The 917914-nt window shown below is 49.5% G+C and carries 858 protein-coding genes, 25 tRNA genes, 6 rRNA genes, 2 other RNA genes, 36 pseudogenes and 3 riboswitches (1 of these 930 only partly in view); of the genes and pseudogenes, 440 read left to right on the top strand and 487 right to left on the bottom strand.

Annotation, left to right across the window (positions count from 1 at the left end; all coding sequences use genetic code 11):
* Nucleotides 1-319 precede the first annotated feature (319 nt).
* The 4 genes from rpmH (at nucleotide 320) to yidC (ending at nucleotide 2781) form a co-directional block, all read left to right on the top strand.
* Complete coding sequence (rpmH, locus tag FAH67_RS11430; RefSeq protein ID WP_002214728.1) at nucleotides 320-454, top strand: 50S ribosomal protein L34; 135 nt, start codon at nucleotides 320-322, stop codon at nucleotides 452-454.
* Between the two features lie 2 nt (nucleotides 455-456).
* Nucleotides 457-798 carry a ribonuclease P protein component gene (gene rnpA, locus FAH67_RS11425; protein ID WP_003682177.1) on the top strand — a complete coding sequence of 114 codons (342 nt, stop codon included), beginning with the start codon at nucleotides 457-459 and terminating at the stop codon, nucleotides 796-798.
* A complete protein-coding gene (yidD, locus tag FAH67_RS11420) occupies nucleotides 795-1016 on the top strand; it encodes a membrane protein insertion efficiency factor YidD (protein ID WP_003682178.1) in 222 nt (73 codons plus the stop codon). Before rnpA ends, yidD begins: the two co-directional genes overlap by 4 nt.
* Nucleotides 1017-1134: 118 nt before the next feature.
* Complete coding sequence (yidC, locus tag FAH67_RS11415) at nucleotides 1135-2781, top strand: membrane protein insertase YidC (protein WP_003682179.1); 1647 nt, start codon at nucleotides 1135-1137, stop codon at nucleotides 2779-2781.
* An 80-nt stretch (nucleotides 2782-2861) separates the two neighbouring features.
* Here yidC and FAH67_RS11410 read toward each other — a convergent pair whose 3' ends face one another.
* Both FAH67_RS11410 and FAH67_RS11405 read right to left on the bottom strand, forming a co-directional pair.
* Complete coding sequence (locus FAH67_RS11410; protein WP_003682180.1) at nucleotides 2862-3572, bottom strand: SAM-dependent methyltransferase; 711 nt, start codon at nucleotides 3570-3572, stop codon at nucleotides 2862-2864.
* Between the two features lie 54 nt (nucleotides 3573-3626).
* Nucleotides 3627-4217: a Maf family protein gene (locus tag FAH67_RS11405; protein ID WP_039864353.1), complete on the bottom strand. Its 591-nt coding sequence runs from the start codon at nucleotides 4215-4217 to the stop codon at nucleotides 3627-3629.
* A gap of 55 nt (nucleotides 4218-4272) precedes the next feature.
* Between FAH67_RS11405 and FAH67_RS11400 the strand changes: the two genes are divergently transcribed.
* From FAH67_RS11400 to FAH67_RS11335, 15 genes and pseudogenes are all read left to right on the top strand, one after another.
* Entirely contained in the window at nucleotides 4273-4776 is a 504-nt protein-coding gene (locus tag FAH67_RS11400) for a YceD family protein (protein ID WP_003682182.1), read from the top strand.
* A gap of 33 nt (nucleotides 4777-4809) precedes the next feature.
* Entirely contained in the window at nucleotides 4810-4989 is a 180-nt protein-coding gene (gene rpmF, locus FAH67_RS11395; protein ID WP_002240035.1) for a 50S ribosomal protein L32, read from the top strand.
* A 92-nt stretch (nucleotides 4990-5081) separates the two neighbouring features.
* A complete protein-coding gene (locus FAH67_RS11390; RefSeq protein ID WP_003682183.1) occupies nucleotides 5082-5606 on the top strand; it encodes a phosphoribosyltransferase in 525 nt (174 codons plus the stop codon).
* Between the two features lie 122 nt (nucleotides 5607-5728).
* Nucleotides 5729-6796 carry a phosphate acyltransferase PlsX gene (gene plsX / locus FAH67_RS11385; protein WP_003682184.1) on the top strand — a complete coding sequence of 356 codons (1068 nt, stop codon included), beginning with the start codon at nucleotides 5729-5731 and terminating at the stop codon, nucleotides 6794-6796.
* Between the two features lie 152 nt (nucleotides 6797-6948).
* Nucleotides 6949-7911, top strand: a complete 963-nt coding sequence (locus FAH67_RS11380) for a beta-ketoacyl-ACP synthase III (protein ID WP_003682185.1) — start codon at nucleotides 6949-6951, stop codon at nucleotides 7909-7911.
* A 51-nt stretch (nucleotides 7912-7962) separates the two neighbouring features.
* Nucleotides 7963-8310: a DUF1294 domain-containing protein gene (locus tag FAH67_RS11375; protein ID WP_003682186.1), complete on the top strand. Its 348-nt coding sequence runs from the start codon at nucleotides 7963-7965 to the stop codon at nucleotides 8308-8310.
* Between the two features lie 9 nt (nucleotides 8311-8319).
* Nucleotides 8320-9246: an ACP S-malonyltransferase gene (gene fabD / locus FAH67_RS11370; RefSeq protein WP_003682187.1), complete on the top strand. Its 927-nt coding sequence runs from the start codon at nucleotides 8320-8322 to the stop codon at nucleotides 9244-9246.
* A 73-nt stretch (nucleotides 9247-9319) separates the two neighbouring features.
* Nucleotides 9320-9466 carry a hypothetical protein gene (locus FAH67_RS11635; protein ID WP_003682188.1) on the top strand — a complete coding sequence of 49 codons (147 nt, stop codon included), beginning with the start codon at nucleotides 9320-9322 and terminating at the stop codon, nucleotides 9464-9466.
* A 72-nt stretch (nucleotides 9467-9538) separates the two neighbouring features.
* Nucleotides 9539-10500: pseudogene (locus FAH67_RS11365) on the top strand (glycosyltransferase family 8 protein).
* Between the two features lie 183 nt (nucleotides 10501-10683).
* A complete protein-coding gene (fabG, locus tag FAH67_RS11360) occupies nucleotides 10684-11430 on the top strand; it encodes a 3-oxoacyl-ACP reductase FabG (RefSeq protein WP_003682193.1) in 747 nt (248 codons plus the stop codon).
* Between the two features lie 268 nt (nucleotides 11431-11698).
* Entirely contained in the window at nucleotides 11699-13681 is a 1983-nt protein-coding gene (locus tag FAH67_RS11355; protein ID WP_115287672.1) for a monovalent cation:proton antiporter family protein, read from the top strand.
* 69 nt (nucleotides 13682-13750) lie between these two features.
* A tRNA-Val gene (locus tag FAH67_RS11350) sits at nucleotides 13751-13826 on the top strand.
* 33 nt (nucleotides 13827-13859) lie between these two features.
* Nucleotides 13860-13936: transfer RNA gene (locus FAH67_RS11345), tRNA-Asp, on the top strand.
* Nucleotides 13937-13975: 39 nt separating this feature from the next.
* Nucleotides 13976-14051, top strand: a tRNA-Val gene (locus FAH67_RS11340).
* A 32-nt stretch (nucleotides 14052-14083) separates the two neighbouring features.
* Nucleotides 14084-14160, top strand: a tRNA-Asp gene (locus FAH67_RS11335).
* Between the two features lie 452 nt (nucleotides 14161-14612).
* On the opposite strand, the pseudogene FAH67_RS11325 reads toward FAH67_RS11335, so the two are convergent.
* A pseudogene (locus tag FAH67_RS11325) lies at nucleotides 14613-14966 on the bottom strand (MFS transporter); the annotation flags it as partial.
* Between the two features lie 136 nt (nucleotides 14967-15102).
* Between FAH67_RS11325 and FAH67_RS11320 the strand changes: the two are divergent.
* The 3 genes from FAH67_RS11320 to FAH67_RS11310 all read left to right on the top strand — a co-directional run bounded on the left by FAH67_RS11320 (nucleotide 15103) and on the right by FAH67_RS11310 (nucleotide 17833).
* A complete protein-coding gene (locus tag FAH67_RS11320) occupies nucleotides 15103-15669 on the top strand; it encodes an NADPH-dependent FMN reductase (RefSeq protein WP_039864340.1) in 567 nt (188 codons plus the stop codon).
* A 146-nt stretch (nucleotides 15670-15815) separates the two neighbouring features.
* Entirely contained in the window at nucleotides 15816-16493 is a 678-nt protein-coding gene (locus tag FAH67_RS11315) for a response regulator (protein WP_003682209.1), read from the top strand.
* Between the two features lie 29 nt (nucleotides 16494-16522).
* Nucleotides 16523-17833, top strand: coding sequence for an ATP-binding protein (locus FAH67_RS11310; protein ID WP_003682210.1), 1311 nt, complete (start codon nucleotides 16523-16525; stop codon nucleotides 17831-17833).
* A gap of 130 nt (nucleotides 17834-17963) precedes the next feature.
* Here the strand turns inward: FAH67_RS11310 and aroB are convergent, their stop codons facing one another.
* The 7 genes from aroB to pilM all read right to left on the bottom strand — a co-directional run bounded on the left by aroB (nucleotide 17964) and on the right by pilM (nucleotide 24812).
* Nucleotides 17964-19043, bottom strand: coding sequence for a 3-dehydroquinate synthase (aroB, locus tag FAH67_RS11305; protein ID WP_003682211.1), 1080 nt, complete (start codon nucleotides 19041-19043; stop codon nucleotides 17964-17966).
* A 22-nt stretch (nucleotides 19044-19065) separates the two neighbouring features.
* Nucleotides 19066-19587 carry a shikimate kinase gene (locus FAH67_RS11300; RefSeq protein ID WP_003682215.1) on the bottom strand — a complete coding sequence of 174 codons (522 nt, stop codon included), beginning with the start codon at nucleotides 19585-19587 and terminating at the stop codon, nucleotides 19066-19068.
* A gap of 123 nt (nucleotides 19588-19710) precedes the next feature.
* Nucleotides 19711-21843 carry a type IV pilus secretin PilQ gene (locus tag FAH67_RS11295; protein ID WP_003682217.1) on the bottom strand — a complete coding sequence of 711 codons (2133 nt, stop codon included), beginning with the start codon at nucleotides 21841-21843 and terminating at the stop codon, nucleotides 19711-19713.
* A gap of 20 nt (nucleotides 21844-21863) precedes the next feature.
* Nucleotides 21864-22406, bottom strand: a complete 543-nt coding sequence (locus FAH67_RS11290; protein WP_003682218.1) for a pilus assembly protein PilP — start codon at nucleotides 22404-22406, stop codon at nucleotides 21864-21866.
* Nucleotides 22407-22421: 15 nt separating this feature from the next.
* Nucleotides 22422-23093, bottom strand: coding sequence for a type IV pilus inner membrane component PilO (locus tag FAH67_RS11285; RefSeq protein ID WP_003682219.1), 672 nt, complete (start codon nucleotides 23091-23093; stop codon nucleotides 22422-22424).
* Complete coding sequence (locus tag FAH67_RS11280) at nucleotides 23093-23716, bottom strand: PilN domain-containing protein (protein ID WP_003682224.1); 624 nt, start codon at nucleotides 23714-23716, stop codon at nucleotides 23093-23095. The genes FAH67_RS11285 and FAH67_RS11280 overlap by 1 nt, the downstream gene beginning before the upstream one ends.
* A 4-nt stretch (nucleotides 23717-23720) precedes the next feature.
* The gene (pilM, locus tag FAH67_RS11275; RefSeq protein ID WP_039864346.1) at nucleotides 23721-24812 is read right to left on the bottom strand and encodes a type IV pilus assembly protein PilM; all 1092 of its coding nucleotides are present in this window, start codon (nucleotides 24810-24812) and stop codon (nucleotides 23721-23723) included.
* Nucleotides 24813-24964: 152 nt separating this feature from the next.
* Between pilM and FAH67_RS11270 the strand changes: the two genes are divergently transcribed.
* Entirely contained in the window at nucleotides 24965-27361 is a 2397-nt protein-coding gene (locus FAH67_RS11270) for a penicillin-binding protein 1A (RefSeq protein ID WP_039864356.1), read from the top strand.
* A gap of 65 nt (nucleotides 27362-27426) precedes the next feature.
* Entirely contained in the window at nucleotides 27427-28263 is an 837-nt protein-coding gene (locus FAH67_RS11265; protein ID WP_003682230.1) for a PHP domain-containing protein, read from the top strand.
* Between the two features lie 144 nt (nucleotides 28264-28407).
* On the opposite strand, the gene FAH67_RS11260 is transcribed toward FAH67_RS11265, so the two are convergent.
* Nucleotides 28408-29622 carry an MFS transporter gene (locus FAH67_RS11260; protein WP_003682232.1) on the bottom strand — a complete coding sequence of 405 codons (1215 nt, stop codon included), beginning with the start codon at nucleotides 29620-29622 and terminating at the stop codon, nucleotides 28408-28410.
* Between the two features lie 207 nt (nucleotides 29623-29829).
* On the opposite strand from FAH67_RS11260, the pseudogene FAH67_RS11250 reads away from it, so the two are divergent.
* Nucleotides 29830-30023 (top strand): annotated as a pseudogene (locus FAH67_RS11250) (class I SAM-dependent methyltransferase); the annotation flags it as partial.
* Between the two features lie 66 nt (nucleotides 30024-30089).
* On the opposite strand, the gene FAH67_RS12300 reads toward FAH67_RS11250, so the two are convergent.
* Entirely contained in the window at nucleotides 30090-30524 is a 435-nt protein-coding gene (locus FAH67_RS12300; RefSeq protein ID WP_256593527.1) for a surface lipoprotein assembly modifier, read from the bottom strand.
* Entirely contained in the window at nucleotides 30440-31537 is a 1098-nt protein-coding gene (locus FAH67_RS12295; protein ID WP_256593526.1) for a porin family protein, read from the bottom strand. The genes FAH67_RS12300 and FAH67_RS12295 overlap by 85 nt, the downstream gene beginning before the upstream one ends.
* 395 nt (nucleotides 31538-31932) lie before the next feature.
* On the opposite strand from FAH67_RS12295, the gene FAH67_RS11240 reads away from it, so the two are divergent.
* From FAH67_RS11240 to murU, 24 genes and pseudogenes are all read left to right on the top strand, one after another.
* Entirely contained in the window at nucleotides 31933-32775 is an 843-nt protein-coding gene (locus tag FAH67_RS11240; protein ID WP_115287671.1) for a class II glutamine amidotransferase, read from the top strand.
* Between the two features lie 199 nt (nucleotides 32776-32974).
* The gene (gene nrdR / locus FAH67_RS11235) at nucleotides 32975-33427 is read left to right on the top strand and encodes a transcriptional regulator NrdR (RefSeq protein WP_003682241.1); all 453 of its coding nucleotides are present in this window, start codon (nucleotides 32975-32977) and stop codon (nucleotides 33425-33427) included.
* A 14-nt stretch (nucleotides 33428-33441) separates the two neighbouring features.
* A complete protein-coding gene (gene ribD, locus FAH67_RS11230; RefSeq protein WP_003682243.1) occupies nucleotides 33442-34554 on the top strand; it encodes a bifunctional diaminohydroxyphosphoribosylaminopyrimidine deaminase/5-amino-6-(5-phosphoribosylamino)uracil reductase RibD in 1113 nt (370 codons plus the stop codon).
* A gap of 565 nt (nucleotides 34555-35119) precedes the next feature.
* The gene (locus FAH67_RS11225; protein ID WP_112890761.1) at nucleotides 35120-36427 is read left to right on the top strand and encodes a nucleotide sugar dehydrogenase; all 1308 of its coding nucleotides are present in this window, start codon (nucleotides 35120-35122) and stop codon (nucleotides 36425-36427) included.
* A 168-nt stretch (nucleotides 36428-36595) separates the two neighbouring features.
* Entirely contained in the window at nucleotides 36596-38023 is a 1428-nt protein-coding gene (locus FAH67_RS11220; RefSeq protein ID WP_003682250.1) for an oligosaccharide flippase family protein, read from the top strand.
* Nucleotides 38024-38065: 42 nt separating this feature from the next.
* Nucleotides 38066-39374: pseudogene (locus tag FAH67_RS11215) on the top strand (O-antigen ligase family protein).
* Nucleotides 39371-40441 carry a glycosyltransferase family 4 protein gene (locus FAH67_RS11210; protein ID WP_003681489.1) on the top strand — a complete coding sequence of 357 codons (1071 nt, stop codon included), beginning with the start codon at nucleotides 39371-39373 and terminating at the stop codon, nucleotides 40439-40441. The pseudogene FAH67_RS11215 and the gene FAH67_RS11210 overlap by 4 nt, the downstream one beginning before the upstream one ends.
* Before the next feature lie 19 nt (nucleotides 40442-40460).
* Nucleotides 40461-41631, top strand: a pseudogene (locus FAH67_RS11205) (glycosyltransferase).
* Entirely contained in the window at nucleotides 41624-42865 is a 1242-nt protein-coding gene (locus FAH67_RS12290; RefSeq protein ID WP_003681493.1) for a NeuD/PglB/VioB family sugar acetyltransferase, read from the top strand. The pseudogene FAH67_RS11205 and the gene FAH67_RS12290 overlap by 8 nt, the downstream one beginning before the upstream one ends.
* A gap of 130 nt (nucleotides 42866-42995) precedes the next feature.
* Complete coding sequence (locus FAH67_RS11195; protein ID WP_172459166.1) at nucleotides 42996-44171, top strand: DegT/DnrJ/EryC1/StrS family aminotransferase; 1176 nt, start codon at nucleotides 42996-42998, stop codon at nucleotides 44169-44171.
* 108 nt (nucleotides 44172-44279) lie between these two features.
* The gene (locus FAH67_RS11190; RefSeq protein ID WP_003681495.1) at nucleotides 44280-46181 is read left to right on the top strand and encodes a polysaccharide biosynthesis protein; all 1902 of its coding nucleotides are present in this window, start codon (nucleotides 44280-44282) and stop codon (nucleotides 46179-46181) included.
* A 43-nt stretch (nucleotides 46182-46224) separates the two neighbouring features.
* Nucleotides 46225-47291: pseudogene (locus FAH67_RS11185) on the top strand (polysaccharide biosynthesis/export family protein).
* A gap of 99 nt (nucleotides 47292-47390) precedes the next feature.
* The gene (locus FAH67_RS11180; protein WP_424036463.1) at nucleotides 47391-49031 is read left to right on the top strand and encodes a GNVR domain-containing protein; all 1641 of its coding nucleotides are present in this window, start codon (nucleotides 47391-47393) and stop codon (nucleotides 49029-49031) included.
* Nucleotides 49024-49446, top strand: coding sequence for a CpsD/CapB family tyrosine-protein kinase (locus tag FAH67_RS12430; protein ID WP_003681505.1), 423 nt, complete (start codon nucleotides 49024-49026; stop codon nucleotides 49444-49446). Before FAH67_RS11180 ends, FAH67_RS12430 begins: the two co-directional genes overlap by 8 nt.
* A gap of 135 nt (nucleotides 49447-49581) precedes the next feature.
* A complete protein-coding gene (locus tag FAH67_RS11175; protein ID WP_003681507.1) occupies nucleotides 49582-50571 on the top strand; it encodes an NAD(P)H-dependent glycerol-3-phosphate dehydrogenase in 990 nt (329 codons plus the stop codon).
* A gap of 74 nt (nucleotides 50572-50645) precedes the next feature.
* On the top strand, nucleotides 50646-50969 hold the full coding sequence (locus FAH67_RS11170; RefSeq protein WP_039864236.1) for a hypothetical protein: 324 nt from the start codon (nucleotides 50646-50648) through the stop codon (nucleotides 50967-50969).
* Between the two features lie 11 nt (nucleotides 50970-50980).
* On the top strand, nucleotides 50981-51283 hold the full coding sequence (locus FAH67_RS11165; protein ID WP_003681511.1) for a cell division protein ZapA: 303 nt from the start codon (nucleotides 50981-50983) through the stop codon (nucleotides 51281-51283).
* 8 nt (nucleotides 51284-51291) lie between these two features.
* Nucleotides 51292-51472, top strand: a non-coding RNA gene (gene ssrS, locus FAH67_RS11160) — 6S RNA.
* A 178-nt stretch (nucleotides 51473-51650) separates the two neighbouring features.
* Nucleotides 51651-52082, top strand: a complete 432-nt coding sequence (rplM, locus tag FAH67_RS11155) for a 50S ribosomal protein L13 (RefSeq protein ID WP_003681513.1) — start codon at nucleotides 51651-51653, stop codon at nucleotides 52080-52082.
* Between the two features lie 12 nt (nucleotides 52083-52094).
* Nucleotides 52095-52487, top strand: coding sequence for a 30S ribosomal protein S9 (gene rpsI, locus FAH67_RS11150; protein WP_003681515.1), 393 nt, complete (start codon nucleotides 52095-52097; stop codon nucleotides 52485-52487).
* 87 nt (nucleotides 52488-52574) lie between these two features.
* The gene (locus tag FAH67_RS11145; protein ID WP_039864240.1) at nucleotides 52575-53081 is read left to right on the top strand and encodes a protein disulfide oxidoreductase; all 507 of its coding nucleotides are present in this window, start codon (nucleotides 52575-52577) and stop codon (nucleotides 53079-53081) included.
* A gap of 340 nt (nucleotides 53082-53421) precedes the next feature.
* Nucleotides 53422-53859, top strand: a complete 438-nt coding sequence (gene hpaR, locus FAH67_RS11140) for a homoprotocatechuate degradation operon regulator HpaR (protein ID WP_003681518.1) — start codon at nucleotides 53422-53424, stop codon at nucleotides 53857-53859.
* A 10-nt stretch (nucleotides 53860-53869) separates the two neighbouring features.
* Complete coding sequence (hpaC, locus tag FAH67_RS11135) at nucleotides 53870-54370, top strand: 4-hydroxyphenylacetate 3-monooxygenase, reductase component (RefSeq protein WP_050772637.1); 501 nt, start codon at nucleotides 53870-53872, stop codon at nucleotides 54368-54370.
* Nucleotides 54371-54456: 86 nt separating this feature from the next.
* Nucleotides 54457-55152: an N-acetylmuramate alpha-1-phosphate uridylyltransferase MurU gene (gene murU / locus FAH67_RS11130; protein WP_003681523.1), complete on the top strand. Its 696-nt coding sequence runs from the start codon at nucleotides 54457-54459 to the stop codon at nucleotides 55150-55152.
* 93 nt (nucleotides 55153-55245) lie between these two features.
* Here the strand turns inward: murU and rarD are convergent, their stop codons facing one another.
* Nucleotides 55246-56148 (bottom strand): EamA family transporter RarD, encoded by a 903-nt coding sequence (rarD, locus tag FAH67_RS11125; RefSeq protein WP_003681525.1) that lies wholly within the window; start codon nucleotides 56146-56148, stop codon nucleotides 55246-55248.
* Nucleotides 56149-56292: 144 nt separating this feature from the next.
* Between rarD and FAH67_RS11120 the strand changes: the two genes are divergently transcribed.
* Nucleotides 56293-56757: an Lrp/AsnC family transcriptional regulator gene (locus FAH67_RS11120; RefSeq protein WP_003681526.1), complete on the top strand. Its 465-nt coding sequence runs from the start codon at nucleotides 56293-56295 to the stop codon at nucleotides 56755-56757.
* 120 nt (nucleotides 56758-56877) lie between these two features.
* Here FAH67_RS11120 and tsaD read toward each other — a convergent pair whose 3' ends face one another.
* The 4 genes from tsaD to FAH67_RS11100 form a co-directional block, all read right to left on the bottom strand.
* Nucleotides 56878-57948, bottom strand: coding sequence for a tRNA (adenosine(37)-N6)-threonylcarbamoyltransferase complex transferase subunit TsaD (gene tsaD / locus FAH67_RS11115; RefSeq protein ID WP_003681528.1), 1071 nt, complete (start codon nucleotides 57946-57948; stop codon nucleotides 56878-56880).
* Nucleotides 57949-58047: 99 nt separating this feature from the next.
* On the bottom strand, nucleotides 58048-59235 hold the full coding sequence (ccsB, locus tag FAH67_RS11110) for a c-type cytochrome biogenesis protein CcsB (RefSeq protein ID WP_003681529.1): 1188 nt from the start codon (nucleotides 59233-59235) through the stop codon (nucleotides 58048-58050).
* Nucleotides 59228-61180 (bottom strand): cytochrome c biogenesis protein ResB, encoded by a 1953-nt coding sequence (locus tag FAH67_RS11105; protein WP_003681532.1) that lies wholly within the window; start codon nucleotides 61178-61180, stop codon nucleotides 59228-59230. The genes ccsB and FAH67_RS11105 overlap by 8 nt, the downstream gene beginning before the upstream one ends.
* Before the next feature lie 267 nt (nucleotides 61181-61447).
* Nucleotides 61448-62071 carry a c-type cytochrome gene (locus FAH67_RS11100; RefSeq protein ID WP_003681536.1) on the bottom strand — a complete coding sequence of 208 codons (624 nt, stop codon included), beginning with the start codon at nucleotides 62069-62071 and terminating at the stop codon, nucleotides 61448-61450.
* A 215-nt stretch (nucleotides 62072-62286) separates the two neighbouring features.
* Between FAH67_RS11100 and yihA the strand changes: the two genes are divergently transcribed.
* The gene (gene yihA / locus FAH67_RS11095; RefSeq protein ID WP_039864244.1) at nucleotides 62287-62928 is read left to right on the top strand and encodes a ribosome biogenesis GTP-binding protein YihA/YsxC; all 642 of its coding nucleotides are present in this window, start codon (nucleotides 62287-62289) and stop codon (nucleotides 62926-62928) included.
* A 215-nt stretch (nucleotides 62929-63143) separates the two neighbouring features.
* On the opposite strand, the gene FAH67_RS11090 is transcribed toward yihA, so the two are convergent.
* Both FAH67_RS11090 and FAH67_RS11085 read right to left on the bottom strand, forming a co-directional pair.
* The gene (locus FAH67_RS11090; RefSeq protein WP_003681542.1) at nucleotides 63144-63362 is read right to left on the bottom strand and encodes a hypothetical protein; all 219 of its coding nucleotides are present in this window, start codon (nucleotides 63360-63362) and stop codon (nucleotides 63144-63146) included.
* On the bottom strand, nucleotides 63340-63573 hold the full coding sequence (locus tag FAH67_RS11085; protein ID WP_002221492.1) for an RNA-binding S4 domain-containing protein: 234 nt from the start codon (nucleotides 63571-63573) through the stop codon (nucleotides 63340-63342). Before FAH67_RS11085 ends, FAH67_RS11090 begins: the two co-directional genes overlap by 23 nt.
* 67 nt (nucleotides 63574-63640) lie before the next feature.
* Here FAH67_RS11085 and FAH67_RS11945 point away from each other — a divergent pair.
* Nucleotides 63641-63799: pseudogene (locus tag FAH67_RS11945) on the top strand (IS5/IS1182 family transposase); the annotation flags it as partial.
* Nucleotides 63800-63843: 44 nt separating this feature from the next.
* Nucleotides 63844-67278, top strand: coding sequence for a DNA polymerase III subunit alpha (gene dnaE, locus FAH67_RS11075; RefSeq protein WP_003681548.1), 3435 nt, complete (start codon nucleotides 63844-63846; stop codon nucleotides 67276-67278).
* Between the two features lie 179 nt (nucleotides 67279-67457).
* On the opposite strand, the gene FAH67_RS11070 is transcribed toward dnaE, so the two are convergent.
* Nucleotides 67458-67793: a hypothetical protein gene (locus FAH67_RS11070; protein ID WP_039864246.1), complete on the bottom strand. Its 336-nt coding sequence runs from the start codon at nucleotides 67791-67793 to the stop codon at nucleotides 67458-67460.
* Nucleotides 67794-68083: 290 nt separating this feature from the next.
* Here FAH67_RS11070 and FAH67_RS11065 point away from each other — a divergent pair, with 290 nt between their 5' ends.
* From FAH67_RS11065 to FAH67_RS11055, 3 genes are read left to right on the top strand one after another with little or no spacing between them, the layout of a single operon-like run.
* A complete protein-coding gene (locus tag FAH67_RS11065; protein WP_003681551.1) occupies nucleotides 68084-68578 on the top strand; it encodes a restriction endonuclease in 495 nt (164 codons plus the stop codon).
* 21 nt (nucleotides 68579-68599) lie between these two features.
* Entirely contained in the window at nucleotides 68600-68848 is a 249-nt protein-coding gene (locus tag FAH67_RS11060; RefSeq protein WP_003681553.1) for a hypothetical protein, read from the top strand.
* A gap of 49 nt (nucleotides 68849-68897) precedes the next feature.
* On the top strand, nucleotides 68898-69479 hold the full coding sequence (locus FAH67_RS11055) for an Imm26 family immunity protein (RefSeq protein WP_167480504.1): 582 nt from the start codon (nucleotides 68898-68900) through the stop codon (nucleotides 69477-69479).
* Here FAH67_RS11055 and FAH67_RS12425 read toward each other — a convergent pair.
* Nucleotides 69468-69968 (bottom strand): hypothetical protein, encoded by a 501-nt coding sequence (locus FAH67_RS12425; protein ID WP_415881247.1) that lies wholly within the window; start codon nucleotides 69966-69968, stop codon nucleotides 69468-69470. The two genes, FAH67_RS11055 and FAH67_RS12425, sit on opposite strands and share 12 nt — an antisense overlap.
* Before the next feature lie 144 nt (nucleotides 69969-70112).
* Here FAH67_RS12425 and FAH67_RS11045 point away from each other — a divergent pair, with 144 nt between their 5' ends.
* The 7 genes and pseudogenes from FAH67_RS11045 to FAH67_RS11010 all read left to right on the top strand — a co-directional run bounded on the left by FAH67_RS11045 (nucleotide 70113) and on the right by FAH67_RS11010 (nucleotide 78909).
* Nucleotides 70113-71486, top strand: coding sequence for an RHS repeat-associated core domain-containing protein (locus tag FAH67_RS11045; RefSeq protein WP_134982790.1), 1374 nt, complete (start codon nucleotides 70113-70115; stop codon nucleotides 71484-71486).
* A 16-nt stretch (nucleotides 71487-71502) separates the two neighbouring features.
* A complete protein-coding gene (locus FAH67_RS11040) occupies nucleotides 71503-71994 on the top strand; it encodes an SUKH-3 domain-containing protein (RefSeq protein ID WP_107863812.1) in 492 nt (163 codons plus the stop codon).
* A 192-nt stretch (nucleotides 71995-72186) separates the two neighbouring features.
* Nucleotides 72187-73128 (top strand): annotated as a pseudogene (locus FAH67_RS12420) (RHS repeat domain-containing protein); the annotation flags it as partial.
* Nucleotides 73129-73466: 338 nt separating this feature from the next.
* A complete protein-coding gene (locus tag FAH67_RS11025; RefSeq protein WP_029609333.1) occupies nucleotides 73467-73895 on the top strand; it encodes a hypothetical protein in 429 nt (142 codons plus the stop codon).
* Between the two features lie 193 nt (nucleotides 73896-74088).
* Nucleotides 74089-74940 (top strand): hypothetical protein, encoded by an 852-nt coding sequence (locus FAH67_RS11020; RefSeq protein ID WP_003681577.1) that lies wholly within the window; start codon nucleotides 74089-74091, stop codon nucleotides 74938-74940.
* 514 nt (nucleotides 74941-75454) lie between these two features.
* Entirely contained in the window at nucleotides 75455-76876 is a 1422-nt protein-coding gene (locus FAH67_RS11015; protein WP_003681582.1) for an RHS repeat domain-containing protein, read from the top strand.
* Nucleotides 76873-78909, top strand: coding sequence for a M3 family metallopeptidase (locus tag FAH67_RS11010; protein ID WP_003681583.1), 2037 nt, complete (start codon nucleotides 76873-76875; stop codon nucleotides 78907-78909). Before FAH67_RS11015 ends, FAH67_RS11010 begins: the two co-directional genes overlap by 4 nt.
* Nucleotides 78910-79267: 358 nt before the next feature.
* Here FAH67_RS11010 and FAH67_RS11005 read toward each other — a convergent pair whose 3' ends face one another.
* Nucleotides 79268-79531 (bottom strand): hypothetical protein, encoded by a 264-nt coding sequence (locus tag FAH67_RS11005; protein ID WP_039864247.1) that lies wholly within the window; start codon nucleotides 79529-79531, stop codon nucleotides 79268-79270.
* Between the two features lie 234 nt (nucleotides 79532-79765).
* On the opposite strand from FAH67_RS11005, the gene FAH67_RS11000 reads away from it, so the two are divergent.
* Together FAH67_RS11000 and FAH67_RS10995 are read left to right on the top strand one after the other, a co-directional pair.
* Nucleotides 79766-80185 carry a CopD family protein gene (locus FAH67_RS11000; protein ID WP_003681587.1) on the top strand — a complete coding sequence of 140 codons (420 nt, stop codon included), beginning with the start codon at nucleotides 79766-79768 and terminating at the stop codon, nucleotides 80183-80185.
* A gap of 38 nt (nucleotides 80186-80223) precedes the next feature.
* Nucleotides 80224-80694, top strand: coding sequence for a CYTH domain-containing protein (locus FAH67_RS10995; protein WP_003681591.1), 471 nt, complete (start codon nucleotides 80224-80226; stop codon nucleotides 80692-80694).
* Here the strand turns inward: FAH67_RS10995 and FAH67_RS12410 are convergent.
* The 3 genes and pseudogenes from FAH67_RS12410 to FAH67_RS10980 form a co-directional block, all read right to left on the bottom strand.
* Nucleotides 80658-80872: pseudogene (locus tag FAH67_RS12410) on the bottom strand (hypothetical protein); the annotation flags it as partial. The gene FAH67_RS10995 and the pseudogene FAH67_RS12410 overlap by 37 nt on opposite strands.
* Before the next feature lie 134 nt (nucleotides 80873-81006).
* Entirely contained in the window at nucleotides 81007-81735 is a 729-nt protein-coding gene (gene ubiG, locus FAH67_RS10985; protein WP_003681593.1) for a bifunctional 2-polyprenyl-6-hydroxyphenol methylase/3-demethylubiquinol 3-O-methyltransferase UbiG, read from the bottom strand.
* A gap of 147 nt (nucleotides 81736-81882) precedes the next feature.
* Nucleotides 81883-82416 (bottom strand): c-type cytochrome, encoded by a 534-nt coding sequence (locus FAH67_RS10980; RefSeq protein WP_003681597.1) that lies wholly within the window; start codon nucleotides 82414-82416, stop codon nucleotides 81883-81885.
* Nucleotides 82417-82904: 488 nt separating this feature from the next.
* Here FAH67_RS10980 and FAH67_RS11940 point away from each other — a divergent pair, with 488 nt between their 5' ends.
* Nucleotides 82905-83168 (top strand): transposase, encoded by a 264-nt coding sequence (locus FAH67_RS11940; RefSeq protein ID WP_112890679.1) that lies wholly within the window; start codon nucleotides 82905-82907, stop codon nucleotides 83166-83168.
* A 17-nt stretch (nucleotides 83169-83185) separates the two neighbouring features.
* A complete protein-coding gene (locus tag FAH67_RS11935) occupies nucleotides 83186-83668 on the top strand; it encodes an IS5 family transposase (protein ID WP_112890680.1) in 483 nt (160 codons plus the stop codon).
* Nucleotides 83669-83705: 37 nt separating this feature from the next.
* On the opposite strand, the gene FAH67_RS10965 is transcribed toward FAH67_RS11935, so the two are convergent.
* Both FAH67_RS10965 and FAH67_RS10960 read right to left on the bottom strand, forming a co-directional pair.
* On the bottom strand, nucleotides 83706-83978 hold the full coding sequence (locus FAH67_RS10965; RefSeq protein WP_003682838.1) for a GIY-YIG nuclease family protein: 273 nt from the start codon (nucleotides 83976-83978) through the stop codon (nucleotides 83706-83708).
* On the bottom strand, nucleotides 83975-84865 hold the full coding sequence (locus tag FAH67_RS10960; protein ID WP_003682836.1) for a LysR family transcriptional regulator: 891 nt from the start codon (nucleotides 84863-84865) through the stop codon (nucleotides 83975-83977). The genes FAH67_RS10965 and FAH67_RS10960 overlap by 4 nt, the downstream gene beginning before the upstream one ends.
* A 120-nt stretch (nucleotides 84866-84985) precedes the next feature.
* On the opposite strand from FAH67_RS10960, the gene FAH67_RS10955 reads away from it, so the two are divergent.
* The 3 genes from FAH67_RS10955 (at nucleotide 84986) to FAH67_RS10945 (ending at nucleotide 89925) form a co-directional block, all read left to right on the top strand.
* Nucleotides 84986-85642: an NAD(P)-dependent oxidoreductase gene (locus FAH67_RS10955; protein WP_003682835.1), complete on the top strand. Its 657-nt coding sequence runs from the start codon at nucleotides 84986-84988 to the stop codon at nucleotides 85640-85642.
* Nucleotides 85643-85733: 91 nt separating this feature from the next.
* Complete coding sequence (gene mnmE, locus FAH67_RS10950) at nucleotides 85734-87098, top strand: tRNA uridine-5-carboxymethylaminomethyl(34) synthesis GTPase MnmE (protein ID WP_070504001.1); 1365 nt, start codon at nucleotides 85734-85736, stop codon at nucleotides 87096-87098.
* 1090 nt (nucleotides 87099-88188) lie between these two features.
* Entirely contained in the window at nucleotides 88189-89925 is a 1737-nt protein-coding gene (locus tag FAH67_RS10945) for a DNA recombination protein RmuC (protein ID WP_440589587.1), read from the top strand.
* Between the two features lie 31 nt (nucleotides 89926-89956).
* Here the strand turns inward: FAH67_RS10945 and FAH67_RS12185 are convergent, their stop codons facing one another.
* Complete coding sequence (locus tag FAH67_RS12185) at nucleotides 89957-90193, bottom strand: hypothetical protein (protein ID WP_232500842.1); 237 nt, start codon at nucleotides 90191-90193, stop codon at nucleotides 89957-89959.
* Between FAH67_RS12185 and FAH67_RS10940 the strand changes: the two genes are divergently transcribed.
* On the top strand, nucleotides 90185-90757 hold the full coding sequence (locus tag FAH67_RS10940; RefSeq protein WP_232500841.1) for a glycosyltransferase family 8 protein: 573 nt from the start codon (nucleotides 90185-90187) through the stop codon (nucleotides 90755-90757). The two genes, FAH67_RS12185 and FAH67_RS10940, sit on opposite strands and share 9 nt — an antisense overlap.
* A gap of 192 nt (nucleotides 90758-90949) precedes the next feature.
* Here FAH67_RS10940 and dapD read toward each other — a convergent pair whose 3' ends face one another.
* The 3 genes from dapD to fur all read right to left on the bottom strand — a co-directional run bounded on the left by dapD (nucleotide 90950) and on the right by fur (nucleotide 93355).
* Nucleotides 90950-91771, bottom strand: coding sequence for a 2,3,4,5-tetrahydropyridine-2,6-dicarboxylate N-succinyltransferase (gene dapD, locus FAH67_RS10935; RefSeq protein WP_003682816.1), 822 nt, complete (start codon nucleotides 91769-91771; stop codon nucleotides 90950-90952).
* A gap of 262 nt (nucleotides 91772-92033) precedes the next feature.
* On the bottom strand, nucleotides 92034-92780 hold the full coding sequence (aat, locus tag FAH67_RS10930; RefSeq protein ID WP_039864495.1) for a leucyl/phenylalanyl-tRNA--protein transferase: 747 nt from the start codon (nucleotides 92778-92780) through the stop codon (nucleotides 92034-92036).
* Nucleotides 92781-92857: 77 nt separating this feature from the next.
* Nucleotides 92858-93355, bottom strand: a complete 498-nt coding sequence (gene fur / locus FAH67_RS10925) for a ferric iron uptake transcriptional regulator (RefSeq protein ID WP_003682812.1) — start codon at nucleotides 93353-93355, stop codon at nucleotides 92858-92860.
* 151 nt (nucleotides 93356-93506) lie between these two features.
* Between fur and FAH67_RS10920 the strand changes: the two genes are divergently transcribed.
* The 4 genes from FAH67_RS10920 to gyrB all read left to right on the top strand — a co-directional run bounded on the left by FAH67_RS10920 (nucleotide 93507) and on the right by gyrB (nucleotide 98283).
* On the top strand, nucleotides 93507-93902 hold the full coding sequence (locus FAH67_RS10920) for an outer membrane protein assembly factor BamE (protein ID WP_003682810.1): 396 nt from the start codon (nucleotides 93507-93509) through the stop codon (nucleotides 93900-93902).
* 9 nt (nucleotides 93903-93911) lie between these two features.
* A complete protein-coding gene (gene dapB / locus FAH67_RS10915) occupies nucleotides 93912-94721 on the top strand; it encodes a 4-hydroxy-tetrahydrodipicolinate reductase (RefSeq protein WP_003682808.1) in 810 nt (269 codons plus the stop codon).
* A gap of 89 nt (nucleotides 94722-94810) precedes the next feature.
* Nucleotides 94811-95698 (top strand): 50S ribosomal protein L11 methyltransferase, encoded by an 888-nt coding sequence (gene prmA / locus FAH67_RS10910; RefSeq protein ID WP_003682761.1) that lies wholly within the window; start codon nucleotides 94811-94813, stop codon nucleotides 95696-95698.
* A 194-nt stretch (nucleotides 95699-95892) separates the two neighbouring features.
* The gene (gene gyrB / locus FAH67_RS10905) at nucleotides 95893-98283 is read left to right on the top strand and encodes a DNA topoisomerase (ATP-hydrolyzing) subunit B (RefSeq protein ID WP_039864475.1); all 2391 of its coding nucleotides are present in this window, start codon (nucleotides 95893-95895) and stop codon (nucleotides 98281-98283) included.
* Between the two features lie 127 nt (nucleotides 98284-98410).
* On the opposite strand, the pseudogene FAH67_RS10900 reads toward gyrB, so the two are convergent.
* Nucleotides 98411-99277, bottom strand: a pseudogene (locus FAH67_RS10900) (IS256 family transposase, variant Zn-binding type); the annotation flags it as partial.
* A 192-nt stretch (nucleotides 99278-99469) separates the two neighbouring features.
* On the opposite strand from FAH67_RS10900, the pseudogene FAH67_RS10895 reads away from it, so the two are divergent.
* Nucleotides 99470-99580: pseudogene (locus FAH67_RS10895) on the top strand (pantetheine-phosphate adenylyltransferase); the annotation flags it as partial.
* A 134-nt stretch (nucleotides 99581-99714) separates the two neighbouring features.
* On the opposite strand, the gene FAH67_RS10890 reads toward FAH67_RS10895, so the two are convergent.
* Nucleotides 99715-101274, bottom strand: coding sequence for a YadA-like family protein (locus tag FAH67_RS10890; protein WP_003680295.1), 1560 nt, complete (start codon nucleotides 101272-101274; stop codon nucleotides 99715-99717).
* Between the two features lie 79 nt (nucleotides 101275-101353).
* Here FAH67_RS10890 and FAH67_RS10885 point away from each other — a divergent pair.
* Nucleotides 101354-101473 (top strand): annotated as a pseudogene (locus FAH67_RS10885) (TIGR01621 family pseudouridine synthase); the annotation flags it as partial.
* A gap of 67 nt (nucleotides 101474-101540) precedes the next feature.
* On the opposite strand, the gene FAH67_RS10880 reads toward FAH67_RS10885, so the two are convergent.
* Complete coding sequence (locus FAH67_RS10880) at nucleotides 101541-101900, bottom strand: immunity 8 family protein (protein WP_002221979.1); 360 nt, start codon at nucleotides 101898-101900, stop codon at nucleotides 101541-101543.
* A 186-nt stretch (nucleotides 101901-102086) separates the two neighbouring features.
* A complete protein-coding gene (gene queA / locus FAH67_RS10875; RefSeq protein WP_003680296.1) occupies nucleotides 102087-103115 on the bottom strand; it encodes a tRNA preQ1(34) S-adenosylmethionine ribosyltransferase-isomerase QueA in 1029 nt (342 codons plus the stop codon).
* Between the two features lie 355 nt (nucleotides 103116-103470).
* Between queA and accB the strand changes: the two genes are divergently transcribed.
* The 4 genes from accB (at nucleotide 103471) to katA (ending at nucleotide 107406) form a co-directional block, all read left to right on the top strand.
* A complete protein-coding gene (accB, locus tag FAH67_RS10870; RefSeq protein ID WP_003680298.1) occupies nucleotides 103471-103920 on the top strand; it encodes an acetyl-CoA carboxylase biotin carboxyl carrier protein in 450 nt (149 codons plus the stop codon).
* Nucleotides 103921-103991: 71 nt separating this feature from the next.
* A complete protein-coding gene (locus FAH67_RS10865; RefSeq protein WP_003680299.1) occupies nucleotides 103992-104183 on the top strand; it encodes a YqaE/Pmp3 family membrane protein in 192 nt (63 codons plus the stop codon).
* Between the two features lie 29 nt (nucleotides 104184-104212).
* Nucleotides 104213-105574: an acetyl-CoA carboxylase biotin carboxylase subunit gene (gene accC / locus FAH67_RS10860; RefSeq protein ID WP_003680300.1), complete on the top strand. Its 1362-nt coding sequence runs from the start codon at nucleotides 104213-104215 to the stop codon at nucleotides 105572-105574.
* Between the two features lie 317 nt (nucleotides 105575-105891).
* On the top strand, nucleotides 105892-107406 hold the full coding sequence (gene katA / locus FAH67_RS10855; RefSeq protein WP_039863821.1) for a catalase KatA: 1515 nt from the start codon (nucleotides 105892-105894) through the stop codon (nucleotides 107404-107406).
* Between the two features lie 304 nt (nucleotides 107407-107710).
* On the opposite strand, the gene groL is transcribed toward katA, so the two are convergent.
* Nucleotides 107711-109345, bottom strand: coding sequence for a chaperonin GroEL (groL, locus tag FAH67_RS10850; RefSeq protein WP_003680304.1), 1635 nt, complete (start codon nucleotides 109343-109345; stop codon nucleotides 107711-107713).
* A gap of 92 nt (nucleotides 109346-109437) precedes the next feature.
* Nucleotides 109438-109728 carry a co-chaperone GroES gene (locus tag FAH67_RS10845; RefSeq protein ID WP_002214868.1) on the bottom strand — a complete coding sequence of 97 codons (291 nt, stop codon included), beginning with the start codon at nucleotides 109726-109728 and terminating at the stop codon, nucleotides 109438-109440.
* A gap of 981 nt (nucleotides 109729-110709) precedes the next feature.
* On the opposite strand from FAH67_RS10845, the gene fetA reads away from it, so the two are divergent.
* From fetA to FAH67_RS10805, 7 genes are all read left to right on the top strand, one after another.
* The gene (gene fetA / locus FAH67_RS10830; RefSeq protein ID WP_003680310.1) at nucleotides 110710-112845 is read left to right on the top strand and encodes a TonB-dependent siderophore receptor FetA/FrpB; all 2136 of its coding nucleotides are present in this window, start codon (nucleotides 110710-110712) and stop codon (nucleotides 112843-112845) included.
* Between the two features lie 153 nt (nucleotides 112846-112998).
* On the top strand, nucleotides 112999-113964 hold the full coding sequence (locus tag FAH67_RS10825) for a siderophore ABC transporter substrate-binding protein (protein ID WP_003680311.1): 966 nt from the start codon (nucleotides 112999-113001) through the stop codon (nucleotides 113962-113964).
* Nucleotides 113964-114092, top strand: a complete 129-nt coding sequence (locus FAH67_RS12285) for a hypothetical protein (RefSeq protein ID WP_003680312.1) — start codon at nucleotides 113964-113966, stop codon at nucleotides 114090-114092. The genes FAH67_RS10825 and FAH67_RS12285 overlap by 1 nt, the downstream gene beginning before the upstream one ends.
* 34 nt (nucleotides 114093-114126) lie before the next feature.
* On the top strand, nucleotides 114127-115095 hold the full coding sequence (locus FAH67_RS10820) for an ABC transporter permease (RefSeq protein ID WP_003680313.1): 969 nt from the start codon (nucleotides 114127-114129) through the stop codon (nucleotides 115093-115095).
* Nucleotides 115085-116056, top strand: a complete 972-nt coding sequence (locus FAH67_RS10815) for an iron chelate uptake ABC transporter family permease subunit (RefSeq protein ID WP_003680314.1) — start codon at nucleotides 115085-115087, stop codon at nucleotides 116054-116056. The genes FAH67_RS10820 and FAH67_RS10815 overlap by 11 nt, the downstream gene beginning before the upstream one ends.
* Before the next feature lie 82 nt (nucleotides 116057-116138).
* Nucleotides 116139-116765 carry an FmdE family protein gene (locus FAH67_RS10810; protein ID WP_003680315.1) on the top strand — a complete coding sequence of 209 codons (627 nt, stop codon included), beginning with the start codon at nucleotides 116139-116141 and terminating at the stop codon, nucleotides 116763-116765.
* A 78-nt stretch (nucleotides 116766-116843) separates the two neighbouring features.
* On the top strand, nucleotides 116844-117602 hold the full coding sequence (locus FAH67_RS10805) for an iron ABC transporter ATP-binding protein (protein WP_039863827.1): 759 nt from the start codon (nucleotides 116844-116846) through the stop codon (nucleotides 117600-117602).
* Nucleotides 117603-117656: 54 nt separating this feature from the next.
* On the opposite strand, the gene FAH67_RS10800 is transcribed toward FAH67_RS10805, so the two are convergent.
* Together FAH67_RS10800 and FAH67_RS10795 are read right to left on the bottom strand one after the other, a co-directional pair.
* Nucleotides 117657-118949: a valine--pyruvate transaminase gene (locus FAH67_RS10800; protein WP_003680318.1), complete on the bottom strand. Its 1293-nt coding sequence runs from the start codon at nucleotides 118947-118949 to the stop codon at nucleotides 117657-117659.
* A 118-nt stretch (nucleotides 118950-119067) separates the two neighbouring features.
* Nucleotides 119068-119367, bottom strand: a complete 300-nt coding sequence (locus tag FAH67_RS10795) for a porin (protein ID WP_003680321.1) — start codon at nucleotides 119365-119367, stop codon at nucleotides 119068-119070.
* A gap of 94 nt (nucleotides 119368-119461) precedes the next feature.
* On the opposite strand from FAH67_RS10795, the gene FAH67_RS10790 reads away from it, so the two are divergent.
* The 4 genes from FAH67_RS10790 to FAH67_RS10775 all read left to right on the top strand — a co-directional run bounded on the left by FAH67_RS10790 (nucleotide 119462) and on the right by FAH67_RS10775 (nucleotide 123373).
* A complete protein-coding gene (locus FAH67_RS10790; RefSeq protein WP_137038660.1) occupies nucleotides 119462-120292 on the top strand; it encodes a carbon-nitrogen hydrolase family protein in 831 nt (276 codons plus the stop codon).
* Between the two features lie 9 nt (nucleotides 120293-120301).
* Nucleotides 120302-120847 carry a crossover junction endodeoxyribonuclease RuvC gene (gene ruvC, locus FAH67_RS10785; RefSeq protein WP_036492619.1) on the top strand — a complete coding sequence of 182 codons (546 nt, stop codon included), beginning with the start codon at nucleotides 120302-120304 and terminating at the stop codon, nucleotides 120845-120847.
* 93 nt (nucleotides 120848-120940) lie between these two features.
* Nucleotides 120941-121810, top strand: coding sequence for a lipid A biosynthesis lauroyl acyltransferase (locus FAH67_RS10780; RefSeq protein WP_003680327.1), 870 nt, complete (start codon nucleotides 120941-120943; stop codon nucleotides 121808-121810).
* A gap of 768 nt (nucleotides 121811-122578) precedes the next feature.
* Entirely contained in the window at nucleotides 122579-123373 is a 795-nt protein-coding gene (locus FAH67_RS10775; protein ID WP_039863832.1) for a 3'-5' exonuclease, read from the top strand.
* An 83-nt stretch (nucleotides 123374-123456) separates the two neighbouring features.
* On the opposite strand, the gene prmC is transcribed toward FAH67_RS10775, so the two are convergent.
* The 12 genes from prmC to FAH67_RS10715 all read right to left on the bottom strand — a co-directional run bounded on the left by prmC (nucleotide 123457) and on the right by FAH67_RS10715 (nucleotide 133684).
* A complete protein-coding gene (gene prmC, locus FAH67_RS10770; protein WP_003680331.1) occupies nucleotides 123457-124269 on the bottom strand; it encodes a peptide chain release factor N(5)-glutamine methyltransferase in 813 nt (270 codons plus the stop codon).
* A gap of 627 nt (nucleotides 124270-124896) precedes the next feature.
* Nucleotides 124897-125760: an amino acid ABC transporter substrate-binding protein gene (locus tag FAH67_RS10765; RefSeq protein ID WP_003680337.1), complete on the bottom strand. Its 864-nt coding sequence runs from the start codon at nucleotides 125758-125760 to the stop codon at nucleotides 124897-124899.
* 73 nt (nucleotides 125761-125833) lie between these two features.
* Complete coding sequence (locus tag FAH67_RS10760) at nucleotides 125834-126565, bottom strand: amino acid ABC transporter ATP-binding protein (protein ID WP_003680338.1); 732 nt, start codon at nucleotides 126563-126565, stop codon at nucleotides 125834-125836.
* 1 nt (nucleotide 126566) lies between these two features.
* Complete coding sequence (locus FAH67_RS10755) at nucleotides 126567-127235, bottom strand: amino acid ABC transporter permease (protein ID WP_003680340.1); 669 nt, start codon at nucleotides 127233-127235, stop codon at nucleotides 126567-126569.
* Nucleotides 127225-127884 carry an amino acid ABC transporter permease gene (locus tag FAH67_RS10750; RefSeq protein WP_003680341.1) on the bottom strand — a complete coding sequence of 220 codons (660 nt, stop codon included), beginning with the start codon at nucleotides 127882-127884 and terminating at the stop codon, nucleotides 127225-127227. The genes FAH67_RS10755 and FAH67_RS10750 overlap by 11 nt, the downstream gene beginning before the upstream one ends.
* 151 nt (nucleotides 127885-128035) lie before the next feature.
* Complete coding sequence (gene tldD, locus FAH67_RS10745) at nucleotides 128036-129478, bottom strand: metalloprotease TldD (protein WP_003680343.1); 1443 nt, start codon at nucleotides 129476-129478, stop codon at nucleotides 128036-128038.
* A gap of 558 nt (nucleotides 129479-130036) precedes the next feature.
* Nucleotides 130037-130879, bottom strand: a complete 843-nt coding sequence (locus FAH67_RS10740) for a hypothetical protein (protein WP_003680345.1) — start codon at nucleotides 130877-130879, stop codon at nucleotides 130037-130039.
* Between the two features lie 15 nt (nucleotides 130880-130894).
* Nucleotides 130895-132655, bottom strand: a complete 1761-nt coding sequence (locus tag FAH67_RS10735) for a bifunctional biotin--[acetyl-CoA-carboxylase] ligase/type III pantothenate kinase (protein ID WP_003680347.1) — start codon at nucleotides 132653-132655, stop codon at nucleotides 130895-130897.
* Nucleotides 132652-133155 (bottom strand): adenylyltransferase/cytidyltransferase family protein, encoded by a 504-nt coding sequence (locus tag FAH67_RS10730; RefSeq protein ID WP_003680348.1) that lies wholly within the window; start codon nucleotides 133153-133155, stop codon nucleotides 132652-132654. Before FAH67_RS10730 ends, FAH67_RS10735 begins: the two co-directional genes overlap by 4 nt.
* A 262-nt stretch (nucleotides 133156-133417) precedes the next feature.
* A tRNA-His gene (locus tag FAH67_RS10725) sits at nucleotides 133418-133493 on the bottom strand.
* A gap of 9 nt (nucleotides 133494-133502) precedes the next feature.
* Nucleotides 133503-133579: transfer RNA gene (locus tag FAH67_RS10720), tRNA-Arg, on the bottom strand.
* Nucleotides 133580-133606: 27 nt separating this feature from the next.
* A tRNA-Pro gene (locus tag FAH67_RS10715) sits at nucleotides 133607-133684 on the bottom strand.
* 201 nt (nucleotides 133685-133885) lie between these two features.
* Here FAH67_RS10715 and folD point away from each other — a divergent pair.
* From folD to aroG, 11 genes and pseudogenes are all read left to right on the top strand, one after another.
* On the top strand, nucleotides 133886-134737 hold the full coding sequence (gene folD / locus FAH67_RS10710) for a bifunctional methylenetetrahydrofolate dehydrogenase/methenyltetrahydrofolate cyclohydrolase FolD (protein ID WP_003680350.1): 852 nt from the start codon (nucleotides 133886-133888) through the stop codon (nucleotides 134735-134737).
* 85 nt (nucleotides 134738-134822) lie between these two features.
* Nucleotides 134823-135896, top strand: a complete 1074-nt coding sequence (locus FAH67_RS10705; protein WP_039863835.1) for an AI-2E family transporter — start codon at nucleotides 134823-134825, stop codon at nucleotides 135894-135896.
* Nucleotides 135897-136025: 129 nt separating this feature from the next.
* Entirely contained in the window at nucleotides 136026-137267 is a 1242-nt protein-coding gene (locus FAH67_RS10700; protein WP_003680352.1) for an aromatic amino acid transporter, read from the top strand.
* A gap of 93 nt (nucleotides 137268-137360) precedes the next feature.
* Nucleotides 137361-137813: a DUF7832 domain-containing protein gene (locus FAH67_RS10695; protein ID WP_003680353.1), complete on the top strand. Its 453-nt coding sequence runs from the start codon at nucleotides 137361-137363 to the stop codon at nucleotides 137811-137813.
* 11 nt (nucleotides 137814-137824) lie between these two features.
* Nucleotides 137825-138403 carry a D-glycero-beta-D-manno-heptose 1,7-bisphosphate 7-phosphatase gene (gene gmhB / locus FAH67_RS10690; protein ID WP_039863836.1) on the top strand — a complete coding sequence of 193 codons (579 nt, stop codon included), beginning with the start codon at nucleotides 137825-137827 and terminating at the stop codon, nucleotides 138401-138403.
* Nucleotides 138404-138474: 71 nt separating this feature from the next.
* A complete protein-coding gene (locus FAH67_RS10685) occupies nucleotides 138475-139206 on the top strand; it encodes a lysophospholipid acyltransferase family protein (protein ID WP_003680357.1) in 732 nt (243 codons plus the stop codon).
* A 65-nt stretch (nucleotides 139207-139271) separates the two neighbouring features.
* Nucleotides 139272-139967, top strand: coding sequence for a M48 family metallopeptidase (locus FAH67_RS10680; RefSeq protein ID WP_039863843.1), 696 nt, complete (start codon nucleotides 139272-139274; stop codon nucleotides 139965-139967).
* 172 nt (nucleotides 139968-140139) lie between these two features.
* Complete coding sequence (locus FAH67_RS10675) at nucleotides 140140-140511, top strand: hypothetical protein (RefSeq protein WP_039863839.1); 372 nt, start codon at nucleotides 140140-140142, stop codon at nucleotides 140509-140511.
* A 119-nt stretch (nucleotides 140512-140630) separates the two neighbouring features.
* Nucleotides 140631-142130 (top strand): surface lipoprotein assembly modifier, encoded by a 1500-nt coding sequence (locus FAH67_RS10670; protein WP_208648191.1) that lies wholly within the window; start codon nucleotides 140631-140633, stop codon nucleotides 142128-142130.
* Nucleotides 142131-142378: 248 nt separating this feature from the next.
* A pseudogene (locus FAH67_RS10665) lies at nucleotides 142379-142675 on the top strand (subtype B tannase); the annotation flags it as partial.
* Nucleotides 142676-142967: 292 nt separating this feature from the next.
* On the top strand, nucleotides 142968-144011 hold the full coding sequence (aroG, locus tag FAH67_RS10655; RefSeq protein WP_003680363.1) for a 3-deoxy-7-phosphoheptulonate synthase AroG: 1044 nt from the start codon (nucleotides 142968-142970) through the stop codon (nucleotides 144009-144011).
* Between the two features lie 155 nt (nucleotides 144012-144166).
* On the opposite strand, the gene FAH67_RS10650 is transcribed toward aroG, so the two are convergent.
* From FAH67_RS10650 to wrbA, 8 genes are all read right to left on the bottom strand, one after another.
* Nucleotides 144167-144784, bottom strand: a complete 618-nt coding sequence (locus FAH67_RS10650) for an NAD(P)H-binding protein (protein ID WP_003680367.1) — start codon at nucleotides 144782-144784, stop codon at nucleotides 144167-144169.
* Nucleotides 144785-144876: 92 nt separating this feature from the next.
* On the bottom strand, nucleotides 144877-146697 hold the full coding sequence (gene hutW, locus FAH67_RS10645; protein WP_003680368.1) for a heme anaerobic degradation radical SAM methyltransferase ChuW/HutW: 1821 nt from the start codon (nucleotides 146695-146697) through the stop codon (nucleotides 144877-144879).
* A gap of 275 nt (nucleotides 146698-146972) precedes the next feature.
* Nucleotides 146973-147698: an ABC transporter ATP-binding protein gene (locus FAH67_RS10640; RefSeq protein WP_003680370.1), complete on the bottom strand. Its 726-nt coding sequence runs from the start codon at nucleotides 147696-147698 to the stop codon at nucleotides 146973-146975.
* A 46-nt stretch (nucleotides 147699-147744) separates the two neighbouring features.
* Complete coding sequence (locus FAH67_RS10635) at nucleotides 147745-148686, bottom strand: FecCD family ABC transporter permease (protein ID WP_003680371.1); 942 nt, start codon at nucleotides 148684-148686, stop codon at nucleotides 147745-147747.
* Nucleotides 148687-148828: 142 nt separating this feature from the next.
* Nucleotides 148829-149620 (bottom strand): heme/hemin ABC transporter substrate-binding protein, encoded by a 792-nt coding sequence (locus FAH67_RS10630; protein WP_003682038.1) that lies wholly within the window; start codon nucleotides 149618-149620, stop codon nucleotides 148829-148831.
* A 72-nt stretch (nucleotides 149621-149692) separates the two neighbouring features.
* Nucleotides 149693-151891 (bottom strand): TonB-dependent hemoglobin/transferrin/lactoferrin family receptor, encoded by a 2199-nt coding sequence (locus FAH67_RS10625; RefSeq protein ID WP_003682037.1) that lies wholly within the window; start codon nucleotides 151889-151891, stop codon nucleotides 149693-149695.
* A 145-nt stretch (nucleotides 151892-152036) separates the two neighbouring features.
* Nucleotides 152037-154238: a TonB-dependent siderophore receptor gene (locus tag FAH67_RS10620; protein WP_039864308.1), complete on the bottom strand. Its 2202-nt coding sequence runs from the start codon at nucleotides 154236-154238 to the stop codon at nucleotides 152037-152039.
* Between the two features lie 209 nt (nucleotides 154239-154447).
* A complete protein-coding gene (gene wrbA / locus FAH67_RS10615; protein ID WP_003682033.1) occupies nucleotides 154448-155053 on the bottom strand; it encodes an NAD(P)H:quinone oxidoreductase in 606 nt (201 codons plus the stop codon).
* A gap of 99 nt (nucleotides 155054-155152) precedes the next feature.
* Between wrbA and FAH67_RS10610 the strand changes: the two genes are divergently transcribed.
* The 4 genes and pseudogenes from FAH67_RS10610 (at nucleotide 155153) to xth (ending at nucleotide 159867) form a co-directional block, all read left to right on the top strand.
* A complete protein-coding gene (locus tag FAH67_RS10610; protein WP_003682031.1) occupies nucleotides 155153-156355 on the top strand; it encodes a YihY family inner membrane protein in 1203 nt (400 codons plus the stop codon).
* Nucleotides 156356-156454: 99 nt separating this feature from the next.
* Nucleotides 156455-158234: pseudogene (locus tag FAH67_RS10605) on the top strand (extracellular solute-binding protein).
* A gap of 416 nt (nucleotides 158235-158650) precedes the next feature.
* On the top strand, nucleotides 158651-158929 hold the full coding sequence (locus FAH67_RS10600; RefSeq protein ID WP_003682027.1) for an ArsR/SmtB family transcription factor: 279 nt from the start codon (nucleotides 158651-158653) through the stop codon (nucleotides 158927-158929).
* 167 nt (nucleotides 158930-159096) lie between these two features.
* Entirely contained in the window at nucleotides 159097-159867 is a 771-nt protein-coding gene (gene xth, locus FAH67_RS10590) for an exodeoxyribonuclease III (RefSeq protein WP_003682025.1), read from the top strand.
* A 249-nt stretch (nucleotides 159868-160116) separates the two neighbouring features.
* On the opposite strand, the gene FAH67_RS10585 is transcribed toward xth, so the two are convergent.
* From FAH67_RS10585 to FAH67_RS10530, 11 genes and pseudogenes are all read right to left on the bottom strand, one after another.
* Nucleotides 160117-160914 (bottom strand): hypothetical protein, encoded by a 798-nt coding sequence (locus FAH67_RS10585; protein WP_003682022.1) that lies wholly within the window; start codon nucleotides 160912-160914, stop codon nucleotides 160117-160119.
* Nucleotides 160901-162085: a DUF262 domain-containing protein gene (locus FAH67_RS10580; RefSeq protein WP_003682021.1), complete on the bottom strand. Its 1185-nt coding sequence runs from the start codon at nucleotides 162083-162085 to the stop codon at nucleotides 160901-160903. The genes FAH67_RS10585 and FAH67_RS10580 overlap by 14 nt, the downstream gene beginning before the upstream one ends.
* 27 nt (nucleotides 162086-162112) lie before the next feature.
* Nucleotides 162113-164140 (bottom strand): excinuclease ABC subunit UvrB, encoded by a 2028-nt coding sequence (gene uvrB / locus FAH67_RS10575; protein ID WP_003682019.1) that lies wholly within the window; start codon nucleotides 164138-164140, stop codon nucleotides 162113-162115.
* Between the two features lie 259 nt (nucleotides 164141-164399).
* Nucleotides 164400-164813: a type IV pilin protein gene (locus tag FAH67_RS10570; RefSeq protein ID WP_341869382.1), complete on the bottom strand. Its 414-nt coding sequence runs from the start codon at nucleotides 164811-164813 to the stop codon at nucleotides 164400-164402.
* A gap of 264 nt (nucleotides 164814-165077) precedes the next feature.
* Nucleotides 165078-165365: a ComEA family DNA-binding protein gene (locus tag FAH67_RS10565; protein ID WP_039863774.1), complete on the bottom strand. Its 288-nt coding sequence runs from the start codon at nucleotides 165363-165365 to the stop codon at nucleotides 165078-165080.
* 300 nt (nucleotides 165366-165665) lie between these two features.
* Nucleotides 165666-165779: ribosomal RNA gene (gene rrf, locus FAH67_RS10560) — 5S ribosomal RNA — on the bottom strand.
* 96 nt (nucleotides 165780-165875) lie between these two features.
* Nucleotides 165876-168764, bottom strand: a 23S ribosomal RNA gene (locus FAH67_RS10555).
* Between the two features lie 348 nt (nucleotides 168765-169112).
* Nucleotides 169113-169188 (bottom strand) — tRNA-Ala (locus FAH67_RS10550).
* 5 nt (nucleotides 169189-169193) lie between these two features.
* A tRNA-Ile gene (locus FAH67_RS10545) sits at nucleotides 169194-169270 on the bottom strand.
* Nucleotides 169271-169375: 105 nt separating this feature from the next.
* Nucleotides 169376-170916, bottom strand: a 16S ribosomal RNA gene (locus FAH67_RS10540).
* The 16S, 23S and 5S rRNA genes sit together here with 2 tRNA genes alongside, the layout of an rRNA operon.
* A 449-nt stretch (nucleotides 170917-171365) precedes the next feature.
* A pseudogene (locus FAH67_RS10530) lies at nucleotides 171366-172179 on the bottom strand (cytochrome C assembly family protein).
* Between the two features lie 185 nt (nucleotides 172180-172364).
* Between FAH67_RS10530 and ffh the strand changes: the two are divergent.
* A complete protein-coding gene (ffh, locus tag FAH67_RS10525) occupies nucleotides 172365-173735 on the top strand; it encodes a signal recognition particle protein (RefSeq protein ID WP_003679277.1) in 1371 nt (456 codons plus the stop codon).
* A 168-nt stretch (nucleotides 173736-173903) separates the two neighbouring features.
* Here ffh and FAH67_RS10520 read toward each other — a convergent pair whose 3' ends face one another.
* The 12 genes from FAH67_RS10520 to FAH67_RS10465 all read right to left on the bottom strand — a co-directional run bounded on the left by FAH67_RS10520 (nucleotide 173904) and on the right by FAH67_RS10465 (nucleotide 182766).
* Entirely contained in the window at nucleotides 173904-174599 is a 696-nt protein-coding gene (locus FAH67_RS10520; protein WP_003679275.1) for a thiol:disulfide interchange protein DsbA/DsbL, read from the bottom strand.
* Between the two features lie 157 nt (nucleotides 174600-174756).
* Nucleotides 174757-175287, bottom strand: a complete 531-nt coding sequence (locus tag FAH67_RS10515) for an alpha/beta hydrolase (protein ID WP_115287665.1) — start codon at nucleotides 175285-175287, stop codon at nucleotides 174757-174759.
* Nucleotides 175288-175297: 10 nt separating this feature from the next.
* Nucleotides 175298-175642, bottom strand: coding sequence for a hypothetical protein (locus tag FAH67_RS10510; RefSeq protein ID WP_003682692.1), 345 nt, complete (start codon nucleotides 175640-175642; stop codon nucleotides 175298-175300).
* Nucleotides 175629-176408, bottom strand: a complete 780-nt coding sequence (locus FAH67_RS10505; protein ID WP_003682689.1) for an exodeoxyribonuclease III — start codon at nucleotides 176406-176408, stop codon at nucleotides 175629-175631. The genes FAH67_RS10510 and FAH67_RS10505 overlap by 14 nt, the downstream gene beginning before the upstream one ends.
* 45 nt (nucleotides 176409-176453) lie before the next feature.
* Complete coding sequence (gene argA / locus FAH67_RS10500) at nucleotides 176454-177767, bottom strand: amino-acid N-acetyltransferase (RefSeq protein ID WP_003682686.1); 1314 nt, start codon at nucleotides 177765-177767, stop codon at nucleotides 176454-176456.
* Entirely contained in the window at nucleotides 177764-178159 is a 396-nt protein-coding gene (locus tag FAH67_RS10495; RefSeq protein ID WP_039864455.1) for an MJ0042-type zinc finger domain-containing protein, read from the bottom strand. Before FAH67_RS10495 ends, argA begins: the two co-directional genes overlap by 4 nt.
* Nucleotides 178160-178258: 99 nt before the next feature.
* The gene (gene pyrE, locus FAH67_RS10490; RefSeq protein WP_003682682.1) at nucleotides 178259-178900 is read right to left on the bottom strand and encodes an orotate phosphoribosyltransferase; all 642 of its coding nucleotides are present in this window, start codon (nucleotides 178898-178900) and stop codon (nucleotides 178259-178261) included.
* A 145-nt stretch (nucleotides 178901-179045) separates the two neighbouring features.
* Nucleotides 179046-179516, bottom strand: coding sequence for a 23S rRNA (pseudouridine(1915)-N(3))-methyltransferase RlmH (gene rlmH / locus FAH67_RS10485; RefSeq protein ID WP_003682681.1), 471 nt, complete (start codon nucleotides 179514-179516; stop codon nucleotides 179046-179048).
* 162 nt (nucleotides 179517-179678) lie between these two features.
* Nucleotides 179679-180398, bottom strand: coding sequence for a UMP kinase (gene pyrH, locus FAH67_RS10480; RefSeq protein ID WP_039864458.1), 720 nt, complete (start codon nucleotides 180396-180398; stop codon nucleotides 179679-179681).
* Between the two features lie 243 nt (nucleotides 180399-180641).
* Nucleotides 180642-181496 (bottom strand): translation elongation factor Ts, encoded by an 855-nt coding sequence (tsf, locus tag FAH67_RS10475; protein ID WP_002233256.1) that lies wholly within the window; start codon nucleotides 181494-181496, stop codon nucleotides 180642-180644.
* A 124-nt stretch (nucleotides 181497-181620) separates the two neighbouring features.
* Nucleotides 181621-182349 (bottom strand): 30S ribosomal protein S2, encoded by a 729-nt coding sequence (gene rpsB, locus FAH67_RS10470; RefSeq protein ID WP_002230071.1) that lies wholly within the window; start codon nucleotides 182347-182349, stop codon nucleotides 181621-181623.
* 174 nt (nucleotides 182350-182523) lie between these two features.
* Entirely contained in the window at nucleotides 182524-182766 is a 243-nt protein-coding gene (locus FAH67_RS10465; RefSeq protein ID WP_002242080.1) for a hypothetical protein, read from the bottom strand.
* A gap of 78 nt (nucleotides 182767-182844) precedes the next feature.
* Here FAH67_RS10465 and FAH67_RS10460 point away from each other — a divergent pair, with 78 nt between their 5' ends.
* The 3 genes from FAH67_RS10460 (at nucleotide 182845) to FAH67_RS10450 (ending at nucleotide 184662) form a co-directional block, all read left to right on the top strand.
* Nucleotides 182845-183435, top strand: a complete 591-nt coding sequence (locus tag FAH67_RS10460; RefSeq protein WP_003682669.1) for a 5-formyltetrahydrofolate cyclo-ligase — start codon at nucleotides 182845-182847, stop codon at nucleotides 183433-183435.
* 76 nt (nucleotides 183436-183511) lie between these two features.
* Entirely contained in the window at nucleotides 183512-183862 is a 351-nt protein-coding gene (locus FAH67_RS10455) for a helix-turn-helix domain-containing protein (protein ID WP_112890781.1), read from the top strand.
* Entirely contained in the window at nucleotides 183766-184662 is an 897-nt protein-coding gene (locus FAH67_RS10450) for an IS3 family transposase (protein WP_112890689.1), read from the top strand. The genes FAH67_RS10455 and FAH67_RS10450 overlap by 97 nt, the downstream gene beginning before the upstream one ends.
* 260 nt (nucleotides 184663-184922) lie before the next feature.
* Here FAH67_RS10450 and FAH67_RS10445 read toward each other — a convergent pair whose 3' ends face one another.
* The 3 genes from FAH67_RS10445 to amgK all read right to left on the bottom strand — a co-directional run bounded on the left by FAH67_RS10445 (nucleotide 184923) and on the right by amgK (nucleotide 188777).
* Nucleotides 184923-185534 carry a hypothetical protein gene (locus FAH67_RS10445; protein ID WP_003680656.1) on the bottom strand — a complete coding sequence of 204 codons (612 nt, stop codon included), beginning with the start codon at nucleotides 185532-185534 and terminating at the stop codon, nucleotides 184923-184925.
* A gap of 258 nt (nucleotides 185535-185792) precedes the next feature.
* Nucleotides 185793-187688: a tRNA uridine-5-carboxymethylaminomethyl(34) synthesis enzyme MnmG gene (gene mnmG, locus FAH67_RS10440; protein ID WP_003680655.1), complete on the bottom strand. Its 1896-nt coding sequence runs from the start codon at nucleotides 187686-187688 to the stop codon at nucleotides 185793-185795.
* Between the two features lie 84 nt (nucleotides 187689-187772).
* On the bottom strand, nucleotides 187773-188777 hold the full coding sequence (gene amgK / locus FAH67_RS10435; protein WP_003680654.1) for an N-acetylmuramate/N-acetylglucosamine kinase AmgK: 1005 nt from the start codon (nucleotides 188775-188777) through the stop codon (nucleotides 187773-187775).
* A gap of 69 nt (nucleotides 188778-188846) precedes the next feature.
* Here amgK and FAH67_RS10430 point away from each other — a divergent pair, with 69 nt between their 5' ends.
* The 3 genes from FAH67_RS10430 (at nucleotide 188847) to FAH67_RS10420 (ending at nucleotide 193156) form a co-directional block, all read left to right on the top strand.
* A complete protein-coding gene (locus tag FAH67_RS10430) occupies nucleotides 188847-191246 on the top strand; it encodes an LPS-assembly protein LptD (RefSeq protein ID WP_370446681.1) in 2400 nt (799 codons plus the stop codon).
* A complete protein-coding gene (locus FAH67_RS10425) occupies nucleotides 191243-192232 on the top strand; it encodes a peptidylprolyl isomerase (protein WP_003680652.1) in 990 nt (329 codons plus the stop codon). The genes FAH67_RS10430 and FAH67_RS10425 overlap by 4 nt, the downstream gene beginning before the upstream one ends.
* A gap of 114 nt (nucleotides 192233-192346) precedes the next feature.
* The gene (locus FAH67_RS10420; RefSeq protein WP_003680650.1) at nucleotides 192347-193156 is read left to right on the top strand and encodes an alpha/beta hydrolase; all 810 of its coding nucleotides are present in this window, start codon (nucleotides 192347-192349) and stop codon (nucleotides 193154-193156) included.
* Nucleotides 193157-193313: 157 nt separating this feature from the next.
* Here the strand turns inward: FAH67_RS10420 and rsmI are convergent, their stop codons facing one another.
* Nucleotides 193314-194192: a 16S rRNA (cytidine(1402)-2'-O)-methyltransferase gene (gene rsmI, locus FAH67_RS10415; protein WP_003680648.1), complete on the bottom strand. Its 879-nt coding sequence runs from the start codon at nucleotides 194190-194192 to the stop codon at nucleotides 193314-193316.
* 65 nt (nucleotides 194193-194257) lie between these two features.
* Here rsmI and FAH67_RS10410 point away from each other — a divergent pair, with 65 nt between their 5' ends.
* From FAH67_RS10410 to FAH67_RS10380, 7 genes and pseudogenes are all read left to right on the top strand, one after another.
* The gene (locus FAH67_RS10410; protein WP_003680646.1) at nucleotides 194258-194605 is read left to right on the top strand and encodes a YraN family protein; all 348 of its coding nucleotides are present in this window, start codon (nucleotides 194258-194260) and stop codon (nucleotides 194603-194605) included.
* Nucleotides 194606-194609: 4 nt separating this feature from the next.
* Nucleotides 194610-195203: a phosphoheptose isomerase gene (locus tag FAH67_RS10405; RefSeq protein ID WP_003680645.1), complete on the top strand. Its 594-nt coding sequence runs from the start codon at nucleotides 194610-194612 to the stop codon at nucleotides 195201-195203.
* Between the two features lie 73 nt (nucleotides 195204-195276).
* Nucleotides 195277-195888, top strand: coding sequence for a BON domain-containing protein (locus FAH67_RS10400; protein ID WP_003680644.1), 612 nt, complete (start codon nucleotides 195277-195279; stop codon nucleotides 195886-195888).
* 67 nt (nucleotides 195889-195955) lie between these two features.
* On the top strand, nucleotides 195956-196561 hold the full coding sequence (locus FAH67_RS10395; RefSeq protein ID WP_003680643.1) for a prolipoprotein diacylglyceryl transferase: 606 nt from the start codon (nucleotides 195956-195958) through the stop codon (nucleotides 196559-196561).
* Between the two features lie 63 nt (nucleotides 196562-196624).
* Nucleotides 196625-197404 carry a type I methionyl aminopeptidase gene (map, locus tag FAH67_RS10390; RefSeq protein ID WP_003680642.1) on the top strand — a complete coding sequence of 260 codons (780 nt, stop codon included), beginning with the start codon at nucleotides 196625-196627 and terminating at the stop codon, nucleotides 197402-197404.
* Between the two features lie 403 nt (nucleotides 197405-197807).
* Nucleotides 197808-198104, top strand: a complete 297-nt coding sequence (locus FAH67_RS10385; protein ID WP_115287664.1) for a helix-turn-helix domain-containing protein — start codon at nucleotides 197808-197810, stop codon at nucleotides 198102-198104.
* A 219-nt stretch (nucleotides 198105-198323) separates the two neighbouring features.
* A pseudogene (locus FAH67_RS10380) lies at nucleotides 198324-199190 on the top strand (IS256 family transposase, variant Zn-binding type); the annotation flags it as partial.
* A 79-nt stretch (nucleotides 199191-199269) separates the two neighbouring features.
* Here the strand turns inward: FAH67_RS10380 and FAH67_RS10375 are convergent.
* From FAH67_RS10375 to FAH67_RS10365, 3 genes are read right to left on the bottom strand one after another with little or no spacing between them, the layout of a single operon-like run.
* Complete coding sequence (locus FAH67_RS10375) at nucleotides 199270-200220, bottom strand: YheT family hydrolase (RefSeq protein WP_003681321.1); 951 nt, start codon at nucleotides 200218-200220, stop codon at nucleotides 199270-199272.
* A 12-nt stretch (nucleotides 200221-200232) separates the two neighbouring features.
* On the bottom strand, nucleotides 200233-200859 hold the full coding sequence (locus FAH67_RS10370) for a phosphatase PAP2 family protein (RefSeq protein ID WP_003681323.1): 627 nt from the start codon (nucleotides 200857-200859) through the stop codon (nucleotides 200233-200235).
* Nucleotides 200859-201671, bottom strand: coding sequence for a competence/damage-inducible protein A (locus tag FAH67_RS10365; RefSeq protein ID WP_003681324.1), 813 nt, complete (start codon nucleotides 201669-201671; stop codon nucleotides 200859-200861). Before FAH67_RS10365 ends, FAH67_RS10370 begins: the two co-directional genes overlap by 1 nt.
* A gap of 89 nt (nucleotides 201672-201760) precedes the next feature.
* On the opposite strand from FAH67_RS10365, the gene FAH67_RS10360 reads away from it, so the two are divergent.
* The 6 genes from FAH67_RS10360 to FAH67_RS10330 all read left to right on the top strand — a co-directional run bounded on the left by FAH67_RS10360 (nucleotide 201761) and on the right by FAH67_RS10330 (nucleotide 205405).
* Entirely contained in the window at nucleotides 201761-202147 is a 387-nt protein-coding gene (locus FAH67_RS10360; RefSeq protein WP_003681326.1) for a hypothetical protein, read from the top strand.
* Between the two features lie 159 nt (nucleotides 202148-202306).
* Nucleotides 202307-203650, top strand: a complete 1344-nt coding sequence (gene argG, locus FAH67_RS10355) for an argininosuccinate synthase (RefSeq protein ID WP_003681327.1) — start codon at nucleotides 202307-202309, stop codon at nucleotides 203648-203650.
* A gap of 206 nt (nucleotides 203651-203856) precedes the next feature.
* Nucleotides 203857-204072 (top strand): DUF4177 domain-containing protein, encoded by a 216-nt coding sequence (locus FAH67_RS10345; RefSeq protein WP_002246537.1) that lies wholly within the window; start codon nucleotides 203857-203859, stop codon nucleotides 204070-204072.
* Complete coding sequence (locus FAH67_RS10340) at nucleotides 204065-204280, top strand: hypothetical protein (protein WP_003681330.1); 216 nt, start codon at nucleotides 204065-204067, stop codon at nucleotides 204278-204280. Before FAH67_RS10345 ends, FAH67_RS10340 begins: the two co-directional genes overlap by 8 nt.
* Before the next feature lie 155 nt (nucleotides 204281-204435).
* Nucleotides 204436-204621, top strand: a complete 186-nt coding sequence (locus FAH67_RS10335; RefSeq protein ID WP_003681334.1) for a hypothetical protein — start codon at nucleotides 204436-204438, stop codon at nucleotides 204619-204621.
* Entirely contained in the window at nucleotides 204584-205405 is an 822-nt protein-coding gene (locus FAH67_RS10330) for a DUF6414 family protein (protein WP_039864203.1), read from the top strand. Before FAH67_RS10335 ends, FAH67_RS10330 begins: the two co-directional genes overlap by 38 nt.
* 206 nt (nucleotides 205406-205611) lie before the next feature.
* On the opposite strand, the gene FAH67_RS10325 is transcribed toward FAH67_RS10330, so the two are convergent.
* From FAH67_RS10325 to FAH67_RS10315, 3 genes are all read right to left on the bottom strand, one after another.
* Nucleotides 205612-205983 carry a DUF488 domain-containing protein gene (locus FAH67_RS10325; protein WP_003681338.1) on the bottom strand — a complete coding sequence of 124 codons (372 nt, stop codon included), beginning with the start codon at nucleotides 205981-205983 and terminating at the stop codon, nucleotides 205612-205614.
* A gap of 64 nt (nucleotides 205984-206047) precedes the next feature.
* Nucleotides 206048-206830 carry an indole-3-glycerol phosphate synthase TrpC gene (trpC, locus tag FAH67_RS10320; RefSeq protein ID WP_003681340.1) on the bottom strand — a complete coding sequence of 261 codons (783 nt, stop codon included), beginning with the start codon at nucleotides 206828-206830 and terminating at the stop codon, nucleotides 206048-206050.
* A gap of 143 nt (nucleotides 206831-206973) precedes the next feature.
* Nucleotides 206974-208446 carry a malate:quinone oxidoreductase gene (locus FAH67_RS10315; protein WP_039864204.1) on the bottom strand — a complete coding sequence of 491 codons (1473 nt, stop codon included), beginning with the start codon at nucleotides 208444-208446 and terminating at the stop codon, nucleotides 206974-206976.
* A 432-nt stretch (nucleotides 208447-208878) separates the two neighbouring features.
* On the opposite strand from FAH67_RS10315, the gene FAH67_RS10310 reads away from it, so the two are divergent.
* The 3 genes from FAH67_RS10310 to FAH67_RS10300 all read left to right on the top strand — a co-directional run bounded on the left by FAH67_RS10310 (nucleotide 208879) and on the right by FAH67_RS10300 (nucleotide 210923).
* Complete coding sequence (locus tag FAH67_RS10310; RefSeq protein ID WP_003681345.1) at nucleotides 208879-209373, top strand: hypothetical protein; 495 nt, start codon at nucleotides 208879-208881, stop codon at nucleotides 209371-209373.
* Nucleotides 209374-209455: 82 nt separating this feature from the next.
* The gene (gene rsmG / locus FAH67_RS10305; protein ID WP_003681346.1) at nucleotides 209456-210085 is read left to right on the top strand and encodes a 16S rRNA (guanine(527)-N(7))-methyltransferase RsmG; all 630 of its coding nucleotides are present in this window, start codon (nucleotides 209456-209458) and stop codon (nucleotides 210083-210085) included.
* Between the two features lie 67 nt (nucleotides 210086-210152).
* Nucleotides 210153-210923: a ParA family protein gene (locus FAH67_RS10300; RefSeq protein ID WP_003681348.1), complete on the top strand. Its 771-nt coding sequence runs from the start codon at nucleotides 210153-210155 to the stop codon at nucleotides 210921-210923.
* Nucleotides 210924-211244: 321 nt separating this feature from the next.
* Here the strand turns inward: FAH67_RS10300 and FAH67_RS10295 are convergent, their stop codons facing one another.
* On the bottom strand, nucleotides 211245-212570 hold the full coding sequence (locus tag FAH67_RS10295) for a hypothetical protein (protein WP_003681349.1): 1326 nt from the start codon (nucleotides 212568-212570) through the stop codon (nucleotides 211245-211247).
* A 375-nt stretch (nucleotides 212571-212945) separates the two neighbouring features.
* Nucleotides 212946-214274, bottom strand: a complete 1329-nt coding sequence (gene drt2 / locus FAH67_RS10290) for an antiviral reverse transcriptase Drt2 (protein WP_039864206.1) — start codon at nucleotides 214272-214274, stop codon at nucleotides 212946-212948.
* A gap of 212 nt (nucleotides 214275-214486) precedes the next feature.
* Between drt2 and FAH67_RS12280 the strand changes: the two genes are divergently transcribed.
* Nucleotides 214487-214612 carry a hypothetical protein gene (locus FAH67_RS12280; protein WP_256593518.1) on the top strand — a complete coding sequence of 42 codons (126 nt, stop codon included), beginning with the start codon at nucleotides 214487-214489 and terminating at the stop codon, nucleotides 214610-214612.
* A 38-nt stretch (nucleotides 214613-214650) separates the two neighbouring features.
* Here FAH67_RS12280 and FAH67_RS10280 read toward each other — a convergent pair whose 3' ends face one another.
* The 7 genes from FAH67_RS10280 to FAH67_RS10250 all read right to left on the bottom strand — a co-directional run bounded on the left by FAH67_RS10280 (nucleotide 214651) and on the right by FAH67_RS10250 (nucleotide 222580).
* Nucleotides 214651-217539, bottom strand: coding sequence for a DUF3418 domain-containing protein (locus FAH67_RS10280; protein WP_112890777.1), 2889 nt, complete (start codon nucleotides 217537-217539; stop codon nucleotides 214651-214653).
* 68 nt (nucleotides 217540-217607) lie between these two features.
* Nucleotides 217608-218525, bottom strand: a complete 918-nt coding sequence (locus FAH67_RS10275; RefSeq protein ID WP_003682789.1) for a DNA adenine methylase — start codon at nucleotides 218523-218525, stop codon at nucleotides 217608-217610.
* On the bottom strand, nucleotides 218522-219352 hold the full coding sequence (locus FAH67_RS10270; RefSeq protein ID WP_003682785.1) for a type II restriction endonuclease: 831 nt from the start codon (nucleotides 219350-219352) through the stop codon (nucleotides 218522-218524). The genes FAH67_RS10275 and FAH67_RS10270 overlap by 4 nt, the downstream gene beginning before the upstream one ends.
* A 71-nt stretch (nucleotides 219353-219423) precedes the next feature.
* Complete coding sequence (gene hrpA, locus FAH67_RS10265; protein WP_003682783.1) at nucleotides 219424-220818, bottom strand: ATP-dependent RNA helicase HrpA; 1395 nt, start codon at nucleotides 220816-220818, stop codon at nucleotides 219424-219426.
* A gap of 108 nt (nucleotides 220819-220926) precedes the next feature.
* Nucleotides 220927-221313 carry a ribosome silencing factor gene (gene rsfS / locus FAH67_RS10260; protein WP_002246503.1) on the bottom strand — a complete coding sequence of 129 codons (387 nt, stop codon included), beginning with the start codon at nucleotides 221311-221313 and terminating at the stop codon, nucleotides 220927-220929.
* 58 nt (nucleotides 221314-221371) lie between these two features.
* The gene (nadD, locus tag FAH67_RS10255; protein WP_003682779.1) at nucleotides 221372-221977 is read right to left on the bottom strand and encodes a nicotinate-nucleotide adenylyltransferase; all 606 of its coding nucleotides are present in this window, start codon (nucleotides 221975-221977) and stop codon (nucleotides 221372-221374) included.
* A gap of 18 nt (nucleotides 221978-221995) precedes the next feature.
* Nucleotides 221996-222580, bottom strand: coding sequence for a beta-class carbonic anhydrase (locus FAH67_RS10250; protein WP_003682777.1), 585 nt, complete (start codon nucleotides 222578-222580; stop codon nucleotides 221996-221998).
* 126 nt (nucleotides 222581-222706) lie between these two features.
* Between FAH67_RS10250 and FAH67_RS10245 the strand changes: the two genes are divergently transcribed.
* Nucleotides 222707-223597, top strand: a complete 891-nt coding sequence (locus tag FAH67_RS10245; RefSeq protein ID WP_003682776.1) for an NUDIX hydrolase — start codon at nucleotides 222707-222709, stop codon at nucleotides 223595-223597.
* Nucleotides 223598-223612: 15 nt separating this feature from the next.
* Complete coding sequence (locus FAH67_RS10240) at nucleotides 223613-224554, top strand: ABC transporter ATP-binding protein (RefSeq protein WP_039864479.1); 942 nt, start codon at nucleotides 223613-223615, stop codon at nucleotides 224552-224554.
* A gap of 149 nt (nucleotides 224555-224703) precedes the next feature.
* On the opposite strand, the gene FAH67_RS11925 is transcribed toward FAH67_RS10240, so the two are convergent.
* Both FAH67_RS11925 and FAH67_RS10230 read right to left on the bottom strand, forming a co-directional pair.
* Nucleotides 224704-237681 carry a YadA-like family protein gene (locus FAH67_RS11925; protein ID WP_115287662.1) on the bottom strand — a complete coding sequence of 4326 codons (12978 nt, stop codon included), beginning with the start codon at nucleotides 237679-237681 and terminating at the stop codon, nucleotides 224704-224706.
* Nucleotides 237682-238308: 627 nt separating this feature from the next.
* Nucleotides 238309-243996 carry a YadA-like family protein gene (locus FAH67_RS10230; protein ID WP_115287661.1) on the bottom strand — a complete coding sequence of 1896 codons (5688 nt, stop codon included), beginning with the start codon at nucleotides 243994-243996 and terminating at the stop codon, nucleotides 238309-238311.
* Nucleotides 243997-244291: 295 nt separating this feature from the next.
* Here FAH67_RS10230 and FAH67_RS11590 point away from each other — a divergent pair, with 295 nt between their 5' ends.
* Nucleotides 244292-244456, top strand: coding sequence for a hypothetical protein (locus FAH67_RS11590; RefSeq protein WP_003680610.1), 165 nt, complete (start codon nucleotides 244292-244294; stop codon nucleotides 244454-244456).
* Nucleotides 244457-244527: 71 nt separating this feature from the next.
* On the opposite strand, the gene FAH67_RS10225 is transcribed toward FAH67_RS11590, so the two are convergent.
* From FAH67_RS10225 to FAH67_RS10215, 3 genes are all read right to left on the bottom strand, one after another.
* A complete protein-coding gene (locus FAH67_RS10225; protein ID WP_003680611.1) occupies nucleotides 244528-247365 on the bottom strand; it encodes a valine--tRNA ligase in 2838 nt (945 codons plus the stop codon).
* 121 nt (nucleotides 247366-247486) lie between these two features.
* Entirely contained in the window at nucleotides 247487-248743 is a 1257-nt protein-coding gene (locus FAH67_RS10220; protein ID WP_112890749.1) for a D-amino acid dehydrogenase, read from the bottom strand.
* A 74-nt stretch (nucleotides 248744-248817) separates the two neighbouring features.
* Entirely contained in the window at nucleotides 248818-250209 is a 1392-nt protein-coding gene (locus FAH67_RS10215) for an alanine/glycine:cation symporter family protein (protein WP_039863944.1), read from the bottom strand.
* Nucleotides 250210-250411: 202 nt separating this feature from the next.
* On the opposite strand from FAH67_RS10215, the gene FAH67_RS10210 reads away from it, so the two are divergent.
* Complete coding sequence (locus FAH67_RS10210; RefSeq protein WP_003680615.1) at nucleotides 250412-250624, top strand: hypothetical protein; 213 nt, start codon at nucleotides 250412-250414, stop codon at nucleotides 250622-250624.
* Here FAH67_RS10210 and FAH67_RS10205 read toward each other — a convergent pair whose 3' ends face one another.
* Entirely contained in the window at nucleotides 250625-252253 is a 1629-nt protein-coding gene (locus tag FAH67_RS10205) for a class I SAM-dependent methyltransferase (RefSeq protein WP_112890751.1), read from the bottom strand.
* A 137-nt stretch (nucleotides 252254-252390) separates the two neighbouring features.
* A complete protein-coding gene (locus FAH67_RS10200; protein ID WP_003680621.1) occupies nucleotides 252391-253248 on the bottom strand; it encodes an ATP-grasp domain-containing protein in 858 nt (285 codons plus the stop codon).
* Between the two features lie 657 nt (nucleotides 253249-253905).
* Here FAH67_RS10200 and FAH67_RS10195 point away from each other — a divergent pair.
* From FAH67_RS10195 to FAH67_RS10175, 5 genes are all read left to right on the top strand, one after another.
* A complete protein-coding gene (locus tag FAH67_RS10195; RefSeq protein WP_232500819.1) occupies nucleotides 253906-255141 on the top strand; it encodes an FAD-binding domain-containing protein in 1236 nt (411 codons plus the stop codon).
* Nucleotides 255142-255288: 147 nt separating this feature from the next.
* Nucleotides 255289-256008 carry a septum site-determining protein MinC gene (gene minC / locus FAH67_RS10190; RefSeq protein WP_003680623.1) on the top strand — a complete coding sequence of 240 codons (720 nt, stop codon included), beginning with the start codon at nucleotides 255289-255291 and terminating at the stop codon, nucleotides 256006-256008.
* A 26-nt stretch (nucleotides 256009-256034) separates the two neighbouring features.
* Nucleotides 256035-256850, top strand: coding sequence for a septum site-determining protein MinD (minD, locus tag FAH67_RS10185; protein ID WP_003680624.1), 816 nt, complete (start codon nucleotides 256035-256037; stop codon nucleotides 256848-256850).
* A gap of 3 nt (nucleotides 256851-256853) precedes the next feature.
* Nucleotides 256854-257117 carry a cell division topological specificity factor MinE gene (gene minE, locus FAH67_RS10180; protein WP_003680625.1) on the top strand — a complete coding sequence of 88 codons (264 nt, stop codon included), beginning with the start codon at nucleotides 256854-256856 and terminating at the stop codon, nucleotides 257115-257117.
* Between the two features lie 3 nt (nucleotides 257118-257120).
* Nucleotides 257121-258041 (top strand): hydrogen peroxide-inducible genes activator, encoded by a 921-nt coding sequence (locus FAH67_RS10175; protein ID WP_115287660.1) that lies wholly within the window; start codon nucleotides 257121-257123, stop codon nucleotides 258039-258041.
* Between the two features lie 63 nt (nucleotides 258042-258104).
* On the opposite strand, the gene FAH67_RS10170 is transcribed toward FAH67_RS10175, so the two are convergent.
* Nucleotides 258105-258317, bottom strand: coding sequence for a glycine zipper 2TM domain-containing protein (locus FAH67_RS10170; protein WP_003684747.1), 213 nt, complete (start codon nucleotides 258315-258317; stop codon nucleotides 258105-258107).
* Between the two features lie 254 nt (nucleotides 258318-258571).
* Between FAH67_RS10170 and FAH67_RS10165 the strand changes: the two genes are divergently transcribed.
* A complete protein-coding gene (locus FAH67_RS10165) occupies nucleotides 258572-259021 on the top strand; it encodes a CopD family copper resistance protein (protein ID WP_003680628.1) in 450 nt (149 codons plus the stop codon).
* 33 nt (nucleotides 259022-259054) lie between these two features.
* Nucleotides 259055-260029 (top strand): TerC family protein, encoded by a 975-nt coding sequence (locus tag FAH67_RS10160; RefSeq protein WP_039863951.1) that lies wholly within the window; start codon nucleotides 259055-259057, stop codon nucleotides 260027-260029.
* A gap of 63 nt (nucleotides 260030-260092) precedes the next feature.
* Here the strand turns inward: FAH67_RS10160 and FAH67_RS10155 are convergent, their stop codons facing one another.
* Nucleotides 260093-260491: an Ag473 family lipoprotein gene (locus FAH67_RS10155; RefSeq protein WP_039863953.1), complete on the bottom strand. Its 399-nt coding sequence runs from the start codon at nucleotides 260489-260491 to the stop codon at nucleotides 260093-260095.
* A 182-nt stretch (nucleotides 260492-260673) separates the two neighbouring features.
* On the opposite strand from FAH67_RS10155, the gene FAH67_RS10150 reads away from it, so the two are divergent.
* The 4 genes from FAH67_RS10150 (at nucleotide 260674) to FAH67_RS10135 (ending at nucleotide 265830) form a co-directional block, all read left to right on the top strand.
* Nucleotides 260674-260749, top strand: a tRNA-Lys gene (locus FAH67_RS10150).
* A 258-nt stretch (nucleotides 260750-261007) separates the two neighbouring features.
* Nucleotides 261008-262450: an aldehyde dehydrogenase gene (gene aldA, locus FAH67_RS10145; RefSeq protein ID WP_004464609.1), complete on the top strand. Its 1443-nt coding sequence runs from the start codon at nucleotides 261008-261010 to the stop codon at nucleotides 262448-262450.
* Nucleotides 262451-262629: 179 nt separating this feature from the next.
* On the top strand, nucleotides 262630-264141 hold the full coding sequence (lysS, locus tag FAH67_RS10140) for a lysine--tRNA ligase (protein ID WP_039863986.1): 1512 nt from the start codon (nucleotides 262630-262632) through the stop codon (nucleotides 264139-264141).
* 264 nt (nucleotides 264142-264405) lie between these two features.
* Nucleotides 264406-265830 (top strand): alanine/glycine:cation symporter family protein, encoded by a 1425-nt coding sequence (locus FAH67_RS10135; RefSeq protein ID WP_004464606.1) that lies wholly within the window; start codon nucleotides 264406-264408, stop codon nucleotides 265828-265830.
* A 349-nt stretch (nucleotides 265831-266179) separates the two neighbouring features.
* On the opposite strand, the gene rplQ is transcribed toward FAH67_RS10135, so the two are convergent.
* From rplQ to FAH67_RS09875, 51 genes are all read right to left on the bottom strand, one after another.
* Nucleotides 266180-266554, bottom strand: a complete 375-nt coding sequence (rplQ, locus tag FAH67_RS10130) for a 50S ribosomal protein L17 (RefSeq protein WP_039863984.1) — start codon at nucleotides 266552-266554, stop codon at nucleotides 266180-266182.
* A 24-nt stretch (nucleotides 266555-266578) separates the two neighbouring features.
* Entirely contained in the window at nucleotides 266579-267565 is a 987-nt protein-coding gene (locus FAH67_RS10125) for a DNA-directed RNA polymerase subunit alpha (RefSeq protein WP_004464603.1), read from the bottom strand.
* Nucleotides 267566-267590: 25 nt separating this feature from the next.
* Complete coding sequence (gene rpsD / locus FAH67_RS10120) at nucleotides 267591-268211, bottom strand: 30S ribosomal protein S4 (RefSeq protein ID WP_039863983.1); 621 nt, start codon at nucleotides 268209-268211, stop codon at nucleotides 267591-267593.
* Between the two features lie 19 nt (nucleotides 268212-268230).
* Complete coding sequence (gene rpsK, locus FAH67_RS10115) at nucleotides 268231-268626, bottom strand: 30S ribosomal protein S11 (RefSeq protein ID WP_002216249.1); 396 nt, start codon at nucleotides 268624-268626, stop codon at nucleotides 268231-268233.
* Nucleotides 268627-268645: 19 nt separating this feature from the next.
* A complete protein-coding gene (gene rpsM, locus FAH67_RS10110) occupies nucleotides 268646-269008 on the bottom strand; it encodes a 30S ribosomal protein S13 (RefSeq protein ID WP_004464599.1) in 363 nt (120 codons plus the stop codon).
* Nucleotides 269009-269075: 67 nt separating this feature from the next.
* Nucleotides 269076-269189: a 50S ribosomal protein L36 gene (rpmJ, locus tag FAH67_RS10105; protein ID WP_003697674.1), complete on the bottom strand. Its 114-nt coding sequence runs from the start codon at nucleotides 269187-269189 to the stop codon at nucleotides 269076-269078.
* A gap of 18 nt (nucleotides 269190-269207) precedes the next feature.
* Nucleotides 269208-269426, bottom strand: coding sequence for a translation initiation factor IF-1 (infA, locus tag FAH67_RS10100; RefSeq protein WP_003684714.1), 219 nt, complete (start codon nucleotides 269424-269426; stop codon nucleotides 269208-269210).
* 4 nt (nucleotides 269427-269430) lie between these two features.
* Complete coding sequence (gene secY, locus FAH67_RS10095; protein WP_004464597.1) at nucleotides 269431-270744, bottom strand: preprotein translocase subunit SecY; 1314 nt, start codon at nucleotides 270742-270744, stop codon at nucleotides 269431-269433.
* 13 nt (nucleotides 270745-270757) lie between these two features.
* Nucleotides 270758-271192, bottom strand: a complete 435-nt coding sequence (gene rplO / locus FAH67_RS10090; RefSeq protein WP_004464592.1) for a 50S ribosomal protein L15 — start codon at nucleotides 271190-271192, stop codon at nucleotides 270758-270760.
* Between the two features lies 1 nt (nucleotide 271193).
* The gene (rpmD, locus tag FAH67_RS10085) at nucleotides 271194-271379 is read right to left on the bottom strand and encodes a 50S ribosomal protein L30 (RefSeq protein WP_003684808.1); all 186 of its coding nucleotides are present in this window, start codon (nucleotides 271377-271379) and stop codon (nucleotides 271194-271196) included.
* A complete protein-coding gene (rpsE, locus tag FAH67_RS10080) occupies nucleotides 271372-271890 on the bottom strand; it encodes a 30S ribosomal protein S5 (protein WP_003684704.1) in 519 nt (172 codons plus the stop codon). Before rpsE ends, rpmD begins: the two co-directional genes overlap by 8 nt.
* Before the next feature lie 17 nt (nucleotides 271891-271907).
* Nucleotides 271908-272261 (bottom strand): 50S ribosomal protein L18, encoded by a 354-nt coding sequence (gene rplR / locus FAH67_RS10075; RefSeq protein ID WP_003749287.1) that lies wholly within the window; start codon nucleotides 272259-272261, stop codon nucleotides 271908-271910.
* 13 nt (nucleotides 272262-272274) lie between these two features.
* Nucleotides 272275-272808 (bottom strand): 50S ribosomal protein L6, encoded by a 534-nt coding sequence (gene rplF, locus FAH67_RS10070; RefSeq protein WP_004464590.1) that lies wholly within the window; start codon nucleotides 272806-272808, stop codon nucleotides 272275-272277.
* Nucleotides 272809-272821: 13 nt separating this feature from the next.
* Nucleotides 272822-273214, bottom strand: a complete 393-nt coding sequence (gene rpsH, locus FAH67_RS10065) for a 30S ribosomal protein S8 (RefSeq protein WP_003684738.1) — start codon at nucleotides 273212-273214, stop codon at nucleotides 272822-272824.
* Between the two features lie 14 nt (nucleotides 273215-273228).
* A complete protein-coding gene (rpsN, locus tag FAH67_RS10060; protein ID WP_003684736.1) occupies nucleotides 273229-273534 on the bottom strand; it encodes a 30S ribosomal protein S14 in 306 nt (101 codons plus the stop codon).
* Between the two features lie 2 nt (nucleotides 273535-273536).
* Nucleotides 273537-274076: a 50S ribosomal protein L5 gene (rplE, locus tag FAH67_RS10055; protein ID WP_003684750.1), complete on the bottom strand. Its 540-nt coding sequence runs from the start codon at nucleotides 274074-274076 to the stop codon at nucleotides 273537-273539.
* A gap of 9 nt (nucleotides 274077-274085) precedes the next feature.
* Entirely contained in the window at nucleotides 274086-274409 is a 324-nt protein-coding gene (gene rplX, locus FAH67_RS10050; RefSeq protein ID WP_003684754.1) for a 50S ribosomal protein L24, read from the bottom strand.
* Between the two features lie 11 nt (nucleotides 274410-274420).
* Nucleotides 274421-274789, bottom strand: a complete 369-nt coding sequence (gene rplN, locus FAH67_RS10045; protein WP_002215434.1) for a 50S ribosomal protein L14 — start codon at nucleotides 274787-274789, stop codon at nucleotides 274421-274423.
* A 227-nt stretch (nucleotides 274790-275016) separates the two neighbouring features.
* Nucleotides 275017-275280, bottom strand: coding sequence for a 30S ribosomal protein S17 (gene rpsQ, locus FAH67_RS10040; protein WP_003684766.1), 264 nt, complete (start codon nucleotides 275278-275280; stop codon nucleotides 275017-275019).
* On the bottom strand, nucleotides 275280-275471 hold the full coding sequence (gene rpmC / locus FAH67_RS10035; protein WP_003684705.1) for a 50S ribosomal protein L29: 192 nt from the start codon (nucleotides 275469-275471) through the stop codon (nucleotides 275280-275282). The genes rpsQ and rpmC overlap by 1 nt, the downstream gene beginning before the upstream one ends.
* Nucleotides 275471-275887, bottom strand: a complete 417-nt coding sequence (gene rplP / locus FAH67_RS10030) for a 50S ribosomal protein L16 (RefSeq protein ID WP_003684741.1) — start codon at nucleotides 275885-275887, stop codon at nucleotides 275471-275473. The genes rpmC and rplP overlap by 1 nt, the downstream gene beginning before the upstream one ends.
* A complete protein-coding gene (rpsC, locus tag FAH67_RS10025) occupies nucleotides 275871-276563 on the bottom strand; it encodes a 30S ribosomal protein S3 (RefSeq protein WP_003684753.1) in 693 nt (230 codons plus the stop codon). Before rpsC ends, rplP begins: the two co-directional genes overlap by 17 nt.
* A 9-nt stretch (nucleotides 276564-276572) precedes the next feature.
* The gene (rplV, locus tag FAH67_RS10020; protein ID WP_004464589.1) at nucleotides 276573-276902 is read right to left on the bottom strand and encodes a 50S ribosomal protein L22; all 330 of its coding nucleotides are present in this window, start codon (nucleotides 276900-276902) and stop codon (nucleotides 276573-276575) included.
* 8 nt (nucleotides 276903-276910) lie between these two features.
* Nucleotides 276911-277189: a 30S ribosomal protein S19 gene (gene rpsS, locus FAH67_RS10015; protein ID WP_002215422.1), complete on the bottom strand. Its 279-nt coding sequence runs from the start codon at nucleotides 277187-277189 to the stop codon at nucleotides 276911-276913.
* 5 nt (nucleotides 277190-277194) lie between these two features.
* Nucleotides 277195-278028: a 50S ribosomal protein L2 gene (gene rplB, locus FAH67_RS10010; protein WP_004464587.1), complete on the bottom strand. Its 834-nt coding sequence runs from the start codon at nucleotides 278026-278028 to the stop codon at nucleotides 277195-277197.
* A gap of 5 nt (nucleotides 278029-278033) precedes the next feature.
* Nucleotides 278034-278348, bottom strand: a complete 315-nt coding sequence (gene rplW, locus FAH67_RS10005; protein WP_002243944.1) for a 50S ribosomal protein L23 — start codon at nucleotides 278346-278348, stop codon at nucleotides 278034-278036.
* Entirely contained in the window at nucleotides 278345-278965 is a 621-nt protein-coding gene (gene rplD / locus FAH67_RS10000; RefSeq protein ID WP_003684798.1) for a 50S ribosomal protein L4, read from the bottom strand. Before rplD ends, rplW begins: the two co-directional genes overlap by 4 nt.
* A complete protein-coding gene (rplC, locus tag FAH67_RS09995; protein ID WP_004464584.1) occupies nucleotides 278965-279609 on the bottom strand; it encodes a 50S ribosomal protein L3 in 645 nt (214 codons plus the stop codon). Before rplC ends, rplD begins: the two co-directional genes overlap by 1 nt.
* A gap of 251 nt (nucleotides 279610-279860) precedes the next feature.
* Nucleotides 279861-280172, bottom strand: a complete 312-nt coding sequence (gene rpsJ, locus FAH67_RS09990; RefSeq protein WP_002642322.1) for a 30S ribosomal protein S10 — start codon at nucleotides 280170-280172, stop codon at nucleotides 279861-279863.
* Between the two features lie 17 nt (nucleotides 280173-280189).
* Nucleotides 280190-281374 carry an elongation factor Tu gene (gene tuf, locus FAH67_RS09985; RefSeq protein WP_002215366.1) on the bottom strand — a complete coding sequence of 395 codons (1185 nt, stop codon included), beginning with the start codon at nucleotides 281372-281374 and terminating at the stop codon, nucleotides 280190-280192.
* 85 nt (nucleotides 281375-281459) lie between these two features.
* Entirely contained in the window at nucleotides 281460-283565 is a 2106-nt protein-coding gene (fusA, locus tag FAH67_RS09980; RefSeq protein ID WP_003680706.1) for an elongation factor G, read from the bottom strand.
* 18 nt (nucleotides 283566-283583) lie between these two features.
* Nucleotides 283584-284054: a 30S ribosomal protein S7 gene (gene rpsG / locus FAH67_RS09975; protein ID WP_002240962.1), complete on the bottom strand. Its 471-nt coding sequence runs from the start codon at nucleotides 284052-284054 to the stop codon at nucleotides 283584-283586.
* A gap of 117 nt (nucleotides 284055-284171) precedes the next feature.
* Complete coding sequence (gene rpsL / locus FAH67_RS09970; protein ID WP_002218431.1) at nucleotides 284172-284543, bottom strand: 30S ribosomal protein S12; 372 nt, start codon at nucleotides 284541-284543, stop codon at nucleotides 284172-284174.
* A gap of 178 nt (nucleotides 284544-284721) precedes the next feature.
* Nucleotides 284722-286191, bottom strand: coding sequence for a surface lipoprotein assembly modifier (locus tag FAH67_RS09965; protein ID WP_003680705.1), 1470 nt, complete (start codon nucleotides 286189-286191; stop codon nucleotides 284722-284724).
* Nucleotides 286192-286261: 70 nt separating this feature from the next.
* Nucleotides 286262-288001, bottom strand: coding sequence for a factor H binding protein domain-containing protein (locus FAH67_RS12170; protein WP_003680704.1), 1740 nt, complete (start codon nucleotides 287999-288001; stop codon nucleotides 286262-286264).
* Between the two features lie 349 nt (nucleotides 288002-288350).
* Nucleotides 288351-292526 (bottom strand): DNA-directed RNA polymerase subunit beta', encoded by a 4176-nt coding sequence (rpoC, locus tag FAH67_RS09955; RefSeq protein ID WP_003680702.1) that lies wholly within the window; start codon nucleotides 292524-292526, stop codon nucleotides 288351-288353.
* Between the two features lie 156 nt (nucleotides 292527-292682).
* The gene (rpoB, locus tag FAH67_RS09950; protein WP_039863992.1) at nucleotides 292683-296861 is read right to left on the bottom strand and encodes a DNA-directed RNA polymerase subunit beta; all 4179 of its coding nucleotides are present in this window, start codon (nucleotides 296859-296861) and stop codon (nucleotides 292683-292685) included.
* Between the two features lie 190 nt (nucleotides 296862-297051).
* Nucleotides 297052-297423, bottom strand: coding sequence for a 50S ribosomal protein L7/L12 (rplL, locus tag FAH67_RS09945; protein ID WP_003677916.1), 372 nt, complete (start codon nucleotides 297421-297423; stop codon nucleotides 297052-297054).
* A gap of 58 nt (nucleotides 297424-297481) precedes the next feature.
* Nucleotides 297482-297982, bottom strand: a complete 501-nt coding sequence (rplJ, locus tag FAH67_RS09940; protein WP_003680699.1) for a 50S ribosomal protein L10 — start codon at nucleotides 297980-297982, stop codon at nucleotides 297482-297484.
* Nucleotides 297983-298205: 223 nt separating this feature from the next.
* Nucleotides 298206-298901: a 50S ribosomal protein L1 gene (gene rplA, locus FAH67_RS09930; RefSeq protein WP_003680698.1), complete on the bottom strand. Its 696-nt coding sequence runs from the start codon at nucleotides 298899-298901 to the stop codon at nucleotides 298206-298208.
* Complete coding sequence (gene rplK, locus FAH67_RS09925; protein ID WP_002220151.1) at nucleotides 298901-299335, bottom strand: 50S ribosomal protein L11; 435 nt, start codon at nucleotides 299333-299335, stop codon at nucleotides 298901-298903. Before rplK ends, rplA begins: the two co-directional genes overlap by 1 nt.
* Nucleotides 299336-299439: 104 nt before the next feature.
* Nucleotides 299440-299973, bottom strand: a complete 534-nt coding sequence (nusG, locus tag FAH67_RS09920) for a transcription termination/antitermination protein NusG (protein WP_003680697.1) — start codon at nucleotides 299971-299973, stop codon at nucleotides 299440-299442.
* A gap of 2 nt (nucleotides 299974-299975) precedes the next feature.
* Nucleotides 299976-300251 carry a preprotein translocase subunit SecE gene (gene secE, locus FAH67_RS09915; protein WP_003680696.1) on the bottom strand — a complete coding sequence of 92 codons (276 nt, stop codon included), beginning with the start codon at nucleotides 300249-300251 and terminating at the stop codon, nucleotides 299976-299978.
* Between the two features lie 131 nt (nucleotides 300252-300382).
* Nucleotides 300383-300458, bottom strand: a tRNA-Trp gene (locus FAH67_RS09910).
* Between the two features lie 6 nt (nucleotides 300459-300464).
* Nucleotides 300465-301649 (bottom strand): elongation factor Tu, encoded by a 1185-nt coding sequence (tuf, locus tag FAH67_RS09905; protein WP_002215366.1) that lies wholly within the window; start codon nucleotides 301647-301649, stop codon nucleotides 300465-300467.
* Between the two features lie 50 nt (nucleotides 301650-301699).
* A tRNA-Thr gene (locus FAH67_RS09900) sits at nucleotides 301700-301774 on the bottom strand.
* Between the two features lie 9 nt (nucleotides 301775-301783).
* Nucleotides 301784-301857, bottom strand: a tRNA-Gly gene (locus FAH67_RS09895).
* A 31-nt stretch (nucleotides 301858-301888) separates the two neighbouring features.
* Nucleotides 301889-301972, bottom strand: a tRNA-Tyr gene (locus FAH67_RS09890).
* A gap of 98 nt (nucleotides 301973-302070) precedes the next feature.
* Entirely contained in the window at nucleotides 302071-302322 is a 252-nt protein-coding gene (locus tag FAH67_RS09885; RefSeq protein ID WP_003679513.1) for a YfhL family 4Fe-4S dicluster ferredoxin, read from the bottom strand.
* 122 nt (nucleotides 302323-302444) lie between these two features.
* Nucleotides 302445-303017 carry a 16S rRNA (guanine(966)-N(2))-methyltransferase RsmD gene (gene rsmD, locus FAH67_RS09880; RefSeq protein WP_003679511.1) on the bottom strand — a complete coding sequence of 191 codons (573 nt, stop codon included), beginning with the start codon at nucleotides 303015-303017 and terminating at the stop codon, nucleotides 302445-302447.
* Between the two features lie 97 nt (nucleotides 303018-303114).
* Nucleotides 303115-303492, bottom strand: coding sequence for a helix-turn-helix domain-containing protein (locus FAH67_RS09875; protein ID WP_003679508.1), 378 nt, complete (start codon nucleotides 303490-303492; stop codon nucleotides 303115-303117).
* A 208-nt stretch (nucleotides 303493-303700) separates the two neighbouring features.
* Here FAH67_RS09875 and FAH67_RS09870 point away from each other — a divergent pair, with 208 nt between their 5' ends.
* Together FAH67_RS09870 and FAH67_RS09865 are read left to right on the top strand one after the other, a co-directional pair.
* On the top strand, nucleotides 303701-304327 hold the full coding sequence (locus FAH67_RS09870; RefSeq protein WP_039863552.1) for an outer membrane beta-barrel protein: 627 nt from the start codon (nucleotides 303701-303703) through the stop codon (nucleotides 304325-304327).
* Nucleotides 304328-304413: 86 nt separating this feature from the next.
* Nucleotides 304414-305109: a hypothetical protein gene (locus tag FAH67_RS09865; protein WP_003679502.1), complete on the top strand. Its 696-nt coding sequence runs from the start codon at nucleotides 304414-304416 to the stop codon at nucleotides 305107-305109.
* Between the two features lie 71 nt (nucleotides 305110-305180).
* Here FAH67_RS09865 and topA read toward each other — a convergent pair whose 3' ends face one another.
* Nucleotides 305181-307487: a type I DNA topoisomerase gene (gene topA / locus FAH67_RS09860; protein ID WP_003679500.1), complete on the bottom strand. Its 2307-nt coding sequence runs from the start codon at nucleotides 307485-307487 to the stop codon at nucleotides 305181-305183.
* A gap of 79 nt (nucleotides 307488-307566) precedes the next feature.
* Nucleotides 307567-307863 (bottom strand): annotated as a pseudogene (locus tag FAH67_RS09855) (DUF494 family protein); the annotation flags it as partial.
* Between the two features lie 31 nt (nucleotides 307864-307894).
* Here FAH67_RS09855 and FAH67_RS11920 point away from each other — a divergent pair.
* Together FAH67_RS11920 and FAH67_RS11915 are read left to right on the top strand one after the other, a co-directional pair.
* A complete protein-coding gene (locus FAH67_RS11920) occupies nucleotides 307895-308158 on the top strand; it encodes a transposase (RefSeq protein ID WP_112890679.1) in 264 nt (87 codons plus the stop codon).
* Nucleotides 308159-308175: 17 nt separating this feature from the next.
* Nucleotides 308176-308658 (top strand): transposase, encoded by a 483-nt coding sequence (locus tag FAH67_RS11915; RefSeq protein WP_112890822.1) that lies wholly within the window; start codon nucleotides 308176-308178, stop codon nucleotides 308656-308658.
* 23 nt (nucleotides 308659-308681) lie between these two features.
* Here the strand turns inward: FAH67_RS11915 and FAH67_RS09840 are convergent.
* The 8 genes and pseudogenes from FAH67_RS09840 to FAH67_RS09810 form a co-directional block, all read right to left on the bottom strand.
* A pseudogene (locus FAH67_RS09840) lies at nucleotides 308682-308843 on the bottom strand (DUF494 family protein); the annotation flags it as partial.
* A 24-nt stretch (nucleotides 308844-308867) separates the two neighbouring features.
* Nucleotides 308868-309023 (bottom strand): annotated as a pseudogene (locus FAH67_RS12405) (DprA-like winged helix domain-containing protein); the annotation flags it as partial.
* 104 nt (nucleotides 309024-309127) lie between these two features.
* Nucleotides 309128-310058: pseudogene (gene dprA / locus FAH67_RS09835) on the bottom strand (DNA-processing protein DprA); the annotation flags it as partial.
* A 235-nt stretch (nucleotides 310059-310293) separates the two neighbouring features.
* Nucleotides 310294-311568 carry a sigma-54-dependent transcriptional regulator gene (locus tag FAH67_RS09830; protein ID WP_003679494.1) on the bottom strand — a complete coding sequence of 425 codons (1275 nt, stop codon included), beginning with the start codon at nucleotides 311566-311568 and terminating at the stop codon, nucleotides 310294-310296.
* Nucleotides 311555-313681, bottom strand: coding sequence for a sensor histidine kinase (locus FAH67_RS09825; protein WP_115287659.1), 2127 nt, complete (start codon nucleotides 313679-313681; stop codon nucleotides 311555-311557). The genes FAH67_RS09830 and FAH67_RS09825 overlap by 14 nt, the downstream gene beginning before the upstream one ends.
* 3 nt (nucleotides 313682-313684) lie before the next feature.
* Nucleotides 313685-314278, bottom strand: a complete 594-nt coding sequence (locus tag FAH67_RS09820) for a DUF4390 domain-containing protein (RefSeq protein ID WP_003679492.1) — start codon at nucleotides 314276-314278, stop codon at nucleotides 313685-313687.
* A complete protein-coding gene (gene rsmB, locus FAH67_RS09815) occupies nucleotides 314244-315503 on the bottom strand; it encodes a 16S rRNA (cytosine(967)-C(5))-methyltransferase RsmB (RefSeq protein ID WP_003679491.1) in 1260 nt (419 codons plus the stop codon). Before rsmB ends, FAH67_RS09820 begins: the two co-directional genes overlap by 35 nt.
* Before the next feature lie 46 nt (nucleotides 315504-315549).
* Nucleotides 315550-316068 (bottom strand): O-acetyl-ADP-ribose deacetylase, encoded by a 519-nt coding sequence (locus FAH67_RS09810; RefSeq protein WP_039863554.1) that lies wholly within the window; start codon nucleotides 316066-316068, stop codon nucleotides 315550-315552.
* 138 nt (nucleotides 316069-316206) lie between these two features.
* On the opposite strand from FAH67_RS09810, the pseudogene FAH67_RS09805 reads away from it, so the two are divergent.
* Nucleotides 316207-317073: pseudogene (locus tag FAH67_RS09805) on the top strand (IS256 family transposase, variant Zn-binding type); the annotation flags it as partial.
* Nucleotides 317074-317172: 99 nt separating this feature from the next.
* Here the strand turns inward: FAH67_RS09805 and fmt are convergent.
* Complete coding sequence (gene fmt / locus FAH67_RS09800) at nucleotides 317173-318099, bottom strand: methionyl-tRNA formyltransferase (protein WP_003678678.1); 927 nt, start codon at nucleotides 318097-318099, stop codon at nucleotides 317173-317175.
* 135 nt (nucleotides 318100-318234) lie between these two features.
* The gene (def, locus tag FAH67_RS09795; RefSeq protein WP_003678675.1) at nucleotides 318235-318738 is read right to left on the bottom strand and encodes a peptide deformylase; all 504 of its coding nucleotides are present in this window, start codon (nucleotides 318736-318738) and stop codon (nucleotides 318235-318237) included.
* Between the two features lie 234 nt (nucleotides 318739-318972).
* Here def and FAH67_RS09790 point away from each other — a divergent pair, with 234 nt between their 5' ends.
* Nucleotides 318973-320232: a LysM peptidoglycan-binding domain-containing protein gene (locus FAH67_RS09790; RefSeq protein WP_003678671.1), complete on the top strand. Its 1260-nt coding sequence runs from the start codon at nucleotides 318973-318975 to the stop codon at nucleotides 320230-320232.
* 313 nt (nucleotides 320233-320545) lie between these two features.
* Here the strand turns inward: FAH67_RS09790 and FAH67_RS09785 are convergent, their stop codons facing one another.
* Nucleotides 320546-321934, bottom strand: a complete 1389-nt coding sequence (locus FAH67_RS09785; RefSeq protein WP_003679288.1) for an OmpP1/FadL family transporter — start codon at nucleotides 321932-321934, stop codon at nucleotides 320546-320548.
* Nucleotides 321935-322133: 199 nt separating this feature from the next.
* Nucleotides 322134-323606, bottom strand: a complete 1473-nt coding sequence (gene pyk / locus FAH67_RS09780) for a pyruvate kinase (RefSeq protein ID WP_003679289.1) — start codon at nucleotides 323604-323606, stop codon at nucleotides 322134-322136.
* A 213-nt stretch (nucleotides 323607-323819) separates the two neighbouring features.
* Between pyk and FAH67_RS09775 the strand changes: the two genes are divergently transcribed.
* Nucleotides 323820-324323, top strand: coding sequence for a hypothetical protein (locus FAH67_RS09775; protein ID WP_003679292.1), 504 nt, complete (start codon nucleotides 323820-323822; stop codon nucleotides 324321-324323).
* Nucleotides 324324-324388: 65 nt separating this feature from the next.
* On the opposite strand, the gene FAH67_RS12275 is transcribed toward FAH67_RS09775, so the two are convergent.
* The 16 genes from FAH67_RS12275 to FAH67_RS09700 form a co-directional block, all read right to left on the bottom strand.
* On the bottom strand, nucleotides 324389-324517 hold the full coding sequence (locus tag FAH67_RS12275; protein ID WP_003679294.1) for a hypothetical protein: 129 nt from the start codon (nucleotides 324515-324517) through the stop codon (nucleotides 324389-324391).
* Between the two features lie 23 nt (nucleotides 324518-324540).
* The gene (locus FAH67_RS09770; RefSeq protein ID WP_003679295.1) at nucleotides 324541-325404 is read right to left on the bottom strand and encodes a GNAT family N-acetyltransferase; all 864 of its coding nucleotides are present in this window, start codon (nucleotides 325402-325404) and stop codon (nucleotides 324541-324543) included.
* A gap of 275 nt (nucleotides 325405-325679) precedes the next feature.
* The gene (locus FAH67_RS09765; RefSeq protein ID WP_003679296.1) at nucleotides 325680-326345 is read right to left on the bottom strand and encodes a COG1361 family protein; all 666 of its coding nucleotides are present in this window, start codon (nucleotides 326343-326345) and stop codon (nucleotides 325680-325682) included.
* Between the two features lie 190 nt (nucleotides 326346-326535).
* Nucleotides 326536-326994, bottom strand: coding sequence for an aspartate carbamoyltransferase regulatory subunit (pyrI, locus tag FAH67_RS09760; protein WP_003679297.1), 459 nt, complete (start codon nucleotides 326992-326994; stop codon nucleotides 326536-326538).
* Nucleotides 326995-327004: 10 nt separating this feature from the next.
* The gene (gene pyrB / locus FAH67_RS09755) at nucleotides 327005-327925 is read right to left on the bottom strand and encodes an aspartate carbamoyltransferase (RefSeq protein ID WP_039863518.1); all 921 of its coding nucleotides are present in this window, start codon (nucleotides 327923-327925) and stop codon (nucleotides 327005-327007) included.
* Between the two features lie 383 nt (nucleotides 327926-328308).
* Nucleotides 328309-328596 (bottom strand): ComEA family DNA-binding protein, encoded by a 288-nt coding sequence (locus FAH67_RS09750; RefSeq protein WP_039863774.1) that lies wholly within the window; start codon nucleotides 328594-328596, stop codon nucleotides 328309-328311.
* Between the two features lie 300 nt (nucleotides 328597-328896).
* Nucleotides 328897-329010: ribosomal RNA gene (gene rrf / locus FAH67_RS09745) — 5S ribosomal RNA — on the bottom strand.
* Between the two features lie 96 nt (nucleotides 329011-329106).
* A 23S ribosomal RNA gene (locus FAH67_RS09740) occupies nucleotides 329107-331995 on the bottom strand.
* 348 nt (nucleotides 331996-332343) lie between these two features.
* Nucleotides 332344-332419 (bottom strand) — tRNA-Ala (locus FAH67_RS09735).
* A 5-nt stretch (nucleotides 332420-332424) separates the two neighbouring features.
* Nucleotides 332425-332501: transfer RNA gene (locus tag FAH67_RS09730), tRNA-Ile, on the bottom strand.
* A 105-nt stretch (nucleotides 332502-332606) separates the two neighbouring features.
* Nucleotides 332607-334147, bottom strand: a 16S ribosomal RNA gene (locus FAH67_RS09725).
* Nucleotides 334148-334601: 454 nt separating this feature from the next.
* Entirely contained in the window at nucleotides 334602-335018 is a 417-nt protein-coding gene (dksA, locus tag FAH67_RS09720; RefSeq protein WP_004519243.1) for an RNA polymerase-binding protein DksA, read from the bottom strand.
* Nucleotides 335019-335251: 233 nt separating this feature from the next.
* Entirely contained in the window at nucleotides 335252-335809 is a 558-nt protein-coding gene (locus tag FAH67_RS09715; protein WP_003681243.1) for a YggT family protein, read from the bottom strand.
* Between the two features lie 2 nt (nucleotides 335810-335811).
* Complete coding sequence (proC, locus tag FAH67_RS09710; RefSeq protein WP_003681241.1) at nucleotides 335812-336609, bottom strand: pyrroline-5-carboxylate reductase; 798 nt, start codon at nucleotides 336607-336609, stop codon at nucleotides 335812-335814.
* A gap of 90 nt (nucleotides 336610-336699) precedes the next feature.
* Nucleotides 336700-337095 carry an RNA-binding protein gene (locus FAH67_RS09705; RefSeq protein WP_112890892.1) on the bottom strand — a complete coding sequence of 132 codons (396 nt, stop codon included), beginning with the start codon at nucleotides 337093-337095 and terminating at the stop codon, nucleotides 336700-336702.
* On the bottom strand, nucleotides 337092-337805 hold the full coding sequence (locus FAH67_RS09700) for a YggS family pyridoxal phosphate-dependent enzyme (protein ID WP_039864184.1): 714 nt from the start codon (nucleotides 337803-337805) through the stop codon (nucleotides 337092-337094). Before FAH67_RS09700 ends, FAH67_RS09705 begins: the two co-directional genes overlap by 4 nt.
* 117 nt (nucleotides 337806-337922) lie before the next feature.
* On the opposite strand from FAH67_RS09700, the gene FAH67_RS09695 reads away from it, so the two are divergent.
* The 3 genes and pseudogenes from FAH67_RS09695 to yccS all read left to right on the top strand — a co-directional run bounded on the left by FAH67_RS09695 (nucleotide 337923) and on the right by yccS (nucleotide 342676).
* The gene (locus FAH67_RS09695) at nucleotides 337923-338969 is read left to right on the top strand and encodes a type IV pilus twitching motility protein PilT (RefSeq protein ID WP_003681237.1); all 1047 of its coding nucleotides are present in this window, start codon (nucleotides 337923-337925) and stop codon (nucleotides 338967-338969) included.
* A gap of 172 nt (nucleotides 338970-339141) precedes the next feature.
* Nucleotides 339142-340375, top strand: a pseudogene (locus FAH67_RS09690) (PilT/PilU family type 4a pilus ATPase).
* A 165-nt stretch (nucleotides 340376-340540) separates the two neighbouring features.
* On the top strand, nucleotides 340541-342676 hold the full coding sequence (gene yccS / locus FAH67_RS09685) for a YccS family putative transporter (RefSeq protein WP_039864182.1): 2136 nt from the start codon (nucleotides 340541-340543) through the stop codon (nucleotides 342674-342676).
* Between the two features lie 165 nt (nucleotides 342677-342841).
* Here the strand turns inward: yccS and FAH67_RS09680 are convergent, their stop codons facing one another.
* On the bottom strand, nucleotides 342842-344020 hold the full coding sequence (locus FAH67_RS09680; RefSeq protein ID WP_003681224.1) for a phosphoglycerate kinase: 1179 nt from the start codon (nucleotides 344018-344020) through the stop codon (nucleotides 342842-342844).
* Nucleotides 344021-344213: 193 nt separating this feature from the next.
* On the opposite strand from FAH67_RS09680, the gene FAH67_RS09675 reads away from it, so the two are divergent.
* Together FAH67_RS09675 and FAH67_RS09670 are read left to right on the top strand one after the other, a co-directional pair.
* Nucleotides 344214-345563: a M16 family metallopeptidase gene (locus tag FAH67_RS09675; RefSeq protein WP_039864179.1), complete on the top strand. Its 1350-nt coding sequence runs from the start codon at nucleotides 344214-344216 to the stop codon at nucleotides 345561-345563.
* A gap of 58 nt (nucleotides 345564-345621) precedes the next feature.
* Nucleotides 345622-346920 (top strand): M16 family metallopeptidase, encoded by a 1299-nt coding sequence (locus FAH67_RS09670; protein WP_003681220.1) that lies wholly within the window; start codon nucleotides 345622-345624, stop codon nucleotides 346918-346920.
* 251 nt (nucleotides 346921-347171) lie between these two features.
* Here the strand turns inward: FAH67_RS09670 and glmS are convergent, their stop codons facing one another.
* The 4 genes from glmS to FAH67_RS09650 form a co-directional block, all read right to left on the bottom strand.
* The gene (glmS, locus tag FAH67_RS09665; protein WP_003681218.1) at nucleotides 347172-349010 is read right to left on the bottom strand and encodes a glutamine--fructose-6-phosphate transaminase (isomerizing); all 1839 of its coding nucleotides are present in this window, start codon (nucleotides 349008-349010) and stop codon (nucleotides 347172-347174) included.
* A gap of 161 nt (nucleotides 349011-349171) precedes the next feature.
* Nucleotides 349172-350545 (bottom strand): bifunctional UDP-N-acetylglucosamine diphosphorylase/glucosamine-1-phosphate N-acetyltransferase GlmU, encoded by a 1374-nt coding sequence (glmU, locus tag FAH67_RS09660; protein ID WP_039864178.1) that lies wholly within the window; start codon nucleotides 350543-350545, stop codon nucleotides 349172-349174.
* 98 nt (nucleotides 350546-350643) lie between these two features.
* Nucleotides 350644-350928 (bottom strand): membrane lipoprotein lipid attachment site-containing protein, encoded by a 285-nt coding sequence (locus tag FAH67_RS09655; protein WP_003686634.1) that lies wholly within the window; start codon nucleotides 350926-350928, stop codon nucleotides 350644-350646.
* A gap of 60 nt (nucleotides 350929-350988) precedes the next feature.
* Nucleotides 350989-351636: a pyrimidine 5'-nucleotidase gene (locus tag FAH67_RS09650; protein WP_003681209.1), complete on the bottom strand. Its 648-nt coding sequence runs from the start codon at nucleotides 351634-351636 to the stop codon at nucleotides 350989-350991.
* A 64-nt stretch (nucleotides 351637-351700) separates the two neighbouring features.
* On the opposite strand from FAH67_RS09650, the gene FAH67_RS09645 reads away from it, so the two are divergent.
* The 3 genes from FAH67_RS09645 (at nucleotide 351701) to FAH67_RS09635 (ending at nucleotide 354204) form a co-directional block, all read left to right on the top strand.
* Nucleotides 351701-352702: a thiamine ABC transporter substrate-binding protein gene (locus FAH67_RS09645; RefSeq protein WP_003681207.1), complete on the top strand. Its 1002-nt coding sequence runs from the start codon at nucleotides 351701-351703 to the stop codon at nucleotides 352700-352702.
* Between the two features lie 113 nt (nucleotides 352703-352815).
* Nucleotides 352816-353661 (top strand): mechanosensitive ion channel family protein, encoded by an 846-nt coding sequence (locus FAH67_RS09640; RefSeq protein WP_003681205.1) that lies wholly within the window; start codon nucleotides 352816-352818, stop codon nucleotides 353659-353661.
* A 75-nt stretch (nucleotides 353662-353736) separates the two neighbouring features.
* On the top strand, nucleotides 353737-354204 hold the full coding sequence (locus FAH67_RS09635) for a CinA family protein (protein ID WP_003686660.1): 468 nt from the start codon (nucleotides 353737-353739) through the stop codon (nucleotides 354202-354204).
* A gap of 78 nt (nucleotides 354205-354282) precedes the next feature.
* Here the strand turns inward: FAH67_RS09635 and efeB are convergent, their stop codons facing one another.
* From efeB to efeU, 3 genes and pseudogenes are all read right to left on the bottom strand, one after another.
* Nucleotides 354283-355548 carry an iron uptake transporter deferrochelatase/peroxidase subunit gene (gene efeB, locus FAH67_RS09630; RefSeq protein WP_003681200.1) on the bottom strand — a complete coding sequence of 422 codons (1266 nt, stop codon included), beginning with the start codon at nucleotides 355546-355548 and terminating at the stop codon, nucleotides 354283-354285.
* Between the two features lie 143 nt (nucleotides 355549-355691).
* A complete protein-coding gene (gene efeO, locus FAH67_RS09625; RefSeq protein WP_003681196.1) occupies nucleotides 355692-356858 on the bottom strand; it encodes an iron uptake system protein EfeO in 1167 nt (388 codons plus the stop codon).
* 12 nt (nucleotides 356859-356870) lie between these two features.
* Nucleotides 356871-357694: pseudogene (gene efeU / locus FAH67_RS09620) on the bottom strand (iron uptake transporter permease EfeU).
* Between the two features lie 369 nt (nucleotides 357695-358063).
* Between efeU and FAH67_RS09615 the strand changes: the two are divergent.
* From FAH67_RS09615 to FAH67_RS09605, 3 genes and pseudogenes are all read left to right on the top strand, one after another.
* Nucleotides 358064-359244: pseudogene (locus FAH67_RS09615) on the top strand (cytochrome-c peroxidase).
* A gap of 139 nt (nucleotides 359245-359383) precedes the next feature.
* Nucleotides 359384-359713, top strand: coding sequence for an FKBP-type peptidyl-prolyl cis-trans isomerase (locus tag FAH67_RS09610; protein ID WP_094192864.1), 330 nt, complete (start codon nucleotides 359384-359386; stop codon nucleotides 359711-359713).
* Between the two features lie 125 nt (nucleotides 359714-359838).
* Nucleotides 359839-360087, top strand: a complete 249-nt coding sequence (locus FAH67_RS09605) for a BolA family protein (RefSeq protein WP_003686612.1) — start codon at nucleotides 359839-359841, stop codon at nucleotides 360085-360087.
* A 99-nt stretch (nucleotides 360088-360186) separates the two neighbouring features.
* Here FAH67_RS09605 and FAH67_RS09600 read toward each other — a convergent pair whose 3' ends face one another.
* From FAH67_RS09600 to bioH, 3 genes are all read right to left on the bottom strand, one after another.
* Nucleotides 360187-360378: a DUF4926 domain-containing protein gene (locus tag FAH67_RS09600; protein ID WP_002242605.1), complete on the bottom strand. Its 192-nt coding sequence runs from the start codon at nucleotides 360376-360378 to the stop codon at nucleotides 360187-360189.
* A gap of 193 nt (nucleotides 360379-360571) precedes the next feature.
* Nucleotides 360572-361366: a class I SAM-dependent methyltransferase gene (locus FAH67_RS09595; protein WP_112890713.1), complete on the bottom strand. Its 795-nt coding sequence runs from the start codon at nucleotides 361364-361366 to the stop codon at nucleotides 360572-360574.
* A gap of 55 nt (nucleotides 361367-361421) precedes the next feature.
* Complete coding sequence (gene bioH, locus FAH67_RS09590; protein ID WP_003682404.1) at nucleotides 361422-362168, bottom strand: pimeloyl-ACP methyl ester esterase BioH; 747 nt, start codon at nucleotides 362166-362168, stop codon at nucleotides 361422-361424.
* On the opposite strand from bioH, the gene FAH67_RS09585 reads away from it, so the two are divergent.
* From FAH67_RS09585 to FAH67_RS09560, 6 genes and pseudogenes are all read left to right on the top strand, one after another.
* Nucleotides 362167-362883 carry a ComF family protein gene (locus FAH67_RS09585; protein WP_039864384.1) on the top strand — a complete coding sequence of 239 codons (717 nt, stop codon included), beginning with the start codon at nucleotides 362167-362169 and terminating at the stop codon, nucleotides 362881-362883. The genes bioH and FAH67_RS09585 overlap by 2 nt on opposite strands.
* A 63-nt stretch (nucleotides 362884-362946) precedes the next feature.
* A complete protein-coding gene (trmL, locus tag FAH67_RS09580; RefSeq protein ID WP_003682402.1) occupies nucleotides 362947-363411 on the top strand; it encodes a tRNA (uridine(34)/cytosine(34)/5-carboxymethylaminomethyluridine(34)-2'-O)-methyltransferase TrmL in 465 nt (154 codons plus the stop codon).
* A gap of 48 nt (nucleotides 363412-363459) precedes the next feature.
* Nucleotides 363460-364179, top strand: coding sequence for a septal ring lytic transglycosylase RlpA family protein (locus tag FAH67_RS09575; RefSeq protein WP_003682399.1), 720 nt, complete (start codon nucleotides 363460-363462; stop codon nucleotides 364177-364179).
* Between the two features lie 98 nt (nucleotides 364180-364277).
* Nucleotides 364278-364862, top strand: coding sequence for a Holliday junction branch migration protein RuvA (gene ruvA, locus FAH67_RS09570; RefSeq protein ID WP_003682396.1), 585 nt, complete (start codon nucleotides 364278-364280; stop codon nucleotides 364860-364862).
* A 13-nt stretch (nucleotides 364863-364875) separates the two neighbouring features.
* The gene (locus FAH67_RS09565) at nucleotides 364876-365109 is read left to right on the top strand and encodes a hypothetical protein (protein ID WP_039864381.1); all 234 of its coding nucleotides are present in this window, start codon (nucleotides 364876-364878) and stop codon (nucleotides 365107-365109) included.
* A 1-nt stretch (nucleotide 365110) separates the two neighbouring features.
* A pseudogene (locus FAH67_RS09560) lies at nucleotides 365111-365218 on the top strand (multidrug efflux system transcriptional repressor MtrR); the annotation flags it as partial.
* 92 nt (nucleotides 365219-365310) lie between these two features.
* Here FAH67_RS09560 and FAH67_RS09555 read toward each other — a convergent pair.
* Complete coding sequence (locus FAH67_RS09555) at nucleotides 365311-365523, bottom strand: hypothetical protein (RefSeq protein ID WP_039864380.1); 213 nt, start codon at nucleotides 365521-365523, stop codon at nucleotides 365311-365313.
* 331 nt (nucleotides 365524-365854) lie between these two features.
* Here FAH67_RS09555 and mtrF point away from each other — a divergent pair, with 331 nt between their 5' ends.
* Both mtrF and rnpB read left to right on the top strand, forming a co-directional pair.
* On the top strand, nucleotides 365855-367423 hold the full coding sequence (gene mtrF, locus FAH67_RS09550) for an AbgT family antimetabolite efflux transporter MtrF (protein WP_115287658.1): 1569 nt from the start codon (nucleotides 365855-365857) through the stop codon (nucleotides 367421-367423).
* 268 nt (nucleotides 367424-367691) lie between these two features.
* An RNA gene (gene rnpB / locus FAH67_RS09545) (RNase P RNA component class A) lies at nucleotides 367692-368053 on the top strand.
* 26 nt (nucleotides 368054-368079) lie between these two features.
* Here rnpB and FAH67_RS11910 read toward each other — a convergent pair.
* The 3 genes and pseudogenes from FAH67_RS11910 to FAH67_RS09535 form a co-directional block, all read right to left on the bottom strand.
* Nucleotides 368080-368208 (bottom strand): annotated as a pseudogene (locus FAH67_RS11910) (IS5/IS1182 family transposase); the annotation flags it as partial.
* 57 nt (nucleotides 368209-368265) lie between these two features.
* Entirely contained in the window at nucleotides 368266-369588 is a 1323-nt protein-coding gene (gene mltA / locus FAH67_RS09540) for a murein transglycosylase A (protein ID WP_003682383.1), read from the bottom strand.
* 89 nt (nucleotides 369589-369677) lie between these two features.
* Nucleotides 369678-370250: an RDD family protein gene (locus FAH67_RS09535; protein WP_003682381.1), complete on the bottom strand. Its 573-nt coding sequence runs from the start codon at nucleotides 370248-370250 to the stop codon at nucleotides 369678-369680.
* Nucleotides 370251-370492: 242 nt separating this feature from the next.
* On the opposite strand from FAH67_RS09535, the gene asd reads away from it, so the two are divergent.
* Nucleotides 370493-371608, top strand: coding sequence for an aspartate-semialdehyde dehydrogenase (gene asd, locus FAH67_RS09530; RefSeq protein WP_003682379.1), 1116 nt, complete (start codon nucleotides 370493-370495; stop codon nucleotides 371606-371608).
* An 88-nt stretch (nucleotides 371609-371696) separates the two neighbouring features.
* Here the strand turns inward: asd and FAH67_RS09525 are convergent, their stop codons facing one another.
* The gene (locus FAH67_RS09525) at nucleotides 371697-372497 is read right to left on the bottom strand and encodes a factor H-binding protein (RefSeq protein WP_003682377.1); all 801 of its coding nucleotides are present in this window, start codon (nucleotides 372495-372497) and stop codon (nucleotides 371697-371699) included.
* A gap of 190 nt (nucleotides 372498-372687) precedes the next feature.
* Between FAH67_RS09525 and FAH67_RS09520 the strand changes: the two genes are divergently transcribed.
* On the top strand, nucleotides 372688-373170 hold the full coding sequence (locus FAH67_RS09520) for a dihydrofolate reductase (RefSeq protein WP_003682374.1): 483 nt from the start codon (nucleotides 372688-372690) through the stop codon (nucleotides 373168-373170).
* An 83-nt stretch (nucleotides 373171-373253) separates the two neighbouring features.
* Here FAH67_RS09520 and FAH67_RS09515 read toward each other — a convergent pair whose 3' ends face one another.
* A complete protein-coding gene (locus FAH67_RS09515) occupies nucleotides 373254-373520 on the bottom strand; it encodes a DUF3079 domain-containing protein (RefSeq protein WP_003686685.1) in 267 nt (88 codons plus the stop codon).
* 167 nt (nucleotides 373521-373687) lie between these two features.
* Between FAH67_RS09515 and FAH67_RS09510 the strand changes: the two genes are divergently transcribed.
* A complete protein-coding gene (locus FAH67_RS09510; RefSeq protein ID WP_003682370.1) occupies nucleotides 373688-374143 on the top strand; it encodes a GNAT family N-acetyltransferase in 456 nt (151 codons plus the stop codon).
* A gap of 67 nt (nucleotides 374144-374210) precedes the next feature.
* Here FAH67_RS09510 and dinG read toward each other — a convergent pair whose 3' ends face one another.
* Both dinG and FAH67_RS09500 read right to left on the bottom strand, forming a co-directional pair.
* Nucleotides 374211-376361, bottom strand: coding sequence for an ATP-dependent DNA helicase DinG (gene dinG / locus FAH67_RS09505; protein WP_003682368.1), 2151 nt, complete (start codon nucleotides 376359-376361; stop codon nucleotides 374211-374213).
* A 164-nt stretch (nucleotides 376362-376525) separates the two neighbouring features.
* Nucleotides 376526-376744 (bottom strand): DUF2061 domain-containing protein, encoded by a 219-nt coding sequence (locus FAH67_RS09500; RefSeq protein ID WP_100066443.1) that lies wholly within the window; start codon nucleotides 376742-376744, stop codon nucleotides 376526-376528.
* 128 nt (nucleotides 376745-376872) lie between these two features.
* On the opposite strand from FAH67_RS09500, the gene FAH67_RS09495 reads away from it, so the two are divergent.
* On the top strand, nucleotides 376873-377823 hold the full coding sequence (locus FAH67_RS09495) for a D-2-hydroxyacid dehydrogenase (protein ID WP_039864375.1): 951 nt from the start codon (nucleotides 376873-376875) through the stop codon (nucleotides 377821-377823).
* Between the two features lie 195 nt (nucleotides 377824-378018).
* On the opposite strand, the gene gnd is transcribed toward FAH67_RS09495, so the two are convergent.
* A complete protein-coding gene (gene gnd, locus FAH67_RS09490; RefSeq protein WP_039864373.1) occupies nucleotides 378019-379467 on the bottom strand; it encodes a decarboxylating NADP(+)-dependent phosphogluconate dehydrogenase in 1449 nt (482 codons plus the stop codon).
* Between the two features lie 482 nt (nucleotides 379468-379949).
* Between gnd and ggt the strand changes: the two genes are divergently transcribed.
* A complete protein-coding gene (gene ggt, locus FAH67_RS09485) occupies nucleotides 379950-381719 on the top strand; it encodes a gamma-glutamyltransferase (protein WP_003682360.1) in 1770 nt (589 codons plus the stop codon).
* 236 nt (nucleotides 381720-381955) lie between these two features.
* Here ggt and lpxC read toward each other — a convergent pair whose 3' ends face one another.
* A complete protein-coding gene (gene lpxC / locus FAH67_RS09480; RefSeq protein ID WP_003682358.1) occupies nucleotides 381956-382870 on the bottom strand; it encodes a UDP-3-O-acyl-N-acetylglucosamine deacetylase in 915 nt (304 codons plus the stop codon).
* A 649-nt stretch (nucleotides 382871-383519) separates the two neighbouring features.
* On the opposite strand from lpxC, the gene gap (FAH67_RS09475) reads away from it, so the two are divergent.
* The gene (gap, locus tag FAH67_RS09475) at nucleotides 383520-384524 is read left to right on the top strand and encodes a type I glyceraldehyde-3-phosphate dehydrogenase (RefSeq protein ID WP_003682356.1); all 1005 of its coding nucleotides are present in this window, start codon (nucleotides 383520-383522) and stop codon (nucleotides 384522-384524) included.
* Between the two features lie 95 nt (nucleotides 384525-384619).
* Here gap (FAH67_RS09475) and tsaA read toward each other — a convergent pair whose 3' ends face one another.
* On the bottom strand, nucleotides 384620-385294 hold the full coding sequence (gene tsaA / locus FAH67_RS09470; protein ID WP_003682355.1) for a tRNA (N6-threonylcarbamoyladenosine(37)-N6)-methyltransferase TrmO: 675 nt from the start codon (nucleotides 385292-385294) through the stop codon (nucleotides 384620-384622).
* A 170-nt stretch (nucleotides 385295-385464) separates the two neighbouring features.
* On the opposite strand from tsaA, the gene FAH67_RS09465 reads away from it, so the two are divergent.
* The 5 genes from FAH67_RS09465 (at nucleotide 385465) to FAH67_RS09445 (ending at nucleotide 389665) form a co-directional block, all read left to right on the top strand.
* Nucleotides 385465-386100, top strand: a complete 636-nt coding sequence (locus tag FAH67_RS09465; protein WP_003682353.1) for a nicotinamidase — start codon at nucleotides 385465-385467, stop codon at nucleotides 386098-386100.
* Between the two features lie 46 nt (nucleotides 386101-386146).
* Nucleotides 386147-387115 (top strand): lipopolysaccharide heptosyltransferase I, encoded by a 969-nt coding sequence (gene waaC, locus FAH67_RS09460; RefSeq protein ID WP_003682351.1) that lies wholly within the window; start codon nucleotides 386147-386149, stop codon nucleotides 387113-387115.
* Nucleotides 387116-387299: 184 nt separating this feature from the next.
* Nucleotides 387300-388049 carry an electron transfer flavoprotein subunit beta/FixA family protein gene (locus FAH67_RS09455; RefSeq protein WP_003682350.1) on the top strand — a complete coding sequence of 250 codons (750 nt, stop codon included), beginning with the start codon at nucleotides 387300-387302 and terminating at the stop codon, nucleotides 388047-388049.
* A 10-nt stretch (nucleotides 388050-388059) separates the two neighbouring features.
* Complete coding sequence (locus tag FAH67_RS09450; protein WP_003682348.1) at nucleotides 388060-388992, top strand: electron transfer flavoprotein subunit alpha/FixB family protein; 933 nt, start codon at nucleotides 388060-388062, stop codon at nucleotides 388990-388992.
* 61 nt (nucleotides 388993-389053) lie between these two features.
* Nucleotides 389054-389665 carry an IMPACT family protein gene (locus FAH67_RS09445; protein WP_003682346.1) on the top strand — a complete coding sequence of 204 codons (612 nt, stop codon included), beginning with the start codon at nucleotides 389054-389056 and terminating at the stop codon, nucleotides 389663-389665.
* 54 nt (nucleotides 389666-389719) lie between these two features.
* Here FAH67_RS09445 and FAH67_RS09440 read toward each other — a convergent pair whose 3' ends face one another.
* Nucleotides 389720-390031 (bottom strand): DUF4298 domain-containing protein, encoded by a 312-nt coding sequence (locus FAH67_RS09440; protein WP_003682344.1) that lies wholly within the window; start codon nucleotides 390029-390031, stop codon nucleotides 389720-389722.
* A gap of 140 nt (nucleotides 390032-390171) precedes the next feature.
* Here FAH67_RS09440 and purD point away from each other — a divergent pair, with 140 nt between their 5' ends.
* Together purD and FAH67_RS09430 are read left to right on the top strand one after the other, a co-directional pair.
* The gene (purD, locus tag FAH67_RS09435; protein WP_003682341.1) at nucleotides 390172-391443 is read left to right on the top strand and encodes a phosphoribosylamine--glycine ligase; all 1272 of its coding nucleotides are present in this window, start codon (nucleotides 390172-390174) and stop codon (nucleotides 391441-391443) included.
* A gap of 72 nt (nucleotides 391444-391515) precedes the next feature.
* On the top strand, nucleotides 391516-392085 hold the full coding sequence (locus FAH67_RS09430; protein WP_039864388.1) for an L-threonylcarbamoyladenylate synthase: 570 nt from the start codon (nucleotides 391516-391518) through the stop codon (nucleotides 392083-392085).
* Nucleotides 392086-392470: 385 nt separating this feature from the next.
* Here the strand turns inward: FAH67_RS09430 and FAH67_RS09425 are convergent, their stop codons facing one another.
* On the bottom strand, nucleotides 392471-392911 hold the full coding sequence (locus FAH67_RS09425; RefSeq protein WP_003682336.1) for a surface-adhesin E family protein: 441 nt from the start codon (nucleotides 392909-392911) through the stop codon (nucleotides 392471-392473).
* Between the two features lie 210 nt (nucleotides 392912-393121).
* Here FAH67_RS09425 and purB point away from each other — a divergent pair, with 210 nt between their 5' ends.
* Nucleotides 393122-394492, top strand: a complete 1371-nt coding sequence (gene purB, locus FAH67_RS09420; protein ID WP_003682334.1) for an adenylosuccinate lyase — start codon at nucleotides 393122-393124, stop codon at nucleotides 394490-394492.
* 441 nt (nucleotides 394493-394933) lie between these two features.
* Here the strand turns inward: purB and FAH67_RS11905 are convergent, their stop codons facing one another.
* The 3 genes from FAH67_RS11905 to msrAB form a co-directional block, all read right to left on the bottom strand.
* Nucleotides 394934-395416: an IS5 family transposase gene (locus FAH67_RS11905; RefSeq protein ID WP_112890727.1), complete on the bottom strand. Its 483-nt coding sequence runs from the start codon at nucleotides 395414-395416 to the stop codon at nucleotides 394934-394936.
* Between the two features lie 17 nt (nucleotides 395417-395433).
* Complete coding sequence (locus FAH67_RS11900) at nucleotides 395434-395697, bottom strand: transposase (protein WP_208648186.1); 264 nt, start codon at nucleotides 395695-395697, stop codon at nucleotides 395434-395436.
* Between the two features lie 237 nt (nucleotides 395698-395934).
* Nucleotides 395935-397503 (bottom strand): bifunctional peptide-methionine (S)-S-oxide reductase MsrA/peptide-methionine (R)-S-oxide reductase MsrB, encoded by a 1569-nt coding sequence (gene msrAB, locus FAH67_RS09410; protein ID WP_003681128.1) that lies wholly within the window; start codon nucleotides 397501-397503, stop codon nucleotides 395935-395937.
* Nucleotides 397504-398246: 743 nt separating this feature from the next.
* Between msrAB and ftsY the strand changes: the two genes are divergently transcribed.
* Nucleotides 398247-399533 carry a signal recognition particle-docking protein FtsY gene (ftsY, locus tag FAH67_RS09400; RefSeq protein WP_112890870.1) on the top strand — a complete coding sequence of 429 codons (1287 nt, stop codon included), beginning with the start codon at nucleotides 398247-398249 and terminating at the stop codon, nucleotides 399531-399533.
* A 156-nt stretch (nucleotides 399534-399689) separates the two neighbouring features.
* Here ftsY and FAH67_RS09395 read toward each other — a convergent pair whose 3' ends face one another.
* From FAH67_RS09395 to FAH67_RS09375, 5 genes are all read right to left on the bottom strand, one after another.
* Nucleotides 399690-400586 (bottom strand): polyprenyl synthetase family protein, encoded by an 897-nt coding sequence (locus tag FAH67_RS09395; protein ID WP_003681130.1) that lies wholly within the window; start codon nucleotides 400584-400586, stop codon nucleotides 399690-399692.
* Complete coding sequence (locus tag FAH67_RS09390; RefSeq protein ID WP_003681131.1) at nucleotides 400570-400797, bottom strand: exodeoxyribonuclease VII small subunit; 228 nt, start codon at nucleotides 400795-400797, stop codon at nucleotides 400570-400572. The genes FAH67_RS09395 and FAH67_RS09390 overlap by 17 nt, the downstream gene beginning before the upstream one ends.
* A 134-nt stretch (nucleotides 400798-400931) precedes the next feature.
* Nucleotides 400932-402788 (bottom strand): ribonuclease catalytic domain-containing protein, encoded by a 1857-nt coding sequence (locus FAH67_RS09385; protein WP_003681132.1) that lies wholly within the window; start codon nucleotides 402786-402788, stop codon nucleotides 400932-400934.
* A 109-nt stretch (nucleotides 402789-402897) separates the two neighbouring features.
* The gene (locus FAH67_RS09380; protein WP_003681134.1) at nucleotides 402898-403818 is read right to left on the bottom strand and encodes a patatin-like phospholipase family protein; all 921 of its coding nucleotides are present in this window, start codon (nucleotides 403816-403818) and stop codon (nucleotides 402898-402900) included.
* A 99-nt stretch (nucleotides 403819-403917) separates the two neighbouring features.
* A complete protein-coding gene (locus tag FAH67_RS09375) occupies nucleotides 403918-404535 on the bottom strand; it encodes a tellurite resistance TerB family protein (protein ID WP_039864163.1) in 618 nt (205 codons plus the stop codon).
* A 150-nt stretch (nucleotides 404536-404685) separates the two neighbouring features.
* On the opposite strand from FAH67_RS09375, the gene rsgA reads away from it, so the two are divergent.
* Complete coding sequence (rsgA, locus tag FAH67_RS09370; protein ID WP_003681138.1) at nucleotides 404686-405552, top strand: ribosome small subunit-dependent GTPase A; 867 nt, start codon at nucleotides 404686-404688, stop codon at nucleotides 405550-405552.
* An 11-nt stretch (nucleotides 405553-405563) separates the two neighbouring features.
* Here rsgA and FAH67_RS11895 read toward each other — a convergent pair.
* The 6 genes and pseudogenes from FAH67_RS11895 to ftsE all read right to left on the bottom strand — a co-directional run.
* A pseudogene (locus FAH67_RS11895) lies at nucleotides 405564-405689 on the bottom strand (IS5/IS1182 family transposase); the annotation flags it as partial.
* A 76-nt stretch (nucleotides 405690-405765) separates the two neighbouring features.
* On the bottom strand, nucleotides 405766-405960 hold the full coding sequence (locus FAH67_RS09365; protein WP_003681140.1) for a hypothetical protein: 195 nt from the start codon (nucleotides 405958-405960) through the stop codon (nucleotides 405766-405768).
* Between the two features lie 23 nt (nucleotides 405961-405983).
* A complete protein-coding gene (gene metG / locus FAH67_RS09360; RefSeq protein WP_039864165.1) occupies nucleotides 405984-408041 on the bottom strand; it encodes a methionine--tRNA ligase in 2058 nt (685 codons plus the stop codon).
* Between the two features lie 127 nt (nucleotides 408042-408168).
* Nucleotides 408169-409422 carry a UDP-N-acetylglucosamine 1-carboxyvinyltransferase gene (murA, locus tag FAH67_RS09355; RefSeq protein WP_003681146.1) on the bottom strand — a complete coding sequence of 418 codons (1254 nt, stop codon included), beginning with the start codon at nucleotides 409420-409422 and terminating at the stop codon, nucleotides 408169-408171.
* Between the two features lie 196 nt (nucleotides 409423-409618).
* On the bottom strand, nucleotides 409619-410536 hold the full coding sequence (ftsX, locus tag FAH67_RS09350; RefSeq protein ID WP_003681149.1) for a permease-like cell division protein FtsX: 918 nt from the start codon (nucleotides 410534-410536) through the stop codon (nucleotides 409619-409621).
* Nucleotides 410533-411183 (bottom strand): cell division ATP-binding protein FtsE, encoded by a 651-nt coding sequence (gene ftsE, locus FAH67_RS09345; RefSeq protein ID WP_003681151.1) that lies wholly within the window; start codon nucleotides 411181-411183, stop codon nucleotides 410533-410535. Before ftsE ends, ftsX begins: the two co-directional genes overlap by 4 nt.
* Before the next feature lie 341 nt (nucleotides 411184-411524).
* Here ftsE and FAH67_RS09340 point away from each other — a divergent pair, with 341 nt between their 5' ends.
* From FAH67_RS09340 to FAH67_RS09325, 4 genes are all read left to right on the top strand, one after another.
* Nucleotides 411525-413906 carry a type I restriction-modification system subunit M gene (locus tag FAH67_RS09340; RefSeq protein ID WP_003681155.1) on the top strand — a complete coding sequence of 794 codons (2382 nt, stop codon included), beginning with the start codon at nucleotides 411525-411527 and terminating at the stop codon, nucleotides 413904-413906.
* Nucleotides 413899-414903 carry a virulence RhuM family protein gene (locus tag FAH67_RS09335; RefSeq protein ID WP_003681158.1) on the top strand — a complete coding sequence of 335 codons (1005 nt, stop codon included), beginning with the start codon at nucleotides 413899-413901 and terminating at the stop codon, nucleotides 414901-414903. Before FAH67_RS09340 ends, FAH67_RS09335 begins: the two co-directional genes overlap by 8 nt.
* Before the next feature lie 84 nt (nucleotides 414904-414987).
* Nucleotides 414988-416247: a restriction endonuclease subunit S gene (locus FAH67_RS09330; RefSeq protein WP_208648185.1), complete on the top strand. Its 1260-nt coding sequence runs from the start codon at nucleotides 414988-414990 to the stop codon at nucleotides 416245-416247.
* A 100-nt stretch (nucleotides 416248-416347) separates the two neighbouring features.
* Nucleotides 416348-419368 (top strand): type I restriction endonuclease subunit R, encoded by a 3021-nt coding sequence (locus FAH67_RS09325; RefSeq protein ID WP_003681162.1) that lies wholly within the window; start codon nucleotides 416348-416350, stop codon nucleotides 419366-419368.
* 78 nt (nucleotides 419369-419446) lie between these two features.
* Here the strand turns inward: FAH67_RS09325 and FAH67_RS09320 are convergent, their stop codons facing one another.
* Nucleotides 419447-419929 carry a TlpA disulfide reductase family protein gene (locus FAH67_RS09320; RefSeq protein WP_003681164.1) on the bottom strand — a complete coding sequence of 161 codons (483 nt, stop codon included), beginning with the start codon at nucleotides 419927-419929 and terminating at the stop codon, nucleotides 419447-419449.
* 169 nt (nucleotides 419930-420098) lie between these two features.
* Between FAH67_RS09320 and arsC the strand changes: the two genes are divergently transcribed.
* Together arsC and FAH67_RS09310 are read left to right on the top strand one after the other, a co-directional pair.
* Nucleotides 420099-420458, top strand: a complete 360-nt coding sequence (gene arsC, locus FAH67_RS09315; RefSeq protein ID WP_003681166.1) for an arsenate reductase (glutaredoxin) — start codon at nucleotides 420099-420101, stop codon at nucleotides 420456-420458.
* A gap of 25 nt (nucleotides 420459-420483) precedes the next feature.
* Complete coding sequence (locus tag FAH67_RS09310) at nucleotides 420484-421140, top strand: YdcF family protein (RefSeq protein WP_003681167.1); 657 nt, start codon at nucleotides 420484-420486, stop codon at nucleotides 421138-421140.
* Nucleotides 421141-421219: 79 nt separating this feature from the next.
* Here the strand turns inward: FAH67_RS09310 and FAH67_RS09305 are convergent, their stop codons facing one another.
* Complete coding sequence (locus tag FAH67_RS09305; protein WP_003681169.1) at nucleotides 421220-421462, bottom strand: hypothetical protein; 243 nt, start codon at nucleotides 421460-421462, stop codon at nucleotides 421220-421222.
* 149 nt (nucleotides 421463-421611) lie between these two features.
* On the opposite strand from FAH67_RS09305, the gene gltX reads away from it, so the two are divergent.
* Nucleotides 421612-423006, top strand: a complete 1395-nt coding sequence (gene gltX / locus FAH67_RS09300; protein ID WP_003681171.1) for a glutamate--tRNA ligase — start codon at nucleotides 421612-421614, stop codon at nucleotides 423004-423006.
* A 55-nt stretch (nucleotides 423007-423061) separates the two neighbouring features.
* Here gltX and FAH67_RS09295 read toward each other — a convergent pair whose 3' ends face one another.
* Nucleotides 423062-424012 carry a DUF2167 domain-containing protein gene (locus FAH67_RS09295; protein WP_039864167.1) on the bottom strand — a complete coding sequence of 317 codons (951 nt, stop codon included), beginning with the start codon at nucleotides 424010-424012 and terminating at the stop codon, nucleotides 423062-423064.
* Between the two features lie 281 nt (nucleotides 424013-424293).
* Here FAH67_RS09295 and FAH67_RS09290 point away from each other — a divergent pair, with 281 nt between their 5' ends.
* The 12 genes from FAH67_RS09290 to FAH67_RS09235 all read left to right on the top strand — a co-directional run bounded on the left by FAH67_RS09290 (nucleotide 424294) and on the right by FAH67_RS09235 (nucleotide 431843).
* Nucleotides 424294-424512 (top strand): M14 family metallopeptidase, encoded by a 219-nt coding sequence (locus FAH67_RS09290; RefSeq protein WP_039863810.1) that lies wholly within the window; start codon nucleotides 424294-424296, stop codon nucleotides 424510-424512.
* On the top strand, nucleotides 424509-425834 hold the full coding sequence (locus FAH67_RS09285; protein WP_244284775.1) for a replication initiation factor domain-containing protein: 1326 nt from the start codon (nucleotides 424509-424511) through the stop codon (nucleotides 425832-425834). The genes FAH67_RS09290 and FAH67_RS09285 overlap by 4 nt, the downstream gene beginning before the upstream one ends.
* 53 nt (nucleotides 425835-425887) lie before the next feature.
* On the top strand, nucleotides 425888-426184 hold the full coding sequence (locus tag FAH67_RS09280; RefSeq protein WP_004464499.1) for a hypothetical protein: 297 nt from the start codon (nucleotides 425888-425890) through the stop codon (nucleotides 426182-426184).
* A gap of 3 nt (nucleotides 426185-426187) precedes the next feature.
* Entirely contained in the window at nucleotides 426188-426385 is a 198-nt protein-coding gene (locus FAH67_RS09275) for a hypothetical protein (protein ID WP_004464498.1), read from the top strand.
* Between the two features lie 79 nt (nucleotides 426386-426464).
* Nucleotides 426465-426683, top strand: a complete 219-nt coding sequence (locus tag FAH67_RS09270; RefSeq protein WP_004464497.1) for a major capsid protein — start codon at nucleotides 426465-426467, stop codon at nucleotides 426681-426683.
* Between the two features lie 12 nt (nucleotides 426684-426695).
* On the top strand, nucleotides 426696-426971 hold the full coding sequence (locus FAH67_RS09265; RefSeq protein WP_004464496.1) for a hypothetical protein: 276 nt from the start codon (nucleotides 426696-426698) through the stop codon (nucleotides 426969-426971).
* A gap of 73 nt (nucleotides 426972-427044) precedes the next feature.
* Nucleotides 427045-427281 carry a hypothetical protein gene (locus FAH67_RS09260; protein WP_004464486.1) on the top strand — a complete coding sequence of 79 codons (237 nt, stop codon included), beginning with the start codon at nucleotides 427045-427047 and terminating at the stop codon, nucleotides 427279-427281.
* A 51-nt stretch (nucleotides 427282-427332) separates the two neighbouring features.
* Nucleotides 427333-427647 carry a DUF1132 family protein gene (locus tag FAH67_RS09255; protein ID WP_004464485.1) on the top strand — a complete coding sequence of 105 codons (315 nt, stop codon included), beginning with the start codon at nucleotides 427333-427335 and terminating at the stop codon, nucleotides 427645-427647.
* The gene (locus FAH67_RS09250) at nucleotides 427574-429109 is read left to right on the top strand and encodes an IgG-binding virulence factor TspB family protein (RefSeq protein ID WP_244284774.1); all 1536 of its coding nucleotides are present in this window, start codon (nucleotides 427574-427576) and stop codon (nucleotides 429107-429109) included. The genes FAH67_RS09255 and FAH67_RS09250 overlap by 74 nt, the downstream gene beginning before the upstream one ends.
* A gap of 1 nt (nucleotide 429110) precedes the next feature.
* Nucleotides 429111-429401, top strand: a complete 291-nt coding sequence (locus FAH67_RS09245) for a DUF2523 domain-containing protein (RefSeq protein ID WP_003681097.1) — start codon at nucleotides 429111-429113, stop codon at nucleotides 429399-429401.
* Nucleotides 429402-429405: 4 nt separating this feature from the next.
* Complete coding sequence (locus tag FAH67_RS09240; RefSeq protein ID WP_112890672.1) at nucleotides 429406-430587, top strand: zonular occludens toxin domain-containing protein; 1182 nt, start codon at nucleotides 429406-429408, stop codon at nucleotides 430585-430587.
* A 299-nt stretch (nucleotides 430588-430886) separates the two neighbouring features.
* Nucleotides 430887-431843, top strand: a complete 957-nt coding sequence (locus FAH67_RS09235) for an IS110 family RNA-guided transposase (RefSeq protein ID WP_112890673.1) — start codon at nucleotides 430887-430889, stop codon at nucleotides 431841-431843.
* Between the two features lie 165 nt (nucleotides 431844-432008).
* On the opposite strand, the gene fabF is transcribed toward FAH67_RS09235, so the two are convergent.
* The 4 genes from fabF to FAH67_RS09215 form a co-directional block, all read right to left on the bottom strand.
* Nucleotides 432009-433256, bottom strand: coding sequence for a beta-ketoacyl-ACP synthase II (fabF, locus tag FAH67_RS09230; protein WP_039863591.1), 1248 nt, complete (start codon nucleotides 433254-433256; stop codon nucleotides 432009-432011).
* Between the two features lie 162 nt (nucleotides 433257-433418).
* Entirely contained in the window at nucleotides 433419-433655 is a 237-nt protein-coding gene (gene acpP, locus FAH67_RS09225; protein WP_003679644.1) for an acyl carrier protein, read from the bottom strand.
* A gap of 289 nt (nucleotides 433656-433944) precedes the next feature.
* Nucleotides 433945-436578: a restriction endonuclease gene (locus tag FAH67_RS09220; protein WP_003679646.1), complete on the bottom strand. Its 2634-nt coding sequence runs from the start codon at nucleotides 436576-436578 to the stop codon at nucleotides 433945-433947.
* Between the two features lie 10 nt (nucleotides 436579-436588).
* Nucleotides 436589-438217, bottom strand: coding sequence for a site-specific DNA-methyltransferase (locus FAH67_RS09215; RefSeq protein ID WP_232500795.1), 1629 nt, complete (start codon nucleotides 438215-438217; stop codon nucleotides 436589-436591).
* 3 nt (nucleotides 438218-438220) lie between these two features.
* On the opposite strand from FAH67_RS09215, the gene FAH67_RS09210 reads away from it, so the two are divergent.
* Nucleotides 438221-438439, top strand: coding sequence for a hypothetical protein (locus tag FAH67_RS09210; RefSeq protein WP_134982619.1), 219 nt, complete (start codon nucleotides 438221-438223; stop codon nucleotides 438437-438439).
* Between the two features lie 276 nt (nucleotides 438440-438715).
* On the opposite strand, the gene FAH67_RS09205 is transcribed toward FAH67_RS09210, so the two are convergent.
* Both FAH67_RS09205 and ppk1 read right to left on the bottom strand, forming a co-directional pair.
* Nucleotides 438716-440731, bottom strand: a complete 2016-nt coding sequence (locus FAH67_RS09205; protein ID WP_003679649.1) for a prolyl oligopeptidase family serine peptidase — start codon at nucleotides 440729-440731, stop codon at nucleotides 438716-438718.
* A 102-nt stretch (nucleotides 440732-440833) separates the two neighbouring features.
* Entirely contained in the window at nucleotides 440834-442891 is a 2058-nt protein-coding gene (gene ppk1, locus FAH67_RS09200) for a polyphosphate kinase 1 (RefSeq protein ID WP_003679650.1), read from the bottom strand.
* A 208-nt stretch (nucleotides 442892-443099) separates the two neighbouring features.
* On the opposite strand from ppk1, the gene fabI reads away from it, so the two are divergent.
* Nucleotides 443100-443888 carry an enoyl-ACP reductase FabI gene (gene fabI, locus FAH67_RS09190; protein WP_003679651.1) on the top strand — a complete coding sequence of 263 codons (789 nt, stop codon included), beginning with the start codon at nucleotides 443100-443102 and terminating at the stop codon, nucleotides 443886-443888.
* A gap of 447 nt (nucleotides 443889-444335) precedes the next feature.
* The gene (gene mscL, locus FAH67_RS09185) at nucleotides 444336-444779 is read left to right on the top strand and encodes a large conductance mechanosensitive channel protein MscL (protein ID WP_003679653.1); all 444 of its coding nucleotides are present in this window, start codon (nucleotides 444336-444338) and stop codon (nucleotides 444777-444779) included.
* 255 nt (nucleotides 444780-445034) lie between these two features.
* On the opposite strand, the gene FAH67_RS09180 is transcribed toward mscL, so the two are convergent.
* Nucleotides 445035-447917, bottom strand: a complete 2883-nt coding sequence (locus FAH67_RS09180; RefSeq protein WP_039863586.1) for an Rne/Rng family ribonuclease — start codon at nucleotides 447915-447917, stop codon at nucleotides 445035-445037.
* A 515-nt stretch (nucleotides 447918-448432) separates the two neighbouring features.
* On the opposite strand from FAH67_RS09180, the gene FAH67_RS09175 reads away from it, so the two are divergent.
* Nucleotides 448433-449419 (top strand): RluA family pseudouridine synthase, encoded by a 987-nt coding sequence (locus tag FAH67_RS09175; RefSeq protein WP_003679658.1) that lies wholly within the window; start codon nucleotides 448433-448435, stop codon nucleotides 449417-449419.
* 10 nt (nucleotides 449420-449429) lie between these two features.
* A complete protein-coding gene (locus tag FAH67_RS09170; RefSeq protein WP_003679659.1) occupies nucleotides 449430-450080 on the top strand; it encodes an HAD-IA family hydrolase in 651 nt (216 codons plus the stop codon).
* A gap of 65 nt (nucleotides 450081-450145) precedes the next feature.
* Here the strand turns inward: FAH67_RS09170 and FAH67_RS09165 are convergent, their stop codons facing one another.
* Nucleotides 450146-450952: a DNA ligase gene (locus tag FAH67_RS09165; protein ID WP_039863588.1), complete on the bottom strand. Its 807-nt coding sequence runs from the start codon at nucleotides 450950-450952 to the stop codon at nucleotides 450146-450148.
* A gap of 110 nt (nucleotides 450953-451062) precedes the next feature.
* Here FAH67_RS09165 and FAH67_RS09160 point away from each other — a divergent pair, with 110 nt between their 5' ends.
* The 4 genes from FAH67_RS09160 (at nucleotide 451063) to FAH67_RS09145 (ending at nucleotide 453875) form a co-directional block, all read left to right on the top strand.
* A complete protein-coding gene (locus FAH67_RS09160; protein WP_003679662.1) occupies nucleotides 451063-451701 on the top strand; it encodes an MBL fold metallo-hydrolase in 639 nt (212 codons plus the stop codon).
* A 459-nt stretch (nucleotides 451702-452160) separates the two neighbouring features.
* On the top strand, nucleotides 452161-452670 hold the full coding sequence (locus FAH67_RS09155; protein WP_039863590.1) for an outer membrane protein assembly factor BamE: 510 nt from the start codon (nucleotides 452161-452163) through the stop codon (nucleotides 452668-452670).
* 8 nt (nucleotides 452671-452678) lie between these two features.
* Entirely contained in the window at nucleotides 452679-453107 is a 429-nt protein-coding gene (locus tag FAH67_RS09150; RefSeq protein WP_003679668.1) for a hypothetical protein, read from the top strand.
* Nucleotides 453108-453410: 303 nt separating this feature from the next.
* Nucleotides 453411-453875, top strand: a complete 465-nt coding sequence (locus tag FAH67_RS09145) for a four-helix bundle copper-binding protein (protein WP_003679671.1) — start codon at nucleotides 453411-453413, stop codon at nucleotides 453873-453875.
* Nucleotides 453876-453905: 30 nt separating this feature from the next.
* Here the strand turns inward: FAH67_RS09145 and FAH67_RS11890 are convergent, their stop codons facing one another.
* The 3 genes from FAH67_RS11890 to FAH67_RS09130 all read right to left on the bottom strand — a co-directional run bounded on the left by FAH67_RS11890 (nucleotide 453906) and on the right by FAH67_RS09130 (nucleotide 455291).
* Entirely contained in the window at nucleotides 453906-454388 is a 483-nt protein-coding gene (locus tag FAH67_RS11890) for an IS5 family transposase (RefSeq protein WP_112890727.1), read from the bottom strand.
* 17 nt (nucleotides 454389-454405) lie between these two features.
* Nucleotides 454406-454669 carry a transposase gene (locus FAH67_RS11885; RefSeq protein ID WP_112890770.1) on the bottom strand — a complete coding sequence of 88 codons (264 nt, stop codon included), beginning with the start codon at nucleotides 454667-454669 and terminating at the stop codon, nucleotides 454406-454408.
* Nucleotides 454670-454757: 88 nt separating this feature from the next.
* Entirely contained in the window at nucleotides 454758-455291 is a 534-nt protein-coding gene (locus tag FAH67_RS09130; protein ID WP_003681849.1) for an acyltransferase, read from the bottom strand.
* A 281-nt stretch (nucleotides 455292-455572) separates the two neighbouring features.
* Between FAH67_RS09130 and rpmE the strand changes: the two genes are divergently transcribed.
* Nucleotides 455573-455788: a 50S ribosomal protein L31 gene (gene rpmE / locus FAH67_RS09125; RefSeq protein ID WP_003681847.1), complete on the top strand. Its 216-nt coding sequence runs from the start codon at nucleotides 455573-455575 to the stop codon at nucleotides 455786-455788.
* A 235-nt stretch (nucleotides 455789-456023) separates the two neighbouring features.
* On the top strand, nucleotides 456024-457682 hold the full coding sequence (locus FAH67_RS09120; RefSeq protein WP_003681843.1) for an ArnT family glycosyltransferase: 1659 nt from the start codon (nucleotides 456024-456026) through the stop codon (nucleotides 457680-457682).
* Nucleotides 457683-457829: 147 nt separating this feature from the next.
* On the opposite strand, the pseudogene FAH67_RS12155 reads toward FAH67_RS09120, so the two are convergent.
* From FAH67_RS12155 to FAH67_RS09105, 3 genes and pseudogenes are all read right to left on the bottom strand, one after another.
* A pseudogene (locus FAH67_RS12155) lies at nucleotides 457830-457922 on the bottom strand (RHS repeat-associated core domain-containing protein); the annotation flags it as partial.
* Between the two features lie 298 nt (nucleotides 457923-458220).
* On the bottom strand, nucleotides 458221-458709 hold the full coding sequence (locus FAH67_RS09110) for a hypothetical protein (RefSeq protein WP_003681840.1): 489 nt from the start codon (nucleotides 458707-458709) through the stop codon (nucleotides 458221-458223).
* Nucleotides 458710-458752: 43 nt separating this feature from the next.
* Complete coding sequence (locus FAH67_RS09105) at nucleotides 458753-459055, bottom strand: polymorphic toxin type 15 domain-containing protein (protein ID WP_003681838.1); 303 nt, start codon at nucleotides 459053-459055, stop codon at nucleotides 458753-458755.
* A 21-nt stretch (nucleotides 459056-459076) separates the two neighbouring features.
* Here FAH67_RS09105 and FAH67_RS09100 point away from each other — a divergent pair, with 21 nt between their 5' ends.
* The 17 genes and pseudogenes from FAH67_RS09100 to cysS all read left to right on the top strand — a co-directional run bounded on the left by FAH67_RS09100 (nucleotide 459077) and on the right by cysS (nucleotide 470625).
* Complete coding sequence (locus FAH67_RS09100; protein ID WP_003681836.1) at nucleotides 459077-459964, top strand: hypothetical protein; 888 nt, start codon at nucleotides 459077-459079, stop codon at nucleotides 459962-459964.
* Nucleotides 459965-460077: 113 nt separating this feature from the next.
* Nucleotides 460078-460554, top strand: coding sequence for an SMI1/KNR4 family protein (locus tag FAH67_RS09095; protein WP_003681834.1), 477 nt, complete (start codon nucleotides 460078-460080; stop codon nucleotides 460552-460554).
* A gap of 308 nt (nucleotides 460555-460862) precedes the next feature.
* On the top strand, nucleotides 460863-461099 hold the full coding sequence (locus FAH67_RS09090; RefSeq protein ID WP_003681829.1) for a YrhB domain-containing protein: 237 nt from the start codon (nucleotides 460863-460865) through the stop codon (nucleotides 461097-461099).
* Between the two features lie 118 nt (nucleotides 461100-461217).
* A pseudogene (locus FAH67_RS12335) lies at nucleotides 461218-461479 on the top strand (hypothetical protein); the annotation flags it as partial.
* 189 nt (nucleotides 461480-461668) lie between these two features.
* A complete protein-coding gene (locus tag FAH67_RS09080; RefSeq protein WP_003681826.1) occupies nucleotides 461669-462469 on the top strand; it encodes an ABC transporter ATP-binding protein in 801 nt (266 codons plus the stop codon).
* A 65-nt stretch (nucleotides 462470-462534) separates the two neighbouring features.
* Nucleotides 462535-463311, top strand: coding sequence for a lipid asymmetry maintenance ABC transporter permease subunit MlaE (gene mlaE / locus FAH67_RS09075; RefSeq protein ID WP_003681824.1), 777 nt, complete (start codon nucleotides 462535-462537; stop codon nucleotides 463309-463311).
* A 49-nt stretch (nucleotides 463312-463360) separates the two neighbouring features.
* Complete coding sequence (mlaD, locus tag FAH67_RS09070) at nucleotides 463361-463855, top strand: outer membrane lipid asymmetry maintenance protein MlaD (protein ID WP_003681819.1); 495 nt, start codon at nucleotides 463361-463363, stop codon at nucleotides 463853-463855.
* Between the two features lie 32 nt (nucleotides 463856-463887).
* Nucleotides 463888-464478, top strand: coding sequence for an MlaC/ttg2D family ABC transporter substrate-binding protein (locus FAH67_RS09065; protein ID WP_003681817.1), 591 nt, complete (start codon nucleotides 463888-463890; stop codon nucleotides 464476-464478).
* 63 nt (nucleotides 464479-464541) lie between these two features.
* Nucleotides 464542-464820 carry an STAS domain-containing protein gene (locus FAH67_RS09060; RefSeq protein ID WP_036493932.1) on the top strand — a complete coding sequence of 93 codons (279 nt, stop codon included), beginning with the start codon at nucleotides 464542-464544 and terminating at the stop codon, nucleotides 464818-464820.
* Nucleotides 464817-465644, top strand: a complete 828-nt coding sequence (locus FAH67_RS09055) for an MlaA family lipoprotein (protein WP_003681814.1) — start codon at nucleotides 464817-464819, stop codon at nucleotides 465642-465644. Before FAH67_RS09060 ends, FAH67_RS09055 begins: the two co-directional genes overlap by 4 nt.
* A 115-nt stretch (nucleotides 465645-465759) precedes the next feature.
* Nucleotides 465760-466122 (top strand): hypothetical protein, encoded by a 363-nt coding sequence (locus tag FAH67_RS09050; RefSeq protein WP_003681812.1) that lies wholly within the window; start codon nucleotides 465760-465762, stop codon nucleotides 466120-466122.
* Nucleotides 466122-466505: an acyl-CoA thioesterase gene (locus tag FAH67_RS09045; protein WP_003681810.1), complete on the top strand. Its 384-nt coding sequence runs from the start codon at nucleotides 466122-466124 to the stop codon at nucleotides 466503-466505. The genes FAH67_RS09050 and FAH67_RS09045 overlap by 1 nt, the downstream gene beginning before the upstream one ends.
* Complete coding sequence (locus FAH67_RS09040) at nucleotides 466502-466990, top strand: peroxiredoxin family protein (protein WP_003681808.1); 489 nt, start codon at nucleotides 466502-466504, stop codon at nucleotides 466988-466990. The genes FAH67_RS09045 and FAH67_RS09040 overlap by 4 nt, the downstream gene beginning before the upstream one ends.
* Before the next feature lie 143 nt (nucleotides 466991-467133).
* Nucleotides 467134-468288, top strand: coding sequence for a GTPase ObgE (gene obgE, locus FAH67_RS09035; protein WP_039864269.1), 1155 nt, complete (start codon nucleotides 467134-467136; stop codon nucleotides 468286-468288).
* 68 nt (nucleotides 468289-468356) lie between these two features.
* Nucleotides 468357-468545 (top strand): hypothetical protein, encoded by a 189-nt coding sequence (locus FAH67_RS09030; RefSeq protein WP_003681797.1) that lies wholly within the window; start codon nucleotides 468357-468359, stop codon nucleotides 468543-468545.
* Nucleotides 468526-469140: an ATPase gene (locus FAH67_RS09025; RefSeq protein ID WP_115287650.1), complete on the top strand. Its 615-nt coding sequence runs from the start codon at nucleotides 468526-468528 to the stop codon at nucleotides 469138-469140. The genes FAH67_RS09030 and FAH67_RS09025 overlap by 20 nt, the downstream gene beginning before the upstream one ends.
* Before the next feature lie 63 nt (nucleotides 469141-469203).
* Complete coding sequence (gene cysS / locus FAH67_RS09020) at nucleotides 469204-470625, top strand: cysteine--tRNA ligase (protein ID WP_003681794.1); 1422 nt, start codon at nucleotides 469204-469206, stop codon at nucleotides 470623-470625.
* Nucleotides 470626-470735: 110 nt separating this feature from the next.
* On the opposite strand, the gene FAH67_RS09015 is transcribed toward cysS, so the two are convergent.
* Complete coding sequence (locus FAH67_RS09015; RefSeq protein ID WP_003681792.1) at nucleotides 470736-471341, bottom strand: nitroreductase family protein; 606 nt, start codon at nucleotides 471339-471341, stop codon at nucleotides 470736-470738.
* Between the two features lie 15 nt (nucleotides 471342-471356).
* The gene (locus FAH67_RS09010; protein ID WP_003681787.1) at nucleotides 471357-471752 is read right to left on the bottom strand and encodes a DoxX family protein; all 396 of its coding nucleotides are present in this window, start codon (nucleotides 471750-471752) and stop codon (nucleotides 471357-471359) included.
* Nucleotides 471753-471880: 128 nt separating this feature from the next.
* Between FAH67_RS09010 and FAH67_RS09005 the strand changes: the two genes are divergently transcribed.
* On the top strand, nucleotides 471881-472771 hold the full coding sequence (locus FAH67_RS09005) for a LysR family transcriptional regulator (RefSeq protein WP_003681785.1): 891 nt from the start codon (nucleotides 471881-471883) through the stop codon (nucleotides 472769-472771).
* A gap of 57 nt (nucleotides 472772-472828) precedes the next feature.
* On the opposite strand, the gene FAH67_RS09000 is transcribed toward FAH67_RS09005, so the two are convergent.
* The gene (locus FAH67_RS09000) at nucleotides 472829-473170 is read right to left on the bottom strand and encodes a hypothetical protein (RefSeq protein ID WP_003681783.1); all 342 of its coding nucleotides are present in this window, start codon (nucleotides 473168-473170) and stop codon (nucleotides 472829-472831) included.
* 200 nt (nucleotides 473171-473370) lie between these two features.
* Nucleotides 473371-475644 (bottom strand): Tex family protein, encoded by a 2274-nt coding sequence (locus FAH67_RS08995; RefSeq protein WP_039864267.1) that lies wholly within the window; start codon nucleotides 475642-475644, stop codon nucleotides 473371-473373.
* Nucleotides 475645-475767: 123 nt separating this feature from the next.
* Between FAH67_RS08995 and rfbB the strand changes: the two genes are divergently transcribed.
* From rfbB to FAH67_RS08950, 9 genes are all read left to right on the top strand, one after another.
* Complete coding sequence (rfbB, locus tag FAH67_RS08990; RefSeq protein WP_003681780.1) at nucleotides 475768-476832, top strand: dTDP-glucose 4,6-dehydratase; 1065 nt, start codon at nucleotides 475768-475770, stop codon at nucleotides 476830-476832.
* Between the two features lie 62 nt (nucleotides 476833-476894).
* On the top strand, nucleotides 476895-477761 hold the full coding sequence (gene rfbA / locus FAH67_RS08985; protein ID WP_039864265.1) for a glucose-1-phosphate thymidylyltransferase RfbA: 867 nt from the start codon (nucleotides 476895-476897) through the stop codon (nucleotides 477759-477761).
* 53 nt (nucleotides 477762-477814) lie between these two features.
* Nucleotides 477815-478354 (top strand): dTDP-4-dehydrorhamnose 3,5-epimerase, encoded by a 540-nt coding sequence (gene rfbC / locus FAH67_RS08980; RefSeq protein ID WP_036472525.1) that lies wholly within the window; start codon nucleotides 477815-477817, stop codon nucleotides 478352-478354.
* A gap of 23 nt (nucleotides 478355-478377) precedes the next feature.
* On the top strand, nucleotides 478378-480492 hold the full coding sequence (locus tag FAH67_RS08975; protein WP_003681774.1) for a capsular polysaccharide biosynthesis protein: 2115 nt from the start codon (nucleotides 478378-478380) through the stop codon (nucleotides 480490-480492).
* 136 nt (nucleotides 480493-480628) lie between these two features.
* A complete protein-coding gene (locus tag FAH67_RS08970) occupies nucleotides 480629-481888 on the top strand; it encodes a capsule biosynthesis protein (RefSeq protein ID WP_003681772.1) in 1260 nt (419 codons plus the stop codon).
* 369 nt (nucleotides 481889-482257) lie between these two features.
* A complete protein-coding gene (locus tag FAH67_RS08965) occupies nucleotides 482258-483664 on the top strand; it encodes an SEL1-like repeat protein (protein ID WP_003681770.1) in 1407 nt (468 codons plus the stop codon).
* Between the two features lie 217 nt (nucleotides 483665-483881).
* The gene (gene gltS, locus FAH67_RS08960) at nucleotides 483882-485096 is read left to right on the top strand and encodes a sodium/glutamate symporter (protein WP_003681767.1); all 1215 of its coding nucleotides are present in this window, start codon (nucleotides 483882-483884) and stop codon (nucleotides 485094-485096) included.
* A 105-nt stretch (nucleotides 485097-485201) separates the two neighbouring features.
* On the top strand, nucleotides 485202-486224 hold the full coding sequence (locus FAH67_RS08955) for a lysozyme inhibitor LprI family protein (protein ID WP_003681766.1): 1023 nt from the start codon (nucleotides 485202-485204) through the stop codon (nucleotides 486222-486224).
* A 54-nt stretch (nucleotides 486225-486278) separates the two neighbouring features.
* Nucleotides 486279-487274 (top strand): S49 family peptidase, encoded by a 996-nt coding sequence (locus tag FAH67_RS08950; RefSeq protein ID WP_003681763.1) that lies wholly within the window; start codon nucleotides 486279-486281, stop codon nucleotides 487272-487274.
* Nucleotides 487275-487460: 186 nt separating this feature from the next.
* Here the strand turns inward: FAH67_RS08950 and pdxA are convergent, their stop codons facing one another.
* Both pdxA and FAH67_RS08940 read right to left on the bottom strand, forming a co-directional pair.
* Nucleotides 487461-488465: a 4-hydroxythreonine-4-phosphate dehydrogenase PdxA gene (gene pdxA / locus FAH67_RS08945; protein ID WP_003681761.1), complete on the bottom strand. Its 1005-nt coding sequence runs from the start codon at nucleotides 488463-488465 to the stop codon at nucleotides 487461-487463.
* 157 nt (nucleotides 488466-488622) lie between these two features.
* On the bottom strand, nucleotides 488623-489153 hold the full coding sequence (locus FAH67_RS08940) for a cytochrome b (protein WP_112890873.1): 531 nt from the start codon (nucleotides 489151-489153) through the stop codon (nucleotides 488623-488625).
* Nucleotides 489154-489387: 234 nt separating this feature from the next.
* On the opposite strand from FAH67_RS08940, the gene FAH67_RS08935 reads away from it, so the two are divergent.
* The 11 genes from FAH67_RS08935 to waaA all read left to right on the top strand — a co-directional run bounded on the left by FAH67_RS08935 (nucleotide 489388) and on the right by waaA (nucleotide 501507).
* Nucleotides 489388-490917, top strand: coding sequence for an ABC transporter permease (locus FAH67_RS08935; protein ID WP_003681757.1), 1530 nt, complete (start codon nucleotides 489388-489390; stop codon nucleotides 490915-490917).
* A gap of 155 nt (nucleotides 490918-491072) precedes the next feature.
* Nucleotides 491073-491597: a hypoxanthine-guanine phosphoribosyltransferase gene (locus tag FAH67_RS08930; protein WP_115287651.1), complete on the top strand. Its 525-nt coding sequence runs from the start codon at nucleotides 491073-491075 to the stop codon at nucleotides 491595-491597.
* 58 nt (nucleotides 491598-491655) lie between these two features.
* On the top strand, nucleotides 491656-492084 hold the full coding sequence (locus FAH67_RS08925; protein WP_003681750.1) for a PTS sugar transporter subunit IIA: 429 nt from the start codon (nucleotides 491656-491658) through the stop codon (nucleotides 492082-492084).
* 44 nt (nucleotides 492085-492128) lie between these two features.
* On the top strand, nucleotides 492129-492398 hold the full coding sequence (locus FAH67_RS08920; RefSeq protein WP_003681748.1) for an HPr family phosphocarrier protein: 270 nt from the start codon (nucleotides 492129-492131) through the stop codon (nucleotides 492396-492398).
* Nucleotides 492398-494161 (top strand): phosphoenolpyruvate--protein phosphotransferase, encoded by a 1764-nt coding sequence (ptsP, locus tag FAH67_RS08915; protein WP_039864261.1) that lies wholly within the window; start codon nucleotides 492398-492400, stop codon nucleotides 494159-494161. Before FAH67_RS08920 ends, ptsP begins: the two co-directional genes overlap by 1 nt.
* Before the next feature lie 517 nt (nucleotides 494162-494678).
* Nucleotides 494679-495794: an ABC transporter substrate-binding protein gene (locus tag FAH67_RS08910; protein ID WP_003681743.1), complete on the top strand. Its 1116-nt coding sequence runs from the start codon at nucleotides 494679-494681 to the stop codon at nucleotides 495792-495794.
* Nucleotides 495795-496387: 593 nt separating this feature from the next.
* Complete coding sequence (locus FAH67_RS08905; RefSeq protein WP_003681739.1) at nucleotides 496388-497434, top strand: FecCD family ABC transporter permease; 1047 nt, start codon at nucleotides 496388-496390, stop codon at nucleotides 497432-497434.
* A 70-nt stretch (nucleotides 497435-497504) separates the two neighbouring features.
* Nucleotides 497505-498728, top strand: coding sequence for an ABC transporter substrate-binding protein (locus FAH67_RS08900; protein ID WP_003681738.1), 1224 nt, complete (start codon nucleotides 497505-497507; stop codon nucleotides 498726-498728).
* Nucleotides 498729-498740: 12 nt separating this feature from the next.
* Nucleotides 498741-499508 carry an ABC transporter ATP-binding protein gene (locus FAH67_RS08895; protein WP_003681737.1) on the top strand — a complete coding sequence of 256 codons (768 nt, stop codon included), beginning with the start codon at nucleotides 498741-498743 and terminating at the stop codon, nucleotides 499506-499508.
* Nucleotides 499509-499674: 166 nt separating this feature from the next.
* Nucleotides 499675-500106: a plastocyanin/azurin family copper-binding protein gene (locus tag FAH67_RS08890; RefSeq protein WP_003681735.1), complete on the top strand. Its 432-nt coding sequence runs from the start codon at nucleotides 499675-499677 to the stop codon at nucleotides 500104-500106.
* Between the two features lie 138 nt (nucleotides 500107-500244).
* A complete protein-coding gene (gene waaA, locus FAH67_RS08885; protein WP_003681733.1) occupies nucleotides 500245-501507 on the top strand; it encodes a lipid IV(A) 3-deoxy-D-manno-octulosonic acid transferase in 1263 nt (420 codons plus the stop codon).
* Between the two features lie 348 nt (nucleotides 501508-501855).
* Here waaA and FAH67_RS08880 read toward each other — a convergent pair whose 3' ends face one another.
* A complete protein-coding gene (locus FAH67_RS08880; RefSeq protein ID WP_003681729.1) occupies nucleotides 501856-503865 on the bottom strand; it encodes an OPT family oligopeptide transporter in 2010 nt (669 codons plus the stop codon).
* A 248-nt stretch (nucleotides 503866-504113) separates the two neighbouring features.
* Between FAH67_RS08880 and FAH67_RS08875 the strand changes: the two genes are divergently transcribed.
* The gene (locus FAH67_RS08875; protein ID WP_003681725.1) at nucleotides 504114-505118 is read left to right on the top strand and encodes a quinone-dependent dihydroorotate dehydrogenase; all 1005 of its coding nucleotides are present in this window, start codon (nucleotides 504114-504116) and stop codon (nucleotides 505116-505118) included.
* Between the two features lie 56 nt (nucleotides 505119-505174).
* Here FAH67_RS08875 and rnhB read toward each other — a convergent pair whose 3' ends face one another.
* Complete coding sequence (gene rnhB / locus FAH67_RS08870; RefSeq protein ID WP_039864274.1) at nucleotides 505175-505768, bottom strand: ribonuclease HII; 594 nt, start codon at nucleotides 505766-505768, stop codon at nucleotides 505175-505177.
* 154 nt (nucleotides 505769-505922) lie between these two features.
* On the opposite strand from rnhB, the gene FAH67_RS08865 reads away from it, so the two are divergent.
* Nucleotides 505923-507059 carry an FUSC family protein gene (locus FAH67_RS08865; protein ID WP_003681721.1) on the top strand — a complete coding sequence of 379 codons (1137 nt, stop codon included), beginning with the start codon at nucleotides 505923-505925 and terminating at the stop codon, nucleotides 507057-507059.
* Nucleotides 507060-507237: 178 nt separating this feature from the next.
* Here FAH67_RS08865 and FAH67_RS08860 read toward each other — a convergent pair.
* A tRNA-Met gene (locus FAH67_RS08860) sits at nucleotides 507238-507314 on the bottom strand.
* Nucleotides 507315-507424: 110 nt separating this feature from the next.
* A riboswitch (TPP riboswitch) is annotated at nucleotides 507425-507524 on the top strand.
* An 89-nt stretch (nucleotides 507525-507613) separates the two neighbouring features.
* Here FAH67_RS08860 and thiC point away from each other — a divergent pair.
* Nucleotides 507614-509515 carry a phosphomethylpyrimidine synthase ThiC gene (gene thiC, locus FAH67_RS08855; RefSeq protein WP_039864259.1) on the top strand — a complete coding sequence of 634 codons (1902 nt, stop codon included), beginning with the start codon at nucleotides 507614-507616 and terminating at the stop codon, nucleotides 509513-509515.
* Between the two features lie 92 nt (nucleotides 509516-509607).
* Here thiC and murJ read toward each other — a convergent pair whose 3' ends face one another.
* Together murJ and lpxB are read right to left on the bottom strand one after the other, a co-directional pair.
* A complete protein-coding gene (gene murJ, locus FAH67_RS08850; protein WP_003681713.1) occupies nucleotides 509608-511146 on the bottom strand; it encodes a murein biosynthesis integral membrane protein MurJ in 1539 nt (512 codons plus the stop codon).
* Between the two features lie 9 nt (nucleotides 511147-511155).
* The gene (gene lpxB / locus FAH67_RS08845) at nucleotides 511156-512331 is read right to left on the bottom strand and encodes a lipid-A-disaccharide synthase (RefSeq protein WP_003681712.1); all 1176 of its coding nucleotides are present in this window, start codon (nucleotides 512329-512331) and stop codon (nucleotides 511156-511158) included.
* A 41-nt stretch (nucleotides 512332-512372) separates the two neighbouring features.
* On the opposite strand from lpxB, the gene FAH67_RS12270 reads away from it, so the two are divergent.
* Nucleotides 512373-512501 carry a hypothetical protein gene (locus FAH67_RS12270; RefSeq protein ID WP_003681710.1) on the top strand — a complete coding sequence of 43 codons (129 nt, stop codon included), beginning with the start codon at nucleotides 512373-512375 and terminating at the stop codon, nucleotides 512499-512501.
* On the opposite strand, the gene lpxA is transcribed toward FAH67_RS12270, so the two are convergent.
* From lpxA to FAH67_RS08685, 32 genes are all read right to left on the bottom strand, one after another.
* Complete coding sequence (gene lpxA / locus FAH67_RS08840; protein ID WP_003681706.1) at nucleotides 512491-513267, bottom strand: acyl-ACP--UDP-N-acetylglucosamine O-acyltransferase; 777 nt, start codon at nucleotides 513265-513267, stop codon at nucleotides 512491-512493. The two genes, FAH67_RS12270 and lpxA, sit on opposite strands and share 11 nt — an antisense overlap.
* Nucleotides 513268-513341: 74 nt before the next feature.
* The gene (gene fabZ / locus FAH67_RS08835) at nucleotides 513342-513791 is read right to left on the bottom strand and encodes a 3-hydroxyacyl-ACP dehydratase FabZ (protein ID WP_115287652.1); all 450 of its coding nucleotides are present in this window, start codon (nucleotides 513789-513791) and stop codon (nucleotides 513342-513344) included.
* Nucleotides 513792-513866: 75 nt separating this feature from the next.
* A complete protein-coding gene (gene lpxD, locus FAH67_RS08830; RefSeq protein WP_003681700.1) occupies nucleotides 513867-514907 on the bottom strand; it encodes a UDP-3-O-(3-hydroxymyristoyl)glucosamine N-acyltransferase in 1041 nt (346 codons plus the stop codon).
* Between the two features lie 101 nt (nucleotides 514908-515008).
* On the bottom strand, nucleotides 515009-515518 hold the full coding sequence (locus tag FAH67_RS08825) for an OmpH/Skp family outer membrane protein (RefSeq protein ID WP_039864258.1): 510 nt from the start codon (nucleotides 515516-515518) through the stop codon (nucleotides 515009-515011).
* A 111-nt stretch (nucleotides 515519-515629) separates the two neighbouring features.
* Nucleotides 515630-518029, bottom strand: a complete 2400-nt coding sequence (gene bamA / locus FAH67_RS08820) for an outer membrane protein assembly factor BamA (protein WP_003681698.1) — start codon at nucleotides 518027-518029, stop codon at nucleotides 515630-515632.
* 3 nt (nucleotides 518030-518032) lie between these two features.
* The gene (gene rseP / locus FAH67_RS08815) at nucleotides 518033-519373 is read right to left on the bottom strand and encodes an RIP metalloprotease RseP (RefSeq protein ID WP_003681697.1); all 1341 of its coding nucleotides are present in this window, start codon (nucleotides 519371-519373) and stop codon (nucleotides 518033-518035) included.
* Nucleotides 519374-519504: 131 nt separating this feature from the next.
* Nucleotides 519505-520686, bottom strand: a complete 1182-nt coding sequence (ispC, locus tag FAH67_RS08810) for a 1-deoxy-D-xylulose-5-phosphate reductoisomerase (protein ID WP_003681695.1) — start codon at nucleotides 520684-520686, stop codon at nucleotides 519505-519507.
* 117 nt (nucleotides 520687-520803) lie between these two features.
* Nucleotides 520804-521553: an SIMPL domain-containing protein gene (locus FAH67_RS08805; protein WP_003681694.1), complete on the bottom strand. Its 750-nt coding sequence runs from the start codon at nucleotides 521551-521553 to the stop codon at nucleotides 520804-520806.
* A 33-nt stretch (nucleotides 521554-521586) separates the two neighbouring features.
* Nucleotides 521587-522381 (bottom strand): phosphatidate cytidylyltransferase, encoded by a 795-nt coding sequence (locus FAH67_RS08800; RefSeq protein WP_003681693.1) that lies wholly within the window; start codon nucleotides 522379-522381, stop codon nucleotides 521587-521589.
* 5 nt (nucleotides 522382-522386) lie between these two features.
* On the bottom strand, nucleotides 522387-523133 hold the full coding sequence (locus FAH67_RS08795; protein ID WP_003681692.1) for an isoprenyl transferase: 747 nt from the start codon (nucleotides 523131-523133) through the stop codon (nucleotides 522387-522389).
* Between the two features lie 56 nt (nucleotides 523134-523189).
* Complete coding sequence (gene frr / locus FAH67_RS08790) at nucleotides 523190-523747, bottom strand: ribosome recycling factor (RefSeq protein WP_003681691.1); 558 nt, start codon at nucleotides 523745-523747, stop codon at nucleotides 523190-523192.
* A gap of 181 nt (nucleotides 523748-523928) precedes the next feature.
* Nucleotides 523929-524228 (bottom strand): DUF2818 family protein, encoded by a 300-nt coding sequence (locus tag FAH67_RS08785; RefSeq protein WP_003681690.1) that lies wholly within the window; start codon nucleotides 524226-524228, stop codon nucleotides 523929-523931.
* Between the two features lie 222 nt (nucleotides 524229-524450).
* The gene (gene nuoN, locus FAH67_RS08780) at nucleotides 524451-525893 is read right to left on the bottom strand and encodes an NADH-quinone oxidoreductase subunit NuoN (protein ID WP_003681689.1); all 1443 of its coding nucleotides are present in this window, start codon (nucleotides 525891-525893) and stop codon (nucleotides 524451-524453) included.
* Between the two features lie 9 nt (nucleotides 525894-525902).
* A complete protein-coding gene (locus tag FAH67_RS08775; protein WP_112890862.1) occupies nucleotides 525903-527399 on the bottom strand; it encodes an NADH-quinone oxidoreductase subunit M in 1497 nt (498 codons plus the stop codon).
* Between the two features lie 36 nt (nucleotides 527400-527435).
* The gene (locus tag FAH67_RS08770; protein ID WP_002243879.1) at nucleotides 527436-529151 is read right to left on the bottom strand and encodes a DUF262 domain-containing protein; all 1716 of its coding nucleotides are present in this window, start codon (nucleotides 529149-529151) and stop codon (nucleotides 527436-527438) included.
* A gap of 74 nt (nucleotides 529152-529225) precedes the next feature.
* On the bottom strand, nucleotides 529226-529546 hold the full coding sequence (locus tag FAH67_RS08765; RefSeq protein WP_002233457.1) for a cupin domain-containing protein: 321 nt from the start codon (nucleotides 529544-529546) through the stop codon (nucleotides 529226-529228).
* A 214-nt stretch (nucleotides 529547-529760) separates the two neighbouring features.
* Nucleotides 529761-531785 carry an NADH-quinone oxidoreductase subunit L gene (gene nuoL / locus FAH67_RS08760; RefSeq protein ID WP_003681686.1) on the bottom strand — a complete coding sequence of 675 codons (2025 nt, stop codon included), beginning with the start codon at nucleotides 531783-531785 and terminating at the stop codon, nucleotides 529761-529763.
* Nucleotides 531786-532487, bottom strand: a complete 702-nt coding sequence (locus FAH67_RS08755; RefSeq protein WP_003681685.1) for an AEC family transporter — start codon at nucleotides 532485-532487, stop codon at nucleotides 531786-531788.
* A gap of 168 nt (nucleotides 532488-532655) precedes the next feature.
* Nucleotides 532656-533078: an FAD/NAD(P)-binding protein gene (locus FAH67_RS08750; RefSeq protein ID WP_003681684.1), complete on the bottom strand. Its 423-nt coding sequence runs from the start codon at nucleotides 533076-533078 to the stop codon at nucleotides 532656-532658.
* 32 nt (nucleotides 533079-533110) lie between these two features.
* Nucleotides 533111-533416, bottom strand: coding sequence for an NADH-quinone oxidoreductase subunit NuoK (nuoK, locus tag FAH67_RS08745; protein ID WP_002216345.1), 306 nt, complete (start codon nucleotides 533414-533416; stop codon nucleotides 533111-533113).
* Nucleotides 533413-534084 (bottom strand): NADH-quinone oxidoreductase subunit J, encoded by a 672-nt coding sequence (locus tag FAH67_RS08740; RefSeq protein WP_002216343.1) that lies wholly within the window; start codon nucleotides 534082-534084, stop codon nucleotides 533413-533415. Before FAH67_RS08740 ends, nuoK begins: the two co-directional genes overlap by 4 nt.
* Before the next feature lie 11 nt (nucleotides 534085-534095).
* Nucleotides 534096-534575, bottom strand: a complete 480-nt coding sequence (gene nuoI / locus FAH67_RS08735; RefSeq protein WP_002216341.1) for an NADH-quinone oxidoreductase subunit NuoI — start codon at nucleotides 534573-534575, stop codon at nucleotides 534096-534098.
* A gap of 79 nt (nucleotides 534576-534654) precedes the next feature.
* Nucleotides 534655-535731: an NADH-quinone oxidoreductase subunit NuoH gene (gene nuoH / locus FAH67_RS08730; RefSeq protein WP_003681683.1), complete on the bottom strand. Its 1077-nt coding sequence runs from the start codon at nucleotides 535729-535731 to the stop codon at nucleotides 534655-534657.
* 2 nt (nucleotides 535732-535733) lie between these two features.
* Complete coding sequence (gene nuoG / locus FAH67_RS08725) at nucleotides 535734-537995, bottom strand: NADH-quinone oxidoreductase subunit NuoG (protein WP_003681682.1); 2262 nt, start codon at nucleotides 537993-537995, stop codon at nucleotides 535734-535736.
* A gap of 367 nt (nucleotides 537996-538362) precedes the next feature.
* Nucleotides 538363-538719, bottom strand: a complete 357-nt coding sequence (locus tag FAH67_RS08720) for an endonuclease domain-containing protein (protein ID WP_003681681.1) — start codon at nucleotides 538717-538719, stop codon at nucleotides 538363-538365.
* 187 nt (nucleotides 538720-538906) lie between these two features.
* Nucleotides 538907-540202: an NADH-quinone oxidoreductase subunit NuoF gene (nuoF, locus tag FAH67_RS08715; RefSeq protein WP_003681680.1), complete on the bottom strand. Its 1296-nt coding sequence runs from the start codon at nucleotides 540200-540202 to the stop codon at nucleotides 538907-538909.
* Between the two features lie 159 nt (nucleotides 540203-540361).
* Nucleotides 540362-540937: a cold shock domain-containing protein gene (locus FAH67_RS08710; protein WP_003681678.1), complete on the bottom strand. Its 576-nt coding sequence runs from the start codon at nucleotides 540935-540937 to the stop codon at nucleotides 540362-540364.
* A gap of 101 nt (nucleotides 540938-541038) precedes the next feature.
* Nucleotides 541039-541512 (bottom strand): NADH-quinone oxidoreductase subunit NuoE, encoded by a 474-nt coding sequence (nuoE, locus tag FAH67_RS08705; RefSeq protein WP_003681677.1) that lies wholly within the window; start codon nucleotides 541510-541512, stop codon nucleotides 541039-541041.
* Nucleotides 541512-542768 (bottom strand): NADH dehydrogenase (quinone) subunit D, encoded by a 1257-nt coding sequence (nuoD, locus tag FAH67_RS08700; RefSeq protein WP_003681676.1) that lies wholly within the window; start codon nucleotides 542766-542768, stop codon nucleotides 541512-541514. Before nuoD ends, nuoE begins: the two co-directional genes overlap by 1 nt.
* Nucleotides 542758-543351 carry an NADH-quinone oxidoreductase subunit C gene (locus FAH67_RS08695; RefSeq protein WP_003681675.1) on the bottom strand — a complete coding sequence of 198 codons (594 nt, stop codon included), beginning with the start codon at nucleotides 543349-543351 and terminating at the stop codon, nucleotides 542758-542760. Before FAH67_RS08695 ends, nuoD begins: the two co-directional genes overlap by 11 nt.
* Before the next feature lie 12 nt (nucleotides 543352-543363).
* The gene (locus FAH67_RS08690) at nucleotides 543364-543846 is read right to left on the bottom strand and encodes a NuoB/complex I 20 kDa subunit family protein (protein ID WP_002215610.1); all 483 of its coding nucleotides are present in this window, start codon (nucleotides 543844-543846) and stop codon (nucleotides 543364-543366) included.
* Entirely contained in the window at nucleotides 543837-544193 is a 357-nt protein-coding gene (locus FAH67_RS08685) for an NADH-quinone oxidoreductase subunit A (RefSeq protein WP_003681674.1), read from the bottom strand. The genes FAH67_RS08690 and FAH67_RS08685 overlap by 10 nt, the downstream gene beginning before the upstream one ends.
* Nucleotides 544194-544534: 341 nt before the next feature.
* Between FAH67_RS08685 and FAH67_RS08680 the strand changes: the two genes are divergently transcribed.
* The gene (locus FAH67_RS08680) at nucleotides 544535-544885 is read left to right on the top strand and encodes a helix-turn-helix domain-containing protein (RefSeq protein WP_112890781.1); all 351 of its coding nucleotides are present in this window, start codon (nucleotides 544535-544537) and stop codon (nucleotides 544883-544885) included.
* Nucleotides 544789-545685: an IS3 family transposase gene (locus tag FAH67_RS08675; RefSeq protein ID WP_112890689.1), complete on the top strand. Its 897-nt coding sequence runs from the start codon at nucleotides 544789-544791 to the stop codon at nucleotides 545683-545685. The genes FAH67_RS08680 and FAH67_RS08675 overlap by 97 nt, the downstream gene beginning before the upstream one ends.
* A 93-nt stretch (nucleotides 545686-545778) precedes the next feature.
* Here FAH67_RS08675 and FAH67_RS08670 read toward each other — a convergent pair whose 3' ends face one another.
* From FAH67_RS08670 to truC, 3 genes are all read right to left on the bottom strand, one after another.
* Nucleotides 545779-547236: an oligopeptide:H+ symporter gene (locus FAH67_RS08670; RefSeq protein ID WP_115287653.1), complete on the bottom strand. Its 1458-nt coding sequence runs from the start codon at nucleotides 547234-547236 to the stop codon at nucleotides 545779-545781.
* Nucleotides 547237-547683: 447 nt separating this feature from the next.
* Complete coding sequence (gene prfB / locus FAH67_RS08665; RefSeq protein WP_003681666.1) at nucleotides 547684-548787, bottom strand: peptide chain release factor 2; 1104 nt, start codon at nucleotides 548785-548787, stop codon at nucleotides 547684-547686.
* 97 nt (nucleotides 548788-548884) lie between these two features.
* On the bottom strand, nucleotides 548885-549601 hold the full coding sequence (gene truC, locus FAH67_RS08660) for a tRNA pseudouridine(65) synthase TruC (RefSeq protein ID WP_003681664.1): 717 nt from the start codon (nucleotides 549599-549601) through the stop codon (nucleotides 548885-548887).
* A gap of 141 nt (nucleotides 549602-549742) precedes the next feature.
* On the opposite strand from truC, the gene FAH67_RS08655 reads away from it, so the two are divergent.
* Complete coding sequence (locus FAH67_RS08655; protein ID WP_039864256.1) at nucleotides 549743-550471, top strand: LOG family protein; 729 nt, start codon at nucleotides 549743-549745, stop codon at nucleotides 550469-550471.
* A 97-nt stretch (nucleotides 550472-550568) separates the two neighbouring features.
* Here the strand turns inward: FAH67_RS08655 and FAH67_RS08650 are convergent, their stop codons facing one another.
* From FAH67_RS08650 to FAH67_RS08615, 6 genes are all read right to left on the bottom strand, one after another.
* Complete coding sequence (locus tag FAH67_RS08650) at nucleotides 550569-551060, bottom strand: surface-adhesin E family protein (protein ID WP_003681659.1); 492 nt, start codon at nucleotides 551058-551060, stop codon at nucleotides 550569-550571.
* Nucleotide 551061: 1 nt separating this feature from the next.
* Nucleotides 551062-551709: a hypothetical protein gene (locus FAH67_RS08645; protein ID WP_003681657.1), complete on the bottom strand. Its 648-nt coding sequence runs from the start codon at nucleotides 551707-551709 to the stop codon at nucleotides 551062-551064.
* Between the two features lie 126 nt (nucleotides 551710-551835).
* Nucleotides 551836-553692 (bottom strand): ABC transporter ATP-binding protein, encoded by a 1857-nt coding sequence (locus FAH67_RS08640; RefSeq protein WP_112890858.1) that lies wholly within the window; start codon nucleotides 553690-553692, stop codon nucleotides 551836-551838.
* 418 nt (nucleotides 553693-554110) lie between these two features.
* Nucleotides 554111-555529 (bottom strand): transferrin-binding protein-like solute binding protein, encoded by a 1419-nt coding sequence (locus FAH67_RS08630; protein WP_115287676.1) that lies wholly within the window; start codon nucleotides 555527-555529, stop codon nucleotides 554111-554113.
* A 254-nt stretch (nucleotides 555530-555783) separates the two neighbouring features.
* Entirely contained in the window at nucleotides 555784-557013 is a 1230-nt protein-coding gene (sstT, locus tag FAH67_RS08620; protein ID WP_003681646.1) for a serine/threonine transporter SstT, read from the bottom strand.
* A 327-nt stretch (nucleotides 557014-557340) separates the two neighbouring features.
* On the bottom strand, nucleotides 557341-557919 hold the full coding sequence (locus tag FAH67_RS08615; protein WP_003681645.1) for an NAD(P)H-dependent oxidoreductase: 579 nt from the start codon (nucleotides 557917-557919) through the stop codon (nucleotides 557341-557343).
* A gap of 721 nt (nucleotides 557920-558640) precedes the next feature.
* On the opposite strand from FAH67_RS08615, the gene FAH67_RS08610 reads away from it, so the two are divergent.
* The 5 genes from FAH67_RS08610 (at nucleotide 558641) to FAH67_RS08585 (ending at nucleotide 568515) form a co-directional block, all read left to right on the top strand.
* On the top strand, nucleotides 558641-560731 hold the full coding sequence (locus tag FAH67_RS08610; RefSeq protein WP_341869360.1) for an autotransporter outer membrane beta-barrel domain-containing protein: 2091 nt from the start codon (nucleotides 558641-558643) through the stop codon (nucleotides 560729-560731).
* A gap of 208 nt (nucleotides 560732-560939) precedes the next feature.
* The gene (locus FAH67_RS08605; RefSeq protein ID WP_415881249.1) at nucleotides 560940-562871 is read left to right on the top strand and encodes an autotransporter assembly complex protein TamA; all 1932 of its coding nucleotides are present in this window, start codon (nucleotides 560940-560942) and stop codon (nucleotides 562869-562871) included.
* A gap of 81 nt (nucleotides 562872-562952) precedes the next feature.
* Complete coding sequence (locus tag FAH67_RS08600; RefSeq protein ID WP_003681630.1) at nucleotides 562953-567101, top strand: translocation/assembly module TamB domain-containing protein; 4149 nt, start codon at nucleotides 562953-562955, stop codon at nucleotides 567099-567101.
* Nucleotides 567102-567365: 264 nt separating this feature from the next.
* The gene (locus FAH67_RS12150) at nucleotides 567366-567650 is read left to right on the top strand and encodes a helix-turn-helix domain-containing protein (protein ID WP_244284773.1); all 285 of its coding nucleotides are present in this window, start codon (nucleotides 567366-567368) and stop codon (nucleotides 567648-567650) included.
* The gene (locus tag FAH67_RS08585) at nucleotides 567619-568515 is read left to right on the top strand and encodes an IS3 family transposase (RefSeq protein WP_115287655.1); all 897 of its coding nucleotides are present in this window, start codon (nucleotides 567619-567621) and stop codon (nucleotides 568513-568515) included. Before FAH67_RS12150 ends, FAH67_RS08585 begins: the two co-directional genes overlap by 32 nt.
* A 77-nt stretch (nucleotides 568516-568592) precedes the next feature.
* On the opposite strand, the gene FAH67_RS08580 is transcribed toward FAH67_RS08585, so the two are convergent.
* From FAH67_RS08580 to FAH67_RS08485, 20 genes are all read right to left on the bottom strand, one after another.
* Complete coding sequence (locus tag FAH67_RS08580) at nucleotides 568593-568766, bottom strand: anti-sigma factor family protein (protein ID WP_003682705.1); 174 nt, start codon at nucleotides 568764-568766, stop codon at nucleotides 568593-568595.
* A gap of 12 nt (nucleotides 568767-568778) precedes the next feature.
* A complete protein-coding gene (locus tag FAH67_RS08575) occupies nucleotides 568779-569357 on the bottom strand; it encodes a sigma-70 family RNA polymerase sigma factor (protein ID WP_003682707.1) in 579 nt (192 codons plus the stop codon).
* A 142-nt stretch (nucleotides 569358-569499) separates the two neighbouring features.
* Nucleotides 569500-570186 (bottom strand): HvfC family RiPP maturation protein, encoded by a 687-nt coding sequence (locus FAH67_RS08570; protein ID WP_003682709.1) that lies wholly within the window; start codon nucleotides 570184-570186, stop codon nucleotides 569500-569502.
* The gene (locus tag FAH67_RS08565; RefSeq protein ID WP_003682712.1) at nucleotides 570176-571018 is read right to left on the bottom strand and encodes an HvfB family MNIO-type RiPP peptide maturase; all 843 of its coding nucleotides are present in this window, start codon (nucleotides 571016-571018) and stop codon (nucleotides 570176-570178) included. Before FAH67_RS08565 ends, FAH67_RS08570 begins: the two co-directional genes overlap by 11 nt.
* Nucleotides 571019-571104: 86 nt before the next feature.
* Nucleotides 571105-571422, bottom strand: coding sequence for an HvfA family oxazolone/thioamide-modified RiPP metallophore (locus FAH67_RS08560; RefSeq protein WP_112890855.1), 318 nt, complete (start codon nucleotides 571420-571422; stop codon nucleotides 571105-571107).
* An 83-nt stretch (nucleotides 571423-571505) separates the two neighbouring features.
* Nucleotides 571506-571955 (bottom strand): HvfX family Cu-binding RiPP maturation protein, encoded by a 450-nt coding sequence (locus FAH67_RS08555; protein ID WP_003682720.1) that lies wholly within the window; start codon nucleotides 571953-571955, stop codon nucleotides 571506-571508.
* Nucleotides 571956-572177: 222 nt separating this feature from the next.
* A complete protein-coding gene (recQ, locus tag FAH67_RS08550; RefSeq protein WP_003682723.1) occupies nucleotides 572178-574487 on the bottom strand; it encodes a DNA helicase RecQ in 2310 nt (769 codons plus the stop codon).
* Between the two features lie 216 nt (nucleotides 574488-574703).
* A complete protein-coding gene (locus tag FAH67_RS08545) occupies nucleotides 574704-575039 on the bottom strand; it encodes a zinc ribbon domain-containing protein YjdM (RefSeq protein ID WP_003682724.1) in 336 nt (111 codons plus the stop codon).
* 59 nt (nucleotides 575040-575098) lie between these two features.
* The gene (locus tag FAH67_RS08540) at nucleotides 575099-575437 is read right to left on the bottom strand and encodes a hypothetical protein (protein WP_063076510.1); all 339 of its coding nucleotides are present in this window, start codon (nucleotides 575435-575437) and stop codon (nucleotides 575099-575101) included.
* A gap of 388 nt (nucleotides 575438-575825) precedes the next feature.
* A complete protein-coding gene (locus FAH67_RS08535; RefSeq protein ID WP_003682728.1) occupies nucleotides 575826-576788 on the bottom strand; it encodes an IS110 family RNA-guided transposase in 963 nt (320 codons plus the stop codon).
* A gap of 300 nt (nucleotides 576789-577088) precedes the next feature.
* Nucleotides 577089-578264 carry a zonular occludens toxin domain-containing protein gene (locus FAH67_RS08530; RefSeq protein ID WP_115287656.1) on the bottom strand — a complete coding sequence of 392 codons (1176 nt, stop codon included), beginning with the start codon at nucleotides 578262-578264 and terminating at the stop codon, nucleotides 577089-577091.
* Nucleotides 578265-578268: 4 nt separating this feature from the next.
* Nucleotides 578269-578559, bottom strand: a complete 291-nt coding sequence (locus FAH67_RS08525; protein ID WP_003681097.1) for a DUF2523 domain-containing protein — start codon at nucleotides 578557-578559, stop codon at nucleotides 578269-578271.
* 1 nt (nucleotide 578560) lies between these two features.
* Complete coding sequence (locus FAH67_RS08520; protein ID WP_244284772.1) at nucleotides 578561-580063, bottom strand: IgG-binding virulence factor TspB family protein; 1503 nt, start codon at nucleotides 580061-580063, stop codon at nucleotides 578561-578563.
* On the bottom strand, nucleotides 580005-580313 hold the full coding sequence (locus tag FAH67_RS08515) for a DUF1132 family protein (RefSeq protein ID WP_115287649.1): 309 nt from the start codon (nucleotides 580311-580313) through the stop codon (nucleotides 580005-580007). The genes FAH67_RS08520 and FAH67_RS08515 overlap by 59 nt, the downstream gene beginning before the upstream one ends.
* A gap of 127 nt (nucleotides 580314-580440) precedes the next feature.
* Complete coding sequence (locus tag FAH67_RS08510) at nucleotides 580441-580716, bottom strand: hypothetical protein (protein ID WP_003682796.1); 276 nt, start codon at nucleotides 580714-580716, stop codon at nucleotides 580441-580443.
* Between the two features lie 12 nt (nucleotides 580717-580728).
* Nucleotides 580729-580947 (bottom strand): major capsid protein, encoded by a 219-nt coding sequence (locus tag FAH67_RS08505; RefSeq protein ID WP_115287648.1) that lies wholly within the window; start codon nucleotides 580945-580947, stop codon nucleotides 580729-580731.
* A gap of 84 nt (nucleotides 580948-581031) precedes the next feature.
* Nucleotides 581032-581235 (bottom strand): hypothetical protein, encoded by a 204-nt coding sequence (locus tag FAH67_RS08500; RefSeq protein ID WP_112890702.1) that lies wholly within the window; start codon nucleotides 581233-581235, stop codon nucleotides 581032-581034.
* Between the two features lie 13 nt (nucleotides 581236-581248).
* Nucleotides 581249-581560 (bottom strand): hypothetical protein, encoded by a 312-nt coding sequence (locus FAH67_RS08495; RefSeq protein WP_115287647.1) that lies wholly within the window; start codon nucleotides 581558-581560, stop codon nucleotides 581249-581251.
* Nucleotides 581553-582914: a replication initiation factor domain-containing protein gene (locus tag FAH67_RS08490; protein ID WP_115287607.1), complete on the bottom strand. Its 1362-nt coding sequence runs from the start codon at nucleotides 582912-582914 to the stop codon at nucleotides 581553-581555. The genes FAH67_RS08495 and FAH67_RS08490 overlap by 8 nt, the downstream gene beginning before the upstream one ends.
* Complete coding sequence (locus FAH67_RS08485; RefSeq protein WP_115287646.1) at nucleotides 582895-583125, bottom strand: hypothetical protein; 231 nt, start codon at nucleotides 583123-583125, stop codon at nucleotides 582895-582897. The genes FAH67_RS08490 and FAH67_RS08485 overlap by 20 nt, the downstream gene beginning before the upstream one ends.
* Before the next feature lie 238 nt (nucleotides 583126-583363).
* Between FAH67_RS08485 and FAH67_RS08480 the strand changes: the two genes are divergently transcribed.
* From FAH67_RS08480 to FAH67_RS08470, 3 genes are all read left to right on the top strand, one after another.
* Entirely contained in the window at nucleotides 583364-584056 is a 693-nt protein-coding gene (locus FAH67_RS08480; RefSeq protein WP_003679991.1) for a hypothetical protein, read from the top strand.
* A gap of 142 nt (nucleotides 584057-584198) precedes the next feature.
* Nucleotides 584199-585086, top strand: coding sequence for a homocysteine S-methyltransferase family protein (locus tag FAH67_RS08475; protein ID WP_003679992.1), 888 nt, complete (start codon nucleotides 584199-584201; stop codon nucleotides 585084-585086).
* 98 nt (nucleotides 585087-585184) lie between these two features.
* Nucleotides 585185-586615 carry a basic amino acid/polyamine antiporter gene (locus FAH67_RS08470; RefSeq protein WP_003679995.1) on the top strand — a complete coding sequence of 477 codons (1431 nt, stop codon included), beginning with the start codon at nucleotides 585185-585187 and terminating at the stop codon, nucleotides 586613-586615.
* A gap of 66 nt (nucleotides 586616-586681) precedes the next feature.
* On the opposite strand, the gene FAH67_RS08465 is transcribed toward FAH67_RS08470, so the two are convergent.
* Together FAH67_RS08465 and FAH67_RS08460 are read right to left on the bottom strand one after the other, a co-directional pair.
* Nucleotides 586682-587011, bottom strand: coding sequence for a rhodanese-like domain-containing protein (locus FAH67_RS08465; protein ID WP_003679997.1), 330 nt, complete (start codon nucleotides 587009-587011; stop codon nucleotides 586682-586684).
* 52 nt (nucleotides 587012-587063) lie between these two features.
* Nucleotides 587064-587720, bottom strand: coding sequence for a protein-L-isoaspartate O-methyltransferase family protein (locus tag FAH67_RS08460; protein WP_039863740.1), 657 nt, complete (start codon nucleotides 587718-587720; stop codon nucleotides 587064-587066).
* 183 nt (nucleotides 587721-587903) lie between these two features.
* Here FAH67_RS08460 and tpiA point away from each other — a divergent pair, with 183 nt between their 5' ends.
* The 6 genes and pseudogenes from tpiA to FAH67_RS08430 all read left to right on the top strand — a co-directional run bounded on the left by tpiA (nucleotide 587904) and on the right by FAH67_RS08430 (nucleotide 590388).
* Nucleotides 587904-588677 carry a triose-phosphate isomerase gene (gene tpiA / locus FAH67_RS08455; RefSeq protein ID WP_004464448.1) on the top strand — a complete coding sequence of 258 codons (774 nt, stop codon included), beginning with the start codon at nucleotides 587904-587906 and terminating at the stop codon, nucleotides 588675-588677.
* A 7-nt stretch (nucleotides 588678-588684) separates the two neighbouring features.
* Nucleotides 588685-589044, top strand: coding sequence for a preprotein translocase subunit SecG (gene secG / locus FAH67_RS08450; protein ID WP_003683944.1), 360 nt, complete (start codon nucleotides 588685-588687; stop codon nucleotides 589042-589044).
* A gap of 15 nt (nucleotides 589045-589059) precedes the next feature.
* Nucleotides 589060-589145, top strand: a tRNA-Leu gene (locus FAH67_RS08445).
* 62 nt (nucleotides 589146-589207) lie between these two features.
* Nucleotides 589208-589320: pseudogene (locus FAH67_RS11880) on the top strand (IS5/IS1182 family transposase); the annotation flags it as partial.
* A gap of 22 nt (nucleotides 589321-589342) precedes the next feature.
* Complete coding sequence (locus tag FAH67_RS08435) at nucleotides 589343-589900, top strand: UbiX family flavin prenyltransferase (protein ID WP_004464450.1); 558 nt, start codon at nucleotides 589343-589345, stop codon at nucleotides 589898-589900.
* 53 nt (nucleotides 589901-589953) lie between these two features.
* Entirely contained in the window at nucleotides 589954-590388 is a 435-nt protein-coding gene (locus FAH67_RS08430) for a PNPOx family protein (RefSeq protein ID WP_004464451.1), read from the top strand.
* A 53-nt stretch (nucleotides 590389-590441) separates the two neighbouring features.
* On the opposite strand, the gene ppk2 is transcribed toward FAH67_RS08430, so the two are convergent.
* Nucleotides 590442-591371: a polyphosphate kinase 2 gene (gene ppk2, locus FAH67_RS08425; protein ID WP_004464452.1), complete on the bottom strand. Its 930-nt coding sequence runs from the start codon at nucleotides 591369-591371 to the stop codon at nucleotides 590442-590444.
* 167 nt (nucleotides 591372-591538) lie between these two features.
* Here ppk2 and FAH67_RS08420 point away from each other — a divergent pair, with 167 nt between their 5' ends.
* The 13 genes from FAH67_RS08420 to FAH67_RS08360 all read left to right on the top strand — a co-directional run bounded on the left by FAH67_RS08420 (nucleotide 591539) and on the right by FAH67_RS08360 (nucleotide 606675).
* The gene (locus FAH67_RS08420) at nucleotides 591539-593323 is read left to right on the top strand and encodes a bifunctional chorismate-binding protein/class IV aminotransferase (RefSeq protein ID WP_004464453.1); all 1785 of its coding nucleotides are present in this window, start codon (nucleotides 591539-591541) and stop codon (nucleotides 593321-593323) included.
* Between the two features lie 101 nt (nucleotides 593324-593424).
* Nucleotides 593425-594285: a ParB/RepB/Spo0J family partition protein gene (locus tag FAH67_RS08415; protein ID WP_039863743.1), complete on the top strand. Its 861-nt coding sequence runs from the start codon at nucleotides 593425-593427 to the stop codon at nucleotides 594283-594285.
* Nucleotides 594286-594561: 276 nt separating this feature from the next.
* Nucleotides 594562-594915: an ATP synthase subunit I gene (locus tag FAH67_RS08410; protein ID WP_081451150.1), complete on the top strand. Its 354-nt coding sequence runs from the start codon at nucleotides 594562-594564 to the stop codon at nucleotides 594913-594915.
* Nucleotides 594905-595771: a F0F1 ATP synthase subunit A gene (atpB, locus tag FAH67_RS08405; protein WP_004464456.1), complete on the top strand. Its 867-nt coding sequence runs from the start codon at nucleotides 594905-594907 to the stop codon at nucleotides 595769-595771. Before FAH67_RS08410 ends, atpB begins: the two co-directional genes overlap by 11 nt.
* Before the next feature lie 64 nt (nucleotides 595772-595835).
* Nucleotides 595836-596072 (top strand): F0F1 ATP synthase subunit C, encoded by a 237-nt coding sequence (gene atpE / locus FAH67_RS08400; protein WP_003676106.1) that lies wholly within the window; start codon nucleotides 595836-595838, stop codon nucleotides 596070-596072.
* A 73-nt stretch (nucleotides 596073-596145) separates the two neighbouring features.
* A complete protein-coding gene (locus tag FAH67_RS08395) occupies nucleotides 596146-596616 on the top strand; it encodes a F0F1 ATP synthase subunit B (RefSeq protein ID WP_004464459.1) in 471 nt (156 codons plus the stop codon).
* A 4-nt stretch (nucleotides 596617-596620) separates the two neighbouring features.
* Nucleotides 596621-597154 (top strand): F0F1 ATP synthase subunit delta, encoded by a 534-nt coding sequence (locus FAH67_RS08390; protein ID WP_004464462.1) that lies wholly within the window; start codon nucleotides 596621-596623, stop codon nucleotides 597152-597154.
* 10 nt (nucleotides 597155-597164) lie between these two features.
* Entirely contained in the window at nucleotides 597165-598712 is a 1548-nt protein-coding gene (gene atpA / locus FAH67_RS08385) for a F0F1 ATP synthase subunit alpha (RefSeq protein ID WP_004464463.1), read from the top strand.
* Nucleotides 598713-598736: 24 nt separating this feature from the next.
* Nucleotides 598737-599612, top strand: a complete 876-nt coding sequence (atpG, locus tag FAH67_RS08380; protein WP_004464472.1) for a F0F1 ATP synthase subunit gamma — start codon at nucleotides 598737-598739, stop codon at nucleotides 599610-599612.
* Between the two features lie 38 nt (nucleotides 599613-599650).
* Complete coding sequence (gene atpD, locus FAH67_RS08375; protein WP_004464473.1) at nucleotides 599651-601048, top strand: F0F1 ATP synthase subunit beta; 1398 nt, start codon at nucleotides 599651-599653, stop codon at nucleotides 601046-601048.
* A gap of 10 nt (nucleotides 601049-601058) precedes the next feature.
* On the top strand, nucleotides 601059-601484 hold the full coding sequence (locus FAH67_RS08370) for a F0F1 ATP synthase subunit epsilon (protein ID WP_004464474.1): 426 nt from the start codon (nucleotides 601059-601061) through the stop codon (nucleotides 601482-601484).
* A 394-nt stretch (nucleotides 601485-601878) separates the two neighbouring features.
* Nucleotides 601879-604692, top strand: a complete 2814-nt coding sequence (gene polA / locus FAH67_RS08365; protein ID WP_004464475.1) for a DNA polymerase I — start codon at nucleotides 601879-601881, stop codon at nucleotides 604690-604692.
* A 45-nt stretch (nucleotides 604693-604737) separates the two neighbouring features.
* Nucleotides 604738-606675, top strand: a complete 1938-nt coding sequence (locus FAH67_RS08360) for a tetratricopeptide repeat protein (RefSeq protein WP_004464476.1) — start codon at nucleotides 604738-604740, stop codon at nucleotides 606673-606675.
* 63 nt (nucleotides 606676-606738) lie between these two features.
* On the opposite strand, the gene FAH67_RS08355 is transcribed toward FAH67_RS08360, so the two are convergent.
* The 4 genes from FAH67_RS08355 to gap (FAH67_RS08335) form a co-directional block, all read right to left on the bottom strand.
* Complete coding sequence (locus FAH67_RS08355; RefSeq protein ID WP_112890689.1) at nucleotides 606739-607635, bottom strand: IS3 family transposase; 897 nt, start codon at nucleotides 607633-607635, stop codon at nucleotides 606739-606741.
* Nucleotides 607539-607889: a helix-turn-helix domain-containing protein gene (locus tag FAH67_RS08350; protein ID WP_112890781.1), complete on the bottom strand. Its 351-nt coding sequence runs from the start codon at nucleotides 607887-607889 to the stop codon at nucleotides 607539-607541. Before FAH67_RS08350 ends, FAH67_RS08355 begins: the two co-directional genes overlap by 97 nt.
* Before the next feature lie 109 nt (nucleotides 607890-607998).
* Entirely contained in the window at nucleotides 607999-610227 is a 2229-nt protein-coding gene (uvrD, locus tag FAH67_RS08340; protein ID WP_039864435.1) for a DNA helicase II, read from the bottom strand.
* A 100-nt stretch (nucleotides 610228-610327) separates the two neighbouring features.
* Nucleotides 610328-611356, bottom strand: a complete 1029-nt coding sequence (gene gap, locus FAH67_RS08335) for a type I glyceraldehyde-3-phosphate dehydrogenase (protein WP_003682614.1) — start codon at nucleotides 611354-611356, stop codon at nucleotides 610328-610330.
* Nucleotides 611357-612186: 830 nt separating this feature from the next.
* On the opposite strand from gap (FAH67_RS08335), the gene FAH67_RS08330 reads away from it, so the two are divergent.
* The 6 genes from FAH67_RS08330 (at nucleotide 612187) to FAH67_RS08305 (ending at nucleotide 617573) form a co-directional block, all read left to right on the top strand.
* Nucleotides 612187-613668 (top strand): sodium-dependent transporter, encoded by a 1482-nt coding sequence (locus FAH67_RS08330; protein ID WP_003682617.1) that lies wholly within the window; start codon nucleotides 612187-612189, stop codon nucleotides 613666-613668.
* Complete coding sequence (locus FAH67_RS08325; protein ID WP_036472778.1) at nucleotides 613668-613760, top strand: methionine/alanine import family NSS transporter small subunit; 93 nt, start codon at nucleotides 613668-613670, stop codon at nucleotides 613758-613760. The genes FAH67_RS08330 and FAH67_RS08325 overlap by 1 nt, the downstream gene beginning before the upstream one ends.
* Nucleotides 613761-613992: 232 nt before the next feature.
* On the top strand, nucleotides 613993-615465 hold the full coding sequence (gene mgtE / locus FAH67_RS08320) for a magnesium transporter (RefSeq protein ID WP_003682619.1): 1473 nt from the start codon (nucleotides 613993-613995) through the stop codon (nucleotides 615463-615465).
* 124 nt (nucleotides 615466-615589) lie between these two features.
* Nucleotides 615590-616207, top strand: a complete 618-nt coding sequence (gene thiE, locus FAH67_RS08315; protein ID WP_003682622.1) for a thiamine phosphate synthase — start codon at nucleotides 615590-615592, stop codon at nucleotides 616205-616207.
* A gap of 264 nt (nucleotides 616208-616471) precedes the next feature.
* On the top strand, nucleotides 616472-616666 hold the full coding sequence (thiS, locus tag FAH67_RS08310; RefSeq protein ID WP_003682624.1) for a sulfur carrier protein ThiS: 195 nt from the start codon (nucleotides 616472-616474) through the stop codon (nucleotides 616664-616666).
* Between the two features lie 118 nt (nucleotides 616667-616784).
* Nucleotides 616785-617573 carry a thiazole synthase gene (locus FAH67_RS08305; RefSeq protein ID WP_003682626.1) on the top strand — a complete coding sequence of 263 codons (789 nt, stop codon included), beginning with the start codon at nucleotides 616785-616787 and terminating at the stop codon, nucleotides 617571-617573.
* Nucleotides 617574-617644: 71 nt separating this feature from the next.
* Here FAH67_RS08305 and FAH67_RS08300 read toward each other — a convergent pair whose 3' ends face one another.
* The 10 genes from FAH67_RS08300 to FAH67_RS08260 form a co-directional block, all read right to left on the bottom strand.
* Nucleotides 617645-618406 carry a uracil-DNA glycosylase family protein gene (locus FAH67_RS08300; protein ID WP_003682629.1) on the bottom strand — a complete coding sequence of 254 codons (762 nt, stop codon included), beginning with the start codon at nucleotides 618404-618406 and terminating at the stop codon, nucleotides 617645-617647.
* On the bottom strand, nucleotides 618400-618843 hold the full coding sequence (gene rimI / locus FAH67_RS08295) for a ribosomal protein S18-alanine N-acetyltransferase (RefSeq protein ID WP_003682631.1): 444 nt from the start codon (nucleotides 618841-618843) through the stop codon (nucleotides 618400-618402). Before rimI ends, FAH67_RS08300 begins: the two co-directional genes overlap by 7 nt.
* On the bottom strand, nucleotides 618840-619514 hold the full coding sequence (tsaB, locus tag FAH67_RS08290; RefSeq protein WP_039864439.1) for a tRNA (adenosine(37)-N6)-threonylcarbamoyltransferase complex dimerization subunit type 1 TsaB: 675 nt from the start codon (nucleotides 619512-619514) through the stop codon (nucleotides 618840-618842). The genes rimI and tsaB overlap by 4 nt, the downstream gene beginning before the upstream one ends.
* A 159-nt stretch (nucleotides 619515-619673) precedes the next feature.
* Entirely contained in the window at nucleotides 619674-620348 is a 675-nt protein-coding gene (locus FAH67_RS08285; protein WP_003682634.1) for a glutathione S-transferase family protein, read from the bottom strand.
* 8 nt (nucleotides 620349-620356) lie between these two features.
* On the bottom strand, nucleotides 620357-620752 hold the full coding sequence (locus FAH67_RS08280; RefSeq protein WP_003682635.1) for a DarG family dialkylresorcinol biosynthesis protein: 396 nt from the start codon (nucleotides 620750-620752) through the stop codon (nucleotides 620357-620359).
* Complete coding sequence (locus FAH67_RS08275; RefSeq protein WP_003682637.1) at nucleotides 620753-621919, bottom strand: beta-ketoacyl-ACP synthase III; 1167 nt, start codon at nucleotides 621917-621919, stop codon at nucleotides 620753-620755. It lies immediately after the preceding gene.
* 19 nt (nucleotides 621920-621938) lie between these two features.
* Nucleotides 621939-622184 (bottom strand): GNAT family N-acetyltransferase, encoded by a 246-nt coding sequence (locus FAH67_RS08270; protein WP_003682639.1) that lies wholly within the window; start codon nucleotides 622182-622184, stop codon nucleotides 621939-621941.
* A 34-nt stretch (nucleotides 622185-622218) separates the two neighbouring features.
* On the bottom strand, nucleotides 622219-623127 hold the full coding sequence (locus tag FAH67_RS08265) for a hypothetical protein (protein WP_003682641.1): 909 nt from the start codon (nucleotides 623125-623127) through the stop codon (nucleotides 622219-622221).
* 102 nt (nucleotides 623128-623229) lie between these two features.
* The gene (locus FAH67_RS11875; RefSeq protein ID WP_134982594.1) at nucleotides 623230-623430 is read right to left on the bottom strand and encodes a hypothetical protein; all 201 of its coding nucleotides are present in this window, start codon (nucleotides 623428-623430) and stop codon (nucleotides 623230-623232) included.
* Between the two features lie 9 nt (nucleotides 623431-623439).
* A tRNA-Phe gene (locus FAH67_RS08260) sits at nucleotides 623440-623515 on the bottom strand.
* 204 nt (nucleotides 623516-623719) lie between these two features.
* Here FAH67_RS08260 and FAH67_RS08255 point away from each other — a divergent pair.
* The gene (locus FAH67_RS08255; RefSeq protein WP_039864447.1) at nucleotides 623720-624280 is read left to right on the top strand and encodes a hypothetical protein; all 561 of its coding nucleotides are present in this window, start codon (nucleotides 623720-623722) and stop codon (nucleotides 624278-624280) included.
* Between the two features lie 47 nt (nucleotides 624281-624327).
* On the opposite strand, the gene coaD is transcribed toward FAH67_RS08255, so the two are convergent.
* The 3 genes from coaD to FAH67_RS08240 all read right to left on the bottom strand — a co-directional run bounded on the left by coaD (nucleotide 624328) and on the right by FAH67_RS08240 (nucleotide 626073).
* On the bottom strand, nucleotides 624328-624840 hold the full coding sequence (gene coaD, locus FAH67_RS08250; protein ID WP_003682645.1) for a pantetheine-phosphate adenylyltransferase: 513 nt from the start codon (nucleotides 624838-624840) through the stop codon (nucleotides 624328-624330).
* A gap of 107 nt (nucleotides 624841-624947) precedes the next feature.
* Nucleotides 624948-625634 (bottom strand): Bax inhibitor-1 family protein, encoded by a 687-nt coding sequence (locus FAH67_RS08245; RefSeq protein ID WP_003682646.1) that lies wholly within the window; start codon nucleotides 625632-625634, stop codon nucleotides 624948-624950.
* 163 nt (nucleotides 625635-625797) lie between these two features.
* A complete protein-coding gene (locus FAH67_RS08240) occupies nucleotides 625798-626073 on the bottom strand; it encodes an oxidative damage protection protein (RefSeq protein ID WP_003682648.1) in 276 nt (91 codons plus the stop codon).
* 129 nt (nucleotides 626074-626202) lie between these two features.
* Here FAH67_RS08240 and glnE point away from each other — a divergent pair, with 129 nt between their 5' ends.
* From glnE to FAH67_RS08210, 6 genes are all read left to right on the top strand, one after another.
* Complete coding sequence (glnE, locus tag FAH67_RS08235) at nucleotides 626203-628887, top strand: bifunctional [glutamate--ammonia ligase]-adenylyl-L-tyrosine phosphorylase/[glutamate--ammonia-ligase] adenylyltransferase (protein ID WP_003682650.1); 2685 nt, start codon at nucleotides 626203-626205, stop codon at nucleotides 628885-628887.
* A 263-nt stretch (nucleotides 628888-629150) separates the two neighbouring features.
* Nucleotides 629151-630245: an FAD-dependent oxidoreductase gene (locus FAH67_RS08230; RefSeq protein ID WP_039864442.1), complete on the top strand. Its 1095-nt coding sequence runs from the start codon at nucleotides 629151-629153 to the stop codon at nucleotides 630243-630245.
* A gap of 168 nt (nucleotides 630246-630413) precedes the next feature.
* Nucleotides 630414-632477 (top strand): glycine--tRNA ligase subunit beta, encoded by a 2064-nt coding sequence (gene glyS, locus FAH67_RS08225; RefSeq protein ID WP_003682655.1) that lies wholly within the window; start codon nucleotides 630414-630416, stop codon nucleotides 632475-632477.
* A gap of 162 nt (nucleotides 632478-632639) precedes the next feature.
* Complete coding sequence (gene apbC, locus FAH67_RS08220) at nucleotides 632640-633719, top strand: iron-sulfur cluster carrier protein ApbC (protein ID WP_039864444.1); 1080 nt, start codon at nucleotides 632640-632642, stop codon at nucleotides 633717-633719.
* A 59-nt stretch (nucleotides 633720-633778) separates the two neighbouring features.
* Nucleotides 633779-633854, top strand: a tRNA-Lys gene (locus FAH67_RS08215).
* Between the two features lie 80 nt (nucleotides 633855-633934).
* Nucleotides 633935-634450 (top strand): hypothetical protein, encoded by a 516-nt coding sequence (locus tag FAH67_RS08210; protein ID WP_003681370.1) that lies wholly within the window; start codon nucleotides 633935-633937, stop codon nucleotides 634448-634450.
* 465 nt (nucleotides 634451-634915) lie between these two features.
* Here FAH67_RS08210 and FAH67_RS08205 read toward each other — a convergent pair whose 3' ends face one another.
* From FAH67_RS08205 to FAH67_RS08190, 4 genes are all read right to left on the bottom strand, one after another.
* The gene (locus FAH67_RS08205) at nucleotides 634916-636169 is read right to left on the bottom strand and encodes an ABC transporter permease (RefSeq protein ID WP_003681372.1); all 1254 of its coding nucleotides are present in this window, start codon (nucleotides 636167-636169) and stop codon (nucleotides 634916-634918) included.
* A complete protein-coding gene (locus tag FAH67_RS08200; RefSeq protein ID WP_003681374.1) occupies nucleotides 636166-637080 on the bottom strand; it encodes an ABC transporter ATP-binding protein in 915 nt (304 codons plus the stop codon). The genes FAH67_RS08205 and FAH67_RS08200 overlap by 4 nt, the downstream gene beginning before the upstream one ends.
* A 108-nt stretch (nucleotides 637081-637188) precedes the next feature.
* Nucleotides 637189-638187, bottom strand: coding sequence for a BtrH-related acyltransferase DarH (gene darH / locus FAH67_RS08195; protein ID WP_003681376.1), 999 nt, complete (start codon nucleotides 638185-638187; stop codon nucleotides 637189-637191).
* Nucleotides 638188-638258: 71 nt separating this feature from the next.
* The gene (locus tag FAH67_RS08190) at nucleotides 638259-639107 is read right to left on the bottom strand and encodes an RnfABCDGE type electron transport complex subunit B (protein ID WP_039864220.1); all 849 of its coding nucleotides are present in this window, start codon (nucleotides 639105-639107) and stop codon (nucleotides 638259-638261) included.
* Between the two features lie 187 nt (nucleotides 639108-639294).
* Between FAH67_RS08190 and FAH67_RS08180 the strand changes: the two genes are divergently transcribed.
* A complete protein-coding gene (locus FAH67_RS08180; RefSeq protein ID WP_039864212.1) occupies nucleotides 639295-639762 on the top strand; it encodes a YchJ family protein in 468 nt (155 codons plus the stop codon).
* 264 nt (nucleotides 639763-640026) lie between these two features.
* On the opposite strand, the gene FAH67_RS08175 is transcribed toward FAH67_RS08180, so the two are convergent.
* On the bottom strand, nucleotides 640027-640815 hold the full coding sequence (locus tag FAH67_RS08175; RefSeq protein WP_003681383.1) for an inositol monophosphatase family protein: 789 nt from the start codon (nucleotides 640813-640815) through the stop codon (nucleotides 640027-640029).
* Nucleotides 640816-640979: 164 nt separating this feature from the next.
* Between FAH67_RS08175 and FAH67_RS08170 the strand changes: the two genes are divergently transcribed.
* The 4 genes from FAH67_RS08170 to FAH67_RS08155 all read left to right on the top strand — a co-directional run bounded on the left by FAH67_RS08170 (nucleotide 640980) and on the right by FAH67_RS08155 (nucleotide 643804).
* Nucleotides 640980-641705 (top strand): 16S rRNA (uracil(1498)-N(3))-methyltransferase, encoded by a 726-nt coding sequence (locus FAH67_RS08170; RefSeq protein ID WP_003681385.1) that lies wholly within the window; start codon nucleotides 640980-640982, stop codon nucleotides 641703-641705.
* 82 nt (nucleotides 641706-641787) lie between these two features.
* Nucleotides 641788-642078, top strand: a complete 291-nt coding sequence (locus FAH67_RS08165) for an acyl carrier protein (protein WP_003681387.1) — start codon at nucleotides 641788-641790, stop codon at nucleotides 642076-642078.
* Nucleotides 642075-643133, top strand: a complete 1059-nt coding sequence (locus FAH67_RS08160; protein WP_003681389.1) for a beta-ketoacyl synthase N-terminal-like domain-containing protein — start codon at nucleotides 642075-642077, stop codon at nucleotides 643131-643133. Before FAH67_RS08165 ends, FAH67_RS08160 begins: the two co-directional genes overlap by 4 nt.
* On the top strand, nucleotides 643115-643804 hold the full coding sequence (locus tag FAH67_RS08155) for a hypothetical protein (protein ID WP_003681391.1): 690 nt from the start codon (nucleotides 643115-643117) through the stop codon (nucleotides 643802-643804). The genes FAH67_RS08160 and FAH67_RS08155 overlap by 19 nt, the downstream gene beginning before the upstream one ends.
* A 67-nt stretch (nucleotides 643805-643871) precedes the next feature.
* Here the strand turns inward: FAH67_RS08155 and FAH67_RS08150 are convergent, their stop codons facing one another.
* The 5 genes from FAH67_RS08150 to cyaY form a co-directional block, all read right to left on the bottom strand.
* On the bottom strand, nucleotides 643872-644720 hold the full coding sequence (locus tag FAH67_RS08150) for a hypothetical protein (RefSeq protein WP_050772635.1): 849 nt from the start codon (nucleotides 644718-644720) through the stop codon (nucleotides 643872-643874).
* A 154-nt stretch (nucleotides 644721-644874) separates the two neighbouring features.
* A complete protein-coding gene (gene luxS / locus FAH67_RS08145; protein WP_003681396.1) occupies nucleotides 644875-645381 on the bottom strand; it encodes an S-ribosylhomocysteine lyase in 507 nt (168 codons plus the stop codon).
* A 21-nt stretch (nucleotides 645382-645402) separates the two neighbouring features.
* On the bottom strand, nucleotides 645403-645822 hold the full coding sequence (locus tag FAH67_RS08140) for a DUF2251 domain-containing protein (protein ID WP_003681398.1): 420 nt from the start codon (nucleotides 645820-645822) through the stop codon (nucleotides 645403-645405).
* A 25-nt stretch (nucleotides 645823-645847) separates the two neighbouring features.
* Nucleotides 645848-646864: a YeiH family protein gene (locus FAH67_RS08135; RefSeq protein ID WP_039864215.1), complete on the bottom strand. Its 1017-nt coding sequence runs from the start codon at nucleotides 646862-646864 to the stop codon at nucleotides 645848-645850.
* Nucleotides 646865-646890: 26 nt separating this feature from the next.
* Entirely contained in the window at nucleotides 646891-647214 is a 324-nt protein-coding gene (gene cyaY, locus FAH67_RS08130) for an iron donor protein CyaY (protein WP_003681401.1), read from the bottom strand.
* Nucleotides 647215-647285: 71 nt separating this feature from the next.
* Here cyaY and lptM point away from each other — a divergent pair, with 71 nt between their 5' ends.
* Both lptM and lysA read left to right on the top strand, forming a co-directional pair.
* Nucleotides 647286-647456: an LPS translocon maturation chaperone LptM gene (lptM, locus tag FAH67_RS08125; protein WP_039864217.1), complete on the top strand. Its 171-nt coding sequence runs from the start codon at nucleotides 647286-647288 to the stop codon at nucleotides 647454-647456.
* Between the two features lie 10 nt (nucleotides 647457-647466).
* Nucleotides 647467-648687, top strand: a complete 1221-nt coding sequence (gene lysA / locus FAH67_RS08120; protein WP_003681405.1) for a diaminopimelate decarboxylase — start codon at nucleotides 647467-647469, stop codon at nucleotides 648685-648687.
* Between the two features lie 102 nt (nucleotides 648688-648789).
* Here the strand turns inward: lysA and FAH67_RS08115 are convergent, their stop codons facing one another.
* Complete coding sequence (locus FAH67_RS08115) at nucleotides 648790-649017, bottom strand: SlyX family protein (RefSeq protein WP_003681407.1); 228 nt, start codon at nucleotides 649015-649017, stop codon at nucleotides 648790-648792.
* 1 nt (nucleotide 649018) lies between these two features.
* Nucleotides 649019-650392, bottom strand: a complete 1374-nt coding sequence (locus FAH67_RS08110) for a Na+/H+ antiporter family protein (protein ID WP_003681408.1) — start codon at nucleotides 650390-650392, stop codon at nucleotides 649019-649021.
* Between the two features lie 364 nt (nucleotides 650393-650756).
* Here FAH67_RS08110 and FAH67_RS08105 point away from each other — a divergent pair, with 364 nt between their 5' ends.
* From FAH67_RS08105 to FAH67_RS08090, 4 genes are all read left to right on the top strand, one after another.
* Nucleotides 650757-652076, top strand: coding sequence for an MFS transporter (locus FAH67_RS08105; protein WP_003681413.1), 1320 nt, complete (start codon nucleotides 650757-650759; stop codon nucleotides 652074-652076).
* A gap of 319 nt (nucleotides 652077-652395) precedes the next feature.
* Entirely contained in the window at nucleotides 652396-655011 is a 2616-nt protein-coding gene (gene adhE / locus FAH67_RS08100; RefSeq protein WP_003681415.1) for a bifunctional acetaldehyde-CoA/alcohol dehydrogenase, read from the top strand.
* A gap of 125 nt (nucleotides 655012-655136) precedes the next feature.
* Complete coding sequence (locus tag FAH67_RS08095; protein ID WP_003681417.1) at nucleotides 655137-655391, top strand: helix-turn-helix domain-containing protein; 255 nt, start codon at nucleotides 655137-655139, stop codon at nucleotides 655389-655391.
* Nucleotides 655378-656076, top strand: a complete 699-nt coding sequence (locus FAH67_RS08090; protein ID WP_167480503.1) for a MutH/Sau3AI family endonuclease — start codon at nucleotides 655378-655380, stop codon at nucleotides 656074-656076. Before FAH67_RS08095 ends, FAH67_RS08090 begins: the two co-directional genes overlap by 14 nt.
* Before the next feature lie 12 nt (nucleotides 656077-656088).
* On the opposite strand, the gene FAH67_RS08085 is transcribed toward FAH67_RS08090, so the two are convergent.
* The 4 genes from FAH67_RS08085 to FAH67_RS08070 form a co-directional block, all read right to left on the bottom strand.
* A complete protein-coding gene (locus FAH67_RS08085; protein WP_003681423.1) occupies nucleotides 656089-656904 on the bottom strand; it encodes a DNA-methyltransferase in 816 nt (271 codons plus the stop codon).
* Nucleotides 656897-657709 carry a DNA adenine methylase gene (locus FAH67_RS08080; protein WP_003681426.1) on the bottom strand — a complete coding sequence of 271 codons (813 nt, stop codon included), beginning with the start codon at nucleotides 657707-657709 and terminating at the stop codon, nucleotides 656897-656899. The genes FAH67_RS08085 and FAH67_RS08080 overlap by 8 nt, the downstream gene beginning before the upstream one ends.
* 228 nt (nucleotides 657710-657937) lie before the next feature.
* On the bottom strand, nucleotides 657938-660568 hold the full coding sequence (leuS, locus tag FAH67_RS08075) for a leucine--tRNA ligase (RefSeq protein WP_003681428.1): 2631 nt from the start codon (nucleotides 660566-660568) through the stop codon (nucleotides 657938-657940).
* Nucleotides 660569-660768: 200 nt separating this feature from the next.
* The gene (locus FAH67_RS08070; RefSeq protein WP_003681431.1) at nucleotides 660769-661104 is read right to left on the bottom strand and encodes a hypothetical protein; all 336 of its coding nucleotides are present in this window, start codon (nucleotides 661102-661104) and stop codon (nucleotides 660769-660771) included.
* Nucleotides 661105-661304: 200 nt separating this feature from the next.
* Here FAH67_RS08070 and dnaJ point away from each other — a divergent pair, with 200 nt between their 5' ends.
* The 5 genes from dnaJ (at nucleotide 661305) to FAH67_RS08045 (ending at nucleotide 665247) form a co-directional block, all read left to right on the top strand.
* Nucleotides 661305-662462: a molecular chaperone DnaJ gene (gene dnaJ / locus FAH67_RS08065; protein WP_115287645.1), complete on the top strand. Its 1158-nt coding sequence runs from the start codon at nucleotides 661305-661307 to the stop codon at nucleotides 662460-662462.
* Nucleotides 662463-662760: 298 nt separating this feature from the next.
* Entirely contained in the window at nucleotides 662761-663339 is a 579-nt protein-coding gene (locus tag FAH67_RS08060) for a TMEM165/GDT1 family protein (RefSeq protein WP_003681436.1), read from the top strand.
* Nucleotide 663340: 1 nt separating this feature from the next.
* Nucleotides 663341-663991: a TIGR01621 family pseudouridine synthase gene (locus FAH67_RS08055; RefSeq protein ID WP_003681438.1), complete on the top strand. Its 651-nt coding sequence runs from the start codon at nucleotides 663341-663343 to the stop codon at nucleotides 663989-663991.
* A 105-nt stretch (nucleotides 663992-664096) separates the two neighbouring features.
* Nucleotides 664097-664447, top strand: a complete 351-nt coding sequence (locus FAH67_RS08050; protein WP_112890781.1) for a helix-turn-helix domain-containing protein — start codon at nucleotides 664097-664099, stop codon at nucleotides 664445-664447.
* Nucleotides 664351-665247, top strand: a complete 897-nt coding sequence (locus FAH67_RS08045) for an IS3 family transposase (RefSeq protein WP_112890689.1) — start codon at nucleotides 664351-664353, stop codon at nucleotides 665245-665247. Before FAH67_RS08050 ends, FAH67_RS08045 begins: the two co-directional genes overlap by 97 nt.
* A gap of 71 nt (nucleotides 665248-665318) precedes the next feature.
* Here FAH67_RS08045 and FAH67_RS08040 read toward each other — a convergent pair whose 3' ends face one another.
* On the bottom strand, nucleotides 665319-666245 hold the full coding sequence (locus FAH67_RS08040) for a LysR family transcriptional regulator (RefSeq protein WP_003681859.1): 927 nt from the start codon (nucleotides 666243-666245) through the stop codon (nucleotides 665319-665321).
* A 175-nt stretch (nucleotides 666246-666420) separates the two neighbouring features.
* On the opposite strand from FAH67_RS08040, the gene FAH67_RS08035 reads away from it, so the two are divergent.
* The 6 genes from FAH67_RS08035 (at nucleotide 666421) to FAH67_RS08010 (ending at nucleotide 671278) form a co-directional block, all read left to right on the top strand.
* The gene (locus FAH67_RS08035; RefSeq protein ID WP_039864283.1) at nucleotides 666421-667170 is read left to right on the top strand and encodes a Nif3-like dinuclear metal center hexameric protein; all 750 of its coding nucleotides are present in this window, start codon (nucleotides 666421-666423) and stop codon (nucleotides 667168-667170) included.
* A 122-nt stretch (nucleotides 667171-667292) separates the two neighbouring features.
* On the top strand, nucleotides 667293-667874 hold the full coding sequence (gene petA, locus FAH67_RS08030; protein ID WP_003681863.1) for a ubiquinol-cytochrome c reductase iron-sulfur subunit: 582 nt from the start codon (nucleotides 667293-667295) through the stop codon (nucleotides 667872-667874).
* Nucleotides 667875-667892: 18 nt separating this feature from the next.
* Nucleotides 667893-669242, top strand: a complete 1350-nt coding sequence (locus FAH67_RS08025) for a cytochrome b (RefSeq protein WP_003681866.1) — start codon at nucleotides 667893-667895, stop codon at nucleotides 669240-669242.
* A gap of 14 nt (nucleotides 669243-669256) precedes the next feature.
* Complete coding sequence (locus FAH67_RS08020) at nucleotides 669257-670042, top strand: cytochrome c1 (protein WP_039864285.1); 786 nt, start codon at nucleotides 669257-669259, stop codon at nucleotides 670040-670042.
* A gap of 214 nt (nucleotides 670043-670256) precedes the next feature.
* A complete protein-coding gene (locus FAH67_RS08015) occupies nucleotides 670257-670862 on the top strand; it encodes a glutathione S-transferase N-terminal domain-containing protein (protein ID WP_039861850.1) in 606 nt (201 codons plus the stop codon).
* An 11-nt stretch (nucleotides 670863-670873) separates the two neighbouring features.
* Nucleotides 670874-671278: a ClpXP protease specificity-enhancing factor gene (locus tag FAH67_RS08010; RefSeq protein ID WP_003681871.1), complete on the top strand. Its 405-nt coding sequence runs from the start codon at nucleotides 670874-670876 to the stop codon at nucleotides 671276-671278.
* A gap of 139 nt (nucleotides 671279-671417) precedes the next feature.
* Here FAH67_RS08010 and FAH67_RS08005 read toward each other — a convergent pair.
* From FAH67_RS08005 to FAH67_RS07995, 3 genes are all read right to left on the bottom strand, one after another.
* A tRNA-Ala gene (locus FAH67_RS08005) sits at nucleotides 671418-671493 on the bottom strand.
* 6 nt (nucleotides 671494-671499) lie between these two features.
* Nucleotides 671500-671576: transfer RNA gene (locus tag FAH67_RS08000), tRNA-Met, on the bottom strand.
* Between the two features lie 105 nt (nucleotides 671577-671681).
* Nucleotides 671682-672833: a class I SAM-dependent methyltransferase gene (locus FAH67_RS07995; protein ID WP_003681873.1), complete on the bottom strand. Its 1152-nt coding sequence runs from the start codon at nucleotides 672831-672833 to the stop codon at nucleotides 671682-671684.
* Between the two features lie 402 nt (nucleotides 672834-673235).
* Here FAH67_RS07995 and mraZ point away from each other — a divergent pair, with 402 nt between their 5' ends.
* The 18 genes from mraZ to ftsZ all read left to right on the top strand — a co-directional run bounded on the left by mraZ (nucleotide 673236) and on the right by ftsZ (nucleotide 694204).
* Nucleotides 673236-673691, top strand: coding sequence for a division/cell wall cluster transcriptional repressor MraZ (mraZ, locus tag FAH67_RS07990; protein ID WP_039864286.1), 456 nt, complete (start codon nucleotides 673236-673238; stop codon nucleotides 673689-673691).
* Complete coding sequence (gene rsmH, locus FAH67_RS07985) at nucleotides 673688-674650, top strand: 16S rRNA (cytosine(1402)-N(4))-methyltransferase RsmH (protein ID WP_003681877.1); 963 nt, start codon at nucleotides 673688-673690, stop codon at nucleotides 674648-674650. The genes mraZ and rsmH overlap by 4 nt, the downstream gene beginning before the upstream one ends.
* A 63-nt stretch (nucleotides 674651-674713) precedes the next feature.
* Complete coding sequence (gene ftsL, locus FAH67_RS07980; RefSeq protein ID WP_003681879.1) at nucleotides 674714-674977, top strand: cell division protein FtsL; 264 nt, start codon at nucleotides 674714-674716, stop codon at nucleotides 674975-674977.
* A gap of 78 nt (nucleotides 674978-675055) precedes the next feature.
* Nucleotides 675056-676804: a peptidoglycan D,D-transpeptidase PBP2 gene (gene penA, locus FAH67_RS07975; protein WP_112890688.1), complete on the top strand. Its 1749-nt coding sequence runs from the start codon at nucleotides 675056-675058 to the stop codon at nucleotides 676802-676804.
* A 26-nt stretch (nucleotides 676805-676830) separates the two neighbouring features.
* Nucleotides 676831-678309 carry a UDP-N-acetylmuramoyl-L-alanyl-D-glutamate--2,6-diaminopimelate ligase gene (locus FAH67_RS07970; protein ID WP_003681883.1) on the top strand — a complete coding sequence of 493 codons (1479 nt, stop codon included), beginning with the start codon at nucleotides 676831-676833 and terminating at the stop codon, nucleotides 678307-678309.
* 64 nt (nucleotides 678310-678373) lie between these two features.
* Complete coding sequence (locus tag FAH67_RS07965) at nucleotides 678374-679741, top strand: UDP-N-acetylmuramoyl-tripeptide--D-alanyl-D-alanine ligase (RefSeq protein WP_003681884.1); 1368 nt, start codon at nucleotides 678374-678376, stop codon at nucleotides 679739-679741.
* A 2-nt stretch (nucleotides 679742-679743) separates the two neighbouring features.
* Nucleotides 679744-679920 carry a hypothetical protein gene (locus FAH67_RS07960; protein WP_003681886.1) on the top strand — a complete coding sequence of 59 codons (177 nt, stop codon included), beginning with the start codon at nucleotides 679744-679746 and terminating at the stop codon, nucleotides 679918-679920.
* A 93-nt stretch (nucleotides 679921-680013) separates the two neighbouring features.
* Nucleotides 680014-681096 carry a phospho-N-acetylmuramoyl-pentapeptide-transferase gene (mraY, locus tag FAH67_RS07955; protein ID WP_003681888.1) on the top strand — a complete coding sequence of 361 codons (1083 nt, stop codon included), beginning with the start codon at nucleotides 680014-680016 and terminating at the stop codon, nucleotides 681094-681096.
* Nucleotides 681097-681222: 126 nt separating this feature from the next.
* Complete coding sequence (locus tag FAH67_RS07950) at nucleotides 681223-682251, top strand: SEL1-like repeat protein (protein WP_115287644.1); 1029 nt, start codon at nucleotides 681223-681225, stop codon at nucleotides 682249-682251.
* Nucleotides 682252-682336: 85 nt separating this feature from the next.
* On the top strand, nucleotides 682337-683674 hold the full coding sequence (gene murD / locus FAH67_RS07945; RefSeq protein ID WP_003682504.1) for a UDP-N-acetylmuramoyl-L-alanine--D-glutamate ligase: 1338 nt from the start codon (nucleotides 682337-682339) through the stop codon (nucleotides 683672-683674).
* 360 nt (nucleotides 683675-684034) lie between these two features.
* Entirely contained in the window at nucleotides 684035-685531 is a 1497-nt protein-coding gene (locus tag FAH67_RS07935) for an amidase (RefSeq protein ID WP_003682499.1), read from the top strand.
* 271 nt (nucleotides 685532-685802) lie between these two features.
* Nucleotides 685803-687065: an FtsW/RodA/SpoVE family cell cycle protein gene (locus FAH67_RS07930; protein ID WP_115287643.1), complete on the top strand. Its 1263-nt coding sequence runs from the start codon at nucleotides 685803-685805 to the stop codon at nucleotides 687063-687065.
* A 4-nt stretch (nucleotides 687066-687069) separates the two neighbouring features.
* On the top strand, nucleotides 687070-688137 hold the full coding sequence (murG, locus tag FAH67_RS07925) for an undecaprenyldiphospho-muramoylpentapeptide beta-N-acetylglucosaminyltransferase (protein ID WP_003682493.1): 1068 nt from the start codon (nucleotides 687070-687072) through the stop codon (nucleotides 688135-688137).
* Between the two features lie 166 nt (nucleotides 688138-688303).
* Entirely contained in the window at nucleotides 688304-689713 is a 1410-nt protein-coding gene (gene murC / locus FAH67_RS07920) for a UDP-N-acetylmuramate--L-alanine ligase (protein WP_167480502.1), read from the top strand.
* 87 nt (nucleotides 689714-689800) lie between these two features.
* Nucleotides 689801-690715 carry a D-alanine--D-alanine ligase gene (locus FAH67_RS07915; RefSeq protein ID WP_003682486.1) on the top strand — a complete coding sequence of 305 codons (915 nt, stop codon included), beginning with the start codon at nucleotides 689801-689803 and terminating at the stop codon, nucleotides 690713-690715.
* Complete coding sequence (locus tag FAH67_RS07910) at nucleotides 690705-691424, top strand: cell division protein FtsQ/DivIB (RefSeq protein ID WP_003682484.1); 720 nt, start codon at nucleotides 690705-690707, stop codon at nucleotides 691422-691424. The genes FAH67_RS07915 and FAH67_RS07910 overlap by 11 nt, the downstream gene beginning before the upstream one ends.
* A gap of 74 nt (nucleotides 691425-691498) precedes the next feature.
* Entirely contained in the window at nucleotides 691499-692752 is a 1254-nt protein-coding gene (ftsA, locus tag FAH67_RS07905; RefSeq protein ID WP_003682483.1) for a cell division protein FtsA, read from the top strand.
* A gap of 252 nt (nucleotides 692753-693004) precedes the next feature.
* Complete coding sequence (gene ftsZ, locus FAH67_RS07900; RefSeq protein WP_003682480.1) at nucleotides 693005-694204, top strand: cell division protein FtsZ; 1200 nt, start codon at nucleotides 693005-693007, stop codon at nucleotides 694202-694204.
* 119 nt (nucleotides 694205-694323) lie between these two features.
* Here the strand turns inward: ftsZ and ispH are convergent, their stop codons facing one another.
* The 18 genes from ispH to tal form a co-directional block, all read right to left on the bottom strand.
* Nucleotides 694324-695292 (bottom strand): 4-hydroxy-3-methylbut-2-enyl diphosphate reductase, encoded by a 969-nt coding sequence (ispH, locus tag FAH67_RS07895; RefSeq protein WP_039864405.1) that lies wholly within the window; start codon nucleotides 695290-695292, stop codon nucleotides 694324-694326.
* Nucleotides 695293-695305: 13 nt separating this feature from the next.
* On the bottom strand, nucleotides 695306-695812 hold the full coding sequence (gene lspA, locus FAH67_RS07890; protein ID WP_112890684.1) for a signal peptidase II: 507 nt from the start codon (nucleotides 695810-695812) through the stop codon (nucleotides 695306-695308).
* Between the two features lie 150 nt (nucleotides 695813-695962).
* Nucleotides 695963-696862 carry a glycine--tRNA ligase subunit alpha gene (glyQ, locus tag FAH67_RS07885; protein WP_003682476.1) on the bottom strand — a complete coding sequence of 300 codons (900 nt, stop codon included), beginning with the start codon at nucleotides 696860-696862 and terminating at the stop codon, nucleotides 695963-695965.
* 81 nt (nucleotides 696863-696943) lie between these two features.
* Nucleotides 696944-697126, bottom strand: coding sequence for a DNA gyrase inhibitor YacG (yacG, locus tag FAH67_RS07880; RefSeq protein WP_003682475.1), 183 nt, complete (start codon nucleotides 697124-697126; stop codon nucleotides 696944-696946).
* Nucleotides 697123-697743 carry a dephospho-CoA kinase gene (coaE, locus tag FAH67_RS07875; protein ID WP_003682473.1) on the bottom strand — a complete coding sequence of 207 codons (621 nt, stop codon included), beginning with the start codon at nucleotides 697741-697743 and terminating at the stop codon, nucleotides 697123-697125. The genes yacG and coaE overlap by 4 nt, the downstream gene beginning before the upstream one ends.
* Nucleotides 697743-698630 (bottom strand): prepilin peptidase, encoded by an 888-nt coding sequence (locus tag FAH67_RS07870; RefSeq protein ID WP_003682471.1) that lies wholly within the window; start codon nucleotides 698628-698630, stop codon nucleotides 697743-697745. The genes coaE and FAH67_RS07870 overlap by 1 nt, the downstream gene beginning before the upstream one ends.
* 1 nt (nucleotide 698631) lies before the next feature.
* Nucleotides 698632-699873, bottom strand: coding sequence for a type II secretion system F family protein (locus FAH67_RS07865; protein ID WP_115287641.1), 1242 nt, complete (start codon nucleotides 699871-699873; stop codon nucleotides 698632-698634).
* Nucleotides 699874-699952: 79 nt separating this feature from the next.
* Nucleotides 699953-701632, bottom strand: coding sequence for a type IV-A pilus assembly ATPase PilB (pilB, locus tag FAH67_RS07860; protein ID WP_115287640.1), 1680 nt, complete (start codon nucleotides 701630-701632; stop codon nucleotides 699953-699955).
* Nucleotides 701633-702024: 392 nt separating this feature from the next.
* A complete protein-coding gene (locus tag FAH67_RS07855; RefSeq protein WP_003680278.1) occupies nucleotides 702025-703086 on the bottom strand; it encodes a DNA polymerase beta superfamily protein in 1062 nt (353 codons plus the stop codon).
* A gap of 14 nt (nucleotides 703087-703100) precedes the next feature.
* Nucleotides 703101-703859 (bottom strand): nucleotidyltransferase domain-containing protein, encoded by a 759-nt coding sequence (locus tag FAH67_RS07850; RefSeq protein WP_003680277.1) that lies wholly within the window; start codon nucleotides 703857-703859, stop codon nucleotides 703101-703103.
* Nucleotides 703860-703949: 90 nt separating this feature from the next.
* Nucleotides 703950-707165 carry a carbamoyl-phosphate synthase large subunit gene (gene carB, locus FAH67_RS07845; RefSeq protein ID WP_003680276.1) on the bottom strand — a complete coding sequence of 1072 codons (3216 nt, stop codon included), beginning with the start codon at nucleotides 707163-707165 and terminating at the stop codon, nucleotides 703950-703952.
* Nucleotides 707166-707177: 12 nt separating this feature from the next.
* Nucleotides 707178-708221 (bottom strand): YiiX/YebB-like N1pC/P60 family cysteine hydrolase, encoded by a 1044-nt coding sequence (locus tag FAH67_RS07840; RefSeq protein WP_112890683.1) that lies wholly within the window; start codon nucleotides 708219-708221, stop codon nucleotides 707178-707180.
* Between the two features lie 868 nt (nucleotides 708222-709089).
* Complete coding sequence (locus FAH67_RS07825; protein ID WP_003679876.1) at nucleotides 709090-709485, bottom strand: endonuclease domain-containing protein; 396 nt, start codon at nucleotides 709483-709485, stop codon at nucleotides 709090-709092.
* A gap of 172 nt (nucleotides 709486-709657) precedes the next feature.
* Nucleotides 709658-709915, bottom strand: coding sequence for a SemiSWEET family transporter (locus tag FAH67_RS07820; RefSeq protein ID WP_003679873.1), 258 nt, complete (start codon nucleotides 709913-709915; stop codon nucleotides 709658-709660).
* A gap of 138 nt (nucleotides 709916-710053) precedes the next feature.
* Nucleotides 710054-711184 carry a glutamine-hydrolyzing carbamoyl-phosphate synthase small subunit gene (carA, locus tag FAH67_RS07815; protein ID WP_039863662.1) on the bottom strand — a complete coding sequence of 377 codons (1131 nt, stop codon included), beginning with the start codon at nucleotides 711182-711184 and terminating at the stop codon, nucleotides 710054-710056.
* A gap of 607 nt (nucleotides 711185-711791) precedes the next feature.
* Nucleotides 711792-714824: a PilC family type IV pilus tip adhesin gene (gene pilC, locus FAH67_RS07800; RefSeq protein ID WP_039863660.1), complete on the bottom strand. Its 3033-nt coding sequence runs from the start codon at nucleotides 714822-714824 to the stop codon at nucleotides 711792-711794.
* A gap of 276 nt (nucleotides 714825-715100) precedes the next feature.
* Complete coding sequence (gene gluQRS / locus FAH67_RS07795; protein ID WP_003679867.1) at nucleotides 715101-715988, bottom strand: tRNA glutamyl-Q(34) synthetase GluQRS; 888 nt, start codon at nucleotides 715986-715988, stop codon at nucleotides 715101-715103.
* A 152-nt stretch (nucleotides 715989-716140) separates the two neighbouring features.
* Complete coding sequence (gene tal / locus FAH67_RS07790) at nucleotides 716141-717196, bottom strand: transaldolase (RefSeq protein WP_003679864.1); 1056 nt, start codon at nucleotides 717194-717196, stop codon at nucleotides 716141-716143.
* A 134-nt stretch (nucleotides 717197-717330) separates the two neighbouring features.
* On the opposite strand from tal, the gene FAH67_RS07785 reads away from it, so the two are divergent.
* The 7 genes from FAH67_RS07785 (at nucleotide 717331) to hpf (ending at nucleotide 722707) form a co-directional block, all read left to right on the top strand.
* On the top strand, nucleotides 717331-718305 hold the full coding sequence (locus FAH67_RS07785; protein ID WP_003679862.1) for a KpsF/GutQ family sugar-phosphate isomerase: 975 nt from the start codon (nucleotides 717331-717333) through the stop codon (nucleotides 718303-718305).
* Between the two features lie 66 nt (nucleotides 718306-718371).
* Nucleotides 718372-718908, top strand: coding sequence for a KdsC family phosphatase (locus FAH67_RS07780; RefSeq protein WP_003679859.1), 537 nt, complete (start codon nucleotides 718372-718374; stop codon nucleotides 718906-718908).
* The gene (gene lptC, locus FAH67_RS07775; RefSeq protein WP_003679857.1) at nucleotides 718905-719486 is read left to right on the top strand and encodes an LPS export ABC transporter periplasmic protein LptC; all 582 of its coding nucleotides are present in this window, start codon (nucleotides 718905-718907) and stop codon (nucleotides 719484-719486) included. Before FAH67_RS07780 ends, lptC begins: the two co-directional genes overlap by 4 nt.
* On the top strand, nucleotides 719467-719997 hold the full coding sequence (lptA, locus tag FAH67_RS07770) for a lipopolysaccharide transport periplasmic protein LptA (RefSeq protein ID WP_003679855.1): 531 nt from the start codon (nucleotides 719467-719469) through the stop codon (nucleotides 719995-719997). Before lptC ends, lptA begins: the two co-directional genes overlap by 20 nt.
* Nucleotides 719998-720068: 71 nt before the next feature.
* Nucleotides 720069-720803: an LPS export ABC transporter ATP-binding protein gene (gene lptB / locus FAH67_RS07765; protein WP_003679854.1), complete on the top strand. Its 735-nt coding sequence runs from the start codon at nucleotides 720069-720071 to the stop codon at nucleotides 720801-720803.
* 184 nt (nucleotides 720804-720987) lie between these two features.
* A complete protein-coding gene (gene rpoN, locus FAH67_RS07760) occupies nucleotides 720988-722343 on the top strand; it encodes an RNA polymerase factor sigma-54 (protein ID WP_003679852.1) in 1356 nt (451 codons plus the stop codon).
* Nucleotides 722344-722392: 49 nt separating this feature from the next.
* Nucleotides 722393-722707 (top strand): ribosome hibernation-promoting factor, HPF/YfiA family, encoded by a 315-nt coding sequence (gene hpf / locus FAH67_RS07755; RefSeq protein ID WP_003679851.1) that lies wholly within the window; start codon nucleotides 722393-722395, stop codon nucleotides 722705-722707.
* Between the two features lie 73 nt (nucleotides 722708-722780).
* On the opposite strand, the gene FAH67_RS07750 is transcribed toward hpf, so the two are convergent.
* From FAH67_RS07750 to pgi, 8 genes are all read right to left on the bottom strand, one after another.
* A complete protein-coding gene (locus tag FAH67_RS07750; protein ID WP_172459161.1) occupies nucleotides 722781-724031 on the bottom strand; it encodes an AmpG family muropeptide MFS transporter in 1251 nt (416 codons plus the stop codon).
* A gap of 284 nt (nucleotides 724032-724315) precedes the next feature.
* Nucleotides 724316-724462 (bottom strand): hypothetical protein, encoded by a 147-nt coding sequence (locus tag FAH67_RS12145; RefSeq protein WP_003679848.1) that lies wholly within the window; start codon nucleotides 724460-724462, stop codon nucleotides 724316-724318.
* A gap of 224 nt (nucleotides 724463-724686) precedes the next feature.
* Nucleotides 724687-725469 carry a malonyl-ACP O-methyltransferase BioC gene (bioC, locus tag FAH67_RS07740; protein WP_003679845.1) on the bottom strand — a complete coding sequence of 261 codons (783 nt, stop codon included), beginning with the start codon at nucleotides 725467-725469 and terminating at the stop codon, nucleotides 724687-724689.
* Nucleotides 725457-726104 carry a pimeloyl-ACP methyl esterase BioG family protein gene (locus FAH67_RS07735; RefSeq protein WP_003679842.1) on the bottom strand — a complete coding sequence of 216 codons (648 nt, stop codon included), beginning with the start codon at nucleotides 726102-726104 and terminating at the stop codon, nucleotides 725457-725459. Before FAH67_RS07735 ends, bioC begins: the two co-directional genes overlap by 13 nt.
* Nucleotides 726105-726113: 9 nt before the next feature.
* Nucleotides 726114-727256, bottom strand: coding sequence for an 8-amino-7-oxononanoate synthase (gene bioF, locus FAH67_RS07730; protein ID WP_003679841.1), 1143 nt, complete (start codon nucleotides 727254-727256; stop codon nucleotides 726114-726116).
* An 8-nt stretch (nucleotides 727257-727264) separates the two neighbouring features.
* Nucleotides 727265-727534 (bottom strand): aminotransferase class III-fold pyridoxal phosphate-dependent enzyme, encoded by a 270-nt coding sequence (locus FAH67_RS07725; RefSeq protein ID WP_232500802.1) that lies wholly within the window; start codon nucleotides 727532-727534, stop codon nucleotides 727265-727267.
* Nucleotides 727494-727649 carry an aminotransferase class III-fold pyridoxal phosphate-dependent enzyme gene (locus FAH67_RS12140; protein WP_232500801.1) on the bottom strand — a complete coding sequence of 52 codons (156 nt, stop codon included), beginning with the start codon at nucleotides 727647-727649 and terminating at the stop codon, nucleotides 727494-727496. The genes FAH67_RS07725 and FAH67_RS12140 overlap by 41 nt, the downstream gene beginning before the upstream one ends.
* A gap of 414 nt (nucleotides 727650-728063) precedes the next feature.
* Entirely contained in the window at nucleotides 728064-729704 is a 1641-nt protein-coding gene (pgi, locus tag FAH67_RS07710; RefSeq protein WP_003679831.1) for a glucose-6-phosphate isomerase, read from the bottom strand.
* 252 nt (nucleotides 729705-729956) lie between these two features.
* On the opposite strand from pgi, the gene FAH67_RS07705 reads away from it, so the two are divergent.
* The 7 genes and pseudogenes from FAH67_RS07705 to FAH67_RS07675 all read left to right on the top strand — a co-directional run bounded on the left by FAH67_RS07705 (nucleotide 729957) and on the right by FAH67_RS07675 (nucleotide 739365).
* Entirely contained in the window at nucleotides 729957-731000 is a 1044-nt protein-coding gene (locus FAH67_RS07705; RefSeq protein WP_003679830.1) for a LacI family DNA-binding transcriptional regulator, read from the top strand.
* 197 nt (nucleotides 731001-731197) lie between these two features.
* Entirely contained in the window at nucleotides 731198-732520 is a 1323-nt protein-coding gene (locus FAH67_RS07700) for an MFS transporter (RefSeq protein WP_003679828.1), read from the top strand.
* Between the two features lie 208 nt (nucleotides 732521-732728).
* Nucleotides 732729-735032, top strand: a complete 2304-nt coding sequence (parC, locus tag FAH67_RS07695; protein ID WP_003679827.1) for a DNA topoisomerase IV subunit A — start codon at nucleotides 732729-732731, stop codon at nucleotides 735030-735032.
* Nucleotides 735033-735101: 69 nt separating this feature from the next.
* The gene (locus FAH67_RS07690; protein ID WP_003679826.1) at nucleotides 735102-736688 is read left to right on the top strand and encodes a two-component system sensor histidine kinase NtrB; all 1587 of its coding nucleotides are present in this window, start codon (nucleotides 735102-735104) and stop codon (nucleotides 736686-736688) included.
* A pseudogene (locus tag FAH67_RS07685) lies at nucleotides 736681-737796 on the top strand (sigma-54-dependent transcriptional regulator); the annotation flags it as partial. The gene FAH67_RS07690 and the pseudogene FAH67_RS07685, both read left to right, overlap by 8 nt.
* 30 nt (nucleotides 737797-737826) lie before the next feature.
* Complete coding sequence (locus FAH67_RS07680) at nucleotides 737827-738579, top strand: class I SAM-dependent methyltransferase (protein ID WP_003679824.1); 753 nt, start codon at nucleotides 737827-737829, stop codon at nucleotides 738577-738579.
* 102 nt (nucleotides 738580-738681) lie between these two features.
* Nucleotides 738682-739365, top strand: coding sequence for a 2,3-diphosphoglycerate-dependent phosphoglycerate mutase (locus tag FAH67_RS07675; RefSeq protein ID WP_003679823.1), 684 nt, complete (start codon nucleotides 738682-738684; stop codon nucleotides 739363-739365).
* Nucleotides 739366-739501: 136 nt separating this feature from the next.
* Here FAH67_RS07675 and FAH67_RS07670 read toward each other — a convergent pair whose 3' ends face one another.
* The gene (locus FAH67_RS07670) at nucleotides 739502-740293 is read right to left on the bottom strand and encodes a DsbC family protein (protein WP_003679822.1); all 792 of its coding nucleotides are present in this window, start codon (nucleotides 740291-740293) and stop codon (nucleotides 739502-739504) included.
* Between the two features lie 134 nt (nucleotides 740294-740427).
* Here FAH67_RS07670 and FAH67_RS07665 point away from each other — a divergent pair, with 134 nt between their 5' ends.
* Nucleotides 740428-742617 carry a primosomal protein N' gene (locus tag FAH67_RS07665; RefSeq protein WP_003679821.1) on the top strand — a complete coding sequence of 730 codons (2190 nt, stop codon included), beginning with the start codon at nucleotides 740428-740430 and terminating at the stop codon, nucleotides 742615-742617.
* Nucleotides 742618-742807: 190 nt separating this feature from the next.
* On the opposite strand, the gene FAH67_RS07660 is transcribed toward FAH67_RS07665, so the two are convergent.
* On the bottom strand, nucleotides 742808-743368 hold the full coding sequence (locus FAH67_RS07660) for a hypothetical protein (RefSeq protein WP_003679820.1): 561 nt from the start codon (nucleotides 743366-743368) through the stop codon (nucleotides 742808-742810).
* A 343-nt stretch (nucleotides 743369-743711) separates the two neighbouring features.
* Between FAH67_RS07660 and FAH67_RS11865 the strand changes: the two genes are divergently transcribed.
* Complete coding sequence (locus FAH67_RS11865; RefSeq protein ID WP_112890679.1) at nucleotides 743712-743975, top strand: transposase; 264 nt, start codon at nucleotides 743712-743714, stop codon at nucleotides 743973-743975.
* Between the two features lie 17 nt (nucleotides 743976-743992).
* A complete protein-coding gene (locus FAH67_RS11860; RefSeq protein WP_112890680.1) occupies nucleotides 743993-744475 on the top strand; it encodes an IS5 family transposase in 483 nt (160 codons plus the stop codon).
* Between the two features lie 118 nt (nucleotides 744476-744593).
* Here FAH67_RS11860 and FAH67_RS07645 read toward each other — a convergent pair.
* From FAH67_RS07645 to FAH67_RS11855, 12 genes and pseudogenes are all read right to left on the bottom strand, one after another.
* Nucleotides 744594-745496, bottom strand: a pseudogene (locus FAH67_RS07645) (DMT family transporter).
* 82 nt (nucleotides 745497-745578) lie between these two features.
* A complete protein-coding gene (locus FAH67_RS07640; RefSeq protein ID WP_039863671.1) occupies nucleotides 745579-747267 on the bottom strand; it encodes a glutamine--tRNA ligase/YqeY domain fusion protein in 1689 nt (562 codons plus the stop codon).
* A gap of 105 nt (nucleotides 747268-747372) precedes the next feature.
* Nucleotides 747373-748152, bottom strand: coding sequence for a DeoR/GlpR family DNA-binding transcription regulator (locus FAH67_RS07635; RefSeq protein ID WP_063068458.1), 780 nt, complete (start codon nucleotides 748150-748152; stop codon nucleotides 747373-747375).
* A gap of 72 nt (nucleotides 748153-748224) precedes the next feature.
* Nucleotides 748225-748938 (bottom strand): GntR family transcriptional regulator, encoded by a 714-nt coding sequence (locus tag FAH67_RS07630; RefSeq protein WP_003679890.1) that lies wholly within the window; start codon nucleotides 748936-748938, stop codon nucleotides 748225-748227.
* 262 nt (nucleotides 748939-749200) lie between these two features.
* Nucleotides 749201-749620 carry an OsmC family protein gene (locus tag FAH67_RS07625; RefSeq protein WP_003679886.1) on the bottom strand — a complete coding sequence of 140 codons (420 nt, stop codon included), beginning with the start codon at nucleotides 749618-749620 and terminating at the stop codon, nucleotides 749201-749203.
* A 111-nt stretch (nucleotides 749621-749731) separates the two neighbouring features.
* Complete coding sequence (thiD, locus tag FAH67_RS07620; protein ID WP_039863669.1) at nucleotides 749732-750541, bottom strand: bifunctional hydroxymethylpyrimidine kinase/phosphomethylpyrimidine kinase; 810 nt, start codon at nucleotides 750539-750541, stop codon at nucleotides 749732-749734.
* A 224-nt stretch (nucleotides 750542-750765) separates the two neighbouring features.
* The gene (gcvP, locus tag FAH67_RS07615; protein ID WP_003679883.1) at nucleotides 750766-753630 is read right to left on the bottom strand and encodes an aminomethyl-transferring glycine dehydrogenase; all 2865 of its coding nucleotides are present in this window, start codon (nucleotides 753628-753630) and stop codon (nucleotides 750766-750768) included.
* Nucleotides 753631-753685: 55 nt separating this feature from the next.
* Nucleotides 753686-754237: a DNA-3-methyladenine glycosylase I gene (locus FAH67_RS07610; RefSeq protein ID WP_003679881.1), complete on the bottom strand. Its 552-nt coding sequence runs from the start codon at nucleotides 754235-754237 to the stop codon at nucleotides 753686-753688.
* 107 nt (nucleotides 754238-754344) lie between these two features.
* Nucleotides 754345-754731: a glycine cleavage system protein GcvH gene (gcvH, locus tag FAH67_RS07605; RefSeq protein WP_100066423.1), complete on the bottom strand. Its 387-nt coding sequence runs from the start codon at nucleotides 754729-754731 to the stop codon at nucleotides 754345-754347.
* 107 nt (nucleotides 754732-754838) lie between these two features.
* On the bottom strand, nucleotides 754839-755828 hold the full coding sequence (locus FAH67_RS07600) for a glycosyl transferase family 90 (protein WP_244284771.1): 990 nt from the start codon (nucleotides 755826-755828) through the stop codon (nucleotides 754839-754841).
* Nucleotides 755829-755913: 85 nt separating this feature from the next.
* Nucleotides 755914-757014, bottom strand: a complete 1101-nt coding sequence (gene gcvT, locus FAH67_RS07595; RefSeq protein ID WP_003682517.1) for a glycine cleavage system aminomethyltransferase GcvT — start codon at nucleotides 757012-757014, stop codon at nucleotides 755914-755916.
* Nucleotides 757015-757221: 207 nt separating this feature from the next.
* Nucleotides 757222-757318: riboswitch (glycine riboswitch) on the bottom strand.
* Between the two features lie 96 nt (nucleotides 757319-757414).
* Nucleotides 757415-757522 (bottom strand): annotated as a pseudogene (locus FAH67_RS11855) (IS5/IS1182 family transposase); the annotation flags it as partial.
* A 106-nt stretch (nucleotides 757523-757628) separates the two neighbouring features.
* On the opposite strand from FAH67_RS11855, the gene ubiB reads away from it, so the two are divergent.
* Nucleotides 757629-759140, top strand: coding sequence for a ubiquinone biosynthesis regulatory protein kinase UbiB (ubiB, locus tag FAH67_RS07585; protein WP_003682514.1), 1512 nt, complete (start codon nucleotides 757629-757631; stop codon nucleotides 759138-759140).
* 191 nt (nucleotides 759141-759331) lie between these two features.
* Here ubiB and FAH67_RS11850 read toward each other — a convergent pair whose 3' ends face one another.
* Together FAH67_RS11850 and FAH67_RS11845 are read right to left on the bottom strand one after the other, a co-directional pair.
* Entirely contained in the window at nucleotides 759332-759814 is a 483-nt protein-coding gene (locus FAH67_RS11850) for an IS5 family transposase (RefSeq protein WP_112890680.1), read from the bottom strand.
* 17 nt (nucleotides 759815-759831) lie between these two features.
* Nucleotides 759832-760095 (bottom strand): transposase, encoded by a 264-nt coding sequence (locus FAH67_RS11845; RefSeq protein WP_112890679.1) that lies wholly within the window; start codon nucleotides 760093-760095, stop codon nucleotides 759832-759834.
* Between the two features lie 183 nt (nucleotides 760096-760278).
* Between FAH67_RS11845 and rho the strand changes: the two genes are divergently transcribed.
* The 5 genes from rho (at nucleotide 760279) to FAH67_RS07550 (ending at nucleotide 764200) form a co-directional block, all read left to right on the top strand.
* The gene (rho, locus tag FAH67_RS07570; protein ID WP_003680905.1) at nucleotides 760279-761538 is read left to right on the top strand and encodes a transcription termination factor Rho; all 1260 of its coding nucleotides are present in this window, start codon (nucleotides 760279-760281) and stop codon (nucleotides 761536-761538) included.
* Between the two features lie 56 nt (nucleotides 761539-761594).
* Nucleotides 761595-762953, top strand: coding sequence for a deoxyguanosinetriphosphate triphosphohydrolase (locus tag FAH67_RS07565; RefSeq protein WP_003680904.1), 1359 nt, complete (start codon nucleotides 761595-761597; stop codon nucleotides 762951-762953).
* 133 nt (nucleotides 762954-763086) lie between these two features.
* Nucleotides 763087-763163: transfer RNA gene (locus FAH67_RS07560), tRNA-Arg, on the top strand.
* Between the two features lie 12 nt (nucleotides 763164-763175).
* Nucleotides 763176-763250: transfer RNA gene (locus FAH67_RS07555), tRNA-Glu, on the top strand.
* Between the two features lie 392 nt (nucleotides 763251-763642).
* Nucleotides 763643-764200 (top strand): hypothetical protein, encoded by a 558-nt coding sequence (locus tag FAH67_RS07550; RefSeq protein ID WP_003680903.1) that lies wholly within the window; start codon nucleotides 763643-763645, stop codon nucleotides 764198-764200.
* 83 nt (nucleotides 764201-764283) lie between these two features.
* On the opposite strand, the gene FAH67_RS07545 is transcribed toward FAH67_RS07550, so the two are convergent.
* The 3 genes from FAH67_RS07545 to FAH67_RS07535 form a co-directional block, all read right to left on the bottom strand.
* Nucleotides 764284-765594, bottom strand: coding sequence for an NCS2 family permease (locus tag FAH67_RS07545; RefSeq protein ID WP_003680902.1), 1311 nt, complete (start codon nucleotides 765592-765594; stop codon nucleotides 764284-764286).
* 228 nt (nucleotides 765595-765822) lie between these two features.
* Nucleotides 765823-767145 (bottom strand): tRNA (N6-isopentenyl adenosine(37)-C2)-methylthiotransferase MiaB, encoded by a 1323-nt coding sequence (miaB, locus tag FAH67_RS07540; protein ID WP_003680901.1) that lies wholly within the window; start codon nucleotides 767143-767145, stop codon nucleotides 765823-765825.
* A 73-nt stretch (nucleotides 767146-767218) separates the two neighbouring features.
* On the bottom strand, nucleotides 767219-767614 hold the full coding sequence (locus FAH67_RS07535; protein WP_003680900.1) for a hypothetical protein: 396 nt from the start codon (nucleotides 767612-767614) through the stop codon (nucleotides 767219-767221).
* Between the two features lie 198 nt (nucleotides 767615-767812).
* On the opposite strand from FAH67_RS07535, the gene hemL reads away from it, so the two are divergent.
* Nucleotides 767813-769096 (top strand): glutamate-1-semialdehyde 2,1-aminomutase, encoded by a 1284-nt coding sequence (hemL, locus tag FAH67_RS07530; protein WP_039864074.1) that lies wholly within the window; start codon nucleotides 767813-767815, stop codon nucleotides 769094-769096.
* Nucleotides 769097-769174: 78 nt separating this feature from the next.
* On the opposite strand, the gene FAH67_RS07525 is transcribed toward hemL, so the two are convergent.
* Entirely contained in the window at nucleotides 769175-769639 is a 465-nt protein-coding gene (locus FAH67_RS07525; protein WP_003680896.1) for a universal stress protein, read from the bottom strand.
* A gap of 186 nt (nucleotides 769640-769825) precedes the next feature.
* Between FAH67_RS07525 and FAH67_RS07520 the strand changes: the two genes are divergently transcribed.
* From FAH67_RS07520 to rpmG, 6 genes are all read left to right on the top strand, one after another.
* Nucleotides 769826-770602, top strand: coding sequence for a tRNA threonylcarbamoyladenosine dehydratase (locus FAH67_RS07520; protein WP_003680895.1), 777 nt, complete (start codon nucleotides 769826-769828; stop codon nucleotides 770600-770602).
* A gap of 13 nt (nucleotides 770603-770615) precedes the next feature.
* The gene (locus tag FAH67_RS07515; protein ID WP_003680894.1) at nucleotides 770616-771083 is read left to right on the top strand and encodes a hypothetical protein; all 468 of its coding nucleotides are present in this window, start codon (nucleotides 770616-770618) and stop codon (nucleotides 771081-771083) included.
* A gap of 92 nt (nucleotides 771084-771175) precedes the next feature.
* Nucleotides 771176-772072, top strand: a complete 897-nt coding sequence (locus tag FAH67_RS07510) for a segregation and condensation protein A (protein WP_003680893.1) — start codon at nucleotides 771176-771178, stop codon at nucleotides 772070-772072.
* A gap of 1 nt (nucleotide 772073) precedes the next feature.
* The gene (gene brnQ, locus FAH67_RS07505; protein ID WP_081451165.1) at nucleotides 772074-773402 is read left to right on the top strand and encodes a branched-chain amino acid transport system II carrier protein; all 1329 of its coding nucleotides are present in this window, start codon (nucleotides 772074-772076) and stop codon (nucleotides 773400-773402) included.
* A 250-nt stretch (nucleotides 773403-773652) separates the two neighbouring features.
* Nucleotides 773653-773886 carry a 50S ribosomal protein L28 gene (gene rpmB, locus FAH67_RS07495; RefSeq protein ID WP_002216391.1) on the top strand — a complete coding sequence of 78 codons (234 nt, stop codon included), beginning with the start codon at nucleotides 773653-773655 and terminating at the stop codon, nucleotides 773884-773886.
* Between the two features lie 30 nt (nucleotides 773887-773916).
* On the top strand, nucleotides 773917-774072 hold the full coding sequence (gene rpmG / locus FAH67_RS07490) for a 50S ribosomal protein L33 (protein ID WP_003684373.1): 156 nt from the start codon (nucleotides 773917-773919) through the stop codon (nucleotides 774070-774072).
* Nucleotides 774073-774301: 229 nt separating this feature from the next.
* On the opposite strand, the gene nqrM is transcribed toward rpmG, so the two are convergent.
* The 18 genes and pseudogenes from nqrM to FAH67_RS07400 form a co-directional block, all read right to left on the bottom strand.
* On the bottom strand, nucleotides 774302-774523 hold the full coding sequence (gene nqrM, locus FAH67_RS07485) for a (Na+)-NQR maturation NqrM (protein ID WP_003680888.1): 222 nt from the start codon (nucleotides 774521-774523) through the stop codon (nucleotides 774302-774304).
* Between the two features lie 17 nt (nucleotides 774524-774540).
* Nucleotides 774541-775608 (bottom strand): FAD:protein FMN transferase, encoded by a 1068-nt coding sequence (locus FAH67_RS07480; protein WP_003680887.1) that lies wholly within the window; start codon nucleotides 775606-775608, stop codon nucleotides 774541-774543.
* Nucleotides 775609-775740: 132 nt separating this feature from the next.
* The gene (nqrF, locus tag FAH67_RS07475; RefSeq protein WP_002225565.1) at nucleotides 775741-776958 is read right to left on the bottom strand and encodes an NADH:ubiquinone reductase (Na(+)-transporting) subunit F; all 1218 of its coding nucleotides are present in this window, start codon (nucleotides 776956-776958) and stop codon (nucleotides 775741-775743) included.
* A 13-nt stretch (nucleotides 776959-776971) separates the two neighbouring features.
* A complete protein-coding gene (nqrE, locus tag FAH67_RS07470; protein ID WP_002223986.1) occupies nucleotides 776972-777565 on the bottom strand; it encodes an NADH:ubiquinone reductase (Na(+)-transporting) subunit E in 594 nt (197 codons plus the stop codon).
* Nucleotides 777566-777568: 3 nt separating this feature from the next.
* Entirely contained in the window at nucleotides 777569-778195 is a 627-nt protein-coding gene (locus FAH67_RS07465; RefSeq protein WP_002214361.1) for an NADH:ubiquinone reductase (Na(+)-transporting) subunit D, read from the bottom strand.
* Nucleotides 778195-778971, bottom strand: a complete 777-nt coding sequence (locus FAH67_RS07460; protein ID WP_137038655.1) for a Na(+)-translocating NADH-quinone reductase subunit C — start codon at nucleotides 778969-778971, stop codon at nucleotides 778195-778197. Before FAH67_RS07460 ends, FAH67_RS07465 begins: the two co-directional genes overlap by 1 nt.
* Nucleotides 778964-780196 (bottom strand): NADH:ubiquinone reductase (Na(+)-transporting) subunit B, encoded by a 1233-nt coding sequence (locus tag FAH67_RS07455; RefSeq protein ID WP_003680885.1) that lies wholly within the window; start codon nucleotides 780194-780196, stop codon nucleotides 778964-778966. The genes FAH67_RS07460 and FAH67_RS07455 overlap by 8 nt, the downstream gene beginning before the upstream one ends.
* 2 nt (nucleotides 780197-780198) lie before the next feature.
* Entirely contained in the window at nucleotides 780199-781542 is a 1344-nt protein-coding gene (locus FAH67_RS07450) for a Na(+)-translocating NADH-quinone reductase subunit A (RefSeq protein WP_003680884.1), read from the bottom strand.
* Between the two features lie 348 nt (nucleotides 781543-781890).
* Nucleotides 781891-783309, bottom strand: a complete 1419-nt coding sequence (locus FAH67_RS07445) for a sodium:proton antiporter (protein WP_003680881.1) — start codon at nucleotides 783307-783309, stop codon at nucleotides 781891-781893.
* A gap of 441 nt (nucleotides 783310-783750) precedes the next feature.
* Nucleotides 783751-784102, bottom strand: a pseudogene (locus tag FAH67_RS07440) (YbaN family protein).
* Between the two features lie 14 nt (nucleotides 784103-784116).
* The gene (locus FAH67_RS07435; RefSeq protein WP_003680877.1) at nucleotides 784117-784713 is read right to left on the bottom strand and encodes a DUF1415 domain-containing protein; all 597 of its coding nucleotides are present in this window, start codon (nucleotides 784711-784713) and stop codon (nucleotides 784117-784119) included.
* Nucleotides 784714-784830: 117 nt separating this feature from the next.
* Complete coding sequence (locus FAH67_RS07430) at nucleotides 784831-785313, bottom strand: Lrp/AsnC family transcriptional regulator (RefSeq protein WP_003680876.1); 483 nt, start codon at nucleotides 785311-785313, stop codon at nucleotides 784831-784833.
* Nucleotides 785314-785488: 175 nt separating this feature from the next.
* Entirely contained in the window at nucleotides 785489-785821 is a 333-nt protein-coding gene (locus FAH67_RS12265) for a pilin (protein WP_003680875.1), read from the bottom strand.
* 95 nt (nucleotides 785822-785916) lie between these two features.
* Nucleotides 785917-786387, bottom strand: a complete 471-nt coding sequence (locus FAH67_RS07420) for a pilin (protein WP_003680873.1) — start codon at nucleotides 786385-786387, stop codon at nucleotides 785917-785919.
* Between the two features lie 457 nt (nucleotides 786388-786844).
* Nucleotides 786845-789403, bottom strand: coding sequence for a [protein-PII] uridylyltransferase (glnD, locus tag FAH67_RS07415; RefSeq protein WP_003680871.1), 2559 nt, complete (start codon nucleotides 789401-789403; stop codon nucleotides 786845-786847).
* Between the two features lie 19 nt (nucleotides 789404-789422).
* On the bottom strand, nucleotides 789423-789719 hold the full coding sequence (locus tag FAH67_RS07410) for a helix-turn-helix domain-containing protein (protein ID WP_003680870.1): 297 nt from the start codon (nucleotides 789717-789719) through the stop codon (nucleotides 789423-789425).
* A 435-nt stretch (nucleotides 789720-790154) separates the two neighbouring features.
* Nucleotides 790155-790595, bottom strand: coding sequence for a TIGR01244 family sulfur transferase (locus FAH67_RS07405; RefSeq protein ID WP_003680869.1), 441 nt, complete (start codon nucleotides 790593-790595; stop codon nucleotides 790155-790157).
* Between the two features lie 78 nt (nucleotides 790596-790673).
* Nucleotides 790674-792425, bottom strand: coding sequence for a M61 family metallopeptidase (locus tag FAH67_RS07400; protein WP_112890676.1), 1752 nt, complete (start codon nucleotides 792423-792425; stop codon nucleotides 790674-790676).
* Between the two features lie 332 nt (nucleotides 792426-792757).
* On the opposite strand from FAH67_RS07400, the gene ccoN reads away from it, so the two are divergent.
* The 4 genes from ccoN to ccoP are packed head-to-tail and all read left to right on the top strand — an operon-like array spanning nucleotide 792758 to nucleotide 796360.
* Nucleotides 792758-794191, top strand: coding sequence for a cytochrome-c oxidase, cbb3-type subunit I (ccoN, locus tag FAH67_RS07395; protein WP_172459148.1), 1434 nt, complete (start codon nucleotides 792758-792760; stop codon nucleotides 794189-794191).
* 23 nt (nucleotides 794192-794214) lie between these two features.
* Nucleotides 794215-794826, top strand: a complete 612-nt coding sequence (gene ccoO / locus FAH67_RS07390; RefSeq protein ID WP_003680866.1) for a cytochrome-c oxidase, cbb3-type subunit II — start codon at nucleotides 794215-794217, stop codon at nucleotides 794824-794826.
* Nucleotides 794827-794830: 4 nt separating this feature from the next.
* A complete protein-coding gene (locus FAH67_RS07385) occupies nucleotides 794831-794998 on the top strand; it encodes a cbb3-type cytochrome oxidase subunit 3 (protein WP_003680865.1) in 168 nt (55 codons plus the stop codon).
* A 30-nt stretch (nucleotides 794999-795028) separates the two neighbouring features.
* The gene (gene ccoP / locus FAH67_RS07380; RefSeq protein ID WP_003680863.1) at nucleotides 795029-796360 is read left to right on the top strand and encodes a cytochrome-c oxidase, cbb3-type subunit III; all 1332 of its coding nucleotides are present in this window, start codon (nucleotides 795029-795031) and stop codon (nucleotides 796358-796360) included.
* 477 nt (nucleotides 796361-796837) lie between these two features.
* On the opposite strand, the gene FAH67_RS07375 is transcribed toward ccoP, so the two are convergent.
* From FAH67_RS07375 to FAH67_RS07335, 9 genes are all read right to left on the bottom strand, one after another.
* A complete protein-coding gene (locus tag FAH67_RS07375; protein ID WP_244284770.1) occupies nucleotides 796838-797530 on the bottom strand; it encodes a DUF2238 domain-containing protein in 693 nt (230 codons plus the stop codon).
* Nucleotides 797531-797638: 108 nt separating this feature from the next.
* On the bottom strand, nucleotides 797639-798628 hold the full coding sequence (locus tag FAH67_RS07370; protein WP_003680860.1) for a phosphatidate cytidylyltransferase: 990 nt from the start codon (nucleotides 798626-798628) through the stop codon (nucleotides 797639-797641).
* Complete coding sequence (locus FAH67_RS07365) at nucleotides 798625-799332, bottom strand: lysophospholipid acyltransferase family protein (protein ID WP_003680859.1); 708 nt, start codon at nucleotides 799330-799332, stop codon at nucleotides 798625-798627. The genes FAH67_RS07370 and FAH67_RS07365 overlap by 4 nt, the downstream gene beginning before the upstream one ends.
* A 63-nt stretch (nucleotides 799333-799395) precedes the next feature.
* Nucleotides 799396-799770, bottom strand: a complete 375-nt coding sequence (locus tag FAH67_RS07360; RefSeq protein WP_039864059.1) for a hypothetical protein — start codon at nucleotides 799768-799770, stop codon at nucleotides 799396-799398.
* A 2-nt stretch (nucleotides 799771-799772) separates the two neighbouring features.
* Nucleotides 799773-801059 (bottom strand): phosphatase PAP2/dual specificity phosphatase family protein, encoded by a 1287-nt coding sequence (locus FAH67_RS07355; protein ID WP_003680857.1) that lies wholly within the window; start codon nucleotides 801057-801059, stop codon nucleotides 799773-799775.
* A 65-nt stretch (nucleotides 801060-801124) separates the two neighbouring features.
* The gene (locus tag FAH67_RS07350) at nucleotides 801125-802867 is read right to left on the bottom strand and encodes a bifunctional alpha/beta hydrolase/class I SAM-dependent methyltransferase (protein WP_003680856.1); all 1743 of its coding nucleotides are present in this window, start codon (nucleotides 802865-802867) and stop codon (nucleotides 801125-801127) included.
* 114 nt (nucleotides 802868-802981) lie between these two features.
* Nucleotides 802982-804940: a DUF262 domain-containing protein gene (locus tag FAH67_RS07345; protein ID WP_003680855.1), complete on the bottom strand. Its 1959-nt coding sequence runs from the start codon at nucleotides 804938-804940 to the stop codon at nucleotides 802982-802984.
* The gene (locus FAH67_RS07340; protein ID WP_003680853.1) at nucleotides 804927-806231 is read right to left on the bottom strand and encodes a DUF262 domain-containing protein; all 1305 of its coding nucleotides are present in this window, start codon (nucleotides 806229-806231) and stop codon (nucleotides 804927-804929) included. The genes FAH67_RS07345 and FAH67_RS07340 overlap by 14 nt, the downstream gene beginning before the upstream one ends.
* Nucleotides 806232-806272: 41 nt before the next feature.
* Nucleotides 806273-807025, bottom strand: a complete 753-nt coding sequence (locus FAH67_RS07335) for a PP2C family protein-serine/threonine phosphatase (RefSeq protein ID WP_039864055.1) — start codon at nucleotides 807023-807025, stop codon at nucleotides 806273-806275.
* Between the two features lie 231 nt (nucleotides 807026-807256).
* On the opposite strand from FAH67_RS07335, the gene FAH67_RS07330 reads away from it, so the two are divergent.
* Both FAH67_RS07330 and FAH67_RS12330 read left to right on the top strand, forming a co-directional pair.
* Nucleotides 807257-807541, top strand: coding sequence for a PepSY domain-containing protein (locus FAH67_RS07330; protein WP_039864054.1), 285 nt, complete (start codon nucleotides 807257-807259; stop codon nucleotides 807539-807541).
* 165 nt (nucleotides 807542-807706) lie between these two features.
* A pseudogene (locus FAH67_RS12330) lies at nucleotides 807707-809228 on the top strand (hypothetical protein).
* A 139-nt stretch (nucleotides 809229-809367) separates the two neighbouring features.
* Here FAH67_RS12330 and FAH67_RS07320 read toward each other — a convergent pair.
* Nucleotides 809368-809967, bottom strand: a complete 600-nt coding sequence (locus FAH67_RS07320; RefSeq protein ID WP_003680846.1) for a CDP-alcohol phosphatidyltransferase family protein — start codon at nucleotides 809965-809967, stop codon at nucleotides 809368-809370.
* A 71-nt stretch (nucleotides 809968-810038) separates the two neighbouring features.
* A riboswitch (PreQ1 riboswitch) is annotated at nucleotides 810039-810084 on the top strand.
* A gap of 3 nt (nucleotides 810085-810087) precedes the next feature.
* Here FAH67_RS07320 and queC point away from each other — a divergent pair.
* On the top strand, nucleotides 810088-810747 hold the full coding sequence (gene queC / locus FAH67_RS07315; RefSeq protein WP_003680845.1) for a 7-cyano-7-deazaguanine synthase QueC: 660 nt from the start codon (nucleotides 810088-810090) through the stop codon (nucleotides 810745-810747).
* A gap of 181 nt (nucleotides 810748-810928) precedes the next feature.
* On the opposite strand, the gene FAH67_RS07310 is transcribed toward queC, so the two are convergent.
* The 12 genes from FAH67_RS07310 to FAH67_RS07255 all read right to left on the bottom strand — a co-directional run bounded on the left by FAH67_RS07310 (nucleotide 810929) and on the right by FAH67_RS07255 (nucleotide 819441).
* Nucleotides 810929-811885: an IS110 family RNA-guided transposase gene (locus tag FAH67_RS07310; RefSeq protein ID WP_112890673.1), complete on the bottom strand. Its 957-nt coding sequence runs from the start codon at nucleotides 811883-811885 to the stop codon at nucleotides 810929-810931.
* Nucleotides 811886-812184: 299 nt separating this feature from the next.
* A complete protein-coding gene (locus FAH67_RS07305; RefSeq protein WP_112890672.1) occupies nucleotides 812185-813366 on the bottom strand; it encodes a zonular occludens toxin domain-containing protein in 1182 nt (393 codons plus the stop codon).
* 4 nt (nucleotides 813367-813370) lie between these two features.
* A complete protein-coding gene (locus FAH67_RS07300) occupies nucleotides 813371-813661 on the bottom strand; it encodes a DUF2523 domain-containing protein (protein WP_003681097.1) in 291 nt (96 codons plus the stop codon).
* 1 nt (nucleotide 813662) lies between these two features.
* Nucleotides 813663-815183 (bottom strand): IgG-binding virulence factor TspB family protein, encoded by a 1521-nt coding sequence (locus FAH67_RS07295; protein ID WP_112890671.1) that lies wholly within the window; start codon nucleotides 815181-815183, stop codon nucleotides 813663-813665.
* Nucleotides 815107-815430 carry a DUF1132 family protein gene (locus FAH67_RS07290; protein ID WP_112890670.1) on the bottom strand — a complete coding sequence of 108 codons (324 nt, stop codon included), beginning with the start codon at nucleotides 815428-815430 and terminating at the stop codon, nucleotides 815107-815109. Before FAH67_RS07290 ends, FAH67_RS07295 begins: the two co-directional genes overlap by 77 nt.
* Before the next feature lie 127 nt (nucleotides 815431-815557).
* A complete protein-coding gene (locus tag FAH67_RS07285) occupies nucleotides 815558-815833 on the bottom strand; it encodes a hypothetical protein (RefSeq protein ID WP_003682796.1) in 276 nt (91 codons plus the stop codon).
* Between the two features lie 12 nt (nucleotides 815834-815845).
* The gene (locus FAH67_RS07280; RefSeq protein ID WP_112890669.1) at nucleotides 815846-816064 is read right to left on the bottom strand and encodes a major capsid protein; all 219 of its coding nucleotides are present in this window, start codon (nucleotides 816062-816064) and stop codon (nucleotides 815846-815848) included.
* An 87-nt stretch (nucleotides 816065-816151) separates the two neighbouring features.
* A complete protein-coding gene (locus FAH67_RS07275; protein WP_049336678.1) occupies nucleotides 816152-816355 on the bottom strand; it encodes a hypothetical protein in 204 nt (67 codons plus the stop codon).
* A 13-nt stretch (nucleotides 816356-816368) separates the two neighbouring features.
* Nucleotides 816369-816680, bottom strand: a complete 312-nt coding sequence (locus FAH67_RS07270; protein WP_112890701.1) for a hypothetical protein — start codon at nucleotides 816678-816680, stop codon at nucleotides 816369-816371.
* Nucleotides 816673-817992: a replication initiation factor domain-containing protein gene (locus FAH67_RS07265; RefSeq protein ID WP_244284790.1), complete on the bottom strand. Its 1320-nt coding sequence runs from the start codon at nucleotides 817990-817992 to the stop codon at nucleotides 816673-816675. The genes FAH67_RS07270 and FAH67_RS07265 overlap by 8 nt, the downstream gene beginning before the upstream one ends.
* 22 nt (nucleotides 817993-818014) lie before the next feature.
* Nucleotides 818015-818245, bottom strand: coding sequence for a hypothetical protein (locus tag FAH67_RS07260; protein ID WP_112890890.1), 231 nt, complete (start codon nucleotides 818243-818245; stop codon nucleotides 818015-818017).
* Between the two features lie 134 nt (nucleotides 818246-818379).
* Nucleotides 818380-819441, bottom strand: coding sequence for a L,D-transpeptidase (locus FAH67_RS07255; protein ID WP_003680834.1), 1062 nt, complete (start codon nucleotides 819439-819441; stop codon nucleotides 818380-818382).
* A gap of 139 nt (nucleotides 819442-819580) precedes the next feature.
* Between FAH67_RS07255 and rlmD the strand changes: the two genes are divergently transcribed.
* From rlmD to FAH67_RS07145, 22 genes are all read left to right on the top strand, one after another.
* Nucleotides 819581-820906, top strand: a complete 1326-nt coding sequence (rlmD, locus tag FAH67_RS07250; protein ID WP_003680833.1) for a 23S rRNA (uracil(1939)-C(5))-methyltransferase RlmD — start codon at nucleotides 819581-819583, stop codon at nucleotides 820904-820906.
* A 34-nt stretch (nucleotides 820907-820940) separates the two neighbouring features.
* The gene (locus FAH67_RS11840) at nucleotides 820941-821204 is read left to right on the top strand and encodes a transposase (RefSeq protein WP_080566946.1); all 264 of its coding nucleotides are present in this window, start codon (nucleotides 820941-820943) and stop codon (nucleotides 821202-821204) included.
* Between the two features lie 17 nt (nucleotides 821205-821221).
* Nucleotides 821222-821704 carry an IS5 family transposase gene (locus tag FAH67_RS11835; protein WP_112890727.1) on the top strand — a complete coding sequence of 161 codons (483 nt, stop codon included), beginning with the start codon at nucleotides 821222-821224 and terminating at the stop codon, nucleotides 821702-821704.
* Nucleotides 821705-821851: 147 nt separating this feature from the next.
* Nucleotides 821852-823327 (top strand): 23S rRNA methyltransferase, encoded by a 1476-nt coding sequence (locus FAH67_RS07235; RefSeq protein WP_112890888.1) that lies wholly within the window; start codon nucleotides 821852-821854, stop codon nucleotides 823325-823327.
* Between the two features lie 23 nt (nucleotides 823328-823350).
* Nucleotides 823351-824454, top strand: a complete 1104-nt coding sequence (locus FAH67_RS07230) for a response regulator (RefSeq protein ID WP_003679677.1) — start codon at nucleotides 823351-823353, stop codon at nucleotides 824452-824454.
* Nucleotides 824455-824464: 10 nt separating this feature from the next.
* Nucleotides 824465-825001, top strand: a complete 537-nt coding sequence (locus tag FAH67_RS07225; protein WP_003679678.1) for a GTP-binding protein — start codon at nucleotides 824465-824467, stop codon at nucleotides 824999-825001.
* A 1-nt stretch (nucleotide 825002) separates the two neighbouring features.
* On the top strand, nucleotides 825003-825644 hold the full coding sequence (locus tag FAH67_RS07220; RefSeq protein ID WP_003679679.1) for a hypothetical protein: 642 nt from the start codon (nucleotides 825003-825005) through the stop codon (nucleotides 825642-825644).
* 39 nt (nucleotides 825645-825683) lie between these two features.
* Nucleotides 825684-826043 carry a roadblock/LC7 domain-containing protein gene (locus FAH67_RS07215; RefSeq protein WP_003679682.1) on the top strand — a complete coding sequence of 120 codons (360 nt, stop codon included), beginning with the start codon at nucleotides 825684-825686 and terminating at the stop codon, nucleotides 826041-826043.
* 98 nt (nucleotides 826044-826141) lie between these two features.
* Nucleotides 826142-826217 (top strand) — tRNA-Asn (locus FAH67_RS07210).
* 198 nt (nucleotides 826218-826415) lie between these two features.
* Nucleotides 826416-827207, top strand: a complete 792-nt coding sequence (locus FAH67_RS07205; protein WP_039863597.1) for a hypothetical protein — start codon at nucleotides 826416-826418, stop codon at nucleotides 827205-827207.
* A gap of 259 nt (nucleotides 827208-827466) precedes the next feature.
* Nucleotides 827467-829026 (top strand): TerC family protein, encoded by a 1560-nt coding sequence (locus tag FAH67_RS07200; protein ID WP_003679689.1) that lies wholly within the window; start codon nucleotides 827467-827469, stop codon nucleotides 829024-829026.
* Nucleotides 829027-829154: 128 nt separating this feature from the next.
* Nucleotides 829155-829385 carry a hypothetical protein gene (locus tag FAH67_RS07195; protein WP_115287606.1) on the top strand — a complete coding sequence of 77 codons (231 nt, stop codon included), beginning with the start codon at nucleotides 829155-829157 and terminating at the stop codon, nucleotides 829383-829385.
* A complete protein-coding gene (locus FAH67_RS07190) occupies nucleotides 829366-830727 on the top strand; it encodes a replication initiation factor domain-containing protein (RefSeq protein ID WP_115287607.1) in 1362 nt (453 codons plus the stop codon). Before FAH67_RS07195 ends, FAH67_RS07190 begins: the two co-directional genes overlap by 20 nt.
* Nucleotides 830720-831031 carry a hypothetical protein gene (locus FAH67_RS07185; protein ID WP_112890701.1) on the top strand — a complete coding sequence of 104 codons (312 nt, stop codon included), beginning with the start codon at nucleotides 830720-830722 and terminating at the stop codon, nucleotides 831029-831031. The genes FAH67_RS07190 and FAH67_RS07185 overlap by 8 nt, the downstream gene beginning before the upstream one ends.
* 13 nt (nucleotides 831032-831044) lie before the next feature.
* Entirely contained in the window at nucleotides 831045-831248 is a 204-nt protein-coding gene (locus FAH67_RS07180) for a hypothetical protein (protein WP_049336678.1), read from the top strand.
* A gap of 86 nt (nucleotides 831249-831334) precedes the next feature.
* Entirely contained in the window at nucleotides 831335-831565 is a 231-nt protein-coding gene (locus FAH67_RS07175) for a hypothetical protein (RefSeq protein WP_172459141.1), read from the top strand.
* A 5-nt stretch (nucleotides 831566-831570) separates the two neighbouring features.
* Nucleotides 831571-831876: a hypothetical protein gene (locus FAH67_RS07170; protein ID WP_003681111.1), complete on the top strand. Its 306-nt coding sequence runs from the start codon at nucleotides 831571-831573 to the stop codon at nucleotides 831874-831876.
* Nucleotides 831866-833668, top strand: a complete 1803-nt coding sequence (locus tag FAH67_RS07165) for a virulence factor TspB C-terminal domain-related protein (protein ID WP_115287608.1) — start codon at nucleotides 831866-831868, stop codon at nucleotides 833666-833668. Before FAH67_RS07170 ends, FAH67_RS07165 begins: the two co-directional genes overlap by 11 nt.
* A complete protein-coding gene (locus FAH67_RS07160) occupies nucleotides 833665-833946 on the top strand; it encodes a DUF2523 domain-containing protein (RefSeq protein WP_112890797.1) in 282 nt (93 codons plus the stop codon). Before FAH67_RS07165 ends, FAH67_RS07160 begins: the two co-directional genes overlap by 4 nt.
* A 9-nt stretch (nucleotides 833947-833955) precedes the next feature.
* Nucleotides 833956-835110 (top strand): zonular occludens toxin family protein, encoded by a 1155-nt coding sequence (locus FAH67_RS07155; protein ID WP_115287609.1) that lies wholly within the window; start codon nucleotides 833956-833958, stop codon nucleotides 835108-835110.
* Nucleotides 835110-835292 (top strand): hypothetical protein, encoded by a 183-nt coding sequence (locus FAH67_RS07150; protein WP_003681085.1) that lies wholly within the window; start codon nucleotides 835110-835112, stop codon nucleotides 835290-835292. Before FAH67_RS07155 ends, FAH67_RS07150 begins: the two co-directional genes overlap by 1 nt.
* Nucleotides 835293-835713: 421 nt before the next feature.
* Nucleotides 835714-836670, top strand: coding sequence for an IS110 family RNA-guided transposase (locus FAH67_RS07145; RefSeq protein ID WP_112890884.1), 957 nt, complete (start codon nucleotides 835714-835716; stop codon nucleotides 836668-836670).
* 156 nt (nucleotides 836671-836826) lie between these two features.
* On the opposite strand, the gene FAH67_RS07140 is transcribed toward FAH67_RS07145, so the two are convergent.
* Nucleotides 836827-837930 (bottom strand): anhydro-N-acetylmuramic acid kinase, encoded by a 1104-nt coding sequence (locus tag FAH67_RS07140; protein ID WP_003679329.1) that lies wholly within the window; start codon nucleotides 837928-837930, stop codon nucleotides 836827-836829.
* 153 nt (nucleotides 837931-838083) lie between these two features.
* On the opposite strand from FAH67_RS07140, the gene FAH67_RS07135 reads away from it, so the two are divergent.
* A complete protein-coding gene (locus FAH67_RS07135) occupies nucleotides 838084-839658 on the top strand; it encodes an inorganic phosphate transporter (RefSeq protein ID WP_115287610.1) in 1575 nt (524 codons plus the stop codon).
* A gap of 345 nt (nucleotides 839659-840003) precedes the next feature.
* On the opposite strand, the gene FAH67_RS07130 is transcribed toward FAH67_RS07135, so the two are convergent.
* From FAH67_RS07130 to secA, 3 genes are all read right to left on the bottom strand, one after another.
* Complete coding sequence (locus FAH67_RS07130) at nucleotides 840004-840441, bottom strand: ProQ/FINO family protein (RefSeq protein WP_003679322.1); 438 nt, start codon at nucleotides 840439-840441, stop codon at nucleotides 840004-840006.
* 117 nt (nucleotides 840442-840558) lie between these two features.
* On the bottom strand, nucleotides 840559-841659 hold the full coding sequence (gene aroC, locus FAH67_RS07125) for a chorismate synthase (RefSeq protein ID WP_003679320.1): 1101 nt from the start codon (nucleotides 841657-841659) through the stop codon (nucleotides 840559-840561).
* 132 nt (nucleotides 841660-841791) lie between these two features.
* The gene (gene secA, locus FAH67_RS07120) at nucleotides 841792-844545 is read right to left on the bottom strand and encodes a preprotein translocase subunit SecA (RefSeq protein ID WP_003679319.1); all 2754 of its coding nucleotides are present in this window, start codon (nucleotides 844543-844545) and stop codon (nucleotides 841792-841794) included.
* A 154-nt stretch (nucleotides 844546-844699) separates the two neighbouring features.
* Between secA and FAH67_RS07115 the strand changes: the two genes are divergently transcribed.
* From FAH67_RS07115 to FAH67_RS07085, 7 genes are all read left to right on the top strand, one after another.
* Nucleotides 844700-845122 (top strand): DciA family protein, encoded by a 423-nt coding sequence (locus tag FAH67_RS07115; RefSeq protein WP_039863521.1) that lies wholly within the window; start codon nucleotides 844700-844702, stop codon nucleotides 845120-845122.
* Between the two features lie 291 nt (nucleotides 845123-845413).
* Complete coding sequence (gene azu / locus FAH67_RS07110; RefSeq protein WP_003679317.1) at nucleotides 845414-845992, top strand: azurin; 579 nt, start codon at nucleotides 845414-845416, stop codon at nucleotides 845990-845992.
* Between the two features lie 92 nt (nucleotides 845993-846084).
* Nucleotides 846085-846594 (top strand): hemerythrin domain-containing protein, encoded by a 510-nt coding sequence (locus tag FAH67_RS07105; RefSeq protein WP_003679316.1) that lies wholly within the window; start codon nucleotides 846085-846087, stop codon nucleotides 846592-846594.
* Between the two features lie 34 nt (nucleotides 846595-846628).
* On the top strand, nucleotides 846629-847249 hold the full coding sequence (locus tag FAH67_RS07100; RefSeq protein WP_003679315.1) for a glucose-6-phosphate 1-dehydrogenase family protein: 621 nt from the start codon (nucleotides 846629-846631) through the stop codon (nucleotides 847247-847249).
* 112 nt (nucleotides 847250-847361) lie between these two features.
* On the top strand, nucleotides 847362-848495 hold the full coding sequence (dapE, locus tag FAH67_RS07095; RefSeq protein WP_003679310.1) for a succinyl-diaminopimelate desuccinylase: 1134 nt from the start codon (nucleotides 847362-847364) through the stop codon (nucleotides 848493-848495).
* Nucleotides 848496-848589: 94 nt separating this feature from the next.
* A complete protein-coding gene (locus FAH67_RS07090; protein WP_003679307.1) occupies nucleotides 848590-849345 on the top strand; it encodes a methylated-DNA--[protein]-cysteine S-methyltransferase in 756 nt (251 codons plus the stop codon).
* Between the two features lie 142 nt (nucleotides 849346-849487).
* Nucleotides 849488-850483 carry an ornithine carbamoyltransferase gene (locus FAH67_RS07085; RefSeq protein ID WP_003679305.1) on the top strand — a complete coding sequence of 332 codons (996 nt, stop codon included), beginning with the start codon at nucleotides 849488-849490 and terminating at the stop codon, nucleotides 850481-850483.
* Nucleotides 850484-850582: 99 nt separating this feature from the next.
* Here the strand turns inward: FAH67_RS07085 and FAH67_RS07080 are convergent, their stop codons facing one another.
* The 3 genes from FAH67_RS07080 to hemN form a co-directional block, all read right to left on the bottom strand.
* Nucleotides 850583-851569, bottom strand: a complete 987-nt coding sequence (locus FAH67_RS07080; RefSeq protein ID WP_003679304.1) for a TraB/GumN family protein — start codon at nucleotides 851567-851569, stop codon at nucleotides 850583-850585.
* A gap of 38 nt (nucleotides 851570-851607) precedes the next feature.
* Nucleotides 851608-851853: a DUF1289 domain-containing protein gene (locus FAH67_RS07075; protein ID WP_039863519.1), complete on the bottom strand. Its 246-nt coding sequence runs from the start codon at nucleotides 851851-851853 to the stop codon at nucleotides 851608-851610.
* 69 nt (nucleotides 851854-851922) lie between these two features.
* Complete coding sequence (hemN, locus tag FAH67_RS07070) at nucleotides 851923-853344, bottom strand: oxygen-independent coproporphyrinogen III oxidase (RefSeq protein WP_003679302.1); 1422 nt, start codon at nucleotides 853342-853344, stop codon at nucleotides 851923-851925.
* A gap of 162 nt (nucleotides 853345-853506) precedes the next feature.
* Here hemN and fnr point away from each other — a divergent pair, with 162 nt between their 5' ends.
* Nucleotides 853507-854241 (top strand): fumarate/nitrate reduction transcriptional regulator Fnr, encoded by a 735-nt coding sequence (fnr, locus tag FAH67_RS07065; RefSeq protein WP_039862092.1) that lies wholly within the window; start codon nucleotides 853507-853509, stop codon nucleotides 854239-854241.
* A 61-nt stretch (nucleotides 854242-854302) separates the two neighbouring features.
* Here fnr and FAH67_RS07060 read toward each other — a convergent pair whose 3' ends face one another.
* The 3 genes from FAH67_RS07060 to FAH67_RS07050 form a co-directional block, all read right to left on the bottom strand.
* Nucleotides 854303-855199, bottom strand: a complete 897-nt coding sequence (locus FAH67_RS07060; protein ID WP_112890689.1) for an IS3 family transposase — start codon at nucleotides 855197-855199, stop codon at nucleotides 854303-854305.
* Complete coding sequence (locus FAH67_RS07055; RefSeq protein WP_112890781.1) at nucleotides 855103-855453, bottom strand: helix-turn-helix domain-containing protein; 351 nt, start codon at nucleotides 855451-855453, stop codon at nucleotides 855103-855105. The genes FAH67_RS07060 and FAH67_RS07055 overlap by 97 nt, the downstream gene beginning before the upstream one ends.
* A gap of 128 nt (nucleotides 855454-855581) precedes the next feature.
* A complete protein-coding gene (locus FAH67_RS07050) occupies nucleotides 855582-856532 on the bottom strand; it encodes a CysB family HTH-type transcriptional regulator (RefSeq protein WP_003679476.1) in 951 nt (316 codons plus the stop codon).
* A gap of 442 nt (nucleotides 856533-856974) precedes the next feature.
* Here FAH67_RS07050 and FAH67_RS07040 point away from each other — a divergent pair, with 442 nt between their 5' ends.
* The gene (locus FAH67_RS07040) at nucleotides 856975-857736 is read left to right on the top strand and encodes an OmpA family protein (protein WP_003679475.1); all 762 of its coding nucleotides are present in this window, start codon (nucleotides 856975-856977) and stop codon (nucleotides 857734-857736) included.
* A gap of 137 nt (nucleotides 857737-857873) precedes the next feature.
* On the opposite strand, the gene FAH67_RS07035 is transcribed toward FAH67_RS07040, so the two are convergent.
* Together FAH67_RS07035 and greA are read right to left on the bottom strand one after the other, a co-directional pair.
* Nucleotides 857874-858302, bottom strand: coding sequence for a DUF4149 domain-containing protein (locus FAH67_RS07035; RefSeq protein ID WP_003679473.1), 429 nt, complete (start codon nucleotides 858300-858302; stop codon nucleotides 857874-857876).
* Between the two features lie 98 nt (nucleotides 858303-858400).
* A complete protein-coding gene (gene greA, locus FAH67_RS07030) occupies nucleotides 858401-858877 on the bottom strand; it encodes a transcription elongation factor GreA (RefSeq protein ID WP_003684304.1) in 477 nt (158 codons plus the stop codon).
* Between the two features lie 344 nt (nucleotides 858878-859221).
* On the opposite strand from greA, the gene FAH67_RS07025 reads away from it, so the two are divergent.
* On the top strand, nucleotides 859222-860631 hold the full coding sequence (locus FAH67_RS07025; protein ID WP_003679471.1) for a PepSY-associated TM helix domain-containing protein: 1410 nt from the start codon (nucleotides 859222-859224) through the stop codon (nucleotides 860629-860631).
* Nucleotides 860632-860842: 211 nt separating this feature from the next.
* Here FAH67_RS07025 and rplS read toward each other — a convergent pair whose 3' ends face one another.
* From rplS to FAH67_RS06980, 9 genes are all read right to left on the bottom strand, one after another.
* Nucleotides 860843-861208: a 50S ribosomal protein L19 gene (gene rplS / locus FAH67_RS07020; protein ID WP_003679470.1), complete on the bottom strand. Its 366-nt coding sequence runs from the start codon at nucleotides 861206-861208 to the stop codon at nucleotides 860843-860845.
* Between the two features lie 14 nt (nucleotides 861209-861222).
* A complete protein-coding gene (trmD, locus tag FAH67_RS07015) occupies nucleotides 861223-861972 on the bottom strand; it encodes a tRNA (guanosine(37)-N1)-methyltransferase TrmD (protein WP_003679468.1) in 750 nt (249 codons plus the stop codon).
* Nucleotides 861972-862481 (bottom strand): ribosome maturation factor RimM, encoded by a 510-nt coding sequence (gene rimM / locus FAH67_RS07010; RefSeq protein WP_003679467.1) that lies wholly within the window; start codon nucleotides 862479-862481, stop codon nucleotides 861972-861974. The genes trmD and rimM overlap by 1 nt, the downstream gene beginning before the upstream one ends.
* 15 nt (nucleotides 862482-862496) lie before the next feature.
* Nucleotides 862497-862745, bottom strand: a complete 249-nt coding sequence (rpsP, locus tag FAH67_RS07005; RefSeq protein WP_003679465.1) for a 30S ribosomal protein S16 — start codon at nucleotides 862743-862745, stop codon at nucleotides 862497-862499.
* A 75-nt stretch (nucleotides 862746-862820) separates the two neighbouring features.
* Nucleotides 862821-865211, bottom strand: a complete 2391-nt coding sequence (locus FAH67_RS07000) for a bifunctional acetate--CoA ligase family protein/GNAT family N-acetyltransferase (protein WP_112890882.1) — start codon at nucleotides 865209-865211, stop codon at nucleotides 862821-862823.
* A 55-nt stretch (nucleotides 865212-865266) separates the two neighbouring features.
* Complete coding sequence (locus tag FAH67_RS06995) at nucleotides 865267-866664, bottom strand: HAMP domain-containing sensor histidine kinase (RefSeq protein ID WP_115287611.1); 1398 nt, start codon at nucleotides 866662-866664, stop codon at nucleotides 865267-865269.
* Nucleotides 866665-866679: 15 nt separating this feature from the next.
* Nucleotides 866680-867357, bottom strand: coding sequence for a two-component system response regulator MisR (gene misR, locus FAH67_RS06990; protein WP_003679459.1), 678 nt, complete (start codon nucleotides 867355-867357; stop codon nucleotides 866680-866682).
* A gap of 207 nt (nucleotides 867358-867564) precedes the next feature.
* Entirely contained in the window at nucleotides 867565-869397 is a 1833-nt protein-coding gene (locus FAH67_RS06985; RefSeq protein WP_003679457.1) for a PglL family O-oligosaccharyltransferase, read from the bottom strand.
* Nucleotides 869394-869750, bottom strand: coding sequence for a DUF2069 domain-containing protein (locus tag FAH67_RS06980; protein ID WP_039863538.1), 357 nt, complete (start codon nucleotides 869748-869750; stop codon nucleotides 869394-869396). Before FAH67_RS06980 ends, FAH67_RS06985 begins: the two co-directional genes overlap by 4 nt.
* A gap of 217 nt (nucleotides 869751-869967) precedes the next feature.
* On the opposite strand from FAH67_RS06980, the gene hisC reads away from it, so the two are divergent.
* The 15 genes from hisC to FAH67_RS06905 all read left to right on the top strand — a co-directional run bounded on the left by hisC (nucleotide 869968) and on the right by FAH67_RS06905 (nucleotide 881289).
* A complete protein-coding gene (hisC, locus tag FAH67_RS06975; RefSeq protein WP_003679453.1) occupies nucleotides 869968-871053 on the top strand; it encodes a histidinol-phosphate transaminase in 1086 nt (361 codons plus the stop codon).
* A gap of 19 nt (nucleotides 871054-871072) precedes the next feature.
* On the top strand, nucleotides 871073-872020 hold the full coding sequence (gene hisB / locus FAH67_RS06970; RefSeq protein ID WP_003679452.1) for an imidazoleglycerol-phosphate dehydratase HisB: 948 nt from the start codon (nucleotides 871073-871075) through the stop codon (nucleotides 872018-872020).
* 173 nt (nucleotides 872021-872193) lie between these two features.
* Complete coding sequence (hisH, locus tag FAH67_RS06965) at nucleotides 872194-872838, top strand: imidazole glycerol phosphate synthase subunit HisH (protein ID WP_112890881.1); 645 nt, start codon at nucleotides 872194-872196, stop codon at nucleotides 872836-872838.
* Between the two features lie 72 nt (nucleotides 872839-872910).
* Nucleotides 872911-873648, top strand: coding sequence for a 1-(5-phosphoribosyl)-5-[(5-phosphoribosylamino)methylideneamino]imidazole-4-carboxamide isomerase (hisA, locus tag FAH67_RS06960; protein WP_003679446.1), 738 nt, complete (start codon nucleotides 872911-872913; stop codon nucleotides 873646-873648).
* Between the two features lie 303 nt (nucleotides 873649-873951).
* A complete protein-coding gene (locus FAH67_RS12100; RefSeq protein ID WP_232500792.1) occupies nucleotides 873952-874143 on the top strand; it encodes a hypothetical protein in 192 nt (63 codons plus the stop codon).
* A gap of 40 nt (nucleotides 874144-874183) precedes the next feature.
* Nucleotides 874184-874951: an imidazole glycerol phosphate synthase subunit HisF gene (hisF, locus tag FAH67_RS06950; RefSeq protein ID WP_003679442.1), complete on the top strand. Its 768-nt coding sequence runs from the start codon at nucleotides 874184-874186 to the stop codon at nucleotides 874949-874951.
* A gap of 43 nt (nucleotides 874952-874994) precedes the next feature.
* Entirely contained in the window at nucleotides 874995-875402 is a 408-nt protein-coding gene (hisI, locus tag FAH67_RS06945; protein ID WP_003679441.1) for a phosphoribosyl-AMP cyclohydrolase, read from the top strand.
* Nucleotides 875403-875434: 32 nt separating this feature from the next.
* The gene (locus tag FAH67_RS06940) at nucleotides 875435-875758 is read left to right on the top strand and encodes a phosphoribosyl-ATP diphosphatase (protein WP_003679440.1); all 324 of its coding nucleotides are present in this window, start codon (nucleotides 875435-875437) and stop codon (nucleotides 875756-875758) included.
* Between the two features lie 118 nt (nucleotides 875759-875876).
* On the top strand, nucleotides 875877-876200 hold the full coding sequence (locus tag FAH67_RS06935; protein ID WP_003679439.1) for a histidine triad nucleotide-binding protein: 324 nt from the start codon (nucleotides 875877-875879) through the stop codon (nucleotides 876198-876200).
* Between the two features lie 35 nt (nucleotides 876201-876235).
* Nucleotides 876236-876439 (top strand): Sec-independent protein translocase subunit TatA, encoded by a 204-nt coding sequence (gene tatA / locus FAH67_RS06930; protein WP_003679438.1) that lies wholly within the window; start codon nucleotides 876236-876238, stop codon nucleotides 876437-876439.
* Nucleotides 876440-876442: 3 nt separating this feature from the next.
* On the top strand, nucleotides 876443-877105 hold the full coding sequence (tatB, locus tag FAH67_RS06925; protein WP_003679437.1) for a Sec-independent protein translocase protein TatB: 663 nt from the start codon (nucleotides 876443-876445) through the stop codon (nucleotides 877103-877105).
* Nucleotides 877106-877120: 15 nt separating this feature from the next.
* Nucleotides 877121-877897, top strand: coding sequence for a twin-arginine translocase subunit TatC (tatC, locus tag FAH67_RS06920; RefSeq protein ID WP_003679436.1), 777 nt, complete (start codon nucleotides 877121-877123; stop codon nucleotides 877895-877897).
* 325 nt (nucleotides 877898-878222) lie between these two features.
* The gene (locus FAH67_RS06915; RefSeq protein ID WP_244284767.1) at nucleotides 878223-878933 is read left to right on the top strand and encodes a hypothetical protein; all 711 of its coding nucleotides are present in this window, start codon (nucleotides 878223-878225) and stop codon (nucleotides 878931-878933) included.
* A 361-nt stretch (nucleotides 878934-879294) separates the two neighbouring features.
* Complete coding sequence (locus FAH67_RS06910; RefSeq protein ID WP_003679433.1) at nucleotides 879295-880680, top strand: GntP family permease; 1386 nt, start codon at nucleotides 879295-879297, stop codon at nucleotides 880678-880680.
* 90 nt (nucleotides 880681-880770) lie between these two features.
* Complete coding sequence (locus tag FAH67_RS06905; RefSeq protein ID WP_003679430.1) at nucleotides 880771-881289, top strand: gluconokinase, GntK/IdnK-type; 519 nt, start codon at nucleotides 880771-880773, stop codon at nucleotides 881287-881289.
* A 59-nt stretch (nucleotides 881290-881348) separates the two neighbouring features.
* Here FAH67_RS06905 and dtd read toward each other — a convergent pair whose 3' ends face one another.
* The 6 genes from dtd to FAH67_RS06875 form a co-directional block, all read right to left on the bottom strand.
* The gene (gene dtd / locus FAH67_RS06900) at nucleotides 881349-881810 is read right to left on the bottom strand and encodes a D-aminoacyl-tRNA deacylase (protein WP_039863544.1); all 462 of its coding nucleotides are present in this window, start codon (nucleotides 881808-881810) and stop codon (nucleotides 881349-881351) included.
* Between the two features lie 96 nt (nucleotides 881811-881906).
* Complete coding sequence (locus FAH67_RS06895) at nucleotides 881907-882671, bottom strand: peptidyl-prolyl cis-trans isomerase (protein WP_003679427.1); 765 nt, start codon at nucleotides 882669-882671, stop codon at nucleotides 881907-881909.
* A 44-nt stretch (nucleotides 882672-882715) separates the two neighbouring features.
* Nucleotides 882716-883588, bottom strand: a complete 873-nt coding sequence (locus tag FAH67_RS06890) for a peptidyl-prolyl cis-trans isomerase (RefSeq protein WP_003679425.1) — start codon at nucleotides 883586-883588, stop codon at nucleotides 882716-882718.
* Nucleotides 883589-883639: 51 nt separating this feature from the next.
* Nucleotides 883640-883912 carry a BolA family protein gene (locus FAH67_RS06885; RefSeq protein WP_003679424.1) on the bottom strand — a complete coding sequence of 91 codons (273 nt, stop codon included), beginning with the start codon at nucleotides 883910-883912 and terminating at the stop codon, nucleotides 883640-883642.
* On the bottom strand, nucleotides 883909-884199 hold the full coding sequence (locus FAH67_RS06880) for a YciI family protein (protein WP_003679421.1): 291 nt from the start codon (nucleotides 884197-884199) through the stop codon (nucleotides 883909-883911). Before FAH67_RS06880 ends, FAH67_RS06885 begins: the two co-directional genes overlap by 4 nt.
* A complete protein-coding gene (locus FAH67_RS06875; RefSeq protein ID WP_003679419.1) occupies nucleotides 884199-884732 on the bottom strand; it encodes a septation protein A in 534 nt (177 codons plus the stop codon). The genes FAH67_RS06880 and FAH67_RS06875 overlap by 1 nt, the downstream gene beginning before the upstream one ends.
* A gap of 305 nt (nucleotides 884733-885037) precedes the next feature.
* On the opposite strand from FAH67_RS06875, the gene FAH67_RS06870 reads away from it, so the two are divergent.
* The 3 genes from FAH67_RS06870 (at nucleotide 885038) to porB (ending at nucleotide 889558) form a co-directional block, all read left to right on the top strand.
* A complete protein-coding gene (locus tag FAH67_RS06870) occupies nucleotides 885038-887062 on the top strand; it encodes a FimV/HubP family polar landmark protein (RefSeq protein ID WP_039863534.1) in 2025 nt (674 codons plus the stop codon).
* A 225-nt stretch (nucleotides 887063-887287) separates the two neighbouring features.
* Nucleotides 887288-888133 (top strand): tRNA pseudouridine(38-40) synthase TruA, encoded by an 846-nt coding sequence (gene truA, locus FAH67_RS06865; RefSeq protein WP_003679414.1) that lies wholly within the window; start codon nucleotides 887288-887290, stop codon nucleotides 888131-888133.
* Between the two features lie 312 nt (nucleotides 888134-888445).
* Nucleotides 888446-889558, top strand: a complete 1113-nt coding sequence (porB, locus tag FAH67_RS06855; RefSeq protein ID WP_112890879.1) for a trimeric porin PorB — start codon at nucleotides 888446-888448, stop codon at nucleotides 889556-889558.
* Nucleotides 889559-889704: 146 nt separating this feature from the next.
* Here the strand turns inward: porB and FAH67_RS11830 are convergent.
* A pseudogene (locus FAH67_RS11830) lies at nucleotides 889705-889815 on the bottom strand (IS5/IS1182 family transposase); the annotation flags it as partial.
* Between the two features lie 328 nt (nucleotides 889816-890143).
* Between FAH67_RS11830 and FAH67_RS06850 the strand changes: the two are divergent.
* The 7 genes from FAH67_RS06850 (at nucleotide 890144) to FAH67_RS06820 (ending at nucleotide 899468) form a co-directional block, all read left to right on the top strand.
* Nucleotides 890144-892420, top strand: coding sequence for a NosR/NirI family protein (locus tag FAH67_RS06850; RefSeq protein WP_112890878.1), 2277 nt, complete (start codon nucleotides 890144-890146; stop codon nucleotides 892418-892420).
* 105 nt (nucleotides 892421-892525) lie between these two features.
* Complete coding sequence (gene nosZ / locus FAH67_RS06845; RefSeq protein WP_112890877.1) at nucleotides 892526-894493, top strand: TAT-dependent nitrous-oxide reductase; 1968 nt, start codon at nucleotides 892526-892528, stop codon at nucleotides 894491-894493.
* 199 nt (nucleotides 894494-894692) lie between these two features.
* Nucleotides 894693-896054, top strand: coding sequence for a nitrous oxide reductase family maturation protein NosD (locus FAH67_RS06840; RefSeq protein WP_039863542.1), 1362 nt, complete (start codon nucleotides 894693-894695; stop codon nucleotides 896052-896054).
* 59 nt (nucleotides 896055-896113) lie between these two features.
* Nucleotides 896114-897007 (top strand): ABC transporter ATP-binding protein, encoded by an 894-nt coding sequence (locus FAH67_RS06835; RefSeq protein WP_003679405.1) that lies wholly within the window; start codon nucleotides 896114-896116, stop codon nucleotides 897005-897007.
* A complete protein-coding gene (locus tag FAH67_RS06830) occupies nucleotides 897004-897834 on the top strand; it encodes an ABC transporter permease (RefSeq protein WP_003679402.1) in 831 nt (276 codons plus the stop codon). The genes FAH67_RS06835 and FAH67_RS06830 overlap by 4 nt, the downstream gene beginning before the upstream one ends.
* Nucleotides 897831-898325, top strand: a complete 495-nt coding sequence (locus tag FAH67_RS06825; RefSeq protein WP_003679401.1) for a nitrous oxide reductase accessory protein NosL — start codon at nucleotides 897831-897833, stop codon at nucleotides 898323-898325. Before FAH67_RS06830 ends, FAH67_RS06825 begins: the two co-directional genes overlap by 4 nt.
* A gap of 117 nt (nucleotides 898326-898442) precedes the next feature.
* The gene (locus FAH67_RS06820) at nucleotides 898443-899468 is read left to right on the top strand and encodes an FAD:protein FMN transferase (RefSeq protein WP_003679400.1); all 1026 of its coding nucleotides are present in this window, start codon (nucleotides 898443-898445) and stop codon (nucleotides 899466-899468) included.
* Nucleotides 899469-900053: 585 nt separating this feature from the next.
* Here the strand turns inward: FAH67_RS06820 and FAH67_RS06815 are convergent.
* The 5 genes from FAH67_RS06815 to ybeY all read right to left on the bottom strand — a co-directional run bounded on the left by FAH67_RS06815 (nucleotide 900054) and on the right by ybeY (nucleotide 903948).
* On the bottom strand, nucleotides 900054-900965 hold the full coding sequence (locus tag FAH67_RS06815) for a MetQ/NlpA family ABC transporter substrate-binding protein (protein ID WP_003679397.1): 912 nt from the start codon (nucleotides 900963-900965) through the stop codon (nucleotides 900054-900056).
* 201 nt (nucleotides 900966-901166) lie between these two features.
* Nucleotides 901167-901853 carry a methionine ABC transporter permease gene (locus tag FAH67_RS06810; protein ID WP_003679395.1) on the bottom strand — a complete coding sequence of 229 codons (687 nt, stop codon included), beginning with the start codon at nucleotides 901851-901853 and terminating at the stop codon, nucleotides 901167-901169.
* Between the two features lies 1 nt (nucleotide 901854).
* Nucleotides 901855-902592, bottom strand: coding sequence for a methionine ABC transporter ATP-binding protein (locus tag FAH67_RS06805; protein ID WP_003679393.1), 738 nt, complete (start codon nucleotides 902590-902592; stop codon nucleotides 901855-901857).
* Nucleotides 902589-903431, bottom strand: a complete 843-nt coding sequence (locus tag FAH67_RS06800) for an HlyC/CorC family transporter (RefSeq protein WP_003679391.1) — start codon at nucleotides 903429-903431, stop codon at nucleotides 902589-902591. Before FAH67_RS06800 ends, FAH67_RS06805 begins: the two co-directional genes overlap by 4 nt.
* A gap of 1 nt (nucleotide 903432) precedes the next feature.
* Complete coding sequence (gene ybeY, locus FAH67_RS06795; protein WP_003679389.1) at nucleotides 903433-903948, bottom strand: rRNA maturation RNase YbeY; 516 nt, start codon at nucleotides 903946-903948, stop codon at nucleotides 903433-903435.
* Between the two features lie 118 nt (nucleotides 903949-904066).
* Here ybeY and hemC point away from each other — a divergent pair, with 118 nt between their 5' ends.
* Nucleotides 904067-905002 (top strand): hydroxymethylbilane synthase, encoded by a 936-nt coding sequence (gene hemC / locus FAH67_RS06790; protein WP_100066415.1) that lies wholly within the window; start codon nucleotides 904067-904069, stop codon nucleotides 905000-905002.
* A 63-nt stretch (nucleotides 905003-905065) separates the two neighbouring features.
* Here the strand turns inward: hemC and trhP are convergent, their stop codons facing one another.
* Nucleotides 905066-906421, bottom strand: a complete 1356-nt coding sequence (gene trhP / locus FAH67_RS06785; RefSeq protein WP_003679384.1) for a prephenate-dependent tRNA uridine(34) hydroxylase TrhP — start codon at nucleotides 906419-906421, stop codon at nucleotides 905066-905068.
* A 327-nt stretch (nucleotides 906422-906748) separates the two neighbouring features.
* On the opposite strand from trhP, the gene FAH67_RS06780 reads away from it, so the two are divergent.
* Nucleotides 906749-907495: an amino acid ABC transporter permease gene (locus tag FAH67_RS06780; protein ID WP_003679382.1), complete on the top strand. Its 747-nt coding sequence runs from the start codon at nucleotides 906749-906751 to the stop codon at nucleotides 907493-907495.
* A 75-nt stretch (nucleotides 907496-907570) separates the two neighbouring features.
* On the opposite strand, the gene nagZ is transcribed toward FAH67_RS06780, so the two are convergent.
* The 8 genes from nagZ to FAH67_RS06740 form a co-directional block, all read right to left on the bottom strand.
* Entirely contained in the window at nucleotides 907571-908656 is a 1086-nt protein-coding gene (nagZ, locus tag FAH67_RS06775; protein ID WP_039863532.1) for a beta-N-acetylhexosaminidase, read from the bottom strand.
* 97 nt (nucleotides 908657-908753) lie between these two features.
* Entirely contained in the window at nucleotides 908754-910274 is a 1521-nt protein-coding gene (locus tag FAH67_RS06770; protein ID WP_003679379.1) for a Na+/H+ antiporter NhaC family protein, read from the bottom strand.
* A 133-nt stretch (nucleotides 910275-910407) separates the two neighbouring features.
* Nucleotides 910408-911907, bottom strand: coding sequence for a DegQ family serine endoprotease (locus FAH67_RS06765; RefSeq protein ID WP_112890875.1), 1500 nt, complete (start codon nucleotides 911905-911907; stop codon nucleotides 910408-910410).
* A gap of 245 nt (nucleotides 911908-912152) precedes the next feature.
* A complete protein-coding gene (gene hemA / locus FAH67_RS06760; RefSeq protein WP_003679373.1) occupies nucleotides 912153-913406 on the bottom strand; it encodes a glutamyl-tRNA reductase in 1254 nt (417 codons plus the stop codon).
* 147 nt (nucleotides 913407-913553) lie between these two features.
* The gene (gene rpoH / locus FAH67_RS06755) at nucleotides 913554-914417 is read right to left on the bottom strand and encodes an RNA polymerase sigma factor RpoH (protein ID WP_004519690.1); all 864 of its coding nucleotides are present in this window, start codon (nucleotides 914415-914417) and stop codon (nucleotides 913554-913556) included.
* A 277-nt stretch (nucleotides 914418-914694) separates the two neighbouring features.
* Nucleotides 914695-916242 (bottom strand): apolipoprotein N-acyltransferase, encoded by a 1548-nt coding sequence (gene lnt / locus FAH67_RS06750; protein WP_003679364.1) that lies wholly within the window; start codon nucleotides 916240-916242, stop codon nucleotides 914695-914697.
* Between the two features lie 55 nt (nucleotides 916243-916297).
* Complete coding sequence (locus tag FAH67_RS06745; RefSeq protein ID WP_112890874.1) at nucleotides 916298-917164, bottom strand: DUF808 domain-containing protein; 867 nt, start codon at nucleotides 917162-917164, stop codon at nucleotides 916298-916300.
* A 112-nt stretch (nucleotides 917165-917276) separates the two neighbouring features.
* On the bottom strand, nucleotides 917277-917914 hold the end of the coding sequence (locus tag FAH67_RS06740; protein WP_003679357.1) for a TolC family protein. It continues 745 nt past the right edge of the window; 638 of the gene's 1383 nt are visible here — the last part of the coding sequence; its start codon lies off the right edge, out of view; it ends in the stop codon at nucleotides 917277-917279.

The following is a 917914-nucleotide window of genomic DNA, read 5'->3' as shown; positions in this document are numbered from 1 at the left end:
GAGATTAAGCTCGGAAAATGGAAGATTTGGGAAATACAAGAAGGCTGAGCAGACAGACAATCCGATAAAAATCAAATTTTTACGATACTCCCGCTGCTTTCAGACGGCCTTGCCCACAGAGAAAAGCAAGGTTGGGCGATTATACCCATTCCGCTCTTTTTTATCCACAACCGCCGCAAAATTTTATCCACAAATTCTATCAATGCATAAAACCCGTTGTCACACTTTGGCCAACGAAAAGTTTTTATATTGATTGACAAAAGCGGCAAATTGGAGTGTAATTCACGGTTTAATTATCTACCAATTTTTAGGAAACATCATGAAACGCACTTATCAACCTTCCGTTACCAAACGCAAACGCACCCACGGCTTCTTGGTTCGCTCCAAAACCCGCGGTGGTCGCGCAGTATTGGCTGCCCGTCGCGCCAAAGGTCGCAAACGCCTGGCTGTATAATTTTGAATTACGGCTTCTCGAAGCAGTATCGCTTATTAAAAACGGATGATTTTTCATCCGTTTTTGCGTTGAAAAACCGACGCAGCCGCGATTTGCTGCAAGTCTCCCAGTCCGCAGACAACGCACTCGGCCATCCGCGCCTTGGCTTGGTCGTCAGCAAAAAGACCGCCAAACGCGCCCATGAGCGCAATTATATGAAGCGCGTCATCCGCGACTGGTTCAGGCTGAATCAACACCAGCTGCCACCGCATGATTTTGTTGTGCGCGTGCGTCAGGCGTTTAATCGGGAAACTGCCCCAGAAGCCCGAAACCAACTTGCCCAGCTGATGAAAAAACGCCGATGAATACCCTGCTTTCCAAGCTCCTCCTTGCACTCATCCGCTTTTACCAATACTGCATCAGCCCCCTCATTCCGCCGCGCTGCCGCTATACCCCGACCTGTTCACAATACGCAGTCGAAGCCGTCAAAAAATACGGCGCATTCAAAGGCGGATGGCTGGCAATCAAACGCATCGCACGATGCCATCCTTTCGGCGGACACGGACATGACCCTGTTCCATAATGCTGCTGTCAACCATTTAAAGAACACGATTTCCTTTAATTTCCCGTCGGTTTCTATATAATGCCGTCTGAAGCAGTTTTCATCCCGATTACCTATCCGTCAATTCCAGGAATCTCTTATGGATTTTAAAAGACTAATGGCGTTTTTTGCCATTTCAGTGGCAATCTTTGCCGGCTGGGAACATTTTTTCCCCAGCCCCAAACCTAATCCGGCGCAACAAGCCGCGCAACAGCAAACGGCCGCTGCTCCTGCAAAAGCCGCTGCCGAAGCCGCTCTTGCCCCGGCCTCTCCTATTACCGTTACTACAGACACAGTTAAAGCCGTCATCGATGAGAAAAGCGGCGACCTGCGTCAGCTGACCCTCCTGCAATACAAAGCAACCGGCGACGAACACAAACCTTTTGTCCTGTTTAACGATAGCAAGGAATACACCTACGTTGCCCAATCCGAGCTTTTGGACGCTCAAGGCAACAACATTCTGAAAGGCATCGGCTTTAGCGCACCGCAAAAACAATACAGCCTCAACGGCGACAAAGTCGAAGTCCGCCTGAGCGCGCCTGAAACCAACGGCCTGAAAATCGACAAAGTTTATACTTTTACTAAAGGCAGCTACTTGGTTAACGTCCGCTTTGACATTACCAACAGCAACGGCCAACCCGTCAACCTGAGCGCAGACTACCGCATCGTCCGCGACCACAGCGAACCCGAAGGTCAAGGCTACTTCACCCGCTCTTACGTCGGCCCGGTGGTTTACACCCCTGAAGGCGACTTCCAAAAAGTCAGCTTCTCTGATTTGGACGACGATGCCAAATCCGGCAAATCCGAAGCCGAATACATCCGCAAAACCCCGACCGGCTGGCTCGGTATGATCGAACACCACTTTATGTCCGCTTGGATTTTGCAGCCTAAAGGCGGACAAAGCGTTTGCGCCGCAGGCGAATGCAGCATCGACATCAAACGCCGCAACGACAACCTGTACAGCGCAAGCGTCAGCGTGCCTTTAGCCGCCATCCCGGCCGGTGCAAAAGCCGAAACCGCCATCAACCTGTATGCCGGTCCGCAAACCACTTCCGTTATCGCCAACATCGCCGACAAACTGCAACTGGCCAAAGACTATGGCAAAGTACACTGGTTCGCCTCTCCCCTCTTCTGGCTCCTGAACCAACTGCACAACATCATCGGCAACTGGGGCTGGGCAATCATCGTTTTGACCATCATCGTCAAAGCCGTACTGTACCCATTGACCAACGCCTCTTACCGCTCTATGGCAAAAATGCGTGCCGCCGCACCTAAATTGCAAGCCATCAAAGAGAAATACGGCGATGACCGCATGGCGCAACAACAAGCCATGATGCAGCTTTACAAAGACGAGAAAATCAATCCGCTGGGCGGCTGTCTGCCTATGCTGTTGCAAATCCCCGTCTTCATCGGCTTGTACTGGGCATTGTTCGCCTCCGTAGAATTGCGCCAAGCGCCTTGGTTGGGTTGGATTACCGACTTGAGCCGTCCGGATCCTTTCTACATCCTGCCTTTGATTATGGCGGCAACCATGTTTGCCCAAACATTCCTCAATCCGCCGCCGACCGACCCGATGCAGGCAAAAATGATGAAAATCATGCCGCTGGTTTTCTCCGTTATGTTCTTCTTCTTCCCTGCCGGTCTGGTATTGTACTGGGTAGTCAACAACCTCTTAACCATTACCCAGCAGTGGCACATCAACCGCAGCATCGAAAAACAACGCACCCAAGGCGAAGTTGTTTCCTAAATGCCGCAGCATGAAAAATGCCGTCTGAAACCTGTTCAGACGGCATTTTTATTGTTCACCCCCTATCTGGGCGGAAATCTTCAACCCGCATACATCACAAAAATCGTCGGGCGTTTTTTCAAGTTCGGCATTTCTTTTCTTTTTCGCCACTGCGCAACCGTCTGGCTGATGATTTCCTGTGTCGGCAAGGTCAAGTCCGTAGCCACACACAAACGCGTTTCAGGATGCAGGTTTTCCACCGCATCGGCAAGCAGCGCATCATTGCGGTAAGGCGTTTCAATAAAAATCTGCGTCTCGCCGCACTGCCGCGAACGTTGCTCCAAAGCCTTCAAACTCTGAATGCGCTCATTTTTTTCAGACGGCAGATAACCCTTAAACGCAAAGTTCTGCCCATTCGCACCCGAAGCCATCAGTGCCAGCAACAAGCTGGACGGGCCGACCAAAGGCCGTACTTCAAAACCGTGTTTATGCGCCAATGCCACCAAATTCGCACCCGGATCAGCAACGGCCGGGCAACCCGCCTCGCTGACAATGCCCATACTGCGCCCTTCTTGCAAAGGCTTCAGCAATTCCGGCAAAGTCTTCAAATCCGTATGTTCATTCAGCGTTTGCAGATTCAGCTCGCGGATAGGCGTATTCACGCCCAAATGTTTCAAATGCGCACGCGCTGTTTTTTCCGCTTCCACGACAAAATCCGTCAGCCCGACAACCGCCTGTTGTTCATGCGGCAACAGGCATGGCGTATCAGGCGCACCCAAAGGGGTGGGTATCAAATACAAAATCGGTTTCATTCTTGCAACTCCAAAAAATCTCAGGCCGTCTGAACACATTCAGACGGCCTCAAACTATAAAACTTCCACACCTTCGTTTTTCAAAAAATCAATCAGACGGAAAATCGGAAGGCCGATCAAAGCATTCGGATCCGTACTTTCAATCCGCTCCAATAAAGCGGCGCCCAAACCCTCGCTCTTCGCCGCACCGGCACAATAAACCGCATCCGGCTCGCGTTCCAAATATCGGCTGATTTGTTCCTGCGTCAACTGGCGCATAGCAACCACCGTATGATCGACATGATGCTGAACCTTGCCCATAGCAGTATTCAAAAGCACGATTGCGCTGTAAAATTCAATCCGTTTTCCGCTTAAGTCCGCCAGCATCTGTTGTGCATTTGCGACGTTCATTGGCTTGCCCAACTGCCGTCCTTCGCACCATGCGACTTGGTCTGCGCCGATAATCAGCGCAGCAGGAAAAGTTGCCGCCAATGAACGGGCTTTGCCTTCAGCCAAACGCAGCGCCGTCTCGCCAGCATGCTCGCCCGCAATAGGCGTTTCGTCAAAATCAGGCGACGCTGTCTGAAAATCGATACCCAAACGGCGAAGCTGTCCGCAGCGGAAAACCGAACTCGACCCTAAAACCAAAGGCAGTTTTACTTCCATATTTTTACCTAAAAACATTGACGTTAGACTGCCGAAATTATATCATACTCCGTTTATGTCATACCCTAATTTGATTGACCCAGAAGTTTTCGCCGCCGAAGGGCAGAATCTGCAAGGCAGCTTCCTGCTCGAAGAATTGGATGAACGAGTCAGTTCGCACGATTATCCGGCCGACAAACAGACACGCGTGTCGTTTACGCTGCAAGGCGGTCGCGACCGGCTGCAACGTCTGTTTCTCGATTTAAACGTCAAAGCCAACATGCCCCTGATTTGCCAGCGTTGCATTACGCCTATGCCGTTTCTACTCGATGAAACCAGCCGTATCGTCCTGTTTGCCGATGAAGAGAGTTTGGACGAAGCCATGCTTGCCGATGAAGAATTGGAAGGCATGCTGCTCGAAAAAGAGCTTGACGTGCGGACTCTGGTTGAAGACCAAATCCTGATGTCGCTCCCTTTTTCCCCTCGACACGAAGACTGCGGCAACAATGGAACACTGGACGAAGTCAATCGGGACAAACCAAACCCCTTCGCTGTTTTAGCAGGTTTGAAAAGCAGTTAATTAGGACACAGTTTATTTATCTAGGAGCTTGAAATGGCCGTTCAACAAAACAAAAAATCCCCTTCTAAACGCGGTATGCACCGTTCACACGACGCTCTGACTGCGCCTTCTCTGTCTGTTGACAGCGCAACCGGCGAAGTGCATCGTCCACACCACATTTCTCCAAACGGTATGTACCGTGGCCGTAAAGTGGTAAAAGCTAAAGGCGAATAATCCGTTCGTCTGACTGAAAAAGCCAGAATATTGCCATGCAATGACTGGCTTTTTTGCATTGCACCCTGTATTTTCCTCTTCGGAAGCACACCATGAAACGTAAAATCTGGTACACCTACGACGACATCCACCGCGTAATCAAAGGATTGGCGGAAAAAATCCAAAACTCCGGCACTAAATACGATGCCATGATTGCCATTGGCGGCGGTGGTTTTATCCCTGCCCGCATGTTGCGCTGCTTCTTGGAAATTCCGATTTACGCCGTCACCACGGCCTACTACGACAACGATAACGAAGGTCAAGTTACCGAGGAAGTGAAAAAAGTCCAATGGCTTGATCCCGTTCCAGATGTCCTGAAAGGCAAAAATGTACTGGTCGTTGACGAAGTGGACGACAGCCGCGTTACCATGGAATTTTGCCTGAACGAATTGTTGAAGGAAGATTTCGGCACCGTCGGCGTAGCAGTATTGCATGAAAAAATCAAAGCCAAAGTCGGCAAAATTCCTGAAGGTATCCCTTATTTCAGCGGCATCACCGTTGAAGACTGGTGGATCAACTATCCTTGGGACGCGCTGGACATCGACGAACACAACAAATTGGCCGCGCAAAACCAATAAATCTGGCACAACCGTCGCAACAAGCCTTTTCATCTGATTTTCAATTCAATCTTCTGAAAATCAGATGAGTGTGCTTGTCTGATTGTTTGAGGCCGTCTGAAACACACAAACCGGAGAACAACATGATTACACTGGCCGTAGATGCCATGGGCGGAGATGCAGGCCTTGCGGTTACCGTCCCCGGTGCAGTGGATTTCCTGAAACAGCAATCCGACGTACATCTGATTATGGTTGGAGATGAAGCAGCAGTCCGCCAAGCATTAAGCTCGGCAGGCGCGCCTATGGACCGCATTACCGTCTGCCATGCGGCGCAAGTCGTCGAAATGGATGAAGCGCCGCAATCCGCGCTGAAAAACAAAAAAGAATCATCCATGCGCATCGCCATCAACCAAGTTAAAGAAGGCAATGCGCAAGCCGCCGTATCGGCAGGCAATACCGGCGCACTGATGGCGACCGCCCGATTCGTCCTCAAAACCATTCCCGGCATTGAGCGTCCTGCCATCGCCAAATTCCTGCCTTCCGACAGCAAACACGTTACTTTAGCTTTGGATTTAGGTGCCAACGTTGACTGTACACCCGAACAACTGGCTCAATTTGCCATCATCGGCAGCGAGCTGGTACACGCGCTACACCCCGGAAAAGGCAGCCCTCGCGTCGCCCTTTTGAACGTCGGCACAGAAGACATCAAGGGTACGGATGCCGTCAAACAAACCTTTAAACTGTTGAGCAGCAGTAAACTCAACTTCATCGGCAATATCGAAAGCAACAGCGTTTTGTATGGCGAAGCCGATGTCGTTGTCGCTGACGGGTTTGTCGGCAACGTTATGCTCAAAACCATCGAAGGCGCGGTTAAATTCATGAGTGGTGCCATCCGCCGTGAATTCCAAAGCACCCTGTTCAACAAACTTGCCACCATTGCCGCCCTGCCTGCGCTCAAAGGTTTGAAAGGCAAATTGGATCCGCGTAAATTTAACGGTGCCATCCTGCTTGGCTTACGCGGCATTGTGATTAAGAGCCACGGCGGAACTGACGAAGTCGGCTTCCGTTATGCTTTAGAAGAAGCCTACCACGAAGCCAAATCCGCCGGCCTCGCTCAAATCGAACAAGGCGTAGCCACCCAGTTGGCTGCTTTGGAAGCCGCCAAAGCAGCAGAACTGGAAGACACCGCTGCTCCAGCAACTGAAGCTTAAGGCTGATATACACAGGCCGTCTGAAACTTCAAAATGTTCAGACGGCCTGTTTTTATCTTTAATCACCGACTTCATTCTTAATATTGGGAATTTTCCCATTTTCGCTTACAATACCCGACTATCCGAATCAACTCTCTAAAAAGGCCGTTCTCATGCAATATGCCAAAATTTTCGGTACAGGCAGCTACCTTCCTGCCAACCGCGTCAGCAATGACGACCTTGCAAAAAAAGTGGATACTTCCGACGAGTGGATTACCACGCGTACAGGTATCAAATTTCGCCATATTGCAGACGACAACGAAAAAACCAGCGACTTGGCCGCCGAGTCAGCGCGCCGCGCCTTAGCAGATGCCAATTTGCAGGCTGACGATATCGATCTGATTATCGTCGCCACAGCCACTCCCGATATGCAGTTCCCTTCTACGGCAACCATCGTGCAGCAAAAATTGGGCATTGCCAACGGCTGCCCTGCCTTTGACGTACAAGCTGTATGCGCCGGTTTTATGTATGCCCTGACCACTGCCAATGCCTACATCAAAAGTGGCATGGCGAAAAACGCTTTGGTTATCGGTGCGGAAACCTTCAGCCGCATCGTCGATTGGAACGACCGCACCACCTGCGTCCTCTTTGGTGACGGTGCGGGCGCGGTTGTCTTAAGCGCATCTGACGAACCGGGCATCATCCACGGCAAACTCAAAGCCGATGGCAACTACCTCAACCTTTTGAACGTCCCAGGACAAATCGCCAACGGCCAGGTTTGCGGTTCGCCCTATATCAGCATGGACGGCCCCGGCGTATTCAAGTTTGCCGTCAAAATGCTGTCCAAAATCGCAGATGACGTTATCGAAGAAGCCGGTTACACCGCTGATCAAATCGATTGGATTGTGCCGCACCAAGCCAATAAGCGCATTATCGACTCTACCGCCAAACACTTGGGCTTGAGCATGGACAAAGTGATCTTGACCGTCCAAGACCACGGCAACACGTCCGCCGCCTCGATTCCACTGGCACTGGATGTCGGCATTAAAAACGGCCAAATCAAACGCGGACAAAACCTCTTGCTCGAAGGCATCGGTGGTGGTTTTGCCTGGGGTGCGGTTTTAGTGAAATATTAATGTTTAGGCCGTCTGAACATCCCTTTCAGACGGCCTATTCTGCTCAAGCCCATGAAGTCGCTAACGTTTGCACTCTGCATCAGCAGCCTGTTTTTAAGCATAACGGCTGCGATATTGCCCAAACTGGTAATCGCCTATCTTGCACTGAGTGCATACGTTTTCCTGCTTTACTACCTAGACAAACAGCGCGCACGCAACCACGGCAGACGCATACCCGAAGCAAAATTACACCTGATCAACCTACTTGGCGGCTGGCCGGGCGGTTATTGCGGCAGCCTCGCATTCAGGCACAAAAACAGTAAACCCGAATTTGTCCGCACCTTCCGGCTGACCGCCGCAACCAATACTGTCGCCACCCTCCTTCTGCTGGCAGACACCCTCAAACATTCAAACCAATAAGGAATTACCATGTCTTTCGCATTCTTCTTCCCCGGACAAGGCTCACAAAGCCTAGGCATGATGAACGGCTTTGCCGAGCAAGCTATCGTTAAAGCCACATTTGACGAAGCTTCCGCCATATTGGATCAAGACCTGTGGGCAATGATTAACGGCGAAGATGCCGAATTAATCGGACAAACCGTCAACACCCAGCCCATCATGCTGGCTGCCGGCATTGCCACCTACCGCGCCTACTTGGAAGCCGGCGGTAAAATCCCTTCCGTCGTTGCAGGCCACAGCCTCGGCGAATACACCGCCCTCGTCGCTGCCGACGCATTGGATTTCGCAGACGCGGTCAAACTGGTCCGCCTGCGCGCCGAACTCATGCAATCTGCCGTACCGCAAGGCGTAGGCGCAATGGCCGCTATTTTGGGTTTGGAAGATGAACAAGTAAAAGCCATCTGTGCCGAAGCTGCACAAGGCGAAGTCGTTGAAGCCGTCAACTTCAACTCCCCAGGCCAAGTCGTGATTGCCGGCAATACCGCCGCAGTCGAACGCGCCATGGCCGCCGCCAAAGAAGCCGGAGCCAAACGCGCCCTGCTACTGCCTGTTTCCGTTCCCTCACATTGCAGCCTCATGCAGTCTGCAGCGGAAAAACTTGCCGAAGCATTGAAAGACATCACCATCAAACAACCGCAAATCCGCGTCATCCATAACGCCGATGTCGCTTCTTACGATGATGCCGACAAAATCAAAGATGCCTTGGTACGCCAACTGTACAGCCCGGTGCGCTGGACAGAAACCGTCAACGCGCTTGTTTCCGAAGGCATCACCAAATCCGCCGAATGCGGCCCCGGCAAAGTCCTCGCTGGCCTCGCCAAACGCATCAACAAAGAAGCCGCGTGCAGCGCATTGACCAATGCCGACCAAGTGGCTGCATTTATCGAAGCCCACTAAAACGTTTTCAGACGGCCTTATCCTGTCAGGCAAGGCCGTCTGAAAAATCAGCCCACTCCAATCCGAATACATTATGAAAAAAACCATTATTCTTGCCGTTCCCTACATGTACGGACTGGATCAATGTATCGAAAAAAATCTGCGTTTTCTTGGTTTTGATGTCATTAATTTGTGCTATGACGACCGAGATTCCTATTATCCGAACTTGAACCTGAAATAAAAATTAAGGAAAAAAAAGAGGCTTTAGGGCTTCCCACCCTAGAAATCGCTAGAAAAGTTGTGGAGAATTTAAATGTTTGACAATGAAAAACTGCTGACTTCTGTGATTCCTATCAGGACACATCAGCCAGCAGCAACCGTGCAACATATTGTCTATGCGGCCGATCAAAACTATATCCGCCACATCGGCACATCCATGCTCTCTGTTTTGGCAAACAACCGCTTTCCCATTCATTTTCATCTCTTGGTCAGCGGTTCGGAAAACTATGACTTCGATATTTTCAACCAACTAGAAAATATCAATTCAAATTACGCCATAACGGTTTATCACCTGAATACAGATTATTTTTCTACCCTGCAGACAACCAGCTATTTCACCATCGCATGTACTGCCGGATGTGCATACCTGCCATACTTGGCGATATAAGCGATACTGTACTCTATTTGGACACAGACGTTCTCTGCTTAGGCGATATATCAGAACTGTTTACCGTCATTCTCGCAGCCGTTCCAGAAACAACACTTTACCGTGCCTACATCAACAAATTGAATGTATTCGGTTTTAGAAGTACAGACCCCTACTTCAATTCAGGCGTACTGCTGTTTAACAACAAATTTTGGAACGAATCATCCGCTTACACTGTCCTAAACGAAAAAATACGGCAGGTCGAACTCAGCAAATTTATCTTGGCATGTCCGGATCAAGATCTGCTCAATCTAAGCTGCAAAGGCAAAGTAGGGTGGTTGCCGGAATCTTACAACCGGATACATTGGCACCATCAAGGAAGCGAGCTGAACACCAACCCCAAAAATATCCGGCTTGTTCATTTTATCGGCGGCACCAAGCCGTGGCATCATCTTGGCTTCCATCCTGTTTATGATTCTTTTTATAGAAAGTCTCCTTGGTATAATGGTTATCTCCATCAAAAGCCCAATATCGACTTACCCTTCCCGAATCCGCATAAGAGATACAAACAAGCTGCAAAACGCCTATTTAAACAAGGCAATAAAAAACAAGCCTGGCTATATTATTGAACATATTTGTTAACAAAATTTCTAGGCCGTCAAAAGCAACCTTAAACCAATTTATTAAAACAGGGCAGCCTTAGCACGCAAAACATTTACAGACGGCCTGCAGACAAAAGTTAGATTAAAAAACCTATTCGTGGTATAAGGCCGTCTGAAACCATTTTTCCAATCGCAATTAAGGAATAAAACATGAGTACACAAGATTTGAGCGGTAAAATCGCTTTGGTAACCGGCGCTTCTCGCGGTATTGGTGCGGCGATTGCCGATACTTTGGCTGCGGCCGGTGCAAAAGTTATCGGCACAGCCACCAGTGAGAGCGGTGCGGCTGCAATCGGAGAACGCTTGGCACAATGGGGCGGCGAAGGCCGTGCATTGAATTCTGCCGAACCTGAAACCATCGAAAACCTGATTGCCGACATCGAGAAAGAATTCGGCAAACTGGATATTCTGGTCAATAACGCCGGCATCACCCGCGACAACCTCCTGATGCGCATGAAAGAAGAAGAGTGGGACGACATCATGCAGGTCAACCTCAAATCCGTCTTCCGCGCCTCCAAAGCGGTATTGCGCGGCATGATGAAGCAGCGCGCCGGTCGCATCATTAACATCACTTCTGTTGTCGGCGTGATGGGCAATGCCGGCCAAACCAACTATGCGGCGGCAAAAGCAGGCTTAATCGGTTTCTCTAAATCTATGGCACGTGAAGTCGGCAGCCGCGGCATTACCGTCAACTGCGTTGCCCCCGGCTTTATCGACACCGACATGACCCGCGCCCTGCCGGAAGAAACCCGCAAAACCTTTGAAGCACAAACTTCTTTGGGCAAATTCGGTGAAGCGCAAGATATTGCCGATGCAGTCTTGTTCTTGGCTTCTGATCAGGCAAAATACATTACCGGTCAGACACTTCATGTCAACGGCGGTATGTTGATGCCTTAAACCGTTTGTTTATTTAAAGGCCGTCTGAATATTTCAGACGGCCCTTTTTGTCAATCAAAACACTACTTCACATTTTATCTTGATATAATCTTAATAATCCGTTAGATAACGCTCGAAACAGTAAATCCAAATAAGCATAATACGGGAAATCAAATCGCAGAAATGAAGTTCATTCTGTGCGTTTTTATTTGATTTTGCTGTCGGTTTTCGACGTGTTTCAGACGGCCTATATAACAATAGCTACTTTTAACGAAAGGCCGCCCACTCTATGCACGAATTCTCCCTCGGTCCCATTGTCATTGTCCTGTTGGTTTCCGTCATTACGGTTATCTGCTGTCGCAAATTCAACATTCCTTCCATGCTCGGTTATCTTTTGGTCGGTTTTATTGCCGGTCCGGGTATGTTCAAACTGATTCCGCAAAGCCATGCCACCGACTATTTGGGCGAAATCGGCATTGTATTCTTGATGTTCAGCATCGGTCTCGAATTCTCCCTACCCAAACTCAAAGCCATGCGCCGCCTCGTATTCGGTTTGGGCGGTTTGCAAGTCATCATTACCATGCTCTCGATTATGGGCATTTTGATGGCAATGGGCACGCCGTTTAACTGGGCGTTTGCCACTGCGGGCGCACTGACCATGTCGTCCACCGCCATCGTCAGCCGCATTCTGTCGGAGAAAACCGAGCTGGGTCAGCCGCATGGTCAAATGGCCATGGGTGTTTTGCTGATGCAAGATATTGCCGTTGTACCGCTGATGATTCTGATTCCGGCACTTGCCGGCGGCAGCGAAGGCAACTTGTGGGTAGAGCTGGGCTTGGCAGGTTTGAAAATGTTGCTGACCTTGGGCATTTTGTTCGTTATCGGCAGCCGTGTGATGTCGCGCTGGTTCAGACTGGTTGCCAAACGCAAATCGTCCGAACTCTTCATGATCAACGTTTTGCTGGTTACTTTGGGCGTGGCCTATCTGACAGAGCTTGAAGGGCTGTCTATGGCATTGGGCGCATTCGTCGCCGGTATGCTGCTTTCCGAAACCGAATACCGTATCCAGGTGGAAGACGACATCCGTCCATTCCGCGACATCCTGCTGGGCTTCTTCTTCATTACCGTCGGTATGAAGCTCGATATTCAGGCGCTGATCGGCAACTGGCAGCAAATCCTGATTTTGTTGGCAATCCTGTTGGTCTTGAAAGCACTGGTTGTCTTCATCATCGCTTTGCGCATGAAAAACCCTGTGGGCGACAGCCTCAAAAGTGCGCTTTATTTGGCACAAGGCGGCGAGTTCGGCTTCGTGATGCTGGCCATTTCCAGCAAAATCAATATGGTTTCGCCCGAATTGGAACAAGCGGCCACTGCAACCGTCTTGCTCTCCATGATTGCTGCGCCATTCATTTTGGGCAGCAGCAATGCCATAGTCAGCCGCTTCGTTAAATCCGACTGGGACATGAAAGCCTTAGACTTGCACTCCATGTTGGTGGAAACCATGAGCAAATCCGAACACGTCCTGATTATCGGTTTCGGACGCGGTGGTCAATCGGTTGCCCGTGTATTGGCGCAAGAAGGCATCCCCTACTTTGCCCTTGACTTGGACATTGCCCGCGTACAAGTGGCACGCAACGCAGGCGAACCGGTTTCCTTTGGCGATGCCAAACGCCGCGAAGTCTTGGAAGCCGCCGGCTTGGGACGCGCCAAAATGGTGGTCATCACGCTGAACAATATGCACGAGACCCAACATGTTCTCGGCAACATCATGTCCATGCATCCGAGCATGCCGGTTTATGTTCGCGCCACCAATGACGATTACGTTAAAACCTTTACCGAAATGGGTGCGGAAGAAACCGTCTCCGATACCAAAGAAACCAGCCTGGTGCTGGCAAGCTATGCCATGTTGGGCCACGGCCTCTCCTACAACCATGTTTATCAAACCATAACCCACATCCGTCACAGCCGCTATGCATCTTTGCAAGACTTGTTTGTCGGCAGTGATGATGACAGCTTCTCCGACGAAGACAGCAAGGCCATCTGCCGCCATGCCTTCCCATTACAAGGCGAGGCACACGCCATCGGTAAAACCATCCGCGAATTGCCATTGGCAGCGCATTATCTGAAACTATTGTTTATCCGCCGCAACACCGGAAAAATCCAAGACCTTGACCCTGATTTCGTTCTGGAAACCGACGACATTTTGGTTGTCGCAGGCAAGCAGGAAGAAATTATTTCCTTTGAAAACTGGTGCTTGCAGGGAGATATCTAATTATCGGCAAATAAATCTTGCGCGCATCAGGATTTTTTGGTTTAATAGCGTCTTCGCAATTTTGCGCATGGGTGATTAGCTCAGTTGGTAGAGCGTCTGCCTTACAAGCAGAATGTCGGCGGTTCGACTCCGTCATCACCCACCAAGTTTCTTTTTCATTGTCTTTGACAGTGGATGCGCGGTGGTAGCTCAGTTGGTTAGAGTACCGGCCTGTCACGCCGGGGGTCGCGGGTTCGAGCCCCGTCCGCCGCGCCATTATTTAGAAATGCTGATTCCTCAGTATCTCCCTTTTTCGGGTGATTAGCTCAGTTGGTAGAGCGTCTGCCTTACAAGCAGAATGTCGGCGGTTCGACTCCGTCATCACCCACCACTTTCCTTTTCATTGTCTCTGACAATGGATGCGCGGTGGTAGCTCAGTTGGTTAGAGTACCGGCCTGTCACGCCGGGGGTCGCGGGTTCGAGCCCCGTCCGCCGCGCCATCAAGTTAAAAATAAAAAATACCGGTTTTTATCGGTATTTTTTTCGTCTGTACCCTATGCCTTTTCATAAAAAATTGAGCTTTTTAGATAATATAAAATAGGGCAACACAATAAGTCTGAAAGAAATATGGTTTGAATCCTGAAAACCATCTATCTCAAGCGGATTCACACCAAACGCTTATTCATCAAATCTCTAAATCATCTTTCAAAATAGGCATAAATACTTACCTCCCCCTTCTTACATAAAGGCCGTCTGAAAACGTCAATACATTTTCAGACGGCCTTTTTTAGCTTATCAAGCCTGATACCTAATCATGCAGGAAGCCTTAGCATCAATCCAATGTTCGCCACCGGGCTGAACAATTTTAGACACCAGTTTATCCAAGTCGCGTAAATAATCGGTTGATTTTTGGCTGTTGATAATGACGACAACCAACAACGGCTTTTCGCCCAACCAATACACCAAACGTCGGTGCAAACGCGCAAATCAGCGATCCTGCTAAAAATGTTGCCTGCGTAAACAGCACCATTTTGCGCGTTTCAAACCATTGAATCACGCCTGCCGTAATCGGCGTAAATGCCCCCATGACCAGCAGAAAACCCGTTGTCAGCCATTGAACCGTGGTCTTATCGACACCGAAATCTTTCATAATCGGCGTAAGCGCGACATTCAGCAGCGTGTCGTTGAGATAGCCGAAAAATGCGCCGATGAATAAGGTGGCGACAATGGTTTTAGCTGGAAAGTCGGGATTGTCGGCATAGTATTCGTGTGCCGTTGCGTCCTCTTACGAATCAGAAGCGTGCATAATAATTTGAAATATCAGCGAAACCGTTATTTTAGCATAAACCATTTTGACAGGCCGTCTGAAACCTTGACCGCTTCCCCAGATAACACTAAAATTTAGAATTGTTTTCATTTTTATTATTAAACAGGAGAAAAACATGTCAAAGAAAGTCAGCATCTTGGTCGGCAGCCTGCGTAAAGGCTCGTTCGCACGAAAAGTCGCACAAAACGTCGTTTCCATGTTCCCTGAAGGCTACGAAGCGCAAATTGTCGAAATCGGCCATTTGCCTTTATACAACTTCGACTACGACGATCCTGCCGTTACCGACTTCCCCACTCCATCCAGCTATACCGAGTTCCGTGAAACCATCAAAGCCTCTGCCGGCGTATTGTTCGTGACTTCCGAAAACAACCGTACCGTCCCGGCCTGCCTGAAAAACGCCATCGACATCGGTTCCAAACCCAATGCCGATGTTGCCTGGAAAAAAACACCTGCCGGCATCATCAGCCATTCCGTCGGCAAAATGGGTGGTTATAGCGCGCAAAAAAATCTGCGCCTTGCCCTTTCGTATTTCGATATGCCGCTGACCGGCCAGCCGGAAGTGTTCCTCGGCAACTCGCCTACCCTGTTTGACGACAACGGCCAGCTCATCGAATCCGCGCGCGGCTTTGTTCAAGGCTATATCGACCAATTGGTTGCCTTGATAGAGAAAAACCCTAAATAATCGGGATTGAAGCATACCGGCCGTCTGAAAAACGAAATTTCAGACGGCCTCATCTTTTGCAAAAAATCAGTTTTTCGACAGTTCCTAAATTTTTACTAATTGAGTGCGGCTATAATCACTGTCCACCCATCCTCCGGAGAACTTCCATGCGCGTATTATTGGTTGAAGACGATGCCATGATTGCCCAAGCCGTCAGTGCCAACCTGAAAGACACCGGCTACGCTGTCGATTGGGTCAGTCGCGGTTCGGAAGTTGCCGCAGCAGTGGCGGCGCAAGCATACGATTTGCTGCTCTTGGATTTGGGTTTGCCCGGCAAAGACGGTTTGGACGTATTGGCGCAAATCCGCAGCGGCGGCTGTACCATTCCCGTCTTAATCGTGACCGCGCGCGACGATTTGCACAGCCGCCTCAACGGCCTAGACGGCGGCGCAGACGACTACATCGTCAAACCCTTCGACATGGCGGAACTGCAAGCCCGTATGCGCGCCGTATTGCGCCGACACGGCGGACAGGCGCAAACGCTGCTGAGCAACGGCATCATCACGCTCAACCCTTCCACCCATCAGGCAGAAGTGGTCGGGCAAGAACAGGCCATCATGCTCAGCAACAAAGAATTTGCCGTCCTCCAAGCCCTGCTGCTGCGTCCGGGCATGATTCTGTCGCGCAGCGATTTAGAAGACAAAATCTACGGCTGGGGCGAAGAAGTCGAAAGCAACGCCGTTGACTTCCTGATTCACGCCTTACGCAAAAAACTCGGCAAAGAGGCGATTCAAAACGTTCGCGGGGTCGGCTGGCTGGTTGCACAAAACAACCAGGCCGTCTGAAAAACCACAACAACACCAACACACAAACCATGCAACGCCTTATCCACACCATCAAACAATCCCTGCAAGTTAAGATCAGCCTCGCCCTGATCTGTATGCTCCTGCCCCTCTCCATTTTTGCAGGCATATTTTCATATTACGATACTTATCACGAGACCCAAGAGGTTCAAGACGACCTGTTGCGCCAAGTCGCGAACTATCTCGACCCGAGCGATGCCGATGACGAAAATCACTCGCTCGACAACGACAACAAGATTTCCGTTCAATTTCCCAATACGCCCAACCCCATTGTCAGCCTGCCTGAGCAGATTTCAGACGGCCTGCACACCATTCAGGCCGATGACGACGATTACTACCGCGTTTATACCCGCAACACCAAGCAAGGCCGCATCGCCGTCATGCAGGAAAGCGACTACCGCGAAGAGCTGGCCGAAATGGCTGCCGTGCAGAGCATCCTCCCCATGCTCCTCGCCCTGCCCCTGATTATCTTGCTCACCGTCTGGATTACCCACCGCGCCATGCGTTCCGTCAAAACCCTGTCCAACGATTTGGAACAGCGCCAAATCAACGACCTCTCGCCGATGGACACACAAGACATTCCCAGCGAAATCCAAGGCTTTGTCGTCGCCATCAACAACCTGTTGCAACGTACCGATGAAAACGTCCGCCAACAGCAACGCTTTATCGCCGATGCCGCACACGAATTGCGCAGCCCCATGACCGCCCTCTCCCTTCAGGCAGAGCGGCTCAACAATATGCAGCTGTCTGCCGAAGCGCGCGAGCAGTCCGCCCTGTTGCAACAAAGCATACTGCGCAACCGCCACCTGCTCGAGCAACTCCTTTCCCTCGCACGCGCCCAAGCACCCGAAACCCAACGCCCCAAAACCCTGATCAGCCTGCAAAACCAGTTCCGCCGCGTCTTGCAGGAACTCATGCCGCTGGCGCTGGCCAAAGGTCAAGACATCGGCGTCGCTGTTGAAAACGACTGCCAAATCCACGCCGACGACACCGAAATCTACACCCTCATTAAAACCTTTACCGATAACGCCATCCGCTACACCCCCAAAGGCGGCCGCATCGATTTGGGCTTTGACGAAACCGCCGAATACCTCAACATCTGGGTGGAAGACGACGGCCCCGGCATTCCCCCAAGCGAGCGCCAACGCGTTATCGACCCCTTCTACCGCATTCTCGGCACCGAACAACAAGGCACCGGACTTGGTCTGTCCATTGCAAACACCATTGTCAAACGCCATCAAGGCCGTCTGAAACTGGCCGACAGCCGACGCTTTGACAGCGGCTTGTTGATTATTGCCGAGTTGGATAAAAAGACGCTTTAAATAATTGACCCGCTCAAATTGGTTTTATCTAGCTTTAAGCCGAGAAATGAAAACGTTTTAAAACCGAAGGCCGTCTGAAAATACCTTTCAGACGGCCTTTTTATATTTTAAAGCAAACCTCATTCATTCCTTACAAATACGGCTGCAAGGTTTGGCGGAGGATTTCCATATCGGTAATTTCAGTGATATTGGCTTTGCCCAAGTATTCCAAACCGACAAAACGCATGATACCGCTGCTGACTTTTTTGTCGTGGCTCATGTGTTCAATCCATTTTTCAAAGGAGAAAACAGGCGGCGCAGACGGGAGGGAAGCGGCTTCCATTAAAGTAGCAATACGATCGGTATCGGCTTGTTGGGTTTTGCCCAAAATTTGCGACAAACGGGAAGCGAGGACGCAACCGGCGGCAACGGCTTCGCCGTGCAACCATACGCCGTAGCCCATTTCCGCTTCAATGGCATGACCGAAAGTGTGGCCGAGATTAAGCCATGCGCGGATGCCCTGCTCGGTTTCGTCTTGGGCAACAATATCGGCCTTCATTTTGCAACAATGATAAACGGCTTCTGCCATTTTTTCTTGGTGTTGCACCATCAGGTCGGCCATATTTTCTTCCAACCAAGCAAAAAATTCGGCATCGCCCAATGCGCCGTATTTGATGACTTCGGCCATGCCTGCGGAAAGTTCGCGTTGCGGCAGCGTTTGCAGGGCGGTCAAATCGGCCAGCACGGCTTGCGGCTGGTAGAACGCGCCAATCATGTTTTTACCGAGCGGATGGTTGATGGCAGTTTTACCGCCGACCGAGGAATCGACCTGGCTGAGCAATGTGGTCGGTACTTGGATAAAAGGTGCGCCACGCTGATAAGTCGCCGCGGCAAAGCCGACCATATCGCCTATCACGCCGCCGCCCAAAGCGATTAAAGTGGTTTTGCGTTCGGCACGGTTTTGCATCAAGCCATCGTAAATCAGATTAAGCGTCTGCCAGTTTTTATACTCTTCGCCGTCGGGAAGGATGATGCTGAAATGCGGCACGCCCAGTCTGTCTAAGGCCGTCTGAAGCTGTTTGAGATAAAGCGGCGCAACGGTTTCGTTGGTAATGATGGCTGCTTTTTTGCCTAAATAGGGCTGAAGCAGCGTATCTGCCTGCTCAATCAGTTTATGCCCGATAAAGATGGGGTATTGATGGGACGGGGTTTGGACAGTCAGTGTGCGCATGGTGTTCCTTTGCAAAGCGTGTTTATTCGCCTAAAGCCTGTATCAGACGTTTGAGCGTTTTGTGACAGCTGTCAGATTCAATGACGAGATGGGCGGTTTGACGGTACAGCGTATCGCGTTGGTCATACAGCTCTTGCAGTTTGGCCAAAGGATTGGCAACTTGCAACAGCGGCCGGTTGCTGTCGTAACGGGTACGCTCCAGCAAGGTTTCGGGGCTGGCATGCAGATAAACAACCGTGCCGTTTTGGCGCAAAATCTGTCTGTTTTCACTGCGTAATACGGAGCCGCCACCGGTCGATAAAACGATGTTGCGCCGGGAAGCAAGCTTCTTCAGCATATTGGTTTCGCGGTTGCGGAAGCCTTCCTCCCCTTCCATCTCAAAAATGGTCGGAATGGATACGCCCGAAGAAGTGCAGATTTCGTAGTCGCTGTCGTAAAACGGGCATTCAAACATTTGGGCAAGCTGCTTGCCCAAAGTGGTTTTGCCCGCGCCCATCAGCCCGATTAAGATTAAATTGCCGTTGATTTTTTCCATGTGGGTCATTTTATACGATATGGTGGTTTCGTGGAAAAGTTCGTCGTTTTTCAGACAGCCTTTTCATCTCAGGCCGTCTGAAAACCAAAACAGGCATACCTTTGCAGATATGCCTGTTTGTCATTTTAAAAATCAGTAACGCAGATTGTTACCCACATTATCCATGATGTGCGGCGTGATGAAGATCAACAGCTCACGGCGGTTTTCACGTTTGCCGCGTGATTTGAACAGATTGCCGACAACAGGAATATCGCCCAAAACAGGTACTTTGTTCACTGCATTGGTGCTTTCTTCTTCGTAAATACCGCCGACAATCAGCGTGCCGCCATCTTCAACCATGGCTTGGGTATTCAAGTGTTTGGTGTTGATACACTTGGTTGTCAGAGAATCCACGGTACAGTCGATCGGAGTATCGCGATTAATCTTCACAGTCATGATGATTTGACCGTCAGGCGTAATGTTCGGCGTTACGGTCAAGCCCAAAACGGCTTTCTTAAAGGTAATCGAAGTCGCACCGCTGGAAGCAGCCTCTTGGTAAGGAATTTCCGTACCGGATTCAATTTTGGCTTCTTTGCGGTCTTGTGTCAGCACGCGCGGATTGGAAATGGTTTTGCTCTTACCCTGTTCTTCAGACGCGCTGATTTCCAAGCCCAATGCGCCGGACGAGAACGCACGCACCAGCGCAATGCTGTTGACTGCGGCTGCAGTCGGCAGACTGACATTCGGTTCCAAACTCCATGTGGGGTAGTCTACGTCGCCACGGTCAGATGAGAACTTGGTACTGTAGTTGGTTTGCGCATTGCTCCAGTTGCTGCCCCATGCCCTAGAGCCTTTCGCACCAACGAAACCGAATTTAACGCCCAAATTACGGAAGAAGGTATCTTCTGCTTCGACAATACGCGCTTCCACCATCACTTGACGGGTTGGAACGTCCAATTCATCAATCAGTTTGCGGAATTTCTCAATCACGCCGCGGTTGTCGGTCACAATCAATGTATTGGTGCCCGGATCGATTAAGGCGCTGCCTCGGTTGCTCAACAGAGTGTTGCGGGTATTGGAATTATTGCTGTCGTATTCGTCCAACCGCAGAATTTTGCGGAATTCTTCCACGTTTTTGTATTTCAACTGGAAGGTTTGAGAATACAGCGAACCCAATTCGGCAATCTCTTTTTCAGCCTGCAAGAAGGCTTTGTCTTTTGCCAATAATTCATCGCGAGGCGCAATATTAATGATGTTGCCTTGACGGCGCATATCCAAATTACGCGCCTGCATAACCAAGTCTAAAGCCTGATCCCAAGGTACATCTTTCAGGGACAGGGTCATGGTGCCTTTGACGGTATCGCTGGCAACAATATTCACACCGGATTCTTTTGCCAAAATCTGCAAGATGGTACGAACTTCTATATCTTGGAAATCCAAAGAAATTTTACGGCCTTTGAACGATTTGTTCGCATTGTAGTTCAAGCCGCCGGATTCGGTATTGGCGGCTTTAGGCGATACTTCAAATACAAAACGTCCGGAAGAAGCCTTGGTATTGATGTCCCAATTCGCATTATTGTTGCGGATAATAAGCTGGGTAGAATTGCCGATACGTTTGAGCGTAACGTTTTGTACAGGTGTATTAAAGTCAGCCACATCCAAACTGCGTTGCGCTTGTGTCGGCAAAGTATGGTTTTTCAATGTCACAACCACGCGGTCGCGCTGCTGTTTAATATCCGGCTGTCCGCTGAAACCAGGGGCGGACAATTCAATAATGCCGGAATTGCGTACGCCTTTACGGAAATCGATATTGGCTGCTGAAACGGCTTGATAAGTCTGAGCAGCACGCGCGGTAGACGGCGTAGCCGCACGTTCATTTGCAACAGCCGCACTGGTTTGATCAGTAGATTCGTTTACAAATACCCAAACTTCGTTGCCGCGAATCTCAGTATTGTATTGGCTGATTTTATTCAAACCCAAAACCACGCGTGCGCGGTCATTGTTTTGCGCCGCAGTAATTTGATTCAGCAATGGGTCGGCATATTCCAAAACAGGCTGAGGCAAACGGATATTGGTGTTGGCAAAATCCAATGCAATACGCGCCGGAGTAGATGTTACAAAACCATGAGGTGTGGTGACGTCTTTGTCGAAACGGATTTTGATGATTTTTTGGTTGTCAGGCAAAGTGGAAACGTTGATATCGGTAATATTGCCTGCAAAGGCCGTCTGAACAGCGAGGGCAACGCTGAAGCCGGCAAATAATTTTGTCATGTGCTTGGTTTTCATAATCGAGTGAGACCCCTAAATTAATTTGAATTCGAACTATCTGAGCTATTGGAAGAGTCCGCCTCTTTACTGCTCAATGGCAATTCGGCCTTCCGGTACACCCAGTTGCCGTAGCTGTCTTCAACTTGCTCGGTCAAGATAATTTTATCTTCGGTAATACTTTGGATTATGCCATAATTCTGACCGATGTAGTTTCCGGGATAAACGGTATAAACATGGTCGTTGACCTTGATAAATCCTGAAACTTTGCCGCCGCTTTGAAGCGTTCCGACAAAGGCCATGTTTTCCAAACTGAAGGCTTCCAATGTTTCTTTCGGACGATTCACATCCGGCGCATTGCCGCCTTTAGGGGCAGTATCCAAACGACGTGAATCAAACGCATTTAAGCCTTTAAAATTCGGCGGGCTATACGGCTTAGGTAATGTAACCGTCGGCTCTTCAAACGGAATAATCTTGGATTTTGCTTCCTGACGGGTTTGCGTCATCCATTGAATCAAATCTTCATAGCTTTGCGTACAGGCTGCCAAGGGAAGAAGACTTAAAAGTAAGATGATTTTTTTCATAATTTCCCTATTCTTTTATTTTTGCTCATTCTCGGCAGGTTTGCCTTCTTCTTGTGCCTGTTGCGCAGCCAATTCGGCAGCAATCTCTTCGGCAGGACGGGCTTTGTAAGTCGTCGCAATCGCGCTCAGTGTCAACCCGCCTTTATTGCCTTTGCCTTCTTTGTCCTCGCCTGCCTTCACGAGTTTCAAAGAATCTAACGTAATAATGCGCGACAAATCGCCTACATCACGGGTAAATTGGCTGATCTGTGAGTATTTGCCTGTGATGGAAATCTGATACGGCAGTTTTTGAATCGGACCATCGTTTTCGGGTTGGAGCGGTGCAACGCTGTCCAAACGCAGTCCGTTGGTTGAACCTGCCTGATGCAGCTCTTGAATCAGGTTCGGAATTTCCGCATCGGTCGGCAGTTGTTTCAACAAAACGTCAAATGCAGAACGAATCGAAGCCAATTCAGCCTTTAGATTGTTCAAGCTTGCCGCCTGAATGCTTTTACGCTTAAAGGTTTCCTTCAGCTCTGCTTCTTTGGCTTCCTGCGTATTTAAGGTTTCAATCTGATCTTTAAATACGCCGACATAGCCCAAAGCCAACATACCGACAATCAACAAACCTCCCAGCAAAAGTTTTAAAGGCATATTGAGCAGGTACAGGTTTTGTACGTCCAATTGTTTCAGGTTTTTAGATGCCATTATTGAGCCTCCGGAGCAGGTTCTGCCACAGGTTCGGCCATTTCACCGCTGCTTTGGGCTGTCGGTGCGGGAGCCGGCGTATTCACTTGGTTGATTGAAGATTTCAAAGTAAATTCTTGGTAGTTATCTACTTTTTTAATGCTCAACAATTCAGGCTGCAAGAAAATACCTGTACTTGGCAGGGAGCGCATCATAACGGCGATTTTATTGTCGCTGACGGCATGGCCGCTGATTTTATAGCTGATCGGGCTTTCTGCTTCCAACGCAGTCAAATAAGTATTATCGGGCGTAAGCGCATTCAAAGAATCAAGGATATAGGCCGCTTGATAGCGTTTTTCCTGCAACTCTTCCACTTTCAGCTTCTTGGCCAAGAGGGCTTCTTTTTCTTGCCGAAGTTTATCGATTTCGCCCAATTCTCTATCAAGTCTGTCGATTTCGGTTTGCAGGAAGTTGTTGCGGCCTTCTTGATTGCTGATGACGCTGTCAATACCGAGATAGGTAGCGGCCGCCAAGCCCAAACCCACTGCAAAAGCACCAAGCATCAATACTTTGAATTGCTGCTGCTTGCGCTGTTTAATCTCTTCACGATACGGAAGAAGGTTGATTCTGGTTAATTCGATCATGTTCTCAAAGTCCCCTTAATGCCAATCCAAACGCCAAAGTCAGTGACGGCGCATCAATTTGAAACTGCGGCAATTCTACTTTTGCACTGCGTTCCACATATGAAATCGGATGCAGATATTCTGTTGCCGTATTGGTTTGCGAGAAAATGCTTTCCGCCAAACCTGCCTGCTGAGCGGTAAAGCCGGTCAGCAGGATGTGTTTGATATTGGTGAAAGAATCAATGTCCTGCGTGGTATCGTAAAATTGCAAAACACGCTGAACTTCCTGCGCAACCTGCACATTAAAACGGTCGACAATCTGAGACTGGTAGTCGGAAGGCTTGTTTTGGGAAGCCATCATTTGAGCGGCTTTTTCTTCCGTTACCTGATAAGTAAGCTGAATCAGCTGATTGAGCTGCTCAGTGCTGACCGGTGTTTCTTGTGTGTAGAGGATACGGCCGTTTTGCAGAATCAGGGCATACATTTGCGTCGCATGAATGCCGAACACGGCAACTTTTTCCTCTGCCATTTCGGGAGCATGCGTATTCATCCAATAGACAAAGGCATTGCGTTGCGCCAGCAAGTCCAAGTCCAAAGCAGACAAAGGCAAGCCCGCATTTTCAAACATTTCAATGCGCGGCTCGACATCGTCTTTTTTGGCGGCAACAGCTAAAACATGCTGGCCCGAACCGACTTCTTCGGCTTGAAAGTCGTAGTTCATTTCTTCAATAGGCGCAAATTGGCCGACTTCCGCCTCGACAAACTCTTCCAAGTCCAAATCGGTATCACGCGGATTGTAAATAATTTGCTCGACTGTTGCCAAATTTTGTGGCACAGCCGCAACAATATTTTTGCAAGAACTGCGTAATTGTGTGTAAGTATGTTGGATGTAAGTGGCAAGCTGATCGTAGTCTTGAATTTTGTCGCCTTTGACAATATTTTTAGGCAATTTGGTAATAACGTATTTTTCCAGCTGAATTTGGTTTAAACTACGGCCTGTCAGTTGTACCATCTTAATGGCATGTTGGCTGATATCGACGCCGATGGCAGAGCGATTGTTCAATCCGCTAGAAACCTTGCCTGTTTTGGTATCTTTCGTACTTTTAAATAAGCGCATGATTTGACTTCCCTGTATCATTTAGGAGTGAGTAACTGTTTCGTTATCCGTAAAGGACTTCTTATTTTTTACACAGTATTGACTGTGGCTGATAGAAATCGTTTCCCATTTTACTTTATTTATTGCCATTAATGGCAAAATTATTACTTGTCATGATTAAAAAGATTATAACGACCTGCATGGGTCTCTTATTAGGACTGGCTCTTTTCGGTGTAGGTCTGATTGCAATTGCAATTCTGGTAACCTATCCAAAACTGCCGTCTTTGGACTCTTTACAACACTACAAACCAAAATTGCCGCTGACGATTTATTCTTCAGACGGCCAAGTCATTGGCGTTTACGGCGAACAACGGCGTGAATTTACCAAAATCGACGACTTCCCCAAAATTTTGAAAGACGCAGTGATTGCCGCCGAAGACAAACGCTTCTACGACCACTGGGGTGTGGACGTTTGGGGCGTGGCTCGCGCCGTAATCGGCAACGTCATGGCCGGCGGTGTTCAATCCGGTGCCAGTACGATTACGCAACAGGTTGCCAAAAACTTCTACCTGAGCAGCGAGCGTTCATTCACCCGTAAATTCAACGAAGCCCTGCTGGCCTACAAAATCGAGCAGTCTTTGAGCAAAGACAAGATTTTGGAGCTGTACTTCAACCAAATCTATTTGGGTCAACGCGCTTATGGTTTTGCCTCCGCCGCCCAAACTTATTTCAATAAAAATGTTAATGATTTAACATTAGCCGAAGCCGCCATGTTGGCCGGCTTGCCTAAAGCACCTTCCGCCTACAATCCGATTGTAAACCCTGAGCGTGCCAAACTGCGCCAAGCTTATATTCTGAACAATATGCTGGAAGAAGGCATGATCACCCTGCAGCAACGCGATCAGGCTTTGAAAGAAGAGTTGCATTACGAGCGTTTTGTACAAAACATTGATCAAAGCGCCCTGTATGTTGCCGAGATGGCGCGTCAGGAGCTGTTTGAAAAATACGGCGAAGATGCCTACACACAAGGCTTCAAGGTATATACCACCGTCGATACCGCACACCAGCGCGTCGCCACCGAAGCCCTGCGTAAAGTTTTGCGCAATTTCGACCGCGGCAGCAGCTACCGCGGTGCAGAAAACTACATCGACCTGAGCAAAAGCGATAACGTAGAAGAAACTGTCAGCCAATATCTTTCTACACTTTACACCGTCGATAAAATGATTCCGGCGGTTGTCTTGGAAGCCTCACGCAAAGGTGTACAGATTCAGTTGCCAAGTGGCCGTAAAGTCACGCTGAACAACCACGCTTTAGGCTTTGCCGCCCGTGCCGTCAACAACGAAAAAATGGGGGATGACCGTATCCGTCGCGGCTCCGTCATTCGCGTTAAAGGCAGCGGCGATACCTTTACCGTCGTTCAAGAGCCTTTGTTGCAAGGTGCATTGGTGTCTTTAGATGCGAAAACCGGTGCAGTCCGTGCATTGGTCGGCGGCTACGACTACCACAGCAAAACCTTCAACCGCGCAACTCAAGCCATGCGCCAACCCGGCTCGACGTTCAAACCGTTCATTTATTCCGCCGCTTTGGCAAAAGGCATGACTGCCTCCACCATGATTAACGATGCGCCGATCTCCCTGCCGGGCAAAGGTGCAAACGGTAAAGCGTGGAACCCGAAAAACTCTGACGGCCGCTATGCCGGTTACATCACGCTGCGTCAGGCTTTGACCGCGTCGAAAAACATGGTGTCCATCCGCATCCTGATGTCTATCGGCATCGGCTACGCGCAACAATACATCCAACGCTTCGGCTTCAAGCCGTCTGAAATCCCTGCCAGCCTGTCTATGGCTTTGGGTGCAGGCGAAACCACTCCGTTGCGTATTGCAGAAGGTTACAGCGTCTTTGCCAACGGCGGTTACAAAGTATCTGCCCACGTCATCGACAAAATCTACGACAGCCAAGGCCGTCTGAGAGCGCAAATGCAACCTTTGGTAGCCGGTGAAAATGCACCCCAAGCCATTGACCCGCGCAACGCCTACATCATGTACAAAATCATGCAGGACGTTGTCCGTGTCGGTACCGCACGCGGTGCAGCCACCCTGGGCCGCTCCGACATCGCCGGTAAAACCGGTACCACCAACGACAACAAAGACGCATGGTTTGTCGGCTTCAACCCTAACGTTGTGACTGCCGTCTATATCGGTTTCGACAAACCGCGCAGCATGGGCCGTGCAGGCTACGGTGGTACAATCGCCGTACCGGTTTGGGTAGAATACATGCGCTTCGCCCTGAAAGGCACCAGCGTCAAACCGATGAAAGCCCCTGAAGGCGTGGTTACAAACGGCGGCGAAGTGTATATGCGCGAACGCATGACCACCAGCTCCGACCTGGCCTTGGACAACAGCGGCATTGCTCCGCGTCCTGCCCAACCTGCCCGTCGTGCCGTTCCGAATGAAAACCGCCGCCGTGCCGAGAGCAACACTGCGCCAGCCCGTGAAGAATCAGACGAAACCCCAGTTCTGCCAAGCAATACCGGCAACAATAACAGACAACAACTGGACTCTCTGTTCTAATGTTCTAAAGCAAGGCCGTCTGAAACGTTCAGACGGCCTTTTTTGAGAAAATTCAAAGCAAAACCATGATTGATTTACACTGCCATTCGACCGTTTCAGACGGCATGTTGTCCCCAACCGAAGTTGTCCGACTCGCCCGTCAAAACGGTTGCACCCTGCTCGCCCTGACCGACCACGACCATACCGGCGGACTTGCCGAAGCACGCGCCGAAGCCGATACCCTCGGCCTCCCCTTCGTCAACGGCGTGGAAATATCCGTCACTTGGCGCGACCGCACCATCCACGTTGTCGGTTTGGACTTTGACGAACACAACAAAACCCTGCAAAACCTGCTTGCCGAAGTCCGCAAAGGCCGTCTGAAACGATTGGAAGCTATTGCGGCCAAACTGGAGAAAAAAGGCATAACAGGCGCGTATGAAGGCGCGCTGGCATTGGCCGCCAACAAAGAAATGGCCAGCCGCACCCACATTGCCGAATTCCTCATCCGCGAAGGCCATGTCAAAAACAAACAGCAGGCATTTACCAAATATCTGGGAGACGGCAAATCCTGTTCCGTCAGACATGAATGGGCCTCACTGGAAGACTGTGTAGCCGCGATTACAGGCGCGGGCGGCATGGCCATTATCGCCCACCCGATGCGCTATGAATTGTCCGCCACCGCCAAACGAAACCTGTTTCAAGAATTTAAAAATCTCGGCGGCGCAGGGATTGAAGTGCACAGCGGCAACTGCTGTAAAAACGACCGCCTCAACTATGCCCTGCTTGCCGACCGTTTCAACTTTCTCGCCAGCACAGGCAGCGACTTCCACCGCCCCAACGACTTCAGCGGCGGCATACTCGGCGCCTGTCCCGACTTACCCGAACAATGCCGTCCTGTCTGGAAACACTTTAAGGCCGTCTGAATTTTTCTAAATTTTCAAAACGAAAATACAGCCCCTAGTTTTTAAGCAACCTGTTTCCATTCAGCTAAAGTTCAATATTCTTAAAATCAGCGTTTCCATCATAAATCAGGCCGAGACCTTTGTTCTTTGCTTGGTTTAAGTGGGTTACGCCGTTTTCTTTTCGCGTATTGGCAGGTTCAGCAAAGCCGCCGTTCCCGCCAACACCGCATCGGCATACCACATCCAGCTGTAATCGTTGAATTGATAAATCACGATGCCGCCGATATACGAGCCTAAAAAGCCGCCGATTTGGTGGCTCAACATGGTCAGTCCGAACAGCGTCGCCAGATAGCGCGTGCCGAACAGTTTGCCCGTAATTGCAGCGGTCGGAGCGACGGTGGCGAGCCAAGTGAAGCCGAGCGCGGCGGCGAAAATGTAGAAATTAACGTCGGTTTTCGGGGCGGCAAGGTAGATCAGCACCATCGCCACGCGTGAGGCGTAGAGTCCGAACAAAACATATTTGCCCAAAAACCGCCCCGTACACCAGCCCGAAAAAATGCAGCCCGCAATGTTCGCCAAGCCGATAATCGCAATCGAAGTCGAAGCGACCGAAGCGGGCAGACCGCAGAGTGCGATTTCGTTGGGCAGGTGGGTTACCAAAAACGCGATGTGGAAACCGCAGGTAAAAAAGCCCAAGTGCAGCAGGATGTAGCTTCGGTCTTTAAACGCCGCTTTGATCGCCTGTCCCAGCGTTTGCCCGTTTTCAGACGACGTGTGGTGCGTGGCGACAGCGTTTTTGCCGCCCGCCAGCCACCACGAAATCGGCAGGATTAAAAGTGCGATGCCGCCCCAAACGTAAAACGCCCCCGTCCAGCCGACGGCGGGCAATATCAACAAACCCTGCAACAGCGGCGCAAACAGAAACTGCCCCGCCGAACCGCCCGCGTTGACCAACCCCGAAGCCAAACCGCGTTTGTGCGGCGATACTTTCGCCGCAACCTGCCCCATGATGATGGAGAAACCGCCCGAGCCAGTGCCGAATGCAAAAAGCAGCCCGATTGCCAGCATCAGCCCCCAATAAGTCGGCATCTGCGGCACCATCAGACAGGCAGATACCAGCAACAGTGCGCCGCCACCCAACACCTTAAACGCGCCGAAGCGGTCGGCAAGTGCGCCGGAAAGCGGCTGGGATACGCCCCACATCAACTGGAAAACGGCAATAATCAGGCTGAACTCTTGGATGCTCAGCTCGGTAGAGTCGACGACCGGACGGACAAACAGCCCTATAGTCATGCGCATACCGATGGTAATCAGCAGGATGGAGGCGGCAGCGGCGATAACCAGCCAAAGGTTGGGGGATTTTTGCTGTGTGTGTGTCATGGTTATGATTTGTTCCTATTAGAAAAAAAGCTGCCAAATCAAGCGGCAGGATAAAAGGATTTTAGCAAACGGACTGATGCGGGCTAAATAAATCCTAATGCTTTGATTATAGCCAAAACTTCTATCCGCACCGTTTTTCAAGTTCTTTCTATCTAAAAGGCAGGGCATGGGATATGGGCAGAAAATACGGCGCATAAAAAACAGCAAAGGTCGTATTTCCACAGCGTTGTCGGTGCCATCCAAGTTGCCGCCGCTCGCGCCGTCGCTAAAAAACGCGTCGTCGTCAAACGCCCGCGCCTCGGCGAGTTTCTCAACGGCGAAAACCCGCCTACCAATACACGGGCAAAAGCACCCGCTTCGATGTGTACTTGCCCGACCATCCTGTGAAAGATGGAGAATAATTCAAAACGCGAAAAGGTCGTCTGAAAACTGAATTTCAGACGACCTTTGTGTTTCTGCGTCCTGCGTTAGAACGATTTGACCAGCGACAGACCGACTTCGTTTTGTTTGTAGCTGTACAGCCAGTCGGTGTTGCCGTGGACGCGGCGGTGTTTGTAGCTGAGGACGGGCTTGAGGCCGGCGAATTTCCAACGGTCAGCGCCTATGCTGAGGCGGTAGGTTTGTTCTTTATCGCGGCGGCGTTGTTCGAGGACAGCATTCTCTTCCCTATGGCTGCGGATACCGAAAGTCGCAGAAATTGAAGCGTCGAAACCGGCTTCAAATATTTTTGCCGCACCCAACCATGCGGAAATTTGGCGATAGCTGTCCACAGGGTCTTTCGTTTTGCGCTGTTGCCAGTCTATACCGCCGTAGAGCATCAGGTCGTTGCGCGGAAAGTAAGACAGGGTGTTAGGCTGCCATCGAGCAAACGGGTTTTGTCTGCATAAGAAAGGCGTTTCCACTCGGCTTCCGTGTTCCACGTCCAACCGCCCTTGTCGAGATTCCATTTGCTGCGCACACCATAGGCACGGTTGAGGGTTTTGCCGCCGCTGCCGTTCCATTCGACGAGTGGGGCAAGGGCGAAAGTGTGGCGCTGGTTTTCAAACTGGTAGCCTGCGCTGAGGTTGAGCGTGTGTTCGTTGAAGTCTTTATGATCGCGGTAGAAGCGGCCGTAGCCTAGCGCGCGGGCGGCGATGCCGTGGTGTCCTTTAACCTGCCAGCGGCGGACGGCGGCGGCTTCGTATTTGATGCCGTTGGCGGAAATGGGTTTATCGCCTGAAAATTCTTCCCAGCATTCGCCGTCGATTTCGGTTTTACACCACACTTTGCCGCTGCCTTCGTTGATGTTGCTGTTGTGAACGGCACCGACGGAAAGGCTGCCCTTCCAGCTTTGACGCTGGTTTAAAGCATCTTGGAAATGGGCGATGTTTTCTTTGACAGCTTCAGGCAAGTCTTCATTTTGAAAGCGTGCAAATTCAGAAGAGGCTTCGCGGTTCAGACGGCCTTCAAAAAGCAGGCGTGCGTAATCAAGCCGTCCGCGTGTGAAGTCGGGATGGCGTTGCAGCAGGGTTTCGTATTCTTGTTTGGCGGCTTTCCACCTGCCTTCGCCTCGAGCCAACGAGGTGCGGGCAAACGAAGCGATATCGGGATTGTATTCGCTTTGCCGGGTATAACGATCCAGTAGCGGTCGAACGGTTTGCCAATCGCTGCGGTTGACGGCATTAAACAGTGCCTCGCCTTGGTCGGTTTCGGAATCGTTCTCGGCTGTCTGCCCGGTATATGGAGCAGAAATATCAAGATGATATTCGCGCACTTTTTGTTCCTGCTCCTGCATGGTTTGGCGGGTATCCTGCCACAGGCGTTGTGCAGTGCGGTCGTCTGAAAAATCAGAACGCGGCGCGGCAAGGATGGGGCGGAGAGAAGCAGAATCAGGCAGGCAGACGGTTTGTACATAGAATTGGCTTTCCGGTCGCAAGTTTCAGACAACCTTGAGAAATTTGGAGGCAAGTGTTTAAAAAAGCCTGCGGATGGCAGGCTTTATTTTACTTAAAGACGGATTTTAGCGTTTTACACCGCCGTATGCCGTATCCAAGTTGCGGTCAGTCTTAAATTTGGCAACACCGGCCAGCGCGCTTGCACCGTTGCCGAAGAAGTGGCCTTCATGACCGTTGGCGCGGGCATAGCCTTCAATAGGGGAAGTGTTAGCACAGAATTAGTAAATGTCCTAAAAATCTCCAACAAGGCGAAAATATTTATTTTTAATTTGATACGACCTGTATCACCTGCCCCAAAACGGCAAAGAATATATTGAAACTGCCTGCCCAATACACCATAATGACCCTATAAATACTCGGAAAAAAGGTTAACGCCATGTGCCAACTGCTCGGCATGAATTGCAACACTCCCACAGACATCATGTTTTCTTTCGAAGGCTTCCGCCGCCGTGGCGGCATTACTGATCACCATGCCGACGGCTTCGGTATCGGCTTTTTTGAAGGCAAAGGCGTGCGCTTGTTTCACGATGACAAACCCAGCGCCAACTCGCCCGTTGCCGACTTGGTGCGCACCTATCAGATCAAGTCTGAAAACGTTATCGCCCATATCCGCAAAGCCTCGCAAGGCCAGACTTCATTGGTTAACACCCACCCTTTTATGCGCGAAATATGGGGCGAATATTGGCTGTTTGCACACAACGGCCATTTGATTGATTTTTTCCCCGAGCAGGGCGAGTTTTACCACGCGGTCGGCACGACCGATTCCGAACGCGCATTCTGCTTTATTCTCAACCGCCTGCGCAGCCGCTTTGCCACCAAACCCGAACCTGAAGTTTTGTTTGACGCCATTGCCGGCCTGACTCATGAAATCCGCCACCACGGTTTGTTCAACTTTGTGATGTCCAACGGCGACTGCCTGTTTGCCCATGCCAGTACCTTACTTCACTACATCGTGCGCAAAGCCCCGTTTGGCAATGCACGCCTGCTGGACGATGATATGATGGTCGATTTTTCCAAAGTGACCACGCCAAACGATAAGGTCTCCGTCATCGCCACCCTGCCCCTGACCCGCGATGAAACTTGGTCGCAGTTGGCAGTCAATGAATTGGTGATGTTTCAAGACGGCGATATCGTCCGCAGCGACCGCCCCGAGAATCCGGTTTATATGAGTGCGGAAGAAGGTTTGGAAATCGCCCGCGCCGTCGGCGTATCGGTTTAACGGTTGATTGACTGAAAAACTCAAGGCCGTCTGAAAGGCTCAACTTCACTCAAGTTACCCTTTCAGACGGCCTTTTTATACTTAATCCATAGCCAAAGCATTTACTATACGAAAATAGCGCAATCCGCTACAATAATAGATCACAAACAATAAATTCAATTGCTTAGCGACCTTGCCGAGCGTATGACAAGGAAACCCGATGAAGTGCCCATTTTGCCAACACCCCAACACACAAGTAACCGACTCGCGATGGCTGGAAGACACCAACAGCATCCGTCGCCGTCGCAAATGCTTGGAATGCGGACAACGCTTCAGCACTTTTGAAACCGTTGAAATGCGGATGCCGCAAGTCATCAAATCCGACGGTACACGGGTTTCCTTCAATCCGCATAAACTGCAGACCAGCCTTGAGCGCGCACTGCACAAACGCCCTGTCACACAAGAACAAATCGATGAAACCGTTGCCCTTATCGAGCAGCGCCTCTACCGTTTGGGCAAAAAAGAAGTCGCTTCGCGCATCGTCGGCGAAATGGCGATGGAAGAGCTGGCAAAAATCGACCAAGTCGCTTATGTCCGCTTCGCGTCTGTCTATAAAAGCTTTAAAGACGTTTCCGAATTCACCCAAGTCATTGCCGAATGTAAAGCCAAATAAGGCCGTCTGAAACCATGTTTTCCGCACTTGATACCCAAATGATGCAAACCGCCCTCGAGCTGGCCAAGCTTGGGCGGTTTTCTACTTCCCCCAATCCCCGCGTCGGTTGCGTAATTGCACACGGCGCCCAAATCGTCGGACAAGGTTTCCACGTCAAAGCAGGCGAACCGCACGCTGAAGTTCATGCATTGAGGCAGGCCGGAGCGGCGGCAAAAGGCGCGACAGCCTATGTCACGCTGGAACCTTGCAGCCATTACGGCCGCACGCCGCCATGTGCCGAAGCACTGGTTCATTCCGGCGTAACGCGCGTAGTCGCCGCCATGACCGACCCTAACCCGTTGGTCGCAGGCAAAGGCTTGTCTATGTTGGAAGCCGCCGGAATCCGTACCGAAAGCGGTTTGTTGGAAGCGCAGGCGCGCGAACTCAACCGCGGTTTCCTGTCACGTATCGAACGTGGCAGACCGTTTGTCCGTCTCAAGTGCGCAGCCAGTTTAGACGGCAAAACCGCCCTTTCAGACGGCCGCAGCTTTTGGATTACCGGCGAAGCGGCGCGCAAAGACGTACAAATTCTCCGTGCCGAAAGTTGCGCCGTTTTGACCGGTATCGGTACCGTACTTGCCGACAACCCGAAACTCAACGTCCGCAGCTTCCCCACCCTGCGCCAACCTGCGCGTATCGTCTTGGACAGCCGACTGCAAATTCCTTTGGACTGCCACCTCGTTACCGATACTGAAAGCCCGACCGTTATCGTTACCCTTTCCTCAGACGAACAACGTTTGCAGGCTCTAAGCGCATTTGAACATATCCGCATCATCAGGCCGTCTGAACACATCAACGGCCGCATCAATCTTCTTTCCCTCATGCCACAACTGGCAGAACTTGGCTTTGGCGAAGTTCTGGTAGAAGCCGGCTCCACACTTGCTTCAGCCTTCCTGAAGGATGACTTGGTGGATGAAATCGTCCTCTACCAAGCGCCGAAACTGTTAGGCGCAGGCAAACCTCTTTTCTCCCTTTCTGAAAACCCGGCCGCCCTACTTTCAGGCGGCCCTTGGCAAAGTCAATCGGTAGAAATCATCGTACAGGACATTAAATGGGTTCTCCGGAAAAAATCCGCCCAATTGCCTTAACTTAATAATTAAATCACTTTCGATAGAATATATCTATTATTTACATAGCAATAAATGTGCTTTTTTCGTCAATATATTATAATGGCTTTAGCGTATTCCAATTTAAAACTTTGACTTGTGTGAACTATCCTCAAGCTGATTGTCGACAAATTTTCCTTTTTTTCATCACGAAATAATGGATTATTAAGATAAGTTAAGCCATGAAAATTTATCAAAAGTTTTTATTCTAGAAGAGTTTTAAACGGCATAAACGGTAGTTTAATCTCATGAACCATGCATTTGACAAAGCAATATTTAAAATTAAAACATTTAGTTGAGTGTAATTTCTAAAAATTCAATATTCAAAAATACCTTTTTCATACCTTACAGGCCGTCTGAACGACCGTTAAACTTTTTTGATTGAGACGAATCAGATAAGTGCTTATGATTTTGTCTAATGTAATTATAAGTATGATTTTAAGGCTTCACACAATACGGCAGCCGGCTATGGCTATGCGGTTGCAGCAAACAACTCAGACATCGGGCAAACACTCCCGATTTACTCATTCCTTAAACGAAAGACATCATGAAAAACATTACGATACAAAAATTTGCCGATAAGACCGCAAAAATTGGCATCGTTGGCTTAGGCTACGTCGGTTTACCACTGATGTTGCGCTATGTGGATATCGGTTACCAAGTTTTGGGTTTCGACATTGACACCAACAAAGTCGACAAGCTCAACAAAGGCGAAAGCTACATTGAGCATATCCCTTCCGACAAAATTGCCGCTGCTTCCAACAGCCTGTTTGAAGCAACGACCGACTTCTCCCGCATCGGCGAAGTAGAAGCCGTCATTTTGTGCGTACCGACTCCACTGAACAAATACCGCGAGCCGGACATGAGCTTTGTGATCGACACTACCGATGCGGTAAAACCTTACCTGCGCGCCGGTCAAGTGCTGTCTTTGGAATCCACCACCTACCCTGGCACTACCGAAGAAGAATTGTTGCCACGCATGGAAGAAGGCGGCTTGAAAGTCGGTCAAGACGTGTTCTTGGTTTACTCTCCTGAGCGTGAAGACCCGGGTAACCCTAACTTTGAAACCCGTACCATTCCAAAAGTCATCGGCGGCCATACCCCTGCTTGTTTGGAAGTCGGCCTTGCGCTGTACCAACCTGCCATCGATAAAGTTGTTCCAGTAAGCTCCACCAAAGCTGCCGAACTGACCAAACTTCTGGAAAACATCCACCGCGCCGTAAACATCGGCTTAGTGAACGAGATGAAAATTGTTGCCGACAAAATGGGCATCGACATTCACGAAGTCATCAATGCCGCTGCAACCAAACCATTCGGCTTCGTTGCTTATTACCCGGGTCCTGGCTTGGGCGGCCACTGTATCCCTATCGACCCGTTCTACCTGACTTGGAAAGCACGCGAATACGGCGTAAACACCCGCTTCATCGAACTGGCCGGCGAAGTGAACTCCCATATGCCTGACTACGTTATCGAAAAAGTCGGCCTGGCTTTGAATGACCACAACCGTTCTATCAAAGACAGCAAAATCTTGATATTGGGTATCGCCTACAAGAAAAACGTGGACGATATGCGCGAAAGCCCGTCTGTGGAAGTCATGGACCGCCTGCACAAACTGGGCGCAGTGGTTTCCTACTCTGACCCGCACGTTCCAGAGTTCCCGCACATCCCCGGCCACCACTACTTCGACCTGAAGAGCGAAGCGCTGACCCCTGAAACTGTCGCCCAATACGATTGCGTGGTTCTGACCACCGATCACGACAAATTCGACTATGACATGATCACCGAACATGCCAAGCTGATTGTCGATACACGCGGCAAATTCCCAGTAAAAAATCCTAAAGTCATCAAAGCATAATCTTGCTTCAGACGCATCCGGCTGCCTCCGGCTTCCCCAACCGGGACGGCGGCCGGTTTCCCAAGGCCATTTGTTTTTCAGACGGCCTTGGCAAACCGGCAACGGTAACAACACATACCTTACGAAAAACGCTCAGCTCGAACTTCCGGCCGTCTGAAAACAAATAATATGAACGCGAAAAAAATCCTCGGCTTCGCATTGGGCCCGCTAGGAAGCGCCGCTTTCGGCCTGCTTTCCCTGCCACTCATCTCATGGTACTTCCCTGCGGAAGACATCGGCCGTATCGTACTCTTGCAGACCATTGCCGGACTGAGCATTCTGCTCTTGGGCTTGGGGCTGGACCAATCCTATATTCGCGACTATTACGCCGTTAAAGACAAGGCCGCGCTGTTCAAATCCGTTTTTTTATCGCCATTGATTCTGACGGTGGCGGTTGTGGTTTTAGTGTTATTGATAAACGCATCATGGCCGTCTGAAATCATTTTTGACATCCCCAGTGCAAATTTGGGGATTCTCTTTCTGATTTTCTTGGCCACCACGCTGATTACCCGTTTTTTAGCCCTGATTTTGCGGATGAAAGAGCAGGCATTGGCTTTTTCCGTCAGCCAGCTTGCGCCGAAATTCTTGATTCTGGTGTTGGTTTTTGCCGTGATTGCCTCCGGCTTGCCTGCCAATACCACTTCGCTGGTTTTTGCCTATACCGCAGCCCAAGTGCTGACCGTTGTACTGTTGATATATCAGCTGCGCCAAGACCTGCAAGCCGTTTCCCATGCGAAATGGTCGTCCGAGCTGCATCGGGACGGCCTGCGCTACGGCCTGCCGCTGGCATTCGGCAACTTGGCCTATTGGGGCCTGACTTCGATTGACCGCTTCGTCCTCAAAAACATCTCGGGCTTGGACGAATTGGGCATTTATTCGATGGCGGTCAGCTTTGGCGCCGTCGCCCTGATTTTCCAAAGCGTGTTTTCCACCATTTGGGCGCCTTTGGTGTTCAAATGGGTAGAAGAAAAAACCAATCTGGACAAAATCGGCGACATCACGCTTTCCATGACCGTCCTCATCAGCGCAATGATTTGCCTTATCGGGATTTTCTCGCCGATGGCGACTTGGATACTGCCGGAAAAATACACGCAGGTTCAATTTATCCTGCTCTCGTGTATGCTTTTCCCCCTGTTTTACACGCTGACCGAAGTCAGCGGCATCGGTTTGAACGTCGTCCGATCGACTTGGCTGATTACCGTCATCAACATCGTTGCCTTTATCGCCAATACCGCCCTGCTCTATCTGCTGGTACCAAAATTCGGTGCAAAAGGTGCGGCTATGGCCAGCGCAACGGCTTTTTGGCTGTTTTTCATCTTTAAAACCGAATTCTCTTCACGCCTGTGGCAACCTTTGCCGCGCCTGCAGATTTATACCAACTCAACACTCTGCCTGATGATCTGCCTTGCCTACACTTGGCTGGGTACGCGCGACAACTACATTTGGTTTGCGCTGGCATGGGCAGTCGGACTGGGTTTCCTGTTCCTAAAATACAAACACGCACTATTTACCACAACCGAAAAAATCAAAGCCAAATTAAACCGTTCGGCAAAATAGCCAACCTGAGATTCACGTCTCTACGATAACAACAGAACGACCATGAAAATAAAACGTCTGAACTTATACACTTGCATCCTATACATCATGCTCGCAGCCTATATGCTGGGGCCTGCGCTGTCCTTTAAGGTCGGCGTGCCACGTATCGACAACCCGTTGACCCTGATATTTGTACTGCTTGGTTTTGTCGTATTTTTTCTGGAAAGCAAGCATATTCCGCGCAAGATTTTTGCCATGCTCTGCGCCCTGACCGCCATGTGCATCTGGCCTGCCATCCACATGGGTATTACGTCGCTGACGCCGACGCAGTACATGGATATTTTGTTTTTTATGGCGATTCCGGCTTTCTTCTACTTGTTTTACCAAGTATTGAAGCGCGCCGACAACCCTTTGGGAACGATTCAGAAGTTCCTCATCGTATTTACGCTGTTTATCGCCGTGCCGCCGTTTGCAGAGTTGGCCACCGGTATTCAGTTTGTGAGTGCCGGCGATGAGTTGGCTATTGACGAAGGTTCGCTCAAAGGCTTGTTCTTTAACCCGAACAACCTTGCCGCCACCGCAGTCTGCCTTGCGCCTGCCATTTTGTTTTTCTTCCAACTACAAGGACGAAAGCACAAAAAAAATTACTGTGCTGGGGTTTGTTCCTGCTGTTGGGCATGGCCATTTCGCCAGCGTATCGCGTACAGCCATCGGCTGTTACCTGTTGATTTTGCTGGTTTATACGGCCTATCGCAAAAACGGTTTTATTACAGTCGGCGTAGCTGGTTTGCTGGCATTGGTGTTGTCGATGATTCCGTCACGCGCGATTGCGGAATTTTTGCTGTCGCTCAACGGCAACCGGTTTTTGGAACGCTTTTCCAGCCGCGTGTACCTCTTTCTGTACGACTTGTGTAGCGACAACTCCGTATCCTACCGTCAGGAGATTTACAACTACTTCTGGAACAATCCGCCCCTGCTGCTGACCGGCTACTGTCCTAAAAACTTTCGCGACTATTTTGGCGGCCACTTGAGTAACAGCCTGGGTTTTGAAAATCCGCACAGCTTCATCATCGAGCTGTATTTGGGTTTCGGCATAATTTCCCTGCTCGGCTTTATTGCATTTGTAGCGTTTTATTTCCTCTACACTGCCTCAAGCCGTGCACTAACCAATAAATCACGCGTACTGGCTTGGGTTGCCTTGGGCATTTTCCTGCTGGCCGGTTTTATTCTGTCCACCATTTTGCGTATGCCGTTTATCTGGCTGCCCTGCCTGCTGATTTTTATTTACAGCGTATTTGTTGCGCCCAAACTGAAAGATATGGCCGCTTACGCATACAACGAAACACTATACAATACGAAGAAACCATCATGAAAATCATCCTGACTACCTCCATGTCCGGCCTCGGTGGCACTGAAAACGCCACTTTCCGCCTCGGCCGCCTGCTCAAACAACGCGGACACGATATCGTATTGGCCTCTTCAGACGGCCCTTTGATTCAGGAAGCGCAAGCATTGGGCATCCGTTGGCAGCCGATTGATTTTTACCAAGGCGGTCTTTTGGGTTACGTCAAAGGCATGTTTGCCTATATGAAACTGCTGAAAAAAGAAAAACCTGATGTGATTCACTGCCAAATGGCGCGTATCGTTCCGGCCTGCGCCATTGCGGCCAAGTTTGCCTCGCCGAAAACCAAAGTGTTCTACCACGCGCGCGGCCTTGATCCGGAAACTTATCCGAAAATTGCCAAGCTTTTCGACAAGCTGGGCGTGTACATCATCGGCAACTGCAAACACGAACGCGAAAAACTCATCCGTTACGGTTTCCCTGCCAACCGCATCACCTACACTTACAACGCCCTGCACAAAGCAGATTTCGTTCCTGAAAAAACGGTCAAAGACTATGTCCAACTGGGCACGCTTTCCCGTTTGGACACCGTCCGCGCCGTGCATCTGATGTTGGATATTTTGAAGAAAATGGTTGACCGCGGCATGCCTGTACGCCTCAACGTTGCAGGTATCGGCGAAGAAATGGACAACCTCAAAGCCCAAGCCAAACGTTTGGGCATTGAAGACAAAATTACCTTCCTCGGCGGCGTGCGCGATTTGACCGCCTACTTCAAAGACGTGGATATTTTAGTGAACACGCCCCACTGCATCGGCGACCACGGCGCAGGTGTGGGCAACAACATCTTGGAAGCCGGACTTTACGACACGCCCGTCGTTACCTACGATATGGCGGGCATTTCCGAAATGGTCGTCAACGGGGAAACGGGTTACTGCATCCCCTTCGGCGACGAAGAAGCCTTTATCGCCGCCGTAGACACGCTCGTCAGACAACCGGAGTTGCGCGAAGCAATGGGCAAAAGGCTGCACGCACACGTCGCCGCACTCTGTTCCGACGACGAAATCTACCGTACCACCATGGCGGCGTATGCCATGTAATGCCGTCTGAAAGCCGCCGATGAACATCACCATAGTCGCCCCCTACTGCTCGCTGCCGTCCGAACCGTATTTCAACCGCTTTTGGTATCTGGCAGAACGATTGTCGCAATCGCACGACGTGTTGCTGATTACCAGCCGTTTCCGCCACTACGACAAATCCTTCAGACGGCCCGAAGATGCCGAGGCCGCCTCGCAAGGCCGTCTGAAAGTCATGCTGTTGGAAGAAAGCGGCTACGGCAAAAACGTGTCTTTAGAACGTGTTGCCAGCCATTACCGCTTCGTCAAAAATTTTGAGCAATGGCTGAAAAACTGCCGGCCGGGCGAACAAGACATCGTCTATTCCGCCTATCCGCTGATTGCCACCAACCTGCTGTTGGGCAAACACAAAGCGCGTTTGGGCTACAAACTGATTGTCGATGTACAGGACGTATGGCCGGAGTCTTTCTCCTCGGTCGTACCGTTTTTGAAAAAAGTACCGCACAAGCTGCTGCCCTTTGCTTCACGCGCCAACCGTGCCTACCGCTGCGCCGACGCGCTGGTTGCCGTATCGCAGACTTATCTCGACCGCGCCAAAGAAGCCAATCCGAACGTACCCGGCGAAGCCGTCTATATCGGTACGGATTTTGCCGCCATCGCCCCCCCCCCCCCCGCGATTCCGCTCCAAAACCGTCCGCCTTTTCTACTTGGGCACGCTCAGTTACAGCTACGACGTGGAAACCGTGTGCAAAGGTGTTCGGAAACTTTTAGACGACGGCGAAAACGTCGAATTGCACATTATGGGCGGAGGACCCGATTTGGAGAAACTCAAACAATATGAAAATCGCGCCATCAAGTTTTACGGTTATTTACCCTATTCTGAAATGATGTCGATTGCCAAAGCGTGCGACATTGCCGTCAACGCCATCCATAGCCACGCCATGCAGTCGGTTACCAACAAACTCTCCGACTATATGGCTTTGCAAAAACCGATTCTGAACAGTCAGAACAATGCCGAAGTCCTCGACCTCATGAATCTGCTGCCGCACGAAAACTACCGTTCCGGCGACGTGGACAGCTTCGTTCAAGCCTCCAAAAATATTTTGAAACGCAAAAACGACCCCGTTCAGTCCGACGAAATCGTCCGCCGCTTCAAACGCGACGTTGCCTATCAAAAAATCGTCAACCTGATTGAAAGATTAGCTGATGAATAAATTTTTCAAACGCCTGTTCGACATTGCCGCCTCCGCATCGGGGCTGATTGTCCTCTCACCCGTTTTCCTGATTTTGGCGTACCTCATCCGCAAGAATCTGGGTTCGCCCGTGTTCTTCATCCAAGAGCGGCCGGGCAAGGACGGCAAGCCGTTTAAAATGATTAAATTCCGCTCTATGCGCGACGCGCTTGATTCAGACGGCATTCCGCTGCCCGACGGAGAACGCCTGACACCGTTCGGCAAAAAACTGCGTGCCGCCAGCTTGGACGAACTGCCCGAACTGTGGAATGTCTTAAAAGGCGAGATGAGCCTGGTCGGCCCGCGCCCGCTGCTGATGCAATATCTGCCGCTGTACGACAACTTCCAAAACCGCCGCCACGAAATGAAACCCGGCATTACCGGCTGGGCGCAGGTCAACGGGCGCAACGCGCTTTCGTGGGACGAAAAATTCGCCTGCGATGTTTGGTATATCGACCATTACAGTTTTTGGCTGGATATGAAAATCCTGTTTTTGACAGTCAGAAAAGTCTTGATTAAAGAAGGGATTTCCGCACAGGGCGAAGCCACCATGCCCCCTTTCACAGGAAAACGCAAACTTGCCGTCGTCGGCGCGGGCGGACACGGAAAAGTCGTTGCCGACCTTGCCGCCGCACTCGGCACATACGGCGAAATCGTTTTTCTGGACGACCGCGCACAAGGCAGTATCGACGGCTTTCCCGTCATCGGCACGACGCTGCTGCTTGAAAACGGTTTATCGCCCGAACAATTCGACATCGCCGTCGCCGTCGGCAACAACCGCATCCGCCGCCAAATCGCCGGACGCGCCGCCGCATTGGGTTTTAAACTGCCCGTCCTGATTCATCCGCTTGCATACGTTTCTCCGTCGGCAACCGTCGGTCAGGGCAGCGTCGTGATGGCTCAGGCAGTCGTACAGGCCGGCAGCGTATTGAAAGACGGCGTGATTGTGAACACTGCCGCCACCATCGATCACGACTGCCTGCTTGACGCTTTCGTCCACATCAGCCCGGGCGCGCACCTGTCGGGCAACACGCGTATCGGCGAAGAAAGCTGGATAGGCACGGGCGCGTGCAGCCGCCAGCAAATCCGTATCGGCAGCCGCGCAACCATTGGAGCGGGCGCAGTCGTCGTGCGCGACGTTTCAGACGGCATAACCGTCGCGGGCAACCCGGCAAAGCCGCTGCCGCGCAAAAACCCCGAGACCTCGACAGCATAAGCGATTAAAATACACCCCCGTACAGACCGATTTTGACAACACCTGCGGCGCGCGCCCGATTCTTCGGAACACGCCCCCTTCAGACGGCATAGGGTCGGAAATGCCGTCTGAACCCGACGGACAAACCATCATGTTGAACACTTCCCTTTCCCCGTGGCCCTGCTTCACCCAAGAAGAAGCCGATGCCGTTTCCAAAGTCCTGCTGTCCAACAAAGTCAACTACTGGACGGGCAGCGAATGCCGCGAATTTGAAAAAGAATTTGCCGCCTTCGCCGGCACGCGATACGCTGTCGCCCTTTCCAACGGCACATTGGCACTCGATGTCGCGCTCAAAGCAATGGGCATAGGCGCGGGCGACGATGTGATTGTTACTTCGCGCACTTTCCTGGCTTCCGCATCCTGCATTGTGAACGCGGGCGCAAATCCGGTGTTTGCCGATGTGGATTTGAACAGCCAAAACATCAGCGCGGAAACCGTCAAAGCCGTGCTGACCCCGAATACCAAGGCGATTATCGTGGTTCACCTTGCCGGTATGCCCGCCGAAATGGACGGCATTATGGCTTTGGCAAAAGAACATAATCTTTGGGTTGTCGAAGACTGCGCCCAAGCGCACGGCGCGAAATACAAAGGCAAATCCGTCGGCTCTATCGGACACGTCGGCGCGTGGTCGTTCTGCCAAGACAAAATTATGACCACCGGCGGCGAAGGCGGCATGGTAACCACCAACGACAAGGATTTGTGGGAAAAAATGTGGTCGTACAAAGACCACGGCAAAAGCTATGATGCCGTGTACCACCGCGAACACGCACCGGGTTTCCGCTGGCTGCACGAAAGTTTCGGCACAAACTGGCGTATGATGGAAATGCAGGCGGCAATCGGACGCATCCAGCTCAAACGTATGCCCGAATGGACGGCGCGCCGCCAAGAAAACGCCGCCAAACTGGCGGAAAGTTTGGGCAAGTTCAAAAGCATCCGCCTGATTGAAGTCGCCGACTACATCGAACACGCGCAATATAAGTTCTACGCCTTCGTCAAACCCGAACACCTGAAAGACGGCTGGACGCGCGACCGCATCGTGAACGAACTGAACGCACGCAAAGTCCCCTGTTATCAAGGCAGCTGCTCCGAAGTCTATTTGGAAAAAGCCTTCGACAACACGCCGTGGCGACCCAAAGAGCGGCTGAAAAACGCTGTCGAGTTGGGCGACACCGGCCTGATGTTTTTGGTGCATCCGACGCTGACCGGCGAAGAAATCGCGTTCTGCAAAGAACACATCGAAGCCGTATTGACTGAAGCCACGGCATAATCATTTTCAGACGGCCTGCAACTTCAGGCCGTCTGAAAAAATAAAACAGCCTGCTTCAAACAATCCATACCAAACCACATTACAACACTCAGACACAAGAAATATAAAATGAACTTGGAAACCCTGCTGGTTCTGCCGCGCAACCTTAAAAAAGCCTTCTTCGTCATCCACGATATCTTGATGATATTCGTGGCGTTTTGGTTTGCCCAAAGCCTCAAAGTGCAATATTCCGACGAATGGTTGAGTATCGCCAACTGGCTGGCTTTCGGCAGCACCGCTGTGCTGACCATCATCCTTTTCATCCGTATCGGCCTCTATCGCGCCGTCACGCGCTTCGTCAGCATCCGCGTCCTGACATCAGCCGCATTCGGCAGCATCATTTCAGCGGTCTTGTTCTGCCTGACCACCCTGATTTTTGAACAAAAACTGCATCTTGCCCTGCCCATCGTCTATTTCTTGGTCTTGGTGGTCGGCGTAACCAGCTCACGCATGATCCTGCGCGCGATTCTGACCGACCATCACCGCAAACAGATGATCCCCGTCATCATCTACGGCGCAGGCCAATCCGGCCGCCAGTTGTTGGAAGCCATCAAACAGGTTAACGAATATTCGGCCATCGCCTTTGTCGATGACAACCCGAAAATCCAACGTACCGTCATCTATGACCTTGCCGTCCACAACCCCAATGAAATCCCGATGCTGATCAGCCGCTACGGCGTCCGCAAAATTCTGCTGGCGATTCCAAGTTCTACACCGGAAGAACGCAAAGACATCATCCGCCGTCTCGAAGCATACAAATGCGAAGTCCTGACCATTCCGGGCATGAAAGATTTGGTAGACGGCAAAATCAACGTCAGCTCATTGAAAAAAATCTCTGTGGTCGATTTGCTCGGCCGCGCCCCTGTGGCACCGCGCCCTGAATTGATGAGCGCCGACATCAGCGACAAAGTCGTAATGGTGACTGGCGCAGGCGGCTCTATCGGCTCCGAACTTTGCCGTCAGATTCTCAACTGCCGTCCGACCAAACTGCTGTTGTTTGAATTGTCCGAATTTGCCCTGTACAGCATAGACAAAGAATTGCGCGAAACCCAAGCAGCACAAGGCAGCCAAGTCGAAGTCGTACCGCTTTTGGGTTCGGTTCAAAACAAAGAACGCCTTAGCAGCATCATGAAGGCCTATCACGTTGACACTGTTTATCATGCCGCAGCCTATAAACACGTCCCTATGGTCGAGTTCAACACCATCGAAGGCATTCAAAATAACGTGTTCGGCACACTCTGCTGTGCACAGGCTGCCGTAGATGCGGGCGTTTCCACCTTTGTTTTGATTTCCACCGACAAAGCCGTCCGTCCGACCAACACCATGGGCGCCAGCAAACGCATGGCTGAACTCTGCCTGCAAGCCCTTGCCGCCGTGCCGGAACAAAAAACACGCTTCTGCATGGTTCGTTTCGGCAATGTATTGGGTTCGTCCGGCTCCGTTGTCCCCGCATTTGAAAAACAAATTGCCGAAGGCGGCCCGATTACCCTGACCCACCAAGACATTACCCGCTACTTCATGACCATTCCCGAAGCGGCGCAACTGGTTATCCAAGCCGGTGCAATGGGTAAAGGCGGCGACGTATTCGTCCTCGACATGGGCGAATCCGTCAAGATCATTGACCTTGCCTGTCAAATGATTGTCCTCAGCGGCCTCAAAGTCAAAGACGAGCAACACCCACACGGCGACATCGAAATCAAGATTACCGGCCTGCGCCCGGGCGAGAAACTTTATGAAGAACTGCTCATCGGCGACGAGGTACAAAAAACCACTCATCCCCGTATTATGACCGCCAGTGAAGTAATGCTTCCATGGACGCAATTATCTGACATACTGTCGGAACTCCAAACCGCTTGTCTCCAAAGCGACCAAAACAGCCTGCGCCAGCTTTTGTTGCGCGCACCGACAGGCTTCGTACCCAAAGACGGTATCTGCGACTTGGTTTGGCAACAAAACAATAAGGCCGTCTGAACACTTTCAGACGGCCCGGACACCATCCCGCAAGGACTATTACATGAAAAAAACGCTCTCCCTGCTTACTTTATTCGCACTGACTGCCTGTAACAGCACGACAGTCATTCCTGGTTCAACCATCAAAACCAGAACCAAAACCATTGTTTACACCGATACCGACACCGCAGCCGACACCAACCTCGACAGCCGCGTTGCCGTTTACCCCATCACGCCCAACCTGATCGAAAAAATGCGCAAGCCGCCTGTACTTTCCCAAAACAACCAAGGTTTGGAGTAAAGCAAAAGCGCTTACCGCTACCGCATCAGCAGCGACGACGTCCTCAATATCATGGTTTGGGCGCACTCCGACCTCAACTCCCCTATCCAGCAAAGCAACCCACAAACCAAGTCAGCCGCGGTGCCTGGGTAGATGAGGGCGGTTATATTACTTACCCATTGGCAGGCAAAATTCAAGCCAAAGGCAAAACTTTGGACGAATTGCAAAACACCCTGACCAACCTTCTGAAACGCTACATCAAAAACCCTCAAGTAGCCATCAACGTTACCGAATTCCGTTCGCAACGCATTTCAGTATCCGGTGCCATCAACCAAGCAGGCGGCGTCACCCAAAGTGCCGACACCCAACACATCAAATGGACGCACAACGGCGTAGACCGCACCATCTCCCTGCAAGACATGCTGCAGTACGGCGATATGTCGCAAAACCATCTCCTCAGCCATGGCGATATCGTTTACGTTCCTAACAGCAGCAACAACAAAATCTACATCATGGGCGAAGTCGGCAAACAAGCCACACTGCCGATCGGCAATCACGGCCTCAACCTGACCCAAGCGCTCGGAGAAGTCGGCGGTATGAACCAAAACTATGCCGACGCAACCGGCGTATTCGTAATCCGCCGCGCACCAGAAGATGCGGCCAAACCTATCCACATCTATCAGCTCAACCTGAAAGATGCGACTTCTTACGCACTGGGCAGCGAATTCAAACTGCGTTCGGAAGACACCGTTTACGTTACCGCCGCCCCGGTTACCCGTTGGAACTGCGTAATGTCACAAATTACCAACTCCATCAGCAACGTCAATACCCTCGACAATACGCTTAAATAAACAGTGGTTCCTGCTGTCAGACCCTTGTTTGACAGCAGGATACAAAATCACGCACAATCCAAGCCAATTACATAAACGGCATACAAAAGCCGTGCCGCCCTGCTTGCAGGCGGTATTCTTGGCGCAGCCTTCAGCTTAGCATCCACTCCGCAATACCGTGCCGACGCCATGCTGGAAATTGAAACGCAACAAAACCAAATCCTGACCGAAATCAACAGCATCTTCAACAACCAAACCACGCCGTCTGAAGCAGAAGTCAAGCTGGTTCAATCACGCTTGGTGCTGGGTAAAACCGTTGACGACCTTCAGCTTGACCAAGAAGTCAAAGCCAAATACACACCCGTTATCGGCAGCCTGATGCACAACATCAGTGGCGACCCCGATCCCAAACTGACCGTTGGCAGCTTTACCGTACAAGACGAATGGTTCAACAAAACCTTCACGCTGACCGCCAAGAGCAACAAGGCCTATACCCTTACCCTGCCTGACAAACACGTCGTCGAAGGCAAGGTTGGCGTACCTCTGAAAATCAACAATCAAACCACCCTCAAAATTGATCAAATCCTGGCCAATCCGGGCCAAGAATTTGCGTTGACCAAGTTCTCGCGCATCAGCGCCATCGAAAACATCCAAAACAAACTGGCGGTCATCAGCAAAGGTAAAACCAGCCCCATCATCAACCTAACCTTTACCGACACCGACCCTAAACGTACCAGCGTCATCCTCAACAGCATTGCCGACAACTACGTTGCGCAAAACCGCGAACGCGACGTCCAAGTTGCATCCAGCGGTTTGGCCTTCATCAGCGAAGAATTGCCACGCTTGAAAGAAACCTTGCAAGATGCTGAAAACAAACTCAATGCCTACCGCCAACAATCAGGCTCCCTCGACATTCCGCTCGAGTCCAAAGGCGCATTGGAAAGCCTGACCGGCATCGAAACCCAAATTACCCTGCTCAAAACCGAAGAAGCAGGTTTGGCCGAGCTGTACACGCCGGAACACCCTTCCTATAAAGCCGTATTGGACAAACTTGCCGTCCTCGAGCGTGCTAAAAACAAAATCAACCAACAAATCGCCGAGTTGCCGAATACCCAACAAGAAGTTATCCGCCTGACTCGCGACGTAGAAACCAACCAAGCAACCTACGTCCAACTGTTGAGCAAACAACAAGAACTCAACATCATGAAAGCCAGTGCGCAAGGTAATGTCCGCATCGTCGATTATGCCTATGTCCCTGAAAACCCCGTTGCCCCGCGCAAAGCCGTCATCACACTCCTGAGCGCACTTGCCGCAGGCTCATTGACCGCTTTGTGGCTGATGATTCGCAACCGCATGAAAAACGGCATTACTTCATCCGAAGAAATCGAAAACCTCAATTTGGAAGTCGTCGCTCTTGTTCCGCACTCCAAAACCCAGCAAAAACGCGACTTCTTCAAAAGCAAATTCAAGAAAACCGGCGGCCGTTCCAACTATCTGCCGGCCAGCGAAGACCGCGCCGACACGGCCGTCGAAGCCATCCGCGCCCTGCGTACCAATATCTACTTCTCCATGCTGGACGCACCTAACAACATCCTCATGATTACCGGTGCCGCGCCTGAAGCAGGTAAATCCTTTATCTCCGCCAACCTTGCCACCGTAATGGCGCAGTCAGGAAAACGCATTCTGCTTATCGATACCGATATGCGCAAAGGCTACCTCGACCGACTCTTCGGCCTTACCCCCCGAGTTCGGCTTGTCTGACATCCTCAACGGCAAAGCGGCTCCGGCCAAAGCCGTACAAGAGACCGGCATTGAAAACCTCCACCTCATCAGCAGCGGCAGCTATCCCAGCAATCCGTCCGAGCTTTTGATGGACAACCGTTTCAACGAGTTGCTCGCCCATGCACGCCAACGCTACGATTACGTCATCTTGGACACGCCGCCTGTATTGGCCGTTACCGACGCCGTCATCATCGGCCAACATGCAGGCACCGTCCTGATGATCAGCCGCTATGCACACACACGTGCACGAGAGCTTGAGGCCAGCGTCGAACGCCTCAAACAAAACCACATCAACATCAAAGGTGTCGTCCTCAACGGCATGAAGCGCGAAGCCAACAACAGCTACGACTACTACGCCTACGATGCCTACCATTCCGGTAACAATAAATCATAAACCGAAGCAGGCCGTCTGAACTTTCAGACGGCCTAAGGCTTTTGAAACGGCACAAAATATTTTTCACAAACGCCACCCTTGCACCCCAAAGCCGTTTGTTTTAAAGTAAGCCCCGTTCCCATATGGAAGAGAAACATGAAAATTACCGTCATCGGCGCAGGTTCGTGGGGTACAGCTCTCGCGTTGCACTTTGCGCACCACAACAATGAAGTTGCACTTTGGACACGCAATCCCGACCAAATCCGCACCCTGCAAGCAGATCGCGAAAACAAACGCGGCCTGCCCGGCTTCCCTTTTCCTGAGTCCCTGACCGTTCACGCTGATTTGGGTGAAGCACTGAAAGACAGCCAACTTGCCCTGATCGTGACCTCCGTAGCCGGCCTCAGAAGCAGCGCCGAACTGCTCAAACAGCATGACGCCGCCGATATTCCCGTTCTCGCCGCCTGCAAAGGTTTTGAACAAGATACCGGCCTCTTGACTTTCCAAGTACTGAAAGAAGTCCTGCCTAACAATAAAAAAATCGGCGTTCTCTCAGGCCCGAGCTTTGCCCAAGAACTTGCAGCCCAACTGCCTTGCGCCATCGTGCTTGCTTCCGAAAACAAAGATTGGGTGGAAGAAACCACTGCCCAACTGAACACCAACGTAATGCGCCTGTACGGCAGCACCGACGTCATCGGCGTCGCTGTGGGCGGTGCCGTTAAAAACATCATGGCGATTGCCACCGGCCTTTCAGACGGCCTCGAATACGGCCTCAATGCACGCGCAGCCTTAGTAACACGCGGCCTTGCCGAAATCACCCGCCTTGCCATCGCCATGGGCGCACAACCCAAAACCATGATGGGCTTGGCAGGCATCGGCGACCTTATCCTGACCTGTACCGGCGCACTCTCGCGCAACCGCCGTGTCGGCCTCGGCCTCGCAGAAGGCAAAGAGTTGCATCAAGTGCTTGTCGAAATCGGCCACGTTTCCGAAGGCGTCAGCACCATTGAAGAAGTCTTCAATACCGCTGCCAAATACCAAATCGATATGCCCATCACTCAAACCCTGCTGCAGCTCATCCGCAAAGAAATGACCCCGCAGCAAGTCGTTGAACGACTGATGGAACGAAGCGCGCGCTTCGAATAAACGGTCGCGCCGTCTGCCATTCAGACGGCCTGACGCACAATATGACGGCCATAAGGCCGTCTGAAGGGAGACACATGAACCAATCACTGAACAATCTGGAAATCAACGTTTACCAACTTGTCCAAAAATTTGAAACGCTGGTTTCAGAAAACCGCCGCCTCAACGAAGAAATCGACAGACTCAAACTCGAGCAAGAGCAACAAAAACACCAACACGACGCAGCCATTGACGAACTCAGCGAAGCCTTGCTGGTTCAAGTCGGCAAACTCAAAGAAGACCTGCAAAGCAAAATTGACAACCTGACTGCCGAAAAAGAAAACTACCGCAACGCGCTGGCCCAAAGTGCAGACCAAATCCGCAGCCTCATTGCCCGATTGCCCCAAGAAACACAACAATAAAAGGATGCCCCGTGAGTATCGAACAAGTCAATCTCGACATCATGAATGTCAACTTCACCATCAACACGCCGAGTGAAGAAAAAGCCACCCTCCTGCAAGCCGTTGAAATGCTCAACAAAAAAAGCGACGCGATTAAAGAAAGCGGCCGCATCGTCGGCACGGACAAAATCGTCGTCATGGCAGCCCTCAACGTCGTACATGACCTCTTGAAAACCACCCTCAACGACGATTTGGCAATCGGTGAATTTGAGCGTAAAATAACCGACATGAACAACGCGTGCCAAAAAGCACTGGCACGCCTGGAACAAAACTGATTTCCCCCTTTTCCCTGCGGTGTTCGCGAAGGCATACATTCCTTTGAACCAATACGTTCGCTTTAGGTTGCCGGGAGCCGTAGTGGGCGCGAGCGTCCGTTTATCGGACGCACCCGAAACTACCCGAGGCGACCGCCTTGTCAGCAAGGTTCAAGCGGATTCAGCCTAAACGGCACTCGTGGGGATTCCCTAAAAAAGCCATACCGACAGGTGTGGCTTTCCCCTTTCTAAGTAAAGACTTTCGTAAAGATTTCCGGCCGTCTGAAAAAACCGCATATTCATGCATCAAACCCACTCAATTAAGATTGACAAAAGCCAATCTCCTCTTTAAAATCCATAACTTTCTATATATATCTGGATTCCAACCATGAAAACCTTCTCTGCAAAACCCCACGAGGTGAAGCGCGAATGGTTCGTCATTGACGCAGAAGACAAAGTTCTGGGTCGTGTCGCAGCCGAAGTCGCACACCGTCTGCGCGGCAAACACAAACCCGAATACACCCCTCACGTTGATACCGGCGACTACATCATCGTCATCAACGCAGACAAACTGCGCGTGACCGGTGCTAAATTCGAAGACAAAAAATACTTCCGTCACTCTGGTTTCCCAGGCGGCATCTACGAGCGTACTTTCCGCGAAATGCAAGAGCAATTCCCAGGCCGCGCTTTGGAACAAGCCGTAAAAGGCATGTTGCCTAAAGGTCCTCTGGGCTACGCCATGATCAAAAAACTGAAAGTGTACGCCGGCGTCGAACACGGCCACGCTGCACAACAACCTAAAGTTTTGGAACTGAAATAATAAGGACACGACATGAACGGTAAATACTACTACGGCACAGGCCGCCGCAAAAGTTCAGTGGCTCGTGTATTCTTGACTAAAGGTACCGGCCAAATCATCGTAAACGGCCGCCCCGTTGATGAATTCTTCGCACGTGAAACCAGCCGCATGGTTGTACGTCAACCTCTGGTTCTGACTGAAAATGCCGAATCTTTCGACATTAAAGTTAACGTAACCGGTGGTGGCGAAACCGGTCAATCCGGAGCTATCCGTCACGGCATTACCCGCGCCCTGATCGACTTCGACGCAGCCCTGAAACCAGCTCTGTCTCAAGCAGGCTTCGTTACTCGCGATGCTCGTGAAGTTGAACGTAAAAAACCTGGTTTGCGCAAAGCACGTCGCGCAAAACAATTCTCCAAACGTTAATACGTTTTCAGAATCGAATCAAAAAGCCTTGCTCTGCGAGGCTTTTTTCATTTATAAAACAATAATCCAATATCCACGCAATATATGATGAAAACCCTACTCCACTACGCCAAATCATTGCTTCAGGCTGTGATTATCTTCATCTTCTTATCCCTGATTGTCGACCGGGTGCGCAAGCCTGACCAACCCTTACAATCAGCAGCACAAACCATCACTTTAACTGATGGACAAACCACTTCCCTCCAATCCTTCAGCCAAAATCGGGTTGCCGTCGTTTATTTTTGGGGCAGCTGGTGTCGTATTTGTTCATACACATCGTCCACCATAGAAAAGCTGCACCAAGACAATATCCCAACACTGGGTGTAGCCTTGCGCTCCGGAAGCGACGCGGACATTGCCCACCATATGCAACAAAACAATCTATCCTTTCCAAACTTCAACGATTCAGACGGCCTGATGGCTCAAAAATGGAATATAGCCGTCACACCAACCATTATCATATTAAAAGATGGCAAAATGATTCATCACACATCCGGACTTTCCAGTTATATCGGCTTAAAAATCAGAATTTACTTGGCAAATATCTTCAGCTAAATTCATTGAAAATCCAATAAAAATAGAAAATCCAAAGAATAATTTCACCTGAATATATTCAACCAATTCGATTTCATAAATAAATAAACTATCTCTTTCCCAATAACATATGATTTTGTTGAGATTATAAAGAAAATAGACTAAGATATAACCATAAGAACAATTGGAAACATTATTATCAAAACAAACTGTTAGAGATCTTCATCTAATATTGTGGCAGTGATGCTTTTGTTCCCATAGACCCGGCTGCCGACGGCAGCCTTAAAACAGCAATATTCGCCTTTATCAATCTACCTCACGCTTCAACGGTTTGATTTTTGATAACACCGGAGACTTAGTAATGCCCAACCAATCTAAACATGCATCTATCAATATCGGTCTGATTCAGGCGCGGGAAGCATTGATGACCCAATTCCGCCCTATTCTGAACCAAGCCAATATTACTGACCAGCAATGGCGTATCATCCGGCTCTTAGCGGAAAACGGCACACTCGACTTTCAAGATTTGGCCAATCAGGCCTGCATCCTTCGCCCCAGCCTGACCGGCATTCTGACCCGCTTGGAAAAAGCAGGTTTGGCCGTCCGCCTGAAGCCTTCCAACGACCAACGCCGTGTTTACCTGAAACTGACGCCCGAAGGTGAGAAACTCTATGAATCCACCGGCGCATTGGTTGATGAACGCTACGATGCGATTGAAAAAGTTCTATCCAAAGAAAAAATGGCACAACTCAAAGAACTCTTGGCAGAGCTGGCAAAAATCGAACAGGCATTAAAATAAAGAAAGCCGGATGACAGACTCAACACACACACTCAAGAGACCATTTCGAGATGCCATGGCCTCCTGTGCCGCCGGCGTACACGTTATCACGACAGACGGCGAAACGGGACGCTATGGCATTACTATGACTGCCGTAACTGCCGTTACCGACGAGCCGCCGACGGTCATGCTGTGCATCAACCGCCAATCCGCCATCATTCCCATCCTGCAAGGCAACCGTGATTTGTGCATCAACACACTCAACGACAGCCAGCAGGATGTCGCCGAACACTTTGCCGGACTGACCGACCTCTCGCCCGAAGAACGCTTCGAATACCATATTTGGCACAGGGGGCAAACCGGGCAGCTCGAAGTCGAAGGCGCGCTGGCGCACCTGCACGGCAGCATTGTCGATCAACGAGAAATCGGCACGCATTGCGTCTTTTTCGTTCAGCTCAACGAAATCTGCAATACCGACACGCAAGCACCGGCATTGCTGTATTTCCGTAGGCAATTCAAATCTTTGGCATAAATAAAGGTCTCAGGCCGTCTGAAACATCAGTTTCATTTTTCAGACGGCCTGAGACCTTTTCTGTTTCACACATTATAGGCACACCCATGAAAGCAATGATACTGGCCGCCGGTCGCGGCGAACGCATGCGCCCCCTGACCTACCACACGCCCAAACCCTTACTCGAAGTAGCAGGCACGCCGCTTATCGGCTGGCACTTGCGCCGCCTGCAGCAGGCCGGATTCACTGAAATCGTCATCAACCATGCCTGGCTTGGACAACAAATCGAAGATACCTTGAAAGACGGTTCAGACTACAGCGTGCGTATTGCCTATTCTCCCGAGCGCGCCGGAGGCCTGGAAACCGCCGGTGGCATTGCCACCGCCCTGCCTCTTTTGGGCGACGAACCGTTTTTGGTCGTCAATGGCGACGTATTGACCGACATTGATTTCCAAGCTGCACGACTGGCTGCCCAGCGTATGCAGGAACACAACCTTCTCGCCCATTTGTGGCTGGTGGACAATCCGCCACACCATCCCGAAGGCGACTTCGGCCTGCTTTCAGACGGCCTGGTATCCGCCTCATCCGCAGACGGTCAAGCCCTGACTTTCAGCGGCGTGGGCGTTTATCATCCCACGCTTTTCAAAGATACCCCGGCGCATCAGGCTGCCAAACTTGCCCCTCTGTTGCGTCAGGCCATGAGCCAAAACCAAATCAGCGGCGAACACCACAACGGCCTTTGGTTGGACGTCGGCACAGTCGAACGCCTGCAAGAAGCCGACCGTATCGCCCAAAGCTGGTAAAACAAAAGGGACGTATCCAATACGTCCCTTTCAATATCAAAGGCCGTCTGAAAATATTGTTCAACCCATTTTTCAGACGGCCTTAATCTATCATCAAGCTTTGGCCAATTTCTTTTCTTTCTTCATTCCCAACAAGCCATTGGCTATCATCACGCACAATCCCGACCAAATCAGGCCATAGCCGATCAATGCGCCTTTTTGTACCGGCTCGCCCAGCCACACAATCGACACGATAAAGAGCAACACAGGTTCCAAATAGCTCAACATACCGAACACTGCAACCGGAAGTAACTGATTTGCCTTTAAATTTAAATGCATGGATATTGCGCTATTGAAGCCCAGCAACACGATAAAGAAGATTAAAACCGGTTTGGCCGCAATCATCGCCGGCGTATCCGTTGCCAGCAAAATATACGCCAACGCAAACGGCGTAATCATCATTAAATCAAAGGTTAGACCGATTAACGAAGGCACGCCCAGTTTTCGGCGCAGCAGATAATAAAACGGATAAGTACCGAACACCCATACAGTCGTCCACGAAAACGCACCCGACCGTACCAATTCACATGCCACGCCTGCACATGCCAATGCAACGGCAACCGTCTGCAATCGGTTTAAACGCTCTTTAAACCAAATCCGTCCACCCAGCATCATCGCCAAAGGAAACAGGAAATAACCCATCGCCACGTTTACGCCCTCGCCGTTGACCGGCCCCCAGACAAACAGCCACAACTGGCTGGCAAATATCGGCGTCGGCAATACAATCAACAACCACCGCTTCCAATCGCGACCGATATTGCTCGCAAACCGCGCTGCCGCCTGCCAACCGTTGACCATCGTCATCAGTACGCATAAAGCCGACAACATCGCCACCATACGCCACGCGAAAATTTCCGTGCCGCCCATCGGCTGCATCCATACGCCGTACAGAAACAGCATGGCAAACAACACATTGGACGTTATGGACGCCAGCAAACCTTTGGATAAATTCGTCATTTCAGACGGCCTTCCCCAATAAATCAATATTGATATTGTAAAGAAAATGTGTGAAAAAATTTCTCATATTTTTTTATATCATAAAGATAATTTTTCTATTATGATTAAAAAATCAAAAAATATTACATTCAAAGGCCGTCTGAAATGGAACTGGACAAACTCGACCGCAATATCCTCAACATTCTCCAAACACGCGCAGACATTCCGCTGAAAGAACTGGCCGCACAAGTGCATTCGTCGATTGCCACTTGCCAGCGGCGCATCAAAAACCTGACCGAACAAGGCGTCATCATCCGCCAAGCCGCCATCGTCTCGCCGCAGGCAGTCGGCTTGAACATCAGCGTCTTTGTCCAAGTTGACCTTGACCGCCAGTACCACGATGTGCAAGAGGCATTTGAACGCAGTATGCAGCGCGAACCGCAAGTTGTCGGATGTTATGAAATTTCCGGTAATTATGATTTCTTGCTGTTGGTGCATTGCACCGATATGCCTGCCTATCACGCCTTCACGCGCCGCGTGCTTACGTCCGTCAACAGGGTGCGCAATTTCAAAAGCCAATTTGTAATGAATTTCGCCAAGACGGAAACCAAAATCGAAATTCCAGGATAACTGCTCGTCTTTGCTTGCAAAAAGACTTCACAACATAAATCCATTTAGTCAAAGGCCGTCTGAAAACCATATTTTCAGGTTTTCAGACGGCCTTTCATTGCATCGAAGTAGTCTAATACATCAGCCCTGCTTCACAATATCAGACAGCGGCCAGCGCGGTTTGACATTGAATGCGCCGACAGCCTGACGCTCGGCAAGACGCATCGCACCGGCAAAGGCAATCATTGCGCCGTTGTCGGTACAGTATGCCATCGGCGGGAAATAGACATTGATTTTTTCTTCCTGCGGCTTGGGTTTGCCTTTTTCAGACGGCATTTTGACGGTTAAGCGCGAAAATTCATCACGCAGTTTCCAGTTTGCTCCCACACCGCCGGCAACCACCAACGTTCTGAAGCCGGTATCCAACAACGCTTTTTTGGCTTTGGCCGCCAATACATCAACCACCGCATCTTGGAAAGCGCGGCAAATGTCGTTGCGCGTTTGTTCCGGAATTTCATCGCTGCCGGTTTCGGCACGGACTTTTTCGACAGCGGTCAAAACAGCGGTTTTCAAACCGGAAAAGCTCATCTGCAAATCGTGCGAATGGAGCATGGGACGTGGGAATGTGAAGGCATCAGGCGTGCCGAGTTTGGCCAGCTCGGACAATTTGGCACCGCCGGGATAAGGCAAACCTAAAAGCTTGGCCGTTTTATCAAACGCCTCGCCTGCCGCATCGTCCACACTTTCACCCAGCAAGGTGTAATCGCCGATACCGCGTACAGCCATAAATTGCGTATGTCCGCCCGACACCAGCAAAGCAACAAATGGAAATTCGGGCTTGTCGTCTGCCAACAAAGGCGAGAGCAAATGGCCTTCAAGATGGTGAATGGGGATAACGGGCTTGCCGATGGCAAATGCCAAGGCGTTGGCAAAGCCTGAACCGGCCAGCAATGCGCCGCCCAAACCCGGGCCTTGCGTAAAGGCAACCGCGTCAATATCGGCATAGCCTACGCCTGCTTCCTTCAAGCAACCTTGCGTCAACGGCACGACACGGCGGATATGGTCGCGACTGGCCAATTCGGGGACAACGCCGCCGTATTCGGCGTGCATCGCCATTTGTGTGTGCAAATGATGCGCCAACAGGCCGCGCTCGGTATCGTAGAGCGCAACGCCGGTTTCGTCGCAAGATGATTCAATTCCTAATACCAACATGGTTTGAGGCCGTCTGAAAAAATGATTAAAAACGATTCAGACGGCGTTTTCTCCGAAAACGGAAAAAGGCCGTCTGAAATAAAGTGTGAGATAGGCTGCTTACAAAGTGCCGTAAGAATGCAGGCCGCTCAAGAACATATTCACGCCGATAAAGGCAAAGGCAGTAATGATCAGGCCGATGACCGCCCACCAAGCCAACACCCTGCCGCGCCAGCCTACCACCAGCCGCAAATGCAACCAGACAGCGTAATTCAGCCAAACGATGAATGCCCAAGTCTCTTTCGGGTCCCAGCTCCAATAGCGTCCCCACGCATCGGCCGCCCACAATGCGCCGAGAATGGTGGCAATCGTAAAGAACAGGAAACCGACAGCAATCGCTTTGTACATGACTTCTTCAATAACTTGCGAGTGCGGCAGCCATGATTTTTTGCCTGCATCTTCTTTTCTGAGTGCCAGCAGTTCGGCAATACCCAGCATGGCGGCGATACAGAATGCGCCGTAGCCGATAAAGTTGGCCGGAACGTGGATTTTCATCCACCAAGACTGCAAAGCAGGAATCAGCGGCTGAATGGTATGCGCCTCGCGAGAAACGCTGTACCACAAGACAAATCCGACCACAATCGCCATAAAGCTGAAGACGAAGCCGCCCAGTTTTTGTACGGCAAAACGGCCTTCGTAATAGAGATACATCAGCGCCGTAATGACCAAGAACAAGATGAATACTTCGTAAAGGTTGGAAACCGGAATATGGCCGGCATCGGGACGCAGCAGATAACTTTCATGCCAACGCACCAGCAAACCGACAAAGCCCGCCATCGCGGAAACCCACGCAAACACGGTACCCATGCCCAAAAGCGTATTGGACGGCACATTTTTGCGCACCGCCGCTATCGCGCCGACGATATAGGCAAACAAGGCGAAGAACACAAACGCGCATTGCCACATAATCGCCGACTGGCTGCTTAACAGGTATTTGAGCAGGAAGCCGTCTGCGCGTTTGATGTCGCCGCCATACAAATCAACGGCCAAATACGCCAAGCACACGCCCAAAGGGATAAACCAGCGCATCGGTTTGAAAAACCAACCCAGAAAAACGGCAATACCGGCACTCACCCACAAAATTACCATTTCGTAGATGTCCATATGCAGACCGGCCTGGGTTTGGGCAATAAACGCACCGACTGCAATCAGCAGCGCAAATGCCCAGTCGAAAAGGTTGAGGTTTCGGATAAATGATTTGTGTGTCAGAAGCTCATGCTCGGGCAAGGCCTGATGTTTGTTATTCATGGTTCAAATCCTTGGCAAGCTGCTGCAATTGCCGTGTGTGTTGCGGAAATTCTTTCTGCAAGTCGCGTTCGTTGCGGCTGGAAGACATGGCAAAACGGATACGGCCGTCTGAAAACAGCAGCCAAGCACGTTTTTCACGAATATAGAACATAAACACCGTACCCAACACCAGCAATACCGAACCCAAATACACCAAGAATGCGCCCGGCGAGCGGGTCATCTGCAGGCCGGAAGAGCGCACTTCGGTAAAACTTTCCAGTTGCAGCAGCATCGGCGCGGGATATTCGGTCAGACCGGTGTAAGCATCCATTGCGTGCAGCAGGAAGCGGTTGCGTTTTTCATCTTGCGGCCAAGCCGGCAGATTGTATGTGCTGATCGTATCTTCCAAAGCGGCATTCATCACGCCATAGAGCATTTCATAGAAATAGCCCTGCATTTTTTCCTGCTGCTCTTTCGGAATGTTGGTGGTAACAAATTCGTCCAAAGCCAAATAGCCGCCTTTGGCAAAAATCGACAAAGTGTTTTCCGCCGCCGCCATGAATTGTTCACGGATTTCGGCAGGCGCACCTTTAACAGCATTGGCAACGGTTTTACGGCGTGCCGCATCGTCTTTCAGATATTGGCGCAAAGCCATAAAGGTGTCGATTTGGCCGTTTTTATCCATCGGAATGCGCAACCAGCGGTATTGCTGTGCCAAGCCGCTGCGTGTGCCGGTAATGAAGAAATAGTCTTCATCTTGTTTTACCGGCAACATATAGTTTTTATATTCGACCGCCTGCCCTGCTTTGTCGCGGATGCGGTAAACGATAGACGGGCCGATGTTGGTGTATTTTTTGCCTTCTTGACGGACGGAGCGAACATCGTTGAGGGCGGATTTCAGGTTTTGCTCTTTTTCAGACGGCTCGCTCATGTCTTCGACGTTCATCGAAGTAAACTGGTCAAATTCCAGTTTATAAGAGGTCTTGCCCAAATCCAGCGGAAACTCGCGCATGGAAGTCGCTTTGAGCTTGACCGGAGTACGGTCGGCATCAGCCAGATTCCACGCTTTAAACGTCAAGTCCGAGCCGCCGTCGGCAAAACTTGCCTGATAAACCGTAATACCGTGCAACGTCAAAGGGTGGTTGACGCGGATGGTGTGTTCGCTGACTTTGCCGGTTGCCTTGTCCGTTACTTCCAAGTCGCTGGCAAAATCGCGCGGCATACCGGTATCGTAAAAGTCGATATGGAATTTCTTCAATTTGACCGAAAACGGCAGGTCTTGCACCAGCATGCCGTTATCCGCATTCAGAAACACCACGTCCGCGCTCTGCCCTTCCGCAATATTGACGTTGCCCCTAAACGACAGGTTGGATTCACCCAACACGCTTTCTGGCTTAAAGTCTTTGGCGTAAACCGCAGTATTGTCCGGCACGACTTGACCGGTGAGCATACCGATTTTCAGCAGGATATTGCTGTCTATCAAACCGCCCAAACAAATCACAATCAGCGCGGCATGGGCAAAGATATAGCCCCATTTGTTCATCGCGCCTTTTTTCGCCGCTACCAAAACCGAACCGTCTTCACGCGTAACGGTTTTGCAGCCGTAGCCCTGCACTTCCAAATACCGTTGCGCGACTTCGGGCGTCACCTGTCCGTCTAAAACAATGGAATGGCGCATTGCCGCCAGCGATTTTTCCTTCGCGTTTTCACGGAACGAACGAATCTCGCGCAAAAACGGCGGAACATTACGAATCAGGCACAATCCGGTGGAAATCACCAAAAACATCATGATGACAACGAACCACGCCGAGGCGTACACGTCGTACAGACCCAAAAAGCCAAAAATCTGCGACCAAAACGGGCCGAATTTCACCAAATAATCGACTTGTGGCTGGTTTTGCTGCAAGACCGTACCGATAATCGAAGCCACGCCCAACAGGCTGAGCAGGGCGACGGCAAAACGCATGGAGCTGAAAAAGGCAAACCATGGTCTACGGATAAGTGGGACGGATGATGAAGATTTACTCATGTCTCAAATGTCGGCTTAGGGCAACCCGATCGATGGAACGGACTGCAATGACGTGTGATGCGAAAGGAAGAATACTGCATATTGTAGTCAAAATCTTGCTGTCGCTATTTGAAAAAACCAATCAGGCCTATCGGCCTATATTGGTTAAGGCCGTCTGAAGAGTTTTCAGACGGCCTATATCAATAAGCTCGTTTCAAAACGAAATTAGTGCAAACCTTGGATGAAGTTGGCTACTGCGTTCAACTCTTCTTCGCTCAGGCGGTTGGCAATATCGGCCATGATGGCGTTTTTGCGTTGGCCGGATTGGTAAGCTTTCATTTGCTCGACAACGTAAGCTTTGTGTTGGCCGCCCAGACGAGGATAGGCTTGGATTTCAGTACCGCCGCCAGGGATACCTGCGCCGCTAGGACCGTGGCAAGACATACATGCCGGCAGTTTTTTAGCGCTCAGGCCGCCACGATAGATTTTCGCGCCCAGCTCTGGGTTTTCTTTAGGATTGGCTTCGCCCGGTTTGCCTTGTTGTTTGGCATAGTAGGCGGCAGCGTCGCGGATGTCTTGTTCGGACAAGTTCATCACCATCGGTTTCATCACGCCGGCAGCACCGTGGGCACGGGTACCGTCTTTGATGGCCATGGTTTGACCGTAGATGTAGGCCGCAGCCTGACCTGCCAGCTTAGGATAAGTTGCGATACCGCTGTTACCATCGGCTGCGTGACACGCCGCACAGATAGTAGTCGCTACCTGTTTGCCTTTTTCAGCATCTGCTTTAGGGGCAGCGGAAACCGCACCGGCAGCCAATACCAAGGCCAATAAAGTCAATCGTTTCATGGAGTGCTCCTGATTACAGCATTGCGTACCGCGTCAATGCCTTTTTTATACTCAAATACCGGGGAATTTTCCCGATTAAAACCGATAATTCTATAAACGTGCTATTCTATACCAAGTTTACATTAAATTACTACTCAAATTACCAAACTGCTGCAACATAAATGCCCGATACAAATTATGATGTTGCAGTTTTGTTTCCATGCAAGGAAATACTGATGAACCTTTTTCAAAACGCCAAATTTTTTACAACGGTCAACCATCTGAAAGACCTGCCCGACACGCCGGCCGAGATTGCCTTTGTCGGCCGAAGCAATGCCGGCAAATCCAGTGCCATCAATACCTTAACCAATCATGTGCGCCTTGCCTATGTTTCCAAAACACCGGGCCGCACCCAACACATCAATTTCTTTGAACTGGAAAACGGCAATTTCATGGTCGACTTGCCCGGCTACGGCTACGCGCAAGTACCGGAAGCCATCCGTGCGCACTGGGTCAAACTCTTGGGCGACTACCTGCAACAACGTCGCCAATTGATCGGCCTGATTTTGATTATGGACTCGCGCCATCCGCTCAAGGCTTTAGACATTCAAATGCTGGACTTCTTCCACATTACCGGCCGCCCTGTGCATATCCTGCTGTCAAAAGCAGACAAGCTGTCTAAAAACGACCAGATTAAAACTTTGGCGGCGGTAAAAAAATCACTGAAACCCTACACCGAGCGCCAAAAAATCAGCGTTCAACTGTTTTCCAGCCTGAAAAAGCAAGGTATGGACGAAGTCAATCAAGTGGTCGGTTCATGGTTTGACGCGCATCGCGAAGAAATCGAGAATCTTGCGGGCGAAACACCACCTGAGTGATTGTAAAACAAGGCGAAATGAGATGAGTTGACCAACCGCAAATCTTATTCCGTCATTTGTTTTTCAATAATGCCGTTTTCTATCTTACTTTCAAAGGGTATGTATACGCATACCCTTTTTTTATTGCGTTTTTTTATTTTCTTGTCGCAAACTAAAAACAACGACGTATCAGTGAAAATTCTTAAAAAGCATGGTTTTATTCAACTAAACCTTTTTCAGACGGCCTTTGTCTCATCTTCACCATCAGTCCAACCAGCTTCTTTCAATTTCCGCTGTTGCGCATCATAGCGTGCTTTTTCCGCCCAATACATTGTCTGAATACAGGCATCGCCGCACTCGCTGCCACAACATTCCCACGACTCGGGGCGGATAGGTTCGTCTAAAAGCGGCTCGCCCAAGATGGCTTCGGCTTTATTCTTCAGGATCGTATCCATCGGCTATTTCCAAGCGTGCGCCGTCAAATTCAATCACTTCGCCGCCGCGTATTTTGGCGGTTTTACGGGTTTCGGTTTCGCCGTTGCGTAACACCAGCCCTTCGGCGATAAATGCTTTTGCCTGTCCACCGCTTTCGGCAAGTCCGGCGAGTTTTAACAGGTCGCATAAAGCGATGTATTCGTTGTCTTCAAGATAGACGGTTGCTTCCATCATTCAATCCTTTTCAATAAGGGCGATATTTTAACATGGCCGTCTGAAAGAAAGCCCCCTTCTGTTTTATAGTGGATTAAATTTAAATCAGGACAAGGCGACGAAGCCGCAGACAGTACAGATAGTACGACAAGGCGAGGCAACGCCGTACTGGTTTAAAGTTAATCCACTATATTTGCTTTATCCAACCTCATTACATTTAGTTTTCAGACGGCCTTTAGCTGCCAACCCTGCTACAATACGCCTTTTATTGTCCACGCCGATTTTGCCATGACCGAGCCGACCTACATCCCCCTGCGCCTGCATACCGAGTTTTCGATTACCGACGGTATGGTGCGGATTAAAAAACTGATTGCCAAAGCGCAGGAATACGGTTTGCCTGCTTTGGGCATCAGCGATTTGATGAACGAATTCGGTTTGGTGAAATTCTATAAAACCTGCCGCGGCGCAGGGATTAAACCCATCGGCGCGGCGGACGTATGGATAGGCAATCCGAATGCGCCCGACAAGCCGTTTCGCGCCATGCTGATTATCCGCAACGATGCGGGCTATCTGCGCTTGAGCGAGCTTCTGACGGCGGCTTATGTCGGCAAAGACCGCAATGTCCATCATGCGGAACTCAATCCCGAATGGCTGGAAAACGGCGACAACAGTGGCTTGATTTGTTTGAGCGGCGCGCATTACGGCGAAGTGGGCATGAATCTGTTGAACGGCAACGAAGACGCGGCGCGGGCGGCGGCGTTGAAATATGCGGCGTGGTTTCCCGATGCGTTTTATCTGGAGTTGCAACGCCTGCCCGAGCGTCCCGAATGGGAGGCTTGCGTTTCGGGCAGCGTGAAACTGGCGGAAGAATTGGGCTTACCGGTAGTGGCGACGCATCCGACGCAGTTTATGAGCCGCGACGATTTCAACGCGCACGAGGCGAGGGTGTGCATCGCGGGCGGCTGGGTATTGACGGACAAAAAACGTCCGTGCGATTTCACGCCGGGCCAGTTTTTCATTCCGCCGGAAACGATGGCCGAACGTTTCGCCGATTTACCCGAGGCCTTGGAAAACACGGTAGAAATTGCCAAACGCTGCAACCTGCACATCACATTGGGCAAAAACTTCCTGCCGCTCTTCCCCACGCCGGACGGTTTATCACTCGATGACTATCTCATCAAACTCTCCAATGAGGGCTTGCAGGAACGCATGGTTCAGCTTTATCCCGACGAGGCGGAGCGTGCGGTAAAAATGCCGGAATATCAAAAACGGCTGGATTTTGAGTTAAACATCATCATCCAGATGAAATTCCCCGGCTATTTCCTTATCGTACAAGACTTTATCAACTGGGCGAAAACGCACGGCTGTCCGGTGGGGCCGGGGCGCGGTTCGGGCGCGGGCTCGCTGGTGGCGTATTCGCTGAAGATTACCGACCTTGATCCGCTCAAATACGCGCTGCTGTTCGAGCGTTTCCTAAACCCCGAACGCGTTTCTATGCCCGACTTCGACGTGGACTTTTGCCAATCCAACCGGGGGCGCGTGATTGAGTATGTGCGCGAGAAATACGGCGCGGAGGCGGTCAGCCAGATTGTTACCTTCGGCACGATGTCGTCCAAAGCGGTCATCCGCGACGTGGGGCGTGTGCTGGAACTGCCGTTTATGCTGTGCGACAAACTGTCCAAGCTGATTCCGTTGGAAGCCAACAAACCTTTGGGTTTGGACGACGCGATGAAGGCGGAGCCGCAGATTCAGGAATTAATCGAAGCGGAAGAAGCGGACGAACTGATTACGCTGGCGAAAAAGCTGGAAGACCTGACGCGCGGTTTGGGTATGCACGCAGGCGGCGTGTTGATTGCGCCGGGCAAGATTTCCGATTACAGCCCCGTGTATCAGGCGGACGAATCCGCCTCGCCCGTATCCATGTACGACAAGGGCGACGTGGAAGACGTGGGTTTGGTGAAATTCGACTTTTTGGGCCTACGCAACCTGACCATTATCGAAATGGCGCAGGACAACATCAAAAACACCACCGGCGACATCATCGATGTCGGCAAAATTCCTCTCGACGACCAGGCCGCCTATCAAATCTTCCGCGATGCGAACACCACCGCCGTCTTCCAGTTCGAGTCGACCGGCATGAAAAAAATGCTGAAAACGGCGCACACCACCAAGTTTGAAGAACTGATTGCCTTCGTATCGCTCTACCGCCCAGGCCCGATGGACAACATCCCCGACTTCGTCGCGCGTATGAAGGGTCAGGAATTCCAATACATCCACCCGCTGCTGGAAGGCATCCTCGCGCCGACCTACGGGATTATGGTGTATCAGGAACAAGTGATGCAGGCGGCGCAGATTATCGGCGGTTACTCGCTCGGCGGCGCAGACTTGTTGCGCCGCGCCATGGGTAAGAAAAAACCCGAAGAAATGGTGAAACACCGAGAAATCTTCGCCGAAGGTGCGGCAAAACAAGGTATTTCTCGCGAAAAATCCGACGAAATCTTCAACTACATGGAAAAATTCGCCGGCTACGGTTTCAACAAATCCCACGCCGCCGCCTACGCCCTGATTTCCTATCAGACCGCATGGCTCAAAGCCCATTATCCCGCCGAATTTATGGCGGCAACCATGTCGTCTGAATTGGACAACACCGACCAGCTCAAACATTTCTATGACGACTGCCGCGCCAACGGCATCGAGTTCCTGCCGCCCGACATCAACGAATCCGACTACTGCTTCACGCCGTATCCGAACATGAAAATCCGCTACGCACTCGGTGCGATTAAAGGCACGGGCGAAGCCGCCGTCGAATCCATCACCGCCGCGCGGCAAAGCGGCGGCAAGTTTACGGGCCTCTTGGACTTCTGCGAGCGCGTCGGCAAAGAACACATGAACCGCCGCACCCTCGAAGCCCTGATACGCGGCGGCGCGTTCGACAGCATCGAACCCAACCGCGCCATGCTCTTGGCGAACATCGACCTAGCCATGAACAACGCCGACCAAAAAGCAGCCAACGCCAATCAGGGCGGACTTTTCGACATGATGGAAGACGCTATCGAACCGGTGCGGCTCGTCGACACGCCCATGTGGAGCGAGTCGGAAAAACTCGCCGAAGAAAAAACTGTCATCGGCTTCTACCTCTCCGGCCATCCGTTCGGCCCGTATGCCCAAGAAGTCCGCCAAATCGCCCCGACCAAATTAGGCCGTCTGAAACCGCAAGACAGCGTGCGCCTCGCCGGATTCGTGACCGCCGTGCGCACCATGATGGGCAAACGCGGCAAAATCGCTTTCGTCAGCCTCGAAGATTTGAGCGGACAGATTGAAATCATGGTCAGCGGCCACACACTGGAAAACTGTGCCGACTACCTCAAATCCGACCAAGTGCTGATTATCGAATCCAAAGTCAGCCGCGACGACTACGGCGGTGGCGACGGACTGCGCATCATAGCAAACCAAGTCATGACTCTGCAAATGGCGCGCGAACGCTACGCCCGCAGCCTCAGCCTCGCCCTCGCACCTGGCCACGACATCGAACGCCTCGCTACCATCCTCACTACCCACCGCCTGCCCGACACGTCGCACATCCCACTGCAACTGTCGTACAGCAACGGCAAAGCATCAGGCAAATTGAAAATTGCGCCAAAATGGATGGTAACGCCAAGCACTGCCTTGTTTGACGAACTGGAAACATTGCTCGGCAGCAGGGCTGTTCGTGTGAATTGGTAAAATTAAAGGCCGTCTGAAACTACACGTTCAGACGGCCTTATTGTATAGAGCGGTTATCTGAAAAGTTTATTGCACAAAGCCTTTGGCCAATAGGGAAAGGTAGCCCACAACAAAGGGGGTGAAAATACACCCCCTTTTTCTATAGAAGCCCCATATTAAAGGCCGTCTGAAAAACAGTTTTATTTAACGATTTCAACCGGGCCGTGGTCGTCGCAGTGATCGCCGTGTTGGTGGTGCAGACGGCCGTTGACGATGTAGTCAACGTGATCGCCGTGCGGTACGGTTTCGTGGCCGCAACCTTCGCTGTGAACGTGGCCGTGGCAGGTGTCAACCGGATGACAGCCGTCAGGGTTGGTTTCATTGACGCTCAATGCATGCTCGTCGTAGTGGCCGTTGTGCTCATGGTGCAGGTGGCCGTCGTGCAGATAATCGACGTGGCCTTCGTGTTTGATGGCAGTGTGGCCGCAGTTTGCGCCGTGGACATGGTCATGATGTTCGTGGGTTTTGCAGGTCATTTTTTCTCTCCTAATGTTCAGTGAATAGCAATCTTTCTCGATTGATTCTTTTATCTTATCTTTTTTTGATATAAACATAAAAAATTTTACAGTTATTAATATATTGTTACGATATATCATCTGTTAATATTTCAGCCTATTTTATTTTTTCAGACGGCCTTTCATTTATAATTCATTTATTTTCAGCGAGAACTTCAAACCCTTCCGACAATGCAAAATATCGAATTTTTCAGCCGTAACGGGTAACATGGAAACAAAGGGATGGATTCTTCAAACAAACAGGTACTGCAATGGGAAAACAAGCCAGACTTTATATGGTTCGCAGCACACAAGGTGCGCTTTATGACGTATTTTTCGAGCGCGGTGTGGCGGCGCTGGCTTGGCCCATGCTGGCAGAAGCGGCGGCAAAGGGTTTTGGCCGTGAGGAACTGACGGATATTTACCGTTCGGCCGTGCCGGATGTAAAGTTGAGAACGGCGCAATCGGGCGCGGCTCAAATGTGGCGGTTTGTCAACGAATTGGCTGATGGAGATGCCGTACTGACCTACTCGCCTGCCTTGCGCCGTTATCGGGTCGGCAGGATTACGGGCGGCGCTGTGCATTGTCCGCAATGGGACGATGAAAAAATGTCGCTGGTGCGGCCGGTTGAGTGGCTGGGCGAAGTGTGCCGCGATGATTTGAGCGTGGCAGCACAACGGGCTTTGGGCAGCGTGGCAACTTTGTTTGCGGTGTCGGAAGCGTGTGCGGCAGAAATTTTTGAACGCGTGGGTTTTCAGACGGCCTAAAAAGGGAAAGGAAACAGCATTATGTGGAACACCATACAGGAATGGCTAAACGCTTTGCCTGTCCGTGAAGAAATCATCAAATCGGCTTTGATGTCGGTGGTGATGATTGTGGCCGTCATTGCCGGGCGCAGCATCTTGCTCTCGGCGCATTTTCGCAGCCATCCGAATTTGAGTATTGAAAACAAACGCCGTTCTCTGGTGTTCAGCCGCAACATTAAGACAGAAAGCAATGGTTGCTGGAAGAGACCATATTCTCAAAAATGGTTGTAAAAATCTTCCGATAATTTAACACTCTATGCTATGGAGAAGGAAAAGTATTATGAAAATATTTAATTGGGAAAAAAACAAAACTTTATATAGGTATCTTAAGAATGGTGATTTATTTTGTTTTAAAATAGCTGATAAATTATTCGGTTACGGTAGAATAATCGCTAAAAATAAGCTTGGTGCCACTGTAGGGATTTTTGATTTGTTTACTTCAAGCCCAGTTGAGCTATTTGATTATAAAAATGCTGGGAATTACCCAATTCTATTCAAAACCGTTTTAGACTGTCATACCTTATTTGAATCAAAGCTAGAGTCAGACTGGCGGGTAATTGCTCAAGATCCCAATTACCAAGATCCAACCCCAAGTGAAATTACTTCCATTAATCCTGCTTTAGGAGTAGCTCACAATGCGGATTTTTCTATTGCACAAAAAATAGATGAAAAGGAAGGTAAACAAAGAATACTCGAAAGAATTGAATTACGTGAAACACCAAGAAGTCATTATCATATCCTAAGTCTGCTTATTCGTTATAAACCAGAAATCTTTAATTTACCTATTGAATCATTTGCAGAATTTGGAGATTTTATTTCGGATGAATTTCAAAAAATTCACCACCGGAATTTAAAAGCGTAAAAAGCAAGCCGTAGCCCCACACAAACCTTCAATTCTGATGTTAGGTGTGCGCGGAACGTACGCACGCGGTTTCCGCTTTTCAGACGGCCTCCATCCGTTCTTTGAGGTCGTCTGAAACATTTGCTCTTTAACAATCTTATTGACGGTTAACATAGGGGCCGTCTGAAAGACCGACCCGAGACTTGGCACATCCACCGGTTCAAACGCAACAACCTCGGCCAACTGATCGAAAAACAAAGCCGCAAAGTCTCCGGCCGCAACGGACAAAGCAAAGACGAAGGCATCAGCCGCACCCGTTTCGAATACGACCCCATTACCGGCAACCTGACCAAAGCCCGCAACCGACACAGCAGCGTCGAACTCGCCTACGACGAACTCGACCGCCTCATCGGCGAAACCACCGTCCACAACGGCCAAAGCGCCACCGTAGGCTATCAATACGACCCGCTGGGCAACCGCATCCGCACCATCCTGCCCGACGGCCGCCATATCGATTACCTGTACTACGGCAGCGGACACCTGCACCAAATCAGCCTAGACGGCGAAGTCATCACCGACATCGAACGCGACAAACTGCACCGCGAAATCCAAAGGACGCAGGGCGGCATCAGCAGCCTGTACGACTACGACCCCATGGGTCGTCTGAAAAGCCAGCGTACCGTCCGCAGCGGCACACAAACGCATCACGGCAAACAAAACCCGTTGGCCGGCGGCGCCGTCAACCGCCGCTACGCCTACGACAAAGCCGGCAACCTGATCCAAAGCGCCGACCAAAGAAGCGGCGTCCTCCATTACGTTTACGACAAAATCGGACGCATTCTAGAAGCCCGCAACAGCCAAAGCGGCCGCAGCGAAACCTTCGCCTTCGACCCCGCCCACAACATCCTTTCCGACAAAACAGCCGAAGGGAAGGGCAAAGGCAGTAACATTAGCAGCGGCAACCGCCTCAAAGAATACAACGGCATCGAATACACCTACGACGCATTGGGCAACCTGATCTACCGCCAGCTGCCCAACGGCGAAAACCAATATTACCGATACGATTTAGAAAACCAACTCGTCCGCGCCGAAATCAAAAAGCCCGCCGGTAATACCGAGATTTGGGAATATGCCTACGACCCGTTCGGAAGACGCCTTTCCAAAGAACGCCAAGACAAACTCGCCTGGACGAGCACCGACCCCAAACGCACCCACTTCGTCTGGGACGGAACACGATTACTTCAGGAGTACACCTACAAAGGCAGCTACACCTATCTCTACACCGACCAAGACAGCTACGAACCCTTAGCCCAAGTCTTCCATAACAACCGAGACGAAGCACAATACCTTGCCTATTTCCACAACGACCAAATCGGCATACCGCGCGAGATGACCGACATCCGCGGCAATCTCTTATGGTACGGCGAATACACCGCCTGGGGCCGTCTGAAAAAGGACGGGCGTGTCTATCAGCACGCGCATCAGCCGTTCAGACTGCAAAACCAGTATTACGATAGGGAAACCGGGCTGCACTATAACTATTTCCGCTATTACGAACCTGAAACCGGTAGGTTTATCAGTCAGGACCCGATTGGGCTTTTAGGGGAAGATAATCTCTACTGGTTTGGACCAAATACCGCTATATGGGTTGATTTATTTGGGCTATTAAAGTCTGCTAAAGTCCATGCCAAACAATATGCAAGACAAATAAGCAAAACAGAGCCTGTAAGTAAACATCCGACAACAGTGGCAGTTGTTATAGATAAAAAAACAGGAAGAATTTTTTATGGAGAGAGTGGAAAACTTAATGATGTTGTACATCCAGAGTTAAAAAAAGCATTACCTAAAACTAGTATGGAAAAATGGTCTACTACTAATTGTGCTGAAGTTAATGCTTTAAATAAAGCACTAAAAGCAAGACCAAGCGCCAAGATGGGAGATTTTGAGGTTGCCGCTGCTAATGTTAGGACAGGAAAGCGTAGAAAACCATGTAAAAATTGCTCTGTTACAGTAAGAAAATGTCATTAGATAATAAGGAATTATTATGACCAAAATTAATCTATCTAGAAGAGTTATGGATGTATTGCATCAGTCAGGTTATAAGAATGAATATTTTATTTCTGATTTTGAGTATTTTGAAATATTAGAAAAGTATGAAAAGTTTGGATTTAACCTTCCGGATTCCGTTAAAGAAGTTTTAAGAGTTTTTGGAGGTAGAAAAATAATATATGACAATGATTCTATACCAAGTAGGGATGCCAGCTATGAAATGGATTTTTCCTTAAATTCTGTTTTAGGAAAACTGAAAAAAAAAGATTATTTAATGGAAAGAATAAAATATTATAAACAGATATTAAATGTTAAACATTTAATTCCTATCTCAGTAATGCCATCTGGTCCTATGGAATTTTTAGTTAATGAAAAAAGCCATATTTACGGGATATTGGACAATCTCATCCTTTTTTACGAAGGCAATACCATATGGGAAAGTTTAGAAAAGGTATTAGATGGAGATGATGTAATTTTAAGTAGTTAGTAATATAAATTTTAACAAGCCGTAGCCTGCATAAATTTCTAAATTCACAGGTAAGGTGCGTGCCTCAAAGTACGCACGCGGTTTTTTCAATTTTCAGACGACCTCGATACCCCTTTGAGGTCGTCTGAAACATTTGTTCTTTAACAATCCAACCCCATTACCGATTGATGCGTTGGTTGATATAGAGGCCGTCTGAAAGTTGGTTTTTCAGACGGCCTCTACGCCTACGACAAAGCCGGCAACCTGATCCAAAGTGCCGACCAAAGAAGCGGCGTCCTTCATTACGTTTACGACAAAATCGGACGGATTCAGGAAGCCCGCAACAGCCAAAGCGGCCGCAGCGAAACCTTCGCCTTCGACCCCGCCCACAACATCCTTTCCGACAAAACAGCCGAAGGGAAGGGCAAAGGCAGTAACATTAGCAGCGGCAACCGCCTCAAAGAATACAACGGCATCGAATACACCTACGACGCACTGGGCAACCTGATCTACCGCCAGCTGCCCAATGGCGAAAACCAATATTACCAATACGATTTAGAAAACCGACTCGTCCGCGCCGAAATCAAAAAGCCCGCCGGTAATACCGAGATTTGGGAATATGCCTATGACCCGTTCGGGCGAAGACTGAGTAAGGAAAGAAAAGACAAACTCGCCCGGACGAGCACCGACCCCAAACGCACCCACTTCGTCTGGGACGGAACACGATTACTTCAGGAGTACACCTGCAAAGGCAGCTACACCTATATCTACACCGACCAAGACAGCTACGAACCCCTAGCCCAAGTCTTCCACAACAACCAAGACGAAGCGCAATACCTCGCCTATTTCCATACCGACCAAATCGGCATTCCGCGCGAGATGACCGATATCCACGGCAATCTCCTATGGTACGGCGAATATACCGCTTGGGGCCGTCTGAAAAAGGACGAGCGGGTTTACAAGGATGCGCATCAGCCGTTTAGATTGCAAAACCAGTATTATGATTCTGAAACAGGACTCCACTATAACTATTTCCGCTATTACGATTCAGAAACAGGACGGTTTGTAAGTCAAGATGTGATAGGTTTGGTAGGAGGAGAAAATTTCTATCAATTTTCTCCCAATACGCAGAGTTGGATTGATCCTTTAGGACTTAAAGAACTTTATTATCTTGTTGCAAGGAAAGATGGCTTTTATCCTGTAATGGAATGGGGTAAACGTGAGCCTGTGGGTAAGGTTTGGTTGAAAAAAGGAGATATTTGGAAAATTGGGGAGACAAAAAATATTGTTAATGGTGTTCAGCGCCGATATTCTCAACAATGGTTAGATAGAAATAATTTAAAATATATAAGAGTCATGAAGGGACCTAAAAAAGTAATGCAACGTTGGGAAAGGTTGAAAATTATTAAGTATATTAAGAGAAGAGGCAAACTACCAGCAGGGAATAAATGTAAGCATTAGTTTTATTCTGTTTATAAAATAAAGAGGTGAATATGGAAATACGGACTACAAGTGATTCTCCAAAATGGAGTAAAGTTAGTATGTTAGATAGTGAAATAGAGAATGGTTTACAGCCTATTTTAAAAAAATATACTGAATTTCCTTTTGATTTGGTAGTATGTTTTAGGTGTTTAGAAAAAGATAGTGGTTGGAAATCTAAATCTCGATATTCAAAAGAGGATAATTATAATGCACTGGGGTTTGACATTGTTGTTTATGAGGAGGATTTTATACCTATCAAAAAAGATATAAATGCACAGAGAAAAATGTTGGGCAAGGAGTTTTATCGATATTTTTTTGAAACCATAAAGAAAAAAGAAAAGCAATTTCCTATACTTAAAAAAATTAACCCTAATTTTTTATATGACGTTGAGAAATGGCTATTGGAAAATAAATGGATAGATACTATTAGCAAATCATAGTATTGATATCTTTGACAAAGTGTTTCAGATGGCTAAGATATTAAGGTCGTCTGAAACATTTTTTTATAGATTGTTGCACCGTATTCAACCGCCGCTACGCCTAAGACAAAGCAGGTAACCTGATTAAAAGTGCCGACCAAGACAGCTACGAACCTAGGGCAGAAGGTCGTAGATTAAAAAGGAAATATACAAAATGTTGAAAATATTAAATAATTCTTTGGATGGAATTGTATTGGGTCAAAAAAAGGCTGACTTTGATGATGTTATTTTAAATAATCCTAATTATTCATTAGAGTTTGATAGAAAACACAAGATAAAATCTGATTCAGAATTGATTACTGTATCTTCCTTGAGGAATTGTGATGAATTTTGCTTAAATGGAAAAGTTATTAACTTTTTAAATCTTGAAAAATTCTTAGAAGAGGAGGATCCTCTAATAGAAGTTTCGGATGAAGAAAATTATTTTTATATTTTTCCAAAATATAATTTAGTTTTATATGTTGACTATAAGGATAATTTGTTTCTGCAGATATTAATTTACGATGAGAGTATAAGAGATTTATATGATAATAAAGGTAAAAAGTACTCAGACTTTCAAAAAAGTGAACTTAAAAACCCAACTTTAAATCATGATAAATTAATATTTATTCCTTATAAGAGCATAGGCGATTTTGAATTAAATTGTTCTCTATCAGATATTATAAGAAAATATGATATATCAAACAATGTAATCCCAAAGGTAAAAAATATTATAGAGATAAACAATTTTGTACTAAGGTTTGATAATGAAAAGTTAACTGAGGTTACAATTTTCAATGATAAGAAAGTAGAGCTTGCAATATACTATAATGAAATAGATATATCATCAAAAAAAGGGCTTACTAAGTTATTAAGTCAATATGATGTTATTGAGAGAACGAAATCTAAATATCTTTTCAAAGAATTAGGTCTAGTTGTAGAAAAAGATCTGTCCGAATTTCGTTTTTTTGAAAAATCATTATTAAAATTTTGGGTAAATTTGCATAGACCTATTACTAGCTGGTAATCACAAGTAAGCCGTAGCAAGCCGTAGCCCGCACAAAACCTTCAGCTCTGACGTAGAGTATGTGCGGTACGTACGCACGCGGTTTCTGTTTTTCAGACGACCTCAATACTTTTTGAGGTCGTCTGAACCATTTGTTCTTTAACAATCTTATTAGCAGTTAACATAGAGGTCGTCTGAAAACCGACTTTCAGACGACCTCTACCAAATCGCCTCCCCCGACGGCGGTGCACGGCTGCTGTTCGCCGAAGTCGATTCCGGCTGCGGCATTTACCAACTGGTCGCACAACTCGACCGCAACGGCCGCCATATCCGCCTCTGCTACGACGACAACGGACTGCCGCACAGCATTTATGACGGCAGCGGCCGACACTTCCAGCCCGTATTCTCCTCTATCCGTCTGCACGACAACGATCTCGACTTCGATCCGGCCGGAGAACGGGACGTCTTCGTTTCCGAAGACGAACGTTTCTACGTCAACCGCCTTACTTCCGTCACCTTCAACGGCAAGGAACTGGTGCGCTACGGCTACGACGGCTACGGCGATTTGACCGCCGTTTACGGACGCGACGGCAAAAAACTGCGCGGTTTCGCCTATCGCAACCACATCATGGTCGAACACAGCCGGCCCGACGGACTGGTATCCCGCTACGAATACGACCGTTACGACACCGACGGCAAAGTGCTCAAAAGCAGCAACAACCTCGGCGAAGAATGGACGTTCGACTACCGCAAAGACCATACCGTCGTTACCGACGCATTGGGACGGACGGAAGTGTACGGTTTCGACGAAAACCGCGAACTTATCTACCGCATCGACGCCGACGGACAACGCAGCGACAGCGAACGCGACAGCTACGGCCGCATTACCGTAGAACGCGACCCGCTCGGACGCGAAACCCGCTATCTCTACGATACCGAAAGCAACGTCATCGCCATCACCGCCCCGGACGGCAGCAGCACCCAAATCGACTACCACGAAACCCTCAACCTGCCGGTTGCCGTCAACGATCCCGCAGGCAGGATTACCGCCTACACCTACGACGGACGCGGCAACCTCGTCAGCATCACCGACCCCGCCGGTTACACCACCAGCTACGGCTACAACGCCCGATGGCTGCCCGAAACCATTACCGACGCCTTAGGCAAAACCCGACGCCTACACTACGACACCCTCGACCAACTCGTCTGCTTTACCGACTGTACCGGCGAAACCACCCGTTTCGGTTATACCGAATACGGCGATCTCGAAACCGTTACCGATGCGCTGGGCCATACCACCCGCCACCACTACGACGCAGCGGGCAACCCCGTCCGTACCGACTATCCCGACGGCAGTCACGAAACCTTCGAATACGACCGCCTCAACCGGCTGACCGCCCACATCGACGGACTCGGTGTCAAAACCGCCTACGAACTCGCGGCGGACGGACTGCCGCTCAAACGCACCAACGCACTGGGCCATACCTTCGCCTACACCTACGACAAAGCCCGCCGTCTGACCGTCCTCACCAACGAAAACGGCGAAACCTACCGTCTCGATTACGACCGAACCGACAACCTGATCCAAGAAACCGGCTGGGACGGCAAAATCACCGCCTACGGCTACGATGCCGCCGGACAACTGGTTCAACAGACCGAATACGGCCAAAGCACCGATAAAGGCCGTCTGAAAGAGCGTCCCGAGACTTGGCACATCCACCGGTTCAAACGCAACATCCAATGTTGCCAATGCAGTATTTGCCCCGAAAGGCACACCGATGCGTCTCGAACTGGCTGCGCCATTGCACGCCAATCCGCGCGGCGCAGAATAAAATTGGCCGACAGGCAGACAAGACACTTTAATTCTGCCTGTCTGCCACCATATAACGCCTATCGTTTTCTTTTCAGACGGCCACAAGGCCGTCTGAATCCATCTTATTCAGGAGAAACCATATGAGCGACAACGTCCTGCTCCACTTGGGAGAAACGCCCCGTTTCGACCAAATCAAAACCGAAAACATCAAGCCCGCCCTGCAAACCGCCATCGCCGAAGCGCGCGAACAAATCGCCGCCATCAAAGCGCAAACGCATACCGACTGGGCCAACACCGTCGAAAAACTGACTGACATTACCGAACGTGTCGGCCGCATTTGGAGCGTGGTTTCCCATCTCAACTCCGTGGTCGATACGCCCGAGCTGCGTGCCGTATACAACGAATTGATGCCTGAAATCACCATCTTCTTCACCGAAATCGGTCAAGACATCGAGTTGTACAACCGCTTCAAAATCATCAAAAATTCTGCCGAATTCGACACCCTCTCCCCTGCGCAGCAAACCAAGCTCAACCACGACTTGCGCGATTTTGTCCTCAGCGGTGCCGAATTACCGCCCGAACAGCAGGCAGAACTGGCGCAACTGCAAACCGAAGGCGCGCAACTGGGTGCCAAATTCGCACAAAACATCCAAGATGCGACCGACGCTTTCGGCATTTACTTTGACGATGCCGCGCCGCTTGCCGGCATTCCCGAAGACTCCATCGCCATGTTTGCCGCCGCCGCGCAAAGCGAGGGCAAAACAGGCTACAAAATCGGCCTGCAGATTCCGCACTACCTCGCCGTTATCCAATACGCCGACAACCGCGAACTGCGCGAACAAATCTACCGCGCCTACGTTACCCGTGCCAGCGAATTGTCTGACGAAGGCAAATTCGACAACACGGCCAACGTCGAACAAACGCTTGCAAACGCACTGAAAACCGCCAAACTGCTCGGCTTCAAAAACTACGCCGAGCTGTCGCTGGCCACCAAAATGGCGGATACGCCCGAACAGGTTCTGAATTTCCTGCATGACCTTGCCCGCCGCGCCAAACCGTTTGCCGAAAAAGACTTTGCCGAAATCAAAGCCTTTGCACGCGAGAGCCTGAATATCGAAGATCCGCAATCTTGGGATTTGAGCTACGCTGCCGAAAAACTGCGCCAAGCCAAATACGCCTTCAGCGAAACCGAAGTGAAAAAATACTTCCCTATCAGCAAAGTATTGGCAGGCCTGTTTGCCCAAATCAAAAAACTCTACGGCATCGAGCTGGCTGAAAAAACCGTCCCTGTTTGGCACAAAGACGTGCGCTATTTCGAGCTGAAACAAGACGGCCAGACCATCGGCGGCGTTTACATGGACTTGTACGCACGCGAAGGCAAACGCGGCGGCGCATGGATGGACGGCTACAAAAGCCGCCGCCGTTTCGCCGACGGTACGCTGCAACTGCCGACCGCCTACCTCGTCTGCAACTTTACCCCGCCGGTAGGCGACAAAGAAGCGCGTTTGAGCCACGACGAAATCATCACCCTCTTCCACGAAACCGGCCACGGCCTGCACCACTTGTTGACCCAGGTTGACGAAGTGGGCGTATCCGGCATCAACGGCGTCGAATGGGACGCGGTCGAACTGCCCAGCCAATTCATGGAAAACTTCGTTTGGGAATACGACGTATTGGCGCAAATGTCCTCGCACGAAGAAACCGGCGCGGTATTGCCGAAAGAGCTGTTCGACAAAATGCATGCGGCCAAAAACTTCCAACGCGGTATGTTCCTCGTCCGTCAAATGGAATTTGCCCTCTTCGACATGGAAATCTACCATCAGGAAGACGAAGGCCGTCTGAAAGAATGGCCGCAAATCTTGGATAAAGTGCGTCAAGAAGTCGCCGTAACCCAACCGCCGGCATACAACCGCTTTGCCTTGAGCTTCAGCCATATCTTCGCCGGCGGCTACTCAGCAGGCTATTACAGCTACGCATGGGCAGAAGTTTTGAGTGCAGACGCTTATGCCGCTTTTGAAGAAAGCGACGATGTTGCCGAAACCGGCCGCCGCTTCTGGAAAGAAATACTGGCCGTCGGCGGTTCGCGCAGCGCAGCCGAATCCTTCAAAGCCTTTCGCGGCCGTGAACCAAGCCTGGATGCCCTACTCCGCCACAGCGGTTTCGACAACGCAGCTTGATTGGAAAATCCGCCGTTTTAATTGCTGATTCAACGCCAAAGGCCGTCTGAAATGTTTCAGACGGCCTTTTTATAATCCATTCAATATGTTCAGCAAAACAAATATAAAACTATTCAGCCGATAAAACCACCCAGCGCGGAACGACGCAACAGTTGCCAAGCTCAATATTTTCCCAATGCAAACAAACCGCCCATAAAAACAGGGCATGTTCCCCATGCCCTATCATTTGAATTTCAGACGGCCTTTCGGTTGTCAAAACTTATTAGGAACAATGAGTAAATCCTATCCCTAACAAGACTTCGAGAAAGACAGAAGCCCGCATATCAAACCCCTATCTCCCCCCAGCCCAACACTAAAATTAGTTTTTGCCTTTTTTATCGCCGGCTGCCAAGCGCATATTGATAAATTCCATCATCAAATCTTTTTTCGTCCAGAAAAAGGTTTTCATTTTTTCCAAAGAATAGATTTTCCGAATCATCGCCGGTAATCCTGCGTGAACGATGGCGGCAACCTCGCCATTGGTTATTTCGTTGTCCATGGCGGCTTTGAGGCTTAGATTGTGCGTATTCAGGTAGTTGCTAAGCTCTTTCCTGACGCTGTTGCTGATTTCGAATTGTTTCATGTTTTCCGTCCATAACGTTTTTATAATTAAATAGCATAGAATTCTAACAAGTTTTTTGCATTGTGCATAGCTTAATTTGCATATTGTTGCGGAATTTACAATTTGTTTTTTGGGTAAAATCGCGCCTGCAACACATTGTTGCGGCGCACTAAATCGGATTGTTTTGACTATTTTGTTTTGGCTTAAGCAGTATTGCGGATAAAATAATGGTTTTAGGTTTTGAGGCCGTCTGAAATGTATTTGTGGTTTAAGCTGCTGCATGTGTTTTTTGTAATTTCTTGGTTTGCCGGACTGTTTTATCTGCCGAGGATTTATGTGAATCTGGCGCAATTAGAGCCCGGCAGCGTGGAATATGTACGGCTGACAGATATGTCGCGCAGGCTGTACCGCTTTATGTCGCCTTTGGGCTGGGGAACGCTGATATTTGGTGCGGCTATCGGGTTTGTAAACAATTGGTGGGGAAACGGCTGGCTGGCGGTTAAATTATTGTGCGGCCTGCTGCTCTTGGCTTATCAGCTTTATTGCGGTCTGCTGCTACGCCGTTTTCAAAACGGCAGCAATGTGTATTCGCACCGCTGGTATCGGGTATTCAACGAACTCCCCGTATTGATGATGGTGGCCGCGCTTTATATGGTGGTTTTCAAGCCGTTTTGATCTTCAGACGGCCTGTTTGGTAAATAAGGAAAGAATTCATGACGGTCGAAATCGAACGCCGCTTTTTGCTGGCGGATGACAGTTGGCGCGAAGCGGCAAGCGAGCCGCTGGTGTTGCAACAGGGCTATTTGAGCGTGGAAAAAGAGCGCACCATCCGCGTGCGGATTATCGGTTCGCAAGCATGGCTGACCCTGAAAGGCTATATTTCCGACATGACGCGCAGCGAGTTTGAATACGAAATTCCGCTGGCTCACGCGCAAGCGATGATGGCGGATATGTGTCCGTTTAAAATGGAAAAATACCGCTATCGGGTCGAATTTGAAGGCTTTGTGTATGAAATCGACGAATATTTTGGCGACAATGCGCCATTGATTGTGGCGGAAATCGAATTGCCGTCTGAAGATACCGAGTTCCCCAAACCATCTTGGTTGGGCAAGGAAATCACGGCAGACGGTAAATTCACCAATGCGTATCTGAGCAAACATCCGTATTCGTCTTGGACAGAATAAGGGTGACAACCTCTCTGCACATATAGTGGATTAACTTTAAACCAGTACGGCGTTGCCTCGCCTTAGATCAAAGAGAACGATTCTCTAAGGTGCTGAAGCACCAAGTGAATCGGTTCCGTACTATCTGTACTGTCTGCGGCTTCGTCGCCTTGTCCTGATTTAAATTTAATCCACTATACAAAAAAGGCATGTATCGAACATGCCTTTTTTCTTTTCAGACGGCCTGATTTGCCTTACCGATATTTGAATCAAGTTGCTATCGACATACCGTTTCAAATATCGGGCAAGCCCATGTGTTTTATCAGTCTAACCTTACGCCGGACGGCAGGCCACCATATAGTTAACCTCGGTCGAGTCGCACAGGGAATAACGGCCGCTCAACAAATTGTAGGTCATGCCCTTGCTGCCAATGGTATCCAATCCGGCTTGGCGGCACATGCGCGCGAGTTCTGCCGGCGTGATGAATTTTTTCCAGTCGTGCGTACCTTTGGGGACGAATTTCAACAGATATTCCGCGCCGACAATCAGATGCAGATAAGATTTGGGATTGCGGTTGATGGTGGAGAAAAACACCATGCCGTCGGGTTTGACCAGTTTCGCGCAGGCTTGAACGATGGCGGACGGATCGGGAACGTGTTCCATCATTTCCATACACGTTACCACGTCAAAGCTGTGCGGCTGTTCGGCGGCGAGGTCTTCGACGCGGATGCAGCGGTAATCGATATTGGCAACGTGTTGAGCGGCCGCATGGGCAGCGGCGGTTTGCAGGGATTTTTCCGCCATATCGATGCCGGTCACGTGTTCTGCGCCGCGTTTGGCCATGCTTTCCGACAAAATACCGCCACCGCAGCCTACATCTAATACACGTTTGCCTGCCAATCCGGCATAGCCGTCGATATAGTCGAGGCGCAAGGGATTGATGTCATGCAGGGGCTTGAATTCGCCGTTTTTATCCCACCATTTGTCGGCGATTTGGCTGAACTTGGCGATTTCGCCGGCATCTACGTTGTCGTGTTGATTGCGCATGGTTTGCTCCTGCATAAAATAATTCGCCTGATTTTAGCCGATTGCGCTTCAAAATAAAATGTTTCAGACGGCCTTTGCCTGTTTATCGGCCCTATTTCAACTTTCATCCGCCTACCCATAAAAAACGCACCTTGTTGCAAGGTGCGTTTCAATCGGTACGATTTAGAATTTAGCGCCGGATTCGTTGGCCATGTAGTCAACTGCAGCTTTCACTTCATCATCGCTCAAGCTGCCGTTGCCGCCTTTGGCCGGCATGGCTTTGAAGCCTTCGATTGCGTGTTTGTGCAGAGTGTCTTGGCCTTGTTTGATACGAGGAGCCCAGTCTTCATTTTTGCCTACGGCAGGAGCGCCGGGAATCAAGCCGCTGTGACATGCTTTACAGTTCGCTTCGAAAACAGCTTTACCGTCCACTTTGGCGGCTTCTGCAGGTTTGGCGTCAGCAGCAGGCGCTTCGGTTTTCTCTTCAGGCTTGGCAGCTTCTTCAGGTTTAGCGGCTTCCTCTGCTTTGCTGGCAGCGGCTTCGACTTTATCGGCAGCTTCTTGAGCGGCAGATGCAGTAGCATCGGCAGCAGAAGCAACTTCGTTTTTAACTTCAGATGCAACGGCTTGAGCAGCCTCTTGAGTCTCCTGTTTAGCCTCTTGGGAACAAGCTGTCAAACCAGCCATCATCATTACGGCAATCAGTAATTTGTTCATGTTCTGTCTTTCCTTAGTTTTAGTTTAAATCACTGTTTTATATAAACAGCTTAAAAATTTTAGCATAGAAACTAATACCTTCGACCTACACTATAATAAATATTGGTATAAATCAGATTTTGTCACAAAAACAGGAAAAACATATTGACACCACACCTCTACTCAGATAGAAATTTACGCCATTTGTCATTTAGCGTAATAATTTTCATTTTATTGTTCAACCAGTTATCCTCTTAATTTTTAAAGTTTCTTTTTAAATTCAACTTTTTACAAGTTTTCCAGATAATACAATAAGCATTAAACCGCCTCTTATCCTAAAAAGGCCGTCTGAACCCAAATCAGGTTTCAGACGGCCTTTTTGAATCATGTTAATAAACATTTGCCGCTTGGCTATGCAAAAGACACCAGCAGGCTTATCTATTTATGTGGTTATTCATATCCCGACTACAATTTAGAACCTGTATTCACAAAAATGATAAAATATCTTTATGACTGGAAAATCCTACCCAACAGACTTAACAGATGCCCAATGGCAAGCGATTGAGCCGCATTTTAACCGGCTACGCCACTACAAATGGGATAAACGTGAATTAGTGAATGCCGTTTTGTACATTACCAAAACAGGTTGCCAATGGCGTATGCTGCCCAATGATTTTCCACCTTATCCAACCGTATGGAGTTTCTATCGCAGAGCCAACCAATCAGGCTTATGGGATAGGATTCTTTCGGCATTGGTTCAAAAAAACGTTTAATCCATCAAAAACAAGCGATGCCGACTTATGCCATTATTGATTCGCAAAGTGTCAAAACAGCTTCCGGCGCACATGATAAAGGTTTTGACGGAGGTAAAAAAATCAAAGGCCGTAAGCGACATATAGCTGTTGATACGTTGGGTAACCTATTGTCTGTTGTGGTTCATGCAGCCAATATTCATGACACAAAAGCAGGTATTTTTGCAGCAAAAAAAGCGTTTGAGACCTATCCGGGTTTAAAAGGTTTCTGTGCAGACGCAGGTTATCGGAATACATTTGAGCGCGAAGTATCGGAGCAATTGGGTTTAACTGTTGAGATTTCAAAGAAAATTCAAGATATTTCTTGGCATATTCTGCCCAAACGTTGGATTGTAGAACGAACGTTTGCATGGTTAGGTTGGTCTCGACGTTTGGCAAAAGATTTTGAGCAGACGAATTTATCTGCTGAAAATTTTGTCAAACTAGGGTATATTTCACAAATATTAAAATTTATCAAATAGTTGTTTGTGAATACAGGTTCTTAATCCAGTACCGCCATTAACCTTTTGCCAATGTTTCAGCTTCCGCCCACAATCCCCGCTTCTGCTCTGCCGTCAATTTCTTAATGCCGATTTCCCATTTCAGTGCTTCACTTTTGTTCAGGCCGTCTGAAACGATGCGCATCTCGACAGGCTTGTTCAACCGCGTGTATTTCGCGCCTTTTCCTGACAAATGCGCCGCAAATCGCTCTTGCGGACGGTTGCTGATGCCGCAATAAAACGCGCCGTTTTCGCACAAAATCAGGTAAACGCTCCAATTTTCCGCGCTCATAAATCCCCTTCCTTGGCAAAACTCTCGGTAAAAATGCGCACGGCAGCCTCGGTTTTGGCAGACTGCACACGATAAGGCGTCACCAAATAAAGGCTGACCAGCGGCAATGTCCATTCAGGCAAAACCGCTTTCAGACGGCCTTGTGCAATTTTTTTCCTCACTTCGCCGCCTACTTGCAAAGACAAACCGAAACCGCTTTCGGTCAGATGGCACACGGCGGCAAGATGCGTACAGGCAATGCTGTCGGCGACGTCGAGGAAATAGCTTTCTTCACCGTTTTGCAAGGTGGTGCGGACAGGTAAAAAATGCAGCCAGCGGTGGGCGTGAAGCTGCGAGGGATGGGTAATGGGCGGATAGCGGTCGAGATAATCGGGCGCGGCGCAAATCATATACGGCCACGTCACGAGATGACGCGCAACCAAATTGGGATCGTCCAAAGCCCGGTCGCCGCCGCGTATGGCAATGTCGGTCTGATTATGTTGCAGGTCGTCCAAAGTATCGCTGAAATTAAGGACAGGGCGGATTTTTGGGAACTCGGTTTGCAATCGCGAAAAGGCCGTCTGAAAAGCGCGGGACTCGATGACGGTGGAAGTCAGGGAAATACGCAATTCGCCGACGGGTTTGGTTTTGAGGTTATCAATAACAGTACGCGTATCGGCAAGCGTGGCGGCAAGGCGGCGGCAGTATTCGCCCAAGGCTCTGCCGGCATCGGTCGGCGCAAGGCTGCGCGTACTGCGGTTTAACAGCTTGATGCCGTGTAGAGCTTCAAGGCGGTTGATGTGCTGGCTGACGGCAGACGGAGTCATGCCCAGCGCGGCAGCGGCGGCGTTCATGCTGCCGTGTTCGAGAACGGTAGCGAAAACAAGCAGGGGTTTGATGTCTTGCATTCTGTTTTGATTGTTTAGTTAAACTTCACAATCATAACAGTAAATCAGGGATTATCAAGCGTTTCATATGGCCTTACAATGCATTCATCTAATCAATCACATCCCCACAAGGAGTCAAATATGAAAATCGCAGTTATCGGTGCAACTGGTTATGTCGGCAACGCAGTCGTTCAAGAATTGGCAGGTCGCGGTCATGAAGTAACTGCTTTCGCCCGCAACACAGACAAAGTTTTCCAAGCGCAAAATGTTGCCGCCGTCTCTGCAGATGTCAACGCAGCAGATTTTGCCGACAAACTGGCAGGCTTTGACGCCGTGGTCAGCGCGTTCAATCCGGGCTGGATCAATCCCAATATCGGCGTGGATTTCACACGCGGCGCAAACAATATCGTCGAAGCGGCAAAAGCAGCACAAGTGCCTTATTTATTGGTCGTCGGCGGTGCAGGCAGCCTGTATGTGACACCCGGTTTGCAAGTTATCGATACGCCTGACTTCCCGAAAGAAATTTTCGACGGCGCCAATGCCGCACGCCATCTTTTAGCAGAACTCCTGCCGCGCCGCGATGTGAACTGGTCTTTCGTTTCCCCTCCGGCACGATTGGGCGCGGACGGCGGCTTCAGCGAAGACAAAACCGGCAAATACCGTTTGGGCAAAGATGATTTGCTGATGGACGGTGAAATTCCGGCAGGCATCAGCGTGGCCGATTTGGCAGTCGCCATCGCCGACGATGTAGAAAACAAAGCGCATTTGTTTGAGCGCTTTACCGTCGCCGCCGTTTAATCGTCTTGATTTAAAGGCCGTCTGAAACCCAAAGTTTCAGACGGCCTTTTGCTATAATACGCACATTAAATTTATCTATACGCGAGTTCTCATGTCCGCAACCCAACCCACCATCGCCGCCATCGCCACCGCACCCGGACGCGGCGGTGTCGGCGTGATCCGTCTTTCCGGCAAAAACCTGCTGCCTTTGGCGCAAACCCTCAGCGGCGGCAAAACGCCCAAACCGCGCACCGCGCTTTACACCGACTTTCTCGGCGGCGACGGGCAGCCGATAGACAACGGCATCCTGCTCTACTTCGCCGCCCCCGCCAGCTTCACCGGCGAAGACGTGATTGAATTGCAGGGGCACGGCGGCCCCGTCGTGATGGACATGCTGCTCTCCCGCTGCCTCGAACTGGGCGCACGCATGGCGGAGCCGGGCGAATTTACCAAACGCGCCTTCCTCAACAACAAACTCGACCTTGCCCAAGCCGAAAGCGTCGCCGACCTCATCGACGCCTCCAGCAAGTCCGCCGCACGCATGGCGTTGCGTTCGCTCAAAGGCGCGTTCTCCCAACACATACACGAGCTGGTGGACGACCTTATCACCCTACGGATGCTAGTTGAAGCCACGTTAGACTTCCCCGAAGAAGACATTGATTTTCTCGAAGCCGCCGACGCACGCGGCAAGCTCCAAGCCCTGCAAGGCCGTCTAAAAACCGTCCTCGCCAGTGCGGAACAAGGCGCGATTTTGCGTGAAGGCATGAACGTCGTCCTCGTCGGCGCGCCCAACGTCGGCAAATCCAGCCTGCTCAACGCCTTGGCTGGCGACGACATCGCCATCGTAACCGACATCGCCGGCACCACCCGCGACACCGTGCGCGAACAAATCACCCTCGACGGCGTGCCCGTCCACATCATCGACACCGCCGGCCTGCGCGAAACCGACGACGTGGTCGAACAAATCGGCATCGAGCGCAGTCGCAAAGCCGTCTCCGAAGCCGATGTCGCCCTGATTCTGATTGACCCGCGCGAAGGCGTGAATGCTAAAACCCAAGCCATTTTGAACAGCCTGCCCGAAGGTTTGAAAAAAATCGAAATCCACAACAAAGCCGACCTGACCGGCGAACCTGTCGCCGTCCGTTCAGACGGCCTCGCGCAAACTGGCGCAGAAAGCGTCATCAGCCTGTCTGCCAAAACCGGCGCGGGTCTCGATTTGCTCAAACACGCGCTGTTGCAGGAAGTAGGCTGGCAGGGCGAAAGCGAAAGCCTGTTCCTCGCGCGCAGCCGCCACCTCAACGCCCTGCACGAAGCCGAAGCCGAGCTGGAAAACGCCGCCCTCTGCAACAATAACCAAATCGAGCTTTTCGCCGAACACCTGCGCCTCGCCCAAAACGCGTGCAGCGAAATTACCGGCGAATTTACCGCCGACGATTTGCTGGGCGTGATTTTCTCGCGCTTCTGTATCGGCAAATAAAACGGTTTGCCATCAAAGACAAAGGCCGTCTGAATGTTCAGACAGCCTTTTTTATCACCAAAACAAGCTTAATTTCACTTGCGTTTATTTATTGGCAGCTTCTGCCATATTTTTTGCAATATTGGTTGCGCCAACTGTCAAACCGGACATGCCGATCAAAGAAGCCGCAGCCAATTTGATTAATGTTTTCATTTTAACTCTTTTCTGTGTATTTAAGGGTGTGTTGTGTATTTTTTTATTTGTCGGCATCAGCCATATTGTGGGCGATATTGGTTGCGCCTACGGTCAGGCCGGACATACCGATTAAAGAGGCTGCTGCCAGTTTGATTAAAGTTTTCATTGTTTGTCTCACTTTCTTGTCTGTCGGCCGAAAAACGGCCTAAGTTGCGTTTCCTGAGGTATTGTCATTAATTCGTTTATGATTGAATTATTTGTGTACTACCGTTTCAATATTGTAGGCGATGCCGAGGGCGGAGGCCGGTATCCCCGGCATGCGATTAAAGAAGCGGCGGCAAGCGTTATTAAATGTCCCATTTTAAGTAGTCCTTTTTCATAGATACAAAATGTTATTTAACAACATACACATTTTTTCGCCGGCATCTGCGCTGCCGACAGGACGAATCATACCGTGTTAATCGTTAATTAATACAACTTTTCCGTAAAGAAAAAATGATAAAAATATACATAATGAAGATTTTAGTTAATTTATATTTTGTTTTGAAAATGACACCGATGTCTTTTTCAATGACACCGATGTCTTAATTACATACACTACAAACGTATCTTTCTGCGCCCATAAAATCCCTCCTTTTTTGTTGCAAAATCGCACTCTAAATTAAATATATTTTTAAATTCAAAATGTTATAAATATATCTTTTTGATAAACCAAATCTTCACTTAGTCAAAACCAATACCTTTGATAGCTTCTTCTAAAGAAATACACGCTTCTAGCGCATATCCGAACATAAAATGCGCTGCAAATATATGATATAGTGAAACATTCTGCGTATTGACTATTTCCAGCATGAACAACACCCTAATTCTGACCGGCGCGGCCGCATTTTTTATCGGCGCGCTGTTTGCTTGGCTGATGACACGCCACCAAGCCCAAAGCCGACACTTTATTGTTTTGCAAGAATTGGCCGAAAGCCGCCGCCTGCATGAGTTTGCCGAACAAGTTCAGGCTCAAACTGCGGCGGACTTGGCGCAAAGCCGCCATACCGTGCAGGAATTGCAAGACGAATTGCAGGAGACGGGCAACCGCTTTGCCGCAGCCGAAAAACAGATTGCCTATCTGCAAGATTGCGAGGCCGAAGCCGAAGCTTTAAAACACGAATGTGCAAAATGGCAGCAAAGCGCGCAAAACCTGCAAATCAACAATGAGCGATTAAACACGCAACTGGTTCAAGAACAGGCATTGGGTGCGGATAAAAATACGCTTTTGCAACAGCAGGAAACGGAAAAAGGCCGTCTGAAACAAGACTACGACACGCTGTTGGAGCAAAACTATGCGCTGCAAGTCCAAAACGAACGCCTCTCCACACAACTGACGCAAGAAAAAGCCAATATCGACGACAAAAACAGCCTTTTACAGCAACAGGAAGCCGAAAAAGGCCGTCTGAAACAAGACTACGACACGCTGTTAGAGCAAAACCATGCGCTGCAAGTCCAAAACGAGCGCCTTAACACCCAATCGGAAAAAGACCGTCAGGCTGCCGAAGAAAAACTGGCCCTATTGGCAGATGCGCGTAAAAACCTGAGCGACCAGTTCCAAAACCTCGCCAACACTATTCTGGAAGAGAAAAGCCGCCGCTTTACCGAACAAAACCACGACCATCTCCAGCAACTGCTCAATCCGCTCAACGAACGCATACACGGCTTCAGCGAGCTGGTTCAGCAGACTTATGAAAAAGAAGCCAAAGAACGCCTGACCATCGAAAACGAGCTCAAACGCCTGCAAACGCTCAACACCCAGCTCCACCACGATGCCAAAGCGCTGACCACTGCGCTGACCGGCACGCAAAACAAAACCCAAGGCAACTGGGGCGAGATGATTTTGGAAAGCGTATTGGAAAATTCCGGCCTGCAAAAAGGCCGCGAATACATCGTTCAAGCCTCCAGCGTCCGCCACGAAGCAGACGGCACCCAACGCCGCTTCCAGCCCGACGTCCTCATCAATCTGCCCGACAACAAACAAATCGTCATCGACTCCAAAGTATCACTGACCGCCTACGTCCGCTATACGCAAAGCACCGGCGCAGAAGCAGAGCGCGAGCTTGCCAACCATGTCGCCAGCATCCGCGCCCACATTAAAAGCTTGGCAGCGAAGGATTACACCGACCTTGAGGGCGTCAAAACACTGGACTTCGTCTTTATGTTCGTCCCTGTCGAACCGGCCTACCTCCTCGCCCTGCAACACGATCCAAACCTCTTCCAAGAGTGTTTCGACAAACGTATCATGCTGACCGGCCCCAGCACCCTGCTCGCCACCCTGCGCACCGTTGCCAACATCTGGCGCAACGAGCAACAAAACCAAAACGCGCTGGCGATTGCCGAGGCAGGCAGCAAACTCTATGACAAATTTGTCGGCTTTGTCGAAAGCATGGACGGCATCAATAAAGCGCTTGGTCAGGCTCAATCCCAGTTTCAGACGGCCTATGGCCGCTTGGTTTCCGGCAGGGGCAACCTCATCAGCAGCACCGAAAAACTGCGCAAATTAGGCATCAAAGCCGGTAAACAGCTGCAACGCGATTTATTAGAAAAAGCCATGTCGGAAAACGAAGACCACGCCGTCTTACCGACCGCACAAGACCAAGAAGATAACTGATAAAATTTAAGATATTGTAAATAAAGGGAATTTAACAATAAGCAACATCACCATCGTCCTTGCCGCCGATACCGGCTATGCCGAGCAGGTTCATACACTGATGAAATCCATCTGTACCCACAACACAAATGTCGATTTCTACCTCATGCACAATACCTTCAGGCGGGAATGAATCGACTATACCAACCAAAAGCTCGCAGCCAGCGGCAGCCGTCTGAATGATGTCAAAATCGAGATGGACTTCAGCCAATATCGCCGCTTGTCCCATATTTCGGATGCTGCATTTTTCCGCCTGGTGATGCAGCACCTGCCTGTCGACCGCGCCCTGTATCTCGACAGCGATATGGTGGTGACCCAATCCCTGCATGATTTGTTCAACCTCGATATGCGCGGTTATCCCGTTGAGGCGGTACAAGATTCCGTTTTGGCGCGCACCGAATGGAAACATCCTATCGACCTACACACCACGCCCTATTTCAATTCAGGCATGCTGTTGGCCGACTTGGCGCAATGGCGGGAACACAATATCGCGGAGCAACTGCTGAAAATCGCCGCCTGCCTCAACGAAGCCGTACCCTATGGCGACCAATGTTTCTTAAATACCGTCTTCCGAAAAAGCTGGCTGGAATTGAACGAGTCTTGGAACTTCCAAACCGGCGCAGTCGAATATTTCCAAAAACGAAACCTCGGCGAAGTATTCCCCAAACCCGACACCGTCCCGCCCGTTATCCACTACACCACACGCGCCAAACCGTGGTTGTGCGATTACAGCGAGATTCCTTTTATCGACGTCTATTGGCAATACTATTGCGCCGACTGGCCGAAAGCGTAATTTCAGGCAGGGATTTTCGTTCCCTTCAATTATCTTGAAACACCCCGTCATCAAAAACAAAAGGCCGTCTGAAATCGTTTCAGACGGCCTTTAAGCCATAAAAAACAGGCAGAACATTCTGCCTGTTTTGTGTTCAAACCCGACTGTAAAGCAGGCTTTGCTACCCACCCTCAGTCGGCGTTCGTTATCCGATTAGATACCACGCAACAATTCGTTCACGCTAGTTTTCGCACGGGTTTGTGCGTCCACACGTTTAACGATAACCGCGCAGTAGAGGCTGTGGCTGCCGTCTTTGGAAGGCATGCTGCCGGATACGACAACCGAACCGGCTGGTACGCGGCCTTGATAGATTTCGCCGGTAGTACGGTCAAAGATTTTAGTGGATTGACCGATGAACACACCCATAGAAATCACGCTGCCTTCTTCGACAATCACGCCCTCAACGATTTCAGAACGCGCACCGATGAAGCAGTTGTCTTCAATAATGGTCGGACTGGCTTGCAGAGGCTCAAGTACGCCACCGATGCCGACGCCGCCGCTCAAGTGCACATTTTTACCGATTTGCGCGCAAGAGCCGACAGTCGCCCAAGTATCGACCATCGCGCCTTCGTCAACGTATGCGCCGATATTGACATAAGAAGGCATCAACACGACATTTTTCGCCACAAAGCTGCCACGGCGGGCAACCGCACCCGGAACTGCGCGGAAACCTGCTCTGCGGAATTCGTCTTCAGACCAATCGGCAAATTTAGTCGGTACTTTGTCGAAGTATTTGTTCACACCGTCGTTGAGGATTTCATTGTCCTGAATGCGGAAAGACAGCAATACGGCTTTTTTCGCCCATTCGTTGACTTTCCATTCGCCCACACCCAAACGCTCGGCAACGCGCAGTTTGCCGGAGTCGAGTTGGCGGATGGTTTCCAAAACCGCTTCACGCACTTCGGGGGTAACGGTATTCGGATTGATTTCGGCACGGTTTTCAAAAGCCGTTTCAATGATGTTTTGCAAAGACATGTTGATTCCTTCAAGAGATCAGGGTCGTCTGAAACCTATTCAGGCCGCCCTATTACAAATATTTAACTCGTTATTTTGCCATGTAAAAGCGATTTCGTCAGCTATTAACATGATTATCGCCGAGCGTTACACGGCCGGATTTCGGCTAAGTCAAGATTTTCAGACGGCCTGTTCAAGTGAATTGAATAGCATTTATTTTCTAACTAATTTTCCAGCTAAGCTATGCAAGCTGCTCATTCTGCCGACACGCCGTGCCGATAAATCAATCTTCGCAGCCAATCTTTTGCAGAAGATTTTCAGCCACCACGCCGCATTCGATATTCCGCTTTAACGGTTTCGCATTCAAATCCTTCAAGGCCGTCTGAAAGTCGGCAAAATCCATCAACTGCGAACCGAAACGGCGCATATGTTCCGTATCCTGCTGACAGTCTGTCAGCGCAACGCCCAAATCCGACAAAAACGGGACGGCGCAGGCAAACGCAATCTTGGACGCATCGGGACGCAAGGCAAACATCGATTCGCCATAAAACACGCAGCCGATTTGCACGCCGTAAAACCCGCCTGCCAACTGCATTTCGCCTTGTTCATCAGGTAGCCAGCATTCAAACGAATGCGCATGCCCCTGATGGTGCAGCTTCAAATAGGCCGTCTGAAACGCTGGTTCTATCCACGTTCCGTCCTGTTCCGGACGCGGCACATTGGCGCAATGGGCAATTACTTTTTCAAAACAGCGGTTGACCGTTACCCGATACGGCTTGTGGCGCAAGGTTTTTGCCAAAGAGCGGCCGATATGCAGGTTTTCCGGCACAATCACGGCACGCGGTGCAACCGCATACCAAAAAAACCAACCCTCGCGGCTAAACCACGGAAAAATCCCCTGCCGATACGCCGACAACAGCCGCCCCATATCCAAATCGCCACTGACGCCGACCAAGCCGTCGCATTCTGCCAAAGCGTAAGACGGATCGGGGAAACGATAATCCCGTGGCGCAAGAAAAGGAATCTTCATCGCAAAACCCATAAAGTTTCAGACGGCCTCAGGCTGAAAATGCCCAAGGCCGTCTGAAAAATCAACATACAAACTGATTAACGTTTGGTTTTGGTTTGGCATTCGCCGCATACGCCGTACATATACAGCGCGTGATCGACGATGCGGTAGCCGTTTTCTTCGGCGATTTTGTCTTGCAGCGCTTCGATTTCCGGATTGTGGAATTCGGTTACTTCGCCGCATTTCACGCAGACGATGTGGTCGTGGTGGTCACCTTTGTCCAATTCGTAAACCGCTTTGCCGGTTTCAAAATGGTGGCGTTGCAAAATACCGGCCTGTTCAAACTGGGTCAGCACACGGTAAATCGTCGCCACGCCGATTTCCACACCCTCTTCCAACAGGATACGGTACACATCTTCCGCACTCAAATGCTCCTCGGCATGAGTCTCGAACAAGTCCAAAATTTTCAAACGTGGACCCGTAACTTTCAAACCACTGTCTTTCAATTGCGCAATGTTGCTGAATTTTTCCATAATATTCAATATCCCTGTAAGGTAATAACCGTTATAATACGCACTTTCCGCCCGTTTGCCCACTATTGGGCCGTTAAAGGGCGGCAATCTGCCGCCGGTCTTACAATTGAAAATCGGCGAAAAGAAAAATTAAGAAGATGATTATCGTTTGCTTTTTAAAAATATTCAAGCGATGATAAACATCTTTCCCGAAATGACACAGAAAGGTAAGCCCGTGAATAAAGCCTTATGCCTTGCCATCGCCGCTATTTTAGGTCTGGCCTCATGCAGTGCCGAGCGCGTATCCAACTTTCCATCCTACAAACTCAAAATCATTCAAGGTAACGAGCTCAATCCCCGCGCCGTGGTTTCCCTGCGCCAAGGTATGACCCGCGACCAAGTCCAACTGCTGCTCGGTACGCCGCTCCTGCGCGACGCCTTCCATGCCGACCGCTGGGATTACACTTTCAACACCAGCCGCAACGGCATCATCAAAGAACAAAGCAACCTGACCCTGTACTTTGAAAACGACGTCCTCGCACGCGCCGAAGGCGATGCCATTCAAAAATCCATCGAAGCGGTTCAAGCCGGACAAAACGTCGTTCCGACCACCGAAACCAAGCCGCAATAAGGAAGCCCCATGAGCGCATTGAAAATCGCCATTGCCGGCGTCAACGGCCGCATGGGCCGCGTTTTGGTTGAAGCCGTCAACAACCATCCCGACACCGTCCTCTCCGGCGCACTCGAGCATTCCGGTTCGGAAGTATTGGGGTTGGATGCAGGCTTCGCCTCCGGCCTCAAAACTGGTGTTACCATTTCAGACGACGTGGATGCCGTACTGGATCAAAGCGATGTCCTCATCGACTTTACCCGCCCCGAACCAACCCTGAAACACCTGCAAAAATGCGTGGAAAAAGGCGTCAACATCATCATCGGCACCACCGGTTTTGACGACGCAGGCAAAGCCGCCATCCAAGCCGCAGGCGAAAAAACAGGCGTTGTCTTCGCCGCCAACTTCAGCGTCGGCGTCAACCTGACCTTCCACATCCTCGACACCGTCGCCCGCGTGTTGAACGAAGGCTACGACATCGAAATCATCGAAGGCCACCACCGCCACAAAGTCGATGCCCCAAGCGGCACCGCGTTGCGTATGGGTGAAGTCATCGCCGACGCCCTCGGCCGCGACCTCAAAGAATGCGCCGTTTACGGCCGCGAAGGCCACACCGGCCCGCGCGATCCGTCCACCATCGGTTTTGCCACCGTCCGCGCAGGCGACATCGTCGGCGACCACACCGCCCTCTTCGCCACCGACGGCGAGCGCGTGGAAATCACCCACAAGGCCAGCAGCCGCATGACCTTTGCCGCCGGTGCCGTACGCGCCGCAGTTTGGGCAAACGGCAAAAAAGGCCTGTACGATATGCAAGACGTATTGGGTTTGAAAAACCGATAAACCCGCATCATCAGGTTTCATACCTTACAAGGCCGTCTGAAAGCACAACGTCGATTTTCAGACGGCCTTATTAAAAAGAAAGCCCCACCATGTCCTATCAACAAATCACCATCAACGTCAACGATGCCGTCGCCGAACGCCTTGCCGACGCGCTGATGGAACACGGCGCATTGTCCGCCGCCATTGAAGATGCCTACGCCGGTACAGAAAACGAGCAGGCCATTTTCGGCGAGCCGGGCATGCCGACCGAGCAAATCTGGCAACAAAGCAAAGTCATCGCCCTTTTCGGCGAAAGCGACGATGCCGCTTCCATTATCGAAGCCGCCGCGCAGGAATGCGGTTTGAACGATTTGAAATACACCGGCGAAATCCTTGAAGATCAAGACTGGGTGCGTCTGACCCAAGCGCAATTCGACCCGATTCAAATTTCCGACCGTCTGTGGATTACCCCGTCTTGGCACGAAGCGCCCAACGGCAACGCCGTCAACCTGCAACTTGACCCTGGCCTTGCCTTCGGCACAGGCAGCCATCCGACCACCCGCCTCTGCCTCAAATGGCTGGACACGCAGCTCAAAGGCGGCGAAAGCGTATTGGACTACGGCTGCGGCTCAGGTATTTTGGCCATTGCCGCCCTCAAACTCGGCGCAGGCTCCGCCATCGGCGTGGATATTGACGAACAAGCCATCCGCGCCAGCAAAGACAATGCCGCGCAAAACAACGTCGACGCGCAGTTCTACCTGCCGGACGGCCTGCCGCAAGGTCAATTTGATGTCGTTGTCGCCAACATTCTTGCCAACCCGTTGCGTATGCTCGGCGAAATGCTTGCCGCGCGTACCAAACAAGGCGGCCGCATTGTCTTGTCCGGCCTTTTGGACGAACAAGTCGAAGAACTCAGTGGCATTTACAACCAATGGTTCGACATCGAGCCTGCCGAAATCGAAGAAGGCTGGGCGCGATTGAGCGGCGTCAAACGCTAAACCTGTTTTCCAATACAAAGGCCGTCTGAAATTTAATCTTTCAGACGGCCTTTGTGCACTTAAAACGCTGAATATTCCAGCAAAATCAGGTATAATTGCCTATTATTTTGACCTTTCGGAACACATCCGCCGCGCCCGTTTGACATTTCATTGCGCGCACGGAAAAATTCCTTGAAATTCAGCAAGAAAAGACCATGACTGACCAAAAACACGAAGAATACGGCGCCGACAGCATCCAGGTGCTCGAAGGCTTGGAAGCGGTACGCAAACGCCCGGGTATGTATATCGGCGACACGCAGGACGGTAGCGGCCTGCATCACATGGTGTTCGAGGTACTCGACAACGCCATTGACGAAGCGCTCGCCGGACATTGCGACAAAATCACCGTAACCATCCATGCCGACAATTCCGTCAGCGTCGCCGACAACGGCCGCGGCATGCCGACCGGCATCCATCCGAAAGAAGGCCGCTCCGCCGCCGAAGTCATCATGACCGTCTTGCACGCAGGCGGCAAATTCGACAACAACAGCTACAAAATCTCCGGCGGCCTGCACGGCGTGGGCGTATCCGTCGTCAACGCACTGTCCGACTGGGTAACGCTGACCATCTACCGCGACGGCAAAGAACACTTCGTCCGCTTCGTACGCGGCGAAACCGAAGAGCCGTTGAAGGTTGTCGGCGATTCCGACAAAAAAGGCACGACCGTGCGCTTCCTCGCCAGCACGGAAACCTTCGGCAACGTCGAATACAGCTTCGACATCCTTGCCAAACGCATCCGCGAACTTTCCTTCCTGAACAACGGCGTGGACATCGAATTGACCGACGAACGCGACGGCAAACACGAAAGCTTCGCCCTTTCCGGCGGCGTGGCAGGTTTCGTGCAATACATGAACCGCAAAAAAACGCCGCTGCACGAAAAAATCTTCTACGCGTTCGGCGAGAAAGACGGCATGAGCGTCGAATGCGCGATGCAATGGAACGACAGCTACCAAGAAAGCGTGCAATGTTTCACCAACAACATTCCGCAACGCGACGGCGGCACCCATCTGACCGCGCTGCGCCAAGTGATGACCCGCACCATCAACAACTATATCGAAGCCAACGAAGTGGCCAAAAAAGCCAAAGTGGAAACCGCCGGCGACGATATGCGTGAAGGTCTGACCTGCGTTTTGTCCGTCAAACTGCCCGATCCGAAATTCTCATCGCAAACCAAAGACAAACTGGTTTCCAGCGAAATCGGCCCCGTTGTCAACGAAGTCATCAACCAAGCGCTGACCGACTTCCTTGAAGAAAACCCGACCGAAGCCAAAATCATCACCGGCAAAATCGTCGATGCCGCCCGCGCGCGCGAAGCCGCCCGCAAAGCACGCGAAATTACCCGCCGCAAAGGCGTGATGGACGGTTTGGGCCTGCCGGGCAAACTTGCCGACTGCCAAGAAAAAGACCCTGCCCTGTCCGAACTCTACCTCGTCGAGGGCGACTCCGCAGGCGGTTCCGCCATGCAGGGTCGCGACCGCAAATTCCAAGCGATTTTGCCGCTTAAGGGTAAGATTTTGAACGTTGAAAAAGCGCGCTTTGAAAAAATGCTGGCCAGCCAAGAAGTTGCCACACTGATTACCGCTCTAGGCGCAGGCATCGGTAAAGAAGAATTCAATGCCGAAAAACTGCGCTACCACCGCATCATCATCATGACCGATGCCGACGTGGACGGCGCGCACATCCGCACCCTGCTCCTGACCTTCTTCTACCGCCAAATGCCCGAGCTGGTCGAACGCGGCTACATCTACATCGCCCAGCCGCCTTTGTACAAAGCCAAATACGGCAAACAAGAGCGCTATCTCAAAGACGAATTGGAAAAAGACCAATGGCTGCTCGGTTTGGCCTTGGAAAAAGCCAAAATCGTTTCAGACGGCCGCACCATCGAAGGCGAAGAGCTTGCCAATACCGCCAAACAATTCCTGTTGGCCAAAACCGTCATCGAGCAAGAAAGCCGCATCATTGACGAACTCGTCCTGCATGCCATGTTGCATACTTCGCCGGTCGATCTCAGCACGGCAGAAAGCGCAGGCCGCGCCGTTGCCGAATTGAGCGGCCTCTTGGACGAAAAAGAAGTCGCGCTCGAACGTATCGAAGGCCACGAAGGACACCAGTTCATCAAAATCACACGCAAGCTGCACGGCAATGTGGTGGTGAGCTACCTCGAGCCTAAATTCCTCAACAGCAAAGCCTATCAAACCCTTACCCAAACCGCCGCCGCACTCAAAGGCATGGTCGGCAGAGGGGCGAAGCTCTACAAAGGTGACAACGAATACGACATCGACAGCTTTGAAGGCGCTTTGGACATCTTGATGAGCGTTGCCCAAAAAGGCATGTCCATCCAACGATACAAAGGCTTGGGTGAGATGAACCCGGAACAACTTTGGGAAACCACGATGGATCCTACCGTCCGCCGCCTCCTGAAAGTCCGCATCGAAGACGCCATCGCTGCCGACGAAGTGTTCGTCACCCTGATGGGCGACGAAGTCGAACCGCGCCGCGCTTTTATTGAAAACAACGCCCTGCTGGCACAAAACATCGACGCCTAAGCATGGAAAGATAAAAGGCCGTCTGAAAACCATTTTCAGACGGCCTTTTTGTTTTTTGTGGCGTAAGTAACAAAATGGAGGCTATTTCGGAGAACATTCTCCCTAAGTAACAAAATGGAGGCTGAGCCTAAGATTTAATTGAGAAATAATCCTTAATAAACCTAATCTTATTCTCCCTACTCATGCCGTGATGACACGCTAAAAGTCGTTTCATGTCCGAGAATGTGCCGTCAAGCAGATTGGTCGTATTCGGGATGTTTAAATCAGGATATTGCTCAAACACAAACAGATAATCCAAATTGCGTTTTAGGCTGAAATACGCACTCCTGATATTCTTATGTGTGTAATGCGATTTGCCTGTTTCGGTGTTAAAGGTGCGTTCGTTCAGATAGCTTTGATACTGCTCAAACCACGTTTGCAGATCGTGTTCAAAGTCGGATTGCTTACTGTTTTTCAACGTCAATGCCAATCGCCAAAGTGCTTTGCCTGCTTCTGTTTTGGGATTGAGCGTTAAATAGCGACTGACGGTTTTAACCTGATGAAATTGACAGAGCTGTACGGGAATATCAGGAAACATCTGTACCAAACCGTGTCGCCCATCACAAACAATGCTTTGTATTTCAATGCCTTTGGCTTTCAGGCTGCCTATTGCTGTGAAATATTGTTCGTTGGTTTCGTATTTGACTTTGCTGACGGATAGTGCTTTGCCGCTGATGCTGTCTATCAAAACCATGACGCCGAAACTGCGTCCGAAGTAAGTGGTGTCCATGATGACGTTGGCTGCTGCGGGAGAAATGAAATGCACCTTAATTTGAACTTTTTTGAGATGCCTCAGAATAGTCTGCCGACTGCATCCGTAAGTTTTGGCAAGCTGTGCGGCGGTCTGTTTGCCTTCGCTGTATGCCTGCCATATTTCCTGCGGATTAAGCCGTCTGCCGCCATCAAACTGTCTGCCGCAAGCATGGCATTTGTAGCGTTGTTTGCCGTTTCGGCAGCCGTTCCTTTTGACTTGTTTTGAGTCGCAAAAAGGGCATTTTTTGTATTCAAAGCCTTTGACCTCTTTTAAAGCCTTATAGGATAAGGCTTGCGGGGATTTTTAGCCTCCATTTTGTTACTTACGTCTTTTTTATTTCTTATAACTCAAATTCCAACCACTTCGCGCGTTTGCTTTAATCATTTATTTTAAATGGTCAAAGGCTTGGTCGGGCCCGAAGGCTGGATGGAAACCGTTAAAAGATACGTACCGCCGGCCGTGTACCAAAAAATGATTGCAGAACATCGCAACAATAATGCCTGACAGAAAGTTTCTGTCAGGCATATTCGGGTTCAAACTTACTGGGGTGTTGGCAATTCATTGAGTATTATCAACGGATTGCCGATTATGCACTTTATCATCGGCTATATACCCGATAAACCGCTATCGCTACAAGGCTACATAGCATTTAGACGAGCTTCTAATTTCTCCAATCGTGCTTTCAATTGACGATTATCTTGCATCAACTGTTCCATAAGCACCTTATCACTTGTAGCCGGAACACCTTGGCTCGTTCCAAATTTCCAAGTCAGACCTACATTCATCATATGTCCCGTCTTATTGCCGCCGCCTAAGGTTCCGCCCACTTTTACCATAAAGCGGTCATTAACGAAATGGGACAATCCCAATGCCATAGCCTGATGTCCTTTGTATGTGCCGAAGCCGACCATAAACTGCGTCGGATTGTTTGCATCATAGGATAACGGGGTCAGTGCCGATAGGGCTGCGCTACTCGCAGCCACACCATGCACTTCGCTACGTACCGAAAACAGCTCCGCCATATTTTGCCCTTGCATCGCTTTCAACTGGCGGACATTGGCGGCATCAAAATCATTGACACCATCATCAACACCCACAATTCTTCTATGGGAAAGTTCTGTAGATTGCGGTGTTTCTTTATAGGCAACAGAGACGACATTATTCTCACCGGCTACTGAACCATAACCCAGTGCCACAGAATTGCTCACACCATCTTTTATTTCACTGCGGGATCCTAAACTTACAGAATTATTTCCGTTTGCTCTTGCGTATCGACCAATGGCAAGCGCGTTTTCCTTAGTCGCCTCAGCCTTATTCCCCACGGCCACCGCAAAATCTGCCTGTGCCTTAGATTGGTTACCGAGACCTACACTGCCTTGCCCCTTTGCCTTGCTTTCATTACCCACAGCGGTACCAAAAGCACCGGCAGCTTCTGATTCTACGCCAAGTGCCATCCCATTTTTTTCCGTTGCTTTTGCTTTCTCCCCGAAAGCTATTGCTTTAGCACGGTCAGCCTCTGCTTGATCTCCAATAGCAATAGCGCCCGCATAATATGCCGGCCCATGTAACAATGGGTCATCTGTCTCTCCACCGGCTTTGGCTTTGTTACCGATCGCAATACCACGTTCTGCATTTACCCTTGCCTCAGAACCTACCGCAACCCCTTGTTTAGCCTTTTCTTCTACCGTCGCTTTAGAGCCTACAGCGATACCCTGTTCAGCCTTTTTCTTTATCTTCGCTTCAGAACCTATAGCAACACCTTGATTTGCTTCTCCTTCTACTTTCCCTAATTTACCAATAACAACGCCGTCTTCAGCACTGGCAGTACTACTTGGCCCTATAGCCATAGAATTTGTTGCAGAAGCCACAGAACCATAGCCTGCTGCATAGGATTTATCTCCACTGGCAGCAGAATTATTTCCTAATGCTACCGCATACTTATTCTCTGCCTTACTTTCAGAACCAATCGCTACTGCATTCAATGCAGTTGCCTTTGAAGAAACCCCTACTGCAATTCCTTTATCGCCACTGGCAGCACTTTTTCTTCCTAAAGCAATAGCAAACTTCCCCGATGCTGACGCACCACTACCCCACGATAATTTATCATCACTTTCCTTCAAAGTAGAATCCGCCCCATAAGAAGAAAAGGCGCTCATTAACAAAACACTCGCCGCTATTGCGGCACGACCTATATACATAACATTACCTTATATAATTTCACTCAGTATCAGTAGTATAGGATAACTCCCCCCCGTCAATCGAAATAATTCTCGTATTTTTCAGTTGAGAGTAGCAATGAAAAGCCCGGGCAGCCCTATTTTGGGAGACAGCTTATATGGAGGGACAGAATCCGAGACTATGTTCCTGTATGCATGGAAAATACAATTTACCTATCAACAATTCGCATATTTTAATGGAAAAATAAAACAGCGAAAAAGTTTTGGTTTCGCTGTTTTTGATTTAATTAGCACTGATAATCTTCAAATTCCCACGAAAAAAAACGAAGTAAATAAGTCAATGACTTTTCCCAAGTTTCTTTTGAACATTCTTTAAGAATTTTCTCAATTTCCGATTTAATAACAGAATGATTAAATTCATTCATAATCATCATACCCGCTCCCCATTTAACCCTTTGATTTTGGAAACAATTATGCAAAATCCATTTAGGAGAGCATATGCGAACAGAAAATATATCTGCAGCATCACTATCATCAGTTCCTATGTCTAAATCAATTCCCACACAAAAATTGTCTTTGATTTCGGGAACGAAATCTTCAAAGGCACAATCGTAAAGATTGATGGCTTTCAATTCTAGGTTAATCATTTTATATTCAAATGTCCATTAGTTAGTGTTGTTCTTGTATTTGGGTCTCGAATAACAAAATTCGCTTGCGTTCCTGTTGGATTAAGATGTGTTGGAGTGTTTTTTTTGGTAGATAGAGCGTTTCAACTGATTCAGTTTCGGGACAACCCAAATAACCAGTTTGAAACACTCCAATCCGCTTCAAATTTATTCCGCTTTCCCCAAAATCATTGCATCGCCATAGCTGAAAAAGCGGTATTCCTGTTCCACCGCATGACGGTAAACGCTGCGGATATGCTCCATGCCCGACAACGCGCTGACAAGCATCAGCAAGGTTGATTTGGGCAGGTGAAAATTGGTAATCAATCGGTCGGCAACATTGAAGCGGTAACCCGGCGTAATGAAAATATCGGTATCGCCGCGACCGGCTTTCAGACGGCCTGTCTCGCGTGCGGCGGATTCCAAGGCGCGCATGGAGGTTGTGCCCACTGCCCACACTTTATTGCCGCGTGCTTTGGCGGCTTCAACGGCGGCAACGGTCTCGGCCGGTACGTCAAACCACTCGCTGTGCATTTTGTGTTCTTCAATTTTATCGACGCGCACGGGTTGGAATGTGCCTGCTCCGACGTGCAGGGTGACTTCCGCGGTTTCTACGCCTTTGGCTTTCAGACGGCCCAATAACTCATCGGTAAAGTGCAAACCCGCCGTCGGCGCGGCCACTGCGCCTTGATACTTGGCGTACACGGTCTGATAGCGGCTATCGTCTTCATCATCGGCCGCGCGTTCAATATAAGGCGGCAAGGGCAGATGGCCGTTTTGCTCCAAAAGTTCGTAAACGGTTTGTTCGCCTTCAAATTTCAGGCAAAACAATTCTTCCGCACGCTCCATCATGACGGCACGGATATCGCCTTCAAAAATCAATTCCGTACCCGGCTTCGGCGATTTGGACGAACGGATATGCGCCAATGCGGTATGCGCGTCTAAAACCCGTTCAATCAGGGCTTCGATTTTGCCGCCGCTGGCTTTTTGGCCGAACAGGCGCGCCTTCATCACTTTAGTATTGTTAAACACCAGCACATCGCCCGGTGCGACATAATCGGGTAAATCGCCGAAATGTTTGTCTTCAATCGGCAATGTCGGCAAGGCAACCAAAAGCCTGCTGCTACCGCGCACTTCCGGAGGATGCTGGGCAATCAGTTTTTCGGGCAATTCAAAATCAAAATCGGAAATATCCATTGTCGTGCATACTTTAAAAAAACAGGCGTCATTATACGCGCAAAGTTGGTTTTCAGACGGCATGTTTTGTCGCAAAACCAATAAATTAGAATAAACGCTCTTGAAAAAATCACCTTTTAACGAAAATCAACGTTCCTTTCTTTTTTCGCCGAAAAACGCCTTTTTTCTATCTTTTACTGGACATTTACCGACAAGTTCGGGAAAATAACCAGATTCATTTCTCAGGCTCCGCCCTGTTCCGACATTATTTAAACGCCGGATGGCCAACCCGCCTCCCGACGTCTCAGGAAATCATCTAAAACCACAGCGGCGCATACCCAATATGCACTTTATGCCGCGCTAAAAAGGAAAAGCAATGGATTTGCGTAAATTAAAAAAACTGATTGATTTGGTCGAAGAATCAGGCATTGCAGAAATTGAAGTTACCGAAGGCGAAGAAAAAGTCCGCATTACGCGCACTACTGCCGCCGCAGCTCCTATTTATGCTGCTCCGGCACCTGCCGCAGCCGCTCCGGTTGCCGCCCCTGCCGCTGCTCCGGCCGCAGCCGCCGCCCCTGCCGCTCGCGATTTGTCCAACGCGCAAAAATCGCCTATGGTCGGCACGTTCTACCGCGCTCCCGGCCCGAACGCCGCTGCTTTCGTCGAAGTCGGTCAGCAAGTAAAAGCCGGCGATACTTTGTGCATCATCGAAGCCATGAAGCTGATGAACGAAATCGAAGCTGAGAAATCCGGTGTCGTTAAAGAAATTCTGGTTGAAAACGGTACTCCGGTCGAATACGGCGAGCCGCTCTTTATCATTGAATAATCCGCTTTTTCAGACGGCCTTTATCTTTAAGGCCGTCTGAAATTCCTTTTTCTGTTCATTAAGGACAAACCATGCGTCTGATTTTGGCTATTTTCTTGCCATGGTTGCAGTTTTTCACCATCGGCCGTCCGTTTGCAGGCATCATCTGTCTGATTCTGCAATGTACGCTGGTTGGCTGGATACCGGCAGCCATGTGGTCGGTTTACGCCTTGAGCCAATACAAAACTGACCAAAAAATCCGCAACGCATTAGGCGGCCGCTGAGGCCGTCTGAACCATCCGGAAAGATTATCATGCTGAAAAAAGTATTGATCGCCAACCGGGGCGAAATCGCCCTGCGCGTCCTGCGTGCCTGCCGTGAAATGGGCATCGCCACCGTCGCCGTCCATTCCGAAGCCGACAAAGACAGCCTGCACGTCAAACTCGCCGACGAATCCGTGTGCATCGGCCCTGCCGCATCTGCACAAAGCTACCTCAACATTCCCGCCCTCATTGCTGCTGCCGAAGTCACCGAAGCCGACGGCATCCACCCCGGCTACGGCTTCCTCGCCGAAAACGCCAACTTTGCCGAACAAGTCGAACAATCCGGCTTTGTCTTCATCGGCCCGAAAGCCGACACCATCCGTCTGATGGGTGACAAAGTATCCGCCAAACACGCCATGATCGAAGCCGGCGTGCCTTGCGTTCCCGGCTCTGAAGGCGCATTGCCGGACGACGGCGACGAAATCCTCAAAATCGCCGATAAAGTCGGTTATCCCGTCATTATCAAAGCCTCCGGCGGTGGCGGCGGCCGAGGTATGCGCGTCGTCGAGAAAAAAGAAGACCTCCTCCAGTCTGTCGAAATGACCAAAGCCGAAGCAGGCGCGGCATTCGGCAACCCGATGGTTTACATGGAGCGTTACCTGCAGCGTCCGCGCCACGTCGAAATCCAAGTGATTGCCGACGAACACGGCAACGCCATCTACCTCGCCGAGCGCGACTGCTCCATGCAGCGCCGCCACCAAAAAGTTATCGAAGAAGCACCTGCTCCGTTCATCACTGAAGAAGAACGCGCCAAAATCGGCAAAGCCTGTGCCGACGCTTGCAAACGCATCGGCTATCGCGGCGCAGGTACGTTTGAATTCCTGTACGAAGACGGCGAATTCTTCTTTATCGAGATGAATACACGCGTTCAAGTTGAGCATCCGGTTACCGAGCTCATTACCGGCGTGGACATCGTCCAAGAGCAATTACGCATCGCGTCCGGCCTGCCGTTGCAATACAAACAGGAAGACATTCAAGTCGAAGGCCACGCGTTTGAGTGCCGTATCAACGCCGAAGATCCGTACAGCTTCATTCCAAGCCCAGGCTTGATTGAAAGCTGCCACCTACCCGGCGGCTTCGGCATCCGCGTCGACAGCCACATCTACCAAGGCTACCGCATCCCTCCTTACTACGACAGCCTGATCGGCAAAATCTGCGTCGTCGGTAAAGACCGCGACCAAGCCATGGCAAAAATGCGCGTCGCCCTCGCCGAGCTGGCGGTAACCGGCATCAAAACCAATACGCCGCTGCACCGCGACTTGTTCAACGACCCAGGCTTCCAAAAAGGCGGCGTCAGCATCCACTACTTAGAACATTGGTTGGAAGAACGCAAAGCCAAACTGGATAAATAATCCTCTGTTTTGACTAAAAAAGGCCGTCTGAAACACAAAATAAAGTTTCAGACGGCCTTTTTTCACAGTTTTATCATTAATAAAAACAAACGGAAATCAAAAACCGATTGCTTATAACAATATTAAATCGATTTCATAGTTTTAATAGCGAAAATCTTGGTGTATAGTTGCTTTCATAGTTTAAATAAAAGGAAAACAAAATGTCGATTCAAGAAATTTATTGCAATCAAGAAACCAGTTACGAATACGCTTTCCGCCAAATCGTACTGTAAGCCGTTTACCCCCATTTGACCAACCTGAAAAAAGGAACAAGAGCGATGACTACCTCCAAATGCCCTGTAACCCATCTGACCATGAACAACGGCGCGCCTGTTGCCGACAATCAAAACAGCCTAACCGCCGGCCCGCGCGGCCCCCTGCTGGCGCAGGATTTGTGGCTGAATGAAAAACTCGCCGACTTCGTGCGCGAAGTCATCCCCGAACGCCGTATGCACGCCAAAGGTTCGGGCGCGTTCGGTACGTTTACCGTAACACACGACATCACCAAATACACCCGCGCCAAAATCTTCAGCGAAGTCGGCAAAAAAACCGAGATGTTCGCCCGTTTCACCACCGTGGCAGGCGAACGCGGCGCAGCCGATGCAGAACGCGACATCCGCGGCTTTGCCTTGAAATTTTATACCGAAGAAGGCAACTGGGATGTGGTCGGCAACAACACGCCCGTGTTCTTCCTGCGCGACCCGCGTAAGTTCCCCGACTTGAACAAAGCCGTCAAACGCGATCCGCGCACCAATATGCGTTCCGCAACAAACAACTGGGACTTCTGGACGCTGCTGCCCGAAGCACTGCACCAAGTGACCATCGTGATGAGCGACCGCGGTATTCCCGCCGGCTACCGCCATATGCACGGCTTCGGTTCGCATACTTACAGCTTCTGGAACGAAGCAGGCGAGCGTTTTTGGGTGAAATTCCACTTCCGCACCCAACAAGGCATTAAAAACCTGACCAACGAAGAAGCCGCCAAAATCATCGCCGAAGACCGCGAAAGCCACCAGCGCGACCTGTACGAAGCCATCGAGCGCGGCGAGTTTCCGAAATGGACGATGTACATCCAAGTGATGCCCGAAGCCGATGCCGAAAAAGTGCCTTATCATCCGTTTGACCTGACCAAAGTTTGGCCGAAAAAAGACTATCCGCTGATTGAAGTGGGCGAATTCGAGTTGAACCGCAATCCCGAAAACTTCTTCGCCGATGTGGAACAATCCGCCTTCGCACCGAGCAACCTCGTTCCCGGTATCGGCGCAAGCCCCGACAAAATGCTGCAGGCCCGTTTGTTCAATTACGCCGACGCGCAACGCTACCGCTTGGGCGTGAACTTCCGCCAAATCCCTGTCAACCGTCCGCGTTGCCCTGTTCACAGCAACCAGCGCGACGGACAAGGACGCGCCGACGGCAACTACGGCAGCCTGCCGCACTACGAACCCAACAGCTTCGGCCAATGGCAGCAACAACCCGACTTCGCCGAACCGCCTTTGAAAATCAACGGCGACGCGGCACACTGGGACTACCGCCAAGACGATGACGACTATTTCAGCCAACCGCGTGCCTTGTTTAACTTGATGAACGACGAGCAGAAACAGGCTTTGTTCGGTAACACCGCCGCCGCAATGGGCGACGCGCCCGACTTCATCAAATACCGCCATATCCGCAACTGCTGCCGTTGCGACCCCGCCTACGGCGAAGGCGTAGCCAAAGCCCTTGGACTGACTGTCGAAGATGCCCAAGCGGCACGAGCCAACGACCCGGCTTTAGGTCAACCCGGTTTGCTGTAAGGAAGCATTATGTGGATAGAAATTGAAGAAATCTTGTCTCAAGCTGTCCGATACAGCCGTTCAAACAAAAAGTAACGGTTTAGATCATTAATCAGGCCGTCTGAAACATAAAATAAAGTTTCAGACGGCCTTTTTTTGATGTTGAAGTTTATTTGATTACTTCTAATTCAATGGCACTGGCTACCCTTATTTCTCTGTAAATCATGGCGTACCCCTCACCATCTCATGCTTCTACTGGCAAATAAAAAACCGCACGGCTGATTGCCGTGCGGTTTTGCTTTTTATCTGAAGATTTCAGACGGCCTTACATCATGCCGCCCATACCGCCCATGCCGCCCATATCAGGCATAGCAGGTTTTTCTTCAGGGATTTCGGCAATCATGCAGTCTGTGGTCAGCATCAAACCGGCGATAGACGCGGCGTGTTGCAGCGCAGAACGGGTTACTTTGGCAGGGTCGAGTACGCCCATTTCGATCATGTCGCCGTATTCGCCGCTGCCTGCGTTGTAACCGTAGTTGCCTTTGCCTTCCAACACTTTGTTCACGACTACGCTAGGTTCGCCGCCTGCGTTGGCAACGATTTGGCGCAGCGGAGACTCAACGGCGCGCAATACGATTTGTACGCCTGCGTCTTGGTCGGCATTGCCGGTGTGCAGGTTTTCCAGAGCGGCACGGGCGCGCAACAGGGCGACACCGCCGCCTGCAACCACGCCTTCTTCAACGGCTGCGCGAGTAGCGTGCAGCGCGTCTTCCACGCGGTCTTTTTTCTCTTTCATTTCGACTTCGGTAGCGGCACCGACTTTGATCACTGCCACGCCGCCTGCCAATTTGGCCACGCGCTCTTGCAGTTTTTCTTTGTCGTATTCGCTGGTTGCGGTTTCGATTTGTTGGCGGATTTCGGCAACACGCGCTTCGATTTGGGCTGCGTCGCCGAAGCCGTCGATGATGGTGGTGTTTTCTTTACCGATTTCGATGCGTTTGGCTTGACCCAAGTCGTCCAAAGTCGCTTTTTCCAGAGACAGGCCGACTTCTTCGGAAATCACCACGCCGCCGGTCAGGATGGCGATGTCTTGCAACATGGCTTTGCGGCGGTCGCCGAAGCCGGGGGCTTTAACGGCAACGGTTTTCAGGATGCCGCGGATGTTGTTCACGACCAAAGTTGCCAAGGCTTCGCCTTCTACGTCTTCAGCGATAATCAACAGCGGACGGCTGGCTTTGGCCACTTGTTCCAAAACAGGCAACAAGTCGCGGATGTTGCTGATTTTTTTGTCGAACAACAATACAAACGGATTGTCCAAAGCAGCGATTTGTTTTTCAGCGTCGTTGATGAAGTAAGGAGACAGGTAGCCGCGGTCGAACTGCATACCTTCAACCACATCCAGCTCGTTTTCCAAAGATTTGCCGTCTTCAACGGTAATCACGCCTTCTTTACCGACTTTTTCCATCGCTTCGGCGATAATCGCGCCGACTTGTTCGTCAGAGTTGGCGGAAATAGAGCCGACTTGGGCGATTTCTTTAGAAGTATCGCAAGGTTTGGCGATGTTTTTCAGCTCGTCAACCAAAGCGGCAACGGCTTTGTCGATACCGCGTTTCAGGTCGGTCGGGTTCATGCCGGCGGTCACGTATTTCATGCCTTCGGCAACGATGGATTGCGCCAATACGGTTGCAGTAGTGGTACCGTCGCCGGCTACGTCGTTGGTTTTGGACGCAACTTCTTTCACCATTTGCGCGCCCATGTTTTCGAATTTGTCTTTCAATTCGATTTCTTTTGCAACAGACACACCGTCTTTAGTGATGTGCGGGCCGCCGAAAGCGCGGTCGAGTACCACGTTGCGGCCTTTAGGGCCCAAAGTTACACGTACGGCGTTTGCCAGAATGTTCACGCCGTTTACCATTTTTTGGCGGACTTCATTGCCGAACTGTACGTCTTTTGCTGCCATTTCAATTCTCCAAAAATCATTAAAACTGTCTGATAAAACCGTTTATGCCGTCTGAAGGCGGTTTGCCGTTTCAGACGGCATCGTGTCCGTATTTATTTTTCAACGATGCCGAAAATATCTTCTTCGCGCATTACCAACAGCTCTTCGCCGTCGGCTTTGACGGTTTGGCCGCTGTATTTGCCGAAGATGATTTTGTCGCCGACTTTGACATCCAGCGGACGGCGCGCGCCGTCTTTACCGATTTTGCCCGCGCCCACGGCGATCACTTCGCCCATATCGGGTTTTTCGGCGGCCGCACCCGGCAAAACGATGCCCGATGCAGTTTTTTCTTCAGCTTCCAAGCGTTTGACGACGACGCGGTCGTGTAAAGGACGGATGGTCATATTTATGCTCCGATAAAATGGTTTGAAAACAATCATCTGCCCGAACGGTTCGGACAGATTGAAGTGGAAACCGGGCTGCCGTCAGGCGGCTGCCCGTATAAGTCGGCAAAATTAGGGTGTGTGCGGGCAAATTCAAGTGAGGCGGAAAAAAATTTATTTCCGCCGTTTTTTATAGTGGACTAACAAAAACCAGTACAGCATTGCCTCGCCTTAGCTCAAAGAGAACGATTCTCTAAGGTGCTCAAGCACCAAGTGAATCGGTTCCGTACTATTTGTACTGTCTGCGGCTTCGTCGCCTTGTCCTGATTTCCGTTCGTTTTCGGTTATTCCCGATAATTACCGCCGTTTCTCGTCATTTCTTTAACCCTTCGTCATTCCCGCGCAGGCTTCGTCATTCCCGCGCAGGCGGGAATCCAGTCTGTTCGGTTTCGGTTTTTTCCGATAGATTCCTGCCGCGTTAGGAGTTCTAGATTTCCACTTTTGCAGGAAGGACGCGGAAAGGTTGCTTTTCGTCATTCCCGCACAGGCTTCGTCATTCCCGCGCAGGCGGGAATCCAGTCTGTTCGGTTTCGGTTTTTTCCGATAGATTCCTGCCGCGTTAGGGGTTCTAGATTCCCGCTTTCGCGGGAATGACGCGGAAAGGTTACTTTTCGTCATTCCCGCATTTGTTAATCCACTATATTTCCGCCGTTTTTTATAGTGGACTAACAAAAACCAGTACAGCGTTGCCTCGCCTTGCCGTACTATCTGTACTGTCTGCGGCTTCGTCGCCTTATCCTGATTTTTGTTAGTCCACTATACATTTCCGACAAAACCTGTCAACAAAAAACAACACTTCGCAAATAAAAACGATAATCAGCTTTGCAAAAATCCCCCCCCCCTGTTAATATAAATAAAAATAATTATTAATTATTTTTCTTATCCTGCCAAATCTTAACGGTTTGGATTTACTTCCCTTCATACACTCAAGAGGACGATTGAATGAATACCCCATTGTTCCGTCTCAGCCTGCTCTCGCTCACACTTGCGGCAGGTTTCGCCCACGCGGCAGGCAACGCCAATGTCGCATTGGATACCATTACCGTAAAAGGCGACCGCCAAGGCAGCAAAATCCGTACCAACATCGTTACGCTTCAACAAAAAGACGAAAGCACCGCAACCGATATGCGCGAACTCTTAAAAGAAGAGCCCTCCATCGATTTCGGCGGCGGCAACGGCACGTCCCAACACATGACCTTGCGCGGCATGGGTCAGAACTCTGTCGACATCAAGGTGGACAACGCCTATTCCGACAGCCAAATCCTTTACCACCAAGGCAGATTTATTGTCGATCCCGCTTTGGTTAAAGTCGTTTCCGTACAAAAAGGCGCGGGTTCCGCCTCTGCCGGTATCGGCGCGACCAACGGCGCGATCATCGCCAAAACCGTCGATGCCCAAGACCTGCTCAAAGGCTTGGATAAAAACTGGGGCGTGCGCCTCAACAGCGGCTTTGCCAGCAACGAAGGCGTAAGCTACGGCGCAAGCGTATTCGGAAAAGAGGGCAACTTCGACGGCTTGTTCTCTTACAGCCGCAACGATGAAAAAGAATATGAAGCCGGAAAAGGCTTCCGCAATGTCAACGGAGGCAAAACCGTACCTTACAGCGCACTGGACAAACGCAGCTACCTTGCCAAAATCGGAACAACCTTCGGCGACGGCGACCACCGCATCGTGTTGAGCCATATGAAAGACCAACACCGAGGCATCCGTACCGTCCGTGAAGAATTTACCGTCGGCGACGAAGATTCACGGATAAATATTGGCCGCCAAGCCCCTGCTTACCGCGAAACCACCCAATCCAACACCAACTTGGCGTACACCGGCAAAGATTTGGGCTTTGTCGAAAAACTGGATGCCAATGTTTATGTGTTGGAAAAGAAACGCTATTCCGCCGATGACAGCGGCAGCGGTTACGCAGGCAATGTAAAAGGTCCTAACCATACCCGAATCACCACTCGTGGTGCGAACTTCAACTTCGACAGCCGCCTTGCCGAACAAACCCTGTTGAAATACGGTATCAACTACCGCCATCAGGAAATCAAACCGCAAGCGTTTTTGAACTCGAAATTCTCCATCCCGACGACAGAAAAGAAAAACGGTCAAGATGTTGATAAGCCAGTAGCCCAACAAGAGAAAGACCGCAAAGACGAAGCCACTGTTCATACCTACCGCCTGACCAACCCGACCAAAACCGATGCCGGCGTATATGTTGAAGCCATTCACGACATCGGCGATTTCACGCTGACCGGCGGTTTACGTTACGACCGCTTCAAGGTGAAAACCCACGACGGCAAAACCGTTTCAAGCAGCAGCCTTAACCCGAGTTTCGGTGTGATTTGGCAGCCGCACGAATACTGGAGCTTCAGCGCGAGCCACAACTACGCCAGCCGCAGCCCGCGCCTGTATGACGCGCTGCAAACCCACGGCAAACGCGGCATCATCTCGATTGCCGATGGCACGAAAGCCGAACGCGCGCGCAATACCGAAATCGGCTTCAACTACAACGACGGCACGTTTGCCGCAAACGGCAGCTACTTCTGGCAGACCATCAAAGACGCGCTTGCCAACCCGCAAAACCGCCACGACTCTGTCGCCGTCCGCGAAGCCGTTAATGCCGGTTACATCAAAAACCACGGTTACGAATTGGGCGCGTCCTACCGCACCGGCGGCCTGACTGCCAAAGTCGGCGTAAGCCACAGCAAACCGCGCATTTACGACACTCATCCTAAAAACCTGTTAAGCGCGAACCCTGAATTTGCCGTACAGACCGGCCGCACTTGGACAGCTTCCCTTGCCTACCGCTTCCAAAATCCGAATCTGGAACTCGGCTGGCGCGGTCGCTACCTGCAAAAAGCCTCCGGTTCGGTACTGGTGCGCGATACCAGCACAGTCGAACGCAAAGGTTTCGGTGTGAACGATGTCTTCGCCAACTGGAAACCGCTGGGCAAAGATACGCTTAACGTCAACTTTGCCGTCAACAACGTGTTCAACAAGTTCTACTATCCGCACAGCCAACGCGGTGAAACCCTGCCGGGCGTGGGACGTGATGTACGCCTGGGCGTGAACTACAAGTTCTAAGCAATCAGCTTGAAAAAGCCGTCTGAAAACAAAAGTCTTCAGACGGCATCTGTTCTGATAATTTGATATAGATTATCATTTATCCTTTCTAAAGCCGTTCCGGTTTGTCCGACCGGCGGCTTTGCCCCAATATCCCCATTTTGGAGACACCCTATGTTGCGTTTGACCGCATTGACCCTCTGCACCGTCCTCGCCTTGGGCGCGTGTTCGCCGCAAAATTCCGACTCTGCCCCACAAGCCAAAGAACAGGCAGTTTCCGCCGCACAATCCGAAAGCGCGTCCCTGACCGTCAAAACGGCGCGCGGCGATGCGAACGTGCCGCAAAACCCCGAACGCATCGCCGTTTACGATTTGGGTATGCTCGACACCTTGAGCAAACTGGGCGTGAAAACCGGTTTGTCCGTCGACACAAACCGCCTGCCGTATTTAGAGGAATATTACAAAACAACGAAACCTGCCGGAACTTTGTTCGAGCCGGATTACGAAACGCTCAACGCTTACAAACCGCAGCTCATCATCATCGGCAGCCGCGCCGCCAAGGCGTTTGACAAATTGAACGAAATCGCGCCGACCATCGAAATGACCGCCGATACCGCCAACCTCAAAGAAAGTGCCAAAGAGCGTATCGACGCGCTGGCGCAAATCTTCGGCAAACAGGCGGAAGCCGACAAGCTGAAGGCGGAAATCGATGCTTCGTTTGAAGCGGCGAAAACTGCCGCGCAAGGCAAAGGCAAAGGTTTGGTGATTTTGGTCAACGGTGGGAAAATGTCCGCCTTCGGTCCGTCTTCACGACTGGGCGGCTGGCTGCACAAAGACATCGGCGTTCCCGCTGTCGATGAATCAATTAAAGAAGGCAGCCACGGCCAGCCCGTCAGCTTTGAATACCTGAAAGAGAAAAATCCCGACTGGCTGTTCGTCCTTGACCGCAGCGCGGCCATCGGCGAAGAGGGTCAGGCGGCGAAAGACGTGTTGAACAATCCGCTGGTTGCCGAAACAACCGCATGGAAAAAAGGACAGGTCGTTTACCTCGTTCCCGAAACTTATTTGGCGGCCGGCGGCGCGCAAGAGCTGCTGAATGCAAGCAAACAGGTTGCCGACGCTTTTAACGCGGCAAAATAATGAAACAGCGGCATTCGATGCCGTCTGAAACACGGATGCAAACCGCCTACCGTGTTTCAGACGGCATTGCCCGATACGGAGGCTTCAAACAAGGCTTTCCGCTCCGACGGTCGGGCTGCCTTGTTTGAATCTTCTACGCCTTAACGCTTTTCCCTTCTGTTTATGACTGCCAAACCTTTTTCCCTCAACCTGACCAACCTCCTGCTGCTGGCGGTGTTGTTTGCCGTCAGCCTGTCGGTCGGCGTTGCCGATTTCCGCTGGTCGGATGTGTTTTCGCTGTCCGACAGCCAGCAGGTTATGTTCATCAGCCGCCTGCCGCGCACGTTTGCGATTGTGCTGACGGGCGCGTCTATGGCGGTGGCGGGGATGATTATGCAGATTCTGATGCGCAACCGTTTTGTCGAGCCTTCTATGGCGGGCGCGGGTCAGAGTGCGGCTTTGGGTTTGCTTCTGATGTCCCTGCTGCTGCCTGCCGCGCCGCTGCCGGTCAAAATGTCGGTTGCCGCCGTTGCCGCGTTAATCGGGATGTTGGTGTTTATGATGCTTATCCGCCGCCTGCCGCCGACGGCGCAACTGATGGTGCCGCTGGTGGGGATTATTTTCGGCGGCGTGGTTGAGGCGGTGGCGACGTTTGTCGCGTATGAGTTTGAGATGCTGCAAATGTTGGGCGTATGGCAGCAGGGCGATTTTTCGAGCGTGCTGCTGGGGCGGTACGAGCTGCTTTGGATTACGGGCGGTTTGGCGGTGTTTGCCTATCTGATTGCCGACCAGCTGACGATTTTGGGGCTGGGCGAGACGGTCAGCGTGAATTTGGGTTTGAACCGGACGGCGGTGTTGTGGTCGGGTTTGATTATTGTGGCTTTGATTACGTCGCTGGTTATCGTTACGGTCGGCAATATTCCGTTTATCGGGCTGGTCGTGCCGAACATCATCAGCCGCCTGATAGGCGACAGGCTGCGCCAAAGCCTGCCTGCGGTGGCCTTGCTGGGCGCATCTTTGGTGTTGCTGTGCGATATTGTCGGACGCGTGATTGTGTTTCCGTTTGAAATTCCGGTATCGACCGTCTTCGGCGTATTGGGTACGGTGTTGTTTTTATGGCTTTTGTTAAGGAAACCTGCCCATGCCGTCTGAAAAAAATATCGGTTTTATGGTAGGAAGCAGCCGTCCGTTGTGGATCGCTTTCGCACTGTTGCTGGTTTCCTGCGTTCTGTTTATGACGCTCAACGTCAAAGGCGATTGGGACTTTGTCTTGCACCTGCGCCTGACCAAACTTGCCGCGCTGCTGATGGTTGCCTATGCGGTCGGCGTGTCCACGCAACTCTTCCAAACGCTGACCAATAATCCGATTCTGACCCCTTCGATTTTAGGTTTCGATTCGCTGTATGTGTTTTTGCAGACTTTGCTGGTGTTTACGCTCGGCGGCGTAGGCTATGCTTCCCTGCCGTTGACGGGTAAATTCGGCTTTGAACTGGTCGTCATGATGGGCGGCTCGCTGCTGCTGTTCTACACGCTCATCAAACAGGGCGGACGCGATTTGTCGCGCATGATTTTAATCGGCGTGATTTTCGGGATTTTGTTCCGCAGCCTTTCGTCGCTGCTTTCGCGCATGATTGATCCTGAAGAATTTACCGCCGCGCAGGCGAATATGTTTGCCACCTTCAATACTGTCCACTCGGAATTGTTAGGTATCGGCACAATCGTGTTGCTCATCAGCGCCGCCGTGATCTGGCGCGAACGCCACCGCCTCGATGTTTACCTGCTCGGCCGCAATCAGGCTGTCAATTTGGGCATCAACTACACGCGCAATACCTTATGGCTGCTGTTGTGGATCGCCGCGTTGGTTGCAACCGCCACCGCCGTTGTCGGCCCGGTAAGCTTTTTCGGCCTGCTGGTTGCCGCGCTGGCCAACCACTTTTCCCCGTCGGTCAAACATTCCGTCCGCCTGCCCATGACTTTTTGTGTCGGCGGCATCCTGTTGGTCGGCGGGCAAACCATCTTCGAACACTTCCTCGGCATGCAGGCCGTATTGAGCGTGGTCGTTGAATTTGCAGGCGGATTGGTATTTTTATATTTGGTGTTGAAAAAGAAATAAATATAGATAAGCGCTCATTAAGAAACTTCAGGCCGTCTGAAACCTTCAGACGGCCTAAGCAAACCCATAAAGGACAACCCTCATGACACAAGAACGCCTTCCTTCATTCTTCGATGACACCCCGACCATTACCGTCCAAGACGCATTGGCCGACTTCCTCGGCGCGGCCGAAAACGGTATCCTCACTTACCGCTACGCCGATGCCGTTCGCCTGTGCGGCCACTCCTGTCCGACCGTCGCCGGAGCCTACCTGATGGTCGTCAAAGGACTCAAAGCCCTTTACGGCACAGAGCTGCCGCAACGCGGCGACATCGAAGCCTTTATGCAGGGCGGGCGAGACGAAGGCACGACCGGCGTTACCGCTTCCGTCGTCCAACTCCTTACCGGCGCGGCACCCGAAACCGGCTTTGGCGGCGTAGGCCCGGCCGGACGCTTTGCCCGCCGCAACCTCTTGTCCTTTGGTGCAGGCGAAATCAACGGCACACTCGCGCTCCGCCGCCGCGATACCGGCAAAACCGTTGCCGTCAGCCTCAACGCCGCACTCCAACCCTTTGCGCCGCAAATGCGCGACATCATGCCCAAAGCCGTCAGCGGCAGCGCAAGTGCCGAAGAACTCAAACAATTCGGTGAGCTTTGGCAAGAACGCGTCCGCTCCTTCCTGATTGACCAAGCCGACAACCCCGAATTTGTTACCGTCAGCGAAATCTAACCACACAGAAATAAAATTCAGACGGCCTCATCATTTAAAGACCGTCTGAAACCCCAATTTCCATTTTCGGACCCGCCTATGATTACCATCCGCAACGTCAGCCACACCATCGGCAGCAACCCCATCCTCAACGACGTCAGCCTCGACATTCCCGAAGGCGGCATTACCGCGCTGATCGGCCCGAACGGCGCAGGCAAGTCCACCCTCCTCTCCTTTATGGCGCGGCTTCAGCCTCTGGTACACGGCAACATCAGCTACGCAGGCAAAGACATCAAAACCACCCCTACCGCCGAACTCGCCCGCACGCTCTCCATCCTCACCCAAGAAAACAGCATCATGAGCCGCATTACCGTGCGCGACCTGCTCATGTTCGGCCGCTATCCCTACCACCAAGGCAGGCCGTCTGAAACGGATAAAACCATTGTCGAAGAAGCACTCGCCGAGTTCCACCTGCAAGACTTCGCCGACCGCTACCTGACCGAGCTTTCCGGCGGCCAACGCCAACGCGCCATGATTGCCATGGTATTCTGCCAGCGCACCGACTACGTTTTGCTGGACGAACCGCTGAACAACCTCGACATGTATCATGCCCGCTCCCTCATGCAAATCCTGCGCCGGCTGACCGACGAACACAAGCGCACCACCGTCGTCGTATTGCACGACATCAACCAGGCAGCAGCCTACGCCGATTACGTCGTCGCCATGAAAAACGGCCAAGTCGCCATGCAGGGCAAACCCAACGATATTTTCACCGCCGCAAACATCAAAACCCTATTCGATATGGACGTCGACGTCCTCGATTACGAAGGCAAAAAATTGGTTATCCACCATATCTAAATCCGACAAAAAGGCCGTCTGAACATTCAGACGGCCTTTGTCTATTCAAAGCGTTTATTTTTTATCGTACAAACCGCGCACCACGCGACCGATCGTGGCAATGCCTTTTTCCAACGTTTCCGCGTCCTGCGCAATGCTCATGCGGATGCACTCGTGCGCGTGCGGATAATCTTGCCTATCAATACCGACAAAGAAATGCTCGCCCGGAATAATCAGCGTGCCTTCGGCCTTGAGCATTTCGTACAAGGTTTGCGACGAAACAGGCAGGTTTTCAAACCAAAGCCACAAGAAAATCGCACCTTCAGGCTTGTGGATTTTCAACGGATACGCGCCCAATTCGCGCTTGAGCAGGGCAACCGCTGTTTGCGCCTGCTGATGGTAAAACGGCTGAATCACTTCGTCGGCCAGTTGTTTCAGACGGCCATCGCTCAACAGCGGAGCCGCAATCGCCGCACCGAAACGCGTAGGCGACAGGTTCACAATCGCATTCAAACTGCTGACGGCTTTGACCACTTCCGGCGCAGCGACAATAATGCCGGTACGCACGCCGGGCAGGCCGATTTTAGAAAGGCTGAAGCAGAGGATAATGTTTTCGTGCCAGTTGAGCGTTACATCGCTGTAAATAATATTCGGGAACGGCATTCCGTAAGCGTTGTCGATAATCAGCGGAATCCCGTGTTCCTGCGCCAAAGCGTCCAAACGCGCCATCTCGCCGTCGGTCAGCACATTACCGGTCGGGTTGGTCGGGCGCGAACAGCAAATCGCACCGATTTTGCCCTCTTTCAATTCAGGCAGGCTTTCCAGCGCATCAAAGTCCACGCGGTATTTGAAAAATCCCGTTTCGCCTTCGTGTTCGACGTTTTCGATTTTCGGTTTTACCGAAAGAAAATGCTGCCCTTCGACATGCACGTCGGCATAACCGATATATTCAGGCGCAAGCGGCAATAAAATGGCTTTTTCAGCCGTTTGGCCGTCTGAAAGATTGAATTTGCCGCCAAACAGGTTGAACAAATAGAAAAACGCATTTTGCGAACCATTGGTCAGCGCGATATTGTCCGCCGTCAGATTCCAGCCGTATTCGCGGTTAAGAAACTCAGTCAAAGCCGCAATCAGCGCCGCATCGCCCTGCGGATTGGAATAATTGCCGATATTCTCAACAGCGTGTTCCGCCGCCAGCTTGGAAAACACATCGGCGAACACCGCATTGACCTCGGCAATCTTCGCCGGATTGCCGCCGCCAAGCATATTGACGGGCTTGTCACTTTTGAGCGCGTCGCCCAAATCGTCCATCAACTGCAAAATACCGCTGTGTTGTGTGAATTTTTCGCCGAATGCTGAAAACTGCATGGAAACTCCGTTGCTGGGTGTGTGGAAACAATAAACCGCTATTATAAGAACAAAGGCCGTCTGAAAACCAGTTATCCCGATTTTTCAGACGGCCTTTACTATCTATCCAATATTCTCCTTAACGGCCAAAATTATCTCGACGTTCGCGCCAGTCTTGGCGGATGGAGCCGCTTTTGCCGACCGGTGTGTCTTGTTCGACTTCCCAAATAAAATTCGTTCCGCCGCCAATCGGGTGCGAACCGCGCAAGCCGATATAGCTGCCTTGGTCGGAAACGGCGGTTCGGCTATATGTTTGGCCGCCGAAACGGGTTTGCGAGGTTTCGATGCCGCTTTTGATGCTGCCGTAAAGCTGTACGTCGGCGTGTGCGGCGAGTGCGGCGGTGGAAAGTGCGGCAGTGAGGAGAAGTTTTAAGTTCATGGTTTATCCTTTTTTGGAGAGGAATTGTGTGACGATTGTATCGGCCTTGTGCGTAAACAAGTTACAATTCTTGCAAAATCTGACAGGAGTTTTGATGATGCGCTCTTTACGCGCCGCCGCTGTGCAAATGGTGTCGTCCACCGACCCAGAAACCAATATTATCACCATGAAGCGCCTTGTCCGCAAGGCGGCCGAACAAGGGGCGGATTGGGTATTGCTGCCCGAATATTGGCCGCTGATGGGCAAAAACGATACGGACAAGCTGGCATTTGCCGAGCCTTTGGACGATGGACGAGTTGATAAAACCTGCCACACCCGTTTTCAGACGGCCTTAAGCGAAACGGCAAGGGAATGCGGCGTGGTGTTGTTTGGCGGCACGGTTCCGCTGCAAAGCCCAAACGCTGGCAAGGTGATGAACACGATGCTGGTGTATGACCGCGACGGCAACCGAGTCGGGCTTTACCACAAAATGCACCTTTTCGGCTTTTCCGGTTTGGGCGAACGCTACGCCGAAGCCGATACGATACTGGCGGGCAACGATGTGCCGAAGTTAAGCGTGGACGATGTTCCGCTGGCGGCCGGCGTCTGCTACGCTTTGCGCTTTCCTGAGTTTTTCCGCGCCCAGCAGCCGTTTGATGTTTTGCTGTTGCCGGCCGCGTTTACCTACACGACCGGCAAGGCGCATTGGGAATTGCTGCTGCGCACCCGTGCGGTGGAAAACCAATGCTACGTCATCGCGTCGGCACAAGGCGGACTGCATGAAAGCGGCCGCCGCACATTCGGCCACAGTATGATTATCGACCCTTGGGGCGATGTGTTGGCGACGTTGCCGGAAGGCGAAGGCGTGATTTGTGCCGATTTGGATACTGCGCGCCTGCAAAGCGTGCGCACGCGCCTGCCTGCCCTGAAACACCGATTACTTTAAACACGCACTATGTCCCACTCACAACCCACACGCATTCTCGGCATCGACCCCGGCAGCCGCGTGACCGGCTTCGGCGTGATCGATGTCCACGGCCGCGAGCATCATTATGTTGCTTCCGGCTGTATCAAAACGCCGACCGGCGCGTCGCTTTCCGAACGCATCGCCGTGATCGTCCGCCATATCGACGAAATCATCCGCCACTATCAGCCGCATCAGGCCGCCATCGAACAAGTGTTCGTCAACGTCAACCCGGCCGCGACCTTGATGCTCGGTCAGGCGCGCGGTGCAGCGATTGCCGCTTTGGTCATGCACGATTTGCCCGTGTTTGAATACACCGCGCTTCAGGTCAAGCAGGCTGTGGTCGGCAAGGGCAAGGCCGCCAAAGAGCAGGTGCAGCATATGGTTGTCCAAATGCTCGCACTTTCAGGCACGCCGCAAGCCGATGCCGCCGACGGGCTCGCCGTCGCCCTTACCCACGCCCTGCGCAATCACGGATTGGCTTCGCAACTCAACCCTGACGGCCTGCAAGTCAAACGCGGCCGTTTCCAATGGTAAGCCGACATTCAGGCCGTCTGAAATAGTGTTCCAGCCCGTTTTCAGACGGCCTTTCGGTTATAATAGCCCTTTGCCCACATACAGCGAGCCTTCATGAAAGCCGCCTTCCTTTTTCTCTACCTCATCCGCCTGCTGCCTTTTTGCGTGTTGCACAAGATTGCCGACGCGATTGGCATTCTCGCTTATTACGCGGTCAAACCGCGCCGCAAAGTCGGCGAGGTCAACCTCAAAAAATGCTTTCCCGAGCTAAACGACAGCCAGCGCACCGCCCTGCTCAAACGCCATTTCCAACACATGGCAAAGCTGATGCTCGAATACGGCCTCTACTGGTACGCACCTGCGGACAAGCTGCGCTCGTTGGTACGCTATCAAGACAAACACCATCTTGACGAAGCCCTCGCCGCCGGCGAAAAAGTCATCATCCTCTATCCGCACTTTACCGCATTTGAAATGGCGGTTTACACGCTCAATCAGGATGTGCCGCTGACCAGCATGTATTCGCACCAAAAAAACAAAGCCCTGGACGAGCAAATCCTGAAAGGCCGCCACCGCTACAACAATGTTTTCCTGATCGGCCGCACAGAAGGCCTGCGTGCCATCATCAAACACCTGCGCAAAAGCGATGCGCCCTTTCTTTATCTGCCCGACCAAGACTTCGGCCGCAACGATTCCATTTTCGTCAATTTCTTCGGCATTCAAACGGCCACGATTACCGGCCTCAGCCGTATCGCCGGCATGACCAAAGCCAAAATCATTCCCGCCATCCCCACGCGCGAAGCCGACAATACCGTAACCCTGCGCTTCTATCCGGCTTGGGACAATTTCCCGACCGAAAATGTCGAAGCCGACACCCAGCGCATGAACGACTTCATCGAAGAGCGGGTACGCGAGCATCCCGAACAATATTTCTGGTTGCACAAACGCTTCAAAACCCGTCCCGAAGGCGAAAACAGCTTTTATTGACTACACCGAATTACAATTTAAATATGCAAAAAGCGGCGAAATCCTTCTTTCGCCGCTTTTTCATTTTAATTGAATCAAACCGAAACTTATGTTTGAGTTCAAACAATCAAACAATATTCCACTTTAAACGCTTCAAAAACAACTTTTTTCAGTATGATTGAAACTTTCAAACAACCCTATATTTTTTTCTCAAATTAAAACATCCTATTCAACACACTTTTCATTTATATATTAAATTTAATTTCTTTTAAAAACAATATATTGCAAAATAGTTCATCTGAAAAAATACATTTTAATCATTCAAAATATGAAATAAAATTAAATTAAAATTTAAAAAAATAAAATAAATACCCAATTTTTAAACAATTATGAAATATAATTGCAAAAATATGACAATACCTGAAATTTATACTGAAACAAGCCTTCAGAAAAAAATACTTGGCAAACTGTAAAAATTCGCGTAAATTTCACTACATCAAATTACAAAATGTTCAGACGGTCTCGCCGGTTTTAGATCTTTTGTAAGCAATTTTCTGATATCGCAAGAAATTGCGGTATTTTAGAGGATTTCGGTGCAATGCCCGAAATGAAAGTTTACAGATGCAGAGTTGAGCTGCATCTGTAAAGCCGCAGGTGAAAGCCTGTATTGTTTGTGAAGCGTAAATCTCTGATTTGAGGTATTGGGGCAATCCTGTGGGGGATTGCCTCTTTTTTTATCTGCGCCGTCATGCCACAATGACATCATTCCTTATCCAACCCGATCACGCCATGACTCCGATACTCGCCTTCGACATCGAAACCATCCCCGACGTAAACGGCATCCGCCAGCTTTACGATTTGCCTGCCGATTTGCCCGACAACGAAGTCGTCCTGTTTGCCCAACAGCAACGCCGAGCCAAAACCGGCAGCGACTTTATGCAACACCATCTGCACCAAGTCGTCGCCATCTCCTGCTGTATGCGCTGGGGGCAAGACAAAATCCGCGTCAGCACCATCGGCGATCCCGAAGACAGCGAAGAAGTCATGATTGCCAAGTTCTTCGAGGTCATCGAAAACTATACGCCGCAACTCGTCAGCTGGAACGGCGGCGGTTTCGACCTGCCCGTCCTCCACTACCGCGCCCTGATACACGGCATCAGCGCCGCCCGCTATTGGGACATGGGCGACGGCGATTTTGGCGACAGCCGCGACTTTAAGTGGAACAACTACATCAGCCGTTACCACACCCGCCATTGCGACCTAATGGATTTGCTCGCCCTCTACCAACCGCGTGCCAGCGTGCCTTTGGACGATATGGCCAAACTCTGCGGCTTCCCCGGCAAACTGGGCATGGACGGCAGCAAGGTTTGGGACGCTTATCATGCAGGCCGTCTGAAAGACATCCGCGACTATTGCGAAACTGATGCCGCCAATACCTACCTGATGTATATGCGTTTTCGCATGATGAGCGGCGCGCTCGATGCCGACGAATACGAAGTCGAAATCAAACGCATCAAACATTATCTGGCCGCACAAGCCGAAGAAAAACAACACTGGGCGGAGTTCGTCGCTGCTTGGCGTTAAATCAGGTCGTCTGAACAGATAAACCAGAAAACCAAAAGGGCGTGATCGACACGCCCTTTTTTAATTCCGACAAACCATGCCTACTAAGCAGGCAAACGCCCCAGCGTTATCCTGTCCAATCCGGCCAAATCCTGTTCGGTTGCCACTTCGGCAAAACCGTTCTCCAGCATAATATTCCGTACCGCTTCGCCTTGGTCATAGCCGTGTTCAAACAGCAGCCAGCCGTTGGCTTTCAGGTATTTGGGGGCTTCTTGGGTAATGTGGCGGATATGGCTGAGGCCGTCTGAAAAGTCGGTCAACGCGTTTTGCGGTTCAAACCTCAAATCGCCTTGCGACAAATGTTCATCGCCATCCTCGATATACGGCGGATTGGAAACAATCACATCGTATCTGCCTTCAGACGGCCTGTCGGTATCAAACCACGAACCCTGCGCAAACTCGACTTTTGCGCCCAATTCGGCCGCATTTTGACGGGCGGTATCCAAAGCACCGACGCTGATATCGGATGCGCGAACATCGGCATCAACGCGTTCAAGCGCGACGGTCACGGCAATGGCGCCGCTGCCCGTTCCCAAATCCCATACGCGCCCGTTTTCCGGCAGGCGCGCCAATACGGCTTCGACCAAGTGTTCGGTTTCAGGACGCGGAATCAGCACGCTCGGGTTGACGGCGAAACATCGTCCGTAAAACTCGCGCACACCCAAAATATAGGCGACCGGCTCGCCGTTCAGACGGCGTTGCGCCAGCCTGTCTACCCGCTGCCGGACTTCGTCCGGAATTTCTTCCCCGCCCCGTGTCAACAACTGCACGCGCGTATATCCCGAAGCATATTGCAGCAGCATTCTTGCTTCGTTTTTAGGCAGTTTTGACCAGCCCGACCATTCGTCAAACGTCATTTTTTATCCTGTCTGCCGCCGATGCGGCTCGAACATTTTTTCCAGCTTTGCGGCACGCTTGTTCAAAAAATATAGTGGATTAACAAAAATCAGGACAAGGCGACGAAGCCGCAGACAGTACAGATAGTACGGCAAGGCGAGGCAACGCCGTACTGGTTTAAAGTTAATCCACTATATCATTTTCGCTTTGAAATTATATAATAAAGAAAAACACCTTATCGCCGTTTCGATACCGTAGGAATTTATCCGGACAACAGAAACGCTCCGCCATTATTCCGCGAAAGCGGTCATCCGGAAACATAAGGCTGAAGCGATTTTCGGGAATGACGATTTGAAAGTTGCCCGAAATTCAAAAACAAGCGAAACCGAACGGGGCGGATTCCCTTCCAAGCGGCAACAACGGAATAAATAAAAAAACAATGATATAGTTGATTTTATAGTGGATTAAATTTAAACCAGTACGGCGTTGCCTCGCCTTGCCGTACTATTTGTACTGTCTGCGGCTTCGTCGCCTTGTCCTGATTTAAATTTAATCTACTATACTTTGAATTTGCGATATTTTCGGCGGCTGAAAAAAAATCCGCACCCGCCTTCAAATGCGGATACGGATTTTCTTGTCAAACAAACTTATTCGGCCAGCAATTCTTCCGGTTTGACTTTTTCGCCATATACGGGCAAGAGGGTTTTTTCATAGGCGGCTTTCAGACGGCCGTCTTTTTTCATGGCGGCGATTTCGCCGTTGACCCAGTTCAGGAGGTCGGTGTTGCCTTTTTGAACAGCCGGGGCGATGAATTCGGCAGGGCCGAGGTTGCCGATGGCGACTTCAAAATTCGGGTTTTCTTTTGCCCATGCCCACAGCAGGGCGTTGTCGTGGGCGAGTGCTACGCCGCGGCCGTCTTTCAGTGCGTCGAAGGTTTCGGTATTTTGGTCGAATTTCAGCAGTTTGACTTCAGGATGGCTTTTGGTGAAGAAGGCGTCGGCGGTAGTGCCTTTGTTGACCAGAAGGGTTTGGTCTTTCAATTGCGCAACGTCGGTAATCGGTTTGTCTTTGGGGGAAACTACGCCCAAGGCCACTTTCATGTAAGGATCGGCGAAATCGACGGCTTCGGCGCGTTCGGGTGTTTTGGTGAAGTTAGCGAGGATGAGGTCGACTTTGCCGGAACGGACGTATTCGACGCGGTTTGCGGCCTCGGTCAGGACGAATTCGACTTTGTCGGGGCTGCCGAGCAGGTCTTTGGCCAGGTCTTTGGCGATTTCAACGTCAAAGCCTTGGTTTTTACCGTTGGCGTCAACATAGCCGAACGGAGGCTTGTCGCCGAATACGCCGATGCGGATCACGCCTTTTTCCTTGATGGCGGCAACGGTTGCCGCACCGCTGCTTTGTGAAGATTGGGCATCGCCGGAGCCGCTGCTGCCGCCTCCGCAGGCGGTCAGACCGACGGCGATGGCGGCAAAAGCCAACAGGGCTTTAAATTTGGCGTTCAGTTTCATTGGGAATCTCCTTTTTGAATGTTTGCTTGGGATAGAATGCCGTCTGAAAGGGTTTCGGACGGTTTGCGGTCAATCAGTAGTCCATACCTGCCAGAAATTGGCGGGCGCGTTCGCTTTTTGGTGCGGAGAAGAAGGTTTCGGGGTCGGACGATTCGACGATGCCGCCTTTGTCCATAAAGACGATGCGGTCGGCAACTTTGCGGGCGAACCCCATTTCGTGGGTAACAATCAGCATACTCATCCCTTCGCGGGCGAGTTCCAAAACCACTTCCAAGACTTCGCGCACCATTTCGGGGTCGAGTGCGGCGGTGATTTCGTCCAACAAAATCACTTCCGGATTCAGGCACAGGGCGCGGACAATGGCGATGCGCTGTTTTTGTCCGCCGGAAAGTTCGCGCGGATAGGCGTTTTTGCGGTCGGACAAACCGACGCGTTCCAACAGTTTGCCGGCTTGTGCTTCCGCTTCGGCGCGGTTGCGGTTTTGTACTTTTACCGGGCCTAAGAGGATGTTTTCGATGACGGTCATATGTGCAAACAATTCATAGCTTTGAAAGACCATACCGACTTTTTGCCGGGCGGTTTGCCAGGAAACGTCTTTGCCGAATTCGCCGATGCCGTCCATCACGATGCTGCCGCCTTGGTGCGACTCCAAACCGTTGACGCAGCGCAGGAGGGTGGATTTGCCGCAGCCGGACGGACCCAATAACACAATCACTTCGCCTTTTTCCAAGTCCAAATCTAAGGATTGGATGGCGGTTACGTCGCCGTATTGTTTGTGCAGCTTGCGGATGCTCAATAAAGCCATATCAGTGTTCCCATTTTTGTTCCAGCTTTGCCGCCAACAGCGACAGCGGCCAGCAACAGAAGAAATACAGCATAAAAATCAGACCGTAAACCCAAAATGAAGCATTAGGCTGCGTCAGCAGAGAGTTTTCAATAATTTGCTGCCCCACTTTGACCACTTCAATCACGCCGATAAGCGAGGCGAGCGAACTGGTTTTAATCATTCGCGTAAACAAATTAACCGCCCCCGGCAAAGCGCGGCGGACACTTTGCGGCAATTCGATGTAGCAGAACACTTGACGGCGGCTCAAACCCAGTGCCAAACCCGATTCGACTTGATGTTTTTCAATCGATTCCAATGCGCCGCGCACCAAATCGCCCATTTCGGCGACACCCCAAAGCGTAAAAACCCAAACGCAAACCCAAAATCCGCCGATGTGTATGCCCGTCCACACGGACAAACCGAAATACAGGCCGAACAGCCACACCAAAATCGGCACGATGCGGATGGTTTCGAGATAAAACCGTCCGATAAGGCGGACAAGCCGGTTGCGCGAACGCAAAACCAGGCCGAACAACGTGCCCAATACGCAGGAGGCCGCAACAGAGATTAAAGAAATTTGTGCCGTTAAAAGCAGACCTTCACCCAAACGTGCCGCATTTTTTCCTTCAAAAAGCCAGTCAAACACCATATTTCGCCCTCCGTATGCGGTTTTCCAACCGCCGCACCAACAAAGAAACAGGCAGCAGGATAATCAGATAAGCGGCAAACAGCAGGAACAATGCCTCATTGGTTTTGTAGTCCATACCAATCACATCTTTGGTAACAAACAACAATTCCGCAATGCCGACCGCGCTAATAACGGATGTTTCTTTCATTAAAAACAATATATTGGCGGCAACAGCCGGAAAAGCGACCGCCCAAGCCTGCGGCAATTCGACATAGCGGAACACTTGAAACCGGCTCAAACCGACGGCCTTGCCCGCCTCGACCTGCCCTTTTGGCACTGCCAAAATGCCGGCGCGGACGGCTTCCGCCATATAGCTTGCGCCCAAGAAAACCAGCGCGATCACGCCGCAGGTAAAACCGTCCCATTTGATGCCCATTTTCGGCAGGCCGTAATACAGGAAAAACAACTGGATCAACAGGGGCGTATTGCGCGACAGTTCGATATAGGCGCGTGCCAATGCGTAGAAAGGGCGGATGCGGTATGCCGTTACCACGGCGACGGGCAGGCCGAACAGCAACGACAAAACAACGCCGTAAACGGACAATTCCAGCGTCAGCTTTGCCGCATCGGCGAATTTGGGTATGGCATCGATCAGATAAGGCCAGTTCATCAGAATCAGACAATCAGCTTAACGAAAGGCGGTATTCTAATGAACTTGTAAGATAATGTTAAAGAATTCTTGGGAATATCAAACATCATAAAAAAGAATAAGGCGATGCCGTCTGAAAAAACTTTCAGACGGCATCGTGTCGGATTCAGCGTCAGATTGCGCTGCCGCCGACGGTCAGCCCGGCATCGATACGCAAAGTCGGCTGCCCCACGCCGACGGGGACGCTCTGCCCTTCTTTGCCGCACACGCCGACACCGCTGTCCAACGCGGTATCGTTGCCTATCATGGAAACATGTTTCAGCACTTCGGGGCCGTTGCCGATGATGGTCGCGCCTTTGACGGGATATTGCAGTTTGCCGCCTTCGACCCACCACGCTTCGGATGCACTGAACACGAACTTGCCGCTGGTGATGTCCACTTGTCCGCCGCCGAAGTTGACGGCGTAAATGCCCTTGTCGATGGACGCAATGATTTCTTCCGGCTCATAGCCGCCGTTTTCCATAAAGGTATTGGTCATGCGTGGCATAGGGGCGGAAGCGTAACTTTCGCGACGGCCGTTGCCGGTCGATTGCGTACCCATCAGGCGGGCGTTGGTTTCGTCCTGCATATAGCCGACCAAAATACCGTCTTCGATCAATACAGTGCGGCGGGTTTCGTTGCCTTCGTCATCGATATTGAGCGAACCGCGTCTGTCGGCAATATCGCCTTGATCCACAACGGTAACGCCTTTGGCGGCTACGCGCTCGCCGATTCGGCCGGAGAAAACGCTGGTTTCTTTGCGGTTGAAATCGCCTTCCAAACCATGTCCGACCGCTTCGTGCAACAACACGCCCGGCCAGCCGTTGCCCAAAACAACAGTCATCTCGCCGGCAGGCGCAGGGCGGGATTCAAGATTAATCAATGCTTGTTTGACGGCGGAATCGACAAACTGCCGCACCAAAGTTTCATCAAAATAAGCCAAGTCGCAGCGTCCGCCGCCGCCCGCGCTGCCCTGTTCGCGCCTGTCGCCCTGTTTGGCGATGACGGTAACGTTCAGGCGCACCATCGGGCGGATGTCGGCGGCGTGTTTGCCGTCCAGACGGGCGAGGTAAACCATATCGTATTCGCAGGTCAAACCCGCCATCACTTGCACGATGCGCGGATCGGCGGCTTTGGCGAGCGTTTCCACTTTGTTCAACAGCGCGACTTTGGCGGCGGAATCGAGGCCGGCAATCGGGTCGACCGCTATGTGGACAGGCTTGCCGTAAGCAGGTGTCGGCACTTTGACGCTGGCCTCACCGCCGGCCGCACCAATCGCGCGGACGGCGCGGGCGGAGCGGTTGATCGAATCGATACACAGGCTGTCGGCGTAGGCAAAGGCGGTTTTGTCGCCCGAAACGGCACGCACGCCCACGCCCTGATCGATTTGGAAGCTGCCCGATTTGACGATGCCTTCTTCCAGATGCCAACTTTCATAGGCGGTGCGCTGGCAGTAGATGTCGGCATAATCGACGTGGTGCGCGCCGATGATGCTCAGGCTTTGGGCGAGCAGTTCGGGGGAAAGGCGGTTGGCTTCGAGCAAATCTCGCTGTACGGCGGCGTAGGTTTGTTGCATAATTTTTTCAGACGGCCCGACAAGCAGGCAAAGTTAATTTGGCCTTGATTATACGGTATTTTATATAGCTTTGGATATGTTGATTGCTTGGGTTTATGAGTGATTGAAACAAATCAAAAGGCCGTCTGAAATATAGGGTTGAAATGTTTGCCTTGCCCTATTTCAACCGGCCTGTTTGTTTGACGTTCAGACGGCCTTTTTAATCATGGTAAAGCCGATGACAAAATTTAATTTCAATATAAAACAATTTATTACGAAAAAAACCATTATTTTTTCAATTTTGCTATTGATAATAGTTATTATTAGCGTATAATCAAAACCACTCGGAAGACGTCCTAATCCGAGCCATTAAACGACAGATTTTATCCCCCTCTTCCCCATTATCTCTTGATACTCGGAGTGCGCATATACGAAACATACCTGTTCCCCTTTATATCAGATACTCAAAACCGAAAAACATGAAACCCACTGCCAATACAGTGGGTTTCGTGTTTTGTGTCGCTTGATTTATCAGGCTTGACTACTGCTGATCAGGCCGTCTGAACCGAATAGACCTGATTATCGGCAGGTTTTCATGTTCAACTTGCCATAACGGCCGACAATGTTTCTGATGTCTTGGGCATCGCGCTCGTCGACCGCCATAAAGACCACGGTCATGCGCGCCACGCTCAAACCGGTATCGGGTGCGCTTCTGTCTTCCTGTTCGACAATGCGCGCGCCGCCGAAACCTGCGCTGGACAAGCGTGAAATCAAAACTTGGGCGGAAGAATGGCTGCGTGTTACATCAACGCTGATTTCGCCGTTGTGAATACTGCCGCTAAAGCCGCGGCTGCCCAAGGCATCAAGCTGGGCAGAGGTGTCGCCGTCGGCAGGCAAGACCACGCGGAAGGTTTTGGAAGAAGTCTCGCCACCGGATGTGCCGTTGCGTTTTTCGATACTGCGGCTGGCCGCATGAGGCCATTTGCCCAACAGGCCTTTGATGCGGTGGTAATCGTCTTCATCCATCACCACAGTGGCGCTGCTGGTGCACAAGCGTTCCACACCGGCCGCGCCCATCTCTTCTTCAGCGGCGCGACGCTCTTGCGCCTCTTTCTCGCGGCGCATTTTTTCTTTTTTCTCTTTCAACTGCTGCGCTTCTTGCTTTTTACGCAAGGCTTCCGCTTCTTCGGATTCAGGTTCGGCCATAATCAGGCCGTCTGATTCGACCACCACCCAATCGGGTTGCGATGCCTGCTGAGGCTCGGCTTTAGGCGCGTCCAAAGAAGACGGGCGCAATAATTCGTGCGTACCGCCTTCCAAAGCAGATTCGGGTTTGGCGGTTTTATGTTGCGTCCGATAGGCAACCATGCTGCCAAAAACAATGATGTTGAGTGCGACCAAGACCGCAAACAGCCATTTCATGATGCGTTTTCCTTTTTATTGTCCGTTGCGATGGGCAATCCAATGCAAGAGCCCGTGAATCACGAGATTATCGACGATTTTCACTTGATTGTCATGAACAAATGACTCCGGCAGAGCCTGCACGACTCTGGCGGCGCCGCCGCCCGTGATAATAATATCGACCGGTTTGCCCTCGCCCGTTTTGTCTTTCAGACGGCCATGCATCATCATCAACGCGCCGCAAACGGCATCCATCATGCCGCTGGCAATGGCGTTCGGCGTTGTGGTTGGGAACGGATATACCTTGCCGATGGGGCGGTTGAGGTTGGCGGTCTTGAGCGCCATCGCCTCTTTCATCAAGTGGAAACCGGGCATGATGGTGCCGCCGAGATAATGATTGTCTTCCGTCAACGCGTCGGTGGTTACGGCGGTACCGCAGCTGACGACGACACAGGCATTTTGCGTAAAGCGGCGGCTGCCCAGCGCATTAAACCAACGGTCGGAACCATGTTCTTCAGGACGGCGGTAATGGTTGCGGATACCCAAGGCCTGCGGCATGGAAGACAGCCATTCGACCGGACGGGTTAATTGTTCTTCGACCATCGCTTTTTTTACCGAACCACACACGGCGCAACCGACAATCTTCACATCTTCATCGGCAAATTGCAGCCATTCTTCACCCAGCCGGGTCAAATCACGATACGGCGCGCGGCCGACTTCGGAAAATGTGCCGTTCTCCACCCACGCCCATTTCAACTGACTGTTGCCGCCGTCCAGCAGCAAAAAGCGTTCCGGTTTCGCCGCGACAGGTTGTGCCGGACGGTTATCCGGGCGCAAGCTGATCTCGCCGCTGACGATGGTTTTCTCGCCCTTGTCCGTCAGCAAACGCAACGCGCCTTGCGCATCCACGCCTTTGACTACGCCTTCGTGGACAACACGTCCTTCTTGAAGCAGCAATACCGGTCTGTTTGTGTCACGGTTGGCGGCATCGTATTCGCCGACACATGACGCGAATCCGTTTTGCGCGTATTCGCTCAACAGCGCATCGAGTTGCGCCAATACCGCATTCAACAAGGTTTTGACGCTTACGCCCTGCTTAGAGGCCGTCTGAAACAAGGCCTGCACGGAGGTGGCGTTTTCAACTTCTTTCGGCAATACAAAATTGATGCCGATGCCGATGATGGCGACGGTTTTATTCTCTACCCGCGCCGTTTCAATCAAAATACCGGCCAATTTATCGTTGGCCACGACCAAATCGTTCGGCCACTTGATATTTACGTCCAAACCGATATCGGCAAGCGCACGGCGGCAGGCCAATGCCACCACCAACGCCAGCGAACCCAGCTCATATTGCGGCTTGTCAAACGTCCAGCCCAAGCTGAACATCAGACATTCGCCCTGTCGGTTGACCCAACTCCGCCCTTGCCGTCCGCGTCCTTTAGTCTGGAAATGCGCCACACACAAGGCCTTATGCGCCAAATCTGCCGACTGGCGCGCCAAAGCCATGATTTCATCGTTGCTGGACGAACATTCGTGTTTCAACTGCGCACGAAAACCCTGTTTTCCGGCCATTTGTTGCAAAGATTCTTCAGCAAACACAGCCAAAGGGCGCACCAAACGCCATTGCCCGTCGTGCTGGCGCAGCAAACCGCGGATATGTCCCGGCATCTGCTGCCAAAATCCGTTTAATTGTTGCGGCTTCATCCCGACCACTCGCGCCAACTGAGAAACGTGTTGCGGCAGGCCGTCTGAAAGCGCGGCGAGCAAGACCCAATGGCGGCTGTTCAAATCCGTCATTCGCCTCCTCCAGCTTCGCGGATTTTCGCCAACGTTTTGGTGGTCGAAGTCTGGTGTAAAAACGGAATCGAAAATACTTTGCCGCCACGCGCAAACGTCTCGGCCGCACCGACAATCTTATCCACAGGCCAGTCGCCGCCTTTAATCAATACATCGGGTTCGACCATTTCAATCAGCTCGGCCGGCGTATCGTCATCAAACCATGTGACCAAATCCACACTCTCCAATGCCGCTGCCACTGCCGCGCGGTTTTCCAAAGGATTAATCGGGCGATCGTCACCTTTGCCCTGACGGCGCACCGAAGCATCGGTATTCAACGCCAACACCAAAGCCGCACCGGCCGATCGCGCCTGCGCCAGATACGTTACATGGCCTCTATGGAGAATATCGAAACAGCCGTTGGTAAACACCAGCGGACGGGGCAATGCCGCCAAACGCTCCGCCAGCTTTTCGGGCGGACAGATTTTGGATTCAAATTCTGGAGCTGGCCATTCGGACATGATGAGATTCCTTTGGGAATGAAACAGAAAATAATCGGGGTATTATAAAGGATAACGGCGAAACGCCATAAAAAGATACCGAACGGTACAATATTCGGGCTTGATTGCGTATTCATTGATATTTGATAACACGGCAAACGCCATTTTTGCCGATGCCATGATGAAACGGTTTGATAAATACTTTTTTGAAACCCAATTAAATCTGAAGTAAAATTCGGGTATAAACGGAAAAAAGCCTGCATACAATATGCAGGCTTTCATCTGGGGTGGCTGATGGGGCTCGAACCCACGACAACTGGAATCACAATCCAGGGCTCTACCAACTGAGCTACAGCCACCGTAAAAATTGGCACGCCCGACAGGAATCGAACCTGTAACCCCCGACTTAGAAGGTCGGTGCTCTATCCGGTTGAGCTACGGGCGCTCATGCCGATTCGTGCTAAGAATTTTGTGGTCGGGGCGGTGGGATTCGAACTCACGACCCTCTGCTCCCAAAGCAGATGCGCTAACCGGGCTGCGCTACGCCCCGACTGAAGACCTGAACTATACAGACCCTTTTCAACCCGGTCAACACTTACTTTGCTTTATTTTTTCATTTTTTGGTTATCCTATTATTTTTAATCGTTATTTATTTTTATGTTTCGTAATCAGGGCTACTCTTTTGTGTCAGGCCGTCTGAAAAATGCGATAATTTAAACGCAATATTTGTCCCTATTTAGGAGGAAAAATCATGGCTGCACAACTTATAGACGGAAAAAAAATCTCCCAGCAACGCATCGAGGCGGTCGCGCAGGCGGTAAAAGCGCGTCAGGAAAAAGGTTTGCACACACCTTGCTTGGCGGTGGTATTGGTTGGCGACGACCCTGCCAGCGCGGTTTATGTACGCAATAAAAAACTGGCCTGCCAAAAAAGCGGCATCGAATCGCGCTCTTATGAGCTGCCGTCTGAAACCATGCAAGACGATTTGCTGAAACTGGTGGACGAATTAAACGGTGACCCTGCCGTCGACGGTATTTTGGTGCAACTGCCGCTACCGGCTCACATCGACAGCCAAGCGGTTTTGGAGCGTATCGAGCCGCATAAGGATGTGGACGGCTTCCACCCTTACAACATCGGCCGCCTGGTCGTCAAAATGCCGCTGATGCGCCCTTGCACGCCCAAAGGCGTGATGACTTTGTTGGAAGCCTACGGCATCGACCCGAAAGGCAAAAAAGCCGTCGTCGTCGGCGCATCCAATATTGTCGGCCGTCCGCAGGCGTTGGAATTGCTGCTGTCCCGCGCGACGGTAACCATCTGCCACAGTGCCACGCAAAACCTTGCCGAAGAAGTTGCTGCCGCAGATATTTTGGTGGTCGGCGTGGGCATTCCGAATTTCGTTAAAGGCGAATGGGTCAAACCCGGTGCCGTCGTTATCGATGTGGGCATCAACCGCTTGGACGACGGCAGCCTGTGCGGCGACGTTGAGTTTGATGTCGCCAAAGAACGCGCGTCCATGATTACGCCTGTTCCCGGCGGCGTCGGCCCGATGACGATTGCCACTTTGTTGGAAAACACGGTACACGCGGCCTCATTGCACGATTAATCGCTGTCATTAAGTTAGGCCGTCTGAACATGGTTTTTCAGACGGCCTGACCTGTTTTTTTTGCTTTTTACCTTATTGGCTTCACATGTCCTTACTCTCGTCCCATACCGACAACCCGACTTTCCGCAACGCTTCCTATATCCTGATGGGCTTGGCTTTGCTGATTGTCTTGCACTACCATTTTCTGCCGCTGCTGCTGTCGGTTATCCTCACTTATATCTTTATTACGCGCACCAACGGCGTGATCCTCAAACTCCGCCGCCGTGTTTTACCGCGCAACACGCGGCTGCATAAATCGCTCAACGCGCACAATATCAACCTGATTTCCACCACGCTGACGCTGGCCATTGTGTTCAGCATCATCACGATGATGTCTTTGGGCATTTACCACCTGATACACGGCGGCCATGTCGGTTTTATGCTGGCGAAGCTGGCGGCGATTTTGGAAGACACCAAAAACAGCCAAGACCTGCCTGCAGCCATTCTCAATATGCTGCCCAACAATATGGCCGAAATCAAAGCTTCGGCGATCAAGCTGATTGAAGAATACCGCGCCGCGCTGACCCGTATCAGTAAAAACAGTATCACGTCCTTCGTGTACATCCTCATCGGCATCATCATCGGCGCCATGCTCAGTTTTCACCGCCTGAAAATGCGCAAACACCGCGGCAAAATGCCGCCCTTCAAGGCAGAACTGGTGCGGCGGATTGTCAATTTTGAAACCAGCTTTGAACGCGTGTTCCTCGCCCAAGTCAAAATCTCACTGATCGACACCTTCCTGACCGGCCTGTACCTCTACTTGGTTTTGCCACTGTTCGGCGTTGACCTGCCGTTTAAAATGACCGTCCTGATCATTGCCTTTATCGTCGGTCTGATTCCGGTGGCGGGCAACCTGATTTCCAACACCATCATCATTATTTTGAGCCTCGGCGCATCGCTTTACGTCGCACTCGCATCGCTGGTTTTCCTCGTCGTCATCCATAAGCTCGAATATTTCCTCAACGCCAAAATCATCGGCTCGGAAATCGAATCCAGCGCATGGGAATTGCTGGTGGCGATGGTCGTTTTTGAACGCATTTTCGGCATCGGCGGCATCATCGTTGCGCCGGTTTATTACGCATACCTGAAAAACGAATTGAAACTGCGAAAATTGATTTAATCAGTTGCATTTACACACATCAAAGGCCGTCTGAAAACGACAATCGGGTTTTCAGACGGCCTTTGCTTTACCTTTTCTTACACTTTACGGCATAATGACAGCCACGCATTTCTAGAAGAAAGATAAACAATGTCAACCAAAACCCCTTCCCTATTCGGCGGCGCGATGATTATCGCCGGTACGGTTATCGGCGCAGGCATGCTTGCCAACCCGACCGCCACATCCGGCGTATGGTTTGCCGGCTCGCTGGTCGTGTTGCTGTACACCTGGTTTTCCATGCTCTCCAGTGGCCTGATGATTTTGGAAGTCAACACCCATTATCCGCACGGCGCCAGCTTCGACACCATGGTTAAAGACCTGCTCGGCCCGGCTTGGAACGTCATCAACGGCGTTGCCGTCGCTTTCGTTTTATACCTGCTCACCTACGCCTACATCTTCGTCGGCGGCGACCTGACCGCCAAAGGCATCGGCAGCGCGGTAGGCGGCGAAATTTCGCTCACCGTCGGCCAACTCGTCTTCTTCGGCATCCTCGCCTTTTGCGTATGGGCATCCGCACGCTTGGTCGACCGCTTCACCGGCGTCCTTATCGGCGGCATGGTATTAACCTTTATTTGGGCAACCGGCGGCCTAATTGCCGATGCCAAAATGCCCGTCCTGTTCGACACCCAAGCCCCCGTCGGCACCAACTACTGGATTTACGCCGCCACCGCCCTGCCCGTCTGCCTCGCTTCCTTCGGCTTCCACGGCAACGTCTCCAGCCTGCTCAAATACTTTAAAGGCGACGCGCCCAAAGTGGCGAAATCCATCTGGACGGGCACACTGATTGCGCTGGTGATTTACGTCCTCTGGCAAATCGCCATCCAAGGCAACCTGCCGCGCAACGCGTTCGCCCCCGTGATTGCCGCCGAAGGGCAAGTGTCCGTCCTGATTGAAACCCTGTCCAAATTCGCCCAAACCGGCAATATGGACAAAATATTGACCCTGTTTTCCTATATGGCGATCGCCACCTCGTTTTTAGGCGTAACCTTAGGTCTGTTCGACTACATCGCCGACATCTTCAAATGGAACGACAGCATCTCCGGCCGCACCAAAACCGCCGCGCTGACCTTCCTTCCGCCCCTAATTTCCTGCCTGCTCTTCCCCACCGGCTTCGTTACCGCCATCGGCTACGTCGGCCTGGCCGCAACCATCTGGACAGGCATCATCCCAGCCATGCTTCTCTACCGCTCGCGCCATAAATTCGGCGTCGGCAAAAACTACAAAGTTTACGGCGGATTCTGGCTGATGGTTTGGGTCTTCCTCTTCGGCATCATCAACATTGCCGCCCAAATACTGAGCCAAATGGAACTTGTTCCCGTATTTAAAGGTTAAATTCCCTTAAGGCCGTCTGAAACACCCTCTTTCAGACGGCCTAATTCATTATTTTCCGCTACAATACCCCCTTTCCCCCAACGAACACCGTCCATGTACGACAATATCCGTTTCCATCTCGACGAAGACTACCCCGACCAGCTCCCGCCCGAAAACGCCGCCACTCATATCGGCATGTACTGGCAGTGGGCGGTGCAGGCAGGCCTCGTCAACCCCGTCTGGCAAACCGCCCCCGAAACCGCAGCCGACTTCGCCGCCATAACCTCGGGCAAAATCAGTGGACGGCACTTCCTGCTCAAACACATGGACGGCGCACTGACGGCGGACGACTTTACCGAACTCGGCCAACGGTTTACCGAGTTCTACTACACCGACGAAGAAGACGGCTACGGCGCATTTATGGAAGACTACGTCCTCGCCCTCGACACACCCTCGCTCGGCGGCTTCTACCACGTCAAAAATACCCCAGAAACCTTCGCCAAACTGACATCCGTTTTTCAGACGGCCTTTAAAAAATGGAAAAGCAGTTTGAAAGCAGAAAAATAAGAGTCCACACCATGAAACTCATCATCCTTGACCGCGACGGCGTCATCAACCAAGACCGCGACGATTTCGTCAAATCAGTTGACGAATGGATTCCCATCGAAGGCAGCATGGATGCCATCGCCTTTTTAACGCAGGCAGGCTACACCATCGCCGTAGCCACCAACCAATCCGGTATCGGCCGCAAATACTTTACCGTGCAAGACCTGACCGAAATGCACGCGAAAATGCACCGCCTTGCCGTTCAAGCAGGCGGCACCATCGACGGCATTTGGTTTTGCCCACACACCGCCGTCGACAACTGCGAATGCCGCAAACCCAAGCCCGGCATGATTATCGACATTATTGAACGCTTCAAGGCCAATGCCGCCGAAACCTGGCTGGTCGGCGACAGCCTGCGCGACCTGCAAGCCATTGATGCCGCAGGCGGCAAATCCGCGCTCGTCCTGACCGGCAAAGGCAAAAAAACGCTGGCCAAACACGAGCAAGACCTGCCCGAACACACCCAAGTCTTCGACAACCTGCTGGCTTTCTCGCAATACATCATGCGTGAAAACACACAAATCGAAGAAGCCGCGCAAGCCATCCTATAAACAACAAGGCCGTCTGAAAACTGCCGACAACGGCGTTCAGACGGCCTTCAAACGACAGACTTTTCCCCGATATGCTGATTATCCGCAACCTGATTTACTGGTTCATCCTTTCCTCCAGCATTATTTTGCTGTTCCCCTTTATGCTGCTTGCCCTGCCCTTCCAAGGCGGAGCACACAAAATGGCGCAAATTTGGGTGCGCATCCTCAACTGGTCGCTCAAGCACATCATCGGTTTGAACTACACCTTAAGCGGTGCGGAAAACATTCCCGACCACCCTGCCATCATTTGCGCCAAACACCAAAGCGGCTGGGAAACCCTCGCCCTGCAAGAAATTTTTCCGCCGCAAGTCTATGTTGCCAAACGCGAATTGTTCAAAATCCCTTTCTTCGGCTGGGGCTTGAAGCTGGTCAAAACCATCGGCATCGACCGCAACAACCGCGGCGAAGCCAACAAACAACTCTTAGAACAAGGCCTTGCGCGTAAAAACGAAGGCTATTGGATTACCATTTTCCCCGAAGGCACACGCCTGCCACCCGGTGAAAAAGGCCGCTACAAGCTCGGCGGCGCGCGCATGGCAAAAATGTTCGAGATGGACATCGTCCCCGTCGCGCTCAACAGCGGCGAGTTTTGGCCGCGAAATTCCTTCCTCAAATACCCCGGCACGGTCAGCGTCATCATCGGCAAACCCATTACCCACAACAACGGCAATGAAGCCGAACTCATGGCCCAATGCGAGCAATGGATTGAAAGCCAACAGCCCCTGATTACCGGACAAGGCCCGTTCGCGCCCAACACCAAATAAATCATTCCATCGGGTGGGCCGCGATGCCCGCCCTTTCCATGCCGTCCAATATTTCCATCAATATCATGCTCCGCCTCCATACCCACACCCTTTCAGACGGCCTCACCATTCATATCCAGCTCAAACGCAGCGCCAAGAAAAACCTCATCTTGCGCCCCGTTTCCGCCGATACCGTCAGCATCAACATCCCTCCGTTTGTTACCCAGCGCACCTTTACTCAATGGCTGAACGACAACGAAGCCATCCTGCGCCGTACCTTAAACAAAACACCGGCCCGACAAACATCTACCGACGCGCTTCCCGAATGGATTTGGTATCAAGGCGTTCAGACGGCCTTGTCCGTCCACACGGCAAACCACATCCAAATCAGGCCGTCTGAAATCCTGTTGCCCGAAAAAGAAACCTCCGCCCAACTCACCCATTTACGCCGCTTCCTGCACGAGCGTGCGCACGAATATCTGCTGCCGCGCCTCGAAGGCCATATCCGAACCACCCGCCTGACCCCGAGCGCCATTTCCCTTTCCAACGCCAAAACCTTCTGGGGCGTTTGCCGCCACACCACCGGCATCCGCCTCAACTGGCGGCTCATCGGCGCACCCGAATATGTCGCCGACTACGTCTGCCTGCACGAACTCGCCCACCTACGCCATCCCAACCACAGCCCTGCATTTTGGACTCTGACCCACTCGCTCACGCCGCATGTCGACCAAGCCGAACAATGGCTGAAGGAGCACGGCAGCGAATTGTTCCGACTCGGCTAAGTCTTATCCGGCAGCATTTTTCTGCAAGCAAACACCAGCCCAAAGCACAGAATCAACATCCTCCAAACAAATCATGTAGCCGCACGTAAAATCAAGTTTATCCGCTTGCCGCCCTTCAGGCATGCCGATAAGATGATGTTTTTCTCAAAACACTTTTCAGAAAGGAAAACCGATGACCAAAGCAAAATCGTTACTGGCCACCGGCATTTTGGCTCTTTTCTCCGCCACGGCATTCGCCTCCCCACTGCCTTCCGAAATCTACCGTCCGGATGGTGCGCACACCATCAAAGCCGATCATCAAGACGACGGCGAATTTGAATACGAAGCCGAACTTTCCGCCCGACGCAATTCCATTCCTTCCTTGGCCAAAAAAGTGATCGCCCATGCGCGCAGCAAAGGTTTCCATGTGGTCGAGTCTGAAATCAAACGCGACGATGCCGATCTGAAATTCAAACGCGGTAAACAAGAGCTGGACGTTTCCATCGAAGACAAAGGCCAAGGCCGTATCGAATACAAAGCCGATTTGGACTTGGACAAAAACTAAATCCGACTCGCAAACAAAGGCCGTCTTTATCTGATAAAATGGCACTCGGTTTGCAAAATTTCCGACTCAAAACATTGTACAATCTGACCACTTATACCGATAACATCCCAAACATTGCCATGAAAAAACGTCTGCTCCTCCTCGCCATCCTTCCCCTTTCCCTTCACGCCGCCGATGTACCGCCTGATGTAAAACCCGAGCTTCAAGTCAACACTGCCGAACCCCAACAACCCGAAACGCACAACATCCCTGCCGAGCAGACAAACAGGCCGTCTGAAAAAATCATCAACGTCGATGCCGACACCCTGCTTGCCAATACCGAATTACTGGCACGCGCCATGTATTCCGCCGTCGTCGCCCATAATATCCCCGGCATCAAAGCCGTTTTGCCCATTTACGAACAATGGCCTGAACACGACCGCGCCATGGCACGCTATGCCAAAGGTTTGCTTGCCCAATCCGAAGGGAGAGCTGCCGAAGCCATCGGCCATTACCGCCGCTTTATCGCCGAGCAGCCCGATGCCTCCGCCGTCCGCTGGCAGCTTGCGACCGCCTTGTTTGAAGACAAACAAAACGAAGCCGCAGCCGACCAGTTCGACAAACTGCAAACCGAATCCCTCCCGCCTGCCTTGCAAGAACGCATCGAAACATACCGCAAAACCCTGCGCGAACGCGACTCATGGCAATTCAATGCCGGCTTGAACATCACACGCGAACAAAACATCAACCAAGCCCCCGGCCAACGCCGTCTGGGCAACCACCTGAGCGATGAACAATGCCGCGCCGAGCGCCTTATCCATCCTAACGACGACTGCTTCCGAGGCTGGACATTCCCCGAACCCATCGATGCCACCGCCATCCACTATCAAATCGGCGCAGAAAAAAAATGGTCGCTGCCACACGGCTTCTATGCCACGGCAGGCGCAGACCATTACGGCAAAATCTACCCCAAACACACCAACTACAACGACCTCACCACACGCTTCTCGGCAGGCATCGGCTATGCCGACCAGCGCAGCGATATCGGCATAACCCCGTTCCACGAACGCCGCTTCTACGGCAACGACCCCTACACCTACACCAACGGCGCACGCCTCCACTACAACCATTGGTGGCAACCAAAGCTGCAAACCCTCAGCGCATTTGAAGCAGGCCGTCTGAAAAACAGCCGCCGCGAGCATTCCAACAATACCAGCCAACTACTCAGCAACTCCATCGTGTACTACCGCAACGCGCGCCAATACTGGGTAGCCGGTATCGACCTCTACCGCGAACGCAACCGCGACGACAAAAGCGACAGCTTCAACCGCTATGCCCTGCGCACCACATGGGGACAAGAATGGCCCAAAGGCCTCTCTACCGTCCTACGCCTCAGCGCCGCCCAACGCCGTTACCAAGGCCCCAGCCTCTTCAGCAACGAACAAAACCGCCGCGACAAAGAAGCCTCCGCCTCCCTGAGCGTATGGCACCGCGCCCTCCATTTCAAAGGCATCACCCCGCGCCTGACCATTGCCCACAACAAAACATGGAGCAACGACAAGTTCTACGAATATGGCAAAACCAAAATGTTTGTCGAATTGAGCAAAACGTTCTGCCAAGTAGAACCAATCTGTGGATAAAGTAAAAATGCCTGTCCTGCATACTGATTTACAAGGCAGATTCAAACTTTTACAGATACCGAATCAATAGATTTTTTAAGGCATAATGTCTTATTAAATTTATATTTATCAAATAGATGAAATTTAAGCCAATATTACTTTACAACGTAACGCACAACACTACATAACGTTACAAAAAAATCAGGCCGTCTGAAACCCGACTTAGCGTTTCAGACGGCCTTGGTATTGGTTATCATATCTGTTCACCTCTTCAGCACAACACCGCCGCCAACGCCGAAATCGCAGATGAAAAAACCATCAAAATCATGAACCCGCTCAACTACATCGGCAAACCGGGCGTGAACCTGCCGCAAAACTGGCGCATCCGTGTCGGTACCAACGACCGCGACACCTCACTGGCAGTTTCCGCCGTCTTAGCCGCCAAACTGCAAAACAACGGCCAGACCGTCGACTACGCCCTGCCTTGGGATGTCGGACACGGCGGCGATTATGACTTGGACGAACTGTTTGCCTGGATGAAACAAGTCAGTAGCTCTGCAAAATAAGCGTTCACAACATAGATTGAGATGAGATTTGGTATCCCGTTTTAATTAAAGAAAGGCCGTCTAAACCTTTTCAGACGGCCTGTATTTTGATAAAAGCTCAAAGCCCTTTATTATATAAATGAAACTTTTAATAGAATTAAATTCTAATTTATATAAATAAACTAATTTTAAATTCCATAAAATAATTAAAATAAAGAAATTTTAGAATAAAATTGCTAAAATAAAAAATTAAGCCTTGTTTAATTCCGCTAAAACCTGTAACCTGTATCAAAAATAAACAAGAGAGTTCATCATGTCCCAACACCACCCTACCGACGATATTAAGATCAAAGAAGTCAAAGAGTTACTCCCTCCAATCGCCCATTTGTATGAGCTGCCTGTTACGCCTCAGGTCGCCAATTTGGTTTATAAAACACGTCATGAGATTTCGGATTTGGTTCACGGCCGCGACAACCGTTTGCTGGTCATCATCGGCCCATGCTCGATTCACGATACTAAGGCGGCGGTTGAATATGCGCAAAAATTGCTGCCCTTGCGCAAAAAATATGAGAAAGAGCTGCTGATTGTAATGCGCGTGTATTTTGAAAAACCGCGTACAACCGTTGGCTGGAAAGGTCTGATTAACGATCCGCACTTGGACGGTACGTTTGACATCAACTACGGTCTGCGCCAAGCGCGTCAGTTGTTGCTGACTTTGAACGAGATGGGCATGCCTGCTTCAACTGAATTCTTGGACATGATTACGCCGCAATACTACGCAGACCTGATTTCTTGGGGCGCGATTGGTGCGCGTACGACTGAAAGCCAGGTACACCGCGAATTGGCCAGCGGCCTCTCCTGCCCTGTCGGTTTTAAAAACGGTACGGACGGCAATCTGAAAATCTCCATCGACGCCATCGGCGCCGCCAATCATCCGCACCACTTCCTGTCTGTAACCAAAGCCGGTCATTCTGCGATTGTCCACACCAGCGGCAACCCTGACTGCCATGCGATTTTGCGTGGCGGTAAAGAGCCTAATTACAGCGCGGAACACGTTAAAGACGCGGTTGCGCAGCTTCAAAAAGCCGGCGTGAGCAGCAAACTGATGGTGGACTGCAGCCATGCCAACAGCCGTAAAGACTTCCGCAAACAAATGGATGTAGCGCGCGATGTTGCGGCGCAGCTGAAAGCCGGTGAAGAAAACATCATGGGCGTGATGGTGGAAAGTCACTTGGTTGAAGGCCGTCAAGACAAGCCTGAAGTTTACGGTCAAAGTATTACGGATGCCTGCATCGGTTGGGATACAACTGAAGAATTGCTGGCCCTGCTTGCCGAAGCGAAAGGTTACCAAGCGTAAGTGCGAAACCATTAAAAAGACCGGATATATTCCGGTCTTTTTTGTGCCGGTTATTTTAATTTCTTTTCTAATATTTATAATAAAAACAGTATGTTAAAAAAATCAGACCGTCTGAAACAATTAAAAAACAGTTTCAGACGGCCTACTCAATCCGTTTATGCCGCACCAACGCTATACGTTTCGCCCTTGCTGTCCGCTTGGCCGACAATGGCAGCAACGGCGGCGGCCAAGCCGTTGCGCGTTATGTATTTTTGCGGAATTTCTTGGGCATTTTGTGTCAAGGTATAGGCATTATCTTCGCCATCGGCAAGGCCGCATGGACGCAAGATGGTCCAATTCAAACCACTTTGTTTGAGATAGATTTCGGCTTCTGTTTTGGCACGGACGGCTTCGCCGAGTGCCTGTTTGAACGGCTCGCTCATCATGTCCCATTGTTCACCGCAACCCATGCTGGTAATCAGTACAAAGCGGGCTTGCGGATTGGCGGCTTTCGTAGCGGCAATGATGTTGATATTGCCCAGCGCATCGCTGCGGATACCCTCTTTGTTTTTACCGCCGACAAAACTGATCACGGTATCGGGACGATATTGTGCCAACGCTTTATCGAGCGCGTCGGCATCAAGCGCATCGGCGACGACGGTTTGAATATTGTGTTCGGCAAAAAAGCTGTCTTCAGGCGGCCTTCTCAATACGGCAACGATATCTGCTGAGTCAGTCAATGTGCGGATATAGGCGCGGCCGGATGGGCCGTTGGCTCCGAAGATGAGTTGCATATTTGGGGTTCCTTTGTATGGTAGATGTTTGTTGTTAGAGAATCCGCTCCTCTATGCAACAAGGAACGGATTATCAGGCCGTCTGAAACCGTTTAAGCGGCATCAAACAATTTGCGCATGGCTTCGATTTGGTGTTGTTTCAACTCGCCTGCTTCATCACGGCCGACAAAAATTTTAAACATAGCGCCGCCGTTGCGGTTGATAAAGTTGAGCGAGCAAGTGGCTTTACCCATGAACGGGCGTTCCAAAAGGTAGATGGTGGCGCAGTTTTCATAGTAGATGTGGCCGTGTACGCCACCGTCGGTTTCAGGATGGTCAAAGTTATAGAAACCGCGGCCGACTTTACCATTAGGCAGTTTGCCGCTGACTTCGACGATGGCATCGGGGGTGTGGGCGATGAAGGTAACGGATTCATCCCATGCGGAAACGGCTTGGAGGATTTCGACTATGCGGCTGCCTTCGGTTTGGCGCACATTCTCTTCCGGCAGACAGCGGATAACGTCTTCAAAACTGCATTGGTTTTGCGCGGCCAGCATTTCCAGCACTTGGCCGGGATTTTTTTCCAATGATTGACGCAACATGGTTTGTTGTTCGGCTGAAAGTTTTTGCATGGTTTGATCCTTTTCTTGAGTCGGAAGAGTGAGCATGAGTTTGCGGATAAGGGTGGGCGACCAATAACGGCCGCTGGTATTCAAACGGATCAGGCCGTCTGAATCGGGTTCTTTAAAAAGCTGCATTTCCTGCCATTGGGCAATCAGCTTTTGCGCTGCTTTGTTGCCGTCAAACAATAATGGATTCAGACGGCCTGTTTCAATATCGTGCTGAACTTTGCTGAGCAGTGCTTTATTTGGACTATGGCCGCTCATAAACGCGATGTTTTTCTCGTCTTTCGGCGTAGCGAGATAGCTCTCCAAATCGCCCTGCACCTGATAGCTGAAACCGCCGAAGTTACCGCCTGCGCCGGAGCCGAACGCCAAACAGGGAATATCGGATTTGATCAGGGTATTGTAGCGGTTGCGCTCGCCGCGGCCGGGATAGGCGAAGTGACTGTTGCTGACCTGTTCCCAGCCTTTTTCCAGCAGTGTTTCAACCGTGTAGGCATATTGGTCTGCCTGAATGTCGAAACCCGGCGGTGTCGGAAATGCGCCTTTTTCAATCATGCGGTTGATGGGCAGCATGGGATAAAGGTTGAACGCGTACGTATCCAAACCGGACAGCGGCAGCTCGGCGGCGCGGGCAATATCGTTTTGCCAAACGTCATCGGTTTGATTGGGCAGACCGAACATTAAATCGGCCACAATCACGGCATCGAGTTCGCATAGTTTTGCCAAATATTCAAACGCCTCGTCGCCGCTGTGTTTGCGGCCGAGACGGCGGCGGATGGCGGTATTGAAGGTTTGCACGCCGATGGAAATACGGTTGGCCCCTGCTTCGATGCAGGCCTTTGCTTTTTCCAAATCGAAATGGCTCATGCGCCCTTCGATGGTGAACTCGCAATCTTCGGCAAGCGGCAAATATTGGTAGCAGGCACGAATCAGGCGGACGAGGTCTTCCGTAAGCAACGCGGTCGGCGTACCGCCCCCGAAATAAACAGCTCGGATTTTGCCCTTACCTGTACGGACTTCGGATTCAGCGGCCATTTCTTCGATAATTTTGTCGGTGTACACGCTGCTTTGGCTGTCCTTCCACGCATTACGGTAGAAGCCGCAAAAAACGCAATGGTTGGCGCAAAATGGAATATGCAGATAAGCAAGCGCGTCCACATCCGTGGCATGGGGAAGCTTTTTCTTCCAAATGTTCTGCCACTGGGGACGCGGCATTGGAACACCGCCCCAAACGGGCATTAATGCCTGACGTTCGGGAAATGCCTTGGGCGCGGATTGTTTCGGAGTCCAAACAAGCTGCTGTACCATGATAATGATTAATAAAAGTTATTAACAGGATTTATATATTAAATAACCATCATCATTTTCTTGTCAATATTTTTACGTAATTAAAAATCAGTATTATATTTAAAATATTGTATTCTATAAATAATTAAATGTATTTCTATTTGATGGAAATCGGCATTTTATTTGTGAAATGTGCAAAATCTGCTTCTTCAAGTCGGGAACATCCTCCCATCTCGTTTCATTTTTGAACGATAAAATAAATTTTCTTTATCGTTTTTCAGACGGCCTGTTGGCGCTCAGCTTCTGAAATAAAACCCTGCCTCATCTTCGCAACGGCGTATCTGCCAACCATAAACCGATTCAAGCAAGTCTGGGTGCATCACTTCGCCCACCTTGCCTGATGCAACGACTTTTCCCTTATTCATCAAAATAATATGTTCTGAATAACGCGCGGCGAGGTTTAAATCGTGCAATACCATCATTGATGAAGCACGGTTTGAATGCCCGACCAAATACTGCATCAGGCGGTGTTGGTGGCGGATATCGAGATGGTTGCACGGTTCGTCTAAAAGCAAGACCGGCGCGTTTTGCAACAGGGCGCGGATGATGTTGGCGCGTTGTTGCTCGCCACCTGAAAGCTTGCCGATACGCTTATCCGCCAACACCGTCAAATCAAAATAATCGAGTAACTCGTCCGCCCACTCATGGTTCAGACGGCCTTTTTGTACGAATGACGCCAACGCAATGTATTCACGTACGGTCATCGGCATGTTGTAACGGCCATGCTGCCCGACCCATGCCACCCTGCCCGCACGGATTTGCGACGCAACGGCCTCACCGAAAAGCGTGACTCCCCCCTGCCCCGTTTGCCCGATTAAGGCCCGCAGCAAAGTAGATTTGCCTGCGCCATTCGGGCCGATAATGACAGTCATGCCCGAAGGTATATCCAGTTGATCGATTTCAAGCAGGGTTTTGTCTTGGACGCGGACGGAAAGATTACAGATTTGAAATAAGGTGTGCATGGCAAAAGATATGGGGCAATGAAGTTTCAGACGGCCTGTTTAGGCATCAACGGCTTTTCAAAGGCTTGATAAACAAATACATAAAAAACGGTCCGCCCAATAAGGCAATCACGATACCGACCGGCAGATCGACAGGGTATGTCAGCCAGCGCGCTGCGCCGTCCACCACCATCAAAAACACTGCGCCCAACCAAGCCGACAGAGCAATCAGTTTGCGGCGGCTGCCACCGACGGTTTGCGCCAGCACATTGGGGATCATCATGCCGAGAAAACCGATGATGCCCGAAAGCGATACCGCCGCCCCCGTCATCAATGCCGCGCCGATTACGGCTTGCACACGCAATGCCCCAACTGATACCCCCATACTGGCAGCCGTGTCTTCCCCCGTCATCAAAACGTCCAGCCGCCTGCCTGCGGACAACAAAATCAGAAAACCGGGCAACATGACCGCGATTGCCGCGACAGGCGATGAGAAACCGGCTTCGGCAAGGCTGCCCGACAGCCATGTGGTTGCGCTGCGCAATACCAAATCGTCAGACAAAAACAAAATCATGCTGACCACCGCGCCCGAAAACGCGCTCAATACAAACCCCAACACCAGCAATCCCAAAGTACCGCCGCCGAGCAGTTTGTGCACCGCCAAAATCAGCAGGCACACACCCAATGCACCGAGAAAAGCCGCCGCCGGCACACCCATCGCGCCGCCGCCCAAAGCCAATAACACAATCACGCCTAAGGCCGCCCCGCCCGACGTCCCGATCAAACTCGGATCGGCCAGCGGGTTTTCAAATAAAGCCTGCAATGCCGCACCCGAAGCGGACAAACCGGCTCCGACCAAAAGCGCGGTATAGATGCGCGGTAAACGGATTTGGCGGACGGTTTCATCCATCGCCAACGGCGACTCCCACGCACCAAAACCGATGCCGCAGCACAAATAAACGGCGGCGGCAGTAAGCAGCAGGCAGAGAGTAAGGGTATGCGGTTTCATGACATCATGCGGTTGAAGCGGATTGAGGGACGGTTTCAGACGGCATTTTTAAGACAGCCGTTTTACTTCCTCCTCAACAAGAAGGAACAAATCAAGGCCGTCTGAAAACAAAAATCAGACAGGTTTTTCAAAACAGGCGCGTTTATTTCGCCAAACCGTGCAAACGCTGAATCACTTGCGGCGTATCCAGCCCGTAACGGAACATATCGTTAGCCTTCCACAAATAAATCTTGCCGTTTTTCGCGGCAGGCGAGCCGGCGATTTCGGGGCGTGCGGCAAAGGTTTTGACGTTGCCTATCATGGCGGTGTTGTGGTCGGCAATAATGATGATGTCGGGTTTGGCCGCAATCCATGCCTCACGCGTCATCGGTTTGAGGCCGTCAATGGCGGCTGCGGCATTGATACCGCCGGCGCGGCGGATGATTTCGTCGGCAGCGGTATTCTTGCCCGATACGATGCGTCCGTCGTAGCTGAAGAGGTAGCGTTTGCCGCTGGAAGGCTGCTGTTTCATATCTGCCTGCCACTTACCGGCGAACTTGTCCGCCTGCGCGCTTTTGCCGATAAGCTGACCGATGTTGCGGATACTTTGCGGATAGGCGGCGATGCTGTCGTCGGGCGCAACATTGACGGCTTTAATGCCTGCTTTTTGCAGGTGGGCAAAAATATCGGCAGGCTGCGCCATCCATGAACCGATGGCGATGTCGGGTTTGGCGGCCACAATCGGCTCAACCGTCAGACGGCGATGAATGCCGATACTGGGCTTGTTTTTCAATGCAGGATTTTGAACGGTCTGATCGCGGCCAACGATTTCGTCCAATGCGCCGAGCGCGGCAACGATGTCTGCCGTATCGGGGGTCAACACGACGATGCGTTGCGCGTGTGCAGTGCCGGCCAACGAAATAAGCGCGGAAAGCAGGAGGAGTTTGAGTTTCATTGTTTTTCCTTGTTGTATGCTTTCGGACGGCCTGCTCGCTTTCTCAGGCCGTCTGAAAACGGTTGAATCACATTAGAACTTCAGTTGTACGGTTGCGGCGAAATTGCGGCCACTTTCAGTGTACAAGTCCATCACACCGGTACGGCTCATACCGGCAACGTCGGCGTGCTGCCAGTATTTTTTGTTGCCGACGTTGTAAATGTTTGCGCCGATTTCGAAGTTTTTAAACGGCTTGTACCACGCGCCGACATCCCATACGCCGTAGCCCGGCGCTTGGAAAACGCTGTCGCTGCTGACGCGGCTGTGTTTTTTCGACCAGCGCAGCTTTGTACCCATACCCCATTTTTCCTGAGTGTAATCCAAACCCAAAACGCCGTTGAGCGGATAAGCGGAATCCAACGGTTTGCCGGCCTGCTGCTCACCGCGCATCCAAGCGATGCTGCCGGAGACTTGCCAGCCCGGCAGGAATTTGTAGGCGGCGGAAGCTTCGGCACCGTAGGTTTTAACACGATCAAGGTTTTGATATTGGTACTGGGTAATCGGGCGTCCGCCAATGGTGGAGGTACCGATTTCAGTGCGGTCGATGAAGTTGCGGTAACGGTTGTAGAACGCGGTAACTTGCGCACGGGTGCGTTCGTTTTTGAACTTCATCCCCAATTCAAAGCTGTTGGAGCGTTCAGATTTGAGGTTGGCATTGGGAATGACCGCATAGCCGTAGGTTGTATTGGCAAACGCCATGGTCGCGCTGTCAAACGGCGGCGTACGGAAGCCTTGTGAATAAGTAGCAAAACCGGTGAACTGCTCACCCATCGGCACACTCAGGCGCAGGCTGGGTGTAAGCGCGGAATCGTTGAAGCGGGTTGCCGTTCCGCCGGGATTGGCATTTAGATAGGCTTGGTCGGTCGACGTGTTCAGCTTGTCTTTTTCGTAACGTAAGGCCGGAGTTAGAACGATGCCATTGCCGAAGGTCAGGCTGTCTTGTGCGTAAACGCTGAACGTTTTGCGCTTGCTGTCGGGGAAGGTTTTATTCGGATAGGTGCTGCCTGCATAAACTTTGCTGACGGCGCCGGTCAGATTGTCCACTGTCAGGCTGTCGCGCAGACGGGCGGTCTCGGTGTGTTTGTATTCGGCTCCGGCAACAACGGTTTGTTTGACCGAGCTATCAAACTCCCACACGCTACGTCCGTTCAGCCCGCGTATGGTCTGATTGAAACCGTAGTCGGAATAACGGGTCGAGTTACCCAATTGGCGCGCGCCCATGCGCGTAATGCTCGCATCGACGGCATCGTCTTCCGTACGCAGTTTTTGCTGATAGGCAGTCAGGTTGGCTTCTTTCAGACGGCCTTCGCCAGTGTAGCGGTAGCCTGCTTCGATACGTTGACGGCGGATACGGTCGCGGGCATTGCTCTCGGATGTTGCGATGGTTACCGGCCCGCGCGATTGCGAACCCAAGCCGTTTGCCAATACGGTATCGTTGGCGTGGTAATACTGTTCGTACAAAGTTTCCAAGCGGTGGCGTTCGTTGCCAATATTGCCTTTCGCCAAGATATTGTAGGCATTGTTTTTCTGCGGGTTGGTGGCAGTACGCGCAGTCGAGTAGCTTTTGTCGCCGCCCATGTTTTCCGTTTCGTGTCCTTGACGACGCGTCAGCATCAGCAGGCCTTCGGCGTTTTCATGGAAACCTGCCACAGTCGCCGTCATGCCATGGCTGCGGTCGCGGCTGCGGTAGCCGTGTTTCAAACCGAAATGCCCGCGTTTGCCCGCATCGACAAAATCGCTCGGTGAGAGCGTCACCATGTTCACCACGCCGCCAAGCGCATCGCTGCCGTACAGCGCGGAATAAGGGCCTTTGACAATATCAACCTGCTTGAGCGTGTCGCTTTCGACCATATCGCGTCCCGAAATCGCGCCATTGGAGCCGCCGCCTGCATAAGATTCGGGAATGCGCACGCCGTCCACCATCATCAGAATGCGGTTGCCGTCTATGCCTCGGATATTGATACCGGCATGACCGCGGCGATTGTTGTCTGACGGCACGCTGACGCCGGATTCATACATCACGATATCGTCCAAATTCTGCGCCGATGCTTGATTCAAGGTTTTGCGTCCGATAACCGACACATTCGGCGCGGCTTTATCCAAGGTTTGCGCATTGCGGTCGGCCGTGACCACCACAGGCTCTATTTCTGCCTGAGCCACCGGCATCTGAGCCGCATATAACTGTCCGGAAAAAACCGCCCCTACTACACAGGCAATCGCTTTCTTTTTCATTATACAACCTTATCATTTGAATAATAATGGTTTGCATTTATAAAACAAACAGACGGTTTTTGCAAGTTTAAGATATGAACAAAAGGCCGTCTGAAAACCCGATAATTCAGGTTTTCAGACGGCCTGTCCTACTTCTGCTATTCAATTAAAACGTATGTTTAACCGTTGCAGTCACACTACGCGGCGTGCCGTAAACGTGAATATCCGGCATGGTGCGATAGCGTTTGTTAAACACGTTTTCAAAGTCCAAACTGATGCGGGTGGATTTGCCGATTTTGTAATGCGCGGTCAAATCCAGCGTAGCGTATGGGCGTTGGGTCAATGCAGCAGCGGCAGCCGGGTTGATGTCTGCGGGATATTCGTCCAGCGTGTGGCTGCGGCTTTGCCAGTTGACGTTTGCGCCCAGGTTCAAACGGTCGGTTACGTCATATGCGGTAAAGAGCTTGAACAAATGAACCGGATAAGACGGATGCAGTTGAACCCCTTCGCTGTTTTTGATTTTGGAACGTGCATAAGACGCATTCAGCAGCCATTTGTCGCTCAGGCGGCCGCCGACAGAGAGTTCCACGCCTTTTGTCGTGGTGTTGTTGGCTGCACGGTAGTATTTTTTCTTACTATTCGCGAATTTGCCTGCAACCACGCCCAAATGGTCGCGTTTGTTCATAAAGGCGGATGCAGAAGCGTTCAAACGGCCTTCAAACCAAGAGGCTTTTAAGCCGAGTTCATATGTTTTGCCACGTTGCGGTTCGAGCGGTTTGCCGTTTTGATCCAAATAGCGTCCTTGCGGGCGGAATATGGTGGTATAGGAGGTGTAGGCTGTCAGATTGTCGTTTAAATCATAACTTGCGCCCAAATAGGGGATAAATACCTTGTTTTTATACTTGTTGTAGACAAAGTCGTTGAGATCATCGTAATCGTAGCGGTATTGCCGGTATCGCCAATCGACAAATCGTCCGCCGCCTATCAATGCCAGCCTGTCGGTCAGTTTAAAACGGGTCGAACCGTAAACAGAGAGGTTTTTCATATGGGCAAAGCCGTCACCAAGATAGGGCATGGCCGGTTTTGTGAAATTTCCGTCAAAAAGGCGCAAATCAGGGACAATCTCATCTTCATTTTCTTTGTAATATGAAGGAGTTTCCTTATTGTACTGATAGCTGATGCCGGCATTGAATTCATGTTTGCGTCCCAAAAGCGGGTAATCGCCGTCCAAACTCAGAGAAAAATCTTGGTCGGTGTACTTGGCTTGATTGCGCTCGGCAAAGAATTCAGCGGAATAGTCTGAATCAATGAAAAAAGGACCGGCTATACCGGAAACTGCATCACTTTTTCCATAAGTATGGCTGTAGTTGCCGTTCAGAGCCCAACCGTTTTCAAACTCATGATTGATAGAGGTAAAGATTTCCGCACTGGTGTCTTTACCGTAAGCCCATTTTGCCGAGGCATTGCTGCGCGGAGAGGCTGCAAATGGTTTGAAAGGTTGATTTTTTCTAGGGTTTCCTGCCACGGTCAGATAGCTGAAAGGCGAGCTGCCGGTATTGCGGAAACGGTGTATTTCCGTACCGATATTCCACTGAGTCTGAGGGGCAATGTCGTAGGAGAGAATGCCGTAGAACGTATGATTGTGGCGCGAAGTGTTCGGCAGGTAATCGCCGCCGTGGTCGCTGACCAAAATAGTGCGGCCGCGCAAGGTATTGTCTGCATTTAAAGGCTGATTGGCATCAAGGACGAAGCGGTAGTGCTTCCACGAACCGACTCCGGCTTCGACGCTGACGGCAGGTTTGGCAGTCGGTTTTTTGCGCTCCAAAGCAACCGTGCCGCCCGGCTCGCCCATACCGCCGTTGGACAAACCGCTTGCGCCGCGCACGACGACGACTTGGTCATACAACGTGCTGTCCAGATTGTTGGTACTGCGGCGGATGGCTTTACCCTCGTAAAGGAATTTGGGTGCGCCATCTACGGAAATGCTGTCAATCGCCTGACTGCGCGAAATAAACTGGCTGTGGCCGGATACGTTGTTGCCCATTTTGCTGTGGAACACGCCCGGTGTTTGTTTCAATACGTCCTGCAGACTGTCCAAGCCTTGGTCTTCGATTTGTTTTGCCGTTACGACAGACAGGGATTGCGGTGTTTCACGCTGGGTCAGCTTGATGCCTGTGGCGGCGGATGAGGCGGGGATGGTGTAGTTGGAAGTAGTCTGTTTACCGACACCTTGGACGGTAACTGTCGGTAAATCGACACGCTCTTGCGGCTGGGTATTTTCTACTTCGGTTGCGAAAGAATACGCCGAACACAGCGCCAGACTGACGGCAAAGCTTAATTTGCCATAGGGAAATACAGGTAGTGACATAGCCTCTCCAATTAGCTTATCTTTCAATTTGGTGGCAGATTCTATCAAAAAGATGTAGCCCGATGAAACTATGTTCCAATCGCTATTTTCTAAGTCATTTGTTTCATTAAAAATATTTCTTTAAGACTAATTATAATTAACTAAAAAGGCCGTCTGAAAACCTGTATCATCAGGTTTTCAGACGGCCTTAATCTTTTTTTACAAGGCAATCAGTCTGCCAATTTTCGTGCCAATTCTGCCAAACGTTTACCTTGCGCAAAGGCAATATCGTTTTCTTCGGCAGTCAATGCCGGCTTGCTGTCGTGGCCGGAAACATGGCTTGCGCCGTAAGGCGTGCCGCCGCTTTGGGTATTGCTGAGCGCGGACTCGGTATATGGAATGCCGCTGATGACCATGCCGTGGTGCAACAGGGGCAGCATCATGGTCAGCAGGGTGCTTTCTTGGCCGCCGTGCAGCGAAGATGTGCTGGTGAATACGGTGGCAGGTTTGCCGACAAGTTCTGCGCCGAGCCAAAGGGGAATGGTGCCGTCGATAAAGTATTTCATCGCGGCGGCCATATTGCCGAAACGTGTCGGGCTGCCGAGCGCGAGGCCGGCGCAATTTTTGAGATCGTCGGCAGTCGCGTATGGCGCGCCTTCATCGGGAATGGCTTTTTCAACGACTTCGCAAACAGTGGAAACTTTGGGAACGGTACGCAACACGGCTTCGCATCCGTCCACGCTTTCGATACCGCGTGCGATTTGGCGGGCAAGGTTGCGCGTGCTGCCGTTTTGGGAATAAAAGAGGACGAGAATTTTCAGGGGATTTGGGTTCATTTGGGATTTCCGTTACAATGCTGTCAGGTTTCAGACGGCCTTTTAAATACTCGGGCCGTCTAAAAAGAAAAAATTTCAATTTAAAAGTGGGAGCAGGTTATGCCGTTTTCGCAATGGTGGCAAGGTTTTTTAAAGAGTAAAGGTGTGACGTTCGCTTGGTTTGTCGTGCGCCGTTTTAATGAGGAGCGTGTGCCGCAGGTGGCGGCAAGCATGACGTTTACGACACTTTTGGCTTTGGTGCCCGTGTTGACGGTGATGGTTGCCATCGCGTCGGCCTTCCCTGTTTTCGATCAATGGTCGGGGGAATTTATCTCTTTTATCAACCGCACCATCGTTCCGCAGGGCGCGGACATGGTGTTTGACTACATCAATGCGTTCCGCGATAAGGCTACCAATCTGACGGCGATCGGCAGTGTGATGTTGGTCGTCACCTCGCTGATGCTGATTCGGACGATAGACAATGCGTTCAACCGGATTTGGCGCGTCAATTCGCAACGGCCCTGGATGATGCAGTTTTTGGTGTATTGGGCGTTGCTGACGTTTGGACCTTTGTCTTTGGGCGTGGGCTTGTCGGTCGTGATCGGTCAGGTGCAAGTAGTGGGCGGCTCGGAATGGCTGAGGGGCATAACCACGGTTTCATTTATTACGGTACTGCTGTGGGGTTTATACCGCTTTGTACCCAACCGTTTCGTACCTGCCAACCATGCTTTGGTCGGCGCGGCCGTAACGGCGTTTTGCTTGGAAACGGCACGCTTTTTGTTCGCTTGGTACATGGGCAACTTTGACGGCTACAAATCGATTTACGGCGCATTTGCCGCTGTACCGTTTTTCCTGTTGTGGCTCAACCTGTTGTGGACGCTGGTATTGGGCGGCGCGGTTTTGACCTCGTCCCTGTCCTACTGGCGCGGCGAAGCGTTCCGCCGTAGTCTGGATGCGCGCGGCCGCTTTGATGATGTATTGAAAATCCTGCTGCTGCTCGATTCTGCCCAACAAAACGGTAAGGCATTGCCGGTGCAGGAGTTCAGACGGCATATCAATATGGGCTACGATGAATTGGGCGAACTTTTGGAAAAACTGGCACGACACGGCTATGTCTATTTTGGCCGTCAGGGCTGGGTCTTGAAAATGGGAGCGGAGTCCATCGACTTGGCGGAACTGTTCAAACTCTTTGTCTACCGTCCGCAAACGCTTAATAAAGACAAGGTCAATCAAACGGTTGACCACATCATGCAGCCCTGCTTGGAAACCTTAAACATGACGCTGGCCGAGTTCGGTGCCCATACGAAAAAACAATCCTCTTAAACCTGACGCCGTCTGAAAGCAAAAATATCAAGTTTCAGACGGCCTTTGCTATAATCGGCACACTACTGAATACTACATTCAACCTACAAGGATAAATAGATGAAAACACCAGCCCTACTCTTGCTGCTCGGTCTGATTCCATCTGCCGCCTTTGCCGCCCACGGCGTAGGCCTTGGCCAACCACCCAAATATCCGGCCAACTTCACTGCCTTCGAATACGTCAATCCCAACGCTCCCAAAGGCGGCACATTTACCACACCTTTCCTTGGTGCTTTTGACACGCTCAACCCCTTTACCCTCAAAGGCAACCACGAATACGGCATCAGCATGCTGACGCTCGATACCCTGACCGAGCAAAGCATGGACGAACCTTACGCAGTTTACGGCCTGATTGCCGAAGACATCGCCCTGGCTCCGGACGGCCTTTCCGTTACCTTCAAAATCAACCCCAAAGCCAAGTTCCACAATGGCGACCCCGTTTTAGCCAAAGACGTTGCCGCTTCATTTAACATCCTAACCAAAGACAAAGCCGCCGCCCCCATGTACCACTTCTACTGGAGCGACGTGGCCAAAGTGGAAACGCCCAACGACCGCACCGTCGTATTCCGCTTCAAGCAGCGCAACTCAGAATTGCACATGATTCTCGGCAGCCTGCCCGTCTTCTCGCATAAAAGCTATCCCAAAGGTCTAGCCGCCGCACCCAACAGCCTGCCGATCGGCTCCGGCCCCTACCGTTTTGCCAAAGCCGAAAACGGCCGCATCAGCGAGTTTGTCCGCGACAAAAACTACTGGGCGCAAAATCTGCCCGTGCGCAAAGGTCGCTACAACTACGACCACATCCGCATCAAATACGTCAAAGACGAAGTTGTCCGCATCGAAGGACTGAAAGGCGGCCAATATGACTTCGTACAAGAAAACGTCGCCCGCAACTGGGCGCGCCTACTCCGACGAAGTCCTCAAAAAACGCAATCTGTCCAAACACGAATGGGTACAAAACAGCACAGCCGGCATGCAAGGCTTCGTCATCAATATGCGCCACAAGCCCTTGGACAATATTTACGTCCGCCGCGCCTTGATTGAAAGCTTCGACTACGAAAGCGTCAACAGCCGCATCTTCTACGGTGCATACCGCCGCACCGACAGCTTCTTTACCAACAGCACCATGGCCGCAACCGGCAAGCCTGACAGCGCGGAAACCGCATTGCTCAAATCATTGGGCGCCAAGCTGCCCGACGGCGTATTGGATCAAGACGTCCCTATGCCGCCGGTTACCGACCCCAAACTGGGCGTGCGCCCAAACCTGCTCAAAGCACGCGCCCTGCTTGAAAAAGGCGGCTATCAATACAAAAACGGCAAAGCAGTCGACAAACAAGGCAAACCGCTGACCTTTGAATTCCTCGCCCCAAGCAAAAACTACGAACGCATTACCGCCAAATGGCAGCGCGACCTCGCCAAAATCGGCATCACCATGAACGTGCGCACCGCCGACTCCGCCGTGTACCAAAAACGCATGAACGACTTCGATTTTGACGTGACCACAGGCTACTACGGCAACAGCGAAAGCCCCGGCAACGAGCAATACGACTACTTCAGCTGCGCCGCCGCCAAAACCGAAGGCAGCCGCAACCTATCCGGCGTCTGTCATCCCGCGGTTGAAAAACTGCTGACCCATTTCAACAGCTTTACCAACCGCCAAGAGCTGCAAACCACCTCGCGCGCGCTCGACCGACTGATCCGCCACCAATACACCATCGTTCCAAACTGGTTCGCCGACCGCTACCGCGTCGTGTACCGTAACGATGTCGGCATTCCGTCCAAGCTGCCGAAATACTACGACCCCATCACCTTCGCCATGACCGCAGGCTGGAAGAAAAAGTAGTCGCATTTCGACAACACGTCCAAACGACTGACAAGCCCTTGGCGTGTAGTCCTAAGCATAGGATCATAAAACCTAGTTGTTTGTTTAAAAACAATCAATCGGCCGATTCCAAACAAACATAAAAGAAAAAATAACTTAAAGCCAAATCAAAGGCCGTCTGAAACATCCGTCAGCAAAATCATCTGCAACGGAACATTTCAGACGGCCTTTTCGTCTCTTTTCAATCCATTTTCGCAACCGAAGCAAAATATCGAAAATGAACAAAAAAATTGCAAAACAATGCCCTCAAATTTTACAAAACCGTGTAAACTGCAAGGTAAGGGTTTGAATTATAAGGTTAATCTTAATAAAAACTACAATCATCCAAATTTAACCCAAATCAAGCATTCATATAACAGACAATAAGGAACAATAATATGGAAATCAAGCGTCTCTCTACCATTCTCAAACTGATTGCCAACCCCGAACGCATGGCCATCCTTTTTCTACTACTTGACGGCGACCGCAGCATTACCGAACTGGCACAGGCGCTCGACTCCTCCCCGACCGGCATCGCCAACCACCTCTCACGCCTGCGCACCGAAGGCATCATTGATTTCACGCGCTACCACCGCATCATCGAATACCGCCTCATCTCCGAAGAAGCCACCACCATCCTCAATACCCTGCGCACACTCAAAGACCAAGCAGAATAAACAAATTATTCCACATCACAACATCAAGGCCGTCTGAAACATCAGCTTTCAGACGGCCTGCCCCTTTCAGCCCATATCGAAAAATAAACCAATCCGCTATACAATACCGCCCATTCCCACAGGTGCAATCCACCGCCTTCCCACCCAACAACACACACGGAAACATCATGAAAATCGCCACTTGGAACGTCAATTCCCTCAACGTCCGCCTACCCCAAGTACAAAACTGGCTGGCCGACCACCAAGCCGACATACTCGCCTTACAAGAACTCAAACTCGACCAAGACAAATTTCCGGCCGCCGCCCTGCAAATGATGGGCTGGCACTGCGTCTGGAGCGGCCAAAAAACCTACAACGGCGTCGCCATCATCAGCCGCCACGAACCGCAAGACGTACATTGCGGCCTTCCCGCCCTCCCCGACGACCCGCAACGCCGCGTCATCGCCGCCACCATCAACGGCGTGCGCGTCATCAACGTCTATTGCGTCAACGGCGAAGCACTGGACAGCCCAAAATTCCAATACAAAGAACAATGGTTTGCCGCCCTGACCGAGTTCGTCCGCACCGAAATGGCCGTCCACCCCAAACTCGTCCTGCTCGGCGACTTCAACATCGCCCCGGCCGATGCCGACTGCTACGACCCCGAAAAATGGCACGAAAAAATCCATTGCTCCTCCATCGAAAGACAATGGTTTAAAACCCTGCTCGACCTCGGCCTGACCGACAGCCTGCGCAAAGTCCACCCCGAAGGCGCGTTCTACACATGGTTCGACTACCGCGGCGCCATGTTCCAACGCAAACTCGGCCTACGCATCGACCACATCCTCACCAGCCCCGAACTCGCCGCCACCCTTACCGACGTCACCGTCGACTTAGAAACCCGCGCCCAAGAGCGCCCCAGCGACCATGCGCCGGTAATCGCTGAGTTTGACTGCTAACACTTTGAATTAAGAAAAAATAAGGCCGTCTGAAAACTGGATTTCAGACGGCCTTTATTCTAAAAGTTTTCAGACCACGTTTGAAATTGTCTGAAAGTTTGAAACAATGGTTTGAACACCAAAAAAGCGTGCGTGCGTACCGCACACACCCTACACCTCGGTTTTAAAATTTGTGGCGCCCGTAGGTAGTATATGGAGCAGCCACGCACGCGGTTGGTGGGAATACAGGCTACGGCTTGCTACGCTCGCTTACCAGCTAATTCCAGTTTGTCTTAATTCCAAATATTTTTCATAAGTCTTAATAAAGATTGTATCAATAAAAATTAATATCAAAAAACGAATATAATAATTATCAAAATTATAAGCTTCGCTATTTAAATTATTTAATGTAGGTAAATTTTTTTGATATGATAATGTATTATGAGCGCACCTATTACGATGTTTATATAATCTAAGATAAATTTCAGAGATCGCATACTTTTTTAATGAGTCACTACTAATGTTTTTTAATTTGTCATCACCAATGTTATCTTTATTTGTAAATAATTGACTATTGGAAGGTAAAAACAGTGATTCACTTGTAATCTCATTTCCTTGAAACATCTTAATATATTTTTCAAATATTGAGTTGATGTTTGAATGACCAAGAAATTTATCTAATGCTATTTTATTATTTTCTATGTGATTAGTTTTATCGTCAGGAAATATAATTTTTTTAAATTCTATATTTTCTGAAGGTTTGAGCAATGTTATTTGCTTAGTTAAATCGCCATATACTTTTGATTTATCTTTCAAATCAGAACATTCTCCATACTTACCCTTGTTCAAAAAGTCATATCTAAACTCATAATTATAGGTAGCTAAAGTCCAAAGAATGCATTTCATTTTTTGCTCTTGAGAACCTGTCATTTCAATAAAAATTGAACGAAGAATATGTTCTTGCACTGGATATATTTCTATAGTATCACCCAAATTAGACAGAGAGGATATACCTTTTTTTAAAATATTGATAATGGGCTCAAGAATAAAATCATTATGGTTTACCATGATTTAGCCCCATTCCATTATAGAGTTCAATAGATTCTTTTATTCTTTCACAGATATATATGCTATCATTTGGTGTGTTTTTGGACCTTTTGTGGAGTTTCTCTGCTAATTTTGAGCATTTTTCAATCAATTCTCTGATTGTGTTTTTATCATTTAAGTAGGAAATATTGCCTTCAAATAGGCATTGATATAAAAAGCCAAAGAATAAAACATCAAAATGCACAATTTTATCAAATTTGTAAGGCGCATTAGGATTCTGATTTTTATTTTTATTTAATTCAATTTTTATCTTCTCAAGAATTTCTATATAACAAGGTGTGCCATCTGTTTCTTCAAAAATACTATAGTTTGAACCGGTATCATAGAAAGGTTGGCTGTAATCAAAATCTCTAACAATTTCCCCTCTTTTGCCGAATAAATCGACTGGTATTCGATTACTTAATGACTCAACAATATTAGCAAAATCTTCTGTTCTTTCAGCTGTTTGAATAGAGTCTTTATTCATTCTGTATTGAAGAATGTAGCCTAATATTCTAATAAGTTTATTACTGCCTCTGCTAACTTTGAAATATTCTTCAAATTTTGGTGAAATAATATTTTTTAATTCAGGTGTAATTAATTTGTAAGCTTCTAACTTTTCATCAGCAGTCAATAATTCTGCTTGCGTGTTTATTGAGTAAAATGTTTGTGCGAAATATTGCTCTTGTTCAATTTTGGTGCCAGACTGAGGAGAAATAAAAGTAAATCCTAAAAATTTATCTTTAAAAAAATTATTTTTATCTATATTTGATATTCCGATTCCTTCAAAGAAATCATAGTCAGTAAACCCGTCTGGATCATCAAAATTTGTTGTAGTTGTATTACCATCACTTTGTGAGCAATATTTCCATTTGTTATTTAAATTTTTACGTGTGGGGTATTTATTGCGATATGCCAACAAAAGACTGGTTAACCTCTGTTGCCCATCTATAATCAGGTTTTCTTGGTTTGATCTGATAACTATAACCGGTGGGATAAATTGTTTATTATGTAGAGATTTAATTAATCGTTTTATTTTATAATCTTTCCATGTGAATGAACGCTGAATTTTTGGTAATTTAATGTTGCCTGTTTCAAGTAAATGAATCCAGTGGTCTAAAGAGTATTCTCCATAAAAAACGTTTGTTTCCATATGATTGTCCTTTATATATAGAAAAATTCACTCCGCCCCAAAAAGCAGATTTTCCTTAATCCCCCGAATTCTATCACGAATTACCGCCGCTTCTTCAAACTGCAAATCCCTAGCCGCCTGCTGCATGGCTTTTTCCAGTTTGGCGATTTCTTTAATTGCGTCTTCTTCGTTGTGGATTTCGCCGACTTTAACCTTGTTTTTGCCTTTCAGACGACCTTTGCCGCCGTCTTCTTCGTGGTACACGCCGTCGATGATGTCTTTAACCTGTTTTTTAATCTGCTGCGGCACGATGCCGTGTTCTTCGTTGAATTTCATCTGTTTTTCGCGGCGGCGTTCGGTTTCGTCGATGGCGGCTTTCATGGAGTCGGTGATTTTGTCGGCGTACAGGATGGCGACGCCGTTCACGTTGCGTGCGGCGCGGCCTATGGTTTGAATCAGGCTGCGGTGGGAGCGCAGGAAGCCTTCTTTGTCGGCGTCGAGGATTGCGACGAGGGAGACTTCGGGGATGTCGAGGCCTTCGCGCAAGAGGTTGATGCCGACGAGTACGTCAAACAGTCCGAGCCGCAAATCTCTAATAATTTCAACGCGCTCTACAGTATCAATGTCACTGTGCAGGTAGCGCACTTTGATGCCGAGTTCGCTGTAATAGTCGGTGAGTTGCTCTGCCATGCGTTTGGTAAGGGTGGTAACGAGGACGCGTTCGCCTTTTTGGATACGGTCGTTGATTTCGCTCATTAAGTCGTCGACTTGTGTGGCGACGGGGCGGATGATGATTTGGGGATCAACCAGCCCTGTGGGACGGACGACTTGTTCGACCACTTGTCCGGCGTGTTCTTCTTCGTATTTGGCTGGAGTGGCGGAAACGAAGACAGTTTGCGGCATGACTTTTTCAAATTCGTGGAATTTGAGCGGGCGGTTGTCGCGGGCGGAAGGGAGGCGGAAGCCGTAGTCCACGAGGTTTTGCTTGCGCGATGCGTCGCCTTTGTACATGCCGCCGATTTGGGTAACGGTAACGTGGCTTTCGTCGATGAACATGATGGCGTTGTCGGGCAGGTAGTCCATCAGCGTGGGCGGCGGTTCGCCTTCTTTTTTGCCGGAGAAGTGGCGGGAGTAGTTTTCGATGCCTTTGCAGAAGCCCATTTCGTAGAGCATTTCGAGGTCGAAGCGGGTGCGCTGTTCGATGCGCTGTTGTTCGACGGGGCGTTGTTCGCGGGCGAAAAATTCGATGCGTTCGCGCAGTTCTTCTTTGATGGACTCGCAGGCGCACAAGACGGTATCGCGCGGGGTAACGTAGTGGCTGGACGGGAAGACGGTGTAGCGGCCGACGCGCTGGTACAGGCTGCCTGAAAGCGGGTCGAACATATCGAGGCGGTCGATTTCGTCGTCAAATAGGCTGATGCGCAAGGCGTTTTCGGAGCTTTCGGCGGGGTACACGTCAATCACGTCGCCGCGCACGCGGAAGCTGCCGCGTTTGAAGTCCAAATCGCCGCGTTCGTATTGCATGGAAACGAGCGTGGCGATGATGTCGCGCTGCTCAATAGTGTCGCCTTCTTTTACGGACAACACCATTTGTTGATACTCGGTCGGGTCGCCGATACCGTAAATGGCGGACACGGTGGCAACGATAATTACGTCGTCGCGCGTCATCAGGTTTTTGGTGGCGGAAAGGCGCATCTGCTCGATGTGTTCGTTGATCGCGCTGTCTTTTTCGATGAACAGGTCGCGGCTGGGCACATAGGCTTCGGGCTGGTAATAGTCGTAGTAGGAGACGAAATATTCCACCGCGTTTTCGGGGAAAAACTCGCGCATTTCGGCATAAAGCTGGGCGGCAAGGGTTTTGTTGTGCGCCATGATGATGGCGGGTCGGCCGCTTTGGGCGATGACGTTCGCCATGGTGTAGGTTTTGCCCGAACCGGTTACGCCGAGCAGGGTTTGGTAGGCAAGGCCGTCTGAAAGCCCTTCGAGCAGGCCGGCAATGGCGGTAGGCTGGTCGCCGGCGGGGGGGAAGGGTTGGTGGAGTTTGAAGGGGGAATCGGGGTATTGGATGACTTCCATAAGACGGCCTGTTTTATGTTCAGGTAAAGAGAAGATTATAACAAAGGGCCGTCTGAAAATTGATAGTGTACCAATCTGATAAGACTAAATATTTCATCTCCTTCCTTAGCTAACTGAGGTTGGTTGTGTTAGCCGGAACAATACTTGGATGTTGGACTGGGTTAGCTGGAGCGAATAATCCATCTTCATTCACCAAAGGACGTACACCGTACGTCCTTTTCTTGTGCCCTTTTTTCTTTTATCCCTTCAGACGACCACCCTATGCGCCAAATGGTTTACACTCCGCATCATTGCCCCTAAATATCTCCTCGCCGTCCGTACAGCTTCCCTTCCCCTTCATCTTCCCGCACACCACCGCCGTCAGCGACTCGTTCAAGCGTAATACCCTCGGCTCCGCCTCCCTGTCCAACGCCACCGCCTTCAGGGTAAACTTCCCTTCCAGTATCCCCTTAGCCTGACCGTTCATCCGAATGCAGAAACCACCCGCCTCCTTCACCGGCAGCTCCGGCCACTTCGTCGACGTCAGCTTAAAGCTGCCCTTTTTCGTATAGAACTGCTCCATAAAGCGCGCATTTTCCAGCAGGGCGGCATGCGCCGCACGCAGGTTGGCCGAGCGGACCGATTCCCGATAGGCCGTAAATGCCGCCGTCGCCAATATCGAAACCAACAGCATCACCACCAACAGCTGTATCAAGGAATACCCCCTCTGCACAGTTACCCCATTCCGTATTCCGTCAAATGCCTTTGAGTACATATCTTTATTCCCTTTATCTTTTATATCCCCATCCGACAGGAGACTATCCGTTTATCCCTTTTACCCAATGTAAAGCCCCGCTTTGCCCAAGCTCTCATTGCCGGCCCCATACAAAGCCGCCCGTCAACCCGAACCGGCAAGCGGTTCGGCCTCGGGGCGGCATACGGCAGTTAACCGTCAGACTTATTTTTTCACGGCAGGCTGTGCGGCCTTAGGCGCAGCAGAAGAAACCGTCGCCTCCGCCTTCAACTTGTTCAGCACCGCATCACCGATGCCCTTCACGTTTTTCAGCTCCTCCACCGATTTGAACGCACCGTTCTTCTGACGGTATTCCACAATCGATTTCGCCTTAGCCGGACCGATACCCGGCAAGGCCTCCAGTTCGACAGAAGACGCAGTATTGATGTTCACGGCAGCCAAAGAGAACGCCGCACAAACGGCGGCAAACGCACCAAATAAAAATTTCTTCATCAGATTTTTTCCCATAACATATTTGATTGAATCAGTCATGCTGTTTACAGAATGGTTTTATTCCACTCTGTAAACACTGTCACATACGCAGATAGGGCAACAGCTCATACCCACATAAATGCTTACAACATATTAACGCAAATATCGTTTGATTTCAAATATTCTAAACGGTTAACCGTAACTTCGGTACTTTTGTTTAAGAATAACAACAAGGTAATCATAATCTCCCTATCACCAAACCGACAGAAACGACAGGCATGTAAAAAGCCCCCGACATCAGTCGGGGGCTTCGGAATGGGTGTTTGGCGGTGACCTACTTTCACATGGAAGAACCACACTATCATCGGCGCTGAGTCGTTTCACGGTCCTGTTCGGGATGGGAAGGCGTGGGACCAACTCGCTATGGCCGCCAAACTTAAACTGTTACAAATCGGTAAAGCCTTAATCAATATATTCGGTGATGACTGAATCAGTCAGTAAGCTTTTATCTCTTGAAGTTCTTCAAATGATAGAGTCAAGCCTCACGAGCAATTAGTATGGGTTAGCTTCACGCGTTACCGCGCTTCCACACCCCACCTATCAACGTCCTGGTCTCGAACGACTCTTTAGCGTGGTTAAACCACAAGGGAAGTCTCATCTTCAGGCGAGTTTCGCGCTTAGATGCTTTCAGCGCTTATCTCTTCCGAACTTAGCTACCCGGCTATGCAACTGGCGTTACAACCGGTACACCAGAGGTTCGTCCACTCCGGTCCTCTCGTACTAGGAGCAGCCCCCGTCAAACTTCCAACGCCCACTGCAGATAGGGACCAAACTGTCTCACGACGTTTTAAACCCAGCTCACGTACCACTTTAAATGGCGAACAGCCATACCCTTGGGACCGACTACAGCCCCAGGATGTGATGAGCCGACATCGAGGTGCCAAACTCCGCCGTCGATATGAACTCTTGGGCGGAATCAGCCTGTTATCCCCGGAGTACCTTTTATCCGTTGAGCGATGGCCCTTCCATACAGAACCACCGGATCACTATGTCCTGCTTTCGCACCTGCTCGACTTGTCGGTCTCGCAGTTAAGCTACCTTTTGCCATTGCACTATCAGTCCGATTTCCGACCGGACCTAGGTAACCTTCGAACTCCTCCGTTACTCTTTGGGAGGAGACCGCCCCAGTCAAACTGCCTACCATGCACGGTCCCCGACCCGGATTACGGGTCTGGGTTAGAACCTCAAAGACACCAGGGTGGTATTTCAAGGACGGCTCCACAGAGACTGGCGTCTCTGCTTCTAAGCCTCCCACCTATCCTACACAAGTGACTTCAAAGTCCAATGCAAAGCTACAGTAAAGGTTCACGGGGTCTTTCCGTCTAGCAGCGGGTAGATTGCATCTTCACAACCACTTCAACTTCGCTGAGTCTCAGGAGGAGACAGTGTGGCCATCGTTACGCCATTCGTGCGGGTCGGAACTTACCCGACAAGGAATTTCGCTACCTTAGGACCGTTATAGTTACGGCCGCCGTTTACTGGGGCTTCGATCCGATGCTTGCACATCTTCAATTAACCTTCCAGCACCGGGCAGGCGTCACACCCTATACGTCCACTTTCGTGTTAGCAGAGTGCTGTGTTTTTAATAAACAGTCGCAGCCACCTATTCTCTGCGACCCTCCAGGGCTTACGGAGCAAGTCCTTAACCTTAGAGGGCATACCTTCTCCCGAAGTTACGGTATCAATTTGCCGAGTTCCTTCTCCTGAGTTCTCTCAAGCGCCTTAGAATTCTCATCCTGCCCACCTGTGTCGGTTTGCGGTACGGTTCAATTCAAACTGAAGCTTAGTGGCTTTTCCTGGAAGCGTGGTATCGGTTACTTCATGTCCGTAGACACTCGTCATCACTTCTCGGTGTTAAGAAGACCCGGATTTGCCTAAGTCTTCCACCTACCGGCTTAAACAAGCTATTCCAACAGCTTGCTAACCTAACCTTCTCCGTCCCCACATCGCATTTGAATCAAGTACAGGAATATTAACCTGTTTCCCATCGACTACGCATTTCTGCCTCGCCTTAGGGGCCGACTCACCCTACGCCGATGAACGTTGCGTAGGAAACCTTGGGCTTTCGGCGAGCGGGCTTTTCACCCGCTTTATCGCTACTCATGTCAACATTCGCACTTCTGATACCTCCAGCACACTTTACAATGCACCTTCATCGGCCTACAGAACGCTCCCCTACCATGCCAGTAAACTGGCATCCGCAGCTTCGGTTATAGATTTGAGCCCCGTTACATCTTCCGCGCAGGACGACTCGACCAGTGAGCTATTACGCTTTCTTTAAATGATGGCTGCTTCTAAGCCAACATCCTGGCTGTCTGGGCCTTCCCACTTCGTTTACCACTTAATCTATCATTTGGGACCTTAGCTGGCGGTCTGGGTTGTTTCCCTCTTGACAACGGACGTTAGCACCCGCTGTCTGTCTCCCGAGGAACCACTTGATGGTATTCTTAGTTTGCCATGGGTTGGTAAGTTGCAATAACCCCCTAGCCATAACAGTGCTTTACCCCCATCAGTGTCTTGCTCGAGGCACTACCTAAATAGTTTTCGGGGAGAACCAGCTATCTCCGAGTTTGTTTAGCCTTTCACCCCTATCCACAGCTCATCCCCGCATTTTGCAACATGCGTGGGTTCGGTCCTCCAGTACCTGTTACGGCACCTTCAACCTGGCCATGGATAGATCACTCGGTTTCGGGTCTACACCCAGCAACTGTTCGCCCTATTAAGACTCGGTTTCCCTACGCCTCCCCTATTCGGTTAAGCTCGCTACTGAATGTAAGTCGTTGACCCATTATACAAAAGGTACGCAGTCACACCACAAGGGTGCTCCCACTGTTTGTATGCATCAGGTTTCAGGTTCTATTTCACTCCCCTCCCGGGGTTCTTTTCGCCTTTCCCTCACGGTACTGGTTCACTATCGGTCGATGATGAGTATTTAGCCTTGGAGGATGGTCCCCCCATATTCAGACAGGATTTCACGTGTCCCGCCCTACTTTTCGTACGCTTAGTACCACTATTGAGATTTCGAATACGGGACTATCACCCACTATGGTCAAGCTTCCCAGCTTGTTCTTCTATCTCGACAGTTATCACGTACAGGCTCCTCCGCGTTCGCTCGCCACTACTTGCGGAATCTCGGTTGATTTCTTTTCCTCCGGGTACTTAGATGGTTCAGTTCTCCGGGTTCGCTTCGCTTATCCTATGTATTCAGATAAGGATACCTCCTAAGAGGTGGGTTTCCCCATTCGGACATCGTGGGATCATAGCTTTATTGCCGGCTCCTCCACGCTTTTCGCAGGCTTACACGTCCTTCGTCGCCTATCATCGCCAAGGCATCCACCTGATGCACTTATTCACTTGACTCTATCATTTCAAGAACCTCTTTGACTTCGTTTACCTACCCGTTGACTAGGGAAGCAAACTTGAAATTCCTACTTTGATAAAGCTTACTGCTTTGTTATGTCTTAATCCTGCCTTTTGTGTTTCAGGATTAAGTCGATACAATCATCACCCAAATACTGTGTTTGTTTTCTTTTCTCTTACGAGAGATTTTTTATCCTTTGCAAGGAACAAAAAATCAAAACAAACTCATTGTCTTTGTTTGTTGATTTCGGCTTTCCAATTTGTTAAAGATCGATGCGTCGATATTTCACTTCGCAAATCAAAATAAGCTGCTAAGTATAGCAGGCTTCCTTTGATTTGTAAAGTTCTTGGTGGAGGCAAACGGGATCGAACCGATGACCCCCTGCTTGCAAAGCAGGTGCTCTACCAACTGAGCTATGCCCCCGTTCTTGGTGGGTCTGGGAGGACTTGAACCTCCGACCCCACGCTTATCAAGCGTGTGCTCTAACCAGCTGAGCTACAAACCCGGATTCTCTTCTTAAGCGAATCTTGTCTTCACTCAAGCTTTTCTCTTCCGCATCTTTTACAGTTTACCGATAAGTGTGAATGCATCAGACCTCTTCTTTCTCTAGAAAGGAGGTGATCCAGCCGCAGGTTCCCCTACGGCTACCTTGTTACGACTTCACCCCAGTCATGAAGCATACCGTGGTAAGCGGACTCCTTGCGGTTACCCTACCTACTTCTGGTATCCCCCACTCCCATGGTGTGACGGGCGGTGTGTACAAGACCCGGGAACGTATTCACCGCAGTATGCTGACCTGCGATTACTAGCGATTCCGACTTCATGCACTCGAGTTGCAGAGTGCAATCCGGACTACGATCGGTTTTGTGAGATTGGCTCCACCTCGCGGCTTGGCTACCCTCTGTACCGACCATTGTATGACGTGTGAAGCCCTGGTCATAAGGGCCATGAGGACTTGACGTCATCCCCACCTTCCTCCGGCTTGTCACCGGCAGTCTCATTAGAGTGCCCAACTAAATGATGGCAACTAATGACAAGGGTTGCGCTCGTTGCGGGACTTAACCCAACATCTCACGACACGAGCTGACGACAGCCATGCAGCACCTGTGTTACGGCTCCCGAAGGCACTCCTCCGTCTCTGGAGGATTCCGTACATGTCAAGACCAGGTAAGGTTCTTCGCGTTGCATCGAATTAATCCACATCATCCACCGCTTGTGCGGGTCCCCGTCAATTCCTTTGAGTTTTAATCTTGCGACCGTACTCCCCAGGCGGTCAATTTCACGCGTTAGCTACGCTACTAAGCAATCAAGTTGCCCAACAGCTAATTGACATCGTTTAGGGCGTGGACTACCAGGGTATCTAATCCTGTTTGCTACCCACGCTTTCGAGCATGAACGTCAGTGTTATCCCAGGAGGCTGCCTTCGCCATCGGTATTCCTCCACATCTCTACGCATTTCACTGCTACACGTGGAATTCTACCTCCCTCTGACACACTCTAGTTACCCAGTTCAGAACGCAGTTCCCGGGTTGAGCCCGGGGATTTCACATCCTGCTTAAGTAACCGTCTGCGCTCGCTTTACGCCCAGTAATTCCGATTAACGCTCGCACCCTACGTATTACCGCGGCTGCTGGCACGTAGTTAGCCGGTGCTTATTCTTCAGGTACCGTCATCAGCTGTCGATATTAGCAACAGCCTTTTCTTCCCTGACAAAAGTCCTTTACAACCCGAAGGCCTTCTTCAGACACGCGGCATGGCTGGATCAGGCTTGCGCCCATTGTCCAAAATTCCCCACTGCTGCCTCCCGTAGGAGTCTGGGCCGTGTCTCAGTCCCAGTGTGGCGGATCATCCTCTCAGACCCGCTACTGATCGTCGCCTTGGTAGGCCTTTACCCCACCAACTAACTAATCAGATATCGGCCGCTCGAATAACGCAAGGCCCGAAGGTCCCCTGCTTTCCTCCTCAGAGAATATGCGGTATTAGCTAATCTTTCGATTAGTTATCCCCCATTACTCGGTACGTTCCGATATATTACTCACCCGTTCGCCACTCGCCACCCAAGAAGCAAGCTTCTCTGTGCTGCCGTCCGACTTGCATGTGTAAAGCATGCCGCCAGCGTTCAATCTGAGCCAGGATCAAACTCTTATGTTCAATCTCTAACTTATAACTTCTGGTCTGCTTCAAAGAAACCGACAGGACAATGTCTAAAACATTATCTTGTCTGTCTTTCAAACAGTGTGAGGCCTAATGCACTCACACTTATCGGTAATCTGTTTTTTAAAGAGCGAATCGAATTATACAGTATATTTAGCAAATGTCAACTAAAATTATCGATAATTCTAACTAACTGTGTTATACTGTCTGCTTCATTTTCTTCACCGCGTCAGCAGCGAAGAACCGAACTATACGCCTCCAAACAAAACCAGTCAACACCTTTCTCGAAATTATTTTCAAAAATTTAACCACCGCCATGTTTTTACAGGGTTTTTATTTTATAAAAAACTCCAACAAACTTTCTACACTCTCCATACATACAAAAAAACACAAAACAAAGGCCGTCTGAAAGAGTATTTCAGACGGCCTGTTTACATGATTTCTATTTATCCAATACGTTGAAGGACAATTTCTAGGACGAATTTACTGCCCACATAGGCAAAAATCAGACTGACAAATCCGACAATAGTCCAAACGGCGGCTTTTTTGCCGCGCCATGCGGTCATACTGTGTTTCAGCAATAGTGCGCCATATAATGAGCCACGACATAATGCTGAAGATGGTTTTATGCGTGAAGGTCATCGGCTTGCCGAAAATGGTTTCTGCAAAAAACGTACCGCTGATAACGGAATAGGTCAATAAAACGAAGCCTGCCCACATACCTTGGAACATGAGTTTTTCCAAACTCAATAATGGCGGTAAGAAGCTGACCAATGCGGAAAAACGGCGTTTGTGCAGATTGCGGTCGAGCAAAAGGATCAGGATGGCAAATAAGGTAACGATGCCAAACAATCCGTATGCGAGCAATGATGATGCAATGTGCGATAGCGGCAATAAGTCTACAATTTGACGACCTGTGAAATCTCCCGGGAAAAGGAAACCCAGCAATAAGGTCAATGCGGCACAGGGATACAATAAGAGTTGCACACCGCGCAGACAATAAAAGAAGCTGCCTAAACAGTACATCATCAGCATCAGCCAGACTATCAGGCTGAGCGAATAGCCAAAACCGGTAATCAATACCCTATCCTGCAATACCGGGAACATCAATGCTGCGCCATGTACCAATAATGCGCCACTCAAAATCAGCAGCTCGGTTTTCAGCGGGTAAGATTTATTATTGTGCTTTTTATGTTGCAACCAGGAAAATGCGCCCAATCCGGCATACACCAGCATAAGGCAGATTAAGACAATCGGCATAAATATCTTTCTCAATAGACATGTGAACACTTGACGGACAGCCGACAGAGTTTCAGACGGCCTTGGTGTCGTGTTTGTGTTCTTGAAGCATAACTTCGGACTATCGTGTAAAATAATCCGAATTTTATTTTAACAAAGAATGCCCCTGATGGGGCAAGCTATTCTTATTCAGACCAAGGACCAGTATGTTAGACAATTTAACCAGCCGCTTCAGCAATGTCCTCAAAAACATCCGCGGGCAAGCCAAACTGACCGAAGACAACATTAAAGAAGCCTTGCGCGAAGTCCGACTCGCCCTGCTTGAGGCGGATGTCGCCCTGCCTGTCGTCAAAGAGTTCGTCAACAACGTCAAAGAAAAGGCCCTCGGTCAGGAAGTGGCGGGCAGCCTGACGCCGGATCAGGCATTTATCGGCGTGGTCAACCAAGCCTTAGTCGAACTGATGGGCAAGGAAAACAAAACGCTGGATTTATCGGTTGCGCCGCCCGCCGTCGTTTTGATGGCCGGTTTGCAGGGCGCAGGCAAGACGACGACTGTCGGCAAACTCGCCCGCCTGCTGAAAAACGATCAGAAGAAAAAAGTTTTGGTGGTATCCGCCGACGTTTACCGCCCTGCCGCGATTGAACAGCTGCGTCTGTTGGCCGAACAGGTCGGCGTGGACTTTTTCCCGTCCGATACCAACCAAAAACCAGTTGAGATTGCAACTGCCGCCGTCGATTACGCCAAAAAACATTTTTACGATGTCTTAATAGTCGATACCGCCGGCCGTTTGGCAATCGATGAGGAGATGATGAACGAAATCAAAGTCCTTCACGCGGCGGTCAACCCGATTGAAACTTTGTTCGTTATCGATGCCATGCTGGGTCAAGATGCGGTAAATACCGCTCAGGCATTTAATGAAGCCCTGCCGCTAACCGGTATCGTGTTGACCAAGATGGACGGCGATTCGCGCGGCGGTGCGGCATTGTCCGTGCGCCACGTAACCAGCAAGCCGATTAAATTTATCGGTGTCGGCGAGAAAATCAACGGCCTCGAGCCTTTCCACCCCGACCGTCTTGCCAGCCGTATCCTCGGCATGGGCGACGTATTGACCCTGATTGAAGACGTTCAAAAAGGTATTGATGAAGAAGCCGCCGCCAAAATGGCGAAAAAGCTGCAAAAAGGCAAAGGCTTCGACCTCAATGACTTTAAAGAACAAATCCAGCAGATGCGCAATATGGGCGGCTTGGAAAACCTGATGTCGAAAATGCCGGGCGAACTGGGTCAAATATCGAAACAAATCCCCGAAGGCACGGCGGAAAAGGCGATGGGTAAAGTGGAAGCCATCATCAACTCGATGACCCCTAAAGAACGCGCCAACCCTGCCCTGCTCAAAGCCGGCCGCAAACGCCGTATTGCGATGGGTGCGGGCACAACCGTGCAGGAAGTGAACAAATTGCTCAAACAATTTGAACAAATGCAACAAATGATGAAGATGTTCAGCGGCAACGGCTTGGGCAAACTGATGCGCTTAGCCAAAGGCATGAAGGGAATGAAAGGTATGTTCCCGGGTTTGTAGGCCGATTTGACAGAAAACGCCGTCTGAAAAGTTTCAGACGGCGTTTTTGTTTCGTATTCTGATTTAAAACCATAAGACTTTAAGCAACCATCTATTCTATAGATCTTAAATATAAAAGGCCGTCTGAAATCCTATTTTCAAACGGCCTTTGCTCATTCAGCCTTCAACTTATTGTGGCTTTTTCTGCTCTTCGCGTACTTTGTCCACCAACTGGTCAATCGTGGTCATGCCGGACTGCCAATCTTTAAATTCGACTTGGTATTTGCCGCCGACGATAACGGTCGGTGTGCCGCTGATTTGGAATTTATTGGTCAATTCTTCCATTTGAGCCGCACGCGCTTGGCTTTCGGGCGCTTCAAATGCAGCCAATACTTTTTTGCCGTCAAACGCTGTTTGCTCGGACAACCATTTTTTCAGGGTATCGGTATCGGCCAAATTGATTTTTTGATTAACCATCGCATCGAAAATATGGCTGTTGGCTTTATCTGATTCACCGGCTATTTCCACTGCGGCGGCCAAACGTGCCAAAGGTTTCATTTCGTCGCCCCAAATCACATGCTCGCGACGCAGGTAGGTATCGTCTTTGAACGTTTTGGTGTGTTCGCTCAAAACCGGCTCCAAATGGGCGCAATGCGGGCAGAAGTAGCCGAAAAATTCCAATACTTCGACTTTACCGGTCTGTTGTTGCGGAATAGGCGTAGACAATACAGTGTAGTTCACGCCTTCGGTCAATGGGGCTGGCGCTGCCGAAGCAGATGCGCTGCTTTGGGCGCTGTCTGCCGGAACGCTGGTTTCAGCCTGTTTGCCGCAAGCGGCCAATGCCAACAGGGTCAATGAAGTCAAAGCTAAAGTTTTCAGTTTCATAGGTATCTCTTGTGTTTCAGATTAATGTGCGGATTTTATGGCATTTTACTGAGAATATGTATGATTCGGAATGAAAAAGTGTGTTTAATTTTGCTTCTTCAGTTATTAAAGGCCGTCTGAATTTTCAGACGGCCTCGATTTTTCAACGTATTCATGATTAACGCAACAACATTTCCTGCATCAGCTTCATGCCCCATTGCCAGCCGCCGAGTGCGCCGTTTAACCGGCCGGAATGCGGCGATTGAAGCAGGCGTGCATGCCAGCGGTCAGCCTGTTCTTGCGCCCAATCGCGTGGCGTGCCGTTTGTTTCGGCGATAACCAGCGCTGTACGGCAAAGACAGCGAACGCGTTGGAACGTATGGATTTCGTCCTCGGGAAAAGCTTCTGGGCGAGGCGAGACCAAAATAATATTGGTCAGGCGTTTTTGCGTCATGATGTCGGCTTGGTACAGCCATGCCAAAAATGCGGACACGCCGGCACCATGAGCCACGATAGCAATATTTCTGCTGACGATATGGTCGAAGGCCGTCTGAATGGCATGTTGCCATTCGAAAATGGTTTGCCGACTATCGGCTTCGACAGTTTGGACAATCGGATAGCTGACCGCCCAGCGGTCTATCCACATTTCCGCTTCATCCGCATCGCGTATCAGAAACAGTGCCATTTCTTCGAGTTCGAAGCTCTGCATTTCAGACGGCCTATTTGAGCAAGTCGTTGAGTGTAAATGCAATCAGCAATGCGGCAGGCACGCTGAGGATGGCACAAGTCGCCAGGCAAAGTACGATGTTGGCAACCAGCCGCCAACCCTTCCAAGCAAAGCATTTGGCCGCAATCAGCAGGCAAGGCAGGGAAAACAGCAGCCATACCAATGCCCAAGTCGGATTGGCCTTGGTCGGTGCAACCCAGCCGGACATCCGCGCCAGCATAAACACCGCCCACACCAGCATAGGCAACACAAATGCCGCCACGACCCACGCCGCGCCTACGCCGGTTTTGCCGTTTATATTCCAATCATATTTACCCAAAACCTTATTCGGTAACATAGTCATACTCCACAACTAAAGGGGCGTGATCCGAGAATTTTTCGTCTTTATAAACATGTGCGGAAACCGCTTTGGCGGCCAACTCCGGCGTAACCATCTGATAATCGATACGCCACCCGACATCTTTCGCATACGCTTGTCCGCGGTTGCTCCACCAGGTATAGCCCGGCACATCAGGATAAAGAGTGCGCCACATATCCGTCCAACCGAGCTTGTGGATAACTTTGCCTATCCATTCGCGCTCTTCAGGCAAGAAGCCCGAATTTTTCTGATTGCCCTTCCAGTTTTTCAAGTCGATGTTTTGGTGGGCAATGTTCCAGTCGCCGCAGACAACGATGTCGCGTCCTTCATTTTTCATGGCTTCGAGCATGGGATAAAACGCGTCCAAAAAGCGGTATTTCACTTGTTGGCGCTCTTCCGCGCTACTGCCGCTGGGCAGATACAGCGAAATCACCGACAACTTGCCGAAATCGCAACGGACAAAACGGCCTTCTCTGTCAAATTCTTCAATGCCCATGCCGATTTGCACATTGTCGGGTTTGCGTTTGCTGTACACCGCCACGCCGCTGTACCCGCGCTTTTCGGCGCAATGCCAGTAGCCGTGCATACCGTGCGGATTTTTCATATCGTCTGACAGGTCGGCTTCTTGAGCTTTCAGTTCCTGCACGCAGACGATGTCGACACCGGAAGCGGCGATGTATTCATAAAAACCTTTTTTATAGGCGGAGCGGATGCCGTTGACGTTGGCAGAGATGATTTTCAACATAAGATTTGAGTGATTTTTAAAAATGGATAATAGGATTGAAGTTTTTCAGACGGCCTGCAAATCATAAACAAATACTTTGGAATTGCGGCCGTTGGCATTGTATTCCTGCCGGCGTTCGGCAGGCAGGTCATCGGCAGAGGCCGTCTGAAAGCCCCGTTCGACAAACCATTCGCCCGTATGCGTGGATAAGGCGAAAAGCGTTTTGATATTTAAGGCGCGTGCTTTTTGAAACAGATGTTCCAACAGCAATTCGCCGTAGCCGCCATCGCGCGCTTCGGGCGACACCACCAGACAGGCCAATTCGCCAGAGTCCGGTTCGGAAAAGGTTTTCAGCGCCACGCAGCCGTAAATGTTTTGATCGTGTTCCAATACGGAAAAACTGGAAATATGGTTTTCCAAATACTCGCGGCTGCGGTGTAACAAGATGCCTTGTTCCGCCAGAGGACGGATTAAGGCGATGATGTGCGGAATGTCGTCGCTGCGTGCCTGACGGATGGAAACAAACGGCTCGCGCGCAATAGATGTACCGCTGCCCTCGCGGGTAAACAGCTCGCGCAACAGGCTGCCGTCTTCACGGCCGTTGAGAATCTGCACCCGCGATACGCCGTTTTCCAACGCGCCTACCGCCGCATGCAGCAAATCGGCAGGCGCATCGGGATTGTCGTGTATCAATTCCTGCACTTCGCCGACAGACAAAGTATTGGCCAACGAGCCATCAGCGCGACGAATACCGGCTTCTTCGGTCAAGAAAACCAGCTTCTCCGCCTGCAAAGCCATGGCCACTTCCTGAGCGGTTTCGCACATACTCAGATTGAAGGTTTTGCCGCTGTACGAATGTCCCAAAGGACTGATCAGCACCACCGCGCCGCCATCTAAACGCAAACGGATTTCCTCCGCATCGATTTTGCGGACGGTACCGGTATAGCCCATGTCCACACCGTCGATAACACCCAACGGACGGGCGGTAATAAAGTTGCCGCACGCGATAACCGGCGGCTTGCTCCGTTGCTGTGCGGATACGCTGCTGAACAAGGCTGCTTCCACATCGCTGCGGATAATCCCCGCTACCTGCTTCACTTCCATCAAAGTCGCTTCATCGGTAATCCGTCGGCTGCCGCTGTATTTCGGAACAAAATCCCGACCCGAAGCCAATTTGTCGAGCAAATGCCGCGAACCGTGTACCAAGACCAAACGCAAGCCCAAGCTGGCCAACAGATTCAAATCTGCAGCCAAACGAATCAGAGTTTCGCCTTCCAACAGGCTGTCGGTCACGCCGACCACCATGGTTTTGCCGCGCAAATATTGGATATAGGGCGCGGCCTCACGAAAGCTGGCGACAAAATGGGCGATGTTACTCATAGCAGGGCAAGATAAAAGAGTTGCATAATCAAAACCGTCAGCGCAATCAGCGATGCCAACGTCCAGTTGAAACCTTCCTTGCGCGTTTTGACCGCCGCTTGCTCTTCCGCCTTGGGCTCTTCCTTGAGCGCGCTATTGAGCAAATCGGAAATTTCTTTGCGCGAGAGTTTGGAATGTTTGAGGATTTGCACGCCGATGTTATGCACAAGACGCACATCCGTTACCGCCACAGGCAGATGGGCCGGATCGGCCGGCAGGTTGCCCGACAAATAATCCTTGGCCTTAAACATCCCCGAACAACGCGTGCAGACCACGAAACCCTGCGCCACGTTCAACTGGGCATCTTTCACCCAATGCGGTGTTTTACAATGAGGACAAGAACAAGCAGGCATGAGTATTTTCCGTAAGTGTATTGAATCAAAAATATATTTTAGCCAATGTTTCAGGCCGTCTGAAAAATGTTTCAGACGACCTGAGCATGATGTTATGGTTTAAACCGCGCCGTAACGTTCGCGATAGGCTTTGACCGGCTCGAAGAAGCCGCCAAATTCGGCATTGTTTTGCAAGAGCGTGAACAAGTCGTTCAAGTTGGCAATCGAAACCACCGGCAGGCCGTATTGTTTTTCGACTTCCTGCACCGCCGACAATTCACCCGTGCCTTTTTCCATGCGGTCGAGCGCAATGGCCACTGCGGCAGGCGTTGCGCCTTCGGCCTCAATCAGTTTGACCGACTCGCGCACGGATGTACCGGCGGAAATTACATCATCGATAATCAGCACGCGACCCTTCAAAGGCGCACCCACCAACACACCGCCCTCGCCGTGGTCTTTGGCTTCTTTGCGGTTGTAGGCAAACGGTACGTTTACGCCTTTTTCCGCCAACATCATCGCTGTTGCCGCCGCCAAAATAATGCCTTTATAGGCTGGGCCGAACAGCATATCGAACTTCACGCCGCTGGCAATAATGGCTTCGGCGTAAAATTTCGCCAGTTGCAAAGTCGATGCGCCGTCATTAAACAAACCGGCATTGAAAAAATAAGGCGACTGACGGCCGGCCTTAGTCGTAAATTCGCCGAATTTCAACACGTTTTGTGCCAAAGCGAATTTGAGGAAGTCTTGACGGAAATCGGACATTTGGGTTCTCTCGAAAGATGTTGATTTATCAAAGAAACGATTATAAAGGATTCATGCGGAAAAATCAGGCCGTCTGAAAGCAGGTTCAACCCTGCTTTTAACCGACAAGGCGGCATTACCGTCTTATCCCGGCAATCAAAACGGATTATTCCCGATGATAAGGATGGTTGTGCAAAATCGAAACGGCGCGATAAAGCTGCTCGGTCAATAAAACGCGCACCATGCCGTGCGGCAAGGTCAGGCTGGAAAGGCGCATCATCATGTTTGCCTGCTGTTTCAAACGGTCGGTCATGCCGTCTGCGCCGCCGATAATAAAACAGACGTGTTCGCCGTTTTGCTGCCAGCCTTTCAAATGTTGCGCCAACTCGACCGAAGTCGGCGCTTTGCCGCGCTCATCCAATACCACCAAAAACGCGCCCTGCGGTATGGCTTCCAACAGGCGTTTTTCTTCAGCCGCCATGCCCTGAGCCGCATTCACACCCGCGCCGCGTTTCTCTGGCTTGATTTCTTTCAGCGCATAATTGACATCGCGCCCGAAGCGTTTGGCGTACTCGCCGACAGCTTCATCCACCCAACGCGGCATTTTCGTGCCGACAGCCAAGACGGTGATATTCATGGAGTATCCTTTTGTTATCGAATTGTCGGTTTGGGATTATGGTCAAGCAAGTTCTTAACCTTTTCAAACCATGAGCCAATGCCCACGCAACCGACTGAAAATAAAAGGCCGTCTGAAAGCCGAATGTATCTCGTTCGGCTGTTTCAGACGGCCTTTCAATGATTAGCAGTGAACCAGTGTACCTTCGTTTTCACCGGTTATTACGCGTTTGAGTGAGCCTTCTTTAGCAATGCCGAAGACGACGATATTGAGCTTGCGTTCGCGGCAGAGGGCGAAGGCGGTGGCATCCATCACTTTAAGGTTTTTGTTCAAGGCTTCGTCAAAGGTAATGGTTTCGTAGCGCGTGGCGGACGGGTCTTTTTTCGGGTCTGCGGTGTACACGCCGTCAACATTGGTGGCTTTGAGCATCACGTCGCAGTTCATTTCCGCACCGCGCAATGCGGCGGCAGTGTCGGTTGTGAAGAACGGGTTACCGGTACCGGCAGCGAAAATCACGACTTTGCCTTCTTCCAAATATTGAATGGCTTTAGGACGGGCGTAAGTTTCAGCGATTTGCTGCATGGACAGTGCGGATTGTACGCGCGCTTTGATGCCCAAAGTTTCAAATGCGTCTTTGAGTGCCAACGCGTTCATTACGGTTGCCATCATGCCCATGTAGTCGGCAGTGGCGCGATCCATGCTGCCTGCTTGTGCGGATACGCCGCGGAAAATATTGCCGCCGCCGACAACGATACCGACTTGCACGCCCATTTTAACGACTTCGGCAATTTCGCCGACAGTTTGAACGATGGTATCGTGATTGATGCCGAACGGATCGGAACCCATCAGGGATTCGCCGGAGAGTTTCAGTAATACGCGTTTGTATTTGATTTGCTGTGTCATGGGATATTCTGCTTTCTCGTTGGGGATGTTGCCGGCTTCCGGGCGGGATGCCGTCTGAAAGGTGTATGCCTTGGTGGGGCGTATGCGGCGTGCCGGCGGTGTGAAAACGGGCGGCTGAATTTGCCGCCGCTGTTTTCGGGCGGGGCGGGCATTTGAACCCTGCCGCCGGAAAATATGGGCCTTTCCCAAAAAAAAGCACCCTGATTCGTTTGGAATCCAGGTGCTTTCTTTTTCATAAGTGCCTTACACTTTGGCGGCAGCGGCTACTTCTGCCGCGTAATCGACGGCTTTTTTCTCGATACCGTCGCCTACTTTGTAGCGTACGAAGCTGACCACTTCAGTGCCGTTTTCTTTAGCGAATTGGGCAACAGTTTGGTCGGGGTTCATCACGAACGCTTGGCCGTTCAGAGTGATTTCGGCCAAGAATTTGCGGATACGGCCTTCAACCATTTTGGCGGCGATGTCGGCAGGTTTGCCGGAAGCGATGGCTTGTTCGGTGTAGATGTGGCGTTCTTTTTCAACGGTTTCGGCATCTACTTCGGCTTCGCTTACGCATTGCGGTTTGGCGGCAACGATGTGCATACCGATTTTGCGTGCTACGTCTTCAGAGCCTTTGAACTCGACCAATACGCCTTCGGTCGCCAATGCGCCGTGGATGTAGGCAACCAGTTGGTTGGCAGTGTCGATCACTTGGAAGCGGCGGACAGACATATTTTCGCCCAATTTGGCGATGATGGCTTTGCGTTCTGCTTCAACCAGTTCGCTCAGTTCTTCAACAGAAGCCGGTTTTTTCTCGGCAGCGGTTTTAGCAACGAAGTTGGCAAATTCTACGAAGCCGGCATCTTTGGCAACGAAGTCGGTTTCGCAGTTTACTTCGACCAATGCGCCGACATTGCCGTTGATCGCGTAAGCCAATACGCCTTCGGCAGCGGTACGGCCGGCCAGTTTGCCGGCTTTCGCACCGGATTTGATACGCAGGATTTCTTCGGCTTTGTCGAAGTTGCCTTCAGCTTCAACCAAGGCTTTTTTGCATTCCATCATGCCCAGGCCGGTAGCGGCGCGCAGATCGGCAACCATTTTTGCAGTAATTTCTGCCATTTTGAATCTCCTAGATTTTTGGGAACACGGCCATTGCCGTGTTTGGAAATAGTGACCGTCTGAAACGGATTTCAGAACGGGATTTGAGAAAAGGGGCATAACGCCCCTCTTCATGTATACCGAATTACTCGGCAGCAGCTTCTTGGGCAGCGGCTACAGTTTCTTGCAGCGCTTGGTTTTTACCTTCCAAAACTGCGTCGGCGATGCCACGGCAGTACAGGCGGATAGCTTTGGCGGAGTCATCGTTACCGGGGATAACGTATTTCACGCCGTCAGGGCTGTTGTTGGTATCGACTACGGCGATAACAGGGATGCCCAGTTTTTCAGCTTCAACCAGAGTACCTTTTTGGTAGCCGGTATCGATAACGAAAATCGCGTCAGGCAGGCCTTTCATGTTTTTGATACCGCCCAAAGAACGTTCCAGTTTTTCAACGTCGCGTTGCATTTCCAGAATTTCTTTTTTGTTGAAACCGCCTTCAGCAGCGTTTTCCAGGGCAGCAGTTTTTTCTTCCAGGCGTTTGATGGATTGCTTAACGGTTTTGTAGTTAGTCAGCATACCACCCAACCAGCGGTAATCAACGAAAGGCATACCGGCACGGGTAGCTTCTTCGCGGATGATGTCGCGGGCTTGGCGTTTGGTACCTACGAACAATACTGTACCTTTGTTGGCAACCAGACGACGTACGGCTTCTTGCGCCTCTTGGAACATCGGCAGGGTTTTTTCCAGGTTTACGATATGGATTTTGTTGCGCGCACCGAAAATGTATTGAGCCATTTTCGGGTTCCAGAAACGGGTTTGGTGACCGAAGTGAACACCGGCTTCAATCATCTGACGCATAGTAATTTGAGACATTTTGATTTCCTTGAAAGGGTTAAGGGCACACATTCAATCGCATAGAACTTGATAGGCTGCGCCTATTGTCAAGCACCCTTCGGCGAAAGTGGGCATAAGTTTAAAAGAATAGTGTGTTTCCGAAATGGAAAACTGACGGATTATAGCGGATAAGATGCCGTCTGAAAAGGGATTTTATACCTTTCCATCCTGTTTTTCATCCGCCTCTACCGCCTTTTGGCAGGCCGCTTCAAACTCCGCCTGCTCCTGCCGTTTCATCAGGCGGTTGCGGCGACGGATGGTCACGACAAAGACTATGAACACAGTGGGCAACACTGCCCAAAAAACCAAATAAATCAACGCGCGCGCAATACTCGGCTGCGCGGCGGAAAACATCACGGCAACAAAAAGATAGCCGATGGCGACAATGTGCCACATCGTGTGCGTCCTGTTTGAATGTTAATAAAATCGTTATAATCGCAACATTCTACCGCAATCCCGAAAGGCCGTCTGAAAATGAGAAATCCCGCCAAATCGGCATTACGCAAACAGTTCCGCCGCGCACGCGCCCAAATGGGCGCAGACGAGCGAAACGCCGCCACCGAAAACATCAGCCGCCTACTCAAACCCTACATCAAAAAAGGACGGAAAATCGGCGTATATTGGCCGATAGGCAAGGAATTGCGATTGGACGGCTTTGTCCGTGCCGCACAAAAACGCGGCGCAAAACTCTACCTGCCCTATATCGAACCGAACACCCGGCGGATGTGGTTCACCCCCTACCCTGCCGACGGCGCCAAACAAGAACGCAAACGCGGCCGCGCCAAATTGAGCGTCCCCCAATTTACCGGCAAAAAAATCCGCGTCCACCAACTCAGTTTGCTGCTGGTCCCCATCGTCGGCATCGACAAACGCGGCTACCGCCTCGGACAGGCCGGCGGCTATTACGATGCCACCCTCTCCGCCATGAAATACCGCCTGCAAACCCAAACCCTGGGTGTAGGCTTCGGCTGCCAACTGACCGACACCCTGCCGACCGAACCCCACGACATCCCCCTAAACGGCTTTGTCTCCGAGCTTGGCGTATTGAAATTCAGACGGCCCTGAAGGCTGATTACGGCAATTTGAACTGCACCCCAAAAGTTGGACACCCCCCCTCCAACTCACAAGGTGCAGTTTTTTTATGAGCAAATATACATTACACTTCAAATACCAAGCCGTACTCCACTACCTGCACATACGCAGTCAACAGCGTACCGCAGACCACTACGGCATTTCCCGAACCAACCTGCGACGATGGATACGCGCCTATCAAGAAGGCGGCATCGGCGCACTCGAACATCCCCAATCCAAAACCATGCCCCAACACCGCAAAAACCCCTTCATCGCCGACAAACCCGACCACGAAAAAACACAGGCAGAGCTTATCGAAGAGTTGTGCTATATGCGCGCAAAGGTTGCCTACCTAAAGGAGTTAAAAGCCCTCAGCAAAAAACAGACCGAAAAGGACAAAGCCAAACCGTCCAAACACTGAGGGCGCAACACCCGCTCAAATACCTGCTGCACATCGCAAACCTGCCCAAAAGCAGCTTTTACTACCATCATCAGGACCGACCCGACCCCAATGAAGCCGACAAAGCCCTTATCGCCGAAATCTACGAACGGCATAAAGGACGCTACGGGCAAAGGCGCATTGCAGCAGCATTAGGTTGGAACCGCAAAAAAGTGGCGCGGCTGATGAGGCAGCTAGGACTGAAAGCCCTCATACGGGCAAAAAAAGCCTACCGCCATCCCGCCATGGGCGAAATATCGGAACACCTCCTCAAACGCCGGTTCAAAGCCCGAAAGCCCAACGAAAAATGGCTGACCGACGTGACCGAACTCAAAGGAAAGGACGGCAAACTGTACCTCTCGCCGATCTTGGACCTGTTCAACCGCGAAATCATCGCCTACGCCATGAGCCGCAGAGCCGACAGTGAAATGGTGAAGGAAATGCTCGAAAAAGCGGCACCCCGGCTGACTGATAAAGGAACGATGCTTCATTCCGACCAAGGTGTGCTGTACCGTACGGCGGGGTATAGGGAATTGCTTGCGGAGTATTTCATGGTTCAAAGCATGTCGCGAAAGGCGAATTGTTGGGACAATGCACCGATGGAAAGCTTCTTTGCGGTGCTGAAGACGGAGTGTTTCTACCGTGCAGGGGAATTGACGGTGGATGAATTGATGAAACAGATAGATGACTATATGGATTACTACAACCGCGAGCGTTGCAGTTTGAAATTGAAAAAGCTGAGTCCTGTCGCATACAGAACCCGGCTTACACAGAGTGCCTGAATAGGCTTTTATGAGTGTCCAAGATTTGGGGGCCAGTTCAATTTGAATATTCGCCTTATCAAGGCCGTAAATCAACCAACTGTTAAAGGATTTCTAAAACTGTTCAGACAGTTTTGTTTTGAAAAACCAGTTTATGCATATGATAACGGTTGCTTTGCCAAATATAATAATTAAATAATAAAAAAATACCTGAAAATATAAAAACCGCCCTCCCAGGCGGTCTTTATAAGAATTTAAAAATTATCAATTTCTTCAGATAGTTAGAAATATTCCCATTTTAAACCTGAAACGTCGAACTTGAACTGGCGCGCCCCCGCTTGGAAAAATTCAACCTCAATTATAGCCTTTTTCGACTTTTTCAAGTTTTTTGTAAAATTAGTTACGGATTTGCTACCATTGATAAAGATAATGTCATGATTTCCTGCATCAGATCCAACCATATTAAAAGTCTGAATATCCCCATCATCAAACTTTACTTTCATTTTACAACCAAGTCCGCATGTAAACTGCCCTTTTGAAATTCCAATAATTACATCATTTCCATATTCCGGATTTTTCCGAATTCTGATTTCTAACTTTGAACCACCGTTATATGGGAAATCAAATTCTGTAGTGTTTTCTGATTGAATGCTAGCCCAATGAGAAGTTTGATTTCTCATTTCATCTTTATTTTCTCCATAATTCCAATTTGATTGTTCTTTCTCAACTTTAGCATCTGTAGTATTTTCCCCATTGGAAACTGATTCCTTCTGCACGGCAGTATTATCTTGCTGACTCCCATTTCCTTGCTGATTGTTATTGACTTGATGACTATTACCAGCAAAAAGACCAATTACAAATAAACCGCCTAAAGCAATAGCGACCCATTTCAATATTTTTTCATTTGTTAAATTCCTAAAATGTTAACCAATATTTAAGCATTATAAAAAATTTTTTAAAATTCGTCATATTTTTTACATGACAACTTGACCTAAGAAGTAATTATTTTCTTTATAACTCAGTCAGTAAAGCAGCGCATTCGTAACGCGAAGGCCGGAGTGGGGCGATTCCCTTCTCTAGCTCCAGGTTTGATAAAAAGGCCGTCTGAAACCTGTTTTTCGGTTTCAGACGGCCTTTATTCGGATTAAACCTTACTTGGCATCTTTAAACCCGCGTTTCAAATGCACCATCAGCAATGCGACGGCGGCAGGGGTTACGCCGGAAATGCGGCTTGCCTGCCCGACGGTTTCGGGTTTGTGCTGGTTGAGCTTTTGCTGTACTTCCGCCGACAAGCCTTTGACTTTGCCGTAATCGATGCCGTCGGGCAGCTTTAAGGTTTCGATGTCGCGGCGGCTGTCGATTTCTTCGTTTTGGCGGTCGATATAGCCTTGGTATTTGACTTGGATTTCGACTTGTTCGACCACTTCGGCGGAGAGGCGTTCAGACGGCATCGCGCCTTCGAGCGTCATCAGCGCGGCGTAGTCGAGGTTCGGGCGGCGTAACAAATCGTGCAGGTTGGCTTCTCGGCTGAGTTTTTGGCCGAATACGCGCAGCTGCTCTTCTTCGGCGAGTTTTTGCGGTGTGTACCACGTTGTTTTCAAACGTTGGATTTCGCGTTCGACGGCTTCGCGTTTTTCGTTGAACATACGCCATTGTTCTTCGCCCACCAAGCCGATTTTGTAGCCGTCCTCGGTCAGGCGCATATCGGCGTTGTCTTCCCTGAGTTGCAGGCGGTATTCGGCGCGGCTGGTGAACATGCGGTAAGGTTCGTTCACGCCTTTGGTGATGAGGTCGTCCACCAATACGCCGAGGTAGGCTTGTTCGCGGCGCAGCAGAAGCGGGTCTTGTCCGCGCACATATTGCACGGCGTTCGCGCCTGCCAATAAACCTTGTGCGGCGGCTTCTTCGTAGCCGGTCGTGCCGTTGATTTGTCCGGCGAAGAAGAGGCCTTGGATGGTTTTGGTTTCGAGGCTGGCTTTGAGGTTGCGCGGATCGAAATAGTCGTATTCGATGGCGTAGCCGGGGCGCAGGATATGGGCGTTTTCAAGGCCTTTCATACTGCGCACGAGCGCGATTTGGATGTCGAACGGCAGACTGGTGGAGATGCCGTTGGGGTAGTATTCGTTGGTGGTCAGGCCTTCGGGTTCGAGGAAAATCTGGTGGCTGTCTTTGTCGGCGAAGCGGTTGATTTTGTCTTCGATAGACGGACAATAACGCGGGCCCACGCCTTCGATTTTGCCGGTAAACATCGGGCTGCGGTCAAAGCCGCTGCGGATAATGTCGTGTGTTTTCAAATTGGTATGCGTAATCCAGCAGGACACTTGGCGCGGGTGCATTTCGGCGCTGCCGCGTACGGACATGACGGGAACGGGCGTGTCGCCGGGCTGTTCGGTGAGCTGGGAGAAATCAATCGTGCGTCCGTCAATACGCGGCGGCGTGCCGGTTTTCAGACGGCCTTGAGGCAGGTTCAATTCGCGCAAACGGCCGCCCAAGGATTTGGCGGCGGGATCGCCGGCGCGGCCGCCTTCGTAGTTTTCCAAACCGATATGGATTTTGCCGGACAAAAACGTGCCTGCGGTCAACACGACGGCGCGTGCTTTAAACTCCACGCCCATCGCGGTAACCACGCCGCTGATGCGTTCGCCGTCGAGCGTTACGTCTTCGACGGCTTGTTGGAAAAGGTCGAGGTTTTCTTGGTTTTCCAACATCTCACGGATAGCGGCTTTATATAGGATACGGTCTGCCTGCGCGCGCGTAGCTCGCACTGCCGCGCCTTTGCTGGCGTTCAAGCGGCGGAACTGGATTCCGGATTTGTCGGTGGCCAACGCCATTGCGCCGCCCAATGCGTCGAGTTCGCGCACGAGGTGGCCTTTGCCGATGCCGCCGATGGAAGGGTTGCACGACATTTGGCCGAGGGTTTCGATGTTGTGCGAGAGCAGCAGGGTTTGCGCACCCATGCGTGCGGCGGCAAGCGCGGCTTCGGTACCGGCATGGCCGCCACCAACGACAATCACGTCGTAGGTTTTGGGGTAAATCATGTAAGTCATGTTTATGTGTTCTGTAAAGGTTTCAGACGGCCTTTTGTTGATCAGGCCGTCTGAAAAGTGGAATCAAATCTTAAAAAACCAAGCTTAGAAGGTATAGCCTGTTTCCAATTCGTCATCGCCGACCAATTCGACCAGCAACGCATAAAGCGGCGCCAAATCGTTGTAACGGCGCGATACGCGGCGCAAGTAGTTCAAGAAGCGCGGAATTTCAGGGCGGTATTTGTCTTTGCCGTCGCGGTAGTACAGACGGGCAAAAATACCGGCCACTTTCAAATGGCGTTGTACGCCCATCCATTCAAACCAGCGGTAGAACTCGTCAAACTCGGCAGGCACAGGCAGCTGGGCAGCGCGTGCTTTTTCCCAGTAACGGATGACCAAGTCCAATACAAATTCTTCTTCCCATTCGATAAATGCATCGCGCAGCAGCGACACCAAATCATAGGAAATCGGGCCGTAAAGCGCGTCTTGGAAGTCCAACACGCCCGGGCGGCCTTTTGCCAGCATCAGATTGCGGACGATAAAGTCGCGGTGGACATAAACTTTAGGTTGCTCCAATAAGGGCGGCAACAGTGTATCGACGGTTTGCTGCCACAACCGGCGTTGCTTGAAGGTCAGCTCGCGGCCCAATTCTTTGGCCACAAACCATTCGGGGAATAAATTAATCTCGCGCAGCATGACTTCGCGGTCGTATTCCGGCAGTTTGCCGGGTTGGCTGGCTTTTTGCAGTTCGATCAGTTCGTCGATGGCTTCGAGCAACAGGGCTTTGTGGGCGGTTTCACTGTTTTCCTGATTCATGGCGGTCAGGAATGTGGTATTGCCCAAATCGTTCAGCACCATAAAGCCCAACGCTTCATCCACATGAAGCACTTGCGGCACATTGACCATGTTAAACAGTTTTTGCACTTTCAAATACGGCGCAATACTCATCTTCTCAGGAGGCGCGTCCATACAGATAACGGTCTGGCCGTCTGAAAACGTCGCACGGAAATAACGGCGGAAGTCGGCATCGGCTGCCGCAAAGCTCAATTCGAACGGCTGGTTCGGGTAAACAGACTCCAGCCAGTTTTGTAATTCGGTTTGTCGTTGCATAGCGGTATCGCAGAATTTCAGGTTACAATAACCGCTATTCTAACTGGCAAACCGATTTAAGGGGCGATTTTGGCTCGTTTATTTTCACTCAAACCCTTGGTACCCGCCTTAATTATGGGCTTTGGCGCAACAGCCGTGCGCGCGGAAGATGCTTCTGTTCCGCAGGCGGAAGACTATACCCCTGCCCACGCCGCCACATCCAAACCGGCAAAAACCAGCCAAAGCGAAGCCGATCCGCTTTCCTTGGGCAGCACTTGCCTGTTTTGCGACCACGAAGATGCCAAGCCGGCCGAAACCGCCGAAATCAAACGCAGCGGCGAGCCTGCCCTGCCTGCCGATTACACCCGCGTCAACGCCGATAAAATAGAAGGTCAGACCCAAGTCGGCGTCCGTGCCGAAGGCGACGTCATTGTCGAGCGCAATGCCGATGTTCTCAATGCCGATTGGGCGCAATACGACCAAGCCACCGATACCGTTACCGCCGGCGACCGCTTTACCCTATATCAAAACGGTTCGACCGTATCCGGCGACCAATTGGTGTACAACCTCAAAGACCAAACCGGTTCCGGCACTGCCGTGCGCCTCAATACCGAACAAGGCGGCCGCCGCCTTCAAAGTGTCAGCGAAAAAGCCGAACTCAAAGGCAAAGGCCTATACAAACTCATCAACACCAAATTCAACACCTGTTCGCCCGGCGATGCCAGCTGGTATATCCAAGCGCAAAGCATTGAAGCCGATGAGTCGACAGGTATCGGCGTGGCCAAACACGCTTCGCTCGTATTCGGCGGCGTCCCTGTCCTCTACACGCCTTGGGCGGACTTCCCCATCAACGGCAACCGCAAAAGCGGCCTGCTCGTTCCGACCATTGCCACAGGTTCAGACGGCCTTGAGCTGAGCCTGCCCTACTATTTCAACCTTGCGCCGAATTTGGATGCCACCATCCGCCCGGGCATTATCAGCAAACGCGGCGTGCAACTGGGCGGCCAAGTCCGTTATCTGCAACCGAATTACAGCGGCGAAGTCGATGGCGACTGGATGCCGAACGACCAAAAAAGCATCCGCAACAACCGCTACCAGTTCAAATGGAAACACCAGCAGCAGCTGAACAGCAAAATCAGCGGCGGCATCAACTACAACCAAGTTTCCGACGACGATTACTACCGCGACTTCTACGGCCGCGAAGACATCGCACGCAACGTCAACCTCGACCGTCAGGCATGGCTCAATTACAGCGACAAACTGTTGGGCGGCAGCTTTGACGGCTCGTTGCGCGTACAAAAATACCAAATGCTTGCCAACCAAGACGGCTATAAAGACGAACCTTACGCCATCATGCCCCGTCTGACCGGCCGTTGGCAAAGCCATATCGGCAAGGCTCAGCTTAACGTATTAGGCCAATTCACCCGCTTTGACCACGACACCAAGCAAGACGGCAGCCGCGTGGTACTCTATCCGAGCGTCAAATGGGATTTCCACAACCAATGGGGCTACATCCGACCTAAAGTCGGCGTACATGCCACTTATTACAGCCTCAACAGTTTCAATGGTCAAAGCGGCCGCAATGTCAGCCGCGTTCTGCCGATTATCAACGTCGACAGCGGCCTGACTTTCGAGCGCAGGGCCCGACTCTTCGGCGGGGAATACCTGCAAACGCTTGAACCGCGCCTGTTTTACAACTACATTCCGACCAAGTCCCAAAACGACCTGCCCAATTTCGACAGCTCCGAAAACAGCTTTAGCTATTCGCAGCTGTTCCGCGAAAACCTGTATTCGGGCAACGACCGCATCAATTCGGCCAACAGCCTGACGCTGGCCACACAAAGCCGTATCCTCAACCCCAATACCGGTGCGGAACTCTTCCGTGCAGGTATCGGCCAGAAGTTTTATTTCAAAAAAGACAACGTCCTGCCTGACGGCAACGTCAGCAATTATCCGCGCAGCCAATCCGACTGGGTAGCCTTTGCACACGGCAACCTTACTCCGAGCACCCGCATTGATTTGGACATCCACTACAACCAAAACCTAAGCCGTGCCGAGAGCTACGCCGCAGGGATTACCTACAACCCCGAACCCGGCAAAGTCTTAAGCGCGCGCTACAAATACGGACGCAACGAGCGCATTTATCTGCAAGCCAACGGCGACTATTTCTACGACAGGCTCAGCCAAATCGACCTTGCCGCCCAATGGCCGTTGAGTAAAAACCTGTACGCCGTTGCCCGTTACAACTACGAAATCGAAGCCAAAAAACCGCTGGAAATGCTCATCGGTGCAGAATACAAAAGCAACTGCGGCTGCTGGAGCGCAAGTTTGGTCGGCCAACGCTATGTTACCGGCGAAAACAGCCACAAAAACGCCGTATTCTTCAATCTCCAACTCAAAGACTTGAGCAATATCGGCAACAACCCATTCGAAAAACTCCGCTTAGCCATCCCCGGTTACAGCAAAACCAACGAGGTAGTCAAACAATGAACTTCAAACCCCTGATTCTCGTCGCCGCACTCACTCTCGCAGCAGGCGCGCACGCCGCCCCTAAAGCCAAAGCGACCAAAGCGCGTGCCAACAAAACTCCAGTCGTCAGCGCCACTACCATGCCTGCCGTACAAAGCGGTGTACATCTTTCAGACGGCATTGCCGCAGTTGTCGACAACGAAGTCATTACCCACCGCCAAGTAGCACAAGCCGTAGCGCAAGCGCGTCAAACCATGCCTAAAGGCACACAAATGGACGCCAACGAGCTGCGCCAACAAGTTTTGGCACAAATGATCAACCAATCCCTGATCCTCCAAGCAGGCAAACGCCGCAACATCCAAGCGACCGATAGCGAAATCGAAGCCGTTATCGCGCACAACCCCAACATCAAAAACCCGTCTGCCGCCGTCCGTCAAGACATCGCCGACAGCATTATTGTTGAAAAAGTGCGCCAACAGGCCATCATGCAAAACAGCCGCGTGAGCGACTCCGAAGTGGCACGCTACATCGAGCAGGCCAAACAACAAGGCGTAACCCTGCCTGAAGCAGACCCTGTGCGCCAATACCATGCCCAACACATCCTCATTAAAGCCGACAACGACAATGCCGCCGTCGGCGCTGAAAGCACCATCCGCAAAATCTACACCCAAGCCCGCAGCGGCGCGGATTTCGGCGGTTTGGCACGCCAATACTCGCAAGACAGCAGCGCCGGCAATGGCGGCGATTTGGGCTGGTTTGCCGACGGCATGATGGTTGCCCCATTTGAAGAAGCCGTCCACAAACTCAAACCCGGCCAAATCAGCGCCCCTGTCCGCACCCAATTCGGCTGGCACATTATCAAACTGAACGACGTCCGTGAAGCAGGTACGCCTGAAGAGCGCCAACAAAACGCCGTCCGCCAATACCTGTCCCAACAAAAAGCGCAACAGGCGACCACCAACCTCCTGCGCGAACTGCACAGCAGCTCATACGTTGACGTACGCTAATCGCGCGTATTGTTAAAAAGGCAGGAATCCGTACAATAAGGCCGTCTGAAATCGATTGTTCAGACGGCCTTCTCTCCTTTTACTTAAGCAACCCATTGATTAAAGCACCCCATCATGCCCATCCGTCCCAACTGGCAAGCTGCCACCCTGCTGCAAGCCGAAGAAACCACCCTTACTTCCGCCCGCACCGGCCGCACCTACCGCATTCAAGCTGCGGCACTCGGCGAGCGTCCGGCAGGCGGCTATCCCGTGCTGTATATCCTTGACGGAGACGCCTTTTTCCCCGCCATCCTCAATATGGCGCAATCCCTGCTCATCAACCCCATCACCAAAAGCCATGCCGCCTGTCTGATTGTCGGTATCGGCTACACCGGCGGCACCATCCGCGACTTAAGCCAACGCGCCCTCGACTACACGCCGCCGCTGCCCGACAACGCGCCCGAATCCGAACACAAACAATACGGCCAGGCCGACCGCTTCAGCTGCTTTATCGATAACGAACTCTCCGCCCTGCTCGACAGCAAATACCGCATCAATACCCAAAACCAAGCCGTCTTCGGCCATTCGTTCGGCGCCTTATACGGCCTCTATTCCCTGTTCACCCGCCCCGAACGCTTCCGCCATTATTTGCTGGTTTCGCCGTCTATCTGGTGGCAAAACCGCCGCGTACTCGATTGGCTGCCCGACACTTTGCCGCAAGGAATCGGCATCCGCCTTGGCGCAGGCGAACATGAGGGCAAAAACAACCGTCCCGACCAAACCAGCCGCGGCATGGTCGCACAAGCCAAAATCCTTGCCGGCACTTTGCACCACCTCGGCGCGGATGTCCGCTTCACCCTCTACCCCAACGCCAATCACGGCAACGCCCCGTTTTACGCCCTGACCGACTGCATCGAATATTTGCGCAGCGCATGGCAGCGTTGAAGCAGGTTTGCCAAACATTGAGGCCGTCTGGAACGCAAACTTAGAAGCGTATTGAACCTATTGGATCAATTTAAAACCCTCCAAAATCCAATTATAAAAAGGCCGTCTGAAATCTATTGTTCAGACGGCCTTTGATATACGGTTTGCCAATCAGCCATTATCCCTGCTTTTTCCATTCCAAAGCCAAATCATACAGCGCCTTTTTATTCTCGCCGGTAATCTTGGCGGCAAGCTCGGCGGCTTGTTTGGTCGGCAACTCGGCCGCAAGGATTTTCATGGTATTTTGCGCTGCCTCGGGCAAATCGCTGTGTTTCTCTTTCACCGCAGGGTGCAACACCAGCACCATCTCGCCACGCGTTTGGTTGCTGTCGTTTTTAAGGGCGGCTTGGATCTCGGCAACCGTGCCGCTGAGGAAGGTTTCAAACGTTTTGGTGATTTCGCGCGCCAATGTCAAACGGCGTTCGGGGAACTGCGCGACCATATCCGCAAGGCTTGCTTCGATACGGTGCGGCGTTTCAAACATCACAATCGGAAAATCGGCTTCCGCCCATTTGGCCAACAGCTTTTGGCGTTCGCCGGCCTTAGGCGGCAGGAAACCATTGAAGTAAAAATCGGATTCTGTCACCCCGGCCACGCTCAACGCCCCCATGACCGCGCTTGCGCCGACCACAGGCACCACTTTAAATCCGGCTTCACGCACGCGGGCAGCAAGTTTCGCACCGGGATCGCAAACCGCAGGCGTGCCCGCATCCGAAACTTGGGCGACGCTCAGGCCGTCTGAAAGATGGGCGATGATTTTATCGGCCATTTGCTGCTCGTTGTGTTCGCGCACGCTCACGAGTTTGCCCTGAATGCCGTACGCACTCAAAAGCTGGGCGGTGACGCGGGTGTCCTCGGCGCAGATAATGTCGGCCTTTTGCAGAACGGCCAGCGCGCGCAGCGTTATGTCGGCTAAATTGCCGATGGGTGTAGCGACAACGTATAATGTCTGTTTTTCGATGCTGTCGACGGCTTTTTGCAGGTGTTTTGTGTACATAGATTCAAGGCCGTCTGAAACGGCGTCTCTTTAAAAACAATGATTATATAACGGGTAAACTTTTCATGCGCTTAAACCACAAACAGGGGGCGGCGGCCGAAGATGCGGCGCTGGCATTCCTGCTGGGCAAAGGCTGCTCGCTGCTGGCACGGAACTGGCATTGCGCCTACGGCGAAATCGATTTAATCGTCAAAAACGGCGGTACGATTGTGTTTGTTGAAGTAAAATACCGCAAAAACCGAGGTTTCGGTGGTGCAGCATACAGCATCTCGCCGTCCAAATTATTGAAATTGCAACGAAGTGTAGAGTATTATCTGCAAAAGCACGGGTTGAACCATGCTCCCTGCCGCCTGGATGCGGTACTGATTGAGGGCGACGGCCAACCCGAATGGATTCAAAATATTACAGGTTAACCTCATGACAACATTACAAGAACGCGTTTCCGCACATTTTGCCGAGAGCATCCGCGCCAAGCAGGAAGCCGAAAAAGTACTGGTCGAGCCGACCGTACAGGCTGCCGAGCTGATGCTGCAATGCCTGATGAACGACGGCAAAATCCTGGCCTGCGGCAACGGCGGTTCAGCTGCCGATGCGCAACACTTCGCCGCAGAAATGACCGGCCGTTTTGAAAAAGAACGCATGGAATTGGCCGCTGTCGCGCTGACGACAGACACTTCCGCCCTGACCGCCATCGGCAACGACTACGGTTTCGACCATGTATTCAGCAAACAAGTGCGCGCGCTCGGACGTGCAGGCGACGTATTGGTCGGCATCTCCACCTCCGGCAATTCCGCCAACGTCATTGAAGCCATCAAAGCGGCACACGAGCGCGACATGCACGTCATCGCCATGACCGGCCGCGACGGCGGAAAAATCGCCGCCATGCTCAAAGATACCGACGTTTTGCTCAACGTCCCTTATCCGCGCACTGCACGCATTCAGGAAAACCATATTTTGCTGATTCACGCCATGTGCGACTGTATCGACTCCGTCCTGCTTGAAGGCATGTAACCCTTTCTTTTCAGACGGCCCATCCCTTAAAGGCCGTCTGAACACCCAACCGTCCATACCCAAGGAAAAGGATATGAAGAATATCAAACGCTACGCCCTCCCCGTTCTGACTGCGACCCTCTTAAGCCTGAGTCTGAGCGGCTGCGTCGGCGCACTGATCGGCGGTGCAGCCGTCGGCACCAAATCCGCCGTCGACCGCCGCACCACAGGCGCGCAAACCGACGACAACATTATGGCACTGCGCGTCGAAACCACTGCACGCTCCTACCTGCGCCAAAACAACCAAGTCCAAGGTTACACGCCCAAACTGAACGTTGTCAGCTACAACCGCCACCTGCTCCTGCTCGGCCAAGTGGCTACCGAAGGCGAAAAACAATTTGTTGAACGCATCGCCCGTTCCGAACAAGCCGCAGAAGGCGTGTACAACTACATCACTGTTGCCTCACAAGCGCGTTCGCTCGGCGATGTGACCAACGATACTTGGGGCACATCCAAAGTCCGCGCCACCCTGTTGGGTCTCAGCCCGGCCACCCAAGCACGCGTCAAAATCGTGACTTACGGCAATGTGACCTATGTGATGGGCATCCTCACGCCTGACGAGCAAGCCCGCGTGACCCAAAAAGTCAGCACGACCGTCGGCGTACAAAAAGTCGTGACCCTCTATCAAAACTACGTTGCCAACTGATTCACAGGCAACCCGGGGCCGTCTGAACATTCAGACGGCCATTCCTCCAACGATTACCCGACCCATCATGTCAAAGAATAATAAAACCCCTTTCCAACTTAAGCCCAAACACCTACTCCGCGCCTTATTCCTTGTCAGCTTTATTGCCGTTGCCGCCCTTGTTGCCGGCGTATTCAGCACCCTAAACTCCGGTAAAACCGACGTACCCGAAAAAAGCCCTGCCGAACAAAACGACACACGTATTGAAGTTTGGCGCCCCAACGGCGCAGTCGAACCTGAAACCGTTCAGCCTGCCAAAGACGGCGATGCAAAAACCGCCTCCGGCAATCCTGTCGTCCCACAAAACGAAAAAGGCGAAAAAGCGGAAGAAGGTGTAAAAAACGACCGCTCCTCTGTACACCGCAGCAAACGCACAGAAAACAAACGCGCTGAAACCGACAAATCAGAAAACACACAATCCGACAACAACAGCCCTGCCGCTCAAAACAAACCTAAAGCAGACAGCCAGCCGGTAGAAAACAAAGCCGCAAGCAACAAACCTGCCGCACAAGCGGTAGAAAACAAACCGGAAAAAGCCAAAGCCCCCGAGTCCAAACCGACTCCGAAAGCCGAGCCTGAGGCAAAACCACAAGCCAAACCGCGCAATACAGACAATCTCGACAACCTGTTTTAAACAGACGGCACACCCGTCCCGTTCAGACGGCCTCCATGCCGTCTGAAACAAGAAGGAAACCTCATGAACGAAGTCATCATCAAAACCCCCGAAGAAATCGAAAAAATGCGCGAACTCGGCCGCTTGGTCGCCGAAGCCCTCGATTACATCGGCCAATTCGTCAAACCCGGCGTAACCACCAACGAAATCGACAAACTCGTTTACGACTACCACGTCAACGTTCAAGGCGGTTATCCGGCCCCTCTCAACTACGGCAACCCGCCCTACCCGAAATCCTGCTGCACCTCTGTCAACCACGTTATCTGCCACGGCATTCCCGACGACAAACCGCTAAAAGAAGGCGACATCGTCAACATCGACCTGACCATTAAAAAAGACGGTTTCCACGGTGACTCCAGCCGTATGTTTACCGTCGGCAAAGTCTCCCCGATTGCCCAACGCCTGATCGACGTGACTCACGCCTCCATGATGGCGGGTATCGAAGCGGTCAAACCCGGCGCCACCCTCGGCGACGTCGGCTATGCCTGCCAACAGGTTGCCGAAAATGCCGGCTACTCCGTCGTACAGGAATTCTGCGGACACGGCATCGGCCGCGGCTTCCACGAAGCGCCGCAAGTAGTCCACTACGGCCGCAGAGGCGAGGGCCTCGTCCTCAAACCGGGCATGATTTTTACCATCGAGCCGATGATCAACCAAGGCAAACGCCATCTGCGCATCCTGAACGACGGTTGGACAGTGGTCACCAAAGACCGCTCCCTCTCCGCCCAATGGGAACACGAAGTTTTGGTTACCGAAACCGGCTACGAAATCCTTACCATCAGCCCTGCCAGCGGTAAGCCTTAACCTTGAAAAAACCTTCAGGCCGTCTGAAAACATAGATTCAGACGGCCTAAAATTTATTCGCATTCTCAATCTAGAAAACCGAATAAAAACTCGAAATTAAGTTTTTACCCAGATTAAATTGTTTAATTATGTAAAAATTTGCTTACGCCATATTTAAGATAAGTGCATAATTTGATGATTTATATAATGAAAATTTACTGAAATAATGAATTAAGAAATATTTACACAAATTATGGCAGACAGCGGAAAACTTCTTTCGAATATACTGTCCAATTATCTAGATCAGTCATTTGCAATACGCCCACATATCACCCCAAAGCCTACAGGAAAGGGATGCCGGCATTCTTGCAGACCCATTTTTATGCCTAGAGGCATGCAACAAATACCACAATAAGGAAGATTCATGAAATCGTTCGAAAAAATTGAAAATATCCGCGATATCCGTAAAAAACTCGGCCTGAACCAAATGGACTTCTGGAGCCGCATTGGTGTGACTCAATCCAGTGGTTCCCGTTACGAATCCGGCCGCAACATGCCTAAACCTGTACGCGAATTGCTGCGTTTGGTACACATTGAGCGCGTAGATTTGGCTAAAGTAAACCGTGACGACTTGGCCGTTGCGTCCTTGCTGAAAAACCGCGACCCTGAGTTGTACGCTTCTCTGAAAAAAGAAGCTAAAGCCGACAACAAAGGCAAATAATCAAGCCATTCAAAAGGCCGTCTGAAATTCGTTTTCAGACGGCCTTTTTACTTTCTACACACTAAGGGCATGTCGCATACATGCCCTTTTTGACGTAAGTAACAAAATGGAGGCTAAAAATCCCCGCAAGCCTTATCCTATAAGGCTTTAAAAGAGGTCAAAGGCTTTGAATACAAAAAATGCCCTTTTTGCGACTCAAAACAAGTCAAAAGGAACGGCTGCCGAAACGGCAAACAACGCTACAAATGCCATGCTTGCGGCAGACAGTTTGATGGCGGCAGACGGCTTAATCCGCAGGAAATATGGCAGGCATACAGCGAAGGCAAACAGACCGCCGCACAGCTTGCCAAAACTTACGGATGCAGTCGGCAGACTATTCTGAGGCATCTCAAAAAAGTTCAAATTAAGGTGCATTTCATTTCTCCCGCAGCAGCCAACGTCATCATGGACACCACTTACTTCGGACGCAGTTTCGGCGTCATGGTTTTGATAGACAGCATCAGCGGCAAAGCACTATCCGTCAGCAAAGTCAAATACGAAACCAACGAACAATATTTCACAGCAATAGGCAGCCTGAAAGCCAAAGGCATTGAAATACAAAGCATTGTTTGTGATGGGCGACACGGTTTGGTACAGATGTTTCCTGATATTCCCGTACAGCTCTGTCAATTTCATCAGGTTAAAACCGTCAGTCGCTATTTAACGCTCAATCCCAAAACAGAAGCAGGCAAAGCACTTTGGCGATTGGCATTGACGTTGAAAAACAGTAAGCAATCCGACTTTGAACACGATCTGCAAACGTGGTTTGAGCAGTATCAAAGCTATCTGAACGAACGCACCTTTAACACCGAAACAGGCAAATCGCATTACACACATAAGAATATCAGGAGTGCGTATTTCAGCCTAAAACGCAATTTGGATTATCTGTTTGTGTTTGAGCAATATCCTGATTTAAACATCCCGAATACGACCAATCTGCTTGACGGCACATTCTCGGACATGAAACGACTTTTAGCGTGTCATCACGGCATGAGTAGGGAGAATAAGATTAGGTTTATTAAGGATTATTTCTCAATTAAATCTTAGGCTCAGCCTCCATTTTGTTACTTAGGGAGAATGTTCTCCGAAATAGCCTCCATTTTGTTACTTACGCCCCCTTTTTCATTTACGGCTGATACTGTTTGAAATAGTCCAACACCGTTTGCGGCAGCCATTGCAGATTCAGACGGCCTTGATCGCGGCTGACGAAGCCGACATGCCCGCCGTATGCCGGTTGCAGCAGCGTAACGGCCGAGGACACGTCCCGCCCGGTCGGTAGGGCTTCCGGCGGCAGGAAGGGGTCGTTGACGGCATTGAGCAACAGCAACGGCGTATCCACGCCTTTCAGAAACGGTTTGCAGGAATTGCGGCGGTAGTAATCGTGGCGGTCGGCAAAACCGTGTAGCGGCGCGGTAAAGCGGTCGTCAAAATCGCCAAGCGTTTTGCAGTTTTGCTGGCTTAAGGCCGTCTGAAACCGGGGAATCGCTCGGGCTTTCGGCAACAGTGAATTTAAAAAATAGCGCGTGTAAATCAAGCGCGTCATGCCTTGGTCAAAACGCATACCGGCCGCCACGGCATCAACCGGCGCGGAAACGACGGCAGAAGCGCGCGGAACGGCATTGCTGCCCTGCTCGCCCAAATATTTGGCCAAGGCATTGCCCCCCAAAGAAACGCCGACGGCGTAGATGGTTGAATAGCGTTGTGCCAGCGTGTTGAGCATAAAGGCGATTTCGGGCGTATCGCCGAGGTGGTAGAACACGGGCGCGGTGTTTTCTATGCCGCCGCAACTGCGAAAATGGGCAACCACGCCGTTCCAACCGCGCTGCTGCACGGCTTTCATCAACTCGACTGCGTAATGGCTCTCGCTGCTGCCTTCCAGTCCGTGGAACAAAACCACCAACGGCGCATCGGGGTCGGCGCTGTCGACAAAATCGTAGGCAACTTGGGTTTTGCCGGTACTGTCGGGCAGAAGCTCGCGACGGTAGTCGGGCGCCTTGCCTTGCAGCAGCTTGGCAAACAGGGTGTCGGCATGGCCGTTTCTGAGCCAATAAGGCGTGTTGGGTGAACGCGTATTCATGATTTATTTCTTCTATTTTTCAGACGGCCTGAAGATGAGCATATACACCAGCAAGGCAGTCAGCGTGCCGTTTGTCCAGCCTGCCCAAACGTCGGTGGGATAATGCACGCCCAAATAGATGCGTGAAAACCCGGTCAACAGGGCAAAGGAAATACCGCCTATCCAAGCGGCGCGGCGGTAGCGCGTGCGGCGGCAAAGCAATATCAGCATGACGGCAATGGCGGCGGAAAACGTACTGTGGCCGCTGGGAAAGGAAAAATTGCTCTCCTCAATCAGGCGCGGCCAAAGCAAGGGGCGTTCGCGTGCAAACCATACTTTCACAATCAGCATGTTCAAAGTCGGCACCAATGCCGCCAACACGCAAAACAGTGCTTCGCGCTTCTTATCGGCAAAATACAGGGTGGCGGCGACTACGCCGATCAGCGGCACGGCAATCGCGGTTTTGCCCAGATAGTGCAACACGGTGGCAATCGGGTCAAACCATGTTCCCGCGTGGGCATGGACGGCGTGCATCAGCGGCGGTTCAAAAGCGAAGCCGCCATATTGCGCCAGCCAAATGCCGATGATGAGGGTTGGCGGTAAAAACAACAAAGAGGCAAAAGTCAGTGCGCGTCTGGATTGGGCTGGGGATAAGTGCATTATTCCACCGTTTCTTTCAAAGTCGCGCCAATCGCCTGCAAACCCTGCAACGCATCTTCCCACGCCGCATCCAGCAAGCGGCAGGCCTCGCCTTCCGCTTTGATGCCGAACTCGATATGCGGCGGAGTATAACGGCCGTCTGAATCGGTACGGCCCACGGTGGGCAGGCTGTACGAACGGATACCGGCGTAGGTACGCTCAAGATGTTCCATAATCGGCGTAATGCGCGACTCGGGTTGGTCGAACACATACACGCTGCGACTGCCGCGTTCGGTTTGATTGAAGCGGTCGGCGTAATAAGTTTCCAATACCCATTCGGCCATCGGGTGCGCCATCACGGGAAAGCCGGGGAAGAAATAATGCTCGCGGATGGAAAATCCGGCGATGTTGTTAAACGGATTGGGCACCAATTCCGCGCCTGCGGGAAAATCCGCCATTTTCAGGCGTTGGGCGTGTTCGGGCGAATCGAGCGGCTCGCCGCGTTTCAAGGTAACGCCTTCGATGAACCCGGCCGCTTCAGGATGGCGGACAACAGGCAAATCCAAAGCGGCCGCTGCGGCTTGGCGCGTGTGGTCGTCAGGCGTAGAACCGATACCGCCGGTAACAAAAGTCGGCAGGCCGTCTGAAAAGCTGCGGCGCAGTTGTTTGACCAGCAAATCGGGTTCGTCGGGCAGGTATTGCACCTGATTGAGCTTCAGCCCTTTGGATTCGAGCAGGGATTTGAAAAAGGCGAAATGCTTGTCTTGGCGGCTGCCGTGTAAGATTTCGTCGCCGATGATGATGAGGTTGAACAAATGCTGTCGGTCTTTCATAATCTTTCCTTCTGCCTAAAGGCTATTCATGATTTCCCATGATTACTGTTCCAATATTGCTTATTAGGTGCAACGGATAGGAGAGACTCATGTTTGCAATCGGCATTGTTGCGTTTTTCATGTTCATTATCAGCCTTTTTGTGTGTGCGTTTGTGCTGATTGTTCAGTATTTGATTATTCGCCGTAAAATTCATCAAGACAAACGTGCAGTCAATTTTCGCGCCAAATATGCTACGCTTTCCACATTTTTTATACAATGGATTGTTCTGAACGCATTCAGCTTCTTACCTGCAAACCGTATGATTTTTTCACTGGCAGTCTTTACGGATATTTTACTTGGTTTTTTGTGGTTGTTTTTTGTTGCAACCAATGCAGATGAAATGTGGCGTTTGACTGGGCAAAAAGGCTACTTGTTGTGGCCTTTGACAGCTGCTTCGGTTTGGGCAGCATGCTTCATTGTATTCAGCTTCGGATAGCGTCTCAATAATTGCGGACAAATGCCGTCTGAAAACCTGAATGCTTTTTCAGACGGCATCAAACTAGATTATCTCATCTATTTATAAGATAATAAGTTCAAATCATGTGCAGAGCGGTTTGCCTCGTTCTGCTTTTATTTTTAGTCCGAAGGATTCCACATGAGTCAAAACAATACTATCCTGCAACACCTCCCCGTCGGTCAAAAAGTCGGCATCGCCTTCTCCGGCGGACTTGATACCTCCGCCGCGCTGTTGTGGATGAAACGCAAAGGCGCGCTGCCTTATGCCTACACTGCCAATCTCGGCCAGCCCGACGAAGACGATTACAACGCCATTCCTAAAAAAGCGATGGAATACGGCGCGGAAAACGCCCGCTTAATCGACTGCCGCGCGCAGTTGGCACACGAAGGCATCGCCGCCATCCAATGCGGCGCGTTCCACGTTTCCACCGGCGGCATCGCCTATTTCAACACCACGCCTCTGGGCCGCGCCGTAACCGGCACGATGCTTGTTTCCGCAATGAAAGAAGACGATGTGAATATTTGGGGCGACGGCAGCACCTACAAAGGCAACGACATCGAGCGTTTCTACCGCTACGGTTTGCTCACCAATCCCGCGTTGAAAATCTACAAACCCTGGCTCGACCAGCAATTTATCGACGAACTCGGCGGCCGCCACGAAATGAGCGAATTTCTGATTGCCAACGGCTTCAACTACAAAATGTCGGTTGAAAAAGCCTACTCCACCGATTCCAATATGTTGGGTGCCACCCACGAAGCCAAAGACTTGGAATTTTTGAACTCGGGCATCAAAATCGTCAAACCCATTATGGGCGTTGCCTTTTGGGACGAAAACGTCGAAATCAAACCCGAAGAAGTCAGCGTGCGCTTTGAAGAAGGCGTGCCGGTTGCATTGAACGGCAAAGAATACGCCGACCCCGTCGAACTCTTCCTCGAAGCCAACCGCATCGGCGGCCGCCACGGCTTAGGTATGAGCGACCAAATCGAAAACCGCATCATCGAAGCCAAATCGCGCGGCATCTACGAAGCCCCGGGAATGGCGTTGTTCCACATCGCCTACGAGCGTTTGGTGACCGGTATCCACAACGAAGACACCATCGAACAATACCGCATCAACGGCCTGCGCCTCGGACGTTTGCTCTACCAAGGCCGCTGGTTCGACAGCCAAGCCCTGATGTTGCGCGAAACCGCCCAACGCTGGGTTGCCAAAGCCATTACCGGCGAAGTAACCCTCGAATTGCGTCGCGGCAACGACTACTCGATTCTGAACACCGAATCGCCCAACCTGACCTACCAACCCGAACGCCTGAGTATGGAAAAAGTCGAAGACGCTGCGTTCACTCCGCTCGACCGCATCGGACAGCTCACGATGCGCAACCTCGACATTACCGACACCCGCGCCAAACTGGGCATTTACTCGCAAAGCGGTTTGTTGGCATTGGGCGAAGGTTCGGTATTGCCGCAGTTGGGTAATAAGCAATAAGTTTCACCGCATTGCATCGCTGCAATTTAAGGGATTGTCTGAAAAGGCAATCCCTCAATTAAAGGAATCCTATGTTTCAACACACAGGGCGGCACATAAAGCACCGCCCTATGTGTCGTCCTGATTTGGAAGGGGTTGCGCCCCTCCCAAATAAAGTCTGATTCTACCGCCTTAAAGGGCGGGGTTTAAACCGAAAAGGAAATACGATGAAAGAATACAAAGTCATCATTTATCAGGAAAGCCTGTTGTCCAGCCTGTTTTTCGGCGCGGCAAAGGTCAACCCCATCAAATTCAGCGAGTTCCTCAATAAACAAACCCCCGAAGGCTGGCGGGTTGTAACGATGGAAAAAGATTTGCGCCGTATGCTGCTGTTTTTCAAACGCGAGGCCTACGTCGTCATTTTGGAGCGGGATCGTGTTTAAGCTCGGCGTTTATGCCTGTCTCGGACTATTTGCCGGCTGGGTGCTGCTGCTGATTGTGCAACTTTGGTTTTCTTTTCTCGAAGCGGAATTGTTCTTCAAAATCACACTGACTATGGCGGGGCTGTTTGTCATCATCCTCGCCTCCCTGCTGGTATTCGGTCAGTATTTTTCCGAAAAGAAAATGAAAGACGACGGGTTTATCAACTGATGCGGACTTGAACCGGATCCGCGACCCAAACATCACAATGCCGTCTGAAACCCTGATTTCAGACGGCATTGACCGTATCTCTACTCCACTTACTATTTACAGCTATAGGAAATTAAGTTATTGTTAGAATACCTTTTAACTGGTGGGAGATTGCCATGTTTTTGAAAAATTTGAAAAAGGCTGTTTCCAAACAAGTAAAAACTCCTAAAACAGCTCAGCGTATAGAGCAAGCTTTTAATGAGGCAGAAAAAAGTAATGCTGCTTTTGAAGCTAAAAAACAACAGATTATACAGGAAATGAGAAATGGCACACGACGAAGTAGTGGGAAACTCCCTATATGACTTTATTTATATTAATCATGAAGCCCTATCTTTATACAATGCTCAACTGGATAAAGATGGGCTTTTAACTCATCAAGTCATTACTAAATCTGTTAGTGATCAACAAAAAAACCAATTGGGAGCCAGTGCAAAAATTATTTCCGGAGGACTTGAAAATCAAAGCTCGGTATCAGAATCAATGCAAAGTAACTTTGATGCCAGTCGTGCAATGCCTCTAAATGTTATTCGGGAATTAAATCGTCTAGGATTGATTCAAAAAGATATAGAAAAAGCTAAACTTGGTCAGATCGTTTTGTTTTCAGGAAGACTTCAAATTGTGGATTATGCTCTAATGGCTTCGCTTATTCGGCCTGCAATGCATATGCACATCCATGAAATGCCCTCAAAAACTCCTAACGATAAAATTAATAAAAAAAGCAAACAAGCTGAACTTGATACTTTTGCTAACTTAATTGAACAAATGCCCAAATTAGTACAATTTCGATTATTTGATGATAACAATTCAGCTTGGGGAACAATTTCGGCAGGTAACCTAATGGTACATTCATTAGACTTTGTGATGAAACATTCGATCACAATTCCCGGCCAATGGCATATTTTAGCAGTTTTAGATGCAGTACCTGACAAAGACGATGAGGCAGAAATTGATAGTGCAGCTTTAAAATATATGACACAGATGGAAAGTGGCTATGTTGAAGCCTTTATGCATCTACGTGGCATGATGGGGCGACGCCTAAAAGAATATGGTGTGTCTCCACTAGCGATTTTTCGTAAAGTTGAATAAGTACGCAAATACAGGTCATCTTAAATTTCTTAGATGGCCTTTTTTCTACCCCAAAACTCTGTTTTCCTCATATAACAAACCTAAAAATAGGTACTATCTTAGATTCTTTTAATAAAAACAAGTACGAAAAATAGCAAAAAATTAGTAATGCTAACTTCCGTTTACTACAAAAACCACCTAAATCAAGATTTCCATCTATACCTTACCTAATCACGATATTCAAACGATACACCCAAAAATTGAGCCAGCGCAGAAACGTGGGAATGTCGCGGATCTTTGACGGCGGTCAGCAGCAGGATATTGCCGTGTTGCCGCTCCAAATCCAGCAGCTGCTTGATGGCGGCTTGTGCAGTTTCATTGTGCAGCTCTTCATGATAACGGCTGACAAAACCGTCGAAATTTTGAGCTGGATTTTCGTGATACCAGCGGCGCAGGTTTGCACTGGGCGTAATGTCTTTCAACCAAAGTGCAGTGGCAAAGACCTCTTTGCGGACGCCGCGCGGATAGAGGCGGTCGATAAAGACGGCGGTCTGTTCGAGATTCGGCTGATAAGCGTAAATGCGTTGTACGGTAAACATTATGTCTGCCTTCAAATCGATTCAGGCCGTCTGAAAATTCAGACAGCCTGATGTTTTTTAGGATTTAAAACAGTTTTTTGACTTCGGCTTCGATATCGTCGGCTCGCATAAAGGTTTCGCCGATCAGGAAAGTATACACGCCGTGGCTGCGCATGAAATCGACGTCTTCTTTGTTGCGGATGCCGCTTTCGGTTACAACGGTTTTGCCGTTCAATTCAGGCAAGAGGGCGAGGGTTTGTTGCAGGGTCACTTCAAACGTACGCAGGTTGCGGTTGTTGACGCCCCACAACGGCGTGGTCATGTTGCGGCATTTTTCCAGCTCGGACGCATCGTGCAATTCTAACAATACAGTCATGCCCAATTCGTGGGCAACAGCTTCAAAACGCTCAAGCTGCCCGGCTTCCAAGGCGGCGGCAATCAGAAGAACCGCATCCGCACCCCACGCGCGCGCCTGATAGATTTGGTATTCGTCAATGATGAAATCTTTACGCAAGACCGGCAGCGCCACAGCCGCACGCGCCTGTTTCAAATACTCGGGTGAGCCTTGGAAATAAGGTTCGTCCGTCAACACGGACAAACAGGCCGCGCCGGCTTTTTCATAGGCAACGGCGATTTCGGCAGGATGAAAATCAGGACGGATCAGGCCTTTGCTCGGGCTGGCTTTTTTGACTTCGGCAATAATGGCAGGCAGATTCTGCGCGTGTTTTTCACGGATCGAGCCGATAAAGCTGCGAACCGGCGCAGCAGCCAGCGCTTGGGCTTTGATGTCTTCCAAGGAAACGGCGGCTTTTTGGGCGGCCACTTCTTCTGCTTTGGTGGCAAGGATTTTGTTGAGAATATCGGTCATGGCGTTTTTCTATTGGGGCTGATTTTCGGGTTTGAATCGTGCGACATGCTGCCGCAGATTAGATTTTAGACGGCCTGAATGCCGCTATTTTAATGGTTTGAAAAAAGGCGGGCAAGAATGCCCGCCTTTGTGTCTGCTTCAATTTAGTGATGAATGCCCAAAACAGTCGCGTTGTGGCTGATGATTTCGTCCGCCAAAGTCGGATTGTCGTTCAGCTTGATACCGTAGCCGGGCACCAATTCTTTCAGACGGCCTGACCATGCCTCGATACGGCCCGGGAAGCATTGGTTGATCAGCTTAATCATCAAAGGCACGGCGGTTGATGCGCCTGGAGACGCGCCCAGCAATGCGGCCAGCGAGCCGTCGGCATGGGCGACGATTTCGGTACCGAATTGGAGTATGCCGCCTTTTTTCGGGTCTTTTTTGATGATTTGTACGCGTTGACCGGCGGTAATCAGTTCCCAATCGTCAGGATTGGCTTCCGGATAATACTCTAAGAGCGAAGTGAAGCGTTCTTCTTTGGTTTTACGCAATTCGCCCAAGAGATATTTGGTCAGCGGCATATTAGCCCAACCGGCGCGGAGCATAGGATAGAGGTTGTCCATGTGGATGGACATCGGCAGATCCATGAGCGAGCCTTGTTTGAGGAAGTTGGGGCGGAAGCCTGCGTATGGGCCGAACATCAGATGGCGTTCTCCGTTCACGTTGCGGGTATCCAAGTGTGGAACGGACATAGGAGGCGCGCCAACGGAAGCTTGGCCGTACACTTTGGCATTGTGTTGGACAACAGTTTCAGGGTTGCTGTTGCGGAAGAACAGGCCGGAAACAGGGAAGCCGCCGTAGCCTTTGCCTTCCGGAATACCGGATTTTTGCAGTAGGGTCAGTGCGCCGCCGCCTGCACCGAGGAAGAGGAAGCGGGTGCGGAGGGTCAAATGGTCTTCATGGTTTTCGGTGTTACAGGTTTTGAGTACCCACGCGCCGTCAGATTCGCGTTTGATGTCTTCAACATGGCGGTTGAATTCCATTTTCACGCCTTTTTCGCGCAGATATTGCACCATTTGGCGGGTCAGATTACCGAAATCAACGTCCGTACCTTCGGCGGAGTAGTTGGCGGCAATGGGTTGGCTTTCATCACGACCGTTGACAACCAGCGGCGCCCATTCGGCAATTTTGGCGCGGTCGGTAGAAAACTCCATTTTTTCAAAAAGTTTTTGGGTTTTGAACACGTCGAAACGTTTTTGCAGATAACTGCAATGGTCGGTGTTCATCACCAGCGACATATGGGGGACGGAATTGATGAAAGTGCGGTCGGTCAGTTTGCCTTCTTCGACCAAAGTCGCCCAAAATTGGCGGCTGATATGGAATTGTTCGGCAATATTGAGGGCACGGGTCGGATCGATCGTGCCGTCGGCAGTCAGGGGGGCATAGTTCAATTCACACAGCGCAGAGTGTCCCGTACCGGCATTGTTCCATGCATTTGATGATTCCAACGCTACATCTTCCAAGCGTTCGATCAGGGTGATTTCCCAAGATGGTTCGAGTTCTTTGAGCAATACACCTAAAGTGGCGCTCATAATGCCGCCGCCTACTAATACGACATCGGTTGCTTCAGCCATGGTTTTACTCCTACTAAAGTCAGGCATGGTTTGCCTTGTGGTTATCTATCATTATAAACAACTGATTTCATAGGAATTATTTTGTATTTTGTTGTGTGTGAAACTTTTGTTGCCTGCTGAGTTTCCGAGCGTAAATGGCGGAAGGCAGTTTCGGTTTGGGTTCCAGATTTCAGGTCTTTATAATATGTTATTGAGAATTTAGTAGATTTTACGGAGAAATGCAAAGATTTTCTGTTCGGTTCATATAAAAATAATAGATTATGCCGTCTGAAAACGTTTTCTTACCCTTTATCTGCCAATGTTTGCCAAGAAAAAAGAATTTTTCATTTCTTTTTTAATTGACTGTTTTTGTCAGCAATTTCGGTGGCAAACTAACGTGAATCAACCGCCGATCTGCTATCATTTCAACTTATTTCCCCAAGGCAAGCTGACATGTACCTGACTCAAGAAAAGCCCTACCGCTCCCTATTGGTCGCACTGATGTTCCTCACCCTGCCGCTGGCGATGATATTGCACAATATCGTGCAAATCGCCTTTTCAGACGGCCAAGGGCTGCTGGTCACAGTCAAAGACGGCGCGTGGGCATGGCAAAGCGGTTGGCAGGATTCCGTCGCATGGTTCGTCTGCGGCATGTTTGCCTTCCTCAACCTGCCGATTTCCGGCGGACTGACCAAGCTGGCGTATAAAAAAATGATGCGCCGGCATTCGCGTTACGCCATCTTCCTTGCCAGTGTCGCAGCGTGTGCCTCGGCGGCGGCAGGCTTGATTTTTGAAGCCATCTTAGGCAATGCCGCATTGGCCGGTATGCGCGGACAAGGCGTGTTCTACTACACCCTCTCCGTGTGGATTATCGCCATGCTGACCCTGCCCAAACAGCTCACGCGCGCGCCGGAGCAGCCCATCGTCTTTCACAAAATGAAACGTTGATTCAACAGGCGCAAACATTTTCAGACGGCATGCTTTCCGTTACCATTACATCCAACGCGTTTTAACCAATAAGGAATAACAAATGAATCAGGCGCAACAGCTCCGCGACGGCGTACAGGCACTGGGTTTGGACATCGACGACGCCAAACAGGCCAAACTGCTAGACTATGCCGCCCTGCTGCAAAAGTGGAACAAAACCTACAACCTGACCGCCCTGCGCGATCCCGCCCAAACCGTCAGCCACCACCTGCTCGACAGCCTGACCCTCCTGCCCTATATCGAACACGCGCAAACCATGCTCGACGTCGGCTCCGGCGGCGGACAGCCCGGCATACCCACCGCCATCTGCCGCCCAGACCTCGACATCACCCTCCTCGATGCCAACACCAAAAAAACCGCCTTTCTGCAACAAGCCGTCATCGAACTCGACCTTAAAAACGTCCGCGTCATCAGCGGCCGCGTAGAAGCCGCCGCCGACTGCCGCGCCGACGTCATCACCAGCCGCGCCTTTGCCGAACTCGCCGACTTCGTCAACTGGACCGAGCACCTCCTCAAAGACGGCGGCTACTGGGCGGCCATGAAAGGCGTATACCCGCAAGAAGAAATCGACAAACTACCCGAAAGCGTCACCGTCGAAAAAGTCGAAGCATTGCACGTCCCTCAACTCAATGCCGAACGCCATATCGTCATCATCCGCAAAAAGGCCGTCTGAAAACAACCCAAGCATACCGAATAACGGTACAATCCAGCCATCCACACTTAACACGACAGCAAAGCACATGAGCGCACAAATCCTCGCCGTCGCCAACCAAAAAGGCGGAGTCGGCAAAACCACCACCACCGTCAACCTAGCCGCCTCCCTAGCCTCCAAAGGCCGCCGCGTCCTCGTCGTCGACCTCGACCCCCAAGGCAACGCCACCACAGGCAGCGGCATCAACAAAGCCACCATCGAAAACGGCGTTTACCAAGTTGTCCTCGGCGAAACCGACATCCCCAACGCCGTCGTCCGCAGCAAAGAAGGCGGCTACGACGTATTGGGCGCCAACCGCACACTGGCCGGCGCAGAAGTCGAACTCGTCCAAGAAATCGCACGCGAAATCCGCCTCAAAAACGCCCTGCAGCTCGTTGCCGACAACTACGACTACGTCCTCATCGACTGCCCCCCTTCTCTAACCCTGCTCACCCTCAACGGCCTGGTCGCCGCCAACGGCGTCATCGTTCCCATGCTTTGTGAATACTACGCCCTCGAAGGCATTTCCGACCTCGTGGCTACCGTCCGCAAAATCCGCCAAGCCATCAACCCCGACCTCGACGTAACCGGCATCGTCCGCACCATGTACGACAGCCGCAGCCGCCTCGTCGTCGAAGTCAGCGAACAGCTCAAACAACACTTCGGCAACCTACTCTTCGACACCGTCATCCCCCGCAACATCCGCCTCGCCGAAGCCCCCAGCCACGGCCTCCCCGCCCTCGCCTACGATGCCCACGCCAAAGGCACGCAGGCTTATCTCGACTTGGCCGATGAACTGATTGCGCGTTTGGAAAAATAAACAGAAATATGAATATAAAAAGGCCGTCTGAAAGTTGGGAAATACTTTCAGACGGCCTTTGGTTTAGTTGGAAAGAACATTTTTAAAAAAGACCGCGTGCGTGCGTACCGCACACACCCTACGCATAAATTTCAAATTCTTTATGATTCATAGGTAGCGTGCGTGCCCAAAGGCACGCACGCGGTTTGATGTAGGCTATACCTGCTTATGGATATCTTCATACGACTTAGACTTAATATTTCCACTTATATTTTCTGACTGTATTAAATATTCATAAACTTCGAGTAATCGATACGTTGAATATGTGTAAGGATTTTAAGCCTATTTGGAAAGATCCATTACAAAAGTGAAGATGAACAGCTTTCTCCTAAAACCCGCCCGATCCAATTCCTCCAGCAACGCAGGTCGGCGCGGTTTTTCGCTATATTGCTCCCTGATTTCGTCGGCAAAGTCTTCCATCGCCTGCCGTTGAGCGGAATATTGGCGGCGGAGGGTCTTTAATTGGTTCAAGAGCTGGCGGTATTGCTTACGGTTGCTTGCTTCGTGGATTTCAACCGCAAAGATTTTCAGGTAGCAAGCTACGATTTGATCGTGATACGGCTCGGGGAAAGACGGGGCAAAACGTTCCATCATGTACAACGAAAGATGTTGCTGCAATAGGGCAAGCAGTCGGTCAAATTCCTGTTCATGCTCCAATATTTCAGCTTGCAGCGAATATTGACCCGACAAACGCGCAAGCAGGCGGTTGAATTCATGCGGCCATTCAGCGGCGAAAAACGTGGCTTTCCACGCTTCATAATGCGGCAATGAAAGGCTGGTGGAAAACGCCAAATCCGCTGCGATTTCGCGGACATCTTTGCTGGCTTCCTTTAATACATCGAAAAGTTGCAGCTTCCATTTGTGCGCCGTGCCGAGTGTTCCTTCAGTTTCAGCAATGCTGATGCCTTTGTGTAAGAGGCGTTCCGCTTCTGCCCAATCTTGCTGACCGACAGCTTGTTCTACCGCGATTTGTCTGAATTGCGGCAGGTGCAGATGTCGTCTGAAATAATCCTGCGTGGCAGCAGTATCACCTTTCGCCTGCAAAACCTGCCAACCCTCGAATGCCCAAAATTCATGTTCCCAACCCGGCTCGGTAGCAGCCAAACGTTTCTCCACATAATCTTGCCACGCCTGCCATTCGCCGCGCAGCCGCCAGATTCGGGCGCGGATTTGGTAGATTTTATTGCCTGCCTCCGAGAAATCAAAATAGCGGCTGTCGTCCAAGCATTTGTCCAAAAAATTAATCAAACGCTTCGGGACGTTTGCCATGACCGCCTCTTCCAGCAGATCGAGTGCCATATACATAGCATCGCCCAACATACCGTCCGAATCGTCCGCCTTTTCAAAAGCATCCTGTAAACGCGGTATCAACAGAGGCAAAGCCTGCTGCAACGCCGCCGGTCCCTCCTGCGCCACATCTTCCAACCAGTTTTGCAGCCTGAAGCCCAAATCGGCGGCTTCGTAGTAATCATAATATCGGGTTCGGGAAAAGATTTGCGAGAGCTGCTGCCGATACGGATTGCCGCCCTGTTTAGGCTGCTGCGTGTCGGGTTCTGCCGACTGGTTATCCTGAGTTTGCTCGCGCACCGCATACCACAACGCCGCCATATGCTTGCACGCCCAGCCAGCAGCCCCCGTCCTTAATGTACAAATCACTATCCAGCTTCAGCCATACCGAATAGTTTTCCGAACCGCACACCTCCGCCCGATAACGCCCGGCGGAAGTTTTTTGGACATCGCGAACCTTGCCCTGCTGAAAATACAGTAGACCGCGTTCGGCGATGTGGGGCGGAAATAGGCGGGGTAGGTGGATACCGGACATGGTTTACTTCCAAGAAGTTGTTGAAACATGGGAAGTTTACTGGTTCAGACGACGTTTGGGGAGAGGAGGGTGGGAATTCTTGTTTTGCGAAGTGGCAAAAGGTCGTCTGAAAATGGGTTTCAGACGACCTTTTGGAGTGGTTATTTTCATAACAACTTAAATTATTCTAATGTGTCAGAATCTTTAATTCTTGCTTTTAATCTATTGAATAATGGTTTTAACTGTTTTCTAATTTGCTTTGATTGCATAATCCTAGCTGCTCTCTTACCATACGAAACAAAATTTCGTTTACCAAGATGAGAATATGTTACAAATAATTTATGTTTAAATATTTTTTTCTTTTCTTTACCGTTTAGTTCTCGTATTTTATTATATTTTCTTTGTGTTTGTTTTGCTAAACTAACTCCACGCTTCATTTTTTTTGAATATTTTGTAAATGCTGCAGGACGAATAGTAATTGATTCATCCTTTATTATAAAACCAAGATATTGTAATTTTTTATCATTTGTAATTTTATTTTTTTCTTGATCAAATTTGAAGTTAACTATCTCTGTCTTTTTTTCATTGATGTCTAATTTTAATTTTTTAATTTCATTTTTGATAAATGTACGAATAATTTCTAATTCATCAGAAGGTATAATACACAAAATATCATCACAATACCTCATGTACAGTCCATTTTTTTCTTGAATTATATCTTGAACAATTATATCAAAATCAATCATATAAATATTTGATAATAATGCACTTATTGGAGATCCTTGTGGAATACCTTTCCCCATTCCTTTGTTAGAATAAATAACTTGATTACCTTTAAATAGTGTATCGTTAAATTTATCCCTAAATTTTCTAAACTCTTCAGGTGAGCAAATTTGTTTTCTACTATTACTTCTAGGTGTGTGAATAGATATACCAAATTCTTTAAATGCAATTTCTTTTTTAATAATTGAATATTGAGTTATTGCCTTAAAGACTGCAAAATGGTCAGGAGGTAATGTACCATTTGAAATTATTTTCTTCCATTTTGCTTTTAATATATTATGGTCTATGTTTCCAAAAAAATTTGATATATCAAGTGCTATCACTGAACAGTTTTTATGTTTTAAAATATAATCAAATGCATATTTCGCAAATTCAATATTACTTTTCCCTAACTTTCTAAAAGCTAATACAGAATTATTGATGCTAGAATATTTATTTTCTATTAGATTTTCATATTTTTCATTCAGAATATGAGTGTAATAGCTAAATATATGGCTATCTTTGTGAGATGCATATGCTATTTCTCTTTCTTTTGCACCTCTTTTAAGTTCACCATTTTCTTTCTTAACTTTTGGCATGGATAAAGTACAAGATAAAAATGGATAAAAACTATGAGTAACAACCTTCTTAGGAGATGTTACAAGAGAAATAGCTTGTCGTGAATTTATAGGAGAATCAAAATGCAAATACCCTCTGCATTTATACCAAGATGGATTAGATGTACTCATAAAATTGAACGTGTTTTAAAGATTAGCAAAACTAGGAGCTTAGGATTGCGGTAGTCCCTAATTATCAGTTCAGATAATTAACAGCCCCTAGTATAGCAAAGCACTTCTAAAAAGCACCGTTTACATAATGATGCATGACTTACAACTTTATGAGACCGCGTGATATGCTAAAGATGAGTTATACTCAAACAATAACTATCAAGGATGAAAATATGACAATAATCATCATACATTTCCTGTGGATAGCCCTGTCTTGGTTGGCGGCAAGTTTCCAAGCCTACCTTGACCTTGACAGTCTGCTGAAGTCCCTGTTCGCTCAAACTAAACAGGCATTGTAATTATAACTCATTTAGCGTAAATATGTAAATGGAACTGCTTAACGAGTTTGATATTTATCTAGTTTCTCCCACTCCTTCATCAACCTCTTCACCGACACCGGATACGGTGTCTTCAATTCCTGCGCGAATAGCGACACTCTCAATTCTTCAATCATCCATCTAAACGCGGCGAGATCGTCTGAAACGGGTTGTCCTTGTTTCACCAAGCCGTCGGTTTTTTCCTGCCACATTTGTTCCAACTCCTGTATATCGGCTTCGCGGGCTGCGTCGCGGGTGGGGTTGCCGCTGTATTTTTCGAGGCGCAGGGTCATGGCTTTGAGGTAGATGGGGAGACGTGGCCATTGTGCCCATGGGGTATGGGTGGCGAAGCCGGCGGCGAGCAGGGTTTGCAGGCGTTGGCGTATGAGGAGGGTGAGCGGGTGTTTGCCGAGTTTGCCGTTCAGTTCGGCGTAGGCGGCGGCGGTTTCCTGCAGGTAGTGGCTGAGGGCTTCTTTGACGGCGGGCAGGCGGCTGCGGGCGCGTTTGATTTGTTCTTTGAAGGCTTTTTCGTTGCGCGGCAGCTTGTCTTCGCCGATAAAGGCGCGGTCGCAGACGGCTTGGGTGAGGTCGTCGCGCAGGGTGTCGGCGTTGATGTGTTTGAGCAGCATGGCGGCTTGGGTAAAGCCCTGGATGCCTTTGTTCAAATCTTTCACCTGCTCTTTTAATTGCAGCTTCATTAATTCGATGACACCTTGACGGTGTGCCTGTTCGGCGGCTTCGGTGGTGTCAAATAGGCGCAGGGCGATGCGGCCGTCTTTTTCTTTTTGCAGGCCGAGATAGCCGGTAAGCTGTTGTTTGCCGCGGGCGAATTTGATGGATTCGGGCAGGATGCCGATGTCCCATGCGGTAACGTTGTCGCGCTCAAATTCTTGGGTGTTGTCGCGGAAGGTGACGGTGGCGGCTTGGCCGAGTTGTTGTTGCAATTCGTGCAGTTTGCGGCCGCCGGCAAGCTCTTGTCCGCCGTCGTCGACAATGCGCAGATTCAGATAGCAGTGTTCGGGCAATTCTTGCGCCGCCCATGCGTCTTGGTCGATTTGCTCGAGAATCCGCATATCGCCGGCACTTTTGGCGATAAAGTGCGCCAACTGGGGAATGATGGCCGCTTGGCGGTCGGGATTGCTTTCGAGAAATTTGGTGATGAAATCGGGTACGGGCACACAAATGCGGCGGATTTGCTTCGGCAGTGCTTTAATCAGCAGCTGGATTTTTTCGCGCAACATACCGGGCACCAGCCATTCGAGCGACGGCGCGTGCAGGCGGTTGAGGACGGTCAGCGGCACGGTCATGGTCACCCCGTCGAGCGGATGGTGTGGCTCGAAGCGGTAGGAAAGTTTGAACTTGCCGTCTGCGGTTTGCCAAAATTTGGGGAACTGCTCTTCGGTAATGTGCGCGGCAGCGTGTTGCATCAAATCGTCGCGGCTAAGGAACAGCAGGCGCGGATTGTCGCGTTCGGCGGTTTTGAGCCAGGCTTGGAAGGTGCGGATATCGGCAAGGGGCAAAGGTTTCAGACGGCCTTTTTGAGGTGCAGGCTGCTTTTTGGTTTTGGGGTCGTCTGAAACTGTTGAAGCTGCGGCACTCTGTTCCCTCTCCTGCGGGAGAGGGTTAGGGAGAGGGCTTACTGCGGCTGCGGAAAAGTTGGTTTGAGCGGCAACTGTTTTGCCCTCTCCCCAGCCCTCCCCCACGGGGGAGGGGGCGGGTTGCTGAGGGTTTGCAGGATGCAGGCCGTCTGAAACCGCGTCCGCCGTATAAAAATCGGGCAGGCGTTCGTTATAAAACGCAAACAGGGCTTCGTCATCGACCAATACGTCTTGCTTACGAGATTTGTGTTCGAGTTCGGTAATTTCTTTAATCAGCTTTTTGTTATGGGCAAAAAAAGCCGTCTGAAGATTACTTTCCTGCGCCACCAATGCGCCGCGGATAAAGATTTCGCGTGCTTCTTCGGGCGCAATTTTGCCGTAAGACACGGGGCGGCGCGGCAATACGGTCAGGCCGTAAAGTGTTACGCGTTCGCTGGCGATGACTTCACCGCGTTTTTGTTCCCAGTGAGGCTCGAAATAATGATAGCGGACGAGGTGCGGCGCTTCCTGCTCGATCCATTCGGGCTGGATGACGGCGACGTCGCGCGCGTAAAGGCGCGTGGTTTCAACCAATTCTGCCGCCATCACCCATTTAGGTTTGGCTTTGAACAAGGCTGATGCTGGGAAAAGGTGGAAGCGGCTGCCGCGCGCGCCGGTGTAGTCGTTGCCGTCGGGCGATTTCATGCCGACGTTGGCGATAAGGCCGGTGAGCAGGGCGCGGTGGATTTGTTCGTAGCCCGCTTCTTTGGCGGCGCGGATTTGGGCACGGTGTTGCTTCTTATCCAGTTGTTTTTGTTTGAGCTTTGCCGCCAAATCTTGGTCGCCTTTGCTTTCAGACGGCCTTAATTGTTCTTGGGTAGGAGGTCGTCTAAACGCGGCTTCTTTGGTGGTCAAACCCATTTCAATCGCAGTTTGGGCAAGCTGGTGGTGCAGCTCGCGCCACTCGCGCATCCGCAGGTGCGACAGGAAATATTGGCGACACCACTGCACCAACTGCTTGTTGGACAAGCTTTTGTCGCGCTCGCGCTGGAAGCTGTCCCAAATATTCAGATAGGCAAGAAAATCGGACTGCTTGTCGGTAAAACGCTCGTGCGCCTTGGTCGCGGCATCGCGCGCTTCCAACGGCCGCTCGCGCGGGTCTTGAATCGACAGCGCAGACGCAATCACCAATATTTCCGCCATACAGTCGTGTTTCTTCGCCGCCAGCAAGATGCGTGCGATTTTCGGGTCAATGGGCAGGCGCGCCATTTGTTCGCCGAGCTTGGTCAGACGGTAGCGAGGAGGAGGGGGGGGGCTGGGTGTGTTTTGCATGGTTTTAACAGATGGTGTAGGTTGGACATTGATGCCCAACATGGTTTTGTGATTCGAGGATAAGTGCCTTAACTACGCATGTTTTCTAAATCTAAACAAGCAAACAAATTTGTCTGCTGTTTCAAATGTACATCGATCGGAGTATTTGTTGTGCAGGATAAATTACTGATTAACGCTTCTATCATTAAATTTCGATTCCCCTCTTTTGCACCAACATGGTAAAAATGCTCTCTAATTGAAACGGAAAAATCAGACCATAAATCATTGATATATTGGTTTTTACGATAACGATTGTGATGCCATGTAGATAAAATAAATGATACTCCTTGGTTATCTAATAATTGATGTAAATGTTGTTCGTCTTTTTCTGTCCAAGTATTAAAGTAATCTGAATGGCGATCAATATAAGGAGGGTCGCAATAAATTAAATCCCCTGCTTTAGCTTGTAAAATAGTCTCTTCAAAACTTTGGCAGATAAACTCAAAAGATTTTGTAGCGATGATTTTACTTACTGTATCAACTTGATTTACAATTTTGGTTACATATGCTTGCGCAAAGCGTTGCGGCTTGCGGCAAAACGGAATGTTGAACTCCCCCTTTTTATTAAACCGAATCATACCGTTAAAACCTGAGCGATTTAGAAATAAAAAATCCAGCGGGTTGCCATGTAAATTAAATCGATCTCGAACGCTGTAGTAATGCTGCTCACCATTTTCCAAAAGTAAAGCACCTTCCTTATTTAAATAAGATTTTGTTATATTGGCATTGATTTCACCTGTTTGAATAGCTTGATAAAAACGGATAAGGTGTGGATTAGTATCACATACCAAAGCCTTGTGTGGCGCAAGATTGAATGCAACAACACCGGTGCCCATGAAAGGTTCTATCCAAGTGCCTGAGAAATCTTTAGGTACATAATCAGCAATCCAAGGAACAAGTTTGGTTTTTATTCCTTGAGACTTAATGGGTGGTACAATTACTTTCATTTTTTACTACCTTTATTATTTTTATTGACAATTAAACTAGTATCACCATTTTTGTACATTACAAAATCCAATAAATTAGTAATTAGTTTTCCGTTGCTGTCTTTAATTTTTCTGTAATTTATCCAATAATCATCAAACCATTCTTCTCCTAATTTAGAAAACATTCCGTTTCCATTCAAAATATCTTGAATATTTTGAATGCTACCGATATTGGCAGTATTTCCACTGCCGCTTTTATCGCTGGCAATTTTCCATTTCTCTGCAACAAAAAATTGGAAATCTCCAATTACAGAACTAATTGTATTGAGCTGTTCTAAATTAAAAACTTTTGTTTCATCTATTTTTTCTGGAGATGTCCTATTATAAATTACACCTAAACAATAATGTCCTAAATAGCTGTTGTAGGGAAATTGGATATTCTTGGTACCATTTCTATCTGTAAAATATGCTCCATGCGAACCTAATGTAAACCCGTTACATAAAGTTTCGGTTTTGCGATACGTGGTTTTTAAATCCAATGCAAAACGTATATTTTCATTTTTAATATCCACGAACGAAATATCTGGGTAATAATTTTGATGTTCAGCCAATACAATTTTGTAACCATATTTAGTTGCAAATTGTACTAATAATGGAAATAAATGGATTTCTAGAATTTTAGAAATAATCTTTGTATCGGAAGAAATCGTGTAGATATTTTTATAAATGTCTATAAATCCCTTAATTGACCATTTTCCGTGCGAATCACTAATTTCATTAGATAAATCTTGCACAAAATGGCGTAGGTTGTTTTCAAAATATTGTTTAATTGTTTGATTGTTATTCATAATATTTTCCAAATTTAAAATTTCGTTTGAATTTAAAATTTTTCGGGCATAAATGTCCGATCTGCCTGTTTTCAGACGGCCTCCACCGCCCCCAACTCCAACAACACCTGAAAACCGTCATTGATATACCGTGAATCGGGCATTTCTAAAAACGGGAATGCTGCCACATCGCCGAGTTTCAATGCTGCCATGCGCAGGATGACGGCGGCGAGGTTGCTGCGGACGATTTCGGGGTCGGTAAATTCGGGACGGCTGTTAAAATCTTCTTCTGAAAACAGTCGGATACACACGCCTGCGGAGACGCGTCCGCAGCGGCCGGATCGTTGGCGGGCGGCGGCTTGGGAGATTTTTTCGATATGAAGCTGCTCCACTTTCGCCCGTGTGGAATAGCGTTTGACGCGTGCGAGGCCGGTGTCGATGACGTATTTGATGCCCGGCACGGTGAGCGAGGTTTCAGCGACGTTGGTTGCCAGCACGATGCGTCGTTTTGCGCCGGAGGGGTGGAAGATTTTGTGCTGTTCGGCGTGCGACAGGCGTGCGAACAGGGGCAGGATTTCGTCGTTGCGGCGCAGTGTGGATTTGCGCAGGGCTTCGGCGGCTTCGCGGATTTCGCGTTCGCCCGGCAGGAACACCAAAATATCGCCTTCGCCATATCGCGCCAATTCGTCGGCGGCATCGACAATCGCGTCGGTCAGCTCGACTTCTGCGTCGTCTTCGTCTTTGCCGGTCAGCGGTCGGTAGAGGATTTCGACGGGATAGGTGCGCCCGCTCACTTCCAGCACGGGCGCGCCGTTGAAGTGTCGGGAGAAGCGTTCTGCGTCTATCGTTGCCGAGGTGATGATGACTTTCAAGTCAGGGCGGCGCGGCAGGAGTTGTTTTAGGTAGCCCAAGAGGAAGTCGATGTTCAGGCTGCGCTCGTGCGCTTCGTCGATGATGATGGTGTCGTAGGCGGCGAGATAACGGTCGGTCTGCGTTTCCGCCAGCAGGATGCCGTCGGTCATCAGCTTGACGCAGGCATCGCGCGAGGTGTGGTCGGTGAAGCGTACTTTATAGCCGACCGCGCTGCCGATTTCCGATTTCAGCTCTTCGGCAATCCGCTCTGCTACGGAACGCGCGGCCAAACGGCGTGGCTGGGTATGCCCGATCAATCCTGCCGCCCCGCGCCCGAGTTCCAAACAAATCTTGGGCAGCTGCGTGGTTTTGCCAGAACCGGTTTCGCCGCAAATAATCGTTACCTGATTCTCGGCAATGGCTTTTTTGATTTCGTCGAGTTTTTCGTGAACGGGCAGCGTGTTGTCGAATTCGGGCTTGGGCAGTTTGGACAGGCGTTGCAGATAGAGGTCGTGCGATTTTTTGTATTTTTCCTCAACCTTGGCCAAGCCACCGTATTTATTCGGGTTTTTAAAGGCAGATCGCAGAAAATGGCGGTCTTTGGAGAGGGTTTGGGCGAAATCGGGTTGCGGCATGATGGTGCAATAAATTAAATAATGTGAAAAGAATGGAATTATAGCAAAAGGCCGTCTGAAACTTGCTTGCTTTCAAGTTTCAGACGGCCTTTGTATGGATAAACCGTTTTAGTCGGCGGCGTGCCAAGGTTTTTGCATACCGGCATGGAAACTCGGTTTTTCTCCGCCCCACAAGGTGTCGATGTCGTAGAAGTCGCGCACGGCAGGGAGCATGACGTGGACAACGAGGTCGCCTGCGTCGACGAGCGTCCATTCGCCGCTGTCGCCTTCGGTGCTGAGGATTTCAAAACCGGCTTCTTTCAAATCGACGGCAACGTTGTTCGCCAATGCTTTGACTTGGCGTGTGCTGTCGCCGCTGGCAATAATCATGCGGGCAAACAGGGAGGTTTTGTCTTGGGTTTCCAAAACAGAGATGTCTTTGGCTTTGATGTCTTCGAGAGCGTTTACGGCCACTTCGACCATTTTTTGCAGGTCTTGCAATTCTTGTTCGTTCATTATTTTCCTAGTTGAAATGTTTTCAGACGGCATTATAGCTTATCTGCCTGAATAAACGCTATTTTTCATAGAGTTTGTGTTGGCGGATGTATTGGGCAACGGGTTGCGGCAGGCCGTCTGAATGGTGCGTTTTGGCGAGATCGGCACGGATTTGGGTGGAGCTGGTGTTGTGCAGCGGCGCGTTGAGGATGCGGACGCTGCCGTTTTGCAGGGCTTCGCCGAGCCATGCGTGCAATTCGCGCGGGGTTTTGTTGAGGTTGTCACCCTGTCGCATGGCGATGGCGATATTAGTATGCCGCACGAGGGTTTGCCATTTTTTCCATGTGTGTAGCTGCATCAGGCTGTCGCTGCCCATCAGCCACCACAGTTGCGCGCCGGGAAACTGCTGGCGGAAGATTTGGACGGTGTCAAACGTATAAGTTGCGCCGTCGCGGACGATGTCGCAGTCGCTGGCGGCGAATTTCGGCTCGTCGGCAATGGCGAGTTCGACCATATTGAGGCGCTCTTGTGTCGGCGTGCGCGTGCTGTCTTTGTGGTACGGGTCGCCTGCCGGCAGGAAGACGACAAGGTCCAAACCGATTTCGTCGGCGAAGGCGCGGGCAATATGGAGGTGGCCGTTGTGGATGGGGTCAAACGTGCCGCCGAATAATCCGATGTTTTTCATTTCGTGGTGGTGTCTGCGTTAGATGTTTTGGCCGTCTGAAGCAGGCAGGCTGCCGTCAACAATCAGGTTGAGCTTACCTGTGGTCGGGTGGATGACCAGGCCGTGGATGGCAATGTTGTCGGGCATCAGCGGATGTTTGCGAATCAGCTTGACGGTATGGCGCACGCTGTCTTCGACGTTGTCAAAACCGGTCAGCCAGCCGTCCAAATCGATACCGGCATTGCGCAGAGTTTCGATGCGGTCGTCGGGGATATTGCTGTCGTGTACGCGTTGGAGGAACTCTTCGGCGTGCAGTCCGCGCATACCGCAGTCGTGGTGGGCAATGACCATGATTTCTTTGACTTTGAGTTCAAATACGGCCACCAACAAACTGCGCATCACCGAACCCCAAGGGTGGGTCACCAGCGCACCGGCGTTTTTGATGAGCTTGGCATCGCCGTTTTTCAAGCCCAAGGCATTGGGCAACAATTCGATAATGCGTGCGTCCATACAGGAAAGAATGGCCAGCTCGCGGCCGGGGTATTTGTTGGTGAAATATTTTTCGTACTCTCCTGATTCAACGAAATGTTGGTTGTAGGAAAGGATATCAGTCAATTCACTCATGATGATGATGTGCTCGTTTCGGATGGTTTACTCTATTATAGCGGTTTTCAAGGGGTATGGTTGTTTTGCAAATTCGCCGTAAACGGCTAAAATCGACGTATCTTTAGTTCTTTTGGAGGATGCGCCATGTCTCAGTCTTTCCGTTTTGAACAGGTATTCACACCCGATGTCCACGACGCATTATGGGATTGGGCGCAGACAAGCTATGGCGCATCCGACGATTGGTGCATTCTGTATCTCAACGGCCTGCCTTTAGGCCGTCTGAACCCGTTATGGCGCGAACGCCTCGGACAAGATTGGACAGGCAGGCAGTCAACCCTTTCAGACGGCCTGAATTTGGAAACCGACAGCTGGACTCAGATGGGCGACAGTTTGCAAACGCTGGCGCAACAATGGCGCGAGTGCGGTTGGCTCAAAGGTTGGCGCGGTGAAAAGTTTGATATCTGCAACCAGTCGGGCAAGCCTTTATGCGCACTCGAACGCGCCGCCTTCCGTCCGTTCGGCCTGATGAGTCAGGCGGTACATCTGAACGGATTGGTCGAAACAGAAGACGGTTTGCGCTTTTGGATAGGCCGCCGCAGTCCGCACAAAGCCGTCGATCCGAACAAACTCGACAACCTGACCGGAGGCGGCATCAGCAGCGGCGAGAGGCCGTCTGAAGCCGTCTGCCGCGAAGGCGAAGAAGAAGCTGGCATTCCCGCTTCGCTAACACCCCATATCCAACCGACCGCCCAAATATATAGTTTGCGCCCCGTTAATCGCGGTGTCCACAACGAAATCCTGTATATCTTCGACATCGTCCTGCCCGAAGGCTTCCAACCCGCCAACCAAGACGGCGAAGTCGCCGGTTTTGAGCTGATGGACATCCCCACCCTGCTTGATGCCATGTTGGGCGGACACATGATGCACGATGCCCAGTTGGTCACGATCGAAGCCTGCCGTCGATACGGCCTAATCAACCCCAAACATCCGCTGTCCGCATGGCTCGACAGCATCCGTTGCCGACCCCATTTTTAAAGGCCGTCTGAAACCATGTTGCAACTCAAAAACATCAACAAACGCTTCGGCAGCAAAACCGTTGCCCAAGACATCAACCTAAACGTCGAAGCAGGCGAAATCCTCGCCGTACTCGGCCGCTCCGGCTGCGGAAAATCCACCCTGCTCAAAACCATCGTCGGCCTGGTGCGTCCCGACAGCGGCGAAGTCTGGCTCAACGGCGACAACATCACCGACATGCCGTCTGAAAAGCGCAATATCTCGCTGATGTTTCAAGACTACGCCCTTTTGCCGCATTTAACCGCCCTCGACAACGTCGGCTTCGGCCTCAAAATGCGCCGCCTGCCCAAAGCCGAAATCGAAGAACAATCCATGCAGGCCTTGCGCGACATCGGTTTGGAACACGAAGCGCAACGCAAACCCGAAAGCCTCTCCGGCGGCGAACAGCAACGCCTCGCCCTCGCGCGCGCCTTAATCACACGCCCATCGCTGTTGCTCTTGGATGAAGCCTTCTCCAGCCTCGACACCCACCTGCGCCACCACCTGCGCACCCTGACCGCCGAACGCATTCGCAGTCAAAACATTCCCGCCATCCTCGTGACCCACTCCGCCGAGGAAGCCTGCACCATGGCCGACACCATCGCCATCATGCACGAAGGCCGCATTCTCCAACACGGCACGCCGGAAACCCTTATCCGCCGCCCCGTCAACGCCCAAGCCGCCCTGCTGCTCGGTTTGGCCAACACCGGCGACACACGCTACATTCCCCAACACGCCATCCGATTCGACCCGAACGGCACAGCCGTCCGCATCAGCGAAGCCGTCCCCCTCGCCGAAGGCACACGCCTTACCCTCGCCCATCCGCAATACGGCGATTTGATTTGGTATCCCCACGCCGACCACGATACGGACAAACCGCAAACCGGACAGGAAATCCGCATCAGCGTGGATGAAAGTCAGATTGTTTGGTTTGATTGAATGTGATGGCTTGAGACCTTTGCAAAATTCCCCAAAATCCCCTAAATTCCCACCAAGACATTCAGGGGATTTTGGGGAATTTTGCAAAGGTCTCAAGCCATATAAAAAACCTCCGTATTGAATACAATACGGAGGTTTTTCAACTTGGTTTACCAGAGGTAGCCGACGCCGACACCGCCACCGGTTTTGGCTTTAGTATTGACGTTGATTTGACCTTTAATCAACCATTTTCCATTATCGCTGATACTGGAGTAACCAACAGCCAAAGCACCTTGAGAACCGTAGGTGCCGACTGATGCGGCAACCATAGATTTACCCGGCAGGTAGACCTGAGGCAGGGATGCTGCAGCATTCGAGCCGGCTGCTACACCGTCGATCTTATCTTCAAGATCTTTTGTAACGCCTTTGAGCTGACTTACATTCACAGCATCACCATCTTTTATACCCGGAGCAACATTAGATATACGGACGGGTGCCTGATTGTTCTTGCTGCCAAGCCTCAGCGATCCATCTTCATCAGCACTTAAAGTCGGAGCATGTTTCGAGTCTCCAAGAGACAGGCTGTTGAAATTCACATCGTCTTTGGTTTCATAGGTAATCGAACCATTTTTCTCATGTTTCACAGACATATTTTTGCCTGCTTTCATAGTAATGGTATCACCTGGGTGAATCATCTCACCATTTGCCAAATCAGCCGCAGTTGAGTTGTCTCCCTTAGTTTTATCCGCTTTCAGAGTAAAGCCAGAGTTGTTAATCATATCCGCAACGTTTTGGGCGGTTGCCACTTTATTGCTATTTGGTGAATCATCAATAGCTTTTTGAGCGGCATCAACCTTATCTTGGGCTGCCTTCACTGTTGCTGCATCAGCATCTTTTGGTAATTTCGCTAATGCATCTTTTGCATCTTTTAACGCTTTAGTTAACGTTTCGTCAGCTGGACCTTTTACCGCACCAGGTTTGGTTGTGTCTGCAGTAATTTTACCCGCATCCACATCAAACTTCACGGTGCTAGTTAAGTTGTCGGCTGTTTCAACAACTGCTTTAGTGCCTTTACCATCTACAAAGTTTACGGTGTCATAAGGTTTTACAAAATCCTTCGCTTTACCATTATTTTGTAAATTCCAACCCGCATTCAATACATCGCCTACAGTTGCCGCATTATGTGTGTTTACATAATTTGGTTTTGTCGCATCTGCTGTATTTGGTGCTGCATGGCTATCTGTTGGAGCAGTCGTGCCAGTTTTAGCACCATCCAAGTTGCCTTCTACATTACCTAATGTCGTCGGTGCGCCAATAACATTCGGTGCAGCCGCAGGATTAACCATATTCGTTGTCAAATCCTCAGGCTTCACTTCTGTTGCAGTCGGGTTACCTTTGTCGTCAACGGTAAAGTATTGGTTGCCCACTTTAGTTACCCGCGTACCGTTCTTATCCGTATATTGGACAGGCAAACCGGTCACATCGACTTTTACCGTCGTTGTGGTTACTTTATTGCCGTCTTTATCAACAGACACTTTCGTCGCCAACTTAACTTTCGTGTTGTTGCCGTCTGCAAAACGAAGTTCATCATCAGGATTCACTTTTTCATCTTTATCGTTGAAGTCTGCAGCAGATAATTTTTCTGTTTGCTTACCTACAATAAAACCAGATTTTTGAATTGCAGCTGCAACCTTATTACCCGTTACATAACCGTCACCCGCATTGGTCGGGGTTGTACCTTTATCAGGAGTTACCGGGGTTACATTGTCTTTTGGATTGCCGGTTTTCGGATCAATATCTGCCGTATTGTAATATTGGTCTCCTACTTTGGTTACCGGAGTATCCGTTCCATTGACTTTGGCAGTAAATTGGTTCGGTTTGACTACCTCACCATCTTTAACACTAATCGTGATTTCACGGACGCCGTCTTTGGTCGTCTCACCTTTGACGGAAATACCGGCACCGCCTTTGAAGTCCACTTTGTTGGCGTTCTTCACAACATCGGTATAGCCGTTGCCGTCTTTGGTTGATACCACCCAGCCCATATTTTGTAGGTCACCTACCGTAGCTGCTGCGTTTTTATTCACAGGAACTGCATCAGTCCCTTTCAAGTCAACTAAGTGAGCATCCTCAGTTTTTGGTGCTGCACCTGGTGTTGTCGGTGTGCCTTCTGGGCTTGTTTTGACCACATTTGTATTCAATGTGGAACCTACACCTGTAATTTGTGTCGGTTTGCCATCTTTCGATGTGATGTTCAATGCAGAAGATGGTTGTGCATCAGTAGCATTGTTCTTAGCCGGTTTCGCTGCTTCTGTTTTCATTGTTACAGGGCTTACTGGTTTCACTACTACATCAGCAGGAATCGTCACTGGTGTTGCATCTGGTTTTGGAGCGCCGTTCTCCACATCAGCTGGGTTGTAATAGTTGTCGCCCACTTTCGTGTACGTATTACCTTTACCATCTGTGTATGTATTCGGGCTACCTACGTTCAAGGTGCCAGTATTCACATTTGTGAAAGTCACATCATCCTTCGTAGCATATGTAATCTTACCTTTGTCATCCTGTTTCACGGTTAAGTTCTTACCTGCAACCATTTCCACAGTATTGCTTGGTTTAATTAACTCGCCATCATTTTTCGCACCTTTGAGTTTTTCCCCTCCAGTTGCTGCTGATGTTGTCAAGTTAAAGCCAGCATTGTTGATGGCTTCCGCTACATTTTGTACAGTAGCTACTTTATTCAAGCCTGCCTCATCATGAGCTTTTTGTGCTGCGTCTACTGGTGTTTGTTTCGCTGCTACTTCTGCTTTTTTATCTGCTACAGCTTGTTGTAATGCTGGGTCTTTCGGATTTGCTTCTAACGCTTTTTCCGCTGTTTTTAAAGCATCTTTCGCTGTCGCTAATTCTTTCACCGCTGCATCTAAGGCATCTTTTAACTGTTTAGCCGTCGCAGGATTTGCAGATGTCGCAATAGCACCTGTTTCCTTATTATTAGCATCTACAGCCGGCTTCATTTCACCTGTGGTTACTTTCACACCATCTTCGTCAACAGTAACTGAACCATTGGCTGCTTTCACATTGAAAGTCACATCGCTTGTGGTGTTACCCTCACGAGTTGTCACTACTGCTGTTGTACCAAGGCCGTTGATGAAGTTCACTGTGTCATATGGTTTCACAAAGTCTTTCGCAGTGCCATTGTTTTGTAAGTTCCAACCTGCGTTTAATACGTCAGATACCGTTGCTGCATTGTTGCCTACGAAGTTAGGGTTTGGTTTTCCATCTTTTCTTGGATTCAATAGGTCAGCTGCTTCCGTTGCCGTCAATGGAGCTTTGTTGATATTGTTTACATCTCCTGCAGTTCCTTTTTCTGTACCATCAGGATTTGTTACTTTTTTATCAACATCATTCACCGCTGGAATGTTATTTTTCACATTACCCAAGGATGCTGGACGAGTATTGCCTTGCTCATCTTTAGGACCATTCACAGATGTATTCACATCACCATTTGGAACGACTGTATCGCCTTTTCCTTTTCCATCTGGAGTTGTATGGTATGCCACATTACCTTTGTCATCCTTAATTGGATATACAGTGTTGCCGTTTTTATCTGTGTAAACTACTGGAGTTACCGAATTGTTTGTAGATACTTGGTTATCTACTTTCACAGTAATCGTACGAACACCTTTGTCATCTGTTTTACCAGTCACAATAGCTGTACCTTCGCCCACGAATTGTACTTCGTTTGCGTTACGTACTTGATCAGAGTAGCTATTACCTGGTGCAGATACGACCCAACCCATGTTTTGTAAGTCGCCAATTGTCGCAGCGTTATTAGGGTTAGAGTTTGCAAAGTCTACAAGACCTGCTTTGTTGTTAATTGCATTATCTTGTGGTTGTGCTGTAGGTGTTGGCAAGCCATTCGGTTGTACATCAGCTGGTGTATACCATTTACCATCTTTTGCTCGTACTAATGGTTGTCCTGCTGCATTTTTAGGTGCCAATGGATTTTCCACTGCGGTAGCCCCTGCTTCTGGAGTACCTTTATCGCTTACTTTATCCGCTGGATACCATTTACCATCATTAGCTAATACCAATGGATTTTTTGCATCTGCTGTCGCATCTGTACCATCTTTCAAGGATCCATCTGCATTCACTTTGCTTGGTTCATAGTATTTACCATTGTTCGCTTTCACATAGTCTTTACCATCTGCATCCACAGCATTGAAAGTTTTCGCACCGTTTGCAACATTACCTAATTGGTTAGGCGTGTTTACATTGTTACCTGGGTTATCTGTTGTGTTGTCCACATTTGGATTTACCAAGTTAGTGTTCACTGTCGTTGGTTTTGCATCAGCTTTCGGTGTGATTGTTGGTGGCTGTGTTGGATCCGCTGCATTTGGAGTTACCTCTACTGCATCACGTGGATACAATTTGCCATCGTTGGCACGTACATAACCATTAGTTGGTTCACCTTCATCGTTTCGTTCGATATTTGGTGTGCCATCTGGATTCGTACGGTAGAACGCATCGCCTACTTTTACCACTGGTACTTGTTTACCTGTTGCTGGGTCTGTGATTGTGTTAGATACAGGAAGTCCTGTTACATTCACTTGTACATGAGATGTTAAGTTATCATCTGTTGTAACAGTTACTGTAGTATTACCACCATCTCGGAAGTTCACAGTGTCATATGGTTTCACGAAGTCTTTCGCTGCGCCATTGTTTTGTAAATTCCAGCCCGCATTCAATACGTCAGAGACAGTTGCTGCATTGTTGCCTACAAAGTTAGGATTTGCTTTTCCATCTTTCATAGGTTTCAACAAGTCTGCTGCTTCTTTTGCTGTCAATGGAGCTTTGTTGATGTTTGCTACATCACCTGCATTTGGTTTATCTGTTCCATCAGCGTTTGTTACTTTTTTATCAGCATCATTCACTGCTGGAATGTTGTTTTTCACATTATTCAATGTAGTTGGCGCTGTTACCGCATTATTTGGAGCATCTGTTGTGTTCACCACGTTAGGGTTTGTCAAGCTATTACCAAATGTAACAGGTTTTTTGCCCTCTTTTGGTGTTACAGTAGTCACATTTGTATCTGGATTTTTTGTGAATGTTACATCACTAGCAGGATAGTATTTACCATCGTCAGCTTTCACATATCCATTTGTTGGGTTGCCGTCGCCATCTTTTTCGATGTTTGGTGTGCCATCAGCTTTCACAGGGTAATAATTGTCGCCTACTTTCGTCAATTGAACTGGACCATTTGGTGTTGCAATTGTCGTAGCAATTGGCAAGCCTGTTACGTTGAAAGTCACATCGCTTGCTGTGCCATCTGCTTTTGTTGTTACTATAGCCACAGTGTTACCACCGTTCACGAAGTTTACAGTGTCAAATGGTTTCACGAAGTCTTTCGCTGCACCATTGTTTTGTAAGTTCCAACCTGCATTCAATACATCACCCACGGTTGCAGCATTATTTTTGATAGTGTCTGCATTATCCGGTTTAGCTGCTTCGTTTGTCGGCGCAGTTGTATCTTTTTTCGCACCATTTAGGTTGCCAGCTACATTAGACAAGGTAGTTGGTTTAGTTGTACCTTTTGGTCCATTAACGGATGTAATAACGTCACTGTCATCTACCTTTTGGTCTCCCTCACCTTTACCATCTGGCGTTGTATGGTACTCAATATTACCCTGTGCATTCTTAACCGGATATACTTTCGTGCCATCCGCTTTGGTATAAACCACTGGGGTTACCGCATTATTCGTTGACACTTGGTCATTCACTTTCACTGTGATTGTACGTACATTGCCATCTGTCTTACCCGATACAACCGCAGTCCCTTCGCCAACAAATCTCACTTCATTCGCATTTTTCACCACATCTTTGTATTCGCCTGTTGTACCCGTTGCTTTATCAGATGAAACCACCCAGCCCATATTTTGTAAGTCACCTACCGTCGCCGCAGCGTTTTTATTCACTGCTTTAGCGTCTGTGCCTACCAAATCAATCAGGTTAGGACGTGCATTACCCGTTGTCGCCGTACCATTCGGATTGGTATCCACTGGTTTAACGTTCAGAGTAGAACCCACACCCGTAATTTGAGTCGGTTTGCCATCCGTTGAAGACACATCTAGTGCTGTGCTAGGCACTTTACCTGTATCATTATTCTCAGCTAGTTTCGCATCTTTTCTTGTGAAAGACACTTGAGGATTCTCAGCTTTCACCTTATCAGCCGGAACTTCTTGGGCACCTTTATTCGGCACACCATTAACCACCTTACTCGCTGGATAGAATTTACCATCATTCGCTTTCACGACTGATTGACCATTCTCATCCTTATAAGTTTCTGGCGCACCTACTTTCACTGTGTTGAACTCAACATTATCTTTTGTTGAGAAAGTGAATTTACCATCAGCTTGGGCAATCTTGATGTTTTTATCCGCTTCAAACGTCACAGTCTCGCCCGCTTTCACTGGCTGAACTTTCGTACCCGTATTTTCACCGCTTGTTGTGGCAGCCGAAGTTGCATTCCAAGCAGCCGCTTTAATGGCATCTGCCACGTTGCCTACGGTAGCGATTTTGTTTTCATCGCCCGCAGTTACTGTCGGCACGGCTGCTGTAGTGATACTACCGGTATTAACTTTTAAGCCGTTGGTATCGGTTGTAAGGGTGTTATCGGCAGCTTTTACTTTAACGCCTTCATTTGTTACTTCTAAAGACTTATCTGCTGCTTTCACCTTGATTTTATTGTCGCCGGTTTTTTCTAAACCATCGCCAAGGTTTGCGCTGTATTTCACAGTAGATGTTTTTCCATCTTCACTTTCCACAGCAACAGATGTGCCATCGCCATTGACGAAGTTCACAGTATCGTATGGTTTTACAAAATCTACAGCATTACCATTACCTTGTAAATTCCAACCAGCGTTCAATACGTCAGATACTGTCGCTGCATTCGTTGGATTTACCTGATTTGCAGTATTTCCTAAAGTTGGGGCTGCTTGAGATTTAGTCGCATTACTTGGGTCTGTTGCAGCAGCATCATTATTTTTAGTGCTCGGTAAATTACCTGCTACATTGGTAATCGCATTGCCGCCGTTGTTTAAGCCGTTTTCGGTCAAGCTGACGGTAGGCGAAGTTTTGCTGTTCGGCGTGATGACTATGCCGTCTGAACTGATGTTCACCGTCGGTTTGCCGTTGGCTTTGAACTCAGCGGAGGTCAGGTTAATTAATTCCGGATTCAAGCTGTAAGTTACTTTGCCGCCCGCATCCTGTTTCACAGTCAGATTTTTACCTGCAACCATTTCAACGGTTTTACCCGGGTTGATGACTTCGCTGCCTACCGATGCGGTATCTTTGTTGCCGCCTTCAGCTTTGGATGTTTTCAGCGTGAAGCCGGAATTGTTAATCATATCCGCAACGTTTTTAGCCGTAGCAACACCTTTGTCATCCAAAGCATTATTTAATGCCGTTTCGGCATCTTTGACTTTTTTCTCAGCCTCTTTCTTCTGTTTATCTGTCGCATCTTTAGACAATGCGGCCAACTCGTCTTTTGCAGTTTTTAATGCGTCTTGAAATTTGGAATCAGTTGAGGGCGCAATCACAGAACCGTCGGTGCTTGAAACCAGCTTGGCAGTTTTAACATCGGGCACTTCCACATCAACGGTAATGGTGCGCACGCCGTTCACGGTTTTACCCGATACTTTGGCGGCATTTGTGCCGACGAATTTCACTTCGTCCGCATTTCTCACCACATCACTGTATGACTTATCGTCTGCGCCGGTTACTTTATCTGCCGAAACTTTCCAGCCCATATTTGCCAAATCGCGCACAGTGGCGGCAGAGTTTAGTATGTTATTGTCTAATGCTGTTTGACCGTGAGCCGTACCTAAATTAACCAATTTCGGTTGGTTTGCCGGCGCGGTGCCGTCCGGTGCGCTTGTAACCGTTGTTGCATTCAACACCGAACCCACGCCTGTAATCTGCGTCGGTTTCGCATCCTTACCCGCGCCGCTGCTGATATTCAACGCGGTCGTCGGGGCTTTTCCTGTCTGATTATTATCGGCAGGTTTTGCCACTTCAGTTGTCAGGCTGACCGGTTTTTTGCCGTCTTTTTCTTCGCCGACTTTGACAGATTTAAATTCAACATTATCTTTTGTCGAGAATGTGAATTTACTTCCATTTTGAGCAATCTTGATGTTTTTATCTGCTTCAAATATAACGGTTTCGCCCGGTTTCACAAGTTGCGTTGCTTCGCCTGACACCTCTCCATTTTCAGTTTTAGCAGCAATGGCATTCCAACCCGCCTTGTTGATGGCTTCAGTGACATTTTCTACCGTCGCAATCTGTTTGCCTGCATCAGCTTTTGCTTTATTTGCAGCATTAAGTTTCTCTTGTGCTTTTTGCTGTGCAGCAGTATCCCCAGCCTTGGTCGCTTCAGCCAATTCCTTGGTCGCTTCTGCAATCGCTTTATCTAATGCAGTTGTTGCCTTACCCGTTGATTCCGTTGCAATATCGCCCGTGTTTACTTTTACGCCATCTGTACCAACGGTAATTGTGCTATCCGCTGGTTTTACAGAAATAGTATTGTTTGCCGTATCTTTCTGTAAACCATTGCCAACGTTCACGTCGTATTTGACGTTTACGTTGCCAGTTTCTTTGCCTGCCTTGTCAGTATCTTTAGTCACAGATACCGTTGTGCCACTACCATTCAAGAAATTCACTTGGTCGTCTTTATTGATTGTATCGACTTTGGTTTTGCCGTTGCCCGCGATATTCCAACCGCTTGCTTTTAATTGGCTTACGTTTACAGCATCATTGTCGTCTTTACCGTCAGCAACATTGGTGATTTTGACCGAATCAGTGCCATTCGCGCCGGAAACTTTGATTGTGTTGCCGTCGTTGGTGATTTTCGGACCATTATTACCAAATTGAACAGAGCTAAACTCCGGTGTATCAGTGGTTGCAAACTCAAACGATTTATTCGTATTGTTGTGTGTAACCGTTAAGTTTTTGCCTGCTTTAAAGGTCACCGTATCACCAGCTTTCACATTGTCTGCTACATCCGTTGTTGCACCATTACCTGAAGCCGCTGCTTTCCAATAGGCATCATTAATCGCACTTGCTACAGTTTCTGCTGTTGCAAATGTATTGCCTGTTCCTTCTGCTTTAACCTTACCTGCATTAGCTGTATCGGGCTTGATTGTCGTGGTGTTTACACTGTATTTCACTGTCGAGGTTTGACCATCCTTGCTTTCAACAGACGCAGTTGTGCCATCACCGTCCACAAAATCCACAGTATCGTAGGCTTTTACAAAGTCAACCGCTGTGCCCTTGCCTTTCAAGTTCCAACCTGCATTTAATACGTCACCCACGGTAGCGGCATTGTTTGGATTGACATAATCTGTGCCTTTCGTATTCGTTGTATTTGGCACTGCTTGAGTTTTCGTGGCATTACTTGGCGCAGCTGCTGTATTTGCAGTGTCGCTATTTTTAGTAGCAGGAAGATTAGATTTCACATTAGAAATCGCATTGCCGCCGTTGTTCAAGCCGTCTTGATTCAGCGTTACCGTTTTCTCCGGCGTATTTGCAACCGCATCTGCCGGTGTTGTTACCGTAATGCCTGCATTGGTCAGTTTGGTAATCGGCGCATTTTCACCTGTGCCTTTAAACTCTGCCGATGTCAGCCCGTTCAAAATCGGATTGAGCGAGTAGGTAAAGTCCGTACCTTTCTGTTTGATTATCAGGTTGTCGCCTGCTTTAAAGGTTACGCTGCCGCCCGCGCTGATTTTTTCGGTGGTTTTGGTATGACCGGACGTTGCGAAGCTGCCGCCGTCGGTATCGGACGTAATGCTCCACGCGGCATTGTTGACGGCATTTGCCACCGCATCAACTGTTGCCAGTTTGCCTTTATCTGCTTTAACAGGACGCACTTGACCCGCTTTTTCATCAGTACCTTTGTTAGTATCTGTAACCGTTTCGGTCGAACCTGTCACCGCCTTCACTTTGCCGTCTGTGCCGACAGTGATTGTTTCATCATCAGTATCAACCGCAACTTTGTTGCCGTCTACCGCATCAATTTTGAGGCCTTTACCTGTATTAACCTTAATGCCGTCTGCATCAACAGTCACACCATTGCCTGCTTTGGCTTTGATTTTGTTGGTCGTAGCATCTTTTTCCAAACCATCGCCGAGGTTTACGCTGTATTTGATTTTACTGGTTTTATTATCTGTATTTTCAACAGATACACTTGTACCTTCGCCGTCAATAAAATTAACGATGTCATAAGCGGTAACAAAATCTTTTGCCGTGCCATTTCCTTGCAAGTTCCAGCCTGCATTCAATACATCGCCTACGGTTGCCGCATTGTTTGGATTAATGTATTTATCACCATTTTTATCCGTTGTATTTGGTGCTGCCGCATTGGTCTTTGGTGCATCTGTATCTTTTTTCGCACCATTTAGGTTGCCGGCTACATTGGTAATCGTATTGCCGCCGTTGTTTAAGCCGTTTTCGGTCAGACTAACATTCGGTTTTTGCTCACCGCCGGTCGTCGGCGCAGCGGGCGTAATGGTAATGCCGTCTGAACTGATGTTCACCGTCGGTTTGCCGTCGGCTTTAAACTCTGCGCTGGTCAGGTTGGTTAATACAGGGTTCAGGCTGTAGGCAAAATCAGCTTTTTTGACTTTCTTTTTAACTGTTTTGGTTTTGTCAAAATCATCCTGAACTTCAATTTCAACTTCGGTTTCATCACGGTCTAACTTCAAGTTGTTGCCGACTTGGAGTTGGACTTTATCTTGCGAACGGATTGCGGTTTCATAAGCCTTATCCGCGGAATCTGTATTTGCTTTTTTAGATGTGAATTCGCCTGAAGATCCCGTTACCACATTACCGCTTGTGTTAAAACCTGCTGCAATTTTTTTGGTGATGGAGTTTAACTGGGAGCCGTTGATTGCATCGGTAGAATCTTCCGCCACGCGACCGGCTGCCACGTTTTTTAATTGGCGTTCTGCGCCGGAGCTACCGAAAGACACGACGTCGCCTTCAGAGGTGTTAGTGCCGCCCGCCCATTTAAATGTGTAGGCTATATCTTTTGAGTCATCAGAAACAATATTGCCGTCGCTGTCATAGTTCACACTTAATTGGCGTGTTCCCAACAGTTCGGTTGTAGAACCCGTACCGATTGCCACCGCATTTTGAAGGGTTGCATGCGCCCCTGTACCCAATGCCAAAGAACCGATAACATCGGCACGCGCACTTGTACCGATGGCTGTTGCCAAATTACCTTTGGCTAAAGAATGCACCCCTAGAGAAGTAGAAGCATGACCGTTTTTATTTTCAGCCTTGCTAAAGTCAAGACTGGATACGTCCATAGCGTGCCCAGTCAGCTCTTGAAAGGCTGCTGCAACGGTACCTGTTGTCGTCTTAGTCGCCGCGAAAGTATAATGGCGAGTAACCTCTTTACCATTAATTTTCTCAACTACATCTTTTGCAATTACACCACCTTTTTCATTTACGCCAATGGCTTTTTCAAAAGTTGTGGATTGTTTAGAGGCTGATTCAACATCCGCACCGCCAATCATAATAGAGGAATCGCCTCGCGCGTTAGTGCCCAAGCCGATTGCCACATCGCCTTCTTTTGCCAAAGAAGCCGTACCTGCCGCCACTGCATACTTACCATCGGCAAAAGATCCCATACCGATGGCTACCGCCGCTTCGGCATTAGCTTGAACTTGTGAACCCGCACCGATTGCCGTTGCACCGAAAGCACCTTTACGCACCAAAGCATTCGTACCAAGTGCCGTTCCCAATGGTGTTCCTGAATGAGCTTGTGCTCCTAATACTACTGAACCATCTTGTGCATAAGTCGCTTTATATTGTGTATCTAACGCAGTACCAACAAGTCTATTATATGCACCACTAATCGTGTCATCTGATATTTTTGCATCTTGATTATGGTCTATTGTTTCTGTAACAGCAAAATTTTCTTTGGTTGATTTGTAATATTTTTTATTTGCAAATTGAGTAATATCATTTCCACCTAATGCAATAGCACCCATACCAGCAATAGTTTGAGCCCCTATTGCCACAGATTGGTCTCCTATAGCACGTGCATTACGACCTAAGGCTGTGCCTTCATTAATATTTACATTTGTGTATCCGTTAGTACCACCTGCTATTTTTTGATAATCTGCAACATTTTTAACACCAAACGCTTTTTTCAGCACTTCATCATTATTATCAACATCTGTAGCATTCTGCACAGGCATACCATTATTATCTAACTTTCTAAATCCTGCTCCGGCACCGGCCCCTACTGCAACAGAAGAGTTTACAGAGCGTCCATCAGTTTGATTTACCCCTGTATAAGCACCAGTACCAATAGCTACACCGCCTGCATCATTACCATTAAGATTTTTCCCAGCATTGTTAGTTCCCGACATAGCACCATAACCAATGGCAATACTATGACCTTGACCTTGATCTCGAGTTTCAGCTTCTTTACCGAAAGCAATATCATTAGCTTTATTTGCTTTACTGGAGTTACCAAAAGCCATTGCAAAATTAGCACCGGTATTTGTTTTACTGCCATATCCTATGGCATAACTATCGTCACCTAGCGCGTTCGATCCAGCTCCCAATGCTACAGATGAAGGACCACTTGCTATTGTGTTATAACCTAAAGCAAGACTATTATTATGCCTTGCAGCAGAGTTATACCCTATAGAAATAGATCTAGGATGACTTGCATTGCTTCCCCATCCAATGGCATAACTATTCTCGCCTGTAGCTTTCGCTTTATTTCCCAATGCCACAGATTGCTTACCACTTGCTTCAGCATCCTTACCGATAGCTACAGCAGTATCGGATGTTGCTTTTGAGTCTTTACCAACAGCAATAGATTCGCTACCACTTGCAGTAGCCGTCCCAGTTGAATTAATCTGAATCAACCCACTTGCAGCATCAGCCGCATAAGCCGCACTACCGCTTAATAACGTCAAGGCGATGGCTGAAGATTTAATAAAATTGCCTGAAAATTTGACCGCACTTTTTTGTGCATTTGATGAGCTTTGTTTTTTATGTGCTTTGGTTAATTCGGATACTGCCACCCAAGATTGGGTTGCTTGACTCCAAATCACTCGGAATACTTTATTCATAATATAACCCCTTTAAAATATGTTTGAGATAGCCAATCCGCTATTCCGAATCGATAGAGGCGGCAGGCGTATATCTTGGGTACTGAGCGGCTGTATGCGGTTTTATCTAGTTTTATCTAGTTTTATCTAGTTTTATCTAGTTTTATCTAGTTTTATCTAGTTTTTGCATATTCGCCCTTGCCCATATGGTCTGTAAGCTTGGGACAAACCAAGTGCTGCGTTTTCGGAAACGATATCGGGAAGAATTCGACCTTATATTGTAACAGAAAGCCGGCAATATTTTAGAAATCGATGAAATATTTCCCTATTTTACAATGGAGTATTGGATCTAGTGTTGTCCGGCAGGAAGGGGGATGTTGTCTGCCGGTGGAGGTTTCAGACGGCATCGGTTTGGGCAGGCGGGTAGGCTTGGCTTGCCTGATATTTAATATCTTGTTTTGTAATGTTTTGTTTTGTACCACTTGGCTGCGGTTGGGGCGGCGAGGGCATTCGGAGGAGTGGGGTCGAGGCCGGGTTCGGCATATGGGCTGTATGTTGTAGGGTTTCTTGATGTTGCAATTTTGCAAATGTTTTGTTTGAAAAAAAGCCCTTCGGAAATCCGAAGGGCTTTGTGTAAGGCTAAACAGGTTACCAGAGGTAGCCTATGCCTACGCTTGCGCCGACATCTGCACGGCTGTTGAGGTTGGCTTGCGCTTTCCAAATCAGTTTGCCGTTGTCGCTGATGCTCGAGTAGCCGACAGCCAGGGCGTTTTGACCCTTAAACGTGCCTGCTGCTGCGGCAACCATGGATTTGCCCGGCAGGTAAGCCTGTGGCAGGCCGGCTGCGGCGTTGCTGCCCGCAATACCTGCGCGGTAGTCGCGATCCATGTTGTCCACTTTGTCGATCAGCCGGGTAATGTTGCCGCCGATGTTATTGACGGTGTCGCCCAGTCGGTTGATGCTTTGGTTGGTCGCGTGAAGCTGGCTGCCGTTAACCGCATCAGTCGATTTTTCGGAAACCACGCCTGCTGCGACGTTTTGGATTTGCGCTTCGTTACCTTCGCTGCCTACGGAAACGACACGGGTGGCATCGCTTGGTTTACCGGCAACAGTTGCCGAAGAATCCAGACTGTAAGCACCGGTATTTGCTTTACCTGCCTGCGCACCGGCTCCGATGGCGACAGAACCTTTGGCTGCTTCCGCTCCAACTGTAGCACCGTTGCCGATGGCAACTGCATTTTCAACGGCGGCGTTGCTGTTTCCGCCGATTGCCACGCTGTTTGGTCCGGTTGCTTTCGCAGCTTCGCCGGTAGCGTTTGCTTTGAGGTAGTCGTTGCCTACAGTTACAGTCATCTTGCCGTTTTCAGACTTGCCTTTTACGGTAAGTCCAGTGCCTGCCTCTGCTTTAAAGTCAACTACATCCGCATTTTTCACGGGTGCGGCGGCTTTATTGTCGGAGGTTGAAACGACCCAACCCAGGTTTTGCGCATCTTTGACGGTCAGCAAGTTGTCGCCGTCTGAATGGGCAAGGTCTGCCAAGCCGTCTTTTGCAGCTTCGAGCGGTTTGTCCGCTGCTGCGGGTGCAGCAGGGGTTTGCTCTGTGGCTGTAGCGGTCGGTTTGCCGTTTTGCAGATCGCTCGGTTTGTAGTATTTGCCGTCTACTTTTACGATCTGTTCGCCGGCATCGTTATAGGCGATGGTATTTGCACCTTTAGACAAAACTAACTTGCTGGTGTCGACATCTACGGAAACCGTTGTGGTATCCACGCCGTTTTTATCGCGTGTGGTAACGGCTTTAATCACGGTACCGTTGCCGTTTACAAAGTTGACCACGTCGTTCGGCGTTACTTTTTCAGATTTCGCCGGATCAGTTTCTTCTTTGTTTTCAGCGTTTGCTACGGTTGTTTTACCGTTTTGTTGAACAAAGAAGCCCGATTTATTCACAGTTTGATCAAGTTGGTCTTTATTCACCGCTTGATCAGGATTTTCTGCCCAACCGACGTTGTTCAGTTGAACACCGTCTTTACCCGGGTTAATCACGTCTTTGTCTTGGCCGGCTTTTTCAGCTTTTTCCAATTCGGCAGCCTGTTTCGCAGCTTCTTCCAATACTTTTGGTAAAAGTTGTTCTACGGTTGCAGTTGGATTCTCGCCTCGTACTTTTTTAATAGCCGCCGCCATTGCTTTATCTTCAATTGCTGTGCGGTATGGGTTTTTGCCCACATTTGAGTTGGCATCAGATAAAGTAGCGCCCGTTTTCACAGGTGTTTGCGCTTCAGGGGCTTTACCGTCGGTCGGTTTCAGCGTGCCGTCTGCATTGACATCGGCTTCTTTATACCACTTGCCGTCATTCGCCTGTTTCAGGTTGTCACCGGCTTCATTTTTCACGTTCGCGTAATCAATAGGCAAATCGGTGTCAAATTTCACTACAGTTGTAGTTTGTTTTTCACCCTTGTCATTGATTGCGTCAACGGTCGCAGTTTTCACGGTGATGCCTTTGCCATCTGCAAAACGAACTTCATCATTCGGATTGACTTTTTCATCCTCATTTTTGAATTTATCGTTTGAAAGGGCATCTTTCGCTTTACCTACAGTCCAACCGGATTCTTGGATTGCTTTGTAAACGGTATTTCCGTCAACGAAGTTGCTGCCGTTATCCACGCCGGCTACTTCTTTTGGATTTGCCGCATCGGTGTTGTCCATGACTTTGCCGTCTTGTACAGCGTAGTTGGATGGTGCCGCATCTGCTTTCGGCTTATTGGTTTTCGGATCGATACTGTCTTTGTCGTAAAGCTTGCCGTCGACATTGACGTAAGTCTTATCGCCGATTTTGTATTCGCCGGCTTTGACTACATCGCTCTTTTCCAACTCGATGTTGATGTTGCGGATGCCGTTTTCATCGGTTTCACCCGTTACTTTAATACCGTTTTTGCCATTAAAGCGCACTTCGTCTGCATTGGTTACTTTAGCTGCGTAACCTTTTCCATCTTCACTATCAGCAGAAACCACCCAGCCTAAGTTTTTCGCATCGGCAACGGTCAGGGCATTGCTGTCTTTGGAACCGTCCAAATTGGCCAAGCCTGTCGCTGCTTTTTCATACGGATCTTTTTCGGCTTCGGTTGCCGGAGTAGCTTCTTGAGCATCTTTTTTCGGCGCACCGTTTACTACATCGTCTTGGGCGTAGTATTTATCCCCGATTTTGACTAACGGGTTGCCGTCTTTGTCGAATTCGTAAGTATTCGCGCCCGGTGCCACGTTGGTCAGGGTTACGTTGCCGCCTGCATTAACCGCATCGGATGATGGGTTGTTCATTGAGGCAATCACATTTTCTTTAGCAACTGGTTGTATTTGACTTACTTCCGTTGCATCACCAACATTATTTTCCGTTGTACCGGCAGGATAATATTTATCACCAATTTTTACTGTACCGGCAGGATAGTATTTCCCATCAATAATGACAGCGTTTTCAGGGATAGAGTTTTCTAGGTAATAGTTTCCATCAGGGTATTTCACGACTTTATTGCCGTCTGAATCGGTATAAACCACCGGGAACGCATCACGCAAGCCGGAAGCGACTGCATAAAGTTGCGAACCGTTAATCGCATCGGTTGAGGTTGAAGAAATCTCGCCTGCTACAACGTGTTTGATTTGGCGTTCGCCGTAAACGGTTTCGGTTGAAGTGCCCTCAACATCACTGTCTTTGGTATTGGCACTTGCCGTAGTTGTCGATTCTTCGCCTGTAATCAGATTTGTCGTTACGGTTGTTGTATTGGTTTTGCCGTCTGCAATGGTAATAGTTTTATCTATTTTTTTAGTCGGCGCACCAATAGAAACAAAACGGCCTTGCAATTCCAAATCGGCTTTTTCTGCTTCCGAACCGTCTGTTTTGGTTGCGCCCAAGTTGCCTTTGAAGCCGCTGTAAACCATTCCATTAACATTGGCAGAGTTGACTTTTTTCACTGTCGGCTCGCCATCACTGTTGTTACCTAATACAACGGCGTTTTCACGGTTTTCCGGGCGTTTGCCTATGCCATAGACTCTGACATTATTACCCAACACCATGACATTTTTCGCCCATACCCAGTTGTTTGAACCAACAACGAAAGAATTCTCTCCGCTTTGGCCTTCTTTAGGTGCAATAGAGGCAGTATTTTTACCCGTAACAGTCCAATCTAGATCGCCGACAATATTGTTGACACCGAACGCCCCTGCACTTTTCCCCCTTACCCTATTGTTATAACCGAAGGCCGATCCGTTTTCCAAAACAACATGGCTATTTGCGCCAACAGAAGTTGCATTATTTGCCCCAATAATGCCATATCGTCTAGCACCTTCACGAGTAACATAATTTGATTCGCCCACTTTTGCATTTGAACCAATCGCTACCGCATTAACCGATGTGCCGTATACTTTGGCACTTGCCCCTGCGGCAAAGGCGTTGGTTGAATCTTTGCTTAACACTTCCGCATCATCGCCCAATGCAACGGATGTTTGTGCTGCTGCAACGGAAGAACGACCGATGGCGATGGCACCGGTTTTGGATTTGCCGCTGCCGTATGTTTCTTCAAATGTTTTTTTCGCTGAATTGTATGCCGCCTCACCACTTGTTTTAGCTGTTTTGGCAGTGCTTAAAGCGTCTTGTGCTGTTTTTGCTTTGGTGATGCCGTTTTGCAACCGTTTTGCCAGGTTGACCAAATAAGCCAGATGCTCGTTTGCTTTACCGGTTTCGGTATTTTCGATGGCGGCGATTTTGTTAATCAGCGCTTCGTTATCAAGCATCGGTTGTGCATTTCCAACGTCTGCTTCACCGCTTGCCGTTAATTTTCCCGCCAGAGTGGTCAAATCACTGAATGTAATGCCAGCCGCTGTCAACTCGTTTTTAATTTTGTCATTTTCAGCCTGATAAATCGTGCCGGTTTTATTGTATCTGTCAATCAGAAGCTTAAGGTTTTGCGCTTCGGTAGATAAATTGGTTTTTGCCGCATAATCGTCGGCATCCGCACTATTAACCGCTTTATTCAAATTGCTGTATGTGTTGTAGGCGGAGCGGTATGTTTTGTAAGCCTCCCTGATTGTATTGGCATCAGTCTCTGTTACCCCTGCAATCGCTTCATTACCAAGTGCAATAGTGCTACTACCGATTGACCGTGAATCTGTGCCGAATACCATTGCATTCTCAGAAATTGCCATTGGACCAACCCCGTTTTGGGTAGATGATCCCACAGCTAATGTCTGATTTCCATAGGTATTAGCCTTTGTGCCAATCGCCGTACTTCGAACCCCGCCTGAAAAGGTTTCTGAGCCGAAGGCAGAAGCATCAGTTGTTGCAGCGTGTGCTTGTCGGCCGATGGCAATGGCACGCAGCGCACCGTTCCAACCGGTTTCCGCATAGACACCCATTGCGATAGAGGATCTGTCCGAACTGTATGTCTTATCGCCAATCGCAATACTTTGCAAACCGTTGGCAAAGGCTTTGTTACCGACTGCAACAGATTTCACCCCTGCTGATTTGGTTTCAATACCTGCGGCAATGGATGCGCCGCCGATAGAGGTGGCTTTTTCTCCTAATGCCATGGAGGTAAAGATTCGTCCTTCTCCATCGTTCGCCAGACCATCTATTTTATACATGGCAGTCGCATCCATGCCGATGGCGATACCGTTTCCTACAATGGTTCTTGAGTTCGCACCGATAGCAATACTGCTGCCCCAGTCTGCGCTGGCGTTGGAGCCGATGGCAACGGTGTTTTCTCCTGATTGGAAAGTGGCAACCAATCCCCGCTTGCTTCTGGCATCTTGGCCGATAACCACCGAACTGCCCGCCGTTGCCGTCGCACGGGTGCCGATGGCAATCGCATCATGTACGTCATTTGATACGCCGCCGTCCGGTCTTGGTTCGACACGTGCCTGCGCACCGATGGCAATGCTGCGTTTGTTGAGAGCCTTATTAGCACTCATGATGACGTTTGCACCCGAGCCAATCGCAAGCGAGTCGTTGGTTTCTGCATTAGCACCATGACCTATTGCCGTTGCACCTTCAACATTGCTATTTTCTCCTGCTGCCGCTTTTTTGCCTACGGCAATGGAATCTTTGCCGGTTGCTTTGGCTTGTTCGTCGGTCGGAATGGTTGTTGTACCTGCCGCCGAATCATCCGATATGGAAATCAGGTTATCCGCAGCCGTATGTGTGGCGGCTTGAGCCGTACCGCATGCCATGAGCAGGGCGGCAGAGATGGCCGTCAATTTGATGGATTTGCTTTTTTTCCTCGTACCGGCAAGCTCGCTGACCGCCGTCCATGTTTGGGTTGAATGATTCCAGATGACCTTGAAAGTCTTATTCATCGTTAAAATCCTTGTAGAGATTAATGAGTTGTCATGAAAAACGTAATATTATATATTTGAAAAATATAGGTTTATGTAGATGGAATTATGCGGGGGGGGGGGTTATTTTATGTAAATTTTGGAGGCTGTGTCAGTGGGGGAAGTTGATTTTTAATGATATATGCGTTGATATGTCGGGTAATTCGGCTATAAAGATTTTTTAATCATCAAGATTAACGGATTACAGGTGCGAACCTTTTTGCCGGCGTGGTTTCGGCGTTGTAAAACGCACCGTATCCGGCGGTTGCCTGCATTAGTGAAGCTGTCATCCTCCGCCGAAGGTACGCGTTTCATCTCCGCCTATCCGCAATACGGCAATTTGATTGGGTGTTTCTACGCCGACTACGATACGGACAAACTGCAAATCGAACAGGAAATCCGCATCAGCGTGGATAAAAGTCAGATGGTTTGGTTTGATTGAATTTGACGGATTGAAAAAGAAAAATGCCGTCTGAAATTTAAGTTTCAGACGGCCTTGTTTATTCAGTTAAATCAGTCTTTCAACTTCGCCAACTGCGTTTGCACTTTTGCCATTTTGTCTTCCAATTCCGCCAAATCGGCTTTGTCTTTTTCCACCAGATGCGCGGGAGCTTTTTCGGTGTAGCCGGGTTTGGAGAGTTTGGCGTTGAGTTTGTCTAAGGCTTTTTGCAGCTTCTCGGCTTCTTTGCTCAAGCGGGCGGTTTCGGCGGCTTTGTCGATTTCGACTTTCAGCATCAGGCGTGCGCCGTTGCAAACGGCGACAGGCGCGTCTTCGCTTTCGGGCAGGGCAGCGACTTGCTGCGCTTCGGTCAGGCGGGCCATCATCGGCAGGTATTTGAGGTAGTCTGCCAAGTCGTCCGCGCTTTCGACAAACAGCGGAGCTTTTACGTTGGGCTGGATGCCCATTTCGCCGCGCAGGTTGCGGACTGCGCCAATCAAATCCTGCAACACGGTCATTTGCCCGAATGCCGTCTGAACAATCTCGCCGCCGTCGGCTTCGGGGAAGCGGGCGAGCATGATGCTGTCGGCGGTTTTCGCGTCGCACAAAGGAGCGACGGTTTGCCACAGTTCTTCGGTGATGAACGGGATAATCGGATGCAGCAGGCGCAGGGCGGCTTCGAGTACGCGCAATAAGGTATGGCGTGTGGCGCGTTGGCGGCTGGCGCAGCCGGTTTGAAGCTGCACTTTGGCAAGTTCCAGATACCAGTCGCAATAGTCGTTCCACACGAAGCTGTACAGGGTTTCCGCCGCCAAATCAAAGCGGTAGGTTTCGTAGGCTTGCGTAACCTGCTCGATGGTCTGATTCAGACGGCCTACAATCCACATATCGGGGAAGGAATAGCCGCGCGTTTCGGTGGCGGTTGCTCCGTAGCCGCAGTCTTGGTTTTCGGTGTTCATCAGCACAAAATTGGTGGCGTTCCAAATTTTGTTGCAGAAGTTGCGGTAGCCTTCGGCGCGTTTGAAGTCGAAGTTGACCGAACGCCCCAAGCTGGCGTAGCTCGCCATAGTGAAGCGCAAAGCGTCCGCACCCATGCTGGGGATGCCTTCGGGGAAGAGTTTTTTCGTGGCTTCTTCCACTTTCGGCGCAGTTTCGGGTTTGCGCAGGCCGGTGGTACGTTTCACCAGCAGTTTGTCCAAGTCGATACCGTCAATCAAATCGACGGGGTCGATGACGTTGCCTTCGGATTTGGACATTTTTTTGCCTTCGTGGTCGCGCACGATGCCGTGGATGTACACGTCTTTAAACGGTACTTTGCCGGTGAAGTGGGTGGTCATCATAATCATGCGCGCCACCCAGAAGAAGATGATTTCGTAGCCGGTGACCAAGACGTTGGACGGCAGGAAGGCTTTGAGTTCTTCGGTTTCAGACGGCCAGCCGAGCGTAGAGAACGGCACAAGCGCGGAGGAGAACCATGTATCCAATACGTCTTCTTCGCGGGTCAAACCGGTTTTGCCGGCTTGTTTTTCAGCTTCTTCCTGATTGCGGGCAACGTACACATTGCCTGCTTCGTCGTACCATGCAGGGATTTGATGGCCCCACCACAGTTGGCGCGAGATACACCAGTCTTGGATGTTGTTCATCCATTGGTTGTAAGTGTTGACCCAGTTTTCGGGGATAAAGCGTACCGTGCCGCTGTCGACGGCTTTTTTGGCTTTGTCGGCGAGGCTCAAGCCTTTGAATTCGCTGTCAGGCTCGCCGCCGTTCGGTGTGGCGGACATGGCGACAAACCATTGGCTGGTCAGCATCGGTTCAATCACCGAGCCTGTACGGTCGCCTTTCGGCGTCATCAGCGTGTGCGCTTTGATTTCGACCAACAAGCCTTGTTCCTGCAAATCGGCAACCATTTGTTTGCGCGCGGCAAAGCGGTCCAAGCCTGCGTATTTTTCAGGCAGGGCAAAGCCTTGTTGCGCTTCGCCTTTGAAGTTGAACACTTCGGCGTTTGCCAGCACTTTGGCTTCCAAATCGAATATATTAATCAGGCGCGTGTCGTGGCGTTTGCCGACTTCATAGTCGTTGAAGTCGTGCGCAGGCGTGATTTTCACGCAGCCTGTGCCGAAGTCTTTTTCGACGTATTCATCGGCAATCACGGGAATGGTGCGGCCGGTCAGCGGCAGGATTAATTCTTTGCCGATTAAGTGGGTATAACGTTCGTCTTCAGGATTGACGGCAACGGCAACGTCGCCCAGCAGCGTTTCAGGACGGGTGGTCGCCACGATAACGGCTTCGGCGGGATTGTCCGCCAGCGGATAGCGGATGTGCCACATAGAGCCTTGTTCTTCCACGCTTTCCACTTCCAAATCAGACACTGCCGTACCCAAAACCGGATCCCAGTTCACCAAACGTTTGCCTCGGTAAATCAAGCCTTGTTCAAACAGGCGCACGAACACTTCGGTTACGGTTTCCGCGCGCACGTCGTCCATCGTGAAATACTCGCGCGTCCAGTCGGCAGAGCAGCCCACGCGGCGCATTTGTTGGGTAATCGTGCCGCCGGACACTTCTTTCCATTCCCACACTTTTTCCAAGAATTTTTCGCGGCCCAAGTCATGACGGGACACGTTTTGCGCGGCAAGCTGACGCTCGACCACGATTTGCGTGGCGATGCCCGCGTGGTCGGTGCCCGGAATCCAGGCGGTGTTGTAGCCTTTCATGCGGTAGTAGCGGGTCAGACCGTCCATAATGGTTTGGTTGAAGGCATGGCCCATGTGCAGCGTGCCGGTTACGTTGGGCGGCGGCAGTTGGATGGAGAAAGACGGTTTGGTCAAATCCATATCGGGCTGGAAATAGCCTTGGCTTTCCCAGTTTTGATAGTGTTTGGATTCGATTTCGGCGGGGGAGTATTTGTCTAACATGATGGAACTTTGTGAAATTAAGGTTATTTTTGATGTGCGGATTATAACGCAAAAAGGCCGTCTGAATCATTTCAGACGGCCTTTACATTTGAAATGCCGCTAAACCTTATCGCTTTCCAGCTTAAGCCTGATAGCGCGACAGGCTCAAGTCATCGCTGCGGATTTCGGTGTCTTTGCCGCTCACGATATCGGCGGTTAATTTTGCCGAACCCAGCGACATGGTCCAGCCCAAAGTACCGTGGCCGGTATTCAGGAAGAGATTATCAAAGCGTGTGCGCCCGATTAACGGCGTGCTGTCGGGCGTCATCGGTCTGAGTCCGCTCCAGAACAATGCTTGGCTCACATCGCCGCCTTCTGGGAACAAGTCGTTGACGACCAAAGCCAAGGTTTCGCGGCGTTTTTCGGGCAGTTTGATTTCGTAGCCGGACAATTCTGCCATGCCGCCGACGCGGATTCTGTTGTCGAATCGTGTGATGGCGACTTTGTAGCTCTCATCCAAAACGGTGGAAACCGGAGCGCCGTCTGAATTGGTGACCGGCAGGGTCAAGGAATAGCCTTTGACGGGATAAATCGGCAGCTTGAGATCCAACTGCGCCAAAACCGTCCTGCTGAAGCAGCCGAGCGCGCAGACAACGGCATCTGCTTCAAACCGCCCTGTTTCGGTTTCAACGGCTTTGATGCGCAGTCCGTTGTGGTCGATGCGGCTGATGGTTTGGTTGAAATGGAACTGTACGCCCTTTTCCTGACACAATTTGTATAGGTTTTCAGTGAATAGGTGGCAGTCGCCGGTCGCATCCGCAGGCAGGTGCAGGCCGCCGGCAATTTTGGCGGTAACGCGTGCCAGCGCAGGCTCAAATTCTGCGCATTCTTCGGGTTTCAGACGGCGGTACGGCACGCCGTAACGTTCCAAAACAGCAATGTCTTGTTCTGCCGCTTCGACTTCTTTGGTTTGGCGGAAAATCTGCAAAGTCCCTTTTTTGCGTCCTTCAAAATTCATACCGGTTTGTGCTTCAAAACGGCGGAACATTTCACGGCTGTATTCGGAAATCCTGACCATGCGTTCTTTGTTGATTTGATAACGCGCTGCCGTGCAGTGCTGCAGCATCTGCCACAGCCATGCGATTTGATACAGGCTGCCGTCGGGGCGGAACAGTAAAGGCGGATGGTTTTTAAACAACCATTTCAACACTTTAATCGGAATGCCGGGTGCGGCCCAAGGCGTGGTATAGCCGTAGGAAAGCTGGCCTGCGTTGGCAAAACTGGTTTCCATCGCCACGGCCTCGGCGCGGTCGATGACCGTTACTTCATGTCCTGCCCCTGCCAGATACCACGCGGAAGATACGCCGGCAACGCCGGCACCTAAAACAAGCACTTTCATTGTTTTTCTCCCTCTGATTTCCTTCAAAACCAAATTGAATATAGGCCGTCTGAATGTCCGGACGGCCTTGGATATTAATGCGGCAATTCGCCGTTTTTGATTTTTTGTTTGAAGTCGCGCGTTTCATTGACGATGACTTTCGCCATCAACAAAAGCGCAATCAGGTTGGGCAATGCCATCAAGCCGTTGAATGTGTCCGAAGCCAGCCACACCAAATCAAGGCTCAACACAGTTCCCAGCATAACCGAAGAAACATAACCGACGCGGTACAAACCGGCAAACTTCTCGCCGAAGACGTAAACCGCGCATTTCTCGCCGTAATAACACCAGCCGAGAATGGTTGAGTAGGCAAAGAAAATCAGGCCGATGGTAACAATCCAGCCGCCAATGCCGGGCAGCATTTTTTGAAAAGTGACGGTTGTCAGCGCCGCGCCGCTCAATTCAGGTTTGACAAACTCGCCGCCTGCGCCGAGCAGACCCATCACCAAAATAATGCCGGTAATCGAGCAAACGACGATGGTGTCCAAAAACGTACCGGTCATGGAAACCAAAGCCTGACGGACGGGGTGGTCGGTTTTGGCGGCTGCGGCGGCAATCGGTGCAGAACCCATGCCCGCCTCATTGGAGAACACGCCGCGCGCCACGCCGTAGCGGATAACGGTACCGATAGCACCGCCGGCGACTGCTTTCGCGCTGAACGCGTCGGAGAAAATCAGGTTGACGGCGGGCATCAGTGCATCAGAATTAATCACGATAATGGAGATACCGCCCACCACATAAAACACTGCCATGGCAGGTACGATGAAAGAAGCGGCTTTGGCGATGCCTTTGATACCGCCCAACACAACGATGGCAGTCAGAACGGTCAAAGTGATGCCGGTATAGACAGGATTGATGCCGAAGCTCGTCTGAACCGCTTGAGCGACTGAGTTGGACTGCACCGAGCTGCCGATGCCGAATGAAGCGAATGTGCCGAACAGCGCAAATGCGACGGCCATCCATTTCCAGTTTTTGCCCAAGCCTTTTTCGATGTAATACATCGGGCCGCCGGACATTTCGCCTTTGGAATTGGTGACGCGGTATTTCACCGCCAACACGCCCTCGCCGTATTTGGTGGCCATGCCGAAAATGGCGGTCATCCACATCCAAAATACCGCGCCCGGGCCGCCGGTTACCACCGCAGTCGCCACACCGGCGATGTTACCCGTGCCGATGGTGGCGGACAGCGCGGTCATCAACGCCGCAAAATGGGAAATATCGCCTTCGTGGTCTTCGCCGTCTTCATGCTTCTTTGACGGCACAAACGCCTGTTTCAGCGCATAACCCAACATAGTGAACTGCAAGCCTTTCAGCAAAACGGTCAGCAAAATGCCCGTACCGACCAGCAATACCAACATGACAGGTCCCCAGACCCAGCCGCTGATGGTTTCAAAAAAGGCTTTGAGATTGTCTAAAAACAATTGCATGGCTTTCTCCTTTGTCTGTTTTATTTTTTTATGCACTACTTTTTGTAGTGTCATGTAATTTCAACACAGAATATTCAATAAGACAATATCTTTCTTTTTAAAAAGATTTTTGATATTTTATCCTAAAAAGATATCTATTTAGACCGGCCAGATTGTTTACAATCCGCTAAAAATAAAGGCTGTAGTCGAGAAAAAATGCCAAATGAAAGTTAATCAACCATCAATTAAGACTGCAACAATTAAAATAACACAATCGACAAATGGCACATTATTGAAAAATACAAACACGCAAATCTTGTTTAAAAAAAGCCTCAGGCCGTCTGAAAGATGGTTTTCAGACGGCCTGAGGCTTGCTATCCTGCAGCAAGAAATGCGTAATGGGCGGTTTGTCATGACGGCCGACGGTTTCGGATAATCAGTCTGCCCGAGCAAAAAAATGCCTTTCCGCCAACTCTGACAGGATTTGTTCTACATAAACTCTTGCAGGCGGATGGAATGTCAAACCGTCGGGCGTGGTGCTGACGATGTTCAAGTTTTCGGCAACCGTTTCAATCAATGCCTGTTTGCTCGTCGGCCGCGATAATTGCCGCATAATGTACAAATGCCCGTACCCGAATGAGGGGGTGCTTTCGTTGTAACGGTTGGCAGGCTGGACAAACGCTTCCGCGCCGTGTTCCACAAAGGCGGCGACATAATCTGTAAAACGCGCCGGCACATAGGTTTTATGGTCTTCAAAAAATTGTTTGCCCGCATTGTCTGATGAAACAGAAAAACGCCCGAGAATGGTTTGCAATAAAAGCTGAGAATTGATTTTCATGCGGTCAAATTCTAGACCGGGAAATCGGCGGGCAAGATTTTCCGCAACATCTTCCGTTTTAAACGCCTCTCCGGTTTTCATCACATCGCGTATGCCCGAAAGCAGGGTATCGTTTTCATCAAAGTTGATTGTTTCCCCTCTTGCCGGGCGGAAATTCAAACTTTCTATCACTTCGACGGCAACCGACTCATCACGCCTGACAGTATCCCCGACTTCCTCACGGCATAAAAGCGAACGGCGGAATTGGCGGTCGGATAAAATATCGCTGTAAAATTCTTTGGCAATATAATCGCCCCCTGCCAATGCCAGAATCCGATCCCGCGTATGCTCCGCCATCCAAGAAACAAAAGACACGTGCAAATCGGTATCCCCGATATATGCGAGCCTGTGGCGGTTAGCCCATTCGATGAAGCCGTTGACGTAAATCGGGTCGTTGAATATTTCCATATATTCGTGTGCGACATAATAAGTATTGTGATTCAATATTTTTTGAATCGCCGGAAGTTTGCCGCCGCCGCCCAAGCCCTTGTCGTTTTCCAAAATTTCCGCCAACGCCTTGAGCGCGTCCAAGCCTTTCTGCGTTCGCGCTTCCAAGGGTTCTTCAAGCACATCCCTGCCGGCAAAGTACATAATTTCGCGCAACTGCTCCTGCCGTTTCCAGCCGGGGTAAACATTGTATGAAATATAGGCAATGCCGTGTTCTGTCAGGTTGTTCCGGCAAATCGAAAAAATTTTGTCTTTAACCGTATCGGGAACCCACGACCAAATACCGTGGACGATAATATAGTCGAACTTCCCGAATGATTCATCGATGGTCAAAATATCTTTTTCTTCCAGGTGCACATTTTTCAAGCCCATTTTTTCAATGATGGCGTTGCCCTGCGCAACCTGCCTGCCGGACAAGTCGATACCGACAAATTCCGCATCCGGGTAATAAAGAGCCTGCGTGATGATGTTGCCGCCCATCGAACAGCCCAGCTCCAAGACCTTGGCTTTTGCCGCTGCTGCAGGCTTCAGACCCATCATGCGGGCGCGAGCCTCCAAGGCGTTGATGGCGGTTTGGGAAAATGCTTTGGATTCATACATCAAATCATCATATGAATTTTTGATGTCCGATATTTCCGAAGGTTCCGCAATATGGGAGGCAGGACTGCCGACAACCGTCTGCCGCGCTTTCTTCGCCATAACAGGGCGCGCGGAAGCGGCTTTTTTCTTTTTGTTCGACATATTTCTGTTCACTCTAAAGACAATATGCCCGCAAGTTTAACCAATTCGCCTGCCTACTTCAACCGCACGGAAATTATCGGTACTTCCGAACAGGTATGCCGTCTGAAGGTATGCGCATACGTCTTATATTGATAAAGTCAGGTTGATGAATATTGCCCAAGCAACTGCGCCAACACTCGGGCAAAGCGTTCCGTTGCGCCTTCGCTGATGTGCAAATACAGGGCGGGCTCGATGAGTTCCAACTCATTGAGCAGGAAGGTGTCGCCGACCAATGTACCATCCACTCGGGCGTAAACCGGCATTTGCGGCAAAGCGGCCAGTACGTCTTGCGCGGCACGGACGGCAAACTCGGGCGGCTCGATACCGAACACCGACACGCCATAGGCCGAGTTGGCGCGCCATTCGCCTTGGGGCGGCTGACGGCGTACGGCATGGCTGAATGCGCCGTTGAAAAACACCAGCGAGGTTTCGCCCGCCGTTTCGATTTCGCGGATATAAGGTTGAACAATCATGCCTTGGGGATAATCCGCCATATCCACGTCCAATACGTCCGCACAAACTTTGACCACGCCTTTGCCGCTCTGCCCGAATGCCGGCTTGATGACTGCTTCCGTCCAGCCTTGTCGGTTCAGGATGTCCGCCAACTCGGCTTTTTGCGGCGGAACGAACACGCTGGGAATCACTTGCGCGCCGTGCGCCGCCAAATCGCACAAATAAGTCTTTTCCATATTCCAAGCCATCAGCTCGGGCGGATTGATAAAACGCTGCCCCGCCCGCTCGGCTTGCTCCAGCCATTGGCGGAAGGCTTCGGGTTCGGCGGCATAATCCCATGCGCACAAAGGCAGCAAAAACGGCGCGGACGGATGGTTTTGCCACGCATCAAATACGGTTTTCACGCCCATATTTTCCAAGCATGCCGCCAATATTTTCAGGTTGTCCGATGGTTCGGGATAGGTTTGGCAGGTAATGAGTGCCAAAACGGTTTGCTCGGTCATGGTTGCCGCCTCATTGCTAAAACCAAAATTATATAGCAAAATCAAACCAAAAGATTTTTCAGACGGCCTGATACAAGAGGTAATAAATCCTAATAAAGATGGAAAATATAAATTTATAAATCCGGACAATCCTAATGACTACATTATATATCCTTAGAAATATTTTATTAATAATTGTTTTTATTTTGCTTTTTGGATGTTCATTAAAAGATCATCAGCATGAGGTATATAATGATTCACAATTTGAAATATTTGGTTTCATTGATCCAGATTGCATAAAGCAGGAAAAACTTTCCAATGAATGCTATAGATATAGGGAAAAGCGTATGTAGAACATGTAGAAACAGTAGGAGTGTTTCTTTCTGATTTTTGAAAGTAAATGTACAGCTGCAAGTTTTTCGATTTTCTTACTGATAGGATAGAGAGTAATTCCGTTCCTAGGGTATTGAAAGCACCTAAGGGTTGCCTGTCCACCTCCCCTGGAAGCATCCTATCTGGCAGCTAAAGAGATTGTTGTAGGCACATGGAAGGGCATACGCCACCCGTGGGACAATACCATTGTTCCATTGGCCGAAGCCGTTTCCAGCCCCGTGCAAACAGTCAACCATGAGGCTGATTCTGATAAAATGGTTTTCCCTTTTTCGTCGGAACATGCTCATGAAATCTGCTCACGTCCTTGTCTGGTTCCGCCGCAACCTCCGCCTGCACGACAATGCCGCGCTTAATGCCGCCGTTGCAAGCGGTTTACCCATCGCCTGCGTCTGGGTCAGCCAAAGGCCGTCTGAAAACCACAATTCGCGTCAAAGCCTGTTCCACTATCAAGCCGCGCAAGAGCTGCATACCCGTCTGGCGGCGCATCATATCCCTTTATATGTCGTCGCTTCCGATGAAGACCTCCTCCCCTTGGCTGCTGCACTCAATGCCCATACCGTCATCACAGACGAAGCCTACACCGAAGCCGAAATCCGCCAAGACAACCACCTCTGGCACAATTTCGACCGGGCAGGCATTACCCTGCAACACGCCAACGACCGCGGCATTTTGGCCAAATCCCCCCTCATGGATGCCAACGGCCTGCCCTACACCGATTTTGCCGCCTATAAACAAGCATGGTTGCAGGCTTATTCAGGACAAAGGCCGTCTGAAACCGAATTGCCTGTTCAAACCGGACAAAACGTTCCACTGTTTCCAGCCCATACCGGCGCAGTATTGCCTGCCTATCAACAGGGTGGCGAAACCGCAGCCTTAACGCAATGGCACGCGTTCAAACAGAATTTGGTTCACTACCCGATTACCCAAACCTTTCCGGCACGAAAAAACACCAGCCTCCTCAATGCCTACCTGTCCGCAGGCTGCATTTCACCGCGCCTGCTGGCCGCCGAAGGCTTGGCAAACCGACATTTCGAGTGGCTGGAAAAACTTATTTTCCGCGACTACTGCTACCAGCTCGCCTACCACCGCCGCCTGCCCGAAACAACCGATGCCGCTCCGGTACGCGAATACTGGCGACACGGCCAAACCGGCGTGCCCATCATCGATGCCTCCATCCGCGGCCTCGAAGCCACCGGCCACTTACACCCCATTCTCCAGCAGCTGTGCGCCCACTATTTCTGCCATGCGCTCAACTTCGATCCCAACCAAGGCATCGCGTGGACAGCCTCCGTCCAAACCGGCACCGACCCCGCGCTCAACCAAGCCAACTGGCACTTCGCCGCACAAGACACAGCCACCGTACGCTATGCCCACCGTTCGCATCAAATCGATCCCGACGGCAGCTACATCCGCAGTTACGTCCCCGAATTGGCGCACCTGCCGTCCACCCTTATCCACACGCCGTGGGCCGCCGCCGATGACATCGACACACACGGCTACCCCTTTCCCAAGGCCGTCTGAAACCTGCGTTCATACCAAAAAACCACACTAAATACAGCTGAAAAACGTTCAAACAAAATATTTTGGTTTCAGACGGCCAAACAGATTGAATAGCCAAGATTTACACGGTAAACTTACGTCATTAAAAAATTTTATTATTTCATTACAATGAAACCCGCATTCGACATAAAAACGTCACGTTTGGACGTCTTATCCATCCATCTGCACACCGCAGATTTAACCGAATTGGAAGAATTCCTGCGCCAACTGGCAGGCCAATCCCAAGACGAATTCGTTCCCTTCATTTTAGACGTACAAGATTTCGACCACCCCGAATCCATCGATTTGGGCGGCATGATTTCCCTGTTTGCCCGTTACGGCATGCAAATCTTAGGGCTGCACCACACCAGTGACACATGGGCGGCAGCAGCGGCGCGTTACCACTTGGTATTCAAACAAGGCAACTCCACCCAGGCAGCCGACACACAGGCAGCGCCTGCCCCCCGCCAAGCACCGCAGCCGCAAGACGTACAAGCCACCGTTATTAACAATCCGACCGTATTGGTCAGCACGCCCGTGCGTACCGGCCAGCAGGTTTACGCTGAAAACGGCGACCTCATCGTCACCGGCATCGTCAGCCAAGGTGCGGAACTTATCGCCGACGGCAACATCCATGTTTACGCCCCCATGCGCGGCAGAGCGTTGGCCGGTGCCAAAGGCAATACCAACGCGCGCATCTTTATTCATTCCATGCAGGCCGAATTAGTCTCCGTTGCCGGTATCTACCGCAACTTCGAGCAAGACCTGCCCGAGCATCTGCACAAAAAACCCGTACAAGTATCATTGCAAGACAACCGACTGGTTATCAGCGCAATCGACGCCGAATAAACATCAGTACTTAAAAAGGAAATATCGTGTCCAAAATCATCGTAGTAACTTCAGGTAAAGGCGGCGTAGGCAAGACCACTACCAGCGCCAGCATCGCAACCGGCCTGGCCCTGCGTGGCCACAAAACTGCCGTGATCGACTTCGACGTCGGTTTGCGCAACCTTGACCTGATTATGGGTTGCGAACGCCGCGTCGTATACGACCTCATCAACGTCATCCACGGCGAAGCGACTCTCAACCAAGCCCTGATTAAAGACAAAAACTGCGAAAACCTCTACATCCTGCCTGCATCGCAAACCCGCGATAAAGACGCACTGACCCGCGAAGGCGTGGAGAACGTGATGAAAGAGCTGGCCAGCAAAAAAATGGGCTTCGAATTCATCATCTGCGATTCCCCTGCCGGTATCGAACAAGGTGCGCTGATGGCACTCTACTTTGCCGACGAAGCCATCATTACCACCAATCCGGAAGTATCCAGCGTCCGCGACTCCGACCGTATCTTGGGCATTTTGCAAAGCAAATCCCGCAAAGCAGAACAAGGCGGCACTGTTAAAGAGCACCTGCTGATTACCCGCTACTCCCCTGAGCGCGTAGCCAAAGGCGAAATGCTGTCTGTACAAGACATCTGCGACATCTTGCGTATTCCGTTGATCGGTGTGATTCCTGAATCACAAAACGTTCTGCAAGCTTCCAACGCCGGCGAGCCTGTCATCCACCAAGACAATGCCGCCGCCGCAGAAGCTTATAAAGACGTTATCGCCCGCCTCTTGGGTGAAAACCGCGAAATGCGTTTCCTCGAAGCTGAGAAGAAAAGCTTCTTAAAACGACTGTTCGGAGGTTAATACATGTCACTGCTCGATATGCTGTTCGGCAGAAAGCCGAAAACCGCCACAGTCGCGCGCGACCGCCTGCAAATCATCATCGCTCAAGAACGCGCACAAGAAGGCCAAGCTCCGGACTATCTGCCGACCCTGCGTAAAGAGTTGTTGGAAGTCCTGTCCAAATACGTCAACGTATCATTGGACGACATCCGCATCTCCCAAGAGAAACAAGACGGCTTGGACGTTCTTGAGCTGAACATCACCCTGCCGGAACAAAAAAAGGCTTAACACATGACCTTGACCGAATTGCGTTACATCGTAGCCGTCGCACAAGAACGTCACTTCGGACGTGCCGCACGACGCTGCTTTGTCAGCCAGCCCACCCTCTCCATCGCCATCAAAAAGCTGGAGGAAGAGCTGTCGGTATCCCTGTTCGACCGTAGCAGCAACGACATCATCACGACCGAAGCAGGCGAGCGCATTGTCGCCCAAGCCCGCCGGGTTCTGGAAGAAGCGGAACTCATCAAACACCTTGCCAATGAAGAGCAAAACGAATTGGAAGGTGCGTTCAAACTCGGCCTGATTTTTACCGTTGCCCCCTACCTTCTGCCCAAGCTCATTACCGCGCTGCGTGAAACCGCGCCGAAAATGCCGCTGATGCTGGAAGAGAACTATACCCACATCCTGACCGAGTCGCTCAAACGTGGCGATGTCGATGCAATCGTCGTTGCCGAACCGTTCCAAGAGCCGGGCATCGTAACCGAGCCTCTGTATGACGAACCTTTCTTCGTCATTGTTCCCAAAGGCCATCACTTTGAAGAACTTGATGCCGTTACGCCCCAGCTTTTGAGCGAAGAACAAGTGTTGCTGCTATCCGAAGGCAACTGTATGTGCGACCAAGTGTTGGCAAGCTGTTCCGAATTGGCTTCCAAACAGAAAATCCAAGGTTTGACCAATACCCTGCAAGGCAGCTCCATCAACACCATCCGCCACATGGTTGCCAGCGGTTTGGCCATCAGCGTCATGCCGGCTACCGCCTTGACCGAAAACGACCATATGCTTTTCAGCATTATCCCGTTTGAAGGCAATGCGCCGCACCGCCGTGTCGTTTTGGCCTATCGCCGCAACTTTGTCCGCCCGAAAGCACTGACTGCTTTGCGCACTGCCATTTTGCAATCGCAACTGACCGGTGTAACCTTCGTCAACGAATAAACCGCAAAACGAAAGGCCGTCTGAATGTTCAGACGGCCTTTTTATTTTTAACCGGATAAAGAATTAGTAGCGGGTATGAACCTGACTGCCGATAACGCCGCCCAAAGCCGCACCACCCAAGGTAGAGCCGGTATCGCCACCAATCAAGTTACCTGCCACGCCACCCAATACCGCACCAGCAGCAGTGTTGCGTTGGGTTTGAGTCATATTGGCACATGCACCCAAAGAGGCAGCCAGCATGATCAAGGTCACAGTTTTTGCAAAAGTTTTCTTCATGGTTTGATTCTCCATCAGGGGTTAAGCTATATATAGAGCAGTATGGCACAACCTTTCATTAATATATTTTCTGATAAGTAAAGACAGATTAAACTAAGATAACGCTTTTGATGAACGGTTAACTTCAAAAACAAACGGCAATTCCAATAGAATATTTATAAAATTTAATATCTTTGGCATAAAATTGCGCACACATCAACCGCATTCGGTAGTGATACAATGATGACTTGTCTGAACTACCGGAAACACCCGTCATGAGTACCTACGCACTGGCACACATCATCCACGTTTATTGCGCGATTGCCTTTGTCGGCGGCGTATTTTTCGAAATGCTGGTTCTCTCCGTTTTGCACACCGGCCGCGTTTCGCGCGAATCGCGCCGCGAAGTCGAACGTGCCATGTCCCATCGTGCCGTCCGCGTGATGCCGATTGTCGTCATCACCCTTTTCATCAGCGGCATCGTCATGGTGTACAACCGTTATCTGCCAACGCTGCACCATCCTCTCGACAGTGCCTTCAGCATTATGTTGAGCGTCAAAATCCTGTTGGCAGTAAGCGTTTTGGTACATTTTGCCATCGCCGTTGTCAAAATGGCCCGACACACCCTCACTGTCGGCTGGTCGAAATACATACACGCCGTTGTCTTCAGCCATATGCTGTTTATCGTCTTTTTTGCCAAGGCGATGTTCTACCTGTCTTGGTAAACCTTACCCATACCCCACACACAAGGATTGTTTATGACCCAATACCCGTCCGTCGGCTCACCGATGTTTTACGGCATCTTCTTTATTGCCGTCTTAATCATGATCGCCATCGATATGGTATCGCTGAAAAAAAACGGCGCCCACAAAGTCAGTATCAAAGAAGCCCTTGCTTGGAGCGGCATTTGGGTAGCCGTATCCTGCGCATTTGCAGGCTGGCTCTATTTTGAATTGGCGGGTAACCCGACTTACGGGGCCGTTGTCGCCAAAGAAAAAGTCCTCGAATTCTTCACCGGCTATGTACTCGAAAAATCCCTTGCCGTCGATAACATCTTCGTTTTCCTGATGATTTTCGGCTACTTCAAAGTCGAACCCAAATTCCAACACCGCGTCTTGCTCTATGGTGTATTCGGTGCCATCGTCCTGCGCGCCATTATGATCTTCATCGGCGCAGCCTTGGTACAACAATTTGAATGGATTTTGTACCTCTTCGGCGCCTTCCTCTTATACACCGGCATTCACATGATGAAACCGGAAGCCGAAGCTGAAGAAGACCTTTCCCAAAACAAGATCCTGACCCTACTCAAAAAAGTCATTCCGACCAGCCAACAGTTTGACGGTGAAAAATTCTTTACCATCGAAAACGGTAAACGCATCGCTACGCCGCTTTTTCTGGTATTGATTATGATCGAATTGAGCGACGTCATCTTCGCTGTGGACAGCATCCCCGCTATTTTTGCCGTAACCACCGACCCTTTCATCGTCCTCACTTCCAATATTTTTGCCATCTTGGGCCTGCGCGCCATGTACTTCTTACTGGCAGACTTTGCCGAACGCTTTATTTTCCTTAAATACGGCTTGGCTTTCGTGTTGAGCTTTATCGGTATCAAGATGCTGATTATGCACTGGGTGCATATCCCGATTTCCATTTCCCTGTCCGTCGTCTTCGGCGCACTGGGCGCATCCATCCTGACTTCTTTGGTGTACACGCGTCAGCAAGAGAAAAAATAATCTGCCGATATAAAAAGGCCGTCTGAACATTTCAGACGGCCTTTTCAAATATCAAACACCAGCTTATTTAGCAGCGTCTTTCAATTTGTCGGCTGCTTCTTGAGTCGCATCGGCTGCTTTACCCATAGCGTCTTTAGCTGCGTCTTTGGCAGCATCTTTAGCATCAGAAACCGCTTCTTTAGCTTCTCCAACCGCTTTACCGGCAGCATCTTTAGCGTCAGAAACTGCTTTATCTGCAGTTGCTTTAGCATCTGCAGCAGCGTCTTTAACATCAGAAACAGCTTGCTCAGCCGCACCTTTGGCTTCAGAAGCAGCAGCATCAACAGCAGAAGCTGCATTTTCAGCAGCAGCGTTTACATCGGAAGCAACAGCAGAAGCCGCCTCTTGGGTTTCTTTTTTCGCTTCTTGTGTACACGCCGCCAAGCCGGCTACCATCATTGCAGCAATCAATAATTTTTTCATGTTGTATATCCTTTGGTCCAAAAAATATCTGTCAAAACTGACAGACCAAAAAATCATAACATAATAAACGCTCAAAAAAGGGAGAATTAACGCCAAATAACAGCCGGTTTACGTTTTTTGAAAAAAATTTCAAAAAAACAGTTGACGAAAAGAAACAAGCTCCATATAATGCACAGCTTATCGGGTCGTTAGCTCAGTCGGTAGAGCAGCGGACTTTTAATCCGTTGGTCGAGCGTTCGAATCGCTCACGACCCACCAAATATGAAAACCTGCTTTAAAAAAAGCAGGTTTTTTTATATTTTCCATCAAGCCTTTCTTCTTGTCACAATGCTGTTATAGATGTAACTCAAAACATCACAAACCTCTTAAATCAATCAAACCCAACTCCCTCACCCATCATCTTTTTCTAAAAACTTCCAAATACCTAACATCAACCCACGCTAAATCCTCTTGTATGCCAGACAATTTAGGCATAGACTAAAACTACATCCAACTACAACAACAGGAGAAGGTTTGATGAAACAACTGTCTATGTATATTAACGGCCGCTTTGAAACCGACTTTAACGGCGCATGGCGTGATGTATTGAATCCGGCAACCGAAGAAGTCATCGCACGTGAGCCTAAAGGCGGAAAAGCCGATGTTGATCGTGCCGTTGCTTCGGCCAGAGATGCACAAACTGCATGGGAGCGTTTGCCTGCCGTTGAACGCGGCGCATACCTGCGCAAAATTGCCCAAGGCATCCGCGAACGCGCCGACGAGCTGACCGACACCATTGTCGCCGAAGGCGGCAAAACCAAAGATTTGGCACGCATAGAAGTCATGTTCACTGCCGATTATCTCGACTACCAAGCCGAATGGGCGCGCCGTTATGAAGGTGAAATCATCCAAAGCGACCGCCCGCGCGAAAATATTTTATTGTTCAAACGTCCTTTGGGCGTAATCGCCGGCATTTTGCCGTGGAACTTCCCCTTCTTCCTGATTGCCCGCAAAATGGGTCCCGCTTTGGTAACGGGCAACACCATCGTCGTCAAACCCAGCAGCGTAACCCCGATCAACTGCCACATCTTCGCCGAAATCGTCGATGCGGTCGGACTGCCAGCAGGCGTGTTCAACGTTGTGAACGGTCCGGGTGCGGAAATCGGCAATGCCTTGGCATCACATCCGCAAGTCGATATGGTCAGCCTGACCGGTTCTGTAGAAGCAGGCCGCCAAGTAATGGAAGCCGCCGCCACCAACATTACCAAAGTCTCATTGGAACTCGGCGGCAAAGCCCCTGCCATCGTTCTGAAAGATGCCGACTTGGATCTGGCCATCAAATCCATCTTGGCTTCACGCGTGGGCAATACCGGCCAAATCTGTAACTGCGCCGAACGCGTATATGTCCACAGCAGCCTGAAAGACGCATTTATTGAAAAAATGACCGCCGCCATGAAAGGCGTACGCTACGGCAACCCGGCCGAAGCCGAAGCAGGCGCGCTGGAAATGGGCCCGTTGATTGAAGAGCGTGCTGTCAAAGCCGTTGCCGAGAAAGTCGAACGCGCAGTTAGACAAGGCGCGACCTTGGTTTGCGGCGGCAAACGAGCCGAAGGACGCGGCTATTTCTTCGAGCCTACCCTGCTGACCGATACCGACAACAGTATGGACATCATGAAGGAAGAAACCTTCGGCCCCGTCCTGCCGGTTGCCACTTTCGACACACTCGACCAAGTCATCGCTTTGGCAAACGACAGCGAATTCGGCCTGACCAGCTCCGTCTATACCACCAATTTGAATGAAGCGTTTTATGTAACCCGCCGCCTGCGTTTCGGCGAAACCTACATCAACCGCGAGAACTTCGAAGCCATGCAGGGCTTCCATGCCGGTTGGAAAAAATCAGGTATCGGCGGCGCCGATGGCAAACATGGTTTGGAAGAATATCTGCAAACCCAAGTCGTTTATTTGGAAACCGATATCTAACCGCCGATACAGCCCCTCATGGAACAAAAGGCCGTCTGAAACCGATTTTTCAGGTTTCAGACGGCCTTTCTGCCTTTATAGAAAAAAACACCGACATCGCGTAAAATAGAGCCAATTTTTCACTTTATTCAGGCCGTCTGAAAACTCCGACAGCCTGACTCATTTTTCCGGAAAACACCATGAGCGAACAAAACAATCCGCAAATCGAGCCGCAGTTGGACGAAAACCAAATCATCGCCCTGCGCCGCGAAAAACTGCACGACATCCGCCAACAGCGCAACGCCTATCCCAACGACTTCAAACGCGACAGCTTTGCCGCCGACCTGCATACCCAATACGGTGAAATCAGCAAAGAAGAACTCGACCCGCAAGGCATTCCTGTCAAAGTTGCCGGTCGCATGATGCTCAAACGTCAAATGGGTAAAGCCAGCTTCGCCACCATTCAAGACGTTACCGGTCAAATCCAGCTTTATCTGAACAACAAAGGCGTAAGTCAGGAAGTTTTGGACGACTTCAACCACTGGGACTTGGGCGACATCGTTGGCGCGGAAGGTACTTTGTTCAAAACCAACCACGGCGAATTGACCGTGCGCGTGTCCGACATCCGCCTGCTGTCCAAATCCCTGCGCCCTCTGCCGGACAAACACAAAGGCTTGAGCGATCAGGAAACCAAATACCGCCAACGCTATGTTGATTTGATTGCCAACGAAGAATCGCGCAATACCTTTATCAAACGCAGCCAAATCATCCAATCCGTGCGTAATTTTATGGTGGGCGAGCATTATCTCGAAGTCGAAACCCCGATGATGCACCCGATTCCCGGCGGCGCGACGGCGAAACCCTTCGTAACCCACCACAACGCTTTGGACATCCCGCTCTACCTGCGCATCGCCCCCGAGCTGTATCTGAAACGCCTGGTTGTCGGCGGCTTGGAACGCGTGTTTGAAATCAACCGCAGCTTCCGCAACGAAGGCATGTCCGTGCGCCACAACCCCGAATTTACGATGATTGAATTTTACGAAGCCTTCTCCGACTACGAACGTATGATGCAGATGGCGGAAGACATCATCAGAAACGCATCGCGCACAGTAAACGGTACGGCAAACATCACTTACAACGGCAAAGAAGTCGATTTGGAAAGCCCGTTTGAGCGTCTGACCATCCTCGAAGCCATCAAAAAATACAATCCGCACTACACCGACGAGCAGTTGAACGATGCGGAATGGCTGAAAAAAGAAATCGTCAAACACGGCGAAAGCCTGCCGCCGTCTCCGGGCATCGGCAGCCTGCAACTTGCCCTGTTTGAAGGTTGCGCCGAGGGCAAGCTGTGGAATCCGACCTTCATCGTCGATTACCCGGTCGAAGTTTCTCCGTTGGCACGCGCATCCGACAGCAAACCGGGCTTGACCGAACGCTTCGAGCTTTTCGTTGTCGGGCGCGAGCTGGCAAACGGCTATTCCGAGTTGAACGATCCGGAAGACCAGGCCGAACGCTTCAAAGCGCAAGTGGCGCAAAAAGACGCGGGCGACGACGAAGCGATGCACTATGATGCTGACTACATCCGCGCGATGGAATTCGGCCTGCCACCGACCGGCGGCTGTGGCATTGGTATCGACCGCCTGGTGATGCTGCTGACCGATTCGCAAACCATCCGCGACGTGATCCTGTTCCCGCAAATGCGTCCCGAATAAGGTAGGCAGATAATAAAAAAAGGCCGTCTGAAAACAAGACTCTGTTTTCAGACGGCCTTTTTGTTCAAATATGTAAAACGGAAAAATTAAAATCGATAAATCCTTTACACCATAATAATAAAATCACATGATAATCAAAAAGATAATATAAAAAAGAATATGTAAACGTTTTTCAGTTTGTTGACAGTCTGCTAGAATACATCCAGTTACAGACAGCCTCCACACACAGGCCGTCTGAAAATGCAGAAACTCTGAAAGGTTTGTATGGATCAATTTTTCGAACAGCTTCACGGCTGGATAAATGCCATCAACGACCCAATGTGGTCGGGGTTGGTATATATGCTTTTAGGCGCAGGCCTATTTTTCACCGTTACTACCGGTTTTGTACAATTCCGCCTCTTCGGTCGCAGTATCAAAGAAATGCTGAGCGGCCGCAAACAAGGTGATGATCCGCACGGGATCACACCGTTCCAAGCATTCGTTACCGGCTTGGCCAGCCGCGTAGGCGTGGGCAACATCGCCGGCGTGGCGATTGCCATCAAACTCGGCGGGCCGGGCGCAGTGTTCTGGATGTGGATAACCGCCTTAATCGGCATGAGTTCTGCGTTTGTCGAATCCTCGCTGGCTCAACTCTTTAAAGTCCGGGACTACGACAACCACCACTTCCGAGGCGGCCCTGCCTACTACATCACTCAAGGCCTGGGACAAAAATGGCTGGGCGTTTTGTTCGCCCTGAGCCTGATTTTCTGTTTCGGCTTTGTATTTGAAGCCGTACAGACCAATACCATCGCCGATACCGTCAAAGCGGCGTGGGGTTGGGAGCCTCATTATGTCGGCGTTGCCCTGGTGATTTTAACCGCGCCGATTATCTTCGGCGGCATCAGGCGCGTATCTAAAGCGGCGGAAATCGTCGTGCCTTTAATGGCGGTTTTGTACCTCTTTATCGCGCTTTTCATCATTTTGACCAATCTTCCGATGATTCCGGACGTGTTCGGTCAGATTTTCGGCAACGCGTTTAATGTCGAAGCGGCGGGCGGCGGTTTCCTCGGCGGTCTGATTTCGCAAACGATGATGATGGGCATCAAACGCGGCCTGTATTCCAACGAGGCGGGTATGGGTTCCGCACCGAACGCCGCAGCAGCAGCCGAAGTGAAACACCCTGTTTCCCAAGGTATGATTCAAATGCTGGGCGTGTTTGTCGATACCATCATCGTTTGTTCTTGCACCGCCTTTATCATCTTGATTTACCAACAGCCTTATGGCGATTTGAGCGGCGCGGCATTGACGCAGGCGGTGATTGTCAGCCAAGTGGGCCAATGGGGCGCAGGCTTCCTTGCCGTCATCCTGTTTATGTTTGCCTTTTCCACCGTTATCGGCAACTATGCCTATGCCGAGTCCAACGTCCAATTCATCAAGAGCCATTGGCTGGTTACCGCCGTCTTCCGTATGCTGGTTTTGGCGTGGGTCTATTTCGGCGCGGTTGCCAATGTGCCTTTGGTATGGGATATGGCGGACATGGCCATGGGCATCATGGCATGGATTAACCTCGTCGCCATCCTGTTCCTGTCCCCACTTGCCTTCCTGCTGTTGAAAGACTACACAGCCAAGCTGAAAATGGGTAAAGACCCAGAGTTCAAACTCTCTGAACACCCAGGCTTGAAACGCAAAATCAAATCCGATATCTGGTAAAACCAAAGGCCGTCTGAAATTTCAGACGGCCTTTTTAATCCCTGCCATTTAGACAAAACGATGCCCCTTAAAGCAGAAGCCTTAAGGGGCAGACTAATGGAGCCCTTTGCAAAATTCCTTTTTCCCCGACAGCCGAAACCCAAACACAGGTTTTCGGCTGTCGGGGAAAAAGGAATTTTGCAAAGGTCTCCATTACTATTCCCAGCCATTTTCCCGAGTAATAGAAAATAAGAAATACTTACAAAATAGTGGTTTACAATTGATGCATTGTAAATTATGAAATAAGAAAGGAATCATCCAAATAAAAAAGCACTACCTGAGAAAAGGCAGTGCTTTCATATTAATTTGCTTATTCAGCAGAATCAGCTGCTTTATCAACCAATTCAACCAATGCCAAAGGAGCATTGTCGCCTTTACGGAAACCGTATTTCAGTACACGAACATAGCCGCCGTTACGAGCAGCAAAGCGTGAGCCCAATTCGTCAAACAATTTAACTACAACATCACGATCGCGAGTGCGGTCAAAAGCCAAACGACGGTTTGCCAAAGAAGGTTTTTTACCCAAGGTAATCAAGGGCTCAACTACGCGGCGCAATTCTTTTGCTTTAGGCAAAGTTGTCACGATGGTTTCGTGAGTCAACAAGGAATTCGCCATATTGCGCAGCATCGCAGCACGGTGGCTGCTAGTACGGTTTAATTTGCGGTTGCCATTACGATGACGCATGTCATTATCCTTTAATCTTCAAACTTACGGCTTTTCTAAGCCTACAGGCGGCCAAGCTTCTAATTTGGAACCTAATGTCAGACCTTTAGAGGCCAACACTTCTTTGATCTCATTCAAAGATTTACGACCCAAATTAGGGGTCTTGAGAAGCTCGGTTTCAGTACGTTGAATCAAATCGCCAATATAGTAAATATCTTCAGCTTTCAGACAATTAGCTGAACGTACGGTTAATTCCAAATCATCTACAGGACGCAGCAAGATAGGATCGATAGGAGGCGCTTTTTCTTCAACCTCTTCAACCGGAGTACCTTGCAGATCTGCAAAAATAGACATTTGGTCAATTAAGATACGTGCGGCACTACGTACAGCTTCTTCTGGATCAATAGAACCATTGGTTTCAATATCCAAAACCAATTTATCCAAATCCGTGCGTTGCTCTACGCGTGCAGGTTCAACTTCAAAGCTAACACGACTGATGGGCGAAAAGCTCGCATCCAACTGAATCGCACCAATCTGTTTGTTATCATCACGCAATACGCGACGGCCTGAAACAGATTGATAACCACGACCTTGCTCTACTTTAATTTCCATGTCGATTTGACCATTGTCGGACAAGTGGCAAATAACATGTTCAGGATTGATGATTTCCACATCGTGTGGCAAATCAATATCACCGGCTACAACAGCACCGGCACCTGTTTTTTTCAAAGTCAACTGAACCTGGTTACGACCGTGAAGCTTGAATACGATACCTTTAATGTTCAAGAGAACGTCAACAACATCCTCTTGAACACCATCAATAGTAGAGTATTCGTGCAATACGCCGGAAATAACTACTTCAGTTGGGGCAAAGCCATTCATGGATGACAGTAAGATACGACGCAAAGCATTACCTAAAGTATGACCAAAACCACGTTCAAATGGCTGCATAGACACCTTGGCCCGAGTGGAAGACAAAGTATCTACATCGATTTGACGAGGTTTCAAAAATTCGGTTGTGCTATTTTGCATTTAACTGTCCCTCATTGAGCTAGCATTATTTAGAGTAGAACTCTACCACCAGCTGTTCATTAATATCGCCAGACAATTCTGAGCGATCCGGCATATTTTTGAATACGCCTTCCAATTTGTCGGCATCAACAGATACCCAGCTTGGCAAGCCAATTTGAGTAGCCAGGCTCAATGCTTCTTGGATACGTACTTGTTTCTTAGCTTTTTCACGAACAGCTACAACATCACCTGCTTTAACTTGGAAAGAAGGGATATTAACAACTTGACCGTTTACGACGATAGCTTTGTGAGAAACCAATTGACGTGCTTCGGCGCGAGTAGATCCGAAACCCATACGATAAACGACATTGTCCAAACGAGACTCCAGCAATTGCAACAGCAATTCACCGGTAGAGCCTTTACGACGAGCTGCTTCCGCGAAGTAACGACGGAATTGACGCTCTAATACGCCATAAATACGACGGATTTTTTGTTTTTCACGCAATTGCAAACCGTAGTCTGACAAACGTGGTTTTTTCGCACCGTGTTGACCAGGTGCAGAATCCATTTTACATTTGGAATCCAAAGAGCGACGTGCACTCTTCAAAAACAGATCCGTACCTTCGCGACGTGCTAATTTACATTTAGGGCCAATATAACGTGCCATGTTTTAAATCACTCCAATATTAAATACGACGTTTTTTAGGCGGACGGCAACCGTTATGAGGCAACGGGGTAACGTCAGTAATGCTGGTAATCTTGAAACCAAGAGCGTTTAAAGCACGTACAGAAGATTCGCGACCAGGGCCAGGGCCTTTAATGCGGACTTCTAAATTTTTAACGCCATACTCTTGGGCAACTTTACCAGCTGCTTCTGCTGCAACTTGTGCTGCAAATGGTGTACTTTTACGAGAACCTTTAAAACCAGCGCCGCCAGAGGTAGCCCAAGACAATGCATTGCCTTGACGGTCAGTGATTGTAATGATGGTATTGTTGAAAGATGCATGAACGTGCACAATACCTTCGCTTACGGTTTTACGTACTTTTTTACGTACACGCGAAGCTGTGTTTGCTTTAGCCATTAATCAAATTCCTTAAAATTTATTTCTTACCGGCAATCGCTTTGCGCGGACCTTTACGGGTACGGGCATTTGTGCGAGTGCGTTGACCACGACAAGGCAAGCCACGACGATGACGGAAGCCACGATAGCAACCCATATCCATCAGTCGTTTAATGCTCATCGTTACTTCACGACGCAAATCGCCTTCAACTTCATATTTAGCAACTTGCTCACGCAAAGCGTCTAATTGATCCTCGTCCAAATCTTTTGCTTTAGTAGTAGGAGCAATATTTGCTGCCTCACAAATCAATTTAGCACGAGTCGCACCAATACCATAAATAGCCTGAAGGCCAATTACGATATGGGCATTATTAGGGATATTTACCCCTGCAATACGAGCCATATTTTTTCCTTTTTAGGGCAAAGTATGTCACTATACCACAAAATCAATAGTTAAGAAAACTAGCTTCTTAACCTTGACGTTGTTTGTGACGTGGGTCAGTACAAATTACGCGAACTACACGATTACGACGAATAATCTTGCAATTGCGACAAATTTTCTTTACAGAAGGTTGTACACGCATTTTATTTCCTTTTATCGTTTATCTTGCTCGGAAAACAATCCGAGCACGGGTTAAATCATAAGGAGTTAATTCAACTGTTACCTTATCACCTGGAGAAATACGAATATAGTGCATCCGCATTTTTCCAGATATATGACCAAGTACTACATGATCATTTTCCAGTTTTACTTTAAATGTTGCATTGGGCAAAGTCTCAAGGATTTCGCCCTGCATCTGTATGGTATCTTCTTTAGCCATAAGCCTACTTACGTGACAAAGATTTCATATCTGGACGACTCATCAAGTCTTCATACTGACTACTCATTCTATATGAATTGATTTGTGTCCTAAAATCCATTGTAACGACAACCAAAATAAGCAGAGATGTTCCACCTAAATAGAAAGGAACTTTCAATGCCGTCGTTAAAAATTCAGGTATCAGACAGATTGTAGTGATATACAAAGCACCAAATAATGTCAGTCTCAGTACAACTTTTTCCAAATATCTAGAGGTTTGCTCACCTGGGCGAATACCTGGCACAAATGCACCACTCTTCTTCAAATTTTCAGCCATCTCTTTAGGGCTAAATACTAAAGCAGTATAGAAATAGCAGAAGAAGATGATAGTTGTGGCAAATAATATGATATACAAAGACTGTCCGTGTTGCAGCATTGCAGCAACCTTATGAAGAAAAGAATTCGTACTATTTGAACCAAACCAACCTAAAAGTGTAGATGGAAATAAAATGATACTGGAAGCAAAAATAGGAGGAATCACACCTGCCATATTTAGCTTGAACGGCATATGAATGCTTTGTCCCGGCATCATTCCAGAGCCAAACTGTCTTTTAGCATAATGCACAGGAACTTTACGCTGAGCACTCTCAAAATAAACTACAGCATAGATCAACAGCAAAATACCAATCACAATTGATACTGCCATCAACATACTCATAGAGCCTTGTTCAGTCAAAGTTAGCATCCGAACAATACCGGATGGAATACCCGATACAATGCCTGCTGTAATAATTAAAGAAATACCATTACCAATACCACGCTCGGTAATTTGCTCCCCCAACCACATCAGAAACATAGTACCTGTAACCAAACAGACTACTGTAGAAATATGAAACTCAAGCGAACTCGTTACAACAACACCTTGTTGATAAACAAATGTTGCAACACCAAAGCTTTGCAATACAGCCAATAATACCGTCCCATACCTAGTATATTTCGTAATTATTTTCCTACCAGCCTCACCTTCCTTCTTTAAAGCTTTTAAAGAAGGAACAATTTCAGAAGCAAGCTGAACAATAATCGATGCCGAAATATAAGGCATGATACCAATTGCAAATATACTAAAGCGCTCCAACGAACCACCCGAGAACATATTTAACATTCCGAATATGCCGTTTGCAGCGCCTTCGTATAACTTAGCTAATGCAACAGCATCTACGCCCGGTACCGGTATATGAGCACCAATACGGAAAACGACTAAAGCACCTAAAAGGAACACCAGACGTTTTTTCAGATCACCAAATTTGGATAATCCTGATAAAGATTGTTGATTAGCCACTGTAGTGCAAGCCTTATTCTTCTACTTTACCGCCGGCAGCTTCAATAGCAACTTTAGCACCTTTAGTAGCTTTTACACCTTTCAAGGTAACTGCTTTTGAGATTTCACCAGAAGCAATAACTTTTACATTAGAAGCAGTTGCAGGAATCAGACCAGCTTGTTTAAGAACCAAGACGTCAATCTCGTTCACAGCAATCAGATTTAATTCACTCAAACGAACTTCAGCATTAGCGGCAGCAGTCAAAGATTTAAAACCACGTTTCGGCAGACGGCGTTGCAAAGGCATTTGGCCGCCTTCAAAACCAACCTTGTGGAAGCCACCAGAACGGCTTTTTTGACCTTTATGACCACGACCACCTGTCTTACCCAAGCCGCTACCAATACCTCGGCCTACACGACGGCTAGCGTGAGTAGCACCCTCAGCAGGTTGAATAGTATTCAAAAACATATTAAGACTCCACTTTCAACAAGTAGCTGATTTTATTGATCATGCCACGGTTTTCAGGGGTATCCAAAACCTCTACAGTATGTTCACGGCGACGCAAACCTAAACCGCGAGCACATGCACGATGAGATTCAATTGTACCGATCAGGCTCTTAACCAATGTAACTTTAATCTTTTTTTGCTCAGTCATGGTTAGCTCCCAAAATATCTTCTACTGTCAAGCCACGTTTAGCAGCAATATCAGCAGGGGTATACAATTTAGACAAACCGTCTAATGTAGCGCGTACAATATTGTAAGGATTAGTAGAACCATGTACTTTAGCTGAAATGTTATGGATACCCATAGCATCAAATACTAAACGCATTGGACCACCAGCTTTCACACCGCTACCTTCTTTAGCAGGTTGCATAAATACCTTAGTAGCACCATGACGGCCAATAACCTCATGATGAATAGTACCGTTTTTCAAAGGTACTTTAATCATAGAGCGTCGAGCTTGATCCATTGCTTTTTGAACAGCAACTGGCACTTCTTTTGATTTACCTTTGCCCATACCGATGCGACCATCACCATCACCAACAACAGTCAGTGCAGAGAAAGCCATGATACGGCCACCTTTAACTACTTTAGTCACGCGATTAACTGCGACCATCTTTTCAATCAGGCCGTCACCGCGTTCTTCAATTTCATGTTTTGCCATCTGAAAGTCTCCAAATATTAGAAGCTTAAACCATTTTCACGTGCAGCTTCAGCCAAAGCTTTCACACGACCGTGATATTGGAAACCTGAACGGTCAAAAGCAACTTTTTCAACACCTACTGCTTTAGCTTTTTCAGCAATACGCTTACCAACTACAGCAGCTGCTTCAACGTTGCTACCTGATTTCAGGCTACTACGTACTTCAGCTTCCAATGTAGAGGCTTGAGCCAATACTTTATCACCTTCAGCACTAATTACTTGAGCATAAATATGATTATTGCTGCGGAACACACATAATCTTACCATTTTCAAGTCCGCAATACGCGCACGGGTTTTGCGTGCACGACGGAGTCGGGTTGTATGTTTATCCATTAGTGAACCTCAATTATTTTTTCTTGGCCTCTTTCATCACTACTACTTCACCTACATAACGAACACCTTTACCTTTATAAGGCTCAGGAGAACGGAATGCACGAATTTCAGCAGCGACTTGGCCAACCACTTGTTTATCTGCACCAGTCAAAACGATTTCTGTTTGGCTAGGAGTTTGAACAGAAACACCTTCAGGCATTTCGTATACGATTGGATGAGAGAAACCCAAAGACAAGTTCAAAACTTTACCTTGAGCTTGGGCACGATAACCCACACCAATCAATTGAAGTTTTTTCTCAAAACCTTCAGAGACACCCTTAACCATATTATTAACCAATGCACGAGCAGTACCAGACATAGCATTAGCCTGTTTACTGTCATTTTTTGCAGCAAAAGTCAATTTACCATCGTTCAGTTCAATAGCAACATCGGAATGCAAAGGAAAAGACAATTCGCCGTTTTTACCTTTGATAACCAATGCATCTGTTCCGAATTTTACTTCTACACCAGCAGGAACAGTCACTGGGTTTTTTGCGACGCGTGACATTTACTTTTCTCCACTAGGCTACGATGCACAACAACTCACCACCAACACCCTCAGAACGGGCTTTGCGATCAGTCATTACACCTTTAGAAGTACTAACAATAGCGACACCCAGGCCGTTCATTACGCTAGGGATCTCACTTGATGCTTTGTAAATACGCAAACCTGGACGTGAAACACGTTTAATTTGCTCAATCACAGGACGACCTGCATAGTATTTCAATTGAATTTCCAATACCGGTTTTGCATCAGCAGAAACCGCAAAATCCTCGATATAACCTTCTTCTTTCAAAACTTTTGCAATTGCACATTTCAGTTTAGAGGAAGGCATGGCAACTGCTGCTTTATTAGCACGTTGCGCATTGCGAATACGAGTCAACATATCGGAAATAGGATCATGCATACTCATTATTTATACTCCTATTACCAGCTAGCTTTAACAACACCAGGGATCTCGCCACGCATAGCGATTTCACGGATTTTAATACGGCCCAAACCAAATTTACGGAAAGTGCCACGAGGACGACCTGTTAAAGCACAACGACGACGTTGACGTACAGGTGCTGCATTACGAGGAATGGATTGAAACTTCAAACGTGCTTCAAAACGTTCTTCTTCAGTCGCATTAGCATCATTAATAACAGCGAAAATTGCCTCACGTTTAGCTGCAAACTTTTTCGCCAATGCTTGACGTTTCAGCTCACGATTAATAAGTGCTTTCTTAGCCATGATTATCCTTTAAACGGAAACTTGAACAGTGACAACAAAGCTTTCGCTTCTTCATCAGTTTTTGCAGTAGTTGTAATAGTAATATTCAAACCACGCAAAGCATCGATTTTATCGTATTCAATTTCCGGGAAAATAATTTGCTCACGAACGCCCATATTGTAATTGCCACGACCATCAAATGATTTACCGCTTACACCACGGAAGTCACGTACACGAGGCAACGCAATAGTAATCAAACGATCCAAGAATTCAAACATTTGATCACGACGCAATGTTACTTTGCAACCAACTGGATAGTTATCACGGATTTTAAAACCTGCGATAGATTTACGAGCAACAGTAACAACTGGTTTTTGACCAGCAATTTTCTCTAAATCAGAAACAGCGTGTTCCATAACTTTTTTATCAGCAACAGCTTCACCCACACCCATATTCAAGGTGATTTTTTCAATACGTGGAACTTCCATTACTGATTTGTAACCAAATTGTTTAACCAATTCAGGAACAACTGTATCTTTATAAAACTCTCTCAAACGAGCCATGTTATCTCCTTATGCTCCAATGATAGAGCCATTTGATTTGAAGAAACGAACGCGTTTAACTTTGCCTTCATTTTCAATCAGCTTAATACCAACACGGTCTGCTTTATTAGTTTCCGGATTCAGGATTGCAATATTAGAAATATCCAAAGGCATTTCTTTAGTAATAATGCCACCCTCAATACCACGCATTGGATTAGGTTTTTGATGGCGTTTCACAACATTAACACCCTCAACAACAACTTTATCACCCAACACTCGAACTACTTGACCTTGCTTACCTTTATCTTTACCGGTAATCACTACAACCTGATCGCCTTTAATGATCTTATTCATCGCGCTATTCCTTATAATACTTCAGGCGCCAATGAAACGATTTTCATAAATCGCTCAGTACGCAATTCACGGGTTACCGGACCAAAAATACGGGTACCCAGAGGTTCAAGTTTATTATTCAACAACACAGCAGCATTGTTATCGAATTTAATTAACGCACCATCAGGACGACGCACACCCTTAGCAGTACGAACAACTACCGCATTGTATACATCACCTTTTTTGACACGACCACGTGGGGCTGCATCTTTAACTGCAACTTTAATAATGTCGCCAACAGAAGCGTAGCGACGCTTAGATCCGCCCAATACTTTGATGCACATTACGCGACGCGCACCAGAGTTATCAGCCACATCTAAGATGGTCTGCATTTGAATCATATTAGTACCTTTAAATTAACCAACTTAATTTACCACTTTCATATAACTCGCACCTTACTTTAAGCTGCTTATTAAATGAAACCATCACGGTTCTAGTAAACCAGTCTTGGATCCCGAAGGGAGAGAAACTTCCATAAGAAGCTGGAAGATAAGAAACGAAGTTTACACGCAAATTAACTTTGCTGCAAGACTTCGTTTCTTATTAAGCTACATTACTGTGTTTTAAATCAAACAGTACGCGCTTTCTCAACCAATTCTTTTACAACCCAAGACTTGGTTTTTGACAAAGGACGAGATTCCTCGATTACCACTACGTCACCAATGCCATATTGATTGTTTTCATCATGAGCATGGATTTTAGTTGATAAACGAATAATTTTACCGTACAGAGGGTGTTTAACTTTACGCTCAACCAATACTGTAACAGTTTTGTCCATTTTGTCGCTTACCACTTTGCCTTGCAAAGTACGAACATTTTTAGCTTCGCTCATTACTTAGCACCTTTTTCAGTTAAAATGGTTTTAATACGAGCAATATCGCGACGTACACGTTTCAACTCGCTAGATTTACCCAACTGACCGGTTGCATTTTGCATGCGTAAGCCAAACTGAGCTTTCAACAAGTCCAACAAATCAGAGTTTAATTGCTCAATAGATTTGTCTTTCAATTCATTTGCTTTCATTATTGACCCACCTGTCTTACTACAAAGGTTGTAGGAATAGGCAATTTGGCAGCGGCCAATTCAAATGCTTCACGAGCCAAAGACTCAGGAACACCGTCCATTTCGTACAATACTTTGCCTGGTTTAACTTCAGCAATGTAATATTCCACATTACCTTTACCGCCACCCATACGAACTTGGATAGGTTTCTCAGTAATTGGTTTATCAGGGAATACACGAATCCAAATACGACCGCCACGTTTAATATGACGAGTCATAGTACGACGAGCAGCTTCGATTTGGCGGGCAGTCAAACGACCACGGCCTACGGCTTTCAAACCGAACTCACCGAAACTTACTTTGTTACCGCGAGTAGCAATACCGGTGTTACGACCTTTTTGTTGCTTGCGATATTTCAGTCTAGTTGGCTGCAGCATTACGTCCACCTGCCTTTCTTTGTTTCTTCTCATGCTCAGGTTTAGAAGATTTAATATTACCTTCTGTATAAACCCAAACTTTCAGACCCAGTACACCATAAGTAGTGTGTGCTTCGCTAGTTGCATAATCTACGTTCGCACGCAAAGTATGCAAAGGTACACGACCTTCACGGTACCATTCGCTACGAGCGATATCAGCACCATTCAGACGGCCTGAAGTCATGATCTTGATGCCTTTAGCACCAGAACGCATTGCATTTTGCATTGCACGTTTCATAGCACGACGGAATTGAACACGTTTTTCAAGCTGCTGGGCAATACCATCAGCAATGATTTGCGCATCTAATTCAGGACGACGAATCTCTTCAATATTTACATGAACAGGCACACCCATCAGAGCTTGCAAGTCACGTTTCAAGATTTCGATATCCTCGCCTTTTTTACCAATAACCACACCTGGACGAGCAGAGTGAATGGTAATACGTGCAGATTTAGCAGGACGCTCGATTACTACGCGACCAACTGAAGCATTGGCCAGTTTTTTACGCAAGTAATTACGAACATCAATATCTTGTTTCAAAACAGTAGAAAAGTCGGTGCTTTTAGCAAACCATTTTGAAGCCCAGTCTTTAGTTACCGCCAGGCGAAAGCCTGTAGGGTTAATCTTTTGTCCCATAGCTTTTCCTTAGTTGCCCACTGTCACGTTAATATGACAAGTTTGTTTCTCGATGCGGTTACCGCGACCTTTGGCACGAGCTTGGAAACGTTTCAAGCTTGGGCCTTTGTCAACAAAGATAGTTACCACTTTCAGTTCGTCAATGTCGACACCATTGTTGTGCTCGGCATTGGCGATTGCTGATTCCAATACTTTTTTAATCAGCTCAGCACCTTTTTTAGGGCTGAATGCCAAGATATTCAAAGCTTGGGCAACGTCTTTACCACGAATCAAATCAGCTACCAAACGAGCTTTTTGAGCTGAAATACGGGCGTTTTTATGTTGTGCACTTACTCTCATGATTCACCTTATTTCTTTTTAGCCTTTTTATCAGCCAAGTGGCCTTTAAAGGTACGGGTCAATGAGAACTCACCTAATTTATGACCAACCATGTTGTCGCTGATGAATACAGGCACGTGAGTGCGACCGTTGTGAACAGCGATAGTCAGACCGATAAAATCAGGCAAAATGGTAGAACGACGTGACCAAGTTTTAATTGGGCGTTTGTCGTTGCTTGCACGAGCAGCATCTACTTTTTTCAGCAAATGCAGGTCTACATATGGGCCTTTTTTTAATGAACGAGCCATACTAATTAACCTTTATTTGAGTAACGACGACGAACAATCATGTTATCCGTGCGTTTGTTATTACGAGTGCGGTAGCCCTTAGCAGGAGTACCCCATGGGCTAACCGGTTCGCGAGCCTCACCAGTACGGCCTTCACCACCACCATGCGGGTGATCAACAGGGTTCATTACAACACCACGAACGGTCGGACGAATACCACGCCAGCGGTTAGCACCAGCTTTACCGATTTTTTTCAGGCTTTGTTCTTCGTTACCAACTTCACCGATAGTTGCACGGCAATTTACGCTAATTTTGCGTACTTCACCAGAACGCAAACGAACTTGTGCGTAAGCACCTTCTTTTGCAAGCAATACCGCAGAAGCACCAGCAGAACGTGCAATTTGCGCACCTTTACCTGGTTTCATTTCGATACAGTGAATAGTTGTACCAACAGGAATATTGCGGATCGGCAGAGTGTTACCTACTTTGATCGCAGCTTCAGCACCGGAAACCAATACTGCACCGGCTTGAATACCACGAGGAGCAATGATGTAGCGACGCTCACCATCTGCATAGCACAACAGCGCGATAAATGCAGTACGGTTAGGGTCATATTCGATACGCTCTACTTTTGCAGGGATACCGTCTTTGTTACGTTTAAAATCTACAACGCGGTAATGATGTTTATGGCCACCACCTTTATGACGGGTAGTGATATGACCATTGTTGTTACGACCGGCAGTAGAATTTTTCTTTTCCAGCAGAGGTGCATAAGGTGCACCTTTGTACAAACCTTCTGTTACCACGCGAACCATGCCGCGACGGCCTGCAGAGGTCGGCTTCATTTTAACGATTGCCATTTTGTTTATTCCTTATCTGCAGCTGCAGCAGCGGCTTCCAAATCCAACTCTTGACCGGCAGCCAAGCTTACATAAGCCTTTTTAACATCGCTGCGACGACCTAAAGTGCGACCAAAACGTTTAACTTTACCTTTAATGGTAACAGTAGTAACGTCTGCAACTTGAACGCCGAACAGCAGCTCAACAGCCGCTTTAATTTCAGGTTTGGTTGCATTTGCCAAAACTTTAAACGTCATTTGGTTACGTTTTTCAGCCAATACGTTGCTTTTTTCAGAAACGATAGGTGCCAAGATTACTTGAGTCAAACGTTGTTGATTCATACCCATTGCTCCTCTAATTGTGCAACTGCATCTTTAGTGATAACGACTTTTTTGTAACGCAGCAAGCTGTAAGGATCAACTTGTTGAGCTTCCAAAACCAATACGTTAGGCAAGTTGCGTGAAGCCAAGTAAACATTCTCGTCGAGCTGTTTAGTTACAAACAGAACTTGCTCCAAACCCAAATTTTTCACTTGTTCAGCAAAAACTTTGGTTTTAGGAGTTTCAGCAGTCAATGCTTCGATTGCAAACAAACGTTCATCACGAGCCAATTGGGACAAAATAGTCGCCATACCGGCACGGTACATTTTACGGTTCACTTTTTGAGTGAAGTTTTCATCAGGTTTGTTTGGGAATGCACGACCACCTTTACGCCACAGCGGAGAAGAAGTCATACCGGAACGAGCACGACCGGTACCTTTTTGGCGCCATGGTTTTTTAGTAGAGTGGTTTACTTCGGCACGAGTTTTTTGAGCACGATTACCAGAACGGGCATTTGCCAAGTAAGCAGTAACCAGTTGGTGAACCAGAGCTTCATTGTATTCACGAGCAAACAAAGCATCAGAAACAGCCAAGCTGCCAGATACTTGTCCTTTAGCGTCAATTACTTTCAATTCCATTACGCACCTACTTTCACGCTAGGACGAACCACGACGTCGCTGTTAACCGAACCCGGAACAGCACCTTTAACCAACAAGAGTTGGCGTTCAGCATCAACACGTACAACTTCCAATTTTTGAACAGTTGCTTTAGTGTTACCGTATTGACCTGCCATACGTTTACCAGGAAACACGCGACCAGGGTCTTGTGCCATACCGATAGAACCAGGAACACGGTGAGAACGGGAGTTACCGTGGGAAGTACGTTGAGCACCGAAGTTATGACGTTTGATCGTACCAGAGAAACCTTTACCTTTAGAGGTACCGGTCACATCTACCAATTGACCAACTTCAAACATAGAAACGGTAATTTCATCACCGGCTTTCAATTCAGCCAGTTTTTCTTCAGTCAAAGCAAATTCAACCAAACCGCGACCAGCTTCAACACCTGCTTTAGCAAAGTGACCGGCTTCAGTTTTGTTGACACGATTAGCTTTTTTCTGACCAAAGGTAACTTGTACAGCAGTGTAGCCGTCAGTATCTTTGGATTTCACTTGTGTAACGCGGTTGGCAGACATATCCAAAACAGTTACCGGAACAGAAACACCCTGTTCGTCGAACACGCGAGTCATACCAACTTTGCGTCCAACCAGACCTAAAGTCATGATTATTTTCCTTTTAAGTAAAGGGGCGGGCTACGATTGGCCTGCCTTTCAGACAAAGTTAAACTTGATACGGATGTACCAAGTCCGCCATTATAATTGACAAATCAAAGAAATATCAACAAAAATTTCAATTTAACTTCTTAAACCTATCATTTTTTTCGGATGAAGTGTTGCCAAATATCTGAAAATTTTCAGACGGCCTAAGAATTCTATAAAAAACCGAACAGCCAAGCTGTTCGGTTTTTCAGTTCTTATTGAACTTTAATTTCTACATCTACACCTGCTGGAAGATCCAGTTTCATCAGTGCATCAGTAGTTTTGTCAGTCCAATCCACGATGTCCATCAGACGCAAGTGGGTACGGATTTCCAATTGCTCACGAGAAGTTTTGTTCACGTGAGGAGAACGCAAGATGTTGAAACGTTCGATTTTAGTTGGCAAAGGAATCGGACCTTTAACAACAGCACCAGTGCGTTTGGCAGTTTCAACGATTTCTTGTGCAGAACGATCAATCAGACTGTAATCATAAGCTTTCAGGCGGATACGGATTTTTTGGTTTGCCATTTATCAATATCCCTCAATTAAGCGATTACAGAAGAAACCACGCCCGCACCTACGGTACGGCCACCTTCGCGAATCGCAAAGCGCAGACCTTCTTCCATAGCGATTGGCGCAATCAGTTCTACAGTAATGGTTACGTTCTCACCTGGCATTACCATTTCTACGCCTTCTTCCAAAGTAACTGCACCAGTTACGTCGGTAGTACGGAAGTAGAATTGTGGACGGTAGTTAGCGAAAAATGGAGTGTGACGACCACCCTCTTCTTTGCTCAGTACGTATACTTCTGCTTTGAATTTGGTGTGAGGAGTGATGGTACCTGGTTTAGCCAATACTTGACCACGCTCTACGTCTTCACGTTTAGTACCACGCAGCAATACGCCTACGTTGTCACCTGCTTGACCTTCGTCCAGCAGTTTGCGGAACATTTCAACGCCGGTACAAGTGGTTTTTTGAGTTTCTTTCAGACCTACGATTTCGATCTCGTCACCAACGTGGATGATACCGCGCTCTACGCGACCGGTTACTACTGTACCACGACCAGAGATAGAGAATACGTCTTCGATAGGCAACAAGAAAGGTTTGTCCACAGCACGCTCAGGTGTTGGGATGTAGCTGTCCAAGGCAGCAGCCAATTCGAAGATTTTTTCTTCGTAAGCAGCATCACCTTCCAAAGCTTTCAGTGCAGAACCTTGTACGATTGGGCAGTCGTCGCCTGGGAAGTCGTAGCTTGACAACAAGTCACGAATTTCCATTTCAACCAGTTCCAACAGCTCGGCATCGTCTACCATGTCGCATTTGTTCATGAATACGATGATGTAAGGTACACCTACTTGGCGAGCCAACAGGATGTGTTCGCGGGTTTGCGGCATAGGACCGTCAGCTGCGGAACATACCAAGATCGCGCCGTCCATTTGGGCAGCACCGGTAATCATGTTTTTAACGTAGTCGGCGTGGCCCGGGCAGTCTACGTGTGCGTAGTGACGGGTTTCAGTTTCGTATTCTACGTGTGAGGTATTAATGGTAATACCACGAGCTTTTTCTTCGGGAGCGTTGTCGATTTGGTCGTAAGCTTTTGCAGCGCCACCGAATTTTTTAGCCAAAATAGTAGTCAAAGCAGCAGTCAGAGTGGTTTTACCATGGTCAACGTGACCGATGGTGCCAACGTTTACGTGCGGTTTGCTACGTTCAAATTTTTCCTTAGCCATGAGCTAATTCCTTTACATATAAAGATCGATTAAAGAACAATGGCCGTCTGAAAATTTATTTTCAGTTTCAGACGACCTTTTCTGATTAGCCTTTGCGGGCTTCAGTTACAGCAGCAGCTACGTGAGCAGGAGCTTCAGCGTATTTTTTGAACTCCATGGAGTAAGTAGCGCGACCTTGGGTTGCAGAACGCAAGTCGGTTGAGTAACCGAACATTTCTGCCAGAGGTACTTCGGCACGGACTTTCTTACCACCGATACCGTCATCATCCATACCCAATACAACGCCACGACGACGGTTCAAGTCGCCCATTACGTCACCCATGTATTCTTCAGGTGTTTCCACCTCAACTGCCATGATTGGTTCCAACAGAGCTGGATTGGCTTTACGCATACCTTCTTTAAAGGCTTGAGAAGCTGCCAATTCGAAGGCCAGTTGTGAAGAGTCGACATCATGCGAAGAACCGAAGATCAAACGTACACGAACGTCAACAACTGGATAACCGGCAACAATACCGTTAGGCAGAGTATCACGGATACCTTTATCAACAGAAGGAATGAATTCGCGAGGGATCACACCACCTTTAATTTCGTCGATAAATTCGTAACCTTCGCCACCTGGTTCCATAGGTTCCATTTTGATCACAACGTGACCGTATTGACCTTTACCACCAGATTGTTTAGCGTGTTTGTATTCTGCTTCAACTTCTTTGCGGATAGTTTCACGGTATGCAACTTGAGGTGCACCAATGTTAGCTTCCACACCGAATTCGCGCTTCATACGGTCAACAATAATTTCCAAGTGCAACTCACCCATACCGGAAATAATGGTTTGACCAGATTCTTCATCTGTACGAACACGGAAAGAAGGGTCTTCCTTAGCCAAACGGTTCAGGGCAATACCCATTTTCTCTTGGTCGGCTTTGGTTTTTGGCTCCACAGCAATGTGGATTACCGGCTCAGGGAATTCCATGCGTTCCAAGATAATCGGTGCATTTTCTGCACACAGGGTTTCACCGGTAGTAACGTCTTTCAGACCGATTGCAGCTGCAATATCACCAGCGCGTACTTCTTCGATTTCAGTACGATCTGCAGCAGTCATTTGCACCAGACGACCGATACGTTCGCGAGTACCTTTTACTGAATTCAATACGGTATCACCGGATTTCACGACACCGGAGTAGACGCGGATGAAGGTCAATTGACCAACATATTTGTCGTTCAACATTTTGAATGCCAATGCAGAGAATTTCTCTTCATCGCTGGCTTCACGGCTGTCAGCTTCTTCAGTGTTAGGGTTAACACCTTGAACTGGAGGAATGTCAGTAGGAGCAGGCAACAATTCTACAACTGCGTCCAACATACGTTGAACACCTTTGTTTTTAAATGCAGAACCACACAACATTGGTTGGATTTCACCTGCCAAAGTACGTTGACGCAATGCGCCTACGATTTCTTCTTCGGTCAGCTCTTCACCACCCAAGTATTTATCCATCAATTCTTCACTGGCTTCTGCTGCGGCTTCAATCATGTATTGACGCCATTCTTCAGCAGTTTCAACCAACTCAGCAGGAATATCGCCATAGGTAAAGGTTGTACCTTTGTCAGCTTCGTTCCAGATGATAGATTTCATTTTCAACAAATCGACCACACCAGTAAAGCTGTCTTCTGCACCAACCGGGATCACGATAGGTACTGGGTTTGCGCGCAAACGGGTTTTCATTTGCTCGACAACGCGGAAGAAGTTGGCACCCTGACGGTCCATTTTGTTTACAAACGCCAAGCGCGGTACTTGGTATTTGTTAGCTTGACGCCATACGGTTTCGGATTGAGGTTGAACACCACCTACCGCACAGTAAACCATTACTGCACCGTCCAATACACGCATAGAACGCTCTACCTCTACGGTAAAGTCAACGTGTCCTGGGGTATCGATGATGTTGAAACGGTGTTCAGGGAACTGTTTCGCCATACCGGACCAATAAGAAGTCACAGCAGCAGAGGTAATGGTAATACCACGCTCTTGCTCTTGTTCCATGTAGTCGGTAGTTGCTGCGCCGTCATGCACCTCACCCAACTTGTGAGTCAAACCTGTATAGAACAGAATACGTTCTGTTGTGGTTGTTTTACCCGCGTCAATATGGGCAGAAATACCAATATTGCGATACAGGCTGATAGGGGTCTTACGAGCCATTTTGTTAGCCTTTCGATATTAGAAACGGAAGTGAGAGAATGCTTTGTTAGCTTCAGCCATACGGTGTACTTCTTCACGTTTTTTCAACGCGCCGCCACGACCTTCAGCCGCATCAATCAATTCGCCTGCCAAGCGCAGGTCCATAGATTTCTCACCACGTTTACGAGCCGCATCACGAACCCAGCGCATTGCCAAAGCCAGACGACGTGAAGGACGAACTTCAACAGGAACTTGGTAGTTTGCACCACCTACACGGCGGCTTTTCACTTCCACGATAGGTTTGGCGTTTGCAATGGCTTCGTTAAATACTTCGATTGCTACTTTGCCGGTTTTTTTCTCAATTTGTTCCAGTGCACCGTAAACGATACGTTCTGCAACAGATTTTTTACCGTCAATCATCAATACGTTCATGAATTTAGTCAGCTCAACGCTGCCGAATTTAGGATCTGGCAGTACGTCGCGCTTAGGGACTTCTCTACGTCTTGGCATTTTAATTTCCTTTAATCTATTCAGTTGGGTCAATTCCCATGAATACCCAATTGAGTATTCACTTACTCGGCCGTTGTTCAGCTTAGGCGGCCGACGTGCCTATTTGAGTCCCGGTAATTATTTAGGACGCTTAGCACCGTATTTAGAACGGGCTTGTTTACGGTCTTTAACACCTGCAGTATCCAAAGAACCGCGTACAGTGTGGTAACGCACACCCGGCAAGTCTTTTACACGACCGCCGCGAATCAATACGACGCTGTGCTCTTGCAGGTTGTGGCCTTCACCGCCGATGTATGAAATGACTTCAAAACCGTTGGTCAGGCGAACTTTACATACTTTACGCAATGCAGAGTTAGGTTTTTTAGGGGTAGTTGTGTATACACGGGTGCACACGCCGCGTTTTTGCGGGCAAGCTTCCAGCGCAGGCACTTTGTTCACGTACACGGGCTTTTGACGGCCTTTGCGTACCAATTGGTTGATAGTTGGCATATTTTCTCGTCCTGTTGAGTTAAATACTTGCCGACACCATGTCGGCAAGAGTGGAATTATATTTTTATTGCAAGCGTACAGTCAAGCACAATGACAAGAAGAAAGATGATTTTCTTGTTTTCCGATAAATATTTACCGACATCCCTCACAATCAGCCGAACGACTGAAGAAAATACTGTCAATACGTTTTTTCTATACTGACAAACCATTCCTTGCCGCTGCGCGAATAAAAGGCGGGCATATTACTGTTGATCTTGTTGTAACGGAAATTTATTTGGGGTGTAAATCCTTTCCACGACAGTTTTTTATGCCATAAAGCCGCGTTTATCCGATACTCATCATCGCGCCGGGTAAAATTGTAAATTAATGTTGCAGGGGCTTTAAATATCCGTTTCGTGTAACCTGCACCCAACTTCAGTCCGAGACCGCCGTCTAATATTTTCACCGTACCCAAACTTACACCATAACGCCGTGAAGCCTGCTCTTTCTCCACAGTATTATCAAACATACCGCTAATACCTCCGTACAACTGCCAAGCCGGCATAGCGTAATAGCTGAACGTACTGCTGACTGAAATCGTTTTGCTGTTGTAACGTTTTGCCAAATATTCGTCATGGTATTGTTTGCGGCCATACTGGAGAGATTGGGTGCTGTGCCATTTTTCATTCAGACGGCGGCTGTAATCCAACGCAATACCCGTATTTGCCGTATAACGGTTATTGCCCAGCCGGTTTTGTTCGACAAAGGGCCGGAATCCCCACTCTAGACGGCTATTCCGATAACGGTAGCCTACTTCGGCATGAAACGCCTGTTCGCTAAAATCCCGGGCATTCCAATAATGCACACCGGAACCGCTGATGCCTAAGCGGGCAAAGTGATTACCTGCAATGTTAAACATCCGGTCAATACCCAGTTCGTACCTTATCCCGTTGGCGCGTTTGGGCAGGCTGTCTTCCGATTTTGTCCATTTCCGGCCGTTGAGGATGATGTCCCGTGAAGGGGAAGCATTGTTTACATTATCTGTTTGTTCATAGTTCATACTGAACGAAGGATGCCACGCCTGCACCGCTTCTGCCTGACGGATATATTTTCGTGCAAGCTGCCGCATATCGGGCGGCAACGCCTCCCCGACCCGGCGCAACTGAACCAATGCCTCACGGTATTGTTTGTCTTCAAACAGCATCACACCCAAATCAAAACGTGGATAAACAAGGTCAGGCCTTTCCGACAACAACTCACGGTATAGATCGGCCGCCTCGCCCTGCCGCATCTCGCTGCGGTATAACGCGCCGAGGGCATAACGGTACAGCACCGTATCATATTGCGGCTGTTCGGCATATTGGACCAACAGGCGTTTCAGTGCCGCCCAGTCCCGCGCCAACAACGCCCGATTAATCTGCATTCCTATCCGATCGTCTCGAACATCGCCGCCTGCCGCACTTTTAGAAGCTTCAGACGGCATGACATTAATCGGCTCGACAGGCACGGCAATATCCTCAACAAGCGGTAAAGGAGCAAGGTTTCCCCCTTCAGACGGCATCGCAATCCGATTACCGACGTTAATCGGTTCGACAGGCACGGCAACATCCTCGGCAAACACCGCCGAAGTCAGCAGGCAGCCTGCAAAAAAGAGATTTCTTGGTTTCATATTTATTTCTTAAAGGAAATGCCGTCTGAAATTTCAGACGGCATTTGTTTAAATGGAGAAAATTAAGACGCTACTTTTTTTGACCGCCGAAGCCGACATCCCTGGCAAGTTTATCTTGGTCTCCGGACGTACCGACTACACCCGTCACCTCATTGGCCTCCGGCCCGAAAATACCTAAGGAATAATATTTAAGCCCGCCACGTTCCGAAGCTGCTTCGCCATTGTCTATCCCGTAATAAGGTTTGTTGACATACTTCAAATTATTACCTTTTACAATATCAGCTTCTTTTAAATCAATACGGCCATATTCAGACAAACCTTCAATTGAGCCCGAACCTTTACGTTTGTCAAAGTCGATACGGTACTTGAATTCACCTTGATGTTCTTCCAACTTGCTATCAGGCTTAGCCGAAGAACCGCCGAATGCCTTGCCTTCATAATCGAAAGCGCCTACCTTCGGTAATTGTGCTTCTTCTGTTGCCAAGCCTTGTATATCACTCAATCCAATGTCAAGTTTGTCTGCTCCATCCTCATCCTTCTTACCGTTTTGTATCGTTTGGGTAAAATATCCTGCCACAACAGAATACGGCTGCTCATAAACCCAAGATTTTTCTGAATGATAATTTTGATCTTTATCTTGCCCATAAATTTCTACAGTCTGCGACTGCAAGCCAAGCGGTTTAACAGCATATTCATCACCGTCTTTACCTTCGTATTTTTCTCCATTGATATACACATCCATATCCCGGACTTTTTCCTCAGTGAATGCGGTATCTTGTTTATCTTGATTTTCACTAATCAAGTATGCTTTAAACAATGCGGCAGTTTCAAATTTTTTTTCATATGATCCGAGATTTTTAAATTCCCTTAGTTTACTTTCCCATACCCGTTGGCTCAATTCGGGTTTAACCTCTTTTAATGATGAATTTCCTAAATATTCCGTAAATTTTTCAAGTCGTTGGACATCCGTTTTAACTTCTTCTAATTTTTGCTCCGATGATGCAAGCTTTACTTTCTGCTCGCTTATTTGTTTCTCTAATTCAGCTTTTTTACTTTCCAAATCGGCTTGATCTGCAGAAGATTGGACTTCAGCCTTCCTCAGCTCTAGCAATTTAACTGCATCTTCAAGCTGTTTGATTTGCTGCTTCTCTTTTGCTACCTTTGCCTCATGTGTGTTTTGCAGATCTCTCTTACTATTGGTATATTCTCGAGCCCCTTTGATAAGATCAGCCGGAGGAGACCCTGAGTTGTCCAAAGATGAAATGATTGCCTCTTTTTCTTCTGCTTGTTTTTCTTTATCGGCAATCTCTTTATCAGTATTTTCAATTGCTTTAATTGCCTGGTCTAATTTCTCAGAAGTTGTAGGAACAATCGGGGTCGAATTATTTGGCTTCAACACTGACACGCCTGCATCAGAACTACCTTGCTCACCTGTATCCTGCTTATCTACAGGTTGTGCAGGCGTGGCGGCACCCTGATCCTTGCCATCCGTAACACTTCTAGCAGTTTCACCCTGTCCGGCTTGCGGATTGTTATTCTTGGGTGTATCTCCCTGTGTACCTGAATCAGAACCAGCATGTGTACCTGTATCCTGTTTGTCTACAGGTTGTGCAGGCGTGGCAGCATCCTGATCCTTGCCATCGACAATTTCAGAATGGCTGCCTTTATCAGTGGGTGAAGGAGTAACTTTATTTAATGTCTCTGTGGGATGAACATCGGGCGACTTACCACCGCCTGAAGCACAGGCAGAAAGGGCAAAAATGCAGGCAATTGCCGCCAAACCCGGTCTGAATTTAAAGGGAAGATGCATAATTATCTCCTAGGATATTGTTTCGACGGTAAGTTTACCCGTTACCGAATTAAATGTTTTATTTACATTTCTTAAACTCTTATTAAGAATAAGCTAAGTTTAAGCTCGGCAATTCTACCCCCCCCCCCCCGAAATTTTTAAAGTATTTTTGCAATATTTAACACAATAAGCTTCGGATTTAACTCGTTTTATTCGATGCATGATTTGGCGGCACGAAGATATGGAACGCTTATCGGGCTTATATCCACACGCCTCAAAATGACGAAAACGCTTGTTTTTGCCTTAATCGGACAAAGAAAAACCGCAAGCCCAAGGCTTGCGGTTTTTTATTGAATGGACGCGCCGAAGATTATTCATCCGTTACTTGGGTTTCAGCAGTCTCCTGCTCTACCCCTTGCCATTGCTGATGACGGCTGCGGTGATAAGTCAAACCGGTACCGGCAGGAATCAGGCGGCCGACGATGACGTTCTCTTTTAAACCGCGCAGTTCGTCTTGTTTGCCCATAATCGCGGCTTCGGTCAGAACACGGGTCGTTTCTTGGAACGATGCGGCAGAAATGAAACTGTCGGTGGACAGGGAGGCTTTGGTAATACCCAGCAATACGTTTTCGTAACGTGCCGGCTCTTTGCCTTCTTCCAAAGCTTTTTCATTGGCAGCCATCACATCGCCGCGTTCGACCTGCTCTCCGGTAATGAACCCGGTTTCGCCGGCATCCGCAATGTTCACACGGCGCAACATTTGACGGATGATGACTTCGATGTGCTTATCGGAAATCTTCACACCTTGCAGGCGGTAAACCTCTTGCACCTCTTGGACAATGTAGCGTGCCAGTGCTTCGATACCTTGCAGACGCAGAATATCATGCGGATCAACAGCTCCGTCCACGATGGTTTCACCGCGGTTTACCACTTGACCGTCGTGTACCAGAATCTGTTTCTCTTTAGAAATCAGGGTTTCGTATGCTACACCGTCCACGTCAGTGATAATCAGACGTTGCTTCCCTTTGGTCTCTTTGCCGAAGGAAACGGTACCGGTAATTTCCGCCAGCATACCTGCATCTTTCGGCACGCGTGCTTCAAACAGCTCGGCAACGCGCGGCAGACCACCGGTAATGTCGCGGGTTTTGGAAGAGGCTTGCGGAATACGCGCCAATACGTCGCCTTTACCGATTTCCTGACCTTCGCGTACGGTAATCACCGCACCAACGGGGAATGCCATCGAAACCGGAGTGGACGTACCGGGAATACAGATTTCCACGCCGTTTTCATCCAACAATTTTACAGTCGGACGCAGCAGTTTGGATGCGCTGCCGGAGCGGCGTTTGCCGTCAATCACCACCAAAGTGGACAAACCGGTTACATCGTCAGTTTGTTTGGCAACGGTAACACCCTCTTCCACGTTCTCAAATTTCACCATACCTGCATGTTCGGTGATCATCGGACGGGTATGCGGATCCCAAGTCGCCAACGTTTGACCGGCTTTAATGGCTGCGCCGTCTTGTACCAGCAGGATTGCACCGTAAGGTACTTTGTGGCGTTCGCGCTCACGACCGATGTCATCATGAATAACGACTTCGCAAGAACGACCGATGACAACCAATTCGCCTTTGTTGTTGGCAACGTAACGCATTTGGCTGCTGAAACGTGCTGTACCGTTGGATTTGGCTTCTACTTGGCTGGCTGCTGCCGCACGGGATGCCGCGCCACCGATGTGGAACGTACGCATGGTCAGCTGAGTACCCGGTTCACCGATAGACTGAGCGGCAATCACGCCGACTGCTTCACCGGCATTAACCAGTTTGCCGCGTGCCAAGTCGCGACCATAACAGTGTGCACACAGGCCATGGCGGGTTTTACAAGTAATCGGTGTACGGACTTTGACTTCATCGACACCGGATTGGTCGATCATATCTACCAGTTTCTCGGTCAACAATGTACCGGCTTCAACCAAAGTCTCGCCAGTCGAAGGATCGACAACATCAGAAGCAGTAACGCGGCCCAAAATACGCTCACGCAAGGCTTCAATTACGTCACCGCCTTGTACCACTGCTTTCATCACAAAGCCGTCTGAAGTACCGCAATCGTCTTCAACAACCACCAAGTCTTGGGTTACGTCTACCAAACGACGGGTCAAGTAACCGGAGTTTGCAGTTTTCAACGCGGTATCCGCCAAACCCTTACGCGCACCGTGGGTCGCAATAAAGTATTGCAATACGGTCAGACCTTCACGGAAGTTTGAGGTAATCGGCGTTTCAATAATCGAGCCGTCAGGTTTAGCCATCAAACCACGCATACCGGACAACTGTTTAATCTGAGCCGCAGAACCACGGGCACCGGAGTCGGCCATCATGTAAATAGAGTTGAAGGACTCTTGATCAACTTCGTTGCCGTCACGGTCGATGACTTTTTGTTTGGACAGGTTGTCCATCATCGCTTTAGCGATCTTATCTCCGGCACGACCCCAAATATCGACCACTTTGTTGTAACGTTCGCCGTTGGTGACCAAACCTTGACGGTATTGGTCTTCGATTTCTTTAACTTCGGCATTAGCCTCGGCCAGCAAGGCTGCTTTTTCTTTCGGAATTTCCATATCGTCAACCGCAATGGAAATACCGCCTTTAGCCGCAAAACCGAAACCGGTATACATCAGGTGGTCGGCGAAAATAACTGTGTCACGCAAGCCGCACAGACGGAATGATGCGTTAATCAGTTTAGAAATTTCTTTTTTCTTCAGCGCTTTGTTGATGTACTCGAACGGCAGGCCTTTAGGCAAGATTTCGCTCAACAATGCACGGCCTACGGTTGTTTCGTAACGGTTAACGACAGGCTCGAATTCACCGGCTTCGTTTTTCACCCATTCGCGCAGACGTACGGTAATTTTAGTACCCAGTTCAACCTGTTTGGTATGGTATGCACGATGCACTTCTTTCACATCGGCAAACAGGCTGCCTTCGCCTTTGGCATTGATACGGTCGCGGGTCATGTAGTACAGACCCAATACGATATCTTGAGAAGGTACGATGATTGGTTCGCCGTTGGCTGGAGACAATACGTTGTTTGAAGCCAGCATCAGGGTGCGCGCTTCCATTTGCGCTTCCAAGCTCAATGGAACGTGTACCGCCATTTGGTCACCGTCAAAGTCGGCGTTAAATGCGGCACACACCAATGGGTGCAACTGAATCGCTTTACCTTCAATCAGGATAGGTTCAAACGCTTGAATACCCAAACGGTGCAGGGTCGGCGCACGGTTCAGCATAATCGGATGTTCGCGGATTACTTCTTCCAAGATGTCCCATACTTCCGGTACTTCTTGTTCTACCAATTTTTTCGCTGCTTTAACGGTAGAAGCCAAACCTTGTTTTTCCAATTTGTGGAAAATAAATGGTTTGAACAGTTCCAACGCCATTTTTTTCGGCAGACCACATTGGTGCAGACGCAGGTATGGGCCTACAGTAATCACGGAACGACCAGAGTAGTCCACACGTTTACCCAGCAGGTTTTGACGGAAGCGGCCGCCTTTACCTTTAATCATGTCAGCCAATGATTTCAGCGGACGTTTGTTGGCACCGGTCATGGCTTTACCGCGACGGCCGTTATCCAACAGCGAGTCAACTGCTTCTTGCAACATACGTTTTTCGTTACGAACGATGATGTCAGGCGCATGCAGTTCCAACAGACGTTTCAGACGGTTGTTACGGTTAATAACGCGGCGGTACAAATCGTTCAAATCGGAAGTGGCAAAACGACCACCATCCAATGGAACCAACGGACGCAAATCAGGCGGCAATACCGGCAGCACGTCCATAATCATCCATTCCAGTTTCATACCGGAACGGTGGAAGGCTTCCAATACTTTCAAACGTTTCGCGATTTTTTTGATTTTGGTGTCAGAACCGGTAGATTCCAGCTCTTGACGCAAGATTTCGATCTCGCCAGTAATATCCAAGGTGCGCAACAATTCACGAATACCTTCTGCACCCATTTTGGCATCGAAGTCGTCGCCGTATTCGTCCAGTTTGTTGTAGTAATCGTCTTCAGTCAGCAATTGACGACGTTGCAACGGAGTCATACCGGGATCGGTTACCACAAATGCTTCAAAGTACAATACGCGTTCGATATCGCGCAAAGTCATGTCCAGTACCATACCCAAGCGGGAAGGCAGAGATTTCAAGAACCAAATGTGGGCAACAGGTGCAGCCAATTCAATGTGGCCCATGCGTTCGCGGCGCACTTTGGACAGGGTCACTTCTACGCCACATTTTTCACAGGTTACGCCTTTAAATTTCAAGCGTTTGTATTTGCCGCACAAACATTCATAGTCTTTGACCGGGCCAAAGATTTTGGCGCAGAACAAACCGTCGCGCTCAGGTTTGAACGTACGGTAGTTGATGGTTTCAGGTTTTTTAACTTCGCCATAAGACCATGAGCGGATGGTTTCGGGAGAGGCAATACCGATTTTGATGGCATCAAACTCTTCTTCCATGCCGGCAGTTTGCAACGGATTAAATAAGTTCAACAAATTCATTTTTGCTCCTTGAAGGAAGTATTTTTACCGCATGGCGGATTTTCGATATTGGAAAACAGTACTTTTGATTTCAGACGGCCTAAATGCCGATTGCTTCATTCTTATTCTGAAACCGCTTTTTCAGACGACCTTGAAAGGCCGTCTGAAAACTTCTGTTTAGTAGCGTTCCAAATCGATATCCAAGCCCAGTGAGCGAATCTCTTTAACCAATACGTTGAAGGATTCAGGCATACCGGCATCGATTTTGTGTTCGCCTTTGACGATATTTTCGTACATTTTGGTACGGCCGTTCACGTCGTCAGACTTCACAGTCAGCATCTCTTGCAGCGTGTATGCCGCGCCGTATGCTTCCAATGCCCAAACCTCCATCTCACCGAAACGTTGGCCACCGAACTGAGCTTTACCGCCCAAAGGCTGCTGGGTAACCAGACTGTATGGACCGGTAGAACGGGCGTGCATTTTTTCGTCAACCAAGTGGTGCAGTTTCAGATAGTGCATCACACCGACTGTAACCTTGCGGTCAAATGCTTCGCCTGAGCGGCCGTCATACAGCGTGATTTGAGTTTTACTGTCGTTGAAGCCCAGTTTTTCAACCTCAGGATCTTCACTTGGGTAAGCCAAGTTCAACATTTCGCGGATTTCAGACTCTTTCGCACCGTCGAATACTGGAGAGGCGAAAGATGCACCTTTGCGCAGGTTAGAAGCCAATTCGATGACTTCTTCATCTGTCAGGCTGTCTAAATCTTCTTTCTTACCGCTACCGTTGTAGAGTTTGTTCAAGAATTCACGCAGCTCGCTGGCTTTGCGTTGCTCTTTCAGCATACGGTCGATGCGTTCGCCGATACCTTTTGCCGCCCAACCCAAGTGAACTTCCAAAATCTGACCGATGTTCATACGGGAAGGTACGCCCAATGGGTTCAGTACGATATCTACCGGACGGCCGTCAGCCATGTAAGGCATGTCTTCCACCGGCAGAATGCGTGATACCACACCTTTGTTACCGTGGCGACCCGCCATTTTGTCACCGGCTTGCAGACGGCGTTTGATGGCGATAAATACTTTCACCATTTTTTGTACGCCCGGTTGCAGCTCGTCGCCTTGAGTCAGTTTTTTCTTCTTGATCTCATACAACTCATCCGCTTCTTCGCGTTTTTGTTGCAGGCTCAATTTAATCAGTTCCAACTGTTTGGCCAAGTCTTCGTCAGCCAGACGGATGTCAAACCAATCATGTTTACTGGACAGGCTTGCCAAATATTCGGTAGTGATTTCGCTGCCTTTAGCCAGCTTCATCGGACCACCATTGGCTTTTTGACCCACAATCATACGTTCGATACGGTCGAATGCGTCATTATCGAAAATACGCAATTGATCGCCCAAATCTTGACGGTAACGTTTCAATTCAGAATCAATAATGGATTGAGCACGTTTGTCGCGTTGAATGCCTTCACGAGTGAAGACTTGAACGTCGATAACGGTACCGCTCATGCCGGTAGGCATACGCAATGAAGTATCTTTTACGTCAGATGCTTTTTCACCGAAGATGGCACGCAACAGTTTTTCTTCAGGAGTCAGTTGGGTTTCGCCTTTAGGTGTTACTTTACCTACCAAGACGTCACCGGCTTCTACTTCTGCACCGATATATACGATACCGGATTCATCCAAACGGTTTTGCATACGTTCGGACAAGTTCGGAATATCGCGGGTAATGTCTTCTGCACCCAATTTAGTGTCACGTGCAACAACGTTCAACTCTTCAATATGAATCGAAGTATAACGATCGTCCGCAGCCACTTTTTCTGAAATCAGAATCGAGTCTTCGTAGTTGTAACCGTTCCATGGCATGAAGGCGATGGTCATGTTTTGACCCAAAGCCAACTCGCCCAAGTCGGTAGAGGCACCATCGGCTACCAAGTCACCACGTTGCAACACATCGCCTGCTTTTACGGCCGGACGTTGGTTAATGTTGGTAGATTGGTTGGAACGGGTGAATTTAACCAAGTTGTAAATATCGACACCCACTTCACCTGCAGTCGCTTCATCGTCATGAACACGAACCACAACGCGGTTGGCATCTACATACTCAACCACGCCGCCACGGCGGGCAACGATTGCCGTTGCGGAGTCAACGGCAACAGAGCGCTCGATACCGGTACCAACCATCGGTTTTTCAGGGCGCAGGCACGGTACGGCCTGACGTTGCATGTTGGCACCCATCAATGCACGGTTCGCGTCATCATGTTCCAAGAATGGAATCAGAGATGCTGCAACGGATACTACTTGACCGGTTGCCACGTCCATATATTGAACGCGGTCAGGCGTTGCCATAATGGTTTCGCCTTTTTCGCGACAAGTAACCAAGTCGCCAATCAGATTACCGTCTTTGTCCAAATCGGCATTCGCCTGTGCAATCACATAACGGCCTTCTTCGATAGCAGACAAGTAATCGATTTCTTCAGTTACTTTGCCATCGACAACACGGCGGTAAGGGGTTTCCAAGAAGCCATAATCATTGGTACGCGCATAAACGGACAATGAGTTAATCAAACCGATGTTCGGACCCTCAGGCGTTTCAATCGGACATACGCGGCCATAGTGGGTCGGATGTACGTCTCGCACCTCAAAGCCTGCACGTTCGCGAGTCAAACCGCCCGGGCCCAATGCAGATACACGGCGTTTATGTGTTACTTCAGACAATGGGTTGGTCTGATCCATAAATTGGCTCAATTGGCTGGAGCCGAAGAATTCTTTAATCGCGGCAGAAACAGGTTTCGCATTAATCAAGTCATGCGGCATCAAATTCTCAGATTCTGCTTGGTTCAAACGCTCTTTAACTGCACGTTCTACACGAGCCAAACCGCTGCGGAATTGGTTTTCAGTCAACTCACCCACAGAACGGACACGACGATTACCCAAGTGGTCAATATCGTCTACTTCGCCATGACCATTACGCAGTTCAACCAATGTAGCAATAGAAGCAACAATGTCTTCAACGCTCAGAACGTAACCGCCTTTTTCAGCTGCGCCAGCCAAAGTTTCGTTCAGCAAACGGCCATACCAAGAGTTTTGTTGTGCTTCAGACAATTTTTGCTCGTATGTGCGCGTATTAAATTTCATACGACCTACGCGAGACAAATCATAGCTGTCTTCACTAAAGAACAAGCGGTTGAAGAGCTGCTCAACAGCTTCTTCGGTAGGCGGTTCGCCAGGACGCATCATGCGGTAAATCGCTACGCGTGCAGCCTGCTGATCAGCAGTTTCGTCTGTACGAAGAGTGCTGGAGATGTAACCACCTTGATCCAATTCATTGATATAAAGGGTCGTAATTTCTTTTACGCCATGGATATCAAGCTTGGCCAACAGCTCTTCTGTAATTTCATCGTTAGCAGACGCCAATACCTCGCCGGTTTCCGGATCAATCAGGTCGGCAGCCAATGCTTTGCCAATCAGGCTTTCTGGCTCTACATCCAAACGAGTCAAGCCTGCATTGGTAATATCACGAATATTTTTCGCAGTAATGCGTTTACCTTTGGCGACCAGTACATTGCCTTCTTTATCCAATATATCAACTTTGGCAGTTTCACCTTTCAGACGGCCTGCAATCAGATCAGTTTGAACACCGTTTGAAGACAAATAGAAAGTTTCTTTGTCGTAGAAAATATCCAAGATTTGTTCATTGTTGTAGCCCAAAGCTTTCAACAAAATCGTAACCGGCATTTTACGGCGACGGTCGATACGGAAATACAGCAAATCTTTTGGATCAAATTCGAAATCCAACCATGAACCACGGTAAGGAATAATACGAGCAGAGAATAACAGCTTACCGGAAGAATGTGTTTTACCACGGTCATGCTCAAAGAACACGCCAGGAGAACGATGCAGCTGGGAAACAATCACACGCTCAGTACCATTGATGACAAAAGAGCCGCTTGGCGTCATCAATGGGATTTCACCCATATACACTTCGTTTTCACGGACTTCTTTTACAGTCGGCTTAGATGCTTCTTTATCCAAAATCACCAAACGGATACGGGCACGCAATGGAGCCGCGTAAGTAATGCCGCGCAATTGACATTCAGGAATGTCGAATAAAGGTTCGCCCAATGTATAATGCACAAACTCCAATCGCGCATAACCGTTATGACTCACAATCGGGAAAATAGAATTAAATGCCGCTTGCAGACCATCATCAGTGCGTTGGTCAAAAGCATTTTCCAGCTGCAAAAATTTCGCATAAGAATCAATTTGGGTTGCCAGCAGGAAAGGAACATCCAAGACATTCTCCCGCTTCGCAAAACTCTTACGGATACGTTTTTTCTCGGTAAACGAATAGCTCATATACACTCCGAAAAGCAATTTTAAATAATAGGCCGTCTGAAACAACAGCATGCATTAATCTGATATTTACATTTATTTGCAATGATTTTATTAAAGACTATGCAAATAAATGTAAACAATGCCTGATGCTTATTTTAAGAAGCAAAATAAGGCTGGCAGAAAACTGCCAGCCTTTATAAGAAGCATCAAATTATTTGATTTCGACTTTAGCGCCGGCTTCTTCCAATTGTTTTTGAATGTCTTCAGCTTCAGCTTTAGAAACACCTTCTTTCAGAGTTTTAGGTGCACCGTCAACGATATCTTTAGCTTCTTTCAGACCCAGGCCAGTGATAGCGCGGACAACTTTAATCACGCCAACTTTTTGATCACCGGCAGAAGCCAATACTACGTCGAATTCAGTTTTTTCTTCAGCAGCAGCTGCACCAGCACCTGCAGGGCCTGCAACTGCAACTGCAGCAGCAGAAACGCCAAATTTTTCTTCAAAAGCTTTAACCAGGTCGTTCAATTCCATTACGGTCAAAGAACCAACGGCTTCCAAAATGTCTTCTTTAGTAATAGCCATGCTATTTATACTCCAAATATTGTATTAAAAAATAATTGATTAAATGAAACAAAATCGATTAAGCGGCTTCTTCGCCAGCTTTTTTCTCTGCCAAAGCAGCCAAACCACGTGCAAAGCCTGATACAGGAGCTTGCATAACGAACAACAGTTTGGACAACAGCTCTTCGCGGCTTGGAATAGAAGCCAACTCAGCAACCTGAGCAGGATTCATCACTTCGCCATTGTAAGAACCGGCTTTAACGATAATTTTGTCATCTTTTTTCGCGAATTGGTGCAGCACTTTAGCAGCAGCAACAGCATCTTCAGAAGCAGCGTAAACCAATGGACCAACCATTTGATCGGCCAAACCTGCGAATGAAGTACCCTCTACTGCGCGACGAGCCAGAGTATTTTTCAGAACGCGCAAGTAAACGCCTTCTTTACGTGCATTCGCACGAAGCTCAGTCATGCTGGAAACACTGATACCGCGATATTCAGCGACTACGAGAGTTTGAGCGTTAGCAATTGCTGCGCTAATTTCCTCTACGGCCACTTTCTTGGTTTCAATATTGAGACTCAAGGTCTACCTCCCACTGTTTATAAACAGGATACCGAAATGATATCCCACCAGCGCGGTAACCTAAAAAGACATCTTACAAGCAATCTTGCAATGTGTTTCAGGACTACCGTCTGCGTAGGGCAGTTACGATTAAATCTTACGATCCCTACGGTCTTGGACATCTACTTAATTTTAAGTAGCCCAAATTCAGGTAATCCAGAAAACTGGATCACCTGAAAATTTCTTAGTTGTTCACGCTTGTAGTATCAACGCGAACACCCAAACCCATAGTGCTAGATACAGCAACTTTTTTCAGGTACTGACCTTTAGCAGCAGCAGGTTTGGCTTTAACGATAGCATCCAGCAACGCATTGAAGTTTTCTTTCAAGTCAGCTTCAGCGAAAGAAGCACGACCGATAGTTGCATGAACGATACCGGCTTTATCTGTACGGTATTGTACTTGACCTGCTTTTGCATTTTTAACTGCTTCAGCAACGTTAGGAGTAACAGTACCTACTTTAGGGTTTGGCATCAAACCACGAGGACCCAAGATGGTACCCAATTGACCAACGATACGCATTGCATCAGGAGAAGCAATAACAACGTCAAAGTTCAGGTTACCAGCTTTGATTTCAGCGGCCAAATCTTCAAAACCGACAATATCTGCACCAGCTTCTTTAGCAGCATCTGCATTTGCACCTTGAGTAAATACAGCTACGCGAGTTGTTTTACCGGTACCTTTAGGCAGAACGACTGAACCACGAATAACTTGGTCAGATTTACGAGGATCAACACCTAGATTGAAAGATACGTCAACAGACTCGTCAAATTTAGCAGTAGCAGCTTTTTTAACCAAAGCAATTGCTTCATCGATTGCGTACAGTTTGTTAGCTTCAACAGAAGAGCGCAGAGCTTTCAAGCGTTTAGATACTTTAGCCATTATACAACACCCTCCACGTCCAAGCCCATTGAGCGAGCAGAGCCGGCGATAGTACGGACAGCTGCATCCAAGTCAGCAGCAGTCAAATCAGGCTCTTTAGTTTTAGCAATTTCTTCCAACTGAGCGCGAGTCAATTTACCCACTTTGTTAGTCAGAGGATTAGAACTACCTTTTTGCAGACCAGCAGCTTTTTTCAACAAAATAGAAGCTGGTGGAGTTTTCATCACAAAAGTGAATGATTTATCTGCAAATGCAGTGATCACGACTGGAATTGGCAAACCAGGTTCCATACCTTGGGTTGCAGCATTAAATGCTTTACAGAATTCCATGATGTTCAAACCACGTTGACCCAAAGCAGGACCAACTGGGGGAGATGGATTGGCTTTACCTGCAGGAATTTGCAGTTTGATGTAGCCGATAATTTTCTTTGCCACTTAAGGACTCCTAAAAACGGGTATAACGCGGAACCATTCCGCTTCCCAAACAGAATTTGCGATTATATTCGCTTAAAAAAAAAATTTCAAGCGAATTAAACCACTTAAATCTTTTCAACCTGACCGAACTCTAATTCAACCGGTGTTTCACGACCAAAAATCTGAACTGAAACACGCAGTCTATTACGCTCGTAGTTAACTTCATCAACAATTCCATTGAAATCAGCAAATGGACCTTCATTCACACGAACCTGCTGACCAACCTCAAATTCAACTTTTGGTTTTGGCTTCTCAACACCTGTTTTGGCTTGTTGCAAAATAGCATCTGCATCTTTTTGAGAAATTGGGATTGGACGATTTCCGCTACCACCTACAAAACCATTCACTCGAGGGGTACTCTTAACTAAGTGCCATGAATCATCAGTCATTTCCATTTCAACCAACACATAGCCTGGATAGAATTTACGCTCACTGATGGTTTTTCGGCCATTCTTGATATCTACCACTTCCTCTACAGGAACGAGAATCTGACCAAAATATTCTTCCATGTTTTCACGAGCAATGCGCTCTTTCAATGTTTTTTGAACATTTTTCTCGAAACCGGAATAGGCCTGTACCACATACCAACGCTTTGACATCTTTACCCTTTCCTATTTAATAAAACATCAAAAAACAACCATGAAATAATTGTATCTGCCGCATAAATGAAGGCTGCTAAAACTGCAACGAAGATAATCACAAATACAGTCATTTTGACCGCTTCATCACGACTCGGCCAAACTACCTTCTTGAACTCAGTCCAAGAGCTCTTAAAATATGCAAACAGACCTTCTTTCTTTTCAGGAGCTGGCTTATTACTTACCACAACTTCCTTTTTCTGATGGTCTTCTTTGCGTCCAGACGGATGTTCTGTCATCTTTACTCACTTATCAACACCCCACCCGCCTTCATTTTAGATAGTGGCATTGATCCATTAATTAATTCCAAATAATCTTAAAACTTAAGTACAAAAAAATTAACCGGCACAAGGCCGGTTAATTTTTTATTTGGCAGGCCAAGAGGGTCTCGAACCCCCAACCCTCGGTTTTGGAGACCGATACTCTACCAATTGAGCTATTGGCCTCTAAACTTAAGCGATTACAGAAGAAACCACGCCCGCACCTACGGTACGGCCACCTTCGCGAATCGCAAAGCGCAGACCTTCTTCCATAGCGATTGGCGCAATCAGTTCTACAGTAATGGTTACGTTCTCACCTGGCATTACCATTTCTACGCCTTCTTCCAAAGTAACTGCACCAGTTACGTCGGTAGTACGGAAGTAGAATTGTGGACGGTAGTTAGCGAAAAATGGAGTGTGACGACCACCCTCTTCTTTGCTCAGTACGTATACTTCTGCTTTGAATTTGGTGTGAGGAGTGATGGTACCTGGTTTAGCCAATACTTGACCACGCTCTACGTCTTCACGTTTAGTACCACGCAGCAATACGCCTACGTTGTCACCTGCTTGACCTTCGTCCAGCAGTTTGCGGAACATTTCAACGCCGGTACAAGTGGTTTTTTGAGTTTCTTTCAGACCTACGATTTCGATCTCGTCACCAACGTGGATGATACCGCGCTCTACGCGACCGGTTACTACTGTACCACGACCAGAGATAGAGAATACGTCTTCGATAGGCAACAAGAAAGGTTTGTCCACAGCACGCTCAGGTGTTGGGATGTAGCTGTCCAAGGCAGCAGCCAATTCGAAGATTTTTTCTTCGTAAGCAGCATCACCTTCCAAAGCTTTCAGTGCAGAACCTTGTACGATTGGGCAGTCGTCGCCTGGGAAGTCGTAGCTTGACAACAAGTCACGAATTTCCATTTCAACCAGTTCCAACAGCTCGGCATCGTCTACCATGTCGCATTTGTTCATGAATACGATGATGTAAGGTACACCTACTTGGCGAGCCAACAGGATGTGTTCGCGGGTTTGCGGCATAGGACCGTCAGCTGCGGAACATACCAAGATCGCGCCGTCCATTTGGGCAGCACCGGTAATCATGTTTTTAACGTAGTCGGCGTGGCCCGGGCAGTCTACGTGTGCGTAGTGACGGGTTTCAGTTTCGTATTCTACGTGTGAGGTATTAATGGTAATACCACGAGCTTTTTCTTCAGGAGCGTTGTCGATTTGGTCGTAAGCTTTTGCAGCGCCACCGAATTTTTTAGCCAAAATAGTAGTCAAAGCAGCAGTCAGAGTGGTTTTACCATGGTCAACGTGACCGATGGTGCCAACGTTTACGTGCGGTTTGCTACGTTCAAATTTTTCCTTAGCCATGGCAATATCCTATAATCTAAGCTTTTTGAAAATAAAGGGTAATAATGAGATGGTGCCCATGGGCAGATTTGAACTGCCGACCTCTCCCTTACCAAGGGAGTGCTCTACCCCTGAGCTACATGGGCAAAATAGTTTGGAGCGGGTGAAGGGAATCGAACCCTCACCGTAAGCTTGGAAGGCTTCTGCTCTACCATTGAGCTACACCCGCATACTCACTTTTTGCTCCAAGTAAGAATTTTTGGTGGAGGGAGAAGGATTCGAACCTTCGAAGCTTGCGCAACAGATTTACAGTCTGCCCCCTTTGACCGCTCGGGAATCCCTCCAAAAGAGAACGCTAGTTTATTGGTAACTCAGATTTCCGTCAAGATTTTTTTTCATTTATTTCTTTAAAAATATCCAAGTTTTTGCTTTTAAACACTATTTATTTAAACTGAATGATTTTTTCGTACTTAGCCATCAGTTCTTCGTGCGTTTCAGGATGTTCTTCATCGATCAAGATACAGTCGACAGGGCATACCTGTTGGCACTGAGGCTCATCGTAATGGCCTACACATTGTGTACACAAATTTGGATTGATTTCGTAAATTTCTTCACCTTGCGAAATGGCATCATTAGGGCATTCCGGCTCGCACACATCGCAGTTAATGCACTCATCTGTAATAAAGAGCGACATTTCTATTTCCTTTTTTCTTAAATTATCAAAACCGATTGGGCGCGGATTATAGCACAAATGATGTCGGAACAATCCGTTTGAAAGAATGTTTTACACCTTGGGAATGATTCTCAAATTCTATACTATTCAGCGACTTGCGAATAGAGCAACAATTCAAACCTACTCATTCCCGCCTTTCCTTCCCGATAAATTTCCAGCCAATCCGGTTTTTCAGGCAGCTTCCCTGCTTCAATATAGACCATTGCCCCATTTTTCAAGTGGCTTTGCAATCGGATAAACAGATTTTGCCAATCTTCCCATGCAAACGGCGGATCAAGAAACACAACATCAAATTTTTCAGACGGCCTTGTCAGATAAGCCATGCCGTCTGAACACACGATTTCCGCCTGTTTCAAACTTAATTCACGGATATTTTTCTGAAGCGTTTGAACAGTTTGGCGGTAGTTATCGACCATTACCACTTTTGCCGCATTACGAGAAACAGCCTCCATTCCCAAAGCACCACTGCCGCTGAATAAATCCAATACTGTTTTGCCGGTTAAATCCTGGCCCAGCCAATTAAACAGTTTTTCACGCACGCTGTCGGGGGTTGGGCGCAGTCCGTCGGCGGATGCGAAACTCAATTTCCTGCCCCGACATTGCCCGCCGATAATGCGTACCTGGTTGCTGTGTTTGGTATGTTTGCCTGCCGCCATAATCAAAAACCTGAAAGTTCAAACGGTATTATACAAGACCTGTCAAAGAATATGCCGTCTGAAAACTTTTTTCAGACGGCATATCTGTTTAATCTGTTTAAACGGTTTCGGTCAGCTTGCGGAGCAGCTCGATTTCTTTGTCTTTTTGTTCCAACATTTCTTTGCAGTGTTTCAATTCCATTTTTAAAAATTCTATTTTCATCGAAACATCACCCGACGCATACAACGCAATATCGCCACCACTATCTCCTTCATTAATCTGCAACACCATCCCGCCGCCGCCAGATTTGAGCAAATCCCACATATCGATTTTGAAAATCTGCGCCAACTGCTCCAAACGCGGGATATTCAACTGCGTTTCGCCCCGTTCGATTTTGGCATACCCGCCTGCCGACATCGCCAGCTTTTCCGCCATATCCTCCTGCGACCATTTGTTCAATTCGCGCATCAGGCGGATTTTTTCGTGGGTTTCCATGGACTGAACTTTCTGTATAGGTGGTTGAATTATTGAGATAGATTTTAAACTTTAGCTGACTGGCAGGCAACTCTCTTTTTGAATAACATTAACTTGCAAAACATTACATATGTATACACGCATGTACATCGTCTTGCAATGTTGTTGCAGATTACACGCTCATCCCTAGAAAGGGATGAGCATTCCAATAAATTATTATGAGGTAAACATGAAAAAATTTATCTTGCTTGCAATTTTAAGCTTGACCGCATTAACTTCTTATTCAGCCAATTTAAGCATAGACTACACCGGTTGGAACGCAAAAGCCCCAGAAGTCAATTCCAAGGCGGATTTACGTGGCATCAGCTTGGAATACTTGGGCAACTCTGATTCATCTCCTGCTAAAGGATGGTATGTCCGCACCCAATACAGCACAGGTAAAGTTACTGAAAGCATGGTCAACGGCAAAATCAAAATGACCGAACTGGAGGGCGGTTACAAATATCCAATTATTGAAGGAAAATCTGCTTATTTAAGCGGAAAAGCAGGAATAGGCTTCGCATACACAACAGTTAAAGCAAATGCCGTATCTGACAGCGTATCCCATATTACCTTTCCTTTTGGCCTTGAAGCAGGTATCAAAGCCAATTCCAAACTTACAGTTGCAGCAAACGCAGGCTATAAATTTGGGTGGGAACTCAGCGGTGGCTCGACCTGTCGAGATGGCTGGAACAGTCCAAGTCAAGGAAAAGGTTCGTGTTCGCATCATGGTGGTGTTGCAGAAACCCATGAAGAGAAAATTGGGAAGGTACGCGGTGCAACTTTCGGCTTGGGCTTGAAATATTCGTTTGACTGATTTTTTACCGCACAACCTTATTTAACCGATACTTCAAAGGGGCATTTTGCCCCTTCTCTGCTATATTCTGTATTAAAAGGTTTTATATGAAGAATGCAATACTGCCTATTTCTGTGTCTGCTGTTTTGTTAGCCGGTTGCGTACATTATACTACGCAAAGCCAAGACGTTATCTCCGCCTGTGGACAACTTGAAAAATACTATACACTAAAAAGCGGACTTAACATATCGCAGCAATGTTTAAATACAAAACAACGATATGTATCCGAAAGAAATTTACGATGTCCGTTTAATTCGAGCATAAAATGGGACTTAGAGTATCCTTCGACCCTAGAAAAATTTATACCCAAAAAATGGGTAGGAGATACGGCAATTTCCTGCTCTCTTGAAGCTAATTTGATTGAAATTAAGAAAAATAAAGAAGAAAAAATTCAACAGGAAAAGGAAAAAGCAATAGAAAAAGAGAATGCACGTTTGCGGAGTATCAAAAACAAACCCGTCAAAAAAGTCCCTATTGCCGTGAAAACTTGGGAAACAACGAACGGAGGAAAATATATTGAAATTCAATCAAAATATGATGGCATCCTCCTGCAAAATATGACTATCAACAGAGGAAACTGCATCATAATAAAAGAACATAGATTCGGCGTGCTATCTAGAATTTTAAGCACCATAGACCCTGTCTTTTTGAGGTTTGGGCACTCAAGCATATGGAAAACTACCTGCTCGCCAATAGAAGCTGTTGTTGAAACAGATATTGGAACTTTCCAATTTAAATTCTAATTTTCCCGAAAGAAAATGCCGTCTAAAACCCCTTTCAGACGGCATTTTCTTTCATCTCAATCCCAACCGCTTCACTCTTTCGGTGCAGGCGGTTCGATTTGTTCTTTCCAGCCACATTCTTTTTGCGGACAGACTTTTTCCACACCCCAGCGTTTGGTGGTTTTGATAGTTAAAACCGGCCAATGGCAGTTCGGGCATTCTTCGGCGACGGGCGGGTTCCAGGTGGCGTAGTTGCAGTCGGGATAGGTACTGCAACTGTAAAACAGTTTGCCGTAGCGGGATTTGCGCTCGACGAGGTTGCCTTTTTTGCATTGCGGGCATTGGACGCCGGTGTCTTTCGGTTTTTCCAACGGTTCAACGTGTTTGCATTTGGGGTAATTGGCACAGCCGATGAATTTACTGCCGGTGCGGCTGTATTTGTACACCAGCTGTCCGCCGCATTTGGGACATTCGCGCCCGTCAAGTTCCGCCTGTTCGGCTTCGGCTTTGGCGATGCGCTCGGCGGCTTCTTCAGCAGTTTCATTGACGTTACGCGTGTAACTGCACTCAGGATAGCCGGCGCAGGCGACGAAACGACCCATTTTGCCGAACTTGATTTGCAGTTTGTGTTCGCCGCATTTGGGGCAGGTTTCGTCGAGTTCCTGCGTGGTAAATTTGGCACGTTCGATGCCCTCTTTTTCTTCCACTTGCTTGATGAACGGTTTCCAGAATTTGTCCATCACAGGAATCCATTGGCGTTTGCCGTTGGCAATTTCGTCAAGCTGGTCTTCAAGTTTGGCTGTGAAGTGGTAGTCGACGTATTGGGCGAAATGTTCGGTCAAGAATTTATTGACGATGTCACCTGTGTCGGTAGGCATAAAGCGTTTTTGCTCAAGGGTAACGTATTCACGGTCTTTGAGTGTGGAAATAATACTGGCGTAGGTGGAAGGGCGGCCAATACCGTATTCTTCGAGGGCTTTAACCAGTGTGGCTTCGTTGTAGCGCGGCGGCGGAGTGGTGAAGTGTTGTTCGCCGTAAAGTTTGTCCACGGGTAATTTGTCGCCTTCGCTCATTTCAGGCAGTTTTTTGCTGTCTTCGCTCTCTTCGTCATCGCTGCTTTCTTCATAAACGCTCAAGAAGCCTGCGAAAGTCTGCACTTGTCCGGTTACGCGGAAGACGCCTTTGCCGACGGTAATATCGACGGTGGTTTGGTCGAATTTGGCAGGCGTCATCTGACAGGCGACGGTACGCTGCCAAATCATTTGATAGAGTTTGAACTGGTCGGCGCTCAGGAAGGGTTTGACGCTTTCGGGCGTGCGGTACACGGAAGTCGGGCGGATCGCTTCGTGGGCTTCTTGGGCGTTTTTGGATTTGGTTTTGTACTGTTTAGCCGAACTTGGCAGATATTCTTTGCCGATTTTGTTTTCGATGTAATGGCGGATTTCGGTTAACGCTTCATCGGCCAAATTCACGCTGTCGGTACGCATATAGGTAATCAGACCAATGGCGCCCTGCCCTACGTCTATACCTTCATAAAGCTGCTGGGCGGTACGCATGGTGCGGTCGGTGGTAAAGCCGAGTTTGCGCACGGCATCCTGCTGCATGGTAGAAGTGGTGAACGGCGCGGCGGGGTTGCGGCTGCGCTTTTTCTTTTCGATGGCGGTAACGACTGCCTCTTTGCCTTCGAGTTCTTTCAATACATCGGCTTGCGCGGCTTCGTCCGGCAGGTCGAATTGTTCGAGTTTCGCGCCGTTGTATTGGGCGAGTTTGGCGGTGAACTTGCTGCGGCCTTTATGGCTGTCGAGATGTACCGTCCAATATTCCTGCGCTTCAAACGCGCGGATTTCGTTTTCGCGCTCACAAATCAGGCGCAAAGCAGGGCTTTGTACACGGCCTGCGCTCAAACCGCGGCGGATTTTTTTCCACAACAATGGCGAGAGGTTGAAACCGACCAAATAGTCCAAAGCGCGACGGGCTTGTTGCGCATCGACCAAATCCATTTCGATTTCGCGCGGATGGGCAACCGCATCGAGCACGGCGTTTTTGGTGATTTCGTGGAACACGACACGCTGCGGCTTGATGTTTTTCAAGCCGCGTTTGGATTTGAGGATTTCCAAAAGATGCCAGGAAATGGCTTCGCCTTCCCTATCCGGGTCGGTTGCGAGGTAGATGTTTTCGGCTTCTTTGGCGCCGGCGACGATGGCATCGACGTGTTTGGCGTTGCGGCTGATGAGTTGGTATTTCATCGCAAAGCCGTTGCCGGGATCGACCGCGCCGCTTTTGGGGACGAGGTCGCGGACGTGTCCGTAGGACGCGAGGATTTCAAAATCGCCGCCCAAATATTTTTTCAGGGTTTTGGCTTTGGACGGGGATTCGACGATTAATAGGTTTTTCGCCATTGTTGTTCTCTTTTGGATGTATTGGATTTATGTTTCAGACGGCCTTTTGTCATTTTGTTCAGGCCGTCTGAAAAAAGGTTTAGTGCATCACGTTTTGTCCGGTCAACGCACTCATCAAGTCGTCGCCTATCAGGACAGGCAACTCGCTTTTGTGCATCCACAACACCAGCAATACCAACACTTTGGCGGTATCGAGGGTGATTTCGTCCGATGGGATGTGCATCAGGGCATGAATGACGATTTCGCGTTGCTCATAAGTAATTGCGTGTTCGGTAACCAAATATTGCATCAAGCCCATGACTTCCTGCGGCAGGTTTTCAGCTTCTTCACGGCAGAATACGCGCAGGGAGTCGCTGTTAAACGGCTCGGCATAGAACCTGTATTCACAAAAATAATAAAATATCTTTATGACTGGAAAATCCTACCCAACAGACTTAACAGATGCCCAATGGCAAGCGATTGAGCCGCATTTTAACCGGCTACGCCACTACAAATGGGATAAACGTGAATTAGTGAATGCCGTTTTGTACATTACCAAAACAGGTTGCCAATGGCGTATGCTGCCCAATGATTTTCCACCTTATCCAACCGTATGGAGTTTCTATCGCAGAGCCAACCAATCAGGCTTATGGGATAGGATTCTTTCGGCATTGGTTCAAAAAAACGTTTAATCCATCAAAAACAAGCGATGCCGACTTATGCCATTATTGATTCGCAAAGTGTCAAAACAGCTTCCGGCGCACATGATAAAGGTTTTGACGGAGGTAAAAAAATCAAAGGCCGTAAGCGACATATAGCTGTTGATACGTTGGGTAACCTATTGTCTGTTGTGGTTCATGCAGCCAATATCCATGACACAAAAGCAGGTATTTTTGTAGCAAAAAAAGCGTTTGAGACCTATCCGGGTTTAAAAGGTTTCTGTGCAGACGCAGGTTATCGGAATACATTTGAGCGCGAAGTATCGGAGCAATTGGGTTTAACTGTTGAGATTTCAAAGAAAATTCAAGATATTTCTTGGCATATTCTGCCCAAACGTTGGATTGTAGAACGAACGTTTGCATGGTTGGGTTGGTCTCAACGTTTGGCAAAAGATTTTGAGCAGACGAATTTATCTGCTGAAAATTTTGTCAAACTAGGGTATATTTCACAAATATTAAAATTTATCAAATAGTTGTTTGTGAATACAGGTTCATAGAATTCGGACGTATTGAACAAGACTTCCATCATCATCAATGTATTGCCGATTTCCGTAGCATCAAAACCCGCATCTTCCAAGAGGCGACCCAAATCCTCCGGAGGCGGACAATTGTCGAAATCTTGGAAGTGTTCGATTAAATAGGCAATGACTTCGGTCATGCTGGTTCCTTAAATATAGATAATTTATGCTTTGACACGCTGATAACGGCCGCCCGGCAAGGCGGCGACGATACCGTCAAGTTCGTATTCCAAAAGCTGTGCGTACACGTCTGCCGCTGCCGTATTGGTTTGTTGCGCCAAAATATCGGGGTGTATCGGGTCGTAACCCATTGCTTCCAATAAAGCGCTTGTTGATGGGGCGGCAGGTAGGTTTTCAGACGGCCTTTGCGGTTCATCCGCTCTTGTTTTTGGTTGCAGACGTTCGGTTTGATTGTTTTTCGGTTTGACCGTCTTATTTATAGAATATGATGGAACAGGCGTATTTTGCAATAGCTGCGGACACTCATGGAGAATATCGTCCAAACATTCCACCAGTTTTGCCCCGTCTTTAATCAGCTTGTGGCAGCCTTTGCTGTGCGGATTGTCTATCGAACCGGGTACCGCCATCACTTCGCGTCCCATCTCCGCCGCCAGCTTGGCGGTAATCAATGAGCCGGATTCCAATGCCGCCTCGACCACCAATGTCAGCTGCGATAATGCGGCAATCAAACGGTTGCGGCGCGGAAAGTTGCCCGCAAAAGGCCGCGTATCCAAAGGAAACTCGCTGACAATCAATCCTCTTTCGGCAATTTCATAAGCAAGGTTTTTATTGGATGGCGGATAAATGCGGTCTATACCGGTTCCCCAGACGGCAATGGTACCGCCATCTGCCTGCAATGCACCTTGATGTGCAGCGGTATCGATACCCGAAGCCATACCCGATACGACGGGAATGCCCTTTTCACCCAACGCCCTGCCGAAATCTTTGGCAATCCGCATTGCCTGCGGCGTGGCATGGCGGCTGCCGACAATCGCGGCAGAAGGTGTGTGCAGCAGCTCTGCATTGCCGCGTAAAAACAAGACCGGCGGCGCGGTAATGCCTTGTGTCAGCATTTCGGGGAAATCATCATCTTGCAGCAGCAACAAACGGCAACCGTCCTGCATTTCCCATTGTAAAGCGGCTTCGGCAGACTGCTGCGCCAAAGCCCGTTTATCTGCATTGCGCCACGACTCGGCTGCCTGTTTATGGCGCACCAACGCGGCAATTCTATCTGCCGGCGCATTCAAGGCAGCTTGTGCATTACCGAATTGCTGCAACAGCACCAAAAAACTTTCTGCGCCGATATAAGGCGTAAATGCCAGTTGCAACCAAGCAAAACGCTCGTTTTCCGTCATCAATCTGTTCCCTTTTCGTAATGGTTGTTCAGACGGCCTGAAGTAAATAAAGGCCGTCTGAATATTTTATTGTTAAAAAACTTTTGTCGGGCTTAAAAGGCAAAATAACAATGCTGAGCCATATCATTATTTTTATAAAGTATTGCTTGTCTAAGCAAACCGTCAAATGATGATGCCGTCTGAAAAACCTGATGGCTTTCAGACGGCCTCTTTGGTGTTTAAACCGATATTGCGCTTATTCTTCGGATTTGTCAGCGCTGCGACGCGATACGCTGATACCGAGTTGTTTGAGTTTGCGGTAAAGGTGTGTACGCTCCAAACCAACCTTTTGCGCCACGCGGCTCATATTTTGGCCTTCTTGGGCGATATGGTACTCAAAGTAGCGGCGCTCGACTTCTTCCCTCAATTCGCGCAAAGGCATATTGAAATTGAAGCCGCCGATGATTTCTGTCGCCGTCGCATTTTCCTTCTGACCCAAAGCCACGGCAACGGCCTGCTCATTCACTTCTTTGCCGTCAGATTCCAACATGATGTTTTTCACCGTTTCGGCAAGCTGGTCGTAATTGCCCGGCCAATCGTATTGGCGCAAAACCACCAACGCGCTGTCGCTGAATTTTACCGGCTGGATTTTTTGACTTTCGACCAAATCGGTCATGATGCGGTTGATTAAAAAGACGATGTCGTCCGGCTGGCTGCGCAAAGAAGGAACATTGATGCGCTCTTTCAACAGCTCTGCCAGTCGGCCGGCAACGACGTCATCGGCGCCCTCACCGCGTTTAAAACCGCATGAAGCAATCACACGGACATTGTAGCGGTCGGCTTTTTCCAGCAAGAAAGCAATGCCGTTTTGGATGTTTTTGCTGTAACGGGCAATATCGCCGACATACAAAATGCCGCCTGATGCCTTTTGCAACAGCTCCATCGGCGTATCGACAATGTGTTCGACACGGTCGGTTGCCACCCAAGGCGTACCGCTTTTGTGCAGATAGCGTGCGACAATCTCAAACGGCGAGCCTGCCTCACCGGCCAACAACAGCGGGCGGTTGTGTTTGGCGGCCGCTTCAATGCTGCCGTTCATTTCTTGAATAACGGAACTGTTGCCCAGTTTGTCCAAAGTCATGCCGGAGGCCGTCTGAACTTCGCCATGTTTTAAGGCGCGTTCTACTGCGGACAAAAGTTTTTGCAGGGCAATCGGTTTTTCCAGAAAATCAAGCGCGCCGATTTTGGTGGCTTCAACCGCAGTGTCAATGCTGGCATGGCCGCTCATCATCACCACAGGCATATTGAGTTGGCCGTTTTTCGCCCACTCTTTCAACAAAGTGATGCCGTCGCAATCGGGCATCCAAATATCCAGCAATACCATGGCCGGACGCGTTTGATAACGCAATTGGCGCGCTTCTTCGGCATTTTCGGCCAAAGTGACGGTATAGCCTTCATCTTGAAGGATTTCGGAGAGCAGGTCGCGGATGCCTACTTCATCATCTACAATCAAAATATCACTGCTTCGCATAAGTTTCTGCCATTTCCGGTAAAGCTATTTTGACGCACGCGCCGCCGCTGTTCTGATTGCTCAGGCTGATACGGCCGCCATGCTCCTCGATAATTTTTTTCACAACGGGCAAACCAAGTCCCGTTCCTGTCGGTTTGTCGGTAACGTACGGCTCAAAAGCATTGTGCAGCATTTCTTTGCTGAAACTTTTACCGTTGTTGCAGACGGTCAGGAAAACCTGTCCGCCTTCGCGCCCTGTTTCGACGTTTACTTGCGGCGCTTCGTCCGACTCTGCCGCTTCTGCAGCATTCTTAAATAGGTTATGCAACACTTGGCGCATCGCCGTCGTATCGGCAACAATCGGCAAGGCGTCGGCGCTGAGCCGTGCATTAAATTTACACGCGCCAGCCTCATATAATACCAATACTTCCGACACCAAACCGTTTAAATCTTGTTTTTCTAAATTCAGCGACGGCGCACGCGCATAGTTGCGGAATGCTTCGACCATTTCTTTCAGCGCGGCAACCTGCTTGACGATGGTATCGGTTGAACGGCTGAGGATTTGGGCGTCTTGTTCATCAAGTTTATCATGCAATTTCCATGCCAATCTCTCGGCGGAAAGCTGGATAGGCGTGAGCGGATTACGGATTTCGTGCGCCAAACGTTTCGCCACTTCGCCCCATGCGGCCTCTTTTTGCGCCCGCATCAAGACGGTAATGTCATCAATCACCATCACCACGCCGTTATCGTTGTCTTCCGGCAGGATGGTAGCCTTGCCTAACAAGATTCGGGCATCATCGGGCGCGGCATATTCGACTTGGACGGGTTTGTTGCTGTCGGCGGTTTCATTAATGGCGGCAAACACATCGGCCAACAGGGTTTGCTGCGGCGATTTGCCGTGCCATTGATGCCAGTTGCTACCCCACAAAGACACCAGCGAAACGCCCAAAATCTGTTCGGTGGCCTTGTTAAAGGTTTTCAGACGGCCATTGGCATCCAAAGTAATCACGCCTGTGGTCAAACTTTCCAACACGCATTCCAAATAATGGCGGGCGGCTTCTTCGCGCAAACGGTTGCGCTCGTCTGCCTCTTTGGCAATCGCCAATTGCTCGGTCATGTGGTTGAACAACTGGGTCAAACGGCCGAACTCGTCATTGCGGAATACCGGCCGGGTCTGGCTGAAGTCGCCTTGAGCCACCGCCCGTGCGCCCTCTGCCAACGACAATATCGGCGCCACAAAACGGCGGGCAAAATACAAAGCCATCACCAACGCCAAAAAGATGGCCAACAATGTCGCAACCAACAGCGTGGACAGGAAAAAGGTTTGCAGGCCTTTTTTGGTATAACTCAGCTCGGCGTATTTGGCGCGGGCCGCTTCAATCAGCGTCGCGTCTTGGGCAACATCTTTCGGAATCGGCTGCCGGAAAAACAACGCATAATCCTGATTTTTATGCGTACCGATCAGCATCCAACCTTGAGCATACAACACGCCGCCGATGTTTTCCAAGCTGCGCACCGAGCCGGTCTGCTCCAGCTGCTCCCATCCTTCTTTGTTAAGCTCGGGTTGATTTAGTTTCAGGGGATTGATGCTTTTCTCGGCTTTATGGGTGGTTGCGTTATAAAGCGCCAGCTGGGCAAAGTCGGCAGTAAGCGCGGATTGGGTCAGCGTTTGCCCCAAATTGCCGTCCAGCGAAGCGGCGCTGATTAAGTCGATTTGCACCGGCGTGGCATTGCTGACAGCGTTGTCCACCGCCAAGTTCAGCGCGGATTTGCTCAAGTTTAAGCTGCGCTCTAGAGCCTCATGGGTATCGTTACCAAACCAAGAATTAATCGTACCGTTAATAAACTGGGCGGAAATACCAAACAAAAACACGCCAGGCAATACGGCAACCAAGGTAAACATCCCCGACAGCCGACGCGCAATCTGCGAACCGAACACGCTTTTGCTGTTGTCGCGCACCAAAAGCACGACATAGCGCACCAACACCGCTGCCAACACCAGCAACAGTAAGCCGCACAAAGCAACAATCCACCAAAAATAATCGGACAATACGTTGCTGCTGCCTGTTGCAACAGTCAGACCGTACAACAAAACAACGGCGAATACGGCGGCAATCAGAAGAAAGCGGCGCATGGTTTACTCCTGCACGACCGACAAGGACTTCCAACCGGAATCCAAATGCCAGTTTTTAGACGTCAGAGCATTGATTTGGAACGGTTTTGGCAGCTTGACAGTTGTCAGCAGCAGGCGGATTTCAGCCTTCGTGTCTTTGGCGGCCACATCACTCAGCGCACCCTTGGACAAAACCTTCCAATTCGCGACCGCGCCCACTGCACGCAAGGCAGTCTCAAGCGTGTCGTACTCGGTAGAAAACGTACCGACGGTAACGCGATAGCGGTTGGTCAGCGGATGGAAGGACAATTTGTATTGAATCGTGCTGTCGTTGTTGAGCAGCTGGTCGAACTTGAATTTATAAGACGACATGGACGGCGCTGACAGCTGCCAACTCAAATTGAAATGTAGGGGGACGCCCTGTTTGAGTGCTTCTTTAAGCTGGTCGGGCAGATCGGTGCGGAAACGGCTGCTGACGGAAAGCTGTCCGGCATGGGTCAGCTTTGCCTCGGCACGGGTCGCACTGATGCCCTCGCCCGCCGCATTCAACGACACGGCAAGCAAGAGCGGTACAATCAGCGTTTTACTGCTTTTTAATAAGCGCGTAATAAAAGCCATCTTGATGTTTGTTCGGTAAAAGCACATGCGATTCGATCAACTCGGCATCGGCATGGCGGTTAAGGAATTTTTGCAACTGACCGTCGTTTTCTTCGACGAACACCGAGCAGGTAGCCAGCAACATCCTGCCGTTTTTCGTCAGGGTCTGCCACAGCGCGTCTAATAATGCTTCCTGTTGGCGTGCGGTTTTGACGGCATCGGTCGGTCGGCGCAGCCATTTGACGTCGGGATTGCGGCGCGCCACGCCCGAAGCGGTACACGGCACATCGGCCAAGACAGCGTCAAAGGCCTTGCCATCATACCACGCTGTCAAATCCTGCGCATCGGCACAAGCCAAAGAGGCCTTTTGAAAGCCTAAACGGTCAAGATTGCTCTTCACCCTGTTCAGACGGCCTTCGTCTATATCCAAAGCGGTAACATGACAATCTGCCAGTTCCAAGATATGGCCCGTCTTACCGCCCGGCGCCGCGCAGGCATCGAGAATACGTTCGCCGTCTTTCGGGTTCAACAAATAGGCAGCACGTTGTGCACCAAAATCCTGCACCGACACCAGGCCGTCTGAAAAACCGGGCAGACGGCTTACCGGCATGGCTTCTTCCAACATCACGGCGTATTCGTCCAACGCCCTGGCCGGGATACCTTCCGCAGCCAGTTTTTCCAAATAGCTTTCGGCATTGCCGTGTCGGCGGTTGACGCGCAAAGTCATCGGCGGATGCGATTGCAGCGCGGTGGTGATGTTGTGCCAATGTTTTGGATAATGGTTTCTCAAGTAAGCCACCCACCACACCGGCAAATTGTGTTTCGCCACATCGTCTTTTTTGCAGGAAGCCGCGAGTTTGTCGCGTTCACGCAAAAAGCGGCGCAAAATCGCGTTGGCAAACGAGCGGAACTGCCCGCGGCCGATTTTGGCAATGCTTTCCACCGCTTCATTGACCACGGCATGAGGCGCATTGCGCGTGTAATGCAGTTGGTACATCGCCGCCAAAAGCAGGCTTTCGAGCTGCGGATTGTCAATCGGCTTCTTCAGCATTTGACCAAGCATGTGCTTCAAACTGCCCAAATAACGTTGGCAACCGTAAGCAATATCCTGCAACGCGCCGTTTTCCTGCGCCGTCAGCTGCGGATGCGCCGCGCGGATTTCCGCCAAAACATCCTGAAGATTGCGCCCTTCGGCAACCGCGGCAACGCTGTCGGCGGCCAGTTTTTGAGCGAGGGACATACTCATATTTTTGCTTTCTGATTCATATTTGATTTCAAGTGTTCGGAGGATTTCAGACGGCCTGTTCGGCTGCCAGCAATGCCCGATAATATTCGGCATCTGTTTTGGAAAAACAGCAAAAGATGATTTTTTCCACTGCCGGACATTGCGGCAGGGTTTGTTTCAAACTCTCCAAAGCAATACGTGCGGCGGCTTCGGCCGGAAAGCGGTACACACCGGTGCTGATGCACGGAAAGGCGATGCTGTGGAGATTGTGTTTCTGGGCAAGCAGCAAGGAATTGGCGTAGGATTGTGCCAATTTGGCCTCTTCATTTTGTTTTCCGCCAAACCATACCGGCCCGACCGTGTGGATGACAAAACGTGCAGGCAAACGATAGCCTTTGGTTATTTTGGCTTCGCCTGTGCGGCAACCGCCCAGAGTACGGCACTCCTCCAGCAGCTCTTTGCCTGCGGCGCGGTGTATTGCACCGTCTACGCCGCCACCGCCCAACAGCGATGAATTGGCGGCATTGACAATCGCATCGATTGCCAATCGGGTAATATCGCCCTCGACCACGTCAAAAACAGCCATTGTTTTCTTTGACGTAAGTAACAAAATGGAGGCTAAAAATCCCCGCAAGCCTTATCCTATAAGGCTTTAAAAGAGGTCAAAGGCTTTGAATACAAAAAATGCCCTTTTTGCGACTCAAAACAAGTCAAAAGGAACGGCTGCCGAAACGGCAAACAACGCTACAAATGCCATGCTTGCGGCAGACAGTTTGATGGCGGCAGACGGCTTAATCCGCAGGAAATATGGCAGGCATACAGCGAAGGCAAACAGACCGCCGCACAGCTTGCCAAAACTTACGGATGCAGTCGGCAGACTATTCTGAGGCATCTCAAAAAAGTTCAAATTAAGGTGCATTTCATTTCTCCCGCAGCAGCCAACGTCATCATGGACACCACTTACTTCGGACGCAGTTTCGGCGTCATGGTTTTGATAGACAGCATCAGCGGCAAAGCACTATCCGTCAGCAAAGTCAAATACGAAACCAACGAACAATATTTCACAGCAATAGGCAGCCTGAAAGCCAAAGGCATTGAAATACAAAGCATTGTTTGTGATGGGCGACACGGTTTGGTACAGATGTTTCCTGATATTCCCGTACAGCTCTGTCAATTTCATCAGGTTAAAACCGTCAGTCGCTATTTAACGCTCAATCCCAAAACAGAAGCAGGCAAAGCACTTTGGCGATTGGCATTGACGTTGAAAAACAGTAAGCAATCCGACTTTGAACACGATCTGCAAACGTGGTTTGAGCAGTATCAAAGCTATCTGAACGAACGCACCTTTAACACCGAAACAGGCAAATCGCATTACACACATAAGAATATCAGGAGTGCGTATTTCAGCCTAAAACGCAATTTGGATTATCTGTTTGTGTTTGAGCAATATCCTGATTTAAACATCCCGAATACGACCAATCTGCTTGACGGCACATTCTCGGACATGAAACGACTTTTAGCGTGTCATCACGGCATGAGTAGGGAGAATAAGATTAGGTTTATTAAGGATTATTTCTCAATTAAATCTTAGGCTCAGCCTCCATTTTGTTACTTAGGGAGAATGTTCTCCGAAATAGCCTCCATTTTGTTACTTACGCCTTTTCTTTCCTCTACGTTGACTTCCAGCCTGTTACAAAACCGTTCCGACTTCAATCGTCCGACCTGCCGCAAATGCCTGTATGCTCATGCGTTTGCTGCCGGAAGGCTGCAATTCGGTGATGTTCAGCGCGTGTTCACCGCACGCCACCAGCAGGCCGTCTGAAGTGCAGGACAACACCTCGCCTGCCTTACCCTGTTTGGCCACCACTTCGGCGCGCCAGATTTTCATCGGTTTACCTTGATACTCGACCCACGCAGCAGGTACGGGATTGAAGGCGCGGATTTTGCGTTCGATAATGTCCGCGCTTTCGTTCCAATCGATACGCGCTTCTTCTTTGCTTAATTTTTGCGCATAAGTCACGCCCTCTTCTGGCTGCTTGACCGCATTCAGACGGCCTTCAGCCTGCAGACGCTGCAAGTCGGCAACAATCGCTTCCGCACCCAAACCCATCAGCGCGTCATGCACTTCGTTGGCGGTATCCGTAGGTTGGATGGCGTAGCGGTGTTCGCTGACCACATCGCCGGTGTCCAAACCGATGTCCATCTGCATGATGCACACGCCGGTTTCGGCATCGTCGGCTTCAATCGCACGTTGAATCGGTGCCGCGCCGCGCCAACGGGGCAACAACGAGGCGTGGATATTGAGGCAGCCGTGTTTGGGCGTATCCAACACATCCTGCGGCAAAATCAAACCATACGCGGCTACCACCATCACATCCGCGCCCGTATCTCTGAGCATTTGCAGGGCTTCGGCGTTATTGCGCAACTTTTCCGGCTGCGCCACGGTCAAACCCAATTCCAAGGCAGCCTGTTTGACCGGCGATGCGGTCAACTGCATGCCGCGGCCTTTGGGGCGGTCGGGCTGGGTCAACACCAGCGGAATTTCAAAACCTGCGGCGGCGATGGCTTTCAAGGCGGCGGCGGCAAAATCGGGCGTACCGGCAAAGATAACTTTCATGTTGTGTCCTTGTGGAAATGGTTTGAATGGGCGCGTTGGGCAAACTGTTTCAGCTGAAAAGGCCGTCTGAAAGATTGAAAACCGAAGTCTGCTTTCTGTTTTGTCTTTCCAGACGGCCTTTAAGCGATGCGTAGGTCAGATGGTGTGTTTCTGACGTTTTTTCAGTTTGGTTTTAATGCGGCCTTGTTTCAGCTGCGACAGGTGTTCGACAAACACGATGCCCATCAGGTGGTCCAATTCGTGCTGCACGCAGATTGCCAGCAAGCCATCTGCTTCCAGCGTGAATTTCTCGCCTTTTTCGTTCAAGGCTTCAACTTTGACGCGCTCGGCACGGGTCACGGTATCGTAAATGCCCGGCACGGACAGACAGCCTTCTTCATAAGTCGTCTCGCCGTCTTTTTCGACAATGACGGGATTGATGAACACGCGCGGCTCGCTGCGGTCTTCGGTCAAATCCATCACGACAATGCGCTCGTGTACATCGACCTGAGTGGCCGCCAAGCCGATACCGCGTGCTTCGTACATGGTTTCAAACATATCGGCAACCAATGTCTGGATGCGCTCGTCGATTTTTTCAACAGGTTTGGCGACCGTGTGCAAACGCTCGTCAGGGTATTGAAGGATGTTCAGTAAAGCCATAATATTCTCGTTTTATAAAACTGATGTGTGATTTTCATACAGATTTGGTTTCCGCCGCCACAATTTCCTGTCATGACAGCAACATTCAATGCTAAAATAACGCCGAAAAATGTTAAGATAGCGCGACGGAGGCCGTTCGTTATCGTATTGATGAATGGGCGGCAGTTTCGCAAACTCCAGCCTTCTCTGTTTATCATCTGAAGACAAACCGAATCGATTTCAAGGGGAACGGTTATGCAACAACGTATTATAACCCTGCTTTGCATGGCAGGCATGGCTATTTCTGCCCACACTCAGGCAGCTTCTTTAAAAATCCGCCCCAATGCGCCGCAACGCTACGTCGTTAAAAACGGCGATACCTTGTGGGGTATTTCCGGCAAATATCTGTACAGCCCATGGCAATGGAACCGCCTTTGGGGCGCCAACCGCAACACCATCCGCAATCCGCACCTGATCTATCCGGGTCAGGTGTTGGTTTTACGCTACGTCAACGGCCAGCCGCGACTGGGTTTTGAACATGCCCAAACCCGTTCAGACGGCATTCCCGTGATTAAACTGCATCCGCGCGTACGCGAAACTTCCGGCTACGGCATTCCGACCGTCAACGTCAACCTCTACCGCATGTTCATGAAACATCCGCAGATTATCGCTCGGAAAGAAACCGCCAACGCGCCGCGCCTGATTGCCGGTCCCGACAACCGCGTCCTCTACACCCAAGGCAACCGCGTGTACGCATACGGCCTGACCGAACCCGGCCGCTACCTGACCTACCGCGTCAATAAAAATATTACCGACCCGAAAACCGGCAAATTCCTCGGCCAAGAAGTCGTGTTCAGCGGCATCGCCAACACGCTGCCTTATACCGACTCCGCCTTGGAAAACCGCACCCGCGCTTCTGACGAAAAACTCAAAAGCAACGAGTATTACACCCAAGTCAACAAAGTCATGAAGCTGCGTACCCGGTCCGCGCAACCTTTGGTTATCGAAGAAGCCGTTTCCGAAATCCACAAAGACGACTATCTGCTAAAACTGCCCGAAGGCCTCGGCAGCTTCAATGTTATGCCTCACGCCCCTGCCCGTCCGATTCAGGCCAAAGTCGTTTCCATTTTCGACGGCGTGGATAAAGCCGGCCAGTTCCAAACCATTACTTTGGATAAAGGCGAACTCGACGGCTTGGACAAAGGCACTGTGGTCAGCCTCTACAAACGCGGCCGCCAAGTCCGTCTGTCCAACAACCTGATTCGCAAGCCGAAAGACAAAGATACGGTTGAATTGGTTTCCATTCCGGCGGAAGAAATCGGTTTGGCAATGGTGTACCGCACATCCGACCATCTGGCCTCCGCCATTATTTTGGAAAGCCTGAACAGCGTTTCCATCGGCGATACCGCTTCCGAACCCGGCCGCGATTTGGACAATATGGCCGATGAAAAAACCATGGACAAACCGGCTGAAGACGAACAGGGAAGAGAAATCGAACTGGAAGTCCGCAACTGATTGGGCTTTCTTAGCCGCCATCAGGCAAATAAAGGCCGTCTGAAAACCTGTTTTTCAGACGGCCTTTTGATTGCTGCCCATCAGAATAAATAAAATCTGTAACACGTTGTTTAAAGCGCAAACAACATCTTATTTCTCAAGCCGATAATCAGCTATCCCCTTTTCTATCGTTTTTCCGTTCTGCCATTCCAATCAGAAATATGTAAAGCCCGACACGCTATTTATTGACTGTTGATTGTTCCATCTGTTCCTGCCAATCAAAAAGGCCGTCTGAAGATTTCAGACGGCCTTTTTATCCACAACTCAAATCCGATTATTTGAATTTGTAAGTGTATTGCAAGCCTAAGATGTCCGCTTTGTTTTTGAAGCGGGCAGAAGATGCACCGCGACTGTCTACGTCGTTGCCGCTGGCTTTGCCGGTGCGGTAAACCGTGTCATTGATGTGGATATGGCTGTACGCCGCATCGATAACATGGTTTTTACCCAATTGATATTTGGCGCCGACGGAGAACCAGATGCGGTTGCCGTCGGGCAGGCTGTTCATGCGGTAGTCGGCGTTGCGGACGGGCGATTTGTCAAAAGCGATACCGGCGCGCAGTTGCAGCGGTTCGCTGATTTGATAAGAACCGCCCAAGCCGACTTTGTAGGTGTTGCGCCAGTTGGGCGTGATGGTGGTGCGGTCGGATTTTTTGCCATTAGCAATACTTTTTTCTTTTTCAAAAACCAGCTCCGCCTTATTGAAGCGGCTGTGGCGCGTCCAAGTTACGTCGCCGAACAGGTCGGTTTTATCAGACACTTTGTACATACCGTGTACGGACAAAGACTCCGGCGTAACGATTTTGACGCGGGCTTTTTCGCTTGGCGTGTAGCCGAGCGGTGCGAGCATATTGCTATTCCACAGTTGTTTCGCCATTGCGTCGTCTGCCGCCCATTCGGCATCGCCTTTGAGCGTGTGTGAAACTTTGGAACGGTAGTTCACGCCCACGCGCGCGCGGTCGTTGATGCCCCACATCCACGCCAGTTGGTAGCCGAAGCCCCAATCGCTGCCTTTGACATCGGCGTGTCCGTCGGCCTGAATGGCGGCGGCACCGGCGGGATTGGATTTCAGCATTGCTGCTTTTTGCGGGATACCCCAGTCGGCATATTTGCGCAGTTCGGCGGAAGTATGTTGGGCGATGATGCCTGCGCCGAAGGAATGGTGGTCGTTGAGTTTCCACGCGGCGACAGGTTCGACGGCGATGCTGGTCAGACCGAGTTTGTTGATGTTGTGGCGCAACACGGAATCTTTTTCGTATTCGGTGGCGGAGCCGAAGGGGACGTACACGCCCAAGCCCACGGTCAGGTCGTCGTTGACTTTGTATGCGCCGTAGATGTGGGGCGCAACCGTGGTTTTGGTGATTTTGCCGTTTTGAGAACCTTGGACGGGAAGCCCGGTAAAGTCGGTGGCGGAATCCGCCTCATAATGAATGCTGGGCAACACGATGTTGGCGTTGACGGAAATCTGGCTGCTGTCGAGTTTGGTCAGACCGGCAGGGTTGTAGAAGATGGTCGATGCGTCGGCGGCTTCGGCGGCGGCGGCATTTGCCGTGCTTTGCGCGTTGACCGATTGTGTGCCGAAGTGGTAGCCGGATGCGTGGACGGCGGTAGATAAAAGTGCTGTGCTTAAGATAAATGCTGTTTTTTTCAGATTGAAATGAATCATTTTGGTTTACCGTAAAAGTGGCGGACAAAGAAAAAGGCCGTCTGAAACGTCCCTTATTGATTTAGTATAGGCACTCAATTCTATACTACATCGTTATTCTTGCCTATTATTTTCGGTTTTTTACATAACAAATACCCAAAATACAAAAAAGCAGGCTGAGGGCAGCCTGCTTTTTCCACTTAGTAAAACATTGATTCGATTATTTGACTTGCAACACTTCCAATGTGTTGGTCGAACCGGATTCACGCATTTTCGAGCCGCTGGTAATGATGTATTGGTCGCCGGAACACAGAATTTGGTGTTCGACCAACACAGCTTCCACTTCATTCAGCGCAGTATCGTGGTCGGTACTGGTTGCGAAAATCAGCGGACGCACGCCGCGATACATTGCCATGCGGCGTTGTGCGGAGATGCTAGGTGTCAGGGCGAAAATCGGCAAAGTGATGTTGTGGCGGCTAATTTCGAAGGCGGTTGAGCCGCTTTCGGTCAGTGCGACAATCGCTTTGGCGTGAACCGCACGCGCTACGCCGACCGCGCCGACGGCAATCGCCAAGTTGGTGCTGACGGCTTCGGGATACTCGACCTGTTCGGCAACGCCATTGAGCGAGTCCTGCTCTTTTTCGGCTGCTGCACAAATAATTGCCATTTGGCTGACAGTTTCAAAAGGATACGCGCCGACGGCAGTTTCGGCGGAACACATTACCGCATCGGTACCGTCCAATACCGCATTGGCCACGTCGCTCACTTCGGCGCGGGTCGGTACGGGATTGGTAATCATGGATTCCATCATTTGGGTTGCGGTAATGCTGAAACGGCGCAACTCGCGTGCGCGGCGGATCATGCGTTTTTGCAGGGCGGGGACGGCTGCGTGTCCGACTTCCACTGCCAAGTCGCCGCGGGCAACCATAATACCGTCGCTGGCGAGGATGATTTCGTCTAGATTTTCAATGGCTTCTACGCGCTCGATTTTGGAAACCAAACCGGGGCGTACGGCTGTACTGCCTTTCATTTCTTCTTCGACTTTGGCGCGTGCGATGTGCAGATCTTCAGCAGATTTCACAAAACTGATGGCCAAGTAGTCGCAACCGATGGCAATCGCCGTTTTCAGGTCGCGGAAGTCTTTTTCGGTTAACGCACCGGCAGACAAGCCGCCTCCGCGTTTGTTGATACCTTTATTACTTTTCAGTACATGGCTGTTTTCAACTCTTGTAATAATCCTACCTCCTTCAACCGCCTCAACGGTCAAGGTCAACAAGCCGTCATCCAGCCACAAAACATCGCCGGCAACGACGTCATTCGGCAAATCGCGGTAGTCCAAACCCACCGCTTCGCGTGTACCTTCGCCTTCAAGTGCGGCATCCAAAATCAAAGTTTCATCTTTATTCAGCTCGATGCTGCCGCCGGCAATTTTACCGACACGGATTTTAGGCCCTTGCAAGTCGGCAAGAATGGCGATTTCCTGACCCGCACGTTTCGCGGCTTCGCGTACGATACGGGCATTTTCTTCATGAAACTCCGGCGTACCGTGGCTGAAATTGAAACGGACGACATTAAGGCCGCCGACACGGATCATGTCTTCCAACAATTGTACATTGTTGCTGCCCGGACCCAATGTGGCAACAATTTTGGTATTGTGGCTGATACGGGTTAAATCACGTTGCAATTGGCTCATGTAAACGTCCTTTCCTGTTGATTTCACGTTTGATAATGAAGAAGATTGTACTCTTAATGCAATAATGTTGGCGTAAAATTACATCATTTTCTGACTTAAACTAAATTTATTTTTGCATTAACCTACTTTCCTATCGGATACAATACACTCTCACGTCGTCACTTTTGATTTTCAGACGGCCTCCCTCATACTAATAGAATACTCAACTGATCCATGAAACGTTTTTTGACTCCACTACCCATCGGCATCGTTTGGGCCGACCTGATCTACGGTTTCGTACTCAATGTCATGCAAGGCTTAAATTTGCAACAAACCGCCGCCAACCAGTCCGGTACAATTTCCGTTACGCCCGACATTGCCTTCAACAGCCTGCAAATCGTCGCCAACGGCGGCATGGTCTGCATTATCGGCTTCGGTTTGATTGTTTTGTTCCAACTCAACCGCGCCGTATTGCACCAACAAATCCTGCCCATCGGCATTTTCCGAACCCTCGGCCTGTTGGCTGTTTTGGCATTCAGCATTTCGTCTTTGTGGGAATGGTTGCATGCCGCTTTGTCGCTGCTTTCCGGGCACAATGTTTTAAACTTCAACAACCCGCGTTATCTGGTTACCGCAGCCTGCATGCCCATTATTGCTTTCTTGTGCATCTTGCGCCTGTACAATTGGTATCGCCTGCATCGGACTGTTGCCTCTGACGACACCTCCACGACCCTCTAATCAAGCTGCAAAAAGGCCGTCTGAAACAGGAAAACCTATCTCAGACGGCCTTGTTATTTTATATCTCAACGTTGATGGCTGGTTTCTACACCGGCCTTAATCTCACCATACATTTGCGAGCTGCCTTGTCCGCTGCCTGATGCACAAGCCACCAAGCTCAGTGTCAAAACAGCCGCAGTCAAAATCTTCAACATTGATTTCTCTCTTTCCACAAAAATTATTTCGGATCACAACGGAAATGGTAAGCGCAAATTTCAAATCCGTTTTTGAAGTAAAGACGATGGGCATCGGCACGGTCATGGTTCACATGGACATTCAAATGGATTTTGGTTGCTCCTGTTTCTGCACCGATTTTGCGTACTTCTTCCAACAAGCGTGAAGCATAGCCTTTTTGGCGACATTGAGGCATGGTTACGAGATCATCAATATGGATATGGTAACCACTGGCTAAGTTATGTGCAGTATGGAAACCGCATACGGCCACGGCATTTTGTTTGCCTTCTTCAAAAATACCCAGCAGACGGTAGCCGGTTTTGCGCTGATGCTCGTTGATTTGTTCGACAAAACGGTGAATATCGGTCAAAGAAGAACGCAAAATGCTCAATGCCGCAAAAGCGGTTGCAGTTTCTTCCGGCTGAATTTCACGCAATACGCCGACCACAGGCGCGGCAGCTTGAGGCTCAGGCTGCACATTGGCCGCTTCCGCACGCTCGGCAGCATGTTTTTCTTCAATCGCCTGCGCCAACAAAACGCGCTCGACCGGCACTTCGCCCTGCTGTTTGCTTTCTTGCTCTTTGAGCAAGGCTTTACAGTCAATCACGCGCAAATCATTATCCGCCGCGAAGTCCATCAAGAAACGGAACATTTGCGGATTGTCTTCTTCCAACTTTTTATCGACCGCTACACAACGGACATTGTCCACCAAAATCGGGCGCACCCAATTAGAATAGGAAAGGCGGTTGTCTTTAGTGAAGGAAGACAAAATACCGCACAGGCGCTCCGCCCAGTCGCTTGGTCGGAAAATCTTGCCTTTGCTGGTCGTACCATGGATCACAACTTCATAAGGATTACACACTAACATAAGCAGCTTCCTGAGAGTAAATGGCTGAAGGAATATTTCGCCAGTGCCAACATCAGAAAAAGTTCCGATACATAGCAACAGATCATTGAAAAAATATCAGTAAGGTTTTGAAATACGACAATGATGAGACGGCTTGCCGATCCTGACAATCCGTTTCGAATTCTTTGATTATTATACCCGATACGCCTCTTTTTCTTCAAAAATCATTTGAAAAATAACAACAGGCCGTCTGAAAACAAGTATTTCGGTTTCAGACGGCCTGCATATTTTGAATATCAATACAACAATTTCTTGCGGGGCTTTTGCTCGCCACTGGATTTAATTTCTGACAAATTGAAATTCAGTATGCCCAAATCCAAGACGCTTTCAGAAGTGCATTGATCACCAAAGGCATTTTCATAAGTGGCCTTCAGTTTCAACACGCCGCCAAATGTCTGGTCCGGCAACTCGGCAGCCAGTGCAAACATGCTTGCAAACACGCCGCCATACAGTTCACCTGATGCCAGCATATCCACACCGCCGGAAAACATCTCCAAGCGCATCACTGCATCGGCGACCAGCTTGCTTGGCAAGTGATCCGGCAAAGGCTCTGCCTCAAAACGCACATTCTTCGCCAAGCCCTTACCGCTATTGCGGACAACCAAAACCAATAAATCCGTTTGACCGTCAGAACGCTGCAACGTCGCATGCAAAACAGGATGAATGCTCTCTTTTTGAATCAGCTGCTCACGATGCAACATCTTGCTTTTTGCTTTAGATCGCGCAGAGACGACAGCCCAAATCAACCAAATCAATGCAACGGCAGAAATGGCAGTGACCAAAATGGGAAGGTTGGTCAAATAGGCTTGCTGATTAAACCAAACTTGTGCTGCCAAAAATCCGGCAAAGAAAATCAAGACGTATAAAATTGGGGCAAACCGGCTTTGTATGGATGAGTGCATAAGTTTTCCTACATTTCGTATCGTGTTATAAAAATAATGCCTTTTGAGCAAATGATGTCATTAACTCAGAAGGCATTATTTTAACGTAATTTTAACGCAATCTGCTTAATATCTTGCTTTGTATGAAACTGATGTATCAAGCAGACAACTCAAACTGCACAGCCGTGTTTTCAGACGGCCTGAGATTTTATCAGGCTTCGGCAACCGAATCACGCGAGAAGGTTTTTTCGCAATAATGGCATTTCAAACGCGTCTGACCATTATGTGAACGGACATAAAAACGGCTGATGATCGGCTCGCCATGACTGGCACAATTGGTATTCGGGCAGCGGAACACTTCCGAGATTTCGTCCGGCAATGACAAATGCTGTTTGTCGATCACTTTAAACTGATCGATTTTGTTTACCACTGCTTCAGGGGCAAATAAAGCCAAACGGTTGGCCGCATTGGCATCCAACCATACGCCGCTGACTTTGATAATGTCTTTGCTTCCCTGCGTTTTGCTGGGCAAATTAAAGCCGACCGTAACCGCGCTGCCATAATGCAGCAGCTTAAACTGTCTTAAAATGGCCAAGCCTTTACCGGCAGGAATATGGTCAATTACCGTACCTTGTTCAATCGCTTCAACGCTGAGTTTTGAGTTTTCCATCTCTCGCTCCTTAAACTTCTTCGTTCAATACCAAAGACAAAATCGCCATCCGTGCATACACGCCATTGGTTGCCTGTTCAAAATAATAGGCATGAGGTGTTTTATCTACATCCGGATGAATTTCATCTACCCTCGGTAAAGGATGCAAGACGCGCAAATTGGGTTTAGCATTCGCCAACATTTGCGCATCAAGATTGAATTTACCCTGAATTTTGGCAAATTCCTGCTCATCAAAACGTTCGCGCTGAACGCGGGTCATGTACAAAATATCCGCCCATTCGACCGCTTCTTCCAAGCTGGACAAGACTTGATAAGGACAACCGGCCTCCTCCAGCTCTTCAGTAATATAGTCCGGCATCGCCAAGCTGGGAGGAGATACAAATGCAAACTCACACCCCCAACGCTTCAGTGCCTGACACAATGAGTGTACCGTACGGCCATATTTCAAATCACCGGCCATCGCAATCTTCAAATTGCTCAAGCTACCTTGTGTTTCATAAATCGTTACCAAATCCAAAAGTGTCTGGCTCGGATGTTGATTGGTACCATCGCCGGCATTAATCACAGGTACACTCGAAAACTCGGCCGCCACACGGGCCGCACCGTCTTTCGGGTGTCGCTGAATAATCGCATCCGTATAACTGGAAATAATCCTCGCAGTATCTGCAAGCGTTTCACCCTTTTTCGCACTAGTATTCGCACCATCGGAAAAACCGATAACTTTCCCACCCAAACGCTGTACCGCGGTTTCAAAAGACAAACGCGTACGGGTGGACGGTTCAAAAAAGCATGAACCAATCAATTTGCCTTCAAGCAAATCTTCACGAGGCTCCTTTTTCAGCTTCAAGGCCGTCTGAAGCAGCAACTCAAGTTGCTCTGTCGTCAAATCTGAAATTGAAATAATATGTTGCCGATAAAGCGGATTAGGCATGACCATTCCTTCCCATAAAAAAGCCCGCAACAGGCGGGCGCTTCAAGCAAACCGATTCCATCGTTGCCCGACATCATCCCAGTCGGACAATCACAACCATGTTTCTACCACACCCATGAAATCTTCCGCATTATCGCATATTTAACAAACGGCTGCTTCTTTCAAGTTTTCAGACGGCCTGAGATCTTTGCAAAATAACCATCTGTACTCAACAGCTGAGACCCAAGCACAGGGATTCGGCTGTTTTCAGTTATTACGTATTACCCAATGTAAAGCCCCGCTTTGCCCAAGCTCTCATTGCCGGCCCCATACAAAGCCGCCCGTCAACCCGAACCGGCAAGCGGTTCGGCCTCGGGGCGGCATACGGCAGTTAACCGTCAGACTTATTTTTTCACGGCAGGCTGTGCGGCCTTAGGCGCAGCAGAAGAAACCGTCGCCTCCGCCTTCAACTTGTTCAGCACCGCATCACCGATGCCCTTCACGTTTTTCAGCTCCTCCACCGATTTGAACGCACCGTTCTTCTGACGGTATTCCACAATCGATTTCGCCTTAGCCGGACCGATACCCGGCAAGGCCTCCAGTTCGACAGAAGACGCAGTATTGATGTTCACGGCAGCCAAAGAGAACGCCGCACAAACGGCGGCAAACGCACCAAATAAAAATTTCTTCATCAGATTTTTTCCCATAACATATTTGATTGAATCAGTCATGCTGTTTACAGAATGGTTTTATTCCACTCTGTAAACACTGTCACATACGCAGATAGGGCAACAGCTCATACCCACATAAATGCTTACAACATATTAACGCAAATATCGTTTGATTTCAAATATTCTAAACGGTTAACCGTAACTTCGGTACTTTTGTTTAAGAATAACAACAAGGTAATCATAATCTCCCTATCACCAAACCGACAGAAACGACAGGCATGTAAAAAGCCCCCGACATCAGTCGGGGGCTTCGGAATGGGTGTTTGGCGGTGACCTACTTTCACATGGAAGAACCACACTATCATCGGCGCTGAGTCGTTTCACGGTCCTGTTCGGGATGGGAAGGCGTGGGACCAACTCGCTATGGCCGCCAAACTTAAACTGTTACAAATCGGTAAAGCCTTAATCAATATATTCGGTGATGACTGAATCAGTCAGTAAGCTTTTATCTCTTGAAGTTCTTCAAATGATAGAGTCAAGCCTCACGAGCAATTAGTATGGGTTAGCTTCACGCGTTACCGCGCTTCCACACCCCACCTATCAACGTCCTGGTCTCGAACGACTCTTTAGCGTGGTTAAACCACAAGGGAAGTCTCATCTTCAGGCGAGTTTCGCGCTTAGATGCTTTCAGCGCTTATCTCTTCCGAACTTAGCTACCCGGCTATGCAACTGGCGTTACAACCGGTACACCAGAGGTTCGTCCACTCCGGTCCTCTCGTACTAGGAGCAGCCCCCGTCAAACTTCCAACGCCCACTGCAGATAGGGACCAAACTGTCTCACGACGTTTTAAACCCAGCTCACGTACCACTTTAAATGGCGAACAGCCATACCCTTGGGACCGACTACAGCCCCAGGATGTGATGAGCCGACATCGAGGTGCCAAACTCCGCCGTCGATATGAACTCTTGGGCGGAATCAGCCTGTTATCCCCGGAGTACCTTTTATCCGTTGAGCGATGGCCCTTCCATACAGAACCACCGGATCACTATGTCCTGCTTTCGCACCTGCTCGACTTGTCGGTCTCGCAGTTAAGCTACCTTTTGCCATTGCACTATCAGTCCGATTTCCGACCGGACCTAGGTAACCTTCGAACTCCTCCGTTACTCTTTGGGAGGAGACCGCCCCAGTCAAACTGCCTACCATGCACGGTCCCCGACCCGGATTACGGGTCTGGGTTAGAACCTCAAAGACACCAGGGTGGTATTTCAAGGACGGCTCCACAGAGACTGGCGTCTCTGCTTCTAAGCCTCCCACCTATCCTACACAAGTGACTTCAAAGTCCAATGCAAAGCTACAGTAAAGGTTCACGGGGTCTTTCCGTCTAGCAGCGGGTAGATTGCATCTTCACAACCACTTCAACTTCGCTGAGTCTCAGGAGGAGACAGTGTGGCCATCGTTACGCCATTCGTGCGGGTCGGAACTTACCCGACAAGGAATTTCGCTACCTTAGGACCGTTATAGTTACGGCCGCCGTTTACTGGGGCTTCGATCCGATGCTTGCACATCTTCAATTAACCTTCCAGCACCGGGCAGGCGTCACACCCTATACGTCCACTTTCGTGTTAGCAGAGTGCTGTGTTTTTAATAAACAGTCGCAGCCACCTATTCTCTGCGACCCTCCAGGGCTTACGGAGCAAGTCCTTAACCTTAGAGGGCATACCTTCTCCCGAAGTTACGGTATCAATTTGCCGAGTTCCTTCTCCTGAGTTCTCTCAAGCGCCTTAGAATTCTCATCCTGCCCACCTGTGTCGGTTTGCGGTACGGTTCAATTCAAACTGAAGCTTAGTGGCTTTTCCTGGAAGCGTGGTATCGGTTACTTCATGTCCGTAGACACTCGTCATCACTTCTCGGTGTTAAGAAGACCCGGATTTGCCTAAGTCTTCCACCTACCGGCTTAAACAAGCTATTCCAACAGCTTGCTAACCTAACCTTCTCCGTCCCCACATCGCATTTGAATCAAGTACAGGAATATTAACCTGTTTCCCATCGACTACGCATTTCTGCCTCGCCTTAGGGGCCGACTCACCCTACGCCGATGAACGTTGCGTAGGAAACCTTGGGCTTTCGGCGAGCGGGCTTTTCACCCGCTTTATCGCTACTCATGTCAACATTCGCACTTCTGATACCTCCAGCACACTTTACAATGCACCTTCATCGGCCTACAGAACGCTCCCCTACCATGCCAGTAAACTGGCATCCGCAGCTTCGGTTATAGATTTGAGCCCCGTTACATCTTCCGCGCAGGACGACTCGACCAGTGAGCTATTACGCTTTCTTTAAATGATGGCTGCTTCTAAGCCAACATCCTGGCTGTCTGGGCCTTCCCACTTCGTTTACCACTTAATCTATCATTTGGGACCTTAGCTGGCGGTCTGGGTTGTTTCCCTCTTGACAACGGACGTTAGCACCCGCTGTCTGTCTCCCGAGGAACCACTTGATGGTATTCTTAGTTTGCCATGGGTTGGTAAGTTGCAATAACCCCCTAGCCATAACAGTGCTTTACCCCCATCAGTGTCTTGCTCGAGGCACTACCTAAATAGTTTTCGGGGAGAACCAGCTATCTCCGAGTTTGTTTAGCCTTTCACCCCTATCCACAGCTCATCCCCGCATTTTGCAACATGCGTGGGTTCGGTCCTCCAGTACCTGTTACGGCACCTTCAACCTGGCCATGGATAGATCACTCGGTTTCGGGTCTACACCCAGCAACTGTTCGCCCTATTAAGACTCGGTTTCCCTACGCCTCCCCTATTCGGTTAAGCTCGCTACTGAATGTAAGTCGTTGACCCATTATACAAAAGGTACGCAGTCACACCACAAGGGTGCTCCCACTGTTTGTATGCATCAGGTTTCAGGTTCTATTTCACTCCCCTCCCGGGGTTCTTTTCGCCTTTCCCTCACGGTACTGGTTCACTATCGGTCGATGATGAGTATTTAGCCTTGGAGGATGGTCCCCCCATATTCAGACAGGATTTCACGTGTCCCGCCCTACTTTTCGTACGCTTAGTACCACTATTGAGATTTCGAATACGGGACTATCACCCACTATGGTCAAGCTTCCCAGCTTGTTCTTCTATCTCGACAGTTATCACGTACAGGCTCCTCCGCGTTCGCTCGCCACTACTTGCGGAATCTCGGTTGATTTCTTTTCCTCCGGGTACTTAGATGGTTCAGTTCTCCGGGTTCGCTTCGCTTATCCTATGTATTCAGATAAGGATACCTCCTAAGAGGTGGGTTTCCCCATTCGGACATCGTGGGATCATAGCTTTATTGCCGGCTCCTCCACGCTTTTCGCAGGCTTACACGTCCTTCGTCGCCTATCATCGCCAAGGCATCCACCTGATGCACTTATTCACTTGACTCTATCATTTCAAGAACCTCTTTGACTTCGTTTACCTACCCGTTGACTAGGGAAGCAAACTTGAAATTCCTACTTTGATAAAGCTTACTGCTTTGTTATGTCTTAATCCTGCCTTTTGTGTTTCAGGATTAAGTCGATACAATCATCACCCAAATACTGTGTTTGTTTTCTTTTCTCTTACGAGAGATTTTTTATCCTTTGCAAGGAACAAAAAATCAAAACAAACTCATTGTCTTTGTTTGTTGATTTCGGCTTTCCAATTTGTTAAAGATCGATGCGTCGATATTTCACTTCGCAAATCAAAATAAGCTGCTAAGTATAGCAGGCTTCCTTTGATTTGTAAAGTTCTTGGTGGAGGCAAACGGGATCGAACCGATGACCCCCTGCTTGCAAAGCAGGTGCTCTACCAACTGAGCTATGCCCCCGTTCTTGGTGGGTCTGGGAGGACTTGAACCTCCGACCCCACGCTTATCAAGCGTGTGCTCTAACCAGCTGAGCTACAAACCCGGATTCTCTTCTTAAGCGAATCTTGTCTTCACTCAAGCTTTTCTCTTCCGCATCTTTTACAGTTTACCGATAAGTGTGAATGCATCAGACCTCTTCTTTCTCTAGAAAGGAGGTGATCCAGCCGCAGGTTCCCCTACGGCTACCTTGTTACGACTTCACCCCAGTCATGAAGCATACCGTGGTAAGCGGACTCCTTGCGGTTACCCTACCTACTTCTGGTATCCCCCACTCCCATGGTGTGACGGGCGGTGTGTACAAGACCCGGGAACGTATTCACCGCAGTATGCTGACCTGCGATTACTAGCGATTCCGACTTCATGCACTCGAGTTGCAGAGTGCAATCCGGACTACGATCGGTTTTGTGAGATTGGCTCCACCTCGCGGCTTGGCTACCCTCTGTACCGACCATTGTATGACGTGTGAAGCCCTGGTCATAAGGGCCATGAGGACTTGACGTCATCCCCACCTTCCTCCGGCTTGTCACCGGCAGTCTCATTAGAGTGCCCAACTAAATGATGGCAACTAATGACAAGGGTTGCGCTCGTTGCGGGACTTAACCCAACATCTCACGACACGAGCTGACGACAGCCATGCAGCACCTGTGTTACGGCTCCCGAAGGCACTCCTCCGTCTCTGGAGGATTCCGTACATGTCAAGACCAGGTAAGGTTCTTCGCGTTGCATCGAATTAATCCACATCATCCACCGCTTGTGCGGGTCCCCGTCAATTCCTTTGAGTTTTAATCTTGCGACCGTACTCCCCAGGCGGTCAATTTCACGCGTTAGCTACGCTACTAAGCAATCAAGTTGCCCAACAGCTAATTGACATCGTTTAGGGCGTGGACTACCAGGGTATCTAATCCTGTTTGCTACCCACGCTTTCGAGCATGAACGTCAGTGTTATCCCAGGAGGCTGCCTTCGCCATCGGTATTCCTCCACATCTCTACGCATTTCACTGCTACACGTGGAATTCTACCTCCCTCTGACACACTCTAGTTACCCAGTTCAGAACGCAGTTCCCGGGTTGAGCCCGGGGATTTCACATCCTGCTTAAGTAACCGTCTGCGCTCGCTTTACGCCCAGTAATTCCGATTAACGCTCGCACCCTACGTATTACCGCGGCTGCTGGCACGTAGTTAGCCGGTGCTTATTCTTCAGGTACCGTCATCAGCTGTCGATATTAGCAACAGCCTTTTCTTCCCTGACAAAAGTCCTTTACAACCCGAAGGCCTTCTTCAGACACGCGGCATGGCTGGATCAGGCTTGCGCCCATTGTCCAAAATTCCCCACTGCTGCCTCCCGTAGGAGTCTGGGCCGTGTCTCAGTCCCAGTGTGGCGGATCATCCTCTCAGACCCGCTACTGATCGTCGCCTTGGTAGGCCTTTACCCCACCAACTAACTAATCAGATATCGGCCGCTCGAATAACGCAAGGCCCGAAGGTCCCCTGCTTTCCTCCTCAGAGAATATGCGGTATTAGCTAATCTTTCGATTAGTTATCCCCCATTACTCGGTACGTTCCGATATATTACTCACCCGTTCGCCACTCGCCACCCAAGAAGCAAGCTTCTCTGTGCTGCCGTCCGACTTGCATGTGTAAAGCATGCCGCCAGCGTTCAATCTGAGCCAGGATCAAACTCTTATGTTCAATCTCTAACTTATAACTTCTGGTCTGCTTCAAAGAAACCGACAGGACAATGTCTAAAACATTATCTTGTCTGTCTTTCAAACAGTGTGAGGCCTAATGCACTCACACTTATCGGTAATCTGTTTTTTAAAGAGCGAATCGAATTATACAGTATATTTAGCAAATGTCAACTAAAATTATCGAAAATTCTAACCAACTGTGTTATACTGTCTGCTTCGTTTTCTTCACCGCGTCAGCAGCGAAGAACCGAACTATACGCCTCACAACAAAACCAGTCAACACCTTTCGCAAAATTATTTCTAGAAAATTAATCACCGCCCTGTTTTTACAGGGTTTTTATTTTATAAAAAACTCCAACAACCTTCCTACACTTTCCATACATACAAAAAAACAAAACAAAGGCCGTCTGAAAGAGTATTTCAGACGGCCTTTTGAGGTTTCTATCTTTTATATTTTAGTCGGCGAACTGTTTTTTCATTCGTTCGCGTCGCTCTTGCGCTTCTACGGATAATGTCGCGGTCGGACGTGCCAGCAGGCGTTTGAGACCGATGGGTTCGCCGGTATCGGCACAGAAACCGTAATCGCCTTCGTCAATGCTGCGGAGAGTCGCTTGCACTTTATTGAGAAGTTTACGCTCGCGGTCACGGGTGCGCAGTTCTAAAGCGTACTCTTCTTCTTGAGTAGCTCGGTCGGCAGGATCGGGGGCGGATTCGTGCTCTTGAAGATGGCCGGTAGTGGTGTTTGCATTTTCAATCAGTTCTTCTTGCATTTTAACCAGTAGTTCGCGGAAGAAGGCCAATTGGTCGCTGTTCATGTAGTCCTCTTCGGGACCATCCCAGTTTAAAATATCTTGTTCTGTCAGCTTTGCCATGGTATCTGCTTTCGGTTTGTTGTTAATGATTTGGATGCTACGGGTTTGCTTTTATTGGGTTTTCTTAAATTTCCGTTTTGGAAATTGGGCGAATCATATCATGTTTTACCTATTCATTTGTTCTTTATATTTCGATTTGCACTTTTTTGCACTACCTTACACCTAAATATATTAAAGCGCTTTTTAGGACGTTGTATTTTTGGTCGTTAATACCTGCTGCGCTTTCAGACGGCCTATTGAAGCAACCATAGATTGGTTTGCTGGATAAATTGGGGAAACCATCTGGCTAACCACAACCATAATAAGAGCACCAACAAACTGCTTGAAAAATCGTATCGTCCTACGCGTAAGAAGGAAAACGGTTTGAGCAATGGCTGCAGGATTCGTTCGATGGTATAAGTCAACGGCGAATAGTGGCCTTGTATGCTGGCCACCATTCTAATAATCAGACCGATAAGTAATGTATAGGCCGCGGCTTTCAGCATATGGAGCGCGGCAAACCAGAAGTTTGCCAAAATCAGCTTATTGCTGATGGACAGCGCCGGCGAGATGAAAATAATGGCGGTACAGGCAAGGTAGTACACCAGAAAAACTGAAGGCAGGCAGTACCAATCGGTTTTCGCGCCGGATGGGAATGCTTTTTGCCAAGGTTTGGTCAGCCAGCCTGTTGCCTGTATGCTGAATTTGAGCAGGGGGTGTTCTGCTGCCAATCCTGCGTATCGGAGCAAAAAGCGTGTGATACACAGGATGGCAATAGCGTCTGCCAATAATAAGAGCAAGTCGCCGCGCATGTTCAGACGGCCTTATATTGTTGCGCCATTTCTTGCGAACGTTTGACGCAGGCTTCTACACCCTGTTCGATGGCTTCGGCAACGTGACGTGCTTTGAAGGTTTCGATGGCTTCGTGTGTCGTGCCGCCTTTGGAAGTCACGTTTTGCTGTAATTGTGCGAATGCTTCGCCGGTTTGTTCGGCCAAAGCCACTGCGCCTTTAAATGTGGCGAGGCTCAGTTCGCGTGCGTCTTGTTCGTTGAAACCTTGTGCCAAGGCCGCATTTTGGAGCGCGCCCAAAAGATAGAAAACATAGGCAGGGCCACTGCCGCTGATGCCGGTAATATTGTGGAGTTGCTCTTCCTCGTTCAGCCAAACAGTTGTGCCGACAGAGCGCATGATGCCGTCGGCAGCTGTACGGTCGGCTTCTGAAACGCCTGCATCGGCAAACATACCGGATACGCCCAAACCGATTTTGGCCGGTGTATTGGGCATGATGCGCACGATACGGCGTGTGCCGCCCAGATAATGGCTGAGGGTATCGATGGATAAACCAGCCGCTACGGACAACACCAACGCGCCATTTAAACGGATGTTTTGACAGGCTGCCTGCATGTCTTGCGGTTTGACGGCGAGAATGAGGACATCGTCCGCACTCAATTCGGGCAGGTTTTCAGAAGTGGCTACGCCCAATTCTTGCACCAGTTGCGCACGTCTTTCGACACCGCGTTCGACAATGTGGACACGATAGCCGTCTTGTTTGACCAAACCGCCTGCAATGGCAGTCGCCATATTGCCGCCGCCGAGAAAATAGATGTTCATAAATTTCCTTAATTTTTTAAATGAGATACATTTGCTGAGGTCGTCTGAAATACCGTTTCCATCATACCGACAAAATTTCAGACGACCTTTTTACCAACGGACGCTTTCGGGCAGTGATGTTCGGTATAAACCCTGTTTTTCCAAGCAATCCAATCCTTCTTTTTTAAAAGTTTCCGCTAAAGGGCGTTTATCGCGGGTTTGCCAAGCTAGCCCGCAAGCTTCAAACTTTTTGATTTTCCTACTGAAATAATCATCAGCTGCGGTACGATAAGCATTATCGTCAATAGAATAATTCCCGTCTGCCAAACGTGTTGCGCGGAAATCCTCGATAGAAGGCGGCGGCTCGCCTTTAATTTCCCAAAAATCTATTGCTGCCGGCTTTTGAGGCTTACACCAGCCTGATAAGGACGCACATTGATACCAGCCCATCAACCGACAACCCGTTAAGGTCAAACCAAGCAAAACGACCGAGATAATCTGTTTCATTGGCTGCCTTCTCCTTTTTGTTTTTGTTCCCGTCTGCCGAAAATCGCGCTGCCGATGCGGACATGGGTTGCGCCGCATTCTACCGCGATTGGCATATCTCCGGACATACCCATAGACAAAACATCTGCTTCGACGCCTGCCGCATTCAACTCAGCCAACAGCCGTTGCATGGTATGAAACTGGCTGCGCAACTCATCGTCGCTGCTGTCGGCCTTGGCCACACACATCAATCCGCGCACTTTAATATTCGGCAACTTCGCCACTTCAAGGGCCAGCGCAACCGCCTCATCGGGTGCTACGCCGTGTTTTGCTTCTTCCGCGGCAATGTTCACTTCAATGCACACCTGCAACGGCGGCATTTCAGACGGCCTTTGTTCGCTCAAGCGCCGCGCCGTTTTCAGACGGCCTATCGTATGCACCCAATGTGCGCGTTCGGCCACAAATTTGGTTTTATTGGACTGCACATCGCCGATAACGTGCCAAACAATATCCGGCAAATCGGCCAACGTTTCCGTTTTTTCAAACCATTCCTGAATATAGTTCTCGCCAAAATCGCGCTGACCGGCCGCATACACTTCGCGGATATCGTCTGCCGGAAACGTCTTGCTGACCGCTACCAGCTTCACCGCATTCGCAGGCCGTCCTGCAGCCTCAGCCGCCTGTTTAACCGCCCGGTTTACATCCTGATAGTTTTGTTGCAATACCGACATGGTTTTCTCCTTTAACCCGTTCATCACTCGGTATTTTGAAAATTTTACTTGGTTGAACGAGTTTATCTATTTAAAATAAAGCGATTTTGTTATTCTAACCCAAAACAAGGCCACATTATGCAGATTACCGACTTACTCGCTTTCGGCGTCAAAAACAAAGCTTCCGACCTTCACTTAAGCGCCGGAATGTCCCCCATGATCCGCGTTCATGGCGACATCCGCCGCATCAACCTGCCCGAGATGAGCTCGGAAGAAGTCGGTACCATGATTACCTCGGTCATGAACGACCACCAGCGCAAGATCTATCAACAGGATTTTGAAGTCGATTTCTCATTTGAGCTGCCTAATGTTGCCCGTTTCCGTGTCAACGCCTTTATGACTGAACGTGGCCCGGCCGCTGTATTCCGTACCATTCCAAGCACTGTCCTGACGCTGGAAGAATTGCATGCGCCGCGCATTTTCCAAAAAATTGCCGAAAATCCGCGCGGTTTGGTCTTGGTAACCGGCCCAACCGGTTCGGGTAAATCCACCACGCTGGCGGCGATGGTCAACTACATCAACGAAACCCAACCGGCCCACATTCTGACCATCGAAGACCCGATTGAGTTCGTCCACCAAAGTAAAAAAGCCCTCGTCAACCAGCGCGAGCTGCACCAACACACCCACAGCTTTGCCAACGCCTTGCGTTCCGCATTGCGTGAAGACCCGGACGTAATCCTCGTGGGCGAGATGCGCGACCCCGAAACCATCGGTCTCGCGCTGACTGCCGCCGAAACCGGCCACTTGGTATTCGGCACGCTGCACACCACCGGCGCCGCCAAAACCGTAGACCGTATCGTTGACGTATTCCCTGCCGGCGAAAAAGAAATGGTGCGTTCGATGCTGTCCGAGTCCCTGCGCGCGGTCATTTCGCAAACTCTGCTGAAAACCCACGACGGCAACGGCCGTGTTGCCGCACACGAAATCCTCATCTCCACCCCCGCAGTGCGCAACCTGATCCGCGAAAACAAAATCGCCCAAATCAACTCCGCACTGCAAACCGGTCAATCACACGGCATGCAAACCCTTGACCAAGCGCTTCAGGCTCTGGTCCGCCAAGGCACCATCAGCCCCGACGTAGCCCGCAGCAAAGCGCAAAACAGCGACAGCATGAACATCGTCTGATCAGTACATTCCATTATCGGGAACAGACAAGGTCGTCTGAAAACGCAGTTTATACAACGAGGAAACCCGTTTCCCGTTTTTCAGACGACCTCCGTAAGGCAGGCACAACACCCAATAACAAACAAACCGCCCGCCGGTCTCAATATTCACTTACTGATAAAGAGTACACAAAATGAGCGAAACAACTCCTTTACACGACTTACTCAGCGAAATGGTGCAAGCCTACTCACAAAAAAAACAAGCACCGCACATCCCCACCCCTGCCGAAATCGGCACGCATCTTCACCCCCTGCTCGACCGCATGTGTGAAGAGGCCGAAAAACGCGGCGCATCCGACATCTTCATCAGCGCAGGTTTCCCGCCTGCCGTCAAAGTCAGCGGCACCCTGACCCCCATCCCGCACAAAGCCCTGACCGGCGAAGATACCGCTGCCATCGTCGAATCCACCATGAACCCCGGGCAGCTTGAGACCTTCAACCGCGAATGGGAACTCAACTACTCCGTCCAATCCCGCAGCAACACCCGTTACCGCGTCAATGCCTACCACGAACAAGGCCGCGTCGGCATGGTCTTGCGCCGCATCAACCAAGAACTCCCCGAAATGGAGAGCCTCGGCCTGCCCGCCAAACTCAAAGAGCTCTCCCTTTCCCCGCGCGGCCTGCTGAATCCTCGCCGGCCCAACCGGTTCAGGTAAGTCCACCACCATGGCCTCCATGCTCAACTACCGCAACCAAAAGCTGCCCGGCCATATCGTTACCATCGAAGACCCCATCGAGTTTATCTACAAACCTTGCCGCAGCATCTTCACCCAGCGCGAAATCGGCATCGATACCGACAACTGGAAAACCGCCGTTCAAAGCGCCATGCGTCAAGCACCCGATGTCGTCTGTATCGGCGAAGTCCGCAGCGAAGAAAGCATGGAATACGCCCTCCAACTGGCTCAAACCGGCCATCTGTGCGTGTTTACCATCCATGCCGCCAGCACGGCTTCCCAAACCATCGAGCGCATCATCAACTTCTATCCGGAAGACCGCCGCCAACAGGTTTTGATGGATTTGGCGTTGAACCTCGTCGGCATTATCGGCCAACGCCTCACCATCAAGAAAAACCGCCAACTCACGGCCGTTACCGACCTCCTGCTCAACACTCCGGCCATGCAGGACTTGATTTTAAAAGGCGAATTGCTGGAAATCCGCGACCTGATGGCACGCTCCGGCAGCAACGGCATGCAGACGTTCGACCAAAACCTCTTCAACCTCTACGCACAAGGCCAAATCGAACTCAGCGAAGCCTTGCGCCAAGCGGTATCCGCCAACGATTTGCGCCTGCGCATTCAAATGCACGACGAGGGCAACAATACCGAACGCCTCTACGACCGCATCAGCGACCTCAACCTGATGACCTGATGGTGCAGGCCAAAAAAGGCCGTCTGAACGGATGTGGAAACGAAATCAAGTATTTCCCCGTATCCGTTCAGACGGCCTTATCTCATTTAAAGCATTCTGAAACCGACTGAAAATCCTGTTAAAATCCAATCATTCACCTCATAACGAATAATAAACAACACTATCATGAAAACTCCGCCGCTCAAACCTCTAATCATTGCCTCCCTGCCCGTCTTCGCCAGCGTGTTCATCGCCGCCACCCTCGTTTGGTACTTCGACACGCCCAAACTGGTTATGCCCTTCGTACTCGGCATTATTGCCGGCGGTTTGGTCGACTTGGACAACCGCCTCACAGGCCGTCTGAAAAACATCGTCATCACCGTTGCCCTGTTTACCCTCTCCTCATTGCTTGCCCAAAGCACCATCGGCACAGGCGTTCCCTTCATCTTGGCCATGACCCTGATGACTTTCGGCTTCACCATCCTCGGCACCGTCGGCCTCAAATACCGCACCTTCGCTTTCGGTACGCTCGCCGTCGCCACCTACACCACGCTGACCTACACCCCCGATACCTACTGGCTGACCAACCCCATCATGATTCTGCTGGGTACTGTCCTATACAGCGTCAACATCCTGATCTTCCAAATCATCCTGCCCCACCGCCCCGTCCAAGAAACCGTCGCCAATGCCTACGACGCACTCAGCAACTACTTCGATGCCAAAGCCGACTTTTTCGACCCCGACGAAGCCGCATGGTTGGGCAACCGCCAAATCGACTTGGCCATGAGCAACACCGGTGTGATTACCGCCTTCAACCAATGCCGCGGCGCACTTTTCTACCGATTGCGCGGCCAACACCGCCATCCGCGTACCGCCAAAATGCTGCGCTACTACCTCTGTGCGCAAGACATGCACGAACGCATCAGCTCCGCCCACGTCGATTACAGCGAAATGGCCGAACAACTCAAAAACACCGACCTCATCTTCCGCATCCGCCGCCTGCTCGAAATGCAAGGCCAGGCGTGCCGCAACGTTGCCGCCTCCCTGCGCAACAACAAACCCTACGCATACAGCAAACGCCTCGGCCGCGCCATGGAAGGCTGCCGCCAATCCCTCAGCCATTTTACCGAGACCCATGCCGACAATGCCAACCTCCACAATATCCGCCGCCTGCTCGACAACCTCAGCAGCGTCGATTACCAACTGCGGCAACTGCAAAACGATGCGTCCCTTGCCGAAAACGACAACGCTAACACCCGCATCGCCGCCCTTGAAAACACCAAGTTCCGCAATATCGGCGAAACTGTCCTCAGCCAGATCAATTTCGACTCCGGCGTCTTCCGCCATGCCACCCGCCTCTCCATCGTCGTAGCCACGGCCTGCATCATTGTCGAAATCCTTCATCTCAATCTCGGCTACTGGATTCTGCTGACCGCCCTTTTCGTCTGCCAACCCAACTACACCGCCACCAAAAGCCGCGTGTACCAACGCATTGCCGGTACGATTCTCGGCGTGATTGTCGGTTCGCTCGTTCCCTACTTCACCCCGTCCGTTGAAACCAAGCTCTGGATTGTCATCGCCAGCACCACCCTGTTCTTCATGACCCGAAGCTACAAATACAGCTTCTCCACCTTCTTCATCACCATCCAAGCCCTGACCAGCCTCTCGCTTGCCGGTTTGGACGTGTACCACGCCATGCCCATCCGCATCATCGACACCATCGTCGGTTCCGTTATCGCATGGGCCGCCGCCACCTACCTCTGGCCCGATTGGCGTTACCTCACCCTCAGCCACACCGCCGCCCAAACCATCACTGCCAACGGCCGTTATCTCGATGCTATCCTCGACCAGCTGCAAAGCGGCAGCCGCGACGATTTCGACTACCGCCTCACCCGCCGCCAAGCCCACGAAAGCACCGCCGCCCTCAGCAGCACCCTGTCCGACATGAGCAGCAACCCGAAAAAATACCAAGACCGCCTGCAAGACGGTTTTACCCTGCTCAAAACCAGCTATGCGCTAACCGGCCACATTTCTGCACTCGGCGCATACCGCGACCAAGTCCAAATCGACGGCAACGACGGCTTTGCGCCCTATGCCAAGCTGACCCACCACATCGCCGAGTTGCTGACCCAAATGCCCCAAACCGACCCCGAGGCTTTTGAAACGGCCATGACCCAAATCCGTCAGGAATTTGCCGAGCTTGAACAAAACACACAAGCGCAGCAAGACCATATCCTCAAACACCAGCTCGACCTGATCATCCGCCAGCTTACCCCGTGCTATCAGGCATTGCACCGACAAGCCGACGTAGAGGCCGTCTGAAAAGAGCCGGACGCTTTCCAGCCTGTTTAGCAACAAGTCTGCCAATCATCGGCGTTGAATCCAGCTAAACACTTCCTCGAATAAAAACCAAAACAAAAGGCCGTCTGAAACCTGATTTCCAGATTTCAGACGGCCTTTATTTTTAACAATAGATTTTAAAACCGATTATGCGCCGCGTTTTTCCAAAGCAGCAACAGCAGGCAACTCTTTGCCTTCCAAGAACTCAAGGAACGCGCCGCCGCCGGTAGAGATGTAGCTGATTTGATTGGTTACGCCGAATTTGGCAATCGCCGCCAAAGTGTCGCCGCCGCCGGCAATCGAGAACGCATCGCTTTGGGCAATCGCTTCGGCCAATACTTTGGTACCGCCGGCAAATTGGTCAAACTCAAACACGCCGACCGGGCCGTTCCATACGACCGTACCGGCAGCTTTGAGCAAATCGGCCAAAGCAGCGGCGGATTTCGGGCCAATGTCCAAAATCATGTCGTCTTCGGCAACGTCGGCAATGTCTTTCACCACAGCTTCCGCATCGGCGGCGAAGGCTTTAGCGACAACCACGTCGGTCGGCAGCGGAACAGAGCCGCCTTTTGCCGCCATTTTCGCCATGATTTTTTTGGATTCTTCCACCAAATCGTGTTCGGCCAAAGATTTGCCGATGGCTTTGCCTTCTGCCAACAGGAAGGTATTGGCAATGCCGCCGCCGACGATGAGTTGGTCTACTTTGTCAGCCAAAGATTCGAGGATGGTCAGTTTGGTGGACACTTTGCTGCCGGCAACGATGGCAACCATCGGATGAGCCGGTTGTTTCAGGGCTTTGCCCAAAGCGTCAAGTTCACCCGCCATCAACACGCCGGCGCAGGCAACCGGTGCGGCTTGGGCAACGGCTTCAGTCGAAGCTTGAGCGCGGTGGGCGGTACCGAATGCGTCGTTGACGAACACGTCGCACAAAGAAGCGTAGGCTTTGCCCAGATCCAAGTCGTTTTTCTTCTCGCCTTTGTTGATGCGCACGTTTTGCAGCATCACCACATCACCAGCGTTCAAGGTCGGTTTGTTTTCACGCCAGTCGTTCAATACTTTCACGTCTTTGCCCAACAGTTTGCCCAAATGCGTAGCAACAGGCGCTACATCGTCTTCAGGATGGAATTCGCCTTCGGTCGGACGGCCAAGGTGGGTCATCACAATTACAGACGCGCCGTTGTCCAAGCAGTATTTGATGGATGCGAGCGAAGCGCGGATACGGGTGTCGTCGCTGATGTTGCCGTCTTTGAACGGTACGTTCATATCGGCGCGGATCAGAACGGTTTTGCCTTGAACATTTTGTTCGGTCAGTTTCAAAAATGCCATGATGATTCCTTTGTGATGGTTGGAAATGGGAATGTTTGGGATTATCCGCGAATGAGGGGCGACGGTAAAGATTGGCAACGGCCGCGCTTGATGTGAATCAGCAGATAAAGCCCGGGTCGTCTGAAACATTCGGCCAATCTTTCAGATTTTCCGCTATACTTTGGCGATTGATTTTCATTTTACGGATTAAACCATGTTACGCCGAATTGCTTTAATGCTTGCCTTCGCGCTGCCTGCCGCCTCATGGGCGCAGACGCTTTCTGAAACCCTGCCCAACGGTCTGAAAATCATCGTCAAAGAAGACCACCGCGCGCCTGTGGCCGTTTCGCAGATTTGGTACAAAATCGGCAGCGTGGATGAAAAACCAGGCAAAAGCGGCCTGAGCCACGCTTTGGAACACATGATGTTTAAAGGCACGAAAGACGTTCCCTCCGGCGAGTTCAACCGCCGCGTGTCCGAGCTGGGCGGACAAAACAATGCCTACACCAGCCGCAATGAAACGGTGTATTACGAAAACGTCGCCGCCGCCAACCTGCCCGAGATTCTGAAGCTCGAAGCCGACCGCATGCACAACCTCAACTTCAGCGACAAAGAATTCCTCAACGAGATGAACGTCATCCGTGAAGAACGCCGCCAGCGCACGGAAGACACGGTCGACGGCAAAATGTGGGAACAAGCCTATCTTGCAGCCTTTACCCAACCGTCCATGCGCGCCTCCGTCATCGGCTACATGAAAGATTTGCACACCCTAAAAGCCGACGACCTGCGCGCATGGTACAAACAGTATTACGCGCCTAACAATGCCGTATTGGTCATTGTCGGCGATGTCGATGCCAAACAAACGCTTCAGACGGCCGCCAAACTCTTTGGCGATATTCCGGCCAAAGCCCGTCCGCCGCGCAACAAACTCCATACCGAACCCTATTTGCGCAAGCCTGTTACAGTCAAAGCCACTTCTCCGGTCACACACCAGCCGCTGATTGCCATCAACTTCCGTGTGCCGAAACTCCAAAAATTCGACGACGCAATGCCTTTTGCCCTCGACGTCCTCTCCGATATTTTGGCAGGCAACGCGTCCAGCCGTTTTGATAAAAACCTCGTGCGCGGCAAGCAAACCGCATTGAGCGCAGGAACGCATTACGACATCATCAGCCGTGAAATGCCGCTGTTCAGCGTAATCGCCATGCCTGCCGAAGGCGTGAAAACCGATACCCTGATTGCCCAGCTGCGCCAAGAAATCAAAGACATTGCCGACAACGGCGTTTCCGAAGAAGAATTGCAGCGCGTCAAAACCCAAGCAGCGGTCAGCGAAATCTACGCCAAAGACTCCATGTCTTCCCAAGCCTCCATGATGGGCCGCCTCGAAGCACGCGGTTTCCAATATACCGACGAACAAGAAATCCACCGCCGCTTACAGGCAGTCAGCGCACAAGAAGTACAGGCCGCCGCCCGAATGTTGACCGACGATCGCATGAGTACCGTCATCATCGAGCCGCAAAAACCTGCCGCCGCGCCAAGCAAAAAAACTGCCAAACACCGATAAACATCCGGCCGTCTGAAAGCCCACACCCTTTCAGACGGCCTTAACAGAAAGCCACAACATGAAACCCACCCTGTTCGCCCTTGCCCTACTCCTGCCCTTAAGCGTCCAAGCTGCCACCGACATCCAACGCTGGCGTAACCGCGACGGCACCCAAATCCTCCTTGTCGAACGCCACGAAAACCCCATCATCGACCTTGAAGTCAGCTTCAAGGGCGCAGGCAGCGTCGCCAATCCGGACGGCAAAAGCCAAGTTGCCGAATTTACCGCCGCCCTCCTGACCGACGGCACCCAAGAGCTGGACGAAGAAGCCTTCAATGCCGAAGCCGACAACATCGGCGCGCACATCAGCAGCGACAGCAATGCCGAAAGCGCATCCGCAGGCTTCCGCAGCCTCAGCAAAGCCGACATCCGCGACAAAGCCGCCAACTTGCTCAACCACTCGCTGACCCGTCCGCGCTTTGACGAAGCCGTTTTCCGCCGCCGTCAAATCCAATCCATTACCGGCTTGCAACAACAGGAAACCACCCCCGACTACACCGCCACGCGCGAACTGACCAAGCTCATCTACCCGAACCACCCCTACGGCAGCGGCGCAAACGTAACCGTTGACAGCCTCAAACGCGTTAGTCTGGACGACATCCGCGCCTTCCACCGCACCCACTACGGCAAAGACAACGCCATCGTCGCCATCGTCGGCGACCTCAACCGCAAACAGGCAGAGCAACTGGTCGAACGCGTCCTCAAAGACCTGCCGGCCAAAGCCACCGCAACCCACGCCATCCCGCCCGTTCCCAAACAAACCGCCCAACGCCGCGACATTCCCTTTGCCGGCACACAGGCACAAATCCTGCTCGGCACCTCCCTCTTCAAACGCCATGACCCCGACTATTACGCCCTCGTTGCCGGCAACTACATCCTCGGCGGCGGCGGTTTCGACAGCCGCCTCATGAAAGTTTTGCGCGATCAACACGGCTACACCTACGGCGTATACAGCAGCCTCGCCCCGGCAACAGAAGAAGGCACGTTTGCCGTTTCCTACTCCACCCAAAAGAAAAACACCAAAGCCTCACTGGCCGACACCCAAGCCGTCATCGAGCAGTTTATCGCCGAAGGCCCGACCGAAGCCGAGCTGAAACAGGCCAAAGCCAACATCGTCGGCGGCTTCCCCCTGCGCTACGACTCCAACGACAAACTGCTCAACTACCTGAGCCTGATCGGCCTCTACGACCTGCCCAACGACTACTTGGAAGTCTACCCCAAAGCCATCAACAGCCTGACCGTCGAACAAGTCCGCGACGCATGGCAACGCCGCGTCAAATTCAAAGACCTCAACACCGTCGTTGTCGGTGCAGAATAAAACGCTTTAAAACAACAAGGCCGTCTGAAAGATTTTTCAGACGGCCTGTTATCATTCTGTCGGTTTGTTGATCTTGTCATCAGAGGCAACTTTAATCAATAAAATATCGGTCACAATCAGCTGTTGTTGTACATTTATAATGAAAGCAAAGACATCATAAATAGCATCTCTATTACTGAAACCGACAAATAAAAAGGCCGTCTGAAACCTTGAAACAGGTTTCAGACGGCCTTTTTTAACCGGTTTATTGCTTATTCAACCGTTACCGATTTAGCCAAATTGCGCGGTTTGTCCACGTCTGTACCGCGTGCGAGGGCGGCGTGGTAAGACAGGAGCTGCACAGGGATGGTGTGCACAATCGGCGAGAGTACGCCGACGTGGCGCGGGGCGCGGATGACGTGCACGCCGTCGGTGGCGTTGAAATTGCTGTCCAAATCGGCGAAGACGAAGAGTTCGCCGCCGCGTGCGCCGACTTCCTGCATATTGGCTTTTACTTTGTCCAACAGGCTGTCGTTCGGGGCAATCACGACAACAGGCATGTTCTCGTCCACCAAAGCCAACGGGCCGTGTTTCAACTCACCCGCAGGATAAGCTTCGGCGTGGATATAGGTAATCTCTTTCAGCTTCAATGCGCCTTCAAGGGCGATTGGGAAGTGGATGCCGCGACCCAAGAAGAGTGCGCTGGTTTTCTTGGCAAATTTTTGCGCCCAAGCGGCGATTTGCGGCTCAAGATTGAGAACGTGCTGAATGCTGCCGGGCAGTTGGCGCAGCTCTTCGACGTATTCGCGCGCTTTTTCGGCGGAAACCAAACCGCGCTGTTTGCCCAGCGTTACCGCCAAGCCAAACAAAACAACCAGTTGCGTGGTGAACGCTTTGGTTGAGGCGACGCCGATTTCTGCACCGGCGCGTGTGTACAGTACCAATTCGCTTTCGCGCGGCAGGGCGGATTCCATGACGTTACAAATAGACAGGCTGTGTTTGTGTCCCAAGGATTGCGCGTATTTCAGGGCTTCCATCGTGTCCAATGTTTCGCCGGATTGGGAGATGGTGATGACCAATTGCTTTGGATCGGCAATCACGTCGCGGTAGCGGTATTCGCTGGCGATTTCGACGTCGGTCGGCATTTTGGCGATGGATTCGAGCCAGTATTTGGCGGTCAGCGCAGCGTAGTAGGACGTGCCGCAGGCGAGGATTTTGATGCTGCGGATGCCGTCGAACACTTCGCGTGCATTCGCGCCGAAGTTTTCAGGTTCGAAACCGCCGTCAAGGAAGACTTCGGCGGTATCGGCGATGGCGCGCGGTTGTTCGTGGATTTCTTTCTGCATGAAGTGGCTGTATGGACCCAATTCCAGCGACGCGAGCGACAGTTCGGATACTTTGACGGTACGTTGGGTTTCAGCACCGGTTTTGTCAATGAGTTTGTCGATGCCGTTTGCGCTTAGAAGGGCAATGTCGCCGTCTTCCAAATAGGCGATGCGGCGGGTGAAGGCGATGACGGCGGATACATCGGAGGCGATGAAGGTTTCTTGATCGCCCAATGCCACCAGCAGCGGGCAGCCCATACGCGCAACCACCATTTCTTCGGGTTTGTCCTGCGCCATTACGGCGATGGCGTATGCGCCGTGGAAACGGGCAGTCGCAGCTTGGACGGCTTCAAACAGTTTACCGCCGTTTTGTGTGTATTCGTGGTTGACGCTGTGGGCGATGACTTCGGTATCGGTTTGCGATTCGAAGGTGTAACCCAACGCTTTCAGACATTCGCGTTCTGCTTCAAAGTTTTCGATAATGCCGTTGTGGACAACCGCGATCATGCCGCCGGAAATGTGGGGGTGGGCGTTAGGCTCGGTTACACCGCCGTGGGTTGCCCAACGGGTATGGCCGATGCCGATATGGCCGAACACGCCTTTTTCGCGTGCCGCATCTTCCATCAGCTGCACACGGCCGACACGGCGGACGCGTTTGATTTTGCCGTCTGTATTCACGGCGATACCCGACGAATCGTAGCCTCGGTATTCAAGGCGTTTGAGACCGTCGGTCAGAAAATCGACTACATTGTGATTGGCGCGAATAGCACCTACGATACCGCACATATAAGTTCCTTAGTATCAAAAGTTTGAGAAAATGACTGCTGCTCCGGCTCCCGAAAGCGGCAGTCGGAAAACGCCGTTTTATATTCATTGAAACGGTAAATCTAGGTTTCAGACGGCCTGTTGTTTCTCAAGGCCGTCTGAAAACAAATAAAAGATCAACCTTACTTCTTATCGCCTTTTTCCGGACGCACCCAGCCTTCGATGACGGTTTGGCGGGAGCGGGCGAGAACAAGTTTGCCGTCTTCGCAATTGCGGGTAATCGCGCTGCCCGCGCCTGTCGTCACTTTGTTGCCGAGGGTGACAGGGGCAACCAGTACGCAGTTTGAACCGATGCGCACTTCGTCTCCGATAATGGTTTTGTGTTTGTTCACGCCGTCGTAGTTGGCAATAATCGTACCGGCGCCGAAGTTGGTTTTGCTGCCAATCTCGGCATCACCGATGTAGGTGAGGTGGTTGGCTTTGGTGCCGTTGCCGATGGTGGCGTTTTTGACTTCGACGAAGTTGCCGATGTGTACTTCATCGGCCAGTTTGGCTTGCGGACGCAAACGGGCGTATGGGCCGATTTGGTTGTTTTCACCGACTTCGCAACCTTCAAAATGGGAGAATGGGGCGATTTTGGTGTTGGCACCGATTTTGGCGTTTTTGATCACGCAATTGGCACCGATTTCGACGTTGTCGCCGAGTTCGACTTCGCCTTCAATCACGACGTTGACGTCAATCACGACATCTTGTCCGTGTTTCAGACGGCCTCGTAAATCGAAACGTGCCGGATCGCGCAGGGTTACGCCTGCTTTGAGCAATTCTTGCGCCTGTTCGGTTTGGAAAATACGCTCGAGTTCGGCCAGTTGGAGTTTGTTGTTCACGCCTGCGGCTAGATGGGAGGCACGGACTTGGACGGGATGAACTTTGATGCCGTCGGCAACGGCTTTGGCGATGAGGTCGGTCAGATAGTATTCGCCTTGGGCATTGTTGCTGGAAAGGCTGTTCAACCAAGCTTCGAGTTTGGCGTTGGGCAGAACCAAAATGCCGGTATTGATTTCTTTCACGGCTTTTTGGGCGGCATCGGCGTCTTTTTCTTCGACAATGGCGGTTACGCTGCCGTTGCTGTCGCGGATGATGCGGCCCAAACCTGTCGGGTCGTTGGGCACGTCGGTCAACAAGCCAACTTCGTCGCCTGCGGCTTCGAGCAGGGTTTCGAGGGTGGCTGCGTCAATCAGGGGGACGTCGCCGTACAACACCAGCGTGCGGCCTTCGGCAGACAGGTGCGGCAGGGCGGTTTTAACGGCGTGGCCGGTACCGAGCTGTTCGGTTTGTTCAACCCAAACGACATCGCGTTTGACGGTGTCCAAGACCTGCTCTTTGCCGTGGCCGATGACGACGCAGATGTTTTGGGGATTCAGGGAGGCGGCGGTGTCGATAACGCGCTCAACCATGGGAAGGCCGCCGATGCGGTGCAGCACTTTGGGCATTTTGGAGTACATGCGCGTGCCTTTGCCGGCGGCGAGGATGACGATATTTAAAGCTGTCTGAGCCATGATACGGTTTCCGTTGTCGTTGTTTGAGGCCGTCTGAAAAGTGGGGCAACAAGTGTTGATTGTTTTTCACTCCGTTTCAGACGGCCTTGGGGATATTGTTATTCGGTTGCTGGCTGTTGGTTGGCAAATTGCGGTTTTTGCCAGTGCTGGCCGCGTTCGCCGTGTTCAGCATGATCCGCTTGATTGGATTGGACGGCGCGGCGCTCTGGGCGGAACTGGTTGTAATTCATGTTTTTAGAATAAGTACCGTCCTGATAAACGATAGGCGTGCCGGTAGCATATTTTTGTCGTACGGCGGTACGGCCGGATTCGTTGGTGTAGGTTTCCCAAGAGCAACCGGCCAAAACGGCAGCGGCGGTCAGAATTAAAGCGAGTTTACGCATGATGTTGTCCTTGTTTTAAGTGTTGGAAATACTGTGTATTGTACTGGTTTTTTAAAAATTTCATGGCAGGTTTTGTGCAAAATCAAGCAAGCCCTGCATATCTTTTGCTATGCCGTCGGCAAATGGCAACGGATGGGCTTTTTCGCCGTACCAAACGGTCTTCATGCCCAAGGCTTTGGCTTGGTGCAGATTGTCGGCGCTGTCGTCCACCATAATGCACTGTTCGGGTTTGACACCCAACAGGCGGCAGACGTTGAGATAGGCTTGTGGATTAGGCTTGTAGAGCAGGCCGAAGTCGTCCGTGCCGAACAAGCCGTCAAAATGCGCTTCCAAGCCCAACGCCTCAACCAATGCGCGGACATAAAACGAAGGCCCGTTGGAAAATACGGCTTTTCGCCCTTTCAGACGGCCTAAAACATCATCAGTTCCATCCATACCCTCCACCTTTGCCAAAATTTGCTTAAGCGGGTGACTTTCACGCAAAAACTCATCGATATCGACTTCGGGATGGTGGATTTGCAAACCGGCAAGCGTCGCGCCGTATCGGTGCCAATAATCTTGGCGCAGGTGGGAGGCGGCTTCTTCGGAAAGTTTCAGACGGCCTGCCATGTATTCGGTCATGGCGCGGTTGATGATGTAGAAAATGCCGGCTTCGGCATTGTGCAAAGTATTGTCGAGGTCAAACAGCCAAACGGGAGAATGATTCATATCGTGCCTTGATATGCAGATTTTGTTATGATATTTCGTATTTTACCCGTACAAAGGAAAGAGAATGAAACTGAAATTGTCCGCCGTGGCCCTGTTGCTGGCTTCGGCAAACCTGTACGCCCAAACCGAAGTGCGTTTGGCCGTTCACAAATCCTTCAGCCTGCCCCAATCCGTCATCGCGCAATTTGAAAAAGCCAACGATGCCAAAGTGTCCGTCATTAAGGCAGGCAGCGGCAACGAAATGCTCAACAAGCTGATTTTGAGCAAAGCCAACCCGATTGCCGATGCGGTTTACGGTTTGGACAACGCCAACATCGGCAAAGCCAAAGCTGCCGGCATCCTTGCCGCCAACCAACCCAAATCCGCACCCGTAACCGCCTCCCTGCCCGATGCACTGGCTGTCGATTACGCCTATGTCGCCATCAACTACGACAAAAAATGGTTTGAACAGAAAAAACTGCCCCTGCCGCAAACCCTGCAAGATTTGACCAAACCGGAATATAAAAACCTTCTAGTGACCCCGTCTCCCGCAACATCCTCGCCCGGCCTCTCCTTCCTCTTGGCCAACATCGGCGGCATGGGTGAAGAAGGCGCGTTCAAATGGTGGGCGCAAATGCGCCAAAACGGAGTGAAAGTCGCCAAAGGCTGGAGCGAAGCCTACTACACCGACTTCACCCAAAACGGCGGCGCTTATCCCCTCGTGGTCAGCTATGCCACCAGTCCGGCGGCCGAAGTCCACTACTCCAAAGGCAAATACAGCATGCCGCCCACCGGCAACCTCTTCCTCAAAGGCGGCACATTCCGCCAAGTTGAAGGCGCGGCAGTTTTGAAAGGCGCAAAACAGCCCGAGCTGGCGGCCAAACTGGTGAGCTGGCTGCAAAGCGGCGAAGTGCAAAAAGCCCTGCCTGCTGAAATGTGGGTCTATCCGGCTGCCAAAAACACGCCGCTGCCCAAAGTATTCGAGTTTGCCCAAACCCCGAAACACAGCGATTCCCCCAACCGCGCCGACATCAACACCAAACAAAAACAATGGGTGAGCCGTTGGAGCAAAACCGTTTTACGTTAAGCTGAAAAAGATTTAAGAAAGATTAAAGGCCGTCTGAAAAACCAAATCATTAGTTTTTCAGACGGCCTTGTTTTATAATGACCTTTTAAACAACTTCACACGCACACACAATTATGAATTTCGATCTTCAAGCCCTCTCCTCCTTCTCCGGTTGGGAACAGCTCGCCCAAATTGGTATGTCTTTCGGCACGAACCTGCTGGCCGCCTTGGCCATCTTCTTTATCGGCCGCTGGGTCGCCACGCGCGTGGTGACACTGATGAAAGCCGCGCTGACTCGCGCCAAAGTCGATAAAACACTGGTCAGCTTCCTCGGCAACGTCGCCAATATCGGTTTGCTGATCCTCATCATCATCGCCGCATTGAGCAGATTGGGCGTTTCCACGACCTCTGTAACCGCCTTAATCGGCGGCGCGGGTTTGGCGGTGGCGTTGTCCCTGAAAGACCAGCTGTCCAATTTTGCCGCCGGCGCGCTGATTATCCTGTTCCGCCCGTTTAGGGTGGGCGATTTTATCCGCGTCAGCGGTTTTGAAGGATATGTCCGGGAGATTAAAATGGTGCAGACTTCTTTGCGGACGACCGACAACGAAGAAGTCGTCCTGCCCAACAGCGTGGTGATGGGCAACAGCATCGTCAACCGTTCCACCCTGCCGCTTTGCCGCGCCCAAGTGATAGTCGGCGTTGATTACAACTGCGATTTGAAAGTGGCGAAAGAGGCGGTGTTGAAAGCCGCCACCGAACACCCCTTGTGCGTTCAAAACGAAGAGTTACAGGCAGCCGCCTACATCACCGCCTTGGGCGACAATGCCATCGAAATCACATTATGGGCTTGGGCAAACGAAGCAGACCGCTGGACGCTGCAATGCGATTTGAACGAACAGGTGGTCGAAAACCTGCGCGAAGCCAACATCAACATCCCATTCCCACAATGTGATGTCCACCTCATTCAGCCGAAAGACTGATTTCAGCTTTCAGGCCGTCTGAAACCCGGCGGGTCAAACGCCCGCCCCATTCCTCCATTTCCATAAGGAGCCTCCATGTCCCATCTGCAAACCATCGCCGAACACCTGACCAGCCGCCGTCAAACCGTTACCTGCGCCGAGTCCTGCACCGGCGGCCTGCTTGCAGGTGCGCTGACCTCCCTCTCCGGCAGCTCGCAATGGTTTCATCAAAGCTTCGTCACATACAGCAACCAAGCCAAACAGGAGCGTCTCGGCGTCATGCCCGACACCTTGCTGAAACACGGCGCGGTCAGCCGCGAGACCGTCTATGAAATGGCACGCGGCGCAAAGGCCGTCGCGCAGGCAGATTACGCCTTGAGTATTTCCGGCATCGCCGGCCCAAGCGGCGGCAGCGCGGCCAAACCGGTCGGCACAGTCTGGTTCGGCCTGGCCACGCCCGAAGGTTCGTTTGAGCAAACCGCGCTATTCACAGGCGACCGCGAAGCAGTAAGGGCGCAAGCCGTCGAATACGCATTGGCTTTCTTGGCGGAACATTTGGTTTGATAGAAAAAACACAGGCCGTCTGAAATCTGGAAATCAGGTTTCAGACGGCCTTTTTATCTATTCAAACCATCGGCGGATTTATACGCCCAAAAGCTCTTTGCCGAGGAAGCTGCCTTTTTCGACACCCGGCAGCACGAAGAAATAGCCGCCGCCGAATGGGCTGATGTATTCTTCCAGCGGTTCGCCGTTGAGGAGGTTTTGCACGAAGATGAAACCGTCGGCAAGGTTTGCCTGATAGCAGACGAACACCAGCCCGACATCAAGTTGTCCGCTTGAGGCGAGTCCGCGCGAATAGTTGTAGGCGCGGCGGAAGAGGCGGTGTTTTTTGAGGAATTCGGGATCGCGCGGGTTTGCCAGGCGCATATGGCTGTCTTTGGGCGTGATATTGCCCTCGGGGTCTTTGGCAAAATCCGGTTGGTCGGCTTCTTTTTTGCCGTCCATCGGCGCGCCGCTGTATTTGCGCCGCCCGAAAATGTCGGTTTGTTCTTGAAGCGGCGTCCTGTCCCAAAACTCGACAAAGTGGCGGATAAGGCGGACTGCCTGATAGCTGCCGTTTTTCGCCCACTCCGGTTCGTCGAGGCTGTTGGCGGCCACACCCGACCACAAAACCTCGTCGGCGGTTTTGGGGTCGGAAACTTTGGGGTTGCCCGTACCGTCACGGAAGCCCAACAGGTTGCGCGCCGCCATCGCGCCGGGTTCGGATTTGGGCTGCCACCCGTCGATACTCCAACGGATAACGGCGGTTTGGGCGGTATGTTTGATGATGTCGCGCAGGGCGGCTTGGCAGGTTTCAGGGGTGAAGGCGCAGATTTGCAGGCTCAAATCGCCGTCGCACCAGCTTTTTTGCAGCTTGTCGTTGGGGAAGTCGCGCATTTCCTGCAAATGAACCGGTTTTTTGTCTTTGAGTCCGAACCGTCCGTCAAACAGGCTGTTGCCCACTCCCACGGTAACGGTCAATCCGTCGGGGTTGAAGGCTTTGCCCAAAATGCCGCTGCCGGCCGGCGGGAGTTTGTCGTCGCCGTCTTGGTATTCGCCGCCTTGGGTGAGAAACTCGATACGGGCGGTCAGCGTGCGGAACAGATTCTCCAGCTGCTTGGCGTTTTGCGCGGTAACATCAAAGGCGCACATAATGGAAAATGCCTGCTGCGGCGTAACGATACCTGCCTGATGTTTGCCGTAGCAGGGATAGGCTTGGGGCGAGTGTTGGTTTTCGGCGGTGCGTTCGGCGGTTTCGCCCTGTTTTTTACCGCCGAGATAACCTCCGATTGCGCCGACTGCTCCGGCGGCAAGGGCGGTTTTAAAGAGGGTGCGCCTGGCCGGTTGTGTCGGGTTGTTCGTACTCATGTTTTTATCCTTTGTTTAAACTCGGTATCCGATACGGCGGAACACGGGAAACGGAAACCTCCGCCTTTTCCAATACCTTTCCGGTTTTGCAGATAAAACTTCAGACGGCATCTGCCGCCAAATGCCGTCTGAACGCTCAAGGCTTATTTCAAGCCGAGTATGCCGCGAAGTTGGGCAAGGTCTTCGGCAAGCGCGTTAACGGGGGCTTGTAACGCTTTGCGGTCGGCCTCGCTCAGCTTGTCGTAGGTTTCAAAACCGTCTTTGGTGCGGTATTTCGCCAGAATTTCGTTGACCTGTTTGAAGTTGGTATCGGTTTTTTCCAACAGGGCTTTGTTTTTGGCCTCAATCAGCGGACGGAACAAATCGACGATTTTTTTAGATCCGTCCACATTGGCTTGGAAGTCGCTCAAATCGGTGTGGCTGTAACGGTCTTCTTCGCCGCTGATTTTACTGCCCGCCACTTCTTCAATCAGTTCGGACGCGCCGCCGACCACCTTACCCGGAGGGAATGCCAATGCGTCGATTTCTTTTTGCAGGGCTTCGACATCGGTCATCAGTTTCGCTGCAATTTCCTTCACGCCGGATACGTCTTTTTCTACCCAAAGGGCGTGTTCGATACGGTGGAAGCCGGTAAACCCGGCATCTTTCGCGCCGTCTTTGAAGTCGTCTTCACGCGCATCGATGACAGGGTCGAGTTCGCTGAAAAGCTCGGCAATCGGTTCGATGCGTTCGTAGTGGACGCGGGTGGCGGCAAACAGGGATTTCGCCTTTTCAATGTCGCCGGCTTTGACGGCTTCGGTAAAGGTTTTGGTTTTCGCCACCAGCTCTTTAACCTCGCCTTGAACGTAAGCTTTATAGTCGGCGAGCGGTTGGGACAGTTTTTCCAAATCCGCTTCGTTGGCAGTGTCTTTAAAGCCGCTGTCGGTAACCACCAGCTTGCCGCGCGGATTGGTCAAAAGACCGCAAGTCATTTCGTATTCGCCCGGCAACAGGGTTACGGTCATTTTGTCGGAAAGTCCGGGGGCGATGTTTTCACGCTCGTCCACCACCATCACGCCTTTCAAGATTTCCCATTCCAGCTTGCGGCCGCTGTCATTTTTGATGTTGAACACGACTTGGCCGCTGGGGACGGTCAATTCCATCGGTTCGCAGGCATTGTCGTTCACACCGATATTGACCGAACCGTCGGCATTGGCGGCAGCGGATGCGCCTGAAGCGGCAGGCGCGGCTTTTTCGGCTTCAGGCGGCTGACACGCGGTCAAACCCAAAGCCAGCATTACAGACAAAGCAGTCAGATTGAATTTTCTCATTTTACTTCCTTCTTATTTAGTTAACGTTTTTGCCGGCGCACTGCCGCGCAAAAACCAAATCATGACGGGAACCAGATACAGCAGCCAAATCAGGACTTCGCCTTCGGTCGGATGGTCGGTATAGCCGAAGAAACCGCCGAGCAGCACGCCTAAAGGGCTGTCTTCATGCAAATATTTCGATGTGTCGAAAGCAATGTCCTGCATCGCATTCCATACGCCTGCCTCATGCAGCGCACGAAACGAACCGGCCAGCAGACCGGCCGCCACCACAATCAAAAACGCGCCCGTCCAACGGAAAAACTTCGCCAAGTTCAGGCGCATACCGCCCTGATAAATCAGCGTACCGATGACAACCGCCGCCAACAGCCCCAATACCGCGCCTATCGGCATAGACCATGTCGGGCTTTGCTGGAACACGGCAAGCAGGAAAAACACGCTCTCCAAACCTTCGCGCGCCACGGCCAAAAACGCCATGCCGACCAAGGCCACCCCTGACCGCTGCCGTGGTTCAAGGCCGTCTGCACGGAGTCCTGAAGCTGCCGCTTCATCGACCGCGCCGCCTTTTTCATCCATAAAATCATATAAGTCAGCATCGCGACGGCAACTAGGCCGATGATGCCGACGACGAACTCCTGCTGCTTTTGGGGAATCTCGCCCGTTGCCGAATGGATGCCGTATCCGATACCCAAACACATCAAAGAAGCAAGGACGACCCCGAACCAGACCTTAGGCATCAGCTTGGAATGTCCGGACTGCTTCAAAAAACCGGCAACAATGCCGACGATCAGGGCGGCTTCGATGCCCTCGCGCAGCATAATCAATAAAGCAATCAGCATAAAAAACTCTAAAGTGAAACGTTTATTTGTTAACGCATTTATAACGCTTTATATTTGATAACGCAAATTATTTTCATTTTTTAATAACCCCATATTTATTAAGATTTTTTAAAATAAAATAACGAACGTAATCAATAAAAACTAAAAGGCCGTCTGAATTTTGTTTTTTCAGACGGCCTTAAAAACCTTAACTAATTGTAAAAAAACAATAAAAAAGTTTCACATTGTGAAATTCTCTATCGGTTATATTTTCAAAATTTATCAAAAATAAAAGCTTGATTTATAACAAGAATATAAAGCAACTTATCTCATATAGTTCAGACACTGCTGTCGCAACCAGCAACCCATTACATAACAAAGAAACCTCCTATGCCACGTTTGAAACTCCACCAAATCGTTCTGGCCTTGGCCGTTTCTGCCGCGTTGACCGCCTGCGGTGAGAAAACGGCACAAACTACTGAAACTCCTCAAGCTGCTTCTGCCGCGAGCGCTGCTGATGCTGCCGCAAGCACCGCCGCCGTTTCAGCCCCTCAAAATTCTGCCGATGTTTCTGACGAAGACAAAGCCCTGTTGGAACGCGCGCAAGCTACGTTCAAACCTTTGCCTGACGCAGCCGAAATGCAAAAAATCCGTCCGTTTACCGAAGAACAAGTCAAACTCGGCCAACAACTTTGGTACGAAAACCGCCTGTCCAAAGGCAACACCGTCAGCTGTAACTCTTGCCACAACTTGGCAACTGCCGGCGTAGACAACATGCCGACCAGCGCGGGTCATAAAAGCCAATTCGGCAGCCGTAACTCCCCAACTGCTCTGAATGCCTCCTTGTTGGGCAGCCAATTCTGGGACGGCCGTGCAGCCGATGTGGAAGAACAAGCCGGTGGCCCATTGCTCAACCCTGTTGAAATGGCCAACGCGACCGAAGCCGATGCCGCCGCAAAAATCGCCGGTATTCCTGAATACCAAGAGAAATTCAAAGCCGCATTCCCTGAAGACGGCGCGGTTTCCTTCAAAAACATCACCACCACATTGGGCACGTTTGAACGTACCCTGCTGACCCCAACCCGTTGGGACGACTACCTGAAAGGCAACGTATCTGCCCTGAGCGAACAAGAACGCAAAGGCGTACGCGCATTTATGGACAACGGCTGTATCGCTTGTCACAGCGGCGTCAACTTGGGCGGGGCGGTACCATGTTCCAAAAATTCGGTTTGGTGGATGGCCCTTACTGGAAACACATCGACGATCCTAAACACGACAAAGGCCGTGCGGACGTAACCAAGAAAGCCGAAGACGAATTCTTCTTCCGTGTTCCCGGCTTGAGAAACGTTGAACGTACCTATCCATACTTCCACAACGGCAGCGTTTGGGAATTGGATAAAGCCGTCAACATCATGGCAAAAGCTCAATTGGGTAAAACTCTGGCTCCGGAAGAAACTGAAAACATCGTTGCCTTCTTGAAAGCCCTCTCCGGCAATGTTCCTGAATCTGCCCGAACCATGCCTGAGCTGCCTGTATCCACCGATGTCAAATCCCAACCTGACAACAAATAAGGTTTAGCACAAAACAAAGGCCGTCTGAAAATCCGTTTCAGACGGCCTTTTTGTTGCCGGGCATATGGGCATCTTTGTTTCACGATTCCACACAATATGGTAATCTTGATCCGATTTTCACCATACATCCGAAAGGAACATCATGAGCCTGATTATTGAAGACTTGCAAGAAGGTCACGGCAAAGAAGCCGTCAAAGGCAAAGAAATCACCGTACATTACACCGGCTGGTTGGAAGACGGTACCAAATTCGACTCCAGCCTCGACCGCCGTCAACCGCTGACCATCACTCTGGGCGTCGGCCAAGTGATTAAAGGTTGGGACGAAGGCTTCGGCGGCATGAAAGAAGGCGGCAAACGCAAGCTGACCATTCCTTCCGAAATGGGCTACGGCGCACACGGTGCCGGCGGCGTGATTCCTCCGCACGCGACCTTGATTTTTGAAGTCGAGCTGCTGAAAGTGTACGAATAAGCATTTGACGCTTCAAAAGACCGAGGCCGTCTGAAACCCGAAGTTTGGTTTTTCAGACGGCCTGTTTTATCAAGATTCGGTATAATGCCCTCTTTTACAAGCAAACCATTTCCCAAGGATCCCCCATGCTTTTACCCGAACAAGTCAAAACCCTGATTGAAGGCGTTACCCCTTGCGAACACGTCGAAGTCGAAGGCGACGGCCATCACTTCTTCGCCGTAATCGTTTCCTCCTCATTTGAAGGCAAAGCCCGCCTCGCCCGCCACCGCCTGATTAAAGACGGCCTCAAACCGCAACTCGAAAGCAACGAATTGCACGCGCTGTCGATTTCCGTTGCCGCCACCCCGGCCGAATGGGCTGCCAAACAGGCTTAATTTGGAATCAAACAAAAGGCCGTCTGAAAACTTTTCAGACGGCCTTTTTCATACATATTGCCCACCCTACCATTTAACAGTTCGCATTAATTGCACAGGTTACGCTGGCTCTATGTCACATTCTGCTAGCGTTAATGTATCGATTAGTTCGCCATTTTTATTTATAAATTCCACTTCAAAAACAGCAGATGGCAATTCCTGAAGAACTTCGATTATTGTACCTATACTACCTTCAGGTACATTACTATTGGGCTGTTTTACTTTAAGCTTTACAACATCATTTAAATTCATTATTGGCACCTAATTTTACTAAAACGGTTGTCATTTTGGGAATTTCAGATCCAGGCACTAAAATCCAGCCTGTAGTTACAATGGCTGTTTTCCCATTAGGTCCAGTTAAACAGCGCAGGCAATCGATACAAACGACAAACTGCATTCGACAACACACAATCGCTGTGTCAACCCTACCGGCACAACCGCCAAACTAGCCCTGCCGTTTCGGGAAAAACTGCACCACGTTCTCCCCTTGCGGCAACACCAATTTCTTCACGGCATGGCCGTACACGGTTTCAAGCGTGATGTTCAGACGGCCTTCGTTTTCAAAAATCTTATCCACACATTCCTTGGCCGCTTGCGGATTGCTGAACTTCAACGCATTCCACAATCCCAAGGTTTCCATGTCCTGCCAAAACGTTCCGGCTTTTTTATAGCTCAACTCAAGCTTGGCCGTGTCGGTTACCGGATCGTAAAAGCCGTTGTCGGCGAGCATATCGCCCAAGTCGTGCATATCAATCAGCGTGGGCGCTTCGCATTCGATGCCTTCATGGTTCAGACGGCCTGTCAGCCCGCTCAGGCTGTCGCGGCCAAAGTGCGTGAAAAACAATAATCCGTCGGTTTTCAAAGCAACGGCCCAGTTTTTCAATACCGGCAAAATATCGTCGGCGCGGCTGAGGCTGAGGTTGGCCCACAACATATCGGCGGATGCTTCGGGCAACGGCGCGGTCAGGGCTTGGCAATGCTGCGGGATGGTTTTGCCGGTCAGCTTCTGCCAGAAACCGCCTTTGCGCGCGGCGGCGGCGGTTTTCAAAAAGTCGGCATTCGGATCGTATTCTTCAAACACGGCGGCGGGATAACGCGCGGCCAGCAGGCTGCGGCTGATGTCGGCATCGGCACCAATCAGCATGATGCGTTTGGGTACATTGCGGACCAGCTGCAGGCGCTCGTCGGTGTCTTGGGCAAGATGGCGGTGAATCTGCCAGCGTTTGTCTTGTTCGGTCATGGTGGGTCGTGTCAGCGGGCTTTGCCCGACAATGTTTTTATGGTTTAAGGCTGTTTCAGACGGCCTTTTCGACAAAATTGCGGTAGGTTTCGGCGAATTCGTCGGCATGGCTTAAAAAGGGCGCGTGTGCGGCTTTGTCGATAAGGACCAGCTCGCTGTTGCTCAAATGGCGGTGTAAATATTCGCCCATGCGCGGCGGCGTGATGGCGTCTTTCTGTCCAAACACCAGCAATGACGGCGTTTGAATAAGCGGCAATAACGGACGCGCGTCGGCATGATTGACCGCTTCAAGCGCGGCCTGTAAGGCGGAAGGCGTGCCGCAGCGTGCCAAATCGGGCAGCACCCGGTTTAAGATTTCGCCCGAATGCGGCGTGTGCAGCAGTTGCAGTTGTAGAAACTGTTTAATATGTTTGGCATAATCCTGCTGGAATGCGCTGACCATCTTGCCCAAGGCAGGTTGCGCCAAACCTTCGGGATAATCCGTGTCGGCAGTCAATCGGGCAAAACTTGCCGTCAGGCAGAGCGATTGGATTTTGTCGGGATAAAGCGCGGTCAGATATAGGGCAACCAATCCGCCCAGCGACCAGCCGAGAATGTGTGCCGGCGTGTCGATTTGTCCGGCAAAGGCTTCGGCAACGGCGGCAATATCAAACGGTTCGGCAAAAGGCGCATCGCCGTGTCCGGGCAAATCCAGCGCGCGGACGTCCCAATCGGCAGGCAAACGCGGTATCAAATCGTCGAATACATGGCGGTTCGCCGCCCAACCGTGTATCAGATAAACTTTTTTGGTGGAGTGTGGCATGAATGTTCTTTCTTGGTGGCGCAGTTTGAAACAGCTCAATGCGCGACGTTGCGTATTATGCCACGATTCCGTTTCAGACGGCCTTTGCCGAGGCTGCGCAAACGATTTGACGGAATATTTTATCGACGCGGCACAAAGCTGCCCTTTGTGTTTCCGCCATATCACAGGCGGGGCAGTGTGCGGCAGTTGTCAGAAAAAGCCGCCCGCATTTGATAGAATGTGGGCCTCGCTGTATTACGAACCGCCCGTCAGCAGCATGATACGCGAGCTGAAACACTTGGCCGATTTGGGCATGAGCCGTCCGTTGGCGGATTTGATGTTCCAAAACGCACCGGACTGGCTGGCGACGGAACACTTCGATTTCGTCCTGCCCATGCCTTTGAGCAAAGAGCGGCGGCTCAAGCGCGGATTCAACCAAAGCGAGGCGTTGACGGATATTTTGGCAAAACGCTACGGCTGGACACTGCTGCCGCGCCACACGGTTTTCAGACGGCATGGCGAGCCGCAAAGTACGCTGAAAAGCGACGAACGTCTGCGAAATATCAAGAATGCATTTAAAATCAAAGCCGAATTGCCGAAGGCGTGTAATATTCTGTTAATTGATGATGTCTTCACTACCGGATCGACTTTAAACGAATTGGCGAAAACGCTGAAAAAATCAGGCGCAGGTAAGATTTTTTGCTGGAGTTTGGCACGGCCGCCAATGAAAAAATAGCTAAAATTTTTGACACCCATGGAACATTTCGGCATTATGCCACTCTATAAGTGATTGATTTATATGTTTACCATAGTTTTGTACCAACCCGAAATCCCGCCCAATACGGGCAATATCATCCGCCTGTGCGCCAATACCGGTGCCGATTTGCACTTGGTCAAACCGCTTGGGTTTCCGCTGGATTCGTCCAAAATGAAACGCGCGGGTTTGGATTATCACGAGTTTGCCAAACTGACGGTACATGAGAATTTCGATGATTGCCTCAAGGCACTCGAAGGCCGCCGCATTTTCGCGCTGACCACCAAAGGCTCTACCCGCCCCGACGAAGTTTCCTTCCGCGAAGGCGATGTATTGCTGTTTGGTCCCGAAACACGCGGCCTGCCTGCCGAAGTTCTCGACAACCTGCCTGCCGGACAAAAAATCCGCCTGCCGATGATGCCCGACAGCAGGAGCATGAATCTTTCCAATACCGTCGCCGTCATTTTGTTTGAAGCATGGCGACAAAACGGTTTTGCCGGCGGCGTATAACAGACCGTCTGAAACCGCTGCATTATCAACTCAAGAACGGAACCCGTTTTGACTTTTACTAAAAAAACCCTCCTTTCCCTAGCCGCCGCCACTATCGGCGTCCTTTCCATCAATGCCGCCGTCGCCGACAGCGTGGTCCGAGTCGAAAAACTGCATCCTTCTGCCAACCGCAGTTACAAAGTTGCCGGCAAACGCTACACGCCGCTGACCAAAGTTTCCTCTTTCAGCCAAACCGGCAAAGCCTCATGGTACGGCAGCCAATTCCACGGCCGTAAAACTTCCAGCGGCGAGCGTTACAATATGAACGCCCTCTCCGCCGCCCACAAAACCCTCCCTATTCCCAGCTACGCACGCGTGACCAATATGCAAAACGGCAAAAGCGTCATCGTCCGTGTCAACGACCGCGGCCCTTTCCACGGCAAACGCGTCATCGATGTTTCCAAAGCCGCCGCCCAACAATTGGGTTTCATCAACCAAGGCACGGCCAACGTCAAAGTTGAGCAGATCATCCCCGGCCAAACCGCCGCTCAAACCATTATTTCCCCAAACAACAAAGAATTTTTTGTTGATTTGAAATCCTTCGGTACCCAACGCGAAGCGCAAGCCTATTTGAACCAAACCGCACAAAGCCTGCCGTCCGACAGCAAAATCATGCTTGAAAAACGCAACTACGAATACGTTGTCAAAATGGGTCCGTTCAGCAGCCAAGAACGTGCCGCCGAAGCAGGCGAACGCGCCCGTCATCTGAACCTGGCATCCGCCATCTGATTTCGTCCGCGTTACCGCTGAAGTTTGATACAATACAAGGCCGTCTGAAACCCGATTGCAAGGTTTCAGACGGCCTTTTTTAATCACAGGGGAACACCATGATCAGCAGGCTCACAGGCAAATTGATTGAGAAAAATCCGCCGCAGGTCGTTATCGACATCAACGGCGTCGGTTATGAAGCCGACGTTTCCATGCAGACTTTCTACAACCTGCCCCCCATTGGCGAAACCGTCCATCTTTACACCCAACTTGTCGTCCGCGAAGACGCGCATTTATTGTTCGGCTTTGCATCAGCCGAAGAGCGCGCCACCTTCCGCCAACTGGTCAAAGTCAGCGGCATCGGTGCCAAAACCGCATTGGGCATTTTGTCGGCCATGAATGCCGACGAGCTGGCGCAAGCCATCGCCGAAGAAGACGTCAAACGCCTCTCCTCCGCCCCCGGCATCGGCAAGAAAACCGCCGAGCGCATGGTATTGGAACTGCGCGGCAAACTCGTGTCCCATACCGTTTCAGACGGCCTGTTTGCCCCTGCTGCCGTTGCCGACGAAAGCCAAGACATCATCAACACCCTGCTTGCCCTCGGCTACAACGAACGCGAAGCCAAAGCCGCCACCAAAGGTATTCCCAAAGGTACGGAAGTCGGCGAAGGCGTACGCCTGGCCTTGAAAAACCTGCTCAAATAAGGCCGTCTGAAACATGAAGGCATTGGCACTGAGCATCACCCTCTTGCTGAGCGCGTGCGTCTATACCGAGACTCCGTATGGGCGCACCGCCGTCTTGGACCTGCCCGTCCACTCGCAAACCACCGTCAACAAAACCGTGACCATCAACGCCCCGCCGGGAACGACCGTCATTTACCAAGACAGCCAACCCGTTCACAACAATCCGGCTTATCCCGTCTATCCGCACCGGGTTTACCGTTACGAATAGGCGTTGGCTTTCTTCCGGAGAAAATTTCGATTTGGACAAAACCGCCCCGCGCATCATCAGGATAATGATGGACAACTTGGAAAACCATCCCGACCTGCGCTGGAAATAATCAAGCCTTGGTAACAATGCCGTCTGAAACGAACAAACCCTTTCAGACGGCATCAAAATGACACAAAGCCTTCTTCTAAAAATACATATTCACTAAATTGCATTTTTAATTTCCCCTATCATCGCATGGATATTCTCTTGGTCAAAATGTCCGTTTTCTTCTGAATAAACTTCCAACAAATAATGTTCAATGAACGTTTTATCTGTCATCAACGATACATCTTTGGCAATGTCTTCATACGCCTCAAAATCATCTTCATGCCATGGATCATATTTGTCCATAATTTTTTGAATTTCATTTTTCATATCATTTACCTTCCAATATTTATTTACAATTAATAACAATACCATTCAAAATGTAAACTGCATTCTTCTCCGGCATTTTTGCAAATAAAAACCGAAAATCCCGCCATTTCCGCGAAAGCGGGAAACCGTTTTTTGAGTTCCAGTCATTCCTGATAAGGCTTTAACGTCGAGCTTTCGGATTCCCGCCTTTACGATAATAACGATGAGGGCATTTTCTGTTTTAATCTATTGCGGTTATATACATATGCGATTATTTTAGTTTGCTTACAAAACACTTCATGTTACATTCAAAAATTTAATGCACACGATATATTTTTTTAAGGAGAAACAGATGAATCAAACCGATACGCGGCGGGGCGGGCGATTTTTACGCACAGTCGAATGGCTGGGCAATATGTTGCCGCATCCGGTTACGCTTTTTATTATTTTCATTGTGTTATTGCTGATTGCCTCTGCCGTCGGTGCGTATTTCGGACTATCCGTCCCCGATCCGCGCCCTGTTGGTGCGAAAGGACGTGCCGATGACGGTTTGATTTACGTTGTCAGCCTGCTCGATGCCGACGGTTTGATCAAAATCCTGACGCATACCGTTAAAAATTTCACCGGTTTCGCGCCGTTGGGAACGGTGTTGGTTTCTTTATTGGGCGTGGGGATTGCGGAAAAATCGGGCTTGATTTCCGCATTAATGCGCTTATTGCTCACAAAATCCCCACGCAAACTCACTACTTTTATGGTTGTTTTTACAGGGATTTTATCTAATACCGCTTCTGAATTGGGCTATGTCGTCCTAATCCCTTTGTCCGCCATCATCTTTCATTCCCTCGGCCGCCATCCGCTTGCCGGTCTGGCTGCGGCTTTCGCCGGCGTTTCGGGCGGTTATTCGGCCAATCTGTTCTTAAGCACAATCGATCCGCTCTTGGCAGGCATCACCCAACAGGCGGCGCAAATCATCCATCCCGACTACGTCGTAGGCCCTGAAGCCAACTGGTTTTTTATGGTAGCCAGTACGTTTGTGATTGCTTTGATTGGTTATTTTGTTACTGAAAAAATCGTCGAACCGCAATTGGGTCCTTATCAATCAGATTTGTCACAAGAAGAAAAAGACATTCGGCATTCCAATGAAATCACGCCTTTGGAATATAAAGGATTAATTTGGGCTGGCGTGGTGTTTGTTGCCTTATCCGCCCTATTGGCTTGGAGCATCGTCCCTGCCGACGGTATTTTGCGTCATCCTGAAACAGGATTGGTTTCCGGTTCGCCGTTTTTAAAATCGATTGTTGTTTTTATTTTCTTGTTGTTTGCACTGCCGGGCATTGTTTATGGCCGGGTAACCCGAAGTTTGAGCGGCGAACAGGAAGTCGTTAATGCGATGGCCGAATCGATGAGTACTCTGGGGCTTTATTTGGTCATCATCTTTTTTGCCGCACAATTTGTCGCATTTTTTAATTGGACGAATATTGGGCAATATATTGCCGTTAAAGGGGCGACGTTCTTAAAAGAAGTCGGCTTGGGCGGCAGCGTGTTGTTTATCGGTTTTATTTTAATTTGTGCTTTTATCAATCTGATGATAGGTTCCGCCTCCGCGCAATGGGCGGTAACTGCGCCGATTTTCGTCCCTATGCTGATGTTGGCCGGCTACGCGCCCGAAGTCATTCAAGCCGCTTACCGCATCGGTGATTCCGTTACCAATATTATTACGCCGATGATGAGTTATTTCGGGCTGATTATGGCGACGGTGATCAAATACAAAAAAGATGCGGGCGTGGGTACGCTGATTTCTATGATGTTGCCGTATTCCGCCTTCTTTTTGATTGCTTGGATTGCCTTATTCTGCATTTGGGTATTTGTTTTGGGACTGCCCGTCGGTCCCGGTGCGCCCACATTCTATCCGGCACCTTAAATGCGATAAACAAAATGCCGTCTGAAAACCTATTTGCTGCTTTCAGACGGCATTTGTCTTTCTATCCTGTTATGCTGCTCCGGCCTCTTCCTTTTTTTCCGCTGCGGCAAGCGTGTCGGCAAGCAGGCGAATGCCGCTAAATATTCAGACGGCCCGGCTTGCGAAAAGATACAGAAAACCGGTTTGCCCAGAATGGCGTTTGAAAAGGAAAAATAAATATCAGGCCGTCTGAACCTTATGGCGACTGTGCTATAATCCGCACCTCATACAGGTCGGACAGACAGTCGCCGCGTATCGCGTAAGGCATACGGGGAGGAAAGTCCGGGCTCCATAGAGCAGAATGCCGGCTAACGGCCGGGCGCGGCAACGCGACGGAAAGTGGAACAGAAAGCAATACCGCCGATGATTGCCTTCGGGCAAAACAGGTAAGGGTGAAAAGGTGCGGTAAGAGCGCACCGTGCATTTGGTAACAAAGCGCAGCAGGCTAAACCCCATTCGGAGCAAGACCAAACAGAACGCGATGACGCTGCTCGCCGAGCGTTCGGGTAGGTTGCTTGAGCACACCAGCAATGATGTGCCTAGAGGAATGACTGTCCGCGACAGAACCCGGCTTACCGTCCGAGCTGTATGTCCCCATACCGCGGCAGGTTTTAAAAACCTGCCGCATTTTTATAGAAATATAGTGGATTAACTTTAAACCAGTACGGCGTTGCCTCGCCTTGCCATACTATCTGTACTGTCTGCGGCTTCGTCGCCTTGTCCTGATTTAAATTTAATCCACTATAAAAAGGCCGTCTGAAACCTGAATCTTGGTTTCAGACGGCCTTTTTTTAAACCGCTGTTTATGGACGGTATTCCGGTTTCATGCCGTTGGGCAGGAGCTGCCATACATAGCCGGTGGTTTTCATTTTGCCGGCCACTTCGCCTGCTTCGTCGCCATAGCCCCAGAAATAATCCACACGGACCGCGCCTTTAATCGCACTGCCGGTATCTTGCGCCATAATCAGGCGGTTGAGGGCTTTTTTGGTGGTCGGGTGGGCAGTGGCGACAAATAATGGTGCGCCAAGCGTGATGTAGTGACGGTCGATGGCACCGGCGTATTCGCCCATCAACGGCGTACCCAATGCGCCTACCGGGCCGGAATCACTGCTGCCGGTCAGCTCGCGGAAGAAGACGTAGCTTGGGTTTTGTCCCAAAACTTCGGCAAGGCGGCCGGGGTTTTGCTTCATATAGGCCTTGATGCCCTGCATGCTGGTCTGACCCAGCGGCAGATAGCCTTTGTCCGCCATATAGCGGCCGATGGAAACATACAGATGTTCGTTTTTATCGGCAAATCCGACGCGGATGTATTTGCCGGACGGCGTTTTCAGACGGCCTGAACCTTGAATGTGCATAAAGAAAAGTTCGACCGGATCATCTGCATAACCCAAAATCGGCGCTTTGCCGTTAAGCGCGCCGCCGTTGATTTGGCTGCGGGTGTGGTAAGGAACAAAACGGCTGCCTTCAAAACGGCCTTTCAGCGCAGTGCTGCGTGCTGTAATCGGGAATCTGGACAAATCGGCCATGTATGTGCCGCTATTGTCGATGACGCCGCTGTTTTGGCCGGTTTGGCGGATGCGGACGGTGGCTTTGCTGCCTCTCAAGTTTGCAGCCAGCGGAACGGAAACAAAATCGTTCGGAATGCCGTAAATAGGGAAACGGGATTGGCTTGTGGGCTTGTCGTCGCCGTGCAGAACCGGTTCGTAATAGCCGGTAATGGTGCCGGCAGGATTGCCGCCGTTATCGACGCGCCATGCGGTGAAATAGCGCTCGAAAAAGTGCTTGGCTTGGAAATGGTGCGCCGGCGTTTGCATGGCTTGGATACAAACGTCCTGCCAGCCTTGGCGGTTTTTGAGTTTTTCACAGCCTAAGCGGAAAGATTGCAAGCTTTTGGCGAAGTGTTGGGTGCTCCAGTGCGGCAGTTCGTTGTAGGAAACAACGGTGTAGTTTGCTCCTCCCCCGCTCACTGTCGTACCGATGGGATCAGGCGTACCGGTGGGGCGGTCAGGGCCTTTGATAACGCTGGTGTCGATTTCGGGAAGATTTTTAATGCTTTTGCTCGGGCAGGCGGCAAGAATGGCTGCGGCAATGCTGACGAGCGTGATGCGGTACAGATGTTTTTTCATGGAATCAATAGCGTGTCGAAAGGCCGTCTGAAAAATAGTTTTCAGACGGCCTATGTTGGAAAGTGCTGATTTTAACACAAAAAAGCCATTTATCGGCGTGGCGGTAATTTGACGACAACCGTATCGGCCAGCATATCGTAGAGCGTGCGGCGGTCGCGTTTGACGGAGAAGAGCATGATGAAGTTGATGAAAGCCATAAGCAGAGAAACCAAATCTCCACCCGTTTCATTTACTGCCAACATTACTGCAATGACTATAATACCGACAATAAATGACCAAGCCACTTCGCGTATCAAAACCGTACCACCAAAACCCGGATTGCTACCGTCACTTTTTAACACCCGGATACCCATAATTTTTTTACCTAAAGACTGACCGTACCGGCTCATGTAATACAGTTGGAAGATACCAAAAACCAAATAGACAGCCAAAGAAATAAAAAATGTTATGGCAAAATATTCAGGGGGATTAGAAAGAGAAGACTCCGAAACCAATTCTTTGCTTTCATCAAAAGTGAAAACTACCATCACAATGAATGGTACCCATATCAAAACATTAAACAAATTATTCAACAAATATGCCGCAACCCTCGCCCCCGGCGAAGCAATATGGACATCCACTACTTCCGTTTTAGGAAAATCCGACAAATTGATTTCGCTCATTTAACCTTCCTCTGTGCTATTTAATGAGATGCAATTTCATTGCCATCTTAACCTATTTTTCCATCATTCTAAAAAATTTCGATAAAAACCTTTACATTTTCCGCAGACGGCGTTAAAACACTTGTTTTCCCCTTTGTTATAGTGGGTTAACAAAAATCTGAACAAAGCGGCAGGCAATGCCGTTCCGATTTTTGTTAATGCACTATAAAACTTATCAGGATTTTCTTCTCAAGGAGTAGCATATGAAAGTAGGTTTCGTCGGCTGGCGCGGCATGGTCGGTTCGGTTTTGATGCAGCGTATGCAAGAAGAAAACGACTTCGCCCACATTCCCGAAGCGTTTTTCTTTACCACTTCCAACGTCGGCGGCGCTGCCCCTGATTTCGGTCAGGCAGCCAAAACATTGTTGGATGCCAACGATGTTGCCGAATTGGCAAAAATGGACATCATCGTTACCTGCCAAGGCGGCGATTACACCAAATCCGTATTCCAAGCCCTGCGCGACAGCGGCTGGAACGGCTACTGGGTTGACGCGGCTTCTTCCCTGCGCATGAAAGACGATGCGATTATCGTCCTCGACCCTGTCAACCGCAACGTTATCGACAACGGCCTCAAAAACGGCGTGAAAAACTACATCGGCGGCAACTGTACCGTTTCTCTGATGCTGATGGCTTTGGGTGGCCTGTTCCAAAACGATTTGGTTGAATGGGCAACCAGCATGACCTACCAAGCCGCTTCCGGCGCGGGTGCGAAAAACATGCGCGAACTCATCAGCGGCATGGGCGCGATTCACGCCAAAGTGGCAGACGAGCTTGCCGATCCTGCCGGCTCGATTCTCGACATCGACCGCAAAGTGTCCGATTTCTTGCGCAGCGAAGACTATCCGAAAGCCAACTTCGGCGTACCGCTCGCCGGCAGCCTGATTCCGTGGATTGACGTGGACTTGGGCAACGGCCAATCCAAAGAAGAATGGAAGGGTGGTGTGGAAACCAACAAAATCCTCGGCCGTAGCGATAATCCGACCGTAATCGACGGCTTGTGCGTACGCATCGGCTCTATGCGCTGCCACAGCCAAGCCCTCACCCTGAAGCTGAAAAAAGACCTGCCCGTTTCCGAAATCGAAGCCATCTTGGCAGGTGCAAACGACTGGGTGAAAGTCATCCCTAACGAAAAAGAAGCCAGCATCCACGAGCTGACACCCGCCAAAGTTACCGGCACGCTGTCTGTTCCTGTCGGCCGTATCCGCAAACTGGAGATGGGCGGCGAATACATCAGCGCATTCACTGTCGGCGACCAACTCTTGTGGGGTGCTGCCGAGCCGTTGCGCCGCGTATTGCGCATTATCTTGGGCAGCCTGTAATTTAGGTTGGCATGAAAAAAGCAACGGTTTGAGCCGTTGCTTTTTTTGTCACAACAAGGCCGTCTGAACCTTTCAGACGGCCTTTTTCCTATTCTTTCTTACCGGCCAAACCGATTTCTTTGGTGGAATCGCCAACTTTGATTTGCGCCTTACCGGCAATTTCTTCAGCCTGCGGACCGAAGAGTTTCAAATCATAATGGCCGTTTTCCACTCTATTCAAACTGGTTTTACCGCTGATGGTGGCTTTATTGTCAACATTGACAATACCTGCGGCAAGCAGGTCGACATTATTGTCGGGAGCCATGCTGCTGATTTTGCCGTGACCTTGTTTTTTATCGAAATCGACGGTGTATTTCAGACGGCCGCTGTTGTCATCGCCGTTAAACGCAATACCCGAATACTGATAGCTGCCTTGTTTGGGTAAATTGTGATATGCAGTTTCATCGCCTTGGACTTCGCCGACGGTGAATGTGTATGTATCGAGGTTTTGCAGCTTGCCCGCTTTATCGGCTTTTTGTTTGGCGTAACGCGCGGCAACAGTGGAATAATTTTGTTTATACACTTGGAAGTCGCCCATTTCCAAAGTGATGACTTGGCCGTTTACCTCAATTTTTTTTTGGGCGTAGTCGTAAGAAGATACTTTATCGGTTTTCAAAAAGCCGGTATCGAGTTTGCCGCCTTTTTGCAGGGTTTGCGTTTTACCGTTGGCCGTCAGCTCCAACGTACCGTTTTCAGGGACGGATTCGTTCAATTCAACGGACAACACGCCTTTCGGATGCGTATTGAGCGGTTCGGTCACGGCATTCGACAAGCCGCTTGTTGCGCCGCCGCAGGCAGCCAACATCAAAGACAGGGAAGCAGTCAAAGCAGAAATGCGGAGGGTTTTCATTATTTTTTTCCTTTTTATTTGGTATGATATTTATTATACCTAAAAAAATGAACAATAAATGATTTTTGTCAAAATTAAGCATTTTAAATATCTATTTCATAAATGTTGAAACATTTTTAAAACAACGGATATTCCGTTAATCCAGCATCCCTTCCGCTATAATCATTTTATTTTACAAACGGATTTCATTATGCCGAAAATCACCCTTATCGCCGCCTATGCCGCCCGCCGCTGTATCGGCATCAACAACACCATGCCTTGGCATTTGCCCGAGGATTTTGCCTTTTTCAAATCCTACACCACCGGCAAACCCGTCATTATGGGCCGCAAAACATGGGAATCTCTGCCGCGCAAGCCATTGCCCGGCCGTCAAAATATCGTCATCACCCGCCAAGATTATCAGGCCGAAGGTGCGCAAACGGCGGCTTCTTTGGAAGATGCGCTGGCTTTGTGTCAGGGGGTTGAAGAAGTCATCATCATGGGCGGCGCGCAAATTTATGCACAAGCCCTGCCGATTGCCACGGATTTGCGTTTGACCGAAGTCGGTTTGGATGTGGACGGCGATGCGTTTTTTCCTGAATTCTCCGCAGAAACATGGCAAGAAGCCTCTCGGGAAAACCATGTTTCCACCAAAGGTATCGAATACGCGTTTGTGCATTATGTGAAGGCATAATCCGACAATGCAAAGGCCGTCTGAAACCCTGTTTTTCAGGTTTCAGACGGCCTTTTTTATCTCGTTTGTTTACGGCATACCGTTTAAGCCGTTTTGTTCTTCAAAGGCAGCTTGATATGCGGTTTGGCCGGTTTGGGCGCTTCTTTCAGTCCAAGTTCGATTTGCTGCTCTTCGCTCAACAAATTGCTCCAGTCGCCTTTTTTATACCAGTCGCGGCCGTCCAACTCAATGGGATGTTGGATACGTTCGCAACCGTTGCCGCATTGCAAATCGTCTTCTTTGCAGTATTTGTCGCAACCCCAGCAGATACGCTCGGGATTTTTCGGGAAAATGGGAAATTTCTTGGCCATGGTGTTCTTCTTTTGTTTGTGTGCGGTACGGACAGAATTATAAGTGATTTGAATGGGGCCGGCGGCGGGTTTATCGTGTTTTACGCTGATTTTTTAAGATGTGTTAACCTTTCAGACGGCCTATACTGTAAAAACTATCCCTATGCGGTACAACAAGAGGAGCCTATATGAACATATGCCGTCTGAAGCCTGAATTTGTCGAACCTTTAGCCCTCGCGCTGTTTGAGGAATGGCACGATTTTGCGCCGTGGTCGTCTCTGGACAAAATCCGTGCGTATTACGCGCAGTGCCTTAATGGGGATGACTTGCCGCTGGCGTTTGCGGCTGTGGATAACGAAGGGCGGCTGATGGGTTCGGCGGCATTAAAGCGGTTTGATATGGCGTGTTTTCCCGAATACGAATATTGGCTGGGAGATGTGTTCGTTTTACCGCAGTTTCGCGGTTTGGGCGTAGGCAGGCAGCTGGTTTCGTTTTGCCTGGATAAAGTACGCGAACTGGGGTTGCCGCATCTGTTTCTCTATACGCCGGATGTGCAGGCCGTGTATGAAAAGTTCGGCTGGAAAGAAATCACCCAGACTTGGCACAACGGGGAAACCGTATCCGTCATGAAATTGGATTTATAGCTTAAAAAGAATAAAAGGCCGTCTGAATATTTGGTTTCAGACGGCCTTTTTTTTAAATTATCCACAACTACCCTATCCGTTTAAACGGCGGTAGACAGGCCAATAATTGTTGGCCGTAGCGTTGCGTTTTGACGCGGTTGTCGAGGATGGTTACGCGGCCGTAGTCTTGCTCGGTGCGGATGAGGCGGCCGACGGCTTGGATGAGTTTGATGCCGGCTTCGGGGACGGTGATTTCGATGAAGGGGTTGCCGCCGCGCTGTTCTATCCAGCGGTTTTGGGTTTTCTCGATGGGGTTGTCGGGCATCGCAAACGGCAGCTTGGCGATGATGACTTGCACGCAGGCGGTGCCGGGCAGGTCGAGTCCTTCGGCAAAGCTGTCGAGTCCGAAGATGATGCTGGCTTTGCCTTCTTCTATGGCACGGTGGTGTTTTTGCAGGAGGACGGCTTTGGGCAATTCGCCTTGTACGAGCAGAAGCGGCAAGTATTCGTCAGGCAGTCGTAAGGCGACATCCTGCATTTGCTTGCGCGAGGAAAACAACACCAGCGTGCCGATGGCTTCAACCGGCGAAACCAGCTTCGGCAACCATTCGACAATGGCGGCCGTATGCGCATCAGGGTCTTTGGGGCTGGCGTATATGGGAGGGATGTAGAGTTCTCCCTGTTTTTCAAAGTTAAAGGGGCTTTTGAGGGCGAGGGTGGTGGTTTCGGGCAGCCATTGCAGCCCGGTTTGGCGCAGCATCAGGTTAAAGTTGCCCAAGGATTGCAGGGTGGCGGAGGTCAACACTGCGCCTGCCGCGCGCCGCCACAGGCTGTTGGCAAGGTGGGACGCGCTGCTGATGGGGCTGGCGTTGAAAATATAGTCGTTTTTGTCGTCGGCGCGGCGGGTTATCCATTTTGCCAGCGGTTCTTCGTCCTCGAGGGGGACGGTGGAGAGCAAATCCCAAACCGCACTGATTTGTTCGATACGGGCGATAAAAAGGCCGAACTCGCCGGTCAGGCGGTCGAGGAGCGCGCCGTCCTGTTCTTTTTCGCGGCGCGCGGCGGAAAGCGCATCGTTCAGCCCGATAACGTGTTTGAGCAGGCTGCGCGCGGCAACGGCCGTATTGGAAACGGTGGTTTCGAGGCCTTCGGGGATTTTGCCGTCTTCCCACAGCCAAGTCGGTTCGCTGTTGGTTCGCCTGTCGTTTTCAGACGACCCTAAGCTTAAAGACGGCTCTTCCGCCAAATGGAACTGCCATTCGTGCAGGCTGTCGAGCAAGGATGCGGCGGCTTCGTCGGCAAGGTTGGCAAGTTCGGCTTTATCGGTCAGCGCGGCAATTTTGCCGGTAAGCTGCGGCAGTTTTTCCAGCGTCCAAACGGCAATATTCCATGAATGCTCGGCGGCAAAGCGGTTGAGGGCTTTTTTGGGCAGGTGGTGCGCTTCGTCGATGCAATAGAAACTGTTTTCGGGTGCGGGCAGAATCACGCCGCCGCCCATGCTGATGTCGGCAAGCAGAAGATCGTGGTTGGCAACGACGACATCGACGGTTTCCAACATATCGCGTGCCAGGTAGAACGGGCATTCGGCGCGGTTGGGACAGGCGGCTTTCAGGCAGCCGTGGCGGTCGTTGGTAACTTTGAGCCAAATCGCGTCATCGATTTTTTCCGGCCAAGTGTCGCGGTCGCCGTTGAACCGTCGGGCGGAAAATTCGTCGGCGATGTCGCGCAGCAGCTTCAATTCTTCCGGCTTGGGCTTGCTGTCCCACAACACTTCCGGAGCTTCAAAGCCCGTCAGGTTTTGCTGGGCGTTGCTTTGCGTGAGTTGATAGAGTTTGTAGGGGCAGAGATAGCGGCCGCGTCCTTTGGCAAGCGCGAAGCTCAGATCCAAACCGCTTTTTTCGACCAGAAACGGCAGGTCGCGGTCAACCAACTGCTCCTGCAAAGCCACCGTCGCGCTGCTGACGATCAGCCGTTTGCCGCGCGTTTGCGCCATGATGCCGCCGGCTAAAAGATAGGCCAACGATTTACCCACACCGGTCGGCCCTTCGATCACGGCAATGCTCTCGCCCTCGCGTTTGGGCGCTTCTTCGCCTTCTTCACGCGTCAACGTCCGCGAAAAAGCGTTGGCAACCGCCGCAATCATTTCCCGCTGCGAAGCGCGCGGACGGAAACCGGGCAGGTTTTTGCCGATATTTTGGTAATGGTCGCGGATGGCGTTTTTTTCTAAGTCGGTGAGCATTGAGGCCGTCTGAATGGGTTTGCAAGAATAGCGTATTTTAGCATTTTTACCTTCATGAAGCCTTCGTAAAGTCTTACTCTATTTTAGGGTTTGGCATTTTGATGGCAATGGACGAACCGCAAAGGCATAATCGGTTTTAATCAAGCAAAAGGCCGTCTGAAACTTTAGCCGCACTGATGCAGGGGCACCCACAATTTTTGCTTGTCGGATTTGTTTTTCTCGTAGCGGTTCCACGCTTTTTCGTGAAAATAAAAGACGACGGTATTGACGATGGGCTCGACCAAAGCAACCGCGCTGGAAACACCGATACTGCCGGTCAGAATATAGGCGACACCAAATGCGACGCTGAAATGCAAAATAGCAAATGTAATGGTTTTAATCATGCTGTTTTCCTGATACATTGATGTTTTAATCGCTACATAATAATTATTATCAACTAACGCGTATATTTTAAATCCTTTATCCTGATTTAGATTTTATAAATCGATATTTTATTTTTGATAGGAATTTTATGAACCCACTCCATATTATCGTCCTCGACCGCAATACCCTCGTCAACCGCCCGTTTGATTTTGATTTTCCACATACATTGAGCAGCTACGGCACAACCGAAGCGCACGAAACCTTAGAGCGTATCCGCGGCGCAGACATTGTGATTACCAACAAAGTCGTGATTTCCGCCCAAGCATTTGCCGAAAATCCACAACTCAAGCTGGTTGCCGTTACCGCGACAGGCGTCAACAATGTGGACGTTGAGGCGGCCAAACAAAACGGCACGGCAGTGTGCAATATCCGCGCTTACGGCAATGAATCCGTGGCGGAACACGCGTTTATGATGATGATTACCCTGATGCGCAACCTGCCTGCCTATCAGCGCGACGTTGCGGCAGGCTTGTGGGAAAACTCGCCGTTTTTCTGCCACCTCGGCGCACCGATGCGCGATTTAAACGGTAAAACGCTGGCGATTTTCGGTCGCGGCAATATCGGTAAAACGCTGGCAACTTATGCTCAGGCTTTCAAAATGAATGTCGTGTTCGCCGAACATAAAAATGCCCAAAGCGTCCGCGACGGCTATGTTTCCTTTGACGAAGCCATCCGCTCTGCCGATGTTGTATCGCTTAATTGCCCGCTCACGCCGCAAACGGCCAACATGATAGGCGAAGCCGAATTGCAGCAAATGAAACCCGGCGCCATCCTCATCAACTGCGGACGCGGCGGTTTGGTTGATGAAGCCGCTTTGGTTGCGGCGTTGAAATACGGCCAAATCGGCGGGGCAGGTTTTGACGTATTGACACAAGAGCCGCCGCGCGACGGCAACCCTCTGCTGAAAGCCAGACTGCCCAACCTCATCGTCACGCCACACATTGCATGGGCAAGCCAAGAGGCCGCCAACCGCCTGTTTGACATCCTTTTGGACAACATCAACCGCTTTGTGGCCGGTAATCCGCAAAATCTGGTTTAATCTATGGAAAACCTGTTGATAAGGTTGTGAACAATTTTAAAGGCCGTCTGAAATATTCAGACAGCCTTTATTAATCCTTATTTATTTCATAAAGTTATCTATTAAATACTTTAAATTGTTTCATTCTTCATTGTGGATAACCCTATAAAAAGGCCGTCTGAAATACTCAGACGGCCTTTTATTTGCTCAGGCAAATTAAATATCGTATGTGGTTGAAGCAGTATCGCCGCCTTTGCCTGTCCAGTTGGTATGGAAGAACTCGCCGCGCGGTTTGTCGGTACGCTCGTAAGTGTGCGCGCCGAAGTAGTCGCGTTGCGCTTGCAACAGGTTGGCCGGCAGACGCTCGGAAGTATAGCCGTCAAGAAAGGTAATGGCAGAAGCCATGCAAGGCATCGGAATACCGCACTCGATCGCTTTGGCCACCACTTTACGCCATGCAGGCAGACAGGTTTCCAACACGCCTTTGAAATAAGGATCGGAACCCAAGAACACCAAATCAGGATTGGCTTCGTATGCGTCACGGATGTTGCCCAAGAACGCACTGCGGATGATACAGCCTTCTCGCCACAAGAGGGCAGTATTGCCATAATTCAATGCCCAATCATTGTTTTCGCTGGCTTCGCGGATCAGCATAAAGCCTTGTGCATAAGAAATGATTTTGGATGCCAACAGGGCTTGGCGCAAAGCATCCACCCATGCGGATTTGTCGCCTTCAATCGGGGTAATGGTTTTGCCAAACAGGCTGTTTGCTTGGGCGCGTTGGTCTTTAAACGCGGACACGCAACGTGCAAATACGGCTTCGGAAATCAGGGTCAACGGGATACCCAAATCGAGGGCATTGATGCCGGTCCATTTGCCTGTACCTTTTTGACCTGCGGTATCGAGGATTTTTTCGACCAAAGGTTCGCCGTTTTCATCTCTATAACCCAAAATCGCGGCGGTAATTTCAACCAGATAAGAATCCAGTTCGGTTTTGTTCCATTCGTTGAAGATTTGGTGCATTTCGTCATAAGACAGGCCCAAACCGTCTTTCATGAATTGGTACGCTTCGCAAATCAACTGCATGTCGCCGTATTCGATGCCATTGTGCACCATTTTGACGAAGTGGCCCGCACCGTCGCGGCCAACCCAGTCGCAGCAAGGCTCGCCTTGAGGCGTTTTGGCGGAGATGGCTTGGAAAATCGGTTTAACAGCAGGCCATGCGGCTTCATCGCCGCCGGGCATGATAGAAGGGCCGTGACGCGCGCCTTCTTCGCCACCGGAAACGCCCGCGCCGATAAAACGGATGCCTTTTGCCGCCAGCTCGTGGGTGCGGCGAGTAGAATCGGGATAGTTGGCGTTGCCGCCGTCAATAATGATGTCGCCTTGTTCCAAAAGCGGAACGAGTTGCTCGATAAAATCGTCAACAACAGAACCAGCGCGCACCATCATCATGATTTTGCGTGGTTTTTCTAATTTATCAACCAAATCTTGCAGTGAATATGCGCCGATAATATTGGTATTTTTGGCTGCGCCGTTTAAAAAATCATCTACTTTGCTGGTCGTACGGTTGAATGCGACAACTCTAAAACCGTTGTCGTTCATGTTGAGAATCAGGTTTTGCCCCATCACGGCAAGGCCGATAACGCCAATGTCGCCTTTCATTTGGTGAAACTCCATTATTGATTAAATTTATCAAGCGTAACTCTAGCTGATTTACAACTTTTTAACAATTCTTAACTTTTTAATTTTTTGAAAAGATGCCTTTACGTTCCAGACGGCCTTTTTCTTTGGGAAAACAAACTATAAATTAGATTTTAAATAATAAATAGAAGATGATATTGAGTGCTGCCCCAGCTTGTTGATAACTTTGATTACAAAAGATTTTCAAATACTTAGTTGATATTTTTTGATGAGGATAAAGTAAGGTCGGCCTTGTTTGCAGATGTGGATAAAATTTTCCTGCTGCTCCATTCTGTGGGTAACTTTTTGCCTGTGCACAATCTTAGCTTGTTTTATACTTCTCCAATTGGAACTGATTGACTAGAGAAATAGTCAAATGGTTTTTTATTTCAAGCTATTTTCATATTTCCTTTTGTTTAAGTTGGAAAAAGGCTGTCTGAAAATATTTCAATAAGGGTGTGTATATGAAGTTTTCCTTTAGTATTAACCTGTTATCCGTTTTGATTTTGGCCGCTTGTGCGCAACAGCCGGTTCAAAAGCCTCAAGTTGCCCTGTCCTCCGTATCTGTGGATAACCATGCGCCGGAGCAAGGAACAGGGCTGACGGAACAGAAATTAATCCGCGCCAAACATTATATGGCGGCGTCTGCCAATCCGCTGGCAACTGAAGCCGGTTATGAAATTTTGAAGCGCGGCGGCAGCGCGATAGATGCGATGATTGCCATGCAGACAACTTTGGGACTGGTTGAGCCGCAGTCTTCTGGATTGGGCGGCGGTGCGTTTTTGGTGTATTGGGATAATAAAGCGAAAAAGCTGACGACGTTTGATGCCCGTGAAACAGCGCCGAAAGCGGCAACACCGGAACTTTTCTTGGACGAAAACGGCAAACCGATGGGCTTTATGAAAGCAGTGGTCGGCGGCCGTTCGGTCGGTGTGCCGGGGATTCCGAAGCTGCTGGAAGATGTCCATAAGCGTTACGGCAAATTGCCGTGGGCAAGTTTGTTTAAGAAACCGATTACTTTGGCGGAACAAGGTTTTGCCGTTTCTCCGCGTATGGCGAAATCCATCGAGCAGAATCTAGAACCCTTGCAACGTTATCCGCAAACCGCCGCCTATTTCCTGCCTGACGGTAAGCCTTTGGCAGCGGGAACGGTGTTGAAAAACCCTGAATTTGCGCGTTCCGTACGCCTGTTGGCGGAAAAAGGCAGTGCGCCGTTTTATCAGGGAATGCAGGCGCAGAATATTGTCCGTGCCGTTACCGGTGCTGTGGATAATCCCGGCAAAATCAGTATGGCGGATTTGAAAAACTATCAAGTTATCGAGCGTCAACCGGTTTGTGCGCCCTATCGTGAATACGAAGTTTGCGGCATGGGCGCGCCAAGTTCCGGCGCCATCGCTTTGGGGCAGATTTTGGGCGTATTGCAGAATCAGGATATGAAGGCATTGGGGTCGGAAAATATCCACAGTTGGCGCTGGATAGGCGATGCGTCGCGGATTGCGTTTGCCGACCGCGATTATTATGTCGGCGATCCTGCGTTTGTGAATGTTCCGACCCGAGCCATGATTTCTCAGGCTTATTTGAAACCGCGTGCCGAAGAAATCCGCAAAGCTGATAAGGCATTGGAAACTATTCAGGCAGGCAAGTTCGGCAAGGAATACGCACAAGGCATGGCGGTCGAGCTGCCGTCCACCAGCCATTTGGTGGTTGTGGATAAAGACGGCAACGTTGTATCGATGACGACTTCGATTGAAAACGCATTTGGTTCGGGGCTGATGGCAAACGGCTATCTGCTCAACAACGAATTAACTGATTTTGCCTTCAACCCTGTTGGTGAGGACGGTAAAACCGTTGCCAACAGCGTGGCGGGCGGCAAACGGCCGCGTTCTTCGATGGCGCCGACCATTGTGATGAAAGATGGCAAGCCTTATCTGGCGGTCGGTTCGCCCGGTGGCAGCCGCATCATCGGCTTCGTCGCCAAAACGCTGGTGGCGCATATCGACTGGGGTATGGACATTCAGACGGCAATTTCACTGCCGAATATGCTCAATCGCGGCAGCCAGTATGAGATTGAGGATAAAACAGCGGCTGCGGATAAAGCGGCTGCGTTGGAAAAATTAGGCTACAAAGTCCAAATCCGCGATTTGAATTCCGGCGTACAAGGCATTGTGATCGGCAAAGACGGTTTGCTCGGCGGCGCCGACCCGCGCCGTGAAGGTAGGGTCATGGGCGATTGATTTTATCGGTTTGACATGCAAAGGCCGTCTGAAACCTAGTTGTTCAGACGGCCTTTTAGTTTGGGAAAATATATGGATAAGATGTGTATAAGAATAATGTTAAATTTTAATATTTTTATTTTTCAATAAGATAAAAGGGATAGATATGTGGATAATTACTTGTGGAAAATGACATGATTTAGGCCGTCTGAAAGGTTCAGACGGCCTTTTCATTGGACTGCTTTATCTATTTTCTATCAGGCTGCCGGCAACTCATGAAAAGCGGTGGGCAAGTCTTCGTCATCGGCAAACTCAACCCATTCGTAAGTACTTTCATCTGCCAAAACGGCGCGCAACAGCGCATTATTGATGGCATGGCCTGATTTGTAACCTTCAAATGCGCCGATAATCTGATGGCCGACAATGTATAAATCGCCAATCGCATCAAGGATTTTGTGGCGGACAAATTCATCGGGATAGCGCAAACCTTCCGGATTCAAAACATCCATGTCGTCAATCACGATGGCGTTGTTCAAATTGCCGCCCAGCCCGAGATTGTGGGCGCGCATCATTTCTACTTCATGCATAAAGCCGAAGGTGCGCGCGCGCGCGATTTCGTCGATGTAGGACTTGCCCGCGAAATCGATTTCAAAAGTAGGCGAGCTACGGTTGAAAACCGGATGGTCGAATTCGATGGTCAGCGTCACTTTAAAGCCGTCATACGGCGTAAAGCGCACCCATTTGCCCGCTTCTTTGACTTCGACAGGCTTGAGGATTTTCAAAAACCGCTTTTGCGCCTTTTGATCGACAACGCCCGCATCTTGCAAAAGATAAATAAACGGCAGGCTGGAGCCGTCCATAATCGGGATTTCGGGCGCGTTCAACTCAATCAGCGCATTGTCGATGCCGTAGGCGGACAGTGCCGACATAATGTGTTCAATCGTGCCGATGCGCACGCCTTTATCGGTAACGATGGTTGAAGAGAGGCGGGTATCGTTAATCAAATAAGGATTCAATTTGATTACTTCGCCCATTTCTCCACTTAAATCAGTACGTCGGAACGAAATACCGCTGTTTTCTTCGGCAGGATGCAAAGTCAGAGCGACCCTTTCGCCCGAATGCAGGCCAACGCCGGTAACGCTTACTGATTTGGCTAAAGTCCGTTGCAGCATAATTGCTTCCTTTTAAAAAGTCTGATGGATATGATACGTTAAAAAGGAAAAAACAAGCCATCATTTTTAATAGTATTTGCCAATATGGATGTTTTGCGGGTGTGAATTTCAAAATTTTAATTATCCACAATAGTATGTGAAATTGAAGTGGGTAATTTGGGTTTTATCCACAGATAAATAGGAAAACTAAGTTTCTATCCTTTTTTATTCCGGCATTCAGTTGAGATTGGCCTCAAAGATAAAAAGTAATTATCGAATTGGTTTTAAAGAAAGTTATTCCGTTATCCACAGATAGTTTGGTTCTTCATCAAAATCATCATTTTAAAAATTAAAATATTATGATTTGAAGAAAACACTGAATTATCAACACAAAAATGGCAAAATATGGAAAAATAGAACTAAGTTTATGATTTTCATAAACTTATGAAACTTTTAAGATTGGAAAACGGTTTTTATGAAATAAAATATCAAAATCTAGGACTAATCCGATTTGCCTGATATTTTCCTACAAACAAGAATTTCATGTTTTCTTTATTTAAATCAAACAACTTAAAAGTAATTATCTGTAATCCTAGAAAGTAATTTTATTTCAGGATACAATGGCCTTACTGAAAAATTTTTCCCATTCCATCTAATTAGGAGTAGCAAAATGAGTATTAAAGTAGCGATTAATGGTTTTGGCCGCATCGGTCGTCTGGCATTGCGTCAAATTGAAAAAGCCCAAGGTATCGAAGTCGTTGCTGTTAACGACTTGACTCCTGCCGATATGCTGCTGCACCTCTTTAAATACGACAGTACTCAAGGCCGCTTTGAAGGCTCTGCCGAATTGAAAGATGATGCGATTGTTGTTAACGGCAAAGAAATCAAAGTATTTGCCAATCCTAATCCTGAAGAATTGCCTTGGGGCGAGCTGGGTGTGGACGTTGTCCTCGAATGTACCGGTTTCTTTACCAGTAAAACCAAAGCTGAAGCCCATATCCGTGCCGGTGCGCGCAAAGTTGTGATTTCTGCTCCTGGCGGCAATGATGTAAAAACCGTTGTGTACGGCGTAAACCAAGATATTTTGGACGGCAGCGAAACCGTTATTTCAGCCGCTTCTTGTACGACTAACTGTTTGGCCCCTATGGCTGCGGTATTGCAAAAAGAGTTCGGTATTGTTGAAGGCCTGATGACCACTATCCATGCTTATACCGGCGACCAAAACACCCTTGACGCGCCGCACCGCAAAGGCGACTTCCGCCGCGCCCGTGCCGCTGCCTTGAATATCGTACCGAACAGCACTGGTGCCGCGAAAGCCATCGGCTTGGTCATTCCTGAATTGAACGGCAAACTTGATGGTTCTGCCCAACGCGTTCCTGTTGCTACCGGCTCTTTGACCGAACTGGTTTCTATTCTCGAACGCCCTGTTACCAAAGAAGAAATCAATGCAGCCATGAAAGCCGCCGCCAGCGAGTCTTACGGCTACACTGAAGATCAAATCGTTTCTTCCGACGTTATTGGTATTGAATACGGCTCACTTTTCGATGCAACTCAAACCCGCGTGATGACAGTTGGCGACAAACAATTGGTGAAAACTGTTGCTTGGTACGACAATGAAATGTCTTACACTTGCCAATTGGTTCGTACCTTGGAATTCTTTGCCAGCAAAATCTAAAGGATAACAGGTTGAATCAATCAGTCTGTGGATAATTCAAAGGCCGTCTGAATATTTCAGACGGCCTTTTGTGTGTAGATAGATTCAATTTGCAATCAGGTTGTGGATAGTTTAATCACTGTGGCACATTTGTTTTCTATCCTAAACTGTACTTCATAATCTGCAATATTCATCACATAAATCCGTTCGGGAATATCTTGATAGGCAGGACGAGGATCTTGGGCGATGCTTTGCTCAATGAGATGTTTTTTTTCTGTGGATAAATGTTCCGCAAGCGTACTTTCTGCCCAGACTACGCTCAATTCTTCAGGTTTGCCGCTGACAAAGCCTGATGATGCGTCAGGTTTGGATTCGACAAAGGGGATGTAGGGTTTGATATCCACTACCGGAGTACCGTCCAACAGGTCTGCACCGCTGCAATAGATGCGGACAGGTTTGCCTGTTTCGATGCGTTCGAGTTTCAGCAGGGATAAACCGAGATGATTGGGGCGGTGCGGGCTGCGCGTAGCAAATACGCCCATTTTTTGTTTGCCTCCAAGCCGTGGCGGACGCACCATTTGCGCCCAACCTTCATCCAATACGCCGTGGAAAATAAAACTTATCCACACATAGTCGAAATCTTCCAAGCCCCGAACGCTGTCTGCGGTAAATTCAGGAGTGAGTTCAATGCAAATTTCTGCCGCAGGAACCAAACCGGGTTGGCGGGCTATGCCGAATTTTTGTTTGTAGGGGGAATGAACGGTTGCAATAGGCGTAATCGAATAGGACATAATTTGTGGATAAATATTCTGTGCAAACTGTCATCATATCACAGATGTTTTCCCACATTTTGCGGTAGTAATTTGTTATAATACAAAGCATTTATTCCAAATGTCCGGATATTGGCAATAAATGCTCAATTTAAATAATATAAAATAAAATCAATAGGTTAAGTTAATCCATGATTGTTTCTATCGATGTAGATGCACAAAAAACGTTTACGCCTTTGTGCCCGAAAGAATTGCCTGTTGCCGAAGGTCATCTGATTGCGGATGAACTTAATGCCCAAGCTGCATTGGCGGATTTGCGTGTGATGACGAAAGATGCGCATCATGCCGCGGCAAAATGGCTTGTGGATAATCCTGTTGATATGTTGAAACCGACGGGTTTGCCCGATGCGGATTTGACTTGGGTGTCGCATGCGATGGTTGGAACATATGGCTATGAATTGTTGGATGGCCTGCCTTCAGCCAAAGAATATGATTATTGCGTTTGGAAAGGCGTCGATCCTGAGTTACATCCCTACGGCGCATGTTTTCACGATATTGAAGAAAAGCTCAGTACAGGTTTGATCGAATGGTTGCGCTGTCAAAATGCAGATATGGTCATTGTCGGCGGTTTGGCAACGGATTATTGTGTGAAGACAACGGTTTTACAGTTGCTTAAAGGCGGGGCTTGGAAAGTCATCGTCAATCAGGCGGCTTGTCGCGGCATTGCTCCAGAAACGGTTGAATCTGCATGGCAGGAAATGCATTCTGCCGGAGCAGTTATTTTAGAAAACGCTGAAGAAATAAAAAAATACATTAATAATCAATAAATTATATTTAAAATTCTGTTGTTTCACGTGAAACATTTTCCAAAATATGAAGATTTTACTTGTCCGCTTGTCCAGTATGGGCGATTTAATTCATACGTTGCCCGCAGTTGAAGATTTGGCGCGACAATGTCCTGAGGTAGAACTCCATTGGCTGTGTGAGGTAGGGTTTGCAGATATTGCCTGCTTGCATCCTTTTGTCAAAAAAGTTCATGTAATGAAATGGCGGCAATGGCGCAAACACCTTTTTCAGGCTGAAACATGGAGTGAAATAGGCCGTCTGAAAACGGATTTACAGGCTGAATCTTTTGATTTTGTTTTAGATAGCCAAGGACTGATTAAAAGCGCATGCTTTGCCAAAATGGCGAAATCCCCTATTTACGGCTTGGATAAACACAGCGCGCGTGAAAGTTTGGCTGCCCTTGCATACAGTAAAACGTTTGCCGTACCGAAAGGTAAAAATGCGGTTTGGCGAAACCGTGAATTATTCGCCCAAGTATTTGGTTATACAATGCCTGAAACGCAGGTATTTGGTTTGTCGGTTCCTGAATCAGGCCGTCTGAAAAATTTGCAATCCCCTTATTACGCTGCTTTGCATGCAACCAGTCGCGACAGTAAATTATGGCCGGTAGAACACTGGCGTGCATTATTGAAAAAGTTGAATGAAGAACAACAATGCAATGTATATCTGCCATGGGGAAATGAAACTGAAAAAATGCGTGCCGAACAGATTGCAAGCGATTTACCGTTTGCTTCGGTTTGCGACAAAATGAATTTATTACAGGCTGCATTTTTATTGAAAAAAGCAGAGGGTATTATTGGCGTAGATACCGGACTGCTGCATCTTGCCAATGCATTGGAAAAGCCTGTTGTAGGAATTTATACAGATACAGATCCGGTCAAGACCGGCGTTCAAGTTTCAGCTTATGCAAAAAATTTAGGCGGTATTGCTCAAATTCCCAATGTAGACGAGGTTTATCAAACCTTGATGGATTGTGTTGCTGCATACGGTAAATAATTGCTGGGGAGTTGGATTTATTTTCTGAGTAAATGCTTTAGAAATGATATAATTCCGCTCTATTTGCCAAGATTTATATAAATTTGGTTTTATCATGTTGGTGAAAACCGAATTGGATTTTATATAAAGAATGTATCAAAAGCAGTATGCTTGATTTGATGGACATTCTTTTTAGGAGAATTGAATGAAAGCACTGGTCGCAGTAAAGCGCGTAGTGGACTACAACGTCAAAGTTCGTGTGAAAGCCGATGGTTCGGATGTAGATATTGGTAATGTCAAAATGTCGATGAATCCGTTTGACGAAATTGCTGTGGAAGAAGCCGTCCGACTAAAAGAAGCCGGAAAAGTAAGCGAAATCGTAGCGGTTTCTTTGGGTGGAAAAAAATGCGAAGAAACCTTGCGTACCGCTTTGGCGATGGGTGCCGACCGTGCGGTTCATGTTGAGACTGATGCGAAGTTGGAGCCTTTGGCCGTTGCAAAATTGCTGAAAGCTGTTGCGGATAAAGAAAATCCGCAAATTTTACTGCTGGGTAAACAGGCAATTGACGATGACGCCAACCAAGTTGCCCAAATGCTGGCTGCATTGTTGAATGCGGCTCAAGGCACTTTTGCATCAAAAGTGCAAATTGAAGGCGAAGAAGCATTGGTAACCCGTGAAATTGACGGCGGCGAAGAGACTGTTGCGTTGAAGTTGCCTGCGGTCATCAGTGCAGATTTGCGTTTGAACGAACCACGCTTTGTCAAACTTCCTAATATCATGGCGGCAAAGAAAAAGCCTTTGGAAAAATTAAGTCCTGCAGATTTGGCTGTGGATATTTCTCCGCGTTTGAATACCGTGAAATTTGCCGAGCCTAAATCACGTCAAGCCGGTGTGAAAGTGGCTGATGTTGCCGAGTTGGTTGAAAAGCTGAAAAACGAAGCCAAAGTGATCTAAGGAGTATGAAATGAGCGTATTGATTATTGCGGAACATAATAACCAACATTTGAATCCTGCCACTTTGCATGCGGTAACGGCTGCCGCCAAATTGGGTAATGTAGATTTATTGGTTGCCGGCAGTAATGCTGCTGCGGTGGTTGAAGAGGCGAAACAGGTTGCAGGCGTGGCAAAAGTTTTAGTAGCCGATGCACCCTATTACGCTGAAGGTTTGGCAGAAGAATTAGCGCCTTTGGTTGTTAAACTGGCTGCGGATTACCGCTATGTGGCTGCGACTGCAACTGCGTTTGGTAAAAATCTGTTGCCTCGAGTAGCCGCCCTGTTGGATGTACCACAAGTTTCGGATTTAACCGAAGTTGTGGATAACTCGACATTTGTCCGTCCGATTTATGCCGGTAATGCATTTGAAACCGTTCAATCCAATTCTGAAAAACTGGTGCTGACTTTCCGTGCAACAGCGTTTGATGCTGCCGTACAAGGCGGTAATGCAGAAGTGGTCAATATTGAGGCAACGCCTGCTCAAAACCTGAGCCGTTTCGTAAGCTGTCAACTTTCCCAGTCTGACCGCCCTGAATTGACTCAGGCAAAAGTGATTGTTTCCGGTGGCCGTGCATTGGGTAGTGCTGAAAAATTCAATGAAGTGTTGACTCCATTGGCGGATGCTTTGGGTGCGGCGATTGGTGCTTCACGTGCGGCAGTGGATGCCGAGTATGCGCCAAACGATGCCCAAGTCGGACAAACCGGTAAAGTGGTTGCGCCGCAACTATACTTCGCTATCGGTATTTCCGGAGCCATCCAGCACGTTGCCGGTATGCAGGACAGTAAAGTAATTGTTGCCATCAACAAAGATACTGACGCTCCGATTTTCAATGTAGCAGATTACGGCTTGGTTGGTGATTTGTTTGAAGTTGTGCCTCAACTGACTGAAGCACTGAAAAACTAATGTTTCACGTGAAACGTTCAGACGGCCTTTTACAACAAAGGCCGTCTGAAAATATTTTGGCATGATTACGACCTATAAAACCATTACTACACCGACACAGGCTGAATTTAAAGATAAAGGCAGCCGCTTCATTGCATACGCCTATCCGATACGAACGTTGGCCGATGCGAAGAAGTATCTCGACCCATTAAAGGAAGAGCATCACAAGGCAAGACATTGGTGCTACGCCTATCGACTGGGTGTGGACGGAATGCAGTTTCGCGCAAATGATGATGGGGAACCGTCCGGGAGCGCAGGCCGCCCTATTCTGGGGCAGATTGATTCTGTCGGCGTAACGGATGTGTTGGTTGTGGTTGTGCGCTATTTTGGCGGTACGCTATTGGGTGTTCCCGGTTTGATTCATGCCTATAAGGAATCAACGGCTCAGGCATTGGCGATAGCTGAAGTTGTTGAAAAGAATGTTGAAAAGACAGTTTGGTTGAAGTGTGAATATCCTGTTTTGAATGAGGCTATACGAATTGCCAAACAATATCAGGCCGATATTGTGGAACAGGATTTGCAGCTGGATTGTAAGTTGACAGTGAAAATAGCATTGGCTGATTATGAAGCTTGTATTGCTGCTTGGAAAAATACGCGCCAAATTGAAGTAGATACTGATAAGCCGTTTGAATAAAAGGTCGTCTGAATATATTTGAGAAATCAAAAGTTTCAGATGGCCTTTGATGTTTTAGCCTTGGTATCTGTCTAAAGCATTTACGCTTGAGCGCAGGTGTTCCCAAGCCAGTTGATGAAATTCCCCCAGTGCGTTCCATAGAGCATCTTCGCTCATAATGCTGTATTCGCCCTGTGTGCGTAAATCAACGTCTGCCCCTTCTTCAATGGCCTGATGGCATGCTTGGTATTCGTTGGTATAGAAGTCATCCATGTCTTGCATGAGGCTTGCGGCATGTTTCCAGCGGGCGATATCTGCTTCCAGTTTAGGCAGTAATTCGCACCATTCGCGGTATTTGCTTTGAATTTCGTCAATACGTTTTTGCATGATTTGTCCTTTCGTTGTTTGAAATTAGAGTATGGTTGTCTTGGTGCAACATTATTCTTAATTTGAAACAGCTATGCAAGATGGAACAATATTCCATCGATTGAATTTTATTTACAACATCTATTCTTCAAGGAGATGGTATGAAATTGCTCGTTATTGGTAATGGTGGACGTGAACACGCACTGGCTTGGAAATTGGCGCAGTCGTCTAAAGTAGAAACAGTCTTTGTTGCACCTGGTAATGCCGGAACGGCAATTGAGCCTAAACTGCAGAATATAGCGTTGACGGCACATCAAGATTTGATTGATTTTTGCCGTAATGAAAATATTGCCTTTACCGTGGTCGGCCCTGAAGCTCCTTTGGCTGCGGGTGTCGTGAATGACTTCCGTGCTGCCGGATTGAAGATTTTTGGCCCGACTCAATACGCGGCCCAGCTGGAGAGTTCAAAAGATTTTGCTAAAGCATTTATGGCAAAATATAAGATTCCGACTGCGCAATACCAAACCTTTGAAAATGCCGATGTGGCACATGATTACGTCAATCAAAAAGGTGCGCCGATTGTTATTAAAGCGGATGGTTTGGCTGCCGGTAAAGGCGTGATTGTTGCCATGACTTTGGATGAAGCCCACGCCACTATCGACGATATGTTGTTGGACAACAAAATGGGCAATGCAGGCGCGCGTGTTGTGATTGAAGATTTCCTGCAAGGCGAGGAAGCGAGCTTTATCGTTATGGTGGACGGCAATCATGTTTTGCCTATGGCAACCAGTCAAGACCATAAACGCCTGCTGGATGACGACAAAGGCCCTAATACCGGCGGTATGGGCGCATACAGCCCTGCTCCGGTGGTAACGCCTGATGTGTACGAGCGCGCGATGAATGAAATTATTTTGCCGACTGTGGCCGGTATGAAAGCAGAAGGCCATGAATTTACCGGCTTTTTATACGCGGGCTTGATGATTGATAAAACCGGTGCGCCTTATACCATCGAATTTAACTGCCGTTTCGGCGACCCTGAAACCCAGCCGATTATGAGCCGTTTGGATAGCGATTTGGTGGATTTGGTTGAGGCGGCAATCGACGGCAAACTGGATAGTGTTACTGCCGAATGGAATCTGCAGACTGCAGTAGGTGTGGTGTTGGCCGCACAAAATTATCCTGACTCTCCGAAAAAAGGCGATGTGATCTTTGGCTTGGATAAGGCCAATCAAATCGGTAAAGTTTTCCATGCCGGTACTGCAACGAATGAAAAAGGCGAAGTGGTAACCAACGGCGGCCGTGTGTTGTGTGTAGTCGGTTTGGGCGATGATGTTGCACAAGCTAAAAGCAAGGCTTATGAGGCATTGGAAATAATCCGTTTTGACGGCATGCAATACCGTAAAGACATTGCCGATAAAGCCATCAACCGTTAATAATGAATAGAAACAGGCCGTCTGAACACAGATTGTCCGACAATCGCAGTTTCAGACGGCCTTGGTATTATGATGATGTTTCCCAGAATTTTATCGGCTGCAGCCCAACGCAGGTTGCAGGCGCATCTTAAAAAAGGCGGTTTGGTCGCCTATCCTACCGAGTCTTGCTATGGCTTGGGCTGTGTCCCTACTTTGTCCAAAGCACTCAATCAACTGATTCATCTGAAAAAACGACCGCAACACAAAGGCATGATTGTCATTGGCCATAGCTTAGAACAGTTGCAACCTTTGCTGCAAAGGCCGTCTGAAAATATCCAAACCATGCTGCATGAAGCATGGCCGGCTCCAAAAACTTTTTTATTGTCGGCCGGCAAAAAAGTATTGCCCTCATTGCGTGGAAAAGGACGCAGTAAATTGGCTGTCAGGGTTCCTGCGCACGCAGGTGCAAGACGTTTATGTCAGGTTTTGGAAATGCCTTTAGTCTCTACTTCATGCAATCGTGCAGGAAAGCGGGCGTGCAAAACGGAAAGGGAAGTCAGAAGACAGTTTGGCAGAAAAGTCTGGGTTGTAGGCGGATTGATAGGTAAGCAGAAAACGCCTAGCCAGATTATTGACGGAGAAACAGGGGTAAGGCTGCGTTAAAGATGGGCTGTATCATCAAAGGAAAGGTATTTATTTGGAGAAGCAAATTTTTTCCAAAAGATTGGAATACCTGTGTGAAAAGCATTGAGTGCAGATTCAGTTTGATGCATAGCAGTCTGTAAATACAGATCGATTAAGCAGATAGTAAGTCAGTAAATAGAGTAGAAAGCAGTATTTTGTGAAATGCTCTTGCAAAGAATGAAGCAAATTTTGAGTGTAAATGAATCGCTGTAATAAATTATTTTTGAATAAACAAATTTTGTGGATAAATTTGAAGATAAATTTCCATAAAAATATAAAAAGGCCGTCTGAAACTTGATATTCAAAGCATTCAGACGGCCTTTTAAATATTTAAACTGTGGATAACTTTGTGAATAAGTGTGGATTAAAGCTTATGTCCGCACACAGTTTCGTATTGTTTTTCAGTAATCGTGCCGCTCATGACGCTCATTGGACGGATGCTGGTCGGCGTATAGCTTTGGTTGGAAATTACCCGGCCGTGTTCGTCCATCAGTTGCAGCGCTGCCAGACGATAGGTTTTGTTTGAGCAATGAATTTCCCAGTTGCCGATGGCTGTTTTATAGGCCGGCGTATTGACGAAACGTTCCTCTTTCAGTTTGGAAACGGTTTTTTTATCACGGAAAGTAACCAGTGCGCCATTTCTTTTAATGCTGCTTTTATCAATGGCTACTTTGATATTGCCTTCAGAGATGGTGCCGATATTAGTCCAGCTACCGCCGCCGCTCGATGTGGTGGTTGTTTCACAGGCACTCAACATCAAAGCTGCAAATACGGTTGCAGCTAGGGAAAAACGTTTGATATTCATAAAACCTCATTATTTACAGAAAGTAAGTCGATATTATCCGTGAAGATGGCATATATCGTAAATCGATTTTGCAAAGTTGAACCTCTGAAAAGAATTTTATGAAAAATACGCCTAAAAGGCCGTCTGAAACCTGTCTTTCAGACGGCCTGGAAGTGTAAAATCATGTATAATTGCAAACAATTTGGTTTTCATCCCATAGGAAGATCCGACATGATTAACCCTATCGCTGCACTTTCCCCATTAGATGGCCGCTACGCCAAATCCGTTGAAGCATTGCGTCCGATTTTCTCCGAATACGGCCTGATGCGTGCGCGTGTCAAAGTTGAATTAAACTGGCTCAAAGCCCTTGCCGCCGAACCTAAGATTGTAGAAGTTCCTGCTTTCAGCGATTTTACGCTTGCCGAAATCGACAAAGTGATTGAAAACTTCTCGCTTGAAGATGCCGCCGCCGTCAAAGCCATTGAGGCGACCACCAATCACGACGTCAAAGCCATCGAATATTGGCTTAAAGAACGCTTCTCCGGCGTGCCTGAAGTGGCTGCCGCCAGCGAGTTCATTCACTTTGCCTGCACCAGCGAAGACATCAACAACCTGTCCCACGCTTTAATGCTGCAAGAAGCGCGTGAGGCTGTTTTGCTGCCGAAACTGGCCGAAATCATCGAAAAACTGACCGGAATGGCACATGAGTTGGCTGCCGTCCCTATGATGAGCCGCACGCATGGCCAGCCTGCTACACCAAGCACACTGGGTAAAGAAATCGCCAATGTCGTGTACCGCCTGCAACGTCAGTTTAAAAACCTGCAAGCGCAAGAGTTCCTCGGCAAAATCAATGGCGCAGTCGGCAACTACAATGCCCATATGGTCGCTTATCCCGATGTGGATTGGGAAACCCACTGCCGCAACTTCGTCGAAATCGGCCTCGGTCTGACCTTCAACCCCTACACCATCCAAATCGAACCGCACGACTATATGGCGGAATTCTTCCAAGCCATCAGCCGTGTCAACACGATTCTGATCGACTTTAACCGCGATGTTTGGGGCTACATTTCTTTGGGTTACTTCAAACAAAAAGTCAAAGCAGGCGAAGTCGGCTCTTCTACAATGCCGCACAAAGTCAATCCGATCGACTTTGAAAACTCCGAAGGCAACCTTGGTATGGCTAATGCCGTATTGGGCTTTTTGTCCGAAAAACTGCCGATTTCCCGTTGGCAGCGTGACCTGACCGACAGCACCGTATTGCGCAATATGGGCGTAGGCGTGGGCTATGCCGTGTTGGGCTTTGCCGCCCACCTGCGCGGTCTGAACAAGCTTGAGCCGAATCCTGCCGCCCTTGCTGCCGATTTGGACGCTACTTGGGAGCTGCTGGCCGAGCCGATTCAAACCGTAATGCGTCGTTACGGCGTAGCCAATCCTTACGAGAAGCTGAAAGACCTGACGCGCGGTAAAGACGGCATTACGCCTGAAGTGTTGAAACTCTTTATCGAGTCGTTGGAAATTCCGACAGAAGCCAAAGCCAAATTGCTTGAGTTGACCCCTGCGTTGTATGTGGGTAAAGCCGAAGAGTTGGCAAAACGAATTTGATTTATAAAAAAGCCATTTGGAGATTCAAATGGCTTTTTTTGAATTAAATATATAGTATGAAAATGATGAAGAAAGTTTTAAATGTTTAAATATTTACCAAGTAAGGAAAATTTGATTGTATAGTTACCAATCGGCTTGTTAGTCAGCATATTACATTTTCATGGAAAAATTCCTTTTAAAAATATATTTGATACTTTCATGGGTTTGACTCCAATATATGTATTATTGGCATATCTTCATTTTCTTAGGTTTCTACAATTATGTAATTTTCCGTATCTTGTTTCTATTCAAATAGAGGCAAGAATTATTGATGTTTTAAATAGCATTGTCTCTTTTCTAATTGGATTCTCGATATATACAAGTTTTTTTATACCCTTTTGGAAAGATAGTTCTAAAGGATATCTCGTTCTTTTATGTTTTAGAACCTGTATTCACAAACAACTATTTGATAAATTTTAATATTTGTGAAATATACCCTAGTTTGACAAAATTTTCAGCAGATAAATTCGTCTGCTCAAAATCTTTTGCCAAACGTCGAGACCAACCTAACCATGCAAACGTTCGTTCTACAATCCAACGTTTGGGCAGAATATGCCAAGAAATATCTTGAATTTTCTTTGAAATCTCAACAGTTAAACCCAATTGCTCCGATACTTCGCGCTCAAATGTATTCCGATAACCTGCGTCTGCACAGAAACCTTTTAAACCCGGATAGGTCTCAAACGCTTTTTTTGCTACAAAAATACCTGCTTTTGTGTCATGGATATTGGCTGCATGAACCACAACAGACAATAGGTTACCCAACGTATCAACAGCTATATGTCGCTTACGGCCTTTGATTTTTTTACCTCCGTCAAAACCTTTATCATGTGCGCCGGAAGCTGTTTTGACACTTTGCGAATCAATAATGGCATAAGTCGGCATCGCTTGTTTTTGATGGATTAAACGTTTTTTTGAACCAATGCCAAAAGAATCCTATCCCATAAGCCTGATTGGTTGGCTCTGCGATAGAAACTCCATACGGTTGGATAAGGTGGAAAATCATTGGGCAGCATACGCCATTGGCAACCTGTTTTGGTAATGTACAAAACGGCATTCACTAATGTACGTTTATCCCATTTGTAGCGGCGCAGCCGGTTAAAATGCGGCTCAATCGCTTGCCATTGGGCATCTGTTAAGTCTGTTGGGTAGGATTTTCCAGTCATAAAGATATTTTATCATTTTTGTGAATACAGGTTCTTAATTTTGCGGTTCTAGTGTTTACGATGCTTCCTATATGCTTGCATTTATGGAAAGAAATTAGAGATAAAAAAATAAATATATTTTGATATCAGTAATGTATTTAATACTTTCTATTGCATCATTTTATGACATGACTAAATAAATTATAAATTTAAGGCCGTCTGAAATCTTTTTCAGACGGCCTTTTTCGATTCAATCCGTTATTTCACTTTGCCTTTTAACGCGCCGTAGCCTGCCGCGTCCATTTGTTCCAGCGGGATGAATTTCAAACTCGCGCCGTTGATGCAGTAGCGCAGTCCGCCTTTGTCGCGCGGGCCGTCGGGGAAGACGTGTCCCAAGTGCGAATCGGCGGCGTGGCTTCTGACTTCGGTGCGGCGCATGTTGTAGCTGAAATCGTTGTGTTCGGTAACGGATTTTGCATCAATCGGGCGCGTGAAGCTCGGCCAACCGCAGCCGGAATCGTATTTGTCGGCGGAGCTGAACAAGGGTTCGCCGCTGACAACGTCCACATAAATGCCGGGTTTGAACAAGTGGTCGTATTCGTGGCTGAAGGCGTATTCAGTCGCGCTGTGTTGGGTAACTTGGTACTGCTCTTCGGTCAGGGTGCGTTTGAGTTCGGCATCGCTGGGTTTTTTATACGTTGCCGCGTCGAAACCTTTGCCTTGCGGAGCGGTTTGGGTTTTGCCCGCCAGCGGTTCGTCGGCTTTGCGGATGTCGATGTGGCAGTAGCCGTTGGGGTTTTTAATCAGGTAGTCCTGATGGTATTCCTCGGCATCGTAAAAGTTTTTCAGCGGCTCGTTTTCAACGACGAGGGGAAGTTTGTATTTTTGCTGCTCGCGTTTGAGGGCGGCGGCGATGACGGCTTTTTCGGCGGGATCGGTGTAGTACACGCCGCTGCGGTATTGTGTGCCGGTGTCGTTGCCCTGTTTGTTGAGGCTGGTCGGATCGACGACGCGGAAATAGTATTGCAGGATGTCGTCGAGGCTGAGGCGGTCGGCATCGTAGGTAACTTTGACGGTCTCGGCGTGCCCCGTATGGCGGTAGGACACGTCTTCGTAGCTCGGATTTTTCGTGTTGCCGTTGGCGTAGCCGGATACTGCGTCAACCACGCCGTCTATGCGTTGGAAATAGGCTTCCAAGCCCCAGAAGCAGCCGCCTGCGAGGTAGATGGTGCGCGTGTTCATGATTTTTGAATCCTTTTTCTGTGTGTCGGGTTTGTAGAACGAATGTTTCAAACTGCCCAAATCGGCATTCGGGTCGCGGATTAACGCCAATGCCTGCGCTTCGTTGATGCTGCCTTTGACGATGCGCTGCACGTCGCCGTCTTTACCGATTAACGCCCACGAGGGGTAAACGCTGATATTCAGGCTTTGGGCGATGGTGCCGCCGTTGTCGGTAACGACGGGCAGCTTGGGATAGTTCAAACCGGCATACCATTTTTGGAAGTCGCCGTCTTTTTTCTCGTGCAAAAAGCCCGGAGACGCGACGGTAATCAGGTTGGCAGAACCGAATTTTGCATCCTGCGCCCATTTTTCGGTTTGTCCCAGTTCGGACAAACACAAAGGACACCAGCTCGCCCAAAATTTAATCAGGGTCGGTTTGTCTTTTTTCAAGTAAACACCGGCGGGGCGGTTGTCCGCGGTTTTTAGAGTGGACAAAGTGTGCGGCACGGTCGCGGCTCCGGCATCTGCGGTTTTGGGCGAACACGCGCCCAGCGCAAACAGGCAGCCGAACTTGGCGCAAAGGGAAAAGAAAGTACGGTGTTTCATTTTGATGTTTCCTGTGTGGACGGTTTGTATAGTGGATTAAATTTAAACCAGTACGGCGTTGCCTCGCCTTGGCTCAAAGAGAACAATTCTCTAAGGTGCTGAAGCACCAAGTGAATCGGTTCCGTACTATCTGTACTGTCTGCGGCTTCGTCGCCTTGTCCTGATTTTTGTTAATCCACTATATGATTAGACGTTTGAGATGCCGAAACCTTACAGTCCGGATTTTCAGACAACCTTGCCGCGCAAAATACGTTACAATACTGCTTATTTCAAGTTTCTAAAATTAAAAGGAAAATTCAATGTTCAGCTTCTTCCGACGCAAGAAAAAACAGGAAACGCCCGCCCAAGGAGAAACCCGCATTCAGGAAACCGCCGCCGAAGCCGCAGGACGCGCCGAAACCGCTGTTTCGCAAGCGATTGAAACGGTTTGGGAAAACACCGCCGAAAAAGCGGAAGAGCTGACGGCGGCAGATGCGATGCCGTCTGAAGCGGCAAAAGAAGCTGTTGCCGAAACGCCGTCTGAAGCGGCTGAAAAAGCAGCGGAACACCTTGAATCCGCAAAAGAAGCCGTTGTTGAAACCGTCAGCGAAACCGTTGAGCAGGTTCGAGAAACCGTTGCCGAAATGCCGTCTGAAGTAGCCGATGCTGTCGAGGAAGCAGCGGAACAGACTGAAGCAGCCAAAGAAGAAGCTGTTAAGGCAGTTAGCGAAGCTGCCGAGCAGGTTCGAGAAACCGTTGCCGAAATGCCGTCTGAAGTAGCTGAGGCTGTCGAGGAAGCAGCGGAACAGGCTGAAGCAGTCAAAGAAGAAGCTGTTGAGGCAGTTAGCGAAGCTGCCGAGCAAGTTCAAGAAACCGCCGCCGAAATGCCGTCTGAAGCTGCTGAAGAAGTGGCAGAACAGGCTGAAGCAGTCAAAGAAGAAGCTGTTGAGGCAGTTAGCGGAGCTGCCGAGCAGATTCAAGAAGCCGTTGCCGAAATGCCGTCTGAAGTGGTTGAAGCTGCTGAAGAAGCAGCGGAACACCTTGAATCCGCAAAAGAAGCCGTTGTTGAAACCGTCAGCGAAGCTGCCGAGCAAGTTCAAGAAACCATTGCGGAAACCGTTGCGACAACTGAAGAACACAAGCTCGGTTGGGCTGCGCGTTTGAAACAAGGTCTGACCAAATCGCGCGACAAAATGGCGAAATCGCTGGCGGGCGTGTTCGGCGGCGGGCAAATCGACGAAGATTTATACGAAGAGCTGGAAACCGTGCTGATTACCGGCGACATGGGCATGGAAGCCACCGAATACCTGATGAAAGACGTGCGCAACCGCGTCAGCCTCAAGGGGCTGAAAGACGGCAACGAATTGCGCGGAGCGTTGAAAGAAGCCTTGTACGACCTGATTAAGCCCTTGGAAAAACCATTGGTCTTGCCCGAAACCAAAGAGCCTTTCGTCATCATGCTGGCGGGTATCAACGGCGCGGGCAAAACCACGTCTATCGGCAAACTCGCCAAATATTTCCAAGCGCAGGGCAAATCCGTGTTGCTGGCGGCAGGCGATACTTTCCGCGCCGCCGCGCGTGAGCAGCTTCAGGCTTGGGGCGAGCGCAACAACGTAACCGTGATTTCGCAAACCACGGGCGATTCCGCCGCCGTCTGCTTCGATGCCGTCCAAGCCGCCAAAGCGCGCGGCATCGACATTGTGCTTGCCGACACCGCCGGCCGCCTGCCCACGCAGCTTCATTTGATGGAAGAAATCAAAAAAGTGAAGCGCGTACTGCAAAAAGCCATGCCCGACGCGCCGCACGAAATCATCGTCGTGCTTGATGCCAATATCGGGCAAAACGCCGTCAACCAAGTCAAAGCCTTTGACGACGCATTGGGGCTGACCGGTTTAATCGTTACCAAGCTAGACGGCACGGCAAAAGGCGGTATCCTTGCCGCGCTTGCCTCCGACCGCTCAGTTCCTGTCCGCTACATCGGCGTGGGCGAAGGCATAGACGATTTGCGCCCGTTTAATGCCAAAGCGTTTGTGGATGCTCTATTGGATTAAACAGATAGGCTGAGGTTTGTAAACGCAGTTTGTGGGGTGTTTCATGCACTTTGAAGGCTCTGTATTCGGTATGGGATACCTAAGCCAAACAGGCTGTTAAAAAGGCCGTCTGAAACCTAAAATCAGGTTTCAGACGGCCTTCATTTATTTGCAGGTTTAGTTTTTCCGTGCAGTAACAAACTCTGCCAGTTGGCGCAGGCGCAGGGCTTTGTCGCCGAATGGCTCGATCAGGGCAACGGCTTCTGTAATCAGCGTCTCTGCGTAAGTACGCGCGGCGTGCAGGCCCATTAGTTTGACGTAGGTCGGTTTGTCGTTGTCCGAGTCTTTACCGGCTGTTTTGCCCAAGGTAGCGGTATCGGCTTCGCAGTCCAATACATCGTCGATCACTTGGAAAGCCAAACCTAATTTGGCGGCGTAGTGGTCTAAGGTTTGGATTTGCGCCGGTGTTAAGTCTGGGCAGGAAAGTGCGCCTAAGGCCACGGCCGCGCGGATGAGTGCGCCGGTTTTGAGGCTGTGCATCTGTTCCAATTCGGCCTGATTCATGGCTTTGCCGACATTGGCAAGGTCGATGGCTTGTCCGCCCGCCATACCGAGGCTGCCGGATGCTTGGGCCAGCGTGGACAACATGGCAAGCTGGCGTTCGGCAGGTAGGCCTGTCGGACGGCTCAGTACATCAAAGGCTTGGGTTTGCAGCGCATCGCCGACCAAAAGGGCGGTTGCTTCATCGTATTGCACATGGCAGGTCGGTTTGCCGCGGCGCAGGCTGTCATTGTCCATCGCCGGCATATCGTCGTGAACCAACGAATAGACGTGCACCATTTCGATGGCAGCCATGGCCTGCTCGACGGCGTTTTGGTTTGCTTCGCCCAATTCGGACGCGGCAAGCACCAAGAGCGGGCGCAGCCGTTTGCCGCCGCCGAGGGTAACGTAACGCATGGCTTCGTGAAGCGTGTGCGGAACTTGGCTTTCAGACGGCAAAAAATGCACCAGCAGCAATTCGGTTTGCGCTTGGGCTTTTTGCTGCCATGTTTTGAGTTCATTCGCCGGGTTCAAGATTCAACTCCTTCAGTTCGCCGGCATCCAAGACTTGCAGTTTCTGCTCGACTTCCGCCAATTTGGTTTGGCAGTATCTGACCAATTCGTTGCCTTCCTGATAGGCGGCCAGAGCGTCTTCCAGCGGCATTTCGCTGCTTTGCATGGCCTGGGTCAGGGTTTCGAGGCGGGATAAGGCTTCTTCAAAGGATTGGGGGGCGTTTTTTTTCATGGTTTGAAATGATGGGCAGAAAAGGGGAATTGTAGCATTTTTAGATGATTAAGGCCGTCTGAACAGGGGTGAAAACGAAATCAAAGATTTCTGTTTCTTTGTTCAGACGGCCTTTTTCAAACGGAATAACGTTATCAGCCCGGTAAAACGGCTTTTTGATAGTTGAGCGCGATAAACTGCTTCTCGGCATCCAATTCAGTGATTTTGAACAATGCCTGCGATTTGGGCAGCGCGTCAAACGGAATACCGGTCGCGCGCGTTGCCAGCGGCAGGCCTTCGATGCGGACGAGGTCTTCTTTGAGGATGGTGGCCGTCAGCTCGCTCGTGCCTTGCTGTTGCAGATAGACGAGGCTCCAGTAGGCTTCCATTTGGCGTTGGAAATCGGCGTAGGCGGTATAGGCGGCATCGAAGTCGCGTAGCGCGGCGAAGAGTTCGGCATCGCTGTTTTGATACAGCGGCTCGGCGGAGTCGTCTATCAGGCTGATCAGCTGCTTTTGGTTGATGTAGTCGGCGGCGCGGCGCAGCGGCGAGGTAAACCAGCCGTAATGCTGCACGCCCATACCGATGTGCGGCTCGGATTTGGTGCTCATACGCACTTTGCCTGCCGGTTGGACGCGGAAAAGGCTGGGCAGGTCGTTGTCGTGGAGCATTTGCGCCCAAGTGCTGTTGGCAAGAATCATCATCTCGCTGACCAGCGTATCGATGGGCGAACCGCGTTCGCGGCGGACGACGGATACCTTGCCTTCTTCATTCAATTCGATGCTGTAATCGTATTGCGGCGCGCGGTCGGGTTCGTATTTGCCGCGCGCTTTTTGCAGGGCGACGGCGAATTGATAGAACCAAATCAGGTCTTGATGGTGGGCAAACATCATTTCGCCGGCTTCGTCCAAGCCTGCTTCGGCGTTGAAATGCGGCTCGATGGCTTGGATGCGCAGGTTTTCGGAGATGTTGACGGCTTCGATTTTGCAGGTCGGCTCGCCGGCGTTGAAGTCGCTGTCCACATCGAAATAAATGCTGACGGCGGGACGGTACGCGCCCGCATCGAGACTGAACGCGACTATCCAGTTTTCGGGCAGCATAGTGATTTTGCCGTTGGGAAAATAAACCGTGCTTAACCGCTGCATAATGATTTGTTCCATTCCGCCGCCTGGCGCGATGGCAAGCGACGGCGCGGCAATGTGGATACCGACGCGTTTCGTGCCGTTGCCCAAGTCGGTCAGGCTTAAAGCGTCATCGACTTCGGTAGTCGATTCGTCGTCAATGGAAAAGGCGGTAACGTCGGCCTTGGGCAAGTCGGGCATTTCGGGAAAGGGAAGGTCGGGGAAGCCTGTTCCTTTGGGGAAGTATTTGATTTCAAAACCGTCTTGCAGGTATTGGGGAATGGACGTAATGCCGCCTGTTTTTTTCGCCAGTTCGTAGGCGGAGGTTTTCAGCGCGTCGGCGGCTTTGGTAAAGGCTTTGTAGGTCAGCGACTGCTTGTCGGGCGCGTGCAGGATGGTTTTCAAATCCGCCGCGATTTCAGACGGCATCTCGCCGCGTTTCAAGGCTTCCGCCCAAGCGTCGATTTGCGCGTCTTGTTGTTTTTTGCGTTCGATGGCGGCAAGCGCTTGTTTTAAGGTTTCTTCGGGCGCGGCTTTGAACACGCCTTTGGCTTTTTTGTAGAAATACATCGGCGCGGCGTACAGCGCAATCAAAGTCGCCGCCAGCTCGGTTTTGGTCGGCGCATGGCCGTAATATTCTTCGGCGATGGCTTCGGCGGTAAATTCCTCTTTGCCGCATACTTCCCACAATAAATCGGTGTCGATGTCCGCCGCCTGTGCCTGCGCGTTTTCCAAAAACGCCGCCATATCGCCGTCAAACTCGGCAAAGACGTTGTTTGCCTTCACTTTGGTGCGCTTGCCGTGTTGGGTATCGACTTGGTAGGTGGCGTCGTTTTTTTGGACGATGGAGGCAACTTTGAATTGGCCGGACTCTTCGTAAAAGATATTCATTTTTTTAGGATTTTATGATTTGTAGGAAACGCGTGATTTTAGCAGATTTGCACAAGAAAGGCCGTCTGAAAAAACATACTTTCAGACGGCCTGTTTAAACGGCGGATGATTAATACTGATATGCTGCCAGTTTGCGTTTGATTTCAGGCAGGGCGGCGCGTGCGGCCTGTTCGCCCAATTGGATGGCGCGTTGTTTTTGGTCAAAACCGCCAACCGAACCCAGCTCCAAAACCTGCGGTTTGATGACCACATTGGCTTGTCCCAATTCTTGGCGCAACGCAGTTTGACTCATTACGTTGAAGGTTTGGTCAAGATAGGAGAACATGCCTTGGCTGACATTTTTGGCCGGACGTGCGGAAATGTCGACGGCAATGATGAAGTTTGCGCCCATTTTTTTCGCCGCGCTGACTGGTACGGGTTGCGACAGGCCGCCGTCTACATATTTGCGGTTGCCGATGACGACTGGTTGGAACACGTTCGGAATCGAAGCGGAAGCGCGGACGGCCTGTCCGGCATTGCCGACGTTGAACACCACCGGTTTGCCGCTTTCAAAATCAGTCGCAACGGCGGCAAATTTGATGGGGAACTGCTGCATCAGGCGGTTGCCGACTTTGCGGTTGATGTAGTTTTGCAGTTTTTCGCCTTTGATGAAGCCGCTGGTGGACAAGGTCAAATCCACCAAATCGGTTTTACCCAAAATTTCCGCTTCCAATTCGAGGCGGTCGGGCGACATTCCCGAAGCGTACATACTGCCGACAATCGAGCCTGCGGATGTGCCGGTAACAATTTTGATCGGAATATTGTTTTCTTTCAAAACCTTAATAATCCCGATATGGGCAAAGCCTTTGGACGCGCCGCCGCCCAAAGCCAGCGCAACTGTGGCTTTCGGTTTGGGTGCAGGACGCGAAACCGTATTTTGACCCTGCGTAGAAGGTTTGGATTGCGGCGCGTTGCCACTCGGACAGGCAGCCAATACCAAGACGGACGAAGCGGCTAAAAACGTTTTAAATGTGGAAAAAAGTTTATTCATGTTCAGACAGCCTTTAATATGTCGAAAGGGTTATTTTACTCCGAAATGAAGTCGAAAGGCCGTCTGAAATTAGGTTTCAGACGGCCTTTTAAATCAAGCTTAAGCCAATTCGAGCTGTTTTTCCAAGCTTTCGACCAGTTGGTCGTCCAAATTCAAAGCTTGGGACAAACGGCTCAGGAACACGATTTCCTTGCGCGACAAATCCGCACAGACTAATCTGGCCGCCAGATAAGTTTCAGCTGCCAAAGCCTCGTCGCTGCCGACAGAAGCGGCAATTTGCTTGATAGAGGCCGGTTGCGCATATTCAGCCTGCAGCCATGTCGCCGTTTCCGCATCGCTGCCGCTTTCACGCTCAATCGCCGCGCGTTCCGCATCGTCAATCAGGCCATCTGAAGCCGCCGCCGCAATCATCGTTTGCAAAATCACACGGCTGTGGTTTTCACCAATCAGGCCGGCAGGTTGGAACGCACTTTGCGGCAATTCGTCCTGCTGGCGGTTTTGTTTCCAGTTTTGGTAGCCTTTATAAGCCAGAAAACCCAAAGCGGCGACTGATCCGGCCTTGACCAGCTTCTTCGTGTTTTTCTTTTTCAACAGCATCGATGCCAAAGCACCCGTCAACGCGCCGCCGCCGAAAGAATTGAGCGGACTGTCCGCAACCGCTTTGCCACCTTTTTGAGCCGCACCCAAAACCTGATTGAGCAACTGACTGAAATCCATAAAAAATCTCCTGAAAACAAATACATTGCAAATATAGGGCAGAAATACTAAAAAACCAAGCCAAAGAAAGTTAAAAGGTGCAAACAAGTTTTCAGACGGCCATAGCCGACTTTCGGTACAATCACACCATTCCAAACAATAAACCCCATCATGACCGATACCGCCCAAATCATTACCAGCTATGGCCGCCGCTATATCGTCCGCACCCTCGACGGCCAAACATATGACGCCACCACCCGAAAAAAACGCGTCGATTTCGCCTGCGGCGACCACGTCCGTATCAGTCCCATCAACGGCGAACAAGTCGTGATTGAAGACTATCTTCCGCGCGAAAGCCTGCTCTACCGCCAAGACGCGTGGAAAACCAAACTGATTGCTGCCAACGTTACCCAACTGCTCATCGTCACCGCCGCCAGCCCCTCACCCAGCGAAGCCCTGTTGCAACGCGCCCTCCTCGCAGCCGAAGCGGCCGGCATCGATGCTGTCATTGTCCTCAACAAAGCCGACCTCCCCGAAACCGCCCAATGGCGCGAGAAACTCAAATTCTACGAAACCCTCGGCTACCCCGTGGTCGAAACCAACGCATTGGAAAACGCCGACACCCTGCGTCCCATTTTAGAAGGGCAAACCAACATCCTGCTCGGACAAAGCGGCATGGGCAAGTCCACCCTGACCAACGCCCTACTCGGCAACCAAGCCGCCCGAACCGGCGACATTTCCACCGCGCTCGACTCCGGCAAACACACCACCACCCACGCCCAACTATACGATTTGAATGCAGAAACCCGACTCATCGACTCCCCCGGCCTGCAAGAATTCGGCCTGCACCATCTCCAAGCCGCCGATTTACTGCAATACTTCCCCGACCTGCGCCACCTTATCGGCCAGTGCCGTTTCCACAACTGTACCCACCGCGCCGAACCCGGCTGCGCCGTCAAAGCCGCTGCCGAATCAGGCGAGGCCAAACCCGAGCGCATCGAATTTCTGCAACGCGTTACCGATGAACTGTTGAGATAAAGTTTTAACGGAAATAAGTGTTTGGATAAATATAGTGGATTAAATTTAAACCAGTACAGCGTTGCCTCGCCTTGCCGTACTATCTGTACTGTCTGCGGCTTCGTCGCCTTGTCCTGATTTAAATTTAATCCACTATAAAAAGGCCGTCTGAAATTTTCAGACGGCCTTTTGTTGAAGCATAACCAAATTTACCTTTCAACCGGTATCGCTACCTTAGCGGGAAAGAGAAGGTGCTTTTCGCGGCGGATTGCTCATGAGAAGAACGGCTTCTTCAATTTTCTTGTCCTCCCGATCATGGAGCTCTACCGGAAACTTCAGACGCAACACTGCAACAATAGCGCCAACCGATAAGCCTGCATCATGAAGCAACTCAATTTCTTTAAGTACCGGTGCGGAAAGGTTTAACATGGTTTCTCCTTAAGATTTGATACTTAGCCCACTTTATCCCCGGGCTGTGCGCCTGCGTCAACATCGAGCAGCTTCAGTTTGCCCTCGGCGGTGGCGGCGGAGAGGATCATGCCTTCGGATACGCCGAATTTTGCCATTTTGCGTGGGGCGAAGTTGGCGACGGCGATGACCATGCGGCCGTTCAATTCGGCAGGATTTGGGTAAGACGCGGCGATGCCGGAGAAGATGATGCGTTTTTCAAAACCGAAATCGAGATCGAATTTCAAAAGTTTGGTGCTGCCTTCGACGGCTTCGCAGTTCAATACTTTGGCGACGCGCATGTCGATTTTCATAAAGTCGTCAAAGCTGGCCTGTTCGGCGACTTTTTCGTATTTGCTCTCTTCGGCGGCAGGCGCGGGGGGCGTCTGAATGCTTTGTTTGTTGGCTTCGATTAAATCGTCCACTTGTTTTTGCTCCACTCGTTGCATTAAATGTTCGTATTTGTTGATGGCGTGTTCGCCCAAGGTTACCCTTGTGTTCGCCCAGGTAATCGCGTCCAGATTGAGGAAACGCGCGGCGTTGGCGGCGGTTTGCGGCAACACGGGGGCGAGGTAGGCGGTCAGCATGGTGAAGGCGTTGATGAGTTCGCTGCATACTTCGTGCAGGCGTTCGTCTTGACCTTCTTGTTTGGCGAGCTCCCACGGCTTGTTGGCATCGACGTATTCGTTCACTGCGTCCGCCAATGCCATGATGTCGCGCAGGGCGCGGGCGTATTCGCGGTTTTCGTATTGCTCAGCGATGGTCTCGCTTTCGGCAGCAAGTTTTGCCAGCAATTCGCTGTCGGTAACGTCTTTCAGACGACCTTCAAAGCGTTTGGCGATAAAACCTGATGCGCGGGCGGCGATATTGACATATTTGCCGACGAGGTCACTGTTTACGCGGCTGATAAAGTCTTGCAGGTTCAAATCGATGTCTTCGATTTTGCTGTTGAGTTTGGCGGCGATGTAGTAGCGCATCCACTCAGGGTTCAGACCTTGTTCCAAATAGGATTTGGCGGTGATAAACGTGCCGCGCGATTTGGACATTTTTTGTCCGTCCACGGTCAAAAAGCCGTGTGCGTACACGCCGGTCGGGGCGCGGTGGCCGGAGAAATGCAGCATGGCAGGCCAGAACAGGGCGTGGAAATAGAGGATGTCTTTGCCGATGAAGTGGTACATCTCGGTTTGGCTGCCGGCTTTGAAGTATTCGTCGAAATCGACGCCGATGCGGTCGCACAGGTTTTTAAACGATGCCATGTAGCCGACGGGCGCGTCCAGCCAGACGTAGAAGTATTTGCCCGGCGCGTCGGGGATTTCAAAGCCGAAATACGGCGCGTCGCGGGAAATGTCCCAGTCGGACAGGGTGGTTTCTCCGTCTTCGCCCAGCCATTCTTTCATTTTGTTGAGGGCTTCCGGTTGCAGATGGGGCTTGCCGTCGTGCGGGTTGTTGCCGGAAGTCCATGCTTTGAGGAAGTCGGCGCATTCGCCCAGTTTGAAGAAGAAGTGTTCGGATTCGCGCAATTCGGGTTTGGCACCGGAAACGGCAGAATACGGGTTGATCAGTTCGGTCGGGGAATAGGTCGTGCCGCAGACTTCGCAGTTGTCGCCGTATTGGTCTTTGGCGTGGCATTTCGGGCATTCGCCTTTGACGAAGCGGTCGGGCAGAAACATTTGTTTTTCAGGGTCGAAAAGCTGCTCGATGACGCGGCTCTCGATTTTGCCGTCGGCTTTCAGTGCACGGTAAATGTCTTGGGAAAACTGTTTGTTTTCAGGAGAATGGGTGCTGTAATAATTGTCGTAGCCGATGAAAAAGCCGGTAAAGTCGGCGAGGTGTTCTTCGCGCACTTTGGCAATCATGTCTTCGGGCGCGATGCCTTGTTTTTGCGCGGCAAGCATCACGGGTGTGCCGTGGGTGTCGTCGGCGCAGCAGTAGTGGCATTCGTGGCCGCGCAGTTTTTGGAAGCGTACCCAAATGTCGGTTTGGATGTGTTCGACCATGTGGCCGAGGTGGATGCTGCCGTTGGCATACGGCAGCGCGGAAGTGACAAGGATTTTGCGTGTCATGGTTTGTGCTTTTAAAAACAATGGATAAAGATGTCGGGAATTATACCGCAAAACAATACGTAAAGGCCGTCTGAAACCCGATTGCCGGTATTTCAGACGGCCTTTTATTTATCGGCTGCGTATGGGATTAACCGCGTACGCGTTCGATTTTTGCGCCTACGCCGCCGAGTTTTTTCTCGATGTATTCATAGCCGCGGTTAAGGTGGTAGATGCGTTCGACGATGGTTTCGCCTTCTGCGACCAAACCTGCCATAACGAGGCTGGCGGAGGCGCGCAGGTCGGTTGCCATCACGACGGCACCGGAGAGTTTTTCCACGCCTTTGATGTAGGCGGTGTTGCCTTCGGTGGTGATGTCTGCGCCCATGCGGTTGAGTTCGGGAACGTGCATGAAGCGGTTTTCAAAAATGGTTTCCACCACGCGGCTGCTGCCTTCAGCAATGGCGTTCATGGCCATAAACTGCGCCTGCATGTCGGTTGGGAAGCCCGGGTGGACGACGGTACGGATGTCCACGGCTTTGGGGCGTTGTTGCATGTCGATGGAAATCCAGTTGTCGCCAGCTTCGATGATGGCGCCGGCTTCGGTCAGTTTGTCCAATACGACTTCCATGGTTTTTGGGGCGGCATTGCGCAGGACGACTTTGCCGCCGGTCATGGCGACGGCGCAGAGGAAGGTGCCGGCTTCGATACGGTCGGGAACGACGCTGTGTTCGCAGCCGTGCAGCTCTTTTACGCCTTCGATGGTCATGGTTGCTGTACCGATGCCGCTGATTTTTGCGCCCATTTTAACGAGGCATTCGGCCAAATCGACGACTTCGGGCTCGATGGCGCAGTTTTCGAGGATGGTGGTGCCTTCGGCGAGCGTGGCCGCCATCAGCAGGTTTTCGGTACCGCCGACGGTTACGACGTCCATGGTGACGCGCGTGCCTTTCAGACGGCCTTTGGCTTTGACGTAACCGTGTTCGATGGTGATTTCCGCACCCATGGTTTCGAGGCCTTTGAGGTGTTGGTCAACCGGACGCGAACCGATGGCGCAACCGCCGGGCAGGCTGACTTGGGCTTCGCCGAAGCGGGCGAGGGTCGGGCCCAAAACCAAGATGGACGCGCGCATGGTTTTTACCAGCTCGTAAGGTGCGCAGGTGTTGTTGACGGTGCCGCCGTTGATTTCAAATTCGGAGATGTTGTCGGTCAAAACGCGTGCGCCCATGCCTTGCAGCAGTTTTTGGGTGGTTTTGACGTCGGCGAGCATGGGTACGTTTTTCAAGCGTAAAGTGCCGGAAGTCAGCAGACCGGCACACATCAGCGGCAGGGCGGCGTTTTTTGCGCCGGATACGATGATTTCGCCGTTGAGGGGGCCGTTGGCAGAGATTTTGAGTTTGTCCACAGGATGTCTTTCGTTATTTGTCTGCACGGTTTATGCCGTACAAATGAAATGAGATGGATAATAAACCATCAATTATAAGGGATTATGCCCTTGCTGTTAGATTTGGCAGTATTAAATTTTCACAAGGTTTGTTTAAGTTGCGAAAGGATAAGATTTCAGGCCGTCTGAATGGTTCAGACGGCCTGTTTGCCAAGGCTTATTTTTTGGCTTTGAAGCCTAAGAGGTGTTGCGTGGTGGCCAGCCATGCGCCGAATATGCCCAGCGCGATGACGAAGCCGAATACCAGCGACACTTCGCTAAATGTGAAGAAACGCCAGCCGATGTTCAGGCCGTAGGGTTTGAAAATCGCGTCCACCAGCGGCCGTACTTCGGCCAGCAGCCAAGCCGACAACCCCAGGCTGACGGCGGCGGAGAAAATACTCTGCCACATTGCCTGATAAAGGAAAGGCCGGCGGATGAAGGAAGCGGGCGCACCCAACAGCTTGGTGATTTCCAACTCTTCCTTGCGGCTGAGGATTTGCAGGCGGATGGTGTTGTGTGCCACCAAGACAAAGGCCATGCCCAAAGTCAGTGAGAGGAACCACAAAATCTTGCGGATAAATTCGTTAATACGATAAAGGGTTTGTACCCATTCGGTATCCATAGTTGCCGATTCGACGCGCGGCAGTTTGGTAATGTCTTTATAGATGGCCTGCATCTGATCCGGAGAAGTGGCAGGGTCGGGTGTAACGATAAAGACGTCGGGCAACGGGTTGCCATCGAGCATGGAAACGAGGTTTTGGTCGAGATTGGTCTGCAATTCTTCCAAACCTTCCTGCTTGCTGATAAAGCGGACTTTATCGATACGGCTGTCGCGTTGGAGCAGGTTTTTCACCGTATCGGCATCAGAACCTGCCGCATCGGTGTCCATATAAACCGTAATCTGCGGCGACTCGTTGAGTTTGCCCAATACGCTTTGTCCGCTTTGGATACCCAAATACATAAACAGCGGCAAGGTCATGGCAACGGCAAGCATGAGCAGGGTCAGCAGCGTGCCGATGGGTTGGCGCAAAAGCTCTTTGAGCGCGGCGCGTGCCGATTCGACGTGTAACGAGATGTAATGAATCATACTCATGCGAGACGTCCTTTCTGCAGGCGCAAGACGCGGTGGCCGTAATCCGCCATCAGCGTTTCATCGTGCGCCGCAACGATCACAGTCGTGCCTGCTTCATGGAAGGTTTTGAACAATTCCATAATATCCAGCGCATAGGCGCGGTCGAGGCTGGCGGACGGCTCGTCGGCAATCAGCAGGCTGGGTTGGTGAACCACTGCGCGCGCGATGCACAAACGTTGTTGTTCGCCGCCGGACAAAGTGATGGGCATATCGTTTTCTCGGCCTTTCAAGCCGACTTTCTCAATCGCAATACGCGCGCGCTCTTCAGCTTTGCGCGGCTGGTAGCCACTAATCCGCAAAGGCAGGATAACGTTTTGCAAGACATTGCGGTCGTAGAGGATTTTGTGGTCTTGGAAGACAATGCCGATATGTTGGCGCATAAAGCCGATCTGATTGTCGCTCAAGGTGCCGAGGTCTTGATTGTTGAACCAAACCTTGCCTTTGGTGGGCTTGGTAATGCCTGAAATCAGCTTCAAAATGGTGGATTTGCCCGAACCCGAATGGCCGGCAATAAAAATCATCTCACCTTTGTTAATCTGGAAACTGACATTTTTCAGGGCTTCGAAACCGCCGGGATAGGTTTTGGAAACTTGTTCGAAACGGATCATGGGTTTTCCTGAAAATAGGGATTCAGACGGCCGGCGTCATCGATAGGGCAACATGCCGTCTGAAAAATAGGGATATTCACAGATTATAAATATTTCGGCTGCTTTTTGATAGTGAAACCCCGGTTCTGCCTGTGGATACACTGCCGGTTTGCAACACAAAGCAATATGGTTTGAAAAAAGGCCGTCTGAACGGTTGGGTTTCAGACGGCCTTTTGAGTTTATCGGCGTATTCCCCAAAAAGTAGAAATACAAACAAAGATAAGCAATGTTTCTAATTGAATCCTTATTCAAAATAGGCAACAATACCCAGAATAATTTCGTAATATTAAGTGGGAATAAATATGGATCATTCAGTTCATAACAAGCTGGTTTCTTTTATCTGGAGCATTGCAGACGATTGTCTGCGCGATGTCTATGTGCGCGGTAAATATCGTGATGTGATCTTGCCGATGTTTGTGCTTCGCCGTTTGGATACCTTACTTGAGCCAAGCAAAGAAGCGGTATTGGAAGAAGTACGCTTTCAAAAAGAAGAATTGGCCTTTACCGAATTGGATGACCTTCCCCTTAAAAAAATTACCGGCCATGTTTTTTATAACACCTCAAAATGGACATTAAAATCCCTCTATCAAACCGCCAGCAATACGCCGCAGTATATGCTGGCTAATTTTGAAGAATATCTTGATGGTTTTAGTGCCAACGTGCAGGAAATTATCAACTGCTTCAAGCTGCGTGAACAAATCCGCCATATGTCCCATAAAAATGTTTTGCTGAGTGTGTTGGAAAAATTTGTCTCCCCTTACATCAATCTTACCCCTAAAGAGCAACAAGACCCGGATGGCAACAAATTGCCCGCCTTGAGCAATCTGGGCATGGGCTATGTATTTGAAGAACTGATCCGTAAATTTAACGAAGAAAACAACGAAGAAGCCGGCGAACACTTTACGCCACGCGAAGTGATTGAGTTGATGACGCATTTGGTCTTTGATCCGCTCAAAAACCAAATCCCGGCGGCTATTACGATTTACGACCCGGCTTGCGGCAGCGGCGGTATGCTGACCGAATCACAAAACTTTATTGAACAAAAATATCCGCTGCCAGAATCGCAAGTTGAGCGCTCAATTTTCTTATTCGGTAAAGAAATCAACGACGAAACTTACGCCATCTGCAAATCCGACATGATGATTAAAGGCGATAATCCCGAAAACATCAAAGTCGGCTCCACCCTTGCCACCGACAGCTTCCAAGGCGAACACTTTGACTTCATGCTTTCCAATCCGCCATACGGCAAAAACTGGAGCAATGACCAAGCATATATTAAAGATGGCAAAGAGGTTATCGACAGCCGCTTCAAAGTCTCCCTGCCTGACTACTGGGGCAATGAAGAAACTCTTAATGCCACCCCGAGTGCTAGTGATGGACAGCTATTATTCCTAATGGAAATGGTCAGCAAAATGAAATCGCCGAATGACAACAAAATCGGCAGCCGAGTGGCCTCCGTGCACAACGGCTCAAGCCTTTTTACCGGCGATGCAGGTTCGGGGGAGAGCAATATCCGTCGCCATATCATTGAGAACGATTTGCTGGAGGCCATCGTACAGCTGCCCAACAAGCTATTCTACAATACAGACATTACCACCTACATTTGGCTGCTGTCCAACAACAAACCCGAAGCGCGCAAAGGCAAAGTACAGCTGATTGATGCCAGCCTCTTATTCCGTAAGCTGCGTAAAAAACTAGGCGAAAAAAACTGCGAATTTGCGCCGGAACATATTGCCGAAATTACCCAAAACTATCTTGATTTCAGCGCTAAAGCACGCGAAACCGACGGACAAAATGAAGCGGTCGGCTTAGCTTCGCAGATTTTTGACAATCAAGATTTCGGCTATTACAAAGTCACCATCGAACGCCCGGATCGTCGTTCTGCACAATTTACCGCCCAAAATATTGCGTCTTTACGTTTTGACAAAGCCCTGTTTGAGCCGATGCAATATCTTTATCAGCAACATGGCGAACAAATTTACAACGCCGAATATTTAGCCAAAACAGAGCCAGAAATCAGCGCTTGGTGTGAAGCGCAGGGCATTGCCTTAAACAATAAAAATAAGGCTAAGCTGTTGGATGTCAAAACGTGGGAAAAAGCCGCTGCACTTTTTCAGACGGCCTCAACCTTACTCGAACATTTCGGCTCAACCCAATTTGACGATTTCAACCAATTCAAACAAGCCGTGGAAGGCCGTCTGAAAGCCGAAAAAATCTCCCTCTCTGCCACAGAGAAAAAGGCCATTTTCAATGCCGTAAGCTGGTACAACGAAAGTGCCGCCAAAGTCATTGCCAAAACGCTTAAGCTCAAACCAAACGAATTAGACGCCCTTTGCCAACGCTACCAATGCCAAGCCGACGAGCTGGCAGACTTTGGCTATTACGCCACCGGCAAAGCAGGCGAATATCTCCAATACGAAACAAGCAGCGACTTGCGCGACAGCGAATCCATACCGCTTAAACAAAATATCCACGATTATTTCAAAGCCGAAGTGCAGCCGCACATCAGCGAAGCATGGCTGAATATGGAAAGTGTGAAAATCGGCTATGAAATCAGCTTTAATAAATATTTTTACCGCCACAAACCATTGCGCAGCCTTGCAGAAGTGGCCCAAGATATTTTGGCGTTAGAAAAACAGGCTGACGGCTTGATTAGTGAGATTTTAGGGGAAATCGATGAGTGATTTAATTATTTATAACACTGATGACGGCAAAGCCAATGTTGCGTTATTAGTGATGGAAAACGAAGCGTGGCTTACACAAAATCAGTTGGCAGAACTTTTTGACACCTCTGTACCAAATATAACCACTCATATAAAAAACATATTAAAAGACAAAGAGTTAGATGAAAATTCAGTTATTAAGGATTATTTAATAACTGCCCAAGACGGCAAAGAATATCAAGTGAAACATTACTCGCTTGACATGATTTTAGCCGTAGGATTTAGAGTTCGCAGTCCGCGCGGCGTACAATTTCGACGTTGGGCGAATACACAACTTCGCAATTATTTAGAAAAAGGTTTTTTAGTTGATAAAGAACGATTAAAAAATCCTCAAGGTCGTTTAGATTATTTTGATGAATTACTGGAACAAATCCGTGAGATTCGTGCCAGTGAAATGCGTTTTTATCAAAAAGTGCGAGAATTATTTAGTCTATCAAGCGATTACGATAAAACAGATAAAAATACCCAAATGTTTTTCGCTGAGACGCAAAATAAATTGATTTACGCCATCACCAAACAAACCGCAGCCGAATTAATTTGCAAACGTGCCGACGCTACCTTACCCAATATGGGCTTAACCACATGGAAAGGCACAATTGTACGCAAAGGCGATATTGTGATTGCTAAAAATTATTTATCAAATGATGAGTTAGATTCCCTGAACCGATTAGTCATGATTTTCTTAGAAAGCGCAGAGTTGCGGGTTAAAAATAATCAAGATTTAACTTTGTCATTCTGGCGAAACAACGTAGATAATTTGATCGAATTTAACGGATTTCCCGTTTTACAAGGCAATGGCAAGCGAACCCAAAAACAAATGGAAGCCTTTACCTATGAACAATACGCATTATTTGACCAAGCACGAAAACAAGAAAAACAACGCCAAGCAGATAACGAAGATTTAAAAATATTAGAAAATTGTCAAAAAGAAATCAAACAGTTAAAAGATAAACGGTAGTTAAAGCTATGCACCCTATACAAGCGGTCAGATTTTAAGGATTTTTTGCAAATGAGACGATACGAGAGTTACAAAGATTCGGGCGTGGAATGGCTGGGGAAAATACCGAGTCAGTGGGAATTAACTATAGGAATGAATGTATTCAGAGAAAATAAACGTGATAATAAAGGGATGAAAGAAAAAACTGTTCTTTCATTGAGTTATGGTCAAATAATCATAAAACCTGAGGAAAAATTAGTTGGCCTTGTTCCTGAATCATTTGAAACCTATCAGATTGTAGAACCAAACGATATTATTATTCGTTGTACTGATTTGCAAAACGATCAAACCAGTTTACGAACAGGGTTAGCAAAAGATAAAGGTATTATTACGAGTGCTTATCTGAATTTAAAGGTTATAAATAATCATTCCGCTAAATTTTTACATTATTATCTTCATACTTTAGACATTACTAAAGTGCTTTATAAATTTGGTTCTGGACTTAGACAGAATTTAAGTTTTTTAGACTTTAAACGGTTACCTATTATTGATATTCCTCTCTCCGAACAACAAAAAATCGCGCAATTCCTAGACGATAAAACCGCTAAAATCGATCAGGCGGTGGATTTGGCGGAAAAGCAGATTGCCCTGTTGAAAGAGCACAAGCAGATTCTGATTCAAAATGCCGTAACCCGAGGCTTAAACCCTGATGTGCCGTTAAAAGATTCCGGTGTGGAATGGATAGGGCAAGTGCCGGAGCATTGGAGCGTAAAGAAAATCAAACATGTTACTTCTAAAATAGGTAGTGGAATTACCCCTTTAGGAGGTGGTTCAAATTATATTGATGGTGGCATACCATTATTACGCAGTCAAAATATACACTTTGATCGTATTGATTTAAATGATGTAGCAAGAATTTCTGAATTTACACATAATTCAATGAAAAATAGTAAGGTGCGTAAAGGAGATGTTCTTTTAAATATTACGGGGGGATCTTTAGGACGTTGTTTTTATGTGGATTCAAATGAAGAAATGAATGTGAACCAACATGTTTGTATTATTCGTCCAAATAAAAAAATTAATACAATCTTTTTGAATATGCTATTAGCTTCAGAGGTTGGACAAAAACAAATCTGGTTCTTTCAACAAGGCGGTGGGCGAGAGGGACTAAATTTTCAAGCAATCAAAAATTTTTATCTTCCGTTACCAGATTTAAAGGAACAACAAAAAATTGCTATTTACCTCGATAAACAAGTAGCCAAAATTGATCAAGCAATCGCATTAAAAACAGCCCATATCGAAAAACTGAAAGAATATAAAAGTGTGTTGATTAACGATGTGGTGACCGGCAAGGTGCGAGTATAGGGTGTGAAAAGTGCGGTCAAAAAATCCGATGGATTTTGAATATTGGCAGTGCAACTTGGGCGTAATGAATAAATTTTAAAAATTCACAAAAGGGTGAAAAATGGTTTCAGGAACTAAGGAAAAAGATTTGGAAATTGCCATCGAAAAAGCCTTAACCGGCACTTGGCGTGAAAACATGGGAAATAAGCTAGGCGAGCCGAAGGCGGAATACCTACCGCGCCATCATGGTTTTGAGCTGGCATTTTCACAGGATTTTGATGCGCAATTTGCCATTGACACGCGTCTGTTTTGGCAATTCCTGCAAACCAGCCAAGAGGCCGAACTCTCCCGTTTTCAACAGCTCAACCCAAACGATTGGCAACGTAAAATTCTAGAGCGGTTAGACCGCCAAATAAAGAAAAACGGCGTGTTGCACCTGCTGAAAAAAGGCTTGGATATTGATAGCGCCCATTTTGATTTGCTCTACCCCGTTCCGCTTGCCAGCAGCGGCGAAAAGGTCAAGCAGCGTTTTGAACAGAATCTGTTTAGCTGTATGCGCCAAGTGCCTTATTCTGCCTCAAGCAATGAAACGGTGGATATGGTGCTGTTTGTCAATGGCTTGCCGATTATTACTCTTGAGCTGAAAAACCATTGGACGGGTCAGACGGCCATTGATGCCCAAAAACAATATCGCAACCGTGATTTAAGCCAAACGCTGTTTCATTTCGGGCGTTGTTTGGCGCATTTTGCCTTAGATACGGAAGAAGCTTACATGACCACCAAATTGGCGGGGCCTGCTACGTTTTTCTTACCGTTTAATTTGGGCAATAACTGCGGTAAAGGCAATCCGCCGAATCCAAACGGACACCGCACGTCGTATTTATGGCAAGAGGTGTTCAGCAAAGCCAGTCTTGCCAACATTATTCAGCATTTTATGCGTTTAGATGGTTCAACCAAAGATCCGCTGGAGAAACGCTCGCTCTTTTTCCCCCGCTATCATCAATTAGAGGTAGTGCGCCGTTTGATTGCTGATGTCAGTGAACAAGGCGTGGGTAAACGCTATCTGATTCAGCATTCTGCCGGCTCGGGCAAATCTAATTCCATTACTTGGTTGGCGTATCAGTTGATTGAGGCTTATCCGCGCAATGAAAAGGCGGCAAACGGTAGAGAAGCAGACCGCCCGATTTTTGATTCGGTGATTGTCGTAACCGACCGCCGTTTGCTGGATAAGCAGCTGCGCGACAATATCAAAGATTTTTCAGAAGTGAAAAACATTGTTGCGCCGGCGTTGAGTTCGGCAGAATTGCGCCAATCCCTTGAGCAGGGCAAAAAAATCATTATTACCACAATTCAGAAATTCCCGTTTATTGTGGATGGCATTGCTGATTTAGGCGACAAACAATTTGCGGTGATTATTGATGAGGCGCACAGCTCACAATCCGGTTCGGCACACGACAACATGAACCGAGCCATCGGCAAAACGGAAGACCTTGATGCCGAAGATGTGCAAGATTTGATTTTACAAGCCATGCAATCCCGCAAAATGCGCGGCAATGCGTCGTATTTTGCTTTCACCGCCACACCAAAAAACAGCACTTTGGAAAAATTCGGTGAGAAACAGGCGGATGGTAAATTTAAGCCGTTCCACCTTTATTCCATGAAACAGGCGATTGAAGAAGGCTTTATTTTGGATGTGATCGCGAATTACACCACTTATAAAAGTTTTTATGAGATCACTAAATCGATTGAAGATAATCCGGAGTTTGACAGTAAGAAGGCTCAAAGCCGTCTGAAAGCCTATGTGGAGCGCTCTCAACAAACGATTGATACCAAGGCGGAAATCATGCTGGATCATTTTATCCGGCAAATCTTTAACCGTAAAAAACTCAAAGGCAAAGCCAAGGGAATGGTGGTAACACAAAATATTGAAACCGCCATCCGCTATTTTCAGGCGTTAAAACGCTTGCTGGCTGAGCGGGGCAATCCATTTAAAATCGCCATTGCGTTTTCAGGCAGTAAAGTGGTTGATGGCGTTGAATACACTGAAGCGGAAATGAATGGGTTTGCAGAAAGTGAAACCAAAGAGTATTTCGATCAAGATGAATATCGTTTGCTGGTGGTCGCCAATAAATATCTGACCGGTTTTGACCAGCCGAAATTGTGTGCGATGTATGTGGATAAGAAACTCTCCGGCGTACTTTGTGTGCAAGCTTTATCTCGTTTAAATCGCAGTGCGAATAAGTTGGGTAAACGCACGGAAGATTTGTTTGTATTAGACTTTTTTAACAGCGTTGAAGATATTCAGCAAGCATTTGAGCCGTTTTATACTTCTACGTCGTTGTCGCAAGCAACCGATGTCAATGTCTTGCATGATTTGAAAGACCGGTTGGATGAAACAGGCGTGTATGAACAAGCGGAGGTCAACGATTTTACTGACGGCTATTTTGCCAATAAAGACGCACAACAATTAAGCAGTATGATTGATGTGGCGGTTCAACGTTTCGACCATGAGTTGGCGCTTGAGCCAACCCAAAAAGTCGATTTTAAAATCAAGGCAAAACAGTTTTTAAAAATTTATGGGCAAATGGCCTCCATCATCAATTTTGAAAATATCGCTTGGGAGAAGCTCTATTGGTTCCTCAAATTCTTAGTGCCGAAATTAAAAGTACAAGACCCGATGGATGAATTTGATGAAATTTTAGATGCTGTGGATTTAAGCTCTTACGGCTTGGCGCGTACTAAACTGAATTACAGCATTAAATTAGATGATGAAGAAACAGAGCTTGACCCACAAAATCCAAATCCACGTGGTACGCATGGTGAAGATAAAGAAAAAGATCCGATTGATGAAATTATTCGTGTATTTAACGAAAGATGGTTTCAAGATTGGAGCGCAACGCCGGATGAGCAACGGGTAAAATTTATCAATATTACCGAGCGCATCCGTAACCATAAAGACTTTGAGCAGAAATATCAAAATAACCCGGATGTTCATACCCGTGAATTGGCTTTCCAAGCCATTTTGCGCGATGTGATGAGCGAACGCCATCGGGATGAACTAGAGCTATACAAACTTTTTGCCAAAGATGCCGCATTTAGAACCGCTTGGACGCAGAGTTTGCAACGGGCTTTGGCTAGGTAGAAATAAAGGCCGTCTGAACGGTTGGGTTTCAGACGGCCTCTGTATAAGCAGCGTAGGTTAAGCACCCTATCCGCTGTTTTATTTACATTTGGTTTTGGCCAAATTCACGGCGGCAGTCAGGCTTTTTTCGTTGACTTCGCCGGTGATGGTTTGTTTGTAGCCGCATTTCGGCGCTTCAACGACTGTGAAGGGCAATACGCCGACGTTGTTGCCGTGGGCTTTCATGAAGTTGCGGCTGTTGGCGCCGGTGTAACGCCAAATCGGGTAGCTGACCGGCGTTTGTTTCAGGAACTTGCCGATGTTGTCGGTCGTATCCAGCGCGATGCCGACCATATCGACGCTGCCTTTTTTCTGAGCTTTGTACCATGCGGACATGGCGGGCATTTCTTTACGGCAGGGGCCGCACCAGGTTGCCCAAAGGTTGACCACGCGCACGGGGGCTTTGAGCGATTCCAAGCTTTGCGGTTTGTTGTCCTGCCAACCTGCCGTTTCGTCGGCGGCAAAGGCCGGCACAGCGGTAAAAACGGCAGCGGACAAGAGAAGGGCGGTTAAGGCTTTCATGGTTGTATCCTTGAGGTTGCCAATCGAAATTGTGTTTATTGTAAAACGGTTTGGTGGGTATGCCTACCGATTCATATCAAGATATCAGGTAAAAAGTTTGAGTAAAAATCAGTTGCAGACGATAATAACCGCCATCATTGAATGATTTTGCAATAATACGGAGACTTTCATGCCGTCTGAATTCACACTTTATCACAACCCGCGTTGCAGCAAATCGCGTGCCGCGCTGGCTTTGCTCGAAGAAAAAGGTATTGCCGCCGACGTGGTCAAATATCTGGATACCGCGCCTGATTTGGCGACTTTGCAGGATATGTTTGCCAAACTCGGTATCGAATCGGTGCGCGGCATGATGCGCACGAAAGACGATTTGTACAAAGAATTGGGTTTGGACAATCCCGATTTGGACAATGCCGCCCTGCTTCAGGCAATCGCCGAACACCCTGCCCTGCTCGAGCGTCCCGTTTTGGTAACGCCTACGCGCGCAGCCATCGGCCGTCCGTTGGAAAACATTGCCGCCCTACTCGGCTGACGGGGTTGGATAAGGCCGTCTGAAGATGATTTCCCTGCTTAAAAGCCGCAATGGCCTGCGATATTACCTGTTTCGCGGCCTTGCTTTGAGCGTTTTGCTGGTGTGCGGTATTTTTTTGACCGGCACATGGCAGATTTACCGGACAGGTTTGCAAACCTTGCCGAAGGACGCTCATGCCGATGCGGCGGTGGTGTTGGGTGCGGCGGCGTGGGACAAACGCCCGTCGCCGGTATTCCGTGAGCGTATCAACCACGCCATCACGCTCTACCAAAGCCATCGGGTCGGCAAAATCATTTTCACCGGCGGTACGCCCAAAAAAGGATTTATGACCGAAGCCGAAGTGGGGCGCCGATACGCGCTCAAGCAGGGCATACCGGCGCACAATATCCTGTTTGAAAACACGTCGCGCAACACTTACGAAAACATGCTCAATATCGTCCCCATCATGCACGCCAACGGAGTCGGCAGCATTATCGTTGTCAGCGACCCGTATCATTTGGCGCGTGCCGAAGAAATGGCCGCCGATTTGGGCTTGTCAGACGCGCAGTTCTCCGCCACTCCGACCACGCGCTTTGACGAGCGCAGCAAGAAAGCCAAGTTTCTGATGCAGGAGAGCTATTCATTGTTTCTCTACCGTATCGGCAAATGGAGCGATGCCGTTTGGAATTGGATAGGGGGTTGAGCCTTCGGTAATCCATGTAAAAAGCCGTCTGAATCCTTTTAGGTTTCAGACAGCCTAAATGTATGCTTACTTATTGATATTAATTTGCAGCTACAATGCCAAAAATGACTACAGCTGCAGCCAGTACCAGATAGATGACAAACAGAATCAAGGTAGCCTTGAAATAATTGGCTTTATTCGGATTGGTGTTTGAGCTGAATGCCCATACAAGCATCATAACTATATTGACTAGCGGAATCATCAAAATCAAGTTTGTTAGCAACCATTCTTTGACGCTTACAACAGGAGCCTGCTGATGGCCGATTTGGTTTTGTTCAGTCATATTATGCCCAATATATTAAATAAAAAGAATAATAATTATATATAATAAAGTCTTATTGGTATAGCATACATATTCAGACGGCCTTTTGTTCATTGTTTAAACCACGCCGAAAAAGTAAAATAACCGTTTTAAAAGATTTTGGAGCCATCATGACCGTCAAAACCCGTTTCGCCCCCAGCCCAACCGGCTACCTGCACATCGGCGGCGTACGCACCGCCCTGTTCTCATGGGCGTTTGCCCGCCATCATAAAGGCGAATTCTTATTGCGCATCGAAGACACCGACTTGGCGCGCTCTACTGCCGAATCCGTCAACATCATTCTCGACGGCATGAAATGGGTCGGCCTGAACTACGACAACGCCGACAACGTCGTTTACCAAACCCGCCGTTTCGACCGCTACAAAGAAGTCATTGCCGAACTCTTGGAAAAAGGTCATGCCTACTACTGCTATTGCAGTAAAGAAGAGTTGGAAGCCATGCGCGAGAAAGCCGAAAAAGAAGGCACGGCGACTTACGACCGCCGCTGGCGTCCGGAAGAAGGAAAAACCCTGCCCGAAATTCCTGCCGACGTGCAACCTGTTGTCCGCTTCAAAACGCCTTTGGACGGCGTGACCAAATGGACGGACTTGGTCAAAGGCGAAATTTCCATTCCCAACGAAGCACTCGACGACCTGATTATCGCCCGCGCCGACGGTACGCCGACTTACAACTTCTGCGTTGTCGTGGATGACTACGACATGGGCGTTACCCACGTTATCCGCGGCGACGACCATGTGAACAACACCCCGAAACAAATCAACATCTTAAAAGCCATCGGTGCAAACCTACCCGAATACGGCCACCTGCCGATGATTCTCAACGAACAAGGCAAAAAAATCTCCAAACGCAGCGGCGATACCGTTGCCATCACCGATTTCGGCGCAATGGGCATCCTGCCTGAAGCCATGCTCAACTATCTGGCGCGTTTGGGCTGGGCGCACGGCGACGACGAGTTCTTCACGATGGAACAATTCATCGAATGGTTTGATTTGAAAGACGTTTCCCCGTCTCCAAGCCGTATGGACTTGAAAAAACTCTACTGGATTAACGGCGAACACATCAAAATCACCGCCAACGAAAAACTGGCCGAAATGGTGAAACCGCGCCTTGCCCTGCGCGATATCCATGAAACAAGCAAGCCTGCTTTGGAAGACGTGTTGGCACTGGTCAAAGACCGCGCCCAAGACCTGAACACGCTTGCCGACGAGTGCCTCTACTTCTACGTCAAACAAACGCCGGCCGAAGCAGATGTGCAGAAACACTGGGACGATGAAGCCGCCGCCCGTATGCTGCGCTTTGCCGAACGCCTCGAAGGGTTGGAAGACTGGAATGCCGAAGCCATCCACGACCTTTTCAAACCTTTCTGCGACGAAGAAGGCATTAAAATGGGCAAACTCGGTATGCCTTTGCGCCTCGCTGTTTGCGGTACGGCAAAAACCCCAAGCGTCGATGCCGTATTGGCATTAATCGGCAAAGAAGAAGTGTTGAAACGGATACGTTCTTAAAACGTTGAAAAGGTCGTCTGAAAATTTCAGACGACCTTTTTGGTTTCTCAGGGACTTATTCTTCGCTTTGGTTTTTATCTTTTTTGCGCCATAAGCCTTTAAACAACGCGCCCGCCCCAATCACACCGACAGCAATCAATTTGCCGAATTTGGCGAGCAATGCGCCGGCAAGCGCCAGCAAGCCCAGTTTTTTCGCAGCCAATCCGCCGACTAAGGCAGCCAGTCCGTATTCCGCCACTTTGTCGGTCGCGGCATTGAAATCGCTGTAACGCTTGCCTTCGTTGAATTCGATATTGCCCAATAATTCCCGCGCGATAGGCTTGTATTGGTCTATGCTTTTCAAATCGGTAATCATGGTCAATTGGATAAAACCTTCGCGGCCAAGCTGGTAAGTGTTGTAGTTGATGGCAGGATTTTGGTCGGGTTTGTTTTTCTCCAAAACGTCAATCGACCAAATCAGGCGATGGGTAGCCGCATCATATTGCGGTTTTTCTACCCAGCCGCGTGTTTCTATTTCCGGTATGTTGCGGGAGGCTCGCTCTTTGTTTTGTTCCTCGGTGGCTTCTTTCAGCTGCTCGAGCATGGCTTCAACATCCCATTCTTTGGCATCATCGTCTTTGATGTAGCCGGAATCGGTAAAGGTCAGGTCTACTATCCAATTGGTGTCACCGTCCTCGTTCTCCGACTCGGGGAGAATCAGGCCGTAGCGGTTGGGATCTGTGGCGTTGCCTGCTTCCCTCATCATGGCGTTGGCGCGATTTTTTTTCACAAAGACCATTTTTGCAGGCAGTTTCAGTTTGGCCTGATTGCCCAAATCAACGGTTGCCGGGCCTTGGACGATCTGGTCGTCAACGTAGTTTGCGATAGAGTCTGAGGCTTGTTGCACTTCTTGCCCGGATGCCTCGACGGCAGAAGCGGTATCAGCTTTGGCTGCAGAAGCCGGCAGGGTTTGGATAGATAGTAGGGCTGCCAAAACGGCATAGGCGAGACGGTTGCTTTTCATTATAGGGTTCTCATGGAAGAAGAATTAAAAAAGATGCAGACAGCCGCAACACCATATGCTCCAGCATGACTAAAGGGTAAATTTTACAATAAATAAATCATATTTACATATTTAAATATGACTGTAATTTAAAAAATACAGGAAAGCTTTTTGACGAGAGATAGAGCAATCGTTGTGAAATTCAAAAAGGCCGTCTGAAAATTTTTCAGACGGCCTTATATATTGCGCCCTATCACAGGGGCATTTTTAACATAAAAAAGCCCCTTTAACAAAGGGGCTTTTTTATGTGCATCGTCTTCTACACAGTCAATCCAGAACCTCCAACATTCCCAAAATCTTTTATTGTGCGCATCTTCAAAGATGATGAAGACCGCACACAATGTCTTAAAACAATCAACATCCCTATTTCTTCTCCAGATCATCTTTTTCATGCAAAAAACGCCGCCGATGAATATGGCCGTTTATATGTAAGTGGAATCATGAATAAGGAGCATCTCCAATGAAAAAGGAACTGAACACAAAAGCGCGTATAGCCGCCTTTGGCGGTGGCAGCGCAAGCGACACGCCAAAGGCGGATTCACGCGCGCCGATGGCGCCCCCCTTATCTAACAGGGGGGGAGCAGAAACCGAAGCGGCTTTGAGTACCGAACACGAAACTTTCGAAAAATACACTACCTTTTTAACTGATTCAAAAGGCCGTCTGATTGAAGTGCCTTTGCGTCGTGGTAAAGCCAATTCCGCTTTTATTGACCAAATTAGTTTTTCAATCCACGAAGATACTTTTTCCCTCTTAGCCGGTTATCCATTGGTTGCCGATGATGAATACATCGTCCGCGCATCTATGGTTTTGGCCGATATTTTTGGTTTCGGTATTACCGAAAAAGCCAAGCATTCAGGCGGTCGTTTTTATGATTCCTGCTGGTTGATGGGAACAGACAATGCCCAATATGGCCGCGTCCATTTCGGTGGGCAAAACAATACCATGCTGATTGAAGTCACAGCCACGGGTTGCAATGCAGCATCTGACGGTTGGGAATCAAGACTTTATAACTTCATCATACAGGCTGTCCGTTCCAAAATTACCCGTATCGACATTGCCAAAGATTTTTTTCAAGGCGAATACACGCCTGAACAGGCCAAAGCTGACCGGCTCGCCGGTAAGTTCACCAATCATCATATGATGCCCGATGGCGAATCAGTCGGCACGGATTGGGAATCAAACAACGGCAAGGGCAAAACCTACTATGTAGGCTCCCGTGAATCGTCCAAATATGTTCGCGTTTACGAAAAAGGTAAACAGCTCGGCGATAAAGAAAGCCAGTGGGTGCGTTTTGAAATCGAATTCAAAGCCAAGGATATTGTGATTCCGTTCGAAGTATTGACAGTTCCGGGCGAATACTTCGGCGGTGCATACCCTGTATGCGCCCAATTCCAAGAGAAAGCCAAACGCATCGAAGCAGTGAAAAAGAATCTCGAATTGACCTTTGAACGCTGCATCGAAGTAGCAAAAAACCAAGTCGGCCGTGCCATCAATGCCGCGAAATCCATGTTTCCGCAAAAAGACCGTTCGGAAATCTTAGCCATGTTCGAAGCCGATCATGACTTATTGCCTAAACGCTTAAGCCTTGAAGTTTATTCATGTACCGAAAACCACGCACCGGCCATACACGATAAGCCCGAAGGCAGTTTATGGCTTAACGAATCTGCCCAAATTCTACTTGAAATGGCCATTGAACAAAAAAACAAAATGACGAAGCTCATTGAGGCCAAGCACGAACAAGATTATCTGAATCTGATGTATGACCGATACGCATATAGATTTTAAAAGGCAAAACGCTGACGCCTTCAAGTGCAGTGTATTGGATAAGGAAACACATCATGCAAATGCAAATTCAAGGCCAAATCATGGGCGTTAAACGCTTTAACGGCCAAATCGACGGTAAAACCTTTGACTATTGCCGCGTCATCGTGTCTACACCGCTGGACAGCAGCCAAGGCAACGCATTAGGAAGCTCGGCTACCGAATACGACTACGGCGGCTCCGTGAATTTCGAACAGTTCAAAAGTCTGTCATTCCCTTTTGAAGCCTCTTTGACGGTTGAATTAGTGACCAACGGCAAAAGCCAGAAACTGAAAATTCTCGGCTTCCAGCCCAAATCACCAAACAAAGGCTAAAACATGACAATTACCCGCGTTTACATTGTTCAGTCACGGGAAACGGGCGACTTCCTTTATCCGTTTGATACGGGTGATGTGGGGCATACACCGTTTGTCAATGAAGCCGGTTATTTCTACGACCGAAACGAAGCGGTAGAAACCGCGTTATCCGAAATCGGTGAAAACTTTATTGTCTTCAGCTTTTTATCAGAATTTTAAAAATTCAGGCTACAGGTGCGGTCTGAATAATAGCAAAAGCACCTATTCAATTTTGTTTAACTCATTAAAGGAAAACATCATGAAATTGATGAATACTTGCCGTAAATACGGCGCAAAACTGGCCGTTGTTGCCGCTGCTCCTCTGGCTTTATCCACATCTGCCTATGCCGCTTTGCCCGAAGCCGCAAAAACAGGTATTGAATCAGCGAAAGCCGACGGCCTTGAAGCCGGTTGGTTGGTAGTCGGTGTATTTGCTGCCCTGTTCGTGATTGCCATCGTGAAACGCTTGTTGCGATAAAAGGTAATTAAGATGTACTACCAAGTTGGGAATAAATGTCTTGAGCAAAGCCAAGCTGAAAACGTCTATTTCAGCTTGGTAGTACCTCAAATAACACAAGACGGCAAAATCATCAAACCTGAGTACAACGGCACATTATGGAAACTGAACGGACAGACGATTAAAGCCGATTTGCCCAAATGCGATCCAAGTGACAATCTGAAAAGCGGTTTGGAAACAGGCTGGCTCTTGTTCGGCGTGATGGCCGCTGTGTATTTCGTATCCATTTTGAAAAGGGTTCTCAAATGATGGATTTTTATTTTTATCTTGGTGTGTTTGTTCCGGTCATGCTGGGCTCGATGATTTTTAAATAGGTAGTGATATGGAAGATGATTTTGAGTATGAACAAGGGGCTAGTTATGGTGGAGCAGATTATGGCTTCGGTGACTTTATGGAGCCTGACTCTGATCATGAAACGCATGAAGAGTATATGGATAGGGTTTGGTCAGATGGTTATGACCAACATCAGGATTATTTGAATTTCCTGATTGATGCCGGTCTTATGCCTGAAGATAGTACGGTTGAAGACATGATAGACAGTGGTTATGGTTCGTTTTAATGAAGAAGCGATATAATCTAACTTTCAGCAACCATTACGAAAGTTAGCATTATGAAACCGTTTATTACAGAAGCCCAATTGGCACTTTTTAAATATCAAGCAGGCGGAAAATATTTTAATTGCCCAATGTCGTACATAGCACAGCAGGAATTTGTAGAGTTCTCAAGAAATAATCATACTGAAGATTTAATTTTTTATTTTTCTCATTTTTGGAATCGTGAAATAAAAAAAGATATTTGGGAAATTTCTTTTTCTGATAATTCCTCGCTTTTAATTAGAAAAGTTTTTAAAAATGGGAAAATTATATTTCAATCAAAATCAACTGATTCGACTGATAATTCTGATTTTGATTTCATTTTTAGTTAAAAATTCTTATGCAGAATGGAAGGCTGGTCCTCCATTTCCCGGATCTAATGGATCTGTCCGTCCATTATATGATTCGTCTAAAGTTAATTTAAATTCTAATACTATGTATAAGACAGATACAGGTCATTATGGGTTTAAAACAACTATAAGCCAAACTATAGAACATGTTCCAACTGGTGCAACGCGTGCTGGCGTACCTACAATTTTTGAAGCTTCAGTCTCCCGAAAAGCCGTACTATCAGGCGCATTTCGCCTTGTAAAAGCAGGTGCAAAACTTGCTTTAAAAGCTGCTCCATACGTTGGAGCTGCATCATATGCATATGATGCCTATCAACTCGTAAATCCTACATTAGAATCAGCAGGTTATCATTATTCTGCAAATGCCGATACATATCTTAAAGTTTATGATAATGCGCTTTGTTTAGGTAAATTTATGAGTCAACCCGGTTATTACTCCTGTGTTGGCGTAGATTCTTCCGTAATGCTTGCTCTTTCAAAGGGGGGAAAATCAGCAAAAGATGCTCAAACCCTCCTAACAATGCAAGTTCAATCCGACTATGAAAAAATTCATAAAGGTTTAATGGATCAATATTTCGGGGATGAATATGCTAGAACGTCTCCAAAATGTAGATGGAATGGCTGGGGGGTTAGTTGCCATATTCAAACCTTATCAATTGCATATGGTTTTATAAAAAATTACAGCGAAGAACTTACTCCCGATAAGTTTTTAGAAATTGCTACAAATACAATAGATTCAAATCCTACCCCTTTTGTTGAAGGAACTGGCAAACCTGAATATAAAGAAAATATCAAAGTTCCTGCCGGTACAGTCGTAACCATTGGCCCTGTAACCCCTGAAAACGGTAAGCCGGTGCAAATTACCATAACTTTCGGTCAAGATTCAAACGGCAATACAACGGCAAATGTTTCAACAACTCAACGACCTGATCTTGATCCAGGTAGCCCAGAAGCACCTAAATCTAAACCTGACGGTAATCCCGACAGTAATCCCGATGGAAAGCCCGATAAAAAACCTGACGGTAATCCCGATGATAAGCCTGATAAACGTCCAGATGATAAACCTGATCCGGATGATGATCCATCTGATAAAGATAAAAGAAAAGAAGATAAAAAAGATGATAAGAAAGAAGAATCAAAAGGCTTACTTTGTGATTTTTTTCCAGACATTTTAGCCTGTGACAAAATGGGCAAACCTGAAAAAGGTATGTTTGATGATATTAAAATTCCACAGGTAACTGATGAAAAAACGTGGGATAGTGACAATTTCTTGCCGCCAAATGGCGTTTGTCCTCAACCCAAAAGTTTCAACATTTGGGGAAGACCGGTACAAATAAGTTATGAACCGCTCTGCGTTTTCATGGAAAAAGTTCGTTTTGCCGTTCTACTTGGATTCATTATTATGTCTGCCTTTATCGTTTTCGGCTCTTTGAGAAAGGGATAATATGCCGCTGCTCGCCGGATTGATTCCTCTTTTAGGAATCCTGTTAAAAATGCTCATTGTCAGAATAATTATTGCTACTGGCATGACGTTTGTGACATATGCAGGCTATATGATTGCGCTAAACAAATTTAAGGATTACACCCTAAATGCCATAAATTCCATGTCGTCTGATATTCTTAATTTACTTTTAATCGGTGGTTTTGGCCAAGGTCTCGGTTATTTATTCGGTGCATTCAGTTTTTATATTGGAATGAATACATTAAGTAAATTAACTTTTGTTATGCCAAGGTAGCCTTATGATTTATTTGTTTACAGGAAACATGGGTACGGGCAAGACTTCGCGCGTCGTGTCCATGATTCTGAACAATGAAGACGGTTTGTTCAAAATGAAACTAGAAGATGGTACTGAAGTAGATCGCCCGCTCTATTTCTGCCATATTGACGGTTTGGATAAACGCAAATTCAATGCCCATGAACTCACTGAAGAAGAAATCATGTCTGCACCGTTGCGCGATATTATTCCGCAAGGCGCCGTCTTGATTGTAGATGAAGCACACTATACCTATCCTGTTCGCGCTGCCGGTCGTCCTGTTCCGCCCTATATCCAAGAATTAACTGAACTCCGCCATCACGGCCATACAGTTATTTTGATGACACAGCATCCAAGTCAGCTTGATGTATTTGTGCGTAATCTTGTGTCAAAACATACACATCTTGAACGAAAAGCCGTGGGGATGAAGCAGTATTCTTGGTATAAATGTGTAACAAGTTTGGATAATCCCGCCGGTGTCAGCGGTGTTGAATCAGCTAGTTGGAAACCGCCTAAAGATGCCTTTAAGTATTACAAATCATCCAGCCAGCATCAGAAGTTTAAAAAGAACATTCCGCTTGCTGTTTGGGCTTTGATAGGTATATTTGCTTTCATGGCTTGGAAAGGTTTCAACGTCTATCAGATTTATAAACAAGGTAGCGGCCAATCTGAAGTAGTTCAATCTGTTTCTGATTCGTCTGCAAGTGAACCGCAGGCAATTACAGAAACTGACCAATTCAAAAGTACACAAGATATAAATTCAAATCTTAAGCCTGAAGATTTTGTACCTACTCTAGCCGAAAAACCTGAAAGCAAGCCCATTTATGACAATGTAAGACAAGTTAAAACCTTTGAATACATCGCCGGTTGCGTTGAAGGTGGTAATAGTGGCTGTACTTGTTATAGCGTTCAAGGAACACCGCTTAAAGAAATCACTAAGGCAATGTGCAAAGATTATGTCAAAAATGGCTTGCCTTTCAATCCGTATAAGGACGAACAACAACAGGCAGCACAACAGTCACAAACGGCACCGCAGACAGCCTACACGCCTGAAAATGGACAAGTTCTTACAATGGGCGGTAAAAGCCCTAAAAACCTGATGTATGATGGTTATGTCGAAGCAGGAGAAACAACCGGATTCCAAAACGGTGCAAAGGTCGGCAGTTAAGAGATATTTATTTAATTGTTGATGTAGCCTAAGCGGAATCAACGGTTAAATAAATATCAACGGGGTGCGGGAACTCCCGCCTTTTTGAAATTGGGTAAATTAAATTGAAACCTGTAAATCGTTTTATTTGAGGCGGTTTACAGGTTTTTGTTTAAGCGCAAAACAAAAGCCTGGGCGGTTTAGACAGTATAACGGCCAAAGTTAAAAACTGACGAAAAGAAATGTCGAACCGTCCAATTACCTTAAAGATTGAATATCATCATAGCCATTTTAGGCTGAATAGATAAGGAAAATGAAAAATGAATGTAATAGGGTTGGACGTGTCGAAAGACACGATAGATGCAACGTTGATTACAACTAAAGGAAGCAAAGACTATATAAAAATATCCAATAATATACAAGGATTTGAGAATCTGATTAATTGGATAAAAACAAAACGAATTAGAAAAATTGCCATAAGCATGGAAGCAACAGGCATTTACTACGAACAGGTGGCAGAATATTTGAGCGCACTATATACCGTTTATGTTATTAATCCCTTAAAAATCAAAGAATACGCAAAAAGTCAGTTCAGCAATACCAAAACAGACAAAGCAGATTCAAAACTTATTGCCGAATTTGCAAACCGACACTTAGACAAACTGACACCGTTTAGGCCGTCTGAAAATCCCATACTCTATAAGCTGGTTAATCTGCTGCAACAACTAAAAGAACAGCAAAAAGAAACACAAAACAGGTTGCATACCGCAAAAGACATATACATAAAATCAACCCATGAAGCAATCATAGAACTGCTTGAAGAAAAAATAGATCAGACATCAAAGCGGATAGAAGGCATGATAAAGCAGAAAGAAAGTCTAAATATCGAATATCAAAACCTGCAAACCATACCGGCAATAGGAAAAGAAACCGCAGTGATACTACTAAGACACCTGACAGATAAAAATTTTGAAACAGCGAATAAATTTGTAGCCTTTGCCGGTCTAAGTCCAAAAATTGAACAATCAGGGACAAGTGTCAATAAAAAAGGCCGATTGAGCCGATACGGACACCGCCAATTAAAACGCGCCTTGTTTATGCCTGCCCTTGTTGCCTACCGCATGAATGCATTTCCTCAACTTGTAAGCAATTTGGAAGCGGCAAAAAAGCCTAAGATGATAATCATCGTTGCACTAATGCGGAAATTGGCGAAAATCGCCTTTTATATACACAAGACTAAAAAGCCGTTTGATAAAGCGCGACATCAGACGGTTTAACGAATTTATACAAAACAAAACGGCTGTAAAACAGCCGTTCTTTGTCGTTTCTGTTGGAAATGCAATAACTAAATACCAATTAAAGACAGAAACATATGAAATTAACTTATTTTAATAATTGACAGGTCAATATATCATCTTTTCAATTTGGCTTAAAACCTTCTATCAGTCTTTGAAGCGTTTGAATACCAATGTGCCGTTAGTACCGCCAAAGCCGAAGGAATTGGAGATGGCAACGTCGATTTTCGCGTCACGCGCTTCGTTGGCGCAGTAGTCCAAATCGCAACCGGCTTCAATGTCTTGTTCAAAGATGTTGATGGTTGGTGGAGATTTTTGCTCGTGTACTGCCAACACGCTGTACAACGCTTCCACGCCACCGGCCGCGCCAAGCAAGTGGCCGGTCATGGATTTGGTGGAGTTGACGATGACTTTGCGCGCATGATCGCCCAAAGCGCGTTTAATGGCTTTGGTTTCGTTGGCATCGCCCAAAGGAGTCGATGTACCGTGTGCGTTGACGTAATCAACGTCTTCAGGATTCAGGCCGGCATCTTTCAGGGCGCGGGTAACGGCCAATGCAGGACCTTCTTCGTTAGGCGCGGTAATGTGGTAGGCATCGGAGCTCATGCCGAAGCCGACGATTTCGGCGTAAATTTTCGCACCGCGTTTTTTCGCGTGTTCCAATTCTTCCAACACCAGCACGCCAGCGCCTTCGCCGATAACGAAACCGTCGCGGCCTTTGTCCCACGGACGGGAAGCGGTAGCAGGGTCGTCGTTGCGGGTGGAAAGTGCCTTCATGGCAGCAAAACCGCCAACGCCCAAAGTGCTGATCGCGCCTTCTGCACCACCGGCAATCATAACGTCTGCGTCGCCGTATTTAATCAGTCGTGCAGAGTCGCCGATGGAGTGTGCGCCGGTTGTACAGGCAGAAACCATGCCATAACTCGGGCCGCGGTAGCCTTTGAGGATGGTGACATGGCCGGAAATCAGGTTAATCAGCGAGCCTGGGATAAAGAAAGGATTGATTTTGCGCGCGCCGCCTTCGATAACGGCTTTGCCGGTCGCTTCGATGCTCGGCAGACCGCCGATACCGGAGCCGATGTTGACACCGACGCGGTCTTTGTCGAGGGTTTCCAAATCATCCAAGCCTGAATCATTGATGGCTTGCAGGGCGGCGGCGATACCGTAGTGGATGAACACGTCCATACGGCGTGCTTCTTTCGCGCTGATGTATTGGCCGATGTCGAAATCGCGAACTTCACCGGCGATTTGGCTGTTGATGTCGGATGCGTCAAAGCGGGTAATCCGTCCGATGCCGCTTTTGCCTGCGAGCAGATTGCTCCATGCGGTGGCGACGTCGTTGCCGACCGGTGATACTTGGCCAAGACCTGTGATGACTACTCTTCTCTGACTCATGATAATCTCGCTGTTGGTTGTCGGGATTTTCGCGGCAGCCTTGCTCATTTTCTTCGTAAAAACGGGCAAAACCCATGCCGTCTGAAATTTCAGGGGTTTAATAATAAGGTAAAAGCCTCTATTGCGATGGCGCAGCAGAGGCTGGATGTTTGGTGCGACCGATTAGCCTTGGTGGGCGTTGATGTAGTCGATAGCCAATTGTACGGTAGTGATTTTTTCAGCGTCTTCGTCAGGGATTTCGCAGCCGAAAGCTTCTTCCAAAGCCATTACCAGTTCTACGGTGTCCAGAGAGTCAGCACCCAAATCGTCTTGGAAAGAAGATTCGTTTTTCACTTCGGCTTCGTTTACGCCCAGTTGTTCAGCAACAATTTTTTTAACTTGTTGTTCGATGTTTGACATATCAGTCGTTCCTTTTCGCCTTGCGGCAGGTTGTTTAAGAGAAATAATTCGTCGGTATTGTACCGAATTCGGATAGAGTTTTCCATCTAATCCTGCATTTTAGCACAGATTATTCAGTAAAAACCTGTTGTTGCGCATATTAGCATAGGCTGATTTTAACCTACAAGCAGGAAATTGTTTTTATTTGATATCATATAGTTAAGTTTGATTATCGTGAATCGCGGCCGTCTGAAAACCCTAATATCGGCTTCTCAAACGGCTTTAATGCAATTTCAAATATTTCCTCCAATTATTTTTCCAAACTGCCCACATCATCCGTCTCACGATATTCCAGCCCGTCCAATGCCGCAAAATGCCGCTTGCCGCATTCGATTTTCAGCCGTTCGTTTTCGCGCAGCTTGCCCGCATCTACCCCCGCCTGAATGCCTTTGCCGGTGTTTTTGGTTTCCGCAACGAAATACACTTTGTCCTGAACCTGTTTTACCACCGCCCAATCGGGATTGTAGTTGCCCAGCGGGGTCGGGATTTTGAACCAGCCGGGCAGTTTGAAGTAAAACGCCACGCCTCCTTCATTTTTCGCATCATAATCCTCGCAATTTTGGGCAAAGGCTTTTTCCGTGCCGGAATCCAAAGGGATGTAGTTTTCGCAAATGGTTTTTTGCGGATTGCTTACTGTGAATGTAAAACCGTTTTCGTAAAACTCGATACCTTCGCGCTCCATGTCTTCCAACAGCTTTTGATCGTACGCCTCGTCCGTCCGTTCATACTCGATTCCTGCCGCCATCAACGCGTACAGGCTGCGGTTTACCGCTTCGGCGGTAAGGTCGATGAAGCGTTGCGGATTGCCTGCCACATCTTTCAGACGACCCGACTGTGTGATGATTTCGTACACCGTGCGCCGCGTCAGCCCCGTTTTTCTTTGGATTTCGCCGAGTATGTCCGGAATTTCCCATTGAACGTCCATGTCGCGGCTGTAGCTTTTAGTTTCAACCGTTTTGATACCCTCGGTTGTTATTTGTTTCAAATGTGCTTTTTGGATGCGGATTTTCGGCTTCTGGATTTCGGGCAGGCCTGCTACTGCCGTCGAAGCCTGTTTAATCAATTCTTCCGTATCGAAGTGCACGCGGTAGCGCGTTTTGTATTTCAACTTGTCCCAAATTGCCTGAAATTCGGGGTCGAGCGGGAAATCTTTGCGGAATAACTGTTTTTTCTTTTTATTGCCGTCCTTGATGTTTTCGGCGGCGAAGGTAATGCCGCATTCGTCTTCGTATTCCTTTTGCAGGTTGGCAGCAAACGATTCGTAGCTTTCGTTCGGAACCACGGTTAGCACATTCACTTTTTCATCGCGCACGCGCCGCCCTTCCTGATTGACGGCTATACGCAGCCCGCGCCCGATTTCCTGCCGCTTTTTCAGCGGCGAGCGGGTTTCGTTGAGCGTGCAGATTTGGAATACATTGGGGTTGTCCCAGCCTTCTTTCAGCGCGGAATGGGAAAAGATAAAGCGCAGCGGGCTGCCGAAGGAAAGCAGGGTTTCCTTGTCGCGCATAATGAGGCGGTAGGTATCGTTGTCCGCCTGCGTTGTACCGTCGGTGTTTTTCAGACGACCTTTCTTGTCTTGTGAGAAATAGCCGTCGTGTACGCCCGCCGTATCGGTATTGCCTGCAAGCTCTCGATAGATTTCTTCAAACCAAAGGGCAAACTTGCCTGCTGTTCCGTCTGCCGCACGGTAATTCTCTACGCAGTCGATGAAGAACAGCGACAACACCTTAATCCCCAGCGGATTCAGCCGTTTTTCCTTCGCCAAATGCTCCCTTACCGTCTCGCGAATTTGGTTTTTCATGATTTCATCACGCACCGCATCACCGTCTCCGCCGCGCGTAATGGTTTTACCGCTTGAGAACGCCAATTCCTGATTCTCGAAATCCATGCCGTCAATGATGAAACCGTGGCGGTAGGCTTCGTTGCCGCCCGATTTTTCAAACAAATCGTCTCCCGATTTGACGGATACCTTTTTCTTCTTGGTTTCCTTTTTATCCTGATAATGAATGTTCAAATCTGCTTTCAGACGGCCTTTGGCCGCCTGTTTCACTTCCAGCAGCTCCGCAAATGCGCCGTTCACATCGTTTTCCGCCAATACCGGCAAGACTTCGATTTGCTTTACCAGCTTCAAATTGTATGCCTGCACAGGATTCAGGCTGTAAACCTTGTGGTAAGGGTTTTTATGCGTTGCCGAATAGCGCAGGGTAAAAAGCGGATGGAGCGATTCCAAAGCGTTCAGACGGCCTTCCGTTTCCATATTTTGCGGCTCGTCGATGATGACGATGGGAGACGTTTTCTGAATAAACTTAATCGGCGCTTCCCCGCTTTCGTTTACCTTGTTGATAACGTTTCCGTCTTTTTCAAACGACTGGATATTGATCACCAAAATCTCGATGTGGTCGTTTACCGCAAAAGCGCGCAAGTCCGACAGCCGGCTGCTTGAATATTCCGCATAACGCATCACGGGCCTGCCGAACACCCCGTCAAAATGCGCTTTCGTAATTTCCAAACTTTTCAACACGCCTTCGCGTATCGGCACGCTCGGCACGACAATCACAAACTTCTTCCAGCCGTAACTGCGGTTCAATTCGTAAATCGTGCGCAGATAGACATAGGTTTTGCCCGTACCCGTTTCCATTTCCAAAGAAAAATTCAGCCCGTGTGCGCCGATTTCCGTTTCAAGCTGTCCGTTTTGCTTTTGTACCGCATTCAGATTCCGGCCTAGCGTTTCCCAATCCAAATCCAAGCCGTTGCCGACAAACCGCCCTGTCCCCTGACTGGTCAAATCAAATGTCCGAGTATGGTTCGGCTGCCCTGCAAAAAGATTCGCAACGGCATTTACCGCATCAAGCTGATAGGGCAGTTCTTCAAATTTCAGTTCCATCGTTTTCTCCCTACACACACTCAAACATCACACCCGCATCCTTCATCTGCAACACAGTATTGCTTTTGAGCGCGTCGTCGTCGTCGAACAGCCTGTCCAATGCCGCCACCTTGACGGGATTCTTCTCCAGCACGGCATCAATCAAACCTTGATCCACGCGTTTCAGTAAGAAAGCGTACAGCCCGCCCGTATCTTCGTCTTCCACGAAATACACGTCGTCTGAAAACGAAACCTTGCAAGTCAACTTCAAACCCATACGCAGCATCAATTCGTAGAGCAGATTTTCAGACGACGTTTCAGACAGCACGGAATCGATATTCAACGACAATTCGCGTTGCAGGGCTTCCGTATCGGACTGCTCGGGCTGCCGCCATTGTTTGAAACCGCTTTCGGCAAGTTTGAAAACTTTAAAGCCCGTATCCACGTTTTGACCGCTTTGAAGGCCGTCTGAAATCTGCCTGCCCGCGCGGCGGATGCGTTCTTTGGCAATTTCGGCAATCGTGTTGAAACCCGCCTTGCGCGCTTCGGACTTTTCGTCGGTTTCTTCGGGGAGCTGGGCACAGATGAAACGGCGGCTGCCGCCGTCTTCGGCATTCAGTTGCATCACGGCGTGGGCGGTAGTGCCGGAGCCGGAGAAGAAGTCTAGGATGAGGCCGTCTGAAACATGGAGGATTTGTAGCAGATATTTAATCAGGGACGATGGTTTGGGAAAATCAAACAGCTTGCCTTCAAACAGTTCGGTAATTTCTTTTGTACCGTTAAGTGACATGCCGACACTTTCAGGCAGCCTTGTGCTGACTGCCTTGCGCCCGAAACGTTCCCCGGCTTTCCCCATATCGTCATCTTTGAAATAACGCATAACAGGATTTTTGATTTTAAGAAAGTCATAATCATCGGGAAAAACGATTTTCCCCGCATCGTAATACTCTTGAAATGTTTCTTCCGTAATCGCCCATGTCCTTAATGGATTTGCCGGATATTCTTTCCCGTTTCTTGGATTGATCATAGTGAAAAAACTGTTTGGGCGTTCTGCGGCACTCGTCTGTTTTGTCAAATCATGCGTCCGCCACGGGCGATTCGGGAAATCATCGGTTTCAAAATATCTGCGTTCTTCCGCATCGATACTGGCAATAAAGGCATTACTGCGGGCATAGGCAAGCAGATATTCATAATCGGCGGAAACGCCGAACGGCACGTCCGATTTTGCCGTGCGTTTGCGCCAAGGAAACTGACCAACAAAATTCTCCACCCCAAACACTTCATCACACAACAATTTCAACTGCGCCTGTTCGTTGTCGTCAATGCTGATAAAAATCACGCCGTCTTCGCGCAGCAGAGTTTTCGCCAGATGCAGGCGCGGCAGCATCATGGAGAGCCAGTTGCTGTGGTAATGGCCGCTGTCTTTGCCGTTTTTGCGCCACGCGCCTTGGAATACGCCGTCGCGCTTCAGGTAGCCCGCGTCGTCGGTATCGCCCACGCGTCGGGCGTATTCATCGCGGCTTTCGGAGAATTTGTCGGGATAGATAAAGGAATCGCTGCCAGTATTGTAGGGCGGGTCAATGTAAATCATCTTCACGCTACCGGCGTAGGATTTTTGCAGAATTTTCAGTGCTTCGAGGTTTTCGGCTTCGATAAACACGTTTTGCGTGCCGTCGAAATCTACGGATTCTTCTTTGCAGGGGGTAAGCGTGCGGGAAGTAGGGCTTTGCAGGTTGAGATAGGCGGCGGTTTTACCCGCCCAATCGAGTTGATAACGTTCGCCCGCACCGGCAAGGTTTTCTGCGCCGAGAACGAGTTTGAGCTTCTCAAAGTCGATTTGGTCTTCGCAAAAGACTTCAGGAAAGAGTTGTTTGAGTTTTAATATGTTGTTTTGTTTGAAATTATTTTCTAGATCGTGTATAATTTCGGTTCGGTTCGGTTCGGTTCGGTTCGGTTCGGTTCGGTTGCCATAATTGCGTCTTCCATCAATGATTACTTACAAAGTGTCCATTTTATCGGGATATATTGAAAGTTAAAAGAAAAGAAGGCCGTCTGGAAAACTTTAATATTCGTTTTTCAGACGGCCTTCTTTTCACTTGCCGAAACAAGAGTATTTTGTTTCTCAAATTTACAAAACGGTCAGTCCTGCTGCTTGCTTCTACCCCAAAAACTCTTTCAAAAACAGCAAGACGCAGGCAAGTTCGTCGGCGGATTCGCGTTGGGTGCCGTTGCCGGTATGGCCGCCGCTGTCAGGAGAGTAGAGCCAAGATTGCGGCGAGGTTTCGCGCAGTTTGGCGTAGAACTTGAGCGCGTGGGCAGGATGGACGCGGTCGTCGCTGAGACTGGTGGTAATGAGCGCTGGCGGATAATCGATGCCGTCTGAAAGATTGTGATACGGCGACAATTCGCCCAGCCGGCGTTTGCAGACTTCGTATTTCTGCGGATTGCCGTATTCGTCCGTCCAGCTTGAACCGGCGGAGAGCAGCGGATAACGGATCATGTCGGTCAGCGGCACTTCGCACACCAGCGCGCCTATGCTTTGCGGCTCGCGCACGAAGGCAGCGGCGGTAACCAGGCCGCCGTTGCTGCCGCCTTGCAAACCGATGTGTTTGGGCGAACTCATGCCGCGTTCGGACAAATCGCGCACGACGGCAAGCAAATCATCAACGCTTTTATGTTTGCTGATTCCCTGCGCCGCTTGATGCCAGCGCGGGCCAAATTCGCCGCCGCCGCGTATGTTCGCCAACACAAAGGCATTGCCCTCTTCCAGCCAATATTTGCCGACGCTGCCCAGATAATGCGGCAATTCGGGAATGCCGAAACCGCCGTAGGCATAAACCAAGGTCGGCGTGTCGGGCGTGGCGTTTTTGCCGACGTGGAAATAAGGAATGCGCTCGCCGTCGGCCGAAGTCGTCCAAAACTGCTGCACGTTGATGCCGTCTGAATCAAACTGCTGCGGCTGACGGCGCATGACGGTCAGTTCCATCACGTTCAAATCCAGCGCAAACAGCGTCAGTGGCGTAGTGAAATCGCTGGCGGCAAGGTAAACCACGTCGCCGCCCCACGGTTGGTCGGTCATTTCCAACGCGCCCGAAGGCAGGCGCGGCAGTTCGACTTCCTGCCATTTGCCGTCGGTAAAGCGCCATGCTTTCAGACGGCCTTGTACGTTCTCCAGCAGGCTCGCCACCACAAAACGCTTGGTCGTTTCCACGCTTTCCAATGCCTGCGTTTCATCGGGCGCAAACAAAAGCTGCGCCGCGCCCAATTCGCCGCGGTTCAATTTTACTGCCACCAATGCGCCGCTCGGATAGCTTTGGTTCGCGCGGTGCCAGTCCTTACGCAGCGTCAGCAAAAGATGCCCCGCCAGATAGCCGACCACGTCGCAATCGGCGGGCAGGTTTAACGGTTTCGCCTCGCCTTCGGCCGACACCTGCAAATAGGTTTTGGTGTAAAAACCGTCAGACGCTTCAATCAAATCAATCGGCGAACCTTGCGGATCGAGGTAACGCCACGCGTTCACCATCATCCCGTCTTCGGCAATTTGATACACCGGCAGGCTTTCCTCGAAACTCTTGCCGCGCTCCACCAGCCATACTTCGCGCGGATAGCCCGATTCGGTCAACTGGCGTTCGTCCCAAGCCGGACAGACCCAAACGCTGTTTTCATCGCGCCACGACACATGGTTTTTGCCTGCCGGAAAATGAAAACCGCCTTCTACCAACTCCCCTGCTTCCAAATCCACTTCCAGCGTGTACGCCGTATCGCCGCCCGATTTGCTCAGTGTTAACAACGCGCGGTTGGGCTTTTCCACCAAGTGCGACACGCCGCCCAAATACACATCATCGCCGAGCAATTCATCGAAATCCGCCACTGAAAACAGGATTTTCCACTCAGGATAGCCCGAACGGTAGGTCGCCGCCGTACACACGCGGTACACGCCCTTCGGATATTCTGCGTCCTGATGGAAATGGTACATCCGCGCGCGGTGTTCCTGACAAAACGGAATCTGCCGCGTGTCCTGCAACTGCGCCAAAATACCGTCAGACAATGCGCGCGCCTTGTCGTTTTCTAAAAAACGCGCACGCGTTTCGACATGCGCCGCAGCGGCAAACTCTTGCGTTTCGGGAGATTCGAGGTTTTCAAAATGAAGATAGGAATCGGGGTAAGATTTCATAGGAAAAGGCCGTCTGAAAGATTGGGAAACGGAATTATAACGGTAAAATCAAAAAAGGCCGTCTGAAACCTGCGTTTCAGACGGCCTGAGACATTATTCAACTTAACGTCCGTATATTTTCCACAAACCTTCCTGCAAACCAAACGCAGGCTCGCCGTTTTGCGGCTGGGTGCGGACGTAGCTGCCGTCAGGCTGCATCAGCCAAGCCTGAGTATTGTCTTCCAAGGCCATTTCCAAACCTTCGCGGATCACGCGTTCTTTGAGTTCGGGCGTGGTAATCGGCGTGGCGACTTCAATGCGGCGGAAGAAGTTGCGACCCATCCAGTCGGCGCTGGAGATAAAGGTATCGTCTGCGCCGTTGTTATGGAAGCAATATACGCGCGAGTGTTCGAGTTGGCGGCCGATAATGGAACGGACGCGGATGTTTTCGGACAAGCCTTTTACACCCGGGCGCAAAGTACACATACCGCGCACAATCAGGTCGATTTGCACGCCTGCCGCGCCGGCTTGATACAGCGCATCAATCACACTCGGCTCGATGAGGGAGTTCATCTTGGCGGTAATCCGCGCCGGTTTGCCGGCTTTGGCGTGTTCAGTTTCCTGCTTGATGCGGTCGATGACCATTTTGTGCAGGGTAAACGGGCTTTGATAGAGCTTGTTCAGACGACCCGGCTTGCCCAAGCCTGTGATTTCCATAAACAGAATGTTCACATCGGCAGTGATTTGTTCGTCGGCGGTAATGATGCCGAAGTCGGTGTAGATGCGCGATGTACCTTGGTGGTAGTTGCCGGTACCGAGGTGTGCATAACGCTTGAGCACGCCGTCTTCGCGGCGGATAACCAAAGCCATTTTGGCATGAACTTTGTAGCCAAATACGCCGTACACAACGTGTGCGCCCGCCTCTTCAAGCTGTTTCGCCCAGTTGACGTTGTTGGCTTCGTCAAAACGCGCCATGAGTTCGACGACGACGGTTACTTGCTTGCCCGCCAGTGCGGCCTTCATCAATGCGCGTACAAGCTCAGAATTGCTGCCGGTGCGGTAGATGGTCATTTTAACGGCCAACACATCCGGATCGGCGGCGGCCTCGCGTATCATTTGGACAACAGGATCGAAAGACTGATATGGGTGGTGCAGCAAAATCGGCGACTGTTTGACCAGTTTGAACACGGAGCCGTTTTTGCGCAAGGCTTTCAGACGGCCTGCATTGCGCGGAGGGAACTTCAAATCCGGCCTGTCCACCAAATCGGGGACGGCATTGAGGCGCACCAAATTGACTGGCCCTTTGACCTGATACAGCTCGGCAGAAGTCAGCTTGAACTGGGCAAGCAGGAAGTCGTGAATATGCGCCGGACAAGTATCCGCCACTTCCAAGCGCACGCCGTCGCCGTATTCGCGGTCGTGCAACTCGTTTTGAATCGCGGCACGCAGGTTTTTCAAATCTTCTTCATCGACCGTCAAATCACTGTCGCGCGTGAGGCGGAACTGATGGCAGTCTTTAACCTTCATACCGGGAAAGAGTTTGCCGACATGGGCGTGCAAAATCGAAGACAAGAACACAAAGCCTGCATCGCCGCCGCAAATTTCAGACGGCATGGGGACGACGCGCGGCAAAATGCGCGGAGCCTGCACAATCGCCATACCGGACGGACGGCCGAACGCATCCGTGCCTTCGAGTTCGACGGCAAAGTTGAGCGATTTGTTTAACGGGCGAGGAAACGGGTGTGACGGATCAAGGCCGATGGGCGTGAGAATGGGCAACAGCTCGTTATCGAAATAGTTTTCGATCCATTTTTTCTGCGCGGCCGTCCATTTGTGGCGGCGATAGAAATGAATACCGGCACGGCTGAGTGCAGGCTGCAATACTTTGTTAAACAAATCGTACTGCTCGCGGATCAAGGCCTGTGCCTCTTTCGCCACCGCTTCGATGGTTTCGGCAGCGGTTTTGCCGTTGTCGAGCGGCTGATGCGGGCGCAATTTATTTTCGCGTTTCAACCACGCCATGCGCACTTCAAAAAATTCGTCCAAATTGGAAGACACGATGCACAGGAAACGCAAACGTTCCAACAAAGGAACTTTCGTATCCTGCGCCTGAGCCAGTACGCGGCGGTTAAACGCCAACAGGCTGAGTTCTCGGCAAAGAATGCGGTTTTGCTCGGGCATAGTTCACTCCTGAAACATCGGTCATTAACACCATCAAGTATAACGTTTTGCCGCCGTTCCGTCAGGTTTCAGACGCCCTCGGCAGACAACCTCATCTCTATTTGAGGCAAGACAAAGTGTTATCCGTTGTTTTCTATACTGAAACAGCGGTTTTTGCTATAATGCGCCGTTTAATGCAACCGCAATACCACTGCTAAAGGATAAGAAAATGGGCTTTTTGCAAGGCAAAAAAATTCTGATTACCGGCATGATCTCCGAGCGTTCCATCGCTTACGGCATTGCCAAAGCCTGCCGCGAACAAGGCGCGGAATTGGCATTTACTTATGTTGTCGACAAACTGGAAGAGCGCGTCCGTAAAATGGCGGCCGAACTCGGCTCCGAACTCGTGTTCCGCTGCGACGTTGCCAGCGACGACGAAATCAACCAAGTTTTCGTTGACTTGGGCAAACACTGGGACGGCTTGGACGGCCTCGTTCACTCTATCGGCTTCGCCCCTAAAGAAGCTTTGAGCGGCGACTTCCTCGACAGCATCAGCCGCGAAGCGTTCAACACCGCTCACGAAATCTCCGCATACAGCCTGCCTGCACTGGCAAAAGCCGCCCGTCCGATGATGCAGGGACGCAACGCCGCAATCGTTGCCCTGAGCTACTTGGGCGCCGTTCGTGCTATTCCTAACTACAATGTTATGGGCATGGCCAAAGCCAGCCTCGAAGCCGGCATCCGCTTCACTGCCGCCTGCCTGGGCAAAGAAGGCATCCGCTGCAACGGCATCTCCGCTGGCCCGATCAAAACCCTGGCCGCTTCCGGCATCGCCGATTTCAGCAAACTCTTGGGCCACGTCGCTTCCCACAACCCATTGGGCCGCAACGTGACCACCGAAGAAGTCGGCAACACAGCCGCCTTCCTGCTGTCCGATCTTGCTTCCGGCATCACCGGCGAGATTACTTACGTTGACGGCGGTTACAGCATCAACGCACTGAACGACGAAGAGAACTAAACAGTTTTCGCGCAAAACGCACTTTCATGGTGAAAGTGCGTTTTTTATGGCCATTACATTATGGTTTGAATGACGGCATAACCGATCAGGCCGTCTGAAATTCAAATACACGAATGACACATGATTGTCGTACGCTTCGGCGCATTATGTTACCAACATGACAACATTATCATTTCATCTCATTTAAATATAAGATAGAGTATTGATTCTAAAGATAACATTCATATTATCTGATACTTAGCCACTGATAAAAAGTGGAGTAAAAAAGTAACAGAAAATTTTTAGACGGCCTGTTTTTCATACAGAACGCATAGAAGCAGGGCATTTTTGGCATAAAATACAAAATTTAACATTAGTGAATTTTTCTTAACTGATGAAACTTTAAGATGCCTGCCGATTAATTGAATCACATCTGATTTTGACTCAAACACATACAGGAGATTAATTATGTCAATCGCTTCAGAATTTAAAGAGTTTGTTATGCGCGGCAACGTTATCGACCTCGCAGTCGGTATGGTTGTCGGTACAGCATTCAGCGGCATCGTCAAATCATTGGTTGACGATGTAATCATGCCTCCTATCGGTCTATTGATCGGCGGCGTTGATTTCTCCAACCTGTTCATTACACTGAAAGACGGCGCACAAGCCGCTCCTGCAGAAGGTTATGCCAACCTGGCAGCCGCTCAAGCAGCCGGTGCCGTTACTTTGAACATCGGTCTGTTTATCAACACTGTTATCAGCTTCCTGATTATTGCCGCTGCCATCTTCTGCGTTGTTAAAGCCATCAACACTGTGAAAAAAGCCGACGCTCCTGCCGAAGAAGCTCCTGCAGAGCCTAGCGAAGAAGTTCTGTTGCTGCGCGAAATCCGTGACTCTCTGAACAAAAACTAATCACAATACCTAAACATACACGCACAAACCAAGGCCGTCTGAAACCATTTCAGACGGCCTTCTCTCATGCCAATCTATTTCGTTAAGTCCTTCCCATTGAAAGAATCACGCCCTTCCCTTTCTCAGCAATCTATCCTGCTTTTTCAACCATGAATTAACGCTCATGGTAAACACAAAGAAAATGAGCAGCGCATCTCCTTGCCAATAAAAAAGCCCGATGCGTTCAACATCGGGCTTTTAACTGGAAAACCAATCTTAGTCTTGGCGTGTTTCCACCAAAATCATTTCGACTGCTACGTCTTCCACTTCTACTTTAGGCACATCCGAACGGCGTGTTTTAGCAACCGGTTCAGGTTGTGGCTGCGCGGCAAAAACGGCAACGGCTTGCGGATCGGTTTCAACGAAGATCAAATCGCCCAAGCTCTCAGGCACAACGATTGCAACAGGCGCTACTTCGGCTACAGCTTTAGTTTGTGTGGCAACAGTTTCGGTTGGTATTTCAACCGGTGCAACAGTAGCCGTTTCATTCGGAGACAATACTGCAGAAATGGCTTCTTTAACGTTGCTGACGGCAGAAGCAAGCAGGGCTTGTTCGGCATCAGCGCCTTCAGTTTGCGCTACGGCAGGCTCATCTTCGCTTTCAATCGCAAATACGAATGGCTCTGCGCCGGTAACTTCAGGCTCGGATACCACAATCACCAGCGGCTCGGCTTGGTCGCTTTCAAAAGTCAATGTCGCATTTGCAGCTTCACCCGTTTCGTTCAAACCTAAAACATGCGCTACGGCAAAGAGGACTTTGTCGGCAGTATCGGTAATGTTCAGGTATTGCTCGATTTTTGCCGAAGACGGAATATTGCGTTTTTTGCTGTTGGAACGACGGTCGTTGCGGTTGTTGCGCTGACGGTTGTTGCGGTCGCGTCCTTGACGGCCGTTGTTTTTCACACCCTCTTCGCTGCGGGCATTGTCGTCCGCTTCAACTTGCACCTGCTCGCCATCGGCTTGAACGTTCGCGTCCTCAACACGGTTTTCCGCAGGTTGATGACGGTTGCGCTCGTTACGGCTGTTGTTGCGGCGGCGTTTATTGCCGTTTTGTTCCGCTTGGTTTTCAGACGGCATCTCAGCCAGTGCAGCCACTTCTTGAACGTTTACGTCTTCAACCACTTCCTCAACACGGTTGTGCTCGTTGTTGCGATCATCGCGGCGGTTGTTACGGTTGCGGTTGCGACGATTGTCTTTACGCTCGTCGTTGCGGCTTTCGTTTGATTTGTTTTCTTCAAACTTGCTGTCGACAGCTTCGGCATTCACTTCGCGCACTTCGACTTTGCTGCCGTCGTGTTTGTTGTTGCGGCGTGGATTTTGACGGCGGCTGTTTGAACGGCGGTTGCTGTTTTGGCTGCGGTTGTTTGCCGTGCGTTTTTCGGTAGGCTCTGGAGCAACTGCGGCAGGTGCAGGCTCGCCGCCGAAAATGCGTTTCAACCAAGCTTTGAAGCTGTCCCACCAAGAGGTTTTTTTCCCGGGGGCGGCAGTCGGGGCGGGGCTGGTGTGGCGCACGCCTTTGACGGCGGGTTCGGGACGGGCGGCTTTGGCTCTTTCGCCGCCGAACGGTTTGGCGGATTCGTCTTCTTCCGGCTCGGCAACGCGTTTGTAGCTCGGTTCGCCGTCTCCTTCTACGTCGTCGGTGCGGATGCGGTTGATTTCGTAGTGCGGGTTTTCGAGGTGGATGTTCGGAATCAGGACGACGTTGACATCCAAACGCTCTTCCATTGCAAACAGCTCGGCGCGTTTTTCGTTCAGCAGGAAAGTGGCGACATCGACGGGCACTTGGGCGCGCACTTCGCCGGTGTTGTCCTTCATCGCTTCTTCCTGAACCATGCGCAAAACGTGCAGGGCGGTGGATTCGATGCCGCGGATCACGCCGGTGCCGGCGCAGCGCGGACAGGCGACGTGGCTGCTTTCGCCCAAAGCCGGTTTCAGGCGTTGGCGGCTCAATTCCAAAAGTCCGAAACGGGAGAGTTTGCCCATCTGTACGCGGGCGCGGTCTTTTTTGAGCGCGTCGCGCAGGACGTTTTCCACATCGCGCTGGTGCTTGGGATTTTCCATGTCGATGAAGTCGATGACGACCAAGCCGCCCAAGTCGCGCAGGCGCATTTGGCGTGCGACTTCTTCGGCGGCTTCCATATTGGTTTTGAAGGCGGTGTCTTCGATGTCCGCGCCGCGTGTGGCGCGTGCGGAGTTGACATCGATGGAGACGAGGGCTTCGGTATGGTCGATCACGATCGCGCCGCCGGAAGGCAGGCTGACGCTGCGCGAAAACGCGCTTTCGATTTGGTGTTCGATTTGGAAGCGGGAAAACAGCGGCGTGTGGTCTTCGTAGAGTTTCAGACGGCCTATATTACCCGGCATGACGTAGCTCATGAACTCGGAAACTTGGTCGTAAACTTCTTGATTGTCCACCAGAATTTCGCCGATGTCGGGGCGGAAATAGTCTCGAATCGCACGAATCAGCAGTGAGCTTTCCATAAAGAGCAGGTAAGGGTAATGGTGTGCTTTGCCTGCTTCTTCAATGGCTTGCCAGAGTTGTTTGAGGTAGTTCAAGTCCCATTCCAACTCTTCCGCACTGCGGCCGATGCCGGCAGTACGGGCAATGATGCTCATGCCGTTTGGAATGTCGAGTTCGGCCATGGCGGCTTTCAACTCTTGACGCTCTTCGCCTTCGATACGGCGGGATACGCCGCCGCCGCGCGGGTTGTTCGGCATCAATACCAAATAGCGGCCGGCCAGGCTGATGAAAGTGGTCAGCGCCGCGCCTTTGTTGCCGCGTTCGTCTTTTTCGACTTGGACAATGACTTCCATGCCCTCTTTGAGCACGTCCTGAATACGCGCCCTGCCGCCTTCGTAGTCGCGGAAATATGAACGCGATACTTCCTTAAACGGCAAAAAGCCGTGGCGGTCGGTTCCGTAATCGACGAAACACGCTTCCAGCGACGGCTCGATGCGGGTAATGATACCTTTGTAGATATTGCCTTTACGCTGTTCTTTGCCCAGCGTTTCGATGTCCAAGTCCAAAAGGTTTTGGCCATCGACAATGGCAACGCGCAGCTCTTCGGCCTGCGTTGCGTTGAATAACATTCTTTTCATAGTCACCTCGTGAACAGCGGCCGTTTGATTTGTGAATATCTTTTTCAGACGGCCTGTCTGTCCGGTTGGCACTCTTCAAAGGCAAGATGGGAAAATCCCCATGTAACCAGTATTTGATTTGAAATCCGCAAGGTTGCATGCTTGAGCTCAAGCCATGTGCGGACGAATTCGGATAAAGAAGGAAATAAAGAACAATGCGGCGGAAAGGTTGATGGTTCCGCTGCCGTCCGAATGTTGATGCTTCGAACAAAATAAGGCAGCCTACATCTTCTTATTATCGTAGCGCCGGTAATTTCGGACGGTGCTGCGCGGACTGCGTCTTATGCCCGGCCGGACGGCAGGTTCAATTCAAACTTAATTACGGGATTGCGTTTGCCGGCTTTGAACAAACACAAGGAAATGCTTTGCGGAGTGCGTTTTTAATATAAAATCTCGTTTTAACAATAAATCCGTTTCAGACGGCCTGCGACGGCAGGTTTCGGATCCCGAAACGGACGTTTGGGATTATAGAGAAAATGCACGCAATACGCAAAGATTCAGTCAGCCTGATTGCCGTCGCCGAACACGAAGAAGGCCAACGCCTTGATAACTATCTGATAAAAATCCTCAAAGGCGTCCCGAAAAGCCATATCCACCGCATTATCCGCGCCGGCGAAGTGCGGCTGAACAAAAAACGCTGCAAACCCGACAACCGCATTCAGGCAGGCGATACCGTCCGCATTCCGCCGATACGCATCGCCGAAAAACAAAGGCCGTCTGAAAGCCAGGCCGCGCCTGCGCGCGAGTTTGAGATCGTTTACGAAGACGATGCGCTTTTGGTCATCAACAAACCTTCCGGCGTTGCCGTCCACGGCGGTAGCGGCGTGAGCTTCGGCGTCATCGAACAAATCCGCCGCGCCCGTCCCGAAGCGCGTTATCTCGAACTCGTCCACCGCCTCGACAAAGACACCAGCGGCCTTTTGATGATTGCCAAAAAACGCAGCGCCTTGGTGAAACTGCACGAAGCCATCCGCAACGACCATCCGAAAAAAATCTATCTTGCGCTGGGTGTCGGCAGGCTGCCGAACGACCGCTTCCACGTCAAGCTCCCCCTGTTCAAATACACCGGCGCACAAGGCGAAAAAATGGTGCGCGTCAGCGAAGACGGCCAATCCGCCCACACCATCTTCCGCGTGTTAAACCGTTTTTCAGACGGCCTGTTACACCAAGTCGGCCTATCCGACCTAACCTTTGTCGAAGCCACCCTGAAAACCGGCCGCACCCACCAAATCCGCGTCCACCTGCAATCGCAAGACTGCCCTATTGCAGGCGACGAACGTTACGGCGACTATCAGGCCAACAAACGCCTGCAAAAACTTGGTTTGAAAAGAATGTTCCTGCACGCTTCCGAGCTGCACCTCGCCCATCCGCTGACCGGCGAAAAACTGATCCTGAAAGCCCCCCTGCCGCAAGAATTGGCGCAATTTGTTGTAATGTTGGAAAATCAGGAAAAGGCCGTCTGAAAGGAAACCCATGAAACCCAAACTCATTATTTTCGACTGGGACGGCACGCTTGCCGACACCACCAACCCCATCATCCACACCTTTCAGCAAAGCTTTGCCGATTGCGGCCTGCCTGTTCCCGAAGCCGACCAAATCCGTCCGCTCATCGGATACAGCCTCTCCGGCATCATCCGCCGCCTTGCCCACAACGTCAGCGAACACGTTCAGGAAACCCTGATTGAGACCTATGCCGCGCACTACCTCAATCCCAACAATCACAACATGACCCTGTTCCCCGAAGCCCTGCCCTGCCTGCAACGCTTGAAACAACAAGGCTATTGGCTTGCCGTCGCCACCGGCAAAGGCCGAGGCGGCTTGGACAAAGCCATTGCACAAACTGACACCCAAGCCTTTTGGCTGGAAACCGCCTGCGCCGGCGAATATCCGTCCAAACCCGCGCCCGACATGGCACTTGCCCTCTGCGACCGACTGGGTATTGAACCGGAAGAGGCCGTCGTCGTCGGCGACACCACCCACGACCTAGAAATGGCCGCCAATGCCAAAATCCGCGCCATCGCTGTCACCACCGGCGCACATACCGCCCAACAGCTTTCCTCCATGCCCCATGTCGCCATGCTCAACAGCTTGGCCGAATTGCCCGATGTATTGGAAACCTTATAAAAAACTATGCAACATCTATATTAAAGGCCGTCTGAAACCTATTTTCAGACGGCCTTTAATTTGTTTTATCGATCCGAACGCACCCTGACAAATGTTGCAAATTTCGGCGTTCCTTTTTGCGTAAAACCACGATAACGGTAAGTAATCAGTGCACCGATTTTCGGCGGATGGTCGCGGTCCTTATCCTTAAAACCGCTACCGATACGAAACTCGCCATATCGGTTTTTACACCCGACCGCACCCAAACGCCCGACATTGCGCCCTTTACCCTCATAATGACGCGTTACCGTACATTCATCATCATATTCACTTTTCAGCTTCAACAGCTGCCCATTTCTACCGCTTGCATAACGGGCTTCAGGTTGACGCAGCATCACACCTTCCCCACCCAGCGCTTCGACTTGTTTCAAAAAATCCAAAGCATGCTGTTTGTCGCGCACCTTGATTTGCGGAATAACCGTAAACCGTGCCGACGGGTGTGATTTCAGCCATTTCGAAGCCGTTTCCAGCCGCTGATATAGATTGCCCTGCGCCTGCGGCACATCAAAAACATGCAAGCGGATGCCGTCCCAATTTCCCGAGGCAGAACGCACCGTCGCGGAAATTTGCTCAAACCGCCCTCGTCCGCTGTACAACTCGCCATCCATCGGAAACGGCGGAAAACCTGCTGTAAAACCTTTGGGCGGTGTAAACACATAACCCTGACGACTGACCAGCTGCCTGCCGTCCCAATACGCGCGCACGCCATCCAACTTTTCACTCATGGCCCAACCGGCAATATCTTGATTTTTATATTCCTGCGCCAACAACAAATCTGCACCAAACGCCGCAGAGATGAAAGAAGCCGCAAAAATCGGTATCATGGTTCGCATTACATTATTCATAAGACACTTTTCCAGACTTGCTTTTTATTATATATACATAATAGCAAAAGGCCGTCTGAAACGTAAACAACGTTAATAAGCATTTCCTAGGAACACCCATGGCACTCCAATTTGAAATCAACGCCGTTACCCCCTTCCGTCAAAACTGCACGCTGATTTGGGATGACGAAACCAAAGAAGCCGTTTTGACCGATGTCGGTGGCGACGTACCCTATTTATTGCAGCAAGTCCAAAACAAAGGCCTCAAGCTGACCGCCATTTGGCTGACCCACGGCCATCTTGACCACGCAGGCGGCGTGGTTGAACTTTTGAAAACCTGCGACATACCCGTTCTCGGCCCGCACAAAGACGACGAATTCCTGCTCCAAGCCCTTCCGCAAACGACGGCGCAATACAGTTTCCCCGTTTCTCCGTCATTCACGCCGACACGCTGGTTGGAAGAAGGAGAATCGCTCAAGGTCGGCAACCACAGCTTCCAAGTCCTCCACATTCCCGGCCACACCCCCGGCCAAGTCGTTTTCTATAACGCCGAAAACGGTCTTTTAGTCGCAGGCGATGTTTTATTTTATGAGACCGTCGGTCGCACAGATTTTCCGCGCGGCAATCATGATGACCTCATAAACAATATCTGCACTAAACTATTAACCCTGCCCGAAACCACGCAAGTTATCGCCGGACACGGCCGCATGACCAGTATCGGGCATGAGAAAAGGTACAATCCGTTTCTGGTTCGTTAATATGAATGTTGTATAAAGCCAACATTCCGGCATACACAGATTATGCGTATAAAGGGAAACTGGCATACAATTTGCAGGGATAACACCCGAAAGATTAAGTACCTAATCTCCGGCAAATGCCAAAAAGAACTAAAGCACCAAGATAACAAGGCATTACGCAATACAACCTGATTTATCGAAAACCGGAAATCTCTAAACTCCAAGCCTTACTCGCAGTGAAATTATTACAAAGTGATAATAAATGTCAGTCAGGCCGTCTAAACGGTTCTGCCGATTCAGGCGGATACAACGGAGATGAGGCGCAATGCCCTGCCGGAATGTGCCGATGTTCTGTTTGTCAAACCGTCGGGTACATCTTTAAGAAGCACAACATTATTTGGGTAAACCGGCAAACTCGCTGCCGGCACTAACAGGCCGTCTGAAAAGTTCGGCCGGTAAAATCAATAAAAGGATTATCAAATGAAAAAAATCGCAAAAGTGGGCTTCGTCCTGCTGGCTACCGGCCTGCTGGCTGCCTGTGCTACTAAGAGCAAAATCACTCCTGAAGGCACTACAGACGAGCCACGCTTCCCTAAACCTTACTCCCTGACCTTCAACAACGATCGCGGTACATTCCCGACCTATGACGAATTGGACTTGATGCGTCCCGGCCTGACCAAAGACGACATCTACAAAATCTTGGGTCGCCCGCATTACAACGAAGGCATGTACGGCGTACGCGAATGGGATTACCTGTTCCACTTCTACACCCCGGGCGTAGGTGTTGACCCTGAAAACACTTCCGGCGTAGAAGGCGTTACCACCTGCCAATACAAAATTATTTTCGATAAAGACAAATTTGCCCGCAGCTTCTACTGGAATCCAGTATTCCCTAAAGATGCCGTATGTCCTCCTCCAGCACCTAAACAAGAGCCTCAAGTGATCATCCGCGAGATCATTAAAGAAGCTCCTAAACGCATCCGTCAATAAGGACAAATTTGAAACGGATCCTATTGGGTATAGCCTTGGCAGCAGGCCTGAATTCTTTGGCTGCTGCCGATGCTGTCAGCGACTATATCCAGCGTAAAAAAGTTGTGGTCAATACTGCTAAGGCGGAGCTTTGCTTTGCCGATGACGGTCAGTGCCATCCGGTACTGATTGGCAAGACCACACCGAAAGGCAAATTCAATATGACGCTGATGATGACCAGCAAACCGGGTTACGGTGGCGAAGTTATCGGCTTCAAAGAGGAAAATGACTTTCTGTTTGCGTTACATAGGGTATGGACGCTCAAGCCACAAGAAAGGCGCATGGAACGCATCGTCTCCCCTCATGTGGCCGACCGCATCATAACCAATGGTTGTATCAACGTACAAAGCCATGTGTACGAAAAACTGCGTCAGTACTTCATTTTAGAAATCATCTGATGTAGGCTTTAGTTTGAATAAAGGCCGTCTGAATATTTTTCAGACGGCCTTTTCTTTTTTATTGGCAAAAACCTTTATTGTTGGATATGCTGATACAGTCTTGGACAGCGCGGCAACTTTGTTGAAGCTGCTGATTCAGGAAAAGAAAACTCTATCAACCTAACGCGTAAATCTAAAAGAAAGGCTGCCTAAAAATTCAGGCAGCCTTTATTGTTTACAAACAAATAATATGTTAACCTATTGTTATCGAATAGATTTAATCATTCGTAATATCATTTCACAAAGCAAAAAGGACTCTATCTTATGAACCGTCGTCAATTTATCGGCAGCGCCGCTGCTGTCTCCCTCACCGCCGCCGCTTCTTTTGCCCGTGCTCACGACCATGCAGGCCATGCACACCACGCCGATCATGCTGGTCACGCGCATTCTGCACCGCGCGCCTATGAAGCTGCGCGCAAAGCAGCCGCACATTGCGTTGAAGCCGGCCAAATCTGTCTGGCACACTGCATCGCTCTGTTGAGCTCCGGCGATACTTCCATGAAAGACTGCGCAACCGGAGTTAACCAAATGTTGGCACTGTGCGGCACATTGCAAAACCTCGCCGCCCAAAATTCACGCCTGACTCCGTCTTTGGCAAAAGTGTGCATCGAAGCCTGCAAACAATGTTCTGCCGCCTGCAAAGAACATGCCGGCCACCACGCTGAATGCAAAGCCTGCTACGAATCTTGCTTGGCTTGTATTAAAGAATGCGAAAAAATTGCCGCTTAATCAATATTAAGAACCTGTATTCACAAACAACTATTTGATAAATTTTAATATTTGTGAAATATACCCTAGTTTGACAAAATTTTCAGCAGATAAATTCGTCTGCTCAAAATCTTTTGCCAAACGTCGAGACCAACCTAACCATGCAAACGTTCGTTCTACAATCCAACGCTTGGGCAGAATATGCCAAGAAATATCTTGAATTTTCTTTGAAATCTCAACAGTTAAACCCAATTGCTCCGATACTTCGCGCTCAAATGTATTCCGATAACCTGCGTCTGCACAGAAACCTTTTAAACCCGGATAGGTCTCAAACGCTTTTTTTGCTACAAAAATACCTGCTTTTGTGTCATGGATATTGGCTGCATGAACCACAACAGACAATAGGTTACCCAACGTATCAACAGCTATATGTCGCTTACGGCCTTTGATTTTTTTACCTCCGTCAAAACCTTTATCATGTGCGCCGGAAGCTGTTTTGACACTTTGCGAATCAATAATGGCATAAGTCGGCATCGCTTGTTTTTGATGGATTAAACGTTTTTTTGAACCAATGCCAAAAGAATCCTATCCCATAAGCCTGATTGGTTGGCTCTGCGATAGAAACTCCATACGGTCGGATAAGGTGGAAAATCATTGGGCAGCATACGCCATTGGCAACCTGTTTTGGTAATGTACAAAACGGCATTCACTAATTCACGTTTATCCCATTTGTAGTGGCGTAGCCGGTTAAAATGCGGCTCAATCGCTTGCCATTGGGCATCTGTTAAGTCTGTTGGGTAGGATTTTTTAGTCATAAAGATATTTTATCATTTTTGTGAATACAGGTTCTAAAAAAGACCGTCTGAATTTCAGACGGCCTTTTATTTTGCTGTTTTGTTTACGCTATTCGGCTGCAAGCTCTTGCTCATCCAGCAGTTTTTTCCGAACAATCGCAGGATTTCCCGCAACCACGCAATAAGGCGGCACATCTTTGGTAACCACCGAACCTGCGCCGATTACCGCGCCCTTACCGATGGTAACGCCGCCCATGATAATCACACGCCGACCAATCCAAACATTATCTTCAATCACAATCGGGCTGATATCTGTATAGCCTTCAAAGCGGCGGGTTTCAGGGTTGAATTTGTGGTTGGTCGAATAAAACAGGCATTCCGGCCCCATCATCACGTTCTTGCCGAGGGTCAAACCGCGGCAGATTTCGCAGTTTACGCCGATGCCCGAATTATCGCCGACTACCGTATCTGGAAAGACGTATCCGCCTTTTTCAATATTGACGTTTTTACCGATGTTTGGAGAAATGCACGCAGCCAAAGCAGCACGGAATTTTTGCGCACTTCTGCCGAATGGTTTGCAATAAGACGGAGGCAACATTCCTCCCCAAACACGCAAAATGCACGTCAATATCCTTTTCCACATTGATTCCGTCTCCTGTTCGTACAAGCGTAAATATTATTCAGACTATTATTCTTCTTAAAGTTTCACATCTAGAGGAGGTTTTACATCCTCTTTTCAGTTAGATCACAATCTGATCGCATAATATTTGGTTCGAAACTCTATTCTAAACTGTTCTCGTCTGTTGCGAAACTGCCCTACATACAAAATATCCTCTTGACGAAACAGCCAAAAATAGCGAAAATCCCACGCTTAACTGAAGTACAGGCAAAACCCCTGTGCCCGCTTAATCGAAAGGAAATCAAATGAAACAAGGTATTCACCCGAACTACCACGAAATCAACGTTACCTGCTCTTGCGGCAACAAATTCGTGACCAAATCCGCAATGGAAAAAGACAGCTTCAACGTTGAGGTTTGCTCTCTGTGCCACCCTTTCTACACCGGTACTCAAAAAATCGTCGACACTACCGGTCGTGTGGACAAATTCAACAACAAATTCGGCAACCTGTTCAAACGCTAATTGCCGCTTTGTCAAAAAGACTGCTTCGTGCAGTCTTTTTTGCATTCAGGCCGTCTGAAACATTTCTTTCAGACGGCCTGAGCTTTTTGTCGTCAACCGAATGCCATATCATTCCAAACACCCGATAAAAACGAGCCGTCAGCATTATTTTACAAAGCTCCCCGGTCCGACATATCGCGCAAACCCGTCAAACCCTGTACCATTGCTATTCAAACCAACCGTTTTTTGACCTTCCATGCTGACTTACACACCGCCCGATCCGCGCCGCCCCCAAAAAACCCATGAAAAACCATGGCTTCTGCTGCTGATGGCCTTTGCTTGGCTGTGGCCGGGCGTGTTCTCGCATGACTTGTGGAACCCTGCCGAACCCTCCCTCTTTACTGCCTCCGAATCCATGAAAAACGGCGGCAGCCTGTTGATTGCACAAATCTTCGGCCAACCCGACTTTACCATCTCCCCTGCTTTTTTGTGGGCGTCAACCGCATTCCAAACCCTGTTTTCGCCTTGGGCGGCCGATGCCTATGATGCCGCGCGTTTTGCCGGCGTGGTATTTACCGCCATCGGACTGACCGCCTGCGGTTTTGCCGGCTTCAACTTTCTCGGCAGACACCACGGCCGCAGCGTTGTCTTAATCCTTATCGGCAGCATCGGTTTGCTGCCCATCGCCCACTTCCTCAATCCCATGTCGGCCGATTTTGCCGCATTTGGATTGATTCTGTGCGGCTTTTCACTGGCACGCCGCCGCGTCATTATCGCCATTTTGCTGTTGTGCGGCGGCTGGGTTTTACTCTCCCTTTCTTCAGGCTACCTGCTGACCGCGGCCATGATGTTTTTGGCACTTGCCCTGTCGTTCCATTCTACTTGGCAAAGCAAACGCTATTTGCTGACCCTGATTGGCGCCATCGTCGTTTCCCTGCCCCTGCTGATTCTGTATCCGCTGGTTTTATCCAAAACCAATCCCGAATGGTTTGATATTTGGTTCAACCATTATTCCTTAGGCGTATTCGGTGGCTTCCATCAGATTCAGACGGCCTTCAACCTGCCCTATTATCTGAAAAACCTGCTGTGGTTTACCCTGCCTGCTTGGCCGCTGGCAGCATGGACGCTCAGCCGCACGCGTATCCACGATAAAAACTGGGGCATTCTGGGCCTGTCGTGGCTGGTTATCATGACAGCCCTGCTCGCCATCAACCCGCAACGCCTGCAAGACAACCTCGTTTGGCTGTTGCCGCCGCTTGCCCTGCTCGGCGCGGTACAACTGGACGGCCTGCGCCGCGGTGCGGCGGCATTTATCAACTGGTTCGATATCATGGCATTCGGTTTGATTGCCGTCTTCCTGTGGCTAGGCTTCTTCGCCATGAACTACGGCTGGCCTGCCAAGCTGGCCGAACGCGCCGCCTATTTCAGCCCATATTACATCCCCGACATCGACCCGATTCCGATGACCGTCGCCCTGCTGTTTACCCCGTTGTGGCTCTGGGCGATTACGCGTAAAAACATCCGCGGCCGCCAAGCCGTAACCAACTGGGCAGCTGGCGTTACCTTGGCCTGGGCCTTGCTGATGACCCTGTTTTTACCATGGCTCAACGCCGCCAAAAGCCATGCGCCGGTAGTACACCAAATGGAAGCCGCGCTTTCTTCCGAATTAAAACAGAAACTTTCAGACGGCCTCGAATGTATCAGCATCGACGGCCAAGACCAGCGCACACGCATCGCGTGGACACAATACAGCCATATTAAAACCACGACCGACAACCCGTCCTGCCGCTACCGCCTCATCCGCCAAGCCGCCAACATTGGCGCACCTTCGGGCTGGCAAACCTTGTGGCAAGGCGCAAGACCGCGCAACAAAACCGAGACTTTCCTATTGCTGGAAAAAACTGCAGCGCAATAAATCCGTGACACTAGCCATAAAGCTGAATATTCCTGCTGCATTCAAATAAAAGGCCGTCTGAAAGGACTTTTATCCTTTCAGACGGCCTTTGACTCACTTTAACACCGCTTCCCGTACAATGGCTCTTTTCCCTTATCTGCCTAAAAAATTGCCTGCGGGCTTTTTGATTTCGGCGCGGACGAGTTGGTTTTCTAAATCGTATTGGTAATATTGGTTTTCGCCGTCGGGCAGCTGGCGAAAGAACCAATGTTTCAGACGGCCTCAAAGAACGGATTGAGGCCGTCTGAAAAGCAGAAACCGCGTGTGCGCGTACCACACACACCCTAACATCAGAATTTGAAGGTTTCGTGCGGGGCTACGGCCTACTTTGAATGTGCAGGCTGCATTTGAACCGTTTTGGGGCTTTGAAAGCAGCCTGCACTTTTTCAGGTAGCCCGAAGGGGCTGCGGGGGCTGCAATTGCCCACCCTGTGTCGAGGCTGAAGGTTTTGTACAGGCTACGGTTTATTTGCAACAAACTAATGAATTGTGAATTTTTGTTAATTTATCCACATTTTTATATCTTCTCTATAAGAATCTATTTTTTCTAGTTCCTGAAAATACTCATCAGAACCATTGCTTCTATTTTCTTTTGTACATAATAACCTAATTAATGAAGATGTTAAGTCAATCATGTCCATATTTTGATATTCTTTATCTAACAATAAATCAGATATTTGTCTGAAATCATCTTTTCCTAAATCAAAAAACATTAACACCTGTGCCGCAATAGACAAGGTCATCTCTTCATTATCTAGGTAGCTTTCTACTATTAGTTTTACTATTTTATCTTTTGTTTCTCTATTATCATGCCTAAATCTAGATAAAAATTTTAATATTTCAACTTTTACAAATTCATCTACATTTGTAGAAAATAGCTCTCCTTCCAAATAATTCAAAAATTCCACAGATGGATTATCATTAAAATTATCAAGAAAATCTATTTTGCCATCATCATCTAAGTTTTTATAATGTTCTATGCTTACCATGTTTAAATTCCTTTAAATATAATGTTAAAAATATTAAATAAAGCTATTTTTTCAATTTCAATTGATACGTGATTTTAGTTGTTTCATCAGGCATTTTTAATATATCCCTGGCTATTCTATCTGCTTGCCCTTCCAAAATAGAGTTTATCCGTTTATCCCCTACCTTCGTTACATCCGTTGGTTTGCCTCCTGTCCTCATATCTGGTTCATGTAACCATGCCTTATAATCACCAGCAGGCCCTAATGTTTTGACAAAATTACGTCCTTCTTTTTCTACATCTTCGGTGTAGGCCCTAATTCTCGCTTTTAACCCAATCATACCCTCTTCTTGAATAATTTTATTCATAGCCTTTATTTGTCCTCTAATATGAAACCCAACCGCCTTTTGCCCCTTATCCTCTTATTGACCGCCCTCTCCGCCCATGCCAAAGATTTCATCATCTACGACCGCATAGACTATGTCGGCAAACCCGACCTGACCGCCGACAAACTCTCCAAGGTGTTCTTGATTTACGAAAGCGAGCTAGTCAAACCCGATCCGACGGGCAAACGCAAACACGGCGTACTCAACGAAACGCGTATCCGCGAATTGGCCAAACAATCGCGCCGCGCAGGCTACCGCACCATTTCTACCGACATCGAAAGCTGGTTTGCCGAAAAAGACGGACAGCTGCTGACACCTGACGAATTGAGAACCGACTTCGCACGGATGTACCAAATCTTCAGAGAAGAAAACCCGCGCGCCATCATCAGCAACTACGGCATGCCTTCCGAACACCTGCACGGCATCCGCCACTACCGCCCCAACGTTGACAACGAAACCATTTTGGCTAAATGGCAGCAAGTCAGCAAACGCCGTGCGCCCACCGCAGCTATCAGCTACTATGCCAATCCTGTGTTCTACATCACCTCCCCCGATTTGGTGCAATGGGAAAAAGACGTGAAAACCGCCGTTGACGACATCCATCAACGCTTTCCCAACAAAAAAATCATCGGCTACATCTGGCCGCAATATTATTCGGCCACCAACAGCCCCTATTTCAAACAGTTCATCGACCCCGTCCGCTGGCGCAAAATGCTCGAAATCAGCAAAAAATACACCGACGGCGTGATTATTTGGTCGGATAAGCGCGATGAAAACAACCAAATCGTGCGCTGGAACGATCCGCGCATCCAAGCCACGATGAAAGCGACTCAAGCCTTCATCAATGCCAATGCCAAAGAAATCAAGGTAGAAGGTTTGCAGAAATATTAAAAACAAGGCGGGCATGTTTGCCCACCTCTTTATAATATGCAGTTAATTCCTAATAGTACTCATAAAGCTGTTAGGCATACTGGTCAAAAATCGTTAAAGAAAGGTCAGTAAAAATGAGAAAACTATCAATATTATCAGATGAGGGATTGGTTCCAATAAGAACAATTCAACAATTTGCTGAAGATGTAGGGGTCGTTTTTCCTGTTTCATATGTATCACTTCTTAGTAAACATGATCATTTATACCCCAAAGAAAATATTTTCAATTTTATCAATCAATACGGTGAAAATGATGAAAGGGACATTTCATTTTTAGGGTATAAGCAAAATTTAGGCTATGAAGATATTTATAGCTATTCATGTATTGATGATGAATATGGGTATGCAAAAAAAGTGATTGCTTTTGGGATTTCAGCTAATGGCGATTATATCTGTTTTGATTACAGAAAATGCAATAAAAATCCATGTATCATTCTGATGTATCATGATGATTTTTATGAAGATGAGAATGGAGATACAAAAATGGTAACTAGCCATATTGCAGATAGTTTTGATGCCTTTTTAGATATGCTATATGAACTTTTAGATTAAGTGTGTAGGTTGAGTTGAAAACCCAACTAAATTAAAAAGATCGTCTGAAATCAGCAAGCCGTAGCCCATATGAAACCTAAACTCAACAGGTAGGATGTGTGCGGAACGCACGTATTCGCTTCTCAAGGTTTGAGCTGAGAGGCTGTCTAAAAACAGAAAAACCGTTTCAGACGGCCTTTGTTTAACACAACCGATCCAGCTCGGGCCATAAAGTGCAGTTGTTCCAAAAGGCATATTGATAGGCAAATACAAAAAGGAGAAAAAGTCAATTTTACTACCTTTAAACATTTTCAATTTGGAGTATTGCCATGATAATTACTTATCAAGAAGCAAAGAAAATTGCAGTATCTTTTTTAAGTCAAATAGAGCAAGAAATAGGAATGTCATTATTAATAGTTGAATCTCATGTACGAGAAAATGATGATGGGTGGTTTTTCCCATATCAGTCAAAAGAATATTTAGAAACAATGGATATAAACAAATCTATTATTGGAAATTGGCCTATATTTGTTTCGAAAAATGGAGAAATTCCTTCTATTCGTTGATTTTAGCTCATTAGCTAAGTCCGTATCCCACTAAATTTGAAACTATATGGATGAAAATAGACTCATAACGGGGGAAATATATGGGCCAATTAGGACGCTTTAGGCACAGGGAAAAATAATAAAATTAACGAAATATCCTTATAACTTTATAAGAGAGTTAGAAGACTATTTAATAAAAACCTATAAAAAATATATTATTCCACAAGAGAGAGTAAAGGAGATTTATCGATATTTTATTCTTTCTTTTTACAAAGAATTCAATATAGATATTGGATTAGCTGTTTCCTGTCTAAGCGCCCCCAAAAAAGTATTGATATTTGATGATAAAAATATTTTTATTAGATTTGATTCAGTTGTTTTTTTGTATTTCTATACAAAATATACCTACACAGCCGTCTGTATGTTTGACACAACACGCGATAAAACGACTGTAGCACCAACGCTTCTGCATTCTTTCACACGTTTTTACCCGTTATTCCTAAGCGCAGGCCGTCTGAAAATTGCCCGAATATCCAATACCCTTTACAATACCCGTAATTAAAATACATTTTTCGACACCCCTCTCCTGCATGAGTTCCACACCCTTCATCGAAATGAAAGACGTTGCCTTCGCATATGGCGACCGTCCTATTCTGAACAACATCAACTTCAGCATTCCACAAGGCAATTTCGCCGCCGTAATGGGTGGTTCGGGCAGCGGTAAAACCACGCTGATGCGCCTGATTACGGGTCAAATTCACCCGCAATCGGGCAAAGTGCTGATTGAAGGGCGCGATTTGGCCGCATTTTCAGCGCAGGAGCTGTACGAACACCGCCGCCGCATGGGCGTTTTATTCCAACACGGCGCATTGTTCACCGACTTATCCGTCTTCGACAACATCGCCTTCCCCATGCGCGAGCTGACGGATTTGCCCGAAGCGGTCATCCGCGATTTGGTGGTGCTGAAACTGAATGCAGTCGGTTTGCGCGGTGTTGAAAACCTGATGCCTTCGGAGCTTTCCGGCGGTATGTCGCGCCGCGTCGCCCTCGCGCGTACAATTGCGCTCGACCCTGAAATCATGTTGTATGACGAACCTTTCACCGGCCTCGACCCGATTTCGCTGGGCGTCATCGCCCACCTCATCAGCCGTGCCAACAAAGCCCTGCGCTCAACCAGCGTCATGGTAACGCATGATATTGAAAGATCATTGGAAATTGTCGATCAAGTCATTTTCTTGGCACACGGCGAAATCATGTTCTCCGGCTCGCCCAAAGAAATGCGCGAACTCGACTCGCCTTGGGTACGCCAGTTTGTCGGCGGCTTGGCAGACGGCCCTGTTGCATACCGCTATCCGGCGCAAACGACTTTAAAACAAGACTTGCTGGGCTGATGTTCAGACGGCCTGAATTTTAAACAAGGCCGTCTGAAAACCATTTAACCAATCAACTGAAACCTATGAATTTTATCCGTTCCGTCGGGGCAAAAACCCTCGGCTTCATCCAATCGCTGGGCAGCATTACGCTGTTTTTCCTGCACATCCTGGCCAAATCAGGTACGGCGTTTACCCGTCCGCGCCTGAGCATCCGCCAGGTTTACTTTGCAGGCGTGTTGTCTGTCCTGATTGTTGCCGTGTCCGGCCTGTTTGTCGGCATGGTATTGGGCTTGCAAGGCTATACGCAGCTGGCAAAATTCAAATCCGCCGATGTTTTGGGTTATATGGTTGCCGCTTCCCTGTTGCGCGAATTGGGTCCCGTATTGGCGGCTATTCTGTTTGCCAGCAGCGCGGGCGGTGCCATGACCAGCGAAATCGGCTTGATGAAAACCACCGAGCAGCTTGAAGCAATGAACGTGATGGCGGTCGACCCTGTGGCACGCGTGGTTGCACCGCGCTTTTGGGCGGGCGTGTTTTCCATGCCTTTGCTGGCTTCGATTTTCAACGTTGCCGGCATTTACGGCGCGTATTTGGTCGGCGTCGAATGGCTGGGTTTGGACGGCGGTATTTTCTGGTCGCAAATGCAAAACAACATTACCTTCCATTACGACGTACTCAACGGCTTAATCAAATCCGCCGCTTTCGGCGTAGCCGTTACGCTGATCGCCGTACATCAGGGCTTCCACTGCGTATCGACTTCCGAAGGTATTTTGCGCGCCAGTACACGCACCGTAGTGTCTTCCTCCCTGACTATCCTCGCTGTCGACTTCATGTTGACCGCGTGGATGTTTACCGACTAAAGGCCGTCTGAAACGACACTTAAAAAGAATGAAACAAGGACAATAGCACATGAAAAAAAATGCTTTGGAATTTTGGGTAGGACTGTTTGTCTTACTGGGCGCGGCCGCTATCGGCTTTCTCGCCTTCCGCGCCGCCGGCGGACAATCGTTCGGCAAATCCTCTCAAACCTACACCGTCTATGCCGATTTCAGCGACATCGGTGGCTTGAAAACCAACGCTCCGGTCAAATCCGCAGGCGTGCTGGTGGGCCGCGTTGCCTCCATTCAGCTTGACCCTAAATCCTATCAGGCAAAAGTCGCCCTCAATCTGGACAGCCAATATCAGTTCAGTAGCGACGTTTCCGCACAAATCCTGACTTCAGGCTTGTTGGGCGAACAATACATCGGCCTGCAACAAGGCGGCGATACCGATTCTTTAGCGGCAGGCGACACCATTACCGTCACCAGCTCCGCCATGGTTTTGGAAAACCTTATCGGCAAATTCATGACCAGCTTTGCCGAAAAAAACGCAGACAGTGAATCTGCCGGTCAAAACGAACAATAAACATATATCAACCCAATATTCAGGACACTCCCATGAAAAAAACTTCCTTCATCAGCGCATTGAGCATCGGCGTATTGAGCATCAGCATGGCATTTGCCTCTCCTGCCGACGCAGTCAACCAAGTCCGTGAAAACTCCGTTCAAGTGCTGAAAATCCTCAACAGCGGCGATGCCAACACCGCACGCCAAAAAGCCGAAGCTTACGCCATCCCTTACTTCGACTTCCAACGCATGACCGCTTTGGCCGTCGGCAATCCATGGCGTACTGCAACTGACGCACAAAAACAAGCGTTGACCAAAGAGTTCCAAACCCTGCTGATCCGCACCTACTCCGGCACCATGCTGAAATTCAAAAACGCCAAGGTCAACATCAAAGACAACCCGGTCGTAAACAAAGGCGGTAAAGAAATCGTTGTCCGCGCCGAAATCAACGTTTCCGGCCAAAAACCGGTCAACATGGACTTCACCACCTACCAAAGCGGCAGCAAATACCGCGCATACAATGTCGCAGTCGAAGGCGCAAGCTTGGTTACCGTATACCGCAACCAATTCGGCGAAACCATCAAAGCCAAAGGCATCGACGGCCTGATTGCCGACTTGAAAGCCAAAAACGGCGGTAAATAATCCACCCCCGCACCATGCCGCCTGATGTTCAGACGGCATGATGCCTTACATCATAAAGACACCATGCAAACAGAAATCCGCAACGGCACGCTCTACATCAGCGGCGACGTTACCGTCAAAACCCTGACTGCCTCCGCCTTTGCGCGCTACGAACAACAATGCCGTCTGAAAGAAACAGACAGCATAGACTTCAGCCAAGTAGGCAAAGCAGATTCCGCCTGCGTTTCCCTTCTGCTCAACGCTCTGCGCCGGACAGACAAAAAACCGACCATTCAAAACATTCCCGATTCCGTCCGCGCACTGGCCGAACTTTACGAAATCAAAGACTGGTTGCAATCATGAAAAAAACCACCGCTTCCCTCTGCCTCCTCATCAGCCTTGCCTCCGCGCCCGCACTGGCCGAACGCAATCCGGCCGACCCTTACGAAGGCTACAACCGCACCGTTTCCAAGTTCAACGACAAAGCAGACAAATACGTCCTTTCCCCTGTCGCACGCGGCTATCGCAAAGTAACGCCCAAACCTGTGCGCACCGGCGTGAGCAACTTCTTCAACAACCTGCGCGATGTCGTCAGCTTCGGCAGCAATGTTCTGCGCCTTGACGTCAAACGCGCCGGCGAAGACCTCGTCCGCGTCGGCATCAACACCACCTTCGGCCTTGGCGGTTTAATCGACGTAGCCGGTGCAGGCGGCGTACCCAGCAATAAAAACACACTCGGCGACACCTTCGCCTCATGGGGCTGGAAAAACAGCAACTACTTCGTCGTCCCCCTGCTTGGCCCATCTACCGTACGCGATACCGTCGGCAACGCCGTTACCACCGTCTATCCGGTTAAAAACGCCGTCTTCCACACCAGTGCAGGACGTTGGGGCACAACCGGCCTGCAAGCCATCAATACCCGTGAAGAACTGCTTGACCTGACCGACAGCCTCGAAGGCGCAGCCATCGACAAATACAGCTACACACGCGACCTTTACATGAAAGTCCGCACCCAACAAACCGGCGGCACGCTCCCTCAAAGCGAAGACGACAACATCGACATCGATGACTTGGTGGACAGCAACGCCACCTCCGAGCCGGCAGCAGCACCCCAAACTGCTCCGGCAGAAATCCCCGATACAGCCAATCCCCAAACCCTGTATCAAACACCATCAGAAAATCCCTGATAGTTTCCATAAATTAAAGGCCGTCTGAAATTCAGACGGCCTTTATCCCCCAAAAGATAGCCAGTCCACCACCTTTGCTATATCATTCAACTATACAGAAACCAAGGAAAAAACCATGTACGAAGTCAACCGCAGCGTCTTCCTGCTTATTCCCCTCGATCCATTTTGGAACTGGCTGAAATCCCTGCCCGGCAATCACTTGGATGGCCTGACGCTTGAAGATATTCAAGCCGATGCCAATTCCTACCTCGTTCGCCCGTGCGAAACTGCCGACGAAGTATGGGATGAGATCGAAGCGCGTTTTGAAGACATTTTTGCTGCCGAATTGGCCGACTGGTGCGAAGACGAGAGCGAATGGCCGGATTTGGACGCCGACATTTTCAACGAATGGTTCGACATCCAACTCTCCACCGTGATTACCGACCTCGAACACGAACCCATCGCACGCGAAGAGTTCCAACCCATCAATCTCAACTGATGAAACTGACCGTCCGCAACTACCACCTCGACGGCTACGGCCACGTCAACAATGCGCGCTATCTCGAATTTCTCGAAGAAGCGCGCTGGACGTTTTTTCAAGAGCATGACCTTCTGTCCGAACTCAAAGGCATCATGCTCGTTGTTGCACGCGTTGATATCCGCTATCGCCGCCCGTCGCTTGAAGGCGATGTTTTAACCTTTACAGGCCGTCTGAAAGACATCGGCACACGCCACATCATCCTCAGCCAAACCGCGACCCTGCCCAACGGCAAAGCTGCCATCGAAGCCGAAGTTACCCTTATGCCCGTCAGCAGCGAAAGCGGCCGCAGCATCAGCGTTCCCCAAACCTTAGCACACGCAATTCAAAATCTCGAATCATGAAAAAAATACTCACACTCCTCATCGTTGCCACGATTGGCGCGCTTCTCACCTTTGTCCTTATCCCCAGCAACAAAGCCGCCCCTGATTTCGCCCTACCCGACCTGCAAGGTAAAACCATTACCAACGCCGATTTAAAAGACAAGGTTACCCTCATCAACTTCTGGTTCCCCTCCTGCCCCGGTTGCGTGAGCGAAATGCCTAAAATCATCAAAACCGCCCAAGATTATCAAGGCAAAAATTTCCAAGTCCTCGGCATTGCCCAACCCATCGACCCTATCGAAAGCGTCCATCAGTACGTCAAAGAATACGGCCTTCCCTTCACCGTCATGTACGATGCCGACAAAACGGCCGCAAAAGCCTTTGGCACACAGGTTTACCCGACTTCCATCCTGATCGACAAAAACGGCAACATCCTTAAAACCTACGTTGGCGAACCCAATTTCTCCCAACTCTATCAAGAAATAGACCAAGCACTCGCCCAATAAATCCAAGGCCGTCTGAAACCATATTTCAGACGGCCTAAAACCGAAATATCCTTTATAATAAGCAACATTATATCCGTTCAGACACCAAGCTCCTCTATCAACAAAGGCCGTCTGAAACAACCGAATACCCATAAGAGAACATCATGAAATTTATCGACGAAGCAAAAATCGAAGTCGCCGCAGGCAAAGGCGGTAATGGCGCAACCAGTTTCCGCCGCGAAAAATTCGTACCGCGCGGCGGCCCTGACGGTGGCGACGGCGGCAAAGGCGGCAGCGTTTGGGCAGAAGCCGACGAAAACACCAACACCCTCGTCGAATACCGCTTCGTCAAACGCTACCAGGCCAAAAACGGCGAAAAAGGCCACGGCTCCGACCGCTACGGCGCAGGTGCGGACGACATCGTCCTCAAAATGCCCATCGGCACCCTTATCCGCGACCTCGACACCGATGAAATCGTTGCCGACCTCACCTACCACGGCCAGCGCGTCTGCCTCGCCAAAGGCGGCAAAGGCGGCTTGGGCAACATCCACTTCAAATCCTCCGTCAACCGTGCGCCCAAACAATCCACGCCCGGCGAAGAAGGCGAAACCCATTCCCTGCAACTCGAACTCAAAGTCCTTGCCGATGTCGGCTTATTGGGTATGCCCAACGCCGGCAAATCCACCCTGATTACCGCCGTCTCCGCCGCCCGCCCCAAAATCGCCAACTATCCCTTTACCACCCTGCATCCAAACTTGGGCGTCGTGCGCATCGACGAAAATCACAGCTTTGTCATGGCCGACATCCCCGGTCTGATTGAAGGCGCGGCAGAAGGCGCGGGTTTGGGGCATCGTTTCCTCAAACACTTATCGCGCACCGGATTATTGCTGCACGTCGTCGATTTGGCACCCTTCGACGAAACCGCCAACCCCGCCGAAGAAGCCCTCGCCATCATCAACGAGTTACGCAAATACGACGAAGAACTCTACGGCAAACCGCGCTGGCTGGTGCTGAACAAACTCGATATGCTCGACGAAGAAGAAGCCCAAGAACGTACTGCGGCTTTCCTAGAAGCCGTCGGCTGGGACTATCCGAAACCAGACGACCGCTTCCAATTCGACACGGAAACCCCGCGCCTCTTCCAAATCAGCGCGCTGACCCACCAAGGCACGCAGGAATTGGTACACCAAATCAACCAATACCTGACCGAGAAAAAACGCTTGGAAGCCGAAAAAGCAGAAGCGGAACAGGCAGCGGTAAAAGCCGAAATTGCCGAGCAGCAGCCTAAAACAGATACCGGCGTGTTTAAGCCGGAGTAAAAATTTCAGACGGCCTTTTTAATATAATTAGAGCCGTCCGAATACAGGAACAAAAAGCAAGGAAGACCATGATTTCTGATAAACAACGTGTCGAATTGGCGAAAAAGCAAGCCATGCTTAAAATTTTGTATCAGGCATGGCTGGCAGAAAAACGGAAATACGCCATAATCACGGTAGTCGATAATGAAGGCAATCTGATCGAATATCATCCTTCCGGCACTCAAAGAACAGTAGGCCATGTCAAACAACCGGCCTAAAGCGATTTTTTACTGTGGTGCTAACGGTTCGGGCAAATCTACCCTGCGCCAATTCAATCAAGATCGTGTCTCGTTAGTGATTGATTCTGACCATATCGCAGCAGAAATTAACCCTGAAATGCCTCGCTTGGCCGATATGGAAGCGGGAAAAACTGCATTGCGCTTATTCCGTCAAGCGTTGGATAATCGAATTTCTTTTTCCATGGAATCGACCTTATCCGGCAAATCCGCCCTTACCCGCATTCAAACGGCCAGCAATGCCGGATTCTACGTCATACTCAACTATATTGGTCTTGCGATGCCCGAATTAAATATCCGCCGTATGCAGGAGCGCGTCGCAAGCGGCGGACACTGGATAGATCCTGAGTTAATCCTCAAACGCTACCATGTGAGCCTGCAAAACCTTCATACCGCATTACCATTTGCTGACGAAAGTTTTATTTTTGACAACTCATCCGTCTATCCACAGCTGCAAATATGGATAAATCAACATCAAGATCTGAAAAACAAACATTTAGTCGATTGGGTAAAGCCAATCGAACAAACCATACTTTCAAATGGATTAATTTTTGATTCTTTTTTAGCTTATGAATAAAGAATTTGCCTGCACAAAAAATCCAAAATAATTTCCTCTGTTTAAACAAATTTTGAAAATCCCATGACCACCATCTACAACACCCTTACCCGCCAAAAAGAATCTTTCTCCCCCATCGACCCTAAAAACGTGCGTATGTACGTTTGCGGTATGACTGTTTACGACTACTGTCACTTAGGCCATGCCCGTGTGATGGTGGTGTTCGACATGATTGCCCGTTGGTTGCGCGAGTGCGGTTATCCGCTCACTTATGTGCGCAATATTACCGACATCGACGACAAAATCATTGCCCGCGCGGCTGAAAACGGCGAAACCATTGGTGAACTGACCGCGCGTTTCATTCAGGCTATGCACGAAGATGCCGATGCTCTGGGTGTGTTGCGTCCGGATATTGAGCCGAAGGCAACGGAAAACATTCCGCAAATGATTGCCATGATTGAGACCCTGATTCAAAACGGCAAGGCATATCCCGCCGCCAACGGCGACGTTTACTACGCCGTGCGCGAGTTTGCCGCTTACGGCCAATTGTCGGGCAAATCATTGGACGACCTGCGCGCGGGCGAGCGTGTGGAAGTGGACGGTTTCAAACGCGATCCGCTTGATTTTGTGTTGTGGAAAGCGGCGAAAGCAGGCGAACCGGCATGGGAAAGCCCTTGGGGCAACGGCCGTCCGGGTTGGCACATCGAATGCTCCGCCATGAGCGAAAACCTGTTCGGCGACACTTTCGACATTCACGGCGGCGGTGCAGATTTGCAATTCCCGCACCATGAAAACGAAATCGCCCAAAGCGTCGGTGCCAGCGGTCATACCTGCGGCCACGACCACGCGCAAACCCACCACGGTCAAAGCATTGCCAGCCACGTCAAATACTGGCTGCACAACGGCTTTATCCGTGTGGACGGCGAAAAAATGTCCAAATCGTTGGGCAACTTCTTCACCATCCGCGAAGTATTGAAACAATACGACCCTGAAGTCGTGCGTTTCTTCATCCTGCGCGCCCACTACCGCAGCCCATTAAATTACTCCGACGCGCATTTGGACGACGCAAAAGGCGCACTGACCCGCCTGTACACTACCTTGAAAAACACGCCTGCCACCGCGTTCGAATTATCCGAAAACGCCAACGACTACACCCGCCGCTTCTACGCCGCCATGAACGACGATTTCGGTACGGTCGAAGCGGTTGCCGTGTTGTTTGAACTGGCAGGCGAAGTGAACAAAACCAATGATGCACACCTCGCTGGCTGCCTGAAAGCTTTGGGCGGCATCATCGGTTTGCTGCAACGCGATCCGACCGAGTTCCTGCAAGGCGGCGCGGTTTCAGACGGCCTCTCCAACGAGGAAATCGACGACTTGATCGCCCGCCGCAAACAGGCGCGCGCGGATAAAAACTGGGCGGAATCCGACCGCATCCGCGACCTTCTGAACGAACACAAAATCATTCTGGAAGACAACGCCGGCGGCACGACTTGGCGGCGCGGTTGATTTCATGGCATAGATAAAAGGCCGTCTGAAACTGTTTTCAGACGGCCTTTTATTTTACTATTTCCAAAAGGGCGCAAACATCGCACCCTTGGTTTAAAACATCATTTCATTTATGCGCCGAATACTTTCAGACGGCCTTCGATTGGTTGGAAGGTTTTTTCACCGGCTGGAGCCGCAATACCGCCGATCACCATTTGCGCACGCAACAACCAGCTTTTCGGCAGGTTCCATTCTTTGGCAATGGCCGCGTCAGGCAGCGGATTGTAGTGTTGCAGATTGGCGCCGATACCGGCAGCCGCCAATGTTGTCCACACAGCATATTGAACCATGGCATTTGCCTGATCCGCCCAAATCGGGAAGTTGGCTGCATAAGATGGGAACTGCTCTTGCAAGCCTTTGACAACATCCTGATCTTCAAAGAACAAAACTGTCGCCGCGCCTGCTTTAAACAAGTTCAGTTTTTGTGCAGTTGCTTCAAACTGCTCGGCAGGAACAACCGCACGCAAAGCTTCTTCAACAAAATGCCACACTTTGGCATGTTCTTCGCCAAACAATACGACCACTCGGGCAGATTGCGAATTGAAAGAAGACGGCGTATGCAAAACGGCATGTTCGATGATTTTGGTTACTTCCTCATTGGGCAGAGGCAGGGTGTTGTTCAATGCATAGATAGAACGACGGGTTTCAGCAGCTTGTTGCAAAACAGAATAAGTCATGATTTTTTCCTTAAATTAATCTTTATCTTTACCAAAAACATTATCCAAAGCCCACGCTCCGCCACCGGCTACTGCCAAATACAGGAACACGAAGCAGAACAAAACGGCAGATTCGCCCTGATTGGCCAATGGGAACAAAACATTACCAGAAGACGCGTGCGCCATAAAGTAGGCGGCAGCCATCTGACCGGACAAAACAAACGCGGCCGGACGGGTGAACAGGCCCAATATCAATAAGATACCGCCGACAATTTCCAAAATACCGGCCACCAGCATCAAGCCCTCAGGCGCACCGCCCATAGACATCGGAAAACTGAAAAACTTGGCCGTACCATGCAGCAAAAACAAATACGCCGTAACAATACGTAAGACAGACAATACAACAGGTTGGAATGATTTGAGGGCTGACATCTTAATAATCCTTATTTTAATAGCTACCTGAAAGAGGTAGGGAGCAACTTCAATAAGTGCAGTATAGATAATTCCCAGTAAGAGATATATACTCGAATTATTGATACAACGTTTCCTAATAAGAAATCATGGATACCCTATTTAGCCTAAAAGTTTTCCGCCAAGTTGTTCAAAGCGGCAGTTTTACCCGTGCCGCCGATCAGCTCGACATCTCCACCGCTATGGCCAGCAAACACGTCAACCATCTGGAAAACACCATTCAAGCCAAGCTCTTACACCGCAACAGCCGCAACCTCCACCTGACCGAAGCAGGCGAAGAATACTACCGCCAATGCAGCTACGCGCTGGATACCTTGGACACCGCCGCCCAAAAAGCGGCAGGCGGCGCCGACACGCCGCAAGGTATGTTGCGCGTTACCATGCCCCTGTGGTTTGCAGGCGGCAATATGAGCGCATGGTTGGCCGAATACCGCCAGCGTTATCCCAAAGTCACGCTCGACCTCGTCCTCGACAACCGCCATATCGACCTCATCGCCGAAGGCTTCGACCTCGCCTTGCGCGTTTCCAAAACCCCCTCCCCTTCGCTGATCGTCAAACCGCTGGCCAAAATCGAGTTCGTCCTGCTTGCCGCCCCCGACTATCTTGCCCGACACGGCACACCCGATACACCCGAAGCCGTCATGCAGCACCAAGCCATCCTGCCTTCCTATACCAATCAACAAGACCGGGAAATTACCCACCGCGCTACCGCAGAAAAGGCTATTCTCCATCTTTCCCCGGTTATCCGCAGCGACAACACGCTGATGATCCGCGAGCTGATTAAAGCAGGTGCAGGCATAGGCTATCAGCCCCTTTGGGCAGTTCAGCAGGAATTGAAGGACGGCACATTGATCCAACTCCTGCCCGATTACACCATCTGGGCAGACCAACTGAACGCCACTTATGTCGACAGGGCCTTTCTCAGCGCGAAAGTACGCAGCTTTATCGACTTTCTCAATGAAAAAATATCGGAAGGATAAACATCAAGGCCGTCTGAAACACTTTTCAGACGGCCTTTAATCAAAGTAACAATCCAGTCAATAATTGGTCGAGCAAAACTGTTCGCGTTTGTCCGCATCGGCGGCATAGCATGTCAAACCCATGCCTGACGCATTGCTGTTGTTCGCTTTCGCACCCGGTTTTTTGTTCACCAAAACCTTACCGTTTTTTCCGATTTCAACGGTGACGCCTTTGCCGTTTTTCAGCTTCCATTTCAACACTTGCGCATCGGTACTCTGGCACTTGCTGACCGTACAGCCGCCTTCTGTCGCGACGTTGCCGTTTTTATAAATCACGCACTGCTGCTGGCTGTCGGTACAGGCCGCATACGCAGCAACGGAGAAACAGGAAATCAGCGCGGCAAACAAAACAGGTTTCATGGTTTGAACTCCTAAGGTTGTGATGATGGATTTGTGATATTTGGAACTATACGCTTATTTGCATATACCTACTACAAAATGTATCGGTAACATTCAACGGACGCATTACTATATCTATTCCACCAATTATCTCATTCGCCCCATACTATAAAGGCCGTCTGAATATCATTTTTCAGACGGCCTTCAATTGATTTTCTACCTTACCGCTTCAACTTCGCAAACGCATCCGCCATCGCCGAATTGGTTGGGGCACGCTCGTTGCGTTGGGGTTTGCGGCCGGCTGTCCGTTCGCGGCTGCGGTTTTCAGACGGCATTTTATGTTTTGCGCCGCCCGGTTCGTCATCCAAGCGCATAGTCAGCGCAATGCGTTTGCGTGCGGCATCGACTTCCAGCACTTTCACTTTCACCACATCGCCGGCTTTCACCACTTCGCGCGGGTCTTGGACGAACTTGTCGGACAGGGCGGAGATGTGTACCAAACCGTCCTGATGGACGCCGATGTCCACGAACGCGCCGAAGTTGGCGACGTTGGAAACCACGCCCTCTAAAATCATACCGACTTGCAAGTCGCTGATTTCGCGGATGCCTTCGGCAAACGATGCCGTCTGAAACTCGCCGCGCGGGTCGCGGCCGGGTTTTTCCAGCTCGGACAGAATGTCCAGAATGGTCGGCAGGCCGAAGCGTTCGTCGGTGAAGTCGGACGCTTTGATTTGCTTCACGCGCTCGCGGTTGCCGATGAGTTCGGCGGCGGTAATGCCCTGTTGCGCCAGCATTTTGGCAACGACGGGATAGGCTTCGGGGTGCACCGCGCTCGCGTCCAGCGGCTCTTTGCCGCCGTTAATCCGCAAAAAGCCTGCCGCCTGCTCGAAGGTTTTTTCGCCCAAACGCGGCACTTTCAGCAATTTTTTGCGGCTGTCGAACGCGCCGTTTTCATCGCGGTAGGCGACGATGTTTTGGGCAAGGGTTTGATTCAAGCCAGAAATCCGCGCCAAGAGCGGGGCGGAGGCGGTGTTCACGTCCACGCCGACGGCGTTCACGCAGTCTTCGACCACCGCGTCCAGTGATTTGGCGAGCCGGCTTTGGTTCACGTCGTGCTGATACTGACCCACACCGATGGATTTGGGGTCGATTTTGACCAACTCGGCGAGCGGGTCTTGCAGCCTGCGGGCGATGGACACCGCGCCGCGCAGGGAAACGTCCAAGTCGGGAAACTCGCGCGCCGCCAGTTCGGACGCGGAATAAATCGACGCGCCGGCTTCGGAAACGACGATTTTGTGCAGCCCCATTTCCGGCATTCCGCGCACCAGTTCGCCCGCGATTTTGTCGGTTTCGCGGCTGGCGGTGCCGTTACCGATGGCGATGAGCTTCACACCGTGTTGTTTAATCAGGCGCGAAAGCGTTGCCAACATATTGTTTTCTTGATGCAAATAGACGATGACGGTATCCAGCAGCTTGCCTGTGTCGTCCACCACGGCGCATTTCACGCCGTTGCGGTAGCCGGGATCGAGACCCAAAGTAGTCAGCCGTCCGGCAGGCGCGGCGAGCAGCAAGTCTTTGAGATTGCGGGCAAACACGGTAATCGCGTCGGTGTCGGCGGCTTCTTTCAAGCTGTTTAAGGCTTCAAGTTCCAACGACAAAAAGATTTTTGCGCGCCAAGTCAGGCGTACGGTGTCGCGCAACCATTTGCAGCCGTCTGAAACCTTGAAACGGCGGGCGATGAGTTGCTCGTATTCGCTTTGCTGGGTAATCGGCGTGTCGTCGGGCTGGTATTTGAGCGCAATATTCAACACGCCTTCGTTGCGGCCGCGCAAAACCGCCAGCGCACGATGGCCGGGCATAGTGCGAATAGGTTCGCGGTGGTCGAAATAATCGCTGAATTTTTCGCCTTCGGTTTCTTTGCCTTCAACGACTTGCGCGTGGATTTCGGCTTCGTTCCACAGCTTGTCGCGCAGCGTGCCGATGAGTTCCGCGTCTTCGGCAAACTGCTCCATCAGAATCGCGCGCGCGCCGTCCAGTGCGGCTTTGGCGTCGGGGACATTTTCGTTCAGGTAGCCTTGCGCGGCGGCTTCAACATCCTGCGGCTGCTCGGCAAGCAACACGTCCGCCAGTGGCTGCAAACCGTGTTCGCACGCGATTTGCGCCTTGGTGCGGCGTTTGGGCTTGTAGGGCAGATACAGGTCTTCCAGCGCGGTTTTGTTGTCGGCGGCTTCGATTTGCGCCTTGAGGTCGTCTGAAAGCTTGCCTTGCTCTTCAATGCTTTTTAAAACAACGGCTTTGCGTTCTTCCAACTCGCGCAGATATTGCAGCCGCTCGGCAAGCCGGCGCAGCTGCGTATCATCCAGCCCACCCGTGGCTTCCTTGCGGTAACGCGCGATAAAGGGGACGGTCGCGCCGTCGTCCAAAAGCTCGACGGCGGCGGTGATTTGCGCGGCAGTGGCGGAGAGTTCTTGGGAGAGGATTTGGGTGATGTTCATACATTCCTCCATATGCCGTCCGAACAATCGACAAGACGGCACAACATAAGATAATCATTTGGAAAAGCAAAAGATAATACTGATATACTTGATTCAAGACAACATGCCCTGATAAGGAATACTATGACTGTACTGATTACCGGCGGCGCGGGCTTTATCGGCTCTGCCGTTGTCCGTCATATTATCCAAAACACCCAAGACTCTGTCGTCAACGTCGATAAGCTGACTTATGCCGGCAATTTGGAATCTTTGACTGAGGTAGCAGGCAATCCTCGCTATGCTTTTGAGCAAGTGGATATTTGCGACCGTGCCGAACTCGACCGCATATTCGCACAACACCGGCCTGATGCCGTGATGCACTTGGCAGCGGAAAGTCATGTCGACCGCTCTATCGATTCGGCAGGCGAGTTTATCCAAACCAATATCGTCGGCACATTCAATCTGCTGGAAGCTGCGCGTGCCTACTGGCAGCAAATGCCGTCTGAACAGCGCGAAGCCTTCCGTTTCCACCATATTTCTACCGATGAAGTTTATGGCGATTTGCACGGCACGGACGATTTGTCTGCCGAAACCGCGCCCTACGCGCCGTCCAATCCTTATGCCGCATCTAAAGCATCTTCCGATCATCTTGTCCGCGCGTGGCAACGGACTTACGGGCTGCCCGCCATTGTCAGCAACTGTTCCAATAATTACGGGCCCCGACAATTCCCCGAAAAACTCATCCCGCTGACGATTTTGAACGCGCTTGGCGGCAAACCGCTGCCTGTGTACGGCGACGGGGCGCAAATCCGCGACTGGCTGTTTGTCGAAGACCACGCGCGCGCGCTGTATCAGGTTGTTACCGAAGGTGTTGTCGGCGAAACCTACAATATTGGCGGCCACAATGAAAAAGTCAATATTGAAGTCGTCAAAACCATCTGCGCCCTGCTGGAAGAGCTTGTTCCTGAAAAACCGGCGGGTGTGGCACGTTATGAAGATTTGATTACCTTTGTCCCGGACCGCCCCGGCCATGACGTGCGCTACGCCATTGATGCGGCGAAAATCAGACGGGATTTGGGCTGGCAGCCTTTGGAAACCTTCGAGTCCGGCATCCGCAAAACAGTGCAATGGTATCTGGACAACAAAACCTGGTGGCAAAACGTATTGAACGGCAGCTACCGTTTGGAACGCTTAGGTACAGGCAAATAGTTTTCAGACGGCATCCCGACGCAATGCCGTCTGAAAACCCATCGCAAAGGAAGAAAGAAAAGATGAAAGGCATCATACTGGCAGGCGGCAACGGCACGCGCCTCTACCCCATCACACGTGGCGTATCCAAACAGCTCCTGCCCGTGTACGACAAGCCCATGATTTACTATCCCCTGTCCGTATTGATGCTGGCGGGAATCCGCGACATTTTGGTGATTACCGCGCCTGAAGACAACGCCTCTTTCAAACGCCTGCTTGGCGACGGCGGCGATTTCGGCATTTCCATCAGCTATGCCGTGCAACCCGCTCCCGACGGCTTGGCACAGGCATTCATCATCGGCGAAGACTTTATCGGCGAAGACAATGTCTGCTTGGTTTTGGGCGACAATATTTTTTACGGTCAGTCGTTTACGCAAACATTGAAACAGGCGGCAGCGCAAACGCACGGCGCAACCGTGTTTGCTTATCAGGTCAAAAACCCCGAACGTTTCGGCGTGGTCGGATTTAACGAAAACTTCCGCGCCGTTTCCATCGAAGAGAAACCGCAACAGCCCAAATCCGATTGGGTGGTAACCGGCTTGTATTTCTACGACAACCGCGCCGTCGAGTTCGCCAAACAGCTCAAACCGTCCGCACGCGGCGAATTGGAAATTACCGACCTCAACCAAATGTATTTGGAAGACGGTTCATTGTCCGTCCAAATCTTAGGACGCGGTTTCGCGTGGCTGGACACCGGCACCCACGAGAGCCTGCACGAAGCCGCTTCATTCGTCCAAACCGTGCAAAACATCCAAGACCTGCAAATCGCCTGTCTGGAAGAAATCGCTTGGCGTAACGGTTGGCTTTCCGATGAAAAACTGGAAGAGTTGGCGCGCCCGATGGCAAAAAACCAATACGGCCAATATTTGCTGCGCCTGTTGAAAAAATAATGTTTGAGGCCGTCTGAAACTTTTCAGACGGCCTTTAGATGAAAGATAAAACGATGAACATCATTGATACCGCCATTCCTGACGTAAAACTGCTTGAGCCGCAAGTCTTCGGTGACGCGCGCGGCTTTTTTATGGAAACCTTCCGCGACGAATGGTTCAAAACCCAAGTCTGCGACCGCACCTTCGTACAGGAAAACCACTCCAAATCCGGCAAAGGCGTATTGCGCGGCCTGCACTACCAAACTGAAAACACACAAGGAAAACTCGTGCGCGTGGTTGTCGGCGAAGTATTCGACGTGGCTGTTGATATGCGTAAAGACTCCCCCACTTTCGGCAAATGGGTAGGCGAAATTCTGTCTGCAGAAAATAAACGCCAACTGTGGGTACCCGAAGGTTTCGCTCACGGCTTCTATGTACTGAGCGATGAAGCCGAGTTCGTCTATAAATGCACGGACTATTACAACCCCAAAGCCGAACACTCGCTGATTTGGAATGATCCGACCGTCGGCATCGACTGGCCGTTGCAAGGCGAGCCGAACCTGTCGCCTAAAGACTTGGCAGGCAAAGTATTGGCCGAAGCAGTCACGTTTTAAGACTATTCAGGCCGTCTGAAAGAATGTTCCTCTTTTCGGACGGCCTACAATCCATTAATAACAATAATCGACGAAAACGCATTGTGAAAAACGCCTACATCCCCTCTCGCGGCATCCGCAAAATCCCCTATCTCTCCACCCTATTACCTGAGTTTCATATCTGCAAAGACGGAAAAGGAGCAGAGGCTGTTGTCGGCTGGGGTTTGCGCCCGACGACACACAAAGCGCGTGCTTTTGCCACCGAACACCAGCTTCCCTTTATTGCTTTGGAAGACGGCTTTTTACGATCGCTCGGACTGGGTGTCGCCGGTTATCCGCCCTACTCCATCGTCTATGACGACATCGGCATCTACTACGACACCACCCGTCCTTCGCGTTTGGAACAACTGATTCTTGCCGCCGATACCATGCCGTCTGAAACCTTGGCTCAGGCGCAGCAGGCGATGGATTTCATCCTGCAACACCATCTGTCCAAATACAACCACGAGCCCGAACTTTCAGACGATCATCCTTTACGCTCCCCATCCAAGCCTGAAACTCTCCTCATCATCGACCAAACCTTTGGCGATATGGCCATCCAATATGGCGGCGCAGACGCCTCTACGTTTGAACTGATGTTTCAGACGGCCTTAAATGAAAACCCGCAAGCCGATATTTGGGTCAAAACCCATCCCGATGTTTTGTGCGGCAAAAAACAAGGCTATCTGACCCAACTGGCGCAGCAACACCGCGTCCATCTTTTGGCAGAAGACATCAATCCGATTTCTTTGTTGCAAAACGTCGATAAAGTTTATTGCGTTACCTCGCAAATGGGTTTTGAGGCGCTTTTGTGCGGCAAACCGCTGACCACTTTCGGTCTGCCGTGGTATGCCGGATGGGGTGTGAGCGATGACCGCTACCCAAAAATCGACAGCCTTGTTCAAACCCAACGCCGCACCCCCCGCAACTTGCTGCAGCTCTTCGCCGCAGCCTATCTGCAATACAGCCGCTACCTCAACCCCAATACCGGCGAAGCAGGCAACCTCTTTGATGTCATCGACTATCTGGCAACGGTCAAACGTAAAAACGACAAATTGCGTGGCGAGTTGTATTGCGTTGGTATGTCTTTGTGGAAACGCGCGGTTGCCAAACCGTTCTTTAACGTACCCTCTTGCCGTCTAAAATTTATCTCCTCCACCCAAAAACTGGCCGGGGTCAAACTGTCCGACGATGCACGCATCCTTGCTTGGGGCAACGGCAAAGAGGCTATCGTCCGTTTTGCCGAACAACACCACATCCCCCTGCTGCGCATGGAAGACGGCTTTATCCGCTCGGTAGGACTCGGCTCCAACTTAGTACCGCCGCTGTCGCTTGTTACCGACGATATGGGCATTTATTTCAATGCCGAAGCCCCATCCCGTCTTGAACACATCCTGCAAAACCAAAACTTCGACGATCAAGACTTTCAGACGGCCTTGAAGTTGCAAAAAATGCTGACCGAAAACCATATCAGCAAATACAACGTCGGCAACTCAGACTTTACCGCCCCATCAACCGACAAAACCGTGATCCTCGTTCCCGGCCAGGTTGAAGATGACGCGTCTATCCGCTACGGTTCGCCCCAAATCTATCGCAATCTGGATTTGCTCCGTACCGTACGCGAACGCCATCCCAATGCCTATATCATCTACAAACCACATCCCGATGTAGTCAGCGGTAACCGCATCGGCCATATTTCCCCTGATGATGTTGCACGATATGCCGACCAAACCGCCGAGCAAGCCGACATCCTGACCTGTCTCCAATACGCAGACGAAGTACATACCATGACTTCGCTGACTGGTTTTGAAGCCTTGTTGCGCGGCAAAAAAGTCAGCTGCTACGGCCTGCCTTTCTATGCAGGTTGGGGGCTTACCCAAGATCTGCTCCCTATTCCGCGCCGCAGCCGCAGGCTTGAGCTTTGGCAGCTGGTTGCCGGCACGCTCATCTACTATCCCGACTACATCCACCCCGAAACCCATCAGGCCATCAATGCGGAAACTGCAGCCCAAATCCTGATACGACAAAAAAATATGCAAAAAAACAACAACGGATTACATCGCGGGTACTTTGCTAAAAAATTAGGTAAAATCAAACAACTATATCGATCTTTCAAATAAATACCATCTAAATTAACGATGCGTCATAAACTTGCCTCTATTGCGGCATCATTGCCTTTGCATCGTTAATTCTCTTGGCGTATGCTTGAAAGTTCAACCTAAAACTATTACATAAAAAACAAAACCACATTGCGACATGAAACAGACCGTCCTCAAAAATAACCTGCAAAACCTGCTTGAAAGCGCAGAAAATATCCTGCTGCTTCAAGGTCCTGTCGGCAATTTTTTTCTGCGCCTTGCCGACTGGCTGACTACAAACGGCAAAACCGTACATAAATTCAACTTTAATGCAGGCGACGACTATTTTTATCTGCCCACTCAAGCGCATACCGTTGTTTTTAACGATAACTACGATGTCTTTCCTGAATTTTTGCAAGAATACATCACTCAACATCACATCCAGGCCGTTGTCTGCTTTGGCGACACACGCCCTTATCACGTCATTGCAAAACGCATTGCAAACGAAAACCAAGCCAGTTTCTGGGCGTTTGAAGAAGGCTATTTCCGCCCCTACTACATCACCTTAGAAAAAGACGGCGTCAACGCATTTTCCCCGTTGCCGCGCCGTGCCGACTTTTTTCTTGAACAATTCCCTAAGCTTGCCCAGCAAGAATATAAAGCGCCAACGCCGGTACGCGGCGGTTTTACGCCCATGGCAAAAAACGCCATCCGTTACTATATCGAGTTGTTCCGCAATCCACGCAAATACCCCGACTACATCCACCACCGCGCACCCAATGCCGGCCATTACCTCAAACCGTGGTCGCTCTCCATCCTCAAGCGTTTGAACTACTATATTGAAGACATCCAAATCGCCAAACGTGTGGAAGCAGGCAAATACGGTAAGTTTTTTATTGTTCCCTTACAGGTATTCAACGACAGCCAAGTCCGTATCCATTGCGACTTTCCCAGCGTCCGCAACTTCCTACTCCATGTTTTGAGTTCATTTGCCGAGCACACGCCTGCCGATACCAACATCATCATTAAGCATCATCCGATGGACCGCGGCTTTATCGACTACTGGCGCGACATTAAGCGCTTTATCAAAGAACACCCCGAACTCAAAGGCCGTGTGATTTATGTCCATGATGTCCCCCTACCCATTTTCCTGCGCCACGGTCTCGGCATGGTTACCATCAACAGCACCAGCGGCCTGTCCGGACTGATTCACAATATGCCAGTTAAGGTTCTCGGCCGTGCCTATTATGATATTCCCGGCATTACTGACCAAAATACCTTGGCAGAATTTTGGAATCATCCGACACCGCCTGACAAAGAGCTGTTCCATGCCTACCGTATGTACCACCTCAACGTGACCCAAATTAACGGCAACTTCTACAGTCAGGTCTTTTTTCCTAACAAAGACACATCCGACTCTTCCACACCGACAACCTGACTTAGCGAAAGAAAAGCTCAGGCCGTCTGAAATGTTTTTCAGACGGCCTGAAACAATCAATACCTTAGCTACTGCCATGTAAACAAAACACAAAAAACTGCATTTATCATTAACAATAAATTACAAAAACAGTATAATGACCGAGCTGCCATGAGCCCATACCGACTCAACCTGAGCCCTTTGTAACACAAAAAATATGGATGTATCCCTAGGCAAAACAATATAACAAGCCAAACATCCTAAAGATAAGCCGGCAAGGCAATACACTCTATAAAACTGTGCCGAGCAATATTTTTACAAAGCCCTCAACCGGTATCGCCGCCCATATGCCGCAGCATCCGTCTTCCACTTTATATCCGCCCGCAAACCATGACCGCCGCTCCTGATATCCTCTACCGGCAAGCCGCCGCCCTTTTGGAACAATCCAATACCGCCCAAGCCCTGCCCCTGCTGCAACAGGCCGCAGAGCAGGGATATACGGAAGCTGCTTTTGTATTGGGCGACCATCTGCTGCAAAACGGTCATCCGGAGCAGGCACTTCCATGGTTGGAAGCCGCCGCGGCCCAACGCCATCCCAAGGCACTCTTCACCCTGTTGCAACAACGCGAACACAACGGCACCCCGACCGGACAGCTTCTTAACGAATACGCCTGGCTGAGTGAGCAAGGTCACCTCGAAGCCCAATTAATTCTCATGCGTTACCACACGCAGCGCAACGATCCACAATCGCTCTACTGGGCGGAGCTTGCCGCTGCCCGATATGCCGCACCTGCGTATTACCATTTGGCACGCCATCATCAACGCCAAGGCGACGTTGCAACAGCTATCGAACAATACGAAAAAGCGGCAGCGCTCGGCGTGACTGCAGCCTGCTGGCAACTCGGTCAAATCTACTTCTACGGCACAGGTGTCAGCCCCAACCACGCACAAGCCGAACACTATCTCGAACAAGCCGCGCAAGCCGGCCACATCGCCGCACAAACCCTGCTGGCCGACCTTCTTGCTGCCCAACGCAAACCCGAAGCCTTAGAATGGTATCGTCGTGCCGCCGACAAAGAGCAAGCGGAAGCACAGGCCAAGCTGGCCCAATACGCCCTGACCGGCGAACTTTCCGAACGCGATCCGTTTCAAGCGGCACGATATGCCAAAGCCGCCGCTGAGAAAGACCATCCCGAAGCCCTGAAAATCATGGGCGACCTCTACCGCTACGGCCTCGGCATCAAAGCCGACAACCATATTGCGCATGATTACTACCACCGTGCCGCCGCGCTGGGTTCTGCCGCCGCGGCACAAAAACTCATCAGCGACGCCGCGCTGTACCATCCGCAACAATACGAACAAATCAAAACTGCCGCCCTGCAACAGCAACAAACCGAAGCCATCTACCGTTTGGCGGAAGCACAAGCCCATGCCATCGGCCATCCCGCCGACTATAATGCTGCACGCAAAAATTACATGGAAGCTGCCGAGTTCCACCATAAAAACGCGGCGGCTGCCTTAGGCCGCATCTACCATTACGGCCTCGGTACGGCGCAAGATCCTTGGGCAGCTGCACACTGGTACGCCATTGCTGCCGAACAAAACCACCCTTCCGCCCAATACCACCTCGCCTGTTTTTACTATCACGGACAAGGTATCGGCTGTCATGTTCCGACCGCCTGCTACTGGCTGCAGGCTGCCATCAGCAACGGCCACACTTCGGCCGAATCATTAATATCCCTATTAGAACAATGGCGACGCGAAGCACACCATGCCATCGGACAAAAGGCCGTCTGAAAAGATTTACACTCGCATTTTTTGACAATCTTTAACTATTCCCCTAATATTTGCCAGTTATTTTTCACGGACACACCATTGTTTTCATTTCTTTCTGAAAACACCTTGTCCGCGCATCAATACCATAACACTCGGTGGATAACGCCAAGCGTTGAAACACACTACATCCGGAACAAAAACGGATGCTCGGAAAAATATTTCTAGGAGGTGAAACAACATGGAATGGGAATTCAACAGTTATTACACACTGATTGCCGCCACGCTCGTGTTGCTGGTTGGTAAATTTCTGGTTCAAAAAATCAAATTCTTACGAGACTTCAATATTCCCGAGCCGGTCGCCGGCGGTTTGATTGCCGCTATCGTCCTGTTCGCCCTGCACGAAGCCTACGGCGTCAGCTTTAAATTTGAAAAACCGCTGCAAGATGCGTTCATGCTCATCTTCTTTACATCCATTGGCTTGAGTGCCGACTTCTCCCGTTTGAAAGCGGGCGGTTTGCCGCTGGTGGTTTTTACCGCGATTGTGGGCGGATTTATCTTGGTGCAAAACTTTGTCGGGGTCGGACTGGCTACGGCTTTGGGTTTGGACCCGCTCATCGGTCTGATTACCGGTTCGGTGTCGCTGACGGGCGGACACGGTACGTCAGGTGCATGGGGACCTAATTTTGAAACGCAATACGGCTTGGTCGGCGCAACCGGTTTGGGTATTGCATCGGCTACTTTCGGGCTGGTGTTCGGCGGCCTGATCGGCGGGCCGGTTGCGCGCCGCCTGATCAACAAAATGGGCCGCAAACCGGTTGAAAACACAAAACAGGATCAGGACGACAACGCGGACGACGTGTTCGAGCAGGCAAAACGCACCCGCCTGATTACGGCGGAATCTGCCGTTGAAACGCTTGCCATGTTTGCCGCGTGTCTGGCATTTGCCGAGATTATGGACGGCTTCGACAAAGAATACCTGTTCGACCTGCCCAAATTCGTGTGGTGTCTGTTTGGCGGCGTGGTCATCCGCAACATCCTCACTGCCGCATTCAAAGTCAATATGTTTGACCGCGCCATCGACGTATTCGGTAACGCCTCCCTGTCCCTCTTCCTTGCCATGGCTCTTCTGAACCTGAAACTGTGGGAGTTGACCGGTCTGGCAGGCCCTGTGACCATCATCTTGGCCGTACAAACCGTCGTGATGATTCTGTACGCCACTTTCGTTACCTACGTCTTTATGGGTCGCGATTACGACTCTGCCGTATTGGCAGCAGGTCACTGCGGTTTCGGTTTGGGTGCCACCCCGACTGCCGTTGCCAACATGCAGTCCATTACCCAAACTTTCGGCCCGTCTCACAAAGCCTTCTTGATTGTGCCTATGGTGGGTGCGTTCTTCGTTGACTTGCTCAACGCCGCCATCCTCTCCGGCTTCATCAGCGTCATCAAGGGCTGATACGTCTGACATAGAAAAGCACTTGCCGCATTTACTTGCTGCAAGTGCTTTTGTTATGATAGGCACGTCAGGCCGTCTGAAAGGCCGTCATCTTCAGGAGTACCCATGTACAAAAAAACCGCTTCCGTATTGATTTTAAGCACAATTCTTCTTGCCGCATGCAGCAAAGAAGAGCCGAAAGCCGCGCTTGATTGCGCCCAACCGGCCACACTGCAAAACATCCGTACCACCATCGAAGACACCCTCAAACAACAAGCGCGCTCCTTTGCCCGCGATGACAGCCGCCAATTTGTCGATGCCGACAAAATCATCGCCGCCGGCCTCGAATTAGAAACCCTGCTTGAAGACCCCAAAGAAACCGAAGACAACGGCAAAGCCATCTGCCGCGCCAACCTCAAAATCCGCATTCCCGACACTATCCTCAAAACAGCCATAGACAACAGCCCGCTGATTTACGGCAACACCCCGTTGTCCGATATGCTCGAACAAAAACTGATGGGCAGCAACCTGACTTTTGAAAACAACACGTTCAGCACCACCCTGCTCTACACCCCCGATAAAGACGGCAAACCGGTTCTCGAAGACAACACCCTGAGCACCACAGCCCAAACCCTTTCCGCCACCCTGCTGCCCTACGGCGTGAAAAGCATCGTCATGATAGACGGCAAACCAGTATCCAAAGAGCAAGCCATCAAGCTGCTGCAAAACCAAAACACCGAAGAGCCGCCGACTGTCAATCCGCAAGACATCCTCGAAAACAACGCCGCCAGCCAAGCCGTCGGCTTGACCGATGATGACGACGATTCAGACTACGAAGTCCTGCGCCCTGACCGTGAAACTCCGCGCAACGAACCGCCTGGCCTCAGCCAAAGCGAACTTGACAACGCGCGCGCGCAAAACCGTCAGGCAGACGGCGAGATCAACGACCTCTGGGGCGGGATGGACAGCGATGTCAAACAACAAATCCTCGGCGAACAACGCGCCTGGATTCAAAGCAAAAAACTCAACTGCCAACAAGCAGCCGCATCCGCAGACAGCGCTGCGCAAGCAGAATACCTGCGCTTACAGTGTGAAACCCGCATGACCCGCGAACGTACGCAATACCTGCGCGGCTTTTCCATCAACTAAAACCGATAAGGCCGTCTGAACATTCAGACGGCCTACAAGAAAGCACATCACATCATGCAATACCGAATCCACCGTGAAGGCGATGCCCAAAACACGCCATCTTCAGCCTCCACACCCGTCGACAACTGGGAACGCAACACCCTGCGCGAAGTCCTCCTCGCCGCCTACCAAGAACAGCGCCGCGCCCGCATTTGGCGCAATATCTGGCGCGGTGTCGCCGTCCTCATCTTCCTCAGCCTGATCTTCGGCCTTGCAGAAGAAGAAGGAAAAACCACGAGCATCCACGCCCGCAGCGAACACACCGCCGTTATCGACCTGACCGGCGAAATCGGCAACGACATCGACGACCAAGTCCAAATCCTGCGCGACAGCATGGAAGCCGCCTACGAAAACGGCAACGCCAAGGCCATCATCATCCGCGCCAACAGCCCCGGCGGTTCGCCTGTCGTGTCCAACACGGCCTTTAACGAAGTCCGCCGCCTCAAAGCCGAACACAAAAACATCCCTGTTTACCTTGTTGCCGAAGACATGTGCGCTTCCGGCTGCTACTACATTGCCGCCGCAGCCGACAAAATTTACGCCGACCCTTCCAGCATTGTCGGCAGCATCGGCGTGATCGGCGGCGGTTTCGACTTTACCGGCCTGATGGACAAAGCCGGTGTCAAACGCCGTCTGAAAACCGCCGGCAGCAACAAAGGCATGGGCGACCCTTTCACGCCTGAAACACCGGCACAAACCCAAATTTGGGAAACCATGTTGGGCGATATCCACCAAGAATTCATCAAAGCCGTCAAACTCGGCCGTGGTGCAAGGTTGAAAGACAAACAGTATCCCGACGTTTTCAGCGGCCGCATCTACACCGGCAAAGAAGCCAAACAAGTCGGCCTGATTGACGACTTCGGCAGCATTTACAGCGTTGCCCGCGATGTTGTCAAAGCCCCCGAGCTGGTCAACTACACGCCGCAAGACGATTTCAGCAAAATGCTCAGCCGCCGCTTCGGTGCGGAAGTGAAGGCCAAAGTCAAAGAAACTTTGTCTGAAATTTGGTAAACCCAAAAACCAAAAGGCCGTCTGAAACCCAAATCATTGGGTTTCAGACGGCCTTTTATATGGTTTTTAAAATAAAACGCTGATTATTGTCCAAACATTTATCGGCTTCATAAACCGGCAGGCAAATATCCCAAATGATGCTTTACGGGAACACATTACGCCTGCAAACGATTAAACCTCTACGTTTCAGACGGCCTGTTTCTGCATATTGTGTGCCATATCCAGCGCGGCGCGGACGGCGGTAATCAGGCTGCCGGAATCGGCTTTGCCCGTGCCTGCCAAGTTCAAGGCCGTGCCATGATCGACAGAGGTGCGGATAAAGGGCAGGCCGAGGGTGATGTTCACGCCTTCGTCGAAACCGGCGTATTTGAGCACCGGCAGCCCTTGGTCGTGATACATGGCGAGGACGGCATCGGCATCTTTGAGCAGGAAAGGTTGGAACACGGTATCGGCCGGATAAGGGCCGCGCGCGTCTATGCCTTCGGCCTGCAGGGCATGAAGCGCCGGAATAATGGTGTCGATTTCTTCGTGTCCCAAATGGCCGCCTTCGCCGGCGTGGGGATTGAGGCCGGTAACGAGGATGACCGGTTTGGCTATGCCGAACTTATGGCGCAGGTCGTGTTCAAGAATGCGGACAACCGACTCGATTAAAGGCTTCGTGATGGCGGCGGAAATGTCTTTCAGCGGCAGATGGGTGGTGACTAATGCCACGCGCAGGCCGCCGCCGGTCAACATCATGACAACTTGTTCGGTATGGCTTTTTTCGGCGAGGTATTCGGTATGGCCGCTGAAAAAGCCGTTGCCTGCGTGGGCATCGTTGATGATGCCTTTATGCAGCGGCGCGGTCACCATGCCGGCAAACAGGCCGTCTGAAATGCCTTGATACGCCGTATCCAGCAGTCGGAGGACATATGCGGCATTGGCAGGATTGAGTTCACCCGCCCGACACTCGGCATCTAAAGGAATATGCAGGACTTCGAGTTCGCCCTTGGGCAACAGATCGGCCGCTTGGGTTTGAAAGTCGCGCAAGATGACGGATTTGCCGAGCTGTTCGGCTCTTTTTACCAACAGGTTTTTGTCGCACAAAACAACGGGGCGGCAAGGAAGGTCGGCGAAAGCCAAATCGATGCAGATGTCGGGGCCGATGCCGGCCGGTTCGCCGGATGTAATGGCGAGAATGGGAGCAGTCATGGTATTTCTCGGTACAGGTTACAGTATTTAGACAACAGTCAGGCAAAACGCCTGCCCTACTTTTGCAGATTAACACAAATACAAAAAGGCCGTCTGAAAACAGTTTTTGCTTGGTCAAGCTGTTTTCAGACGGCCTTGGCTGTTTACCGTTTTACACTTAAGAACGGCGGCCGATCATGCGGTACAAAACATCGTGGCCTTGAATGCGGTGGACAACGACCATGGCAATGTGGCCGGCGACAAGCGCGAAGAGCAGCCAGCCGAGTTTGCCGTGCGCCATATTGCCGAGGTTGGACATCCATTCGATTTTTTCAGGCGAACCCTGCATCACTTCAACACCGAATACTTTCAACGGGCCGCGACCGCTGCCGTATTGGCGGATCATGCCGATAACGGGAACGACGAGCATAAGGACGTAAAGGGCAAGGTGGCCTGCTTTGGCGGCAAAGCTGTCGGCGGCAGGACGTTTGGACGCATTGAGCAAAGCCCAAACAATGCGTACGGCAATCACCAGTAACGTGATGAAACCGATGGATTTATGCACGCCAAAGAGCGATTTGACCCATTCTTCGCCATCGTAGATGGTCCAAACGGTAATGGTGGAGAGGATGCCGATGAAACCGAGTACGGTCAGCCAGTGCAACGCGCGCGCGACGGCATCGTAGGTTTGTGGACGTGTAGTGGTCATAATGTTTCCTTGTTTTTGATTTGTTTGGTTTTTTTGAATCGGCGGCATTGTAACAAAAATGCCCAAACAATTATGTTGCCTTTTTGAAGAGATTTCGTAAATGTTTGGAAAATTTGAAGAAACGGCAGTTTTATCCGTAAGGCTGCCCGGGCCGTCTGAAAACAAGGGCAGGAATACCACCTCCTATGCCGAACTCGGGCTAAAATAGACGTTTTTATTCTCGGGTACGCATCGATGCAGGTTTGGATTCGGCGGTATGCGCTGTTGCTTCTGCCTTTGGGTTTCTTGGCGGTCATGGTGGCCGCGCCTTTGCTGTCGTTGGCGTTTTACGACGGCGAAGGCGCTTGGGCGGAAGTGGTGGCTGATGACTATATGCGCCTGCGCTTGGGCTGGACGGTGGCCCAGGCGGTTTTGACCTGCGTCTTGGTCACGGCTTTGGGCGTACCTGCGGCGTGGGTGCTGGCGCGGATGGACTTTACCGGACGGCGCACGGTTTTACGCCTGCTGATGCTGCCTTTTGTGATGCCGACTTTGGTGGCGGGCATGGGCGTGCTGGCCTTGTTTGGCGCACACGGTATGCTGGCGGCAGGTTGGCAGAACACGCCGTGGCTGCTGATTTACGGCAACGTGTTTTTCAACCTGCCGGTTTTGGTGCGCTCGGCGTATCAGGGATTTGTGCGAGTGCCGCAGGCGCGGTTGCTGTCGGCGCAATCTTTGGGCGCGGACGCGTGGAAGCGGTTTGTCTGGGTCGAATGGCCGGTGGTGCGTGCGTGGGTTGCCGGTGGCGCGTGCCTGGTATTTTTATATTGTTTTTCAGGCTTCGGACTGGCCTTGCTGCTCGGCGGCGAACGTTTTGCAACGGTGGAAGTGGAAATCTACCGGCTGGTGGCGTATGAGTTGGACATGGCGCGTGCGTCGGTGTTGGTGTGGCTGGTGCTGGCGGTTACGGCGGCGGCAGGCGGTTTGTATGCGTATTGGAGCAGGCGCGTGGCTGTGGATAAGTCAGTCTCGCCTTTGCCTCCGCGTGCGCCGATATGGGCTTGGGAAAAATGGCTGACGGCAACGGTATTGGTCATGTTGGCAGTGTGCTGCCTGCTGCCTTTGGCGGCGGTATGGCTCAAGGCGGTATCGGCAGGCTCTTCTTGGGCAGTCTTGCTAGAGGCGCAAACGTGGGCGGCTGTGTGGAACACCGTCCGTTTCTCTGCGACAGCCGTGGCGGCTGCGACGGTTTTGGGCGTGCTGTATGCGGCGGCGGCACGGCAAGTGGCGTGGTTGCGCGCGCTGATGTTTTTGCCGTTTATGGTGTCGCCCGTGTGCATCGCGTTTGGCGTTTTGCTGCTCTATCCGCAGTGGACGGCTTCGCTGTGGCTGCTGACGGCGACTTACGCGCTGTTGGCGTATCCGTTTGTGGCCAAAGATGTACTGGCCGCGTGGGACGGTTTGCCCAAAGATTACGCGGCAGCGGCGCGTACTATGGGCGCAAACGGTTTTCAGACGGCCTGTTATGTCACCGCACCTTTATTGAAACCGGCCTTGCGGCGCGGCCTGACTCTGGCTTCGGCAACGTGTATCGGCGAATTTGCGGCCACATTGTTCCTGTCGCGCCCCGAATGGCAGACGCTGACCACTTTGATTTACGATTATCTCGGACGTGCCGGTGCAGACAATTACGGACGGGCAATGGTGTTGACGGCGGTATTGACCGCTTTGGCTTTGACGGCATTTTTGCTGGTGGACGAAGCGGAAGGGCAAAAGGCCGTCTGAACGTGGTCGGCTCAAATTCCCTTCCCTTTCACTACACTATTGCCGCGCCTTGTATCGAAAATTGATTGAATCCGCTATATAATTTGTTTTTAACCGCACTCAACCCGACCTAATCATGACCGACTTAAGAAACCAAACGCCTTGAAACCCAAGCCATGCTGGACAATGCCGACTTGCTGTTTGACCAAGAACAATGCCGCGCGGCCTTGCAAAAAGTTGCCGACGACATCACCCGCGACTTGGGCGACAAATACCCCCTACTCCTGCCTGTGATGGGTGGCGCAGTGGTGTTTACAGGACAGTTGTTGCCGCTGTTGCGCTTCCCTTTGGACTTTGACTACGTCCACGTTTCCCGCTACGGCGACAAACTCGCAGGCGGCGCATTCAACTGGAAACGCATGCCCGACCCCGAGCAAATCAAAGGCCGTCATGTAGTCGTTTTGGACGACATCCTGGACGAAGGCCACACCATGGCCGCCATTCAGGAAAAACTGTTGGAAATGGGAGCGGCAAGCTGCCGTGCGGCCGTGTTTGCCAACAAACTGATCGATAAAGAAAAACCGACCAAAGCCGATTATGTCGGTTTGGACGTGCCCAACCGCTACGTCTTCGGCTACGGCATGGATGCCGCCGGCTGTTGGCGCAACCTCGGCGAAATCTACGCCTTAAACAATAAATAAAACAAAGGCCGTCTGAAAAATCTTCAGACGGCCTCAACCCCCATGCTAGGAACACATCATGATAGGTTTGTTAATCATTACACATGAAACCATAGGTGAAGCCTATCGCGGTTTGGCCGACCATTTCTTTCCCAACAGCTTCCCCGAAAATCTCCACATACTCGGCGTACAGCCCGACGAGGATCAAAACGACATCATCAACAACGCCATCGCCGCGTTGCAGGAATTTCCCGACAACCGCGGCGTGCTGATCATGACCGACATCTTCGGCGCAACCCCGAGCAACGCCGCACGCCGACTGGTGCGCGAAAACAAATCCGCCATCCTGACCGGCCTCAATGCCCCGATGATGATTAAAGCCATCCAATACTCATCACAAGCCGAAAACCTCTCCGACTTCACCGAAACCGTCAAAGAAGCCGCCATCCGGGGCATTTTCGCCATTACATCCGCACCTGAAGACCTGGTGTGCAAAGAACACGGCTAAGGCCGTCTGAAAACATTCACTTTACGAACATTTAGGGGACATCCATGCTCAAACAAGAAATCGAAATCATCAACAAACTCGGCCTACACGCGCGCGCCTCCAGCAAATTTACCCAAACCGCCTCCCAATTCCAAAGCGAAGTCTGGGTCACCAAAAACGGCAACCGCGTCAACGGCAAAAGCATCATGGGTCTGATGATGCTGGCCGCCGCCAAAGGCACCGTGATTGAGCTGGAAACAGAAGGCGCAGACGAAGCCGCCGCCATGCAGGCGTTGACCGACCTCATCAACGACTACTTCGACGAGGGCGAATAATGAGCATCGTGCTGCACGGTGTCGCGGCGGGCAAAGGCATCGCCGTCGGACACGCCCACCTGATTACGCGCGGCACGACGGAAGTGCCCCAATATGACGTTTCAGACGACCTCATTGACGCCGAAGCCGCCCGTTTCGACGCCGCCATCAAAGCCACGCGCAAAGAATTGGAACAACTTCGCGGCGCGATTCCCGAAAACGCCCCGACCGAATTGGGCGCGTTCATCTCCCTGCACCTGATGCTGCTGACCGACGTTACCCTCTCGCGCGAACCCATCGACATTTTGCGCGAACAGAAAATCAACGCCGAATGGGCATTGAAACAGCAAAGCGACAAGCTTGCCGCCCAGTTCGACAGCATCGACGACGACTACCTGCGCGAACGCAAACAAGACATGCTCCAAGTCGTCTGCCGCATCCACAACAACCTTGTCGGCCAAAGCAACGAGATCAACCTCGCCGACAACCTGTTTGACGACACCGTCCTCATCGCGCACGACCTCTCGCCTGCCGATACCGTATTGTTCAAAGAGCAGCACATTACCGCCTTCGTAACCGATGCCGGCGGCCCGACCAGCCACACCGCCATCTTGGGCCGCAGCCTCGACATCCCGTCCGTCATCGGCCTGCACAACGCCCGCAAACTCATCACCGAAAACGAAATCGTCATCGTCGACGGCATCAACGGCATCCTCATCATCGATCCCGACGAAGTCGTCCTCAACGAATACCGCCACCTCGCCCGCGAATACCGCAACCATAAGCGCGAACTCAACAAAATCAAAAAAACCGCCGCCACCACGGCCGACGGCATCAACATCGAACTTTTAGCCAACATCGAATCCGCCGAAGACATCAAAGCCCTGCACAACTTCGGCGCAGACGGCGTCGGCCTGTTCCGCAGCGAATTTCTTTATCTCAACCGCGACACCATGCCGTCTGAAGACGAGCAATACGAAGTGTACAGCACGATTGTGAAAAAGATGAAAGGCAAAAGCATTACCATCCGCACCGTCGATTTGGGTGTCGATAAAAATCCGCGCTGGTTCGGCCAAAACAGCACACCCAACGGCAGCCTCAACCCCGCACTCGGCTTGACCGGCATCCGCCTGTGCCTCGCCGAGCCGGTCATGTTCCGCACCCAAATGCGCGCCATCCTCCGCGCCGCCGCCCACGGTCCCGTGCACATGATGTGGCCGATGATTACATCTATTTCCGAAGTGCGCCAATGCCTTATCCATCTGGACACTGCCCAACGCCAACTCGCCGAACGCGACGAAGCCTTCGGCCCGGTCAGCATCGGCTGCATGATTGAAATCCCGTCCGCCGCCATGACCGTCGGCAGCATCCTCAAGCTCGTCGATTTCATCTCCGTCGGCACCAACGACCTGATTCAATATCTCCTGTCGGTTGACCGCGGCGACGACAGCGTCAGCCACCTCTACCAACCCGGCCACCCTGCCGTCCTCAAAACGCTGCAACACATCATCCGCACGGCAAACCGCATGGAAAAAGGCGTGTCCATCTGCGGCGAAATGGCCGGCGATACCGTCTTCACCCGACTGCTGCTCGGCATGGGCCTGCGCCGCTTCTCCATGAACCCCAACAACCTGCTTTCGGTTAAAAACATCATCCTGCACAGCCACACCGGCCATCTCGAAAACGATGCCGCCAAAATCCTGCGCTGCGAAGATCCGGAAAAAACCGAGAAGCTGATTAAAATCCTCAACCAAAGCGAACAGGCGGAATCACAGGCCGTCTGAACCTCCGGCAAGGGCGTGTTTCGATACACGCCCTTTTTATTCGTCCGCATTTTGGGTTTACACCCGATTCTCCCTCAAGCCCCCTTCTTCCCTATTTCGCTATTTCAAAAACCAACCTTTTTCACTTTTCCCAAATACTGCTTACAGGCCGTCTGAAAAATAGATGGCGCAAGTGCAATAAAACTTTTATGCCCACACCAAAGGCCGTCTGAACCCTGATTACACGGTTTCAGACGGCCTGCTGTATTCAACCAGATACCTTTTATTTTTTGCAATAAAAAACCCTTTGCCTATCCATTTCAGCTACTGCCCACTATGGATTTAGGCACACCATACTCGTCCTTTTAACTAGGTCTTCAGTACACTCAATCCTTATATCAACACTATTCCTTCGTTTAATGATGCAACTTTTTATTCCAAAACATGTCTATCCTTTCGTTTAACTTGAAAAAATACCCAATACCTTGTAAATTTACTAAAAGATAGTAATTATCATCATATTCTAAAGGAATGATTCATGAGATTTACGCAACTTTCTGCCTTGATTGCCGCCGCCGCTTTGTCAGTCGGCTCCGTATCCGCTTTTGCCAAACCCATTCAGCTGACCGATACCGTCGGCCGCAAAGTAACCGTCGACCTGCCTGCCAAGCGCGTGGTTTTGGGCTTCTACTACCAAGACTACATGGCCATCGGCGGTAAAACCGCGCTGGACAACGTCGTCGGTTTTTCCAAAGCGGTTTGGGCCGACTGGGCGCCGCCAAGCTGGGCGGCATTCAGCAAAGCCGTGCCTAAACTGAATCAGCTGACCGACGTGGGCGAAGTGGAAGTCGGCACTTTCTCGATTGAGAAAGTATTGGCACTGAAACCCGATTTGCTGGTTTTGGCCGAATGGCAATACAAGGCTTTGGGTTCCGACCTCGCCCGCATCAACAAAGCGGGCATTCCGATTGTGGTGTTGGATTACAACGCGCAAACGGTCGCCAAACACGTCCAATCGACCAAGCTCATCGGCACGCTGACCGGCCAGCAGCAAAAAGCCGACAAACTGGCGGCAGACTACAAACGCGTTGCCGACACCATCCAAGCGCGCGTGAAAAAAGCCAACCTGCCTAAGCCTAAAGTCTATGTCGAGTTCGGCAACAAAGGCCCTGCAGAGCACAGCGTTACCTTCGGCAAAAGCATGTGGGGTTCGATGGCGACGCTGGTCGGCGGCAACAATATCGCCGCTTCTTCGGTCGAGTTCTACGGCCCGATCAATCCTGAAAAAGTCCTCGCCGCCAAACCCGACGTGATCGTGATTACCGGCCGCGAAACCGAATTGAAGAAAAACCCGGCCGCCATGGTGATGGGCTGGGGCATTCCGAAAGCGGAAGCGGAAAAACGCTTGGCAGGCTTTGCCAAACGCGCCGGCTGGGCCAACCTGCCTGCGATTAAAAACAACCGCCTCTACGCCGCCTACCACGCCAACTCGCGCACGCTGTCCGACAGCGCATCGATTCAGTTTATGGCCAAAGCGATTTATCCGCAGTTGTTCAAAGACTTCAATCCTGAGAAAACTTATACCGACTTCTACCGCCAAAACCTGCCCGTCGTACCGAACGGCACGTTCTACCTCTATCCGAAAGGACAATAAGGTAGTTTAGATTTTCAGACGGCCTTTTAAATCGGAAGGCCGTCTGAAAGCAGCGTGTTTTTTTGTATAGAACCGTAGCGTGAGCTTTGCCGATGGATAACATTTGCAGAAATGATGGCAAACGGTATGGGGTTTCCTGTTTTCGTGAGTGAAGCCCACACTACGACTTTCCGTCGTACCGAATAGGGAGCTTCAGGTGGGTTTGACTGTTTTTGCCCTCTCCCTAGCCCTCTCCCATGGGGAGAGGGAACAAATTGCAGGGAATCGCAACAATAGTTGAATTTCAGTTATCCGATGCCCTCTCTCCGTGGGAAAGAGAACAAATTGCAGGGAATCACAACAATGGTCGGAATTCAGTTATCTGATTCCCTCTCTCCGTGGGAGAGGGAGCAAATTGTAAAGAATCACAACAATGGTCGGACTTCAGTTATCCGATTCCCTCTCCTCGTGGGAGAGGGCTAGGGAGAGGGCAAAGCCGTTTGGAACGCCGTTATCCCGGTTTTCAAAAACCACCCTTCAAAACGGATACAGACAAAAGAGATAGTCGGGCATGGATGTCCGGCCTTATTACTTAATTTCAAAGGTTTAAAAAAATGAATGATTCGGTTGTCGCCGAGATTGTGAAAAACCAGCGCAAGTTGGAAGGCAAGCGTTGGTTGATTGTGTTGATGTTTTTAGCCATCGCCGCGGTCAGTTTCCTATTCGACATCGCCACCGGCCCGGCGATGACGGACACGCTGCCTGTCGGCGAAGTAGTCAATGTTTTGCTGGGCAAACCCGAAGTCGATGAAATGAACCGCCTGATTGTGATGGATCTGCGCCTGCCGATTGCGGTAATGGCGCTAGTGGTCGGTGCGGCTTTGGGTGTCGGTGGCGCGGAAATTCAGACGCTCTTGAACAACCCGATGGCCAGCCCTTATACGCTGGGTTTGGCGGCGGCGGCAGGTTTGGGCGCGTCGGTGGTGATTGCGTTCGGCGGTTTCGGGCTGCCTGAAACGGTCGCCGTTCCCATCGGCGCGTTTGTGATGACCATGCTGGCTTCGGGCATCTTGTTTCTGTTTGCCTCGGCACGCCGCTTCAATTCGGCGATGCTGGTGTTGGTCGGGATTGCGCTGTTGTTTCTGTTTCAGTCGATTTTGTCGCTGATTCAATTTATCGCCGCGCCTGAGATTTCACAGCAGATTTTGTTTTGGCTGTTTGGCAGTTTGAACAAAGCAACTTGGGAAACGGTCATCGTTACGGCGGCGGTTACGGCGGTATGCGTGTTTCTGCTTTCACGCGATGTGTGGAAGTTGACTGCGCTGCGCTTGGGCGAAGAACGCGCCGTCGGGCTGGGCATCAATCTGCAACTTTTGCGCCTGAAAACGCTGGTGTTGGTGGCCGTTATGACGGCAACGGCAATCAGTTTTGTCGGCGTCATCGGCTTTATCGGCTTGGTTGCCCCGCATGTGGCACGGATTCTTTTGGGCGAAGACCAACGTTTCTTCCTGCCCGGCGCAATGCTGGCGGGGGCGGCGTTTTTGTCGGTGGCGAGCGTGTTGTCCAAGGTAATTATCCCGGGCGCGCTGTTTCCGGTGGGCATCGTTACGTCGTTTGTCGGCGTGCCGTTTTTCTTTTGGATTGTATTGTCCAAGCGGTAAGTTTTTTCGGACGGTCTTTTGTTGCGACGGGGTCGTCTGAAACTGTTTTTTTATTTTACAGAGAGAACCAATGAAACCTGTTTGCCGTATTTTAACCGCCGCCTTGTTCAGTCTTGCCGTGCAGGGTGTTTGTGCCGAAGTGAAAACGCTTACCGACGTACGCGGGCGCGAAGTGCGGGTCGATGTGCCTGCCAAACGTGTGGTGCTGGGCTTTTATTATCCTGATTATATTGCCGTATCCGGTGTCGATAAATTTGACAATGTGGTCGGTATTTCGCGCGAATTTTGGGAGAAATTCAACCCCGGCAGTTGGTCGCTCTACCGCGCCAAAATCCCTTCGCTGCAAAACATCGGCGACATCGGCAATGTGAACGCTGGTACATTTTCGTTTGAGAAAACCTTGGCAATGAAACCCGATGTGGTGGTGTTGGCGGATTGGCAGTATGACGCGTTGAAAGAAGAAATGCCGCGTTTCGAAAAAGCCGGCATTCCGGTGGTTGTGGTCGATTTCAATGCGCAAACGGTCGAACGCCATACCGCCAGTGCCAAACTTTTCGGCGAAATCGCCGGTACGCCGGAGCGTGCAGGGCAGGTTGCCGCCGAATACGCCCAAGGCATGGCCGACATTCAAAAACGCGTGGCCGAAGCGGGCAAGCCCAAGCCGAAAATCTATATCGAGTTCGGAGACAAGGGTCCTGCCGAACATAGCTTTACTTTCGGCAAAAATATGTGGGGTGCGATTGCCGATACAGTGGGCGGCGACAATATTGCCGCAGCCTTCATCAAAGACTGGGGGGCGATTAATCCCGAGCAGTTTCTTGCCGCCAAGCCCGACGTTGTGATTATTTCCGGCACCGAATCCGGACTGAAGCAGCCGGCGGCAATGGCGATGGGCATCGGCATCGAAGCCGCCGAAGCGCAAAAACGCTTACAGGGTTTCATCCGGCGTGCCGGTTGGGCGGAAATTCCCGCTGTCCGAAACGGCCGTGTATTCGGCATTTACCATACTGCTTCGCGTTCGCTTTCCGATTTGGCATCCGCCCAATTTATCGCCAAAGCGTTGTATCCCGAAGCCTTTGCCGATGTGAATCCGGAAGAGACCTACCGTGAATTCCACCGTAAATACCTGCCGGTCGAGCCGCAGGGTACTTTCTTTATCCGTTTGGGTTGCGACGGTTTGGAAGACTGCAACAAACAAGCGGCTGCCGACACTGTTGCGGCATCAGCCGAAACCGTCGCCGAACCGTCACTATGGCAACGTATTAAAAACTGGTTTGCCGCCCTCTTTGCTTAAAGGCCGTCTGAAATGTTGAAACTTGAAAACGTCCATATCCGGCGCGGCGATTATGTGGTCGCCGACAGTATCGATTTGACGCTGGAACAAGGCAAAGTCTATTCCGTGCTCGGCCCGAACGGCACGGGCAAATCCTCGCTGATGAAAACGATTTTCGGCGAAGTGGCGCATCAAGGCAAAATCAGTTACGGCGGCGAAGTGTTGAGCAGGCTCAATCTGCAAAGCTGGCGCAAACGCATAGGCTATATGCCGCAGGACACCGCCGCCGAAGCCTCGCTGACCGCGCTGGAAGTCGTGTTGCTCGGCCGCATGGACGCGCTGCACATGCACGTCGGCGACGAACTGCTGCACGAAGCCGCAAGTATCATGGCGGAGCTGGGCATCGGCCATCTGGCGCACCGCGACGTCATGCGGCTTTCCGGCGGACAGCGGCAGCTCGTCATGTTTGCCCAAGTCATGCTGCGCTGCCCCGAAATCCTAATGCTGGACGAGCCGGTCAGCGCGCTGGATATGCACCATCAACTCAATCTTTTAGAACGCGTGGTGCAATACACGCACGAACACAATCTGGTTACGCTGATGGTTTTGCATGATTTGAGCCTCGCCGCGCAATTTTCAGACGGCGTGATTCTGCTCGGCGAAGGCAAAGTACAGGCACAGGGCGCGCCGCAGGACGTATTGCAGGCGGACATGATCGGCAGGCTGTACAAGGTGGATATCGAACTTTTATACGACAGCAAAGGCCTGCCCGTTATCCGCCCGATGCGGCAGAGTGCGTAACTTGACCGCTCCTGAAATGTCGGATTTGAGCATCCGGCCTGCGAACTCCCTGCAACTTATCCCCTCTCCCGCGGGAGAGGGTTAGGGAGAGGGTGGTAAGCCCAAGGCTTAGTTCTTCGACGCATCAGCCCGACCTCTATTTTTTATCCTTAGAAAGGACTTTCCCATGAAAAAATCACTCTTTCTCCTGATGCTGACTGCTTCCCTCAGCGCATACGCCGCCAACCACGAAATCAAAATGCTCGACAACGGCAAAGACGGCAGCATGGTGTTCGAACCAGGCTACGTCAACGCCAAAGTCGGCGACACTGTTACCTTCAAAGCTACTAACAGCGGACACTGGGTGCAAAGCAAAGCCCTGCCCGACGGCGTTGCTGACTTCCTCTCCGAAGACGGCAAAGACTTCACGCTCAAGCTCGACAAAGAAGGCGTGTATGTCTATACCTGCCCGCCGCACCGCATGATGAACATGAGTGGCCTGATTCAGGTCGGCAAACCGGTGAACAAAGCCAAAGCGCAAGCCGTTGTCGATGAAATGGAAAACCGCGCCATGCAAAGCAAAGGCCGTCTGAAAAAATACATGGCGCAAGTGAAGTAAAAGCGTTTATGCCTGCATTAAAGGCCGTCTGAAACCTTTCAGACGGCCTGTTTCCTTTGCGTAAAACACGCATCAAAGCTATATCTTCCGTTTCAGTTTCCGATAAAATAGGCCTATTCCGACACAAGACCCGTAAGCATGATACGCCGCCTTTACGCCACGCTGTGGCACCTCGCCCCCTTCCTGATTCGCCGCCACCTGCGCCGCCGCGCCCTCAAATCTCCAGCCTATCTCGAACATTGGGACGAGCGTTTCGGGCAGGCGTATCCCAATCCCGTACAACGACCGATTTGGATACACGCCGTATCCGTCGGCGAAACGCGTGCGGCCGAACCTTTAGTCCAGGCATTGCGCCGCCATTTTCCCGACTCGCCGTTTTTGATTACCCAAATGACGCCGACCGGACGCGCCACCGCGCAATCCCTGTTCCCCGATGCGCAATGCCGTTACCTGCCCTACGACAAATCCGAATGGGTCGCCCGATTTTTAGCCGAACACCGCCCCATCTGCGGCATTTTGATGGAAACCGAAATCTGGCCCAACCTGATGCACGGCTGCCAAGAAGCAGGCATTCCCCTCTTTTTGGCCAACGCGCGCCTCTCCGAAAAATCCCAACGCGGCTACCTCAAAATCCGCAAGCTGGTCGAGCCTACCATGCAGAGCCTCTCCGGCTGCTTTGCCCAAACCGCCGCCGATGCCGAACGCCTTCACCTTATCGGCGCGTCCAACGTCCACGTCTGCGGCAACACCAAATACGATATCGCTCCCCCCGACGACTCGCGCCCGCTTGCCGTCGCCTTTAAAGAACGCATCGGCGCACGCCCCATCGTCGTCTGCGCCAGCACGCGCGTGTACAAAGGCACAGACGAAGCCGAGTTGCTCCTCAAAGCATGGCAGGGCTACCGCGGCAATGCCTTGTTGGTCATCGTACCGCGCCACCCTGAAAACTTTCAGACGGCCTACGATACCGCCAAATCGCTTGGTTATACCGTCCAAAAACGCAGCGACGGACAACCCGTTTCCCCCGATACACAGGTTTGGATAGGCGACAGCATGGGCGAACTTGCCGCCTACTACCTCAGCGCAGACATTGCCTTCGTCGGCGGCAGCCTGGTTGATGCCGGCTGCCAAAACATCATCGAACCCATCTCCTGCCGCGTCCCCACCCTCTTCGGCTACTCCAACTACAACTTCGCCCAAGCCTGCAAAGGCGCGGTCGAAGCCAAAGCCGCCGTCCGCGTCGAAACCGCCGAAGCCTGGTACAGAACCACGCGCCAATACCTCGACGACGAAACGCTGCGCCAACAGCTGATCAGCCACACCGAGCAATTCATTTCGCAACATCAAGGTGCCAGTGCCAAAATTGCCAAAGCGATTGCAGATTGTTTGAGTCAGCGTTAAACAATAAAAAACCGCCCGTTCATGACAAACAGGTGGAAACTGAGAAACAGTTTTTTGTTTTCAGCCGTTTAATTGACTAAGAGCAGGAACAGGGTTAAGATAATCCTAACGACTGTCCGCAGTCTCAGCCATGAACGACCTTTCGGCTTGGTTCGTTTCATGTTGAAACTCTCCTTTCTAGGGAGGTTCAAATAAAACAGCCCCACTGCCATGGGGCTGTTTCACTACCTAGCCCCGCGATAATTATACCCAAACTTCCTAAAATCATTCCAAACAAATTTCCACTGAAAAGGCCGTCTGAAACCCCAATGTTTTGGGTTTCAGACGGCCTTTTCTCAACCGACAAACTTAACGTCCTGCTTTCAACACGCGGCGTGCAAACACGAACATACCGAAAACAAAAAACGCCAAGCCCAGCCATTTGGCGGCCGTATCCCAGTTTTCCAGGTTCAGGGCCAAAGGCGCATCCGAACCGCCGTTGGTTACGGAGAAGGCGATGATAAACGCCATAATCACACCGATCAGGCTCTCGCCGACAATCAAACCGGCAGAGAACAGCGTACCGATACGTTCCGCATTTTTCAGACGGCCTTCACGGTTTTCCTGACGGCGGGCGATGACGGATTTCAACACCGCAGCCAATACCGCGCCAATTACAATCGGCATATTCACAGACGGCGGCAGGTAAATGCCCATGCCCACGGCCAATACCGGCAAAGCGCGCTTGCCGCCGGAAGATTTGCGCAATGTGAAATCGACCGCGATCAACGCCACGCCGATGGCCACGCCGGTGAAAATATAATCCCATTGCAGATTGTGCGAGAAAATACCTTGGACGATGGTGGTCATCAAAGTTGCCTGAGGTGCGGCAAGGGCTTGGGCCGCATCCATGCCTTCACGCGGCATCGCGCCGGTAAAGCCGTAGGCTTCATACAAAAGCTCCAACACAGGCGAAATCACCAATGCACCGACAACGCAGCCGATAATCAGCGCAACCTGCTGTTTCCAAGGCGTTGCTTTTACCAGATAACCCGTTTTCAAATCCTGCAGGTTGTCATTGGAAATCGAAGCCACACAAATCACAGACGCACCGCAAAACAGCGTCAACGCCAGCAGGAATTTGCGGTTTGCCTCATCAGCCATCAAGCCGCCGGATTCGCCGACCAGCAGCAACACCAGCGAAATAATGACGATAGAGACGATGCCCACACCCGAAATCGGGCTGGAAGACGAACCGACCAAACCGGCCATATAACCGCAAGCCGCGGCCACCAAAAAGCCGATAATCGAAGCCAGCAGCGTACATACAACCACCAACAGCCAAGCCAAACCGCCGGAAATATGCGAGTCGCCGATAAAGTGGAAGAAGGACACGCCCAACACCAGCATCATCGCCAACACCCAGGCAATCATCGCCTTAGGCGACAAATCCTGTTCCGTGCGTTCGGTCATCTGCGCACCGCCGAAATTGCGGAAAGACAGGCGCATACCCTCAACCATCGGTTTCATCAAGGTCAACAGCGTCCAAATAGCCGCGATACCGATCGTACCCGCGCCGATAAAACGGACTTTTTCCTTCCACAAAGACATCGCAAAAGGAATCATCTCCATATCGGCAGGTTGCGGAATATGCGCCGACAGATAAGGCACAGCCACACCCCAGGCAATCGAAATACCCAGCAAAATCGCGATACCGCCGGTCAGGCCGACCAAATAGCCCGCGCCCAGCAAGGCCAAAGAAAAGCCCATCGGCACTTGGAACACCGACGCACCGCCTTTAAACCAATAGCTCGCGCTGTCCGCCACCACGCGCAAACCGCTTGCACAGAAGCTCATCAAACCCGCCAGAGCGCCGCCCGACACCAATTCCTTGATACCGCTGCCGCCTTCCTGTTGGTCCGCATCATGGTCGCCGACCTTCAAAATCTCGGCCGCCGCCACGCCTTCCGGATAAGGCAAATCGCTCTTCACCACCATCGCATAACGCAAAGGCACAGTGAAAATCACGCCCAAAATACCGCCGGACATACACAGCAGCGTAGTCTGCCAAAACGGAAAGCCCGCCCAATAACCGGCCATCAGCAAACCCGGCAGAATAAAAATAATACTGGAGAGCGTACCCGCAGCCGAAGCCTGAGTCTGCACCATATTATTTTCCAGAATATTGCTGCCTTTAAAAAACTTCAAAACCGCCATCGAAATTACCGCAGCCGGAATCGAAGACGCAAAAGTCAAACCCACCTTCAAGCCCAAATACACATTGGATGCCGTAAAAATCACCGTAATCAACGCGCCGAGTATCATCCCCCGCAGCGTCAGTTCACGGAAACTCGCATAAGGATCAACCGCCTGTTTCATAAAAATCTTCCTGTATCAGGTAAACAATCAAATCAAAACTTTTCAGACGGACTTTTGATACATCCATCAGGCCGTCTGAAAAGCCTCTCTCTTGCCATTTTAATAAACTATCCGACTACACGCAAAAACCCTATTTATTTTCATTTGACACCAAACAATAAAATCATATCGATACAGACGTTTGGGGCAGTTTGACGGTTTCAGGTAAAATAACGCCAAATTCATCAACCGTTCAGAAAGCCGCCGCCATGTATTCACTCGTCCGTCCTATCCTGTTCCGTTTCGATGCAGAAAAGGCCCATCATTTCACGCTCAACAGTTTGCGTTCTATCGAAAAACTCGGCCTGCTGTCCAAGGTGGACAGCCACACCCGACCAACCGAGCTGATGGGTTTGCAACTGCCCAATCCGGTCGGCTTGGCGGCAGGTTTGGACAAAAACGGCGAGTGTATCGATGCGTTTGCCGCTTTGGGTTTCGGCTTTGTCGAAATCGGCACGGTAACGCCCAAGCCGCAGCCGGGCAATCCGCAGCCGCGCCTTTTCCGCGTTCCCGAACACCAAGGCATCATCAACCGCATGGGTTTCAACAACCACGGCATCGACGCGATGATCCGCAACATTGAAAACAGCCGCTTTAAAGGCATTTTGGGCATCAACATCGGCAAAAATGCCGTTACGCCGATTGAAAACGCGGCCGACGATTATCTGATTTGCTTGGAAAAAGCCTACGTCCACGCAAGCTACATCACGGTCAATATTTCCTCCCCCAATACGAAAAACCTGCGCGCCTTGCAGGGCAGCGACGAGTTGAGCGCATTGTTGGAAGCCTTGAAAAACAAACAGGCGCAACTGGCGGCCGCACATGGCAAATATGTGCCGCTGGCGGTCAAAATCGCGCCGGATTTGGACGAAGCGCAAATCGACGACATCGCCCATGTGGTCAAATCTGTGGAAATGGACGGCATCATCGCCACCAACACAACCATCGACAAATCAAGCTTGGGCAGCCATCCGCTCGCAGGCGAACAAGGCGGCTTGAGCGGTTTGCCCGTACGCGAGAAAAGCAATCAGGTGTTGAAACTTTTAGTGGAACGCATTGACGGCAAGCTACCGATTATCGGCGTCGGCGGCATCATGAACGGCGCGGACGCGGCAGAAAAAATCCGCTTGGGTGCCAGCGCAGTGCAGGTGTACAGCGGTTTGATTTATCGCGGCCCTGAGTTGATTAAAGAGTGTTTGGCTGCGTTGAAATAATACTTTTCCAAAAACAAGGCCGTCTGAAATCTTTCAGACGGCCTTTTGATATGCTTTCATTCTTCAAACAGATTGCCTTGTGCCAATAAGGTTTTGACCGGTGCAAAATCGCGGCGGTGTTCCAGCAATACGCCGTATTGTTTCAACGCGGCCAAATGTTGCGCCGTGCCATAGCCTTTGTGGCGGTCAAACCCATATTGCGGATAGCGTTTCGCCAATTCATACATTTCCGCATCACGCGCGGTTTTGGCCAAAACCGAAGCGGCGGAGATTTCAATAATTTTGCTGTCGCCTTTGACCACGGCTTCGGCAGGGACATTCAAATCTTTCGGCACGCGGTTGCCGTCTATCCACACTTTGTCGGGAGCGACCGACAGTCCCTCGACTGCGCGCTTCATTGCTGCCATGGTTGCGTGCAGGATGTTCAGTTTCAGGATTTCGTCGGGGTCGGCAAAGGCAATGCTCCACGCAACCGCCTGTTCTTTAATCATCTGCGCCAACATATCGCGCTTTTTTTCGCTCAGTTTTTTTGAATCGGTCAAACCCGGCAAATCAAAATGTTCCGGCAAAATCACTGCCGCCGCAAATACGCTGCCGACCAAAGGGCCGCGTCCCGCTTCATCCACGCCTGCGCTTAAAACCGTCGCCATTTCTTTACCGCCTGTCTGATTCAAAGCCGCCATTATATCCGCTTGCGGCAGATAAAATCCGCAATAGGGCAAGCCGTTTGGGAGCGGTTCAAATTTCATCTGCTTTACCAATCAGTTATAATTTACATCCCCACATACCCATACGTCTTACAACATGCCTGCCCAATCCGAACGCATCCATTTTTCCGAACGCTGGCTCAACGCCTACGAACGCTACCGCTATCGCCGCCATATCCACGCCTTCCGCCTCGGCTTGGCGATCGTGTTTTCCACCCTGTTGGCCAAAGTCTTCCACCTGCAACACGGCGAGTGGATCGGCATGACCGTCTTTGTCGTCCTCGGCATGCTGCAATTCCAAGGCGCAATTTACTCCAAAGCAGTCGAACGCATGCTCGGCACAGCCATCGGTTTGGGCGTCGGGTTGACCGTTTTATGGTTGAACCAACATTATTTGCAAGACGGCGTTTTCTTCTATCTGATTATCGGTGCCGCCAGCGCAGTGGCCGGTTGGTCTGCGGTCGGCAAAAACGGCTATGTCGCCATGCTTGCCGGTTTGACCATGTGCATGCTCATCGGCGACAGCAGCCACCACTGGCTCGACAGCGGCCTGATGCGCGCCATGAACGTTTTGATCGGTGCCGCCATCGCCATTGCCGCCGCCAAACTCCTGCCCCTGCGCTCCACCCTGATGTGGCGTTTCATGCTTGCCGACAACCTCACCGACTGCGCCAAAATGATTGCCGAAATCAGCAACGGCAAGCGCATGACGCGCGAGCGTTTGGAACAAAACATGATTAAAATGCGCAAAATCAACGCCCGCATGGTCAAAAGTCGCAGCCATCTGGCCGCCACATCCGGCGAAAGCCACATCAGCAACAATATGATGGAAGCCATGCAGCATGCCCACCGCAAAATCGTCACCACCACCGAGCTGCTCCTGACCACCGCCGCCAAACTGCGCGCGCCTACGCTCAACGAAAGCGAAATCCGCCTGCTCGACCGCCATTTCAACCAACTCCAACGCGAGCTTCGGCTGACCGTCCGCCTCATCAAAGGCCACTACGCCCGCCGTATCCGCATCGATACTTCGCTCAATACCGAACTAAGCAAACCGGCCGCCCGCCTGCATTACGACTGGCAAGGCTTCCTCTGGCTCAGTACCAATATGCGTAACGAAATCGCCGCATTGGTGATCCTGTTGCAACGTTCGCGCAATAAATGGTTGGACAAAAAAGAATTGCAACGCCTCAAAGAACACCTGCGCAACGATACCGATCTGGAGCAACAATAGGCCGTCTGAAAAACACAAACTCAAAATAAAAGATAAAAGCAAATTAGCCGCCGATGACATCGGCCAATAAAAAAGGCCGTCTGAAACCCAATGGTTCCGACGGCCTTTCAATCAATCCAAGCAACAATAAATGCCGCATAAAGCAAAATCCCCTGCGATTACAGGGGATTTTTATATTTGGTTGCGGGAGCAGGATTCGAACCTACGACCTTCGGGTTATGAGCCCGACGAGCTACCATGCTGCTCCATCCCGCGTCAGAAGTTGTAACTATACGGAAAGACGAAATCGCTGTCAAGCGTTTTTGACAGAAAATGCGAAAACCGCCGCTTTACAAAAAACCGTCCGCATGGTTTAATTTTCGTTAATAAAGAAACAGGGGTGCTGCTTTCAAACCAAGTGGCTGAGAAATACCCTTTACACCCGAACAGGATAATACCTGCGTGGGGAGTTTTCACGGATTCTGCCTTTCAGACGGCATTGGTTTTCAAATGCCGTCTGAAAACGCAAAACGCTCCTGTTTCTTATCCTAAACGAGAAAACAGGAGCATTTTTTATGACTACGCCAAAAAAAACCGCCAAAACTTCCGGTAACGAAGCACGCGAGCTTGCCGACTTGAGCGAAGACATCGGCATCCGCTTCAAATATCCGAACTCGGAACGCGTGTATCTGCAAGGCAGCCGCGACGACATCCGCGTGCCTTTGCGCGAAATCCGCCAGGACGACACTTACACGGCGCAAGGCACGGAAGCCAATCCGCCGATTCCCGTCTATGACACCAGCGGCGTGTACGGCGATCCGGCGGCACACATCGACCTGAAACAAGGTCTGCCCCACATCCGCACGGCGTGGCTGGACGAACGCGGTGATACCGAAATCCTGCCCAAACTCTCCAGCGAATACGGCATCGAACGTGCGCACGACCCGAAAACCGCCCATTTGCGTTTCAACCAAATCACCCGCCCGCGCCGCGCCAAAGCCGGCCGCAACGTAACCCAGCTCCATTACGCCCGGCAAGGCATTATCACGCCGGAAATGGAATTTGTCGCCATACGCGAACGTTTAAAATTAGACGAATTGTCCCAAAAACCGGAATACGCCAAACTTTTGAAACAACACGCAGGGCAAAGTTTCGGCGCGAACATCCCGACCCGTCCCGACCAAATCACGCCCGAATTCGTGCGCCGAGAAATCGCCGCCGGACGCGCGATCATCCCCGCCAACATCAACCATCCCGAACTCGAACCGATGATTATCGGACGTAACTTCCGCGTCAAAATCAACGGCAACTTGGGCAACTCCGCCGTTACCTCCAGCCTGACCGAAGAAGTCGAAAAAATGGTGTGGTCGCTGCGTTGGGGCGCGGACACGATTATGGATTTGTCTACCGGCGCGCACATCCACGAAACGCGCGAATGGATTATCCGCAACGCGCCCGTCCCCATCGGCACCGTGCCCATCTATCAGGCTTTGGAAAAAACCGGCGGCATCGCCGAAGATTTGACTTGGGATTTGTTCCGCGACACCTTAATCGAACAGGCGGAACAAGGCGTGGACTATTTCACCATACACGCGGGCGTGTTGCTGCGGTATGTGCCGATGACCGCCAACCGCCTCACCGGCATCGTATCGCGCGGCGGTTCGATTATGGCGAAATGGTGTCTCGCCCACCACAAAGAAAACTTCCTCTACACGCATTTCGACGAAATCTGTGAAATCATGAAGGCGTATGACGTATCGTTCAGCCTCGGCGACGGCCTGCGTCCCGGCTGCATTGCCGATGCCAACGACGAGTCCCAATTCGCCGAACTGCATACCTTGGGCGAATTGACCGCCAAAGCGTGGGAACACGACGTACAAGTGATGATCGAAGGCCCCGGCCATGTGCCGCTGCAACGCGTCAAAGAAAATATGACCGAAGAGCTGCAACACTGCTTTGAAGCGCCTTTCTACACCCTCGGCCCGCTCGTTACCGACATCGCCCCCGGCTACGACCACATCACCTCGGGCATAGGCGCGGCCAACATCGGCTGGTACGGCACGGCGATGCTTTGTTACGTTACCCCCAAAGAACATTTGGGGCTGCCCGACAAAGAAGACGTGCGCACCGGCATCATCACCTACAAACTCGCCGCCCACGCCGCCGACCTCGCCAAAGGCTGGCCGGGCGCACAGTTGCGCGACAACGCTCTGAGCAAGGCGCGTTTCGAGTTTCGATGGCGCGACCAATTCCGCTTAAGCCTCGACCCCGAACGCGCCGAAAGCTTCCACGACGAAACCCTGCCCGCCGAAGGCGCGAAAATCGCCCACTTCTGCTCGATGTGCGGCCCCAAATTCTGCTCGATGAAAATCACGCAGGAAGTGCGCGACTATGCCGACAAGCAAAAAGCCCAACGGCAAGGCATGGAAGAAAAAGCGATTGAGTTCGTCAAAAAAGGCGCGAAGATTTACAGCTAAAACGTAAAGCAAGAAAAGGCCGTCTGAAAATGTTTCAGACGGCCTTTTTAGTGGATTATCTTCAAAGCAGGCAATGACTTAAATCAGTTTCCTTATTTTTCCACTCTGCGGAAATGGTGCGGACGGAAGCCGAGCGCGGCTAAGGAAACGAAGTAAAGGCCGCCGCCCAAGGCAATCAGAACGCAGAGTTGGCCTGCTTTTTTAAAGCCGCCGACGTGCACCCATTCAAACGGCAGATAATATTGCGCCGCCCACAAACCGCCGCCCATGACGACCAAAGAGATAGCCATTTTGACCAAAAACGCAGCCCATCCTTTGCCGGGACGGTAGATGCCGTGTTTGCGCAAAAGGAAAAACAGTAAACCTGCATTCAGACACGCGCCCAAACCGATAGCGAGGGACAGGCCGACGTGTTTGAGCGGCGAAATGAAGGCAAGGTTCATCAACTGCGTGCAAATCAGCGTGAAAATAGCGACCTTAACGGGGGTTTTGATGTTTTGGCGGGCGTAGAAGCCGGGTGCCAATACTTTAATCATAATCAGCCCGATCAAGCCGAAGGAATAGGCAATCAGCGCGTGTTGTGTCATTTGCGCGTCGTGCAGCGTAAACTCACGGTACATGAACAAGGTCGTAACCAATGGAAAAGACAACACGGCAAGGCCGACGGCGGCAGGCAGGGTCAGCAGCATACACAAGCGCAAACCCCAGTCGAGCAGGCCGGAAAACTGCTCGGTATCCTGACTGGCGGCGTGTTTGGACAAGGTAGGCAACAAGATTGTACCGAGTGCCACACCCAAAACGCCGGTCGGCAATTCCATCAGTCGGTCGGCGTAATACATCCACGACACACTGCCGGACTGTAAAAACGAGGCGAAAATGGTGTTGATAACCAAGGAAATCTGCGCCACGCTTACGCCCAAAATAGCCGGTGCCATCTGTTTCATCACGCGGTTGACCGCTGCGTCTTTAAAGCTGAGCTTGGGCATTTTCAAGAAGCCCAGTTTCGCCAACCAAGGCAGTTGGAACACCAGCTGCAACACGCCGCCGACAAATACCGCCCACGCCAAAGCCATAACGGGCGGATCGAAATACGGTACAAAAAACAGGGAAAAGACGATAAAGGAAATGTTCAAAAATGTCGGCGTAAAGGCGGGGATGCCGAATTTATGATAGGAGTTGAGTATCGAGCCGACAAAAGACGACAAGGAAATCAAAAAGATATAAGGAAACGTCACCCGCAGCAGGTCGATGGAAAGCTGAAACTTATCGGCATCTTTGGCAAAACCGGGCGCGGAAACATAAATCACCCACGGCGCGGCGAGTATGCCCAGCGCGGTAACGATGACCAACACAAACGACAACATGCCGGCCACATGGCGCACAAACGCCTGCGTGGCTTCGGGAGAGCGGGTTTCTTTGTATTCCGCCAAAATCGGTACGAAGGCTTGGGCAAATGCGCCCTCTGCAAACACGCGCCGCAACAGGTTGGGCAGTTTGAACGCGACAAAAAACGCATCCGTCGCCATGCCTGCACCAAACGCACGGGCGATAATCGTATCGCGCACAAAGCCTAAAATACGCGACACCATCGTCAGGCTGCCAACCTTGGCCAAGGCTCCCAATAAATTCATGTATTTTCCTTACTTGTCTTTCAGGCCGTCTGAAAATCCGGCTTCTTCCAATACTGCCGCCGCCGCCAATGCCGCCGTATCTTTTTTCAACAGCAGATGCAAGGAGTGGAAATCCTGTTCCAACGCGGCTACGGCCTCAGGGCGGTCATACCAGTCTGCCACGGCCTGCGCCAGTTTTTCAGGGACGGCATCGTGTTGCAGCAGCTCGGGAACGGCGGCTTTACCCAACAGAATATTGGGCAAACCGACATGCGGCACTTTAATTTTGTTTTTCACATACGCATAAGTCAGCGGCGAAATTTTGTAGCTGATGACCATAGGCCGCTTGCACAAGGCCACTTCCAAAGTTGCCGTACCGCTGGTAACCAATACCACGTCGGCAGCGGTGCAAACCGTATCCGACTGCTTGTCGGTCAGCGTGATGGGAAGAGAGGCAAACTCGGGCTGCGCCAAAATTTCGCTAATGCGTTTGCGCGTTGCGGCCGTTGCCACAGGCAGCAAAAACTGTGCCTGCGGATAACGTTTCAGCAGCAATAAGGCCGTCTGAAAAAACACCGCCGCCATGTAATCGATTTCGCTCACACGGCTGCCGGGTAATATGGCAAACACGGGCACGTCCGCAGGCACGCCCAGCTTCTGCCGCGCCGCCGCCCTATCCGCTTCCACCGGCATGGTTTGCGCCATCGGATGGCCGACAAACTCAGCCTTGCCGCCGGCATCGATATAAAGCTGTGGCTCCATCGGAAACAGGCACAACACGCGGTTGACCTGATGTACGATTTTATTGACCCGTTCGCGCCGCCACGCCCAAACCGACGGGCTGACGTAATGAATGGTATGAATGCCTGCCTGCTTGAGTTTTTCCGCCACGCCGAGATTGAAGTCCGGCGCATCGATGCCGATAAACACATCCGGCTTGAGGCGGATTAAATCGTTCACCAGCCCTTTGCGGATTTTCAAAATCTGCGGCAGGCGTTTGATGACCTCAACAAAACCGCGCACCGCCAGCTTTTCCTGATCGTACAAACTCTCAAAACCCTCCGCCTTCATGCGCTCGCCGCCGATACCGGTAAACCGCGCATTCGGGCAACGCGCCTTAATGGCACGGATTAAGTGTGCGCCAAGCAAGTCGCCGGAAGCTTCGCCGACGCTGATGGCGATAAGGGGGGAAGAATTGGGGTTCATGTTGTTGAGGTTCGGAAGCTAAAAGATTTTGTGGCGGACATTTGCCCGCCCGTTTTCAGACGGCATCAGCGGCAGGCGGACAGGAAACCTGCCTACTGCGCGGATTTTTGCAATCCAAAGGCCGTCTGAAAAAGTTTCAGACGGCCTTCAATCCATCAATCAACGGATAATGCCGCGTGTGGATTGTGCAAAAAAGTCTTTAAATACCGCCAATTCGCTTTGGGTTTCGGCACGTTTCAGAATGTCTGCCTTGGCCTCTTCAAACGGAATGCCGCGATGGTAAATGGTTTTATACACATCTTTGACGGAGGCAATCTGTTCGGCCGTGAAACCGTTGCGGCGCATACCTTCGCTGTTGAGGCCGGCCGGTTCGGCGCGGTAGCCGGCAGCCATAAAGTACGGCGGTACGTCTTTGTGTACGCCGGCGGCAAACGCGGTCATGGCGTAGTCGCCGATTTGGCAGAACTGGAACACCAGCGTGTAGCCGCCTAAGACAACGTAGTCGCCGATGGTCACATGGCCTGCGAGTGAGGCGTTGTTGGCGAAGATGGTATGGTTGCCGACCACGCAGTCATGGGCAAGGTGGCAGTAGGCCATAATCCAGTTGTCGTCGCCGATACGGGTTTCGCCGATGCCGGTAACCGTACCGAGGTTGAACGTCGTAAATTCGCGGATGGTGTTGCCGTTGCCGATAATCAGCTTGGTCGGCTCGTCGCGGTATTTCTTGTCCTGCGGAATTTCGCCGAGGCTGGCAAATTGGAAAATGCGGTTGTTTTCACCGATGGTCGTGTGGCCGTTGATGACGACGTGCGGGCCGATTTCAGTATTCGCACCGATTTGCACATTGGGGCCGATGATGCTGTATGGGCCGACTTTGACGCTGGAGTCGAGTTCGGCTTTAGGGTCGATGACGGCGGTCGGATGGATAAGGGTCATGCTGTCTCCTTGCTGTCTGATACAGGTATTGGCTGCAAGATGCCGTCTGAACTTTCAGACGGCCTGGCCCATTCTTACACCACGCGTTTGGCGCACATAATCACGGCTTCAACGGCAACTTGGCCGTCGACTTTGGCAACGGCGTTGAATTTGCCGATACCGCGTTTGTTGGTCAACAGCTCGACTTCAAAAACCAGTTGGTCGCTGGGAATGACTTGGCGTTTGAAACGGGCGTCGTCGATACCGGCGAAGAAGAAGAATTCGTTTTCTTTGCGGCCGCCTTCGCTGAGGATGGCGAGTGTGCCGCACGCTTGCGCCATGGCTTCGATAATCAGCACGCCGGGCATCACGGGCAGGTCGGGAAAGTGGCCTTGGAACTGCGGCTCGTTCATGGTGACGTTTTTAATCGCAGTCAGGGTTTTCATCGGTTCGAACGCAGTAATGCGGTCGAGTTGCAAAAACGGATAACGGTGTGGGATAAGTTTTTGAATATCTTTGGCTTCGATCGGGAGTTGTACGTCCATGATGTTCGTCTTTCCTTGTTTGTATTGGGTTTAAACGTATTCGGATGCGGGGTGCAGGCTGTTTGCGCCGCCAATTTAGGCTTCGTCACTGTCGGCAAGCTGTTTTTCCAGCGTTTTGAGGCGTTTGTTCATTTCGCTCAAACGGTGGATATAAACGGCATTGCGCGCCCAGTCTTTGTAGCCCGACATCGGGAAAATACCGGCCAGATGCTGGCCGCTTTCGGTAATGCTGTGGGTAACGGATGTACCGCCGCCGATGGTGGTTTTATCGGCGATTTCGATGTGTCCGACCGTGCCGACACCGCCGCCGATAATACAGTAATTGCCGATGGTGACGCTGCCGGAAATGCCGGTTTTGGCGGCGATAACGGTGTGCGAACCGATTTTGCAGTTGTGGCCGATTTGGACTTGGTTGTCGATTTTGGTGCCGTTGCCGACGGTTGTGTCGCTCATTGCGCCGCGGTCGATATTGGTGTTCGAACCGATTTCCACATCATCGCCCAGCGTGACTGCGCCGGTTTGCGGGATTTTAAACCATGAATCGCCGGCAAAGGCCAAGCCGAAACCGTCCGCACCGATGACGGCGCCGCTGTGGATTTCGACACGGTTGCCCAAAGTACAGCCGTAATAGATGACAGCGTTTGGATGCAACACGACTTCATCGCCCAACGTGCAATCGTGTTGGACAACGGCATTGGCCAAAATACGACAGCCTTCGCCCAATACGGCATTCGCGCCGATATAGGCATTCGCGCCGATTTCGCAGCTTGCCGGCACTTTGGCGCTTGCCTCGATAACGGCAGTCGGATGTACGCCGCCCTGTGCTTTGACAATCGGCGAGAACAATCGTGCCACTTTGGCAAAATAAAGATAAGGGTCGGCAGCCACAATCAGGTTGCGGCCTGCAAATTCGTCTGCGGCTTTCGGCGACACAATCACTGCGCCTGCTTGGCTGTCGTGTACTTCGGCTTTGTATTTCGGATTGGCCAAAAAGCTGATGTGTTCCGCCTGCGCCTGATCCAACGGACGGACGGCGGTAATGGCGATGTCTTCGCCTTTCCATTCGCCGCCGAGCTGGGAAACGATTTGGGACAGGGTGTATGCTTGTGAAGTCATGATAATCTGCCGTCAAGATGTCAGGCCGTCTGAAAGTTGCCGATTTGGGTTTCAGACGGCCTTAGGTTTGTCTGTATGGTTACATTCGCTGCCGAGCAGGGTCAGTGTGCGTTTAGGGCTTTGATAACGCTGTCGGTAATATCATAGCGGCCGTTAACGTAAATCACGTCCTGCAAGATGAAGTCGTAACCTTCGCGTTTGGCCAAATCGACGATGACGCGGTTGGCATTTTGCTGGAGCGCGGCGAATTCTTCATTGCGGCGCAGGTTGTAGTCTTCTGCCAACTCGGCCTGCTGCTTGCGGAATTTCTGTACCAGATTGCGCCATTTTTGGGTTTCCGCTTCCCTTTGGCTGTCGCTGAGCTTGTCGCCGCTCAGTTTTCGCTCTAAAGCCTCGCCTTCCTGCTGCAGCTTTTGCAAGGCGGTTTGACGGCTTTTGAACTCTTTTTCCAAAGTCATCTGAATGTTTTGCGCCTGCTTGGATTCCTGATAAACGCGCTCGGTATTGATAAAACCGATTTTCTGCACGCCATCCGCCGCCGCTTGCGGCAACAGCACGAAACCCGGCAGGGCTACGGCGAGGACACGGAGGGTGTCGGCTATTTTACTCATGATAAAAATCCTTGCTTGAAAACAAACGGGCGGTTTGCAATAAGCTTGCCGCCAATCTGCCATGAGGCCGTCTGAAACGGACAAACCCGGTTTCAGACGGCCTAAACATCATCAGAATGTCGTACCGAGTTGGAATTGGAAGCGTTGGATTTCGTCGCCTTCTTTTTTCTTAATCGGATAAGCATAACTGAACTTCATCGGACCCAGCGGAGAGAGCCAGGTCACGGCAGCACCGGCAGAATAGCGCAATTCGTTTTTGAATGTCGATTTGTGGGTCTTGCCTAAGCCGTATGGGTTTTGAGCGGCATTGTTGGTGTAATAAGAATTGCTGCTTCTGTCGTTGTAGGTTTTGTCGTCCCACACACTGCCCGCATCGGCAAACAGGCTCAGACGGACAGTACGCGAGTCTTTAATGCCCGGCATCGGGAAGAGCAACTCTGCGGAAACGTTGGCTTTTTTGTTACCGCCGTAGCTGATTTTCTCGCCGTATTCGTCATAAACTTTCGGGCCCAGCGTACCGCTTTCAAAGCCGCGGACAGAGCCTAAGCCGCCGCCGTAGAAGTTTTCAAAGAACGGCATGGTTTTGGTTTTGCCGTAGCCGTTGCCATAACCGACTTCGCCACCCAGCATCAGCGTGAAATCTTTGCTCAACGGGAAGAACCAAGTTTGGTTGTGGGTCAGGGTGTAGTATTGCAGGTCGCTGCCCGGCAAAGCGATTTCGCCGTTTACGCCGGTCAGATAACCGCGGGTCGGCCACAAGGCATTGTCGGTTTTGTTGCGGCCCCAGCCGATGGTACCTTTGTACAGCCAGCCTTTGAAGCTGCCCACGCCGTCCGTGCCTTTACCGTATTGTTTGATAAAGTCGGCATAGCGTTTAGGCGCGACTTTGTAGGTGTTCACGGTCAAGCGTTCCGCGGCCAAACCGAAGTTCACACGGTCATATTCGGTAACCGGAATACCGATACGCAAACCGCCGCCGAAAGTCGTGGTTTTATACTGTTTCGCGCTGGAAGAAGCTTTACGCGGGTCGTAAGTCTTGCCGTAAAGGTCGTAGCCCAAGCTTACGCCGTCAGGTGTGAAGTATGGGTCGGTAAACGACAATGAGCCGTTTACTGTGGTTTTACTGCGTGAAGCGCGCAAGGCAACGGATTTACCCGTACCGAACAGGTTGTCCTGAGCCACGCCGGCAGACATCACCAAACCGGTATCCTGAACCCAACCTGCGCTCAAATCGAGCGAGCCGGTAGAACGTTCGGTCAGGCTCATGTTCAGGTCAACTTGGTCAGGCGTATTGGCCACAGGAACCGCATCAAATTGAACGTTGTCGAAGTAGCCCAACAACTCAACGCGCTCTTTAGAACGTTGCAGTTTGGCAGAGTCGTAAGGCGCCGATTCCATTTGGCGCAACTCACGGCGGATGACTTCGTCACGGGTTTTATTGTTGCCGGTAATGTTGATTTCGTTTACATAGATTTTGCGGCCCGGTTGAACGGTCAACACAAAATCAACAGTATGCGTTTCGGCATTTGGAATCGGTTGGACATTGATTTCGCTGAATGCGTAACCTGCCTGACCCATGCGGTTTTGGATGGCTTCGAGCGAATTGGACATTTGCGCGCGCTCGTACCATTTGCCCGGCTTCATGGTCAGCAGTTTTTCCAAATCTTCTTTCGGCACTTCCAGCGTATCGCCTTCGATGCGTACATTGCCCCAGCGGAAGCGGTCGCCTTCGCTGACGGTTACTTTAATGGTTTGCTTGGTTTTGTCTTCGTTGGTTTGGATATCGGTATCCAAAATACGGAAGTTGAAGTAGCCGTTGTTTTGGTAGTAATTGGTGACTTTTTCCATGTCCTGAGCAAATTTTTGCTCATTGAACTGGTTGCTCCTGGTGATCCAAGTCCACATGCCGCTTTTGCTCAGGGACATTTGTTTCATCAGACGGCGGTCGGAATAAACTTCGTTGCCTTCAAATGAAATATCGGTAATCTTGGTAGATTTGCCCTCTTCGATGGCAATATCGATAGATACGCGGTTGCGGGCGAGTTTGGTTACGGTCGGAGTGATTTGGACAGACTGTTTGCCACGGCTCAAATACTCTTCTTTCAAACCGGCAACGACTTGGTTCAGCGTTGCTTGGTTGAAATATTGGGATTGCGCCAAACCAAATGCTTCAAGGTTTTTCTTGATGGCATCATTTTGCAGTATTTTCGCGCCGGTAATATTGAGCGAGCTGATGGTCGGACGCTCAATCACGGTCAGCAGGACTTGATTGTCCATGGTCTCGACGCGTACGTCGTCAAAGAAACCGGTTGCGTAGAGTTTTTTGATGATTTCTTCACTGCGCGCATCATTGAAATTATCACCGACTTTAACGGGCAGGTAGTTGAAGACGGTACTCGGCTCGGTGCGTTGCAGGCCTTCGACGCGGATGTCCTGAATGGTAAAGTCAGCCAATGCCAGCGGGGACAGGCTCAATACCATTAAAGCGGAAGCAATCTGGTTCAGTTTCATAAATTATCCAAACAAACGGTTGATGTCATTAAAGAAAGCCACAGCCATCATCAAAAGCATGGCTGCCAGTCCGAAGCGCAGGCCGACTGCCTGTATGCGCTCGCTCAAAGGCTTTCCGCGTATCCATTCGGCGGCATAGAAAACCAAATGTCCGCCGTCTAAAACGGGCACGGGCAAAAGGTTCAACACGCCTAAGCTGATGCTGACCAAGGCCAGAAATTCGAGGTAGCTCTGCAATCCGAGTTTGGCAGATTGTCCGGCGACATCGGCAATGGTCAGGGGGCCGGAAATATGGTTCAAAGAGGCATTGCCCGTAACCAGTTTTCCGAAAAATTTGAGGGTCGTCCACGAATAGTTGACGGTTTTGTTCCAACCCAATTCAAAGGCTTGGGCAACGGAAGGCGTATAACGGTAGCGGATGGTTTTATCCCACTCTTTATCCGCCTGGGCGGCAAGCCCGGCTCTACCCACCAGCACGCCTGCCGACTGCTCGACGCTGTCCAGCCGGATAGCGGTCGCCAGTATTTTACCGTCGCGCTCGTAAGTCAGTTCGATTCGTTTGCCGGGGCTGGCGCGGAAGAGTTCCGTCCATGCCTGCCAGCTTTCGATGGGCTTCCCATCGGCAGTCAGTAGTTTGTCGTTTTCCTTCAAACCTGCTTTTTCGGCCGGACTTTTGGCCAAGACTTTGCCGATGCGGTTAGTAATTCTAAAAGGCAAAAGGCCGATGTTGCCTTGGTTTTTCGCAACTTTACCTGCTTCAGGCGTGCCGGCGGCATCAATTATGCGGATGGCTTGGGTATTTGAGGCCGTCTGAACAGCAACTTTTACAGGGCCGGCTTCAAGGTTTAACACCATCTCGGTTTGCGCATCGCTCCAATCTTTAACGGTGATTCCGTTGACCGATACAATTTTATCGCCTGCCTGAAAACCTGCTTTGGCGGCAATACTGGCAGGCTCAACCATGCCGACATAGGGGCGCAACTCAGTCACGCCGAAGGAAAAGCTCAAACCGTAAAGCAAAACAGCCAAAATTAAATTGGTCAAAGGGCCGGCGGCAACAATGGCGATGCGCTTGGCCGGATGCTGCTTGTCAAAGGCGTACGGCAAATCTGCTTCCGCCACCTCGCCTTCGCGCGTATCGACCATTTTAACGTAACCGCCCAGCGGAATCGGGGCAAGACACCACTCGGTATCGCCGCGTTTTCGGGTGAAAAAGGGCTTACCGAAACCGACCGAAAAGCGCACGACTTTAACGCCACACCAGCGGGCAACAATATAGTGTCCGAACTCATGCAGGCTGACCAAAATCAGAATGGCGACGATAAAGGCTAAAAAGGTTTGCAAAAAAATCCCCTGAATGGAATGTGATAATCAACGGATAAGGCCGTCTGAAAACCGATTATAAAGGCAGTTGTTCCATTTTGTCTGCCTAAATGCCAAGCGGTTGACGTTTCAGACGGCCTGTCATTGAAGCTTTATTGTTTGCCGATAAAGGCTTCTGCCTGTCTGCGTGTTTGCGCGTCTTGCGCCAGCAGGCCTTCGATATTGTGACGGCCGTCTAAAAAATCTTGGGCAAGGCAGTGGGCAACGACTTTGGCAATATCGGTAAACTTGATGCGTTTATCTAAAAAAGCGGCCACGGCAACTTCGTTGGCAGCGTTCAACACGCAAGGTGCGGCACCGCCTGCATTCATGGCCTGATAGGCAAGTTTCAGACATGGGAAACGGTCAAAGTCAGGTTTTTGGAAGGTCAATGCGGACAATGCGCCGAAATCCAGTTCGCCCACGCCGGAATCGATGCGTTCGGGCAGACCCAAGCAATAAGCAATCGGCGTACGCATATCGGGATTACCCAACTGCGCCAATACCGAACCATCTCGATAACGCACCATGCTGTGTATCACGGATTGCGGATGGATGACGACTTCCAGTTTTTCCGGCGGACAGTTAAACAGCCAATGCGCCTCAATCAACTCCAAGCCCTTATTCATCATTGACGCGGAATCAACGGAAATCTTGCGCCCCATGCTCCAATTCGGATGCTTGACCGCCTGCTCGGGCGTAATGCTGTCGAATGTACTTAAATCTGTGTTAAGGAAGGGGCCGCCCGATGCGGTCAGGATAATCGAATTGATACCGTGCTCATTCAGACGGCCTGTGTAATCCCTTGGCAACACTTGGAAGATGGCGTTGTGTTCGCTGTCAATCGGCAAGACGGTAGCGCCGTTTTGACGGGCGGTTTCCATAAACAATGCGCCGGAAACCACCAGTGTTTCTTTGTTTGCCAGATAAATGGTTTTGCCCTTTTGAGCGGCGGCCAAAGCCGACGGCAAGCCGGCCGCGCCGACAATGGCACACATTACGCCGCTGACTTCATCGGCAGAGGCGACATCAATCAAGGCTTGAGAACCATATAAGACCTGCGTACTGATGCCTTCTTGTTTGAGTTTCTTTTCCAGCTCGGCGGCATGGCCGGCATCGCCGACAACGGCATATTCCGGGCGGAACTGTTTGCATTGCGCCGCCAGCTTGTCCACCTGCCTATGCCCTGCCAACGCGAACACGCGGAATTTCTCGGGATGGCGGGAGACAACGTCTAAGGTGCTTTCGCCTATGCTGCCGGTACTGCCTAATATGGTCAGAACTTGTTGTGTCATGGTGTGTTCTTTATGTGCTGTGCAAACGGTATTTAGTGTATTTGAAATAGATTTCTTTGCCGTTTCCAATTTTCAGACGGCCTTTTGCCTCCCAGCTGAAAAGGCCGTCTGAAAGAATTACTCAATGCCGTATTCGATGGTAACAACCAATCGGACTTGTTTGCCGACGGTGCTTTTATCGTAAGAACCGCCGTACTCGTCGTCCTCGCTACTGCCGGTGTCGGCATAGATATTGAACGAACCTTGCGAAGCAGAACGCATGGCGCCCACTTTGCCGCCGCCGGTTTTAGCAAATTCAGCCGCGCGTTTCTGCGCGTCCTCAGTCGCCTGCGTAATCAAATCACGTTTGATGGTTTCCAAATTGCCCAGCAAATATTGCGGATTGTCGAAGCGGATGAATTCGTTTTGCGCACGGAAGTTCAAAATGGCGCGCTGGGCGGCTTGGATTTTGTCCAGTTTTTTGGTGTTGACCACAATATTGAGGTCGCCATCGTAGCCGTTGGGCGTGCGGGTTACGTTGCCCAGTTCGTCTCGGGTTTCATTGAAAACGCGCGACACTTCAGGCAGACCCACTTTCATTTCAGCTGCCGTAAAGCCTTGCTCGCCCAAAAACTTAGACAGCTTCTTGCGCCTTGCCGTCAGCAAATCCAAAACTTCCTGGTAGCTCTCGCCGTGCGCGTTTACGCCCATATTCCACGTCGCGCTGTCGGATTGGAAGTTTTTCTCCGCCAAACCTTTTACGGTAATTGTCCCCGGTTGGCGCAGATTCTTAAACTGCACGCCCAAAATAAACGCCGCAGCCATCAATCCCAATGCCAACAATACGCCCAAGATCGATAAAGATGAAATCTGTTTTTGTTCGGACATAATCAGCTCCCCCAGCCATGTGAGACAGGCGGTTTAAAACAAATATACAAAGGCGGCATAAATGCTGATAACGGCAATCAGACTGTCCACACGGTCGAACACGCCGCCGTGTCCCGGCAACAAATTGCTGCTGTCTTTGATACCGGCAGCACGTTTGAGCCAGCTTTCCAGCAAATCGCCGCACACGCTGACAACGGTCAGAATCAAGCCGATCAAAATAGTTTTTAGCCAACCGGCTTCAAAAGCCAGCCAACCGGCTTTCCATACGATGGTCATGTACACGGCAACGCACAATGCGCCACCGATCGCACCTTCCCAGCTTTTACCCGGGCTGATGGTCGGCGCAATTTTGCGCTTACCAAACGATTTGCCGCAGAAATACGCGCCAATATCAGCCACCCACACCAAGCCCATAATCGCCAATAAAGACAGCGCGTCTTCAGGCTGAGGGCGCAGGTAAACCAGTGCGAACCAAAACGGCATTACCAACAACCAACCGACTGTGTAAGCCTGCCAGCCGCTGTTTAACTTCCATTTCGCTTTCAGCCACCAAGGCATGACAATCAGCCAAAACGCCAATACGACATACCAAACCAAATCAGGCAACCGCCAACCGCCGGCATAGGCAATCACACCAAACACCAGCGTTGAAGCCAAATAATGGTTGATTTTCAGCTTGTCCAAGCCGCTCATGCGGGCATATTCCCACAAAGTCAGCATGGCAATCAGGCCGCAAAATGCCGCCCACAGCCACATAGGTGCATAAAACAGCATACCCAGCATCAGCGGCAAAAGCCACAGCGCCGTCAAAATCCGTTGTTTCAACATAGTTCTCAACCCCGTTGCTGCTCAACCGGCAGCTGTTCGGAAGTCCGCCCGAAGCGGCGCTCCCGTTTTTGAAACGAAGCAATCGCCTCGTTCAGCGATTTCTCATTAAAATCAGGCCACAGCGTATCCGTAAAATACAGTTCCGCGTACGCCATCTGCCACAGCAGGAAATTACTGATGCGCGTCTCACCGCCGGTGCGGATAAACAAATCCGGCTCGGGTGCATCGCCCAACATCAAATAGCGCGACAACGCCTCTTCTGTAATCTCAGTGACACCCTCGGCAATCAACTGATTTGCCGCCTGCAAAATATCCCAGCGGCCGCCATAATCGGCGGCAATGCTCAAAGTCAAACCGGTATTGTTTGCCGTCAACGCCTCTGCCGCCTCAATCCCTTTCAGGATTTCAGCATTAAACCGCTCACGGCTGCCGATGACCCTCAAGCGCATATTGTTATCGTGCAAACGGCGCACCTGCTTTTGCAAAGCCTGCAAAAACAGCCCCATCAGAAAAGAAACCTCTTCCTCGGGGCGTCGCCAGTTTTCAGTCGAAAAAGCAAACACGGTCAAATACCGCACACCCAGTTCAGCACAATGCTTCACCATGTTCTCCAGCGCATCCAGGCCGCGCTTATGCCCCATCACACGGGGAAGAAAACGCTTCTTTGCCCAACGTCCGTTGCCGTCCATAATCACAGCAATATGTCGGGGGATGGCAGAGTGTTCCAAAATCGTCTGCGTACTGCTTTTCATGTCTGCCTTTCAGGGAGCAAACCGTCCAAGGCCGTCTGAACGGTTTGCACACAGGATTAAATCGCCATCAAATCTTCTTCTTTGGCAGCCAAGAGCTTGTCTGCCTCAGCAATGTATTTGTCGGTCAACTTCTGAACCGCTTCCTCGCCACGGCGGGCTTCATCTTCAGAAATCTCTTTGTCTTTCAACAATTTTTTGATATGGTCGTTTGCATCACGGCGCACATTGCGGACAGACACACGACCCTCTTCAGCCTCGCCACGTACCACTTTGATCAAATCCTTACGGCGTTCCTCAGTCAGCATAGGCATAGGGACACGGATCAAATCGCCGACAGAAGCAGGGTTCAGGCCCAAGTTGGAATCACGGATCGCTTTCTCAACTTTTGCAGCCATATTGCTCTCGAACGGTTTCACACCAATCGTACGCGCATCCAAAAGCGTCACGTTCGCCACTTGACTCACAGGCACCATGCTGCCCCAGTATTCCACTTCCACTTGATCAAGCAGGCCGGTATGCGCACGGCCGGTACGCACTTTAGCCAAATTGTCTTTCAATACTTCCAGAGAACGCTGCATTTTGCCTTCAGCTGTCTTTTGAATATCATTAATCATCTTATACTTTCAATTTCATAGGAATAAAACAGGATTAACCGAGAATAGTACCTTTAAACCGCCCTCACGACAAGGCTTTACGCCCCAACAGCCTTGTTTTCTAACCGATATTTAACATCAAACAAAATAAAGGCCGTCTGAAAATCTTTCAGACGGCCTTTTCCTTATTCAAATCCAAATCCTATTCTCTATTCCGCTCATTCCAAAAGTAACGCCATACGAAGCATGGGAAAGCAAAAATCAGGTAGAGGCAGACAACGGTCGCATAAAACTCCCAATCTTGGGCATGCACGGCTCCTGCGCGCGCTTCGAGGATATAGGCGAGGATCGCGGTAAGAAGGAAGCCTGCCAGCAATTCGATCAAGTGATGGCCGATGTGTTTGCGTTTCAGGGCGATGATGCCGAAGAATTTGGTGGTAATAAATGGTGCGTTGGCAAAGATAAGTGCCAACAGCAAAAGAATGTACATGGATGCGGTCATGGTGGTCTTTCTGTTTTCAGACGGCCTGTGTGTGTGATTTTAACATGTTAAATGGGCATTCTTGCCCATCATTATCCGTGGAATATTCAATATCTTGATGATGCCCGCTTGACGATTATTCAAAGGCTTGAAGCCGTCTGAACTTTAGGTATATTTCATCCGAATGTGAATCCTAACAAAAACGGCGACTTTGGAACAGCCGCCGTTGGTTTTGTTTGAAGCTTACAGGGTATTTTCCAATGCTTTGGCACACCAGTCGATAACGGTTTGCGGCATGATACCCCACAGGAGCAGCAGGAAGGCATTGACCGTCAGGACAAATTTGGCGGCATAGTTGCTGCCGACCGGCTGGTCATGGTCAGGCGCATCGAAGTAGATGACTTTGACCACGCGCAGGTAGTAGAACGCGCCAATCAGCGACATGATGACGGCAAACACTGACAACCAAACATAGCCTTGTTTCAAGAGTGCCATAATCACGCCGAACTTAGCGTAAAAGCCCATCAGCGGCGGAATACCTGCCATGGAGAACATGGACAGCAACATCAGGAAGGCAAACCATGCATGGCGTTGGTTGAGGCCTGCGAGGTCTTTGATGTCTTCACACTCAATATCTTTGGTGGACAATACCATCAAAACACCGAAGCTGACTGCCGCCATCACAGCATAAGTAATGGCGTAATACAAACCTGCGGTAAAGCCGACCGCGCCTGCCATAAACGCCAACAGGATAAAGCCCATGTGTGATACGGTGGAATAGGCAAGCATACGTTTGATATTGGTTTGCATGATGGCGGCAAGGTTACCGACCACCAAAGAAGCAACGGCAAGGATGGCCAACATTGGCGCCCAGTCTGAATGTATGGTACCCATACCGGTAACAAGGATACGGAACGCAAAGACAACGGCGGCAATTTTCGGAGCCGTACCCACAAAGGCGGTAACAGAGGTCGGCGCGCCATCGTACACATCAGGTACCCACATATGGAATGGAACCGCACCCAATTTAAATGCAATGGCGACTACAATAAACACCATACCCAATTTCAACAACCATTCATTGGCCTGTTCATTGAAAGCAGAAGCCAAGACGGAAGCAAAATCAAGAGAGCCGGTGGCGCCGTAAACCATGGAAATACCATAGAGCAGCAAACCGGAGGCCAACGCGCCCAATACGAAGTATTTCAGCGCGGCCTCGGCAGAGCGGCCGGAATCGCGGCGTAGGGCAATCATGGCGTACAGCGATAAAGACAACAATTCCAAACCGATATACGCGGTCAAGAAATGTGCCGAGCTGACCATGACGCTCATACCCAACAGGGCAAACAGCGACAAGGTATAAAACTCGCCTTTAAAAATTTGGCGGTCTTGGTTATACGGTTTACTGTAAATAAACAGACCAAACGTCAGCGCATACAGCACCAGTTTTGCCAAACGGGACATGCCGTCTGCAATATACATACCATGAAAGGCATCGACACTGCCCTGCTCCCATACTGCCAATTGGGTGACGGCCACAATAATGACCGTTCCCAAACTCATCAGATGGGTCAAATAGCGGTTTTTATCGCAAATCCACAAGTCTGCCAGCAATACGACACCCAATAGCGCAAGCAGCACGATTTCGGGCATGGCGGGCATTAAATTCAAATCAGACCAGTTCATTTACACACCTCAAATCTTGCTTTGTGCCACATGGGCAATCAAATCGTTTGCCGCCTGATGCACCACTTCGATAAACGCGTTCGGATACAGACCCATGCCCAAAACAGCAATCGCCAAAACCGCCAAAATCGCAAATTCGCGGCAATTGATGTCTTTCATTTCGGCAACGTGCGGATTGCGGATTGCGCCGAAAATCACGCGTTTGTACATCCACAGGGTGTAAGACGCACCGTAAATCAGCGTCATAGCCGCCAACGCGCCTACCCAGAAATTCACTTTGACCGCGCCCATAATCACCATAAACTCGCCCACGAAGCCGGAAGTTGCAGGCAGACCGGCATTGGCCATACCGAACAACATCATAAACGCCGCAAACTTAGGCATCACATTGACCACGCCGCCGTAATCGGCGATATTGCGCGTGTGCAGGCGGTCATACATCACGCCGATACACATAAACATCGCGGCAGACACGAAGCCGTGGGAAATCATTTGAATGATTGCGCCTTTCAATGCCCAGTCGTCCAACTGCCCGTTAACAAACAAAAACATCCCAAGCGTTACAAAACCCATATGGCTGATGGACGAATACGCCACCAGTTTTTTCATATCGGTTTGCACCAAAGCCACCATACCGATATAAATCACGGCAATCAGGCTCAATACAATGATCACAGGGGCAAAATAGCGTGCCGCATCCGGCATAATCGGCAGGATAAAGCGCAAGAAACCATACGCACCCAGTTTCAGCGTAATTGCCGCCAACACCATCGAACCGCCGGTCGGCGCTTCAACGTGGGCATCCGGCAACCAAGTGTGCACGGGGAACATCGGCACTTTTACAGCGAATGACAGGAAGAATGCCGCAAACAAAAGCTGTTGTACGCCCAACGGAATCTGTTTGATGTTTTGGAAATCGACAATAGAGAAGCTGCCTGTTTGATAGTACAGGTAAACCATGGCAACCAACATCAAGAGCGAACCCATCAGCGTATAGAGGAACAGCTTGACCGACGCATAGACGCGGCGCGGGCCACCCCATACCCCGATAATCAGGTACAGCGGAATCAGCATACCCTCGAAGAACACATAAAACAGAATCGCATCCTGCGCGGCAAACGCACCGTTAATCAAACCCGACATCATCAGGAATGCCGCCATATACTGCGCCGGACGTTTCTGAATGACTTCCCAACCGGCCAATACCACCAACAGCGTAATAAACGCATTCAAGATGATAAAGAGTACTGAAATACCGTCCACGCCCAATGCGTAGTTGATTTTCAGAAGCGGAATCCACTCGTGGAACTCGGTAAACTGATAGCCGCCGCTCAAACGGTCGAAACCGGTAAACAAGGGCAGCGTTACCAAGAAACCGGCAAGCGCACCCATGAAGGCAAGCACACGCGCCAGCGGCGCACGGCTGTCTTTACCGGTCGCCAAAACCAGCACACCTGCGGCAATGGGTATCCATATTGCCAAGCTGAGAAGATGGTTAGAAAACATTGCGTTACCTGTTTGGTTTGGAGGTTATTGGAAAAGTTAATTTTTTTTGGGGATGCTGGCTGCTTCAAAACAATTATCGAAAAACTGTTTCAATCTATCCACAATCTGCTGCTGGCGTTTCTGAATATCACTCGGTAACCAATCATTGGCATTTTCACCTGCTAATTCACGCACTTCAACAATATCGGATTTTTGATATTGCTCCTTTTTCTTACCAAAATAGCCGTTACCTGCCTGAATATTTAACCGTTTTTCAAAAACAATTTTATTACCTAGTTGTTCTAAATATTGTTCCGCATCTATGATTGACCAACCATTATAGTTAGTTTCCTGCCATTTTTTCGGAAAGATATGTTCGATTTCAGTTTTAGTTGGCAATAATTTCTGCTTTTCATCAAATAGATAAGCATTAATCATTAACAACCCTTTAGTTATACGTCCTGTATTTTGTTCATAGTGTATGGGTGCAGGCATAACATATGATAAAGCGTTTTTTTCACCGTGATAAATCGCAACACATAATTTATAAATATCATCTTTAATTGCGGTTACGGTTGGCGCAACTAAAAATTTAGCATACAAAAATGCAGTAAGCTGTTTTAATAATGCTGCAAAATCATCTTTAAAGGATTGCGCACCCTTGTTTGCAATGAAGAACACACTCGCGGCGTATTTCCAAAACTCATTAGGATAGACATTCAGACATTGCAGCCACTTGGCCGCCTCGTCATTTACAAAGTTCGAAGTTTCCACGTCTTGGTTAGTTTTGCTGTTGTTAATATCCTGCCAAAATCCAGCCAGCTCAATTAAGTGATTGAACAAATTTTCGTTTTCCAACTGTTTGTTTCGGTTGTCAGTATAAAAACGGCGAAGCCCAATTTCTTTATCCGTAATCTTTTCTTTCGCCCTTAATACATGGGTGTAATAGCGGAACAAATCATCTACGGAAATAGATGCACCCTCTGCCAACGCAACAAGTTCCTTCCATTGTTCAACAAATTTATCTTTCTGCTGCGCCATCTTATAAAGCCTGGCTTTAAAAATATCTGCATCCGACAAAGGCAAGCCCCTATCGTTTAATGTGGAAAATATGGTTAATGCACTATTTAAACTGTCACTTTCAATCGGAAGTAAAATACAGTCATTCAAAATAGTTAAACAAAGATGATACCAATCCATTGGGTTGGTTCTGGCGTATTCTTGGCACTGTTTCAGGAAATACAAATAATTAACGGCGTAATTAGAACGACACTCTTCTGAGATTTCACCGTTTGCCAAAATCTCGTGCAAAATTTCGTTATCTGTTTCTGTGGCAACTTGCGTATGCAGCCGGATTGCGGTTCTATCGGTAATTTCAGCCGTTAGAACATCAACATCCCAAATACAGGGGGCAATTTTGCTTTTAAGTGTGGTAATTTTGGCTGCGGTATCGGGGGTACTTTCCGTTTGCTCTAAAACTCGATAAAACGCACGCAATAACAGCAGTAATGATGTTAAACGCTGTTGCCCATCAATTACTTCCAAATTACCTTTTTCATTGGGGCAAACAACGATTGTACCAAGAAAATATTCTTCATTTTTTCCTGTGGACGACTGGCGAAAATCCACAATATCAGACCATAATACGGCGCATTTTTCGGTATCCCAGCGATAGGGGCGTTGATATTCAGGAATGATAAAATATTTTTCCTGCATATCTTGATTACCTAGCAGATTAATAATTTTTTTACTACTCACATTTAGATTTGCCATGATTAAAGTCTCGTTGATAGATTTATGATTTTCAGGATACCTGAAAAAGCACATAATACTTATGCGTATCCGCCCTAAACACTGCCTTCTTTCTCAATCACTAAAATCCGCGTTTCGCCGCGCGGGTGGGCGACGTGTTCCGCGCCGATGCCGGCATAAAAGATGTCGCCGCTTCGCAGCCGTGCTATGTGCTCTTCGCCGTTTTCACGGTAGTGCATGTCCACTTCGCCGTCCATCACGGCAAACACTTCCTCGCCGTCGTTGACGTGCCATTTGTAGGGCTGGTCCGTCCAGTGCAGGCGCACAGTGGTGCCGTTCATATTGGCGATGTCGAGTGCGCCCCATGCGCGGGAAGCGGTGAAGTCGGCAGAGCAGATGGTTTGTGTGTTTGACATTGTTTCTCAAGTTTCTTTTTTCAGACGACCTAAACGTCGTCTGAAAATCTCATTTTTATCTGAACAATCCCGATATGCCTTAGTCGGATTCTCGAATCCGACACGCTGTACTGTTTTCTTGTTCATGTCGGATACAAGTATCCGACCTACAAATTGAATGGTTCTTTTCAGACGACCTCTACAAAACTATCAACAGGTCGTCTGAAACCCGCCTTTATCTGAACAAGCCCCAGAAGGTCATGCCGAGCAAGACCAATACGCCGAATACCATAGCGGCGGCGTAGGTGTAGATAAAGCCGGTTTGGGCTTTACGCACTTGCGCGGCAATCGCGCCGACCAGTTTGGCAGAGCCGTTGACAATACCGTTGTCAATAATGGCGGTATCGCCGACTTTCCAGAAGAAGGTACCCAATGCGCGTGTGCCTTTGGCGAAAACGTTGAAATACAGGACATCGAGGTAGTATTTGTTTTCAAACAAAACGTAAATCGGACGGAACACCTGTGCAATTTTCGCTGGCAGGTGCGGCAGTTTGACGTACAACAACCATGCGCTCAATACACCTGCGATAGCGAGGTAGAGTACAGGCGAATGTAGGCTGTGCGATACCATTGCCAATGCGCCGTGGAACTCTTCTTTCATGATGTGCATGGTCGGATGCGCGTCGGCGTTGACGAAAATCACGTCTTTGAAGAAATCGCCGTAAAGCATAGGTTCGATGGCGATGTAGCCGATGATGACGGACGGTATGGCAAGCAAAATCAAAGGCAGGGTAACAACCAATGGGCTTTCATGCGGACTGTCGTTTTTGCCCAAGCCGTGATGTTCTTCGCCATGATGATCGTCATGATGCTCAGGCAGGCTGCGCCATTTCTCTTCGCCGTGGAACACCATAAAGTATTGGCGGAACGCGTAAAACGCGGTAACGAACACACTGGCAAGGACGGCAAAATAAGCAAAGCCGCTGCCCGGCAGGGTGCTGTATTTCGCTGCTTCGATAATCGAATCTTTAGAATAGAAGCCGGAGAAGAACGGCGTACCGATCAGCGACAAGTTACCGATCAGCATAGTCAGCCAAGTAACCGGCATATATTTTTTCAGGTTGCCCATATGGCGCATGTCTTGGTCGTGGTGCATACCGATAATCGCGCTGCCTGCCGCCAAGAACAGCAAGGCTTTAAAGAAGGCGTGGGTCATGACGTGGAACATCGCCACGGAATAGGCGGACGCGCCCAAAGCCACGGTCATATAGCCCAGTTGCGACAGGGTGGAATACGCAACCACACGCTTGATGTCGTTTTGAATCACGCCCAAGAAGCCCATAAACAGGGCGGTAATCGCGCCGATCACCATAATGACCGACAGCGCGGTGCTGCTCATCTCATAAATCGGCGACATACGCGACACCATAAACAAACCCGCCGTAACCATGGTTGCGGCGTGAATCAATGCGGAAATCGGGGTCGGGCCTTCCATCGAATCAGGCAGCCAGACGTGCAGCGGGAATTGTGCCGATTTACCCATCGCACCCACAAACAAGAGCAAACAGGTTACGGTAATCAAAGACCATTCCTCACCGGGGAAGAGCTGGATGGTGGCATTTTGGACGTTGGGCAGATAAGCGAATACGTCCTGATAGCGCAGGCTGCCGCCGAAATAGGCAAGCACCAAACCGATACCGAGCAAAAAGCCGAAGTCGCCGACACGGTTGATCAAAAAGGCTTTCAGGTTGGCAAATGTTGCGCTCGGACGTTTGAAATAGAAACCGATCAAGAGATACGACACCAAGCCCACAGCTTCCCAGCCGAAGAAGAGCTGGATGAAGTTGTTGCTCATAATCAGCATCAACATACTGAAAGTAAACAAAGAAATATAGCTGAAGAAGCGTTGGTAGCCGACTTTCTCATCGTGCATATAACCGATGGTATAGATATGCACCATCAGCGATACGCCGGTGACCACGACCATCATCATCGCCGTCATCGTATCGACCAAGAAGCCGACGGAGAAATCCAAGCCGCCCATTGTCAGCCAGGTATAGACGTTTTCGTCAAACTTGGCGCGGCTGCCGTCAATAAAGCCCCACAACACATAAGCCGACAGCGCGGCAGATACAGCGACACCGAGTATCGTAACCGTATGCGCGCCGGCACGTCCGATTTTATTGCCGAACAAACCCGCAATCAGCGAGCCTGCCAACGGAACAAGGGCAATTATCAAATATAAAGTCATATCGTTCATTTAAATTTGCACCAGTAAAATATAAATGCTGATTGCGATTAAACTAAAAATCGTACCATACGCAATCATAGAAGCTGAACGCCCTGTTTTCAAATATGCCGTTTCCAACACAATAATATTGGCAGCAGGCGGCAGCAACGGTATTAAATACAATGTTTTTTGGTTTTCAAGAATCAACTTCAAGTCAAAATATGCAGCTATTTGGATAAAAAGAAAAACAATCCCTATAAATAAAATGTTTTTTATTAGAAACGGTTTAATACTTTTCTTCAAATCATTCAAATTTAGTTTTATCTCAGCCAGCCAAATACCGAGTATCACCATCCCCAATATTCCCATTGCTATTTTCGAGAAAAAATAAACTTCCCCAAAATAATCTGCTACAAAATGCCCCAGCGGAATACCGGACACTCCTATTACCAATGCAACAACGGGAGGGGATTTTAAAGTCTTTTTCAATCCGGATATGAAATTACTATTATTCAATAACAACCCGACCCCGACCGAATTTCCGAATAAAGAACTTCCCACGTATGCCGAAATAAGCACTTGCGCCGCCTCATCTCCAAACAAGGTTGCAACTATGGGAAGTCCCAACCATCCGATGTTCAAATAGCACAAACACAAATTCCAAACAGGATCTTTATCAACTCTTTTCCCGATTAGGATAATCAACCCCATCGAAATAATCATCCATAACATACTGCATACCATCACGATATGTCGTTATGTTATAGACAATAACAAAAGGGATAATCCACCTGCTCAATATTACAGAAAAAGTGCCTTTAATTTTTCTAAAAGGGGATTTCCCAATCAAAATGCCAATAAACAGATATACCAATGGAAGAGCAATTGAGAATGACATAATCACTCTTCACTTTCTGAAATTCTAAAATTTTCAAAAACCCATTGTTTTACCCAATTACCGACACATAACACATTAAACTCGCAAATATCCAGTACATCAGACTCTGCAACTGATTTATATGAATAAGATAAGAAATCTGCATATAAAAACCGATTCGGATAACGCTCATAATTGTCTTGTTTTTCTAGCCAACTTGAAAATGCATCAGGTTCACTATCCGAAATAGCCAACATATCAGGCGGTGTATTTACTTTATGTATCATATCAGCCGAACCGAATGCTTCTCCTCTTGCAAATGTTTGCATCGGATTAAACACGGCAATTTTTGGCTTTGGCAAATTAAAATTATATACTGCATCCTGTAACTGTTTGATTAAACTAACTCCTGTTGCACCTAATCCAGCAACAGCAATATCAAACATTATCTATCTCTTTTTTCTTTAAAAATTCCAAATCAGCCTTTAAGTTTGTTCAAATCGGCAACGTTGATTGTTTGTCGATTGCGGTACACCAGCACCATAATCGCCAAACCAATGGCGGATTCAGCGGCGGCGACGGTCAATACGAAGAATACGAAAATCTGTCCGGCGGTATCGCCCAGATGTTGCGAGAAGGCGATAAAGTTGAAGTTCACTGCCAAAAGCATCAGCTCGATGGACATCAGCAATACCAGCACGTTTTTGCGGTTCATAAAGATACCCATCGCGCTGATACCGAACAGGAGCGCGCCCAATACCAGATAATGCGTCAAGGTAATCATGCTTTGCCCTCCCCTTCCGGCTTGAGGCCGTCTGAAACTTCGCTTTCTTCGGCAGATTCGGTTTGCGGTTTGACCGCTTCCATTTTCACCAGACGCATACGGCCTTGGTCGGCGCGTACTTTGACTTGGTCGGCTGGATCCATTCGTTTCGGATTGGTGGTTTTGCGGTGAACCAGCGCAATCGCCGCCACCATGCCCAACAGCAACAATACCGCCGCCAATTCAAACGGCAACAGGTAGTCGGTATAAATACGGCTGCCCAAATCACGAATATTGTTGTAATCGGCGGGAATGTCTTTCATCAGACCAAATGCAGCGAGGTCGGTTTTCGGGTTGACCAGAATCAGGATCAGGGCAACCGCCAACAATGTGCCAACCACGCCGGCAACAGGCGCGTGTCGCCAGAAACCGGCGCGCATTTCTTCAATGTCGATGTTCAACATCATCACGACGAACAAGAACAACACCATCACAGCGCCGACGTAAACCACCACCAGAGTCACGCCCAAAAACTCGGCCTGCATCAGCATCCAAAGCATCGCGCTCACGCAGAAGGTCAGCACCAGATGCAAAGCGGCGTGGACAGGGTTTTTGGCGGTAACGGTACGAACCGCACCGTACAAAACGATGGCGGCAAGAATATAGAACAGAATCGCGGAAAAAGTCATTCGTCTGCTCCTTAACGATACGGCGCGTCAGCGGCTTTGCGTTTGGCGATTTCAGCTTCGTATTTGTCGCCAATGGCCAAAAGAATCGGCTTGGTCATGTGCAAGTCGCCTTTTTTCTCGCCGTGGTATTCAAAAATATGGGTTTCCACAATCGCATCAGTCGGGCATGCCTCTTCGCAGAAACCGCAGAAGATGCACTTGGTCAGGTCGATGTCGTAACGCTTGGTGCGGCGCGTACCGTCTTCACGTTCTTCCGATTCGATGTTAATCGCCATTGCCGGACACACTGCCTCACACAACTTACACGCGATACACCGCTCTTCGCCGTTCGGATAACGGCGTTGCGCGTGCAGGCCGCGGAAACGCACGGATTGCGGCGTTTTCTCTTCGGGGAAATAAATCGTGTCTTTGCGGGCAAAAAAGTTTTTGAGCGTTACGCCCATACCTTTGACGAGTTCGCCGAGCAAGAAAGTTTTTACTAAATTAGCCATATTCTGTTCCCTCAAAACAGGGATTCCGTTAAATATTCAAAACTGCGTTTTCAGACGGCCTTGATACGTCGTCTGAAACTTATTTCCACAAATTCAGCGGCGAAATCATCCACAGACCCAAAATCACGATATAGGCGAAGCCGATGGGAATCAGCACTTTCCAGCCCAAGCGCATGATTTGGTCGTAACGGTAGCGCGGGAAGGTTGCACGGATCCACAGATACCAGTACAGCACTGCCGCCATTTTCACGAACATCCAGAATGCGGAAGGCGTACCGATAAAGCCCCAGCTTTGCGGGAACGGAGACAACCAGCCGCCGAGGAACATCAACGATGTCAGCGCGGCAATCAGAATCATGAAAATGTATTCGGCAAGGAAGAACAGCGCGAATGCGAAGCCGGAATATTCGACGTGGTGGCCGGCAACGATTTCAGATTCACCCTCTGCTACGTCAAACGGTGCGCGGTTGGTTTCGGCAACGGCGGAAATCAAATAGACGATGAAGATGGGGAACAGCGGCAGCCAGTTCCAAGAGAATACCGAACCGCCTGCGATGCCTTTTGCCTGCGCGGCAACGATGTCGGAGAAGTTCATGCTGCCCGATACCATCACGACGCACACCAGCGCGGCACTCATGGCAATCTCGTAGGAAATGCTTTGTGCGGAAGCACGCATTGCGCCCAAAAACGAATATTTGGAGTTGGAAGCCCAGCCCGCGATGATCACGCCGTAAACCGACAGCGAGGTAATCATCAGGATGTACAAAAGGCCGATATTGATGTTGGTCAGCACCCATTCTTCGTTGAACGGAATCACTGCCCACGCCGCAAAAGACGGAGCAAGCGACATAATCGGGCCGATGTAGAACAGGGCTTTATTTGACAGCTTCGGACGGGTTACTTCTTTAAACAAGAGTTTGAACACGTCGGCAAACGGCTGAATCAGACCCCACGGGCCGGTTACGTTCGGGCCGACACGAAGCTGCATAAAGCCGATGACTTTACGTTCGAAATACGTCAGGTAGGCAACGGTCAGAATCAGCGGAATCAGGATAATCACGATTTTGACGATGACGGATACCACCAAACCTACGGTGATACCCAAATCGCCCAGACCGAGCGTTGCGGCAAAGAGGTTTTGGAACCATTCTTGCATGATCAAGCTCCCGCCAGTTCAATAGTGTCCATCAACGCACCCAGCGCGGCATTTTCGGTATGCAGCGGCAGATGCACCACGTTTTCAGGCAGTCCGGCATCGGCTTTGACCATCACGGACACGCCTGCGCCGTTTTGTTTGGCGACGGCGGTTTGTCCGTCTTGCAGGCCTAAACGCGCCAAAGTGTTCGGATTCACACGCGCGGCGGGCACGGCGGCATGGCTGGTCGCCTGCAACGGCGCGGAACGGCGCACGATGGCATCGGTGTGATAAATACCGACTCCGCCCACGCGCACGAGGCGGTCTGAGGCCGTCTGAACGCCCTCCCCTGCCCATGTGCTGCGGTTGTCCAGTTTGAACGGCAGACTTTCCACATCCAGCGCATCTTTCAAAATCGCAGCGGTATCGTGGTATTCAAAACCTTGCAGGTCAAACAGGTTGCCCAATACGCGCAACACTTTCCACATCGGACGCGAATCGCCGAAGCCTTGTACCACGCCGTGGAAAGATTGCAGACGGCCTTCCATATTGATAAAGCTGCCCGATGTTTCGGTAAACGGCGCAATCGGCAGCAATACGTCGCACACGTCCAGCAGCGTTTCGCTGACAAACGGCGTAAACGCCATCACGCTTTTCGCCTGTTTCAACGCGGCTACGGCTTTTGCACCGTCCGCCGTATCGATTTCAGGCTCAACGTTGAGCAGCAAGACTGCCTGTTTCGGCGTATTTGCCATTTCGGCAACGCTCTCGCCCGAGTTCACGCCCAAGACATCCGCACCGACGCTGTTGGCAGCCTGCGGCAGAATGCCCAGCACCGCGCCGGTCGCGTCTGTCAGCTCTTGCGCGGCGGCATAAATGGCGGCGTAATCAGGATGGTTTTGCACTTCCGCGCCCAAAATCACCGCTGCTTTTTCAGCGTTTTTCAGGCTGGCGGTAACGGCGTGTTCCGCATTGGCAGACAGGTTTTTCAGACGGCCTGCCCACTCGTCGGAATGTGCGGCTTCTTGAGACAGAAGCGGCATAAACAATTCTTCTTTACTGCTGGCCAATACGCTCAAGGCCATACGGTCTTTGGCGGCGCGGCGCAGGCGGGCGGTCAGGAGCGGCTGTTCTTTGCGCAGGTTTGCACCGACCACCAATACGGCATCGTTGTCAGCCAGCGATTCAATGCTTTGTCCCAACCATTGCGCACCCTTAATGCCGTCTGAAAGACGTTTGTCTTGTTGGCGCAAACGGGTGGCAAAGTTTTTAACACCCAAACCGTCGGCAAGTTTTTTGGCCAGATACAGCTCTTCAACTGTATTCATCGGATTGGCCCAAACGCCGACTTGGTTTTGGTTGCCGTCTTTGGCGATACATTCAATCGCGCTACGGACATATTCCAACGCGGTTTTCCAATCCACGTCCATCCATTCGCCGCCCTGTTTGATTTTCGGGTTTTTCAGACGGCTTTCATGATACAGGCCTTCATAGGCGAAACGGTCGCGGTCGGACAACCAGCATTCGTTAATCGCTTCGTTTTCCAGCGGCAGCACGCGGCGGACGGTATGGTCTTTGGTTTGTACAATCAGGTTGCTGCCCAAAGCGTCATGGGCGGAAACGGATTTGCGGCGGTTCAATTCCCAAGTACGCGCATTGAAGCGGAACGGTTTGCTGGTCAATGCGCCGACAGGACACAAATCGATGACGTTGCCTGACAATTCGGTTTCCACCGCTTTGCCGATAAAGGGCATGATTTCGGAGTGTTCACCACGATTCACCATCGCAATTTCTTGCAAACCAGCGATTTCTTCAGTGAAACGAACGCAGCGGGTGCAGTGGATACAGCGGCTCATTTCCTCGGCGGAAACCAAAGGTCCCATGTCTTTGCCGACGACGGAACGTTTTTCTTCGGTATAACGGCTGGTGGTTTTGCCGTAGCCCATCGCCAAATCCTGCAACTGACATTCGCCGCCCTGGTCGCAGGTCGGACAATCAAGTGGATGGTTGATGAGCAGGAACTCCATCACGCCTTCTTGCGCCTCTCGGGCTTTTGCCGAATGCGTACGCACAATCATGCCGTCTGTAACCGGCGTGGCACAGGCGGGCAGAGGTTTGGGGGCCTTTTCCACGTCCACCAGACACATACGGCAGTTGGCGGCGATGGAAAGTTTTTTGTGGTAACAGAAATGCGGAATATAAGTACCGAGCTTGTGCGCGGCTTCAATTACCGTCGCGCCCTGCTCCACAGATACCTGTTTGCCGTCGATTTCGATTTGTAACATGGTTCGTTCCTAGTTACGGGTATTTAATAAATAATTTTTTATGGAGATCGTCTGAAAAATGGGTTTCAGACGGCCTTTAAAGTATAAGTTTATTGCTTGTTTATTTTTAGGAGGGGTTTCTTAATTTTGAAAATCTAAATTCTATACAACCCATCGCACCTCCCTCTTCCTCCGTACGGGAGAGGAAACAGGTTTCTGTCAGAACATAAAGTAACAGATTCCGCCGCAATGTCTTTCAATATCATGTTTTATATTTGCTTTATTTCAGGATTCAACCCGAAACATTCAAATCTGCTACCGTCTGTCCCTTCCCCCGTCCGGCGGGGGAAGGCTAGGATGGGGGTGGCTTTGCAACCTTGCAGCCGTCTTATTTTCCGCCGCACATTTCGATAATCTTTTCCAGTACTGCTTCGGTTTGCTGCAAAACTTCATTATTCCAAAACCGCAACACCCGATAACCTTGGGCATTCAAAAACGCCGTCCGCCGCTCGTCATACTCAATCTGTTCCGAATGTTGCCCACCGTCCAATTCAATAATCAAACGATGCTCCATACTGACAAAATCGACGATGTATCCGCCTATTGTCTGTTGGCGTCGGAATTTTATTCCGTTCAACCGTTTGCCGCGCAAGTGATACCACAATTTCTGCTCGGCCAAAGTCATATTCTGCTTCAGATTACGGACATTCTGTTTTAATGCCGTATTTCTTGTGCTGTACCGCATAGCCGAGTTGGCCTCAATCTTTTTCAGACGACCTATACGGAGGCCGTCTGAATCTTGCCCGTATAAAAATTCGTTTCAAAATATTCTAAGCACCACCCCCACCCTAACCCTCCCCCGCGAGCGGGAGAGGGAATTTAAGTCGCTGGTGAGAAACCCAAACACGCCGATACTCAGGTCGTCTGAAACCTCAACACCACTTATTCGGCTTCATCGGCCCGCCGTGTTCGATGTAATGCACAAACTCATCACGGAAATGCTTGGTAAAGCTGCGGACGGGGAAGACGGCGGCATCGGCGAGGGCGCAGATGGTGCGTCCTGCCATTTGGTTGCCGACAGAATCCAGCAAATCCAAATCTTCCATACGGCCTTTACCTTCTACGATGCGGTGGACGATGCGGTAGAGCCAACCTGTACCTTCTCGACAAGGCGTACATTGACCGCAAGACTCGTCGTAGTAGAAGTAGCTTAAGCGTTCGAGGGCTTTCACCATGCACACGTCTTCGTCCATCACGATAATCGCACCGGAACCGAGCATGGAGCCGGCTTTGGAAATCGAGTCGTAGTCCATATTGGTCTGCATCATGATATCGGCAGGCAATACGGGTGCGGACGAACCGCCGGGAATAACGGCTTTAAGTTTTTTACCGCCGCGCATACCGCCCGCCATTTTCAAGACTTCGGCAAACGGCGTACCCAATGGCACTTCATAGTTGCCCGGACGCTCGACGTGGCCGGAAATACAGAACAATTTGGTACCGCCTGCATTCGGAATACCTTTATCGGCAAACACCTGTCCGCCGTCACGGATAATGAAGGGAACGGAGGAGAACGTTTCGGTATTGTTGATGGTGGTCGGTTTGCCGTACAGGCCGAACGAAGCAGGGAATGGCGGTTTAAAGCGCGGCTGGCCTTTTTTGCCTTCCAACGATTCGAGCAATGCGGTTTCTTCGCCGCAGATGTATGCGCCGTAACCATGATGGGCGAAGAGTTCGAATTCAAAATCCGAACCCAAAATATTTTTACCCAAAAAGCCTGCGGCACGCGCCTGCTCCAAAGCGGCTTCAAAACGTTGGTAGCCTTCGAAAATTTCGCCGTGGATGTAGTTGTAGCCGGCTTTCGCGCCCATCGCGTAACCGGCGATAATCATGCCTTCAATCAGGGCATGGGGATTGAACATGATGATGTCGCGGTCTTTAAATGTACCGGGCTCGCCTTCATCGGTATTGCAGACGACGTATTTTTCGCCGGGGAAGGAACGGGGCATAAAGCTCCATTTCAAACCTGTTGGGAAGCCCGCACCGCCACGCCCGCGCAAGCCGGAGGTTTTGACTTCGTCAATCACATCGGTTTGCGAGATGTTTTCGGACAGGATTTTACGCAGGGCGGTATAACCGCCACGTTTGACGTATTCGTCCAATGTCCAGCAATCGGGATTGGCGGTATCCACTTGGTCAAAAATCACGCCTGATTGGTAAATAGCCATTTTTGGTGTGCCTGTTTGTTTTCGTATCGTTTGCGGCTGCCTGCCGTCTCAATGTTCCTGATGCCGTCTGAAACGGTTCGTCTGTTTTCAGACGGCATTTTCCTGTCTTCGTTTAATCTGAACCAAACCTGTGTTTGTTCTTCCCGTCATCAATCAAAATTACCATCCGCTGCACATATTTTCACACGGAATGCCGTCGCCATCGCCGTCCATCTTGGTATCGGAACAGTTCCTCACAAACCATTTGGCTTCTTCGCACGAAGTCATTTGTGAGCAATATTGCCTGCCGTCGCAACGGTATGGGCTGCTGTCGGGCTGCTGCCGTTTTATTTCGGGCAATACTTGCGTTTTAACCGGCGTATTTTCCTGTTTCGGAGTCAGCTTCTCTGACGCATATTGATACGCCTTATAGCCGATTACCGAAACAAGCAGCAAACCGACCGACAAAGACAGCACAACCTGAACAATCGAAGTGGGAGATTCCTCGTCTTTTCGATGTTTCTTGTGATATACGGGAGAAACTGCACGCTCCCGATTCAGATAGCGTATCTGTTTTGCAGAAAATCTTCCCTTGCCATCTGAAACCACTTCAAAACCGACCGCCTCGTTAATCTCAGGACGCGGGTTCCTTGGGGAAAAGTTGGAAATATGGCAGAAGATTTCTTTGTTACCGCCATCTATCCGTATAAAACCATAACCTTTTTCGTCATCCCACTTGGCGATTACCCCTCTCATGAAGCACTCCCCTTTTTTTATTGTTACTTTTTAAAATCACAATTTAAAATTTTGGAATAACCGGTTAAATTTGATTACAAACCCGGCTGCATCCGGATAATCTATTCTAATTCTGCTAATTTCTTCTCAATCGCCTCTTCAGTCATAAAGCCGCACATGCTGTGGTTGTTGACCAGCATCACCGGCGCATCGCCGCATGCGCCCATACATTCGCCTTCGACAAGGGTAAATTTACCGTCGGGCGTGGTTTCGCCGTAGCCGATACCGAGTTTTTTCTTCAGGTATTCGCCGGTATCCATACCGCCGCGCAGGGCGCAGGGCAGGTTGGTACAAACGGTCAATTTATATTTACCGACAGGCTCAAGGTCGTACATATTGTAGAAAGTAGCGACTTCATAGGCTTGTGCAGGCGAGATGCCGATATATTCTGCGACAAAGGCGATGGTCTCGGGAGCAAGCCAGCCTTTTTCGGTCTGGGCAATACGCAATGCGCCCATAATGGCGGAGCGGCGTTGGTCGGCAGGGTATTTCGCCAACTCTATGTCGATTTGTTTTAAGGATTCTGCGGATAACATTATCGGTCAACCTCCCCGAATACGATGTCCTGCGTACCGATGATGGCAACGACGTCGGCGAGCATGTGGCCTTTTGCCATTTCGTCCATGCCTTGCAGGTGGGCGAAGCCGGGTGCGCGGATTTTCAGGCGGTAGGGTTTGTTTGCGCCGTCTGAAATGATGTAAACGCCGAACTCGCCTTTCGGATGTTCGACAGCGGTGTAGGTCTCGCCCTCGGGAACGTGCATACCCTCGGTAAAGAGTTTGAAATGGTGAATCAGGTCTTCCATACCTGTTTTCATTTCGGTACGTTTGGGCGGAGCGAATTTGTGGTTTGTGGTAATGACCGGACCCGGATTGACGCGCAGCCAGTCGGAACATTGTTTGATGATGCGTACGGATTGACGCATTTCTTCCATACGGCAGAGGTAACGGTCGTAACAGTCGCCGTTGACGCCGACGGGGATGTCGAAATCCATTTTGTCGTACACTTCGTAAGGCTGTGTCTTACGCACGTCCCATTCCACGCCCGAACCGCGCAACATCACGCCGGTAAAGCCTTTTTGCATGGCGCGTTCGGGGGAGACGACGCCGATGCCGACGGTACGCTGTTTCCAAATACGGTTGTCGGTCAGGAGGGTTTCGAGTGTGTCGATGTTTTTCGGGAAACGTTCGCAGAAAGCATCGATGAAGTCGAGCATCGTGCCTTCACGAGATTCGTTGAGCTGCTTCAATACTTTGGCGTTGCGGAATTTGCTGCTCTCGTATTTGGGCATGAAGTCGGGCAGGTCGCGGTAAACGCCGCCGGGACGGAAGTAGGCGGCGTGCATACGTGCGCCGGACACGGCTTCGTACAAGTCCATCAACTCTTCGCGGTCGCGGAAGGCATAAAGGATGGCGGTCATCGCACCAATGTCGAATGCGTGCGAACCGATGCCCATCAAATGATTGAGGATGCGCGTTACTTCGGCGAACATCACGCGGATATATTGGGCGCGGATAGGTACATCGATACCGGCAAGTTTTTCTACTGCCAAGCAATACGCCTGCTCGTTGACCATCATGGAAACGTAGTCCAAGCGGTCCATATAGGGCAGGGCTTGCAGGTAGGTTTTGGTTTCCGCCAGTTTTTCGGTGCCGCGATGCAGGAGGCCGATATGCGGGTCGGCACGGACGATTTGTTCGCCGTCCAGCTCCAAGATCATACGCAATACGCCGTGCGCCGCAGGGTGTTGCGGGCCGAAGTTGATGGTGTAGTTTCTTAATTTATTGGCCACCGTAGTTCTCCTCACGGACGATACGCGGCGTGATCTCGCGCGGCTCAATGGTAACAGGTTGGTAAATCACGCGTTTTTGCGCTTCGTCGTAACGCATTTCCACATAGCCGGAAATCGGGAAGTCTTTGCGGAACGGATGTCCGACAAAGCCGTAATCGGTCAGGATGCGGCGCAAGTCCGGGTGGTTGTTGAACATGATGCCGTACATATCGAAGGCTTCGCGTTCGTACCAATCCGCGCTGTTGTAAATATCGACTACGGATTCGACTACGGGGAAGTCGTCGTCTGAAACCCAGACGCGTACGCGGATGCGTTGATTGTTTTTAACGGAAAGCAACTGACTGACGACGGCAAAGCGTTTGCCCTGCCATACTTCGTTTTTGTAAGTGCTGTAATCGACACCGCACAAGTCGACCAGAAGCTCGAAATGCAACTCTTCATGGTCGCGCAATGCGGTCATGACTGAAATATAGTGTTCGGGCAGACACTCGACGGTAATCTCGCCCAAAGCGGAAATGACTTTGCCTGCCTGATTGCCCAAAACGCGGCTGACGGTTTCGTATAAGTTTTGAATGCTTGCCATATCGTCCTCTCCTTACTCGTCACGCGCGATGGTGGAAGTGCGCTTGATTTTTTGTTGGAGCTGAATCAGACCGTAAATCAGGGCTTCCGCAGTCGGCGGACAACCCGGCACATAAACGTCTACCGGCACGACGCGGTCGGCACCGCGCACAACGGAATAAGAATAGTGATAATAGCCGCCGCCGTTGGCACACGAGCCCATAGACAATACCCAGCGCGGCTCGGCGAGCTGGTCGTATACGCGGCGCAGGGCGGGCGCCATTTTGTTGGTCAGCGTACCTGCCACAATCATCAGGTCGGCCTGACGTGGGGACGGACGGAAAATGATGCCGAAGCGGTCAAGGTCATAACGCGCCATACCCGCATGCATCATTTCCACGGCGCAGCAGGCCAAGCCGAAAGTAACCGGCCACAATGAACCGGTACGCATATAGTTCAACACCGTATCCGCGCTGGTGGTGATGAAACCTTTTTTCAAAACGCCTTCTATTCCCATTCCAGCGCACCTTTTTTCCATTCGTAAACAAAGCCTACCGTCAGAACGACGATAAACACCAGCATAGACCAGAAGCCGTACGCACCCAAATCTTTGAACACGACAGCCCACGGCAGCATAAACGCGACCTCCAAATCAAACAGGATAAAGAGGATGGCGACGAGGTAATAGCGCACGTCGAACTTCATCCTCGCGTTTTCAAAGGCTTCAAAACCGCATTCGTAAGGCGCGTCTTTTTCGGCGTAGTGGCGTTTCGGGCCTAAAATCGTGCCGAGCAGGATAAACAGCACGCCGGCCGCGAGGCCGACGAGGATGAATACGAGGACGGGAAAGTAACTGGCCAACATGGTCGTACCTAACTGGTTGACAGACAAATCTTAAAAATAGATTACTATTTTATCGAATTTCAAAAGCCATTTAAAGGTAAATATCAGCAAATCAGTAAAAAAACACTAATAAATTCAATAAAGTTATGAGAACAATTCTTATTCTTATTTAATATTTCACAATTTTAATTTCAGTTTAATCATGTATCATTTAATTCGGGTTTTCCACCTGTCCGATTTACTTCAAAAATCTGGAAACCGCCCTTTTCCAAACCTCAATAAAAACATCAGGCCGTCTGAAAACTGAACTGCACCCCAAAAGTTGGACACCCCCCCTCCAACTCACAAGGTGCAGTTTTTTTATGAGCAAATATACATTACACTTCAAATACCAAGCCGTACTCCACTACCTGCACATACGCAGTCAACAGCGTACCGCAGACCACTACGGCATTTCCCGAACCAACCTGCGACGATGGATACGCGCCTATCAAGAAGGCGGCATCGGCGCACTCGAACATCCCCAATCCAAAACCATGCCCCAACACCGCAAAAACCCCTTCATCGCCGACAAACCCGACCACGAAAAAACACAGGCAGAGCTTATCGAAGAGTTGTGCTATATGCGCGCAAAGGTTGCCTACCTAAAGGAGTTAAAAGCCCTCAGCAAAAAACAGACCGAAAAGGACAAAGCCAAACCGTCCAAACACTGAGGGCGCAACACCCGCTCAAATACCTGCTGCACATCGCAAACCTGCCCAAAAGCAGCTTTTACTACCATCATCAGGACCGACCCGACCCCAATGAAGCCGACAAAGCCCTTATCGCCGAAATCTACGAACGGCATAAAGGACGCTACGGGCAAAGGCGCATTGCAGCAGCATTAGGTTGGAACCGCAAAAAAGTGGCGCGGCTGATGAGGCAGCTAGGACTGAAAGCCCTCATACGGGCAAAAAAAGCCTACCGCCATCCCGCCATGGGCGAAATATCGGAACACCTCCTCAAACGCCGGTTCAAAGCCCGAAAGCCCAACGAAAAATGGCTGACCGACGTGACCGAACTCAAAGGAAAGGACGGCAAACTGTACCTCTCGCCGATCTTGGACCTGTTCAACCGCGAAATCATCGCCTACGCCATGAGCCGCAGAGCCGACAGTGAAATGGTGAAGGAAATGCTCGAAAAAGCGGCACCCCGGCTGACTGATAAAGGAACGATGCTTCATTCCGACCAAGGTGTGCTGTACCGTACGGCGGGGTATAGGGAATTGCTTGCGGAGTATTTCATGGTTCAAAGCATGTCGCGAAAGGCGAATTGTTGGGACAATGCACCGATGGAAAGCTTCTTTGCGGTGCTGAAGACGGAGTGTTTCTACCGTGCAGGGGAATTGACGGTGGATGAATTGATGAAACAGATAGATGACTATATGGATTACTACAACCGCGAGCGTTGCAGTTTGAAATTGAAAAAGCTGAGTCCTGTCGCATACAGAACCCGGCTTACACAGAGTGCCTGAATAGGCTTTTATGAGTGTCCAAGATTTGGGGGCCAGTTCAAACTGATTCTTTTCAGACGGCCTGTGTACATCACATTATTTTAAATAGAAAAATCAATCGATACCTTTGAGCATGCGGTTCAATACCGGGGCAAGTACCAGCAGGATACCGCAGGTTACTGCGCCGATGATGGCCAGCATCCAGTAGAAATCCAATGGCGACTGGGCATTGTAGTAGTCTTTAAACAACACTCCGCCCAAGGTAAAGCCGATGGACAATGCCAAGAAATTCAAAGCAACCATTTGTGTTTTAAACATGCTCGGTGCGATTTTGGTGGAAAACGACAGCGAAATCGGCGACAGCATCAACTCGCCTATTGTAATCGCCAGCAACACCAGCATAAACACGATAATCGGCATCGGGGTCTCGGATGAAATATACGGGATGAAACACAAATAAGAGACGCCGGTTACCAACATGGCCAGCGCAAACTTCAACGGCGTTTTAGGTTGGCGCTTGCCCATTTTCGTCCACACCGCCGCCATCACGCCTGAGAAGAGAACCACCCACATGGCCTGTATCGAATCTTTCCATGAAACAGGGACGGTAAAGCCGAAGAAAGTACGGTCGACCGTTTCGTCGAAATAAACCGTTGCAACGGTGTACACCTGAAACCAAACCGCCCAGAACATACAAATGGTCAAAAACAGCGGAATATAGGCCATGATGTAACGTTTATTGGCTGCCTCAACCTGGCTGCTGCCCAGCAGGCGTGCAAAATAAGCGATAACGGTAATAATGACCACGCCCAAGAGCCAGCGTGAAAAGTTTTCAAGATTGAGCGCGCCGGAAGCAATCACGCTGCCCAACACCAAAACCAGCAACACGCCGACAGCTATTGCAGTCTGTACCTTTTCAGGGCGCAACGGATTGGGAGCCGGCGTATGCGGCAGGTTTTTACGGCCGCGCGAATACCACAGCAGACCAAATGCCATACCGACGGCCGCCGCGCCGAAACCGTAATGGAATCCCATTCTGTCTTGCAAAATACCGGTCAACAAAGGACCTAAGAAACCGCCGATATTGATGGAAATATAGAAAATGGAGAAACCGGCATCACGCAATTCGCGCAGGTCGTCCCGTTCATACAAAGAGCCGACCATCGAACCGGCAGACGATTTCACGCCGCCGCTGCCCAGCGCAATAAACACCAAGCCCAACAGCAATCCCATCAAGCCCGGCACAATCGCCAATAAAATATGGCCGATCATCACGACGATACCGGCGATAAACAGGGTACGTTCCGCGCCCCAAATGCGGTCGGCCAACCATGCGCCGAGAATGGTGGACAGGTAAACGCTGCCGCCGTATGCGCCAACAATACCGCCGGCCAAAGCCTTATCCATACCCAAACCGCCTTGATTCGCGGCGTAATACAGATAAATCAACAGGATGCCCTGCATACCGTAGAAGGAAAAACGTTCCCACAGCTCAATATGGAATAGGGTGGATAATTGCAAAGGATGGCCGAAGAAGGTTTTTTCGGCAGAAGACGGCTTTTGACTGGACATTATGAATTCTCCTATATATTAGACAGGCTCAGGCTTCAGACGGCCTGTGATACCTATCAATCACTTTTATGGAAGCCATATATTACCGTCAATCTTCGCATTTACAAAACATTAAAAAGCATATTTTTACAAAAAGATTAATATTCTCATTTAAAAAGCACTCAATACCCACATAACAAGCATATCGTGGCCATCTCCGTCATGCCCTACATATTCAAAAACCCGTTTATTTTTAGATTTTCTATATTGTATTTTTCATGTAGCTGAAAACGGATATATTTACTGCGTTCAGTATTCCATTTAGGCTGATAAGACTTTATCTTATTCAAATAGATAAAACCTTTTCCGCTGGAAATATAAACCATCGAAGTAGGTGTAGTTACTGCCATATTCAACAACAAACAGGCCGTCTGAAATCTTTCAGACGGCCTGTTTGTCTCTTACGGTTTACACGCCTTGTTTCAGGCTGGCTTCGATGAAGCCGTCCAAGTCGCCGTCCAATACGGCTTTGGTATTGCCGACTTCGTAGCCTGTACGCAGGTCTTTAATGCGTGAGGAATCCAAAACGTATGAGCGGATTTGGCTGCCCCAACCCACATCGGACTTGCCTTCTTCCAACGCCTGTTTCTCTTCGTTGCGTTTGCGCATTTCCAATTCGTACAGTTTGGATTTCAACATTTCCATCGCGGCGGCTTTGTTGGCGTGTTGCGAACGGTCATTTTGACACTGCACCACAATCCCTGTCGGCTCGTGGGTAATACGCACGGCGGAGTCGGTTTTGTTGATGTGCTGACCGCCGGCACCGGATGCGCGGTAAGTGTCGATGCGCAAATCGGCGGGGTTGATTTCGATTTCGATGGAATCGTCGATTTCGGGGTACACGAACACGGATGAGAACGACGTATGGCGTTTGTTGTTCGAGTCAAACGGTGAGTAGCGCACCAAGCGGTGAACGCCGGTTTCGGTACGCAGCAGGCCGTAGGCGTATTCGCCTTCCACGCGGATGGTGGCGCGGTTGATGCCCGCGATTTCGCCGTCGTCTTCTTCGAGGATTTCGATTTTGAAGCCTTTGCGCTCGGCGTAGCGGCTGTACATGCGGAACAGCATGCCCGCCCAGTCTTCTGCTTCGGTACCGCCCGCCCCTGCGGTGATGTCGATAAAGCAGTTGTTCGGGTCGGCAGGCTGGTTGAACATTCGTTTGAATTCGAGGTCGGCCATTTGTTTTTCCAAACCGGCCACGTCTTCCTGCACGGCGGCAAAACCTTCTTCGTCGTTTTCTTCGACGGCCATTTCAATCAGCATGCGGTTGTCTTCGATACCTGTGGCGATGTTGTCGAGGGTCACCACGATGCCTTCGAGGATTTTGCGCTCTTTGCCGATTTCTTGGGCGCGTTTGGGGTCGTTCCAGAGTTCCGGGTCTTCGGAGAGGCCGACGACTTCTTCAAGGCGGTCTTTTTTGCCTTGGTAGTCCATATAGACGCGGATGTCTTCGCTGCGCTTCTCCAAGTCGTTTAAGGTGTTATTAAGCTGGTTGATTACTTCGGCTTCCATGATTCTTGTATTCTTTCAAAATTTTAGGGGCGTATTGTAAGGGATTTGCCTGTTTTTTTCCATGACCGGGCCGTCTGAAAATGTGCGGTTCGGGTTTTCAGACGGCCTCGGTTTTGAATTTTTCCATCCAGAGCCGCCAGTCGTTGTCTGTCGGCGCTTGTACGGTCATCCGGCTGCCGTCTTCTATGCTTTGAAAACTGAGGCTTCGCGCATGCAACATCAGGCGTTGCGTGCCGATATGTTCGGCAACGGCATGGTTTTGGCGCAAATCGCCGTAGTTGGTGTCGCCGACGATGGGGTGGAAAATGTGTTTCATATGGCGGCGGAGTTGGTGTTTGCGGCCGGTGTGCGGCGTAAGTTCGGCCCACGAATAACGCGAGGTCGGATAACGCAGGGCGGACTGGAACGGTAACTCGGTTTGTGCCAGACAGCGGTAGGCGGTTTGCGCTTCCTGCAAAGTCGCCTCGGTCTGCGCTTCGGCGATTTTGTCGGGCATATATTTGAGGGCGTAATCAATCAGGCCGTCTGAAGGCAGATGACCGCGAACAATCGCCCAATAAGTTTTTTCGATGGTTTTGTTTTCAAACTGCTGCGTCAATAACCGTGCGGCTTCCGTATCGAGGGCAAACAGCAAGACGCCGGAAGTCGGGCGGTCGAGGCGGTGGACGGGATAGACGTGCTGCCCGATTTGGTCGCGCAGGGTCTGCACGGCAAAACGGGTTTCATGTTTGTCTAACCAGCTTCGGTGCACCAGCATTCCGGCAGGTTTGTTGACGGCGATGGTGCGGCTGTCGCGGTGGATAATATCGAGCATGGCAAAGCAGTAAAAATAAAAGCAGATATTGTAACGGGCTTTTGAAAATGTGGCAGACACACTTGCCGCCAAAACCCAACTTTCAGACGGCCAGCCCCTTTCGGGTTACAATACCGCACACAAAAACACGAAGGAAAAGCCGTGAGCCTGCTCAAAAAACTGCCCAAACCCATGCTGCCCGACGAAACCCGCCGCGATATTCAGGCGCGCGAGTCGTATCATGTATTGAAGATTATTTCCGAATTTGTCGAAGCCGGCGAAGAATTGCGCGCCATTCAGCCAGCCGTCAGCATTTACGGCAGCGCGCGTACGCCCGAAAACCATTCCGACTACGAGTTCACATTACGCTTGGCACGCAAACTGTCGGATGCCGGATTTTCCGTCATTTCCGGCGGAGGGCCGGGCATTATGGAAGCGGCCAACAAAGGGGCGTTTGCAGGCGCAAGTCCGGCAGTGGGGCTGAATATCGTATTGCCGCACGAGCAAAAAGCCAATCCGTATCAGGATTTGTCGATTAAATTCCAACACTTTTTCCCGCGCAAAGTCATGTTCGTCAAACACGCCGTGGCGTATGTCGTCATGCCCGGCGGTTTCGGCACATTGGACGAATTGTTTGAAAGCCTGACCTTGGTGCAAACCGGTAAAACGCCCGACCGCCCGATTATCTTAGTGGGCAAAGCATTTTGGGCGGGTCTGTTGGACTGGATACGCGAGCAGTTGTTGGGCAGAAACCTGATTTTGGAAGAGGATTTGAACCTGATCCGCGTCATCGACGACGAAGACGAAATCATCGAAGAAATCTTCGCCCATTACGAAAACCGCTTGGAAGATTTGTCCGAACACCAAAATGCTTGGTCGCTGGGGCTGTAAAAAACTAAGGCTTCAACTAACAAAGGGCGGTTATCCCGCCTGTCCTTTGATTCATTAATAAAGGCCGTCTGAAAATGTTTTCAGACGGCCTTGAGATTTATCTTTTTCGATCTTTCTTCTTATCCATTTTATCCAACGCTTTTCCCATATCTTCTAAAGCATTCGGATTACCACCAAAATTATGGCCGCCGACACTACACACAGTAGCAGATAGTATACTCATCATCGAAATCTCTTTCATTTCAAACCGTTCAGATTCCCTTGGGATCTCATGCAATAATTTCCCTTTCCCGAAATGACGACTGTATAGTTTTACCGGCTCCGGATTCATAATATCAATCCTGTTCAGACAATCCAGATAGTGCTTCTCTATCATGGAAGTACCTGCCAAATTTTTATTCGTATCATCAAAATTAGTTATCACATCATATACTAACAAATTTGGATTGTGAGGATGATTCTTGATACTTTCCATATCTGCATAAACACGACTCTGAGCACCATCCAGCATTGGCAAAAATCTTGGCTTATCGGCAAATACTGAGATTGGCAAACAAATCGTCATCAAAAAAACAGCTAACTTTTTCATTTTACTTTCCTCCGATTAGATCAAGTCGTTCACGACGAATCAATTTGTCGTTCGGATAACCCTGAATAGTGCAGTAGAGAGAAGTTTTACCATTACTCTCTTCCAAGATCAGCAATTTTTCTACTGTATTTTTCGCCGGTATCGAACCAGTCGTTGCTTGCATATTAGGTTGCCAGCGTACAGACTGGTGACTGTTAATAATAATTTGTGAAGGCGTTGCGAAGTTTTTACCCATCGGTTTCAACCCCCATTGCGGGAACTTGACCACCAAATCAGCAGCCCGTGCTTCTTCGACCTCAAACCCCCAGAAATAAAAAACAGGATTTTTACCGGTCTCATTAAATGGAAATTCCGAATATATTGTATCGAAACTAACAAAACGTATGCCGTTTAATATTATCGGTTTATTGAAGATGACCTGTCTTTTCCCATCTTCATCGGCACTACCTAACTGAAAACGTGCAGTCTTTCCTACTTTCTCAATCGGAGCATATTTACTCAATTGCTCCTGCTTGTTTTTCAAGATATCAAACATAGATGCATCACATTTTACAAATGCATTCAGCAACTCTTCTTCCACACTTCCTGCCCATGCATTCGCTGCAAGTGCAAATACAGCCATACTCAAATATTTGATAGATCGTTTCATATTGTCTTTCTAAAGTTAGCGTAAATTATCGTTGAATTACATAACCATTTTAATTCATGACATCAAATTAAGCACGATCTAAATTATTGTTTTTTTCAGACGGCCTTTTATCTTCTTTCCAAGCGTTTAATTGTTTTCCCACTCGACATGTTCACTCAAGAAGCCGCCACTTTGGTGCGCCCAAAGTTTGGCATACAGGCCTTGTTTCTCGAGCAACTCGGTGTGGCTGCCTTCTTCGATGATGCGGCCTTTGTCTAAGACAATGAGGCGGTCCATCGCGGCAATGGTGGAGAGGCGGTGGGCGATGGCAATCACGGTTTTGCCTTCCATCATTTTGTCGAGGCTTTCTTGGATGGCGGCTTCGACTTCGGAGTCGAGTGCGCTGGTGGCTTCGTCAAGCAACAGAATCGGCGCATCTTTGAGCATGACACGAGCGATGGCGATGCGTTGGCGTTGGCCGCCGGAAAGTTTCACGCCGCGTTCGCCGACGTGTGCATCATAGCCGCGTCGGCCTTTGGCATCGCTTAAGTTAGGAATAAAACCGGCGGCCTCGGCGCGTTCGGCGGCGGAAATCATCTCGGCTTCGGTCGCATCGGGACGGCCATAGATAATGTTGTCACGGACGGAGCGGTGCAGCAGGGAGGTATCTTGTGTCACCAAACCGATTTGGGCACGCAGGCTTTCTTGGGTAACGCTGTCCACGGTTTGTCCGTCGATCGAAATCGTGCCGCTTTGCGGTTCGTAAAAGCGCAGGAGCAGGTTGACGATGGTGGATTTGCCCGCGCCGCTACGGCCGATCAAGCCGACTTTTTCGCCGGGTTTGATGTTCAGATTAAAGCCGTTAAGGAGCGGTTTGCCTGCTTCGTAGGAAAAATCAACGTGTTCAAACTTGATTTCGCCTCGGGTTACTTTCAGCGGCAAGGCTTGCGGTTTGTCGAGGATGGTGTGGGGTTTGGACAGGGTCGCCATGCCGTCGTTGACAGTACCGATGTTTTCAAACAATCGGGCAGACTCCCACATGATGTATTGCGACAAACCGTTCACACGCAATGCCATGGCCGTGGCGGTGGCTACCGCGCCCACGCCGACTTGGCCGTGATACCAAAGCCAAATGCCCAAGGCGGTTGTGCCGACGGTCAACGAGCTGTTGACGATAAAGCTGCAGGTGTGCAGCAGCGTAGCCAACCGCATTTGGGCATGGACGGTCACCATAAACTCTTCCATCGACTGCTTGGCATAGGCGGCTTCGCGCGCGCCGTGGGAGAAGAGTTTGACGGTGGCGATATTGGAGTAGGCGTCGGTAATGCGGCCGGTCATCAACGAGCGCGCATCGGCCTGGCGTGAAGCGGTTTTGCCGAGTTTGGGAATCAGGAAGCGCATAATCGTGGCGAATCCAATCATCCAGCAGATAAACGGCAAAATAAGCCAAGCATCAAATGAGGACAGAATCACGCCGGAAGTAATGAAGTACACCAGCACATACACAACCATATCGGCGACGGTCATCACGACATCACGCAGCGCCAGCGCGGTCTGCATCACTTTGGCGGACACGCGTCCTGCAAATTCGTCCTGATAAAAGCCCAGACTTTGACCCAGCATCAGGCGGTGGAAATTCCAGCGCAGGCGCATGGGGAACACGCCTTGCAGGGTTTGCAGGCGCACACTGGACGCGAAAAAGGTCCAAACGGCAAAAAATGCCACCATGGCCATCATGCCGATTAAGGCATGGCCTTTTTCAACAAAAAGCGTTTGCGGCGTATAAGCGCCGAGCCAGTCGACCACCTTGCCCATAAATTGAAACATCAAGGCTTCCATGATGCCGACGCCGACCGTAAACACGGCCAACACGGCAATCCATTTGCGCACGCCTTCAATGTTGCTCCAAATAAACCGCCACAACCCTTTTTCTGGCGTTTTCGGCGCTGCTTCCGGATAAGGGTCGATGCGGGACTCGAACCATGAGAATATTTTTTTAATCATTGTTTTTGCAAATGTGATAAGACGGTCAGGCCGTCTGAAAAGAGGTGTTCAAATACATTCAAGACTGTATTTTACGGGAAAAATCCAACTGATGACAGCGGATACCGTCAGTCCGACCAAACCAATCTCTCGGCTTAGCCATCTAAAAATTCCTTTTCTTTGCCCAAAACAAAGGCCGTCTGAAACTTCTCAGACGGCCTGTGCTTTATTTCCATATTTCAACAGCCCGGAAAAGGCGGGCGGGGAGTCTGCGGAAGGCTGCTGCCGACAGTTTCCCCGGACGGCGGCGGGATGCCGCCGATACGCGCGGCAATTTCAGTGCCGGATTTGGGGATTCAGCTCTCTTCGGGGGCTTGTTTGATGGTTTGAACGCGCCGTCCCGCCGTAATGAATACCTGCGCTTCGGGCGGCATCGGCATCAATCCTGCTCTTTTTTGCCGGCAAACACGCCGAATCCGCCCTTTTCCGCATCTGTTGGGCGATAGCTGTATTTTCCCGCCACTTCCTCGCCGGCCGGGCCGTAAAACCTTCCGGAAACATCCCCGCCGCCATTTTCCGTCCAAGTCCCCTTAAAGCTGTTTCCATTGATGGCGGCTTTGAATTTTTGCGTACCCATATGCAAATCATCGCCGCTGTCGATAATGCCGTCCACAGATTTGCTGCCGAAATCGACTTTTGCGGCAAACCTGCCCCTGGTCGGGTACGAGCGGCCGTTTTCCGTATGGAAATGCAGCACTTCGCCGTTGTACACGGCCGCGCCCGCAAGCATTTCGCCTTTTGAAGGTTCGCCTTGCACACGGAGGGCATACGATCCGCCGGGCAATTTTTCCGCCCCGTAAGTCAGATACCGGTAATTTCCTTCGGGCGCGAAGATATTGCCGGAATGCCCCGTCAGGCTGACCGCCTCCCCATCGACAATCAGCGTATCCGCCTGATTGACGGGGATTAGCGGCATCTCGGCGGGAAGCGACCTCCTCGACCGTGCAGAACGCCTAACTCGCGCAGATGAAGTGGACTTGTCTTTATAAATGATGACATATTTGTTAGTTCCATTAGCTTTAACTTCTGTCGCAACCAAATTAGTAAATTTATCCTGTCCATCTTTTTTATATTTATTAATTCGCCCAGAATCATCTAACGATTCAAATTCTGATTTTGACGGTGCTTCTTCAGCTAAGAAATTGCTACCGCATACTGTGTCTTTACAATGGGTCAAGGTTATATTTTGCGACGGCCCGTCAAGTTTGATGCCATTAGCCACGTTCGTCCTTCCAAAATCGCCGCCGCTATTCGTAGTGGCAGGGTTTGACGCGGGGATGGGATCTGAAGAACCGGCGGCTTGATTGTTTCCGACTTGATTTGCACCTTGGGCAGCCGTATTGCCGGCATTTTCCCCTGCCGACGGATCGTCCCCCTGCATTCTGTCCGCCGTATTTGCCATATCCGGTTGGTTTTCCATATTTCCGGCCGGCATATTCGGAGCCGGGGTGTGATTCGGTGTCGAACTGTCTGTACCGGCGGCTTTTTGCGGCATATCATCTTGCGCCCCCTCGTCTTCATTTTTGGGATTATCCGCTGTTGCCGCACCGCCATTGCCTGTATTTTCTTCCGAAACCGCCGCCATATCTTGACTGCCTTGTGCGGATGGCGCGCCCTGTCCTTGAGAACCTGCCTGTGGCGCATCTTCCTTTGCCTCTGTCTCTTTTTCAGAAACAACAGGGGCGACAGGTTTTGACAGCGTGTCCGCCGACTTGACATCGGGCGATCCGCCACCGCCGCCCCCGCAGGCTGAAAGGGCAAAAATACAAGCCATTGCGATTACGTTGCGTTTAAACATCATCATCTCCTTCATCGTATTTCCTTTTTGGTTTAAACCCCGCCACTTGGACATCCGTCCTTCGGGCGGTGGAATCAGACTTTATTTGGGAAGGGCGCAACCCTTCCAAATCAGGGCAACACATAGGGCGGTGCTTTATGTGCCGCCCTGTGTGTTGAAACATATTCAATAAATATTGTTTCCGCCGTATGCCTATAAAATTGTAAAAATATGCCATCTGAACGCCAAACGGGCTTCAGACGGCATAGCTTGGTTTATTCCGCCCGGTTCCTCTGTCGGCCCAAATCGGCGGCAGCGGTAAACAAAACGTCGGTCGAAGAGTTCAGCGCAGTTTCCGCCGAATCCTGAATCACGCCGATAATGAAGCCGACGGCAACCACCTGCATGGCCACATCGTTATCGATACCGAACAGGCTGCACGCCAAAGGAATCAGCAGCAGCGAACCGCCCGCCACGCCGGACGCGCCGCACGCGCTGACCGTCGCCACCAGGCTCAACAACAAGGCGGTGGCAAAATCAACCTGTATGCCTTGCGTGTGCGCCGCAGCCATCGCCAAAACGGTAATGGTGATTGCCGCACCGGCCATATTGATGGTTGCACCCAATGGAATGGAGATGGAGTAAGTGTCTTCGTGCAGGCCCAGTTTTTTCGCCAATGCCATGTTCACAGGGATATTGGCGGCGGAAGAACGGGTAAAGAAGGCATAAACGCCACTTTCGCGCAGGCAGGTAAACACCAGCGGGAAAGGGTTGCGGCGGATTTGCGACCACACAATAATTGGGTTGACCACCAAAGCAATAAACAGCATACAGCCGAGTAATACGGCCAACAGCTGCATATAACCGGCAAGCGCTTCAAAACCGGTTTCCGCAATGGTAGAAGACACCAAGCCGAAAATACCCAGCGGCGCAAAACGGATAATCCATTTCACAACGGTCGAAACGGTATCGGCCAAATCGGCCGCCACTTGGCGGGTCGTATCCGAACCGTGATGGCGCAAAGCCGCGCCCAATACCAAAGCCCAAGCCAAAATGCCGATATAGTTGGCATTGGCCAGCGCGTTAATCGGGTTGGCCACCAAATTCATCAGCAGCGTTTTCAATACTTCGACAATGCCGGAAGGCGGCGCAACGGATACATCGCCGGCCGTACGCAGAATCAGCGTGGTCGGGAATGCCATACTGGCAATAACTGCCACCACGGCCGCGGCAAACGTACCGAAAATATACAAAATCAAAATCGGTTTGATGTAGGCCTGATTGCCTTTTTGGTGTTGCGCAATGGCGGCAGTCACCAAAACAAATACCAAAATCGGTGCGATAGCCTTAAGCGCACCAACAAACAGGCTGCCCAGCAGTCCTGCGCTGATACCGACTTGCGGCGAAACTGCACCCACAAGAATACCTAAAACCAAGCCGATGGCGATTTGCGCCACCAGGCTGACGCGATTGAGCGCGTTCAAAATCGGATTGCCACTTGCCATATCCGTTCCTTCACAATTTAAAGATATGTTAAAAAAGTCTTACATTCTAAAATAAAAATCATTTGTCGGCGAGGTTTTCATGCACACTTCACAAAAACAGCATCAAAGTTTGCATTTAAGCAGTTTCAAATTGAGGATGTTTAGATCTTTTTATTTTAAAGTGCGGTCAAATTTTTAGGTGTTTTTGCAAATCTCCGTCAAAACTTGACCGCTTGTTTTATCTAAACTCAGTCTATTCATCTTCCTCTCCCTATCTGGGGATTTAATAAGCGTTTGAAATAAAAAAGGTGAGCAAAAATGCTCACCTTCTAAACTAATATTGTGAAATTATCCGAATACTTTTTCCAAGTGTGCTTGGTAATCGGTTAAGTATTTTTCTACTTGTGGATTTTTAATCACATCGTTACATAAGAATGTCGGCAGACGGCTCAAGCCGATGAACTCGTTAAGTTTGTGGAAGTGCATATACAAAGCATCCACACCTTTGCCTTCAAAGAAGTCGCCTTCGCGGGTGAAGGCTTCAATCGGAGCATTCCAAGTAAGTGAAAGCATGTGTTTTTTGCCTTGCAACAAGCCACCTGTGCCGTAGCCTTCAGTTGGGCTAACACGATGACGGCCATCGCTGTGGTAAAGCTTGCCGTGTCCGCTGGTTAATACTTCGTCTATGTATTTTTTCACTGTCCAAGGCTCGTGCATCCACCAACCTGGCATCTGCCAAATCACGGCATCCATCCACAAGAATTTTTCAATTTCTGCTTCAACATCATAGCCGGCATCAATCACGGTTTCTTGTACATTGTGTCCAAGTGCGGTCAAAACTTCTTTCGCTTTTTTGTGAAGTGTGTGGTTCAACTCGCCATGTGAATGACCAAACTCTTTTCCGCCGTTTAATAATAAAATATTCATTTTTTCTCCTTTAGCTAATATTTACCGATTACGAAGCACTTTAGTAATGCAACAATTTAACCAATCAATAAGCTCCAACTCTTAACGTACTACTCAAATTCGAGAGTTTGATAGACATTAAAAGCGCAATAAAAAAGCATTGAAGTCATTATTCTCAAGGCCTTAAAGTCTTTCATAGAACTTGATAGGTTCATTATGGCACAGTTGGCACTTTATGCCAAAAATACGGTCAAACCCTACTTTAAAGTATGCCCATACCGTTGCTTTACTTCTCTGTATCTTGCTTTCAGACGGCCTGAAATCTGCGCCATAAGGCTAAATACAAAGGCAACTTCATCAGTCAAAACACAAAACATAACTATTACAATCAGATAGAAACAAACCAAAATCCGCCCTTAAGTCGCATTTTGCAACGTTATCGCGCTAAATTTCCGTTTATAACCATAGCCTGAAACCTTGCAGAAATAATGTTAAAATCCCCAAACTGAAGAATTGTTGCTGTCGAACACACATCATGACCAAACTGACCTACCCTGTTTTATTTGCATCATTGGCGCTCGCCTACGGACACGCGTTGGCAGTTGCTTTTCATTCCTAGATTCCCACTTTCGTGGGAATGACGGCGGAGGGGTTTTTAGTTTTTCCCGATTTTCATTGAGATGTAGTGTGATGTAGTATATAATCATTATAATTTTAACACTTGACAAAGGAAAATTTCTCAGTGACACTGAAAGCAAGCGGTCGGGTTAATCTATTAACATTATCTGTTTTATCGCTGTTTTGCACGCCATATGCTTGGGGTGCGGATGCGTACGATCCTGTCAAAGAAGCCGAGATTAAAAACAAATTCATTTTAGAAGCGGCGGAAAACAGAGATTCCCACGTTTGGCGCGGCCCGTGCAGTGTGTCTTTTGATTGCTTCGGTATGTTCAGTTATCAACTTGGTTCGGATACTCGTTCTACAAATGTCGGCGGCGATGCTGATTTTTCATTTTCAGACAAGCCTGCAAGCGGCGTTTCCCATTATTTCTCAAGCGGTAAAACCGATCAAAATTCATCCGAATACGGGTATGACGAAATCAATATCACGGGTAAAAACTACAATAGCGGCATCCTCGCCGTCGATAATATGCCCGTTGTTAAGAAATATGTTACAAAGAATTACGGGGATAATTTAAAGGAGGCAGTTAAGAAGCAATTAGAAGATACTGTGCAAAAACAACCAGATGTATTTGCTAAAGCTGCAGAGAAAATCAAGCAAGATTTGAAAAAAGGAGCAGTAAACAAGTTTGGTGAGAAGGTGCTGGAAAAAATACCAGAAAAGACTTGGGATGCTTTAGCAAAACAAACGTTACAAGGTTATATAACGAATACAACAGCTCAAATAACTAACGTATCAGACCAAACACTCGACAACATCTTCAATAAAACACTGCACGTCAAAATCGAAAACAAATCCCACGTCGCCGGACAGGTGTTGGAACTGACCAAGATGACGCTGAAAGATTCCCTTTGGGAACCGCGCCGCCATTCCGACATCCATACGCTGGAAACTTCCGATAATGCCCGCATCCGCCTGAACACGAAAGATGAAAAACTGACCGTCCATAAAGAATATAAGGGCGGCGCGGATTTCCTGTTCGGCTACGACGTGCGGGAGTCGGACAAACCCGCCCTGACCTTTGAAGACAAAGTCAGCGGAAAATCCAATGTGGTTTTGGAACGCCGGCCGGAAAATCTGAAAACGCTCGACGGGCGCAAACTGATTGCGGCGGAAAAGGCAGACCCTAATTCGTTTGCGTTTAAACAAAATTACCGGCAGGGACTGTACGAATTATTGCTCAAGCAATGCGAAGGCGGATTTTGCTTGGGCGTGCAGCGTTTGGCTATCCCCGAGGCGGAAGCGGTTTTATATGCCCAACAGGCTTATGCGGCAAATACTTTGTTTGGGCTGCGTGCCGCCGACAGGGGCGGCGACGTGTATGCCGCCGATCCGTCCCGTCAAAAATTGTGGCTGCGCTTCATCGGCGGCCGGTCGCATCAAAATATACGGGGCGGCGCGGCTGCGGACGGGCGGCGCAAAGGCGTGCAAATCGGCGGCGAGGTGTTTGTACGGCAAAATGAAGGCAGCCGACTGGCAATCGGCGTGATGGGCGGCAGGGCCGGCCAACACGCATCAGCCAACGGCAAAGGCGGTGCGGCAGGCAGTTATTTGCATGGTTATGGCGGGGGTGTTTATGCTGCGTGGCATCAGTTGCGCGATAAACAAACGGGTGCGTATTTGGACGGCTGGTTGCAATACCAACGTTTCAAACACCGCATCAATGATGAAAACCGTGCGGAACGCTACAAAACCAAAGGTTGGACGGCTTCTGTCGAAGGCGGCTACAACGCGCTTGTGGCGGAAGGCGTTGTCGGAAAAGGCAATAATGTGCGGTTTTACCTGCAACCGCAGGCGCAGTTTACCTACTTGGGCGTAAACGGCGGCTTTACCGACAGCGAGGGGACGGGGGTCGGACTGCTCGGCAGCGGTCAGTGGCAAAGCCGCGCCGGCATTCGGGCAAAAACCCGTTTTGCTTTGCGTAACGGTGTCAATCTCCAGCCTTTCGCCGCTTTTAATGTTTTGCACAGGTCAAAATCTTTCGGCGTGGTAATGGACGGCGAAAAACAGACGTTGGCAGGCAAAACGGCACTCGAAGGGCGGTTCGGCATTGAAGCCGGTTGGAAGGATTATTTGTCTGCGCGTCTCGGATACGGCAAAAGATCGGACGGCGATAAAGAAGCCGCATTGTCGGTCAAATGGCTGTTTTGATGCGTCAGGAAATGTTTTGACGCACAGGCGGCACACCAATCCGAACCCTGCCGACCCGAAGGGCAGCGCATAATGATGAAACCGGCGGGAAACTGCCGGTTTTTTGCCACCTGAGACCCGGTTCGGGCTTCAGACGGCATTGTTGCGGCATCGGGCGGCAGGGTTTGGAACAGCGGCATAAAAAACTGATACAATCCGCCGGTTAATAATGGTTATTTTTTATTTTTATTTTTGTGGGAAGACATTTATGCCTGCACGAAACAGATGGATATGGCTGCCGGTTTTATTGGCAAGCGCGGCATATGCCGAAGAAATGCCGCGCGAACCGGATTTGAGAAGCCGTCCCGAGTTCAGACTTCATGAAGTAGATACTTCCACTCCCAAAGCGGAAGACTACGAAGCTGTTCCCGAATCCGAAATGCCCAAGCAGCCCAAAGACGACCAAACAGGCAAACTCAAGCCCAAATTCCCCGTCAAAATCGATACCCAAGACAGCGAAGTCAAAGAAATGCTTGAAGAATACCTGCCGCTGATTACCCAGCAGCAGGAAGAAGAACTGGACAAAGAGCAGGTCGGCTTCCTCGCCGAAGAGGCATCCGACAACGTCAAAACCATGCTCCGGACCAAAGGCTACTTCAACAGCAACGTCAATATTCAAGACCACGGCGAGAGTTATACCGTCAACGTCACCCCCGGTCCGCGCACCAAAGTCGACAACGTCAGCGTGGCCATCCTCGGCGACGTATTGAATGACGACAACTTGGCCGAGTACTACCAAAATGCGATGGAAAACTGGCAACAGCCCATTGGCGAAAACTTCGACCAAGACGGCTGGAATGCGAGTAAAACCTCCGTCCTCAGCGCGGTAACACGCAAAAAATACCCTTTGGCGAAACTCACCACCACCCAAGCCACCATCAATCCCAATACGCAAAAAGCCGACTTGAACGTCATCGTGGAGAGCAACCGCCCCATTTACTTTGGCGATTTCCAAATCACCGGCACACGCCGCTACCCTGAGAGCGTGGTTTCCGGCATGGCGCGTTTCCACCCCGGTTCGCCTTACGACTTGGACAAAATCCTCGACCTGCAACAGGCGCTCGAGCAAAACGGCCACTATTCCGGCGCGTCCGTACAAGCCGATTTCGATCAACTGCAAGGCGACCGCGTTCCCGTCAAAATCAACGTGACCGAGGTCAAGCGCCACAAACTGGAAACCGGTATCCGCTACGACTCCGAATACGGAATCGGCGGCCGCATCGCCTACGACTATTACAACCTCTTTAACAAAGGTTACATCGGTTCCATCGTTTGGGACATGGACAAATACGAAACCACGCTGGCCGCCGGTATCAGCCAACCGCGCAACAACCGCGGCAACTACTGGACCAGCAACGTTTCCTACAACCGCTCGACCACGCAAAACCTTGAAAAACACGCCCTGACCAGCGGTATTTGGTATGTCCGCGACCGCAACAATATCGATGCCCGCTTCGGCCTCGAATTCATTACCGAAGACCGCAAAGTCCCCGACACCAGCTACGATTTGGGTCGAAGCCATGCCACCATGCTGACCGCCTCATGGAAACGGCAAAGCATCGAAACCGAGCTTCATCCTCAAAACGGCTACTACCTCGACGGCAAAATCGGGGCAACTTTGGGCAAATTCCTCTCCTCCACCCAAATGGCACGCGCTACAGCACGGGCAGGCTATTTCTTCACGCCTGAAAACAAAAAACTCGGTACATTCATCGTACGCGGACAGGCAGGCTACGTTTATGCCCGCGAAGGCGAAGAAGTACCGTCCGGCCTGATGTTCCGTACCGGCGGCGCAACTTCCGTACGCGGTTACGAACTCGACAGCATTGGCTTGGCAGGCCCCAACGGCTCCATCCTGCCGCAACGCGCCTTGGTGGTCGGCAGCCTCGAATATCAATTCCCGGTTACCAAAAGCTTCTCCGGCGCCATCTTCCACGATGTTGGCGATGCGGCAAGCAACTTCAAACACATGACCTTAAAACACGGTACCGGCTTGGGCGTACGCTGGTTCAGCCCGGTTGCACCGTTCTCCTTCGATATTGCCTACGGCCATCACGACAAGAAAATCCGCTGGCACATCAGCTTGGGCACAAGGTTTTAAAAAAACATACTCACCATTCATTCTTTCAGACGGCCTCAGCCATTTCAGGCCGTCTGAACAACAGACAAACAGAAAAATATCATGACCGATACTGCAAACACTTCCACGCCGTCTAAACAACAGCCCGCCCCGCCAAAGCGCAAAAAACGCCTGTTGCGCGGCTTTGTCCTGTCCGCCTTGGGCGTATTGACCGTTTCCGCCGGCGCGATCGGCTGGCTGGTCGGTACGGAGTCGGGTTTGCGTTTCGGTTTGTACAAAATCCCGTCATGGTTCGGCGTCAAAATCTCTTCGGATACGCTGAAAGGCACGCTGATTGAAGGTTTTGAAGGCGACAAATGGTTGATCGAAACAGAAGGTGCGGATGTCAAAATCAGCAGCTTCCGCTTTGATTGGAAACCATCCGAGCTGACCCGTCCATCCTTGCACATCACCGAAGTCGTGGCCGGCGACATCGCCATCGTGACCAAACGCACGCCGCCCAAAGAAGAAGAGCCATCAAAAGGCCTGCCCGACAGCATAGACCTGCCCGTTACCGCCTATCTCGACCGTTTGGAAACCGGCAAAATCAGCGTGGGCAAGCGTTTTGACAAGCAGACCGTCTATCTCGACCATCTGCACGCGGCCTATCATTACGACAAAAAAGAGCACCGCCTCCACATCAAAACCGCCGATACGCCATGGAGCAGCTCGACAGGCGCGGTGGTGCTCGGTTTGAACAAACCCTACGTCCTCAATACCGCCATCTACACCAAAGGCCAGCTTGAGGGCGAAACCCTACATGGCACAGTACGCCTGTGGGGCAGCCTGCAAGACGTATCCACCGACCTGCTGCTCGATAGCGAAAACGTTCATTTGTCGGCCAAATCCACCATTCACCCATTCGCCGACAGCCTCAATGAAACCGTCGGCGAAATCCTGATTAAAGGTTCCAACATCAATCCGCAGGCCTTCCTGCCCAACCTGCCCAAAGCGCGCCTGAATTTCGACGCTACCACCATTCCGTCCTTTACCAACGGCGTTGCGCTGGAAGGCTCGATTGACTTGGAAAACGACCAAGCCGGTTTTGCCGACGAAAATCATATCCCTGTCAAACGCATCCTCGGCGAATTCATCGTCGACGATAAAGGCACGGTCATGATTGAAGACATCGGCGTCGACCTGCTCAAAGACGGCAACATCGATGTATCCGGCTCTATCGATACCGCCCAAGACCAGCTCAAACTCGCACTGGGCATCAACAATACCGGCGTAGACGACTTTGTCCGTCAAAACATCGCAGGCCGTCTGAACGGCAGTATCGACGTCAAAGGCGAAACCTCCTCCCCTGTCGTCAACTGGAATCTCGACAGCGGATTCGCACGCACAGACGGCATGCTGTTTTTCCAAACCGACAAACAGCTCGGCCAACGCACGCTCAAGCTCGACAAAGTCCGCCTGATTCCGCAAAACGGCGGCGAACTCAACGCCAAAGGCTCGCTCGAACTCTTCAAAGACCGCAAACTGCAACTGGACATCGTCAGCAAAGCCTTCAACCCTGCACGCATCGATCCGCAGCTTCCGCAAGGCAGCGTCAACGGCGACATCAACTTGACCGGCATATTGGCGCAAGAAAAATTCGCCGGCAAAATGCAGTTTGCACCGAGTACGCTCAACGGCGTTCCACTCAGCGGCAAAGCCGACGTCGCTTATGAAAACAAACACCTCTCGCGCGCGCTGACCGACCTGACCCTTGGCAACAACATCGTCAAAACCAACGGCAGCTTCGGCAAAAAAGGCGACCGCCTCAACCTCAACATTACCGCCCCCGATTTGTCGCGTTTCGGCTTCGGCTTGGGCGGCCTGCTCAACGCGCGCGGCTACATCTCCGGCAGTTTTTCAGACGGCCTCAAAACCCTTGAAGCCGATTTGAACGGCGAAGCACGCAACTTCAAAGTCGCCGATACCGTCAACATCCGCACCCTCGACTTCAAGCTTAAAGGTTCGCCCGATACCAACCGTCCGTTGAGTGCCGATATTAAAGGCGAACACATCGCCGTCTCCGGCGGCGCGGCCATGATCGACAACGTCAACCTGCTCATCAGCGGCACAGGTTCGCACCACCACATCCGCGGCAACAGCAGCATGGCGGTGGACAACAAACGCTACAAGCTCGACCTCGACGCCACCGGCGGTCTCAACAAAGACCAAACCCAATGGAAAGGCACGGTCGACACGCTCGATATCAACGGCGCGTTCAACCTCAAACTGCAAAACCGTCTCAACCTCGAAGCCGGCAGCGAACGCGTTTCCCTCAGCAGCGCGCGCTGGGCGGCCATGGGCGGCAGCCTCAACCTGCAAAATTTCGTTTGGGACAAGAAAGCCGGCATTACCAGTAAAGGCAGCGCACAAAATCTGCACATTACCGAATTGCACAACTTCTACACTCCGCCTATCGAACACAACCTCGTCTTGGGCGGCGACTGGGATTTGGCGTACAGTCAAAACGCGCGCGGCTTCCTCAACATCAACCGTCAAAGCGGCGACATCATCCTGCCAAGCAAAGACCCGAAAAACAAACAGCCTTTGGGGCTTTCCGCACTCGCCCTGCGCACCCGTTTCCAAAACGGCCGCATCGACAGCACGCTGGAAGGCAACACCCGCTTCGGCAAAGTTAACGGCACGCTCGGTATCGCCCAACAGTTTGGCAACAACATCAACAACGCCCCCGTCAGCGGCAAAGTCAATATCAGCGTTCCCGATTTGGGCTCGCTCAAATCCTTTATGCCGGCGACAGCCCAAGGCATTGCAGGCCGTCTGAACGCGACCGCCACCATCGGCGGCCAACTCGGTTCGCCCACCATCAACAGCAACCTCGACCTCCAAACCAATTACGGCCGTGCCGACGGTACCGTCAACATCGGTCAGGGCACCAGCTTTGATACCGCCCCTCTGAGCGGCAAACTCAATCTGAACGTTGCCAACCTCGAAGTCTTCCGCAACTTCCTGCCCGTCGGCCAAACCCTCAAAGGCCGTCTGAACGCCGCCGTCAACTTGGCAGGCCGTCTGAACGATCCGCAACTGAGCGGCCTGATTAACGGCGACAACCTATATTACCGCCATCAAACCCAAGGCCTGATTCTCGACAACGGCGTATTGCGTTCGCGCCTGCAGGGTCAAAAATGGGTCATCGACAGCCTCAAATTCCACCGTGGCGGCACGATTGAGCTCAAAGGCGCGGTCAACCTTGCCAACGTCAACCCCGATGTCGACGTGGACATCATCTTCGACAAATACCGCACCCTCTCGCGTCCAAACCGCCAACTACAGCTCTCCGGCGCGGCCAAAGTCCTCTACAATCTGGAAAAAGGCGTATCGCTCAACGGCACGCTCAACACCGACTTCGGCAGGTTCGGTTCGCAAAAATCCTCCATGCCGACCCTCGATGACGACGTGGTCGTACTGGGCGAAACCCCCAAAGAAGCAACGGCCACCACGCCGATTAATATGAACCTTGTCTTGAACATCAACGACAATATCCGTTTTGTCGGCTACGGTGCAGACGTTACCATCGGCGGCAAACTGACCATCACGTCCCGCCCGGGCGAAACCGTCCAAGGCGTCGGTACCGTGCGCGTTGTCAAAGGCCGCTACAAAGCCTACGGCCAAGACCTCAACATCACCAAAGGCGCGGTTTCCTTCGTCGGCCCACTGACCGATCCGAACCTCAACATCCGTGCCGAACGTCGCCTCTCCCCGGTCGGCGCTGGCGTCGAAGTTCTCGGCAGCCTCAACAATCCGCGCGTGACCTTGGTTGCCAAAGAAGCCATGAGTGAAAAAGACAAACTCTCCTGGCTCATCCTCAACCGTGCCAGCAGCGGCAGCGACGGCGACAACGCCACGCTCTCTGCGGCCGCCAGCGCATTGCTTGCCGGCCAAATCAACGATCGCATCGGCCTTGTCGATGATTTGGGCTTCACCAGCAAACGCAGCCGCAACGCCCAAACCGGCGAGTTCAACCCTGCCGAACAAGTCCTGACCGTCGGCAAACAGCTCACCAACAACCTCTACGTAGGTTACGAATACGGCGTCTCCAGCGCCGAACAATCCGTCAAACTCGTGTACCAACTGACCCGCGCCATCCAAGCCGTTGCCCGCATCGGTACGCGCTCCTCCGGCGGCGAGTTGAAATACACCATCCGCTTTGACAACCTGTTCGGCAAAGACAAACCGGAGCCGGAAGAGCAACAATAAGAGCCGTGAAAAAGGCCGTCTGAAATTTATCTTTCAGACGGCCTTTATCTTGTTCTAGCGTATCAAAATCCGCAGCTATGCCTCCAAAGGCAAAGGCCAACGGCGCAAGTTTGAAAACAAATGCTGCTAAAAAAGTGAACCGCAAACCATGGCTTATTCAAGATTAGCGATACATAAAGCAGATACAAAAAGGCCGTCTGAAAATCTTGAACTGCACCCCAAAAGTTGGACACCCCCCTCCAACTCACAAGGTGCAGTTTTTTTATGAGCAAATATACATTACACTTCAAATACCAAGCCGTACTCCACTACCTGCACATACGCAGCCAACAGCGTACCGCAGACCACTACGGCATTTCCCGAACCCACCTGCGACGATGGATACGCGCCTATCAAGAAGGCGGTATCGGCGCACTCGGACATCCCCAATCCAAAACCATGCTCCAACACCGCAAAACCCCTTCATCGCCGACAAACCCGACCACGAAAAAACACAGGCAGAGCTTATCGAAGAGTTGTGCTATATGCGCGCAAAGGTTGCCTACCTAAAGGAGTTAAAAGCCCTCAGCAAAAAACAGACCGAAAAGGACAAAGCCAAACCGTCCAAACACTGAGGGCGCAATACCCGCTCAAATACCTGCTGCACATCGCAAACCTGCCCAAAAGCAGCTTTTACCACCATCACCAGGATCGACCCGACCCCAATGAAGCCGACAAAGCCCTTATCGCCGAAATCTACGAACGGCATAAAGGACGCTACGGGCAAAGGCGCATTGCCGCAGCATTGGATTGGAACCGCAAAAAAGTGGCGCGGTTGATGAGGCAGCTAGGACTGAAAGCCCTTATACGGGCAAAAAAAGCCTACCGCCATCCCGCCATGGGCGAAATATCGGAACATCTCCTCAAACGCCGGTTCAAAGCCAAAAAGCCCAACGAAAAATGGCTGACCGACGTAACCGAACTCAAAGGAAAGGACAGCAAACTGTACCTCTCGCCGATATTGGACCTGTTCAACCGCGAGATCGTCGCCTACGCCATGAGCCGCAGAGCCGACAGTGAAATGGTGAAGGAAATGCTCGAAAAAGCGGCGCCCCGGCTGACTGATAAAGGAACGATGCTTCATTCGGACCAAGGTGTGCTGTACCGTACGGCGGGGTATAGGGAATTGCTTGCGGAGTATTCCATGGTTCAAAGCATGTCACGAAAGGCGAATTGTTGGGACAATGCACCGATGGAAAGCTTCTTTGCGGTGCTGAAGACGGAGTGTTTCTACCGTGCAGGGGAATTGACGGTGGACGAATTGATGAAACAGATAGATGACTATATGGATTACTACAACCGCGAGCGTTGCAGTTTGAAATTGAAAAAGCTGAGTCCTGTCGCATACAGAACCCGGCTTACACAGAGTGCCTGAATAGGCTTTTATGAGTGTCCAAGATTTGGGGGCCAGTTCAACTGACAGGGTTAGGTTTCAGACGGCCTTTTTTTGAATCATCGAAATATCTTGTGCATGGCGTTGCTGATTAATTCGATCTGTTTCTTATATTCGCGGCAACGGGGGCAGAGCGACAGGTGCACAGCAAGGGCAATGCGGTTAAAAAGGCTGAGACGTACTTGGTCTTGCTGTTTGGAAATCAGATCGGTTATTTTGCGGCATTTTTTCATGGCATTTTCCTGTCAGGCATGGGAGAACCATTTGATTTGCAGACACTGGCGCAAGGTTTCGCGCGCGCGGTGCATGATGGTGTGGTAGTTGGCATGGCTGATGCCACATTGCTCGCAGATCTCATCGCTTGAAAAGCCGATAATCTCTTTCATGGTAAACACACGAGCGGTATTTTCCGGCAGCTGGTAGAGGCAGGTCTGCAAAACTTGATAGAACTCTTTATTGTTCAAACTGGCTTCGGGCGAGTCCCAACCCTGAGGCTGTCCTGCGTCCGTCCAATGCCCGTCGGCGGCAAAATGTCCTTCAAAGGCTTCATCCAAAGCTTCTTCGTCGCGCGTGACGAAAACTTGGCGTTGCCGCCCGATTTGGCGCAGGCAGTCGGTAATTTTGTTTTTTAAGATTGCAAACAGCCAGCTGCTCACTTGGGCACCGCCTTTGAAACCCTCGGCCGCACGGTAGGCGGAAAGCATGGTTTCCTGTACGAGGTCTTCCGCCAAATCGGGGCGGTCGGGCAGCTGGATATGGGCAAAGCGCAGCAGCAGTTTGCGGGATTCGGCAAGCTCAGCATCGGTCAGTTCGGGTAGGGCCATAATGTATCAGTATGAAATGAATGATCAATATGCTTCTGATTTTACACTGATACGGAAAGAGCATGCGATTGAATCTATAAACGATTTCAGTAGTATTTTTGTTTCGCAGAAACCGACTGCGCCCGTTTCAGACGGTCTTGGTTTATGCCGCAACCAAAATACCCTGCTCCAACCATTCCGTCCATTTTTGCCTTAATGCGTCCTGCCAAACATTTTCAGACGGCATGAACTCTGCCAGCATGGTTTGCAGGCCGTTTAGGGAAGTGGGCGTTTCTACCAGTGTTTCCAACAATAATGCACCAAATCCATCAAGCGTTTGATACATCACGTCGTCTTCCTTATCGCGCCACACCAAAACGGCAGTTTCCGCCTCCTGTAATTCGTCGGTCACGTCATACTGATAACGGCGCACAAAAGCGGTGGGAGAAAGGGTGTAGGCCAAATCATCTGAATCGGCATGGGTTGTTTGGCTGTCGGTTTGCGCGGTTTCGGCGAGCAGCTGGGCGTGTTCAAAGTCCATCAATGCCAAGAGTTCGTCTGAAAGCGGCAGGCTTTGGCAATATTGTAGGAACTCGCTGGGGATTTCTTGAAAATAGGGCGTTTGGGCGCGCGCGTCGCGGACGAAACCTTCTTTCAGACGACCCCATTCTTCGCGGTCAAAGTATTGCAGCGTTTCGGTATAACAGCGGTCGATAAAGCTGTGGATATTGTTGCGTATCAGTCGGATATAGACATTTAACCGTTCTTGCGGCAATCCGTCGGCGGTTTTACCTTCGCGTATGGCTTGGGCAAAGCGGTGTTGGTATTGGGCGGAGGTTTCAGGCTGCACGGCGGTATTCCTTTCCGGCACGCGTTTGATAATCGGCGATTTTGGCGACTTCGGCTTCAAGTTCGGCAAAAGGCGGAAAATTGAAATCGCGTTCCAACAGGGTGGGCGGAATCGTCGGCAGCTTGGCATAGGCCAGTTCGAGCAAATCCCAAACGGTCGGCAAAACCGCCGCGCCATGCGTATCAATCAACAATTCTGGCGTTTCAACGTCATGCCCGGCAATATGGATATAGCACACGCGCTCTGCGTCCACATTTTCTAAAAATGCTTCAGGCGACAACAGGCCGTGGTTGACGGCATTGACGTAAATATTGTTCACGTCCAAATGAATGCCGCAGTCGGCTTCGCGGGCAACGCCGTTGAGAAACTCGACTTCGTTCATTTCGGCAAGCGGAGAATGCAGGTAGTAGGAGGTGTTTTCCACAGCAATGCGGCAGCCCAACCTATCCTGCACTTCACGGATACGGCGCGCGGTATGCCGCACCATTTCTTCGGTGAAAGGCAGCGGCAACAAATCGTAAAGATGACCGCCGTCGTGGCAATAGCTCAAATGGTCGGAGAAAAACGTGCAGTCATAACGGCGCATCATTTCTTTGATTCCGTCTATCAAGGCGGTATCCAGCGGGGCTTGTCCGCCCAATGACATGGATAATCCGTGCAACGCCAGCGGCAGCCGCTCTGCCACGCGGTCAAACTGTTTGCGCGCCATGCCGCCCATTTTCAGCCAGTTTTCGGGGGCGGCTTCGATAAAACGTATCGGGCTGTCGTCTGAAAGCGAGAGGAAGTCTTCCGCCAAGTCGCGGCGGTAACCCAAGCCTGCATGTTGAATCATGGTGATGTCCTGTTATGGTGCCGTATGAACGACAAAGTCGCATTTTCGTTTATAAAATGCGACTTTGTTAAAGGTATGTTGCAGGATTATTTAGAACCGCATTTACCTTCGCCGCATTTGCCTTCTACTACTTTGGCAGCTTTGGCTTTAGATGCTTTGCCTTTTTTAGCGTGAGTTTTTTTCACGGTTGAACCGCATTTGCCTTCGCCACATTTGCCTTCGCCTGCTTTAGAAACAGCGCTTGCACCGCATGAACCTTCAGCAGCTTTAGCCGCACCGCAAGAGCCTTGAGCAGATTTTTGAACACCTGCTTTGCTGCTTAACGGTTTATCAGCGGCAACAACGCCGGCAGCCAGAGACAGGGACAGCGCACCGGCCAAAGCAGCAGCTACATTTTTTTTCATTTTAACTTCCTTTTTAAAATATGGGTTTAAATAAATCAAGGGATAATATCGGGCATTTAAAGTCGGCCCGCGACCGTTAATCCTTAAAGAAAATGCTTGATACGGCAACAGCGTTTCTTCAGCAGGGCATCCAAAGACAGACGGCCTGCGCCCTGCAATAGGACAGGAAATAAAACCACCAAATAAATCAGTGCCATTTTATAACCGTTGTCGCACACATTGTACCCCAAGCCGGCATGTACCGCAGACCATGCGACAGCCGTTACGACCATCAATCCCAGCGCGGACAGCCGCGTTGCCAAGCCGACGATGAGCAGCGCAGGCAAAACCAGTTCCGCCCACATGGCCAAATTCCAGTTGACCGTATCCGGCAACAAATTGAATGGAAAGGGAAATTGACTGTTGATATCTGCAAACCAGTTTTCCCCGTTCCATTTTTCCAAGCCGGACTCAAGAAATTCATACGCGGCAAAAAGCCTGAGTGCCAACAAACCGAAAGCAGCCTGCCAAGAGGGATTGGATGAGGTGTTCATTTATTTTCCTTATCGATGTGTGTCAAATGGACTGGGACGAAAATCAATCGGCACCATCCCATATTTCATGCCTGTTTAGACGCGGCAGCTTTAAAAAACTGACAAAACAAATAAAGTTATTTTCTTATTCATTGTTTTATAAAGATTAAAAATTCAAAAAGGCCGTCTGAAACACCATGCTTGATTGGGTTTCAGACGGCCTTTGACAATAAACGCGGTCAATTAATCCGCTTGTTTGCACAATTCGACAATTTCCACACCGTATTTGTCGGTTTTCTCCTCATTCATGCCGTGGATTTCCGCCAGCTCCGCCAAATCTTGCGGCTGTCGGGCGGCAATGGCACGCAAGGTGACTTTACTGCATATCTGATAGGCTTCGAGGCCCTCATGGCGGGCAGTATCGATGTTCCACTGAAGCAAACGGCGCATCAAGCGGCGTTTGCGTTTGTCCTCTTCGCTCAGGCCGTCTGAAAACGGGCGGCAGATGTTTAAAATGCCCTCGCCGTATTGCTCGATACGTTTTTCGCCGAGTTTATACACGCCCAAAAGGTCGATGGGTTCGGCAGGCGTATTGGTCAGCAAGTCGTCCATGCTTTCGTTGGAGAATACCGTACCCGGCGTCACTTGATTGGCACTTGCCTGCTGCTCGCGCCAAGTTTCCAACGCCTGTTTTAAGGCCTGTTCACGCTCGCCCAAGCTGTGGATAACTTGTGCGCTGTCTGTGGAAACTGTACCGGCTTCGGCCGTTTCGCAAACGTCGAGTATTTCCAAACCGAATTTATTGATTTTCGCCTCGCCCAAGCCGTAGATTTGATGTAAATCTTCCAAACTTCTGGGCATTTTTTCGACAATATCGCGCAGGGTTTTGTCGCCGCAAACCACATAGGCAGGCACTTCCTCTGCCCGGGCGCGTTGCTGCCGCCATTGGCGCAATGCCTGCCACAAACGCTCTTCGCGCTCGGTACGCAACCAATCGTCTTTCGGCTTTTGGGTAGCCGTTTTTTCGCGGCGCAGGGGGCGTAGCATGACTTCGGTTTCGCCCTTGAGGACTTGTTTGGCCGCTTCGGTCAGCTGCAGGGCTTGATGTTGCTCGACATTGACGGTGAGATAGCCCAGGCTGATGCACTGGCGGATGACGCTGCGCCATTCTTTGTCGGACAACTCCGCACCGATACCGAAGGTGGACAGTTGTTCGTGCCGGTTGCCGCGTATCCAATCGTCGCTTTTGCCGCGCAATAGGTTGGTGATGTAACCGGCGGCAAAACGTTGTCCGGCGCGGTACACGCAGCTGAGTAATTTTTGCACCAACACCGTGCCGTCAAACCGTACGGGCGGATGCAGGCAGTTGTCGCAACGGCCGCAGGGTTCGGATGCTTCGCCGAAATGTTTGAGCAGCAGTACGCGGCGGCAGGCGGCGGTTTCGCAGACGGCAAGCATAGCATCGAGTTTTTGCATTTCGATTTGCTTTTGCACCTCGTCGCTGTTGCCTTCGGCAATCCGTTCGCGCAGCAACACCCAATCATTCAAGCCGTAACACAGCCAACTCACGGCTGGCAGCCCGTCCCGGCCGGCGCGCCCCGATTCCTGATAGAAATGTTCGACACTCTGGGGCATATCGAGATGGGCGACAAAGCGCACGTCGGGTTTGTCTATGCCCATGCCGAACGCCACGGTCGCCACCACAATAATATTGTCTTCATGCGTAAAGCGGCGTTGGTTTTCCTCGCGCACGTCCATGCTCAAACCGGCATGATACGGAATCGCCTCCAAGCCGTTTTCACACAAAAACTGCGCCACATCCTCGACTTTTTTGCGGCTTAGGCAATACACAATGCCGCTTTGCCCATGCATCTGCTTGCGGATGAAATCCAGCAATTGTTTTTTGCCATTATTTTTTTCGATAACCTGATAATAAATATTCGGGCGGTCAAAGCTGGAGACAAATTCGGGCGCATTGTCCAAGTGCAGATAATGCTTGATGTCAGCGCGCGTGGCGGCATCGGCGGTAGCGGTCAGGGCGATGCGCGGGACGTTCGGATAGCGTTCGGCAAGGATGCCGAGCTGTTGGTATTCGGGGCGGAAATCGTGTCCCCACTGGCTGACACAATGCGCCTCGTCAATGGCGAACAGGCTGACGGTTTGTTGGTCGAGAAAACGCAAAAAGCGGTCGGTAACCAAGCGTTCCGGCGCAACATAAAGCAGTTTCAGACGGCCTTGGGCAAGCTTGTCGGCAATCTCGCGCGCCTCATCTGCCGATGTGCCGCTGTTGACTGCCGCCGCTTCAATCCCGGCTACATGCAGGCTGGCCACTTGGTCGTTCATCAGCGCAATCAGCGGCGATACGACAACCGCCACGCCTTCGCACATCAGCGCCGGAATCTGGTAACACAAAGACTTGCCCCCGCCTGTCGGCATCAGCACCATCAAACTCTCGCCGCCGGCCAAAGCATTGACGATAGCCTCCTGCTTGCCACGAAATTCGGGATAACCGAATACTTCGTGCAAAATCTGTTTGGCGGTCGGCTGAGGCATAATGGTTCCGTAGAATAGGGGAAAGCGTTATTTTAACGGTTTTACACCCGCGTATGTGCGGAACATTTTTCCGCCGCTTTTTCAGACGGCCTCAAATGTAATTCTATCAAAGTTATTTAATTTTAAATAAAGATTTGTTTTATTTTGAATGAAGTATATAAAGGCCGTCTGAAACCTGATATTAGGGTTTCAGACGGCCTTTCAAAAATAAAATCTTTAGGCTTTTTTGACGAACTCAGATTTCAAGTTCATCGCGCTGCCATCGATTTTGCAACCGATATTGTGGTCGCCCTCTTGCAGGCGGATGCCTTTGACTTTAGTGCCTTGCTTGATGACCATAGAGCTGCCTTTGACTTTCAGATCTTTAATCAAGACAACCGTATCGCCATCTTGCAAGACCGCGCCGTTGGCATCCTTGACTTCCAAGGCATCATCGCTTGCAGCCGCAGCATCGGCCTCATTCCACTCATGGGCGCACTCAGGGCAAACGTATTGAGCGCCGTCTTCGTAAGTGTATTCGGAGTGGCATTTCGGGCAGGGAGGTAGGGACATGAGGTTTCCTTATAAATATGATAAAAGAAGCGTAAAACGCAAATAATACAATGTCTAAATTATTGATTCGCCTTGCTGCCGCCTGCGCCGTAAACGGCATTCCAAGCCGCGTCCAACATCTGACCGGCTTGTTGCAGCTTGGCATTTTGCTGCTCTTTCTGCGCCAAGGCCGTCTGAATTTCGCCTTTCAAACGGTCAATATCGGATTGCGCGGCCTGCAAACGGCGCTGCGCGCTTTCCAAATCGCTTTGCAGGGAAATGATTTTGCTGTCGTTGCTGTTTTGCTCATGCAAAGCGGCACGGTAAACCGATTGGACGGACAGCAAACGGTCTTCCGCCTCACCGGCATACGCGGCGGCGGCAGATAGCATCATCAGGGCAAGTAAGGTTTTTTTCATGGGTTTTCCTTTAAAGTTGTTGATTTGTAAAGTAAAGCGCAGAGCCGATTTTTCAGCCGCCAATTTTACATAATATGCTTGTTGGTCTTTATTCTTGATGGCTTATTTTATCCAATCCGGACATTCAGGCTGCCGATAAAAGTTAATTCAATCAACTGTTGTGACCGGCAGGCAGCTATTATTTTCTCATATTCTCCGCCTTATTCCATTATTTTCTGGTTTTATTAGAAAAGATGCTACTTTAAACGTCCAGCCCCATTTTGAGTAATCTTTATAATATATTGATTTTTATTGATATTTATTTTATGTAATTACGCAGGGCGCAAGCGTTTTGAGCTGTTTTTGCTTGACATTCAGGCAAAAACAGCTTTGTTATTTTGTGCAAACTCTATGCAGGTTTGTAGCGTTCAGGATTGTAAGGTTTTTGGGTTTTATAAACGTAGTAGGCCACGACAAGCAACTTACGCATGAGCGCACCTAATATCAGCATCTTTGGTTTGTTTTTGGCGTTCAGACGTTTGACAAAATCGGGAAAGTAATTCCTGTTGAGCGCAACCATAGCAGGCATGAACAGAGCGGATTTTAGCCGTCTGTTTCCGTAGCGTGTCATGCTTGAACGACCTTTTACGCTAGTTCCTGATTCTTTTTGTTGCGGATTCAAGCCGGCAAAGGCGGTAAATTGATTGGCGGTTTTAAAGTCGCCGCTAAGTAAATAATTTGTGAGAATAGCAGCTGTTAGTTTGCCAATGGCCGGAATGGTTTGCAGACGATCTGAAACAGCTTTCAAGTCTTGATTGCTATTTGTGATTGCCTGTATTTCTGCTTCGACTTGCTGAATGTGTTGATCCAATTCTTGTATTTGAGCTTGATGGATTTTTCGAACAAATTCGTCTTTAGCGACTTTCAGCCTGTTCTTTTGTGCGGTCTTTTGGGTTTTAAGCTGTTCGTACAGAGCCAATAAGCGTTTCAAGCGGTAGTGACCTATGCTTATTTTTTGCCGAGCAGGTAAGTCTTTGAGCATGGCCGTATGGCAGTATTCGGCAATAAGCCTTGCATCTTGTTTGTCTGTTTTAGTGCGGTGAAAGCGGCTTTTGCCGTATTCGCTGATTTTGTATGGGTTGATAACGGATACGGTGTAAAACTGGCCGATATAATCGGCAACGTCTTCAAAGTAATTGCCGGTTGCTTCCATGCAGATATGCAATTCACAGCCAAAACCGTCAAGCCAGGCTTTGAAGCTTTCAAAGCCATTGATGCTGTTGTCAAACAGGGCTTGCTTACATTGACCGTTGACAATAGCGGCAGCGTCAAAGGTGTTTTGCGATATATCTAAACCAACAGCGTTTCTCATAATTTCCCTTACTATGCAGATTCACACTTTTGTGTGTTCTTTAATGCTACTCAATTTTCAGACAATAAAAAAACGCCCTCTTCATCTTTTCTACAGTCTGATGACTTAGGCCGTTTCAAGATGGGCGTTTTTCGGTTTGGGTAGCTAATCCAAACCTGTAAGCCGTCTGAATCAAAGGGCTTACAGCTTCGGATAGTTATCCTATTATTCAAAGTAGCGGGCGTTCCCGCACCCCGTGCTACTTTTTACTATATTGATTCCGCCTTTAGGGCTACATCAACACAGTAAAAAGCAGCTTAATTAATTAGATCCTACAGTCCCTCCACGTTGTTGGAATTGTTCCCCTGCCTCTACATAACCGTCATACATGAGATTTTGCGGAGATTTTCCGCCAAGTGATAAAACTTGACTATTGTCATTGGATTTAGCTTGGTTTTGGGGCTGTGTTGACTGTGTAGTTTGGGCTTTATCTTTGTAAGGGTTAAATGGCAAACCGTTACGCACGTAGTCTTTGCACATGGTTTTAGTAACTTCTTTCAGCGGCGTGCCTTGGTCACTGTAACAAGTACAGCCACTATTACCACCTTCAACGCAACCGGCGATGTATTCAAAGGTTTTAACTTGTCTTACATTGTCATAAATAGGTTTTGATTCAGGCTTTTCGGCAAGTGTCGGAACAAAGTCTGTAGACTTAAGGTTTGAATTTATATCTTGCGGACTTTTAGATTGGTCAGTTTCAGGGATTGACTGTGGTTCACTTGCAGAGGAATCAGAAACAGATTGAACTACTTCAGATTGGCCGCTACCTTGTTTATAAATCTGATAGACGTTGAAACCTTTCCAAGCCATGAAAGCAAATATACCTATCAAAGCCCAAACAGCAAGCGGAATGTTCTTTTTAAACTTCTGATGCTGGCTGGATGATTTGTAATACTTAAAGGCATCTTTAGGCGGTTTCCAACTAGCTGATTCAACACCGCTGACACCGGCGGGATTATCCAAACTTGTTACACATTTATACCAAGAATACTGCTTCATCCCCACGGCTTTTCGTTCAAGATGTGTATGTTTTGACACAAGATTACGCACAAATACATCAAGCTGACTTGGATGCTGTGTCATCAAAATAACTGTATGGCCGTGATGGCGGAGTTCAGTTAATTCTTGGATATAGGGCGGAACAGGACGACCGGCAGCGCGAACAGGATAGGTATAGTGTGCTTCATCTACAATCAAGACGGCGCCTTGCGGAATAATATCGCGCAACGGTGCAGACATGATTTCTTCTTCAGTGAGTTCATGGGCATTGAATTTGCGTTTATCCAAACCGTCAATATGGCAGAAATAGAGCGGGCGATCTACTTCAGTACCATCTTCTAGTTTCATTTTGAACAAACCGTCTTCATTGTTCAGAATCATGGACACGACGCGCGAAGTCTTGCCCGTACCCATGTTTCCTGTAAACAAATAAATCATAAGGCTACCTTGGCATAACAAAAGTTAATTTACTTAATGTATTCATTCCAATATAAAAACTGAATGCACCGAATAAATAACCGAGACCTTGGCCAAAACCACCGATTAAAAGTAAATTAAGAATATCAGACGACATGGAATTTATGGCATTTAGGGTGTAATCCTTAAATTTGTTTAGCGCAATCATATAGCCTGCATATGTCACAAACGTCATGCCAGTAGCAATAATTATTCTGACAATGAGCATTTTTAACAGGATTCCTAAAAGAGGAATCAATCCGGCGAGCAGCGGCATATTATCCCTTTCTCAAAGAGCCGAAAACGATAAAGGCAGACATAATAATGAATCCAAGTAGAACGGCAAAACGAACTTTTTCCATGAAAACGCAGAGCGGTTCATAACTTATTTGTACCGGTCTTCCCCAAATGTTGAAACTTTTGGGTTGAGGACAAACGCCATTTGGCGGCAAGAAATTGTCACTATCCCACGTTTTTTCATCAGTTACCTGTGGAATTTTAATATCATCAAACATACCTTTTTCAGGTTTGCCCATTTTGTCACAGGCTAAAATGTCTGGAAAAAAATCACAAAGTAAGCCTTTTGATTCTTCTTTCTTATCATCTTTTTTATCTTCTTTTCTTTTATCTTTATCAGATGGATCATCATCCGGATCAGGTTTATCATCTGGACGTTTATCAGGCTTATCATCGGGATTACCGTCAGGTTTTTTATCGGGCTTTCCATCGGGATTACTGTCGGGATTACCGTCAGGTTTAGATTTAGGTGCTTCTGGGCTACCTGGATCAAGATCAGGTCGTTGAGTTGTTGAAACATTTGCCGTTGTATTGCCGTTTGAATCTTGACCGAAAGTTATGGTAATTTGCACCGGCTTACCGTTTTCAGGGGTTACAGGGCCAATGGTTACGACTGTACCGGCAGGAACTTTGATATTTTCTTTATATTCAGGTTTGCCAGTTCCTTCAACAAAAGGGGTAGGATTTGAATCTATTGTATTTGTAGCAATTTCTAAAAACTTATCGGGAGTAAGTTCTTCGCTGTAATTTTTTATAAAACCATATGCAATTGATAAGGTTTGAATATGGCAACTAACCCCCCAGCCATTCCATCTACATTTTGGAGACGTTCTAGCATATTCATCCCCGAAATATTGATCCATTAAACCTTTATGAATTTTTTCATAGTCGGATTGAACTTGCATTGTTAGGAGGGTTTGAGCATCTTTTGCTGATTTTCCCCCCTTTGAAAGAGCAAGCATTACGGAAGAATCTACGCCAACACAGGAGTAATAACCGGGTTGACTCATAAATTTACCTAAACAAAGCGCATTATCATAAACTTTAAGATATGTATCGGCATTTGCAGAATAATGATAACCTGCTGATTCTAATGTAGGATTTACGAGTTGATAGGCATCATATGCATATGATGCAGCTCCAACGTATGGAGCAGCTTTTAAAGCAAGTTTTGCACCTGCTTTTACAAGGCGAAATGCGCCTGATAGTACGGCTTTTCGGGAGACTGAAGCTTCAAGCGTTAAAGGTACTTTAGCTGAAGCTCTAGCTCCTGATGGCATATAATCAACTATTGCAGGCTCAATAATTCGACCTGAAAATCTTTGTCCATCTAATCTAAAATCAGTTACAACAGATTTAGAATGGTCAATACTTAATCTTACTTGAGTATTTCCAATAGGATATTGACGCATTTCAGCTAAAGCACTATTTGAAAATATCGCTAGAATTGGGATTAAAATCAAAAGTTTGGATTTCAATATCACGATAATCTGCCTTTAAATTATGAATCTTTATATACAAAACAGAATCATCATTAAAATATATTTTCCAAACGTCATTAGATATTTTTCTATTTAAAAACCATTGAATCTGTTCAATGATCATAAATTTATTTTTTTTAGAAAATTCTAAAATTTCTTCTGAAAAAATAATTGCAAATGTTCTGCCAAAATATTTAGATTCTGCTTGATATTTAAAAAGTGCTAATTGGGCTTCTGTAATAAACGGTTTCATAATACTAACTTTCGTAATGGTTGCTGAAAGTTAGATTCTGCCATTACCCGAATAGGGTATCAATCCTTAAATAAAATTGCCCCTATCAAAACAGGTACTACAAGACCCAAGTAAAAATAGTAATCCATCATTTAAGTACCCTTTTCAAAATGGATACGAAATAAACCGATGCCATCACGCCGAATAAAAGCCATCCTGTATCTAAACCGCTTTTCAGATTATCGGCAGGGTCGCATTTGGGTAAATCAGCTTTAATCGTCTGTCCGTTCAGTTTCCATAATGTGCCGTTGTACTCAGGTTTGATGATTTTGCCGTCTTGTGTTATTTGAGGTACTACCAAGCTGAAATAGACGTTTTCAGCTTGGCTTTGCTCAAGACATTTATTCCCAACTTGGTAGTACATCTTAATTACCTTTTATCGCAACAAGCGTTTCACGATGGCAATCACGAACAGGGCAGCAAATACACCGACTACCAACCAACCGGCTTCAAGGCCGTCGGCTTTCGCTGATTCAATACCTGTTTTTGCGGCTTCGGGCAAAGCGGCATAGGCAGATGTGGATAAAGCCAGAGGAGCAGCGGCAACAACGGCCAGTTTTGCGCCGTATTTACGGCAAGAGTTCATCAACTTCATGATGTTTTCCTTTAAAAAATGTTTAAAAAATATGTTTGCGGGCTATGTGAAGGTTTTAGAGACCGCCCGCCGAGCCTCTTAAACTTAATCTTCTTTTGTATAAAAACTGAAAATTAAAAATTCTCCGCCGATTTCCTCAATCGCTGAACTGAAAGCGTCTTCATAGCTTTCATACGTACCGGCAGATTTAATGTTGGGCGTAAAGCCAATATCACCGAATGGATCAGGATAGATGAATTCATGATTTTCGAGTTCTTGAACAATAAATTTTTGCTGATACTTACTCATGATTCAGCCTTTCTTATGCTTTGGGCGTTGCGCCTTTAACTTGAAAAGAAAGCAATTTTGGAACAAGACCTTTACCGGTTGATTCCATGGCAACAGTTACATCAACCGCGCATGGGAATTTAAGATTTTTCAGCTTTTCAAAATTATGGCTATCGCCAAATTTAATGCTTGCCGCGGTAAAGCCCACGGCATTGCCGTTTGAAGGCATGGGGCTGGCTACTAAAACGGTGCATGAATCGATTTTGTTACCGTCGATTTCGCCTTTAAATTGTTTTGCGCCCAAAAAGGTTGCTGAATATGTGGTTACTTGGCTTTGCTCAAACATTTGAATTTCCTTTACTGTTTAAAAAATTTGAAATAATTTTTTCTTCGAGTTCGATGTCTTTAATGTGCTGTTTTTCCCTGTCTTGTGGGAATGCGGTTTCTTTCTCATCAAGCAAATCATCAAGTAATGTTTGCATGTTCAAATCATCAATTGCTTTTTGCTCTTCGTGTATATACTGGATCTTTTGTGTCTGATCTCTACAGTCGTATTGTTCAGGTTGTAAACCTTTGGGATAACCTTCAATGCCTTTTACAAGTTCATCGACAATTTTTGTATCATCCCAACCTATATCACGAAGGAAATTAACCATCTTTCCAACCTGATTACGCGCATGGAACAGTTTGTGATCGAAAGATAGATTCACTGTTTCTGTCTTGGCATCCATCCGCTTGGCTTCTGTTTTGAATATCCCTGTACATATCGGATAAGCACCGCCAAGATACGAACCGGGATAAAGCAAAACATCTAAGGGGATTTCTATATCGCCTGCCCTAAATTCAGTTTCAAACCTGACCCAAGGACTATTGACATCGCCAAATTGTTTTCCTTTCTCATAAACGCGGGTAAATTTAGAATTTCCGCGTTTACCTACATAAAAGGTTTTGCCGCTACCATCATCATTGCGCCATGCAGTACCGCGACATTCGCTTTTTGGCCTCATATTGTGAACGTCAAAATGACCGTTATCATGATCAAGTAATGCCTGATCGGGTGTGTATTCGCCTTTGAAAAAATCATGGGCGACATCAACACGGGTAATTTTTGGACGTATACACTTACTTAAAAACTCATACAGTCTGTTTTCCCAACCGGGTATGGCAGCCTGACAACCTGTACCATTCAATTCAACCAGCATTGTTTCTCGCTGACCGCCATAATGAACCTTTCCGTATTCGACGTTATCGGGTCCTAGTTGGTAACAGCTTTTGTAGAAAAACTTTCCTTTGAACGGTAGTTTTTGGGTAATGCCAAAACCTAAAATTTCTTCTAACAGCTCGCTATACTTCACAACAAATTCTGTATCTGATACCAATCCTTTACCTGTTACTTTCGGTAAACTGTCTTCGTGAATCGTGAAAGTGATTTGGTCAATAAATGCGCCGTCATCCCTTCCTCTTCTTAACGGTATTTCGATGAATTTGCCTTTTCCATCCGATACGAAATGGCTGAAATATTCGAATTCGAAGTCTTGGTTCTCCGATTTTTCAGCACCCTTCGGATTAGGGGTTTTATTTTGCTCCCCCCCTATTAGCCTAGGGGGGCAGCCTTCGGCGGTTGGCGCAGGATTGCCGTCCGCTAAAGCGGCCGCCATATCTGCGCCTACCGCCACGGCTTTATCTGCCAAGGCTTTCATGGTTGCATTCCTTATCCATCAGTTCTTTTACAAACAATCTGCCGCATTCATACGCTTCGTTTTCGGTTTTTTGTTTCAAAGTCGGATTGCGGATAGGAAAACAAACTGTTTTGATGCATTGGGATTCGTTGTCTTTATCCCTGAACACTTTCAAGATGTATGCTTTCGGGAAAGATAAGGGTTCGGGATTGACGGTATAGAAAATAAACATGATTAAGCCCCTTCACTGGCTAGAGTTAAGGGGCTTTACAAGAATTAAGAATATGCGCCCCTGATGGAACGCAATATATAAGGCCGTCTGAAACTGGGTTTCAGACGGCCTTTTTTATTTTTAAAGAACAAATATTCTTAATAATCTATATCATTTATATAAAAATATCGACTCCTATCAATATCGCCCGGATTTTATCGGGTAATCAACCCAATTATACTTTTATCAGGAGTCTGCAATGAAAACTATCCGTATTCTGGCATTGGCCGCCGCACTGACCGCTATACCTGCATTTGCGTCTGATTTCGGCCATGAACAGGCATTGACCATAGACGGCAAGCCCGCCCATCTGGCAGAAACTTCAGCCCGTATTTTGGCAAACGAAACTCTGACTGCGCCGCAACTGGTCGAAGACATTACCGATGGATTGAGTGCGAAAAAAATTCCGGGTTATAAATTGATGATTATGGGCCGCACTTATTCGGTGGCGGCAGAAACTAAACCGCCGAAAGAAGGCCAAACTCAGTGGCGGGACAATACGTTCATTCATCGCGGCGTAAAACTGTTTGTCGGTATTCCGGTTAAAAACGGCAAGATGGATTTGGCGTCTGCACGATTGATTAATATCGGCGTGGTTGATGACAACAGTGGTGCCGCGCCTCATGATGAGGGTGAGAAAATCCGCCCCGTCGGCAAACAGCTGATGTCTCCCGATGCCAAAGTGGAAAATGTGAAACTCAATATTGCCAAACTGATGCTCCCAAATATGAAATTGGGCGAAACCAGTGGCGGTGGCGTGAAATTGGAAGCATCGGCAACATTGGACGGTAAACCGATACAGACCAAAATCGACAGCACTTTCTCCCGCTTTTATTCCGCCAAACCGGCGGCTACACGGCCGTTTATGGCAGATGCACGGTTTGTGAAATAATCGCAAAGGCCGTCTGAAACCCAGTTTCAGACGGCCTTTTATATAACAAAACTGCATAAGTTTAATTCTTTATAGATTAAAGGTAAGGAGTTAAAAAAGCGTAGAATGGCGATTTTAAAAAAATCATCACTGGAGGTCGATCATGACGGTAACGATTTTAGACGGCGGAATGGGGCGTGAACTGCATCGGCGCGGCGCACCGTTTCGTCAGCCGGAATGGTCTGCTTTGGCTTTGATGGAAACGCCGGAGATTGTACGCGAAACGCATTTGGACTTTCTTCGCGCAGGCGCACAAGTAGTTACGACCAACAGCTATGCGCTTGTTCCGTTTCATATCGGGCAGGAGCGCTTTGATGCTCGAGCTGCCGAATGGGCAAGGCAGGCCGGCCGTTTGGCGCGTGAAGCGGTGGAACAAAGCGGGACTGCTGCAAAAGTAGCCGCAAGCCTGCCGCCGTTGTTCGGTTCTTACCGCCCTGACTTGTTTGACAAACAAGTCGCACCTGCTTTGGCGCGCCCTTTAATATCGGGTTTGATGCCGTTTGCTGATATTTGGTTGGCAGAAACCGTATCCAGCTTGGAAGAAGCGCGTTTCTGGCGCAGTAGTCTGCCTGATGATGGTAAGCCGTTTTGGGTGTCGTTTACTTTGGAAGATACGATGCCGCATGATGTACCGGTGTTGCGTTCGGGAGAAAACGTGCACGAAGCGGCGGATTTCGCGGTAGAGATAGGTGCGGCGGCAATGTTGTTCAATTGCAGTCAGCCTGAAGTGATGGCGGAAGCTTTGAAAGTGGCACATGAAGCCCAAGGCCGTCTGAAACTGGGTGTTTACGCCAATGCATTTGAACCGGTACAAGGACAGATGAACGAGGCCAACGACGGTTTGGATCCGATTCGTGCCGATGCTACGCCGGAAAATTATTTGGCGTGGGCGAGGAAATGGGCGGATTTGGGTGCTGAAATCATCGGCGGGTGCTGCGGTATCGCACCTGAACATATCCGTGCGTTGGCGCAAGGATTTAAGGCCGTCTGAAAGTGGCTGCATAATATTTTGATACGGTTAGAACAGGCTAAAAAAGCCGGTAATGCCGTCGCTTCACAAACACATAATTATAAAAATCAGGAATAAATATGTCGCAAAAATCTCAAATCGGCTTGGTCGCGCTGACGGCCTTGGTTATCAGTTCCATGATTGGTTCGGGTATTTTCAGCCTGCCGCAGAATATGGCTGCCGTTGCAGGTTCGCAGGCTTTGCTGCTGGGCTGGCTGATTACCGGTGTGGGCATTATCTTTCTCGGCCTGTCATTTTCGGCCTTGTCCAAACTTAAGCCCGAATTGGATGGCGGTATTTATACGTACGCCCGCGACGGCTTCGGCGATTTGATGGGTTTTTTCTCAGCGTGGGGCTATTGGCTTTGCACCACGGTCGGTATTGTCGGCTATTTGGTGGTTGCGTTTGAAGCAGTAGGTGGATTTGTCGATACGCCGGACAGCGTGATTTTCGGTAAAGGCAACACATTTGCTGCTTTTGTCGGTGAATCGGTAATTGTATGGCTGATTTACTGGTTGGTGGTGCGCGGTATTAAAGAAGCGGCAGGAGTGAACCTGATTGCGACAGCAGTCAAAGTATTTCCGCTGATTTTATTTATCGGTATGGCAGCCTATTTCTTTCAAACCGAAGTGTTTATGTCCGATTGGACAGGGGCAAGCCTTGCTACGCCTGAAAATCCTGATGTCAGCCTGATGACGCAGGTGAAAAACACAATGCTGATTACGCTGTGGGTGTTTACCGGTATTGAGGGTGCGGCGGTTTTGTCCAAGCATGCGCGAAGTCGTGCTGATGTCGGTCGGGCAACCATTATCGGAGTCAGCTTGACGCTGGCGATGTATGTGGCAATTACTGTCTTGGCTCAAGGCATTTTGCCTCGTGTGGATATTGCAGCAATGGCTAATCCGTCTATGGCGGGCGTGTTGGCGCACATGGTCGGCCCTTGGGGTAAAGTGCTGATTTCTTTCTGCCTGATTGTGTCTGTGCTGTCGTCTTATTTAAGCTGGACGCTGTATGCGACCGAGATTCCGCACATGGGTGCGAGAAACGGTGCATTTCCAAAATCGTTTATCCCGTTGAATAAAAACGAAGTGCCGCAGGGTTCGTTGATGTTTACCACCTTGACCGTGCAGTTGTGCCTATTGCTGGTGTGGTTAAAAGGTGAGGATTATTCTGCCTTGCTGATGGTATCGACTTCCATGATTTTGATACCGTATCTGTTAATTGGTGCATATCTGCTCAAATTATCGCTGACACAAAAGGCTGCGGCAAAATACCGTCTTATCGGCGCGGCAGCAACGCTTTATGCGGCTTGGATTGTCTATGCGGCAGGCACGGAATATTTGCTGCTTTCAGTCTTGCTCTATTTGCCCGGCGTATTGCTGTTTCTCTATTCGCAAAAGAAACACTACGGAAGTTGTCAGTTCAACCGTATGGAAAAAGCCGTACTGGTATTGCTGTTGATTTTGGCTGTGCCGGCCGTACAGCAGTTTGTCGCTAGCTTACAAGTGTAAGCAGAAAGGTTTGAAAAAGGCCGTCTGAAATCCTGTTTCAGACGGCCTTTTATTGATAAAGCCGATTCAATACCGCATCATTTTGCTGTCCACCTGCATTGCCCAAGCATCAATACCGCCTTGCAGGTTGTAGAGGTTTTCAAATCCGGCATCTTCTAGATACATTGCCGTGTGCAGGCTGCGGATGCCGTGGTGGCAGTAAACGACGATGGGCAAATCGTCGTCGGGAAGCTCGTTTTGGCGCAGGGGGATGAGGTTCATCGGGATGTGAATGGCAGCGGGAAGGGTGCAGATGGCGCGTTCTTCATCGGTGCGGACGTCGAGCAGATGAAATGCGCGGCCTTCGTCCTGCCATTGTTTCAATTCGGTGGGCGAGAGTTGGATGATGTCGGTCATGGGGTAGGGTGTAAAAGTATGAGGCCGTCTAAACTTTCAGACGGCCTGTTGTTTAAAAATCGAAATCGCCGAACGGATTGGCCGATTTGTCTTCCAAGTGTGCTACAACGGTGTCGAATAATACTTTTTCGGAAAACTCATTGCCGTTACGCGTCAGCAAAAGTGCGCGTTGTACCGGTTTGCGGCCGACAATGACCACCATACGGCCACCGTCTTTCAGTTGCTCTTTCGGAATTTCAGGTACGTTGTCTACTGCGCCGCCCACATAAATCGCATCAAAAGGAGCGCCTTGCGATGCTTCGGTCAGGCCGTTGTTTTGCACATAATCGACGTTGGCAAAGCCCAATTCGTCCAAAACTTTTTTGGCGCGTTGCTGCTGCTCGGCATCGATGTCGTCAGTGACGACTTTGCCGGCCAATTTGGACAGCAGGGCGGTTGCATAGCCTGAGCCTGTACCGATTTCTAAGACGGTTTCGTCTTTTTTCAGTTTCAAACCTTGAGCCAGGCGGGCAACGACTTTGGGTTCCAACATCTTATGGCCGTTGTCCAGCGGCAGCTCCATATCCGCATAGGCCAAACCTTGAAAAGCTTCGCCGACAAAATGTTCGCGCTCGATCTCCTCCAAAGCATCCAAAATGTCGAAGTCCAAGACATCCCACGGACGAATCTGCTGTTCAACCATATTGAAACGCGCTTTTTCAAAGTCCATATTTGTGCTCCGTTCAATTCTTAATTTTATCGAAGCGTACATTATAAATCCTTGTCGGAGAGTGTGCCATCTTTCAGACGACCCCGGAGGCTCGTTAATAATTGCCAAGCGCACATATATCCACTAAACTTTCACATTACACGACGCTACAGCAAGCAACAACCAACACACGGAGCAATAAAGATGTATCACCAAATCGGAATGTGGGACCAAAAATGGGTTATCGGCAACTGGAAAATGAACGGCCGACTCCAAAACAACAATGCGCTTATGCACCGCTTCCGCATCATGCCCACCGCCGAACGCGTCCTCATCGGCCTGGCCGCTCCGACCGTTTATCTGTTGCAACTGCACAACGCCATGCAGATAGTCCTCAACAACCGCATCTTGACCTGTGCGCAAGACGTGAGCCGTTTCCCGAATAACGGCGCATACACCGGCGAAGTGTCCGCCGAAATGCTTGCCGACATCGGTACAGACATCGTTCTCATCGGCCACTCCGAGCGCAGCCTTTATTTCGGCGAGAAAAACGAAATCCAACGCCGCAAAATGGAAAACGTCCTCAACGTCGGCCTGATTCCATTGTTGTGCGTCGGCGAAAGCTTGGAAGAGCGCGAAGCCGGTAAAGAACACGAAGTCATTGCCCACCAACTTTCCATTCTGCAAGGTTTGAACACCAAAAACATCGCCGTTGCCTACGAGCCGGTTTGGGCGATCGGTACAGGCAAAGTCGCCACCGTCGAACAAATCGCCGATATGCACGCATTTATCTACAAAGAAATCTTGTCTTTGTGCGGAAGCGATGTTAAAATCCGCGTTCTTTACGGCGGAAGTGTGAAAGCGGATAACGCGGCCGACATCTTCGCAGTACCTCATGTAGACGGCGCATTGGTTGGTGGCGCGTCATTATCATATGACTCCTTTACCGCCATCATCAACGCAGCACAAGCCTCGTAGAAAACATATGGAAGCCTTTAAAACCCTTATCTGGATCATTAATATTATTTCCGCTTTAGCCGTAATCGTGTTAGTATTGTTGCAACACGGTAAAGGCGCGGATGCCGGCGCAACGTTCGGTTCCGGCAGCGGTAGCGCGCAAGGCGTATTCGGTTCTGCCGGTAATGCCAACTTCCTCAGCCGCTCGACTGCCATTGCTGCAACATTTTTCTTTGCGACCTGCATGGCGATGGTGTATATTCACACCCACTCCAGTAAGCACGGTTTAGACTTCAGCGATGTGAAGCAGACCCAGCAAGCTCCTAAGCCTGCAACGCCTGCACAAAACAATACAACTCCTGTTGCACCGAATCCTCAGCAGCAGTAAGACAATTTGATTTATGCCGACATGGTGGAATTGGTAGACACGCTATCTTGAGGGGGTAGTGGCCGTAGGCTGTGCGAGTTCAAATCTCGCTGTCGGCACCACATTAGAAAATCTAACCGCTTTTTAGCGGTTATTTTTTCGTCTTGAGAATCTGACTTTCATTTATAGTGGATTAAATTTAAATCAGGACAAGGCGACGAAGCCGCAGACAGTACAAATAGTACGGCAAGGCGCGAGGCAACGCCGTACTGGTTTAAATTTAATCCACTATATCTTTAGGACGAGACAGGGAAATACAATGAAGCGTTTGGTTGTCGGCATCAGCGGTGCCAGCGGTTTTCAGTATGGCGTGAAAGCTTTGCAGCTTTTGCGTGAGCATCAGGTAGAAACGCATTTGGTGGTTTCGCAAGGGGCGGAGATGACCCGCGCTTTGGAAACGGATTACACCAAAGAAGACGTTTATGCTTTGGCGGATGTCGTGCATTCCGTCCGTAATGTCGGGGCAAGTATTGCCAGCGGTTCGTTTTTGACGGATGGAATGTTGATTGCGCCGTGTTCAATGAAAACTTTGGCTTCGGTTGCCCATGGATTTGCCGATAATTTGCTCAGCCGTGCGGCGGATGTAACGTTGAAAGAGCGGCGCAAGTTGGTGTTGATGGTACGTGAAGCTCCGTTAAACTTGGCGCACATTGAAAATATGCGCCGCGTGACAGAGATGGGCGGCATTGTGTTTCCTCCCGTTCCGGCTTTATATCAGAAGCCCGAATCCATTGAAGATATGATTACACACAGCGTCTCTCATGCTTTGGACTTGTTTGGCATCATTCAAAACGATGTGCCGCGCTGGCAGGGATGATGTTTCAGACGGCCTGGGCATAATTACGTTTACTGAGAAGGAAGATAAAAACCATGCAAACGATTCCTGCCAATATAGTGAAGTTTTTGAGCAATCATCATGTAGTCAGTATTGCTGCTGCGGAAGAGGGCGAAGTTTGGGCGGCTTGCTGTTTTTATGTATTTGACGAGGCGAATGCCCGATTGATTGTGCTGACATCTTTGAAAACGAAGCATGGCGGAATAATGAGCCGCTCTGCCAAAGTAGCCGGTACCATTGCCGGACAGCCTGACAGCATCACGAAAATCAGCGGCATTCAGTTTGCGGCGACCGCCGCTTTGATTGAAGATGAAGCGGATTTGAAAGTGGCGCAGTCTTTGTATTACAAAGCGCATCCTGCTGCCAGAGTGATGAGAAGCGATGTTTGGGCATTGAATTTGGACAGTGTGAAATTCACTGACAATAAATTGGTATTCGCACAAAAAACGTACTGGAATCGCGAGGATTAAGAAAAGGCCGTCTGAAAGATGAAATTTCAGACGGCCTTTGGTAATGTTACAAATTAATCGTGTCCGAGTTCGACAGTTTTGTCTTTGTAACGTGTATCGGGAACCAAAACGATTTTCTCGTCCACTTTGCCGATGGCTTTCACGTCTTTGCCCGGATAGTCCAGCTGATGCAGGAAGTAGCGGATACAGTTCAAACGTGCACGTTTTTTGTCGTCGGAACGGATGATGACCCAAGGCGCGTCGCCGGTGTGGGTGTGGAAGAACATGGCGTTTTTGGCTTCGGTGTAGTCGTCCCAGCGGTCGAGCGACTGGATATCCACAGGGGACAGTTTCCAGTGTTTCAGCGGGTCGTCACGACGGGAGATGAAGCGACGGAGTTGTTCTTCACGGGATACGGAGAACCAGAATTTGAACAGATGGATGCCGCTGGCAACGAGCATACGCTCCAATTCAGGGGTTTGACGCATGAAAAGCATGTATTCGTTAGGTTCGCAGAAGCCCATTACGCGTTCTACGCCGGCACGGTTGTACCATGAGCGGTCGAAGAATACCATTTCGCCTGCGGTCGGCAGGTTTTGGATGTAGCGTTGGAAATACCATTGGCCGCGTTCGGTAGTGGTTGGTTTCTCCAAAGCAACCACGCGCGCGCCACGCGGATTCAGGTGTTCCATGAAGCGTTTGATGGTACCGCCTTTACCGGCTGCGTCGCGGCCTTCAAACAGGCTGACGATACGCTGACCGGAATCTTTAACCCAGCTTTGTACTTTCAACAATTCGATTTGCAGCTTCTGTTTTTCTTTTTCGTAAACAGAGCGGCGCATACGTTGTTTGTACGGGTAGTTGGCAGGAAGCGGTGCACTGCCGGAATCTTCGTCAGTGCCGCGTCCTTCGTGTTCCAAAACAGCCTTTTCGAATACTTGCAGCTGGTCTTGTTTCTCGCCCAGTTCAACATTCTCGAACGGTTCTAATTGGTGGTCTGCCATAAAGTCTCCTTATCGATTAAGTTTTAAATGATATGGTGTGGTATGACTTGATTTTACTCCTTTATGCTGTGTTAGCCTACATAAAATTACATATAAGCAATTTTTTCCGGTTTGTCTGATAATTTTTGTAAAAACAGCGTATAATCAACCTATTTGTATAATACATCATGCCTTATTTCGCCCTGTTCGACGATGCATTAAGCGGTCGTGCAAAACTCTATCAAAATCATGTGGAAAGCTGCCTTTTTCATTATAACGAACTGGAGTCGTTGGATGATGTTTTGCAGGCAGGTTGGAAAAAAGGCCTGCATGCAGTGTTGTTTGCAGACTACGAATTCGGATTGCCACTGATGGATATTTCATCCGCGCGCAGTAGCAATTTGCGTTTGCACTGGTTTGCTACTTGTTCCGAAATCGATGCCGAAAGCTGGCTGGCCAATCATTCAGACGGCCTTGAGGCAGGTATCTCCACTCCCCGATTCTCCGTATCCGAAGCCGGTTATCTCGAGCATATCAACCAAATCCACGAAGCCATCCGCCGCGGCGATACCTATCAAATCAATTACACCGTACGCCTGCACCTGCAAACTTACAGCAATCCGATTCAGCTTTACCGCCGCTTGCGACAGCCTGTGCCGTATGCCGTTTTGTCTTGTCTGCCCGACGGGGCAGGGCAGGAAGCGTGGACTTTGTGTTTTTCTCCCGAACTTTTCCTCAAAATCGATTCAGACGGCCTGATCACAACCGAGCCGATGAAAGGCACTGCGCCGATTCTTCATGACGGACAAGATGAACACCGCGCCGTTGAATTGCAAAACGACCCTAAAAACCGCGCCGAAAATGTGATGATTGTCGATTTGTTGCGCAATGACCTCGGCAAAATCGCACAAACGGGCAAAGTACGCGTGCCTGAACCGTTTAAAGTTTCCCGTTTCGGCAGTGTTTGGCAGATGACCAGTGCCATCGAGGCGCAGGCGTTGCCTGATGTTTCGGTTGCCGATATTTTCCGTGCAGCCTTCCCCTGCGGCAGTATTACCGGCGCGCCCAAACGCATGAGCATGCAGATTATTGAGTCTCTTGAATCCGAACCGCGCGGTTTGTACACAGGCAGCATCGGCTTTTTGCATCCGTGCGATATGGGTTTGGGATTTGAAGGCGTGTTTAATGTCGTGATTCGTACCTTATCCCTGAAACCGGTTTTAGACGGCCTTTATCAAGGTGTTTATGGTGTGGGTTCGGGGATTGTGATTGATAGCGATCCTGAAGCCGAATATCGCGAGTGTGGTTGGAAGGCGCGTTTCCTCAATGAATTGCGGCCTGATTTCGGTATTTTTGAGACCATGCGTGTGGAAGATAGACAATGCCGTTTGCTTGATTTGCATTTAGGCCGTCTGAAAATTTCGGCACAAGCGCTCAATCTGACTTGGCCTGAAAATGCGGCAGAGCAAATTCAACACTATATAGATGCGTTGCCAAGTGGGTTATTTAGAGTCAAAGCCGCTTTGTTTTCAGGCGGTCTTGCATTGAGCCATGCGGCTGTTTCCGAATTGGATGGGCAGCAATACGTTATCTTGAGTGAACACACATTAAGTCAACGCGATTATCTGCGCCGTTTTAAAACCACACGCCGTGACATTCTTGACCAAGCATGGAAAACGGCAGAAGGGCAGGGCGCATTTGACAGCCTGTTTTTCAATTCAGACGGCCTTTTGTTAGAGGGCGGAAGAAGCAATGTGTTCGTCAAATATCAAGGACAATGGCTCACGCCGTCTTTGGATTTGGATATTTTGAATGGGGTAATGCGCCAAGCGGTATTGAAGCAGCCACAGCTATATTTAGGTGTGGATGCAATCAAGGAAACACACATCACGCGTGCTATGTTGGAAAATGCGGAAGAAATCCGCTTGAGCAACGCTTTAAGGGGCGTGTTTGCGGTTTCGCTCCGTAAATAAATGGCAATAGTCAAATCATCGTGATTCAAATTGTCGTAAAGCGGCAATATCCGATAGAATACGTCATTTCAACAATGAGGCCGTCTGAAAGGGAAAACAATATGGCAAAAGCAAAAGGTGGATTGGGACGCGGTTTGGATTCGCTGATTTCCAATGCAGTGGACAGCAGCAGTAGCGACCGCCTGACAACGGTTGCCATCGCCGATATTCAGCCCGGCCGTTATCAGGCGCGTGTGCAAATTGATGATGAAGCTTTACAGGAATTGGCCGATTCCATTAAAGCGCAAGGCATTATCCAGCCGGTTATCGTACGTGAGCGTGGTCTGTCTCAATATGAATTGATTGCCGGCGAACGCCGTTGGCGCGCTTCCCAGTTGGCCGGTTTGACCGAAATTCCCGTCGTTATCAAAACCATCAGCGACGAAACTGCGTTGGCCATGGGTTTGATTGAAAACCTGCAACGTGAAAACCTCAATCCGATTGAAGAAGCGCAAGGTTTGAAACGCCTTGCCGACGAATTCGGCCTGACTCATGAAACCATTGCAAAAGCCGTCGGTAAAAGCCGTAGTGCCATCTCCAACAGCCTGCGCCTGTTGAGCCTGCCTGAGCCGGTTCAGGAAATGCTTTATCAACGCCGTCTGGAAATGGGCCATGCCCGTGCGTTGCTGACCTTGCATGTGGTTGACCAGTTGGAGTTGGCGCAAAAAGCCGTCAAAAACGGTTGGTCGGTACGCGAAGTAGAACGTCGCAGCCAGTTGGCGCATCAAAAAGCCAAGCCTGAAGCAGCCAAAACCATCAGCCCGGATATCCGCCGCATTAATGATGCCCTGACCGAGCGTTTGGGTGTCAATGCAGAAGTCAAAACCAGCAATCAGAAGAAAGGCAAAATCGTACTGCATTTTGATACACCGGAAACATTTGAATATTTGCTGAAGCAGTTGGGCATCAATCAAGAGTTTTAACGGTTTTATAAACAGGCCGTCTGAAAAAAAATTTCAGACGGCCTAAATTTTTGATAAAAGGACTGGTCGTACAGATGCTTACAATACAAATCAAAATCTTCTGTAAAATCTGTGTAGCAACATGTAATTTGTGTTAAACTCCGTTCCTGCAAAGATTTGTTTTATATGTGTTAATCATTTATCTGTGAAAGGTTCACAAAGATTAACATATTGCTTGACGTTAACAAACTTCTTGATTATATTAATTTGCCTTGCGTTTTTGGGGTGTGGAGTACAATGAATCGGATAGTCCCATTGCAAGTGATTGTATTGTTAATAATTTCAGTTGTTTGTGCGTTATTTTCCGGGTTGCCCGGCCTCCTCTCTGCTTTAGCGGGAGGATTTTCGTACATTTTGCCTACCCTAGTTGCAGTTTTACTTTTAAAGTTTTCCCGACGAAATCCCGATCTGCAAAGTTCAATGTTTGTCGGTGGAGAGGTTTTAAAAGTAGTGCTGTCGCTGGTATCTATGTCGGTCGTTTTTGCGATATGGCATCAATCGCTGGTATTTTTCCCATTCTTATTGGGGTTACTCAGTGTCAGTCATTTGGTTTTTTTAGTATTGTTGAGAGTGAAACACTATGGCAGGTGAAACTATGACCGCTGCCGACTACATCAAGCACCACTTGCAAAGCTTGACCAGTATGTCGGATGTTACTCAGGGTCAAGGACTGAAAAACATCGCTGATTTTTCGTTCATTAACCTTGATGCAATCTTTTTTGCCGTTCTGTTGGGTGTAATCGGCAGCTTCCTTTTGTGGCGTGGAGCCAAAAAAGCAACTGCTGGCGTGCCCGGCCGTTTTCAGGCGGCTGTTGAGATTTTGTTCGAATTTGTGGATAACATGTGTAAGGGCATTATTCACAACGAACAATCGCGTAAAGCTGTTGCGCCTTTGGGTTTGACCCTGTTTGTCTGGATTTTCCTGATGAACGCCATGGATATGTTGCCGGTTGATCTGCTGCCGATGGCATGGCAAGGCATTACCGGTAATCATCATGCACTGTTGCGCGTTGTACCGACTGCTGACTTGAATACGACTTTGGCTCTGGCAATTGGCGTATTGTTGGTATGTATTTATTACAATATCAAAATCAAAGGCTTTGGCGGTTGGATTCACGAATTGTTCAGCGCACCTTTTGGCCCAATGCTTGCTCCGGCCAACTTCCTGCTGAACTTGGTAGAGTTCTTGTCCAAAACCGTATCCCACGGTATGCGGTTGTTTGGTAATATGTATGCCGGTGAGCTGGTGTTCTTGCTGATTGCTTTGTTGGGTGGTGCATGGGCATCAACCGGCAGTATCGAAACTTTGGATCCAATTTTATTTGTGTTCCACCTGATTGCCGGTTTGGCTTGGGCGATTTTCCACATTTTGGTTATCACCTTGCAGGCATTTATTTTCATGGCGTTGGCGTTCGTATATATCGGACAAGCGCATGATGCACACTAATCAAGTAGTTTTTTCGTAGTTTGTTTTTCGTAGTTTAACCTTTACTATTTTAAGGAGTTTAAAAATGGGTTTGATTGCTATCGCATGTGGTTTGATCGTTGCCTTGGGCGCATTGGGTGCCTCTATCGGTATCGCAATGGTTGGTTCTAAATACTTGGAATCTTCTGCCCGCCAACCTGAGCTGATCGGTCCTCTGCAAACCAAACTGTTCTTGATCGCTGGTCTGATCGACGCGGCCTTCTTGATCGGTGTGGCTATTGCCCTGTTGTTCGCCTTCGTTAACCCGTTTGGTGCTGCGTAATCAAGACGGAGCGATCCGTTCAGATACAGGCTTACGGCCTGTTTGATTAACCCGGATACGAAGGTTAAGTAACGTGAATATTAATGCAACCTTATTTGCGCAAATCCTAGTTTTCTTTGGCTTGGTTTGGTTTACGATGAAATTCGTATGGCCTCCGATTGCCAAAGCGTTGGATGAGCGTGCCGCAAAAATCGCCGAGGGCTTGGCTGCTGCCGAGCGCGGTAAGAGCGATTTTGAGCAGGCAGAGAAAAAAGTTGCAGAACTTATGGCCGAAGGGCGTAATCAGGTAACCGAAATGGTTGCCAACGCCGAAAAACGTGCTGCAAAAATTGTAGAAGAAGCCAAAGAGCAAGCTTCTCATGAAGCGGCACGCATTGCAGCCCAAGCAAAAGCTGACGTGGAGCAAGAAGTTAACCGTGCGCGCGAAGTGTTGCGCGAACAGGTTGCTACACTGGCTGTTAAAGGTGCGGAATCTATCTTGCGTAAAGAAGTTGATGCTTCCAAACATGCAGATTTGCTCAGTACCTTAAAACAGGAGCTGTAATCTTATGGCAGAGTTCGCAACGATTGCCAGACCTTATGCGAAAGCATTGTTTAGTCTGGCCCAGGAAAAAAACCAAATCGAGTCTTGGTTGGGCGAACTGAAAGAACTCGCAGCGGTTGTTCAAGATGAGAAAGTCATTGCTTTCATCGAGCAACCGGAAACGGGAGCTTCCGAAAAAGCAGAAACGCTCAAAGGTCTTGTCGGTATCAAAAATGTCGAATTGGCAAATTTCATTACCGTTTTGGCCGAGCAAAAGCGTTTGCTGGTATTGCCGGAAATTTATGCCCAATATCAAGATTTGACCTTGATACACAACAATACGAAATCGGCAGTAGTTTACAGCGCGTATGAACTCAGTTCTCAGCAGCTGGCCGATGTTACCGATATCCTGACAAAACGCTTCAACAGCAAATTGGATGTGGTAGCTAAAGTTGCCCCTGAATTAATCGGCGGCATCAAAGTAGAAGTGGGTGATCAGGTCTTGGATTTGTCCGTACAAAGCAAACTGAATGCTTTGTATGCGACTATGACAAATTAGGAGAGTTTTCATGCAGCTTAATCCTGCTGAAATTAGCGATTTGATTAAAGCCAAAATCGAAAATCTGTCCGTCAATGCAGAAGTGCGTACCCGTGGTACCGTTGTTTCTGTTACAGACGGCATTGTGCGCATTCATGGCTTGTCAGACGCGATGCAAGGTGAGATGCTCGAATTCCCCGGTAACACTTTCGGTCTGGCCATGAACTTGGAGCGTGACTCCGTCGGTGCCGTAGTGTTGGGTGAGTACGAACACATTAAAGAAGGCGATACAGTTACCTGTACCGGCCGTATTTTGGAAGTGCCGATCGGTCGCGAACTGGTTGGTCGTGTAGTTGATGCATTGGGTCGTCCTATTGACGGTAAAGGTCCAATCAACACAACATTGACTGCTCCAATCGAAAAAATTGCACCAGGCGTGATTGCGCGTAAATCGGTTGACCAACCAATGCAAACCGGTCTGAAAGCCATTGACTCTATGGTTCCGGTTGGCCGTGGCCAACGTGAGTTGATCATTGGTGACCGTCAAACCGGTAAAACTGCCGTGGCATTGGATGCCATCGTTAACCAAAAAGGTACAGGCGTTATCTGTATTTATGTGGCTATCGGTCAAAAAGCATCTTCTATTGCCAACGTAGTGCGCAAATTGGAAGAGCATGGTGCGATGGAACATACTATCGTGGTTGCCGCAACTGCTTCTGAAGCTGCTGCACTGCAATACATCGCTCCTTACTCCGGTTGTACCATGGGCGAATTCTTCCGTGACCGTGGTGAAGATGCGTTGATCGTATACGATGACTTGTCTAAACAAGCCGTTGCATACCGTCAAATTTCCCTGCTGTTGCGCCGTCCTCCCGGTCGTGAAGCATATCCTGGCGACGTATTCTACCTGCACTCCCGTCTGTTGGAACGTGCGGCCCGCGTCAACGAAAACGAAGTTGAAAAACTGACCAATGGCGAAGTAAAAGGCAAAACCGGTTCTCTGACTGCATTGCCGATTATTGAAACCCAAGCCGGTGACGTATCAGCATTCGTACCAACCAACGTAATTTCGATTACAGACGGCCAAATCTTCTTGGAAACCGACTTGTTCAACGCCGGTATCCGTCCTGCAATCAATGCCGGTATTTCCGTATCGCGCGTGGGTGGTGCAGCACAAACCAAAGTCATCAAAAAACTGGGTGGCGGTATCCGTTTGGCGTTGGCACAGTACCGTGAATTGGCGGCGTTCTCGCAATTTGCTTCCGATTTGGACGAAGCAACACGCAAACAGCTGCAACACGGTGAAGTGGTTACTGAATTGATGAAACAAAAACAATTCAGCACATTGAACACTGCCGAAATGGCATTGACTTTGTGGGCGATCAACAACGGTTCTTACGCAGATGTTCCGGTATCCAAAGCCTTGGCTTTCGAAGCAGAATTTTTGAGTTTCGTTCGTACGCAACATCCTGAGGTTCTGGAAGCGATTAATGCATCAGGCGCAATGTCTGACGAAAGCGAAAAAGCATTGACCGAAGCCATGAAATCTTTCAAATCTTCTTACGCTTACCAAGCATAAGTATTGAGATGAAAGGAGTCTGAAATGGCAGTCGGAAAAGAGATTCTCACCAAAATCCGTAGTGTTCAAAATACCCAAAAGATCACTAAAGCGATGCAAATGGTGTCGACCTCTAAAATGCGGAAGACTCAAGACCGGATGCGCTTAGCGCGTCCGTACGCCGAAAAAGTGCGTACTGTGATGAGCCATCTTGCACAGACTAATGCCGATCATGGTATCAAATTGTTGGAGCCGCGCCACGAAGTGCGTCGTGCCGGTTTCATTTTGATTACCTCGGATAAAGGTTTGTGCGGTGGCTTGAACGCAAACGTACTGAAAAAGTTTTTGGCGCAAGTTCAAGAGTATCAGGAACAAGGCATCGAAGTCGAAGTCGTGTGCCTGGGTAGTAAAGGTTTGGCTGCATGCCAAAGTATCGGTTTGAATGTTATTGCCAGCGCAACCAATTTGGGCGATACCCCAAAAATGGAATTGCTGCTCGGCCCTCTGACCGAAATCTTCCAACGTTATGAGAAGCATGAATTAGACCGTATCCATATGGTTTACTCACGTTTTGTCAATACAATGCGCCAAGAGCCGCGTATGGAAGTTTTGCTGCCTATCGGTGAAAACGTTATTGACGACGAAGCAGGTCATTCTTCATTTGCTTGGGAATACCGCTACGAGCCGAGTCCTATCGCTGTATTGGAATATTTGGTTCGCCGCTATTTAGAGTCTGTGGTTTATCAGGCATTGAGCGACAACATGGCATCTGAACAAGCCGCGCGTATGGTAGCGATGAAAGCCGCAACCGACAATGCAGGCAATGCCATTAAAGAATTACGCTTGGTGTACAACAAATCGCGTCAAGCCGCGATTACCACAGAATTGTCAGAAATTGTAGCAGGTGCAGCGGCAGTTTAATGCCGTCTGAAGCCTGAACAGGAAATTAGGATACGATAATGAGCCAAGGCAAAATCGTACAAGTTATTGGTGCGGTGGTTGACGTGGAATTTCCACGCGACGCTATTCCGCATGTTTACGATGCCCTGAAATTGGACGAGAACGGTCTGACTCTGGAAGTTCAACAGCTTCTGGGTGACGGCGTTGTCCGTACTATTGCAATGGGTAGTTCAGACGGCCTGAAACGCGGCATGTCTGTAAGCAATACCGGTGCGCCAATCACTGTGCCGGTAGGTAAAGGTACATTGGGCCGTATTGTCGACGTATTGGGTACGCCTGTTGATGAAGCAGGTCCGATCGATACCGACAAGAGCCGTGCCATTCACCAAACTGCTCCGAAATTCGATGAGTTGTCTTCAACTACCGAATTGTTGGAAACCGGTATTAAAGTGATCGACTTGCTGTGTCCGTTTGCTAAGGGCGGTAAAGTAGGTCTGTTCGGTGGTGCCGGTGTGGGCAAAACCGTGAACATGATGGAATTGATCAACAACATCGCCAAAGCGCACAGCGGCCTGTCCGTGTTCGCAGGTGTGGGTGAACGTACCCGTGAAGGTAACGACTTCTACCACGAGATGAAAGATTCCAACGTATTGGATAAAGTAGCCATGGTGTATGGTCAAATGAACGAACCTCCAGGCAACCGTCTGCGCGTTGCTTTGACCGGTTTGACTATGGCCGAATACTTCCGTGACGAAAAAGATGAAAACGGTAAAGGTCGCGACGTATTGTTCTTCGTTGACAACATCTACCGTTACACTCTGGCCGGTACCGAAGTATCCGCACTGTTGGGTCGTATGCCTTCTGCAGTGGGTTACCAACCGACATTGGCTGAAGAAATGGGTCGTTTGCAGGAGCGTATTACTTCTACGCAAACCGGTTCCATTACTTCCATCCAAGCCGTTTATGTACCTGCGGATGACTTGACTGACCCGTCTCCAGCGACAACTTTCGCCCACTTGGACGCAACCGTCGTATTGAGCCGTGATATTGCATCTTTGGGTATTTACCCGGCAGTTGACCCGCTTGATTCTACTTCACGCCAATTGGATCCGATGGTATTGGGTCAAGAGCACTACGACGTAGCGCGCGGTGTACAGTCTACTCTGCAAAAATACAAAGAATTGCGCGATATTATCGCCATTCTGGGTATGGACGAATTGTCTGACGAAGACAAACTGACTGTGATGCGTGCCCGTAAAATCCAACGCTTCCTGTCTCAACCGTTCCACGTTGCCGAAGTATTTACCGGTTCTCCAGGCAAATACGTTGCATTGCGTGACACCATCGCCGGCTTTAAAGCCATCTTGAACGGCGAATACGACCATCTGCCTGAACAAGCGTTCTACATGGTAGGCGGCATCGAAGAAGCGGCTGAGAAAGCGAAAACCTTAAACTAAGGAGGCCGGCATGAGCACCATGCAAGTTGAAGTGGTCAGTAGCGAGCAAAACATCTATTCGGGCGAAGCCGGCTTTGTGGTGGTTCCGACCGTTCAAGGTGAGCTTGGTATTTATCCACGACACGAGCCGATTATGAGTTTGGTACGCCCCGGAGCATTACGTTTGACTGTTCCGGGTGAAGCTGAAGAAGTGCTGGTTGCCGTTTCCGGTGGCGTTTTAGAAGTACAACCTGATAAGATTACCGTATTGGCAGACGTTGCCGTCCGCAGTACAGAAATGGATCAGGCACGTGCTGAAGCAGCTAAAAAAGCAGCCGAAACAGGTGTTTCTGAAGCCAGAGACGAAAAATCTTTGGCTGAAGCGCACAAAGCATTGGCAGCCGCCATTGCCCAGCTGAAAACTTTGGATTACCTTCGTTCGCAAAAAAACAAGTAATGTGGGTTCATCAAGAAAAAGCACAACGAAATGTTGTGCTTTTTTATTTGCCTGAAGATAAGCAATTTGGTATTGAAATGTCGATAGATAAGCAGGAGTCGAGACGATATAATCACGGTTATGATTGAATTTTTGATAGATTCTGGTCAAGCAGTTAGCCTTGTTATGCTGGTAAAATAGTCTTTTTAAATCTTTTCCAGCATCAATAAAACAGATTAGATAATTTCTAATTTATTGAGATTTCAATAGAGTTAAATTCTTAAACATTTGAAATAATAGGGTTTATCGAAATGCTCATATAAACATCAGGCCGTCTGAAACTTGATTTTCGGTTTTCAGACGGCCTTTTCCTTTATAATCCGTACATTATTTTCATACACACAGCAGGTTCTCCATGTCCAACAAGCCCACACTCCTTCTCGTTGACGGCTCTTCTTATCTTTACCGCGCCTATCATGCCATGGGGCAGAATTTGTCTGCGCCTGACGGTGCGCCGACGGGGGCGATGTATGGCGTGTTGAACATGCTGCGTCGGTTGCGGGCGGATTATGTGCATGATTATTGCGCGGTGGTTTTTGATGCGAAAGGCAAAAATTTCCGCCATCAAATGTTTGAAGAATACAAGGCGACGCGCCCGCCGATGCCGGACGATTTGCGTCCTCAAGCGGAAGCCTTGCCGGATTTGGTGCGGTTGATGGGCTGGCCGGTGCTGGTGATTCCGCAAGTCGAAGCGGATGACGTGATTGGCACGCTGGCGGCAATGGCAGGCGAAGCGGGTTGGAATGTGGTGGTGTCCACCGGCGATAAGGACATGGCGCAGTTGGTGAACGAACGCGTAACGCTGGTGAACACGATGAGCGGCGAAACGCTGGACATTGAAGGTGTGAAGGAGAAATTCGGCGTGCGCCCCGACCAAATTCGCGATTATCTCGCGCTGATGGGCGACAAGGTGGACAACGTGCCGGGCGTGGAGAAATGCGGCCCGAAAACGGCAGTGAAGTGGCTGGAAGCCTACGGCTCGTTGCAAGGCGTGATGGAACACGCTTCGGAAATCAAGGGCAAAGTGGGCGAGAATCTGCGTGCCGCCCTGCCGCGCCTGCCGCTGTCGTATGATTTGGTGACGATTAAAACCGATGTGGACTTGCACACCGAACTTTCAGACGGCATCGAAAGCCTGCGCCGTACCGCGCCGAAATGGGCGCAACTGGTTGTCGATTTCAAACGCTGGGGCTTCCGCACCTGGCTGAAAGAAGCGGAATCAAACATGAATACCGGATCGACCGATGATTTGTTCGGCAGCGACAGCATCGGCGAGCAGGCGGCTTTGAATGCGGAGATGCCGTCTGAAAGGCTACCTGAAAAAGCCGTTGCCCCCGAAAAGCTGGATTATCAAGCCGTTACCACCGAAGCGCAGTTTGCCGCCGTGTTAGACAAACTGTCGCAGGCGGACACAATCGGCATCGATACGGAAACCACGTCATTAGACGCGATGAACGCCTCGTTAGTCGGCATCAGCATCGCGTTCCAAGCAGGCGAAGCGGTTTACATCCCCGTAGGACACAGCCAGACCGCCGCGCCCGAACAGCTTGATTTGCAGGACGTATTAGGTCGTCTGAAACCGCATTTGGAAAACCCCGCCCTGAAGAAAATCGGGCAAAACCTCAAATACGACCAACACGTTTTCGCTAACTACGGCATCGCCCTGAACGGCATTGCCGGCGACGCTATGCTCGCTTCCTACATCATCGAAAGCCATCTTGGACACGGCTTGGACGAATTGTCCGAACGTTGGCTGGGCTTGGAAACCATTACCTACGAATCATTGTGCGGTAAAGGCGCGAAGCAAATCAGTTTTGCCGATGTCGCCATCGGGCAGGCGACCGAATACGCCGCCCAAGACGCCGATTTCGCCTTGCGCCTCGAAGCGCACCTGCGCGCGCAAATGGACGCCAAACAGCTTGAAATGTATGAAAAAATGGAGCTGCCCGTCGCGCAAGTATTGTTTGAAATGGAACGCAACGGTGTGCAAATCGACCGCGCCGAACTCGCCCGCCAAAGCGCGGAACTCGGCGCCGAGCTGATGAAGCTCGAACAAGAAGCCTACGCCGCCGCAGGGCAGCCGTTCAACCTCAACTCGCCCAAACAGCTGCAAGAAATCCTGTTCGACAAAATGGGCATCCCGACAAAAGGGCTGAAAAAAACCGCCAAGGGCGGCATTTCCACCAACGAGGCCGTGCTCGAACAGCTCGCGCCCGACTACCCCTTGCCCAAAATCATCCTGCAAAACCGCAGCCTGGCGAAACTCAAATCCACCTACACCGACAAACTGCCCGAAATGATTTCTCCCCGGGATAACCGCGTGCATACCACCTACGCCCAAGCCGTCGCCATTACAGGACGCTTGGCAAGCAACAACCCCAACCTGCAAAACATCCCCATCCGCACCGCCGAAGGCCGCCGCGTGCGCCGCGCCTTTACCGCGCCACCGGGCAGCGTCATCGTTTCCGCCGACTATTCCCAAATCGAACTGCGCATCATGGCGCACCTCTCTGGAGACAAAACCCTCATTGCCGCATTCCAAAACGGCGAAGACGTACACCGCCGCACCGCCGCCGAAGTGTTCGGCACTGCGCCCGAAAACGTCTCGCCTGAGCAACGCCGCTACGCCAAAACCATCAACTTCGGCTTAATCTACGGTATGGGGCAATACGGCCTTGCCAAATCATTGGGCATCGACAACCTTTCCGCCAAAAACTTTATCGACCGCTACTTCGCCCGCTACCCCGGCGTCGCCGAATACATGCAGCGCACCAAAGAACAAGCCGCCGCCCAAGGCTTCGTCGAAACCCTGTTCGGCCGCCGCCTCTATCTGCCAGACATCCACAACAAAAACGCCAACGCCCGCGCCGGAGCCGAACGCGCCGCCATCAACGCCCCCATGCAGGGCACTGCGTCCGACCTCATCAAACGCGCCATGATAGACGTGTCCCGATGGCTTTCAGAGTGCGAAGCCTCCCTGTGGGACTGCCTGAAGAGCAAACTGATTATGCAGGTGCATGACGAACTGGTGCTGGAAGTACCCGAAGCCGAACTGGATTTAGTGAAAGAAAAACTGCCGCAGATTATGGCGAAAGTGGACGAAGGGATGTTGAACGTGCCGCTGGTGGCGGAGGTGGGCGCGGGAATGAATTGGGAAGAGGCGCATTGAAATAGTATGGTATTTAACAGATTGTTTTAAGAAAGGGATAAAGTAATGAATGTTCAAGATTTAATTAATGAAGGCATAGAGTTATTTGAAAACAAAGAATTTGACGAAGCGATTGCCAAACTGAATCAGGCTTTAGATGGAATTGAAGATAAAAATAGCAAGATTCAAGAGCAAAACAATGCCCAATTTTGGTTAGGCCGTTGCTATTTAGAGCAGGCGATGAAAGCCAAAGACAAGGAGTCGGAACAGTTATTTGAACAGGCAGTTGAACATTTCCAACGATCGTTAGAATTTGCCGAACAGCTGGAAAACAAGCAAAACAGTATTCAACAACAAATCTATGCCCAATCTTGGCTTGGTCGTTGCTATTTTGAGCAGGCGATGCAAGCAGAAGGAGAGAATTCTGAACGGTTGTTTGAGCAGGCTGTTAAACACCGGAAGGAGCGATTGCGTCTTGCCGAACAGCTGAAGGGTGAAAACGGTACTCAGGAACAGATCTTTGCTCGATATTGGCTAGGACGCTGTTATTTAGAGCAAGCGATGAAAGCCGAAGGTAGCGATTCTGAACGATTGTTTGAGCATGCCATGGAACAGTTTCAAGAAAGATTACGTCTTGCCGAGCAGCTGAAGGGTAAAAACGGTACTCAGAAACAGATCAATGCAAAATATTGGCTAGGCCATTGCTACTTTGAACAAGCGATGAGAGTGAGAGAGGAGAAGTTTAAAGAGGCTATTGAATCTTTTGAAGAAGCATTGGAGCTTTCTGAGAACTTGCCACCGTCAGGTAATAAGCAGAATAATAAAAAGAGAATCTATCTTTATTTAAGGAAAATCTATTTACATCAAGAAAAATGGGAAGAATATTTCAAATGGAAAAAACAGGAAATACAGGAAAAATTATTTGAAAATAACGGAGAAGGTTTAACAAGTGCTGTTTCCACCATTCTAGCTGTTTTAAATATTTCACCTATTGAATTAGGTTCAACTCCGCTTGCTCATTATACTTCGCCTTCTGTATGCGAGAAATTGTTTGGCATTATTCATGATAAAAATGATGTTAATAATAAAGGTAAGGATCCCGTTGATAAACAAAAGGCCAATCCAATGAGAATTGGCAGCTCCACTTATATGAACGATCCAACAGAAGGAGAAGGACTGTTGGAGTTGCTGAATCTGCAGGATTTAGAATTGGAAAATAAAGCTGATTGTCCTGACTATAATGCTTTCTTTACCTGCTTTTCCAGTCGTGTCAATGATTTAAACCAGTTCCGTCTGTATGGTAAAGAAAATAGTGTGGAAGCGTCGGGCTGTTGTCTTGTATTTAATAAAAAAGTGAGGTGGTTGAAAGGTTCCAATGTTTTAGAGTCATTTCGAAGACTTACGGATAAATCGGATGAAGCCCCTGAAACATCAGCGGAAGTGTCAGACATATTAGCTGTTAACTTGCCGCTTTATCAAGTGGCTTATATTGCTTATAAGGATGAATATATTGCTGAAGAAAAATGCCGTATATGGTTGCCGAATAAAGACAATCCAAATTTTGGCATCCGTTTGAAATCCTTTGGAAATAAGGGGTGGCATGAGTATCGTATCGGTAAACTTGAAGAAGCATTGAAGCAGTTAATTAGAATTTTCAAGGGCAAAGCTAATATCAGTGATGAAGACAGAAAAGCTTTGGAATATATCCGCTATCTGTTTAAAGATTTTGCTTTCCGCGATGAGGAAGAGTTCCGCCTGCTGAAAATCGAACAAATTGGTTCTAAAGACATTAAATATTGTCAGGATACAAAATCTGTCTATCTGCCTTATGCTGATATACGCGATATTGTTGATGAAGTAATTTTGGGGACGAATTACGAAAAGAGCGGAAAAGAGCGCAAGGCGGAAGTGTTTCAGCACTTAATGCGTAAGCATTATCCAAACGTTAAAGTGTCCCGCTCGTCGTTGCCGATTAATGCCAATCCGCCGATTAAGAAGGATTAATTAATCTCAGGCCGTCTGAAAATTGAACTGGCCCCCAAATCTTGGACACTCATAAAAGCCTATTCAGGCACTCTGTGTAAGCCGGGTTCTGTATGCGACAGGACTCAGCTTTTTCAATTTCAAACTGCAACGCTCGCGGTTGTAGTAATCCATATAGTCATCTATCTGTTTCATCAATTCATCCACCGTCAATTCCCCTGCACGGTAGAAACACTCCGTCTTCAGCACCGCAAAGAAGCTTTCCATCGGTGCATTGTCCCAACAATTCGCCTTTCGCGACATGCTTTGAACCATGAAATACTCCGCAAGCAATTCCCTATACCCCGCCGTACGGTACAGCACACCTTGGTCGGAATGAAGCATCGTTCCTTTATCAGTCAGCCGGGGTGCCGCTTTTTCGAGCATTTCCTTCACCATTTCACTGTCGGCTCTGCGGCTCATGGCGTAGGCGATGATTTCGCGGTTGAACAGGTCCAAGATCGGCGAGAGGTACAGTTTGCCGTCCTTTCCTTTGAGTTCGGTCACGTCGGTCAGCCATTTTTCGTTGGGCTTTCGGGCTTTGAACCGGCGTTTGAGGAGGTGTTCCGATATTTCGCCCATGGCGGGATGGCGGTAGGCTTTTTTTGCCCGTATGAGGGCTTTCAGTCCTAGCTGCCTCATCAGCCGCGCCACTTTTTTGCGGTTCCAACCTAATGCTGCTGCAATGCGCCTTTGCCCGTAGCGTCCTTTATGCCGTTCGTAGATTTCGGCGATAAGGGCTTTGTCGGCTTCATTGGGGTCGGGTCGGTCCTGATGATGGTAGTAAAAGCTGCTTTTGGGCAGGTTTGCGATGTGCAGCAGGTATTTGAGCGGGTGTTGCGCCCTCAGTGTTTGGACGGTTTGGCTTTGTCCTTTTCGGTCTGTTTTTTGCTGAGGGCTTTTAACTCCTTTAGGTAGGCAACCTTTGCGCGCATATAGCACAACTCTTCGATAAGCTCTGCCTGTGTTTTTTCGTGGTCGGGTTTGTCGGCGATGAAGGGGTTTTTGCGGTGTTGGGGCATGGTTTTGGATTGGGGATGTTCGAGTGCGCCGATGCCGCCTTCTTGATAGGCGCGTATCCATCGTCGCAGGTTGGTTCGGGAAATGCCGTAGTGGTCTGCGGTACGCTGTTGACTGCGTATGTGCAGGTAGTGGAGTACGGCTTGGTATTTGAAGTGTAATGTATATTTGCTCATAAAAAAACTGCACCTTGTGAGTTGGAGGGGGGGGTGTCCAACTTTTGGGGTGCAGTTCAAATCCCTAAATATTTTCAGACGGCCTTTATTATTTCAAGCCTTCTCGTGTTTACACCTCTTCCAATTTCGCAAACTTGGTATCCAGCTCTTTCACGCCCTGTTTGCCGAAGTTAATGGTCAGGCGGGCGGATTCGCCTTTGTCTGCGGCATCGATAATCACGCCGGTGCCGAATTTGGCGTGTCGGACGTTTTGGCCGATGCGGAAGCCTGCGTAGGTTTGCGGCTGTTTGAAGTCATCGAGGATTTTGTCTTTGAACGTGGCGGTTTGGCGCATGTTGCCGTAGCTGTCGTAGGCGGGTTTTTTGACGGACAGGTAGTGCAATACTTCGGGCGGGATTTCTTCGACGAAGCGGGAGACGATGCCGAATTGGGTTTGTCCGTGCAGCATGCGTTGTTGCGCCATGGTGATGTAGAGGCGTTTGCGGGCGCGGGTGATGGCGACGTACATGAGGCGGCGTTCTTCTTCGAGGCCGCCGCGTTCGGCAAGGCTCATTTCGCTGGGGAAGCGGCCTTCTTCCATGCCGGTGAGGAAGACGGCGTTAAATTCCAAGCCTTTGGCGGCGTGGACGGTCATCAGTTGGATGGCTTTTTCGCCTGCGCCTGCTTGGTTTTCGCCGGATTCGAGGGCGGCGTTGCTCAAGAAAGCGAGGATGGGGAAGGCGGGGTCGTCTGAAATGTTGTCGGACAGGATTTCGAAGTTGCTGTCTTCGGGTTTGAACTCGATGGCGGCGTTGACAAGTTCGTCTAGGTTGTCGAGGCGGTCTTGGTTGTCGCCTTTTTGGGTTTGGTAGTATTCGGTCAGACCGCTGTCTTTGAGGATGCCGGCGATGATTTCGGGCAGGGGCATTTGTCCGACTTGGTTGCGCAGGGCTTCAATGAGGCGGACGAAGGCGGCGACTTTGGCGGCTTTTGCGCCGGCATTGCAGGCTGCCTGCCAAAGTGAAACGCCTTGCTCTTGCGATGCCGTCTGAAGGTTTTCGACGGTACGCGCGCCGATGCCGCGCGGCGGAAAGTTAATCACGCGCAAGAGGGCGTTGTCGTCGTCGGGATTGACGGCGAGGCGCAAATAGGCGAGCACGTGTTTGATTTCTTGGCGTTCGTAAAAGCGCAGGCCGCCGTAGATTTTGTAGGGGATGCCGCTGCGGAACAGGCTTTGTTCGATGACGCGGGATTGGGCATTGCTGCGGTAGAGGACGGCGATTTCGTCCAAATCCCGGCCTTCGCGTTCGAGGGCTTTGGTTTCGTCAACGATGAACCGGGCTTCTTCGAGGTCGGTAAAGGCGGAGTAGTAGCGGATTTTGTCGCCTGCTTCGGCGTCGGTGCGCAGGTTTTTGCCGAGGCGTTCGTCGTTGTTTTCGATAACGGCGTTGGCGGCAGCAAGGATATTGCCGACGGAGCGGTAGTTTTGTTCAAGTTTGACGGGCGCGTCGATGTGGAACTCTTCCATCAGTGCGGTCATATTGCCGACGTTCGCGCCTCGGAACCGGTAAATGCTTTGGTCGTCGTCGCCGACGGCAAATACCGCCGCGTTGCCGCCCGCCATCAGTTTCAGCCACGCGTATTGCAGTTTGTTGGTATCTTGGAACTCGTCAACGAGAATGTGGTTGAAGCGGTTTTGGTAGTGCCGGCGCAGTATTTCATTGTTTTGCAGCATTTCGTAGCTGCGGAGCATAAGCTCGGCGAAATCAACCACGCCTTCGCGTTGGCAGATTTTGTCGTATTCGGCGTAACACTCAATTATGCGGCGCGTATGCGGATCGGGCGCACTCAACACGGAAGCGCGCAAACCGGATTCTTTTTGCGCGTTGATAAAGCCTTGCAGCGAACGCGGCGCGATGATTTCTTCGGCGATGTTGAGGCTTTTGAGCAGGCGTTTGATGAGGGAAAGCTGGTCGCCGCTGTCGAGGATTTGAAAGGAAGACGGCAAACCGGCATCGCGGTGGTGTCTTCGTAGAAGGTGATGACAAATCCCATGAAATGTACCGATCAGCATGGGTTCTGCTCTTGTTGTTTCCCCTGTATCTTTGAGATGCAAGAGTTCGCTAACACGACGATTCATCTCTTTTGCAGCTTTGTTGGTAAATGTAACTGCCATAATGCTATGTCGCGTTGCCTGACCGGTTTGCAAAAGCCATGCGATGCGCGTGGTCAGTACGCGTGTTTTGCCGCTGCCCGCACCCGCCAGCACAAGGGCGGATTGCGGCGGCCAGGTTACGGCAGAGAGTTGTTCGGGGTTTAAGCCTTGCAGGAGGTTGGGGGCGGATTCGTTGGGAAACATGAAGAGGCCGTCTGAAAATAAATGGGAATGCGATATTTTAAAGGAAATACAAAAGGCCGTCTGAAAAGATGTTTCAGACGGCCTTTGTGTTGGAAGCCGATTAGAACGGACGTACTTCCAAACCGAACATACGGCGCGCGGTGTTCAGCATTTGGCAGCTGAAGCCCCACTCGTTGTCGTACCATGCGAATACTTTAACCATTTTGCCTGCGGTAACTTTGGTCAGCGTAGAGTCAAATGTGCTGGCTTGGGTAGTGTGGTTGAAGTCCATAGAAACCAGTGGCAGGGTATTGTAGGCCAATACGCCTTTCAGACGGCCTTCTTCGGAAGCGGCTTTCATCAGCGCGTTGATTTCTTCGGCAGAAGTGTCGCGGCCTGCTTGGAAGCTCAGGTCAACCAGGGAAACGTTGACGGTCGGTACGCGGATGGCGAGGCCGTCGAGTTTGCCTTTCAGGTCCGGCAATACCAAACCGACGGCTTTTGCTGCGCCGGTTTTGGTCGGAATCATGTTTTCCACGCCGCTACGCGCACGGCGCAGGTCTTTGTGGCGTACATCGGTTACGGTTTGGTCGTTGGTCAGCGCGTGGATGGTGGTCATCACGCCGTTTACAATGCCGATGTTTTCGTTCAATACTTTGGCAACAGGCGCCAGGCAGTTGGTGGTACAAGACGCGTTGGAGATAACGGTCATGTCGTCGGTAATCACGTCGTCGTTTACGCCGTAAACGATGGTTGCGTCAACGTCATCGCCGCCGGGAGCGGAAATCAGTACTTTTTTCGCGCCGCTTTCCAAGTGGATTTTGGCTTTCTCTTTGCTGGTGAACGCGCCGGTACATTCCATGACCAGGTCAACGCCCAATTCGCCCCATGGCAATTCGGCTGGGTTGCGGGTAGAGAAGTAAGGGATTTTTTTACCGTCGATGATGAGGTGTTTCTCATCGTGGGAAACTTCAGAGTTGAAGCGGCCGTGAACAGTGTCGAATTTGGTCAGGTGAGCATTGGTCTCGATGCTGCCGCTGGCATTGATGGCAACGATGTCGAGTTGGTCTTGCAGTTTGTAGTCAAAAATAGCGCGCACTACTTGGCGGCCGATACGGCCGTAGCCGTTGATGGCAACTTTGATACCCATGGCTTTTCCTCTTCTTTTGGGTTTGGGTTATGGAGCGAATGGTGGCAATTATAGCAAAATTGTAGTGCTGTGTAATTAATGTTTTATTGAAATTTTTAGGTTCGATTATTTTTGATTGTAGATGATTAGAGTAGAAATACAGGTTTAAATTTAATGTTATTTTATATTTTTTTGAAATTTTATTTTTTATTAATTCTATTTTTAGTGTTTTATGCTCGTTTTAAATCATGGTAATGAAGGAAACGGGAAAAGGCGGATTGTTTTTGTTTATATTAAACAGAATTTGAGTGTGGCTTTTGATTACAACATACAACAGTGTAATTTTCAGACAGCCCGGGTTTGATGGAGCAAAAGTAAAAGGCCGTCTGAACATTTTTGATGACATAGAATTTAAACGTCTTGGATTCCTGCTTTTCCTTGCCGGATAAGGGGAGGGCGGTTTTTAGCAAAGGGGAAATGGTCGGAGCAAGGGAGGGGGAAACGGAGGGATTGTTCGGTGTTTGGGGTTATATAAATAAGTGTATGAAGTTTTTAGTCGTAGTGCATGAGGATTTTGCTTGTGATTTAAATTTAATTATGACTTGTCAACACTGTTAAATTTTTTTACGATAAGGTCAGATTATGTTTGCATGGTCATAAGCGATGCATTCTCTATGCCGGATATTATCCTTGTCCGAATATCTACTTTAACCGACCGGCTTGCCCGGCCCGATTCCTAAATATATACGCGCAAGGCTGAACGGCCTTGGCGACACTTGATTTTTAAGAGGTTCATCGTGTCAAATTCTCAATCCAGCGAACGCGCGACGTTTAGCAGTCGCCGCGCCTTTATGTTTGCTGCCATCGGCTCGGCCGTGGGCTTAGGCAACATTTGGCGATTCCCTTACATCGCTTTCGACAACGGCGGCGGTGCTTTCATCCTCCCTTATTTGGTTGCGCTGTTGACGGCAGGTATTCCGCTGTTGCTGCTCGACTACGCCATCGGCCACCGTTACCGCGGCTCGCCACCTTTGGCCTTCCGCCGCCTCGGCCGTTTGTTTGAGCCGATGGGTTGGTGGAACTTCCTGACCAACGTCATCATCTGTATCTACTACGCCGTGATTGTCGGCTGGGCGGCAAGCTATGCCTATTATTCGTTGACTTCGGCATGGGGTGCGGATCCGCAGACCTTCTTCTTCAAAGACTTCCTGCAAATGGCCGATGCCAAAGACTTGGGTTTGGATTTTGTCGGCAAAGTAGCCGGCCCGCTGATTGCCGTGTGGGTGTTTACGCTGGCGATTATGGCTTTGGGCGTACAAAAAGGCGTGGCCGGTGCGTCCACATTCTTCATGCCTTTGTTGGTGGTGATGTTTGTCATCATGGTGGGCATCGCCCTGACTCTGCCGGGTGCGGTAAAAGGTTTGGACGCTTTGTTTACGCCTGACTGGAGCCGTTTGGCAGATCCGAAAGTCTGGGTAGCCGCATATGGCCAAATCTTCTTCTCGCTCTCTATCTGCTTCGGCATCATGATTACTTATTCTTCTTACCTGAAGAAAAAAACCGACTTGGGCGGCACAGGCTTGGTTGTCGGCTTTGCCAACAGCAGCTTTGAGTTGCTCGCCGGTATCGGCGTATTCGCAGCATTGGGCTTTATGGCGCACGCGGCAGGCAAGGAAGTCAGCGAGGTGGCATCCAACGGTATCGGCTTGGCGTTTATCGCGTTCCCGACCATCATCAACCAAGCTCCTATGGGCGCGTTGATCGGCGTGTTGTTCTTTGGCTCGCTGGTGTTTGCCGGTGTCACTTCCATGATTTCCATCGTTGAAGTGATTGTGGCCGCGATTCAAGACAAAATGAACATCGGCCGTGTCAGCGCAACGTTGATTGCAGGCGTGCCAATGGCGATTATTTCTACCTTACTGTTCGGTACGACCACCGGCCTGCCTGTGTTGGACGTATTGGATAAATTCATCAATACCTACGGCATTGTGGCTTCTGGTTTTGTTTATGTTTTGGCGATTGTCCTGTTGCACAAGCTGCCGGAACTGCGCAACCATTTGAACGCGCTGTCTTCCATCCGTGTCGGTAAAGTATGGACTGCCAGCGTGGTGGTTACCGTCGCTATGCTCGGCTATATGCTTTATCAAGATACCGCCGGCCTCTTGAAAGAGAATTACAGCGGCTATCCTGACAGTTTCCTCAATATCTTCGGTTGGGGCATGGTGGGCGCCCTCTTGGTATTGTCTGTCCTGCTGTCGTTCTTGCCGTGGAAACATGGTCAGAACTTCAACGTCAAAGACGAACATGAACACGAACGTGAAGGAGACGAATAATGAGTACTTCAGCCATTATTATGATGCTTGTCGCATTGATCGTCATTTGGGGCGGATTCATCGTCTCCGTCCTGCGCTTGCCTAAAGAATAAGGTTTGAGCAAATGAAAAGGCCGTCTGAAACTTAAATTTCAGACGGCCTTTCCCGTTAAAAATGGTAAAACGGCCTAAAAAAGAGTAGAATATGCACCGTTTACAACTCTGTGCCTCTCAGTAGGCTTGAATTATGGACCTTCCCAGTTCGCCTTTGAACTTCCCATCTGATACACAACAACAATAATCATCCCGCCGAAATGCCTTCCCGCGTCCGGCGGGCGGAGCATTTATGAGCATCGAACAAACCCCTCCGAATCGCGACAATACCCCCGACAATGATGTGGTAGAAGACCGCATTTCTGACGATCGTATCTCTGATGATATCGACCGCATCCATGCTTTATGCGAAATCCTCGAGCCGTCCTTTGAACAAATCGAAGCAGGCGTGCCGATTGAAGACGAAAGCCTGCGCGACAAGTTCACCGAGCTGACCGTCCTCTTGGCCGAGTTGCACCCTGCCGACGTGGCCGCCGTCTTGGAATCCCTGCCGCCGCGCGAGCGTAACATCGTTTGGCTGTTGGTCGCCCCTGAAGACGATGGCGAAGTCTTGCTGGAAGTATCCGACTCCGTGCGCGAAATGCTGATCGAGTCCATGGACAAAGACGAGCTGTTGGCCGCCGTCGATGATTTGGACGCTGACGAATTGGCAGAGTTGGCAGACGACTTGCCGCACCAAGTGGTGTATGAAGCGCTGCAAACGCGTGATGAAGAAGAGCGCGAGCAGGTCAAAGCGGCGATGTCTTACGAAGACAACCAAGTCGGCGCGATTATGGACTTTGAATTGGTCAGCATCCGCGCCGATGTGACGTGTGAGGTCGTGTTGCGCTACTTGCGCCGTTTCGACAGCTTGCCCGACCATACCGATAAGATTTTTGTGGTCGATGAAAACGACGTGTTGCAAGGCGTGCTGCCCATCCGCAAACTCTTGGTCGCCGATCCTGAAGATATGGTGGCGGACGTGATGGCCACCGAAGTCGTGCGCTTCCGTCCGGAAGACGACGTGGAAGAAGCGGCGCAGGCGTTTGAACGTTATGACTTGGTAACCGCGCCGGTTGTCGATGAAAACAAAAAGCTGATCGGCAGGATCACCATTGACGAAATGGTGGACGTGATCCGTGAAGAATCGGAAGCAGACATGTTGAACATGGCGGGTTTGCAGGAAGAGGAAGACTTGTTCGCGCCCGTCTGGGATTCGGTGAAAAACCGCTGGATGTGGCTCGCCATCAACCTGTGTACCGCCTTTATTGCCAGCCGCGTAATTGGCGCATTTGAAGGCAGTATCGAAAAAATCGTCGCACTGGCCGCGCTGATGCCCATCGTCGCCGGTATCGGTGGCAACTCCGGCAACCAAACCATCACCATGATCGTCCGCGCCATGGCAATGGGGCAAATGACAGGCACACAGGCAGGCCGCCTGCTGAAAAAAGAAGTCGGCGTCGCCCTCGTCAACGGCATTATTTGGGGCACGGTCATGGGCGTGATTTCATGGCTGCTCTATGGCAACATCGGCATTGGTTTGGTCATGGTGGCCGCGATGACCTTGAACCTTTTGCTTGCCGCGACCGTCGGCGTCCTTATCCCCGTCATGATGGACAAAGCCGGACGCGATCCGGCATTGGGCAGCTCGGTGCTGATTACCGCGGTCACCGACTCCGGCGGCTTCCTGATTTTCTTGGGATTGGCAACCATATTCCTGTTGTAATAGGAAAAAAGGACGTATTCGATATGTCCTTTTTCAAACCGTTTAAAAGGCCGTCTGAAAACAAATATTATTCAGACGGCCTTTTCTGATAATATAACAACGAATTATTCCTTTCGGAGCCGTTATGACCTTCCCGCCACTCAAATCCCCTCTGAAATTTTACGCCGTTGTTCCCACTGCCGACTGGGTCGAGCGCATGGTCAAAGCAGGTGCCGACACGGTGCAACTGCGCTGCAAAACCCTGCACGGCGACGAGTTGAAACGCGAAATCGAACGTTGCGTCACCGCCTGTCAAAACAGTGCAACCCAGCTTTTCATCAACGACCACTGGCGCGAAGCAATTGCCGCTGGCGCATACGGCGTGCATCTCGGGCAGGAAGACATGGACACTGCCGACCTAGCCGCGATTGAAGCTGCCGGTTTGCGTTTGGGTTTGAGTACGCACTCCGTCGCCGAACTCGACCGCGCTTTGTCCGTACATCCCAGCTATGTGGCCAGCGGCGCGATTTTCCCGACCACAACCAAGCAAATGCCCACTGCCCCGCAAGGTTTGGACAAACTGCGCGAATACGTCAGACAGGCACACGGCACACCTGTCGTCGCCATCGGCGGCATCGATTTGAACAATGCCCAAGCCGTCCTTGCCACCGGCGTTTCCTCACTCGCCGTCGTCCGCGCCGTGACTGAAGCGGAAAATCCCGAAGCGGTGGTGAAAGCGTTTCAGGCTTTGTGGAATGAATAAGGCCGTCTGAAAACCAAATTTCAGACGACCTGCTCGATTAGGATATTCGATTGCCGTTATTTCGGATGCTATACAGGCAGCAGCGGGTATAGTGGATTAACTTTAAACCGGTACGGCGTTGCCTCGCCTTAGCTCAAAGAGAACGATTCTCTAAGGTGCTGAAGCACCAAGTGAATCGGTTCCGTACTATCTGTACTGTCTGCGGCTTCGTCGCTTTGTCCTGATTTTTGTTAATCCACTATATATACGAAATATTGAAAAACCATGAACATCATCTTAAACGGCGAATCCGCCGAACTTAACGGCACAACCGTTGCCGACCTTATCGCCCAAACCGCGCCGCAAAAACCGTTTGCCGTTGCCGTCAATACCCATTTTGTCGCCAAAGGCGCGTATGCGGAAACGGTTTTGAACGAAAGCGATAAAGTGGACATCGTGCGCCCCGTAGTCGGCGGCTAAGCGTTTTGCAATCAGCAGGTCGGGTATTTGCGCCCGACTTTTGCCTGTTTGAATATCGGGCAGGGTTGCCCGATTGCCCCATGTTTAAAATCTAAAAAATAATACAAAGGAATCCATCATGTTTACCCTATATGGAGAAACTTTCCCTTCACGGCTGCTGCTCGGTACGGCTGCTTATCCGACACCGGAAATACTCAAGCAGTCTGTCCAAATCGCGCAACCGGCGATGATTACCGTTTCGTTGCGTCGTGCCGGCAGCGGCGGCGAAGCGCACGGGCAGGGTTTTTGGTCGTTGTTGGAAGAAATGGGCATACCTGTGTTGCCCAATACCGCAGGCTGTCAAAGCGTTCAGGAAGCCGTGACCACTGCGCAAATGGCGCGTGAAGTGTTTGATACCGATTGGATCAAGCTCGAACTTATCGGCGATGATGACACGTTGCAGCCGGATGTGTTCCAACTGGTCGAAGCGGCGGAAATCCTGATTAAAGATGGCTTCAAAGTGCTGCCTTATTGCACTGAAGACCTGATTGCCTGCCGCCGACTGCTTGACGCAGGCTGTCAGGCGTTGATGCCGTGGGCGGCGCCGATTGGCACGGGTCTGGGCGCGGTTCATGCTTATGCGCTGAAAGTCCTGCGAGAACGCCTGCCCGACACGCCGCTGATTATCGACGCAGGCTTGGGTTTGCCCTCGCAGGCGGCGCAAGTGATGGAATGGGGCTTTGACGGCGTGTTGCTGAATACCGCCGTTTCCCGTAGCGGCGATCCGGTCAATATGGCACGCGCTTTTGCGCTTGCAGTCGAGTCGGGCCGTCTGGCTTATGAGGCGGAACCTGTCGAAGCACGCGAAAAAGCGCGCGCCAGTACGCCGACGGTGGGTCAGCCTTTCTGGCATTCGGCGGAATATTGAAAAACATTAGGGCGTGTCGAACACGCCCTTTTTTGTTGGTGAAAAATCTGATTTCAGATTGAACGGAATGTTCAGACGGCCTTGGCCAAAAGCTGTTTCAATGGCTTTAAGATTTGCCATGCCTGCGCTTTGAGTTGAGGCTGCATCAGCAGGCGGGCGGGGTGGGGAATGACGAAATGCGGCCGCTCTGCGCACAATTCGTTCATCAGTCCGATCATGTCGGGGCTGTCGAAGATTTTGCCGAGGAACAATACTGCGCGCGCTTGCGAAGCGGTCAGCTCGTTTTGCATTTCGGCAAGCTCGGAGCGGATGTGTTCGGCATCGGGCAGGGCGGTGAACACGGGCGCGGTTTTGACCCATGCGGTTTTATGCGCCTGCTCGGGTTTGAGGCCGATAGAGGCGAGGATGTTGTCGAGAAGCGTGCCGACGTCGCCGCTAAACAGCGTACCGTGCAGGCTGTCTTCGGTAGATGGGCAAATGCTGACCACCATGATTTCAGACGGCCTGATGGTTACGTCAAGACGGGGCAGATTGTCTGAATGCGCAGCTTTTTCTGTTTTTGCCGGCGTTTCGGCAATGGCTTTGGGTGCCGCTTCGGGAACGCGGACAGCAGGTTTGGCCGTTTGCGCAGCGGCAATGGCGGCAGTGCGTGCCTGATGGACGCCTGCGGATAAAGTGCGCACGGCTTGCGCGGTATCGGCAGCAATGGTTTTGGGGCAGACGGGTGCGGCTGCGGCTTGAGGCGCGGCATGGATGATTTTGGCGTTTTGGTTCAGCCACATCGGGCCCAAGCCCAAGGCTTCGTGCAGGTGCAGGTAGCGACTGCTTAACATGATTTCTCCATCAATACGGCATCTTCGCTGCCACCGTCGGGCAGGGCGTAGTAGTTTTTGCGGCGGCCGCAGGTTTGGAAGCCGTGTTTGCGGTAGAGTTGTTGCGCGGTTTCATTGCTTGCGCGGACTTCGAGCAGCAATCGGGTTACGCCTTGCTGTTGCACTGCGTTTTGCCAGTGTTGCAACAGAGCGGACGCAATGCCTTGGCGGCGGTATTCGGGCACGACGGCAATCAGGTGTAGCTCGGATTCGTCAAATACGGTTTGCCACACGATAAAACCGGTAATTTGGTGGTCGGTCTGGCTGAGCCAAACGCTGTCAGGATGGTGTTGAACGGCCGATTCAAACTGCTGCGCCGTCCACGACGAAGGATTGCCTTGTGCGTCGATGGCGGCAAGGGTGGGGCAGTCGGCAAGTACGGCTGGGCGCAGGTTCACGGTTTGGCCTTTTGTTGGGCTTGCTCTTGTGCGGTCAGGGCAATTTTGTTGCGGACGTAGAGCAGCTCGGCGTGCGCCGCGTCAGTAGCAACATAGCGGCCACTGCGGGCAAGTTTAAGATAGTCGGCGGCGGTCGGCATATCGGCTTGGCCGTCAAAAGGCGGTTTGTCGGCGATGGCAAAGGCATTGCCGATACCGCCGCTAGGCGTTTTGCCTTCAGGCGCGGTAATGGCGGCGGCTTTGCCAACCATGTAATCGCTCAAGCGGACGTGGTTTTGCGTATCAAACCATGCGTAGAACACTTCGCCCATACGCGCATCGGTGGCCGCCAGTACGCAGCTGGACGGTGGCAGCAGCGAAGCGGCGGCATCGAGGCAGGGAATACCGATCATGGGCGTGTCAAACGGCGTGGCCAAACCTTGTGCAACCGCCGCGCCGATACGCAGGCCGGTAAATGCGCCGGGACCTTGTGCATAAACGATGCAGCCCAAATCGGCAGCCGTGATGCCCGCTTCTTTAAAGAGGCGTTCGATTTGCGGCAGGATTTGTTCGGATTGCTTGGTGCCGACGTTTTCGTGAAACAGGCGGATTTCGCCTTGATGTTCCAATGCGATGGACAGAAAGGATGTGCTGGTGTCGATGGCAAGAGTCGGGCAGTTGTCGGTTGGCATGGTGTTATTTTTTAGAAGGATATGGGTTGCCATTATAGTGGAACGGCGAGGGGGAACAAAGCACTCGGGCGGAAACCTTGTTAAAAACTTTGGCTTCTCGATATATCCGATATGTATAGAAGGTTTAGGCCGTCTGAAACATTTTCAGACGGCCTTGTTTTATTTGTCGAGTTTCAATAAAGGCGAACCTGCTTTTTCAACGGCACGGCGGTAGGCTTCATGCGCCTCGATGCGCTGCAAATAAGCGCGGATATTGGGGTAGTCGGTAAAGTCGAAGCGGTCGGCCGCGGCTTGCAGCGGATAGCTCATCATGATGTCAGCACCACTGAGGCTGTTGCCGACCAACCATTTGCGGTTTTCCAACTCGCTGTCGATGTGGGAAAGATGCAGCGCGGCTTGCGGATGGATAAAGCTGCTTTTGACGCTGCCGCTGATTTTGCGGGCAATCGGTTTGACGAAAAACGGCATGGGTGCGCTTTCAATCCGGCGGAACACCAGTCCGAGCAGCAATAACGGCATCAGAGAACCTTCGGCGTAATGCAGCCAGCGTTGATATTGCCAGTATTCACGGCTGCCGCGTTCGGGCATCAGACGGCCGTTGCCGTAGGTTTGAATCAGATAGTCGGTAATCGCGCCGCTTTCTGCCAAGATAAAGCCGTCATCATCCAATAAAGGCGATTTGCCTAAGGGGTGGATGGCTTTGAGTTCGTCAGGGGCGAGCAAAGTGTCGGGATGGCGGCGGTAGGTTTGCAGGCGGTAAGGCGTACCGAGGATTTCAAGCAGCCAAACAATGCGCAGGGCGCGGGATTGGTCAAGCGAATGCAGGGTAATCATGAGGGGCTTTAAATATCGGTTTGTTTGAGGCCGTCTATGCTGATTTGGCAGGCATCGGCGTATTTTTGCAGGGTTTTGGCCGGTAGTTTGGAGAACACTTCGGGGCGGAAATGCCGGCGCAGCTGCCATTTCCATACGCCTGCCGCCATGGCCAAGCCGGTTTCATCATAACGGCAGCGGAACATATGGTAGTACAGCGGCGAATATTCGCCTTTTTCGACGGCTTCGTGCGCGGACTGCGTTTGGGCATCGAGTTCGCACACCGCCATTTCGGTGGCGTAGGCTTCATCCTGCCAACCGTTGCTGGTGGCCGCTTCGTAGTGGCCGTCGCGGGTGCCGTAGATGACTTTGCGGTGGCCGTGGTAGCTGGCGCTGTTGTCTTGAGGGATGTCGTCAATCTTCATTCAGACGGCCTTTACTGCTTCCAAAAGCATGAAACATGTTGAAAAGCGTCCGCTTTCCGGAACGTAACACAGGATTTTTTGGCCGTGTTCGATGGGGAAAGTGCGCATAAATTCTTCAAGGATGATGTAAATCGAGGCCGAACCCGTGTTGCCCATGCTGTGCAGATTGGTAAACCATTTTTCCTGCGGAATGTCGAAGCCGATATTTTTCAGGCCGTCTGAAAGGCGGTCGCGGAAAAAGCCGGAAGAGTAGTGGGGCAGGAACCAATCAATTTCTTCGGCGCGGATGCCGTGTTTGGCGGCGATTTGGGAGAGGGGTTTTTCCACTGTATAGCGGACGATGTTTTCGTTCAACAGTTTGACGTCTTGTTTGACCGCCATCAGGCTGTGGCGGCGGCCGTAATCGGCATCGGCGTGTTTCCAGCCTTCAAATACGCCGTCGCGGAATTCTGCGCCGGCATACATGCAGGGCGGCATTTCGTTGGCGTAGGAAAGCAGGTCTATCCAATGGATTTTCAGGCTGAGGCCGTCTGAATTGGGGCGGTCGGACAGATACACCGCGCCTGCACCGTCAGACAGCATCCAGCGCAAAAAGTCTTTTTCAAACCCAATTTCGGGGGACGCGTTTTCCAGTTTTTTATGGTCGGTTTCACTTTGGAACACTTCACCGCGCATGACCGCCGAGGCGTTTTCGGAAGCAACGGAAACCGCATGTGCGTGTTCGCCGGTGCGCACGGCGTTGTAAGCGTGTTTCATCGCCGCCATACCTGCCGCGCATACGCCTGCCATGCTGAACACTTCGCAAGGCGGCATATCCAGTAAACCATGCACCATCACACCGTGTCCCGGCATGGTTTGGTCGGGATAGGAAGTGGCGCAGGCCAGGCTGCCGATGGCTTCTGCTGGAACGCCTTGGGCAAACAGGCAGTTGACCGCTTCGGCAGCCAATTCGGCATTGGTGTGTGTCTTGCGGCGGCTTTCGGGATCGATGGCGTAATGGCGCGACAAAATGCCGTTGGAACGCAAAATCATACGGCGCACGCGTGACGGTACATCACCTGCCATGCCGAGGACGGCCTCCATTTCGTCATTGCCGACGGGGGCATTGGGCAAAAAGGCAGAAACGCGGTTGAGATAAACGTCTTTGAGTGTGTTATTCGATGTCATAATGTGTTTGTCAAAATAATCAACCGATAAACCGCGCCGCGTAGTCGCAGCTTGCAGTCAACGGGATATGGTGTGTTTCGGCGTATTCCATCAGCGCGCTCACCAGCAGTTTGGCCATGCCGCGATGACGGAAGTTGGGCGAGACCTCGGTATGGTTTACGTCCCAGCCGCCGTTGTGTTCGGTATAGCTGATATAGCCTGCTTCCAAACCGTCAATATCGATTTGAAAGCGACGGCGTTCGGGGTAGTGGATAACTTCGGGCATGATGGATTCCTAGTTCGAGGCCGTCTGAAACCTATTATCTGCCTGACGGTTGTCCATAATAATCCGCCAGCTTTTTCAGACGGCCTTTGAGCAGCGGATGCAGCAGTTTTTTTAAAATCACGCTGACGGGTAAAACCACCAAAATCATCGCCAATAAAAAGACGATGTAGAAGCACAACAACGCGCGGCGCAAGAGCGGAGAAATACGGCCTGCCGCCATCAAAAGCTTGCCCCAGACGAAGAAGCTGCGGCTGGCGGCATGTTCGCTGAAAATCAGTTTTTCATTGACTGTCACTGCGCCCATGTTTTGAAACAGGGTTTCGTCCAAAGGTTGTTGGTTCAATAGTGCATCGCGCAATTTCGTACCAAACCGCGCCGCATCCGCCAATTCTTCTTCAGCAATGCCGGCAGAGGGCAGGGAGTGGAAATAGCGTTTGTCGCCGGTCAGCATCCATGCGGGCGTGGTAATGAAACTTGCCGCGCTGTTGCAGGCATCGATTTTTACGATGTTGCCGATGAGTTTGGCGCCGTTTTGTTTCAGCAAAGATTTCATTTTTTCCTGCGCGCCCAGCCACATATTGCGGCAGCCGATAAGCGTGATGACCGGTTTGCCGTCCAGCAGTCGGCGCGTTTCTTCGCGTTGCAAAAAGGCGGTAATCGGTTGCGAAGGAGAGAGGAACCAAACGGTGTAGGCAATGACCACCACATCGTAATTTTCGGATGGGATTTGCGGCGGCAGAATCGGGGCGGGTTTTAAATGGACGGTTTCAGGAAAGGTATCGAAAAAACGCCAAAACGGCCATGGAAACGGAAATGTCTGCTCCGGTACGATATTGACGAAATCGACCTGTATGCCGACTGTTTGCAATGGCGCGGCAAAATTTCGCGCCAGGATGGAGAGCTGTCCCGTTTGCGAGTAATGCACAATCAGCACTTTTTTCATTATCTTCCCTGCAATGAGTAAGTTATGGTTGGTTTGGACAGTATTATATAGTAAACCGACCGGCCTTGAACTTTATTCATATTCAGTATGTTCGCGAAGGTTTCAGCCGATTTGGATGGAGGAGGCGCCGTATTTTGTCGGAATGGGGCGGTAAAGCGGATTTTTATGCCATGCCAACATGAACAATGGCCGTCTGAAATTTTTCAGACGGCCTTGTGTGGAAATCGGGACGCATGGTCTGGAACGGAATTTGCGCTTAAAGCATGCGTGCAAATCGTATAGATAAAAAAATAACCGCTTCAAGGCGGTTGGTGGTGGCCAGAGGCGGAATCGAACCGCCGACACACGGATTTTCAATCCGTTGCTCTACCAACTGAGCTATCTGGCCTTCGCGTGTTTCGTTGCGAGATGTGAATTAAACCAAATTTCGTTGCCTTGTGCAAGCGTTTGTGGGCTTTATTTCTGAGGCGGTAAATTAAGATTTTGTTTTGTATTGAATTATTTTTCGTTTTGATTGGCGGTTTTTAGGTTTACCGGTTTGATTTTCAGACGGCCTAAGATACAATCGGCTTTTTTGCTTTGGATTTATGCCATGCTGTATGTGTTTGTTCGTGATATGTGGGATGTTTTGCGTTTGCGCTATCGTTCGCCGGAGACGTATTTGTATTCGCCTTTGGTGATGGCGGCGGTATTGCTGCTGTTGGGTGTGGTAAACGCGGCCAGCATGTCGCCTTTGTTTGGCAGTGGCGCGGCGGCGGTGTGCCTGTCGGTGATTTTGGTAATTGTGAAATGGTTGGTGTTGAGCCGCTCGATGCGCAAGGTGCTGCATTATTACGGTGCGCCCCAGCTGCCTTTGTGGGGCTTTATTTTGGTGTCTGAGGCTTTGCTGCTGCCGTTGTTGCTGGTGTTGTATGTGCCGGCGTTGGCTGCGTTTGCGCTGCTGTGGCAGGCTTGGGTTTTTGTGGTGCAGGTACGCGGTTTTATGTGGATGGGAAATGCGACGCTAGGCCGTGTTTTGGTGGGCTATCTGTTGTATGGTATCGGCGTGCTGTGTGTGGGTACGGTGATTTTGATGCTGTTTATTGCCGCCGGTTGGTTGGACATGGAAACGTTGAATCAAAACCTGCAGGCGCTGATGTCTGCCCGTAAATAATCAATGAAAATTGGAAGGCCGTCTGAAATGTTCAGACGGCCTTTGTTTTATGTGTTTGTTTCGTGGTCTTGCAGGATTTTTTGATAGACGGGGTCGGGGAGGTAGCGGCCTATCATGTCGCGCCAGCCTTGGGGACCGACCAAGCCTTTGACCATGGTGGAGGACACTTCGGCTATTTCGCGCGGCGGCATCAGGAATATGGTGGAAATTTCGGGGGCGATGTCGCTGTTGATGTAGCGCATCGAGCGTTCGTATTCGTAGTCGGCGGAGGAACGGATGCCGCGGACGATGAAATTGGCGTTGGCTTCGCGGGCGTAATCGACCAAAAAGCGGTTTTCAAACACGCTGATGCGGACGTTGGGGAAGGGGTGGGTAATGGCATCGAGCATGGCGCGGCGTTCTTCTATGGTGTAGGTGCTGCGCTTTTCGGGATTGGTGCCGATGGCGACGATGAGTTCGTCAAAGAGGGACTGGGCTTCCTGTATCATCCACAGGTGGCCGAGGGTGGGAGGGTCGAAGCTGCCTGCGTACACGGCACGGCGCGGAGTGGTCGTGGTCATTTTGAGTTGGGAATGGGATTTGTGTGGCGTTCAGGATAGGGGAGTTTGCCGGTGATGTCAAAAATCAAAAAGGCCGTCTGAAATTTCAGACGGCCTTTGCGGCTTGATCAGTCGTCACCACTAATAGCGATGAGGATTCTCAAGAGGCTGCTGAAAATGTTGTAGATGGAGATGAAGATGGTCAGCGCCGCGCTGATGTGGCTGTCTTCACCGCCGTCGATAACGGTACGCACCTGCCACATAATCATCAGGGAACTGAAGACAACGAAGCCGGCCGCGATGGTCAGGCTCAGGGCAGGGATGTTGAGGGAGATGTTGGCCACAACGGCAATCATGAGCACGATCGCACCGGCACCGAGGAAGCTGCCGAGTTTGTTCATGTTCATTGTGGTGCGGCGTGCCATGGCGGACATGGTGAAGAATACACCGGCGGTCATGGCGGCGGCCGTACCGACGATTTGCGCGCCGTTATTAATAGACAGGGCGTATTGCAACATAGGGCTGATGGCAAGGCCCATGCCGAAAGTGAAGATCATCAACAGGGCTACGCCGACGTTGCTGTAACGGTTTTTCTCGATCAGGAAGGTCATGCCGTAGAAGAAGCCGAAGAAGGCGGCCAGGGCAACATAGTATGAACCGAACATGGCGAAAATGTTAAAGCCTGTTTTGGCGGAAAAGAATGCGCCGGCAACGGCAGGAATGAAAGACAGGCCGAGCAGGCGGTAGGTTTTTTGCAGGACGGTATTTTTGGCAACCGAGCCTTGCGAGGTATAGTCGTAAACGTCGTTTTGCATGGCGTTTGCTCCAGTATGGATGAAAATGAATGAAATTTGGATTTTAACAGAAAATCATGGGTTTGTATGATTTATCTGTTCTATTTGCCTAATATGCGGGGCAGTCGGGAATTTTAAAGGCCGTCTGAAAATCGGGTTTCAGACGGCCTTGGCTTTTCAATGCTTATTTAGGCTCTTGCGGAACGTAGCCTTGTACGGCATCTGCGCCGTCACCGAAGAAGTATTGTTCCATCTGCTGGGCGAGGTATTCGCGTGCGCGCGGATCGGCAAGGCTCAAGCGGTTTTCGTTGATCAGCATGGTTTGGTGACGGGTCCAAGCCATCCATGCTTCTTGGGAAACATTTTCAAAAATGCGTTTGCCCAATTCGTTGGGCAGCGGCGGAAATTTCATGCCTTCGGCTTCTTTGCCGAGTTTGACGCAGTGAACCATACGGGTCATGGCGGTTTCCTTATGTGGGGGTTGCAAAGGTTGGTATTTTAGCCGATTGCACGGATAGGGGAAAGCGTGGGTTTTAGACGGCCTGAAACCTTGCTATGATGGTCTTTTCTGTTTATTCAGGCAAAGATTATGAACCGCCTCGACACCGCCCGCCGCCATTCCCTCTTCCTCGCCCGCCAGCTCGACAACGGCAAACTCAAGCCTGAAATATTCCTGCCCATGTTGGACAAGGTTTTGACTGAAGCGGATTTCCAAGCCTTTGCCGACTGGGACACAATCCGCGCGGAAGAAAACGAGGAAGAATTGGCGCGGCAGTTGCGCGAGTTGCGCCGTTATGTGGTGTCGCAGATTATCGTGCGCGATATAAACCGCATCAGCGATTTGAACGAAGTAACCCGTACGATTACGCTGTTTGCCGATTTTGCCATCAATACCGCGTTGGACTTTGCCTACGCCTATTATCAGGATATGTACGGCACGCCGATCGGGCGTTATACCAAATCGCCGCAACATTTGAGCGTGGTGGCGATGGGCAAGGCGGGCGGCTATGAGTTGAACGTGTCTTCCGACATCGATTTGATTTTCGTCTATCCCGAATCAGGCGACACCGACGGCAGGCGCGAACGGGGCAATCAGGAGTTTTTCACCAAAGTCGGGCAGAAACTGATTGCGCTGCTGAACGACATCACCGCCGACGGGCAGGTGTTCCGCGTCGATATGCGGCTGCGGCCGGACGGCGATTCCGGCGCGCTGGTGTTGAGCGAAACCGCGCTGGAGCAATACCTGATTACGCAGGGGCGCGAATGGGAACGCTATGCGTGGTGCAAAGGCCGCGTAGTTACGCCGTATCCGAACGACATCAAATCGCTGGTGCGCCCTTTCGTATTCCGCAAATATCTGGATTACGGCGCGTATGAGGCGATGCGTAACCTACACCGCCAAATCCGCAGCGAAGTCAGCAAAAAAGGCATGGCGGACAACATCAAACTCGGCGCGGGCGGCATCCGCGAAGTCGAGTTTATCGCCCAGATTTTCCAGATGATACGCGGCGGCCAAATGCGCGCGCTGCAATTGAAAGGTACGCAGGAAACGCTGGAGAAACTTGCCGAAACCGGGATTATGCCGTCTGAAAACGTCGAAACCCTGCTTGCCGCCTACCGCTTTTTGCGCGATGTCGAACATCGCTTGCAATACTGGGACGACCGGCAAACCCAAGCCCTGCCGGCTTCGCCCGAACAGCGGCAACTGCTTGCCGAAAGTATGGGATTTGATGATTACGCCGATTTTTTGAACGCTTTAAATCAACATCGAAACCAAGTCAACCGGTTGTTCAACGAAATTTTGAGCGAACCCGGAGAACAAACGCAAAGCAGCGGCGAATGGCAGTGGGTTTGGCAGGAAAAACCCGACGAAGAAGGGCGGCAATGCCGTCTGAAAGAACTCGGGTTCGATGCCGAAACCATCGCCGCAAGGCTCGACCAAATCCGGCACGGTCATAAATACCGCCGCCTTTCCGCCCACGCCCAGCCGCGTTTCGATGCGCTTGTGCCGTTGCTGGTACGGGCGGCGGCAGCGCAAACCAACCCGACCGATACATTGATGCGGCTGTTGGATTTCCTCGAAAACATCAGCCGCCGTTCCGCCTATCTCGCCTTTCTTAACGAACATCCGCAAACCCTGGCGCAACTGGCAGAGATTATGGGCCAAAGTTCTTGGGTGGCGGCGTATCTGAACAAATATCCGATTTTGTTGGACGAACTCATCAGCGCGCAATTATTAGATACGGTGTTTGATTGGGACAAACTCGCCGCCGAACTTTCAGACGGCATCAAAACCTGCGGTGGCGACACCGAAGCGCAAATGGACACCCTGCGCCATTTCCAACACGCCCAAGTCTTCCGCCTCGCCGTCCAAGACCTCGCCGGACTGTGGACGGTAGAATTCCTCTCCGACCAACTCTCCGCCCTTGCCGACACCGTCATTGCCGCCGCCCTTTCGTGCGCGTGGGCGGATATGCCCAAAAAACACCGCGACACCCCGCACTTCGCCGTCATCGGTTATGGCAAGCTCGGCGGCAAAGAACTCGGATACGCCTCCGATTTGGATTTGGTTTACCTCTACGACGACCTGCACCCCGACGCAGGCGACGTGTACAGCCGCCTCGCCCGCCGCCTGACCAGCCGGCTTTCTGCCGCCACCGGCGCAGGCAGCCTCTACGAAACCGACCTGCGCCTGCGCCCCAACGGCGACGCAGGTTTCCTCGCGCACAGCATCACTGCCTTTGAAAAATACCAGCACGAAAACGCCTGGACGTGGGAACACCAGTCCCTCACCCGCGCCCGTTTTATCTGCGGCTCGCCCGAAATTCAGACGGCATTCGACCGCATCCGCACCGAAATCCTCACCGCCGAACGCGACCAAACCGCCTTGGCAGGCGAAATCATCGAAATGCGCGAAAAAATGTTCCCCACCCATCCGCCTTCCGACAGCAACGTCAAATACGCGCGCGGCGGCGTAGTAGACGTCGAATTTATCGTCCAATATCTGATACTTGCCCACGCCCGAAAATATCCGCAACTCCTCGACAACTACGGCAACATCGCCCTCTTGAACATCGCCGCCGACTGCGGTTTGATTGATAAAACGCTTGCCGGACAAAGCCGCACCGCCTACCGCTTCTACCGCCGGCAACAGCACAACACCAAACTGCGCGATGCCAAAAAAACCGAAGTAAGCGGCGAATTGCCGGTACATTACGGCAATGTCAGGAAATTGTGGAAGGAAGTGTTCGGGGCAGAAGTGAAGTTCGGATAAGCAGGCGGGCGTATTTAACGCGTCAACATAATTTGATTTGCCGCCGCAACAAACTCACTTCAAATAGTAAGTTTTGTGTAAGGAAGATATTTTTATAAAAGCTGATTGGCAGCTTGAGGGAAGATTTTGTTTACTCATTACTGATTCAGTCCGAGCATAATCTATCTGCAAAAACTGTTCTCATTTTCTGTCGATATTGTGGTACAGCAAAACAAGTTCTAAAATATGTTGCTTATTTATATATTAAAAACAAGGAGAAACTGATGTCTAAGGTTGCGGTACTCGGTGGCGGTCTGTCAGGTCGTCTGATGGCATTCCAACTGGCAGAGCAGGGCATTTCGGTCGAGTTGTTTGAGAAAGGCGAACGCAACGGCGCGCAAGCCGCCGCTTATGTTGCCGCGGCCATGTTGGCGCCGTCTGCCGAAGCGGTGGAGGCAACGCCCGAAGTCATTCGTTTGGGCAAACAAAGCATTGCGCTTTGGCGCGCGATTGTCGGCCGTCTGAATACGCCGGTGATGATGCAGGAAAACGGCAGCCTGATTGTTTGGCACACGCAGGACAAACCGCTTTCTGCCGAGTTTGCCCGTCATTTGAAGCGCGGCGGCGTGGCGGAACATGAAACCATACGTTGGAACGCGGATGAAATCGCAGCAAACGAGCCGCAACTGGCAGGGCGGTTTTCAGACGGCCTGTATCTGCCGACAGAAGGGCAGTTGGACGGACGGCAAGTATTGAATGCGTTGGCAGATGCATTGGAAGCGATGAATGTCGCGTGCCATTGGTCGTGCGAACGTGAAGTCGAAGATTTAGCGGCGCAATACGATTGGGTCATCGACTGCCGCGGTTATGGTGCAAAGAGCGCGTGGAACAGGCCGTCTGAAAGTGTGTTGCGCGGCGTTCGCGGCGAAGTGGCGCGCGTTTACGCACCCGAAATCGAGCTGTCCCGCCCCGTGCGCCTGCTGCATCCGCGCTACCCTTTATACATCGCGCCGAAGGAAAACCATATTTTTGTGATTGGTGCGACCCAAATTGAAAGCGAAAGCCAAGCGCCGGCCAGCGTGCGTTCCGGTTTGGAACTTTTGTCCGCGCTGTATGCCGTGCATCCGGCATTTGGCGAGGCAAACCTTTTGGAACTGGCCACCGGCCTGCGCCCGACTTTAAACCACCACAACCCCGAAATCCGCTTCAACCGCGAACGTCGCCTGATTGAAGTCAACGGCCTGTTCCGCCACGGCTTTATGATTTCTCCTGCCGTGACTGGTGCGGCCGTGCGTTTGGCCGGTGCGCTGTTTGCCGGAAACGACATTCCCGAATCAGACGAAACCAGCGGTTTGCCGTATATCCGCGCCGCAAATTGAAGCCGTTGCGGACGAAGTTGCTTAAAAATCGGGCAAATTGTTTGTGAAAGACAGCCACAGGCCGTCTGAAAATGATAAAATCGCCGTCAATTCAATTAACCTTGCGTCTGAAAACCGCATGATGCCGTATTCAGACGCCAAACCAATTTCCTATTTAACGATAAGCACATGACAACCCAAACCCTTTTAATCGAACTTCTCACTGAAGAACTCCCGCCAAAAGCACTCAATAATCTGGGCAACCATTTTGCCGCCGCCGTTGCCGAAGGCTTGGAAAAAGCGCAACTGGTTGACGGCGCAGCCGAATTTACGGCTTATGCCTCGCCGCGCCGTTTGGCGGTCCAAGTCAAAAACGTCAAAGCCGTTCAAGCCGATCAGAAAATCGTGAAAAAAGGCCCTGCTGTGGCGAATGCCATGAAAGACGGTGCGCCGACCAAGGCTTTGGAAGGTTTCGCACGCGGTGCTGGGGCGAAAATCGAAGATTTGACCATCGTCCACGACGGCAAGCAGGACGTGTATGCCTACGAATACGTCCAAACCGGCAAACCGCTGGGCGAGCTTTTGGAAGACATTATCAATGCCGCAGTGAAAAAACTGCCGATTCCGAAAGTGATGCGTTGGGGCAGCAGCACGTTTACCTTCGTGCGCCCTGTTCACGGGCTGATTGTGCTGCACGGCAGCGACATCGTAAACGTCAGCGTTTTGGGTCTGCAAAGCGGCAATCAAACCTTGGGACACCGCTTCCTCTCCGACGGAGAAATCACTATTACAAACGCCGACAGCTACGCCGAACAAATGCGCGAGCAAGGCAAAGTGGAAGCCTCGTTTGCCGAGCGCAAAGCCGCGATTCAGACGGCATTGGAAGGGCAGGCACACCGTCTGAACGCGACCGTTGCCGCCGATGAAGCATTGTTGGACGAAGTGACTGCATTGGTCGAATGGCCTGTGGTATTGGAAGCCGGTTTTGAAGAACACTTCCTCGCCGTGCCACAAGAATGTTTGATTCTGACCATGCAGCAAAACCAAAAATACTTCCCGCTGCTCGATCAAAACGGCAAGCTGATGAACCGCTTCCTGCTGGTCTCCAACCTGCAAACCGAAGACCCGTCGCACATCATCCAAGGCAACGAACGCGTTTTGCGCGCGCGCCTGTCTGATGCCGAGTTCTTCTACAAACAAGACCAAAAAGCGACTTTGGAAAGCCGCCTGCCCAAGCTGGCAAACGTGGTTTATCACAACAAAATCGGTTCGCAAGCCGAACGCATCGAACGCCTGCAAAGCATTGCCGCCCACATCGCTAAAGCGTTGGGCGCAGATGCCGCCGCCGCCGAACGCGCCGCGCGTCTGGCAAAAGCCGACTTGGTAACCGAAATGGTCGGCGAGTTCCCTGAATTGCAAGGCACCATGGGCAAATACTATGCCCGTTTGGACGGCGAAACCGAAGAAATCGCCGAAGCCATCGAGCAGCACTATCAGCCGCGTTTTGCCGGCGACAAGCTGCCCGAAAGCAAAATTGCCGCCGCCGTGGCACTGGCGGACAAGCTGGAAACCCTGGTCGGCATTTGGGGCATCGGTCTGATTCCGACCGGCGATAAAGACCCCTACGCCCTGCGCCGCGCCGCCTTGGGTATTTTGCGGATGCTGATGCAGTACGGTTTGGACGTGAACGAACTGATTCAGACGGCATTCGACAGCTTCCCGCAAGGTTTGCTCAACGAAAAAACGCCGTCTGAAACCGCCGACTTTATGCAGGCGCGCCTTGCCGTGTTGCTGCAAAACGATTATCCGCAAGACATCGTTGCCGCCGTATTGGCGAAACAGCCGCGCCGTTTGGACGATTTGACTGCCAAACTGCAAGCCGTCGCTGCGTTCAAACAACTGCCCGAAGCCGCCGCGCTCGCCGCCGCCAACAAACGCGTGCAAAACCTGCTGAAAAAAGCCGATGCCGAGTTGGGCGCGGTTAACGAAAGCCTGTTGCAACAGGACGAAGAAAAAGCCCTCTTTGCCGCCGCACAAGGCTTGCAGCCGAAAATCGCCGCCGCCGTTGCCGAAGGCAATTTCCAAACCGCCTTGTCCGAACTGGCTTCCGTCAAACCGCAGGTCGATGCTTTCTTCGACGGCGTGATGGTAATGGCCGAAGATGCCGCCGTGAAACAAAACCGTTTAAACTTGCTGAACCGTTTGGCAGAACAAATGAACGCAGTTGCCGACATTGCGCTCTTGAGTGAATAAGGCCGCGTTTCAGTTGACTCTCTTTTCAGGCTGCCCGATGTTTCAGGCAGCCTGAAGTTTTTCGGACGTATCCCTTGCATGGCGTTCAAGGGTATAATTCGGCAGATTTGTCGCACGACAAATCGCGCACATAAACAATTTCCCACATTCAAGAGGCAGATTATGAATATCCCAGCCATCCGAACCGCACTCGATGCCGTATTGATTCCCCACACAATGCGCACCTTAGGCAGCGAAAAAGCCGTTACACTCCTTGAAGAGCGTTCAGACGGCCTACATATCGGCCTGAAATTTGCGTTCCCGGTTGCCCATATCGCCGCAGACATTGCCAACGCCCTCCAAGAAGCCGTCATGGCGCATACCGGCGACACTCATATCCATTTGAGTATCGATACCGAAATCGGTACGCACAAAGTCCAACCCGGCGTGGCGACCATCAAAGGCGTGAAAAACATTATTGCCGTTGCATCCGGTAAAGGCGGTGTCGGCAAATCAACGACCACTGCCAACCTTGCTACCGCAATGGCCAGAATGGGTGCGCGTGTCGGCGTACTCGATGCCGACCTGTACGGCCCAAGCCAGCCCACCATGCTCGGCGTACAAGACCGCAAACCCGACCAACAAAACCAAAAACTCATTCCCGTTGAAGCCGAAAGCGGCATTCAAGTGATGTCTATCGGTTTTCTGGTCGATACCGACCAAGCCATCGTTTGGCGCGGCCCGATGGTCAGCCAAGCTTTGCAACAGCTTATGTTCCAAAGCGAATGGGACAATGTCGATTATCTCTTCATCGACCTGCCGCCGGGTACAGGCGATATCCAATTGACCCTGTCGCAAAAAATCCCCGTGACCGGCTCCGTTGTCGTCACCACGCCGCAAGACATCGCCCTGATTGATGCACGCAAAGCCGTGGATATGTTCAATAAAGTCAATATCCCGATTTTGGGCGTTTTGGAAAACATGTCTGTCCATATCTGCTCCAACTGCGGCCATGCCGAAGCAATCTTTGGCGCAGAAGGCGGTAAAAACTTGGCAGAGCGTTTGAACGTACCGTTGCTCGGCCAGCTTCCGTTGAGCCTGCCTGTACGCGAAGCCATGGACAGCGGCACATCTTCGGCCTTGTTTGAAAACAACCAAACCATCGCCGACATCTACACCGAAGCCGCATTCCAAATCGCGCTGGCCATTGCCGATAAAGGCAAAGACTTCAGCAGCCGCTTCCCGAAAATCGTCGTCGAATAAAAAAGTTTAAAAAAGGTGTTGACAGCTGTGTGACACGTCTCTATAATGCACAGCTTATCGGGTCGTTAGCTCAGTCGGTAGAGCAGCGGACTTTTAATCCGTTGGTCGAGCGTTCGAATCGCTCACGACCCACCAAATATGAAAACCTGCTTTGAAAAAAGCAGGTTTTTTTACGTTTGGATTTTAGGATTTTGTTGAAAATATAAAGTTATCTTATGTATAGTAATAAATTAATAACCCTGTTTTTTCTATTGCCTTTATTGTGCCATGCAGTTGAGTTTGATGAAACTCTATATAACGACTGTAAAGATAGAGCTATGTTATGTGTTGCTAGAATTTATTCTCCCAAAGGCAATAACTATAAATCTATGTGGTATGACGACAATGGCAAGTTAGCATTTATAGCCTTTACTAATCAACAAATGGAAAATCAAGGTCGCCCATCTCTAGCGATGTTTATTAGTGATGACAAAATATCTGATACCAATATTGATGAATTTTTAGCATCTTTCGATCCTGATAAATATCGAATATCTCATGATCCAAGATATAAATTTTTACCATTAATATGTCGAACTCATTGTGATCCTTATTCTCTTTTTAATATTGATAACAAATTTAAACCTGATGATAAAGATAAAATCTTTTTTTCAATCCCGACAGATGACACAGATTTTTATAAGAGTTTTTATTTGAATAAGGATTATATAGAAGGTTTGTATCCTCATTAAATGTGGTAATCTTTATTAGATAGTGATGGTTTTGTCATGTGGCTTGGACGCAATTGATTATGCAGAATGCCTCCGCAGATCAAAAAAGGACAACCTAGAAATATTCAACCATTTATTGAGGATTTGTAAAATTAAAATTAGATTAATGGCTGACTATTTTTGTTATCCATTATGGCATGATGATGGTATTAATATGGGAGATATTGGCCCGGCCAGCTTACCAATTTCCAATGAATTAAAGGAGACAAAATAATGCTTGCTCAAATCGAACTCACACCCGCACACGCCGAAACTTTGGCGCGTTTGGAAAAATCGACAGGAGAAAGCCGCACCGTCCTGCTTTGTTATTGAAACAATTACATAGCACATTAAGCATCAGGCCATCTGAAAGATATTTTCAGACGGCCTGATGTTTTATAGGAATGGTTTTGAGAAATAAGTTTTCTACTTAGGGCAGACAAACGTTTAAAACCTTACCTGCGTCTGCAACTGCCTACGATAAACCAATACGGCAGCAGTCAGCGTGGCACAAGAGAATGCGGACAATAAAAGCAGATAACGGCTGATTCCGTCCAGTCCGCTGCGGTTGAGCAGCAGTTCCTGAAAAGCCTTCAAGCCCCAAGCCATCGGGGAAATCCAAGTGAGTTGCTGCATGGTTTCGGGCATGACGTGGGCGGGCACCATAATGCCGCCGATTGCCGCCATCAGGATAATGCCACCACCACCGAGTACGACGGCATGTTCGGTGGATTTTGCGCAGACGCTGATTAACAGCGCGTAGCCGAGTGCGGCGGCGCTGACAGCGGCGGACAGCAGCCCGTAGGGAACAAGGCTGCCGTTGAGTATGAGGGCGGGTACGCCGATTTCGGGCAGCAGGTAGCGGCCGAGCAGCAGCATTCCGACAAACTGAAGCTGGTTAATCAGGAAATAGGGGACGAGTTTGGCGGCAATCAGGCCGGATGCGGAAGCACGGGCGAGACGCAGGCGGGTAATGGTGTTGGTCTGGCGTTCCAGTGCCATGACGTTCGACAGCGGTATCATGATGAAAAACATACCGAAAATCAGCCATGCGGGTACGCTGTGCTGTACGGCGTTGGGTTTTTCAACCTTGCCACTGCCTGCGCTCAGATAGTGTTCTTCCAGCATTTTTTTATCTAGAAAGCTGCGCACGGCGGCGAATTGCTCGTCGTTTTTTTCATCGACTTTTTTCTGGATGTCTTTGCGGATGGCGCGGGGCAGTTTTTTATTATCGATTTTGATGCCGTCGTTGTTGTCGAAATAAGCGTCCAAGCGTGTTTCGGTATAGTGCTGCTGCAAAACGCCTTTGACTGCCGCCAGCCATGAAGGCTCGGTATCGGGCGGTACATAGATTTGCAAGGCTTTGTTGTCGGCGATTTTGCCGGAAGCGGGGTTCGGGTTGTGCAGCACCAGTTGGAAACGCTTGTCGTGCAGACCGTTTTGCGCGTCGGTCAGTTTTTCAGACGGCATCAGCGTGACATGAATCTGTTCTTTTTCCAACGCGGTGGCCAGTGCGGTATTGACGCTGTCGTCTGCCGCGCCGACCAGCGCAATGCGGCTGTCGGTGTGCGGGTCTTGGTCGCGGCTCAGCGCCAACGACATAATCAGCATAAAGGCGATGGGCATCACAAACAACACGGCCAAACCGTGCAGGTCGCGACAGAGCAGTTTGAGTTCTTTGAGGAGGGAGGAAATCGTCATTGTGGATTTTGCTTATCTGTTGCCGGTTCGTCTTTGCGCAGGAAATCAAGGTAAAACGTTTCCAGCGAACCGTGTCCCTGCTGGAAGTAGCGGATTTGCGCGCCGCTTTGTTGTAGGGCGGCGTAAACGGCGGCGGCATCGTGTGTCGTTTCCATCATGCCGCGGCTGTCCACTTGCTTGGCACCCAAAGTGGCCAGCGTTTGAGGTGGCAGCGGCGGTTCGACGGTAAAGCGCACGACACCGGTTTGCGTACTTAAAAGCTTGTCCAAACCGCCGTGATACACCAGTTTGCCGTGTTGTAGCAGCGCGATTTTACCGCAAAGCTGCTCGATTTCCGACAGATAGTGCGAGGTGTAAACCACCGTTACCCCCTGCCGTGTCAAATCCGCCACGCTGTCGAGGATAAAGCGGCGCGACTGCGGGTCGATGCCGACCGTGATTTCGTCGAGGAACACCAGTTGCGGCGTGTTAATCAGACCGATGGCAAAATTCAGACGGCGTTTAAGCCCGCCTGAAAGATGCTTTGCTGCTTTGTTTTTGTGGGCGGTCAGGTCGGTCTGTTCCAACAGCGCATTCAGACGGCCTTTGTCGCGCACTTTGTAGAGCGAGGCGAAAAACAGCAGGTTGTCCCACACAGAAAGCTGCGGATAAAACGCGAAATCCTGCGGCACCAAACCGATTTTCTGCCGCTCGCTGCGGCTCAACAGGCGCAACGGCTTGCCGTCAAACAAAATTTCGCCCTGCCGTACTTCCTGCAAGCCTGCCAAAAGCGACATCAGCGTCGTTTTCCCTGCACCGTTGTGACCGAGCAGCCCCAAACATTCGCCGTCGGCAATATCGAACGACACATTGTCCAGCGCGGCAGTTTCGGCTTTGGGATAATGGTGGGAGAGGGATTGGATTTGAATCATGGTTTCAGACGGCCTTAGTATCGGTGGAGCATAGTGAAATCGCTACGGCATCGGTTTACCTGTGCACAAACGTTTACAGAAAATTTATCGATACCGCATGATTCCCCATTATTTCAACAATCCGCGCCACAAGGCTTCTTCATCATCTGCAATCTTGCGCAGAAATTCGGCAATGTTACGGCAGCCGTTTTCGGATGGTTTTTTGCACTGTTTCACGCACATCGCTGCAAACTGCCGCCATTGGTCGCCGATGGCGGTCATTTGTTCTGAGGCCGTCTGAAATGCGGGGTTGTCGCAGATACGGGCGGCCTGTTCGAGGAAGTAGGCGTAGATGTAGCGGAAACCTGCGCCGCCGGTGCCGATTTCTTCCTGCATCCGCACCAAATGGCCGAGAAACAGTTTTTGGTATTTCTCATTTTGTTTGGCGGGCAGGGATTCGATTTTTTTGGCCAGCGTACGGATGCCTTTTACGCCGATGAAAAAGACCGGTGCGAGCATATGTTTGGCGTTTTTGCGTATGGCTTTGCGGATAATGGTGGGCAAGTCTGCCATGATTTTTTCAGACGGCCTGTTGTCTTCCAAGGTGTACATCATGCCTTTTGCCGCCAATACGCCTTTGGCGAAGCGTGCCCGTTGCAAATCTTCGGCGGCGCAGCGCTGCACGGTTTCAAATACGGGGTCGCTGATCAGGTAGTCGTTACCGTCTTTGCCGTACACTAAAAGATTGTGTGCGTTGAAATGGAAGCGCATTTGCGGCGGGAAGTAGGGCAGCCAGAAGACGGAGGTTTGCAAACCGGCCAGCTTGCCTGAGAACAGCGCGGCATCCAATGCGGCTTGTCCGCTTTGTGCGTCGGAAAATTTGCGGACGGATAATTTCAGCCCCAATGCTTTGCAGGTGTTTTTGATGATACCGCGCGGTGCGATGCGGTAGGAAACCAGCGGCATGCCATTTAATTTGATCAGCGGCATCCAGACAAATGTCAGCGCGTGGGCAATGCCGAAAATCATGGCTTCGTCTAAATTGTGGCCATGGTATTTGAGCAGGGTGGACATCACACCGCTTTCACAATGGGCGGTATGCTGGTGTGGAAATTCTTGTGTGGTCATAAAGTTATTGGTTTTCGTGCAATGTTTTCAGACGGCCTGATGCGGTTGGAATGGGTTTGTTGTTTTGGAAATCAGCGGGCTTCTTTGGCTGCTTCCTGCTCGGCTTTGTAGCGGCGCAAAAATTCGATGGCGGCGGCTTTTTCGGCTTCGTTGCCGTATTTGGCATCACGTTGGGCGCGGCGCAGTTCGGCGCGCTCTTTGGCTTCTTTGATTTGACGCGCTTTGAAGTCTTCGCGGTTGTCGGAGGAGACGAGTTTGTCCTGTTGCGATTGCGCTTTGGCCATGGCTTTGGCAATCAAATCCAGGGGGTTGAATGCGGCGCTTGGTGCGGCTGTTTGGCTTTGTGCCTGTGCGGCCTGTTTGGCTTTGACGGCGGCTTCGCGTTGCGCCAGCAGGGCTTTGCGTTCGGCATCATCGCGCTGTTTGCGCGCGGTATGGCGTTCAAAACGGTTTTGTGCGTGTTCGGCGGCGGCAAAGCGCGGTTCGGCAGAGGTGCTGAAACGGCGTGCGGACGGCAGGAAGGGCTGCGATACGGGAACCATGTCGATGCAGTCGACGGGGCAGGGGGTAACGCACAAGCCGCAGCCGGTGCATTCGTCGCTGATGACGGTGTGCATCAGTTTGGATGCGCCCATAATGGCATCGACAGGACAGGCGCGGATGCAGGCGGTACAGCCGATGCAGACGGCCTCGTCAATCAGGGCTACGGCTTTGATTTGTGTTTTTGCCGGGGCGAGATAGGGCTTGCCCAATAGGTCGGCAACGTCTTTCATGACGGTTTCCCCACCCGGCGCGCACAGGTTTACCGGCGCTTCCCCTGCCGACAGGGCGCGCGCATAGGGTAAGCAGCCTCCATAACCGCACTCACGGCATTGGGTTTGCGGCAACAGGCGGCTGATGCTTTGAATGGGAATGGTCATCATGGGTAGTCAAAATCGAAAAGGCGCATTATATCAGATTGTTGCGTTTATTTTGGCGAAACATGCTGTGTCTGTTTTAGTGAAATTCACTGCGCTCGTTTTAGCGAAACTCGCTACGCTCGTTTTCAGACGGCCTGAGTCGGGTTTACGTTATAATTTTGAAATGGATTTATTCGGGTAATTAGGAATGACGGCTACACTTTGCCCCTGTCAGTCGGGGCGTGTTTATACGGAATGTTGCGCACCGTTTCATGCGCGTGAGGCGGCGGCCTCGACGGCGGAAGAGTTGATGCGTTCGCGTTACAGCGCGTATGTTTTGCAGGAAATCGACTATATCGTGGACACGACTGTCCCTGTGCAGCAGAATTTGTTGGACAAGCAGGATTTGGCGGCATGGAGTAAGCAGACGCAGTGGTCGGGATTGAAGGTTGTCCGTCATGTGCCGTTTGGCAAGCTGCATGCTTTGGTCGAGTTTGAGGCGTATTTTGAAGAGAATGGGCAAACCGAGTGCCATCATGAGTTGTCGGCATTTGTGAAAATAGACGGGCGTTGGTACTTTATTGATCCGACCGTTGCGTTACCGACGATGAAACAGCCTTGTTTGTGCGGTTCGGGCAAAAAGTTTAAGGCGTGTTGCGGACAGTTTTTCAAATAGTCATGTAAACAGGCCGTCTGAACGTTCAGACGGCCTGAGCTGTTTTTGCAGATAAAAAAAACCATTCATACTAAGGGAGAAGTATGAATGGCCAATACATTGCGGGAAAACGTCTTACTTGCTGCACCGCCCAAAAGGGATGAAAGAGCGGTGTTGTGTCAGCGATTAATATTCTACCGTTTTTGGTGTTAAATTATGTTAAGAAGTAAAATAATTCAAATAAGTTGCAAGATAATCGTGATTTTTTGAAGATAAACGGTATTTTTACTGATTTTCTCGAATCCATTTCACCCATTGTTGAAACAGCTCGGGTTGCAATGCGGCGATGACGGAACGCTTGAATACATGTTCGCCGCTCCAAAAATCGTCGCCTTCCAAAGTGGTCAGGCAGCCGCCGGCTTCTTCAAAAATCAATGCGCCGGCAGCGTAGTCCCACAGCTTTTGTCCGCCGTGGATGTAAATATCGTAGCGGCCGCTGGCAAGGTAGCACCAATCGAGCGTGCTGCTGCCCATGCTGCGGATTGTGCCGAATGGGGCAAGGGTATTCATGCGGCTGGCGAGTTTGCCCGAACGCAGGTATTTGATTTCTACGCCGGCAATGGATTCGTTGAGTTTTTTGTTTTCGGAACGCAGCGGCAGCGGCGTACCGTTGAGGAATGCGCCTTTGCCGCGTTCGGCGTAGAAACATTCGCCGCTGACCGGATTGTAAATCACACCCAATTCGGCGTGGCCGTTTTTAACCAGTGCGACGGATACGGCAAAATGCGGCAAACCGTTGACGAAGTTGTTTGTGCCGTCGATAGGATCGACAATCCATAGGCCGTCTGAATGTTCGTTCCACAAACGGGTTTGCTCCTGAACGCTCATCTCCTCGCCCAACATCGGACAATCTTCCAATAAGGGCAGGGCGGCGGTAAAAGCGGTTTGTGCGGCCAAATCTGCTTCACTTAAAACCGAGCCGTCTTCCTTGCGTCGTGACGGCGTGTTCAGAAAACGCGGCATGACTTCGGTTTGGGCGATGTGGCGGACGACTTTCTGTAAACGGTATAGCACGGCGTATCCTTGTTTTTTGCAGTTTTGCGTGACAGTGGATTAAAATTCGTGAAGTTTTCAAATTATAGTGGATGAAATCGAAATCAGGCAGGCAAGTGTATGTCGCCGTGTTTCAATTTCGTTCACGAAAGCTCAAATTATATACATGAATAAAGCAGGAAACCATGCCCCGATTTTATGTTGATTTTGCCTTAAGCCCCGACAGCGTGGTCGAATTGCCCGATAATGTGGTGCGCCATTTGAATGTATTGCGCGTGAAAAACACGGAAGAAATCGTGTTGTTTAACGGCAATGGCAAGGCATATCCGGCTTTGCCCGAAGTTTTGGAAAAACGCCGCGCCAGCGTGCGCATTTTGCGTGAAGAGGCAACGGACAACGAATCGCCGCTGAACATTACGTTGGTACAGGCGGTATCCGCCGCCGAGCGCATGGATTTCACTTTGCAGAAAAGCGTGGAATTGGGCGTGGCAGAAATCCGCCCGGTCATCAGCGAACGCTGTGTCGTCCGCTTGAGCGGCGAACGTGCTGAAAAGCGGGTAGAGCGTTGGCAGGAAATCGTTGTTTCTGCGTGTGAACAAAGCGGCCGCAATATTGTGCCAAAGGTTTTGCCACTGACGACTTATGCACAGGCTCTGCAACAGTTGCCGCAGGAAACGACCAAACTGTTAATGAGTTTGAACCGCGCACAAAAACTGAGCGATGTTCGGCCGCAATCCGGTAAGGTCGTGTTTATGGTCGGCCCGGAAGGTGGCTGGACGGAGAAGGAAGAGCAGCAGGCATTTGATGCCGGTTTTCAATCCGTTACGCTTGGCAAACGGGTGTTGCGTACCGAAACCGCCTCACTTGCGGCCATCGCCGCCATGCAGACGCTTTGGGGCGATTTTGCATAAAGTTCAGGCCGTCTGAAAACGAGCGTAGCGAGTTTCGCTAAAATAAGCTGTTGCTTCAAGAGATAAAAATGGGAGTTTAAAAATGTCTTACACCTTTACACTGGCCGAGCACGATCTGGAAGCGGAATTGAAAAAGCTAATCGTGCAAGAGGCCGATAAGGCCGACGATGTGGATATGGATGATTTCACCGACGATGCACTTTTGTTTGGCGATGACAGTCCGGTCGGTTTGGATTCGCTTGATGCGCTACAAATCAGCGTTGCCTTGCAACAGTATTTCCAAGTGCGCCTGCAGGGCGACCGTATGGTGCGCAAACATATGATGTGCGTACGTGATTTGGCGGCGTTTATCCGTGCGGAGCATGGCGCATGAGTTGGGTTTGCGGTACGGCGGCCACTTCTGCCTTGAATCCGCAAGCGGATTTCAGACGGCCTGACGCGGTGTCTTATATGTTTTTAAACCAACCGCAGCAGGCTGCTTATTTTCGTGCATTCGCCGACGACAGTTTGGGGCGGAAGGAATTTGCGGATATCGCCGAACAACATTTGCGCCGAGCCGCCGAAAATGCAGGCTGGCCGTCTGAAAGTTGGCATGATGCGCCGGTGTTTATCGGTTCCAGTTCCTATTCCATCTCCGAATATGAAAACCGCCATTTTGCGGGCAATAGGGTGGAAGAAGAACACAATTTGCTTTATCTCGCCGAAGATTTGCGCCGGCGCAGCGGCAATCGGCAGATTTTCAGTTTCGCTACTGCCTGCACTTCATCTGCCCATGCGCTGATTCAGGCGGATAATTGTTTGCGTGGCAGGGTGGAGCGTGCCTTTGTGCTTGGGATTGAAAGCCTCAATCGGCTGACTTTGCTGCATTTTCACAGCTTGGGTTTGCTGTCCAAACAGTATCAGCCTTTTGGCGGAAACGGTTTGATTTTAGGCGAAGGTGTTGCCGCACTTGCCTTATCTTCCACTGCTCCCGAATCTTCTTCAGGCCGTCTGAAACTTATCGGACACGCTGCCAATACAGGCAATGACCTGATTCAAAGCGATGGCCAAGCGCAAGAGCAGGTGATGCGCCGTGCGTTAGATATTGCAGGCATCGCTCCTGAAAGCATTACAGCCGTTAAAACACACGGTATCGGCACAACTGACAGCGATGCTGCCGAATTGGCCGCACTGGAAAATATATTCGGTACACTGCCGCCTTTGATGGCGTTCAAGCCGCAAATCGGACACACGCTTGGCGCAACGGCAGCCCTTGAAACGGCCCTGCTTTTATCCGCTTTAAAACAAGGCGGAAGCAACGATTATCAGGGGCAGGAAATTCGTTTTTCCGAATGCGCTGTTTCACAAAAAGGCGGCTTTTTCTGTTTGGCCAATCAGTTTGGTTTTGGCGGCAGCAACACATCTTTGGTATGGCAATGGCAACCGTAAATCCTAATATCCGTATTACCGCCGCCGTGCGTTTTGATACTGATGCCGGCACCGGCGGTAAAATCCTCAAACAAACCTTAAAGCAGCAAAGCGGTATAGATACCCGCCGCCTCAGTCGCTTGAGTTTGATTGCCGCACTTGGTGCAGGGCAGCTAAAGGAACAAAGCAAAATCCGTTCTGATTGCGCTGTTTTTCTCGGTACGCCATTTTCTTCGCCATCCATATTTGAAAAAATGGCAGACAATGTGCTGAACCATTACGCCGCGATGCCGTTTGATTTTATTGCCAACCTGCACAATTCCCCCGTTTTTCATGCCGCGCAAGCGTTAGGCACGCATGGTGCAACTTTGGTTGTGGCTGCCGACAACAATGTAGATACCTGCTTTCATCCATTATTGCTGGCAATGCAGTCTTTGCAAAATGGCGGACAAGCTGCGGTTGGCTGGGCATACGAACATCAAGCGGCTCATGCCGATACTCATGAAGGCAGTATTTGGATTGTGCTTGAAGCCGGTGCAGAGCAGGGTGTTCCCGTTGTGTTGAATGATGAAGGTACTCAGACTGATAGGCCGTCTGAAAAGCCGCAATATTATTGGCAAAATATCGCCGATTGGATAGAAGCAGTAATGGCGCAAGAGGGTAGGGATGTGAAGAAATATACTTTGGCGTGATCGGCAAATGATTTTAGAGAAAGTATTTGTCTATTGAATAAAAAAGGTTTACGTCATTAAAAACCAATTAACGAGACATCTCACCTTGAATAGCGCGGATATTCGCTTTACGGGCGTTGATGGTACGGGTCAGCTGTTGGATTTTAATCTGATCGCCTTTTTGTTTGGCCGCATTCAGCTGGGTTTGAAGGCGGATGATAGCGGTCTGTTCGTTGCGAATTTCCCCTTGTAATACCTGTTTACGTGTTTCTTTAGGTTTGGGTTGTGGTGCAGCAATGGTTGCGGGAATGGTACGAACCGGTGCTTTGCGGTGGATGTATTGCTGGCTGTTTTGCTTGGCCTGACGTTTCTGTATGCTGTTGCGTAGGAGGATATTCAGACGCGGATTAGCAGCTTCGGCAGTATTGGTAACGCCACCGATCGGACCATTTGGCAGAATTTTGATGTCGTTATCGACATCTTTATCACTGAAGAGTGCATCAGTGGTTGGTCTATATGCTTTGGACAATGGGGTTTTGGTAGGCTTCGTTGGAGTTGCTGTCGCTGGTATGGGTTCGGTCGGCTTGACCGAGTCTGTCAGTGCGAAAATCTCGGTTGTAGATCCTGTTGATATATTGGTTTTGTCGGACGATGCAGAAGAGTTTTCAGCTTTCGGATCTGTTTGTTGTTCTGTAAGAGTCGAATTCAAATTTAGCTGCTCAGCGTTTGTTTGAGATACATTTGTTTCTACTAGGTTGTACGAATCGGTAACGCGGCAGGTATTGTTTATCTGGTATGAAGCATAAACGGTGATGCCTTCAACATTGCAGACATACTCGGCAGCATTGGCGGCGGCAGGGAGGGTCAGGCTGAGGGCAATGGCGGTTTTGCAGAAAAACGGTTTCATAAAGGCAATAGAATCAGGTTGTTTGTTCAAAGTGCAATTATACTATGTACACTGTCAGCATCCGCCAACTTATTTTTAGGCGGTGTAAAACTATGGCTGAAAGGTTGAAAATTGGAATAAAAGATTTTAGGCCGTCTGAAACTTGTCATATAAAGTTTCAGACGGCCTTTACTGTCATGGCGGATTAAGCGTTCAACAGACTTTCGTCCAATGTCAGCTCTTCGTTTTTATTGACGGCGACTTTGCGTGCCAAAACGTTTTGGGCGATTTCGTGTGCTTCGGCAAGCGAGTGCATCAGGTAAGTGCCGCATTGGTATTCGTTCAACTCGGGGATTTTGCTTTGGTCTTTGACATTGGCCACATCCTGCATCGAAGCCAGCCACGCATCGGCAACCTGCTGCTCGGAAGGCGTACCAATCAAACTCATATAAAAACCGGTGCGGCAGCCCATCGGGGAAATGTCGATGATTTCCACGCCGTTGCCGTTCAAGTGGTCGCGCATAAAACCGGCGAACAGGTGCTCCAGCGTATGAATGCCTTTTTCAGGCAGGATTTCTTTGTTGGGAATGCAGAAACGCAGGTCAAACACGGTAATGGTGTCGCCTTTGGGCGTGGTCATGGTTTTCGCCACGCGTACGGCGGGGGCGTGCATACGGGTGTGGTCGACTTTGAAACTGTCTAACAGGGGCATTTGGTTATCCTTTTGAATGGTTTATGTAGGTTTTCGGGAGAGGATTTTGTCCAGCAATTCATCGTCCAAGACGCGGTTTTCGACTTTCACCCATTCGCCGCCTGTTTCAGGGAAGCCGTTGCGGCAATATCCTGCCTGTTCGACAAAATCATAGACAGCATGAATGTAGTCGTTGATACACAATGCGGCTATGGTGCAGGCATCATCCCATAAAATCAAGACATGATTGGGGATATGTTTGTCGGATACATCTTCGACATTGTAGATGTGCAAGGCATCTAGAATCCCGTCTTGCGAAGCGGCATAGAAGTAGCCTGTGTCGCCGTCGTCTTCAAAGACAACACCATAAGGGACATGTTCGAAAAATGATTGTAAAACTTCGGGCGTGCCGACAGTAAAGTCTTTAATTTCGGCAGTCCGATATAGAGGTAATTGTGCCATTGGGTAATGCTCTCTTTAGTGAATTTTATATTAATTTTGATATTCCATAGTTCACTAAAAATCCACCAACCACTAGCCATAAATAAGTTAGTATTCCTAAAACAAACGGTTTTAATCCTGCCTTTTTGATTGCGCTTGCTTGCGTCGTTAAGCCAAGCGCAGCCATTGATGAAATTAATAAGAAAGAATCGATTTCAACGAATAATTTCACGAGTTCTTTTGGTAATAAATCAAAAGAATTAAAAATGGCAACACCAATAAAAAGTACAGCAAACCAAGGAATTGTAATTTTGTGTGATGTATTTTCTGATACTCCATTACTACGTGTTAATAACCAAGAAAGCATTAATAAAAAGGGGGCGAGCATCATCACTCGGATCATTTTGGAAATGACGGCAGTATTCGCCACGATAGGATCAATATTTTCCCCAATCGCATAAACTTGAGCCACTTCGTGTACACTAGAACCAACATAAATACCGAATTGATGGGCGTTAATTAAATGTTGTGACCACGTGTAGAACAAGGGGTAAGTAAAAATAGCAAGCGTCCCGAAAATGACCACTACGGCAATCGCCACTGAAACTTTATGGGATTCTGCTTTGGTAACAGGCTCTGCCGCCATCACTGCTGCCGCACCGCAAATGCTGCAACCTGCTCCAGTGAGATAAACCAATTGTTTATCCATTTTTAGATAACGAATGCCTAAAAGTGCGGTAAAAAAGAAGGTTGAAATTAGCATAATTGCATCGGTAACGACTGCATTTAATCCTACATCGGCAATATCGCCAAAAGTGAGGCGGAAACCATACAGCACAATGCCTGTGCGAAGAAGCGTGCCTTTGGCAAACAAAACGCCTTTTTCCACTTGTGTTGAAAATTGCGGATAAATGGTATTGCCGATTGCCATACCTAGTAGGATAGCAATAATTAAAGCACTGATATGATAATGATGGGAAAAATCAGTGTTTCCTAAATAGTTAGCAAGTATAGCGATAATCGCGATAAATATCAGTCCGAAATAAAAGGGACGTGTGTTCATTTTTTCTTTCCGTGATAACACCCAAATCACAATTCCGCAATTTCCACCGCTTCGCCCGAAGCCGCGCTCAGGGCTTCGTTTAAAACGTCATAAAAATCGCGTCCGTCGCGCGTTGCCAGCCATTTGCCGTTTTTCTCGGCGAAATGGTAGCCGCCGCTTTTTGCGGCAATCCACAATTCTTGGTTGGGCGTGTGGCGGTTGACGATGATTTGCGTGCCGTTTTCGGCTTCGATGGTCAGGACGTTTCCGGCAAACCGGCAGTCGAAATCCCAGCCGTTTTCGTCAATTTGGTCTTCGATATGTTCAAATAATGCTTCGCTCGCGCGGATAAACTCGCTTTCGGTCATCATGGCTTTTTGTGTGTTTTTTGTTTAAGATACCGAATCTTGCCACATTCGTAATGATGAAGAAAGTTTTACTGATGAAATACGGCGTATTTTTTGCAGCGGCAACAGCTCTGCTGCTCTCTGCCTGCGGTTACAAAGGCGACCTCTACCTGCCCAAAGAAGGCGATACGGCGCGTTTCGGCGCAATCCAAACCGGTTTGCAGCTTCAAAGCAAGCCGCAATCTGCCCCACCAACCCGAAAATGAAAACGAAGATATGACCCTATTTTGCGAACAAGTCCCCTACCCCCGCCTTGCCGAAGAATTCGGCACGCCGCTTTATGTGTACAGCCAATCCGCGCTGACCGAAGCATTTGAACACTACCAAACCGCGTTTGCCACTTTAAATCCGCTTGTCTGCTACGCAGTGAAAGCCAATGGCAACCTGAGCATCATCAAGTACTTTGCTTCTTTGGGGAGCGGTTTTGACATTGTGTCCGGCGGCGAATTGGCGCGCGTTTTGGCGGCGGGCGGCGACGCGGCGAAAACCATATTTTCAGGTGTGGGCAAAAGCGAGGCGGAAATCGAATTCGCGCTGAATGCAGGCGTGAAATGCTTCAATATGGAAAGCATCCCCGAAATCGACCGCATTCAAAAGGTTGCCGAACGCTTGGGCAAAACCGCGTCCGTCTCCCTGCGCGTCAACCCCGATGTCGATGCCAAAACCCATCCTTACATCTCCACAGGTCTGAAAGCCAACAAATTCGGCATCGCCTACGCCGACGCGCTCGAAGCCTACCGCCACGCCGCACAACAGCCCAATTTGAAAATCGTCGGCATCGACTGCCACATCGGTTCGCAACTGACCGACTTAAGCCCGCTTGTCGAAGCCTGCGAACGCATTTTGATTTTGGTTGACGCGCTTGCCGCCGAAGGCATTGTGTTGGAACACTTGGACTTGGGCGGCGGCGTCGGCATTGTTTACCAAGACGAAAATGTGCCTGATTTGGGCGCGTATGCCCGGGCGGTTCAAAAACTGATCGGCACACGCCGTCTGAAACTCATTCTCGAACCCGGCCGCAGCTTGGTCGGCAACGCAGGCGCGTTGCTGACGCGCGTCGAATTCGTCAAACATGGCGAAGAGAAAAACTTTGTGATGGTCGATGCGGCGATGAACGACCTCATGCGCCCCGCTCTATATGATGCCTATCATCACATTGAAGCGGTTGAAACCAAAGACATTGAGCCTCTGACGGCCAATATCGTCGGCCCGATTTGCGAAACCGGCGACTTCCTCGGCAAAGACCGCACCATCGCCTGCGAAGAAGGGGATTTGCTGCTTATCCGCAGCGCCGGTGCGTATGGCTCAAGCATGGCGAGCAACTACAACACGCGCAACCGTGCGGCGGAAGTATTGGTTGACGGCAGCGAGTGCAAACTTATCCGCCAACGTGAAACCGTCGAACAGCAAATGGCCAACGAATTGGCTTGTTTGTAAGGTTTGATTGTTTCAAAGGCCGTCTGAAAGCTTGATTGACTTTCAGACGGCCTTTGTTATGAAAGAAAAGGGCATGTATCCAATACGCCCTTTTTCAGTTAATCAATAATGCGGCGGAATTTCATCGCGCAGGCTGTACGGTTCGCGTTCGCCGTTTGCGCCTTTGTCCAGCATCCGTTGATACAGAAGCCGCAGCTGGCCTTGCTGCAAATCCAAAGCCTGCTGCATCTTGGCAATGGTGTCGTTCAGGCTGCCGATTAAATCTTCCTGCAAGGCCGTCTGAATTTCCAGCTCTGTGATGCGGTGTTCCAATTCCTGAATATCGCTCATATTACAGCACCATCGCGGCAATCCAGCCGGCAGCCAGCAGCGGGATATTGTAGTGGATAAAAGTCGGGATAACCGAATCGCGGATGTGGTCGTGTTGACCGTCGGCGTTCAAACCCATGGTCGGGCCGAGTGTCGAGTCGGAAGCAGGGGAGCCTGCATCGCCCAGCGCACCGGCGGTACCGACGATGGCGACGGTTGCCATAGGCGAGAAGCCCAAGCTAATGCATAAAGGCACATAAATCGCGGAAATAATCGGCAAAGTCGAGAAGGACGAACCGATGCCCATGGTCACCAGCAAGCCGACGCACAACATGGTCAATGCCGCCATGCCTTTATTGCCGCCGAACAAAGCCATGCTGCGTTCGACCAAAGGCTGAATGTCGCCGGTCGCGTTCATTACAGCGGCAAAACCTTGCGCCGCAATCATAATAAAGCCGACCATCGCCATCATTTTGATGCCTTCGCCGAAGACATCGCTGGCGGCGGAGCGGTTCATCACACCCAACATCATAAACACGGCAAAGCCCAACATAGCACCCAACACCAGCGAACCATCATACAAAAGCTGAATGGCAAAACACACGGCAATCGCCACGGCCGCCACCAAGCTGCGATAGGTTGACGGCTCTTGTTGTTGCACTGCCGCACGGTTGTCTTCCGTGTCAGTGGTATTGTTTTGATAAATGCGCGGTTTGCGGTAGTGCAAAAAGGCCAGCAGCAAGCCGGACACCATGCCCAAAGCCGGAATCGCCATTGCGTGCATCACATTGATGCCGCTGGTGTCCATGCCTGCCGAGCGGATATTACCCAACATGATGTCCTTCAAGAAGATGGCGCCGAAACCGTAAGGCAGGAACATATAAGTCGTTACCAAGCCAAACGTAATCACACAGGCCACCAAACGGCGGTCGAGTTTCAAACGGTTGAACACCAACAGCAGCGGTGGAATAATCATCGGGATAAACGCAATATGAATCGGCACGACGTTTTGGCTCATCACGCCCATGCACAAAATAATCGCCAGCAGCAGCCATTTGACCGCGCCTTCGCCTTTCGCATTGCCTTCGCCGCCGTTGAGTTTGCGGATAATCACGCCGGCGAGCTGTTGCGGCAGGCCGGAATGCGTGATGGCCATGGCAAACGCGCCGAGCATGGCATAAGACAGCGCGATTTGCGCCCCGCCTTTCAGGCCTTCGTTAAAAACAGGAATAATCCCTTGCTGCACCACATCTCCGGCCGCGTTGGTTACATTCTCCAAAGGCATACCGGCCACCAAGCCGCCGACAAACGCGCCGACAGCCAAGCTGAGCACCACATGCACGCGCGATAAAGACAGCACAAGCATGATGATGACCGCAATTACAACCGCATTCATATCGTTCTCCGTTGTTCAGACGGCCTGTTATGTAAAAACAGGCAATCATCTGTTTACATATTACAAATAAACATCATAACCCAAGCATGAAGCCTTTGCAAAAAACGGCAGGCCGTCTGAAAACCAAACCAACGACTTTCAGACGGCCTGAAGTAATTTCTTGTTTCATGTTTCAATATGGTATGCGGTTTATCGCCAAGATTAAGATATTCAAATAATAGCCAAAAAACGCGTGCTTCCTATTCTTTGCATATTGTATAAATGTTAAAATCGACATAATGCTCTATTTTTAGGTTTGTCGCTGAAACTAAAGCAGTTATTTATAAAATCTAATTCAATAATACACAAACAAAGAAAAGAAACTATGGATATTCTGACGCGGCTGCACAATCTGCCGCCTTCCCGCTTTCATTACAAACTGTTAGTGCTGGTCGGCATCGGTTGGCTGTTTGACGCCATGGATACAGGCTTGGTGTCGTTTGTATTGCCGGCTTTGGGCAAAGATTGGGCGCTGGCTCCGGCGCAGTTGGGCTGGATTGTCAGCATTGCCTTTGTCGGCATGGCTTTGGGCGCGGTATTCAGCGGCTGGTTGGCGGACAGGTTCGGACGGAAAACCGTTTTTGCCGGCACAATGGTGGTGTACAGCATTGCCACAGGTTTGTGCGCGCTTGCGCCTGATTTGACGGTTTTGCTGGTGTGCCGCTTTTTTGTCGGCGTCGGTTTGGGCGGCCAACTGCCCGTCGCCGTGTCGCTGGTCAGCGAATATGCGCCGCCGAAAGTACGCGGCCGTTTTATTGTGTTGTTGGAAAGCTTTTGGGGCTTGGGCTGGCTATCGGCCGCGCTGGTGTCTTATTTCTTTATTCCGCAAACCGGCTGGCACAGCGCGTTTTTATTCGGCGCCTTGCCCCTGTTTTATGTACCGTTGGTGTTGAAATTCGTTCCCGAATCCGTGCCTTATCTGCTTTCCCGTGGCAAAACCAACGAAGCGCACCGTTTGGTATCTGCGCTGGAAATTCAATCGGGCATCACGCCGCCGACAGAAGCCGTTGCCGCACCGGCCGCACCGCGCGAACGCATCCGCTTCGTTCAGCTTTGGCAACATCCGTTTGCACGGCGCACGCTGATGTTGTGGTTGGTTTGGTTCGGCATTGTGTTTTCGTATTACGGCATTTTCACTTGGTTGCCCAAATTGCTGGTCGAGCAGGGCAATACCGTGGTCAAAACCTTTGAATATGTGCTGGTGATGATTGTTGCGCAACTGCCCGGCTATATTGCCGCCGCGGCTTTGGTGGAAAGAATAGGCCGCAAAGCAACGCTGGCAGGCTTCCTGGCCGCTTGTGCCGTGTGTGCATGGTTTTTCGGGCAGAGTACAACTGCGGCCGAAGTCATGATCTGGGGCAGCCTGATGTCCTTCTTCAACTTGGGCGCATGGGGCGTTTTGTACACCTACACCCCCGAACTCTACCCCTTGCGCTTCCGTGCCTTCGCATCCGGCTGGGCAGGCGCCATCGGCCGCGTCGGCGGCATACTCGCCCCGATGGTAGTGGCGGCGATGGTGAGCAACAGCGGCGGCTTCGGCAATATCTTTATGATGTTTGCGCTGGTTATGCTGCTGATTGTGGCGGTAATCTTGGTATTGGGTGAAGAAACCAAAGGCCGTACGCTGGAAGACATCAGCCAATAAAAGGCATACATGAAAAGGCCGTCTGAAAAATATTTTCAGACGGCCTTTGTTTTATTTTGAGTATGTAATTTTAATACATTGATTTTCTGTTCTTATTTTAATATGCGGGGAAAGCGACCAAGAATGACCGTCTTCAGTTGTGTGAGGGTGAAGTCATTATACTTCAATAAATTAAAATGAATAAATGATAAGAAGGCCGTCTGAAAAGTTCAATCATGGTTTGTGATGTAGGTCAAAGCAGAATGTAACTAAATTACTTATAGTTATCGTAGTGAAAATTTATTGACATTGTTGCCACCTTTTATTAAGGAGATACACCATGAACGCATCAGCCGACAACGTCGTCAGCCCAGCCGTAGCCGAGGTAAACAGCCTGGTTGAAAAGGGTTTGCGCGCGTTGGATGAGTTTCTTAAGTTGGATCAGGAGCAGATTGATTTTATTGTGGCCAAAGCCTCTATCGCCGCACTGGACAAACATGGTGTGCTCGCCATGCACGCGGTAGAAGAAACGGGACGCGGCGTGTTTGAGGATAAGGCGACGAAAAACCTGTTTGCCTGCGAAAACGTCGTGCGGCGCCTGCGCGATTTGAAAACCGTGGGCGTCATCAGCGAAAACGATGTAACCGGTATTACTGAAATTGCCGATCCGGTCGGCGTGGTTTGCGGTATTGTGCCAACGACTAATCCGACTTCCACCACCATTTTCAAATCCCTGATTGCGCTGAAAACCCGCAATCCGATTATTTTCTCGTTCCATCCGTCTGCCCAGCAGTGTTCCGCCCATGCCGCGCGTATCGTGCGCGATGCGGCGATTGCGGCCGGTGCGCCGGAAAACTGTATCCAGTGGATTGAAAAGCCTTCTATGGAAGGCACTTCCGCGCTGATGAAGCATCCGGGTGTGGCAACGATTTTGGCGACCGGCGGCAATGCGATGGTGGAAGCCGCGTATTCTTGCGGCAAACCTGCGCTCGGCGTCGGGGCGGGCAACGTACCTGCCTATGTTGAAAAAACGGCGGACATCAAACAGGTGGCACACGATATTGTGATGTCGAAATCTTTCGACAACGGCATGGTGTGCGCCAGCGAGCAAGCGGTGATTGCCGATAAAGAGATTTACAAAGAGTTGGCCGAAGAATTCAAATCCTACGGTGTGTACTTTGCCAATAAAAAAGAAAAAGCCATGCTCGAAGAGTTTATCTTCGGCGTAACGGCAAATTGCGCCAGCTGCGGCGGAGCGAAACTCAATTCTGCGGTAGTGGGCAAACCGGCAGCATGGATTGCCGAACAGGCCGGGTTTAAAGTGCCTGAAAAAACCAACATCATCATCGCCGAATGCCGCGAAGTCGGCCCGAACGAGCCGCTGACCCGAGAAAAACTTTCACCTGTTTTGTCCATGATTAAGGCGGATTCGACCGAACAAGGTTTGAAGTTCGCCGAAGAAATGGTTGCCTTTGACGGCTTGGGACACTCCGCCGCCATCCATACCGCCGACGAAGAATTGGTCAAAACGTTCGGCTCACGCGTCAAAGCCCTGCGCGTGATTTGGAATTCGCCTTCTACTTTCGGCGGCATCGGCGACGTTTACAACGCCTTCCTGCCTTCTCTGACCCTCGGTTGCGGCTCTTACGGCAAAAACTCTGTCGGCGGCAACGTCAGCGCGGTCAATCTGTTAAACATCAAAAAAGTAGGCCGTCGGAGAAACAATATGCAATGGTTCAAAGTGCCCGCCAAAATCTATTTTGAACGCGATTCCATCCAATATCTGCAAGACATGAAAGACTGCGAAAAAGTCATGATTGTGACCGACCGTTCGATGGTCGATCTGGGCTTTGTCGATAAAATCACCAACCAACTGCATCAACGCAAAAACAAAGTGACTATCCAGCTGTTTACCGATGTCGAAGCCGATCCGAGCGTCCAAACCGTCTATAAAGGCACGGATTTGATGCGCAGCTTCCAGCCCGACACCATCATCGCGCTGGGTGGCGGTTCGCCAATGGACGCGGCCAAAGCCATGTGGCTCTTCTACGAGCAGCCCCAAGTCGATTTTGAAGACCTAGTCCAAAAATTCATGGACATCCGCAAACGCGCGTTCCGCTTCCCTGAATTGGGCCGTAAAGCCAAATTCATCGGCATTCCTACTACATCGGGCACCGGCTCCGAAGTCACGCCGTTTACCGTCATCAGCGACGGCGACAAAAAATATCCGATTGCCGACTACTCGCTGACACCGACCATTTCGATTGTCGATCCTGCGTTTACCATGACTGTGCCGGCAGGCGTAACCGCCGATACCGGTTTGGACGTATTGACCCACGCCGTAGAAGCATACGTTTCCGTACTGGCGAACGACTTTACAGACGGCCTCGCCCTGCAAGCCATCAAGCTCGTGTTCCAATACCTCGAACGCTCCTACAAACACGGTGCGGCCGATCCCGAAGCGCGCGAGCATATGCACAATGCTTCCACCATCGCAGGCATGGCGTTTGCCAATGCGTTCTTGGGTATCAACCACTCGATGGCACACAAAATCGGCGGCAAATATCACGTTCCGCACGGCCGTGCCAACGCCATCCTGCTGCCGCACGTCATCCGCTACAACGGCACTCGCCCGCAGAAAACCGCCACCTGGCCGAAGTACAACTACTATAAAGCCGACCTGAAATATCAGGAAATCGCCCGTACCTTAGGCCTGCCGTGTGCCACCCCCGCCGAAGGCGTAGAATCCTTCGCCCGCGCCTGCCATGAGCTGGCGGTCAACGTCGGCATCAAAATGTCGTTGAAAGAGCAGGGCATCGATGAGAAAACCTTCCTCGACGGCAGAAAAGAGCTGGCCATGATGTCTTTTGAAGACCAATGCACCCCGGCCAACCCACGCCTCGCCATGGTGGCCGATATGGAAGAAATCCTGACCAAAGCCTACTACGGCGAATAAAATCGGGCAGTTAAAAAGGCCGTCTGAAACCTGAATATAGGGTTTCAGACGGCCTTTCGTATTAGAACTGAAGTTGATACTTATTGTATGTGGAATTTAATTTGCAAACATTAAGAATAGTCATCATGAAATCAGAAATTTTAAAACAATTTGGCAAACATGTTCGTCATTTAAGACAACTCCAGGATTTAAGTCAGGAGACATTGGCTGAAAAAGCGAATATGCACCGGACTTATATCGGAATGATAGAACGTGGAGAGCGTAACCCCGCCCTATTAAATCTTATTCGTTTGGCTAGCGCATTAGATATTTCTTTGCCTGAACTTTTAACTTTTAAGGACTATGTTAATGACGGGAACTGTGATAATGAATCTAACTGATTCGTATGATTTTTTTAGAGAAAACGCCGGAAGGACGCTAGGAGATCTAAAACTTGAATATCAAACCAGATTTCCTAGTTTTACCTCTGAAATGAGGATAAATAAGGGTGGGGTAGGACAGTTTATCGAAAAATTGATAGGGCTTAACAATACAAATGCTTTAACAGATTTTGCCGATGGTGAGCTGAAAACCAATAAAGCAGATACAGGTGGTGCACCACTAGAGACTATGTTTATCTCGCAGATTTCCAGTAACTTTGATCAATTAATCAGCAATCAGATAAGCTTTGAAGATAGTTGGATATACCAAAAAATAAAGAATTTGCTATATGTTCCCATCTGTAAAGTCGGCGACGATCCTGACCAATGGTACATACAGTCAGCCTATCATGTACAAATAAATGAAGAGGGTGAACTTTTCAGGCAGTTAGCTGATGATTTCACGCAAATTAAAAGTAAGCTGTTATCTGATATTAATTCCGAAAACGGATACATTCACACATCAAGCGGTGTGTTTATCCAAATCAGATCAAAAGATTCCAAGCCATACCATCCTATATTTTCTGCGCAATATGATCGGGATATTTCAAATAAGAATCATGCATTTTATTTTAAAAAAGAATTCATGCGGGAAGTTCGTGAAATGGCCAGCCAGGGTAGAGATGGTATTGTTCGAATAATTTAAAATAAGATGGGGCTACAGCTTTTGTTGTAGCCTTTTCTTTGCTAATTCAAAAAAATCTTCTTCCAGTTCGCAACCACAAAATTTCCGATCATGTTTTAAGGCAGCAACGCCTGTTGTGCCGCTGCCCATGAAAGGGTCAAAAATTAAATCTCCGATATTTGAAGCCGATAGTATGCAGCGTTCAAGCAAGGGGAGTGGTTTTTGTGTCGGATGTTTGCCGAATGTTTTTTCGGTTTTATTTGGTGGCGGAAATGTCCAAACACATTTCATCTGTTTGCCATCATTTTGTGCTTTCATCATTTCATAATGAAACGTATGTTTGGCTTTTTTATTTTTCTTTGCCCATAAGATTGTTTCTGTCGAATGGGTAAAAAAACGGCAGGACAAATTAGGGGGAGGATTTGGTTTTTCCCAAGTAATATTGTTCAAAATATGGTAGCCGATGGTTTGCATCAGGTAGCCGATTAAATAGATATTATGGAATGTGCCGCAAACCCAAATTGTGCCGTTTGGTTTTAATAAGGCGTAACACAGTCGGAGCCATTCTTCGTAGAATTCCAAATCTGCCGCCATTCCTTTGGATTTATCCCAGTTGCCCTTATTGACGGAAACCATTTGTCCGTTTTGACAACTGAAGCCGTCATTGGAAAGAAAGTAAGGAGGGTCTGCGAAAATCATATCAAAACAGCCGTTTGGATGTTTTTCCAATATCTTCCGCATGACGTTAAGGGAATTTTCGTTGTAGAGGACAAGGTCGTCTGAAACAATTTTTTTCAAACGACTTTGATAAATGGCAGCTTCTTCAGCCAATTTGTTGAAATCACTCATAAATTGCCAATAGTTCTCCGACTTTTTTGCGACTGCTGCCCTTTGCGGCAATATTACGTTGTACTTCAACCGTTTTTAGAATGGCAGAAGAATAAATATTTCTCGTAAATTCAGTATCATGATTTGAAATCAAAACGCCTTGAGAGTTAGGTGCAATTTGTTGGGCTGTCTGGGAAAGGCGGATTTGATCGTCCAAATTGAAGCCTTCTTTGGCATAAGTGGTAAATGAAGCGGTTGGGCTTAAAGGTGCATAAGGAGGATCACAATAAACAGTATCTGTATTGTTTGTCAGAGATAGGATTGTTTGAAAATCTCCGCACATTAATTCAACTCTGTCAGATTTTTGAATGAAATCTTCCATTTCTTGTTGTGGAAAGTAAGGAGATTTGTAGCGTCCAAATGGCACATTGAATGCCCCTTTGCTGTTGTAACGGCATAAACCGTTAAAAGCATGGCGGTTCAAATAAATAAATAGCGCTGAACGTTCGTGTAGATCTTGGCTGAAGTTGAATTGTTCCCGCAATTCATAGAATCTTGAATCGCTATTGTTTTCGGAAGTAAAGAAAGAGCGGGTATAGTCTATGAATCCGGATTTTTCTTCTTTTAGGATACGGAATAAGCCGATTAAGTCAGCGTTAATATCATTGAGCAGATAATGTTCGAAATCCAATGCAAGAGACAAAGCAGCAGAACCGCAAAAGGGTTCAACCAGACGTTTTCGTGCAGGAGTGGGTAGATTGTGTTCGATAAAGGGGACAAGTCTATGTTTGCCACCAGCCCATTTTAGGAAGGGTTTTGAAGCCATTAGGATGCCAAGTACAAGCGTGGTTGATTGGCTTCGAATTGTGCCAAAACATCGTGAGGAATACAACGGATTTATGTTTTAGTGACGTGTGTAGAGTGATTCTAAATCCAATAGAACCTTCCATCCCAATGTGTTATTGGACTTATCAGCTTAATCTACCTTAAAAAGGCCGTCTGAAAACCAAGTTTCAGACGGCCTTTATCCGTATGGCTAAACCTTAAAAGCGGTTTAGACGACGATATTTACCAAGCGTCCGGGAACGACGATGATTTTCTTGGCGGGCTTGCCTTCCATGAATTTCACCGCGCCTTCGGTGGCGAGTGCGGCGGCTTCGAGGTCGGCTTTGGATGCGTCGGCGGCGACGGTGATTTTGCCGCGCAGTTTGCCGTTGACTTGAACCATCACTTCGATTTCGGATTTGACCAAGGCGGCTTCATCGACTGCCGGCCAGCCTGCCTCCCACAGTTTCGCGCCGTTCAATTCGCTCCACAGGGTTTCGCAGATGTGCGGCACGATGGGCCACAACAGGCGTACAGCGGTTTCCAATACTTCTTGGGCGACGGTGCGGCCTTGTTCGCTGCCGGTGTCGGTTTTGTCGTATTGGTTGAGCAGTTCCATCACGGCGGCGATGGCGGTGTTGAACTGCTGGCGGCGGCCGTAGTCGTCGCTGACTTTGGCGATGGTGGAATGCAGTTTGTGGCGCAGGTCTTTGAGTTCTTTAGACAAACCGTCTTGGCTGCCTGCGAACGCTTTGACCGCTTCGCCTTGTTTCAGGTATTCGTAAACGGTTCGCCACAGGCGGCGCAGGAAGCGGTGTGCGCCTTCGACGCCGCTGTCGCTCCATTCGAGGGACTGTTCGGGCGGTGCGGCGAACATCATGAACAGACGGGCGGTGTCCGCGCCGTAGGCGTTAATCAGCTCTTGCGGATCGACGCCGTTGTTTTTGGATTTGGACATTTTTTCCGTGCCGCTGATGACGACGGGCAGTCCGTCGGCTTTGAGGACGGCGAAAACAGGGCGGCCTTTGTCGTCGAACGTCAGCTCGACATCGGCGGGGTTGATCCAATCTTTGCCGCCTTTGTCGTTTTCGCGGTAGTAGGTTTCGCAGACAACCATGCCTTGCGTCAGCAGGCGTTCGAACGGTTCGTCCACGCTGACCAAGCCTTCGTCGCGCATCAGTTTGGTGAAGAAACGCGCGTACAAGAGGTGCAGAATCGCGTGTTCGATACCGCCGATGTATTGGTCGACCGCGCCCCAGTATTTCGCGGCGGCAGGATCGACCATGCCGTCTGAAAATTTTGGCGACATATAGCGGAAGAAATACCAGCTCGATTCCATGAAGGTGTCCATGGTGTCGGTTTCGCGTTTCGCCGCGCCGCCGCAGCATGGGCAGGCAGTTTCGTAAAACTCGGGCATTTTTGCCAGCGGCGAACCCATGCCGTCGGGTACGACGTTTTCAGGCAAAACGACCGGCAGTTGGTCGGCGGGGACGGGTACGTCGCCGCATTTTTCGCAATGGACGATGGGAATCGGGCAGCCCCAGTAGCGTTGGCGCGAAATGCCCCAGTCGCGCAGGCGGTATTGGGTTTTCGGTTCGCCTGCGTCTTGGCTTTGCAGCTTGGCGGCAATGACGTCGAATGCCGTCTGAAAGTCCAAGCCGTCCAAGTCGCCGCTGTTGACCAATACGCCGTTTTCTTTGTCGCCGTACCATTCTTGCCATCGGTTTGCGTCGAATGCGTTGTCGCCGACGGCAATGACTTGTTTTTTCGGCAGATTGTATTTGGTGGCGAACTCGAAATCGCGTTCGTCGTGCGCCGGAACAGCCATCACCGCGCCGTCGCCGTAGCCCCACAATACATAGTTGGCAATCCACACTTCCAGTTTGTCGCCGTTAAGCGGGTTGACGACGTAGCGGCCGGTCGGCACGCCTTTTTTCTCCATCGTCGCCATATCGGCTTCGGCGACCGAGCCGGCTTTGCATTCGGCGATAAATGCCTGCAATTCGGGTTTGTCGGCGGCTGCGGCGGTTGCCAGCGGATGCTCGGCGGCAACGGCAACATAAGTCGCGCCCATCAGCGTGTCGGGGCGGGTGGTATAAACTTGCAGGAATTTCGCGTAATCACCTTCCAAGCCTTGTTTGCTGTCGTCTGAAACAGCGAAGCGCACGGTCATACCGCGCGATTTGCCGATCCAGTTGCGCTGCATGGTTTTGACTTGTTCCGGCCAGTGTTCCAGCTTGTCCAAATCATTGAGCAGCTCTTCGGCGTAATCCGTGATTTTGAAGTAATACATCGGGATTTCGCGTTTTTCGATCAACGCACCCGAACGCCAGCCGCGCCCGTCGATGACTTGCTCGTTGGCCAATACGGTTTGGTCGACTGGGTCCCAGTTTACCGTGCCGTTTTTGCGATAGACGATGCCTTTTTCAAACAGCTTGGTAAACAGCCATTGTTCCCAACGGTAGTATTCGGGTTTGCAGGTTGCGGTTTCGCGCGCCCAGTCAATCGCAAAACCCAGGCTTTTGAGCTGGGTTTTCATGTATTCGATGTTGTCGTACGTCCAAGCGGCGGGGGCGACGTTGTTTTTCATCGCTGCGTTTTCCGCCGGCATGCCGAACGCGTCCCAACCCATAGGCTGCATGACGTTGAAGCCGTTTAAGCGTTTGAAGCGGCTCAATACGTCGCCGATGGTGTAGTTGCGCACATGCCCCATATGCAGCTTGCCGCTGGGATAGGGAAACATAGAAAGGCAGTAATATTTGGGTTTGGAAGCGTCTTCGGAGACGTTGAAAATACGCTCGTCGTCCCATTTTTTCTGCGCCGCGGGCTCGATGGCGGCGGGTTGATATTGTTCTTGCATGATGTTTCGCTTTATACAAAGGCGTTGGAAAATAAAATCAAACGCAGATTATAGCGGATTCAGAAGCGGATTGCTTGTGTCGTAACATCATGTCAAACCGCTTTGGCATTGTTGTTTCCCGTTTGTTTTGACATGGAAGAACGCAAACAATCAAAAGGCCGTCTGAAAACAGGGTTTCAGACGGCCTGAGTATGAAACGGTCAACGGTAAGTCTGGCAACGGACGGCTTCTTTCTTGCAGAACATTTCTGCGTGCTGGCGGCGGCATTGCTGGATCACATCCAAGCGGGCGCGGCCGCGGTTGACGTTTTCGGCACGGAATGTGTCGGTAAATGCCGACAACGTACACACATGAACTTCGTTGTTTCTGCGTGCGGAACGCTCGTCCAAACGCTCGCTCAGCAGGCGGTTTACTTGGGCAGTCAGTTCGGCCACCTGACGCTCCAGTGCCGCAATGCGTTCGCTGTCGGACGGCGCGGCTTGGGCAGCGGACGCCATCAGCATCAGGCATAAAAAGGAAGCAACTTTTTTCATCATGTAGGAAAACCTTTCTAATATAAAACAGCGGCATAGGGTCAAATATTTTTTACTTTAAGGCCATTATCATGCTGTGACAAGGCGAGGGAGGCCGTCTGAAACAAAATTTTCAGACGGCCTTAAAAATATCGACTTGAGTTTTTTACCTTTCGCCCACATATCCGACCCAGTTCAAACTTATTCAAAACACTATCAAAATTATGAGTACCCAAGATTATTACGAAACCCTTGGTGTTGCCCGCAGCGCTAGCGACGATGAAATCAAAAAAGCCTACCGCAAGCTGGCAATGAAATACCATCCTGACCGCAATCCTGACAATAAAGAAGCGGAAGAAAAATTTAAAGAAGTCCAAAAAGCTTACGACACCTTGTCCGACAAAGAAAAACGTATCATGTACGACCAATACGGCCATGCCGCGTTTGAACAGGGCGCAGGTGCGGGCGGATTCGGTGGCTTTGGCGGTTTTGGCGGCCAAGGCGGATTCGGTGGCGCGCAAGGCTTCGATTTTTCCGATATTTTCAGCCAGATGTTCGGTGGTGGCGGCAGCGCAGGCGGCCGTCAGCCGGATTACAGCGGTGCGGACTTGCAGGTCGGCATAGAGATTTCGCTTGAAGAAGCTGCCAAAGGCGTGAAAAAACGCATCAACATTCCGACTTACGAAGAATGTGATGTCTGCCACGGCTCAGGTGCCAAACCGGGCACATCCGCATCGACTTGTTCGACCTGTCACGGCTCAGGCACGGTACACGTCCGCCAAGCCATTTTCCAAATGCAGCAAACTTGTCCGACTTGTCACGGTACTGGCAAAGAAATCAAAGATCCTTGCGTCAAATGCCGTGGCGAAGGCCGCACCAAAACCAGCAAAATGGTTGAAGTCAACATTCCGGCAGGCATCGACGACGGTCAACGCATCCGCTTGAGCGGCGAGGGTGAGCCGGGTCAACACGGCGCACCGGCAGGCGATTTGTACGTCAATATCCGCGTAAGACAGCACAAAATCTTCGAGCGCAACGGCTTGGACCTGCATTGCGAACTGCCGATCAGCTTTGCCATTGCCGCATTGGGCGACGAAGTCGAAGTGCCGACTCTGGACGGCAAAGTCAAACTGCACATTCCGAAAGAAACGCAAACCGGCCGCCGTATGCGCGTGAAAGGCAAAGGCATCAAGTCTCTGCGTTCCAGCTCAACCGGCGATTTGTACTGCCACATTTTGGTTGAAACTCCGGTCAACCTGACCGATCGTCAGAAAGAGTTGTTGGAAGAATTTGAAAAAATCTCCTCCGGCCTTGACCTCAGCCAAACCCCGCGCAAAAAATCGTTTTGGGAAAAAGTAGGCGATTTGTTCTCCGATAATTAATCGCTGTGAAAAAGGCCGTCTGAAACCTGCTTTACATTGGGTTTCAGACGGCCTTTTGTTTTTCTTTCTGTTGCTTCAAGCCATGAATTGCCTTACAATTCGCGCTTCACTCTTATGGGAGTAGCCATTCGGCGCAATGCCGAAACCGTTGTCAACATAATCGGCTTGTGCGGCCGTGGCAGCGGTATCTTCTCTGCTTTATCGGAAGACAGGCAAGACGTAAGCGTTGTCCATACCCTTGCGGGCGGTATGCACAACGCTTTTTGTTTGCCCGCTTTTCGGTTGAGTATCTTAAATCATGGAAGCTTTTTTCTCCTCGACGCTGGGCGTTGCCATTGCCGAAATTGGCGATAAGACGCAATTACTGGCGCTCTTTTTGGCAGCACGTTTTGCCCATAAAAACGCGATTGTTGCCGGTATCTTTATTGCAACCCTGTTGAACCATCTTGTTTCGGCTGCACTCGGTGTCTGGCTGGCATCCGCTATTTCTCCTGAAGTCATGAAATGGGTGGTCGGCGGCAGCTTTATTGCGGTCGGATTATGGCTGCTGTTGCCGGACAAAGACGAAGACCCTGACGGCAAGTGGCTGAAATACGGCGCATTTACGGCGACGGTCGTCCTGTTTTTCTTGGCGGAAATCGGCGATAAAACGCAGATTGCGACAGTTCTTTTAGCGGCAAAATACCAATCTATCCTGCCGGTCGTGGTCGGCAGTATTGCCGGTTTGATGATTGCTTCTGTACCTGCCGTATATTTGGGTGAAATGCTGATGCGCAAAATTCCGGCCAAAGCAGTGCGCATTGCTGCGTGTATCTTGTTCTGCCTGCTGGGTATTTTGACCCTGCTTGGCGACGGTATTGTGTTGAAGGCCGTCTGAAATGTGGGACATTGTTTTTGAACACGAAGACTTTGTGGTCATCAATAAGCCTTGCGGCGTATCGGTGCACAGCGAATCGGAAGGGGATGTTTGCCTGACCGCATCGCTGGCGCAACAGCTCGGCGTTGAACGCGTGTGGCTGGTTCACCGTTTGGACAAAGCCACCAGCGGCCTGTTGCTGTTTGCGTTAAACCGCGACAGCGCGGCGGCTTTGTCGGCACAGTTTGCCGAGAAAACCATGCGTAAGACTTATTTGGCACTCGGTACGCACAAGCCGGCTAAAAAACAGGGGTGGGTGAAAGGCGGTATGGCGCGTTCGCGGCGCGGTACATGGAAGCTGACGCGTGACGAGGATAATTTTGCCGTTACCCGTTTCAGCAGCCAAAGCCTGCAGCCCGGTTTGCGCCTGTTTGTGTTGCAACCGTTTACCGGCAAAACCCATCAGCTGCGCGTGGCCATGAAAAGCATAGGCAGTCCGATTTTGGGCGATACGCTGTATGGCGGCGATGAGGCGGGACATCTGTTTCTGCACGCTTGGCGTTTGGTTTTCGACTATCGCGGCGAGCATTTCGATATTCGGGTTACGCCTGATAAAACATGGCCGTCTGAAATCGATTTGTCGGCGTGTTTAGGTTCGGATGAATCCGAATAGAAGCAGTGAAATTTTTGTGTATATTAAAAAAGGCCGTCTGAAATTGTGAACTGCACCCCAAAAGTTGGACACCCCCCCCTCCAACTCACAAGGTGCAGTTTTTTTATGAGCAAATATACATTACACTTCAAATACCAAGCCGTACTCCACTACCTGCACATACGCAGTCAACAGCGTACCGCAGACCACTACGGCATTTCCCGAACCAACCTGCGACGATGGATACGCGCCTATCAAGAAGGCGGCATCGGCGCACTCGAACATCCCCAATCCAAAACCATGCCCCAACACCGCAAAAACCCCTTCATCGCCGACAAACCCGACCACGAAAAAACACAGGCAGAGCTTATCGAAGAGTTGTGCTATATGCGCGCAAAGGTTGCCTACCTAAAGGAGTTAAAAGCCCTCAGCAAAAAACAGACCGAAAAGGACAAAGCCAAACCGTCCAAACACTGAGGGCGCAACACCCGCTCAAATACCTGCTGCACATCGCAAACCTGCCCAAAAGCAGCTTTTACTACCATCATCAGGACCGACCCGACCCCAATGAAGCCGACAAAGCCCTTATCGCCGAAATCTACGAACGGCATAAAGGACGCTACGGGCAAAGGCGCATTGCAGCAGCATTAGGTTGGAACCGCAAAAAAGTGGCGCGGCTGATGAGGCAGCTAGGACTGAAAGCCCTCATACGGGCAAAAAAAGCCTACCGCCATCCCGCCATGGGCGAAATATCGGAACACCTCCTCAAACGCCGGTTCAAAGCCCGAAAGCCCAACGAAAAATGGCTGACCGACGTGACCGAACTCAAAGGAAAGGACGGCAAACTGTACCTCTCGCCGATCTTGGACCTGTTCAACCGCGAAATCATCGCCTACGCCATGAGCCGCAGAGCCGACAGTGAAATGGTGAAGGAAATGCTCGAAAAAGCGGCACCCCGGCTGACTGATAAAGGAACGATGCTTCATTCCGACCAAGGTGTGCTGTACCGTACGGCGGGGTATAGGGAATTGCTTGCGGAGTATTTCATGGTTCAAAGCATGTCGCGAAAGGCGAATTGTTGGGACAATGCACCGATGGAAAGCTTCTTTGCGGTGCTGAAGACGGAGTGTTTCTACCGTGCAGGGGAATTGACGGTGGATGAATTGATGAAACAGATAGATGACTATATGGATTACTACAACCGCGAGCGTTGCAGTTTGAAATTGAAAAAGCTGAGTCCTGTCGCATACAGAACCCGGCTTACACAGAGTGCCTGAATAGGCTTTTATGAGTGTCCAAGATTTGGGGGCCAGTTCATTGTTCAGACGGCCTTTTGATTGTTTCAAGTTTACATTTCCAATTCGCTCAAACCCGGCAAGTCGGCAAAACAGCGGTCGTGCGTGATTTGGCAGAAGTTGTCCAGATAGCCTTTGTTGGCATCTTCCGTACGAATGGCGGCATAAAGTTTGCTTTGCAGGCCGTCTGAAGTGATTTTGCGGTGGACGACGTAGCCTTTTTCCAAATACGGCATGACCGTCCAATAGGGCAGGGCAGCAATGCCGCGTTTGCTGGCAACCAGCTGGATAATGGCAATGGTCAGCTCGCTATGGCGGCGTGGCGGATTAATGCCTTTGGGCAGCAGCACTTTTTTGGGCAAATCCAGCATTTCGTCGGGGACGGGATAAGTAATCAGGGTTTCGTCGATAAAATCTTCCGCTTCCCAAACGTCTTTGTCGGCAAGCGGGTGGTCTTCTGCACAGATGCCGACCATTTCATAGGCAAACAGAGGGCGGTAGCTGATACCGTTGATCGGCTCGGCTTCGGAAACGATGGCAAGGTCGGCGCGGTGTTGCAGCAGCAGTCCGACCGGATCGGCTTGGAAACCGGAAACGATGTCCAATTCAACTTGCGGCCATAAGGGGCGGAACTCGCCCATGGCAGGCATCAGCCAGTCGAAGCAGGTGTGGCATTCGACGGCAAGCCTGAGTTCGCCGGCTTCGCCTTCGATAATCCGCACCAAATCACGTTCGGCGGCGGCAACCTGCGGCAACAGCTCGCGCGCCAGTTGCAACAGGCGCATACCGGCCGGAGTGAAGCGCAAAGGTGTGGATTTACGTTCAAACAACGGCGTTTCGTAATAATTTTCCAAGGCGCGGATTTGGTGCGACAGGGCGGATTGGGTCAGGAAAACCCGTTTGGCGGCAAGGGAAACGCTGCCGGTTTCTTCTAAAGCCAGCAAGGTTTTGAGATGACGCAATTCGATAATAGAGTCCATGTGTTTTCAGACGGCCTGTGGGTAAGGTGGCGTATATTAAAATAATTCATGATGATGTGCAAATGATTAATGTTGGGAATGATTGCTGAAATCGGAATGTAAGAATTTGAGGCATAAACAGATTTTGCGGTTAGAATGCGAAGCTGTTTTTGAAGATAGATATAAGGAGCGGAATATGGCTTTACGCCGCGAAATTCTGGCTTGGTGTGATGAGATATTGCAGGTCGGGCTGTTTAAGGACTATGCGCCCAACGGCTTGCAGGTCGAAGGCAAAGAAGAAATTGCCAAAATCGCCACTTCGGTTACCGCCAGCAAAGCTGCAATCGATTTTGCCGTAGAGCAGGGGGCGGATATGCTTTTGGTTCACCACGGCATGTTTTGGAAAAGCGAGCCTGTCACGATTACCGGTTGGAAAAAAGCACGCATTGAAACCTTGCTGCAACACCAAATCAATATGGCGGGCTACCACCTGCCGCTGGACGCGCACCCGCAACTGGGCAATAACGCACAGTTGGCCGAGAAACTTGATTGGGTGCTTGAAAAACAATTCGGCGAGCAAAACCTGTTGAATACAGGCCGTCTGAAAACCACGCAAACATTGGTGCAGTTATCTGAACGCATTGAGGCGGTATTCGGCCGCAAGCCGACCGTTATCGGTAATCTTGAACGCGAAATCAAACGTATTGCCTGGTGCAGCGGCGGTGCGCAGGGATTTTTTCAGACGGCCGTAGACGAAAGTGTCGATGCGTATCTGACCGGTGAAATTTCCGAAGCGCAATATCATCTTGCCAATGAAACGGGTGTGGCATTTATCAGTGCCGGCCACCATGCGACAGAACGTTACGGCGTACGCGCCTTAGGAGATGCCGTGGCAGAAAAATTCGGTATCGAAGTGGTTCACTTTGATGAAAACAATCCTGCTTGAGTATTGAGAAATATCATAAAACTTTACCTTATTTTAAATAATGCTTTGAGTATTACAACAAACTAGGTAGAATTACGCTGTTTAATGGCTCGGTATTCCCAAAATTTTAGGACGACTGAATAATGGATAATCAAGAAATCAACAACGGTCGCCGCCGTTTCCTGACACTGGCTACTTGCGGTGCAGGCGGTGTGGCGGCTCTGGGCGTAGCTACGCCTTTCGTGGCCAGCTTCTTCCCATCGGAGAAAGCTAAGGCTGCCGGTGCTGCTGTCGAAGTAGATGTCAGCAAAATCGAAGCAGGCCAAATGCTGACTGCCGAATGGCAGGGCAAACCAATTTGGCTGGTCAACCGCACAGATCAACAGCTCAAAGACTTGAAAAGTTTGGATGGCGCAGTTACGGATCCCAATTCCGAAGTGGATCATCAGCCTGAAAACTGCAAAAACGAGACCCGTTCGATCAAGCCGAACCTCCTCGTCGCTATCGGTATCTGTACCCACCTGGGTTGCTCTCCGACTTACCGTCCCGACGTTGCCCCTGCGGATTTGGGCGCAGACTGGAAAGGCGGCTTCTTCTGCCCGTGCCACGGTTCGAAATTCGACATGGCAGGCCGAGTGTATAAAGGTGTTCCTGCACCGACCAACCTGGTTGTTCCGCCTTACAAATATCTGAGCGATACAACTGTTTTGGTGGGCGAAGACTAAAAATAAGGAACGATAATTATGGCAAACCAAACCAATAGCAAAGCAAAAGCATTGTTAGGCTGGATGGACGCTCGTTTCCCCCTGTCTAAGATGTGGAATGAGCATTTGGCTCAATACTACGCACCAAAGAACTTCAACTTTTGGTATTACTTCGGCTCTTTAGCCTTGCTTGTCCTTGTGATTCAAATCGTCAGCGGTATTTTCCTGACTATGAACTACAAACCGGACGGCAACCTTAACGCCTACCATCTGCCTGCTGCCTTTACTGCAGTAGAGTACATCATGCGCGACGTGTCCGGCGGTTGGATTATCCGCTACATGCACTCCACCGGCGCATCTTTCTTCTTCATTGTTGTTTATCTGCACATGTTCCGTGGTTTGATTTACGGTTCGTACAAAAAACCCCGTGAATTGGTGTGGATTTTCGGTTCTCTGATTTTCTTGGCATTGATGGCGGAAGCCTTTATGGGCTATCTGTTGCCTTGGGGTCAAATGTCCTTCTGGGGTGCGCAGGTAATTATTAACCTGTTCTCCGCCATCCCTGTTATCGGTCCTGATTTGTCCACTTGGATCCGCGGCGACTTCAACGTTTCCGATGTTACTCTGAACCGCTTCTTCGCCCTGCACGTTATCGCAGTACCTCTGGTATTGCTCGGCTTGGTCGTGGCTCACATCATCGCCCTGCACGAAGTGGGTTCTAACAACCCCGATGGCGTTGAAATCAAGAAAAACAAAGACGAAAACGGTATTCCACGCGATGGTATCCCATTCCATCCTTACTACACCGTTAAAGACATCTTGGGCGTCGTTGTATTCCTGATTGTCTTCTGTTCTGTGTTGTTCTTTGCGCCTGAAGGCGGCGGCTACTTCTTGGAAGCGCCAAACTTCGATGCAGCTAATGCGCTGAAAACACCTCCGCACATTGCTCCGGTATGGTACTTCACTCCGTTCTACGCAATTCTGCGTGCGATTCCTTCCTTTGCCGGTACTCAGGTATGGGGTGTAATCGGTATGGGTGCAGCAGTTGTACTGATTGCCTTGTTGCCTTGGTTGGATAAAGGCGAGGTTAAATCTGTCCGCTATCGCGGCCCAATCTTCAAAACTGCGTTGGTTCTGTTCATCATTGCCTTCATCGGTTTGGGTATTTTGGGTGCAATGGTAGCAACTGATACTCGTACTTTGGTTGCTCGTATCCTGTCTTTCGTCTACTTTGCATTCTTCCTGGGTATGCCGTTCTATACCAAACTGGATACCAACAAACCAGTTCCTGAGCGCGTAACCATGAGCACTACTAAACAAAAAATTATGTTCTTTGTTTACGTCGGTATTACCGTTGTCGGTGCTTACTTGTTTGCAACCAATATCTGATGAGGGCAGCGAAAATGAAACAAACTCTGAAAAACTGGTTTGCTGCCTTATTGCTGGCAGTACCTATGAGTGCAGCCGTCGCCAGCGGCGGCGGACACTACGAAAAAGTCGATATCGACCTGCGTGACCAAGTCAGCCTGCAGCACGGTGCGCAAATCTTTACAAACTACTGTTTGTCTTGTCACTCTGCAAGCGGTATGCGCTTCAACCGTCTGAAAGACATCGGTTTAACTGAAGATGAAATCAAGAAAAACCTGATGTTCACAACAGACAACGTTGGTGATGTCATGGTAGCGGCAATGGATCCGAAAGATGCCTCCAAATGGTTGGGTGCGCCTCCACCGGATTTGACCCTGATTGCCCGTTCTAAAGGTGCAGACTACCTGTACGCTTATATGCGCGGCTTCTATAAAGACCCAACTCGTCCGACCGGTTGGAACAATACTGTTTTGGCCGGTGCGAGTATGCCTCACCCATTGTGGGAGCAACAAGGTGTTCAAGCCGTTGAGTTGGATGCCAAAGGTCAGCCCGTTATGATTAAAGACGAGCATGGCAATCTGACTCCTAAGCTGTATTGGGAATCTACCGGTCTGCACAGCCGTCGCCTGCCTAACGGTAAAGTGATCCAAAAAGAGTACGATACTTATGTACGCGACTTGGTGAACTACTTGGTGTACATGGGTGAGCCTGCTCAGTTGCAACGCCACCGCATCGGCTACATGGTTCTGGCATTCCTGTTTGCGGTAATGCTGCCATTGGCTTACTTCCTGAAAAAAGAATTCTGGAAAGATGTTCACTAATTCTTTTGAATCAAAAAGGCAAACCTGTTTCAGGTTTGCCTTTTTTGTTTGTGAAATTGGTTTATGCGAAAATAATGTAAATTTTAAAATTATTCAATATAAACAATATAATATGTGAAACTTCTGGATTAAGTGTTTGAAATTATGTATAATTCTGTCTGAATTTTTATAAGGCTTAAGGCCGTCTGAAAAGATTTATCAGGAGTAAAAGATTATGATGACATTGTATTCAGGTATTACTTGTCCATTCAGCCAACGTTGCCGTTTTGTGCTGTACGAAAAAGGCATGGATTTTGAAATCAAAGATGTGGACGTGTTCAATAAACCTGAAGACTTGGCTTTGATGAATCCGTATAACCAAGTACCGGTTCTGGTTGAGCGTGATTTGATTTTGCACGAATCAAACATCATCAACGAATACATTGACGAGCGTTTCCCTCATCCTCAGTTGATGCCGGGCGATCCTGTTATGCGCGGTCGCGGCCGTTTGGTACTGTACCGTATGGAAAAAGAATTGTTCAGCTTGGTACAAGTGTTGGAAAACCCTGAATCTACCAATAAAGAACAAGCTAAAGCGCGTGAAGCCATTGGTAATGGTTTGACACTGTTGGCACCGTCTTTTACTAAAAACAAATATATCTTGGGCGACGACTTCTCCATGATTGATGTTGCCTTGTCTCCGCTGTTGTGGCGTTTGGACTATTACGACATCAAACTGGGTAAATCTGCTGCGCCTTTGCTGAAATACGCCGAGCGTATTTTCCAACGCGAAGCCTTTATTGAAGCATTGACGCCGGCTGAAAAAGCCATGCGCCGCTAAGGGACGGATCTATGGCAACTTCAACCAAACCGTATTTGTTGCGTGCTTTGTATGAATGGTGCTTGGATAATAACCAAACACCGCATATCGTGGCTTGGGTAAATGAACATACCCGTGTACCGATGCAGTATGTGCGTGACAATGAAATTGTTTTAAATATTGGCCCTACCGCCAGCCATAACTTGAATATCGACAATGAATGGGTCAATTTCTCTGCCCGCTTTTCCGGCGTAGCGCACGAGATTTGGATTCCGGTCGGTCATATTGTCAGTATATTTGGCCGCGAAAGTGGAGAGGGTATGGGGTTTGAGGTAGAACCATATCAGCCTGCTTCTGTTGAAGCTGCAGCGGCGGAAGATAAAAAAACTGAATCTGCGGAAGACAAACCGAAAAAAGTATTGAAGCTTGTGAAGTAATTAAAAGATAAAGGCCGTCTGAAATGTTTCAGACGGCCTTTATTAATTAGGTATTGAAATGGCAAAATTAATGAGCAATCAGTTATTAATTAAGCCAAACAAAAAAGCTCTTGTTAAACACAAGAGCTTTTTTGTTTAGTGGTGGAGGTAAGCGGGATCGAACCGCTGACCTCTTGCATGCCATGCAAGCGCTCTACCAACTGAGCTATACCCCCGAAATTTGGTGGCGAATCAGGGATTCGAACCCCGGACACAAGGATTATGATTCCTCTGCTCTAACCGACTGAGCTAATTCGCCGTTTCGTGAAGTCGCTATTATAGTTTTTTTTGGATATTTGGCAAGCGATAATTTAGATTTTTTTATTTCTTATTGTTTTTAAAAAATAAAAAGTAGGTTATCAGGCTATAGTTTATGGCAAATATCGCCATGGCTGAAGCCTGTCCAATCGATATCGATGTCTTTGCCAAAAGCGATCACTTTAAAAAGTTCGCCCATTTCGTGCTGATGTATCAGTTTTTGTACTGTGGCGGCGGTTTGGATATATTCAACCGAATCCGGGCTGCCGATTTGTGCCAGCAGATCGATGATGCCGAGATTGAGTAGAAAATAAGATTGGGGCAGGTAGCCGATTAAGTCTAAACCTGATTCCGTGCCGGCGCGTGCAATATCGGTGAAATTGACGTGCGCAGTCAAATCGGTCAGACCGATATTGAAAAATGGGTCGTGGATAGTGTGGTGGCGATAGTGGCCGATGAATGTGCCTTCCTTGCGTTGCGGATGGTAATACTGAGCGGCATCGAAGCCGTAATCGATAAATATCATGCCGCCGCGCTGCAATTTGGCGGCCAAGGTTTGGATAAAGGCATATTGTGCCGGATGCAGCTCGCTTGTGTATGAGGGAAGGGGAGGGAAGTACAAGGCAGCTGTTTGCGTAAGTTCGGCTTGTGCCAATGGTCTGATGGCTTCGATTAGCTTGTCATTCTCTAGGCTGACGCCAATTTGTTGAAACCCTTCATCTTGATAAATCAAGCGTTCCACCGGCATGGCATCCAATACTTCGTTGCCGATGATGATGCCGTCAAAATGTTCGGGTAATGTGGTGAGGTGGATGATTTTGGCGGCTACTTCTAGGGAGGTGTTTTCAAGAATATATTGGCGTTGTCTCTCTGCAAGCTCTGCCGATAGCTCGATAATGTAGTAATGATTCAGGCCGTCTGAAAGATTTTGCAAGAGTGTGGCAGCGAGATGACCTGTACCTGCACCAAATTCGTAGATATTGCCTGCTGTTTGCGGCAGTAATTCGGCAAGTTGTTTGGCAAGGGTTTGTCCGAATAGGGGGGAAAGGGTGGGGGCGGTAATGAAGTCGCCGTCTGTGCCGATTTTATGGCTGCCTCCGCTGTAATAGCCGTATTGAGGTGTGTAAAGGGCAAGTTCCATAAAGCGGGAGAAGGGTATCCAGTTTTGATGTTGTTCAATTTCGTTTTTTATGAGCTTGGTCAGGTGTACTGAAGAGGCTTGTGCATCAGGGGAAGGGAGGGGGAGTTGTGGCTTCATGACTGTTAGATAATGTAAAAAATTTGAATTTGTTTGTATATTATAGCCCCTTGTGAGAGGGGTGGTGATTGGGTATAAAAACACTATATATAGTATTTTAGAAACACAAATAATACTATATATAGTATTTTATGCTATATGAGATGACTGGTATATTAATTTGTTATGCATTTTGGTATATATAAGATATTGAATTTTAAGTGTTTATTGTTTCATTACAGATAAAGGGTTGATTTGACCTGATTGCCAAAATTTCTTATAGTGTCGGTTAGTGGGGCATAGTGGGTGAAAGTGGTTACTTTTTCCTAAAAAGTGTTCCGTAGAAGTGAAAACGAAATATTTTAGGAAGGTGGGATTTTTAATCCCACTCTAGTTTTATTTTAATCGAATTTGGGGTGTGATGTGTTTGGCGGTGCTCATGAATTGAGTATGGACAGTAAAGGGCGGTTGGCGATTCCTGCCAAATTCCGCGATATTTTGCTGCGCCGTTATACGCCTGCAATTGTGGTCACACTGGATTCCCGAAAAAAATTATTGATGTACCCTGAGCCCATTTGGGAAGAAAAAGCCGAGCAGATTTTGAAGTTGAAAGTGGCCGGCAACGAGTCTTTGCAACGGTATCAGAATTTGCTGCTGCACAATGCGGAGATTTTGGAATGGGACAGCGCCGGACGCGTTTTGATTCCGGCGAATCTGCGCAAACGCGTGGATTTTGAAAAAGAAGTTACTTTGGTTGGCCGTGCAAACCGTATGGAGTTGTGGGGTCGCGAACATTGGGAAGAGGAAATGAATCAGGCTTTGGATATCGATCCTGATGAATTGGCTTTCCAATTGAGTCAAACGGATTTGCAATTGTGAGTAAAGTTGAAAATTATCAGCATGTTACTGTCTTGTTGCATGAGGCGGTGGATGCGTTGGCAATCCGTGAAGATGGGATTTATGTGGACGGTACGTTCGGTAGGGGAGGGCATTCCCGGCTGATTTTGTCGCGTTTGGGTGAACAGGGTCGTTTGGTTGTTTTTGATAAAGACCCCGAGGCGATTGCAGTAGCCAATGAGCTGGCGGCGCAAGATAAACGTGTCAGTGTCGTGCACAATGGTTTTGAAACATTTCAGACGGCCTTGGATGAATTGGGCATCGATAAGATTGACGGTGCGCTTTTTGATTTGGGGATTTCGTCGCCGCAAATTGACGATGGTAGCCGCGGATTCAGTTTCCGCTTTGATGCGCCGTTGGATATGCGGATGGATCCGACTCGCGGGATGTCTGCGGCAGAATGGATTGCAACCGCATCCGAACAGGATTTACACGAGGTAATTAAGAATTATGGTGAAGAGCGGTTTAGTCGCCAGATTGCGCGCGCCATTGTTGCGCAACGCGAGGAGAGTCCCATCGATACAACCCATAAGCTGGCGCAGCTTGTGGCGCAAAACGTCCGTACTCGTGAGCGCGGACAAGACCCTGCAACGCGCACCTTCCAAGCAGTTCGCATCTTTATTAACCGCGAGCTCGAAGAGGTAGAGGCAGTTTTGCCACAGGTTGCAGGCCGTCTGAAAGAGGGTGGACGCTTGGCTGTCATTGCGTTCCATTCGCTGGAAGACAGAATTGTGAAGCAGTTTATTAAAAAATATTCGCAACATGCGCCATTGCCACGTTGGGCAGTGGTCAAGGAAGCGGATTTGCCTCAGCCGCCTTTGAAGGCTGTGGGCAAAGCAATCAAACCGGGTTCGACAGAGACTGAAGCCAATCCGCGTGCGCGTAGTGCAGTTTTGCGTGTGGCGGAGCGCAGTAGCGGCGAATTTTCGGTTATTGAATAGGGGATGGCGTCTGAACGCTGTCGTAAGAGATAGTCCTGTTGACAGGCCGTCTGAAAGTTTGAGATGGGTAAGTTGAATATTTTATTGCTGGTTTTGGTGACGGTCTCAGCCTTTGCCGTAGTGTTTAAGCAAAACCAGTCCCGTTTGCATTTTATCGAGTTGGATAAGGCACAAAAACGGGAAATTCAGTTGGAACAGGATTACGCGCGCTTGAAATTGGAGCAAGCAAGATTGGCAAACCACAAACTGATTAAAGTGGCAGCCGAAAAACAACATCTGCTTCCGCCGGGTGCGCATAATACGGCTATGCTGGAACGCAAAAAATAAGAATATAGAGCCTTGCATTGGTGCAAGATTTACGGGATTTGATGGCTCACTGAGCAGCTAAGTCATGAGAAGTTCAACATGTTAATTAAGAACGAATATAAACCTCAAATGCTGTCTGGAACAACAAAAACGAAAAAGCCGCTGACAAGTAACGGACGAATCGGTTTGGTGCTGGGCGCTGTTGCGCTGGCATTTACCGGTCTGTTGGTGCGCGGGGTTTATCTGCAAACCAGTCAGCATGAATTTTTGAAAAATCAGGGCGACCAACGTTTTGTGCGTACGCTTCCGCTGCCGGCATCACGCGGTATGATTACCGACCGCAATGGTGCCACATTGGCTTTGAGTGCGCCTACCGAATCATTGTATGCCATGCCTTCCGGTATGGAGGAAATGCCGACTGCGGAACAATTAGAAAAACTGTCGGCCATTGCCGATGTGCCTGTTGAAGTTTTGAAAAATAAATTGTCTAAAAAAGACAAAGGCTTTATCTACCTGAAACGTCAACTCAGCTACGAGAAAGCAGAAGAAATCAAAGCATTGGGCATTAAAGGCATCGCATTCCAAAAAGAATTGAAACGCCATTACCCGATGGGCAATCTGTTTGCGCACGTTATCGGTTTTACCAATATCGACGGCAAAGGTCAGGAAGGCTTGGAGCTTTCCCGTGAAGACAGCCTGCGCGGTGAGGATGGTGCGAAAGTCGTATTACGCGATAATAAAGGCAATATCGTAGACAGCCTCGATTCTCCACGCAACAGCGTGCCTAAAAACGGCCAAGACATGATTTTGTCTTTGGATCAGCGTATTCAAACGCTGGCTTATGACGAGTTGAACAAGGCTGTGGCTTATCACAAAGCCAAAGCGGGTGCGGTTGTGGTATTGGATGCGCAAACCGGCGAGATTTTGGCTTTGGTCAACAGCCCGGCTTACGATCCGAATCAGCCCGGCCAAGCCAATAGCGAACAGCGCCGCAACCGCGCCGTAACCGACATGATCGAACCTGGTTCTGCCATGAAGCCGTTTACCATTGCCAAAGCATTGGATTCAGGCAAAGTGGATCCAACAGACACATTCAATACCCTGCCTTACAAAATCGGTCCGGCTACCGTACAAGATACCCACGTTTATCCTACTTTGGATGTGCGCGGCATTATGCAAAAATCTTCCAACGTCGGTACCAGTAAACTTTCTGCCATGTTTACGCCTAAAGAAATGTACGATTTCTATCACGATTTAGGTGTGGGCGTGCGCATGCATTCAGGCTTTCCCGGCGAGACTGCAGGTTTGTTGAGAAGCTGGCGCAGATGGCAAAAAATCGAACAGGCAACCATGTCTTTCGGTTATGGCCTGCAATTAAGCCTGTTGCAATTGGCACGTGCCTATACTGTCTTGACCCATGACGGCGAATTGTTGCCGGTCAGCTTTGAAAAACAAGCAGTTGCCCCTAAAGGCAAACGCGTCATCAAAGCCTCTACTGCAAAAAAAGTGCGTGAGTTGATGGTTTCCGTTACTGAAGCCGGCGGTACCGGTATTGCCGGTGCGGTAGATGGTTTCGACGTAGGTGCGAAAACCGGTACGGCGCGTAAACTGGTTAATGGCCGCTATGTGGACAACAAACACGTCGGTACGTTTATCGGTTTTGCTCCGGCTAAAAATCCACGCGTGATTGTGGCCGTTACCATCGACGAACCGACTGCCAACGGCTATTACGGCGGCGTGGTTGCCGGTCCCGTATTCAAAGAAGTCATGAGCGGAAGCTTGAACATCTTGGGCGTTTCCCCGACCAAGCCTTTAAGTAATACCGCTACTGTCAAAGTACCGTCATAATCCAAACAATCAAAGAGATATTGTTTATGTTCAGCAAGTTAACCCCCTTGGCTGAAACCGACTTTCCGCCTCTGCCGTGTGAAAACGCAGCAGGGCGTTTGTTGCATTCAGACAGTCGCCAAATCAAACAAGGCGATATTTTTGTTGCCTGTCCGGGCGAATATGCCGACGGCCGCAGTTATATCCCCGCCGCCGTTGCCAACGGCGCGGCTTTTATTTTTTGGGATGACGACGGCAAATTCGCGTGGAATCCCGAATGGAAAGTCCCCAATCAAGGCATTAAAGATTTGAAACACCGTGCCGGCATGTTGGCGGCGCAAGTTTACGGCAACGTTTCAGACGGCCTCAAAGTCTGGGGCGTAACCGGCACCAACGGCAAAACCTCCATCACACAATGGCTGGCGCAAGCCGCCGATTTGTTGGGAGAAAAAACCGCCATTATCGGCACGGTCGGCAACGGCTTTTGGGGTGCATTGAAAGAAACCACGCACACCACCCCCGCCCCCGTCGATGTCCAAACCCTGCTCTACCGTTTCCGTCAACAAGGCGCAACCGCCGCCGCGATGGAAGTCTCCAGCCACGGTCTTGACCAGTCGCGCGTCAACGGCGTGCCATTCCGCAGCGCAATCTTCACTAATCTCACCCGAGACCACCTCGACTACCACGGCACGATGGAAGCCTATGGCGCTATCAAGTCGCGCCTGTTTTACTGGCAAGGCCTGCAACACGCCGTCATCAATATCGATGACGGATACGGCGCGGAACTCGTATGCCGTCTGAAAAAAGACTGCCCCGATTTAGCCGTTTACAGTTACGGCTTCAGCGAACACGCCGACATCCGCATTGCCGATTTCACCGCCTCTTCAGACGGCATAGCAGCCGTATTCCAAACCCCGTGGGGTGAAGGACGCTGCCGTACCCGCCTGCTCGGACGGTTCAACGCGCAAAACCTCGCCGCCTGCATCGCCTTGCTGTGCGCCAACGGCTATCCGCTGGATAAAGTATTGGATGTGCTGGGAAAAATCTGTCCCGCTTCGGGACGTATGGACTGCATTATGAACAGCGGCAAGCCCTTGGTCGTTGTTGATTACGCCCACACGCCCGACGCATTGGAAAAAGCACTCTCCACCTTGCAGGAAATCAAACCGCAGGGCACGGCTTTGTGGTGCGTATTCGGTTGCGGCGGTAACCGCGACCGTGGCAAACGTCCGCTGATGGGTGCGGCAGCTGTAGAGGGCGCGGATAAAGTTGTCATCACCAGCGACAACCCGCGTTTGGAAAATCCGCAAGACATTATCAACGATATCCTGCCCGCCGTGCCCGCGCCCGAATGCGTCGAAGCCGACCGCGCCGCCGCCATCCGTTATGCAGTCGAACGCGCCGCCGCAAACGACATCATTCTGATTGCTGGCAAAGGGCATGAAAACTATCAGGATGTACAAGGCGTGAAGCACCATTTCTCCGATTTTGAAATCGCAGAAAAAGCATTGGCAGAGCTGGGATAGGCCATATCAAAAATGTTCAGGCGGTCTTAATTAAAACCATCTGAAAAAACAAACGGAAGAAACTATGAAACCACTAGACCTAAACTTCATCTGCCAAGCCCTCAAGCTTCCGATGCCGTCTGAAAACAAACCCGTGTCGCGCATCGTAACCGACAGCCGCGATATTCAGGAAGGCGATGTGTTTTTCGCATTGGCGGGTGAGCGGTTTGACGCGCATGATTTTGTTGAAGACGTATTGGCTGCGGGTGCGGCGGCGGTTGTGGTTTCGCGCGAAGATTGTGCGGCTTTGAAAGGCGCGTTGAAAGTCGATGATACGCTTGCCGCATTGCAAACGCTGGCGAAGGCTTGGCGCGATAATGTAAACCCGTTTGTGTTCGGCATTACCGGCTCGGGCGGCAAGACGACGGTGAAGGAGATGCTGGCCGCGGTATTGCGCCGCCGTTTCGGCGATGATGCCGTGTTGGCAACGGCGGGTAATTTCAACAACCACATCGGATTGCCGCTGACTTTGTTGAAATTAAACGAAAAACACCGCTATGCCGTGATTGAAATGGGCATGAACCATTTTGGAGAACTGGCGGTTTTGACGCAAATCGCCAAACCCGATGCCGCTTTGGTCAACAACGCCCTGCGCGCCCATGTCGGTTGCGGTTTCGACGGAGTGGGCGATATTGCCAAAGCGAAAAGCGAGATTTATCAAGGCTTATGTTCAGACGGCATGGCACTGATTCCTCAAGAAGATGCCAATATGGCTGTTTTCAAAACGGCAACGCTTAATTTGAATACGCGCACTTTCGGCATCGATAGCGGCGATGTCCACGCGGAAAATATCGTGCTGAAACCTTTGTCGTGCGAATTTGATTTGGTGTGCGGCGACGAGCGCGCCGCCGTGGTGCTGCCTGTTCCCGGTCGCCACAATGTCCACAACGCCGCCGCTGCCGCCGCGCTGGCTTTGGCTGCGGGTTTGAGTTTGAACGATGTGGCGGAAGGTTTGCAAGGCTTCAGCAATATCAAAGGCCGTCTGAACGTCAAATCCGGCATCAAGGGCGCAACCCTGATTGACGATACCTACAACGCGAACCCCGACAGCATGAGGGCAGCGATTGATGTGTTGGCGCGTATGCCTGCGCCGCGTATTTTCGTGATGGGCGATATGGGCGAACTGGGCGAGGACGAAGCCGCCGCCATGCACGCCGAAGTTGGCGCGTATGCACGGGATAAAGGCATCGAGGCTGCGTATTTTGTCGGCGACAATAGCGTCGAAGCGGCAGAAACGTTTGGCGCGGACGGTTTGTGGTTCGCCGCCAAAGACCCGCTGATTCAAGTGTTGAGCCACGATTTACCCGAACGCGCCACCGTGTTGGTGAAAGGTTCGCGGTTTATGCAGATGGAAGAAGTGGTCGAGGCATTGACGGACAAAGAGGCCGTCTGAAAATGAAAAGCCGACGTTTTTTAAAAGCCTTATTGCTGATTGCCGCGCTGGTCGGTGCGTTTTATGCCGGAATGCGGACGCAGGCGTATCTTTATGAAGATTTATGTTTAGACTTGGGCGGCGGCAAAAATCCGGGGAGTTACCCGATTTGCGTGATTGAGAAAGTCCCTGCACGTTAATTTGCAAAAGCTGTCCGAAACCTTGCCGGACGGCAAGCAAACCTCAAACGGGCGCAAGCCCATGTAACGACAAAAACAAAAAAAGGAAGCCCCATGTTTTTATGGCTCGCACATTTCAGCAACTGGTTAACCGGTCTGAATATTTTTCAATACACCACATTCCGCGCCGTTATGGCAGCGTTGACCGCCTTGGCGTTTTCCCTGATGTTCGGCCCGTGGACGATACGCAGGCTGACCGCGCTCAAATGCGGGCAGGCAGTGCGTACCGACGGCCCGCAAACCCACCTCGTCAAAAATGGCACGCCGACGATGGGCGGTTCGCTGATTCTGACCGCCATTACCGTGTCCACCCTGTTATGGGGCAACTGGGCGAACCCGTATATCTGGATTCTCTTGGGCGTACTGCTTGCCACCGGCGCGCTCGGTTTTTACGACGACTGGCGAAAAGTCGTCTATAAAGACCCTAACGGCGTGTCCGCCAAATTCAAAATGGTGTGGCAGTCCAGCGTTGCCATCATCGCCGGTTTGGCATTGTTCTACCTTGCTGCAAATTCTACCAACAATATCCTGATTGTTCCCTTCTTCAAGCAGGTCGCCCTGCCGCTTGGCGTAGTCGGCTTTTTGGTGTTGTCTTACCTGACCATCGTCGGCACATCCAACGCCGTCAACCTCACCGACGGCTTGGACGGCCTTGCCGCATTCCCCGTTGTACTTGTCGCCGCCGGCCTTGCCATCTTTGCTTATGCCAGCGGACACTACCAATTTTCCCAATACCTCCAGCTTCCCTATGTCGCCGGTGCGAACGAAGTCGCTATATTCTGCACCGCCATGTGCGGCGCGTGCCTCGGATTTTTGTGGTTCAACGCCTATCCCGCGCAAGTCTTTATGGGCGATGTCGGCGCATTGGCATTGGGTGCCGCGCTCGGTACCGTCGCCGTCATCGTCCGCCAAGAGTTTGTCCTCGTCATTATGGGCGGTCTGTTCGTCGTAGAAGCTGTGTCCGTTATGCTTCAGGTCGGCTGGTACAAGAAAACCAAAAAACGCATCTTCCTGATGGCACCCATCCACCACCATTACGAACAAAAAGGCTGGAAAGAAACCCAAGTCGTCGTCCGCTTTTGGATTATTACCATCGTCTTGGTGTTAATCGGCTTGAGTACCCTCAAAATCCGCTGAACCTATGCCGTCTGAACACCTTTCAGACGGCATTTGAACGCGCAATAAACCTGCGGCGGCAATCTGTCCCGTCCTATCGTTAACCGCGGCTGAAAAACCGCCCCTCACCGAAATAGGAGAGAAAGCATGAAACAGACAACCAAATGGCTTGCAGCCGCCCTGATTGCCTTGGGCTTGAACCAAGCGGTGTGGGCGGATGGCGTACCGGATTTTCGGGAAACGCTTCAAGCTGCGGAGCAAGGGGATGCATACGCCCAATATAATTTGGGCATTATGTATGACAATGGGCGAGGCGTCCGTCAAGACTATGCACAGGCGGTGCAGTGGTATCGCAAGGCGGCAGAACAAGGGCTTGCAGAAGCCCAATATAATTTGGGTGTGGCGTATGCACAAGGGCTAGGAGTCCATCAAGACGATGCACAGGCGGTGCAGTGGTATCGCAAGGCGGCAGAACAAGGGCTTGCAGAAGCCCAATATAATTTGGGTGTGGCGTATGCACAAGGGCTAGGAGTCCATCAAGACGATGCACAGGCGGTGCAGTGGTATCGCAAGGCAGCAGAACAAGGGTTAGCCCAAGCCCAATCGGATTTGGGCCTGATGTATTACAAAGGCGAAGGAGTCCGTCAAGACAATGCACAGGCAGTGCATTGGTTTCGCAAGGCAGCAGAACAAGGGTTAGCCCAAGCCCAAAGTAATTTGGGTGTGATGTATTACAAAGGGCGAGGCGTCCGTCAAGACGATGCACAGGCAGTGCAGTGGTATCGTAGGGCTGCAGAACAAGGGGATGCTCAAGCCCAAAGTTATTTGGGCGATATGTATGTACAAGGGCGAGGAGTCCGTCAAGACGATGCACAGGCAGTGCAGTGGTATCGCAAGGCTGCAGAACAAGGGCTTGCCAGAGCCCAATTCAATTTGGGTGTGATGTATGACAATGGGCGAGGTGTCCGTCAAGACGATGCACAGGCAGTGCAGTGGTATCGCAAGGCTGCAGAACAAGAGTATGCCGATGCCCAAAATAATTTGGGTGTGATGTATGAACAAGGGCAAGGCGTGCTCCAAGACCTCGCCCTTGCCCAAGAATGGTACGGTAAGGCTTGTCAAAACGGAGACCAAGACGGCTGCGACAATTACCAACGCCTGAAGGCGGGTTATTGAACAGCCCGCGATGCCGTCTGAAAGCGGCTTGAGCAGGAGCGGACATCTTCCTACTCAATATGATTTGTTTTAGGACAAAACCAAAATGACTTTCCAAAACAAAAAAATCCTCGTCGCCGGACTCGGCGGTACGGGTATTTCCATGATTGCCTATCTGCGCAAAAACGGCGCGGAGGTTGCCGCTTATGATGCGGAGCTGAAGCCGGAGCGCGTGTCGCAAATCGGCAAGATGTTTGACGGACTGGTGTTTTACACAGGCCGTCTGAAAGATGCGCTGGACAACGGTTTCGATATTTTGGCACTCAGCCCCGGCATTAGTGAGCGTCAGCCGGATATCGAGGCGTTCAAGCAAAACGGCGGGCGCGTGTTGGGCGACATCGAATTGCTGGCGGACATTGTGAACCGCCGTGGCGATAAGGTGATCGCGATTACCGGCAGCAACGGTAAAACCACGGTAACGAGCCTCGTGGGCTATCTCTGCATTAAGTGCGGGCTGGATACCGTCATCGCGGGCAATATCGGTACGCCGGTTTTGGAGGCGGAATTGCAGCGCGAAGGCAAAAAGGCGGATGTGTGGGTGTTGGAGCTTTCCAGCTTCCAACTGGAAAATACCGAAAGCCTGCGCCCGACTGCGGCGACGGTGCTGAACATTTCCGAAGACCATCTCGACCGCTACGACGACTTGCTCGACTACGCGCATACCAAAGCCAAGATTTTCCGTGGCGATGGCGTGCAGGTTTTGAATTCAGACGATGTGTTTTGCCGCGCCATGAAGCGTGCCGGGCGCGAGGTGAAATGGTTTTCGTTGGAACACGAAGCTGATTTTTGGTTGGAACGTGAGACAGGCCGCCTGAAACAAGACGATGAAGATTTGATTGCCACGCAAAACATTCCGTTACAAGGCTTGCACAACGCCGCCAACGTCATGGCTGCCGTTGCCTTGTGCGAAGCTGTCGGTTTGCAGCGCGAAGCATTGCTCGAACACGTCAAAACCTTCCAAGGCCTGCCGCACCGCGTGGAAAAAATCGGCGAGAAAAACGGCGTGGTGTTCATCGACGACAGCAAAGGCACGAACGTTGGCGCAACCGCTGCTGCGATTGCCGGTTTGCAAAATCCGCTCTTCGTGATTTTAGGCGGTATGGGCAAAGGGCAGGACTTCACGCCCCTGCGCGACGCGTTGAAGGATAAGGCAAAAGGCGTGTTCCTGATTGGTGTCGATGCGCCGCAAATCCGCCGCGATTTGGACGGCTGCGGTCTGAATATGACCGACTGTGCCACTTTGGAAGAAGCGGTTCAGACGGCATACGCCCGAGCCGAAGCGGGCGATATCGTGCTGCTCAGCCCCGCCTGCGCGAGTTTCGATATGTTTAAAGGCTACGCGCACCGTTCGGAAGTGTTTATCGAAGCGTTTAAGGCTTTGTAAGGTCGTCTGAAACATGAAAAGAGGGTTGGTTTTACCGTAAACCTTGTGTGTCATTGCCTCAAAGGTCGTCTGAAAACGTCAAGGCGGTTTCAGACGACCTTTTTGCAGCAACGGCAAACTTGTTCCTTTCCTTTATACGGTGCTACTGTTTCTTATAGTGGATTAAATAGTGGATTAAATTTAAATCAGGACAAGGAGACGAAGCCGCAGACAGTACAGATAGTACGGCAAGGCGAGGCAACGCCGTACTGGTTTAAATTTAATCCACTATAAAAATTGCCTATGCGGGCAAACGGCGAGGCGGCGGGCAGCCATGCCTGACCGAAAAAACGTGTGTTCATCAATCCGAAAGGAAAACCAATGAATTTTCAAGACTACATCCGTTACGATGCCGTCGGTTTGGCAGAGCTGATCCGCAAAAAAGAAGTGTCCGCCGATGAAGTGTTGCAGGCTGCTTTAAACCGCTTGGACGAAGTCAATCCCAAGCTCAATCTGTTGGCGCACGATTTGCGCGAACGCGCGGCGGCGTGGCAGTGGCCGTCTGAAAATGCCGATACGCCGCTGGCGGGCGTGCCGTTTTTGCTCAAAGACCTGCTGGCGGATTGGGAAGGCGCGCCTACATGGTCGGGTTCGCGCATGATGCAGCATTACATTGCCAAACAAAACAGCGATTTGACCCAAGCCTATCTCGATGTGGGGCTGCGCGTGTTCGGCAAAACCACTACTCCCGAATGGGGTGCGTATCCCGTTACAGAAACCGAAATTTACGGCATCACGCGCAATCCGTGGAATTTGGACTACACCGCGGGCGGCAGCAGCGGAGGCGCAGCGGTAGCAGTGGCTTCGGGAGTCGTACCCGCAGCGCACGGCAGCGACGGTGGCGGTTCCATCCGTGTACCCGCGCACAACTGCGGCGTGTTCGGGCTGAAACCCACGCGCGGCCGCAGCAGTTACGCGCCGAACGCATCGGAGGCGTGGCAGGGTTTGGTATGCGACCATGTGTTGACCCGCAGCGTGCGCGACAGCGCGGTTTTGCTGGACATCGCCGCCCAAACCCAAGCCCGCGCCCTGTATGCCTGCCCGCCGCCGCCCGAAAACGGTTTTGCAGACAGCCTGAAACTAGAAACAGGTCGTCTGAAAATCGCTTTTTGGAAACAGGCATGGTTTGGCGGCGGCAACGACGAAGGCACGGAAGCCGCGTTTGCCCATAGTTTGAAACTGATGCAAGACGCGGGACACGAATTGGAAGAAGCCACGCCCGATTTCGCGCCGCCCGAACAGCTCAACCGAGCCGCCCGCATCATCGTCATGGGCGAAACGGCAAAACTGTTCTACCAATATCAATACGAAACCGGGCAAAAACTGCCGCACCGCCTGCTTGAGCCGACAACGTGGGCAATGATTGTGCAGGGGCGGCAAATCAGTGCGGGCGAAATGGCTTGGGCGCGCGACGTGATGCTGGCGCAGGAGCGTGCCGCCAAAGCATTTTTCACGCGCTACGACGTGTTGATGACACCTGTCTGCCCGCGCACTACGCCGAAAATCGGCGAGATGATGCCGCCGCCCGCCGCACAAAAAGCCATGCGCCTGCTGTTCGGCACGCTGCGCTTGGGTTTTCTGTTGAAAAACAACCCGTTTTTAGAAAAAGAAGCCGCCGCCGCGCTGCAATACGTCGGTTATACGTCGCCGCTGAACATGAGCGGCAACCCCGCCATGAGCGTGCCGCTTTACCGGCATAACGGGCTGCCCGTCGGTACTCAGTTTGCCGCCGCTCACGGACGCGAAGACACGCTGCTCCGCCTTGCAGCGCAGTTGGAACAGATACAGCCGTGGGTGGAAATACCGCAGTTGGCTTAGGGTTTGTATTGGATAAAAAGTAGCCTATTTTTCTGAAGAAAAAATTTATACAAGGCCGTCTGAGAACATAAAAGCGTTTTCAGACGGCCTTTTGCCGGTATCAAAGGGTAGGGGAGGGCGCAAAGAACGTCGGAATCCGGCATCTTTAAAGATTCTGAATTGTTGGTTTGGAAATAAACCTTTAAAATAACGTTAATTCATTTTTTCAGACGGCCTCTTGCCCATTAGCAGGCCGTCTGAATATTTTATTCAAGCCGTTACGGATGTTTTCATGATTAGTCTTTCCAAAATGCTTGACCGGCCGATTGCGCGCGATGGTCGGAAGTTTGATGTTTCTCTCTTGTGGATGGTCGTCTTAATGACGGTCTTCAGCCTGATTATGATTTATTCGGCTTCTATTGCGTATGCGGCATCGGAAGGGGGCAGCCAGTTTTCTTTTGTGTCTAAGCAGGCAATGTTTATCCTGTTTACGGTGGCCATATGCTTGCCGCTTTTCCTACTGAAGATGAGCTTCTGGCGGCGGATTATTCCATTTTATTTTGCTGTTTCGGGTTTGCTGTTGTTGCTGGTATTGTTTGTCGGCCGTGAGATTAACGGCGCGACGCGCTGGATTCATATCGGACCGCTCAACTTGCAACCGACTGAATTTTTCAAATTGGCGACGGTCTTGTATTTGTCCAGCCTGTTTACGCGCCGTGAAGAAATGTTGCGTGATTTGGATTCTTTGGGTTGGTCGTCTTTGTTTACCGGTATTGGCGATTTGGTGTGCAGCCCCTTTAAAAGTGAAGCTTGGGTAAGGGTAAAGGAACGCTTCCGTAAGTTTAAGACCTTGATTCTGGCGATTATGTTGGTGGCGTTCGGTTTGGTTTTGATTATGGGCCAGCCGGACTTTGGCTCGTTTGTTGTGATTGTTGTGATTACCATGGGTATGCTGTTTTTGGCAGGCTTTCCGTGGAAATATTTTGCCGTATTGGTGGCAACCGTTGTGAGCGGTATGGGCTTGTTGATTTTGGCTGCGCCTTACCGTATGGCGCGTGTGGCAGCGTTTTTGGACCCTTGGAGCGATCCTTTGGGTAAAGGCTATCAGCTGACGCATTCCTTGATGGCGATTGCGCGCGGTGGCTGGTTTGGCGAAGGCTTGGGTGCGAGTTTAGAAAAACGTTTCTACCTGCCTGAAGCGCATACGGACTTTATTTTTGCCGTCATCGGTGAAGAATTTGGCTTTGTCGGGATGCTGGTTTTGGTGTTCTGCTACGGCTGGCTGGTGTGGCGCGCGTTTTCCATCGGCAAGCAGGCGCGTGATTCGGGCTTAATGTTCAGCGCGTATATTGCCAACGGTATCGGTATTTGGATTGGTATTCAAAGTTTCTTCAATATCGGTGTAAATATCGGTATCCTGCCTACTAAAGGCCTGACTTTGCCGTTTATGTCTTACGGCGGTTCGGCTGTCTTTATCATGCTGGTGTGCGTTACTTTGTTATTGCGCATTGATTATGAAAACCGCCAAAAAATGCGCGGTTATTCGGTGGAGTAAAACCATGAGCGGTAAAACTTTTATGCTGATGGCCGGCGGTACGGGCGGTCATATTTTCCCTGCATTGGCGGTTGCCGAGTCGCTGCAAAAGCGCGGCCATCATGTGATTTGGTTGGGCAGTCAGGATTCGATGGAAGAGCGTATCGTGCCGCAATACGGCATACGCTTGGAAACGCTGGCCATTAAAGGCATCCGCGGCAACGGCATTAAGCGCAAGCTGATGTTGCCGTTTACGCTGTATAAAACTGTCCGAGCCGCGCAGCAGATTATTAAGAAACACCGTGTCGAGTGCGTTATCGGTTTTGGCGGTTTCGTTACTTTCCCCGGCGGCTTGGCGGCAAAAATTTCCGGTGTGCCGATTGTGATTCATGAGCAAAACGCCGTAGCCGGGTTGTCCAACCGCCAACTGTCGCGTTGGGCAAAACGTGTTCTGTATGCTTTCCCGAAAGCCTTTCACCATGAAGGCGGATTGGTGGGTAACCCTGTCCGTGCCGATATTGCGGCATTGCCTGTTCCTGAAGAACGCTTTGAAAACCGTCAAGGCCGTCTGAAAGTTTTGGTGGTGGGCGGTAGTTTGGGTGCGGATGTGTTGAACAAAACCGTTCCGCAGGCTTTGGCATTATTGCCTGAGGCAGCCCGTCCGCAAATGTATCATCAGTCCGGCCGCAATAAATTGGGCAACCTGCAGGCGGATTACGATGCGTTGGGTGTGCAGGCCGAGTGTGTCGAATTTATTACCGATATGGTGTCGGCCTACCGTGATGCCGATTTGGTGATTTGCCGTGCCGGCGCGCTGACAATTGCCGAGTTGACGGCTGCCGGTTTGGGCGCGTTGTTGGTGCCGTATCCGCACGCAGTGGACGACCATCAAACAGCCAATGCGCGTTTTATGGTTCAGGCCGAAGCGGGTTTGCTGCTGCCGCAAACTCAACTGACGGCAGAAAAACTGGCCGAAATACTTGGCGGCTTGAACCGTGAAAAATGCCTGAAATGGGCGAAAAATGCCCGTACGCTGGCGTTGCCGCACAGTGCGGACGATGTGGCGGAAATTGCCATATCCTGTACTGAATAAGCAGGCAGACTTCGATTAAAGGCCGTCTGAAAAGTTGATTAACGGCGTTTCAGACAGCCTTCATTGCTTTTGTTAAAATTCCTTTACAATAAAAGCATAGCGCAGAAGCGGATAGCCCTTTAAAATAACGCCTTTACGCACTAAAAACCAACCGGAACGCAACGTTATGATGAAAAATCGAGTTACCAACATCCATTTTGTCGGAATCGGCGGCGTCGGCATGAGCGGTATTGCCGAAGTTTTACACAATTTGGGCTTTAAAGTTTCCGGTTCGGATCAGGCGCGTAATGCCGTTACCGAGCATTTGAGTGCTCTCGGCATCCAAGTTTACCCCGGTCATACTGCCGAACACGTCAACGGTGCCGACGTGGTTGTTACTTCTACTGCCGTCAAAAAAGACAATCCTGAAGTTGTTGCCGCGTTGGAACAGCAGATTCCCGTGATTCCGCGCGCGTTGATGTTGGCAGAATTGATGCGCTTCCGCGATGGTATCGCCATTGCCGGTACGCACGGCAAAACCACAACCACCAGCCTGACCGCTTCTATTCTCGGCGCGGCAGGACTTGACCCGACTTTCGTTATCGGCGGCAAGCTCAACGCCGCTGGTACCAACGCCCGTTTGGGTAAAGGCGAATACATTGTTGCCGAAGCCGACGAATCCGATGCTTCTTTCCTGTATCTGACGCCGATTATGTCCGTCGTGACCAATATCGACGAAGACCATATGGACACTTACGGACACAGCGTTGAGAAACTGCATCAGGCATTTGTGGATTTCATCCACCGTATGCCGTTTTACGGTAAGGCCTTCTTGTGTATCGACAGCGAACACGTCCGCGCGATTTTGCCAAAAGTGAGCGAGCCTTATGCTACTTACGGCTTGGACGATACTGCCGATATCTACGCAACCGATATTGAAAACGTTGGCGCGCAAATGAAATTTACCGTTCATGTTCAAATGAAAGGACATGAGCAAGAACCGTTTGAAGTTGTTTTGAATATGCCCGGCCGCCACAACGTCCTCAATGCGTTGGCGGCTATCGGCGTTGCGCTGGAAGTTGGCGCATCGGTTGAAGCGATCCAAAAAGGCTTGCTCGGCTTTGAAGGTGTCGGCCGCCGCTTCCAAAAATATGGCGACATCAAATTGCCAAACGGCGGAACTGCTTTGCTGGTGGACGATTATGGCCACCATCCTGTCGAAATGGCGGCAACCCTTTCCGCCGCACGCGGTGCATACCCTGAAAAACGCTTGGTGCTTGCCTTCCAGCCGCACCGCTATACCCGCACACGCGATTTGTTTGAAGACTTTACCAAAGTCCTCAATACCGTTGACGCGCTGGTGTTGACCGAAGTTTATGCCGCCGGCGAAGAGCCGATTGCCGCCGCCGACTCCCGCGCCCTAGCGCGCGCCATCCGCGTATTGGGCAAGCTCGAGCCGATTTACTGCGAAAACGTCGCCGATTTGCCTGAAATGCTGTTGAACGTTTTGCAGGACGGCGACATCGTGCTGAATATGGGCGCGGGCAGTATCAACCGCGTTCCGTCTGCATTGGTGGAGTTGTCGAAACAATCATAATAAACAGGCATATTGGCCTTTGAGGACAGATAGGTCGTCTGAACAATATTCAGACGGCCTGTATCAGTATTTAAGAAAGTAGAAATTATGCAGAATTTTGGCAAAGTGGCCGTGTTGATGGGTGGCTTCTCCAGCGAGCGCGAAGTGTCGCTGGACAGCGGCGCCGCTATTTTGGCTGCCTTGAAAAGCAAAGGCGTCGATGCCCATGCGTTCGACCCCAAAGAAACCCCGTTGTCTGAGTTGAAAACACAAGGTTTTCAGACGGCCTTCAATATTCTGCACGGCACTTTCGGCGAAGATGGCGCGATTCAAGGCGCGTTGGAACTGATGGGTATTCCTTACACCGGCAGCGGTGTAGCCGCTTCTGCGCTGGGTATGGACAAATACCGCTGCAAACTGATTTGGCAGGCTGTGGGCTTGCCTGTTCCTGAGTTTGCCGTATTGCATGACGACAGCGACTTTGATGCCGTTGAAGAAAAATTGGGCCTGCCGATGTTTGTGAAACCTGCCTCAGAAGGCAGCAGCGTCGGCGTGGTAAAAGTAAAAGAAAAAGGCCGTCTGAAAAGCGTTTACGAAGAATTGAAACACTTGCAGGGCGAAATCATTGCCGAACGCTTTATCGGCGGCGGCGAGTATTCTTGCCCGGTATTGAATGGCAAAGGCCTGCCGAGCATTCATATTATTCCGGCTGCCGAGTTTTATGACTACGAGGCTAAATACAACCGTGACGATACGGTGTATCAATGTCCGTCGGAAGATTTGAGCGAGGCGGAGGAAAACCTGATGCGCGAACTGGCCGTGCGTGGTGCGCAGGCGATTGGTGCGGACGGCTGTTCGCGCGTGGACTTTCTGAAAGATATGGATGGTAAACTGTATCTCTTAGAAATCAATACCTTGCCCGGTATGACCAGCCACAGTTTGGTGCCAAAATCTGCAGGCCATACCGGCGTGGATTTTACTGATTTATGTATTGAGATTTTGAAGACCGCTCATGTGGGATGATGCAGGCGCACTGGGTCGGTTGACCCGCCGGCTATTGGTGCTGATGACCTTTCTGCTGATAGGTTCGGGCATAGCTTGGCTTTACAATTCAAAATATTTCCCTGTGAAACAGATTGCCATTCAGGGTAAGCTGAAATATGCTTCCAACAAAGAATTGCAAACTGTTGCACGAGAGCATATCAGGGGTAATATGTTCCGCGCCGATATTGATTCGGCGCAGGCCGCTTTTCAGGAATTGCCTTGGATTGACTCGGCAATGGTACGCCGCCGTTTTCCGGAAACCGTAGAAATTATCCTGACCGAGCGTGTGCCGGTTGCACACTGGCGCGCTGGCGGCTTGGTGGACAGTAAGGGCAATGTGTTTGCCGCAAGCCTGAAACAGGACCTGCCTATATTTGAAGGGCAGCAGGGGACAGGCAAAGACATGGTCAAACATTATGCGGACTTTTCCGGTGTTTTGAGTCCGTTGAAACTGACCATCAAAGAATTGATCTACACGCCGCGTTCGGCATGGCTGCTTGTATTGAACAACGGCATTACCGTGCGATTGGGGCGTGAAAACGAAATCAAACGTTTGCAGCAGTTTGCCCAGATTTGGCCATCGCTGCTGCGTAAAAAACAAAGTCGTATCGAGTATGTCGATATGCGTTATAAGGATGGTTTTTCAGTCCGTTACCGGCCGTCTGAAAACCCTTCCGACAGTGAATAGCCGATTAGACGTGAAGCAATCTTGTTTCAAAAATAATCAAACCGTCAGTCAGACAACATAGCGAACGAGCAATTATGGAACAACAACAAAATAAATATATTAGTGCCTTAGACATTGGTACGTCCAAGGTCATCGCCTTAATCGGCGAGATTCGGGAAGATAACGAAATCCACATTGTTGGCTTGGGTCAAAGCCCTTCACGCGGTCTGCGTGCAGGTATGGTGACCAACATTGACGCCACTGCGCAAGCCATTCGTCAGGCGGTGGAAGATGCCGAGCTGATGGCAGATACCAAAATTTCCCACGTCGTCACCGGTATTGCCGGTAACCATATCCGCAGCCTGAATTCACAAGGCGTGGTCAAAATTAAAGATGGCGAAGTATCGCAAGCCGACATCGATCGTGCCATCGAAACGGCCAAAGCCATCAATATTCCGCCTGATCACAATATCTTGCATACCGTGGTTCAAGAGTACATCATCGACAACCAACCCGGTGTGAAAGAGCCTATCGGCATGAGCGGCGTACGTTTGGATACCCGTGTACACATCATTACCGGTGCGAACACTGCTTTGCAAAATATCCAAAAATGTATCCAACGTTGCGGCCTGCAAATGGATCAAATCATGCTTCAGCCTTTGGCAAGCGGTCACGCCGTTTTGACTGAAGACGAAAAAGATTTGGGTGTGTGCGTCATCGATATCGGTGGCGGTACAACCGACATCGCGGTTTATACCAATGGTGCAATCCGCCATACTGCGGTTATTCCCGTTGCCGGCGATTTGATTACCAAAGACTTGGCACAAGCCCTGCGTACGCCGCACAGTGCCGCCGAGTACATCAAAATCCATTACGGTGCCGCCATTCCGACTATGGACGGCTTGGATGAAATGATTGAAGTTCCTAGCGTTGGCGACCGTCAATCACGTCAAATTTCACGCCGCGTATTGGCTGAAATCATCGGCCCGCGTGTAGAAGAGATTTTGGAATTGACGCTGAACGAATTGCGCCGTTCTGGCTTCCCTGAAGAAGTGCTGACTTCCGGTATCGTTTTGACCGGCGGTGCTTCTATGTTGACCGGTATTGTTGAGTTGGCTGAAGAAGTCTTCAACCTGCCGGCGCGTATTGGTGTTCCACAAGAAATGGGCGGCGTATCCGAGCGTATCCGCAATCCACGCTATTCAACAGCGATTGGCCTGCTTCAGACGGCCTATGCTGCCGAAGAGGGTGAGCAAACCAGCCGAACTGGTGCGATTGCACTGAATGATTCAGGCAAAAAAATGGGTCTGTGGGAAAAAATCCAAAGATTCTTCAGAGACAATTTCTGATAAAAGTTTTCAGGACAGGCGGTGTGGCAACCGTTTGTCCTGAATATTTAAGTGAAATTAAACGGTTTTAAATAATTGCCAAGTGGGTAATTTAAAACTTGTATATTTTCTGTTAAAAAATGTAGTAAAAATATAACGCCGACAGCCGAATGGTGAGAAGATTTTTGCCAGTATCTGGATACTTCTTATATAATACGGATAATGAGTTATTTTTGAACCGTCCTTATAAAGCGGGGCGCGGAGGATTATTGAATGGAATTTGTTTACGACGTAGCAGAATCAGCAACAAGCCCTGCTGTTATCAAAGTTATCGGTTTGGGTGGCGGCGGCTGTAATGCCATCAACAACATGGTTGCCAACACTATTCATGGTGTTGAGTTCATCAGTGCCAATACCGATGCGCAATCATTGGCTAAAAACAATGCGGCTAAACGCATTCAATTGGGTACAAACCTGACTCGCGGTTTGGGTGCCGGTGCAAATCCTGAAATCGGCCGTGCCGCTGCTCAAGAAGATCGCGAAGCCATCGAAGATGCCATCCGTGGTGCAAACATGTTGTTTATCACTACCGGTATGGGTGGCGGTACAGGTACCGGCTCTGCTCCTGTTGTGGCTGAAATCGCTAAAGAAATGGGTATCCTGACCGTTGCAGTTGTAACCCGTCCGTTTGCTTACGAAGGCAAACGCGTACACATCGCTCAAGCAGGCTTGGATCAGCTCAAAGAGCGCGTTGACTCCCTGATTATTATCCCGAACGACAAATTGATGACTGCCTTGGGTGAAGACGTGACCATGCGTGAAGCTTTCCGTGCGGCCGACAATGTATTGCGTGACGCGGTTGCCGGTATTTCCGAAGTGGTGACTTGCCCGAGCGACATGATCAACTTGGACTTTGCCGACGTGAAAACCGTGATGAGCAATCGTGGTATCGCCATGATGGGTTCAGGTTTCGCGCAAGGTATCGACCGTGCCCGTTTGGCCACCGACCAAGCTATCTCCAGCCCGCTCTTGGATAACGTTACTTTGGATGGCGCACGCGGTGTATTGGTAAACATTACCACTGCTCCTGGTTGCCTGAAAATGTCTGAGTTCAACGAGATTATGCGTATCGTCAACCAAAATGCACACCCTGAAGTGGAATGCAAATTTGGTGCTGCCGAAGACGAGAGCATGAGCGAAGACGCTATCCGTATTACCATTATTGCTACCGGCTTGAAAGAAAACGGTACTGACAACCAACTGCGTGCTGCTGCCCGTACCCAACAATTGGTACGCGGTGCGGAAGAAGCGCCTCAAGCTCAAAGCCAAAGCAGTGCTGAAAGCTTGGTTCGTACCAACCGCAATATCCGTTCTATGAATCTGACTGCGGCTGATTTCAGCAACCAGTCTGTACTGGATGACTTTGAAATTCCTGCTATCTTGCGCCGTCAGCAACATACTTCTGAGAAATAATCAGGATCATGTATGAAAAGACCTGCTTTTAAGGCAGGTCTTTTTTATTAGCAAAATAAACTTAAGGCCGTCTGAAAATTTTCAGACGGCCTTAAGTTCAAATAAAGCAAATAACAAACTTACCCTTTATTTAGGATTTGCTTGTTTTCGCCCTCACGACGCAACTCTTTAGGCAAGACAAATACAATGCTTTCTTCTGCGCCTTCTCCTTCGCGTATGGTCTCGTGTCCCCAATCTTGAATGGTTTGTAAGACTTCTCGAACCAAGACTTCGGGCGCAGATGCACCGGCAGTTACACCAACCTTGGTTTTGTTTTCAAACCATTCTTTTTTCAGATAGGAAGCATTATCGACCATATAGGCATCAACTCCTCGCAATGCGGCTACTTCACGCAAGCGGTTGCTGTTGGAAGAGTTGGGCGAGCCGACAACAATCACGAGGTCGCATTCTTCCGCCAATTCTTTAACGGCAGTTTGGCGGTTGGTTGTGGCGTAGCAGATGTCTTCTTTGTGCGGATTGCGGATATTGGGGAAGCGTTGGTTTAAGGCCGCAATAATGTCTTTGGTTTCATCCACCGATAAAGTGGTTTGGCTCACATAGGCAAGCTTATCAGGATTTTTGACGTTCAGTCCGGCCACATCTTCCACTGTCTCAACCAGAAACATTTTACCCGGAGGCAATTGTCCCATTGTACCTTCTACTTCGACGTGGCCTTTATGGCCGATCATAATGATTTCGTAATCTTGCTCATCGAGGCGGGCTACTTCTTTATGGACTTTGGTTACCAAAGGGCAGGTGGCATCAAAAATGCGGAAACCACGTTGCACCGCTTCTTCCTGTACGGCTTTGGATACGCCGTGAGCAGAGTAAATCAGCGTGGCCCCCTTGGGTACATCCGCCAAGTCATCGACAAAGACGGCACCTTTTGCTCGCAGATTGTCCACGACGAATTTGTTGTGAACGACTTCATGGCGGACGTAAATGGGCGCGCCGAATTCTTCGAGTGCACGTTCAACAATGCTGATGGCACGGTCAACGCCGGCACAGAAGCCGCGGGGATTGGCAAGGATAATGGTTTTTTGAGTCATGTGTGTTCCGTTTTCAGACGGCCTTTGTGTCGTTTGAAGGTGTTTTTTTGTGCAGCAAACCATCTAATACCAAGCAAACTGCGCCAACGCAGATAAAGCTGTCGGCAATGTTAAATGCGGGGTAGAACCAGTTTTGCCAATAGAAAAGCAGAAAATCGACAACGTGGCCGTGAATCAGACGGTCAACCACATTGCCAATCGCGCCACCGATAATCATGGCAGCCCCCAGTTTACCCCAGCGGCCAAACTCATCACGCAAAATGGCACGGGCCAAATACAGGCTGATAACGACGGCCAGACCTAAAAAGAAGAATTTCTGCCAGCCGCCTTGGTCGGCCAAAAAGCTGAATGCTGCACCTGGATTATAGGCAAGTGTCAGGTCAAAGAAGTCTGGAATGATATTGAGGCGTTCGCCTTCGGTAAAGTGTTTCAAAATTTCCCATTTGCTCAGTTGGTCAAGAATGATGGCAACGAGGGAAAGTAAGAAAAAGGGAATTTTTGCAGAAGAGGATGAACTCATGTTTTCAGACGGTTTATGTAATAAAGGGCTTATTTTACCTGAAAGCAGACTGGAAGTGTTTGCAATGGCATCGACTCAAGGCCGTCTGAAAATAGAAACGCCGCCACTTGAATGTATCAAAGGGCGGCGTGGTGGTAAGCATGTGCAGGCTTATTGGTTTTTAAGCAATGGGAAGCCCAGTTTCTCGCGGCTTTCAACGAATTTTTGTGCAACGATACGGCTCAATGCACGAATGCGGCCGATGTAGGTTGCGCGTTCGGTAACAGAAATGGCGCCGCGTGCATCTAAGAGGTTGAACGTGTGGCCGGCTTTGAGTACAAGCTCGTAAGCAGGCAGGGCAAGACTAGTGTCTTCAACTGCAAGCAGGCGTTTGGCTTGTTCTTCATAGTCGTTGAATTGGCGCAAGAGCCAATCGGCATCGCTGTATTCGAAGTTGTAGGTGGATTGTTCGACTTCGTTTTGATGATAAACGTCGCCGTAAGTGACGATGTTGCCATCAAGGGTTTTTGCCCAAACGAGGTCGTACACGTTTTCCACGCCTTGCAAATACATGGCGAGACGCTCAATACCGTACGTGATTTCACCGAGCACGGGGGAGCAGTCGATACCGCCGACTTGTTGGAAGTAGGTGAATTGGGTTACTTCCATGCCGTTGAGCCAAACTTCCCAACCCAAGCCCCAAGCGCCAAGAGTAGGGTTTTCCCAGTCGTCTTCGACAAAACGAATATCGTGTACTTTAGGGTCGATACCCAATTCGCGCAGGGAATCGAGATAGAGGTCTTGAATATTGGCTGGCGCAGGTTTGAGCGCAACTTGGAATTGATAGTAGTGTTGCAGGCGGTTAGGGTTGTCGCCATAGCGGCCGTCTTTGGGGCGGCGGCTGGGTTGAACGTAAGCGGCAAACCAAGGCTCTGGGCCTAACGCGCGCAGGCAGGTGGCTGGATGTGAAGTGCCGGCACCGACTTCCATATCGAAAGGTTGGATAATGGTACAGCCTTTGTCTGCCCAGTAGTTTTGTAATTTGAAAATAATTTGTTGGAAGGTGAGCATGGTGGATGGAATAGATTGGAATAAAGAGGGTATTTTACTGTTTTGAGCCTGTTTTGGATAGGCTGAAGCAAGCGGCGCAGTTTATTTGCCGTCCAACAGGTCTGAAAAGGGGTCGTCTTCCGAAGAAACGGTGTATTTTTCTTGTGCCCATTCGCCTAAATCAATGAGTTTGCACCGTTTGCTGCAGAAAGGGCGGTAGGGGCTGTCGGTGTTCCAAACGACTTCTTTGTGGCAGGTTGGACATTTTACAACAGGAGCGGTCATGCAGTTTCTTTCGGTGATTGTGCAATGGATTGATAGTATTGATGCAAACGGGCAACCTTGATTTTTGCTTCTTCCATGTTATGGGTATTGTCCAATACATCGTCGGCATGCAGTAGTCTGTCACATCGAGAAGCTTGGGTGGCCATGATTTGACGCGTCTGCTCTTCTGAAAAACCGTTGCGTTGATGTACGCGTTCGATTTGGACGGACTCCGGAACATCTACAACCAAAATACGGTCGGTCTCCGCTTTAAATGCCGGATTCTCAATCAAAAGCGGTACATCGACAATGCCGTAAGTAGATGAGGCAAGTTTTTGTTTCTGCTGTTGGATTTTGTTTAAGATTAATGGCAGAAGCAGGTTTTCCAGTTGTTTTTTGGATTGAGGCCGTCTGAAAACTTCTTCCCGTAAAGTGATACGATTCAGACGGCCTTCATGGTCAAAAACCTCATCGCCGAAAAGCAGACGGATAGAAGGAAGGGCTTCACCGTTTTCAGCGGTCAGTGAACGGCTGATGGCATCGGCATCGACAATGGGTACGCCAAGTTCGGCAAACATTTGGGCAATAGATGATTTGCCGCTACCGATACCGCCGGTCAAGCCTATCCATAATGTCATTATCGGAATCCTGATTGTACGAGCCACCATTGTACCAGTTGGGTAATAGGTGCATTGGCAACCAAAATAATCCATCCTGCCACAGCAAGGCTGGGACCAAAAGCAAAATATTGACCTTTACTGACGCGGGCAATGAGTGCGCCCACCAGTCCGACTAAGGCAGCCATGAATACCAGAACAGGCAAAATTCCTACACCCAGCCATGCACCAAGCGCGGCCAAAAGTTTGAAGTCGCCATTGCCCATGCCGATTTTACCGGTCAGAAGTTTATAGACGGCGCATAAAGTATAAAGGCTCATATAGCCTGCGATTGCGCCCCAAACGGCTGAATGCAGGGACACGAATGTGTCATTCAGATTAAACAGCAGGCCGATCCAGATTAGGGGCTGAGTCAGGCTGTCGGGCAAATATTGTGTATCGGCATCGATAAAGGTCAGCGCAATCAGTATGGCAGTCAAAATTAATCCGCCAATAGTCGCCCATGACCAGCCGTATTGCCATGCGACAATACCGAATAAGACGCCTGTCAGTAGCTCGATCAGCGGATAGCGTATGCCGATCGCGGTTTTGCAGGAGTGGCATTTCCCGCCCAGTAAAACATAGCTGAGGATGGGGATGTTTTGCCAAGGTTTGACTGGGCTTTTGCATTTTGGGCAGCGTGAATCCGGTTTGCGCAGATTAAATGGCTGTTTTTCTTCATCTGTCAGCTCGATGCCCAAATGCTCTTTAGAAAATTGTGTCCATTCGCGTTCCATCATTATCGGTGTACGATAAATGACAACGTTCAGAAAGCTGCCAATCAGCAATCCCAAAATAACGGCTAAAGGAATAGCGAATGGCGCAAGAACGGAGAGGACGTCGATGGCAGAGTAAATACTATCAAGCATATCAACCTACGACATTACCCAAGTTAAACAACGGCAGATACATGGCAGTCAGCAAGATACCGATGAGTGAGCCCAATACCACCATGATGATAGGCTCCATCAAGTGAGACAATTGGGAGACGGAGTTGTCTACTTCATCTTCGTAGAATTCGGCGGCTTTGTTCAGCATATCGTCCAAAGAGCCTGACTCTTCGCCGATGGCCGCCATTTGGATCACCATATTGGGGAACATATCCGTACTTTGCATACTGAATGTCAGCGACAGGCCTTGTGCTACCTTGGCGCGGATGTCTTGAGTAGCTTCTTCATAGAGAATATTGCCGGATGCGCCTGCAACTGAATCTAATACTTCCACCAAAGGAACGCCGGCTGCGAAGAGTGTGGAAGTCGTACGCGCCCAACGGGCAATGGTCGCTTTACGGACGATGGTGCCAAAAACAGGGAGTCTCAAAATCAAAGCATCGATTCGTTTTTGGAAGGTAGGCGATTTTTCATGGAGTTTGTACAGGCCGAAGGCAGAAGCAATCAAAAGGATGATCATAATCCAGCCATAGTCGACGAATAAATCGGATAAGCTCATGACAAGTTGGGTAAGGCTTGGCAGCTCTGCCCCCATATTGGCATAAACTTCTTTAAAGGCAGGCAGTACAAACATCATCATGATGAAGATAAGCGCAATCGCCACCACGATAATGGCAATCGGGTAGGTCAGTGCGGTTTTAACTTTTTTCTTAATGGCTTGGGTTTTTTCTTTATAGACAGCCAGTTTGTCCAATAGGCTTTCCAATACGCCGCCGGACTCGCCTGCGCTGACCAGATTGCAATAAAAGCGGTCGAAATATTTTGGATATTTGGAGAACGATTTACCCAATGCGCTGCCTTGTTCGACATCGGAGCGAATCTGCGTCAGCATTTCGGTCATGCTCGGATTGGAGTGGCCGCGCGCAACGATTTCAAAAGCCTGCATCAGGGGTAAGCCTGCCTTCATCATCGTTGCCAGTTGGCGGGTGAACACTGTAATGTCTTCTTGGGTAATACGGCGTTTGCGTGCGGTTTTAACTTTGCTGATACGCAAAGGACGAATGCCTCTGCGTTGGAGTTTTTTGCGTACTTCTTCTTCGTCTTTGGCAACTACTTCACCACGGACAAGACGTTCGGTCTCGGTATTTTTTCCTTCAAATGTAAAACGCTTGCCTTTGCTTCTTGAGCCGAACAGACTTCTTTTTTGCTCTGCTTGAGCCATGTGTTATTCCTTGTTAGTAAGAAATAAAGCGGACTGTTTTCCCGTGCCGCTTTATTTTAATTTTCGAAAATATGGCAGTTTAGTCATTGGTATGAGCAGTCACTTCTTCCAACGAGGTCAGTCCTTGCATGACTTTCATGAGGCCGGCGCGACGCAAGTCTACCATGCCTTCCTGATAGGCCATGTTCATGATATCAATTTCCGTACCGTTGTTCATAATGACTTTTTGCATTTCATCGCTGACCGGCATGACTTCATATACCCCGGCACGGCCTTTGTACCCCTTGCCCCTGCAACTGTCGCAGCCAACGGCACGGTACATCGTCCAATCCTTAGCCAAGTCTTCTTTGGTAAACCCCGCTTTAAGCAAGGCCGCTTCGGGAGGCCGCTCCATCGGCGTTTTGCACTTCGGACACAGACGGCGCAACAGACGTTGGGCGATTATCAGGCTGACGGAACTGGCGATATTGAACGGTGCGACACCCATGTTCAGCATACGCGACAAAGTCGCCGGAGCATTATTAGTATGCAGCGTCGAAAACACCATATGTCCTGTCTGTGCCGCTTTAATCGCAATATCGGCTGTTTCCAAATCACGAATCTCGCCCACCATGATGATGTCGGGGTCTTGGCGCAGGAACGATTTTAGCGCGGCGGCAAAAGTCAGGCCCTGTTTATCGTTGACGTTAACCTGATTGATACCCGGCAAATTAATCTCGGCCGGGTCTTCGGCGGTAGAAATATTAACGTCTTCTGTATTCAGGATATTCAGACTGGTATAAAGCGTTACCGTTTTACCCGATCCTGTCGGACCGGTAACCAACACCATACCGTACGGACGGTGAATGGCTTCAAGCAACATCTCTTTTTGAAACGGCTCAAAACCGAGTTGATCGATATTCAGCGAAGCCGCATCCGAATTCAAGATACGCATTACCACTTTTTCGCCAAACAATGTTGGCAACGTGCTGACACGGAAGTCAATCGGACGGCCGTGTTTATGGAAGGCAATTTGAATTCTGCCGTCTTGCGGAATACGTTTTTCAGAAATATCCAAACGCGCCATCACTTTGATACGCGATGTCAACTGGCCGCGCACGGCGACAGGCGGCTGTACGACTTCACGCAATTGCCCGTCTACACGGAAACGAACGCGCGCCATTTGCTCGTAGAATTCAAAGTGGATGTCTGATGCGCCCGCGTTCAGGGCATCGGATAAGGTTTTGTGGATGAAACGGGGGATAGGGCCGTCTTCAGCCTCTTCATTGTCGATATAAAGCGATTGCGATTGCTGCATTGCTTCATGTTCGTCGTTGATTTCTTTCAGAATAGTGGTCGAACGTTGGCCCAGCCATTCCAGCAATGAGCTGAGCTGGTCGTCTGGAACTACTACCAAGTCGACACTTAAATCTGAAGCCAAAGCGATTTTTTGAAAGTTTTGGATTTGGGTCGGATCGGATACGGCGAAATAAACCTTGCGTCCGCGTTTGAAAATCGGAATGCAACGGTTTTGCACCATTTGCTCTTCCGTCAGAATGTCGCTGACTACATTATTGCGCGGGTAGTAGTGCAAATCCAAAAGGGGGTAGCTGAATACGCGAGCAACCAACTCTCCCAGAGCTTTGGGGGAGATGATGCCGTCTGAAAACAGGTTGGGCAGGATTTCTTTTCCCGATTGTAAAAGGCTGTTGTAATGTTCCGCTTGTTGATTTGAGATGGTTTGGCTTTGAACCAAAACGCGCAATAATCCGACACTCATTTTATTTTCCGTTTCTTGTGCAGTTCTCCCTTTAATTTAGAGGAAAGCCGTATTATTCTATCATTATTATAATTAAAGCATATGTTTAATTATGTAAATCTGCTTAAGTTGCAAAGACATGCTTCTGCTTTAATTGTATTTTTATTTCAGACGGCCATTATAAAGCAAGGAGAATAGGCGTTAAACTCGATATTTTTGGATTATGATGAAAAAACAACAATTTTGTCGTATGAATCCAATCAATAACGAAATTATATTTCATGTTGCTATTGCTTGTTGGGAGATGGCAGAAAAGGTTGTTTTGATGGACAGACGGTTGGAATTTGAAATATGAAAAGGCCGTCTGAAAAGCAGAAACACATCATTTCAGACGGCCTCTGTTTTTGATTTTCTTATCCGTAAATCTTGGTTCGGATTTCGATGAGGGCATTGATTGCCAAAGTGCTGTTTACAGCTTCCGGCAGATCGGACTGGGCGAACAAATTTTCTACTTCGTTAATTAAGGTTTCTGCACGCGCCAACAGTTCATCGTAAGGAAAAGAACCGCGCTTGATGGCCAGCAATTCGTCACGATTGGGACGGCGTGGACGGATTTCGCCATGAAGGGCAATATCGCGTGCGGTTTCAAGCAGGCGGAAGGTGTGCATCATATTTTTTGCATCGTAACCTTGACCGTGCGCCTGCGTTCCTTGATAGCGTGTTTCGTTACGTTCTGTCAGCCATTGTTGATAAGAGGCATATTCGCGGCAGTAGCTGCTGTATCCGTCTTGGTTGAAGGACAGATGGGCAAGCGGTGTTTCACCTTCTGGAATGGGGCTGAGTGAAAGCGTTGTGGCTTCGGGTTTGGGTGCAATACCGTGGTAGCCCATCGTGCCGTCGGCATCGTAAAACAGCGCATAAAGTTCTCGGGCGTGGGCTATTTTGATTAAGCCTGCACGCCTTTGCTCCATTTCGCGTTGTGCAAGCCAGCACTGTAACGGTACGGTTTGCCTGCCTTCTATGATGTGGCAGAAATCAAGGATGTTTTTCTTTTCAGACGGCATCGGATTGCTGATTTTTTTATTCAATCCCCGTGCTTTTTTGATTTGTCCGTAGGCATAGCCTGCAAAACTTTGCTGGCAGGTTTTGGAGATAAACCATTCGGTTTTAAACGCATCCATCAATGGCGAACGGTATCGTACACAGTCGGAAGGGGAGGCCAGCAGCTCCAGCGTGTTCGGATTGCTTTGCAGCAGCAATTCGATAAACCGTCCCAGTTCGTAATACACAATATCGTTGGTTTCATTGCTGATTTGTGGGATGTACTCCATGCCGTAAAACATGGATTTGGGCAGGTAAAACACACCTTTGATGTCGGTATCGGACTCGGGCGTTGCCAAACCGTAGGCGCGGCTGCCGGACACGGCTTCAAGCAGAATCAGATTTTGCGTGTGCAAGTCTTCGAGGGTCAGCATATTCAGACGGCCTTTTACGGATAAATAGTTGCCAAGGTGGAACGGAACAATTCGTTCAAAGGCCCGCTATCGGCAGGTTCGGCAGCAGGGGCAGACAAGGCAGAAACTTCGTTATATAGGTCAACAGTCAGCTTTTGCAGCTCTGGCGATAATGTGTGCAGATAACTTTCGTTCTGCTCCGCTTTTAATGCAACCAAATCAGTAATTTGGGTAGCACAATCTGTCTGCCACCCATTCATCAACTCAACCAAAGTCATTGGCGGAATACCGCCTTGTTTCACTGCCCAGCGTGCCGCCAATAAAGGGCGTAAGACGTAAAACCATTTTTTCAATTTAATCGGCTGCGCCAAATCTATGGCTTTCACAGCATTGCCGGCGATACCGCGATAATGGTGCAACAACGCGGCGGCTTGGACGTATTGGGGCGCAAGTTCGTTCAGACGGCCTATGAATGCCTCATCTTGTGTATAAACAATCGGCGAACGCAGCCACTCCAGTAATACGGCATTACTTTTTCTCAACAGGCGCAAAGCCTTACGGATGTCCCAGCCGCCTACGTCAAACCATTGGTTTTCAATAAATTCAAACGTATCTTTTGCTTCATCGATTTGCAGATAATGTTCTTGCGGGCGGATATAAATGGCGCGAACGTCATAATCGCTGTCGGGCGAAGCAAAGCCCCATGCGCGGCTTCCGCTCTCCGCCGCCAGCAGAAAATACAGTGGTTCGGCAAGTGAAATTTGAGTCAGTTTTTCTTGAATAGTTGGTTTCATTACGTTTTCCTTATTTTGCAGAAAGGCCGTCTGAAACTGAGCAATCAGGTTTCAGACGGCCTTTTAGCTATTTCAATCCGCTAGGATTGATTAGGCTTTGTTTTTCAGACGGCCATGCAATTCCTGTACGCTGTACACGCCCAAGTGCTCCCGGCTTTTCGCGCCTTCGCTCATCGCTTCGCCGCCGGCAGTGGTGGTGTATTGCGGCACACGTTGCTGCAATGCGCTTTGGCGGATGATGTGGCTGTCGGACACGGATTGCGGATCGCTGGAAACGGTATTCACGACCAGTGCGATTTCACCGTTTTTCAGTGCGTCGCCGATGTGCGGGCGGCCTTCGGGGACTTTATTGATGGTCTGCACAATCAGCCCATGTTCGGTCAGGTATTGCGCCGTGCCGCGCGTGGCGCAGATGCCGTAGCCTAAAACTTGGAAGTTTTTAGCGGTTTTAATGACGCGTTCTTTGTCTTCTTCGCGCACGGAGAGGAAGATTTTGCCGGTCGTGTTGAGGCGTTCGCCCGCGCCGAGTTGGGCTTTGTAGTAGGCTTCGCCGAAACTTGCGCCCACGCCCATCACTTCGCCGGTGGAGCGCATTTCCGGTCCCAAAATCGTATCCACGCCCGGGAATTTGATGAAGGGGAACACGGCCTCTTTAACGGCATAGAAATCGGGGACGACTTCTTTTTCCACGCCTTGTTCTTTCAGGGAAATGCCTGCCATACAGCGTGCGCCGACTTTGGCGAGCGGCACGCCGGTGGCTTTGGAGACGAAAGGCACGGTACGGCTGGCGCGCGGGTTCACTTCCAATACGAACACCACGCCGTCCTGCACGGCAAACTGCACGTTCATCAGTCCGACCACGCCAAGCGCGTACGCCATCGCTTTGGTTTGGCGGCGGATTTCGTCTTGGATTTCTTCGCTTAAGGAATAGGGCGGCAGCGAGCAGCCGGAGTCGCCCGAGTGGATGCCTGCCTGTTCGACGTGCTGCATAATGCCGCCGATAACCACGTCTTTGCCGTCTGAAACGCAGTCTACATCCACTTCAATCGCGTTGTTCAGGAAGAAATCGAGCAACACGGGGCTGTCTTCGGAAACCTGCACGGCTTCGCGCATATATTTTTGCAAGGCTTCGGCGGAGTGGACAATCTGCATCGCACGCCCGCCCAAAACATAAGACGGACGCACGACCAACGGATAGCCGATTTCTTCGGCTCTCACGAGGGCTTCTTCTTCGTTGTGGGCGATGCGGTTGGGCGGTTGGCGCAGGCCTAAGTCGTTCAACACTTTTTGGAAGCGTTCGCGGTCTTCGGCGGCGTCGATGCTGTCGGCGGACGTGCCGATGATGTTTACGCCGTTTTCAACCAATGCGTTGGCGAGTTTCAGCGGGGTTTGACCGCCGTAATGCACAATCACGCCCCACGGGTTTTCGGTGCGGACGATTTCCAACACGTCTTCCAATGTCAGCGGCTCGAAATAGAGGCGGTCGCTGGTGTCGAAGTCGGTGGACACGGTTTCGGGGTTGCAGTTGACCATGATGGTTTCAAAGCCCGATTCGCGCAGGGCGAGCGCGGCGTGAACGCAGCAATAGTCAAACTCGATGCCCTGACCGATGCGGTTCGGGCCGCCGCCGAGAATCATCACTTTTTTACGGTCGGAAGGACGCGCTTCGCATTCCTCTTCGTAAGTGGAGTAGAGGTAGGCGGTTTCGGTGGCGAACTCGGCGGCGCAGGTGTCGACGCGTTTGTAAACCGGATGCAGCTTCAGCGCGTAGCGGTGTTCGCGAACTTCTTTTTCGCTTACGTTCAACAATTGTGCCAAACGTTTGTCGGAGAAGCCTTTGCGTTTCAGACGGCGTAGGGCGGCGAAATCCAAATCACTCAAAATGCCGTCTGAAACCGCTTTTTCTTCCTTCATCAAGTCTTCGATTTGCGCCAGGAACCAAGGGTCGATGGCGCAGATTTCGTGGATTTCTTCCAGCGTGAAGCCCGCGCGGAATGCGTCTGCCACAAACAGCATACGTTCGGGGCCGGGGTTTGCCAGTTCGCGGCGGATTTCCGCTTTGTCGGAGCTTCTCGGATTGAAGCCGCACAAGCCCGTTTCCAAGCCGCGCAGGGCTTTTTGGAAACTTTCTTGAATGGTGCGGCCCATCGCCATCACTTCGCCCACCGATTTCATCTGCGTGGTCAGGCGGTCGTCTGCGGCGGGGAATTTTTCAAACGCGAAACGCGGGATTTTGGTCACGACATAGTCGATGGAAGGCTCGAACGACGCGGGCGTGCGGCCGCCGGTAATGTCGTTGCGCAACTCGTCCAGCGTAAAGCCGACAGCCAGCTTCGCCGCCACTTTCGCAATCGGGAAGCCCGTCGCTTTGGAAGCCAGCGCGGACGAACGGCTCACGCGCGGGTTCATCTCAATCACAATCATCTCGCCGTTTTCAGGGTTTACTGCAAACTGAACGTTTGAGCCGCCGGTATCCACGCCGATTTCACGCAACACTGCCAACGAAGCGTTGCGCATGATTTGGTATTCCTTGTCCGTCAGCGTTTGCGCCGGCGCAACCGTAATCGAGTCGCCTGTATGCACGCCCATCGGGTCGAAGTTTTCAATCGAGCAGATGATGATGCAGTTGTCGTTCTTATCGCGCACCACTTCCATCTCGTACTCTTTCCAGCCGAGAACGGACTGCTCAATCAACAGCTCGTGCGTGGGCGACGCATCGAAACCGCGTTCGCAAATCGCCAAAAACTCGTCTTTATTGTAGGCAATGCCGCCGCCCGAACCGCCCATGGTGAAAGAAGGACGAATCAGGGTAGGGAAGCCGACCTGTTCTTGCGCCGCCAAAGCTTCGTTCATTGTGTGGCAGACAAAAGATTTCGGGCAAGACAAACCGATCTTTTCCATCGCTTCTTTAAAGCGGCCGCGGTCTTCCGCCTTGTCGATGGCATCTTCCGTCGCACCGATCAGCTCGACGTTGTATTTCGCCAGCACGCCGTTGCGCGCCAAATCCAGCGCACAGTTCAGCGCGGTCTGACCGCCCATCGTCGGCAGAATCGCGTCAGGACGCTCCTTGGCGATAATCTTCTCCACCGTCTGCCACATAATCGGCTCGATGTAGGTAACATCCGCCATTTCAGGGTCGGTCATGATGGTGGCGGGGTTGGAATTCACCAGAATGACTTTATAGCCTTCTTCACGCAAGGCTTTGCAGGCCTGTGCGCCCGAATAGTCAAATTCGCAGGCCTGACCGATAACGATAGGGCCGGCGCCGATGATAAGGATGGATTTTAGGTCGGTACGTTTGGGCATGGTGGGTCTTTCTTAAATATATTGATTGCAGTTGTTTAATAGTGTGTTATACATTTCGCATAAACATTTATATAGTTCAATCTTTTTTTGTATAAAATGAAGGTTTCCAAATTTTTTTTGCGCGTGTTTTACCATTTCTAAATCTTCTTTATGCTTTAAGAGCATATTGCTAGACATTTCTTTAAGTTGTTGAATCAAAAACTTTCTATCTTTAATACCGTAATTTTTGTCAATAAAATCTTTAAATTCATGCTGGTTACCATATCTATAGGGGTTTGCTTCTTTTATTTTTTGAGGGAAATCAAAATATCCTTTTTGAAGGAAAATGTATGTAATTGTTTCATCGAAATTTTTATTCTTAACTAAGAAATTATCTATATCATAAAATGATAAATAACTATTAGAGGTTATTTTCTGAACCTCAATAATGGCTTCCCTTATCTGTTGATTATGTAAAATTAACGGATTAGGTTCTAGTAAACTTAGTTTATATAATGGATGTATTTCACTACTAGTAATATCTGTAAGTTTAATATTAATTTTTTCAAGTAGTCCCGATTGTAAAATCTCTTCTGGAGTACAATGATTAGGATTTTTTACCAAGTCAATATTAGCTTCTTTATATGCCAAAGCTACTAATTGGGAACAATAACGTTTTGTTTCCAGTGTATTAAAATTGAACGGAATTTTAAATTTTGCATTTATTGCATTAGGTACAGAATATGGTTTAGCAATATCATGTGTTACTTTTTTGATTACTTGTTCTAGGCTCAGTGCATATTTTTCTCTATTTTTCAAACGGAGAACTTGCATATATTCAGGCTTGTCAAAAATTTCGCGTTGTATATTGCCACTTTCAACTCCATTAGCTATAGCATGAACATACGCACATTTATTTATCATCATCATTACATGAGAGAATTCACTTTGTGTTCCCAATCTGATTGCTTTGCTTGTTGCTGTATTTGCAGAAGTTAAAACTATATCGCCAGCCAATAGGTTTTGGTCGTAATAGTAAATATAGCCATTAATTAAATTTTTTTCGTTTGTATTCATTGTAACCCCTTCTTATGCACAGTAAACGTAGCAAGCCGTAGCCCGCATGTAGGGTATGTGCGGTACGCACGCACGCGTTCTCCATTTTCCCTGCAACCCCAACCCACCGCGTGCGTGCCTTGCGGCACACATCCTACCAACGGGTTCAAAGGTCATCTGAAAAAACGCTCGCGGCGTTTGTTCCATCTACCTGGCGATAAATGCTGCCTGAAAAATTCCCGCTGTCGATGTTTCGGGCATTCTCTTTCAGACGACCTGCAACGCCTGAATCTGCTGCAATCTGCTCTCTCCCACGGGGAGAGAGAACGGGGCGGCTGTTAGGGCTAAGGTTTATGCAAACTAATCAGGTTATGCAGGCTACTTTTTACTTTGTTGCCTTTCAAACCGCCTGAAACCGTAAAACCTGTTGCAACCTGCCCCCTCCCCCGTGGGGGAGGGATGGGGAGAGGGCATTCTCCGAATGGTGGCAATCTTTCCTAATACCTTCGCCGCCCAAATACAAGCCTTGGGGCTTGTTGCCCTCTCTCTAGCTCTCTCCCACGGGGAGAGAGAACGGGGTGGCTGTTGGAATTAAGGGTTCTGCAAGGAAAACAGGTTGTTCAGGTTGCTTTTTTGCTTTTCAGACGACCTGAAATCAACGTCTGCAAATCTAAGTTACTTTTCAAACTGCCTGAAACCGCAAAACCTGCTGCAACCTGCTCCCTCCCCCGTGGGGGAGGGCCGGGGAGAGGGCATTCTCCGAATTGCAGCAATCTTCCCCAACACCTTCACCGCCCAAACACAAGCCTTGCGGCTTGTTGCCCTCTCTCTAACTCTCTCCCACGGGGAGAGAGAATGGGGCGGCTGTTGGGGCTAAGGTTTCTGTAAACTAATCAGCTTGTGCAGGCTGCTTTTCCAATTCTTGTAACACGCGCAGGATTTCCGCCAGTACGTCGTTTGTCTGCTGCAAAATCTCGTGATTCCAAAACCGCAGCACAGTAAAGCCCAAGCTGTTGAGATATGCCGTCCGCGCGTGGTCGTATGCGGCTTGTTCTGTGTGCTGCCCTCCGTCTGCTTCGACAATCAGCTTGGGCGTTACGCACATAAAATCAACAATATAGTTTCCCATCGGCTGCTGGCGGCGGAATTTGTAGCCGTTCAGACGGCTTGCCCGCAGGTGCTGCCACAATTTTGCTTCCGCCTCGCTCATTTCTTGACGCATGGCTTTGGCGCGTTGATGCAGGACGGGGTTGTTGGCGGTCAAGAGTTTCTCGTGCGTGTTCATTTTGTTGTCGGGTTGCTGTTTGTGCAAGCCTTGCGGCTTGCTACCCTCTCCCTAGCCCTCTCCCACGGGAGAGGGGATGGGGTTGCTGATTGAATTAAATGTTGCGGCAAGACAATCTTTTTTCAGACGACCTTTTACGTTTTTATTTTGCACCTGCCGTCTGGAAACTCCCTTAAAAACTGGTGATAAACGTAATCAAGCCCAAAATGATACCCGGGGCGTTTGCCAGCATGACGGGGTAGTCGCGTTTTTCTTTCAAAAAACCGTAGGCAACCCATAATGTGCAGTTGATGGCGGCGACGAGGGGTTGCAACGGCGAGCCGGGGTTGCCTGCCAGGTTGTTTTGGATTTGTGGGATATAGGAAACGTACATGCCGACGGCGGTCAGGGTGGCGATGACGGAAAGAATGCGCATTTGCTTTTCTGTCATGGTTTTTCCTTTCTGATTCGAGGGTTGGGTTTCAGACTGTGTAGATGTTGAGAGGATGTCTGAATTTATATTTTTTGAGGTTTGGTTTTCAGACGGCCTGTTGTTGAGTTGAGTATGGCCGTCTGAAAAAAATCAGCTTTATTGTTTTGCTGCTTTGATATTGCCAATAAATTTGTCAAACAAATAGCCGACATCTTGCGGGCCCGGGCTGGCTTCGGGGTGTCCTTGGAAACAGAACACGGGTTTGTCGGTCAGCTCGATGCCTTGCAAAGTGTTGTCGAACAAGGATTTGTGGGTAATGCGTGCGTTAGCGGGCAGGGTGTCGGCATCAACGGCAAAACCGTGGTTTTGGCTGGTGATGACGACTTTGCCGCTGTCTAAATCTTGTACCGGGTGGTTCGCGCCGTGATGGCTGAAGCGCATTTTCAAGGTTTTTGCGCCGATGGCGAGGCTAATCAGCTGGTGTCCCAAGCAAATGCCGAAAATCGGTTTGCCGCTTTCCATCAGTTTTTGCACGGCTTCGATGGCGTAGGTGCAAGGCTCGGGGTCGCCGGGGCCGTTGGACAGGAACACGCCGTCGGGATTGAGTGCCAACACGTCTTGTGCGCTCGTTTGGGCGGGGACGACGGTCAGGCGGCAGCCGCGCGAGGCGAGCATACGCAGGATGTTGGTTTTTACGCCGAAATCATAGGCGACGACGTGGTAAGGCTGTTCGTCGGGGGTAACGAAACCCTTGCCCAATTCCCATTCGCCTTCCGTCCATTCGTAAGTTTCCGTGCAGGAAACTTCTTTTGCCAAGTCTTTGCCGACCATACTGCCGAACGCGGCGATGAGTTCTTGCGCTTTTTCAACCGTAGCGTCCGCGCCGGTCAGAATCGCGCCGCCTTGCGCGCCTTTTTCGCGCAGCAGCGTGGTCAGGCGGCGGGTGTCGATGTCGGCGATGGCAACGGTTTTGTTGCGCACCAGATAGTCGTGCAGGCTTTCGGAGGCGCGGAAGTTGCTGTGCAAGAGCGGCAGGTCGCGGATAATCAGGCCGGCGGCGTAAACGCTGCGGCTTTCTTCATCTTCGGCGTTGGTACCGGTATTGCCGATGTGGGGGTAGGTGAGGGTAACGATTTGTTTGCAGTAGGAAGGGTCGGTCAGGATTTCCTGATAGCCGGTCATGGAAGTGTTGAACACGACTTCGCCGGAAGTCGAACCTTCGTAACCGATTGATGTACCGTGAAATACGCTGCCGTCAGCGAGAACGAGAAGGGCGGGGGTGCTCATGATGGGAATCCTGTTTTTAATAAAATTATTGATAATGCCGTCTGAAAAGCCTTCGGTAGGGACGTCCGGTCAGAAAAATCCGGTCAAAAAAAAACACGCCGCAGAGCAAAACCGCGTAACGTGCTTTTCGGGCAAGTGCCTATACCCTGAAAGCAGCGTATTTTAAGACGAAACCTACCCGATTTCAAGCGCAAACGCCGCCGGCGGGCATCATATTCTTGGAATAGCGCATTAAAAAGAGTATGGGCATGGAGATACAAAATATTCCGGCAAATGTCCGTGTGCCGTTCCCGTCCGTCATTCCCGCGCAGGCGGGAATCTAGGTCTGTCGGCATAGGAACTTATCGGTTTGACGGTGTTTTACTTCCCCTCCAGAAAAACGCAAAAAAATGCCGTCTGAAAGGCTTTCAGACGGCAATCGCAACAGCCGCACAGTCCTCTCTCCCTGTGGGAGAGAGTTAGAGAGAGGGCAACAAGCCGCAAGGCTTGTGTTTTAGAAGACTAAGGGATTTGGGAGAGGTTGCCGCAACTTGGAAAATGCCCTCTCCCCAACCCTCCCCCGCAGGGGAGGGGGCGGATTGCGGCAGATTTGGCGGTTGCAGGCGGGTTAGAAAAAGATTTCACGCCAGCTGATGCGTTTCATACAGCTTGGACCGACAACGTCCAAGTCGGACATATCGTTCATCAGCAGTGTGTGCACGCCTTTGCTGAAGAAGCAGCGGTTGCCTTTTTGGGGTTCGTCAGTATCATCGCCGCTGCCGCCCGCGTCGCCGTCTGCCGTTCTCGGGTGACCGCTTGTTTTTTGGCTGTCCAGATAACTTGCGGTCAGCAGTTTCGGATAAACATATCCGTTCGGGCAGACGGTTGCATTGTCTTTTTCCATACAGCCCACGGGGATATTGTTGCCTTTTGCGTCTTTTTTCTCGCCGACTTTTTTGGCGACGCGGTCATCCGGCACGACGGGACGCGCGCTTTTCTTGGTCAGCTTGCCGCCGTCGGCGGTATTGATGCCCAAAAATGCGGTTTCCGCGCCGCAGCCGTTGACGGTGTAGTTGCGGATGGTGACAAAGGCGGTACGCAATACCACGGTCGGTTTAATGGTAACGCGCTGTCCGGCTTCCAATCTCACTACCCAGCCCTTGTCGCCCGAGCCGTCAGACCTTTTGTAGTCGCTCAAGAACAGCGTATTGCCGTCTTTTGTCAGCACTTGTTCGAGCAGCCCTTTGCCCTGTCCGTCTTGTGCCGGCGAAGATTTCGTATCGTTATCAAAGATACCGTAAACAGATTGTATATCTTTTGTATTAGCCACATCTTCTTCGGTCAAATCGCTGCCCGTACCGAAGATGACGACGCGTTTGTTTTTCAGTTTGGAAACGGCGGGCGCGGAGGTAATCGGCTTCGTACCTTGGAAAATAGTGCGTACAGACCAGTTGGACAAATCAAAGCGGTACATATTCCCGCCCCGGTCGCCGGCATAGGCGATATCGACTGTGCCGTCCGAATTTGTATCCACCAGCGTAGGTGATGAAAGTCCGCCCTTGCCGCCGGGTACTACGATTTTTCTAATCAGCGTACCGTTGTTGCTTTCCAAATCATACACATACAGCGCGGTTGTATTTTCTTTGCTCTCAATATCTTTAGTCGCATAACCGGAAGCAAGGAAGGCGGCGTATTTGCCGTTTTGGATTTTGCCGTTTTGGATTTTGCCGATTTGGGGCGTACCGACGGTGTAGCCCAAGCCGTTGCCTGTTACGTCAAACAGGGAAACGCCGGTTTGGTTGCTTTCGGCTCTGGTCAAATCCAAGGCATACGCACCTTTGCCGCCTTGACCCATCGCGCCGAACATAAACACGCGGTTTTGCCCGTTTAAGTTGACTTGGCGCAAGACAAAGCCGCCGTCCACGCCGTACAAACCGCCCGTGTAGTTTTTGTTGGCAAAGCGGCGCAGGTCTTTTGTTAAGGTGGAATCTTGGTTATCCAAATCTTTGCGCGGCATCGTGCCGGGGATGTAGCTGAGCTTCAGATTGTAGCCGCCGCCGCTTTTTTTGAAGATATGCACCATCCCGTCGTTGGCGGCGGTTGCCAGATAGTCGCCGACCGCCGTTACCGGGCTGTTGACGATGTCGCCCAAATCGCGTTTGCCGTTGTCGCGGATGCGGTATTGCTGGCTATACAGTTTGCCGCGTGTTGAAGCATCTATCGCATTGTTAAAATAGTTAAACTGATTGTCGTTTCCATCGCGCCTGTCGGTCCAGCGCAATAACACGTCTTTCCATTCTTGCTGATTATTCCCATTATCGCCGATACCGAATGTGCCATTCGTAATGCCGTTAATATTGCTGTCGCTCAAGACTACGCCGTTTGACAAGCGGATTGCCGCCTTGCGTCCGGTAAAGACGGGTTCGGTAAAACTTGTGTTGTTCAGATAATTCGCGCCGCCTTTTTCCTTATTGTCTTTATTCAAGGTGTAAAAGAGGATGCGGCTGCTTGCCGACCCGGGATCGGTAACGACCGCCGCCGCCTTGCCCGGGAAACCCGTGCCCAAAGGGGCGGGAGCGACAATGGCGTATCGGCTGCCGTCCGGGCCGGCGGCGGTATATTGCGCCCGCGTACAGCCGCCCGCACCTATGTTCGGGAGCTGGAGTTTTACGTCGATATGGCCTTTGTCTTCTATCCGCCATACGGTCATCGTCCGACCACTATTTCCTTCGCTGCTTGTTGGACGTATAGAGAACTTAGGCATAGTAATCTCGCCCAGTTTGATTTCTTGGGCGGTAAGGCTGTCGCCCCCTGGATCGGTGAGCTTATGCAGTTTGGCGCGAAGCTGGAATGCCTTTCCCTGCGGATTGCCTGCATTTACCTTTATAGGCAGAGCAGCTATGTTTGATTGGCTGCCGTCTGCACTCGGGCGTTCCCATTTTCCCGAGCTTGCCGTGACATTGCCGCTGCCGTTGTATGACGGGGCTGCAATTTCAAAGGAAATACCCAGCCACGGGTGCGCTTTCAGTTTGTATATCGGCACGCCGTCGTCGCGCACCTGCCCCGTAGCCTCGATAGTGTTTGAGTCGTGGTTGAAATAGAATCGGAAAGGCAGGGTCGGGCATTGCCTACTATCACCCGTTTTCCCATTGGCAAAACAGGATATATTGGTAAAGTCGTAACCTGTTTTACCCCGCATCTCCGGTTTGTAGGTCGTCAGCCATTGGTCGGTGTTGAGCTCTGCCAGATTGCCGGCATCGAGACCGGAAACTTTGCCCCACAGCGGAGCCGAACCGCCGCCGAAGTTCAATTTGGTTGTCGTCTGAAAGCCCGCCGTCAGCGTATCGTTGTTGGTATATGTAAAATCGTAAATCAGTGCGGTAAGAATATTACATCCTACGGCGGGGTCAAACGGTACATTTAACTCCCTACACAGATTTTTAGGGCCGAATCTACTGCCCGGCACACCAATATGTTTATGACCTTTACGTACACCAGGCTGACCGAATATCTTATTGCCGCTTACAACACCCGTATCGCTGACGGTATAGTGGAAATCTTGGTCTTCGTCTGCAGCTGCCTGTTGGGACGATGCCGCCAAAATCATCGCGGTATAAACCGCAGTATGGCGGAGCAAGTGCCGTTTGGGTGTTTTTTTCATATCGTTTTCCTTCCGTATATTGTCCCTGATTATCGGCGAACCGAATTTGGCTTGGGGCATGATTTGGGTTGTATTGAAAAGTTTGATTACTCAACAGATTGTCTTTGGGAGAATTATATCATGGACGGTTTTCCTTTGTGCTTACACAATGTTGCGAACTGTAAAGAGCTGAATTTTTCGCTTCTTGGGCATGGTTTGGGATGAATCGGAAGATTACTTACATAATTTTATGAAATATTGTAATACCTGGAGTAATTTTGTTGTAATCGTGCTAATTCAGTCTGTGATAATGGACGATTTTGGGATTTTATCCATTTGCCAGTGTGCCACTGCCCAATCAAGCAATTCCTGCGGACGGTTCACAGCAGGTGCATCGGGTAGGTTGAGGTAGGTTAGGACTTGGCGGAGAAGCTGTTCTTTTTGATTCAAATCCAAAGCCGGGGCAAGGGTTTGTTTCGACCATTTTTGCCCTTGGCTGTTGGTCAATAGGGGAAGGTGGGCGTAGGCCGGTGTGGGAACGCCGAGGCATTGTTGCAGATAGATTTGGCGCGGCGTGGAAACGAGCAAGTCCTGACCGCGGACAATATGCGTTATGCCTTGATCGGCATCGTCGGCAACCACGGCAAGCTGATATGCCCAATAGCCGTCGGCACGAAGCAGGACAAAATCGCCGATGTCGTGTGCCAGGTTTTGTGCGTAATGTCCGACAATGCCGTCTGAAAAACCGATTACGCGATCGGGAACTTGAATGCGCCATGCCGGAGTTTTGTTTTGCGTGTCGGGTCTTTGCCGAGGATTGCGGCAACGGCCGTTATATACAAATCCGTCTGCGCCATGTGTTGCCTCCGCCTGCCAGTCTTTGCGGCTGCAGTAGCAGGGATACACCAGCCCGGCTGCTTTGAGGCGGTCGAGGGTGTCTTGATATAGGTCGTAACGGCGGCTTTGATAGGCGACTTCGCCGTCCCATTCAAAACCGAAAGCTTCGAGCGTGCGCAAAATGTCGGCAGCGGCGCCGGGCATTTCGCGTGGGGGGTCGAGGTCTTCAATGCGGACCAGCCATTTGCCGCCGTGCGTGCGCGCGTCGGCATAGGAAGCGACGGCGGTCAGCAGCGAGCCGATATGAAGCAGGCCGGTAGGGCTGGGGGCGAAACGTCCTATATACATGGCAGGGTGTTTTTGTAGGGCAGGGGCAGTATGCCTGCACGGTATTCAAATCGTGATAGAAAAGGGCGTGCCGTACACGCCCAAATTTGGGTTTCAGACGGCCTGAGACTTTTCAAAATGATTTAAGTTTCTCGGCCGTCCGTTCAATCCGCTTAAGCCAAGGGAGCAAGCAGTTTGGCGAAAGCGTCTTCAAATTGTTTCAAACCGTCTTCCTGCAAACGAGTTGCCAAGGTTTCGACATCAATGCCGAGTTTGGCGGTTTCGGCCAGCTGCGCTTGGGCTTCGTCCGTGCCTTCGGTCAACGTGGCTTTGGCCGTGCCGTGGTCGATAAAGGCTTTGAGTGTGGCATCGGGAACGGTGTTGACGGTATGGGCGCCAATCAGGCTGTCAATGTACAAAGTGTCAGGATAGGCAGGGTTTTTTACGCCGGTGGATGCCCATAAAAGTTGGGCGCGGTTTGCGCCTTCGGTTTCCAGCGCGGCAAATTCCGGGCTGCCGAAGTATTGCGTCCAATCTTGATAGGCGGCTTTGGCCAGCGCGATGGCGACTTTGCCTTTGAGGTGGTCGGGCAGGGTGGCGTCCAATGCGGCATCGACACGGGAAATAAAGAAGCTGGCGACAACTTGGATATGGGAAACGTCGTGTCCTGCCTCCAAACGTTTGGCAATGCCGCGCGTGTAGGCCGCATAGGCTTTGAGGGTTTGGGCGCGGGAGAAGAGCAGGGTCAGGTTGACACTGATGCCGTCTGAAACAAGGGTTTCGAGTGCTTCGATGCCTTCGTCGGTTGCCGGCACTTTAATCATGACATTTTTACGGCTGATGGCTGCGTGCAGGCGGCGTGCTTCTTCAACCGTGCCTTGCGCGTCTTTGGATAATTCAGGCGAAACTTCGAGGCTGACGAAGCCGGTTTTGCCACCGGTGGATTCGTGTTCGGCAAGGCACACGTCGCAAGCAGCTTGCACATCGGCAACCGCCATGGTTTCGTAGCGTTGTTTCGGGGTCAGGTCTTGCTGTTTGAGCGCGGCCACTTCATCGGCGTATAGGGCATCTCCGGCAAAGGCTTTTTGGAAAATGGCGGGATTGGAAGTTACGCCGCACACGCCTTGTTTCAGCATTTGCGCCAATTCGCCGCTTTGCACGAGCGAACGGGAGAGATTGTCCAGCCAGATTTGTTGTCCTAATGCTTTAACGTCCGATAAAATGGTCATCTCTGATTCCTTTTACATAATAGGTTTGTTTGTGAAGTGGCGGTAATGCTACGCCAATTCGATGAATTTGAACAGTTTACGGCTGATTAATTTGGGCAAAACAAACCTAAATTCAAGCACGAAAGGTGGCTTTGATGGCGGAAAACACACTTTATCTCGACTGGGCGCGTGATGTATTGAATATGGAAGCCGAAGGTTTGCATGAAATTGCGGCGGCGTTGGACGACAATTTTGTCCATGCGGCGGAAGCGTTGTTGCACTGCAAGGGCAGGGTTGTGATTGCCGGCATGGGCAAGTCCGGACATATCGGCCGCAAAATGGCGGCAACCATGGCTTCGACGGGCACACCTGCATTTTTCGTCCATCCTGCCGAAGCGGCGCACGGCGATTTGGGCATGATTGTCGATAACGATGTCGTGGTTGCCATTTCCAATTCCGGCGAAAGTGATGAAATTGCGGCCATCATCCCCGCACTCAAACGCAAAAACATCACGCTGATCTGCATTACAGCCCGCCCCGACTCGACCATGGCGCACCATGCCGACATTCATATCACGGCGTCGGTTTCCAAAGAAGCCTGTCCGCTCGGCCTTGCGCCGACTTCCAGCACGACCGCCGTGATGGCCTTGGGCGATGCGCTGGCGGTAGTATTGCTGCAGGCGCGTGCGTTTACGCCCGACGATTTTGCTTTAAGCCATCCGGCCGGCAGCTTGGGCAAACGCCTGCTGTTGCGCGTAGCTGATATTATGCACAAAGACGAAGCCCTGCCTGCCGTTTTGTTGGGTACGCCGTTGAAAGAGGCCATTGTCCGTATGAGTGAAAAAGGTTTGGGCATGTTGGCGGTAACCGATGCCGAAGGCCGTCTGAAAGGTGTATTTACCGATGGCGACTTGCGCCGTCTGTTTCAAGAACGCGACAGCTTTGCCGGTTTGAAAGTGGACGACATCATGCACGCTTCGCCGAAAACCATTTCCGCCGACCGCCTTGCCACTGAAGCCTTGAAAGCCATGCAGAGTGGCCATGTGAATGGTTTGCTGGTGGTCGAAGAAAACGGCGTACTGATTGGCGCTTTGAACATGCACGATTTATTGATGGCACGAATTGTCTGAATCGACGGCAAAAACGTTTTCAGACGGCCTTATGCTAGAATAGGCCGTCTGAAATAAGGAAACCTTATGCAAAACCTCTCTTCCGATCTGCAACAACGCGCTTTAGGTATCAAACTGCTGATACTGGATGTAGACGGCGTTTTGACCGACGGCCGCATTTTTATCCGCGACAACGGCGAAGAAATCAAATCGTTCCATACTTTGGACGGACACGGATTAAAAATGCTTCAGGCCGGCGGCGTGCAAACGGCGATTATTACCGGCCGCGATGCGCCTTCCGTCGGTATCCGCGTGAAGCAGCTCGGTATCAACTATTACTTCAAAGGCATTCACGACAAACGTGCCGCCTACGCCCAATTATGCGAACAGGCCGGTGTGGAGGAGCATGAGTGCGCCTTTGTCGGCGACGATGTTGTCGATTTGCCCGTGATGGTGCGTTGCGGATTGGCGGTTGCCGTCCCTGAAGCGCATTGGTTTACTTTGCAATACGCCCATTATGTAACCCGACGCTCCGGCGGCGCAGGCGCGGTGCGTGAAGTGTGCGATTTGATTATGCAGGCGCAAGGTACGCTTGAACCTGCTTTGAAAGAGTATGTACGATGAAAATCAGATGGCGTTACGGAATCGCTTTCCCGCTGGTGTTGGCCGTTTCACTCGGCGCACTGGCGGCGTGGCTCGGCCGCATCAGCGAAGTGCAGGTCGAAGAAGTCGTCCTCAATCCGAATGAGCCGCAATATGCGATGAAAGGCATCAACGGCAAACGTTTTGACCAAGAAGGCCGTCTGAAAGAAAACCTGAGCGCGGTCGATGCCGTCCAATATCCGAATAGCGCGGATGTGCATTTGGACAAACCGCATCTTTCGTTTTATCGCGACGGCAGCCTGCTGTACGAAGTCGGCAGCGACAAGGCCGCGTACAATATTCAAAACAAAAAAGTCGTTTTTGAACAGAATGTTGTCTTAAACAAAGCGGCAGATGCCAAGCGTTTGGCCGGCATCGTCAAAACCGAACGTTTGAATGTCGATACCGAAGCGCAATACGCCCATACCGACAGCCCCGTTACTTTCCAATACGGACAGTCCGGCGGTCAGGCAAACGGCATGACGTATGACCACAAAACCGGTTTGCTGAATTTCCCTTCCAAAGTGAAAGCCACAATTTATGATACAAAAAATTTGTAAAACCTTAGCCCTTGTTGCCGTTTTTGCCGCCAGCCCGGCCTTTGCCCTACAAAGCGACAGCAAGCAGCCGATTCAAATCGAAGCCGACCAAGGCTCGCTTGACCAAAACAACCAAAGCACCACCTTTTCCGGCAACGTCATCATCAAACAAGGCACGCTCAATATCCGTGCCGGCAGCGTGACCGTTTCGCGCAACGACAAAAGCGAGCAGTTGATGAAAGCCACCGGCTCGCCCGTCAAATTCAGCCAAGAGTTGGACGGCGGCAAAGGCGTGGTCAACGGCCAAGCCAATACCGTCACGTATTCTTCCGCCGCCGGTCTGGTTACCCTGACCGGCAATGCCAAAGTACAGCGCGGCGGCGATGTGGCCGAAGGTGCGGTCATTACCTACAACACCAAAACCGAGGTTTACACCATCAACGGCAGCGCCAAATCCGGTGTGAAATCCGCCACCAAATCCGGCCGCGTCAGCGTTGTCATCCAGCCGTCCGGCACGCAGAAAAACAAATAAGAAAACACACGAACAAGGCCGTCTGAAAAAGGTTCAGACGGCCTGAGGTCAATATCGAAAGTCAACAGAATATGAGCGCAAACAACAGCCGTCTTGTGGTTCAAAACCTGCAAAAAAGTTTCAAAAAACGCCAAGTCGTCAAAAGCTTCTCCCTTGAAATCGAAAGCGGCGAAGTCATCGGCCTGCTCGGCCCCAACGGCGCGGGTAAGACCACCAGCTTTTACATGATTGTCGGACTGATTGCCGCCGATGCAGGCAGCGTGATGTTGGACGGACAAGAGTTGCGCCACCTGCCCATTCACGAGCGCGCCCGCCTCGGCGTCGGCTATCTGCCACAGGAAGCCTCGATTTTCCGCAAAATGACCGTGGAACAAAATATCCGCGCCATTTTGGAAATCAGCATGAAGGACAAAAGCCGCATCGATGCCGAACTTGAAAAATTGTTGGCCGATTTGAACATCGAACGCCTGCGCAACAACCCTGCGCCGTCTTTGTCCGGTGGCGAACGCCGCCGTGTCGAAATCGCGCGCGTGTTGGCCATGCAGCCGCGTTTCATTTTGTTGGATGAACCTTTTGCCGGCGTTGACCCGATTGCCGTCATCGATATTCAGAAAATCATCGAGTTCCTCAAATCACGCGGTATCGGCGTATTGATTACCGACCACAACGTGCGCGAAACCCTCAGCATCTGCGACCGTGCCTATATCATCAGTGACGGTACGGTATTGGCTTCGGGCAAGCCGGATGATTTGGTCAACAATGAACAAGTCCGTTCGGTTTACTTGGGTGAAAATTTCAAATATTGAATGCATATTTGACGGTAATCGTAAAACCGGTTTCACACGAGGCTCTCATTTCAATTGAGGGTTGAGGGTAGCTATAAATATTGAAATAATCATCCAATATATAAACAATATATCCGATACTTTCAGACGGCCCGTCAGATACAGGCCGTCTGAAATCCATAAAACAAATTTACTATCAAACACTATGTCTTCACTCGTCCTTAAACTCAAACAGACCCAGCAGCTCAACCAGCGGCTGCAGCAGTCTTTGCGCATCTTGCAGATGTCGGGTCTTGAGCTTGAGCGCGAAGTGGAAGACTGGTTGTTGGACAATCCTCTGCTTGAGCGTCCGGAAACCGATGAGTTTGCCGATAGCGGACTCAATCGTGCCGTTACCATGCCGCGTGCAGGTCAGCAGTTGAGCGGCGACGATGCCGAAGATATTTGGAGTAACATCGCCGAAGAAGAGGATTTCAAACACTATCTGCATGCCCAAGTGTGCGAGCATCCGCTCTCGCAAGTGGAAGCGGCCTATGTTCACGTCTTGATTGATTTTTTGGATGAACAAGGCTGCCTCACCGACAGCCTTGAAGAAATCATCGATCACACGCCGTTAGAATGGATGTTGGACGAAGAAGCCCTGCAAAATGCGCTGGATGTATTGCAAACCTTTGATCCGCCCGGCGTGGCGGCGGCGGATTTGACCGAGTCGCTCATGTTGCAACTGATGCGTTTGCCGGCTTCTCCCGCCAGACAAATGGCCGCGCATTTGGTGCAAAGTTCGCTTCAAGACTTAGGCAAAACCCGCAAACAAAACGTTCTGCGTTTCCGTAAACTCTATCCCAATACCGACAGCAAAACCATAGAAGCCGCGCTCGATATGATTGCAGGGCTCAATCCCTATCCGGCCTACGGTTTCGCCTCTGCCACGCCTACGCCTTATATTCAGCCTGACGTTTGGGTCAAAGAGGGCAAGGACGGCTGGGAAGTCATCAGCAACGAGGCGGCTTGGCCGAAGCTGCAGCTCAATCAGGAATATTGCGACCTGATGAAATCAGCGGAAGAGGGCGCACCGGAGTGGAAGGAAAAAATCAGCGAAGCCAAGCAGCGCATTGATTCTTTGGCGCTGCGTAAAAGCACGGTCCTCCGCCTTGCCGAGTATATCGTCAAAAATCAGGAAGATTTTTTCATCTTCGGAGAAATCGGCCTGTCGCCCATGCTGATGAAAGATGCCGCCGCCGAATTGGGTTTGGCGGAAAGTACCATCTCGCGTGCCGCCAATCAGAAATATTTGTCTTGCCCGCGCGGCCTGTTTGCGTTACGCTATTTCTTCACACAGGCAGTCAATGCCGACGATGACGGCGAAGGGTTCAGCCAAGGCGCAATCAAAGCCGTATTGAGCCAGCTGATTGAAAGTGAAGACAGCAGCAAACCCTATTCGGACGAGATCCTCGTCAAATTATTAAAACAACGCGGCATTGAAATCGCCAGACGTACAGTTGCAAAATATAGAGAATCATTAGACATACCACCGGCACACAAACGAAAATTTACCGAGTAGATATATTCCGATCCGTTTTGACGGACTAATCAACCGAAGGAGCTGTATCATGAATCTGAAAATCACCGGTCTGAATTTTGATGTTACCGAAGCCATCAAAAACTATGTTTCCGATAAGTTGGCACGAATCAATCGCCATGCCGACAACATCATCTCTGTGACCATTACGCTCTCGGTGGAAAAAGTCAATCAAAAAGCCGAAGCCGATGCGCATCTGGCAGGCAAAGATTTGCACGTTGAAGCGATTGAACAGGATATGTACGCCGCGATTGATGTTTTGATGGACAAACTCGACCGCGCTGTTTTGAAACATAAAGAAAAAAGCGGTGATGTCCGCAGTACTGTCAAACCTGCTGCCGAATAAAGCTTTTGTATGATAAAGGCCGTCTGAATATTCAGACGGCCTTTTGTTTTGCTAGAAGTTTTAGACTGGCAATCTAGTTACTCACTTTTTCGCCATTCCACGGTGCCACTTTAAACAGCAACAACATGCCCGGTATGCCCAAAGCGAAACACAGCCAGTAGAAATTGAAGTAACCCATCGCTTCAATCAGATAACCTGCAGAGGCGTTGATAAATGTACGTGGAACGGCTGACAGGCTGGTAAAGAGGGCTAATTGAGTGGCCGTAAATACTGGATTGGTTTCACGAGCCATATAGGCAACAAATGCTGCCGTACCTAAACCGACACCAGCTGCTTCTGCACCAATCACGGCCGCAAGCATCATTTGTTCTGTCAGTGTGATGGTTTCAAACTTGCCAAAATTTGCCAACCAGGCAAAGCCTAGAATAGTAACCCATTGGGCTACACCGAAAACCCATAATGCCCTGTTGATGCCGAGCTTTATCATCCAAATACCGCCTACAATACCGGCAATGACAGCAGGCCATAAACCGGCATTTTTGGCAATGAGGCCAATGTCGGTTTTGCTGAATCCCATATCCAGATAAAACGGCGTTGCCAGAGACGTTGCCATGCTGTCGCCCAATTTGTAGAGAAAGATAAACAGCAATACCAATATGGCCTGTTTGATTCCTTTGCGGGAGAAGAACTCACTGAAAGGGTCAGATACTGTTTGGGCAAATGTACGCGACACAGATGGTGGAATGTCAGGCTCTTTAGCTAAAAACAGGGTCATCAGCAGACCGGGCAGCATAAATAGTGCAGTAATGATGAATACGTTGTGCCAAGGCATCAAGTCGGCCAAAATCAAGCTGAGTGAGCCGGGTACTAAAGCAGCAATACGGTAGGCGTTGACGTGGATAGAGTTGCCCAAGCCTAATTCTTCATCTGACAAAATTTCGCGTCGAAATGCATCCAATACAATATCTTGGCTGGCAGAGAAAAAAGCGACGACTAGCGATAAGCCCATAATTACATATAAATGCTGAGCAGGATTTAGGAAGGCGTAAATGAGCAAGGTCAGCAGCAAACCAATTTGCGTAACCAGCATCCAACCGCGCCGCCGTCCTAAAAAAGGCAATCTGACCAAATCAATGACGGGAGACCAGATAAATTTCCAAGTGAAAGGCAGCCCGATAAGTGCCATCAGGCCGATGGTTTTCAAATCGACATGTTCGCTGCGCAACCATGCCGGAATCAGGTTGATCAGAAAATAAAGCGGCAGCCCCGAAGTGAAGCCTGTAAAGATACAAATCAGCATACTGCGCGAGAAAATTCGCTGCATAGTGCTGGGTTGGGGTGCGGTTGTCATAGTGGAATCAATAAAAAAGGAAAGGGATATTGTAGCAAAGATGGGGGATATGGCGAATGAACTTCTGCTATCTTTATTGAATAAAGGCCGTCTGAAACTTTGACAAATTAAGTTTCAGACGGCCTTTTGTTGGAACAACTGGTTTGGCGGGCAACGGAGACTTCAGGACGGAAGAAGGGTTGCTTGGGTGTATTCATAAAATTGAAGTTAAGAAAGTTTCAGACGACCCCTAGAGATCGTTTGAACGATGAGAAATATCAGTGGTAATTTGTGCCGTCAGTGTAGCCGTTTCCTGATTTGTCCACAGCAAAAGCAGAAATCGGACCGACCGTTACTGTCCCTTTAGGCTGAGTTTCTTGGTAATACTCATATGCTGCAACACCCATACCAGTTACAGCACCCACAGCAGCACCAGCTGTGCCAAAGGCAATAATAGCCGGTCCGGCAGGAATACTACCAAAAGCTATACCGACACCCAGACCAATACCTGCACCAATTGATCCTCCTATTTATGCACCATTTGCTCCTCCTTGAAGGATTCTCTCTCCTAAGCCTCCTCCATAAATTAGCTCCAGATCCTCAATGGATAGTTCAATCATGATAAAAATAACTTTGCCCATAAGCCGCCTTATTGCCTGCCCGCCGCAGAATAGCGCGCGATAAAAAATAACGGATGATAAGTCAGGCGCACTTTGCCCGACGGCATACTGAACGCCGACAAGTAATCGCCAATAAATCCATTGAGATTTTTTCTTGTCCAGTTTTTTTGGTTCGTGGCTGTTACGCCTGTATATTTAAGGTGTTTGAGTACATCTGACGGCGTATCAAAGTCTAGTATTGCCTTAAAATCCTCACACCATAAAAGCTCAAAATCTTTGGCCAACCAAGCCTGCCATTGGGATAAAGTCGGGTAATTTAAGCCTATATTTGTAATCTGGCGGACTTCTTTTAAATTGTCTTCGCCAAAGCTTGCAACCGCCAATAATCCGTTTGTTTTCAAACCTGTTTTGCAATGGGCGATAAAAGCCTCGGGTTGGTGGAACCATTGCACGGCGGATGCGCTTGCGATTAAGTCAAATTGTCGTTGAAAAGGAAAGTTTTCCGCATCGCCGCAATAAAAATCAAAGGATTGCGGCAGTTTTTCAGACAGTTGGGGCTGCACATCGCACAAATCATTAAATAACCAATAATCCGCTGAAATCTGTTTTTGCAGCAAGGCACTCAACATTCCCGAACCGCAGCCCAATTCCAACACGTTCTCTAATGGCATATCCGGTAAATAATCTTGCAAATGCGCCATTAAATTAATCGTCATTTGCTGTTGGATTAAGGCGTGCCGGTCATAATCGTTTAATGCTTTTTGGAAAGCCTGCCGAATGCGCGATTTATTTATGGCAGTCAGTGATTCCATAGTGCCGGCCAATGGGTGAATCTTGAAAACAGGTAATGTCCGCCGTCTGTTTCTCGAACCGTGCAACGCGGTGTCCAATACCGGTATTGGTTGGCGGGCATAAAAATTTTATCCTGCGAACCGATTAAGGCGTTTGTCCAGCGGATCAAATCTGTACGCCTATCTTGCCCGATTATTGCAAAAAGTGCGGTAAGTTCTTGATGAATTTCGTCAAACGGACGGGCGGAAAATAGTTGGTAACGTTCAAAAGATGCTTTATCGCCACAGATTCTGCGTTCAAATTTTAAACGGGTATTTTCTGTGAGATTGTCCAGTGTCGCTTTAAAAATAGTGTCAGGAATGCCAAAATTGTCATCACAGGGCAAACCTGTGCCATTCACTGCCGTTGCGGATGTTAATCTTATTCCTTGCAATGCCCTCTCTGCCGCCCAAACGCCCATTGACCACGCCACCAAACGGATGTGCCGATAGGCGGAAAAATCAAAATCCAAATTTAAATCTTGATAATCATAGCAAATCAATAAATCGTGATTTTCCGGCAAAATCAGATGATTTACAGCATCGGGCGGCGTTCCCCAACCTGCAAAATACAGGATTAAATGTTCGCCTTGATGATTGTAAAATTTTGTTTTCATATCATATCCTTACAGGCACGCCGCAAACTGCCGCACTTCATCCGTTGTCATATCTGCCGTCAAAGACAATCGTATTCTGGATGTACCTTTTGGTACTGTCGGCGGTCTGATGGGCAGGCAATAATAACCTTGCTCTTGCAGATCTTTCGCCTTAGTAAGGGTTGCTTCGTTCTCGCCTAAAATATAGGGAACGATGCAAGTTTGGCTCGGCATTATTTGCGTTCTGTGTTCCACTTCTTGGCGTAAAAATGCACTTAACTGCTCAAGACGGCTTCTTTCTTTTGAGAATTGCGGCAATCGTTCAAAAATAAAATAAGTCCAAGCCACATTAAACGGCGGCAATGCGGTTGAAAAAATCAATGGGCGCATTTGATTAATCAAACATTCTTTCAATACTTGGTTGCAGACGGCATACGCCCCCACCGAGGCTAAGGCTTTACCGAAAGTGCCGACCAATAAATCAATCTCGGCAATCAGATTATCCCGTTCGGCAATCCCCAATCCGTTTTGCCCATAAACACCGATTGCGTGGGCTTCATCCACATAAAGATAAGTATTGGGAAACTGTTTTTTTAATTGGACAAGCTGTTTCAAATCCGCCACATCGCCGTCCATACTGAAAACAGATTCGGTAACGATAAAAGTGCGGTCAAATTTTCCGACGTTTTTTTCAAGCAGATTTTTCAAATGTTCATAATCATTATGACGATAACGAAAGAATTCACATTGGCTTAAACGAATGCCGTCAATCATACTGGCGTGAACGAATTTATCTGCCAAAATCAAACTTTTCGTCGTCGTCAAAGCAGGCAAAATACCGAGATTGGCGTGATAGCCGCTGTTGAACAATAACGCGCTTTCCCGTTTGAAACGTTGTGCGACAAGCTGCTCAAGATCGGTATAAATAGGAAAGTTGCCCGTTAATAAACGCGATGAAGAACTGGTAAAAGAGGGAAAATTACCGCCGTATTGCTGCAAAAAAGACCGGCGCAAATGTTCATCTGATGCCAAACCCAAATAATCATTAGATGACATATTCAACATTTTGCGGTTTTCCCGCGTAATATACCGCCCTTGATGAATTAAATCCGGAATCGAACGATATTGATTTTGCGCGCTAAGCTGTTCCAGTTGCTGTTTGAAAGCATCCATTTTTCATCCTAATGTTCATATTCCTGCGTTAAAGCCAAAATCATGCCTTCCGTTAATTTCTGAAGTTCATCATCTTTAATCACAAATGGTGGCATCACATAAACCAATTTTCCGAAAGGTCGAATCCAAACACCTTGTTCCACAAAACGTGGGACTAAAGTTTTCATATTTACCGCACTTTTCATTTCAACCACCCCAATCGCCCCTAATACGCGAACTTCTTTGACATAATCTTTTTCAGCTAATATCTGGCGAAATGCCTGCATGTTCAGCTGCAAATAATTTCCCTGTTCGACCAAATCCCGTAGCGATTTCATCAAAAATCAGCAAAACGCCATATTGTTTACAAAGTGCTTGCGCTTTCACTAAATAAGTTGGCGAATAAAAATACATACCACCCGCACCTTTTATTTTTCCTTTTCAAAAAAATTAGATATAGAATATTGAGCCAATACACCCAATATGGAAAAAATAATAAAAGCATGAATATAAATCATAAAATCAACATTATCTCCTTGGTAGCTTTCAGAAATAAAAACGATTGGTATTGATATACAAATTAAAATATACAGGTACTTTGAAATTACCAGTAACTTATACACAAATTTTGATTTCATAGCCTAGTCTTTCATTTGAATAAAATCTACCCTAATCAACTCTCCAACCAACTTCCTAACTTCTTCATGCTTTCCCTGATTGAAGTTAACCAGTAGATTTTTCAACAATAACGGTTCATTCTTACCGCCGATTAGGTTTTGAAATGCCCGTAAGACAGGCAGATATGCTTGTCTTACGGGCATTTTATTTTCAGACGGCCTTCGATCTTGCGTTGCAGTTGCGGTAGAAGGCAATCAGACCGTTGGTGGAGCTGTCGTGTGCCGGCGTGCCGCGTTCGAGTTCGGGTTCGATGGTTTTGGCCAGCTCTTTGCCGTATTCCACGCCCCATTGGTCGAAGGGGTTGATACGCCAAATGACGCCCTGTACGAAAGTACGATGTTCGTAAGCCGCCATCAGCATGCCGAGGTTGAAAGGCGTCAGGCTGTCGAGGAGCAGGCTGTTGCTCGGACGGTTGCCGGGGAATTCTTTTTGCGGTGCAAGGCGGTCGCGTTCTTCTTGGGGTAGGGCGGCCAATTCGATTTGCACTTCGTCCAAAGTTTTGCCTTTCATCAGCGCTTCGGCTTGAGCGAAGGCATTGGCAACGGTAAAGCGGTGTTGGCGGTGGTTGCCGTAGACTGTGGTCATGGGGACGATGAAGTCGACGGGAATCAGACGCGTGCCTTGGTGCAGAAGCTGGAAGTAGGCATGTTGGCAGTTGACACCTTCATCGCCGAAGACAATGCCGCCGGTGGTGCAGGAAACGGGTTGGCCGTCTGAAGTACGCTGTTTGCCGAGGCTTTCCATATCAAGCTGGTTGAGCCATGGTGTGAAGAGGCGCATGTTGTGGCTGTATGGGACAACGGTTTGGCCGTCTGAATGTTGGAAGTTGTTGTACCAAACGTTGATGAGCGCCATCAGGACGGGAATGTTGTGGCGGAATGGTGTTTCGAAGAAATGGGTATCCATCGCGTGTGCGCCGGCCAGCATTTTGCGGAATGCTTTTTCGCCGACGGCAACCATCAGCGGCAGGCCGATGGGCGACCAGACGGAATAGCGGCCGCCGACCCAGTCGGACATGGCGAAGACTTTGTCGGGGGAGATGCCGAAGTTTGGGGCTGCGACCACATCGGCGGAAATGGCGCAGAAGTGGCGGTAGATGCCGGAATCGGGCAAACCTGCATCTCGGTACCAAGTACGCGCCGCATAGGTATTGAGCAGGGTTTCCGGTGTGCGGAACGATTTGCTGGCAATGCTGAATACGGTGGTTTCGGGATTGAGGCCGAGAAGGGTTTGGGTCAGGTCGGCATCATCGGAGTTGCTGACAAAGTGGACGCGGATGTTTTGCCAATAAGGCTGCAGCGCCTGTGTGGCCATGCGCGGACCCAAATCGGAGCCGCCGATACCGATGTGAACCAAGTCGGTAATCGGTTTGCCGGTAATGCCTGCGTGCGTGCCGTCTAAAAGTTGGCGTGCGAACTCGAGTGCGCGGTTGAGTTCGTGATGAACATTTGGCACGATGTTTTCGCCGTCAACGTAAACAGGTTTGGCATTGGCAGGCAGGCGCAGGGCGGTGTGGAGTACGGCGCGGTGTTCGCTGGTGTTGATTTTTTCACCGCTGCTCATGGCCTGCATATATTGTGGCAAATCGGCTGCTTCGGCCAGTTGGCACAATAAATCAAGGGTGTTTTCATCTAGGCGGTTTTTACTGTAATCAAATAACAAACCGTGCAGAATTTCGTGCATATTATTGAAACGTTCGGCATCTGCTGCGAAGCGTTCGCGCAGGGTAACGTGTCGAGTATCGGCATGATGGGCTTCCAAGGCCTGCCATGCGTCTGAGTATGCGGACATCTCGTTTCCTTAATATGTAACGGTAAACAAGCAGGGTATCTATTTTCTGCTTTTTGTAGTTGTTTGTAGTTTAACAAATTTGGACAACTTTTGGGAGGTGGCAGGGGCGGTTTTGTTTAAGAAATGTATGCAAAATGTAATAGAAACGGTTGATTATCATCAAGCTTCTGTAAAAAAGGGGGGTATGACACCGATGTCTGCTGTGTTATCCTATGTAACATTATTGAAATCTTGTCGGGGCAGGTCCGTAAGATGGCTACAATTTATGATGTCGCTGCTTATGCCGGGGTATCTCCCAAGACGGTCAGCCGGGTGATTAACGGCGATGCGCCGGTCAGTAATAAAACCCGTTCCAAAGTAGAAACAGCAATTGCTGCTTTGGGCTATATCCCGTCTTCTGCAGCGCGGATTATGCGGTCACACCGTTCCGGATTGGTCGGTCTGATTACCGGCGCCATTTCGCGGACGGGCGAAAATACGGGCGGACACGGTATACCGGATATGTTCTTGATTAAGGGCATTCAGCAGCAGATTCGCGCACAAGGCAAGATTTTGATGATTGCCGACATCGACAATAAGCCGGGTCAGCCCGGTCAGATGGAACCGTTGATTCGTACCTTTATGGAACATCGTGCCGAGGGGATTTTATATGTGGCAGGTTTCCATCAGGAAGTATTGCTGCCGGAAGTACCCAACCGTTGCCCGATGGTGTTGGTCAACTGCTTTGATTCGGCGGGTACGCCTGCGGTTTTGCCGGACGATGAAGCAGGGCGGTATGGCTTGGTGCGCCGGATTATCCAAAGCGGACACAAACGGATTGCTTATGTGACTTTGCAACCGGGCGTAGAAGCAACGCGTTTGAGATTGGCCGGATACCGCCGTGCTTTGGCTGATGCGGATATTGTTTTCGATCCTGATTTGGTGCAAACTGGCTATCCTGACTTCAGCAACGACAGCGGGTCTTTGATTTCGGCTATTTTGAAGCTGCTGTCTTTGCCGCTTCCACCGACGGTAATTTGCTGCGGCAACGATGAAATGGCAGTGCGCGTGTACGGGATTTTGAGGACACGCGGCGTACGGGTTCCCGAGCAGGTTTCGGTTGCCGGATATGATAACCACAGTGCGATTGCGGAGACGCTGTTTCCGCCGTTGACCAGTACAGAGTTGCCCTATTTGCGCATGGGCGAGATGGCGGCGGATTTGCTGTTTCAACACATTGAATACCCGGCAGGCTCGGTTCAGCCGGTCAAGGTCGTGGGGGAAACCATCTGGCGTCAGTCTGTGATTAATAAATAGTTTCAGACGGCCTGAAAATAAACTCTAAACAATACAAACACACATCAAAATAAGAATCATGCAAACGGTCAAAATAAAGGCCGCCTGAAAACGGAGTTGCCTCAGTAAAAAGGGCAGCCCAAATATAATAAAAGCGTCATACCGCTGAAATTGGAGTTTGTTGTTTCCATAGTTTATTACCCAGGAGTAGCCTTCATATGAAAATCTCCCCACAAGTGGCGATGACACTTCGCCAGATTATGCTGATGAACTTTGGTTTCTTCGGTATTCAATATAGCTTCGGGTTGCAGCAAACTGCGATTAATCCGATTTTCAGCTTTCTTCATGCCGATCCGAGCCAGTTGCCGATTTTGAATATGGCAGGCCCGATTACCGGTTTGCTGGTGCAGCCGATGATTGGTGCGATGAGTGACCGCACTTGGGTGCCGGGATTGGGTCGCCGCCGCCCGTATTTCTTGATCGGCGCCATCGGTTGCAGCCTCTGTCTCTTTATCTATCCGCACGTTACCGCATTGTGGGTGGCCGTATTACTGCTGTGGCTCTTGGACATCAGTAACAACACTGCAATGGAACCTTTCCGTGCCTTTATTGCCGATACGGTTCCTGAACATCAGCAATCTACCGGTTTCTTGATGCAGTCTGTGTTTACCGGTTTGGGTATTACCCTGGCCAACGTTTCCCTCTATATCTTCCAGCAAATCGGTTGGTTGAAACAAACTTCCGAAGCGGGTATCCCATATTGGGTATTCGGCTCCTTCTATATTGGTGCGGTTTGCTCTATCGGTTCGGTTTTGGTTACTGTTTTATCGACATCCGAACACGAGCCTAGTCCTGAAGAAATGGCGGCTATTAAGGCGCAACCAAGCGGTCCGGCTCATGCTGTTAAAGATATTATCGTTGCTATACGCGAAATGCCGACTGCCTTGTGGCAACTGGCTTTGGTGTATCTCTTCCAATGGTACGCGCTCTTTATCTACTGGCAATATATTTCCCACAGTATCGTCCAATCTGTTTGGGATTCGACTGTTGAAAATACCGAAGCGTATAGTCAAGCGGTGGCATGGACCGGTTTGGTAAACGGTTTCTACAACGTTGTAACCTTTATCTCCGCCTTCGGCCTGATGTGGATGGCGCGCAAATATGCCGCCAAATATGTCCACGCCTTTGCCGTAACCCTTGCCGCGCTGGCCTTGCTCACCATTCCGCACATCGGCAATAAATACCTGATGTTTGCGCCGATGATTGGTTTCGGTGTCGGTTGGGCAAGTATGATGGGTGTGCCGTTTATGATTGTGGTCGGCTCTATTCCGAAAGAACGTTACGGCGTGTACATGGGTATTGTGAACATGATGATTGTGGTTCCAATGCTGATTGAAACCGTATCTTTCGGCTGGGTGTACAAAACCTTCTTGGGTTCAAACCCTGCCAACGCGATGACTTTTGCCGGTGTTTTCCTCGCCATTGCCGCCGCGTTGACCTTAACCATTAAAACTGCGGCCAAACCGGCTACTGCAGAATAATGAAGTTTTGATTTAAAACCAAAATGAAAAGGCTGTCTGAAACATGAAATGGTTTCAGACGGCCTTTTTTGTCGAAACGGATTCCATTTGCTGACCTGATTCGGTAAGCCTTATTGTCGCTGCACTACCGTTCATCACTCAAATTGGCTATGACTACCGATTTTGCTTTACAATATCCTTCTTTAATTTATTTCGTTTTACCATCCTGATGACAGAACACATTTCCGCTCCAAGCCCATCTCCTGTCGGCGAAGATTACCTGCTGTTAGGGCAATACGCCGAACGCGCCTATCTCGAATACGCCATGAGCGTGGTCAAAGGCCGCGCGCTGCCTGAAGTTTCAGACGGCCAAAAGCCTGTGCAGCGGCGTATTTTGTTTGCCATGCGCGATATGGGTTTGACGGCGGGGGCGAAGCCGGTGAAATCGGCGCGCGTGGTCGGTGAGATTTTGGGCAAATACCACCCGCACGGCGACAGTTCCGCCTATGAGGCGATGGTGCGGATGGCGCAGGATTTTACCTTGCGCTATCCCTTAATCGACGGCATCGGCAACTTCGGCTCGCGCGACGGCGACGGGGCGGCGGCGATGCGTTACACCGAAGCGCGGCTCACGCCGATTGCGGAATTGCTGTTGTCCGAAATCAATCAGGGAACGGTGGATTTCGTGCCGAACTACGACGGCGCGTTTGACGAACCGCTGCACCTGCCTGCACGTCTGCCTATGGTGTTGCTCAACGGCGCGTCAGGCATCGCGGTGGGCATGGCGACCGAGATTCCGTCGCACAATTTGAACGAAGTTACGCAGGCGGCGATTGCGTTGTTGAAAAAGCCGACGCTGGAAACCGCCGACCTGATGCAATATATTCCTGCCCCCGATTTTGCCGGCGGCGGTCAAATCATCACGCCGGCGGACGAATTGCGCCGGATTTATGAAACCGGCAAAGGCAGCGTGCGCGTGCGTGCACGTTACGAAATCGAGAAACTGGCGCGCGGACAATGGCGCGTCATCGTAACCGAGCTGCCGCCGAACGCCAACTCCGCCAAAATCCTTGCCGAAATCGAAGAACAGACCAACCCGAAACCGAAAGCGGGCAAAAAGCAGCTCAACCAAGACCAGCTCAACACCAAAAAGCTGATGCTGGATTTAATCGACCGCGTGCGCGACGAGTCCGACGGCGAACATCCCGTGCGCCTTGTGTTCGAGCCGAAATCCAGCCGCATCGATACCGATACCTTCATCAACACGCTAATGGCGCAGACTTCGCTGGAAGGCAATGTGTCCATGAACTTGGTGATGATGGGGCTGGACAACCGCCCCGCGCAGAAAAACCTGAAAACGATTTTGCAGGAATGGTTGGATTTCCGCACCGTTACCGTAACACGCCGTCTGAAATTCCGTTTGAACCAAGTGGAAAAACGGCTGCATATCCTCGAAGGCCGTCTGAAAGTCTTTCTGCACATCGACGAAGTGATTAAAGTCATCCGCGAATCAGACGACCCGAAAGCCGATTTGATGGCGGCGTTCGGGCTGACCGAAATCCAAGCCGAAGACATTTTGGAAATCCGCCTGCGCCAGTTGGCGCGTTTGGAAGGTTTCAAACTCGAAAAAGAATTGAACGAATTGCGTGAGGAACAAGGCCGTCTGAATATCCTTTTGGGCGACGAAAACGAAAAACGCAAGCTGATGATTAAAGAGATGCAGGCAGATATGAAACAATACGGCGATGCGCGCCGCACGCTGGTGGAAGAAGCCGGACGCGCCGTGTTGACGCAGACCACCGCCGACGAACCCATCACGCTGATTCTGTCTGAAAAAGGCTGGATACGCAGCCGTGCCGGACATAATCTCGATTTGAGCCAAACCGCGTTCAAAGAAGGCGACCGCCTCAAACAAACCCTCGAAGGCAGAACGGTTTTACCCGTCGTCATTCTGGATTCATTGGGCAGAACCTACACCCTTGATGCCGCCGAAATCCCCGGCGGACGCGGCGACGGCGTGCCGATTTCATCCTTAATCGAGCTGCAAAACGGCGCGAAACCCATTGCGATGTTGACAGGATTGCCGGAACAACATTATTTATTGTCGGGCAGCGGCGGCTACGGCTTCATCGCCAAGCTGGGCGATATGGTCGGACGCGTGAAAGCGGGCAAAGTGGTGATGACTGTGGACAGCGGCGAAACCGTCCTGCCACCGGTTGCCGTCTATGCTTCTTCACTGATTAATCCAGACTGCAAAGTCGTACTGGCCAGCAGCGACCATCGTCTCTTAGCGTTTTCCATCGGCGAGCTCAAAGTCATGCCTAAAGGCCGCGGTTTGCAGCTGATGTCGCTTACCGACGGTGCATCTTTAGAACATGTCCTCGTGACCACGGCTGCGGAATTCATCGTCGAAACCGTCGGCAAGCGCGGTGCGGCGCATCAGGAAAAATTGCGCATTTGCGACATCGACGGCAAACGCGGTAAAAAAGGCAAGGTATTGGAAATCTCAGGCCGTCTGAAAAGTTTGTCCTGAAACAAGAACAAATATATCTAAATAAATTAAATTTATACGACATTGCATGATAATAAAAAAGGTTCACTTATGAACAGAGCCAATCTTCAAGAAGTGGGTAATCTGAGGGAGCGGATTCCCGGTGTAATCAACATTGCCCGAATAGCCATCCTCTTACCGCTTTTGGTTTTGCACGCTTTCGGCAGCTACATGGGCGGCAACCTGATTGGTGTTTCGTTGCCGGACGTTGGGTTTTATATCTGGGTAACGCTGTATTTCTTCCTGATTATGCTCTCCGTGTTCCGTCCGGGCTGGCAGTGGCAGTCTTTGGATTTGCCCAATGCCGGTGCCGTGGTCGACATCACCATGATGATGGTTTTGGTGTATATCTCCGGCGGTACGGCTTCCGGTTTCGGGATTTTGGTTTTGCCGTTTGTCGCTACGTCGTGTCTGCTCAGTTATGGACATTATCCCATGCTGTACGCAGGTTATACGGCAATGTTGTTTATTTTGAACCTGTTTTTAGACGGCAGTATGCGTTTCGATTCGTTTAATTGGGACGCGAAATCAATGTTGAATTCTTTGATGCTGATCGGTGCAGGCTATCTGGTGGCGATGCTGACATCGTTTGCTGCCCATTATCTGGAGCAGGCCACAGAGTCCGCCAGCCGCCATCAACTGGCATACCGCCGTATCAGCGGCTTGAACCGGTTGGTTTTGAACCGCGTACAGGAAGCGGTTGTGGTGATTGATGCGACCCAACGCGTGTGGCTGTTTAACAAACAGGCAAAAATCTATTTCCCCAGCCTGATTATCGATCAGCAGGAAATCGTGTTTGGCGAGCTGGTCGCACGCTGGCAGCGCCAACCCGACAAACCTTTTGAAACCGATATCCATATTTTCCAACACGCCATGCACGTCCGTGCCGTTCCGCTGATTCAGGAGCAAACCGAGCTGCTGATGTTGTACGTCCGCTCATTGCGTGAAGTGGCTGCGGAGGCCATGTCCACCAAACTGACTGCGCTCGGACAGTTGACTGCCAACCTTGCCCACGAAATCCGTAATCCGATGTCCGCCATTCGTCATGCCAGCGATTTGTTGCAAGAGGGCGATGAGGCAGCCCCGCTCAAGGCCAGGCTCTACAACATCATCGACAGCAATATCCAACGCATCGACAAGATGTTGGAAGACGTATCCCTGCTTAACAAACGAGACAACATCAGCCGCCAGCCGATTAATCTGATGAAATTCTGGTTGGAGTTCAAGCAGGAATTTACCTTGAACAATCCCGATGCCATCGGCTGTCTGCGCATGAATATGGACGGCAACAACCTGACCGTATTGGTCGATCCTATGCACTTGCAGCAAGTGATGTGGAACTTGTGCAACAATGCTTGGCGACACAGCCGTCAGGACGAAAACGCCATTACCGTCCTTATCCGCCCTAGCGGCAGGATGCATATTTCCATCGTAGTGGCGGACAACGGCAAAGGCGTGCCGCCTGATGTACGAAATCATTTGTTCGAGCCGTTTTACACTACCGAAAAACAAGGCACCGGTTTGGGGCTTTACGTCGCACGCGAGTTGGCACACGCCAATATGGGGCAGCTGCATTATCACCCTGAAATGAACGGGTTTGAATTGATTTTACCGAAGGAGCAAGCGCAGGATGAATAAATTGCAAGAGCCGGTTTTGGTTGTCGATGACGAGGCAGACATCCGCGACCTGATGGAAATGACACTGATGAAAATGGGTCTGCGCGTCGATACGGCGGCTGGTGTTGAAGAGGCTAAAGACAAGCTGGACAACAACGATTATTCGCTGGTGTTGACCGATATGCGTATGCCCGATGGTTCAGGTCTCGAGGTTGTCCAATACATCGACGAGTTGATGCTCGATACGCCCGTCGCCGTGATTACGGCTTTCGGCAATGCCGACCAAGCCGTTGAAGCCTTGAAAGCAGGGGCGTTTGATTATCTGCAAAAACCGATTACGCTGTCGCAGTTGCGTTCATTGGTTAAATCGGCAGTATCGGTTTCAGACAATACTGCCGAACCCACGCCGTCTGAAAAAGTCAAATCGCAGCCTGCGCCAGTTTCTGCCGCCCTGTATAAACCCGAACCTCAGCCGGCCAAGCCTGTCGTGACACCTCCTAAGAGCGTACAGAGTGAATTTAACCGGCCTTTGACTGTTCCGGAAGGGCTCAATTCCTTAAAAGAACGTTTTTCGGCCGGCAGCATCAATCCTGCTCTGCAACAAGACGCACCTATATTGGAAGGCGAGGACGATATGCCGCGCCTGTTGGGTACTTCGCCGCAAATGGTCGAAGTACGCCACCTGATTCGCAGATTGGCCCACAGCCTTGTTCCCGTTTATATCTCCGGCGAGTCCGGTACGGGTAAAGAGCAGGCGGCGCGCACGATTCACGAGCTGTCCGACCGTGCCGACAAACCGTTTATTGCTGTCAACTGCGGTGCCATTCCTGAAAACCTGATGGAAAGCGAATTTTTCGGTTACAAAAAAGGCAGCTTTACCGGCGCGGATCAAGACCGTTTAGGTTTTTTCCAACATGCTGACGGCGGCACTTTGTTCCTTGACGAAGTTGCCGATTTGCCGCTTGCCATGCAGGTCAAACTCCTGCGCGCCATTCAAGAAAAAGCCGTGCGCCGTATTGGCGATGCGCGGGAAACCTCTGTGGACGTACGCATTATTTGTGCAACCCATAAAAACCTCGAAGCCTTGGTTGAAAGCGGTGCATTCCGTCAGGACTTGTATTACCGCCTCGTTTTCAAGGCCGTCTGAAACATAAGCCTTATGTACAAGATTTATTTTGACGAAACCGCATCTGCCGAACTTCGCAGCCTTGCTGCGCCTTTCGGGCTGACCGTTATCGACCGGCAGCCTGAAGAAGGCAGTTTCCTTATCGCTGACGAAAGTGGCATCAGCTTGTGCCGCGCCGGTGAAAAAGGCCGTGTCCGCGTTGATTTTGATGGCGGTGCCGCCCATTATCGGCGTACTAAAGGCGGAGGCGAGTTGATTGCCAAAGCAGTCAATCACACTGCGCAACCGACTGTCTGGGACGCTACCGGCGGACTGGGGCGCGACAGTTTTGTGCTTGCCTCGTTGGGTTTGAAGGTACAAACTTTTGAACAAAATCCTGCCGTTGCCTGTCTACTTTCAGACGGCCTCAACAGGGCAGGGCAAAGTGAAGAGACACGGGAGATTGCCCCGCGTATTACTTTGCACTTCAGTAATGCCGTTGATTTAATGCAGGCATTGGCAACGCAAAACGGCAGACCCGATGTAGTGTACCTCGACCCGATGTATCCGGAGCGTCGCAAAACCGCCGCCGTGAAAAAAGAAATGGCTTACTTTCACGACTTGGTCGGCGCGGCACAAGACGAAGCCGAGTTGTTGGATGCGGCATTGAATACCGCCAAAAAACGCATTGTCGTCAAACGCCCGCGCTTGGGCGAATTTCTCGACGGGCGCAAACCTGCTTATCAATACACAGGCAAAAGCACGCGTTTTGACGTTTACCTTCCGATAAGGCCGTCTGAAGACTAAAAGCAAATTTGCAACATATCAAAAGAAACCGCCGGCGTTATCAGCGCGGCGGCAAAGTGTGCTATAAATACCTTTTCCCAAACTTCATTGGAGCAAACTATCATGGAATTAGTATTCATCCGTCACGGACAAAGCGAATGGAACGCGAAAAACCTTTTCACCGGCTGGCGCGACGTCAAGCTGAGCGAGCAAGGTTTGGCAGAAGCCGCAGCAGCAGGTAAAAAGCTGAAAGAGAAGGGCTACGAGTTCGACATCGCTTTTACTTCCGTTCTGACCCGTGCCATCAAAACCTGTAACATCGTTTTGGAAGAATCCGACCAACTGTTTGTTCCACAAATCAAATCATGGCGTTTGAACGAGCGCCACTACGGCCAACTGCAAGGTATGGATAAAAAACAAACCGCAGAAAAATACGGCGACGAGCAAGTCCACATCTGGCGCCGCAGCTACGATACCCTGCCTCCACTGCTTGACCCTAAAGACCCTCACTCCGCCCACAACGACCGCCGCTATGCCAACCTGCCTAGCGATGTCGTACCTGATGGCGAAAACCTCAAAGTTACCCTCGAGCGCGTCCTACCTTTCTGGGAAGACCAAATCGCTCCGGCCATCTTGAGCGGCAAACGTGTATTGGTTGCGGCACACGGCAACTCCCTGCGTGCGTTGGCCAAACACATCGAAGGCATTTCCGACGAAGACATCATGGGCTTGGAAATCCCAACCGGTCAGCCGCTGGTGTACAAATTGGATGAAAACCTGAAAGTAATTGAAAAATTCTACCTGTAAGGTAAAGGGAAAAAAGGACGTGTTGGACACGTCCTTTTTTATATTTGTCTGTATTGAGGCCGTCTGAAGGCAGTTGATGGAGAGCGACATGAAAAAAGGACGCGTAAAGCGTCCTTTATGGAGATTAAACCCTGTATTACTGGTTTTTCTCGATGATTTCTTTGAGGTGAGGCATAGGGCTGTAACCGCTTTGGCTGCGGCCGTTAGGGAAGACCAAGGTTGGTGTGCCGTTGAAGCCGAATTGTTCGCCCAATGAAGTGGTTTCTGCAACAGGGTTTTCGCAGTTTGCTTTGCCGCTTGGGAGTTTGCCTTTGCGCATCCAGTCGATCCATGCCTGGGTCGGATTAGGTTGACACCACAACAGCTCGGCTTTGCGCGCGGCATCAGGGTGCAGGCTTGGAATCGGCATCATGAAGGTATAAATCGTGATGTCGGTCATTTTTTCAAACTCATGCTCCAAGCGTTTGCAGTACGGGCAGTCCGGATCGGAGAAAACAGCGACTTTCAGTTTGCCGTTGCCGCGAACTTCTTTGATGGCTTTGTCCAAAGGCAGGGAAGCGAAGTCGATTTTGTTCAAATCGGCGGCGCGTTCTTCAGTCAGGCTTTGGCGCGTGTTGACGTTGATGAGGTCGCCAACGAGCATATAGTCGCCTTTGGCATCGGTATAGATGATTTGTTTGCCGCTGACGACAACTTCGTAAATGCCTTTAATCGGTGTTTCATTGACGCTCAAAACTTTCAAATCTTGGGCGGCATAGACTTTTTCCAAACGCGCTTTCAAAGAAGCGGCAACGGATTTGTCGGCAGGCGCTTCCGCTTTGGCAGCAGGGGCAGGCGCCGCGTTGGCGTTGGATACGGCAGGTTGACCGCATGCCAACAAAGGAAGGACGGCAAACGGTGTTAAGATTTTGATTAACTTGGTTTTCATGCGAGAGACTTGCGTGTGTTGAAATAAGGCATTGTATCAAACCTCTGTCATGTCTGCATTGTACTCAGGCTCAAATTATCGTCTGAAAATAGCTTTCGGCTGTTAAAATACGAAAAAATAATTTGATTGTTTGTATGTTCTACCACCGTATCGCCGTAAACGTGCCGCTTTCAGACGGCCTTTTGACTTATTCCCATTCCGAGCCGCTGCCGCAGGGCGTGCGGGTGCTTGTGCCTTTCCGCAACAAAACCGTGGTCGGGATAGTGTGGGAAACGGATATTGCGCCGGATATGGATACGGCGCGGATTTTGGGCGTTCAGACGGCCTTTTCGGACGAGCCGCCTCTGCCCGAAAGCTGGCGTGATTTGCTCTCGTTTACGTCGCGTTATTACCACTATCCGACCGGGCAGGCAGTATTTGCCGCATTGCCGCAAGGTTTGAAGGAAACGCGCGCGGTGGAAATGCCGCAGCCGCCCTTGTTTTATGCTTTAAACGAAGCAGGCAGGGCGCAAACGCCGCCGCCGGCGCGGTTCAACAAAAAAGCGGCTTTGTGGGACGCGCTGCTGTCGGGCGAAATGACGATGGCAGCGTTGAAGCAGGTAAACGCGCAGGCGGTGAAATTAATCGAAAATTGGACGGAGCAGGGTTGGATTGAAACGGCGGAAGCGGCGAAACCGGTTTTAAGGTCGTGCCACGGGCAGGCTTCGCACGCCGGATTTGTGTTGAATGCCGACCAACGGCAGGCTTCCGATGCCATTCAGACGGCATTGGGACGCTTCCAGCCGTTTCTGCTGTACGGCATCACCGGCAGCGGCAAGACCGAGGTGTATTTTGATGCGATGGCGAAAGTGTTGGCGCAGGGGCGGCAGGTGTTGTTTCTGTTGCCCGAAATCAACCTCACGCCGCAGCTTTTGAAGCGGGTGGAAAACCGTTTTGCCGACGTGCCGACCGCCGTGTTGCACAGTCAGATGGCGGCAGGCAAGCGCACGCAGGATTATTTGCGCGCGATGTCGGGGCAGGCGAAGCTGGTGATCGGCACGCGGCTGGCGGTGTTTACGCCGATGGATGATGTCGGGCTGATTGTGGTCGATGAGGAACACGACGGCTCGTTCAAACAGGATAACGAATTGCGCTACCACGCCCGCGATTTGGCGGTGTGGCGGGCGAAGCAGGGCGGCTGCCCCGTTGTGTTGGGCAGTGCCACGCCCAGCTTGGAGAGCTGGCACAAGGCGCAAAGCGGCGCGTACCGCCTGCTGCAACTGACCGAACGCGCCCATACCGCCGCGCAACTGCCGCAAGTGGACATCCTCAACGTAGGCCGTCTGAAACTCGACAACGGTTTCTCGCCGCAAGCCTTGCAGCTTTTGAAACAGAACTTTGAAGCGGGCGGTATGTCGCTGGTGTACCTCAACCGTCGCGGTTTCGCGCCCGCGCTGTTTTGCGGCGACTGCGGCCATACCTTCGGCTGCCCGAACTGCTCCGCCAAAATGGTGCTGCACCAACGCGCCCGCCAACTGCGCTGCCACCACTGCGACCACCGCGAACCCGTCCCGTTCAAATGCCCCGACTGCGGCAACCAAGATCTGACCGCCGTCGGACACGGCACGCAGCGCGTCGAAGAAACCCTGCGCGCCTTCCTGCCCAAGGCAGCCGTCGTTCGTGTTGACAGGGACAGCACCGCGCACAAAAACGACTGGGCGGATTTGTATCGCCGCATCGCCGACAACAAAATCGACATTTTGGTCGGCACGCAGATGCTCGCCAAAGGGCATGATTTCGCGCGGCTCAACCTCGTTATCGTGTTGAACGCCGACGGCAGCCTGTACAGCGCGGACTTTCGCGCCCCGGAAAGGCTGTTCGCCGAGCTGATGCAGGTGTCCGGCAGGGCGGGGCGCGCCGACAAACCCGGCAAGGTGTTGATACAGACCCAACTGCCCGAACATCCCGTTTTTGCCGCCGTCAAAGCGCAGGACTACGCCGTGTTTGCCGAAAACGAATTGAACGAGCGGCAAATGTTCGCGATGCCGCCCTTCGGTTTCCAGACCGCCGTCCGCGCCGACGCGCCGCGCGTTGCCGATGCGATGGAATTTCTCAACGCCGCCAAAGAAACCCTTGCCCCGCTGTTGCCCGAAAGCGTTTCCCAGTTTGGTGCCGCTCCGATGCTGATGGTGCGCCTCGCCGAACGCGAACGCGCGCAAATTTTCATCGAATCTCCGTCCCGACAGGATTTGCACCGCGCCGTGAGTTTGTGGGTGCAGGTGTTGCAGCAGAACAGGGACGGCAAAATCCGATGGTCGGTGGACGTTGATGTGCAAGAGGCTTGATTGAAATGGTTCAATCAATAAGGAATAAAAGGCCGTCTGAAAATCTGTTTTCAGACGGCCTTAAGTTTTGAAATCAGTTTAGAAGAATTTTGCAGCGATATAGCCGAGTGCAAGCAGGCTCAAAACGGCGAACACGATAGCCATTGTAAGCAGAAACTGTGTTTTCTTCCTCGCTGCAAGTGCGGCCAACTCAGGATTTTGGCCTAGCTCTTCGCGTAATTGGGATTCCAATTCGGCACGGATTTTTTTGCGCAGTTTTTCTCTTCCTGCTCGCGTTCATATTTGAGCTTGTGGGCAATTTCGGTTTGTTTTTTATGCTCGAAAGAGATTTTTTCCTGCCATTCAATGCGTTTGCGCTGGATGGCCAACTCATTTTTTCTGTCAAATCAAAGTTGCAGGTTTTACATTCCTGTGCGTCGAGTTCGTCGATAATCGTCATGCAGATGGGGCATTGGATAGGGTCGGGAGTATTGGCTGCCGACACAGTTTCTTCTTCAACCGCTTCCAATTCTATAGCCTGACGGACGATCACGTCCAAACCCAAATAGCTGAAGTAATGCTGCGCATTTTCGCGCTCGTCTTGGGAGCATTTTTCAGCCATAATGGCTTGCGGACGCTCTGCCAAGGCTTGAATCAGGCTCTCGACTTCGTTTTCAGGTAGGTTGTCATACAGGCAGGCATGGATGCGCTCCCTATCCGTGTTCGGCGGATAGGGAACGTATACGTCGAAAAATTTTTCTTGTTTGCTCATTGATATCCCATGAGTATTTCGACTGTGTCAACCAAATGGGTTTAGCCTAAGGTTTTGTTATTGTGTTTGAGCTGTCTTGGCTTGTGATACGAGCCAAAACAGAGGCTGCAGTCTCAGGCAGACCAAGTACGGTTTGCCTTTGTGTCGTTAATCGGCTGGACAATAATTTTTTATTTATATGGAAACATGCATGTCCAATGTTATGTCTATTGTAGAGTAAATATTCACGCCTAATATTATTATAAGGTAAATCTGATATTGTTTAAAATAAGAACCTGTATTCACAAACAACTATTTGATAAATTTTAAGAACCTGTATTCACAAAAATGATAAAATATCTTTATGACTGGAAAATCCTACCCAACAGACTTAACAGATGCCCAATGGCAAGCGATTGAGCCGCATTTTAACCGGCTACGCCACTACAAATGGGATAAACGTGAATTAGTGAATGCCGTTTTGTACATTACCAAAACAGGTTGCCAATGGCGTATGCTGCCCAATGATTTTCCACCTTATCCAACCGTATGGAGTTTCTATCGCAGAGCCAACCAATCAGGCTTATGGGATAGGATTCTTTCGGCATTGGTTCAAAAAAACGTTTAATCCATCAAAAACAAGCGATGCCGACTTATGCCATTATTGATTCGCAAAGTGTCAAAACAGCTTCCGGCGCACATGATAAAGGTTTTGACGGAGGTAAAAAAATCAAAGGCCGTAAGCGACATATAGCTGTTGATACGTTGGGTAACCTATTGTCTGTTGTGGTTCATGCAGCCAATATTCATGACACAAAAGCAGGTATTTTTGCAGCAAAAAAAGCGTTTGAGACCTATCCGGGTTTAAAAGGTTTCTGTGCAGACGCAGGTTATCGGAATACATTTGAGCGCGAAGTATCGGAGCAATTGGGTTTAACTGTTGAGATTTCAAAGAAAATTCAAGATATTTCTTGGCATATTCTGCCCAAACGTTGGATTGTAGAACGAACGTTTGCATGGTTAGGTTGGTCTCGACGTTTGGCAAAAGATTTTGAGCAGACGAATTTATCTGCTGAAAATTTTGTCAAACTAGGGTATATTTCACAAATATTAAAATTTATCAAATAGTTGTTTGTGAATACAGGTTCTAAGGCCGTAACTTGGTCTTATCCTTCAATAAGATTACGGCTGGAAGTAACGTGGCAACCGCAATCTTATTATCAAAAATCCGAGTATTTGCCCAACTTCAGACGGCCTTCTGCCCGTACCGCATCAGCGTCATGCCGCCGACTGCCGCTGCACAACCTGCAACCAGCGAAATATGCAGCGGTTCGCCCAAAAACTACGCCGAAGACAGCACGCCGAAAATCGGCACGAGCGTAATATACGCCGCCGCGCTGCCTGCACCCAAAGTCTTTACCCCTTCAAAATACCACGCATAGGCCAATACCGTCGCGCCGATGACCAGCCACACCAAGGCCGTCCAACCGCGCCCATCCATTGCCGCTATTGCCTCAAACGGTATTCCATCCGTCCACAACGCCACCGCCGACAACATCAACGCACCTATGAACGAAGTTGCCGTCGTTACCGTCAGCGCATCTATCCCGCGTAAAACCGCACGTCCAATTAAAGTGTAGGCCGCCCAACAGACCACGCAGCCAAAAATCAGCCATTCTCCTGCCTTGATGCCGCCCGATAACACCGTCAACGGCTGCCCTTGCGTTACCACCATAATGGCACCACCGACCGCCAGCAGCATACCCGCCAAAATCTTCGCATTTAAACGCTCGCCGAAAAACCAAGTCGCCAACAGCAGCGTCAACACGGGATTCAACGCCACGACCACCGCCGCCTTGCCTGCCGGCATAGTCTGCAAACCCAGCATAAAAAACACCGCATAGCCACATACCCCGACGGAAGCCGCTACTGCCAAGCCCAGCCATTGCCGCGCCGACAAAACCGCCAAAGTCGCAAACCTGCTGCGCGCAAACAACCAGCCCAACAACAAAACCGAAGCCAGTACAAACCGAACCGCTCCACCCGTCAACGGCGGCAGCGACTGCCCCAGCATCCGCCCCATCGGCCAAGATGCACCCCACAACACCGCCATTCCCAGCAGTTTCAAATGTACAGAATAACGTTCCATCTTATCCCTTTATCGACAAAGGCCGTCTGAAAACCGGATTTCAAGTTTTCAGACGGCCTTCAATATAGCTGTCGCAAACAGATTACTTAGGCTGCCAAGAATCTTTCAGCGTGACCGTGCGGTTAAACACCGGCGTGTCTTTGCTGTGGTCTTTGCGGTCGGTGACGAAGTAGCCGATACGCTCGAACTGCCAACGGCTTTCTGCCGGCAAATCTTTTGCGACAGGTTCGGCGTAGGCAGTGATTTCCTTGATGGATTCCGGATTGAGGAAATCGGTAAACGGCAGGTAGTTGCCGTCTTCGCCGCGCACGGCATCGGGACGCTCGACGGTAAAGAGGCGGTCGTACAGGCGGACTTTGATTTCGGCTGCGTGTTCGGCGGAAACCCAGTGAATCACGCCTTTGACTTTGCGGCCTTCGGGATTTTTGCCCAAGGTATCGTGGTCGATGCTGCATTTGAGTTCAACCACATTGCCTGCCGCGTCTTTGACTACTTCATCGCACTTGATGACATAGCCGTGGCGCAAACGCACTTCGCCGCCGGGAATCAGACGTTTGAAGCCTTTGGGCGGATTTTCGGCAAAGTCGTCGGCTTCGATATAGATAGTTTGTGAAATAGGTACTTCGCGATCGCCCATTTCTTCGTGGTTCGGGTGGAACGCGGCGCGGCGGCTTTGGGTTTTGCCGGCTTCAAAGTTGGTCAGCGTTACTTTGAGCGGGTTCAAAACCGCCATCAGGCGCGGGGCGGAGTTTTCCAACTCTTCACGAATCGCGCCTTCCAACACGCTCATATCGACGATGTTTTCAGATTTGGAAATACCGGCGCGTTTGGCAAACAGGCGCAGGCCTTCGGGCGTGTAGCCGCGACGGCGCATACCGGAAATGGTCGGCATACGCGGATCGTCCCAGCCGGAAACGTGTTTTTCCACAACCAACTGATTCAATTTCCGTTTGGATGTGATGGTGTACAAAAGCTCCAAACGGGAAAACTCGTATTGGCGCGGGCGTGTGGCATGCGGCGCGGGGATGTTGTCCAGCACCCAGTCGTAGAGCGGACGGTGGGCTTCAAATTCGAGCGTACACAGGGAATGCGTGATGCCTTCAATGGCATCGGAAATGCAATGTGTGTAGTCGTACATCGGGTAGATGCACCATTTGTCGCCGGTGTTGTGGTGATAGGCGCGGCGGATGCGGTAGATGACGGGATCGCGCATATTGATGTTGCCCGAAGCCATGTCGATTTTCAGGCGCAGGGTTTTGCTGCCGTCGGGGAACTCGCCGTTTTTCATACGCGTGAACAGGTCGAGGTTTTCTTCGATACTGCGGTCGCGGTAAGGGCTGTTTTTGCCTGCTTCGGTCAGCGTACCACGGTATTCGCGCATTTCTTCAGGGGTCAAATCATCGACATACGCCTTGCCGTCTTTAATCAAACCGACGGCGTAGTCGTAAAGCTGGTCGAAATAGTTGGAAGCGAAACGCGGCTCGCCAGCCCAATGGAAGCACAACCATTCGACGTCTTCTTTGATGGCGTTGACGTATTCGTCGTTTTCTTTTTCAGGATTGGTATCGTCAAAACGCAGGTTGCACAAGCCGTCGTAAATATACGCCAAACCAAAATTCAAGCAGATAGATTTGGCGTGGCCGATGTGCAAATAGCCGTTCGGCTCGGGCGGGAAGCGGGTTTGGATGGCTGTATGTTTACCGCTTTTTAGGTCTTCTTCGATGATGGTGCGGATGAAATGGTTGTCCGCAAATTGGTCTTTATTCAACATAATATTTCTTTGATGGGAAAATGATTTTCTGTTTTCAGACGGCCTGAACATTCAATCAGGCCGTCTGAAAGGAATGGAATGATGGCTCAATTGTACCCGACTTGGCTACTTTGATACAGGGTCGGCAACCTGCCACGCCACGCCACGCTCGTTTAGGGTTTTTTGCATGGCGGCGGATGGTGGGCGGTCGGTAAACAGCTTATCGAATGCGCCGATATCGCCCAGTCTGACCAAGGCATTGCTGTTGAATTTGCTGTGATCGACGCCAAGATAGCGCACTCGGGCATTGTTCACCATTGCCTGCATGACGCTGACTTCCTTGTAATCGTCATCCAAAAGCGAGCCGTCGTTTTCTATGCCGTGGGTACTCATGATGGCATAGTCGACTTTGAATTGGTTGATGAAATCGACGGTCGCCACGCCGGTAATACCGCCGTCCAAGGGGCGGACCACGCCGGAAGCGATGATGACCGTGTAGTCGGTACGCGCCGCAGTGATGGAGGCGGCGTAGATGTTGTTGGTGATAATCCGCAGATTTTTACGCTGTCTGACCAACTCGGCGGCGACGGCTTCCATGGTGGTGCCGATGCTGATAAACAGCGAGGCATTATCGGGAATAGTGGAAGCAATCAGACGGGCAATGGCGTTTTTTTCCTGCTGCTGATGGTTGCGCCGCTCCTGCCCTGCCGTTACAACCGAAACGTCGCCCAAAGATGCGCCGCCGTGATAGCGTTTGAGCTGTCCGGTCTCGCTCAACTCTTGCACATCGCGGCGTATGGTTTGCGGCGTAACATCCAAATTTGCCGCCAATTCTTCCACCGTCATAAAGTTATGTTCGCGGACAAGGGTGAGGATATGTTCGTGTCTTTGGATTTTGGGTTTCATGGCGTTTCGTTTTGTAGGGATAAACCAATGGCCGTCTGAATATTTCAGACGGCCTTGTTATTGTCAAACCGATTACATCTCGAGTTTCTGTTCCAAGCGTTCCATACACGCGCCCAAGTGGCGGCGTATGACTTTGGTCACACGGTTGCGCTTGCCTGCCAGCAACAAATCGAGAATTTCCCGGTGTTCATGGTGTGAATTGGAATCGATGTTGCGCTTTTCTTTGCGAAGCGGATCGGAAACGGCCACAATCAATGAAGAGCGCGCACACAAGGTATTCATGATTTCAAACAGGACATTATTGCCCAGTAGTCGCGCCAATTCGACATGGAATGCATTGGACAGGCGGTTCCAACCCACGCGGTCGCCGCTTTCGGAGGCTGCACCCTCTTGCTCAATCATGGCGTAAAGCGGTTGCAGACGCATTTCCAAATCAGGCATATCGATAAGGAGGCTCAGAATCATGCTTTCCATTTCGATACGCGTGTTGAACACGTCTTTCATTTCTTTTAAGTCCGGTACATGGACAAATGCGCCGCGATTGGGCTGCAAATCGACGATTTTGTCGTGCGCCAAAAGCGACAATGCGCCACGTACGGTATTGCGCGAGCAAACCATTTGTCGACAAAGCTCGGACTCGGTCAGTTTTTTGCCCGGCAACAGCAGATGGTCGGTAATGCCGTCCAAAATCAATGCGTACACGCGGAAGAGTTCGGAATCATGACGCTCTTCCAAAATAAGCGATGAAGTTGCAGGCGCAACGTTGGTATTATTTTCGTAATCCATAATGTTTCCCCTGTATCCGTATTAAGGCGCAAGCGTTTACAAGCCTGCATCTTTCGGGGTTGTTTAAAATATAATTAAAAATTGTTGACAATGTTAAACGAAACTTGCACAATGAGATCAACAAGCCAAGTTATAAAGGCTGATAGAGAGAGAAGAAAAAGGAATAAAAAGCAAGCAGATATATTCATGTTAATGCGTGAATATATCTGCTTTTTTTGTGGGTAGCCGGTTCACGCTCCGACACGACCACCCTGAAACCGCCCTATTCTGTTTCGACAATCTCGAAGCTGTGGCTCATTTTTGCCGCTTTGCCCAGCATAATCGATGCGGAGCAATATTTTTCGGCAGACATCTGTACGGCGCGTTCAATCGCGCTTTCCTGCAAATCCCGACCATACACTTTGAAATGGATATGGATTTCGGTAAACACGCGCGGCGCGGTGTCGGCGCGTTTGGCAGTCACTTCGGCACGGCAGTCGGTGATTTTTTGGCGTTGTTTCTCGGCAATCATCACCACATCGATGCTGGAACAGCCTGCTACACCCAACAACAGCATTTCCATCGGGCTGGGGCCGCGTTTGACTTCGCCTTCAGCCGCCGCGCCTTCCATCACAACGCTGTGTCCATTTGCCGTTGTACCGACGAAGCACATTCCGTCTATCCATTTTGAGGTAACTTGCATGGTGTCTTTTTTATCCGTAAAAGCATTAATCCGATATTGTAAACAATTTCAAGTGATAAACCTAGTCAGGCCGTCTGAAAAATACAATCAATTACAATTGATTTGAACGCATTATTCGTCCCGATACGCCCAATGATTGACCGGCCCGTGCCCTGCCCCGATGCCCAAAGGATGGGAAATGGCGGCGGCAATATAGTTTTTTGCCGTTTGAACCGCTTCGGACACACTAAACCCTTTTGCCAACTCGGCAGTAATACAGGCAGAAAACGTGCAGCCCGTGCCATGCGTATGCGGCGTTGGGAAACGTTTGCTGTTCAGCTCAATGGTTTCGTATGGCGTAAACAGCCAGTCGGTGCAATATTCGCTTTGGCTGTCGGCAAGATGACCGCCCTTAATCACCACATTTTTCACGCCCCAATCCTGAAGAATTTTGGCGGCGCGTTCCGCATCTTGGCGGTTTTCAATATTGATACCCGTCAATGCCTGCGCTTCGGGCAGATTGGGGGTCAATACGTCCGTATGCGGCAGCAGCAGGCGTTTCATGGCTTCGACGGCTGAATTTTCCAACAACGGCGCGCCTCCTTTGGCAATCATGACCGGATCCAACACGCGTTTGCCGAAGCCGCATTCGGCGGTTTGTTCCGCCACGCATTCGATGATTTCCGCCGTACCCAGCATGCCGATTTTATAGGCGCGGATTTGAAAATCCTCCTGAATCGCGGCAATTTGCGCCGCAATCATGTCGGTCGGTATCGGATGCACTGCCGATACGCCCAAAGTATTTTGTGCGGTAACCGCTGTCAGTACGCTGGTACCGAACACGCCGCGCATCTGAAACGTCTTCAAATCCGCCTGTATGCCCGCGCCGCCGCCGGAATCGGAGCCGGCAATCGTCAGCGTTTGAATAAAAAGTTCGTCCATCGTGTCCTCCTGTTTTTCAGACGGCCTTTTGCTTATCGTTATGGGAAGCCGTTTGGTTTTATCCGCAAGCAAAGGCATTCGCCGTCTATCTTTCCGAATGCCTTTTCTGTTGTTTTACCAAAAACAAATGTATGTTCTCGGGCGAAATATCTTAACAAACAAAAGGCCGTCTGAAAACTATTTCCATTTTCAGACAGCCTGTTCAATTTTAAACCTATTCAGGCTTAATCTTCGTATGCGTCAATCGGCAAGCAGGAGCAAATCAGATTGCGGTCGCCATACACTTCATCTACCCGTTTCACGCTCGGCCAGAATTTGTGTTCGCGGACGAACGGCAATGGGAAGACGGCTTCTTCGCGGGAGTACGGATGCGCCCATTCGCCGGTTACATCAGACGCGGTGTGCGGAGCGTTGACCAGCGGGTTGTCTTCTTTCGGCCATTCGCCGTCGATGACTTTCTGCACTTCGCGGCGAATGGATTTCAGGGCGGCGATAAAGCGGTCGAGTTCGGCTTTGCTTTCACTCTCGGTCGGCTCGATCATCAGCGTACCGGCAACAGGGAAGGAAACCGTCGGCGCGTGGAAGCCGTAGTCCATCAGGCGTTTGGCGATGTCGGTTTCAGTGATGCCGCTTTCGGCTTTGAGCGGACGCAAATCGACGATACATTCGTGCGCAACACGGCCGTTTTTGCCTGTATACAGAATCGGATAGTCTTCGCTCAGACGTTTGGCAACGTAGTTGGCGTTGAGCAATGCCCAGCGTGTTGCCTGTTCCATTCCTTGTTTGCCCATCATGGTCAGGTACACCCAAGTAATCGGCAGGATGGACGCAGAACCGAAGGCCGCAGCAGCAACGGCGGTTTGGTCGGCACTGGCGCTGTGGGTGTCGGTCAAAGCGTGTCCCGGTGCAAACGGGGCAAGGTGGGCTTTCAAACCGATAGGGCCGACGCCTGGACCGCCGCCGCCGTGAGGGATACAGAAGGTTTTGTGCAGGTTCATGTGCAATACGTCCGCACCGACTTCGGCAGGCTGCATGATGCCGATTTGGGCGTTGAGGTTGGCGCCGTCCATGTAAACCTGTCCGCCGTTTTCATGGATGATGCGGCAGATGTCGCGGATGCCTTCTTCGTACACGCCGTGGGTGGACGGGTAAGTAATCATGATGGCGGACAAAGCGTCGCGGTGTTGCTCGGCTTTGGCTTTCAAATCGTCGATATTGACGTTGCCGTGTTCGTCGGTATCAACAACGACGACTTTCAAGCCCAGCATGGCCGCAGTCGCAGGGTTGGTGCCGTGGGCGGACTTAGGAATCAGGCAGATGTTGCGGTGTCCCTCGCCGTTGGCTTCTTGATAGCGGCGGATGGAGAGCATGCCGCTGTATTCGCCCTGCGCGCCAGAGTTGGGCTGGAAGGAAATCGCGTCAAAGCCGGTGATGGCTTTCAGGCTGTTTTCCATATCGGCGAGCAATTCGCGGTAGCCGGTGGTTTGCGCTTCAGGAGCGTAAGGGTGGATGTCGGAGAACTCAGCCCAAGTAATCGGCAACATTTCCGCAGTCGCGTTGAGTTTCATGGTGCAGCTACCCAATGAAATCATGCTGCGGTTCATCGCCAAGTCGCGGTCTTCGAGTTTTTTCAGGTAGCGCAACATTTCGTGTTCGGTGTGGTAACTGTTGAACACAGGATGTTGCAGAATGTCATCTTGACGCAGCAATTCGGCGTTCAGACGGCCTTTGATATCATCGGCAAATGTGAACGTATCCTTGCCGGTAAACGCGCGGTACAAATCAACCAAATCTTCAACCAAATCTTCGTATACCGACGTTTCATGGAATGCAGCCGCAACTTGAGTATTGTTGACACGGCGCAGGTTGTAACCTGACTCCAAAGCAGCGGCAAACACTTGGTCTGCTTTCTCTTTGCTGCCGAAATCGACGGTAACGGTATCGAAGAAGACCTTGTGAACCACATTCAGGCCGTCGGAAACCAGCGCATCGGCAAAGGCAGAAGCCAGCGCATGAATGCGGTTGGCAATGCGTTTCACACCTTCCGGGCCGTGGTAAACGGCATACATACCGGCCAAGTTCGCCAGCAATGCCTGCGCGGTACAAATATTGGATGTCGCTTTTTCGCGGCGGATGTGTTGCTCGCGGGTGGACAACGCCATGCGCAAGGCAGGTTTGCCCGATGCGTCTTTGGATACGCCGATGATGCGGCCCGGGGCGGAACGTTTGAACTCATCTTTAAACGAGAAATAAGCAGCGTGCGGACCACCGAAGCCCATCGGCACGCCGAAGCGTTGGGTGTTGCCCAAAGCAATATCTGCGCCCAATTCGGCAGGCGGTTTCAGCAAAACCAAGCTCATGATGTCGGCGGCAACGGCGACAATCGTGCCTTTGTCTTTCAGACGGCCTATGACACTTTGTAAGTCTTGCACGTCGCCGTCTTTGCCGACATATTGGAACAGTGCGCCGAAGTATTCGCCTTCATCCGCTTTGGCAAAATCGCCGACTACCAGCTCGAAGCCGAAATATTTGGCGCGGGTTTTCATCACGTCCAAAGTTTGCGGATACACGCGCGCATCCACAAAGAAGCGCCTGGATTTCACTTTGCCCACGCGGTGCGCCATCGCCATCGCTTCGGCGGCGGCGGTCGCTTCGTCCAGCAAAGACGCGCCTGCCACGGGAAAACCGGTCAAATCGATACACACTTGTTGGAAGTTCAACAACGCTTCCAAACGACCTTGGGCAATTTCCGCCTGATACGGGGTGTAGGCGGTATACCAACCCGGATTTTCCAGTACGTTACGCAAAATCACATTCGGCACACGGGTCGGGTAATAGCCCAAGCCGATATAGGACTTGTTAATTACGTTTTTCGACGCAATGCCTTTCAATTTCGCCAATGCGTCTGCCTCGGTCAAGGCCTCGGGCAAATCGAGTTCAGACGGCATACGAATGCTTTGCGGCACGGTATTGCCGACAAAATCGTCCATGCTTTTCTCGCCGAGTGCTTCCAAAAGCGCAGCCTCGTCGCCAAAGCTCAAATGGCGCGCGGCAAATTCGTTGGGGTTGAACAGTTCGGATAGTTTCATTTCTACTCCTTCGGTGTTATCGATATCAACACTGTTTTTTCTTGCAGATGTTGTTTCAGACGGCCTCCGCCCACTTTGGACGATATGCCAATATTTCCCTATAAACCGGACAGGTTTCCACATGCGCGCCGGGCAGGTAACCGGCACTCATTAAAAATTCGCCGACGATTTCGCCGCCGACAAATTTGAAATGTTTTTTAAACAGCTTCACCCATTCAGCCTTGTCGAGCGGATGGTTCGCATCGAGCCAGTTTTTGAATGAGCCGTACTCTTGCTGTATTTGTTTGATTTGTCGCGCGTTATAAATGGCTGCGTTGATTTTCAGGCGGTTGCGGACGATGCCTGCATCGGCAAGCAGTCGCTCAATATCGGCTTCGTCAAATGCAGCGACCGTATCGATGTCAAAACCTTTAAATGCCGTCTGAAATGCCTGCCGTTTCTTCAGCATCAGCGTCCAGCTCAATCCTGCCTGATTGATTTCCAACACCAGCCTTTCAAACAATTCATTGTCGTCCTCAATCGGAAAACCGTATTGCGCGTCGTGATAATGTCTGTTGGGGTTGTCCGTATCGTCAGGAAGCGTGGCGACAAATTCGCAGTAATTCATGTTTACTGAGGGGAAATTGAAACAAAGGCCGTCTGAAAGCATTTTTCAGACGACCTAAGACCTGCAATATCAAACAGTTGAAAAACCTGTTTGGATGTTTGCAAAAATCAAGCTACTTCGCCTGCGTATTGTTCGGCAGTCAGCAGACCGTCGTAGTCGGCAGGGTTGGCAGGTTTGATTTTGAAGAACCAGCCTGCGCCGTATGGGTCGCTGTTGGCAGTTTCCGGCGCGCTTGGCAAATCTTCGTTGACAGCAACGATTTCGCCTGCAATCGGCGCGTACACGTCAGATGCGGCTTTTACAGACTCAACCACACCGGCTTGCTCTTCGGCGGCAAGGTTCGCGCCGACTTCGGGCAACTCGACAAACACGATGTCGCCCAACAGCTCTTGCGCGTGATGGGTAATGCCGACGGTGATGGTACCGTCTTCTTCAAGGCGCAGCCATTCGTGGCTGGCAACGTATTTCAGTTCAGCGGGGATGTTGTTGCTCATGGTTTGATTCTCCATTGGTTTTGGTTTAAAACTGGGAACGGAACAATATTTTTCCGTATCAACTCCTCCAGAGGAATACGCTCCTCAAATCGGATGCCGCAGCCAAACTAAATTTGTCCTGACATCTCGAAATATTTCTTCAATACCATCACATTGGCGATGGTTTCCAGATTTTTGTCAAAAAACGGTTTAATATATTCTTTCGAAGCTTCCACAATCTTACGAGCTGCATCGGGATGAGAACGGTAAAACGCCAATTTTTCGTTAAGGTCTGAATAATCGTCTTCAAGAGATACGTAATGCAAATCGGGAATCATCAAACCTTCACAAAACCACGTTTCATACTTGGGATGCGTCATAAAGCATACTGAGTTTGATGCGGAAATCCACTTCAAATTGGTTGCCACATCATTTCCTTCAATACTTAAAATATAGCGATAAGCGCATTGCTGGGAAATCGTCAAAAAATCCCGATGATACGGTTTCCCCAAGGAAACCTTATGTACGCATCCAACATCACAATCAGGATGATTGTGGAATTTTTCTAAGAAACTCACACGATGCGGCTGCTCAGAAAATGCCGCGCCACGCCACACCAACAACTCTTTCTTATCCTCAAAAGGAAAGGGATCAGGTCGAACATAAAAATGACGTACGCTATCCAACCGTGTCATTACACTATTTTGATTCGACTTTCCAATCGGCCGGCTTTTGACAAAAGCGGGCTGTCCGGGAACATGGGTAACATCACCAAACAAATACGAAAAACACGCCTCTTTTGGAAAATACCGGGTATATTCTGCCAAGTCGAAAAAATAGGCTGAATCGTGATTGCGCTTAAACATACCGACTGAAGCAAAAGATACTCCTTCAGTCGGCTTACTAGCATTAAATGGTTGTTCTAAACGATTGCAGTAATCTATCCTGGTCTGAAGATAACGACGAACATCATCCGGCAAAAGGGAAAATGCCTGTTCTATGTCAGACCACTTTCGTTTAAGTACAGCATACGGAAAAATTTCCAAATAAGCATGAGATGCGTAATAACGCAATTTATGCAAACGTCGGTAATAAACTTCTAAAGGTTTCAATTTCACACTCAGTACTTAAATTTGGAAATCCGTAATCACTATTAAAACAGTAATGCAGGGCAGAAAAGCATCCATCTGCCCTGACTTTTACTTAATCAAACTGTTTTTGACCGTTGCGGACAAATGGCAGCTTCAATACGCGCACGTCCACTTCTTTGCCGCGCATCAGCACTTTGGCGGTATCGCCGTCAAAGTCTTTCGGTACACGCGCGATGGCGATGGATTGTTTCAGGCTTGGAGAGAATACGCCGCTGGTGGTTTCGCCTTTGCCTTTGTCGGTCAACACTTCCATATGCGCGCGCAGGATACCGCCTTTGTCGAGCAACAGACCAACCTGTTTGACGGCAACGCCTTTTTCTTTCAATGCCAGCAAAGCAGTTTTACCGACGAAATCGCGGCTTTCGTCTTTCAAGTCAACGGTCCAACCCATGCCTGCTTCGAGCGGGCTGGTATTGTCGTCCATATCGTTGCCGTAGAGGTTCATACCGGCTTCCATGCGCAGGGTGTCGCGTGCGCCGAGGCCGCAAGGCTGTACGCCTGCTGCTTGCAGGGCTTTGAAGAATGCGACGGCTTCAGTACCCGGCAGAATCACTTCAACGCCGTCTTCGCCGGTATAGCCTGTACGGGCGACAAACCAGTCGTTGCCCAAGTCTGCACCTTGGAACGGTTTGAGGCTATGAATCACGTCTGCCCATTCGGGTTTGACGGTCAGGAGTTTTTCGATGGCTTTCGGGCCTTGTATGGCGAGCATACCGAGGTCGTAGCGCGGATTGAAGGCAATGCCGAATTCTTGTCCGACTTTGTGGAATTGCGCCGTGTCTTTTTCGCGGGTCGCACCGTTGGACACGATGCGGTATCGGGTCTCGGCTTCGTTGGTGCGGTAAACGATTAAGTCGTCAATCACGCCGCCGTTGTCGTTGAGCAAAGCAGAATAAAGGGCTTTGCCGACAAAAGCGAGTTTGGCGACATCGTTGGCAATCAGTTTGCGGAAAAAGGCTTTGGCATTTGCGCCTGCTACGTCGGTAACAAGCATATGGGATACGTCAAACATACCGGCGTCGGTGCGCACGGCTTCGTGTTCGGCGATTTGTGAACCATAATGGATGGGCAGCTCCCAGCCGGCAAAATCTACCAGCTTCGCGCCTGCATCTTGATGGGCTTGATGAAATGGGGTGGTTTTCAGAGCAGTCATTCTCAAGTTTCTCCGGATTTTTTGTTCAGATGCCGCCCGCGCACCTGTGCGCGGAAGACCCTATCTGTCCTTGAACCTGAGATTTTCGGCCGTATCCGCTTGATGGCAAACCAGTCTGCTCACTGCTTTGCGCGGTTGTCTGAATGGTGGTTCAGACGGCCTTCTCCCCTTCGGTGGGTGCGATCGCACCGCTCTCCAGATGTTTTATTTCAATGTGCAGTCCCTGTTGCCTGAGCGATTTAAGGGCATCTGCGCCTTCGGCGGCTACGCGTAACCTGATGTAGCTCTCTCCTGCACATGGCGCGATTATGGCTTGAAAAGGCAGTTTGGGCAAGTAGCCGGCGAATATTTATGATGTGAATATTCGTCTTTTTATTGGGGCGGCAAAACCTAAGCCTTTGTATAGTGGATTAACTTTAAACCAGTACGGCGTTGCCTTGCCTTGCCGTACTATTTGTACTGTCTGCGGCTTCGTCGCCTTGTCCTGATTTAAATTTAATCCACTATAAAATTGTTAGCCATGCGGCAAATGTTTTTGCAAAAGTCTCAGGCCGTCTGAAGCCCTTACCCGTTTTTCCTATATAATTCTGTTTTTCGATTTATCTGCGTCCATCATGAACCGCCTCAAACGCATTAAAACCATCCTCTGCACGCTCTACCGCTACCGCCTTGCCGAGCTGATTGCCTCGCTGGTCCGTCCGGGTTGGGCGCGGACTTTCCTCAATATGCTGCCGCAGTCGTCCAAGTTCAAACACGAAACGCCTGCCGTGCGCCTGCGTTTGGCGTTGGAAAGCCTGGGGCCGATTTTCATCAAATTCGGACAGGTATTGTCCACGCGCCCCGATTTGATTCCGCATGATTACGCGTTCGAACTGGCAAGGCTGCAAGACAAAGTGCCGCCGTTTGACGCGCAGCTTTCGCGCTCGCAAATCGAAAAATCTTTGGGTCAATCCATCAACACTTTATACGCGGAATTTGAAACAGAGCCTGTCGCCAGCGCGTCTATCGCCCAAGTACACAAAGCCCGCCTGCATTCGGGCGAACAGGTCGCAGTGAAAGTCTTGCGCCCCAACCTTTTGCCCGTGATTGAACAGGATTTGTCGCTGATGCGCTTTGGCGCGGGCTGGGTGGAGCGTTTGTTTTCAGACGGCAAGCGTTTAAAGCCGCGCGAAGTGGTGGCCGAATTTGACAAATACCTGCACGACGAATTGGATTTGATGCGCGAAGCCGCCAATGCCAGCCAGCTCGGTCGCAATTTCCAAAACAGCAATATGCTGATTGTGCCGAAGGTGTTTTACGACTACTGCACCAGCAACGTACTGACCATCGAATGGATGGACGGCACGCCGGTATCCGATATTGCCAAACTCAAAGCAGACGGCATTGATTTGCACAAACTTGCCGATTACGGCGTGGAAATCTTCTTCACGCAAGTTTTCCGCGACGGTTTTTTCCATGCGGATATGCACCCCGGCAATATTTTGGTCGCCGCCGACAACCGCTACATCGCCCTCGATTTCGGCATCGTCGGCACGCTAACCGATTACGACAAGCGCTATCTTGCCATCAACTTCCTCGCCTTCTTCAACCGCGATTACCGGCGCGTCGCCACCGCTCACATCGAATCAGGCTGGGTGCCTGCCGACACGCGTGCGGAAGAGTTGGAAGCCGCTGTCCGCGCCGTGTGCGAGCCTGTGTTCAACAAACCGATTTCGCAGATTTCCTTCGGCTTGGTGCTGATGCGCCTGTTTGAAGTCAGCCGCCGCTTCAATGTCGAAATCCAACCGCAGCTGGTATTGCTGCAAAAAACGCTGCTCAACATCGAAGGCTTGGGCCGCCAACTCGATCCCGATTTGGACTTGTGGAAGACCGCCAAACCGTTTTTGGTGCGCTGGATGAACGAACAGGTCGGCCCCAAAGCCCTTTGGCGCAACCTTAAAAACGAAGCTCCCGACTGGGCGCAAATCATCCCTTCCCTGCCGCGTAAAATCAGTGCGCTGATTGATGAAAACCGCCGGCAGGAAATGCGCGATGCCTATGTACATTTGGTCAAAGTACAGCAACGCCAAAGCCTGTGGCTGGGTGTAATTGCGGTTGTTTTGTTGCTGATTTTGCTGTTTAAGTAAACCGTAATACAGCTTTAAACGACATAACAAAGATAGTGTATTGCATTGTCAAATATCTTTACATTTCTTAATAATGCAAATAAGCGCACCCTATTTAGGGTGTGCTTTTTTTGTCCATTTTTCATGCGTATCGGGTTTTGTCGAAATCTTCACCGTTTTCGAGCAGTGTAAGAACCTGTATTCACAAACAACTATTTGATAAATTTTAATATTTGTGAAATATACCCTAGTTTGACAAAATTTTCAGCAGATAAATTCGTCTGCTCAAAATCTTTTGCCAAACGTCGAGACCAACCTAACCATGCAAACGTTCGTTCTACAATCCAACGTTTGGGCAGAATATGCCAAGAAATATCTTGAATTTTCTTTGAAATCTCAACAGTTAAACCCAATTGCTCCGATACTTCGCGCTCAAATGTATTCCGATAACCTGCGTCTGCACAGAAACCTTTTAAACCCGGATAGGTCTCAAACGCTTTTTTTGCTGCAAAAATACCTGCTTTTGTGTCATGAATATTGGCTGCATGAACCACAACAGACAATAGGTTACCCAACGTATCAACAGCTATATGTCGCTTACGGCCTTTGATTTTTTTACCTCCGTCAAAACCTTTATCATGTGCGCCGGAAGCTGTTTTGACACTTTGCGAATCAATAATGGCATAAGTCGGCATCGCTTGTTTTTGATGGATTAAACGTTTTTTTGAACCAATGCCGAAAGAATCCTATCCCATAAGCCTGATTGGTTGGCTCTGCGATAGAAACTCCATACGGTTGGATAAGGTGGAAAATCATTGGGCAGCATACGCCATTGGCAACCTGTTTTGGTAATGTACAAAACGGCATTCACTAATTCACGTTTATCCCATTTGTAGTGGCGTAGCCGGTTAAAATGTGGCTCAATCGCTTGCCATTGGGCATCTGTTAAGTCTGTTGGGTAGGATTTTCCAGTCATAAAGATATTTTATCATTTTTGTGAATACGGGTTCTTAGTGTACGATTTAAAAATTTGACACCCTGCCTCCAACTGCCTAAAATTCAACTTTCTCAAAAATCTACCGTATCCTGCGGCACGATTTCATACTTTCAGACGGCCTTTGTGCCATCTCTCTGATACCATTCAAAATATATCAATACTATGCACGTTTCAGAACTCCAAACCCTCCACATTTCCAAACTCTTGGAAATGGCAGAAGAACATGGCATTGAAAACGCCAACCGTTTCCGCAAACAAGACCTCGTTTTTGCCATCGTCCGCCAGATGATGAAGCAGAATGTCAGCTTTACCTGTTCCGGTACACTCGAAATCTTGCCTGACGGCTTCGGTTTCCTGCGCAGCGCAGATACTTCTTACCTTGCCGGCCCTGACGATATTTATGTTTCGCCCACGCAAATCCGCCGCTTCAATCTGCACACCGGCGACACCATCGAAGGCAGCGTACGCGTACCTAAAGACAACGAGCGCTATTTCGCGCTTGTCCGCCTCGATACCATCAACGGCGATCAGCCCGAAGTCTGCAAACACAAAATCCTCTTTGAAAACCTCACGCCTTTATTCCCAACCGAACAATTCAAGCTCGAGCGCGACATCAAAGCCGAAGAGAATCTGACCGGCCGCGCCATCGACTTGGTTTCTCCAATCGGTAAAGGCCAACGTGCATTGTTGGTGGCGCCGCCTAAAACCGGTAAAACCGTGATGTTGCAAAACATTGCCCACGCCATTACCGCCAATTATCCCGATGTCGAGCTGATTGTCCTGTTGATTGACGAACGTCCGGAAGAGGTTACCGAAATGAGCCGTTCTGTACGCGGCGAAGTGGTTTCCTCTACGTTTGACGAGCCGGCGCAACGCCATGTACAAGTGGCCGAGATGGTGATTGAAAAAGCCAAACGCATGGTCGAACACAAAAAAGACGTGGTAATCCTGCTGGATTCGATTACCCGTTTGGCGCGCGCCTATAATACCGTCGTGCCGACTTCGGGCAAAATTCTGACCGGCGGTGTCGATGCCAACGCTTTGCACCGTCCGAAACGCTTTTTCGGTGCGGCGCGTAATGTGGAAGAGGGCGGTTCGCTTACCATTATTGCGACGGCACTTGTTGAAACCGGCAGCCGCATGGACGACGTGATTTACGAAGAGTTCAAAGGTACGGGCAATATGGAATTGCACCTTGACCGCCGCATGGCAGAAAAACGCCTGTTCCCGGCCATCAGCATCAACAAATCCGGTACGCGCCGCGAAGAATTGCTGGTGCCGAACGATCAGTTGCAACGTATGTGGCTCTTGCGCAAATTCTTGCATCCTATGGACGAAATCGAAGCAACCGAGTTTTTGGTGGGCAAACTTAAAGACTCTAAAAACAATGACGATTTCTTTGAATTGATGCGCGGTAAATAAGCATAAGGCCGTCTGAATATGTTTCAGACGGCCTTTACTTTGCTTGAGGAACCTTTATGACCATCCGAATGAATTGGCAAAACTTATTATCCACCCAACGCTTCCGCACTAAAAACGGCGAAATCGTGCCGACCATTACCCCTTCGACTCAAGAAGGTGCCGATGCTTTGCGTACGGATTTTCACATCGACTACGACCGGGTTGTTTTCTCCGGAGCCTTCCGCCGCCTTGGCCGTAAAACGCAGGTGCATCCGTTGGCGCAACATGACTTGACACACAACCGCCTAACGCACAGCGTTGAAGTTGCCAGCGTGGGCAGAAGCTTGGGCAACCGCGTGGGCGTGATGTTGCACAACGGCGGTTTTCTGCCGCAGGGCAATACGCCCAGCGATATTGGTGCCGTGGTGCAGGTTGCCTGTTTGGCGCATGATTTGGGCAATCCGCCGTTTGGTCATACAGGCGAAGATGCTTTGCGTGATTGGTTCAGACGGCCTGAACATCAAATTTATCTGAACACATTAAACGAAGCGGAGCGCAACGATATTCAAACCTATGAAGGCAATGCGCATAGCCTGCGTATTGTAGCTAGCCTTGAAATGTATCCGGAGGCGGGCGGAATGCGCCTGACTGCGGCAGCCATTGGCGCATTATTGAAGTATCCGTGGACAACGCAACATCCGAACGGCAGAAAGAAATTCAATATTTATCAAACAGAGTTGCCATTTATCCGTCAAGTTGCCGACGAATTGGGGCTGGTTCCTGCAGGAGAAGACAGCTGGGCGCGCCATCCTTTGTCTTATTTGATGGAGGCTGCCGACGATATTTGTTACGCCTTGCTGGACTTGGAGGATGCCGTCGAATTGGATTTGCTCACGGATACGGAAGTGGAGAGTATCTTGTCCGAGCTGACCTTTGCTGAAAGCGCATGGCACGCCAGCTCCAGCCGTCAGCGTTGCGCCATGTTGCGCGGCATTGCGATCGGCAAGGCGATTGATGATGTTGCACAAACCTTTATGCTGCATCAGTCCGATTTGTTGGACGGAACATTCAAAGGCAAAGACTTACTTGCTCTGTGCAGCCCGCAAGTGCAAAACACTTTGGCAAAAGCGAAAGAATTGGCGCAAACACGGATTTTCCGCCATCACACCAAGCTGTTGACCGAGATCGCCACGTTCCCATGTTTAGGCTCTATCTTAGATTTACTCGTCCCTGCCGCTTATGCCCTGATTGCTGAAAAACAGCTGGCAACGCGTCAGTCTTTGGCGTTGGAATTATTGAAAAAGCACAATCCGATTCTTCCTGAAGACAGTCTGTATCAGGCCTATATGAAAATTTTGGATTTTGTCGGCGGCATGACCGATAACTCCGCCGCCAAAATGGCGCAGGATTTGTCAGGAGTAGGGATTTTACGTTAATTTTATATTCTTTAATTTCAATTAGTTAATTAAAAATATAAAAAAATATCTGTGAAAAGAGTAGACAGGTTTCAGTAAAGCCTATATTATTCGGTCTTCTTGATTCACAACGCACTTGCGAAGTGATGAGGATGCACCCGTAGCTCAGTTGGATAGAGTATCTGGCTACGAACCAGAGGGTCGGGCGTTCGAATCGCTCCGGGTGCGCCACAAGATTTATCCGCGCCCATCGTCTAGCGGTTAGGACATCGCCCTTTCACGGCGGTAACCGGGGTTCGATTCCCCGTGGGCGTGCCAGTTTTCAAAAAAACGCAATCTGTTTCAGATTGCGTTTTTTTTATTGTATTTACTGTGTGTATTTTATGGCCGTCTGAAACGCTTAGCAAATCAAGAGGCAGAAGTGTGTAAAATAAATTGTCCAGACTTTTTTATCTATATGCGCTTTTCAATCTCATTTTACCATTGCCAAAACCCAATTTATTGACAACAGTATTCATCTTAAAAATACCTAAACCTGAATTTACATGATTTCATATTTATAATTTATTGATTTGAAATAATAAAAATATCTATTTGAACTTTTCTTGAAAAATGCCGTCTGAGATAAAGACAAGACAGAATATCTCTGTTAATGTGTAAATGTCAGCCGGCATTTGCCGGTTTTTATTGAAACCATTGGGGAGTCAATTATGAATATGAATGTTAAATTAATCGTTCCTGCCGTTTTGGCGGCTGTTGCCCTGACTGCATGTAGCAGCGGTTCTAAAGCTAAACCTGAAGCCAAAGCTGCGCCTACTGCGCAACAACAAACTCAAGCCCAAGCTCAACAAGCTCAAGCTCCAGTACCTAATACTTTGAAAGTAGACTCTATCGACGGTACTAAAGAAGTTCACTACAAATGCGGTAAAGACGGCAAAGAGCCTCTGAGCGTAATGTACGGCTTCAAAGGCAACGAGGTTGTTGTCGCTCAAGTAAAATACAAAGGTCAATTAACTGAAAACCTGTTCCGTATCACTGACAGCAGCAAAGATGTAAACGCATTTTGGGGCGGCAATGTCGCTTGGGTTGCTGAAGCAGCCACTGCAGCCAACGTAGACAAAGTTGACGGCAACATGCTGACTATCCGCGGTACTACCGAAGTAAACGGCAAACAAGAAGTGGTTGATCAAATCGTTACCCGCTTCTGTGCATTGGACAAAGGCGCGAAAGCTGCCGCTAAACCTGCTGCTAAAAAAGTGAAAAAATAATCTTTTACCGACAGCTTTAAACACTGGGTAAAATAAAACAGGCCGTCTGAAAACTTTTCAGACGGCCTGTTCTTTTGAGCAGTTTAACCTAAGAACCAGAATTTCAATGCCCACAACACGGCGACGATCCATACCATAGGCGGTACGTCTTGGGTGCGGTTGCACAAGAGTTTGATGAGTGCGTAGCTGATAAAGCCGAATGCAATACCGTCGGCAATCGAGTAGGTAAACGGCATGAAGATGATGGTCAGGAATGCCGGCGCGGCTTCGGTCATGTCGTCCCAATCGATTTCACGCGCGCTGCGCAACATTTGCGCGCCAACATAGAGCAGGGCGGGTGCGGTAGCGAATGCAGGGATACTTTGAACCAGAGGGGAGAAAATCAGACAGGCCAGCATCAGTACGCCGACAGTAACGGCAGTCAGGCCGGTGCGGCCGCCGGCAGAAACGCCTGCCGCGCTTTCAACGTAAGGGGTGGTGGAAGAAGTACCCAAGGCGGCGCCTGCGATAATGGCGGTAGAGTCGGCAAGCAGGGCGCGTTTCAAACGCGGCAGTTTGCCGTCTTGCAACAGGCCTGCGCGATGGGAAACGCCGACCAATGTGCCGGTAGAGTCAAACAGGTCAACCAGGAAGAATACAAAAATCACGCTGACCATGCTGACGGTGAACAAGCCTTTGAAGTCCATTTGCATGAAGGTTGGTGCAATGCTTGGAACTTCGCCGACCACGCCTTTGAACTCGCTCAAGCCCAAGATGGTGGAGATGGCGGTCAGCGTCAGAATGGTAATGATGATGGAGCCTTTAACGCGGAAATGGCCAAGTGCAACCACCATGACAAAGCCTGCCATCGCCAGCAGGGCGGTAGGCTGGTGGATGTCGCCCAAGCCGACCAATGTGGCAGGATTGGCCACAATCACGCCTGAGCCTTTGAGCGCAATCAATGCCAAGAAGAGGCCGATGCCTGCGGCAATCGACATTTTCAAGCCCATAGGCAGGGCATTGACCAACATTTCGCGCACTTTAAAGAAGCTGAACAGGATGAAAATAATGCCGGAGATGAAAACGGCACCCAAAGCCACACGCCAGTCCACGCCCATGCCTTTGACGACGGCAAAGGTAAAGTAGGCGTTCAAACCCATGCCTGGAGCGAGGGCAATCGGGTAGTTGCCGACAAAGCCCATCACAAAGCAGCCGATGGCGGAGGCGATACAGGTAGCCACAAATACTGCGCCCATATCCATGCCGGTTTCGCCCAAAATCAGGGGATTGACGATGATGATGTAGCACATGGCGAGGAAGGTTGTCACACCGGCCATAATTTCCGTGCGCACGTTGGTCTGATTGGCGTTGAGGTTGAATAATTTTTCCAAAACGCTTTGATTTGAAGAACTCATTCGAGATATTCCTTTGGGGGAAAGCCGTTTAAGGACGGCATCATCGGGTTTAACTGCCGGAAGCTCGGATTTTGACCTTAACTTCTCAACAGATAAGGGAATTTTCGGGCGGTATTATACTGAAAAGCCTTTTGTTCGGGTAATAAAAATACATGAATCAGATGATACGGAGCCGAACCAAGATAAAGGCCGTCTGAACAGTTTCAGACGGCCTTTGTTTGTGTGTGCTTATACCGGTTTGCCTTTCAGGGAGAAAGTGTAGGCTTCGGTGATTTCCAGATCGATCATTTGGTTGATCATGTCGGGTGTACCGGTAAAGTTGACTACGCGGTTGTTGGCGGTACGGGCTTGCAGTTGGTCAGGGTCTTTTTTGGAGATACCTTCAACCAAGCAGCGTTGAACCGTGCCGACCATGGTTTGGTTGATGCGGGCGGTCTCGGCTTCGATGACTTCGTTCAAAGCTTCGAGGCGGCGCACTTTTTCTTCGTGCGGCGTGTCGTCCGGCAGGTTGGCGGCAGGCGTGCCGGGGCGTGGACTGTAAATAAAGACGAAGCTCAAGTCGAAGGCAATGTCTTTCACCAGTTTCAAGGTTTGTTCGAACTCGCGCTCGGTCTCGCCCGGGAAGCCGACGATAAAGTCGGAGCTGAGGCACAAATCAGGACGGATGGCACGCAGTTTGCGGATGATGGATTTGTATTCCAAGGCGGTGTAGCCGCGTTTCATTGCGCTCAATACGCGGTCGGAACCGCTTTGAATCGGCAGGTGCAGGTGGGAAACCAGTTTGGGCAGGTCGCGGTAGCACTCGATAATCGCGTCGGTAAATTCGCGCGGGTGGCTGGTGGTAAAGCGCATACGTTCGATGCCGGGGATTTCGTGGACAATGCGCAACAAAGTGGCGAAGTCGCAGATTTCGCCGTTTTCCATTTCGCCGCGATAGGCGTTGACGTTTTGACCTAAGAGGTTGATTTCTTTAACGCCTTGTTGCGCCAAGCCAGCAATCTCGGTCAATACGTCGTTGAGCGGGCGGGAAAACTCTTCGCCGCGCGTGTAGGGGACGACGCAAAACGAACAGTATTTGGAACAGCCTTCCATAATCGACACGAATGCCGCGCCGCCTTCGACGCGGGCGGGCGGCAGATGGTCGAATTTTTCGATTTCGGGAAAGGAAATATCGACTTGCGACAGTCCGCTGGTTTCTTTATCGACAATCATTTTGGGCAGGCGGTGCAGCGTTTGCGGGCCGAAAACCACGTCCACATAAGGCGCGCGTTTGATGATGTTTTCGCCTTCTTGCGAGGCGACGCAGCCGGCAACGCCGATGATGAGGTCGGGATTTTTTTCTTTGAGCGGGCGCACGCGTCCCAAGTCGGAAAAGACTTTTTCTTGCGCTTTTTCGCGCACGGAGCAGGTGTTGAACAAGATGATGTCGGCTTCGTCGGCTTGGGTAACCTGTTCGATGCCGCCGTGTTCTTCGGCGAGGACGGACAGCATTTTTTCGCTGTCGTACTCGTTCATTTGACACCCGAAGGTGCGGATAAATACTTTTTTCATGGTTTGTTTTGATTGACTTGCTTGTTGTAAAAGGGTTCAGACGGCCTATGAAATACTCGGGCCGTCTGAAAAATTATTCTTCCGCCTTTTTCTGCTTTTGGGCGTGTTCGATGAACCTGTCGGCTTCGGCGTCGGTCAAAATCCAGATTTCGCGGACGAGGCGGCTTTCTTCGTTGTATTTGAACGCAACGGCTTTGCCGGTTTGATTCAGCAGGCGGCCCATCGGAATGAAACGGTCGTTTTCATCGTGGATTTTGGTGAAGCGGGTGATTTGCAGTTTGGCCGCATTGCCGTCCACAATGCCCAAGGTCAGCAGGCGCGTCCAAGAAAAACCGCCTTTGCTGACTTTCAGATAAGGCAAATCGACAGTCTTTAAAACGGCTACGTCCATATCGTCAGGCAGGCTGCGTTGTGCATGGACGAGGGAGGACGCTAAAAGGGCGAGGCTGAGTATGAATCCACGTAACATGATGCTTGTCTTTTATTGTTTCAATAGGTCGCGGATTATAGCACAAGCAGGAAAAATGTGGATAGAGTATTTGTTTTTAAAGAATAATTTTGATTTTGCGCCCGATTCTTATTTTGAAGCTTGGGCCGTCTGAAAAGGATTTGGTGTTAAAATGGCATCAATTTGATTTTCAGACGACCTTTTACGAAAGAATTGACCATGAACCGTAATGAAAGCTTGTTCAACCGCGCCAAAGCCATTATTCCCGGCGGCGTGAACTCTCCTGTGCGCGCATTCGGCAGCGTCGGAGGTGTGCCGCGCTTTATCAAAAAAGCCGAAGGCGCGTATGTTTGGGACGAAAACGGCACGCGTTATACCGACTATGTCGGCTCTTGGGGTCCTGCGATTGTCGGCCATGCCCATCCTGAAGTCGTCGAAGCCGTGCGCGAAGCGGCTTTGGGCGGTTTGTCGTTTGGTGCGCCAACTGAAGGCGAAATTGTCATTGCCGAAGAAATCGCCAAAATCATGCCGTCTGTCGAGCAGCTGCGCCTTGTCAGCTCCGGTACGGAAGCAACGATGACCGCCATCCGTTTGGCACGCGGTTTTACCGGCCGCGACAAAATCATCAAGTTTGAAGGCTGCTACCACGGCCATTCCGACAGCCTGCTCGTCAAAGCCGGCAGCGGACTGCTGACGTTTGGTAACCCGTCTTCCGCCGGCGTGCCTGCCGACTTTACCAAACATACTTTGGTACTCGAATACAACAACATCGCCCAACTCGAAGAAGCCTTTGCCCAAAGCGGCGGCGAAATCGCCTGCGTGATTGTCGAACCCTTTGTCGGCAATATGAACCTCGTCCGCCCGACCGAAGCCTTTGTCAAAGCCTTGCGCGAATTGACCGAAAAACACGGCGCGGTGTTGATTTACGACGAAGTGATGACCGGCTTCCGCGTCGCGCTCGGCGGCGCGCAATCTTTGCACGGCATCAAACCCGATTTGACCACCATGGGCAAAGTAATCGGCGGCGGTATGCCTTTGGCGGCGTTCGGCGGCCGTAAAGACATTATGGAATGTATTTCCCCGTTGGGCGGCGTGTATCAGGCAGGTACATTGTCCGGCAATCCGATTGCGGTTGCGGCCGGTTTGAAAACGCTGGAAATCATTCAGCGCGAAGGCTTCTATGAAAACCTGACTGCCTTGACCCAACACCTTGTCAACGGTATTGCCGATGCGGCTAAAGCACATGGTGTTGAGTTTACGGCGGATAGCGTGGGCGGTATGTTTGGTTTGTATTTTGCCAGCCATACGCCGCAAAACTATGCTGATATGGTGCGTTCCAATATCGACGGTTTCAAACATTTCTTCCACGGTATGCTCGACCGCAATGTCGCATTCGGCCCGTCAGCTTACGAAGCCGGTTTTGTTTCCGCCGCGCATACGCCTGAGCTGATTGATGAAACCATTGCTGTGGCACACGAAGTGTTCAAAGAAATGGCAAAATAAAAGCTGAAGCTGTCATGTGAAAAAAGGCCGTCTGAAAAATATTCAGACGGCCTTTCGCTATTTTAAATAAATGCTTGATTATGCTTCTTCGGCTTTGCTGCGGATAATCAGCAGAGGCAGGTGGCTTTGACGCATTACGGTTTCGGCGAAGCTGCCCATTAAGAGGTGCATCAGGCCGGTGCGGCCGTGTGTGCCGAGTACCAGCAGGTCTGCGCCGTTGTTGTCGGCGTAGTCAACCAAGTCTTGCGCCATTTCGCGTGCGCCTTTGTTGGCAACCAACAGGTGTTTCACGATGTTTTCAACGCCGCTTTCACGCGCTGTTTTTTCTGCGAAATCCAAAACTTCGTTACCTTGAGCCACTGCGGCGGCTTCATAGCTTTCGTGTTGCAGGAATTCAGGAGCCAAAGCCATGTATTCGGCAGGGTTGGCAACGTGAACCAAAGTCAGTTGGGCTTTGTTGAGGCTTGCCAGTTCGGCGGCGTGTTTCAATGCATTGAGGGAAGTCTCGCTACCGTCAACGGCTACAACCAAATGTTTGTACATATTTATTCTCCTTTTGCGCCGAGTAGCGGCACTTTCGTTTAATATGAAATCAGAACTTGTCTGAATGTGAAACGATTATAAACTCTTTCGGGCGGGTACAACAGCCCATCTGCTTTCAAGTATAATGTCAGTCCGATTCGCCTGTGGCGTTTTTCATTAATTTATTGATATATCACAAGGTTACTTATGCAGGACGCCGCTTTTCTTTCTTTGCGCCGCTTTGGCGGCATTGCCAGACTTTACGGAGACGAAGCACTGGCGCGCTTTTCGCGTGCGCATGTGTGCGTGGTTGGCGTCGGCGGTGTTGGCTCATGGGCGGTAGAGGCTTTGGTGCGCAGCGGTATCGGTCGTTTAACGCTGATTGATTTGGACAACGTTGCCGAGTCCAATGTCAACCGCCAGTTGCACGCTTTGACCGATGATTTCGGTAAGGCAAAAGTTACCGCTTTACGCGAACGCATCGCTCAAATCAATCCGCAATGCGAAGTGACGGAAATCGAAGATTTTGTTACCGAAGACAATCTGGACGAGCTTTTCAGACAGCCTTTTGACTTCGTTATCGACGCCATCGACCAAATCCGTGTCAAAGCGGCGATGGCGGCGTATTTCGTGCAACATAAACAACCGTTTATTATCAGCGGCGGCGCGGGCGGACAGAAAAATCCGGCTTTAATCCAAACCGCCGATTTGAGCCGCGTTACCCACGATCCGCTGCTTTCCAATTTGCGCTACACCTTGCGCAAACGCTACGGCTTCAGCCGCGATACCAAAGAAAAAATGCGCATGCCTTGCGTTTATTCAACTGAGAATATCACGCCGCCGCAATCCGGCGAAGCGTGTTCGACCGATGCCGCGCCGCAAGGTTTGTCCTGCGCGGGCTACGGCGCGAGTATGCTGGTGACGGCTTCGTTTGGGCTGTATTGCGCGCAGGCGGCAGTGGAGCATATCGCGGGGCGGAAGTGAGGGGTGGGGGAAGATGGTTAAGGGCCGATTTTTTAAAGCCTACTTTATTGCCAGTCTGATTTATGCGGTATGGTTCGGCGTGTTGATGTATGCTGTCGATCCGATGTTTCTTGATGTGATGGAATGCAATACGCTGCCGGGCGATTATTTGTGCGTGCAAAGCGGTTATAACCGCCCATTCACCACTTTTCTTTATCCGTTTCTGTCTGTCGTGATGTTCAGCCTGTTGCACGCCGGGATCATGAAATGGCGCAAACGCCGTTCGGTTAAAATGATTTGGGTTTTGGTCGGCTGCGAAAGTTTGCTGCTGTTGGCTTTGATAGTGGCGATGCTTGCAAGGGATGGTTTTGTGTTGTCCCGAGATATCGGTTCGGTACTGGCGGGTACAGTTTTCGCCAGTCTGCCGCTGTTGGGTATGGCCTTGGCCCAGACCTTTGCCGTCGCCATTGTTTCTCTGCAAATCAATCGTAAAAGCTGCTGATTTTTATATTTAAAACGGGCTGTCCTCGTTTCAGACGGCCTTTTGTTGATGAAACTTCTTACTAAACTTAAAAAGAAAAAGACCCTTTAACCATGCCTTCAGAACACCTTATCTCTTCCACTGCCGCAACGCCGTCTGAACATACCGTTGCGTGGGTGTTCGGTCAACCTGTCACTGATGTGCCGCAAGATTTGTTTATTCCGCCTGATGCGTTGAAGGTGGTATTGAGCAGCTTCCAAGGGCCGTTGGATTTGTTGCTGTACCTTATCCGCAAGCAAAATATCGATGTCCTTGATATTCCGATGGTGAAGATTACCGAGCAGTATCTGCACTATATTGCCCAAATGGAAGCGTATCAGTTTGATTTGGCGGCGGAATACCTGTTGATGGCGGCGATGTTGATTGAAATTAAATCGCGCCTGCTGTTGCCGCGTCCTGAAGAAGTTGAGGATGAAGAGGCGGATCCGCGCGCCGAGTTGGTGCGCCGTCTGTTGGCTTACGAACAGATGAAACTGGCGGCTCAGGGTTTGGATGCGTTGCCGCGTGCTGGACGTGATTTTGCTTGGGCGTATCTGCCGTTGGAAATTGCGGTTGAGGCGAAGTTGCCGGAAGTGTACGTTGCCGATTTGACGCAGGCTTGGTTGGGTATTTTGTCGCGTGCCAAGCATACGCGCAGTCATGAAGTGGTGCGGGAAACCATTTCCGTGCGCGCGCAGATGACGGCGATTTTGCGTCGCTTGAACGAAAGCGGTATCAGCAAGTTCAGCGATTTGTTTAAGCCGGAGCAGGGCGCGACATATGTGGTGGTCAATTTTATTGCATTGCTGGAATTGGCTAAAGAAGGCTTGGTGCGTATCGTACAGCCTGAAAATTATGGTGAAATCGAAATCAGCCTGAAAGACGGTTTGGAAACAAACGAAGCCGAAATGTCTTCAGACGGCCTTGAAGCCGATGAAACCGATAACGAAAATTTGAAAAAAGAGAACTAAAATGAATTCGACAACAAGTCATAACAAAGCTTCTTTATGGGCGGTAGGCTTAATGTTGTTTGCTCTGTTTTTTGGGGCGGGAAACCTGATTTTTCCTGCTTTTTTGGGACAGCAGGCCGGTGAAAACTGGCTTTCGGCGATGTTTGGCTTTTTGCTGACGGGCGCGGGTTTGCCATTGTTGGGCGTGATTGCCGTCGGCTATTCCGGCTCGCGCGATGTGGAAGCATTGGCCTCCCGTGTTGCGCCTTGGTACGGCGTGACTTTTGCCACTGCGCTTTATCTGGCAATCGGCCCTCTGTTTGCCATGCCGCGTACGGCGACAGTGTCTTTTGAAACCGCGATTTCCCCTTTTATTGATGAATCTTGGAAAAACATCGCATTGGCCGTATTCAGCCTGGTGTTTTTCGGCATGACTTATTGGCTGTCGATTTCTCCGGGTAAGCTGGTTGACCGTATCGGTAAAATCCTCACGCCTGTTTTGTTGCTGTCAATTACGATATTGGTCGGCTATGCCGCCATTAATCCAATGGGTGTGCCGCAGGCGGCGCAAGGCGATTTTGCCACTCATCCGTTGGTTAAAGGCATTTTGGAAGGCTACGGCACCATGGACGCGCTGGCTTCGCTGGTGTTTGCCATTATCGTCATCGATGCCGTTCGCGCCATGGGCGTGGACAACCGTGCAGACTTGCTGAAGACCACGACGATTTCGGGCGTGTTGGCGGCTTCTTGTTTGGCAGTGGTTTACCTGTTTATCGGTTATATGGGCGCGACAGGTGTGGCCGGTATCGGCTTGCAGGAAAACGGCGCGTCGGTTTTGTCTAAAACCGCACAACACTATTTCGGTACGGCCGGTATTGTGTTGCTTGGCGTCATGGTGTTGCTTGCCTGTCTGAGTACGGCGGTTGGCTTGATTACTTCATGCGCCGAATATTTTAACCGTCTCTGCCCGGGCATTTCTTATAAAGCCTTTGTGATACTGAATACAGTGGTGTCTATCCTGTTGGCCAACAAAGGCCTGTCAGCGATTTTGCAGTTTTCCATCCCTATGTTGATGCTGTTGTATCCGCTGACCATCGTCATCATTCTGCTGGCTTTGACGGATAAACTGTTTGGCGGCGGCCGTATTGTCTATTTCTGCACCATGATGGCAGCCCTTGTGGTCGGTTTGCTTGATGCCTGCAAGGCCGCGTTTGGATTTGATGCCGACACCGCTGCTGCCATCGAGCGCGCATTGCCGTTTTACAATATCGGTTTAGGATGGGTTGTTCCCTCTTTAGCCTGCTTTATACTTGGCTGCATTTTGAATGCGGCATTGAAGAAAAAGGCATGACGATAAACAGGCCGTCTGAAATGTTCAGACGGCCTATTTATTTCATCAACCATGCAAACGACAGATGATTTTTTTAAAGAAATCCGTTATAATTAAAAAGTTAAGGCTTTGCGAAATACCGTTTCGCAGATGCAACATATTGAGAAGATTTATTTCCACAAATCCCGTTTTTTCAGCAAACGACTTGAACTGAAGGCGGATTTTGTGGTATAAATCGCGTTTTACTATTTTAGAAGTTTGGAGACTAACCATGGCACGAGTTTGCAAAGTGACCGGTAAGCGCCCGATGTCTGGCAATAACGTATCACACGCCAACAACAAAACCAAACGTCGTTTTTTGCCTAACTTGCAATCACGTCGTTTCTGGGTAGAAAGTGAAAACCGCTGGGTTCGCCTGCGCGTTTCTAACGCTGCATTGCGCACCATCGATAAAGTAGGCATTGATGTCGTATTGGCTGATTTGCGTGCTCGCGGCGAAGCTTAATTTAAACACCATTAATTAAGGATTACTGCAATGCGCGATAAAATCAAACTGGAGTCCAGTGCTGGTACTGGTCACTTCTACACAACTACTAAAAACAAACGTACTATGCCTGGCAAACTGGAAATCAAAAAATTTGACCCAGTAGCCCGTAAACACGTTATTTACAAAGAAACTAAATTGAAATAATCCGGTTTCTTCCAAGAAAAAGCTCCTGTTTTGTAGGAGCTTTTCTTTTTGTTTCATGATTGGTTTGGAGTGGTTTTAATTTAAACGGGTGGGCAAGATATTTTTGGATTGCTTTAGGGAAAGGTAAAATAAAAGAGCGTGTATCCATTGGGATCACACTCTTTTGTTTTTCAGACGGCCTGATGGGGAATAAACAGTCTTGAGTTATGAATAAACATTCAACAAAGACTTAATGATCGACCTTGATGCCTTGATTGTCGGAATGTTGTTTTTTATCCAGCTCTTTTTGTAAGGTATCGCATGGTGTGTCGCAATCGCACATTTTCTTCATGCCGAGAGAGGAAATGCCGCCGCAGCTGCCTTTGATGGTGCGTTTGGAGAAAATATAGCCGACTGCCATGCCGAGGATGACAATGATAAAGATGCCGAAAGTCAGAAGGAGGGTTTTCATGTGTGTATTCCTGAAGGTTAGTTTAATAATTTCTTGAATGCGCTGGACATTTTAGTATGGTAGCCGCCTTGCGGGGTTCGGATGATAAGGAAAACGGCGAGATTTTCTTGCTCGGCAAGTTTAAGCGCGTCGGTTTCTCCGAGGACGAATAAGCCGGTTGAAAGGCCGTCTGCAAGTGTGGCGTTTTCAGCTACTACGCTGATGGAAGCAAGGTTGTGGCTGATGGGTTGTTTGGTTTTAGGGTTGATAATATGGGAAAGGCGGCGGCCTGACTTATCGACATGGAAAATGCGGTAGTCGCCGGACGTGGCCAGTGATTTATTGTCCAATGGAATGGTGATTTGGGTTGCGCCGCCTTGAACGATATTGGGCTGCTCGATGCCGATACGCCAAGGATTGCCTTGCGCATTATGGCCTTTGCCATGCAACTCGCCCCCGATTTCTACCAAATAATTGCCGATATTGAGTTTTTCAAGTTCGGCGGCGGTTTTATCCACGCCAAAGCCTTTGGCGATGGAGGATAGGTCTAAATAGACTTCGGGATGGGTTTTCGCCAGTGTAGGCTGCTGTCCGTCTTGGAAAAGTTTGAGTTTGTCCGTGCCGACCATTTCTGAAGCATGTTGGATTTCTTGCGCAGTCGGTTCGTGTGTGATTTCTTTTTGCGGGCCGAATCCCCAAAGGTTGACCAAAGGACCGACGGTTACGTCCAGTGCGCCGTGCGTCAGTTTGTTTAAACGCAAGGCTTCACCGGTTACATAGGCAAAGTCTTGGGAAATGGGCATTGCCTGATTGACGGTGCGCAGCTGGTTGAATTGGCTGATTTCGGAATCGGTCTGGTAGGTAGACATTTGCCGATTGACTTCTTTAAGCGCGTCATCAATGCGTTTTTGTATTTCGGCAGGGGAGGGGAGTTTGTCTTGGCCGTCTGAAAGATATTTGACGGTATAGGTCGTGCCCATGGTTTCACCTTGCAGGGTAATGGTTTGTTGTTTTTCAGGTTGGCAGGCAGAGAGTGTGAGCGCGGAAAGGATGGCAACGGTACAACCGATTATCGGACGGTAAAAGGAATTGGAAAGAAACGGCATAAGGGATTTGCGGATTATTTTTTGAAGCCTTTATTGTATCGTAAAAGAAAGGCTTAGGCCGTCTGAAAGTATGGTTTTCAGACGGCCTGGCAATAAAAAAGGAAGAAACCGAAGTTTCTTCCTTTTTGTTTGTTAGCCGCCGAAATCGTCCAAGAGGATGTTTTCGTCTTCCACGCCCAAGTCTTTGAGCATTTTGATGACGGACTGGTTCATAATCGGTGGGCCGCACATGTAGAATTCGCAGTCTTCCGGTGCTTCGTGGTTTTTCAGATGGTTTTCGTAAACCACGTTGTGGATGAAGCCCGTGTAGCCGTCCCAGTTGTCTTCAGGCAGCGGGTCAGACAGGGCGACGTGCCACGTGAAGTTCGGGAACTCTGCCGCGAGTTGGTCAAAGTCTTCGACATAGAACATCTCGCGTTTGGAACGTGCGCCATACCAGAAGGTAATTTTGCGTTTGGAGTTCAAACGTTTCAGCTGGTCGAAAATGTGGGAACGCATCGGCGCCATACCTGCACCGCCGCCGATGAATACCATTTCGGCATCGGTGTCTTTGGCGAAAAATTCGCCGAACGGGCCGGAGATGGTTACTTTATCACCGGGTTTGAGCGACCAGATGTAGGAAGACATTTGTCCCGGAGGCGCATCGGGTACGCGCGGGGGCGGCGTGGCGATACGCACGTTCAGCATAATGATGCCTTTTTCTTCAGGATACGAAGCCATAGAGTAGGCGCGCAAAATCGGTTCGTCCACTTTGGAAACGTATTGCCACAGATTGTATTTGTCCCAGTCTTCGTGATATTCCTTGGGAATGTCAAAGTCTTTGTAGGCAACGGTGTGCGGCGGGGCTTCGATTTGGATGTAGCCGCCGGCGCGGAAGGGCACTTCTTCGCCTTCGGGAATGGCGAGCTTGAGTTCTTTAATGAACGTGGCTTTGTTGTCGTTGGAAATGACGGTGCATTCCCATTTTTTCACGCCGAACACTTCTTCGGGTACTTCGATGTCCATGTCGGTTTTGACATTGACTTGGCAGGACAAACGGCAGCCTTCGCGTGCTTCGCGTTTGCTGATGTGGGACAACTCGGTCGGCAGAATGTCGCCGCCGCCGCTTTTTACGACGACGCGGCATTGTCCGCACGAACCGCCGCCGCCGCAGGCGGAGGGGATAAAGATGCCTTCGTTGGCAAGCGCGCCCAAGAGTTTGCCGCCGGCGGGCATCGTCAGCTCTTTTTCGCCGTTGACTTTGATGGTGATGTCGCCTTCGCTCACCAACTTGGATTTGGCAAACAGAATCATCAGTGCCAAAACCAAAACGATGACGGTAAACATCACGATACCTAAAATAATCTCCATACCGGTCCCTTTCTTATAACTGGATGCCGGAGAACGACATAAACGCCATCGCCATCAGGCCGGCGGCGATAAAGGTAATGCCCAAGCCTTTGAGGCCTTTGGGAGCGTCCGAATATTTCATTTTTTCGGTAATGCCCGCCAAAGCGACAATCGCCAACATCCAGCCCAAGCCCGCGCCGAAGCCGTACACGACGGACTCGCCGAAGTTGTATTCGCGTTGCGCCATAAACGATACGGCGCCGAAAATCGCGCAGTTCACGGTAATCAGCGGCAGGTAGATGCCCAACGCGTTATAGAGGGCGGGGACGAATTTGTCCAAGAACATTTCCAAAATCTGCACCAAAGCGGCAATCACGCCGATGAAGGTGATGAATTTCAAAAAGGTCAAATCCACGCCTTCGACAATCGCGCCGTCTTTGAGCAGCGAGTAAACGAGTTGGTTGGCAGGGACGGACAGCCCGAGTACGAAAATTACCGCCACACCCAAACCGAATGCGGTGGATACTTTTTTGGATACCGCCAAAAACGTGCACATACCCAAAAAGAAGGATAGTGCCATATTTTCAATGAAGACGGATTTGATGAAGAGGCTCAAATAGTGTTCCATAGCTTATTCCTCCGCCTGTTCGGGTTTCCAGGTACGCAGTCCCCAAATCAAAAAGCCGATGATGAAGAACGCGCTGGGGGCGAGCAGGAACAAGCCGTTGGTCTGATACCAGCCGCCGTCCTGCACGGTTTGGAAAACGGTGTAGCCCAAGAGTTTGCCCGAGCCAATCAGTTCGCGGACGGTGGCGACGACAAGCAGCATCATCCCGTAGCCCGCGCCGTTGCCGATACCGTCGATCAGGCTTTCCAGCGGCGGCTCTTTCATCGCAAATGCTTCGGCGCGGCCCATCACGATACAGTTGGTAATAATCAGACCGACGAATACGGAAAGCTGTTTGGACAATTCGTAGGCAAATGCCTGCAAGAGTTGGTCGACCAGTGTAACCAGCGACGCGATAATTGCCATTTGCACGATGATGCGGATGCTGTTGGGGATGTAGTTGCGTACCAGCGAAATGAAGAAGCTGGAAAAACCGGTTACCAAAGCTACGGAAATACCCATCACGATGGCCGTCTGAAGTTTGGTGGTAACCGCCAAAGCCGAACAAATACCCAAAACCTGCAAGGCAATCGGGTTGTTGTCGATAAAGGGTGAAAACATTAAGTGTTTCAAGCGTTTCATATCAGCCATTATTGCGCTCCTGCTGATTTCAATTTGTTCAGGTAGGGGATATAGCCGTTTTCGCCAAACCAGTAGGCGAACGAACCTTGCACGCCTTTGGATGTCAGCGACGCGCCGGAGAGGGCATCTACGCCGTGTTCTTTGTCCGAACCCGCGCCTTTGCCGACGTGCAGGGTGAGTTTGCCTTGTTCGTCAAACAGTTTTTTACCGACGAATTTTTGCTGCCACAACGGATTGCCGATTTCGCCGCCCAAGCCCGGGGTTTCGCCTTGTTCGTAGTAGGTGATGCCGTTGATAGTGTTGCCGTCGGGTTGGATGGCGACAAAGCCGTACATAACAGACCACAAACCGTTGCCGTGCATAGGCAGGATGATTTGCCCGATTTTGCCGTCTTCGCCTTTTACCAAGTAAACTTCGGTGTATTTGGCACGGCTTTTGATGCCTGCCAAATCGTCTTCGGGTTTGATTCGGATGCTTTGCGCGGGGTCTTTGCCTGCGATGCGCGCACTGAAGTCTTTAGGCGCGTCTTTCACATATTCGCCGGTCGCCAAATCGACCACGCGTTGCTCGATACGCTCGGCAAAGGTTTTACCGATGTCGGTGTTTTTATCCATCAAACCGGCCACGCTCAAAATATAGCCTTGTTTGTCTTGGAGTTTTTGTTTTTCTTGGATGGGTTTCAAGCCGACGACCGCACCGGCAACGATGACCGAGCAAATCAGGCTGACCGCCAACACCACAATCAGCGTGCCGCTGAAGCTGTCTTTATCGAATTTCTTAGCCATTGCTGCGCGCCTTTCTGCGTTTGATGTTCGCTTGTGCGACGAAATAGTCGAAAATCGGGGCAAACAGGTTGGCAAACAGAATCGCCAACATCATACCTTCGGGGTAAGCCGGATTGACCACACGGATTAACACGCACATCACGCCGATCAGCGTGCCGTACCACCATTTGCCGACATTGGTAAAGGAAGCGGAAACGGGGTCGGTCGCCATAAACAGCATACCGATGGCGAAGCCGCCGACGACCAAATGCCAGTACCAAGGCATAGCAAACATAGCGTTGGTGTCCGAACCGATAACATTAAACAGCGAAGACATCGCAATCATACCGATCATCACGCCGGTAATGATGCGCCAAGAAGCGATGCGGGCAAATACGATAAACGCGCCGCCGATTAAGAGTGCCAAAGTGGAGACTTCGCCGATGGAGCCGGGCAAGTTACCGATAAACGCGTCCATCCAAGTGATGGTTTGACCGGTTACGGCGTTTTTCAGGCCGTCTGCACCGTGTGCCGCCCATTGCGCCAGCGCGGTTGCGCCGGAATAGCCGTCAACCGCCGTCCAAACCGCATCGCCGCTCAAGTTGGCAGGGTAGGCGAAGAACAGGAAGGCGCGGCCTGCCAGCGCAGGGTTCATAAAGTTTTTACCCGTACCGCCGAATACCTCTTTTGCAACCACTACGCCGAAGGTAATGCCCAAAGCCGCCTGCCACAAAGGCAGCGTAGGCGGAACGATTAAGGCAAACAGAATCGAAGTCACGAAGAAACCTTCGTTGATTTCATGTTTGCGCACGGTGGCGAACAAGACTTCCCAAAAACCGCCGACGATAAATACGGTTGCGTAAATCGGCAGGAAATAAATCGCGCCGAACAGCATTTTTCCTGATACGCCCGCTTCAGACGACATATTGATGCCCAAAGCGTCGGCAAGGCCGTAGTGCCAGTCGTTGGCGATGCTTTGTTGCAGCAAATCAGGCGTTAACGCACCGAATGCCTGTGCGCCGACGTTGTACATACCGTAGAACATGGCAGGGAACAAAGCCAGCCACACCAAAATCATCATGCGCTTGGAGTCGAGCGCGTCGCGGACGTGGGCCGCTTTGCGCGTTACCGCGCCGGATGTGTAGAAAATCGTCGCCGCAGCTTCATAGAGGGCATACCATTTTTCATGCTTGCCGCCTGGCAGGAAGTGCGGTTCGATTTTTTCCAGAAAATGTTTCAAGCCCATAATCAGCCTTCCTTCTCAATGGTTTCCAGCACCTTGCGCAACAGCGGGCCGTATTCGTATTTGCCCGGGCAGACGAAGCTGCACAAAGCGAGGTCTTCTTCGTCCAATTCCAAGCAACCCAAAGCCTGCGCGCTGTCGGTATCGCCGACGATTAAGTCGCGCAAGAGCAGGGTAGGTAGGATGTCCAAGGGCATCACGCGCTCGTAAGTGCCGATCGGTACCATAGCGCGGTCGCCGCCGTTGACGGCTGTCGTGAACTTGAAGAGTTTGTTTTTCAGGAAATGACCGAGGGTCGTACGCGTAATCGAGTATTTGTCCGGCTGCGGCGCAACCCAGCCGAACAGCTCTTTGCTGCGACCTTCTTCGATAACGGAAATCTGATTGTGGTAGCGTCCCAAATAATCATGCGCGCCTTGTGCAATCGCGCCGTTCAATACCGAACCGGAAATCACGCGGTTGTCCGCGTCAACCAATTCGCCGGCGGTAAGTTGAGACACCTTCGCGCCCAAAACGGTACGCAAGAGGCGCGGTTTGTTGACTTGCGGACCGCCCAAGGCAACCACGCGCTCGGTATTCAGACGACCTGTTACGAACAAACGTCCGATGGCAGTCACGTCTTGATAATTGATGGTCCAAACGGTTTTATTCGCACCGACAGGCTCGATGAAATGAATGTGCGTACCGCTCAAACCCGCGGGATGAGGGCCGCCGAATTCGTGTGTTTCAATGTTGGCGGCGTTTTCAGACGGCACGTCCGCACCAGCTGCCTTACAAACATGGATTTTGCGTTCGGTCAGACGGCTCAACACCAGCAAACCTCGTCTGAAATCCTCAGCGGCTTCTTTGATGACGACCACAGGGTCTGCCGCCAGCGGATTGGTATCCATCGCATTGACGAAAATGGCGAACGGCTCGGCATCGACGGCAGGGATTTTGCTGAACGGACGGGTACGCAGCGCAGTCCACAAACCGGATTGAATCAGGTTGCGGCGCACTTCTTCGCCGCTCAAGTTTGCCAACGCATCGGGTGCGTAGCGTTCGAACTCGATTTCGTCGCTGCCTTCAACGGCAATCACGACCGACTGAAGCACGCGCTTTTCGCCACGGTGAATTGCGGCGATTTTTCCGGAAGCCGGAGCGGTAAACACCACGCCCGGATTCTTTTTGTCTTCAAACAGCACTTGGCCTTTTTTGACGGTATCGCCTTCCTTGACTTTCATCGAGGGGCGCATACCGGCATATTCTTCGCCAAGCAACGCGACTTCGGTAATGGCCGGGCCGTCATAAATGACTTGCTCCGGTCTGCCTGCGATGGGCAGGTCTAGACCTTTTTTGATTTTAATCATAGATTTGCATTACTTGTGATGGTTAAGGTAAAAACGGCGTGTTTTGATACCGTGTCGCGCGGCATCAAAAGCATTGAATAAATTAATGTAGCAAAGTGCTAGATTTTATCAGGAATTGTACCTGTTTGCCAGATTTGCTGCTTTTTTCCTTGCGGAAGCCGTTTTTATAGTGGATTAAATTTAAACCAGTACGGCGTTGCCTCGCCTTGCCGTACTATTTGTACTGTCTGCGGCTTCGTCGTCTTGTCCTGATTTTTGTTAATCCACTATAATTGTCGGAAGGGAAAAATATTGATTTGATTATGCCGGAATTTAAAATGCCGTCTGAATGTTCAGACGGCATAGCGTTTATAGCAGTTTGAAAACGAAAAAGACAAGGGTGTGGATGATGAAGACGGGAATCAGAAAAGCCGCCGACCACATCATATAGCCGAAAAACGAAGGCATAGGGATGCCGCGCTGTTCGGCAATGGCTTTGACCATGAAGTTCGGCGCGTTGCCGATATAAGTGAGCGCACCCATAAATACCGAACCCATAGAGACGGCCAGCAGGGTATGGAACAAAGGGCCCGTCATCAAGGCTTGGGCATCGCCACCGGCCATATTGAAGAACACCAAATAAGTCGGTGCGTTATCCAAGAATGCCGACAAAATGCCGCTCATCCAGAAATACATCACATTAATCGGATTGCCTGCCGCATCGTGAACCAAAGAAACAACGGAAGCCAATGCGCCTGTTTCGCCGGCTTTCAAAATCGCCAAAACAGGCGAAATGGTAATGAAAATACCCAAAAACAGTTTGCCCACTTCGGCAATCGGCTCGAAGTTGAACTCATTGCCTGCGCGTACCTGTTTGGGCGTAATAATCCAAGATACGGCGGTCAAAGCCAGCAAAATGCCATCGCGCATCAGGTTTTGCAAGGCATAATGGCTGCCCAAGATTTCAAAGCCCGGATGATTTGGTTTCCACAAACCGGACAGCAAAACCGCGCCGACTACACCGGCCAGCAACAGGAAATTCCATTTGCCGTAAATTTTGACTTTTTCTTCTTTATCGGAAGGAGCAGGAGCAAGGTGTTCGCTTTGTTCACGGTTGAAGTGTCGGCTGTCGATGATGTAGAAAACGGCCAGCAAAACCACAGAACTGATCAATACAGGCATCAGCATGTGTTTGACCGTCCACATGAAATCTACGCCTTTCAGGAATCCTAAGAACAGAGGAGGATCGCCTAAAGGAGTCAAACCGCCGCCGATATTCGCTACCAAGAAAATGAAGAAAATCACGATGTGAACGCGGTAGTGGCGTTTATGGTTGGCTTTCAAAAGTGGACGAATCATCAACATCGCCGCGCCTGTCGTCCCCATGATGGAAGACAAAGCCGTACCGACTGCCAACAGGGTTGTGTTCAATTTGGGCGAACCGTGCAAGTCGCCGCTGACAAAAATACCGCCTGAAATGGTATAGAGCGCCAAAAGCAGCAGGATAAAGGGGATATATTCTTCAACCAACGCATGGGCAACGGTGTGTACGCCTGCGCCGAAACCAAAGGTTACGATAAACGGCGTTAAAAACAGCAGTGTCCAAAACGCTGTAATTTTGCCGAAGTGGTGGTGCCAAATATGGGAGAAAAACAGAGGTCCGAGTGCAATGGACAAAAGAATCAGTGCAAACGGCAGACCCCAAAGCAGGCTTGCGGATGAGCCGTCAAAATCGGATGCCGCAGCAGGAAAGGCGGCAAGAAGCAGTAAAAATGAGAGATGGCGCATAGTATTTCCTTTTTATTCTGTTGCGCCGTGAGGAACTTCGTTGAGAAAGCACGGCGGTGAAATATTCAGGCCGTCTGAAAATATCCAGACGAACTGCGCGGTGGTGTCAGGGGAAAGTATAACGCAAAGCAAGTGTTAAGGGACGGTTTAGAATATTGGAATCAAAAGAAATGTTGATACAAATAAAGAAATAAAAGCGATGGGAGTAGTTGGAAGTAGTAAAAAAATGTTTTTGAAACAGGAGCTTGAAACTTTGAAAATAATGCTATCGAAAAAATGTTTTGAATTAATTTTAGCTAAAATTTACATTTGATTGAATAAATGGAGGCCGTCTGAAAAATGAGGATGAATAGAGTGTTTTGGTTCTTACTGATTGTTTTAATGGATAAATTGGGTATGAAAACAAAAAACAGGTAAGCGAAAATGCCCACCTGTTTTATTTTATGCTTCCGGCCGTAACCACATCCACACAGCTACAGAAGACTGATGATATGGCACCAATCCACCAGCGTTCCGGAAACCGCCAAAACATAAACAGGCAAGAAAGAGCCATCATGCCGATAGCGAAGAACTTTGCCTTGCGCGGCACGGCGCCGTTGTTTTCCCAGTTTTGTATGATTGGGCCGAAATGGCGGTGATGATACAGCCAATTGTGAAAGCGCGGCGAAGCTTTTGCCCAGCAGGCGGCGGTCAATAAAATGAAAGGCGTCGTCGGCAGTAATGGCAGGAAAATACCGATAATGCCCAAGACAAGCGACAATGCGCCGCAAAAAATCAATAAATAGCGAACCATCTTCCCATCACCCATTATTTGTTTTCAGACGGCTTGTGATGTGGAAATGGGCAACGCGGAATGTCTAATTTATCCCATCCCTCATGCCCCATTTTTTCCAGCAGCGCGATATTGCGGTCGAAAATTGCCGAGGCGTCGGGAAATGCTTCAGCCGCTTTGGCAATACTGTCTTCACGAATCAGATGCAAGGTCGGATAGGGCGAGCGGTTGGTGTAGTTGCTGATGTCGTCGGCTTCCGTGCCTTCAAATTGAAAATCGGGATGGAAAGGCGCAATTTGGACAATGCCTTCCAATTCGTTTTCTACAACGGCATCATCGGCAATTTCCAGCATTTGGTTGAAGGTTTCAAAATCGGGGAACAGCGTCGGATGAACCAGTAAAGTGGTTTCCAATTCCGAAGCGGGCGTATTGCCCAGAAGCTGCAATTCACGATCCAAGTCTTCAAGGAAGCCGTCCAAATGACGGGCTTCGCTGACAACGATGCGAACCAGGTTTTTGACGTGCGGCGCTTTGGCAAATGGGCAGAGATTCAGCCCGATAACGGCTTTTTCCAGCCATTGTTTGGTATGTTCTGAAACAGTATCGATATCGGGATGGGCGGTGTCAGTCATAGTAAAAGCTTATGTGAATTATTCTTAAAAAGTATACGGGCGTATGGATATTAAAGCAAACCATTGGAATTTAAAAGGCCGTCTGAACAACAGACGGCCTTTATCAGTTTCAAACCATCAATCCTGAACCAAATGAACCAAAGGCAGAGCAGTCGTGTTTTTAATTTCTTTCAACACAAAACTCGATTGCGCATCTTGCACGCCGTGGTGCGAAAGCAGCGTATCCAAAACAAAATGGGAAAACGCGTTCATATCGGTAAAAAAGGCATGGAGCAGATAGTCGGTTTCGCCCGTTAAGGCAAAGCAGCTCAATACTTCCGGCCAAGCGCGGACAGATTCGGAAAAATCCTCGCGCGCATCTTTTGCCTTGCTAATCGATACACGGATAAAAGCCTGCAAACCCAAGCCTAAAGATATGGGAGAAAGCAGGGCGGCGTATTTTTGAATAATGCCCGCATCTTCAAGCTGTTTGAGACGGCGCAGGCAGGGAGAAGGGGAGAGCGCCACCTTTTCAGAAAGCTCAACATTGCTCAACCGTCCGTTTTCCTGCAAAACCTGCAGAATCTTTAAATCCGTTTTATCCAAGTTCAGATGAGGCATGATGGTCTCCCAATGTAGGCAATGTATGTTTTAAAAATGAAAAATGCTTAAAAATAAAGACTTGTATGGTTAAATTATATATTGAGTTCAGATGTGCGACAAATTGTCTTATCAGGAGTGTTGCGAATTTGTTTTATGTAGTGGTGAAAAGATGAAGGCCGTCTGAAAATGAATTTCAGACGGCATTTATTTTCGTCATGTGATCATTCAGGCTATTAATGACGCCACCGTTTTGGATGTATGTGCCGCCGATGCGTTGAGCGGTAATACCGATTGTGCCTTGTTTTCCGACATCCTCTGCATTGGGCAGGCGGTTATTTACCGCTGAGAAAATGCCGATTTCGGTTTTCAGGTCGTCGGCAAGGTATAGTGCTTCGGAGGCTTGCGCCCTGCCGATATGGTTTTGGTAGGTAGGCACGGCGACAACAACCGGAATACCGAGGATGGCGATAACGATCATCAGCCCAATCAGGGTAAAACCTTTTTGGGCTTGAAATGGGGTATTCATTTGAGCGTATCGTTTTTAAGTTTTTTATTTTTATAAAGTAAATCCCATAACGTTTTGTTTGGTTATGGGATTTACTTTGTTATATCGTTGTTATATTAACTAGTTGTACCAGTTGATGAAGTACCTGTATCTGTTTCACGACAGTTGGCTGGAAGGTGTTTAGGTTGGCCACCCTTAGATTTACATTCCCAAGTAATAGGATCTTCAGGATGGGCTTGATTTGGAGTTAATGTAAACACTGGATCAGTAGTGGAGCCGGTATCTTTAGTTGTTACTGTAATTTCACCGCTACCTGCTGCAATAGCGATGCTTGAAACGTATTTAGTACCACCTGTAGGGAAAGTATAACCGGTATTAGTAGTAGTAATCTTGTTCAAGCCACCTAAAGCTGCAGAAGTTTCTGCTACTGCCAATTTAGCAGGTTCGGCCAAGCCCAAACCTTCTGAAATTTTAGCGCGGACAGTATAGTCTTGGTATGCAGGCAGAGCGACAACGGCCAAGATGCCCAAGATGGCGATGACGATCATCAATTCGATCAGGGTAAAACCTTTTTGGATTGCTTTCATGTTTAAAACTCCAGTTTGAAAGTGTAAATAATTGGGTTTAAGTAAAAAGTCCGTAATGAGCTTGGAACTATATGTTATGAGTATACCATAAGTAAGAAGGAATATACAGCTTCCGTCGGCCTTGCTGCTTTGGGGCTTGAGCCTTGTCGGACGTGTTGTTTCAAGCAGTCGGTGTGCCAAGTGTGAAAATTTGATTTAAAAATTTATTTTTTATTTTTTATCTATTGTTTTTATTGGATTTATTTTTTAATTTTTAAGTTTTGTGTGGTTTTGTTTGAAAGTTTTAGGATTTTAGGGAAATTGGGTGTTGACGTTTTTTGTCAGTTTTGTATTTTTTGTGACAGAGAGAGTGTGTGTGAGTTTGGTCATGTGACGTTTTTTGTCAGGAATTATGCTTGGTTCAATAATATGTCAATTGATTTGGACGGGCGGTATTTTTAAGATGTTCAGACGGCCTTTATGGGGTCAAGACTTCGATCAATGCCTGTTTTAGGGTGTTTTGGGTTTGCGGGTCTTGTAGGGATGGGCTGTAGGTAATGAAGCTGTCCTCAATGCGCTGATCCAAGGTGGTGATTTTGGCGTAGCGCAGGCTGATGTTGTGTGCGAAGAAGGTCTCGGCGATGTCGGCGAGGAGGTGGGGGCGGTTGACGGCGGTGATGTCTATGGTGTGCCAGCCGGGATAATCTTCTTCGGGGGTGATGATTACGGTAGGCGGAATGGGAATGTGGCGGATGCGGCGGCTGATGTGCGGGCGGCCGCTTTGTTTTTGGACGGTGGTGTTGCCGTGGATGAAGCTGTTGAGTTCGGCTTCGAGTGCGCTTTGGCGGTCGGGATATTCTTCGGGTGGGAGATTGTCGGGAAGTTGCAGGATAAAGGTGTCGAGGATGTAGTCGTGTTCGGTAATGAAGGCGCGGGCGGCTTGGATGTCGAAGCGGTGGCTGCTGAAGATGCGGCAGAGGCGTGCGAAGAGGCGGTCGCCATTGGGCATGAATACCATGACTTGAAGGCTGTTGCTTTGGGGAAGGATGCGGCTGCGGACGGCCGGACTTTGGGTGTCGTAGGCGAGGTTTGCGGTGTGCCAGAGGATTTCCCGCGTCTGATGGCGGACGTAGTATGCGCTGCCGAGGATGCGGCGGAGTTTTTGTTGGTTTTTGAGGGGGACGGCCGCGCGTGTGAGCTGATCGGTCGAGGCTTGTTCGCGTCGGTTGGGGAGGCGTTCGGGATCGTGGTGTTTGCTGTTTAAAACGGCGGCGGTGCTGTGGTAGAGGGTTTGGAGCAGGCTGGCGCGCCATGTGTTCCAAAGTTTGGGGTTGGTGCCGCGGATGTCGGCAATGGTAAGCAGGTAGAGTGCGTCGAGGTATTCGCGTGTGGGAATACGGCGGCAGAAGGCTTGGAGGACATGGGGATCTTGGATGTCTTCTTTTTGGGCAACGATGGACATGAGCAGGTGGTTTTCAACCAGCCATGCGAGAAGGTGGCTTTCTTCTTCGGTGTAGTAGTGGTTGGCGGCGAATTGTTGTGCGTCTTTGATGCCTTCTTTGGCGTGATCGCCGCCACGGCCTTTGGCGATGTCGTGCAGCAGGGCGGCGGTGTAGAGGATATGTGGTCTTGGGTAGGCCTGCATGATGGCGCTGGCTTCGGGCATTTCGTGGCTGTGGGTTTCGATGGCGAGACGGCGCATATTGCGGACGACGGTCAGGATGTGGTCGTCTACGGGGTAAATATGAAAGAGGTCGTGTTGGAGCAGGCCGGTGATTTTTCCCCATGCGGGGAGATAGCGGCCAAGTACGCCGTAGAGGTTGAGAAAACGGAGGGTTTGGGTGAGGCCGGTGCCGTGTTTGAAGAATTGGATGAAGCGGCGGCGGTTTTCCGGGTTTTGGGTGAAACGGGTGTTGATTTTTCGTGTGGCCGCCCACCACGCACGCAGGGTTTGCGGTTCGATGGTGGTGATGTTTTGCTCCTGCATGGTTTGGATGATGGTGAAGATGTGTTCGGGATTTTGCTCGAACAGGGCAAGGTCGTTGGCGGCGATTTGGTGGCCGATGCGTTTGTAGCGGCTGTCGATGGGGTGAATATGTTGGGGACGGCCGGAGGTTTGATGGTTTTTGAGAACCGGAATGAGGATGCCGTTGAGTTGTTTGATGGCTTTGGTGGCGCGGTAGAAGGTGTGCATCAGGGCTTCGCTTCGGCCGCGGATGTCGGGTTGGGTATAGCCTAGGCTTTCGGCAACTTGGGACTGGTAGTCGAAAAGCAGCCTGTCTTCGGGGCGGTCGGCGGTAAGGTGGAGATGAATGCGGATGTTGGCGAGACGGCGGTAGCCATGGGCCAGCATGCCGGCTTCGGTGCGTGTGAGGACGCCGGCGGTAACGAGGGCGGTGGGGTTGCTGTCTATGCCTTGTGCTTTGGCTGTCCAGATAAGGGTGTGGATGTCGCGCAGGCCGCCGGGGCAGGTTTTGATGTTGGGTTCGAGCTGTGCGCCTGTGCCTTGGGATTTGGTATGGCGTTGCTCCATTTCGAGGAGTTTGGCTTCGATAAAGGCGGCTGTGTCGCGGCGTGTGTTGAGTTTGTTAAGAAGTTGGGCGGTAAGGTCGGCATTGCCTTGTAGGTGGCGTGCTTCAAGAAAGGCGGTTTCGCCGGTAATGTCGTTTTGGGTGCTTTGGAGGATTTCTTCTATGCTGCCGCTTTTGATGGCGGGATTGAGGCGTGCGTCCCAAAGGGTTTGGATAAATTGGGCGGTTTGTTGTTGCAGGCCGTCTGAAAAAGGAATGGAGGAAATAATCGCTAAGTCCCAGTCGGAATGGGGATAGAGTTCACAACGCCCAAAGCCGCCGATGGCAATGAGACTGATGTCGTTGCTGTCGGGGAAGTGGATTTGCCAGAGGGTTTGCAGCAAGGTTTCGGCAGCGGCGATATGGTCGCGGAAGTAAGCGGTAGGGCGGTTGTTTTGGCGGTAGGCAGTTTCTGCTGCGGCTTTTTGCTGCCGGTAGGTTTGGATGGCTTGTTGGGCGGCGGTCATGATGATGTCCGGTTGTGAATTAGGCTTGGGTATCGGCAGGCTCGGTCATTTGGCGGAGCATTTCTTGCGGCGGAAGGAGGAGTTTGTAAGGGGCGATTTTAAGCGCGGATGCGATTTTTTCGATGTTGGAAAGGGCGATGTTCCAGCGTTTGCGTTCGACGGCGGAGACGTAGGTGCGGTCAAGTCCGCATTGACGCGCCAGTTCTTCTTGCGACCAGCCGTGATTGACGCGATAGAGGCGCATGTTGTAGGCGATGACGGCGCGGAGGTCTTGCGGATCGGGCAGGCTTGGAGGGGGAGTGAGTTTGTTGACCATGGTATTTTGAGTTTGTGGTTTGAACGATAAGGGGATTTTATACTATTTTTGTGAGGGGAAAGGAAAGGCCGTCTGAAAGTTTTCAGACGGCCTTAAAGAGGGTAGGTATAAAAAAAAGGGGGTGGCTTTCGGCCACACCCAAACACACACACATCAAGAGGAAAGAAAAATCATTTAATAAGAGAGCCGGCTCTTATAGAGGAAAATTGGATGATTCGTGCTTGATCCTGAAACATTGAAAGGCATTATAAATGAAAATAGGGTTGGGGTATTGATACAGGTCAATTTGGGATTGATTTGGAAAATATATTTTTAGGATAGTGGAAATAAATTAAAAATAAGGTTTGATTGTGAATAAAAGCCATTAGGCCGTCTGAAAAATGGGTTTCAGACGGCCTGATCGGTTTAAAGGCTGCTACTTATATAAATTAAGTATTAAGCCAAACCTTTATCTTTGGCTTCTTGCAGGCGGGCTTCAAAGTTGCTGAGGTTGACACCTGCCTGTTCGGCTGCGGCAACTACTTCAGCTACGGATGCGCCGTGTTGTACTTGATGATAACCCCAAAGCAGGGAGCAGCGAGTGCCGGTACGGCAGAAGGCAAGAATGGGAGCCGGAGATTGTTGCAACAGATTTTGGAAGGCTGCAACATCGGCTGCGTTGATTTGAGGTGCAACAACGGGCTGGTGCGAGAATTGGTTGATGCCGGCCTCTTTAAACCAGTTTTGTACTTCGGCAAAAGCCGGTTGGTTTTCTTCTTCGCCGTCCGGGCGGTTGCAGATAACGGTTTGAATGCCGAGACGTACGGCTTCTTGGACATCGGCTTCGGTCAGTTGGGGGGCGATATAGAGGGTGTCGGTCAGTTTACGGATGGGCATAGTTTTTCCTTTCTTTATATTGGGCGGATATGTTGATTTCAGACGGCCTGGGAAGTGGCAGGCCGTTTGAAGTTTTATTTAATGATTGTATAACCAGTTTTCGAGTTTTTGGCGATCGGTAATGTGCAGCAGGGCGGTATTGGCTTCTGCTGCTTGAACTGTGATGCCGGTTTCACGCAATAGGCCTTGGCGGAAGAAATGGATGGTGGTGCGCGTGCCGATAGGCAGTTTGTTCCACTGCGCTGCAAGGTCGTTGCAGGCATAGCCGCCTAAGGCGATGATTTTGTCTTGCGGGCAGAGTCCGGCATTTTCTGCGCTGCCGCCATTGAATACATGAGTCAGGACGGCATGGTCGCTGCTTTGTTTGAAACGTGCGCCCAAATCATTGGCGGGAGCAACCGATTGGGGTTCGCTTGCAAATGCTCCGCCGTGTTGACGTGGTAGGGGAATAAAGTCGAGTTTGACACCTACGCTTTGCAGACATTCTGCGAGCGGAAGGTCGTCGGTGCTGTATAAGGCCGTCTGAAAGAAGGTTGCTAAATCTAAACCGGTCATTTCTTGGCAACGGGTTTGCCAGTGTTTTTCGGGTATGCCTTGATGGGTGTCGCACCAGTCGCGATAGTGTTGCTGCATTACGCTGTCGAGGGTGTATTTGCCTTGGCTTTTTTCACGGATGATGAGGTCGAGGCAAAGTGCGGCCAGTGCACCTTTTTGATAGTAGCTGACGATGGCGTTGGGGCTGTTTTCGTCTTGTTTGTAGAACTTGTCCCATGCGCTGAAACTGGATTGGGCAAGTGTTTGTTTCAGACGGCCTTGTGTCTGCTGTACGCGTGTGATGCCTTGTGCAAGCAGGGCAAGGTAGGCTTCGGGGCTGATGGTTCTGCTTCGGGCTAGAAAGAGGTCGTCGTAGTAGGAAGTAATGCCTTCAAATGCCCAAAGTTGCTCGGTGTAGTTTTCTTGGTCGAGATTGTAAGGTGCGAAGACGGCCGGTTTGATGGATTTAACATTCCATGCGTGGAAGTATTCATGGGAAAAGAGGCCGAGCAGTTCGGTATAGGCTTTGTCGGCTTCGCCCATATCGTAAGATGGCAGACTGTGGCGGTCGGCAAGAAGGGCGGTGCTGCTGATGTGTTCCAGTCCGCCGTAGAGGTTGTCGCCCAGATGTAGTAGGAAAAGGTATTCGGTAAACGGGGCAGGGGAGGGGAACATCGCCAACTCGGTTTCGCAGATTTTTTGAATATCGGCGAGGAAGCGGGCGCGGTCGAAGTCGGGGTAGATGCCGCTTAATGCAATACGGTGGGGAATGCCTTGTGCTTTAAAGTCGAGGAATTCGATGATGCCTGTTTCAACGGGGTGATCAATAAGCTCGGCATATGAGGCCGTCTGAAAAATGGTCGCCGAAATTTGTGGCAGGGTTGTGGCTATCTGCCATGTGTGTGGCAGAGTAGGAAATTCGACTTGGTGCGGTTGTTCCTCTTGTCCGTGTACTTTTAAGAAGAGGCATGCGCCATCGAAAAAGCCGCGCTCGGTACTGAGGAATGAGCCACGTACAGACAAGTCGAATGCGTAGACGGTGTAGTAAATTTCCCACGCTCCACTGAGGGCCGGGGTTTGCCAATGGTTTTTGCTGGTTTGCGTCAGCGGCTGGGCTTTGCCGTCGCAGCGTGCGCTGATGTGTGTGATGTGGCGGGCAAAGTCACGGATGAGATAGCTGCCGGGAACCCAGTTTGGAAGGCTGATTTCTGCTTCAGAATCATTGGGTTGGGTGAATGATAAGGTGATGTGCCATTCATGAGGCAGAAAGTTGGGGGTAATTTTGTAATTAATCATAGCTATTGTATAGTTTGCTAAAGTTTATTAAAGATAAGTGTTTTTAAAGGTTAGGTTTAATCTATATCAATAAATCTGTACAAAAAAGGGGGCTTGAAAAAATGCCATGTCCGATTTATTGGATATGTTTAAATAATCTATTGATTATAAAAGAAATGAGATTATTCCTCACTAAATTTTTTATGCAATATGGAATGTAATTTTGCTTGGCATGTTGTGGTGTCTATGTTAAATTTAGAAAAATTTGAGCCTTAGCCGTATTGCGCTTTTCATAAACGTAAGGGTTGGGGTGAGATAAAAATTTTTTATACCCATAATTTATGGAGACTTCCATGGACACACAAACTTATAACTACAAAGTGGTGCGCCAGTTCGCCATCATGACTGTAGTTTGGGGTATTGTGGGCATGTTGGTCGGTGTAATTGTAGCCGCCCAATTATTTGCTCCATCCCTTAATTTATCTGAAATTGGACCTTGGTTCCACTTTGGCCGCCTGCGTCCGCTGCATACCAATGCGGTTATTTTTGCATTCGGTGGTTGCGGTCTGATTGGTACATCATACTACGTTGTTCAACGTACATGTAATACCCGTCTGTTTGGCGGTTGGTTGCCTGCATTTACCTTCTGGGGTTGGCAGGCTGTCATCGTGGCTGCGGCTATCAGCTTGCCTATGGGTTACACCCAAGGTAAAGAATACGCCGAGTTGGAATGGCCTATCGACATTTTGATTACGCTGGTGTGGGTTGCCTACGCTATCGTATTCTTCGGTACGATTGCCAAACGTAAAATCAAACATATTTACGTTGCCAACTGGTTCTACGGCGGCTTCATCTTGGCTGTTGCGCTGTTGCACATCGTCAATAATATCAGCATCCCTGCCGGTTTGATGAAATCTTACCCGGTTTACGCCGGTGCGATTGATGCGATGGTTCAATGGTGGTACGGCCATAATGCGGTGGGCTTTTTCCTGACAGCCGGTTTCTTGGGTATGATGTACTACTTCGTACCAAAACAAGCAGGCCGTCCTATTTACTCTTACCGCTTGTCCGTTGTTCACTTCTGGGCTTTGATTTTCACTTATATGTGGGCAGGTTCTCACCACTTGCACTACACCGCATTGCCTGACTGGACTCAATCTTTGGGTATGGTATTGTCTTTGATCCTGTTCGCACCTTCTTGGGGCGGTATGATCAACGGTATCATGACTCTGTCTGGTGCATGGGACAAACTGCGTACCGACCCGATTTTGAAATTCTTGATCGTATCTCTGTCCTTCTACGGTATGTCTACCTTTGAAGGTCCGATGATGTCCATCAAAACCGTCAATGCTTTGAGCCACTATACTGACTGGACTGTTGCACACGTTCACGCCGGTGCATTGGGTTGGGTGGGCTTCGTAACCATCGGTTCCGTTTACTATATGATCCCACGCCTTTTCGGTAAAAATGAAATGTACAGCACCAAATTGGTTGAAGCGCATTTCTGGATTGCAACCATTGGTGTGGTTCTGTATATCGCCGCAATGTGGATTGCCGGTGTGATGCAAGGCCTGATGTGGGGTTCTTTGAACGCTGACGGTACTTTGACTTATTCGTTTGTAGAGTCAGTTAAACGCACCATGCCTTACTACATGATTCGTTTCACCGGCGGCCTGCTGTACCTGAGCGGTATGTGTATCATGGCATACAACGTTTACCGTACAGCCATCAGTGGCAAAGCGGTTGATGCCGAGATTCCCGCGGTGTCTCAAACCCAGCACCACTAAAAACATAAGAAAAGGCTACCAAAATGAAATTACAACAATTAGCTGAAGAAAAAGTCGGCGTCCTGATTGTATTTACCCTGCTTGTAGTCAGCGTAGGTCTGTTGATTGAAGCCGTGCCGCTGTTCTTCTCCAAGGCTGTAACCCAACCTATTGAAGGTGTGAAACCTTATAACGCTTTGCAAGTGGCCGGTCGTGATATTTACGTACGCGAAGGCTGCTACAACTGCCACTCTCAAATGATTCGTCCGTTCCGTGCAGAAACCGAACGTTACGGCCACTACTCCGTTGCCGGTGAGTCTGTTTATGACCATCCGTTCCAATGGGGTTCCAAACGTACCGGTCCGGACTTGGCTCGTGTAGGCGGCCGCTATTCCGACGAATGGCACCGCATCCACCTGCTGAATCCGCGCGACGTTGTGCCAGAGTCCAATATGCCTGCTTTCCCATGGCTTGCCCGCAACAAAGTCGATGCCGAAGCAACAGTGGCACATATGAAAGCCCTGCGTAAAGTCGGTACGCCTTACAGTGATGAAGAGATTGAAAAAGCTCCTGAAGCTTTGGCAAACAAATCAGAGCTGGATGCGGTGATTGCATACCTGCAAGGCTTAGGCTTGGCATTGAAAAACGTAAGGTAACATCATGGACGCGAACTGGGCTCGCTCGCTCTTTACTGTTTGGGTTTTTATCAGTTTCATCTTAGTGCTTTATATTGTTTTTAATCGACGTAATAAAAAGAACTACGATGATGCTGCCAACAGTATTTTTGACAATGATGATAAAGGGTCGTCTGAAAAAGATGGGCGATAACAGTTTAGTCCGTGATCACGGAGCAAAAGAATGAACACAACATCCCAATTTACCAGCAATTTCTGGAATATATACATTGCAGTTATTGTCGTGCTCAGCTTTATCGGCTTGGCATGGCTGCTGCTTTCCCAAAACGTTGTGAAGCGTCCTAAAAAGGGCGAAGAAGTCAAAACGACAGGTCATGAATGGGACGGTATTGAAGAATACAACAACCCGCTGCCGCGTTGGTGGTTTTGGCTGTATGTCTGCACTTGGACCTTCGGTATCGGCTATCTGGTCATGTATCCGGGTGTCGGTGACTTTAAAGGTATCTGGGGCTGGAGTAGCCACGGTCAGTATGAAGAAGAGGTTGCCAAAGCCGAACAGAAATACAGCCAAGTGTATGCTAAGTTTGCCAAAATGCCGATTGATCAAGTGGCTAAAAATCCTGAAGCACAAGCTATCGGTCAAAACCTTTTCAATACCTATTGTATCCAGTGTCACGGTTCAGATGCCAAAGGCTCTAAAGGCTTCCCAAATCTGACTGACGACGACTGGTTGTGGGGTGGCGAACCTGAAAAAATTCAGGAAACCATTGAAAAAGGCCGTACTGCCGCCATGCCTGCATGGGGTCCTGCTTTGGGTGAAGAAGGCGTGAAAAACGTAACACAATATGTTATGTCTCTTTCTAAACCTAAAGGTCAATATGACGAAGAACGTGCAGAACGCGGTAAAGCCCTGTTTAGCGGCCCACCTGCCAACTGTTTCACTTGTCACGGCGACAAAGGTCAAGGTATCCAAGGTCTTGGTCCGAACCTGACTGACGATGTATGGTTGTGGGGCGGTACTCAAAAAGCGATTACCGAAACCATTACCAACGGCCGCAGCAGCCAAATGCCTGCTTGGGGTCACTTCCTTGACAAAGACAAGCTGCACATCATGACTGCTTACGTTTGGGGTATGTCTAACAAAGACGGCAAAAAAGCTCCTGCTAAAAAAGCTGAGCCTGCTCAAGCTACTCCAGCAGCCGAAGCATCAGCTCCGGCAACTGACAGCGCAGCATCTGCCGCTCCTGCATCAGATGCCAAAGCAGCTCCAGCAGCTGAAGCTAAACCTGAAGAGGCTTCTGCCAAAGTCGATGGTAAAGCTGTTTTTGAAGCCAACTGTAAAACATGTCATGGCGGTTTGATTCCAGGCGCTCCTGTCGTAGGTAAAAAAGAAGACTGGGCTCCTCGCATCAAACAAGGTAAAGACACTCTGCACAAACACGCGATCGAAGGCTTTAATTCTATGCCGGCTAAAGGCGGCAATGGTAGCCTGAGCGATGATGAAGTTAAAGCAGCTGTTGACTTTATGGCAAACGAGTCTGGCGCGAAATTCTAATTTTGAGCTGGATTGAAAAAAGCGTACCTAGAAAGGTACGCTTTTTTATGTTTGATAAAACCGATGAGAAAAGACATATCAAAGAGGCGAAATATATAAAGCCGTCTGAAACATTCAGACGGCTTTTGTTCTTGATCCAATCAAAATTAATCAATCCAAAGTAGGCGTACTGCGTTTCAGGAACTACTCACTGAAAGATTATTCGACACTGTCGAGTAATTTTTGGTGATTTCTCACAATTCCATATTACTTTTAATTTGTGATTTGTGATTAAAAAAGGTGTCAGGATCTTCTTTGCGCATCATCATACGCATGAAGTCTATACCGTTGTCGGCAAATCTTAGATCAGGCTTGCCGATAAAATTGTTATTAATGAAGCTTTCTGTATTGGTACTAGCGCACTTTGATGTCGGTGTTTAAAACTTTATATTCAACTTTATGGTCGACAAACCATTCCAATTATTGTCTACCAATATACTAAATAGAAAAATAAAAAAGGCCGTCTGAAAATCTGGTTTCAGACGGCCTTTTGCTGTAAAGGGGTAGATTGTATGAGAAACCCAAACGTTTATCGGGTCGGGTAAACACAAAAATAAACAGAGAAGTTAACGCGCCCAAAGTATCGGCAAGCATATCTTTTTGTGCGTCCCAAATATCGCCTTGAGAACCCAAGAACTCCAGCCCGGCTTCTCCGCCATCGATGACGGCATATTGCCATTCGATGATTTCATAGGCGGCAGCCACGCTCATGATGAAGAACAGACCGAAAAACAAAGCCAGCGGCAGGTTGCACAGCTTGCGGCGCAGCAGCCACTCGGCCATTGGATAGGCATAAAAGCCGATGATGTAATGGGCAATACGGTCGTAATGATTGCGGTTTTCGCCCAAAATTGGTTCGACAAAGCGGTTGATGGATTCAAATGGCACATCTGCAAAAGTATAGTATGCACCGATGGAATGCATGATCAGCCAAAAACTCATGAATAAGTAGGCCAGGTTGCTGAAACGGAAAATGCGGTAGGTGGCAACCAGAAGGAAGAATACGGATGTTACGGGAATGATTTCGGCGTACCAGACTGCGCGGTCATGGGGATTGATGCCTGACCAAACAATGAGGGCAAAGATAATCGTCGCAAGAAAAATGGGAAAGATTGGAGAGGGTTTATCCATGTTGTGTGTGTAATAACAAATGGTTGCGTATTGTATAACGAATTGGCAGGACTGGCAGTTTTAGACATTCAAGGCCGTCTGAAAAACAGCTTTCAGACGGCCTGAAGTTTAGCCGTTCCAGAAATAACGGGTGATGTGGAAAAACACGGGTGCGGCAAAACAAATCGAATCCACGCGGTCAAGCATGCCGCCGTGGCCGCGTATCATATTGCCCCAGTCTTTAACTCCGTAATCGCGTTTGATGGCGGACATAACCAGGCCGCCAAAGAAGCCCATCAGACAGACGATAAAGCCGATAACGGCCGCTTGGATGTGGGAGAACGGTGTAATCGGTGCCATCAACGCGGCAATGGCAGTGGCCGATAAAATACCGCCGATAGTGCCGGAAATGGTTTTGGACGGGGAAAGCGAAGGCATGATTTTTGCACCGCCAATCAGTTTGCCCCAAACGTATTGCAACACGTCCGATACTTGCACCGCACCAATCAGGAAGATCAGCAACAGGATATTGTTGCTATTATCGAAGCCGTCCATGTCCAGAAACATCAGTGCCGGAACATGGGACAGACAGAAGATGCAAATCATCGCCATCCATTGTGTTTTGGCGGCGCGCTCCAAAAAATGCGCGGTTTGGCCGCTGAGGCTGGCAATAATCGGCAGTATCAAAAAGCCGTAAACCGGAATAAAAATGCTGAACATACCATACCAGCCGTCATAGACGAAATAGTATTGCACCGGCAGCAGCAGGTAAAAGCAGACCACCATGCTGTAATAGTCGCTGCGGCGGCGATAGACGAGGGTCATAAACTCGCGTAGTGCGGCAAATGAAATCAGGAAAAACAGTACAACCGTCCCGATTTTGCCGAACCAAAACGCGCCCAGCAACACCAGCGTCATCAGCCACCATGCGTAAATACGGGCATTGAGGTTGGCGATGGTGGCATTATCTGCGCCGTTTTTACGCTTGAGCCATTGTCCGATAATGCTGGCAAAACACAATACGGCAAACACGCCGACAAAAATATAGCTGGCTTGCGGAGTCAGATGAGCGGCGGCTTGTTCGACGATGATTTGTTGGGAAGTCGTAGAAAGGCTCATGCTTGTCCTCCTTTGTTTTGATGAACTTCAGGTTTATTTTGGCGAAGCTCGCCGCGGTCGTTTTCAGACGGCCTGAGTGCCAGCAACGCTTCACGGCTGCGTGTCAAAAAGTTGTCTTTGTCTTCGTTTTCCTGCAAGGTAAGCGGCTGTCCGATATGGACTTCACACAAAAGCGGGATAGGCAGGATTTTGCCTTTGGGCAGTACGCGGCTGATGTTGTCGATCCAAATCGGCACAAATTCGGTATCGGGTTTGCTTTTTGCCAGATGATAAATGCCGGACTTGAACGGCAGCAGGATGGTGTTGTCATCAGTATTACGCGTGCCTTCAGGGAAAATAATCAAGGAGTCGCCTGCGTTCAGCGCGTCTTTCATTTGTTCGGTAATTGCTTGCGGATTATCGTTATGACGCGGAATCAGCAAGGCATTGAAAACGTTTTGAATGATGAAGCGTTTGAGTTTGCTTGTCAGCCAGTAATCCGAACCGGCGACTGGGCGCGTGGATAAACGCCAGCGGCGGGGCAGGGAAATCCACACCAGCACAAAATCGCCATGGCTGCCGTGATTGGCGTAATAGACCTTTTGGTGCTGATTGAATGTCAGCTCACGCGGACTTTTAGGGCGTACGCCTGTAAGAAAAGAGACCGACAGACACAAGGCTTGGTCGGTCAGCCAGGCAAGTTGTTTTTTGAGGAAGTTTTTCATTGTTTCTGCCTTTGGGAGTGAGATACCGCTAAGGATTTGGTTTGGGTAAATCAGCTAAAATAATCAAATGCTTTGGATAAGCAAAATTAAAAATTGTGCGGTGGTCAGGTATAAGCTTTTGCGCCATAGGGAAAGTGCGCCGTTTATCCGTTGGGCCAAAGTACGGCTGCCTGAAATTTGACGCAAACCGTTTTGCTGTAAGGCGTGGTCGAAGTCTTCAGGAGAGTAGCGGTTGTCGGCAAAGTCTTGGAATACGCGGCGGTCGAAGTGAATGCAGATATGGCAGTACAGCAAAACCGCTGCCAAGACAAGTTGCACCGCAAACCATGCGCCGCCATGTTTTACCGACAAGGCGAGCAGCAAGGCATTACAGGCGGCAACATAATATGCAGTAGAAAGTAGGTGGGCAGTAATATGGCTGTCGGTTGCGTTGTTCATCATTATCCTTGTTTTAAACGGTTGGCAGCAGCTTCGACTGCTTGGGCAGTGGCCGGCGATAATACCATTTGCGGCCGAGCCTGCTTGAGTTCGGCCTTCGCTTGCGCCAAGTCTTTGCAGCCACCATAGACCAGCAGCCACGTCAGCACCACTGCGGCACTTCTTCCATAACCTAAAGCGCAACATACCAGCACTTTGCCGTGTTTTTGGCGTAAGGTTTCCAATATCAAGGCCGTCTGAACCAAATCGTTTTCAGACGGCGTTACCATATCCAGTAAAGGCAGGGGGCGATATTCTCCATGATAGCTACGGCAGGGATATTCGGCGCATACATCCAATACGGCAGGCAAATGGTTTGAAATCCTCAAAACGCTGCCAATCCATACATCATGGCGGACTTGTGCCGTTTTCGCCTTACCGCGTAACCAATACGCCATGTTTAGCCGTACGCCCACCAGATAAGGCAACAGCAAAACCGTCGCTGCAGCCGATAATTTACCGTTAGCCTGTTTTTGGAATACGTTTGCATTTCCATTCAAATAGGCAAAGGCCACCATCAGCAAAGACACGCTAATCCATATCAACCACAGCCACGCGCCACCCAGCAGTGCAGGCAAAGCCATTAAACACGCGCCAAGCAAATACAGCAGCGCAATCTTTCTTGAGCGTACATCACTCAAGCCCAGTTTTAACGGCGAAGTCGTCTGATGCGGGAAAACCCACAACACCAGCCAGCCAAGCAATGCTCCGGTCGGCACGTCAATAAAATGATGTTGATAAGTCGTCAGTACCGACAAGGCAATCAGGCTTTGCCATAAGAAAAGCGGCAGGCGGATTTTGGGAAAGCGCGTCCAATAAAATGCACTCACGATAATCGCCAACGCGATATGTAAAGATGGCGCTTGGTTGTACGGCAAATCAAATGCAGCCAATGAATCAAACAGCCAGCCTGACAGCCCATCGGCAGGCGGTTTAGGCCACCCGAAACGCAGCGGAAACAGCACAAAGCAAACAGTCGCAATCAGTTGGGCGGCTACAAGGTGCGCTACATATCGGTTTTGTTCATGTGTATCACGACAAAGAAAAAATGCCGCGGCATACATCAGGTTCAGCGACCAATAAGGCACAATCGTCCATGCCCAAAACGGAATATTACTCTCCCATGCAAAAGCGATTTCAGGCACATAGTCCAGCGACGCTGCGTAATGGTTGGAGAGGCCGTAGCTGGTGTAAAACAGGATACCGACTAAGATCAGCTTGAGCAGGGAGGTTTTGAGGGTGGGTTTCATGGATAGGTAGATGGTTTAAATAAGGCCGTCTGAAAGTTAAAAAATTGTTCAGACGGCCTTTATTTTTATTTCTTCACTGCCAAGCTCACGGTGAAAATACCGTCTTCGTCTATCCATTGATGGATTTTTTCAAAACCGGCTTTTTCAACCAACTGATCCATTTCCTGCTGACTGCGGCGGCGCATTACCCAGTTTGGGCTACCTGCTTTGTGGCTGGTCAGGGCGCGGGCAATCATTTCCAGTTGCGGATGCCACGGCTGGCCGGTGTAGATCAGGTAGCCGCCGGTTTCAATGGCTTCGCCGAAACCGTAGAGCGAGTTCAAAATCAAATCGTTGTCGGCAAACAATTCGTGCAGGCCGGAGACGATGCCCAAGGTAGGGCGCGGCTGTAAATCGTGATAATTGGCGCGATCGTAGGCATTGACTTCATTGAAGGTTACCATTTCTTGTAAGCCACGCTCGGCAATCAGCTTGCGGCCGGCTTCGACATTAATCGGACTGTAATCGCGCAAGCGTACGGAATCAGGCAATGTGTCGGCAGTCAGTGCGTCCAATACATAGCGGCCATGACCGGACGCAATATCCAAAACGTGTACAGGTTTGCCTGCTTCACGCAGTTTGGCTGAGGCCGTCTGAATGGCTTTGCCGATATTGACTTTGCGTTGGCGAATGCCGCGCCAGCCGATGGCGTTGAGATAGTATTTGTCCACCCATACGCCGAAAGCATTGCTGCCTTGCGGTTGATTGCGGTAGACGTAATCCAGTGTGCTGCCCGAGTCAAAGCCTGTTTCTTGACCGATTCTCAAGCCTTCACTCCAGCGCGAACCCAGTTTGAGCGAGGCACGATATGTTGCCCAAAATGCGCCGCGAGGCATACAAACAGGCAAAGGCGTCGCCAGTTCGTCAGCTTCGCGACGGCTGTCTCCAAACAAGTGCGCTTGAGTCAGATCGACTTGTTGCAAAGGCTGATTGAAACGCTCGCGGATAAAACGGCGCATTTCAACAAAAGCGATTTCACGGTTTTGCTCGCCCAAGGTGTCGTGGTAGAAACCGGGTAGGATATGGCGCTCTTTAATATGGCTGCCCAAACGGTTGTAGAAATCGTGTTGCGGTTTGTGATGAACGACCCAATCATTGCCTGAAATCAACAGTTGTACAGGCGTAGTAATCGCTTGTGCATCGGCAACCACACGTTCAGCCGCTTCATATAAACCCAGCAGGATGCGCACAGAAATAGCGTGGGCAATAAGCGGATCATTGTCGTAGCTTTTTTGACGTTCGACGTTGTGGGTCAGATAGTGGGCTTTGACATAGCTGTTGACAAAGAAATTGCCACGCCATTTTTGCATAATTTTCAAACCGGTACGGGCAAACGGAACATAGAGTTTGACTTTGAACGCAGGCGAAGCCAATACGGCGCAACGGATTTTCGGCGCGTAATCGTGCAACCAAGTAGAAACCAATACTGCTCCGACACTTTGCGCAATCACGCAAATGTTTTCAGGTTTGATGCCGTATTCGCTTTGAATGTGTCGGATAAAATCATCTACGTCTGAAACCGAAGTGCCGATACTCGGACTATCGCCGCGTTCACCAGGACTATAACCATGACCGCGCGCATCCCAAGCGAAATAAGAAAAATCATCAAAACCCAGCTCATCCGCTACAAACATCATCCGCCCGGAGTGCTCATGCCCGCGATGGAACAGCACAATGGCTTTGTCGGAAGAACCATCGGCAGCAGGGCGATAGCGGTAGAAAAGCGAAGTACCGTCTTGGGTAGAAAAGTATTTTTGCTGTTCGGACATGAAGAACTCCTAATAGTCATATTTTTTTGGACAGTATCATGACATATCGAATAAATGCAATGATTATCCGATAGACGGACGAATGCAATGATGGAGAGATATGTTAAGTGCCGATTATGGTTGATATGATGAGTCAGTCAGTGGTTCATTTAAGATTAATAGCATTTTTTTCTCATGCTCTTTTATCTCGCTTTCTGTCCAGTTTTCGTAACTCATCATAATAGCTTGTTTTAAGCTATCATAAGTATCCTTTTCTTTGTAATACTGCCGTTTCCAATCTGGAAGTTTATTGCTGAAACTGGAATTTTTACTTTGAGATAACAAATATAGATTGCCAAAATTATCTAAGACATTTGTATCTAATTTATCTAGGCCAAAATCTTGAGAGGGATTTTGTGGGTAATGGTGTTCAACTGAGCTTCTAAAACTAAATCTAAAATTTTCCCAGATAGATTTTTTAGATTGGTTAATAGCTGAAAAGACCTCTACCTTGTCTTGATATTTCCATAATTGATAATCTAATCGATTAAACACAAAGTTTGGGACGTTTACTCCATCATTCCAAGTCTTATGGACTGAAGGGGTGGTGTATTTATCATTTAAGATAATTTCCATAAAATCCCTGTTTCCATTGCAGTTGTTTTCAAAATAAAATTTATCACAAAGATTTTCAAGAAACTGAATATATGTCTTCTGAGTAATATTTTTCTTATTCTCGAATAACCAACGCAATGTAGCATATAGCCAGTTTTTATAGATTCGGGATGGATTGGAAACATGAAACATAGAAAGCAACATTATTGCGTTCTTAGTTTTATCATTAGTTTCTTCAGTATCATTGGAATCATTATTATCGTCATTGTCGTTACTAAAAACATTTTTATAGTAATAATTATCTGATATTTTTTTAATTTTCCGTAAAGACCAATGCTCATTTTCTGAGTGTGGTGAATTTGATTTAATAATATATTTATCAAATAAATGCCGACAAGATAGCAATATATCTATGAAATTTACGATCTTTTCTTTGTTCCAGTCTTCTTTGTCAAAAACATGCCAAAGTTCTTTTTCATCCAGAGGAATCTCTTTAAAGGTAATTTTGTTAATGCCACTAGTTTCTAGATAAATTTTCAAGATATGCATCAAAAAGTTAGGGAAATCAATAACAGAATTAAAACGCCCATCTGTAAGCTCGTTTGTTTTTTCTTGGGAGGAGTGGATATCCCCATTATTGGCGGTTATTAATTGAAGAATTGATTGTTCTTCATTTGCGGAGCCGTTATCTGAATGTTGAATTTTTTCTGTACCAGCAATATTCTCAATAATTTCATTAAATTTTTTTGGAATAGTATTTTCCCAATTCTTGCCAAAAATATTTTCTCTAAGTGATGACGGGTTGATTCCCATTACAACATATCGGCTCATGTCAGAACACGCATCCCAAATTTTGGCAAAAATAGAGCGTTCACTATCAGTGTCTAAAACCTCCATTAAAGCAGCCTTGATAACCTCATGTTTTTCTAATTGCTCTCCCCGCGTATTCATAATTTCAAAGTAATGATTGAGGTCGGTGTCTTTGGGTACTTCGGTTCTAATAATTTTAACGTTTTCTTGTAAGAACTCTGCCAAACCCATTCCTTCTTTTTCTGTTCTCTCAGTTTCCCAATATTTTTTTATTGATTTTAAAGCATTTTTAAAAACATCAGGTATGGAGTCAGAGTTAAGATGCCCTAAGGCATAGTTGGAGTCATTTCTATGCTCAAAGTATACATTTCTAACAAAGGTATCTGATTTTAAGTAGTGCATGATTAAAGTCAGTGTGGTCAATCGTTGTTGTCCGTCTATGACTTCTAAATCTCCATTTCCTCTTTTATAAATGACTAAGCTGCCAATATAATAATTATTCTTATCCTTATTTTTTTCATATGCATTCCATAGGTCTTGGATAAGAAGGCTGATCTCATCATCTCCCCATGCGTAATTACGTTGATAAATAGGGATAATATATTTGTCCTTCTTATTCAATAATTCATTTATGGTTAATGTTTTTACGTAATCATTATTTGTTTTCATCTTTAATTTCCAAAATCTCTTTTATTGTATTGTCTACATGTTCTGAAAATTTAACTTTTTCAGTTTTTTGAATAAAACGCATTACTTGTTCGGGAGTAATGGATCTTTCAATATAAGAAATTAATCCTGCTGCATCATGAGCCTTCTTTTCAATGGTCTCAAAGGTAATGCGCTTATATTCTACCCGAATACGGTAAGCCCATAGAAAAGCTTTGGTTATAAATTCTTCAAAGTGGCTTTCTCCAAATTTATCAAAGTAGAACAATACGGTACATTCAAATAGATTTCTAATATATTTATCACCAACGCGATAACTGTAGTTATGATTGTTTAAGAAAGCTATTAGCCCTTCTGGCAAATCAATTCTTTTGATCTTATGAATTTTACTTAGTAATCCATTCTCTTCTCTAAATAGTCTTGCATAAATGGCTGTATAATATTCAATATAATCAAAGAAATATTTTCCATTGATTAGCACTTGTGTAGACTGAAATGCTGATATCGATCGGTATAAAAATGGATTTTCATGTGATAATTTTTGTATGGCATGAGTAGCTAATATTCCGTGTAAGTAAGGATAATCAACTTTTTTATGAACGCCTTTAAATGTATCTAATTCATCTGATGTAAATATTTCTGCATTCTCTTTGTAATGCCAGCGGCGAAGTCTAAATAAGATATAATTGATAATTTTATCTAAATTATTTATATCATTAGACATTGCAGATTTTTCCCAGCGTTCGACACATTGGTGAATGACCTTCTTGTCTTTATCCCTCATGTCTCTTAAATGATAAGCTTTTAAGAGGTCATAAGATTCTAAAGGTTTGCCTCTGGCATTTTGTGAATCAAAAAATTGAAAAGCCTCATCTAAGTTATCTAATTCGATACAAACCATTTCACACCCCTTAAGGAGGTAATCCTTAAATTCATTTGTGAAATTATAGTTTTTAAGAAAATTATAGTTCGTTGTAATATTATTTTTGCTGATGCTATGATTCGGTTTTTCCTTTAAAAGAGACACATCCTTCCCCAGTTTATGAAGCAATAACGAGAGTGTAATAAGCCGCTGTTGGCCATCTACTATTTCAGAACGGTCTTTATCCTTATTTAAAACAATTGTGCCGATGCGGTATATTTTTTTCCCCTCCCTAAAATTTTGGAGTAGGTCATCAATTAATTGTTGTACATTTTTGATTGTCCATTTGTATGGTCTTTGATAATTAGGGATACTCAAATTTAATTTAAATATGTCATCAATCTTGAGTATTTCTGCTTTTTCTATGCTCATATAGATACCCCTTAGTATGAAAAATAGGTAAACATTATAGACTACAATCGGCAAATTACTACCGACATATCATCATAAACTCTTTGTTTCGCAATTAATTTACGAAATACAGTCAACCTAGATTTATCGTTATCATATTGTTGCCAAATTTTTTCTCTTATTTCTTTTGAAAGGGCGTCACTTAGGCCCTCTGAACAAAGCAGCAGGCTTTCTCCTGCTTTAAGCGTAAGTTCGATATGGCATATTTTGTCTTGGAATTCGGAATAATCTGCTACTAGATAAGAAGAAACACCGCCATATATGGTGGCAAAATCTTCTTCTTTTTTATCCGACAAACCATCCAGTAATTCGGACAGTATCGAGTGATCTTGGGTCAGTTGCTTCCATTTTCCTTGTGTATCAATTAAATAGGCGCGGCTGTCGCCTACGCTGATGATTTTGGTTTTGCCGGTGGTTTGATCGATTTCTGCGGCAACAAAAGTGGTTGATGAACCAAAATAATCCTCTGCCAGCTCTTGAGATAAAGCGGCTTGTACATGATGGATGGTTTGACGGCTGAGTTTGGCTGTACGGCTTAATAGGTGCATGGCTGATTTGCTGGCTTTTTCGGGATGATTGCTATTGGAAATGCCATCAGCTATACCAATGATAAAGCGTGGACGGGTTTCAAGACGTGTTTCAGCGGTTTTGAGTTTATATTGAAACACTTGTTCGCCGTTAAAAAGGGCATCTTGGTTGTGTTGTTTGTTGCTGCTGATTTGTTGGCAAAAGGTGATTTCGCAAAATTTGTTCATGATTTGTCCATTTGTAGGGTGAATATTCGCTGCAGGTTTTTCATCGTTTCTAACCATCCGGATTTACATTTGGGCAATATGTTTGAAATTTGATGGCTAAGGATCAAGGCCGTCTGAGCAGTTTTCAGACGGCCTTTACTGCATTTAACTAAGCACTAATTAACTGCTAATTTTGTCATGTTTTAATACATCCATCGAAACCCGAATACACATTTTAAAAGGAAATCAAACATGAAAAAATTCTTATTGACCGCCATCGTTGCTTTGTCTGCCGCTACTGCCGGTGCCAGCGATTACATCGAACACAAAATCTACAGCGACAAAAACTTCGAGCAAAACCGTGCTAAAGCCGTAAGAATGTTGGAACAACGCGGCTATCAAGTTCACGAAGTTGATGCCGATAGCCGTCGAGGTCAGCCTGTGTTGGAGGTTGAGGCTTTTAAAAATGGCCGTGAGTACGACATTGTTTTGTCGTATCCTGATTTGCAAATTATCAAAGAGCGCATCGATTATTAATATTTCGATATAAAGTAGATTGTCGCAGGGCTTTTGGTCCTGCGACAGTTTGCTATTTAGGCATTTAAAGAATGTAAACAGCATGTAAATTACCTGAAATAAATGAACTAAATATGTTTTTTATTTTCCATGTAGTTCAAAGTGTTTGATGTTGGGAGTCATGATATGAGTTTGAATGATTGGAAAGAAGATGGTCAGCCGAAGCAGATGGGCGACCAAGAACAACCTTTAAACGACGGCGCAGCTGCCAAATCCCAACAGGATGCTGATTTTTGGGATCACAGTCAAAACGGTGTGGTTGAAAATGAAGTTGAGGTTGTGGCTGACGCGGTAGAAATTCAGGAAACGGTAGAAGGTCAGGAAGTGGTTGAACATCCTGAGATGCCGTCTGAAAAAAGTGAGAAGAAAGCCAAACGCAAAAAAGACAAGGCGAAGAAGAAAAAAATAAAGCCGAGGATTTGAATGCGTCTGATCTGTTGAGTACGAATAAGGGCGTGGAAACCATGTTTCGTAACGTCGTACGCTCGGAGATGGAGTTGTTGGCGCTGGCGGCAACCAAAGCGAATATTATGATTTCGCTGAATGGTTTTATTGTTTCTGCGCTGATGATTTCGGGCGTGTTTATTTTTTCATCGTCGCCCGAGTTTTTGATTCCGGCCAGTACGTTTATGATTACTGCCGCCGCGTCTATCGTGTTTGTATTGCTTTCTGCTTCGCCGGAACGTATCGGCAAAATGCAGGCAGCGCGTACATGATGTTTAACGGCGTATTTGAGCCTTCTGCTTTACAACAGCTTCCGGATGGTAAGTTGCTGATTGCGGAAGACGAACCCAACCATGCGTTCAGTATCATCAGCATTGATAAAACCGGCAGGTTTGTGGAGGACGAGGCATTGGATACGCGTGTGATTACCGGTTTCAAACGCCGTCTCAGCGACTTGGAGGCTTTGGCACGCGACGATGAAGGCTTTATCTACGCGCTGACTTCACACTCACGCACCCGTAAAGGCAACCGTTCGCCTGACCGCGAACACCTGATGCGATTTAAAATCCAAGACGGCAATGTATTGGGGCTGACCAGCTACGACAATCTGACGCAGGTTTTGGAAACCGATCACAAGCTGCATGATTTGATTCGTGAGCGAACCAAGGCAGAGGTTTCTTTTGAAGAAATCAATATTGAGGGCATGGCGTTTGATCCGGTGAAAAAACGTCTTGTTTTGGGATTCCGTGATCCTGAGTTCAACAACATGGCTTTGGTTGCGTTTATCAGCAATCCTGAGTTCAACAACATGGCTTTAGTTGCGTTTATCAGCAATCCGAAAGATGTGTTCGAGCGCAAAGCCAAACCTGAGTTTGATGAAGTAGCGGTGATTGATATTGATGGCGGCGGTATCCGTTCCCTCAACTATGATCCTGTGTTGAAAACTTACGTGATCGCCAATGAAGTGAAGGATGAGAATGGACAGAAATTCTCACAACTGTGGACTTGGAGCGGTAATCCGACCGATGAACCGCAAAAAATCTCTCTGCCTAATCTGCAACACATCACCAACGTTGAAGCCGTCGATTCGATTACCGTTAACGGCAAGCCGCAGATGATTCTGATGGGCGATGAAGGCAATGCTTCACAGAAAATTACTGCCAAGTATATGTTGGTAGATTACAGTCAGCTGGGTAAACAGTAAGTTATCTTGGCGGATGGATAAAAGGCCGTCTGAAACCATAAACTTTATGGTTTCAGACGGCCTTTTTGTTTTCAGTAAAACAGAGGATGGGTTTAAATACTCTAATCAATGATGATTAACCCAAAAAAGTGGGCAAGTTTCAGACGGCCTTCAAGCCATTGATGACACGTTTGTAGCAGGTGTAAACCAATGCCGCGCAGGCCAGCCACATAAGGATATAGAAAGTCGAATGGAAGCTGCCGGCGATTGCATACCATACGGCCAATGCGCCGATAAAGAATGCGCGGTCGCTTTTGCCGAATGGTCCGTCATAACGACGGCCGTTGCCATGAACTTGTCCCAAAACGCCGCAAAACTCGGTCATTGCCGCCAGCCAAATAAACAGGGCAATTTGCACGCCGCCGAAGGGCGCGATAAAGGCAAAAGGCAGATACAAAGCAGCATCGGCGGCAATATCGGTGATTTCATTCAAATAGCCGCCTAATGCCGATTGTTGGCCGAATTCCCGTGCCAACATGCCATCCATCGCATTCAATGCCATACGGACAAACAACCAAATCGGCAAAAGCCAGAATAATGTGGATACACCTGCAAACAATGCTAAAAGCAAACCGATCAAAATGGAAACGGTGCAGGCAAACAGGGTGACCTGATTGGCAGTAATGTCTTTTTGATACAGTCGCTTAACCATGGGGCGCAACAGGTTTTGAAATTTTGGTTTCAGGGCGTAGATGCTCATAATTATGCTATATAAAAGAAAATGAAGTGCCGTGATTATAGACGAAATCCGTTATAATCCGTCAATCTTCGAATCACGCGGTTCGCAAACCTCCCGCGTTAACAAAACTAGGAATTTACTATGGAAAAACAGCAGGCACTCGTTATTTTTTCGGGCGGGCAGGATTCAACAACCTGCCTGATTCAGGCAATTCAAACATATGGCCGTGAAAATGTGCAGGCCATCACTTTTCAATATGGGCAACGCCACGCCATCGAATTGGAGCGAGCGCGTTGGATTGCCCAAGATTTGGGCGTAAAGCAGAGAGTACTCGATTTGAGCCTGATGCAACAGATTACGCATAACGCCTTGATGGATGATACGGCATCCATTGAAACAGCTTCAGACGGCCTGCCCAATACATTTGTAGATGGACGCAATGCTTTGTTTTTGCTTTACGCCGCCATTTACGCCAAAGGGCAGGGGATACGCCATATCATTGCCGGTGTGTGCGAAACCGACTTTTCCGGTTATCCCGACTGTCGCGATGTGTTCGTCAAGTCGATGAATGTTACGCTGAATCTGGCCATGGATTACGCTTTTCAAATCCATACGCCCTTGATGTATTTAACCAAAGCGCAAACTTGGGCATTGGCGGATGAAATGGGTGCGTTGGATTATATCTGCGAGCATACGCATACCTGTTATAACGGCGTGGTCGGTGGTTGTCATGAATGCCCAAGCTGTATTTTGCGCGAGCGCGGTTTGTCGGAATATTTGGAAAGTAAAAAGGCCGTCTGAATTAAGAGGGGCATATATTTCTAATATCCAGTTGTACGAAAAGATGATATATTGACCTGTCAATTATTAAAATAAGTTAATTTCATATGTTTCTGTCTTTAATTGGTATTTAGTTATTGCATTTCCAACAGAAACGACAAAGAACGGCTGTTTTACAGCCGTTTTGTTTTGTATAAATTCGTTAAACCGTCTGATGTCGCGCTTTATCAAACGGCTTTTTAGTCTTGTGTATATAAAAGGCGATTTTCGCCAATTTCCGCATTAGTGCAACGATGATTATCATCTTAGGCTTTTTTGCCGCTTCCAAATTGCTTACAAGTTGAGGAAATGCATTCATGCGGTAGGCAACAAGGGCAGGCATAAACAAGGCGCGTTTTAATTGGCGGTGTCCGTATCGGCTCAATCGGCCTTTTTTATTGACACTTGTCCCTGATTGTTCAATTTTTGGACTTAGACCGGCAAAGGCTACAAATTTATTCGCTGTTTCAAAATTTTTATCTGTCAGGTGTCTTAGTAGTATCACTGCGGTTTCTTTTCCTATTGCCGGTATGGTTTGCAGGTTTTGATATTCGATATTTAGACTTTCTTTCTGCTTTATCATGCCTTCTATCCGCTTTGATGTCTGATCTATTTTTTCTTCAAGCAGTTCTATGATTGCTTCATGGGTTGATTTTATGTATATGTCTTTTGCGGTATGCAACCTGTTTTGTGTTTCTTTTTGCTGTTCTTTTAGTTGTTGCAGCAGATTAACCAGCTTATAGAGTATGGGATTTTCAGACGGCCTAAACGGTGTCAGTTTGTCTAAGTGTCGGTTTGCAAATTCGGCAATAAGTTTTGAATCTGCTTTGTCTGTTTTGGTATTGCTGAACTGACTTTTTGCGTATTCTTTGATTTTTAAGGGATTAATAACATAAACGGTATATAGTGCGCTCAAATATTCTGCCACCTGTTCGTAGTAAATGCCTGTTGCTTCCATGCTTATGGCAATTTTTCTAATTCGTTTTGTTTTTATCCAATTAATCAGATTCTCAAATCCTTGTATATTATTGGATATTTTTATATAGTCTTTGCTTCCTTTAGTTGTAATCAACGTTGCATCTATCGTGTCTTTCGACACGTCCAACCCTATTACATTCATTTTTCATTTTCCTTATCTATTCAGCCTAAAATGGCTATGATGATATTCAATCTTTAAGGTAATTGGACGGTTCGACATTTCTTTTCGTCAGTTTTTAACTTTGGCCGTTATACTGTCTAAACCGCCCAGGCTTTTGTTTTGCGCTTAAACAAAAACCTGTAAACCGCCTCAAATAAAACGATTTACAGGTTTCAATTTAATTTACCCAATTTCAAAAAGGCGGGAGTTCCCGCACCCCGTTGATATTTATTTAACCGTTGATTCCGCTTAGGCTACATCAACAATTAAATAAATATCTCTTAACTGCCGACCTTTGCACCGTTTTGGAATCCGGTTGTTTCTCCTGCTTCGACATAACCATCATACATCAGGTTTTTAGGGCTTTTACCGCCCATTGTAAGAACTTGTCCATTTTCAGGCGTGTAGGCTGTCTGCGGTGCCGTTTGTGACTGTTGTGCTGCCTGTTGTTGTTCGTCCTTATACGGATTGAAAGGCAAGCCATTTTTGACATAATCTTTGCACATTGCCTTAGTGATTTCTTTAAGCGGTGTTCCTTGAACGCTATAACAAGTACAGCCACTATTACCACCTTCAACGCAACCGGCGATGTATTCAAAGGTTTTAACTTGTCTTACATTGTCATAAATGGGCTTGCTTTCAGGTTTTTCGGCTAGAGTAGGTACAAAATCTTCAGGCTTAAGATTTGAATTTATATCTTGTGTACTTTTGAATTGGTCAGTTTCTGTAATTGCCTGCGGTTCACTTGCAGACGAATCAGAAACAGATTGAACTACTTCAGATTGGCCGCTACCTTGTTTATAAATCTGATAGACGTTGAAACCTTTCCAAGCCATGAAAGCAAATATACCTATCAAAGCCCAAACAGCAAGCGGAATGTTCTTTTTAAACTTCTGATGCTGGCTGGATGATTTGTAATACTTAAAGGCATCTTTAGGCGGTTTCCAACTAGCTGATTCAACACCGCTGACACCGGCGGGATTATCCAAACTTGTTACACATTTATACCAAGAATACTGCTTCATCCCCACGGCTTTTCGTTCAAGATGTGTATGTTTTGACACAAGATTACGCACAAATACATCAAGCTGACTTGGATGCTGTGTCATCAAAATAACTGTATGGCCGTGATGGCGGAGTTCAGTTAATTCTTGGATATAGGGCGGAACAGGACGACCGGCAGCGCGAACAGGATAGGTATAGTGTGCTTCATCTACAATCAAGACGGCGCCTTGCGGAATAATATCGCGCAACGGTGCAGACATGATTTCTTCTTCAGTGAGTTCATGGGCATTGAATTTGCGTTTATCCAAACCGTCAATATGGCAGAAATAGAGCGGGCGATCTACTTCAGTACCATCTTCTAGTTTCATTTTGAACAAACCGTCTTCATTGTTCAGAATCATGGACACGACGCGCGAAGTCTTGCCCGTACCCATGTTTCCTGTAAACAAATAAATCATAAGGCTACCTTGGCATAACAAAAGTTAATTTACTTAATGTATTCATTCCAATATAAAAACTGAATGCACCGAATAAATAACCGAGACCTTGGCCAAAACCACCGATTAAAAGTAAATTAAGAATATCAGACGACATGGAATTTATGGCATTTAGGGTGTAATCCTTAAATTTGTTTAGCGCAATCATATAGCCTGCATATGTCACAAACGTCATGCCAGTAGCAATAATTATTCTGACAATGAGCATTTTTAACAGGATTCCTAAAAGAGGAATCAATCCGGCGAGCAGCGGCATATTATCCCTTTCTCAAAGAGCCGAAAACGATAAAGGCAGACATAATAATGAATCCAAGTAGAACGGCAAAACGAACTTTTTCCATGAAAACGCAGAGCGGTTCATAACTTATTTGTACCGGTCTTCCCCAAATGTTGAAACTTTTGGGTTGAGGACAAACGCCATTTGGCGGCAAGAAATTGTCACTATCCCACGTTTTTTCATCAGTTACCTGTGGAATTTTAATATCATCAAACATACCTTTTTCAGGTTTGCCCATTTTGTCACAGGCTAAAATGTCTGGAAAAAAATCACAAAGTAAGCCTTTTGATTCTTCTTTCTTATCATCTTTTTTATCTTCTTTTCTTTTATCTTTATCAGATGGATCATCATCCGGATCAGGTTTATCATCTGGACGTTTATCAGGCTTATCATCGGGATTACCGTCAGGTTTTTTATCGGGCTTTCCATCGGGATTACTGTCGGGATTACCGTCAGGTTTAGATTTAGGTGCTTCTGGGCTACCTGGATCAAGATCAGGTCGTTGAGTTGTTGAAACATTTGCCGTTGTATTGCCGTTTGAATCTTGACCGAAAGTTATGGTAATTTGCACCGGCTTACCGTTTTCAGGGGTTACAGGGCCAATGGTTACGACTGTACCGGCAGGAACTTTGATATTTTCTTTATATTCAGGTTTGCCAGTTCCTTCAACAAAAGGGGTAGGATTTGAATCTATTGTATTTGTAGCAATTTCTAAAAACTTATCGGGAGTAAGTTCTTCGCTGTAATTTTTTATAAAACCATATGCAATTGATAAGGTTTGAATATGGCAACTAACCCCCCAGCCATTCCATCTACATTTTGGAGACGTTCTAGCATATTCATCCCCGAAATATTGATCCATTAAACCTTTATGAATTTTTTCATAGTCGGATTGAACTTGCATTGTTAGGAGGGTTTGAGCATCTTTTGCTGATTTTCCCCCCTTTGAAAGAGCAAGCATTACGGAAGAATCTACGCCAACACAGGAGTAATAACCGGGTTGACTCATAAATTTACCTAAACAAAGCGCATTATCATAAACTTTAAGATATGTATCGGCATTTGCAGAATAATGATAACCTGCTGATTCTAATGTAGGATTTACGAGTTGATAGGCATCATATGCATATGATGCAGCTCCAACGTATGGAGCAGCTTTTAAAGCAAGTTTTGCACCTGCTTTTACAAGGCGAAATGCGCCTGATAGTACGGCTTTTCGGGAGACTGAAGCTTCAAAAATTGTAGGTACGCCAGCACGCGTTGCACCAGTTGGCGAATGTTCTAAAATGGTTCTAATATTTGATTTAAAAGCATAGTTATTACCTTCTCTCCTAAAGTTTTTAACTAAATCTTTATCGCTATCCCATACCAAATTAACTGAATCAGTACCCGGAATTTTAGAAACTTTTCTAGCAGCAAATGATTCAATCGGAAAATATAGAACTAAGATTATAGATACGATCGCTATTACCGACTTTGAACTCAAAGAATTTTTTGTCATTTTTGTAAAATTCCCTTATTAAAAGAGAAGAATCATCATCAAAAACAATTTCCCAAACCTCTTCATTAAGTTTTCTATGATAAAGAAAATCGAAATATTCAATAATGTTAAATTTAATAGAACGATTAATTTTAGAAAACTCTACAAACTCCTGCTGAGCTATATATGACATTGGGCAATTAAAATATTTTCCGCCTGCTTGATATTTAAAGAGTGCTAATTGGGCTTCTGTAATAAACGGTTTCATAATACTAACTTTCGTAATGGTTGCTGAAAGTTAGATTCTGCCATTACCCGAATAGGGTATCAATCCTTAAATAAAATTGCCCCTATCAAAACAGGTACTACAAGACCCAAGTAAAAATAGTAATCCATCATTTAAGTACCCTTTTCAAAATGGATACGAAATAAACCGATGCCATCACGCCGAATAAAAGCCATCCTGTATCTAAACCGCTTTTCAGATTATCGGCAGGGTCGCATTTGGGTAAATCAGCTTTAATCGTCTGTCCGTTCAGTTTCCATAATGTGCCGTTGTACTCAGGTTTGATGATTTTGCCGTCTTGTGTTATTTGAGGTACTACCAAGCTGAAATAGACGTTTTCAGCTTGGCTTTGCTCAAGACATTTATTCCCAACTTGGTAGTACATCTTAATTACCTTTTATCGCAACAAGCGTTTCACGATGGCAATCACGAACAGGGCAGCAAATACACCGACTACCAACCAACCGGCTTCAAGGCCGTCGGCTTTCGCTGATTCAATACCTGTTTTTGCGGCTTCGGGCAAAGCGGCATAGGCTTGTGTAGCCAAAGCCAGAGGAGCAGCGGCAACAACGGCCAGTTTTGCGCCGTATTTACGGCAAGAGTTCATCAACTTCATGATGTTTTCCTTTACGAAATGTTTAAAAAAATGTGTTTGCGGGCTATGTGAAGGTTTTAGAGACCGCCCGCCGAGAGCCTCTTAAAATTAATCTTCTTTTGTATAAAAACTGAAAATTAAAAATTCTCCGCCGATTTCTTCAATCGCCGAACTGAAAGCATCTTCATAACTTTCATATTGGCCGGCAGATTTAATGTTGGGCGTAAAGCCAATATCGCCGAATGGATCAGGATAGATGAATTCATGATTTTCGAGTTCTTGAACAATAAATTTTTGCTGATACTTACTCATGATTCAGACTTTCTTAGGCTTTGGGCGTTGCGCCTTTAACTTTGAAATCAAGCAATCTTGGAATAAGACCTTTACCTGTTGATTCCATGGAGACGGTTACTTCAACCGCACAAGGGAATTTAAGATTTTTCAGCTTTTCAAAATTATGGCTATCGCCAAATTTCATGCTTGCAGCGGTAAAGCCCACGGCATTGCCGTTTGAAGGCATGGGGCTGGCTACTAAAACGGTGCATGAATCGATTTTGTTACCGTCGATTTCGCCTTTAAATTGTTTTGCGCCCAAAAAGGTTGCTGAATATGTGGTTACTTGGCTTTGCTCAAACATTTGAATTTCCTTTACTGTTTAAAAAATTTGAAATAATTTTTTCTTCGAGTTCGATGTCTTTAATGTGCTGTTTTTCCCTGTCTTGTGGGAATGCGGTTTCTTTCTCATCAAGCAAATCATCAAGTAATGTTTGCATGTTCAAATCATCAATTGCTTTTTGCTCTTCGTGTATATACTGGATCTTTTGTGTCTGATCTCTACAGTCGTATTGTTCAGGTTGTAAACCTTTGGGATAACCTTCAATGCCTTTTACAAGTTCATCGACAATTTTTGTATCATCCCAACCTATATCACGAAGGAAATTAACCATCTTTCCAACCTGATTACGCGCATGGAACAGTTTGTGATCGAAAGATAGATTCACTGTTTCTGTCTTGGCATCCATCCGCTTGGCTTCTGTTTTGAATATCCCTGTACATATCGGATAAGCACCGCCAAGATACGAACCGGGATAAAGCAAAACATCTAAGGGGATTTCTATATCGCCTGCCCTAAATTCAGTTTCAAACCTGACCCAAGGACTATTGACATCGCCAAATTGTTTTCCTTTCTCATAAACGCGGGTAAATTTAGAATTTCCGCGTTTACCTACATAAAAGGTTTTGCCGCTACCATCATCATTGCGCCATGCAGTACCGCGACATTCGCTTTTTGGCCTCATATTGTGAACGTCAAAATGACCGTTATCATGATCAAGTAATGCCTGATCGGGTGTGTATTCGCCTTTGAAAAAATCATGGGCGACATCAACACGGGTAATTTTTGGACGTATACACTTACTTAAAAACTCATACAGTCTGTTTTCCCAACCGGGTATGGCAGCCTGACAACCTGTACCATTCAATTCAACCAGCATTGTTTCTCGCTGACCGCCATAATGAACCTTTCCGTATTCGACGTTATCGGGTCCTAGTTGGTAACAGCTTTTGTAGAAAAACTTTCCTTTGAACGGTAGTTTTTGGGTAATGCCAAAACCTAAAATTTCTTCTAACAGCTCGCTATACTTCACAACAAATTCTGTATCTGATACCAATCCTTTACCTGTTACTTTCGGTAAACTGTCTTCGTGAATCGTGAAAGTGATTTGGTCAATAAATGCGCCGTCATCCCTTCCTCTTCTTAACGGTATTTCGATGAATTTGCCTTTTCCATCCGATACGAAATGGCTGAAATATTCGAATTCGAAGTCTTGGTTCTCCGATTTTTCCGCACCCTTCGGATTAGGGGTTTTATTTTGCTCCCCCCCTATTAGCCTAGGGGGGCAGCCTTCGGCGGTTGTCGCAGCCTTGCCGTCCGCTGACGCGTCCGCCATATCCGCGACCACCGCCACGGATTTATCTTCCCAAGATTTCACGGCGATATTCCTTATTCATCAATTCCCTTACTAAAAGTCTTCCGCATTCGTTTGCAGCGTTTTCAGCCTTGTGTTTTAAAGCTGGATAGGAAATAGGAAAGCAAAGGGTTTTGACACATTGAGATTCATCATTTATATCCTTGAAAACTTTGAGGATATATGCCTTTGGAAAAGATACTGGTTCGGGATTTACGGTGTAGAAAATAAGCATGATTAAAGCCCCTTCACTGGCTTAGTTAAGGGGCTTTACAAGAATTAAGAATATGCGCCCCTGATGGAACGCAATATATAAGGCCGTCTGAAAAATTCATTTCAGACGGCCTTTGGCTATGTATTTTGTTCTGCTTAGAACAACAAATCTACCGGTTCGCTGCTTGCCGGAGCATCTTTCACTGGAGAAGAGGCAGGGGCAGTAGCCGGTTCGGAAGCGGCTTTAGGAGCAGAAGCAGGAGTATCGGCCGGAGTGGTTGCCGGTTTGGCAACAGGTTTTGCCGGTTGCACCGGAGTCGGACGAACGCTTTGTTTCGGTTCGGATGCTGCCTTGTTTGTATCGTCGGTAGCATCGACTTCGATTTCAGTGCCTTGAGGCAATACCATATCTTTAGCAGGAGCCGGTTTCGGCATGACTTTAGGTTTGCTGTAAGCATCCGTGCCGCTGGTCCATGCCAAAGATTTCAAAGGCGATTTGAGTTTCACGCCTTTGGCGCAGGTCAGACAGTTTGCTGCACCGGTGCGTCCTTTCAGGATTGCATCCACACGAGCGGCAGGAATGGTTTTACCGTGCGCTTTTGCCCAGGCGGCAATGCTTTTTTTCAGGGCAGCCGTATCAAGGTTTTTCTTGTCGTATGGGTCACGATAGGCAGCCAGCCACAAGTTTTGGTTGGCATCTTCGTTCAGGCTTGCCATTTGGTAGATAACGGAGGCAGGAGAACCTGTTGCGATGGTTTTGGCGAATTCCAATGCGTCAGGCGATTTCATGCGCACGCAACCATGGCTGCGGACGCCGGGTACGCTGGCAGGGGCATTGGTGCCGTGAATGCCAAGGCTTAATTTAGGGTCGCCAAGACGGACAAATACGGGGCCCAGCGGATTATTTGGGCCGGCAGGTACGCTTTTTACGCCGTCATTGCGTTCTTTTTGGATGGATTTAGGGATATGCCAAACCGGGTTGTAGGCTTTTGCGCCGATTTTATGTTCGCCCAGATTGGTTTGGGTCATGGCTTTGCCGACGGCAACAGGATAAATTTTGCTCAGTTTGCCGTTGTCGTAGAGGAACAAACGCTGTTGCGTAATATTGATAACGACGTGCTGTCCGGAAGAGGCGGGGGAGACGTCTGGAATAAGCGTGTTTGCAGCAGCGGCTGAAGTTAAAAGGGCGGCTGTCAGGCCGAACAGTATTTTTTTCATGTCGTCTTTTTTTGTAGGGTTTGAAATGAAAGTTTTTGGCGCATGATACCTGAAACTCTGTGTTTTTGTGAGAAAATATGCGCTTTCGGTATTGGAAGACAGTCAAACGGTCGGGTAGCGGCTGAGTGACGGAAACGGTATGGGTGTGAAAGAACAGTATCAAGAGACGGAAGTTTTTTCTTTGGATTATGAGGGCAGGGGTGTTGCCAGAGTCGATGGGAAGACTGTATTTATCGGCGGTGCGCTGCCTGGAGAACGTGTAACGTTTGTCATACATAAAGAGAAAAAGCAGTTTGCCGAGGCTCAAGTTGAAAAGGTTTTGAAGGCTTCTTCCGAACGTGTCGAGCCCGCATGTTGCTATTTTGATACATGTGGCGGCTGTTCACTTCAACATGTTTCTTTCGGAGCACAAGTTGCGTTAAAGCAACGGATTTTGGAAGAGCAGTTGGAACGGATAGGTAAGGTCAAGCCGGGAATAATTTTATCCCCTTTATATGGTTACTCCTGGTATTATCGCGATAGAGCACGTTTGAGTGTTTCGGTGGATAAGCAAGGCCGTCTGAAACTCGGTTTTCAGGCCAAAAAAAGCCATGATGTCGTCAATATCCGCCATTGCCAGATTTTGCCTAAACATGTGTCCGATAGATTGCCTGATGTCCGTAATTTGCTGCAAAAGCTGCATGATGACGGTGTAAAAGTGAAATTTGTTGAGTTTTATTGCGGAAAAAATGTGACGGTGCTCAACATTCGTTTCGTAAATCAACCGTTTGGACAAATATTAAGCGAATTGCGTAATTGGTTTGATAAGATATTGTCGGGTGCTGAAAAGGCATGGCAAATATGGCTGCAAGATCATGCCGAGTCCTTGCCGTTTTATCCTGAGAACGCGCCTGCCCTGAACTATACTTTTGCTCAATTTGATGTGGAAATGCCTTACAAACCCGGTGACTTTACGCAGATTAATGCGCAGCTGAACGAAGTGATGGTGGCAAGGGCTGTTAGGCTTTTAAATCCTCAAAAAGGGGAACGGATTGCCGATCTGTTTTGCGGTTTGGGTAATTTCAGTTTGCCGCTGGCAAAAAGTGGCGCATCGGTTGTCGGTATTGAAGGCGCCGATTATTTGGTCGATAGGGCAAGGGAAAATGCACGCCTGAATCGTTGTGCTGAGAATATAACGTTTTCTGTCGCAGACTTATTCGATACCGATGAAAAGATTGTTGAGTCGTGGGGGCAATTTGACAAGATGTTGCTGGATCCGCCGAGAAACGGGGCTTATGCTGTTGTCAAATCGCTACACAAACCGTTTTTGCCTCAGAAGATAGTGTATGTTTCGTGTAATCCATCAACATTTGCACGAGATGCCGGTGTCTTGGTTGATAAGGGCTATAAGTTTAAGGCGGCAGGAATCATGAATATGTTTGCGCAAACCTCACATGTTGAATCTATCGGTGTGTTTGAGTTGTAAGAACCTGTATTCACAAAAATGATAAAATATCTTTATGACTAGGAAATCCTACCCAACAGACTTAACAGATGCCCAATGGCAAGCGATTGAGCCACATTTTAACCGGCTACGCCACTACAAATGGGATAAACGCAAATTAGTGAATGCCGTTTTGTACATTACCAAAACAGGTTGCCAATGGCGTATGCTGCCCAATGATTTTCCACCTTATCCGACCGTATGGAGTTTCTATCGCAGAGCCAACCAATCAGGCTTATGGGATAGGATTCTTTTGGCATTGGTTCAAAAAAACGTTTAATCCATCAAAAACAAGCGATGCCGACTTATGCCATTATTGATTCGCAAAGTGTCAAAACAGCTTCCGGCGCACATGATAAAGGTTTTGACGGAGGTAAAAAAATCAAAGGCCGTAAGCGACATATAGCTGTTGATACGTTGGGTAACCTATTGTCTGTTGTGGTTCATGCAGCCAATATTCATGACACAAAAGCAGGTATTTTTGTAGCAAAAAAAGCGTTTGAGACCTATCCGGGTTTAAAAGGTTTCTGTGCAGACGCAGGTTATCGGAATACATTTGAGCGCGAAGTATCGGAGCAATTGGGTTTAACTGTTGAGATTTCAAAGAAAATTCAAGATATTTCTTGGCATATTCTGCCCAAACGTTGGATTGTAGAACGAACGTTTGCATGGTTGGGTTGGTCTCGACGTTTGGCAAAAGATTTTGAGCAGACGAATTTATCTGCTGAAAATTTTGTCAAACTAGGGTATATTTCACAAATATTAAAATTTATCAAATAGTTGTTTGTGAATACAGGTTCTAAATTGGTATCAAGTCCTTTATGTGAGTAGGGTTTTTAATGTAAAAATGAGTGCATTCATGTTATCATCATTCGTTTGGGGAATTAATAACGTTGAAGTTGCGTGTAAGGCAACAGATGTTAATAAATGCAGTTTGCAGCACAAGACCGGGAGGTGTTCTTGAACTATCAACTTTTAATTATTTTTTTGCTGGTGCTTTTTTTACTGGTGTTGTTTTTTGTTCGTCGTAAACAAAGTAACAATTCAGACAAACAAAGCGCACATGCATCAAAAAGCGGCCGTACATCTGCTACTCATACAGCCTCCTCTGAGGATGGAAACGACTGGATTGAGAAAGTCAACCAGACAGTTTCCAATGCGGATAATCAAGACTGGGAATGGGGTGGAAGCGGCTCAAATGATGCAACAGCTTCTGTTTCCGCACAAGAAGTCGATCCGTTGACCGAATATCAGGTTTATAAACAGTTTGGCTATGAGAGCAAAGCAGCGGAGTCTTTGTCCGGTTATCTCAATACTTTGGAAGACGGCGCTCCGGAAAAACTGGTTCATGAATTAATCGGTTTGAATCTGCGTGTCGGCAATATCGATATGCTGGCGGATACGCTTGAGCGTCATAGTGCTTCCCTTTCTGAAGACAGCGTAGCCGAATACCTGAAAGCCGGTCTGGCTTTGGATTCTACTAACCTGCGCCTGCGTGTTTTTGCCGAGCATCATCTTGGTTGGAATATGCAGGAAGTGGACCGTCAAATTGGCGAACAAAGCGGTTTGGAAGTTGCTTCCGACGAGCATATTGCCTTTGAGAACGACTCGGTTGAGCGCATTGTCGTTCCAGGCATGGGCAAACGTGCGCCTATCGTATTAGGCAAGAAAGATTTTGGCGAAATCAGCCCTGAAGAGATGGGTGCGGTTATTGGTTTTGCCAAACCGGAGCGTAGTGCAAAAATCCTGAAAGACAAGATCAGCTACGAGACTGCTTTGCATCAATACAACAAAGCAATCCAAACTTCTGCGAAGCCTGCTGGTCTCATTATCGATGCCTTGCGTCTGGATTATCAGAATGAAGAAGTAGGGCAGTTTGCCAAGCATCTGTGGAAGCTTTACCACTCTTTGGGTCAATATGGTCGTCAAGTAAAAGAACGTATGCTTGGTTGGGGTTATAGCCTTGGTTATCACGAAGTTTTTGATGATTTGGAAAAAGGGCCGTCTGAACAGCAAATTAAAGAGATTGGCTTAAAGCGCGGTTATATTCAGCCCAGTTCTTTGCAGATGAAAGCCAAATATCGTGAGTTGGTTCAAAAAGACTCTTCGGTTATCAGCGCCAGCTCTTCGCCTGCTGATGAAGCTTTGAAAGAAGTGGAATCTTTGTTGGCCTACGGTCAGTTGGATTTGGCCATCGGTACTTTGGAGCAGGCTGTTTTGCAGTATCCTCAAGAATCGCAGTTGTACATTATCTTGTTTGATTTGTACGAACGCGTTGAAGATTGGGGACGTTTGGAACAATTTCTGCGCTTGTTGCGTGAACGTGTTGTCAGCCTGCCTGAAGAGGTTGTCTTGGCAATGAGCCGTCTCTTGCAACGAATGAACCAATATTCAAAAAAATAAGATAATCGTAGAAAGTACGAGTGATGAATAATCATTTACCAAAAATTAAAACCATACGGGTTATGTTACAGGAGATGGGTGAGCAACAGCAGGCGGTATTCCGTATGGCATTTAAAATGCACAATACGACGAATTACGTCATCGTTTCTCCTGGTTCTGATGAAAAACCGGATTTGGTATTGGTTGATACCGATACTCCGGCAGGTGTAGAAGCTTGGAAAGAGTCGAAGAAAACTTATCCGGAAGTACCTGTGGCTATGTTTTCTTCCGAGTTGCCGACAGTAACGACTCCTTATTTGGCTAAGCCGGTCAAATTCGATACCTTGTTTCCTGTTTTGCGCAGCCTGGCTCAAGGCGGCAATGTTTTTGAGCCGTCTGAACAACAAGCGGCTGAAGAGAATAAAAGACAATCAAATTCAGATGGCACAAGAAAAGCAACCATTCGCCGATTTAATCCAAATAAAGGCTTATTGGGCGCACTGAAATTTGCCAGTCAAGGACACCAAGATATTGCTGTCTTGCATGAAGGCAAGCCGATATTAATCGTGTTTCCTAGTATCCAGCGAGTACTGTTGACAGTCAGTGCCAATGAGTTGGAGAAATTGTGTAAGAACGATAACTTGGCTGTCGTGTGTAAGGCTGTCCCTGATAATCCTCAATGGAAAGAAAAAGCCAAAGTCACCATTATGTCATGCTTGTGGCAAATGGCTATTTGGACTGCATCAGGCCGTCTGATTTATCCGATGACGCCACAAACTGTCTTTACACTCAAGCGTTGGCCAAACTTAACCCGTTTGGCACATGTTCCGGAATCTATGCGTTTGTCGGCATTTCTGACGAAAACATCTGTTAATCTGAACATCCTCTATAAAGTCATGCCTTTAGAAATGCCTGATATTTTGAACTATTTATCGGCAACATATATGACAGGCTTTTTGGCGACAGATACAGAGTTTGCAACTGATGCGAACAATACGCCTTCGTTGAACGAACAGATTGATGTGAATAGCAAAGACGTACCTGAAACAGCAATGAGCAAAGAGGCTCAAAAAATTGCCGGTCCGTCGAAAGAACAACCTCGCGGCCTGTTGCAACGCTTGATGCGTAAGTTGCTGGGAAAATCGTAAAGGACACGTCATGAAAGAAAATAAAATTATCTTTACCGGTCCTGTTGGCGTAGGTAAAACCACTGCAATTTCAGCTTTATCTGATGAACTACCGGTTCAAACCGATGCATCCGCATCCGATATGACACTTGTCCGCAAGGGGTACACGACTGTGGCGATGGACTACGGTGTCATTCATTTGGATGAGGAAACCAAGGTTCACCTTTATGGTACGCCTGGTCAGGAGCGTTTTAATTTCATGTGGGAAATTCTGAGCCAAGGCAGTATGGGCTTGGTGCTTCTTTTGGATAATACAAGAAGCAATCCATTGAAAGACTTGCAATTCTTCTTGGATGCATTCCGGGAGTTGCTGAAAAAAGCACCTCTGGTTGTAGGGGTAACGAAGATGGATATCCGATCCTTACCAAGCGTGGATGTTTATCAAAAATATTTAGCACAGAATAATTTTAATGTACCGGTTTTTGAGATTGATGCGCGTCGAGAAGACGATGTGAAACAATTGGTTACTGCCATGTTGTTCTCAATTGACCCCGGATTAGAGGTATAAGATGGAAGCGACACTCTCTTTACAAGCAAATTTATATCCTAAGATTACACCGGCGGGTGCGTATTATGCTGTTTCAAGTGATACGCCCAGTGCCAGCAGAACTTTATTGTATGGTCTGTTGCGTGCAGAGCCGTCTGAAACCATCAGCAGCGAAAAAATCTTGGCATGGGCGGATACCAGCGACATCAATACCGCTTTGAACCTGCTGTACCGCCTCCAACGCTTGGAATTTTTGTATGGTGATGAAGAAATCAGCACAGACGATATCCATTTGACTGACGAGCAATTGCCTACATTGTTGGAACAGTTGTCCAATTCTGGCAAAGCTTTATTGGCTGATGAAAACGGTTTGTATTTCGCCAATGCCAATTTCCATCACGAGGCTGCGGAAGAGTTGGGCCTTTTGGCGAGCGAAGTGGCCAAAATGGAAGACAATCACCGTCTTTTGATTCGCAATAACCTGCATATCAATAATAGCGCATGGGGTATTTGTGATCCTTCAGGCCAAAGTGAATTGACCTTTTTCCCTCTGTATATTGGCATGACCAAGCTGATTTTGGTAATTGGCGGGATGCCTGACTTAAATAAAGAGGCTTTTGTTACTTTGGTTAAAGTGCTGTACCACCGATACGGCAGCCGTTGATTCTTGCCTGACCGATATTTATTTTAGAATGGAGCGACTATGCAACAACTATTAATCTCTGTATTAAGCGATTTGAACAATACCTCTGCTGATATCACTGCTTCTGCAGTTATTTCTACAGACGGCCTGCCGATCGCAACCATGTTGCCTTCCCACCTGAATGCAGACCGTGTAGGTGCGATGTCGGCAACGCTTTTGGCATTGGGCAATCGTTCCGTACATGAGTTGGCTTGCGGTGAGTTGGATCAGGTAATGGTTAAAGGTAAAAATGGCTATATTCTGTTGAGTCAAGCAGGTGAAAATGCAGTGTTGGCATTGATGGCAAAAGAAAGCGGTAAATTGGGCTTGATTTTGTTGGATGCGAAACGTGCGGCCAAACAAATTGCTGAAATCTTATAAAAGTTTTATAAATTAAAAAGATATAAAAATATTTTTGTTTTTATATAGATTGTTGCTTGACAGGCTTCTGATATTTTCTATATAATTTCATCTTTAATTCCCCGATAGCTCAGTCGGTAGAGCGACGGACTGTTAATCCGCAGGTCCCTGGTTCGAGCCCAGGTCGGGGAGCCAAATTTTAAAACCGCCATGTTACATGGTGGTTTTTATTTTATCTATTTATTGAGTATTTTTAACATATTGACAATGCGTGGCGAGATGGTTGTACTGAATGCTTCAATTTTCAGACGGCCTACCAGCATATTTAAATATCACATTTATTTTTTAAGCTATACATAATATTTATAGAAAAATAATATCTTATTGTTATCTATGGAAAATTCACATACATTACATTCTTCATCACGCTTTCGGTTCGCATTAAAAAATGCGGCATGGCATTTGTTGATTAGTCTGATTTTGGCAGGATTGGCCGCTTTGTTGGTATTTGGAGTTTGGTATCCTTATCCGTATGCCGAGCTGACAGGCGGATTGGCTTTATATAAACTGGTCATTTCAGTAGATATTGTTTGCGGCCCGTTGCTGACTTTGATTCTTGCCAGTCCGAGCAAGAAACTTAAAGAAAGGATTGTTGATTTTTCCTTAATCGGCATGATTCAGCTGGCTGCTTTAATTTATGGTTTGTACAGCGTATCTTTGGCGCGTCCAGTGGTTGTCGCATTCGAAACCGATAGGATGAATGTGGTAACTGCTGCAGAAATTGATGTAAATGATTTGAGCTATGCCCCGAAGGATTTGCAGGATTTATCTTTGTTTGGCGTGCGTCGTGTTGGATTACGTGAAGCAACAAGTCCGGATGAGGCTAACCAAAGTCTTGATTTATCTTTGAAAGGTATTGAACCGAGTATGAGGCCTTCTTGGTGGTTGCCGGATTCACAGCAGGAACGTGAGAAAATTCGTAAGGCAATGAAACCGTTGTCTGTCTTGGCAAAAGCCCATAGCATGAGTGAGGAGTCAATTTTTAAACAGGCTTCGCTGGAAAACGATGGGAAAGAATTGTATTTCTTGCCATTTACCAGTGCGCGAAGTAAAGAATGGGTTGTGATATTGAATGAGCAGGCAGATTTTTTGGGTTATGCGCCGATTGATGGTTTTATCAAGTAGAAAAGGCCGTCTGAAAGCTGGCAAGTGATGGTATAGGCTGTTTTTAAAAGAAAATATGCTGTCAGACTTTGCCTTTCTTTCGTCAAGCTGATAAACTGTTTGCCATTATTTTTGACTGAGGCATAAATTTTTCATGAAAGACGCAGAGCAGAGTAGTTGTTTTACCGCTTCTTTCCCTTTATTTATGTCCGAACTTTGGCAGTCTGTCCGTTTTAAGCGGAACGGCTGCTTTTTTGTATTTTAAAGGAACACAATCATTATGGATTTCAGTTGGTTGGCAGAGCCGCATACTTGGATAGGCTTTGCCACGCTTCTGGTTTTGGAAGTTGTTTTAGGTATTGATAACCTTGTTTTCGTAGCGATTTTGGCAAACAAGGTTAAGCCGTCGCAACGTGATAAGGCGCGGATAACGGGCTTGGGTTTGGCCGTAGTTATTCGGATTTTCATGCTGGGCTTTATGGCGCACATCATGACGCTGACGCGTCCTTTGTTTGAGTTGGGCGGTCTGGAGATTTCCGGTAAAGACATGATTATGTTTGCCGGCGGTATTTTCCTGCTTTATAAAGCGACTACCGAGCTGCATGAACGCCTTGAAGGCCACAATCAATTTACTGTTGCTGAAGGGCAGAAGAAGCATTCTGCTTTTTGGGGCGTTGTGGCGCAAATCTTGATTTTGGATGCTGTTTTCTCTATCGATTCTGTCATTACGGCAGTGGCGATGGTGGATCATATTGTGGTGGCAATGGGTGCGGTTGTTGTGGCGATGACGGTGATGATTTCTGCCAGCAAACCGTTGACTGCCTTTGTGGATAAGCATCCGACCGTTGTGATGTTGTGTTTGGGTTTCTTGTTGATGATTGGTTTCAGCCTGATTGCGGAAGCCTTCCATTTCCATATTCCGAAAGGCTATTTGTATGCGGCGATCGGCTTCTCGATTTTGATCGAACTGTTTAATCAGGTTTCGCAAAAGAATGCCCGCAAAAATGACTACATCAGCACTTCTTGGCGTAAGCGTACCGCTGAAAATGTGTTGGGTATGATGGGTATTCGTGAAAGCATTTTGGCAAAAGCAGGCGATAATGGCGGCGATGACGAGCATTTTGAAGAAAACGAAAAATCCATGATTCGCAGCGTGCTGACTTTGGCGGAGCGTCCGATTATGGGCGTGATGATTCCGCGTCGGGAAATCGAGAAATTGGATATTTCCCAAAGTCGGGAAGAGCAAAATGCGCAGCTGAAAAATACGCCGTATAGCCGTTTGTTGGTTGTCGGTAAGGCAGGTGTAGATGAGCCTTTGGGATATATCAGTAAAAAAGATTTGCTGAACCAGCTGCTTGAATCGGGAGAAATCAATATTCAGACGGCCTTGCGCCAACCGTTGATTTTACCGGATAGTACGACGGCGTTGAATGCGATTGAATTGTTCCGTCAAAGCAGCGCGGATTATGCGTTGGTGGTGGATGAATTTGGTGCGGTGTTGGGTATGGTGACCATGAAAGATTTGTTGGAAACCATTGCCGGTGAGTTCCCTGAGGAATTCGAGCGTGAGGAAGAAGAAGCTGCTCCGGCCAGTCAGGATGAAACGCTGTCTGTGGATGGTGCATTGGAGTATGTGGAATTGGCTTCTCAGCTAAATCTGCCTGCTCAAGAAGAAGACGCAGACTTCCATACCGTTGCCGGCTTGATTATGGAAGAATTGCAAAGTATTCCTGATGTGGGCGACTTCATCGATTACCATGGTTGGCGTTTTGAAGTGGTTGAGAAGGACGGACAACGGATTGCCCGTGTAAAAATCAACCGTTTGCCGGAAGAAGAATAAGTAAAGGCTAATATTAGTAAAGGCCGTCTGAAAATGTTCAGACGGCCTTATATATTGCGTTCCATCAGGGGCGCATATTCTTAATTCTTGTAAAGCCCCTTAACTAAGCCAGTGAAGGGGCTTTAATCATGCTTATTTTCTATACCGTAAATCCCGAACCAGTATCTTTTCCAAAGGCATATATCCTCAAAGTTTTCAAGGATATAAATGATGAATCCCAATGCATCAAAACAGTTTGTTTTCCTATCCGCAATCCGACTTTGAAACAAAAAACCGAAAACGAAGCGTATGAATGCGGCAGATTGTTTGTAAAAGAACTGATGGATAAGGAATGCAACCATGAAAGCCTTGGCAGATAAAGCCGTGGCGGTAGGCGCAGATATGGCGGCCGCTTTAGCGGACGGCAATCCTGCGCCAACCGCCGAAGGCTGCCCCCCTAGGCTAATAGGGGGGGAGCAAAATAAAACCCCTAATCCGAAGGGTGCTGAAAAATCGGAGAACCAAGACTTCGAATTCGAATATTTCAGCCATTTCGTATCGGATGGAAAAGGCAAATTCATCGAAATACCGTTAAGAAGAGGAAGGGATGACGGCGCATTTATTGACCAAATCACTTTCACGATTCACGAAGACAGTTTACCGAAAGTAACAGGTAAAGGATTGGTATCAGATACAGAATTTGTTGTGAAGTATAGCGAGCTGTTAGAAGAAATTTTAGGTTTTGGCATTACCCAAAAACTACCGTTCAAAGGAAAGTTTTTCTACAAAAGCTGTTACCAACTAGGACCCGATAACGTCGAATACGGAAAGGTTCATTATGGCGGTCAGCGAGAAACAATGCTGGTTGAATTGAATGGTACAGGTTGTCAGGCTGCCATACCCGGTTGGGAAAACAGACTGTATGAGTTTTTAAGTAAGTGTATACGTCCAAAAATTACCCGTGTTGATGTCGCCCATGATTTTTTCAAAGGCGAATACACACCCGATCAGGCATTACTTGATCATGATAACGGTCATTTTGACGTTCACAATATGAGGCCAAAAAGCGAATGTCGCGGTACTGCATGGCGCAATGATGATGGTAGCGGCAAAACCTTTTATGTAGGTAAACGCGGAAATTCTAAATTTACCCGCGTTTATGAGAAAGGAAAACAATTTGGCGATGTCAATAGTCCTTGGGTCAGGTTTGAAACTGAATTTAGGGCAGGCGATATAGAAATCCCCTTAGATGTTTTGCTTTATCCCGGTTCGTATCTTGGCGGTGCTTATCCGATATGTACAGGGATATTCAAAACAGAAGCCAAGCGGATGGATGCCAAGACAGAAACAGTGAATCTATCTTTCGATCACAAACTGTTCCATGCGCGTAATCAGGTTGGAAAGATGGTTAATTTCCTTCGTGATATAGGTTGGGATGATACAAAAATTGTCGATGAACTTGTAAAAGGCATTGAAGGTTATCCCAAAGGTTTACAACCTGAACAATACGACTGTAGAGATCAGACACAAAAGATCCAGTATATACACGAAGAGCAAAAAGCAATTGATGATTTGAACATGCAAACATTACTTGATGATTTGCTTGATGAGAAAGAAACCGCATTCCCACAAGACAGGGAAAAACAGCACATTAAAGACATCGAACTCGAAGAAAAAATTATTTCAAATTTTTTAAACAGTAAAGGAAATTCAAATGTTTGAGCAAAGCCAAGTAACCACATATTCAGCAACCTTTTTGGGCGCAAAACAATTTAAAGGCGAAATCGACGGTAACAAAATCGATTCATGCACCGTTTTAGTAGCCAGCCCCATGCCTTCAAACGGCAATGCCGTGGGCTTTACCGCTGCAAGCATGAAATTTGGCGATAGCCATAATTTTGAAAAGCTGAAAAATCTTAAATTCCCTTGTGCGGTTGAAGTAACCGTCTCCATGGAATCAACAGGTAAAGGTCTTATTCCAAGATTGCTTGATTTCAAAGTTAAAGGCGCAACGCCCAAAGCCTAAGAAAGTCTGAATCATGAGTAAGTATCAGCAAAAATTTATTGTTCAAGAACTCGAAAATCATGAATTCATCTATCCTGATCCATTCGGCGATATTGGCTTTACGCCCAACATTAAATCTGCCGGCCAATATGAAAGTTATGAAGATGCTTTCAGTTCGGCGATTGAAGAAATCGGCGGAGAATTTTTAATTTTCAGTTTTTATACAAAAGAAGATTAATTTTAAGAGGCTCTCGGCGGGCGGTCTCTAAAACCTTCACATAGCCCGCAAACACATTTTTTTAAACATTTTTTAAAGGAAAACTCATGAATATCATGGCTCTTAAAAACAAAGCTAAATACGCTTTAGCAACCGTTGCAGTTGGCGCAATGTCCGCCCCTGCTTTGGCAGAAGATAATGGCCTCGTAAATGCTGCCAAAACTGAGCTGGCAAGCGCAAAAGATGGTGTAACCGCTATTGGTGCGGTTGTAATCGGTGTTGCTGCTGCAATGGTAGTTGTAGGCCTGATTATTAAAGCGGTACGCAAAGGCGGTTAATAGCAATGGGTTATCAAGTCGGTCGTGTTTGCCATTTCACACATGAAGCGGCGACAAACGACGTGATGACCCGTGTAGTGCCGACAATAGACAAAGACGGGGTGCTACATCACCCCGTTTTTAATGGCTCTACATGGCAGTATAACGAACAGCAAGTCAAACTGACCTTTCCCGATTGCGACCCGATGGAATATCAGAAGTTGGGTAAAGAGATAGGTCTGATGTGCGTTTCAATCGTCGCCACGGTATTTGTCGTCAACCTAATCTACAAATTTATATTATCCACGAGAGAAAAGAGTAATGAAGAATGATCCCCGAAGCAATGTTTATCATTGGCCTATTGCCTTATGCCTTGCTCTGTCTGCTGCTGTATTCGCTGCTCCAGTAATGGCAGATGTCGCCCTACCGCCTCCGGCACAACATCAAAACGCAGGCTTCCCAAGTGACCAAGCTTTGCAACGGCGCGGATACGACCCTAAAACAGGCATTTGGAAAGTTGATGTACAAAACAACGGCAAACCGACCGTAAACAAAGACGGTGGAACATACAACGGCAGTCAAAACAAGACTGTAACCGTTACGGGAAAGTACGGCGAAACTGGCACGATGAATACAACTGTGAATCAGAAAGTTGAGTTTGGTAAGCTCCAAAAGGCAGCTAATATAATTATGATAGGTAATGGCATTGCAAATGGATCTAATGCCGCCTCCAGTTATGCCGCTGAAGTCGGTCGAAATATCGCGCAAGGCAATTACGGAGCTGCTGCCAGTAATGCTTTACAGTCCGTAGCTCGATTTATTGATGGTTTATTTGGTGGCCCTATAAGTGGTATTGTAGATTTAGGTAGTAGTTTTGGTGACGGTTATCTAGAGGGTAAATATCAAAATATTTATAAACAAGCAGAACAAGCTCAACGTCAAGCAGAAGCCGAAGGCAACTATCAAAAAGCAGTAGCAAATGCAGCAGCAAGAAAAGCAGCAGAAGCAGCACAAAAAGCGCAACAACAAGACCAACAGAAGAAAGAAGAAAAGAAAAGAGATGAAGAAGCTAAAGAAAAAGGTCTTTATGCTTATGATTTAATTGTTAAGAAGATTTTTCAACCAAATATTTACAAATCTGAAAGTTCAATTACATATAAAAGTTACAAGGTTTATTCAAATAGTCCTAATTATAATGTATTTTCAAAAGCTTTTATAACGAATGGTGGTTTTTACCATAACTATAATCCTAGTAAAGATTATTCGTTTTTTACTGGTTTAAAAAATCCGTCTAAAATTAGTTTAGAAATTAATAATCTTCCTAAAGAAAGTTCAATCTATTTCGAGATTAGATCATACCCAGCAGGCAGTCCCGATATTCCTAATGCAGCTAAGAATACTGGTCAAGTGAATCCATCAGATTTTATGCTGACACAAAAAGAAATTTTAGACATTCTCAAGCGCATGCTTGAGAACCAACAAACCAACCATAACGAACTGATGAACCAACTGGCAAAAATTGGCGTCGTGAATCAATCTGCCGAGCAAAGTACATTCAGCCCTGATACCGCACTTAGTGCGCCTTATACCCCTGAAGGCAGTAGCACCCCTCAACAAACAAGATTCAAAATGAATCAAAACGGCACTGTTGGCGTTGATTATGTGCCACGTCCTGATTTAAAGCCAAACAGTCCAGAAGCACCGAATAAGCACGAAAAGACAACACCGAGCAGACAGGAGAGTCCGGACACGCCAAATAGTCCGAATACACCGAATCAGCCGAACAATCCGACAGGGCAGCAAAATCAAAACCAAGAGAATAAGCAGCAGAATTTTTGTCAGCAAAACCCAAATGCTGCGCAATGTATGCCAAGTGGCGAATCGAGCTACGAAGACATAAAACTACCTGAACAGACAATAGACCTAAATTTTAGGCCTGAAAATATATTTCAGACTGATGGTGTTTGTCCGCAGCCCCAAAGCGTCGATTTAGGTGCATTTGGCCGCGTTGAATTTAGTTATCAGCCTCTTTGTGATTTTGCTGCCAAACTTCGGCCGGTGCTGATTATGATGACCATCCTTACTTGTGCATGGTTTGTTTATGGAGCGTTGGAAGATTTATGAATTGGGCAAATTTAATAACAGCCGCTTTAATGTCTGTTGCAGGCCGTATCCTTAGCGCAATTGGTCTAGCTTTTGTCACTGTAACAGGCTTTCAAAGCCTGCAATCCTATTTTGTACAGCAGGTTCAAAATCACATAGGTGGATTTCCGCAAGACGCATTACAGATAATTTATATCCTTGGATTCGGCGTTATGCTTAACTGGATATTCGGCGCATTTACATTCATAGCAACGATAAAGGGCTTTAAAAAACTTTCTACCATCATTCAGTCGAAATAGGAAGAAAACATGTTATATCTGTTAACAGGTGTGCCGGGTTCGGGCAAAACCCTGAAAGTCGTATCTATGCTTGCTAAGCAAAAAGACTTTATGAATCGTCCGCTTTATGTAGACGGTATTCCTGACCTGAAAATACCACATGAAGAAATACCAGAAGGCGAAAGTATTCAGACGTGGCCGAAGTGGGCGCCTCCGGGCGCGATTATTGTAGTTGATGAATGTCAACGCATATTTCGTCCGCGCCCAAGTGGCTCGAAAGTGCCAGACTACGTCGCAGAACTCGAAACACACCGGCACCGTGGTCTTGATTTTTTGCTTATTACACAGCATCCTCGCCTGATAGACGTACACCTCCGCTCCCTGATTGAACATCACACACATTTCAGTAAGACTAATCTAGGACTGCGCCGTAAGCTCGAATGGACAACAGGCGGCGCAAAAGACCCTGAAAGCAGGGCAAACATAAGGGAAGCATTAATCAGCGTGTACAGGCTTGATAAAAGCGTGTATGGGCTATACAAGTCCGCCGAAGAGCACACCAAAATCAGGACGAAAAAAAGCAAACTTTTAATCATGTTCCCTCTTGTGCTTTGTCTTATTGGTTATGGAATTTGGTCATTTAGCGGATTTTGGAGCAGATTCGAAGGCGAAGCACCAAGCGCCGACAAAACAACCGAAGCAGTCACAACGGCAGAAAACGCGCCGACAACGACGCAGACACCGCAAGAAACAGCAACGGGGCGTTACGAAACACAAACAATTCAAGCCGAACAGCCGAAACCATACATAAGCGAAGACGATTACAAACCAAGAATAGATAACCGACCCGAAACAGCCCCAATCTATGACGGCATGAATAAAGCCGTTAAAACCATGCCTTGGCCGTCCGCGTGCGTTAAAAGTGATAATGGCTGTAATTGCTATACAGACCAAGGCACAAAAATAAAAGAAATAGACAAAAAAACCTGTATCAGCTACATAAAAGACGGCTTGCCCTTTAATCCCTACAAGGCAAAACAGCTCGAAACGGCGGCAACGGCAGCACCAGCGGAACAGCACGAAACTCCGCAAGTCTTGACAATGGGGGGCAAGAGTCAGCAGAATCTGATGTATGACGGTTACAATGATAATGCCATGTCAAATCAAGGCGGAAAGGTCAATTGATGAATTACGCATACATTCCAATTTTTTGGGTAATAACAGCTTTTTTTGTTGGCCGTTCTTACGAAGTGGGCGGCATGAAAAAAGCATTTAGTACCTTTTTAAAATCGGTGGGTATTGTTATCTTAGCATCTATAATATATGTAATAATCTTTGCTGGTATGGGTTATTTAAATAATATTTAGTTAAATTTAAGTAATTTAAATACAAGTCAAGGGGAGGAAGTCCGAAAAGATTTGTAAAGACGGCTTTATCGTCTTTATAAATCTTTTTGGATACCCCTTTACGCTAGCAAAACCAAAAACGCTATTAGCAAGGGTTGGGGCGGTTTTTTGCGCCAACCCCTGCCACGTGGCGAACGTCCCCGAAGGGTCGCCGAAGGTAAACTTAAAATCAAAGTCAACTTTAAAATAAAAACCCGCAAACTGTTTTAAGTAAGGCAGTTTACGGGTTTTTGTTTAAGCGCAAAACAAAAGCCTGGGCGGTTTAGACAGTATAACGGCCAAAGTTAAAAACTGACGAAAAGAAATGTCGAACCGTCCAATTACCTTAAAGATTGAATATCATCATAGCCATTTTAGGCTGAATAGATAAGGAAAATGAAAAATGAATGTAATAGGGTTGGACGTGTCGAAAGACACGATAGATGCAACGTTGATTACAACTAAAGGAAGCAAAGACTATATAAAAATATCCAATAATATACAAGGATTTGAGAATCTGATTAATTGGATAAAAACAAAACGAATTAGAAAAATTGCCATAAGCATGGAAGCAACAGGCATTTACTACGAACAGGTGGCAGAATATTTGAGCGCACTATATACCGTTTATGTTATTAATCCCTTAAAAATCAAAGAATACGCAAAAAGTCAGTTCAGCAATACCAAAACAGACAAAGCAGATTCAAAACTTATTGCCGAATTTGCAAACCGACACTTAGACAAACTGACACCGTTTAGGCCGTCTGAAAATCCCATACTCTATAAGCTGGTTAATCTGCTGCAACAACTAAAAGAACAGCAAAAAGAAACACAAAACAGGTTGCATACCGCAAAAGACATATACATAAAATCAACCCATGAAGCAATCATAGAACTGCTTGAAGAAAAAATAGATCAGACATCAAAGCGGATAGAAGGCATGATAAAACAGAAAGAAAGTCTAAATATCGAATATCAAAACCTGCAAACCATACCTGCAATAGGAAAAGAAACCGCAGTGATACTACTAAGACACCTGACAGATAAAAATTTTGAAACAGCGAATAAATTTGTAGCCTTTGCCGGTTTAAGTCCAAAAATTGAACAATCAGGGACAAGTGTCAAAAAAAACGGCCGATTGAGCCAATACGGACACCGGCAATTAAAACGCGCCTTGTTCATGCCTGCCCTTGTTGCCTATCGTATGAATGCATTTCCTCAACTTGTAAGCAATTTGGAAGCGGCAAAAAAGCCTAAGATGATAATCATCGTTGCACTAATGCGGAAATTGGCAAAAATGGCATTCTATATACACAAGACTAAAAAGCCGTTTGATAAAGCGCGACATCAGGCGGTTTAACGAATTTATACAAAATAAAACGGCTGTAAAACAGCCGTTCTTTGTCGTTTCTGTTGAAAATGCAATAACTAAATATCCAGCAAAAACAAAAAGATATGAAATTAACTTATTTTAATAATTGACATGTCAATATATCATCTTTTTATTTATCCAACTTTAGTTGCCATAATGCCCCGAGCCTAAAATTCGGTGTGAGTGTGCGCCGGTTGCATGGTGGGGATTGCTCGGAACTTGATTGCACCAACAGGCTGCAAGCCAGGCAAAAGCGGCGGCTTCGACCCATTGCGGGTCAAGATCGAGCTTGGCTGTGCTGTGTAATTTGGTGTCGGGAGAAAACAGGGTTTTCAAGTCTTGCATCAAAACCGGATTGCGGATGCCGCCGCCGCAGATATAAAGATGATGAATCGCCGGAGCAGCTTGTTTGGTCGCGTCAAAAATGGTTTGTGCGGTATAAAAGACCAATGTGCGTATCACATCTTCCGGCTTTTCATTACCTTTCAGACGGCCTTGAAGCCAGCCTAGGGAAAACAACTCTCGGCCTGTACTTTTCGGGTAAGGGCGGCTGAAGTAAGGATGGTCGAGCAGGGAAGCGAGCAGGTCAGGGAGGATTTTGCCTTGTGCGGCTTTTTCCCCGTTTTTGTCGTAAGGCTGCTGCCAAATATGTTGCATCCATGCATCCATCAGCATATTGCCGGGGCCGGTATCGAAGCCGAAAGAAGGGTTGTCGGGTGGGAGGATGCTGATATTGGAAATGCCGCCAATGTTGAGTACGGCGCGGGTTTCATTCGCATCTTGAAACAGCGCTTCGTGAAAAGCGGGGACGAGGGGCGCACCTTGACCGTTGCAGGCAAGGTCACGGCTGCGGAAGTCGCCGATCGTGAAAATGCCGGTCAGTTCGGCCAATAGGGGGAGGTTGACCAGTTGAATGCTGTAACCGTGTTCAGGCGCATGGCGGATGGTTTGTCCGTGGCAGCCGATCGCGGCAATGTCTTTGGCCGACAGGTTTTGTTCTGCCAATAGTTGTTGGACGGTTTGGGCGTATAGGCGGCTGAGTGTTTGAGCCAGGATATTGCTTCTGTGCAATTCATTTTCGCCTATATTTTGCAGTGCCAACAATTCTTGGCGCAGGCCGTCTGAATAGGGTAGAAAGCTATGTGCAACGGCGCGTTGCCATTGCTTGCCCTGCATTTGAATCAGTACGGCATCGGCACCGTCCATGCTGGTTCCGGACATGATGCCGATATAGTATTGGGGTTGCATTTCGGTTACAGAAAGAGAAGGTAAAACGACATTTTAACGCCTTTTGACGTTTTTACGGGAATTTCGGCATTTAATGTAAATAGTTGGTGCAAGAAAGATTACAAAAAGGTTAAAATAACGTGACTCAACATGTTTTCCAAAAGGAAACTTTCCATGGCTCAAACTCAGTCGAGTGCGAACTTGAAGCTGATTAATACGGTTTTTGCCGCTATGCTTGTGAGCATGGTCGGCTATTTTATTTATTGGGGCTTGGGTTATACCCACTACAACCACTCCGGCCTGTTTATCCTTGCTACCTTTTTCGGCGTCTTCATGGCGTTTAATGTGGGTGGCAACGATATTGCCAACTCTTTCGGTACAAGTGTCGGCTCCGGCACATTGACCATTCCGCAAGCCTTGCTGATTGCGGCAGTATTTGAAGTCAGTGGTGCAGTGATTGCCGGCGGCGAGGTAACAGATACCATCCGTAAGGGTATTGTCGATTTGAATGGCATGCATCTGGATCCGATGCAGTTTGTCTTTATTATGATGTCTGCGCTTTTGGCTGCGGCATTGTGGCTGCTTTTCGCATCGCACAAAGGTCTGCCGGTTTCCACCACACATGCCATTATCGGCGGTATCGTCGGTAGTGCTCTGTGTATGGCGGCATTGAACGGTGTGGATTCTGTTGCGTTGATTCAATGGGACAAGTTGGGCGAAATTGCCTTGTCTTGGATATTGTCTCCGGTTTTGGGCGGCATCGTTTCCTATCTGTTGTTTTCACGAATTAAGAAAAACGTTTTGGACTACCACTCTTGGGCTGATAATACGCTCAAAGGCATCAAGTTGGAGAAGAAAGCCTATAAAGAAGAACACCGCCTGTTTTTTGAAGCCTTGAGTGAATCTGAAAAAGTCGAATACGCCACCAAAATGGCGCACGATGCCCAAATCTATGATGAGCCGGACTTTGATCCTGAAGAATTGCAGTCTGAGTATTATCGCGGTATGCACCGCTTTGACAGCCGTAAGGGTGAAGTAGATTCTTATAAAGCCCTGCATTCCTGGGTGCCGTTTATTGCTTCTGTCGGCGGCATGATGATTGCGGCAATGTTGATTTTCAAAGGTCTGAAAAATCTGCATTTGGGTATGAGCAACGTCAACAGCTTCCTGACCATTTTCATGATTGGCGCGGCTATTTGGATGGGTACGTTTGTATTTGCCAAAAGTTTAAAACGCAAAGATTTGGATAAATCGACTTTCCAAATGTTCTCATGGATGCAGGTATTTACCGCTTGCGGTTTCGCATTCAGTCATGGTGCGAACGATATTGCCAATGCGATTGGTCCGTTTGCCGCGATTATGGATGTGTTGCGTACCAACAGCATTACCGCTCAAAACGCCGTGCCGCCTATTGCCATGTTGACTTTTGGTATCGCATTGATAGTCGGCTTGTGGTTTGTTGGTAAAGAAGTGATTAAAACCGTTGGCACCAGCTTGGCAGAAATGCACCCCGCGTCAGGTTTTTCTGCAGAGCTTTCTGCCGCCGCCGTCGTGATGGCTGCATCATTTATGGGCTTGCCTGTTTCCAGTACCCATATCTTGGTGGGTGCAGTTTTGGGTATCGGCTTGGTTAACCGCAATGCCAACTGGAGATTGATGAAACCGATCGGCCTTGCTTGGGTTATTACCTTGCCTGCTGCTGCTGTTTTGTCTGTTGTCAGCTATTTGGTTTTGCAAGCCGTGTTTTAACTGACTGTTTGATTTAAAAAGGCCGTCTGAAAGATAGATTTCAGACGGCCTTTACTTATGTTCATAAGGGGTAGATTTTAGTTTGTTTGAACGATGCATAAATCATGCTTTTCAATGTTTGAACTGATACAAGAATAATCAAGGTAATAGAGAAATGCCTTATTAGGAATAGCTTAGAAAAATTTTGGTTTCAAAACTTGGCTTGGTGAGTGCAAACAAAGCTATTTTTAATCAGTTTACATAAGATTAAGGCAATAAAAAAGCCCCAATTCATCGACGTTAAAGATGTCGTATTGAATTGGGGCTCTATTTATTTAGTGCAAGCCTTATCAGGCCGTCTGAACATTATTCAGCAGCTTCGTTGGTCTCAGCTTGTGCAGGAGCCGCTTCTGCTTCAGTGGTAGCCTTAGCGGCTTGGCGTTCGGCTTGTGCAGCCAATGCCTGTTGAACGGCTGGGTGTTGTTGGGCGATGGTTTGTTCTTCTGCGCTGACTTCGCCTTTGAAGCGGTTGTTCAAGTCAAAACGTTTGCCGCCGCGAGCCAGGGCTTTCAGATAGCGCGGACGGCGGCAGTGGTTGGCCAGTACGCGTGCTATCAGTGCAGGGTCGTATTGGGGCAGGGCGGCAACCAAGTCTTGGTCGATACCGACGGCCAACGGTTTGAATCGTTTGAATACATCATATTTGCCGTAAATGTGGTCGGCAATCATGTCTGTCTGTTTTTTCTTGCTCATGGTTTGGACGGCAGATTTCAGCGCAGCGCCCAAAGCGGTTTCTTGTGCCATTGCGGTTGTATTCCTCTAATATAAATCCGTATTTTCGTCATACGGCAATAAGGTGCTATTGTAGTATAAAGACTGTGATTTGGCTAAATTTTTCTGAGAATATTCAGAAATAAACGGTTATTTTTCCAATTTGGCAATGTCCGGTGTATTTACCTGAACGTCAGCATTTTGCGCACGATGGCGTAAGGCGTGGTCAATCAATACCAAGGCCAGCATGGCTTCTGCAATCGGAGCGGCGCGTAATCCGACGCAGGGGTCGTGGCGGCCGTGTGTGGCAAGCTCGACAGGATTGCCCTCTGTATCAATACTGCGGCGCGGTGTGGCGATGGAACTGGTAGGCTTGATGGCAATATTCACATGAATGTCTTGTCCGGTGCTGATGCCGCCCAAGATACCGCCTGAGTGGTTGGATAGAAAACCTTGAGGCGTGAGCTCGTCTCCATGCTCGCTGCCGCGTTGCGTTACGCTATTAAAACCTGCACCGATTTCTACGCCTTTGACGGCATTAATGCCCATCATGGCGTAGGCAATTTCTGCATCGAGGCGGTCAAAAACCGGTTCGCCCAAGCCGACAGGGACGTTGGCTGCTTCGATATGAAGTTTTGCGCCGACAGAATCCAATGATTTGCGCACGTTGTCCATATAGTTTTCCAAGTCCTCAATTTGGCTTTGGTTGGCGGCAAAAAAAGGATTTTGTGAAATATATTCGTAGCCTTCAAACTGGATTTCTTTTTCGCCTACTTGGGTAACGTAGGCGGTAATTTCCGTGCCGAATTTTTCTTTCAGCCATTTTTTTGCAACTGCTCCGGCGGCAACGCGGGCAGCGGTTTCGCGGGCGGAACTTCTACCGCCGCCGCGATAGTCGCGTGTACCGTATTTATGCCAGTAGGTGTAATCGGCATGACCGGGGCGGAAACTGGTGGCAATATTGCCATAGTCTTTGCTGCGTTGGTCGGTATTGCGGATCAGGAGGGCGATGGGTGTACCGGTGGTTTTGCCTTCGAATACGCCGGAGAGGATTTCGACTTGGTCGGCTTCGCGGCGTTGGGTAACGTGGCGGCTGGTACCGGGTCTGCGGCGGTCAAGGTCAAATTGGATATCCGCTTCGCTCAATTCTAATCCGGGCGGACAGCCGTCAATGATGCAGCCCAAGCCTGCGCCGTGGCTTTCGCCGAAAGTGGTAACGGTAAAGATTTGTCCGAAGGTATTGCCTGCCATAGGGATACTCTTTTGAAGTTGGGTTTGGAAATTTTTTACTTGTTTGGATAATTCTCAGGCCGTCTGAACAGATGTGAGAACGAAATCAAAGATTCTTGTTTCACCGTTCAGACGGCCTTTTGAGATGACTGCTTAGTTTAATTTACCGTGGCACTGTTTGTATTTCAGACCGCTGCCGCAAGGGCAAGGATCGTTGCGGTGAACAATCAGGCCGTTTTGTGCAAGCGCTTCAGGGCTGAAGTCTGTGCCTTCAGGGTCGAATGCTTCGGTAACCAAATCGGTTTGCGATTGACCGAGCAATTCTTCCATATCAGGCGCATCGGAGTGGACGGTTTGAACATCGCTGACGCTTTGTGCGGCAGTATGGTCGTATTCGCTGTTGCGCTCGATTTGAACGGCAGTCAGCAAAGTGGCAATGTTTTGTTTGATGCCGCGCCACAGGTTTTCAAACATAGCGAAAGCTTCGCGTTTGTATTCCTGTTTCGGATTTTTCTGAGCATAGCTGCGCAGATGGATGCCTTGGCGCAAGTAGTCCATAGCGGCGAGGTGTTCGCGCCATTGGTTGTCGATAACTTGCAGCATAACATTGCGTTCGAAGTCAGACATAGCCTGTTTGCCGACCAATTCGACTTTTTCGGCATACTCGTCTTCGATGCGCTTGATGAGGCGTTCTTTAATATCTTGGTTGTCCAAAGTGCTGTCTTCTTTCAGCCAGCCTTTAATATCGACATGCAGGCGGAAATCGGCGGCAAGTTGGTGTTCCAGTGCCGGAATGTCCCATTGCTCTTCCATGCTGTCAGGCGGGATGTGGTAATCAACCAAGTCGCTGATAACGTCGGCGCGGATTTCGCGGGTTAAATCGCTGACGTCTTTGCTGGTCAGGATTTCGTTGCGTTGATGGTAAATCACTTTACGTTGGTCGTTGGCAACGTCATCATATTCCAAAACTTGTTTACGCATATCGAAGTTGCGGCCTTCGACTTTACGTTGTGCGCCTTCGATTTGACGGGTCAGAAGGCCGTGTTCGATGGCAACGCCGCGCTCAGGTGCCAGACGGTTGAGGATGGCGGCGGCACGGTCGAGCGCAAAGAGGCGCAACAATGGGTCTTCAAACGACAGATAGAAGCGGCTGGAACCGGGGTCGCCCTGACGACCGGCACGACCGCGCAACTGGTTGTCGATACGGCGGCTTTCGTGGCGTTCGGTACCGATGATGTGAAGACCGCCTGCGGCGACCACTTGGTCGTGTTCTGCCTGCCAGCCGTTTTCAAGGGCGGTGATTTGCGCTTGTTTTTGCTGTTCGCTCAAAGTTTCATCGGTACGGATGGCTTCGATTTGATGTTTGAGGTTGCCGCCCAAGACAATATCGGTACCACGGCCTGCCATATTGGTGGCAACGGTAATTGCGCCGACTTTACCGGCTTGGGCCACAATCAATGCCTCGCGCTCGTGTTCTTTGGCGTTCAGAACGTTATGCGGCAGACCTGCTTTGTGTAATAAGTCAGAAACCAGTTCGGAGTTTTCGATGCTGGTTGTACCGACCAAAACCGGTTGGCCGTTTTTGTGGCATTCGGCGATGTCTTTGACGACGGCTTCAAATTTTTCTTCGGCTGAACGGAAGATTTGGTCGTTGAAGTCTTTACGTTGTACAGGACGGTTGGTCGGGATGATGACGGTTTCGAGGTTGTAAATGCTTTGGAACTCGAAGGCTTCGGTGTCGGCCGTACCGGTCATACCGGACAGTTTGCTGTACAGGCGGAAGTAGTTTTGGAAGGTAATGGACGCGAGCGTTTGGTTTTCGCGTTTGATTTCTACGCCTTCTTTGGCTTCAACGGCTTGGTGCAAGCCTTCGGACCAACGGCGGCCGGCCATCAGACGGCCTGTGAATTCGTCCACAATCACGATTTCGCCGTCTTGAATGACGTAGTGTTGGTCTTTGTGGAACAGGGTATGTGCGCGCAATGCAGCCATGAGGTGGTGCATCAGGGAAATATTGGCAGCAGAGTAGAGCGAATCGTTTTCCTGCAATAAGCCCATTTGGGTCAGGATTTGCTCGGCGTGTTCGTGACCGGCTTCGCTCAGGATGACTTGGTGTGCTTTTTCATCTACCCAGTAATCGCCTTTGCCTTCTTCGGTTTCTTGGCGGATAAGGTGGGCAGGAACGGCGTTCATCACACGGTAGAGGTGGATGTTGTCATCCGCCTGGCCGGAAATAATCAGCGGCGTACGCGCTTCGTCAATCAGAATGGAGTCCACTTCGTCGACTACGGCAAAGTTCAATTCGCGCTGAACTTTGTCGTATTGGTCGGTCACCATGTTGTCGCGCAGGTAGTCGAAACCGAACTCGTTGTTTGTACCGTAAGTAATGTCGGCACCATAAGCAGTTTGGCGTTCAAAAGGTTGCAAATCGGCTACGATCACGCCGACGCTCAAGCCTAAGAAGTTGTACAACGGCTCCATAATGCCCGCATCGCGGGAGGCAAGGTAGTCGTTGACGGTAACGACGTGGACGCCTTTTCCTGATAATGCATTCAGGTAAACGGCAAGGGTGGCCACCAGAGTTTTACCTTCACCGGTACGCATTTCGGCAATTTTGCCGTTGTGCAGAACCATACCGCCGATCAGCTGTACATCGAAGTGGCGCATTCCGAGTACGCGGCGGGACGCTTCGCGGCAGACGGCGAAAGCTTCGGGCAAAATGCCGTCCAAAGTCTGGCCGTCGGCGAGGCGTTGTTTGAATTCGGCAGTTTTGGCTTGCAGATCGGCATCGCTTAAGGCTTGCATCTGTTTTTCGAGCGCGTTGATTTTGGCAACGGATTTACGATATTGTTTCAGCAGGCGGTCGTTGCGGCTGCCGAAGATTTTCTTAGCAATGTTTGTCAGCATGAATAATTCCTGCGCCTTGATATAATAGTGGGCGAAACTGGGATTTTAACACAAGCGCTTGTATAACGCGGTAATGCTGTTTGAAATAAAGGCGGTTTTGCTGTATTTCAATTGTAATTGTTTGGTTAATTTACTGAGAGGCCGTCTGAAATATATGGATTTAGCACAATTAGGCAAGCGCGATCATTTATTGGCGGGCTTGTTGCAACAATCGCAACAGTGGCGGAAATTGGATGCAAAAATCAAAACGGTTTTGCCGGCCAACCTGCATCCGCATTTTCAGACGGCCTGCGTAGAAGACGGAAGATTGGTCTTGCTCGCCGCCAACAATATGGCTGCTTCGCGTTTGAAAATGATCCTGCCTGCCATGTTGCCCAAGTTGCAAACATTGCATGCAGGCGTCAGGGAAGTGGTGGTCAGGGTAGTTCCCAAGCCTCCGGCTCAGCCGAAAACCAATAGTTTGAGATTGAGCGAGGCAGCTTTAGACAGTTTCGATGAGGCGGCAGCCAAATTGGAAGGCAAACATCCCGAATTGGCGGCGGCATTGGCAGAATTGGTACGCAAGCATAGCTGTTAAAATTATGCCAGATGAGATTACGGTTAATAAATGTTAAAGCTTATATCGTTTGACTGATAGTATCTAATACTAAAGAAATACGACCTGGAAAGTATCTGTTTTCTTTTAGGTAAACTGATGTAAACTTGGCTTGAAACTTTGATTTCGTGTGAAGTTTGTAGCAAAATAACGCCTGAATTTCACATCACGCTATACGGATAAATTTTAGTTTGGCGTTTGCCTTTTATTAATATATTCGTGTGGTGCTATTAATAGAACTTAACAAAGCTCTCATCATTAGGAGATACAACAATGAAAGCTTATCTGGCCCTGATTTCCGCTGCCGTTATCGGCTTGGCTGCATGCTCTCAAGAAGCTGCAAAACCTGCTGAGGCCCCTGCTACTTCTGCCGCTTCCGAAACTGCCCCTGCAGAAACTACTGCACCTGCTGATGCAGCTCCTGCTTCTGAAGCCGCTCCGGCCGATGCTGCCGCTGCGCCTGCGGCCGGCAACTGCGCGACTACCGTTGAAGCCAACGACATGATGCAGTTCAACACAAAAGAAATCCAAGTCAGCAAAGCGTGTAAAGAATTTACCATTACCCTGAAACACACCGGTACCCAACCTAAAGCCAGCATGGGTCACAACATTGTCATCGGTAAAGCCGAAGACATGGACGGTATTTTTAAAGACGGCGTTGGCGCAGCCGACACTGACTACGTTAAACCTGACGATGCACGCGTTGTTGCCCACACCAAACTGATCGGCGGCGGCGAAGAAGCTTCTTTGACTCTGGACCCTGCCAAATTGGCTGACGGCGAATACAAATTCGCCTGCACCTTCCCGGGACACGGTGCTTTGATGAACGGTAAAGTGACTTTGGTCGATTAATCCGTTTAAAGCCCGAAAACAGACAGCCTGCCTTGTGCAGGCTGTTTTGTTATAATTTGGAAACATTAATTTAAGAATAAATCCTAAAAACCATGAATCCGTTTGAAACCCAAAGCGTTACCTTTGCCGAACCGATTGAAATGCTGTATGCCTGCCACGGCAAAGTGCGCCGTTTTTGCGGTCAGGTTGCCATGTTGTCGGACTATATCGCCGAAAACGGCTGCAATCCGATTGTTTTGCAAACCATCCGCCAAATCGCCCGGTATTTCAACGTTGCCGCGCCGCTGCACCATGAAGACGAAGAAGAAAACTTCTTTCCGCTTTTGTTGCAATATGCGCCGCAAGCCCAGGAAAGCGTTGACGATCTGTTGCGCCAACATGTCAGCCTACATAGCAACTGGGACGGCGTAGCGGCTGAATTTGCCAAGCTTGAAGCGGACAACGCCTATATCCCCGATGCCGAAGCATTCAAACGTTTTGTCGCAGGATATGATGTTCATCTGGCGATTGAAGAGCCGTTGTTTGAGATGGGCAAAACCTTTATCCCCCAAGAAAAACTGACCGAAATCGGCGAAATTATGGCCGCACGCCGCCGCAAATAAGGCCGTCTGAAACAATCGTCTCAAGGAATACACTATGCTGACCCCAAAAAGTTGCGATTTGTTCAATATCCCTTTTTTCCAGTTTTCCCAGCTTAAAAAATACCAGCCTGAAAGCATTCCGCAAATCAAGGCAGACTATAAAGAAAACTGGCAGGTATGGCAGCAGCTGATCCGGCAGGTTGCCGCCGAATTGGGTGCGCCGTTTGCGCCGCCGCATATCGAACGCTGGTGTAATGGCTGGCAGGTGCGCGCTCATTTCTTTGCGTATTTCAAATACGAACAATATAAAAATTCCGCCGCGATTTTGTCGATTTTATTGAACCGCCGCCGCCTGAGCGTCAGCTTGGACTGGCATTGCTATAAAGCCGATGTTTCCCCCATTGCGCTGCCCGATTACAACCGCTGGCTGGATAATTTTGATACTGAAAAATACGTTTCCTTCGATATGTGGCACGGTGCAGAAAGCGAATATGACGATTATCGTACCATCGCCCAACAAAGCGAATCCGACCGAAAATTGCAAAACGACGAAGACTTTTTCTGTATCGGGAAACACATCGAACGTGATGATTTGGGCAAGCAGGATGTCGTGAAATGGATAGTGGAAACAGTGGAAGACTTACTGCCGCTTTACGAAGCTTGTCATGGAAAATAACTCAGAATGCCGAAAGGCAGACTGCCTATTCAGTATCTTCAAATAAACTCAAGGCCGTCTGAAAATCACATTCAGAACGTTTCAAACGGCCTGTTTCTCAAAGTGAACAAATATGACCGAAACCCAATCCCTAGAACTCTCCAAAGCATTGATTTCCCGCCCATCCGTTACCCCCGACGACCGAGATTGCCAAAAACTGCTTGCCGAACGCCTGCACAAAATCGGTTTTGTGGCTGAAGAACTTCATTTCGGCGATACCAAAAACATCTGGTTGCGACGCGGCACGAAAGCCCCCGTCGTCTGTTTTGCAGGACATACCGACGTTGTACCGACCGGCCCTGTTGAAAAATGGGATTCGCCCCCGTTCGAGCCGACCGAGCGAGACGGAAGATTATACGGGCGCGGCGCGGCGGACATGAAAACCGGCATCGCCTGTTTCGTTACCGCCTGCGAACGCTTTGTTGCCGAACACCCCGATCATCAAGGCAGCATCGCGCTCCTGATTACTTCCGACGAAGAGGGCGACGCGCTGGACGGCACGACCAAAGTCGTCGATGTGTTGAAAGCGCGCAGCGAGTTGATTGATTACTGTATCGTCGGCGAACCGACCGCTGTGGACAAATTGGGCGATATGATTAAAAACGGCCGACGCGGCTCGCTGTCGGGCAACCTGACCGTCAAAGGTAAGCAAGGCCATATTGCCTATCCGCATTTGGCAATCAATCCCGTGCATACTTTTGCCCCGGCCTTGTTAGAGCTGACGCAGGAAGTCTGGGACGAAGGCAACGAATACTTCCCGCCGACCAGCTTTCAAATTTCCAATATCAACGGTGGCACAGGCGCGACCAATGTCATTCCAGGCGAGCTGAATGTCAAATTCAATTTCCGCTTTTCCACCGAGTCCACCGAAGCAGGGCTGAAACAACGCGTCCACGCCATTTTGGACAAACACGGCGTGCAATACGATTTGCAGTGGTCGTGTTCGGGGCAGCCCTTCCTGACCCACGCGGGCAAACTGACCGACGTGGCACGCGCCGCCATCGCCGAAACCTGCGGCGTAGAGACCGAATTGTCCACCACCGGCGGCACTTCGGACGGACGCTTCATCAAAGCCATTGCCAAAGAACTCATCGAGTTAGGCCCATCCAACGCGACCATCCACCAAATCAACGAAAACGTACGTTTGGAAGACATTCCTAAGCTGTCGGCAGTGTATGAAGGTATGTTGAAACGTTTGTTGAAGTGAAAAAAACCGTAGGCTTTGAAAAACGATAGGGCGATACGATTCTTTTGTTCTTTTTGTTTTCTCTTAAGTTGTCGATAATTGGACAAGGCAAAATATGATTACTCTGCCTTCTTTAGATGCACTTTCATCAAAGTGGAATGAAATCCGCGAGCAGTTGGAAACTGACTTTTCTACCGACCTCGAAGCCTTGTTGCACGAGCGTCTTACTGAACACGAAACCAAGCAGTTCGAGCAGGATTTTATTGACTGTATCGGTTGTACGCCTGAAGAATATGTCCGTATCCGCCGAGCCATCCATCTGTTGGAAACGCGTTATCCGGATAGTCCAAACGAACTGACTGCGGCAGCGGTTGCCACGCCGTTGGGCGAGATGTTGGCGGTGTTCGGCAGTAAGGGTTTGTGTCTGCTGGAATTTATCGGGCAGAAACACATGGAACAGGAAATCATGGCTGTCCAAAAAGCTTTGCGCGGGCAGTTTATTTTCCAAGAAAATGAGCAAACGCAACTTTTGCGCCAAGAATTGGATTTATACTTTCAAGGCCGTCTGAAAGTTTTTGCGACGCCTTTGGAAACGATAGGTACGGCCTTTCAGCAGCAGGTGTGGGATGCGCTGCTGACCATTTCTTACGGTGAAACGCGCAGCTACAAGGAGCAGGCGCAGCGTTTGGGTAATCCCAAAGCCATTCGTGCTGTTGCCGCTGCAAATGGGCAGAACAAGGTGTCTATCCTGATTCCCTGCCACCGCGTCATCGGCAGCGACGGTAAATTGACCGGCTACGCGGGCGGCTTGAACCGCAAACAATCGTTGCTTGCCTTGGAGCGGGGCGAGGTTCAGACGGCCTTGTTTTGAGTTTTGATAGAGGATAAGGGGCCGCGCTTCGGGGGGCTTCGCACGCTGAAAAATTGAGCGGCAGAATGTCGATGGAAGTCCGACGAAATCTGCATGGAGAAAAATGTTGGGCAACGCCCACGCTAGAATAGAGAAATAAGACATGAGCCTGAAAAACCGCCATTTTTTAAAACTTTTGGATTTTACGCCGGAAGAAATTACCACCTATCTCGACCTTGCCGCCGAATTGAAGGCTGCTAAAAAAGCAGGGCGTGAAGTGCAGCGGATGAAGGGAAAAAACATTGCCCTGATTTTTGAGAAAACATCAACCCGCACCCGTTGCGCGTTTGAAGTGGCCGCACGCGACCAAGGGGCAGGGGTGACTTATCTGGAGCCGTCTGCCAGCCAAATCGGGCATAAGGAAAGCATTAAGGATACGGCGCGTGTTTTAGGACGGATGTTTGACGGTATCGAATATCGCGGTTTTGGACAGGATGTGGTGGAAGAGCTGGCCAAGTATGCAGGCGTGCCTGTGTTCAATGGTTTGACCAACGAGTTTCACCCGACTCAAATGCTCGCCGATGCGCTGACGATGCGCGAGCATAGCGACAAGCCTTTGAATCAAATTGCATTTGCCTATGTCGGTGATGCGCGTTACAACATGGCCAATTCGTTGCTGGTGTTGGCTGCGAAATTGGGCATGGACGTGCGTATCAGTGCGCCGAAAAGCCTGTGGCCGTCTGAAAACATTATCGAGATGGTGCAGGCTGTTGCCAAAGAGACCGGCGGACGGATTCTGTTGACGGAGAATGTGCAGGAAGCCGTGAAAGGCGTGGATTTTATCCATACTGATGTGTGGGTCAGCATGGGCGAGCCTAAAGAGGCTTGGCAGGAACGTATCGATTTGCTGAAAGATTACCGCGTTACGCCTGAGCTGATGGCGGCGGCGGAAAATCCGCAAGTCAAGTTTATGCATTGCCTGCCTGCTTTCCATAATCGCGAAACCAAGGTCGGCGAATGGATTTATGAGACATTCGGTCTGAATGGTGTGGAAGTAACGGAAGAAGTTTTTGAAAGTGAAGCCAGCATTGTGTTTGATCAGGCAGAAAACCGGATGCACACGATTAAAGCGGTGATGGTGGCGGCATTGGGCGATTGAGTTTTTCGCTCAACATTGTTTACTGCTTCATTTAATAGAGATTAAATAAAGGCCGTCTGAAAGAAAGACTTTCAGACGGCCTTGTCGTTTGATTGGGGTTTATTGCCAAATCAGGACTTTGGGTTCGGGCGTTACTTGATAGCCTTCTTGACGCAATAGTTCGATTAAGCCTTTTTCGCTGGGTAAATGGGCAATACCGACAGCAAAGAGGGTGCTTTGTTTGGCAGATTGCTTGCGGATTTCAGGCAGCCATGCCAAGTTGCGGCGGATCAGGAGGTCGTTTTTCAGCCAATCGGACATGGCTTTGGCGTATTTGGTATCAACAAGTTTGAGGGTGCGTTGTTCGGTTTCTTCCAAAAGTGGAATGAGTTCTTCAAAGCGGCCGTCTGAATAGGCTTGATGGAGTTTTTTGATATCTTCGGTTTCTTCTTTATTGGTTTTAATACTGGCTTTCAGAAAGTTGAGCATGGTTTCTTCAGGCTGGGCTTTGAAGATCGCGGTAACATCGTCCAAACTTTCCAATGAACCACGCGGCTTATTGATGTCGGCGGCCGCGTTGGTCAGCAACATATCTGCACCGGTTTCTGAGCTATACCCTTTGGAAAATGTACTGCCGGCAAAAATGAATGCGGCCCACGGATGGAGTTTGTCGGCAAATTGGGCAATGGGCCGGCTTTCTTCATTTTGTGAATAGATTTCTTGTAAAAGACGGAAATCTGTTTTGCCGAGCTTGCGGCTGAGCGGTTCGGTACTCATGACTTCTTTGAAGTATTTTTGATACATTTTTTTCGTTTCCGGACTGCTGTCCGGCAGTGGGTCAACTTCTGTCGTCAATTGGTCGGTGGATTGCAACAGTTTGACTGCATCGGAAGACAAGGTTTGATTGGTTCGTCCCATGTGGATGGTGCCGAGCAGGTAGGAATCGGGTTGGCCTTCTTTGCTGATTTTCCAAACATTGCTGGTCAGTTTAGGCTGCTGCCAATTAAGTTCGGCAGATTTACTTTCGGGTGAAGTTGCGGCGGGTTTGCAGGCACCCAAAGCAAGGGCGGTCAATGGCACAAGCAGGCAGGCGAGCAGTTTTTTCATATTTTTCCTTATTGTGGTGTGCGGTAGGCAAGGGCAATTTAGAAATCGAGCAGGTTTTGAACCGGATGTTCGCCCGTTTCAGTTTTTTCCAGTTTGCGGTTGCGGATTTTGGCCTTCCTGAGGGACAGAAGGTGCATGACTTGGTGCTTTTGGCTGTCGGTCATCTGGAGCCAGTACAAGCGCTCTTCCCGACTGCGCAGACAGCCTTTGCAATAACCTTTGGCATTAGCTTCACAGACACCTATACAGGGACTGGGGATGGGGAAGAAATCGGGTTGTTCCATTTTGTGTTGCTTTTAATGTGAAAAAAGGCCGTCTGAAATATAGCATATATGTTCAGACGGCCTAAGTGTTTACACAGTTTGCGAGTATTTGGCTTTGGTTTCTTTATGGCGCAAATGGTAGTCGAACACCATGGCGATATTGCGGATCAGGAAACGGCCCTTCGGCGTAACGGTCAGACTGTGCGGTTTGAGACGGACCAGGCCGAGGGTTTCCAGTTGCTTCATATCTTCCAGTTCGGCTGCAAAATAGCGGCTAAACGGAATGCCGAACACGCTTTCGTAAATTTGATAATCAAGCGAGAAGCGGCACATCAAATCCTGAATGATGTTGCGGCGCAGGATATCGTCTTGGTTAAGCTGGTAGCCGCGCATAATCGGCAGATGTCCGGCATCAAGAGCGGCGTAATAGGCATCGATGTCGCGCTCGTTTTGAGAGTAGGTGCTGCCGATTTTGCCGATAGAGGACACGCCGATTGCCACCAAATCGCAGTCGGCATAGGTTGAGTAGCCTTGGAAATTGCGTTGCAGGAAGCCTTCTTTGAGGGCGATGGAGAGTTCGTCGTCAGGTTTGGCAAAGTGGTCCATACCGATGAAGACATAGCCGCGCTCGGTCAGGGTTTGAACGCAATATTGCAGCATATCGAGTTTTTCTTCGCTGCCGGGTACGACATTGGTGTCGATACGGCGTTGCGGTTTGAAGATATGCGGCAGGTGGGCGTAGTGGTAAAGGGCGAGGCGGTCGGGATTGAGGGACAAGACCGTGTCGATGGTAGTCTTGATGCTTTCGGTGTTTTGGTGTGGCAGGCCGTAAATCAAATCGACACTAACCGATTTAAACCCGGCTTCACGCGCGGCATCAATCACTTCTTTGGTTTCTTCGTAACTTTGAATGCGGTTGACGGCTTCCTGCACTTTAGGGTCAAAGTCTTGAATACCGACACTCATGCGGTTGAAGCCGAGTTTGCCCAGTTTGAGGACGGTTTCGCGGCTGACTTTGCGCGGGTCGATTTCGATGGAGTATTCGCCGTTGGGAATCAGCTGGAAGTATTTACAAATCATGTCGAAGACGCGTTCGAGTTGGTCGTCGCTCAGGAATGTGGGCGTACCGCCGCCGAAGTGGAGCTGCGCAAGCTGGTGTCTTCCGCCCAAATGCGGCGCCAGCAATTCCATTTCTTTTTCCAGATACTGGATATAGGCATCGGCACGGCTTTTGTCTTTGGTAATGATTTTGTTGCAGCCGCAGTAGTAGCAGATGGTATTGCAGAAAGGAATGTGAATGTAGAGCGAAAGGGGTTTATTGAGCGCACCCATGTTGCGTAGGCTTAAAGCTTGGATATATTCGGCTTCTTTAAAGCCTTCATGGAAGCGGTCGGCAGTCGGATAGGATGTATAACGGGGACCGCTTGATGGCAAACTGGCAATCAATTCACGGTCAAATTCCGGTAATTCATTGTTTGTGTTGGTGTTATTTGAGATGGGGATGATTTTCATGGTAGGGGCTTGTAGTATAAAGTAGGTAAATTAGGGAAAATTTTAGTCAAAATTTCGATAGTTTGGTAGAATGCCTCATAATGATATGCCGACTTTGACATGGGTCAATAGTTATTCGGCTTAATCAGGGATTGAGAGAATTAAGCAAATTAAAGGTGCGTTATGGCTACACACAATGCAACACATCAAATGAAAACCTTGTGTTCCACATGTTCTTTACGTGAACTGTGTTTGCCTGTCGGACTGATGCCTAACGAATTTTCACAACTGGACGCGGTTATTCGTCAAAGCCGCCGTCTGAAAAAAGGTGAATACCTGTTCCGTGCCGGCGAGCCGTTTACCTCTTTGTTTGCCATCCGTGCGGGTTTTTTTAAGACAACAGTCGCCAGCCAAGATGGACGAGATCAGGTAACCGGCTTTTTTATGTCGGGCGAGCTGATCGGTATGGATGGGATTTGTTCCCATATTCACAGCTGTGATGCTGTGGCTTTGGAAGACAGCGAAGTATGCGAGCTTCCGTTTACACATATTGAAGAACTCGGTCAGGATATTCCCAGCCTCCGCTCTCACTTTTTTCGCCTGATGAGCCGTGAAATTGTCCGAGATCAGGGTGTTATGTTGCTTTTGGGCAATATGCGTGCTGAAGAGCGATTGGCAGCATTCTTGCTTAACCTGTCTCAGCGTCTCTATTCACGAGGTTTTGCCGCCAATGATTTTATCTTACGGATGTCGCGTGAGGAAATCGGCAGCTATTTGGGGCTGAAGCTGGAAACAGTCAGCCGCACCTTGTCTAAATTCCATCATGAAGGCTTGATTTCGGTTGAACACAAGCACATCAAAATCTTAGATGCGACAACTTTGAAGAAAATGGTTTCCGGTTGTTCGCATGCTATCTGAATCTTAGGCCGTCTGAAATATTGAACTGGCCCCCAAATCTTGGACACTCATAAAAGCCTATTCAGGCACTCTGTGTAAGCCGGGTTCTGTATGCGACAGGACTCAGCTTTTTCAATTTCAAACTGCAACGCTCGCGGTTGTAGTAATCCATATAGTCATCTATCTGTTTCATCAATTCATCCACCGTCAATTCCCCTGCACGGTAGAAACACTCCGTCTTCAGCACCGCAAAGAAGCTTTCCATCGGTGCATTGTCCCAACAATTCGCCTTTCGCGACATGCTTTGAACCATGAAATACTCCGCAAGCAATTCCCTATACCCCGCCGTACGGTACAGCACACCTTGGTCCGAATGAAGCATCGTTCCTTTATCAGTCAGCCGGGGTGCCGCTTTTTCGAGCATTTCCTTCACCATTTCACTGTCGGCTCTGCGGCTCATGGCGTAGGCGATGATTTCGCGGTTGAACAGGTCCAAGATCGGCGAGAGGTACAGTTTGCCGTCCTTTCCTTTGAGTTCGGTCACGTCGGTCAGCCATTTTTCGTTGGGCTTTCGGGCTTTGAACCGGCGTTTGAGGAGGTGTTCCGATATTTCGCCCATGGCGGGATGGCGGTAGGCTTTTTTTGCCCGTATGAGGGCTTTCAGTCCTAGCTGCCTCATCAGCCGCGCCACTTTTTTGCGGTTCCAACCTAATGCTGCTGCAATGCGCCTTTGCCCGTAGCGTCCTTTATGCCGTTCGTAGATTTCGGCGATAAGGGCTTTGTCGGCTTCATTGGGGTCGGGTCGGTCCTGATGATGGTAGTAAAAGCTGCTTTTGGGCAGGTTTGCGATGTGCAGCAGGTATTTGAGCGGGTGTTGCGCCCTCAGTGTTTGGACGGTTTGGCTTTGTCCTTTTCGGTCTGTTTTTTGCTGAGGGCTTTTAACTCCTTTAGGTAGGCAACCTTTGCGCGCATATAGCACAACTCTTCGATAAGCTCTGCCTGTGTTTTTTCGTGGTCGGGTTTGTCGGCGATGAAGGGGTTTTTGCGGTGTTGGGGCATGGTTTTGGATTGGGGATGTTCGAGTGCGCCGATGCCGCCTTCTTGATAGGCGCGTATCCATCGTCGCAGGTTGGTTCGGGAAATGCCGTAGTGGTCTGCGGTACGCTGTTGACTGCGTATGTGCAGGTAGTGGAGTACGGCTTGGTATTTGAAGTGTAATGTATATTTGCTCATAAAAAAACTGCACCTTGTGAGTTGGAGGGGGGGGTGTCCAACTTTTGGGGTGCAGTTCAATATTTCAGACGGCCTTTTTAACAAGAATTAAAGAATAATTGTTAAGTTGCGAAAGTGATAGTCAGATATTAAATTGAAAAGTCTTCAACAACCGGCGTGTACAGAATACGGTCAACTACTTCTCTGGTCAGTTTCGGTGCAAACATCTGGATAAAGTCATACGCGTAACCACGCAGATAGGTATCGGTGCGTAAGGCTATCCAAGTAGGCGACGGTTCAAATAAGTGTGCCGCATCAATAAGCTGTAAATCTTGATCGACAACGGGATCGTACGCCATTTTAGCCATCAAACCAACGCCCAAGCCTAAGCGGACATACGTCTTCAGTACATCCGTATCGGCAGCCGATAAGGCAACATCAGGTTGCTCAATATGCGCTTTATTAAATGTACGCGCGATGCTGCTGCCGGAATTAAAAGCAAATTCGTAAGTAACCAGCGGAAAAGAAGCTAAATCTTCAAGGCTTACAGGATTGCGGCAGTCTAAAAGAGGGTGGTCGTGCGGAACAATGACGGCATGGTTCCATTCGTAGCAGGGCAGTTTGCCCAATTCAGGATGATCGTCAATGCGTTCAGTAATAATTGCCAAATCAGCTTCGCCGCTGCTGACCATTTGCGCAATGGCAGAAGGGCTGCCTTGTTTGATGGTCAAATTGACTTTAGGGTGGTTTTTGACAAATTCCGCAACGATTTTGGGCAAAGCATAACGCGCCTGGGTATGCGTTGTCGCGATGGTCAGCGAGCCGCTGTCATGATCGGTAAACTCGCTGCCGATATTTTTAATGTTTTGTACATCACGCAAAATCCGTTCCGAAATCTCTAATACGGCTTTGCCCGGTTGTGAAACGGAAACCACACGTTTGCCGCTGCGGATAAAAATTTGGATACCCAATTCTTCTTCAAGCAGGCGGATTTGTTTGGAAATGCCGGGCTGGGATGTGAAAAGCGCATCGGCGGCTTCGGAGACATTCAGATTGTGTCGGTAAACCTCAAGGGCATAACGTAATTGTTGCAGTTTCATGGTAGCAGTACCGAATACGTTGTTATTGTGGATTTTGTGCGACAAACGGCATGTAATTTAACATATTTTGCCCAGATTTGCTCCGAGTTTTGAAAACGATTGTTTTTAATGAAAATATCTTTTAATGATATGAAAACAGGAGATGCAGGAAAGATGAGGGAAAGGGGTTTTGTTGTTTTTGTACAACTTTAGGGGGATGAATTGTCTGATTTTACCCTAAATTAATGACACAAGATTGATTTTTCGGCATGATTAACTACTAGGAAGCAGGCACTTCATGATTGTTTGAAGGCATCGAGTATTGACAGTTTGCCTTGCGCTTCTTTATAGTGCAACCTGATATATCCGATTTGCCGCTGTTTTGATACTGCGGCCTGTATATTGGTACTTTGCAGCGGTTGCTTTCCTAGTCCGCCGCATAACAATTTGATGAGGGAATAAAATGACCAAACAGCTGAAATTAAGCGCATTGTTCGTTGCCTTGGTTGCCTCTGGCACCGCTATGGCCAGCGAAGCGCACACCAAACACGGTTACACCGTAAGCAGCAAATCTCAAGAAATCGTCCGTAACAACTACGGCGAATGCTGGAAAAACAGCTACTTCGACAAAGCTACCCAAGGCCGTGTTGAATGTGGTGATCGTGAAGCAGTTGCTCCTGTACAACAAGCTCCTGAGTATGTTGATGAAACTGTTTCCCTGTCTACTAAAACTCTGTTCGGCTTCGATAAAGACAACCTGCGTCCTGAAGCTCAAGAAAACCTGGACGCTTTGGCTCAACGCCTGAGCAACAAAGACGTACAAACCGTACGTGTTGAAGGTCACACTGACTTCATGGGTTCTGAGCAATACAACCAAGCTCTGTCTGAGCGTCGTGCTAACGTAGTTGCTAACTACTTGGTAGGTCATGGCGTTGCTTCTAGCAAAATCTCTGCAGTAGGTCTGGGCGAATCTCAAGCTCAAATGACTGCTACTTGTGAAGCTGAAGTTGCTAAACTGGGCAAAAAAGTTTCTAAAGCTAAGAAACGTGCTGCTCTTATCGCTTGTATCGAACCTGACCGCCGCGTTGATGTTAAAATCCGCAGCGTTGTTACTCGTCAAGTTGCTCCAGGCCAAACTATCGAAGGTCAAGGCGAATTGCCTGCTTCTGATGAAGGTTGGATCCCAGCTCCTTACAATGGCGTTCACGGTTACGCTAAACCTTAATCGGTTTGTGAAAAATGCCCTGCAATATGCAGGGCATTTTTTTTATGGCTTATATTTGAAGAGTCGGGGAATTAATGATTCCAAAATAAAAGGCCGTCTGAAAGACTTCTTTTCAGACGGCCTTTTATTAAGACAGATTAGTTTGGTTTGGGCCATTTCCATACGCAGATGGCTGCCAGTATCGTACAAATCAAAAAGATGATACTGGATAAGCCGTGCCAAACGCCGAATGTTCCACCTACTAGGGACAGCAGCCAGTTATCCAGCCCATATTTGTGTGCTTCGATAACCGGCGTAACCAAAAGATGGTTGCAGGCTAATAGTAGCCAAAGTACTAAGATCCACCAAGAAAGTGAGGCCAGCTGTTTTCTGAAAAAGGCATAGGCTGCGCCAAAAATAACCAAGCCACATAGTGCTGTAATGGCAAATAAAATACCGGCAATTTCTCCCGCCTGCATTTTTGGTAGGAGGCGGAACAGGATGGGGGCAGTAACATAGCCTGCTGTCAGCTGCATACCGAGCCACATGGTGGCAGCAGTTTGGATAATTTTGTACAGTAGATTCATTATGCTTCTCCTGGGAAGATTTCACTTTCTTTAATTATGGTGTTTTTAGGTACAACAAAAGGCCGTCTGAAAATGTTTTCAGACGGCCTTTTGTTTATTTAAATATATTGCACGGCAATAATGTCATATTCACGTACGCCGCCGGGTGCTTGAACTTCTGCAACGTCGCCTTCTTCTTTGCCGATCAGGGCGCGGGCAATTGGGGAGCCAACGTAGATTTTGCGTTCTTTAATGTCTGCTTCATCTTCACCGACGATTTGGTAGGTAACTTGTTCTTCGGTTTCCAAATCTTCCAGTGTCACAGTTGTGCCGAATACGATTTTGCCTTCGGCATGGATTTCGGCAGGGTTGATGATGTGCGCCATAGAGAGTTTGTGTTCCAACTCGGCGATACGGCCTTCGATAAAGCCTTGACGCTCTTTGGCGGCTTCGTATTCTGCGTTTTCAGACAAGTCGCCGTGTGAACGTGCTTCAGCGATGGCTTCGATGACTTCTGGGCGTGCTACGCTTTTGAGGTGTTGAAGTTCTTGTTTCAACAATTCTGCACCACGGACGGTCAAAGGGATTTTTTGCATTGAGTTCTCCATGAAAGCATGATGATGCTTTTAAAATTTTATCCGGCCACGCGCGGTAGCCGGATTGGAAATAAAAACACAAGCCGCCAAAGCTTGGCGGCTTGATAAATAAATAAGTAATGCCTGTATTTTACCAAATTCTGCCGAAGCCGCAATGATTAAAACAGATTTTCAGTAAAGTGTTGTTTTCTGTCTATTTTGTTTTTTCAGACGGCCTGAAAGCTAAATATTGAAGTATTTCAAAGCTGCATTGGAAAAACGGTTTCTTAAATGAATGTTTTTGATTAAAATGCTTGGCGCTAATTCGTAATAATTAGTCTGCTTTAACTATATGAAGAGAGTATATGGAAACAAAACCAACTTCCCAAAATGAACAACGGGCTAACCGCTGTTATTTGACTGTTTGGCGATGGCATTTTTATGCCGGACTTTTGGTTGCGCCGTTTTTAACCCTGCTGGCTGTTACAGGGTTGGGAATGCTGCTATTTGCCAATATTACCGGTAAAGAAGGCGAGCGCATACACGTTACCCCGCAGGCGCAGGTACAGCCTTTGTCGGCGCAGGCGGAAGCGGCTCGGCAGTCTGTGAACCCTGAAACCGCGTCGGTGGTGCAATATATCGCGCCGCGCGCCGACGATATGGTTGCTGTGTTCCGCGTGAACAACGACGACAAAGCGACCATGGTCGCCGTCGATCCTTACACGGCGAAAGTCGTCAGTTCCATGCCGCGCAATGAGGGCTGGTATCACACGATGGACGGAATCCACGGCGATATGATGCTCGGCACGGCGGGCGATTATCTGATAGAAACTGCCGCATCGCTGACCATCCTGATGATGATTACGGGGATTTATCTGTGGTGGGCGAAACAGCGCAGCCTGAAATCCATGCTTGTGCCACAAACGGGCAAAGGACGCTCGTGGTGGCGCAGTATGCACGGCGCATTCGGCACCTGGGTTTCTTTGATTTTATTGTTGTTCTGCCTGTCGGGTGTTGCTTGGGCGGGCATTTGGGGCGGTAAGTTCGTTCAGTCTTGGAGTCAGTTCCCCGCCGGTAAATGGGGGGTCAAACCGAATCCCGTATCCGTCGTGCCGACCCATGGCGATGTGTTGAACGACGGCAAAACCAAAGAAGCACCGTGGGTTCTGGAACTCACGCCCATGCCTGTTTCCGGTACGACGAAGGGCGAAAACGGCATCAATCCGAGCGAACCGTTGACCTTGGAAACGGTTGACCGCTTCGCCCGCGAAATCGGTTTCAAAGGCCGCTACCAACTCAACCTGCCCAAAGGCGAAACGGGCGTGTGGACGCTGTCGCAGGATTCGATGAGCTACGACATGGTCAGCCCGACTGCCGACCGCACGGTGCACATCGACCAATACAGCGGCAAAATCCTGGCTGACATCCGTTTCGACGATTACAACTTCTTCGGCAAATTCATGGCAGCCAGCATCGCGCTGCACATGGGGACGCTGGGCTGGTGGAGCGTGTTGGCGAACGTTTTGTTCTGCTTGGCGGTCATCTTCATCTGCGTCAGCGGCTGTGTGATATGGTGGAAACGCCGTCCTTCGGAAGCACGTGGTTTGGTTCCTCCAGCACAGAAAATCAAATTGCCGGTATGGTGGGCAATGGCTGTACCACTTCTGATTTTGGCTGTGATTTTCCCAACAGCCATTGCCGCAATCGCTGTTATTTGGGTTTTGGATACACTGTTGTTGTCGCGTATCCCAGCATTGGCAAGATGGTTTAAATAACCACTCAATGTGATTAAAGGCCGTCTGAATCTTTTGTTTCAGACGGCCTTTTGTATAAAGGTTAAAAGAGGTAGGGAAGTTACGATTCTGTTTGAGCTTATATGTGAAATAGAGATTGTGGTTGGCTTGCAGGATTGTGTAAGAAAAACGAGGAGATCTTGTATAAAAACAAAAAACCCACTTCATTGAAGTGGGTTTTTGATGAAAGCTATTAACCTTTGCGAGCAGGCAATTTTTCTTTAATGCGAGCTGCTTTACCGGTCAGGCCGCGCAAGTAGTACAGTTTGGCGCGACGTACGTCACCACGGCGTTTAACTTCGATTTTTTCTACGGTAGGAGAGTACAGTTGGAAAGTACGTTCTACACCTTCGCCGCTAGAGATTTTGCGAACGATGAAGTTGCTGTTCAGGCCACGGTTGCGGCGAGCGATAACAACACCTTCGTATGCTTGCAGACGGCTGCGAGAACCCTCAACCACGCGTACAGATACGACAACGGTGTCGCCTGGAGCGAATTCAGGGATTTCTTTGTTCAAGCGAGCGATTTCTTCTTGCTCTAATTGTTGAATCAAGTTCATTTGTTTTTCCTAAGTTATGATTGGATTTCCTGTTGCTCTTGCAAGATTTCTTTTAAGAGGCGGGATTCCTTTGGGATTAAACTGCGCTTTTCCAATAAATCAGGTCGGCGCTCTAAAGTGCGTCGCAGCGATTGTTTCAATCGCCACTCGGCAATCAAGCCATGATTTCCTGAGCGTAAGACCTCGGGAACCATCATGCCTTGGAATTCTACGGGTTTGGTGTAATGAGGACAGTCTAAAAGGCCGTCTGAAAACGAGTCTTGTTCGGCTGACTGTATATCGCCCAATACACCCGGAACCAATCTTAAGACGGCATCCATCAACATCATGGCGGGTAATTCGCCACCCGAGACGACAAAGTCTCCAATACTGATTTCTTCGTCCACACTGCTTTGTAGCAGTCTTTCATCTATGCCTTCATAGCGTCCGCATAGAAGAACAAGATGGGGCAGTTCGGCAAGTTCTGCAGCTTTTTTATGTGTCAGCGGCTGACCTTGCGGACTGAGATAAATTACTTTGGCAGGTTTTTGCGAGTTCGCTTTGGCTTCTTCGATTGCTGCTTGAAGCGGCGGCGCCATCATAATCATTCCCGGACCACCTCCGAAGGGGCGATCATCAATATAGCCAAGTTTGTTGTCGGCGAATTTTCGGGGATTGATGGCTTGAAACTGCCAAAGATTTTGTTTTCTTGCTCTGCCTGTAACACCATATTCGACAATGCTGTCGAACATCTCTGGGAAAATGGTGATGGCTTGAATCAGCATCAGTAGTCCAAACCCCAGTCGGCGATAATGGTTTTGCTGTCGGTATCGACAGATTCGATATAGTTGGAGACAAAGGGAATTAGGATTTGTCCGTGTTCGCCTTTAATCATCAAAACATCATTTGCACCGGTTTCCATCAGGTTGCTGACTTTGCCTAGGATGATGTTTTCTTTGTTGATGACTGTCATGCCGACTAAATCTGCCCAGTAGTATTCGTCTTCCTCAGTAGGGGCGAATGACTCTCTGGGGATTTCGATGGTATAGCCGCGCAAGGCAAATGCTTGGTCGCGATCGTCTATACCTTCAAATTTGACCTGAAGTTCGCCATTGACAATTTTACCTGTCTCAAGCACAACATTCAGGGTTTTGCCATCCTTGCACAACTGCCACTCGGGGTAGTCCAGCAGGCTGTCGGTATATTCGGTATTGGCAGCAATTTTAAGCCAGCCTTTAATGCCGAATACGCCTTTTATGTAGCCCATGGCTACCCGTTTTTGAGTGTTTGTCATGGTCGTTTCGGCTGATTAAGCAGCGATTTTTTGCTCTTTAATCAGTTTGGCAACTGCGTCGCTAACTTTCGCGCCTTGAGCAACCCAGTGGTTGATGCGGTCTGCATCGAAACGTACGCGTTCTTGTTTTTCGTTGGCAACGGGGTTGTAGAAACCTACGCGCTCGATGAAGCGGCCGTCACGACGGTTGCGAGAGTCAGTTACGACTACGTTGTAGAAAGGGCGGTGTTTTGAGCCGCCGCGAGCCAAACGGATAACTACCATTTTGAGTCCTTTTGAAAAAAGCGGATATATAGAAACCGCTAATTTTAGGATATTTCACACGGGTTATGCAAGTTTTTATTTGTTTTTGTTGCTGTTTTGCCATTCGTTCAAATTGAGGCTGGCTTGATACAGGCTGCGGTCGGTTTCCGATGGGATGACGGTAAATCCTGATTTTTCAGCGAGTTTGAGCATCGGTGTGTTTTCTTTGAGGATTTCCGCATTCATGGTTTGGTAACCTTGCTGTGTGGCAGTTTGGATAATCAGGCTCATCATTTTGCCGGCCAAGCCGGTTTTGCGTGCCTCAGGCGCTAAAGTAATGCCGAACTCGCATTCATTGCGATTGATGCGGCTGTAACGGCTGACTGCGACGATACGGCCGTCTGAAGCGAAGGCTGCCCACGCGCATTCGGTATGGAAATCGGGACGGGTCAGCCGTGCGAGTGTGGGCAGCGGCAACTCGTTGGTATGGGTCATGAAGCGCGTATGGCGGTCGGCCGCGGGTAATTGGCGGACAAATTTTTGTTTGGCTTCGGCATCTTCAGGCTCTAGTGCGCGGATGTGCAGTGTGTTGCCGTCGGGCAGAGTAAAGGTATCGGTTTGGCTAGGATAGGGTGCAAGTACGTTTTGTATCTCGGGCGTTTCGGTTTTAGGGTGCAGCAGTTCGGATGCAGCTTCGCCGGTATTGCGTAGGAATTCGGCCGCTGCCGGATTTTTTTGTTGGAGGTAGGCGGCGGCGCTTTGCATTTTGGCGGCGGCCTGTTCCAAGGTTTGGACGGCTTTTTTGGGGATTTTGGTTGTTGGTGCAACAGGTTTTTCTACGATTTCGGGAATGATGGTGCTGCTGTATTGGCTGCCGTTGTAGTTGAGGATAATGTCGCCGATATGCTGATTGTTGTGGATAAGCGTGTTTAGGGAATGCAGGAATTGATTGAGAACGGAAGTGTTGTCAAGTTCTGCAAACTGGCTTAAACGCTGGATATCGAGCGTGGTAAAGGGAGGTAATGCGGCTTCGGTTTGGCCGTTGTAATGGGCGGTAAGGATGTTGCCGTAAATGGCATGGCGGCTGAATCGAAATTGGACGGCATTGTGTTTTTGGGTTTGGCACGGAGGTAGATATAGGGCTTCCGCCATCAGTTCGGGTTGGCCGGATGCAATGGCTTTATCGATATTTTTGCTTTTAGGTGTTTTCAGACGGCCTGTTTTGGCTGGGGCAGGGGTATTTTGCACTTGTTGCAAATAGGCTGTTTGATTGCGGAAATAAAATGTCAGTAAGGCTTCTTCCGGTGTGTTAAACCGAGTCAGGCCGTCTGAAAAACGATAGCTGACGAGAATGGGCTTACTGGTTTTTTGTGCCAAATTATCCAGAGTTTGATGAATGCTGTACGCATCCGGCGTATCTGGCGAAATAATGCCAAGCAGGGCTTGAGTATGCGGATTTTGTAATTGTTCGAGTGCCAGACGGTGGATGCGTGCAGGCGTTGGGTTGCTGCCGATGCAGCCTTGTCGGATGGATGGTGCATCGGTTGGGAGGTCGAGGGTCAAGTCGCAGGCATTGGCGGTAGTGCGCAGCCATTCTATCGGCGTGTCGGACAGAATGGTGGGATTGGTAATGACGGGAATGCCGGAAAGGTGGGCTTTTAAGGCCGCTTCCAGTTCGGCGGTATTGAATACCGGTTGGAAATTGCAATGGCGGCTGAGGCTGCGCAGGATGGCTTTGTCTGTGTCATCGGTATGGTGTGTGGACAACAGGATAAGCGGGGTGTGGCGTGTAAAGTGGCGGATGGCACTGAACAGCTCGCGTTGGTTCTCGGCCGGATTGTAGTGGATGACGGCAACTTTGGTATGGCGATTGTGGCCGAAGCGGTTGAGCCAGTCGGCTGATGTAGTAGGGCTTAGATCATAGTTGAGACTGATGTGGCGCGATACGCCTTGGTGCAGTGTGTTCAGCAGGTAGTTGATGTTGCGGCTGACGGTGCTGTGGCCGGTCAGTAACGCGATATGGCCGGCGGGATAGTCGGTTTGGGTGCCGATGTTGAGGTTGAGCGAGGGGAGTTGGATGCCTGCGCTGTTGCACACGGTGATGTTCAATTTGTCACCGTGATGTTTTTGAATGATGGAACGGGCGTTTTTACAGGATTCGGGCGGTAGGTTTTCCCAATCTTGAATCAGGATAATGTGGCGTAGGTCTTTTTTACGGCAGGCTTTGAACAGCGAGTCGTAATGGTCGGGCGGGATAACGGCAACAACCAAGTCAGCTTGGCCCGGGATTTTGCTGAGGCTGGAGTAGGAGGGAATACCTGCGACACTGCTGTGTCGAAGATTGACGGGGGTGATTTTGCCTTGATATGAGGAACCGAGCAGGTGGCTGAAAATGCGTTCGCCAAGGCTGTGCGGACGTTCGCTGGCGCCGACGAGGATGATGTGTTCAGGCATGAAGAAGTAGCCGGTTTGGGCAGTTGCACTCATGATGGTTCCTTATTTGTGTTTTTGGCCGTCTGAAAAGTTTCAGACGGCCTTATTTTTAGACTTCTTTTTTGTCTCCGGCTTTCTTTTTGGGAAGGATAAAACGCATCCTCAGGCCGTTGGGTTTGACATTTTCAGCAATGATTTTACCGCAGTGCTGTTCCATAATGTGCTGCGTCAAGGCAAGCCCTAAACCTGTACCGGGCTTGTGCGCGCTGGAGTCGGCACGATAAAAGGCAGTGAAAATATGCGGAAGCTGCATTTCGTCTACGCCAGGCCCGTTGTCGGTAACATCGATAATCCAGTTTTTTCCGTCTTGTCCGATATGGGTTTGAATGGTGCTGCCTTCCGGGCTGTAATTGATGGCATTGCGGATCACGTTGTCAAAGGCGCGGTATAGATAGCCTTCGTTGGCGCTGACTACGGCATTTTCAGGGATTTTTGGATCAATGCTCAGGGTAACGCTTTGGTTGTTTTGGTGGGCAATGCTTTGGTTGTCCTCAATCAAGTTGGTTAAGAACGGAATGAGTTTGAGGTTTTCTTTTTCCAAAGGAATATTGGAAGTTTCCAAGCGGGATAGGGTTAATAATTCGCCGACCAAAGTATCCATGCGCACCAGTTCACCTTCGAGTCGCTTGAGGTATTGCTCTTGCTTTTGCGGCTGAGATTGAATCAGGCCGACAATCGCCTGCATACGCGCCAGCGGCGAGCGCATTTCATGAGAAACGTGGTGGAGCAGATGGCGCTCTTTGGCAACAAGTTTTTCAAGTTTTTCGGCCATTTTGTCGAACTGCACGGCAAGATGGGACAATTCGTCGTCACGGTCGTCAACTTGTTGGGAAATGCGGGTTTCGAGTTCACCGTTGGCTACTCTGTCCATGCCGCCACCCAAAATTTTAATGGGCTTGGTGATGTTGTTGGCAAGGATGTATGCCATCAACAGGCCGACGATGATGATGAAAGACAGAATAATAAATTCGTGCCAAATAGGCGAAAGCGGCAGGCCGGGAATGAAGAGTGGGCTAGGCAGGCGTTGGGCTTGATGATTGTCCCAGCCTTTAATGAAGAAGAGGTATTCTTCGCCGAAGCGGTCATATTCGATGTGTGCCAAATCAGATTCAGGATTGTTGATGGCAAAGATACGGGCGCGTTCGATGGAGAGGCTGTCAATGTCGCGGCCTAAAATATCTTTTTTATCGTCGCCGGCAATGACATAAACGGCATTGGAAACCGGATTGTTTTTCCATTCGGAAAGAATTTCACGCGCACCGCTGTCTCCGCGTGAGTTGAAGGCGGAAACGATGCTGCTCATCAATGTAGTTTCGATGGTACGGCGTTGGTTGAATTGGTTTTCGGCAAGGGTGTTTTGTACCAGCCAAAATGAAAAACTCGCCACAAAGATTGCGCAGACGATGACTGCGCAAAATGTGGCGAAGATGTGTTGAAACAGTTTCATTGATCTGTTTAATCTTTAGTTTTTAACAAACAGGTAGCCTAAGCCGCGTACAGTTTGAATCAGGGAAGCATCGCCCAATTTGTGGCGGATGCTGGAGATGTGTACGTCGATGCTGCGGTCAAATTTAGCCAGTTTGCGGTCGAGTGCTTCGATAGACAGGGTCTCTTTGCTGACAACTTGTCCGGCGTGGCGCATCAAAACTTCGAGCAGATTAAACTCGGTGCTGGTCAATTCAAGCGGAGTGTCTTTGATGCTGGCTTGGCGTTTGGCAGGGTAGAGAACAACGTCGCTGACAGAAATGTTGTTCGGCGCGTTGTTTTGTTCGTTGCTGTGCTGTGCACGGCGCAAGATGGCGTTAATACGTGCCAAGAGTTCGCGTGGTGTGCATGGTTTCGGTACATAATCGTCCGCACCCATTTCCAAACCGATAATGCGGTCGATGTCGTCACCTTTCGCAGTCAGCATGATGATGGGTACAGTGCTTTGGGTGCGTACGTTTTTCAGTACGTCCAAACCGTTCATTTTAGGCATCATGGAGTCTAATACAATGACATCGTATTGTCCGGTCAGAATTTCTTGAACGCCGGCTTCGCCGTCAGGAACGCTGTGAACGTTGAGGCCTTCGGCAGTCAGGTATTCGGTCAGCAATTCGGTCAAGAGGGCATCGTCATCTACGAGTAATACGCGACTCATGGAATTTCCTTTTCGTGATTGTATGCGCCGTGGCACTAAATAGGCGGTGCGGCGATTAAAATAGAGTTGTATTCAATCTTAACATGCAATCTGCTTTTGTTGATAGCGTAATTTTCTGTGCTTTTGCGCTTTTTTGCATAGAAACTTGTCGCTCTTTACATTTTCAGACGGCCTGTAAGGACAAACTGACAATTGAGTGAGTTTTGTTTAGGGTTTATCACATGATTTGGCAGTTTGGTGTTTCGGTGCATTGATGAAATCTTTGCAATCAGACAAAAGTTTGGGCAGCAGTGGGGCGAATGCCGGGTGGCTGCGTATTTTGTCGGCGTAGAAATACATCATATAGGGGTAATAATATTGCATTGCCTGCATCCATTGCGCACCTTCTTCTTTTTTGCCTTGTCGGTAGAGGTAGAGGCCGACTTGATAGGCGTTGGAGTAGGGGCGGTAGGTCAGGGCTTTGAGTGCGGCCTCTTCTGCCCACGGGCGGATGTAGGCATCGGTCGGGTCAGCACGTTTGCTCAAACTTAAATCGGCGTAATAGGCAAGCATGGGGCTTTCTTTGGAAAGCTGCTGCAAGCCGTTGATTTTGTTTTGGACTGTTTGCGGATCGTCGGTTTTCCCTACACGGCTATATTGGGTCAGATTTTGATATTCCCAGCTGAGGTTTGCCATGCCGATTAAAATCGATAAAGCGGCTATACCGCCTGCCCACTGCCTGATTCTAGTAGATAAAGGGCCGTCTGAAACATCTTTCGGATAAGAAGGTGTCAGCGACAGAATCAGGCTGAATACGGTGAGGAAATAAATATACCAAAGCGGATATTCGAGCATGCTGTGGCAGAGGCTGACGGCGGCGGCGGTCAATAAAAACAGGGATGCCGGCGTTTGGTTGCGGCCCAACAGTCGCCATACGGCTGCAAGCAGGGTTAAGGTTGCAAGCAAGGTGCCGGTAATGCCCATTTCGGACAATAACTGTATGACGATATTGTGCGAATGGGTAAACAGTACGCCGAGAATATTGTTGGGGAAGTATTGTTGTTGGGCATTGATCAGGAAGGTTTGCTGGGCAAAGCTGTTCCAGCCGTGACCGAACCAAGGTGCGGATTGAAAGGCAATCCATGCCTTGCTCCATTCGATTTGGCGCATGGAGCCTTCAAAACCGCTGGTGCCTGCGCGTTCGACAGCGGTTTCGTATTTGATGTTGCCAAACAAATCCAACAGGCTGCCCATGCCGAATTGGAAAGCGGCGGCCAGGATGGCGGTTAGAAGGAAAATGCACAGTGCGCGTTTGTGTTGGAAACGGGTACGCCAAAACCATAACGGCGTAATCAGGAATAAGGTGGCAATGTAGCCTAAGATGGTGCGAGAGTTGACAAGGCCGAGGGTTGCAGTCAATGCCAATACGAACAGAAAACCTGCTGCATTGGGCATTTTGCGTGCCGTCCATAAATAGGATGCCGCCAAAATACCCCACATTAAATAATGTCCCAAATGATTGCGCTGGCCGAGTTGGCCGTTTACGGTATCGCTGCTTCGGGCAATGATGCCGTTCAACCACTCTACGTTGGACCAGCCTTTAAATTGCAACCAGACGATGGCAGCCTGTATGGTTGCACCTATCAATAAAGACCAAGCAAAGATGCTGACGACACGTTCCTGTCCGTAAGCTGCTACCCAGCCCCGCACCGACCATGCGCCCAGTGCCAAAATGACAAATGTCCAGGCAGTGATGTCGCTCATGCCGGGGTAGGTGGAATGCATGAGGCGCGCTTGGAGCGACCAAAATGCGGCCATGGCAAACAAGCCGATACTGAGCGCAGGAAGGCGGATATTCAGCAGGCCCTTGTGTGCGCTAATCAATGTCAGTACCAATGAGCCGCTCAGTGAGATGGCTTCCAAATAAAAGCTGGGCAGTGGGCCGACTCGGTAGAGTGAGAGAAAAGGGACGGCGCAGATCCAAAGAAAACTGAGCCATAAAGGCCAAAAGGTTTTTACTGAAGATTTAGTCAGGCCGTCTGAAAGTGTGTGGTAGGTCATTTTGATGTGTGTTTTTGTTGTTTGATGAATGCAAGGCAGCCGAGGAAAAAGGTAATGCACAATAATACGGAAACGGCGGCGCAAATCCGGCTGGCGACGGCTGTGTCTGCCAGGCGCATACAGGCTTCGGCAAAGTAAATCAGAATCAGCATGGAGCTGTATTGATAAGTGTAGATGCGTTTTTTCAAAATGCCGGTCAACGGCAGGCACAGCGGCAGGGCTTTCAGTGCCAGCCATGAGCCGCCTTCGCGCAATGGCGCGATCCACAATTCCCATGACAAGGAAAGCAGAATCAGCAGGATAAGGCTTATGGAAGTTGCAAGATAAGGCAATGGGGAGCGTGTATTGTTCACAATATTGAGGGCGTAAAGCCGTACTGGAAATCCTAAAATTATACCGCTAAAAAGGCAAAGTAAGCCAAGAATATTGCTTAAAGATGCTGAAGAAAGGATTTATTGTTTTTCTTCAAATGAATGAAACTTTATCTTGTTTTATAGTCTTATTAATATATATATCTAGTAAAGATTGTGCTACTATTATAAATACTTTATCTCAGGAGGATAGAAAACCATGAATCGCGTTGCTGATGTTATCCGTGATGATATTAAAGTAATGACAGCCTATCAGGTTGCCGATTTGCCGGAAGGTTTTATTAAGTTGGACGCCATGGAGTGTCCGCATCATCCTTTTGCCGGGTATGAATCTTTATTGTCAGAATGGGCGGATTTGGCAAAGCAGGCACCGATTCATTTGTATCCCCATACTGCCAAGAGCGGTATTTATGAAGAATTGAGGGAGGTTTTCGGTATTCCTGATAAGGCGGAAATCGCATTGGGTAACGGCTCTGACGAGCTTATCCAGTTTTTGACTATGCTGGTTGCCAAACCAAATACGCGTGTATTGGGTATTGAGCCAAGTTTCGTTATGTATCGTCATAATGCCGCGCTTTATGGCATGGAATATGTCGGTGTTCCCTTAAATCCGGATTTTTCTTTAAATCTACCTGCCGTTTTGACCGCTATCGAGCAACATCAGCCGTCATTAATTTTTATTGCCTATCCCAATAACCCTACCGGCGTGTGCTTTAAGCGGGAAGAAGTGGAGGCGGTCATTCGTGTGGCTACCGGCATTGTGGTTGTCGATGAGGCATATGGCGCGTTTCATCATGACAGTTTTCTTCCGTGGGTGGGCGAAGTCGAAAACCTGGTCGTAATGCGTACCATCAGTAAAATCGGCTTTGCAGGCTTGCGGATGGGATATGCGGCGGCAAGTCCAAGCATTATGGGTGAACTGGCCAAAATCCTTCCGCCTTACAACATGAATCAATTAAGCTTGGCGGCGGCAAAATTCTCATTGAAACATCATCAAGTCATTCAGCAAAACATTGATACATTAAAAAACGAGCGTTCGCGCGTGATGAATGAATTGTTGAAATTAAACCGTTTGGAAGTTTTCCCGAGCGAAGCCAACTTTATTACCGTTCGTGTTCCTGATGCGAACGGGCTGTTTGAAACATTGAAGCAAAACCGCATACTGATTAAAAAACTGTATGGCAGCCATCCGCTTTTGGATCAGTGTGTCCGCATAACCATAGGCTCGGCAGTGCAAAATGATGCCGTCTTGGCCGTTATTAAAAACCTTTACCCTAATCTTTGACTCCAAGGAAACTACCATTATGAACAAAGCTCAATTGCATTTGACCAATTTTCTGTTACTGGTTGAAGAAGCCGGCTCATTGACCAAGCTTGCACGTGCTTGCGGTTATGAAAACTCCGCCTCTTTGTCTCAGCTCAAACGCCGTTTGGAACAACAAGCAGGCGATGAGTCTGCACGCGGCATTCGTCCGAGCCTGGCTGCGAAGTTGGAATCCGGTATGCACAAACGCAAAGGCTGGCTGAACCGTGACCACAGCAAAGATCAAGAAAAAGCAGCAGCGGTTGAAGCCGCGCGTTTGGAAAAACAAACTGTCGAAGCAGTCGAAGCTGGTGTTTCAACCGAAGGCCGTTTTGTTACCGTTACCCGCAATACCTGCGAAACCCAAATTACCGTCAGCCTCAATCTTGACGGTACCGGCAAATACCGCTTGGATACCGGCGTTCCTTTCCTTGAACACATGCTTGCCCAAGTGGCGCGTCATGGTTTGATTGACTTGGATATTACCTGCAAAGGCGATTTGCACATTGACGACCATCACACGGTTGAAGACATCGGTATCGTATTGGGTCAGGCACTGAAACAAGCACTTGGCAATAAAGCCGGCATTACCCGTTATGGCCATGCCTATGTTCCGCTGGATGAAGCGTTGAGCCGTGTAGTCATCGACCTTTCCGGCCGCCCTGGCTTGGTGTACAACATCGACTTTACCCGCGCCCTGATCGGTCGTTTTGATGTTGATTTGTTTGAAGAATTTTTCCACGGCCTTGTGAACCACAGCATGATGACCTTGCATATCGATAACTTGAGCGGCCGTAATGCACATCATCAAGCCGAGACCGTTTTCAAAGCCTTCGGTCGCGCCTTGCGCATGGCGGTCGAATACGATCCGCGCATGATGGGTCAAACGCCTTCTACCAAAGGCACGCTGAGCGAAGAGTCTGTTCAGGAAGAAGCCGAACGCATCTGAAGAATAAGGCATCGTGTGAATGAATAAAGGCCGTCTGAAACCGATCGGGATTTCAGACGGCCTTTTATTATTTGTCTTGTATATCGACAATATTTTGTTTTAAAGCATCTTTTGCTACAATCATTCTTATTATATTAATCATTAAATGTTTTCAGACGGCCTGAGGAGAAGCAATGAAAGTAGCGATTGTCGATTATGGAATGGGAAACCTGCACTCAGTATTGAAATCTGTTCAGGCGGCGCAGGTTTTGTCCAATCAAAATGCCGAGGTTTATCTGACTTCGCGGCCTGAAGAAGTGATGGCGGCTGATAGGGTTATCTTTCCGGGGCAGGGTGCCATGCCGGATTGTATGTCTGCGCTGAAGGCAAGCGGTTTGGGCGAGGCGGTTTCAGACGGCCTGAAAAACAAGCCGTTTTTTGGAATTTGCGTAGGTGCGCAATTATTGTTTGAACACAGCGAAGAAGGCGATACAGATGGTTTGGGTTGGTTTGAAGGGCAAGTAAAACGGTTTTTGCCCAATCAAACCGATGCGCAAGGAGGCCGTCTGAAAGTGCCGCATATGGGTTGGAATACAGTGCGCCAAACCCGTCCGCATCCTTTATTTCAAGACATTGGGCAGAACGAGTATTTCTATTTTGTTCACAGTTATTATTTTGCGCCGAAAAATGAAGAGATTGTTTTAGGCGTCAGCGAATATCCGAATGAATTTGCCTGCATTGTCGGTAAGGACAATGTGTTTGCCACACAGTTCCATACGGAGAAAAGCCATCAGGCAGGATTGTTACTGCTGCGTAATTTTTTAAATTGGCAGATTTGAGGCTTTTAACATAAATCTGCTAAAAATCGCTAATTTGTGTAAAATATACTGAAATTGAATAGAGGAGAAAAAATGCTGTTGATACCTGCCATTGATTTGAAAGAAGGACGCTGTGTTCGCTTAAAACAAGGCTTGATGGAGCAGGCGACGGTGTTTTCCGACTCGCCGGCAGAGATGGCGTTGCATTGGCGCAATCAAGGCGCACGCCGTTTGCATTTGGTCGATTTGAACGGCGCATTCGCAGGCGTTCCTCAAAATTTTCCGGCAATTAAAGAAATTTTGGCCGCCGTAGCCAAAGATATTCCGGTACAGCTTGGCGGCGGTATCCGTGATTTGGGAACCATTGAAAAGTATTTGGATTTGGGTCTGACCGATGTGATTATCGGTACGGCTGCGGTAAAAAATCCTGAATTTGTGCGCGAAGCATGTAAGGCCTTTCCGGGGCAGATTATCGTCGGCTTGGATGCCAAAGACGGTATGGTGGCGATAGACGGTTGGGCAACGGTAACGGAGCATCATGTCGTCGATTTAGGCAAGCGTTTTGAAGACGATGGGGTCAACAGCATTGTTTATACCGATATCGGTCGCGACGGCATGATGAGCGGCGTGAATATCGAAGCCACCGTCAAATTGGCCCAATCAGTGAATATTCCGATTATTGCTTCCGGCGGCTTGACGAATTTGGACGATATCCACGCATTGTGTGCCGTTGAAAAAGAGGGTGTGAGCGGTGCGATTACTGGCCGCGCAATTTATGAGGGAAGTATTGATTTCGCACAGGCTCAAAAACTGGCCGATTCTTTGGCTTGACCTAAGTGCGTTTAATTATGCAGATTAGGGCTTTGCAAAGTGTAACAGCGCAGGAGTTGGCGTATAGCTGAAAATGCCTTCAAAAGTGGCATTTTGCAAAGTCCTTAGACTTAAAATCTGTCTGAAATAATTATAAAAAACAACTTACTCAATATCTTATTTTATTAAGGGATTGGTATACTTGAAGCGTTTGTTTTGGGTTTTTGGATTATCTGGTCATCCGATCGCGAAGTGTATCCGCTAAGCGAAAGTTTGTGGTTTACACTGATTGCAGTGATACTGCGGTAGTTGACGGCATTTGATTTGCCGATTATCGATACCTATTGGATGATTTTCAATGGGATAGTGTGGGTATTTGCCGGTTTGATTTTTTCTATCGTCGGTCGCATCGACAGTAATTTCATCATCTCCTGCGTTTTGGCGATGATGGCCGACATTGGTTATTTTCAGCTGTTGCAACATTTGCCGGATTGGTTGAGCAAATTTTTGGCCTGACGGTTTCAGACGGCCTGAGAACGGATAAGAGGTATTGAGTATGGCATTGGCAAAACGAATTATTCCTTGTCTGGATGTAAAAGACGGTCGCGTGGTAAAAGGTGTCAACTTTTTGGGTTTGCGCGATGCAGGTAATCCGGTTGACGTTGCCAAACGCTACAACGATGAAGGCGCGGATGAGTTGACCTTTTTGGATATTACTGCTTCCAGCGACAATCGCGACACTATTTTGCATGTTATTGAGGCAGTCGCTTCACAAGTTTTTATTCCATTGACGGTCGGCGGCGGTGTGCGTACGGTTGCCGATATCCGTCGTCTGCTTAATGCCGGTGCCGATAAGGCCAGCATCAATACGGCCGCTGTAACCAATCCTGATTTGGTAAACGAAGCGGCCGGTTTTTTTGGTTCGCAAGCGATTGTTGTTGCCGTGGATGCCAAAGCGGTCAATCCCGAAAACACCCATTGGGAAATCTTTACCCACGGCGGACGTAATCCGACCGGTTTGGACGCGGTGGAATGGGCTGTCGAAATGCAGCGGCGCGGTGCGGGCGAGATTTTGCTGACCAGTATGGACCGGGACGGTACCAAACAAGGTTTCAACCTGCCTTTGACACGCGCAGTCAGCGAAGCGGTTGATATTCCGGTCATTGCTTCCGGCGGCGTTGGTTCGGTTCAACACTTGGTGGACGGCATTAAAGAAGGAAAGGCAGATGCGGTATTGGCCGCCAGTATTTTCCACTTTGGCGAAGCGAGTATCCGTGAAGCAAAACTGGCCATGCGCGAAGCAGGAATTGAAGTGCGTTTGTGATTGCTATCCAAAGGCCGTCTGAAAATATGGGAGAAAGATGCGAATGTCGAACATAAACGAAACGCTGCTGAATGCCGTAAAATTTGATGAAAAAGGTTTGGTTTGCGCGATTGCCCAAGATTGGCAGACACACCGTGTGCTGATGGTTGCCTGGATGAACGCCGAGGCCCTGCAAAAAACCGTAGAAACCGGTTTTGCCCACTATTACAGCCGTTCCCGCCAAAAACAATGGATGAAGGGCGAAGAGTCCGGACATACGCAAAAAGTACATGAATTGCACCTGGATTGCGATGGCGACGCGGTGGTCATGCTGATTGAACAGAACGGTGGCATTGCTTGTCATACTGGGCGCGAAAGCTGTTTTTACAAAGTTTGGCAAGACGGAGCATGGCAGACAGTCGATGCTGTGTTGAAAGATGAAGAAGCAATCTACGGACATAAACATCCTTAAGGCCGTCTGAAAGAAAATAAGAGAAACCGACCATGACCGATACTATCCTTACCCAAATTCAAAACGTCATCGATTCGCGCAAAGGCGGCGATCCCGATGCTTCTTATGTCGCCCAACTGCTGCACAAAGGTGAAGACAAGATTCTGAAAAAAGTCATCGAAGAAGCGGGTGAAACCTTGATGGCCTCTAAAGATGGCGGTGGCGAACATTTGGTTTACGAAGTGGCGGATTTGTGGTTTCACACCATGGTTTTATTGGCGCATCATGGCTTGCGTGCCGAAGATGTGGTCAACGAGCTTGCGCGTCGTCAAGGTTTGTCGGGATTAGTGGAAAAAGCTTCTCGCAAAGAATCTTGAATTTATATTACAATCCCATATTTGACCTGTTTCAGAATCCGTCTCTTGGGGCAAAAACGATTTCTCTTTTTTAGTCGAAACCCGTTACGTCCGTTTTCAGACGGCCATTGGAGCCATTATGGATAATTGTATTTTCTGCAAAATCGCAACCAAAGATATTCCGGCACAAACCATTTACGAAGACGATGAGATGCTTTGTTTCAAAGACATCCGTCCCGCCGCGCCGGTGCATCTGCTGCTGATTCCGAAAGTGCACTTCGATTCACTGGCACACGCAACCGCCGAACATCAAACCCTGTTGGGCAAAATGATGTTGAAAGTTCCTCAAATCGCCCATGAGGCAGGTTTGACCGACGGTTTCAAAACCCTGATCAACACAGGCAAAGGCGGCGGACAAGAAGTCTTCCACCTGCATATCCATATCATGGGTACGCCTGCATAACTATTATCTATTTTTAACAAATTCAAGGATTTATCATGGGTAGCTTCTCTCTCTGGCACTGGATTATCGTACTGATTATTGTCGTTTTGGTATTTGGTACAAAAAAATTGCGCAACGTCGGCAAAGACCTTGGCGGTGCGGTACATGACTTCAAACAAGGCCTGAACGAAGGTACAGACGGCAAAGATGCCAAAAAAGACGAAGTCATCGAACACAAAAAAGACGAAGACAAAGCATAATCCATGTTTGATTTCGGTTTGGGCGAATTGCTGCTTGTCGGCGTTGTCGCCCTGATAGTGCTTGGCCCCGAACGTCTGCCGCAAGCCGCGCGCACGGCCGGGCGTTTGGTCGGCAAATTGCAAGGATTCGTCAATAACGTCAAGCAGGAGCTCAACACTCAGGCTGAGTTGGACGAATTGCGTAAGGTGAAGCAGGAATTTGAAACCGCCGCATCTGAGTTTCGCGACGGTATCAAAGACTTGGGCAACGATGCGCAAAAAAATCTGAGCGATATTTCAGACGGTCTCAAGCCGTGGGAACGCCTGCCCGAACAGAAAACGCCTGCCGATTTCGGAGTGGACGAGTTGGGCAATCCTTTGCCTGATCTGGCTTCAAGCAGCACTGAGCATGAAAGTGCAATCCAAGCCTCTGATCAGGGTGGGGCAGTGCAAACCCAAGAGCTTGTTGAGGCTGAAAATGCCGAGTCCGAGCAAGACCGCGCTTGGCGTGAGTATTTGACGGCTTCGGTTTCACCTGCTCCTGCGGTAGAAGTCAGCTATATCGAATCTCCTGTTGCCGATGTTCCGCCGCCGCATACGACTTCTTTGCGTAAGCAGGCGATGAGCCGCAAACGCGATATGCGCCCGAAATTCCACGCCAAGCCCAAACTGCGTGTCCGTAAGTAAAAAGTGAGTCAACCGGTGTCCGAAACTCAACACGAACAACTCGTCCAACCGCTTATCGAGCATCTGCTCGAGCTGCGCCGCCGCATGATGTGGATCGTCATCGGTATCGTCGTCTGCTTTTTGGGTATGATGCCGTTTGCCCAGCAGCTCTATACCTTTGTTGCCGAACCATTAATGGCCAATCTGCCTAAAGATACCAGCATGATTGCGACCGATGTGATCGCGCCGTTTTTTGTGCCGGTCAAGGTTACTCTGATGGCAGCGTTTCTGCTGTCGTTGCCGCACACGCTGTATCAAGTTTGGGCGTTTGTCGCTCCTGCCTTATACCAAAACGAAAAACGTTTGATTACGCCGCTGGTGTTGTCCAGCGTGACGCTTTTCTTCGTTGGGATGGCGTTTGCCTATTTTTTGGTATTCCCAGTGATTTTCAAATTCTTGGCCGGGGTAACTCCTGTCGGTGTCAATATGGCAACCGACATCGACAAATACCTGTCCTTTATTTTGGGCATGTTTGTGGCATTCGGTACAACGTTTGAAGTTCCCGTCGTTGTGGTGTTGCTTGCAAAAATGGGCATTGTTTCGACTGCACAGCTTAAGAATGCGCGTCCGTATGTGATTGTCGGTGCGTTTGTCGTAGCCGCAATCATCACGCCGCCTGATGTGATTTCCCAAACCCTGCTTGCTGTCCCACTGATTCTGCTCTATGAAGCAGGCATTTGGTTCAGCCGCTTTGCCAAAGTGAAAACGCAGCAGGAAGATGAAGATACACCGCAACCACCGGCAGAAGTTTAAGAATAAAGGCCGTCTGAAGAATTTTTCAGACGGCCTTTGTATCATAGCACTTCGGTTTTTAAGAAAAAGTATGATGAATATTCGGGAAATCGTACAAAAACGTTACAGCACCAAATCTTTTGATGTGACTAAAAATTTCGACCGAGGATTTTGCCGAAATCGAAGCAGTAATGTGTAACAGTCCCTGATGCCTCAATAGGTTGTTACTCTGAAGATGATTGCCAAACCGGCGAAATCACGTTTGGGAAATGGGGTGATTTTTACCAAGGTATAAGTCGCCACTCAAGACATTCCAAAGATAAATGTAACAATAGGAAAAAATGATATGGCAGGCAAAAAAATTTCAAGTTTTGATGCTTTTTTAGTATGTAAGCAATTATCAATTAAGGAATTATTCGAAAAAATACTTAATTCAAATACTGTTTTTCAATATGAAGCAGCAAAAAGGTTACAATTTTATGAGTATAGTGAAATTAAAGATAATATTAAAAATATACTATTAACAAGCAGATGTAGTCGACATAGAGAAATTGCAATATTTATTTTAGGCCAGTTTCAAATCAAACTTAATGACATTCAACTTAAAGAAATTCTATCAATATTAATTTGCTTTATACACAATGATAAAAGTATAAGAGTTAAATCATCTGCAATTTCATCATTAGGATACCTATTTCGTGATTACAATTTAGGAGAAAAAGCGTTTTCTAACATAGAAAAATATATAGATTTGATATGGAGTTTAAATAAGTATTCTATTATTATTTCTGTTGCATTTAGTTCTGTATATCTTCCAGAAAGGGAATATATAAAAGACTACCTAATCAGAAATTTAAATAAAAAAAATCCTAAGATATTATCATGGATTTTATATGCTTTAAAAGAGAAGGGTTATAAATCAAATTCAATTGAAACTCTATTAATTAGGAAGCTAAAAGATTTTAATGAAACTTCTTATATTTACCATGAGATAGTTTCATTTTTAATTTCAATTGACTCTACGAAGGTTATTCCGTATGTTAAAAAATTTTATTGAATCAAAATAGAATTGATGACGAATTCTATATCGGGATCAAGAATAATTCATCTAAAAAGTTTTCAAAAAATCGAGAATCTTAATTTTAGGTAATTGAAAAAAGATTCGTTTCTATTTTATTAAAAAGCATGATGTCAGGCCTTCTGAAAATTAACTACGTTTCAGACGGCCTTTTTATTGTCCTTGTTTTTTCTTTGCTATTCTTAGTTATCAAGCATCTGGCAAAAGGGTTTTGAAAAAGAGAAGTTTATATTTTGACTAAATCCAGCCGTATGATTCTGTGTAAAAATGTGTTATCGTATCCATATGTGTTAAGAAACATTAATAAATTTGTATTTTTCTTACAGAGAAAGGCTTCAAAATGGATGGATGGACTCAAACGCTGAGTGCCGGTACCTTGCTCGGTATCGCTGCGGCAGCGATTTTACTGATCTTGGTTTTGATTGTAAAACTGCGTGTTCATGCCTTGCTGACGTTGGTATTGGTCAGCTTGCTGACCGCCATCGTAACAGGTCTGCCTATGGGCAGCATTGTTAATGATGTATTGGTTAAAAACTTCGGTGGTACGCTCGGCAGCGTGGCGTTGTTGGTCGGTTTGGGCGCAATGCTCGGCCGTTTGGTGGAAACTTCCGGCGGTGCTCAGTCTTTGGCAGATGCGCTGATTCGGATTTTCGGTGAGAATCGTGCGCCATTTGCTTTAGGCGTGGCTTCTTTGATTTTTGGTTTCCCGATTTTCTTTGATGCCGGCTTAGTGGTGATGTTGCCGATTGTGTTTGCAACGGCACGCCGTATGAAGCAGACAGTTCTGCCATACGCGATGGCGTCTATTGGCGCGTTTTCGGTCATGCACGTCTTCCTGCCGCCTCATCCCGGCCCGATTGCTGCTTCTGAGTTTTATGGTGCAAATATTGGCCAACTGCTGATTTTAGGTTTGCCTGTTACCTTGATTACTTGGTATTTCAGCGGCTATTTATTGGGTAAAGTTTTGGGTCGCAGCATTCATGTGCCCGTTCCTGATCTGATCAGTGGCGGTATGCAAGATAACGACCAACCGAAAGCGCCTGCAAAAGCATCTACCGTTGTTGGTATTATGCTGATTCCTATGCTGTTAATTTTCTTGAATACCGGTTTGTCTACTTTAATCAGTGAGAAAGTCGTCAGCGCAGATGAAGGTTGGGTGCAATTTGGTCGCATGATTGGTTCGACACCGATTGCTTTGCTGATTTCTGTTTTGGTAGCCCTGTATGTATTGGGTGGCAAACGTGGTGAAAAAGCCAGCGCATTGGAGAAAACCATCGATGGCGCATTGGGTCCGGTTTGCTCGGTCATTTTGATTACCGGTGCGGGTGGTATGTTTGGCGGCGTGTTGCGTGCCTCCGGTATCGGTAAGGCTTTGGCAGACAGCATGGCAGACTTGGGTATTCCTGTTTTGCTGGGTTGTTTCTTGGTGGCTTTGGCCTTGCGTATTGCGCAAGGTTCTGCGACCGTTGCATTGACTACCGCTGCTGCGTTGATGGCACCAGCCGTTGCGGCGGCAGGTTTCAGCGATTGGCAGATTACTTGCATGGTATTGGCTACAGCGGCAGGTTCCGTTGGTTGCAGCCACTTTAACGACTCCGGTTTCTGGCTTGTTGGCCGCCTGTTGAATATGGATGTGCCGACGACCTTGAAGACATGGACGGTCAACCAAACACTTATCGCACTCATCGGTTTTGCTTTGTCGTCAGTGTTGTTTGTTTTGGTTTAATCGGAAGAACGGGCGGATAGTGTTTTTGAGATAACGCAATCCGCCCGTTTTTAAATACCGTTAAAATCTAGATAAACAAGGAGTAGAAAAATGACGACACATTTTGTCATGATGGGCGTGTGCGGTTGCGGTAAAACCACTGCCGCGCTGTCTTTGCAAAAACATTTCAACCAATGCCCGTATGCCGAAGGCGATGATTTTCATACCCAAGCCAACCGCGACAAGATGGGTGCCGGTATTCCGTTGACGGATGAAGACCGTTACCCATGGCTGGGCAATTTGCGTGACTGGATGACGGAGCAGGCAAAAAATGGGGAAAAATATTCCATCGTTACTTGTTCCGCACTCAAACGCCAATACCGTGATATTCTGCGTGGCGCAGAAGGGAAGGTGGCTTTTATCCATTTGACCCCGCCTCAAGCAATCAATCTTGAGCGTATGCTGTCGCGTCAGGGGCATTATATGAAAGCCGGAATGCTGGATTCGCAGCTGGAGATTTTGGAAGAGCTGGGTGCTGATGAATACGGTGTCAAAATCGATAATCCGGGTTCGCCTGAAGCCGTTGAGGCAGATATTGTGAACTGGGTGAAAGCGCAAGGCTTGATTTAGTAATGATCGGAAATGGAAAGGCCGTCTGAAATATTTCAGACGGCCTTTTTTGATGGGATTTAGAATGTTTTTTGTGAATCGAGCAATAAGGTAACCGGCCCGTCATTGCAAAGGGAGACCTGCATATGGGTTTGGAATCTGCCGGTTTCGACAGTCAAGCCATGTTCGCGTAGAAGTTGTGCGGTGTATTGATAAAGCTTATCCGCTTGTTCTGCGGGCGCGGCATTGGAGAAAGAAGGGCGGCGGCCGCTGCGTGTATCGGCGTAAAGGGTAAACTGGGAAACCAGTAATATCGAGCCGCCGACATCTTTGAGCGATAAATTTAATTTGCCGTTTTCGTCTTCAAAGATACGCAGGTTGGCGGTTTTATCCGCAATGTATTTGGCGTCCGCTTCTGTATCGGTGTGGGTAACGCCGAGCAATATCATAAATCCGTTGTTGATTTCGCCGCAGGTTTCGTGGGAATCTTCGGACAAAACGTCAACTTTGGCTTGGGTAACTTTTTGGATAACAGCGCGCATAATCTTGTGTGAATAAAAGGAGTTGTAAAAAAGGGCGTAAGATACGCCCTCTGGGTTCAAATATAGTTTCAGACGACCTGAAACCATTGAATCAATTTACGGATTAATGCCGTTTTCTTTCAAGATACGTTCGATCTGATTCTCGACTTTTTGTCGTTTGACAGCTTGGGCAATCTGATTACGCACCAGTTCGAAAGGTTCGGCATTAGGATTACGCTCTACGGCACTGAGTTTAAACAGATAAAAACGGTTTTCCATTTGAATCGGCTCATGCGTTACATCGCCTCGGTTCATGTCGGCAAAAGCGGTAGCCAGTTGAGGCGGAAGCTGCTGCGGAGAGATGAAGCCGTCGAACTCTTGTTCGGGGTTGGGATAGCGTTTCATCAGCTCTTCAAATGACAAGCCTTTGAGCAGCAGTTCTTGCGCTGCGCGTACTTCTTCGGCTGAAGCAAAGCTGACTTGTTGCAGCTTGATAATGCGTGTTTGCTGGTCGTAGAAACGGCGCAACTCGGCATCGTCAACCGCAGTTTGGCGTTCTAAATAAGCAGCGTATTGGTTGGCATAAAACTCAGCTTCAACGTTTTTAAACTGATTCTGCACTTCTGCATCTTTGTCCAAACCAGCCTTGATGGCTTCATTTTTCAAAACTTCCAAAGTCTGCAAACGTGTAACCACATCTTTGCGGATTGCCTGACCATCGGGTTTGGCAGTCTGGTTGGGATGTTGATCGGCTTGTCTCAATACTTCGGCGACCATGCTGTCGATACGGGCAGGATCGATTTCAGGTGCTTTAGCGGTTGCCAAGCCGACGGTTGATAGAGTGAGGATAGCCAAAACGGCAGTTTTGGGCTTGATGTTCATGTGAGTTCCTTATTGCCCGCCGTTATCACGGCGGGCACGTTATATTATTTGTTGACTTTGATGCTGGCTTTTTTCAGCAATGATTGAATGGCCGCATCAACACGGGCTGCCTGTAAGTCGCTGCCAATCTCGTTTTTAGCGGTTTCGTAAGAAGGTACGGTAACGTTACGGCGGTCATTGACGTAGAAAACGGCGTACAAATTACCGTTTTGCAGCGGCGTTTTAGTGTGCGCACCTTTTTTCAGGTCTTTGACAGCAGCGTAAAGCGGAGGCGCTGATTCTTGTAAATCTTTAAGCGGAACATAAGCTTTAGGGATGCCGCCGGCTTTTTTGGCCGCTTCGTCAATTGAGTATTGGTTCAATACCGAAACAAAGCTTTTTTTCGCATCCAAATCGGCAATGGCTTTTTGGGCATTGCTGCTGCTGTCGGTCACGATTTCGCCCAGTTGGACTTCCTGAGTACCTTTATAGAAGTTGCTGAAGTCGTTGTAAGCGGCTTTGACATCTTTTTCTTGAACAGGATATTGACGGACGATATGCGCCGCGAAAGCTTGGCCTAACAAATCATTTTCGAAAACTGCCCATTCGGTTTTGAATGTGGCTTTTTTATCTGCGCCTTGCTTGGCGGCATCGGCACGCGCTTGTTCCAATGCTGTTTTGAATTCAGCACTTTGATCCAGTTTCAATTTTTTGGCTTCTTGAGTAACAACAGTGCTGATAACTTGGCGTTCAGTCAACATTTGACGCAATTCAGGAGTGTCTTGAACGTTCGGGTTGCTGGCGCGTACGGAAGCAACTTGGTCATCGATAACGCTGCTGTCGATGGCTTGACCGTTGACGGTCGCCAAAGTTTGGGCAAACAGGGTGCCGGAAGTCAGGGCAAGCATCAAGGCTGAAGTAAAGTAGGTTTTTTTCATCGTATTTCTCTTTTAAATTAATGATTGGAAATCAAAGTTTGGGCAGTAATCTTAATGGAAGTATTCGTCCGGCGTAGCCGCTTTGATACTGAGTGCATGAATCAGGCCGTCTGAAAACAAGTCCTGTAAAAGCTGCTTAATCATACGTTGTCGCTGGAGGCGGCCAATGTTTTCAAATGCGTTGCTGACCACCACTATGGCGTAATGCCCGCCGCCTTTATTACCGGCATGGCCGGCATGCAGATGGCTTTCATCTTCAAAATCGAAGAACTCAGGCTCAAGCGTCCGTAGGCGTTCCTCGATAATTTGACGCATATTGCTCATTTGAACACAGCTTTAAAGGGTTTAATCAATACTTCTGCGTATACGCCGGCATCAACGTAAGGGTCTTGTTCAGCCCATTCTTGTGCAGCGTCCAAAGATTCAAATTGAGCCACAATCAGGCTGCCGGAAACACGTTCCGGATTGTCTGGTAGAGGATTGGGGCCGGCAGTCAGCAGACGGCCTTGCTCTTTCAATTCTTCCAAGCGTGCCAAATGAGCAGGGCGGGCCGCCATGCGTGCTTCGTGGACATCTTCGGCATCAGTGGCCAAAAGCATGAAATATTCCATTATTGATCCTCCTTAGGCTGGAAACGCATCAGATACATACCCTGTGCGATGGAAAAAATGATTGTGAAACCCAATGTGCCGAACAGTTTGTAATTGACCCATTGGTCTGGAAAATACGTAAAGACAAAGAGGTTGGCCGCACCCATAAAAATCAGGAAGCCAATCCATGCATAAGTCAGGCGTGTCCATACAAAATCGGGGAGCTGCATTTCTTTGCCCATGACGGCTTTAAGCCCGTTTTTACCGGCAAGGTGGCTGAACAGCATGACGATTGCGCCGATCCAAAACAGAACGGTCGGTTTCCACATGATAAAGCGGTTGTCTTTCAGCAGAATCGTTGCACCGCCAAAAAAGACAATCAAAATCAGGCTGATCCATTGCATGGTGTCCAGTTTGCGGTGCTTCCAAAAGGTCAGCGCAGCTTGGGCAATGCCGACTATAACCGCAACAGTTGTTGCGGCAATCATGTCTTTGGTGATGATGTATGTGATGAAAAATAAGAATACGGCGAATAAGTCGCTCAAAATCTTCATATATTAATGATGAAACTAATTGAGTAAATGCTAATCATACAGGGAGATGTGTTTTTTTGCACCATTCCCCATGACTTTAATACCACACATATTTATATGAAATATTTGTTTTGGGTTGGCGAAATTTGTAAAAAAGAAACACAAGCATGCAAAAGTAATAGATTTGCTAAGGAATTTTAGGCTGAATGGCCTCTATTGCTTGGCAGGAATGGGTTAAAAATATATCATGACGTAATATCTAGTAAATATATGGTTAAATGTGCGCACATTGGTTAGTACCATAATTTCCGAACAGGGGATCAGTTTTGAAAAAACATCACAATATTAAATTAATTACAGCTTCTATCGCTTTAATGACATCGCTCAGCGCTTCTGCAGGTTTGGGCGGCTTGAATGTTCAATCTCATTTGGGTGAGCCTTTTACAGGCAGTATCACTGTAACCGGCGAGGAAGCTCAGGCTTTGCTTAATGGCGGTAAGGCCACTATTTCAAATGGCAATTTGCGCGCAACGGTACGCAAATCAGGTGATAAGGCAGTCGTTACCATCCGCTCTTCTAAAGCCATCAAAGATCCTGTTTTGGTTTTCCAAGTAGGTGTCGGCGCACAATCGCGTGAGTACACCGCTATTATCGATCCGGCCGGATATGATTCTAAAGATGCAGCATCTGTTCGTACCCGTCCGGCTACTGAATCTCAATCCTCCGAGCCGACACGCAATGCCCAACAGCCTGCAACTAAAAACAATAAAGCAGCAGGTAATCAGGTAGCTCAAGCGCGTAAGGATGTGCAGCGTAAGGCTGAGAAAAAACAAGTTCAGACGGCCTCTGCTAAAAACGACACGGCTGCACGTTCAGGCAGACAGCATTTGGTGCGTACGGGTGAAACCCTGATTGCCATTGCGTCCGGCATCCGTCCACAAGGTATGACCCTGGATCAAACCATTCAGGCTTTGGTAAATGCCAATCCGGATGTGTTTATCGATAATAATGCCAACCGTATGTTGGCAGGTAAAGTGCTGAATATTCCAAACCGTAGCGAATTGCAACGCTTGGCTGCTTCTGCTCCTGCTAAAACCAATACAGCGACAGAGAAAGGCGATGAAGCCGTCAATGCAACAGAAGCTAAAACAGAGAAACCTGTTGTTCAGCCTGAGGCTCAAACTGAAGCCCAGGTTAAAGATGCTGGCGTAAATACACAGCAACAGGAAGAAGTGAAACAAGCTTCAGCTGAACAAACAGAACAAGCAGCATCTGCAGCGGTTAATGAAAATACCGCATCAACTGTTCCTGCGTCCGATGTTCAAGAAGCTATGGCTTCTGATGCTCAAGAGAATGTAGTGGCTTCTGAGCCTGTTGCAACCACGGATTCTGTTGCGGAGCAAACAGAAAGCGAATCAGACGGCAATTTATGGAAATGGTTATTGGCAGGCGGTGCAGCCCTTATTGCTGCTTGGTTGTTGTTGAAAGCTGCCGGTAAACGTAAAGACGAGCCGGAAGAAGCACCTGTAAGCCGTAAGGATGAAGGGAAGGCTGTACAGAAAAATGTTGCTGCTGCGGTTGCTGCAACTAAAGTAACGCCGTCTGAAAAAACTCAAGACGGTCTGCTTATCGAAGATGATTTCGAAGATGATGTCGTTATCACTGAAGTAGAAGAATCTTCCAATATCGATGATGTCAAACTTGATTTGGGTAAGATTGACAATAGTCAGGCAGGTATTCTTTCAGGTGCAGTAACGCATGATGTAGAGACAGAGCAACGTCGCCATGCTGATTGGGATAGTATCGAATCAACAGAAAGCGTGTACGAGCCTGAACCGGAAAATCCGTATCAGCCGGTATCGGTTGTTATGCCGGAACGTAAAGAAGAGCAGGTAAATACATTTGCTGAGTTTGATTTTGCGACAGAAACAAAAGTTTTCGAGTCGCGAAATGAAGAGCCACTCGAGTTTACGGTAGATACCCCTGAAGATTCAGACGGCCATGTGCTGCCATTCGATGTCAAGCAAGATCAAGACTTTCAAATTCAAGAAACCAAAGAAGAAGTAGAGAAAGAAGAAGCTGCTTCTGAGTTTGTGATTGAAGAAGGTGCATTGGAATGGGGAGCTGAAGATGTTTCAGTGGCTGCCGATAAAAGCAATAGTGAAAGAGGCTTTGTTTCAGAATCAGTCGGCATGACTGCACCGCTTGAAGCTAAATATGATTTGGCTAAGATGTATATCGAAATCGGTGATCCTGAAGCGGCTCGAGAAACATTGCAAGGGCTGATTGAAGAGGCTGAAGGCGATATTCTGCATAAAGCCCAAAAACTGATGAAAGAGCTTGGCGCATAAGTGCCAGTCAAATGAAGATGCCGTTTCAGACGGCATCTTTTTTATGGTAAATTAAAAAGCAAGATTTTGGCTGAGTCTATGATTGGTTGGGTAAGATTTCAGCTTTATATGATGGTTGAAGATTAAGGCCGTCTGAAATACATGAGAGGCGTGTGTTGATCACGCCTTTTTAATATTTGTTACTTGAGTGTAGGCAACAATATCAATTTACAAGAAGTATAAGAAATGACTGAACAAGCAAATACAACAGGACATCTGATGCAGCGTTGGGCTTTGACCCTCTCTTATGATGGAAGCCGTTTTTATGGTTGGCAAAAACAGGCTGGAGATTTGCCGACTGTTCAGACGGCCTTAGAGCAGGCCTTGTCTTCAATAGCAGGGGAGCAAATTAATACTATTGTTGCAGGAAGGACGGATACGGGTGTGCATGCAACTGCTCAGGTAGTGCATTTTGATACATCAGTAAGTCGTCCGGAGCAAGCATGGGTGCGGGGAGTCAATGCACATTTGCCTGATGGTGTTGCTGTATTGGTTGCGCAAAAAGTTGCACCTCATTTCCATGCCCGATTTGATGCTTATGGCCGCCATTATCGTTATTTATTGGAATCCTCACCGGTTCGTTCTCCATTATTGGTTGGCAGGGTAGGGTGGACGCATTTGAAATTGGATTTAAATCTGATGAGGCAGGCTGCTGCCCTGTTGGAGGGTGAACATGACTTTTCCAGTTTTCGAGCGGCTGAATGTCAGGCGAAGTCCCCTGTAAAAACACTATATAGTACAAAGATTAGTGGAACTTCTCGCTATCTGTGCCTTGATTTGCATGGAAATGCATTCTTGCATCATATGGTGCGCAATATTATGGGTGCATTGGTGTATGTGGGTAGTGGCAGAATCAGTGTGGATGAGTTTGAGTCGGTCTTTCATGCAAAAAGTAGATTGAAGGCTCCGCCAACTTTTATGTCAGATGGTCTGTATTTAACAGGTGTTGACTATCCTGATGAGTTTGGAGTGACGCAGCTATCGTTGCCCGAGTGGATGAGCATTCCAGGTAATGATTTTCAGACGGCCTAACTGCGGATTGTTGGTATAAAAGCAACAAAATAGCGTGATTGATGTGTAAATTGATAAAGTGTTGTAAAAAAGCAAATTTGGATTTTGAAGAAATTTATCATTGATTTTAAATAATAAATTTCCATTATTTGGGTTGTCTCTGCCTTTATTTGGTTTCTGCGGTAGTGGGGGGAATTGAATAAAGTTTGTTTTTTTAGAGAGGAACAATTATAGTGACAGTCATGGAATCGCTGATTCCAGCGATAAAGTAAGCCTAAGCGGATTATCCGATCTGCTTAAGTTATTTCTTCACAATAGAAAAGGAATACAGCAATGAAAAAATCTCTGATTGCTCTGACTTTGGCAGCTCTGCCTGTTGCAGCTATGGCTGATGTGACTTTGTACGGTCAAATCAAAGCCGGCGTAGAAGTTTCTCGAACCAAAATGAAAGTTTCAGATCAAGCTGGTAAATCTGAAACTACTAAATCTAAAACTGCTACCGAGATTGCTGACTTCGGCTCTCGCATCGGTTTCAAAGGTCACGAACACTTGGGTAGCAACTTGAATGCTATCTGGCAAGTTGAACAAAAAACTTCTATCGCCGGTGGTGACTCTGGCTTTGCTAACCGTGAATCTTTCATTGGTTTAGAAGGCGGTTTCGGTAAAGTTCGTGCCGGTAACCTGAATACTACCCTGAAAGACAGCAGCGATAGCATCGATCCATGGGAAGCCGGCGCAAACTCAGATGTTTTGACATTAGGCAAATTCGAACGTGTAGATTCTCGTGAAGTATCTGTACGCTATGACTCTCCTGTATTTGCCGGTTTCAGCGCAAGCGTACAATACCAACCTCGTGACAATGCAAATCCTAATGATAAATATGGCCATAAGCGTGCTTCTGGTGATGCATACTATGCTGGTTTGAATTACGAAAACTCTGGTTTCTTTGCTCGCTATGCAGGTGGTTTTGCTAAGCACGACTTGAAAACTAATGAAGATGGAGTTGTTAACGACAATCCTGTTAATGGTACAGTTAAAGGTGATTTGAAAGATCATCAAACTCATCGCGTAGTTGCCGGTTACGATGCAAATAATCTGTTGGTTGCTGTTGCTGCTCAATATGATGCATCTAAAAATGGTTATGCCGATACTAGCAATGCTCAAACTGCCTATGGTAAGAAAAACAAACAAACTGAAGTTGCTGCCACCGCTGCTTACCGCTTCGGTAATGTAACTCCTCGTGTTTCTTACGCTCACGGTTTCAAACCTACTGTGGATGGTAAGCAAGTAGCTGGTGGTCAATACAACCAAGTTATCGTTGGTGCTGACTACGACTTCTCTAAACGCACTTCTGCCCTGGTGTCAGCCGGCTGGTTGAAAGAAGGCAAAGGCGACAACACAAAAGAGAAAACTGCTGGTACTGTCGGCCTGCGTCACAAATTCTAATCTGACTTAAGATTGGTCTGAAAAAGAGCCTGTTTTATACAGGCTCTTTTTGTTTTTGCAAGATTTGTTATTAAAGGGGTAGGTTAAAGTATCTTCGATATTTGTTTTCAGACGGCCTATGGAAATTTAAGTCAGGTTATATTCTATAGTGGATTAACTTTAAACCAGTACGGCGTTGCCTCGCCTTGCCGTACTATTTGTACTGTCTGCGGCTTCGTCGCCTTGTCCTGATTTAAATTTAATCCACTATATTTAATATATGCCAAATGAAATTTTAGAAATTGTTTTGAGAATTATTATAAATAAGTTAACAATATTAAGATGGTTATTGGATTGAGTTGATTTTCCTATATTTCATGTCTACTAATAAAAGATTTGTTTTTATAGTTCTAAAGTATTATTAGTATATAGAATTTGGTTTTAAGATTTGTAAATTTGATTTCAATCAAATTAATACCGATAGATGATTCATATAATATAAGTGTTTAGAGTATCGATATATCGGGAATAACCATGTCCTGTCTTAAAATGAAGTGCTTAAGTGGCATTTGGAAACGAATCCTTGTGCTGTTTGCTGTATTTTCTATGATGATAGTAAGCCTACCTGCTTATGCGGAGCGCTTGCCTGATTTCTTGGCAAAAATTCAGCCTTCTGAAATTTTTCCCGGTGCTGATCGCTACGGCAAACCTGAAGGTAAACCTTTAGTTGCTCGTGTATATAAAGGCGAAGAGCAGCTTGGCTTGGTTTATATCACGACTGACGTGGTCAATACGCGTGGTTATTCGAGTAAGCCGATTGATACGATGGTCGCATTGGCCAATGATGGCACTATTGCGGGAGCAAAATTGGTTGAGCACCATGAACCGATTATGCTGATTGGTATTCCGCAATCCCGTGTCGATAAATTCATTGATAAATATATTGGCTTAAATTTTATTAAAAATCCTCCGCAGCCTGGCGTGGCTCCTGGTGATATTATCAGTGGCGCGACTGTAACGTTGATGGTGATTAACGACAGTATTCAGCGCTCTGTCAAATCGGTTATTCATCAATATCATTTGGGTACGGATAAAGCGACTCAAGCCGGCGCTGCTGCCGCTTCTGGTGAGCAGGCTGCAAATGAGCCTGCGGTTCAAACCCGTCCCCGTCGTGCTGTGAATCCCGATAAACAAGACATTCAGTCTTGGAATGCACTGTTAGAACAAAAAGCTGTTGGTCATCTGCATATTTCTGTTGACGATATCAACAAACTGTTTGAAAAAGGCGGTAAAGCCGGTGTTGCTGAGCATGCAGAGCAGGGCGATGGTAACGATACATTCGTTGATTTATATGTTGCTTTGGTCAGCCAACCTTCTATCGGTAAAAGCCTTTTAGGTGAAGCCGGTTGGAATAATCTGCAAAAACGTTTGCAACCGGGTCAACAGGCAATTATGGTTGCCGGTGAAGGCCGATACTCTTGGAAAGGCTCAGGCTATGTGCGTGGCGGTATCTTCGACCGTATCGAAATGATTCAGGGCGATACCAGCTTCCGTTTTACCGATGCACAACATGAGCGTGTGGTTGCTTTGGCAGCGGAAGGTGCACCTGCATTTAAAGAGGTTTCTTGGTTTACCATCCCTGAAGGAGTGGAATTTGATGCTGCCGAGCCATGGCGTTTACAACTGATGATTCAACGTGTGTTGAGTGTTAACGATAAAGCTTTCGTAACTGCAGATTTGGATTACGAATTGCCAAAAGGCTATTATGTCGATGATCCAAAAGCACCACCTGTTGAAGTCAGCGCGCCGGTTGAGCAAGTTGCGGCTGTAGCTTCAGCTCCTGAAAGTACGGGTATTGCCGAAGATGCGACTGCCGGTGATGATGGTGTTTCCAACCAACTTTGGAAACAGGTTTGGAAAGCCAAACAAGGTCAAATTATTGTTGTCGGTATTGCTTTGACAATTCTCCTGTTGGTATTCCTGTTCCAAGACTGGATTGTACGTTACGAAAAATGGTATGACCGTTTCCGCCTCTGCTTCCTGATATTTACCCTGGTTTATATTGGTTGGTATGCGCAAGCGCAATTGTCGGTTGTCAATACGCTGACCTTGTTCTCCGCGGTTTTGACTGAATTCCACTGGGAATTCTTCCTGATGGATCCGCTGGTGTTCATTCTGTGGCTCTTTACAGCAGCGACCATGCTGTTGTGGAATAGGGGTACGTTCTGCGGCTGGCTGTGTCCTTTCGGTTCGTTGCAGGAATTGACCAATCGCGTTGCTAAAAAACTGGGCGTAAAACAAATTACTGTGCCACATCTGTTGCATACGCGCCTGACAGCCATTAAATACGTTATCTTCTTCGGTTTGCTGGCTATTTCCCTGTATGACTTGGGCACTGCTGAAAAATTTGCAGAAGTTGAACCTTTCAAAACCGCAATTATTCTGAAGTTTATGCGCGAATGGTGGTTTGTATTGTTTGCTGCAGCTTTGCTGATTGCCGGTTTGTTTATCGAACGTTTCTTCTGTCGTTATCTGTGTCCTTTGGGTGCGGGTATCGCATTGCCGGGTCGATTCCGTGTGTTTGACTGGCTACGCCGCTATAAAATGTGTGGCAATCCTTGTCAGATTTGTACGCATGAATGTCCGGTACAGGCCATTGCACCAGAAGGCGATATTCATCCGAACGAATGTATCCAATGCCTGCATTGCCAGGTAATGTATCACCACGATACGCGTTGTCCTCAAGTAGTGGCAACGAATAAGAAAAAACAAAAACAAGCGGCGGCAAAATCTGAGCAGTACGATGCGGCAGCAACGAAAAATGCTCAAGAACAAGTTGTTCAGTTTGTTAAAAAAGAATCGGCAATTAGTGTTGATAAGTAGTTATTATAAAAAATAGGGCTGTATCGGCAGCCTGACTTAAAAATTTTTTCATCGGTAGGCCGTCTGAAAAAAATCGGCCGCCGTATTTTATCCAAGGAGTGTTGTATGTCAGACGAAAAATTAGAACAAAACGGCTTGAGCCGTCGTTCATTCTTAGGTACGGCCGCCGCTTCCGGCGCAGGTATTGCCGGTGCCGGCCTGTTGGGTTTGGCGGGTTGCTCTAAAGACGGCGAACAGGCTGCCGCTAACGCTTCCGGCGCGGCTCCCGTCGCCAAGGCGCAAGGGGAATCCAAACCCGGCCAACTGTCTTCCGAAGTCGGTCCGGGCGAACTCGATCAATATTACGGTTTCCTTTCCGGCGGTCAGTCCGGCGAGATGCGCCTGATCGGTCTGCCTTCCATGCGCGAACTGATGCGTATTCCCGTGTTCAATATGGACAGCGCGACCGGTTGGGGACGTACCAATGAGAGCTTGAAAGTCCTCAACGGAAATATTACCGAAGAAACCCGTAAATTCTTACAAGACAGCGGTCTGCGTTGCTACCCCAACGGCGACTTGCACCACCCGCACTTGTCGTTTACCGACCAAACTTACGACGGCCGTTATGCCTATGCCAACGATAAGGCAAACAACCGCGTCTGCCGCGTGCGTTTGGATGTGATGAAGGCCGACAAAATCATCGACATCCCCAATGCCTCGGGTATCCACGGTCTGCGTCCGCAACGTTATCCGAAAACCGGTTATGTCTTTGCCAACGGCGAACACATTACCCCCGTCAGCGGCGTGGGCAAACTGGATGATGCGAAAACCTGGAATGCCGTTTATACCGCCATCGACGGCGAAACCATGGAAATCGCATGGCAGGTATTGGTTGACGGCAACCTGGACAACGGCGATGCCGACTACCAAGGCAAATATTCTTTTGCCACCTGCTACAACTCCGAGCGCGCGCTGACCGTGCAAGGTGCGTCTTCCAACGAACAGGACTGGTGCGTCGTTTTCGACTTGAAAGCCATCGAGGAAGGCATCAAAGCGGGCGACTTCAAAGAAGTGAACGGCGTGAAAATGCTGGACGGCCGCGCTGAAACCAAATCCAAATACACGCGTTATATCCCTGTGCCGAACTCTCCGCACGGCTGTAACGCAAGCCCCGACGGCAAATACATTATGCTCAACGGCAAACTGTCTCCGACCGTTACCGTATTGGATGTCAGCAAGCTGGACGATTTGTTCGCCGGCAAAATCAAAGAGCGCGATGTGGTCGTAGCCGAACCGCAACTGGGTCTAGGTCCCTTACACACCGCATTTGACGGTCGCGGCAATGCTTATACGACATTGTTTATCGACAGCCAAATGGTGAAATGGAATATTGACGATGCGATCAAAGCCTACAAAGGCGAGAAAATCGATCCGATCAAACAAAAACTCGACGTTCACTATCAACCGGGCCACAACCATACGACCATGGGCGAAACCAAAGAAGCCGACGGTCAATGGCTGGTGTCTTTGAACAAATTCTCCAAAGACCGCTTCTTGAATGCCGGCCCGTTGAAACCCGAGTGCGACCAATTGATCGACATCTCCGGCGACGAAATGCGTCTGGTACACGACAACCCGACTTTTGCCGAACCGCACGACTTGTGTTTGGTTGCCGCGTCTAAATTGAACCCGGGCAAAACTTGGGACCGCAAAGACCCGTGGTTCTGGCAGGATGCTTTGGAACAGGCGAAAAAAGACGGTGTTGAGTTGGAAAAAGCCGCCAAAGTCGTACGCGAAGGCAACAAAGTACGCGTGTATATGACTGCCGTTGCGCCCGCATTCAGTATCCCTCAATTTGAAGTGAACCAAGGCGACGAAGTAACCGTATACGTAACCAACGTCGAGACCATCGAGGACTTGACCCACGGCTTCACTTTGGAAGGCTACGGTATCGCTATGGAAATCGGCCCGCAAGCCACTTCTTCCGTAACCTTCAAAGCCGTCCGTCCGGGCGTACACTGGTACTACTGCCAATGGTTCTGCCACGCATTGCACATGGAAATGTCAGGCCAAATGATTGTTAAACCAAAATAATTTTGGTTTGATGATTTAATCCTTTAGGCCGTCTGAAAAAGACATTCTTTCAGACGGCCTTTATAGCAAAGCTGTTTGTCAGCCAGTATGACAATGAGATATAAGCCATCATCAGGCAGCTTTGCTATAACATCAAAATACCTGTTTCTGCGTATGTTTATCATGTAGAAAACAGGCCGTCTGAAATTGAGATATGATTATGACGCATACACCATCCCATCGTTCCAAATGGCAACGTGCCGCATTCGTATTGCTGTTGGGCAGTATGGTTCAGACGGCCTTTGCCGCAGTCATCAACGTATCCGCACAAGACAATCTCAATGATGCTTTAGCGCGCGCCCAAGCCGGCGATACGCTCAAGCTTGCCTCCGGTACATACAAGACCAAACTCTATATCGACAAACCGATTACCATTGAAGGTCCGGCCGACCGCTCCGCCAAGATTGTCGGCGACAGGAGCGGGCGTACTATTGCCGTTCATGCGCCTGATGTGACCCTGCGCAATCTGACCGTTTCCAATTCAGGCTTGAGCCTGCCGGCTATGGATGCAGGGATTTATCTTGAGGAAACGGCTCCGCGTGCATTGATTGAACACAATAATGTCTTGGACAACTCTGTCGGTGTGTACATCCATGGTGCGGCAGAATCGATGGTGCGCGAAAATAAGATTGTCGGAGAAGCCACATTGCGCGTGAATGAGCGCGGTAATGGCGTAACGGTTTGGAATGCGCCGGGTGCGCAAGTTGTCGGTAACGACATTTCCAAAGGACGGGACGGTATTTTTTCCAATACCAGTACATACAATACCTATAAAAACAACCGCTTCAGCGATTTGCGTTTCGCCGTCCACTATATGTACACCAACGACAGTGAAATCAGCGGCAATATTTCCGTGGGCAACAATATGGGCTATGTGTTGATGTTTTCAGAGCGTCTTAAAGTGTATGGCAATATAGCCGTGGGCAGCCGTGACCAAGGCATCATGCTCAATTACGTCAACTATTCCAATATTAACGACAACATTATCAACAAAGCCGGTAAATGCGTATTTGCCTATAATGCCAACTTCAATAAAATTTTTGACAACCATTTTGAAAACTGTCAAATCGGCATCCACTTTACTGCGGCCATTGAAGGTACAAGCCTGTTCAATAATTCGTTTATCAACAACGAAAGCCAAGTTAAATACGTCAGCACCCGTTTCCTTGATTGGGGAGAGGGCGGACGAGGCAATTATTGGAGCGACAACAGCACATTCGACCTTAATGGCGATGGTTTTGGCGACAACGCCTATCGACCGAACGGCATTATCGACCAAATCATTTGGCGAGCCCCTGTGTCCCGTCTGTTGATGAACAGTCCTGCCGTCAGCATTGTCAAATGGGCGCAATCGCAGTTCCCCGCTATTTTGCCGGGCGGCGTCATTGACAGTAAGCCATTGATGAAACCGATCAGCAACAAAACAAGCACCAAATACGAAGCCATGAAGGATGAGCTGTTGCACGAAGCCAATACGCACCAATCCAATTGGAGCAATGCCGAAAACGGATCTTTGAATTAAACATGTTTTCAGACGGCCTTTTGAATGAGGCCGTCTGAAACGGCACAAAGGAATTATTCATGACCAACCACGTCGAATTAAGAAACGTGACCAAACAATTCGGCAGTCAAAAAGCCGTCAACCAAGTCGATTTAGTCCTCAAAGCAGGCGAAAGCGTCGGCATGGCAGGGCATAATGGTGCGGGCAAATCCACCATCATGAAGCTGATACTCGGCCTGATTACGCCGACCGAAGGCGAAGTCATGTTGCTGGGTGAGCGTACCGGCAGCAAGGCAGGCGCACTGCTTCGCAGTCAAATCGGCTACCTGCCTGAAACCGTCGCGCTTCATCCTTCATTGACCGGCATTGAAACCATGGATTTCTATGCCAAGCTGAAAAAACAGCCCTTGGGCAAAAACCGTGAGTTGTTGGAACGCGTCGGCATTTCTCAAGCGGCACGCCGCCGTGTCGGCACTTACTCCAAAGGTATGCGCCAGCGTCTCGCTTTGGCACAAGCCTTGTTGGGCGAGCCTAAAGTCTTATTGTTTGACGAACCGACCACGGGCCTTGACCCGGCTTCACGCCAAATGTTTTACGAAGTCGTACGCGAGCTGAATGGACGCGGTGCAACCGTATTGCTCAGCACGCACGCGCTTGCCGAACTCGATGGTCACGCTGACCGCATTATCGTCATGAAAAACGGCGTGAAAGTTGCCGATGGCAGCATGGATGAGCTGCATGTCCAAAGTGGTTTGCCGTTGACCGTCAATGTCCGTTTGAAAGAAGCGCGCCCGTTGAGCGAGCGTTGGCAGCCGCTTTCAGACGGCCTATCGTATAAAGCGCAATGTAAAGCCGAAGAGCGCATGGGACTTTTGAGCGAATTGGGTGATTTGGGAAACCTTGCCTATCTCGATATCCACACCCCGACGCTTGATGAAATGTACGCACAGTTCTTGAAAAGGGAGGACGTATGAACCCTGTTTGGATTATTACCGGCAAAGAAGTCCGCGACAGCCTGCGCAACCGTTGGGTTCTTGCCGCCGCCCTCTTGCTTGCCGCGCTTGCCCTGTCATTGGGCTTCCTGGGCAGCTCGCCCACCGGCACAGTCAAAGTCGATCCGTTGACCGTTACCGTTGTCAGCCTCTCCAGCCTGTCGATTTTCCTGATTCCGCTGATTGCGATGCTGCTCTCTTATGACGCGCTGATTGGCGAAATCGAACGCGGCACGATGGCGCTGTTGTTGAGCTATCCGATTTCGCGTAACCAAATCCTTGCCGGCAAATTTATCGGCCATCTCATCATCCTTACCCTTGCCACCACGGCAGGCTACGGATTGGCCGGCATTACCCTCCAGCTTGCCAACGGCGGCTTTGACCTTGCCGCATGGAAACCTTTTGCCCTCCTGATTGTTGCCAGCGTGATTCTTGGTGCAGCCTTTTTGTCTATGGGTTATTTGATCAGCGCGAAAGTCAAAGAACGCGGTACCGCCGCCGGTATCGCCATCGGCGTATGGCTGTTTTTTGTGGTGATTTTCGATATGGCGCTTTTGGGTATTTTGGTTGCCGATACCGAACAAGTCATTACCGCGCCTGTTGTAGAAACCATTCTCTTGTTCAATCCTTCCGACATTTACCGCCTGCTCAACCTGACCGGCTATGAAAACACCGCGATGTACGCAGGCATGGCCGGTTTGAGCGATCAAATCAGCCTGACTATGCCGGTTTTGCTGACGGCGCAGGTATTATGGGTTATCATTCCCTTGGTCTTAGCCGCCTGGATTTTCGGAAAGAGACAAATATGAGAAAAATATTATTTACAGCATTCACCATCCTTGCTTTATCTGCTTGTAGCAAACAGGAAAATACTCCTCCGCCTGCGCCCCAGCAAATCAGCGACAGCGCAGTCGGTCATTACTGCAGCATGAATTTGACCGAACACAACGGCCCTAAAGCGCAAATCTTCTTGAACGGCAAACCTGACAAACCGGTTTGGTTTTCCACCATCAAGCAGATGTTCGGCTACACCAAGCTGCCCGAAGAGCCTAAAGGCATTCATGCCATCTATGTTACCGATATGGGCAAAGTCAAAGATTGGGAAAAACCCAATGCCGACGCCGAATGGATAGATGCGAAAAAAGCCTATTACGTTATCGAAAGCAGCTTTATCGGCGGCATGGGTGCGGAAGACGCGCTTCCGTTTGCCGACAAGGCTCAGGCTGAAAAATTCGCCAAAGAAAAAGGCGGCAGAGTAGTCGGTTTTGCAGAGATGCCTGACGAATACATTTTCAAATAAAACAACCAATAAAGGCCGTCTGAAACAGTTTCAGACGGCCTTTGTGTTGGAAGCTGCCGATTGATGATTTAATGAATGCAGCTTTCAATGTAAAGATAAAAATCCAAGGAATATTCCATGTCCACCCCTTTAACGCGCCGCCGTTTCCTTGCCATAGCCGCCACACTTGCCGCCGGTGTCGGCATTCCCTTTGCCATCAGCCACAAAACCAATCAGCAGACTCATTCGGTCAGCCAGAATCAAGAAGAGCAGCCAGTTATTTGGAGAGGCATTGCATTGGGTTCGGGCGCGGAATTGCGGTTGTTCGGCGTTGAGCGCAAGCAGGCGGAAATACTGGTCAACAAAGTATTGGCGGAAGTTTTACGATTGGAAAAAATATTCAGCCTGTATCGGGACGACAGCCTGATCAGCCGTTTAAATCGAGAAGGCCGTCTGAAAAATCCGCCATCCGATTTTTTGCAGCTGCTCAGCATCAGCCGAGATATCCATCAGCTGACGCAGGGTGCATTTGATCCCAGCATTCAGCCATTGTGGAATCTGTATGCCGACCACTTCAGGCGAAACCCTAAAACCGAAACGCCGCCATCAGAACGCAGTATCAAAGACACGCTCAAATTAGTGGATTTCAACAAAGTCGATTTTGATACCAAAGAAATCCGTTTTACCCAAAAAGGCATGAGCTTGTCGCTCAACGGCATTGCGCAGGGCTATATCACTGACAAAGTAGTCGAATTGTTGAAGCAGCAAGGCGTTACCCAGGCATTGATTGATATGGGGGAGATTTACGGCTTTGATAATGCCAACCAGCGCGAGTGGAATGTCAGCATTCGCAATCCCGACCAAGAAGACCAAATCCTGACCACCATTGCCATGAAAAACCAAGCCTTTGCCACATCGGGCGGCTATGGCACGGTAATGGATGAAGCAGGCAAATTTACCCATCTTTTTGATCCGCGCACAGGTGGAAGCCAACCGCGTTATAAAAGCATGAGCGTCATGGCGGATAGTGCGGCGGTTGCCGATGCCTTTTCTACCGCATTCTCCATTATGGATGAGGCGGCCATCCGTACTGCGGCTCAAGTTAAAAATGCACAGGTTTGGCTGGTAATGCCGAATAATGAATTGAAGAAGATTGGAAGTTGAGGAGAAGGGTGGCCTTGCTTGCGATTTTGGCTATGTGTATAGGGCAGGGAAGGCTTGATTGCTGAAAAAATGGAAGATAAAAAAAGGGCTGCCCAAGGGGCAACCCTGAAACTCTTGCAGCTGGGAGTAATTAGCAAGAGATTACGACACTTAAAACAAAAATTCACTCATTTCAAAGCACGAAGCTTTAATATCTAAGCAATACGGTTTCAACCGCTCAAACCCCTTCGATACGGAGAAACACAACATACTATGGGAAAATCCGACAAAGTGGTTTCAGCAATTCAGATGAGCGGTCTGTAATGCAGATAACCGGATGTCTTTAGATGAGCGGTATAATATCAGGATAAGCGGAACATTACTAGTGAATATCATAAAAAAGTAGAATAATTCATTTAGTGATTGATTATATTGAATAAAAACATGATTTCTTATTGAACTTTTTTACAACATATTGATTTGGTTTAAAAAGGGAATTATGTAAGTATTTGGCGTTAATCAAAAAACTTGTTTTGAGCTTTGAGAATAGATAATCAATAGAAAAAGGCCATCTGAATGTTCAGACGGCCTTTTTCAAAAAGTTACTTATTTGGTTGCAGAAGCAGTAGAAGCAGCTTCGGCTTGAACACCTGCAGCTGCATTTTCACCCCATGCAGCAGGATATTTGTAACCGGCAAAGCGTTTTTGTGAGTAAGCTTTGAACTCGTCAGAGTTGTAGGCTTCGGTTACATCTTTCAGCCATTGACTGTCTTTGTCGGCAGTGCGGACGGCAGACCAGTTAACGTAGGCAAAGCTTGGCTCTTGGAACAGGGCTTCAGTCAGTTTCATGCCGCTGCTCATGGCGTAGTTGCCGTTAACGACGGCAAAGTCAACGTCGGCACGGCTGCGTGGCAGTTGGGCGGCTTCAAGCTCTACGATTTGGATGTTTTTTAGATTTTCGGCAATATCGTTTTTAGAAGCAGTCAGCGGATCAACGTCGGCTTTCAGTTTAATCCAGCCCAATTCGTTCAACATAACCAATGCACGGGCAAAGTTAGACGGATCGTTAGGTGCAGAAACGCTGACACCGTCTTTCACTTCGTCTAAAGATTTCAGTTTGCCAGGGTACAGGCCCAAAGGAGCAGTCGGTACTTGGAAGGCTTCAACGATGTCCAGTTTGTGTTCTTTTTTGAAGTCGTCCAGATAAGGTTTGTGTTGGAAGATGTTGATGTCCAATTCGCCTTCAGCCAAAGCAAGGTTGGGGCGTACATAGTCGGTGAACTCGATCAGTTTGACTTTATAGCCTTTTTTCTCCAAAGCCGGTTGGATTTGGTCTTTTACCATATCGCCGAAGTCGCCGACGGTTGTGCCGAAGACGATTTCTTTTTTCTCTGCGCCGTTGTCGGTAGAAGAAGCGGCAGAAGCAGCAGGCGCGCTGTCTTTTTGGCCGCCGCAGGCAGCCAATACTATGGCGAGCGCAGCGGCTGAAAGGGTTTTGAAGAATGTGTTGATTTGCATATTTTGCTCCTGATGGATGATAAAACGGTTTCAGACGGCCTCAAGCTGCCGCCGTCAAAATAAAGAGGGATTGTAAATCTATTTTTGAAATATGAGGATGTTTTTTGTAAACTTATTTGGAATATATATATCCTAAAATGTTCTAAATAGATAACATGCCGTCTGAAAAATAGTAAGTCTATTTCAGACGGCCTGGTTTGTTTAACGTTTATCCAGTTTGCGTGCCAAGCTGTTACCGATACCTTGAATCAGGATAACGAGTAAAACCAGGATGGCGACGATGAAAATGATGACTTCAGTTTGGTAGCGGTAGTAGCCGTAACGGATGGCAAGGTCGCCCAAGCCGCCGCCGCCAATCATGCCTGCCGCCGCGCTGTACGACAGAAGGCCGATAGCCAGTACGGTAATGCTGGAAACCATACCTGCGCGTGCTTCATTCAAAAGCACTTTGCAGATGATGCTCATGGGCGAGGCACCCATTGCGGAGGCTGCTTCAATTACGCCTCTGGGCACTTCGCGCAGGTTTTGCTCGACCAGACGGGCGAAGTAGAACAGGCCGGATACGCTCAGTACCAATGAGGCGGCAACCGGGCCGATGGTCGTGCCGATGATGGCGCGTGTAACAGGAATCATGGCAATCATCAGGATGACGAAAGGGAATGCGCGCATCAGGTTGACCAGGTTGTCCAAAAACAAATTCAGCTGTTTGTTGTAGTGCAACTGATGACTTGAAGTCACAAACAGCAATACGCCCAAAATCGTACCGAAGATAACGGCGAAAGTAGTCGATAGGCCGACCATAATAAAGGTTTCGCCCAAGGCTTGGATAATTTCGCCCTTCATGCTGACGATGGTCTCAACAGCACTTTCAAATGTTAAATCTGCCATATTAGTCCTCTCGAATCAGCTCTTGCCCGATTTCGGATTGGGCATGGATTTGGTTGCCGTGTACTTCAACGATTTCCAGCAGACGTCCTTTGTCCAAGAGGGCGGCACGGTCGCACAGGCGGCGGATAACGCTCATTTCGTGGGTAACGATGACGATGGTTACATTGAAACGTCGGTTGATGTCTTCCAAACACTTCAAAACGCTGCGCGTAGTGGCAGGGTCGAGGGCGGAAGTGGGTTCGTCGGCGAGGATGACTTGAGGTTGCGGCGCTAACGCACGGGCAATGCCGACACGTTGTTTTTGACCGCCGGAAAGTTGGGACGGGTAATGGTTGGCACGGTCTTGCAAGTCGACGATTTCCAAACATTCTTCAACACGCGCTTGGATTTTTTTAGATGGCCATTTGGCAATTTCTAAAGGAAAGGCGACGTTTTCGGCAACGGTACGGTTGCTCAATAGGTTGAACTGTTGGAATACCATGCCGATATTTTGTCTGGCGTGGCGCAATTGCGTGGCGTTGAGCGCGGTCAGTTCTTGACCGCATACGCTGACGGTACCTGTGTCGGGACGTTCCAATAAGTTAATCAGGCGCAGCAGGGTGGATTTGCCCGCACCGGAGTAGCCCATCAGGCCAAAGATTTCCCCCTGTTTGATTTCGAGGCTGGTCGGTTCGACGGCGACAAAGTCTTTTTTGTCGCGTGTTTGATAGTGTTTGGAGACGTGATCCAGAATAATCATGGTTTATCCGTGTTTTCTTTAATTCGTGTGGCCATCAGGGTGTGCAGACGGCGGTTGTCGGCACGTGCAACAGTAAATTGCAGGCTGCCGATGATGACTTTTTCGCCGCGTACGGGCAGGTGTCCTAACTCTTGAATGACCAGGCCGCCGATGGTGTCGGCTTCTTCGCTGCTGTATTCCGTACCGAAGAAGGTGTTGATGTCTTCGATTTCGGTAGCCGCGTGGATGCGCCAGCGTTCGGAAGAAACGGCATGGATATTGTCGGCGCTGTCGTCTTCGTCAAACTCGTCTTCGATTTCGCCGACGATTTGCTCGATGATGTCTTCAAAGGTGACCAAGCCGGATGTGCCGCCGTATTCGTCGATGACAATCGCCATGTGGTTGCGCTGTTCGCGGAACTCTTTTAAAAGGGTGGTCAAAGATTTGCCTTCGGGAACGAAAACGGCAGGGCGCAAGACGGATTTCAGGTGGAACTGCTCGGGGTTGAACATATATTTGAGCAGGTCTTTGGCGTGCAAAATACCCAAAACTTCGTCTTTGTCTTCGCCGATGACGGGGAAACGCGAATGGGCGGTTTCGATGACGTAGGCTGTGATGCGCTCGATGCTGTCGTTCTCTTTCAATACGTTCATGCGGCTGCGCGTAATCATCGCATCGCGCACTTCCAGCTCGGCAAAGTCCAATACTTTTTCCAGCCGGGTCAGTGTGTCGGCGTCAAAAACTTCCTGATCGTGCGCTTGGCGCAACAGGGTCAATACGTCTTCGGCGGAGTCTGGCTCGCCGGTAAGTCGGGAGATTAGACGTTCGAAAAACTTGGGTTTCGACTGCGTATCGTCCATTTTAATATTCGTCCTCTTGGTAGGGGTTGGGGAAGCCTGCCGCCAGCATCAGGCGGATTTCTTCGGCTTCCATTATTTCGGCTTCATCGTCTTCGATATGGTCGTAGCCCATCAGGTGTAAAGTACCGTGTATGGTCAGGTGGGCAAAATGCTGCTCGGGTGTTTTGCCTTGTTCGGCGGCTTCTTTCAAAACCACTTGCGGACAAATCACCAAATCGCCATACAGGCCGTCTGAAAACTGGTCGGGCAGGATTTCACCTTCGTTGAGCGCGAAACTCAAGACATTGGTGGCGTAATCTTTGCCGCGGTAGTCGCGGTTGTAGGCGCGGGCTTCTTCTTCGTCCAGAAGAATCAGGCTGATGTCTGCGCGGCGGTATTCGTTTTTCAAGGCAGACCACACCCAGCGGTAGAAGTCGCGTTCGCTCGGAAGGTCGGCTGCGGTTGAGGCGTTTTCAAAGTTCAGATGAAAACGTTGCCGCTGTAAGGATAAAAAAGGATATTGTTTGGCGCGTTTCATGTTGTCCGGAAAGTTGGGTTTTTAGGCGTAAATATAACATATTCATCCTCATGCCGTCTGAAAAACCGCCCAAAATATGATAGACTTCATGCCGTTTTCCATCTTTCAGGCAACCATTATGAACCCGAAAAAACTCGTTATCGCCAGTCGCGAAAGCCTGCTTGCCATGTGGCAGGCAAAACATATCCAAGGCCGTCTGAAAGCCCTGTATCCCGATTGCGAAGTCGAGATTTTGGGCATGACCACGCGCGGCGACCGGATTTTGGACAGAACTTTGTCAAAAGTCGGCGGTAAAGGCTTGTTTGTCAAAGAGTTGGAACAGGCTTTGTATGATGGTCGGGCTGACTTGGCCGTGCATTCGATTAAAGACGTACCGATGGATTTGCCTGAAGGTTTCGCGCTTGCGGCAATCGGCGAACGCGCCAATCCGTTTGACGCATTTGTGTCCAACCAATACGCGCGTCTGGAAGAAATGCCCAAAGGCGCCATCGTCGGCACATCCAGCTTGCGCCGCGAAGCCCAGTTGCGCGCGCGCTATCCGCATTTGGTGATTAAACCCCTGCGCGGCAATGTGCAAACCCGGTTGTCCAAACTCGATAACGGCGAATACGACGCGATTATTTTGGCCGCCGCCGGTTTACAGCGTCTGGAATTGGACGAACGCATCCGCATGATTTTGTCGGAATCCGACAGCCTGCCTGCCGCCGGACAAGGCGCGTTGGGTATCGAAATTGCCGCGCACCGCGAAGATTTGTACGAAGTCTTAAAGCCTTTGAACCACGATACCACACACGCCTGCGTGACGGCAGAACGCGCTTTGGCACGTGCTTTGGGCGGAAGCTGCCAAGTGCCGCTGGCCGCATATTGCACTGAAGAAAACGGCTTGCTGACCTTGCGCGGTTTGGTCGGTCATCCTGACGGTTCGGTCATTTTACAGGCGGACGCGCAAGCCCCTGCCGAATACGCCGATGCCTTGGGTCGTGCAGTTGCCAAAAAACTGGCAGATGATGGTGCGGAAGAATTGATTGCCGCCGTATTGCAAGAACAGGCTTAAAACAGTATAGATAATTTTAAAAGGCCGTCTGAAACTTTCAGACGGCCTTTATTTTGTTGACGCTTAAGGATTCATAATCCGCGCAACCAAGGCTTTTTCTTTGCCCTGCATGTTAGGGATTTTGACCTGAATACCGTTGCCTGGGGCAACATCGACAGGCTGGCCTTTACGGGTCATTTGTTCCAATTTGATGGTTTGGTTGCCGCTTGGGTGGATGATTTCGAGTGAATCGCCGATGGCAAAGCGGTTTTTGACTTCGATGGTCGCCCAGCCGTTTTCATCGATTTCGGTAACGTGGCCGACATATTGGCTTTGTTTGGCGATGGAATGACCGGTCAGGTAGTTTTGGTAATCCTGAGTTTGGTGGCGTTCGAGGAAGCCGCTGGTGTAGCCGCGGTTGGCGAGGCCTTCGAGTTCGCTCAATAGGCTGTAATCAAACGGACGGCCTGCAACGGCGTCATCAATCGCTTTGCGGTAGGACTGGGCGACGCGGGCGACGTAGTAGAGCGACTTGGTGCGGCCTTCGACTTTGAGGCTGTCCACACCGATTTTGGCGAGTTTTTCGACGACTTCGATACCGCGCAGGTCTTTGGAATTCATGATATAGGTGCCGTGTTCGTCTTCCATAATCGGCATCATCTCGCCTGGTCGGTTGGATTCTTCAATCAGGAAGACTTTGTCGGCGTAGGGGTGGCGTTTCTGACCGTTGATGCCTTCGAAGTTTTGATTGGCTTCTTCTTGGGCTTTTTCAAAGTTGAAACCTTGCAGAAGCTGGGCATCGCCTGCATCGCTTTCAGTGGCATTGTGGACTTTGTAGTCCCAGCGGCAGGAGTTGGTGCATGTGCCTTGGTTGGGGTCGCGGTGGTTGAAATAGCCGGAAAGCAGGCAACGGCCGGAGTAGGCGATGCACAATGCGCCGTGGATGAAGACTTCGAGTTCGATGTCGGGGCATTCTTGGCGGATTTCGGCGATTTCTTCCATACTCAATTCGCGCGACAGGATGATGCGTTCAACGCCGATGTTCTGCCAGAATTTCACGCCCCAATAGTTGGTGGTGTTTGCCTGAACGGACAGGTGGATCGGCATCTCCGGCCATTTTTCGCGCACGGTCATAATCAAACCCGGATCCGCCATAATCAGCGCGTCGGGTTTCATGGCAATCAAGGGCTCCATATCGGAAACAAAGGTTTTGAGTTTGGAGTTGTGCGGCAGGGTGTTGACGGTCAAAAAGAATTTTTTGTTGCGCTCGTGCGCTTCTTTAATGCCTTGTTCTAAAACATCAAGTTTGGCAAATTCGTTGTTGCGGGCGCGCAGGGAGTAACGCGGGCTGCCGGCGTAAACGGCATCTGCGCCGTAGTCGTAGGCGGCGCGCATGCGTTCGAGGCCGCCGGCGGGCAATAAGAGTTCGGGTGCTTTCATGTTTTATGCTTTTTAAAAATGTTTTCAGACGGCCCTCAAGGAAAGAGGGAAGGCCGTCTGAAAGATGTTTGAAGAATGGGCGGATTATCCGCTGTTTTTGCGTTTCGGTCAATTTTGTGTCGGGTTTGCGCTTTGTTTTTTATACGGAAAATGTCTTATATGATGAAAGGTGAAAAGGGCTTTAATTCATTGGAAATGTAAAAAAAGCAGGGTTGGACGGAATAATTTAACAAAAAACCGTTCAAGCAATGTATTTTCTTGTAAAATATCAAGCTTCATTTTAAAAAATATTCGGATTAGTTACCGATTTTGACCGACGGAAGGGTTATGGATTTTCGTTTTGACATTATTTATGAATACCGCTGGATGTTTTTTTACGGCGTATTAGCGACGCTGGGAATTACAGTGGTTGCAACGGCAGGCGGCTCAATTTTGGGTTTGCTGCTGGCATTGGCGCGTTTGGTTAATCCTGAAAAAGCCGGTGCGCCGATACGTGCCTTGGCTTGGGTGTTGCGTAAGATTTCTTTTGTGTATGTTGCGTTGTTCCGCGGTACGCCATTGCTTGCTCAAGTTATTATTTGGGCTTTTGTTATTTTCCCATTTTTTGTACATCCTACCGATGGTGCATTAATCAGCGGCGAAGCTGCAATTAATTTTCGTCGTTCTTATGGCCCATTGATTGCGGGTGTAATGGCTTTGATTGCAAACTCAGGTGCATATGTTTGTGAGATTTTCCGTGCCGGTATCCAGTCGATTGATAAAGGCCAAATGGAAGCCGCACGTTCTTTGGGTCTGACCTATACTCAGGCGATGCGTTATGTGATTTTGCCTCAGGCTCTTCGCCGTATGTTGCCGCCACTTGCAGGTGAATTTATTACGCTTTTGAAAGATAGTTCTTTGCTGTCTGTTATTGCAGTTCCTGAACTTATGTCTGTTCAAAAAGCGATTACTGGCCAGTATTCGATATTCCAAGAGCCACTTTATACGGTTGCATTGATTTATCTTGTATTGACGAGTGTATTAGGATGGGTATTCTTACGTTTGGAACGTCGCTATAACGTAAAACATCATTAATTAGGAAGACAAAAAAGGAAGACTTTTTCAAGTCTTCCTTTTTTATTTGCCGTCAATGTTTCAGACGGCCTCGAATCAGAATGCTTCGCCAACTTTGACACCGCCTGCGATGTCTTTTGGTGTTGCCAGTTTGGCAGTAGCCTGTTGGGCGGCTTGGAATTCTTTGGTTGCCATGATGTCGGCAGCTTCTTGTACGGTCAATGTGTTGGCCATGTATTGCCAACGTGCTGCCAAATCGGCGTTTGCCGGTGCGTGGAAACCGTCTCGCAGTTCATCTACCAAATCGGGACGGTTGCACACCAGTACAATATCGCAGCCTGCTTCAAAAGAAAGGCGGGCGCGTTCTTTAATACCGCCGACACCGCATGCGCCTTCCATGGTCAGGTCGTCTGAAAAGATAACGCCGTTAAATCCGATTTCTTGGCGCAAGATTTGTTTCAGCCATTTTTCGGAGAAGCCGGCAGGTTGGTTGTCGGTTTGCGGATATACGACGTGGGCAGGCATGACTGCGGCCATGCCTGCTTGGCTCAATGCGCGGAAGGGAATAAGGTCGGCAGCTTCTAGCGCTTCGCGGCTGCGTTCGTCGCAAGGCAGGACGTGATGGCTGTCGCCTTCGACAAAGCCGTGGCCGGGGAAGTGTTTGCCGCAAGATTTCATGCCGCCTTTGTTCAGGCCTTTTTGTAGGGCAAGGGCAAGCTGGGTCACGATGTTGGCATCGCGGTGGAAACTACGGTTGCCGATGACGGCGCATTGCCCCCAGTCCAAATCCAATACAGGCGTGAAGGATAGGTCGATACCGCAGGCGGAAAGTTCGGTTGCCAAAACCCAGCCGACTTGTTCTGCTTGGGCGCAAGCGGCTTCTTTGCCTTCGTTGTCCCAAATTTCGCCCAATACGTTCATGGCCGGTAGGCGGGTGAAGCCGTCAATAAAACGTTGAACCCGTCCGCCTTCGTGGTCGACGGCGATGATGAGTTCAGGTGTACGGACGGCTTTGATTTCTTGAACCAAAGCTTTGAGCTGGGAGACGTTTTCAAAGTTGCGGCGGAACAAAATAACGCCACCGACGGCAGGATCGAGCAGGCGTTGTTTTTCTTCTTCGGTCAGATGATAGGCGGCAACATCGGCCATGACAGGGCCGCGTGGAAGATGAGGCGTATTCATTGTTTTGTCCTGAATAATGTATATATTGGATAATCGTTATGTTCAGACGGCCTGAGAGTGTAGGAATATCTCAGGCCGTCTGAATATTGGTTTTGAATTAGGCAGTTGCTTTTTTCTTGTCTTTCAAGATAAAAATCAACACAACCATCACGATGCCGGTTACCACAAAACCTAAAGGCGCAGAGCCGGTCATGCCCAGTGCGAGGTAGCCTGTGGCAGCAGATGCGGCTACGGTCAGCGCGTAAGGGAATTGCGAGGTAACGTGGTCGATGTGGTTACAGTGTGCGCCGGTAGAAGAGAGGATGGTGGTGTCGGAAATCGGCGAGCAGTGGTCGCCAAATACGGCACCGGCCATTACGGCAGACATGCAAGGGATAATCAGCGAAGGTTCGACTTTGACGGCCATAGCGGCGGCAATCGGCAACATGATGCCGAATGTGCCCCAGCTTGTGCCGGTAGCGAAGGCCATCACGCCTGCGAGCATAAACAAAATCACGGGTAGGAAGCCTGCGTGGATATTGCCTGCCACCAAAGTGGAGAGGTATTCGCCGGTGTGCATCTCGCTGACAACGGTGCTGATAATCCATGCCAAAATCAAGATGGTAATGGCTCCGCGCATAGAAATGATACCCTGCCAAATGGCTTTAGGGTAATCGCTGGTTTTGATGGTGCCGATGGTGCAGAGGATGACGGCCAATACACCGCAAGTACCGCCGAACACGAGGGAAGTGTTCACGTCGGTATTTTCAAATGCACTGAGCAAAGAGAAGGTTTCAGAAGCTTGTGCACCGGTGTAAATCATGGCGGAAACAGTGGCGACAATCAGTACCAAAACCGGCACAATCAGTGCAAATACACGGCCGTTGGGATGGCCTGTTTCAACGGTTTTATCATGAATTTCGTTCAAAGCGGCGCGTTCCAAACGGGCCATAGAACCGATGTCGAAGGAGAACCAGGCAACAACAAACACCATAATCAACGCGAAGACGGCGTAGTAATTCATCAGGCTCATGGCCACGAATGCGCCTATTGGTGTGTAGTCTGTGATGTTGTAGGTTACCAAAAGGCCGGCCAAAGTAGCGATAATTGATGCCCCCCAGCTGGATACCGGCATCAAAACGCACATCGGCGCGGCAGTGGAGTCAAGGATGTAAGCCAGTTTGGCGCGGGAAACTTTGAATTTGTCAGTTACAGGGCGGGCAATCGCACCGACGGCAAGACTGTGGAAATAGTCGTCAATAAAGGTAACGAATACCAGACAGGCAGTCAGCAGCTTCGCACCGCGACGGCCTTTGATGTGCTGTTTTGCCCAATCGGCAAATGCCTGATTACTGCCGGAATGCGTCAGCAGGGAAGTGAAAATTCCCAAAAGCACCAAAAAGAGCAGGATTTTGGGTTTGCCCAAAGACCAATCGCCGTCCGCCCAAGTCAGGCTGACTGCCATGTTTTTTAAGTGAATCAAGGCATCGAGTGGATTACCGCCTACCAGCAGGAATGAGCCGACGATAATGCCGACACCCAGGGACAGCAATACACGGCGTGTGGCAATGGCCAAGGTGAGCGCGATGGCTGCCGGGACGATGGATAAAATAGAATTTGAATAATTAATAAGTTGCATAATTATATTGTATATAAGCGGTAAAATATTTTCAGACGGCCTAAATTGGAAGACGGATAACAAAATACCCACCGCCTCTGACAGATGGGTATTTTATCATCTAACACATCATTATGCCGTCTGAAAAATCGGACTACTGCAGATTTAGCGCGAGGAACAAAGTATTGCCATCGCGTTGTACCAAAAGCGGTACGTTTTTGCCTGAGCTTTCCAATGCGCTACGGAAAGTGGATTCGTCATTGACGCTGATTTGGCTGACGGCAATGATTTCGTCGCCGCGTTTGAGGCCGGCACGTTCGGCCGCTCCGCTAACGCGCAGAACGATTAAGCGTTGTTTGCCGTCTGCGTCTTCAACCTGCAGGGTAACACCTGCGTTTTCAACGGTAAATCTGTCATGGCCGCCTTCGTGTTGAGGGTGTTCGGCTTCTTTTGCAGAAGTTTCCGTTTGCTCGGCTGCGCTGCCAAGTTTGACTTTGACATCGGTTTGTTTGCCGCCGCGCCAAATGCTCAAAGTCACTTCTTTACCCGGCATAATCGAGCCGACCATAACAGGCAAATCGCTGGAAGCGCGGACTTCTTCGCCGTTCACTTTGCGTACGATGTCGCCAACCTGCAAACCGGCTTGTTGTGCTGCGCTGTTCGGCATGATTTTGGCAATCAGTGCGCCACTTGCTTTGTCCAAACCGAAAGATTTGGCCAAATCATAAGAAACTTCTTGAATAACCACGCCTAATTGGCCGCGTTGGACTTTGCCGTTGGCTTTCAATTGATCGGCCACATTCATGGCAACATCAATCGGAATGGCAAACGAAATGCCCATGAAACCGCCGCTGCGGCTGTAAATTTGCGAATTGATGCCGACTACTTGGCCACGGAGGTTGAATAACGGGCCGCCTGAGTTGCCGGGGTTGATGGCAACGTCAGTTTGGATGAACGGCGTGTAGTTTTCATTCGGCAGGCTGCGGCCTTTGGCGGAGACGATGCCGGAGGTTACACTGTTGTCAAAGCCGAAAGGCGCGCCGATGGCGGCTACCCATTCACCCGGTTTCAAATCTTTCGGATTGCCGATTTTGACAACCGGCAAGTCTTCTTGCGGCTCGATTTTTAAGAGGGCAACGTCGGATTGGGCATCTGAGCCGACCAGTTTGGCCGTGTATTCGCGTTTGTCGTTGAGCAGGACTTTAATGTTGCCCATGCCGGCAACCACGTGAGTATTGGTCAGGATATAGCCGTCTTTGCTGATGATGAAGCCGGAACCGAAATTCAAAGCGTCGCTTTCGGTATCTTCTTGCGGCATGTCGGGCATGTTGGGAACGAGGCGTTTGAAGAACTCGTAAAACGGATCGTTGTCGGGGAATTGGCTCAGGTCCATGCCGTGGTCGTCATCCGGTGTCGCAGTGCGTTTTGCCGGTGTCGCTTGAATATTGACGACTGCCTGTCCTTCGTTTTGCACCAGTTGGGCGAAGTCGGGCAGCAACATACTGACTTTTCCGTCATCGGTATTGGTTTCTATGCGTTGGACGAGTTCTTTGTTTTCGTCTTTGCCAAAAAAGGTGCTGACTTTGTCGCAACCTGAAAGCAGGGAAGCTGAGAGGACAGCAAGGGCCAGATATGTGTTTGTTTTAATATTCACGAAAGTTCCTTTTGCCGGTGCCTATCGTATTGTCGGTATGCGTTTGAGCCGGCAGGCAGTTTTATTGTTTGAATGCTGTTTAAATGTATAAGGTAGGATTTTTACACTTTAACGGTTTTTTTTCAAGCATTTCATTTTAAATGAAAAAATGATGATTGGGATTTTATTGTTTTAAGGCCGTCTGAAAGCTTGGGAATATGACCTGCCGGTCGGTTCGCTTCTTTCAGACGGCCTTTAAATTGTGGTCAGTCGTGTTGATCCAAATGGTAGATCTGCGCCACGGCATCGATTAATTCGCTGTTGTCCGAGCCGGCTTTATTGAGCGTGCGTGTCGGAGAGTGGAGCAGTTTGTTGGTCAACTGAATGGAGAGGCGTTCGAGGACATCCTCGGCGGATACGCCTTTTGCCAGTTGCTTCATGGCATTTTCCAATACTTGGCGGCGCGCACGTTCGCCTTCGTCGCGCAAGGCGCGGATAAGCGGAACGCTTTGACGGTTTTTCTGCAGGCGGATAAATTCGCTGACTTTTTCTTCCACCATGCTTTCAGCCGCCGCCGCTGCCTTTTTGCGTGCATCTTTGCCGCTTTGGACGATGTCCATCATGTCGTCTACGGTATAGAGATACGCGTCTTCCAATTCGCCGACTTCGGCTTCGATATCGCGCGGAACGGCCAAATCCAGCAGGAAAACGGGCATGTTGTGGCGTTTTTTCAATGCGCGCTCGACCATGCCTTTGCCGACGAGTGGGAGTTGGCTGGCAGTGGAAGAAACAACTACGTCGTAATCGTGCAAAATATCGGGCAATTCATTCAACAGGCAGGCTTCGGCGTTGACACCGAGTTTGTCGCACAATTCCTGCGCACGCTGGTGTGTACGGTTGGCAACGGTAATGAGCTTGGGATTTTTGGCGGCAAAATAAGTGGCCACCAGTTCAATCATTTCGCCTGCGCCGATAAAGAGAACGTTCAGATCGGAAATGGAAGGGAAGATTTGCTCTGCCATTTTGACCGATGCAGAAGCCATGGAGACGGAGTTTTCACCGACAGCAGTGTCGGTACGCACTTCTTTGGCAACGGCAAAGGTTTTTTGAAACAGGGCGTTTAAGTGGGTGTTGATGCTTTCCTGTTCTTGCGCAACGCGGACGGCATCTTTGATTTGACCGAGAATTTGCGGTTCGCCCAAGACCATGGAATCCAAACCGCAGGCGACGCGGAAGGCGTGGCGGACGGTTTCATTGTTATCCAAGGTATAGAGGTAAGGGCGGATTTCTTCGGCAGACAGGTCGTGATATTGCGCCAACCAGTCGATGATTTTTTCGGTTTCACCGACGCAGTAAAGCTCGGTGCGGTTGCAGGTAGAAAGAATGACTGCTTCTTCCGCCGCCTCACTGCGCGCGAGGTTGGACACGGCATCCGGCAGATTTGCAGCAGCAAATGCCAGTTTTTCGCGTATGCTCAAGGGCGCGGTTTGGTGATTGAGTCCGACGACGGTAAGTTGCATGGTTATGGTATGACTGGATAGTGTGTGTGGTGGGTATTATAGCTTAAGTGGGCTTTAAAATGAATGTGTTGGGGGAGAAGATGCAATGAGGTTTGCTATCGAAAAGGCCGTCTGAAAAGATTCAGACGGCCTTTTATAATGAAAGGCTTAAACGGCTTCTGCTTCTTCTGCCAAGAAACCGCGCAGTTTTTGCATGGCTTTGGCTTCGATTTGGCGGATGCGTTCGGCAGATACGCCGTATTCGGCAGCCAATTCGTGCAGGGTCAAACCGCCATCGTCTTGTAACCAGCGGCTTTCAACGATACGGCGGCTGCGGTCGTCCAGTTGCGCCAAGGCGTTTTGCAGACCTTCGGTTTGCAGGGCGTAGTGGGCTTGTTTGGACAACTGACGGCTAGGCTCTGCATCGTGGTCGGCCAACCAGTCAATAGGGGCAAAGTTGTCCTCGTCATCGTTGTTTTCTGCCATGATGCCGATATCGTGACCGGTCATGCGTTGTTCCATTTCCAAGACTTCGGACAATTTGACGCCCAAATCGTCGGCGATTTCTTGTGCTTCTTTTGGAGACAAGGCATTCAGGTTTTTACGCATGCTGCGCAGATTGAAGAACAATTTGCGTTGCGGTTTGGTTGTGGCAACGCGGACCAAACGCCAGTTGCGCAAAATGAATTCGTGGATTTCGGCTTTAATCCAATGCACGGCAAACGAAAACAGGCGCGCGCCGCGGCTTGGTTCGTAGCGTTTGACGGCTTTCATCAGGCCGATATTGCCTTCTTGAATCAGGTCGGCTTGGTTGAGGCCGTAGCCGTCGTAGCCGCGCGCAATGGATACGACGACGCGAAGATGGGACAGAATAAGCTGTTTGGCGGCATTGAGGTCGCCTTTTTGTTGACGTTCCGCCAGTTGTGTTTCTTCTTCGGCGGTAAGCATGGGAATGCTGTTGACAGTATGAATGTATTGCTCGAGGCTACCGTTGCCGCTGTGGATAACGGGTAATGCAAAAGCTTTATTCATGAAGGGTGCTTTCCTTGATTGGGCCGTCTGAAGACGGCTTTTGTTTATTGTGTGACAAACAGTATAACACTGCCTGTGGTTTGTTTTGTTATGGGTTGGATTTTTTCTGTAAATTAACGATAGATTCAATAGTTTTTACTGTTTAAATCGCAAGGGTGGATTGTCTTAGAAAATTTGAGTGATTTACTTGGTTTTGATTAAGTATATTACAAACATTTCTGTATGTAAATAGTTTGAGTAATAAAAAAGACCTTGTATAACAAGGTCTTAAAATTTTTTATTCTGGTTTTTTCCGGCCAATCAGGATAAGGAATACGCCGATAACGGCCAAAATGCTGATAAGCCATATTGAGCCGCCTGCTTTCATATAAGGCGTTTCGCCGATATAGCCTTTGACGTGGCCTTCGAGGACGGTTTCTGTATCCGGTTGGGCTTCGGCAACAATCGTACCTTTAGGTGAAATAATGGCAGTCGCGCCGGTATTGGTGGCGCGAACCATGTAGCGGCCCAGTTCCATTGCACGCGCTTGGGACTGTTGAAGCTGCTGATACATGGCATTGGATTTGCCGTACCACGCCATATTGCTGATGTTGGCGAGCAGGGTGGAGCGTTTCGCCGTTGCGATGAGTTCGTCGCCGAAACCGTCTTCATAGCAGATATTGAAGGCGACTTTTTGATCCTTCATCACCAAAGGCGCTTGGTTGTCGCCGCCTTTTTGAAAGTCGGCCAAAGGCATATCCATCATTTTATAGAGACGCTCGGTAATGGCGGGCAAGGGCTTGTATTCGCCAAATGGAACGAGGTGGTTCTTGGCGTAGTAGGGGATGGTATCGGAAGTGCTGTTGTGATAGTCGCTCAAATTGATGACTGCATTTTCGTAGCCGTTGCCGTCGGGCGTATATTGGCTGATGCCGATGGCCAATGCGCTGCCGTTGCTTTGCGCCTGTTCGGCGAATTGTTCCAAGATGCCTTCGGGCAGGTCTTGACGCATCAGCGGCAGGGCGGTTTCAGGCAGGATGACGATGTCGGCACTGGTCTTACTGATTTGTTCGTAGTATTTCTGAATGGTCGGAATAATTTGCTCTTCCTTCCATTTCAGATTTTGCTCGATGTTGCCTTGAACCAGGGCAACCGTGCTGGTGCTGCCGTCGGGGCGGGTGTATTCGGTTTGTTGGGAAATGTAGCCGACGGAGCAGAGCGCAACGATAAGGAATAAGGGCAGCAGGCGGTGTTTCAGACGGCCGTGGTTGTCAATCAGCAACACCAGCCATGCGCTGAGGAAAGCAGTTGCCAGCGTGACCATATGAATGCCGCCCAAAGGCGCGAAACCTGCCAATGGGCTGTCTTTGATGATTTGGGAATAGCCGATTGCGCCCCAGCCGAATCCGGTCAGGAAACGTTCGCGGGCAAATTCTGCCAGCGTCCATAAAATCGGCAGCAGGAGGCCGGTTTTGGCCCAGCGCGACAGGTTGCATTTTCTCCACACCCAAAAACAGATGGCCGGATAAAGCGCAAGAAACGCCGGCAGCAGGAAGGTGAGGGGGATGGCGTATGAATCCGGCAAACCCGAAACATCATGCAAGGCAGTGTGTATCCAATAAAACTGCGCCGTATAACCGATTAATCCGAACAGATAGGCTGTTATGACGGCAAAGCGCGGACGCAATTCAATCAGGCGTATCAGCGCGCCAAACAACAGCGGCATCAGCCAGAAATGATAATACGGGGCGAAAGTGAACGGTGTAGCGGCGGCAATCAAGATAACCAGCGGCCAGTACAGCAGCGGATGTTGCCAATATTGTTCGAGTTTACGGAAAATATTCATGCTTTAAATGGTATTGAGGCCGTCTGAAAAATTTTTAGACGGCAGGGAAACAAAATCAGTCTTTTTGAAATAATTTCATTGCAGGCAGGACGATTGCGCAAGCCAATGCACCGGCGCCTACTCCAACCACCAAATTGGCGATATGTTCCATCATGCCGCTGTCCCAATGCTGCGCATGGAGGAAATCGTGCAAAAGGCCAAGGTTGTGGGCAATCAGTCCGCCGCCGACCAAGAACATCGCCAGCGTGCCGACAATGCTCAAACCGCGCATAAACCAAGGCATAAATGAAATCAAACCGCGTCCGATACCTTGCACGGCGGCGCTTTTTTGGCGCATCAACATCATGCCGAGGTCGTCAAGTTTGACGATAATGCCGACCAAACCATAGACCAATACCGTCATGCCGACACCGATGGCGGCCATAACCAAAGAACGCGTCATCAGGTCATATTTTTCAACAACGCCCAGCGCGATAATGATGATTTCGGCGGAGAGGATGAAATCTGTGCGGACCGCGCCTTTAACTTTTGTTTTTTCGTCTGTGACTTCAGGCTCGGCATCGTGTCTGTCTTCGTGTTCATTGCGGTGCAGAAATTTGTGCAACAGTTTTTCCACGCCTTCAAAACACAAATACACACCGCCGATCATCAGCAAGGGCGTAATCAGCGCAGGCAGGAAAGCGGAAAGCAACAGCGCAAGCGGCACCAGAATCAGCTTGTTGACCAGAGAGCCTTTTGCCACCGCCCAAATAATCGGCAATTCGCGCTCGGCGGATACGCCGGTTACCTGATTGGCGTTGAGCGCCAAATCGTCACCGACCACGCCGGCGGTTTTTTTGGCGGCGACTTTGGTCATCATCGCTACATCGTCCAAAACGGCGGTAATGTCGTCCAAAAGCGTAAAGAGAGAGGCGAAGGCCATAATGTTGTCCGGATAAAATCAAATAAACGCGCGATTATATATGAAAATTCAGTTGCTTGAATGTTTTTCAGACGGCCGTTGACGGAAATTAACCAAAGGCCGTCTGAAAATGCTATTTCGGCGTATAACGTCCCGCCATGGCTTTATACACCATATTTTCGTATTTTAAGGCTTCATAGCGTTGGTTCAGCAGGTTTTGAGCCGAGCTGTATTCCGAATTCAAAGCCTCCAGCCAGTCTTTCAGTTCGTTTTTACCGTGTTGGTAGCGTACTTGATAGTAATGGCTGTTTTTCTTGTCCAACTGATAACGCTGTTCCTGATTGGCAAGGCCGGCCTGCGCGTTTTTATAGGCAAGGTAGTTGGTGTTAACCTCGTTGAGCGCGGTGGTCAGGGCTTTTTCAAAATTCAGCTTGGCACTGTCCATCTCCGCTTGTACGGTTTTGTCTTTCCATTTCATGGTCTGCCAGTTAAGGAAAGGCAGATTGATGGTGGCCGAGCCGCCCAACATGGGGATATTGAACGTGCTTTTTGCTTTATCGGAAGACGTACTCAGACTTGCACCCAAAGTAATCGACGGATACCAACTGCGTTTTTGCGCGTTGACCGATTGTTGCGACGCTTGCAGGCGGTATTCGGCGGCGCGCAGGTCGGGGCGGTTGGCTAAAACGGTAATCGGTACATCCAAGTTCACGCCTTTGACAGGCAGTAGGCGGAATTGTGCCGGATCGGCGGCCATGTTTTCAGACGGCC

Source organism: Neisseria flavescens (genome assembly GCF_005221285.1).
GTDB lineage: Bacteria > Pseudomonadota > Gammaproteobacteria > Burkholderiales > Neisseriaceae > Neisseria > Neisseria flavescens.
Note: the sequence above shows the minus strand (reverse complement) of the source record. Positions and strands in the feature narration are given on the sequence as shown.

What these genes read in the sequence shown, in the direction of transcription:
- rpmH (WP_002214728.1), top strand. Translation starts at nt 320, where the DNA reads ATGAAACGCACTTATCAACCTTCCGTTACCAAACGCAAACGCACCCAC.
- yidD (WP_003682178.1), top strand. Translation starts at nt 795, where the DNA reads ATGAATACCCTGCTTTCCAAGCTCCTCCTTGCACTCATCCGCTTTTAC.
- yidC (WP_003682179.1), top strand. Translation starts at nt 1,135, where the DNA reads ATGGATTTTAAAAGACTAATGGCGTTTTTTGCCATTTCAGTGGCAATC.
- FAH67_RS11410 (WP_003682180.1), bottom strand. Translation starts at nt 3,572, where the DNA reads ATGAAACCGATTTTGTATTTGATACCCACCCCTTTGGGTGCGCCTGAT.
- FAH67_RS11405 (WP_039864353.1), bottom strand. Translation starts at nt 4,217, where the DNA reads ATGGAAGTAAAACTGCCTTTGGTTTTAGGGTCGAGTTCGGTTTTCCGC.
- FAH67_RS11400 (WP_003682182.1), top strand. Translation starts at nt 4,273, where the DNA reads ATGTCATACCCTAATTTGATTGACCCAGAAGTTTTCGCCGCCGAAGGG.
- rpmF (WP_002240035.1), top strand. Translation starts at nt 4,810, where the DNA reads ATGGCCGTTCAACAAAACAAAAAATCCCCTTCTAAACGCGGTATGCAC.
- FAH67_RS11390 (WP_003682183.1), top strand. Translation starts at nt 5,082, where the DNA reads ATGAAACGTAAAATCTGGTACACCTACGACGACATCCACCGCGTAATC.
- plsX (WP_003682184.1), top strand. Translation starts at nt 5,729, where the DNA reads ATGATTACACTGGCCGTAGATGCCATGGGCGGAGATGCAGGCCTTGCG.
- FAH67_RS11380 (WP_003682185.1), top strand. Translation starts at nt 6,949, where the DNA reads ATGCAATATGCCAAAATTTTCGGTACAGGCAGCTACCTTCCTGCCAAC.
- FAH67_RS11375 (WP_003682186.1), top strand. Translation starts at nt 7,963, where the DNA reads ATGAAGTCGCTAACGTTTGCACTCTGCATCAGCAGCCTGTTTTTAAGC.
- fabD (WP_003682187.1), top strand. Translation starts at nt 8,320, where the DNA reads ATGTCTTTCGCATTCTTCTTCCCCGGACAAGGCTCACAAAGCCTAGGC.
- FAH67_RS11635 (WP_003682188.1), top strand. Translation starts at nt 9,320, where the DNA reads ATGAAAAAAACCATTATTCTTGCCGTTCCCTACATGTACGGACTGGAT.
- fabG (WP_003682193.1), top strand. Translation starts at nt 10,684, where the DNA reads ATGAGTACACAAGATTTGAGCGGTAAAATCGCTTTGGTAACCGGCGCT.
- FAH67_RS11355 (WP_115287672.1), top strand. Translation starts at nt 11,699, where the DNA reads ATGCACGAATTCTCCCTCGGTCCCATTGTCATTGTCCTGTTGGTTTCC.
- FAH67_RS11320 (WP_039864340.1), top strand. Translation starts at nt 15,103, where the DNA reads ATGTCAAAGAAAGTCAGCATCTTGGTCGGCAGCCTGCGTAAAGGCTCG.
- FAH67_RS11315 (WP_003682209.1), top strand. Translation starts at nt 15,816, where the DNA reads ATGCGCGTATTATTGGTTGAAGACGATGCCATGATTGCCCAAGCCGTC.
- FAH67_RS11310 (WP_003682210.1), top strand. Translation starts at nt 16,523, where the DNA reads ATGCAACGCCTTATCCACACCATCAAACAATCCCTGCAAGTTAAGATC.
- aroB (WP_003682211.1), bottom strand. Translation starts at nt 19,043, where the DNA reads ATGCGCACACTGACTGTCCAAACCCCGTCCCATCAATACCCCATCTTT.
- FAH67_RS11300 (WP_003682215.1), bottom strand. Translation starts at nt 19,587, where the DNA reads ATGACCCACATGGAAAAAATCAACGGCAATTTAATCTTAATCGGGCTG.
- FAH67_RS11295 (WP_003682217.1), bottom strand. Translation starts at nt 21,843, where the DNA reads ATGAAAACCAAGCACATGACAAAATTATTTGCCGGCTTCAGCGTTGCC.
- FAH67_RS11290 (WP_003682218.1), bottom strand. Translation starts at nt 22,406, where the DNA reads ATGAAAAAAATCATCTTACTTTTAAGTCTTCTTCCCTTGGCAGCCTGT.
- FAH67_RS11285 (WP_003682219.1), bottom strand. Translation starts at nt 23,093, where the DNA reads ATGGCATCTAAAAACCTGAAACAATTGGACGTACAAAACCTGTACCTG.
- FAH67_RS11280 (WP_003682224.1), bottom strand. Translation starts at nt 23,716, where the DNA reads ATGATCGAATTAACCAGAATCAACCTTCTTCCGTATCGTGAAGAGATT.
- pilM (WP_039864346.1), bottom strand. Translation starts at nt 24,812, where the DNA reads ATGCGCTTATTTAAAAGTACGAAAGATACCAAAACAGGCAAGGTTTCT.
- FAH67_RS11270 (WP_039864356.1), top strand. Translation starts at nt 24,965, where the DNA reads ATGATTAAAAAGATTATAACGACCTGCATGGGTCTCTTATTAGGACTG.
- FAH67_RS11265 (WP_003682230.1), top strand. Translation starts at nt 27,427, where the DNA reads ATGATTGATTTACACTGCCATTCGACCGTTTCAGACGGCATGTTGTCC.
- FAH67_RS11260 (WP_003682232.1), bottom strand. Translation starts at nt 29,622, where the DNA reads ATGACACACACACAGCAAAAATCCCCCAACCTTTGGCTGGTTATCGCC.
- FAH67_RS11240 (WP_115287671.1), top strand. Translation starts at nt 31,933, where the DNA reads ATGTGCCAACTGCTCGGCATGAATTGCAACACTCCCACAGACATCATG.
- nrdR (WP_003682241.1), top strand. Translation starts at nt 32,975, where the DNA reads ATGAAGTGCCCATTTTGCCAACACCCCAACACACAAGTAACCGACTCG.
- ribD (WP_003682243.1), top strand. Translation starts at nt 33,442, where the DNA reads ATGTTTTCCGCACTTGATACCCAAATGATGCAAACCGCCCTCGAGCTG.
- FAH67_RS11225 (WP_112890761.1), top strand. Translation starts at nt 35,120, where the DNA reads ATGAAAAACATTACGATACAAAAATTTGCCGATAAGACCGCAAAAATT.
- FAH67_RS11220 (WP_003682250.1), top strand. Translation starts at nt 36,596, where the DNA reads ATGAACGCGAAAAAAATCCTCGGCTTCGCATTGGGCCCGCTAGGAAGC.
- FAH67_RS11210 (WP_003681489.1), top strand. Translation starts at nt 39,371, where the DNA reads ATGAAAATCATCCTGACTACCTCCATGTCCGGCCTCGGTGGCACTGAA.
- FAH67_RS12290 (WP_003681493.1), top strand. Translation starts at nt 41,624, where the DNA reads ATGAATAAATTTTTCAAACGCCTGTTCGACATTGCCGCCTCCGCATCG.
- FAH67_RS11195 (WP_172459166.1), top strand. Translation starts at nt 42,996, where the DNA reads ATGTTGAACACTTCCCTTTCCCCGTGGCCCTGCTTCACCCAAGAAGAA.
- FAH67_RS11190 (WP_003681495.1), top strand. Translation starts at nt 44,280, where the DNA reads ATGAACTTGGAAACCCTGCTGGTTCTGCCGCGCAACCTTAAAAAAGCC.
- FAH67_RS11175 (WP_003681507.1), top strand. Translation starts at nt 49,582, where the DNA reads ATGAAAATTACCGTCATCGGCGCAGGTTCGTGGGGTACAGCTCTCGCG.
- FAH67_RS11170 (WP_039864236.1), top strand. Translation starts at nt 50,646, where the DNA reads ATGAACCAATCACTGAACAATCTGGAAATCAACGTTTACCAACTTGTC.
- rplM (WP_003681513.1), top strand. Translation starts at nt 51,651, where the DNA reads ATGAAAACCTTCTCTGCAAAACCCCACGAGGTGAAGCGCGAATGGTTC.
- rpsI (WP_003681515.1), top strand. Translation starts at nt 52,095, where the DNA reads ATGAACGGTAAATACTACTACGGCACAGGCCGCCGCAAAAGTTCAGTG.
- FAH67_RS11145 (WP_039864240.1), top strand. Translation starts at nt 52,575, where the DNA reads ATGAAAACCCTACTCCACTACGCCAAATCATTGCTTCAGGCTGTGATT.
- hpaR (WP_003681518.1), top strand. Translation starts at nt 53,422, where the DNA reads ATGCCCAACCAATCTAAACATGCATCTATCAATATCGGTCTGATTCAG.
- hpaC (WP_050772637.1), top strand. Translation starts at nt 53,870, where the DNA reads ATGACAGACTCAACACACACACTCAAGAGACCATTTCGAGATGCCATG.
- murU (WP_003681523.1), top strand. Translation starts at nt 54,457, where the DNA reads ATGAAAGCAATGATACTGGCCGCCGGTCGCGGCGAACGCATGCGCCCC.
- rarD (WP_003681525.1), bottom strand. Translation starts at nt 56,148, where the DNA reads ATGACGAATTTATCCAAAGGTTTGCTGGCGTCCATAACGTCCAATGTG.
- FAH67_RS11120 (WP_003681526.1), top strand. Translation starts at nt 56,293, where the DNA reads ATGGAACTGGACAAACTCGACCGCAATATCCTCAACATTCTCCAAACA.
- tsaD (WP_003681528.1), bottom strand. Translation starts at nt 57,948, where the DNA reads ATGTTGGTATTAGGAATTGAATCATCTTGCGACGAAACCGGCGTTGCG.
- ccsB (WP_003681529.1), bottom strand. Translation starts at nt 59,235, where the DNA reads ATGAATAACAAACATCAGGCCTTGCCCGAGCATGAGCTTCTGACACAC.
- FAH67_RS11105 (WP_003681532.1), bottom strand. Translation starts at nt 61,180, where the DNA reads ATGCGTTTTGCCGTCGCCCTGCTCAGCCTGTTGGGCGTGGCTTCGATT.
- FAH67_RS11100 (WP_003681536.1), bottom strand. Translation starts at nt 62,071, where the DNA reads ATGAAACGATTGACTTTATTGGCCTTGGTATTGGCTGCCGGTGCGGTT.
- yihA (WP_039864244.1), top strand. Translation starts at nt 62,287, where the DNA reads ATGAACCTTTTTCAAAACGCCAAATTTTTTACAACGGTCAACCATCTG.
- FAH67_RS11090 (WP_003681542.1), bottom strand. Translation starts at nt 63,362, where the DNA reads ATGGATACGATCCTGAAGAATAAAGCCGAAGCCATCTTGGGCGAGCCG.
- FAH67_RS11085 (WP_002221492.1), bottom strand. Translation starts at nt 63,573, where the DNA reads ATGGAAGCAACCGTCTATCTTGAAGACAACGAATACATCGCTTTATGC.
- dnaE (WP_003681548.1), top strand. Translation starts at nt 63,844, where the DNA reads ATGACCGAGCCGACCTACATCCCCCTGCGCCTGCATACCGAGTTTTCG.
- FAH67_RS11070 (WP_039864246.1), bottom strand. Translation starts at nt 67,793, where the DNA reads ATGACCTGCAAAACCCACGAACATCATGACCATGTCCACGGCGCAAAC.
- FAH67_RS11065 (WP_003681551.1), top strand. Translation starts at nt 68,084, where the DNA reads ATGGGAAAACAAGCCAGACTTTATATGGTTCGCAGCACACAAGGTGCG.
- FAH67_RS11060 (WP_003681553.1), top strand. Translation starts at nt 68,600, where the DNA reads ATGTGGAACACCATACAGGAATGGCTAAACGCTTTGCCTGTCCGTGAA.
- FAH67_RS11055 (WP_167480504.1), top strand. Translation starts at nt 68,898, where the DNA reads ATGAAAATATTTAATTGGGAAAAAAACAAAACTTTATATAGGTATCTT.
- FAH67_RS12425 (WP_415881247.1), bottom strand. Translation starts at nt 69,968, where the DNA reads ATGGCGGCCGTCGGGCAGGATGGTGCGGATGCGGTTGCCCAGCGGGTC.
- FAH67_RS11045 (WP_134982790.1), top strand. Translation starts at nt 70,113, where the DNA reads ATGGGTCGTCTGAAAAGCCAGCGTACCGTCCGCAGCGGCACACAAACG.
- FAH67_RS11040 (WP_107863812.1), top strand. Translation starts at nt 71,503, where the DNA reads ATGACCAAAATTAATCTATCTAGAAGAGTTATGGATGTATTGCATCAG.
- FAH67_RS11025 (WP_029609333.1), top strand. Translation starts at nt 73,467, where the DNA reads ATGGAAATACGGACTACAAGTGATTCTCCAAAATGGAGTAAAGTTAGT.
- FAH67_RS11020 (WP_003681577.1), top strand. Translation starts at nt 74,089, where the DNA reads ATGTTGAAAATATTAAATAATTCTTTGGATGGAATTGTATTGGGTCAA.
- FAH67_RS11010 (WP_003681583.1), top strand. Translation starts at nt 76,873, where the DNA reads ATGAGCGACAACGTCCTGCTCCACTTGGGAGAAACGCCCCGTTTCGAC.
- FAH67_RS11005 (WP_039864247.1), bottom strand. Translation starts at nt 79,531, where the DNA reads ATGAAACAATTCGAAATCAGCAACAGCGTCAGGAAAGAGCTTAGCAAC.
- FAH67_RS11000 (WP_003681587.1), top strand. Translation starts at nt 79,766, where the DNA reads ATGTATTTGTGGTTTAAGCTGCTGCATGTGTTTTTTGTAATTTCTTGG.
- FAH67_RS10995 (WP_003681591.1), top strand. Translation starts at nt 80,224, where the DNA reads ATGACGGTCGAAATCGAACGCCGCTTTTTGCTGGCGGATGACAGTTGG.
- ubiG (WP_003681593.1), bottom strand. Translation starts at nt 81,735, where the DNA reads ATGCAGGAGCAAACCATGCGCAATCAACACGACAACGTAGATGCCGGC.
- FAH67_RS10980 (WP_003681597.1), bottom strand. Translation starts at nt 82,416, where the DNA reads ATGAACAAATTACTGATTGCCGTAATGATGATGGCTGGTTTGACAGCT.
- FAH67_RS11940 (WP_112890679.1), top strand. Translation starts at nt 82,905, where the DNA reads ATGACTGGAAAATCCTACCCAACAGACTTAACAGATGCCCAATGGCAA.
- FAH67_RS11935 (WP_112890680.1), top strand. Translation starts at nt 83,186, where the DNA reads ATGCCGACTTATGCCATTATTGATTCGCAAAGTGTCAAAACAGCTTCC.
- FAH67_RS10965 (WP_003682838.1), bottom strand. Translation starts at nt 83,978, where the DNA reads ATGAGCGCGGAAAATTGGAGCGTTTACCTGATTTTGTGCGAAAACGGC.
- FAH67_RS10960 (WP_003682836.1), bottom strand. Translation starts at nt 84,865, where the DNA reads ATGCAAGACATCAAACCCCTGCTTGTTTTCGCTACCGTTCTCGAACAC.
- FAH67_RS10955 (WP_003682835.1), top strand. Translation starts at nt 84,986, where the DNA reads ATGAAAATCGCAGTTATCGGTGCAACTGGTTATGTCGGCAACGCAGTC.
- mnmE (WP_070504001.1), top strand. Translation starts at nt 85,734, where the DNA reads ATGTCCGCAACCCAACCCACCATCGCCGCCATCGCCACCGCACCCGGA.
- FAH67_RS10945 (WP_440589587.1), top strand. Translation starts at nt 88,189, where the DNA reads ATGACACGCCACCAAGCCCAAAGCCGACACTTTATTGTTTTGCAAGAA.
- FAH67_RS12185 (WP_232500842.1), bottom strand. Translation starts at nt 90,193, where the DNA reads ATGGGACAAGCGGCGATATTGGCTGAAGTCCATCTCGATTTTGACATC.
- dapD (WP_003682816.1), bottom strand. Translation starts at nt 91,771, where the DNA reads ATGTCTTTGCAAAACATCATTGAAACGGCTTTTGAAAACCGTGCCGAA.
- aat (WP_039864495.1), bottom strand. Translation starts at nt 92,780, where the DNA reads ATGAAGATTCCTTTTCTTGCGCCACGGGATTATCGTTTCCCCGATCCG.
- dapB (WP_003682808.1), top strand. Translation starts at nt 93,912, where the DNA reads ATGAGCGCATTGAAAATCGCCATTGCCGGCGTCAACGGCCGCATGGGC.
- prmA (WP_003682761.1), top strand. Translation starts at nt 94,811, where the DNA reads ATGTCCTATCAACAAATCACCATCAACGTCAACGATGCCGTCGCCGAA.
- gyrB (WP_039864475.1), top strand. Translation starts at nt 95,893, where the DNA reads ATGACTGACCAAAAACACGAAGAATACGGCGCCGACAGCATCCAGGTG.
- FAH67_RS10890 (WP_003680295.1), bottom strand. Translation starts at nt 101,274, where the DNA reads ATGTATATAGGTCGTGCCGCAATAGCGGCGAGTGTTTTGTTAATGAGC.
- FAH67_RS10880 (WP_002221979.1), bottom strand. Translation starts at nt 101,900, where the DNA reads ATGATTAACCTAGAATTGAAAGCCATCAATCTTTACGATTGTGCCTTT.
- queA (WP_003680296.1), bottom strand. Translation starts at nt 103,115, where the DNA reads ATGGATATTTCCGATTTTGATTTTGAATTGCCCGAAAAACTGATTGCC.
- accB (WP_003680298.1), top strand. Translation starts at nt 103,471, where the DNA reads ATGGATTTGCGTAAATTAAAAAAACTGATTGATTTGGTCGAAGAATCA.
- FAH67_RS10865 (WP_003680299.1), top strand. Translation starts at nt 103,992, where the DNA reads ATGCGTCTGATTTTGGCTATTTTCTTGCCATGGTTGCAGTTTTTCACC.
- accC (WP_003680300.1), top strand. Translation starts at nt 104,213, where the DNA reads ATGCTGAAAAAAGTATTGATCGCCAACCGGGGCGAAATCGCCCTGCGC.
- katA (WP_039863821.1), top strand. Translation starts at nt 105,892, where the DNA reads ATGACTACCTCCAAATGCCCTGTAACCCATCTGACCATGAACAACGGC.
- groL (WP_003680304.1), bottom strand. Translation starts at nt 109,345, where the DNA reads ATGGCAGCAAAAGACGTACAGTTCGGCAATGAAGTCCGCCAAAAAATG.
- FAH67_RS10845 (WP_002214868.1), bottom strand. Translation starts at nt 109,728, where the DNA reads ATGACCATCCGTCCTTTACACGACCGCGTCGTCGTCAAACGCTTGGAA.
- fetA (WP_003680310.1), top strand. Translation starts at nt 110,710, where the DNA reads ATGAATACCCCATTGTTCCGTCTCAGCCTGCTCTCGCTCACACTTGCG.
- FAH67_RS10825 (WP_003680311.1), top strand. Translation starts at nt 112,999, where the DNA reads ATGTTGCGTTTGACCGCATTGACCCTCTGCACCGTCCTCGCCTTGGGC.
- FAH67_RS12285 (WP_003680312.1), top strand. Translation starts at nt 113,964, where the DNA reads ATGAAACAGCGGCATTCGATGCCGTCTGAAACACGGATGCAAACCGCC.
- FAH67_RS10820 (WP_003680313.1), top strand. Translation starts at nt 114,127, where the DNA reads ATGACTGCCAAACCTTTTTCCCTCAACCTGACCAACCTCCTGCTGCTG.
- FAH67_RS10815 (WP_003680314.1), top strand. Translation starts at nt 115,085, where the DNA reads ATGCCGTCTGAAAAAAATATCGGTTTTATGGTAGGAAGCAGCCGTCCG.
- FAH67_RS10810 (WP_003680315.1), top strand. Translation starts at nt 116,139, where the DNA reads ATGACACAAGAACGCCTTCCTTCATTCTTCGATGACACCCCGACCATT.
- FAH67_RS10805 (WP_039863827.1), top strand. Translation starts at nt 116,844, where the DNA reads ATGATTACCATCCGCAACGTCAGCCACACCATCGGCAGCAACCCCATC.
- FAH67_RS10800 (WP_003680318.1), bottom strand. Translation starts at nt 118,949, where the DNA reads ATGCAGTTTTCAGCATTCGGCGAAAAATTCACACAACACAGCGGTATT.
- FAH67_RS10795 (WP_003680321.1), bottom strand. Translation starts at nt 119,367, where the DNA reads ATGAACTTAAAACTTCTCCTCACTGCCGCACTTTCCACCGCCGCACTC.
- FAH67_RS10790 (WP_137038660.1), top strand. Translation starts at nt 119,462, where the DNA reads ATGATGCGCTCTTTACGCGCCGCCGCTGTGCAAATGGTGTCGTCCACC.
- ruvC (WP_036492619.1), top strand. Translation starts at nt 120,302, where the DNA reads ATGTCCCACTCACAACCCACACGCATTCTCGGCATCGACCCCGGCAGC.
- FAH67_RS10780 (WP_003680327.1), top strand. Translation starts at nt 120,941, where the DNA reads ATGAAAGCCGCCTTCCTTTTTCTCTACCTCATCCGCCTGCTGCCTTTT.
- FAH67_RS10775 (WP_039863832.1), top strand. Translation starts at nt 122,579, where the DNA reads ATGACTCCGATACTCGCCTTCGACATCGAAACCATCCCCGACGTAAAC.
- prmC (WP_003680331.1), bottom strand. Translation starts at nt 124,269, where the DNA reads ATGACGTTTGACGAATGGTCGGGCTGGTCAAAACTGCCTAAAAACGAA.
- FAH67_RS10765 (WP_003680337.1), bottom strand. Translation starts at nt 125,760, where the DNA reads ATGAAACTGAACGCCAAATTTAAAGCCCTGTTGGCTTTTGCCGCCATC.
- FAH67_RS10760 (WP_003680338.1), bottom strand. Translation starts at nt 126,565, where the DNA reads ATGGCTTTATTGAGCATCCGCAAGCTGCACAAACAATACGGCGACGTA.
- FAH67_RS10755 (WP_003680340.1), bottom strand. Translation starts at nt 127,235, where the DNA reads ATGGTGTTTGACTGGCTTTTTGAAGGAAAAAATGCGGCACGTTTGGGT.
- FAH67_RS10750 (WP_003680341.1), bottom strand. Translation starts at nt 127,884, where the DNA reads ATGAACTGGCCTTATCTGATCGATGCCATACCCAAATTCGCCGATGCG.
- tldD (WP_003680343.1), bottom strand. Translation starts at nt 129,478, where the DNA reads ATGCAACAAACCTACGCCGCCGTACAGCGAGATTTGCTCGAAGCCAAC.
- FAH67_RS10740 (WP_003680345.1), bottom strand. Translation starts at nt 130,879, where the DNA reads ATGAAATGGCTGTTTGCGGTCTTGGTCGCACTCAACATCATTGTTTTT.
- FAH67_RS10735 (WP_003680347.1), bottom strand. Translation starts at nt 132,655, where the DNA reads ATGACGGATTTGAACAGCCGCCATTGGGTCTTGCTCGCCGCGCTTTCA.
- FAH67_RS10730 (WP_003680348.1), bottom strand. Translation starts at nt 133,155, where the DNA reads ATGTCCGAATGGCCAGCTCCAGAATTTGAATCCAAAATCTGTCCGCCC.
- folD (WP_003680350.1), top strand. Translation starts at nt 133,886, where the DNA reads ATGGCTGCACAACTTATAGACGGAAAAAAAATCTCCCAGCAACGCATC.
- FAH67_RS10705 (WP_039863835.1), top strand. Translation starts at nt 134,823, where the DNA reads ATGTCCTTACTCTCGTCCCATACCGACAACCCGACTTTCCGCAACGCT.
- FAH67_RS10700 (WP_003680352.1), top strand. Translation starts at nt 136,026, where the DNA reads ATGTCAACCAAAACCCCTTCCCTATTCGGCGGCGCGATGATTATCGCC.
- FAH67_RS10695 (WP_003680353.1), top strand. Translation starts at nt 137,361, where the DNA reads ATGTACGACAATATCCGTTTCCATCTCGACGAAGACTACCCCGACCAG.
- gmhB (WP_039863836.1), top strand. Translation starts at nt 137,825, where the DNA reads ATGAAACTCATCATCCTTGACCGCGACGGCGTCATCAACCAAGACCGC.
- FAH67_RS10685 (WP_003680357.1), top strand. Translation starts at nt 138,475, where the DNA reads ATGCTGATTATCCGCAACCTGATTTACTGGTTCATCCTTTCCTCCAGC.
- FAH67_RS10680 (WP_039863843.1), top strand. Translation starts at nt 139,272, where the DNA reads ATGCTCCGCCTCCATACCCACACCCTTTCAGACGGCCTCACCATTCAT.
- FAH67_RS10675 (WP_039863839.1), top strand. Translation starts at nt 140,140, where the DNA reads ATGACCAAAGCAAAATCGTTACTGGCCACCGGCATTTTGGCTCTTTTC.
- FAH67_RS10670 (WP_208648191.1), top strand. Translation starts at nt 140,631, where the DNA reads ATGAAAAAACGTCTGCTCCTCCTCGCCATCCTTCCCCTTTCCCTTCAC.
- aroG (WP_003680363.1), top strand. Translation starts at nt 142,968, where the DNA reads ATGTCCCAACACCACCCTACCGACGATATTAAGATCAAAGAAGTCAAA.
- FAH67_RS10650 (WP_003680367.1), bottom strand. Translation starts at nt 144,784, where the DNA reads ATGCAACTCATCTTCGGAGCCAACGGCCCATCCGGCCGCGCCTATATC.
- hutW (WP_003680368.1), bottom strand. Translation starts at nt 146,697, where the DNA reads ATGGTACAGCAGCTTGTTTGGACTCCGAAACAATCCGCGCCCAAGGCA.
- FAH67_RS10640 (WP_003680370.1), bottom strand. Translation starts at nt 147,698, where the DNA reads ATGCACACCTTATTTCAAATCTGTAATCTTTCCGTCCGCGTCCAAGAC.
- FAH67_RS10635 (WP_003680371.1), bottom strand. Translation starts at nt 148,686, where the DNA reads ATGAAACCGCATACCCTTACTCTCTGCCTGCTGCTTACTGCCGCCGCC.
- FAH67_RS10630 (WP_003682038.1), bottom strand. Translation starts at nt 149,620, where the DNA reads ATGAAACTCAAACTCCTCCTGCTTTCCGCGCTTATTTCGTTGGCCGGC.
- FAH67_RS10625 (WP_003682037.1), bottom strand. Translation starts at nt 151,891, where the DNA reads ATGAAAAAGAAAGCGATTGCCTGTGTAGTAGGGGCGGTTTTTTCCGGA.
- FAH67_RS10620 (WP_039864308.1), bottom strand. Translation starts at nt 154,238, where the DNA reads ATGTCACTACCTGTATTTCCCTATGGCAAATTAAGCTTTGCCGTCAGT.
- wrbA (WP_003682033.1), bottom strand. Translation starts at nt 155,053, where the DNA reads ATGAACCCAAATCCCCTGAAAATTCTCGTCCTCTTTTATTCCCAAAAC.
- FAH67_RS10610 (WP_003682031.1), top strand. Translation starts at nt 155,153, where the DNA reads ATGCCGTTTTCGCAATGGTGGCAAGGTTTTTTAAAGAGTAAAGGTGTG.
- FAH67_RS10600 (WP_003682027.1), top strand. Translation starts at nt 158,651, where the DNA reads ATGGAAATCAAGCGTCTCTCTACCATTCTCAAACTGATTGCCAACCCC.
- xth (WP_003682025.1), top strand. Translation starts at nt 159,097, where the DNA reads ATGAAAATCGCCACTTGGAACGTCAATTCCCTCAACGTCCGCCTACCC.
- FAH67_RS10585 (WP_003682022.1), bottom strand. Translation starts at nt 160,914, where the DNA reads ATGGTAAACCATAATGATTTTATTCTTGAGCCCATTATCAATATTTTA.
- FAH67_RS10580 (WP_003682021.1), bottom strand. Translation starts at nt 162,085, where the DNA reads ATGGAAACAAACGTTTTTTATGGAGAATACTCTTTAGACCACTGGATT.
- uvrB (WP_003682019.1), bottom strand. Translation starts at nt 164,140, where the DNA reads ATGGAAGTCATCCAATACCCCGATTCCCCCTTCAAACTCCACCAACCC.
- FAH67_RS10570 (WP_341869382.1), bottom strand. Translation starts at nt 164,813, where the DNA reads ATGCTGTTGGTTTCGATATTGGCGACGGCGGCATTTACGGCCTATCGG.
- FAH67_RS10565 (WP_039863774.1), bottom strand. Translation starts at nt 165,365, where the DNA reads ATGAAGAAATTTTTATTTGGTGCGTTTGCCGCCGTTTGTGCGGCGTTC.
- ffh (WP_003679277.1), top strand. Translation starts at nt 172,365, where the DNA reads ATGTTAGACAATTTAACCAGCCGCTTCAGCAATGTCCTCAAAAACATC.
- FAH67_RS10520 (WP_003679275.1), bottom strand. Translation starts at nt 174,599, where the DNA reads ATGAAACTGAAAACTTTAGCTTTGACTTCATTGACCCTGTTGGCATTG.
- FAH67_RS10515 (WP_115287665.1), bottom strand. Translation starts at nt 175,287, where the DNA reads ATGCAGAGCTTCGAACTCGAAGAAATGGCACTGTTTCTGATACGCGAT.
- FAH67_RS10510 (WP_003682692.1), bottom strand. Translation starts at nt 175,642, where the DNA reads ATGTTACCGAATAAGGTTTTGGGTAAATATGATTGGAATATAAACGGC.
- FAH67_RS10505 (WP_003682689.1), bottom strand. Translation starts at nt 176,408, where the DNA reads ATGTTGAAAATCATCTCTGCCAACGTCAACGGCATCCGCTCCGCCTAT.
- argA (WP_003682686.1), bottom strand. Translation starts at nt 177,767, where the DNA reads ATGAGTAACATCGCCCATTTTGTCGCCAGCTTTCGTGAGGCCGCGCCC.
- FAH67_RS10495 (WP_039864455.1), bottom strand. Translation starts at nt 178,159, where the DNA reads ATGCCTGCTTGTTCTTGTCCTCATTGTAAAACACCGCATTGGGTGAAA.
- pyrE (WP_003682682.1), bottom strand. Translation starts at nt 178,900, where the DNA reads ATGTCCGATTTCCGTCAAGACTTCCTCAAATTCGCTTTGGCACAAAAC.
- rlmH (WP_003682681.1), bottom strand. Translation starts at nt 179,516, where the DNA reads ATGAATATCACCGTCTTGGCTGTCGGCACGAAAATGCCGCGTTGGGTG.
- pyrH (WP_039864458.1), bottom strand. Translation starts at nt 180,398, where the DNA reads ATGACACAGCAAATCAAATACAAACGCGTATTACTGAAACTCTCCGGC.
- tsf (WP_002233256.1), bottom strand. Translation starts at nt 181,496, where the DNA reads ATGGCAGAAATTACTGCAAAAATGGTTGCCGATCTGCGCGCCGCTACC.
- rpsB (WP_002230071.1), bottom strand. Translation starts at nt 182,349, where the DNA reads ATGTCTCAAATTACTATGCGTCAGATGATTGAAGCCGGTGTTCACTTC.
- FAH67_RS10465 (WP_002242080.1), bottom strand. Translation starts at nt 182,766, where the DNA reads ATGTGGCACATTGTCGCCATCGGCTATCTTTTTGTTGCCGTGATGTTT.
- FAH67_RS10460 (WP_003682669.1), top strand. Translation starts at nt 182,845, where the DNA reads ATGAGAAATCCCGCCAAATCGGCATTACGCAAACAGTTCCGCCGCGCA.
- FAH67_RS10455 (WP_112890781.1), top strand. Translation starts at nt 183,512, where the DNA reads ATGAGCAAATATACATTACACTTCAAATACCAAGCCGTACTCCACTAC.
- mnmG (WP_003680655.1), bottom strand. Translation starts at nt 187,688, where the DNA reads ATGACTTACATGATTTACCCCAAAACCTACGACGTGATTGTCGTTGGT.
- amgK (WP_003680654.1), bottom strand. Translation starts at nt 188,777, where the DNA reads ATGCAACGACAAACCGAATTACAAAACTGGCTGGAGTCTGTTTACCCG.
- FAH67_RS10425 (WP_003680652.1), top strand. Translation starts at nt 191,243, where the DNA reads ATGAACTTCAAACCCCTGATTCTCGTCGCCGCACTCACTCTCGCAGCA.
- FAH67_RS10420 (WP_003680650.1), top strand. Translation starts at nt 192,347, where the DNA reads ATGCCCATCCGTCCCAACTGGCAAGCTGCCACCCTGCTGCAAGCCGAA.
- rsmI (WP_003680648.1), bottom strand. Translation starts at nt 194,192, where the DNA reads ATGTACACAAAACACCTGCAAAAAGCCGTCGACAGCATCGAAAAACAG.
- FAH67_RS10410 (WP_003680646.1), top strand. Translation starts at nt 194,258, where the DNA reads ATGCGCTTAAACCACAAACAGGGGGCGGCGGCCGAAGATGCGGCGCTG.
- FAH67_RS10405 (WP_003680645.1), top strand. Translation starts at nt 194,610, where the DNA reads ATGACAACATTACAAGAACGCGTTTCCGCACATTTTGCCGAGAGCATC.
- FAH67_RS10400 (WP_003680644.1), top strand. Translation starts at nt 195,277, where the DNA reads ATGAAGAATATCAAACGCTACGCCCTCCCCGTTCTGACTGCGACCCTC.
- FAH67_RS10395 (WP_003680643.1), top strand. Translation starts at nt 195,956, where the DNA reads ATGTCAAAGAATAATAAAACCCCTTTCCAACTTAAGCCCAAACACCTA.
- map (WP_003680642.1), top strand. Translation starts at nt 196,625, where the DNA reads ATGAACGAAGTCATCATCAAAACCCCCGAAGAAATCGAAAAAATGCGC.
- FAH67_RS10385 (WP_115287664.1), top strand. Translation starts at nt 197,808, where the DNA reads ATGAAATCGTTCGAAAAAATTGAAAATATCCGCGATATCCGTAAAAAA.
- FAH67_RS10375 (WP_003681321.1), bottom strand. Translation starts at nt 200,220, where the DNA reads ATGAATACGCGTTCACCCAACACGCCTTATTGGCTCAGAAACGGCCAT.
- FAH67_RS10370 (WP_003681323.1), bottom strand. Translation starts at nt 200,859, where the DNA reads ATGCACTTATCCCCAGCCCAATCCAGACGCGCACTGACTTTTGCCTCT.
- FAH67_RS10365 (WP_003681324.1), bottom strand. Translation starts at nt 201,671, where the DNA reads ATGAAAGACCGACAGCATTTGTTCAACCTCATCATCATCGGCGACGAA.
- FAH67_RS10360 (WP_003681326.1), top strand. Translation starts at nt 201,761, where the DNA reads ATGTTTGCAATCGGCATTGTTGCGTTTTTCATGTTCATTATCAGCCTT.
- argG (WP_003681327.1), top strand. Translation starts at nt 202,307, where the DNA reads ATGAGTCAAAACAATACTATCCTGCAACACCTCCCCGTCGGTCAAAAA.
- FAH67_RS10345 (WP_002246537.1), top strand. Translation starts at nt 203,857, where the DNA reads ATGAAAGAATACAAAGTCATCATTTATCAGGAAAGCCTGTTGTCCAGC.
- FAH67_RS10335 (WP_003681334.1), top strand. Translation starts at nt 204,436, where the DNA reads ATGTTTTTGAAAAATTTGAAAAAGGCTGTTTCCAAACAAGTAAAAACT.
- FAH67_RS10330 (WP_039864203.1), top strand. Translation starts at nt 204,584, where the DNA reads ATGGCACACGACGAAGTAGTGGGAAACTCCCTATATGACTTTATTTAT.
- FAH67_RS10325 (WP_003681338.1), bottom strand. Translation starts at nt 205,983, where the DNA reads ATGTTTACCGTACAACGCATTTACGCTTATCAGCCGAATCTCGAACAG.
- trpC (WP_003681340.1), bottom strand. Translation starts at nt 206,830, where the DNA reads ATGACCGATATTCTCAACAAAATCCTTGCCACCAAAGCAGAAGAAGTG.
- FAH67_RS10315 (WP_039864204.1), bottom strand. Translation starts at nt 208,446, where the DNA reads ATGGCTGAAGCAACCGATGTCGTATTAGTAGGCGGCGGCATTATGAGC.
- FAH67_RS10310 (WP_003681345.1), top strand. Translation starts at nt 208,879, where the DNA reads ATGTACCTGACTCAAGAAAAGCCCTACCGCTCCCTATTGGTCGCACTG.
- rsmG (WP_003681346.1), top strand. Translation starts at nt 209,456, where the DNA reads ATGAATCAGGCGCAACAGCTCCGCGACGGCGTACAGGCACTGGGTTTG.
- FAH67_RS10300 (WP_003681348.1), top strand. Translation starts at nt 210,153, where the DNA reads ATGAGCGCACAAATCCTCGCCGTCGCCAACCAAAAAGGCGGAGTCGGC.
- FAH67_RS10295 (WP_003681349.1), bottom strand. Translation starts at nt 212,570, where the DNA reads ATGGCGGCGTTGTGGTATGCGGTGCGCGAGCAAACTCAGGATAACCAG.
- drt2 (WP_039864206.1), bottom strand. Translation starts at nt 214,274, where the DNA reads ATGAGTACATCTAATCCATCTTGGTATAAATGCAGAGGGTATTTGCAT.
- FAH67_RS12280 (WP_256593518.1), top strand. Translation starts at nt 214,487, where the DNA reads ATGACAATAATCATCATACATTTCCTGTGGATAGCCCTGTCTTGGTTG.
- FAH67_RS10280 (WP_112890777.1), bottom strand. Translation starts at nt 217,539, where the DNA reads ATGCAAAACACACCCAGCCCCCCCCCTCCTCCTCGCTACCGTCTGACC.
- FAH67_RS10275 (WP_003682789.1), bottom strand. Translation starts at nt 218,525, where the DNA reads ATGAAAGTAATTGTACCACCCATTAAGTCTCAAGGAATAAAAACCAAA.
- FAH67_RS10270 (WP_003682785.1), bottom strand. Translation starts at nt 219,352, where the DNA reads ATGAATAACAATCAAACAATTAAACAATATTTTGAAAACAACCTACGC.
- hrpA (WP_003682783.1), bottom strand. Translation starts at nt 220,818, where the DNA reads ATGCCGCAACCCGATTTCGCCCAAACCCTCTCCAAAGACCGCCATTTT.
- rsfS (WP_002246503.1), bottom strand. Translation starts at nt 221,313, where the DNA reads ATGAACGAACAAGAATTGCAAGACCTGCAAAAAATGGTCGAAGTGGCC.
- nadD (WP_003682779.1), bottom strand. Translation starts at nt 221,977, where the DNA reads ATGAAAAACATCGGATTATTCGGCGGCACGTTTGACCCCATCCACAAC.
- FAH67_RS10250 (WP_003682777.1), bottom strand. Translation starts at nt 222,580, where the DNA reads ATGAGTGAATTGACTGATATCCTTTCCTACAACCAACATTTCGTTGAA.
- FAH67_RS10245 (WP_003682776.1), top strand. Translation starts at nt 222,707, where the DNA reads ATGTCTCAGTCTTTCCGTTTTGAACAGGTATTCACACCCGATGTCCAC.
- FAH67_RS10240 (WP_039864479.1), top strand. Translation starts at nt 223,613, where the DNA reads ATGTTGCAACTCAAAAACATCAACAAACGCTTCGGCAGCAAAACCGTT.
- FAH67_RS11925 (WP_115287662.1), bottom strand. Translation starts at nt 237,681, where the DNA reads ATGAATAAAGTATTCCGAGTGATTTGGAGTCAAGCAACCCAATCTTGG.
- FAH67_RS10230 (WP_115287661.1), bottom strand. Translation starts at nt 243,996, where the DNA reads ATGAATAAGACTTTCAAGGTCATCTGGAATCATTCAACCCAAACATGG.
- FAH67_RS10225 (WP_003680611.1), bottom strand. Translation starts at nt 247,365, where the DNA reads ATGTTAGACAAATACTCCCCCGCCGAAATCGAATCCAAACACTATCAA.
- FAH67_RS10220 (WP_112890749.1), bottom strand. Translation starts at nt 248,743, where the DNA reads ATGAAAGTGCTTGTTTTAGGTGCCGGCGTTGCCGGCGTATCTTCCGCG.
- FAH67_RS10215 (WP_039863944.1), bottom strand. Translation starts at nt 250,209, where the DNA reads ATGCAATTGTTTTTAGACAATCTCAAAGCCTTTTTTGAAACCATCAGC.
- FAH67_RS10210 (WP_003680615.1), top strand. Translation starts at nt 250,412, where the DNA reads ATGAAAGTTAATCAACCATCAATTAAGACTGCAACAATTAAAATAACA.
- FAH67_RS10205 (WP_112890751.1), bottom strand. Translation starts at nt 252,253, where the DNA reads ATGTCGAACAAAAAGAAAAAAGCCGCTTCCGCGCGCCCTGTTATGGCG.
- FAH67_RS10200 (WP_003680621.1), bottom strand. Translation starts at nt 253,248, where the DNA reads ATGACCGAGCAAACCGTTTTGGCACTCATTACCTGCCAAACCTATCCC.
- FAH67_RS10195 (WP_232500819.1), top strand. Translation starts at nt 253,906, where the DNA reads ATGAAATCTGCTCACGTCCTTGTCTGGTTCCGCCGCAACCTCCGCCTG.
- minC (WP_003680623.1), top strand. Translation starts at nt 255,289, where the DNA reads ATGAAACCCGCATTCGACATAAAAACGTCACGTTTGGACGTCTTATCC.
- minE (WP_003680625.1), top strand. Translation starts at nt 256,854, where the DNA reads ATGTCACTGCTCGATATGCTGTTCGGCAGAAAGCCGAAAACCGCCACA.
- FAH67_RS10175 (WP_115287660.1), top strand. Translation starts at nt 257,121, where the DNA reads ATGACCTTGACCGAATTGCGTTACATCGTAGCCGTCGCACAAGAACGT.
- FAH67_RS10170 (WP_003684747.1), bottom strand. Translation starts at nt 258,317, where the DNA reads ATGAAGAAAACTTTTGCAAAAACTGTGACCTTGATCATGCTGGCTGCC.
- FAH67_RS10165 (WP_003680628.1), top strand. Translation starts at nt 258,572, where the DNA reads ATGAGTACCTACGCACTGGCACACATCATCCACGTTTATTGCGCGATT.
- FAH67_RS10160 (WP_039863951.1), top strand. Translation starts at nt 259,055, where the DNA reads ATGACCCAATACCCGTCCGTCGGCTCACCGATGTTTTACGGCATCTTC.
- FAH67_RS10155 (WP_039863953.1), bottom strand. Translation starts at nt 260,491, where the DNA reads ATGAAAAAATTATTGATTGCTGCAATGATGGTAGCCGGCTTGGCGGCG.
- aldA (WP_004464609.1), top strand. Translation starts at nt 261,008, where the DNA reads ATGAAACAACTGTCTATGTATATTAACGGCCGCTTTGAAACCGACTTT.
- lysS (WP_039863986.1), top strand. Translation starts at nt 262,630, where the DNA reads ATGAGCGAACAAAACAATCCGCAAATCGAGCCGCAGTTGGACGAAAAC.
- FAH67_RS10135 (WP_004464606.1), top strand. Translation starts at nt 264,406, where the DNA reads ATGGATCAATTTTTCGAACAGCTTCACGGCTGGATAAATGCCATCAAC.
- rplQ (WP_039863984.1), bottom strand. Translation starts at nt 266,554, where the DNA reads ATGCGTCATCGTAATGGCAACCGCAAATTAAACCGTACTAGCAGCCAC.
- FAH67_RS10125 (WP_004464603.1), bottom strand. Translation starts at nt 267,565, where the DNA reads ATGCAAAATAGCACAACCGAATTTTTGAAACCTCGTCAAATCGATGTA.
- rpsD (WP_039863983.1), bottom strand. Translation starts at nt 268,211, where the DNA reads ATGGCACGTTATATTGGCCCTAAATGTAAATTAGCACGTCGCGAAGGT.
- rpsK (WP_002216249.1), bottom strand. Translation starts at nt 268,626, where the DNA reads ATGGCTAAAGCAAACACAGCTTCGCGTGTACGTAAAAAAGTACGTAAA.
- rpsM (WP_004464599.1), bottom strand. Translation starts at nt 269,008, where the DNA reads ATGGCTCGTATTGCAGGGGTAAATATCCCTAATAATGCCCATATCGTA.
- rpmJ (WP_003697674.1), bottom strand. Translation starts at nt 269,189, where the DNA reads ATGCGTGTACAACCTTCTGTAAAGAAAATTTGTCGCAATTGCAAGATT.
- infA (WP_003684714.1), bottom strand. Translation starts at nt 269,426, where the DNA reads ATGGCTAAAGAAGATACCATACAGATGCAGGGCGAAATCCTTGAGACT.
- rplO (WP_004464592.1), bottom strand. Translation starts at nt 271,192, where the DNA reads ATGTTTTTGAATACTATTCAACCTGCTGAGGGTGCTACTCACGCTAGC.
- rpmD (WP_003684808.1), bottom strand. Translation starts at nt 271,379, where the DNA reads ATGACTGAGCAAAAAAAGATTAAAGTTACATTGGTTAAGAGCCTGATC.
- rpsE (WP_003684704.1), bottom strand. Translation starts at nt 271,890, where the DNA reads ATGGCAAAACATGAAATTGAAGAACGCGGTGACGGCCTGATTGAAAAG.
- rplR (WP_003749287.1), bottom strand. Translation starts at nt 272,261, where the DNA reads ATGGATAAACATACAACCCGACTCCGTCGTGCACGCAAAACCCGTGCG.
- rplF (WP_004464590.1), bottom strand. Translation starts at nt 272,808, where the DNA reads ATGTCACGCGTCGCAAAAAACCCAGTGACTGTTCCTGCTGGTGTAGAA.
- rpsH (WP_003684738.1), bottom strand. Translation starts at nt 273,214, where the DNA reads ATGAGTATGCATGATCCTATTTCCGATATGTTGACTCGTATTCGCAAT.
- rpsN (WP_003684736.1), bottom strand. Translation starts at nt 273,534, where the DNA reads ATGGCTAAGAAAGCACTTATTAATCGTGAGCTGAAACGTCAAGCATTG.
- rplE (WP_003684750.1), bottom strand. Translation starts at nt 274,076, where the DNA reads ATGGCTCGTTTGAGAGAGTTTTATAAAGATACAGTTGTTCCTGAATTG.
- rplX (WP_003684754.1), bottom strand. Translation starts at nt 274,409, where the DNA reads ATGAATAAGATCATTAAAGGCGATCAGGTTGTAGTGATTACCGGTAAA.
- rplN (WP_002215434.1), bottom strand. Translation starts at nt 274,789, where the DNA reads ATGATTCAAATGCAGACCATCTTAGATGTGGCTGATAACTCTGGTGCG.
- rpsQ (WP_003684766.1), bottom strand. Translation starts at nt 275,280, where the DNA reads ATGAGCGAAGCTAAAAATGTTCGTACTTTGCAAGGCAAAGTGGTAAGC.
- rpmC (WP_003684705.1), bottom strand. Translation starts at nt 275,471, where the DNA reads ATGAAAGCAAATGAATTGAAAGACAAATCTATTGAGCAATTAAACTCT.
- rplP (WP_003684741.1), bottom strand. Translation starts at nt 275,887, where the DNA reads ATGCTGCAGCCAACTAGACTGAAATATCGCAAGCAACAAAAAGGTCGT.
- rpsC (WP_003684753.1), bottom strand. Translation starts at nt 276,563, where the DNA reads ATGGGACAAAAGATTAACCCTACAGGCTTTCGCCTGGCGGTAACTAAA.
- rplV (WP_004464589.1), bottom strand. Translation starts at nt 276,902, where the DNA reads ATGAGAGTAAGTGCACAACATAAAAACGCCCGTATTTCAGCTCAAAAA.
- rpsS (WP_002215422.1), bottom strand. Translation starts at nt 277,189, where the DNA reads ATGGCTCGTTCATTAAAAAAAGGCCCATATGTAGACCTGCATTTGCTG.
- rplB (WP_004464587.1), bottom strand. Translation starts at nt 278,028, where the DNA reads ATGGCAATCGTTAAAATGAAGCCGACCTCTGCAGGCCGTCGCGGCATG.
- rplW (WP_002243944.1), bottom strand. Translation starts at nt 278,348, where the DNA reads ATGAATCAACAACGTTTGACTCAAGTAATCTTGGCACCTATCGTTTCT.
- rplD (WP_003684798.1), bottom strand. Translation starts at nt 278,965, where the DNA reads ATGGAATTGAAAGTAATTGACGCTAAAGGACAAGTATCTGGCAGCTTG.
- rplC (WP_004464584.1), bottom strand. Translation starts at nt 279,609, where the DNA reads ATGACTTTAGGTCTGGTTGGACGCAAAGTTGGTATGACTCGCGTGTTC.
- rpsJ (WP_002642322.1), bottom strand. Translation starts at nt 280,172, where the DNA reads ATGGCAAACCAAAAAATCCGTATCCGCCTGAAAGCTTATGATTACAGT.
- tuf (WP_002215366.1), bottom strand. Translation starts at nt 281,374, where the DNA reads ATGGCTAAGGAAAAATTTGAACGTAGCAAACCGCACGTAAACGTTGGC.
- fusA (WP_003680706.1), bottom strand. Translation starts at nt 283,565, where the DNA reads ATGGCTCGTAAGACCCCTATCAGCCTGTATCGCAATATTGGTATTTCT.
- rpsG (WP_002240962.1), bottom strand. Translation starts at nt 284,054, where the DNA reads ATGCCAAGACGTAGAGAAGTCCCTAAGCGCGACGTACTGCCAGATCCT.
- rpsL (WP_002218431.1), bottom strand. Translation starts at nt 284,543, where the DNA reads ATGCCAACTATCAACCAATTGGTACGCAAAGGCCGTCAAAAGCCCGTG.
- FAH67_RS09965 (WP_003680705.1), bottom strand. Translation starts at nt 286,191, where the DNA reads ATGAAACCAAGAAATCTCTTTTTTGCAGGCTGCCTGCTGACTTCGGCG.
- FAH67_RS12170 (WP_003680704.1), bottom strand. Translation starts at nt 288,001, where the DNA reads ATGCATCTTCCCTTTAAATTCAGACCGGGTTTGGCGGCAATTGCCTGC.
- rpoC (WP_003680702.1), bottom strand. Translation starts at nt 292,526, where the DNA reads ATGAATTTGTTGAACTTATTTAATCCGTTGCAAACTGCCGGCATGGAA.
- rpoB (WP_039863992.1), bottom strand. Translation starts at nt 296,861, where the DNA reads ATGAGCTATTCGTTTACCGAGAAAAAACGTATCCGTAAGAGTTTTGCG.
- rplL (WP_003677916.1), bottom strand. Translation starts at nt 297,423, where the DNA reads ATGGCTATTACTAAAGAAGACATTTTGGAAGCCGTTGGTTCTTTGACC.
- rplA (WP_003680698.1), bottom strand. Translation starts at nt 298,901, where the DNA reads ATGGCTAAAGTATCTAAACGCTTGAAAGCTCTGCGCTCTTCTGTTGAA.
- nusG (WP_003680697.1), bottom strand. Translation starts at nt 299,973, where the DNA reads ATGTCAAAGCGTTGGTATGTGGTACAGGCCTATTCCGGTTTCGAGAAA.
- secE (WP_003680696.1), bottom strand. Translation starts at nt 300,251, where the DNA reads ATGACAGAACATCCGTCTGGACGCAAAGAAGACCATCAGAAAAAGGAA.
- tuf (WP_002215366.1), bottom strand. Translation starts at nt 301,649, where the DNA reads ATGGCTAAGGAAAAATTTGAACGTAGCAAACCGCACGTAAACGTTGGC.
- FAH67_RS09885 (WP_003679513.1), bottom strand. Translation starts at nt 302,322, where the DNA reads ATGTCGCTCTTTATTACAGATGAGTGCATTAACTGCGATGTGTGCGAG.
- rsmD (WP_003679511.1), bottom strand. Translation starts at nt 303,017, where the DNA reads ATGGCGGCAGGCAAACATACCAAACACAGCAACCAGGTACGCATTATC.
- FAH67_RS09875 (WP_003679508.1), bottom strand. Translation starts at nt 303,492, where the DNA reads ATGGAAACCCACGAAAAAATCCGCCTGATGCGCGAATTGAACAAATGG.
- FAH67_RS09870 (WP_039863552.1), top strand. Translation starts at nt 303,701, where the DNA reads ATGAAAAAATTTATCTTGCTTGCAATTTTAAGCTTGACCGCATTAACT.
- FAH67_RS09865 (WP_003679502.1), top strand. Translation starts at nt 304,414, where the DNA reads ATGAAGAATGCAATACTGCCTATTTCTGTGTCTGCTGTTTTGTTAGCC.
- topA (WP_003679500.1), bottom strand. Translation starts at nt 307,487, where the DNA reads ATGGCGAAAAACCTATTAATCGTCGAATCCCCGTCCAAAGCCAAAACC.
- FAH67_RS11920 (WP_112890679.1), top strand. Translation starts at nt 307,895, where the DNA reads ATGACTGGAAAATCCTACCCAACAGACTTAACAGATGCCCAATGGCAA.
- FAH67_RS11915 (WP_112890822.1), top strand. Translation starts at nt 308,176, where the DNA reads ATGCCGACTTATGCCATTATTGATTCGCAAAGTGTCAAAACAGCTTCC.
- FAH67_RS09830 (WP_003679494.1), bottom strand. Translation starts at nt 311,568, where the DNA reads ATGCGAAGCAGTGATATTTTGATTGTAGATGATGAAGTAGGCATCCGC.
- FAH67_RS09825 (WP_115287659.1), bottom strand. Translation starts at nt 313,681, where the DNA reads ATGCGCCGCTTTCTTCTGATTGCCGCCGTATTCGCCGTTGTTTTGTTG.
- FAH67_RS09820 (WP_003679492.1), bottom strand. Translation starts at nt 314,278, where the DNA reads ATGGCTTTTATTACGCGCTTATTAAAAAGCAGTAAAACGCTGATTGTA.
- rsmB (WP_003679491.1), bottom strand. Translation starts at nt 315,503, where the DNA reads ATGAGTATGTCCCTCGCTCAAAAACTGGCCGCCGACAGCGTTGCCGCG.
- FAH67_RS09810 (WP_039863554.1), bottom strand. Translation starts at nt 316,068, where the DNA reads ATGGCTGTTTTTGACGTGGTCGAGGGCGATATTACCCGATTGGCAATC.
- fmt (WP_003678678.1), bottom strand. Translation starts at nt 318,099, where the DNA reads ATGAAAGTTATCTTTGCCGGTACGCCCGATTTTGCCGCCGCCGCCTTG.
- def (WP_003678675.1), bottom strand. Translation starts at nt 318,738, where the DNA reads ATGGCTTTACTGAACATCCTTCAATACCCTGACGAGCGTTTGCACACG.
- FAH67_RS09790 (WP_003678671.1), top strand. Translation starts at nt 318,973, where the DNA reads ATGCAACAACGTATTATAACCCTGCTTTGCATGGCAGGCATGGCTATT.
- FAH67_RS09785 (WP_003679288.1), bottom strand. Translation starts at nt 321,934, where the DNA reads ATGATTCATTTCAATCTGAAAAAAACAGCATTTATCTTAAGCACAGCA.
- pyk (WP_003679289.1), bottom strand. Translation starts at nt 323,606, where the DNA reads ATGAGCCAATTGCAACGTGATTTAACCCGTATCAGCCACAATACCAAA.
- FAH67_RS09775 (WP_003679292.1), top strand. Translation starts at nt 323,820, where the DNA reads ATGAAACGTTTTTTGACTCCACTACCCATCGGCATCGTTTGGGCCGAC.
- FAH67_RS12275 (WP_003679294.1), bottom strand. Translation starts at nt 324,517, where the DNA reads ATGTTGAAGATTTTGACTGCGGCTGTTTTGACACTGAGCTTGGTGGCT.
- FAH67_RS09770 (WP_003679295.1), bottom strand. Translation starts at nt 325,404, where the DNA reads ATGTTAGTGTGTAATCCTTATGAAGTTGTGATCCATGGTACGACCAGC.
- FAH67_RS09765 (WP_003679296.1), bottom strand. Translation starts at nt 326,345, where the DNA reads ATGCACTCATCCATACAAAGCCGGTTTGCCCCAATTTTATACGTCTTG.
- pyrI (WP_003679297.1), bottom strand. Translation starts at nt 326,994, where the DNA reads ATGGAAAACTCAAAACTCAGCGTTGAAGCGATTGAACAAGGTACGGTA.
- pyrB (WP_039863518.1), bottom strand. Translation starts at nt 327,925, where the DNA reads ATGCCTAATCCGCTTTATCGGCAACATATTATTTCAATTTCAGATTTG.
- FAH67_RS09750 (WP_039863774.1), bottom strand. Translation starts at nt 328,596, where the DNA reads ATGAAGAAATTTTTATTTGGTGCGTTTGCCGCCGTTTGTGCGGCGTTC.
- dksA (WP_004519243.1), bottom strand. Translation starts at nt 335,018, where the DNA reads ATGGCAAAGCTGACAGAACAAGATATTTTAAACTGGGATGGTCCCGAA.
- FAH67_RS09715 (WP_003681243.1), bottom strand. Translation starts at nt 335,809, where the DNA reads ATGCGCGGCGACTTGCTCTTATTATTGGCAGACGCTATTGCCATCCTG.
- proC (WP_003681241.1), bottom strand. Translation starts at nt 336,609, where the DNA reads ATGAACATCTATTTTCTCGGCGGCGGCAATATGGCGACTGCCATTGCA.
- FAH67_RS09705 (WP_112890892.1), bottom strand. Translation starts at nt 337,095, where the DNA reads ATGAAACAGATTATCTCGGTCGTTTTGCTTGGTTTGACCTTAACGGGT.
- FAH67_RS09700 (WP_039864184.1), bottom strand. Translation starts at nt 337,805, where the DNA reads ATGTCGGTATTGCAACAAAACTATCAGGATGTAAACCGGGCGGTTAAA.
- FAH67_RS09695 (WP_003681237.1), top strand. Translation starts at nt 337,923, where the DNA reads ATGCAGATTACCGACTTACTCGCTTTCGGCGTCAAAAACAAAGCTTCC.
- yccS (WP_039864182.1), top strand. Translation starts at nt 340,541, where the DNA reads ATGAAAACTCCGCCGCTCAAACCTCTAATCATTGCCTCCCTGCCCGTC.
- FAH67_RS09680 (WP_003681224.1), bottom strand. Translation starts at nt 344,020, where the DNA reads ATGGCATTTTTGAAACTGACCGAACAAAATGTTCAAGGCAAAACCGTT.
- FAH67_RS09675 (WP_039864179.1), top strand. Translation starts at nt 344,214, where the DNA reads ATGTTACGCCGAATTGCTTTAATGCTTGCCTTCGCGCTGCCTGCCGCC.
- FAH67_RS09670 (WP_003681220.1), top strand. Translation starts at nt 345,622, where the DNA reads ATGAAACCCACCCTGTTCGCCCTTGCCCTACTCCTGCCCTTAAGCGTC.
- glmS (WP_003681218.1), bottom strand. Translation starts at nt 349,010, where the DNA reads ATGTGCGGTATCGTAGGTGCTATTCGCGCCAATCACAATGTAGTCGAT.
- glmU (WP_039864178.1), bottom strand. Translation starts at nt 350,545, where the DNA reads ATGGCTCAGACAGCTTTAAATATCGTCATCCTCGCCGCCGGCAAAGGC.
- FAH67_RS09655 (WP_003686634.1), bottom strand. Translation starts at nt 350,928, where the DNA reads ATGCGTAAACTCGCTTTAATTCTGACCGCCGCTGCCGTTTTGGCCGGT.
- FAH67_RS09650 (WP_003681209.1), bottom strand. Translation starts at nt 351,636, where the DNA reads ATGAATCATTCTCCCGTTTGGCTGTTTGACCTCGACAATACTTTGCAC.
- FAH67_RS09645 (WP_003681207.1), top strand. Translation starts at nt 351,701, where the DNA reads ATGAAACTGAAATTGTCCGCCGTGGCCCTGTTGCTGGCTTCGGCAAAC.
- FAH67_RS09640 (WP_003681205.1), top strand. Translation starts at nt 352,816, where the DNA reads ATGAATTTCGATCTTCAAGCCCTCTCCTCCTTCTCCGGTTGGGAACAG.
- FAH67_RS09635 (WP_003686660.1), top strand. Translation starts at nt 353,737, where the DNA reads ATGTCCCATCTGCAAACCATCGCCGAACACCTGACCAGCCGCCGTCAA.
- efeB (WP_003681200.1), bottom strand. Translation starts at nt 355,548, where the DNA reads ATGAGTACGAACAACCCGACACAACCGGCCAGGCGCACCCTCTTTAAA.
- efeO (WP_003681196.1), bottom strand. Translation starts at nt 356,858, where the DNA reads ATGAGAAAATTCAATCTGACTGCTTTGTCTGTAATGCTGGCTTTGGGT.
- FAH67_RS09605 (WP_003686612.1), top strand. Translation starts at nt 359,839, where the DNA reads ATGCTTTTACCCGAACAAGTCAAAACCCTGATTGAAGGCGTTACCCCT.
- FAH67_RS09600 (WP_002242605.1), bottom strand. Translation starts at nt 360,378, where the DNA reads ATGAATTTAAATGATGTTGTAAAGCTTAAAGTAAAACAGCCCAATAGT.
- FAH67_RS09595 (WP_112890713.1), bottom strand. Translation starts at nt 361,366, where the DNA reads ATGACCGAACAAGACAAACGCTGGCAGATTCACCGCCATCTTGCCCAA.
- FAH67_RS09585 (WP_039864384.1), top strand. Translation starts at nt 362,167, where the DNA reads ATGAATGTTCTTTCTTGGTGGCGCAGTTTGAAACAGCTCAATGCGCGA.
- bioH (WP_003682404.1), bottom strand. Translation starts at nt 362,168, where the DNA reads ATGCCACACTCCACCAAAAAAGTTTATCTGATACACGGTTGGGCGGCG.
- trmL (WP_003682402.1), top strand. Translation starts at nt 362,947, where the DNA reads ATGTTTACCATAGTTTTGTACCAACCCGAAATCCCGCCCAATACGGGC.
- ruvA (WP_003682396.1), top strand. Translation starts at nt 364,278, where the DNA reads ATGATCAGCAGGCTCACAGGCAAATTGATTGAGAAAAATCCGCCGCAG.
- FAH67_RS09565 (WP_039864381.1), top strand. Translation starts at nt 364,876, where the DNA reads ATGAAGGCATTGGCACTGAGCATCACCCTCTTGCTGAGCGCGTGCGTC.
- FAH67_RS09555 (WP_039864380.1), bottom strand. Translation starts at nt 365,523, where the DNA reads ATGAAAAATGAAATTCAAAAAATTATGGACAAATATGATCCATGGCAT.
- mtrF (WP_115287658.1), top strand. Translation starts at nt 365,855, where the DNA reads ATGAATCAAACCGATACGCGGCGGGGCGGGCGATTTTTACGCACAGTC.
- mltA (WP_003682383.1), bottom strand. Translation starts at nt 369,588, where the DNA reads ATGAAAAAACATCTGTACCGCATCACGCTCGTCAGCATTGCCGCAGCC.
- FAH67_RS09535 (WP_003682381.1), bottom strand. Translation starts at nt 370,250, where the DNA reads ATGAGCGAAATCAATTTGTCGGATTTTCCTAAAACGGAAGTAGTGGAT.
- asd (WP_003682379.1), top strand. Translation starts at nt 370,493, where the DNA reads ATGAAAGTAGGTTTCGTCGGCTGGCGCGGCATGGTCGGTTCGGTTTTG.
- FAH67_RS09525 (WP_003682377.1), bottom strand. Translation starts at nt 372,497, where the DNA reads ATGAAAACCCTCCGCATTTCTGCTTTGACTGCTTCCCTGTCTTTGATG.
- FAH67_RS09520 (WP_003682374.1), top strand. Translation starts at nt 372,688, where the DNA reads ATGCCGAAAATCACCCTTATCGCCGCCTATGCCGCCCGCCGCTGTATC.
- FAH67_RS09515 (WP_003686685.1), bottom strand. Translation starts at nt 373,520, where the DNA reads ATGGCCAAGAAATTTCCCATTTTCCCGAAAAATCCCGAGCGTATCTGC.
- FAH67_RS09510 (WP_003682370.1), top strand. Translation starts at nt 373,688, where the DNA reads ATGAACATATGCCGTCTGAAGCCTGAATTTGTCGAACCTTTAGCCCTC.
- dinG (WP_003682368.1), bottom strand. Translation starts at nt 376,361, where the DNA reads ATGCTCACCGACTTAGAAAAAAACGCCATCCGCGACCATTACCAAAAT.
- FAH67_RS09500 (WP_100066443.1), bottom strand. Translation starts at nt 376,744, where the DNA reads ATGATTAAAACCATTACATTTGCTATTTTGCATTTCAGCGTCGCATTT.
- FAH67_RS09495 (WP_039864375.1), top strand. Translation starts at nt 376,873, where the DNA reads ATGAACCCACTCCATATTATCGTCCTCGACCGCAATACCCTCGTCAAC.
- gnd (WP_039864373.1), bottom strand. Translation starts at nt 379,467, where the DNA reads ATGAAAGGCGACATTGGCGTTATCGGCCTTGCCGTGATGGGGCAAAAC.
- ggt (WP_003682360.1), top strand. Translation starts at nt 379,950, where the DNA reads ATGAAGTTTTCCTTTAGTATTAACCTGTTATCCGTTTTGATTTTGGCC.
- lpxC (WP_003682358.1), bottom strand. Translation starts at nt 382,870, where the DNA reads ATGCTGCAACGGACTTTAGCCAAATCAGTAAGCGTTACCGGCGTTGGC.
- gap (WP_003682356.1), top strand. Translation starts at nt 383,520, where the DNA reads ATGAGTATTAAAGTAGCGATTAATGGTTTTGGCCGCATCGGTCGTCTG.
- tsaA (WP_003682355.1), bottom strand. Translation starts at nt 385,294, where the DNA reads ATGTCCTATTCGATTACGCCTATTGCAACCGTTCATTCCCCCTACAAA.
- FAH67_RS09465 (WP_003682353.1), top strand. Translation starts at nt 385,465, where the DNA reads ATGATTGTTTCTATCGATGTAGATGCACAAAAAACGTTTACGCCTTTG.
- waaC (WP_003682351.1), top strand. Translation starts at nt 386,147, where the DNA reads ATGAAGATTTTACTTGTCCGCTTGTCCAGTATGGGCGATTTAATTCAT.
- FAH67_RS09455 (WP_003682350.1), top strand. Translation starts at nt 387,300, where the DNA reads ATGAAAGCACTGGTCGCAGTAAAGCGCGTAGTGGACTACAACGTCAAA.
- FAH67_RS09450 (WP_003682348.1), top strand. Translation starts at nt 388,060, where the DNA reads ATGAGCGTATTGATTATTGCGGAACATAATAACCAACATTTGAATCCT.
- FAH67_RS09445 (WP_003682346.1), top strand. Translation starts at nt 389,054, where the DNA reads ATGATTACGACCTATAAAACCATTACTACACCGACACAGGCTGAATTT.
- FAH67_RS09440 (WP_003682344.1), bottom strand. Translation starts at nt 390,031, where the DNA reads ATGCAAAAACGTATTGACGAAATTCAAAGCAAATACCGCGAATGGTGC.
- purD (WP_003682341.1), top strand. Translation starts at nt 390,172, where the DNA reads ATGAAATTGCTCGTTATTGGTAATGGTGGACGTGAACACGCACTGGCT.
- FAH67_RS09430 (WP_039864388.1), top strand. Translation starts at nt 391,516, where the DNA reads ATGATGTTTCCCAGAATTTTATCGGCTGCAGCCCAACGCAGGTTGCAG.
- FAH67_RS09425 (WP_003682336.1), bottom strand. Translation starts at nt 392,911, where the DNA reads ATGAATATCAAACGTTTTTCCCTAGCTGCAACCGTATTTGCAGCTTTG.
- purB (WP_003682334.1), top strand. Translation starts at nt 393,122, where the DNA reads ATGATTAACCCTATCGCTGCACTTTCCCCATTAGATGGCCGCTACGCC.
- FAH67_RS11905 (WP_112890727.1), bottom strand. Translation starts at nt 395,416, where the DNA reads ATGCCGACTTATGCCATTATTGATTCGCAAAGTGTCAAAACAGCTTCC.
- FAH67_RS11900 (WP_208648186.1), bottom strand. Translation starts at nt 395,697, where the DNA reads ATGACTGGAAAATCCTACCCAACAGACTTAACAGATGCCCAATGGCAA.
- msrAB (WP_003681128.1), bottom strand. Translation starts at nt 397,503, where the DNA reads ATGAAACACCGTACTTTCTTTTCCCTTTGCGCCAAGTTCGGCTGCCTG.
- ftsY (WP_112890870.1), top strand. Translation starts at nt 398,247, where the DNA reads ATGCCGTCTGAAGTAGCTGAGGCTGTCGAGGAAGCAGCGGAACAGGCT.
- FAH67_RS09390 (WP_003681131.1), bottom strand. Translation starts at nt 400,797, where the DNA reads ATGAAAAAAAACGCCCCCCAATCCTTTGAAGAAGCCTTATCCCGCCTC.
- FAH67_RS09385 (WP_003681132.1), bottom strand. Translation starts at nt 402,788, where the DNA reads ATGAATATCTTTTACGAAGAGTCCGGCCAATTCAAAGTTGCCTCCATC.
- FAH67_RS09380 (WP_003681134.1), bottom strand. Translation starts at nt 403,818, where the DNA reads ATGAATAAACTTTTTTCCACATTTAAAACGTTTTTAGCCGCTTCGTCC.
- FAH67_RS09375 (WP_039864163.1), bottom strand. Translation starts at nt 404,535, where the DNA reads ATGGATTTCAGTCAGTTGCTCAATCAGGTTTTGGGTGCGGCTCAAAAA.
- rsgA (WP_003681138.1), top strand. Translation starts at nt 404,686, where the DNA reads ATGACCGATACCGCCCAAATCATTACCAGCTATGGCCGCCGCTATATC.
- FAH67_RS09365 (WP_003681140.1), bottom strand. Translation starts at nt 405,960, where the DNA reads ATGTTAAACCTTTCCGCACCGGTACTTAAAGAAATTGAGTTGCTTCAT.
- metG (WP_039864165.1), bottom strand. Translation starts at nt 408,041, where the DNA reads ATGACACGCAAAATCCTTGTCACTTCCGCGCTGCCGTATGCCAACGGC.
- ftsX (WP_003681149.1), bottom strand. Translation starts at nt 410,536, where the DNA reads ATGAGTATGATTCATTACATCTCGTTACACGTCGAATCGGCACGCGCC.
- ftsE (WP_003681151.1), bottom strand. Translation starts at nt 411,183, where the DNA reads ATGATCCGTTTCGAACAAGTTTCCAAAACCTATCCCGGCGGTTTCGAA.
- FAH67_RS09340 (WP_003681155.1), top strand. Translation starts at nt 411,525, where the DNA reads ATGGATCATTCAGTTCATAACAAGCTGGTTTCTTTTATCTGGAGCATT.
- FAH67_RS09335 (WP_003681158.1), top strand. Translation starts at nt 413,899, where the DNA reads ATGAGTGATTTAATTATTTATAACACTGATGACGGCAAAGCCAATGTT.
- FAH67_RS09325 (WP_003681162.1), top strand. Translation starts at nt 416,348, where the DNA reads ATGGTTTCAGGAACTAAGGAAAAAGATTTGGAAATTGCCATCGAAAAA.
- FAH67_RS09320 (WP_003681164.1), bottom strand. Translation starts at nt 419,929, where the DNA reads ATGAAAGCCTTAACCGCCCTTCTCTTGTCCGCTGCCGTTTTTACCGCT.
- arsC (WP_003681166.1), top strand. Translation starts at nt 420,099, where the DNA reads ATGCCGTCTGAATTCACACTTTATCACAACCCGCGTTGCAGCAAATCG.
- FAH67_RS09310 (WP_003681167.1), top strand. Translation starts at nt 420,484, where the DNA reads ATGATTTCCCTGCTTAAAAGCCGCAATGGCCTGCGATATTACCTGTTT.
- FAH67_RS09305 (WP_003681169.1), bottom strand. Translation starts at nt 421,462, where the DNA reads ATGACTGAACAAAACCAAATCGGCCATCAGCAGGCTCCTGTTGTAAGC.
- gltX (WP_003681171.1), top strand. Translation starts at nt 421,612, where the DNA reads ATGACCGTCAAAACCCGTTTCGCCCCCAGCCCAACCGGCTACCTGCAC.
- FAH67_RS09290 (WP_039863810.1), top strand. Translation starts at nt 424,294, where the DNA reads ATGTGCATCGTCTTCTACACAGTCAATCCAGAACCTCCAACATTCCCA.
- FAH67_RS09285 (WP_244284775.1), top strand. Translation starts at nt 424,509, where the DNA reads ATGAAAAAGGAACTGAACACAAAAGCGCGTATAGCCGCCTTTGGCGGT.
- FAH67_RS09280 (WP_004464499.1), top strand. Translation starts at nt 425,888, where the DNA reads ATGCAAATGCAAATTCAAGGCCAAATCATGGGCGTTAAACGCTTTAAC.
- FAH67_RS09275 (WP_004464498.1), top strand. Translation starts at nt 426,188, where the DNA reads ATGACAATTACCCGCGTTTACATTGTTCAGTCACGGGAAACGGGCGAC.
- FAH67_RS09270 (WP_004464497.1), top strand. Translation starts at nt 426,465, where the DNA reads ATGAAATTGATGAATACTTGCCGTAAATACGGCGCAAAACTGGCCGTT.
- FAH67_RS09265 (WP_004464496.1), top strand. Translation starts at nt 426,696, where the DNA reads ATGTACTACCAAGTTGGGAATAAATGTCTTGAGCAAAGCCAAGCTGAA.
- FAH67_RS09260 (WP_004464486.1), top strand. Translation starts at nt 427,045, where the DNA reads ATGGAAGATGATTTTGAGTATGAACAAGGGGCTAGTTATGGTGGAGCA.
- FAH67_RS09255 (WP_004464485.1), top strand. Translation starts at nt 427,333, where the DNA reads ATGAAACCGTTTATTACAGAAGCCCAATTGGCACTTTTTAAATATCAA.
- FAH67_RS09250 (WP_244284774.1), top strand. Translation starts at nt 427,574, where the DNA reads ATGGGAAAATTATATTTCAATCAAAATCAACTGATTCGACTGATAATT.
- FAH67_RS09245 (WP_003681097.1), top strand. Translation starts at nt 429,111, where the DNA reads ATGCCGCTGCTCGCCGGATTGATTCCTCTTTTAGGAATCCTGTTAAAA.
- FAH67_RS09240 (WP_112890672.1), top strand. Translation starts at nt 429,406, where the DNA reads ATGATTTATTTGTTTACAGGAAACATGGGTACGGGCAAGACTTCGCGC.
- FAH67_RS09235 (WP_112890673.1), top strand. Translation starts at nt 430,887, where the DNA reads ATGAATGTAATAGGGTTGGACGTGTCGAAAGACACGATAGATGCAACG.
- fabF (WP_039863591.1), bottom strand. Translation starts at nt 433,256, where the DNA reads ATGAGTCAGAGAAGAGTAGTCATCACAGGTCTTGGCCAAGTATCACCG.
- acpP (WP_003679644.1), bottom strand. Translation starts at nt 433,655, where the DNA reads ATGTCAAACATCGAACAACAAGTTAAAAAAATTGTTGCTGAACAACTG.
- FAH67_RS09220 (WP_003679646.1), bottom strand. Translation starts at nt 436,578, where the DNA reads ATGGAACTGAAATTTGAAGAACTGCCCTATCAGCTTGATGCGGTAAAT.
- FAH67_RS09205 (WP_003679649.1), bottom strand. Translation starts at nt 440,731, where the DNA reads ATGAAATCTTACCCCGATTCCTATCTTCATTTTGAAAACCTCGAATCT.
- ppk1 (WP_003679650.1), bottom strand. Translation starts at nt 442,891, where the DNA reads ATGCCCGAGCAAAACCGCATTCTTTGCCGAGAACTCAGCCTGTTGGCG.
- fabI (WP_003679651.1), top strand. Translation starts at nt 443,100, where the DNA reads ATGGGCTTTTTGCAAGGCAAAAAAATTCTGATTACCGGCATGATCTCC.
- mscL (WP_003679653.1), top strand. Translation starts at nt 444,336, where the DNA reads ATGTCAATCGCTTCAGAATTTAAAGAGTTTGTTATGCGCGGCAACGTT.
- FAH67_RS09180 (WP_039863586.1), bottom strand. Translation starts at nt 447,917, where the DNA reads ATGAAAAGAATGTTATTCAACGCAACGCAGGCCGAAGAGCTGCGCGTT.
- FAH67_RS09175 (WP_003679658.1), top strand. Translation starts at nt 448,433, where the DNA reads ATGCACGCAATACGCAAAGATTCAGTCAGCCTGATTGCCGTCGCCGAA.
- FAH67_RS09170 (WP_003679659.1), top strand. Translation starts at nt 449,430, where the DNA reads ATGAAACCCAAACTCATTATTTTCGACTGGGACGGCACGCTTGCCGAC.
- FAH67_RS09165 (WP_039863588.1), bottom strand. Translation starts at nt 450,952, where the DNA reads ATGCGAACCATGATACCGATTTTTGCGGCTTCTTTCATCTCTGCGGCG.
- FAH67_RS09160 (WP_003679662.1), top strand. Translation starts at nt 451,063, where the DNA reads ATGGCACTCCAATTTGAAATCAACGCCGTTACCCCCTTCCGTCAAAAC.
- FAH67_RS09155 (WP_039863590.1), top strand. Translation starts at nt 452,161, where the DNA reads ATGAAAAAAATCGCAAAAGTGGGCTTCGTCCTGCTGGCTACCGGCCTG.
- FAH67_RS09145 (WP_003679671.1), top strand. Translation starts at nt 453,411, where the DNA reads ATGAACCGTCGTCAATTTATCGGCAGCGCCGCTGCTGTCTCCCTCACC.
- FAH67_RS11890 (WP_112890727.1), bottom strand. Translation starts at nt 454,388, where the DNA reads ATGCCGACTTATGCCATTATTGATTCGCAAAGTGTCAAAACAGCTTCC.
- FAH67_RS11885 (WP_112890770.1), bottom strand. Translation starts at nt 454,669, where the DNA reads ATGACTAAAAAATCCTACCCAACAGACTTAACAGATGCCCAATGGCAA.
- FAH67_RS09130 (WP_003681849.1), bottom strand. Translation starts at nt 455,291, where the DNA reads ATGTGGAAAAGGATATTGACGTGCATTTTGCGTGTTTGGGGAGGAATG.
- rpmE (WP_003681847.1), top strand. Translation starts at nt 455,573, where the DNA reads ATGAAACAAGGTATTCACCCGAACTACCACGAAATCAACGTTACCTGC.
- FAH67_RS09120 (WP_003681843.1), top strand. Translation starts at nt 456,024, where the DNA reads ATGCTGACTTACACACCGCCCGATCCGCGCCGCCCCCAAAAAACCCAT.
- FAH67_RS09110 (WP_003681840.1), bottom strand. Translation starts at nt 458,709, where the DNA reads ATGGTAAGCATAGAACATTATAAAAACTTAGATGATGATGGCAAAATA.
- FAH67_RS09105 (WP_003681838.1), bottom strand. Translation starts at nt 459,055, where the DNA reads ATGAATAAAATTATTCAAGAAGAGGGTATGATTGGGTTAAAAGCGAGA.
- FAH67_RS09100 (WP_003681836.1), top strand. Translation starts at nt 459,077, where the DNA reads ATGAAACCCAACCGCCTTTTGCCCCTTATCCTCTTATTGACCGCCCTC.
- FAH67_RS09095 (WP_003681834.1), top strand. Translation starts at nt 460,078, where the DNA reads ATGAGAAAACTATCAATATTATCAGATGAGGGATTGGTTCCAATAAGA.
- FAH67_RS09090 (WP_003681829.1), top strand. Translation starts at nt 460,863, where the DNA reads ATGATAATTACTTATCAAGAAGCAAAGAAAATTGCAGTATCTTTTTTA.
- FAH67_RS09080 (WP_003681826.1), top strand. Translation starts at nt 461,669, where the DNA reads ATGAGTTCCACACCCTTCATCGAAATGAAAGACGTTGCCTTCGCATAT.
- mlaE (WP_003681824.1), top strand. Translation starts at nt 462,535, where the DNA reads ATGAATTTTATCCGTTCCGTCGGGGCAAAAACCCTCGGCTTCATCCAA.
- mlaD (WP_003681819.1), top strand. Translation starts at nt 463,361, where the DNA reads ATGAAAAAAAATGCTTTGGAATTTTGGGTAGGACTGTTTGTCTTACTG.
- FAH67_RS09065 (WP_003681817.1), top strand. Translation starts at nt 463,888, where the DNA reads ATGAAAAAAACTTCCTTCATCAGCGCATTGAGCATCGGCGTATTGAGC.
- FAH67_RS09060 (WP_036493932.1), top strand. Translation starts at nt 464,542, where the DNA reads ATGCAAACAGAAATCCGCAACGGCACGCTCTACATCAGCGGCGACGTT.
- FAH67_RS09055 (WP_003681814.1), top strand. Translation starts at nt 464,817, where the DNA reads ATGAAAAAAACCACCGCTTCCCTCTGCCTCCTCATCAGCCTTGCCTCC.
- FAH67_RS09050 (WP_003681812.1), top strand. Translation starts at nt 465,760, where the DNA reads ATGTACGAAGTCAACCGCAGCGTCTTCCTGCTTATTCCCCTCGATCCA.
- FAH67_RS09045 (WP_003681810.1), top strand. Translation starts at nt 466,122, where the DNA reads ATGAAACTGACCGTCCGCAACTACCACCTCGACGGCTACGGCCACGTC.
- FAH67_RS09040 (WP_003681808.1), top strand. Translation starts at nt 466,502, where the DNA reads ATGAAAAAAATACTCACACTCCTCATCGTTGCCACGATTGGCGCGCTT.
- obgE (WP_039864269.1), top strand. Translation starts at nt 467,134, where the DNA reads ATGAAATTTATCGACGAAGCAAAAATCGAAGTCGCCGCAGGCAAAGGC.
- FAH67_RS09030 (WP_003681797.1), top strand. Translation starts at nt 468,357, where the DNA reads ATGATTTCTGATAAACAACGTGTCGAATTGGCGAAAAAGCAAGCCATG.
- FAH67_RS09025 (WP_115287650.1), top strand. Translation starts at nt 468,526, where the DNA reads ATGTCAAACAACCGGCCTAAAGCGATTTTTTACTGTGGTGCTAACGGT.
- cysS (WP_003681794.1), top strand. Translation starts at nt 469,204, where the DNA reads ATGACCACCATCTACAACACCCTTACCCGCCAAAAAGAATCTTTCTCC.
- FAH67_RS09015 (WP_003681792.1), bottom strand. Translation starts at nt 471,341, where the DNA reads ATGACTTATTCTGTTTTGCAACAAGCTGCTGAAACCCGTCGTTCTATC.
- FAH67_RS09010 (WP_003681787.1), bottom strand. Translation starts at nt 471,752, where the DNA reads ATGTCAGCCCTCAAATCATTCCAACCTGTTGTATTGTCTGTCTTACGT.
- FAH67_RS09005 (WP_003681785.1), top strand. Translation starts at nt 471,881, where the DNA reads ATGGATACCCTATTTAGCCTAAAAGTTTTCCGCCAAGTTGTTCAAAGC.
- FAH67_RS09000 (WP_003681783.1), bottom strand. Translation starts at nt 473,170, where the DNA reads ATGAAACCTGTTTTGTTTGCCGCGCTGATTTCCTGTTTCTCCGTTGCT.
- FAH67_RS08995 (WP_039864267.1), bottom strand. Translation starts at nt 475,644, where the DNA reads ATGAACATCACCCAAATCCTCTCCCAAGAACTCTCCGCCACTGCCGCG.
- rfbB (WP_003681780.1), top strand. Translation starts at nt 475,768, where the DNA reads ATGACTGTACTGATTACCGGCGGCGCGGGCTTTATCGGCTCTGCCGTT.
- rfbA (WP_039864265.1), top strand. Translation starts at nt 476,895, where the DNA reads ATGAAAGGCATCATACTGGCAGGCGGCAACGGCACGCGCCTCTACCCC.
- rfbC (WP_036472525.1), top strand. Translation starts at nt 477,815, where the DNA reads ATGAACATCATTGATACCGCCATTCCTGACGTAAAACTGCTTGAGCCG.
- FAH67_RS08975 (WP_003681774.1), top strand. Translation starts at nt 478,378, where the DNA reads ATGTTCCTCTTTTCGGACGGCCTACAATCCATTAATAACAATAATCGA.
- FAH67_RS08970 (WP_003681772.1), top strand. Translation starts at nt 480,629, where the DNA reads ATGAAACAGACCGTCCTCAAAAATAACCTGCAAAACCTGCTTGAAAGC.
- FAH67_RS08965 (WP_003681770.1), top strand. Translation starts at nt 482,258, where the DNA reads ATGACCGCCGCTCCTGATATCCTCTACCGGCAAGCCGCCGCCCTTTTG.
- gltS (WP_003681767.1), top strand. Translation starts at nt 483,882, where the DNA reads ATGGAATGGGAATTCAACAGTTATTACACACTGATTGCCGCCACGCTC.
- FAH67_RS08955 (WP_003681766.1), top strand. Translation starts at nt 485,202, where the DNA reads ATGTACAAAAAAACCGCTTCCGTATTGATTTTAAGCACAATTCTTCTT.
- FAH67_RS08950 (WP_003681763.1), top strand. Translation starts at nt 486,279, where the DNA reads ATGCAATACCGAATCCACCGTGAAGGCGATGCCCAAAACACGCCATCT.
- pdxA (WP_003681761.1), bottom strand. Translation starts at nt 488,465, where the DNA reads ATGACTGCTCCCATTCTCGCCATTACATCCGGCGAACCGGCCGGCATC.
- FAH67_RS08940 (WP_112890873.1), bottom strand. Translation starts at nt 489,153, where the DNA reads ATGACCACTACACGTCCACAAACCTACGATGCCGTCGCGCGCGCGTTG.
- FAH67_RS08935 (WP_003681757.1), top strand. Translation starts at nt 489,388, where the DNA reads ATGCAGGTTTGGATTCGGCGGTATGCGCTGTTGCTTCTGCCTTTGGGT.
- FAH67_RS08930 (WP_115287651.1), top strand. Translation starts at nt 491,073, where the DNA reads ATGCTGGACAATGCCGACTTGCTGTTTGACCAAGAACAATGCCGCGCG.
- FAH67_RS08925 (WP_003681750.1), top strand. Translation starts at nt 491,656, where the DNA reads ATGATAGGTTTGTTAATCATTACACATGAAACCATAGGTGAAGCCTAT.
- FAH67_RS08920 (WP_003681748.1), top strand. Translation starts at nt 492,129, where the DNA reads ATGCTCAAACAAGAAATCGAAATCATCAACAAACTCGGCCTACACGCG.
- ptsP (WP_039864261.1), top strand. Translation starts at nt 492,398, where the DNA reads ATGAGCATCGTGCTGCACGGTGTCGCGGCGGGCAAAGGCATCGCCGTC.
- FAH67_RS08910 (WP_003681743.1), top strand. Translation starts at nt 494,679, where the DNA reads ATGAGATTTACGCAACTTTCTGCCTTGATTGCCGCCGCCGCTTTGTCA.
- FAH67_RS08905 (WP_003681739.1), top strand. Translation starts at nt 496,388, where the DNA reads ATGAATGATTCGGTTGTCGCCGAGATTGTGAAAAACCAGCGCAAGTTG.
- FAH67_RS08900 (WP_003681738.1), top strand. Translation starts at nt 497,505, where the DNA reads ATGAAACCTGTTTGCCGTATTTTAACCGCCGCCTTGTTCAGTCTTGCC.
- FAH67_RS08895 (WP_003681737.1), top strand. Translation starts at nt 498,741, where the DNA reads ATGTTGAAACTTGAAAACGTCCATATCCGGCGCGGCGATTATGTGGTC.
- FAH67_RS08890 (WP_003681735.1), top strand. Translation starts at nt 499,675, where the DNA reads ATGAAAAAATCACTCTTTCTCCTGATGCTGACTGCTTCCCTCAGCGCA.
- waaA (WP_003681733.1), top strand. Translation starts at nt 500,245, where the DNA reads ATGATACGCCGCCTTTACGCCACGCTGTGGCACCTCGCCCCCTTCCTG.
- FAH67_RS08880 (WP_003681729.1), bottom strand. Translation starts at nt 503,865, where the DNA reads ATGAAACAGGCGGTTGATCCTTATGCGAGTTTCCGTGAACTGACGCTG.
- FAH67_RS08875 (WP_003681725.1), top strand. Translation starts at nt 504,114, where the DNA reads ATGTATTCACTCGTCCGTCCTATCCTGTTCCGTTTCGATGCAGAAAAG.
- rnhB (WP_039864274.1), bottom strand. Translation starts at nt 505,768, where the DNA reads ATGGCGACGGTTTTAAGCGCAGGCGTGGATGAAGCGGGACGCGGCCCT.
- FAH67_RS08865 (WP_003681721.1), top strand. Translation starts at nt 505,923, where the DNA reads ATGCCTGCCCAATCCGAACGCATCCATTTTTCCGAACGCTGGCTCAAC.
- thiC (WP_039864259.1), top strand. Translation starts at nt 507,614, where the DNA reads ATGACTACGCCAAAAAAAACCGCCAAAACTTCCGGTAACGAAGCACGC.
- murJ (WP_003681713.1), bottom strand. Translation starts at nt 511,146, where the DNA reads ATGAATTTATTGGGAGCCTTGGCCAAGGTTGGCAGCCTGACGATGGTG.
- lpxB (WP_003681712.1), bottom strand. Translation starts at nt 512,331, where the DNA reads ATGAACCCCAATTCTTCCCCCCTTATCGCCATCAGCGTCGGCGAAGCT.
- lpxA (WP_003681706.1), bottom strand. Translation starts at nt 513,267, where the DNA reads ATGACCCTTATCCATCCGACCGCCGTCATCGACCCTAAAGCCGAACTC.
- fabZ (WP_115287652.1), bottom strand. Translation starts at nt 513,791, where the DNA reads ATGGACGTACAACTCCCGATCGAAGCCAAAGATATTCAAAAACTTATC.
- lpxD (WP_003681700.1), bottom strand. Translation starts at nt 514,907, where the DNA reads ATGACTTCACAAGCATACACCCTGTCCCAAATCGTTTCCCAGCTCGGC.
- FAH67_RS08825 (WP_039864258.1), bottom strand. Translation starts at nt 515,518, where the DNA reads ATGAGTAAAATAGCCGACACCCTCCGTGTCCTCGCCGTAGCCCTGCCG.
- bamA (WP_003681698.1), bottom strand. Translation starts at nt 518,029, where the DNA reads ATGAAACTGAACCAGATTGCTTCCGCTTTAATGGTATTGAGCCTGTCC.
- ispC (WP_003681695.1), bottom strand. Translation starts at nt 520,686, where the DNA reads ATGACACAACAAGTTCTGACCATATTAGGCAGTACCGGCAGCATAGGC.
- FAH67_RS08805 (WP_003681694.1), bottom strand. Translation starts at nt 521,553, where the DNA reads ATGTCCGAACAAAAACAGATTTCATCTTTATCGATCTTGGGCGTATTG.
- FAH67_RS08800 (WP_003681693.1), bottom strand. Translation starts at nt 522,381, where the DNA reads ATGTTGAAACAACGGATTTTGACGGCGCTGTGGCTTTTGCCGCTGATG.
- FAH67_RS08795 (WP_003681692.1), bottom strand. Translation starts at nt 523,133, where the DNA reads ATGAAAAGCAGTACGCAGACGATTTTGGAACACTCTGCCATCCCCCGA.
- frr (WP_003681691.1), bottom strand. Translation starts at nt 523,747, where the DNA reads ATGATTAATGATATTCAAAAGACAGCTGAAGGCAAAATGCAGCGTTCT.
- FAH67_RS08785 (WP_003681690.1), bottom strand. Translation starts at nt 524,228, where the DNA reads ATGACCGCATCCATGTACATTCTTTTGCTGTTGGCACTTATCTTTGCC.
- nuoN (WP_003681689.1), bottom strand. Translation starts at nt 525,893, where the DNA reads ATGAACTGGTCTGATTTGAATTTAATGCCCGCCATGCCCGAAATCGTG.
- FAH67_RS08775 (WP_112890862.1), bottom strand. Translation starts at nt 527,399, where the DNA reads ATGTTTTCTAACCATCTTCTCAGCTTGGCAATATGGATACCCATTGCC.
- FAH67_RS08770 (WP_002243879.1), bottom strand. Translation starts at nt 529,151, where the DNA reads ATGGCAAATCTAAATGTGAGTAGTAAAAAAATTATTAATCTGCTAGGT.
- FAH67_RS08765 (WP_002233457.1), bottom strand. Translation starts at nt 529,546, where the DNA reads ATGTCAAACACACAAACCATCTGCTCTGCCGACTTCACCGCTTCCCGC.
- nuoL (WP_003681686.1), bottom strand. Translation starts at nt 531,785, where the DNA reads ATGAACGATATGACTTTATATTTGATAATTGCCCTTGTTCCGTTGGCA.
- FAH67_RS08755 (WP_003681685.1), bottom strand. Translation starts at nt 532,487, where the DNA reads ATGTTATGGATGATTATTTCGATGGGGTTGATTATCCTAATCGGGAAA.
- FAH67_RS08750 (WP_003681684.1), bottom strand. Translation starts at nt 533,078, where the DNA reads ATGTTTGATATTGCTGTTGCTGGATTAGGTGCAACAGGAGTTAGTTTA.
- nuoK (WP_002216345.1), bottom strand. Translation starts at nt 533,416, where the DNA reads ATGATTACCTTGACGCATTATCTGGTATTGGGCGCGCTCCTGTTCGGT.
- FAH67_RS08740 (WP_002216343.1), bottom strand. Translation starts at nt 534,084, where the DNA reads ATGACTTTTTCCGCGATTCTGTTCTATATTCTTGCCGCCATCGTTTTG.
- nuoI (WP_002216341.1), bottom strand. Translation starts at nt 534,575, where the DNA reads ATGGCTAATTTAGTAAAAACTTTCTTGCTCGGCGAACTCGTCAAAGGT.
- nuoH (WP_003681683.1), bottom strand. Translation starts at nt 535,731, where the DNA reads ATGCAAGAATGGTTCCAAAACCTCTTTGCCGCAACGCTCGGTCTGGGC.
- nuoG (WP_003681682.1), bottom strand. Translation starts at nt 537,995, where the DNA reads ATGTTACAAATCGAAATCGACGGCAAACAGGTATCTGTGGAGCAGGGC.
- FAH67_RS08720 (WP_003681681.1), bottom strand. Translation starts at nt 538,719, where the DNA reads ATGCGGTACAGCACAAGAAATACGGCATTAAAACAGAATGTCCGTAAT.
- nuoF (WP_003681680.1), bottom strand. Translation starts at nt 540,202, where the DNA reads ATGGCTATTTACCAATCAGGCGTGATTTTTGACCAAGTGGATACCGCC.
- FAH67_RS08710 (WP_003681678.1), bottom strand. Translation starts at nt 540,937, where the DNA reads ATGAGAGGGGTAATCGCCAAGTGGGATGACGAAAAAGGTTATGGTTTT.
- nuoE (WP_003681677.1), bottom strand. Translation starts at nt 541,512, where the DNA reads ATGTTATCCGCAGAATCCTTAAAACAAATCGACATAGAGTTGGCGAAA.
- FAH67_RS08695 (WP_003681675.1), bottom strand. Translation starts at nt 543,351, where the DNA reads ATGGCAAGCATTCAAAACTTATACGAAACCGTCAGCCGCGTTTTGGGC.
- FAH67_RS08690 (WP_002215610.1), bottom strand. Translation starts at nt 543,846, where the DNA reads ATGGGAATAGAAGGCGTTTTGAAAAAAGGTTTCATCACCACCAGCGCG.
- FAH67_RS08685 (WP_003681674.1), bottom strand. Translation starts at nt 544,193, where the DNA reads ATGTTGGCCAGTTACTTTCCCGTCCTCGTATTCATCCTCGTCGGCCTC.
- FAH67_RS08680 (WP_112890781.1), top strand. Translation starts at nt 544,535, where the DNA reads ATGAGCAAATATACATTACACTTCAAATACCAAGCCGTACTCCACTAC.
- FAH67_RS08670 (WP_115287653.1), bottom strand. Translation starts at nt 547,236, where the DNA reads ATGTCCAGTCAAAAGCCGTCTTCTGCCGAAAAAACCTTCTTCGGCCAT.
- prfB (WP_003681666.1), bottom strand. Translation starts at nt 548,787, where the DNA reads ATGGAAGCCGAAGTAATCAACCAGCTTAATAACACCTTAAACGACTTG.
- truC (WP_003681664.1), bottom strand. Translation starts at nt 549,601, where the DNA reads ATGCTCGATATTATCCACCGCGACAGCCGCACCATCGCCGTCAACAAA.
- FAH67_RS08650 (WP_003681659.1), bottom strand. Translation starts at nt 551,060, where the DNA reads ATGAAAAAGTTAGCTGTTTTTTTGATGACGATTTGTTTGCCAATCTCA.
- FAH67_RS08645 (WP_003681657.1), bottom strand. Translation starts at nt 551,709, where the DNA reads ATGAAACGATCTATCAAATATTTGAGTATGGCTGTATTTGCACTTGCA.
- FAH67_RS08640 (WP_112890858.1), bottom strand. Translation starts at nt 553,692, where the DNA reads ATGATTAAAAAAATATTCTCATGGTTCGAGTCCCGCATCGACCCTTAT.
- FAH67_RS08630 (WP_115287676.1), bottom strand. Translation starts at nt 555,529, where the DNA reads ATGTTTAAACGCAACGTAATCGCAATGGCTTGTATTTTTGCCCTTTCA.
- sstT (WP_003681646.1), bottom strand. Translation starts at nt 557,013, where the DNA reads ATGGCAAGTGGCAATCCGATTTTGAACGCGCTCAATCGCGTCAGCCTG.
- FAH67_RS08615 (WP_003681645.1), bottom strand. Translation starts at nt 557,919, where the DNA reads ATGAATATTTTATTATTAAACGGCGGAAAAGAGTTTGGTCATTCACAT.
- FAH67_RS08605 (WP_415881249.1), top strand. Translation starts at nt 560,940, where the DNA reads ATGGTTATTTTTTATTTTTATTTTTGTGGGAAGACATTTATGCCTGCA.
- FAH67_RS08600 (WP_003681630.1), top strand. Translation starts at nt 562,953, where the DNA reads ATGACCGATACTGCAAACACTTCCACGCCGTCTAAACAACAGCCCGCC.
- FAH67_RS12150 (WP_244284773.1), top strand. Translation starts at nt 567,366, where the DNA reads ATGAGCAAATATACATTACACTTCAAATACCAAGCCGTACTCCACTAC.
- FAH67_RS08580 (WP_003682705.1), bottom strand. Translation starts at nt 568,766, where the DNA reads ATGAAAAAATGCCGCAAAATAACCGATCTGATTTCCAAACAGCAAGAC.
- FAH67_RS08575 (WP_003682707.1), bottom strand. Translation starts at nt 569,357, where the DNA reads ATGGCCCTACCCGAACTGACCGATGCTGAGCTTGCCGAATCCCGCAAA.
- FAH67_RS08565 (WP_003682712.1), bottom strand. Translation starts at nt 571,018, where the DNA reads ATGATTCAACATGCAGGCTTGGGTTACCGCCGCGACTTGGCGGAAGAC.
- FAH67_RS08560 (WP_112890855.1), bottom strand. Translation starts at nt 571,422, where the DNA reads ATGAAAAAAAATGTAGCTGCTGCTTTGGCCGGTGCGCTGTCCCTGTCT.
- FAH67_RS08555 (WP_003682720.1), bottom strand. Translation starts at nt 571,955, where the DNA reads ATGAACACCTCATCCAATCCCTCTTGGCAGGCTGCTTTCGGTTTGTTG.
- recQ (WP_003682723.1), bottom strand. Translation starts at nt 574,487, where the DNA reads ATGCCTCAGCCGACCGCCAAACAGATTTTGCACGAAGTATTCGGTTAT.
- FAH67_RS08545 (WP_003682724.1), bottom strand. Translation starts at nt 575,039, where the DNA reads ATGTCCCTACCTCCCTGCCCGAAATGCCACTCCGAATACACTTACGAA.
- FAH67_RS08540 (WP_063076510.1), bottom strand. Translation starts at nt 575,437, where the DNA reads ATGAAAAAAACCTTACTTGCCCTGATGATGCTATCTGCCGCCGCCGCG.
- FAH67_RS08535 (WP_003682728.1), bottom strand. Translation starts at nt 576,788, where the DNA reads ATGAGAAACGCTGTTGGTTTAGATATATCGCAAAACACCTTTGACGCT.
- FAH67_RS08530 (WP_115287656.1), bottom strand. Translation starts at nt 578,264, where the DNA reads ATGATTTATTTGTTTACAGGAAACATGGGTACGGGCAAGACTTCGCGC.
- FAH67_RS08525 (WP_003681097.1), bottom strand. Translation starts at nt 578,559, where the DNA reads ATGCCGCTGCTCGCCGGATTGATTCCTCTTTTAGGAATCCTGTTAAAA.
- FAH67_RS08515 (WP_115287649.1), bottom strand. Translation starts at nt 580,313, where the DNA reads ATGAAACCGTTTATTACAGAAGCCCAATTAGCACTTTTTAAATATCAA.
- FAH67_RS08510 (WP_003682796.1), bottom strand. Translation starts at nt 580,716, where the DNA reads ATGTACTACCAAGTTGGGAATAAATGTCTTGAGCAAAGCCAAGCTGAA.
- FAH67_RS08505 (WP_115287648.1), bottom strand. Translation starts at nt 580,947, where the DNA reads ATGAAGTTGATGAACTCTTGCCGTAAATACGGCGCAAAACTGGCCGTT.
- FAH67_RS08500 (WP_112890702.1), bottom strand. Translation starts at nt 581,235, where the DNA reads ATGAGTAAGTATCAGCAAAAATTTATTGTTCAAGAACTCGAAAATCAT.
- FAH67_RS08495 (WP_115287647.1), bottom strand. Translation starts at nt 581,560, where the DNA reads ATGTTTGAGCAAAGCCAAGTAACCACATATTCAGCAACCTTTTTGGGC.
- FAH67_RS08490 (WP_115287607.1), bottom strand. Translation starts at nt 582,914, where the DNA reads ATGAAAGCCTTGGCAGATAAAGCCGTGGCGGTAGGCGCAGATATGGCG.
- FAH67_RS08485 (WP_115287646.1), bottom strand. Translation starts at nt 583,125, where the DNA reads ATGTTTATTTTCTATACCGTCAATCCCGAACCCTTATCTTTCCCGAAA.
- FAH67_RS08480 (WP_003679991.1), top strand. Translation starts at nt 583,364, where the DNA reads ATGAAAACTATCCGTATTCTGGCATTGGCCGCCGCACTGACCGCTATA.
- FAH67_RS08475 (WP_003679992.1), top strand. Translation starts at nt 584,199, where the DNA reads ATGACGGTAACGATTTTAGACGGCGGAATGGGGCGTGAACTGCATCGG.
- FAH67_RS08470 (WP_003679995.1), top strand. Translation starts at nt 585,185, where the DNA reads ATGTCGCAAAAATCTCAAATCGGCTTGGTCGCGCTGACGGCCTTGGTT.
- FAH67_RS08465 (WP_003679997.1), bottom strand. Translation starts at nt 587,011, where the DNA reads ATGACCGACATCATCCAACTCTCGCCCACCGAATTGAAACAATGGCAG.
- FAH67_RS08460 (WP_039863740.1), bottom strand. Translation starts at nt 587,720, where the DNA reads ATGGACTTTGAAAAAGCGCGTTTCAATATGGTTGAACAGCAGATTCGT.
- tpiA (WP_004464448.1), top strand. Translation starts at nt 587,904, where the DNA reads ATGTATCACCAAATCGGAATGTGGGACCAAAAATGGGTTATCGGCAAC.
- secG (WP_003683944.1), top strand. Translation starts at nt 588,685, where the DNA reads ATGGAAGCCTTTAAAACCCTTATCTGGATCATTAATATTATTTCCGCT.
- FAH67_RS08435 (WP_004464450.1), top strand. Translation starts at nt 589,343, where the DNA reads ATGAAGCGTTTGGTTGTCGGCATCAGCGGTGCCAGCGGTTTTCAGTAT.
- FAH67_RS08430 (WP_004464451.1), top strand. Translation starts at nt 589,954, where the DNA reads ATGCAAACGATTCCTGCCAATATAGTGAAGTTTTTGAGCAATCATCAT.
- ppk2 (WP_004464452.1), bottom strand. Translation starts at nt 591,371, where the DNA reads ATGGCAGACCACCAATTAGAACCGTTCGAGAATGTTGAACTGGGCGAG.
- FAH67_RS08420 (WP_004464453.1), top strand. Translation starts at nt 591,539, where the DNA reads ATGCCTTATTTCGCCCTGTTCGACGATGCATTAAGCGGTCGTGCAAAA.
- FAH67_RS08415 (WP_039863743.1), top strand. Translation starts at nt 593,425, where the DNA reads ATGGCAAAAGCAAAAGGTGGATTGGGACGCGGTTTGGATTCGCTGATT.
- FAH67_RS08410 (WP_081451150.1), top strand. Translation starts at nt 594,562, where the DNA reads ATGAATCGGATAGTCCCATTGCAAGTGATTGTATTGTTAATAATTTCA.
- atpB (WP_004464456.1), top strand. Translation starts at nt 594,905, where the DNA reads ATGGCAGGTGAAACTATGACCGCTGCCGACTACATCAAGCACCACTTG.
- atpE (WP_003676106.1), top strand. Translation starts at nt 595,836, where the DNA reads ATGGGTTTGATTGCTATCGCATGTGGTTTGATCGTTGCCTTGGGCGCA.
- FAH67_RS08390 (WP_004464462.1), top strand. Translation starts at nt 596,621, where the DNA reads ATGGCAGAGTTCGCAACGATTGCCAGACCTTATGCGAAAGCATTGTTT.
- atpA (WP_004464463.1), top strand. Translation starts at nt 597,165, where the DNA reads ATGCAGCTTAATCCTGCTGAAATTAGCGATTTGATTAAAGCCAAAATC.
- atpG (WP_004464472.1), top strand. Translation starts at nt 598,737, where the DNA reads ATGGCAGTCGGAAAAGAGATTCTCACCAAAATCCGTAGTGTTCAAAAT.
- atpD (WP_004464473.1), top strand. Translation starts at nt 599,651, where the DNA reads ATGAGCCAAGGCAAAATCGTACAAGTTATTGGTGCGGTGGTTGACGTG.
- FAH67_RS08370 (WP_004464474.1), top strand. Translation starts at nt 601,059, where the DNA reads ATGAGCACCATGCAAGTTGAAGTGGTCAGTAGCGAGCAAAACATCTAT.
- polA (WP_004464475.1), top strand. Translation starts at nt 601,879, where the DNA reads ATGTCCAACAAGCCCACACTCCTTCTCGTTGACGGCTCTTCTTATCTT.
- FAH67_RS08360 (WP_004464476.1), top strand. Translation starts at nt 604,738, where the DNA reads ATGAATGTTCAAGATTTAATTAATGAAGGCATAGAGTTATTTGAAAAC.
- FAH67_RS08350 (WP_112890781.1), bottom strand. Translation starts at nt 607,889, where the DNA reads ATGAGCAAATATACATTACACTTCAAATACCAAGCCGTACTCCACTAC.
- uvrD (WP_039864435.1), bottom strand. Translation starts at nt 610,227, where the DNA reads ATGTTTCCCAACGAATCCGCCCCCAACCTCCTGCAAGGCTTAAACCCC.
- gap (WP_003682614.1), bottom strand. Translation starts at nt 611,356, where the DNA reads ATGGGTATCAAAGTTGCCATCAACGGCTACGGCCGTATCGGCCGCCAA.
- FAH67_RS08330 (WP_003682617.1), top strand. Translation starts at nt 612,187, where the DNA reads ATGTTTGCTGCCATCGGCTCGGCCGTGGGCTTAGGCAACATTTGGCGA.
- FAH67_RS08325 (WP_036472778.1), top strand. Translation starts at nt 613,668, where the DNA reads ATGAGTACTTCAGCCATTATTATGATGCTTGTCGCATTGATCGTCATT.
- mgtE (WP_003682619.1), top strand. Translation starts at nt 613,993, where the DNA reads ATGAGCATCGAACAAACCCCTCCGAATCGCGACAATACCCCCGACAAT.
- thiE (WP_003682622.1), top strand. Translation starts at nt 615,590, where the DNA reads ATGACCTTCCCGCCACTCAAATCCCCTCTGAAATTTTACGCCGTTGTT.
- thiS (WP_003682624.1), top strand. Translation starts at nt 616,472, where the DNA reads ATGAACATCATCTTAAACGGCGAATCCGCCGAACTTAACGGCACAACC.
- FAH67_RS08305 (WP_003682626.1), top strand. Translation starts at nt 616,785, where the DNA reads ATGTTTACCCTATATGGAGAAACTTTCCCTTCACGGCTGCTGCTCGGT.
- FAH67_RS08300 (WP_003682629.1), bottom strand. Translation starts at nt 618,406, where the DNA reads ATGTTAAGCAGTCGCTACCTGCACCTGCACGAAGCCTTGGGCTTGGGC.
- tsaB (WP_039864439.1), bottom strand. Translation starts at nt 619,514, where the DNA reads ATGCCAACCGACAACTGCCCGACTCTTGCCATCGACACCAGCACATCC.
- FAH67_RS08285 (WP_003682634.1), bottom strand. Translation starts at nt 620,348, where the DNA reads ATGATTACCCTGCATTCGCTTGACCAATCCCGCGCCCTGCGCATTGTT.
- FAH67_RS08280 (WP_003682635.1), bottom strand. Translation starts at nt 620,752, where the DNA reads ATGAAGATTGACGACATCCCTCAAGACAACAGCGCCAGCTACCACGGC.
- FAH67_RS08275 (WP_003682637.1), bottom strand. Translation starts at nt 621,919, where the DNA reads ATGACATCGAATAACACACTCAAAGACGTTTATCTCAACCGCGTTTCT.
- FAH67_RS08270 (WP_003682639.1), bottom strand. Translation starts at nt 622,184, where the DNA reads ATGCCCGAAGTTATCCACTACCCCGAACGCCGTCGCTTTCAAATCGAT.
- FAH67_RS08265 (WP_003682641.1), bottom strand. Translation starts at nt 623,127, where the DNA reads ATGAAAAAAGTGCTGATTGTGCATTACTCGCAAACGGGACAGCTCTCC.
- FAH67_RS08255 (WP_039864447.1), top strand. Translation starts at nt 623,720, where the DNA reads ATGCTGTATGTGTTTGTTCGTGATATGTGGGATGTTTTGCGTTTGCGC.
- coaD (WP_003682645.1), bottom strand. Translation starts at nt 624,840, where the DNA reads ATGACCACGACCACTCCGCGCCGTGCCGTGTACGCAGGCAGCTTCGAC.
- FAH67_RS08245 (WP_003682646.1), bottom strand. Translation starts at nt 625,634, where the DNA reads ATGCAAAACGACGTTTACGACTATACCTCGCAAGGCTCGGTTGCCAAA.
- FAH67_RS08240 (WP_003682648.1), bottom strand. Translation starts at nt 626,073, where the DNA reads ATGACCCGTATGGTTCACTGCGTCAAACTCGGCAAAGAAGCCGAAGGC.
- glnE (WP_003682650.1), top strand. Translation starts at nt 626,203, where the DNA reads ATGAACCGCCTCGACACCGCCCGCCGCCATTCCCTCTTCCTCGCCCGC.
- FAH67_RS08230 (WP_039864442.1), top strand. Translation starts at nt 629,151, where the DNA reads ATGTCTAAGGTTGCGGTACTCGGTGGCGGTCTGTCAGGTCGTCTGATG.
- glyS (WP_003682655.1), top strand. Translation starts at nt 630,414, where the DNA reads ATGACAACCCAAACCCTTTTAATCGAACTTCTCACTGAAGAACTCCCG.
- apbC (WP_039864444.1), top strand. Translation starts at nt 632,640, where the DNA reads ATGAATATCCCAGCCATCCGAACCGCACTCGATGCCGTATTGATTCCC.
- FAH67_RS08210 (WP_003681370.1), top strand. Translation starts at nt 633,935, where the DNA reads ATGTATAGTAATAAATTAATAACCCTGTTTTTTCTATTGCCTTTATTG.
- FAH67_RS08205 (WP_003681372.1), bottom strand. Translation starts at nt 636,169, where the DNA reads ATGACGATTTCCTCCCTCCTCAAAGAACTCAAACTGCTCTGTCGCGAC.
- FAH67_RS08200 (WP_003681374.1), bottom strand. Translation starts at nt 637,080, where the DNA reads ATGATTCAAATCCAATCCCTCTCCCACCATTATCCCAAAGCCGAAACT.
- darH (WP_003681376.1), bottom strand. Translation starts at nt 638,187, where the DNA reads ATGACCACACAAGAATTTCCACACCAGCATACCGCCCATTGTGAAAGC.
- FAH67_RS08190 (WP_039864220.1), bottom strand. Translation starts at nt 639,107, where the DNA reads ATGACCATTCCCATTCAAAGCATCAGCCGCCTGTTGCCGCAAACCCAA.
- FAH67_RS08180 (WP_039864212.1), top strand. Translation starts at nt 639,295, where the DNA reads ATGACGGCTACACTTTGCCCCTGTCAGTCGGGGCGTGTTTATACGGAA.
- FAH67_RS08170 (WP_003681385.1), top strand. Translation starts at nt 640,980, where the DNA reads ATGCCCCGATTTTATGTTGATTTTGCCTTAAGCCCCGACAGCGTGGTC.
- FAH67_RS08165 (WP_003681387.1), top strand. Translation starts at nt 641,788, where the DNA reads ATGTCTTACACCTTTACACTGGCCGAGCACGATCTGGAAGCGGAATTG.
- FAH67_RS08160 (WP_003681389.1), top strand. Translation starts at nt 642,075, where the DNA reads ATGAGTTGGGTTTGCGGTACGGCGGCCACTTCTGCCTTGAATCCGCAA.
- FAH67_RS08155 (WP_003681391.1), top strand. Translation starts at nt 643,115, where the DNA reads ATGGCAATGGCAACCGTAAATCCTAATATCCGTATTACCGCCGCCGTG.
- luxS (WP_003681396.1), bottom strand. Translation starts at nt 645,381, where the DNA reads ATGCCCCTGTTAGACAGTTTCAAAGTCGACCACACCCGTATGCACGCC.
- FAH67_RS08140 (WP_003681398.1), bottom strand. Translation starts at nt 645,822, where the DNA reads ATGGCACAATTACCTCTATATCGGACTGCCGAAATTAAAGACTTTACT.
- FAH67_RS08135 (WP_039864215.1), bottom strand. Translation starts at nt 646,864, where the DNA reads ATGAACACACGTCCCTTTTATTTCGGACTGATATTTATCGCGATTATC.
- cyaY (WP_003681401.1), bottom strand. Translation starts at nt 647,214, where the DNA reads ATGATGACCGAAAGCGAGTTTATCCGCGCGAGCGAAGCATTATTTGAA.
- lptM (WP_039864217.1), top strand. Translation starts at nt 647,286, where the DNA reads ATGAAATACGGCGTATTTTTTGCAGCGGCAACAGCTCTGCTGCTCTCT.
- lysA (WP_003681405.1), top strand. Translation starts at nt 647,467, where the DNA reads ATGACCCTATTTTGCGAACAAGTCCCCTACCCCCGCCTTGCCGAAGAA.
- FAH67_RS08115 (WP_003681407.1), bottom strand. Translation starts at nt 649,017, where the DNA reads ATGAGCGATATTCAGGAATTGGAACACCGCATCACAGAGCTGGAAATT.
- FAH67_RS08110 (WP_003681408.1), bottom strand. Translation starts at nt 650,392, where the DNA reads ATGAATGCGGTTGTAATTGCGGTCATCATCATGCTTGTGCTGTCTTTA.
- FAH67_RS08105 (WP_003681413.1), top strand. Translation starts at nt 650,757, where the DNA reads ATGGATATTCTGACGCGGCTGCACAATCTGCCGCCTTCCCGCTTTCAT.
- adhE (WP_003681415.1), top strand. Translation starts at nt 652,396, where the DNA reads ATGAACGCATCAGCCGACAACGTCGTCAGCCCAGCCGTAGCCGAGGTA.
- FAH67_RS08095 (WP_003681417.1), top strand. Translation starts at nt 655,137, where the DNA reads ATGAAATCAGAAATTTTAAAACAATTTGGCAAACATGTTCGTCATTTA.
- FAH67_RS08090 (WP_167480503.1), top strand. Translation starts at nt 655,378, where the DNA reads ATGAATCTAACTGATTCGTATGATTTTTTTAGAGAAAACGCCGGAAGG.
- FAH67_RS08085 (WP_003681423.1), bottom strand. Translation starts at nt 656,904, where the DNA reads ATGAGTGATTTCAACAAATTGGCTGAAGAAGCTGCCATTTATCAAAGT.
- FAH67_RS08080 (WP_003681426.1), bottom strand. Translation starts at nt 657,709, where the DNA reads ATGGCTTCAAAACCCTTCCTAAAATGGGCTGGTGGCAAACATAGACTT.
- leuS (WP_003681428.1), bottom strand. Translation starts at nt 660,568, where the DNA reads ATGCAAGAACAATATCAACCCGCCGCCATCGAGCCCGCGGCGCAGAAA.
- FAH67_RS08070 (WP_003681431.1), bottom strand. Translation starts at nt 661,104, where the DNA reads ATGATGAAAAAAGTTGCTTCCTTTTTATGCCTGATGCTGATGGCGTCC.
- dnaJ (WP_115287645.1), top strand. Translation starts at nt 661,305, where the DNA reads ATGAGTACCCAAGATTATTACGAAACCCTTGGTGTTGCCCGCAGCGCT.
- FAH67_RS08060 (WP_003681436.1), top strand. Translation starts at nt 662,761, where the DNA reads ATGGAAGCTTTTTTCTCCTCGACGCTGGGCGTTGCCATTGCCGAAATT.
- FAH67_RS08055 (WP_003681438.1), top strand. Translation starts at nt 663,341, where the DNA reads ATGTGGGACATTGTTTTTGAACACGAAGACTTTGTGGTCATCAATAAG.
- FAH67_RS08050 (WP_112890781.1), top strand. Translation starts at nt 664,097, where the DNA reads ATGAGCAAATATACATTACACTTCAAATACCAAGCCGTACTCCACTAC.
- FAH67_RS08040 (WP_003681859.1), bottom strand. Translation starts at nt 666,245, where the DNA reads ATGGACTCTATTATCGAATTGCGTCATCTCAAAACCTTGCTGGCTTTA.
- FAH67_RS08035 (WP_039864283.1), top strand. Translation starts at nt 666,421, where the DNA reads ATGGCTTTACGCCGCGAAATTCTGGCTTGGTGTGATGAGATATTGCAG.
- petA (WP_003681863.1), top strand. Translation starts at nt 667,293, where the DNA reads ATGGATAATCAAGAAATCAACAACGGTCGCCGCCGTTTCCTGACACTG.
- FAH67_RS08025 (WP_003681866.1), top strand. Translation starts at nt 667,893, where the DNA reads ATGGCAAACCAAACCAATAGCAAAGCAAAAGCATTGTTAGGCTGGATG.
- FAH67_RS08020 (WP_039864285.1), top strand. Translation starts at nt 669,257, where the DNA reads ATGAAACAAACTCTGAAAAACTGGTTTGCTGCCTTATTGCTGGCAGTA.
- FAH67_RS08015 (WP_039861850.1), top strand. Translation starts at nt 670,257, where the DNA reads ATGATGACATTGTATTCAGGTATTACTTGTCCATTCAGCCAACGTTGC.
- FAH67_RS08010 (WP_003681871.1), top strand. Translation starts at nt 670,874, where the DNA reads ATGGCAACTTCAACCAAACCGTATTTGTTGCGTGCTTTGTATGAATGG.
- FAH67_RS07995 (WP_003681873.1), bottom strand. Translation starts at nt 672,833, where the DNA reads ATGAAGCCACAACTCCCCCTCCCTTCCCCTGATGCACAAGCCTCTTCA.
- ftsL (WP_003681879.1), top strand. Translation starts at nt 674,714, where the DNA reads ATGGGTAAGTTGAATATTTTATTGCTGGTTTTGGTGACGGTCTCAGCC.
- penA (WP_112890688.1), top strand. Translation starts at nt 675,056, where the DNA reads ATGTTAATTAAGAACGAATATAAACCTCAAATGCTGTCTGGAACAACA.
- FAH67_RS07970 (WP_003681883.1), top strand. Translation starts at nt 676,831, where the DNA reads ATGTTCAGCAAGTTAACCCCCTTGGCTGAAACCGACTTTCCGCCTCTG.
- FAH67_RS07965 (WP_003681884.1), top strand. Translation starts at nt 678,374, where the DNA reads ATGAAACCACTAGACCTAAACTTCATCTGCCAAGCCCTCAAGCTTCCG.
- FAH67_RS07960 (WP_003681886.1), top strand. Translation starts at nt 679,744, where the DNA reads ATGAAAAGCCGACGTTTTTTAAAAGCCTTATTGCTGATTGCCGCGCTG.
- mraY (WP_003681888.1), top strand. Translation starts at nt 680,014, where the DNA reads ATGTTTTTATGGCTCGCACATTTCAGCAACTGGTTAACCGGTCTGAAT.
- FAH67_RS07950 (WP_115287644.1), top strand. Translation starts at nt 681,223, where the DNA reads ATGAAACAGACAACCAAATGGCTTGCAGCCGCCCTGATTGCCTTGGGC.
- murD (WP_003682504.1), top strand. Translation starts at nt 682,337, where the DNA reads ATGACTTTCCAAAACAAAAAAATCCTCGTCGCCGGACTCGGCGGTACG.
- FAH67_RS07935 (WP_003682499.1), top strand. Translation starts at nt 684,035, where the DNA reads ATGAATTTTCAAGACTACATCCGTTACGATGCCGTCGGTTTGGCAGAG.
- FAH67_RS07930 (WP_115287643.1), top strand. Translation starts at nt 685,803, where the DNA reads ATGATTAGTCTTTCCAAAATGCTTGACCGGCCGATTGCGCGCGATGGT.
- murG (WP_003682493.1), top strand. Translation starts at nt 687,070, where the DNA reads ATGAGCGGTAAAACTTTTATGCTGATGGCCGGCGGTACGGGCGGTCAT.
- murC (WP_167480502.1), top strand. Translation starts at nt 688,304, where the DNA reads ATGATGAAAAATCGAGTTACCAACATCCATTTTGTCGGAATCGGCGGC.
- FAH67_RS07915 (WP_003682486.1), top strand. Translation starts at nt 689,801, where the DNA reads ATGCAGAATTTTGGCAAAGTGGCCGTGTTGATGGGTGGCTTCTCCAGC.
- FAH67_RS07910 (WP_003682484.1), top strand. Translation starts at nt 690,705, where the DNA reads ATGTGGGATGATGCAGGCGCACTGGGTCGGTTGACCCGCCGGCTATTG.
- ftsA (WP_003682483.1), top strand. Translation starts at nt 691,499, where the DNA reads ATGGAACAACAACAAAATAAATATATTAGTGCCTTAGACATTGGTACG.
- ftsZ (WP_003682480.1), top strand. Translation starts at nt 693,005, where the DNA reads ATGGAATTTGTTTACGACGTAGCAGAATCAGCAACAAGCCCTGCTGTT.
- ispH (WP_039864405.1), bottom strand. Translation starts at nt 695,292, where the DNA reads ATGACTCAAAAAACCATTATCCTTGCCAATCCCCGCGGCTTCTGTGCC.
- lspA (WP_112890684.1), bottom strand. Translation starts at nt 695,812, where the DNA reads ATGAGTTCATCCTCTTCTGCAAAAATTCCCTTTTTCTTACTTTCCCTC.
- glyQ (WP_003682476.1), bottom strand. Translation starts at nt 696,862, where the DNA reads ATGCTCACCTTCCAACAAATTATTTTCAAATTACAAAACTACTGGGCA.
- yacG (WP_003682475.1), bottom strand. Translation starts at nt 697,126, where the DNA reads ATGACCGCTCCTGTTGTAAAATGTCCAACCTGCCACAAAGAAGTCGTT.
- coaE (WP_003682473.1), bottom strand. Translation starts at nt 697,743, where the DNA reads ATGACATTATGGATAGGCTTGACCGGCGGTATCGGTAGCGGCAAATCA.
- FAH67_RS07870 (WP_003682471.1), bottom strand. Translation starts at nt 698,630, where the DNA reads ATGCTTGATAGTATTTACTCTGCCATCGACGTCCTCTCCGTTCTTGCG.
- FAH67_RS07865 (WP_115287641.1), bottom strand. Translation starts at nt 699,873, where the DNA reads ATGGCTCAAGCAGAGCAAAAAAGAAGTCTGTTCGGCTCAAGAAGCAAA.
- pilB (WP_115287640.1), bottom strand. Translation starts at nt 701,632, where the DNA reads ATGAGTGTCGGATTATTGCGCGTTTTGGTTCAAAGCCAAACCATCTCA.
- FAH67_RS07855 (WP_003680278.1), bottom strand. Translation starts at nt 703,086, where the DNA reads ATGCTGACCCTCGAAGACTTGCACACGCAAAATCTGATTCTGCTTGAA.
- FAH67_RS07850 (WP_003680277.1), bottom strand. Translation starts at nt 703,859, where the DNA reads ATGAAACCAACTATTCAAGAAAAACTGACTCAAATTTCACTTGCCGAA.
- carB (WP_003680276.1), bottom strand. Translation starts at nt 707,165, where the DNA reads ATGCCCAAACGTACCGACCTAAAATCCATCCTTATCATCGGCGCCGGC.
- FAH67_RS07840 (WP_112890683.1), bottom strand. Translation starts at nt 708,221, where the DNA reads ATGAATACAAACGAAAAAAATTTAATTAATGGCTATATTTACTATTAC.
- FAH67_RS07825 (WP_003679876.1), bottom strand. Translation starts at nt 709,485, where the DNA reads ATGAACACGCACGAGAAACTCTTGACCGCCAACAACCCCGTCCTGCAT.
- FAH67_RS07820 (WP_003679873.1), bottom strand. Translation starts at nt 709,915, where the DNA reads ATGACAGAAAAGCAAATGCGCATTCTTTCCGTCATCGCCACCCTGACC.
- carA (WP_039863662.1), bottom strand. Translation starts at nt 711,184, where the DNA reads ATGAGCACCCCCGCCCTTCTCGTTCTCGCTGACGGCAGCGTATTTCAC.
- pilC (WP_039863660.1), bottom strand. Translation starts at nt 714,824, where the DNA reads ATGAAAAAAACACCCAAACGGCACTTGCTCCGCCATACTGCGGTTTAT.
- gluQRS (WP_003679867.1), bottom strand. Translation starts at nt 715,988, where the DNA reads ATGTATATAGGACGTTTCGCCCCCAGCCCTACCGGCCTGCTTCATATC.
- tal (WP_003679864.1), bottom strand. Translation starts at nt 717,196, where the DNA reads ATGACCATTTTATCGGACGTTAAAGCATTAGGACAACAAATCTGGCTG.
- FAH67_RS07785 (WP_003679862.1), top strand. Translation starts at nt 717,331, where the DNA reads ATGGCGGAAAACACACTTTATCTCGACTGGGCGCGTGATGTATTGAAT.
- FAH67_RS07780 (WP_003679859.1), top strand. Translation starts at nt 718,372, where the DNA reads ATGCAAAACCTCTCTTCCGATCTGCAACAACGCGCTTTAGGTATCAAA.
- lptC (WP_003679857.1), top strand. Translation starts at nt 718,905, where the DNA reads ATGAAAATCAGATGGCGTTACGGAATCGCTTTCCCGCTGGTGTTGGCC.
- lptA (WP_003679855.1), top strand. Translation starts at nt 719,467, where the DNA reads ATGATACAAAAAATTTGTAAAACCTTAGCCCTTGTTGCCGTTTTTGCC.
- lptB (WP_003679854.1), top strand. Translation starts at nt 720,069, where the DNA reads ATGAGCGCAAACAACAGCCGTCTTGTGGTTCAAAACCTGCAAAAAAGT.
- rpoN (WP_003679852.1), top strand. Translation starts at nt 720,988, where the DNA reads ATGTCTTCACTCGTCCTTAAACTCAAACAGACCCAGCAGCTCAACCAG.
- hpf (WP_003679851.1), top strand. Translation starts at nt 722,393, where the DNA reads ATGAATCTGAAAATCACCGGTCTGAATTTTGATGTTACCGAAGCCATC.
- FAH67_RS07750 (WP_172459161.1), bottom strand. Translation starts at nt 724,031, where the DNA reads ATGCAGCGAATTTTCTCGCGCAGTATGCTGATTTGTATCTTTACAGGC.
- bioC (WP_003679845.1), bottom strand. Translation starts at nt 725,469, where the DNA reads ATGGAATCACTGACTGCCATAAATAAATCGCGCATTCGGCAGGCTTTC.
- FAH67_RS07735 (WP_003679842.1), bottom strand. Translation starts at nt 726,104, where the DNA reads ATGAAAACAAAATTTTACAATCATCAAGGCGAACATTTAATCCTGTAT.
- bioF (WP_003679841.1), bottom strand. Translation starts at nt 727,256, where the DNA reads ATGGATGCTTTCAAACAGCAACTGGAACAGCTTAGCGCGCAAAATCAA.
- FAH67_RS12140 (WP_232500801.1), bottom strand. Translation starts at nt 727,649, where the DNA reads ATGTATTTTTATTCGCCAACTTATTTAGTGAAAGCGCAAGCACTTTGT.
- pgi (WP_003679831.1), bottom strand. Translation starts at nt 729,704, where the DNA reads ATGTCCGCATACTCAGACGCATGGCAGGCCTTGGAAGCCCATCATGCC.
- FAH67_RS07705 (WP_003679830.1), top strand. Translation starts at nt 729,957, where the DNA reads ATGGCTACAATTTATGATGTCGCTGCTTATGCCGGGGTATCTCCCAAG.
- FAH67_RS07700 (WP_003679828.1), top strand. Translation starts at nt 731,198, where the DNA reads ATGAAAATCTCCCCACAAGTGGCGATGACACTTCGCCAGATTATGCTG.
- parC (WP_003679827.1), top strand. Translation starts at nt 732,729, where the DNA reads ATGACAGAACACATTTCCGCTCCAAGCCCATCTCCTGTCGGCGAAGAT.
- FAH67_RS07690 (WP_003679826.1), top strand. Translation starts at nt 735,102, where the DNA reads ATGAACAGAGCCAATCTTCAAGAAGTGGGTAATCTGAGGGAGCGGATT.
- FAH67_RS07680 (WP_003679824.1), top strand. Translation starts at nt 737,827, where the DNA reads ATGTACAAGATTTATTTTGACGAAACCGCATCTGCCGAACTTCGCAGC.
- FAH67_RS07675 (WP_003679823.1), top strand. Translation starts at nt 738,682, where the DNA reads ATGGAATTAGTATTCATCCGTCACGGACAAAGCGAATGGAACGCGAAA.
- FAH67_RS07670 (WP_003679822.1), bottom strand. Translation starts at nt 740,293, where the DNA reads ATGAAAACCAAGTTAATCAAAATCTTAACACCGTTTGCCGTCCTTCCT.
- FAH67_RS07665 (WP_003679821.1), top strand. Translation starts at nt 740,428, where the DNA reads ATGTTCTACCACCGTATCGCCGTAAACGTGCCGCTTTCAGACGGCCTT.
- FAH67_RS07660 (WP_003679820.1), bottom strand. Translation starts at nt 743,368, where the DNA reads ATGAGCAAACAAGAAAAATTTTTCGACGTATACGTTCCCTATCCGCCG.
- FAH67_RS11865 (WP_112890679.1), top strand. Translation starts at nt 743,712, where the DNA reads ATGACTGGAAAATCCTACCCAACAGACTTAACAGATGCCCAATGGCAA.
- FAH67_RS11860 (WP_112890680.1), top strand. Translation starts at nt 743,993, where the DNA reads ATGCCGACTTATGCCATTATTGATTCGCAAAGTGTCAAAACAGCTTCC.
- FAH67_RS07640 (WP_039863671.1), bottom strand. Translation starts at nt 747,267, where the DNA reads ATGTTGAATAAAGACCAATTTGCGGACAACCATTTCATCCGCACCATC.
- FAH67_RS07635 (WP_063068458.1), bottom strand. Translation starts at nt 748,152, where the DNA reads ATGAAACCCAAAATCCAAAGACACGAACATATCCTCACCCTTGTCCGC.
- FAH67_RS07630 (WP_003679890.1), bottom strand. Translation starts at nt 748,938, where the DNA reads ATGGATTACGAAAATAATACCAACGTTGCGCCTGCAACTTCATCGCTT.
- FAH67_RS07625 (WP_003679886.1), bottom strand. Translation starts at nt 749,620, where the DNA reads ATGCAAGTTACCTCAAAATGGATAGACGGAATGTGCTTCGTCGGTACA.
- thiD (WP_039863669.1), bottom strand. Translation starts at nt 750,541, where the DNA reads ATGGACGAACTTTTTATTCAAACGCTGACGATTGCCGGCTCCGATTCC.
- gcvP (WP_003679883.1), bottom strand. Translation starts at nt 753,630, where the DNA reads ATGAAACTATCCGAACTGTTCAACCCCAACGAATTTGCCGCGCGCCAT.
- FAH67_RS07610 (WP_003679881.1), bottom strand. Translation starts at nt 754,237, where the DNA reads ATGAATTACTGCGAATTTGTCGCCACGCTTCCTGACGATACGGACAAC.
- gcvH (WP_100066423.1), bottom strand. Translation starts at nt 754,731, where the DNA reads ATGAGCAACAACATCCCCGCTGAACTGAAATACGTTGCCAGCCACGAA.
- gcvT (WP_003682517.1), bottom strand. Translation starts at nt 757,014, where the DNA reads ATGACTGCTCTGAAAACCACCCCATTTCATCAAGCCCATCAAGATGCA.
- ubiB (WP_003682514.1), top strand. Translation starts at nt 757,629, where the DNA reads ATGAACCGCCTCAAACGCATTAAAACCATCCTCTGCACGCTCTACCGC.
- FAH67_RS11850 (WP_112890680.1), bottom strand. Translation starts at nt 759,814, where the DNA reads ATGCCGACTTATGCCATTATTGATTCGCAAAGTGTCAAAACAGCTTCC.
- FAH67_RS11845 (WP_112890679.1), bottom strand. Translation starts at nt 760,095, where the DNA reads ATGACTGGAAAATCCTACCCAACAGACTTAACAGATGCCCAATGGCAA.
- rho (WP_003680905.1), top strand. Translation starts at nt 760,279, where the DNA reads ATGCACGTTTCAGAACTCCAAACCCTCCACATTTCCAAACTCTTGGAA.
- FAH67_RS07565 (WP_003680904.1), top strand. Translation starts at nt 761,595, where the DNA reads ATGACCATCCGAATGAATTGGCAAAACTTATTATCCACCCAACGCTTC.
- FAH67_RS07550 (WP_003680903.1), top strand. Translation starts at nt 763,643, where the DNA reads ATGAATATGAATGTTAAATTAATCGTTCCTGCCGTTTTGGCGGCTGTT.
- FAH67_RS07545 (WP_003680902.1), bottom strand. Translation starts at nt 765,594, where the DNA reads ATGAGTTCTTCAAATCAAAGCGTTTTGGAAAAATTATTCAACCTCAAC.
- miaB (WP_003680901.1), bottom strand. Translation starts at nt 767,145, where the DNA reads ATGAAAAAAGTATTTATCCGCACCTTCGGGTGTCAAATGAACGAGTAC.
- FAH67_RS07535 (WP_003680900.1), bottom strand. Translation starts at nt 767,614, where the DNA reads ATGTTACGTGGATTCATACTCAGCCTCGCCCTTTTAGCGTCCTCCCTC.
- hemL (WP_039864074.1), top strand. Translation starts at nt 767,813, where the DNA reads ATGAACCGTAATGAAAGCTTGTTCAACCGCGCCAAAGCCATTATTCCC.
- FAH67_RS07525 (WP_003680896.1), bottom strand. Translation starts at nt 769,639, where the DNA reads ATGTACAAACATTTGGTTGTAGCCGTTGACGGTAGCGAGACTTCCCTC.
- FAH67_RS07520 (WP_003680895.1), top strand. Translation starts at nt 769,826, where the DNA reads ATGCAGGACGCCGCTTTTCTTTCTTTGCGCCGCTTTGGCGGCATTGCC.
- FAH67_RS07515 (WP_003680894.1), top strand. Translation starts at nt 770,616, where the DNA reads ATGGTTAAGGGCCGATTTTTTAAAGCCTACTTTATTGCCAGTCTGATT.
- FAH67_RS07510 (WP_003680893.1), top strand. Translation starts at nt 771,176, where the DNA reads ATGCCTTCAGAACACCTTATCTCTTCCACTGCCGCAACGCCGTCTGAA.
- brnQ (WP_081451165.1), top strand. Translation starts at nt 772,074, where the DNA reads ATGAATTCGACAACAAGTCATAACAAAGCTTCTTTATGGGCGGTAGGC.
- rpmB (WP_002216391.1), top strand. Translation starts at nt 773,653, where the DNA reads ATGGCACGAGTTTGCAAAGTGACCGGTAAGCGCCCGATGTCTGGCAAT.
- rpmG (WP_003684373.1), top strand. Translation starts at nt 773,917, where the DNA reads ATGCGCGATAAAATCAAACTGGAGTCCAGTGCTGGTACTGGTCACTTC.
- nqrM (WP_003680888.1), bottom strand. Translation starts at nt 774,523, where the DNA reads ATGAAAACCCTCCTTCTGACTTTCGGCATCTTTATCATTGTCATCCTC.
- FAH67_RS07480 (WP_003680887.1), bottom strand. Translation starts at nt 775,608, where the DNA reads ATGCCGTTTCTTTCCAATTCCTTTTACCGTCCGATAATCGGTTGTACC.
- nqrF (WP_002225565.1), bottom strand. Translation starts at nt 776,958, where the DNA reads ATGGAGATTATTTTAGGTATCGTGATGTTTACCGTCATCGTTTTGGTT.
- nqrE (WP_002223986.1), bottom strand. Translation starts at nt 777,565, where the DNA reads ATGGAACACTATTTGAGCCTCTTCATCAAATCCGTCTTCATTGAAAAT.
- FAH67_RS07465 (WP_002214361.1), bottom strand. Translation starts at nt 778,195, where the DNA reads ATGGCTGATATGAAACGCTTGAAACACTTAATGTTTTCACCCTTTATC.
- FAH67_RS07460 (WP_137038655.1), bottom strand. Translation starts at nt 778,971, where the DNA reads ATGGCTAAGAAATTCGATAAAGACAGCTTCAGCGGCACGCTGATTGTG.
- FAH67_RS07455 (WP_003680885.1), bottom strand. Translation starts at nt 780,196, where the DNA reads ATGGGCTTGAAACATTTTCTGGAAAAAATCGAACCGCACTTCCTGCCA.
- FAH67_RS07450 (WP_003680884.1), bottom strand. Translation starts at nt 781,542, where the DNA reads ATGATTAAAATCAAAAAAGGTCTAGACCTGCCCATCGCAGGCAGACCG.
- FAH67_RS07445 (WP_003680881.1), bottom strand. Translation starts at nt 783,309, where the DNA reads ATGCGCCATCTCTCATTTTTACTGCTTCTTGCCGCCTTTCCTGCTGCG.
- FAH67_RS07435 (WP_003680877.1), bottom strand. Translation starts at nt 784,713, where the DNA reads ATGACTGACACCGCCCATCCCGATATCGATACTGTTTCAGAACATACC.
- FAH67_RS07430 (WP_003680876.1), bottom strand. Translation starts at nt 785,313, where the DNA reads ATGCCTCATCTGAACTTGGATAAAACGGATTTAAAGATTCTGCAGGTT.
- FAH67_RS12265 (WP_003680875.1), bottom strand. Translation starts at nt 785,821, where the DNA reads ATGAATACCCCATTTCAAGCCCAAAAAGGTTTTACCCTGATTGGGCTG.
- FAH67_RS07420 (WP_003680873.1), bottom strand. Translation starts at nt 786,387, where the DNA reads ATGAAAGCAATCCAAAAAGGTTTTACCCTGATCGAATTGATGATCGTC.
- glnD (WP_003680871.1), bottom strand. Translation starts at nt 789,403, where the DNA reads ATGACCGCCGCCCAACAAGCCATCCAAACCTACCGGCAGCAAAAAGCC.
- FAH67_RS07410 (WP_003680870.1), bottom strand. Translation starts at nt 789,719, where the DNA reads ATGGTCAACAAACTCACTCCCCCTCCAAGCCTGCCCGATCCGCAAGAC.
- FAH67_RS07405 (WP_003680869.1), bottom strand. Translation starts at nt 790,595, where the DNA reads ATGCCCATCCGTAAACTGACCGACACCCTCTATATCGCCCCCCAACTG.
- FAH67_RS07400 (WP_112890676.1), bottom strand. Translation starts at nt 792,425, where the DNA reads ATGATTAATTACAAAATTACCCCCAACTTTCTGCCTCATGAATGGCAC.
- ccoN (WP_172459148.1), top strand. Translation starts at nt 792,758, where the DNA reads ATGGACACACAAACTTATAACTACAAAGTGGTGCGCCAGTTCGCCATC.
- ccoO (WP_003680866.1), top strand. Translation starts at nt 794,215, where the DNA reads ATGAAATTACAACAATTAGCTGAAGAAAAAGTCGGCGTCCTGATTGTA.
- FAH67_RS07385 (WP_003680865.1), top strand. Translation starts at nt 794,831, where the DNA reads ATGGACGCGAACTGGGCTCGCTCGCTCTTTACTGTTTGGGTTTTTATC.
- ccoP (WP_003680863.1), top strand. Translation starts at nt 795,029, where the DNA reads ATGAACACAACATCCCAATTTACCAGCAATTTCTGGAATATATACATT.
- FAH67_RS07375 (WP_244284770.1), bottom strand. Translation starts at nt 797,530, where the DNA reads ATGGATAAACCCTCTCCAATCTTTCCCATTTTTCTTGCGACGATTATC.
- FAH67_RS07370 (WP_003680860.1), bottom strand. Translation starts at nt 798,628, where the DNA reads ATGAGCCTTTCTACGACTTCCCAACAAATCATCGTCGAACAAGCCGCC.
- FAH67_RS07365 (WP_003680859.1), bottom strand. Translation starts at nt 799,332, where the DNA reads ATGAAAAACTTCCTCAAAAAACAACTTGCCTGGCTGACCGACCAAGCC.
- FAH67_RS07360 (WP_039864059.1), bottom strand. Translation starts at nt 799,770, where the DNA reads ATGAACAACGCAACCGACAGCCATATTACTGCCCACCTACTTTCTACT.
- FAH67_RS07355 (WP_003680857.1), bottom strand. Translation starts at nt 801,059, where the DNA reads ATGAAACCCACCCTCAAAACCTCCCTGCTCAAGCTGATCTTAGTCGGT.
- FAH67_RS07350 (WP_003680856.1), bottom strand. Translation starts at nt 802,867, where the DNA reads ATGTCCGAACAGCAAAAATACTTTTCTACCCAAGACGGTACTTCGCTT.
- FAH67_RS07345 (WP_003680855.1), bottom strand. Translation starts at nt 804,940, where the DNA reads ATGAAAACAAATAATGATTACGTAAAAACATTAACCATAAATGAATTA.
- FAH67_RS07340 (WP_003680853.1), bottom strand. Translation starts at nt 806,231, where the DNA reads ATGAGCATAGAAAAAGCAGAAATACTCAAGATTGATGACATATTTAAA.
- FAH67_RS07335 (WP_039864055.1), bottom strand. Translation starts at nt 807,025, where the DNA reads ATGAACAAATTTTGCGAAATCACCTTTTGCCAACAAATCAGCAGCAAC.
- FAH67_RS07330 (WP_039864054.1), top strand. Translation starts at nt 807,257, where the DNA reads ATGAAAAAATTCTTATTGACCGCCATCGTTGCTTTGTCTGCCGCTACT.
- FAH67_RS07320 (WP_003680846.1), bottom strand. Translation starts at nt 809,967, where the DNA reads ATGAGCATCTACGCCCTGAAACCAAAATTTCAAAACCTGTTGCGCCCC.
- queC (WP_003680845.1), top strand. Translation starts at nt 810,088, where the DNA reads ATGGAAAAACAGCAGGCACTCGTTATTTTTTCGGGCGGGCAGGATTCA.
- FAH67_RS07310 (WP_112890673.1), bottom strand. Translation starts at nt 811,885, where the DNA reads ATGAATGTAATAGGGTTGGACGTGTCGAAAGACACGATAGATGCAACG.
- FAH67_RS07305 (WP_112890672.1), bottom strand. Translation starts at nt 813,366, where the DNA reads ATGATTTATTTGTTTACAGGAAACATGGGTACGGGCAAGACTTCGCGC.
- FAH67_RS07300 (WP_003681097.1), bottom strand. Translation starts at nt 813,661, where the DNA reads ATGCCGCTGCTCGCCGGATTGATTCCTCTTTTAGGAATCCTGTTAAAA.
- FAH67_RS07295 (WP_112890671.1), bottom strand. Translation starts at nt 815,183, where the DNA reads ATGACAAAAAATTCTTTGAGTTCAAAGTCGGTAATAGCGATCGTATCT.
- FAH67_RS07290 (WP_112890670.1), bottom strand. Translation starts at nt 815,430, where the DNA reads ATGAAACCGTTTATTACAGAAGCCCAATTAGCACTCTTTAAATATCAA.
- FAH67_RS07285 (WP_003682796.1), bottom strand. Translation starts at nt 815,833, where the DNA reads ATGTACTACCAAGTTGGGAATAAATGTCTTGAGCAAAGCCAAGCTGAA.
- FAH67_RS07280 (WP_112890669.1), bottom strand. Translation starts at nt 816,064, where the DNA reads ATGAAGTTGATGAACTCTTGCCGTAAATACGGCGCAAAACTGGCCGTT.
- FAH67_RS07275 (WP_049336678.1), bottom strand. Translation starts at nt 816,355, where the DNA reads ATGAGTAAGTATCAGCAAAAATTTATTGTTCAAGAACTCGAAAATCAT.
- FAH67_RS07270 (WP_112890701.1), bottom strand. Translation starts at nt 816,680, where the DNA reads ATGTTTGAGCAAAGCCAAGTAACCACATATTCAGCAACCTTTTTGGGC.
- FAH67_RS07265 (WP_244284790.1), bottom strand. Translation starts at nt 817,992, where the DNA reads ATGGCGGACGCGTCAGCGGACGGCAAGGCTGCGACAACCGCCGAAGGC.
- FAH67_RS07260 (WP_112890890.1), bottom strand. Translation starts at nt 818,245, where the DNA reads ATGCTTATTTTCTACACCGTAAATCCCGAACCAGTATCTTTTCCAAAG.
- FAH67_RS07255 (WP_003680834.1), bottom strand. Translation starts at nt 819,441, where the DNA reads ATGAAAAAAATACTGTTCGGCCTGACAGCCGCCCTTTTAACTTCAGCC.
- rlmD (WP_003680833.1), top strand. Translation starts at nt 819,581, where the DNA reads ATGGGTGTGAAAGAACAGTATCAAGAGACGGAAGTTTTTTCTTTGGAT.
- FAH67_RS11840 (WP_080566946.1), top strand. Translation starts at nt 820,941, where the DNA reads ATGACTAGGAAATCCTACCCAACAGACTTAACAGATGCCCAATGGCAA.
- FAH67_RS11835 (WP_112890727.1), top strand. Translation starts at nt 821,222, where the DNA reads ATGCCGACTTATGCCATTATTGATTCGCAAAGTGTCAAAACAGCTTCC.
- FAH67_RS07235 (WP_112890888.1), top strand. Translation starts at nt 821,852, where the DNA reads ATGCAGTTTGCAGCACAAGACCGGGAGGTGTTCTTGAACTATCAACTT.
- FAH67_RS07230 (WP_003679677.1), top strand. Translation starts at nt 823,351, where the DNA reads ATGAATAATCATTTACCAAAAATTAAAACCATACGGGTTATGTTACAG.
- FAH67_RS07225 (WP_003679678.1), top strand. Translation starts at nt 824,465, where the DNA reads ATGAAAGAAAATAAAATTATCTTTACCGGTCCTGTTGGCGTAGGTAAA.
- FAH67_RS07220 (WP_003679679.1), top strand. Translation starts at nt 825,003, where the DNA reads ATGGAAGCGACACTCTCTTTACAAGCAAATTTATATCCTAAGATTACA.
- FAH67_RS07215 (WP_003679682.1), top strand. Translation starts at nt 825,684, where the DNA reads ATGCAACAACTATTAATCTCTGTATTAAGCGATTTGAACAATACCTCT.
- FAH67_RS07205 (WP_039863597.1), top strand. Translation starts at nt 826,416, where the DNA reads ATGGAAAATTCACATACATTACATTCTTCATCACGCTTTCGGTTCGCA.
- FAH67_RS07200 (WP_003679689.1), top strand. Translation starts at nt 827,467, where the DNA reads ATGGATTTCAGTTGGTTGGCAGAGCCGCATACTTGGATAGGCTTTGCC.
- FAH67_RS07195 (WP_115287606.1), top strand. Translation starts at nt 829,155, where the DNA reads ATGCTTATTTTCTATACCGTAAATCCCGAACCAGTATCTTTTCCAAAG.
- FAH67_RS07190 (WP_115287607.1), top strand. Translation starts at nt 829,366, where the DNA reads ATGAAAGCCTTGGCAGATAAAGCCGTGGCGGTAGGCGCAGATATGGCG.
- FAH67_RS07185 (WP_112890701.1), top strand. Translation starts at nt 830,720, where the DNA reads ATGTTTGAGCAAAGCCAAGTAACCACATATTCAGCAACCTTTTTGGGC.
- FAH67_RS07180 (WP_049336678.1), top strand. Translation starts at nt 831,045, where the DNA reads ATGAGTAAGTATCAGCAAAAATTTATTGTTCAAGAACTCGAAAATCAT.
- FAH67_RS07175 (WP_172459141.1), top strand. Translation starts at nt 831,335, where the DNA reads ATGAATATCATGGCTCTTAAAAACAAAGCTAAATACGCTTTAGCAACC.
- FAH67_RS07170 (WP_003681111.1), top strand. Translation starts at nt 831,571, where the DNA reads ATGGGTTATCAAGTCGGTCGTGTTTGCCATTTCACACATGAAGCGGCG.
- FAH67_RS07165 (WP_115287608.1), top strand. Translation starts at nt 831,866, where the DNA reads ATGAAGAATGATCCCCGAAGCAATGTTTATCATTGGCCTATTGCCTTA.
- FAH67_RS07160 (WP_112890797.1), top strand. Translation starts at nt 833,665, where the DNA reads ATGAATTGGGCAAATTTAATAACAGCCGCTTTAATGTCTGTTGCAGGC.
- FAH67_RS07155 (WP_115287609.1), top strand. Translation starts at nt 833,956, where the DNA reads ATGTTATATCTGTTAACAGGTGTGCCGGGTTCGGGCAAAACCCTGAAA.
- FAH67_RS07150 (WP_003681085.1), top strand. Translation starts at nt 835,110, where the DNA reads ATGAATTACGCATACATTCCAATTTTTTGGGTAATAACAGCTTTTTTT.
- FAH67_RS07145 (WP_112890884.1), top strand. Translation starts at nt 835,714, where the DNA reads ATGAATGTAATAGGGTTGGACGTGTCGAAAGACACGATAGATGCAACG.
- FAH67_RS07140 (WP_003679329.1), bottom strand. Translation starts at nt 837,930, where the DNA reads ATGCAACCCCAATACTATATCGGCATCATGTCCGGAACCAGCATGGAC.
- FAH67_RS07135 (WP_115287610.1), top strand. Translation starts at nt 838,084, where the DNA reads ATGGCTCAAACTCAGTCGAGTGCGAACTTGAAGCTGATTAATACGGTT.
- FAH67_RS07130 (WP_003679322.1), bottom strand. Translation starts at nt 840,441, where the DNA reads ATGGCACAAGAAACCGCTTTGGGCGCTGCGCTGAAATCTGCCGTCCAA.
- aroC (WP_003679320.1), bottom strand. Translation starts at nt 841,659, where the DNA reads ATGGCAGGCAATACCTTCGGACAAATCTTTACCGTTACCACTTTCGGC.
- secA (WP_003679319.1), bottom strand. Translation starts at nt 844,545, where the DNA reads ATGCTGACAAACATTGCTAAGAAAATCTTCGGCAGCCGCAACGACCGC.
- FAH67_RS07115 (WP_039863521.1), top strand. Translation starts at nt 844,700, where the DNA reads ATGGATTTAGCACAATTAGGCAAGCGCGATCATTTATTGGCGGGCTTG.
- azu (WP_003679317.1), top strand. Translation starts at nt 845,414, where the DNA reads ATGAAAGCTTATCTGGCCCTGATTTCCGCTGCCGTTATCGGCTTGGCT.
- FAH67_RS07105 (WP_003679316.1), top strand. Translation starts at nt 846,085, where the DNA reads ATGAATCCGTTTGAAACCCAAAGCGTTACCTTTGCCGAACCGATTGAA.
- FAH67_RS07100 (WP_003679315.1), top strand. Translation starts at nt 846,629, where the DNA reads ATGCTGACCCCAAAAAGTTGCGATTTGTTCAATATCCCTTTTTTCCAG.
- dapE (WP_003679310.1), top strand. Translation starts at nt 847,362, where the DNA reads ATGACCGAAACCCAATCCCTAGAACTCTCCAAAGCATTGATTTCCCGC.
- FAH67_RS07090 (WP_003679307.1), top strand. Translation starts at nt 848,590, where the DNA reads ATGATTACTCTGCCTTCTTTAGATGCACTTTCATCAAAGTGGAATGAA.
- FAH67_RS07085 (WP_003679305.1), top strand. Translation starts at nt 849,488, where the DNA reads ATGAGCCTGAAAAACCGCCATTTTTTAAAACTTTTGGATTTTACGCCG.
- FAH67_RS07080 (WP_003679304.1), bottom strand. Translation starts at nt 851,569, where the DNA reads ATGAAAAAACTGCTCGCCTGCCTGCTTGTGCCATTGACCGCCCTTGCT.
- FAH67_RS07075 (WP_039863519.1), bottom strand. Translation starts at nt 851,853, where the DNA reads ATGGAACAACCCGATTTCTTCCCCATCCCCAGTCCCTGTATAGGTGTC.
- hemN (WP_003679302.1), bottom strand. Translation starts at nt 853,344, where the DNA reads ATGAAAATCATCCCCATCTCAAATAACACCAACACAAACAATGAATTA.
- fnr (WP_039862092.1), top strand. Translation starts at nt 853,507, where the DNA reads ATGGCTACACACAATGCAACACATCAAATGAAAACCTTGTGTTCCACA.
- FAH67_RS07055 (WP_112890781.1), bottom strand. Translation starts at nt 855,453, where the DNA reads ATGAGCAAATATACATTACACTTCAAATACCAAGCCGTACTCCACTAC.
- FAH67_RS07050 (WP_003679476.1), bottom strand. Translation starts at nt 856,532, where the DNA reads ATGAAACTGCAACAATTACGTTATGCCCTTGAGGTTTACCGACACAAT.
- FAH67_RS07040 (WP_003679475.1), top strand. Translation starts at nt 856,975, where the DNA reads ATGACCAAACAGCTGAAATTAAGCGCATTGTTCGTTGCCTTGGTTGCC.
- FAH67_RS07035 (WP_003679473.1), bottom strand. Translation starts at nt 858,302, where the DNA reads ATGAATCTACTGTACAAAATTATCCAAACTGCTGCCACCATGTGGCTC.
- greA (WP_003684304.1), bottom strand. Translation starts at nt 858,877, where the DNA reads ATGCAAAAAATCCCTTTGACCGTCCGTGGTGCAGAATTGTTGAAACAA.
- FAH67_RS07025 (WP_003679471.1), top strand. Translation starts at nt 859,222, where the DNA reads ATGGAAACAAAACCAACTTCCCAAAATGAACAACGGGCTAACCGCTGT.
- rplS (WP_003679470.1), bottom strand. Translation starts at nt 861,208, where the DNA reads ATGAACTTGATTCAACAATTAGAGCAAGAAGAAATCGCTCGCTTGAAC.
- trmD (WP_003679468.1), bottom strand. Translation starts at nt 861,972, where the DNA reads ATGCTGATTCAAGCCATCACCATTTTCCCAGAGATGTTCGACAGCATT.
- rimM (WP_003679467.1), bottom strand. Translation starts at nt 862,481, where the DNA reads ATGACAAACACTCAAAAACGGGTAGCCATGGGCTACATAAAAGGCGTA.
- rpsP (WP_003679465.1), bottom strand. Translation starts at nt 862,745, where the DNA reads ATGGTAGTTATCCGTTTGGCTCGCGGCGGCTCAAAACACCGCCCTTTC.
- FAH67_RS07000 (WP_112890882.1), bottom strand. Translation starts at nt 865,211, where the DNA reads ATGAGTGCAACTGCCCAAACCGGCTACTTCTTCATGCCTGAACACATC.
- FAH67_RS06995 (WP_115287611.1), bottom strand. Translation starts at nt 866,664, where the DNA reads ATGAAACTGTTTCAACACATCTTCGCCACATTTTGCGCAGTCATCGTC.
- misR (WP_003679459.1), bottom strand. Translation starts at nt 867,357, where the DNA reads ATGAGTCGCGTATTACTCGTAGATGACGATGCCCTCTTGACCGAATTG.
- FAH67_RS06985 (WP_003679457.1), bottom strand. Translation starts at nt 869,397, where the DNA reads ATGACCTACCACACACTTTCAGACGGCCTGACTAAATCTTCAGTAAAA.
- hisC (WP_003679453.1), top strand. Translation starts at nt 869,968, where the DNA reads ATGAATCGCGTTGCTGATGTTATCCGTGATGATATTAAAGTAATGACA.
- hisB (WP_003679452.1), top strand. Translation starts at nt 871,073, where the DNA reads ATGAACAAAGCTCAATTGCATTTGACCAATTTTCTGTTACTGGTTGAA.
- hisH (WP_112890881.1), top strand. Translation starts at nt 872,194, where the DNA reads ATGAAAGTAGCGATTGTCGATTATGGAATGGGAAACCTGCACTCAGTA.
- hisA (WP_003679446.1), top strand. Translation starts at nt 872,911, where the DNA reads ATGCTGTTGATACCTGCCATTGATTTGAAAGAAGGACGCTGTGTTCGC.
- hisF (WP_003679442.1), top strand. Translation starts at nt 874,184, where the DNA reads ATGGCATTGGCAAAACGAATTATTCCTTGTCTGGATGTAAAAGACGGT.
- hisI (WP_003679441.1), top strand. Translation starts at nt 874,995, where the DNA reads ATGTCGAACATAAACGAAACGCTGCTGAATGCCGTAAAATTTGATGAA.
- FAH67_RS06940 (WP_003679440.1), top strand. Translation starts at nt 875,435, where the DNA reads ATGACCGATACTATCCTTACCCAAATTCAAAACGTCATCGATTCGCGC.
- FAH67_RS06935 (WP_003679439.1), top strand. Translation starts at nt 875,877, where the DNA reads ATGGATAATTGTATTTTCTGCAAAATCGCAACCAAAGATATTCCGGCA.
- tatA (WP_003679438.1), top strand. Translation starts at nt 876,236, where the DNA reads ATGGGTAGCTTCTCTCTCTGGCACTGGATTATCGTACTGATTATTGTC.
- tatB (WP_003679437.1), top strand. Translation starts at nt 876,443, where the DNA reads ATGTTTGATTTCGGTTTGGGCGAATTGCTGCTTGTCGGCGTTGTCGCC.
- FAH67_RS06915 (WP_244284767.1), top strand. Translation starts at nt 878,223, where the DNA reads ATGGCAGGCAAAAAAATTTCAAGTTTTGATGCTTTTTTAGTATGTAAG.
- FAH67_RS06910 (WP_003679433.1), top strand. Translation starts at nt 879,295, where the DNA reads ATGGATGGATGGACTCAAACGCTGAGTGCCGGTACCTTGCTCGGTATC.
- FAH67_RS06905 (WP_003679430.1), top strand. Translation starts at nt 880,771, where the DNA reads ATGACGACACATTTTGTCATGATGGGCGTGTGCGGTTGCGGTAAAACC.
- dtd (WP_039863544.1), bottom strand. Translation starts at nt 881,810, where the DNA reads ATGCGCGCTGTTATCCAAAAAGTTACCCAAGCCAAAGTTGACGTTTTG.
- FAH67_RS06895 (WP_003679427.1), bottom strand. Translation starts at nt 882,671, where the DNA reads ATGAACATCAAGCCCAAAACTGCCGTTTTGGCTATCCTCACTCTATCA.
- FAH67_RS06890 (WP_003679425.1), bottom strand. Translation starts at nt 883,588, where the DNA reads ATGAAAAAAACCTACTTTACTTCAGCCTTGATGCTTGCCCTGACTTCC.
- FAH67_RS06885 (WP_003679424.1), bottom strand. Translation starts at nt 883,912, where the DNA reads ATGAGCAATATGCGTCAAATTATCGAGGAACGCCTACGGACGCTTGAG.
- FAH67_RS06880 (WP_003679421.1), bottom strand. Translation starts at nt 884,199, where the DNA reads ATGGAATATTTCATGCTTTTGGCCACTGATGCCGAAGATGTCCACGAA.
- FAH67_RS06875 (WP_003679419.1), bottom strand. Translation starts at nt 884,732, where the DNA reads ATGAAGATTTTGAGCGACTTATTCGCCGTATTCTTATTTTTCATCACA.
- truA (WP_003679414.1), top strand. Translation starts at nt 887,288, where the DNA reads ATGACTGAACAAGCAAATACAACAGGACATCTGATGCAGCGTTGGGCT.
- porB (WP_112890879.1), top strand. Translation starts at nt 888,446, where the DNA reads ATGAAAAAATCTCTGATTGCTCTGACTTTGGCAGCTCTGCCTGTTGCA.
- FAH67_RS06850 (WP_112890878.1), top strand. Translation starts at nt 890,144, where the DNA reads ATGATGATAGTAAGCCTACCTGCTTATGCGGAGCGCTTGCCTGATTTC.
- nosZ (WP_112890877.1), top strand. Translation starts at nt 892,526, where the DNA reads ATGTCAGACGAAAAATTAGAACAAAACGGCTTGAGCCGTCGTTCATTC.
- FAH67_RS06840 (WP_039863542.1), top strand. Translation starts at nt 894,693, where the DNA reads ATGACGCATACACCATCCCATCGTTCCAAATGGCAACGTGCCGCATTC.
- FAH67_RS06835 (WP_003679405.1), top strand. Translation starts at nt 896,114, where the DNA reads ATGACCAACCACGTCGAATTAAGAAACGTGACCAAACAATTCGGCAGT.
- FAH67_RS06830 (WP_003679402.1), top strand. Translation starts at nt 897,004, where the DNA reads ATGAACCCTGTTTGGATTATTACCGGCAAAGAAGTCCGCGACAGCCTG.
- FAH67_RS06825 (WP_003679401.1), top strand. Translation starts at nt 897,831, where the DNA reads ATGAGAAAAATATTATTTACAGCATTCACCATCCTTGCTTTATCTGCT.
- FAH67_RS06820 (WP_003679400.1), top strand. Translation starts at nt 898,443, where the DNA reads ATGTCCACCCCTTTAACGCGCCGCCGTTTCCTTGCCATAGCCGCCACA.
- FAH67_RS06815 (WP_003679397.1), bottom strand. Translation starts at nt 900,965, where the DNA reads ATGCAAATCAACACATTCTTCAAAACCCTTTCAGCCGCTGCGCTCGCC.
- FAH67_RS06810 (WP_003679395.1), bottom strand. Translation starts at nt 901,853, where the DNA reads ATGGCAGATTTAACATTTGAAAGTGCTGTTGAGACCATCGTCAGCATG.
- FAH67_RS06805 (WP_003679393.1), bottom strand. Translation starts at nt 902,592, where the DNA reads ATGATTATTCTGGATCACGTCTCCAAACACTATCAAACACGCGACAAA.
- FAH67_RS06800 (WP_003679391.1), bottom strand. Translation starts at nt 903,431, where the DNA reads ATGGACGATACGCAGTCGAAACCCAAGTTTTTCGAACGTCTAATCTCC.
- ybeY (WP_003679389.1), bottom strand. Translation starts at nt 903,948, where the DNA reads ATGAAACGCGCCAAACAATATCCTTTTTTATCCTTACAGCGGCAACGT.
- hemC (WP_100066415.1), top strand. Translation starts at nt 904,067, where the DNA reads ATGAACCCGAAAAAACTCGTTATCGCCAGTCGCGAAAGCCTGCTTGCC.
- trhP (WP_003679384.1), bottom strand. Translation starts at nt 906,421, where the DNA reads ATGAAAGCACCCGAACTCTTATTGCCCGCCGGCGGCCTCGAACGCATG.
- FAH67_RS06780 (WP_003679382.1), top strand. Translation starts at nt 906,749, where the DNA reads ATGGATTTTCGTTTTGACATTATTTATGAATACCGCTGGATGTTTTTT.
- nagZ (WP_039863532.1), bottom strand. Translation starts at nt 908,656, where the DNA reads ATGAATACGCCTCATCTTCCACGCGGCCCTGTCATGGCCGATGTTGCC.
- FAH67_RS06770 (WP_003679379.1), bottom strand. Translation starts at nt 910,274, where the DNA reads ATGCAACTTATTAATTATTCAAATTCTATTTTATCCATCGTCCCGGCA.
- hemA (WP_003679373.1), bottom strand. Translation starts at nt 913,406, where the DNA reads ATGCAACTTACCGTCGTCGGACTCAATCACCAAACCGCGCCCTTGAGC.
- rpoH (WP_004519690.1), bottom strand. Translation starts at nt 914,417, where the DNA reads ATGAATAAAGCTTTTGCATTACCCGTTATCCACAGCGGCAACGGTAGC.
- lnt (WP_003679364.1), bottom strand. Translation starts at nt 916,242, where the DNA reads ATGAATATTTTCCGTAAACTCGAACAATATTGGCAACATCCGCTGCTG.
- FAH67_RS06745 (WP_112890874.1), bottom strand. Translation starts at nt 917,164, where the DNA reads ATGGCCTTCGCCTCTCTCTTTACGCTTTTGGACGACATTACCGCCGTT.